Here is a 667,302-nt window from a genome sequence, read left to right on the forward strand (position 1 = left end):
TACCGCATTGCAGCAAGGGCGGCAAGGCTGATAGGGCCGTCTCCGTCTTGCCTACCTTCGCACCATCTTCCACCGCCGCCATAGTCGTCGCCGCCGGACGGGGGCTGCGCGCGGGCGGCGACGTGCCCAAGCAGTTCACGGCCTGGCGGGGCAAACCACTGATCCGGCATTCGGTCGAGGCGCTCGTGCGTGCGGGCATCGCGCGGATCGTCGTCGTGATCCCCAAGGATGCCGAGGCCATCGCCGAAGGCGCCCTGGCGGGCCTCGATGTCGAGTTCGTCACCGGCGGCGCCACGCGGCAGGATTCGGTCGCTGCTGGTCTGGCGAGGCTGACGGACAGCCCGGTCGGCGCGGTCCTGATCCACGATGCGGCAAGACCCGGTCTCGCGCCGGCGGTGATCGCCCGGTTGCTCGAGGCGCTCGACGCCTCGCCTGGTGCGGTTCCGGTGCTGGCGGTGGTCGACAGCCTCTACCGCGAGGGAGAGGGTCCGGTTTCGCGCGACGCCCTGCACCGCATCCAGACCCCGCAGGCGTTCCGCTTCGCCGATATTTTCGCCGCCCACCGCGCCTGGCAGGGCGCCACCGACGCCGGCGACGACGCCGAAGTGGCGCGTGCGGCGGGGCTGGAGGTCGCGCTCGTCGCGGGCGATGAGGCTTTGCGCAAGGTTACCTACGCCGCCGATCTCGAAGCGGCGGCGCGCCACCCGCGCACGGGCTTCGGCTACGACGTCCACCGCCTGGCCGCGGGCGAGGCGCTTTGGCTGTGCGGGGTGAAGATCGAGCATTCGAAAGGGCTTGCAGGCCATTCCGATGCCGACGTGGCGCTGCACGCGCTGACCGACGCGGTGCTCGGAGCCGCCGCAGCGGGCGACATCGGAGATCATTTCCCGCCGAGCGACCCACAATGGCGCGGCGCTTCGTCCGACCGCTTTCTCGCGCACGCCGTGGCGCTCGCCCGGGAGGCGGGCTATGGCGTAGGACATGTCGACCTCACCATCGTTTGCGAGGCCCCGCGGATCGGTCCGCACAAGGCGGCGATGCGCGCGCGATTGGCGCAGATCATCGGGATCGAGGCCAACGCGGTGAGCGTCAAGGCGACCACCACCGAGCGGCTCGGCTTCACCGGGCGCGGCGAAGGGATCGCCGCGCAGGCGGTCGCGACATTGGTTCCATGGGATTGAGGGAGCGGAACACTATGAATGCCAGGATCACGAAGTTTGCACGCCATGCCGCGCTTGCGGCTGCGGTGGTCGCCATGCCAGCGCAGGCCATGGCCGCGGAGGCGCCGTGCTTGACCGCGACCGAGGTGCGCGCGTTGACGACGTTCGCGATGCCCAGCGTGCTCACCGGACTGATCGATCACTGCTCGCCCCAGGTCGGCGCGGGCGGGTTCATGACCACGCAGGGCCGCAACCTTGTGACCAGCTACGCGGCGCACAAGGACGCCGCCTGGCCGACCGCGCGCGGGGCGTTCTTCCGCCTCGCCGGAAGCAAGGCCGGCGCTGACGAGGCCACCGAGATGATGGCCAAGATGCCCGATGCGGCGCTGCAGCCGTTCGTCGAAGGCATGATCGGTGGAATGATCGGAGCCAAGCTCAAGCCCGGCCAATGCGTGATCGCAGACAAGCTGATGCGCCTGCTCGCGCCGCTGCCGCCCGAAAACACCTCCGAGCTGCTCGGGACGATCCTGGAACTCGCCGAAGGCGACAAGAAGTCCGGGCCGGGCGGGCTGGCGATCTGCAAGTCGTGATCCTGTGAACGACGGCAACCTGCCCCGCGAATTGGTCGAGCTGGCCGCGCGGGTCGTCGCCGCAAACCTTGCTGCTGGGCGCACGGTGGCGGTTGCGGAGAGCTGCACCGGCGGGCTGGTCGGCAGCGCGCTGACCGAGATCGCAGGGAGCAGCCGGGTGTTCGACCGCGGATTTGTTACCTACTCCAACGAAGCCAAGACCGAGATGCTGGGGGTCGCGCCCGATCTGATCGACACCTTCGGCGCGGTTTCGGTAGCGGTCGCGTGGGCGATGGCCGATGGCGCGATCCGGCGGAGCCAGGCCGATGTCGCGGTGGCGATCACCGGGGTCGCCGGGCCCGACGGCGGCAGCCCGAACAAGCCGGTCGGCACCGTGGTCTTCGCGGTCGCTCGGCGCGACGATCCCGACGAAACCGCCAACGCCGAGATGAAGCACCTCGATCCCGCGCAGGGTCGCGGCGGTATCCGGCTTCAGGCGGCGCTGGTCGCGCTGGAATTATTGCTGCCATAGAGCGCCGCGGCGCGCTCTTCGAACGCCGAGACCATCTTGCGGAAAGCACGGTCGAGGTACCTTCCGGCCAGCGCCTCGAATACCGAATTGCGGAATGTGAAGTCGACGCAGAAGTCGATCGTGCAGCCGCCATCGGGGTTGGGCCGGAAGAACCACTTGTTGTCGAGTTCCTTCATCGGCCCGTCGACGTAATCCACATCGATCATTTCGGGCCGCAACTTGTTGACCTTAGACGTGAATTTCTCACGCAACGCGTTGAACCCGACGACCATGTCGGCGATCATCTCGGTCTCGCTGTCGCTGCGCACGCGGGTGGCGACGACCCACGGCAGGAACTCCGCGTAACGCTTCACGTCCGCCACGAGATCGAACATCTGCTCGGCCGACCACGGCAGCGTCCGGGTTTCGCGGATGCTCGGCAAGGCTAGGCCCGAGCCTTCGCCACTTGCGCTTCCCGCGCCGCGCGCATTGCCCTGAAATCGTCGCCGGCGTGATAGCTCGAACGGGTCAGCGGGCTCGCCGCGACCTGCAGGAACCCCTTCGCGCGGGCGATCGCGCCGAACGCCGAAAACGCCTGCGGGGTGACGAAATCGATCACCTTGGTGTGCTTCGGCGTTGGCTGGAGGTACTGCCCCATCGTCAGGAAATCGATTCCCGCGCAGCGCATGTCGTCCATCACCTGATGAACCTCGAGGCGCTCCTCGCCCAGCCCGAGCATGATGCCCGACTTGGTGAAGACCAGCGGATCGTGGCGCTTGACCTCCTCGAGCAGGCGCAGCGATGCGTAATAGCGCGCGCCCGGGCGGATGGTCGGGTACAGCCGCGGCACCGTCTCGAGGTTATGATTGTAGACGTCCGGCCCCGCCGCGACGATCGCCTCGACCGCGGGGCGCATCTTGCCCCGGAAGTCGGGCGTGAGGATCTCGATGGTGGTTGCCGGCGTGGTCCGCCGCAGCGCCTCGATTACCTTGACGAACTGGCCCGCGCCGCCATCGGGCAGATCGTCGCGATCGACCGAGGTGATCACGATGTGCTCTAACCCCAGCTTGGCCGCGGCCACGGCGACATGCTCGGGCTCCAGCGAGTCCACCGCGCGCGGCATACCGGTCTTGACGTTGCAGAACGCGCAGGCGCGCGTGCAGACATCGCCCAGGATCATCACCGTGGCGTGTTTCTTGGTCCAGCACTCGCCGATATTGGGGCAGGCCGCTTCCTCGCACACCGTGTTGAGGCCCAGGTCACGCATCAACTGGCGGGTCTCGCCATAGCCCTTGCTGGTCGGCGCCTTGACCCGGATCCAGTCCGGCTTGCGCTGGCGCCCAGGCTCGTTGTCGGGTCGCGAAGCGACGAGCGGTGCGGATGCGAGATCGTTCATGACGCCCACTTAGTCACGCCTGTGCGCGCTTGCCAGTGGCAATCGCCTGCGCTTAAGGGCAGCGCCATGACGATCGACACCACCCCCGAATTCGACCATCTCTTGTCCGGCTACCGCCGCTTCCGCGAAACCGGCTGGGCGCGGCGCCGCGAGCGCTGGGCGCAACTGCGCGAAGGCCAGCAGCCCGAGACGATGATCATCGCTTGTTCGGACAGCCGGGTCGATCCCGCGCAGATCTTCGATGTCGATCCCGGCGAGATGTTCGTCGTGCGCAACGTTGCCGCGATGGTCCCGCCGTTCGAGCCGGTCGCCGGGCACCACGGCGTCTCCGCCGCGCTCGAATTCGCGGTCCAGGTGCTCAAGGTTAAGGAGTTGATCGTGATGGGCCACGGGATGTGCGGCGGCTGCCGCGCCGCGCTGACCCAGGAACTCCGCGGCGCCGAACCCGGCGAAGGCGGGTTCATCGCGGACTGGATCGCTATGCTCGACGAGGCGCGTGGGCCGATCGCCGCCTCCCTCGGCACCACCGGCCGCACCGCCGAACGCGCTATGGAGGAGGCTGGCGTAAAGGTCAGCCTTGCCAACCTGCGCACCTTTCCCTGCATCCGCCGCAAAGAGCGCGAAGGCACGCTGCGGCTTCGCGGCGCGTTTTTCGCGATTTCGGACGGGGTGCTGCACCTCCTCGACGAAGCCAGCGGAGTGTTCGATCCGGTGACCTGACCCGGACGCGGAACGGCCGGCGAAACTGTGTGACCTTCCGCGGCTCGCAGCACCTGCCCTGCCGCTGCGGTCGAGCTGGGCAAGATGGCGCAAAAGCGCGCAATTGTCGGTTTTGCGCTGGGTTGCGACATGCTCGCCCCGATAGAATAGCGGCTTGAGCAACCCGAACAGCGCGCGCGAGCGCCACTCTTCGACCGTGACCTTCCGTCGCGCCCCTTCGTCATGGCCGACGATCTGGTCCCAGGCGGCGGCGAAACTTTCGGCCCCTGGTTTTCGGCGCAGGCGATAGGCGGTCTCGCGCGCCATCCCGGCCTTGCGCGCCGCCCCGGTGACCGATCCGCTCTGCGCCAACGCTGCCAGGAAGGCCGCCTGGCGAGCGGGCGTCCACCCATCGCCGCGCGTGCGCAGCCGCACGGGCACGAAAGCGGGAACGCGGATATGGCGAACGGTGCGGCGCGGAGGATAATGCTTCATCGTTCAGGATAAGACAGATTTCGGCGATGTAGGAAAGTTTTGTGTAGCCGCCGCTGAACTCGGACGACTTCAGTGGGATGACTAGCGAACGCCTCAGCAAGTCACCTCCGCATCGTGGGCTTCGCGACGCTCCAGCAAGTGCAAGTGTCCTCAATGGGTCGGAGTTGACTGTGAAAGGACGAGCCGCCCCTTTCGCGACTGAGTTCGTTGCCCGTGCAATTGAATTATGACATGCTCGACAAGTCCGACGGGGGATGTCTGATGCTTAAAGCCAAGCCGCTGTTGATAGCGGGTTTGAGCGGACTGCTCTTTGCCTGCAGTCCGAACGCGGAGTCGAGCAAGCCGGCCGGAGACAGCAGCGCTTCACACGAGTTGGCCATACGCAAGATCAACGAACAGTGGCTCACGCTGATCCGCAATCACGACGCTGCCGCGGTCTCAAGATTGTACGCTTCCGACGGAGCTATGATGGCGCCTGGCGCGCCGATCGCGCAGGGCCAGCCAGCGCTGGAGAAGGCTTGGGGCGGGCTTTTGAATACTCCCGGATTTGGGCTGACGTTCAAAGCCGATCAGATCGTCGTCGCTTCGGGTGGCGACATGGCGCTGGACCGAGGCACCTACCAACTGACGCTTGACGGTCCGAAGGGAGCGACGAAGGACATCGGAAAATATGTGGTGGTCTGGCGCAATGTCGAGGGCCAGTGGAAAGTTGCCGCCGACATCTTCAACAGCGACGGCACCCCACCATCATAGCCGAAAAACAAAACGGGCGGCCGTTGCCGGCCGCCCGTTCGGTTGCTCAGTACCAAAGTCCGCTCAGACTGCGGGACTCTTGCTGTTGACCAGCGCCAGCCACAGCCGCGCCAGCGGTGCTCTTACCCCGCCGACCTGCTTGAAGCTGGCGCGCGCGCCGGCGTAGTTGCCCTGATCGTATTGGGCGATGCCCAGGCGGGTGAGTACGCGGTCCTTGTCGACGCCGGTCTTGCCCAGCGCCAGCTTATAGAGCTCCTCGGCCTTCGCGGCCTCGCCATAATTGAGATAGGCGTCGCCGGTCGACAGCGCGTCAAGCCCGCTGGTCGAAGCTGCGGCCTTGGCGGCGGCGGCGGGAAGCGAGGCCTTGTCCGCAGCCATCCGGCTTTGCGCCAGGGTACGCGATTCGGTCACGAACGGACCGCTGAGCGCGCCCGCGGCGGTACCCTTGTCGATCGCCTTGATCACCTCGCCGGGCAAGCGGCGCGGATCGGCGGTCTGGATGTATTCGCGATACTCGTTGCCCACGAACTTGGGTTCGTTGTCTAACGCGCCCGAGCGCATCATCAGGCGGAACAAGTCGATCGTTTCGGTCGGGCCATAGTTGCCGAAGCGGCGGACGAGCTGGGCCGAGCCAAGCCAATTGAAGTTGTTCGGGTACAGTTCGACCTGGGTCAGCGCCCAATCGACCGATTCATTGGCCAGCTTGGCGTTGTAGGCCACCACGTTGGCGCGCTTGAGCCATTCCTGGGGCACCGGCTGACCCGCAGCGCGCTTTGCCGCGACCGCCTGCTTGAGCAGCGCGAGGCCCTGCGCGGGCTGACCGGCCCGGGCATAGGCGTCGGCCATGATCTCGCCCGCCTGAGGGTCGGAATAGTTGGCGGCGACCGCGGCGGCGAGCGCCGACGACGCGGTCGCATAATCCTTGTTGGTGTAGGCGAAGCTGCCGAGGTAAAACTGGAAGTCCGGCACTTTGGCGGGATCGAGCTTGCCGCTGTCGAGGATCAGCTTGGCGCCGCGCTGGCGCATCGGGATGTCGTTGACGTAACCGCCCAGGTTGATCGCGAGCTGGCCCACGGCAAGCTTCTCATCGGGACTGACCGCAACTGCTTCAGCGGCCTGTTCCATCGCCGCGGCCCCGGCGGTGGCGGCGGCCAACTCAGCCTCGCCCGCCGCGCCTTTGTCCTTGGCCGCTTTGATCGCTTCGACCTTGGTCTGAAGCGGGGCGGCGGCGGCCACGAATTCCTTCGAAAAGCTGCCCTTGCCCGGCTTGGCGGGCTTGGCCTTGTCGGCCGCGGCGGCCGGCGTGGCCGCGATCGCCACTGCGCTCAGGGCCAGGCCCGCGGCCAGCGCGGTGGAGACCAGTCTACGGCTCCTGCCCATGCTCGAAAAACCCATTCGATCTCTCCTTGTCGGACCGGCCGCGCCGGTGCGTTATAACCCGATTCTGCCGCGAGGCTGTGAGCCGAAACCCCCGCTTTTGCAACCGCATGCCCGCTAGGAAGGGGGCGCTGAACGCCATTTGAATGTTGCCATGAGCATTGGTTCAGGAATCCCCCAGCGACATGTGGAAAACTGGCGTGCGGGCAGGTCGCTCCATGGCGGATTGCTGGCCTTTTGCCGCGGGTTCCCGTAGGCCGGAACCTCACCCGAAAAATACAGCGAGACGTAACGCCACGTGAGCGACGACAGCGACATCATCGATACCCCCCGCCCTCGTCTGATCCCGAGATTCAACGGATCGACATCGTCGAGGAGATGAAGACCAGCTACCTCGATTACGCGATGAGCGTGATCGTCAGCCGCGCGCTGCCCGATGTGCGCGACGGCCTCAAGCCGGTTCACCGGCGCATCCTGTTCGCCAGCCAGGAGGGCGGTTTCGTCGCCGGGCGGCCCTATCGCAAGTGCGCCAAGATCGTCGGCGACACGATGGGCAACTATCACCCGCACGGCGACAGTTCGATCTACTTCGCGCTTGTTCGCATGGCGCAGGACTGGTCAATGCGGGTGCCGCTGGTCGATGGCCAGGGCAACTTCGGCTCGATGGATCCCGACGATCCCGCCTCGATGCGGTACACCGAGGCGCGGCTGGCGAAAGTTTCCAACAGCCTGCTCGACGATCTCGACAAGGACACCGTCGATTTCACCGAGAACTACGACGGATCGCGACGCGAGCCGACCGTGCTGCCGGCACGCTTTCCCAACCTGCTGGTCAACGGCGCGGGCGGGATCGCGGTGGGCATGGCGACCAACATCCCGCCGCACAACCTGGGCGAGGTGATCGACGCCTGCCTCGCGACGATCGACAACCCGCTGATCTCGCTAGACGAGCTGATGGCGATCGTGCCCGGCCCCGATTTCCCCACCGCACCCCTGATCCTGGGCTCGGCGGGCTCGCGCAGCGCCTATGCCACGGGCCGCGGCTCGATCATCATGCGCTCGCGCCACGTCATCGAGGAAGGCCGCGGCGATCGGCGCTCGATCGTGCTGACCAGCATCCCGTTCCAGATCGGCAAGAACGGCCTGGTCGAAAAGCTCGCCGAAGCCGCCAAGGATAAGCGGATCGAGGGCGTCTCCGACATCCGCGACGAATCGAGCCGGATGGGCGTGCGCGTGGTCATCGACCTCAAGCGCGACGCGACACCCGAGGTGGTGCTCAACCAGGTGTGGCGCCACAGCCCCGCGCAATCGAGCTTTCCCGCCAACATGCTGGCGATCCGTGGTGGACGGCCCGAGCTGCTCAGCCTCAAGGACATCCTGGACGCGTTCATCCGCTTCCGCGAGGAGGTGATCACCCGGCGCACCAAGTTCGAGCTCAACAAGGCGCGCGACCGGGCGCACCTGTTGCTGGGGCTGGTGATCGCGGTCACCAACCTCGACGAGGTGGTGAAGATTATCCGGGGCGCTCCCAATCCCGCCGCGGCGCGCGCCCAACTGATCGCGCGCGAATGGCCGGTGGGCGAGATCGCGCCGTATATCCGTCTGGTCGAGGCGATCGACGATTCCACCGAAGTCGACGGCGCGGTCTATCGCCTGTCCGAGCTTCAGGTCCGCGCAATCCTCGAGTTGCGGCTCCATCGCCTGACCGCACTGGGCCGCGACGAGATCGGCGGCGAGCTGGAAGGGCTGGCCGAGGCGATCAAGGGCTACCTCGAGATCCTTGCCGACCGGGTGAAGCTCTATGCCGTGATGCGCGACGAGCTCGCCGCGGTGCGCGCCGCCTTCGCCACGCCGCGCCTGTCCGAGATCGCCCCGGCGTGGGACGGGATCGAGGACGAGGACCTGATCGAGCAGGAGGACATGGTCGTCACGGTCACGCTCGACGGCTATATCAAGCGCACCGCGCTCTCCACATTCCGCGCTCAGAATCGCGGGGGCAAAGGCCGCGCGGGGATGGCGACCAAGGAAGAAGATGCGGTGGGGACGATGTTCGTCACCAGCACGCACAATCCAGTGCTGTTCTTCTCGACCGCGGGCAAGGTCTATCGTCTCAAGGTCTGGCGGCTGCCCGAGGGCGGCCCGGCGACGCGCGGACGTCCGATCGTCAACCTCCTCCCCGCGCTCGACCAGGGCGAGACGATCGCCGCGGTGCTCACCTTGCCTGCAGACGAGGCCGAGTGGGGCGACCTCAACGTGGTGTTCGCCACCGCCCGGGGCGGGGTCCGCCGCAACGCGATGGATGCGTTCGCCAATATCCCGAGCAACGGCAAGTATGCGATGCGCTTCGAGGAAGGGTCGGACGACCGCCTGATCGGCGTGGCGCTGACCGAACCCGGCGACGACGTGCTGCTGGCGACCAAGTGCGGCAAGGCGATCCGCTTTCCGGCGGACGATGTGCGCGAATTCGTCAGCCGCACCTCTACCGGAGTACGCGGCATGACGCTGAAGGGCGACGACGAGGTGATCTCGCTGTCGATCCTCCACCGCGTGGGCGTGAAGGACCAGGACGAACGCGAGGACTACCTGCGTCACGCCCCGTGGAAGCCCGACCGCGAAAGCGATCCGGCAATGTCCGCCGAACGCTTCGCCGAATTGGCGGAAAAGGAGCAGTTCATCCTGACGGTCTGCGCCAACGGCTATGGCAAGTTGTCGTCGGCTTATGAATACCGCCGCACCAACCGCGGTGGCCAGGGCATCACCAACATCGACAACATAGCCCGCAATGGCCCGGTGGTCGCGAGCTTCGCCGCTTCGAAGGACGATCAGCTGATGCTCGTCACCGACCAGGCCAAGCTGATTCGCCTGCCGCTGATCTCGCTGCGGGTGATAGGCCGTGGCAGCGCCGGCGTGCGGCTGTTCAATGTGTCCGACGAGGAACACGTGGTCAGCGCGGTGCGGCTGATCGATGCGGACCAAGGCGAAGAGGCGGGCGAAGTTCCGGCAGCCACCGGGGGCGAAGACTGAGCGATGCTGCGGGTCGAGCCTTCCGGTCAGGCCTGCGGGGCGAGGGTGACCGGGGTCGATCTGGCCGCGCCGCTGTCCAACCCAAGCGTGTCCGAAATCCGCTCTGCCTGGCTCGAGCATCATGTGCTGGCGTTCCCCGGGCAACGGATGGACGACGATGCGCTCGAGCGGTTCACGCAGGCGCTGGGCGGGTTCGGCAGCGATCCGTTCTTCGCCCCTATCCCGGGCCGGCAGCACATCGCCGCGATCCTGCGGGAGGCTGACGAGCGCACGCCCCTGTTTGCCGAAAACTGGCACAGCGATTGGAGCTTTCAGGCGCACCCGCCCGCGGGCACGTGTCTGCTGGCGATCGAGATTCCGCCCAAGGGCGGCGACACGCTGTTCGCCAACCAGCACGCCGCGTGGGACGCGTTGTCGCCCGCCAAGCAGGCCGAGTGGGGCGATCTGATCGCGATCCACTCGGCCCGCCTCGCCTATGCCCCCGACGGCTCGTACGGGGAGCGTGACAAGGGCCGCAGCATGGCGATCCGCCCCGGCGAGGAAGCACGTCAGGAACAAACCCATCCACTCGTCCCTGCCCACCCCGAGACCGGACGACGCGGGTTCTATTCAACGCTCGGCTACATCGTCGGGATCGAGGGCATGGACGACGACGACGCCTTTCCGCTCCTGCGCGAAATCGCCGCGTGGCAGGCGCGCGAAGAGTTCGTCTACCGTCACGTGTGGGAGCCGGACATGCTGATCCTGTGGGACAACCGCTCGCTGCTCCATCGGGCGACGGGAGGCTACCAGGGGTATCGTCGAGAGCTGCACCGGACGACGATCGCGGCTTGGGAGGGTTAAGCCTCCCGCCCACGCAGAAAGCCCACAGCGCCGACGCAGATCAGGAACTGTCCGAGGTAATACAGCGGCCAGATCAACACATCGGGCAGCGCGCTCGTTGCGAGCGGCCCCATCCGCGAAAAGATCAGCAGGTCGGAGGCGACGAACAGGACCGCTCCTAGCCCCACCCGATAGCGTGGGAAGGCGCTCGACCAGGCGGCCGCGGCCATTCCGCCCAGCGCGAACGCGTAAAGCGCCACACCGGGGGCGGCGGTGCGGTCGGTGGGGAGCAGGAACGCGATCAGCGGGGTGCCGAGCAGCAGGGTGACTGCGGCGGCCTGCTGGCTGGAGGTTAGACTGGCACGGCGGTGGCGGGTGTAGAGCGCAATGGCGATAACGTGGCCGACGAAGAAGCACGCCGCTCCCGCCACCAGATCGATCTCGATCGCCATGTCGCCGGCGGCGCCGAAGACCATGATTGCGGAGAGCATTTTGCCGTCGCGGCCGGGCGCATGCCGGGCCGCGTAGATCGCCAGGAACGCGACCCCCGCGCCTTTCCAGAGCGTTTTGAACAGTCCAGCGAGGGCGGCGTCCTTCACGAAGTAGAACGATACCCCTGCGACCAGACTGGCGAGCAGCCAGGGTCGGCGTTCGATCAGGGCGCGTTTGGGCAAGCTCGTCTCCTTACGATCCTGCTGCTTCGGTTACCACCAGCCCCGCTCGTGTCGAGCGAAGTCGAGACACAGTCGCGTGACGTTCGACCCTGCCCGGCATCCCTCGACTTCGTTCGTGATGAGCGGGTAGAGAGAGCTGTGTCCTATCGGGTCCATATCATCGGCGGCGGTCTCGCCGGAAGCGAGGCGGCGTGGCAGCTTGCCCGCCGCGGCATTCGCGTTCGCTTGAGCGAAATGCGCGGGACCGGAGAACGAAGCCCCGCTCACCAGGGCGATGGATTGGCCGAACTCGTCTGCTCGAACAGCTTCCGCTCGGACGACGATGCCAGCAACGCGGTCGGCCTGCTCCACCACGAAATGCGGCGGTGCGATTCGCTGGTGATGGCGGCAGCGGAAGTGGCCAAGGTGCCAGCGGGATCGGCGCTGGCTGTCGATCGCGACGTGTTTTCGCGCGAAGTGGAATGCCGCCTGGCCGCCCTGCCCTCGCTCGAAATCGTGCGCGAGCGAATCGATGTGCTGCCGATGGATGGCCTGACGGTCGTCGCCACCGGGCCCCTGACCGCCGAATCGTTGGCCCAAAGCATCGGCGCGGCGACCGGAGCGGAATCCTTGGCCTTCTTCGACGCCATCGCCCCGATCGTTCATCGCGACAGTATCGACCTGGACATCGCCTGGATGGCCGCAAGATGGGATAAGGGTGGCAAGGATTACATCAACTGCCCGATGGACAAGCAGCAGTACCTTGCCTTCCACGATGGCTTGCTGGCCGGCGAGAAAACCGTGTTCAAGGAGTGGGAATCCAACACGCCCTACTTCGAAGGCTGCATGCCGATCGAGGTCATGGCTTCGCGTGGCGTGGACACTTTGCGCTTTGGCCCGATGAAACCGGTCGGGCTCGACAATCCGCACGCCGCCTCGCCCGAGTTTCCGAACGGTCGCTGGCCTTATGCGGTGGTTCAACTGCGTCAGGACAACGCGCTCGGCACGCTGTGGAACATGGTCGGGTTCCAGACCAAGCTCAAGCATGCCGAGCAGGTGCGCCTGTTCCGTACGATCCCCGGGCTGGAGAACGCCGAGTTCGCCCGGCTTGGCGGATTGCACCGCAACACGTTCCTCAACTCGCCGCGGCTGCTGGACCGACGGCTGCGCTTGAAAAGCGCGCCGCACATCCGTTTCGCCGGGCAGATCACCGGGTGCGAGGGCTATGTCGAAAGCGCTGCGGTCGGCCTTCTGGCGGGGCTGATGGCGGCGGATGAGCTGACCGGCCTGGAATGGTCCCCGCCGCCGCGCACGACCGCGCTCGGCGCGCTTCTGTCGCATATCACCGGAGACGCCGACGCCGAAACTTATCAGCCTATGAACGTCAACTTCGGCCTGTTTCCGCCGCCCGATGCGCAAGTGAAGAAGAAGCAGCGCAAGCAGGCCTACACCGATCGGGCGAAGGCGGACTTCGGCGAGTGGCTGGCGGAGCGGGTCCTCCTTCCGGCCTAGCCTCGCGTCCAGTCCTCTTTCGCAATCCCCAGCAGCTCGAGCACCGCGGTGAGGTCGCCGCGCTCTATCCAGCCGTCGGCAGCTTCGCGGGCCTTTGGCTTGGCATGGTAGGCGATGCCGAACGTCGCGGCTTGCAGCATGGGCACGTCGTTGGCTCCATCGCCCATCGCCAGGCTCACCGTCCCTGCCCCCAGCCGCTCGGCTTCCACGGCGAGAGTGCGCGCCTTGGTCGCGCTATCGCTGACCGGTCCGTCGAGGTAGCCGGTCAGTTTGCCCGACGCGACCGCCAGGCGATTGCCCACGACGCGGTCGAAGCCCAGCTCTTCCGCCACGGGATCGGCGAAGGCGTGAAATCCGCCGGTGACCAGCACGGTGTCACATCCCAGCCCCTTCAGCGTGGCGACCAGCGTCTTGGCGCCGGGCATCGGCCGGATGCGCTCGGCCAGGCAACGCGCGATCGCGCCCTCGTCCAGACCGGCGAGCAGGGCGACCCGCTCGCGCAAGGCGGAGCGAAAATCGAGTTCGCCCTGCATCGCGCGTTCGGTGATCGCGGCGATCTGCGGCTTGATCCCGGCATAGTCGGCCAGCTCGTCGATGCATTCCTGACCGATCATGGTCGAATCCATGTCGCTCACGAACAGTTGCGGGGCCGCGATCGGACGATCCGTCACCAACAGGTCGCAGGGGGCGAAGTGGCGGCCGAGGATGCTCCGCACCACCCCGGCCTCACCCTCGGGCAGGAGCAGCTCGATCGCGTCCTCGCCGCTGATCACAGTCTCCGCCATCGCCACCGGCCAGCCGTGGTCCAGCAACTCGCTGCGCGCCGCATCGAGTTTTCCCGCAAGCGTGGCGGTCTCTGCTAACAGCCGGGCGATGAGCACTGCGGAAACCTCCACCGACGCCCCGTCCCGGCCGCCGCTGGCGCTCATCGCAGGGCCGACCGCGAGCGGCAAGAGCGATCTGGCGGTCGAACTGGCACTGGCGCACGAAGCCAAAGGCGGGCGGGCCGTAGTGATCAACGCGGACAGCGCGCAAGTCTATCGCGACTTGCGGGTGCTGAGTGCCCGCCCATCCCCCCACGACATGCGCGGCATCGAGCATCGCCTGTTCGGGACGTGGGATGGGGCACAGCCTTGCTCGGCAGCGGACTGGGCCGCGGCGGCGCGCGAAGAGATTGCCAATGCCCATGCCTTGGGCAGGCTGCCGATTCTGGTCGGCGGGACCGGGCTGTATCTACGCACCCTGCTCGACGGGATCGCACCTGTTCCGGCGATCGACCCGGAAGTGCGCGACGCAGTGCGCACGATGGCGCAGGAACAGCGCTATGCCGACCTCATGGTTGCCGACCCGGCCGCCGTCGCGCGGATCGCTCCGGCCGACGCGACCCGAACCGCGCGAGCGCTGGAAGTTCTCCGCTCGACCGGACGAACGCTAGCCGACTGGCAGGGCGAAACGCGCGGCGGGATCGGGGCCGCAATCGACTTGCGCGCGGTCATCCTGCTGCCCGAACGCGCCGCACTCTACCGGCGCTGCGACGCGCGGTTCGCCGCGATGATGACCGGCGGCGCGGTCGAGGAAGTGGCGACGCTGCTCGCGCGCAGGCTCGATCCGGCATTGCCGGTCATGCGCGCGATCGGCGTGCGCGAGATTGCAGCGATGCTTTCCGGCGAGCTTTCGCGCGAGGCTGCGGTGGCGGCCGCCCAGCAGGCGACGCGCAATTACGCCAAGCGGCAATACACCTGGCTGCGGCATCAGCCGCACTCACACTGGCATCGCGTTGAAGGAGAAAATTTCACTGCAAGGGCGATAATCGACCGTATATTACAAGAATAGTCACTTGACATGCCATAATATGTCGCATAGACGCGCCGCCCAAGGCTTGCCGCGGCAGGCTACCGTGTTGTGGAGAGGCGGCCCGGCGCAGACAACTGCGTCGGGCTCGTTTCTTGATGGAGGATCACTGCCGTGCCTGGCGAGAAATCCGGCGCCGAAATTCTGATCGAATGCCTGGTCGCGCAAGGCGTCGAATTCGTCTTCGGCTATCCCGGCGGCGCAGTGCTGCCGATCTACGACGCCTTGTTTTCGGACGAGCGCATCCGCCACATCCTCGTCCGCCACGAAGCCGGCGCGGCGCACGCCGCCGAGGGGTATGCCCGCTCGACCGGCAAGCCCGGCGTGGTCCTTGTCACCAGTGGCCCCGGCGCGACCAATGCGGTCACCGGGATCGCCGACGCGTTCATGGATTCGATCCCGCTGGTGGTCCTCACCGGCCAGGTCGCGACCGGTCTGATCGGTTCGGACGCATTCCAGGAATGCGACACCGTGGGCATCACCCGTCACTGCACGAAGCACAACTATCTGGTGAAGGACCCCGCCGAACTCGCCGCCACGGTCGAGGAGGCGTTCCGAATCGCCACGCACGGTCGCCCCGGCCCGGTGGTCATCGACATTCCCAAGGACGTCCAGGTCGCCAGCGCTGCGTGGAACAACCGACCCGCCCAGCGGCTGCAACGCTACACGCCGCAAACCGCGGCGCCGCGCGGCGATGTCGCCACGGCCGCCGCGATGCTCGCCGCGGCGCAATCGCCAGTGCTCTACACCGGCGGCGGCGTGATCAACTCAGGCCCTGAGGCGACGCGTCTGGTGCGCGAGCTGCAGGCGCTGACCGGCGCGCCGGTCACCTCCACGCTCATGGGCCTGGGGGCGTTCCCCGCCGACGACCCCGCCTGGCTCGGCATGTTGGGTATGCACGGCACCTTCGAGGCCAACATGGCGATGAACCGTGCCGACTTGATCGTCTGCGTGGGCGCGAGGTTCGACGACCGGGTGACCGGACGGCTCGACGCGTTTTCCCCGAACAGCCGCAAGATCCACATCGACATCGACCGCTCGTCGATCAACAAGACCGTCCAGGTCGATCTCGCGCTGATTGGCGATTGTGGAATCATCCTGGGCCAGTTGCTGGAAGCCTGGCGCGGCGGCGGATACGAGAGACCCGAACTCGGCGAATGGATGGCCCGGATAAATGGCTGGCGCGCGCGCGACAGCCTGTCCTACCCGCCGTCGAAGTCTTCGATCATGCCGCAGCTCGCGGTCCAGCGGCTGTATGAGCTGACCAAGCACCGCGATCCGATCGTCAGCACCGAAGTCGGTCAGCATCAGATGTGGGCGGCGCAGCACTTCCACTTCTTCGGACCCAATAAGTGGCTGACCAGTGGCGGACTTGGCACGATGGGCTATGGCCTGCCCGCTGCGATCGGCGCGCAACTCGGCAATCCCGACGCGCTGGTGATCGACGTGGCCGGCGAAGCCTCGATCCAGATGAACATCCAGGAGCTGGGCACCGCCAGCCAGTATCGCCTGCCGGTCAAGGTGTTCATCCTCAACAACGAATACATGGGCATGGTCCGCCAGTGGCAGGAGCTGACTTACGAGAGCCGCTATTCGAACTCGTATTCAGACAGCCTGCCCGATTTCGTGAAACTGGCCGAAGCCTATGGTTGGAAGGGTATCCGCATCGAAAACGAGGGCGATCTCGACGCGGGCATCCAGGCGATGATCGACCACGACGGCCCGGTGATCGTCGATTGCCTGGTCGACAAGACCGCCAATTGCTACCCGATGATCCCCAGCGGTGCGGCGCACACCGACATGATCCTACATGGCGACAGCGTGGCGGGGACCATGGACGACGAAGCGAAGGCGTTGGTGTGATGGGTGAAATAGCACACCGCATCCGCTCATCCCGAACGACGGTGAGGGATTGCCTACAAGGCTTGGCTTTGGCGCGACCTGTCTCGACTTCGCTCGCCTCGAGCGAGGGTTTTTGGTGATGAAGATCAAGGAACGCGAAGCCGAACGCCACGTCCTCACCATCACCGTCGACAACGAAGCGGGCATCCTCGCCAAGATCGCCGGGCTGTTCACCGCCCGCGGTTACAATATCGACAGCCTGACCGTGGCCGACATCTCGGACAATCACGCAATCAGCCGGATCACCATCCTGACCCACGGCCCGCCCGCGGTGATCGACCAGATCCGCGCCCAGCTCGAACGCCTGGTGCCGGTCCACAAGGTGGTCGACCTGACCGAACTGGGCGCGCACGTCGAGCGCGAGCTGGCGCTGATCAAGGTCACGGGCAAGGGAGAGCACCGCGTCGAGGCGCTGCGTCTGGCCGATGTATTCCGCGCGCGGCCCGTCGACACCACCACCGAAAGCTTCATCTTCGAACTGACCGGAGCGCCCGACAAGATCGACAGCTTCATTGCGCTGATGCGTGAGTTGGGGTTGGTCGAAGTCGGCCGCACCGGCATCGTCGGGATGATGCGGGGAGCGGCGGGGACTTAGTCCCAAATCTCTTTCGACGCCCCGGCGAAGGTCGGGGCCCAAGCAACCTTTCGCCAAGGCGCGATGTTATCTAGACCCCGGCCTTCGCCGGGGTGACGGTTACCTAGAAGACGGGGAATTTGAACGTGAAAGTCTATTACGACGCCGACGCCGATCTCAACCTGATCACCGGCAAGAAGATCGCGATCGTCGGCTACGGCAGCCAGGGCCACGCCCACGCCCAGAACCTGCGCGACAGCGGGGTCAAGGAGGTCGCCGTAGCGCTGCGCCCCGGCTCGGCCACGGCCAAGAAGGCCGAAGGCGCCGGCTTCAAGGTGCTGTCCAACAAAGACGCCGCCGCCTGGGCCGACATCCTGATGATCCTGGCCCCGGACGAGCATCAGGCCGCGATCTGGAACGACGATCTGGCGGGCAACATGAAACCCGGCGCGGCCATCGCCTTCGCCCACGGACTCAACGTACACTTCGGGCTGATCGAGCCGCCCAAGGACATCGACGTGATCATGATTGCGCCCAAGGGTCCTGGCCACACCGTTCGCAGCGAGTACGTGCGGGGCGGCGGGGTGCCCTGCCTGATCGCGATCCACCAGGACGCCACGGGGAACGCCCACGACGTCGCCCTCGCCTATGCTAGTGGCGTCGGCGGCGGGCGTTCGGGGATCATCGAGACCAACTTCAAGGAAGAGTGCGAGACCGACCTGTTCGGCGAGCAGGCGGTGCTCTGCGGCGGGATCACCCACCTGATCCAGGCAGGGTTCGAGACGCTGGTAGAGGCCGGCTATGCCCCCGAAATGGCCTATTTCGAGTGCCTGCACGAAACCAAGCTGATCGTCGATCTGCTCTATGAGGGCGGCATCGCCAACATGCGCTATTCGATCAGCAATACCGCCGAATATGGCGACATCACCACCGGCCCGAGAATCATCACCGATGAGACCAAGGCCGAGATGAAACGCGTGCTGGCAGACATCCAGTCGGGCCGGTTCGTCAAGAACTTCGTCCTCGACAACCGCGCCGGGCAGCCCGAACTCAAGGCCGCGCGCAAGGCCGCCGAGGCGCATCCGATCGAGAAGACCGGGGCCGAGTTACGCGCGATGATGCCGTGGATCGGGGCGAACAAGCTGGTCGACAAGGCCAAGAACTGACGGGAACCGGGGCGCGGCTTCGGCGTTTTCGCGCCATGCGCGCCCTGCCCCTCCTGCTCGTCCCGCTCGCGCTCGCCGCCTGCGGCCAATCCGCCACCCCGGATGCCGCGGCGACCGCCGAACCGACAGGTGTGATCGCGACCACCAACGCGACCGTTGAGCCCGTGCCCTCGGCGACCGCCACTGCCAGCGGACCCACGGCGGCCGCTCCGGGTGCGAGTAAGACGGCGATGGACGCTACTTCGACACCGATTCCTGCCAACGCCTCGCCGTCGGCGTGCGGAGCGGACAAGGCTGCCAAATTCGTCGGAAAGGTCGCCACGCCGGACGTCCGCGCCCAGACGATCGAGACCGTCGGGCACAACCGCATCCGCTGGATCGGACCGGACACCGCGGTGACGATGGATTTCAGCGAGGGCCGGCTGAATATGGCGCTCGACGCGAATAACCGGATTACCGGCGCGAAGTGCGGTTAGACTAGCGCATCAAGCGGAAGCAATCGCGCAACTCGGTCACGAACAGCTCGGGCTGCTCCCACGCCGCGAAGTGTCCGCCCTTGGGCAGATCGTTCCAGTAGACGAGGTTGCAGTAGCGGCGCTCGGCCCATTTGCGTGGCGCGGGGATGATTTCCTTCGGAAACTGGCTCGCACCCGCAGGAATGGCGACCTCGCCCTCGCTGAACTTGGCGAAGCTTTCCCAATAGAGCCGTGCCGACGAGGCGCCGGTCGCGGGCAGCCAGTATAGCATCAGGTTGTCGAGGATCGTGTCGCGGCTCAGCGCTTCGAAGGGCGAGCCCGGGTTGTCGGTCCACGCCCACATCTTCTCGAGAATCCATCCCGCCAGTGCGACGGGGGAGTCGACGAGGCCGTAGCCGACCGACTGCGGCCGCGTAGCCTGCTGCTTGGAATAGCCCGAATCCCAGTCCTGATAGTGCTGGATCGCCTTGAGCGCGCGCAGTTCCGGCTCACTCGGCGCGGCCAGGTCTTCGGGCAAGGGCCGCGCGACGGGCATGTTGACGTGGATGCCGCGGCAACCCGCGGGCGCTTGGACGCCAATCGCAGTGGTCACCCCGGCACCCCAGTCGCCTCCTTGCGCAACCCACTCGGCGTAACCCAGGCGGCGCATCAGCTCGGTCCAGGCCGTCGCGATCTTGACGACGCCCCATCCGGTCGCGCTCGGCTTACCCGAGAAACCAAACCCGGGAAGCGATGGAGCGACGATGTGGAACGCGTCTTCCGCCCTTCCCCCATGTGCCATCGGATCGGTCAGTGGGCCGATGACATCGAGGAACTCGATCACCGATCCGGGCCAGCCGTGAGTCATAATCAACGGCATCGCGCCTTCGTGCGGCGAGCGGACATGAAGGAAGTGGATGTCGAGGCCGTCGATCTCGGTGACGTGCTGGCCCAGCCCGTTAAGCCGCGCCTCGCACCGCCGCCAGTCGTAACCGTCGCGCCAATACGCGCATAGGTCCTGCAGCGCGCCTAGCGGCGTGCCTTGCGACCAATCGTCCACCGTCTCGCGCTCCGCCCAGCGGGCGTTTGCAAGGCGCTGGCCGAGGTCGGCGAGTTGTTGGTCGGAGATCGCGAGCGCGAACGGGTGGATTTCTTTCATCGAGCGGAAGCTATCGGCTCCATCGACGTCCGCAAGCCTTGATCGCGCATTCGCCGCGGTACAAACAGTCCCCGAAGGAGTTTGCCATGTCGAATCCGAGGCCGTTGCTTCTTGCGTTGCCGCTTGCCCTGCTGGCATTGCCGCTCGCAGCGCAGCAGATGCAAATGCCGAAGCAGGTGCCAGGCAAGCTCGACAAGACCCGCGTGGCGGCAGGCATCTATAAGCTCGATTCCAACCACACTCTGATCGGCTGGCGTGTCGATCACCTTGGCTTCAGCGACTACTTCGGGGTGTTCGGCGATTCGACCGGGTCGCTCACGCTCGATCCGAAGAACCCCGCGACGGCCAAGGTCGAGGTGACGATCCCGGTCGCCAAGGTGCTGACCGCCAGCCCCGGCCTCAACGCCCACTTGCTGCGACCTGGCAAGGACGGTGGTAAGCCCGATTTCTTCGGACCCAGCCCGGCCGACGCGCGGTTCGTCTCGATCAAGGTCACTCCCGGCAAAGACCTCATCAGCGCGTCGATCCTCGGCAACCTAACCCTCAACGGACAGACCCATCCAGTGACCATCGCGGCGCGCTTCAAGGGCGCGGGCACGGCCCCGTTTGGCGGCAAGGCTACCGTCGGCTTCCAGGGCAAGGCGAATATCCTGCGCTCGCAATGGGGCATCGCCGCTGGTATTCCGCTGGTTAGCGACAAGGTCGAACTCGACATCTCGGCGCCCTTCGAGAAGCAATAGGGTAATTTTGTTGCGCCATTTGTCGGCTGGACAAATCGGCCCCGCTTGCGCATAGGCCGCGCACGATGACCCTGCGCCGCGCCCTTACCCTGCGACTTACTCGCCCCCGGGCCTGAATCGCGCGCTTCACCGGCGCGCAGCGCCCGGGGGAGCCGCCCTGATCCGACGCATCCAGCGCAGCGAGCAAGTCCATGCCCTTTTTGTCCGACCCTTCGGTCAAGTATCGTCCGTTTCCCCCGATCAACCTGCCCGACCGCCAGTGGCCCGGCCGTGTCATCGACAAGGCCCCGCGGTGGCTATCGACCGACCTACGCGACGGCAACCAGGCGCTGGTCGACCCAATGGGCGCGGAAAAGAAGACCCGCTTCTTCGACCTGTTGTGCAAGATCGGGATCAAGGAGATCGAAGTCGGCTTCCCCGCCTCGGGTGCGACCGACTTTGACTATATCCAGGGGCTGGTCCGATCGGGGCGAATCCCCGGCGACGTTACGCCGCAAGTCCTGACCCAGTCGCGCCGCGACCTGATCGAGACCACGTTCGCCAGCCTGGAAGGGGCCGAAACCGCGATTGTCCACCTCTACAATGCGATTTCGCCCGCGTGGCGGCGGATCGTGTTCGGAATGGGCAAGGACGAGATCAAGGCCATCGCCATCGAAGGCGCCAAGGTCATGCGCGACCAGGCGGCCAGGTATCCCGGCACCGACTGGCGCTTTGAATACAGCCCCGAGACGTTCTCAACCGCGGAGGTCGAATACTCGGTCGAGGTCTGCACGGCGGTGATGGAGGTGCTCCAGCCGACGCCGGACAAGCCGATCATCTTCAACCTGCCCTCGACGGTCGAGTGCGCGACGCCCAACGTCTATGCCGACCAGATCGAGCTGTTCGGTCGCACGATCCCCAACCGCGACAGCGTGGTGATCAGCCTCCATACCCACAATGACCGTGGTACCGGGATCGCGGCGTGCGAACTGGGGCTGATGGCGGGGGCCGACCGCGTGGAAGGTTGCCTGTTCGGCAACGGCGAGCGTACCGGTAACTGCGATCTGGTGACAGTCGCGCTGAATATGTACTCGCAAGGTGTTGATCCACAGATCGATCTCTCGGACATCGACGGCATTGCCAGTACCGTCACCTATTGCAACCAGTTGCCGATCCACCCGCGCCATCCCTATGTCGGCGAGCTGGTCTACACCTCGTTTTCGGGCAGCCACCAGGACGCGATCAAGAAGGGCTTCGAGGCGCGCGCGCGACAGAACGACGACTATTGGGAAATGCCTTACCTGCCGATCGACCCGGCCGACCTGGGGCGCAGCTACGAGGCGGTGATCCGGGTCAACTCGCAGAGCGGCAAAGGCGGCTTCGCCTGGGTGCTCGAACAGGATCAGGGGCTCAAGCTACCCAAACGGATGCAGGCGCATTTCTCGCGCCATGTCCAGGACCTGGCCGACACCGCCGGGCGCGAGTTACAGGCCGACGATATCTGGGAGGTGTTCCAGCGGGTCTATCACCTTAACACCCCGCAGCATTTCCAACTCGTCGACTATGAGGAAGCGCGCGGCCCCGACGGTGCGCGGATCTTCGCAGGCAAGATCGCTGTGGCGGGGCGTGAGCGGAGCGTCAGCGGGCGCGGCAACGGGCTGATCTCGTCAGTGGTGGCGACCTTGAGCGAGGCGTTTGGGGTGGAACTCGAGGTCAAGGACTACACCGAGCACGCGATGGGCGCTGGGTCCGACGCACGCGCGGCGGCTTATGTCGAGTGCGCGCTGCCTTCGGGCGAGATCGTCTGGGGCGTGGGCATCGACGAGGACGTCGCCACCGCGAGCGTCAGGGCCGTGCTGAGCGCGGCCAATGGTGTAGTTTGAAACGTAAAGCGGCACCCACTCATCCCGAGCGGAGTTGGGAATAGTCAATCAGGCAGCAGCACCATCTTGAGCGCGCCGCTTTCGCGCGCCTCGAATAGCCTGTAGGCATCCGGCCCGGCGCTCAGCGGCATCCGGTGGCTGATGTATTTTTCCGGCCGCAAACGCCCCGATTGAACCAGCGGGAACAGCGCGGGCAGCTCCTCGGGGACCGAGCACGTGCCGATGCGAAAGGTCAGCCCTGCCGCGAACGCGCGTTCGAGCGGGAAAGCGTAGCGGCGCGCCTGCTGGACACCGATCACCGAGACCGTCCCGCGCCGCCGGACCAACCGCAGGGCCAGGTCGACCGTCGCCTCGCTCCCGACCGCCTCGACCACGCAATCCAGCTTTACACCGTGGGTCGCCGCGCGGATCGTTTCGAGCGCCTCGTCGGGAGCGAGCGCAATTGCTCCAGCCTCGGTCGCCAGCGCCCTCCGCTCGGCCACCGGGTCGATCGCATAGACGACTCCTGCGCCCATTACGAACGCGCTGTCTACCGCCATCAGCCCGATCGGGCCCAAGCCGATCACCGCCACGCTGTTGCCGGGCCGAATGTCGGCGTTGCGCGCGCCGAACCAGGCGGTGGCGAGTGCGTCGGTCATCATGAGCGCCTGATCCTCGCTGATGCCGCTGGGAATTTTGACCGCGTTGACGTCCGCGACGGGGACCCGGAACGCCTCGGCCTGAACGCCTTGCAAACTGGCCGACAGTCCGTAGCAGCCGCTGGCGTTGCTCTCGCAGGTGTGGACCACACCGCCCAAGCACGAGCGGCACGCCCCGCAACCGACTGCCGCGGGCATCATCACGCTGTCGCCGACCCTGAGGCGGCTTACGCCCCGGCCCACTTCGACCACCTCGCCGACCGCTTCGTGGCCGACGCAGAAGCCGATATCCTCGCTGAACCCGTGGCCGTGCCAGATGTGCAAGTCGCTGCCGCAGATCGAGCAGCCGGTCATCCGCACGATGGCGTCGCGGTCGGTCTCGAGGCGCGGGTCGTCCATCCCCTCGTGGCGGATGTCACGTACTCCGTAGTAACGCAGCGCTTTCATGCGGGTCTCCTGAGGGGGCATTGTCAAACGCGCCGCGCCCCGCGACAACCCCTCAAACGAAAACCGTGGGAGCAGACATGACCGAAGCGATCCTAGAACCCGATCTGCCCATCATCGACCCACATCATCACCTGTGGGACTTGCGGCCGCTGATCGCCTCGTTTCCCACTCCGCGTCATCCGTTCGTCGCGACCGTGGCGCTTTCGCCCTACTACGCCTTCGACCAACTGCGCGCGGAAATCGCTAGCGGGCATAACGTGGTGGGCACGGTCTTCATGGAATGCGGTGCTTTCTACCGCGCCGGGGCCGGGAACGCGATGAAGGTCCTTGGCGAAGTCGAGTACGTCAACGGCGTCGCCGCGCAAAGCGCGAGCGGGCTGTACGGCGAAACCCGCCTGTGCGCGGGCATCGTCGGTCATGCTGACCTGCTGCTCGGCGACTCCGTGCTGCCTGTCCTGGAAGCGCTCAAGTCCGTGACACCGCGCTTCAAAGGCATCCGTCATTCCGCCGCGTGGGATGCCGATCCCGAAGTCCTGGGCGCGCCATTCCATGCGCCACGGGGTCTCTATCTCGACCCGACATTCCGCGAAGGCTTCGCTCACCTCGGCAGACTGGGATTGACTTTCGACGCCTGGCTGCTTGAGCCGCAACTCGGCGACGTCTTGTCGCTGGCGCGCGCTTTTCCGGACCAGCCGATCGTGCTCGACCACTGCGGCACGCCATTGGGGGTCGCATCGTACAAGGGCCGGCTCCACGAGCGCTTCGACTCCTGGCGCGATAGCATCCGCGACCTTGGCAAGTGCCCGAACGTCTCGATCAAGCTCGGCGGGCTGGCCATGTACTTCGCCGGCCTGCCCGACCACGGACCCGAAGCCGGGCTTTCGTCAGAGACACTGGCGGCGATGTGGCGACCCTATATCGAAACATGCATAGACGCGTTTGGACCCAATCGAGCGATGTTCGAGAGCAACTATCCCGTCGATCGCTGGGGCGCGAGCTACGCGGTGCTGTGGAACGTCTTCAAGCGGCTGGTGAGCGGGGCTTCGGCGGACGAAAAGCGCGCTCTCTTTGCGGGTACGGCGGCGCACGTCTACGGTCTGGAAGGGCTGGCCTACTAGCTCAACCCACCGCCGCGAGCGGCCGCCAGCGATCGACGAAACCACTGTTGCTGGTGAATGGATAGATTCTCCAGCCGCCTTCGCGCCACCACACGACATGCTTCATCGTCTTGCCGTTGGGGCGGTTGAAGGCGCGGTAGAGCGCGATCACCGGCTGGCCTTCGGGGGCGGGCTGCGCGGCATCGCGCCAGTCGTCGCCGCCGGCCACGGCTTCCTCGTCGTCGCGGCGGGTGTTCCACGCGGCGATTGCTGCGGCATCGTTGGTCTCTCGCGGCCCGGCCATTTCGCACCGCGCGCAGAACACCTGAGCCCAAGTCCTGCGGCGCATCCGCTCGCAGCCCCGGCGCAGGCAGGGGTCGCCTCGTTCACACCACGGGTTGGGGCACGGGAGCAGCCGGGATCGGGTGTCGGTCATGGCTTCGATCGCTTTGTTGCGGGCGGTCCTTTTCCGCCGCAATTGGGTTAACGCGATTCGCGCTGCGCTGCGGTGACCGCGCCCACAGCCCAGCTATGCAAGCTGTCACACCGGCTTAAGCGGGACGAGAATCGGAGGGACGGTGGCGATGGTGACGGGATCGCCGATTCCGACCTCGCCGGACGCGACGACCACCGCCATCACTCCGGCCTTGCGGATCAGGGTCTTACCCGCGCCCTTCTCGAGCACCGCTCCCATTAGGCCAGGCGCTATCCCGTCGAGCTTGAAGCAGGGGTTGCGCAGCCCGGTCAGCTCGATCACCGCCCTCGTGCCAAGCCGTAGCCTGGTCCCGGCGGACAGACCGAGCAAGTCGATCCCCCGCGTCGTCACGTTCTCGCCCATCCGAGCAGGCGCGATGACAAAGCCTTTGGCGTACAATTCGTCGAACAGTTCGGCATGGATCAGGTGAACCTGGCGCAGGTTGGGCACGGTGCGCTGCTTCACCCACCGCGAACGATGCTGCATCGTCAGCCCGGCGTGCGCGTCACCCTCGACGCCGAGACCGGCGATCAGGCGGACCCGCGCGCACGGCTGCTTCGACACCCGGTGCAGATCGTCGCGAGCAAGGGCCAGTACGTGTGCGGGCATTGCCATTTCCTAGCCCGCGCCGCTCAACTTTGACAGTAGCCCCACCGCTACGTATCGCGCCAGTTAACCGTCCGATTAAGCCTACCGGAGACCTGCATGCCGCTTCCCGCACCCTTCGATCGCCTACGTTTGCCTGTGATCGGTTCGCCGCTGTTCATCGTCTCGGGTCCGGAGCTCGTAATTGCGCAGTGCAAGGCGGGGATCGTCGGCAGTTTTCCGACACTGAACGCTCGGCCCTCGGGCGTACTCGATGAATGGCTCCACCAGATCACCGAAGAGCTGTCCGCGCACAACCGCGACAATCCTGATCGGCCCGCCGCGCCCTTCGCTTGCAACCAGATCGTCCACAAAACCAACAACCGCCTCGACGAAGACATGGCGGTCTGCGCCAAGTGGCAAGTGCCGATGGTCATCACCTCGCTCGGCGCGCGTGAGGACGTCAACAACGCGGTTCACGCTTGGGGCGGGATCGTGCTCCACGATGTCATCAACGACCGCTTCGCGCGCAAGGCCATCGAGAAAGGCGCAGATGGGCTGATCCCGGTCGCGGCCGGAGCGGGCGGGCATGCCGGAGGTCTTTCGCCGTTCGCGTTTATGGCCGAACTGCGGACCTGGTTCGACGGATTGATCGCACTTTCCGGAGCGATCGCGCACGGCCGCTCGATCCTCGCCGCCCAGGCCCTCGGCGCCGATTTCGCCTATATCGGCACCCCGTGGATCGCCACGCACGAGGCGAACGCCACAGAAGGCTACAAGCAGGGCATCGTCGCAGGCGATGCGGCGGGGATCGTGTACACCAACCTGTTCACCGGCATCCACGGCAACTATCTACGCTCGTCGATCGAAAACGCCGGGCTGGATCCCGACAACCTGCCGGTCAGCGATCCCAGCGCGATGAACTTCGGGTCGGGTGGTAATACGAAGGCGAAGGCGTGGAAGGACATCTGGGGCTCGGGCCAAGGGATCGGCACGGTCAAGGTGGTCGAATCCGTGAGCGAGCGGGTCGACCGGTTCGAAGCTGAATACAACGCCGCGATCACCGCACTTTCCGCCAACACCGCGCCGTTCGCACGCTAATCTCAGTTTAGGTACGAGCTGCCGCTTGGCTGCCGTCCATACTTGGGTCGGCCAGCAGCGAATCGACGTCCGAGCCACCCTGCGCGGTCATCGAACCGGAGGAAATCAAGGCGACAATCGAGCCTAGGGCTGTCCGCCTGACCGATGGGGGTTCGGAGGCGACAACGTAGAATTTGTGATCAATAAAAAAGACCAGCCACTAGCTCGACAAGCATCCTTCGCCGGATGCCAAGGCGGTCAATCCGAGCGCCGGGAAGGGGCTACCATTCAGCCATCCGACCACGGCTGCGGCGAAGTAGTCCGCCGCCATCAATGAAGCGGCAGGAATCCAGACCAGCCCAACCGCCCCGGTCGAGCCCGCCAACGCGGTTCCCAGGACGACGCAGCCCCGCACCACCGGCAACATAGCCGCCGCGCCCGCCAAGTGCGCACCCGGTCGCAGCTCGACGACCTCGAATCCGCCGTCTCGCCATTCGCTTGTCTCGCCAAAATGATGGGCGATTCGCGGGCGTGGTTGTGCGCTACCCGGGATCAACCCGACGATCTCGAAGGTCAGGCCGGTGATCAGCAACTCGGCCCAGCCTTCCGGGCTTTGTGGCGCATACGAAACCGCGAAAGCGCCCGCTGCCTCTCCGGCCAAGCGAACGTCGTCGATCGAGGGCCGCCCACCCGGCGGAAAAAGCAGGGCGAGCAGCGCTCGCTCCGGAATTGGCGGATGTTGATCCACGCTGTCGGTCTCGACCCCACGGCCCTTCGGTGTCACGTTCTTGATTGGCACGGCAGCGCTGTCTGCGTCGAGTCCCGTCTCTCCGCATCGGGCACCGGCGTCAGAACGCACCCATCGCCAGCCCCGCGCCAAGCGCCTGGCCCAACGCGCGGCAACCTTCCAGGTCGCCGGCCGCAACCGACTTGGGCGCGAGAATCGTGGCCGGCGTTTGCGCGGCAGTGTTGACGATCAGCGATTCTGCGACCCGGCGCAGCCGCCAGCCCTTCGCGATCCGGTCGATTTGCCGCTGCGCGCCGCTGCCATCGCTTCCGGCAGCGATCAGCGTGGCATAGGCGCGCCCTTCGATGCGGCCGAGCAGCGGATAATAGCTGCGGTCGAAGAACTCCTTCATCGCTCCGCTCATCGTCGCGAGGTTTTCCGGGCAGGCGAACAGATAGCCTCGAGCGGCGAGGAGATCGTCGGGCTGGGCCTCCGCCGCCGTGATCAGACGGGCCTCGCCCTCACCCCGCGCGCCCTGCCACGCGGCCTCGGCCATCGCGCGAGCGGCGCCGGTGCGCGAATGCCAGACGATCAGCAACATCGCGGATCAGGCGAGCATTTCGCGCCCTCCCCGTCAATCGTTGCGGTGCCCCTTCCCCCCCCGCCGGGGTTGGGATAGCGAGCAGCGATGATCGACGTGCTGGGAATTGGCCGCTCGCTAAGCGGGCGCGCATGGCGTTGGCGCGGCGGCAATGGCGATTTTGGCGACGACGCGATCGACGGCGGCCGGCGCGCAGAGGGGCTCGACGATCTCGTCACACAACTGCTGCTCGCCAGAGGCGTGAAGCGCGACGATCTGGTCAGGCACAAGACGCCGACGCTACGGGCGTTCCTGCCAGACCCGTCGCTGTTCAGAGACATGGATGTCGCCGCTGAACGCCTCGCCCGCGCGGTCACCACCGGCGAACGAGTGACGATCTACGGAGACTACGACGTCGATGGTGCAACCAGCGCGGCGTTGCTGATCCTCGTCCTGCGCGATCTCGGACTGGAGGCGGGCTACTACATTCCCGACCGCCTCCTCGAAGGCTACGGCCCCTCGGGCGATGCACTCGTCAAGCTGGGCGCCGAAGGCACAACGCTGGTGGTGACGGTCGATTGCGGGGCGATGGCACACGAGGCGCTGGCGGCGGCGCACGAGGCGGGGGTCGAGGTGATCGTGGTCGATCATCACAAATGCTCGCCCGATTTGCCGCTGGCGACCGCGCTGGTGAACCCCAACCGGCTCGACGAAAGCGACGAAGGCGCGGCGTTTGGCCACCTTGCCGCGGTGGGTGTCGCGTTCCTCCTCAGCATCGCGCTGGTCCGCACCCTGCGGGCGCAGGGCTACTTCGCCGACCGCGTCGAGCCCGACCTGCTCGCACTGCTCGATCTGGTCGCGCTGGGGACGGTCGCCGACGTCGCCGCGCTTCACGGACTCAACCGCGCCATGGTCGCGCAAGGGCTCAAGGTAATGGCGCGGCGCGGGAACATTGGGATGGCCGCACTGATAGACGCTTCGCGGCTCAGCAAAGCGCCAACGTGCAGCGACCTTGGTTTCGCGCTGGGGCCGCGGGTCAATGCCGGGGGCCGGGTCGGCGAAGCGACGCTCGGCGTGCGTCTGCTGACTACCCGCGACGCCGACGAGGCGCGCGATATTGCTGCCCAATTATCCCGCCTCAACGACGAACGCCGCGGAATCGAGGCGGCTGTCCAGGAAGCCGCCGAAGCGCAACTGGCGGGTCAGCACAACCGCGCGGTTGTCATTGTGTCTGGCAGTGGATGGCATCCGGGCGTGATCGGAATTGTCGCCGGACGGCTCAAGGAAAGGACCGGCAAACCCACGCTGGTAATCGCGCTCGACGAGATCGACGGCACCGGCAAAGGTTCGGCCCGTTCGATCGCCGGGGTCGATCTGGGTGCCGCGATCATCGCCGCGCGCGAGGCCGGGCTTCTTGAGGCGGGCGGGGGTCACGCCATGGCTGCGGGGCTTACGGTGCGCACCGGGGGAGTGGCGGCGCTGGCAGACTGGCTTGATGCGAGGCTTGCCGGCGCTGTGACAGCCGCACGCACTGGCGAGACCATGCTTATCGATCTCAGCCTCACCCCCGGCGGCCTGACCCCCGATCTGACATCCGCGCTCGAAGCCGCGGGACCGTTCGGGATGGGCTGGCCGGGACCGCGAATCGCGCTGGGGCCGCTGAGGATGATCAAGGCGGACGTTGTCGGCACCAACCACCTGCGGATGATAGTTGGTGGCAACGACGGCATTTCGTTCAAGGCTATCGCCTTTCGCGCGGTCGAGACCGAGATGGGTCAGGCGCTGCTCCACGGTAGCAAGGGGCGGCGATTCTGGCTTGCCGGGCGCCCTAGACTCGACGACTGGGGCAGCCGCCCCGCCGCCGAATTGCATGTCGAGGACGCCGCCTGGGCGGATTGAGGAGCGATGATCGATGTTCAGCCACGTCACCTTGGGCACCAACGACTGGGTCCGCGCGCGCCCGTTCTGGATCGCGGTGATGGAGGTACTGGGCCATCCCATAATGTTCGAACGCGAAGGCGGCATCGCCTTCGGTCCCCCGATCGGACCGAAGACCTTCGTCGGTGCCCCGTTCGATGGCGCGCCCGCGGTTCCTGGCAACGGCGTCCACGTGGCCTACCTGGCGGCTGATAGGGCGACTGTCGATGCGTTCTACGCTGCCGCGCTCGCGCACGGAGGCAGCGATGAGGGTGCGCCGGGTTTGCGACCGCACTATCATCCCAACTACTACGGCGCATACGTGCGCGATCCCGACGGCAACAAGCTTCAGGCGGTGTGTCATTCGCAGGCTTGACCCTTTGGGACCCCTATCCTAAACGCGCGGGCCTTGGCGGCGCCATATGCTTTCAGGCCCCATCGTCTAGCGGTTAGGACGCGGCCCTTTCACGGCTGAAACACGGGTTCGATTCCCGTTGGGGTCACCATCCCGGTCGCGCTTGACGGCGCGCGTGGATGCGGCGACATGGCGCGGCCGAGCGATGGTTACCGGCCCCTTCGTCTAGCGGTTAGGACGCGGCCCTCTCACGGCTGAAACACGGGTTCGATTCCCGTAGGGGTCACCATCGCCAGTCTTGCTGAGAGCGCATCTGCGAACGGTCGCAATTTCGTAACGCTCGTGTCACATCGCTCGTCCAGACCGTCCGGGCGATGATCAAGACCCACGTTCTCCTGTTTCAGCCGATCGAAGGCGGGCTGGCGAAGTTTGCCAGCGACGCATTTCAGATCGACTTTCAGGTTTCGCCCGACCTTGCCACTGTTCCGCTTTCGGACGGCGCGCTGTGGGCGTTCGTCGACTGGATCCTACCCGATTTCTCCGGACTCGAAGCCTGCCGCCGCCTTCGCTGCGATCCCCGCACCGCGCAAGCGCAGGTGACCATGGCGCTGGAGGAGGATAGCCCCGAAGATCGCCGCCGAGCACTGCGTGCGGGGGCGGACGATTACCTGATGGGACCGCTGACCCGGACGATCGTGCTCGATCGCATCCTCTCTACCGGGGCTAAGGAAAGCGAGTTCGTCGCGCGCGAAATCACTCGCCTCGGCGATCTCACTGTCGAAAACAATGCTTTCCGGGCGTTGTGGCAGGACAAGCCGATTCCGCTGATGCCCAACGAGTTTCGCCTGTTGCGCTATTTCGTCGAGCATCCCGGCCGCGTCTTTAGCCGCACCCAATTGATCGCCGCGCTGGGAAAGCAGGCACCTGCCATCGACGAGCGCACGGTTGACGTGTGGGTCGGAAGGTTACGAGCGGCGTTGCGCAACGCGGGCGCGGGCGATCAGCTCAGGACAGTGCGTTCACTGGGGTATGTGCTCGATACGCCTTGAACTGAAGGCTCCCAGCCTCACAAAAATCCGCTCGTGCTGAGCTGGTCGAAGCACCTTTCCTTAATCTGAAAGGTCGTGCGTGTGACCGGGCGAAGCAAATAACGGCCCTTCGACCAGCCCAGGGCAAACGGGGTTTACAGGCCCGGCTTACAGAAACCGAACAGCCGAACCTCTAGAACGTAACCGAAGCGCTCAGCGTCAGAGTCCGGCCCAGATCGTAAGTGTTCACGTCGATCCGATTGTTGCCGGATTGCTGGAACTCTTCGTGCTTGCGCGCGGTAATGTTGCGGGCTTCAAACTTCAGCTCGATCTCTTGGCCGAGGAAATCCATCGCCTCGCGCGCGACGAAATCGATCCGCAGGCCGGGCTTTTCTATCACATCCGGTTGTGGTGGCGAGCCGTTGAGGCCGCGGCTGATCACACGCTTGCTGGCGTACGACAGCAGCAGGGTCTGCTGGCTCAGTCGCTCGGTGTTCTCGAACCCGAACTGGACGTTGGCGATGTGATCGGACTGGCCAGTGAGCGGCGCGCCGTCGCGGAAATAGTCCGTGGCGATTCCCGAGGCGGCGCCGAACACCTGGGTGGTGTCTCCTGGCGAAACCTTCAGCTTCGATTTGGAATAGGTATAGTTGGCGATGGTCACGAACCGGCGGTCGGCGAACCAGCTTTTATCGCCGCCGAACGACGAAATGTCGAAATACTTCACCAGCTCCACCTCGCCGCCGTACAGCGTCGCATCGGGTGCATTGGCATAGGATGTGGTAAGGTCGCCTCCGGTGATGAACGCCTCGATCGGGCGTTTGAGCTTCTTGTAGAAGCCGGCGATCGAGAAGCGCTGTTCGGGCGCGAAATACCACTCGTAGCGCGCTTCGGCGTTGCTCAACGTGCTATCGACCAGCAGCGGGTTGCCACGATAAGGTCGGTTGCTGTCGGGATCGAAATAGGGCTGGTTGATCAACTCGCGGAACTGCGGGCGAGCGATGGTTTTGGAAGCAGACAGCCGGAACTGCATGTCTGGGCGGACTTGCCAGGTAAGCGTGGCGGCGGGCAGGAAGTAGTCGCGCTTGAGCAGGGTGCCGCCCGTGCCCGAAACGGGCTTGACGAACACCTGGATTGGATCGACCCGCTGGGTTGCCTTTTCATAGCGCACCCCTGCGTCGAGGCTGATCGTGTCGGTCGCCTGCCAGTTGCCCTTGATGTAACCCGCATAGTTCTTCAGCCGTGCCAGAAACGCCGGGTTGCCGGTGTCGCCCTCGATCAGCGAGATGCCGAAGGCGTTGATCACCGACGGCTGGAGCAGCAGATCGGGACGGAACAGATCGACTCCGCCGGGAAAGTTGTTTGGCGCGGTGAACAGGAAGTTGCGGCGCGAGCTGGTGCGCTTGGTATCGGAGGCTGCACCGCCAATCGTCACGTTGAGAGTGTCGAACAGGGCATAGGTCAAGTCGATCCCGGCCGAGTAGAGATCTTCGTTGAGGTCGGAAAAGGTGATCTCGGCATCGCCCCGCGCGCCGTTGTTGAGGCGATTGACGAAAAACTGGCCGAAAGGGTCTGCCGGGGAATTGGTCCGTGCGTATTCGAAGAATAGCTCGTCGGGAGCCTCGCGCTGCGAGTTGGCGTAACCGGCGCGCACGTCGAGATTGAGCGCCGGGGCGAGCTTGAACTCGCCGACGATCTGGGTGTCGATCAACTGCCGTTCGTACCAGCCCGTACGTTGCTGCAAGAAGTCGACCGAAGTCTGCTGGCGATTGCCCAGCGCGAGGCGCGCCTGCTTGATCGTGTCGCGGATGTAGAGGTTGGTCCAGCGCACCTTGTTCGCGCCGAACTCGAGTCCCAGCCCGAACAGTCCGTTGACGACGATCCTCTGGTCGGTGTTGACCTGCCGAAAGCTGCTCTCGACGGTCGAAAGATCGGCAGTCAGCGACGATTGCTGAAGCGACTCGCGAGTCAGGAACTTGTTGCTGTAGCCGCCCGCCAGGATGACTCCGAGATCGGCGCCACCGATCGGGAACGACTTGCCTGCCGAGAACGAGGCCGAGGCGTTGGGCGGCAGGTTGCCCAGCTTCTGGACCACCGAATTGCCGAAGTTGATCAGCTGCGAGGCGATCGCTTGGTTGGCGGCCAAGCTCACCTGGTTGGGATCGTTGAGGTTCGCGCCGCTCTTGAAGAACGCGCCCAGCGCCGGAGGCACGTCGCGAGTCCCGTCGTCGAACCCGGAATAATCCGAATCCCCGCCGCCGAAGTAGGAATAGCCGAGTTGTCCGGTCGTCTCGCTGTCGTAGCCGACCCCAGCGCCGATGGTCAGGAAAGGATCGCGCGGGACCGCTTTGGTGGTCAGATTGATAACCCCGCCACCGAACTCGCCGGGGTAGTTCACCGAGTAACTCTTCTGGACCAACGACGAGGCGATCACCCCACTGGGGAACAAATCGAGCGGGACCACCCGTCGCAGCGGTTCGGGGCTGGGCAGCGGGGAGCCGTTGAGCAGCGCGAGGCTATAGCGGTCGCCGAGCCCGCGGACGTAGACGAGGCCGTTGCCGACGACGCTCAAGCCGGTCACCCGGCCCAGCGCTCCGGCGATGTTGCCTTCGCCCGTCCGGGCGATTTCGGCGCTGGAGAGCACCGAGACGACCTGGTCCGAGGCTTTGGCGAGGTTGCGGTCGCGGTTGCCGGTCACAACAATGGTGTTGCCGCCGCCTGGCACCGAGACATCGGTTTGCTCCTCCTGTTGCGGCTGCGCTTCCGGCGGCTGAGCATCGGGCGCCTGGGCCACAACTTCACCCGCTGGCGCGGCGTCGTCCGCAGTCGCCGGTTCGCTCTGCGCGAAGGCGAGGCCCGGCAGCGCCAGCGCGGTTGTGGTAAGCAGCGCTGCGGCAAGCCGCGATGGAGCAGTCATCGAGAAATTCCCCCGGGGTATCGGATGCAAAACCGGGGGCAGCCAGCTGGTGGCCGCCCCCGGGACTTCGTCAGGCGGCCAGTCTAGGTGGTCGGCAGCGAAGTGCAGGCGGTGCTGGTGGAACCGAAGTTGGCCGTGGCGCTATTGCAGGTCCAACCGGTGTACCACGCGTTGTTCTCGGTCCACGCCGCGCCGATCCGGAACGGCGTCGGCGTGGCGAGGAAGAACGACGACAGCGAGGTCGGATCGAACGTGGTGATCGCGTTCTCGCTCGCTCCGTTAAAGTACAGCCCGGTGCCGGTCAGCGAGTTGGTGAAGGTGTCGCTGTTGTTGTTCGACCCCGCTCCAAACGCAGTGGCGACCTGCGCCGCGGTGATGCTGCCCGTGCCGATATACTTCGTGGCATTGCACTGAAGCACGACTGACCGTGCGGTGAGCGTCGCGGGCGTGGTACCCGATCCGTTGATGCGAATGCATTCGTTGTTCGGCGCCACGATGATTCCGTTGACCAGGGTCGTGTCCGAGTTACCGCGGAACAAGGCTGCGGCCTGATCGGCGGCCTCGTTGTCAGAGCTGGTCTGCTGCTGCACGGCGACGAAGTTGGACACCTGCAGCTTGGTCCGCGGAGTGTCGGCTTCGTTGCCGTTGCTGTCGATCTCGAACAGCGCGTCGCCCTTGCCCGCACGAGGCAGCAGCATCACGTACTGGAAGTTGGCGCGGGCACCGGTATCCACGTCCATGCTGTCGTCGTCGGCGCCGGTCGCGATGTAGTAGCGGAAGTTGAAGGCTCCACCGAAGAACTCGCTGCCGTCGTCCGAGCTGTTGTGCGCCTGGATGTGGTCGAGCGTAGTCCCCGTGCCGATTCCTTCGGTGGTCAGCGCCTGTAGTTCCTTGTCCGCACCCAGGACGAAGCCCGAGTAGCGGATCTGGACGAAGCTCATCGTGCCGGCGTTGTAGGCATCGTCGCGACCGCCGTAGCGGGCCAGATCGGGCGAACCCTCGGTGTCGCGCTCGCAAGTGTCGGCGGCTACCGTGCCCACGTTGCAGTCGGTGGTGCGGGCGCGGCCGAGCAGGATTACTCCGCCCCACTGGCCCTGGCTGGTGTCGCTGTTGAGACCGAGCACGTTGTCGCGGCTGGTGAAGATGATCGGCGCAGTCGCCGTACCAGTAGCGTTGATCTTGTTGCCCCGGTTGACTGCCAGGAACGACTGGCCGGTCGCGCCATAGAGGATCGCGCCAGGTGCTATGGTCAGCGTTACATTGGTGTCCGCGGTGAGCGGCGTGGCGCAGCCAATCGTGGTCGAGGTCACCGGCGCGCCCGCGGTCGGTGCGCTGAAGCCGCCGTCGCAACCGACGTTTACCCGGCCGTTCATCTCGTAAAGCAGGCCGCTGATCTTGGGCAGGGTCGAGGAGACCTTGATCAGCGAGGGCAAGCGACAGACGCGATAGGCGCCGGTCGGGCCGCTGATCGTGCCGCCATCGGTCAGGCCTTGAGGGTCGGCGATCGTCGGACAACCCGCGGCGGCCGTGACAAGCGAGCTGGTCGGCGTCGGTGTGGGCGTCGGTGCGGGGGCTGCCGGGTTGTTGATGGTCACGTTGCCGCCCGTGCCCGGCGAGGCGACATCGCCGGCGCCGCAGCCGCTCAGAATCAGTGCGCTGCTTCCGAGCAGAAGCAAGCCGTAGAATTTCCTCACAATCGTTCCCCTTAGGTCGGTCCGCGAGGCATCCGATTCGCCTCCACCGGCCCTCCCTTTAGGAGCGCGCCGTGACAGCTTGGCTGCGTCGGCGTGACAGGCGATAGGGCGATATATGACGGTGAAGCGACGACGGTGTCGGGCGTGGGCGTATGGGCCAATCGGGGGACGCAGAGCCGATATTTCAGTTTTATGACATCATGACATTTTTGTTGCAGATCGGCCGGCGTCGCCTTTACCCTCCAAGCAACGAATGGATTAGGTGGGAGACTGTTGAAATGGCGACCACGCTACTGCTTGCCGGGCTGATGCTCGCGCAGTCGGCGCCGGCGATTACCGTCGAGGCGCAACCTGGGCTCGACCAGGTAGGATATCAGGCGTTGTCCGCTGGCCGCCCCGACCTCGCCATCGAGCGCATTTCCGCCGATCCGGTGATGAGCGCCAGCGACCCCGCCGCGCTGATCAATCTCGGCACCGCCTACGCCCGCACCGGCGACCGCACCGCCGCGCTGGCCCGCTACAAGGCGGCGCTGACCAGTCGTGATCGCTACGACCTCGAACTGGCCGACGGAAGGTGGCTGGATTCGCGCGCAGCCGCGCGCCTTGCGATCCTGATGCTCGAACGTGGCAAGGCGCTAGCCTTGCGCTGAGGCGCTAGTTCACCCGGTTCGCGACCAGACTTTCAACCACACTCGGGTCCGCCAGTGTTGAGATGTCGCCGAGGTTGGTCGTGTCATTCTCGGCGATCTTGCGCAGTATGCGGCGCATGATCTTGCCGCTGCGGGTCTTGGGCAGGCCGGGGGCGAACTGGATGGCGTCGGGGCTGGCGATCGCGCCGATCTCCCGGCGGACCCATTGCCGGAGTTCGCCGCGCAGGGCCTCATCGCCCTCCTCGCCCGCGTTGAGCGTGACGTAGGCGTAGATCCCCTGCCCCTTGATCTCATGTGGCATGCCGACGACCGCGGCCTCGGCCACCTTGGCATGGGCGACCAGCGCGCTCTCGACCTCGGCGGTGCCCATCCGGTGGCCGGAGACGTTGATCACGTCGTCGACCCGGCCGGTGATCCAGTAATATCCGTCCTCGTCGCGGCGGCACCCATCGCCGGTGAAGTAGCGGCCGGGGTACGTCGAGAAGTAGGTCTGGAAGAACCGCGCGTGATCGCCCCACACCGTGCGCATCTGCCCAGGCCACGACTTGGCGATGCACAAGTTGCCTTCGGTGGCGCCTGCCAGTTCGTTGCCCTCGGCATCGACCAGCAGCGGATATACCCCGGGTAGCGGTTTTGTGGCTGAGCCAGGCTTGGTCTTGACCGCGCCGGGCACCGGCGCGATCAGCGCGCCTCCAGTCTCGGTCTGCCACCAGGTGTCGACGATCTCGCAGCGCCCCTCGCCGACCACGCGGTGGTACCATTCCCACGCCTCCGGGTTGATCGGCTCGCCGACCGTCCCGAGCAGGCGGATCTTGCTGCGGTCGTGCGGGGTCACGAACCCGTCGCCCTCGCGCATCAGCGCCCGGATCGCGGTCGGCGCTGTGTAGAAGATCGTCACACCCAGACGGCTCGCTGTCTCCCAGAAGCGCCCATGGTCGGGATAGTTGGGCACGCCGTCGAACATCACGGTGCTCGCCCCGTTCGCCAGCGGCCCGTAGACGACGTAACTGTGCCCGGTGACCCAGCCGACGTCGGCGGTGCACCAGAACAGGTCGCCCTCTTTCGCCCCGAACAGCAGGTCGAAGGTCGCCGCGACCCACAGCAGATACCCGCCGGTGGTGTGGAGCACCCCCTTGGGCTTGCCGGTGGAGCCACTGGTGTAGAGGATGAACAACGGGTCCTCGGCGTTCATCGGCTCGGGCAGGCAATCGGCGGTGACCGTCTCGCGCGCCTCGTGCCACCACACGTCGCGCGCCGGATCGAACGCCACATCGCCTCCGGTGCGGCGCACTACCAGCACCGTCTCGATGCTCGGGCAGCCAGCCACCGCGGCGTCGGCATTGGCCTTCAACGGGATCCGCTTGCCCCCGCGGCAGCCCTCGTCGGCGGTGATCAGCAGCTTGCTGTCGCAATCCTGGATACGGCCGGCCAGGCTCTCCGGGCTGAACCCGCCGAACACCACCGAGTGGATCGCCCCGATCCGCGCGCAGGCGAGCATCGCCACCGCCGCTTCCGGGATCATCGGCAGGTACAGCGTCACCCGGTCGCCCTTGCCTACCCCGCGGGCCAGAAGCACGTTGGCCATCCGGCAGACCTCGCCGTGCAACTCGCGATAGGTCAGCGTGCGACCTTCGCCCGGCTCGTCGCCCTCGAACACGATCGCCACTCGTTCGCCGCGCTCCGCCAGATGCCGGTCGAGGCAGTTGACCGACACGTTCAAGACACCGTCGCCGAACCACCTGATCCCGAAATCCGCCTCCGCAAACGAACTCTCGTCCGCAATCGTGGGAAACCGGCTCCACGAAAGACGCGCCGCCTCGGACATCCAATAGCTAGCTGGATCAGCATCAACTGCGGCGTGGGCTTGCGCGAGGGCGGCGGTGTTACGCGGGGTCGCAGGAACGGAACGAGTCATGGCACTCCCTTGTCGGTTGCCCGCTTCGTGCCACAGGCAACGCCTATCCTGCAATCGGGGCGCTGCTTGCGCGTCCCGCATTCGCACCTTAAGCGCGAGGCCGTCTCCCGCAGTTGAGCGCCCGTCCCATGTTTCCTCCCAAGATGCCGTGGCCCGGGGTGCTGCTCGCTCTACTTGGCGTCAGCGTCATGCTGGTTTCGGGCGTTGGCGCGATCCTGACCGGCGCGGTGCTTCTGCTGTGGCTTGGGACGCTCTACATCGCCCGCCCGGCCCCGCCCCTCCCGCGCCGCAACGACAGTGGGGTCCAGTTCACGCGGGCGCGAATCGAAAGCCTGATGGAGCCGCTCGGCGTACCGCTGGTCATGCTCGACCGCGATCGTATCCAGTTCGCCAACGCCGCGGCGCGAGAGGTTCTGGGCAGTCACATCCTGGGCCAGGACGTGCGCATGGCGTTGCGCCATCCCGACGCGGTGGCGCTGCTCGAAAGCGGCGGGACCGCCACGATCCCAGGGCTGACCACGCCGCGCAGCATCTGGCAGGTCTCGCGCCGCCAGATCGACGATCGCTATTCGATGGTCGAACTGATCAATCGCACCGCCGAAGCCGATATCGATCGCGCCCATACCGATTTCGTCGCCAACGCCAGCCACGAGCTGTCGACCCCGCTCGCCTCGATCATAGGCTATGTCGAGACCCTGTCCGAGGGCGACGCCACGGTCGATGCCGCAACTTCGAGCCGGTTTCTGGCAACGGTCCTGCGCGAAGCCCGGCGGCTCCAACATCTGGTCCAGGACCTCATGTCGCTGTCGCGGATTGAGGCTGAAAAGCACGATCGCCCTCGCGAGTTGGTCGACCTCGGCCATCTGGCGGCCAGCGTCGCCACCGACCTCTCCGCCAACCGCGGCGATGGGCGGGTGATGGTCGAATGGCCGCGAGAACCTGCGACCATCGAAGGCGACCGTAGCCAGCTCGATCAGCTACTGCGCAACCTGATCGACAACGCACTGAAGTATGGCGACCCCGCCGAACCTGTCACAGTCGCGGTCGAAAGCACGCCCCGTGACGTGACCCTGACGGTCGAGGATCGCGGCCCCGGGATCGCGCCCGAACACCTCCCTCACCTCACCCGCCGCTTCTACCGCACCGACCCGGGGCGCAGCCGCGCCGCCGGCGGTACCGGGCTGGGTCTGGCGATCGTCAAGCATATCGTCGAGCGCCATCAGGGGCGGCTCGACATCGCCAGCACGGTCGGCAAAGGCACCGTCGTCACGGTTCGCTTCAAGACCATTGTCGGGGCCGAGCTCGCGGACGAAGTATTGTCATGAAGCTGTCACACGCGCCTCACATTGGCGCGGCGGGATCATACCGCGAAGGGGTATCAGCAATGTCGTCCAAACCGATTCTCATGGCTTCGGCCGCGCTCCTCGCCACCGCGGCGTTGGCCGGCTGCGGCGGTCAGCAAACCGCCTCGCGCGACAACGTCCGCGCGGTCGGCTCGTCCACGGTGCTGCCGTTCGCCAAGGCGGTGGCCGAGGAACTCGCCAAGGCGAACCCCGGCATCCCGGCGCCGATCGTCGAGATCGACCGGAACCGGTGCGGGGATGAAGCTGTTCTGCGCCGGAGTCGGGGTCCAGCATCCCGATATCGAGAACGCCTCGCGGCGAATGAAGAAGTCCGAGTTCGAGGATTGCGTCAAGAACGGGGTCAAGGACATTGTCGAGATCCAGGTCGGCCTCGACGGGATCGCCTTTGCCGAGGCCACTGGTGGCCCCGGCATGGAACTCACCCAGCTCGACATCTACAAGGCGCTCGCCAAGAACCCGTTCGGCAAGCCGAACACCGCCAAGACCTGGAAGGACGTCAACCCGGCGCTCGCCGACGAGCCGATCCTGGTCTATGGCCCGCCCTCGACCTCGGGCACCCGCGACGCGCTGAAAGAGCTGATCCTTGCCAAGGGTTGCGAGACCGACCCGGCGATGAAGGCGCTCAAGGACAGCGACAAGGCCAAATACGACGCCAACTGCACCGAAGTGCGCGAGGACGGGGCTTACGTAGATTCGGGCGAGAACGACAACCTGATCGTGCAGAAGCTCGAAGCCAATCCGAAAGCGATCGGTGTGTTCGGGTTCTCCTATCTCGAATCCAACGCCGACAAGATCAAGGGACTGAAGGTCGGCGGGATCGTCCCGACCTATGCCTCGATTTCGGACTTCACCTACCCCGGCGCGCGTCCGCTCTACATCTACGTCAAGAAGGCGCATCTCGAGGCGATCAGGGGCTTGAAGGAATACGTTGCCGAGTGGGCCAAGAGCTGGAGCAAGGACGGGCTGCTGGCCAAGAAGGGCATGGTCGTCGCACCCGACGCGGTGCTCGCGGTCAGCGCCAAGGCCGCGACCGACTATCCGGTTCTCGACGGCGCGAGCCTAAAGTAAGAATCAGCCCATGCTGTCGCCGGCCATCCTGATCCTCCTGGCCTGCGGGCTGGGGCTGGCAGGATGGCTGGCGGCGCGCTCGCGGGCCTGGGCGTTCCAGCGCACCGGCGGGCAAAAGCTGCATTCGCTGCCCGGCTATCATGGCTGGTACGTGGCGCTGTGGGCCACGGTGCCCGCGCTGCTGTTCGCGGTTGCGTGGACCACCGTCGCCCCGCAACTGGTCACCGGGCAAGTTCTGGCCAGCCCGGCGGCGTCGGCGCTTCCGCCGTTCGGAATGCAGCGCGACGTGCTGCTGACCGAGGCGCTGGCGGTCGCCGAAGGGCGCGCCGCTGGGGTCTTCAACCAGGGCGCCGCGGCGCTGGTCGAGCCTTTCCGCGATGCGCTACGGCTGTTCGGGGGCATCGGCCTGGCCGCCACACTGCTGTTGGGATTTGCGGGAGGCGCGTTCGGGTTTCTGCGGCTGCGTCCCGACTTCACCGCGCGCACCCGCGTTGAGCGCGCGGTGATGGCTGTGCTCCTGCTTGCTTCGCTGGTCGCAATCGTCACCACCGCGGGGATCGTCGCCTCGCTGCTGTTCGAGACGATCCGCTTCTTCGGCTTTGTCTCGCCGCTCGACTTCCTCTTCGGGACTCATTGGTCGCCCGATCCGATGAGCGCGCCGGGGCTGGACCAGAGCGGCAAGTTCGGCGCGGTCCCGTTGTTCTGGGGGACGATCGTGATCGGCGCGATCATCGCGATGCTGGTTGCCATCCCGCTCGGCCTCATGAGCGCGATCTACCTCACCCAATACGCTGCGCCCAACGTGCGCAAATGGATGAAGCCGCTGCTCGAGATTCTCGCGGGCGTGCCGACGGTGGTCTACGGTTACTTCGCCGCGCTGACCGTGGCCCCGGCGGTGCGCGACTTCGGTCAGGCGATCGGCATCGCCAGCGCCAGTTCCGAAAGCGCGCTCGCGGCGGGGCTGGTGATGGGGGTGATGATCATCCCGTTCGTCTCGTCGATGGCCGACGACAGCATCGCCGCGGTCCCCCAGGCGATGCGCGACGGTAGCCTGGCGATGGGTGCGACGACCTCGGAGACCATCCGCAAGGTGCTGGTTCCCGCCGCGCTGCCGGGAATCGTCGCCGGCGTGATGCTCGCGGTCAGCCGCGCGATCGGGGAGACCATGATCGTGGTCATGGCCGCGGGCGCCGCCGCGCGGCTAACCCCCAATCCGTTCCAGAGCATGACCACGGTGACCTTCCAGATCGTCGCGATGCTGACCGGCGAAGGCAGCTTCGATCACCCCGCCACGCTCAGCGCGTTCGCGTTGGGGATGGTGTTGTTCGTGGTCACGCTTACCCTCAACTTCATCGCGCTGCGCGTGGTGAAGCGATATCGTGAAGCATATGAATAAGCCTTCGCGCCTTTCCTCCGACGCGGTCGCCGCGCGCATTCGCAAGCGCTATGCGGCCGAGCGCAACTTTCGCCTGCTTGGGCTGAGCGCGGTGGTGTTCTCGGCCCTGGTGCTCGCGTTCCTGCTTTTCTCGATGACCTCGGCGGGGATCGACGGCTTCCGCCGTGCCGAGGTGCGCTTTGCGCTCGATCTTTCGGCGGAGCAGCTCCCTGTCGATCCGCGTTCGCTGGCCCAGGGCGACGCGCTGACCCAACTGCAATCGGCCGGCTTGCCCGCGATTGTCGCAACCGCCGCAAGCACGGCGCTGGGCGAAGATGGCGCCGCGCAAGTCGATGCCTCGGCCTGGCGCGAGGTGGCCGAGCGGATCGCCGATGAGCCCACGCTGCTCGGCAGCAAGATCGGCGTGTCGCTGCCGGTGACCGGCGACCTTGCCTCCGGTCTGCGCGGGGGCGGTTCGCCCGCGATGCAAGCGCTTGCCGCCCGGTTGAAACGCGAAGGCAAGCTTAGCTGGGCCTGGGACCCCGGCTTCCTCTCGCGCTCGGACGCGACCGACCCGCAGGCCGCGGGCATCTGGGCGGCACTCAAGGGTTCGATGCTGACGATGCTGGTTACGCTGCTGATGGCGTTCCCGATCGGGGTGTTGGCGGCGGTATATCTCGAGGAATACGCGCCGCGCAACGGCTGGACCGAGTGGATCGAAATCTCGATCAACAACCTCGCTGCGGTACCCTCGATCATCTTCGGCCTGCTCGGCCTTGCGGTGTTTCTCGCGATCTTTCCCAATTTCCGCTCGGCCCCGCTGATCGGCGGCATGACCCTGGCGCTGATGACGATGCCGGTGATCGTGATCTCGGCGCGCAACGCGATCAAGGCAGTACCCCCATCGATCCGCGACGGCGCGCTGGCGATCGGGGCGAGCCGCGTCCAGGTGGTGTTCCACCATGTCCTCCCGCTTGCCCTGCCCGGCATCCTCACCGGCACCATCATTGGCATGGCCCGCGCGCTGGGCGAGACCGCGCCGTTGCTCATGATCGGAATGCGCGCGTTCGTCGCGACCCCGCCCGACGGCTTCACCTCCCCCTCCAGCGTGCTCCCGGTCCAGATTTTCCTGTGGTCCGACGAGATCGACCGCGGCTTCGTTGCGCGCACATCGGCGGCGATCATCGTGCTGCTGCTGTTCCTGCTGGCGATGAACGGCGTCGCCATCTATCTGCGCAACCGCTTCGAAAGGCGTTGGTGACCATGGACGCGGTTGTGCAGACTATCGACAAATCGACCGCGCCGACCGAGGGCGACGTCAAGATTCGCGCGCGCAACGTATCGATCTACTACGGTGCCAAGCAGGCCATCGACGACGTTTCGATCGATGTCCCGAGCGAGTACGTGACCGCGTTCATCGGCCCGTCGGGCTGCGGCAAGTCGACCTTCCTGCGCGCGCTAAACCGCATGAACGACACGATTCCCTCGGCGCGGTTCGAGGGCGAGATCACGCTGGACGGCCAGGACATCTATCGTTCGGGAATGGACGTGGTGCAGTTGCGCGCGCGGGTCGGGATGGTCTTTCAAAAGCCCAACCCGTTCCCCAAGTCGATCTACGAAAACATTGCCTATGGCCCGCGCATCCACGGCCTGGCCGCGGGCAAGGCCGATCTCGACGAAATCGTCGAAAAGTCGCTGAACCGGGCGGGCCTGTGGGATGAGGTCAAGGGTCGCCTCGCCGACAGCGGTACCGCTTTGTCGGGCGGCCAGCAGCAGCGCCTGTGCATCGCCCGCGCTATCGCGGTCGATCCCGAGGTCATCCTCATGGACGAGCCGTGCTCGGCGCTCGATCCGATCGCCACCGCGCGGATCGAGGAACTGATCGACGAGCTGCGCGGGCGCTATGCGATCGTCATCGTAACCCATTCGATGCAGCAGGCCGCGCGGGTTTCGCAGCGCACCGCGTTCTTCCACCTCGGCAAGATGGTCGAATACGGCACCACCTCGGACATCTTCACCAATCCGCGCGAAGTTCGCACCAAGGATTATATCACAGGCCGATATGGCTAAGGATCAGGGTTGATGATGGAACACACCGTCAAGGCGTTCGACGAGGACATCACCCGGCTGCGCGGGCTTATCGCGGAGATGGGCGGACTCGCCGAAGTCTCGGTAAACGAGGCGATGGATGCGCTCGTGCGCGGCCAGGAAGACCTCGCGCGCACCATCGTCCTACGCGACAAGCGCATCGACGAGTTCGAGATGGAGGTCGATCGCCTGGCGATCCGCATCCTCGCCCTGCGCGCGCCGATGGCCGACGATCTGCGCGAAGTCATCGCCAGTCTCAAGATCGCGGGCGTGATCGAACGGATCGGCGACTACGCCAAGAACATCGCAAAGCGCGTCGGCCACATCGAGGGCCGCCAGCGGTTCGAACCGTTGACGCTGCTCCCGGCCATGGCCGAGGTAGCATCCGAGATGGTCCACGACGTGCTCACCGCCTACGCGGCGCGCGACGCGGAGGCCGCGCGCGAGATCGTGCTGCGCGATTCCAAGGTCGATGCCTTCTATGACAGCATCTTCCGCAACCTCGTGAGCTACATGGTCGAAAACCCGGCCACGATCAGCAGCGCCGCGCAGCTGTTGTTCGTCGCCCGCAACATCGAACGGATCGGCGACCACGCCACCAACATCGCCGAGCAGGTCTATTACGCCGCGACCGGGGAATACCTTCCCGAGCGCGAGGACGTGATCCCGCCGCGCTGAGGAAACCCTGATGGCCCCCAAGCTCCTATTGGTCGAAGACGATCCCGCGCTCGCCGAACTGCTCGAGTTCCGCTTTCAGGGCGAAGGCTACGACGTGCGCGTCACTGCCGATGGTGACGAAGCCCTGGTTCTCGCCTCCGAAGCGGTGCCCGACCTCGTGATTCTCGACTGGATGGTAGAGGGCACCAGCGGGATCGAGGTGTGCCGGCGCCTGCGCCGCGACAAGTCCACCGCGCATGTGCCGATCGTCATGTTGACCGCCCGCGGCGCCGAAGAAGACCGCATCCGCGGACTGGAAACGGGCGCGGACGACTATGTGACCAAGCCGTTCAGCCCGCGCGAGTTGATCGCCCGGGTCGCCGCGGTGCTGCGCCGGGTCCGCCCGGCACTGGCCGGCGAGACGCTGACCGTGGGCGATCTCTCGCTCGATCCGATTGCGCACAAGGTGATCCGCCGCGCCCGCAGCCTGGCGATGGGTCCGACCGAGTTCCGGCTTCTGCGGCACTTCATGGAGAGCCCCGGCCGGGTGTTTTCGCGCGGCCAACTGCTCGACGCGGTGTGGGGAACCGAAAGCGAGATCGAACTGCGTACCGTCGACGTCCATATCCGCCGCTTGCGCAAGGCGATCGAACTGGATGGCGCGCCCGATCCCGTACGGACGGTGCGTTCGGCCGGCTACGCGCTGGAGGCCGTCTGACTCCGCAGGACCGCAAAGCGCTTTCCTACACCACCTGTCATCGCCATGATCGGATGATGTTCACCTACAATCGATCCATGCCGAAGACCGGACCAAGGTCCAACGCCGACGCGAACCGGGGGTATCGAAAGGTCACGCCGCTTCATCCGATAATGTTCGAATTCCAAGAATTTAGCGGCCAAAGTCACACGTTTTCGGTGGACGTTTTCCGGTCCATTCGCCGGGTCACCTCAGGTCCCGCCAGATGACCACGGTGCTGGTGACAGGCTCAACCCGCGGGATCGGCAAGGCGATTGTCGAGGCGCTGGCGGCGCGCGGTTGCACGGTGATCGGCCACGGCTCGCGCCAGGCCGATTTTTCCGAACCATCCGCCCCGCAACAATTGTGGGAATCAGCGCTCGACCAGACTGGCGGCAAGGTCGACGTGCTGATCAACAATGCGGGGCTGTTCGCCGCCAATCCGTTGCGCGCCAGCGACATCGCTTGGCTCGATGCGTGGGAAGACACGCTGCGGATCAACCTGACCGCTGCCGCCCAGCTCAGCCGCTTCGCGGTGCGGCATTGGCACGAACGCGGGGTTGGCGGGCGGATCGTTCACATTGCCAGCCGGGCGGGGTTTCGCGGCGATTCGCCCGAACACTGGCACTACGCGGCGGCAAAGGGGGGGATGATCGCGCTGCACAAGACCATCGCGCGCGCCTATGCGGGTGATGGCATCCTAAGCTTCGCCATCGCTCCCGGGTTTACCGACACCGCGATGGCCGACGATTACCTGGCGACCCGCGGCGGTCCCGCGCTCCTTGCCGACATTCCCTTGGGACGCGTTGCGACTCCCCGCGAGATTGCGGCAATCGCGACGTTCTGCGCGCTCGACGCGCCGCCCAGCATGACCGGGACGACGATCGACGCCAACGGAGCCAGCTATGTTCGCTAGGCTGCTTGCCCTGGTCTCGTCCATCGCACTGGCGGGCTGCGCGGGCACTGGACTGTCGGCCGGGCCGATCGCACCAGGACCCGCCTCCATCGTCGAGCATTCTCTGGCGTGCGCGGGCAAGGACGGCTGGAGCGACCCGGCTCCGCCCGTGCGGATTTACGGCAACCTCTACGATGTCGGCAGTTGCGGAATCACGGTGCTGCTGTTGGCCGGCGCATCGGGCCACGTCCTCATCGACGGCGGCCCGGCGGACATTGCTCCCCAAGTGCTCGCCAACATCGACCGTTTGGGATTTGCGCCGACCGACGTTCGCTGGATCCTCTCGAGCCACGAGCATTTCGATCACGTCGCTGCGCTGGCCGAGCTCAAGCGGGCCACAGGCGCGCGCTTGGCGGCACGCGCGGCCGCAGCCACCGTATTGGCGACGGGCAAGGCCGAACCCGAGGATCCTCAAGCCGGCAGGCTGCCGGGCTTCGCACCCGTTGCCGTCGACCGGCTGATCGCCGACGGAGCTTTGATCGCGGTCGGGGATTTGCGTCTGACCGTTCACGCGACGCCGGGCCATTCGCCTGGATCGACCAGCTGGACATTCTCGGCGTGCGAAGGGCGGACCTGCCGTGACGTCGCCTATGCGGACAGCCTCACCTCGATCTCGGACGATGGCTATCGCTTCACCGATCACCCGGCCTACGTCGAGGCGTTCCGCAATTCGATCGACCGGATCGCCACCCTCCCCTGCGCGATACTGGTCACTCCGCATCCGTCGGCCAGCAGGTTGTTTGAGCGACTGGCGGGTAAGCGACCGCTGGTCGATCCCCAGGCGTGCCAACAATACGCCAAGGCGGCGGCGGACCGGCTCGACCAGCGTCTCGCGGACGAAGCCGCTGCCAAATGAGCTGGAAGCTGACCACTCACGCTCCACGTCCGGAAATCGAGGCGGCGTTGATCGCGCACGAAGATGCGATCGACTGGGATCACGACATCGTCATCGCCGGAACCGAAATCGCCGAGAATCGCCCCGAAGACTGGCGGCTCGAAGCCTGGCTGCCACGTCGCCCGACCAAGGCCGACCGGCGCGCGCTGGACGCGCTGTTCACGTTGGCCCCCGCGTGGCTGGAAGAACGCCTGCCCGACACCGATTGGGTGACGGACAGCCAGCAATACCTCGAGCCCGTCCGAGCGGGTGCGTTTCAAGTGCGCATTCCCGATCATCCGCCCTGCACCGAACCGGGGGTACGCAATTTCGTGATTCCCGCCAGCCAGGCGTTCGGCACCGGCCAACACGCCACCACCGCCGGATGCCTGGAAATGCTGAGCGCGATGAAGGCTAGCGGCATGGTCGTGCGCAATTGCGCCGACATCGGCACCGGCACCGGCCTTCTCGCCTTCGCCGCGCTGGCGCTGTGGCCCCGCGCCCTGGCAACCGCCAGCGACATCGACCGGGTCTGCGCCGACGTCATCGCCGAGAACGCGCGGCTCAACGGTGTGCGCCTCGGCGGCCGGGCGGGCGAGGTCGCGGTGGCGATCGCACCGGGTCTCGATCATCCGCTGATCCAGGCCCGCGCACCCTACGACTTGCTGGTCGCCAATATCCTGGCCCGGCCGCTGATCGATCTGATGCCCGATTTCGCCCGCGCGACCGTGCCTGGAGGGAGCCTCTTGCTGGCCGGTTTGCTGGCCACTCAGGAAGGGCAAGTGCGGCGGGCGGCGCTGCGCAACGGGTTCCGCCTGGCCCGCCGGGTCGTGCGCGGCGACTGGAGCATCCTGTGGTTGCGGCGGCGCGGATAGCGCGCACGCTGCGCACCGTGCTGGGCTGGTTTGCGCTCGCCATCGGGCTGTTCGCGCTGGCGGGATGGATCGGCTCGTCTATCCCGCGCAATCGGGGGTGGCACGAACCGTCCGCCCAGGACACCAGCGCGGTCACGATTTTCGTAGAGACCAACGGCGTCCACACGGCGCTGGTCCTACCCAAATACACCCCGCAAAAGGACTGGAGCGAGACGTTTCCGCTGAGCGATCTGGACAATCCAGCGCGTCCTTACACCCATGTTTCGGTGAGTTGGGGCGAGCGGGAGGTGTTCCTCAACACCCCCACCTGGGCCGACCTTTCGCCCTTGGCGCTGCTCCACATCGCCGGGGTTGGCGGAACGGGCCTGCTCCACGTCGCTCATTATGTCCGGCCCGCTCCCGGCGACGACATCCGCCCGTTGCGCGTCAGCACCCGGCAATACGCCGCGATTGTCCGCCGGATCGAGCAAGCGCTGCCGCCTGAGCCCGTCGGTGAGGCGCGACGGCACTATTCCGGCTACGGCGACTACGACGCTTTCTACGACGCCCGTGGCAGCTACACCGCCGCCAACACCTGCAACCAGTGGACCAGCAATACCCTGGCTGCGGCAGGCGTGAAGACCGGTGTCTGGACTCCGTTTGCCGGGGGCGTCATGAAATGGGTGCCCGCCGGATGACGGCGGCGGCCGGACCGGTACTATGCCGCGCGGTCAAGCGGCTTGAGCAGCGGGTAAAGCTCCCGGTCCTCGCGCTCGATCCGCTCTACGAGCAGGTCGGTGATCACGCGCGTCTCGTGGCAGAACGCGGTCCAATTGCCGATGACCGACCGCGGCATCCATCGCTCACAATAATCCAGAAAAGTGCGCGCCAAACTGCCCATCTCGGCGTTGAACCGGCGCGCGACCTCGACGAGGGCGGGGTCGCCGCTATCGAGCAACCCCGGATACATCAGCCAGTCTTCCGCTTGCAGATGCGTGATAACGGCGGTCGCCAACTCGTTGCGGAGCGCTTGCAGCGCACCACTCTCGGGAGGCGTATCGAGCGCGACCACCGCGCGCAGGCGCTGGACGATCTCGACCAGCTCGGCATGCTCGTCTTGCAATTTCGCCAACGGCAACATCGTTTTCTCCCCGAAACGCTGCGATTACGACCGAATTCTGAAGCGGACTTTAATCATCGATGCGTAGAACGCCGTTCGCCGAAGCGGCTGCGGCGTCAAAGATTGGTCGGTCGATCACAGGCCCGAGCCAGCCGGCAAGGCTCCAGCGCAGGACGACAAGACTTGCAGTCAGGCGGTCTTCATGCATTATGCTGCAATGCACAACGAAACTTCTCCGACCCCAACCATCGATCCTCGCCTGGTCCTGTTCGAGGCCATCGCCCGCAAGCGTACGGTCACGGCCGAATACAACGGCGTCCAGATGCGGCTGGCGCCGCACATCCTGTTCGAGCGCCGCGGCGACCTGTTCCTCAGCGCCCTGAATATGTCGAAGAACTGGCGCTCGGACGACGAGAAGCATCTCGGCCACTTCAAGCTGGATGGGCTGGGCGAAACCAGGCTGACCGAGGAAGGCTTCGATCCGCTTCCGTCGTTCGTACCCGTCACCCCGCAGCCCGACGACAGGCTGGTGCTGGCGATCTGACCCGCTATCCCGCGGCGCGAACGATCTGTCCCCAGGCCGCCTCGTCGATCACTTCGATCCCGAGGGCTGCGGCTTGCTTGAGCTTGCTCCCTGCGCCCGGTCCCGCGACCACCAGATCGGTCTTGGCGCTGACCGATCCCGCTGCACGCGCCCCCAGCCGCTCGGCCTGCGCCTTGGCTTCGTCGCGGCTCATGGTTTCGAGCTTGCCGGTGAACACGACAGTCTTGCCCGCGACGGCGCTTGCGCGTGTCTCCACGACGTATGGCGGCGGATCGAGTTCGTTGAGCAAGTCGTCCCACACCGCCAGGTTGTGCGGCTCGTGGAAGAAGTCGCCAAGAGCCTCGACCACCACCGGCCCAACGCCTTCGATGCCGATCAGCTCTTCGCGCGCCTCGGCGTCTCCCCGGTGCGCCAGCTCGGCGACCTCGCGCAACCGTGGCAGGGTGGCGAACCGCTTCATCAAATCGCGCGCGGTAACCGCTCCGACATGGCGGATGCCCAGTCCGAAAAGCAGTCGCGCGGCGTCGGGAGAACGCTTCGCGGCGATCGCCGCCAACAGGTTGTCCACAGACTTGTCCTGCCAGCCCTCGCGTTCGAGGATCGCGGCGCGGCGCTGGTGCAGGCGGAAGATGTCCGCCGGATTTTCCAGCCAGCCCTGGGCGAAGAATTCCGCTATCGTCTTCTCCCCCAGCCCCTCGATATCGAGCGCGGCGCGGCTGACGAAGTGGCGCAGGCGCTCGGTGCGTTGCGCCGGGCAAATCAGGCCACCGGTGCAGCGGACATCAACCTCGCCGTCCTCGGCCACCGCCTCGCTGCCGCAATCGGGGCAATGATCGGGGAACACATAAGCCTCGCGCGGCACCTCGCGGGTCAGGTTTTCGACCACTTGCGGGATCACGTCGCCGGCGCGCTGAATCACGATCCGGTCGCCGATGCGCAGGCCCAGACGGCCGATCTCGTCGCGGTTGTGGAGCGTGACGTTGAACACTGTGACCCCGCCGACGAGCACGCCGGAAAGCCTGCCGACCGGGGTCAGCTTGCCGGTGCGCCCGACCTGAATATCGATCGCTTCGAGCGTGGTTTCGGCCCGCTCCGCCGGAAACTTGTGCGCCAAGCCCCAGCGCGGCGCCTTCCCGACACTGCCAAGCCGCGCTTGCCAGTCGAGCCGGTCGATCTTGTAGACCACCCCGTCGATGTCATAAGGCAACGCCGCCCGCCGCTCGCCGATCCCGCGATAGTGCGCCAGCATTTGCTCGAGCGAGGTGCAGCGCACGAGATCGGGCGAAACCGGCACGCCCCATCCGGCAATCAATCCCATCATCTCGAACTGGCTCGTCCCCGGTACTTCGCTCGCCGCGCCCCAGCCATGCGCAAGAAAGCGCAAGGGGCGGGCCGCGGTGACGCTTGCGTCCTTTTGGCGCAGCGATCCGGCCGCAGCATTGCGCGGGGTCGCAAACAGCCGGGCCTCGGCCTTTTGCTGCGCCGCATTGAGTGCGGTAAAGTCTTGTTTCGACATGTAAACTTCGCCGCGAATTTCGAACACCGTCGGTACGCTTCCATGCAGCATTTGCGGGATGTCGGCGACATGCGCGACGTTGGGTGTCACGTCTTCACCGACCTCCCCGTCGCCACGCGTCGCCGCCCGCACCAGCTTTCCGTGCTCGTAGCGCAGCGAACACGACAGGCCGTCGATCTTGTCTTCTGCGGTTACCGCGATTTCCACATTCTCGGGCAGCGCCAGGAACCGCCGTACGCGCGCAATAAACTCCGCCACCTCTTCCGCGGCGAACGCGTTGTCGAGGCTCATCATCCGGACTTCGTGCCGCACCTTGGCAAGGGGGAAGCGGCAACCTCGTGCCCGACCTTGCGATTGGGACTGTCGCTGCGAACCAGGTGCGGGAATGCGGCCTCCAGCTCGGCGTTGCGGCGCACCAGGGCGTCGTACTCGGCGTCGCTAATCTCGGGCGCATCTTGCGCATGATACAGCTTGTCGTGTCGCGCAATCTCACGCGCGAGCCGCATGAGTTCGTTGGCGACGTCCGCCTCGCTCATGCGCGCACCAATACGGTCAGCGCCATAGTCCGCCGGGCGCGGAAACCGAGAGTTTCATAAAGGCGGATCGCCCCGGCGTTGTCCGAATAACTGTGAAGAAACGGCGTTTCGCCGCGCGAGACGAACCCCCGGATCACCCTGCGGATCAGAGCCGCGGCCATACCTTGGCCGCGGAATTCAGGCCAAGTGCAGACCGCGCTGACTTCGGCAAAACCGCCCGCCCGCATCCGCTCGCCGGCCATGGCGGCAAGCCGTCCGTCGACCCGGATTCCGAAGAAGGCGCCATAACGGTGGGTCAGAGGCGCCCATGGGCCGGGCTCGGTTGCAAGCGCAAGCGCTGCCATTTCGGTTGCGTCGCCATCGTCGAGCAGTTCCACCCTCGGATCGTCGCCGCCAGCGTGCACGGGCCGTTCAGCGACCATCTGCAGAAGTTCGCCACTGCGATCCAGTCGTAGCGAGGGTGGAATCGGCCAAGGATCGGGCTCGACAACCGCGATCGCCACATCCGGTTCGGGCAACAGCGCCGCCAAGTCCGCCTGCGAGGCGTCGGTCGTATCGCGCGCTGCTGCGAACGGACCGTATGCGGGATCGATCCGCACTGCTCCACCGTTCCTCCACGCCATGTGCGCCAGTGGGCCAGTGACACACGACCACACCGGACGATCTAGCGGATGACCGGTCATGCGTTCTCCAGCAGGCGGTCCGCCTGGGCACGGGCCTCCGAGGTGATTTCCGCGCCCGATAGCATGCGCGCGATTTCTTCCTTGCGGCCCCCGGCGTCGAGCCGGGCCACGCCGGTGCGCGTAACCATGCCTTCGGACGCCTTAGCGATGAAATAGTGCGCTTCTCCCCGCGCAGCGACCTGCGGGCTGTGGGTGACGACCAGCAATTGTCCGCCGAAAGCCAATCGCGCCAGGCGCTCGCCGATCGCGCTCGCCACTGCGCCGCCCACGCCGCGGTCGATTTCGTCAAAGATCACCGTGGCCGCGCCGCCGGCCTCGGCCAGCGCGACCTTGAGCGCAAGGATGAATCGGCTGAGTTCGCCACCGCTGGCGATCTTGGCGAGCGGGCCGAAGTCGGCTCCCGGGTTGGTCGCGATGAGGAATTCGACCGTGTCGATCCCATGCGGCCCCCATCGATCTTCGGGCAGTTCACTGACCGCGGTGCGGAAGCGCGCCGCATCGAGCTTGAGTGGCGCCAATTCCAGCGCCACCGCCGCGTCGAGCTGTATGGCTGCGGCAATGCGGTTGGCGTGAAGCGCCTCGGCGTGGGTGCGATAGGTCTGTTGCGCTATGCTCGCGGCCGCTTCGAGTTCCGCTATGCGCTCCTCGCCTGCCTCGATCGCGTCAAGCGCGGCGCGCAATTCGGCGGCCTTGCCGGGCAATGCATCGACCGCCACCGCATGCTTGCGCGCCACCGCCCGCAGTTCAAACAGGCGCGTCTCGATCCGGTCGAGCCGGTCGGGATCGTGGGTCAGTGCTTCGGCGGCGCGGGCCAGTTTGTCCTCCGCCTCGCCCGCCTCGATCACCGCTCGATCGAGCGCGGCCAGCGCCTCGCCCAGCAACGGATGCTCGACTGCGATCCGGTCGAGCCGCCGGGCCGCCCCGCGCAAGCTCGCCAGCGCGGAATCTGATCCGGCCCACAAATGCTGGAGTTCCGCGAGATCGCCCGCCAGACGCTCGCCTTTCTGCATATCGGTTCGTGCTGAGGCGAGTTCCTCTTCCTCACCTACCACCGGCGCCAGCGTGGTCAGCTCGGCAAGATGCGCCAGCCACAGGTCGCGGTCGTCAGACGAGCGTCGTTCAGCTGCGCGGGCGGAATCAAGCGCATCTTCGGCCACGCGCCACTCGCGCCACGCCGCCTCGGTCGCGGCGACATCGCCGCGGCCGTAGCGATCCAGCAAGGACCGATGGCCGCGCGGATTGGTCAGACCGCGATCGTCGTGCTGGCCGTGGACTTCGACCAGGTGCCGCGCCAATTCGCGCAGCAGCGCGGCGCCAACCGGCTGATCGTTGACGAACGCCTTCGACCCCCCGTCTGCGCGCAGGCGGCGGCGGATCAGCAGCGGTTCGCCCGGCTCGATCTCGATTCCCGCTTCGTCCAGCGCGCCTCGCACACCGTCGGGCAGGCGGTCGAACTCGAAGGTGGCGGCTACGCTCGCCTGATCGGTCCCGGCGCGGATCAGGCCGCTTTCCGCTCGCTCGCCCAGCGCCAGGCCCAATGCGTCGAGCAGGATCGACTTGCCCGCCCCGGTTTCCCCGGTGAGGACCCCCAGCCCCCCGCCGAACGTCAGTTCGAGCGCTTCGATCAGAACGATGTTGCGGATGGAGAGCGCGGTCAGCATGGCGTGGCGTTCGCTCTAGCCGATACGATGCGCGGCGTCAGGCGGCTTCTTCGGCAAAGGGTGCTTCGAGTGCGATTGGATCGGCCAGAGACATCCGGTCGAGCATCTCGGCGGTGGCGTCGCGCAAGGTCAGCATCAACCCGCGTAGACGGCACTTGGCCTCGGGCAGGCAGTTCTCGCAGTGCTCGTGCGCGTTGCGCGCGGCGCACGGAACCAGCGCCAGGCTGCCGCGGGTCAGCCGGATGAGGTCGCCATAGCGGATGTCGACGGGAGACAAGGCAAGCTCGTAACCGCCATCGCGTCCACGGTGCGAGAGCAGCAGACCCTCACGGGTCATTTCGGCCATGATGACCGTCAGGAACTTACGCGGGATGTTCTGCGCCTCGGCGATGTCCTGCAGCCGCACCGGCCCCTGACCCCAGCGGTCAGCAAGGTGCTGGAAGGCGCGGATCGTATAGCGTGTTTTCTGCGACAGCATGGGAGAAGCGCAGCAAAGCGCCGCTGCTCCCGCAATGTCAACCGGCAAGCTAGTCTATCAGACGGCCTGCGTTCCCGGGGCGTGCTTATTCATCAATTTGAACGCCTTCTGGTACCATTCGTCGCCCGGGTAGTTTGCGCCGAGCACGGCAGCGGCCTTCTGCGCTTCCTCGGGAATGCCCAGCGCGAGATAGGTTTCGACCAGGCGATAGAGTGCTTCGGGCGTGTGGCTGGTCTGCTGATACTTTTCGGTGACGGTGCGGAAACGCAGCGAGGCCGCGAGCCATTTGCCGCTGCGCTCGTAGAATCGTCCGATCTCCATCTCCTTGCCGGCGAGGTGATCGTTGACGAGGTCGATCTTGAGCTTGGCGTCCCCGGCATAAGTCGTGTTGGGATAGCGGCGTACGACTTCCGTCAGCGTCTCCAGTGCCTGCTGGGTGATCTTCTGGTCGCGTGTGACGTCGCTGATTTGTTCGTAATAACTGAGCGCGATCAGGTAATAGGCGTAAGGCGCGTCCTTGTTGCCCGGATGGATCTGAAGGAAGCGCTGCGCCGACTGCACCGACTTGGGATAATCGCGATCGATGTAGTACGAAAAGGCGCTCATCAACTGCGCGCGGCGGGCCCAGGGTGAATAGGGATGCTGGCGCTCGACCTCATCGAACAGCGCGGCGGCTTCCTTGGCGCGGCCGCGGTCGAGCCGCTCTTTGGCCACGAGATAAAGCGTGTCGACATCGCGCGCGACATAGGCGGTGTCCTTGGGCTTGCCTCCGCCGGCGCACCCGGCGGTAACTGCGAGGCCGCTGGCGGCGATGGCGAGGACGGCGATGCGGAGGGGCGAGATGGCGTGCATGGGCCGCGCTATAGCCAGCACCGCGGTGAACGCCAAGTGAAGTGTCGTCAGTGGAAATCGCGCGAGGGCGGGAGCATTTTGGGGATCACCCTTACGTCGCGCGGGTGGCCGTGCTGGAACCCGCAGTCGCGATTGCCGGGTGCGGGCGGGGTCCACCGTTCGCCGGGGAGATTGGGCGTCGGCGCGAACTTCGATGGCAGCGGGTTGTTGCAGTGGTCGGCGCGGGCGATGGTGGTTGTCAACAAGTCGTCGGACAGCGCCAGGAGCGAGGATGTCGCATCGACCAGGTGTGCGGCGATCACGTGGATCACCTCGTCGTCGTACTCGACCCGCCCGCGCACCTCCATCAGCCGCGATCCCATGATTACCTTGCGATATTTTTCCATCGCGTCGGGCCAGATCACCAGGTTGACGATGCCCGTCTCGTCCTCGAGCGTGATGAAGCAGACCCCCTTGGCGCTGCCCGGGCGCTGGCGGATCAGCACCACACCGGCGACCTGGACGGCCGAGCGGAACTTGCGGGTGCGAAGTTCGGCTGCCGGCACGAAGTCGCGTTCGGCCAGGGAGGCGCGGAGGAAGCTGAGCGGGTGGGCCTTCAGGCTCAGCCGATGGGTCTGGTAATCGGCGACGACTTCTTCCGACAATGGCATCGCCGGCAGGTTGGTGATCACTCGCTCCGCCCCTTCCTCACGCTCGCGAGCCGCCGCGAATAGCGGCAGTTCGGGCGCGGAAACCAGCGTTCTCGCGTCCCACAGCGCCTGACGCCGGCGAAGCTGGAGCGACGAAAAGCAGTCCGCCGCAGCGAGCCGTTCGATCTGCGCAGCCGGCAGCCCGGCCCGATCGCACAGCGCGATCACGTCGGCGAACGGCCCGTTCATGTCTCTCACTTGCACGAGTGTGGCAGCAAGACTTTCAGGGAATCCGTCCACTTGCCGCAGGCCGAGGCGCAAGGCCCAGCCCTTGTCCCATCGCCACCGGTCGCGCCCGGGGTGAAAACGCGGCCGCGACAGCGCAACCTCCTCGACGGGCTCCAGCGTGCAGTCCCATGTCGAATGATTGACGTCCACCGGCAGGACCACCACGCCATGCTCCTCGGCATCGCGGACGATCTGCGCCGGGGCGTAGAACCCCATCGGCTGCGAATTGAGCAGCGCGGCGGCGAACGCGGCCGGGTAATGGCACTTGAGCCAGCTGGAGACGTAGACCAGCAGGGCGAAGCTGGCGGCGTGGCTTTCCGGGAAGCCGTATTCGCCGAAACCCTTGATCTGGTTGAAGCAGCGCTCGGCGAATTCAGGATCGTAGCCGCGGGCGATCATGCGGCTGACCATTTTTTCCTGGTGCAGGTCCATCATCCCGCGTGAGCGGAAGGTGGCCATCGCCTTGCGCAACTGGTTCGCCTCTTCCGGCGAGAACTTGGCGGCATCGATGGCGATCTTCATCGCCTGTTCCTGGAAGATCGGGACCCCGTAAGTACGCCTGAGGATCGAGGAGAGTTCATCCGACCGACCGTGCTCGGGCGCGGGGCTGGGAAGATGGAACTCAGTTCCGGGGTTCTCCCGCATCCTTCTGCGATGCTTGAGGTAGGGATGGACCATATCCCCTTGGATCGGGCCGGGGCGGACGATCGCCACTTGCACCACCAGATCGTAGAAAATGCGCGGCCTTAGCCGAGGCAGCATGTTCATCTGCGCCCGGCTTTCCACCTGGAACACGCCGACCGAATCCCCCTCGCACAGCATGTCGTAGACTTCGGGTCGCTCCGCCGGGACGGTGGCGAGATCGTAAGCCTCGCCATGATGGTCTTCGATCAGCTTGAACGACTTGCGGATGCAGGTCAGCATACCCAGCGCCAGGACATCGACCTTGAGGATACCGAGGTCGTCGATGTCGTCCTTGTCCCACTCGATGAAGCTGCGATCCGCCATCGCGCCGTTGCCGATCGGCACGGTCTCGAGCAGTGGTTTGTCGGTCAGGATGAAGCCGCCGACATGCTGGCTGAGGTGCCTGGGCATGTCGATCATCTGGCGGGTCAGGGCCAGCACGCGCTTGAGATAGGGATCGGTAAGGTCGAGCCCGGTTTCCTTGCGGACATGTTCGGGATCGATCTCGCGGCCGTGGCCGCCCCAGACGGTGCGGGCCAGCGCCGAGGTCACGTCCTCGGTCAGCCCCATCGCCTTGCCGACTTCGCGGATCGCCATGCGCGGGCGATAGTGGATCACAGTGGCGCACAGCCCGGCCTTGTCGCGCCCGTATCGCTCGTAGATGTGCTGAATCACCTCCTCGCGCCGCTCGTGCTCGAAGTCGACGTCGATGTCGGGCGGTTCGCTGCCGCGCTCGGTGGAAATGAAGCGGTCGAACAGCAGTTCGTTGTGGGCTGGGTCGACCGAGGTGATGCCAAGGCAGAAGCACACCGCCGAATTGGCCGCCGAGCCGCGCCCCTGACACAGGATCGGCGGCTCGCGGCTGCGCGCGTATTCGACGATGTCCTGGATGGTGAGGAAGTAGCGCGCCAGATCGAGGCGCTGGATTATGTCGAGCTCATACTGCAGCGCTTGCGTGACCTTGGACGGTGGCCCATCGGGATAGCGCCATTTCACCCCTTCCCCCACCCGATGCTCAAGCCATTGCTGCGCGGTCATGCCGTCGGGATAGGTCTCTTGCGGATACTCATATTTCAGCTCGCTCAGCTTGAAGTCGCAGGCGTCGGCCACCGCACGCGCAGCCGCTATGGCGTGGGGCCAGCGGGTGAACAGCGCGACCATCTTCTTGGGTGATCGCAGGTGCCGCTCGGCATTGGGGTTAAGCTTTAGCCCCGCCGCGGCGATCGTGGTCTTGAGCCGGATCGCGGTCATCACGTCCTGAAGCGGACGACAGTCGGGCGCGGCGTAGTGGACGTCGTTCGTAGCCAGCAGCCCCAGCCCGTTCTCGCTGGCCAGGGCATCAAGCCGGTCGATCCGGGCGATGTCGTCACCGCTATAGAGATAGCTGGCGGCCAGGTGGCGGAGCGTGGGAAGCTGGGACGTGAGGTGGGGCAAGACATCGCCGAAGGCGAATTTTTCCTCACACGAAGACACGAAGGTGTCAGCACCGTCACTCGCCGCCTCGCTTCGTGTCTTCGTGTCTTCGTGTGAACCAGGTGATGGAAAACAAATGACGTTGCTCGGAACCGTGACCGTGATGGTGAATTCACGGTCCAAGTCTTGCGGCGGAAGCAGGATGAGTTGCACCCCCTGGGCATGATCTGCCAGCATCGCCAGCGAGATGTCGCACGCGCCCTTGGCCTGCCATTCGCCGTCGAGCGTTCCCATCCGCCCTGCGGAAATCAGGCGGCACAGGCGGCCGTAGGCGTCGCGGTCAGTCGGATAGGCGAGGAAGGTCAGGCCCTCGACGGTCTCGATCCGGCAGCCGATCACCGGCCGCAGCTTGACCTTCTTCGCTTCGGTATGGACGCGCACCACCCCGGCCATCGAATTGGCGTCGGCGATGCCGATCGCGTCGTAGCCAAGCGTCCGAGCGGCCAGCACAAGGTCGGGCGGCTGCGAGGCGCCGCGCAGGAACGAAAAGCAGCTGAGCAGCCCAAGCTCGACGAAGGGCGCGCGCTCGGGTTCGGTTACCGTGTCCGGATCGAGCTCGATCGTCCGCCGGGGAATGAGCAGATCGTTTTCGGGCATGACGGCCCCGACAGGCCGTCACCCCGGCGAAGGCCGGGGCCCAGCCAACCTGACCGCGTGCGGCGAGCTTGGATGGATCCCGGCCTTCGCCGGGGTGACGGGAAAAGGGGCAAACTTCATGGCTAGGCGAATTCCGCCAGGCGCGCCGCAACCGCACGTAAATCTTCGGCAAAGCGTTGTTCCTCGCTGGCGCGGGCATCGTCCTGCAGGCGGAGCAGGTATGAGGGGTGGGTGGTGATCCACAGCTCGGTGCCGTCCTCCAGCTTGTGCGGGCGGCTGCGTTCCTTCTGAACGCTGACGGTCTTGCCCAGCATCCCCCGCGCCGCGCTGGCGCCGAGCGCGAGGACCAGCCGCGGTTTGACGATTGCGCGCTCGGCATCGACCCACCAGCGGCAGATGTCGATCTCCTTGGCGGTGGGCGACTGGTGAAGGCGGCGCTTGCCGCCCCCTCTCATGACTTTGGACACGAACTTGAAGTGCTTGACCACGTTGGTCACGTAAGCGGTCTTGTCGTCGATCCCGGCGTCCTCCAGATGCGCGCGCAGAAGCCGCCCGGCGGGGCCGACGAACGGCCGCCCCTGCTGTTCCTCGACATCGCCGGGCTGTTCGCCGACGATCATCAGCGCAGCCTCGCGCGGCCCCTCGCCCATCACCGCATCGGTGCCGTTGCAGCCGATCTCGCAGCGGCGACAGACCCGGATCGCCTCGCCGATCGCCGCCAGGCTCGTCGGCCGTTCCTCGCCCAAGAACAGATCGCTTCCCGCATCCACCATCGTCGCCTCGCGCGCCTGCGCCCCGGCGATCAACTGTGGGATCAGCGCCGCCTCGGGCATGTTCTTCCAGTACTTGCGGGGCATCTCCTTGAGCATCGCCCCCACCTTCAAACGCGCGGGATTGAAGATCGACGCATAATAGGTGCGCCATAGATCCTCCGCCGCGTCGCTCGCAGGGGCGTCGCCGCGCTGGGCGGGCGGGCCTTCGGACAGGATTTGCCCATTCCAGTGGAGCGAGCCCGCCGGGGTCAGGATCGACCACGCCATGTTGGTGAAACGGTTGACGAAGAACCGCGCATTGGCGCGCAGGATGTGATGCTCGGGTTCGAACCAGGCGACGTAGTGCTCGCCCCCATCGGGCTCATCGACCACCCGGAAGCGCACGAACGCGCGCATCTTGTGAATGTCGCGGCGCACGGTGCGGGCGAGTTCGTCGATCCGGCGCACGTCGCGGTCGGCGGCGTCTTCCATCAGCTTCGGCTTGCGCTGGAGCCGCCACAGCAGGCGATAGAGCAGCGCGAACCGCTCGGGGTCGGAATGCAGGATCGCGCTTTGGGCAAGTTGAACAAACGCACGCGCGGCACGGGGTTGGGGCGCATCGGCGAGTGGGCCAGGCACTTGCCGGTCGGAGCGCGCGAACAGGCTGCCCGAGGTCCCGCCCGGCTCGCTCCAGGCGATGCGATCGGGCGGGACATCGGCCTGGATCAGGCATCGCGCATGATCGCGCCACTCGGCGAAGTCGTCGGATGCGGTCAGCGTAACCCCAAGCGCGTCGGGTGCGTGCATGCCGCAAAGCAGCGCGGTCATACGAAGCGGCCTTTGCCCCAGCCTCGCTCATGTCGAGCGAAGTCGAGACATCTGGCGCAACAGTTCGTCCGCTGCGCGCGATGCCTCGACTTCGCTCGGGATGAGCTGGGGGTGTGCGAGCGCGTATTCATGCCGCGAACAGTTCGAGTTGGGATTGCTTGCGCGGCGCGACCAGCGCGCGCAAATCGGCGCGGTCGGTGAGCGAAACCGGGCGCCAATCCGCGGCAATGAGAAACGGCCGCAGCTTTGCGATCGAGACGGTCAGGCGGGCGACATCTTCAAGCCGCAAGGTGCGATGCCGCCGCGAAGCGAGGATCGCGCCGACCGCCCTCACCCCCAGCCCCGGCACCCGCAGCAGCGCCTCGCGCGGGGCACGGTTGACGTCGACCGGAAACCGCTCGCGGAATTTCAGCGCCCACGCCAACTTGGGATCGATGTCGAGCGGCAGCATCCCGTCGGCGTCCGCAGCCTGCTGGACCTCCCCTGGGGCATAGCCGTAGAACCGCATCAGCCAGTCCGACTGGTAGAGCCGGTGCTCGCGGATCAGCGGGGGGCGCTTGAGCGGCAGCACCGCGCTGGCATCGGGGATCGGGCTGAACGCCGAATAATAGACCCGGCGCAATGCGAAATCGCCGTAGAGCGTGCTCGCCTTGCCGACGATGTCCGCATCCGTGGCGGCATCCGCGCCGACGATCATCTGGGTCGATTGCCCCGCGGGGGCGAAGCGCGGCGCCGACTTGAACCGCTTGCGCGCATCCTTGGCCTCGACGATCTCACCCTTGAGCCCCGCCATCGCGCCTTCGATCTGGCGCGCCGACTTGTCGGGGGCGAGCCGGGTCAGCCCGGCGTCGGTCGGCAGTTCGACGTTGATGGAGACGCGGTCGGCATAAAGGCCCGCCTGGGCGAGCAATCCGGGATCGGCCTCGGGGATCGTCTTGAGGTGGATATAGCCGCGAAAGTCGTGCTCCTCGCGCAGGATCCGCGCGACCTCGACCAGTTGCTCCATCGTGTGGTTCGACGACTTCACGATCCCCGAGGAAAGGAACAGCCCTTCGATGTAATTTCGCCGATAGAAGCTGAGCGTCAGGTCGACCACTTCCTGCGGGGTGAACCGCGCCCGCCGCACGTTCGAGCTCTTGCGGTTGATGCAATAGTGGCAGTCGAAGATGCAGTGGTTGGTCAGCAGGATCTTGAGCAGCGAAATGCAGCGGCCATCGGGGGCATAGGCGTGGCAGATGCCCATCCCCTCGGTCGAGCCGATACCCTTCCCGCCCTTGCTGGTCCGCTTGGCCGTGCCTGACGAGGCGCACGAAGCGTCGTACTTGGCCGCGTCGGCAAGGATTCCGAGACGTTCGAGGAGCGAGGGTTGAGCCATATGTTCCTTATATGTTCTTAACGTGCGAAGTCCAACATCGTTTCGCCTCCCCCTCGCGAAACTTGACCGCAAACCTTTGGCTTCAAACGGAACGGCCCCGCCTCGGCGGAGTTTGGGGTGCGGACGGGAAGCCACAGGAATTCTTTCATGCACATCATCGAAGCCCGCGACGGCACGCACCTCTGGTCGAAATGTTGGGGCGAAGGGCGCCCGGTCGTGCTGATCCACGGCTGGCCGCTTTCGGCCGACAGCTGGGATCCGATCACCAACGCGCTGGCCGACGCCGGCTACAAGGCGATTGCCTATGACCGGCGTGGCTTCGGTCGCTCGATGCAACCCTCGGGCGGATATGACTACGATACGTTCGCCGACGATCTGGCGGCGGTGCTGGCGCATTACGATGCGACCGACGATGTCGCGCTGGTAGGCTTCTCGATGGGCGGCGGTGAGATCGCGCGCTATCTTTCGCGGCACCAGGGCAAAGGTGTCAGCAGGGTCGCGCTGATCAGTTCGGTGGTGCCCTACATGCTCCGGACCGACGACAATCCCGATGGCGTCCCGCAATCGACCTTCGATCAGATGACCGACGCCATGTTGAAGGACCGGGCGGCGTTTTTCACCGATTTCTTCGACGACTTCTTCGGGGTCGGCTGGGTTTCCAGCCCGGTCAGCGAAGAGATGCTGGACGTAGCGTGGTTCACCGCGATGCAGGCGGGCTTGCGGCCCACGCTTGCTGCGGCGAAAGCCTTCGCCACCACCGATTTCCGCCCCGATCTCGCGTCGTTCAAGGTTCCGACCCTGATCATCCACGGGACCGCCGACAAGACCGTCCCGATCGAGGCCACCGCGCGCGCGGTGGCCAGAGCGGTGCCGCATGCGCAACTGATCGAATACGAGGGCGAGGCGCATGGGGTGTTCGCCACGCAGACCGATCGGTTGACCGACGATCTCCTGGCGTTCCTCGACAACGATGGCGAGCGCAGCGCGTTCGCGGGGCTGGAGGGTGAAACGCCCGAAGCTCGTCAGGACATCATCGACGAAGTCTCGCGACAGAGCCTGGTGACGCCGCTGGTGTGAAACCGCGCTCTGTCCGCTTCAGGGGACAGATGCACATGCTTGAGAGCGCAGCGAACTAGCCGAAGTTGAGAGGGGGATGTCGCGCACAACCCCCTCTCCCAACCCTCTTTCCTGAGAGGGAGAGGGCTTCAGGCACACAATCCGTGCAGGAACCACTGCGGGGCGCCGCCGCGTCCGTCGCCGGCCAGACCCTCGCGGTAGACCCAGTAGCGCCGGCCTTCGCCGTCCTCGATCCGGTAGTAATCGCGCAGCCGCGCCCCCGATTTCTCACGCCACCATTCCGGCGCGATCCGCTCGGGCCCTTCGGCACGCTCGATCTCGTGCACCGCGCCGCGCCAGCGGAAGCGGCGGGGCAGGCCGTCGGGAGTGGCATAGAGTACCGCGATCGGCTCGGCCCGGTCGAGCAGCTTGAGCGGGCGGTTGTGGAACGCCAGTTCGCCCTGCGAGGGTAGCGGCTGTTCCAGCGGCGGACGCCAGCGCTGGGCGCGTTCGGGGATGTGGCTGGGATAGGCGACCGGGCGGCGCACCGCATCCTCGCCCAGACGCACCGCGATCCGATCAATGCAAACCGCCAGGCTGGTGCGGTGATCCTGCGCGGCGGCTTCGAAATCCTGCTGCAACAGCGCCAGCGGCTGCGTCCACGGCGCGCGCAGGCGGACCAGTTCGATCCCGAACCCGGCATCGATGTCGTCGAGCCGCGCGGCGAGCAGGCGGCAGATGTGCGCGGGATCGCGGCTGGCGGCAGCCATCTCGAGGCGACGGATCACGACGTCGCCATCGACCTTCCACAGCCCCAGTTCGAGCCGCCGCGCACCCTGCGCCAACCCTTCGAGCACCCGCGCGAGGTCTTCGGCAAGATCGCCAACCACCTGGTCTAGCAGCTCGCGATGGCGGATCGGTTCGAGCAGGCGGCGCTGGACGAGCGGGGGGTGGTGCTCGATCACCGGCAGTAGCGGTTCGGGCAGCAGCCCCAGCAACTGGTCGAGCCGGATCAGCGGATTGGCCGCCGCCGACCGCCGGTTGCGAAAGCGCCGGGCGAGCGCGGGGCGAGCAATTCCCGACAAGTCGCCCAGCCGCTTCAGCCCTAGCCGGCGCAGAAGAAGCAGAACGTCGTCGTCGAGCCGCAGCGCCGCGACGGGCAGGCCGCCCAGGCATCGCGCCGCGTCGTCTTGCGGCCCCAGGATCGCCTGCGCCGGACCGTGGTGCGCCAACGCCCAGGCCGCTCCCGCGGTCGGCGCGATGGCGATCCGCGCGGTCAGGCCCCGCCGCGCCAGCGCCCGCGCCGCGTCGTTGAGCAGCGCCTCCTCGCCCCCGAACAGGTGCGCGGCGCCGGTAACGTCGACCACCAGCCCGTCGGGCGGATCGAGCGCGCTGTGCGGTCCCCAGCGCTGCGCCCACACCGCCAGGTTTTCGAGGAAGGCGAGATCGCCTGCCGGATCGGACGGCCGCACGCCGATTTGGGAACACACGGCGCGGGCATCGGCGAGACGCATGCCGGGCTGCGCGCCCGCCTCAAGCCCGGCGCGATTGACGGCCTCGATCCGCGGCCCGTGCGCGGTATCGGCGACGAGCGCGAGCGGCTGGGCGTCGGCGCCCTGCCCTTCCGCGCAGCCCTCAGCGAGCCGCCAGCGATCGATCGCCAGCCGCGCACACCAGATCGCCAGGATGCGGCGCGGCGGTGAGTTCGGCGGCAAGACATGCGTCATCGCGCACAATCCAATTTCCGGGTTGATGGGTGTGCGCGCGGAAGAGTTCCGCGCTCCACGACGGAGCGCCCGGCGCCGCGGAATTCCAGCGCGGCGGCAGCGACGGCGCCGAACGCACCTCCCACCGCATCCGCGCCGAGCCTAGGTCACGCGCGGCGCCAAGGCGGATCAGCCACAGCGGAACGCCGTGCCTTTCCGCCGCCAGGCTCAGCCGGCGCGAAGCGGTAAGCCCCAGCGCGCGGGGATTGCCCGCGATTTCCCCCACCACGAACGCCAGATCGCGGCAGCGCAGCCCTTCCTCCAGTGCGAACAGCGCATCCTCGGGCTTGTTGGCGGAAACGTGGATCAGGCGGTGGCGCAAATCCGATGGGAGGCCCGGGCGATAGGGCCGCCCACCCAGCCGCCGCGCCGTCTTGTCCTGAACCCACAACCAGGAACGTTGCTCGCGCTCCCGGCTGGCTTGGTCGCGCGCCATGGCCAGCACGACCCCCGCCCCGCTCGCATCCTCGGCGGAAGCGAAAATCTCGCTGTGACGGACACCCGCATCCAGCCCCGGACGCCATTGCGCGGGACGCACCGGATCGTCCGGCAGCGAGAGACTGGTCACGAAGGTCACGGCGAATCGACTCCTGTGTTCTATTTATGTTCCGATTCGACTTGCTTGACAAACGGCTTTCCCGCCGAAGCGACGCTGAACGGCCTGAAGCTCGAAAACTGGCTCGACTGCGCCGGAGCCAACCTTTCGCCCTGCCGTTCGAAACGGGAAGCGAAAGGACAACCCCATGAAATATTCCGCAGGCAACGCCGAAGAGCTCAAGGACAAGTTCTGGCACGAACTGGCCGGTTCATCCTACGTCATGCTCCAGCTCGACGGCGATCCCGCTGGCGCCGCGCCGATGACCGCGAGCCTCGACAAGCATGCCGACAGCGAAATCTGGTTCTTCACCGCCCGCGACAGCCGCTGGGCGCGGCAGGGTGCGGCGACAGCTTGCTACACCAGCAAGGGCCACGACCTCTTCGCGCGCTTCACCGGGACGCTGACCGAGGAAACCGACAAGGCCAGGCTCGACAAGCAGTGGTCGAACTTCGTCGAGGCATGGTTCCCCGGCGGCAAGACCGACCCCAACCTGCTGTTCCTGCGAATGGACCTGGGCGATGCCGAAATCTGGTCGGGAGAACTGGGCGCGCTGGCCACCGCAAAGATGGCGTTGGGCCTTAACGTTCGCGACGAAGTTGCGGGCAAGCACGTCGAGACCGCGCTCTAACCTGAGCGCTTTCCCCTTGGCAACGCGATGGGCCGCCCTTGCGAAAGGAGCGGCCCGTTTGCTTGGCTCCGGTCAGGGCCGTCCGCGATCCGCCACACCCGGGATGTCGGGCTCGATCTCACCGATCTCGGTCTCGTGCACCTCGACGAGCCCGCGGCCCAGGTGGCTGTGGCTGCGGCTGTAGAGGAAGTAGATCACCAGCCCCAGCACCCCCCACTCCGGCAGGAACAGCATCGCCTGCTTGGGCAAGTTGAAGAACAGGAACAGGCAGCCCGCGATCGTCAGCGGTGCGATCAGCCACGCCGCCGGCACCCGGAAATGCCGCGGGCGTGCAGCATCGGTCTTGCGCAGCAGGAGCAGGGCAATGGCCACGAAGCTGAAGGCATAAAGGGTCCCGGCGTTGGAAATGTCCGCGAGCCCGCCAACCGGGAAAAACGCCGCCCCCAATGCCACGATCCCGCCGGTGATCATGGTGACGATGTACGGCGTCTTGAACCGCGGGTGGACGGCGCTCAACTTGTCCGGGAGCAGGCCGTCGCGGCTCATCACGAAGAAGATGCGGGTCTGGCCGTAGAGCAGCACCAGGATCACCGAGGGCAGCGCAAGGAATGCGGCGACGCCCAACATGTTGCCCACCGCCGAGAACCCGATCGTGCGCAGCACGTGCGCCAGCGCTTCCTTCGAGCAGACCAACGCCTCCGCATACTGGGGCATTGCGCATTGCCGGGCGAGTTCCGCCGAGCCGGGCTCGAACGGCACGCCGCCCGCTCCCATCAGCGGCTGCCCGCCAAGCGTGCCGACAGCACCGGCGGCGACGAGGATGTAGAAGATCGTGCAGATCAGCAGCGATCCGATCAGGCCGATCGGCACGTTGCGCTGCGGGTTGACCGTTTCCTCGGCGGCAGTCGAAACCGAATCGAACCCGACATAGGCGAAGAACATCGTCGCCGCCGCGCCGACCGCTCCCAGCCCCGTACCGAAGCCGCCAAAAGGCCTGCCGGCAGGAACGGGTTGAACTTGTCGGTCGAAAATTCCGGACTGGTATAAGTCAGCGCGATGAACGCGGTCAGCGCGACCAACTTGATCACCACCAGAACGGCGTTGACCCTCGCGCTTTCACTGGTGCCGACGACAAGCAGCGTGGTGACCAGCAGCGCGATGAGCATCGCCGGCAGGTTGATGAAGCCGCCTTCCGCCCCGCCCAATGCCAGCGGGCCCGCGGAGAGAAATGCCGGAAGATGGATTCCCAGGAACTGGTTGAGGATCGTTCCCGTAAAGTAGCCCGACCACCCGACCGACACCGCCGCGGCGGCGATCGCGTATTCCATGATCAGCGCCCAGCCGACGGTCCACGCCAGAAGCTCGCCCATCGAGGCGTAGGTATAAGTGTAGGCGCTCCCGGCCACCGGGATCATCGAGGCGATCTCTGCATAGCACAGCGCGGCGACGATGCAGACCAGCCCGGCGATGACGAACGCGAGCATCAGGCCGGGCCCCGCCTTCTGCGCGCCCGATGCGGTCAGCACGAAGATACCCGTGCCGATCACGCTGCCGATGCCCAAGAGGGTGAGTTGGACCGCGCCGAGCGATCGATGCAGCGATTTCCTTTCCGCCGTGGCCAGGATAGCGTCCAAAGGTTTTACGCGACCGAACATCAAAGTCCCCTAAGTCCAGCGGCTTCTGATGGCCGCGCAGAAGGTGTGATTGCGCGCGAAGCTAACGGCAAGCCCCTGTAGCGCAAGCCCGTTTTCCGCAGGTTTGCACCGGGCCGTCGAGCGCCTTAGAAGCTTGGCCCATGTCCACGACCTTCCAGCTCGACACCGCGACCAGCCGCGCCAACCCCACGCCGCAGCCGATGAAGCGGTTGACGGTCCCCGCGATCAAACGTCGTAAGTTTGAAGGCAAGACCGAACAGCCGCTGGTCATGCTCACAGCCTATACCGCGCGCCAGGCCCAGCTCCTCGATACGCACTGCGACCTGCTGCTGGTGGGGGATTCGCTCGGCCAGGTGATCTATGGCCTGCCGTCGTCGTTGCAGGTCACCCTCGACATGATGTGCGCGCATGGCGCGGCGGTGGTGCGTGGCAGCTATCACAGCGTCGTCGTCGTCGACATGCCGTTCGGCGCCTACGAGGCGTCGCCCCAGCAGGCATTTGCCGCGGCGAGCCGGATCATGAGCGAAACCGGTTGCGCCGCGGTGAAGCTGGAGGGCGGCGTCGCCATGGCCGAAACCATCGCGTTTCTAGTGGCGCGAGGCATTCCGGTGATGGCTCACGTCGGGCTTACCCCGCAGGCAGTCAACGTGCTGGGTGGCTACAACGCCCGCGGCCGCAGTCAGCAAGAGCACGAAAAGATCATCGCGGATGGCCAGGCAGTCGAGGCTGCCGGGGCATTTGCCGTGGTGATCGAAGGGGTCATCGAACCGATCGCGATCGCGCTTACGCAATCGCTCGAGATCCCGACCATCGGCATCGGTGCTTCGGCTCAGTGCGACGGACAGGTGCTTGTTACCGAAGATATGCTCGGCATGTTCGATCGCGTCCCGCGGTTTGTGAAGCGATATGAGGAAATCGCGCAGGTGATCGGCAAGGCCGCGGAAGCTTATGCCGAAGAGGTGCGCGCGCGGACGTTCCCCGGCATCGAGCAGACCTATCAGCCCAAGTAGGCCAGCCCAAACCTAAGTAGGAGAATGCGCCTTCAAGCGGCTCGCCAGCGGTGCCGCGATGATCAGCTGCGCCAGGTGATAGGCCAGTGTGGGCAACAGGATCACCCCGGCGGCGGCTGGAGGAAACAGCACAGTGGCGAGTGGCGCGCCCATTGCGATGCTCTTTTGCGCGCCAGCAAAGGTCATGGCGATGCGATCGCCGCGCTCCAGTCCGACGGCGCGCCCGCATAGCCAGGACGCGCCATAGCCAAACAGCAGCAAAGCCGCACAACCGGCGGCGATGCCCGCCCAGCCCGCGGGATCGATCCGGCCCCAGATGCCCTGCCGCACCGCATTCGAAAATGCGACGTAGACGGCGATGGCGATCGAGCTGCGGTCCATCCAGGTGACCAGTTGGCGATGTCCGGATACCCAGCCGCCCAGCGTGCCCTGAAGCGCCTGACCCAGCGCGAACGGCAGCAGCAGGATTGCGATCACCTTGAACAGGCCACCGCCGTCGAATGCCGCCGCATGGCCTCCCGCGAGGAGCGAGAACAGCGGAGCGGTCAGGAACACGCCGAGCAGGTTGAGCAGCGCCGCCGCGACCACCGAACTCGCCACATTGCCCCCGGCCAGCGAGGTGTAGGCGGTTGCCGACTGGACGGTCGAGGGCAGCGTGCCGAGGAACAGGAACCCCAGCGCCAGCAGCGGCGGCAAGACCTGTCCCGTCCCTTGCCACAACAGCCACCCCGCCGCGGGCATTGCCGCGTAGACGAACAGCACCAGCGGCAGCAACAGCCGCCACTTGCCGATTCCGGCGATCACCTCGCGACGTGGCAGGCGCAGGCCGTTGAGCAGGAACAGCAGGAACACCGCGGCGTTCGATACGAACTGCGCAATGCCAGCCCAGCGTCCGCCGACCGGCAGCACCGTCGCGAGAAATATCGCCAGCAGCAGAAGCCGCACCATCGGATCGATGCGGGGCATGGGCTTTGATCAGCGTCCGGAAAGGCAGACCGGTGGCGCGGGAGTCTCCGAGAAGCGCGGAGCGGGCGCGGGTTGCATGATCCCGCCTTCGCGCACGAAGGTCTTGCGCGCGACGTTGTGCGGGTGCTTGGGCGCTTCGGAAAGGCTCAGGACTGGCGCAAAGCAGATGTCGCTGCCGTCCATGATAGCGCACCATTCCTCCCGGGTCTTGGTCAGGAACAGCTCGGTCAGCTTGTCCTTGAGCGCGGGCCAGCCCGACTGGTCCATCTGCGCATCGAACGCCGGATCGTCGGCCAGCCCCGCGGCCGCGCGCAACAGCGCGTAGAACTGCGGCTCGATCGAGCCGATCGAGATCCATTTCCCATCCGAGGTCGCGTAGGTGTCGTAGAAGTGCGCTCCGGAATCGAGCAGGTTCACCCCGCGCTCGTCGCGCCACATTCCGTTGGCGAAGAAGGTGTAGGTCATCGCCGAGAGGATCGCCGCGCCATCTACCATCGCGCAGTCGATCACCTGACCCCGGCCGGTGCTTTTCGCGGAAAGGATGGCGGCGAGTACGCCGAACGCCATCAGCATCCCGCCGCCGCCGAAGTCGCCGACCGCGTTGACCGGGAAGCTCGGCTTCTCACCCTTGCGGCCATAGGTGTGGAGCGCGCCCGATAGCGCGATGTAGTTGATGTCGTGCCCGGCGAGCGGCGCCATCGGGCCGTCCTGGCCCCACCCGGTCATCCGCCCGAACACCAGGCGAGGGTTGTCGGCGAGGAGGACATCGGGCCCCAGCCCGAGGCGTTCCATCACTCCGGGACGAAAGCCCTCGACCACCGCATCGGCGGTCTTCACGAGCTCGCGAATCTGCGCAATCGCCGCTGGATCCTTCATATCGAGCTCAATCCGCTGGCGCGAACGGTTCAGGATATCGCGGTTGCCACCGTCGCCGTAACGCCCGACCACCCCCGGTCGCTCGATCCGGATGACCTTGGCGCCATGATCGGCGAGCATCATGCAGGCGAACGGACCGGGGCCGATCCCGGCGAATTCAATCACCGTAATTCCGTCCAACGCACCCGCCATCTCAGCCTACCCCTTGCAGTAGCAAGCGCTCGCCTTGCCGCGCGGGCAAGCTACTGTCGAGGAGATTTACCGGAGGCTGGCGGTCGCGGCTCAGGCGTGGATCGCGTATTGCTTGAGCAGGTCGTACAGCGTCGGCCGGCTGATCCCAAGCATCCGCGCGGTGCTCGAGATATTGCCTTCGCTGCGCGCCAGGGCATGGCGGATCACCTTGCGGTCGGCATGCTCGCGCGCCGACTTGAGGTTGAGCGGGGCCTCCCCCTCGTCGCTCGGAGCCAGATCGAGATCCTCGGCGGCGATCAGCTTGGCGTCGGCCATGATCACCGCGCGCTTCACCCGGTTTTCCAGCTCGCGGACGTTGCCCGGCCAGCCCCAGCCATCGATCGCGGCAAGCGCATCGGGCGCGAAGCCCTTTACCGAGGGGTTCATCTCGCGCGCGAAGCGGGCGAGAAACGCCTTGGCGAGCAGCGCGGCGTCGCCGGGGCGTTCGGCCAGGCTGGGAATCTTGATGACGATCTCGGCCAAACGATAGAACAGGTCCTCGCGGAACCGTCCGTCGCCGATCATCGCCTCGAGATCCTGGTGGGTGGCGCAGACGATCCGCGTGTCGACCGCGATCGAGCGCCGCCCGCCGATCCGCTCGATCGTGCGTTCCTGCAGGAACCGCAACAGCTTGACCTGGAGCGGGAGCGGGATGTCGCCGACTTCGTCGAGGAACAGCGTGCCGCCGTCGGCCAGTTCGATCTTGCCCTCGGTGGTCTTGACCGCGCCGGTGAAGGCGCCCTTCTCGTGCCCGAACAGTTCGCTTTCGAGCAGGTTCTCGGGAATCGCGGCGCAGTTGATCGCTACGAAGTTGCCCTTCGAACGGTCGCTGGCGTCGTGCAGTCCCTTGGCGAGCAGTTCCTTGCCGGTCCCGCTCGCACCGAGCAGCATCACCGAGACGCTGGTGTTGGCCACCCGCTCGATCGTGCGGGCGACGCGGACCATTTCGGGCGCGGCGGTGATCAGTCCGCCAAGCACCTTGTTGCCCTCGTCGCTGCGCTCGGCCAGCGCGCGGTTCTCGCTCTCGATCTTGTGGAGATGCAGCGCGCGGCGGACGATCATGCCGAGCGATTCGATATCGACCGGCTTCTGGTAGAAATCGTAGGCGCCCTTGGCGATCGCGGTCTGCGCACTTTGGCGGGCGCCATGTCCCGATGCCACCACCACTTTGGTGTCCGGCTTGAGCGCCATGATCTCGTCCAGGATCGCGAAGCCTTCGCTCGTTCCATCGGGATCCGGCGGCAGGCCAAGGTCGAGCGTAACCACCGCGGGTTCCTCGGACCGCAGGGCGGCGATCGCACTTGCACGGTCGCCCGCGACGATCACCTCGAAGTCCTCGTAGGCCCATTTGAGCTGTGCCTGGAGCCCGGGGTCGTCCTCGACGATGAGCAGCTTGGGCAGCGGCGTGCTGGCGGAGTCAGACATAATACGACCTCATGCGATCAGTTTCTCTGCGGGGTCCGCAGCCACGCTGCTTTCCTTGAAGCGCTCGAGCAGTCCGGCAGCCTCGGCCAGCGGCAGACGGATCACGAAGCGGCTGCCTAGCCCTTCGCGAGACTCGACATCGAGCCGGCCCTGCATCGCTCTGACGAGTTCGCGCGCCTCGAACGCGCCGATCCCGAAGCCACCCGGCTTGGTCGAGACGAAGGGCTTGAACAGCCGGTTCCGGACGAAATCCGGGCTCATGCCCGTGCCCGAATCGATCACCTCGATGGCCGCGTGAAGTCCTTCGCTGCGCACCACGAGCGTGATCGGAGCATCGTTCTCGCTGGCGTCGATCGCGTTCTGGACGAGATGGACGAGCACTTGTTCCAGAGTCTCGCGATTGCCGATAGCGCGTACGCGCGATGCGGCGTCCGCAACGACGATGGGATGGGCCTGTCCTTGGCGCGCGGCCACGGCGGCAGCGATTGCGACCGGATCGATCTCTTCCATCCGCTCCAGCGGGTTGGCGCCATAGCGCGAAAGCTTCGCGATCAGGCCGTTCAGCTTTTCCGCCGCGTTGCGCACGGTGATCTGCATGTCGGCCCGGAACGCGGGATTGTCGCCGTGGCGCTCGGCATTGCGGCATAGCAGGGTCAGTTGGCTCGCCAGATTCTTCACGTCGTGCATGACGAACGCGATCCGGCGGTTGAACTCGTCGAACCGGCTGGCATCCAGCAGTGCCTCCTGCCCGGCGTGCTCGGCCAGATAGCTGGCGAGCTGACGTCCGGCGACGCGCAGCAGGTCGAAGTCTTCCCAATCGAGTTCGCGCTCGTGCGCCGGGCGGGCAAGCACGATCACGCCCACCAGACGCTCGAAGTGAAGCAACGGGACCAGCGCCCACGCGCGCGGCTCGTCGAGCAGCCACTCGGGCACGATCGCCGCTTCCCCGTGCGGCGCAATGCCGCGCCGAACCGCGTCGCAATCGACAATGAAGCCCTCGCGCTCGAAAAACTGCCGCGCTTCACCGGTCATCGCCTCGGCGGGCACGTCGAGCGTGCGCCACTGCCAGCGCGCCGCCAGCGTGAGTTCGCCGCGGTCGCCGGGCACCAAAAGCAAACCGGCGGTGCTGTCGGTAATGTCGGCGATCGCCTGGATGGTGCGCTCTTCCAGCGTCGTGCCGCTATCGCCCCGGCCAATCGTCTGGGTGAAGCGCAGCCACTCGGCGCGATAATCGTAACGGTGTTGGAACAGATGCTTGGTCACCGTGACCTTCATCCATCCGCGCACCCGCCCTGAAGGCAGCACGATCAGCGCGAGCACCGCACTGGTGAAGACAAAGCCGACTTGTGCGAGCGGCGGCGCAGTATCGCCGAGCCAGGCGAGCGACTGCGCCGCGCCGACCATCGTCACCAGGTAGCCGCCGATCACCAGCAGCGACAGCGACTGAAAGGCCATCGCCCGCGACGGCCGGAGCCGGCGTTCGGCGCTGCGCGTGCGGGCGATAACCAGCATCATCCCGACCGGCACGAGGACTAGCCCCCTGAGCACCGCCATTGCCTCGGGTTGGGCGTCGCCGAGCCATGCGATGACGTAGAAGTTGAGATCGCACAACCACACCGCGCCCAGCGCCGACGCGCTCCAGCGCAGAGCCGAGCGGCCGAGCTCGCGTTCCAGCCCGTAGACGTTGTGAACCAGGACCAGGCCGCCAGTGATGACCATCATGCGAAAGAACACCGTCATTTCGAACGCGGTGTCTTGAAGCGGATGGGCTGCGGGTGCGTTGGCCGCAACCAGGCGCACCACGGGATGAAGCAGCTCGACACAAGTCAGGACGACGAGCATCGGCCGCACCCCGGCGATGCCCGGGCTGCGTCCACCTTGCGAAATCAGACCATGCAGGAACGCGAGCCAGGCGAGGTTGCGGACCGTCTCCGCCAAGGCCGCCGCTGCGCTATCGCCCCCCATCGCCGAGGTAACGACCCCCCACAGCGCCGATGCGCCAAGCGTCGCCAGGGTCACGTCGCGCCCGGGCCGGTCGTCGTCGCGCTGATACAGCCACGCCCCCGCAACCGCGCATACGAATGCCCCGGCCAGCGACGACCAGAATTCGGCCGCGACCCAGCTCATCGTGCACCCTCGTGCCACAACACCACGCGTAGCGTCTGGAGAATGATCAGGAGGTCGAGGAAAGGCGTGTAGTTCTTGGCGTAGTAGAGATCGTATTCGAGCTTATGTCGCGAATCCTCGAGATTGGCGCCGTATGGATAATTGATCTGCGCCCACCCGGTGATTCCCGGCTTCACCATGTGGCGCTCCGCGTAATAAGTCAGCTTGTCTTCGAGACCGGCGACGAATTCGGGCCGCTCGGGACGCGGGCCGACGAAGCTCATCTCGCCTTTCAGCACGCTCCAGGCCTGGGGCAGCTCGTCGATCCGCACCCGCCGGATGAAGCGCCCAATGCGGGTCACACGTGGATCGTTGGCCTGCGCGAACTGGGCCTGGCCGTCGGCCTCCGCGTCGGTCCGCATCGAGCGCAGCTTGAGCAGATCGAAGCTTTGCCCGTAAAGCCCGATGCGGGTCTGGCGGAAGAACGCCGGGCCTTCGCTGTCGAGCTTTACCAGCGCCGCGAACAGCGCGATGACCGGCACGGTGAACAGCAGTAGCAGCAGACTGGCGGCGATGTCGAACACCCGCTTGGCCGCGCTCGACACCATTCGTCCGGACGAAAACCCGTCCGAGAAGATCAGCCAACTGGGGTTGAGGGTGTCAAGATCGACCCGTCCAGTCTCGCGCTCGAGAAACGACGAGTAATCGTTGACGTGAACCCCGGCGGTCTTGATCCGCAACAGGTCCTTGAGCGGCAGCGCGTTGCGCCGCTCCTCGAGCGCCAGGACGACCTCGCTGACTCCCAGGTTCTCGACGTGGCGGGTGAGGTCGGTGAGCACCGCGCGCGGAATCGCCTCCTCGACCACCGGACGCCGGTCGCTCATCGCGACGAAGCCGACGATCGCGAAGCCGGCCTCGGGCCGCTCGCCCAGCTTGCGCAAGCGCTCGGCCCGGTTGCCCGAGCCGAGGACCAGCACCCGGCGCCGGAACGCCGCGGCCCCCAGCAGCGAGCCGAGCAGAAGCCGGTTGGCGAACAGCAGGCAGATGGCGATGAACATCGCGTAGAACAGGTTCGATCGCCACAGCGAACGCTCCGGGACCAGGAAGTAGAATGCCGAAAGCGCGATGATCCCGAGGCTCACGGCGACCAGCAGCCGCGCGGCGGCATAGCGCATCGAACGCAGCGCGTCGGGGCCGTAGACCCCGACCGCAATCATCGCCATTTCGATCAGCGCCGCGAAACTGAAGAGCTGGACGAGGCGGCTAGAAAAGTGTCCGGGGTCGATTTCGATCTGGCGCGCACGAATGACCCAGCCAAGCTCGCCGGAAAGCATCAGCAACACCACGTCGACCATGCCGAGCAGCAGCACTGCGTGCGGGACGTAGTGTTTGAAAAGGCGGATCATCGCCGTCTCGACCTCGCTTGGCTCGCGGGCAATCCGCGGAACTTGGCCGGTCTAGGGGCGAGGGGTAAAATGTCGGTAAATTTTACACCGCGCGGGGCTGCCGCGCGGTGTAAGAAAAAGCGTCAGTCGTGGCGTCCCAAGGCCTACTTGCCGTCGTCGATCTTCTTGACCGCATCCTGGGCGGCGTCGCCCACCTTGTTGGCGGCATCGCCGACATCCTGAGCTGCGCCGGCGATTGCGTTATCCTTGTTGGCCGAAGCATTCGTGCTCTGCATCAGGAAATAACCACCGACCAGCACCGCCAGGATCAGGACGATGGCGATCAGCCATCCCGACCCGCCGCTCCCGCCGCTTTCGACCACGGTGTGCGTGGTATGGGTGTTACCCGAGGGTGTTTCGACCTCGGTAATGCGTTCTTCGGCCATGTCTTGTCCCCTTCTGCGCTCCCTCGCGAGAGCCGCTTGCGATCCGACAACGCCGCGCCGCCCTGTGCGGTTCCGGCAGCGAAGGTTAACCGGAGAATCCGAATGGGGTCAGGCCCAGCGCGCGGTCATCGAACTGCAAGGACGCGCCGAGCGGCGGCAACGAGCGTTGCATGCACGCCGGGCGATGGCACCGCGCGCAGCCCGGTCCAATCGGGGTGGCATCCTCTGCGCGCAGCGATTGGCCCCGCGCCGCCGCCAATTGCCCCGCCAAAGACGCTTCCAGACCCAGCACGACCACGAAATCCGCCTGCCCGCCCCGGCTTGCCCCACTCGCCTGGACGGTCCGGGCCAGCGAGAACCAACGCGTGCCGTCCTCCAGCGCGACCTGTTCGACCACCATCCGACCGGCGCGCTCGAACGCGGCGTGGGCGCTCCACAATGGGCAAGACGCGGGGCTTTCGAAGAACACCGCCCCGCTCGCACCGGCGAAACGCTTGGAAATCTGTCCGGCGCGGTCGATCCGCAGCATGAAGAAAGGCAGCCCCCGCTGCCCGACCCGCTGCAGCGTCGTGAGGCGATGGGCGAGTTGCTCGAACCCCACCCCGAAGCGGCGCTGGAGCAGCGGGATGTCGTAGCCGCTCGTCTCGCAAGCTCTCAGAAATCGGCCGTAGGGCATGATCAGTGCAGCGGCGAAGTAGGCGAAGAGATGGCGCTGGACCAGGCGCTGCGCCGCGCGATCGGCGAGTCCGGCGCCATCGACCAAGGCGCGGACTGCGTCGCGCTGCTCGAGCTGGGCGAGCTGCACCGCGATCTGGAACGTTCGCGAGGCCGGGTCGAGCATCTCGGCCAACTGGAGCTGGCGCGCATGCAGATCGAGCCGCCTGAGGTGATCGGGCATGACGCTGGCGGGTAGGATGCGCAGGGAGAGCTGGTGGCGGCGGCGCAAGCGCTCGGCCATCGCGGCGCCGATCTCGCCCTCGGAAAGGCGCAGTTCGTCGGCCAGTTCTTCGGCCGCGGCGTCGAGATCGGCAAAGTGGTTGCGCCAACGCTCGATCTCGCGGCGCGCGAGCAGCCTGGAATCCCGCGCTTCGCCCTCGCGCGAGGATCCGGCGCGATCATAGAGCCGCGCGAACGCAACCGCCGCTTGGGGCGCGGCGTTGAGCCACTCGACGACTTCGTCGCGATCGATCGCGAGATCGTCGAACAGCGTATCGGTCAGGCGGCGGCGCAAGCCATCGACTCCGCCGGCTTCCTCGTGGCTGCCCAGCGAGCGCGGATCGAAGTCGAAGTGCTGGGCCATCGCCAGCAGCAGTCGCGCGGAAAGCGGTCGTTGGTTGCGCTCGATCAGGTTGAGGTAACTGGACGAAATGCCCAGCGTGGTCGCCATCGCCGCCTGGGTCATTCCCTCCCGCCGGCGAATGCGGCGAACGGTCGGTCCTGCGAACAGGGATTGCTCGGCCACTCGTGTAAACTTTCATACAAAACCACACGCCCGATGCGCGGCTTTACTGCAATAGCACATAACTTTTTGTAAGATGTATTACCACCCCCTTCGGAGACAGTGCTACTGCCCGAGCGACAGCTTTTTCGAGGGTACCATGACCTATTCGCAAGACATCGCGCAGACCGACGATCTGATCCGGCGCCACAACGGCACCTGGGACGGGATCGGCGCCGAATCCGTCGCCCGGATGCGCGCCCAGAACCGCTTTCGTACCGGTCTCGACATCGCCCGCTACACCGCCGGGATCATGCGCGCCGACATGGCGGCCTACGACGCCGATCCCGCCGCATACACCCAGTCCCTCGGCTGCTGGCACGGCTTCATCGCCCAGCAAAAGATGATCTCGATCAAGAAGCACTTCGGCACCACCAAGGGCCGTTACATCTACCTCTCCGGCTGGATGATCGCCGCGCTGCGCAGCGATTTCGGCCCCCTGCCCGACCAGTCGATGCACGAGAAGACCAGCGTTCCCGCGCTGATCGAGGAAATTTATACGTTCCTCCGCCAGGCCGACGCCCGCGAACTGGGCATGCTGTTCCGCGAGCTCGACAAGGCCCGCGAATGCGGCAACGAAGTCGAGGCGGCGCGTATCCAGAACGCGATCGACAACCACGAAACCCACGTCGTTCCGATCATCGCCGATATCGACGCCGGTTTCGGCAACGCCGAGGCGACCTATCTTCTCGCCAAGAAGATGATCGAGGCCGGTGCCTGCGCGCTCCAGATCGAGAACCAGGTCTCGGACGAGAAGCAGTGCGGTCATCAAGACGGCAAGGTCACCGTCCCGCACGAAGACTTTCTCGCCAAGATCCGGGCCTGCCGCTACGCCTTCCTCGAGCTTGGCGTCGACGACGGGATCATCGTGGCGCGGACCGACAGCCTTGGCGCGGGGCTGACCAAGCAGATCGCGTTCTCCAAGGAGCCGGGCGACATCGGCGACCAGTACAACGCGTTCCTCGATTGCGACGAGATTGCCGACATCGCTCAGGCCAACGGCGACGTCATCATCAATCGCGGGGGCAAGCTGCTTCGGCCCAAGCGCTTGCCGAGCAATCTCTACCAGTTCCGCCCCGGCACCGGCGAGGACCGCTGCGTGCTCGATTGCATCACCAGCCTGCAGAATGGCGCGGACCTGATCTGGATCGAGACCGAAAAGCCGCACATCGAGCAGATCGCCGGTATGGTGGATCGCATCCGTGAGGTCGTGCCCAACGCCAAGCTAGCTTATAATAATTCGCCAAGCTTCAACTGGACCCTCAATTTCCGCCAGCAGGTGTACGATGCCTGGCTTGCGGAAGGTCAGAATATGGCGGGCTATGATCGCGCGAAGCTCATGAGCGCTGAGTACGATCAAGATGAATTGGCAGTGGAAGCCGACAACCGTATTCGCACCTTCCAGCGCGACGCGGCCAAGCGGGCGGGCATCTTCCATCACCTGATCACTCTGCCGACGTATCACACCGCGGCGCTCAGCACCGACAACCTCGCACGCGAGTATTTCGGCGAGGCCGGAATGCTGGGCTACGTCAAAAACGTTCAGCGCGAGGAAATCCGCCAGGGTATCGCCTGCGTTCGTCATCAGAACATGAGCGGCAGCGACATCGGGGACGATCACAAAGACTACTTCGCCGGCGAAGCTGCGCTCAAGGCGGGCGGCGCGCACAACACGATGAACCAGTTCGCAGCCTAGAAACTGCGGGGAGAGAGCGGAAAACCGCCTGAAGGACAGCCGAACCAGCTCCTGGGGAGGGAGAAACGCGGCCGTCAGGGGTAACAGCCCCTGGCGGCCGTAAACTTGTTCGCAGCCTCCCACGGCTTGTCCCCGACGCCGGGCGCGCGAACGTCGGCTTGCACTTCAAGGTGTTGGTGCCCCTGGCCCGACTCGAACGGGCACGTCTCTCGACAAACGATTTTGAGTCGTTCGCGTCTACCATTCCGCCACAGGGGCCCCTGAGCGCGGGGGCGGCCTTAAACGCGGCCCCCAATTCCATCAAGGCGCAACGTCAAGCCGCCGGTTTGAGCGCGCCGACCAGTACCTTGTGCAGCTTGGAATGCAGCGCGTCGTTGCCCGCGAGCACCTCCGAGTCGCAGATCGGCTGCGAGCGGCCGCGGAAATCGGTGACGAAACCGCCCGCTTCGCGCACCAGCAGGCAGCCCGCGGCCGTATCCCACGGCGCAAGGTCTTCTTCCCAAAACCCGTCGTAGCGGCCGGCGGCGACCCACGCGAGATCGAGCGAGGCCGCCCCGAAGCGCCGAATGCCTGCAACCTGCGGTCCGATCGCGTTGGCGACCGCGGTCCAGTGGGCGAAGTTGCCGTGCCCGCCATAGGGGATGCCCGTGGCGACCAGAGCCTCGTCGATCCGCCGTCGCGCCGAGACGCGCAAACGCTTGTCCTGGAGCCAGGCCCCGCGGGTCTTCTCGGCCCAGAAGCTCTCGTCGGTGATCGGCTGATAGACCAACCCGGCGATCACATCGCCCCAGCCCGAGCCATCGGGCTTGGCCTCCTGCGCCGCGATCGAGATCGCGAAGTGCGGCATCCCGTGGAGAAAGTTGCTGGTGCCGTCGAGCGGATCGACCACCCAACGCGGCTTGCCGGGCGCACCGTGGATTTCTCCCGCCTCCTCCAGCAAAAAGCCCCAGTCGGGGCGAGCCTGGCGCAATTCGTCGTAGATTGTGCGCTCGGAGGCCTGATCGGCCTTCGAAACGAAATCGGAGGGCCCTTTGCGGCTGACCTGGAGATGCTCGACCTCGCCGAAATCGCGGCGCAGGCGCTGGCCCGCCTTGCGTGCCGCCTTTTCCATCACCCTGATCAGACCTGAAACAACCGCCATGGTGAGTCTAGCTCACCTTGCCGACGTAAGTCCGCTCATAGACATCGACGACGATCCGCGTGCCGCTGCCGATGTGCGGGGGGACCATCACCCGCACGCCGTTATCGAGCAGCGCAGGCTTGAAGCTGGAGCTCGCGGTCTGGCCTTTGACCACCGCGTCGGCCTCGACGATCGTCGCCTCGACCTGATCGGGCAACTGGACCGAGATCGGGCGATCTTCCCACATCTCGAGGCTCACTTCCATGCCGTCCTGAAGGAACGCCGCGGCATCGCCCAAAAGGTCGGATGGAAGCTGGATCTGATCGTAAGTGTCCTTGTCCATGAACACCAGGCTTTCGCCCTCGGCATAGAGGTACTGGAAGTCCTTGGTATCCAGCCGGACACGCTCGACGGTGTCCTGGCTGCGAAAGCGTACGTTGGTCTTGCGCCCATCGATCAGGTTCTTCATCTCGACCTGCATGAACGCCCCGCCCTTGCCCGGCTGGGTGTGCTGCGTCTTGGCGACCTTCCAGATGCCCTTTTCATATTCGAGAATGTTGCCGGGACGGATGTCCACGCCGGAGATCTTCATGGTGGAAAGAGCCTTGTTCGGAAGGTGCGGTCGGGCGCAGCCCCTAGCCGAGCGGGTGCGGCGGGGCAAGCAGGGTGGCGAAGCGGTTCAGGCAGTGTTAGGCCTGTGCGCGTAGCGGTGGAGGATCATCCGCACGAAATCAGCATGTTGAAGGAGTTGGCCGCGTGCTTCGCCGTATCGTGATCCTTGCCGCCACGTTGTGCGTTGCAGCCCCGCTCGCTGCGGGACCAGGACGGCTGGCGACGCTGACGCTGGGACGATACGTCTGCGAACGTCCCGGTTCGGACGCAACGCAAGCGCCCGTCACCGATGCCGCCGCGAGTTTCGCGATCACCACCGCGTCCCGCTATGTCGCCATCGACGGTACGCGGGGCACGTATCTGCTCACTGGCGATATAGCGGAGCTGACCTCCGGGCCCTTGGCTGGAACCAGACTGGTCCGAGTTCGCGATAGCTTTCTGCGCGTGATCGGTCCCGATGGATTGCCCGGCCCCACCCGCTGCATCCTGAGCCGCAATTCCGACAAGCACTGATCGGGCCGCTGGTCCTACTGCCGCCTCAAGTAGGGATAGGGGTTGAGCGATGCGGTGTGCTGCCACCAGCCCCCCGCGGCCCCGGTCTGTTGTATCTCGAAATGCAGATGCGGCGCGTCCGGGCTGGCGTCGCCGGTCGATCCCACCGTGCCGAGCACCTGTCCCTGGGTCACTGTCTGACCCTCGGCCAGGCCGGGCGCATAAGCGTCGAGGTGGGCATAGTAGTAAATAAGGGTTCGCGGGGGCGAGCGGACGTAGATTGTATTGCCACCCCGCCCCGAGACGAACAGCTTCTCAACCGTACCGGCCGCCGCCGCGATCACCGGCGTTCCCCGTGGTGCCAGGATGTCGATGGCGTTGTGGGCGCGCGCTCCACCTTCGCGCGATTGGGTAAAGGTATCCACGAGTTGCGCCCTGCTCACCCCGGCGACGGGGATTAGCAAGCGCGGAACCTCTACTGTAGCGACTACCGCCGGGGCGAGCTTGGCGGTGGACGCGGATCCCGCGTTGGCAACAGGCAATGGCTCGGCGCGGTTATCCGCGTGACGCAGTCCAGCAAACAGGATCGCTCCACCGATCAGCCACCCGGCAGAGGTGACCAAAAAGGTTGTCGAAATGATTTTCGCGGTGCGGCGCCAATCGCTCATGGTCAGGCCACGAAGCTGACCTTGGTCGATCCCGAGACCATCTGGGAAAGTCGCGCGACGTCCCAATTGGTCAGGCGGACGCAGCCATGGCTTTCGGCACGACCAATCGTTTCGGGATGAGGTGTGCCATGGATGCCGTAATGTTCTTTCGACAGGTCGATCCAGGCGACGCCGACGGGCCCGTTGGGTCCTGGCGGTAGCTTCGCCTTCTCGTCGCCAGCCTTCGCATCCCAGAACAATGCGGGGTTGTAGTGAAACGGCGGGTTCTTGCTGACCCCCAGGATTTTCCAGTCGCCCAGCGGCAGCGGATCGTGGGTCGAGCCCATCGTCGCGGTGAATGCCGCAACCAGCTTCCCGGCGGAATCGTAGGCGAACAGCGTGCCCGCCGATTTGTCGACGACAATCTTGTCCGCCTTGGGCTGAACCGTTCCTACCCCGAGCATCTGCAAGGTCGCCAGCCAAGCCGAGTCGGTGACCAGGCCCGGATCGATCCGGTCTGCGCCCACATTGGGCACCCGGATCTGCTGTCCGGCATGGAAGTACGATGGCGGACCCGGCTGCGGGGTGAACGTCGCCCCGCTCGCGGTTTCGCTTGGAGTCGGGGTTGGCGTCGGTGACGTGCTCGGCATCGGCGCCGCGTTTGCATTAAGCTCCTTCAACACCGCGACGGTGGTGTGAAACCGCTCGGCGAGCTTTTCGTCGAGCGACTCATACCCGAGGACCGACATCTTGGCTTCGTCCTGAGGGTCTTTCGGGATCACGAAAAACGGACCCGCGGCGAATTCAGATGGGATCGTCACGACGCGTGTGGCCGGGATATTCGACCATTGCCCGAGCGCTCGTCTCGTCGCGTCGTCCAGTTCTCCCGTATCCTCGAGGTCGTTGGCCAGCTGAAAGCCCCTCAGCGCATTGTGCGTCGACATGCCGATCGCCCCGTCGACCACGCCCGGGGTAAACCCCAACCGGTCGAGCACGACTTGCGCCTGCATTTCCGGACGCGGCTTGTCATCGGCGAGCACAGGATCGAGCGGCGCGTTGCCGGTGGGATCGTGGCTAAGCAGCGGATCTTCCGCAGCCGCTTGAGAAGTTGCCTGCGATGTGGCGGATTTCGCGTCGGATTGCTTATCCGCATGATCGGTTCCGTTGAGTCCGCAGGCGGCCACCGCGAGGGCGAAAGGCGAAGCGAATAAAATTTTGCGCATGGATGATCCCAAAGCTGGCGAACCGTATCGTGGGTTAACGACCGAGTGCGCGCTTGGGTCCGCAGAGACTTCAGGAGAGGCTTGAGACCTCGGCGATCGCCCGATGAAACGCAGCAACGGCGGCTGCTTCGTCGGCGCCCCAGACGGCGTGGCTGACCGCGAGAAAATCGGCTCCCGCGGCGACGAGCGGCGCACAATTGGCGGGGGTTATTCCGCCGATCGCGACGCAAGGCAGCTCGAACACCGCCGACCAGAATTCGAGCAGCTCGAGATCGGGTCGGTGTTCGCTCACCTTCGTCTCGCTCGGGAAGAACGCGCCGAAGGCGACGTAGTCGGCCCCCGCCTCGCCCGCTTCCATCGCCAGATGGCGGCTGGCGTGACACGTCACGCCGATCTGAGCCTCTCGTCCGAGCCGCTCGCGCGCTTCGGCGACCGAGCCATCCTGTTGCCCCAGGTGCACCCCGTCGGCGCCCAGCCGCCGCGCGAGCGCAATGCTGTCGTTGACGATGAACGCGCAACCGGCGTCTGCGCAAATCCGTTGGAGCGGCTCAGCCAGTTTGGCCGCCTCGTGTTCGTCCACGCGCTTGACCCGGAACTGGAACGCCGCGACCGGCCCGGCGTCCAGCGCTCGCGTCAAGCGATCGGCAAAGCCGCCAGACACGTCAGGCGGTGAAATCAGGTAAAGCTGGCAGGAGGGTTCGGGCATGCCCGCCCCCTATCGTTGTCGCAGGGCTGAGCCAAGCATTCCGGAACCGTTCACCACCTGATGCGATTGTCGTGGCTATGAGAAACGCCCTGCTTCTGCTCGCTCCGCTGGCGCTGGCTTCGTGCGCCACCGTTCCGGTCGATCCCCACAACGGCAACGGCCTGACCTACGCCCGGTTTGGCCAGACCGTGAACGTCGGCGGGCCGCGAGTGACGCCACTGAAGGTGCTCGCCGACAGCCGTTGCCCGATGAACGTCCAATGCGTCTGGGCGGGCGAAGTGCGCCTGTCCGTGCGCATCGCCACCGGCGCGGGCACTGCGACCCGCGAAATCGTCTCGGGCAAGCCGCTCGCGGTCGCCGATGGCACCCTGACCCTTGCCGATGTCCAGCCACCGCGCCGAACCGACGCGATCTTCGCGCCGAGCCAGTATCGCTTCGGCTTCCGCTTCGACGGCGGCGTTTAAGCCGTCAAGGAAACGCCAGATAGGTCCAGACCGGGCGGTACAGCAGATCCCCGGCCAGGGTCAGCGGCGTCGCCGCATCGACAGCCGGCGAGGCGTGCTGCGGCGCGAAGACCAGACCCAGAGCCGCTGGATTGGGGGGCACGCTCGTCGAAAGCTGGTGCGAACCCCCGAATGGTGCAGCCGCTCCATCGACCGAGACCGCGCCGCCAAACTGGTCGATGCCGATCGCACGCCAATTCAGCAGCACGAAACCGAAAGGAATCAACTCGTCGCCGGTGTGTGTGAACCCGAATTGGCGCGAGAGCGGAGTGACGTTGGGTAGAGAATACCAGGTCGCGTTCGATCCCGCGGTCAGCCCGGTATCGCCGGGCGCCGAGAACATGACCGATCGCTCGAGCGCGAACAACTTGGCCATGTACCCTGCGTGGCCGCCACCCTGCGAATGCCCGGCAACGACGATCTTCGACCAGTCGGGCTGGCCTCCGACGAGGAACTGACCCCAGCCTTCGCCCGGATAGGTCCGCTCGAGATAGCCGATCAGCGAGCCGAGCCGGCCCGCGATCGATTCGGCGCGCGGGATCGCGATCAGCGTGCTGGTGTCCTCCCCCGTGACGACCTCGCGTCGAACTTTGCCGGCGCAATCGGGATCCGCGCTGGCCGCGCAACGATCGCCCACCGAGACGTCGTTGGGATAAGTCAGGCCTATTCCATGATAGCCGCGCGTCGCGCCGGTGCGGACGATCTCGCGATAGAAGCGCGGAATCGCTCCGGTGCCGGGGAGCATTACGAACAGCCTTCCTGCTGGCGTCACGCCCGATGCCGGTCGGACCGCGAAATGAGCGGACAGCGCCAGCGTAATGGCCGGATCGGTCTGTGCGGGCAGCACGTCGCGCTCGAGCAAGGCCGGACCGGGTGTCGGCGTCGGAGAGGGCGGCGGAGAGGGTGTTGGGGCGGGCGTGACGACCGCCACCGGCGGGGCCACGGAACCTCCCCCGCCTCCGCACGAACCTAGCGCGGTCGCCGCGCATACCGTCGCCAAAATGCGCGTCGATCGCATGAACTATGCGATTACGCCTACCTTCCGCGTCGAGCCAGCGTGAATCTCGTCGATCGCCGCGGCGAGTGCTCCCGAAAACTCGTCGTCGCTCATCTGGTGGCGCAGGTCTTCGAGTAGCGCGCGGCTGAAACTGGCGATGATCCCACGGTTTTTCGCAAGTTCGGCGCAGGCCTCGGGCCTGGAATATCCCCCCGAAAGCGCGACGACCTTGAGCACCCTAGGATGGTCGACGAGTGCGTCGAACGTGCCCGGCACCACCGGCAGGCTGAGCTTGAGCATGACTTGCATCTCGCCGCTCAAGTTTTCGAGATGCTTGAGTATTTCAGCCTTCATCAACGTGTCGCATTCGGCCCGCGTCGCGCTCTTGATGGCGATCTCGGGTTCGAGGATCGGCATCATGCCCTTCGCCAGCACCTGATGCCCGATTTCGAACTGCTGCGCGACGATCGCGGCGATCCCCGCGGGGTTCGCCGAATTGATCACCGAGCGCTCCTTGGTCCCGAACACCCCCAACGCCTTGGCCTTGTCCAGCAAGGCGTCGAGTTCGGGCATGGGTTTCATCAATTGGACACCGTCGGCTTCGTCCTCGAGCCCCTTGTCGATCTTGATGAACGGCACGACGCCCTTTTCGATCAGCGCGGCGGGAACCGGTCGGCCATCGACCGTTCCATCCATCGTCCGTTCGAACAGGATCGCCCCGAGCACCTTCTCGCCAGTAAAGCATGTCGACTTGATGATTCGGCTGCGCATCGCGTGGATCAGCGCGAACATGCCGTGATCGTCGGACCAGGCGCCTTCCTCGATGCCATAGCCCGCGAGAGCCTTGGGGGTCGATCCGCCCGATTGATCGAGCGCGGCGATGAACCCGTTTCCCTTGCGAACGCGTTCAAGCATCTCTGCGTATTGCATTGTATTCCTTTGTATTAGTCTACGGAGATTCAGTCTCGCTTGCCGACCTTCTTGATGATCGCGGTGAAGCTGAGCACAGGCCGGCCGTCGGCGGTGGCGATGCCCCGAACGAAGATCGTCTTGCCGCCGGCTCGCGTGACCTCGCCGGTCGCCTCGATCAGCTCGCCCACGCGTGCGGAATCGAGGAAGTCGCCCGACAGATTGACTGTCACAGCGTGGTCGCCCGCCAGGGCATCGCGCGCGAAGGTGAAAATCGCGGAATCGGCAAAGGTCATCAGGCAGCCGCCGTGCATGAAACCGCCGCCGTTCATGTGCCGCGGTTCGGCGCGGAAGGCGGCGATCCCGCGGCCGTCGGCGTCATGTCGCTCATAGAACGGTCCGGCGCGCTGCTCGAAGGCGTCGCTGTGCCAGGTGGACCAGCCCGCGAACTCGCCCTCGGTGACGAGCTTGAGCCGGTCGTCGATCGATACCGCTTGGTCCTCGCTCATCGGGAGGCCGCTTCCAGCGCAGCGACGCCCGGCAGGGTCTTGCCTTCCATCCATTCGAGGAACGCGCCGCCCGCGGTCGAGACGTAGCTGAACCGGTCGGCCACCCCGGCGTGGTTGAGCGCCGCAACGGTGTCCCCACCGCCCGCCACCGACACCAGCGAGCCTTCGCCGGTAAGCGCCGCCGCGGTCCGCGCGAGCGCAACGGTGGCGGCATCGAAGGGCGGGGTCTCGAAGGCGCCGAGCGGGCCGTTCCAGACGAGCGTGCGGCAGGTCTTGAGGACGTCCGCCAGCGCCTCGACCGCGGCGGGTCCGATGTCGAGGATCATCTCGTCGGCGGCGACTTCGTGGACGTTGCAGGTGCGCAACGAAGGCGGGTTGGCCGCGAATTCGCGGGAGACGACCACGTCGTAGGGCAGATGAACGGTGCATCCTGCTGCATCGGCGGCAGTGAGGATCTGTTCGGCGGTTTCGGTTAAATCGTGTTCGCACAACGACTTACCCACGCTTACTCCGCGCGCCGCGAGGAAAGTGTTGGCCATGCCCCCGCCGATGATCAGATGATCGACCTTGCCGACCAGATGGCGCAACACATCGAGCTTGCTCGAGACCTTCGCCCCGCCGACGACCGCGGCAACCGGATGCTCGGGCTGACCCAGGGCCTTTTCCAGCGCCTCCAGTTCCGCCTGCATCGCCCGCCCGGCATAGGCGGGCAGCACGTGCGCCAGCCCCTCGGTCGAAGCATGGGCGCGATGTGCGGCGGAAAACGCATCGTTGACGTAGACGTCGCCAAGGCTGGCGAGCTTTTGAATGAGCGCCGGATCGTTGGCTTCCTCGCCCGGATCGAAACGGGTGTTTTCGATCACCGCGATCTGGCCGTCAGCGAGATCCGGCTGCTCGCCGGCGGCGACGAAACTGACCGGACGCCCCAGCACCGCGGACAGCGCCGGGACCACCTGACGCAGCGAATACCGCTCGTCCGCCGTGCCCTTGGGCCGTCCGAAATGCGCCAGAATCAGCACTTTGGCACCGCGATCCGCCAGCTCGAGCACCGTCGGCATCGCAGCGCGCACGCGGGTGTCGTCAGTCACCCGGCCATCGGCCATCGGCACGTTGAGATCCTCGCGGACCAGTACGGCCTTGCCGCGGACGTCGCCAAGATCGTCGAGGGTCTTAAACTTTGTCATTCAATCACCTGGTCCGCTCATCTCGCAAAAAGTCGAGTGAGCTGTAGCGGCTCACAACAGCCCCGCCATGACCCCCGCGGTATCGACCATGCGGTTGGAAAAGCCCCATTCGTTGTCGTACCAGCTGAGGACGCGGACGAGCTTGCCATCGATCACCGTAGTTTCGAGGCTGTCGATGGTCGAACTGTGGCTGTCGTGGTTGAAGTCGATCGAAACCAGCGGCTCGTCGGTATAGCCGAGAATGCCCTTGAGAGGACCTTCGGATGCAGCCTTAAGCAGTTGATTGACCTCATCCTTGGTGGTGTCGCGCTTGGGCGTGAAGGTCAGGTCGACGACCGAGACGTTGGGCGTTGGCACGCGGATCGCAGAGCCGTCGAGTTTGCCCTTGAGCTCAGGCAGCACCTCGCCGACCGCGCGCGCGGCGCCGGTGGTGGTCGGGATCATGCTCATCCCCGCCGCCCGCGCCCGGCGCATGTCCGAATGGATCTGGTCGAGGATCTTCTGGTCGTTGGTGTAGGCGTGGATCGTGGTCATCAGCCCGCGCTCGATGCCGATCGCGTCGTTAAGCACCTTGGCGAACGGCGCGAGGCAGTTGGTGGTGCACGAGGCGTTGGAGACGATCGTGTGCGCGGCGGTCAACTTGTCGTGATTGACGCCGTAAACCACTGTCAGATCAACGTTCTTGCCGGGCGCCGAAATCAGCACGCGCTTCGCCCCGGCGGCCAGGTGCTTTTCGCAGGAGGCGCGGTCGGTGAAGAAGCCGGTGCACTCCAGCGCGATGTCGACCCCGTGTGCGGCGTGCGGCAGGGCGGCGGGATCGCGCTCGGCGGTGACGTGGATGCGCTTGCCGTTGATAATCAGATCGTTGCCGTCGACTTCGACTGTCCCCGCGAATTTGCCGTGGACCGAATCGCGCTGGAACAGCATCGCGTTCGACTTGGCGTCGGCGAGATCGTTGACCGAAACGAGTTCGAGGTCGTGGTCGGTGCATTCCAGGACGGCGCGCGCGACGTTGCGCCCGATCCGCCCGAAACCATTGATCGCAACCTTGGTCGCCATGCGAGAAGCTCCTTCTAGGATCCTAGTTTAGCAAGAATTTTCGGTACGATCGCCTCGACCGTGAAGCCGAACTTGACGAAGAGGTCCTTGGCCGGGGCGGAGGCGCCGTAGCGGTCGATGCCGATACGCAGGCCGTGCGGCATCGTGTAGCGTTCCCAGCCGAAGGTGGTGCCCGCCTCGATCGAGACGCGCAGCGTATCGGACGGGAGGAGACCATCGCGATAGGCCGCATCCTGGGCTTCGAAGACCTCCCACGAGGGCATCGAGACGACGTCCGCGCCGATCCCCCGCGCCTCGAGCGCGGCGGCGACATCGACCGCCAGCGAAACCTCCGAGCCGGTGGCGATCAGGATCGCGCGGCGCGGCGCCATCGCCGAAACCAGCCGGTAAGCCCCTTTGGCGCTTAGGTTTTCGCGCGCATCGCGGCGCTGCGCAGGCAGGTTTTGCCGGGTCAGGGCCAACAGCGACGGCCCGGTCGCGTTCTCCAGCGCCAACTGCCAGCACTCGGCGGTTTCGAGCGCGTCGGCGGGTCGGAAAACGGTCAGTCCGGGCATCGCGCGCAGCGAGGCGATGTGCTCGATAGGCTGGTGCGTCGGGCCGTCTTCGCCCAGGCCGATGCTGTCGTGGGTCATCACGTAGACCACTCGGGCGCGTTGGAGGGCGGACATGCGGATGGCGTTGCGGCAATAGTCGCTGAACACCAGGAAGGTGCCGCCATAGGGGATCACCCCGCCGTGCAGAGCCATCCCGTTCATCGCGGCCGCCATCCCGAACTCGCGGATCCCGTAATAGACGTAGCGGCCCGAATAATCATCGGAATTCAAAGGCTTGGTCGAGGATGTTTTGGTGTTGTTCGAGCCCGTCAAATCAGCCGATCCGCCCAGCATCGCGGGCACATCGGCGGTGAGGACCTGGAGCGCGTTCTCGCTCGCCTTGCGCGTGGCGATGGTAGGTTGGTCGGCGGCGATCCTGGTCAGGTAGTCGGCAAAGCCCGTCAAAGGCGGCAATTGCCCCCCAGTTGCGCGATTACTGCTGCTTCATTGTCCGAAGCGGCGAGCCTTGCACGCCATTCGGCGTTCCTGTCGCGTCCCACCGCTCCCGCATCGCGCCAATCCGCGGCGATGCCGGCCGGAATCTCGAACGGCGGCGAGGTCCACCCCAGCGCTTCGCGTGCCGCGGCGATCTCCTCGGCGCCCAGGGGAGCGCCATGGACGTCGTGGCTGCCCTGCTTGTTGGGCGCGCCCTTGCCGATGATGGTGTGGCAGGCGATCAGCGAGGGGCGCGGGTCGGCCAGCGCCTTGTCGATGGCGCGGGCGATGTCGGCGAAGTCGTGGCCGTCGCAGGCGACGACATGCCAGCCGCTGGCCCGGTAGCGCGCGGGAATGTCCTCGCTGGTCGAAAGCGAGGTCGGCCCGTCGATGGTGATGCGGTTGTCGTCCCACAGCACGTTGAGCCGGCCGAGCTTGAGATGCCCGGCGAGCCCGATCGCCTCGTGGTTGATGCCTTCCATCAGGCAACCGTCGCCCGCGATCACCCAGGTGCGGTGGTCGACCACCTCGGCGCCGAAGGTGGCGTTGAGGTGGCGCTCCGCGATCGCCATGCCCACCGCCATCGCCAGGCCCTGCCCCAGCGGCCCGGTCGTGCACTCGACCCCGGCCAGCTCGAAGTTTTCGGGATGCCCCGCGCACGGGCTGCCGAGCTGGCGGAAGTTGCGAATGTCCTCGATCGTCGGGCGGGCATAGCCGGTGAGGTGGAGCAGCGCGTAAAGCAGCATCGAGCCGTGCCCGGCCGAGAGCACGAAGCGGTCGCGATCAGGCCAGGCGGGGTCGGCGGGGTCGTGCCGCAGATATTTTGTCCACAGGACCGTTGCGACGTCGGCCATCCCCATCGGCATGCCCGGATGGCCCGAATTGGCGGCCTGGACCGCGTCCATCGCAAGGGCGCGGATAGCGTTGGCCATGGGGGCGAGCCGGGTCGGATCGATGGTCATCGCGAAGGCTCGCCTTGCTGCGGGGACGCCCGGCCGTCGCAGTCGACTTGGGGACGATTCGGGCGATCCCTTTGGGCAAGGGGTCCGGGCGCGTCAAGGGACGCAAGGCTGTGGGTTTCCCACAGTCGCGTGCCACGAACCGCGCCAGGAGAGCGTCATGACGTCAGCGCGGTGGTTGTCGCGCCCGCCGATTGTGCTAGCTCTGCGGGCAATGGATACCAGCAAGATCGATCAGGCGCTGGCCCGCCTCGACAAGGCACTCGCCCGCGCCGAATCCGCCGCGCAGGCGCTCCCCAACGGCCGCTCGGTCGATGCGGCGGAATATGACGGGCTGCGCGACCGCCACGACCAGCTCAAGCAGAGCGTCGCCAGCTCGCTGCGCAAGCTCGACGAAATCCTCACCGGGATGCCGCAATGAGCAACGTCAGCCTGGAAATCGGCGGCCGCCAGTACAGCGTCGCTTCGGCCGATGGCGAGGAAGAGCACGTCGCCATGCTCGGCCGCCGGATCGACGAAAAGCTGCGTGCGATGGGCGGTGCCGCCGGGCAAAGCGAGAGCAGGATGCTGCTGTTCGCGGCGCTGCTTCTGGCCGACGAGATCCACGAGATGACGGTGCGCGGCGGCGCGCCCGCCCCTCCCGACAACGGCCCGGCGCTGGCCAGGATCGCCGACGGGATCGACGCCGCGGCCCGCCGGATCGAAAATCTCGCCGCGTCCCTTGAGGCTGCCGCCCGCTAGGCCTACATTGGCGGCTGACGGGACTGCCCGGTACGAACCGACAGATATCCCTGAGGCTATAAGCAATCCATTGGGGGCTGTCCCTGGTCTGGCCGCGGTTTCGCATCGAGGTTTGGCACACATGGCTCCCACCTGACGTGAACGCGTCAGAGGATTTCACGGCAACGGCCCATGGTGGTTCCGTCACCCATCGGTCAACGAGGTCGCAGCATGGATGACAAAGCGGCCTTGCGCGCCCGGCTGAGGGCGGCGCGGCGCGAGCATGTCGCGGGCCTGCCAGACGCGGTGCGGGGCTTGCTGTTCCGCCGCCCCCCGCGCCCGGTCGAGGCGCTGATCCCTTCCGGCGCGGTCATCGGGGTTTATTCCGAAACGCCCGAGGAAGCCCCGGCAAGCGGTTACGCCCGCTGGTTTTTCGAGAACGGGCACACGGTTGCCCTGCCCTGGTTCGCCGACCGCGCGAGTCCGATGGCGTTTCGCGGCTGGGATAATCCGTTCCTCGACGAAAACCTCGAGGCGGGTCCGTGGCGCGTCCGTCAGCCCGCCGCTGGCTCGCCGGTCGTTCCCGATGTCGTGTTCGTGCCCCTGGTCGGCTTCACCGGCGACGGCGCGCGGCTGGGCATGGGCGCGGGACACTACGATCGCTGGCTCGAGACGCATCCCGACGCGCTGGCGATCGGGCTGGCCTGGGATTGCCAGGAGGTGCCCGCCCTGCCGCTCGAACCGCACGACCGCCCTCTGGCCGCTATCGTCACCCCGACGCGGCTGATCGGTCCGTTCGACCGGGCGCTGGCGGCATGAAGCCGAGCTGGCGCAAGCCTTTCGGCATCCTGGCGATGCTGGCCGCGCTGGCCGTCTATGCGATCGTCGCGGTAACCGTGCTCGCGCCGGTCGGCCGGTGGCCGGTCCTGGCCCAGATGGTGGTCTATCTGATCGCCGGAACGATCTGGATCCTGCCCCTGGGGCGCTTCCTGCAGTGGATGGAGACGGGGCGGTTCCGCTAGAAATCGGAAGCCGTTCCAAGCGGTAAATGGCGCGAGTGACGGGACTTGAACCCGCGACCTCCGGCGTGACAGGCCGGCGCTCTAACCAACTGAGCTACACCCGCGCGTGCTTGGGAGCAGCGCCACTAGGGCACGTCCGGGATGGTGTCAACCGCGATGCCCGGGCGTTTCCAGGCCTTGCCGATCCCTCGCGTTAACCCCGCTTTTCCTAGCCTTTCAAGACGTTGCCAGGGCCGGCGGCGCGCTTTCCGCCGGCGATCTTAACCATTCCTTCGGCTTTGCCTGCAACAACCCCGCACAGGACGGGTTCGGGGGCATACCGGCATGAAATTCCAGTTCGCCACGATGGCGGCAATCCTTGTGGGCACGATGCCGGCGCAGGCTGCGCCGGTGACTGTTGCCAACAGCGTCTACGTCGAGCGGGAAGTCGCCACCGGCAAAGGCGAGAGCGCTCGCGTTCTCGAACCGGCGCGCACATTGCGTCGCGGCGACCGGCTAGTCTACGTCGTCTCGTGGAGCGCCCCTCAGGGCCGTGGCGAACGCCTGACCATCACCAATCCCCTGCCCCGCACGATCGCCTATGAGCGCAGCGCACAGGGGACCGAGGACGTCTCGGTCGATGGCGGACGCAGTTGGGGCAAGCTGGACACGCTCCGCGTCAAGGACGGTTCGGTGTGGCGCTACGCCACGCCGCAGGACGTCACCCATATCCGCTGGAACGTGCCCCCGCAGCTCGCGCTGGCGGGCAGCGGCCGCCTGACCTGGAGCGGCATCGTCCGCTAGGCCAGCTCTCTCCACGTGAGGGGAGAAACACGCAGGCTTGGGCGCGTAGCGAACGAGCCGAAGTTGAGAGGGGCAGGTCGCTCGCAGCCCCCTCTCCCCTGGAAGCGAAGCTGACCCGAAGGGTCAACGGGAGAGGGCTTGTGTTTCAGCAATTCTCGTACTTCCAGTTGCGCTTCTTGCCTTCGGCGATCCATTCCACCGCCTGAGCGATCCGCTTGGCGCGCGTCGCCTCGGCCTTGGCGGTGGTGATCCACTCGAGATAGTCGCGGCGCTGCGACGGCGCGAAGCCTGCGAAGTTGGCGCTCGCCGCACCCTCGCCCGCGAGCGCCCGTCCGAAATCGTCCGGCATCGGAATCTCCGGCTTGGGCGGCGCCTTGGCCTTCTTGGGCTGTCCCGCCGCCAGGCGATCGCGCGCGTCGTGGAGCTTGGCGATCAGGTCCGCTTCGGCGGGCAGATCGGCCAACGTCGAGATCTTGCCGTATTGGCCCATCGCGTCACCCTGGCGGCCGTCGCCGTGGATGACGAACGCGCAGTGCGCCTTGAACGCCGCCATTCCGACCACGTTCTTGCCGCCCGACGTCCAGTGCGGCATCGACCATTTTATGGTCTCTTCGGCGTTGGGAAGCGCCTGGGCGACAAGCGCGCGCAGATGCTTCAGGATCGGCTGGGCGAACGGCGCGGCCTTGGCGATATAGGCGTCGATGCGGGGATCGGTGGTCATCGTCGTGCTCCCTGATCATAGCGGCGCGGGCGCTGCTTTGCCGAAATAGAGCGGATTATCAGCTTGCCCGTCCCGTTTGCGGGCAAGGGTATGCGTGTTTTCTCGGCAGCCTGGTCGATCAGCGCGGCGACTTCCGGACGGGCAAGGACCGAGGCATCGGGCAGGCGGATGAAGCGGTTCTGGACGCCCTCGCCCAGCAGCACGCCTGCGGGATCGTCGAGCTCGGCACCGCGATAGAATGAAAGCCCGACCCCGTTTGCGCCCGCCGCCAGCGAAACGATCGCGTCCGAAGGCCGCTCGCTCGTGCAAGTGGCGATGACCAGGAAGTTGTAGTTGTCCCAGACAAGCTCGAAGCCCGTCGGGAAACGCGATTTCAGCGCGGCGCGGACGTCGCGGATCAAAGCCTGGTTGGCAGGGTCGAACTTGGCGATGAAACCGTCAAGTTGGACTTCGGCGAGCTGGGCCTCGGCATCGGACACGCGTATCCTCCTCCTGTCGCCGTGCGCCCTTCAGTCGCTCAGCAGCAGCACCGGCGTCTCGATCAGCCGCTTGAGCGCCTGGACGAAGCTGGCCGCGTCCCAGCCATCGACCACGCGGTGGTCGCAGCTGATCGAGATGTTCATCAGCTTGCGCTTTTCGATCCGCTCGCCGCCCATGCCGTCTGGAACGAACATCGGGCGTTCGACGATCCGGTTGGGGCCGATGATCGCCACCTCCGGGCGGTTGATGACCGGGGTGGTGGCCACGCCGCCGAGCGGGCCGAGCGAGGTGACGGTCAGCGTCGAGCCCGACAGCTCGTCGCTCTTGGCGGTGCCGTCGCGCGCCGCCTGGGCAAGCCGGACGATCTCGCGCGCGAGTTGCCAGATGTTCTTGTCCTGGGCGTCGCGGATCACCGGCACCATCAGGCCCGCGTCGGTCTGCGTCGCCATCCCCAGGTGGACCGCGCCATGGCGGGTCACCACCCCCGCCTCGTCGTCGTAGCGGGCGTTGAGCATGGGAAAATCGGGCAGCGTGCGGCAGATCGCGGCGATCAGCAGTGGCAGCATGGTGAGCTTTGGCCGAGAATCGTCAGCGCCGCCGCGCCCCGAATTGAGCTGGGCGCGCATGACTTCCAGCGCGGTGACGTCGCACTCCTCGACATAGGAGAAGTGCGGGATATTGCGCTTCGAGGCTGCCATGTTCTCGGCGATGCGGCGGCGCAGGCCGATGACCTTGACCTGCTGGTCCTGGCCCCTGGTTCCGGCGGCGCGGAACCCGCCGCCGGCGTTGTAGGACAGGAACGCGTCGAGATCGGCATGGCGCACGCGGCCGTCCTCGGCGGGGCGGACTTCGGAGAGGCTGACGCCGAGCTCCTGCGCGCGGGCGCGGACCGCGGGGGAGGCCAAGACCTTGCCCCCTTCCCGCTCGTATCGAGCGAAGTCGAGACGCGTTGCGTTTCGGGCTGCGGTTTGGGTTCTGGCGCTGGCGTGACGCGCGGTGTCGCGACTTCGCTCGACACGACCGGGGGCGGTGGTGGTGGTGGTGGTGGTGGTGGTGGTGGTGGTGAAGCCGGCGCAGGCGTTTCCGCCTCGATCCGCTCGGCCACCGCCTCGGCTGGCGTATCCTCAGCGCCCTCACCCTCGATCTCGATCACAACCAGCGCCGAACCGATCGGGATCACGTCGCCGACCTCGCCCGCCACTTCGACCACGGTGCCCGAGACCGGACTTTCCATCTCGACCGTGGCCTTGTCGGTCATCATGTCGGCGACGCGCGCGTCTTCCTCGATCCGATCGCCGACCTTGACGTGCCAGGCGACGATCTCGGCCTCGGCGATGCCCTCACCGATGTCGGGCAGGCGAAACGTGTATCTACCCATGGCTCAGGCTTTCAGCAATTTGTCGATCGCCTCGCCGATGCGGACGGGACCGGGGAAATAGGCCCATTCGAGGCTGTGCGGATAGGGCGTGTCGAACCCGGTGACGCGTTCGATCGGGGCTTCGAGATGATAGAAGCAGCGCTCCTGGACGAGCGCGGAGAGTTCGGCGCCGAAGCCGCTGGTGCGCGTCGCCTCGTGGACGATCAGGCAGCGCCCGGTCTTGGCGACCGAAGCCTCGATCGCCTCGATGTCGAGCGGGACGAGCGTGCGCAAGTCGATGATCTCGGCGTCGACGCCCTTCTCGCGGCACACCGCCTCGGCGACGTGGACCATCGTCCCATAGGCAAGCACGGTGAAGGCCTCGCCGCTTCGCACGATCCGGGCCTTGCCCAGGGGTATCGAGTAATACCCCTCGGGCACCGCGCTGTCGGGGTGCTTCGCCCACGGTTCGACCGGCTTGTCGTAAAAGCCGTTGAACGGGCCGTTGTAGATCCGCTTGGGCTCGAAGAAGATCACCGGATCGTTGTCCTCGATCGCCGCGATCAGCAGGCCCTTGGCGTCGTGCGGCGTGCTGGGGATGACGGTCTTCAGGCCCGCAACGTGGGTGAACAGCGCCTCTGGGCTCTGGCTGTGCGTCTGGCCGCCGAAGATGCCCCCGCCGAACGGGCTGCGCACGGTCATCGGCGCGATGAACTCGCCCGCCGAGCGATAGCGCAGCCGCGCCGCCTCGCTGATCAACTGGTCGAGCCCGGGATAGATGTAGTCGGCGAACTGGATCTCGGGCACCGGACGCAGGCCGTAGGCGCCCATGCCGACCGCGGCGCCGATGATCCCGCATTCGCTGATCGGGGTGTCGAACACGCGGTTCCTGCCGTGCTTCTTCTGCAGGCCCGCGGTCGCGCGGAACACCCCGCCGAAATAGCCGACGTCCTCGCCCATGATCACCACGTTGGGATCGTGGCTGAGCATGATGTCGAGCGCGTCGTTGATCGCCTCGATCATGTTGAGGCGGCGCACGGGCGCGTCGGCGAGGCTGACGGGGGCTTCCTCGAGCATGGTCATACGGCCGCCCCTTTAGACGAGGGCTCCGGCCACTTGATCGCCCGCTCGCGGATCGCCTGCGCAGCCTGCTCCTCGAGATGCCAGGGCAGCTCCTCGAACACGTCTTCGAACATGGTATGAAACGGGTGATGGAGGCCGTGGCCGAGGATGCCGTTCTTCTCGGCCTCCTTGGTCGCCGCCTTGACCGCGTCGATATGCTCGCGGTCCATCGCCTCCTGCTGCTCCTCGGACCATTCGCCGAGTTCGATCAGATGGCACTTGAGCCGGTTGATCGGGTCGCCCAGCGGCCACTCCTCTCGCTCCTGCGCCGAACGGTACTGGCCGGGGTCGTCCGAAGTCGAATGGCCCTCGGCGCGATAGGTGAAGTGCTCGATCAGCGTCGGGCCCAGGTTGGCGCGGGCGCGGTTGGCCGCCCATTGCTCGGCCGCATAGACGGCCAGCGCGTCGTTGCCGTCGACCCTGAGGCCGGCGATGCCATAGCCGATCGCGCGCGCGGCGAAGGTCGTGCGCTCACCCCCGGCAAAGCCCGAGAAGCTGCTGATCGCCCACTGGTTGTTCACCACGTTGAAGATCACCGGGGCGTTGTAGACCGCGGCGAAGGTGAGCGCGGCGTGATAATCGCCCTCGGCGGTGCTGCCCTCGCCCACCCAGGCGGCGGCGATCCGGCTGTCGCCCTTGATCGCGCTGGCCATAGCAAAGCCAGTTGCCTGAGGGAGTTGCGTGGCGAGGTTACCACTGATCGTGAAAAAGCTGTGCGCCTTGCTGCAATACATGATCGGCAACTGGCGGCCCTTGAGCTTGTCGGCGCGGTTCGAATAGATCTGGTTGATCATCTCGAGCAACGGATAGCCCCGCGCGATCAGGATGCCCTGCTGGCGATAGCTGGGGAAGACCATGTCGTCGCTCGCCAGCGCCATCGAAGCAGCGACCGATGTCGCCTCCTCGCCGGTGCACTTCATGTAGAAGCTGGTCTTGCCCTGGCGCTGGCCGCGGTACATCCGCTCGTCGAAGGCGCGGGTCAGCGCCATCGTCCGCAGCATCCGGCGCAAGGTCTGCGCGTCGAGCTTGGGGTCCCACGGCCCGGTCGCGCGATGATCGTCGCCGAGCACGCGGATGAGATCGAGGCACAGCGGATGGGTGTCGCTGGCGGCGGCGTTCTCGTCGGGACGCGGCTGTGCGCCGGCGCGGCTGATCGCGAGATCGGAATAGTCGACCACATCGCCGGGCCGATACTTGGGCTCGGGCACGTGGAGCGCGAGCTTCGGCAGGTTGTCCCGCCCGGTGCCACTCATGCCGCGCCTCGCATGCCATCTCTCCCGCCTTGCAGAACGGCGCACCAGGGGCTCACGTTCCGCAGAAGCAATGTTTTAACTGCGCGACATTTTATTACGCGCATGTGAGTGAGTCAACGCCAGCGTCCTAGACCGCGATCGGCGCGGAAATGGACGCGGCGGGATGATAGCCGGAGACCTCGAAATCCTCGATCCGATAGTCGAACATAGAGGCCGGACGCCGCACGATGGCGAGCCGAGGCTCACCCGACGGCGCGCGTGAAAGCTGCTCCTCCACCAGCGCGGCGTGGTTGAGATAGAGGTGGACGTCGCCGCCCATCCATACCAGCTCGCCCGGCTCCAGATCGCACTGCTGCGCCAGCATCCGCACGAACAGCGCCGCACTCCACAGGTTGAACGGCAGCCCCAACGCGACATCGCAACTGCGCTGGTAGAGCAAGCCATTCAGTTTTCCGTCCGCGACATGGAACTGATAGGTCTTGTGGCATGGCGGCAGCGCCATCGCCTCGAGTTCGGCAACGTTCCAGCCTTCGACGATGTGCCGTCGGCTGCCAGGGTTGGTCCGCAGGCTTTCGACCACCTGGGCGACCTGGTTGATCCCCGGCCCCGGACGAAACACGCCGTCGCCCACCGGCTCGTAAGTCGCCCAATCGACCCATTGCTTGCCGTAGACCGGCCCGAGATCACCCCATTGGGCGGCGAACGCGGCGTCCTCGACGATCCGCCGCGAGAAATCGGCGCGCGAAATGTCGCTGCCGGTCGCCTTGCGATAGCGATCCAGCGGCCAGTCGGTCCAGATTTCCACGCCCTGCGTGCATAGCGACCGGATGTTGGTATCGCCGGTCAGGAACCACAGAAACTCGCGCGTCGCGGTCTTCCAATAGACTCGCTTGGTGGTCAGAAGCGGCACCAGCCCGTCCGCCAGATCGAACCGCAGCGTCGCCCCGAATACCGATCGCGTTCCCACCCCGGTGCGATCGACACGCTCGTCACCCGCCTCCCAGATGCGGCGCATAAGCTCGAGGTACTGCCATTCGGGGTGCGCGGATGCGGCTTCGACTCGGATCGCGGGGGCGGTGGCCATGGCCTCACGCTAGACGGCCAAACGTCCGCTTGCCACCCCGCGCACCCGCGACTATAGGCCCGCTCCTGCCTCGGCGGCCCAGGTTCTCGGACCGGGGTCACCAGCATCGGTCGGGGAATAGCTCAGCCTGGTAGAGCACTGTCTTCGGGAGGCAGGGGCCGGAGGTTCGAATCCTCTTTCCCCGACCATTTTCTTCACATCGCGCGGAACGCACCGCGTGCCTCCGGCTTTAAGCTCCAACGGGAAATTCATCCCGATTCAGGAGCATGGGTCATGGCCACCGAAGAATTCACCGACGCGATCGCGCTGCTCAAGGCGGACCACCGTAAGGTCGAGGACTTGTTCGAGGCGTTCGAGAGCGCCGGCGCGGGAAAGAAGCAGGCGATCGCCGAGCAAATCTGCACCGAACTGAAAATCCACGCGACGATCGAGGAAGAGATTTTCTACCCCGCGCTGCAAGGCAAGATCGACGACGACACGCTCGACGAGGCGTATGTCGAGCACGACGGCGCGAAAGTGCTGATCAACGACATCATGGCCGGCAGCCCCGACGACCAGTACTACGAGGCCAAGGTCAAGGTGCTGTCCGAAGAGATCAAGCACCACGTCAAGGAAGAAGAGATGCCCAGCGAAGGCATGTTCGCCCAGGCGCGCGAAGCCGGAGTTGATCTGGTGGCGCTGCGCGATCAGTTGCTGGCGCGCAAGCAAGAGCTGACCGCGCTGGCCAAGAACGGCGGCCTGCCGCCCGCGACGCTCACCGCGGTGAGGCTCGAACCCGCCTGAACCAGCGCAATCCGGGCGGAACCTGTGGGGTCGCGGCGCATTGAGCCGATGACCTCACAGGACGGGACCGGATCATGCCGCTTTTTCACGACGACGCGATCTCCAAGCTTAAGGACGACCACGACAAGGTCGAGGCGATCTTCAAGCAGCTCAAGGATGCGACCCCCGCCCAAACGCGCAAGCTGGGCGTCCAGGTCGCCAACCTGATCAAGATCCACATGGCGCTGGAGGAAGAGTACCTCTACCCCGCGCTGCGCAAGGTGCCCGAGGGTGAAGACGACAAGCTGACCGAGGGCCTGGTCGAGCACGACACCGGCAAGCTGCTGATCAATGACGTGCTTTCGCCGAAGACCGACAAGGACAGCTTCGCCGCCAAGCTCCAGGTGCTCGGCGAACAGATGACCCACCACCATAAGGAAGAGGAAGAGCGCGGCGGAGTGTTCGCGCAGGCGCGCAAGTCCGACCTCGACCTGGTTGCGATGCTGAAAAAGATGGCCGCCCGCGAGAAGGATCTGAAGGCCGAACTCAAGGATGGCGATCTTCCCATCTCGGAGATGAATTTCGCCGAGCCCGCCAAGAGCGAGGCTTAGCCCCCCCGCAGCAACTGCACCCCATAGTCGCGCTCGAACAGGTAGAGCAGCGTGCGCGCCGCCTGGCCTCGCGGGTGGTCCAGCCCGCCGTCGCGTTCGATCAGCAGCCGCGCATCGTCGTGGGCGATCGGCAGCAGGCGCTGCAACTGATCGGCGTCGGCGACGCGGAACGGGGTGTCGCCCGATTGCCGCGTGCCGAGCAGTTCGCCTCCGCCGCGCAGGCGCAGGTCCTCCTCGGCGAGCAGGAAACCGTCCTGCGTCTGGCGCAGCAACGCCAACCGCTCGCGCCCGGCCTCGCTCAACGCTTCGCCGCGCAGCAACAGGCAGGTCGATTTGGCCGCGCCCCGCCCGACCCGTCCGCGTAATTGGTGAAGCTGGGCGAGGCCGAAGCGCTCGGCCTGCTCGACCACCATCAGCGTCGCGTCGGGGACGTCGACCCCGACCTCGATCACGGTCGTGGCGACCAGCAGCTTCTTCTCACCACTGGCGAACGCCTCCATCGCCGCGTCCTTGATCTCGGGCCGAAGCTGACCGTGAACCAGAACGACATCGTCCCCGAAGCGCTGTCTGAGCGCGGCATGGCGGGCCTCAGCGGCGGCGGTGTCGTCGCTTTCGCTTTCGCGCACCATCGGGCACACCCAATAGGCCTGCTGACCGTTTGCGAGGTGTCGCCCAACCCCGTCGATCACCTCCGCCATCCGCTCGACCGCGACCACCCGCGTGTCGATCGCCTGACGCCCCGGCGGCATCTCGTCGAGGCGGCTGACGTCCATCTCCCCGTACTGGGCCAGAGTCAGCGTCCGCGGGATCGGGGTGGCGGTCATCGCGAGGCAATGCGGGGTGCGCCGCGCCTTCTGGGTCAGCAACAGCCGCTGGCCGACCCCGAAGCGGTGCTGTTCGTCGATCACCACCAGCCCGAGATTGCGATAGGCGACGGTGTCCTGAAAAATCGCGTGGGTGCCTACGCAGATGGCGATCGAGCCATCGAGCAGCCCCATCAGGATCGATTCGCGCGCCCGGCCCTTGTCGCGGCCGGTCAGCAGCGCGATCTGGACGCCGGACGGTGCGAGCATCCGGCGCAGCGTTTCGTGGTGCTGGCGCGCAAGAATCTCGGTCGGGGCGAGTAGCGCGGCCTGCGCGCCCGCTTCGACCGCGATCAGCATCGCCTCGAGCGCGACCACGGTCTTGCCCGAACCGACATCGCCCTGCAGCAGCCGCAACATCGGCGCGCCCTGGGCCATGTCACCCTCGATCTCGGCCATAGTCCGCCGCTGCGCCCCGGTCAGCGCGAAGGGCAGATCGAGCTTGGCCCGCAGGCTGCCGTCGCCCGAGAGCGGCTGCCCAACGCGCGCCCGGTTCGCCCGCCGCACCAGCATCAGCGCGAGCTGGTTGGCGAACAGCTCGTCGTAGGCCAGCCGGTCGCGGGCTTCGGGATGATGGCCGCGATGCGCCAGCGCGAGCGCCTCGCGCCAGGCGGGCCAGCCCATCTGCGCGAGCAACGCCGGATCGGCCCATTCCGGCAGCTCTGGCACCACTCCTAGCGCTTGCTGGGCCAGCCCCTGAACCCGGCTCTGGGTCAACCCCTCGGACAGCGGATAGACCGGCTCGACCAGCGCGGTCAGCGATCCTGCGCCTTCGTCGGAGATATGGTCGGGGTGGACGATCTGGCGGGTCTGGCCGAATTGGTCGAGCCTTCCGGCGATCCAGCGCTTCTCGCCCAGCGGCAGGCTCTTCTTGGCCCACCCTGCGTTGCGCCCAAACCAGGTGAGCGCGACGTAGTCCCCCGCCGCATCCTCGGCCATCACGCGGAAAGGGCCGCGTCCGGCCGGTGCGCGGTATTCGCGCGCCGTCAGCGGAATCACGATCTGCTCGCCGACATCGGCATCGTCTAACACCGCCACCGCGCGGCGCTGCACGAAGCGGTCGGGCAGGTGATAGGCCAGGTCCTTGACCCGGGTCAGCGCCAGCTTCTCGAGCGGCTTGGCCAGTTGCGGCCCGACGCCCTTCAGCCCGGCCACTTCGGCGAACAGCGGGTTGAGCAGATCGGGGCGCATGACCTTGCTCTAGACTTGTTTGCCGCGCCCGGTCCATCTACCGCGACGCGATGCCGGACCCCGCCCGCCTCGCCAAACTGCGCTTCCGTGCCTGGCACCGGGGCACGCGCGAGATGGACTATATCTGCGGCTGCTTCTTCGATCGGTTCCATGGCGACTGGGCGGAAGCCGAGTTTGCCTGGTTCGAAACGCTGTTGCGCGAGGAAGACCCCGACGTGATGGGCTGGGCGATGGGAACCCAGGATGCTCCGGCCCATTTGGCGGGAGACCTGATGGCGTCGTTCCAAAGGCTCGATTACGTCGATACTTCCCGCTAGGGGCAAGTTCCCCGCGCCTCTCTTCACCCATGCCCGATCTCAACCGCATCCTGACGGCCAAGACGCCGCTGACGCTCGCTTCGGTCGCCCGGGGCGCGGCGCCGCTGGTGATGGCCGATCTCGCGCGGGCGGCGGCTCATGCCAGCGGGGGCAGGCGCGCGGTGTGGATCGCGCCCGACGAAGCCGGGATGCGCAGCGTCGCCGAAGCGGCGGTGTTCTTCGCGCCCGAACTGGAAACGATCGAATACCCGGCGTGGGACTGCCTGCCCTACGACCGGGCCAGTCCGGCGCTGTCGGTCAGCGCCCGCCGGCTGTCGGCGCTGCACCGGCTGCAATCGCCCGCGAAGACCGCGCAACTGGTGGTGACGACCGTCAATGCGGTGCTCCAGCGCGCGCTGACGCCGTTCCGCATCCGCGAATCGGTGCGCGAACTGGCGCCTAAAATGGAGATCGGCCGCGAAAGCCTGATCGCGCTGCTCCAACGCCAGGGCTACACCCGCACCGACACCGTGGTCGATGCGGGCGAATACGCGGTGCGCGGCAGCGTGTTCGATATCTACCCTTCGGGCCTGGAGCAGGGCCTGCGGCTCGATTTCTTCGGCGACGAGCTGGAGACGCTGCGCACCTTCGATGCGGGCACCCAGCGCTCGACCGGATCGCTCGAGCGCTTCCTGCTGCTCCCCGCGAGCGAGGCGCTGGTCGACGACGACAGCATCAAGCGCTTCCGCGGCCGTTATCGCGAGCGGTTCGGCGCCGCGGCGACCTCGGACCCGCTGTATCAGGCGGTCAGCGACGGACGGCGCCTTGCGGGCATGGAACACTGGCTGCCGCTGTTCGAGGAGAGGATGGTCACGCTGTTCGACCATCTCGACGCGGGCGACGTGGCGGTGATCGACAGTTCGGCGCTCAAGGCCGGCGACAGCCGCCTGTCCGACATTTCCGACTACTACACAGCGCGCAGCGACAAGGCCGCAGCGGCCAGCTATCGCCCGCTGCCGCCCGAGCAGCTCTATCTCGGCGAGGACGAGTTTCAGCGCACCCTCGCCGCGTGGCCGGTCCACCGCGCGAGCATCTTCGCCGAGCCCGATTCGGCGAACGTGCTCGATTTCGGCTTCACCAGCGCGCGCGACTTCACCCCCGAGCGCGGGCGGGGCGAGAACATCTATGCAGCGGTGGGCAAGCACGTCACCGCCATCGCCAGATCGGGGCGCAAACCTCTGATCGCGTCCTACAGCACCGGTAGCCGTGCGCGGCTGGCCGGGCTGATCGGCGAGGACGGCAAGACCGCGGTTGCGCTGGCCGAGGACTGGCAATCCGCGCTGGGCCTCGCCGCAAAGGGCCGCGCGGTGGCGCTGGTCCTGCCGCTCGAGCAGGGCTTCGCCAACGCCGAGCTCGAGCTGCTGACCGAGCAGGACCTGCTCGGCGACCGGCTCGTTCGGCGGCGCAAGCGCAAGAAGGACTCCGACGCCTTCCTCGCCGAACTGAGCGCGCTCAACGTCGGCGATCTGGTGGTCCATGCCGATCACGGGATCGGCCGCTACGAGGGGCTGTCGCCGATCACCGTCGGCAAGAGCCCGCACGATTGCGTCCAGCTCAGCTACGCCGCCGGCGACAAGCTCTACATCCCGGTCGAGAATATCGACGTCCTGACCCGCTACGGCGCGGACAGCGAGAACGTCGCGCTCGACCGGCTCGGCGGCGAGGCTTGGCAGCGGCGCAAGTCGCGGATGAAGGAGCGCATCCGCGAGATCGCGGGCGAACTCATGCGCACCGCGGCCAAGCGCGCGCTGCGTCAAGGCGTGACGATCGAGCCCGAGCCGTCCGCCTACGCCCAGTTCGTCGATCGCTTTCCCTGGGACGAAACCGACGACCAGGAGCGTGCCATCGACGAGGTGCTCACCGATCTGGCCGCGGGCAAGCCGATGGACAGGCTGGTCTGCGGAGATGTCGGCTTCGGCAAGACCGAGGTGGCGCTGCGCGCCGCTTTCGCCGCGGCGATGGCGGGGCAGCAGGTCGCGGTGGTCGCGCCGACCACGCTCCTCGCGCGCCAGCACTACGCCAACTTCGTTGAGCGCTTTGCGGGCTTCCCTCTCCAGATCGGGCGCCTGTCGCGCCTGGTCCCGGCCAAGGAAGCCTCCGCGACCAAGGACGGGCTCAAGGACGGCAAGGTCGACATCGTCATCGGCACCCACGCGATCCTGTCGAAGTCGGTCGAGTTCAAGCATCTCGGCCTGGTCATCGTCGATGAGGAGCAGCGCTTCGGGGTGACCCACAAGGAACGGCTCAAGCAGCTCAAGGCCGACGTCCACGTCCTCACCCTCACCGCCACCCCCATCCCGCGCACGCTCCAGATGGCGATGTCGGGCCTGCGCGAGCTGTCGACGATCCAGACCCCGCCGGTCGATCGCCTGGCGGTGCGCACCTACGTGATGCCGTGGGACGACATGGTGATGCGCGAGGCGCTGCTGCGCGAGCACAACCGTGGCGGCCAGAGCTTCATCGTCGTCCCGCGGATCGCCGACATGGCCGACGTCGAGCAATGGCTCCATGACAACGTCCCCGAGATCAAGGCGGTCAGCGCGCACGGGCAGATGAGCCCGACCGAGGTCGAAGACCGGATGGGCGCGTTCTACGAGCGCAAGTACGAGGTGCTGCTGGCCACCACCATCGTCGAAAGCGGACTCGACATCCCCAGCGCCAACACCATCGTCATCCACCGCGCGGACCGCTTCGGCCTCGCCCAGCTCTATCAGCTGCGCGGGCGGGTCGGGCGGGGCAAGCTGCGCGCCTATGCCTATCTCACGTTTCCCGAAAACCGGGTGCTGTCGGAAATCGCAGAGAAGCGGCTCAAGGTCATCGGCGACCTCGACAGCCTGGGCGCCGGCTTCCAGCTCGCCAGCCACGATCTCGATCTGCGCGGCGCGGGCAACCTGCTGGGCGACGAGCAGTCGGGCCACGTCAAGGAAGTCGGCTACGAACTCTACCAGTCGATGCTCGAAGACGCGATCCTCGAGGCGCGCGCCGGGGGCATGGCGATCGAACGGCGCAGCGAGCGGCTGAGCCCCCAGATCACCGTCGACGCGCCGATCCTGATCCCCGAGGATTACGTTCCCGACCTGGCGGTGCGGATGGCGCTGTACCGGCGGATGAACGATGCCGAGGAACAGGGCGCGGTCGAGGCGCTGGCGGCCGAGATGATCGACCGCTTCGGCCCCCTGCCCCCAGCCACCGCCAACCTCCTCAAGCTGATCGAGATCAAGCGCCAGGCGATGGAGGCCAATATCGCCAAGATCGACGTCGGCGCGAAAGGAGCGCTGGTCACCTTTCATAACGACGATTTCGCCGACCCGTTGGGGCTGGTTGCCTACGTCGAACGGCTCAAGGGCACCGCCCGCCTGCGCCCCGACAACAAGCTTGTGATCCAGCGCGAATGGGGCAATCCGGGCGCGCGGTTGCAGGGCTTGGCGCAACTCACCAAGGGACTTTCGACGATCGCGCGTAAGGGGCGTTAGGCCACCGTAATTGGCCATAAGCACCCCCGCTCATGTCGAGCGAAGTCGAGACATCAGGCGCGATGTCTCGACTTCGCTCGACATGAGCGGGATTTGCGGACGCCGTGGTTTCTAGGATTCGGCGATGAACCGATCGAACTCATCCGCCCGCATCGGCCCAGCGCGTAGGAAGCCCTGGTAGTAGTCGCACCCTTCAGCGGCCAGCAATGCACGCTGCGCTTCGCTCTCGACCCCTTCGGCGATCACTTCGAGGTCTAGTGCCTTGGCCATCGCCACGATCGCCCGCAGGATTGTCCGGTCACGCGGGTCGGCGGCGATGTCGTCGGTCAGCGTGTGATCGAGCTTGAGGTAATCGAGCGGCAAAAGCTTGAGATAACGGAAGTTGGCGAAGCCCGAGCCGAAATCGTCGAGCGCGATCCGCATGCCTCGGGCAGCCAATGCGCGCAGCGTAACGGCTGCCGCATCGAGGTCGACAAGCAGCGATTGCTCGGTGACTTCCAGGGTCAGCCGGTGCGGATCGAAGCCGCTGCTTGCGGTGACCTCGTCCAGCGTGGCCACGCAACTCGACGACGCCAGTTCGGCGGCGGTTAGATTGAGCGACAGCCTGAGATCGGCCTGCGGTGACCAGCGCACGGCCGCGGATAGCGCGCGCTCGGCAATGTGCCGCCCCAGCGCCGCGGTTTGGTCGGAGCGTTCGGCGACCGCAAACAATGTTTCTGCGCCGATCCGGCCCAGCGCCGGGTGATCCCATCGCGCGAGCGCCTCGGCCCCGGTCGGGCGTCCATTTGCAAGACCGAACTGCGGCTGGAACAGCACCGCGATTTCGCCCCGTCCCAGCGCGCGCATCAGGTCGCCCTCGAGCGCGGCGCCGCTCCGGCCGCGCGGCATGCGGGTGCCGTCGGCCCAGATCAGCCGCTGTGCGGGCTGGGACTGGGCCTCGGCAAGGGCGTGACTGAGGCTGTCGATCCCGCCCTTGGGGGATTCGCCGGGAAGCGCCCGCAGCAACGCTATCCGGGTCGTCAGGCGCACGCGCTCGCCCGCCACGACCAGCGGCCGCGCCACGGCTTGGGCCAAGGCATCGGCCATGAAGCTCCAGCGTTCGCGGCTCCAGTCGCCGGTCGCAGCGAGCAGGAAGGCGCTGCCATCGATCCGCGCGGCGAACCACTCCCCTGCAAACGCATCGCCGGCAAAGGCGTCGCCGGCGAAAGTGCGGATGCGGCGGGCGACTTCGCCCAGCGCGGCATCGCCAGCGGGCTGGCCGAATGCGCGATTGACGGCCTGAAAGCGCTGCAGGCCGATCAGCATGGCCTGCCACCGCAACCCGTCGCGCGCCCACGATTCGAGCCGCTCGCGCCCGCTGGCCGCGGCCAGCAGTCCGGTCAGGGCGTCGCCGTCGCTCGCCCCGGGGTCGAAGGCCGCACTCGCCATGCGTGCTCGATAGGCCCCAAGGGGTTGAGATTCCGTTCCGAAACGACGCGGCCCTTCGGGCTCGCCGCGAAACGCGTTGCCAGCCAACGGCTTGGCTCATAAACGGGCGAACGACGGCCCCGGCGCCGCGCGGCGCTGGTGAAGGGAACTCCGACAATGCCCGATCGCGCGCGGCTGGCGCTCCTTGCTTCGGACACCGAGCGCGCCCAGGCGGCCGCCGCGGCCATCGCCGCGACCGGGACCTGGGTCCCCTTGGCAGAGGCCGACGCGGTCGTGGTGATCGGTGGCGACGGGTTCATGCTGCAAACCCTGCACCACATGCTCGACGACGGGCCGCTGATCCCCGCTTACGGGCTCAACCACGGCACCGTCGGCTTCCTGATGAACCGGGCCAGGAGCAGCCGGGACATCGTCGATCGCGTTGCCAAGGCCAAAGCCGTCGCCGTTGCTCCCCTGGCGATGACCGCAACCACCCGCAGCGGGGTCGAACAGCGTTTTTGCGCGATCAACGAAGTCTCGCTGCTGCGCGAAACCCGCCAGACCGCCAAACTGGAAGTCAGCGTCGACGGCAAGGTGCGGATTCCGGAACTGGCCTGCGACGGGGTGCTCGTGGCGACCCCGGCGGGCTCGACTGCATACAACCTGTCCGCCAACGGGCCGATCCTGCCGCTGGGATCGGCGATGCTTGCGCTTACCCCGATCAGCCCGTTTCGCCCGCGCCGGTGGCGCGGGGCGATCCTGCCGGATTCGTCGCGGATCGGCTTTCGCGTGCTCGAGCCCGACAAGCGCCCGGTTTCGGTGGTCGCGGATCAGAAGGAACTGCGCGACATCGCCGAAGTCAGCATCGCGATCGCACTCGACCAGCGGCTTACCCTGCTGTTCGATCGCGGCCACAGCCTGGACGACCGCATCGTCACTGAGCAGTTCCAGGTGTAACACTCCGTCTCGGCACCCTTGCCAAACCCGCGCGCACTGGTATAGGCGCGCTCCTGCCGGGCGGTGTCCGGCCTGTTCCCCGATAGCTCAGCGGTAGAGTAGGTGACTGTTAATCACTTGGTCGTTGGTTCGAATCCAACTCGGGGAGCCACTTTCCTTCACTAAGCAGTTGGAAAGTCGCGTATTTGACCGCATCAACTTGTCGCGTTCCCACACTTGATCCCACGTAGCGAGCTGATCGCCAGGCCCTTCCGAACTGAAAGGACGAGGCAAGATCCCTCGACGGAGCTGACCCCTTCCCGATAGCAAGCTTGGCGAGGAAAGGCTTCTCACTTGCTCTTAATCAGCGGGTCCTTGGTTCGAGCCCAAGTGCGTCCACCAAATTTCCTCGTAATATCAGTATGATAAGGCGGCCGCGATCTCGGGTCGGTTGGGCGTATTTGCCACTAGGTAGCTCTCTAGGTAGCAGTCGATAAATCTGTTTCCGCTGTGAAAATACGGCTCGTAAGACACAAGCCCCGCAGAGTGTTTCGATTGGCGCGGGCCTCCCGAGCAAAGGCGCCGAATGTGGAAGGCGATTCGGCTGGCTATCAGTGAGGCAGGCGCAGCCGATCGCGATGGGGATCGCCACCACCAACGCGGCCTAATCGTTGCGGCTCTGTTGCCTCCTCTCGGCCGACGTTTCTTCGCTTCTTTTTTGAGGGATGCCGGTGTCAGCCGCGTATCCGAGTGAGGACCCCTCGTCGGATCGGGCAAAGAGAGACAATGCAGCATCCCTATAGTCGGCGTCAGTTCATGCGCCGTGGCGCCGTGGTCGGAGGCGGCCTTGCCGTCGCGAGCTATTTCCCGGTCTGGGCGCAATCTGTGTCGGCGGGGATAGCCACGCCCCTGCCGATAGTGTCGGGTTCCGACATCACGCTACGGATCGCGCGGCAGACGATGATGATCGACGGGCGACCGTCAAAGGCGATCGGAATCAACGGAACGGTACCTGCACCGCTGATTCGACTTCGCGAAGGTCAGATCGTCCGGCTAAATGTCATCAACGACCTCGCCGACGAAGATAGCTCGATCCACTGGCACGGCCTGCTCGTTCCACCCCAGCATGACGGCGTTCCCGGCATCTCGTTCCCCGGCATCCGCCCGCGTTCAAGCTACCTCTACGAATTTCCCGTCAAGCAGAGCGGCACCTACTGGTACCATAGTCATTCGGGACTCCAGGAGCAACTCGGCCATTACGGCCCAATCGTCATCGATCCTGCTGGCGAAGACCCGATTAAATACGATCGCGAACACGTGATCGTCCTGTCCGACCACAGCCAGATTTCGCCGGAGGGCATCTTCCGCCGGATGAAGGTCGATCCCGGCCACTTCAACTTTCAGCGTCAGACCCTCGCCGGCCTGCTCGCGGGCCGCGACCAGACGCTGAAGGATCGCGTGGATTGGGGCAAAATGCGGATGGACCCGACCGACGTCTCCGACGCGACAGGTCCCGCCTACACCTATCTCGTCAACGGGCATGGACCCTTCGACAACTGGACCGCGCTTTTCACTCCCGGGCAGCGCGTGCGGCTGCGGATTATCAACGCGTCGGCCATGACCACGTTCAACGTCCGCATACCGGGTCTTCGGCTCACCATCGTGCAGGCCGACGGGCAGGACGTGGTGCCGGTCGAGGTAGACGAATTCCAGATCGGTATCGCCGAAACCTACGACGCAATCGTGACGCCCGCTGAAGACAAGGCGTTCACTCTGGTTGGCGAAGCGGTCGACCGATCGGGCATGGCGCGCGCGACACTCGCCCCGCGCCCTGGCATGGCGGCCGAGGTTCCGCCACTTAGAAAGCGCCCGCTCGCCACGATGAAGGACATGGGCATGGGTGACATGTCGATGGGCGGGATGGAAGGCATGGACATGTCGGGCGGCATGGGCGGCATGAACATGTCAGGGGGCGCTCAGCGCGGCGTCGACACGACCGCGGAACAGAACCCCTCAGCCAAGCTCGCTACCGGCGCGATGGCCGCGATGTCGGCGACGATGGGTGCGATGGATCACGGTTCGATGGCAATGGACCACGCGGGGATGGCCGGGATGGACCATAGCGCGATGGCTGGGTCCGACGCCATGGCAGGCATGGACCACGGATCGATGGGCGCCCAGCACGGCTCTATGGCCGGGATGGACGACGGCTCCATGGACATGGGGTCGATGAAGATGCGCGACTTCTCGAATGCGCCGCAGGTCAAGAAAGGCCCCGGGGTGCAGACGATCTCGCCGATGCCAATGGACCGCACTGGCGAGCCCGGCCAAGGTCTCGAGGATGTCGGCCACAAGGTGCTGACGTACCGCGACCTGATGGCGCTCGAGCGCAATCCCGACGTTCGTGCGCCATCGCGCACCATCGACTTTCACCTCACCGGCAACATGGAGCGCTTCATGTGGTCGTTCGACGGCGAAAAGATGTCAGACGTTCACGAACCGATCCCGTTCATCGAGGGCGAACGAGTTCGGGTCAATCTCATCAATGACAGCATGATGGGGCATCCGATCCACATTCACGGCCATTTCTTTGAGCTAGTGACCGGGCACGGCGACCGCGCGCCGCGCAAGCATACCGTCATCGTCCAGCCCGGCGGCAAGGTGACCTGGGATTTTACCGCCGACGCGGTGGGCGACTGGGCATTCCACTGCCACCTTCTCTACCATATGCACGCCGGGATGATGCGCACGGTGAGCGTGCGCCCCAAGGGAGAGGCGGCGTGAACCGCCTTTTCGCCGCGCTCGCGGCGACGTCGGCCCTCGCCCTGACGGTTGCGGCGCCCGCGCAGGCTCAGTCCATGCAGAACATGCCCGGCATGTCGATGCCAATGCCAGCCAAGAAGCCAGCAGCAAAGCGGCCTGCTGCAAAGCGGCCGACCCCGCAGAGACGCCCCAACGCGCGGAGGGCCGCCCCCGCACGCCACCCGCCCGCCAAATCCGCCCGCGAGCCGATGGGCAATATGCCCGGCATGCCGGGTATGCCTGACGGTGCCGCTCAGTCGCCGATGACCGGAATGGATCACGGCGCCCTGCCGATGCAGGGCGCACCAGCACAGCCGGGGACGACGGAGGGCATGGATCATAGCGCCATGCCGGGGATGGAAATGCCTACTGGTCAGGCCGGCCATGATATGTCGGGAATGTCCAGCACGGCACAGACCGGCACCAACCTACCTGCCGGGAATGCACCGGCGCCGCCGCCTCCGATGGACCATTACGCCGACCGACAGTTTCCGGTCGGCGCCATGCAGCAGTCGCGCAGCTTGATGATGAGGGAGAGCGGCGGCCAATCGTTCAACCAGGTCATGTTCAATCTGGCGGAGTACCAGGCGCGCAAGGGTCGCGACGGCTATCGATGGGATGGCGAGGCCTGGTTCGGCGGAGACGTCAACCGGCTGACCCTCAAGTCCGAAGGCGAGGGCGCGTTCCGCGAAGGCGTCGAAAGCACAGAGATTCAAGCGCTATACAGCCGCGCGATCGGTCCGTACTTCAACCTGCAGGCTGGCGTCCGCCTCGACTTCGAGCCCGGGCGGCCGACGACCTACGCGACCGTGGGCTTCGAGGGCCTGGCTCCCTATTGGTTCGAGGTAGAGGGCGCATTGTTTTTATCCGACAAGGGCGATCTGCTCGGCCGGCTTGAGGGATATTACGATCAGCGCATCACCCAGCGCCTGGTCCTGCAGCCTCGGGTCGAACTCAACCTGGCCGCTCAGGACGTGCCCGCGACCCGCACCGGCGCAGGCTTGTCGAGCGCCGAACTGGGGCTGCGCCTGCGCTACGAAATCAGCCGACAGTTCGCGCCCTATATCGGCGTCTCATACGAGGCCAAGACGGGGCAAACCGCGCGCTACGCTCGCGCGGACGATGAGGATCCCACTCGTACGAGCTTGGTCGCCGGCGTTCGGTTCTGGTTCTGACGGAGCGAGAAGCGGAACAACCCGGGGCCGCGCATACGATAGTTAGGAGAGGACAATGGAACAGATGCAAGAGAAGTCGGGGATGATGAACCCTTACACCAGCCTCGCGATCCAGACGCTGGTCAGCGGGGTGATCATGTATCTCGTAATGTTCGTCATGATCGACGGCCTCTCGAGCTTCTACAACAATCTCAACATGGTCTACATGACGCTGATGATGGTCGCGCCGATGGTGATACTGATGATCGTCGCGATGAAGCACATGTTCCCGAACAAGACGGCGAACCTGATCATACTTGGGATTTCGATGGTGGCGTTTCTTGGGTCCTTCGCCCTTATCCGGACCCAGACGACGATTGGCGACCGCGCCTTCCTTCGCTCGATGATCCCGCACCATTCTGGAGCGATTCTGATGTGCCAACAGGCCTCCATCCGAGACGCGGCAGTCAAAACGCTTTGCAGCAATATCATCCGTTCGCAGCGCCAGGAGATCGATCAGATGGAAGTCATCCTGAAGCGCATGTGACATCGACATCCAGGCCCTGAAGGATTCTGCGAGGACCGACGGCTACCAGATGTTTTTCGATGTTCTCAAGCCGCACGCAGCTTGGCGCTCCCCCTCAAATCTGGCCTAGCATGGCCTTCAGTTTGGCACGGGCTCGGTAGAGCCGCGTCTCTACAGTCTTCTCACTGACCCCAAGCACGGCGGCCGCCTCGGCCTGGCTCAGTTCATCAATCGTCCGTAGCGCGAGGACTTCGCGCAGACGTGCAGGCAGTCTTGAAATCGCGGCGACCGCCCTGGCAAGCTCGGCCCGGTCCGAGGCAAGGACATCAGCAGGGACGGCATCGTCGGGGAGGTCGACCGCGGCTTCGAGCGGCACCGCGCGAACGAAGAACGATCTTACCTTTCGCCGCCGTGCCCAGTCGCGGCACTTGTTGAGCGCAATCCTCTTGAGCCATACCGGAAATGGTCGGTTTCCGTCATAGCGGCCGATCGCAGCAAAGGCCGCGATGAAGGCTTCCTGAGTCAGATCGAGCGCTTCGTGTTCATCGCCGATCGATGCTCGCACGAGGCGGAACACGGTTTCGCGATGGCGGGCCAATAGCGCGCGGCAGGCGTCCTGCCGACCGGCAAGCACCAGTGCCGCGAGCTCCGCGTCGCTGCCATCGGACAGCGACAGGCTCACCGCGTGTCTGAAGGTGTGTTGTCGGGCGCGAGAGCCTTGGTCACAGTCCGATCGAACATTGCAGCCTGATCTGGCCGCAGCACGGCGCGCATCGCGAAAAGGTGTTCGAGCGTTTCCTTTTGCATCTGGCCCATGACCATGTGCGTGTGGTCGATGGCGGCTGTCACTTCCGGCCCATAACCGTGTTCTGCCTGCATCGCCGCTGCGAGATGGGCATTGGCCGCGCGCATCTCGAGTTCGAGCGCCCTGCGCCGCGTGGCGAAGCGCTGCTCGATCGCCTCGATCTTTGCTCGCTGCGCCGCGTCGAGATTCAGCTCGCGGTGGAGCAGTGCATGGAGTTCGGTTTCGCTCTGCCGCTCCGGCGCGAAGATCGTCCTGCCGGCATATGTCCCCGCCAATGCCGCCAGGAAGGCAACGACCGCGATCAGAGCGAGACGTTTGCCCCAACTCACGGATGGACATCCAGCAGCGTCGAAGGCGCCAGTGGGTTGTCGGGCGCGAATGGCGAGAGCGGCTGCGCGACAGCCGGTTCGCCGCCGACCAGTCCGCCTCCGGCTATCCCGAGAGCCAATGCGAATGCGGCGGCGAAACCCATGAGCCGGGGCGCGGCAGATGCCTCCCGGCGCCTGACCGCAAGGCCGGCGAGCACGGCATCATCGATCATCGCCAGATCAGCGGGAACTGGCAAAGCGCCGAGTTGGCGCAGCGTTCGATCAAAGTCGGACACAATCGGTCTCCTAAGGTCCTTGCAAGCATATACGCGGGCCGTCGCCCGATCCCTCGGGAAAATCGAATCGAGCGATGTGTGAGGGGTGCGCTTCACGGCTGCGTATTTGCCCATGACACGCAGCCAAGGAGTTTGCTGATGCGCCTGCACCGTCTCGTTCTCGCCATCGCCGCCATGGGACTCGCTTTCCCGCAGCTTGCCGCCGCTCACACAAGGCTCGTTTCCTCGAGCCCTGCCGCAAACGCCACGGTTCCGGCTCCAACAAAAATCGAGCTGCGCTTTAGTGAGGCCGTGATCGCCGCAACGACGCGGGCCGAGATCGCGATGACTGGCATGCCCGGAATGGGCAGCCACGCACCGATGCCGATCACCGGCTTCACTGCCGAAATGGGCAAGGATCGCAAGTCGATGACGTTGCTGCTGAGGCGGCCGCTCACTGCCGGCACCTACAGAGTCACTTGGAACACTGCTGGAGCCGACACTCACCACATGGGCGGCAATTTCAGCTTCACGGTGCGGTAAGAGCACATGGACAACCTGCCCGTCATCGCCATCCGGTTCGTCCTTTATGCCGACCTGATGGTGTTGGCGGGCATGTCCGCATTTTCCTTCTATGCGCTCACTAGCCAAGAACGCGATGCGGACGAATTGCCGCTGACGAAACTGGCTATCGCTCTTTCATCAATCGGGTTTCTGCTGTCCGGTCTCGGCATGATCGCGCTCGCCGCCTCTATGACCGGCGCCAGCATCTGGGCTGTGGACCGCGATGTCCTGCGGGAGGTGATCGCCGAAACCGCGATCGGCAGCGCCTGGATCGTGCGAATGGTCGCGCTTACGATTGCTGTCCTATCGGCGTTTGCACTGAAGCCGCGTCGATCGATTGCGCGCATTGGCCTTCTCGCGTCGACGGCGCTCGCGATCACAACGCTGGTCTGGACCGGCCATGCCGGGGCCACGGAAGGCTCGATGGGCACGATCCACCGGCTGAGTGACATGGTCCACATGCTGGCAGCGGCGGTATGGCTCGGAGGAATTGCCGCTTTCTCCTTGCTCCTCTTCCGTCCCTTGAGCCATCAGACAGCCGCCCGGCTGGCGATGACGCACCGCGCGCTTGAGCAGTTTGCCCGGGTTGGCACGCTCGCGTTGGCTCTGATTGTCATCACCGGCGTCATCAATTGCTTCGCCGTGGTCGGCTTTCCCCATTTTACCCGATTGCCCCTGACGCCGTACGGACAGCTGCTGCTTGCGAAGCTCGGCCTGTTCGGCGCGATGCTGCTTCTGGCTGCCTCGAACCGCTGGCGGCTGACCCCGGCGCTCGGCGCGGTCGTCGCCGACACCGATCCGGCGCGAGCCCTGCGCGACCTTCGAATTAGCCTGACGTTGGAAGCCGGCGCGGCGGCCGGGATCCTGGCATTGGTCGCCTGGCTGGGCACGCTGGAGCCTTTGGGCGGCACGGCCTGAAAAATAGGCACTTGACCCTGACATGATGTCAAGGTCGACAAGCCTCGCGACAAAGGAGCTCGAAGCATGACCGAGTCGCATCACGATCACGCGAATTGCGCCCATCCCGTTGCCGAAGTCCCCCAAACGGCGATCGATCCGGTGTGCGGAATGGACGTCGATCCGGCCACCACGCCGCATGTCGCCACCCATGAAGGCGTCTATCACTATTTCTGCAGCGCAGGCTGCCTTGCCAAATTCAAAGCCGATCCCGTGGTCTACACGGCCTCCAAGCCGCGCCAGGCGGAGACGGTGCCCGAAGGCACGATCTGGACCTGCCCGATGCATCCGGAGGTTCAGCGCCCTGGACCGGGGAGCTGCCCAATCTGCGGCATGGCGCTCGAACCGATGACCCCGACGCTCAGCGACGGGCCGTCTCCCGAATATGCAGACATGAAGCGGCGTTTCGTGGTCGGCCTTAGCCTCGCCTTGCCGGTCGTCGTGCTCGAAATGGGAGGCCATCTGACCAATCTGGGGCACATTTTCCCGGGCCGGCTCGGCAATATCGCCCAGATGGTCTTGGCCACCCCGGTCGTGCTGTGGGCCGGCTGGCCGTTCTTCGAGCGGGGTTGGGCCTCGATCCAAAGCCGCCATCTCAACATGTTCACGCTGATCGCGATGGGCACCGGAGTCGCCTGGCTCTACAGTATGGTGGCGACGCTCGCCCCCGGCGTATTTCCGGCTGCTTTTCGCGCCATGAACGGGTCGGTCGCGGTCTATTTCGAGGCCGCTGCGGTCATCACCGTCCTGGTGCTGCTCGGCCAGTTGCTCGAACTACGCGCCCGAGAAACCACGAGCGGCGCAATCCGTGCACTGCTCGATCTTTCGCCCAAGTTGGCACGCCGGGTTCGCGCCGACGGGAGAGACGAGGAAATTGCGCTCGACCAGGTGCTGGTCGGCGACAGGTTGCGCGTCCGGCCCGGCGAGAAGGTGCCGGTGGACGGCGTCGTGCTCGAAGGGCGCAGCACGGTCGACGAATCGATGGTGACGGGCGAATCCATGCCGGTGACCAAGGAAACTCAATCGAAGCTCATCGGCGGGACGATCAACCAAACCGGCGGCCTCGTCATGCGAGCGGAGCGGATCGGGCGCGACACGATGCTGGCGCGGATCGTCCAGATGGTCGCCGATGCGCAGCGCAGCCGCGCACCGATTCAGCGTCTGGCGGACACCGTGTCGGGCTGGTTCGTCCCGGCCGTCATCGCGGTCTCCGCAATTGCCTTTGTCATCTGGTCGCTGGTCGGACCGTCTCCGGCGATGGGCTACGGGCTCATCGCTTCGGTCGCGGTGTTGATCATTGCCTGTCCCTGCGCCCTCGGCCTAGCCACGCCGATGTCGATCATGGTCGGTGTGGGACGCGGCGCGCAGGGCGGAATCCTAATCAAGAACGCTGAAGCACTGGAACGAATGGAAAAGGTCGACACGCTTGTCGTCGACAAGACCGGAACGCTCACCGAGGGTAAGCCTGCCGTGGTGGCGATCGAAACCGCGGACGGGTTCGATGACGACGAAGTGCTGCGGCTCGCAGCCAGCCTGGAGCGCAGCAGCGAGCATCCGCTCGCGCAGGCCGTGGTCAAGGCGGCGGAAGCCAAGGGCCTCGCCATCGGCGAACCGAGCGATGTGGACCAGCCGGTCGGTAAGGGCATCACCGGTATCGTCGATGGCCACCAGCTCGCCGCGGGGAATGCGCGCTTTCTCGAAGAACAGGGCATCCCAACCGGACCGCTGGCCGAACGTGCCGATCATCTGCGCAGCGAAGGCGCGACTGCGATCTTTCTCGGCGTCGATGGCAAGGTGGCTGGCACGATCGGTATTGCTGATCCCGTCAAGGAAACCACAGCCGCCGCGCTTAAGTCGCTGGCGGAGGCAGGCATCCATGTGATCATGCTGACCGGGGACAACCGTGTCACTGCAGATGCGATCGCACGTCGCCTTGGCATTGCCGATGTCGAGGCGGATGTCCTTCCTGACCAGAAAGGTGCGATCGTAAAGCGCTTGCGGGACGAAGGACGGATCGTGGCGATGGCTGGCGACGGGGTGAACGACGCACCCGCCCTCGCCGCAGCCGATGTTGGGATTGCCATGGGGTCGGGCACCGATGTCGCGATTGAAAGCGCAGGCGTCACACTACTCAAGGGCGACCTCACTGGAATTGCCCGGGCTCGCCGCCTCAGCCATGCCACCATGGCCAATATCCGGCAGAACCTGTTCTTCGCCTTCGCCTACAATGTCGCGGGCATCCCGGTAGCGGCGGGCGCTCTCTATCCGCTGTTCGGCCTTATGCTTTCGCCGATCATCGCCGCGGCCGCGATGGCGCTGTCGTCGGTCAGCGTCATCGGTAATTCGCTGCGCCTGAGGAGGATCGCGCTGTGAACCTATCGAGCAAACGCGCCTGGCTCCTGGCGGTCATATCGGCGGCCCTGATCGCCGCCTATCTGTTCTATCCCGAACACCGCGCTCACATGTTCGGGTTGCTTCCTTACGCGTTGCTGTTCGCCTGCCCACTTTTGCATTTCTTTCACGTTGGTCATCATCATGGTGGGCATCGGCCTTCGGGAGAAGAACGTCCGTGAATATCGGTGAGACCTCGAAAGCGACCGGCGTGTCACAGCGGATGATTCGCCATTATGAAGGGATCGGGCTGATGCCCCAGCCCGACCGGCGCGACAACGGCTATCGAGACTATCCTCCCCGCTCGGTCGAGCGGTTGCGCTTCATTGCCAATGCCCGCGATCTGGGCTTCTCGCTCGAGGAGATTGCCGCCCTTCTCAGTCTTTGGGATGATCGAGACCGGGCGAGCAGCGAGGTCAAAGCGATCGCTTTGAGTCATGCCGATGACCTTGCACGCAAAGTAACCGCTCTCGAAGCGATGCGCCGTGCGCTGCTGGACCTCGCGGAAGGTTGTAGCGGCGATGCGCGGCCCGATTGCCCAATCCTCGCAGGACTTGCCGATACACGGGATCGTCCGGTTCGCGAATTGACAGGTGCTCCCCAGAAGTCGAAAGTAGTTTCGTGAAGCGCTGGCTTTCCTTGCTGCTCGTTTTGAGCGCCTTACTTGGTCTTTTGGGCCAGGAAACGGCGTTTGCGCATGTCGTGGCCGTCCCCGAAGCCGAACAGGTGGTGGCCGCGGCGCAAATGAGTCCCGAATGCGCGGAGATGATGGGCCTCGCAAAGCAGAAACCGCAGTCCGATCAGCCTTGTCAGGGCATGACCCCCGATTGCATCGCCAAGATGGGCTGTGCGGTGCCGCTGGCATTGCTGCCCCCCATCGCGCCAGACGCAATTCCGCAATTCCGCACCGCGCTTCCCGGGCTCGTTTCGGCAGCGCCGTTGATCGGCCGCAGTTTCGGACCCGAGCCCGAGCCACCCGCACCCCTTGGCTGAACCCTGGCGATGCGCGGCGAACCTTTGCGTTCGCCTTGTGTCTCTCCGCAGTTCAATCAAGGATTTTTTACATGAAGACGATTTTCACGCTCGCCGCTGTTGCGGCGGCACTCGCTACCGCATCCATCGCCTCGGCCCATGAAAATGCCAATGGCCATTGGGAATGGCGCAGCCAGCCCTCCTTTGGACCCAAGTCGACTGGCCCCTCGCACATCCGCGTCTGGGTCAAGGACGGCGAGACCAGCATGGCAAATTGCGACTGCGCCATGATGAAGGCGGATGCTTCCGGCTGCATGATGAATATGCCCGGCAAGACTGGGGCACCGTCGGCCGGCTGAGGCGATTGCCTGGCCGACAGCCGACAATGAACACGGCCGGGCGCGTGGCGCCGGCGGAGTATACCCCCTTCGCCGGCGCCCGTTAGTCCAGCTTTACGTTTCGGCATTGGCCATGGTTCTCCCGATCAGGAGATTCCCATGCGATTGATTGTTCTGGCGCCGCTGCTCGCGGCGATCCCGGGCGTAGCGCTGGCCGAACCGCTGACGTTCGATGCCGCACTCCTGCGTGCAGCACGCGAGGCGCCATCGCTCAAGGCGAGCACATCCGGTGTCGATGCCGCACGCTCGTCCGCCGTCGCCGCAGGCAGATTGCCCGATCCGACAGTCAATATCGGTATCGACAATTTTCCGGTTTCGGGACCGCCGGCCTTCACTTTCCAAGGCGACAGCATGACCATGGCGAGGATCGGGATCGAACAGCCTTTCCCCAATCCTGCCAAACGCCGCGCTCAGCGAGAACGCGCGCAATCGGAAATCGGCGTCGCCGAAGCTGGCCTAGCGGTGGAGGCACAGAACGTCCGGCTTGAGACCGCGCTTGCCTGGGTCGACCTCTATTATGCCAAGCGGCGGCTCGCCCAGTTGCAGGTCCTCGATCGAAGTCTAAGTGAACTCCAGGCGACCGTTTCGGCCAGGCTGGCCTCCGGTTCAGCGCGGCCCAGCGCGGCGCTTGAGCCCGATCAACTGCGCGCCGCCGTCAACGACCGGCGCAGCGAGCTTGCCGCCGATGTAGTCAAGGCACAGGCGCGACTGGCGCGCTTTACCGGCGACCCTGAGGCCGATGTTTCGGGTGAACCGCCCATCCTTGAGGTCGACCGCCCCCAGCTCTTGGCGGGACTCGCTTCGCTTCCGAGCCTACGGGCGCTCGACGCAGGCGTCGGCGCTGCGGACGCGGAAACCGAACTCGCCCGCGCCGACAAGCGCCCCGACTGGCGTATCAGCACCTCCTATGGCCGCCGCGATCCCACCTACGGCGATATGGTGTCGGTCGGCGTCAGCATCGACCTGCCGCTTTTTACCAAGCGCAGACAGGATCCGAAAATCGCCGCACGCGCAAGCGAGGCAGAGCGAGCGCGGTTACTGCGTACAGCGGGAGAACGCGAACTCGTAGCCGCGCTCGACGGCGATCTTGCCGACCATGTCATGCATCACCAGCGGCTGATGAATGCGCGCAATACGCTTGTGCCGCTCGCCAAGCGCCGGGCTGAGCTAGACATGGCGAGCTATGCCGCAGGCAAGCTCGATCTCGGCAGCGCGCTGCTTTCGACGCTCGCGCTGGCCGAAGCCGAGGTCGATGCGCTGTCGCGCGAGGCCGATGTCGCGCGCGACGCGATCAGGATCAATTTCACCTATGGGGAGATGCGGCCATGAGCATGGACGCGAAGCAGGCCGTGGGCTGGGGCGCTGGAGTTTTGGCAATCGCACTGGTCGCGGGCGGCGGAGGCTATTGGCTTGGTCAACGCGGGGGAACCACAAGCGAAGCCGGATCGACGCAAGCAGCACGCAAGATCCTCTATTGGTACGATCCAATGGTGCCGGCCGAGCACTACGACAATCCCAATTCGCTTTCGTCGATGGGGATGAAGACCGTCCCGAAGTACGCGGATGAAGCGCCTGCCGCGAGCGCAGTGCCCGGAATCAACATCGATCCCGCCGCGCGCCAAAACCTTGGGCTGCGGGTCGTCGCAGCCGAGGTCAGCAACCTCCCGTCCGCGCTCAGCGTCACCGGCACGATCGATTTCAACCAGCGTAACGTGGCGATCGTTCAGGCGCGATCGGGCGGTTTTGTCGCACGGGTCTATGGCCGCGCCCCAGGCGATGTAATCAGCGCAGGAGCGCCAATCGCCGATTTGCAACTGCCCGAATGGGGTGGCGCACAAGGCGAATTCCTTGCGGTGAGGCGGCTCGGTAGGCCGGATCTGACCGCCGCCGCGCGGCAGCGGCTCAAATTGATGGGCATGTCAGACGGTTTGATCGCCCAGGTCGAACGCACCGGACGGACCAGTGGCACAGTGACGATCTCGTCGCCGATAGCGGGCGTGATCCAGACACTCGATGCTCGTGCAGGCGTGACGCTCGCCCAGGGCCAGACATTGGCGCAAGTCACCGGCATCGGATCGGTCTGGCTCAACGCCGCTGTGCCCGAGGCGCAGACTGGTGTTGTTCGCATTGGCCAGAACGTGAACGCGACGCTTGCCGCCTTTCCCGGCGAGACTTTCACCGGGCGGATAATCGCAATCCTACCCACAACGCAGCCCGAAAGCCGCACATTGACCGTGCGGATCGAACTCGCCAATCGCGGCGGGCGGCTCCGCCCTGGCATGTTCGCCAGTGTCACACTGGGCGGCGATCAGAAGCAGGCCCTCCTTGTCCCAAGCGAGGCGGTGATCCGTACAGGGGCGCGCATCCTCGTTATGCTCGCGTTGAACGATGGCCGCTACCGCCCGGCCGAAGTGCGCACGGGCCGTGAAGGTGGCGGCAAGACCGAAATCCTTCAGGGCCTGAGTGTTGGCGAGAAGGTCGTCGCCTCGGGCCAGTTCCTACTCGATTCCGAAGCAAGTCTGACCGGCATCGCAGCGCGCCCGCTGGAGGGCGGCAAATGATCGCTTCCATCATTCGCGCCTCGGTCAAAGCACGCAACCTGGTGATCGCGGCAGCATTCGTGCTGACGGCAATCGGCGTAATGGCCGTCAGGACCACACCAGTTGACGCGCTTCCAGACCTGTCAGACGTGCAGGTGATTATCCGCACGACCTACCCCGGCCAGGCACCGCAGATCGTCGAAAACCAGGTCACCTATCCGATCGCCTCGACTATGCTCTCGGTGCCGGGCGCGCGGGTAGTGCGCGGGTATTCCTTCGTTGGCGACAGCTTCGTCTATGTACTCTTCGACGACGGCACCGATCTCTACTGGGCGCGAAGCCGCGTTCTCGAATATCTGAGCCAGGTGCAAAGCCGCCTGCCCGAGGGAGCCAAAGCTTCACTCGGTCCCGATGCAACCGGTGTGGGCTGGATCTACGAATATGCGCTGATCGACCGGACTGGTGGGCACGATCTAGCGCAATTGCGCTCGATTCAGGACTGGTTCCTGCGCTTCGAATTGAAGACCGTGCCCGGCGTCGCCGAAGTCGCCAGCATCGGAGGCATGGTCAAGCAGTACCAGGTAGTGGTCGATCCGCAAAAGCTCGTCGCCTACGGCGTGACCGCCAATCAAATTGCGGAAGCCCTGAAGCTCGCCAACCAGGAGACTGGTGGAGCGAGCGTCGAAATGGCCGGCGCCGAATATACGGTACGCTCCAGCGGTTACCTCAAAACCCTCGACGACTTCCGCGCTGTGCCGATCCGCACAGCGGCGGGCGGCATCCCGGTGACGCTGGGCGATGTCGCGAGCGTCCAGGTCGGTCCGGAGATGCGGCGCGGCATTGCCGAGCTCAATGGCGAAGGCGAGGTTGCTGGCGGCGTCATTGTCATGCGCCAGGGCCAGAACGCGAGGGCGGTGATCGACGGTGTCAGGGCAAAGCTCAGGGAACTCAAGAAGAGCCTGCCGCCCGGCGTCGAGATCGTTACAACCTACGACCGTTCGGGCTTGATCGACCGCGCGGTCGAGAACCTCAACCACAAGCTCATCGAGGAGTTCGTCATCGTCGCGCTCGTCTGCGCGCTGTTCCTCTGGCACGCACGCTCGGCGCTGGTGGCGATCCTCACGCTGCCGCTCGGTATCCTGATCGCCTTCATCGTCATGCGCTTGCAGGGCCTCAACGCCAATATCCTGTCATTGGGCGGCATCGCCATTGCCATCGGCGCGATGGTCGATGCGGCGGTGGTGATGATCGAGAATGCCCACAAGCATCTCGAACGCTGGCGTCAGGCTAACCCCGACACCGAGCCCGACAAGCCCACACGCTGGCTGATCGTCACACTCGCTGCTGAGGAAGTCGGCCCGGCGCTGTTCCTGAGCCTCCTCATCATCACGTTCTCGTTCCTCCCGATCTTCACGCTGCAGGGGCAGGAGGGGCGGTTGTTCGCGCCGCTCGCCTTTACCAAGACCTATGCGATGGCCGCAGCCGCATTCCTTTCGATCACGCTGATCCCGGTGCTGATGGGGCTGCTGATCCGGGGGAAAATCCCGAGCGAGGAAGCCAATCCAATTAACCGGTGGTTGGCGCGCTTCTATCTTCCGGCAATCGACTGGGTACTCGAGCGGCCAAAGCAGACACTCCTGATCGCCGCCTTGATCTTCGCCACAACCATCTGGCCAATGGCGCGGATCGGCGGCGAGTTTCTGCCGCAGATGAACGAGGGCGACCTGCTTTACATGCCTTCAGCGCTGCCGGGCCTGTCGCCGGCGGAGGCGGGCCGGCTGCTCCAGCAGACCGACCGGTTGATCAAGACGGTGCCCGAGGTCGAGAGCGTCTTTGGCAAGGCGGGTCGCGCTGATAGCGCGACCGATCCCGCTCCGCTCGAAATGTTCGAGACGACGATCCGGTTCAAACCGCGCGACCAATGGCGTCCGGGAATGACCCCCGAGAAGCTGGTCGAGGAACTCGACGCGCGGGTCAAAGTGCCGGGTCTCGCCAATTTCTGGATCCCACCGATCCGAAATCGCATCGACATGCTCGCGACCGGCATCAAAAGCCCGATTGGGATCAAGGTCGCGGGGGCCAACCTGGCCGAGATCGATGGCACGGCAAAGCATATCGAGCAGGTGGTGAAGGGCGTGCCCGGCGTAGCCTCTGCGCTCGCCGAGCGGCTGACCGGAGGGCGCTACATCGATGTCGATGTCGACCGTGCCGCGGCAGGCCGATACGGGCTGAACGTCGCCGATGTCCAGTCGGTAGTCTCGGGTGCGATCGGCGGAGAGAATATCGGCCAGACCGTAGAGGGACTGGCCCGCTACCCGATCAGTCTGCGCTATCCCCGGGAAATTCGCGATAGCCCGGACAAACTTACAGCCCTGCCGGTGCTGACACCTTCAGGCCAGCAGTTCACGCTCGGCACGGTAGCCTCGGTCCGGGTCAGCGACGGCCCGCCGATGCTCAGAAGCGAAAACGGCCGGCCGGTCACCTGGATCTATGTCGACGGCCGCGACCGCGACATGCAGACGCTGGTTAGCGACATCAGCCAGGCGATCGCGCACGAGGTCAAACTCCCACCCGGCGTCAGCGTCTCCTATACCGGTCAGTATGAGTTTTTCGTCCGTGCCAAGGAACGGATGAAGCTGGTCATCCCGGTGACGCTCGCGATCATCTTTGCCCTGTTGTACTTGACCTTCCGCCGCTGGGACGAAGCGCTCTTGATCATGGCTACGCTGCCGTTCGCGCTGACCGGCGGCCTATGGCTGCTCTACTTGCTGGGCTACAATCAGTCGGTGGCGAGCGCGGTCGGGTTCATCGCGCTCGCCGGCGTCGCCGCCGAGTTCGGCGTGGTGATGCTGATCTATCTCAAGCAAGCACTGGAAACGCGCGAAGATGGCGACGTTGCCGCTGCAGTACGCGAAGGCGCGCTTTTGCGTGTGCGGCCCAAGGCGATGACGGTCGCGGTGATCCTCGCCGGTCTCTTTCCGGTTCTGGTCGGTGGCGGCACCGGTTCGGAAGTCATGAGCCGCATTGCCGCCCCGATGGTCGGCGGCATGCTGACCGCACCGCTGTTGTCGATGCTCATCATTCCGGCGGCCTATCTGCTGATGCGCCGCAAATCCCAAGCGCATGTTCAACCCGAAGGAGAAGTGAAGTGAAAAAATCCCTGATAATTGCGTCGAGCCTTGCACTGGTGGCTTCGCTCGCCGCCTGCAAGAAGGAAGCCGAAGCGCCGAAACCCGCTGAGAGTGCTACCGCAAATGCAGGCAGCATGTCCGACATGCCGATGGCCACGGCAATGAAGCACGGCAAGGGTGTCGGGACTGTGACCGAGATCGACGCAGCCAAGGGCATGGTGACGCTGGATCACGGCGACATCGCGGAGCTTCAGTGGCCCGCCATGAAAATGGGTTTTTCCATCAAGCCGGACCTGCTCTCTGGCATCAAGGTCGGCGATAAGGTCAATTTCGAGATCGACTGGGATGGCAAGGCCGGGACAGTCACGAAAATTGAGAAGGCCTCGAAGTGAGCTGAGCAAGCCAGCGCAAGCCCTAGATGGATCCTGCGCTGGCTCTGCCCGCCCTTGAGCGGCATAGCGGCATTTTCAGAGCTGCACGATTTCCCCGTCTCCCTGAGTGAATTCAGTAGGCTTGCGGTCGAGCAAGTCCAACACGACTTCAGCCTGACGGTATAGTTTCGTACCCTTCGGTGTTACGAAGATCGGGCAGTCCACACGGATCGGATGACGCCTCCGCGATAGTGGGCTAATGCTCGTAAGCGCAACAGGGATAGACAATTTGCGCTAGGGGGACACCGTGAAAATCTATTCCGTTGCGATCGAGAATTTCCGCGGCATCCGCTTGACCAAACTGGTACTGCCCGACCACGCCGTACTGATCGGTGATAATAACACCGGCAAGTCGTCGGTCCTCGAAGCCATTGATCTTACATTGGGTCCTGATCGACTGAGCCGCCGGCCACCAGTCGACGAGCATGATTTCTATGGGGGCAAGTATCTTGCAGCCGTTGCCACACAGGAGGCAGAGGTAGAGGGCGAAGCCGCTGAAGCAGTGCTAGTAGAACCGGCGGATGCGCCAAAGATCACTGTCGAAGTAGTCATCACCGACCTTTCCGACGAGCAACAGGCGCGGTTTGGTGGGAGCATTGAATGGCTCGACGTTGAATCCGGCGCTTTCTATACTGACGAAAATCCGGCGGGTGTCGATGCCGCGAATATCAGAGCGGCGCTTCGGGTCACCTTTCTCGGCTCATATGATCCCGATGAGGACGATTTCGTCGGCAAGACCTATTATTCGCGGAGTTTGACGGAGGAAGAGACACCAACGCCCTTCTCGAAGAAGGACAAACAACACTGCGGTTTTCTCTTCCTGCGCTCGTTAAGAACTGGATCGCGGGCGCTGAGCCTTGAGCATGGAAGCCTGCTCGATATCATCCTGCGGCTGAAGGAGATTCGGCCGCAGATGTGGGAAGGCACGATCGGGACGCTCGCCGCGTTCGACGTGGCGAGCGACCCAGCGATCGGGATTTCCGGGGTTCTCGAAAGCATCGACAAGTCTCTGAAAAAGTATGTCCCGCGTGAGTGGGGCGTGAAGCCCCATCTCAAGGTCTCAAATTTGACCCGGGAGCATCTCCGTAAGGTCGTGACCGCTTTCATCGCGACAGGGGATGGCGACCACGCTGCACCGTTCTATCGACAGGGAACAGGGACGATCAATATGCTCGTCCTGGCAATGCTCTCGCAGATCGCCGAGGATAAGCAGAACGTCATTTTCGCGATGGAGGAGGTCGAGACAGCGATCCCGCCATATGCTCAGAAGCGCATTGTCCATGAGCTGCGCAAGCTCGCTGCCCAGTCAATCGTTACATCGCACTCGCCCTACGTCCTCGAGGAGTTCAAGCTCGATGAGACGGTGATCCTGTCGCGATCGAACGATGGCGTCCTATCGCACGCCGAGATCGCTCTCCCCGATAGCATCAAGCACAAGCGCTATCGTCAGGAATTCCGCACGCGCTTTTGCGAGGGCCTGCTGTCACGGCGAGTGCTCATCGCAGAAGGCGCGACCGAGGCAAGTGCGTTCCCAGTCGCGGCGCGACGGCTGTCGGAGCTGAACCCGGCCGTTTATGCTTCGCTGGAGGCGCTGGGCATCTGCGTAATCGACGCTGGCACTGAGACCCAGATCGCGGACCTCGCCGGCCTCTATAAGGGGCTCGGAAAGCGGACGTTCGGGCTGTGTGACAAGCAGTCTGATCCCGCGAAGGCGGACATTGAGGCGCAGGTCGAGCGCCTTTTCATGCACGAAGAAAAGGGGATCGAGGATCTCATCCTGAAGAACACGACCCAAGCCGCCCTTGAGCGATTCGTCGATGCGCTTGATTGGCCGCCGCATCTGGCCGCAAAATTTCCCGATCCAAAAGCCAACGCGATTGCAGCTCTGAAGGAATATTTCGGGTGGTCGAAGGGCAACTGGGGGATCGCTGATTTCCTGGCCCAGTGCACGGAAGCTGAGATACCGACGTGGATTCGGGATGCATGCATCTCGCTCAAGGCCATCTGCGATCCGCCGCCAGTGCCGCCTGCGCCTCCCCCGGGGGGACGGAGTGGAAGCCAACGCCGAGCCTGTCGAATAGAGGGCGCAATGGTCGATCTGACGGAAGCTCAGAAGGACGTCCTGAAGGCCGACGGGCACCAGCTTGTCGTTGGCGGGCCGGGTTCTGGGAAGACCACGGTTTCGATCCTTAAAGCGGCGAACATCGCTCGTGAAACGCTCAGGCCAGGGCAACGCATTCTCTTCCTGAGCTTTGCGCGAGCGACTGTATCTCGCGTGTTCGAGGCCATCGACGAGGAGCAGTCGGTTACGAAGGAAGAGAAGAAGAGGATCGAGGTCGATACCTACCACTCCTTCTTCTGGCGCATCCTCAAAGCCCACGGATACCTCGTCGGATTTCCCCGTAGGATGACAATTCTGACGCCACCGAATGAGGCGATCGCGTTGTCGGCCCTCCGAAGCGGCTTTAAGGCCAATTCCAAACTATCTGACGATGAAAAGGCGCAGAAAGCTGCTCTTGAAGTCGCTGAGCGCATGCGACTGGCGACCGAGGAGGGCAAGGTATGCTTCGATCTATTTGCGGAGCGCGTTGCCATCCTCCTTCATGGCTCCGTCAAGGTCCGCGAGCTGATCTCGACGATGTACCCATTCATCATCTTGGATGAATTTCAGGACACCAGCGCCGAGCAATGGCGCGCAGTCGAGGCGATTGGAAAGAGCAGTACGCTCATCGCGCTGGCCGACCCAGAGCAGCGCATCTTTGATTTCATCGGTGCTGATCCGAAGCGCCTCGACCACTTCAAGGACGCATTCAAGCCGTCCACCCACGATCTTGCTGGGGAGAACCATCGGAGCAAGGGAACGGATATTACCCATTTCGGGAACGACCTTTTAACAGGCAAATTTCGACAAGAGCCCTATCAGGGTATCGATTATGAGGGGTTCGCTTCAAACCCCAACCAAGCCTTTGCCTCGTTGGTCGCCCAGGTCTTGAAGGCTAGGAAGCGGCTCATCGAATCCGGCCGTCGAGACTGGTCGCTCGCGATCCTCGTTCCCACGAAGCGGATGACCCGACTCGTTTCTGACAACCTTCGCGAACCCTTCGGCAACGTGCCGCCAATAGCGCACACCGCGGCTGTCGATATGGAGGGGCCGATCCTGGCGGCAGAGGTCATCGCATTCCTGCTCCAGAAGCGCGATCATGACAGCTGCTTCGACGAGTTCGTCGACGTCCTTTGCAGCTTCTTCCACGGGCGAGGCGGGGCGGCGCCGACCAAAGGCGATCTGACTGAAGCTGCTCGCTTCCGGGCCGCTTTGGCGAAGTGGAACGACTGCGTCGCCAAAGCGCAAGCCTGCGGCGGCGAATAGCGTCCTCCAAGCCATGTTTGCGGTTCATCAGGCCGTTGCGGCAGTGAAGCTTAGCGGCGACCCCAATGCTGACTGGTTGGCGATACGAGCGGTCCTCGAGGGCGGAGGGTGTGCTCGCCTCGCCGAGATTGCCAAGGAAGTTCGAAACGTCCGCTTGCTGGAACGGGGAACCCAGCTCCGCCAAGGCCTATCTCAGGATTGGCGGAACTTCGGGGGCTATCGAAATGCCCTCGGGATCACGCGCCAAGCGTTCGTGCAGGAGCATTTCGCGACGGCGCAAAAGCCTGAGTCGGGCGTCGTTGTGATGAACATGCACAAAGCGAAGGGAAAGCAGTTTGATGAGGTCATCATATTCGAGGGATGGCCGAAGCGGGTGAAGGGCGAGATTGTCGGCAATCCCGACCGCATCGTTGGCGGCAATTACCGTGATGGCGCGATGACGCAGGCCCGACAGAATTTCCGAGTCAGCGTCACCCGCGCAAAGGTTCGCACGACGATCATGTCCCCGAAGGACGACGTTTGCGTCTTGCTGATCCCCGAACGGGATTAACGGGCAGTCCCTTGCTCATGTGTTGGAAAGCAGCCGGCTCGTCCTTCGGTCTCCGGAATGTGTGGCAACTTTCAAAAGTTCGAAATGGGCTGCTGAATTGCTGAAACTGGGGCGAGAACGGTCAAAAAGGCAAAGTCGTACGATGAGCCACCCGAAGCAAGAGTTGCTCCTCGTTCAGAGCATTGGGATGATGAGAATCTCGACGGGGATCGATGACTCATTCGCGCGACTAAGCGCGAGGATTCCGAATGGCACAGTTCACGAATCTGTGCGGCCCGAATACTCCGCGATTGACTGGATCCAGTCGTTGATTTCCGCTTCCACCCACACGGCGCATTTCGGGCCAAGCGATCGCGATTTCGGAAACCTGCCCTCGCTCATACGCTGATAAATGGCAGAGCGCTTCATTCCCACTCGCGCCATGACCTCTGGCAAACGCAGGAGACGGGCAGGCAAAGTTGCCGCTTCTTCACAGGGGGGAGGATGAGACTTTGTTCTGGGGAGCAGCCGACATTGTTCATTCCTGTCTTGGTAAAGCTCGGTCCCCTCCGAGGCTTCGGATCATCGTGGCAACGACATCGCTATGTCACGGTTGGCAAAGTCGTCGATGTGCTTGGCCAGCATGCGCGCGACGAGCTGTGAAGTGCCATTCGCCCAGCGTGGCCTCAAATCTGCGACCCTGCGGCCTAAGGTTCGATCAAGGTGGCCCGGCAAGGCGCTGAAGAATTCCTCGAGAAACTCGCCCATCTCGCTGCGCATCCACTCGCACGCCAAATCTTCTTGCCCGGCGAGGGCGAGGATCATGCTGGCGCGGGGGAAAGCCCCGCAAACGACGAGAATGCAAGCGGCTTCATCAAGCCCTATCGGCCGTTCGCCGCGCATGACCTCGCAGCAATGTCTCCCTGTGCATGCCGACCTCGCGGGCGATCTGGTGTTTCGGTTTGTCAGCCGCTTCAACAGCGTGAGCCAGGATGCGTGCGAGGCTGTGATTAGCCTGGCCGGTCGTTGATGGGGTTTGGCAAGTCGCAGGCGACCTTCCGTGCCTCGATCAAGCCAATCATTCATAATTTCGATATTTTAGGAAATCCTACGTCTTTGCCCCCACTGTGACCGGATGGCCGGAGTTAGGGGGACAATTATTATTCAAAATGTCTGGGTCTGGGTCGTACTGACGCGGCGAAGCTGCTGAACGTGTGAGCGCTTTACGTCCTAGATTTCCTGGAAACGAACAGTCTGAATCCGGCCCACAAGCTGCCAGCCCGCTAAGCGCCGTCAATTCCGGTCGTTCCGAGGTCCAACTGAGCTTCCCGGAAGCGGACGCTCAGTCGCTTTAGAACGCCGTGCACTGGAAAGGCCGCGCCACTTATACTTCACTTGTTCAGGGGCAGAAGAGCGATGTTCATCAAGTCTATCCGCATAGAAAATCTTCGGGCCTACGAGGACGAGACGATCGAATTCGCCCCTTATACGGGGCTGATTGGTGCTAACGGGGCGGGCAAGTCGACCATTCTGTGCGCGTTGAACATCTTCTTTCGCGAGACCGAGAGCGCTTCCACCAACCTAAGCAACCTAGATCGCGAAGATTTCCACCGAGGGAACCGGGGAAGCGCACGCTCAGCATGATGCGGTTTTAGCGAAGCTTCACCAGGTCATGCAGCCCAACCTGAGCGAAATGTTTTTCACGCCTAAGCTTGTGCTCGTCGAAGGCCTTGAAGACGCCGCGTACATCAACGCGTGGCTCATCCTTTCCGGACGGTGGGACGCCTTCCGATCCGGCGGCGCCCACATCGTACCGGCCAATGCCAAAAGTGAGCTTATTCGCCCACTGATAATTGCGCAGAAAATGGAGATACCCGTGTTCGTCGTGTTCGATTGCGACGGCGACAAGCTCCAACACAATGACCCAGCTCGCGCGGCACAAATCCGAGCTGTGCATGAGCGCGACAATCGCGCGATCTTCACGCTCGTCGGAGGACCCGTAGATGACCCCTTCCCGGCGGCAACAGTGTGGGGCGACCGGTACGCCGCTTGGCCCAGTGACTTGGGGAGGTGCGTGAAGGACGAAGCTGGCGACCATTGGGAACCAGCTGGCAACGTTGCATCGGCGGCCTGTGGCGGGTCTGGCGGGCTACAGAAGAACACCCTTCACATCGGCGCTCGGCTTAAGGAGCTTCACCGCCTCGGTGCCGGAACGGACACGCTCGACCATCCGTTGAGAGCGCCGACACAACTGACGACCGCGAAAATTGAGATCAACTGTGCCGGTCCCGTGCCCCAGAAATGGCCGACGAAGACCGCGAAGGGCGCGCCCGACGCGCTGACGACCTGGCTAGGTAACATCAGCGAGATCGCGGAACTGACCAGCAGGTAAAACACACCTGTCAGGGCCGTCCCCCAGAGCAGAGCACGGGGCACGGTCTTGGCAGGATCGCGCACGCGCCCTGCTGCGAACCCGACTGTTTCGAACCCGAGCAGCGCAAACATCGTCAAGCCCGCCGCACCGCCCAATCCGTCGAGTGAGAGTGCTGAAGGATGGAACGGCGCAATTGCACCCTTCTGCTCGGCCAGAGCACCCACCGCCAGTGAAATGACCGCGATCAGCGGGATGATCTTGATCACGGTGGTTGCGGTCTGAAATCGTCCAGCAGCGCGAAGCCCGCGCAGGTTGAGCAAGACTATTGCCCAGATAACCGCCGCCACGACAGCCAGCGGTGCTTCCAACATGATCGGCACCAGGCTTGCCATGTAGCTGACGGCCGCGACGGCGATGATCACCATTCCGGTCAGGTTGGAGATCAGGTAGACCCAGCTCACAAGGAATGCCGGGACGTCCCCGAACGCGACGTCGACGATACCCACCGCGCCACCAGCATCGGGGTGGGCCTCCACCAGCCGCGCGAGAACGGTCGCAAGAACCAACGTGCCGCAGATGGCAATGATCCACGCTCCTACAGCGTTCCATCCGAATGGGGCGAGGCTGGCCGGCAAAAGGAATACGCCCGCGCCGATCATGCTGCCCATGACCAGCGCGATTGCCGCCAGCAGGCCCAACTGAGGGCCGGGAAGTGCGCCCTGCTCGGCGATAGTGGATCGCCCTTCCGCGATTGACCTGACCAAAATTGCAGGCAGATAGACTTACAGCGAGATTAGCCTCCGGCAGCAAGTAGTCCAATGCCGCTCGCGCTCATTGCAGCGCGTCAAACGGGGCCGGAAGGGCCGGACTGCGGTCTGACGGCTTTGAGTCGATCGAGCGACGAAAGCGGACGCTCACTGGTGCTCGTCAAACCCGGCCCAAGCCCGCCTCAACCTGCGAGATCTGCAGCGCGCGCTGAGGCATCTGTATCGCCCGGATCGCCCACGCTAGTCACGTTCAGGACCTCCACCCGGAAAGAACCCAACGGGCAAAAACTCGAAGGCGCCGAGGCCACAAGATGACCCAGGCCGCTTATAAATGGTTTTCCTACGCACCCATCCCAATCTCTATCGTCGATAGCGACTATCAATATTTTCCGCGGGCAAGCCCAAGGGCAGGGCAGTATGCAAGCGTGGATGGTCCTTGCCTTTGATCCTGCGGTTCTAGAAGAGCAGCGGCGCTTTAACGCTGAAGCGCAAAGCTTAGGAAGGCCACTAGCCGACCCGCGAACGTTCGAACTTGGCGCACTTCGGAAGTCCCGGGAGTTCCGGCGAGACGGGACGAGGCGGTGCGCGCAGAACCCAGACGCTCGGGACTTCTTGTTTCAGATAGACCGCGGAATGGCCAAAGGTAGGTTCTTCGGCTGTGACGACCCTCAGGGGCTTGCAGTCCATTTCCATGGGGGCGGCTGGGTTCTCGGTTCGATCCATAATCAGGATGATATTCTAACCCAGCTATCACAACAGTGCTCGTTTGATATTATCACACTTGATTACCCGCTCGCCCCCGAAGCAGGCTTGGCAGAGATCATTGCCTGGTCACAGATGGCTTTGATTGCGATCACAAGGACGCACTCTGAGCGCCCTATCGTCATCATCGGCGAGTCCGCCGGAGCGCATCTTGCGTTGTCCGCCCTCCTGGCAATCAGGGATCATGCAGGTCTTCCTGACAATATTCGGGCGCTGTCGCTGTTTTACGGAATATTCGATCTTTCTATGACGGCTTCGCAGCGATCCTGGGGGCCCACATTTCTGGGTCTTTCAACTCCCTGGCTCGAGTACTTCTACGAACTCGCCCTGCCAACCATGGGCCTCGAAGAACGTCGTGCGCCCTCGATTTCGCCACTCTATGCGGACCTCTCGGGCCTGCCCCCGGCGCTGCTTTCGGTGGGGACTTTGGACCCGTTGATCGACGATAGTAAATTGCTCCACGCCAAATGGCTCGAGGCGGGCAACATCGGACAGCTTGATGTTTATCCGGAAGCTCCACACGGCTTCAATCATTCAGAAACAGCTATGGCCGGCCATGCGAACCGGGCTAGCTCCGAGTTTTTGCTTAAGTATCTCTGAGAGGTTGTCGAGGGATCATCCCTCGCAACGATAGCGTATATTCGATCTACGCGTTTGAAGTAGCTTGTGCGCCGCTCTTAGTTTCGTCGGCCGGACCAACCGGATGGGCGAAGCGAATGGGGGCGGAGTCGATGACGATTGACCACTCTGGTCACGACCCTGCTGCGCCCTCCGTCGATCCAGCGTTCATCAGACGTGCAATCGACCAGTCCAATCTCAATGCGCTGCGCATCGCCTTGTATCAGGCGACCGGAGATACCGAGCTGGCCTCAATGGGCGTGACCACATACGCACCCTCAGGAACCCCATTCCTGTCCTACGTCGTGGCTGAAAGGGACGTCGAGCGATTGAAGGCGAAGGCCCTGGCCTACCTTGAGGCCCAGCCGCATTTTATGACCCCCGTGCCGGATCGCGCTGAGGCCTACCGGTTGATGACGCTTTACCAAGGTGAGGCGCCGGACCCGGCAACAGCGGAATATGGCTATGAGGAGCTCGGTTTCGACGAGTTCAGTCGTGAGGCGCTTTGGACCTCGCGGCCGCCTCCGCGAGTGCTCGAAGAGTTTCTTGTCACGGTCGTTGGTGCTGGATTCAGTGGCATCGCGGCCGGAATTCAGCTCGATCGGCTCGGCATTCCGTTCCGTATCCTCGAGCGTCAGGGAGATATTGGCGGGACCTGGGAACTTAACGACTATCCTTCCGCGCGCGTGGATATCACGACCTTCCTCTACCAATACAAGTTCGTGAAGAACTATCCCTGGCGCAGCCACTTCGCCACCCGCGACGAACTCAAGGAATATATTGATCATGTCGTCGACAAGTTCGGGCTGCGTAACCGGATCGAAACCGACACGAGCGTAACCGCCGCGCACTGGGACGCGGCGAAGGCGAGATGGACCGTCTCGACCCGTCGGAGTTCCGGAGAGCGTGAGACCTTCGATTGCAACGTCGTCATCAGTGCTGCGGGGTTGTTCAGCACTCCCAATCTGCCCGAGATCGAGGGCATCGAGACTTTTCGTGGAGCGATCTTCCACACCACGGCGTGGGACCACGGCTTTGACTATGGCAACAAGGCGGTGGGCCTCATCGGAACCGGTTCGACGGGATCGCAGCTTATGCCCGAAGTCGCGCTTCAAGCGCGGCACCTGACGGTCTATCAGCGCACGCCGCACTGGGTGACCCCCATTCGCGGGTACCGCAATCCGGTGTCGCCCGAAACCCGCTGGCTGCTCGACACTCTCCCGGGATACGCCAACTGGTTCTGCTACAGCCATCACGTCGCACAGATGCAGTCGCAAAACCTCCACGAGATCGACCCCGTCTGGCAAGCGCGCGGGGGCCAGGTCAACGAGAAGAATGAGCAGCTACGCGAGGGCCTGCTGCGCTACGTTTCGCGCAAGGTCGGCCATCGCCCGGACCTGATGGCCAAGGTCGTTCCCGACTATGCGCCGATGGCGCGGCGGCTGGTCGTCGACAACGGCTGGTACGACACGCTGCTGCGCGACAACGTCACTCTGGAAACAAGCGGCATCGAGCGATTTACTCCACGCGGCATCGTCTCGCGCGATGGCCGCGAGACATGCCTGGATCTCGTGATTGTCGGGGCCGGCTTCAAGGTGTCCCAGTATCTCTGGCCGGTCGCCTACGCGGGACGCGATGGCGCCAACCTCGACGACCTTTGGGCACGCGACGGGGCGCGAGCTTATCTGACGGTTGCGCTCCCCGGGTTCCCCAACTTCTTCATGCTCTATGGGCCCAACGCTGGCGTGCGGGCGGGGAGCTTCCATTCCTGGATGGAGATTCTCACGCGCTACATCTGCAACGCGCTGGTCGGGATGATCGAACGCGGCGCCAGCACGATCGAGGTCAGACGGGAGGCGTTCGACGCCTACAATCGTGATCTCGACGCAGCGATGGCACGGATGCTGTGGGAATCCGAAAAGGGCGGCGGCGGTTACTACGTCAACGCCTTCGGCCGCTCGGGCGTGCAGATGCCGTGGACGCTGGGTGAATTCTACGCGCGGGTGAAGACGCCGAACCTCGACGATTTTCTGGTCGACTAGACCAACCGAGCGTTCAGCCGCCGCCGAGCAGGATTCGCCGAATGCTTTCGGGTCCCTCGGGAAGATCGTCGGCGAGCCCGAGTTGGGTGGCTGCGGCAAAGCTCGCGACGGTGATCGCGTCGATATCCTCCGGCGTACCACCCGCTGCATCGATCGAGTGGGGTAGTCCGAGGTCGGCGATGAAAGTCTCAAGGCGGTCGGCCGCTGCATCGGCGAGTTTCTCTGGCGCCAGATTGGCCCGTGAAAGCCCCATCGCCACCGCTATCCGGCCCTGCGCCGCAAGTGTTTTGTCGCGCAGATGGCGCATTACCGAGGGCAACAGGATGCACGAGGTGATGCCGTGCGGGATATGCAGGCGAGCCCCGATCTGATGACCGAGGAAATGGCTCAGGCGCATGCCGGAAGCTCCCGCTCCGGAAATCGACATCCACGCCGCGAACTGGCACGCGGCGCGGCTCTCGAGATTGGCGGGATCGCGGCTGGACGGAAGGTTTTCGAACAGCAGGCGGATCGCCTCGAGCGCCAGCGGCTCGACGTAGGGATGTGGCCGGATCGCCCACACCGCCTCGAGCGCATGATCGAGCGCCTTGATCCCGCTCGACAGCCACAGCTCTGCAGGCGTGTCGATAGTGACCTCGGGATCTAGCACCACGATCCGCGGTGCGACGCGGGGATCCAACGCCAGCTTCTTGGACTGGGTCTCCTCCTCGGTGTAACCTGCGCCATAGGTGAACTCGCCCGCCGACAGGGTCGTGGGGATCGCGATCTGCGGGATCGGCTCAGCGCCGGTGCGATCCGCGTGACGCGAGGTCGCTATCTTGACCGTATCGAAAATACTGCTGCCGCCAATCGAGACGACCGCGTCGGCGCCGTGCCGCGCGATAGCGACGATCATTGCCTCGATGTCGCTCTCGGGCGAATGCTGCCGGCACCCGCCGAACACTTCGACCGCGCAACCCGCCAGCGCCCCCTGCACCCGGTCTACGTTGGGGGTCTTCTCGACGACGCTCTTCGATGAGGCGACGAGGACGCGCGAGGCCCCGAGGCGCGTGACGCTCTTGCGCAGCGCATCGACCCGGCCAACCCCCGATTCCACCCGTTCCGCCCCGGGAATGCGATAGGCATGATTCTCAAGGAAATCGGCCACAAGATGCTCCCGGCGGGCGTCGCCCTCAAAGGGCTTTGCAGAATGTATGAATCGCGTCGCGCACTGCCCCGATCGCAACGTCCTGGCTGGTCCGGTCGTGCCAGACCATCTCGACCAGGTAGTAGTCGGTGGCGAGCTCGGCAGGCAGCATCAGTTTGTCCAGGTACTTGTCGCTTTCCGGCGTGACGCGGAAACTGCGCTCGGTGCCCAGGCAGATGAAGTCGGTGTCGCGAAGGATCTGCGTGATCATCGAGATATGCTGGACGACTGCGGTGACCTTGCGCTTGACCGCCTTCGACGCAAGCCAGGTCGAAAGGTGGCTGTCGCTGATATCCTCGCTGTTGGACACGACGAGGTGCGGATAGAGCTTGAAATCCGCCATGCTGATCCGGTTGTCCACGGCGTTGGCCAGAGCCGGATGGTTCTTGCGCATCACCGCGACCATCGTCTCCTTGTAGAGTTTCTTGCGGTTGAATTTGTCCGACAAACTGCCGAACGAGCCCATCGCGATGTCGGTCTTGCACTGATCGAGATGGGCGATCATTTCCTTCTGGTCGAGCGTCAGGATCTTGAAGTCCATGTCGCTCGCCTCGTCGATCATAATCGCCTGGATCGCTTCGAGCATGGTGAGCTGGATGTGTTCCGGTGCCGCTAGCGTAACCTGACGATGGCCCGTCTCCCGGGCATCGTTGCGCAGTTCGACGATTATGTCGGTAATCGTCGCCAACCCCGCCTTGAGTTGGTCGCGGATCAGCAGCGCGCGGGTCGAGGGTACCATGCGCTGGCCTTCGCGGATCACGATCGGATCATTGAACATCTCACGCAGACGGAGCAGCGCCGAACTCGTCGCTGATTGCGAAAGATTGATCCGATCCGCCGCGAGGCTGACCGAGCGCTCGTCGAGCAGCGCGTCGAGGATCGGCAGCAGGTTGAGGTCGAACGCGCGCAGGTTGGGCCGCTTCATAATTCTACTCGGAAAATTGCGTGACCGCGCATGGTCGCACGGGCACGGCCCTGGGCCAAGGGACACGCGCGGGCGGAGCGCCAAGCTGCCGGGCCTAATATTTCCAGCTGATCGAGGCTCCATAGGTTCGCGGGTTGTTGGTCGTCAGGCCGATGACCCCAAGCCCGCTCGTGTCGCCGCCCGAGATGATGTATTTGGTATCGCTGAGGTTCTTGCCCCACACCGCGAACTCCCAGCGCTTGTCGGCGGTGGCGACCGCAGCGCGCGCGTTGAACAGCCAATAGGCGCGCTGGACGATGAACTTGTTGTTCGAGGCGTCCTTGAAGGCAAACCCTTGGTGCGAGGTGTCGCCCTGGAGGATCAGGCGCAGGTTCGACCCGATCGGGGTTTCGTAGCGCGCGAGGGCATCGAAGGTGAGATTAGGCGCGTTGGAGAAGCGATTCCCGACGAACGGCACGGGGCCGGTCGCGAAAGTTGCCAGCCGAGTGTGGAGCAGCCCCAGGTTGCTCTGAAGGGTCAGGCCCTCCACCGGGCGCAGCGTCGCGCTGGCTTCCGCGCCGTAGAGTTCGGACGTCCCGTTGATGTTGCTCAGGCGCTGGAGCGGAACCGTAAGGGTGCCGTCGAGCAGGTTGGTCTGGACGTCCTTGAACCGGTAGTAGAAGACCGCCCCATCGAGCGTGACGACCCGGTTGAAATCAGCCTTGGCCCCGAGCTCGTACGCGATCAGCGATTCGGGGCGATACGGCAACAACTGGTTGTTGGTGGTGGTGAAGCGGGTGACGAACCCGCCGCTCTTGGTGCCTTTCGAAACGCTCGCGTAGACCAGCGCGTCGGGTCCGATCTTGTAGTCGAGCCCGACCTTCCATGACCAGTTGCGATCGCTGATCGTCCGGTCCGTGAAGGTCGTGCCCACGCCGACCCGCGAGCAGGCGACGTTGACAGGGCTGATCGGGCAGAGCGGGTAGCTAGTGCCGCCGATATAATGGCGCCGCTCCCAGGTGTAGCGCGCTCCGGTGGTCAGGTTGAGCGCATCGGTAAGATGCCAGATGACGTTGCCAAACCCGGCCGCCGAGCGGGTCTTCTGGTCGAAGGTGGTCTTGCCGTTCTGCGCGGGCAGGCCGAACAGAACCAGCGGAATCGACGAAATCAAGTTGTCATTGTTACCCTCGGCGCGGTCGTAGGAATAGAAGCCGCCGACCTGGACATCGGCAATGCCTAGCTTGGTAAAGGCGCGCAGTTCCTGCGAAAACTGATGGACCTTATCGCGCTGGATGAAATCGAGTTCCTCGCGCGGCGTGGTGTCGACGTCGATGCGATACGTCCGGTCGAAGGCGATGTAGCCGGTCACCGAAGCCAGCTCGACCCGCCCGATCGTTGCCTTGGCGTTGAGCGACAACAGGTGCTCGTCGACGTTGTAGGGCACGTCGCGCGCGATATCGATGTTGAACCGGTCGGGATTGGTGTTGGTGAACCCGAACGCGTCGGTGCACTGGGCGTTATCGAGCATGCCCGCGACGTACGGCGCACATTTGACGAACGGCGAGCCGGGCTTGAACGTGTAGTTGCCCTTGTACTGGCCCATCTCCGAACGTACCCGCTGGATTTCGTACTTGGCGACGACCTCGAGATCGTCGGTGGGATTGTAGCCGAGCTGGGCGCGACCCAGGATTACGTCGCGACGTCCGAGGTCGCGCTTCCCCAGGCTGCCGTCCTTGCGATAGTTGCTGGTGTAGAACCCTTCGCGCTGCTGAATGGTCTTGCCGCTGAGCCGCAGCGCGAGGCCGTCCGCGAGCGGAGCATTGACCATGCCGCTCGCGTCAAACGTCTTGTAGTTGCCGTAGCCCGCCTGAAACGCGGCGTCGAACGACGGCGCCGGTTTGGCCGAGATGACGTTGAGTGCGCCGCTCACCGTGTTCCGACCGTAAAGCGTCCCCTGTGGTCCTTTGAGCACTTCGATCCGCCCGATGTCGAAGAAGTCGCTGTTGAGTAGGGCAATCGAGGACAGCGTGACCTCGTCGAGCGAAACCCCGGTGGCGGGACTGTTGGTCGTGCTGAAGTCGTCGAGACCGACGCCGCGGATCGTGATGACCGGCGAGACACCTGGCACCGTCTGGCGAATGTTCACGTTGGAGACGGTCGCCGCGAGGGCTTCAACCTGCTCGATCCGGGATTCGGCAATCCGCTGCTCGGTAAGCACCGATAGCGTCGCGGGAACATCGCTCAGAAGCTGCCGCTGCTTGAGCGCGGTGACCACGATCTCGTTCGCGTCGGCATCGCCCTCGGCGGGTGCTGCGGATGGAGCCGCTTGCGCTAGCGCTGTCGCAGGCAGCGCGGTCATCGTCGCGATAACGCTCAGCGCCCCAAGGCGCGCGATCACCGAGGAAACGGAGATCCGGCCCCGGGCCGAGCGTTCGTCACGGCGATTCAGATAGCGATGCGTCATGTCCGGCCTCCCCCAGATGAAACCCGCGTGCATTTTATCGCTCGCCGGCCCGTTGCCGTCGGATCGTGTTTTCACGCCGCGAAACGGTGCATCACGAATGCCGGGCACGGCCCGCAAACACCCGTCCAAAGGTGCAATATCCACTATCCACGCAGGCGATAGGTCGTCAGGCCATGGCCTCGCGCACCCCGATGATCGCCTTGGGCTCGAGGAACGCCTCGAGCCCGTAGCTGCCGAACTCGCGACCGATGCCGGACTGCTTGAACCCCCCAAACGGGGCGTCGGGTTCGTGGGCCAGGGTATTGATCAGAACGCGCCCCGCGTCGAGCCGCTCGGCAACTCGCCGGGCGCGGGCCGGATCGCTGGAAAAAACATAGGCCTGCAGTCCGTAGTCGCTATCGTTCGCGATGGAGATCGCCTCTTCCTCGCCGTCGTAGGCGATAAGCGCAATGACCGGGCCGAAGATTTCCTCGCGCGCGATGGTCATGGCGTTGTTCGCCGAGCCGAACACCGTGGGCCGGACGAACCACCCGGTGAGACCGTCGGGACGTCCCTCGCCCCCGGCAAGGAGTTCGGCGCCTTCGGCCACGCCTCGCCCGATATAGCCTTCGACCCGGTCCCACTGGCGCTGGCTGACGAGGGGACCGATCGCGGTGGCGGGATCGCGGGGATCGCCGACCGGAATCGCCGCGCAGATCGCCACCAGCGCATCTTCGATTTCCGCCCGCTTCGCCCGCGGGACGAGCAGGCGGGTTCCGGCGACGCAGGCCTGCCCGCTGTTCATGAAGCCGGCTTGCACCGCCAGCGGCAGGCAGCTTGCCAGATCGGCGTCGTCGAGAACGAGGACCGGCGACTTGCCTCCCAGTTCGAGCGTGACCCGCTTCATCGTCGAAACCGCCTCGCGGGCGATCGCCTTGCCCACCGCGGTCGAACCGGTGAAGCTCAGCTTGGCCACTCCCGGGTGCGCAGCAAGCGCGGCGCCGGCAACTTCGCCGCGGCCGGTGACGATATTGACGAGACCCGGCGCGAGACCGGCAGCGGCGAATGCCTCGCACAGCACATCGGTCTGGTGTGCGCTCAGCTCGCTCGGCTTGACCACGCTTGTGCAACCAGCGGCGATCGCGGCAGCGAGCTTGCCGCAGATCGCGCTGGCGTTGCCGTTCCACGGGGTAATCAGGCCGGTCACGCCGAGCGGGGTCATGACGACGTCGGCGATCCCGATCGGACGAACGAACGCGTATTCCCGCAGCGTCCGCCGCATGTCCGCAAAGACGCTCGCCGCATGGTCGGCCATCCAACCGGCGAGCGCAATCGGCGCACCGAACTCGAGGACCATCGCTTCGGTCAGCGCCTCGCGCCGGGCCGCAACCGCCGTTTCCAACGCGGCCAGTACCCCGGCGCGCTCGGCGGGCGTGGTTCGTGAGAAGCTCACGAACGCCTCGGCCGCCGCCGCCACGGCCCGATCGATGTCGCGCTCGTCGCCCAGGACGACTTCGCCGAATTGTAGGCCTGTCGCCGGGTTGTGAAGCGCGAACCGTTCGCGTCCGAGCGGTGCAACGAAAACGCCGCCGATGTAGTGTCGTTCGATGGGAGCCATTAGCGGTATCCTTGCAAGAAAGCATGCAAAAGCGCAGTGGATTGTGCGCAAACACCAGCAAATCCCGCACGCCGTTTGGCGAATAGCCGCTATTCAGATCATGGTTTTCGGTCGAGCCCGGGGGTGGGCTATCCTGGCGGCGATGGACTGGAGCCTATTTAGCAGTGTTCTGCCTTGGCCGCGGGGCGTCGCGGTGCGACTTGGCGGGATTGCTCTCGTCCTGCAGCTGGCGGGATGCAGTGCTGCGACCGGCAGCGGCGGCTCGCAGCCCCGTCGGCACGAATCATTCGGGCTGCGGATCGAGCGCGCCGACCTTGAGCCCGGAAACTGGCTCTCGACCGGTCGGGGCTACGACGAGACGAGGTTCAGTTCGCTCGCGGAGATCAACCCATCGACAATCCGCAGGCTCGGACTGGTCTGGTCCTACGACCTCGACACGGACCGTGGCCAGGAGAGCACCCCTCTGGCTGTAGACGGAAAGCTTTTCACAACGAGCGCCTGGTCGAAGGTCCAGGCGTTCGATGCCGCAACGGGTCGGCTGCTGTGGCAGTTCGATCCGCGCGTGCCCGGCGGGGCCGCGGTGAAAGCCTGCTGTGATGTCGTCAATCGTGGCGCGGCGTATTGGAACGGGATCGTCTTCGTGGGCACCATCGACGGCCGCCTGATCGCGCTCGATGCCGCCGACGGCAAGGTCCGGTGGTCGGTCCAGACGACCGATCCGGCCGCGAACAACACCATCACCGGCGCGCCCCGCGTGGTCAGGGGCAAGGTGATCATCGGCAACGGCGGCGCCGAACTCGGCGCGCGAGGTTTCGTCACGGCTTATGACGCCGCAACCGGTGCAAAGGCCTGGCGGTTCTACATTGTCCCCGGCGACCCCGCCAAAGCGGATGGCGAAATTTCGGACAGGCCGCTTCGCGAACTGGCGCTGCCGACATGGTCGGGGCGATGGTGGGCGCACGATGACGGCGGAGGCGGCGGTGGGACCGCGTGGGATCTCGATGGCCTACGATCCCGAACTCGACCTCCTATACATCGGCACGGGTAACGCCTCTTACTGGAACAAGGCCTACCGTTCGCCTGGCGACGGCGACAACCTTTTCGTCGGATCGATCCTCGCGCTTAGACCCGACACCGGTGCCTATGTCTGGCACTACCAGGAGACCCCGGGTGACGAGTGGGACTACACCTCGACCCAGAACATGATCCTGACCACGCTGACCATCGCCGGGCGTCCGCGCAAGGTGCTGCTGCATGCGCCGAAAAACGGCTACTTCTACGTCCTCGACCGCGCGACGGGAAAGCTGCTTTCGGCAGCCCCCTATGTGCCGCTCAACTGGTCCAGCGGGATCGATCCGAAGACGAGCCGTCCGGCTATCGTGCCAGCGGCGCGCTACGATCGCACCGGCAGGCCCTGGCTGGCGATGCCCGGCGGGATCGGCGGGCACAACTGGCAACCGATGGCGTACAGTCCGCGCACCGGCCTGGTGTATATTCCGGCGCAGGAAGTGGGCGGGTACTACAACTCGGACCCCGGGTTCGTTCGCCGGCCGGTCGGGACGAACATCGGGGTCGACCTGGACCTGATGGAACCGCCCGGCAGCGCGGCGAGGGATGGCCGCGGCGCGCAAGGCGACCAAGTCCTATCTGCTTGCATGGGATCCCGTGCGGCAAAAGGAGGCCTGGCGGGCGCCCAATCCGGGGATCGTCAACGGCGGCGTGTTGAGCACCGGTGGCGGACTGGTGTTCCAGGGCGATGGCGACGGTCGTTTCAACGCCTATTCCGCCACCGACGGACGCAAGCTGTGGTCGTTCGACGCTCGGGATTCGATCATGGCCGCGCCCGTGACCTACCTTGCGAACGGCCGTCAGCTGGTCTCCGTGGTGGTCGGATTCGGCGGCGCGGTCGCGCTGGTCGGCGGCGAGCTGGTCTGGGATCGGCAGGGGCCGCGCCGCAACCTGAGCCGCGTGCTGACCTTCGCGCTGGACGGCCGGGCGACGTTGCCTGTCCGGTCCGCACCGACCCGGATCCCCGTTGCGGTCGTGCCGGCGGTCGGCGACGCCGCGATGATCGAGGCGGGCCGCCGCCTCTATCTCAACACCTGCGCCGTCTGTCATGGCGCGGGCGCGAAGAGCGGCGGCGTCCTTCCGGACTTGCGGCGTTCGGCCGCCTTGCGCGACCGCGCGATGTTTCACGCCATCGTCGGCGAGGGGATTCTGTCAGAACGCGGCATGGCAGGCTTTTCCGCCAACTACGATCCCGGCAAGATCGAGACGCTGCGCGCTTATCTTGCGAAGCGCGCGCGGGAGGATGCAGGGCAATGGTAGGATCGAGACCGAGCACTGATCTCCAGCAGCCTTTGCCCGATGGCACAATCCCCACCGGCACGCTGGTCTGGGGTAGCGACTTCAATGCCGCCTGCGCCCTGCTCTATCGACTGTGGGGCGTAATCGATGCGCCGGGAGCGAGCGACATGGGGGCCCATTGGGAGGGGCTGTTCGCCGCTTCGGCGGCGCTGCGCCTTCCGGGCATCGACGCCTCGCACCCGGCGCAATTGCTGACGGAGCTCGCCCGCGCGCGGGCGATGCGATGGTCCGCGCACCACCTCGCCTATGACGATGTTCGAGTATCCTGGTGCGGCGAGAGCACGCTTGAGCTTGCCGCAAGCTACACGGTCCAACGGCAGGCCGTCGGCGGTCCGGCGACCGCTTGGCACGAAACTGCCCGGGTCTCGCTGATGCGCGCCACCGGAGGTGGGCTGCTTATCTCCGCGGTGGATGCCGAGCGCGGGCCGACCATGGCCGAGGAACCGTTTCGCGGATCCTATCGCGAGAACCGCGGGCGCGCGACGATCGTCCAGTTCCAGGCGCACATGGATTCGCTGAGCGGCCGGTTCGGCACCATCGGCGAGTTGCTCGCGGACGACCTCGAGCTGCACGGCCTAGTCGCCAGCAAGCGCGACGAGAGTGCTGGCGGCGCGGCACTGACCGACGTCAATGCCCTGCGCAAAGCGGTCGCCGGCAGCGACACCATCGACGACAACGCCATTCGCACCCACGCGGCGTTCGCGGAGTGGTTCGCGACCGCCCCGGCCCTGTTCCGCTATGGACTGCACAAGCTCGAACACTTCGCCATCAAGCCCCTCGAAAACGATCGCTACGAGACCGTCGCCCAGTTCGACTGGCGCGCCGAAACCCTCAACGGCGCGCGGATCGAAACCCATCAGCCGCTCACCTGGATCATGGTCGAGACCGGCGAGAAGTACATGCGTATCGAAAAGTTGCTGCCGTTCGGCTGAGCTGGCGGCCAGCCGACCTAAAGGACCCGCGCCAATGGCTCCCACCGACCTCGTTCCCGAGGAACGCTTGCGTCGCAGCTACATCGTCCATGCGCTGACGGCGCAGCTCTACCGTCTGCTGGCGGCGTCCGAAGCCGACCACGCCGCCGAGTTCGCCGTAGAGGGCGCCGGCCCGGGCTTGGACCCGTCCGCGATCGCGAGCCTGGCACGGTTGCTGGGCGGTAGCCGGATTACCGGGTGCGAAATCGCCTTGGCGGACGACGGGACCTGGATTTTCGCGGCACGATTGGGCGAGGGGGAAGGCCCGAACAGTGCACTCGCGCCCGCCGGGCTGATCCGCGGTGTGGCCTCCGCCTGTCCTGCCGACTTACCTCAGATCCTCGAACTGCGCGCGGAACTCGGTTCCGAACCTCGGACCAGGACAGGCGCCGCCGCCGTGCTCAATGCGCGCGTGCGCGGCCTCGTCCACTACTTCTTCTCGCTGGTCGAAAACCCGTCGCGCGATCCCGTACCCTTCCATGAGCTGCTTGCTCCGAGCTTTGCACTCGATCTTGTCGATCCCCCACTGCAATCGCTGGAAGCGGTCGATGGGTGGGTAACCGTACGCCTGGCTTCGGTGGTCGCCAGCGAACACGCCATTGCGGAGATCGCCGTGGAGGCAGACGAAGGTCTACTGCGCGTGATCATGAAATCCCAGGCGCTGTTTCCCGACGGTTCGGGCGCGATCAGCCGCAACACTCAGCGGTGGCGGGTACGCGACGATGGACAAGGGCGTTTCCCCCGCATCGAGTCCATCGCCATCGAACGCGACGGGGTGATATTCTTCGGCCCCGCGCCCGACTATGCGCCCCGCGCGGCGCCCAGGCTTCCCTAGAACCCGATACGCGCGGCCTGCCCCCCGTCCACTGGCAGGACGACACCCGTGATGAACCGCGCTTCGTCGGAGGCGAGGAAGAGCGATGCGTATGCGGTATCCCAAGCGGTGCCCATGCGATTGGCAAGGGGTACGGCGGCATTGCGCTCGGCACGTAGTTGGTCGCGATCCTTTCCGGTCCCGATGTGGTGGGATTCAATTGCCATCGGGGTGTCCAGCAGCCCGGGCATGATTGTGTTGGCGCGGATCCCGTACTTGCCATTGCCCCAGGCAATTGCATGTGTGAGCGCGTTCACGCCTGCTTTGGAAACCTTATAGGCGATCGCCGCGACCGCCATCACGGCCGCTCCCGAGGAAATGTTGACGATCGCCCCGGCGCGCGCCTTGCGCATGTGCGGGATGACGTACTTGCAGGTCATCCACATCCCCTTAAGATTGACCGCCATGATCGTGTCCCAGTTGTCGGCTTCGAGCGACGACACTCCCCCATCGCCGAGCCCGATCCCGACGTTGTTCTGAAGGATGTCGATCCGCCCGTAGTGCTCGATGCAGGTGGCCGCGATTGCGGCACAATCATTTTCGCTCGTGATGTCGGCGCGCAGCGTGCTCGCGATGCCTCCCTCGTTCGCGATCATCGCCATCGTCTCGGCAGCCGAGCCTTCATCCCGATCGACAAGCAGTACGCTTGCGCCCTCGCGAGCGAATAGCAGCGCCGTCGCTCGCCCGTTTCCGATCGTGTCGCCGGGGGTCTGTCCGGCTCCGACCACGATCGCAATCTTGTCCTTGAGCCGCATGAGCGCCCTCCCTGCGCCGCCCCGAATAGCCTCTGGCGCTCATGCCGGGGATGGAAATCCGCAATAGCGGCTATTCGCACAATCAATTTCGGCGATGCTTCCACTAGCTTCGCTTGGCTGGCACCACATTTGGAATAGAGGGAGAGCCGCGATGATTGAAGGCCGTGTGCAGCCCCTGCGGCCGGAGGAACTGAGCGACGAGCAACGAACCTTTCTCGCGCCGTTCAGCGATGCCAAGGGGCGCTTTCACAACATTTTCGGAGTGCTCGTCCGCCATCTCCCGCTGTTGCGGGCATGGCGTGATTTCGGCGTCTATACCATGCAGGGATCCCGGGTTCCGCCACGCATGCGCGAGGCGCTGATCCTGCGCGCCGCAGCCAACCGCAGATGTGCGTATGAATGGCACCATCATGTTCGCATCGGTCGCTCCGTGGGACTAAGCGACGCCGAGATCGCGGCGATCGAGCTGAGTGAGGCTACCGGGGATCCTGATCTTGATCTTGCCGTACGCGCCGCCGACGAACTTGAGCGCGATGCAACTGTATCGTCCTCGGTATGGAAGGACCTGTGCACGCGGCTTGAGCTCGAGGGCGCTATGGACGCGGTATTCACGGTTGGCGCTTACACCGCCTTGGCGATGGGCCTTAACGGTTGCGGGGTGATGATCGAGAGCCGCGGACCTCGCACAGCAGCCGGCGACGCATGACCTGGCCTGCCGCCTCGCTCGAAGCAATCGAGAGCGAACTCTGTCAGCCTGGATCGCCTTTCGAGATGGAGACGCTTTCCATCCGCGGAATTCCGACCCGTACCTGGAAGCACGCGCCCCCTTCAATCCGCGAACTTGTCTGCTCATCGCGTGGCCACGGTGAAAGACTTGCAACCGTTTTCGGCGACGACCGCGTGACCTTCGAAATGCAATATCGCGCGATCGCGTCGCTGGCACGGTTCCTGAGTGCGCGTGGGATTGGCAAGGGCGATCGTGTCGCGCTGTGCGCATCGAACGCGCCCGAATGGCCGGTCGCGTTTTTCGCGATCACGTCGCTTGGCGCGGTCGTGGTGCCGCTCAACGCTTGGTGGACCGCGGAGGAACTGGTCTATGGGCTCTCGGACTCCGGCGCCGTTGCACTTGTCGTAGATGGCACGCGGTGGACTCTGATCGCGCCGCATTGCGCCCGAAACCCAAGGGTTGCTACCGTCGTCGTCTTCCGCGGCGAAGCCACTTCCTCGGCCAAATACGAATCGCTCGAGAGCCTATTGGGTCCGCCGTCCGCCTGGGATATGCTTCCCGACGACCCGCTCCCGGACACGCCGCTTTCCCCCGAGGATGATGCGACCCTGTTCTACACCAGCGGGACGACGGGCTTACCTAAGGCAGCGATCGGCTCGCACCGCAACATCATGACCAATATCGTCTCGGCTTCCTATGTCGCGGCCCGAACGGTCCGGCGGCGCGGTGAGCCGTTGCCCTCGCCTTCACCCCGGACTGGGTTGATCATTACCCCGCTCTTTCACGTTACCGCGTGCAGCGCCAATCTGATGGGAGCGACGGCCGCGGGGCACACGAGCATTTACATGCGCAAGTGGGACGCGCTCGAGGCCATGGAAATCATCGAGCGCGAAAAGGTCCAAGCCACGGGGGCGTTCCGACGATCGCCTGGCAGCTGCTCGAGCATCCCGAACGGCACCGCTTCGACCTCTCGAGCCTCGATTCCATCGGCTACGGCGGTGCACCTGCCGCGCCCGAACTGGTGCGCCGCATTAGGGAGGAGTTTGGCGCGATGCCCGCGAACGGCTGGGGCATGACCGAAACCATGGCGACCGTCACCAGTCACGCCGCGGAAGATTACTTGGAGCGACCAGAAAGTTGCGGTCCGCCCGTTCCCGTGGCCGAACTGCGCATCGTTGCCGAGGACGGTCGAACCGACCTTCCCGTCGGTGCGATTGGGGAACTCTGGGCGAAAGGCCCACAGGTTGTCCGCGGCTATTGGAACCGTCCGGACGATACCGCCGCGACGTTCGTTGACGGCTGGGTCCGCACCGGCGACATCGCCCGTCTCGATGAAGAGGGATTTTGTTACATAGTGGATCGCGCGCGTGACATGATCATCCGCGGCGGCGAAAACATCTATTCGATTGAAATTGAAAATGCCCTCTACTCACATCCCTGGGTCGGCGATGCCGCACTGGTCGCCCTGCCCGACAAGGTTGCGGGCGAGTTGCCCGCTGCGGTCGTGCATCTGATTGAAGGCAGATCCATGGACCCGGGGGAGCTTCAGAACTGGGTACGAGAAAGGGTGGGAGCCTTTAAGACGCCTGTCCGTGTGATTTTCCTGCACGGGCTACTTCCGCGAAACGCGAGCGGGAAGATCCTCAAAAAAGAGCTCATAAAGCTCTTCGCCTCCGACACAGCCTGAATCTCCGACCGACCGGTAGGGAACGGCCGCTTTCGGGATCCGCAATTTCGGGGCCGGACGACAGCAATGAAGGCGCAAAGCGGACTAAGCTTGCAACCGGGTTCCTCTTAGCCGCCACTTAAGCCGCGAGCTGGGTGAGTCCGCCAGTTGAAGTTCGCGCATCTGCAGCGGCGCGTAGCAGCGCGATCGTGCCCCACCGCGTGGTGTAGGTTCGCCGGCGTAGCCCTGGCGATCTCCGGTCAAGGCCGGATTGGTCAGGCGGCCATTGCGGGCAGCTTGACCAGGGGATCATCGCCTAATTGGGCGACGCTTTCCAGTGTCATGTAGCGGCAGCGCTGGACCGCGTACTCATCGTTCTGCTCGAGCAGGATCGCGCCGACGAGACGGATGATGGCATCCTCATCGGGGAAGATCCCGACAACGTCGGTGCGTCGCTTGATTTCGCCGTTGAGACGCTCGAGCGGGTTGGTCGAGTGGAGCTTGGTGCGGTGCTGGGCCGGGAAGCTCATGTAGGCGAGGACGTCCTGCTCGGCGTTGTCCATGAGCGCAGCGAGCTTGGGGACCGTGGGCCGGAGCTGGTCGGCGACCTTGCGCCACTGGACCTTGGCGTCCTCGGCGCTCTCCTGGGCGAAGGCGGTGGCGATGAACGCCGAGACGACCCGGCGCCCGCTTCGGCCGGCATGTGCCAGCGCGTTGCGGGCGAAGTGAACGCGACATCTTTGCCAGGTGGCGCTGAACACGCGCGAGACCGACGCCTTGATGCCTTCATGCGCATCCGAGATGACCAGCTTGATGCCGCGCAGGCCGCGCCGCGCGAGCGAACGCAGGAAGTCGGTCCAGAACACCTCGGCTTCGGATGGGCCGACCGCCATGCCCAGCACCTCGCGGCGGCCATCGGAGTTGACGCCCACCGCGACGATCACCGCGACCGAGACGATGCGTCCGGCCTGGCGTTGCTTCACGTAGGTGGCGTCGATCCAGAGATACGGCCAGTCTCCCTCGAGCGGCCGCTCGAGGAAGGCCTTTACCCGGCCGTCGATCTCCTGGCACAGCCGGCTGACCTGGCTCTTGGAGATCCCGCTCATCCCCATTGCCTTGACCAGGTCGTCGACCGAGCGCGTCGAGATTCCCTGGATATAGGCCTCCTGGATGACCGCGGTCAGCGCCTTCTCGGACAGCCGCCGGGGTTCGAGGAAGCAGGGGAAGTAGCTTCCCGTCCTGAGCTTGGGGATCCGCAACTCGACCGTGCCAGCCCGCGTCTCCCAGTCGCGGTCGCGGTACCCGTTTCGTTGCGCCAGTCGCGCAGCGCTCTTCTCGCCGTAGCCTGCGCCGGTCCGCTCGCCGACCTCGAGCTCCATCAGGCGCTCGGCGGCAAATCCAATCATGTCGCGCAGAAAGTCCGCATCCGGGCTCTTTCCCAACAGCGCGCGCAGGTCCATCTTGTCCTCGGTCATCGGTTGTCTCCGTAAGATTGATTGGCAAACCAACCTTACCAGAAGTCGCCGATGACCACCCGCGCAGCTGACCGCCCGCTACAGCGCTTTGGGGAGCGCGCGGCCGGTCAGCTACGCTACCGCCGAGCTACACCACGCCCGGGGGCACGACCAGCAGCGCAGGCGGACCGGTAAAAAATGCCCGTGGAACGTGGGCTTGCAGATCCCGAGCACCCGCGCGATCTCGATCGGCTAGCTCCGTAAGCGAACTATAGATTGATTAGATTGGATTTTTCCCAATCACTCTGGTTCTCGGGGGACGCCCTTTCGCGCGACGGCAGGAACGGCAGTCCGAAAAGGTCAGTCGCGCCCTCCAAAATCTCCATTCCCACGAAAAAAATCTCCGAATGGCGGGGTAGGCGGTTACCGGGCCGACCCTGCCCAGACTTTTGACCACCCCCCTCCCCTTCAGCTGCGAAAGGTAGGCTCCTTCTGCAGGGGCACTGACGGCTGTGCCGCTTTCCTGTTGCGGCAAACTTGGATATTTTTCGCTGCATCGTGGCGGTGGCGGTCGGTTGGGTCCTATCGCGCCGCATTTCGATGAGTTTTGAGCCTCGCTGATCTTTATGACAATCCAGCGAGAACCGCCAAATCGGCCCATTTCCGCCATCGTTTGCGCTCCAGTGGAAGTATCTTCGACAGCGCGGTTTTGGGGACTCGGAGGGGAATTCTTCGCGAGTGATGTTCGACCGAGCGGCTTTATTACAAGACTTTGCGTCCACTCTCCTCGAGTGGAATGAGAGCTAGTGGAACGGTGGAACTCAGATTGAGGTAACTCCCGTACGGAAATGCAGTCTGCTTTTACTGGCAGGAGGATGCAGAATTCGAGCTCCGACCCATCCAATTCCCCATAAACCAATACGAATATTGGGTAATCTCCCATCCAAACCCACAGCAACACGGCTATCCACCCAGTGGGCGAAGGAGGGCAAGCTATAGGAAAGGAGAACGGAAGTATCATTTCTATTTAGTATTTTATCGAGCATTACCCAAGTCGTTTGTTAGGTTGTCGCGCAAACGGATTCCCTGCCAAAATGTGCCGTTTGAGTGCCGCCTCGTGAACCCGATCAAGTTCAGCGCCTGTACGAACCGCTTGTTGCTCATGGGCTTCGCCGCGGTGCTCGAGACCCACCCGAGATAGGCGTCGTAGAGCACAGAGGACTTGGTTCGTGCCGCGCTCTCGGGCGCAAACTCGGCGGCGCACTCCGAAAGGAATTGCCTCACGTGCGCTTCGGCGCAGATCGAGTCGATCGCGAGCGCGGGTTTAATCAGGCGACAGCCGGTTCTAGTGACTCGCCCGTTGCTGTCCCGCGAAGGCGCTAAGCCGATCTTTGTGAGGCTTCGGGCAAAGCGCGCGTGGGGCTGGCGCTCGTCGCGGGAAACGCCCTGCAGCCGGCACCACTGAAGATACGAGAACAGCAGATCGTCTTCGTCCTCGTTGGCTGTCAGGTCGCTGCGGTCAATCGTCCGATCAAACCACTCGCGGAATGAGCTCGAGCGATCCTTCGCCTTGAGAATTGCGTCAGCGGCTTGCTTGAGCAGTTCGACACGCGATGACCAGACCAGGCTAGCAAGGCGCGACTGTGGGGCAACAAGCAGTGAAAACCCTTCCTCGATGGCAATCTCAACCATCCGACATCTCACTCGCGTCGCGCTCCGCGATGCGCTGACTAATCCATTCGGAGATTTCATTGTCGGGCCAGGCCACCACGCGGCCGCCGAGTTTTACGGGGGCTGGGAATCTCCCCATTCCCAAGAGTGAATAGATCCGCGACCGGGAAAGTCCTGTGCGGTTGATTACGGCCGGCAGGCGAAGCAGTGAGTGGGTCATACCGTCCCTCGTGGTGTTTTGGACGGTGATGGAATTAACGCACGAGTCCTATTCCGCCGTCCGCCGCCTGTGGCTTAGCGAGCGGATTTCCAGCTCGGGGAATGCGAGCGCGAGTTCCATCCAATGCGGGGCCGGATCCAGGCGGAGACCGCAGTCCTCGATATCGCCGGCGAGCAGCTTGCGAACGGTGGTGCGCGCATCGGTGACGACGGTGGTACCGACGCCGAACCTGGTCTCGGCTGCATCGATGATGTCACCGATCGGTGTATCAGGACGGTCGCGCGCAGTGCGCTCGACGTAAATCCCGATCTCTATCGTGCGATGGTCCAGTCTGGCGTCTTGCAGCGAGCCCTTTTCGCCAGGTCGGCGCCCTTTGCTGAACAAGTGGTAGCGCGCCTCCGGATCGCGGCGAATCATTTGCACCAACAGGCTGCGAAGTTCGTCGTCCAGCTCGCAACCGGCCTTGAGCCAGCGAGCGAACCCTTCAAGGTCGCCATTGTTCAACGCGCCGACCGGGCCGATGGACGGAGGCGAACCGTCGTCATTCACCACGACGCGACCGTTGCTGGCTAGCATTCAGGTTTGGCGCTGCAAACTTGCCCCAAGCGTCCATAAGCTTGAACCTGAGCGCGCGCAGGTCGCTGCGCAGGTAGGCTTTCTCGGTGGCGGTCCCGACGCTGTGGGCGAGCGCCATCTCGGCGACCATCGCCGGGACCTGCGGCATCTTCTCCGCCGCCCAGTCGCGGAAGCTCGAGCGGAACCCGTGCACGGTTTCGCTGCGGCCGGCGTTGCGCAGCATCTTTGCAAGGCTCATGTCCGAGAGCGGGCCCTGACGCGCCGCCGGGAACAGGAGCCCCTCACTTCCGAACCGCGCCGCGCGGTCGAGCACGGCGAGCGCGGCAGAATTGAGAGTGACGACATGCGGGACGCTCGACTTCATCACCTCGGCGGGGCGCGACCAGGTGCGCGCCTCGCGATCGATTTGCGCCCATGTGGCCTGGCGCACCTCGCCGCTGCGCGCAGCGGTGAGTATGGCGAAAAGAAGCCCGAGCCGCGCGGACGACTCGACCTTGTCGAGCTCGCCAGCAACCAGCGAGGGGACCTCAGCGTAGGGTACCGCGGCGAACCCCTGTGAACGCGGTTGGCGCGCGAGGCCGCGGCGCACCTCGGCGGGATCGGGAGGGCGCTCGGACCGCCAGCCCTTGGCTTTGGCGAACGCCAGCACCTGCTGGATGCGGTGGCGCACCTTGCGTGCCTGCTGCGGTTTTTCGGTCCAGATGGGTGCGAGCGCCGCGATGACGTGCTCGCTGCCAATCTCGTCCACCCGTTTAGAGCCCAGCGTCGGGAGCGCGTGCTGCTCGAGCGAGGCCTTAAAGGCGATCGCGGTCTTATCCGCCCAGCCCTTGCCGAGCTCGGCGTGCGCCTTGTCGACCGCCTCGGCGAAGGTCGGGACCGTTGGCTCAACAAAGTCGCGCGCGGCAAGCGGATCCTTGCCCTGTCGCGCGAGCTTGCGCAGCGCGGCCGCCTTTTCGCGCGCCTCGGCCAGGGTGAGGTCGCTAAGCGCGCCAAGGCCGACGTCCTGGCGGCGGCCGGCGTGCTGGACGCGCAGCACCCACGATTTGGCCCCGCTTGCCTTGACCCGCAGGAGCAGTCCCGCCCCGTCGGAATAGACCCTAGGTCCTTTCGCGTTTTTCACGGTCAGGGCGGTCAGGTTGCCCATAACTTTTTATCTGCCGCCGCCCCTGTGCCCGAGCCCCCATCGGGGTCAACTGTCTGCAACCGTCCGTTCGAAGAATGTGGATTCGAACCAGTCCGGACCAACATTCGTTCCCACACTGTGGGCGGGCTTGAGCGGGACGTCAACGGATTATGTCGGACGGTCCCGGGGGTAAAAGGCACGTATTTTGGCGGAAAAAGGCGCTTTCAAGGACCTGCTGGGACAACGCGGGAATGGCTCCACTTTCCAACTCGGGGAGCCATTTCATTTTCCCGGCTTGGGACACCCTGATCGTCCAGTGCGACGGATCACAAACGGCCTGATTTCCATCCTGTAAGAGCGGATCGTTCGTATGACTGGCGGACGAACGAATTTTGTCGCATGGTGCGACCATAATTAGGCGGGGGGAACGCATGCAGGTCCGCTTCTGGGGAACGCGGGGCTCGATAGCCAAGCCAGGCCCAGACACCGTGCGCTATGGCGGCAACACGTCCTGCGTTCAGGTTACTTCGCCTGGCGGCACGATGATCATCATCGATTGCGGAACCGGCGCCCACGATCTGGGCCAGCACATCCTGAAGAACCGTTTGACCGGGAATGAAGGCTCGATCCTCATCAGCCACACCCATTGGGATCACATCCAGGGAATTCCGTTTTTCGCCCCGCTGTTCGTGCCGGGCAACGCCTGGACATTCTATGCCCCGCGTGGGTTTGGCGACACGCTTCGCGAAACCCTCGCCGGACAGATGGAGTTCACCTATTTCCCGGTGACGCTCGATGCCTTCGGCGCGAAGGTCGATTATCGCGATCTGGTCGAGCAGACCTTCGACCTGGGCGACGTGCGCATCACCACGCGGTTTCTGAACCACCCCGCGCTGACCTTGTCGTACAAGCTGGAATGCAACGGCGCGACGATGGTCTATTCGTGCGACCACGAACCCCATTCGCACGAGCTTGCCGATGGCGAAGGGACGATTCATGGTCAGGACCGCGAACACAGCGAGTGGTTCACTGGCGCCGACCTGGTAATCCACGACGCACAATACACCCCCGCGGAATATGCGAGCAAGGTCGGCTGGGGCCACTCGACGCCGCAATATGCGGTGCAGATGTGCCGCGAGGCGGGGGTCCGCAAACTGGCGTTGACCCACTACGACCCGACCCGCACCGACGCCCAGGTTGACGCGATACTTGAGGAATTGCGCGCCGCAGCGCCGGCCAACGATCGCCTTGAAGTGATCGGTGCGGCTGAGGGGATGATTCTCGAGGTGACTTGCGAAGGCAAGGTTCCGGGCGCCGCCCCCACCGCGAAGGCGCCCGCGCCCAAGCCCCTGCCGACCCGCATCCCGGTGGTCCGCATCGTCGGCCAGGCGCCCGCGCTCAACGATCCGCTCCACCTCGGCCTGATCGACGAGGGCCTGCAAATCCTAGACGAGGCCGAAGGCGAAGGCGGCGGCGGCTTGACCAAGACCGCAGTCGGCCTGGTGGTGGTCAAGGCCGATAGCCTCGCACCCGACGAGAGTATCCTCGACGCCATCGAACGCGCCACTTCGGGGCTCGAATCGGTGCCACCGGTGATCGTCGTGAGCGACCAGACCAAGCCGCGCGAGCTGAACCTGCCCAAGGGCGCGGACTGGCTCAAGCGGCCGTTCTCGCGCGAGTTCGCCCGCGCGCGGATGCGCACCGCCCTGCTCCGCAATCAGTTCAAATGGGTACCCGCCCCCATCCCGCCCGACGAGCTCCAACGCCTCGCCGCGTTGCACGCACTGGGGCTGCTCGATACGCCCGCGGAGGAACGGTTCGATCGCCTGACCCGCGTCACCGCGGCCTTGTTCGACGTACCCATCGCGCTCGTCTCGCTGGTCGACGCCAACCGCCAGTGGTTCAAGTCGTGCGTCGGTACCGATATCAAGGAATCGTCGCGCGAGGTCTCGTTTTGCGCCTACGCGGTCGCCGAACGCGAGATGCTGGTGATCCCCGACGCACTGCGCGACGACCGCTTCGCCGATAATCCGGTGGTTTCGGGTCCGCCCTATGTGCGGTTCTACGCCGGCGCGCCGATCTTCATGAGCGACGGCACTTGCGCCGGCACGCTATGCGTGATCGACGGACGCCCCCGCGATTTCACCGACGAGGACCGCGATCGGCTGCGCGATCTTGCGGCGATCGTGCAGCAGGAACTGCTTTCGAGCAGCTTCGCCCACGCTATGGCCTGAACCGACTGCGCGTGGCAGCAGTTATCGTGCGACTGGGAGAGCCGATGCGCCCGACGCAGTGACGTTCGTCGGGACCAGAGGCTTGGCCCCATCGCCCAGGATGATGAACGCCGACCAGTAGAACGGGTGCGAAGTCTGCGGGTCATCCATCAGTTTTTCCTGCGCCTGCTCCAGCGCCGCCGCGATCGGCACGCCCGGCGCGGCGTCCAACAGACCACCGATCAACCGCTTGGTGGCGTCGTAGTCGTCGGGCACCGGCCAATGGCTGGCGATCACCGACCGCGCCCCCGCCCCGACGAAGGCCCGGACCAAGCCGTCGAGCGCGAAGTTGCCGCCAGTGGTGACGCCAGCGTCGCGCGATGCGCCAACGGTCGCCATCCCCGCGGTATCGCACGCCGAGAGTATCACCAGGTCGGCGTTCAACTTGAGGTCGAAGATCTCGCGAAAGGTCAGCAGGCCATCCGAACCGCTGTCGCCGAACGACGTCACCAGCGCCGGCCGTGCCGGGCAACCGGGCCGAGGCGCGGTGACGAGGCCGTGCGTGGCGAAGTGGAGCACGCGATATTGGTCTAGCGTGGAGTCGGCCAGCAGCGCGCTGTCGGTGAACTGGGCATCGGTGCGGACATCGCCCCCGCCGCGAACGAGCTTGCCTTGGGCAAAGAAGAGCTCGTCGGGCGAGATCGGCGACTGCCACGTCTCGATTGGCCAATCGCATTCGGTCGCCACGGCACCCACCGGACGCGTCGCGGGCACCGCGTTGTGCCCAAGTCCCAGATAGTTCTTCGTTGCCGTCGAAGGCTTTAACGCGCGAATGTCGAGGAACCCGCGCGGGCTCACCGCGATCGAGACTTCGCGGCCGCGGCCAAGCCAGTCCACCCCGGTGAAATCGAACGCATCGCCGTCGGAACGCTTCATCCGCGCCTGGTAGGCAGTGACCCCGCGGTCGGCTGTAACCAGCAGATATGGGGGCAGTTGCAGCATCGGCCCGTCAGGCTCGAAGATCAGGTGCTTGAGGCCCTGGACGTCGCCGTCGATACCGCCGAACAGCTTGGTATAGAGCTGCCGGGCGCGGACCACATCAAACGGGTAATTGACCTGTTCGCCGTTCTCGACCTTGACGATGCTGTCGCGCAGAACCTGCACGTCCTGCTCAAGTCCTGCGAGTTTGCCTGGGATCGGCAGGACCCGCGCCGAATCCGCGGTGACGAACAGCGCGTAGATGTCGTCGGCGACGACCATCAGCTTGTAATAGCCCTCGCCCGGTCGCAACGCGCTTTGGAGATCGCCGATCGCCAGGCTTTGCGGAGCGAGCACGTTGTAGCGCGGGAATGCCGACAGCTTCGAAGTGAGGGCAACCTGATCCTGCTTAAGCGAGTTTAGCGTTTCTCGCCCAACCCGAAGATTCTCGATGTCCTGCGGCGTCGGCTTTTCGTTTGCGCTCATCCGCGCCACGTCAGCCTCGAGGCGGGCGACTTCGCGGGTCCGCGCGACCGACAGGCGGAACAGCGACGAAGCTTCGTCGTTGCCTTCGGACAGTTCGCGCGCGAGGATCGCCTGAGTCTGCGCCACGCCGGGGCGCTGGAGCACTTGCGAAGCGGCGAACAGGTCCTTGGCCGCATCCGCGCCACCGTCACCGGCGAGCAGCGCAAAATAGGGACTCAGCATCGTCCGCAGGGTCGATCCCGAATCGGGAATGGCCGGCGCGGCGGCAACGACCTGCGCATACAGCGCACGCGCGCCGGTGGCGTCGCCGCTACGGCGAAGGTAGGCGGCCTTGCGCGCCTGTGCCGCCAACAACGCGGGCGAACTGGGATAGGCCGCTCCGATCGCCGCGATCGCCTTGTCCAACGATGCGAGCGCATCGCTGCCCCGGCCCTGTGCCTCCGCGATCAGCGCCAGTTCGATCTGTATTTCCGAGCGAAGAAACCCGGTCGAGACGACGCGTCCTTCGCGGACCTCGTCGATGACCCGCAGGGCATCGTTGAGCAATGGCGTGGCATCGTCGAGGCGGCCACGTTGACGGTTGGCGATCCCGCTGAGCATCTGCGCCTGCGCGTCGAGAATCTGGGCCCGCTCGCTCGCGCTCAGGCCGGGATCGATCCCGCCGAGGCGCTGCAGGGCGACGTTTTCGCGGTTGATCTGATCGGCCAGCGGGCTGTCGATAATCCCCTGGCGCAGCGCGTCCTCCGCGAAGTTCTCGCTCACCGCAGCGACAGGCTCGGACAGAACCTCGAGCGCGCGCAGCGACTGACGCTGGTTGAGTGCATTGATTGCGCGATAATTGCGCAGCAATCGCTGAGTGACCCCGTCGCCGCGCGCGATCTGGCGGTTTGCCTCGCCGAACAGATCGTCGGCGCCCTTGAAATTACCCAAATTGGACTGCTGCAGGCCCTGGTTGGCGAGCGCTTCGGCCAATCGCCCCGGATTGCTCCGGTCGCGCGCGGCGATTGTCTCGAAGAACTCGGCCGATTCAGCGAAGCGTCCGCCGTTGTTCCGATTATAGGCTTCGTCGCGGGCGTCGCTAGCCTCGAGCAGTCCGGCCTGCACGCGGGCGAACGCGGCCGGATCACTGACTTCGGTGGTGGCGACGCGGATTTCGCCGTTCTGCGCACGGTCGTTTACCACAGTGGCGAGCGCCAGACGCAGCGCCGGATCGTAACCGGCAAGTCCCTCGACAAGATAGGAAACGCCGCCCCGCTGAACTGCATAGCGCCGGTAATCGACGTTCGAGCGGGAATCGCGGCAAGTCAACGCATCTACCGCGCCTAGGCCATCGAGCGTGGTCTTGTCCGTCGCACCGCAGGCCAGGTCTAGGCCGGTCGTGCTGCTCGGCTCGGCGCCTACCACTACCGCACGGCGTACCGCGATCAAGCTGCCGATCGATCCGGCCGCATCTCGGCAGCTCAGACGATAGGCGCGATCGAACATATTCTTGAGACGCGGATCGAGCGGCGCGTTCTGCGCGGTGCAGGCGACGCCCGACGAGCCGATCCGAAAGCTGTTCCGCACTGAAATCGGACTAGTCGCTTGCGCCGCCGCCGGCGTAGGCAGGCTGATCACAAAGGCGAGCGCGGTCAACGCGCTGCCGCGAAGGGTGCGAGCGGTCACGGCTTCTCTCCCTGAACGGTGGCTTCGTCGACAGCGGACCCGAACAGCGCGGGGTTGCCCGCCCCCGAAACCGGCTCGACGACATTGACTTCGCCATCGAGCGCGCGGGTGCTGATCAACGGCGTCGGTGGGGCTATCGGCGAAGAACCTTCATCCGATTTGCTATCCTCGTCGTCCTTGTCGCTCGAGACGTCCTCACCCTCGTCGGCATCGTCCGCCGCGGGGGCGACCGGTGACTCGTCGAGCGTCGCATTGGTGACGACCGTGATTTCGCTCGACAATGCGGCGACCGGATCGCTTTGGGTGACGGTGCATATGCCGCTCAGAAACACGCAACCGTTGATCTGACTGTTGCTGCTGAACCCGGCGAATTGCTCGCTGTCGGGAGTCGGGTCGGCGATGATCTGATCGAACGCCGCCTTCCCGGTCACCGTACCCGTCGACGTTTGAAACTGGCCATTTATCACGATTTCCACGCCGCCCGTCGGGGGCGGTGTCGACGCGAAGACATCGGTGTTGTCGAAAGTCGTCAGGAACCCGGCGGGAACCGCGCGCGTGCCGGTGTTCTGAACGTAGAACGTCTTCCCGATGCTGATCTCGAACCCCAGCGCGTTCAACACGCCGTCGGGCCGCTGCGTTGCGGCGGGTGCGTTCAACTCGTCGATATGGCCGGCATAGAGCGGATCGGCGCGCAGCTTGGTCAATATCGGGGCGCTGGCGACGTGGATGTTGTCGGCATCGATGAACACCAGCCCGCCGAGCGAGCCTGGGGAACCAGAGTCGACCTTGAGCGATCCACTCACCGTCTCGATTTCCACCGTGCCAGAGAGCAAGTCGATCTCGGTCGTGGGGGCAAATCCAGTGGCGGTCACCGCGCCCGCGATCCGCACGATTCCGCTGGGAGTCTGGGTCGTCCGATCACCCGAGGCGAACAGGGCAACGCCGTTGGCGCCGTACAGTTGGCTGGCGTTGATCGTCAGCGTGCCGACCGTCAGATCGGTGGCGAGGCCGGCAATGTCGGTCACGACGACATCGACCTCGCCGGCGCGCACGCGCGAGTATTCGTCGTTACTGAGGGCATAGCCGCTGCCTGGTGCCAGCCCGTCTCCGACAAACATTCCGTTGGCATTCGTCGAGGCGAGGAGAACTTCGCCTGTGGCCGACAGTCCATCGAGCGAACCCGTCGCGGCGATAGCGATATCTCCCGAAACCACGTCGATGCTGGGCGAACGCCATGCGCCGTTGATCGAGGCAAGGCCGCCCGCATCGACCCGAATGTAGTTGCCTGCCGTAATCGCCGAGGCGGTGAACGCCTGACCGGCTGCGGCACTGACATTACCCGCCTGGACCGCCCCGCCGAAGGTGATCGATCCACCTGTGCGTACCGGATCTAGCGCGAAGATGGGCAAGGGTCCGGTGGTCGGCGACTGAAACTGGAGGAACACGTTCGAGGCCGAGTTGGCCATCGAGAAGTTGCCGACGTAGACCTGTCCGATCGGCTGGGTGCCAACCACTGCGGAGATCGGCCCTGTACTAACGTTGCTTCCCGCCAGCAGCAGGATCTGACGCCCCATCAAGGTCCCGGTGGAAATCCCGCCCCCGGCCTGGATGCCAAGGTCGAAACCCGCCGCAACGTTACCGGTGGCTACGGTTCCAGTAGAACTGCCAATGGCGATCTTGCGCAGGCCACCCGAAGGAATCGTGATCCCGGCGTTCACGTTGCCCAGCGTGATATTTCCGCCCGCGGCCAGGATCGTGCGGTCGCCCACGGTAATGTCCGCCGTGCCCAACGTCGTTCCCGCTATCAGCACCGCGACGCCAGGTGCGGTGATCGCTCCCGAAATGTTTAGTGACTGCTGCGTGTTCGCTTGGAGAATCGTCGTTGAGATCGGTCCGCTTATCGTAATCGGTCCGCCCGTCGCGACCGGCGCCGTAGCGAAGATCGGTGCTGGATCGAAATTGCTCGTAATCTGGCCGCCCAACGCCTCCATCGAGTTGTTGGCGATGTAGACGCGGGCTCCGGCGACGTTCGCAGTCGTGATGCTGCCTGTGGTCAGGCTCGTCCCCGGCAAGGCCAGGAAGGCTAGTCCCACGTTGACGTTGCCGACGGCGATCGAACCGGGCGAAGACACCCCGAAGTTGGCCCTCGCCGCAACGTCGCCTGCAACCACCGAAGTCTGCGAACGCAGTCCGACGTTGTATTCCGCCAGGGGATTGGTGCTTGGATTGACGATCCCCGCGCTCGCCCCCGCGATGGTCAGGACGCCGCCTGCATCGGCTTCGACCGTGTCGCCAGCGGTCAATTGCCCGGTCGTGATCGTTCCTGCAGCTACTAGATCTATACTCCCTCCGGTGGTCACGGCCCCCGTCGCCAGTGTGGTTCCGGCCGCGAGAGCGACGTCTGCGGCCTGGATGTTGCCGGTCGTGATCGAACCGCCCGCGGCGATGTCGAGCGGACCACCGAAAATCAGGTCGCCGGCGAGGATCGAGCCGCCGGTCGACAGCGACCCCGCGAAACCAACGTTGAAGTTGGCATAAGCAAGGAAATCCAGTGTCGAAGACAGCGACAGCGCATTACTGACGTTGATGGTTCCCAGCGTCGCCGGCCGGACAGCCGGAAGCACAAAGTTGCCGGCCGAAAGCGTCAGGTTGCCGACGTTCAAGGTAGCGCTGTCGAGCGACACCGCTAGCAGACCGGGGGTGGCCACCGTCATGCTGCCCGGCACGCCGACAGTCGCCGAGGTAAGTGTGAGCACCGATGGCGAGCTGCTGGTCACCTGATCGCCGCCCGCGATCAGTGACAGGTTCGAAATAGTCGCCGTGGCGTGATCGGCGACGAAGTTCAGGACCGAGTCGCCGACGAAGCCGGTTCCCGCTGTTGAGCCCGCGCCGCCACTCGCTATCGCGGTGGCTACGATATCGCCACCGCTCAGCGACCCGGGCTGGTCGAGGTGATTGAAGCGGTTCGAGATGAACACGCCGATGCCCCCGGCATCCCCTACGGTAGCGTTGCCGCCTACGCCCGCGGTCGAGCCCGGGCCGCCGTTGCCGCCGAAGGAGTCGGCGGCAAGCGTTGCCGTCGCGTAAGTTGTAAGAACCCCGCGACTTTGAAGCGTCGCAGCGCCGCCGAAGGCTGCGCCGCCGTTGCCGCCCGAGCCACCAGTCGTGCCGGAGCCGCCCCCGCCGCCGGTGCCGCCAAACCCTTCCGCGAATAGCGTAACATCGGCGAGGGAAGCCGACCCGGTGAGCGCCGGAATGTCGGTGCCGCTAAAGGTACCAGCCAGCGCCTGGCCGCCCGTGCCGCTACCGGCCGCCCCGCCCATGCCGCCCGCGCTTCCTGAAGCGTCGGCGCCGTTGCCGCCGGAGCCGCCGAATCCTTCGGCGCTGAGCAAGGCGTCGCCGCCCACGGTAAGCTTACCGTTGCCAGCGCTTCCGAATAGTTGGACGTTGCCCGCGGTCGCGTTGCCGCCCGCCCCGCCGACCGCGCCGGTCAAGGTCGCTCCAGCACCCCCCGACCCGCCGAATGCATCGGCGGTCAAGGAAGCCGAATTCATCTGGACCGTACTTGGACCTGCCGCGACGCTGGTGGCGATCACGAACACGCCGCCCGCGGTGGCGTTGCCGCCCGATCCACCAGAGCCGCCGTTGCCAGCCTCCGCCGAAGCATCCCCGACGAAGTCGGTGGTCAAAAGATCGCCGTTCCCGGCATCGACCGTCGAGGTGCCGCCGGTTGCGTTGCCGCCCGTGGTACCGTCGCCGCCAAACGCGCTAGCGTCCGTCGTCAGCCCGTTGCCGATGGTCACGTCTCCGCCGAGCGCCCGCACGTTGGCGAAGCCGCCTTGCGCGTTGCCGCCGGCCGCTCCACCTCCGCCTCCGGTCGCTCTTGCGTCGATGGAGGCACCGCCGGAAACCGTGATCGCACCGGCGTTGGCGCGAATGGCGGCACCGGTGTTCATTGCTTGGCCAGCGTTGCCACCAGCGCCCGCGCTTGATGCGCCCCCGAAGCTGGCGGCCGACAGAGTCGCGTTGCCGGTGATCGCGATCAGTCCGGACGTGCCGAAGGTTTCGATCCGTGCGCCACCGCCGATGCCAGCGCCACCGGCTCCCGCTGCGAGATTGGCGCCGGCCGAGCCGTGCGCAAACTGCGAAACGCCTCCTTGCAGCCGGACGGTGCTGTCGGTCGAATTGACCGTCGAAAACCCGCCGGTACCGGCCCCTGCCTGCGCGGCTGCGCTGTTCCCGCCAAAGCCGGAACTGATGAGCGTTGCAGCGCCAGTGACCGAAATCGTCTTGCCCGCCGCGTCGGCGCCGATGCGAGCGTTGCCGCCTTGACCGGCCCCGCCGTCGGCGTTGTTGCCCGCGCTGCCCTGGCCCGAGGCGTCGGCGAACAGCGTCCCTCCAATGGTCAGAGTTGCGGTGCCGGGATTGTAGAGGATCGTGCGGGCCTCGCCGCCGCGCCCAAGCGCGCCCGCCACACCCGAGAGTAGCGCTGTCCCGCCGCTTCCGCTGGCGTTGAGGTTGACGTTGGAGGCCAGCGCGATCGTGCCCATGGTGTCGTGATAAATTTGCGCGATTCCCCCAATACCGGAGCCCGCAGCGAAGCCTGTCCGCGTGGTATTCCCGCCGAAGCCGCGCGCAAAGGCGTCCAATGCGCCGGAGAGGTTGAGCGACCCGCCCATGAAGGTGCCGAGCTCGGCCATCCCGCCGGTGCCGAGGCCGCCGACGCCCGAACCGCCGGTGCCGATGTCGCTGCCGCCCGTTCCGTCGGCGGTCAGCGAAACGGCTCCGCTAACGTTTAGCGTCGCTCCGGTATTGGTGCCGATGTTGGCGCGGCCGCCGGTCCCGTTGCCCGCGGTTCCGGTGCCGAGCAGGTTGCCACCCAAGCCCCGCGCCTCGACGGTGACATTGGCCACACCGGTCGTGCCCGCGCTGGACTGGAATTGCGCGAAGCCGCCGGTCGCATTTCCACCTGTTCCGTTGAGACCCGCACCGACCTCCGCCGCGTCGGCGTTGGCGCTGACGAGGATTTGCGGGGGGGCGATCGTACCGCCCTGCAGGAATACGTTGGCCTGCCCGCCCTGGTAAGTCCCACCCTGGGCATACTGGTCGGACTGCGCGTTCGCTTCGGCTGCGACCAGGATTGAGCCGGAGCCGTTGATCGTGCCGTTCTGAACGAGCAGTGTCGCCGTGCCGGCGGTGACCGTTCCCTGGGCGATGCCCGGACTCGCGAGCGCGAAGGCGCCGAACGCGTTCGCGGTGATCGACAGATCTGCTGCGCTGGTCAGATCGTCGAACACATTGATGACTCCGCCAGCCGAAACGCGTGCGTTCGCGGTGCCGGCAGTGACGTTGCCGGCCGTTCCGCCGGCCCCGGACGCATTCTGGCTGAAGACTATCCCACGTCCGGTCAGCGTCAGAGTTCCGTTATCGACGAACAGACTGGCGCTGCCACCCGAGGCGTCGCCCCCTCGCCCGCTCAGCGTGCCGTCGCCGCCCTGGGCGCCTGGGCCTCCGCCGCTGAAGGCCGTCGTCAGCGTCCCGCCGTTGCGCACGGTGATGTTGCGCGTCCCGCCGACCGCGTTTCCGCCGCTGACGACGCCCGTCGCGCTGGCGGTGGCCGAGCCGCCCAGGGCAAACGAACTGGGCAAAAGGTCGGCGCTGGTGAAGCTGGCGTTATCGACGACGATGTCGATGGTTCCGCCGGTCGCCGCGCCGCCGGTTCCGCCCGCTGCGCTCGCGTTGCCGCCGGTGGCCCGCGGGACGATCCGCACGAACCCCGGGCTGCCGACCGTGGCCGGGCCTGACAGCGTCGCCCCGTTGGTCACCGTGATCGCCGCGCTGCCGCCGAATCCGGCACCCCCGACGTTGCTGCCGCCACCGTTGTTCTGGCCACCGATGCCCTGCGCGGTAATGAAGTCTAGGTCCCCAGTCGCGACATTGCCCGTGGTATTCCCGTTGGCGATCGCGATCCGCGATCCGGGCCCGTCGACGGTCAACCGCCCGATGCCGCCCGTTCCACTGCCCGCGCCGCTACCGGTGTCGTTACCACCCAGGCCGTTGACCTGAACGTTCAGCTCGTTGGCGGTGATCACGCCGCCGGTGAAAGCCTGGACATCGACAGTCCCGCCCACCGCATTGCGGTTGCTCGTCGCGGTGGCGGGCGCCCGCGCCCGAAGCGCGGCGGTGACGTTGATCGATCCGCCGGTCAATGCAGAGACCCGCGCCGTGCCGCCCACGCCCGCTCCCTGACCGGTAAGCCCCGAGGCCGGATCGGAGGTGATGCCGCCCGCGGCAACATTCAGAAATCCGCCGACATTGAGCGTGGAATTCTGCTGGGCAGTCGCCTGCGCAATGCCGCCGGTGGCTGTCGACGCGGCGCCGTTGCCGGCACCGCTGAGACCAAGAGCAAACGACTGGGCATTGCCGCCGACCGTCAATTGCCCACCCTGAAGCCCGTTGATGAACGAACTTCCGCCTTGACCGCTTCCGGCGGCCAGTGACCCGCCGTTACCACCGGTGCCGATGGCAAAGACATCCAGGTTTCCGCCGACTTGCAGCGTGTTCCCATCTAGCGCGCTAGCACCGGCCGTGCCCGCGGTGCCGAGGCCGCCGCCCGCGCCGTCGCCACCGCGGCCAGCAGCGTTGACCTGGGCGTTGCCGGTGACGGAGAGCTGAGTTCCTCCGGCGTTGGAGACGTTGATGAAAGCATCTCCCCCGCTCCCGGCACCACCGGCAGCGCTGCTCGCATTCCCACCTACGCCGCCGGCCTGAAGCCCCAGATTGCCGGTGATCGCGATGCTGCCGCTGCTGCTTCCGCTGAGCGTGTTGTAGAGGTTCGCTCGGGCCGAGCCGCCTTGCCCGACGCCCGCGGCACCTCCGGCCGACCCCGACCCGCCGAATCCTTGCGCAGAGAGCTGCGCGCCGCTGTTGAGCGATATCGTGCCGGCCTGATCGTGGTAGATTTGCGCTAGCCCGCCGGTGCCCATTCCCCCGGTCGCGCCCGACACGGTCGCTTGGCCGCCAACGCCGTTCGCGTTCAAGGACAGTAAACCGCCGACCGATATCGATCCGCCCTGGAAGGTGCCGAGTTGAGCTTGCCCGCCGAGGCCGTTGCCACCGTTTAACCCGCTGGTGGCGCTGGAGCCTCCGACCCCATTAGCGTTTATCGTCACAGCCCCAGTTACCGAGACCGACGCTCCATTTGACGCGCCCAGCGTGGAAGCATTCCCGGAAGCGCTCGCCCCTTGAGGTACAATTGCACGAGTGACATCGAACGATACGGCGCCGCCGACCGACAAGCTGCTAGCAGCTCCATCCGCGAAGGCCTGGATGTTTCCGTCCGACTGCAGCGTCAGATTGGAGGCAAAACTGACGCTCCCGCCGGAGCTGGCGAAGACGTCGGCTTGGCCGGTAAAACTGCCGGTGGTTGCCGAAGTGAACGCTGCGTTGCCCACAGCGAGCGCAACAGTTCCAGAACCCGCGCCGATGGACGGTACCGAGCTGACGCTCCCGCCGAAGACATCGTGCCCGCCCGAAAGCACCACGGTGTTGCCGACCACGTCTGCGGCATCGGCGACGTCGAAACCCAGAGTGCTGCCGCTCGCGATCGCCATCGTGATCGCTTGGTTCTTCGGCACGGCGACGAGGTAAATGCGACTGACATTGCCCGCATCGCCCGCCGGGCCGGTGATCGATCCGCTGTTGAACAACGTGGTTCCGGTCGCGCTGGTGCCGGAATCGACCTGGATGTCAAACAAACCACTGACGTCGATCGTCATCGTCGCCGCATCGGCGCTGACCAGCGCGGTGACCCGCTTGCCCGAGATCGATCCGGCGTTGGTGATCTTCGGCGCGACGATCGCGACGTAGTTGCCCGGTGCCGGGCTGGTTCCGGTGATCTGCGCACCCGCCTGGATGTCGACGCCGGTTCCGGAATTGGCGGCGCTGAAGATGACCCTGCCACCGCCCGGAGGAGCTCCGTTGCAATCGAAGCAACCGGTGCCGTCGACGACGGGCGCAGCGCTGGTCAGACCCAGGTTGCCAACGTTGAACACTGCGGTTGATCCGATGACCAGGCCGCCTGGCGAATAGAAATAAACCGAGCCCGCCGGGGTTTGGCTGGCCGCTCCTTGCAACTGGCCGATGACAGTCCCGTTAAACTGGACCTGGCGCGTCGGGTCGGTCGGAAGGATGCGATTGAGTGCGGTGAACTGCGCGTTGGTCGACTGAAACGTTGCCGTGGTGCCCGCGGGCTGGAAGTTGATCGGTCCGCCACCGGCACCGATATCGAACGTGCTCCAGTCGATGACGACGTCGGAATTCGTGCCGTTGATATCGATGTTGGTGGCGTTCGTGCCCGTGGTGATCGTCGCGCCGCCCGAAACCACCGTGCCGGTGCCCTGGAACGATTCGGTGAACGACTGCGCCCGCGCGGAACCCGACCCGGCGAGCAAAGCCGTGGCGATGGCCAGTGACGAACAAAGCGAGAGGGCTCTACGGCTGCGATCCGTAAGCATCAGTTGATCCTCCAGGGCAGGATTCGAGTGGTCAGGGTAAGCAGGAACAGCGGATTCCCGCGCTTGGTTTGCAAGCCGGCGCGCTCGAGCGGAACCGCGAGGGTGGCATCAAGCCGAAAGCGGTCACCCAGCTCGGCGCGGACGCCGCCGCCCGCCGAGCTCAGACGGTCGTTGCCGCCCGGCCCCTTGTTCCACACCCAGGCCACATCACCGAAAGCATAGGGCTGAACTCGGAAATCGGACCCTTCGCTGATCCGCAGGCGCGGCCCGCGCAGTTCGGCGCTGGTGCCGACACCGCTATCGCCCAGGATCACGCCCGGATCGTAACCGCGGCCGATCGTATAGTTGCCCGCGGTGAACTCCTCGAAGCTAAGCAAGGGATCGAACGCGTATTGCCCGCGCGGCAGCACGGCGATGGAGAAATCGCGACCCAGTGCGAATTCCCCCACGGCGTTGGCGCGGATCACCGTGGCGGTCGCCTTTCCATCGAGGCGGCTGGGTGCCGTCGCTCCGCCCGGACAGGCGACTCCGCCGCAGTCAGGGCTGGCGTCGAACACGTCGATGCCCTTGCGGAACTCGACCGCGGCACCTGCCCGCCAGCGCGGACGGATCGAGCGCAGATCGACCGCATCGTAATCCGCGCGCAGCCACAGAACGCGCAGCTTGTCGCGCGATAGCGGGGTCTTGAGGGCACCCCCGGTAAAGTCGACGTCTTGGTCGATATAATCGAACCCGCCGCCCAGCCAGGCGTTTGAGCCTTGCGTGCGCCTAAGCGGATAGCGGGCGTATACCTGGCTGAACAGCGTGCGCGCCTTGAGCTTGGTGCCCGAAGCCGCGCCGAGATCGGGCTCGGTCCAGGCGTATGTGAACTGGCCGCCGACGACCAGGCCTTCGCTGCCTGGGCGGAATTCATGACTTAGTTGAAGGATCTGCTGCTCCTTGAGATCGGCGGTCGAATAGAAGCCGATCGTGGTCGCGTCGCCCAGCCCGGTCAGCCCGAACACTTGCGCACGAACTTGCGCGCCCCAGCGTCCAGTGGCTTTGGCGGCATAGTTTTGGACCGTCAGATCCACCACATAAGGCCGTCTCACCACTGCCACTTCACCGATCAAGTCGCCCTGCCCTGTGCCCGCCGGCTTGAGCGTGAGCTGCACGTTGTAACCCGGCAAGTCGCGGGCAAGGAGGAGATAGCGCTCAGCCTTGTAGCGGTTGAACACCTCGTCCTCAGTCAGCCGGCCGAGATATTGCTCCAGCTTCCGCTCGGCACCGCGGGTTTCACCCCGCGCCCGAACCGCCGAAATGCGCGCATAGAGAACCTCGAGCTTGACCTCGCCGTTCTCGATCTTCTGGGTCGGCACCTGAACCGCCGCCAGATACCCCTTGTTGCGCAAGATCGTCGCCGCCGCATCGCGGATTTCGCATAACACCGCGATCGACTGCGGCTGCCCAGCGAACGGCTTCCATGCGGCCTCAAGCTCACCTGCACTCGCGCCCTTGAGGTTGTTGAAGGTCACGTTTGAAATCGTAACCGGAATGTCCTTGTACTGGGGATCAGCCAGCGGGCACGGCGAACGCTCAATCCCGCCCTGGATTTGCAACTGCGGCGCCTCTTCGACGCGCGGGCGATTGAGGGTTTCCAACTCGTCGCGCGTCGGAACGCCGGCTGTCGCCTGACCGAAGGCCGGGGCAGGTATTGCCACCGCCGCCATGGCCGAAGAGACGATCGCCGTGGCGACCGCCCAGCGCGCATGCCCCGTGCGCGGATTCCCCATTTATCACGCCCCCTCATCGAACTTCAGTGCTGGGGCAACCCGTAACTCGCCGCAGCGATGCTAGGCGCGTTGGGGAACCCCCGTCAATCGCCACTTTAGGCGGGGCGGTGGAGTAAAAACTTGTATCGATACGACAATTTAGAAACGGGTTAGCCGATAAGTAGGCGCACGCCGACCCACCCGGTCAGCGCGGCGGTCAGCCAGCGAATCACCTTCGCCGGAAGATAGCGCAGCGCCAAATAACTGCCGATCTGGCCGCCGATCACCACCGCTAGCAGGAGCGGCAAAGCCCCGCCCAGCGCCTCGCCGAACCGCGCAAGGCCCGACTTGGCGACTTGCCCCGCGAGGCCGGTGAACGAATTGATCAGGATGAACAGGCTGGCCGTCGCCGCGATCCGCCGCGCGCTATTCCAACGCGCCAGATGGAGGAGCGGGGCGAGAAAGATTCCGCCGCCAATGCCGACCAGACCGGCGAGATAGCCCAGCGGCGCAGCGGCCAGCGCCATTACCCATGTGCGACGCGGCTGCTTGGGGTCATCGCCCGACCGCCCGATTGGAAGCAGCAGCGCCAGCGCGGCGAATACCAGGCTCGCGCCGAGGAGGGTTAGGAACGCAGCTTCCTTGATCGGGGTCAACCCGCCAAGAAAGGCGAGCGGCGCAGCAATCAGCGAGACTGTCAACGCCCCGCGCCAAGGCATTTCGCCCGCGCGTGCGAAGCGGACGACCCCGCCCGTTACGACGACGATGTTGCAGGCAAGCGATATGATCGGGAGAATGCGAAAGTCTGTCCCCGCCAACGCGAGCAAGGCCGAATAGGTCGATCCCCCGCCGAACCCGACGGAAGCGTAGAGCAGCGCGGTTCCGAAGAATCCGGGGATCAGCCAGAGTGGCATGGTCAAACTCTTCTTGTTCCAAAGCCAATCCGCTCATCCCGAGCCAAGTCGAGGGATCGCATGCGACGTTTGGCCGTGGGCAACGTGTCTCGATTTCGCTCGACACGAGCGGGTTCGGTGGCGGTTGGGATGTCTACTTAGCCCTCGCGTCGGATCACGAGGTTTCTGATCTCGCTCATGTCTTCCATCGCGAAACGCACGCCCTCGCGGCCGAGGCCCGAATCCTTGACCCCGCCGTATGGCATGTTGTCCACGCGATAGGATGAAACCTCATTGACGCAGACGCCGCCCACATCGAGGTGGTCCCAAGCCTCAAGCACCTTATGAATATCGCGCGTGAAGATCCCCGCCTGCAAGCCGAATTTGCTGTCATTGACCTCGTCGAGCGCGGCCTTCCATTCGCTGAACTTGCTGAGGATCACCACCGGGCCGAATGCCTCCTCGCGATAGACGTCGCTATCGGTCGATGCGCCTTCGAGCAGCGTCGCCTCCAGCATTGCCCCCTCACGCCCGCCGCCCGCGAGCAACTTGGCCCCGCCCGCGACCGCTGCATCGATCCACCCCTTGAGCCGCGCCGCTTCCTTTTCGGAAATCATCGGTCCGATAAAGGTTTCACGCTTCTTGGGATCGCCTTTAATCAGCGTTTTGACCTTCGCGGCGAGCATATCTCGGAACTTGTCGTAGACCGCCTCGTGGATGATCACGCGCTGGACGTGAATGCAGCTCTGTCCCGACTGGTAATAGCCGCCGAACACAACCCGGGCGAGCGCGTGGTCAAGATCGGCGTCCTGATCAACGATCACCGCGGCATTGCCGCCCAGTTCGAGCACGACCTTCTTCTTGCCGGCCTTGGCTTTCAGGTCCCAACCCACACCGGGCGAGCCGGTGAACGAGAGCAACTTGAGCCGCTCGTCGGTGGTAAACAAATCCGCGCCGTCGCGGCTCGCTGGCAGGATCGAAAACGCGCCCTCGGGCAACACGTCGCATTCGGCCAGCACCTCGCCCATGATGATCGCGCCCAATGGCGTCAGGCTCGCCGGCTTCATCACGAACGGGCAACCGATCGCGATAGCCGGCGCAATTTTGTGCGCAGCGAGGTTGAGCGGGAAGTTGAAAGGCGAGATAAAGCTGCACGGCCCGATCGGAACGCGCTTCCACATCCCGATATAGCCCTTGGCCCGCGCTGAAATATCGAGCGGCTGGACTTCGCCATAGTTGCGCGTCGCTTCCTCGGCGGCGATCCGGAAGGTGTCGATCAGGCGGGTGACCTCACCCTCGCTATCAGCGATCGGCTTGCCGGCTTCGACGCACAGCGCATAGGCGAGTTCATCGAACCGCTCACGGAACCGTTTGACGCAGTGGTCGAGCACGCCCTGCTTTTCGTAACTCGCCAACCGCGCCATCGGCTCGGCAGCGCGGACTGCCCCGGCGATCGCCTCGTCGATCACGTCGGGCGTGGCCAGTGCGCAGGTGAACGCGACTTCGCCTGTGAACTTATCGGTGACCTTCAGGTCCGAGTTGGGCTGCGCCGCCTTGTTGTTGAGATAAAGCGGGTAGTTGGATTTGAGCTGGACCATTGTTCTCTCCCCCCTCCCACCTGCGGGAGGGGTCGGGGGTGGGCAGGGTCTGGGCGGACCGATCGCAATGACCGGTCCACCCTTAACCCCTCCCGCGAGCGGGAGGGGAGCTGGGTCGCGCCTCTTACAGTTCCTTGGACAACTTCTTGATGTCGATGTTCAGGATCTGGTCGTTTTCCGAATAATCAACCGGGCAATCGATCAGGTGGACACCCGGCGTGCTGTTGCAATGAGCCAACAGTTCCTTGAGGTGTGCCGCGCTTTCCACCCGGTGCCCTTGCGCGCCGTAGCTCTCGGCATATTTGACGAAATCGGGGTTGCCATATGTCAGCCCAAAGTCGGCGAAGCCCATGTTGGCCTGCTTCCACCGGATCATCCCGTAACTGCTGTCGTTGAGGATCAGCACGGTGATGTTGAGCTTCAACCGGACAGCGGTTTCCATCTCCTGGCTGTTCATCATGAACCCGCCGTCGCCGCAGATCGCCATGACCTTACGATCGGGATAGACCATCGAGCTCATCATCGCCGAGGGCAGCCCTGCGCCCATCGTCGCCAAGGCGTTGTCGAGCAGCACGGTGTTGGGGCGATAGGCGGTGTAGCCGCGCGCGAACCAGATCTTGTAGACGCCGTTGTCGAGGCAGATGATCCCGTCCTCAGGCATCGCGTCGCGGATCGACTGGACGAGATGCGGCGGGAAGATCGGAAAGCGCGCATCCGCCGCGAGCGGCGCGGTGTGATCGACCTCGGCCTGGCGATAGGACAGCATCTTCTTGTGATCCCAACCGCCGTTGGGAACGATCGCTTCCTTCATCTGCCACACTGCGTTGGCGATGTCGCCGATCACCTCGATGTGCGGGAAATAGACTGGGTCGACCTCGGCGGTCTTGGTCGAGACGTGGATCACCGTCGGCCCGCCATCGCGCATGAAGAACGGCGGCTTCTCGATCACGTCGTGGCCTAGGTTGACGATGCAGTCGCTGTCCTCGACCGCACGGTGTACGAAATCACCCGCAGACAGCGCGGCGCAGCCGAGGAACTTGGGATGACGCTCGTCGATCACGCCCTTGCCGAGCTGTGTGGTGAGGAACGGAATTCCGGTCTTTTCGATGAACTGGTACAGCATCCGCCCGGTCATCGTCCGATTGGCGCCGGCGCCGATGACCAGAACCGGCTTTCGGGCATTTTCGAGCGCCTCGACCGCCTGGCGCACCGATTTGGCGTCGGCATTGGGACGGCGGACGATGCTGCGCTTTACCGGCTTGGCGTCGGTGTATTCGTCGGCGATGTCCTCGGGCAGCTCGATGTGCGTTGCGCCGGGCTTTTCCTCCTCCGCGAGGCGATAGCATTCGCGCAAGCGGCTGGGGATGTTGTCCGATGACGCCATCTGGTGGGTGTACTTGGTGATCGGGCCCATCATCGAGACCACGTCGAGGATCTGGAACCGGCCCTGCTTCGACTTCTTGATCGGCTTCTGCCCTGTGATCATCAGCATCGGCATCCCGCCGAGCGTGGCATAGGCAGCCGCGGTGACGAAGTTGGTCGCTCCCGGGCCCAGTGTGGCGATGCACACGCCGGTCTTGCCGGTGTGGCGGCCATAAGTCGCCGCCATGAAGCCCGCACCCTGCTCGTGCCGGGTGAGGATCAGCTTGATCTTCTTGGAGCGACTGAGCGAATCGAGGAAATCGAGGTTCTCCTCGCCGGGCACGCCGAAGATATATTCGCAGCCTTCTTCCTCGAGGCATTGGATGAAGAGATCGGAGGCCTTCTGGCCTACCTTGGCGCCCGCATCGGCCATTCGCTCGTTCCCTTACGCAAAGCAGGGAAGCGGCGCATCCGTGCGCGCACCCCCGGGTTCTGGATCTGCGCGACCCTGGCCGGCGAAGGAATGTCGATTGCCCCCAACTACCCGCCGGGCGCAGGCGTAACAAAGCCGCGAAGCGGAGTCACGCCGCTATTGCGCTCAATATCCCAGATCGAGATCGAACCGCGGCTCGACTGGCTCGTCCCGGCCCCAGCGATGCAGGTTGGCGACGAAGCGCTCAGCGGCGCGCACGAACATCTTGTCCTGCGCGCGGCCCGAAAGATGCATCGTGACGTGCGCATTGGGCAGCGACCACAGCGGGCTGTCGGCGGGCAGAGGCTCGGGCGTGGTGACGTCGAGGAACGCGGCAGCGATCCGCTTTTCGGCGAGTGCAGCTATCAATGCCGGCTGATCGACGACCGCGCCGCGCGCGATGTTGATCAGCACCGCCTGCGGCTTCATCGCCGCCAGTTCCGCCGCGCCGATCATCCCATCGGTCTGGGAGGTGGCGGGAACCGCCAGAATCACCCAATCGAAATCGCCAAGCCGCGCGCGCCATTCATCCGGACCAAGCGTATCGACGCCGGGCGAGCGGCGGACCTTTGTTACCGCCACTTCGAATGCCGTCAGCCGCGTCTCGATCAGCTTGCCGATCGCACCGTAGCCGAGCAGCAACGCCTTGCTGCCCGCCAGTTCGCGCTTGCCCGGCGAATCGAGCAGCCACTCGTGCCGGTCCTGCGCTCGGACCACCTCGCGATAGCCCTTGGCGACCGTCAGCATGCCCATCACCACGTATTCGGCAATCGTGATCGCGTTGATCCCCGCACCGTTGGTGACGATCGTGCCGCGCGCCCGCAGCAAGTCGAATGGCAAGAAATCGAGACCCGCGTAGATTGAATTGAGCCACTTGAGCTTTTCGGCGCTGCGGATCGCCGCGAGCATGGGCTCCTTCTTTTCGAGGTCGAACCAGCCGATCTCGGCGTCCGGAGCGAGATTGAGCATTTCTTCGACCGAAGTATAGAACCGCGCATCGATCCAATCTGGCAGGCGCGGCTCTACTAGCGGGCGGACGAGCGCGGAGAGGACGGCGACAGTCATGGCGGCGGGTTTCCTCGCTCTCGGCTTGTCCGGCAATGCGGCAAATGGTTAGGCCAGCTTCCAGTCCCACCCGAGCGGGTCGCCGTCCATTACCTCGACGCCCTGCGCGGCAAGTTCGTCGCGCAAGCGGTCGGAGGTGGCGAAATCCTTGGCGGCGCGCGCTTCCTTGCGGCGAGCGAGGATTGCTTCGATTTCGGGTTCGGTGATCATGGCGGATTTGGGGCGTATGCGGAGGGCGCTGCGGGTCAGCGCTTGCAAACCGAGACCAAGCACTTTGTCGCATTCAAAGATGGCGACTAGGCGATCTGACGCATGACCCTTCAGTTCCGAGATGAGTAGCGCGTTCTCAAGGACTCTTGGAGTATTGAGATCGTTGGAAATGGCTTCATCAATCTGATGCAGCGATAGTTCGGCCGTTCCCGCTGGTTCCGACTCAGCCTTCGCCCTCAAGCGCTCGAGACCCATTACAATCCGCTTCAACCGGACCAACGCAGCCTGCATTCCCTCCCAACTGAACTCCAGCTCGCTCCGATAGTGCGCCTGCAGGCACATCAGGCGGTACGCCAGCGGGTGATAGCCGCGGTCGATCAGCAATTGCAGCCGCAGAAACTCGCCCGCCGATTTGCTCATCTTTCCAGAGCGTTCGACCAGGAAGTTGTTGTGCATCCAGATGTTCGCACCGCTTGCGTCTGAGTGGCAAAACGCCTGGTTCTGGGCGATTTCATTGGGGTGGTGGATTTCGCGGTGGTCGATCCCGCCGGTGTGGATGTCGAACGGGAAACCCAGCAATTCGCCGCTCATTACGCTGCATTCGAGGTGCCAGCCCGGTGCGCCGCGGCCCCAGGGTGAGTCCCACTCCATCTGGCGGGTTTCGCCCGGCGGCGTCTTGCGCCAGATCGCGAAATCGGCGCGGTGGCGCTTGCCTTCGACAGGATCGATACGGCCTTCTCCGTCGTCACTAACGGCTCGCGCCAGCGCACCGTAATGCGAAACGGTCGACGTATCGAAGTACAGCCCGCCGGGCAGCTCATAGCAGTGCGCCGAAATCGACTGCGCGAACGCGATCATCTTGGGCACGTAGTCTGTAGCGATCGGCCAGTGCGCCGGCTGGCGGATGTTGAGCGCCTTGATGTCCGCCCAGTAGGCCTCGGTATAATGCCGCGCGATGTCCCAGATCGACTGAGCGTTCTGCGCCGCGGCCTTCTCCAGCTTGTCCTCACCCGCATCGGCATCGTCCGTGAGGTGGCCGACATCGGTGATGTTGATGACGTGGGTGAGCTTGTAGCCCTTCCAACTCAGCGTCCGTCCCAGCACGTCGGCGAACACGTATGCGCGCATGTTGCCAATGTGGGGGTAGTTGTAGACCGTCGGCCCGCACGTATAGACCCGCGCCTCGCCGGGATGGATGGGACGGAACTCTTCGAGCTGCCGGGTCAGGCTGTTGAATAGCTTGAGCGGAGCGCCGGTGGGTACATCAGCGGACATGCGGCGGCCTTTGCCCGCGCGTGCTGGCAATGGTCAAGCTCGGCTACTCACCCCGTCGGCGGCTTGTCGCACTTGGTCTTGTCGTCGGCTTCGCACTGCTGATCGCCGGTCCCGGCCTCGGGAACGAGGAAATCGTCGTTGCCCGATCCGGTCACCGGCTCGTCGATCACCGCCTCGAAACCGACCGGCTCGAACCGTTCGATCTGGATCAGCATGCCCTCACCGATCGCATCGCCGCTGTCGAGATTGCTGCCGCGGCCGACTTCTTCCTCGATCACGTCCTGGATCGGATCGAACTTCGGGGCGCCGCAAGTCGCGGCGAGAAGGCGGCAGCCGTTGACGGTGGAGAAGCTGTCAAACCCTCCGGTGACCTGAACCGCGCGAAGGGCGTTAAGGCCGGTCTGCCCGGCGACGGTGCCGTTGATCACGATCAGCGGCGCACCGGTGGAGGAGGCGCCCGACGTGTTTATCGCGAAACTGTCCGCGACGAAGCCGCGCCGCCCATCGAAGGTCTGGTCGACCGCCGTGTTCTGGATCAGCACCCGCCCGCTCGCCGAGATCGCGATCGACCCGGCTTCGAGCAAGGTCCGCCCATCGCTCACGCCGTCGTTCTGGGCGAGGCGGAGATTGACGGCGTTGCCATCCATGCCCGAGATCGCGGATCGCGCAGCGCTGGTCAGCGCGGTCAGATCGCCGGTCGAGATCGCGAGGGTGCCGCCATGGCCCGCACCTTCGATCAGCCGTACCGATCCCGCACCGGCATCGAGCGTGAGCGTGCCGCTGGTCAGTTGCATGGTGTTGCCCGCGGCGTTGGCCAGCGCGAGTGCGGCACCAACCGACAAATCGCCGGACGCCGACAGAGCGAGCGCCGAGGTCGCGCCGATGTTGCCGTCTGCCGATCCACCACCGCCGGTTGCGGCGCTCGCCGCCAACGTCCCGACGATAAGCGAAGAACCGCCGGCCATGCTCAGATCGCCACCTGAATGGATCCGCCCGAACTCGGCGTTGTCGAGACGATAGCCTTGGCCGGTTCCCGAAACATCCCCCAGGATTGCGCCCGCGTTGCCGGTGTTTGTTAGCGCTATGCCCATGGTGAAGTTGCTCTGCCCCAGCGTCGCTGTTTGGCCCAGCGCCAGGTCGGCGGACCGATAGGCAATCGTCTTGCCCACCGCCAGCGAACGCTGGTCGATCAGCGTCCCTGCGGTGGCCGCGAGCGAGGTCAACGCATCGACCGTGCCCTGCATCGTGATCGACTGCGCCGCGCTCAGCGTGATCGCACCGGTCCCGGGGGTGCCCTTGCTCGTCCCGCCGGCGTTGAGCGCCGACGGGACGGCGAGCGAGCGGCCCCCGGTAATCGGACCAAGGATCAGCGAATTGGCGGTCGAGGTCAGCGTAACGTCGCCGCGCGCGAGGGCGTTGCCGACCTGGAGCAAGCCGTCGGTGGAGATCGCCACATCGCCATTGTCGGCGGTTGCCGCAGCGACTGTCAGCGGACCCGCCGCCTTAACCAGGATCGCATCTCCAGCCAACGCGACGCTGCCGCCCGCGTCGATGTCGGTGTTGACGGTGATCGCCCCGGTACTGGCGGCAAGCGAGATATTGCGTCCCGCCGCAATCGTCCCGAACGTCAGGTCGTCGACGCCACGGATCGTCAGGTCGCGGCCCGTCGCGATCGCCGTTCCCGCCAACGTGGTCACGTCCAGCGTCACATCACGCCCTGCATTGATTCCCGCGAAGTTGAGGGTCGTTGCGCGCGCCGTCACGTCGGTCGCGGCACGGAGCTGGCCTAGCGTGGCGGCCGCGCCGGTGGTGAGGGCGATGGCACCCGTTGTCGAGGTCGCGTCGCCCCCGTTGGCGGTGCCGGCGTTCAGGGCCACTTCGCCTGTCGCGGTGATTTGCACAAATTGAAGCGCCCCGGCGGTCGAAGTGAACGTCGTCCCCGCCGTCGCGGTGCCCAACGTGGTCGCGGCGCCGCTGGTCAGGCTCGTCGCCGCGCCCGAACGCAGCGTATCTGCCGCGATCGTCGCGCCGTTCAGCGTCAGCGATCCGCCCGCGGTCGCGGCGCCCAGCTTAATCGCATTGGGCGTCGCGATCGAAAGCGTGGAGCCTGCGGCGATATCGCCGCCGGTGACCGCACTCGCGACAATTCCCGTTGCCCCGGTCGATGTCAGGCTAGCGAACGTCAGAGCGCCGGTGGCGAGGTTGAGCCCCCCTCCCGCAGCAGCCGATCCCACGTTGGCCGCGCCGGTGGTGTTAAGCATCATCGCGCCACCTGATCGCAAGGTGGCGGCCGTCACGCTGGCCGCGTCGAGCGCAAGCGTCGTTCCGGCGGTGGCGGTGCCCAGCACGATCGGACCGGCCGAACGCGTGTCCAGACTTGTTCCGGCCGCAATGTCGCCTCCAGCCACGCTTGTCGCGGCGATCGTGACAGCCCCGGTCGAGGTCAGTTGGCTGAACGACAGCGGACCGCTGTCGATGGCAAGGTCGCCACCCGCTGTCGCGGAGCCGAGCGTGGTCGCACCGGTCGTGGTCAACGTCATCGCCCCGCCCGAGCGCAAGGTGGTGGCGTTGAGCGTTGCGCCGGTGGCGTTCAACGCGCCCCCTGCGACCGCGCTGCCACCCGTGACCGCATTCGTCGCGCTGAGCACGATGTCGCCATTGGCGGCAACCGCGGCGAACGCGACATCCCCGCCATCCAGCGTCAGGCTGGCGATGTTGCTGGAGGCATCCAGCGACACGAGCGTTCCGGCGCTCAGCGCCAGATCGTTGCCCCCGCTTGTCGCGGTGCCGATCATGATCGACCCGCCCGCGTTGATCGCGGTGGGCGCGCCGGTTTGCAGCGAACCGATCGCCAGGTTGCCGGGCAACGCGTAGAGCGGCTCGAGCGCCCCGCCGATCCCGGCCACCGTCGTCAATTGTCCCCCGGCGGTCAGGCTGTCGAGGGCAATGCTGTCCCCGACATCGATTCCGACATCGTCCACGCTGCGAAGCCGACCGTCGCCGGTCACCGATCCGTTCGCGGACAGCGCCACGGTCCCGCCGTCGATCAGCGCATTGCCGACCAGCGCAACGTCGCCGTTTTGCGAGATCAGCGCGATCGGGCCGCTCGACGAGATCGTAAACGGCGATGCCGCGGCGCCATAAGTAAGCGTTTCGCGGCTGGTTATCGCCACGCTGCCGCCCGAAATATGGCCGGTGCCGGTAAAGGTGACAGGAGCCGAACTGCCCTGGCCGATCCGCACCGCGCCGATTGCGGTGATCGGACCGAGGCAGATGTCGCCCTGTATGCAAGGCGCGGTCAACTGGCCGTTGTCGGTAAGCTGGGCGGTCCCCAAAGCGGGCGGGTTGAGAACATCTGCAGCGATATCCGCGCCACGCAGGATCGAATCCCGCCCGTCGATCGCGCCGCCCGAAAGCGTCACCGAGCCGCCGGTGCCGTCGACCGTCGCGCCACTGCCGATCAGCAGGCTGGCGACGTTGCCATCGGGGTAGGACACGTCCGCGATGGGAGCGCCGGCAGCCAGGCTGATGGAGCCGGGTTCCGATCCGCCGGTGGTATTCGTCAGGGTCGCGCCGGAGCCGATCCGCACGTCGTCACCGGCCGACAGGTCGATCAGGTTGCCGGTGTCGATCGTCGTCTTGGCGGTCACGTCAATGCTCGTTCCCGCTGTGCCGAACAGGCTGCCCGAAAGGTCGAACACGCCGCTGCCGTCGTCTTCGCCCAACGTCAGGTTGCCATTTTGGAAACCGCCCTCGCCGAACGAAACCGACCCCGCCTCCGTGCGTAGCGTGCCGCCCGATGCGTTGCGGATCGTCACGTCGTTCTGGGCGGTGATGAAGATGCTAGGCGCGCGGTATCCGCTGCCGGCTTCGCCAGTGACGTTGCCCCCGGCGAACACTTGGAGATCGTTGCCTGCCTCGACTTCGGCAGGCCCATTCAGCTTGAAATCGCCGCCGGTGGATGCGGAGAACTGGCCGTCGGCGCGCACCGTGGAACATAGCGGTCCGTTGCAGTTTTGCGCCGAAATCAGCGTAGTACCGGCGGCACTTAGAAAGACATCACCGGCTTGGACCAGCCCGCCCTGCGAGCTGACGATGCGGATCGAGGAATCGGTCGACAGGTTCAACTGACCTGTCACGTCGAGCCCCCCGGTGCCGATCGCGATGATGTCGATCGTCCCGCCGGTACCGGCCGACAGGCTGCCGGCCACCCGGATCGGCGCTTCACTGCTGAGGACCGACAGGGTGATCGGGTTGAACATCGGATCGCCGGCTCCGGCGACGTTCAGCGAGGCAAAGTTCACCCCGCCGTTGCTCTCGTCGACGGTGTCGCTGATTTGCGCCGTGCCACTGATGTCGGTAACCCTGAAGTCGCCGAAATCGAACAGGCCGGTGAGGTCGAGGCTCACTGCCCCAACGTCAAGGCCGCCGACAGCGCCGTTTTCATGGCGCTGCGCGGTGATCGTAACGGTTCCGCCGACCCCGCCACCGCCGATTCCGAATGCGCCGAATGCGCCATCGGCACCCGGGGGCGTCCCTTGAGGTGATCCTGGCGGGACGATGCCAACGCCGCCCGCACCGCCCTGCGAACCGCCGGCACCATAGCCGTTGACGAACAGGTTAAGATCGCCGGCCTCGATCAGCCCACCCTCGGCATTCAAGACAACGGTACCGCCGTTGCCCTGACCCGAGTTGCCGCCGGTGCCGCCCGCCCCTCCGACTCCCGTCGTCGGGTTGGTGCCGCCCGACGCGCCGGACCCACCGAACGCGGCGCTGCCCTTGGCAGTCAGAGTCGATGACGAATCGGTGCCGATCGTGATCGTACCCTGGTTGAGCGCGTCGAGTCGGATCGTTCCGCCGGTGCCCGCTGCTCCCGCGCCGCCGCTGGCGCCGATAAAGGTTACGGGGTCGAAGCCTCGCCCGTCGATGCCGCCGCCGCCGGAGCCGTCGACGCTGATATCGAGCGAATTTGCCTGGATAGAACCCGCCGATCCCGATGCGGTCAGGCTGAAAACACCGCCGGTCCCGGCACCGCCATTTCCGCCATTCGACGCGTCGGTCGAGGGGTTTTCCCCGGCTAGGTTGCCGCCACCATCGCCGCCGGTTCCGCTGATCCCGGCGTTGGCGTCGCCGAGCAGAACGGTGCCGTCGTCGGCCGCGACTTCGATACCGCCGCCTGTTCCTGCCCCGCCGTTGCCACCATCGCCGATCGCGCTGTCGGCAAAGCCGCCGTTGCCGCCGGTTCCGCCGGAACCATCGGCATCGACGTCCAAACTGTCGGTTTGGCCCACATCGAGCGTCGCGCCGTCCGTTGCCGAGAACCGCACGGTGCCGCCGAAACCGGCGCCCCCGTCACCACCTTTGCCCGCGGCGTCGAGGACTTCGCTTTCGCCGCTGCCACCTTCTCCGCCTCTTCCGCCCTGGCCGTCCGCATAAAGCGAGCCGCGATCGACCGTGAAGCCGACTCCATCACCGCTGGCTGCAAGTTCTACGCTGCCGCCCTTGCCCGCACCGCCGGCGCCGCCAGTATTGTCGAGCCCGCTCGCTCCGCCGCTGCCGCCTTCGCCGGAGGCGTCGAGAGCGAATTGGTCGGCGAAAACACCGGCGGCGGTGATCGCGAACTCAGCGGTTCCGCCCCGCCCGGCGCCGCCCGCTCCGCCGATGACCCCATCGCCGCCGTCCGCGCCCTGGCCGGAAACCTCGGCCGAATAGAACCGCGTGGATCCGAATGAATTGGCCGATCCGAGCGTGATCGAGGCGTTGCCGCCGACACCCGAACCGCCGTTGCCGCCGTTCGACGGGATAGTGAAGAACCCGCCGCTCTCGGAGCCGCTCGATCCTCCCGATCCCGATGCGTCGATCTCGATCGAGCTGAAGTTGGCGTCGCGGCCGCTATATGAGAACGCGGCCGACCCACCCATTCCGGTGCCGCCCGACCCACGAGTCAACCGAGAGTCGGAGGAGTAGCTAAAGGCGTCGCCGCCATTGCCGCCGACTCCGCGCGAATCGAGGGTGATCGAGTTGACCGGCGAACTGCTGGAATTGGACAGGCTGCCGCCAGCGATCGCCAGGGTGGTAGTGCCGCCCATGCCAAGGCCGCCAACTCCGCCGGTCGCGGGATCATACCCTTCGACCGTGCCGCCGCCACCATACTCGATGACGAAGCTTCCGCCCTCACCGAAGGAAATCGTCTGCGGCGCGTTGCCGGTCGCGCGCAACGCGATCGAATTGGCGATCAGCGCACCGTCGTTGAGAAGCAGGCTGGCGCTGCCGCCGAACCCGGCACCACCTGCCCCTCCCGGAGCGCCGCCACCCTCCCCGAAGCTCGACGCGCCGAACCCGCCGCGGCCATCTGCCGTGATCAGGATGGACGATAAGGAGGTGTTGCCGCCGTTGCTCGTGAAGCTGGCCGCACCGCCTCTGCCCAGCCCGCCATCTCCGCCGTCGAAGCCATCTCCGCCTTCGCCCGAGGCGTCGATTTCCAGCGTGTCGGCGGAAAGCTGTCCGGCGTCGATCGTGACCGATGCGATGCCGCCCTCGCCGTTACCGCCACCCGCGCCTGGGACAGCCAGAACGTCGAACGCTGCGAGGCCATCGAAGGCGTCCACGCTTGAAAAGCCGGGGAGGCCTGGCGCAGCGACGTAGATCGAACTCGCCGACAACTGAGAGCCGGGATTGGTCAACTCGATTGCCGCGTTCCCGCCAATTCCGGTCCCGGTGCGGGTTCCGCCGCTGTCTGGCTGGCCAGCGTACCCGGTCGATTCCACATCGACCCGCGAGGTGGCGACGCGCCCATCCGCAATGGACAGCAGAACCTTGCCGCCAATGCCGTCACCCGCCGCACGTCCGTCCCCGCCAGTCCCTTCGGACGACAGCGCCACCAAGTTCCGCGCGTTAGCCGTCGCGCCACCACTGACGCTCATCGTAACATCGCCGGCAAGGCCACTGCCGCCATTGGCTCCCGAGACGGACGAATCGAGGTCGATCGTGCTCAAAGTCACCGTGCTCGGACCGGTGAAAGCCAGCTTCACCGATCCTGCCGAAGCATTTCGCGCGACGACGTCGTTGTTACCCTGGTCGGCGTAGGCGGAGGTCGACGCGGTGATCGAGTTGGCGTCAAACGAGCCGCCAAACGCCAGGTCTATGCTGCCCCCGGTCGCTTCGGCTCCGGCCTCAGGACCGGGGAAAAAGTCAGGCGTTGAAGCGTCAGCGATGGCGTCGATACTGAAGCCGGAGTTCGAGAAGGTCGTCCCGGAAGTGCTCGAAAACCGAACCGTCCCCGCAGTCGCCGCGCCTGCCGATGCGCCGCCGAGGCCGCCCTGCGCATTGGCGCTGAGGAAGGTCTGGCCGACCGAATAGAACGCGTCGCCAAGGGCGATGGTCACGGTCCCACCCATCGCCGCTTCGCCCGCTGCACCTGCCACAAGCGCGTCGCCGTCGCTCTGCACCGCACCTTCGCCATCCGCGCGGGCTTCAAAGAAGTTGCCGACGGAAAGCTCGGCTCCGCCATCGACCGAAACGTCGACGATCCCGCCCTTGGCGCCCGCCCCGGCGTTGAGCGACAGCGCACCATTTACGAATACGCCGCCCTCACCGAACGCGACCAGATCGATCCGCTTTCCGGCGGTGAGCGACAGGTCTTCCTGAGCGGAAACCCTGCCGCTGGAAGTCGCATCGACCAGAATCCTGTTCGCCGCATTGGCCAGCGTCGTGCTTTGCAGTGACGACAGTTCGGTCAGCGTTATGTTTCCGGCAGGCGCGACCTCTCCCGCAGCCGTCTCGTCACCGCCGACATTGTAGCCCGAAGACAGGACGATCTTGCCGCCCGACGTGCTGGCGCTTGAGGCGGAGTTGTAGCCGATATTGCCCGAAACGAGCATCGTCATCGCGTCGTTCTTGGGCACGGCGGCAAGATAGATGCGGTGCGATGCGGCCGAGCTGCTGTTGCTGTTGGTCGATCCGAGGGTGGTCCCGGTGTGGACCACGCCCTGGCCCAAGCTGTCGTCCGTCCCGCTCGAAACGACAATGTCGAACAGACCGTTGTTGATGGTGATGTCGACCGCGCCGGCAGCAACGTATGCGGTCGAGCCGTTGTTGGTCACCGTTCCAGCCTGAACCACCCGGGGCGCGACAAGCGCGACGTAGCTGTCTTCCTGACGCGCGAAGATCGTGCCGTTGTTGGTTATCGACGAGCCCGCCATCGCTTGGCCGAAACGAATTTCGCCTTTGAGACCATACAGGTTCAACGTGCCGGGATTGCCGTCGTTGTCGACCTTGATCGGGTTGGATGTGAGCACCAGGCTGCCGACATCGATAGTGGCGTTTCCTCCGACGACCCAACCGCCGGGGTTGTAAAACCAGATCTTGCCCTGCGGGTTGGAGGACGTGACGCTTCCATTGAGCGCAAGCGTCCCGGTCAGGCCCATCGGATCTACGCGGTTGAGCACGGTAAACGAGCCGCTGCCTTGAAAATCGAGCTGCGTGCCGCCGTTGAGGAACACGCCGCTAGACACGCCTGTTGGATTCAGCGCCCAATCAACGGTCGCCTGAGTTCCGCTGACAGTGACCTGATCCAATGTCGAACTTTGCGTGACCACCGCGTTGATCCCTACCGGGGTCGCGTTGACTGCGCTCTGTGCCCGAGCCTGCTGCGGCACTGTCGCGAGCGCAAGCGCTGCCGCGGATACCGAGACGCCGGCGAGCAGACCGGCCAGGCCGACCGGCGCGCTCGTCCTGCTTCGCGGAACCGGACCGCCGATCGCCATTGTCGTTCCGGGCTTGTGCTGCGCCACTTGCCGCTTGGTCATGATCCAACCTTCTCGATCAAAAATCTTCTGCTTAAGACGCCTCACCACCGCCAGGGAGCAAGCTGGAGAGTAAAGTTCACCAGAAACCGCACGTCGCCCTTGGCATTCGGCGCGCCGAACGCATCGCGTAGCGGGACCGCCACAAGCGCATCCAGCCTCGCCGCGTCGCGGATCGTCGCGCGCACCCCGGCGCCCGCCGAATATAGTTGCTGTCCGCCCACGCCGTCGAACGCGGTGTCCTCGTTCCACACTTTGGCGGCGTCGAAGAAAGCATAGGGCTGGAGCGCGACGCCCCCCGCCGTCCTGGGCAGCAGTGAACCCACTCTTACTTCGCTGCGCACCCCCACGCCGCTGTCGCCGATGATCGCGCCGGGGTCGTAGCCGCGTCCGACGGTGTAGTTACCGCCCGAGTACTCCTCGTAGCTGAGCAGCGCATGCGGCGCGTACTGCACGCGCGGCGCCACCGAGATGGTCAGGTTGCGCACCGGGCGCCAATCGACCTCGCCCGCGGCGCGCAGGACGAATGCGGTCGGATCGCCTTCGATCCGGCTCGGCGTCGGTGCGCCCGGCGCGATGCAGCCGAGCGTGGCTCCGCCGCAATCCGGGGTGGCGTCGAACACATCGAGGCCCTGGCGCGCCTCTATACTGGCGGCCCACGACCAGTTCGGCTCGAGCGCGGTGAAACCGTCGCGGCCCGAGATGCTATTCTGGCTGATGCCGTTGGCGTCGAGCCGCACGAAAGCGACGCGCAGCTTGTCCTTGTTGAGCTTGACCGCGCCGAAGTCGACCTTCTGATCGATCAGGTCGAACCCGACCGCGCCTGACAGGTTGTGCGATTGCGCCCGCACGAACGGATACGCCGCCTCGAGGCTGGCGATCAGCGTACGCGATTCGATGTCGGGGTTGTTGGCGATCGACGGCCGGGTCCAACCGTAGGTCAGATCGCCGCGAATGGTCAGGCCCTCGCCTCCCACGCGGAACTCATGGCCCGCCTGAAGTACGACCTGCTCGTCGAAATCGGCGGTCGAGAAGACGCTGACGGTGGTCGCATCGCCCAGCCCGGTCAGCCCGGACACTTGCGCGCGGGCGAGGCCGCTCCACCGCCCGACCGACTTGCTGCCCAGGTTCTGGACGGTGAAATCGGCATAGACCGGATTGCGCCGCACCGTAACCTCGCCGACCACCTCGCCCGGCGAACCCTCGACCGGACGCAGCGCCAGCCGCACGTCGAGACCGGGAATGTCGCGTGCCAGCAGCAGGTAGCGTTCGGCGCGGCGGGTGTTGAACACCTCGTCCTGGGTGAGCTTGGAGATGTAGCGGACGAGCAGCTTTTCCGAGGCTCCGGCGTCGCCTTTGACCTGCACCTTGCTCATCCGCGCCAGCAGGATGTCGAGCTTGACGCGCCCGCTCTCGATGGTCTGCGGGGGAACCTGGACTGCGGCGAGGTATCCCGCCGCGCGCAACTGGGTCGCCGCCCGGTCGCGGATTTCGCAGATCACCGAAACCGGCTGGTCGGTGCCGAGGTAGGGGTGGTAACTCTGCGACAGATCGACCTCGGGGATCTTCTCGGTCCCGGTGAAGTCCACCGCTTCGACCTTCAGGTGGATACCCCCGAAGTCAGGGCTGGCGAGCGGACATGGCGCGCGCTCGACTTCGGCGGCATCGATCGAGACCGCTGCTCGCTGTTGCTCCAGCGTCCCCTCACGCACCCCGCGCTCGATCTCCTCGCGGGTCGGCGGTGAAACACTGGGTGCAGCCTGGGCCAGCGCCTGATCGCCCACCGACAACGCGGCGACGGCGATCGCTCCAGTCGCTGCAATTCTAAACGGCCTCATGTCGGCAGACATTCGTAAGCGCATTACCACCCCTTTATTCCGCGGTCCCTGCGCCGTCGGCAAGGCTATCGGCGAGCATATCGAACTGGACCGCACAGCCGTTGGCGAGCAGCAGGCCTCCCAGTTCGGCGGCATTGTCGGGAATCGCATCGGGAGCCAGGCTCACGACCTCGAATTCCACGGCCGGCTCGGCGTCGTCGCCATTGATCCGGTAGCTGCGCCCCGAAACCAGCGGCAAGCTGCCGCCCGGCCACGAAATTCCCGAAGTCCGGGGTGGGAACTGGAGGCGGACCATCGCCCCGCCGTCAGCCTCGCTGAGCCACGACAGGCGCTGCGCCGCGTTGTTCCCGCGCCACAGATACAGGCCGCTGCCTTGCGGCACGCAGACTTTGCCGCCCTTGTCGATGTCCGCGACCCACACACTCTTGGGAACGGTTGGCAATGCTGGCGCGAGCCCGGGGGCCATCATGCCACGCACCGCTCCGGCGCGGATCGTCCGTGGATTGCTGAGCGAACGGGTCAACATGGGGACCAGTCCGCGGTCGCGCAGCACCTGATTATCGACCGCGAGAGTTGCCTTGCCCTTCATCACCCGCGTACCAACGCGGTCGAGCACGGTGACCACATCCCCGTCCTGCAGGCTGATCGAAGTGCCCGCGGGCAGCTTCATGCCCTTGGGAAACTTGGCCGCCGAGGGGCCGCTCGCTCGAACCACGATCGCTTGGGCGCTGGCGCTAGCCGAGACGCCGGTCGATACGGTGAGCGCGGCCGCTGCAAGCCCCAGGCGGGACCATGACCAGCCCACGTTCAGCTCCCCACCGCGGGCGTCGCAGCATTGGCAAACACGTCGAGCTGCGCGGTACAACCCTTGTCCGCCAGCAGCCCCGCCACGGCCAGATCGTCTGTTGGCACGCTCGCCAGCAGGTGCAGGGTCAGCGTTACCGACGGTCCAACCGGATCGCTGAAGATGTAGCGTCCGCCCTCGACGACCGGCAGCGCCGCAGAGGGCCACAGCTTGAGCGGGTTGCCCTTCTTCCATTCGATCGCCACTGGCTTGCCACCGACCGGGGTGAGCTTGGCAGCGGCCTCCTCGCTGCGGTTCGGCCGCCACAGCACCAGCGACGAGGGATTGGCGACGCAATAGGCGCCGCCCTTGCTCACATCGATATACCAAACACTATCCGGCCCACTGGCGCTCCCGGTCCTGGGGGTCAGTGATGCTCCACGCACCGCCCCAGTCCGTGTCCGCACTCCATTGGCAGAGATCGCGCTGGCGACGCGGGTCGCCGCGCCTGCATCGCGGCTGACGCTGCCGTCGAGGGTAAAGCTGCCCGGTCCGGACAGGACACGCGTTCCGGCCTTGTCGAGCACGGTCAGCTTGTCGCCAGCCTTCAGCGTCACCTTGGCGTTGACGGCGAGCTTCTTGCCCTGGGGATAGACGGTCGCCGATGGTCCGGTCGAGCGCACGATGACCGATTGCGCCTGCGCCGAGACTGCGGTCAGCCCTAGACTTGCCGCGAAACTCCCGGCGAGCAGCAGCCGCGCCGCCATTTTTCTAGCCGAGAACATAGCTTTCTCCTTTAGCCGTCGCACGCAACCGTTCGAACAGGTTGCCCAGAGCGTCGTCCTGCCCGAATTGGGCGAGTTTCGTTGTGAGTCGCTGCACAAGCCTGGAATCGCCCGCAGCATGCGCCTCCACGAGTTCATTCACTACCACGCGCTGATCTTCAGCAAGGTCGGGAAGTACCTCGAACACCTCGACCGGTGTCGCGCGCCCGCGCAAGGTTACGGTGCCCATGGGCCGAAACCAGTCGAGCCCCGAACGCTCGGCCGCCTCGCGGCTGACCAGGACCTTGGTCTTGAGCGTCTTGTTCGCCGATTCGAGCCTTGCGGCGGTGTTCATCGCATCGCCCAGCGCGGTGTACTGGATGCGCTTGTCGCCGCCGAAATTGCCCACGACCGCCTCACCGAAATGGACCCCGACGCGAGTGCGCCCCACCGGCGGCAATCCTTCCGCCACCGAACCGCGAAAGTCCTCCCCTGCCTGATACATCGCCCACGCCGCGCGGATCGCGCGTTCGCCGTCGTCGGGATAGGCGATCGGCGCGCCCCAGAACGCCACCACCGCATCGCCTACGAATTTGTCGAGCGTGCCACCGTGCTCGAGCACGATCTCGCTCAGACGGTCGAGATAGTCGTTGAGCAAAGCCGCACATACTTCGGGCTTGAGCGCGTGACTGAGCTTGGTGAAGCCTTCAAGATCAGAGAACACGCAGAACAGTTCGCGCTTTTCGCCGTGAAGCGATAAGCGATCCGGGTTGCGAACGATCTCGTTGGCGATCGAGCGCGGCAGGTACTTGCCAAGCGCGCCCTGCGCGAACTCACGCTCCTTGGCGCCGATGACGCGCATTGCTGCGTTGATCGCGGTATACGCAAGCAACCAACCGACAATCCAGCCCATCGACGGCACGCCGAGTGTATCGAATCCCCAGCGTTCGAGAAGGACGGGCGTCGCCAGGAACATCCCGAACTGGAGAATGACGGCAAGCCCGACAACCGCTCCACGCCCGCTGTATAGAGCGGTCGCTGCGCCCAGCAGGATCACCACCGTCCCTGCCACCCATAGCATTCCAGTCGATATGCTGCGCGGCAAAGCACCATCGAGCAGTTGGGCCAGCATGCTGGCATGGACCTCCACCCCGATCATTTGACGCTCGCCGGTAATTGGGTTGCCGGTGCGGGTGAAAGGCGTGTCGAATTTGTCGAAGTCCGAGAAATCTCCACCGATCATCACATAGCGGCCTTTGATCACATTCCCGACAAGGTCCGCGCTGTCGGGATCGGCCAGCAAATCGATGGGAATTTTATCGAACACCGGACGATCGGAAGACAGCGGCATGCGAAAGCGGATCGGACCGGTGTAATGCATGAACCGGTTATCACCGTCGCCGGCAGCTTCGCTCAATGCCACTGCCAGAAGTGGCGGCAGGCCGACGTATTGCCTAGGCCAACGCCGGGCGACCCCATCGGTGTCGGTTTCGAGCAGAATACTGGCGGGCTTGACCTTGGGGCTCGCCGCCGCCGCGACATAGGTACGCAGGTCCTGCTCCTGCTCATAAGTGATCGCGTCGGGATTGGTCTTGGCATCGGCAAATGCCAAGAACACCGGGGTCTTCATCTCCTTGAGCGTACCCTGGAGCAGTGCATCGTCGTCCTGCGGGCTGTCGAACAGAACATCGATCGCGATTGCGCTGGCGCCGAGCCGGTCGATCTGCGCCAGAGCCTTTGCCAAGATCGTGCGGTCGACGGGCGAAATCTGTCCTGTCGCGCGGTTGGTGTCGGCGGTATAGACCACCAGCGTAATCCGCTTGTCGGTGTCGGCTCCGGGCGCAAGATTGGCGGCCCGCAGATCGTACAGCGCGCTCTCGGCATCGCGCAGCAGCGGCAGGCCCCAACTCAGCGCCGCGATCTGCAGGGCGATTGTCAGCAGCAACAGCGCGATCGCGATCCTAGCGCCGCCCAGTTGCCCGGCGATCCGGCGCACGCTGCGTACCCGATTGCCGGGATCGTCCCGCGGAGCCCTGCGCCTATCGGGCATGCCTCAGCGGCTCCCGGCGATGACCGTGGCGGCCCCGACTGGCTCTGCGGTCGCTTGCCGGACACCGGTAACTAGCGGACGGGTCGCGTCGCCGACAACCGCGAATCCGGCCCAGTAATAGGGGTGAGAGGTGAGCGGGTCGGCCATCAGCTTCCGCTCGGCCGCAAGCAGCGCCTCGCCTGTCGAAACCCCCGCCCCAGCCGAGAACAGACCGGTAATTAGCCGCGCGGTGGCGTTGTAGTCGTCAGGCGCGGGCCAGTGGCTGGCCAGCACCGCGCGCCCGCCAGCGCCGATGAACGCGCGCACTAACCCGTCGAGGGAGGTCCCGCCACCGGTCGCGACGCCGGCCTCGCGGGTCGACTGGATGTCCGCTTCGCCCGCGGTGTCGCACGCCGAGAGAATCACCATGTCCGCATCGAGCTTCAACTCGAAAATTTCCCCGAAGGTCAGCAGTCCGTCCGATTGCCCTACAGGGCCGAACGAAGTCAGCAGCGCCGGACGCACCGGACAGCCGGCCTCAGGCGGGGTGACTAGGCCGTGGGTGGCGAAGTGTAGAATGCGAAACCGGTCGAGATCGCCCCGGCTCTTGACTGCTGTGTCGCTAAAGGCCGCCCCCGTCATAAGATCGCTCTGCTGCGCACCGACGAGGCTGCGCGCCTCGATCAGTTCGGCGTCGGAGATTGGGTTGTTCCATACCTCAAGTGGCCAAGTGCAACCCTGGTCCGCGCCGATTGTTGCCGAACGAATTCCGCTGATCTGCGCCTGCGCCGTCGAGACCCGCGCGTTCTGACCGAGCCCGAGATAGGCTTCCGGCGCCTTAGATCCAGGCAGATCGCGTCCGTCCATGAATGCACGAGCCGAAACTGCTGTCGAGACCAACCGCGACTTGCCCAGCCAGTCGACCATGGTCACGTCGTAGGGATCGGCATCGGCCTTGGCAGCGCTCGCCTTATAGCGCACGACCGAGGCGTCATCCGTGACCAACAGGTTGATCGGAAGCTTGAGCATGGCGCCATCGGGCTCGAAGATGAGATGCTTGGCTGCCAGCATCCGCTCACCCGCAGGAGCGAACAGCGATTGGTATATCGCGCGCGCCAGTTCGACGTTGAACGGTTCGGTCACATAGTTCTCGCCATCGAAGCGCGAGATCGAATTGCGCAGGGCGTTGACGCTGCGTTCCAGTTCGTTGGCGGTCAGGCCAGCGCGATAGGCCCGCGCACCGTTGCTGTCGGCGGTGTATACGTAGACGTTCTGCCCAAGCACCGCGATCTTGGCATAAGTCTCGCCAGGTTTGAGCCGGGTCTTGAGTTCGTCCTCGCCCAGTGCGCGCGCCGCGACCGCGCGATAACGTGGATAGGCGTTCAGTCCGACGATCGTGGTGCGTTCCTGCGCTTCCAGATCCTTGATCAGCGCCTCGACCGCGCCAATCTCGTCGCCCCGCGCGGCCGCGTCGTCGAGCCGCGACAAGGCGGCATATTGCATTCGCGCTCGCTCGATCGAGCGTGTCAGGCTGACCGACTGACGGAACATCCGCGCGGCTTCGTCATCACCACCCGAAAGTTCACGCGCCAGCACGGCCTGCGTTTCCGCAACGCCAGGCCGCACCAAGGTTTGCGAGGCCGTGAAGAACGCCGCAGAGGCCGTCGGATCGCGATCCATCCGCGCCACCAGCAGGTCGAAATAGGGTGCCATCTGGCGGCTCAGGCCCGACAGCGGATCGCGCCGCTCGGCGGACCGGTCAACCACGTCACGATAGAGCTTGAGCGCCTCTTCCTCGCGCCCCCTGCGCACGAGGAACGCGGCCAACTCAGCCTCAGACACTGCATAGCTGCGCGTCTCGGGATATTGCACGGCAACAATGTCGTTGGCCGAGCGCAGCAGCGACTCGGCCGACGAGAAGTCGCCCCGCGCCTCGTCTATTTTGGCCAGCTCGCTGAGAATCTGGGCACGTAGGCGGACGATCGAGACCACCCGTCCGTTGCGCACCGCTACCGCGCGATCGAGCGCCTGGGCGAGTTCGCCGCGCGCCGCCGCCTGATCACCCGTAAGCCGCAGCGCCGTGCCCTTTAGCGCCTGCGCCTGGGCATCCAGGATCGCGGCGCGTTCCTCGTCGCTGAGTTTCAGCTCATCGGTAATGCCCAGCGCGCGGTTCTTGGGATCGGCGGCGTTTACCCTTCCGGCAAGCTGCGGCGTGAGCTCAAGCCGCTTGCGCAGCATATCCACGCCTAGCGCGCTCTGCATCCGCAACGGCTGGCCCAACCGCGCGACCGCGCCAGCATAGTCGGCCTGGTTGATCCGGTGGATCGCCTCATAGTTGCGCCGCAGACGCTCGACGACCGCGCTGCCCGGTGGCTGCGCATCGGCTTCGGCGAACAGGCGATCGGCCTCGCCGAACTGGCCGAGGTTGGAGCGCTGGAGCGCGGCGTTGACGAGGAACTCGACGCGGTCACCCACAACCCCAGGCTGCCCAGCCTGGCGCTGATCGAGTGTCTCAAAGTACGCCGCGGCATCTGCATAGTCGCCGGAATTGTTGCGGCGATAGCCCTCGGCCAAAGCGGTCGAGGCGTCGAGCGTCATCGCTTGAATCCTGGCGTAGGCCTCGCTGTCGCCGATCGAGGTGGTTGCGACGGATACCTCTCCGGGCACGGCGCGGTCGGCAATCAGCGAGCGCAGCGCCAAGTCGAGAGCCGAGCTGTAGGCGGTAAACCCTTCGGCGAACCAGGCGACGCGGCCACGTTCGGTGCTGACAACGGAGTAGTCGAGCGCGGGATCGCGCCACTTGCAGCGTTGCTCGTTTGTCCCGGCGACCACGGTCGAGGTGGCAGGAGCGGCAGCGGCGGCACAATCGACGTCCTTGGCGCGGCGTTGAGCCAGCCGCACGGCGGGATCGCTTCCGTCTCGGCGCAAGGCGAAGACATATCCGACGGGCAGCGCCGAATCACGGCAGACTATCGCCCAGGCGCGGTCGAACGGACCTTGGATCGCGGCATCGGCGGAACGGCTCTGAACCTGGCACAACGCATTGCCGCCATTGCCCAGTGGAAAACTGTCACGCACCGAAAGTGGAAGCGTGGCGCTTTGTGCCTGCGCCGATGGTGCCTGCGCGATCACAGCAAGCCCCGCCAAGACGAGCGCGCATTTGTTCGCGCCGAAGGTGATTCGCATTACAGCTCCCCATCGCCGCCCCCACAGGAGCGTCGCGTTGTCCTACCGCTTGCGACCGTCGTTGTTATGCTTGAGGCCACACCATAGGCCGCTTTCAGCGCCGCTCCAAGCGGAACAACGGTTCCGAGAGCCGGGTTGGTGCGGGTTAACCCCTTAGAATCCTTGGAACGCGACGGTTTCGACCAAGGAGACCCGCGGAACCGGAAAAGTGTTAATCGGGGCGGCGGGGTCGCGCTGGCCGATCGCCATGCCGCAGAAGAAGATATGGTCGTCGTCGATGGCAAGCTGCGCCTTCATGAACTCGCCATAGCGCGCCCAGATTTCCTGCGGGCAACTGTCGAGGCCCTCTTCGCGCAACAGGAGCATCACCGTCTGCAACCACATTCCCATGTCCGACCACTGTGGCGGCCCCATGTACTTGCGGGTGTAGGTGAACAGCTGGACCGGCGCGCCGAACCCGGTCCAGTTCCGCGCCATCTGCGCTATCCGTCCGGCCTTATCCTCGCGGCCCAGCCCGACCGCTTTAAACATCGCATGGCCTACCGCGCGACGCTGCGCCTCGTAGCGGCCGTCTAGACCCGCCGGGTAGATGTCGTATTCGAACCCGCTCCCCATCGGCTCGCTCGACGCCTTGGCCAGGATCGCTTCGGTCAGCCTGGCGAGTGGTTCGCCCGTCAGCACGATCGCGTTCCACGGCTGGACGTTGCCGCCGGAGGGAGCGTTGCGGGCCTTTTCGAGCACGCGTTCGAGTACTGCGCGATCGACCGGGCGATCGATGAATTGCCGCACCGAGCGACGCGTGGCGACTGCTTCAGAAACGTTCATCACTCTTCCTCGAACAGTCCCGCCAACTGCTCGACCATCGTTCCGCCGAGCTGTTCGACGTCCATGATCGTGACGGCGCGGCGGTAGTACCTGGTTACGTCGTGGCCGATACCGATGGCCACGAGCTGGACCGGCGATTGGCGTTCGATCCAGTCGATCACCTTCCTCAGATGTTGTTCGAGGTAACCGGCGTTATTCACGGAAAGTGTGGAATCATCTACCGGGGCGCCGTCCGAGATAACCATCAGGATGCGGCGGTCCTCGGCGCGAGCGAGAAGCCTGGCATGGGCCCACAACAGAGCCTCGCCGTCGATGTTTTCCTTGAGCAGCCCTTCCCGCATCATCAGGCCAAGGTTGCGGCGGGCGTGGCGATACGGCTCGCCCGCCTTCTTGTAGACGATGTGGCGCAGATCATTGAGCCGCCCAGGCTGCGGCGCCTTGCCGCCGGCCAACCACGCCTCACGGCTCTGCCCGCCCTTCCAGGCGCGGGTGGTGAAGCCGAGAATCTCAGTCTTGACCCCGCAGCGTTCGAGCGTGCGGGCGAGGATGTCCGCGCTGATCGCCGCGATGCTTATCGGCCGCCCGCGCATCGACCCCGAATTGTCGATCAGCAGCGTGACGACAGTGTCCTTGAACTCGACGTCGCGCTCGACCTTGTAGCTGAGCGAGACGCCTGGCGAGACCACCACTCGCGCGAGTCTGGCAGCATCTAGGATGCCTTCCTCCTGATCGAAGTCCCAACTTCGGTCCTGCTGCGCCATCAGTCGCCGCTGCAGCCGGTTGGCGAGCTTGGTGACGATGCCCTGGAGGCCCTTGAGCTGCGTATCGAGGTAGGCGCGCAGGCGGGTGAGTTCATCATCATCGCACAATTCACGCGACTCGATCACCTCGTCGAACGCGGTGGTGAAGGGTTTGTAGTCGAACTTGTCGGGCAGTTCGGTCCACGGCCGGTTGGGGCGGGTGGGAAGCATCCCGTCCTCGCCATCGTCGGCCATGTCGCCGTCGTCGGCGTCATCGACGTCCTCGCGTTCGACCTCGCCGTCGCTATCGTCGTCACCTTCGCTGCTGTCGCCGGTGGTCTCGGTGCGCTGTTCGTCGTCGGCGGAGTTGTCGCCGTCGTCCTGGTCGTCGCCGTCGTCCTCGCCGTCGTCTTCGTCGCCGGTGTCCTCGGGGGGGATGTTGTCGGGGGTGCGCGTCAGGTCGAGATGCTGCAGCATGTCGAGCGCCAGCCCCTGGAATGCCTTCTGATCGTCGAGTGACAGCGCGAGTGCGTCGAAGTCGGCACCCGCCTTGTCCTCGATCCAGCCGCGCAGCAGTTCGGCGCCGGCTTGCGCCGCCTTCGGCACCGGCTGCCCGGTCAGGTGTTCGCGCAGGAGTAGCGCCAGCGCAGACTGGATCGGAACCTCGTCGGCCTGACTGGCACGGGTGATCGGATTGGCGGCGATCCGCACATCCATCGCCGAGGCCAGGTTCTCGCGCATCCCGGCATAAGCCTTCGCGCCGAGCGCCTCATACCTCACAGCCTCGATCTCGTCATAGCAGGCCCGCGCAACCGCCTCCGCTGGCGCATTTTTGTTGTGCAGCGCATCGTTGTGATGGCGTAACCGCAGCGCCATGCTGTCGGCAAACCCGCGCGCCTCCATCGCCTGCCCGCGCGGCAGACTGCGGCCAGGCATCGGCACCTTGAGGTTCTTGCCCGATTGCGAGGGCGCATCGGCCGTCCACGCCACCTCGACCTCGGGCTCGTGCGCGATCGCGCGAGCGGTGCCGGTGAGCACGGACTTGAACCGGTCGAGAGGGGTTTCATCGCCCATGGCTTCAGATCGCCGCCTTGATCAAATCGATTGGCCCGTCTTCGCCCAGTCGGCGAGGAAGCCGGCGATGCCCTGCTCGGTCAGCACGTGCTTGAACAGCCCGCGGATCACCGCCGGCGGCGCGGTCATCACGTCCGCGCCGATCTTCGCGGCCTCGAGCACGTGGATTCCGTGGCGGACGCTGGCGACAAGAATCTCGGTAGGGAAGGCATAATTGTCGTAGATTAGGCGGATGTCGGCGATCAACGCCATACCGTCGAAGCCGTTGTCGTCGTGCCTCCCGACGAACGGCGAGACGAAGCTCGCCCCCGCCTTGGCCGCCAGCAGCGCCTGGTTGGCGGAAAAGCACAGCGTAACGTTGACCAGCGTGCCGTCGCTGGTCAACGCTTTGCAAGTCTTGAGTCCGTCGATCGTCAGCGGCACCTTGATGCAGACGTTGTCGGCGATCTTGCGGAGAGTTTCGGCCTCGCGCATCATCCCGGCGTGATCGAGGGCGACCACTTCGGCGCTGACAGGGCCTTCGACCAGCCCGCAGATTTCCTTAGTCACCTCGATGAAATCGCGCCCTGCCTTTGCGATCAGCGACGGGTTGGTGGTCACCCCATCGAGCAATCCCGTCGCCGCGAGATCGGCGATTTCGGCGGTGTCGGCGGTATCGACGAAGAATTTCATGGGCGCTGGATTCCGATGGCAGGGCTTTGCCGACCCGGTATAGCGCCGCGATGCATCGCACAACCGGCTTGGCGGCAGTCCTGCTTGCGACGGCGCTCGCTCCCTCGGCCCGGGCGGCGGGTTCGGATACGCAGTTTTGGACGACCGCGAGCGTGGTCGCTCCGCTGAGCCCAGAGCTCAGCGCCACGGCGCAAATCTCGGAGCGGTTCCGCGAAAGCGCACTCGGCGACGACATCCTGCTGCTGCGCGCGACGCTGGACCTTCGACTCGACAAGAGGGTGACGGTGGGCGCGGGGCTGACCTACCTCAGATCGGCGCGCGGCCACGAATGGCGGCCGCACCAGCAGGTCACGATCAATTTCGCACCCTTCGCGTTTCGCACCCAACTGGAAGAGCGGTCGATCCAGGGCGCGTCGCGCACGCAGTTGCGCCTGCGCGAGCGGGCCCAGGTGGTCCTTTCCCTCGCCGCCGCCGACCGGCTGGTGGCCTCGGCAGAGTTCCTCTACATTGTCCGCGCTTCAAGCCAGGCCGACCACGCACGCAGCGATAGCTGGCGGGCCTATCTCGCTCTTCAACACCAGTTCTCGCCTGCACTCAGCGGCAGCGCCGGGTATCTGCTGATCCATACCGACCGGCCCCGCGCGCCGGACCAGTTCACCCACGCACCCCAGGTCGCACTGATCTGGCGGCTATAGTCGGGCCATGGCCCTGTCGCACTGACGACCTGTGTCGCATATGGACCGCATCGATGAACCGCGTTCGCCTCCTCGTCTTCAACGCCGCGCTCGGCCCGCTCGACTATAGGGTACCCGAGGGAACGGCGGTCGAGCCGGGCAGCGTGGTCATCGCCCCGCTCGGCCCGCGGCAGATTCTGGGGATCGTGTGGGAAGCGGACCGCCTGCCCGCCACCGATGTGGCTGATTCGCGGTTGCGGCCGTTGCTCGAGGTCGTGGCCGTCCCGCCCCTGCGCGCGCCGCTGCGGCGGTTGATCGAGTGGACCGCGGACTATTACATTGCGCCGCTGGCCGCGGTGGCGCGTATGGCGCTCTCGAGCGGCGCGGCGCTGCGCGGGGGCGGCACGGTCACCGAGTATCGCCTTACCGGACACGAACCCGTGCGGCTCACCCCGCAGCGCGCCGCCGCGCTCGACGCGCTGCAGGGCGAGCAGGCGACGATCCGCGAGCTGGCCGAACTGGCGAGCGTGTCCGAAGGGGTGCTGCGCGGAATGGTCAACGCCGGGCTGCTGGAAGCGGTGAGCGTAGAGATCGACCGGCCTTATCCGAGCGCCGATCCCGATTACGCGACGCCTGCGCTGGGGGCCGACCAGCAGGTTGCCGCCGACCGCTTTGCCGTCGCCGTCCATGACGCCGCGTTTGCCCCTTTCCTGCTCGATGGCGTCACCGGATCGGGCAAGACCGAAGCTTATTTCGAGGGCGTCGCCGCGGCCTTGCGTGCCGGCTGGCAAGTGCTGGTGCTGATGCCCGAAATCGCGCTCACCGAGAACTTCCTCGCCCGATTCGCCGCGCGTTTCGGCACCGCGCCGGTGGTCTGGCATTCCGGCCTCAAGTCCACCGAACGACGCCGTGCCTGGCGCAGCATCGCGTTCGGAGACGCGCAAGTGGTGGTCGGCGCACGTTCGGCGCTGTTCCTGCCGTTCGCGCGGCTTGGGCTGATCGTGGTCGACGAAGCGCACGAGGTCAGCTTCAAGCAGGACGACGGGGTGCGCTACAACGCCCGCGACGTGGCGGTGATGCGCGCGCGGTTCGAGGGCTGTCCGGTGATCCTCGCCAGCGCCACCCCCTCGCTGGAAAGCCTGCAGATGGCCGAAGCGGGAATCTACGAAAAACTCGACCTGCCCGACCGCTTCGGCGGCGCGCACCTGCCCGCGATCGAAACCCTCGATCTGCGCGAGCATCCGCCCGAGCGCGGACGCTGGCTGGCCCCGCCGCTGGTGGCGAAGCTCAAGGACCGGCTGGCCAAGGGCGAGCAATCGCTGCTGTTCCTCAACCGCCGCGGCTACGCCCCGCTGACGCTGTGCCGCAACTGCGGGTATCGCTTCCAGTGTCCCAACTGCTCGGCCTGGCTGGTCGAGCACCGGCTGTCGCAGCGCCTCGCGTGCCACCACTGCGGCCACGAGACCCCGCCGCCCGCGACCTGCCCCGAATGCGGCGAACCCGACTGTCTCGTCGCCTGTGGACCGGGGGTCGAACGGATCGCCGACGAGGTCTCCGAGATTTTGCCCGAGGCGCGCGTCGCGGTGGTCACTTCCGACACCCTGACGAGCCGCGAGAAGGCCGCGCAGTTCGTCGCCGAGGCGACTGGCGGCGCGATCGACGTGATCGTCGGCACCCAACTGGTGACCAAAGGCTATCACTTCCCCGAGCTCACCCTGGTCGGCGTGGTCGATGCCGATCTCGGGCTGGAAGGCGGCGACTTGCGCGCGGCCGAGCGCACCTATCAGCAGATCGCCCAGGTCGCCGGGCGCGCCGGGCGCGCGAGCAAGCCGGGCGAAGTGCTGATCCAGACCCGCCACCCCGAAGCCGCGGTGATCGCCGCGCTTGCAGCGGGCGATCGGGGCGCGTTCTACGACGCCGAGACCGAGGCGCGGCGCGAGGCCGGGGCGCCCCCGTTCGGGCGCTGGGCGGCGATCATCGTCTCCTCCGAGGACGAGGCGGAAGCGCGTGATGCCGCGCGCGCCGTCGGGGGTGCCGCGCCCAACCTGAACGACGTACTCGTCCTCGGCCCCGCCCCGGCCCCGCTCAGTCTGCTGCGAGGCCGTTTCCGCTATCGCCTGTTGATCAACGCCCGCCGCTCGACGCAGTTGCAGGACATCATCCGCGAATGGCTGACCCCCTTGCGCTTTCCGCCGGGGGTGCGGGTGGCGGTCGACATCGATCCGTATAGTTTCGTGTGACGACCGCGCGCCGCCCCATTCTGGTCCCGGTTCTTGGCGATCAGCTTTCTCGCGGGATCGCCTCGCTGCAAGGACTGACGCCGGGCGATGCGATCATCCTGATGATGGAGGTTTGGGACGAGGCGACGTACGTCAGGCATCACCAGCAGAAGATCGTCCTGATCCTTCCAGCGATGCGGCACTTCGCGGTGGAATTGCGTCGCGAGGGCTGGACCGTCGACTATGTCGAACTCGGCGACCCGGAGAACGCGGGCAGCTTTACCGGCGAGATCGCCCGCGCGGTCGAACGCTGGTCGCCTGCGGCAATCCGCGTGGTCGAGCCGGGAGAATGGCGGGTCCGGGCGGCGATGGACGAGTGGGCGGACAAGTTCGCGTGTTCTGTCGAGATTCTTTCGGACGACCGCTTCGTCTGTTCGATCGGCGCGTTCGCGCAATGGGCGGGCGACCGCGAGCACCTGACGATGGAATTCTTCTATCGCGAGATGCGGCGCAGGACCGGTCTGCTCATGGATGGCGACAAGCCCGTCGGCGGCCGCTGGAATCTCGATGCCGAAAACCGCCGCCGCCCGCCCAAGCGCCTGTCCGCGCCGCCGCCACCGCGGTTCGCCCCCGACGCGATCACGCGCGAGGTGATGGACTTGGTGCAGCGCACCTTCGGCGATCATTTCGGCGATCTGGCGAGCTTCGCCTGGCCGGTCACGGCGGAGCAGGCCCGGTCTGCCGCCGATGCCTTCTTCACCGAGCGGCTGACCCTGTTCGGTCCCTACCAGGACGCGATGATCGCCGGGGAGGATGACCTCTATCATTCTCTGCTGTCGACCAGCATCAATCTCGGCCTGCTCGATCCGCTGGAATTGTGTCGGCGAGCCGAGGCCGAATACCGCGCACGGCGGGCGCCGCTCAATTCGGTCGAGGGGTTCGTTCGCCAGCTCATCGGCTGGCGCGAATATGTCCGGGGATTCTACTGGCACGAGATGCCTGGGCTTGCCGCGGCCAACGCACTCGATGCGCGCCGCGCGCTGCCCGAGTTCTACTGGACCGGCGCGACCGACATGCGGTGCATGGCCGATGGTTTGCGCTCGACCCGCGCCGATGCCCACGCGCACCACATCCAGCGGCTGATGGTGCTGGGCAACTTCGCCCTGCTGGCGGGGATCAGCCCGGCCGAGGTGGCGGACTGGTATCTGGCGGTCTACGCCGATGCCTATGAATGGGTCGAACTGCCCAACGTGGCGGCGATGATCCTGTTCGCCGACGGTGGCCGGCTGGCGACGCGGCCCTACGCCGCCAGCGGCAATTATATCAACAAGATGAGCGACTACTGCGGCGGCTGCCGCTACGACGTGAAGCAGAAAACCGGGCCGGGCGCGTGCCCGTTCAACGCGCTGTATTGGGATTTCATGGCGCGCCATCGCGCGCGGTTCGAGAGCAACTCGCGGATCGGCCGCCTCTATGGCACATGGGACCGGCTGGGACCCGACCGCCAGCGCGAGTATCGCGACACAGCGCGAAAATTCCTCGACACGCTGGAACCCGCTCGGGCAGGGTGGGCGCGCACCGAGGGAGAGCCAGAATGTTGACCGTCCACCACCTGCGGATTTCGCAGTCCGAACGCATCGTCTGGCTGTGCGAGGAGCTGGGGCTCGATTACGACCTCAAGCTCTACAATCGCCGTGAAGACAATCGGCTCGCGCCCGACGACTACAAGGCGCTCCACCCCATGGGCATCGCGCCGGTCATTCAGGACGGCGATCTGGTGCTGGGCGAGAGCGGAGCGATCATCGAATACATCGTCGCCAAACATGGCGGCGGCAGGTTGGCGCCGGGCGTCGACGACCCCGATTTCGCCGATCATCTGTTCTGGTTCCACTTCGCCAATGCCACCTTCATGACCAACGGGATGATGGCGATCGCGGCGCAGCAGGCGGGCGCCGCGGAAATGCCGCCGTTCGTCGCCGACCGCACGCAAAAGGCCTGGGCGATGGTCGAGCAGCGGCTTGGCGAGGCGGACTATTTCGGCGGGCGCCAGCTGACTACGGCGGACATCATGATGGGCTTTCAGCTGACCACCTCGCGCGCATTCAACAATATGTCGATCGACGCGCTGCCCAACCTGAAGGCCTACCTAAAGCGGATCGGCGAGCGCCCGGCATATCAACGGGCGATGGCGAAGGCCGAACCGGGCATGCCGCCTCGGCTGGACTAATCCCCCTCCCGTCTGGGTAGCTTAAGAGGCGTAGGGCGGAACCGCGCCGCCCAGCACCGCCGCTGCCTGCTCGCCGAGCCAGACCATCGCCGCGGCCCACGGCTGGTGGCCGTGGCTAATTCGCGCGACGCCGAGCGCGGCTAGCGCGGCCCGATCGCCGCAGGGCTTCGACCACAGGATATTGACCGGTAGCGGCGAGTCCGCACAGATCGCGGCGATGCAGCGCGCCTCGGCGAGAAACGGCACGAACAGACCGCCTGCCCCGGCATCGGCATAAGCCCGTGCCCGTTCGAGCGTCGCGGCGACCAGGGCATCGCCATCGGCTGCAGCGTCGCGGCCCCGAAACACGTCGCAGCGCGCGTTGACGAACAGGCCGGTGGCCGCCGCTGCGCCGATCCGACCCGCCGCCTCGCCGACCGGCAGCAGCGCCGTCTCGCCGGGCATCCGGTCTTCCATGTTGATCCCGGCGGCCCCGGCGGCGCGCGCCCGCGCAACCGAGCGGCCCACCGCCGCGGCGTCCGCTCCGTATCCGGCTTCCATGTCGATGCTCACCGGAAGGTCCGTCACGCCGAGAATTTCGCCGAGATTGGCGAGCGCCGCGTCGAGCGACAGGTTCTCGCCGTCGCTGCTCCCGCGCGCGCAGGCGACGCCAAAGCTGCCGGTGGCAATCGCCCTGGCTCCGGCCGAGGCCACCGCTTTCGCGCTGCCCGCATCCCAGATGTTGAACAGCACCAGCGGGTCGCCAGGCACATGGAGCGCGCGCAAGGCTTCGATTTTGTCCATCAGGTGCGTTCCCTTTCGAGCAGCTTGCGCTTGATCTCCAGCCCATAGGCGTACCCGCCCAATCCGCCACCGGTGCGGATCACGCGGTGGCACGGGATCAGCACCGCGACGTTGTTGGCGCCGTTGGCCGATCCCGCCGCGCGTACCGCCTTGGGCTTGCCGACCGCCGCGGCGAGCTCGGCGTAAGTGCGCGTTTCGCCCGCGGGGATGCGCTGCAATTCTCGCCAGACCGCCTCCTGAAAGGCAGTTCCTTTCACGTCGAGCGGGATGTGGCTGAAATCGCCGGGAGTTTCGACCGCGGCGATCACGGTTTTGAGCAGCGCGGCGAAATCCGCCCCGCCCTCGACCAGCTCGGCCTTGGGAAAGCGCCGCTTGAGCGCCTCGATGCCCTCAGCGAACGACAACCTGCACACCCCCTTGTCGGTCGCCGCGACCAGCATCCGGCCGAGCGAGGTTGGCACCACCGCCCACCGAATCGTCGTTCCGCGACCGCCGTCGCGCCAGGCCGATGGCGTCATTCCCAGTCGCTCCCCATTGTCGGCATAGAACCGCGACGGACCCGAATAACCCGCCTCGTAGATCGCGTCGGTCACCCGCCCGCCCCCGCTCAGCGCCTCTCCCGCCCGCTCGCGGCGCAGTGCGCGCGAATAGGCGGCGGGCGAAAGGCCGGTGGCGCGGGTGAACAGGCGCTGGAAATGCGCGACCGAATAACCCGAGTCCGCCGCCAGCCCGGCCAGCGCGGGTGGCTCTTCGCTACCCTTGATCGCTTCGATCGCAGCCAGGACCGCACGTTCGTCACGGCTGACGTCGTCTGGCGAACAGCGCAAACATGCCCGCAACCCCGCCGCCCGCGCCGCCGCGGTGTCGGCAAAGAAGCGCACGTTCTCGCGCTTTGGTGGACGCGCCGGGCAAGATGGTCGGCAATAGATGCCGGTGGTCATAACGCCGGTGACAAACTGCCCGTCGAAGCGGCGATCCTTGGCGGACGCGGCGGCCCAGGCTTCGTCGTCGGCGATCACGATGCTTCTCCGTGGCGTTCGATCCGCGCTGCGAAGCAGCCATGCGCAGCGTTATGGGCGTCAATATAGGCGATCGCGGGATCAGCGAACAGGTCGCGGATCGCGGCATCGGCCGCATCGGGGGGCGCGAGCCTTGCGTCGCGCAGCATGCCTTCCGCATCGAACCCGCGAAGACCGAGCGAACGACCTTCGAATACGGGCGGAACGGCATCAATATAAGAAGCCTGCTCCACGGCGTCCCGAACGTAGATCGCATAGGCGCTTCGATACGGCGTCTCCACATCGTGGCTGGTGTGGTGGAGCAAAATCAGCTCGTCACCCTTGCGGGCATCTTCGAGGCTGATGCGGCAAGGATAGCCCTTGTCCGCCAACGCCCGGACGCGGCGGGCATTGCGCGCGGCCAGACCCGCGTCATCGAGCTCGAAAAGGTCGGCGAACGGCCGTGGGTCGAGTCCAGCTATCTGGTAGCTCATGGTTGTCTCCTGCTTGGTCAGGGCCGAATACTGCAGCAGCGCTCCACCGGCGTCCCGCGGCTTGCGGTCAATATCGTGAGTGCCGTAGGACGCCGGGGATGACCCTAATCCTACGTCTCCTGATTGCCTTGGCCTCACTCGCCGCAGCCCCCCTCGCCCTTGCCGAACCCGCCGACATTGCCGCCGCCAGCCGTGGGGTGGTGCGCGTCGTGCTCGTCGCCAAGGACGGCGAAAGTGTACAGTACGTCGGCCACGGTTCGGGCTTCGCGGTGACGCCGACGCTGGTGGTGACCAACGCCCACGTCGTGGCCGACGCTCGCAATGCCGATACCATGCTGATCGGCGTCGTCCCATCGGAGGGGACCAGCGGCTATCTTGCCAAAGTCATCGCGTACAGTCCGCGCAACGACCTGGCGCTGCTGCGGCTGATAGACAAGGGCACGATCCCCGCGCTGACCCTGTTTCCCGGAGCGGTAGACGACGGCAGCGAGGTCTATGCGGTGGGTTATCCCGGCAATGTCGATCTCGCCCAGGGACTGAGCCTGGCCGAGATCGTCGAGCCGCAATCGGCGGTGAAGACGCGCGGCTATATTTCCGCAGGCCGCTCGTCGCGTCAGTTCGAGACACTGCTTCATACCGCGCCGGTGGGCAGCGGCAACAGCGGCGGGCCGCTGCTCGATTCGTGCGGGCGGGTGATCGGGGTCAACAGTTTCGGGACATTGTCCGAAGGCGCGGATTCGGAGTTCTACTTCGCGGTGTCGCTGCGCGAGGTCATCGGCTTCCTGCGCGAAGCGGGTGTCACCCCGCGAATCGCTGGAATGCCGTGCCGCAGCTTGGCCGAACTCGATCGCGCCGAGAGCCAGCGCCTAGCCAGCGAGCAGGCGCAAAGCGACGCCCAGGCCCGGCGACAGAGCGCGGCCGGCGAAAAGTCTCGCGCCGAAGCCCAACGTCGCGCCGAACTCGCGGTTATCGCCGAGCGCGAGAACGCTATGGCGCTGGCGGCGCTGCTGCTGGTTGCCGCGCTGGCGGCCGGAGGTGTCGCGTTCGTGGTCGAGCAGCGCGGCGACCGGCGGATGGCGCTGATCGCGGGCGGCGCCGGTGTCGCGCTTGTTCTGGTGGCGATCGTGGCGTGGCTGCTGCGCCCGCCCTTGGAATCGATCGACGAGCGGGCCGCCGCCAGCCTTTCCAGCGCCGAACCCCGGGCGGCCGCGGCGACATCGGCACAAGCTGACGCGGGTGCCTTCGTCTGCGTGTTCGACCCCGCCCGCAGCCGCGCGACGGTTTCCGAAGTCGCCGACGTCCAACTGGCGTGGAGCGCCGGGGGCTGCGTCAACGGACGAACCCAATACGGCCTCGCCAACGACGGCTGGTCTCGCGTGTTGGCGCCCAACGATGAGGCGACGGTTTCGGTCAACCGCTATGATCCAGCGACGCGGACCTACCAGGCCGAGCGGTTCCTGCTCGGGCTCGAGGCGATGAACGCCGCGCGCGATGCAAGGTCTGCGATGAAGGCCCCGGCTTGCGGCGTGGACGAAGCCACCGCGCGCGAATTCGGTGCGGGGTTGCAATCGATCAAGGCGCTACTCCCGCCGCACCCGAATGAGCGTCTCGTATATAAGTGTCAGCCGAGATGAGCTTCCCAATCACCGCTCGAAACGAGCGGGAAGGGATGAACCGCGCTAACCCCCGCAAGCCTTGAACAGCGCGAGCGTGCGTTCCAAAGCCAGATCCGCGCTCGGCGGGTGGTAATCCTTGCGCCGATCCGAGTTGAACCCATGGCCCGCCTCGTAGACGAAGATCTGCGCAGTCGGGTGCTGCTTCTCGATCAGCTTCTCCACCTCCGCAAAATCGACCATCGTATCGAACTGGGCGAAGTGGCAGATCGTCGCGCAGAGCGGCGGGTCGTCGGCAAAGCGGGTGGCGATGATGCCACCGTAATAGCACGACGCCGCCGCCAGATCGGGGCTGGTCTGCGCCATCCGCCAGGCGACCGAGCCGCCGAAGCAGTAGCCGACGATGAACACCGGCCCGCCACGCCCCTTGAGCCAGTCGATGCAGACTTGCGTATCGCGCAGGCCCTGCTCCCAATCGTGTTCTTGCTTGGCGATCGCCACCGCGCGTTCCCAGTCGGGACCGGTATACCCCAGAGCGCATCCGGGCTCGATCCGGTCGAACAGCCCCGGGCTAAGGACCTCGTAGCCCTCGCTCGCGTACTCGTCGCATAACTCGCGGATGTGTTCTGTGACCCCGAAGATTTCCTGGATGAGCACCAGCCCGCCTCGCCGTTGGTCCTCGGGTACCGCGTGATAAACGGGCAACGAATGGCCGTCGTCCATGTCGATGTGGATCGTTTCGCCCATCTCTTCGCGACCTCCTGCTCGATACCCTGCACCCGTCCTTCGCCTATCTTGCAATGCAGCACAATGGCCGCTATGCGCGCCCCCGACGACGGGCCGCAGCGCCGATTTCGGCTGCCGCATCCTGGCCCTCGACCAGCAATGGTGCCGGAAACGGGGCCAGTCTTCCGATAGGGGAATTTTGCGCGTGGAGTTTTCCGGCGGCATTACGGCCAGCTTGGCGGGGCGCTACGCAGCAGCGCTGTACGATCTTGCCAAGGATCGCGACCTGACCGACGCGGTCGAAGGCGACCTCGCCAACCTTAACCAGGCGATCCGCGAATCGGCCGACTTCGCCGACCTTATCCGCAACCCCGAAATCTCGCGCGAGGCCGGAGGAAGGGCGACCGAAGCGGTGGCCGGCGTGCTCGGCGTGTCCGAATTGACCCGCAACTTTCTCGGCGTGCTCGCTCACAATCGCCGTCTCGCCAAGCTGCCCGAGGTCGCCCGCGCCTTCGCCGCGATCGCCGCCGCCCAGCGCGGCGAAATGACCGCGCAAGTCACCACCGCGCACCCGCTCGACGACGGCCAGCGCCGTGAGCTCGCCGCCAAGCTCAAGGCCCGCGAGGGCCGCGAAGTGAAGATCGAAGCCAACGTCGATCCCGATATTCTCGGTGGCCTGGTGGTCACCATCGGCAGCCGCCGCATCGACGGCTCGCTCCGCACCCGTTTGAACTCCCTCGCGCAAGCGATGAAAGGCTGAACATGGAAATCCGCGCTGCTGAAATCTCCAAGGTCATCAAGGACCAGATCGCCAGCTTTGGCACCGAGGCTCAGGTCTCGGAGGTCGGTTCGGTGCTCTCGGTCGGAGACGGTATCGCCCGCATCCACGGGCTCGACCAGGTCCAGGCGGGCGAAATGGTCGAGTTCTCCAACGGCGTGAAGGGCATGGCCCTCAACCTCGAGGCCGACAATGTCGGCGTCGTGATCTTCGGGTCCGACTCCGAGATCAAGGAAGGCGACGTCGTCAAGCGGACCGGCACGATCGTCGACGTTCCCGTGGGCCGGGGTCTGCTCGGCCGCGTGGTCGACGGCCTTGGCAACCCGATCGACGGCAAGGGCCCGATCGTCGCCGAAAGCCGCCAGCGCGTGGAAGTCAAAGCGCCCGGGATCATCCCGCGGCAGTCGGTCCACGAGCCGGTGCAGACGGGCCTGAAGGCACTCGACGCCCTCGTGCCCATCGGCCGGGGCCAGCGCGAGCTGATCATCGGGGACCGCCAGACCGGCAAGACCGCGGTCGCGATCGATACCTTCATCAACCAGAAGGGCCCTAACTCGGGCGACGACGAGAGCAAGAAGCTCTACTGCATCTATGTCGCGATCGGTCAGAAGCGCTCGACCGTCGCACAGATCGTCCGCCAGCTCGAAGAGAACGGCGCGATGGAGTATACCATCGTCGTCGCCGCGACCGCTTCGGAGCCGGCCCCGCTCCAGTATCTCGCCCCTTACACAGGGGTGACCATGGGCGAGTATTTCCGCGACAACGGGATGCACGCGGTCATCGTTTATGACGACCTTTCCAAGCAGGCGGTCGCCTACCGCCAGATGTCGTTGCTGCTGCGCCGCCCGCCAGGCCGCGAAGCCTATCCGGGCGACGTGTTCTATCTCCACAGCCGCCTGCTCGAGCGTGCGGCCAAGATGAACGCCGACAACGGCTCGGGATCGCTGACCGCGCTGCCGATCATCGAAACCCAGGCGGGCGACGTTTCCGCCTACATCCCGACCAACGTGATCTCGATCACCGACGGCCAGATTTTCCTCGAGACTGGGCTGTTCTACCAGGGCGTCCGTCCGGCGATCAACGTCGGCCTCTCGGTCAGCCGCGTCGGCTCGGCCGCGCAGACCAAGGCGATGAAGAAGGTCTCGGGCTCGATCAAGCTCGAGCTCGCGCAGTACCGCGAGATGGCGGCGTTCGCGCAATTCGGCTCGGACCTCGACGCCTCGACCCAGAAGCTGCTCAACCGCGGCGCGCGGCTGACCGAGCTGCTGAAGCAGGCGCAGTTCTCGCCCTTGCCGTTCGAGGAACAGACCGCTTCTATCTTCGCGGGTACGAATGGCTACCTCGATGCCATCCCGACCGACGACGTCACCCGCTACGAAGCGGCGATGCTCGCCTGGCTGCGTTCGGAGCATGACGCCATCCTCGCCGACATTCGCGAGACGCGCGACCTGTCGAACGAGACCCGCGACAAGCTCAAGGATGCTCTCGCGGCGTTTGGCAAGCAGTTCGCTTAAGGAACCGATGTGGCTTCGCTGAAGGAACTCAAAGGGCGGATCAACTCGGTCAAATCGACCCAGAAGATCACCAAGGCCAAGCAGATGGTCGCCGCCGCGAAGCTGCGCAAGGCGCAGGCCGCGGCCGAGGCCGCGCGGCCCTATGCCCAGCGTCTGGCGTCGGTGATGGCCAGCCTGGCGAGCAAGGTCGCGGGCCAGGAAGGCGCGCCCAAGCTCTTCTCGGGAACCGGCAAGGACCAGGTCCACCTGCTGGTCGTCGCCAACTCCGACAAGGGCCTCGCGGGCGCGTTCAACTCGAACATCGTCCGCGCCGCGCTGCTCAAGGCCAAAGACCTCGATGCGGCGGGCAAGACCGTGCTGTTCTACACCATCGGCCGCAAGGGCCGCGCGCCGATCCTGCGCGCCTACCCCAAGGGCGGCCTCGCCGCATTCGACACGACCACGGTGCGCGAGGCGGGCTACGCCGAGGCCGGAAAGATTTCCGAAGAGCTCGTCGCACTTTACGATGCGGGCAAGTTCGATGTCGCCCACCTGTTCTATTCCAAGTTCAAGTCGGCGCTGCTTCAGGAGCCGACCGAGCAGCAGATCATCCCCGTCCCGCCACCCGCCGCCGGGTCGGAACCCAAGGCCACCGGCACCGCGCCCGCCGCTGTCGAGTACGAGCCGGACGAGGAAGAAATCCTCGCCGAACTGCTCCCGCGCTACCTCAAGACCCAACTGTTCGGCGCGCTGCTTGAGAACATGGCGTCCGAACAGGGCGCCTCGATGACCGCGATGGACAACGCCACGCGCAACGCGGGCGAACTGATCCAGAAGCTGACCATCCAGTACAATCGCAGCCGCCAGGCCGCGATCACGACCGAGCTGATCGAGATTATCGCCGGCGCCGAAGCGCTCTAAGACATTCAAGGCAAGGAAACGACAATGGCTACCGCCCCCGTGCTCGACAGCACCGTTCTCAACTACAACCACGGCACCGGCCGTATCAGCCAGGTCATCGGCGCGGTCGTCGACGTGCAGTTCGACGGCGAGCTGCCGGCGATCCTCAACGCGCTGGAGACCAGCAACAACGGCAACCGGCTCGTCCTCGAAGTCGCCCAGCATCTTGGCGAGAGCACCGTCCGCACGATCGCGATGGACTCCACCGACGGGCTGACCCGGGGCCAAAAGGTCGCCGACACCGGCACGCAGATCTCGGTGCCGGTCGGCCCGATGACGCTCGGCCGGATCGTCAACGTGATCGGTGAGCCGATCGACGAGCGTGGGCCGGTCAACGCCACCCAACGCGCGCCGATCCACGCCGAGGCCCCGGCCTTTGCCGACCAGTCGACCGAAGCCGCGATCCTCGTGACGGGCATCAAGGTCATCGACCTGCTCGCGCCCTATGCGCGCGGCGGCAAGATCGGGCTGTTCGGCGGCGCGGGCGTGGGCAAGACCGTGCTGATCCAGGAACTGATCAACAACATCGCGAAAGGCCACGGCGGCGTTTCGGTGTTCGCGGGCGTCGGCGAGCGCACCCGCGAGGGCAACGATCTCTACCACGAATTCCTCGACGCCGGGGTCATCGCGAAGGATGCCGATGGCAACCCTACGCCCGAGGGGTCGAAGGTGGCGCTGGTGTTCGGTCAGATGAACGAGCCTCCAGGGGCCCGCGCCCGCGTCGCGCTGTCGGGGCTGACGATGGCCGAGTACTTCCGCGACCAGGAAGGCCAGGACGTGCTGTTCTTCGTCGACAACATCTTCCGCTTCACCCAGGCGGGTTCGGAAGTGTCGGCGTTGCTCGGTCGCATCCCCTCGGCGGTGGGCTACCAACCGACGCTGGCGACCGACATGGGCGCGCTGCAGGAACGGATCACTTCGACCAACAAGGGCTCGATCACCTCGGTGCAGGCGATCTACGTCCCCGCGGACGATCTTACCGACCCTGCCCCCGCCACCTCGTTCGCGCACTTGGACGCGACCACGACGCTGAACCGCGCGATTTCGGAGCTCGGCATCTACCCGGCGGTCGATCCCCTCGATTCGACCAGCCGCGTGCTGACACCCGCGGTCGTCGGCCAGGAGCACTACGACGTCGCCCGCCGCGTGCAGGAGACGCTGCAGAAGTACAAGTCGCTGCAGGACATCATCGCGATCCTGGGCATGGACGAGCTGTCCGAAGAGGATAAGCTGACCGTCGCCCGCGCTCGCAAGATCCAGCGCTTCCTCAGCCAGCCGTTCCACGTTGCCGAGGTCTTCACCAACATCCCGGGCAAATTCGTCCAGGTCGAGGACACTGTCGCGTCGTTCAAGGCGGTGGTCGAGGGTGAATACGATCATCTGCCCGAAGCCGCGTTCTACATGGTCGGCGGGATCGACGAGGCGGTCGAAAAGGCCAAGAAGATGGCGGACGAGGCGTAAGGTGCCCTTCACCTTCGAACTCGTCACCCCCGCCCGCCTGGTCCGTTCGGAAGAAGTGTACCAGGTCGATGTTCCCGGCTCCGAAGGCGACTTCGGCGTTCTAGAGGGCCACGCCCCGGTGATGACCACGATCCGCGACGGCGCGCTGCGGGTGTACAAGACCGCCGGCGCGGCGCCCGAAGAAGTGCGGGTCGAGGGCGGGTTCGCCGAGGTCAACGCGACCGGATTGACCGTTCTGGCCGAGCACGTCATCGACTGACCTTCAGTCGGTCATAGACGGCTCGGTTACTCGACCGCTCCACCACAGCAGCAGCCCGCCCGCGATGATTACCGCGGCTCCGGCCAGCGCGATCCAATCGGGACGGTCGGCGAACAGCGCCCAACCCAGCCCCAAGGCCATCAACATCTGGACATAGCTCATAGGCGCGACCCGCGCCACGCCGGTGCGTTCGGTGCCGAGGAAGACCAGCCAGTGCGCGGTGGTGGCGGTGCCCGCGACGATCGCGCAGCGCGCCAGGATCGACCAATCGGGTGCCCCGACGTGGTACTGCGGTAGCCCCGACCAATGCCCAACCAGCGTCGCCGCCGCAATGACTGGCAGGGCTAGCGCTGCCACTGCGAACTGCATTGCCAACGCCGACCCCGAGCCGGCGACCACTCGGTTCCCGAGCATCAGAAAGCTCATTCCCAGGGCCGACAGCAGCGGCAGCAACGCCGCCAGTCCCAGCGCGGCAAAGCTGGGACGCAGGACGATCGCCACGCCGCAGAACGCCAGCACCATCGCCGCGACACTTACCGGCCGCAGACGCTCGCCGAGAAAGGCGGCGGCCAGCAATGCGGTCAGCATCGGGCTGGTGAAGGTAATCGAGGTCGCCTCGGCGATCGGCATCACGAATAGTGCCGAAAAGAAGGCCACTGTCGCGATGCCTACGGCGAAGCCGCGCAGCAGGTGCCAGCGCAAGCGTAGGAGGCGGAACCCGGCGCGGCCCTCGCGCCGCCATAGCAGGATCCCCAGCATCGCCGTGCCGATGGTATAGCGGGTCAGCGCTACGGCCGTCCCCGGCCAGGCACCCGCGATCGTCTTGATCGCCGCGTCGCCCACCGAAAGCAGCGAGAAGCCGCCGAGGGCGAACAGCAGTCCGTGGGAATCGTTCTGGCGCAAGCGGGGCGCTTAGCCGCGACAAACCGCCAGCACCATCCCGGGATTGCCGTTCCATCTTAGGAAATCCTCAAAGTTTCCAGATTATTCACCACGCCATACCAGCATGCGTCGGCCACCCAGGCGGGCGCGAGCGACAGAACGGGGAATACGAATGAGCGCTTTCGGCCGGAAAACCGGGGCTGGCAGCATGGCCGGCGCGCGCCCTTCGTTCGGTGTGGCGCGGCCGATGCGCGGGCCCGAGTTGGCGAAAGCAGCTCCGGTTCCGGGCGGAATGGGCGGCGATCAGTTCCCGCCCCTGCCTTCGTCCGAAGCCCCTCCGCCTCCCCCGTCGGACACTTCCAACGATCGCACCGCCGATGCGATGACCCGCCTGGCCGACCGCGCCAAGCTGGTCAACGAAGGCAATTACGAAGCCCAGGGCTTCGAAGCCTCGGTTCACAAGATCAAGGAACAGGTGCTCCCGCGCCTGCTTGAACGCGTCGATCCTGAAGCCGCGGCTACGCTCACCAAGGACGAGCTGTCCGAGGAATTCCGCCCGATCATCCTCGAGGTGCTGGCCGAGCTCAAGGTCACGCTCAACCGGCGCGAGCAGTTCGCGCTGGAAAAGGTGCTGATCGACGAGCTGCTCGGCTTCGGCCCGCTCGAGGAACTGCTCAGCGATCCCGACATCTCGGACATCATGGTCAACGGGCCGCAGCAGACGTACATCGAGAAGAAGGGCCGGCTCCAGCTCGCCCCGATCCAGTTCCGCGACGAAAACCACCTGTTCCAGATCGCCCAGCGGATCGTCAACCAGGTCGGCCGCCGGGTCGACCAGACCACCCCGCTGGCCGACGCCCGCCTCAAGGACGGCAGCCGCGTCAACGTCATCGTCCCGCCGCTCTCGCTGCGCGGAACCGCGATCTCGATCCGAAAATTCTCCGAAAAGCCGATCACCATCGACATGCTCCGCGATTTCGGTTCGATGTCCGACAAGATGGCGACCGCGCTCAAGATCGCGGGCGCGTGCCGGATGAACGTGGTCATCTCGGGCGGCACCGGTTCGGGCAAGACGACGATGCTCAACGCGCTGTCGAAGATGATCGATCCGGGCGAGCGCGTGCTGACGATCGAGGACGCCGCCGAACTTCGCCTCCAGCAGCCGCACTGGCTGCCGCTCGAAACGCGCCCGCCCAACCTCGAGGGCCAGGGCGCGATCACCATCGGCGATCTCGTCAAGAACGCGCTGCGTATGCGCCCGGACCGGATTATCCTGGGCGAAATCCGCGGCGCCGAGTGCTTCGACCTGCTCGCCGCGATGAACACCGGCCACGACGGATCGATGTGCACCCTCCACGCCAACAGCCCGCGCGAGTGCCTCGGCCGTATGGAGAACATGATCCTGATGGGCGACATCAAGATCCCCAAGGAAGCGATCAGCCGCCAGATCGCCGAATCGGTCGACATGATCGTTCAGGTCAAGCGCCTGCGCGACGGCAGCCGCCGCACCACCAACATCACCGAGGTGATCGGGATGGAAGGCGACGTGATCGTGACGCAGGAGCTGTTCAAGTTCGAATACCTCGACGAGAGCGAGGACGGCACGATCATCGGCGAGTTCCGCCCGAGCGGGCTGCGGCCGTACACGCTGGAGAAAGCGCGCCAGTTCGGGTTCGACCAGGCGTATCTGGAGGCGTGCCTCTAGGTTTGTCGGCGCAATTCGCCGGACCCACGGCGGACGCGGAACGCTGGGCGAAACCCTGTGACCTTTCACGCTCGCACCGCGCGCTGCCCTGGCCGCGATCGAGTTGCGCCCAATACCTCAGAAGCGCGGAATTATCGGTTTTCCGCTGGTTCGCGACGTGCTTGCCGCGATAGATCATCGGCTTGAGCAGCCCCTCGATCGCACGGCGCGCATACTCTTCGGGTGTGACCTTGCGCGGCGCCTCGCCGAAGCGACCGGCGATGGCATCCCACGCCGCCGCGAAGCTCTCCGCGCCCTCGCGCCGGCGCAGACGATACGCGGTCTCGCGCGCCATCGAAACCCGCCGCGCCGCTTCGCAGACCGAGCCGGTGATCGCCAGCGCGGCGAGGAAAGCCGCCTGCCGCCGCGCCGTCCAGCCATCCTTGCGCGAGCGGGTGGCGACGGGAACGAACGCGGGAACTCGCGGGTGATGGGCAGGCTTGCGGGGCGAATAGCGCTTCATCCGCGAGGTTAAGCGCAACTGGGGCGATGTAGGAAAGTTGAAATGTGGCGTTCGCCATAGCGCGCCGATGTCCGCGGGTCTGCTATCGATCCCATAGCGGACATTTGGGGCTTTGATTATCAAGGGGAGGGAGAGGAGTTCGCAGTGCCCCAAAAGTGTCCTGTTTGCAGGTGCGACGTGAAACCAAACCCGCGCTACCCTCACTACGTGTGCTCCTCATGCGTGAAGCGCGCGACCGCTCCGGATGGAAGGCCTGTCGAGTTTTTTTCAGTCGGGGTCGCTTGGTCTTCTGGACGCTAGGTAAGCCGACACAGGCGAATTGTACGAGAGCGAAGAGTGCGGAATTGACTGCACTCCTTGTTTCGCGCGGGTGGGCCCACTTCGGCAGGATCGTCATCCAAGCTGTGCAGGTCCGCTTTCCACCCCAACCTCGCCGTCGCCCCGTGCTCGACACGGGGCTAGGCTGACTTGCGGAGCCGCGGGGGGCCCAAGAAAAGCACAGCCCCGTGTCAAGCACGGGGCAACGGGCTGGTTTTTGATTGGAAAGGAACCGCGAGCCTTTAGAGCTGCATTGCCAGTCCGCCGTTCGCCCGATTTCATCACTGAATCACAAGCCGAGCGAGAACGCCCATGACCGCCCTCACCATCTGGACCTACGACTGGGTGCCCGAAATGCCGCGCGGGTTCGTGCGCGACCTGCGGCTGAGGTGGGCCTGCAACGAGGCGCGGCTTTCTTACGAGATCCGCACGGTTCCGTTTGACGGGCGTGAAACCAATCACCTGGATCGGCAGCCGTTCGGGCAAGTGCCGTTCCTGACCGATGGCGCCATCGAGCTGTTCGAGAGCGGCGCCGGGCTGCTCCATCTGTCGCGCAAGTCCGACGCGCTGCTCCCGCGCGACGCGGCGGGCGAGGCGGAGACGCTGCAGTGGCTGTTCGCCGCGCTCAATTCGATCGAGATGGTCACGCTGCCGTGGTGGTTCCTCAACATCACCGGCGGTGAAAGCGAGGCGCTGACGGGGTGGGTCGGCAAGCGGCTCGGCCAGCTCGAGCGCGTGCTGGAAAGCCGCGAATGGCTCGCCGCCGGTCGCTTCACGGTCTCCGACCTGCTGATGGCCGACATCCTGCGCGTTCCCGGTGTCCGCTCGTTCGGAGACCGCCCCGCGACCGCCGCCTATGTCGACCGCATCACCGCCCGCCCGGCGTTCCAGCAGGCCCACGCCGAGCAGATAGCGCAGTTCGCGGTGGCCGACACGGGAAGAGGCTGAGCGGCAGTTCGGTTTCTCCTTGGACCGGGAAGCCGATCCTCCCCTGCAGGGGAGGTGTCGCCACGAAGCGGTGACGGAGGGGTGACAACGCCGGCGTCGATACCCCTCCGTCAGCCCAAGAGGGCTGCCACCTCCCCTTGCAGGGGAGGAGCTTTCTCCGTCACAGATACTTCGCCAGCACCGCAAACACGTCCTTCAGGCCCGGCATGCTCTCCTCGGATCGCAGCTTGGCGAGCGCGCCGTCCACATCGAGCAGATACTCGGTAACGCTGTACTCCGCCTGACAGCGCTCCGCCCCCAGCCATGTCACGAGGCGCCGCGCGGCGCGGTTTTCGGACAGGATCTGGACGTTGAGCGTCTCGATATGTTCCAGGCGGCAGTTCACCAGCAGCACCGCGATCAGCATTCGCGCCAGGCCGAGCCCGTGGAACGCATCGACGATCGCGACCGAGAACTCCGCCGATTCGCTGTCGTCCTCGTCTCGCACCGCGTGGACCGCGCCGATCGCCGGCTGATCGCGGCTGTCGCTATGGATCGCGCCCCAGGCGATGTGGCGGTGGCCGTCGGCGTCGATCAGCCGCTCGATCACTGCCTTCGACGGCATGCGCTGCGGGGAGAAGAACCGCAGATAGCGCGATTCGTTGGACAACTGCTCGATCCCCTGCCGCATCCGCAATTCGTCGGTCGGGCGGATCGAGCGGAGGCAGACTTTGGTGCCGTCCTCGAGAGCCGTATGAATGATCTCGTCGATCATCCGATGCGGCCTACGCCCGTCATGACCGCCCGGCTCGCTCACCCTGCCACCCAGTCCTTCGCCGCCAGCCCCAGCGCCACGCAGGCAACCATCAAAGCGACGAAGAACATCGGGGTCCACGGCATCCACCCGACCGCGTCGAGATTGCGGCGGCGGACCCGGCGGCGATCACCCCACCAGGCCAGCGCGGCGAGCGTCGCGGCGGCGATCCCGATCGCGCGCATAGTCGAAAAATCGCTGAGCATCGCGGGGGCGCTAGCACCGCGCGTGGCGTGGCGAAACCATCGACGGACGCGCTTGCCAGGGGGGCGGGTGGCGTTAGGAGCGATCGCGATGACTGCTCCGGCGCACCGCCCCATCCTCGCGATCGCCCTCCGGCTGGCGGCGGCGGCGCTGATCGCGGCGATGCTGACGCTGGTCAAGCTGGCCGGCGAGGCGGGGGTGGCGCTGCCCGAAATCCTGTTCTGGCGGCAGTGCCTGTCGATCCCGCTGCTGCTCGGCTGGATGCGGTTGACCGGCAACACCGGCCTGCTGCGCACGCAGCGCCTGTGGATCCACGGCCGCAGGGCGATGTTGGGGCTGACCAGCATGAGCCTGTTCCTGGGGGCGGCGCTGTTCATGCCGCTGGCCGAGCTGACCACGCTCACCTTCGCCGGGCCGCTTTTCGCGGTGGCGCTATCGGCGCTGCTGCTCAAGGAAGCGGTCGGGCCGTGGCGCTGGGGCGCGGTCGCGCTGGGTTTCGCCGGGGTGGGAATCGTCGCGCAACCCTCGGGCGAGGCCCTACCCGCGCTTGGCGTGGCGATGGGCAGCTTGGCGGCGATGCTCAATGGGCTGATCTCGGTCCAGGTTCGCGATCTCGGGCGGACCGAGCACCCGCTGACCTCGGTGTTCATGTTCAGCGCGTTCTCGATGATCCCGCTCGCCCTGCTGCTGCCGTTCTTCGCCGCGCCGCACACCCCACCGACTTATGCGCTGCTGATCGGCACCGGGATCACCGGAATGCTCGCCCAGATCGGGCTGACCTCGGCGCTGCGGTTCGGCACCGTGGCGACCGTTACGGTAATGGACTATTCGGGCCTGATCTGGTCGACGCTGGCGGGGTGGCTGGTGTGGAACCACCTGCCTCCGCTGACCACCTGGATCGGCGCCCCGCTGATCATCGCGGCGGGGCTGATCGTGGTCTGGCGCGAACATCGCCTCGCCATCGACCGCGCCAAGGAGATCGCCGCGTGACGCTGCCAACCCTCTACCACTGCGGCGACGCCCGCTCGCTGCGCTGTCTGTGGGCGGCGGAAGAAGCCGGGATGGAGATCGACTTGCGCATGCTCCCCTTCCCGCCGCGCGCGTTCGCGCCCGAGTACAAGGAAGTGAACCCGCTCAAGACCGTGCCCGGCTGGGTCGAGAACGGCGTGCTCCTGACCGAATCGGCCGCGATCTGCGAACGCATCGCGCAAGGGACGGCGCTGGAAGTCCGTCCGGAGGAAGCGGACTACTGGTCCTACCGCAACTGGCTCCACCGCAGCGACGCGACGCTGACGTTCCCGCTGGCGATCGTGATCCGCTACACTCGCGTCGAACCGCCCGAGCGGCGGCTGGGCCAGGCGGTCGAGGACTACAAGGCCTTCTTTGCCGGCCGGGCGCGCAGTATCGAGATCGCGCTTGCGGATGGCCGGGAGTGGCTCTGTTCGGACCGCTTCACCATCGCCGACATCTGCGTGGGTTATGCCGCGTTCCTCGCCCGAACGCTTCGCGCGGAGGATACGCTGGGCGAGGCGACGGTGGCCTGGCTGGATCGATTGGTCGCGCGCCCCGGCTTCGTCCGCGCCCGGGCGCGGCAGTCCGCTCCGTCTAGTTGACCCGCCGCTCGCGCCCTTCCCAATAGGGCTCGCGCAAGGCCCGGCGCAGGATCTTGCCCGATGGGTTGCGCGGCAGTTCGGGGATCAGATCGATCGACTTGGGCACCTTGAACCCGGCGATCCGCTCGCGCGCCCAGGCGATGACGTGGTCGGGATCGACCGTGCGCCCCGGCTTGGCGACGACGCAGGCCTTGACCGCCTCGCCCCACTTCGCATCGGGCACGCCGATCACCGCGACTTCGGCGATGTCCGGGTGGCCGTAGATCGCGCTCTCGACTTCGGCCGGATAGACGTTCTCGCCGCCGCTGATGATCATGTCCTTCATCCGGTCCTGGATGTAGATATAGCCGTGCTCGTCCATGGAGGCGGCGTCGCCGGTGCTGACCCAGCCATCGGCGGACAGCGTGCGGGAGGTCGCGTCGGGCAGGTTCCAGTATCCCAGCATGTTGTTGGACGAGCGGATCACGATCTCGCCCACCTGGCCGCGCGGCAGTTCCGCGCCATCCTCGCCGACGATCCTGACCTCGACCCCCGGCAGCGCCTTGCCCGCCGAGCGCATCCGCGGCGAACCGCTCATGTCATGGTCGTCGGGCGGGAGGATCGCGATCGTGCCGGCAGTTTCGGTCATGCCGTAGCATTGCATGAACCCGGCGTTGGGAATGGTCTCGACCGCCTGGCGAAGCAGTTCGAGCGGGATCGGCGCGGCGCCGTACATCACGTACTTGAGCCGCGAGAAGTCGCTTTCTTTCGCCTTGGGATGCTGGATCACCATCTGCAGCGCGGCAGGGACGATGAAGAAGCGGGTGATCCCCTGTTCGATCCCGGCAAGGCAACCTTCGGGCGAAAACTCGGTCTGGACGATCCCCCGCACTCCCGCGCCCAGCGCCATCAGCCCCAGCCCGGTCCCGCCGATATGCGCGCACGGCATGCAGACCAGGATCGCCTCGCCCTCGTCCCACTCGGCCCACGCCAGCCCCGCCTCGACGCCGGCGGCGCGTAGCCCGAAGATGTTGCGTGCGCTCAGCACCGCGCCCTTGGGATTACCGGTGGTGCCCGAGGTATAGAGCTGGAGCACCGCTTCGTCGGCTCCGGCGGGTTCGATTTCGGCGGGTTCGAGCGATGCGAACCACGCGCGCGCCTCGCTCGCGCCGACCACGCGCGGATGCGCGGGCAGACCGGCGGCGACCGCCTTGGCCGCGTCGACGAAATCGTCGCCCGTGAACACCAGCCGCGCGCCGGTGTCCCGAAGGATGAACGCGACTTCGGCAGGCGCGAGCCGCCAGCCGACCGGGACCATCACCACGCCGATGCGGCCCGCGGCGATCAGCAGCTCGAAATAGAGGGCCGAATTCTTGCCGTACCAGGCGATCCGGTCGCCCTTGGCGATCCCGGATTCGGCGAAAGCGGCCGCCATCTGGCGGCTCAGCCGTTCGATCCCGGCAAAGCTCAGCCGCTCATCGCCTTCCTCGAATATCGTCGCGGCGGGCCGTTCCGCCGCCCAATGCCGGACGAAGTCGTCGAAACTCATGAGATTTTCTGGCGCTGACATGGCATTCCTCTCGCGGTGCGGACACGGCCATCCGCTTATCGCTTTGTCTCATTTGACAGGAACCGGGGCATTGGCCAACCGTTGCGATACGGAATAGATACGCATCCGCGGGTCGCTCCCGCCACAGACAAGAGGATACTTCCGATGGTTCGCAAAATCATTCTCGCCATGGCCCTGAGCGGCATCGCGCTCACCGCCACCGCCTGCAACACCGTCAAGGGTGTCGGCCGCGACGTCGAATCGGTCGGCGAAGCGGGCGACAGGGCCATCCACTGATCCGAATGCCCGCAAGGGTCGCGAGCGCCCGCCGGAGCGATCCGGCGGGCGTTTTCGCATGGACTAGGGCGTCCACACCAGCCGCGGCTTGCGCGCGGCCAGGGTCTCGTCGAGCCGCCGCCGTGGCGCGAAATAGGGCGCATTCTTGAGGGTTTCGTCGCCTGACTTCGCCCGAACTGCCAGCGATCGCACGGCGCCGATGAACTGATCGAGGCTGGCCTTGCTCTCGGTCTCGGTCGGCTCAACCAGCATCGCTCCGTGGACGACCAGCGGGAAATAGACCGTCATCGGGTGATAGCCCTCGTCGATCAGCCCCTTGGCGAGATCGAGCGTCGACAGCCCGCCGCCGAACCCGGCATCGCTGAACAGCGCCTCGTGCATGCACGGGCCGGATGCGGCGAACGGCGCATCAAGCACGTCCTCAAGACTGCGCAGCACGTAATTGGCATTGAGCACCGCGTCCTCGGCAACCTGGCGCAGACCGTCGGCGCCATGGCTGAGGATGTAGGTCAGCGCACGGGTGAACATCCCCATCTGGCCGTGGAACGCCGCCATCCGCCCGAATGCCTGGGAATGTCCATGGCTTGCGGCATCTTCCTCCTCGATCAGGTGAATCGATCCGTCAGGCATCCGTGAGACGAATGGCAGCGGTCCGAACGGGCTGAGCGCTTCCGACAGCACGACCGGCCCCGAACCCGGCCCGCCGCCGCCGTGCGGGGTGGAGAAGGTCTTGTGCAGGTTGATGTGCATCGCATCGACGCCGAGGTCCCCAGGGCGGACCTTGCCGACGATCGCGTTGAAGTTGGCCCCGTCACAATAGACGAACCCCCCCGCGGCGTGGACCGCATCGGCGATCCGCTTCATCTCGGGCTCGAACAGCCCGCAGGTGTTGGGATTGGTGATCATCACCGCGGCGACGTCCGGTCCCAGCCGCGCTTCAAGCGCAGCGGAATCGACCCGGCCCGCGGCGGTGGCGGGGATGCTCTCCACCTTGTAGCCCGCGAACGCCGCGGTCGCGGGATTGGTGCCGTGCGCGCTTTCGGGGACCAGCACCACGCTGCGCGGATCGCCGCGCGCTTCCAGCGCCGCGCGGATGCACAGCAGCCCGCACAATTCGCCGTGCGCGCCCGCCTTGGGGGTCATCGCTACCCCGTGCATGCCGGTGAGCTCGATCAGCCAGTGCGCGAGTTCGCTGATCGCTTCGAGCGCGCCTGGAACGGTTTGCTGGGGCGCGAGCGGATGGACGTCGGCGAACCCGGGCAGCCGGGCGAGCTTCTCGTCGAGCCTCGGGTTGTGCTTCATCGTGCAACTGCCGAGCGGAAACAGCCCCAGATCAATCGCGTAGTTCTGGCGGCTGAGCCGGGTGTAGTGACGCACCGCCTCGGGTTCGGAAAGGCCCGGCACGGCGATCGGCGAGGCGCGCAGATGTGACGTCAAGGCGTCGAGCGGAGCGGCGGTTTCGGCTGCGAAATCGACCCCGGTGCGATCCATCGCGCCGATCTCGAACAGCAGCGGCTCTTCGAGCTGGAGCGCGCGGTTGCCGGTGAACGTGGGCGTAGCGGACGCATCGTCGTCGCCGCGCCCCAGCTCCGGACGCCAGCCCGCCGGGTTCATCGCGTTCATGCCAGCACCTCCCGCAACGCCGCGTCGAACGCCGCGATATCCTCGGCGGTCGTCAGTTCGGTTGCAGCGACCAGCAGCCCATTGGCCAGCGCCGCGTTGCCGGGATAGAGCCGCCCCAACGACACCCCGCCGAGCACCTGGCGGTCGGCCAGCTCGCGCACGACCGTGCGGGCATCGCGCGGAAGGCGCACCGCGATCTCGTTGACATAAGCGCGATTGATCAGCTCGACCCCGGGAATTGCCGTGAGCATGCGTGCAGTCTCACACGTCCGAGCGTGCGACTCTCGCGCCATCCGCTCCAGCCCAGTGCCTCCCAAGAGTGTCATATGAATGCTGAATGCCAGCGCGCAAAGCCCTGAATTGGTGCAGATATTGCTCGTCGCCTTTTCCCGCCGGATATGCTGCTCCCGGGTCGAGAGCGTGAGCACGAAGCCGCGCCGCCCTGAGGCATCGACCGTCTCTCCGCACAGCCGGCCGGGCATCTGCCGGACGAATTTGTCGCGGCAGCCGAACAAGCCGAGATAGGGCCCGCCGAACTGCAGCCCAACCCCGATCGCCTGTCCCTCGCCGACCACGATGTCCGCGCCCAAGGTGCCCGGGCTTTCGATCACCCCCAGCGCGACCGGTTCGGTCACCACGGCGATCAGCAGCGCGCCGTTTGCCTGCGCCGCGGCGGCGATCCTGGCGAGGTCGGGGATCCGGCCCATCACGTCGGGATACTGGACGACGACCGCACTGGTCTGGGCATCCAGTTGTGCGATCAGCGCGTTATCATCGGTTTCCGCGACGAGCTCAGGCGTCTCAACCAGCAGATCGTCGCCGGTGAACCGCGCCATCGTCTTAGCCGTTTCGACGTAGTGCGGGTGCAGCCCCGAGGAGATCACCACACGCGACCTGCGGGTGATCCGCCCGGCCATCGCGATCGCTTCCCAGCAGGCCGTCGAACCATCGTACATCGAGGCATTGGCGACATCGGTGCCCAACAGCCGGGCGACCTGAGTCTGGAACTCGAACAACACCTGCAGCGTGCCTTGCGCGATCTCGGGCTGATAGGGGGTGTACGAGGTGAGGAACTCGCCGCGCTGGATCAGGTGGTCGACGCTGGCCGGGATGTGATGGCGATATGCCCCTGCGCCGAGGAAGAACGGCGCCGCCCCTGCGCTCAGGTTCTTCGCGGCGAGCCTGACCATGTGGCGCTCGACCGCCATTTCGGCGGCGTGGCCGGGCAGTCCGGCGATCGGCCCGGAAAGCCGCGCTTCGACGGGAACGTCGGCGAACAGCGCGTCGATATCGGCCGCGCCGATCGTGGCCAGCATCGCGGTGCGGTCGCCGTCACGTAGTGGAAGATAGCGCATGGTCGTCCTCGGTTGGTGAAGCGGCAACCCCGCCGCGCAACCGCGCGGCGTGAGCGAAGGTTCCAGAAAAGCGATGATTGCCAATGTGATCGGCGTGCATCCAGGGACACAGCCAGAGCTTCATCCCGGCTGCGCGGACACGGTCGCAGAAGCCGAAGTCCTCGGAGCGCTGGCGCCGAGTCACGGGATCGATCCGGCTGCCGTAGAACATGTAGGCGACCTCGCCCATGTCGTGCCCGACGCGTTCGCGACCGTCGGGGACGAACGCCAGCTCGGGATACGCGTCCATCATGCGCTCGTAGGTCGCGCGGCGGACCATCGAATATCCGCCGAGCACGGTCTCGACTTCAACCGGACGGTCCAGGCGAAAGCTCCCACCCTCACCCGCCACGAATACCGGCAGGTCGCCGCTGAACTTGGCCAGTTCACCCGCGGCCACGCCCGCCCCGGCGGCCTCGCCGACCGCGCCCCAGGCGATCGCCTTCCGCGGATAACTGCCGCCGATCACGTCGTATGGGGTGTCGTCGCCCTGGAGCGCGAGCAGCGCGAGGACGTCGTCGGCGCGGACAACCACATCGGCGTCGAGGAACAGCAGGTGGGTGCAATCGCTGCGCAGGAACTCGTCCACCACCATCGCCCGGCTGCGGTCGGTCGGCTGGTTGACGATGAACGAAAGGCGAAAGGCGACGCCGTGCTGGCCCAACTTGAGCGCGATCTCGACCAGCGCCGCGGCATAGGCGCCGTGGCACATCCCCTCGTACATAGGGGTGCCGATCATCAGCCGACGCGCCGCAAGTTCGGCTGCTGGAATGCTGATTTCCAACGTAAACTTGCCCTAAAGCGTGTCGACGAAGCTGCGATAGGCGGGCTCGTCCATCAACGCGCCGAGCTCGCTCGCGTCGGACAGCGTCATCCGCCACAGCCAGCCGTCGCCCTCCGCCGCCGAGTTCACCAGCTCGGGATTGTCGGCGAGCGCCTCGTTCACGCCGCTGACCGTGCCGCTCACCGGAGAATAGACATCGGAGGCGGCCTTGACGGAATCGACTACCGAGGCGCTGTCGCCCTGGGCCAGGGTTGCGCCCTCGGCGGGGAGTTCGACGAAGGTGATGTCGCCGAGCTGGCCCTGGGCATAGTCGGTGATTCCGACCGTGGCGGTGGCGCCGTCGATCTCGACCCATTCGTGGTCCTTGGTGAAATAACGGTTCATTTTCAAGAACTCCTCAGCGGAAGTAGCGATGGGGGATGAAGGGTAGCGGGACCACGGTGGCGGCGATGCGCTTGCCCCTGACTTCGATTTCGAGCGAGGTGCCGGGCGCCGCGTCGGCGGCCTCGACATAGGCCATGGCGATCGGACGCCCGAGACTGGGCGCAAATCCGCCCGAAGTTACTCTCCCAGTCGCACTCCCAGCGCGCAGTACTGCATCACTTTCGCGCGCAGCCATGCGCCCTTCGAGCGCCAATCCGACCCGTTTGCGCGCCGGTCCGGCGGCCAGCGCGGCGAGGATCGGATTCGCCCCCAAAAACCCGCCCTCGGACCGGCGCCGCTTGTTGATCGCGAAGGTCAGTCCGGCCTCGACCGGATCGGTCTCGGCGGTAATGTCATGCCCATAAAGCGGCAGCCCGGCTTCGAGCCGCAGCGAGTCGCGCGCACCGAGGCCGATCGGCTTGACCTCGGGCTGGGCGCACAGCGCGTCGGCCAGCGCGGCGGCGTGTTCGCCGGGGACCGAGATTTCGTAGCCGTCCTCTCCAGTATAGCCCGAGCGGCTGATCCGCAGCGGCACTTCGCCCCACCGGAACGGAGCGGCCTGCATGAAGGTTATGGTCTGCGCGGTCGGCCAGCCATCGTTCATCGGCGCCAGCCCCAACCTTGCCAGCGCGGTCGCCGCTTCCGGCCCCTGCAACGCCAGCAAGGCGTCGTCGGCGAGGTGGCTGAGCGTGACCGCGTCGGGCAGATGCTCGCGCAAGTGGGCGATGTCGTCCCACTTGGTCGCACCGTTGACCACGAGGTAGAAGTGATGGACCGCGTTGGTGACCATCAGGTCGTCGAGAATCCCGCCATGCTCGTCAAGCAGCAGCGAATAGCGCACCCCGCCGGGCTTGAGCGTGGCGAGGTCGATCGGCAGCGCCGCTTCGAGCGCGGCAGCCGCCCCCTCGCCCGAAACCTCGAGCTGGCCCATGTGGGAGACGTCGAACAGCCCGGCGTGACTGCGCGTCCACAGATGCTCGGCGATGATGCCCCCACCCTCGACCACGTACTGGACCGGCATCTCATAGCCCGCGAACGGGACCATCCGCGCGCCGCGCTGCCGGTGCCAGGCGTCGAGCGGAAGCCGTTCCGGACCGGACGGAGCATCGTCCGGGTGCGCGGGTTCGTCGGGGTTATTGTATGTGTCGCTCACTAATCAACCTTCCGCACAGCACGGCACCTTCCGGCGCCCCCTCTGTCACGGAAACCTGAGAGCTTTCCCCCGCCAGTCGTCGAAAACCAGGCGGGGTTACCCCTTCGGCGGCCCCGCCGGTTTCGGCATGGGCTCTTTCCAGAGTGTCGCTATCGATCCACGCGGTCCGGGTGCCTGAGAGATTCCGGGGCGGTTGCTCCTTCGGCGCCTTCGCTTCGTTGCCGAATCGAAGAACTCTCCCGCGCGATCAGCGACCCGCCCCGGATGGCGGGGACGCGCCGCCAAGTCAACGCCGCGACGGGGCGTCCAACCGGTCCGCGGCGCGGACAATCTCGTCGTGTTCGTGGATAAACCTCCCGCGCGGCTTTTCCGCGGCGAGCGCGAGGATGGCATCCGCCATCGTCGTCGCGCGGACCGAGCGATATTTGCGCGCCGACCCGTGGAGCAGCGGATCGACCAGCGGGGTGGCGAGCATCGCCAGCTTCTCGGCCGGACGGCGTTCGGCGCGAGGCCCGCGCAGCAGGCCCGGGCGCAGAATGTCGAGCCGATCGAACTTCAGCTTGGCGAGTGCATCCTCGACCTCGCCTTTGACCCGAAAGTACAGCCCGCGGCTGGAAATCGCAGCCCCGACCGACGACACCACGATGCAGCGCTTCACGCCCGCGGCTTTGGCGGCCTGCGCGCAGGCGAGCACAAGGTCTTTGTCGGTCGCGCGGAACACCGCCTCGTTCCTGCCCGACGCGCGCCAGGTGGTGCCAAGCGCGATCACGATCGCGTCGGCATTGGCGGTGCCGATCACCGGACCCCAATCGGCCGGATCGGCGACGAGCAGCTCCATCCGCGCGCCTTGCGGCAGCGGCGCCTCGCGCCGGGCGATCGCGGTCAGACGATAGCGCTCACGCCCGACCGCGCGCTGGATCAGCGTGGTCCCAATCAAGCCGGTGGCGCCGACCAGCAAGATCCGGATCGGGTCAGGCCGGATCGGGTCAGGCCTGGGGGGCTCAGACATTGCGCAGTCCTTCAGGGATTTCGCCGAACAGGCGGTGATAGGTGTCGATGGCGTAGCGGTCGGTCATCCCGGCGATGAAATCGGCGATGTGGCGGCTGCGCTGCGGTTCGCGCGCGGGCAACGCCTCGTGCCAGCTGGGCGGCATCTGCGCCGGATCGGCGGCGAGCGCGGCAAACAGGCGCTCGATCACCGCCCGCGCGCGCTCCGCTGTGGCGCGCTGTTCGGGGTGGAAGTAGAGTCGCTCGTAGAGAAACGCCTTGAGCGTGCGCTCCCGCGCTTCGAGTTCGGGCGAGAACCCCACCAGCGCGCGACCGGCGGCGCGGACCTGCGCGATCGTCTCGATGCCCCCGCCCGCCAACCGCGCCTGCGTCTCGCCGATCAGGTCGTTGACCATCAGCCCGATCTGCCCGCGCACCAGCTCGCGCAGCTGGCGTTCGCGCGGCGCGTCGGGGAAGCGGCGCTCGACCTCGCGAAACTGATCGGCGACGAAATCGAGCATCAGCAGATCGTCGAGCACCAGGAACCCGGCGCGCAGGCCGTCGTCGATGTCGTGGTTGTCGTAGGCGATGTCGTCGGCCAGCGCGGCGACTTGCGCCTCCAGGCTCGGCCAATCGCGCAGCGCCAGCGGACACATCGCGTCGAGCTCGGCCAGCGCCCACGACGGCTCGATCACCGGCCCGTTGTGCTTGGCGAGCCCTTCCAGCAACTCCCAGCTAAGGTTGAGGCCCTCGTGATCGCAATACGGGCTTTCGAGCCGCATCAGCGTGCGTAGGGTGTGGGCGTTGTGGTCGAACCCGCCGTGCCCCGCGAGCGCGCCGTTCAGCGCCTCCTCTCCGGCGTGGCCGAACGGGGGGTGGCCGATGTCGTGGGCCAGGCACAGCGCCTCGGTCAGGTCCTCGTCGAGCCCCAGCGCGCGGGCGATGGTCCTGCCGATCTGCGCGACTTCCAGGCTGTGGGTCAGGCGGACGCGATAGTGATCGCCGTCAGGGGCGACGAACACCTGGGTCTTGTGGCGCAGGCGGCGGAAGGCGATCGAATGGACGATCCGGTCGCGGTCGCGCTGGAATGCGCTGCGCGGCCCGCGGGTGGCGCGTTCGTCGAGCGCGAATTCGCGGCCGCGGCTGTGGGCGGGATCGGCAGCGTAAGAGGCGCGGGTCACGATCCTCCCCTGCAAGGGGAAGCGTCAGCGCATTCGCGCTGCCACCTCCCCCGATGGGGGAGGATCGACCTATTCACCCAGTATCCAGTCCGCCGCCGCCTCGGCGTGGATCCGCGTTCCGTCGTAGATCGGCAGGACGTTGGCATCGACGTCGACCACCATCTCCAGCTCGGTGCAGGCGAGCACGATCGCCTGCGCGCCATCCTGCGATTGGTGGGTGATCCAGGTCTTGCAGGCGCGTTCGGCGGTGCGCGAGGCCTTTTCGCGCATCAGGTCGTTGTAGATCATTTCCTCGATCGCCGGGATTCCGTCCATGTCTGGGGGCATCAGGGTGATGCCGTGGGCGACCAGGCGTTCGCGATAGAAGCTTTCCGTCATCACCGCGCTGGTGCCGAGCAGCGCCGCGCGCTTCACCCCCTTTTCGGCCATCCGTTTGCCGACGGTGTCGGCGATGTGAAGGATGGGGATCGTGACGGCGGCGGCCACTTCGTCATAGACGCGATGCATCGAATTGGCGGCGATTATCAGCGCGCCGGCGCCTGCGGCCTCGAGGCGTTTGGCCGATTCCCCGAGCGTTTGCGCCGTGACTTGCCAGGCCGCATCGTCGGTCAGCCGAGCGAGTTCCGCGAAGTCGAGGCTTTCGATCAGCAGCGGCGCGCTTGCCTGGCCGCCCACCCGGCGCTGAACGAACCGGTTGAGATGCTCGTAGTAGGTCCGGGTCGAGACCCAGCTCATCCCCCCGATCAGCCCCAGTTTGCGCACGGCAAGCCCCTCGTTCCTGTTGCACTGCGGCATAGGCGAGTCAGCGATGGGCGTCCACCCGCGGCGGAGCGCCAGCCGCCGCGCCAGCGCCTCCGCCCGTCGATGGCAGCATGGCGAGCCAGCCGCGCAGGTCTGCGGCGCTCTTGTCCGGCGCCTCCTCCATCGGGATATGGCCGATGCCGGGATAGACGATCATCCGGCTGCCGGGGATCGCGCGGTGCAGCCACTGCCCGGCGGCAAGCGGGATGAGCGGATCGCCTTCGCCCCACTGGATGAGAACCGGCACCTTCAGCCGGGCCAGGTCGCTTGCCGGAAACGAGGTCATCGGCCGGGAAAACCGCGCGACGGTCGCCGCCCGGTTGCCGGGAAAGCGCAGCAGTTCCCAGTACCGGTCGACCATCGCCGGGGTCACGATCGCCTGGTTGCGAACGCTTTGATGCAGACTCTTGTCGATCAGGCTGCGCGGAGTGATCCGGGTCATCAGCCACCCGCCCACCGGATTGCGCGCCAGGGTGAAGGCGAGGTTGCCCTCCGCCTTGCCGACCGGAGGCGAACCGACCGAATCCAGCAGCACCAGGCCGTCGAGCCGCTCGGGATGGCGCAGCGCATAGGCCAGCGCGATTCCCCCGCCCATCGAATTGCCCGCCAGCACGAACCGCTTCAGGCGCAGCTTGTCCGCCATCCGCCCGACGTCGTCGGCAAAATTGCCCTCCGCATAGTCGCCCGCCGGGTCGGCGCCGGTCAGGCCGTGCCCGATCTGGTCGAAGCGGACGACGCGGTAACGGTCGGTAAGCGCGGCGGTCCACGCGTCCCAAGTGTGGAGATCGGCGTTCGAGCCGTGGAGGAGCATGACGACCGGTGCATCGCGCGGTCCCTCGTCGCGGAAGTGGACAGTCAGGCCAGGGCGCAAGATCGCGAACTGCGAGGGCGGCGCGCCGTACTTGGCGAGCATCGCCTTGCGGTCGGTGTCCGGCGTGCGCTTGGCCACGAACGCCACGACCAGCAGCGCGGCGAGGATCGCCAGCCAGGTGAGGACCCGGCGCAAGCTCAGCGCTTCATCCCCGCGATCCAGGCGCGGACGGCTTTCACCCCCTCGGCATCGACCGTCGCCTTGCCCAGTTCGGGCATCGCCACCCCGCCTTCGAGGCTGGCCATGCGGTAGGTAAGGATGGAGTGGTCGGGATCGCCGGGGACCACGTCGAACTCGTTGGTCCCTGCCCCGCGCCCCGCGGCGACCGGGCGCTTGTTGGTCCCGAGCAACGCGGGATCGTTCTGCTCCCAGCGCAAGTCGAGCCCGCTGTTCGAGGCCGAGCCGGCGGGGTTGTGGCAGTGTCCGCAGTTGGCATCGAGATAGCCGCGCGCGACCGGCGCGGCGGGGGATTTGCCGCGCTCCTCCCACAGCGGCAGGCGCATGGCGACCGCAGGGGAGCGATCGAGCCGCCCTGCCTTGACCTGCGCCGCCAGCCAGGCGGGCGCGAGGTTGCGCGCCTTCGGTCCGATCGGGGTGACCACGCCCGCGAAGCCGTGACACTCCTTGCACTGGTTCTTGTTGGGGATGGAATAACTGATCGCCGCGCCCTGCGGCGTGGTCAGCGCCACGCGCGCGCCGCCCAGCGTCAGCTTCGCCTCGGTCTGCGCTTCGTTCCATTTGTACGGCAGCGCCACCCAGCCCTCGGCCCGGTGGAGCAGGACGCGGGTTTCGATCTGGCGCTCGCCGAAAGCAAAGGTCTTGATCAGCGCCGCGCCGACCGGAAGCTCGAGCAGGCCCTCGCCGCCGGCCTTGGCCTTCGCTCCGGGCGGAAGGTAGAGGAACCGGTGCTTTTCCGCGCCATCCGACCACAGCGGGGTATTGAGGCGATAGGGCGTGACCCCGGCGGCAGGCTTGTGCGCGGCGGCATCGGCGAAGAATCCGAACTCGGCGAGCGTGGCGGGATAGCCGCTGGCGGTGATGGCGGTGTTATTGACCGGGGTTGCGGGGGCCGCGCCAACCAACGTCAGTGCAGCTCCCAGCACCGCAACCCGCAAAGCCCCGGCAGGAGGGAGTCTCGGGATCATCCCGCGATCCGGGCATCCAGCTCAGCCGGCGCGCCGATCGCCGGGAGCTTGGCCGATCCCGCGGGAAGCTTGGCCGGCAGCCTGGCCAATCCCGGCTTGCCGCTGGTCGCTTCGTCGCCTTGCTTGGTCAGCCCCAGCGTCCATGCGGGTGTCCCCGGCGCCACCGCCAGGGTCGTCGCCGGATCGCCCAGCCCGTCGTACAGCACCGGTGGCAGCGCCCCGCCGAAAGCCGCCGACAGCATCGGCGCGCCATCCACCTGCGGATCGTAGCCGCCCCGCCCGAACGTATTCGCCCCGATCGTCACCCGGCGCGGCACGGGGTTGTAGGTCGCATCTTTGTAAGCGCGCGGATACGATATCACCATCACCTGGCTGGTCGGGTTCTGGTCGAACACGTTGTTTTCGACCCAAACGCTGTCGTTGGCCATCACCATCGCGCCGGTCCCGCGGCGCACGCTGGCGACGATGTTGCCCTTGGGTGCGAAGTTGGGAGTGTCGTTGGCGATAACCAGATTGTGCTCGATCCGCACGTTGCCCCCGCCCATCACGGGCAGGCTGGGCAGGTCGAACACCAGGATGCCGCCGGTGTTGCGCGTCACGTAGTTGCCGCTGACCAGCGCATCGCGGCTGTTCTCGATCTCGATCCCGGCGACGTTGCCTTCCGCCCGGCTGTTGCGGACGGTGATCGCCTTGCTCTGCCCGACGTAGATGCCTGCGTCCGAGGCGCCCTTGGCGACCACCCCGTCGATCAGCACCCCGGTGCTCTGCACGGGGTAGATGCCGTAGGCGCCGTTGGTCTCCTTTGGGCCGCCGGTCCATTCGGCGCGGACGCGGTAATAGACGATCCGGTCGGCGCCCTTGGACTTGATCGCGTCGCCCTTTGCGTTCTCGACCGCGAAATCGCGCAAGGTGACGTCGTCGGAGGTGACCAGCAGGCCTTCTCCGGCACCCTGCTGGCCGGTGAAATCGAGGATCGTGCGCTCCATCCCCATCCCGCGCACGGTGACCTTGTCGGCATCGAGGCTGAGCCCGTCGGTCAGCGCGAAGCGGCCCTCGCCGATCTGGACGACATCGCCCGGCTGCGCCGCGATCAGCGCTTCCTGAAGCCGCTGCTGCGCGCCCTCGCCCGCTTCGACCGCAATGGTCTTCGCCTGAGCGCTTGTCGAAACCAGCGCGGCAAGCGCAACGAATGACGCGAATTTCATGAAGCTTTTCTCCCGCCGCGCATTAGGAACCGCGCCGAGACGAAATTCAAGAGAGGAGCGCGATTTGCCCCGTATTGTCCTGACTGTGGCCGCGTTTGCCGCCACTACCGCCAACGCTGCCCCGGCGTCGATTGCGGGCAACTGGAACACCGACGACGGCCGCGCGATCGTCACCGTCGCCCCGTGCGGCGGCGGGCTGTGCGCGACGATCAGCCGCTTCCTGTTCGCCGAACCTCCAGGCGGCGTCCGCGATGCGAAGAACCCCGACCCCAAACTGCGCAACCGCCGCGTCCTGGGCAGCAACGTGCTGTGGAACCTCAAGCCCGCGGGCAAGACTTGGGCCGGCACCGGCTATAGCGCCCGCGACGGCCGGACTTTCAAGGCGACCGCGAGCAGCGACGGCGGACGCCTCAACCTCAAAGGCTGCGTGATGGTATTTTGCAAAACGGTTGTGTGGACGCGGGTCCAACCCCTGACCTGACAGCGGAGAAAGAAGATGCCAGCCTTCGTCGTCGCCTGCTTCGACATCACCGACCCAGCGGGATACGAAGCCTATCGTCCCGCCGTATTGCCGACGTTGCAGGCGCATGGCTGCGAAGTTCTCGCCGCCGATTACGCTTCACAAACCATCGAGGGCCAGCCGGGCCACGTCACGGTGATCCTCAAATTCGCCTCGAAGGCTGCGGCGACGGCTTGGTACGAATCGCCTGAGTATCAGGCCATCAAGTCCCTGCGGACCGATAACAGCCAGGGCACGGTGGTCCTCGTCGACGCGTGGTCGCCGTCGGAGTGATCGGACCGCCGATCTTGCATGCGATGCCTGACCGTCAGTGCCCCAGCGACTTGACGATTTCCTCGACCATCTTCTTTGCGTCGCCCAGCAGCATCATGGTCTGGTCCATGTAGAACACGTCGTTGTCGACGCCCGCATAGCCCACGCCGCCCATCGACCGCTTGATGAACATCACGGTCTTGGCCTTCTCGACGTCGAAAACCGGCATCCCGTAGATCGGGGATGACTTGTCGGTCTTGGCCGCCGGGTTGACCACGTCGTTGGCGCCGATGATGAAGGCGACGTCGGCCTGGGCGAATTCGGAGTTGATATCCTCGAGTTCGAAGACCTCGTCATAGGGCACGTTGGCCTCGGCCAGCAGCACGTTCATGTGCCCCGGCATGCGGCCAGCGACGGGATGGATCGCGTACTTGACGCTGACCCCTTCCTTCTTGAGCAGGTCGCCCATCTCGCGCAGCACGTGCTGCGCTTGCGCCACCGCCATGCCGTAGCCGGGGATGATGATCACGGTCTCGGCCTGTTCGAGCAGGAACGCCGCGTCCTCGGCGCTGCCGCGCTTCCACGGGCGGTCGGTCTTGGCCGCGCCGTCGCCGCCCGAGCCGCCCTCGGCGCCGAAGCCGCCCGCGATCACGCTTATGAAGCTGCGGTTCATCGCCTTGCACATGATGTAGGACAGGATCGCGCCCGACGATCCGACCAGCGCCCCTGTGATGATCATCGCGGTGTTGTGGAGCGTGAAGCCCATCGCCGCCGCGGCCCAACCCGAGTACGAATTGAGCATCGAGACCACGACTGGCATGTCCGCCCCGCCGATCGGGATGATCAGCAGGAAGCCGATGACGAAGCTCAGCGCGGTGATCGTGGCGATGATCCACAGGCTCTCGTCCTGAGTGAAGAACCCGACTAGGCCGAGGATCGCGAACAGTGTGCCCAGGTTGATCACGTGCCGCCCCGGCAGCATGATCGGCGCGCCGCTCATCTTGCCCGCAAGCTTTAGGAAGGCGATGATCGAACCCGAAAAGGTGATTGCGCCGATGGCGATGCCCAGCGCCATCTCGACCCGGCTGGTCGGGTTGATCAGCCCGTCGGTGCCGACGATGCCGAACGCCTCCGGATTGAGATAGGCCGCCCACCCGACCAGCACCGCGGCGAGGCCGACCAGGCTGTGAAACGCCGCCACGAGCTGCGGCATCGCAGTCATTGCGATGCGCCGCGCGGTGACCACTCCGATAGCCCCGCCGATGGCAATCGCGCCGAGGATCTGGAACAGCACCCGCAAGTCCTGCGGCGTCGGCTTGGGCAGCAGCGCCCCCGGCGGGATCGGTGCCTGGGTCAGCAGCGTGGTGGCGACCGCAATCGCCATCCCCAGCATGCCCTGGCGATTGCCGCGCTGCGAGGTGGCGGGCGAACTCAGCCCACGCAGCGCAAGGATGAAGAGCACTCCCGAGGCGAGATAGGCGAGCAGCACCCAAGCCGGCAGCGCGGCGACGTGCTCGACCACCGGAAGCAACGGACCGGGGTGCAGCGGCGGAGCGGCCAGAACCACGCTCAACGCTCCTTCTTCTTGTACATCGCCAGCATCCGCGCGGTGACCGCGAACCCGCCAAAGATGTTGACGCTCGCCAGCACCACCCCGAGCAAGCCGAGCCAAGTCGCCTCGAACGAGCCCTTCGCCGCCGCCGCGACCAGCGCGCCGACGATGATCACCGAGGAGATCGCGTTGGTCACCGCCATCAGCGGGGTGTGCAACGCGGGGGTGACGCTCCAGACGACGTAATAGCCCACGAAGCAGGCGAGAACGAAGATCGAGAGGATCGAGATGAAGTCCATGATTACGCAGTGCTCCTAGCGTCTGTGCACAGCGCGACGACCGCTTCGGCAGCCGCGTCGGGATCGTGCAACACTTCTCTAGCCGGAAGCCGAAGAGTATTGATGCCCTTTGCTCGAAAGTGAGCGTCCCGCGCGATGTCTTGCTCGGGGCGATCCCCCATACCATGCGATTGGCCGTCTACTTCGATAACCAGACGAGCCTCATGACAGTAAAAATCCAGCACGTAAGGTTTGGCCGGATGCTGCTTGCGAAACTTGAAGCCACCTGGCCGCTGCCTCAATCGCTGCCACAACAGCACCTCTGGCAAGGTCATCGTCCGACGTAGCTGGCGCGCCCGTGCAACGGTCGGCTTGTCGCCTTGCAACATTCAGATCCTCCCCTGCAAGGGGAGGTGCCGCAGCGAAGCGGAGGCGGAGGGGTGTCCGCGCCGGCGTCGACACCCCTCCGTCAGCCCAAGAGGGCTGCCACCTCCCCTTGCAGGGGAGGAACGGATCGCGCCCGCGGCGAACATCACCCCAGCAACCTCTCGTGCACTACCTTGCCACCCTGCGTCAGCCGAACGGCGTCGCCGATTTCCTCATCCAGCACCGGCCTGCACGCTTCCTTGTCCCAGAATGCGGAAAGGAAGTTGTACAAGTTGCGCGCGAACAGCGCCGAGGCGTCTGCCGCCAGGTGGGTCGGGGTGTTGGCATAGCCGATGATCTTGACACCGTGCTTCACCACCGTCTGGTCCGCCACCGAACCCTCGACGTTGCCGCCCTGCGCGACCGCCAGGTCATAGATCACGCTGCCCGGCTTCATCGTCGCGATCTGGGCGTCGGTGACCAGTCTGGGCGCGGCGCGGCCGGGGATCAGCGCGGTGGTGATCACGATGTCCTGCTTGGCGATGTGGCTGGAGACCAGCTCGGCCTGGGCTTTCTGGTATTCCTCCGACATTTCCGTGGCATAGCCGCCTGCGCCCTCACCCTCGATCCCGGTGACACTCTCGACGAAGACCGGCTTGGCGCCGAGCGACTGAATCTGTTCCTTCGTCGCGCTCCGCACGTCGGTGGCGGAGACTTGCGCGCCCAGCCGCCGCGCTGTGGCGATCGCTTGGAGGCCCGCAACACCCACGCCCATAACGAAAACCTTGGCGGCGCTGATCGTGCCCGCTGCGGTCATCATCATCGGGAAGGCGCGGCCATAGGCGTTGGCCGCTTCCAGCACCGCCTTGTAACCCGCTAGGTTCGACTGGCTGGAGAGGATATCCATCGATTGCGCGCGCGTGATGCGCGGCATGAATTCCATCGCCAGCGCTTCCAGTCCGGCGGCGGCATAGGCATCGATGCGCTGGCGCTGCGCGAACGGATCGAGCCCCGCGACCACCCACGCCCCCGGATTGACCCCGGCTAGCAGCGCCGCGTCGGGTCCCTGCACGCCCAGCACGATGTCCGCGCCCTTTACCGTCGCCGCGGCATCGCCGACGCTCACCCCCATCGCGGTATATTGATCGTCGGGGATCGAGGCCGCTATCCCGGCCCCGCTTTCCACCGCCAGCTCGGCGCCGAGCGCGATGAACTTCTTGACCGTCTCGGGCGTCGCGGCGACCCGCGCCTCGCCCGGCGCGCGCTCGTTCAGCACGGCGATTTTCATGGCCCCCACCCCTGCCCGCGCTTCAGGTGGCGATGATCAAGACGACGGTGAAGGCGATCACTGCGATCACCGGCAACGTCCATTTCAGCAGGCCGATGAACGCGTCGTAAGTGGAGGCGTGCGCCTTCATGTCGTTGCCCGATGCCATCTCGTAAATCCCCGTCTGGCTGGAATCTTCGGCGTCCGTCTATCGCGCCCCGCCGCGCGCGGCAACCATTCCAGCGTACCTTAATCGGGTCTTTACCCAATTCCCCTACGCCGCGCACCTAACCGAAAGGACGGGGAGTTCATGGCCGAGGCCGAAGCGCGCCTGCTCATGCTGATCGACGACGAGCCTGCGCAGTGCCGCCTGATCACGGCGCTCGCGGCCCGCGAAGGCTGGCGTACGGTTATCGCGCGCGATTCCGAAACCGCTGTCGCCATGCTTGGCACACGCCAGGGGATGCAACTGTCGGCGATCGTGCTTGACCAGTGGGTGCCCGGCGACGACGCCTGCACGCTGATCGCGGAGTTGAAGAACCGCCGCCCGGCGCTGCCGATCCTGATGCTGACCACCAGCGCCTCTCCGCTGCTGGCGGTCGAGGCGATGCGGGCTGGGGCGACCGACTACCTGATCAAGCCGGTCGCGCCCGATCAGCTCCTTCAGGCGCTGCGGGCAGCAACCACCCGTGAGAACAACGGCGAAGAATTGCAGCCACTTACCGAGAAGATGCCTGCGATCCTCGATTTCGACGCGATGATCGGCGCCGCGCCCAACTTCCGTACCGCGCTGGCAGTCGCGGCCAAGGCGGCGCGCGCACATACCCCCGTGCTGATCGAGGGAGAGAGCGGAACCGGCAAGGAGATGCTGGTCCGCGCGATGCACGCCGCCAGCCCTCGATCGAAGGCGAGTCTGCGTTTCGTGAACATCGGCGGAATTCCGGCCAACCAAGTCGAATCGGTGCTGTTCGGACACGAGAAGGGGGCATTTCCCGGGGCGTTCGACCGCCATATCGGCGCACTTCAACATGCCGACGGCGCGACCCTGGTACTCGACGAGATCGACCGTATGCCGCTCGCAGTGCAAGAGCGGTTCGAAGCCTATCTCGAGACTGGACAGGTCCAGCCGATCGGCGCGCGGCACAGCTTTCGGATCGATGTCCGGCTGTTCGCGGCGAGCAACACCCCGCTCGCCGACTTGGTCGCGATTCGGCAATTCCGTCCCGAACTGGCCGCTGCGCTCGCGGGGGCCAAGGTCGTCCTGCCGGCCCTGCGCGATCGCTCGGGCGATCTTCCCGCGCTCGCCCGCCACTTCCTCGCCCGGATCGGTGACCAGCCCGGTTTGCGCCCGCTCGGTATCACCGACGGCGCGCTCAAGCTGCTCTTCGCCTACGACTGGCCGGGCAATGTCCGCCAGCTTCAGGCGGTGCTGTTCCGCGCCGCGGTGTTCTGCGACGGCGACGCGCTGACCGCGCAGGATTTTCCACACCTCTCCAGCCTGCTCGGCGGCGAGCAGCAGGACAACGCGATGGTTCAGGAGGGGGTCGGCGTGATGCTCTACACCCCCGACGGCAACTTGCGCCCGCTGGACGAGATCGAGGCAGACGTGATCCGCCTGGCGATCGGCCACTATCGCGGACGCATGACCGAAGTGGCGCGGCGGCTTGGGATCGGGCGATCGACGCTCTACCGCAAGCTCAGCGACCTGGGTATCGAAAGCGCGGCCTAAAGCGGTGTCAGACCCGGCGGATGCCGGCGACCCCGGCGCGGACCTCTGTGCGTTCCGGTTCGCGCTCGCCCGGCAGACGATCGATGGCGTCGAGATCGCGCGTGGCGATCAGCACCTCGGGTAGCAGGGCGTCGTGGAAGGCGATGCCGCACAGACCGTCCTCCACCCAAACAAGCGATCCGATGGCCTCGTAGCGCGACCACGTGAGCATCGCCTGCTGACCCTTCGCCATGTCCTCGGTCGCCCGGATTCGCGCGCCGCTCGCCGAAAGGTCGAGCAGCACCGTATTGCGGGTTCCGTGAATGGTCACGATTCTGGCGGCCAGCCTCGCGCGCAACCGATTGCGGCCACGCCGACCGATCTGCGGATCTGGTGCAGAGGCGAGGGCTCGATTCATGCGATCATCATGCCCTGACATGGTCAAGGTCGGATGCCAGACAGACTAAGGGAAAGTGCCTAGGGCAGCTGCGCGAAGTCGGTCAGCGCGGCATCCCGCAGACCCCGCCAGACATCGCGCGCCTGGACGGTTTCCGCGGCATCGTGGACCCGCAGGAACTGGACCCCGGAATCCATCGCCCGGGCGGCGAGGAGCAAGGAACCTCCAAGACGCTTGTGCGCGGGCGCCTCGTTCGACAGTGCGCCGATCATCCGCTTGCGGCTGGCGCCTACCAGCAGCGGCTGGCCCAGCGCGTGGAACAAGGACAGGGCGTTGAGCAGCGCCAGGTTCTCGGCGAGCGACTTGCCGAACCCGATGCCGGGATCGAGAATTATGCTGTCGCGAGCGATCCCCGCCGCCAATGCGGCGTCGCGGCGCTCGGCGAGCCAGTCGAACACGTCGAGCACGACATCGGTGTAGCGGCCGCCGCCATGGAGATCGCTGGCGTCGCCCGGGGCGTGCATCAGCACCACCGGCACCCCGGCGCGCGCCACCAGCTCGGCGCTGCGCGGATCGTGGCGCAAGGCGGAAACGTCGTTTACAATCTGCGCGCCGGCCGAAAGCGCCGCCTCGATCACGCTGGCCCGGCGGCTGTCGATGCTGACCGCCGCGCCGCTCGCCACCAGCCGCTCGACTGCAGGGACGACACGCTTGAGCTCGTCTCCTTCCCACACCGCCGCCGCACCGGGGCGAGTGCTTTCCCCCCGACATCGACGATCGCCGCGCCTGCCTCGAGCATCGCCGAGGCGTGAGCGTTGGCCTCGTCGGGATCGTCGAGGAACTTGCCGCCGTCGGAGAAACTGTCCGGCGTGACATTGAGGATGCCCATGACTTGGGGCTGGTCCAGGCGAACGGTGCGCGCCCCGCACTGGAGGGGCGGATGGGCGAAGCGGAGGTTGCCCCACTGCACTTCGCCCTCCGCCGCGAGGTCGTCGGGCAACGCGGCGAGCGCGTCGGCTACGCCGTTCGCGTCGACCACTGTGCGCGAAACGATCCGCCCGCCCTCGCGCACGATCACCGCTAAGCGGCCGGCATAGACCATGCCGCCCGCCAGACGCACCGCCCCGCCCTCCTCGCTCTGCGGCGATTCGGCCAAGGCGATGGGGCGGAGGTAGAGGCGTTGGGTCATTGTTGGCGCTCGCGTAGGCGCAAGGGCGCGGCGGATGTGGAGGTTCGATTCACGCGAAGATCGATCAATCCTCGATCGCCAACAAATACAATTGCCGCAGCGCGTCGATCGGCTTGATCTCGCCTTCGTGCTCGACGTGCCAGAAGCTCCAGCCGTTGCACGACGGGGCGCCTTGCAACTGCGCGCCAAGCGAGTGGATTGAGCCGGTCGCGCCGCCGCTCAGTAGCGAGCCGTCGGTGCGGACTTTGGCCGAGAACTTGCGCTTGCGGTCGAACAGCTCGACTCCGGGCGCGATCAACCCGTTCTCGACCAGCGTACCGAACGCCACCCGCGCCTGCGGCTTGACGCTCTGCATCGTGGTCAGCGCGCTTTCATCGAGCGGCAGCGCCGCTTCGATCCGTTCGTGCGCAACCGCGATATAGTCCTGCTCGCGCTCGATCCCGATCCATTCGCGCCCCAGCCGCTTGGCCACCGCGCCGGTAGTGCCGGTGCCGAAGAACGGATCGAGCACCACATCGCCCTTGTTGGTGGTCGCCAGCATCACCCGATAGAGCAGCGCCTCGGGCTTTTGGGTCGGATGGGCTTTCGTGCCGTTGCGCTTGATCCGTTCGGGCCCGCCGCAGATCGGCAAGACCCAGTCGGAACGCATCTGGAGCTCGTCGTTGAGCGTCTTCATCGTCCGGTAGTTGAAGGTATAGCGCGCCTTTTCGCCGGTCGATGCCCAGATCAGCGTCTCATGCGCGTTGGTGAAGCGGGTGCCCTTGAAGTTCGGCATCGGGTTGGATTTGCGCCAGACGATGTCGTTGAGGATCCAGAACCCCAGGTCCTGTAGAATCGCGCCGACACGGAAGATGTTGTGATAGCTGCCGATCACCCACAGCGATCCGTTAGGCTTTAGCACTCGCTTGGCCTCGGTCAGCCAGGCACGAGTGAAATCGTCGTAAGTCTTGAAGCTGGCGAACTTGTCCCAGGCGTCGGTCACGGCATCGACATGGCTGCCGTCGGGCCGGTTGAGATCGCCGCCGAGCTGGAGGTTGTAGGGCGGATCCGCGAACACGCAGTCGACGCTGGCTGTTGGCAGCCACCCCATCGCCTCGACGCAATCGCCTTCGAGAATCCGCCCAAGCGGCAGCGTGGCCTCCCCCAAGGCCGTTCGCGCCGCAATGCCCCCGCGCACGGATTCGCGCGGCTTGAGTACCGTATCCATCCCGTCGAAATTCCCCCTTGCAGACAGGGTGAGTCGAGCCGGAGTCCGCGTCAAGCGATCTCGCGACTTCGTCAGAATCGGACGATATGGTTAACGGACGGTGTGCGCAGGAGAACGGAAGGAGTCCGGCACACGATGTTGAGTCCCTAGGCTGAGGGGAGACTCAATATATCGTGGTGTGGCGCTAAAGACTCGCCGAACGGAAAACGTCGCGAAACGATCCCCTCTCCCTGGTGGGAGAGGGTACCAAGCCTTGCGAGCTTGCTCGCTAGGCGAAGTTGGTGAGGGGGGCGGCGTGGCACCCAGCCCTCGCCCCCTCACCAAGCTGTGCTAGCTCCTGACGGAGCAAGCTTCGCTATCGTCTCCCACGAGGGGAGAGGGGTAGTTGGCGGCAAACATCTCCAACTGCGCCACCGGAGCGAAGCTGCGGCGGTGCAGCGGGGTCGCACCATGCGTGCGCAGCGCGCGCAGATGTTCGGGCGTGCCGTACCCCGCGTTGCGTTCCCAACCGTAGTGCGGATGGGCCAGTGCATAGTCGCGCATCAGCCGATCGCGGTGTTCCTTTGCGACGATCGAGGCGGCCGAGATCGCCGGTTCGATTGCGTCCCCGCCGACGATCGCGCGCGCCGGCCAGCGCCACTCGGGACGGCGGCCATGAGGGGTCAGATTGCCGTCGACCAGAACCTCGTGCGGTTCCGCGCCCAGCTTCTGGCACAGCGCGGCGACGGCCAGCGTCATCGCCAGCATCGTCGCGCCGAAGATGTTGAGCCGGTCGATGTCGGCGACCTCGGCCACTCCCACCCCATGTATGCAGCGGCGGCGGATTCGCTCGTCGAGCAACGCGCGGACTTCGCGGCTTAGCTTCTTGGAATCGTCGAGCCCGCCGGGGCGCGGACGGCACAGCACTACCGCCGCGGCGACCACCGGCCCCGCGAGCGGCCCCCTGCCCGCCTCGTCCACTCCGACGACGATTGGTTCTGGCAACGCAGATCGCTCTCGCGCATTGGGGGGGAACATGAAACCGCTCATCTCGACGCTCGCCTTTGCCCTCGCCGCCGCGCCACTGGCAAGTTGCAACGCCGCCCCTGCTCGGCCCGACGGTGGAAAAGCCGAATCGAACGCCAACTTCGAGATCGAGGAGCACGGGAAGTTCGACGAGCCATGGGCGATGGCCTTCGTCCCCGGAACCGACGTGCTGTTCGTGACCGAGCGCGGGGGAACCCTGAAGTTCCTCGATACCACCAATGGTACGGCGGGCGCTGTCTCCGGACTGCCGAAGGTCGATTACGGCGGCCAGGGCGGGCTGGGCGACATCGCGTTCCTGCCGACCGAAGCCACCGCGACGCTGGGCAAGCGGACGATCTATCTGACGTGGGTGGAAGCGGGCGAAGGCGGTACCCGCGGTGCGGTCGCGGGGCGCGGAAGTTTGCTCTGCGACAAGCCCGCCGCGTGCCGGATCGAAGGACTGAGCGTGATCTGGCGGCAGGACCCCAAAGTCACCGGTCGTGGCCACTTTTCCCATCGCCTGCTGTTCGCGCCCGACGGCCAGACGCTGTATCTGTCGTCGGGCGAACGCCAGAAGTTCACGCCGGCGCAGGATCTGACGGCAAATCTCGGCAAGGTTCTGCGGCTCAATCCCGACGGCACCGCCAAGCCGGGCAATCCGTTCGCGACCAAGGGCGGAGTCTCGGCGCAGATCTGGAGCTATGGCCATCGCAACCTGCTTGGCCTGGGGTTCGATGCGCAGGGACGCTTGTGGGACCTGGAGCACGGCCCGGCAGGCGGCGACGAAATGAACATCATCGAGCCGGGCAAGAACTATGGTTGGCCGGTCGTCTCCAACGGCGACAACTACGATGGCACCCCGATTCCGCGCCATGCGACCCGCCCCGACCTCGCGGCGCCCGCGATCAGCTGGAACCCGGTGATCGCGCCGGGCGATTTCATCTTCTATTCGGGCGACAAATTCCCGGCGTGGAAGGGCCAGGCCCTGATCGCGGGGATGGTCTATCCCGGCATCGTCCGCGTCGCGATCGACGGGACCAAGGCCAGCGAGGTCGAGCGGATCGAGCTCGGCAACCGTATCCGCGAGATCGAGCAAGGCCCGGATGGTTCGGTGTGGATCGCCGAAGATGGCAAGGGCGGACGGTTGCGCAAGCTGGTTCCCAAGGGCTGAAACCAGGCCAAATACTCGGCGTCCGCTCATGTCGAGCGAAGTCGAGACATCCTAGCGCAGCGCCAGCGTGTCTCGACTTCGCTCGACACGAGCGGAACTTGAGTCGCCGTGTTGCAACCTCGCTGGCTTGCCCCTAACGCCGCGCGCCCATGGCCAACCTGATCCCCCTCGATTCCGTCGATTCCGCGCTGGTCGAAGCTTTACTCGACAGGGCGTTCGAACCAACTCGGGCGCGGCGCACCGCCTATAAGGTGCGCGACGGCGTCGATTGGCTGCCCGCGCTGTCGTTCGCCGCGCTCGACAGCGAAGAGCGGCTGGCGGGGACGATCCAGTGCTGGCCGGTCGCACTGACCGAGCCCGCTGCCGAGGGGATCAAACCCAAGCGCCACCCGTTGATCATGGTCGGTCCGGTGGCAGTGTTACCCGAACAGCAGGGTGCGGGCTTCGGCCAGGCGCTGGTCACCGCCACGCTCGCCGCGCTCTCGCCCGAGGCGCCGTTACCTCAAGTGATGATCGGCGATCCCGAGTACTACGAGCGCTTCTTCGGCTTTTCATCCGCTTACACCAGCGGCTGGCTGCTACCCGGCCCCTGGGACCCGGCGCGGCTGTTGTGCCGGACCGATCGCCCCGAGGTGCTCCCCACTCGCGGCATGCTCGGGCCTTGGCGGGGCTGACCGCATCTGGCAGGTGAGCGGCGATGCCGTATGAGCCTCCCCCGAAATGGCCGCGCTGTCGCTGGGCGAAATCGCCGAGTTGGTCGCCGCGCGCAAGCTGCCACCGGTCGAAGGCTGGGCACCGCAGCGCAGCGGCGACAGCGAAATGCGGATCGCGGCAGACGGCAGGTGGTATCATCGCGGCGGCGAAATCGCGCGCGCAGCGATGGTCAGGGCATTTTCGACGCTCCTCTTGCGCGACGAGACCGGGCAACACTGGCTGATCTCGCCGTTCGAGAAGCTGCGCATCGCGGTCGACGACGCGGCGTTCATCGCCACCGACCTGCGCATCGACGATGGCGCGCTCGCCTTTCGCCTCAACACCGACGAATTCGCGATCGCCGGCCCGCAACACCCCATTCGCGCGGCAGGCGATGCCGATACGCCCGCGCTGTACGTCGGCGTGCGGCGCGGATGCGAGGCGCGGCTCAACCGCAGCACTTACGAGCAACTGGTGCGGCACGCGCTCGATCTGGGCGCCGACCCGCTGGCGGTAACCAGCGGCGGTGCGCGGTTCTCGCTGGTGCCCGCGGCGTGAGTGCGCTGGGCGAGCGGCTACGCGACCTCCATGCTGCGGGCCATGCCGTCGATGTGCCGGGGCTACGGACCGACGACAGCCGCTTTGCGCCCGGCGAAGCCCGAGACGCGGCTGTGCTGGCGGCAATCGTCGATCGCCCGCGCCCGTCGTTCCTGCTGACACACCGCCCCTCGAACATGCGCGCGCATCCAGGCCAGGTCGCATTCCCCGGAGGCAAGATCGACCCGGGTGAGACCCCGGTCGAGGCCGCGCTGCGCGAGGCGTGGGAAGAACTGGCGATCCCGCCGGAGGCGGTGACCGTGATCGGCCAAAGCGACGTCTATCGCACCGGCACTGGCTACGTCATCACCCCGGTGCTCGCGCTGGTCCCGCCCGACCTGCCGATCCGGCCCAACCCGAGCGAAGTCGCGCAATGGTTCGAAGCGCCAGTCGATTTCGTGTTCGACACGGTCAACCACGTCGTGCGTTCGGCCGACTGGAACGGCATGCGTCGCGAATACCTCGACATCCAGTGGCAGGAGCACCGCATCTGGGGGGTGACCGCCGCGATTATCGCCAACCTCTCGCGGCGGCTCGACTGGGCGCGGCTCGCCGATGCGTGAAAAGCTGCCGCCCGCCGATTGGACGCGCCGCGCTGAGCTGGCAGAACTGGTCGCCGCGCTTGGGCCGGGCAACGCCCGCTATGTCGGCGGGGCGGTGCGCGATACGCTGCTTGGGTGCGAGGTGCACGACATCGACATCGCCACCCCACTCGAACCGGTGGAGGTCATCGCCCGGCTCGAGGCGGCGGGCATCCGTAGCGTGCCGACGGGGATCAAGCACGGCACTATCACCGCGATCCGCGAGGGTGACAACGTCGAGATCACGACGCTGCGCCGCGATCTGACGACCGATGGCCGCCACGCCCGTGTCGCATTCTCGCAAGACTGGCGCGAGGACGCGGCGCGGCGCGACTTCACGATCAACGCGCTCTATGCGGATCCGCATACTCTGGAAGTGTTCGACTGGTTCGGCGGGCTCGACGATCTGCATGTCCGGCGCGTGCGGTTCATCGGCGACGCCCGCCAGCGCATCCGTGAGGATCATTTGCGCATCCTGCGTTACTTCCGGTTTCAGGCGCGCTTTGGATCACAACCTGCTGACGAAGAGGCCGAAAGTGCCTGTGCTGAACTCGCGCCGATGCTCAAGGGGCTGTCGCGCGAGCGCATCGGGTGGGAACTGCAGAACCTGCTCGCGCTGCCCGACCCAGCCCCGACCGTCGCGCGAATGGCCGAGCTTGGCGTTCTCGGGGCGATCCTGCCCGAGGCCGATGCGGCGGGTCTTTCACGGCTGGTCGCGGTTGAGACGCGTGAGGCCATCGCCGCCGATCCGATCCGGCGATTGGCCGCGCTGCTGCCCGCCGATCCCGGAATCGCCGAGCAGGTCGCCGCGCGGCTGCGCCTTTCGATCGCCCAGAAGAAGCGCCTGATCCTGGCCGCGCGGCGCGGCGAAGAAGCCGATCCGCGCGGGCTGGCCTATCGGATCGGCACGGAAGCCGCCCTCGACCGGCTGATGCTCGCCGGACGGGAGACCACCGCACTGAACGGCTGGCACGCTCCGGCCTTCCCGCTGAAAGGCGGCGCGATCGTCGCGCGCGGGGTAGCGGCGGGCCCGGAGGTAGCGCGCATCCTGCGCGCGGTTGAAGCCGACTGGATCGCGGAGGGCTTCCCCGACGCGGATCGCGTGGCCGAATTGCTCGACAAGCGGCTGATGAGATAGGTCGAACCCAGCCCCTCAGGGTGGGCTGGGGTCAGTAGAGCAGGAGGCTCCTCGTCTCCTCACGCCACTCGGTCTCATCGCGACCCGCCAGCGCCTCAAGATCGTCCGGCTCGGCCCCCGCGTCATCGACCCACGCGCGCAATGCCGGACCGCCGTTGATCACGTCGATCGCGAGCTTATCGAACACGTACTCGTAGGGAAAATCGCGCCAGATTTCGTAATCCGGATAGAGCCGCCGGATCGCCTTGAACGCCAACGCCTGCAAGCGCCACGGACGGAACGCGGCGTGATCGTAGAAGCGCCCCTCGGCGTGGATCATCAGACCGTGGCAGAGCGTCTTGGCGTGTTTGTGAAACGTGGGTTCAAACCACACCTCGCGCAGCGCGCAGCCTGCGAGCCAGTGCGAGGCGAGACGCTCCATCTCGGCGCGGACCGCGCGGGCATCGATATCGGGGGCGCCGAACAGCACCTCGAGCGGGCGGGTGGTGCCGCGGCCCTCGCTCAGCGTCGCGCCTTCGATCATCACCGTCCCGGCATAGGCGCGCGCCATGTTTAGGCTCGCGGCGTTGGGGCTGGGATTGATCCACAGGCGGCCTTCGGGCCAGCCGAAACCAGGCGCCGAGTCCGGTCGCCAGCCCTCCATCTCGATCACCCGATAGGGCAGGTCGAGCCCGAAATGGCCGATGAACCACGCCCCCATCTCGCCCATCGTCAGCCCGTGGCGCATCGGCAGGGGCCCGGCGCCGACGAAGCTTTCCCACCCGGGCAGCAGCGTCGTCCCTTCGATCGGGCGCCCCGCGGGATTGGGCCGATCGAGCACCCACACTTCTTTCCCATGCCGCGCCGCTTCCTCGAGCAGATAAAGCAGCGTGGTAACAAAGGTATAGATGCGGCAACCGAGGTCCTGAAGGTCGAACACGAACACGTCCGCGGTACTCATCATCTTACCAGTAGGACGACGCACCTCGCCGTAAAGACTGAAAACCGGGATGCCATAGCGTGGATCGGTCTCGTCCGCGGTCTCGACCATGTTGTCCTGCTTGTCGCCCTTGAGCCCATGCTGCGGCCCGAATGCCGAGGTCACGTTGACCCCCGCCGCGATCAGCGCGTCGAGCGAATGGACCAGGTCTTCGGTCACCGACGCGGGATGCGCGATCAGCGCCACCCGCCGCCCGGCGAGCGGTCGGCGCAGTTCGGGATCGGCGATCAGCCGGTCGATACCGAACTTCATGCCCAGAACCTCATGCAGCGCCGTCCGCCAAGGCGAAGCAATCGGGATGGTGGAAATCGGGCCGCCCGGCGGGATGCGCGAGCGCCCAGTACGAGATCGTCCCGTCTTCTTCCTCGAGGATCGCCGAAAGCCCGATAGACCACGGTCGGGGAGGCAGCGCGGCGGTATCCAGCAGCACGTCCTGCACCAGCAGCCGCTCACCGCTCACCGCCTCGCCGACCGGTTCAGCCGAGAGGGGGCGTTCGCGCATGCCGGCGCGATAGTCCTCGAAGTCGTAGGCCGCCCAACGCTGCGAGGGCGAGAAGTTGAACTCGATGTAGCCCGGCTCGCCCGCGGGTTGGAGATAGAGTTCGAAGCAGGTCGTGCGCCACAGTTCGTCCGCGCGTCCGCGTCCGGCAAACGGCGGGATCACCAGTTCGTCGTGACCGTCGACGCGATAGCGCAGGCGCAGGGCGTTACCGGTCTCCACCCATTGCACTTCCAGTCCGCGCACGGTGCGCGGCGGAAAGTCGGGATGTGCGACGAGCCGATGCGTTCCCAAACTCGAACCTTTCATGCTAGGCGCGCGCCGCGATGACCACGACCTACGCCTCTTCTCTGCTCCGCCTGCTCGACGAGCGCGGCTATATCCACCAGACGACCGACGCGGGGGCGCTCGATGCGCTCGCCGGACGGCAGGTGGTGCCGGGCTATATCGGCTTCGATGCGACCGCGCCATCGCTCCATGTCGGCAGTCTGGTCCAGATCATGCTTCTGCGGCGGCTCCAACAGGCGGGCCACAAGCCCATCGTTCTTATGGGCGGGGGCACGACCAAGGTCGGCGACCCTTCGGGCAAGGACGAATCGCGCAAATTGCTGACTGCCGAGACTATCCAGGCCAATATCGCCTCGATCCGCACCGTGTTCGAGCGGCTGCTTACGTTTGGGGATGGCCCGACCGACGCCATCATGGTCGATAACGACGCTTGGCTGAGCCAACTTGGCTACGTCGATTTGCTCCGCGATGTCGGCCCGCACTTCACCATCAACCGGATGCTGACGTTCGACTCGGTCAAGTTGCGGCTCGAGCGCGAGCAGCCGCTTACCTTCCTCGAATTCAACTACATGATCCTCCAGGCCTACGATTTCCGCGAGCTGGCGCTGCGCCACGGCTGCCGCCTGCAGATGGGCGGCAGCGACCAATGGGGGAACATCGTCAATGGGATCGAGTTGGCGCGGCGGATGGAAGGGATCGAGGTGTTCGGGATCACCACCCCGCTGCTGACTACCGCGGATGGCGCCAAAATGGGCAAGACCGCGGCGGGCGCGGTGTGGCTCAACGAAGACCAGCTGCCAGCCTACGATTTCTGGCAATACTGGCGCAACGTCGACGACCGCGACGTCGGCAAGTTCCTGCGTCTGTTTACCGACCTGCCCCTGGACGAGATCGCGCGGTTCGAGGCGCTGCCGGGCAGCAAGATCAACGCCGCCAAGATCGCGCTGGCCAATGCAGTCACTGCGCTGTGCCGGGGCGAAGATGCGGCGCGGGCGGCTGAAGCGACCGCGACGGCCACATTCGGCGCAGGGGGCCTCGGCGCCGATTTGCCGGTGTTTGCAACCGGCGAGGCCGAAATCCCCCCTCATCGACGCGCTGCTCGGCCTGGGCTTCGCGGCCAGCCGGGGTGAGGCCAAGCGGTTGATCGCGGGTGGCGGCGCGCGGGTCGATGGTGAGCCGGTGACCAGCGAATCGCACACAATCGCGCTTGGCGACGCGGACATCCGCGTGTCCTCTGGCAAGAAGAAGCACGGGATCGTGCGCCGGGGATAATCCCCCCTTTACCGAATATTCGCGATTGGCGTCCATTCTGCGCCCTTCATCGCATTGTCAGCGTGAAGGAGCGAGAATGCCGGGCGGCGCACAACTATCGGTTACCGATCTGCGCCGCGCCGCGCGGCACCCGGTGAACTATCGCGTGATCGGTGAGCATCGCCTGCATGGCGACGTGATGCTCCACGTGGTCAACATTTCCGCCAACGGGTTCATGATCAATGGCGAGCTTGCCCTTTCGCGCGGCGAGCGGGTCACCATCCGCCTGCCCGAGGTCGGCCGGATCGAGGCGTTCGTGATCTGGAACAACGGCGACCGCGCCGGTTTCCAATTCGAACGCATCCTGCGGCTCGAAGATTTCATGCGGACGATCGACGCGCTCCAGCCCAATCCAAAGCTACGCGCCTCGCGCTGAGTTTACTGATGACCGTCACGATTTGCTCGGGTCCAGCGGGTTGATGGCGTTTTAGCCGAGCTTCCAACGTCCAAGCTACAGCCCGCTTGGCAAGCGTCGCCCGCGCTGCCATTGCCCGGGCGTGCTCGAACCCGCCTCACCGCTGCAGATCCCAGACTATCGTAAGATCTGGTTCGCCCGGTTCTGTTCGTCGTTCGCGACCACCGGGATGGTGGTGATCATCGGCTACCAGCTCTACGACGTCGCCCGCTCGGACTACGGCATGAGCATCGCCCAGGCTTCGTTCCAGCTCGGCCTGTTCGGATTGGTCCAGTTCGTTCCCCTCGCGCTGCTCACTCCGCTAGCCGGCGTGGCGGCTGATCGCTTCGACCGGCGCAAGGTCGCCGCGTTCGCCGCCGCAATCGATCTGTTCATCGCGCTGGCGTTGGCGCTCGCGACGCACAGCGGCGCGGTGACGCTGCCGTTGATCTACGTGCTGGGCGCGCTGCATGGCTCGGCGCGGGTGTTCGTGGGCCCGTCGGTGTCGTCGATCGTCCCCAACATCGTCCCCGCCCCGCTGATGCCGCGCGCCATCGCGATGAGTTCCATGGCTTGGCAGACCGCGGCGATCGGCGGACCGGCTGCGGCGGGACTGGCGTTCGCGGTGGCGCGCGACCTGCCCTATTGGAGCGCGGCGGTCCTGCTGCTGGCTTCCGCCACCGCGCTGCTGTGGATCCGCCCGCTGCCGCCGGCCCCGGTGGCGCGCGAGGTTCACCCCTTCCGCCAGGTTGTCGACGGCTTCCGCTACGTCTGGAACGAGCGTTTCCTTCTCGGCTGCGTGACTCTCGATCTGTTCGCAGTGCTGTTAGGCGGGGCAACCGCGCTACTCCCGGTGTTTGCCCGCGACATCCTTCATGTCGGCTCCGAAGGACTCGGGCTGATGCGCGCGAGCCCCGCAGTGGGCGCGGTATTGGTGGCGGCGTGGCTCTCATGGCGCCCGCTCGCACACAACGTAGGGGTCAAGATGCTGTGGGCGGTGGTCGCTTATGGCGCGGCGACGATCGCCTTCGGGCTGTCGCGTGCGTTCTTCGCCTCGCTTGGCCTGCTCGCGCTGCTCGGTGCGGCGGACATGGTCTCGGTGTTCATCCGCAACAGCCTGGTCCAGCTCAACACCCCCGACGAGGTGCGCGGGCGGGTCTCGTCGATCTCAGGCCTGGCGATCTCGGCGTCGAACGAACTGGGCGAAATGCAATCTGGGCTTGCCGCGGCTCTGCTCGGCGCGACAGGGGCGGTTGTTTTCGGCGGCGCGGGGGCCATAGTCGTCACCGCGCTGTGGGCGGTGTTCTTCCCTGAACTGCGCCGGGCGAGGACTTTCGCGCCGCAATACCGGACGCTAGATGATTCCGGCGACGACAGACTCAAGGAGCAGACGACATGAAGGCCGAAAGCATCCTCGCCACCATCGGCAACACCCCGCACGTCCGCGTGAGCCGCCTGTTCCCCGACCGCGAGGTTTGGATCAAGTGCGAGCGGGCGAACCCCGGCGGTTCGATCAAGGACCGCATCGGCCTGGCGATGATCGAGGCGGCCGAGGCCGACGGTAGCCTGCGGCCGGGCGGCACGATCGTCGAGCCGACCAGCGGCAACACGGGAATCGGGCTGGCGATGGTCGCCGCGGTCAAAGGCTACAAGCTTGTCCTAGTCATGCCCGAATCGATGTCGCTCGAACGGCGGCGACTGATGCTCGCCTACGGCGCAACCTTCGACCTGACCCCTCGTGAAAAGGGGGATGAAGGGCGCGATCGAGCGCGCACAGGAAATCCGCGACGCCACACCGGGCGCATGGATTCCGCAGCAGTTCGACAATCCCGCCAACATCGCGGTCCACGTCAACACCACCGCGCAGGAAATCCTCCACGATTTCGCCGACGGCCCGATCGACGCATTGATTACCGGAGTCGGCACTGGTGGCCACCTGACGGGCTGCGCCGAGGAGCTCAAGAAGCACTGGCCGGGGATGAAAGCCTGGGCGGTCGAGCCGACGTTATCGCCGGTGATCTCCGGAGGCCAACCCGCACCGCACCCGATCCAGGGGATCGGCGCGGGGTTCATCCCGGGCAATCTCCACACCCAGTCGATCGACGGCGCGATCCAGGTCGATCCGGCGGATGCGAAGGAGTGGGCGCGGCGCTGCGCGACAGTCGAGGGGATGCTCGTCGGCATCTCGAGCGGGGCGACGCTGGCCGCCATCGCCCAGAAGCTGCCCGATCTCGCCCCCGACGCGCGCGTGCTGGGGTTCAACTACGACACCGGCGAACGGTATCTGTCGGTGCCGGACTTTTTGCCGGAGTAGGGCGAACGCGGCTTTGTCATAAGGCCCCGTCGTAGTGAGGTTAGAAGTTTGACCACCCCCGAACCCATCCCCTACGTCGACGGACCCACCTCGCTTACCGGTCTCCTTGTCCGCCCGGCCGGAATCCCACGCGCCGCCGTCGTCGTGTTTCCGACGATCATGAACCAGACCGAGAACGCGCTGCGCCGGCTGCCGATGCTGGCGGGCGAAGGCTACCTCGCGTTCTGCGCCGACCTCTACGGGCGCGCCTGCGCCGACCGCGCCGATGCTCACGCACTCGGCACGGCACTGCGCGCCGACGCCCGCACCTTCCGAGCACGGATCGAGGCGGCGATCGACACCCTGGCCGCGCTGCCCGAGGCGCAGGGCTTGCCGCTTGCCGCGATCGGCTATTGCATGGGCGGCCAGGCGGTGATCGAAGCGGCGCGGATGAACCTGCCGCTGGTGCTGGTCGCAAGCTTCCACGGCATCCTCACCTCCGCCCTCCCCGCGACCGAGCCGATCCGCCCCCGCATCCTCGTCTGCCACGGCGATGCCGACCCTCTGGTCCCGCGACACCAAGTAGGCGCTTTCCAGCAGGAAATGGACGCCGCGGAAGCCAACTGGCACCTCCACGTCTACGCAAGCGTAAAGCACGGCTTCACCGACCCCGAAGCCGACAGCCATGGCCTCCCCGCACTGGGGTACGACGCCAGCGCGGATAGGCAGAGCTGGGCGGCGATGCTGGGTTTGTTGAGCGAGATCGTCGGTTAAAGCTTGCTGCATGATGGCTGCAAGGTTCAGCCCGGCGACACCGCGGCTGGGCTAGTAACTGCCAAATGACCATGTCGCTGCGCCATTTCATCCCACTCGCCCTTGCTGCCTCTGTTGTCCCCGCCGCGCTCGCGGCGATGCCGCCGGCCGAGGCATGGGAGATCGGCCCGATTGTCCGGGTTAAGAACTATTCCGAGGGCATGCCGTTCAATCCCGACCGGGGTGCGAACGGCTCGGTGATATTCGAATTTCCCCAAGCGGGATCGGGCCAGGTCGATGCGATGACCGCGCGCGTCGGTCCGCTGACAGGCGCGCGGACGATCACCATGCGCTATCGCATCGACGCCGCGCGTGGCACCCGATTCGTCGCCGACGAGACGCCTGGGGAGCCGGCCACGATTTCGCTCTATTTTCAGAGGCGGGGCGACAACTGGAATGCCAAGGGGGCATATGAGTCGTTTCGCTGGTACGTACCCTCGCGGGCGGTCGTGCCGCTTAGCCCTGGTCTCCACACGATCACCGTTGGAATGGACGAGAACTGGACCAACGTCCACGGCAGAAGCAACCGCGAAATACCCGACGGGTTCGCCGCCGCGCTCGAGGACACGGCCAGGTTGGGGATCGCGTTCGGTTCGGCTTCGCGCCGCAGCCACGGGGTCTACGCAACCGGACCCGCGCGCTTCACCTTGCTGAGTCTCGACGTCGACTGACGCCGATCAGGCGGCCGTCGCGAAGGCCTCGGCCGGGAGCGCCATCACGCTGTCGGCGCCACCTTCGATCTTCCTCCGCAGCGCGCCGCAATCGGGCAAGTGCCGCTCGGCGAAATAGCGGGCGGTGGTCAGCTTGGCCTCGTAGAATGCGCGGTCGTCGGTTCCGTCCGCAAGCGCAGCCGTCGCGACCTTGGCCATCTTGAGCCACATCAGCCCCGTCGCCACCGTGCCCATCAGCGTCATATACGAATAGGCACCCGCACCGAGGTTATCGGGATTGGCCATCGCGTTCTGCATGAACCACATGGTCGCGGCCTTGAGTTCGCCGTTGGCCCTGGCCAGCGCCGCGGCGATCGGGGCGAGATCGCCCTCTACGCTCGTACATTCCTCATCGACCAGCGCGAAGAACGCCTGCACTGCGCGGCCGCCATTCAGCGCCAGCTTGCGGCCAGCCAGATCCATCGCCTGGATTCCGTTGGTACCCTCGTAGATCATTGCGATCCGGGCATCGCGGACGAACTGCTCCATCCCATTCTCGACGATGTAGCCGTGTCCGCCCCACACCTGCTGCATGTCGGTGGCGACCCTGTAGCCGCTGTCTGTGCCGTATCCCTTGATTACCGGAGTAAGGATGCCGAGCAGGTCGTCGGCGGCGGCACGTTCCTCCTCGGTCCCCGCCTTGTGGCTGAGATCGACCTGGAGTGCGCCCCACAGGCAGAGCGCGCGTAGGCCCTCGGTAAGCGCCTTGGCATCCATGAGCATCCGCCGGACGTCGGCGTGGACGATAATCGGGTCGGCCTTTTCCTGCGGTTCGGCTGCCCCCCGTCAGCGCGCGGCCCTGGCGGCGTTCCATCGCGTAGGCAACACCATTCTGGTAGGCGACCTCGGCCTGCGCCAAGCCCTGGATGCCCACGCCCAGCCGTGCTGCGTTCATCATGATGAACATCGCGGCGAGTCCCTTGTTCTCCTCACCCACCATCGTGCCCGTGGCGCCATCATAGTTCATCACGCACGTGGCATTGGCGCGGATTCCCATCTTGTGTTCGAGGCTGCCGCACGAAACCGCGTTGCGCTCGCCAAGGCTGCCATCTGCATTCACGAGGACCTTGGGCACAATGAACAGCGAAATGCCCTTCGACGATTCGGGCGCATCCGGAGTCTTGGCCAGGACCAGGTGGACGATGTTTTCGGTCAGGTCGTGCTCACCCGCCGAGATGAAGATCTTGGTTCCGGTGATCGCATAGGTGCCATCGGCACGCGGCACCGCGCGGGTGCGGATCATGCCCAAATCGGTGCCGCAGTGCGGCTCGGTCAGGTTCATCGTACCGAGCCATTCGCCCGAGATCATTTTCGGGAGGTAGAGCGCCTGCTGCTCGGGCGAACCCTTGGTGCGGATCGAGGCGATCGCGCCGCCGGTCAGCCCGGGATACATCGCGAACGCCTGGTTGGCGGCGGCGAGATATTCCTCGACCAGCATGCCCATGACATGCGGCATGCCCTGCCCGCCGAACTCCTCAGGCGCGGAGAGCGTGCCCCAGCCCGCCTCACGGAATTGGTCATAGGCGTCCTTGAACCCGGCGGGCGTGGTCACGCTGCCATCGGCGGCGCGGGCGCAGCCTTCCTGGTCGCCCGAATGGTTGAGCGGGGCGACGACCTCGGCGATGAACTTTCCGGCCTCGTCGATTACAGTGTCGGTCATCTCGCGGTCCGCGCCCTCGAAGCCGGGCAGATTGCCGTAGCTGTCGAGCTTGAGCAGTTCGTTGACGACGAAGCGCGTATCGCGGGTCGGGGCGCGGTAGGTGGGCATTGGGTCAGGACTCCAGCTTTTCCAGCATGGCGACGAAATCGCTCAATTCGTGAATCGATGCTTCGAGGTCGGCACGCTGCGCCTCGAGAAAGGCGATCTTTTCGCGGCAGCGGACCAGCGTGGTCCGGCGTTGCTCGGCGCGGCCGTCGCCGAGATCGTAGAGATCAATCAGTTCGCGAATTTCGGTCAGGCTGAAACCGACGTTCTTGGCGCGAAGGATCCAGGCGAGCCTCGCGCGGTCCCGCTTCGAATAGATCCGGGCCAGCCCGTTACGCGTCGGGGCGATCAGCCCCTCGTCCTCGTAGAAACGCAACGCGCGGGCCGAGACGCCGAATTCGGTCGACAGGTCGGAGATGGTGAACCGCTCGCGTTCGAGCGCGTCCGGGCGATCGAGGTGCGCGCTATGACGTTCGGGGGTCTGGGCGGAAGCACTAGCGGCCATGGGCTGGCCTTAACTGCCCTTTACGTAAACGTCAATCTTGCACTAACTCGAGCCGATCGCCTTCCAGCACGCGGTAGAAGCAACAGCGCGCGCCGGTGTGGCAGGCAGGCCCCGCCGCCTCGACCCGCAGGACGATCGCGTCCTGATCGCAATCGACGCGGATCTCGATGACGCGCAGGGTGTTGCCCGACTCCTCGCCCTTCATCCACAACCGCCCCCGCGAGCGCGAATGGAAATGCGCGAAGCCGGTCTCGCGGGTCATCGCCAAGGCCTCGGCGTCCATGTGCGCCAGCATCAGCACCTCCCCGCTCGCCGCATCGATCGCAACCGCGGCCAGGAGGCCGGCGGCATCGAAGCGCGGCGCGAACGGGCCGGCGGATTCGCTTGGGGAAAGGCTCAAACGCGATCTCTTCGATGGTCGGTCCGGGCGACCGAAATTTTGTTGCAAGATAACCACAGCGCGGAGGCAAAATCCATCGCTCGCGCAAGTTGCGCTATGCGCGAACTCAGCGATGCGCAATGAAACGCTACGGCTTGAGGGAGCCGGACGGCCAAAAGGCCAAAGTTCGGGGAAGTCCCCCGGTTCGAAAGCGGCAACAGGCGGCGCGGATCGGGGAGATGAGGGTTTCGGCGCGAAAGCGCAGCGACGGTATCGTCACGAGAGCGCCCGGGGGTCACCTCCGGGCGCTTTTCGTTGGCGGGCTTACGCATGAGGAATCGCCTCGTCCAGCACGCGAGCAAAGCACGCGATTCGCACTTTGGCCGCTCCGGCGCGAAGCAGTTCGCGAACGCACGCGTCGCTCGTCGCGCCGCTGGTCATGACGTCATCGACCAGCAACACGCTGGCGCCGCGCAGGCGGGGCTGCCAGACCGGATTGACCGAGATCGTGCCGCGCAGCGCCTTGGCGCGTTCGTTTCGCCCCAGCCCGCCGAGCGAAGGTGTCGCGCGGGTGCGAAACAGCGCATCGACCGCCAGCGTACGACCGGGCGTAGCTGCGATCGTGCGCGCCAGCAGCGCCGACTGGTTGAACCCGCGCTTCCACAGCCGCCAGCGGTGCAGCGGCACCGGGACCACCAGCCACTCGCCGTCGGGATCGCCCGCGCCGCCATCAACCGTCCGAGCAATGCGCCGAGGGCGACGCGGCGGCCGTGCTTGAAGGCCAGCACCAGATCGCGCGAGGCCGGGTTGTAGAGCGTCGCCGCCGCGATCCCGGCGTGTTTGGGCGGCGCCGCGAGGCAGGGCGCGCAAGCGGCCGCGCTGGCACCGTCCCAGCCCTCGGCAGAAGCATCGCCGAGCGGGCGCTGGCATAGGGCGCACGCGGGATCGCCGGGGATGACCAGCTTGCTCCAGCAGGCGATGCACAACCCGCCCTGCTCGCCCAGCGCGTCGCCGCACAAGGGGCAGCGCGGGGGGAAGACGAGGTCGATCAACGGGGTCAGAACGGCGAGCCGGGACACTGGCATAGCTTGCGGAGCGCCCCGGCGCTTGGCAAGCGCTGCGCGGATGGCCGCGCCGACGATCTTCTCGCCAAACCGCCGTGCCGCGGTCCGCCAACGGATGGTGCGGGCGCAGGCCCTGCCGGGCGCGCCGCGATACCTGCTCGACGACATGGTCGAGGATGTGCTCGAGCGCCTGTCGTTCCTTCGTCACGTCCCGCGCAACGCGCTGGTGATCGGCGACTACGGCAGGGCGTTGGCCCGCGAGCTTTCCTCCAACGGCTCCGCGATCCGCGAGGCCGCGCCCGAACACGGTCTGGACGAAGAGCAGCCGCTGACTTTCGCCGGGTTCGACTTCATCGCCAGCCTCGGTACGCTCGACACGGTGAACGACCTGCCCGGTGCGCTGGTCCACTTGCGCAACGCCCTGGCGCCGGGCGGGTTGCTGATCGCCAGCCTGGTGGGCGCGGGCAGCCTGCCGGTTTTGCGCGGCGCGATGCTGGCGGCCGACGGCGAGCGGCCCGCGCCGCGCCTGCACCCGATGATCGACGTCCGCGCTGGCGCACAGCTCGTCCAGCGGGCGGGCTTCGCCGACCCGGTCGCCGACGGCCGGAGCCTGAAGGTTCGGTTCGCCTCGCTCGATCGCCTGGTCGCCGATCTGCGCGCCCAGGGGCTGGTCAACGTACTGGCCCGGCCTGGCCCGCCACTCACCCGCGAGGCTGCGGCGACCGCGCGCCGCCTGTTCGGCTCGCAAACCGAAGAAACGTTCGAGATAGTGACTCTAACGGGTTGGAAACGCTAAGATAGTGATGCTTGCGCCGCCGCCAGACGAGCGATCGGCACGCGATAGGGCGACGCGCTGACGTAGTCGAGCTTCTGCGCCTCGCAGAAGGCGATGCTCGCCGGATCGCCGCCGTGTTCGCCGCAGATGCCGAGCTTGATCTCGGGCCGCGTCGCACGGCCCCGCTCCGCCGCCAGCGCCACCAGTTGCCCAACGCCATCGATGTCGAGCGACACGAACGGATCGCGCGCGTAGATGCCCTGCTCGACGTAGGTGCCCAGGAAGCGCCCGGCGTCGTCGCGCGACACACCCAGCGTCGTCTGGGTCAAATCGTTGGTGCCGAACGAGAAGAACGTCGCCTCCTCGGCGATTTCGCCCGCCATCAGCGCGGCGCGGGGCAGCTCGATCATGGTCCCGACCAGATATTCCAGCGTCCGCCCCTTCTCGCTGAACACTTCAGTGGCGACCCGATTCACCAGCGCACGCATCAGTTCCAGTTCGCGCTTGGTGCCGACCAGGGGGATCATCACTTCGGGGACGGGAGCATCACCGGTCTCCGCCACCTCGCACGCCGCCTCGAAGATCGCGCGGGCCTGCATCTCATAGATCTCGGGATAGGTGATCCCCAGGCGGCAGCCACGGTGGCCGAGCATCGGGTTGAACTCGTGGAGCTCCGCCGCGCGGCGCTTGAGGTGGTCGACGCCCAGCCCGGTGACTTCGGCCAGCTCGGCGAACTCGGCGTCGCCCTGCGGCAGGAACTCGTGGAGCGGCGGGTCGAGCAGGCGGATCGTCACTGGCAGGCCTGCCATCTCGCGAAAGATGCCGATGAAGTCGGTGCGCTGTTCGGGCAGCAGCTTGGCCAGCGCGGTGCGGCGCCCCTTCTCGTCGTCCGCCAGGATCATCTCGCGCACCGAGCGGATGCGGTTGGCGTCGAAGAACATGTGCTCGGTGCGGCACAACCCGACCCCCTCCGCGCCGAACTGGCGCGCGATCTTGCAATCGGCGGGAGTATCGGCGTTGGCGCGCACGCGCATCCGGCGGACCTCGTCGGCCCAGGCCATCAGCACGCCGAAGTCGCCGACCAACTCGGGCTCGATCGTCGCCACCGCGCCCGCCATCACCTCGCCGGTCGAGCCATCGAGCGTAATCACCTCACCCTCGGCCACTTCGCGCCCGGCGATCTTGGCCACCCGCCGGGTCATGTCGATCGACAGCGACGAGGCCCCGGACACGCATGGCCGCCCCATCCCGCGCGCCACCACCGCCGCATGTGACGTCATGCCGCCACGCGCGGTGAGGATGCCCTTGGCCGCGTGCATCCCGTGGATGTCTTCGGGGCTGGTCTCGACGCGGACGAGGATCACCGCCTCGCCCAGCGCGGCGCGGCGCTCGGCCGCGTCGGCGTCGAACACCACGGCGCCCGACGCCGCTCCGGGGCTGGCGGGCAAGCCCCGGGTCAGCACGTCGCGCACGGCCGACGGGTCGAGCGTGGGGTGGAGCAACTGGTCGAGCGCCATCGGATCGACCCGTCGGATCGCCTCGGTGCGGTCGATCAGGCCCTCACCCGCCATGTCGACCGCCATCTTGAGCGCGGCCTTGGCGGTGCGCTTGCCGCTGCGGGTCTGGAGCATCCACAGCTTGCCGCGCTCGACGGTGAACTCGATGTCCTGCATGTCGCGGTAGTGCCGCTCGAGCAGGTCGAACACCTGGCCCAGTTCGGCGAACGCCTCGGGCATCGCCTCTTCCATCGAGAGCGGCTTGGCTCCTGCCCGCTCGCGGGCCGCGCGCGTCAGGTACTGCGGGGTGCGGATGCCGGCGACGACGTCCTCGCCCTGGGCGTTGACCAGCCATTCGCCGTACCACGCCTTCTCGCCGGTCGCGGGATCGCGGGTGAAGGCGACCCCGGTGGCCGAGGTATCACCCATGTTGCCGAAGACCATAGCCTGGACGTTGACCGCGGTGCCCCAGTCGTGGGGGATTGCGTTGAGGCGGCGATAGACCTTGGCGCGCTCGCTGTCCCAACTTTCGAAGACGGCCGCGATCGCGCCCCAAAGCTGTTCGTGAACGTCCTGCGGGAAGTCTCGGCCAAGCTCCTCGGCGACGATGCCCTTGTACTCGGCGACGAGCGCCTGCCAATGCTCGGCCTGCATCTCGGTATCGGTGAAGAAGCCGTTGTCTTCCTTGGCGATTTCGAGTGCGTCCTCGAACCGGTAGTGGTCGAGCCCGAGCACCACGTCGGCATACATCTGGACGAACCGGCGATAGCTGTCCCACGCGAAGCGGGCGTCGCCGCTGGCGGCCGCCAGCCCCTCGACGGTGGCGTCGTTGAGGCCAAGGTTGAGCACGGTGTCCATCATCCCCGGCATCGATACCCGGGCGCCCGAGCGGACCGAGACCAGCAGCGGATCGGCCGGATCGCCGAAAGCCTTGCCCGTCACCGTCTCGATATGCGCGATCCCGGCGGCGACTTCGGCGCGCGGCGCGTCGTCGAACTGGCCGCCGCTGGCGTTGAAGGCGGTGCAGACCTCGGTGGTGATCGAGAACCCCGGCGGCACCGGCAGCCCGATACCGGCCATTTCGGCCAGGTTCGCGCCCTTGCCGCCGACAATGGTCTTGTCGCGGGTGCGGGGGTCGTCGGAGCGGGCATTATCCTGCGGTAAGGCGCCGCCGAAAGTGTAGACGTTGCTCATTCCGGCCCTTGCTGATTGAGCCATGGACCACTTGGACCACAGTCTAAGGTAAAAATTCTATCCCTCGATTTTCGAGAAATCGGCCACCCGATGGACCGCACCGCGGAACCGGTCGAGCAGCGCGAGCCGGTGTGTCCGCTTGGCGGGGTCGTCGTCGTTGACGGTAACGGTGTCGAAAAACGCATCGATCGGGCCCCGCAGACTGGCGAGCGCGCCCATCGCCCCCGCGAAATCCTCGGCAGCGACAGCATCGCGCGCCTCGGGTTCCGCGGCGTCGAGCGCCTCGATCAGCGCCCTTTCGGCGGTTTCGGGCGTGTAGGAAAGTATGGAGTTTTCGCCGTCCTGATACCTTTCCTTTTTCAGGATGTTCGCCGCGCGCTTGTATCCGGCGAGCAGGTTGGTGCCGTCGGCGGTGCCGACGAACGCCTGAAGCGCGTGTACCCGCGCGAGGAGGCGGACTAGATCGTCCTCGCCACCGAGCGCGAACACCGCGTCGATCAGATCGTGGCGGACGCCGGCTTCGCGTTGCTGAAATTTGAGGCGGTCGGCGAAGAAGTCCACAAGTCCGTCAGAGCCGGAGATAATCTGCTTCGCAAAATCGGAACTGTCTGGATGACCATGCACCGCCACATACTTGGACCGTGTTCTGTGCCCCCAAGCTGACGAGGAATTCTTGATGCTCAATGTATCGGGATTTCGACCGAGCGAAGCATGAGCAGCGGCAGCGATCCAAATTGGAATACGTAGTCCATTCGCCACGATGATCTGGATGATACCCAACGCAGCACGGCGAAGTGCGAAAGGGTCTTTCGATCCTGTCGGCCGTTCGTTCACAAGAAAGAAGCCAACCAACGTATCCAGCTTATCCGCCAAACTCACCGCCACCGTCACCGGCGCGGTCGGCACGTCATCACCCTGCCCGACCGGCTTGTAATGATCCCGGATGGCGTCGGCGGCAGCGTCTGGCAGGCCCTCGGCACGGGCGTAGTAGCCGCCCATCAGGCCCTGGAGCTCGGGGAATTCGCCGACCATCTCGGTGACGAGGTCGGCCTTGCACAGCCGCGCGGCCTGTTCGGCGAGATCGGCGAGGCGAGCGCGATCCTCCCCACCGACGATGCCTTCCTCAACCAACCACCTTGCCAGCTTGGCGACCCGCTCGACCTTGTCGGCGACGGTGCCCAGCTTTTCGTGGAACACGATGCTCGCCAGCTTTTCGGCGTGTTGCGCGAGGGACTTTTTGCGATCCTGCTCCCAGAAGAAGCGCGCGTCGCTCAGCCGCGCCGCGAGCACCTTGCGGTTGCCGTCGACGATGCCCGCGCCGCCATCGGCCGCCTCGATGTTGGCGGTGCAGACGAAGGCGTTGGCGAGCTTGCCGTCCGCATCGTTGCACACGAAATACTTCTGGTTGGTCCGCGCGGTGAGCTGGATGACTTCGGGCGGGACCTCGAGGAAGCCTGCGTCGAACCGGCCGAGCAGCGGCACCGGCCATTCGGTCAGCCCGGAGTTCTCGATCACCAGCCCCTCGTCCTCGACCAGCGCCAGCCCGGCTTGCGCGGCCGCGGCCTTGGCCTTGTCGCGGATCAGCCCCTCGCGCTCAGCGTGATCCACGATCACGTGGCAGGCGCGCAGCTTCTCCTGGTAGTCGCTTGCCCCCCCGATTGTGATCGGGCCGGGGGCGTGGAAGCGGTGGCCGAGCGTAGCGTAGCCGCTGGCGATCCCGGCGGCGGTGCACTCGACCAGTTCCTCGCCCAGGATCGCCACGATCCCGGAGAGCGGGCGGACCCAGCGCGGGCTTTCGGTGCTGAGCGAGGCCGCGCCCCAGCGCATCGCCTTGGGCCACGCAAACGTGCGCACGATCGCGGCGATCGCCCAGGCGAGCACGTCGCGCGTGGCGCGGCCTGGCCGTTCGACGATGGCAAAGTAGGTTCCGCCACGATCTTCAAGCTTTTCCTGAGGCTGCCCGACCTTGCGCAGGAAGCCCTCGAGCGCCTGCGGCGGCGCGCCGACGCGCGGCCCCTTGATCTCCTCACGCTGTGCTTCGGTCGCCTCGGGCAGGCCCCGCGCGATCAGCGCCAGGCGACGCGGGGTCGACCACACGGTGATGGCGCCGTGGGTGACGCCGCCCGCCGTCATGTGTTCGCGAAACGCCTTCTCGAGCGCCGCCCGCGCCCCCGCCTGCATCCGCGCGGGGATTTCTTCCATCCGCAGTTCGAGGAGGAAGTCGCTCACGCCGACCATCCCGGGAACTTCACCGCCCACCTCGGCGCCTCACGCTTCATGTGGGCTTCGCAGCTGCCGCGCGCGAGGTCGCGGACGCGGCCCATGTAGCTGGCCCGCTCCTGCACCGAGATCACGCCGCGGGCCTGGAGCAGGTTGAAGACGTGGCTGGCCTCGATCGCCTGCTCGTAGGCGGGAATCGGGAGTCCGGCGGCCAGGCAGTTCTCGCACTCGGCGGTCGCCTTGCGGAACAGGTCGAACAAGCCTTCGGTGTCGGCGACCTCGAAGTTCCACTTCGACATCTGCTTCTCGTTCTCTAGGAAGACATCGCCGTAAGTGACGCCATTTCCATTGAAATCGAGATCGTAGACGCTGTCCACGCCCTGGATGTACATTGCCAGCCGTTCGAGCCCGTAGGTCAGCTCGCCCGCCACCGGCTTGCAATCGAACCCGCCCATCTGCTGGAAATAGGTGAACTGGGTGACTTCCATCCCGTCGCACCACACTTCCCAGCCCAGCCCCCAGGCACCCAGCGTGGGCGATTCCCAATCGTCCTCGACGAAGCGGATGTCGTGGAGCAGCGGGTCGATCCCGATCGCGGACAGGCTGGCGAGGTAGAGCTCCTGCAGGTCCGGCGGGCTCGGCTTGAGGATCACCTGGTACTGGTAATAGTGCTGCAGCCGGTTGGGGTTCTCGCCATAGCGGCCGTCGGTGGGGCGGCGGCAGGGCTGTACGAACGCGGCGTTCCACGGCTCGGGACCCAGCGCGCGCAAGGTGGTGGCGGTGTGGAACGTGCCGGCGCCCATCCGCATGTCATAGGGCTGGAGGATCAGGCAGCCCTGGGCCGCCCAGAACGCGTGAAGCGTCAGGATCATGTCCTGGAAGCTGGTTTTCGGTCCCGCGGTCATGGGCCGCGCCAATGGCGGAAGGGTTGCCGCCAAGCAAGGGTTCGTTCATCGCCTGCTGGCAAAGGAGCGGCCATGAAACTGCGCCAATTCCTGTCCGCCCTTCCCCGCCGCTTCGCCGAGGGGCTCGCCTTGCTCGCGTTCGGGGCCACGCCTGCGCTCGCCGATCCGCAGAGCTTTCCCACCCCGGTCGCACCGGTGCTGCGCGAGATTCCGCCGCCGCCGCTCCACCCCGCGCTGTGGATGGTCAAGGACGCCGACACCACGATCTACCTGTTCGGCACGATCCACGCGCTGCGCCCCGGAATGCCGTGGTTCGGCGGGCAGGTGGCGCAGGCCTTCGCCGAATCGGGCACGCTGGTGACCGAAATCGCCGACGTCGGCAGCATGGACACCGCGCAGGCGCTGCTGAGCAACGCGATGCTGCCCGAGGGCCAGAGCCTGCGCGCCAAGCTGAGCGAGGCCGACCGCGCCGCCTACGATGCGGCGCTGACCAAGGCCGCGATCCCGGCGACCGCGCTCGACAAGTTCAAGCCGTGGTATGCCGCGGTGGTGCTGTCCTCGCTGCCGCTGCTGCGTTCGGGGTTCAAGCTGGAAGAAGGCGTCGAGATTCAGCTCGCCACGAAAGCCAGGGCCTCGGGCAAGGGCCAGGAGGCGCTGGAGACGGCGGCCTACCAGCTCGGGCTGTTCGATTCGCTGCCCCAGGCAGGCCAGATCGCCTATCTGCGCCAGGTGGTCGACAACCTGCCCAACATGACGACGCAGATCGATACGCTGATCGGCGAATGGGGCGAAGGCGATGCCGATGGGCTGGCGAAGACGATGAACGCCGAAGAGACCGACGCCGGGCTGACCGACCTGCTCCTAACCCGCCGCAACAAGGCCTGGGCGGACTGGATAAAAAACCGGCTCGACAAGCCGGGGACCGTGTTCGTGGCAGTGGGCGCGGGGCATCTGGCCGGGCCGGGCAGCGTGCAGGAGCAGCTCTCGGCCAAGGGTCTCGCGACGACGCGGTTGCAGTAGCGCTGCAGATTTTCCCGCGTCCCTTGGTTCCAAGCTTGTCGAAGCACTGTCCTTTTCCTCGTGCCTCGCGCACAGCCGCCCCAAGTGAAGGGCGGTCCTTCGACAGGCTCAGGACAAACGGAGGCGGGGAGTGAAGGCGAAGGTATTCGCTGTCTTCATCGCTTTGGCGCTCACCGCGTGCCATGCGGCGCCCGCCGAGCACACGCACCCCGCGCTGTGGCAAGTCACCGGCGCCGCGGGCGAGACGGGCTATATCTTCGGCACCGTCCACGCCCTGCCCGACGGCCTGGGGTGGAAGACCCCGGCGATCGACCGGGCGATCGCCGACAGCGGCATGCTGGTGCTCGAGATCGTCGATCCCAGCGACGAGAGCGCGGCGCGCGCGGCGTTCCAGCGGCTTGGCACCACCCCGGGTCAGCCGCCGCTGGAACAGCGCGTCGATCCTGCGCTGCGCGAGGCGCTGAAGGGAGCGATGGCGAAAACCCGGCTCCAGCCCGCGCAGTTCGCCAGCCTCGAGGATTGGGCGGCGGCGCTGACTCTGTCGTTCGCGCTCGAGGCGAAGGACGGCTACGACCCCGGCAACGGCGCCGACCGCGCGTTGGTGGCCGCCGCGGGACGGCGTCCGGTGGTGGGGCTGGAGACGCTGGAGGGCCAGCTCGGGCTTTTCGATGCGCTACCCGCGCGCGAGCAACGCGCGTTGTTGAACGCGATCGTGGCAGAAGGCGCTGGCGACGTTTCCGACAAGCGCCTGGTCAAGGCCTGGGCCGAAGGCGACGTCGCCACGCTCGACCGCGAGGCGCACGCCGGGATGATGGCCGACCCGCGGCTGCGCGAAGCCTTGCTGGTGGGGCGCAATCGGGACTGGGCGGAGCAGATCGCCGCGATGCTAAGGCAAGGCAAGCGCCCGTTCGTGGCGGTGGGAGCCGCGCATGTCGCAGGCATCGATGGGCTGCCCCAGATGCTGGCGGCCCGGGGGTACGAGATCAAGCGCGTGCAATAGCCGCTATTCCGGCACCGCTTCCCCCGTTCCGCCTATCTCGGCGGGGAAATCCTTCAGCTTCGGCAAGCCATCGACCATCCGCAAGACATGCTCGCCGTAATTCAGATGGACCGCGGGCTCGAATGTCAGGCCGGGAATGGTCGAGGCATGAATATCAACCATCCCAAGCGTTGGATGTTCGACCAAGACATGACCGCCGCAAGCGGAGCAGAAGCGTCGGTAGCTGAACCCGGTCTTGTTGAACCCGCCCAGCTTATCTTCGCCCTGGACCACCTTTACCTGGTCGGCAGACCACAGGGTGAACGCGCTGACCGGCGCGCCCGCGTAGCTGCGGCAGGACGTGCAATGACAGTACCCCATCTGCGCCGGTGTTCCCTGCGCCTCGATCGAGACGGCTCCGCAAAAGCAGTTTCCCGAATAGGCCTCGCTCATCGTTCGATGCTCCGTTGTGGCGGCCCGTCCCAAAATATACCTCGCCGGCTCGGGCGACAAGCACCGGTCGGCTGATGCAGCCTTGCCTTTCCGCCAAAACCCCCCTAAGGGCGCCGCTCCCCGCCATGGTCATCCCTGGAGGCGCGGCGGGGTATCAACACCGTAAATCGGAAAGGTCACGGCTATGAGCGAAGCTCTCACCCTGGCGGCCGAGGCGCGCGAGCGGGCTGGCAAGGGAGCCTCCCGCGCTCTGCGTCGCGAAGGTCGCGTACCCGCCGTCGTCTATGGCGGCAAGGAAGAACCCCTGGGAATCCACGTCGAGGAGCGGCTGCTGCGCCGCATGCTCGGCACCGGGCACTTCACCAACTCGATCGTGATGATCGAGGTCGGTGGCAAGACCGTCCGTACCCTGCCCAAGGACGTCCATTTTCATCCCGTCAGCGATCGCCCGCTGCACGTCGATTTCCTCCGCCTGGCCAAGGACGCCACGGTCGAAGTCTCGGTGCCGGTGCTGTTCGTCAACGAGGACGATTCCCCCGGCCTCAAGCGCGGCGGCGTGCTGAACGTCGTGCGCCACGATCTCGAACTGGTGTGCGACGCGGACAAGATCCCCGACGACATCCGGATCGACGTGACCGGGCTCGACATCGGCGATTCGATCCACATCAGCAACGTCACCCTGCCTGCCGGTTCGGCCAGCGCCATCACCGACCGCGATTTCACCATCGCCACGATCGTCGCGCCTTCGGGCCTCAAGAGCGAAGAGGGCGATACGCAGACCGAGGCGGAAGCTCCGGCAGCTTGATCACTTAAGCCCCTCCCGCTTGCGGGAGGGGTTTGGGGTGGGCGCGGCTCATCCGGCGCTTGCAGGACTAGGCCTCCCCCCGGCCCCTCCCGCAAGCGGGAGGGGAGTAGGAAGTGCAGCTCTGGGTCGGCCTCGGCAATCCCGGTCCGTCATACGCGATGCACCGCCACAACGTGGGGTTCATGGCGGCGGACACGATCGCCGAGGTCCACCGCTTTGGTCCCGTTCAGAAGAAATTCTCGGGTTGGCTCCATGACGGCCGGATCGGGGGCGAACGCATACTCCTGCTCAAGCCAGCGACGTGGATGAACGAGAGCGGTCGCTCGGTCGCCGAGGCACTGCGGTTCTACAAGCTCGACGTGGACGCGCTTACCGTGTTCCACGACGAACTCGATCTCGCCCCGTTCAAGGTCAAGGTGAAGCGCGGCGGCGGCACCGCCGGGCACAATGGCTTGCGCAGCATCGACCAGCATCTCGGTCCCGACTTTCGCCGCGTGCGGATCGGCATCGGGCATCCCGGGCACAAGGATCGGGTGACAGGCTATGTGCTGGGCAACTACGCCAAGGCCGAAACCGACAACCTCGCCGACCTGCTCGGCGCGCTGGCGGCGGAGGCCGAGTGGCTGGCCAAGGGCGACGACGTGCGGTTCATGAACGACGTGGCGCTGCGGCTGGCGACGGATTAGCCCTCTCCCCTTCAGGGGAGTGGGTGGGGAGAGGGGGACTTGCGCTTCTCCGGATGATGACATGGGTCGGCGAGACAGTCCCCTCTCCCCGACCCTCTCCGCTGAAAGGGAGAGGGAGATTTTATGGGTTTCAAATGCGGTATCGTCGGTCTGCCCAATGTGGGCAAATCGACGCTGTTCAATGCTTTGACCGAGACGCAGGCGGCGCAAGCGGCGAACTATCCGTTCTGCACGATCGAACCCAACGTCGGCAACGTCGGGGTTCCCGATCCGCGGCTCGATACGTTGGCGGCCATCGCCAAATCGGCCAAGATCATCCCCACCCAGCTCGGTTTCGTCGACATAGCCGGGCTGGTGCGCGGGGCGTCGAAAGGCGAAGGGCTGGGCAACCAGTTCCTCGGCAACATCCGCGAGGTCGACGCGATCGTCCACGTGCTGCGCTGTTTCGAGGATGACGACATCCAGCACGTCGACAACAAGATCGACCCGATCTCCGATGCCGAGACGGTCGAGACCGAGTTGATGCTGTCCGATCTGGAAAGCCTGGAAAAGCGCGTCCCCGCCGCTCAGAAAAAGGCGGCGCAGGGCGACAAGGAAGCCAAGATCACCGCTTCGGTGCTCGGCCAGGCTCTCGATCTCTTGCGCGCCGGCAAGCCCGCGCGGTTGGTGACGCCCAAGGACGAGGAGGAGGCGCGCGTCTTCGCCCAGGCGCAGCTTCTCACCGCCAAGCCCGTGCTCTACGTCTGCAACGTCGAAGAAGAGGCCGCGGGCGAGGGCAACGCGCTCTCGGCGCGGGTGTTCGAGAAGGCCAAGGCCGAGGGCGCCAACGCCGTGGTGGTCTCCGCCGCGATCGAGGCGGACATCGTGACGATGCCGGTAGAGGACCGCGGCGAGTTCCTAGAGGCGATGGGGCTGGAAGAGGCTGGTCTCGCGCGGATCATCCGCTCGGGCTACGACCTGCTCCACCTGATCACCTTCTTCACCGTCGGGCCCAAGGAAGCGCGGGCGTGGACCGTCCATACCGGCGCCAAGGCCCCCGATGCGGCAGGCGAGATCCACTCCGACATGCAACGCGGCTTCATCCGCGCCGAAACCATCGCCTACGACGACTATGTGGCGCTGGGCGGCGAGAACCCGGCCAAGGAAGCGGGCAAGCTGCGCCAGGAAGGCAAGGACTACGTCGTCCAGGACGGCGACGTGCTCCACTTCAAGTTCAACGTTTGATGTTCCTCGCCCCCGTCAGGGGGAGAGGATAGCGAAGCTTGCCGCATCGCGGCTAGCGCAGCTTGGAGAGGGGCCGCAGCGTAGCGCACCGCTGCGGCCCCTCTCCAACTTCGGCTAATTCGCTTCGCTCACAAGCCTGCGTATCCTCTCCCCTGAAGGGGCGAGGGCACGCAGGAACCACCACCCCTTCCCCCCCGTTCCCTCCCCACAACAGGGATGAGGAACACCGGACATGGCGCGCGTCACACGGCTCGACTGGCTGGCCAAGGCGGGCTTCGCCGCGCGCGGAATCGTCTATATCCTGTTCGGCTGGATCGCGCTGTCGGCGCGGGGCAAGACCGACGAGGGCCAGAAGGCGGTGTTCGATCAGGTCCAGGACATGCCCATGGGCGACCTGCTGCTGACCCTGCTCGCGCTGGGCCTGTTCGCCTACGGCGTGTTCCGCCTGACCAGCGGCTTCCTCGACATCGAGGGCAAGGGCGACGAGCCCAAGGGCCTCGCCGGCCGCGCGGCCCAAGTCGGCAGTGGGCTGTTCTATCTCCTGCTCGCCTACACCGCGGCTCAGTTCCTCGGCGGCGGCAAACCATCGGGCAACGCTACCGGCAGCGGCACTAGTCAGGAGGCTGCCAAGACCTTGCTCGACTTCGATCTGGGTGTATTCGGGCTGTGGTTGGTCGCGGCGGGATTTCTCGCGGCGGCGGGGTTGCAGGTGCGCAAGGCGTTCAAGGGCAGCCATATGAAGCAGACCGCACCGGACACCCCCGCCTTCGCCAAGACGCTCGGCCAGATCGGCCTCGTCACGCGCGGGCTGATCTTCGCGGTGATCGCCTACTCGTTCGTCCGGGTCGCCCAGACCAACGATCCCGGCCAGGCCAAGGCCGGCGGCGCCGCGATCGCCTCGCTGCTGGATTCCAGCCCCACGCTCTACACTCTGGTCGCAGTGGGACTGATCGTGTTCGGCGTGTTCAGCCTGATCCTCGCGAAATACCGGATCGTGCCTGCGATCGACGTGGCGGGGGCGGCCAAGGGCAAGGCGCACGCGGCAAGGGCGAAGGTTGCGGCTAAGCTCTGAGCCCGTCGAACGCGGCCAGGATCGGGCACGGCCCCTTGCCGCCCCCGGCGCAATCCTTTGCGAGCCGCGTGAGTGCATCGCGGCTGGCTTCGAGTTCGGCGATCCTGGCATCGAGTTCGGCAATCCGCTCGCGCGCCATCGCTTGTGCGGTAACGCGATCGTTATCGCGGTCGAGTTCGATCAGGCGGGCGATCTCATCGAGCGAGAACCCCGCCCGCTGCGCCGAGCGGATGAAGCGAAGGCGGCGAAGGTCGTCCTCGCCGTAATGCCGCCGCCCGGCCGCACCCCCCGTCCGCGACGGCCGGGGATCGGTCAGGAGACCGCGTCTCTGGTAGAAGCGGACGGTTTCCACACCGACCCCTGCGCTTCTTCCCAGTTCCGAAATAGTCAGCGCCATCGGGGTTGACTCCGTACCGTGGTACGGAAGCTATGGCAGATCTCGTTGCAGGCGAAACCAGCCCCCCAGGATCGACGATGAGCAAGTCCGCCACACTGTACCGCATGGTCATGCCGGGCCACACTTGTCCTTACGGCCTCAAGGCGCTGCACCTGCTGCGGCGGCGCGGCTATGCGGTCGAAGACCGCTGGCTAAAGACGCGCGCGGAAACCGACGGGTTCAAGGCGGAGCATGCGGTCAAGACGACCCCGCAGACCTTCATCGATGGCGAGCGGGTCGGCGGATACGACGATCTGCGCCGGTTCCTCGGGCTGAAGGTCGCCGATCCCGACGCGGTCAGCTACGTTCCCGTGGTGGCGGTGTTCGCCGCCGCGCTGGCGCTGGCTCTCGCCGCGGACTGGGCAGCCTATCAAGCGCTCCAGCCCGTCCGCATCGCCGAATGGTTCGTCTCGTTCGCGATGGTCCTGCTGGCGATGCTCAAGCTGCAGGACATCGAGAGGTTCTCGACGATGTTCCTCAACTATGACCTGCTGGCGAAACGCTGGGTGCCTTATGGGTACGTCTACCCGTTCGCGGAGTTCACTGCGGGCGCGCTGATGGCGGCGCGCGCGCTGCCCTGGCTTTCGATCCCGCTCGCCCTGGTCATCGGAACGATCGGCGCGGGATCGGTGTTCAAGGCGGTCTATGTCGACAAACGCGAACTCAAGTGCGCCTGCGTGGGCGGATCGAGCCGGGTGCCTCTCGGTTTCGTGAGCCTGAGCGAGAACCTGGCGATGGTGGCGATGGCGCTGTGGATGCTGTGGCGGCCGATGTGATTTTTCCGGAGATGACAATGAAAGCCCTGTTCAGCGGCGCCGCCGCGCTCGCCCTCGCCGCGCCCCCTGCCCGCGCTGGCGCAGGACCATAGCGGCCACCAGATGCCGATGCCCGCTCCGGCTCCGGCTCCGGCTCCGGCTCCGGCTCCGGCTCCGGCCCCAGCTCCGGCGCCTGCGCCTGCGCCGACCATGGAAGGGATGGACCATTCGCAGATGGACCACGCTGCGATGGGCCACGACATGGCGGCGATGGACCATGCGGCTATGGATCATGCGGCGATGGATCACGCCACCATGGACCATGCCACCATGGCGCATGGCGGCGAAGGCTCGGGCACCTCGCGCCTGCCCGCCAACGAGACGATGAACCACGGCGCGATGATCGGGCTCGGCGGCGAGACCACGCTGATGGTCCACGGCTATGCCTGGGGGGTCTACACCGACCAGACCGGGCCGCGCGGCGACGAAAAGGTGTATGTCCAGTCGATGGCGATGGCGACGGTCACCACACCGTTCGAGGGCGGCAAGTTCACTGCCCAGACGATGCTCAGCCTCGAACCGGCAATGCGTCACGATGGCTATCCCAACCTCTTCGCCACCGGCGAGGTCGCCTATGGCCAGCCGCTGGTCGATCGCCAGCATCCGCACGACCTGTTCATGGAGCTGTCGGCGCGGGTCGACTTGGACCTCGCTCCAGACGTCACCGCGTTCGTCTATGGCGGCCCGGTGGGCGAACCCGCACTCGGCCCCAGCGCGTTCATGCACCGCGCCAGCGCGCGGTATAATCCCGAAGCGCCGATCACTCATCACTGGTTCGATTCGACGCACATCACTTATGGCGTTGTGACCGGCGGTATCGCGGCGAAGTCGTTCCAGCTCGAAGCCAGCGCCTTCCGCGGCCGCGAGCCCGACGAGCACCGCTGGAACATCGAGACCCCCAAACTCGATTCGTGGAGCGTGCGCGCCAGTTTCGCGCCCTCGCCCGCGTACCTCTTGCAGGCCAGCTACGGCCACCTCAAGGAGCCCGAGGAGCAACACCCCGGCGAAGACGAGAACCGCTTCACCGCCAGCGCGCATTTCAACGACGGCAAAGAGCTATCGGCGATGGCGGCGTTCAGTTCGAAGAACCGCCAGCCCGGCGAGACGCTCACCGCCTGGCTGGGCGAGGTCAACTGGGACATCGACCGCCACCACACGCTGTTCGGGCGGGTCGAGAACGTCGCGAACGACGAGCTCTTCCCCGATCACCTGGACCCGCTGCACGACCGCAAGTTCCGGGTAAGCAAGTTCCAGGCAGGCTACGCCTATCGCCTTCCGCTGGGGCCGGCGAACCTGGCCCTGGGTGGCACCATCGCCGCTTTCGCCAAGCCGAACGCCCTCGACGCCGCCTATGGCAGCAATCCGATGGGCTACACGCTGTTCGCGAAGCTCAGCTTCGGCGATTGAGCAAACTGGCGTTTCCACACCTTGACCCGGTCGTCCCGAGCCTGTCGAAGGATGTCCGCCCGCCGGCTTCGGCAAGCTGGGCCTGAGCGGATCTGGGAGGTTCAATGCAGTATTTCGAAGACATTCCCGTCGGCCAGAAGCACGCCTTCGGCCGGTACGAAGTGACGCGCGAGGAAGTGCTGGCATTCGCGGGCAAGTACGATCCGCAGGCCTTCCACCTCGATGACGAGGCGGCGGCCAAGACCCATTTCGGGCGCCTCTCGGCGAGCGGCTGGCACACCTGCGCAATGGCGATGGCGATGATGGTCGAGAACCTGAAGGATCGCCAGCAGGCCGGGCTCGGCTCACCGGGGGTGGACGAGTTGCGCTGGCTGAAGCCGGTCTATCCCGGCGACACGCTGCGCTGCGAAACCGAGGTGTTCGAGAAGCGGCGCAGCGCCAGCCGCCGCGAGATGGGCATCTTCAAGTCGCGACTGAAAGTGTTCAACCAGCACGACGAGCCGGTGCTGTCGATGTCTTCGATCGGACTTGTCGAAGTGCGCGACAAGGACGCGCCGCTTTGAGCTTATCCTCTCCGAGCTTGCCTCGGGGAGGGTTTACGCACCGCACTGCACCTGGCCGTCGGCTTGGTAGACGACCTGGTCGTAGGGGTCGGTGACGAGCAGGTGCCCCGGCCAACGCGTCACCTCGTCCGCCACATTGTCGGTGCGGGTCAGCGACAGCGCCATTTCCTTGCCGACATACCGCGAGAACGTACCAAGCGGCAGCTTGGCGCTGCCCGGATCGGAGGCAAAGCGCACCGGATGGCCGTCGAGCAGCAGGTAGGCGACCTTTTCGCGGGTCAGCAGCACCGCCCCCATGCTGCTGCCCGGCGCGAATGCGCAGCCTGCGCCGAACAGATCGAACTTCTGGATGTCGCCGAACAGGATCGGTTGCGGGTCGATCGGCTTGGGCGGCGGCTTGATTTCCTGCGCGGCCTTGACCTGGGCGATCGCGCGGTCGTCCTCGGCGCGCTTCTGGGCGGCCGTCTTGTCCGGGCCGCAGGCTGCGAGGAGTGCGGTTACAGCCAGCACGGAAACCCAACCCCGCTCGTGTCGAGCGAAGTCGAACCACCTCACGCCATGCTTGGTCCTCGTGCGCGATCCCTCGACTTCGCTCGGGATGAGCGGAGCTTGGGGGTATCCGTGAATACGGTGCGCGCTATTTCCGCCCGAACAGCTTTTCGACATCGTCCATCGCCAGCTTGATCCACGTCGGGCGGCCGTGGTTGCACTGGCCCGAGCGTGGGGTCTGCTCCATTTCGCGCAGCAGCGCATTCATTTCCGCAACCGACAGCACTCTCCCGGCGCGGACGGAGCCGTGACAGGCCATCGTCGCCAGGACGAGATCGAGCCGTTCGCCGAGCAGCAGCGAGTCTCCATTCGCAGCCAGATCGTCCGCCACGTCGCGCAGCAGCGCATGCGGATCCCCGCCTGCAAGCGCGGCGGGCATGGCCCGGACCAGCATCGCGGCGGGTCCGAAGCGTTCGACCGCCAGGCCAAAACCGCCCAGCGCTTCGGCCTGTCCCTCGATCCGGTCGCAGTCGGCTTCGTCGAGTTCGACCACTTCGGGCAAGAGCAGCGCCTGGCTTGCGCCGTGCGCCCCGGCCCCGGCGGCGCGCAGACGTTCGAGCACCAGGCGTTCGTGCGCGGCGTGCTGGTCGACGATCACCAGGCCGTCGGCGGCCTCGGCAACGATGTAGGTCTCGGCAATCTGGCCGCGCGCGATCCCCAGCGGATGGGCGACGCCGTCGGGAACCGCGGCCTCGGCGGGTTCGGCACGGCCGGCCAGAGGAGCGAGAGGGGCCGCGTCCATGACCGCCGCCTCGTAACCCCGGTAAAGCGATTGCGCTTCGCTAACGCGGCCGACGGCACCGCCGGTGGATTGCGGCGTGCCCCACCCCCGCCCGCTGAAGATCGAATGGCTGCGCTGGTCGGGGTGGAGCGGTTGCCCCAAGGGCTCCTGCCGCCACGCCCGCATCGCCTCGCCTGCGGGCGCCTGCACGCTGCGCCGGTCACCCCCGCCCAATGCCTCGCGCAGGCCCGAGACGATCGCCCCGCGCACCCCGGCGGCGTCGCGAAAGCGGACTTCGGTCTTGGCCGGGTGAACGTTGACGTCGACCTCGCCGCTGGGAACCGCGACGAACAGCGCCAGCACCGCGTGGCGATCCCGCGCGAGCATGTCGGCATAGGCGCCGCGCACCGCCCCGGCGAGCAGTCGGTCCTTAACCGGGCGGCCGTTGACGAATAGATATTGGTGGTCGGCAACCCCGCGATTGTAGGTCGGCAGCCCGGCGATCCCGGTCAGGTGCAGGTCGCCGCGGCGGAAATCGATCGCGACCGCGTTATCCGCCAGCTCCCGCGCGATGACCTCTGCCGCTCGCGCCGCAACTCCTGCGCCCGGCTGGACCGCCAAGGCGCGGCGTCCGTCGTGCTCGAGTGTGAACCCGACATCGGGCCGGGCCAGCGCCAGGCGCCGCACCGCATCGAGGCAGGCCGCCCATTCGGAGCGCGCGCTGCGCATGAACTTGCGCCGGGCGGGGACGCGGGCGAAGATCGCCTCGACACGGATGCGGGTGCCGGGAGGCACCGCCGCGGGGCCTTCCTCGACCACCGCGCCATTGTCCACGACCCGCCGCCAGCCCTCGGCCGCGCCGCGCGCGCGGCTTTCCACCGTGAGCCGCGCGACCGAGGCGATCGACGGCAGCGCCTCGCCCCGGAAGCCGAGCGTGGCGACGTTCTCGATGTCCTCGCCCGGCAGCTTCGACGTGGCGTGACGTTCGAGCGCCAGCGCGATCTCGTCGGGCGTCATCCCGCAGCCGTCGTCAGCGACCTCGATTAGCGACAGACCGCCCTCGCCCAGCCGGACCGAAACGCTGGTCGCGCCCGCGTCGAGCGCGTTCTCGACCAGCTCCTTGAGCGCGCTCGCCGGGCGCTCGACCACCTCGCCCGCGGCGATGCGGTTGACCAGCGTTTCGGGCAAGCGGCGGATGATGGGCATGAGGCGTGCGAGACTAGCGGCGAACTAACATATATTCGAGACGATCAGTGGGGATAACCCGCGCGTAAACGACAATATTTTAGCGTTTCGCCGCTATCCCGGTTAATGAGCCGCCTTCCCCGCCCAATCCGGCGCAGGCTTGCCCGCAACCATATGCGGTAAGCTGCTGGACAGACTACGGATTTACCGAATGCCGTCGATGTTCTCGCGATTCTTCAAGTTTGGTTCCCAGAACATGGCCATCGATCTGGGGACGGCCAATACCCTGGTCTATGTCCAGGACCGCGGCATCGTCCTCAACGAACCGTCCGTGGTGGCGATCGAGACGATCAACGGAATCAAGCGGGTCAAGGCGGTGGGCGACGACGCCAAGATGATGATGGGCAAGACGCCGGATAACATCGAGGCGATCCGCCCGCTGCGCGACGGGGTCATCGCCGACATCGAAGTCGCCGAAGAGATGATCAAGCACTTCATCAAGAAGGTGCACGGATCCAAGAGCCTGCTGCGCTATCCCGAGATCGTGATCTGCGTCCCCAGCGGCTCGACCTCGGTCGAACGGCGCGCGATCCGCGACGCCGCCAGCAATGCCGGCGCCAGCCAGGTCTACCTGATCCTCGAACCCATGGCCGCGGCGATCGGTGCCGACATGCCGGTGACCGAACCGGTCGGGAGCATGGTCGTGGACATCGGCGGCGGGACGACCGAGGTCGCGGTGCTCAGCCTGCGCGGCCTTGCCTATACCACCAGCGTCCGCGTCGGCGGCGACAAGATGGACGAGGCGATCGTCAGCTATGTCCGCCGCCACCACAACCTGCTGATCGGCGAGGCCACCGCCGAACGGATCAAAAAGGACTATGGCACCGCCATCGTCCCCGCGGACGGCGTCGGCGCCACGATCGCGATCAAGGGCCGCGATCTGGTCAACGGCGTGCCCAAGGAGATCACGATCAGTCAGGCCAACATCGCCGAGGCGCTGGCCGAACCGATCGGGGCGATCATCGAAGGCGTCCGCATTGCGCTGGAAAACACCGCGCCCGAACTCGCTGCCGACATCGTCGATCAGGGCATCGTCCTGACCGGCGGCGGCGCGCTGATCCATGGTCTCGACGAGTACCTGCGCGAGGAAACCGGGCTTCCGGTGACCGTCGCCGAAGACCCGCTGAGCTGCGTTGCGCTGGGCACCGGGCGGGCGATGGAAGACCCGATCTACCGCGGCGTGCTGATGACCGCGTGAGCAGGTCCCGCCCAGCCGGTTTCGGATTGACGAAGGGATAGGCGCATGCCGCCGCCGAACGACCGGCGCCCGGGCTTTTCGCGCAAGGCGCAGCTTGGCATCTTCACCGGATACGTCGCTGCCATCGGCGGGGTTCTGGCCGGGCTGGTGCTGATCGCCATCGCCGTCGCCGATCCTGGCAGTTTCGCCTTCCTGCGCCGCGGAGCCAACGAGATCGTGGCTCCAGCGGGCGCCGCTGGCAGCGCGGTGCGCGCGGATTCGCGCGGGTTCTTCCAGCGCATCGGCGACTACATCGATGCCGGCGCAACGAACGCGGCGCTGCGCAAGGAAGTCGCCGCCGCCCGGGTCCAGCAGGTGCGCACCGCCGCGCTGGCCGAGGAGAACCGGCGTCTCAAGGCCCTACTCGGGGTGGTCGAGACCACCGAGCGTCCAGTCGCGACGACCCGGCTGGTCGCTTCGACCTCGGCCAGCACCCGGCGCTTCGCGATCATCGGCGCGGGTAGCCGCCAGGGCGTGCAAATCCGCATGCCGGTGCGCGGCGCCAACGGTCTGGTCGGGCGCGTGCTCGAAGTCGGGCCCAACACCGCGCGCGTTCTGCTCGTCACGGATAGCGAGAACGTCGTCCCCGTCCGCCGCGCCAGCGACGGGATCGCGGCGTTTTCCGAAGGCCGCGCCGATGGGCGGGTGCGGCTGCGGCTGATCAACATCGGGGTCAATCCGCTCAAGCGCGGCGACGTGTTCGTGACCTCGGGTTCGGGCGGGATCTACCGCCCGGGCATCCCCGTCGCGCAAGTCGAATCGCTGCTGTCCGACGGCGCGATCGCGCGGATCGTCAGCGACCCGGCGGCATCGGAGTTCGTGCTGGTCGAACCGGTCTATCAGGAACTGGCCGATCCCACCGCGCCGACCGCGACCCCGGTCCGGTGATGGCGATCGTCCGCAAATCGCGCGGGCTTGGCGGCAGGCAGCCGCTGGCGGTGCTGCGCCGCCAGCAGGACGCGATCAACGACCGGCTGCGCAAGCGGATCAACCGCGCGCCCTCGCCGATCCTGTCGCGGGGGGTGCCGTGGGTCAGCGTGATGCTGCTCAGCCTGGCGCCGTTCGCGCCGCTGTTCGTGTCGGCACCGATAATGCCCCCGCTGGCCTTCATGGCGCTGCTGGCGTGGCGGATGCTGCGCCCCGGAATGCTGCCGGTGTGGGCAGGCGCGCCGCTCGGCGGGTTCGACGACCTCTACAGCGGCCAGCCCTTCGGCAGCGCGGTTCTGCTATGGTCGTGCACGATGATACTCATGGAACTAGCCGACACCCGCCTCCGCTGGCGCGGCTTCCTCCAGGACTGGGCGCTGGCCGCGGCGCTGATCGTGGGTTACCTGGTGCTGGCGACGCTGATCTCCAACCTGACCGGCGGCCACGCGCCGCTGCGCGCCATCGTGCCGCAGATCGCGCTTTCGCTGATCGCGCACCCGCTGGTCACGCGGCTGATCGCCGCGCTGGACCGGCTGCGCCTGCTGCCGCTGCAGCAGGTCGGGCGATGAGGCCGGGACGATGAAGTTCGGCGACTGGCGCAGCCGCGCGCGGACGCGGACCAAACCACCGATGAGCACGGTCGCGCTGACACACACCTTCAACCGCCGCAGCGTCTTCCTAGGTGCGGTCCAGGGCGGGGTCGGGCTGCTGCTCGCCACTCGCATGGGCTATCTCGCGCTGGCCGAGAACGAGAAGTATCGCCTCGCCTCCGAAAGCAACCGGGTCAACCTGGCTTTGATCCCGCCACGTCGGGGGTGGATTCTCGATCGTCACGGCTCGCCGCTGGCCTCCAACCGCGCCGCGTTCCGGGTCGATCTGATCCCAGAGCGGCTGGTCCATGCCGAACAGACGATCGCCGAACTTGGCCAGATCCTGGGCCTCAGCGAGGTCGAGTTCCGCGATCTGAAGGACAAGCTCGACAAGGCGCGCGGGTTCCAGCCGGTCGAGGTCGCCAGCCGGATCGAATGGGACAAGTTCGCCGCGATCAGCGTCCGCTTGCCCGATATGCCCGGAGTGGTGCCGACCCGCGGGTTCAGCCGCTATTACCCGACCGGTCCCGCGGTCGGCCATCTGATCGGCTATGTCGGCACCACCTCGGCGGAGGAGTACGAGAAGGAGAAGAATCCGCTGCTAATCACGCCCGGATTCAAGATCGGCAAGGACGGGCTGGAGAAATACTACGACATCGCGCTGCGCGGGGTGCCCGGCGCGCGGCGCACTGAAAGTCACCGCCGGAGGCAGGATCGTGCGCGATCTCGAGATGCGCGAGGACGTGCCCGGCAATCCGATCCGCCTGACGATCGACGGCCCACTGCAGGATTTCGCCGCTCGCCGCATCGGACTCGAATCGGGCGCGGTCGTCGTCATCGACTGCGCGACCGGCGGAATTCTCGCGCTCACCTCGATGCCCGCTTTCGATCCCAACAGCTTTGCCGACGGGATCGGCCGCCTCGAATGGAAGCTGCTCAACGACGACGACCACATCCCGCTGCTCAACAAGGCGGTGCGCGGACTCTATCCGCCGGGCTCGACGATGAAACCGATGGCGACGCTGGCGCTCCAGCAACACGGGGTGTCGCCCGACGAGAGGATCAATTGCCCCGGCGGCTATCGCCTCGGCAGCCGCTTCTTCCGCTGCGATGCAGTCCATGGCTCGGTCGATATGCGCGGCGCGATCGAGCATAGCTGCAACACCTATTTCTGGAGCATGGCGCACCGTGTCGGCTACGACGCCATCGCGCCGGTCGCCAAGCTGCTCGGCCTGGGTCAGGAGTTCGTCCTGCCCGGCACCTCGCAACGCTATGGCACCATTCCCGACGCCGCGTGGAAGATGCGCCGCTACAAGCAGGAGTGGACCTCGGCGGACTCGCTCAACGCCTCGATCGGCCAGGGCTACGTGTCGGTCTCGCCGCTGCAACTGGCGGTGATGACCGCGCGGATCGCCAGCGGGCGTAATCTCCAGCCCTCGCTGCTGCTGGGCAAACCGATGCCGCTGGGGCCCGCGTTGCCCTTCAGTGCCGAGCAGCTCGCGGTGACACACGATGGCATGTTCCGCGTGGTCAACGGATCGGGCACCGCGGGGGCGAGCCGGATCGATATCGGCGGAATCAAGATGGCAGGCAAGACCGGCACCGCGCAAGTGCGCAAGTTGACCAGCCGCGGCGCAGTCGGCGACTGGAAGTCGCGCGACCATTCGCTGTTCGTCTGCTACGCCCCCGCCGATGCACCGAAATATGCGATGGCGGTGGTGATCGAGCATGGCACGTTCGGCGCGCGTGCGGCGGCGCCGATCGCCAAGGACGTGATGACCTTTCTGTTCGACCCGCCGACTGCCGTCGCCTCGCTCCACGCGCTCGAGAAGCAATGGGGGGGCAACGCCACCGAACGGATGGCCGCCAAATACCTCGCCGCCGAGCACACGCCCGCGGCGAGCGCGGCCAAGCCGGTGACCGAAAGCCAGGTCGAAGAAGCCGTCCAGAAAGCCGAAGAACCTGCCTCCGCTCCGACCGCACCGCAGACCGGGGTGGTCGTCCCACCGCCCGAAACGGGTGGCTCGACTTCTCCCCCGCCGGCCGCTGCTGCCACCGCCGCCCCACCGTCGCGCACCTGAACCATGCAGCAGACCTACGTCCCCAAGCTGATCGCGCGCCAGCCATGGCACGTCATCCTGCCGCTGCTGGCACTGGTGCTGTTTGGCAGCACGGTGCTCTATTCGGCGGCCGGGGGCAGCTTGCAGCCGTGGGCCCTGACCCATACGCTGCGCTTCTTCGTGTTCCTGGCGATGGCGATGATCATCGCCCGGATTCCCGCCGAGGTGTTCAAGTTCGCCGCTTTTCCGGCCTATGCCGCGATCTTGATCCTGCTGGTGCTGGTCGAGGCGCTGGGTTTCGTCGGCGGGGGCAGCCAACGCTGGCTCAACCTGGGCTTCATAACGCTCCAGCCGTCGGAATTGATGAAGCCGGGTATCGTGCTGGTCCTGGCCCGGTTCTTCGATCTGCTGCCCTCGGGCGAAATCCGCGGCTGGCGGGCGCTGGTGCCCGCGCTGGCGCTGCTGGGGGTGCCGATGGGACTGGTGATCATCCAGCCCGATCTCGGCACCGCGCTGGCGATCGGCTTTGGCGGGGTGATGGTCATTTTCCTGGCGGGCGTCCCGCTAAGCTGGTTCATCGGCGCGGGCGCCGCCGGCCTCGTCGCTGCGCCGATCGCGTTCTTCACCCTGCTCCACGACTACCAGCGCAACCGCGTGCTGACCTTCCTCGATCCCGAGAGCGATCCCCTAGGCACCGGCTATCACATCACGCAGTCGAAGATCGCGATCGGCTCGGGCGGGTTCTTCGGCAAGGGCTTCGGCAACGGCAGCCAGAGCCATCTCGACTACCTCCCCGAGGCGCACACCGATTTCGTGTTCGCGACGATGAGCGAGGAATGGGGTATGCTCGGCGGGCTGTTCGTGCTGTTCGTGTTCTTCCTGGTGCTGCGCTGGGGTCTGCGCGTCGCCCAGAACGCGCCCGACCGGTTCAGCCGGCTGCTCGCCGCCGGGATGGCGCTGACGATCTTTTTCTACGTGTTCATCAACCTGATGATGGTGACCGGGATGGCCCCCGTGGTGGGCATCCCCCTGCCTTTCATGAGCCACGGCGGCAGCTCGATGATGACCAACATGATCTGCATCGGCACGATCATGGCGATCGAACGCTGGACCCGCGAACGCCGGGGCGGCGGAGGGCTTTCGTAAGGGGTTGCGCCGCATCGCCCAGACGCTATAGGCCACGCCTTCGCTGGCGCCATCGGCCCATCCGCGATACGGACGCATAGCTCAGTTGGTAGAGCAGCTGACTCTTAATCAGCGGGTCCTTGGTTCGAGCCCAAGTGCGTCCACCAAAATTTCCTCGAGAATAACGCGGGAACCTGTCGCCAAGCTGCTGGCCCGCGGCGTGGGAGCCAGTTCCCGCATAGTCAGGGCGGGCGTGGGCCCCATTGAAAGACTTTTCGAACTTTTTGCTGCGATCACAGGTCCGAACCGCCGACATGGGCTTATGCCGGTACCGCACTACGACGTGACGATACTCTGCAATTCCACGCCCAGATCGAATAGCGCCCGATTCCCATTTTCGGCTGGTTTCGGTTAGGAAGCCGCCGCGTCCCGCGTTTGCGAGTCGTTGCAGATGTAATCGGAATCGTATGGACGCCGCCGAAGCCGTTCACGCTCGCCTGCTCGCCGCGCTCGCCAGCGGAGATCTGCCGCCGCGCCGCTCGAACCTAGGCCTTGCGAACGTCGGATTGAGCCGCGAGGACGCGGTCGGGCTGTTCCGCTCGCAGCTGCTCAGCCGCCAGCTCGACCGCCTCTCGCGCAAGCTCCAGGCGCGCGGCGAGGGGTTCTATACAATTGGATCGTCGGGGCACGAAGGCAACGCCGCGCTGGCCCATGCGCTGCGGCCCGATGACATGGCCTTCCTCCACTACCGCTCGGCCGCCTTCCAGATTCATCGGGCGGGCCAGGTCCCGGGCGAGACCCCGGCGTGGGACATGCTGCTCAGTTTCACCGCCGCGGCCGACGATCCGATCTCGGGCGGCCGGCACAAGGTACTGGGATCGAAGCGGTTGGCGATCCCGCCGCAGACCTCGACCATCGCCAGCCACCTGCCCAAGGCAGTTGGCGCGGCGTTCTCGATCGGTATGGCCAAGCGGCTGCACCTGGAGGACGGCCCGCTAGCCTCCGACGGGGTGGTCCTGGCCAGCTTCGGCGACGCCTCGGCCAACCATTCGACCGCGCAGGGAGCGTTCAACACCGCGCTGTGGGCGGCGTATCAAGGCACGCCGATGCCCATTATCTTCTGTTGCGAGGACAACGGCATCGGCATTTCCACCCGCACACCGAAGGGCTGGATCGCCGACCAGTTTTCGACACGCAATGGCCTGCATTACGTCTACGCCGACGGCACCGATCTGATCGAAGCCTACCGCGCGGCTCGCGAGGCGGTCGATCACGCCCGCTCGACGCGAAAGCCGGTGTTTCTCCATCTGGGCGCGGTGCGGCTCTACGGTCACGCCGGTTCTGATATGCCTTCGGCCTATCTCGCGAAGGCCGAAATCGAGGCCGACGAGGCGCGCGACCCCCTGCTCAGCACCGCCGCATTACTGATCGAGGAAGACATTCTCTCCGCCGCCGAAATCCGCGAAGTGTGCGACGAGGTCGAAACGACGCTGGCCCGCCAAGCCGAGCTGGCGATAGCGCGGCCCAAGCTGGCGGATGCGGCGGCGGTGATGGCCAGTATCGTGCCCCCGCGCCGCGAGCCAACCGTTCGAGACTTCTCTGCTGCTGAACGCACCGCGCTGTTCGCATCGGACGCGACATTGATCGAGAAGCCGCAGCACATGGCGCGGCTGATAAGTTGGGCACTCGCCGACATCCTGCTCGAACGCCCGCACGCGATCGTCTGCGGCGAGGACGTCGGCCCCAAGGGCGGTGTCTACAACGCGACCGCCAAGCTGCACCAGCGGTTCGGATCGGCGCGTGTGATCAACACCCTGCTCGACGAGCAGGCGATCCTGGGCCTGGCGATAGGCGCGGCTCACAACGGGCTGCTGCCGATCCCCGAAATCCAGTTCCTTGCCTACGTTCACAACGCCGAAGACCAAATTCGCGGCGAGGCGGCGACGCTGAGCTTCTTCAGTTGCGGGCAATACACCAACCCGATGGTCATCCGGATTGCCGGGCTGCCCTATCAGAAGGGCTTCGGCGGGCATTTTCACAACGACAACAGCCTAGCGGTATTTCGCGACGTGCCGGGGCTGATCCTGGCAGTCCCCTCGAACGGGCGGGATGCGGTGGCGATGCTTCGCGAGTGCGTGCGACTGGCCGATGAAGAACAGCGGGTGGTGGTGTTCGTCGAACCGATCGCGCTGTATATGACACGTGATCTCCACGCCGAGGGCGACGGGTTGTGGACCGCACCTTACGATCCCCCGGGGTCCAACGAGGTTCGGATCGGCGAGATCGGGATGCATGGCGACGGCACGGACTTGGCCATCGTCAGTTACGGCAACGGCTATTACTACTCTCGGCAAGCGGAGAAACTGCTCGGCGAGCACGGCATAAGGGCGCGGGTGATCGACTTGCGCTGGCTCGCCCCGCTGGCGACTGAGGCGCTGCTGGCGGCGGTAGAGGCATGCGAGCACATCCTGATCGTCGACGAATGCCGCGTCACCGGGTCGCAGAGCGAGGCGTTGATGGCCCTGTTCGCCGAAAGTGCGCCGGACAAGCGCGTCTCCCGGGTCGCTGCCGAAGACAGCTTCATCTCGCTCGCCCGCGCCGCCACCTACACCTTGCCCAGCCGCGATACGATCGTTGCGGCGGCGATGGCGTTGCTCCATCGATGAGCAAGGAGAAAGCACTCGTCGTATGCCCCGGTCGCGGGACTTACGGAGCGAGCGAATTGGGTTATCTTGCCCGCCATCACGCGGGATCTGCTTTGCTCGCCGCATTCGACCGCCAGCGGAACGAGCGAGCGGCGCAGTCGATCTCCGAGCTCGACTGCGCGGCCCGTTTCTCAACCGCGCTTCATGGCTCGGGCGCCAACGCCTCCCCGCTGATCTATGCAGCGGGAATCCTCGACTACCTGGCGCTCGATACCGGCAAGGTGGAGGTGGTCGCGATCTGCGGCAATTCGATGGGCTGGTACACCGCGCTGGCCTGCGCCGGCGCGGTCTCACCCGAGCATGGCTTCGCCATTGCCGATGGGATGGGGGTCAATTCGGGCACCGGCGAGCCTGGCGGGCAGCTGCTGTTGACACTGGTGGGCGACGATTGGCGGCCTGACCCGGCGTTGCGTCGCGAAATCGACCGAAAGCTTGCTCGAAGCGGTGCGTTCCGCTCGATCGAATTGGGCGGCATGCTGCTGGTCGCGGGCGAAGAGCGTGAACTCGACGCGCTGCTGGCCGCCCTCCCCGCCATGCCCGGCCGCCCGCCGCTCCGCCTCGCCGGACACGGTCCGTTCCACACGGCGCTGATGGCCGAAAGCAGTCGCCGCGCGCTCGCCCAGCTTCCTGCCGCGTGGTTCGGCGCGCCGCGCGTCCCGCTGATCGACGGCGAAGGCCGAGTCTGGCGCGCCAAGGCGACCACCCCTGAGGCGATGCACCGCTACACGTTTACCACCCAGATTCTCGAACCCTACGACTTCACCCGCTCGCTCGCGGTCGGGATCAAGGAGTTCGCGCCCGACCGGATCGTTTTGCTCGGACCCGGCGATACGATGGGCGGCGCCATCGGGCAGGTGCTGGTGGCCGAGAAGTGGCTGGGAATCTTCGACAAGGCCGGGTTCGCCGCGCGCCAGGCGGAGGCTCCGTTCGTCATCGCCATGGGTCGCGAAGACCAGCGCGCGCGCGTCACCAGGGGCTGAAAGCGCGTCGCGGGGTTGCGCGGCGGCGATCGCGTCCGCATGGACCCATGCTTGGGTGGGGTAATCTCGATGATCGCTGTGTTGTTTGCCTTCTGGCTGCTTTCGCTCGCTCTGTCCGCTACGGTCCGCGTTGGACCCACCAAGATCCCGGCTCAGGTGCTTGGGTTTTGGTGGCTTGGAAGCTTCGTCGGGCAGATGCTGGCGGCGCCCATGGTGTTGGTTGCGGCAATCGCCGCGATTCTGCTGAGCGGAACGATCGCGAAAGTCGCCGCCGCACTCGCCGCGCTGCTGTTCGCGGTTGCCCACCTGCGCAACCGCCGCGATGGGGCGACGATGCTGCGGGCGATGGGGCTCGACGAAGCACTGCCACTCGGCGCCGGTTTCCGCCCGATGAGCAGCCGCGCCGGGACACGGCGAATCTCACGGATCGCCTATGCGCCCGACGGAGAGCGGACCACACTCGACATCGTCGCGCCTGCCGAGCGCCCGGCCGCCGCCATGCCGGTGCTGATCCACATTCACGGCGGCGCATGGCTGCTGGGCAAGCGCAACCAGCAGGCCAAGCCGCTGCTGCACCACCTTGCGCGGAACGGCTGGCTGTGTCTCGACATCAACTACCGCCTTGCGCCCAAGCACCGCTTTCCGACGATGCTGACCGACGTGCTCCGTGCAATCGTCTGGGCCAAGGCGAACGTCGCGCAATATGGTGGCGACCCGGCGCGGATTGCGCTTACCGGCGGCTCGGCGGGTGGACACCTGACCGCGCTCGGCGCTCTCGCCCACGATCGCGCCGCGGCCAAGCCGGGGTTCGAGAACGAGGACTGTTCGGTCCAGGCGGCGGTGCCCAACTATGGCCGGTTCGACTTCACAGACCGGCTCAACCTGTGGGGCCGCAACCACGCCTCGCTGCGCCAGTGGGAGGCGGACAAGATCATGCCCGCGGACGTGGACTCGGCAGGGTGGAACCTGGCCAGCCCGATCGCGCTGGTCCGCGCCGACGCCCCGCCAATGCTGGTGATCCACGGCGCGCACGACACGCTGATCCCGGTCGCGGAAGGGGCGGCGTTCGCCATGGCCCAACGCGACGCTGGCGGCTCCGTCGATCACATAGAGCTAAGCGGCGGCCAACACGCCTTCGACACGATGGAATCGGCGCTGACCTGGGCCCACGTCCGGGCGGTGCGCGCCTGGCTGGAGCGGCATTTGTGACGCGACCCAACCGAAGGCTTCTGTAGGGCGCGTTTTTCCGATCAGGCCACCATAGCATCCAGCCGTCCGCGCACGATCGCCTCGGCATCGCGCACGATCCGGCTGACCAGTTCCTCACAGGTGGGAATGTCGTTGATCAGCCCTTGGATCATCCCCGCGCTCCAGATGCCGTGCTCGGTATCGCCGGTTCGAAGCCCTTCGCGCCCGCGCACGCCTTTGACCAGCTCGGCGACATCGCCGAACGGCTTGCCCGCGGCCTCGGCCGCCACCACTGCCTGGCTGATCCCGTTCTTCGCCACCCGCGCGGTGTTGCGATAGGTGCGGAAGATCAGGTCGGTGGCGCGCTCGTCGGCGGCGACCATTGCGTCCTTGAACGCCTGGTGGATCGGCGCTTCGACCGTCGCACAAAAGCGCGTGCCCATGTTGATTCCGTCGGCGCCCAACGCCAGCGCCGCCGCCAGCCCGCGCCCATCGCCAAACCCGCCAGAGGCGAGGATCGGGATCTTCACCTTGTCCGCCGCCGCGGGAAGCAGGATCAAACCAGGTATGTCGTCCTCGCCGGGATGTCCGGCGCACTCGAATCCATCGATCGAGATGACATCGACCCCCGCTCGCTCTGCCGAAAGCGCATGGCGCACTGCAGTACATTTGTGCAGGATCAGCGCCCCGTGCGGGTTGATCATTTCCCAAATTTCACGAACCGCAGGAGTTCCGGCGGTCTCGAAGATGCGGATGCCCCCATCGAGCGCGGCCTGGGCATACGCCTTATAGTCGGGCGCATTGATCGTCGGGAACACGGTGATGTTCACCCCGAACGGCTTGGCCGTCATTGTCCGGCAGCGCGCGATCTCGGCGGCGAGCGCCTCGGGCGTCGGCTGAGTCAGCGCGGTCAGGATTCCCAAGCCTCCCGCATTCGATACCGCCGAAGCCATTTCGGCGGTTCCGACCCACTGCATCCCGCCTTGAACGATCGGGTGCTCGATCCCCAGCAACTCGGTGATCCGCGTCTTGAAAGCCATGCCGGAGTATCCCCTCGCGATTCGTTTAACCGGGCGATTAACAAGTCTGAGCGGTAAGGCCAGCGCCCGATTGCACGTTGACCGAAGCGGGGACCCTATGCCAAAAGGCCCGGCCTCGCGGGCGTAGCTCAATGGTAGAGCAGAAGCTTCCCAAGCTTACGACGAGGGTTCGATTCCCTTCGCCCGCTCCACTCCGCCCATCCGCGAGCAAAAATGTTCCGCGCAACCGGGCGTGAAACCTGTGTAAAGCGTACCATGTCCGAAAACCCCCTGTCCTTCGCGGGCGTCCGCGCGATCCTCGGCGAAGCCCTCGCCGCGCGTGGCTATACCGATCCCACCCCCGTCCAGGCCGCCGTGCTGGAAGACGCGGCGCGCGGGCGCGATCTGGTCGTGTCGGCGCAGACGGGATCGGGCAAGACCGTCGCGTTCGGCATGGCTATGGCGACCGAACTGCTCGCCGACGACGGGAAGATCGCAGTCAGCTGCAGCCCGCTTGCGTTGGTGATCGCGCCCACTCGCGAGCTGGCGATGCAGGTCGGGCGCGAGCTGCACTGGCTCTATGAGAAGACCGGTGCGCGCGTCGCGATCTGCGTCGGCGGGATGGACCCGCAGAAAGAGCGGCGCATGCTCCAGAGCGGCGCGCATATCGTGATCGGCACGCCGGGACGCTTGCGCGACCATCTCGAGCGCGGCGCGCTCGACCTCTCGGGCTTGCGCACGATCGTCCTCGACGAGGCCGACGAGATGCTCGACATGGGTTTTCGCGAGGACCTCGAGGAAATCCTCGACGCCACCCCCGACACCCGCCGCACGATGCTGTTTTCGGCGACGATGCCCCCGGCGATCGCCAACCTCGCCCGGCGCTATCAACGCGATGCGCTGCGCATCTCGACGGTCGGCGACGATCGCGGGCATGGCGACATCGCCTATCAGGCGGTCACCGTCGCCCCGGCTGAAATCGAGCAGGCGGTGGTCAACCTCCTGCGCTTCCACGAAGCCGAAACCGCGATGCTGTTCTGCGCCACGCGCGAGAACGTACGGCGGCTCCACGCCACGCTGCAGGAGCGCGGATTCGATGTGGTCGCGCTGTCGGGCGAGCATTCCCAGCAGGAGCGCAATCATGCGTTGCAGGCGTTGCGCGACCGGCGGGCGCGGGTCTGCGTCGCCACCGACGTCGCCGCGCGCGGGATCGACCTGCCCACGCTGAGCCTGGTGGTCCATGTCGAGTTGCCGCGTGATGCCGAAGTGCTCCAGCACCGCTCGGGCCGTACGGGGCGCGCGGGCAAGAAGGGGACCGCGATCCTGATCGTACCATATCCCCGCCGCAAGCGGGTCGAGATGATGTTGCGCGGGGCCAAGATCAACGCAGAGTGGATTTCGGCTCCTGCGCCCGAAGCGATCCACGCGCAGGATCGGCAAAGGTTGATCACGGCCCTGCTCGAGCCGGTCGAGTTCGACGACGAGGACCGCGCCATCGCAGCGCAGCTCCTTGCCGAGCGCAGCCCGGAGGACATCGCCGCCGCGCTCGTGCGCGCCCACCGTGCGGCGATGCCTCAGCCCGAGGAGCTGACCGAGAATACTCCAGCCGCGCGCACTGCGGCGCAGGCTGAGCGCCACCGTCCGGGCTTCGACGATGTGATCTGGTTCCGGATGGACCTAGGCCGCCGCCAGAACGCCGATCCGCGCTGGATCCTGCCGCTGCTATGCCGTCGCGGCCACATTACCCGCAACGAGATCGGGGCGATCCGCATAGGCATCCACGAGACCCACTTCCAGGTGCCGCGCTCGATCGCCGGGCGCTTCGCCGACGCCGTCGCTCGGACCGCGTCAGGCTCTGCGGAGGATGGCAGCGAAGTGCGGATCGAAGTCATGCCCGAGGACGGACACGGCAATCGTCACACCCCCGCGCCCGCTCAGCGTCAGCACGGTCATGAGAGCAAACCGCATCAGCCGGTCAAGCGGGCGACCCTGGCCCCTTCGACCAAAGAGCGAGTGTCGCGGCCGACCCCGCAAAAACCGCACCCCCACAAGCCAAAGAAATTCCGCAAGCCGGGTTGATCGCGGTCAGGCGAAGTGCAGCCTTCGGTACTTCCCGCGGAAATACAATAACGGATCGCGCCTCGGCTCGAACTGCGCCCGCACCACTTCGCCGATCAGGATGAAGTGATCGCCCGCCTCGTGCACCGCGTGCCGGGTACATTCAAAGCTGCCGAGCGATCCGTCGAGCAACGGAACTCCAGTCTCGCCGGGCGACCATGCCGTCGCCGAAAAGCGGTCCTCGGCCTTGCCCGCGAAACGATTCGAGGCGGGCTGCTGGCCGATCTGGAGGACGTTGACACCGAAATGCTGGGCTTCGCGCAGGATCGGCGCGGAGGCCGCGGTATTGGCGATGCACACGAGCAGAAGCGGGGGATCGAGCGACACGGAGGTGAAACTGTTCGCGGTCAGTCCCACCGGCCGCCCGTCGGCGTCGGTCGTGGTGATGATGGTGATTCCGGTGGCGAAGCAGCCCAGGCCGTCGCGCAGAGTGCGGGCATCGGACCCCGCACGGAACTCTGTGCCGGCGCGCGGCTGCTTGCGCTCGAGGAAATCGAGCAGCAAGCCGAGGAATGCTTCGCTGCGGTCCGTAACCACAAGGAGGTCGGCGTCGGCAACTTCGGCGCTCTCGCCGCTGGGTAGGGCATCATCGAACGCCTGCGCTTCCGGCGAGCGTTGCATCCACGATAGTCCGCCACGCACAACCAGGGTTGGCAGCTTGAGTTCGGGCGCGGCGGCGAACAGCCGCTCGGGCACCTGCTCGACCGGAAAAGCCGCCAAGGTCCGCTCGTCCCAGTTCGCCTTGCCACGCGCCGTTTCCAGGCGCTCGGCGATCTCGCCGGCCAACGCGGCCTCGGTTTGCACCGGCATGTCCACCAGCACCAACCCGGCGGCAAGAGTGGCAGCGTCGGTGGCCAGCGCTGTGACCGCGATCCAGCCACCCATCGTCGAAGCGACCAGCACAGGGCGCGACCCCATTTGGGCGAGCACCGCGCGCAAATCCTCGACGTGGGTGTCGAGATCATAGCGCCCATCCTTTGGCCATTCGCTGCCGCCATGGCCGCGCAGGTCGAGGCTGACCACGTAGCGGCCGGCGCGAACCAAGCTCTCGGCGGTCGCAGCCCAGACTTGTCGGGTCTGGCCCGCACCGTGGATCAACAGGATCGCCGGATCGTGCACTTCCCCTTCGACATCGGCTTCAAGCCGGACACCGCCGAAGCCCTTGAATGCGATTACGGTCATCCCCTCCCCCGATAGCTCGCTACACCCTGATCGGGCAGCCACAATTCAGCCGGTGGCGGGCCCGACTGCCAGAACACGTCGATTGGAATCCCGCCTCGCGGGTACCAGTAGCCGCCGATCCTGAGCCAGCGCGGCTGCATTTCGGTGACTATCCGCTGACCGATCCCCACGGTCACGTCCTCGTGAAACCCCGCGTGGTTGCGAAATGCACCGAGAAACAACTTCAGCGACTTCGATTCCACGATCGTCTCGCCGGGTGCATAGTCTATCACCAAATGCGCGAAATCGGGCTGGCCGGTAACCGGGCACAGCGAAGTGAACTCGGGCGCGGAGAAACGGACGCAATAGATCGCGCCCGGGCGCGGGTTCGGAACGTAGTCCAGCGTCGCCTCGTCCGGCGAACCGGGCAGCGAACTGGCGTGACCGAGGTGGCGGGTTGGCGGCAATTGTGGCATCGTCGTCGCCATGCCCGCGCGGCGCGACGGAGTCGAGACCGCGACCGGGTAGATTTTGCCACACAGCCGCCGGTTGGAACGACCCGATTCAGCGCCTATTAAAGCGCCCCGCTGCTGGGTTTGGAGCACGATGACGAGACGGATGGATCGAGAAATGAGGCTGATGCTGCGAGCGATGATCGCGGCGTTGCTGGCGCTGACTTCGGGTGTGGCCGTGGCGCAGGACGGCCAGTTCGACTTGCGCACCCGCGGCAGCCCTTCGCCCGAACCCACCGTGGTCGGCCCGGTCGATCCGGATTCGCCCAGCGTGCGGCCCCGCGCGCGCCCCGCCCCCGTGATCGTTCTCCCCACGCAGGCCGCGCAGCCGGAGCCGACCGGCGCCGCGAGCGTGTCTCCGACATCGCAGCCTTCGACGCCCGCGGGAGTCGAGCCGGGCACGATTGCGGCACGCCCCGCGAGCGGACTTCCGCGAGGAACCGCGCCGCAACAGCCTCCCCCGCAGGGTGAAGCCCCCTTACCGCTCCCCGCCCCATCCTCCTTAACTCCATCCGTGGCGGCGTCGTCGCCGGCACCGGTTGCCACGAGCTACCAGCCGCGGAACCTCGATCTGGTGTCGCGATCGGGCGGTATTGGGCTGTGGCTCGGGCTCGCCACCCTCGCACTCCTGCTGGCGGGCGGCGCATGGCTGGCCTGGAGCCGCCATTTCCGGCATCGCGCGCGCCCGATGCCCACTCCTGAAGTCGAGCGCCCGCGCGTCGCCTCTGGGCCGACGAGCGCGGCGGACGCGCCGCCGCCCACGTCAGCCGGCGGCGCCCTCCATCTCGCGCTGCAGGCGACGAGGATGAGTGCGACACTGGTAAACACCACGTTGTCCTACCGCCTGGCGGTGACCAATCGCTCGGCCCAGCCGCTCCACGACGTGCGCATCGCGGGCGACATGATCGCGGCGCACGCCTCGCGTTCGGCGGACGAGCAGCTCGGCCCGGCGGACGCGTCCCTGCCCGAACTTCATCGCATCCCCACGCTCGCCCCCGGCGAGAGCGTGACCCTGGGCGGCGACATACGCCTGCCGCTGGTCTCGATCACCCCAATCCGCCGCGGCGATGCCGCGCTATTCGTGCCGCTCGCCCGGATGCGCGGACACGCGCACGACCCTGCGGGGACGATTGTTGCGGGCGGGGGCACCTTCCTGGTCGGGCAAGAGCCGGGCGCCAGCAAACGGCTTCAGCCGTTCCGCCTCGATCTGGGCCCGCGCAACTATTCGAAGCTCGGTCAGCAACTCCTCCCCGCCGCCTGATGCGTTTTTCGGCGCTGAATTCGGCGTTTTTCCACCTCGACGCGGCCTTGTCGCGCGACTAAGCCTGTCCGACCGGCCCGCGGCAGACGGGCGATCAGCAGGAGCGCGTGGATGGATTCGCTGGTTACGACCGAATGGCTGGCCAAGGAACTCGGGGCGAGCGATCTGCGCATCGTCGATGCCAGCTGGCACCTCCCCGACAGCGGCCGCAATCCCGCCGCGGAATACGAGGCGGCCCACATTCCCGGCGCGGTGTTCATGGACCTGCGCGATCTGGTCGATACCACCGCCAGCGCCCCCAACACCCTGCCCCAGCCCGAAAAATTCGCCAGCCGGATGCAGAGCTTGGGCTTGGGCGACGGTAGCCGCATCGTGCTTTACGACGACAGTCCGGTGAAGAGCGCTGCGCGCGCCTGGTTCATGCTGCGGATGTTCGGTGCGCACGATGTCGCGATCCTCGACGGCGGCATCGCCAAGTGGAAGGCGGAAGGACGCCCCGTGCAGCAGGGCAAGCAGACCCTTCGTCACCGCCATTTCACCGTCTGGCAGGACGACAAGAACGTCCGCACCAAGGCCGACATGCTCAAGAATCTGCATGAAAAGAGCGAGCAGGTGGTCGACGCGCGGCCCGCCGCACGGTTCACCGGCGAACAGCCCGACCTCCACGGGGGCACCGCACCCGGCCATATCCCGGGATCGACCAACGTTCCCTTGACCACGCTGGTCAACAGCGACGGAACCTGGAAGAGCACCGACGAACTTCGCCAGGCGTTCGAGCAGGCGGGTCTCGATCTGTCAAAGCCCGTCGTGACCAGTTGCGGCAGCGGGATGACCGCCAGCGGTTTGGCGTTCGCGCTCAATCGCTTGGGCAAGGAAGACGTCGCGTTGTATGACGGTAGCTGGAGCGAATGGGGCGCCGATCCGGACACGCCAAAGGCGACTGGGGCGGCTTGAGGCCATCGCGAGCGAAGGTCTTTCGTTCCGACGCGACTATCCCAAGTCCGCTTATGTCGAGCGAAGTCGAGACATGGCGAACAACGCTCGACCATTGCGCGTGATCCCTCGACTTCGCTCGGGATGAGCAGGATTTGTGAGTTTCCCGGGATGGCCAAGCCCCATGACGATCTGAAGCCCGCCACCCGCCTGGTCACCGCGGGGCGCAAGCCGGAATGGACCGGGGCCGCAGTCAATCCGCCCGTCTGGCGAACAAGCACGCATCTTTATGAAAACTGCGCTGCGCTGGAGACGGGACGGCACGTCAATGCCGACGGCGTGTTCCATTATGGCGCGCGTGGCGGGCCGACGCAGTGGGCGCTTGCCGACGCGCTGACCGCGCTCGAACCGGGGGCGGCCGGGACGATGCTCTACCCGACCGGCCTCGCCGCCCCGGTCTGCGCGCTACTGGCGGTGCTCAAAGCCGGCGACGAACTGCTTGTGTCGGACAATTCTTACGATCCGACGCGGACCTTCGCCCAGCGCTGGCTGAAGAACTTTGGCGTCACCACGCGGTTCTTCGATCCGCTCGATGTCGCGGGGTTCGCCGGAATGATCGCCGACAAATCGCGCGCGGTACTCCTGGAAAACCCCGGCAGCCTGACGATGGAGGTATGCGACGTCCCCGCGCTCTCCGCTGCGGCCAAGGCGGGCGGGCTGGCGGTCCTGCTCGACAACACCTGGGCCGGGCCGACCGGCTTTCAGGCCCTCGCCCACGGCGCCGACATGAGCATTCTCGCGCTGACCAAGCATGTCGGCGGGCACTCGGACCTTATGCTGGGCAGCGTTACCGCCACCGCAGAATACTACACGCGGTTGCGGCGCAGCTCGCTTCAGCTCGGTCAGCAAGCCTCGCCCGACGATTGCGCGTTGGCGCTGCGCGGCCTGCGGACGATGGATGTACGGCTGCGCCAATCGACCGCGAGCGGGCTGAGCATCGCCAGGTGGCTCCAAGCACGCGATGACGTCGCCCAAGTCTTGTTCCCGCCGCTGCCCGGGTCGCCCGGCCACGAGCTGTGGCGACGCGATTTCACCGGTGCCTGCGGGCTGCTGACCTTCGTGTTGAAAGGCCGCGACGAGGCCGCACGCGCCGGCCTTATCGACGCGCTGCGACTGTTCGGGATTGGCTATAGCTGGGGCGGGTTCGAAAGCCTCGTGTTGCCTGTCAATCCCGAGCGCGACCGTGCGGTCACGCCCTGGCCGCCTGCCTTCTTGGACCAGGCGGACCGCCAAGCCGTCCGCCTGTGGATCGGACTGGAAGACCCAGGAGACCTGATCGCGGACCTCGACCAGGCCTTTGGCGCGATAAAGCCTGCCTAGCCCGCGCCCAACCGATTCTCGCTGGCGAAACCGCCGCGCTGCCGCCATCTGGCGATCATGGCTTCGTCCGCTCCTTCCATCGGCACCGTCCATCTCGTGGGCGCCGGCCCCGGCGATCCGGATCTGCTGACGCTGCGCGCGGCGCGGCTGGTGATGGACGCCAAGCTCATCGTCCACGACGGGCTGGTCGATCCCGCGATCCTCGCGATGGCGCGCCCCGCCTGCCGGATGATCTCGGTCGCCAAAAGCCGTGCGCGCCATTCGCTGCCGCAGGACCAGATCAACGCGCTCCTGGTGCGCGAGGCGCTGACGGGCAACGATGTTGTCCGGCTCAAAGGCGGCGATCCCTTCATTTTCGGGCGCGGGGGCGAAGAACTCGAAGCGTGCCGGGCTGCCGGTGTACCCGTGGAGGTGGTCCCCGGGGTGAGCGCCGCGCTGGGGGCGGCCGCCGCCGCGCAGATGGCCCTGACGCACCGCGAGGATGCGAGCGTGGTCAGTTTCGTCGCGGGCCAGTGCAAGGGCCTGACCGATCAGAACTGGGCAGGCCTTGCCGGAAGAGGCCGCACCCTGGTGATCTACATGGGCGTCGCCAGCGCCGATGCCATCGCCGCCAAACTGATCGCCGACGGTCTCGCCGCCGACATGCCGGTCGCGGTGATCGAGAACGCGAGCCGCGCCGAGATGCGCGTTCTGCGCGCGCCGTTGTCAGGCCTCGGCGATTTAGTCGCGGCCGAGCGGGTCAAGAGCCCCGCGCTGATCGTTGTCGGTATGGTCGCCGCGCGCGGTCAGGACGCCGCCCTCGCCCCCATCGTCAAGGCAGCAGCATGAAGATTCTTACTGGGAACGATCTCAAAAGCGGCGCGGTTGTGTGGTGGACCGGCAACGGCTGGTCGCTCCATGTCGATGATGCCATCGACGCGGGCGAACACGCGGACTTGATCCTCGCCGAAGAGACCGCCGGTTGCCGCGTCAACGGCGGCTACGCGATTGACGCCGAGTCCGATGGCGCTGGGAAAGTTCGCCCAGCGCACATCAAGGATCGCATCCGCGCGCTTGGCCCGACCGTCCGCCCCGACCTGACCCTCAAGCCCGCCGACCCCGCTGCCGGCACCTGGGTGATCTGACATGTACAAATACGACAACTACGATCAGGCCATGGTTGATGCCCGCGTCGAGGAATTCCGCGACCAGACCCGCCGGCGGATCGAAGGCCATCTGACCGACGATCAGTTCAAGCCGCTGCGGCTCAAAAACGGACTCTATTTGCAATTGCACGCCTACATGTTGCGCGTGGCGATCCCCTATGGCACCTTCGATAGCCGCCAGATGCGCGCGCTGGCCGAGATCGCGCGCAAGTATGATCGTGGCTACGGCCACTTCACGACACGTCAAAACATTCAATACAACTGGATCAAGCTGGAAGAGGCACCCGATCTTCTCGCAGATCTCGCCAAAGTCGAGATGCACGCGATCCAGACCAGCGGCGAATCGATCCGCAACATAAGCGCAGATCAATATGCAGGGGCGGCCGCCGACGAGAGCATGGACCCGCGCCCATGGTGCGAGATGCTGCGGCAGATGACCACGTTCATGCCCGAATTCAGCTATCTGCCGCGCAAGTTCAAGATCGCCGTCACAGCCGCCGCCGAGGACCGCGCCGCGCTGCGCTGGCACGATTTCGCTCTGCGCATCGTATTCGACGAGGCGGGCGAGCAAGGCTTCGAGGTTTTCGCCGGGGGCGGCATGGGCCGCACCCCGATGATCGCACCGCGCCTGCGCGAATTCCTGCCCGCAGGCCAGATATTCTCGTACCTTCAGGCCGTGTTGCGCGTGTGGAACCGCAACGCCCGACGCGACAACATTCACAAGCAACGGATGAAAATCCTCGTGCACGAACTGGGTGCCGAGGAATTCACCCGGCAGGTTGAGGAGGAATTCCAGCACTTTCTGACTCTGGCTGCGGACTTTCCCCAAGCCGAATACGATCGCATCGCCACCTACTTCGCCCCGCCCCCGTTCGAGAGCGGCCTCAGCGAAGAGATCGATCGCTCCGATCCCGATTTCGCGCTGTGGGTCGATCGCCAGGTCGTGGCGCATAAGGCGCCCGGCTATGCAATCGCCAACATCAGCCTGAAGCCTACCCGCGGCATTCCGGGTGATATGTCGGCGGAGCAGATGGACCTCGTCGCGGACCTCGCCGAACGCTACAGCTTCGATGAATTGCGCGCGACCCATGCGCAGAACCTGGTCCTGCCGCACGTTCGCAAGAGCGACCTTTACGCGGTATGGGAGGCGTTGAACGGCGCCGGCCTGGCCGACGTCAACCTCAATCTCATCAGCGACATCATCGCCTGCCCGGGGCTCGATTATTGCAGCCTGGCCAACGCGCGCTCGATCCCGGTCGCGCAGAAGATCGCCGAGCGGTTCGCAGATCTCGATCGCCAGCGCGACCTCGGCGAGCTCAAGATCAAGATCAGCGGCTGCATCAACGCTTGCGGTCACCACCACGCCGGGCACATCGGCATCCTCGGCGTAGATCGCAAGGGCACCGAGAATTACCAGTTGCTGCTAGGCGGCTCGGGAGCGGAGGATGCGAGCCACGCCAAGATCACCGGGCCCGGGTTCGACGAGGACGGTATCGTCGACGCGGTAGAACGGACGATCGAGCACTATCGCGCCGTCAGGACACCGGGCGAACGCTTCCTCGATACCTATCGCCGTGTCGGCATGGAGCCTTTCAAGGAAGCGATCTATGGCTGAGCTGCGCTATCGCGACGACGAACCGGCCGACGAGCCCGCGGTCAGCCTTGAATCTTTCCTCGAACAGTCGAACGCCAGTTCGGTGAGGATCGAGGCCGGCGACGACGTGCGCCTGCTGATTCCGCTGCTCGAACGGGTGCGCCTGGTCGAGATCGACTTTCCCAAGTTTCGCGACGGTCGCGGCTTCTCGAGCGCACGGCTTCTGCGCGAAGCTGGCTACGGCGGCGAGATCAAGGCTACCGGCGATGTTCTGCTCGACCTGCTGTTGTTCATGCGCCGCTGCGGCTTCGACAGTTTCGCGCCCGATGCGGCGATCGATCCCGCCGAGGCCGAACTGGCCCTGAGTCGTTACCCCTACGTCTATCAGCACGCCGCCGACGCTGCGGTGCCGATCTGGAAACTGCGACATGGCTAGGCCCGAGAGAATCCGCGACGTCATCGATGTGACGCCGGCGTTCGTTCAGGCCGACGCCGACGCGCTCAACGCGCGCTTTGCGGGCGTCGATACGTCGACGATGCTGGCCGCCCTGCTCGGCAACGAGCTCAAGGGGCGCGTCGCGGCGGTGTCGTCGTTCGGCGCCGAATCCGCGGTGCTGCTGCACCTGATCGCGGAGATCGACAAGGATGTGCCGCTGATCTTCGTCAACACGCAGAAAATCTTCGGAGAGACCCTCGCCTACCGCGACGAACTGTCCGAGCGGCTCGGCTTCACCGACTTGCGCGTTTTCCGCCCCGATCCTTACGATCTTGCGGCACACGACAAGACCGGGCTGCGCTGGTCCTACGATCCCGACGGGTGCTGCGAAATCCGCAAGGTTGCCCCGCTGCGGCGCGCGCTGGTTCCTTTCGATGCCTGGATTTCAGGGCGCAAGGGCTTTCAGGGCAAAACCCGCAGCGCCTTGCCGCGGTTCGAGATCGACGAGGGCAAGCTCAAGCTCAACCCGTTGGCCGACTGGTCGAAGGAGCGCCTCGAAAGCTACTTCGACGAGCATCGCCTGCCGGCGCACCCGCTGGTCGCGCAAGGCTATCCTTCGATCGGCTGCTCGCCCTGCACCACTAAGGTCGCGCCGGGCGAAGACCCGCGCTCGGGCCGATGGAAGGGCTGGGACAAGACCGAATGCGGGATCCATGCGCCGGGCGTGCCGGACGGGGAACTGCCGCCGGGCTACGAACCGGTGTTCTGATCGGCTACAGCCACCCCGCCTCGCGGTACCACTTCGCCGTCGCCTTAAGCCCCTCGCGCGTGCCGATTTCGGGCTGCCACCTCGCCGCAGGCGGGCGCAACTCCTCGCCCACGGTCCAGTCGGGATGGCACATATAGCCGACCCGGTCCTCAGTCAGCTTGGCCGCAGCGCGGCGGAGCAGACGGTCGCCACGGGCGGCGGCGCGCAGCGCGAAGGCGGGAAGCGGCAACGGCGTGATCCGCTTGCCCACCGCCCAGCCGATCGCCTTGGCGAAGCTCTTATGCGTCCAACCTCCGGCATGGCCGTCGTCGGGCTCGAACAGCTTGCGGGCGACGTCCTCACCCCCTGGCACCAACGCCAGCAGCAGCCGCGCCAAGTCATCGACATGAATTACCGCCATCCGCCCGCGCGGCGGCAGCGGAACGATCCCCGTCCTGGCGAAGCGGAACAGCTCGAGCATTTCCCGATCTCGCGGGCCATAGACGGCGGGGGGGCGGACCACGGTCCAGTCGAGCGGGCTGGCCATGACCACCTTCTCGCCCTTGAGCTTCGACGCGCCGTAGGCCGAGAGTTGCGGCTCGCGCGCAGAAAGCGAAGAGACCTGGACGAAGCGCGGAATGCCCGCGACCATCGCCGCGGTGACAACGTTCAGCGTGCCGCCGACATTGCCGGCGGTGAAGCCCGCGACGTCGGGTGCGTTGACCACCCCGGCGATGTGGATCACCGCCTCGGCCCGCTCCATCAGTCGCGCCAGGGCCTCGGTATCGTCAAGATCGCCTTCAACCCATTCGACCCCGGCGCGCGGTGGCTGCGGTTTGCGCACGAGCGCTCGCACCGCCAGGCCCTGCGCCGCAGCCTGCTCGAGCACCGCCTGGCCGACGAAACCCGTCGCTCCCGTCACCGCAATCGTCACAGCACGACCAACTGATCGCGATGGATCACCGCGCTGCGCGGGGCGTAGCCGAGGATTTCGGCATGTTCGGCGGATTGGCGCCCGCGTAGTCGTTCGCACTCTTCCGCGTCGTATTCGGCGAGACCGTGGGCGAGCAGATGGCCCTTGCCGTCGCGCACCGCCACTGCGTCACCCCGCGCGAACGGGCCCTCTACCGCGCTAATGCCTGCTGCAAGCAGGCTGCTGCCCCTGGCCAACGCCCGGGCCGCTCCGTCATCCACCACCACAGCGCCCTTCAGCCGCAGCCGACCGCCCAGCCACGCCTTGCGCGCCGGATCGCGGCGGCGGGGGAGGAACAGCGTGCCCGACCCTTTGGCCAGCGCGCTGGCCAGCGGCGCGTTCGACTTGCCTCCCACGATGGCCATCGCGATGCCCGCGCGCTCGGCGATCTCGGCGGCCTGCAGCTTGGAAGTCATTCCCCCCGAGCCTACGCCCGAACCGGAGGCGCCGTCGGCCATGGCGAGGACTTCAGGCGTAACCCCACGCACCAGTTTCAGCATCTGCGCGTCGCCGCGCCGGGGGTTGCGGTCGTACAGGCCATCGACGTCGCTTAGCAGCAGCAGCCCGCTCGCTCCCGCCGCCTGAGCAACCCGCGCTGCCAGCCGATCGTTGTCGCCGAAGCGGATTTCGTGGGTCGCGACCGAATCGTTCTCGTTGATCACCGGGATCGCGCCTGCCGCCAGCAGGCGGCCGAGCGTGGCGGTGGCGTTGAGGTAGCGGCGACGATCTTCGAGATCGTCGAGCGTGAGGAGGATCTGCGCGGCGGTGATGCCGTGCCCAGCAAGCAGTTCGGCCCACAGCCCGGCCAGCGCGATCTGCCCGACCGAGGCCGCCGCCTGCGCATCGGCGAGGCTGCCACGTCCGCCCTTGGTCAGGCCGAGTTTGCGCGCGCCCAGCGCGATCGCGCCCGAGCTGACCACGATAACCTGCTGGCCCCGGGCATGCGCCGCTGCGAGTTCGCCGACCAGCGTCTCCAGCCATGCCCTCCGCGCCGCGCCGTCTTCGCCGACAAGCAGCGCTGAGCCGACCTTGACCACGATCCGCGGGCAGGCATCGGCATCGGTGAAATCGGCGAGCGTCGCGACGGGCATGGTGGGGGCGCTTAGCGGGGTGGCGACTGGTTTGGAACCCTACCCGAACACACCCCCAGCCCCGCTCTGATCGAGCAGGCGGTCAGCCTTTATCCGATAACCTCAGTTACGGACAGCGGCTATCACGCTGCGGCGGCGAACTTCCGCGGGTCTGCCAGCTTCCGTCGGGGGCCTGATACTTTTCGCCCGGCTGGGTGTTGAGGATCAACTGGCAGCCACTCGACAGCGCATATTCCTCGACGGTGGCGTTGTTGGCCTGCGCCTTGGCGGCGTAGGCCGCCTTGCGCTTTATGTTGAGGTCGTCGACCATCGCCCGCAACGCCGCGCCGGGCGTGACGACGAAGCCGAGATAGCCGTCCAGCTTCTCACCGATTTGACCTGAGGCGCGCGCGGCGGCGTAGGCCGGATCGCGACCCTGGGCCATCACAGCCACCGGTGCAGCGACCAGCGCCACGCCGCTAAGGGTGAGCATCAGCTTCGAGAGGAACTGGGCAGTCATGGTCAGAAAATCCCCGGATTGTCCTTGATCGTGTTCTTGGCATCTTCCGCTAGGCGGTAGACCACCTCCTGGCGAATGTTGATGTTGAGCTCGATGACGATGGGCTTGTCCGGTGCCTTTACCGAAACACAAGCCGACAGCGCCATCGCTCCCGCCATCGACGACACGGCGATCACGCGTCGCCATAAACTCGTTTCCCCCACCATGCGGCCGATTTTTGCAGCCTTGCTGCGGTGGGTCAATCGCGGGGTGATCATGGCACTCTCTCGCTTTCGCTGGGCTGAATGTTTGGTTGTGGCGGCGTAGGGGATGGGCGCGCGATGGCTCGGCCCTCCTCGTCGATCAGACCAATCGTGCGCGGGTCCTTGACGAAGGCGGGGTCGTACAGGGCCTTGAAGCTGGTGATGAGCTGATAGAACGGCGCGCGGATGTTAACCCGCATCTCGATCGGCAGGTCGGCGACCGCGCGGGTCAGGATGTTGCGCTTGGCTCCTGCCCCCTGCTTGACCCCGCTGAACCGCACGTTGGTGACAATCTCGCCCTCCAGGTTGCCATTGAGCGCAATGTCCATCGTCTTGTAATCGAGGCTGCGCAGCGTCTGGAAGGCGAAGTTGGCCATCGTCGAGAGGTCGCGATAAGTCAGCTCACCGATGTACGATACGTTGCCTCCCGGCGGACGCGATTTGAGGAAGCCGTTGACGATCCGCCCGCTGCCGGGTGTCGATTGGGCGGCCTGGGCCCCTTGCTCGGTCCCGATCCCAAGCACCGTCCCGACCGCTGCGGCAACCTGCTCGCCCGGGTTGGCGGCGGCGAAGACCAGCGGCAGTTCACCGTCGAAGGTGCCCGAGGCGCTGAGGTTGCCCAACCCCATGCGCTCGACAAAGCGAGCGGCATCCAGCCCTTCGATCACAAGAGTATACTTGCGCGGTTCCGAAACGCCGAGGTTAAGCGTGGTCGGGGCCAAGCTCAGACGTCCGCCAAGGAACGGCCAGCTAGCGCTCTTGACCAGCAGCCGCGTACCGTTGAGCTCGAATCGCATCACCCCTTCGGTGACCTCGATTCCCGGATTTAGCGCGGCGATCCGGAGCTCCTGGTCTGGCGCAGTGACGAGGCCGATCAGATCGGTGAACTCGACCGTTCCCGACAATCCCTGGACCGGGCCGAACGCGGCGGCGAAATCGAGCTTGTCGGTGGAGAAGCGCCCACGGCTGGTCACACCCGACGGCGACCAATCGATCGCGCCGCGACCGGTGATCGTGCCCTTGGCATTTGCGATGATGCCCAGCGCGAGGCGCGAGATGTCGGCGGGCTGGAGCCGGTCGTCGAACAGCAGGCCGTTCATCGCCAGATCGGCGTGGCCGCGCGCGTTGGCCAGGTCGTGGCGGATCGTCACTTGCGCCACTTCGCGGTCGGTCGCCGGCTGCCGCAGCGTCGCGGCGGCATCGATCCGGTTGGCGAAGAGCGTCAACCTGGCGTATCGCGCCACCAGCGGGGCGAACCGCGGTGGATCGGCACGGTCGCTGACCCGGAGCGTGGCCTGGTCGATGGTCAGGCGGTTGTTCGCATAGCGCCAGCGCCCGGTTGCGTCGGTAACGTCGAGCGGCGTCGCGGCAAGGCGCACGTCCGCTCCGGAAAAGCTCCCGGCGATTTCCTTGCCGACCCGCGCCGACAGGTTCGAGATGCGGAATCGCGAGGCCGTCGCCGCCGGGCCGAGCGCGACGTCGACGCTGGCGGCGCTAACATTGCCCGGATAGGCAAAGCCGACCGGACCGCTGGCAACGCGGATCGGCGTCTCGCCCAGCCGCCCCGCCAGATCGAGCGAGGGCGCCCCCGCGGCGATGCTCAAAGCGCCCCCGGCGTAGCGCACGATTGGCCGACCGCGCTGCGGACAAAGCGTCAGCCCGCGCCGCTCCAGCGTCAGGCTGGCGAAGGTTAAGCTGTCGAAGGCAACCGGGGTGCAGCGGCGCAGCAGCGCCAGCGCGCCATCCGCACCCACCGAGCCATCGATCGGCACCACCAAATTCTGCGCGAATCCGCCCGGCAACGCCCCGCTCGCCCGCGCCTCTCCGAAGAAGCCGAGCGAGCCGTCGCCTGCCTGAGCGATCGCCAGCCGCGGCAAGGCCAACGCCGACGATCCGGCACGATATTCGGCCATCGCCATCCGGAACACCGCGCGGCCGTTGGTGCGCTCCATCCGCCCCGCGATCCGCGGCAATCCCGGTCCGCCCGTGGAGAAGTTGCCCATCAGGCGCGGCACCCGTGCTCCGCCCGAGCTCAGCGAGAACCGCGACAACGCCGCTAGCGTCGTCCCGCTCCCGCCGATCAGGCTCGCCTGTGGCACAACCAGCGTGGTGAGCGCACCAGCCTTGCGAATGTCTACTTCGGCAAGCAGCCGTCCGCCGCGCGCTTCGCGTAGCAACGCGGCGCGCAGCTGCCCCAGCAAAGGGGCGAAGAGAGTATCAGCTGTGCTCGCCCGCGCACGTTCCAGAGCCGCCTCGAAACCGGTGCCGAGTCGGACCCCGTTGCCTTCGATACGGCCCTGGTATTCGAGCTTTGCCAACCCCTCGCGAGCGCGCAGCGTGCCAGCGGTCGCCAGCCGCCCGAAACCGGCCTGCGGCGTCGCGACCGCGGCCAGCCCGCCGTCGAGCTTCACTGTCAGGTTTCCGCCGCGATATGCGAACTGCGCCGCGGTATCCGCGGCAGCGGCACGATAGCCAGCAAACGCCAACCGTCCCGCGATTAGCTTGGCACGCCCCTCCGCCCCAGCCAGTCCCTTGTCGAGCGTAGTGTCGATCTGCATCGCCGCGTTTTCGAGCGAGACGCGCTGTGCCGGACAGTTCAGCGGCCCGGTCCGCAGCGGCCCGACCAGCCGCGGCCGCTCGGCCGCGATCCGGATCGTGCCGTAATAACTGGCCCGCTGCGCGGAGCAGCCGAGCCCGGCAAGGTTCGGTGCGGCCACGGCGACGATCCCGGCAAACCCGTCGTTGAGCCGTCCCGCGCCTTCGGTCTTGATTCCCAGCGCGCCGTAATCGGTTTCGAGCAACGCCCGCCCGTCGGCGATCTTGATGTCGAGACGGGGTAGCTCGAATGCCTTCTTGGTGCCGGTGAAGAGGAGCCGATCGAGCGAACCGAAGCTGAGCTTGCCATTACGGTAGGTGCCGTAGAGACGTGGCTCGACCAGCGTCATCCGTCCGATCCCGGGAAAGCCGAGGCGGTAGACCAGCTCGACTTCGGCGCGCTTGACGGTGAGATCAGGACGCTGCGGGTTGCCGACCACGATGTCCGCCAACACCTGCCGCCGCGCGCCGATCCGCTCGATGCGATAGGTCGCGGGAATTCCCCGGCTCTTGAGTTCGCCGCCGATGACGGCGTCGGCGATCCGTTCGCGCTGCGTCCACACGATCGCGAAGGCCAACGCCACTACCAGCGCAAGAATTGCCAGCGCCTTGGCCAGCCGCCCAAAGCGACGTTCGCGCTGGCGCGGCGTTTCGTCGGACGGTGCGCTTTCGAGGGTCGCTTCGAGTTCGGCGCCGAGGGATTCGTCTTCCGCCATCCGCCCCTACACTTGCAAGCCCTGGCGCGGTCGCGCAATGCTCCGGTTTCCAACGCACGAGTAGGGACGATGGTTGCACGCGGGCTGAACGAGGGCGACGAGGCCGGATTGTTCGCCGCGGAGGAGCCAGCCGCCGCGTCCGCTGCCAACCCCGCCGCAGGCCACCGCGGCCGCCTGCGCAAGCGGGTGCTCGAAGGCGGGATCGATGCGCTCGGCGATCACGAGGTGATCGAGTTCCTGCTGATGGGCGCGATCCGGCGGCGCGACGTCAAACCGATCGCGCACGCGCTGCTGGCTCGTTTCGGCAGCCTGGCGGGCGTGTTCAACGCCGATCCGCGCGCGCTGATCAACCACCCGGGATGGGCGAGATCAGCGCCGCCGCGCTGCTGATCGTCGCCACCGCCACGCGGCGGCTTGCCCGCGAACAAGTGCGCGACAAGCCGGTGCTGGCGAGTTGGCGGGCGTTGATCGATTACCTGACAATCGACATGGCGCACCTCACGGTCGAGCGGGTGCGAGTGCTGTATCTCAACGTCCAGAACCATCTGATCCTCGACCACCACGTCGGCGACGGCAGCGTCGACGAGGCCGCGGTCCACCCGCGCGAGGTGATCCGCAAGGCGCTCGACCTGGGCGCCAGCGCGCTGATCCTAGTCCACAACCACCCGTCCGGCTCGCCCGAGCCGAGCCGCGCCGACATCCAGATCACCCAGCGCATCGCCGAGGCCGGGCGGCTGCTGGGCGTGGTGGTCCACGATCATGTGATCGTCGGGCGCGAGGGGCACGTCAGCCTCAAGGCCAAAGGCCTGATCTGACACCGCTGGCGCGCCGGCTCCGCGCGGTCTAGGATCGACCAGGGGCCACGGAGAGATGCCATGAGCGTTCGCAAAACCTTGATCGCCGCCGCCATTTTGGCCCTGACCGCCGATGCCGCCGCCGCCCAGGCCCCCGACTACGCCCGCGCCACGGCGGTCGAAGTGGAAGTCAGGAGCTTCGCGTTCACGCCCGGGACGATCCACTTGCGCGCCGGGGTTCCGGTGCGGCTGACGATCCGGGACACCAAGGGCGGGCACAATTTCGCCGCGCCCAAGTTCTTCGCCGCCGCCCGCATCGCGCCCGAGGACGCGGCCAAGGTCCGCGGCGGGAAGATCGAGCTGGAAGGCGGGGACACGGTGACGATCCACCTGGTGCCGGCGGCGGGAACCTACAAGCTCACCTGCACGCACTTCCTCCACACCTCGTTCGGGATGAAGGGCAGTATCGTCGTCGACTGAGGGATCAGCCCCCGTTTCAACCTTCGGCGGCGATCCGTTCGGCGCGGGCCGCTTCGGCAACTACTCGCTGGCGCTCGACGCGTTCCATCCGGTCGGCCATTTCGCGCCAGGCGGCGGCGGAGCGCTCGGCCCGTTCGCGGACGTTGGCGAGGGTCGCATTGGCGGCCTCGGCCGCGCTTTCCTCGGCGCGGGCGATGTAGAATTCACGGGTCGTGCTCATCGCCGGTCCTTCGCTTCAGACAAGGACCGCCCGGCAGCGCAACTGCGCCGCCGGGCGGGGTATTCGATCAGGCTCAGGCCGATTCGAGGTTCGTCGCCGACTTCTTGCCATTGCGGCCGGTCTCGACCTCGTAGGAGAGGCGCTGTTCCTTGTTGAGGGTCTGCATCCCGGCGGCCTGGACCGCGCTGATGTGGACGAAGCTGTCCTCACCGCCGCCGTCCGGCGCGATGAAACCATAACCCTTGTCGGCGTTGAAGAACTTGACGGTGCCTACTGGCATGATGCGTTCCTTTCAAAGAACGATTGATCCGCCCGCAACAGCGCGGACGGAGGAGTGCGAGAGGTCGTGTCGGTGAAAGGAAGTCGTCGGTTCGGAGCGGTTTCCCGCGCCGGGGAGGCGAAGTCAGTCATGCTTAGGACGTCAGCCGGGATGGTGTAGCACGCCGTCCGCCAAACGCCTAATTCCTCGCTTCGGCGGCCGATCCGCTCTACCCTGCGCACCAGCATCACCGCTTCGGGAGACGACCGATGGCCAAGGGCCAGATGAAGAAGAGCAAGGAAGCGCGCAAGCCGAAGAAGGAAAAGCCGCCCAAGCACAACGCCAGCCAGCCCTCGCAAAAGGGCGGCGTGGTGACCGGACTCGATAACATGAAGAAGACCTGAGCGCCGCTTGACCAGCTTGCGCATCCTCGTCGATGCCGACGCCTGCCCGGTCAAGGACGAGGTGTACAAGGTCGCCTGGCGGCGCGCGGTCCCGGTCACCGTGGTCAGCAACCAGCGGATCCGCATCCCGGACCACCCGCTGATCGCGCGCGCGGTGGTCTCCGACGCGTTCGACGCCGCCGACGACTGGATCGCCGAGCGCGCTGATGCTGCCGCGGTGGTCATCACCGGCGACATCCTGCTGGCCGACCGCTGCCTGAAGGCCGGGGCGACGGTGATCGCGCACAACGGCAAGCCGTTCACCCCCGCCAGCATCGGCGGAGCGATCGCCACCCGCGCGATCATGGCCGACCTGCGCGTCGGGGCAGAAGGTATGACCGGCGGCCCCGCCCCGTTCGCCAAGGCCGACCGCAGCCGCTTTCTCCAGGCGCTCGAAGAGGCGCTGGCGCGGCTGGAGCGTATCGCCCCGCGGTGAGCGTCCACCCGCGGAAGAAACCGCAGGCCCCCTGGACCACTTGGACCACTTGGACCACTGTCCAGGGTAAAATTATTTCCTTTGATCCGCGGGTCCTTAACGGCTGGCGGCAGCGCGGATCGCGTCGGTCGCATGCGACAGGATGGACCAGATTTCGGCGATGTAGGAAAGCAAAAGCGGCGGCGCGGGCGTTCACTCGCGGTCGTCGGACGGCTCCAACCGCGTCACCCACATCGGATCGCCGTCCGCAGACAGTTCGATGTCGGGCGACGGCACCATGTCGTCCCCGGTCTCGATCCACCCCCGCCCGTCGCACTTGGGGCACATGCATCGCTTGGACCGCTGGCTGACCAGATCGTATTCGCAATTCCATTGGCCATGACCCGCGCAGACCGGGCAGACCGCATCGAAATCCCCCGACCGCGGCTGGAGCGGGATGCCGTCGAGCGCGTGGGGGTCGAGCGGATTGGCGCAGGTGACGATGCGGGATTCGTGGGGCATGGGTGGGGCTTCAAGACCAAACGGGGCGATCGCCGCGATAGGCCACGCGAGAGGCGTGCGCAAACGTGCGGAGTTGCGGACGGTGTCTGAAGGGTCCGCTGGCGCCGCTGGCCCGGGTCATCGCGCATCGCCCAGATGGGCGCGGAACCAGTCGGCCAGCTCGTCCTCCGCCAGTTCGCCCGCGGCGAGGGCGAGGATCGCGACCACCAGCTCGGCGTCGCTGGCGTCAAGGCCGTAGCCGTTGAGCGCCAGAAAGGTTTCGCCGATCACCGCCGCGGTGCGCCTATTGCCGTCGACGAACGGGTGATTGCGGGCGATCCCGAAGGCATAGGCGGCGGCAAACGCCGCCGCGTCGGGCTCGCCATAGTCGGCCAGATTGCGCGACCGCGCCATCGCGCTTTCGAGCAACCCGAGATCGCGCACCCCCTCGCCCCCGCCATGCTCGGCAAGCTGCTCGGCATGCGCCGCCAGCGCCACCTCGATGGCGATCCAGACCCAATGGCCGGACATGTTACTTGGCGAGTTCGTCCGTCACTTTGCGAGTTCGCGCAGCGCGCTTTTGCGCCGCGCCATTACCTCACGCGCGGCGGCCATCTGCGCCTCGAAGTCGGGCTCGGCCGCCGACAGCTCGATCCCGCGCGGCGTGGTCACGACCGACAGCGTGCCCCCCACCTCGGCGTTGAGATGCGCGAGCAACTCGCGCGGGAGGACGATCCCGGCGGAATTGCCGATGCGGGTGATTTTGAGAGACTTGTTCATACGGACGTTATAACGAAATTTACGTGCCAAGGCAAGCCGGGCGGACGCTCAGTCGATGATCTCGGCCCCGCCCTCGGCCTCCATCCGCGCGAGATGGGCCTTCATCTCGGCGAGCCGCTCGGGCGGATGCGGCTCCCAGGTGGAGACTTCGCCGACGATCCGCAGCGGCGCGCGGCTGCGGTAGGATGCGGTCGGGTTGCCGGGGAACTTCTTGTCGGTAAGGTTGGGATCATCCTCGAATGGCCCGGTCGGTTCGACGATGTAGATCCGTTCGCGCCCCTCACCCTTGGCCAGTTCGCAGCCCCATGTGGCGGCGTCGAGCGTGCCCGAGAAATAGATGTGCGCCAGCGCGCGGTCGGCGAAGTTGGAGCCGAACCCCGGCGCGAGCAGATCGCCCACCGCAAGCTGGGCGCCGGTGCCGTGGTAGTAGGGGCCGGTGGCGGCCGACGCGTAGGTCATGGCGGAGCAACGCGCGATTGGCTGGCCGGTTGCCTGGCGGTCGCGGATTTGCAATGCGCAACAGCGAGGGGGCGAACTCGTGGACGGTTTGGCGCGTAGGCTGACGGCGGAAGGGATCGGCGCGTTCTTCTTGTTCGCGTGCGTGATCGGCTCGGGGATCATGGCGGCCAACCTGTCGCGGGGGAATGACGCCATCGCCCTGCTCGGCAACACGCTGGCGACCGGCGCGATCCTGTTCGTGCTGATCACGGTACTCGGCCCAATCTCCGGCGCACACATGAACCCGGCGGTGAGCCTGGTCATGGCCGCGCGCGGCGAACTGACCTGGCGCGACGCGGCGGCCTACATCGTCGTGCAGCTCGCCTGCGGCATTCTCGGCGCATGGGCTGCGCACCTGATGTTCGACCTGCCCATTTTGCAACTCTCGGTGAAGGCGCGCCACGGCATCGGCCAGATGGTCGGCGAAAGCATCGCCACCTTCGGCCTGATCCTGACCATTCTCGGCATGGTGCGCCACCGCCCGCAATGGATCGCTCCGGCGGTCGCGCTGTATATCACCGCCGCCTACTGGTTCACTTCGTCGACCAGCTTCGCCAACCCGGCGATCACCGTGGCGCGGAGTCTGTCGAACACCTTCGCGGGCATCGCGGCGGCGGATGTCCCGGCGTTCGTGGCGGCGCAGCTCATGGGCGCGACGCTGGCGGCGATCTTTGGACGTTATCTGTTCGGGACGAGTTCCGAGAAGCGCTAATTGTGCTCATCAGACGGCGGTGCGTTCCTCCGCCCGGCTTGCGGGCGGGGTGCCCACCGCTTCGTCGTAGCGCCTTCGGATCGCGCGGATCAGGCGACAGCGCCTGGTTTGGTCAGCCCAGCGCGGCATTGGGGACAGTTCTACCCCGGGTTCCCCGCCATCCCCGGTACGCCCGCGATTTCCACCCAATCCTGCTTGCTGGCGGTCCAGAACTGCATCTGCGGCTTGAAGCCGGTGGTGTCGTCGAGCGAGCCGGCCTTGATGAAGATCATGCTCGGCTGGGCGGGGACACGGGTGAAGACCGGAGAGCCGCAGGTCGGGCAGAACTGGCGGTGGACTTCGTTGCCGGTCTCGGAGTGATCGACGTAAGTCCGTACCTCGCCCGCCACGCTCACCGCGTCGAGCGGCAGCGCGATCAGCATCGACCAGCCGCTGCCGGCCTGGCGCTGGCAGTTCTTGCAGTGGCACACCGCCTGCATCAGCGGCTCCCCGGTGAAGGAGTAGCGCACCGCGCCGCACAGGCAGCCGCCGGTGGTCGTGCCGGCGGGATGCGCCGTTTCGGCTGTCATGTCGCGCGCGGCGCCGGGGCGCCGCGAAGCAGCCCTTCGGTACTCAAATCCTCATCGACCTCGGGCCAGTGGATACCATAGCCGCCGCCGCACGATTCCCAATGGGCACGCTGCGCGGGGGTCGCCGCCAGCAGGCGCGGATACCAAGCGAGCGGCACTGAGATCGTTCGACCGTCCATCAGATCAACGGTGAGCAGGTCATCGGTGCAGCGCACATCGGCGACGCGTTCGTCTGCGACCTTAGCCAAAATATTCATGCCATGCCTCCAGGCACGTAGTGCTGTGCTCTTCGACAAGGCGGAGTATGGCATTGATCTCGTGCGGACGAAACCCGATGTTGCGGGCGTGCGCCACTGGATCGAGCCAGACCTTTAGCGAGCATGAACCCCGGTCGACGTGAATATGCGCGGGCTCGTTGGGCTCATGGCTGTAGAAGTGGAATCGATACGGCCCGAGGCGCAGGACAGTGGGCAATTGTCCGATCCTATTCCGCGGGCAAATAGATTTCCCCGCCCTTCTCCTTAAACACCTCGCTCATCGCTTCCATCCCGGCTTGGGCATCGACGGTGCCGCCTTCCGCCGCGATGAAACTGTCCACCCCCGCGTTCTGCTTCGCCGCGAAATCGCGCACCTCTTGCGTGATCTTCATGCTGCAGAACTTGGGCCCGCACATGCTGCAGAAGTGCGCGGTCTTCGCGCCTTCCGCGGGGAGCGTCTGGTCGTGGTATTGCTCGGCGGTGTCGGGATCGAGCGACAGGTTGAACTGGTCGCGCCAGCGGAATTCGAAGCGCGACCGGCTCAGCGCATCGTCGCGCAGTTTGGCCGCCGGGTGGCCCTTGGCAAGGTCCGCCGCGTGGGCGGCCAGCTTGTAGGTGACCACGCCGACCTTCACGTCGTCGCGATCGGGCAGGCCGAGGTGTTCCTTGGGCGTCACGTAGCAGAGCATCGCGGTGCCGAACCAGCCGATCATCGCCGCGCCGATCCCGCTGGTGATGTGGTCATAGCCCGGAGCGATATCGGTGACGAGCGGCCCGAGCGTGTAGAACGGCGCCTCGCCGCAGACCGCGAGCTGTTTGTCCATGTTCTCCTTGATCTTGTGCATAGGTACGTGGCCGGGGCCTTCGATCATCACCTGGACGTCCTGCGCCCAAGCCTTCTTGGTCAGCTCGCCCAGCGTGTAGAGCTCGGCGAACTGGGCTTCGTCGTTGGCGTCGGCGACGCTGCCCGGGCGCAGGCCGTCGCCCAGGCTGTAGGCGATGTCGTAGGCCTTCATGATCTCGGTGATCTCGTCGAAGCGTTCGTAGAGGAAGCTCTCCTTGTGGTGGCTGAGGCACCATTTGGCCATGATGCTGCCGCCGCGGGAGACGATCCCGGTGACGCGCTTGGCGGTCATCGGGATGTACGGCAGGCGCACGCCGGCGTGGATCGTGAAGTAATCGACCCCCTGTTCGGCCTGTTCGATCAGGGTATCACGGAAAATCTCCCAGGTGAGGTCTTCGGCAACGCCGCCGACCTTCTCGAGCGCCTGGTAGATCGGCACCGTCCCGATCGGCACGGGCGAGTTGCGGATGATCCATTCGCGGGTGTCGTGGATGTTGCGGCCGGTGGAAAGGTCCATCACCGTGTCCGCGCCCCAACGGATCGACCAGACCAGCTTGTCGACTTCCTGCGCGACGTTGCTGGCGACCGCCGAGTTGCCGATGTTGGCGTTGATCTTGACCAGAAAGTTGCGCCCGATCGCCATCGGCTCGCATTCGGGGTGGTTGACGTTGCTGGGAATGATCGCGCGCCCTCGAGCGACTTCGTCGCGGACGAATTCGGGGGTGACTTGGTCGGGAATCGAGGCGCCCCAGTCCTGCCCGTCGCGGACGTGATCCTTCAGCATCTCGCGCCCGAGGTTCTCACGGGTGGCGACATATTCCATCTCGGGCGTGATGATTCCGCGGCGCGCGTAATGCATCTGGCTGAGGTTGGCGCCGGCCTTGGCCCGCAGCGGGCGGCGCAGCGCGGTCGGGAACGGGGGGACGCCCCCGCTGCGATCGGGGCCGAGCTGGCCGTTGTCCTCGGCGCGGACCTCGCGCGGGGCGTATTCCTCGACGTCACCGCGGGCGAGCTGCCAGTCGCGGCGGATCATCGGCAGCCCGGCGGCGATGTCGATGTTGGCGGCAGGGTCGGTGTAGGGGCCGGAAGGGTCGTAGACCCGCAGCGGCGGCTCTCCGCATGACGGCTCGAGATCGATCTCGCGCATGGCGACGCGCAGGGGCCCGACATGGACTTTTCGCGAACCGCGGATCGGTCCGGTGGTCACGCCGATCTCGAGCTTGGAATTGATGTCGGCCATGTGCGCTCCTCGAAAGCGGAACAAGGGCGCGGACCGGCCCTCCCTCCGCCCGTGCTAACGGGTTCAGGTTCGACGGGTCGGAGGTCGCGACACCTCCCTCTCAGCGCACGCGCGCTCCCCGGGGATACGCGACCTTAAGCCCGACCGCCCGCCGCGTCCACAAGCGATGGACTTTAACCGTTCGATTAAATAGGGTCGCCGCAAAGGAGATTGCGCATGGCCACCCTCGCCGACCACCCCAGGGCGATCTCGCCGTTCGACGTCAGCGACAACGCACTCTACGTCGACGACACCTGGCGCGAGCCCTTCGCCCGGCTGCGCGCGGAGATGCCGGTCAGCTGGTGCGCGGAAAGCCCCTATGGCGGATACTGGTCGGTCGTGACCCACGCCGCGGTCAGCGAAGTCGAGCTGCGCGCGAGCGAATTTTCCAGCGCAGCGGCCAATGGCAACATCACGATCCTGACCCCGCCGCCTGAGACCAACCTCGAGAACTTCATCGCGATGGACGCGCCGCGCCACACTGAGCAGCGCAAGGTTGTCGCCCCTGCGTTCAACCCCAGCCAGATGGCCGAGCGCGAGGTCACCGTCCGAGCACGCACCGCCGAACTGTTCGACGCGCTGCCGGTGGGCGAGACTTTCGACTGGGTCAGCCAGGTCTCGGTGCCGCTGACCGTGGGCATGCTCTGCATCCTGTTCGGTTTCCCGTGGGAGGAGCGCCACGACATCAAGCTTTGGTCCGATCTGGCCAGCGACATCCGCCCCGAACCCGATGAACAACGCCGCGCGGTGTTCCTGGGCGAGATGGCGCGGATGCTCGGCCGGTTCGACGCGCTGATGGCCGAACGGCTGGCCCAGCCGCCCAGCGACGACCTGCTCAGCCGGATGGTCCACAGCGAGGCGATGGGCCACCTCACGCCGTTCGAGCGGATCAGCAACCTCGCGCTGCTGATCGTCGGCGGCAACGACACCACGCGCAATTCGATGAGCGGGCTGGTCGAAGCGCTGGGGCGCTATCCCGATCAGCTCGACAAGCTCCACGCCGACCCTTCGCTGATCCCCAACGCCGCGCAGGAGATCATCCGCTGGCAGTCGCCGGTCACCCACATGCGCCGCACCGCGACGGCCGATTGCGAGCTCGCCGGCCAGCGCATCGCCAAGGGTGAGAAGGTGGTGATGTGGTACATCTCCGCCAACCGCGACGAGAGCGTGTTCCCCGATGCCGAGCGGTTCGACGTGGCGCGCGGCAATGCCCGCCGTCACCTCGCGTTCGGCCACGGTGTCCACCGCTGTGTGGGCGCGCGGCTGGCGGAAATCCAGCTCGCGACGCTGATCGGAGAGATCGTCGCGCGCGACTGGCGGATCGTCCCGCAGGGCAGGCCGACGCGGCTGGCCAGCCCGTTCCTGCATGGGTTCACCGAGATGCCGGTGCGGGTGGAAAGGCGCTGAGCCGAGAGCAACTCTTCCAAGGCTCGCACATCACGGCGCAGGGAGCAGGTCCCCCGCCCTAGAACGTAAACGCCAGCCCTGCCCCCACCAGCCACTGGTCGGCATCGCCGCGGATGCTGGTCAGTGGCGTTCGCTTCGCGTCGCCCAGCAGCTTCGTATAGCCGCCGGTGACGAACCCCGCCAATCCGCCGTTGGTCAGGTCGCCGTCGAAATCGACCCCGACGAGCGCGTTTACGCCGACGTTCTTCCATCCGCCCTTCGCCTGGAAAGTGGGCAAAGCGCTGGCGACCGCCCCCGTTGGGCTCACGGTGAAGTAGTAGTCGGCGTAGTCGCGATCCATGTGCTCGGCGCTGATCGCCAAGTTGACTGCGACGCCCTTGCTGACCGGGGTGAAGTAGCTGATCGATGGCCCCCACAGCATCCCCTTGTGCGCCCCCGCCACGTCCCAGCGGGCATCGGCGCTTACGGTCAGGCTATCGTAGCCGGTGACCACATCATACACCGTGACCCCCGCGTTGCCGCCGACTTCGACTGCAGTCTCGAGCTTGCCGAGGCGCTTGACCACCGGATCCTTGATCTTCGACACCCGATCGCGGCGGATGTTGGCGACGGGGCCGAGGCTGAAGCCGACCTTGGCGTCCTTGGCGTCGGGAATGAAGTCCAACGCGATGCCGCCCGGGCGCGGGGTGATCGCCACGCCGAGCAAGCGGCCCTGGATCACCGGTGCGGGGAACAGCACGTAATCGTCCGACCCTTCGTAGCTCGGGCCATAGAACCCGCCGACGCCGACGGTCAGGTAGTCACCATCGAACACGGTGTCGGTCTGCGGCCCGTCGTTCTGGGCATGGACGAGCGTAGGGGTCAGCGCCGCGAACGCGGCGGCGAGTAGGATGGTGCGACGCATGAAAATTCCCTGTGGTTCGCGCATGTAACGCGTGGAACGGGTTTGGGTTGCGTTGCAGCAGCTTTCCCCTGCCGCAGACGCGGGGGGGAATGCTCACCCCGCCTGCCACGCCCTCACCGCATCCAGCGGCCAGACCAGCATCAGGATGTTGAGCGTCAGATTGTCGCGGATCATCAACAACGTGAACAGCTCGAAGCCGATCGCCATCGCCACGCTGGCCCACACCGGCAGCTTGCTGGCGATCCAGAAGCCAAGCGCCATGAAGCCGATGTCGGCCAGGCTGTTGATAACCGCGTCGCCCGAATAGCCGAAGCTGACCGTCACCGCGCGATAGCGGTCGATGATCAGCGGCGAATTCTCAAGCAGTTCCCAGAACGCCTCGAACGCCACCGCGATCGGTAGCGCCCAGGCCGCCGGGCGCCCGCCGAACAGCCTCCACCGCCGCCACAGCAGGTGGGCGAAGAAATAGAACAGCAGCCCGTGAATGACATGGCTGAACGAATACCAGTCGGCGATGTGCTGGCTGTTTTCGGCCGACTGAACCACGCCCCACCACAGCTTGACCGTGCCGCAGGCGCAGATCGGCACCCGGCCCATCGCCAACAGGATCGCCCCCGCCGCCAGCCACATCACGACCGCCCCGATCAGCCCGCGGCGGTCCGGCAGCAACGACGTCACGCCGGCTCCTCATCCGGCGGGGTATCGTCGCCCGGCCCCAGCGCGCGGCGCATATACAGCGTGTCGAGCCATCGCCCGTGCTTGCGCCCGACCGCACGCATCCGCCCGGCTTCGGCGAACCCGCACGCCGCGTGGAGCCGAACCGAGGCTGGCTCCGCCCCCCGATCACGGCGATCATCTGGCGGAAGCCGTAGCGTTCGGCGGCGACGATCAGCAGCGCCAGCAGCGCCCGCCCGATCCCTTCGCCGCGCCGGTCGTGGCGGATATAGACGCTGTTCTCGCAGGCGAAGCGATACGCCGGCCGGTCGCGAAACTGCGCGGCATAGGCAAAGCCGAGCACCTCGCCATCGCTGGCGCGCGCAACCAGCCACGGAGCGCCCGCATCGATCACTTTGCCCATCCGCGCCGCCATCTCCGCCTCGAGCGGCGGTTCGATCTCGAAGCTGGCGGTGCCGTGGCGGACGTGATGGGCGTAAATGTCGGCGCAGGCCGCTGCATCGGCCAAAGTTGCGGGTTCGATCCGGGTATCGCCCATATGTCCCGTCATGGCGCAAACCCGGCGCCGGGCCAAGCCGCCGTTTGCGCGCCAAGCGGGTTGGGCTAAGGGCCCGGGACGATGCGTAACAGCCAAGCCGATATTGCGATCCTGGGCGGCGGCCTGGCGGGAGGGCTGATCGCGCTCGCGCTGGCCGAGCGGCGGCCGGAGGTTGGCGTGGTTCTGATCGAGCAGGACGAGGCGCTGGGCGGCAACCACGTGTGGTCGTTTTTCGGACCGGACGTCGCCAAGACCGACCGCTGGCTGCTCGATCGTCTGGTGGTCAAAGGGTGGAAGGGTTACGACGTGGCCTTCCCCGGGCTCGACCGCACCCTGCCCGCGACCTACTACAGCGTAACCTCGGAGCGCCTGAACCAGCAACTGCGCCAGACCCTGCCCCCGCACGCGATCCTTTCCGGCCAACGCGTGGTCGAGGCCGATGCGCGCGAGGTGCGCTGCGCCGACGGCAGCCGGATCGCGGCGGGCGCGGTGATCGACGCGCGCGGAATGCGGCTGGCGGGCGAACTGACCGGCGGGTGGCAGAAGTTCGTCGGGCGGCTGGTCGAGCTGGAGGCGCCCCATGGGCTCGATCGTCCGGTGGTGATGGATGCCACCGTCGATCAGCTCGATGGCTATCGCTTCGTCTATTGTCTGCCCTTCGCCGAGCGCGAGATCTTCGTCGAGGACACCTATTACAGCGATTCGAGCACGCTCGACCGCGCCGCGGTCGGCCAGCGGATCGAGCGTTACTGCGCGATGCGCGGCTGGACGATCGCGCGCACGATCAGCGAAGAGCACGGGGTGCTGCCGGTGGTTTCCGGCGGCGACTTCGAGGCGTTCTGGCGCGCGACCGGCTCCGGAACCGCCAAGGCCGGAACCCGCGCCGGGCTATTCCACCCGCTGACCAGCTATTCGCTGCCCCACGCGGTGCGCTTCGCCGCCGCGCTCGCGGCGCACCGCGATTTCTCCGCCGAAAACCTCGCCCGGTTCAGCGAAAGCCACGCCCGCGCCGAATGGGCCCGCGCCGATTTTGCGCGCCGCCTCGCCAAAATGCTGTTCGAGGCGGCCATGCCGAGCGAGCGTTACAAAGTGCTCGAACGGTTCTATACGCTCGACAACAAGCTGATCGAGCGATTCTATGGCGCGCGCTCGACGCTTGGCGACAAACTGCGGCTGGTCAGTGGCAAGCCGCCGGTGCCGTTCTTCCGCGGTCTGGGCTCGTTCCTTGGAATGGGCGAACCCAACCGCCTGCGTCACGGAAGCCTGCGAGCGGAGACTGCGTGACCAATCCTCCCGTTAAGTCAGCGTCGAATAAATCAGCATGTGTGATCGGGGCCGGGTTCGGCGGGCTGGCGCTCGCGATCCGGCTGCAATCGGCGGGTATCGCCACCACCCTTGTCGAAGGCCGCGACAAGCCCGGCGGGCGGGGATATTTCTGGGAAAAGGACGGCTTCACCTTTGACGCCGGGCCGACCGTGGTCACCGACCCGGCCTGCCTGGAAGAGCTTTGGGCGCTGTCCGGGCAGAAGCTGGCCGACGACGTCGAGCTGGTCCCGGTGACCCCGTTCTACCGGCTCAACTGGCCCGACGGCACCAACTTCGACTACTCGAACGACGAGGAGAAGCTCCACGCCGAGATCGCCCGCGTCGCGCCGGGCGACAACGCCGGGTACCGCGATTTCCTCGCCTACAGTGCCGGCGTGTTCGAGGAAGGCTACGTCAAGCTCGGCGCGAGGCCGTTCCTCGACTTCGCGAGCATGATCAAGGCCGCGCCCGCGCTGATGAAATACCAGGCGTGGCGCTCGGTCTACGCGATGGTCTCCAGCTTCGTGAAAAGCCCCAAGCTGCGCGAGGCGCTGAGCTTCCACACGCTGCTGGTCGGGGGCAACCCGATGACCACCAGCGCGATCTACGCGCTGATCCACAAGCTGGAGATGGACGGCGGGGTGTGGTGGGCCAAGGGCGGTACCAACCGGCTGGTCGCCGGCATGGTGACGCTATTCGAGCGGCTCGGCGGAACGGTGCGGATGGGCGATCCGGTGACGCGGATCGTGACCCAGGGCGCGCGGGCTAGCGGGGTCGAGACCAAGAGCGGCTGGCGCGGCGATTTCGATGCGGTGGCGACCAACGCCGATCTGATGCACAGCTATCGCGACCTGCTCGGCGACAGTCCGCGCGGCGCAAGACAGGCGCGCGCGCTGGCGAAGAAGAAGTTCTCGCCCAGCCTGTTCGTGGTCCATTTCGGGGTACGGGGCACCTGGCCGGGCATCCCCCACCACATGATCCTGTTCGGCCCGCGCTATAACGGGCTGCTTGCCGACATCTACAAGCACGGCGTGCTGCCCAAGGACTTCTCGATCTACCTCCACCACCCCAGCGTGACCGACCCAGACATGGCCCCCGACGGGATGAGCACGTTCTATGCGCTGGTCCCGGTGGCGCACATGGGCAAGCTGCCGGTCGACTGGGATGCCATCGGCACCGAGCTCGCGGACCGCATCCTCGACGAGGTCGGGCGGCGGCTGATCCCCGACATCCATACGCGGATCGTCACCAAGTTCCACTATGCGCCGAGCGACTTCGCCCACGATCTCAAGGCGCACCTCGGTAGCGCGTTCAGTCTCGAGCCCGTCCTCACCCAAAGCGCCTGGTTCCGCGCCCACAACCGCGATGACGCGATCGGCAACCTCTATTTCGTCGGCGCGGGGACGCATCCCGGCGCGGGCATTCCGGGCGTGGTCGGCAGCGCCAAGGCGACCGCCGGGCTGATGTTGGAGGATCTGGCGTGAACCGCATCGCCGTCTATTGCGGTTCCGCCACCCCCGCCGACCCGCGCTACATCGACCTTGCGGGCCAAGTCGGCCGCACCCTCGCCGCGCGCGGAATCGGCGTGGTCTATGGCGGCGGCCGCCTCGGCCTGATGGGCGCGCTGGCCAAGGGCGCGCTCGATGCCGGCGGCGAGGTGATCGGGGTGATCCCCGAAGCGCTGGTCGGCGGCGAAGTCGCCAACACCGATTGCACCGAACTCCACGTCGTCGCCAACATGCACCAGCGCAAACAGGCATTCACCGACCTGTCCGACGGGTTCCTAACCATTCCCGGCGGGGTCGGCACGATGGACGAGCTGTGGGAGGCGGTAAGCTGGGCACAGCTCGGCTATCACGCCAAGCCGGTCGGACTGCTCAACGCCCTCGGGTTCTACGACCACCTGCTGGCGTTCAACCGCCACATGATCGAGACCGGCTTCGTTCGCCAGGCGCACGCCGGGATCATCATCGCCGGAGACGCGCTGGACCCGCTGCTCGACCTCATGGCCGGACACGAGCCGCACACGCCCATATTCGCGATGAAGGCCAGCGATCTGTGAAGGCGGTCGGGGCGATCGACCATCCGCTCGACCGTACCGACCTCGTCGCGCACGCGCGGGCCTCCATCGCGCGGGGGTCCAAATCGTTCGCCGCCGCCAGCCGCCTGTTCGACCGAACCACGCGCGAGCGGGTGTGGCTGCTCTACTCTTGGTGCCGCGCCTGCGACGATCTTGCCGACGCGCAGGATTTCGGCGGACGCCTGGGCGAGCAGGACGACGCCGACGTGAGGCTGGCGACGATCAAGGACCGCACCGCGCTTGCGTTCGCGGGCAAGCCGACCGGCGATCCCGCGTTCGACGGCTTCGGCGTGGTTGCGCGCGAATGCGGATTGACCCGTGCGATGGCCGCCGACGTGATCGCCGGCTTCGCGCTCGATGCCGCCGACTGGCGCCCGCGCTCCGAACGCGACCTGATGCAATACTGCTATCACGTCGCAGGATCTGTAGGCGTGATGATGGCGGTCGTGATGGGTATAGATCCTGGCGATGACGAGACCCTCGACCGCGCCTGCGACCTCGGCCTGGCGTTCCAGCTCGCCAACATCGCCCGCGATGTCGAGGAGGACGACGCGGCCGACCGCTGCTACCTGCCGCTCGAATGGCTGGTCGAGGCCGACATCCCGCCGGGCGAACAGATGAAACCGCACTATCGCCGGCAATTGACCGCGGTCGTCGCGCGGCTGGTCGATATCGCCCACGCCCATGAATGTTCGGCGCGGGTCGGCGCCGGGCGGCTCAAGCTCCGCCAGCGCTGGGCGGTGCTTTCCGCCGCCGGGATCTATGGCGAGATCGCGACCCAGGTCGAACGCCGCGGCGCGCACGCCTGGGACCACCGCACCGTGATCAGCGATCTGCACAAGGCCGGATGGATCGCCCGCGCCGCGCTGCGCGCCGTGCGCCCGCCGCCCCGGGCCTGCCGCGAAGACGCCGAACTGCGGTTATGGACGCGGCGCGATCTGGCCAGCGCCCCCTAAGAAGGTTAGCTTTCGTATTCGACAGTATTTGCAGGTTTAGGCACAAGAACATGGAGAGGCTTTCGGAAAATCGCAGCCACGGCGGCACGCAGGGCGTCTACCGCCATGCCAGCGTCGAGACCGGCACGCCGATGACCTTTGCAGTGTTTGTTCCGGATCACGATCCGGGCGCCAAGCTGCCGGTCCTGTGGTATCTTTCGGGCCTGACCTGCACCCACGCCAATGTCACCGAAAAGGGCGAATACCGCGCCGCTTGCGCCCAGCATGGGATCATCTTCGTGGCGCCCGACAGCAGCCCGCGCGGTGACGATGTGCCAGACGGCGACGGATATGACTTCGGCAAGGGCGCCGGTTTCTATGTCGATGCCACGCAGGCGCCCTGGGCCGCCAACTTTCGCATGAGAAGCTACGTCGAGCGCGAGTTGCCCGAACTTATCGCCGCGGAATTTCCCGTCGACAGGGCGCGCCAGGGCATCACCGGGCATTCGATGGGCGGCCACGGCGCGCTGACCGTCGCCTTGCGCAATTCGGCCCGCTTCCGCTCGGTCAGCGCGTTTGCGCCGATCGTCAGCCCGCTCAATTGCCCGTGGGGCGAGAAGGCGTTGGGCGGCTATCTCGGACCGGACCGCGCGGCCTGGCGCGAGTACGACGCCTGTGCCTTGATCGACGATGGCGCACGGCTGCCCGATTTGCTGATCGATCAGGGCACCGCCGACAATTTCCTCGACGAGCAGCTCAAGCCGCATCTGCTGCAGCAAGCCTGCGACCGCGCCGGGATCGCGGCGACGATCCGGATGCAGCAGGGCTACGATCACTCGTACTATTTCATCTCGACCTTCATGGCCGACCACGTCGCCTGGCATGCGGACCGGCTGTGACTGCGCCCAAAGAAAAAGGCGCGCGCCTTGCCGAAATCTGCGCCGAGCATGGCGCTTTCGAAGGCCCGTTGCTGCCGATCCTCCATGCGGTCCAGGCCGAGTTCGGCTGCGTCGACGCTGAGGCGGAACGCGGAATCGCCAAGGCGCTCAACCTCAGCCGCGCCGAGGTTCACGGCGTCGTGAGCTTCTACCACGACTTTCGCGCCGAGCCCGACCCGCGGCCAGTGGTGCAGCTATGCCGTGCAGAGGCTTGCCAGGCGCGCGGGGTCGAAGCGCTGGTCGGCGCGGCCGAGGCGGCGGCGGGCGAGCGGGTGCGGCTCGCCACGGTCTATTGCCTCGGCCTGTGCAGCGTCGGTCCTAGCGCGCGGCTGGGCGATACGCTCCATGCCCGGCTCGACGAGGCGGCGCTGATCGCGCTGGTGCGCTCGGCATGACGCCCAAGCTTCCTGGCGTGCGCATCTCCGACGACGCGCTGGCGCTGGCCTGCGGCGCGGACTCGGTCGCAGGGGAGTTCGCCCGGCTGGGCTGTACGGTCGAGCGGGTCTCGAGCTGGGGGATGCACTGGCTCGAGCCGCTGGTCGAGATCGACGGGATCGGGTGGGGGCCGGTCACTGTGGGAGATGTGGCTTCTATCCTAAAGCCATCGCCCCTTCACGGGACAGGGGTGGAGGAGAAGTGCATCGGCTCAATCGCCGCACACCCCTTCATCGAGGGACAGCAGCGTCTGACGTTCGCCCGCGCCGGCAAGACGCGCCCGCTCAGTCTGGGTGACTATGCTGCCACCGGCGGCTGGGTGGGACTCGACCGCGCGCTAGCGCTGCCGCCCGAGCAGGTCTGCGCCGAAGTCACCGCCAGCGGCCTGCGCGGGCGCGGGGGGGCGGGGTTTCCGGCGGGGATCAAGTGGCAGACCGTGCACACCGCCCCTGGCTCGAAGAAGTACATCGTCTGCAACGCCGACGAAGGCGACAGCGGCACATTCGCCGACCGGATGCTGATGGAGGGCGATCCGTTCGCGCTGCTCGAAGGCATGGCGATCGCCGCCCACGCGGTCGGCGCGCGCCAGGGCTACATCTACATCCGCAGCGAATATCCGCACGCCGTTGCTAAATTGCGCGCGGCGATCGATCTGGCCGCCGCCAAACTCGCCCCGTTCGTGTGCGAGGTGCGCATCGGCGCGGGGGCCTATGTCTGCGGCGAGGAAACCTCGCTGCTCAACGGCCTCGAGGGCAAGCGCGGCGAAGTCCGCGCCAAGCCCCCGCTGCCGGCGATCGAAGGCCTGTTCGGCTGCCCGACGGTGGTCAACAACGTGCTGACGCTGGCCGCGGTGCCGCACATTCTGGCCGACGGAGGCAGCGCCGAGTACGGCGCGCTCGGCTTCGCGCGATCCAAGGGTACCATGCCGATCCAGATCGCGGGCAACGTCAAACATGGTGGGCTCTACGAGACCGCGTTTGGGGTGACCCTGCGCGAATTGGTCTACGCTATCGGCGGCGGCACCGCGAGCGGCCGTCCGGTCAAGGCGGTCCAGGTCGGCGGGCCATTGGGCGCCTACCTCCACCCCGACCAGTTCGACATCGCCTTCGACTACGAAGCTTATACCGCTGCCGACGCGCTGATCGGCCATGGCGGGATCGTGGTGTTCGACGACACCGCAGACATGGGCCGGATGGCCAGGTTCGCCATGGAATTCTGCGCCGCGGAGAGCTGCGGCAAGTGCACCCCGTGCCGGATCGGCGCAGTTCGCGGGGTCGAGCTGATCGACCGGATTCGTGGCGGCGGGCGGCCGGTGGATGCAGTCGAGGCGCTTCCGCAAATGCACAATGCTGCGCAGCATGGCCGCGGCAAAGCCGAAGAGATCGCGCTGCTCGAAGACTTGTGCGAGACGATGAAGTTCGGCTCGTTGTGCGCGCTGGGCGGGTTCACGCCCTATCCTGTGCTGAGTGCACTGCGCCAATGGCCAGAGGATTTTGCGGCGTGATCCTCGGCGCGGTCCTCGCCGGGGGTAGATCGATCCGCTTCGGCAGCGACAAGGCACTGGCCGAAGTCGCCGGGCACTCGCTGATCGCTACCGCGGTGGATGCCTTGGCGGGCTGGTGCGGCCACGTGATCGTGGTGGGGCGCGAGACCGCCCCTGCCCCCACCCTGCCCGATTGGCCTGCCGCCGGCATGGGCCCGCTCGGCGGGATCGCGGCGGCGCTTCGTCATGCGCAGGATGCCGGGTACGAGACTGTGCTGACATGCGGGGTAGACTCGCTCGGTCTGCCCGATGACCTTCCCACCATGCTCGCCCCTGCCCCGGCCTATCTTGCCGACCAGCCAGTGATCGGCCTGTGGCCTGCGAGCGCCGCCGCGATCGTATCCGCAATTCTCGAATCTGACGGCCGCCACTCGATGCTTGCGTTCGCCGAGGCGATCGCCGCGCGGCCGGTGAAATCGGACCATAAACCTGCTAACATTAACACCCCGGCCGACTTGGCCGCGGCGGAGACGCGCCATCGGCTATGAACCGCAAGCAGACTTCGGCACGCCGGAAGTCCTGAGCCAGACGCAGGTCACGCTGACCATCGACGGCCGCCCGATCACCGTGCCCGCGGGCACCAGCGTGATGCGCGCCGCGGCGCTGAGCGGCGGGTCGATCCCCAAGCTTTGCGCCAGCGACAACATGGCGGCGTTCGGATCGTGCCGCCTGTGTCTGGTCGAGATCGACGGCGCCAAGGGCACCCCGGCGAGCTGCACAACCCCGGTCGCGGAAGGGATGACGGTTCGCACCCAGACGCCGCGTTTGGACAAGCTGCGCAAGGGGGTGATGGAACTGTACATCTCCGATCACCCGCTCGATTGCCTGACGTGTTCGGCCAACAACGACTGCGAGTTGCAGGACGCCGCCGCGCAAGTGGGCCTGCGCGACGTGCGCTATGGCTACACGGGCGAGAATCACCTCGGCGAAGCGGCCGACACCTCGAACCCCTATTTCGATTTCGACCCCTCCAAGTGCATCGCCTGCTCGCGCTGCGTGCGCGCCTGCGACGAGGTTCAGGGCACCTTCGCGCTGACGATGGACGGGCGCGGCTTCGCCAGCAAGATCAGCGCCGGACAGTCGAGCGACGACTTCATGTCGAGCGAATGCGTGTCCTGCGGCGCCTGCGTCCAGGCATGCCCGACCGCCACGCTCAACGAAAAGGCGGTCGCCGAAATCGGCAAACCCGAACGCAGCGTGGTTACGACTTGCGCCTATTGCGGGGTCGGTTGCACTTTCCGCGCCGAGATGCGGGGCGAGCAGCTCGTGCGGATGGTGCCGTGGAAGGACGGCAAGGCCAACCGCGGGCACAGTTGCGTCAAGGGGCGGTTCGCCTGGGGCTATGCCAACCACGCCGACCGGATCACCCGGCCGATGATCCGCGAGACCATCGACCAGCCCTGGCGCGAAGTCTCGTGGGATGAGGCGATAAGCTTCGCAGCCGACCGGCTTGCGGCGATCAAGGCGCAACACGGCGCGCGGGCGCTGGGCGGGATCACCTCGAGCCGCTGCACCAACGAGGAGACCTTCCTGGTGCAGAAGCTGGTCCGCGCCGGGTTCGGGACGAACAACGTCGATACCTGCGCGCGGGTCTGCCACTCGCCCACCGGCTATGGCCTCAAGACCACCTTCGGGACCAGCGCGGGAACGCAGGACTTCGACAGCGTGATGCACGCCGACGTCATGATGGTGATCGGCGCCAACCCGACCGACGCGCACCCGGTGTTCGCGTCGCGGATGAAGCGGCGTCTGCGCCAGGGCGCCAAGCTGATCGTGATTGACCCGCGGCGGATCGACCTGGTCAAGTCGCCGCACGTCGAGGCGGCGTACCACCTCCCGCTCCAGCCCGGCACCAACGTCGCGGTGCTGACCGCGCTGGCGCACACGATCGTCACCGAGGGGCTGGCCGACGAGGCGTTCGTGCGCGCGCGGTGCGACTGGGACGAGTATCAGGACTGGGCGCGGTTCGTTTCCGACGAGCGTCATTCGCCCGAGACGCTCGAGGCCGTCACCCGCGTTCCCGCCGCCGACTTGCGCGCCGCGGCGCGGCTCTTCGCCACCGGCGGCAACGGTGCCATCTACTACGGCCTCGGCGTCACCGAACACTCGCAGGGCTCATCGACCGTCATGGCCATCGCCAACCTCGCGATGGCGACGGGCAACATCGGCCGCCCCGGCGTCGGCGTGAACCCGCTGCGCGGCCAGAACAACGTCCAGGGCGCGTGCGACATGGGCAGTTTCCCGCACGAACTCTCGGGCTATCGCCACATCTCCGACGCCTCGGCGCGAGCGCTTTTCGAGGCCGATTGGGGCGTGACGCTCGATCCCGAGCCCGGCCTGCGCATCCCCAACATGCTCGACGCCGCGCTCGATGGCAGCTTCCGCGCGATCTACATCCAGGGCGAGGACATCCTCCAGTCCGATCCCAACACGCACCATGTCGCAGCCGGGCTCAAGGCGATGGACTGCGTGATAGTCCACGACCTGTTCCTCAACGAAACCGCCAACTACGCGCACGTCTTTCTGCCCGGCAGCACCTTCCTCGAGAAGGACGGCACCTTCACCAACGCTGAGCGCCGCATCCAGCCGGTCCGCAAGGTGATGGAGCCCGCCAACGGCTACGAGGACTGGCAAGTGACCCAGTTGCTCGCCAATGCGATGGGCCTCGGCTGGAGCTATACTCACGCCAGCCAGATCATGGACGAAGTCGCGCGGCTGACCCCCAGTTTCGCGGGCGTGTCGTTCGCCCGGCTCGACGAATGCGGTTCACTGCAGTGGCCGGTCAATGAGGCGTACCCCGACGGCGCGCCGGTGATGCACGTCGACAGCTTCGCCAGCGGAAAAGGCAAGTTCGTCGTCACCGACTATGTGCCGACCGACGAGAAGACCGGGCCGCGCTATCCGCTGCTGCTGACCACCGGGCGCATCCTCAGCCACTACAACGTCGGCGCGCAGACCCGGCGCACGGACAACGTCGTGTGGCATCCCGAAGACCTGCTCGAGATGCACCCGGCAGACGCCGAGAACCGCGGGCTCAAGTCGGGCGACTGGACCAGGCTGACGAGCCGCACGGGGGAAACCACCCTGCGCGTGCTGGTCACGGACAGGGTCGCACCGGGAGTGGTCTACACCACCTTTCATCACCCCGCGACGCAGGCCAACGTCGTCACCACCGAGTTCAGCGACTGGGCGACCAATTGCCCGGAATACAAGGTGACCGCGGTGCAGGTGATGCCCAGCAACGGGCCGAGCGACTGGCAAGAGGAATACGAGGAGCTTTCGGCCAGATCGCGGCGGATCGAGGGTCATATGGAGGCCGCCGAGTAGACATGGACCTCGCTCGCCTCAATCACATGATCGACCAGATCGCACTGAATTTCGCGGCGATTGGCCAGGACAATGCCGTCGCCGCGACCGCCGACCACATCGTCAAGTTCTGGGATCCGCGAATGAAGGCAGCGTTGCTTGCGGGCGGCGCGGATGCGCTCTCGCCGATCGCGCGCGGCGCGGTGGCAACGCTCGCCCAAAGCATGAAACCGCCACCCCAGACCCGCGCGACGGTGTTCAACCAAGCGGGCGAAGGCGGCCATTCCGACGCGGGTTGACACCCATGCCCGCGCAACAATCGACCAAAACCCGATAACGTCCTACCAACAGCGCAGCAGACCACTTATGTCGCGGCGGCTCCTCGCTATGGTGCAAGCCCATGGGACAGGACAATTTTTCGACCGCACAGCGTACCGCAGCGGTGATGGCATTGGCCATTGTCGCCACTCCCGCGCTCGCCCAGCCCGCGGCCGGCGGAGTCCCCGCCCCGGCCCAGCCAGGCGTCCGCACCACCGCCTATGACGCAGCGTTCTTCGCCCAGTTTGCCCCCGCCAACGCCCTCGACATCGTCCGTCGGGTGCCCGGCTTCGCGATCGAGCAGACCAACGGCGATGTCCGCGGGTTCGCCGGTACGGCCGGCAACGTCGTGTTCAACGGCGCGCGCCCCTCGTCCAAGTCGGATTCGCTCGAAACCATTCTCGCCCGCATTCCGGCCAGCCGCGTGCTGCGCGTGGAAATCGGCCCCGGCGACCTGTTCGGATCGGATTACGCCAGCAAAAGCCAGGTGCTCAACGTCATCCTCACTACCGAGGGTGGGATCGACGGCAACGCCACGGTAAAACTCGCCAGGATCATCGGCGGCCACGTCATGCCCAACCTCGACGCCTCGGTGCTGATCCGTCGCGGCGCGTCGAGGCGTCAACCTGTCCGCCGGGAGCGGGCGCAGCGACACACGCGAGGATGGATTCGACCGGCTGACCTTCCTGCCTGGCGGCCAGTTCAAGGAACTGCGCCGCAAGGTGAACACCATCCGCCAGCACGATCCGTTCGTATCGGCGAGCTGGGCGATGGAGCAGGCCGCCGACCGTGCGATCCACCTCAACGCACGCTACGCACCCAGCACGTTCAAGCTCAGCCAGACCAATCGAGTGACCCCCGCGATCGGCCCAGACCGCGACGATCGTCTGTTTCAAGACTTCGACACCCCCAGCTACGAGCTGGGAGGCGACATCTCGCGCCCGCTGGCGGGGGGAACGATCAAGTTCGTCGGTCTCGCCAACCGGCGCGAGCGCGAGAACTCGGAATCGACGCTCGTTCGGATCGCCGGGATGACCGTCGGCGGGTTCGAGCAATTGACAGATTCGCGTTACGACGAAGTGCTGGGACGGCTGAGCTGGTCGCGCGTAAACCTGCTCGGACTATCGTTCGAGCTTGGCGGAGAAGTAGCCTACAATCGTCTGGACAACGCCACTGAGCTGTACTTGCTCGGCGCCGGCGGAGCGCGCAATCGGATCGACTTGCCGATCGACCAGGCCGTGGTCGACGAACTGCGCACCGAGACTTACGTCAATGCCGGGCGCCAGCTATCGCGGGCGATCCGGCTCGACGCCAGCCTCGCCTTCGAGACATCGAAGCTGGCGGTGGGCGGCGACGCCGATGAGAAACGCTCGCTGAAATTTCTCAAGCCCAGCGTCACGCTCGACTGGAAGCCTCGGGGCGGCTGGCATGCGCAACTGGTGGCGCGGCGCAAGGTTGCCCAGCTCAATTTCTACGACTTCATCGACAACGCCGAACTGGGCGCCGACCGGGTCAACGGCGGCAACGCCGATCTCCAGCCGCAGCGCGCTTGGGAGCTACGCGGGACGCTCGAGCATCCGCTGCTGGGCAAGGGATTGGCCAAGCTCGAAGCAGGCTACGACCGCATCGCCAAGTTGCAGGACCGCATCCTAACGCCCGAGGGCCTCGACGCCCCCGGCAACATCGGTACCGGCACCCGACGCTTCGTTTCGCTGACGCTCGATGCGCCTCTCGACTCCATCGGGCTCAAATACTTCCACCTACGCAGCACCGGCACGCTCCAGAACACCCGGGTGCGCGATCCGTTGAGCGGCAAGGTCCGCAACTGGAGCGACTTCTGGCCGGACTGGCAATGGGAAGTCGAGCTGCGCCGCGACGCCGGCAAGTTCGCGTTCGGCACGACCGTGTCCGACCGCGATTCGTTCACCTTCTTCCGCACCGACGAGACCGACAGAAACATCAATTCGAAACCGTTCGTCACCGCGTTCGCCGAATACCGGCCCGATCCGAAGACGACGGTACGGCTCGATCTGGACAACGTCACCCAATCCGCCGGCCAGCGCGAGCGCCTGTTCTTCACACCCAACCGCAGCGCGCCGCTGCCTGACGTCCGCGAATTTCGCGACCGTAACTCGCACGTCGGCGTCGCCTTGTCGCTGCGCCGGGGCTTTTGAATCGGCGGTGCGGCGACGTTGACATCAATCCCCTGCTCGACTGTTGTCGTATGCAGTACGTACGATTGTCGCGGGGACTGGGATGACACGGCCTAACCAGTCCCCGGTGCCGACTTCCCAACGTGTGATGGGCAACGACGATATCGGCGAAATCCGCGACATACTGGGCTTCCACATCCGTCTCGCCCATGGCGCGACCTATCGCCATTTCAGCGAGACATTCGCCGATCTCGATCTCACCCAGAAGCAAGTTTCGACGCTGTGGCTCATCGACGATCGTCCCGGAATCAGCCAGACGGACCTTGCCCAGCGGATGCGGACGGACCGGGCGACGACGATGGCGATCGTTAACCGGCTCGAAGCCAGGAAATTTCTGGCGCGTGGCAAGTCACCGAACGACGGCCGCAAGCAGATGCTCAACCTAACCGATGCCGGGCGCGCGACGCTCAGGGTCGCCAAGGACGCGATGATGGTTCACGAACGCTGGCTCAAGTCGCGGTTCAGCGACAGGGAAGTCGAGACGCTGATCGAATTGCTGACCCGGATTCATGAGTGACGCCGGACGATCGCGGCCGCCGCCTGACACGATGAGTTGAGGTTTTCCGAAGCCGGTGGTTGCCGAACGCACGCTCGACATCCTACATCGGTTGCAACTCGCATACCCGATAGGAGCGCCCGATGGCCGACGAACCCGATCCCGCCAACAACTTTCCCGCCGGCTACGTTCCACCCAAGGTGTGGGTGTGGGACAAGGCTAACGGCGGCGCGTTCGCCAGCATCAACCGACCGGTCTCTGGCGCGACCAAGGAACACGTACTGCCCGTGGGCGAACATCCGCTCCAGCTCTACTCGATGGGCACTCCCAACGGGGTCAAGGTGACAATCCTACTCGAGGAACTGCTCGCTGCCGGGCATTCCGGGGCGGAGTATGACGCCTGGCTGATCCGGATCGGCGAAGGCGAGCAATTCGGCAGCGGGTTTGTCGCGTTGAACCCCAACTCCAAGATACCCACGATGGCCGACCACTCGCTCGACCCGCCGGTGCGGCTGTTCGAAAGCGGATCAATCCTCGTCTACCTCGCCGAGAAGTTCGGGGCGTTCCTCCCCACCGAAACCCGCGCCCGCGCCGAGACGTTCAACTGGCTGATGTGGCAGATGGGCGCCGCGCCCTATCTGGGCGGCGGGTTCGGCCACTTCTACGCCTATGCCCCGATCAAGATCCAATATGCGATCGACCGCTTCGCGATGGAAGTGAAACGCCAGCTTCACGTCCTCGACACCCATCTGGCGACGCACGAGTACATGGTCGGCAGCGAGTACACGATCGCGGATATGGCGATCTGGCCGTGGTACGGCGCGGTGATGAAAGAAGCTTACGGCGGCCAGGAATTTCTGGGCGTCGACGAATACGCCAATGTGCTCCGCTGGGTTGACCAAATCGGCGCGCGCGCGGCGGTCAAGCGCGGGCGGATGGTCAACCGGACGTTTGGAAGGCCCGAGACGCAATTGCGCGAAAGGCACTCAGCGAAGGATTTCGACGTGAACCGAGAGGATTTGGTCGAGGAGCGCGGCGGCGTTAGAGTCTGACACGACGGCTGCAGTGGGGACCAATCCCGGCCCGGAGCGGCGACCCGATTTCGCTCCGGGATGGTAACCCAGTGGCTGCACACGCGAGCCGTCTAGTCGACGGGCTCGGAACGGAACTTGTTCCACAACAGGCCAGCCTGGTCCTCGGGCTTTTGCCCATCGTCCCGCCTCCCCCGCGATTCCGCGGATGGAATTGGCTGTGTGCGCTGCCCCTGGGCCGGGAACTTTGGTTTCCTCGGCACGGGCGGTCTCCTGAACGATCCGTGCGAGCGGAATAGCGGCAAAGTCGTTCGCCCGGTATTGCCGGACCCGGTCAACGCCATCTTGCGCGGCGTGCTTAAGATAGCCTTCATCGCGTTATATCAACGTATTCGCGCTGGGCGCGAAGACCTGATCGACCGCCGCTCGGCTTTAGGCGAACAGGCCTGATTGACATTCCCTGCCGGGTCCATAACCCGGTGCCGGGGTAAGCGCCGCTCGACGGCGCTCCGCCGGGAGAGACTTCGCGTATGCGCATCACCAAATTCGCACTGGCGGCGCTGCTGCCCCTCGCCGCCTGCAACCTCAACGGCACGGGCGAAAAGGCCGCCTCCGCCCCCGCCACATCTGGCGTCACCGACGCGCTGCTCGCATCCGCCCCCGAAGGCGAGTGGCTGTCGTATGGCCGTGACACCAACGAGCAGCGCTTCGCCACCCTGACCCAGGTCAACGACGCAACGGTCAAGGACCTCGGCCTCGCCTGGTCGGCCGATCTCGACACCGCGCGCGGGCAGGAAGCGACCCCCCTGATGCACGGTGGGGTACTCTACACCACCACCGCGTGGAGCATGGTCAAGGCCTACGACGCCGCCACCGGGAAGCTGCTGTGGTCCTACGATCCCAAGGTACCGCGCGAAACCTTGGTTCGCGTCTGCTGCGACGCGGTCAACCGAGGGGCCGCGCTCTATGGCGACAAGCTGTTCGTTGCCGCGCTCGACGGGCGCCTGATCGCGCTCGACGCCAAGACCGGCAAGCAAATCTGGGAGAAGGCCGTCGTCCCCGATCAGACGAGCTACGCGATCACCGGCGCGCCGCGGATCGCCAAGGGCAAAGTGATCATTGGCAACGCCGGCTCTGAATACCGTGCTCGCGGCAGCATCGCCGCGTTCGATCCCGAGACCGGGGCCGAGCTATGGCGCTTCCACACCGTCCCCGGCAACCCGGCCAAGGGCTTCGAGGACAAGGCGATGGAAGCTGCGGCCAAGACGTGGACCGGTAACTGGTGGGAGCTGGGTGGCGGCGGCACGGTGTGGGATTCTGATCACCTACGATCCGACGACCAACCTCATTCTGTTCGGCACCGGCAACGCCGAGCCGTGGAACCCAGCCCCCATGGGTCGCAGCGGCGATAACCTCTACACTTCGTCGGTGGTTGCGGTGAATGCCGATACCGGTGCCTACGCCTGGCACTTCCAGGAAACCCCGGAGGACCGCTGGGACTTTGACAGCAATGCCCAGATCACGATCGCCGACCTGACGATCGCCGGCAAGGCCCGTCACGTCGCGCTGCATGCGCCCAAGAACGGCTATTTCTACGTCCTTGACGCGAAGACCGGGCAGTTCATCTCGGCCGGATCGGTCATGCCGCAGAATTGGACCACCGGGATCGATCCGGTCACCGGACGTCCCCAAATCGCACCCGAGGCGCGCTACGAGAAAACCGGCAAGACCTTCGTGTCGATGCCCAGCGCGATGGGGGCGCACAGCTGGCATCCGATGAGCTTCAGCCCGAAGACGGGCCTGGTCTACATCCCGACCAACGTCGTCGGCGCGGCCTATCTCGCCGACCCGACTTGGAAACCCTCGGCGATCGGCTTTCAGGTAGGCCTGGCGAGCGGCAAGACCGCGCTTCCCGCCGACAAGGCCATACGCGCCGGGGCGGCGGCGGCGACCACCGGCGCACTCGTCGCATGGGACCCGGTCGCGCACAAGGCGCGCTGGACGGTGCCCTACAAGGGGCCGTGGAACGGGGGTACGCTGGCGACCGCGGGCAACCTGGTATTCCAGGGCAGCGCGGCGGGCGAATTCGCCGCTTACAGCGCCGACAAGGGCCAGAAGCTGTGGTCGTTTCCCGCGCAGACCGGGATCATCGCCGCGCCGATGACCTATGCGATCAAGGGGGAGCAGTACGTGGCGATCCTCGTGGGCTGGGGCGGGGTTTACGATCTCGCCGCGGGCGCGGTCGCCAACAAGTCGGGTTCGGTCCAGAACGTCAGCCGCCTGCTGGTGTTCAAGCTGGGCGCCAAGGGCAAGCTGCCGCCGCCCAAGCCCAGCGCACAGCTGGTGCTCGATCCCCCGGCATTCAACGGCACGCCGCAGCAAGTGACGTCCGGCGGCGACCTGTTCGGACGCTATTGTTCGGTCTGTCATGGTGACGCTGCGGTGGCCGGGGGGCTTGTCCCCGACTTGCGCCATTCGGGCGCGATCGGCTCGGCCGAGGCGATCAAGGCGGTGGTGATCGACGGCGCGCTCAAGCACAACGGCATGGTCTCGTTCAGCGCGGCGCTGAAGACCGAAGACGTCGAGTCGATCCGCCAATACCTGATCAAGCGCGCCAACGAGGACAAGGCGCTGGGAGGCTGACGACGATCGGTCTGCCGCTCATGAGCGGGCTTAGGCCAGGTAAGCGATAACATGTGCGTCGCCGCGCTCGCCTGGCACGCGCACCCGCGCTGGCGGCTGGTCGCGATCGGCAACCGCGACGAGTATCATGCGCGCCCCGCGGCTGCGCTGGCGCGATGGGACGCCAGCAGCGGCATCGTCGCCGGACGCGATATGACCGGCGGCGGAACCTGGCTGGGCGTAAGCGAAGCAGCCCGGTTCGCCCTCATCACCAATCGCCGCGGCTTCGGCGATCCGAATCCGGCACGGCGTTCGCGCGGCGAACTGGTCAGCGCGATGCTCGCCGGCGCGGCGCCACCGGCGGACCTCGACGCCTACAATCCGTTCAGCCTGTTGGCGATCGGCGCGGGCAAGCTGGAATTTCTGACCAACCGCCCCGAAGCTCTGCGCACGACGCTAGGCCATGGCGTCTATGGCCTCAGCAACGGCGCGCTCGACGAACCGTGGCCCAAGACTCTGGCGCTCAAAGCTGCGCTGACCGACTGGCTGAGCGCGAATTCCTCCGACCCCGCCGCCTTGTATGCAATCCTCGCCAGCGAAAACCGGCCAGCGATCGGCCTGCCGCCTCGCGAACCTTCGGACATAGCGGTCGAACCCGCCGACACCCCGCCGTTCATCCGCAGCACGCTTTACGGCACCCGCTGCTCGACCGTCGTCGCCGTGGACAACCACGGCGCGGGCCGCATCGTCGAACGCGGCTTCGATGCCGCCGGGCGTCCGGTTGGGGATACCGCGCTGGACTTCCGCTGGCCCGCCGCTTAGCGGCACCCGCGTCCCCAGCTTCCCGGAGTTTCCGATGATCCCCCGCTACGCCCGCCCCGCGATGACCGCGATCTGGGAGCCCGAGGCGCGCTATGGCGTGTGGTTCGAAATCGAAGCCCACGCAACCGACAAGCTGGGCGATCTCGGCGTGGTGCCGGCGTCCGCGGGCAAGGCGCTGTGGGACTGGTGGGCAACGAACCCAAAGATCGACGTCGCCGCGATCGATGCGCTCGAAGCTGTGGTCAAGCACGACGTCATCGCGTTTCTCACCTGGGTCGCCGACCAAGTGGGCGACGAGGCCCGCTTCATGCACCAGGGCATGACCAGCTCGGACGTGCTCGACACCACGCTTGCGGTGCAGTTATGCCGCGCCAGCGACATCTTGCTCGCAGATCTCGACGCGCTGCTCGCCGCGCTCAAGCGCCGCGCGGTCGAGCACAAGCACACGCCCACGATCGGCCGCAGCCACGGCATCCACGCCGAACCGACCACGTTCGGACTCAAGCTCGCCCAGGCCTATGCCGAGTTTGCCCGCTGCAAGACGCGGCTGATCGCGGCGCGCGCGGAGATCGCGACGTGCGCGATCTCGGGCGCGGTGGGCACGTTCGCCAACGTCGATCCGGTGGTCGAAGAATACGTCGCCGACAAGCTAGGCCTCGTCCCCGAGCCGATCAGCACCCAGGTCATCCCGCGCGATCGTCACGCGATGTTCTTCGCCACCTTGGGGGTGATTGCCGGATCGGTCGAGCGGCTGGCGACCGAAATCCGCCACCTTCAGCGCACCGAAGTGCTCGAGGCCGAGGAGTATTTCTCGCCAGGGCAAAAGGGCAGCTCGGCGATGCCGCACAAGCGCAACCCGATCCTCACCGAAAACCTGACCGGTCTCGCCCGGATGGTCCGCTCGGCGGTGGTCCCCGCGCTCGAAAACGTCGCCTTGTGGCACGAGCGCGACATCAGCCACTCGTCGGTCGAACGCTATATCGCGCCCGACGCGACGATCACGCTCGACTTCGCGCTGGCCCGGTTGACCGGGGTGATCGACAAGCTGCTGATCTACCCCGAGCGGATGCGCAAGAACCTCGACCGCATGGGCGGGCTGGTCCATTCGCAGCGGGTGCTGCTGGCGCTGACCCAGGCCGGGTTGAGCCGCGAGGATTCGTACCGCATCGTCCAGCGCAGCGCTATGCAGGTCTGGGAAAGCGACGGGGCCAAATCGCTGCTTGAGCTGCTCCGCGCCGATCCGGAGGTGACCGCGCGGGTGCCGAGCGAGGTGCTCGAGGCCAGCTTCGGGCTGGATTACCATTTCGCCCAGGTGGATCGCATTTTCGAACGGGTGTTTGGAGCGTAACCCCCTCTCCCAACCCTCTCCCCTGAAGGAGAGAGGACTAGTCAGCCCCACCCTTCCCTTCCCCGCCAATCCGACCTATCGTTTTCGCAAGGGTCACAAGGGGCGAACCACTCGATGGGAATACTGCGAACCATCTTCTGGGTGCTGCTGGCGGTAGTGCTCGTGCTGTTCGCGATCAACAACTGGCAGCCGGTCGAAGTGCGCATCTGGAATTCGCTGGTGCTCGAAACCAAGCTGCCCGCGCTGGTGATCGGCGCGTTCCTGCTGGGGCTGGTGCCGATGTGGGCGCTCCACCGCACGCAGCGCTGGCGAATGCGGCGGCGGATCGCGGGGCTGGAAGCGACGATCGCCCGGCCCAACACCGTTGCCGAAATTCCCGCGACCACCACGCCTTCGCCGCCCGCATGACCAATCCGGTCTACCTCGCGCTCGACGTCCCACAGCTCGATCCGGCCCTGGAATTGGCGAAAAAGGTCCATTCGCATATCGGAGGGATCAAGTTGGGGCTCGAGTTCTTCTGCGCGCATGGCCATCACGGCGTGCATGAGATCGCCAAGCTGGGCCTGCCGATCTTCCTCGATCTCAAGCTCCACGACATTCCCAACACCGTCGCCGCGGCGATGCAGGCAATCCACGTGCTCGAACCTGCGATCGTCACCGTTCACGGCAGCGGCGGGCGGGCGATGATGGAAGACGCCAAGGCCGCGGCGGGCGAGCATTGCAAGGTCGTCGCGGTAACCATGCTGACCAGCCTCGACGAGCGGGACCTCGCACTGACGGGTGTGGCGGGTGGCCCCCACGATCAGGTCCTGCGCATCGCCGATCTGGCGCGCACCGCCGGGCTCGATGGGGTCGTCTGCTCGGGCCGCGAGGTTGCCGCTGTCCATGCGGCATGGAAGGACGGCCTGGTCGTCGTCCCCGGACTGCGCCCGGCGGGCACCAGCCTGGGCGACCAGAAACGCGCGGTCACCCCGAAGGCCGCGCGCGATGCGGGCGCCGGCGTGCTGGTGATCGGCCGCCCGATCAGCCGCGCCGAGGACCCGGTGGCGGCCGCGCGAGCGATCGGGGCGACGCTCTAGTTCAGGCGCGCGCAAGGCTCGCCAGGTCACACCGCAAGCGACCAACCGAGAGGCAACCACCGATGAAGCGTTTTGCGCCAGCCTTGTTGAGCGTGCTCCTCTGCGCCGCCGCGCTGCCCTCCGGCGCGCTCGCGCAGCCCCCCCCGCCGCTGACGATCGCGCCGGGCAACACCCTGCTGACGGTCAGCGCCGAGGGTCGTTCGCTCCGCCAGCCGGACTTGGCGGTGTTCAATTCGGGCGTGACCACCCAGGGCAAGACCGCGGGCGAAGCACTGGGCGAGAACTCGCGCGCGATGACCCGGGTGATCGCCGCCTTGAAGGCCGCCGGGATCGCCGAGCGCGACATCCAGACCAGCAATCTGTCGGTCAACCCGATCTATTCGGACCCCAACCGCGATGCGATGATGGCGGCGCGGGTCAACGGCACGCAGTACATCCCGCCGCCGCCGGAACAGCAGTTGCAGAAGATCGTCGGCTATACCGTCAGCAACAACGTTTCGGTCCGCCAACGCCGGCTGGGCGATTACGGCAAGGTGATCGACACGCTGGTCGCGGCGGGCGCCAACCAGGTCAACGGGCCAAGCTTCCAGATGGACGACGCCGACCCGGCGACCGACGAAGCCCGCATCGCGGCAATGAAGAAAGCACGCGAGCGGGCCGAACTTTACGCCCGCGCGGCAGGGCTGCGCGTTGTGCGGGTTCTTTCGATCAGCGAGAGCGGGGGGTACTATGGCCCGCCGCAGGTGATGTTCGCTCGCGGTGAAGCGGCGATGGCGCCTCCCCCGCCCGCACCGATCCAGCCGGGCGAGCTTCAGCTCAACGCCAACGTCACCGTGATGTACGAACTGGCGCCGTAGGCGCGGGTCAGGTCTCGTCGTTGCTGGGCGCGGCGCCGTCGTCGCTCGGCGCGCTGGCATCGCCCCCGCTGTCTTCCTGCGCCGCCTTTTCTTCTTCCATCTTCTCGCGCACCGCGTCGGCGAGCTCGGGGTCCAGCTCGTTACCCTGTGCATCGAGCACGGGCATCGGCTTCTCGGCGGCCTGCTCAGCCTGGGCGGGCGTCTCCGCGCGTATGGCCTTCTCGTCGGCGTCCGCCTGTGGCGAGGGCGAGCAGGCAGAGAGCAAGGCGGTGGCCGCGAAACCGGCCAGGGCAACAACCGTACGCATCGGACCATTCCTCCAGGATCGACGTCGCGCAGGTCTTAGCGCCGATTTGCTAAGCAATTCTTGTCCTGCGCTGTTCATCGCCGCGCGAAACGCCTAGTCCGCCGCCAATGTCGAGCCCCGCTGTCAAGATTTGCGGCATTGCCGCCCCCAACGCGCTGGTGGCGGCAATCCGCGCGCGCGCCGATTACATCGGGCTGATGTTCTACCTGCCCAGCCCGCGCAACGTTTCTCCTGCGCAGGCCGCCGAACTTGCCGACCGCGCCGCGGGACGCATCGCCAAGGTCGGGGTGTTCGTCGATGCCGACGACAGCTCGATCTCCGCAGCGGCCGTTGCCGGCAAGCTGCAGGCGCTGCAACTCCACGGCTCCGAAACCCCGCAGCGCGCCGCTGAACTGCGCGCCGCCTTCGGCCTGCCGGTGTGGAAGGTGCTGGCGGTGTCCTCCGCCGCCGACATCGCCCGCGCCGATGCCTATGCCGGGGCCGCCGACATGATCCTGTTCGACGCCAAGACTCCCCCAAGGGTGCGCTGCCCGGCGGGATGGGGCTGGTGTTCGACTGGTCGCTGCTCTCGGCCTACCGCGGTGCGCTGCCGTGGGGGCTGGCGGGCGGGCTGACTCCTGCGAACGTCGCCGAGGCGCTTCGCATCACCCATGCGCCGCTGGTCGATACTTCGTCGGGCGTGGAAAGCGCCCCGGGGGTCAAGGACGTGGACAAGATCGCGGCCTTCTGCAAAGCGGCCCGAGAATCGTGAAAGCACCCATGAACGCGACCCCCAACAGCTATCGCACCGGACCCGACGAGCGCGGCCATTTCGGCCAGTTCGGCGGACGCTACGTCGCCGAGACGCTGATGCCACTGGTGCTCGATCTTGACCGGCACTACCGCGCGGCCAAGGCCGATCCGGCGTTCCAGGCCGAGTTCGATGACCTGCTCGAACACTATGTCGGCCGCCCCAGCCCGCTCTATTTCGCGCCACGGCTGACCGAAGAGCTCGGGGGCGCGCAAGTGTGGTTCAAGCGCGACGAGCTCAACCATACCGGCGCGCACAAGATCAACAACTGCATCGGTCAGATCCTGCTTGCGATCCGCATGGGCAAGACCCGGATCATCGCCGAAACCGGCGCGGGTCAGCACGGCGTCGCCACCGCCACCGTCTGCGCGCGGTTCGGGCTGCCCTGCGTGATCTTCATGGGCGCGACCGACGTCGCCCGCCAGCAGCCCAACGTGTTCCGGATGAAGCTGCTTGGCGCGGAGGTCGTCCCGGTCACGGCCGGCGCGGCGACGCTCAAGGACGCGATGAACGAGGCGCTGCGCGACTGGGTCGCCAACGTCCACGACACCTTCTACATCATCGGCACCGCCGCCGGCCCGCACCCCTACCCCGAGCTTGTCCGCGACTTCCAGAGCGTGATCGGCCGCGAAGCGCGCGAACAGATGCTGAAGCGCACCGGCCGCCTGCCCGACCTGCTCGTCGCGGCGATCGGCGGGGGGAGCAACGCGATCGGACTGTTCCATCCGTTCCTCGACGATGCCGACGTGAAGATGCTGGGCGTGGAAGCCGCCGGGCATGGTTTGGACAAGCTCCACGCCGCCAGCCTCGCCGGGGGCCGCCCGGGCATCCTCCACGGCAACAAGACCTATCTTCTCCAGGACGACGACGGCCAAATCCTCGAAGGCCACTCGATCAGCGCGGGGCTCGACTATCCCGGCATCGGCCCCGAGCATTCGTGGCTCAAGGAGATCGGCCGGGTCGACTACACCAGCGTCACCGATGTCGAGGCGCTCGACGCGTTCCAGTTGCTCTGCCGCACCGAAGGCATCATCCCCGCGCTGGAGCCCGCTCATGCGATCGCCGCGGTCGAGAAGGTCGCGCCGACGTTGGGGAAGGACGCGATTATTTTGGCGAACCTGTGCGGGCGCGGCGACAAGGACATCTTCTCGGTGGCGGAACACCTTGGGGTGAAGCTTTAAAGCCCTCTCCCCTTCAGGGGAGAGGGTCGGGAGAGGGGAATGCGTGACCTCGAGCTAACGAAGCGCGCCCGCGACATGCGGAAGGAGATGACCGAGCCGGAACGGCGGCTATGGCTCCAACTTCGAGCCAAGCGCTTCGAATCGGTGAAATTCCGCCGCCAGAAAATCATTCAGGATGAGAACCATCGCTACATCGCTGACTTCGCCGCGAACGACCCCAAGCTGGTGATCGAACTGGACGGGGACAGCCACGACGGACAACTGTCCTACGATGCGCTCAGGACGCAATTCATGGAAAGTCGCGGTTACATGGTCGTTCGATTTCTGAATTCCGACATCATCTCGAATATGGAAGGGGTGCTGGCAAAGATCGCTTTGGTGATCGACGACCTTCGCTTGCGGCCCCCTCTCCCAACCCTCTCCCCCTGAAGGGGAGAGGGCTTCGTGATAACCCGCCTCGCCGCCGCCTTCGCCAAGCCGCACCCCGCGCTCGTCTGCTTCGTCACCGCGGGTGATGGCGACACCGCGGCGATCCTCGACGCGCTCGTCGCGGGCGGCGCGGACGTGATCGAGCTGGGGATGCCGTTCACCGATCCGATGGCCGATGGCCCGGCGATCCAGGCGGCGAACTTGCGCAGTCTTGCGCGCGGGACGACCACCGCCGACATCTTTGCCATCGCCGCGGGCTTTCGCCAGCGCCATGCGCACGTTCCGCTGGTGCTGATGGGCTATGCCAACCCGATGACGATCCGTGGGCCGGAATGGTTCGCCGCGGAGTGCGCCAGGGCCGGGGTCGACGGGGTGATCTGCGTCGACATTCCGCCCGAGGAAGACCCCGAACTCGGCCCCGCGCTGCGCGCGCACGCCATCGCCCCGATCCGCCTCGCCACACCCACCAGCGATGCCGCACGCCTGCCGACTATCCTCGATGGCTCCTCCGGGTTCGTCTATTACGTCTCGGTCGCCGGGATCACCGGGCTGCAACAGGCCGCGCAATCGAGCATCGACGAAGCTGTCGCCCGGCTCAAGGCCGCGACCGATCTGCCTATCGCGGTCGGCTTCGGCGTCCGCACGCCCCAGCAGGCCGCCGCCATCGCCCGGGTCGCCGATGGGGTGGTGGTCGGCTCGGCGATCGTCGAACTGATCGGCGAACATGGCGGCGAGGCACCCGAAATGGTCCGCGAATACGTGGCGACGCTGGCCGAGGCGGTGCACGGCTCCCGTCAGCCGCATTGAGGCCCGGACCGCCATACGGACCGGCGCGCGCATCGTCTTCCCCGGCGACAGGATCCGTTTTCCTACCCCGGCCCACTTGTGCCAAGGAGCGCGAATGACGTCGCTGTGGCCCATCCTCCTGCATTTTTCCCGCTGCCAGCGCGGTAGAGGACTTTTTTCACTCAGGACTGTGGTCCAAGTGGTCCAAGACCTCCGAAGCCGCGAGCTGGCCGGGGGGTTGGGCGCGGCTCAAAGGTCGACTAGAGGATCACGATGAGCTGGCTTACCCGCGTCCGCAACGCGCTCCCCTTCGCGCCCAAGCGCGAGACTCCCGATAACCTGTGGACCAAGTGCCCGGGCTGCGAGGAGATGCTGTTCACCAAGGAATACGAGGAGAACCTCTCGGTCTGCCCGCGCTGCGAGCATCATGGGCGGATCGGCGCCGACGAGCGGCTGGGGCAACTGCTCGATGCCGGATTCGAGGTTCTGCCCGCGCCGAAGGTCAAGGAAGATCCGCTCAAGTTCCGTGATAGCAAGAAGTATCCCGATCGGCTCAAGGCCGCCCGCGCGGCCAACCCGCACGCCGACGCGCTGACCAACGCGGCAGGTACCATCGAGGGCCAGCCGGTGGTGGTCGGAGTGCAGGAATTCGCCTTCATGGGTGGATCGATGGGCATGGCGGTCGGCAGCGCCTTCGTCGCCGGGGTCCAGCGCGCGGTGGCGGATCACTGTCCTTACGTTGCGGTCACCGCGGCGGGCGGCGCGCGGATGCAGGAGGGCATCCTCAGCCTGATGCAGATGCCGCGCACCACCGCCGCGCTGCAATTGCTCAAGGCCGCGGGGCTACCCTATATCGTCGTGCTGACCGATCCGACCACGGGCGGAGTCACCGCCAGCTATGCGATGCTCGGTGACGTCCACATCGCCGAACCGGGCGCGCTGATCGGGTTCGCCGGACAGCGGGTGATCCAGGAGACGATCAGGGAGAAGCTGCCCGAAGGCTTCCAGCGCGCGGAGTATCTCCACGCGCACGGGATGGTCGATATGGTGGTGGCGCGTAAGGACTTGCGCGAAACGCTGGCGATGCTGCTCGGCTATTTGGCACCGGCGACGAAAGCCGCCGCCTGAGCGCTCGGTGAAGGACTTCGCCACCTCCTCCGATCCCGCAGTCCAGCATCAACTCGACCGGCTCGCCGCGCTCTCGCTGCCGCAGGGTCGGTTCGAGCTGGAGACGATCCGCGCGCTGTGCGCCCGGCTCGGCAACCCCGAACGCCACCTGCCCCCGGTCTTCCATGTCGCTGGAACCAACGGCAAGGGCTCGACCTGCGCGTACCTGCGCGCAATCCTCGAAGCGCAAGGCTGCACCGTCCACGCCGCGACCAAACCGCACCTGGTGCGCTACAACGAACGAATCCGCATCGCGGGCAAGCTGGTCAGCGATGCCGAACTCGCCGCGTTGCTCGCCGAAGTGCTCGATGCGGGCGAGGACCTGTCGCCAAGCTTTTTCGAAGTGACCACCGCCGCCACCTTTCTCGCCTTCGCCCGCCACCCGGCCGACGCTTGCGTGATCGAGGTAGGCCTGGGCGGACGGTTCGATGCGACCAACATACTGGAGGGTCAGGCGGTGTGCGGAATCGCGTCGCTGGGGATCGACCACGAAGCGTTCCTGCTAGCCCCCGAAGCGGCCGTGCCGGCCGAGCCGCTCAGCCGGATAGGCTTCGAAAAGGCCGGCATTGCGCGAGCGGGAGTGCCGCTGGTGACGCAGACCTATCCGCTCCAGGTCACCCGCACGATCATTGAACACGCGATGATCGTCGGCGCGAGGACCGCAATCCGCGACCTCGACTGGTTCGCCGAGATCGGCGAGCGGATCGCCTATCGCGATGCCCACGGCGAGCTCGTCCTGCCGCTCCCGGAAATGCCCGGCAGACATCAGGCCGACAACGCCGCGCTGGCCGTGGCGATGCTGCGGCATCAGGAGAGCGTCACGGCATCTCCCGAAGCGATGGCGGAGGGCATCCGCGTGGCCCGCTGGCCCGCGCGGCTGCAACTGCTCGGCGCAGGCCCGCTCACCGCGCTGGCGCCCGGCCGCCGGGTGTGGCTCGATGGCGGCCACAATCGCGACGCGGGCGAAGCGTTGGCACGATTCTTCCGCCCGGCCGGCAAGGTCCACCTGATCATCGGGATGCTGGCCAGCAAGGCACCCGCGGCGATCGTCGGTCCGCTCGAAGCCTCGCTCGCGAGCCTGACCGTGGTGCCGATACCCCGCAGCGAGACGCATCCGTCCGCAGCGTTCGGACCCGATGCGTCACCTGCCGCTGACGTCGCCAGCGCTCTGGCCGCCCTGCCCGGCGACGGCCGCGACGTGCTGATCACGGGTTCGCTCTACCTTGCCGGCGAAGTCCTGCGCCTCAACCAGGAGGAGCCGGATTGACCTTCGCCTGGCGGCTCACCCGGACCCATTCGAGCAGCACGAACAGCACCGCCGCCAGCCCCGCCGCGGCGGTCCAGCGGAACACCGTGGCGTAGCCATACTGGTCGAACGCCTCGCCGGCGATACCCCGGCCGAGCGAGCCGATCAGGAAGGTCAGCGACGAAAGGAGCGCATATTGCACCGCAGTATAGTTCTTGCTGACGATGCCAGAGAGATAGGCGACAAACGCCGCACCGGCGATGCCCGTCGAGATGTTCTCGAAGCTGATCGCGAGCAGCAGCCGGATCATCCTTGGGTCGAAACCGAACAGCCCGAACAACCATTTGAGACCGATCGCGGCGCCGACGGCGTCGATATTGGCCGCGCCCTCGGCAAGGTCGGCGTAGACGAAATTGCCCAGCACCGGCAGGATCGCGCCGATCAGGATCGTCGGCATCCGCCCCAGGCGGAGGAACATGTAGCCGCCCAGACTGATCCCGATCATGGTCATGAAGATGCCGAAGACCTTGGACGCAAAAGCGACCTCGTCCTTTGTGTATTTGAGCTCCTCGAGATAGAACGGGAAAGCGAAGCTGCCCCAGATGTTGTAGCACAAGGTGTAGGTGAGGATCATGCCGAGAACGATCAGCACCCCCCAGCCGAGCCGCGCCGACAGTTCCGCAAGCGGCGAGACCAGCGCGACATAGAGGTGGTTGGCGGCGGTGCGCGCCGGCGAAACGTGGGTGTCGGGCTCGGCCAGGACCGCGTCGCCGCGCTTCATCAGCCAGTTCGTCCCCGCCGAGACGAGCAGCGGCACTGCAACCGTCGCGGCGATGATCCACGGGCCATAAGCCTTGGTGAAATCGCCTACCGAGGGATGCGTTTCACCCGGCGCCAGCGGGGCAAGCATTCCGACCATGAAATGGCCGATCGTGTAGAGCGCCCAAGCCCAGCTTACCCCGACCACGGCAAGCGCCATCGCCCGGTAACGCGGCACCAGCGCGCCTGGTTCGGCAAGCGCCTTGTGCAGCGTTTCACGCTCGGGCCGATCGGTATCGGGTGCGCGCAGCGTCACCAGGATCAGCAGCGCGACCAGCCCGCCCATCAGCAGATAGACCATCGCCCAGCTCATCCGGGCCGCCAGCACCAGCGCCAGCGCCCCGCCCACGATCGAGGCGATCCGATAGCCGAACTGATAGATCGCCGAGAGCAGTTCTACAGGCGTGTCCGCGTCGGCGACGTCGATCCGCCAGGCATCGACCGCCACATCCTGCGTCGCCGAGGCCAGCGCGGCGGCGAAGGCGAATATAGCGAACGTGCCGATGTCGGTCGCCGGATTGGTCGCGGCGAGTCCGCCAAAGGCCAGCAGCATCGCCAGCTGGCAGAGAAATATCCAGCTTTTGCGCCGTCCCAGCCGGTCGAGCAGCGGCAGGTGGAACCGGTCGACCAGCGGCGACCAGAGGAACTTGAAGCTGTACGACAGCCCGATCCACGACAGCACGCCGATGGTGGCAAGGTTGACACCCACCTCACCCAGCCAGGCGTTGAGCGTACCGATCAGCAGCGCATAAGGAAGCCCCGAAGAGAACCCGAAACCGAGCATCGTCGCCGATTTGCGCGATTGCAACGCCAGCTTGAACAGCCGCCAGCCCTTGGGCCGCGGCGGCTGGGCTGCGGGAGTGACGCTGGCTGCGTCGGAGCTACTGGCCATGATCGCTTCCCTCTTGACCCATTTTGCGCGACACTAGCCGCGATTTTCCCGATGGATAGTGCCGATGGCTGACTCCACGCTGACCGTGCCTCACTTGCGCCCGACCGACGGCCAGCTCGCGCTCGCCCGCCTGATAGCCGACGGGTGCCCACGCGAGACGCGGGGCGTCACTCACGTTCCCGCCGCGGCCTACACCGACCCGGCGTGGTTCGCGCGCGAGAAGGCGGCGCTGTTCGATCGGCTGCCGCAGGTGCTCGCCCCCTCGGCGCTGCTACCCGGTCCGAACATGGCGGTGCCGCACGACCAGACCGGACGCCCGCTTTTGCTGACGCGTGACGGCGAAGGCCGCGCGCACGTGTTCATGAACGTCTGCCGTCACCGGGCCACGCGTCTGGTCGAGGGCCAGGATATCGCCTGCGCCAAGCGACTGGTCTGCCCGTACCACGCCTGGACCTACAAGCTCGACGGCAAGCTGCTGGCGCTGCCGCGGCCGGAGACGTTTCCAGGGCTGGACAAGGCGGAGATGGGCCTGGTCGAATTGCCGAGCCTCGAAGCCGGCGGGTTGATTTGGTTTGCGCCGCAGGACACCGATTTCGCCGACGCCGCCACCATCAGCGCCGATTTCGCCGCGTTCGGGATGGCGGACCAGTTCCTGTTCGCGCGCAAGGTCCACGATGTGGCGGGCAACTGGAAGCTGATCATGGACGCGTTCCTCGAAAGCTACCACGTCACCCGGCTCCACGCCGGAACGATCGGGCCATTCTTCAAGGACGGGATCACCAGCGGCGACGCGGTCGGCCCGCATCAACGCTCTGCGGTGGGTAGGGCGGCAGAGCTGGAAGGCGTCGATCTGACCGACTGGGCCCAGCTGCGCCGCTATGTGACGTTCGCATACCAGCTGTTTCCCGCCACGGTCGTGGTAGTCAGCCCCGATTACGTCAACATCATGACGCTGATGCCGCAGAGCCACGAGCGCACGCTGGTCGAGGATTTCATGCTGATCCCCGAGGCTCCCGCGACGGATAAGGCGCGCGATCACTGGCAGCGCAGTTGGGACCTGCTCGACGGCGGGGTGTTCGCCGCAGAGGACTTTCGCGCCGCCGCGCTCGGCCAGCAGGGGTTGGCGAGCGGTGCGATCGCGGAATTGACGCTGGGCACGCTCGAGGGCGGGATCAGCCGGTTTCATGAAGTGCTGGTCGAGCAGTTGGGGAATCACTGAGTTCGGCCTAAAGGGCACGGATGTCCCCCACCCCCGAACCTCGTCCCGGCGATCGCATCGCCAAGCTTCTCGCCCGCGCGGGTGTCGCCAGTCGGCGCGAGATCGAGCGGATGATCGCCGAAGGGCGCATCGCGCTCGACGGCAAGGTGCTGGAGACCCCGGCGACGATCCTCGCCAGCCTCAAGGGCGTTACCGTGGACGGCAACCCTGTCGCCGCCGCCGAACCTGCCCGGCTGTTCGCGTTCCACAAGCCCTCCGGCCTGATCACCGCCGAGCGAGACCCGGCGGGGCGACCGACCATCTACACCGCGCTGCGCAACGCGATGCCCGCCGGATCGCCCCGAGTGATGCCGGTCGGACGGCTCGACTTCAACACCGAAGGCCTGCTGCTGCTGACCAACGATGGCGGGCTGAAACGTGCGCTCGAACTGCCCGCCACCGGGGTGGCGCGAACTTATCGCGCGCGGGTGTTCGGCACCGTCACCCAGTCGATGCTCGACGATCTGATCGCCGGCGTGACGATCGAAGGCGTGCGTTACGGCAAGATCGAGGCCGATCTCGAGCGCGGCGCTGGGCTCAACCGGTGGATTGTGCTGACCCTGACCGAAGGCAAGAATCGCGAGGTGCGGCGCGTTCTCGAATTTCTCGGTCTTCAGGTCAGCCGCCTGATCCGCATCGGTTACGGCCCGTTCCATCTCGGCGACCTGCCGCGCGGGACCGCGGTCGAGCTGCTGAGCAAGGACGTCGAGAATCTGGCCAAAAGCATAGGGGTGGAAATCATCACCGGTCCGGCAAGAACGCCGCCGGTCAAAGCGCCACCGGCCAAAGCGGCAAAGCCCGAGGCGAAGACCGGCGCGCCCAAGCCCGATCAGCGGCCTTGGCGATCTCGCCGCACGCCTCCCAAACAAACCGCCGGCAAGGCCACCGCACGACCCCCGCGCAAGCCCCGCGCGAAATGAGGATCATCGCGGGCGAATGGCGCGGGCGCAAGCTGGGCGCGCCGCCGGGCGACGCCACCCGTCCCACCGCCGACCGCACCCGCGAGACGCTGTTCTCGATGCTGGTCAGCCGGATCGGATCGTTCGAGGGCCTGGCGGTCGCCGACCTGTTCGCCGGATCGGGCGCGCTGGGGCTGGAGGCTTTATCACGCGGCGCGGCGACGTGCCTGTTCGTCGAACAGGACGCCGCCGCGATCCGCAGTCTTCGCGCGAACATCGCCGCGCTGCGGGCTCAGGACCGGGCCGACGTGCGCGCTGGATCGGTGCTTGCGCTCGGCCCTGCCAAAGCGCCACTCGACCTGCTCTTGCTCGATCCGCCGTATGCCAGCGGCGCGGGGGCGGTGGCGCTCGACAAGCTGCTGAGACTTGGTTGGATCGGCCCGGCGAGTTGGATCAGCCTCGAGACCGGGCCTGGCGAGGCGGTAGCTATCAAGTCCTTCACCGTCGCTGCCGAGCGTAAGGTCGGCAAGGCCAGGCTCACTCTGCTGCGGGCGGCCTAGCGAACGCCACCCCGGCCAATGTCAGCAACCCCGCCGCGCACAGCAGCCAGCCGACCCGGTCCCCCTGACCTGCCGCGCCCAGCGCCTGTGCCGCGATCGGGGTCAACGCGCCGCCCATGATCCCGCCCAAGGTGAATGCGACCGAAACCCCCGTGTAGCGCACCGGCACCGGGTAGAGCGCGCTCAGGAACCCGCCGAGCGGTCCATAGACGAAGCCCATCACGAGAAGTGCGGCGCTGAGCAGCGCGAAGATCGCGGTCACGCCGGCGTGGGTCAGGATCGGCCCGAAGGCGAGGCCCAGCACCACCGTCGCCGCCGCACCCCAGGCAAGCACTGGCCGCGCCCCGAAGCGGTCGCTCGCCAGCGCCGCGATCCCGATCCCCAACGCGAGGAATCCGATCGCGCCGAGCAAGGCAAGCTGGACATCCTGGCGTGGGAAGCCACGTTCGGTGGTCGCATAGGACAGCGCAAAGGCGGTCGAGAGATAGAAGATCGCGAAGCACGCGATCACCGCCGCGCTGCCCGCCAGCACCGCGCCCGGATGTTCGCGCAGCAGCGTGCCGAAGGGCACCGAAGGGGGCGGCGCACGATCGCGCGCTGCTCGAAACGCGGGGGTCTCCGCGATCCTTAGCCGCACCCACAGCCCTACCGCGACCAGCAGCGCGCTGGCCAGAAACGGCACACGCCACCCCCAGGCGAGAAAATCCGCCTCGCTCAGTCCCAAACCCAGCAGCAGGAACAGCCCGTTGGCCGCCAGGAACCCCAGCGGCGCGCCGAACTGCGGGGCCGAGCCGAACCGCGCCTCCCACCCCGGCGGGGCGTTTTCAACCGCGAGCAGCGCGGCTCCGCCCCACTCGCCGCCAAGGCCGAGGCCCTGCCCGAAGCGCAACATGCAAAGCAGCAGCGGCGCGACCCAGCCGACTCCATACCCGCTCATCACCGCATACGTCGGCAGAAACGCTATAAGCAGCGTCGATCCACCCATGAGAAGGAGCGAAGCGACCAGCGTCGATTTGCGCCCGACGCGATCGCCGAAATGGCCGAACGCGATGGCCCCGAGCGGGCGCGCGAGGAACGCCAGACCGAAGCTCATGAACGCGAACATCGCCTGCGCCTGCGGCGATTCGGCGGGGAAGAAAAGCGGGCCGAAAACCAGCGCGGCAGCGATCGCGTAAACGTAGAAATCGTAAAACTCGACCGTCGTCCCGGTCAGCGCCGCGCCAAGCACGCGCGCGTTGTTGCGGATTTCATCCATCGCTCCCCCTTGGCGAGCCCGCCAGGCAACTCAACAAAAAAGGGCGCCGGTTGCCCGACGCCCTTTCTTGCGACCCTTACGAGGGCTTCGATTTAACCTTGGGTTTTCGGCCCGCGGATCTCGCTGGCGGGCTTGCCCGGCCAGTACTTGAGGGCACGGCTGCGGCCTTTTGCTCCGCCTTCACCGGGGTTCTGGCAGCTGTCTTGCACTTTGCTGGTGCAGATCGGGTAGGCCTTGTCCATCGATTGCGGCGGCGGGGGGCGCGTAATTGCCGGTGGTGGTGGCGACGGTCGTCGTTTCCGGCGTCACGTCGGTTCCCGAGGTGGTCACGGCCGTGGTCGTGGTGGTGGGCGCTACCGCAGCGTTCGCTTGGTTGGCTGTTTTTGCGTTGGCAAGCTGCGCCTCGATCGAGGCCCAGGCGGCGGCACGCTGTTCGGGAGCCAGCCCATAGACCTGGGCGCGCTGCGCGTCGGTCAGCGCCCACCATCCGGTCTGCTGCACCGGAGTTAGCGTCCAGTAATAGGCGCGATAGTCGTTCGGCCAGGCATCATATACGATCCGCCGAGGGCCGGGCCAGCCGTCGTAGGTGGTCTTCTGCTCGGTCGTCATGGTGTAAGTCGTGCCATCGGCCGCGGTGGTCGTCGTGGTCGTCGTCGTTGTTTCCTGGGCCTGGAGCGCGGGGGCTGCGGCCAACGCGACCAGGGTCGCGGCGCTCGCCAGAAGAAGGGTTCGCATGGGGTGCTCCTTGCGCGATTTCGTTTTCGGGTCGGGCAAAATACGCCGTGCCGCGCAATCGGTTCCGGCGCGCCCTTGCCCGCGCCGCCCGCGTTCCCTACCTGTTCACGAATGGCCGACCCCGCTCCCTCGACTGCTGCAACCGTCGAAAATCCGCCGCAATGGCTCGATGGGCTGAACCCGCCGCAGCAGGAGGCGGTGCTCACTACCGAGGGTCCGGTGCTGATGTTGGCCGGGGCCGGCACCGGCAAGACCGCGGCACTCACCGCGCGTCTGGCACACCTCGTCCGGTCGCGTCTCGCCTGGCCGAGCGAAATTCTGTGCGTCACCTTCACCAACAAGGCCGCGCGCGAGATGCGCGAGCGGGTCGGCCAGTTGATCGGTCCGGCGGTGGAGGGAATGCCTTGGCTTGGCACCTTCCATTCGATCGCGGCCAGGATGCTGCGCCGCCATGCCGAGCTCGTCGGCCTCCAGGCGAACTACACGATCATCGACACCGATGACCAGATCCGCCTGCTCAAGCAATTGATCAGCGCCAACGACCTCGATGAAAAGCGCTGGCCCGCGCGGCAATTGGCGGGCCTGATCGACCGCTGGAAGAACCGCGGGCTCAACCCCGGCGATCTTGATGCGGTCGAGAACGAGCTCTACGCCAACGGCAAGGGCCAGCAGTTCTACCGGCTCTATCAAGACCGTCTGAAGGCGCTCAACGCCTGCGATTTCGGCGACCTGACGCTGCATATGCTCAACATCTTCCGCCGCGAGCGCGACATTCTCGAACAGTACCAGCAGCGTTTCAAATACGTGATGGTCGATGAGTATCAGGACACCAACGCGGTCCAGTATCTGTGGCTGCGGCTGATTGCGCAGGCGCGCAAGAATATCTGCGTGGTCGGCGACGATGACCAGTCGATCTATTCGTGGCGCGGCGCGGAAGTCGCCAACATCCTGCGCTTCGAAAAGGACTTCCCGGGCGCGAAGGTGATACGTCTTGAACAGAACTATCGCTCTACCCCGGACATTCTCGCCGCCGCATCCGGCCTGATCGATGCAAATAGCCAGCGGCTGGGCAAGACGCTGTGGACCGAGCGCAATTCGGGCGACAAGGTCCGCGCGATCGGGGTGTGGGACGGCCCCGAGGAAGCGCGCCGCGTGGGCGAGGAAGCCGAGGCGCTGATCCGCGACGGGGTGAGCCTCAACAATATGGCGATCCTCGTCCGCGCCCAGTTCCAGACCCGTGAGTTCGAGGACCGGTTCATCGCGATCGGGCTGAACTACCGCATCGTCGGCGGCTTCCGTTTCTACGAGCGCGCCGAAATTCGAGATGCGCTCGCTTATCTGCGGGTCATCGCGCAACCCGCCGATGACCTCGCGTTCGAGCGCATCTTCAACACCCCCAAGCGCGGGCTGGGCGACAAGGCTCTGGAGACCCTTCATCGCACCGCGCGAGGCCGGGGCATCCCGCTCGCAGCCGCCGCGCTGGAGGTTTGCGATTCCGACGAACTGCCGACCCGCGCGCGCAACAGTCTGGCGATACTGATGCGCGGCCTCGCCCACTGGCGCGAGGTGGCGCAGACGCTGGTACCCGCCGAACTGGTCCGCACGACCCTCGACGAAAGCGGCTATACCGGGATGCTCCAGGCCGAAAAAAGCGCGGACGCGGCGGGGCGGCTCGAGAACCTGACCGAGCTCGCCCGCGCGATGGAGGAGTACGAGACGCTTGGCGGGTTCCTCGAACACGTCAGCCTGGTCATGGATAACGACGCCGACGCCGACGCCGACAAGATCACGATCATGACGATCCACGCCGCCAAGGGGCTGGAGTTCGACTACCTCTACCTCGTCGGCTGGGAAGAAGGCGTGTTCCCCAGCCAGCGCGCGCTCGACGAGGGCGGGCTGGCCAGCCTCGAAGAGGAGCGCCGCCTGGCCTACGTCGCGATCACCCGCGCGCGGCTGCGCTGCACGATCTTTCACGCCGCCAATCGCCGCATCTACGGTCAGTGGACCAGCTCGATCCCCAGCCGATTCATCGCCGAAATGCCCGCCGCGCATGTCGAGCACGAAACCACCCTGAGTGGCGGCGCGTCGCTGTGGCGCGCCCAGTTCAGCGAGAACGACGATCCCTTCGCCAGCGTCGCCCGTAACCAGCCGTCGCGCATCATGACCCGAGGCCCCGGCTGGCGGCGCGCGGTCGCCACCGGCTATGACACGACGCCCAAGCGGATCGCCGAACCTGGCCGCAGCGCCGCGAGCTTCGCCGCCAAGCCGCGCACCGACATCGCCATCGGGATGCGCGTGTTCCACGACAAGTTCGGCTATGGCGCGGTGATCGACCAGGAAGGGAACAAGCTGGAGATCGAGTTCGAAACCGCCGGGCGCAAGCGGGTGATCGACAGCTTCGTCAAAGTGGCGGATTAGGCGAAGCAACGCCGATCAACCAATCCGCAAGGTTTCCCGACTAGGTCGCATTGACGGTCTTCTCATGCCGTCCGGGGGAACACATGGCTGAACTGATCCGCTGGACCGAGCGCCTCTTCCTGCTTGCGCTATCCGCCGGCGTCGTCGCGCGCATCGCGCCGCGGGTGATTGACCATCCCCAATTGGCGATTTTCCTGCTTGCGGAGCTTTTGGGGATGGTGCTGGTGCTCATCCAACGCCGTGGTGAGTGGTCGAGTGATGCCTATCCGCTGTTGGTCGCGTTCGTCGGGACCGGCGCAGTGTTGCTGGTCGTTCCGGATGGATCCCAACTGATCCCCAACGCGGCTTCGGCCGTGCTAATCTTCGGCGGTGCGTCAATTTCGTTGGCCGCCAAAGTGTTTCTCGGTCGCAGTTTCGGACTGGTCGCCGCCAATCGGGGAGTCAAATTCGGCGGCGTTTACCGCCTAGTCCGACATCCGATGTACCTCGGCTACATCCTCAATCAGGTCGGGTTCTTGATGTTATATTTCTCCCCGTGGAACATCGCGGTCTATGCGGTGGCCTGGACCGCGCAGTACTTGCGCACGGTCGAGGAAGAGAAGTTCCTCCGCCGCGATCCTATATATCGCGAATATGCCGAGCGGGTGCGATTTCGCCTCGTACCGGGAATCGCCTGACACGCCTCGCTTAGCCCAGGGACTGGGCGAGGAAGCCCGGCACTGGTCCATTCCAGCCTTCGTCCGACATCTCCTCGACCAGCGCGGGCTCGCGCGGCGCGGGCGTGGGCTTCGGCGCAACCGCTTTCTGTGCGGGGGCCGAACGTTCATCGCGCGAAACACGCTCGGAACGAGAACGCGGCGCGTGGTCCTCTCGGCGTGGCCGGGGCGTAGGGTCGTCTTCGCGCAGCTGCTCGGACGCGGCCCCAGGCGCCTTCGCACCCCGCTCGAACACCGGAATCTTGCCGCCGGTCAGCTTCTCGACATTGTCGATCGCCTCGGCATCCTCGGGCGCGACGAAGGTGAAGGCGCGGCCCTTGGCGCCGGCGCGTCCGGTGCGGCCGATGCGGTGAACGTAGTCGTCCGGATGCCACGGGGTGTCGAAGTTGAACACATGGCTGACGCCCTTGACGTCCAGCCCGCGCGCGGCGACGTCGCTGGCGACGAGGATGCTGATCGTCCCGTCCTTGAACCGGGCGAGCTCCGCGTTGCGCGAGGCCTGATCCATATCGCCATGGATTTCGCCCGCCGAAAAGCCGTCCTGCTTAAGGCTCTTGGCCAATTCGCGCACCGTGGTCTTGCGGTTGCAGAAGACGATTGCGGTAGAAACATCGTCGGTACGCAAAAGGTCGCGCAGGACGTCGCGCTTGGCGCGGCTCTGCACGGCCACCTTGAACTGGACGATGTTCTCGTTGCGCGAGGCCGGTCGGGCGACTTCGATGTACTTCGGGTTGGAAAGGAAGCGGTCGGCCAGCTTCTTGATCGGCGGGGGCATCGTGGCCGAAAACAACAGCGTCTGGCGTTGCGCCGGCAGCTTGGTGCAGATCGTCTCGATGTCGGGAATGAAGCCCATGTCGAGCATGCGATCCGCCTCGTCGATCACCAGCATGTTGCAGCCGGTGAGCAGGATCTTGCCGCGCTCGAAAAGGTCCATTAGGCGGCCCGGGGTGGCGATCAGCACATCGACGCCGTCCTTCAGCGCCTTGACCTGATCACCCATCTGCACGCCGCCGATCAGCAGCGCCATTTTGAGATCGTGATTCGCCCCGTACTTGACGAATTCCTCGGCGACCTGGGCGGCCAGCTCGCGGGTCGGTTCGAGGATCAGGCTACGCGGCATCAGCGCGCGACGACGGCCATGGGCGAGAATGTCGATCATCGGCAGGACGAACCCGCCGGTTTTGCCGGTGCCCGTCTGGGCGATGCCGATGATGTCCTTCATCATCAGGATGCTGGGGATCGCCTGCGCCTGGATCGGCGTGGGCGTGTCGTAGCCCTTGCTGGTGACCGCCTGAAGCAGTTCGTCTGACAAGCCGAGATCGGCGAATTTCATGCAATAGTCCGAAAATAGAGACGCGCGGAGGGCGGGTTGCCGGGGGTCCGCGCATGGCTCCTGCTGCGGTGCAGCGAGGCGACCCGGCGCTAAGCCGAAAGTCCGGCGAAAGTCAAGGAAACCCTATTCGTCGATGGCGACAAGCCGGCGCAGCCGGCTGAGCGAGCAGCTTGCCCCGCTGCGCGAATGGATCAAGTCGCGATCGACGCACAATTGACCGTCGCCGTTGCGCTCGAGGTAGAACCCCGAATAGAAATCGCGCGCGCGGCATGCCTTTTCGAGGCTCGCGCCAATCATCCTCTGGTCGCGCATGAACAGCATCAGGCGGTCGTCGCCGCCGATCTGGACTCCCGCGATCCCGGCGACGGAGACGCACTTGCCGACCTTCTTTTCGCGAAAACGCGTCGCGAGCGGAGCCTGAGGCAGAGCGGCGAGCATTTCGCGGGTCGCGGCGAAAGGCGTGATCCGGATGATCATCCGCTGTTCGATCCGGACCTGCCGGGCCGGGTCGGCACGGAACGCGTCGGCGATGTCGTTCCACACGGCGCGACCTTCGGGCGCGGCGATCTGAGCGGGAAGCGGCAGCGACGCGAACGACCATTCAATCGTCCATTCGCCCGGCTCATGAACCTCCGGCGGGTTCTCGCCCAGTCCTTCGGACGGCGGCGCCTGCGGGGCTGCGGCGGCCAGAATCAGCGGTAGAACAAAGGCCATCAACGAGGACATGAAGAGGTGCGCTCGGCTCCGGCTGGACGCGCCCGTCGGGTGCGATGGACAACGCTGCGGCATTGAGATAGCCGCCGCGGTTGAATGTCCGCTTAACCTCGTTTCTGCAAGGGCCTAGCGCCTGGACATGGCGGCGTGGCATAGGCGGGCCATGAGCGAACCCGCCGCTTTCCTCGACCAGGCCAGCGCCCTCCTGGGGGAGCGCGGGTTGAGCCGCGACCCCGAGTTGATCCAGCCGTGGCTAACCGACTGGCGCGGGCGGTTCACCGGGCAAGCCCTGGCGCTGGCCTCGCCTGGCTCGACTGCCGAAGTCGCGGCGCTGGTAGCACTCTGCGCCAGCCACCGCGTGGGCATCGTCCCACAGGGCGGCAACAGCGGGATGTCGGGCGGAGCCACTCCCGACCCCAGTGGCACCCAACTGATCCTCTCGCTGCGGCGAATGAACGCGATCCGCCCGATCGACGTCGCGGGCCGTCAGGTCGAGGCTGAAGCCGGGGTAATCCTGGAAACCCTGCATCACGCCGCGGAAGCGCAGGGCCTGCGCTTTCCGCTATCGCTGGGGGGCAAGGGTTCGGCCACAGTGGGCGGGCTGGTCTCGACCAATGCCGGCGGTACGCAGGTGCTGCGCCACGGTTCGATGCGCGCGCTGATCCTGGGAATCGAGGCGGTCCTGCCCGATGGCCAGGTGTTCGATGCGTTGACCCCGCTCAAGAAGGACAATCGCGGGTTCGATCTCAAGCAGCTTCTGATCGGCTCCGAAGGGACACTGGGGATCGTCACCGCCGCAACGTTGCGGCTGGTCCCCGCGGTGGCCGAGCGCTCGGTGATCTGGGCGGGTCTCGCTTCGATCGCCCAGGCCCGCCAACTGCTGCTCCATTGTCAGGCCAGCGAAGGCGAGGCTCTCGAAGGGTTCGAGGTCATGCCCGGCCACTGCCTCGATTCGGTGATCCGCTTCCTGCCCAACGCCCGTGGGCCGCTCGGCGGCAAGCATGCCTGGCACGCGCTGATGGAACTCGATGCCGGGCAGGCCGACGCGGCAACGCTGGCCGATCGCGCCGAAGCGATGATCGCCACGGCCTTCGAGGCGGGCTTGATCGAAGACGCAACGATCGCCGCGAATGAAACCCAGGCCGAAGCTTTTTGGCAGCTTCGCGAAATGGTGGCCCCCGCCGAACGCGCCGCCGGCCCTGCGGTCCAGCACGATATCAGCGTCCCGCTCGAGGCCGTGCCCGGCTTCGTCGACGCGACGGTTCGCGAAGTCGAGGCTCGGTTTCCCGGCACCCGCGCGGTCGCGTTCGGGCACCTTGGAGATGGCAACATCCACTTCCACGTGATCGCCCCGCCCGACACGGAAAACTCCGCCTGGCAGGATGGCGAGGGCAAGACCATCAGCCGCTTCGTCCACGATGCCGTCGCGCGCTGGCATGGCTCGATATCTGCCGAGCACGGCATCGGCCAATTGAAGCGCGACGAACTGCGCCGGTTGGGCGACCCGGTCGCGCTGCACCTGATGGCCACGGTCAAGCACGCGCTCGATCCGCACGGGATCATGAATCCGGGCAAGCTTTTGTAGCCCTCGCACGTGCTTGCGCCACCCCGGCTTAATCCTTAAGAGCGCCGCTTTGCCGCGCCGCCGACCCCGGCAGCGCCCGGTTTCATTTCGCGGAGAGAATTTCATGGCCAGCGCGCCGCAGCCCAACCTTCCCCTGTTCTACAAAGACCTGATGCCGCTCAACAGCCGCGATCACGGTACCTGGCGCGCACGCAGCATGGACAGCGCGCCGTGGCTGGTTGGTCAGCACGCGATCCCGCTGACGGTCGAGGAATTTCCGCAAGCGCAGCGCCACTTCCCGATCATCTTCGCAAGCGGCGAGAACCCGGTGCCGCTGGCGCTGATGGGCCTCAACGAGGGCGTCAACGTGTTCGTAAACGAAGACGGCAAGATCGACACCCCGATCTACCTGCCCGCCTATGTCCGGCGCTATCCTTTTCTGCTCGCCAAGCTGACTCCCGAAACCCAGGAATTGTCGCTGTGCTTCGATCCGTCGAGCGACCTGGTCGGTGATTTCTCCGACGGCGAACAGCTTTTCGAGGACAACCAGCCGAGCCAGTCGACCCAGAACGCGCTTAACTTCTGTGAGAGCTTCGAACAGGCCGGACAGCGTACCGGCGCGTTCATCGAGGAACTCCAGAAGCACGAACTGCTCATGGAAGGCGAAGTGGCGATCCAGCAGGACGGCATCGAGCAGCCGTTCGTCTATCGCGGCTTCCAGATGGTCAACCAGGAGAAGCTCAAAGAGGTCCGCGGCGACGTGCTGCGTGGCTGGAACCAGAGCGGGCTGCTGCCGCTGATCCACGCCCACCTGTTTTCGCTCGACCTGATGCGCGAAATCTTCTCGCGCCAGCAAGCGCTGGGCAAGGGCCCCGCAATTCCGGCCCCGCAAGTTACCGCTGCAACCGTCAACTAAGCAACGTCGCCCGGCAAAAGCTTCAAACAGCGGGATATTTTTTCCCGAACGAACTCTTGTCAGGCATGAATTGCGGGCCTATCTTGCAGTAGTTCGGCTGGCGCTCCCCTCATGGCCCAGTCGGATTTGGTGCACGCGAGTGCACCTCCTCCCTGAACCTTGGCCACCTGGTGCGATTGCACCAGGTGGTTTTTTATTGTCCCTGCGTGTTGCCAGGGTGCGCTTGGGCTGGCCTTGCCGCGCACTACTCCGCGGCCATCGGCCAGACCCCCGCCCCATTGCCCAGCAACGCGACTTCGGCGGCGAGGCGGCGGACCAGCGTGGCAAGCAGATCGGCGGTTGCGGCGAACCCCGGCCCGCGCTCGCGAAGGCTGGCGTCGAGATAACTGCGCCGGTCGACCTCGAGCTGAAGCGCATGAAGCCCGCGGCGCGGTGCGGCGTGGCGATCCAGCGCGTAGCCGCCAGCGTAAGGACGATTGTGCGCCGCGCGCGCGCCGGCCTCGGCGAAACAGGCGAACGCAGTGGCGACCAGGCCGCCGTCGCTGGTCGCGCCGAAACGGTCGCCGACGACGAACTCGGCCGCCGCATTGGCTCCGGCGCGCTCGCCCAGCGGGGGCATCGAGTGGAGATCTAGCAACAGCGCGGCGCCCCAGCGATTGCGCAGACCGGCAAGCTCTGCGGCGACGCGGGCGTGGTAGGGGGCGTGGATTCCTGCGATCCGGGCTTCCAGCTCGGCATGATCGAGGCGGCCGCGCCAGACTTCGCCCAGTCCCGGCACCCGCCGCGGAATAAGGCCCAGTCCGCTGCGCGCGCGCCGTCCCGGCGGCGGATGCGTGGTGCGCATCGCGGGCCGTCCGGCGATCATCTCCCAATCGACATCGTCAGCGGCGCGGTTGAGATCGAGCATCGCACGCGGAGCGTGCGCGACGACCAGCGCCGCCCCGGTCTGCGCCGCGACCGCGCTGCCGAGTTCGTCGACCAGCCGATCCTCCAGGCGCAGCGCCGCCCGCTGCGGCTCGCGCATCGCCGAGGTGAGCGCGGGGGGATAGATCCGCCCGGCGTGCGGTACCGCGATAAGGACGGGGATCGGCGAAGCGGCGCTGGCGTGGATCGCGAACGCGGGTGCGCCCGCCGCTCCCGGTATTTCGCCCCCGAAGCTGAGCGAGTCGGCGGATGAGACGGCAAGTTCCATTCATCGACAACCTGTCCGGCTAGAGCACGGGTGTCAAAGCGGGTTGTGCGAATTGGACCCAGGCTACGGCATCGAGGAGCATTTTTGCGGCAGAATTTTAACCCGACGGGGGCTATGGCCTTGCTCCACCCGCCGGAACGCGGACCAGAAAGGCAGACATGATCCGGATTCTCGTGGCCGAAGACGAAGAAGCGATGCGCGCCTATCTCGCGCGCGCGCTGCAGAACGCAGGCTACGAGGTGGTCGCGGTAGATCGCGGCACGCATGCCCTGCCTTACCTTCAAAACGAGCACTTCGACCTGCTGCTGTCGGACATTGTCATGCCCGAGATGGACGGAATCGAGCTCGCCCAGCGCTGCGCAGAGGTCAGCCCGGCGACCAAGGTCATGTTCATCACCGGGTTCGCCGCGGTTACGCTCAAGGCCAACCGCGAGGCACCGCAGGCGAAGGTTCTGTCAAAGCCGTTCCACCTCAAGGACCTGGTCATGGAGGTCGAGCGGGTGTTCGGCAGCGAGTCTGCGATCGGGAGCCGGTGACCATGCGATTCTGGCCGCTTGCCAGCACACGGGAGCCTCGTTAAAGGCGCTCCCCTGCCCGCTGCTGCGGGCCGCCGGATGGTGCGGGCGTATAGCTCAGTGGTAGAGCACTATGTTGACATCGTAGGGGTCGCAAGTTCAATCCTTGCTACGCCCACCATCGCAAAAGGCCCCGGAATTCCGGGGCCTTTTTCGTTTGGCGATCAGGTGCCCGTCCAGTTTGGCTTACGCTTTTCGGCAAAAGCGGTCGCGCCTTCGCGGGCGTCGTTGGTCATGAACAGATTGCCCAGCACCTCGTTCTGCTTGTCCCACATCTCGCTGTCGGACCAGTGGAACGAGTTGCGCACCACTTCCTTCGACTTGATGATCGCCAGCGGGCCGTTTTCGACGATCCGCCGCGCCAGTTCCTTCGCGCCTTCGAGCGACGGGCCATCGACCACGCGATTGACGAAGCCGAGTTCGTAGGCGCGCCGGGCGTCCATGAAATCGCCGGTCAGCGCCAGTTCCATGGCGATCCGCGGCGGAATCTGGCGGGGTAGCTTGATCAGGCCGCCTGCCGCCGCCGCGAGGCCCCGCTTGACCTCGGGAATGCCGAATTTCGCGCCGGCATTGGCAACGATCAGGTCGCACGAAAGCGCCAGTTCCATGCCGCCCGCCAGGGCGTAGCCATCGACCGCGGCGATCACCGGCTTCTTCGGGGTCCATTGGCTGAGAGCGCCGAAGCCGCGCCCTTCCACCGTGGGCCGCTCGCCCCGCAGGAAGCCCTTCAGATCCATTCCCGAACAGAACGTGCCGCCGGCGCCGGTCAGGATCGCCACGCGCAGATCGTTCTCGGCCTCGAGCCGGTCCATCGCCGCGCTGATGCCCTCGGCGGCGGCCTTGCTCATGGCGTTCTTGGCTTCGGGGCGATTGATGGTGACGATGAGAATCCCGTCGTCCACCTCGGTCAGCGCTTCGCTCATTGCCATCTCCCAGTCCTTTAATCGTGCGGTTAAACGACTTGCCGTCAAGGGCTCGCGCTGTCTAGCCCGAGATCGGCTCGCCGCCGCCTTGCGCGGCGGTCCACCCGTGCTAAGAGGCCTCGGGTTCCATCTCCCCGGGGGCGAGTTCGACATGGCGAAGATCAAGGTAAAGAACCCCATCGTCGAGATCGACGGCGACGAGATGACCCGGATCATCTGGCAGTGGATCCGCGAGCGGTTGATCCTCCCCTACCTCGACATCGAGCTCAAGTATTACGACCTTTCGGTCGAGAACCGCGACGCCACCGCCGATCATGTCACGGTCGAATCCGCCAACGCGATCCACAGGTATGGCGTCGGGGTGAAGTGCGCGACGATCACCCCGGACGAAGGCCGGGTGAAGGAATTCAACCTCAAGCGGATGTGGAAGAGCCCCAACGGCACGATCCGCAACATCCTGGGCGGCGTGGTCTTCCGCGAACCGATCGTGATCAGCAACATCCCGCGGCTGGTGCCCGGATGGACCGATCCGATCGTGGTCGGCCGCCATGCATTCGGCGACCAGTACAAAGCGACCGATTTCGTCGTTCCCGGCCCCGGCAAGCTGCGCCTGGTGTTCGAGGGCGACGACGGTACGGTGATCGACGAGGAAGTGTTCCAATACCCCTCGGGCGGTGTAGCGCTCGCCATGTACAACCTCGACGATTCGATCCGCGATTTCGCGCGCGCCAGCTTCAACTATGGCCTCGGGCTCAAGTGGCCGGTGTACCTGTCGACCAAGAACACCATCCTCAAGGCCTACGACGGGCGTTTCAAGGACCTGTTTCAGGAGGTGTTCGACACCGAGGGCTTCAAGGAACGGTTCGCCGAGGCGAAGATCGTCTACGAGCACCGGCTGATCGACGACATGGTCGCCTCCGCGCTCAAGTGGAGCGGCAAGTTTGTGTGGGCGTGCAAGAACTACGACGGCGACGTCCAGTCGGATACTGTCGCGCAAGGGTTCGGCAGCCTGGGCCTGATGACCAGCGTTCTGATGAGCCCCGACGGCAAGACGATTGAGGCGGAAGCCGCGCATGGCACGATCACCCGCCACTATCGCCAGCACCAGCAGGGCAAGGCGACCTCGTCCAACCCCATCGCCAGCATCTTCGCCTGGACCCGCGCGTTGATCTACCGCGGCCGCTTCGACGGTACCCCCGAGGTGGTCAAGTTCGCCGAAACGCTCGAGCAGGTTTGCATCGAGACGGTCGAGAGCGGCGCGATGACCAAGGATCTGGCGATACTGATCGGTCCCGACCAGACGTGGATGACCACCGAGCAATTCTTCGAGGCGATCGTGAACAACCTCGAGGAGCGAATGGGGGCCTAGCCCCGAGGGCTCCTCACATGCTCCTGCCGAATACCGTGCCCAATGAAATAGCCCGGAATCCTGCGTAGGGGCGGGAATCGATCGAGCAGCCGCATCGCCAGCGGCGGTTCTTCGGGCATTTTCATCGTCCCCTCGATCAGCGGCTTCAATACGCGTTCGTGGATCGTGCGTTGCGCGCCCTGGATCAGCCGGGTCGGCAGCATCCGCCGGCCTTGAACACGGTGGAGCAAGCGGTCGGTGTCCTCGCAGCCACGCAGCGCCAGCGCGAGTTCGTTCGCAGCGCAAACCGCGTCCTGGATCGCCAAGTTGATCCCGATCCCACCGACCGGGCTCATCGCGTGCGCGGCGTCGCCGATCGCGAGCAGGCCGGGCTTATGCCAGCGGGTCAGACGGTCGAGCGAAACCGATAGCAGGCTGACCTTGTCCCAATCGGGCAGCGCCGCTTCGAGATCGCCGAGATCGGGTGCGGCGGCGCGCAAGTCGTCGCGGAAAGCGGCGATGCCGCGCGCCTTGATCGCCTCGCCGCCGCCCTTGGCGATCACGAACGCGCACTGCCAGTAGTCGCCGCGGTCGATCAGCACGATCAGCCGGTATCCGCGCACGGCGCCGCGCAGGCCGGATGCCGACCCGGGCGGCTTGGGCACCGCCACCCAGAACACGTCGATCGGCGAACCCAGGCTTTCGAGCGGAAGAACCTTTCGTACGATCGAATCGCGCCCATCGGCGGCAATGGTCAGCGTGGCGCGGATTTCCTCGCCGCTTGCCAGCCGCACCCCGGAAACGCGCCCGGCTTCCTCCAGATACCCCGCGACCGGCGCCTCCATCCGCAAGCGGAAGGCGGGGAACGCCGCCGCCTCGTCACGCAGAAAATCGAGAAAGTCCCACTGGGGCATCATTGCGATGAACGGGGCGGGCATCCTGAGGTGGGTAAGGTCGCCGATCTTCATCGGCTGTCCGTTCCAACTGATTTCCGCGCCCTCGATCCGGGTGTGCGGGCGTTGGAGGAACCGCCCGAGCAGGTCCAGCTCGGACAGGATCTCCATCGTCGAGGGATGAACCGTGTCGCCGCGAAAATCGCGGAAGAAGTCAGCGTGTTTTTCGAGCACCGTCACCGGCACCCCGGCGCGGGCGAGGAGAAAGCCGCACATCATCCCCGCGGGTCCGCCCCCGGCAATCACAACCCTTCGGACCGAGTTCGACATGCGTTTGCTATGCACCCCGGCCGCCTGCCTCTCAATCGCAAGAATTCGCTTTCCTACGGCGATCGACAACGAGTAACCTTTTTGGCTATGATTTTTCCTCGAAGTGAACCAATCTGCAGCCGCGGAAGGCCGGGTGCCGAAAGTCACACCGCGTGGCGCGCAAACACCCGGGGTCGCTGGCGAAAAGCGGGAAAGTCACATCTTTTAACCCGGCGTTTTGCGGTCCACCGCGGCGCACGACTGCGTGACAAACGCGCCGCGTCCGGCCACACGTAAACAATGGCCGGAGAAATCGAACACACCGCCGCACTAAGCGACGCGCTGGTCATCCTCGGTGCCGCCGGGCTGGTGATCCCGGCGTTCGCACGTCTGCGGATCACACCGGTCATCGGGTTCATCCTGATCGGAATGCTGGTCGGGCCCTATGGCCTCGGCTCGCTGGTCGGGCAGTATCCGTGGCTTTATCACATAACGATCAGCAACCCGCAGGCGCTCGCTCCATTCGCCGAGTACGGAATCATTCTGCTTTTGTTTTCGATCGGGCTCGAGCTCTCGTTCAACCGGCTATGGGGGATGCGGCGGCTGGTGTTCGGGCTGGGTGCAATGGAGTTGCTCGTCTCGGCGGCGCTGATAGCGGCCGCGCTGCTGGTCCTGGGCACGACGTGGCAGGCGGCGCTGATCCTGGGCCTTGCCATCGGCTTGTCCTCGACCGCCCTGGTGCTGCCGATCTCGGGCACCCAATCTCCGGTCGGCAAAGCTGCGCTCGCGATGCTGCTGTTCGAGGACATCGCGTTGGTCCCGATCATCTTCCTGACCGGCGCGATCGCGCCCTACGCGGGAGAGGAAGGCTGGGGACCGATCCTGAAAACGCTCGGCTGGGGCGCGCTGGTGATCGGCGCGATGCTGGTGGTTGGGCGATACGCCCTGCCCCGGCTGTTCGCGCAGGCCGCACGGACCAAAAGCCCCGAACTGTTCCTCGCCGCCAGCCTGCTGGTGGTGATCGTCGCCAGCCTCGCCACCGGCGCAGTTGGGCTCAGCCCGATTATGGGCGCGTTGCTCGCCGGACTGCTGATCGCCGAGACCGAATATCACGGCGAGGTCGAGCAGATCACCGCGCCGTTCAAGGGCCTGGCGCTCGGGGTGTTCCTCCTGACCATCGGCATGGGAATCGACTTTGCGTTCGTTGCCGAGCGCTGGGCCGGACTGCTGGCGGCGATCAGCGCAGTGATCGTCCTCAAGGCCGTCGTCACCGCCGTGCTGCTGAAACTGATGGGTGCGGGCCGCGGCACCGCGACCGAGACCGGCATTCTGATGTCTAGCCCGTCCGAAACCACGCTGATCGTGCTCACCGCGGCGCTGGCAGCACGGTTGATCAACACCGAGGCCGCGCAGTTCTGGCAGGTCGCCACCGCCATCGGGCTGACCGTGACCCCGCTGATGGCCTGGGGTGGCCGCATTCTGGCAAAGCGGCTTGAGGGTGGCGCGCTACCCCCGTCCGACGCGTTGATCGACGATGCCGAAAGGCATGCAGTGCTGATCGGTTTTGGCCGGGTCGGGCGACTGATCGGCGAAATGCTGAACGAGCATGGCCAGCGCTTCGTTGCGATCGATTCCAACCCCGGAATCATCCAGCAGGCCGCACGCGAGGGCTTCCCGGTGATCTATGGCGACGCGGTGCGTGGGCGGATGATGGATCGACTGGGACTCGACAAGGCGCAGGCGCTGGTGATCACGATGGACGAGCCGGTGGTCGCCGCGCGGATCGTCAAGAACAGCCGGCAGCGCTATCCCGATCTCCCGATCATCGTGCGAGCGCGCGATGTGGCGCATGCTGCCGAGCTCTATCGCCTGGGAGCGAGCCATGCGGTGCCCGAGACGCTCGAAAGCTCGCTGCAGCTCAGCGAGGCGGTGCTGGTCGACATCGGCTTCGCGATGGGTCCGGTGATCGCCTCGATTCACGAAAAGCGCGACGAGTTCCGCGCGCAGATCCAGCACGACGGCGAGTTGGCCGAGTTACCCAGGTTGCGCAGCAGCAAGCTGGTCGACCGAAAGCCGTTGCCTTCGGGCGGATAGGCGCGCACCATTGTCGAAACCGGGCGCACTTTCCAACTCATCGACGGAGGGTCCGATGGCGACCTTGGCAGCCGACCCGTTATCGCGACCGCACGCCGCCGCGCGTGATCGCACCTTCCTGGGGCTGGCGATTGTCTCCCTGCTGATCGCGGTGCTCGGTTTCACCCCGACGTACTGGTCGCAGCTGCCCGCGGGGACCACGGACGTCACGCCCCTGGTTCATCTCCACGCCCTCGTTTTCACAGCCTGGCCGCTGCTGCTGGTCTCGCAGGCCGTGCAGATCGCCCGCGGACGGGTGAAGCACCATCGCCTGTGGGGAATGGCGGGTATCTCGCTGGCGACGATGCTGCTGCTCGTCGGGATCGCCACCGCAGTCGCCGCCATGTCCACCCGGCTCGCCCATGGCGAAGGCGACGCGGCGCGAGCGTTCCTGATCGTGCCGTTCACCGGGGTCAGCGTGTTTTACCTTTATTTCATGGCCGCGGCGTTCAACTTCAACCGCGCCGACTGGCACAAGCGGCTGATCATCGTAGCGACCAGCTCCGTGCTTCAGGCCGCGATGGCGCGGTTCTTCTTCTTCGCCAAACATGGTGTTGGTCCGGGGATGCGGCCGACTTCGTTCCCCGTAGCCCCGCCAACCGGGCCGCTGGTGGGATCGCTCCTACTCGATCTGCTGCTGATCTACGGAATGGCCGTCGACTGGCGGCGCGATGGGCGGGTCCACCCGGCGTGGCTGTGGGGCTTGGGCGGACTGCTGATCGTCCAGTTCGGACGCGCTCCGTTCAGCCACACCGCGGCGTGGCTCGGGTTCGCGGATTGGCTGACGCGGTTTGCCTAGGCATAGTTGTCCGGCCTCGGCTCGAACACCGACCAGCCGGTGGCCTGGGTCAGGCGTTCCAGCGCCAGCGAGCCGAGTTGCGAGTTGCCCTTCTCGTTGAGTCCGGGCGACCATACCGTGATCGAGGCGATGCCGGGCGCGACCGCGAGGATGCCCCCGCCGACCCCCGATTTCCCCGGCAGACCGGTGCGGAAGGCGAACTCGCCGGAGTTGTCGTAGTGTCCGCAGCTCATCATCAGCGCGTTGATCCGCCGCGCGCGCTGCGAAGTGACGACGTTCTGCCCAGTCGAGGGGTTGCGCCCGTCGTTCGCCAGATAGCGTCCTGCCAGCGCCAGCTGATGGCACGACATGGCCAGCGCGCACTGGTGGAAATAGACGCTGAGCGTATCTTCCACCGCGTGGCGGATGTTGCCGAACGAACGCATGTAATAGGCGAGGGCGAAGTTGCGGAAGCCGGTTTGGTGTTCGGCGTGAGCAACCGCCTCGTCGATCGCGATGCTCTCGTCGCCCGCCAGGTTGCGGACGAAGCGAAGCAGGTTACCGATCACCTCGTTCGGCCGGAACCGGCCCAGCAGGATGTCGGCGACGACGATCGCGCCGGCGTTGATGAACGGGTTGCGCGGAATGCCGCTTTCGCTCTCGAGCTGGACGATCGAGTTGAACGCGCTGCCCGAAGGCTCGCGCCCCACCCGCCGCCACAGCTCGTCGCCCAGTTCGCCCAGCGCCAGGGTCAGCGCGAAGACCTTGGAGATCGACTGAATCGAGAACGGCTCCTCGGCGTCGCCGCCCAAGTGGCAGGTCCCGTCGGCCAAGACCACCGCAATGCCGAATTTGCTCGGCGGGACGCAGGCCAAAGGAGGAATATAGTCGGCGACCTTGCCGCGATCGGGCGCGGCCTTCATCTCGGCGGCGATGGCAGCGACAATGCGATCGAGTTCGAGCATGGCGCAGCTTCCCTGACAGCGGCCAGCGCGATGTTCCACGGCCTGCGCGGCTTGTATAGTCCGGAGGGAACGAGGTGGGGGTGGTTCTGTTGCCCGGCCCACCCCCGGGCCGCTGGAATCCGTTCTGTTGCCCGGTCGGTCCAACCGCGCTTTAGCTTTGTAATTTCAGGCCGTTAGGCCGTCAGGTTACGCCGCGAGAGCGAGTGCTTCATTGTCATTGGCACTTGTGGGTTTTGAGCCTTTAACGGGTTACTCAGCCCGGAAGAAAATACCGCTTTTCAATACACGTCGATCCTGGTTCGGCCCCGTCAGAACCTCCGCCGAAGCGAAGGATTTGGTGGAGCCGCCGGGTACTGCCCCCGGGTCCGCTGCATCTATTGCACGGCACAATTTATCCTCATAGCCGGGCGAACCCGGCACGAAGACATATAGGCGTTCGGCAATTAATGTGAAGTGACTGCTTTTTCTTGCCCTCTCCCCCTTGAAGGGGGCGGGAAACTCAAGCGCGCCGTTTCAGCTCGTCCCGGATCTCGCTAAGCAGTTCGACTTCGCTGGGCCCGGCCGGCGCCGCTTCGGGCGGGGGCATCGCCTTGTTGGCGGCTTTGACGATCAGGAAGATCACCCACGCCAGGATCACGAAGCTGATCAGCGCGCTGACGAAGCTGCCATAGGCCAGCACGTTGGCTCCGCCCTTGCGCGCCTCCTCCAGGCTCAAGCCCGGCGCCGCGCTGCCGCTGAGCACCACATACTTGTCGGTGAAGTCGAGTCCGCCGAAGACCAGCCCAACCACCGGCATAATCAGGTCGTCGGTCAGCGAGGTCACGATCTTGCCGAACGCCGCCCCGATGATCACGCCGACCGCAAGATCGAGCACGTTGCCGCGCGCGATGAACGTCTTGAATTCCTGCACCATCGACATCGCACATTCCCCGGTCAACTCGCGTCCCACGATCAGTCTCGGATCAACCGCAGGCAACGTCAACCGCGCCAGAGCGTATTGCTCGCATAAAACACCTTGAACACAGGCCCCATCCCGCTATCTTCCGCGGCGGTCCGGCATCTGCCGGGAACGGTCCCCGTGGAGTTCACGCACACCATGTCCGCTTCGATTTTCAGCCGTCTCGGCCGCTTCACCCTGGTCATCGCCGCCGCTGCCGGGCTGTCGGCCTGCGGTATCAACACCGTCCCTACCGCCGAGGAGAACGCCAAGGCCAAGTGGGCCGACGTCGAGAGCGCCTACCAGCGCCGTGCCGCGCTGATCCCCAATCTGGTCGCCACCGCCAAGGGTGCGGCGGCGAGCGAGACCACGATCCTGACCAACGTGACGCAGGCCCGCGCCAACGCCACCGCGATCAATATCACCACCGACGATCTCAGCGATCCCGCCACGTTCGAGAAGTTCCAGAACGCGCAAAACCAATTGACCCAGGCGTTGGGCCAGTTGCGCTCGGTGGTGGAAAACTACCCGACGCTGCAAAGCCAGGCGCGGTTCGCCGACCTGATGAGCGCGCTCGCCAGCACCGAGGACCGGATCGACGTTTCGCGCACCCGCTACAACCAGGCGGTGCAGGAATATAACACTACGATCCGCACCTTCCCCGCGGTGATCGCGGCCAAAGTGATCTACGGCGCCAAACCTTTGATCCCGTTCAAGGCGGAGGCCGGCGCCGAGACCGCGCCGACGGTGGATTTCGGCGTTCCGGCCGCCCCGGCGCCTGCCGCCAACGACAACGCGCAACCCGCTACGCCGGCTTCCACCGCCGCCGCCCAGTAAGCGGTAGGAATGCCGCAAATGGTTGCGCTGTTGCGCATCTGGTTCGCATTCGCCGTCGCCGTCCTGATCGGCAGCACGGCGAGTGCGGCCATTCCCCCTCGCCCCGCCGGCCCGGTTTTCGACCAGGCCGACATCTTGCCGCCAGCTGAGGAAGCGGCGCTCGACCAGAAGTTGCGCGCTTACAACGCCAGCACCGGGCGGGCGGTCATTGTCGCGACGGTCACCTCGCTCGATGGACTGGACGAGGTAACTTACGGGCAGCAATTGGCAGAGGCCTGGGGCATTGGCGGCAAAGAGACCGAGCAGGGCGTGCTCCTGCTGGTAGCGCCCAAGGAACGGCGCGTCCGCATCGCCACCGCGCGGGGAGTGCAGTACGACGGTTTCAACGACATTCTGGCTGCGCGGATCATCCGCGACACAATCACCCCCCGGTTCAAGGTGGGCGACTTGGCCGGAGGCATTGCTGCCGGGGTCGATGCGATCATCACCGATCTCAACCGCACGCCCGCTGAGGCCAAGGCTATTGCCGAAGCCGAGGCCGCGGCCCACGCGCAGGGTTCGTCCGATGGCGGAAGCGGTATAGGTGGGTTCATCTTCTGGGCGTTCATGATCATCGTGTTCATGGCAGTATTCGGCCGGGGCGGTCGGCGTGGCCAGCGCTATGGCCGCGATGGCGGAAGCAACCTGCCGATCATCCTATGGGGTGCCAGCGAGATCGCCCGCGGACTTTCGCAAGGTTCGAGCAGCGGAGGTGGCTTTGGCGGCGGCGGTGGTGGCGGCTTTGGCGGTTTCGGCGGTGGAGGCGGCGGCTTCAACGGCGGCGGCGCCTCGGGGGGTTGGTGATGACGGTCACCATGCTTTCCGAAGCCGACCACGACCGGGTCAGCGCCGCGGTTTCCGCGGCCGAAGCGCGTTCGGCTGGTGAGATAGTGACGATTGTGACCGACCGTTCGGACGGCTACTGGGACGTCGCGCTCGCCTGGGCGGCGGTAATCGCGGCGACCGCGCTGCTGGCGCTGTCGCTTGCCCCAGCCTTCTACCTCGGGCTGATCGACCGCATGACCGGGGCCTGGGCCAACGAATGGACCCACGGCGAGATTTTCGCGGTCGCGCTCGGGGTCGCGACACTAAAGTTCCTCGGGATGCTGGTCATCCAGTTGTGGCAGCCGCTTAAGTTCTGGCTGATCCCGTCGCCGGTCAAATCGCGGCGCGTGCTGGCCCGCGCAATCACCTGCTTTAAAGTCGGCGCCGAGCGACGCACCCATGGCCGGACAGGCATCCTCATCTACCTGTCGATGCGCGAACACCGCGCCGAGATCGTCGCCGACGCGGCGATCACCAGCAAGGTCGCGCCCGAGGTATGGGGCGAGGCGATGGCCGCGATGCTTCCTGAGATCAAAGCCGGGCGGATCGCCGACGGCATGATCGCCGCGATCGGGCGAGTCGGGGCGGTCCTTGCCGAACACTTCCCGCGCGCCGAGGACGACACCAACGAGTTGCCTGACAGGCTGATCGAAGTGTGAACCGACGGTTCTCAGCTCCGCTCGTGTCCAACGAATTCGAGGTGCGTTGCGCGATACCCAAGGTTGTCTGCGATCCCTCGACTTCGCTCGGGATGAGCGGGATGGTTGGGTGAACGAGCCCGAAATCATAGTCTGGCAGGGCCGCTTCGTTGTCGCCAAGACGCGGGGCAAGTGGGAATACGTCAGCCGGGCGCGCAACATCCGTGCGGCGGTGATCCTGGCAGTCGAGGACGGGCATGTCCTGCTGGTCGAACAATTCCGCGTTCCCTTGGACCGCATCTGCATCGAACTGCCCGCCGGCTTGATCGGTGACGATGACGGTGGCGAGAACGAGAGCGCGGAAACCGCGGCGGGCCGCGAGCTGGAAGAGGAAACCGGCTATCGCGCAGCGCGGATGGAAACCATCGGCGAGTTCTGGTCTTCGCCCGGCATGGTCACCGAAAGCTTCACTCTGCTGCGCGCCAGCGGGCTGACTAAAGTCGGCCCGGGGGGTGGGACTGCCGGCGAGAACATCACCGTCCATCGCGTGGCCCTGGCCGGACTCGAGGATTTTCTTGCCACGCAGCGCGTCATGGGCAACGCCATCGACGTGCGGCTGCTGACATTGCTGGGGCCGAAAATACTCCGGGAGAGCTGACATGACAGGCAGGGTTGCGGGCAAGCTGGCGCTGGTCACCGGCGCGGCGCAAGGTCTGGGCGCTGCCAGTGCGGCGCTGCTGGCGCGCGAGGGCGCCAAGGTGCTGTGCACCGACATAAACGCGGAAGGCGCGCAAGCCACCGCCGCTGCGATCAACGCCGAATGCGGCGCGGGCACCGCGTTTGCGCAGAAGCTCGACGTCACCAGCCCCGAAGACTGGAAGGCGGCGGTGGACGTCGCGCGCACCGCGATGGGCGGGCTGTCAGTGCTGCTCAACAACGCCGGGATCGGGGTGCGCGGGAACATCGAGACCTGTACGCTGGAGGAGTGGCGGCGCGGGTTCGCCGTCAACGTAGAAAGCGTTTTCCTCGGCTGCCAGACCGCGATTCCGCTGCTTAAGGACCACCAGCCGGGCTCGATCATCAATATCAGTTCGATCGCCGGGCTCATCGCCAGCGACACCATGCCCGGCTACAACGCCAGCAAGGCGGCGGTGTGGATGCTGTCGAAATCGGTCGCGCTGTATTGCGCCAAAAACCGGTGGGACATCCGCAGCAACACCGTCCACCCAACCTTCATCGATACTCCGATCCTTGATGGAATGACGAAATCGACCGGACATCCCAAAGAGGTGATCATGGAGAAGTTGGCGCGACAGATCCCGCTCAAGCGCGTCGGCGAGCCCAGCGACGTGGCGAACGCGGTGCTCTACCTCGCGAGCGACGAAAGCCGATTCATGACTGGGGCCGAGGTCAAGCTCGACGGCGGAATCAGCGCCATGTGAGCAGCGCTCAGCGCGGCGCGACCCAGCGTTCGGCGGTGCGCTCTACCGCCATCACTCCGGGATAGGGGCGACACAACAGGCCTGCTCCACCGGGTGGGCCATCGAGCCAATCGGTCCAGTCTTCAGGCTGGAGGATCACCGGCATGCGGTCGTGAACATCGGCGACGTGGATGCAGGCCTCGGTCATGATCATGGAAAAGACCAGACCCCACTCCGCGGTGTTCCGCCAGATTCCTGCGACCGCGAAGACCGGCTGGCCCGGCAGGCGGAACCAGGTGCGAGTCTTGCGCCCCCGCTCGCCCTCGGCCTCTGCGAACTCGCTCACCGGAATCAGGCAACGCCGTTCCTGGAAGCTATGGCGCCACATGAAGTTGTCGAGTTTGTCGGCGCGGGTATTGTTGACCGGACGCGGTTTCGCCCCAGGTCGGGCGTCCTTGAGTTTCAAGGGAAAGCCCCAGGCCATCGAGCGCAGCTCATCGGCTGCCACGACAAGCCCGGGATAGCCGGGATAGATCTCGTCAGGAGTGTTGCCGATGCTTCCCAACGGAACGCCGAATAGTCGCGCAACCTCGTCGCGGGCCTTGGTCATGCGATAGAGGTTGCACACGGTCGTTCCGCCTTGACCGATAACGACTAGCCGACGGTCTCGCTCGCCAGCACTGCTTTCACCGACGCGATCGCCTCTGCCGCCTTAGCGCCGTCCGGTCCGCCGCCCTGCGCCATGTCAGGCCGCCCCCCGCCGCCCTTTCCGCCGAGCACTTCGACCCCGGCGCGAACGAGATCGACCGCGCTGAAGCGGGCGGTCAGGTCGTCGGTGACTGCCGCCGCGATCGCCGCACGACCTTCGCTGACCGCGACGATCGCCGCAACGCCGGAACCCAGCCGGGCCTTGGCTTGATCGAGCAGTCCGCGCAGTTCCTTGGCTTCCAGGCCATCGATTACCTGACCCGAGAACTTGATGCCGGCGACTTCCTCGTCAGTCGGTCCGGACGCGGCAGCGCCCGCACTACCCAGTGCCAGCGCCTTCTTCGTCTCGGCCAGCTCGCGTTCGAGCCGCTTGCGTTCCTCGACCAGCGCGGCGACGCGCGCCTCGACCTCCTCGGGCGACGTGCGCAGGCCTGCCGCCACCGCCTTCAGTGTTTCCTCACGCCCGACCAGCCACGTCCGCGCTCCCTCGCCGGTGAGCGCCTCGATCCGACGAACGCCGCTGCTGACCGCGCTCTCGGATACGATCCGGAACACCCCGATATCGCCGGTCGCGGTGACGTGCGTGCCGCCGCACAGTTCGACCGAATAGTTGCGCCCGCCATCGCCAGTGCGGCCCATCCCGAGTACGCGGACTTCGTCGCCGTACTTCTCGCCGAACAGCGCCATCGCGCCGGCCTCGATCGCATCGTCCGGGCTCATCAGTCGGGTGGTGACCGGCTGGTTGGCGCGGATTTCAGCGTTAACCTCGGCCTCGACTGCGGCGATGTCCTCGTCCGTCAACGCCTTGGGGTGCGAAAAATCGAAGCGCAGACGGTCGGCGGCGACCAGCGAGCCCTTTTGCGTCACATGCTCGCCGAGCCGGTTGCGCAGCGCGGCGTGGACGAGGTGCGTGGCCGAATGGTTGGCGCGGATCGCGTCGCGGCGCTCGGCGTCGACCTGGAGGTGGACGGTCACGCCCACGCCGATCCGCCCGCTCTCGACCGTGCCGTACATCGCGTGGAGACGGCCCAGCGGCTTGGCGGTGTCGGTGACGGCAATCCGCAGCCCGCCCGGCCCGGTGATCACGCCCGCATCGCCCGTCTGGCCGCCGCTTTCGCCATAGAACGGGGTCTGGTTGGTTAGGACGATCACGGCTTCGCCCGCGTCAGCGGAGGCGACTTCGGCACCGTCCTTGATCAGCGCGACCACCCGGCCCTCGCCCTCGGTCGCGGTGTAGCCGGTGAATTCGCTTGCCCCTTCCCGCTCGGCGATGTCGAACCACAGCTCGCCGTCCGCGGCCTGGCCGCTGCCCTTCCACGCCGCGCGCGCCGCCGCCTTCTGCCGCGCCATCGCCGCATCGAAGCCCGCTCGATCTACCGCGATCCCGCGTGCTCGCAGGGCGTCTTCGGTCAGGTCATAGGGGAAGCCGAAGGTGTCGTAGAGGCGGAACGCGGTCTCCCCCGGAAGGCTGTCACCCGCGCCTAACCCACCGGTCTCCTCGTCGAGCAAGCGCAACCCATTGGCCAGCGTCCGCCGGAACTGGATTTCCTCCCGCTCGAGAGTCTCCTCGATGAGGGGTTGCGCACGGCCCAGTTCCGGAAATGCCTGGCCCATCTCGGCGACCAACGCGGGGACCAGCCGGTGCATCAGCGGATCCTTGGCGCCAAGCAGATGCGCGTGGCGCATGCCGCGGCGCATGATCCGGCGCAGGACATAGCCGCGCCCCTCGTTCGAGGGCAGTACCCCATCGGCGAGTAGGAACGAGACCGAGCGCAGATGATCCGCGATCACCCGATGGCTCGCCTGATTCTCGCCCTGAGCCGCAACCCCGGTCAGGCTCTCCGAAGCGGCGATCAGCGCCCTGAACAAGTCGATGTCGTAGTTGTCGTGGACGCCCTGGAGCACCGCTGCGACGCGCTCCAGCCCCATCCCGGTATCGATGCTCTTCTTGGGCAGGTCGCCGACGATCTCGCCGCCGGCCTGCTCGTTCTGCATGAACACCAGGTTCCAGATTTCGACAAAGCGGTCGCCGTCCTCGTTGGGGCTGCCCGGAGGCCCCCCGGCGATGTGCGCGCCGTGATCGTAAAAGATCTCGCTGCACGGGCCGCAGGGGCCGTCGTCGCCCATCGCCCAGAAGTTATCCTTGGTGGCGATCCGGATGATGCGTTCGTCGGGCAGCCCGGCGATCCGGCGCCACAGATCGAACGCCTCGTCGTCGGTGTGATAGACCGTGGCGGTCAGCTTGTCGGGGTCGAGCCCCCACTCCTTGGTCAGCAGCGTCCACGCGTGGACGATCGCCTGCTCCTTGAAGTAGTCGCCAAAGCTGAAGTTGCCGAGCATCTCGAAAAAGGTGTGGTGCCGCGCGGTGTAGCCAACGTTGTCGAGATCGTTGTGCTTGCCCCCGGCGCGCACGCACTTTTGCGAGGAGGTGGCGCGCGGGTTGGTGCGCGTTTCCAGCCCGGTGAAGACGTTCTTGAACGGCACCATACCGGCGTTGACGAACATCAGCGTGGGATCGTTATACGGCACTAGCGGCGCCGAGGGCACGATCTCGTGCGCGGCCGAGCCGAAGTAATCTAAGAACGAGCGGCGGATGTCGTTGGTAGGGGTCATCACGCGAGCGAATTAGGTTCCCCGCTGCGGTGCGGCAAGCGGTTTAAGGATTGCCGTTCCCTCCCGCCTGCGGGAGGGGCATCAGGGCTGGCAGCTTCGTGCGGTACCAGCACTTTAAGCGCGCCGGGCATGATCGCGAAGGTCAGCGGCAGCGCCATGCGCTCGACCTCACCGTCGAAGGCGACGTCGATTGCGCCGCGGCCTTCGACGACCACTTCCTTCGCATCGGCTAGCGCGCAGAAATCGCGCTCCCCGTCTGCCTTGCCCAACAGCGCCCTGAAAGCGAAGGCGATGAGCGCTAGCGGGCTCGCCTGAGCGACCACGAACAGCGAGAGTACGCCGTCGCTAAGCGATTCGCGCTGGCCCACACTGCCCGCTTCGAGCGAGTAGCGGTTGTTGCCGATGAACAGCAGCGGGGTGACGACGCGTTCGCGCCTGCCGTCGATGCACAGCATCATCGGCTTGGCGCGCAGCGTGCGCAGGACGATCCAAGTCGCCGGGATCGTCCCCAGCCATTTCGGTCCCCAGCGACGGTCCCGCTCGCGCACCAGCTTGGTGTAAAGACCGATTGAGGCGTTGTTGACGAAGACCCGCTCTCCGCCCTTCGCGAGATCGATCTGCTCTGCCTTGCCACCGACGGCGACCTTGGCTGCCTCGGCAAGGTCGGCAGGCATGCCAAGTTGTTTTGCGAGGTGATTGCGGGTGCCGAGCGGCAGGACGATCTGCGCGGTCTCGCTGCTGGCGAAGGTCGCGGCGGCGGAACCCTGCGTTCCGTCGCCCCCGCCGATCGCCACGACCGAACGTCCCGCTGCGGCCTTCACCGCCTCTGTGATGTGCTTGCCCTCGACCAGGCGCAGGTCAATCTCCTGCCCCGCGAAGGCGGCGCGCACGGTCGCCTCGAGCTTGTCGCCGAGCGAAGAAGCGGTGCCGCCACTGGTGTTGACGATCACCGCCACCGGCTCATTCATGCGTTCATGCTTTCGATGCGGTCACGATCCAGGCCGCTGCAGGAAAGGCAACCTCGCCGTGCGCGGATCGTTCCGAGAGAAAGCGTTCGATCCGCGCAACGACCGGCGCACGCTCGGCTTCGGGCAGTTCGCGCAAGGCGCGCGCCGCGGGACCGATGCGCATGAAGAAACCCAGGGCATCGTCCACCGGATCGCTCCCGCTGCCCGCGAGGTAACGATAGTCGACTGGGGCAAACTCGATGTCGCGCCATCCGGCCCCACCAAGCAGCCGTGCGACATAGTCGCGATCGGCGAACGCGAACGGTCCCGGCGCGTGCGGATCGCCGGGGGCCAAGCCGCCGCCGCCGATCAGTTCGCCCAGCGCGCTTGCCCACTCGTTCTCGCGCGGCGAGCGGAAGCAGGAAAAACAAAGCTGCGCATCGTCCGCCGCGACTCGTGCCAGATGGGCGAAAGCACCAGGCGGATCGGCGAAGAACATCACCCCGTGGCGCGAGATATAAAGGTCTGGTTCGCCACGATCGGGCTGCCAGGTTGATGCGTCGGCGAGCGCGAAGGCGCAGTTGGCATGGCCTTGCGAGCGGATCGTGGCGGTGGCGACCAGATCGGCGGAGATGTCGATCCCTAGCACCCGCGCGCCGGGCCGGGCAGCGGCCACCGCCAGCGAAACCTCGCCCGCCCCACAGCCGATGTCTACGATGTCGCGGCCGGGTAGCGCGGCGATGCTGCGCAGCAAATAGGAGTCATCGCAGCAAAGCTGCGGTCGGTCCGCTCCCACTCGGAAGCCCAGCTTCGGCCCACCGGGCCTTCCCATTCGTTGGTTTCGGTCATCCTACCGTCTTACGCCCCCTGCCCGTCGCGGCAAGCGTGTCGGCCACGTGAATCCGCTTGCGACTCGCGCGCGAGAGGCACAGCATGGCGCATCCCAGCGCTTCGGGCGCAGCACGGGCCCGGCGCGCTCCAATCAATTCGGAGAGGAGCCGACGATGGCCACCATCGCACCGCAGGCAAGGACCCCCACCACCGGCAGTGTAGCGAGCGGCGCGGGAGGCGTTCGGGCCGCCGCCACTCGCGCGATCGCTCTGATCGGACCCGCGGGGACCGGCAAGACCAGCCTGGCCGAAGCGCTGCTCTACGCCAGCGGCGCGATCAACCGCCAGGGCAGCGTCGAAGCCGGTAGCAGCGTCGGTGACGCCAGCCCCGAAGCGCGCGCGCGGCGCGGCTCAACCGAAATCAACCTGCTCCATTTCGACTATCTCGACGACCGGTTCGCGCTAGTCGATACCCCCGGCGGCGTCGGCTTCGCCGCCGACGGGCTCGCGGCCCTGCCCGCGGTCGACCTGGCGATTGTCGTGATCGATCCCGACGCCGCGCGAGCCACGCTCGCCGAGCCGTTCCTGCGGCGGATCGACGAGTTAGGCCTGCCCCACGTCATCTTCGTCAACAAGATCGACGCCGCGCGCGCCGGATCGATCCGTGAGGTGCTCGAAGCGCTCCAACCGATGAGCCGCGAGCCGCTCGCGCTTCGCCAATTCCCGATCCGCGAAGGCGAGACCGTAGTCGGCTATGTCGATGTCGCGCTCGAACGCGCGTATCGCTATCGCGCGGGCAAGGAATCCGAGTGCATCGCGATCCCGATCGAGCTGACCGCGCGCGAAAAGGTGGAGCGCCAGAAACTGCTCGAGACGCTTGCCGATTTTGACGACGACCTGATGGACACCCTTCTTATGGACGAGGAGCCCGATCGCGGGCTGATCGTCGCCGACATGGCGGCCGACACGGGGCGTAACAAGGTGGTCCAAGTGCTGTTCGGCTCGGCCACCACCGGAGGCGGGGTGCGTCGACTGATGAAGCTGCTGCGCCACGAGACTCCGGCCCCCGACGCCGCGGCAGATCGGGTCGGACTGGCCGAGGGCGGCGCGCTGCATGTGTTCAAGATCGCCAACGGCGGCGCGATGGGGCGGCTCGCGCTGGGGCGGGTGCTGGGGGGCGCGCTGCGGGAAGGCGAGGAGTTGCTGATCGCGGGCGAACCCGCACGCGCCGGATCGCTCTTTGCGATGCAGGGCGAGAAGACCGTCAAGCAGCCCGAGGCGCGTGCGGGCGACATCGTCGCGGTAGCTAAGATCGATGCCGCGCGCAGCGGGATGCTGCTGGGATCGCGGAACGCGAGGCTGAACGGTGAGCGCACGGTCGCGTATCCGGCGCGCAACGCCGGGGTGGCGATCACCACGCGCAATCGTCAAGACGACGTCAAGCTCTCGACCGCGCTCCACCGGCTGTGCGAGGAGGACCCGGCGCTCGAATGGACCCAAGACGACGCGACGCATGAAACCTTGCTGCGCGGAATCAACGACGAGCATCTGGCATTGACCGTGGCGCGGCTCAAGCGACGCTATGGGGTGGTGGTGGACACGGCCCCGCCACGGATCGCCTATCGCGAATCGGTGCGCAAGTCGGCGACGCAGCGGGGACGCCACAAGAAGCAATCGGGTGGGCACGGCCAGTACGGCGACTGCACGATTGAAATCCGCCCGCTCGAGCGCGGCGAAGGATTCTGTGTTCGAGGACAGGATCACCGGCGGGGTGATTCCCAAGCAGTACATTCCCGCGGTGGAAGCAGGCATCAAGGATGCGATGGAGCGCGGGCCGCTCGGCTTTACGGTCGTCGATGTCGCAGTGAAGCTGACCGACGGCTCCTTCCACGCGGTCGACAGTTCGGAACTGGCCTTCCGCACCGCCGGCCGGATCGCGATGCACGAAGGCCTCGCGCAATGCGCACCGTATCTGCTCGAACCGGTGTGCAGGGTGACGATCGACACTCCGCCCGGTACTGGGAGCAAGGCCGGATCGGTGCTGTCTAGCAGGCGCGGTCAGATCCTCGGATTGGGTCAGCACCCCGACTGGGATCGGTGGGAACGCATCGAGGCGATGCTGCCCGAAGCGGAGCTGCATGGCCTCGACGCGGAGTTGAGGTCGCTGAGCCAGGGGCTGGCGAGCTATACCGCCGAATTCGATCACCTGGCCGAGTTGACAGGACGGCATGCCGACGAGGTGATCAAGGCGCGGGTGGCGGAGGGAGCCGGCTAGGCTTTGGAAGGTCCTTGATGGTGCGTGCAAGGTTTGTGGCGGTCACGGCGATCGCGGCAGCGCTTGCGGCTTGCGCAACGTTCGGCGGCGGCGATCCCGAAGTGCGCGATTTCCAGGCGGGGCTGCGGAGCTGCGGGGTGGTGACCCGCAGCGGCCAGGTGACTTACAGCGCACCGGATGCCCTGCTGACGCTGTCCGCTTCGCGGCAACCCGCGACGGTGAATGCGGGGTGCCTCGCCCGGGTGCTGATCGACCGCGGTATCGAGCTGAAGGCGGCGGATCTCGCTTTCGCGCAGCGCTATGGCGCAGCACTCGAGCGCGAATACGCGGTGCTCGGCGTGCGCAAGGCGAAGTATTGGCTCAAGGTGAACCGCAAGGCGAAAGTTCCGGACTACGCGCCCGGCAAGGAGAGCCTCGGTAGCTATGTCCGCAAGCTAGAGCGGCTTTGCGATGCCCCGACCGGGAGTGTCGGAACCGGCACCGCCGAGGTCATCGTGCCGTGGCTGGAAGGCGAGGCGAACAACCAGGTGTCGTGCGTCTATCTTGCGGCGCTCGCCTCCAATCTGGCGGCGCGCGGGATTAAGTTGGTGTCGCTACCCGAGCAGCGGCCCACGACCGACTGAACGAGAGCTTCGCGCATGAAATCGGCACCAATTTCGCTCGTGTCGAGCGGGTCTGGGGAGATTTGAGGAGCAACCTTAAAACCCAAACCGGCGCGCTCCTGCCGGGGAGCGCGCCGGTCCTGGGTTTGCACCGCCGCCGTAGCGACGGGATGAGGATCAGATGTCATCGTCCCCGTCGGGACCCGCCATCATCTCCTCGGCGACCTTGTCGGTGCGGCTGCGGATCGCAGCTTCCAGACGATCGCACATCTCGGTGTTTTCCTTGAGGAAGGTCTTGGCGTTCTCGCGGCCCTGACCGATCCGGACGCTGTCATAGCTGAACCACGCGCCGGACTTCTCGACCAGCCCGGCCTTGACCCCAAGGTCGAGGATCTCGCCGATCTTGGACACGCCCTGACCGTACATGATGTCGAACTCGACCTGCTTGAACGGCGGGGCGACCTTGTTCTTGACCACCTTGACGCGGGTGGCATTGCCGACGATCTCGTCGCGGTCCTTGATCTGGCCGATGCGGCGGATGTCGAGACGGACGCTGGCATAGAATTTCAGCGCATTGCCGCCGGTGGTGGTCTCGGGATTGCCGTACATCACCCCGATCTTCATCCGCAGCTGGTTGATGAAGATCACCATGCAGCGCGAGCGGCTGATCGAGCCGGTGAGCTTGCGCAAGCTTTGCGACATTAGCCGCGCCTGGAGGCCGACGTGGCTGTCGCCCATCTCGCCCTCGATCTCGGCGCGCGGGACCAGCGCAGCGACCGAATCGATCACCAGCACGTCGATCGCGTTCGACCGCACCAGCGTGTCGACGATCTCGAGCGCCTGTTCGCCGGTGTCGGGCTGCGACACGATCAGCTCGTCGATGTCGACCCCCAGCTTCCTGGCGTAGACCGGGTCGAGCGCGTGTTCGGCATCGACGAACGCTGCGGTGCCGCCGCCCTTCTGCGCCTCGGCGATGACATGCAGCGCGAGCGTGGTCTTGCCCGAGCTTTCCGGGCCGTAGATCTCGATCACTCGCCCCCGCGGCAAGCCGCCGACGCCCAGCGCGATGTCGAGCCCGAGGCTGCCGGTGGAGATCGTCTCCACCTGCATCGTCTCCTTCGAGCCGAGTTTCATCGCCGATCCCTTGCCGAACGCGCGATCGATCTGCGCCAGCGCCGCATCGAGCGCTTTCTGCCGGTCCATGGAGTCCTTGCCTTCCTGTACGAGCTTGAGATTCGCGGCCATTCCGGGTGCCTCCTGGGCCTAGAGTGCGGCGGCCTTGGCCGTCAACCGAAGGTGCGTGTATCGCGTTTGTTCTACAGGAACAAGGGGGGAACGGAAATTTTTCCGGTCCGCTCAGCCTCGCCGCAGCACGCCTTCCACCGCCTCGCCGATCTGGGCGACGCTGAAGGGTTTGGGGAGGAAGTGCATGTTGGGGATGTCGATCTCGCGGCGAAGCTGCTCCTCGGCATAGCCCGACATGAACAGGAACGGCAGCGCCGGCGCGAGCTTGCGGATTTCGCGGGCCATCGCCGGGCCGTCCATCACCGGCATCACCACGTCGCTAACCACCAGATCGAAGGCCTCGCCGGCCTGGACTCGCTCGAGCCCTTCCTCACCGTCGCGCGCCGCGACGACGGTGAACCCGGCGCGGACCAGCGCGCGTTCGGCGACGATGCGGACGGTGTCCTCGTCCTCGACCAGCAGCACATGCCCACCCCCGCTCCACGCCGCGGGAGCGGGCGTGGCGGCTGCTGCGGCGGGCCTTTCTTGCTGGTCCTCGACATGGACCGGCAGGTAGATGCTGAAGGTTGTGCCGCTGTGCGGGGCCGGAGCTGTCTCGCTTTCGGCGAAGACGAATCCGCCCGATTGCTTGACGATACCATAGACGGTGGAGAGGCCGAGACCGGTGCCCTTGCCCAATTCCTTGGTGGTGAAGAACGGTTCGAAGATCTTGCCGAGGTTTTCTGGCGGAATGCCGCCCCCGGTGTCGGACACGATCAGCGCGGTGTAGTCGGCGACGGGGAGGACGTCGCTCTTCATCTTGCGGACCTGGGCGGCGGTGACGCGGCGAGTGGCGAGCTTCAATGTCCCCGCCCCGTCGCCTTTCCCGATCATCGCATCGCGCGCGTTGACCGCGAGGTTGACGATAACCTGTTCGAGCTGGGTCTTGTCCGCCCGCACCGCGCCCAGATCGCGGTCGTGATCGACCGCCAGCGCGATCCGCTCGCCGAGCAGGCGCTTGAGCATCTGGCTGACATCGCTGACCACGTCGGGCAACTGGAGCACTTGTGGGCGCAGCGTCTGCTGCCTTGAGAAGGCAAGAAGCTGGCGGGTCAGGCTCGCGGCGCGGTTTGAGTTGGCGCGGATCTGCTGGATGTCGTCGTAGTCGCTGTCGCCGGGGGTGTGTCGCAGCAGCATCAGATCGCAAAAACCGATGATCGCGGTCAGCACGTTGTTGAAATCGTGGGCGACCCCGCCCGCCAATTGCCCAACCGCCTGCATTTTGGTCGCCTGGGCGATCTGACGCTTGAGCCGGGTCTCCTCGGAGGAATCCTTGAGGCTGAGCAGCACCGCGCCCTCGCCCAGCCCGCGGACTCCGGCGATGCTCAGCGTCACCGGGTCCTCGGGCGCGGTGCGCAGGCGCACCGCCATGTCTCCGGCCGCGGGTGAGCCTTGCGCATAGCGGCGCACCGCATCGGCCAGCGCGCCCTTGTCTTCGCGGATCACCAGGTCGCTGGGATAGGGCGGCGCAATGCGATCATCGTGTCCGGCGGCGCGCAGAAACGCTTCGTTGGCGAACAGGAACCGCCCATCGCGCTCGCACATCGCCAGCCCCAGCGGCAGGCGGCTGAGCAGCGCCTCGATCTGGGGAATGCCGGCCTGGCTCTCGCCCTCGCCGACCCCGCTTTCGAGGAGGATCATCGCCACCGGATCGTTGGCCGGATCGGATGCGGCGCGGGTATCGGGATCGAACAGCGGGAGGTGGACGAGGCGCAGCGCGGGCCCTTTGCGGCCTTCGCGGGCGAAGTAAATGCGGTCAGCCTCGTCGCTGCGCAGGTGCGAAACGAACGAACTGCCTGCGAGGGTGGCCGCAGCGTCTCCGGTGGCCCGCTGGACGAACGAGGCGTTGGCGGAAAGGATCGCACCATCGGGAGCGACCACCGCAGCCTGCAAGCCCGCCTCTCCCAGCACCTTGCCAAGCTTACCGCCAATCGCCCGCACGGCCTCGGCGGCGGCATCGCTCCGGATCACCGGGCTGAGAGTCCAGATCAGGAAATCCTCGCCTCGTCCGCTGCGGCGTACGTCCGCGCGCCAGCGGCCATTGGCTCCATCGACAACTCCCCCGCCCTCCAGGCCCTCGGCGCTCGCCTCGCCATCGCGCCAGGCGGCGCGGGCGGCGCGGTCGAGCCGTTCGAGCGCGCCGGGGTCGAACGCCAGCCGCGGCGGCGCGGTAGCGACCCCGAACCATTCCTCATGCCGGGAATTGGCGCAAACCAGTCGTCCCGCGCGATCGGTAATCGATACCGCGGCATCGGAGCGTTCGATCGCGGCCTGGGTCACCGACCAGTCGGGTGGGGCGAATTCAGCGACGGGCGCGGGTGTTCGGGTCCGGATTAGGACGCGCCCAATCGCGCCCAGCGCGACCAGCCCGCCGGCATAAGCTGCGGCGATCAGCGGTTGTCCCGAAACGAACCAGACGAGCCCGGCGGACGCAAGCAGCATCCCGCCGAGCAGTGCCCGCTCTCCAGCCGGTGCGGGCGGTTCGCTGGTTTCGGCGGTCAGCGCCTGATTCACGCCGCCGCCTCGCGCGCCTGGCGCCGCGCCGCCAGCCGCATCCGCCGCCGCCGCGTCACCCACCAGCGCCAGAAGACGCCGCTCAGCACATAGCCCGCCGAAGCCAGCAGCGAGGCGATGACCAGCAGGCCGAGCGCGGTATCCAGCCCCGCGCCGGTAAGGCGTTGGAGCAAGTCGCCGCCTTGCGTGCTCTGGAGCGTCTCACCGATCGGCTGGACCACGGTCAGCGCGTCGATGTGAAGGAGGAACTCGCCGATCCGGTAGGCGAGCGCGACCAGGGCGAGATAGATCAGAGGAAAGCCGATAAAAGTCGCGGCCAGGGCAGAGGGAATGTTGGCGCGAATGAACACCGCGAGGAACGCGGCGACAACGAAATGCGCAAGCGGGATCATCACGCCCACGAACAGCCCCAGGGCAACCCCGCGCGGCACCGAACGGCGGGTGAAGCGCCACAACTCGGACCGCAGCAGGCGGTGCGCGAACGGCCTGAGCCAGCGGTTGCGCTCGATCTGCGCGGGCGTCGGGATCAGCTTGCGCCAGCGCGCCCTCACGGGCGCGCGCCATACGGGCGGCGGCGCTTGTGGATGATCCACCAGCGCCACACGAGGCTGGTCAGCAGATAGCCGGCCGCCGCGGCAACCACCGCCACCGCCACGAGCCCGAGAGCCAGCACCTTGCCTTCCGAAGTCAGCCACTGGATCCCGCTCCACAGGTCGGTGATCTGGAACAGGTGGTCGATCGGCCCCCCGGCGACCGCCGCGTCGATCCGCAGCAGCCACGCGCCGACCTGGTACGATGCGGCCCAGATAAACGGAGTGGTGAACGGGTTGGTGACGAACGTCGTCAGTGCCGCCACCGGCACGTTGGCGCGCGTCGGGAAGCTGAGGATCGCGGCGAAGATGATCTGCGCGACGGGCAGGAGGATACCGACCAGCAGCCCCAGCGCGACCCCGCGCGGAACCGAGCGGCGGGTGAAGCGCCATAGCTGGCTTTCGAGCACGCGCGCCGGAATCCAGCGGCTGCGCCCCATCTGCTCGCGCGTCGGCATGGCGCGACGCGCCCAGGCGGCGAAGCGGGCGATCGGCGAGCTCATCACCCGTTCTCGCGCATGATCCGCGCCTTGTCGCGCTGCCAGTCGCGGTCCTTGATCGTCTGGCGCTTGTCGGCAGCGTTCTTGCCCTTGGCCAGCGCCAGCTCGACCTTGGCCCGGCCCCGACCGTTGAAATAGACCGAGAGCGGGACCAGCGTCATCCCCTTGCGCTCGACCGCGCCGTGGAACTTGGCGATCTCGCGCTCGTGCAGCAGCAGCTTGCGCGGGCGCTTAGGCACATGGTTGTGGCGGTTGCCGTGGCTGAATTCGGGGATGTTGGAATTGACCAGCCAGACCTCGCCGTTCTTCACCTCGGCATAGCTCTCGGCGATCGAGCCCTCGCCGAAGCGGAGCGATTTGACCTCGGTCCCGGTGAGCATGATCCCGGCCTCATACACATCCTCGATGAAATACTCGAACCGCGCGCGCCGGTTTTCGGCGACGGTCTTCGCCTTGTCGAAGGCTTTGGGGGTCGGACGGGCCATGGTGGGCGCATGTAGGGACGATGTGCAGAAAATGGAATCGATAACCGGCCGAGTCGGACCGATTTAGGCCAGTCCGGCATGCTCCAGAGCTGCATCCACGGCCTTCCTTGCCGCGGCGCTGCATGGGGTCAAAGGCAGGCGCAGATCTTCGGTCAGCCAGTCGTGGACGCGGGTCAGCGCGTACTTAACCGGTCCCGGCGAGGCATCCTCGAACATCGCATAGTGCAGCGGATAGAGCCGGTCGTTGAGTTCACGCGCCTTGACCAGGTCGTTGTCGGCGCAGGCCTGCTGGAACTCGGCGCACAGCTTGGGCGCGACGTTGGCGGTAACCGAGATGCAACCCACCCCGCCCGCGGCGTTGAACGGCAGCGCCAGCTCGTCGTCGCCCGATAGCTGGCAGAAAGTGCCCTCGATCCCCATCCGGTGGTCGGTGACCCGGCTGAGATCGCCGCTGGCGTCCTTGATCCCCACGATCCGCTCGGGGAAGCGATTGACCAGTTCGCACACCGTTTCAGGCAGCAGGTCGGTAACCGTGCGACCCGGCACGTTGTAGAGCACGATTGGAAGCGCGCTGTTTTCGGCGAGGAAGCTGAAGTGCGCGATCAGCCCGGCCTGGCTCGGGCGGTTGTAGTAAGGGGCGACGCATAGCGCGGCCGCCGCCCCGGTCTTGCGGCTAAAGTTCATGTGCAGGCGCGCGTTCATCGTGTCGTTCGACCCGCATCCGGCGATGATCGGCACTCGTCCGGCCGCCTGTTCGATGCAGACCTCGATTACTCGGTGGTGCTCGGCGTTGGACAAAGTCGAGGCTTCGCCGGTCGTGCCGCACGGCACCAATGCGTTCGAGCCGTTATCGATCTGCCAGTCGACGAGCCGGCGAAATGCCTTCTCATCGAACGCCCCGTCGCGAAACGGGGTGACAAGCGCCGGTATCGAGCCGGAAAACATGGACAGGACTCCCCGAATTGGCCAGAATCTTCAGATCAGTGCCGCGGCGCACTGCTATCGTCACGAACCGGGCTTATTCAGCGCCTGATAAGGAGCCGACCCGCAGGATGTCCAGCATGGTCAAGCACAGCATCGCTCTTACTCTCGTCGCCGCAGCGGGATTGCTCGTTCCGCATGCCGCCTCGGCACAGACCGCCGACGACAATGCCTGGGACCGCGCCCGCGCCGCGCTGCGCGCGCAAGGGCCGAGCAACATGGCCTACACAATCGAGCGCTGGAAGACGCTGACCGCTTCCAACCGCTTCGGTTTCTCTGACTATTCGGGGTTCGTCGCCAGCTATCCCGGCCTCCCCGACGAGGACAAGCTGCGCCGCTATGCCGAGGATGCGCTGAGCCGCGAATATGTCGAACCTTCGCGCCTGGTATCGTACTTCGACCGCTTTCCGCCGCTGACCAACCCCGGCCGCGCGCAATACGCACTGGCGCTCGCCTCACTGCGTCGCAGCGAGGCCGAGGCCGTGGCGCGCGCCGCGTGGCGTGGTGGGCCGATGAGCGACGCCGCCGAAGCTGCGCTGTTCAGCCAGTTCTATGCCAAGTTCACTCTCGACGACCAAGATGCGCGGATGGACGCACTGCTGTGGGCGGGAGCGCAAGCGCAAGCGGAACGTCAGTTGGGGTTCGTCTCGCCGGGACGCCGCGCGATCGACTCGGCGCGGCTCGCGGCCCTTTCCGGCAATGCCGCCAATCCGATTGTCTCGACGGTCGAGACCGCCAACTACATGACCGATCCCGGCTATGTCTTCCAGCGCGCCCGGCTGCTGCGCCGAAGCGGGAGCGTCATTGCGGCGCGCAGCCTGCTTGCTACGCGCCCGCCACTCGCGCGCCCCGCCGCCGACCCCGAAAAGTGGGTCGAGGAGATGCTGGTCAACGCCAAAAGCGCGGCGAACGACGGCGATCCGCGCACCGCCGTGCGAATTGCGCAGACCATCGACCAAGCCTTTGCTCCCGGCAGCGATGTCAGCGCGATGACCCTCGGCCTGCGTGACGATTACACCTCGCTGGTATGGCTCGGCGGGACTGAAGCGCTTTGGGACTTGCGCGATCCGTCCGCCGCCTCGCCCTTGTTTTACAAGTACGGCGCCGCGGCCAAGACACCTCAGACTCGCTCGAAGGGCTTCTACTGGGCGGGCCTCGCCGCCGCCCGGGCCAACGATAGCGCCACCGCGCAACGCTATTTCGAGATGGCCGCGCAATATCCCGACTATTTCTACGGCCAGCTCGCGCTCGAGCGCCTGGGCCGCCCGCTGCCGACCTTCCCCGCTGCACCAGCCGCCGTCCCGACCCCGGCCGAGCGCGCCGCGTTCAATTCCGCGCCGCTGACCGCCGCCGTCCGCGAAGTCGCGCGTGAGAGCGATTGGCGCACCGCGATCCGCTTCTTTCGAGAGATTTCCGACCGCGCCGAGACCCCCGGCCAGCATATGCTCGTGGCCGAGATGGCGCAGGCGCTTGGGCGGCGTGACCTGGGTGTCATCGTGGGCCAGGCGGCGGCGGCCAACGGCTATCTCGATTTCCAGTCGATCGCATTCCCGCGAATTCCGGTCCCGCCGGGCACCGCGCAGAGCTGGACGATGATCCATGCGCTCACCCGCCAGGAAAGCCAGTTCGCGCAGAACGCGGTGAGCCATGCGGGCGCGCGGGGGCTGATGCAGCTGATGCCCGGCACCGCGCGCGAGCAGGCGGGCAAGGTCGGCCTCGCTTATTCACCGGATTCGCTGATGAGCGATCCCAACTACAACATGCAGCTCGGCTCGGGCTACTTCGGGCGGATGATGGACTATTTCGGCGGCAGCTATCCGCTGGCCATCGCCGCCTATAACGCCGGGGCCGGCAACGTGAACAAGTGGCTTGCCGCCAACGGCGATCCGCGCACCGGATCGATCAGCTGGGTCGACTGGATCGAGAAGATCCCGCTGTACGAGACCAAGAATTACGTCCAGCGGGTGATCGAAAACGCCGTGGTCTACAGCCACCTCAACCCCGAACGCGCAGCCTACAAGGGCGCCAATCCGGCGAGCTTCTATCTGGGCAAGCGCACCCCGGGGTGAGTTCCGCGGCCGCGACGAACCCCATCACCCCCGCCGGGCTTGCCGCTCTGCGCGCCCGCTACGACCATTTGCTTGGCAACGAGCGTCCCAAGATCGTCGAGGTCGTCAGTTGGGCCGCGGGCAACGGCGATCGCTCGGAGAACGGCGACTATATCTACGGCCGCAAGCGCTTGCGCGAGATCGACCGTGAACTGGCGCACCTGGCGCGGCGGATGAAGACAGCGCGGGTGATCGATCCCGCGTTCCAGCCCGACCGCACGCGGGCCTTCTTCGGGGCCACGATCGAGCTTGCCGACGAGGGCGACACCCGCAAAACGATCACGCTCGTCGGCGACGATGAGCAAGACGCATCGGCGGGAAGGATCGGCTGGTCGAGCCCAATGGCGCGTGCAATGCGCGGCGCGGCGGTCGGGGATTTGCGCCGGGTGCGGCTGCCAGGAGGCGAAAAGGAATGGGAAGTTCTGGCTGTCGCATATCCGCCGCGCGGCGCATGAGGTTTGCGTGGTGGCTGGGCGCCCTCGCCTGCGTCGCAAGCCCTGCCCTTGCCCGCGACAGCCTGGGCCTATTCGACAACTGGGGCGCGTTTCGCGATCCCGCCGTGCCACGCTGCTATGCGATCGCGATCGCCGACAAACCGCGCGGCGCGAAGGCCGAATTCCAGGCCTTTGCCGATGTCGGCCACTGGCCCAAGCGGGCCTTGCGCAACCAGGTTCATTTCCGCCTCTCGAAACGGCTCGCACCCAATTCCGTGATCCGTCTTCGGGTGGACGCGCAGGAGTTCGCGCTCGTGGGCGGTGGCGGCGATGCCTGGGCGGCCGACCGGCGGATGGACGCCGCCATCGTCGCCGCGATGCGCTCGGGCAAGGTGATGCGGGTGCGGGCGCGGGCGGCGGATGGACGCGAGATCGCCGATACCTATCCGCTCCCCGGCGCCGCCAGCGCCATCGACGCGGCAGCGCTGGGCTGCGCCCCGTCCAGATAAACGAAACGGGCCGAGGTTTCCCTCGGCCCGTCCATTTGCGCACACTGACTTAGAATCGAATGCCCGCGCCGACGACAACCTGGTGGCGGTCGGTGTCGAGCTTGAAGCGGCCGCTGTCGGGGCCGTTGACGTAGTCGACCTCGCCCTTGCTATAGTTCGAATAGCGGTACTCGAGCTTGGCGTAGGCGTTGCTGCCGATCGCCTGTTCGACACCCGCGCCCAGGCGATAGCCGTCGGTGTCGATGTTGGTCTTGGTATCGACCGTCCCATCGCTGGAGCGCACGTCGAAGCGCGCGTTGGTGTAGCCCGCCTTGGCATAGACCAACGTGCTCGGCGCGGCGCGGAAGCCCGCGCGGACGCCGGCGTAGAGGTCGCGCCCGGCTTTGACGTTGCCGATCCCGAAGCCTTCGAAATCGCCGCGGCTGTACTCGGTCTTGGCGGTCGAATCCGAAATTTCGCCTTCGACGCCCAGCACGAAGTTGGGGCTGGCGGCGAAGTCGTAACCGACGTCCGCGCCGTACACGGCGCCTTCGATCGACTGGTCGTCGCTGCTCGTGGTGTCGTTGTCGACCGAGCTGCCGGCTTTGGTCACATCGTAGCCGACGATCGCACCGACGCGCGCGCCGGTAAAGGGATCGGCGTCTTTCGCCATGGCCGGACTGGCGATGGCGACCAGCGCGCTGCCCGAGGCGAGTACGATAAGAAACTTGTTTATTGGTAACTCCATTCATCCAAGATTTCCGCGGCGATTGCCGTTCGGAGCGGAGAGAATGGTTGAGGGCCGATCGAGTTTCATGAACCTAACACAACGTAAATATTGTGTTTTTCCTGCAACAGCTGCGACGAGTCGAGGGAACTTCGGGCAAGCTGGCTGGTTCGCGCGCCGCGCTTGCCGGCGATGAAAGGACGGTGTTTGGCGTTGGCCCGCCGAGCGCCTATATGCCGCTGCCATGGCCGACACCGCTCTCATGACGATCCCCGGACAAATCGACCCGGTCACCGTCCCGCGTGAAGTGACCGCGCGGCAGGATGGCAAAGTCGATCTGATCGGCTTGCCGCGCTCGCGCATCGCCGAACTGTTCGGGGAAGCGGGACTCGATGCCAAGGCGGCGAAGCTGCGTGCCAAGCAGGTGTTCCACTGGCTCTATCACCGCGGCGTCACCGAATTCGCCTCGATGACCGACATTGCCAAGACCATGCGCCCGTGGCTGGCGGAGCGCTTCGTGATCGGACGACCTCAGATCGTGGAGTCGCAGCACTCGGTCGATGGGACGCGCAAGTGGCTGCTGCGCACCGCCGACGGCCATGAGTTCGAGATGGTATTCATTCCCGACGAGACCCGCGGAACGCTGTGCGTCTCGAGCCAAGTGGGCTGCACGCTCAACTGCCGGTTCTGCCACACCGGGACGATGCGGCTGGTCCGCAACCTGACCCCGGGCGAGATCGTCGGGCAGGTGATGCTGGCGCGCGATGCGCTGGGCGAATGGCCGAAGGGTTCGATGGCTGGGTTCGGCGATGACGACGACGAAACCGGCGGTGACTATACCAGCGACGGCCGCTTGCTGACCAACATCGTGATGATGGGGATGGGCGAGCCGCTGTACAATTTCGAGCACGTACGCGATGCGCTGCGGCTGGTGATGGACGGCGACGGGCTGGGGCTGAGCAAGCGCCGGATCACGCTTTCGACCAGCGGGGTGGTGCCGATGATGGCACGCGCGGGCGAGGAAATCGGGGTCAACCTGGCGGTCTCGCTTCACGCCACCTCCAAGGAAGTGCGCGACGAGATCGTCCCACTCAACCGCAAGTATGGGCTAGACGAGCTGCTGACCGCCTGCGCCGCTTATCCCGGCGCGTCGAATTCGCGGCGGATCACGTTTGAATACGTGATGCTCGATGGGGTCAACGACAGCGACGACGATGCCCGCGAACTGGTTCGCCTGCTCAAGCAGTACAAGCTCCCGGCCAAGGTCAACCTGATCCCCTTCAACCCCTGGCCCGGCGCGCCCTATGGGACTTCGCCGCCCGAGCGGGTGCGGCAATTCGCCGAGATCGTCTTCGCCGGGGGAATCAGCGCGCCCGTGCGCACTCCGCGCGGCCGCGACATCGACGCCGCCTGCGGCCAGCTCAAGACCGCCGCGGAGAAGAAGAGCCGCGCCGAACTGGATCGGCTGGCCGAGGAAAAGCAGGCCGCACTCGGGTGAACGGCACGCGGCGTGCGGCGGCGCTTGCGCAGGCGCGGCAACTTCTCGCCGACAATCCCGCCGCCGCGCTCGCCGCGCTGCGCCCGCTAACCCGAACCGATCCGCCCGATGCCGACGCCTGGCGGCTGGCCGGGCGGGCATTGCGCGCGCTGGGCCGCGTCGCCGAGGCCGAGCAGGCAGAACTCGCGGCGATCGACGCGGCGGCCCACGATCCAGAACTCCAGCGTGCCGCGCTCGCGCTGGCCGACAACCGTCTGGGCGAGGCCGAGCCTCGGCTCAAGGCCCGGCTCAAGGCGATTCCCACGGACGTCGCCGCGATCCGCATGCTGGCGGAGTTGGCCGGGCGGATCGGGCGGCACCGCGATGCCGAGAACCTGCTGCGCCGCGCGCTGGAACTCGCGCCCGCCTTCCACGCCGCCCGCTCCAACCTGGCGACCGTGCTCCACCGTCAGAACCGTACCCCCGAGGCGCTCGCCGAACTGGACACGCTGATCGCCGCGGAGCCCGAGCACCTCGGCCATGCCAACTTGCGTGCCGCGGCGTTGACCAAAGTCGGCGAATTCGACGAAGCGCTAACACTCTATGAGACGGTGCTCGAGAAGCCACCTGGCCATCCGCGCATTTGGATGAGCTATGGCCATGCACTCAAGACCGTTGGCCGAAGCGAGGACAGTGTCGCCGCCTATCGCAAGGCAATTGCGCTTCAACCGTCTCTCGGCGAGGTGTGGTGGAGCCTCGCGAACCTCAAGACAGTAAGGTTTGCTCAGGCGGACGTCGTCGCGATGCGTGCGGCGCTGACGGGGGCTGACCTCGCTGAGGAGGATCGCTTTCACCTGCACTTCGCCTTGGCCAAGGCGCTGGAGGATGCCGGCGAAAGCGACGACGCCTTCGACAATTATCTCGTGGCCAACCGGCTGCGGCGCGCCGACCTGCCTTACGATGCCATGGAAACGAGCCGCGCGGTCGATCGCACGATCGCGCTGTTCACCCCCGAGTTCGTCAGCAGCTTGACCGACGGATGCGCCGCGCCGGACCCGATCTTCATTGTCGGCCTGCCGCGTTCGGGTTCGACGCTGATTGAGCAGATCCTGGCCTGCCACAGCCAGGTGGAAGGGACGATGGAACTCCCCGACATCCCCGCTATGGTCTCAAGGCTCGCGTCGGACGAACGAGGCTTTTCCGCCAAGCTGGCCGCCTTGTCAGCGGACGAGCGCCGGGCGCTCGGCGAGGAGTTCCTCGCCCGCACCCGCATCCAGCGCAAGTCCCACAAGCCGTTCTTCATCGACAAGCTGCCCAACAACTGGGCCCATGTCGGCTTCATCAAGGCGATCCTTCCCGACGCCAAGATCGTCGATGCGCGCCGCCATCCGCTCGACTGCGGGGTTTCCAACTTCCGGCAGCACTTCGCGCGGGGCCAGGCGTTTTCTTATGATCTGGCGGATATCGGGACGTATTACAGCGACTACGTCCGGCTGATGGCGCACTTCGATGTGGTCATGCCCGGCGCGGTGACCCGTGTGTTCCACGAAGCGCTGGTCGCCGATCCGGAGGCAGAGGTCCGCGCTCTGCTGGCCGCACTTGGCCTCGATTTCGAAGATGACTGCCTGCGCTTCCACGAGAACACCCGCGCGGTGCGCACCGCCAGCAGCGAGCAGGTGCGGCGCCCGGTCAATCGCGACGGGCTTGGCCAGTGGCGGCGCTACGATGCTCACCTCGGGCCGCTGCGCGAGGCGCTCGGCAGGGTCCTCACGGACTACGCCATTCCCACCTGAAGCGTGGCGTTCGGGCAACGCCCATCGGCAAATTCATGCGGCTTGCAGACCCTCGTCTTGCATTGCAGCAAAATCCGGAGAGGATAAGTACATCAAATCATATAAGACGTGAGGGCGACTTATGACACCGACCACGCTGGCGCGCCGCGCCGTTCCCGTGCTTCTCGCCACCACCATGCTCGCCGCGCCGCAGGCGGTATTCGCCCAGGACACGCCGCAGTCGGCCGATGAAGAGACGGGTGGCGACATCGTCGTCACGGCCAACCGGCGCGAGGAAAACCTCCAGGACGTGCCGATCTCGATCATCGCGCTGGGCGAGGAGAAGCTGAAAAACGCGCAGGTCGCCAGCTTCGACGATTATGCAAAACTGCTCCCCAGCGTCAGCTTCCAGTCGCTCGGGCCGAGCCAGTCGCAGATTTTCTTTCGCGGAGTATCGAGCGGCGGAGACGGCCTCCACATCGGCCCGCTACCAACCAGCAGTCTCTACGTAGACGAAATCCCTGTCACCACGATCGCGGGGACGGTCGACTTCCACGTCTACGACATCGCCCGGGTCGAGGCGCTCGCCGGGCCGCAGGGCACGCTGTTCGGCGCGAGCTCGCTCTCTGGCACGCTGCGGATCATCACCAACCAGCCCAAGCTCGATACCTTCGAGGGCAGCATCGACGTCGAAGGCAACAAATTCGGCAAGGGCGACTATGGCGGCCAGGTCGAGGGCATGGTCAACCTTCCGATCAGCGACAAGATGGCGCTGCGCGTGGTCGGGTTCTACACCAAGGCCGGCGGCTACATCGACAACATCCCCGGCACCCGTACCTTCACGCTCGACGATGCGGCGAGCGATCCCAACGGGCTCACCAACCTGACGGTCAATAACGCCGCGCTGGTCGAAAACGACTACAACGACGTGGAGACCTACGGCGGCCGCGCCGCGCTGAAGATCGATCTCGACGAGGATTGGACCGCTACCCCGCAAATCATCTACCAGAAGCAGGTCAGCCACGGCGGGTTTCTCTACGATCCGCGCAAGGGCGATCTCAAGGTCACCGACTATCTGCCCAGCCGCAACGACGATCGCTGGTACCAGGCGGCGCTCACGATCCAGGGCAAGTTGAGCGACTGGGACGTGACTTATGCCGGCGGCTATTTCCGCCGCAAGGTCGATAACCTGGCGGATTATTCTTATTATTCGGTCGCTTACGATACTTACGGATCGTATGCCACGTATTACCCGCTGGCCAACGGGCAGTTTATCGATCCTACGCAGAACTCGATCCTGGGCGACATCTACACCAAGGTGACCAACGAGCTGCGCGTCTCCTCGCCAAGCGAGAACCGATTCCGCCTGACCGCGGGCTTGTTCATGCAGCGTCAGACCGATGCGATCCGCGCCGACTACGAGATCCAGGGCGTTTCAGCGGTTCCGGTGCGGGACGACCCGCCGAACTGGCTGGTTCCGTTTGCCGGCATCTTCAACGGCAACTCCGTCTTCCACACGCGGATCAAGCGGATCGACCGCGACTACGCGATGTTCGCGCAAAGCGAGTTCGACATTCTGCCCAACCTTACCGCGATCGCGGGCATCCGCGGTTTCATCGCCAAGAACACGATCTTCGGCTTTTCCGGCACAACAGGCAGCCTCAATCCCGCGACTTGCCTGCCCAGCGACGCGATCGATACCGGCTGCGCCAATGTCAGGAAGAAGAACGTCGAAAGCGGGGTGATCTGGAAGGGTGGCCTCAGGTGGAAACCGAGCGACGACCTGATGATCTACGGCACCGTCAGCCGCGGCTACCGTCCTGGGGGCAATAACCGCCGCGCCGGGGTAAATCCGTTCACCTCGGACACGCTCGACAACTTCGAGATCGGCACCAAGGCGCACGTCGGCAGGGTCTACTTCAACGCCGCGGCGTTTTACGAGAAGTGGAAGGACCTGCAGTTCGGGCTCGTTCCGCTCGGCCAGAACGGGGTGACCAACACCTACAACGCGGGCGATGCGCGGATCTATGGCGTGGAGGGCGACATCAGCGCGCGCTTCGGCGGCCTGATCCTGAGCGCTGCGGGGACTTACGTCGACGCGCAATTGACCACCGATTTCTGCCAGGTCGATCCCGTTACCAAGAACATCGTCTGCACCCCGGGGGTTCCCCCCGCCGCGGCGAAGGGTACCCGTCTGCCGGTCCAACCCAAGTTCAAGGGCAACGCCACTGCGCGCTATGAATTCCCTGTCTCGAGCGCGACCGGTTTCGTCCAGGGCGCGGTATTCCACCAGGGTGGGACCCGTTCGTTCCTGAGCGATGCCGACGTGGCCGCGGTCGGAAACACCAAGGGTTTCACCACTTTCGACTTCTCGGCCGGGCTCAAGTGGGATTCTTGGCGGATCGAGGCCTACATCCAGAACGCCTTCGACAAGCGCGGTGCGCTCAGCCTCAACACGGCCTGCGCCACGCAGATCTGCGGCCAGTATTCACGGGTCTATCCGGTCAAGCCGCAAATCTTCGGGATCAAGGCGGGGGTCGATTTCTAGCGGCGCATCAATGCGCGCCGATGCGCAACACCTTGTGGAGCACGAACGCGACGATCGCGCCTAGCACCAGCCCGACGATCGCCGAGACTGTGGCGTAAGCCAGCCAGCCGGTTATGGCGGCGATCGGCCCGGTGGCGTGCTCGACGGCGTGCTGGATCGAATGGGCCAGGTCGGCGGGGCGGTGGACGCCGAGTTCCTCCAGCCCGTGGAGGATGATCCCGCCGCCGACCCACAGCATCGCCACCGTGCCGATGACCGACAACACGGTCAGCAGCCACGGCATCGCCCGCAGCAGAAACCGGCCGAGCGCCTGCGTGCCGGCGCCCTCGCGCTTGCTGAGGTGCAGGCCGACATCATCCATCTTCACGATCAGCGCGACCGCTCCGTAGACCAGGACGGTGATCACCACGCCGACCACGGCGAGGATGATCGCGCGCTGGAGGATGGGGGAATCGGAGACCTCGGCCAGCGCGATCGCCATGATTTCCGCGGAGAGGATGAGGTCGGTCCGCACCGCGCCCGAAATCCGCGCCTTCTCGAACGCCGCAATGTCCTCGATCGGGTCTTCCAGCGTATCGCCGTGGTGCGCCCCGCCCAGCTTTTCGATCACCTTCTCCGCGCCTTCGTAGCACAGGAACAGTCCGCCCAGCATCAGCAGCGGGGTGATCGCCCACGGCAGGAACGCGCTGAGCAGCAGCGCCACCGGCAGCAAAATCAGCAACTTGTTGCGCAAGGATCCCTTGGTGATCTGCCAAATGATCGGCAGTTCACGATCCGGTGTGAAGTTGGTGACGTAAGACGGCGTCACCGCGGCATCGTCGATCACCACGCCCGCCGCCTTGGTCCCCGCCTTGGTCGCGGCCGCGCCGACATCGTCCAGCGAGGAGGCTGCGGCACGCGCGATCAGCGCCACGTCATCGAGCAGCGCGACTAGTCCGGACGGCAAAACGGTTCCCCCAACATGGCCCTGCGGCCGCAGACCCGCGTGGGCCGACGATGCCTTAAATGCATGACCGCGAGACGCTTTCCAAGGTATGACGCGACGGAGCGGGATTTGGGCCCGTTCACGGCGGGAGTGTGCCATGGATTTCGAAGGTCTTGGTGGGGCGCGTCCGATGCCAGGCAGTCGTCCATGACCGTGCGGCACCGCCACACGCTCGTCACCCGGCTTTGGCATTGGGTCAACGCCGTGGCCATCGGCGTTCTGTTCTTCTCCGGGCTCAACATCTCCAACGCGCACCCGCAACTTTACTGGGGCCAGTACGGATCCGATCCGGCGACCGCCTGGCTGCGCCTGCCGCACTTCCCCGCATGGATGACGATTCCGGGATACTACTCGCTGGCCGAGGCACGGTTGTGGCATTTCCTGGCCGCGTGGCCGTTCGCGTTCGCGCTGCTGCTGTTCCTGACAATCCTGCCGCTCACGCGGCACGGCCGCGAATTCCGGCTGCGGCGGCGCGATCTGACCTTCGCCGCGATGCGCGAGGACCTGGCTCACCACCTCAGCCTGAAGTTCGATCCGCCAAGTGGTAGCGCGTTCAACCTGCTTCAGAAATATCTCTACATCGCGGTGATATTCGTCGGACTGCCGCTGATGGTGCTGACTGGGCTGACCCTCTCGCCCGCAATGAACGCCGCCTTTCCGTGGGTGCTCGACGTGTTCGGCGGCCGCCAGTCGGCCCGTTCGATCCATTTCATCGTGGCGTGGGGGCTGTTCGCATTTTTCGTCCTCCACATCCTTGCGGTGCTGCTGTCGGGCCCGGCCCGCCAGGTCCGCGACATGATCACCGGCGGCTCCGCCGAAGGAGTCTCGGCATGATCGGACGGCGCGGACTTGTCGCCAGCCTGCTCGGCGGGCTGGTCGCGGGATGCACCAAGGTCGCGCAGAGCGGCCCTGGCGCGTCGCTGCTCGCCACGGTCGAGGACTGGAATCTGAGCATCCAGCGCTCACTGACCAAGCGCACCGCGCTCGCCCGCGAATTTTCGGTGGAAGATATTTCACCGGCATTCCGCGGCAATGGCACAATCGCGCCCAGCACCCCGGCCTATGCAGCCCATCTTGCCAATGCGTTCGCCGACTGGCGGTTGGCCGTCGATGGTTTGGTCGAGCGCCCGCTGTCGCTGTCGCTGACCCAGCTTCACGCGCTGCCCCAGCGCACCCAGATCACGCGCCACGATTGCGTCGAGGGATGGAGCGCGATCGGCCAGTGGACCGGGGTACCGCTGGGCAATCTGTTGCGCGCGGCGGGCCTGCGCCCCGAAGCCAAGTTCATCGTGTTCCACTGCGCCGATGTGCTTTCGGGGACCAAGTACTACGAGAGCATCGATCTGATCGATGCGCTCCATCCCCAGACGATCGTCGCCCACGCGCTCAACGGCGAACCGCTACCCGTCAAGAACGGCGCGCCGCTGCGGATGCGAATCGAACGCCAGTTGGGTTACAAGCAGGCCAAATATGTCGAGCGGATCGAGGCAGTGGCGAGCCTTCAGGGAATCGCCGGGGGAAAGGGCGGCTATTGGGAGGATCGCTCGGGTTATCAGTGGTACGCCGGCATCTGATCTGGGTCATCTGGCCGCTGCCGACGCACGGCTCGTCGCTCCCTGCGTGTTAATCTGGTTCGTTCATCTGAGGTTGGGGACCGATGAACGAGATTGGGCATTAAGACCCGAACCGCCCGCAAGGGCATTTGAGCGAAACCAGATAAGGGAGGCTCCTCATGCTCAAGACCACACTCGCCCTTACACTCGCGACCGCCATGGTCCTGCCCGCCACCGCGGTGACTGCCGAAGCAAGGCACGGTACGCGCTATTACACGACCGATAACGGTATCCAGTACTGGCGCGGAACTGACGGGCGCTATCGCTGCAAGCGCAGCAACGGCACCACCGGGCTGCTGATCGGTGGTGCCGCGGGCGCGCTGGTCGGCCGCGCGATCGATACCCACGGCAGCCGCACCACCGGCACCGTCGTCGGCGCCGCCGCTGGCGCGCTGCTCGGCCGCGAGGTCGAGCGCAGCCGTTCGCGCGCACGCTGCCGCTAATCCCCTCATTCAGGAGAATCGTCATGTTGAGGAAGACCCTCATCGCCGCCACCATGGCCGCCGTCGCCCTTCCCGTCGGCACCGCCTATGCCGATCCGCCGCCCTGGGCCCCCGCGCACGGCCGCCGCGCGCACGATGCCTACGCTCAGCCGCGCTACTACTCGACCGACAACGGTATCCGCTATTGGCGGGGTGACGATGGACGCTATCGCTGCAGGCGCGGCGACGGCACCACCGGCCTGCTGGTCGGGGGCGCGGCTGGCGCACTGGTCGGGCGCGCAATCGACACCCATGGCAGCCGCACCACCGGCACGATCCTGGGCGCCGCCGCTGGCGCGTTGCTGGGCCGTGAAGTCGATCAGAACCGCTCGACCGCGCGCTGCCGTTGACCTGGCGATACCTCTAGCAAACGTGCGCCGGGTGCCCCAAAGGCCCCGGCGCAATGCTATCGGCCTTCCTTACTTCTACCGCGATCGTCGCGCTCGCCGAGATCGGCGACAAGACGATGCTGCTGGCAATCATTCTGGCTGCTCGACTGCGCGCGCCGGTACCGATTCTGGTCGGCATCCTAGCCGCGACGCTGGCCAACCACGCGCTCGCCGCGCTGGTCGGGAAAGAAGCTGCCGCGCTACTCGACGCATCGTGGTTCCGCCTCGCCGTTGCGCTGGGCTTCATCGCGATGGCGGCATGGACGCTGGTGCCCGACAAGTTCGATGACGACGATGCCGCCGTCAAAAGCCACGGCGGCGCGTTCCTGACCACGCTGGTGGCGTTCTTCTTCGTCGAGATGGGCGACAAGACCCAGGTCGCGACGATCGCACTTGGCGCTCGCTATCAAGCGGTCGGCATCGTTGCTGCGGGAACGACACTCGGAATGATGCTGGCCAACACTCCCGCGGTGCTGTTCGGTGAGGCGCTTACCCGGCGGGTCTCGTTGAAGGCGACGCGGACGGCGGCTGCGCTCCTGTTTTTGATGTTGGGGCTGTGGCAGTTGGCCGAATGGGCGAACTGGCTGCCATAGGCACTTGCCAAACCGCGGACGAGACTGCACATCGCCGCCATGGTTCCCTTTTCGTTCGCTGGTGAGGAATGGCTGCTGAGCGCAGATCGCGCGCTGTTTCGCCCGCGTGATTCCGCGCTGCTGGTGGCCGACCTGCACCTCGAAAAATCGAGCTTCTACGCACTCCACGGCCAAATGCTGCCACCCTATGACAGCCGGGCGACATTGGAACGCGTGGCTCTCGCGATCCGCGCGACGGGCGCGCGGCGGGTGTTCTGCCTGGGCGACAATTTTCACGACAACGCCGGGCCGACCCGGCTCGAGCCGCACGCCGCGGGCATGCTCGCCGCCTTGACCCGCGCTGTCGAGTGGGTGTGGATCACCGGTAATCACGATGCGAAGGCCGAAGCCGTCGCCGGAGGCACGCTTGCCGACGAGATCGAGATCGGCGGCGTCATCTTGCGCCATCGGGCCAAGAGCGGCGAGACGCGGTGTGAACTTTCGGGCCATTGGCACCCCAAGTTCACCGTCGTCCATCGCGGGCGCCGCATCGCGCGACCCTGCGCCGTCGCCAGCGAAACCCGCATGGTCCTCCCCGCGTTCGGCGCGCTGACCGGTGGAATGAGCGCCGCCGACCCCGCAATCCTTCAGGCGATGCAACCCGCGCGGGCCATCGACGCGCTTGTCGCGGCGGGTGGCCAGGTCGCCCGCTTCCCGCTGTGGCGAGCCACCGCCTAGCGCGCGTCCACGCCCCCTTTCCCAAAGCGCGGTTTCGCAGTAAGGCGCGCTCGCATACTTAAACCTCCAAGGAGCCACACCTATCGCACCCCCACCCCGGCGCATGATGACGCCCCCTGTCAAAAGCGGCCCGCGCTTCAACGGGATGATCCAGTCGGACAAGGTCCGCGTGATCGACCAGGACGGCGAGAACATCGGCGTCATGTACACTCGCGAGGCGATCGAGCAGGCGGCTGAGGTCGGGCTCGACCTAGTCGAAGTCTCTCCCAACGCCGATCCGCCGGTGTGCAAGTTCCTCGACGTCGGCAAGTTCCGGTACGAAGCGCAGAAGAAGGCCAACGCCCAGCGCAAGACGCAAAAGACGCAGGAGATCAAGGAGATCAAGATGCGTCCGAACATCGACGATCACGATTACGATGTGAAGATGCGCAACGTGAACCGGTTCATCGAGGATGGCGACAAGGTCAAGGTAACGCTCCGCTTTCGCGGCCGTGAACTCTCGCACCAGCAGCTCGGCATGGCCCTGCTCCGCCGGGTCCAGGACGACACCGCCGAAGTCGCCAAGATCGAGGCCTACCCCCGCATGGAGGGTCGTCAGATGCTGATGGTGCTGTCGCCGAAGTAAAATTTCATACCGGTCGTGCTTGGCTTGCCGAAGCACCGTTCTTGTCGTCGTGCCAAATCACGCAGCCGCGCGAAGAGAGAGCGGTCCTTCGACAAGCTCCAGACGAACGGACGTTGTTGTAATCGCTGTTAGAAGTACCCGCTCGTCCTGAGCCTGTCGAAGGACACCCGCCACAGTACAACCCAGGGGCCCCAATGACCGCTCGCCGCATCGGCTTCTGGGTGGGGCTGACCGCGTTCCTGCTGACACTCGCCCTCCCCGCACCCGCCGGCATGCCGCTGCTCGCCTGGCCGACGCTGGGGCTGGTAATCTGGATGGCGGCCTGGTGGATGACCGAGGCTCTGCCGCTGTCGGTCACCGCGATGCTTCCGTTCGTGGTCATGCCGCTGCTCGGCGTGGCGGACGCCAACAAGACCGCCTCGGCGTATTATTCGCCCATAATGTTCCTGTTCCTGGGCGGCGCGTTCCTCGGCCTCGCCATCGAGAGGACCGGGCTCCACCGCCGGCTCGCCCGCGCGATTCTGAGCCGTGCGGGCGATACCCGCTTCGGCCTGCTGCTGAGCGTAATGAGCGCGACCGCGCTGATCTCGATGTTCATCTCCAACACCTCCACCGCGTTCATCATGATGCCGATGGCGCTGGCCATCCTTGCCTCGGGCGGGGTCAAGGAGGGCCAGACCGACGGAATGGCCGGAGCCCTTCCGATGGGGGTGGCGTTCGCCGCGACTTTGGGCGGCTACGGCACTTTGGTCGGAACCCCGACCAACGCCATCGCCGCGGGGTTGCTGCGCGAGAGCCTTGGCATGAAGATCGGGTTTGCCGAGTGGTCGAGCTACGGCGTGCCGCTGGTGATTGTCTCGGTCCCGTTGGCAGCGTTCATCGTCGCGCGGGTACAGCGGCTTTCGCACGACGAGTTCGATCCGGTCGCCGCGCGCGACGCCATTGCGGGCGAGACGGCGTGGTCGACCCCGGAAAAGCGGCTGCTTCCGGTGTTTCTGCTAGCGGTCCTCGCCTGGGTCACCCAGCCGCTGACCGAGCCACTCTTTCCCAAGGGGGGCTGACCGACGGGACGATCGCCGCGATCGCCGGGATTTCGCTGTTCCTGATCCCCGACGGCAGTGGCCGCCGCCTGATCGTTTGGGCGGAAGCCAACCGCGCCCCGTGGGGCGTGCTCCTTATGTTCGGTGGCGGACTCAGCCTCGCCATGGGGATGAGCGCCAGCGGGCTGGCCGACTGGATGGGTCAGATGCTGCTCCCGCTGCGGGCGGTTCCGCTCATCGTGGTGGCGCTGGTTGTGGTCGGGTTCGTGGTACTGGTCACCGAATTCGCGAGCAACGTCGCTGCGGCCAGCGGGATCATGCCGGTAGTCGCCGCGCTGGTCGTGGCGTTGGACGCTGACCCGGTGTTGCTCGCCCTTCCCGCCGCGCTGGCGGCGAGCTGGGGCTTCATGCTGCCCGCCGGGACCGGCCCCAACGCGCTCGCATGGGCGACCGGCCACATTGCCCTGCCGCGCGTGCTCAAGGCAGGGCTTTTGCTCGATTTGGCCGGGATAGTGCTGATGGTCGGGGTCGTGTGGACCGTCGCCACGATAGCGTAACGAAACACCGGCAGTGGTTTAAATCACAGCACTGGGAACCGACGCACGACATACCTATTGTGGACGTTAACAGAGGTTGAAAGCCTCCAGCGGGTTGCAGACGAGGATTCACGTTTGTCCCGGTGGCCATCCTGCCGCCGCGCCACGAGCGTGAGAGGAAGGGATGCCCGACATGCAACTCAAACGTAGACTGGCTCTGGGCGCCGCCGTGGTGGCGGTCGCAGGAGCCGCAATGGTGCTCGTACCCGGCCAGCTGGCGTGGTCCGCAGATCACCTCGATCCGCCCGCCCGAACCGATCCGGCGGTGGACACCACACCGGATACCCCGGCGGACATCGCCGACCTTTATGCGTTTTCCGACGCCACCAACGCCTACTTCGCGATAAGTTTCGCCGGTCCGCAAGTCGCCGGGGTGCCAGCATTCTACGATCGCGATGTGCTCTACAATCTCAACATCTCGACCAGCGCCCCCGCGACCTCGGCCGATGTCGGAATTCGCTTTCGCTTCGGTCCCGCGACCAACGGCACAGGGTCGGGCATTTCGGTCGAAAACGTTCCTGGAGTGAACGGCGCCATCGTCGGCCCGGTCGAGCAGATCCTCAGCAAGGACGGCGTGCGCGTTTACGCCGGGCTGCGCGACGATCCGTTCTTCTTCGACCTTCAAGGCTTCAAGGCCACGCGCGCCAGCGGCACGCTGATGTTCGACAAGACCCGCAACTTCTTCGCCAACAAGAACGACACGGTGTTCGTGATCGAGATCCCCAAGTCGCGGCTGGGAGGCAACACCAACTCGATCGATGTCTGGACGACGACCTCGCGGTTCGGAGGGCAGCTGTGATGAGCACGTTCTCGTTTGCGGCCACGCGCCGTTCGCTTCTCGCCGCCGCCCCGCTGGCGCTGGCGATCACCTTGGCCGCCTGCGGAGGCGGCAACGGCAACAACCAGCCCCCGCCCGTCGCGGTCACGCCGACCCCGACGCCCACGCCGACGCCCACGCCGTCACCCACCCCCAGCCCGACCGGCCGCGACGTCAGCGCGTGTCTGAGCCAAGTCATTCCGGGAACGGGCGGCGCGACCCCGGCGTCGCTGGTCCTTCCCGATACCGTGAAGCTGAACTTCGGCGTGGCCAGCGGTTTCCCCAACGGACGCCAGCTCAACGATCCGGTGATCGACGTCACCCTTGCGGTGCTGTTGCTCGACATGACCAAGCACAGTCCGGCGCTGTTGGCCGGCCTGCCACTCAACCCCCCGGCGGATAGCGCGGTGACGACGACGTTTCCGTTCTTCGCACCGGCCAACGGCGGACAGCCCAGCGCTGGGACCGGAACGGCGTTCAATTTCCGCACCGACCCGGCGAGCAGTTATGTTCGGGTCGACCGAATGGGCCAGCCCGCAGTGGCGACAGCGCTGATCGGAACGACGATGAAGAACGCCTTCAACGACGCCAATCCGAGCGACGATGCGGCCAGCACTTTCGTGCCCGAGATCGTCGCGCAGTTGACCGCACTGCATAATGCACTGGCGGATGACCTGATCGGGCTGAACCTCACGCCCTGCTCGAAATAGGGCAGGCAACAGCGTAGCGGAGCGGGTCCAGAGGCTTGCCAATGACCCGCTCCGTTTCGTCTCGACCGCACTCGCGCGGCGCGTTGCGCCGGCCGCTGCTGCTCGCGCTGGCGGCGGTGATCCTGATTGCGCTGGGTGCGGGATGGGATCGCTGGCGTCCTCATGACGCAGCGCCGCAACTCGACCCGGCGACCATCCGGCCCGGCTATGGTCCGGCGACGTATCCTGCAGCCCTAGAAAGCGCGGAGAGCCATCTGGACTCCGCGCGAAAGTCTTATGCCATCGGCCCCGGCGAATGGCTGCGCGGCGAGGTTCTGGCGCGCGCCCTGATAGCACGATGGCGGCTGGCGGGCGACTATAGCGATCTGGCCGAGGCGGACGCGCTGCTCGATCGCGGATTGGCCGAGGCGCCCGATCCTTCCGGTCCGGCCCTCGAGCACGCGGTGCTCGCGGTGCTGGTCCATCGGCTCGATCAGGCGGAAGGCGCGCTGGCGAGGGTGTCTCGCGCGGCGGTGCCCGAACCCGCCGACACCGCCGACGCCGCCGCGTTGAGCGGCGACGTCGCCCTACAAAAGGGAGACCTGGCGCGTGCCGCCCAAGACTTCGGCCGCGCGCTCAAGATCGACCGTGCCACCGGGATCCGTCTGCGCGGCGCGATGCTCGATGCGTACCGCGGCGACCGGGCGGCGGCGGCGCGCGAGCTGGAGGAGCTGATCGCCAAGCCGCGCCAGCAACCGGTGGTCCTTGCCGAACTCATGCTCCAGCGCGCGACCGTCGCCTATATGACCGGCGACTGGGACGGCGCCGGGCGCTGGATCGGCGCGGCCCAGCGGGTGTTTCCCGGCTATTGGTTGGCCGATGCCTATGCCGCGCAGCAATTCGCCATCGCCGGGCGCACCGGCGATGCGATCCGCGCATACGGGATCGTCGCCAGGCGCACCGGGCGGCTCGAAGTGCAGGATGCGCTGGCCCATCTCTTGCGCTTGCAGGGCCAGGGCCCGGAAAGCCGGGCGTGGGCGGCGCGGGCTGCGGCGGGCTGGGAAGCGCGCGCGCGATCGTTCCCCGAGGCCGTCGTCCATCATCGGGCTGAGCACGAACTCACGGTCGGCAGCGCCGCGCGGGCGCTGGTTTTCGCCAAAGCCGACGCCGCGGCGCGACCGCAGGCGCCGAACCTGGTGCTGTTCGCGCGCGCGCTGCTGCCGGCGGGGAAGCCGCGCGAGGCGCTTGCCGCACTCGACCGCGCCGATGCGCAAGGCTGGGTCAGCGCCGGACAGCAGATCGCCCGCGCCGAGGTGCTTGCCGCGCTTGGCGACACCGCGGGCAGCGCCGCCGCGCGCGCGAGGGCCGAGGCGATCAACCCGCGCGCCGCCGACCCGCGCACCCGGCTGATCTGGTTCGGGCATGACTGACGGTCGCTCGTACAAGACCCCCCCTGCCCGCGCGTGTCGAGCGCAGCCGAGACGCCTTCGCGCGACGTTGCGTGCGTGTCTCGACTTCGCTCGACATGAGCGGATGGTGGATCTTGGTCGGGGTGGATTAGCGATCATCTTCGCTTTGCTCTTCGCCCTCCTCGCCCACCCCGCTCTCGCCCACCTCACGCCAAACTCCGAAATCCGTCTGCGCTTCGAGCCGGGCGTGATGCGCGCCGATGTGCTGATCCCGGAGGCCGAGTACCGTTTCGCCACGGGCCGCCCCGCCAACGACCTGGCCAACTTGCGCGGGTATATCCCCGCCCACACCACGGCCACCGCGCCCGACGGTCGCCGCTGGGCGGTGGCGTTGAGCGAGCTGCGGGTCGAGTCCGCGCCCGGCGGGCCGGACATCATTGCCACGCTGACCTACACCCCGCCCGCCGGCGCCCCCGACCGCCGGCTGACGCTGGGATGGGACGCGGTGATCCGTGAGGCCGACAGTCACTTCGCGCTGGTTTCGGTCTCGGGCGATCTGGCGAAGGGGGTGGGCGAAGGCAACGATCTGCTCGGCAGTTTCACCGCGGGGCAGCGAACGCTGGCGATCGATCGCGGCGCCGCCAGCCATGGCGCGCTGCTGCTGGGGGCGTTCCGGCTGGGCGCCCGGCACATCCTCGAAGGCCACGACCACCTGCTGTTCCTGCTCGCCCTGCTTCTGCCCGCGCCCTTGATCGCGGCGGGAGGCCGCTGGGGCGCCGTGCGCCCGATGCGCGACACTCTGCGCGCACTGGCGTGGATCGTGACCGCCTTCACCATCGGCCACAGCACCACGCTGATCCTGGCCGCGCTGTTCGGGGCGCGGCTGCCGACCGCGCCGGTCGAGGCGGGAATCGCGCTGTCGGTGCTGGTCAGCGCGATCCACGCGATGCACCCGCTGTTTCCGGGGCGCGAGCGGTTCGTCGCGTTCGGCTTCGGGCTGGTCCATGGCCTCGCCTTCGCCACGGTGATCTCGGGCTTCGGGGCGACGGTGCTGGCGCGGGGCACGGCGATCCTGGGGTTCAACCTGGGGATCGAGGCGGTGCAACTGGCGCTGGTCCTGCTGCTCCTCCCCGCGCTCGTGGTCGGCTCGCGCACCCGGTACTACCGCCCTGCCCGCCTCGCGCTCGCCGGTTTTACCGCGCTGGCCGCACTGGCCTGGCTGATCGAACGGGTGAGCGCTACGCCCAACGCCGTCGCCGCGGCGTTCGCCAAGGTCCTGCCACCGCTCGGCGTCGCGCTTGTCGCGCTATCGCTGGCGATCGCGATTCTGACCCGATTCCGGTTGCCGGTGAAACCAATCGAGCGTAGCGGCGAGGCATGACCGACACCCCCAAGATCCCCCGCCTCAAGCCCAAGCCCGCCATCGCCAAGCTCGCCGGGCGCAAGCTCAAGCCCGCCACGCTGATGATGGGCCACGGCTACGACCCGCAACTGTCCGAAGGCGCGCTCAAGCCGCCGGTGTTCCTCACCAGCACTTTCGCGTTCGAGAGCGCGGCGGCGGGCAAGCGCCACTTCGAGGGCATCACCGGCAAGCGCGCGGGCGGCGCCGAAGGCCTCGTCTACGGCCGCTTCAACGGCCCCAACCAGGAAATCCTCGAGGACCGTCTGGCGATCTGGGACGAGGCCGAGGATGCCTTGTGCTTTTCCAGCGGGATGACCGCGATCTGCGTGCTGCTGCTGGCGAATTGCTCGGCGGGCGACGTGATCGTCCATTCGGGGCCGCTCTACGCCGCCAGCGAGGGCTTCATCGCCAAGACGCTGAGCCGCTTTGGCGTCACCTACCTCGATTTCGCCGCCGGGGCCGAAGGCGGCGAGATCGAGGCCGTGCTCGAACAGGCGCAGGCGATGGCGAAGAAGCAGGGCGGCAAGGTGGCGATGATCTATCTCGAAAGCCCCGCCAACCCGACCAACGCCCTGGTCGACGTCGAAGCCGTGCGCGATGCGCGCAACGCGGTGCTCGACGGCAACTGCCCGATCGCGATCGACAACACCTTCCTCGGGCCGTTGTGGCAGCAGCCCTTGCTCCATGGCGCGGACATCGTGGTCTATTCGCTGACCAAGTACGTCGGCGGCCATTCGGACCTCGTCGCCGGCAGTATCGCCGGTGCCGAGCGCTGGATGACCCCGGTGCGGATGCTGCGCAACACGATGGGCGGGATCGCCGATCCCAACACCGCGTGGATGCTGCTCCGCAGCCTCGAGACGGTCGAGCTCAGGATGCAGCGCGCGGGCGAGAACGCCGCGAAAGTCTGCGAATTCCTCAGCGCGCACCCCAAGGTCGAAGGGCTCGGCTATCTCGGCATGATTGCCGACGCGCGCCAGCAGGACATCTACCGCCGCCACTGCAACGGCGCGGGCAGCACCTTTTCGCTGTTCATCAAGGGCGGCGAGGCCGAAAGTTTCGCGTTCCTCGACAGCCTGCGCATTGCCAAGCTGGCGGTAAGCCTTGGCGGCACCGAAACCCTCGCCAGCCACCCCGCGGCGATGACGCACCTTTCGGTCCCCGACGAACGCAAGGCCAGGCTGGGGATCACCGACAACCTGGTGCGCATCAGCATCGGGATCGAGGACCCTGACGATCTGATCGCCGACTTCGACCAGGCGCTGGCGAAGGTTTGAGTGTGCAGTTCTTTAATTGGTTTGACACGAAGACACGAAGACGTGGTGCTTGCGGCAGATCAGACGTCACTGAAAGTTCTAAGCTAACAGGCGCTTGGCGAGTTTGAGTACGACCGGGGTCACCTACCCCTGCCACTCCCGCCGCTCTTCGCTCTGCCGCAGCACCTCGTACGCCAGTTGCAGCGCCTGGAACGCCTTCGCGGCGGTCTCGTCGCCCGGGCGGACGTCGGGGTGGACTTCCTTGGCCTTGGCGCGCCAGGCTTTCTTGACCGCCTCGAAATCGGCGTCGGCCTCCAGCCCCAGCACTTCCAGGGCGCGCATCTCGTCGCGGGTGCGGCTCCCGTCGCCTGATCCGGCCCAGCCATAATGCGCGGCTTCGGCGAAGCCCGCGTTTTCGCGGGTTTCGTCGGCCTGGCGGCTCTCGGCCTCTTCCTTGCTCAGCCCTTCGAAATAGTCCCAGCCCGAATTGTATTCGGCGGCGTGCTTTTGACAGAACATCCAGCGATCGGGGCTGTTGGGCGATTTGGGCGCGGGGCATGTGCCCGCTTCGGAGCAGTTGTGCCGATCGCACAGCCGCACGGTGACCGTCTCGCGGCTGCTGCCATAGCCGCCCCAGCGCGGGAAACCCCAGTTATCGGATCGGCGCGGTGCGGGCATGGACTGGCCTGTAGCCTAGATGGGACGAGATAGTCACGTGCTCTCTCCCCTCATGGGGAGAGATACGCAGGCTTGAGAGCGGCGCGCACGAGCCCGCTCAGAGAGGGGCGAGTCGCGCCCGGCCCACTTTCCCAACCCTCTCCCCTGGAAGCGAAGCTGACCCGAAGGGTCAACGGGGGAGGGCTTTAGGTGCTATTGCACCGTCACGGTCACCGCTCGGCGGTTCCTCGCCCAGCTCGCCTCGTCCGAGCCGAGCGCGACCGGGCGTTCCTTGCCATAGCTGACCGTCTGGATCCGCTCGGCGCCGACGCCCAGACCGACCAGATAGGTCTTGGCCGCGTTCGCCCGGCGTTCGCCCAGCGCAAGGTTGTAGTCGCGGGTGCCGCGTTCGTCGGCGTGACCCTCGACGATGATGCGCTTGGCGGGATAGCGCGCCAGCCACGCCGCCTGACTCTGCAGCGTCGCGCCGTCGGCGGCGTCGACGTTGTAACGATCGGTTTCGAAATAGATCGTGTCGGCGGCGACCGAGGCGATGAAGTCGGCCTGGCTGCCGGGCAGCACTTGCGTGCCGTCGCCAGCGCCGTTGTCGGTGGTCTGCTGGCCGACATCGCCGGGCTGCGGCGGCAGTTCCTTGGGCAGCTTCTTCGCGCAGGCGACCAGAGCGGCGCTGAGCAGCAACGCGGTGATGGTGGCGTTGGGGCGGATCATGATGCTCTCCTTGTAAATCTTAAAGTCACGGCAGCACCGGACCCCAGGCGGGGTCACTGGCATCGACCGGGGTCTGCAACCGGCGCAAGTTGCGCCCGGTGAGGTCCACCTGCCACAGCCCTGCCTTGCCGCTGCCGCGTTCGGTGCGGAAGAACTGGATGATCCGGCCGTTGGGCGACCACGTCGGGGCCTCGTCCTGCCAGCCGCTGGTCAGCTCGCGTACCGATCCGCCGCTCGGGCTCATCACCGAAACATGAAAGTTGCTGGCGTTAGTGAACGCGATCTGGTCGCCGCGCGGGCTCCATTCGGGCGTGGCGCAGCGCCCCCCGGCAAAGCTGATCCGGCGCTGGTTCGATCCGTCGGCGTCCATCACGTAGCACTGCTGCGCGCCCGAGCGGTCGCTTTCAAACACGATCTTCGTCCCGTCCGGCGAATAGCTGCCGCCGACGTCGATCCCCGGATCGCTGGTCAGCCGCCGCGGCTCTCCGCCTCCGGCCGAGACGCGATAGATGTCGGTGTTGCCGCCAACCGCCATCGAATAGAGGATCGAACGGCCATCGGGCGACCAGCGGGGGGCGAAGGTCGGGTTGCGGCTTTGGGTGACCAGCCGCTGCTGGCCGCTGCCGATGTCGTAGACGTAGATCCGCGGATTGCCCTGGACGTAGCTGAGATAGACGATGCTCTTGTAGTCGGGCGAATAGCGCGGGGTCAGCGCTGTGGCCTGGCCGTTGGTGATGAAGCGGTGGTTGGCGCCGTCCGAATCCATGATCGCCAAGCGCTTGACCCGCCTGTTCTTCGGTCCGGTCTCGGCGATGTAGGCTATCTTGCTGTCGAAGAACGGATTTTCGCCGGAAAGGCGCGAATAGACCATGTCCGCGCACTTGTGCGCCGCGCGGCGCCATTCGGACGGGTCGACGACATAGCCCTGCCGCGCCAGTTCCTGCCCCAGCGCCACATCGTAGAGATAGCAGCCGACGGTGAGCTGGCCGTTGCCGCCTGCGCGGACATAGCCGTGAACCAGCATGTCCGCCCCGCGCCCGCTCCAGATGCCGAACTGGGGGGTGGTGACGTCGGTGTAGGCGATGCCCGGCAGCGAACCCGGACCGGTCGGCTTGAACAGCCCGTTGTTGCGCAGATCGGCGGTGATCACCTCGCCGAGCTGACGGCCCAGTGCAGCGCTTTGGCCCGCGGGAGTGGAAACATCGCGGTCGGTGGCGAAGCCGGGGATGGCGATGCCAAGGTCCTGCCACTCGCTTTCGTCGGAGACCGAGCCGGTCAGGCCGCCCTGCTCCACGGTCGACGCTGGGGGCGTCGCCTGCTGGGCCGCGAGCGGCGCAGACACGGTAACGGCCAAGAGATACAACAGCTTGCGCGGCATTATTGCGATAGCCTCCGATCGAAGCGGAAGGACGCGACGTGCTTCCACAGGGAATAGTATTGCGCGGGCAGATCGAACGGCGCGGCGAGCTGGACCGCACGGATCGCCTGTTCGGCATGCCGGTCCTTCTGCGGCCGGTTGGCGTCGGTCACGCCCGACTGGCTGACGACACGCGGCCGCCCGGCCAGGCTGCCATCGGGGTTGAGATCGAACGTCAGCACGGTGACGAGCTGGTCGGCCTCGGCACCCTGCGGCGCATTCCAGCGCGGCTTCAACGCGCGCGAGATGGCTTGGGCAAGAGACGCGGCGACTTGCGGCCCCGCGCGCGCTGCTGGCGGGTTTTGCGCCGCCCCGCGCGCTTCGCCGCCCGGAATGCCTTTGAGGAAGTCGCTGCCGACGCGGCTGGCGCCCGCGGGCGCATCTGGGCGGCGGCGGGTGCGCGTGTCGGCCGGCGAGGCGGCCTTCATCGGGGGCTTCATCGCAGGTTTCGGGCTGGGACGCGGCGCCGGGCGGGGCAACGGACTGGCGATCACGCGCGGCTGCGCTTCGGGCGGGACGGCATCTTGCAACGGCTCGGGCTCGGGCGCTGCTTCGCCCAGCGTAGGTGCGGTCTCGGGCGCGGCCTGCGCCATCGGTTCGGGCGAGGTCGCCTCCGGGGCGATCTCGTCGGAAAGGCTGACCGTCATCCGCTCGGGCGGAGGCGTGAACGTGCTGCGCGAGGGCGCGAACGCCAGCCACGCCACCAGCCCGGCATGCAACGCGACCGCGATCGCGAGACCGATCCGCTCCTCGCGGCTCATGCCCGGACTGGGTGCGTGAACGGCCATTCAGCTGACGGCTATGGCGCGCGCGATGAACCGCCAGTGACTCATCTTGCGAGCGTGACCAGCGAGACGCTGTTGCACCCGGCGCGGTTGAGCTCGCCCATCACCGCCATCACCCGTCCGTAGTCGAGCCCGCGATCGGCGCGCAGCGTGATCAACGGACGTTCTGCGGCGCTACGGCCCGCACAACGCAGTGCATCGACACGTTGTGGCAGCTCCACTGGTGCGACTGGGACATCGTCAAGGAACACCCGGCCCTGCCTGTCGATGGCCAGCGTCACCTGATTGGCCTCCTGATCGAGCGCGTTGGCGCGGCTTTCGGGCAGGTCGACCGGCACGCCCGCGACCAGCAGCGGCGCGGTGACCATGAAGATGATCAGCAGCACCAGCATCACGTCGACCAGCGGAGTAACGTTGATCTCCGCCATCGGGGCGCGCCCGCGGCGGCGACGGCGGCCTCTTCCGCCCGCGGCCAGTCCCATCGCCATCTACCCGGCATCCAGTTCGCGGCTGAGCGTCGCGTGGAAGCGGTCGGCGAAGCGCTGGAGTTGCGCCTCCAGCGTGTTCACCCGGTGCGAAAAGCGGTTGTAGGCGATCACCGCCGGGATCGCCGCGAAAAGGCCGATCGCGGTGGCGAACAGCGCCTCCGAAATCCCCGGCGCGACCACCGCCAGCGACGAATTCTGCTGCTGTCCGATCATGAAGAAGCTGTTCATGATCCCCCACACGGTGCCGAACAGGCCGACGAACGGCGCCACCGAACCGACCGTGGCGAGGAAATTCAGCCGCTGCGCCAGCCGGTCGCTTTCCTCGGCGACGGTGATCTCCATCGCCTGGGCGAGCCGCTGGCGGGTGCCCTCGCGGTCGACTTTGGGACCTTGAGTGGAGCGCCGCCACTCCGCCAGCCCCGCCCCCGCGACCCTTGCCGAGGCGACGTCGCCCCTACCGCTGTCCTTGTGGAACGCGTCGATGTCGCGCGCTTCCCAGAACCCCGCCTCGTACGCGGCTGAGCGGCGGCGGACGCTCCCAAGCTTGAGGCTGAACGAAACGATGATCGTCCACACCCGGATGCTGGCGAGGAGCAGCCCGGCCATGACCGCCTGCACGACGATGTCGGCATCGAGGAACAGCCGGATCGGATCGAGATGCGTCGGCGTACCGGTGGAAGCGGTGACCGCGAGGGTCGCGAAAATGCTCATAAAGTAGGGGAGTTCCGGTGATCTGTGGGCGGGTCGAGCGGCGTGATGGTCCGCCCATTAACCAATTAAGCGCCCGAGCGTCCACCTTGCACCGCAAACTTCTGCGCGCGTGAGCGCCGGCAGGGCTCGACCCGCCGCACCTCCGTCTCTCAGTACCCCATCAGGCTCAGCACTTCCTTGCGGCTGCGGTTGTCGTCGAGAAAGCAGCCGAGCAGCTTGCTGGTGACCATCTCCACTCCCGGCGTCCTCACCCCGCGCGCGGTCATGCAGCTGTGCGAGGCTTCGATCACCACCGCCACGCCGTGGGGCTTGAGGTTTTCCCAGATGCACCTGGCCACCTCGGCAGTCAGGCGTTCCTGAACCTGAAGCCGCCGCGAGAAGCCGTGGAGCACGCGGGCGAGCTTGGAAATGCCGACAACGCGGTCGGTCGGCATGTAGGCGATAGAGGCCTTGCCGATGATCGGGGCCATGTGATGCTCGCAATGCGACTGAAACGGGATGTCCTTGAGCAGGACGAGTTCGTCGTAACCGCCGACTTCCTCGAACACCCGGCTGAGGTGGATCGCCGGATCCTCGCCATAGCCGAGGCAGTATTCCTTCCAGGCCCGGGCGACCCGTTTCGGGGTGTCGCGCAGGCCTTCGCGGGTCGGATCGTCGCCGGCCCAGCGGATCAGCGTGCGGATAGCCTCCTGCACCTCCATCGGAACCGGCACTTTGCCGCGTTCGACGTCCTCGTCCGGTGCGATCAGGCTGCTCATCGTCTTTCCCCTCTCTTATTCAATTTCGGCGTATCATGAATTTGGGTCGCCGCAGAATGCGCGAGCGGAACAGCCCGCGGCCCTTCTTATAGAAAGGCAACATTTCCTCGGGACGCTCGGGATCGAGTGCCTCGCTGTCGGCGATCGCCAACTCGGTCTCGGTCAATTCGCGAAGCTCGAGGCGGCGGAGACACTTGCCGCCCTTGGGCAGTGCATCGAGCATCCCGGCCATCGACTTGTTCGTGGCGAGCAGGTCGGCCACGATTTCCGGCGTCTGTCCGGTATGTTCGGCGAGCAGCTTGTGGCGCAGCGCAGTGATCGCCGGGCCGGCGCTCTCGCTGCCCGCGCGCGCCGCGTCGATGAACACGTCGAATTCGCTATCGAGCCCCATCGAACGGTTGTTGAAGTTGGCCGAGCCCACCCGGACGATTTCGTCGTCGACGATCATCAGTTTGGAATGGACGTATATCGGGGTGCCCTTCGCTCCATAGGGGCACCAGATGCTGAACCTCATCGCCGGATCGCGCTCGTGGATCGCGGCGATCAGGCGAATCCGCGCACCGTCCATGGCCGCCTGTTCGAGCCAGCCCTCGGCGGTCTCGGGGTTGATCAGGACGATCTCAGGAGGATCGGGTTGGCTGAGGCGCAGCGCGATCGCCTCGGCGACAACGCGCGATGCAAAATACTGGCTTTCGGCGTAGATGAACCGCTTCGCGCGCCCGATCTGCTCAACGAACAGCGCCTCGACCTCGCGGGTCTCGGCGACGTCATTGTAGGCCGCGCGAGTGCGCGAGAGGCCGACCTCGACGTTTCGGTGTTCGGCGACGAGTCCTTCCGGCCACGGCGAGGCGTCGACGGGCGGGCAGGCGTCCATCGGCGCGCCCCCAGCCTGTTCCCAGCGCTCGCGGCCGTAATCGCCGAGGATTTTGGCGACATCCCCCTCCATCGCCATCGTGCAGTCGTGCCATGGGCCATAGGACTTGCCGCTCGGGCGACGGCGGCGGGGGTCGTCCTCGATGTGCTCCGGCGTATCCCAGCGGTCGCCGGTCATGTCGATACCGCCGCAAACCGCGAACGTGTCATCGATGATTACGATCTTCTGGTGGTGGCTGCACCCCAGCGGGTGCGCGCTGTCGAGCTTGAAGTCGATCCCCGGGGTCATCCACCAGCGCACCAGGTCGAGCGGCATCCGTCCGCGCACGAACATCTTCATCGCGCCGAAGTTCCATTTCAGCACCCGCACCTGCAGGCCCGGGCGGCGTTTGACCAGCCACGGAATGAAATCGCCAACCCGATCGGGCGGATCGCCGCGGCGGCGTTTCGCGCCAGGTTTGCGGATGGTCAGGTCGATGCGGGTATCGAAATCCCAGCCGATCAGCAGGATGCGGCACTGCGCATTGAGCATCGCCTCGCGAATCCAGCGGAAATACTCCGCGCAATCGACGATGACGTGGGCCTTGGAAGCCTTGCCGTAACGCCAGACCGATTTCGATTCCGGCGCCTCACCCATGCAACTCCCCCGTTCGCGACCTCGGCTCCTGCTATCGCCGTTTTGCTCGATTGCGCAACTGTGCCGGATGAGGTTCGTTCCGCGCGCGCTTGCCCGCCGGGCCGAAGACTGCAAGGTTGGCGCGAGGGGAAGATCGTCGCATGGCCAGGAAACCGTCCGAACCGGGTGCCGCCGACCGCGCGGAAGCGCGCCAGGACGCTGCCGAAGCACTCGCCGAGGCGGCCACCTCGCGGCGCAGCGCGGCCCGGCTCGATGTCGCCCAAGTGCTCGAAGCGATCGCCGCCGCGCCGCCGGGTCCGAAGACCATCGCGGTGTTCGATTTCGACGGCACCTTGATCAACGGCTATTCCGCCAGCGTCTTCTTCCAGCATCAGCTGCGCCGCCGCGAGATGGGCGCGCTCGACCTGGCCGAGGCGATGACCGCGATGGCCCGGTCGGTGGCCGGAGCGATCGAGATGCAGGACCTGCTCGCGCAAGCCATCGGCAAGTGGAAGGGCAAGCGCGAGGACGCCCTCGAGGCGCTGGGCGAGAAGCTGTTCGACAAGTCCCTTGCGGACAAGGTCTATCCCGAGATGGTCGCGATCCTCATGGCCCATCGCAAGGCCGGGCATACGATCGCCATCGCCAGTTCGGCGACGCGCTTCCAGGTCGAGCCGACCGCGCGATTCCTGGGCGTGGAGAACGTCATGACATCGGTCTGCGAAACCGATGATCAGGGGGTGCTGACCGGCAAGTTGCTCGAACCGCAGATGTGGGGGCCGGGCAAGGAAGCCGCGGTCCGATCGTTCGTGCGCCAGCGCAAGGGCAAGCTCGCCGACACCTGGTTCTACGCCGACGGCGACGAGGAGATCGGGCTGATGGAGGCGGTCGGCCACCCGGTGCCGACCAACCCCGGCCGCGCGCTGGCGGCAGCGGCCAAGGCCAACGGCTGGGGCGTGCTGCGCCACGAGAGCCGGGGCAAAGCCACGCCCGAGCTGCTGACCCGCTTCGCCACCGGGCTGTTCAGCCTGATGCCGCTGCTCTACACCGGGTTCGCCTGGGGGATGATGACCCGCGACAAGCGCGCCGGGGCCAATATGGCGCTGCCCGCATGGGCGGATTCGGTGCTGCTGGCGAGCAACGTCAAGCTCAACGTGGTCGGCAAGAAGAACCTGTGGGCGCAGCGCCCGGCCGTGTTCCTGTTCAACCACCGCAACAACTTCGACGCGTTCTTCGTCGGCGCGCTGGTCCGCACCGATCTCGCCGCGATCGGCAAGGCCGAGCTCAAGACCAACCCGATCACGCGGATGATGGCCCAGTTCATGCCGGTGGCGTTCGTCGAGCGCGGCGGCGGCAGCGCGGCGGAGGCGGCCAAGGCGCTGCGGCCGGTGACCGAGCTGATCGAGCAGGGCTATTCGATCATGGTCGCGCCCGAGGGCACCCGCGTGCGCGACATGACCGTGCCGCTGGGGCCGTTCAAGAAGGGGCCGTTCCACATGGCGATGCAGGCGGGGGTGCCGCTGGTGCCGATCGTCATCCGCAACGCGCTCGACGTCGGCGGGCGCAACGCCACGCTGATGCGGAGCGGCACCGTCGACATCGCGGTGCTGCCTCCGGTGCAAACCGGCGCGTGGAGCGCCCGAACGATCGACCGGCACATGGCGGACGTGCGGCAAATGTATCTCGATACGCTGGAAAGCTGGCCCGATGGCGACTGAGGCGGAGTTCACCGGCGCGAACGGGCGGCGCATATTCACGCAAAGCTGGCTTCCCGAGGGAACCCCGCGCGATCACGTGGTCGTCGCTCACGGCTATGCCGAACATTCGGGGCGTTACGATGCGGTGGCCCGATTCCTGACCGCGCGCGGGTTCGCGGTCCACGCGCTCGACCACCATGGCCACGGCCGGTCCGAGGGCGCGCGCGCGGTGATCGAGCGGTTCGCCCAGGCCGACGCCGACATCGACACGCTGATCGACAAGGTCCGCCGGGACAGCGGGCTGGCGACGGTCAAGCTCATCGGCCACAGCATGGGCGGATCGCTGGCGCTCAACTATGCGCTGAACCACCAGGACAAGCTTTCCGGGCTGGTGCTGTCCGGCCCGGCAATCGGCGGCGCCTTGCCCTTCGTGCAGCGCTGGCTGCTGGCGCTGGTCTCGGCGATCGCCCCGCACACCGGGATGATCGCGCTCGACGCCGACGGGGTCAGCCGCGATCCGGCAGTCGTCGCGGCTTACAAGGCGGATCCCCAGGTGTTTCGCGGCAAGATTCCGGCACGCACCGCGTACGAGATGTTCCGCGCGATCCGCTCGTACCCGGCGCGCGTCGGATCGCTGACCGTGCCGTGCCTGCTGATGCACGGCGATGCCGACGCGCTGGTTTCGGCGGTCGATGCCGCGCCCTTGTTCCAGGGCATCGCCAGCGCGGACAAGACCATCCGGATCTGGCCCGGCCTGTTCCATGAAATCTTCAACGAACCCGAACGCGATGAGGTGCTTGCACTGACCGCGGACTGGCTGGAGGCGCATCCGGCGCGATAGGGCGACATCCTCGATGCCAAACGCGCCGTTGGCGCTCAACCCTCCAGCGTTTCGCGCGTGATTCCCTCGATCAGCTCAAGCGTCGCGGCGGTCTCGCGCAGCCGCGCCAGGAATGCGGCGCGGCGTTCGGCCAGGTCCGGGCCGGGATCGGTCAGACGCAGGTTCGCGGCCAGATCCAGCGCGGTCTTGAACAGCGGGCGCGAAACCGCCTCGGGGTTGCGCAGCTTCTGTTCGAGCAAGTGCTGGCGGCCCAGCCCGACCGCCGCGGTGACGATGGCTTCACGGTCGGCAGGCGCATCCACCGGCGCGCGGGTCAACAGTTCGGCAACCAGCGCATAGGCCTCTACGAATGCGCGCATCACCGAGTGCGCGGTGCCGACCCCGGCGAAGATTGCGCGGAAGGACTCCTCGGGGGTGACCGCGGCGCGCAGATGCTCGCGCCATTCGGGCGCGACGAGGTCCATCTCCTCGCCCAGCGCGCGCTCGAAGGCGGGCCGCTCGCGGAAGAAGAACTCGAACTTGAGCGCCTCGCGGCTGCGCACCGCGGCGGCGAAGAACGCTTGCTCACGCTCACGCGGCGGGCGCTCGGCGGCGGTCAACACGGATAGCTCGCCGATCGCCCGGTCGAGCACGAAGTGGAGCATCGAATTGCGATAGAACGCCGCTGCGATGTGCTGGTCGTTGCCGATGCCATAGACCGTTTCGTGCCCGGTATCGTGGCGCAGGACCACGCCCGATCCGATCAGCGCGTCGAGCGCGGCATCGAGCCTGCCGGGCTCGTCCAACTGCGCGCTGTCGGCCAGCGGCTGGCTGCGGGCGCGGGCGTGGGCGACCGCCAGCCCGGCATACCTTTCCAGCCGCGCCCGCGGCACCGCCCTGCCGCCGGTCGCTAGCAGTGCGAACGAGACCAGCGCGATTCCAGTGATCGGAGTAACCTGATTGGTTTGCCAAGAAACCGCCAGCGCCAGTTTTTGCATCGCCAGCAGCGCCTCGGGCGATTTTGCATCGAGTGCCGGGTCGGGCGGCCCGAGCGCCTCGCGCATCGACAGCGGTTCGCCGACACGGAGATACGCCTTGCCATAAGGCCGCCGCAGCGCGCGCAGATACGACAGCATCCAGCGAAAGCTCTCGGCCGGTTTGACCTCGCCGCGCGCCTCGCGAATGAAATCGGCGGTCTCGTAAACCTGGTCGTAGACCACCGCGATCGGGACCAGCTTGACGTCCTCGACCCTGCCCTGGCGATAGGCATCGACGACGTAGGTCATCAGCCCCAGCTTCGGCGGAAGCAGCTTGCCGGTGCGCGAGCGGGTGCCTTCGGGAAACCATTCGAGGCTGAACCGCCGCTCGATCATGTAGGCGAGGTATTCGCGCAGCGCGAAGCGATAGACCGGGTTGCCGGTGATCCCGCGGCGTACGAAGATCCGCCCGGCCTTGCGCATCAGCGGCCCCATCGGCCAGAAGCTCATGTTGATCCCGGCGAACAGCGTCGGCGGCGGCAGGCCGTGCTCCCACAGCACGGTATCGACGATCGGTGCGTCGAGATTGGCCTTGTGGCTGGGCAGGATCAGCGCGGGATAGCGCGCCAGCAGCGGCTCCAGCGCCTCGACCTGGCCCGGCACGAGGTCGATCTCCCCGTAGGCCCGCGCATAGCCCCAGCGGAAAAACCGCATCATCCGGTCGAGCACGAACGGGCTACGCTCGGTGCGCAGTTCGTGGAGGTAGCCGGCGGCTTCGGCGGCGATCTCGCCTTCGGATCGCCCAAGTTCGTCAGCCAGCCGCGCTACGCCCTCGCGATAACCCGGCGTGGCCGCTACATCCTCGGGCGTGATCCGCGGCGCTTTGTAGCGGCGGCCCTGGACCCGGACTTCGGCGCGTTCGAGCGACAATTCGGCCTGGCGCGCGACAAACCCGGCGAAGTCGCTGTCGATTCCACCACCCGTGCGCTGCTTCCACCGCGCGCGCAGGGTCCCGAGTGCGGCGGGTTCGGCTTCGGCGAGGTTCCAGCGGCTGGTGTCTCCGCTGGCGATAAGCCGACGCTTGAGGCGTTCGGAGGGATTGCGCGGATCGCCCAGGGCCAGCAACCGGTTGTTTTTCGGCGGCAGCCACGCGATCCGAACCGGGGCGAGCACCGCCGTGTCATCGTCGAGCGAGGCGACCAAGCGCGCAACCGCGTCGGAGGCGGGACCGGTCTGACGATCGAACAGAAAGAGCCGCGAGCCCGAAGCAGCGAAAATCTTTTCGAGCAGTTCGCGCTCGGTTGCGCCGCGAGCAGCGCCAAGCACGATCCGCGGAGGCGCATCCGGCGCGACGTCGGCGACTGCCCTGGACACCCCGCTCATCGCCTGCTCCCCTCCCCCGTGGAGGATTGGTCGAACGATGGAAAGCGCAAGCCCGGGGCGGAACAATCCGCCCCGGACTTGCCATTCAGATCAGAACTTGCCGCGCAGGGTCACGCCATAAGTGCGCGGTTCGGCGAGGAACTGCGAGAAGATCTGGCGCCCGCCCGGATACTGCGGATCGACGAACGGGGCCGAGGTGGTGCCCGCCTGGAACGGCGTGTTGAATCCGACCTGGGCATAGTGCTTCTGGAAGATGTTTTGACCCCAGAACTCGACCGACCACTTCTCGTCCGGGCCGCGCACGCCGACGCGAGCGTTGAAAAGCGCGAACCCGTCCTGGATCTTCTGCGGGAACAGGTCGGAGCCCGTGTTGTAGTCGCTGCTCATGCGGCCATCGACATAGAACAGCGCGGACAGTCCGCTGTCGCCGATGTCCGGCGTCCAGGTCACGCTGCTGGTCGCCACGTACTTGGGCGCGTTCGACAGGGTTCTTGCCCGGCAGGAACCGCAGTGCGGGATCGAGCGGTGCGCCGGTCTTGTTGCCGACCAGGTCGCTGCGGTATTTGGTGTCGGCGTAAGTAAAGCCGAACCCGACGCGGAAGTTGCGCGCGGGCGAGATCGAGGTCTCCAGCTCCACACCCTGCGCACGCACGCCATAGCTGACGTCGCTCTTGGCGCAGGCGCCCGTAGTGGCCGCCGCGGCGTTGAAGTTTGCGCCGGCGGCGGACAGGCTCTGATCGCTGTCGGTCACGCCCAGGTTCGCATCGCAACCGTTGATGTTCTGGACGAGGAAGACCGTGCCGTTGAAGGTGTTGAGCTGGAAGCTGCGGAATTCCGAGCGGAACAGCGCCAGGCTGGCGCTGAACGGCCCGGTCGCGTACTTCGCGCCCAGTTCGTAGCTGGTCACCTTCTCAGGATCGAACTGAAGGTTCTTGACTAGCGCCTGCGCGCCGCCGACCGACGCGAACGTCGCGGTGGGCGATTTCAGCGCCGAGCGATCGAGGTTGAACCCACCTGCCTTATAGCCGCGCGCGTAGCTGGCGTAGAGCAGCAAGTCGTCGGTCGCCTTGTACGAGAGGATCGCGGTGCCGGTGAACTCGTCCTCGCTGCGCTTGTCCCGGATGTTGACGCCGTTGAGCTCGGCGGTCGAGTTACCCTGGCAAGAGAGCCCGATCAGGCCGACGGCGGTTGCACCCAATGTCGAGAGGAACGGGGTCAGCGCGGCCTGCTGCGCCGTGCAAACCGTGTTGTTGTTGCCGAACGTGGTGTTGAGCTTCTTCTTGTCGTTCGTATAGCGAACGCCCAACGTCAGATCGAGCGCATCGGTGACGTGGATGATGTTGTGCGTGAAGAGCGCATAGTTGCGATCCTTCTGGCCATACATGTCGAGCGTGCTGCCCAGGTTGTTGAGCGTCTCCAGCCGATCGATCGCCGCCAACAGCGCTCCCCCAAGCACCGCTGAACCACCGGTCGCGGCGCCGCTGCCGACGACCGCACGGCCCGTCGGCGACAGACATCCCGCCGCGGTCGGAGCATAGAATCCGGCCAGCCCTCCGCCTGAAACGACGCGGCAGGTCGCGAAGCGGCCGTACTGGTTGCCGAACTTGAGGTTGTCCTGCACCTTCAGCCGCTCGTCGGCGTAATAGCCGCCGATCAGCCAATCGAGCTTGCCGCCGAACGCCTCGCCCTGAAGGCGCACTTCCTGGGTGAAGGTGTGGAACTGGCGATAGAGATCCTTGCTCGGCGCGCGGTAGAGGATGTCGACCGCGCTGTAGTCGACGTCGCCGGCCTGGCCCGAGCGATACTCGCGATAGGCGGTGATCGAGGTCAGCTTGGCGTTGCCGAAATCGTAGTCGATCTGGGCCGAGCCGCCGTAGTCCTTGGTCTTGCCGAAGAAGCTTCGGCCGGGCGTGACATAGGCGGTGCGGTCATGCCCCGGGGTCAGTCCGGCGAGCGGTTGGCCGAGATCGCGCAGCACGTTGATGATGTTGTTGCCGTTCTGCTGCAACGGGCTCAGCGGGGTCGAAGGGAAGTTGAGGTCGCCGATGAACGGGTTGACCGAAGCATCGACATAGGTTGCCGAGCAGCACCGCTCGCGGCGGAAGGTGTAGTCGCCGATCAGGCGCACGCTCAGCGCGTCGGTCGGCTCGAACAGCAGCTGGCCGCGCAGGAAATAGCGGTTGCGGTTGTTGATCTTCGTGTTGTTGGCGGGATCGGGATTGAAGCCGTCACGCTTGACGTAGACGCCGTCGAGCCGGGCGGCGATGGTTTCGCTCAGCGGGCCGGTGACGCTTCCCGAAGCGCGCATGTAGTCGTAGTTGCCGTAGGTCAGCTCGCCGGTGCCGCCGAACTGGAATGCGGGCTTCTTGGAATAGATGCTGATCAGGCCGGCCGACGAGTTGCGCCCGCCCAGCGTGCCCTGCGGGCCGCGTTGAACCTCGATCCGGTCGAGTTCGCCCAGCTCGTTGAGGCCGATGCCCGAACGCGAGCGATAGACGCCGTCGATGAACACCGGGACCGAGCTTTCGAGGCCGGGGTTGTCGCCAACCGTGCCGATGCCGCGGATACGCGCCGAGCCGTTGGCTTCCGATCCGGTCGACGAGACCAGCAGCGAGGGCGCGACCTGGTTGAGCTGGCGGATGTCGTTGGCGCCGCTGTTCTTGAGCGTTTCGGAGTTCACGGCCGAAATCGCGACCGGCACGTCGGCGAGTTGCTGCGAGCGGCCCTGCGCGGTGACGATGATGTCGGGACCGGACGGTGCGGCTTCCTCATCGGCATTCTGCGGCGCGGCGGTGTCCTGAGCGAAGGCGGGGACGCCCGCCACTGAAGCCAGCGCGAAGGCAGCGAGCGAGGCTGCGGTGCGAATTGCCGATTTTGCCATGTGAAATATTCCCCTGCGGTGGGGCCGCAGCCCCATTGAATCCCGGAAGGAGGAGGGTCGTAACCCGCGGCGCTTGGCCACCCCCGCCCGTGCCCGTGCCCGGCGTGTTCCCGCCGGTGCATCGCATGGCAATTGTGACGGTTGACAGGAACAGTCAACGCTCAACGCCAGCGCGGTGGCCCGGGGGCCGCGGGCTGTTGCAAAATAGCTTCAGTCGCCAGGGGTCGAGTCGGCCAAGACGAGCGCGTCGAACCTGCTTCGCCCCCGCGCGTTTGCGTTTGCCCCCCCTTCGCCTATAGCCGCAGGCTAACGCCCCGGCCCTTTCCGACGCCGCCGTTTTCACGGCGCATCGGCGCCGGGGCTTGTCGTTTCGATTGCAGAAAGCACGTGCCCATGTCCCGCCGCCGCCAGATCTACGAAGGCAAGGCCAAGATCCTCTACGAAGGTCCCGAGCCGGGCACGATCATCCAGTATTTCAAGGACGACGCCACCGCGTTCAACGCGCAGAAGCGTGGGACGATCAACGGCAAGGGCGTGATCAACAACCGCATCAGCGAGTACGTCTACACCCGCCTGTCGCACATCGGCATCCCCACCCACTTCATCCGCCGCCTCAACATGCGCGAGCAGCTGATCCGCCAGGTGGAGATCATCCCGATCGAGGTCGTGGTCCGCAACGTGGCCGCGGGCAGCCTGTCCAAGCGGCTGGGGATCGAGGAGGGCGAGCCGCTGCCGCACACGCTGATCGAATACTACTACAAGGACGACGCGCTGGGCGATCCGCTGGTCGGCGAGGAGCACATCGCCTGTTTCGGCTGGGCGAACAACGACGAGATGGCCGACATGTCGTCGATGGCGATCCGGGTGAACGATTTCCTGTGCGGCATGTTCGCCACGATCAACATCCGCCTGATCGACTTCAAGCTGGAGTTCGGGCGGATCTGGGACGGCGACTACGCCCGGGTGATCCTGGCGGACGAGATCAGCCCCGACGGCTGCCGCCTGTGGGACATGACCACCGGCGAAAAACTCGACAAGGACCGCTTCCGCCGCGACCTGGGCGGCGAGAGCGAAGCCTACCAGGAAGTCGCCCGGCGGCTCGGCCTGCTCCAGGAAGACGGCGGGCCGAGCGAAGTGTTCGACCTGTCGCACCACCGCAAGCTGCGGGGGAAGAAATAGCCCGATGAGCCTGCGTCGCGCGCTCGTCGCGCTCGTTGCACTCACACTGGCGGGAGGATGCGCGGCCGTCCCGCGCGAAACGGCCGCCCTTCCCCCGCGCCCAAGCCCGACTGGGCGTTCCAGGCCAGCGACCTCCCGGCCGATCCCGCGTTCCGGTTCGGCAAGCTGGCCAACGGGATGCGCTACATCATCCGCCAGAACCGGCGCCCCGAAGGCACCGCGCTGGTGCGGATGGAGATCGAGGCGGGCTCGCTCGACGAAAGCGACGACGAACGCGGGTATGCCCATTTCGTCGAGCACATGGCGTTCAACGGATCGACCAACGTGCCCGAGGGCGAGATGGTCCATTTGCTGGAGCGCAACGGGCTGGCGTTCGGCGCGGATACCAACGCCTCGACCGGGTTCGAGCAGACCCAGTACAAGCTCGACCTGCCGCGCAACGATCCCAAGCTGCTCGACACCGCGCTGATGCTGATGCGCGAAACCGCCAGCGAGCTGAAGTTCGACGATGCCGCGGTCGCGCGCGAGCGCGGCGTGGTGCTGTCCGAGCTGCGCGACAGCCTGACCTATTCACGGCGCAATCTGGAGGATCAGCTCGCGTTCCTTTATCCCGACGCGCGGTATCCCAAACGGCTCCCGATCGGGGTGGTGGAAACGCTCAACAAGGCCAACGGCGCGAACCTCAAGGCCTTCTGGGCGCGCGAATACACCCCAGCGGACACCACGCTGGTGGTGATCGGCGATTTCGATCCGGCGGCGGTCGAACAGAAGATCGTCGCCCGGTTCGGCGGCTGGCCCGCGCGCACGCCGACGCCGCGTCCCGATCCCGGCAAAGTCGATCCCGCGCAGAAGAACGCGACCGATGTGTTCATCGACCCGGCGCTGTCCGAACGGGTCACCGTTTCCCGCCATGGTCCGTATCTGGACGAGCCCGACACGATGGCCAACCGTCGCGCCGCGCTGCTTCGCGAAATCGGCTACGGCATCGTCAATCGCCGCCTCCAACGGGCCGCCCGGCAGGTCGATCCGCCGTTTCGCGGTGCGGGGGTCGGCACTTCGGACGTGTTCAAGATCGGCCGTACGACCAACCTCATCGTCGATGTCGTCGACGGCAAGTGGCAGCGCGGCCTGATCGCCGCCGAGCAGGAATACCGCCGCGCACTGAAATTCGGGTTCACCGCCGCCGAAGTGGCCGAGCAGGTCGCCAACGTCCGCGCCCGTTCGCTCAACGCCGCGCGCGCGGCCAACACCCGGACGAACGCGGCCCTGGTCGCCGCCGCCTTCGCGCTGGTCGAGGACGAGCAGGTCCCGACCACGCCGCAAAGCTCGCACGAACGGTTCGAGGCGTTCGCGCCTTCGATAACGCCCGCGGCGGTGATGGCCGCGATGCGCGTGGAAGCGGTGCCGCTGAAGGACCCCCTGATCAGGCTGCAGGGCCGGACCCAGCCCGCCGGCGGCGCCGCGGCGATCCGCCAGGCGTGGAACCAGGCGGCCAGGATCAAGTCGACGCGGAGCGCCGCGGGCGCGGAAGATGGCTGGGGTTACACCGATTTCGGCACACCGGGCACGGTCGTTTCCGACACCCGCGATTCGCTGCTGGGCATCCGCACCGTGCGTTTCGCCAACGGGGTGATGCTCAACCTCAAGCAGACCGCGCTCGAGCAGGACCGCGTGCGGATGAGCCTGGCGATCGACGGCGGCGACATGCTCAACACCAGGGCCGATCCGCTGGCGACCGAGATGACCCCGTTCCTGTCCGTCGGCGGCCTGGGCAAGCACAGTCAGGACGAGCTGCAATCGATCCTGGCCGGCCGGACCGTCGGCGGCGGGCTGGCCTCGGGTGGGGACACGTTCTCTTCGCGCGCGGTCACAACCCCGGCCGATCTCGAACTGCAACTCCAGTTGCTCGCCGCCTATGTCGCCGATGCCGGCTATCGCCCCGAGGGCGAGGAGCAATACCGGCTCAACATCGCCAACTTCTTCGCCCAGGCCTTCGCCACCCCCGGGGCGGCGCTCGCCAACGGCCAGGGCGCGGTGATCTCGGACAACGATCCGCGCTATTCGCTGGGCAAGCCCGAGGCTTACCAGACGCTGACCTTCGCCAAGCTGAAGGCCGACATCGGCGAGCGGCTGGCGCACGGGGCGATCGAGATCGGGCTGGTCGGCGATATCGACGAGGACAAGGGTATCGCGCTGGTCGCAAAGACGTTCGGAGCGCTGCCGCCGCGCGAGCCCGCATTCCAGCCCTATCCGGACGCCCGCAAACGCGTGTTCACGTCCAAGCGCGGCCAAACGATCATCCGCCACACCGGAGACCCCAGCCAGGCGGTCGTCCGCCTGGTCTGGCCGACCCGCGACGATGCCGATCCGATCGAATCCATGCAACTCGAAGCCCTGGAGCGCGTCGTAAGGCTGGAACTGACCGACGGCATCCGCGAAAAGCTGGGCAAGAGCTATTCGCCCTCGGCCTCGAGCGGACTCTCGCGGACCTATCCCGGATACGGCGAATTCACCGTCACCGCCTCGGTCGACGTGACCGACGTCGCCGCGACGCGCGCGGCCATCGCCCAGATCGTCAGGGACTTGCGCGACAAGCCAGTGAGCGCGGACGAACTCGCCCGCGCGCTCGCCCCTCTGGCCGAGGAAAACGCCAACCTGCTCAAGACCAACGGCGGATGGATGAACCTGGTCGATCGCGCGCAAAGCCAGGCGGACCTGATCGAACGCTACGCGCGCTTCCAGGAACGGTTGAAAGCGGTTACCGCCAAGGACGTCCAGGAGCTGGCGCGGCGTTACCTGGCGCCGGGCCGTGCGGTCGAACTGATCGTATTGCCCAAGGGCGCGAAGCCTTAGAGCCAGATGCTCTAATCTCGCCGCTCGTCAGGCTCGAGCAAGCGCAGCAGCGGCGCGCGTGTGGCGATCAGCACGACGACGGCGGACAATGCCGTGGTTCCGACCAGGGCCCAGTACAGCGGCGGGCCGAGCGGCTCGTAGAACCGACCCATCCAGCCCAGCACGAAATAGGAGACCATGGTCGTGGCCTTCATGATGGCCATCATCGTCGCATTGACCGCGGGTGGAGAATCGCGCGAGATCAGCGACTGGATCGGCGGCTCGGTCCAGCCATAGCTGAGGTCGAGGATCAGGAAGAACACGATCCACAGAATGACCGGCACCAGCGGTAAAGTGGCGATCGCCGCGGCGAAGTAGAACGCCGCCGACACCCCCAGATAACCCACCATCATCTTGGCGAAGTCCGTCGGCTCGCGTCCGCGGCGCGCAAGCGTCAGCCACACGCGATTGGCGACCACCACCCCAAGGATCGTGAGCACGCCATCGACGATGCCGATCCAGGTGACCGGCACCTCCCACCCCAGGACGGTGCGGTTCACCGCCGTATCGGCCCACACGAACATGATGCCGTAGGCCTGGAACGAAGCGATGCCGTAGATGGTGTAGGGCAACAGCAGGAACAGTATTCCCCAGACTCTGCGCCACTCTGCGGCCGTCAGCCGCGTCCGCTCCTGCCGCGGGGTCAGGCGATCGGGCGGAAGGTGCCTGCGCCCGACGAGATAAGTAGCCAGCCCGATTCCCATGCCAACGCCCGCGATGGCGAAGCCATAGTGCCAGCCGACTTTCTCACCCACCGTGCCGATCGCCAGCGGCGCCACCAGCGCCCCGATGTTGAGCGTGATCAGATAGATGCCGAAGGCGCGGGTGCGGCGGTGATCGTCGGGCGCGTAGAGCAGCCCGACTTGCGCCGCCATGTTGCCGATGACCCCGCCCGCGCCGGTCACGATCAGCGCCAGCGCGAGCAGGAACCAGTGCTCCGAGGCCATCGTCAGGTGCCCGGCGGTCATCAGCAGGCAGCCCAGGGTGATCGTGCGGGTCTTGCCCAGCACCCGATCTCCCAGCCACGCGCCGATCAGCGGGGTGCCGTAGAGCAGCCCCGAGTAGATCCCGAAGGTCTGCGCCGCGAAGGCCAGGTCGGTCATCGGTCCGACGATCGCCGCCAGCCCGCCGCGGAACGCCGCCAGCCCGAACACGTCGGGCGCGACTCCGGGCTGGAGCAAGTGCTTGGTCATGTAGAGCATGAGCAGCGCCTGCATTCCGTAGAACGAGAACCGCTCCCACATCTCGGTGGTGGCGAGCACGGTCAGCCCCCGCGGATGGCCGAACAGATCGCCCTTGCTGCCTTGCGCGTCCGCCATCGCCGGTTTTCCCCACCGAAAGCCCTGGCGTAAGCTATTGCCGGGCCAGCGCAAGCATTGCGCCGCGGTCGCTCGCCCGGCATAGGCGCCCCAACCGACCACCACGGGAGCCTACCGCGATGAAGGTCCGCATCCACGTCAGTCTCAAGAACGGCGTCCTCGACCCGCAGGGCCGCGCGATCCATCACGCGCTCGAGGGCTTAGGTTTCGCCGGGGTGCGCGATGTCCGCGCCGGGCGTCTGATCGAGCTCGACGTCGCCGACGACACTAGCGATGCCGCGCTCGACGAGATGTGCCGCAAGCTGCTCGCCAACATGGTGATCGAGAACTACCGGATCGAAAAGGTGGCGGAGGCGGTCGCGTGACCGATTTCAGCGCCGCTGTCGTAACTTTTCCAGGATCGAATTGCGACCGCGACATGGCGGTGGCGATCGAGCAGGTTTGCGGCGGCACGGTCCACCGCGTCTGGCATGGCGATGCGGAACTGCCGGACAAGCTCGATTTCATCGCCCTGCCCGGCGGCTTTTCCTATGGTGACTACTTGCGTTCGGGCGCGATGGCGGCGCGCAGCCCGATCATGCAGGCTGTGGTCGCAGCGGCCAACCGCGGCGTGGCGGTGTTGGGGGTGTGCAACGGGTTTCAGGTGCTGACCGAGGCGGGCCTGCTTCCCGGCGCGCTGATGCGCAACGCCGGCATCCGCTTCGTCTGCCGCGAGGTCGCGCTGACCGTGGAGACCAGCCAGTCGCTGTTCACCGCGGGCTATGCCGCGGGACAAGGGCTCGCAATCCCCGTCGCGCACCACGACGGCAACTATTTCGCCGATGACGCGACATTGGACAAACTGGAGGCCGAGGGCCGGGTCGCGTTCCGCTATGCAGAGCCCGTCAACGGCTCGGCGCGAGGGATAGCCGGCGTGCTGAACACCCAGGGCAACGTGCTTGGCATGATGCCGCATCCCGAACGCGCGATCGAAGCGGCCCACGGCGGATCCGATGGGCGCGCCTTGTTCGAAAGCGTGGTGGGGGCGCTGGTCGGGGCTTGAGTCCAACGATGTCCGTTCCTCCGCTGGAAGGGGAGGTGGCAGCCCTCTTGGGCTGACGGAGGGGTGACGACGCCAGCGTTGATACCCCTCCGCCCCTTCGGGGCACCTCCCCTTGCAGGGGAGGAATGGGTTGCGCTTACTCGACGGCTTAGGCCGCCCCGCGCTCCAGCCCTGCGGGCGCGAACAAGGCGCGGGCGTCGGCGGCGATCATCGGACGGCCGAAGAAATAGCCCTGAACTTTCTTGCAGCCCAGCCGGCGGACGGTCTCGAGCTCTTCCTCGGTCTCGACGCCTTCGGCGGTCGTGCTCATTTCGAGGCTGTCGGCCATCGCCACCACCGCGCGGATGATCGCCAGGCTCTCTGCCGACCGCTTGGCCGCGCCCTGGACGAAGCTGCGATCGACCTTGATCGTGGTGAAGCGGACTTTGCGAAGATAGCCGAGCGAGGAATAACCGGTCCCGAAATCGTCGAGCGCGATCCCGCAACCCAGCGCGAGAAGCTGCTCCAGCGTATGCTGCGCGGTGGTGCCGTCGCGCATGAAGATGCTTTCGGTAACCTCGACCTCGAGCCGGTTGGGCGACAGCCCGCTGCTCGACAACGCGCCGACGACGGTGGCGGCGAAATTGGGGTCGAGCAGCTGTTCGCCCGAAACGTTGACCGCCACCTTGACGTGCGACGGCCAGCGCATCGCCTCGCGGCACGCCTCGCGCAGGATCCATTCGCCGATCGGCACGATCAGGCGGGTGTCCTCGGCCAGCGGAATGAACTTCGCCGGGCTGACGAAGCCGTGCTCGGCACTGTTCCAGCGCAGCAGCGCCTCGAAGCTGACCACGCCTTCGTTGGTGGCGTCGACTACCGGCTGGTAGTGGACCAGGAATTCGTTGCGTTCCAGCGCGCGGCGCAGCGAGAATTCGAGCTTGCGGCGTTCTTCGGCGTGGGCGTGGAGCGCGGGTTCGTAGCTGAAGTGGCGCCCGCCGCCTTCGTCCTTGGAGCGGTAGAGCGCCAGGTCGGCGCTGCGCATCAGGGTCTCGACGGTCGCCCCATCGCGCGGGCCATAGGCGGAGCCGACGCTCGCCCCGACAAACAGCGTGTGGTGATCCACCTCGTAAGGCACCGAGAGCGATTCGATGACCGACCGCGCGACATTGCCGACCCGGTGGATGTCCGACGCGTCGCGGATCACGATCGCGAACTCGTCGCCGCCCAGCCTGCCGATCAGTTCGTTGTCGGTGATCAGCCGCTTGAGCCGCTCGGACACCAGGCTCAGCAACTGGTCGCCGACGACGTGGCCCAGCGTATCGTTGACCGCCTTGAACCGGTCGAGATCGATCATGAGGAACGCGCAGCGGGTCCGCCATTGCTCAGCATAGCGCATCGCATCGCCGACCGCCTCGGTCAGCATCAGCCGGTTCGGCAGGCCGGTCAGCGTGTCGTAGCGCGCCAGGTAGGCGATCTTCTCGGACGATTCGCGCTGCTGGGTGACGTCCGAGCCGACCCCGCGGAAGCCGTCGAACACTCCGTTCTCGTCCAGCTTCGGCGTGCCCGAAAGCTCCCACCAGCGGTTCACGTCCTGCACCGTCACCCGGACCAGCAGGTTGGAAAAGCTCTCGCGCCGCTTGATCCGCTCGGACAGATCGTGGAGGCTGGTGTGGAACTGCCCGGTCTCCCACGATTGCCCGGCGATCAGCTGGAGAAACGGCTTGCCGCCGATGTCCTCGGGATCGAGGCCGAGGGCGTAGGCGAAGCGAGGCGAAACGCTGCGCACCCGGCGCGACGTGTCGATCTGCCACAGCCAGTCGGCCTCGCCCTCCTCGAACTCGCGCAGCAGCAGCGAGACGACTTCGCTCTTCTCGGTGACACTCGATTCGGCGACCCGCGCCGTCAGAAAATTGCGCGCCGACTCGATGGTACCCAGCACGATGATAGCCAGGTAAGCCCCCCCATAACCGCCACCAAATAATCTCCAGTCAGCGCGAAGCTGGCGATGGCTGCGCCGCCGACGATCCCGCTGAACACCAACACTCCCAGAGGAACAGCGGCGAAAGCCACCGCCGATCCCGTCATCAGCATGGCCAGCACGGTCCACAGGGTCAGCCGGTCGAGTTCAGTCCCCTTGGGCGCGAAGAACACGATCGGGATGATCCATACCAGCGCCGCGATGACCGAACTGACGGTATGCTGGTTGATTTCCTCGCGCGACATGCGGCGGCGATCGGCATCACCCACGCTGCGGTCGAACCGCGCCCCGTAATAGAGGACCGCAGCCAACGCGGCCACCCATCCGCCCAGAAACCAAGGCTGAATCACCGCGAAATAGGTGAGCGCTATGATCAGCGCGGCAATCATATGGACAGCCAGGCGGACCATACCGACTTTGACGAGACTGGCGTATTGCAGCCCGCGCAGCCGTCCCCAATCGCCTTCGGCCGGGTTGCTCAAGCCGAGCACGGCCAGCGTGGGGAGGTCGCGCGGCAGCGCGGCGGGTGGCGTGCGGGAAGGTCTCACGCGACGAGGGATACGGTGCAAAGGTTATCGTCCTGTAAAACCCGCGCCAGCGATGATAGGAAAATGTCGCCCCGTTTCAGGACATTGCCGCATGGCCACCGCCCCGCTTTTCGAACCTGTCCAGCCGATGCGGACGCCCGACTGGGTCCCGGTTTGGCGCGGGTTCTTCGGCGAGCGCCTGCGCAACACGATTTATGGCTGGCCCGAACCAGCGTTCGACGCGGACATCCGCACTCGCCGCGTTCTCGGATTCACCGTTCACATCGTCTCGCAGCCCGCCGCGGTCGAACGGGTACTGCTTGGGAACAAGGCTAACTACGAGCGGCCGGGGATCGCCCGGCGGATTCTCAGCCCGCTGGTCGGTAACGGGCTGCTGTCGGCGGAGGGCGAGGACTGGCGCAAGCAGCGGCGGATCGTCGCGCCGACGTTTGCGCCGGGCGCGGTCGCCGCGATGGCCCCACTGATGGACGCGGCGGCGAAGCGCGAGGTGGCCGACTGGCCGCAGCGCGATGCGCGACTCGACCTGGCCCAGGCCGCCACCCGCACGACGATGGCGATCATCGCCGATGCGCTGTTCGGCGGCGATGCGCGGCTGTGCGACCCGGCCGGCGCGCGCCACATCGAGACTCTGCTGGCCGCGGCCGGGCAAGCGCGCTTCATGACGATGCTCGGCTTGCAGGAACTCGATCCTTCGCCCGGGATGCGCCGCGCCCGGGTCAGCCGCGCGTGGCTGCGCAAGACCCTGAGCGACCTCGTCCGCGAGCGTGGGCCCGAAGGCGGGGGCGACGATTTTTTCGGCGGCCTGATCCGCGCGCTCCACGGCCAGTTCACACCCGACGAGGCCGTCGAGCTAGCGGTCGACAACGCGATCACGTTTTTCGTCGCCGGGCACGAGACCACCGCCAACGCGCTTGCCTGGACGATCTATTGTCTTGCCGCGCAGCCCGCGCTGCAGGACGAAGCGCGCAGTGAGGCAGTCGCCGCGCTCGCGCTGCCGGTTGCGGAGCGCGCCGCGGCGATGCCGCTGCTGCACCAGATCCTTGAGGAGTCCATGCGGCTCTATCCCCCCGCCCCGCGCTTCGATCGCGAGGCGCTGGCCGGCGATGTGCTGTCGGGCGTGAACATCGCGAAAGGCGACCTGATCTCGATCTGGCCGTGGGTTATCCATCGGCATCGTTCGCTGTGGCCCAATCCCGACCGCTTCGACCACACCCGCTTCGCCCCCCAAGCCAAGGCCAGGCAGCATCGCTTTCAATTCATCCCGTTCGGCGGCGGACCGCGCGTGTGCGTCGGCGCCCGGTTTGCCACTGTCGAGGCGCTTTTGATCCTCGCCCGCTGGCTCGCTGCGCGGCGCTTCAGTGTGCCCCCGGGCTGGCGACCCGATCCTTACGGCTCAGTCACCCTGCGCCCGCGCGGCGGGATCATCTTGCGCGCGGAATTACTAGCCTAGGCTATCCCGCGCCGCTTCCCAGTTGAGCCCGTCGAACGGCTCGATCGCGGGTGCAAGGCTATGGACGTGATCGACGCACCGCCAGTTGACGCTCCACGAACCGGGATGCGAGCGCGGGCGGTAGAACGACTTCACCCCGCAGATTCCGCAAAACAGATGTTCGGCAGTGGCGGTACCGAAGCGATACGACACCTGCACTTCTGCGCCGCGCTCCAGTTCGAAGTCCGCCTCGGCCACGATCCAGTGAAGGTAGCCGGTCCTCGTGCAGATCGAGCAGTTGCAGTCGAGCAGCGCAACGGGCGGCGGCGCGGCGATAGCGAATCGCACCGCTCCGCAATGGCACCCGCCGCTTAGAGGCACGCGCTCAGAGCTTCCTCTTCTGCAGCCGCATGATGATCAGCCCCGCGATCATCAGCGCCACACCGATCCCGATCAGCAGGTACAGCGCGCTTTCGACCGTTTCCATATCCCGTCACTCCACCGTGACCGACTTCGCCAGGTTGCGCGGCTGGTCGACGTCGGTGCCTTTGGCGACCGCAACGTGATATGCCAGAAGTTGTGCGGGAATGGCATAGACCAGTGGCGCAATCAGCGGGTGAACGCGCGGCATCTCGATAGTGGCGAGGCAGCCCTCGCCCGCCTCGGTCAGCCCGGCGGCGTCGGAGATCAGGACGATCTTGCCGCCTCGGGCGCGGACTTCCTGCATGTTGCTGACGGTCTTTTCAAACAAAGGGCCCGACGGCGCGAGGACGATCACAGGGACGGCCTCGTCAATAAGCGCGATCGGCCCGTGCTTCATCTCGCCGGCGGCATAGCCTTCGGCATGAATGTAGCTGATTTCCTTGAGTTTCAGCGCACCTTCGAGCGCCAACGGATAGTCCGCGCCGCGGCCCAGGTAGAGTACGTCGCGCGCCGGAGCGATGAGGTGGGCCATGCCCGCGATTTCTGCGTCGTGGGCGAGCGCGGCGTTAAGCGCAGCGGGGGCTTCGACCAAGTGGTGGACGACCTCTTGCTCTTCCTGACGGGTCATTCGCCCGCGGCACACGGCCAAATGCGCGGCGAGCGCCGAGAGAACCGCAAGCTGGCAGGTGAAGGCCTTGGTCGAGGCGACCCCGATCTCGGGTCCGGCGTGGGTCGGCAGGAGCAGATCGGCCTCGCGCGCCATTGAACTGGTCGGCACGTTGACGACCACCGCGATCGTCTGCCCCGCCGCCTTGCAATGGCGCAGCGCGGCGAGGGTGTCGGCGGTCTCACCGCTCTGCGAGATGAACAGCGCCAGCCCGCCCGGCTCGAGCACCGGATCGCGATAGCGGAACTCGCTGGCGACATCTATGTCGACGGGCAGCCGCGCGAAGTGCTCGAACCAGTATTTGGCGACCATCCCGGCGTAGAAGCTGGTTCCGCAAGCGACGATCGTTACCCTGCTGACGCGCGACAGGTCGAAATCGAACTGCGGCAGCGCGACCGACTGGTCGACCTGGCGGATGTAGCTGCGCAGCGTCTGGGCGACCACCGTGGGCTGCTCGAAGATCTCTTTCTGCATGAAGTGGCGATATTCGCCCTTCTCGATCGCCGCCGCCCTCGCGCCGGAATGGACGGTGGGGCGTTCGACGCGATTGTTCGCTGCGTCGTAGATTTGCGCGCCGCCCTTGCGGATTACGACCCAGTCGCCCTCCTCGAGATAGCAGATCTGTTGGGTCAGCGGGGCGAGCGCGAGCGCGTCGGAGCCGAGATAGGTCTCACCCTCACCGTATCCGACCACCAGTGGCGAGCCGAGCCGCGCGCCGATCAGCAAATCGTCATGTGCGCGAAACGCGATCGCCAGCGCGAAGGCGCCGCGCAATTGGGGGAGGACGGCCTTGACCGCATCCTCGGGGCTGTCCCCCGCCTCGACGCGCTCGGAGACGAGGTGCGCGACGACTTCGGTGTCGGTATCGCTGGTGAAAGTTCGGCCGCGCGCGGTCAGCGCCTCGCGCAGCGGCTTGAAATTCTCAATGATGCCGTTGTGGACCAGCGCCAGATGCTCGGTGGCGTGCGGGTGCGCGTTGGCGGCGGTCGGAGCACCGTGGGTCGCCCAGCGGGTGTGAGCGATGCCAGTGGCACCGGCCGCCGGATCACGATCCAGAACCGCGACGAGGTTGAGCAACTTGCCTGGCGCACGGCGGCGGATCAGTTCGCCGCCAGAAACGGTGCAGACCCCGGCGCTGTCGTAGCCGCGATACTCCATCCGCTTGAGCCCATCGACCAGACGATCCGCAACGGGCTTTGAACCGACGATACCAATGATTCCGCACATTTTTCAGGATAGCTCCGGCCTGAGATAGGGCACGCGGATTCCAGGCAGCGCCGCCGGAAAATCCTTTGTGTTTCGAGTCACGAGAACGCGTCCGCGGACTAGCGCCGTTGCAAGAATGACGGCATCCGGAGACTTTAGCCGTGGACGCTCCCGGCGAAGAGAAGCCGCGCGAATTCCGATTTCCAAATCGATTTCATCAATACCGAAATTTTCGAGAAATTGTTCCGAACGGCGCAGTCCCTCGCCATCGCCTTTCGACATTACTTCGATCCAGACCATGCGGCTCACCCACAACCTGCCGCTACTTTCGGCCGCACGCTTCAGTTCGGCGCGAGCTTGCTCAAACCCGCGGAGAGCATCGATCACGATATTACTGTCAAAGGCGAAGCCACTCACGCTTTAGCGCGCTTCGTGGATTTCGGTTTGGACCCTTCGCCAGCGCGCCTCTCGGTCAAGGTTTCCGGCGTGGCATAACCGTCCCCCTGCGACATGCCGTTCTGCGCCAGCCATGCTAGATGCAACTCGTGCTCGCGATCGTCCTCTTCATCAAACAGATCGGGAAATTCCGCCCGTACTTCTTCGTAGTCGACGTCCCACGGTCGCGTCCAAGAAGCCCGTTCGCGACGCTGCCATTCGACTGAATCGCCGATATCGTCACGACTCTTCCAAGCGCCGAAACCACGGTCGATCCAGTCCTGCGGGCCATCTGCGCGAAAGGCGACCACCGCTTCGCGCAATATCGCTGCGCGGGACTTGCCCTGTTCCTTGGCGATTCGATCCATCCAGCGGATGTCGTCGTCGGGCAGATCGGCGAGTATGCGGGTCATTGATATCGCAATATCATATCATGATATCGTGTCAATCAGGAAGGTGGCACCGCATGTTGGCCTTGAGCAACCTTACCAGCCCGACGAGGTTATCGGCGTCGTGGTCCGTTCCCGCCGAGCTGACTTCGATGTCGTCGCGGTCGGCAATATTTTGCTCCGCGGTGGGACTTCGAAGCTTGTTTTGACTGCAAACGAAGACGAAGTGGTTCACTTCCCCTCGGCCTTCTTGCGCTTCATCGCGTCATGAAACCGGTCCGCCCAGCCCGGCTTCACCAGTTGTTCCGCCCGCACCATCCGCAGTTCGCCATCGCCGACATCGCGCGACACCGCCGAGCCCGCCGCGACGATCGCGTCCGCGCCGATTCTCACCGGCGCGATCAGTGCCGAGTTCGACCCGATAAATGCGCGCTCGCCGATCACGGTCTTGTGCTTGAAATAGCCGTCGTAGTTGCAGGTGATCGTGCCCGCGCCGATGTTGGCGCCGGCGCCGATCGTCGCATCGCCGAGATAGGTGAGGTGGCTGGCCTTGGCGCCCTCGCCGAGGGTCGCGGCCTTGACCTCGACGAAGTTGCCGACCTTGGCTTTTCGCATCAGCACCGCGCCGGGGCGCAAGCGGGCGTAAGGGCCGACCTCACAGGCCTCGCCGACGCTCGCGCCCTCGAGGTGGCTGAACGCGCGGATCTTCGCACCGTCGGCCACGGTTACCCCGGGCCCGAACACCACGTTGGGCTCGATCGACACGTCGCGGCCCAGCTTGGTGTCCCAACTGAACCACACCGTTTCGGGCGCCCGCAGCGATGCGCCGTCGGCCATAGCCTTGTCGCGCCGAACTGCCTGCCACTGCGCTTCGGCAGCAGCCAATTCGGAGCGGCTGTTGATCCCTGCAACCTCGTCGGGCTGGTCGGTGACCACAACCGCGCACGTCCGCCCATCGCCGGTGGCGATGTTGACGATGTCGACGAGGTAGTACTCATTCTGACTGTTGGCGTTGCCGACCCGGGCGAGCAGCCCGAACAGGTCCGCGCTGCGCACGGCCATGAGGCCTGAGTTGCACAAAGCGCAAGCGCGCTCGTCGTCGCTCGCGTCCTTGAATTCGACCATCTTGGCGATCCGCCCGTCCGCGTGGGCGAGCACGCGGCCGTATTGCAGCGCATCTTCAGGCTCGAACCCGAGCACGACCACTGCGGGCGCGTCCTCGCGATGCAGCCGCTCGATCATCGAGCGCATCGTCGTTGCGCGAACGAATGGCACATCCCCGTAGAGGATCAGGACATCGCCCCCAAAACCGCTCAGCGCTGCCTCGGCCTGCTGGACCGCGTGACCCGTGCCGTGCTGAGGTTCCTGCACCGCGATTGCCGCGCGTCCGCCAAGCGCCTGTTCGAGCTGCTCGCGCCCGCTGCCAACAACGACGACCTGTCGCTCGGGGGCGAGTTCCGCCGCGCTCGCCAGCAGGTGATCGATCATCGCCCGCCCGGCGATGGGATGGAGCACTTTGTGCAGGTCGCTTTTCATGCGCGTGCCCTTGCCCGCGGCAAGGACAACGATGGCTAATGGTGTGTCGGCAATCATGACGCGCGCTTTGGCATCATATTGAGGACTGATAAATCCCCTTCACCCGCTCCTGTCGGGCGAAGTCGGGACAAGCGGGCGCGATGTCTAGCCTTCACGCGCCGTGAGCAGGAATTGTGGTTACGCAGCTAGAAATCAAATTGCGCGCGCATCCCCACTGCATCGGCGCTGTAATTGCGGTCCCCGGCCGCCGCCACCGCCGCGTCGTCGATCCAGATGTGGCCGTAGTTGAGGATGAAGCGCACGTAGTCGGTGGGTATCCACAGCAGCGACGCCCCCGCGATCTGCTGCCTGCCTCCGACCACCGCCCCGTCGGACAGGTCGAGCAGGTCGTAGCGCGCGTTGAACTGGAGAGCGCCGATCCCGCCTTTGCCGACCGGCTTCTTGGGTTTGATTCGGTCGTAGACCCCACCTTTGTAGACGGTTTCGTCGTCGGTGAGCATGTAGCCGACTTCAGCATAAGCGCCGAAGAACGTTGGATCAGACAGCCCAGGACGATGCGCGGTAAGCCAATGGCCCTCGCCCGTCGCGTGGAAGCGGCCCGCGATATAGGCCAGCTCGGCGCCATAGCTGGTTTCGCCATCGGCGCTGAAAGCCTTGGTATCAACCAGGCGCAGATCGGTGGTGTGGACGAACGGACGGGCGCGATAGCGGGCGGTCGTCGCGATGTCGTTGAACTCGCGGTGGTGGAGCGAACCACCGATATGGAGCTGGCCGCCGCCCAGCTTGGGCATGAACACCACCCGGCCATCGACGCTGTAGCTGTTGTTGGTGTCATTGTTGAGGTCGGCCGCATTGTCGGCGAATACGCCGCCCTGCACCAGTAGCGTCTTGCCGGCATAAGCTGCGCTCGCCCCCACCCGCCGCTCGAACCCGAATGCGCTGTTGAACGCGCCGCGCTCCATGAAGCTGGTCATCAGGTCGCTAGTCAACTCTTCCAGCCCCCAGAACGGCTTGTGCTGGCCCAGTGTCAGCGTGATTTCGGGCTTGGGCTTGTAGGTCAGGAAAAGGTCGGTGATCTCCACGCCGCTGTTGGCCACGTCGATTTCGGCGCGATAGCCGAATTTGCCAGGTAGCGTGCCCTCGAAGCCGAGAAAGGCGCGGCGTAGTTCTGTCGCGTAACCAAGCGAGGTCGAGCCGATCCCGCGCGGGCCGTCGACCCCACCGGTATCGAGTTGCAACCGGCCGCGCGGCTTGAAGCTGAAGCCATCGGGCCCGGTGAATTCGGGCGCGCCTTTCCAGGCCACCTTGGGCGCAGCTGCGGCGGTCTTGGTCGCGACCTCGCTGGCCTGGGCTGCGCTAGCGCTGGCGCTTTGGGCCGCGACGGTGGCGCTCTGGGCTTCGGCCTGCGCCTTGGTGAGCTGGCTTTCGAGCGTATCGACCTTGCTCTTCATCGCATCGAGCTGCACCTGCATCGCGTCCATCTGCGCCTTCATCCTGGCGAAGTCGGCGGCGGACTGGGCGGTGGCGGGGACCGCCCAGCCGAGCGCGATGGTGAGCGCGAGTCCGGAAACTGTGCGGGTGCGGATCATGAAGGCGGTCCTCTCGGGGCGGCGATTGTGACGATTCGATGAAGCCTCTACGCCAAAGCCGTGACAGATATTTGACACTCGCACGACGACTTGCCGCTAGGTCATTCGGGCATGACCGCTTCGAGGTTGAAAGCGCAACCCGTGCGTGCCATCGGCCCTGCGAAACGCCGATCCTGGAGGGCACCATGACCATTTCGTTCGAAGACCGTGTCGCCATCGTCACCGGAGCCGGCGGAGGACTGGGTCGGACCTATGCTCTCGAACTGGCGCGGCGCGGAGCGAAGGTGGTGGTCAATGATCTGGGCGGATCGCGCGATGGCACTGGACACTCGGACGCCGCGCTCAAAGTGGTCGAGGAGATCGAGGCCGCGGGCGGCGCCGCGATGTCAAACGGCGGCAACGTCGCTGAATTCGGTCAGATGGAAGAGTTGGTCGCCAAAGCCAAGGAGAAGTGGGGCAGCGTCCATATCCTGATCAACAACGCCGGAATCCTGCGAGACAAATCCTTCGCCAAGATGACGATGGAAGACTTCGAACTGGTGGTAAAAGTCCACCTGATCGGAAGCGCCAACGCCACCAAGGCGGTCTGGGAAACCATGCGCGAACAGAACTATGGTCGCATCCTGATGACCGCGAGCAGCACCGGGCTGTACGGCAACTTCGGCCAGTCGAACTACGGCGCGGCCAAGCTCGGCCTCGCCGGCCTGACCAAGACGCTTTATCTAGAAGGCGCCAAGAACAATATCCGGGTCAACACACTCGCCCCGGTGGCGGGGACGCGGATGACCGAAGACCTTGGCATGCCCGAGGCGCTATTCAAGGCGCTCTCGCCCGAAAACGTTGCCCCTGCAGCGCTATTTCTGGTCAGCGAGGACGCCCCCACAAACATGATCGTCGGGGCGGGCGCGGGCGCATATCACGCGGCTTACGTAACGTTGACCCCGGGCGTGGCGCTGCCGCTCGAAGAGCGCACCCCCGAAGGCATCGCCGCACACTGGGACCAGATCATCGCCCGTGACGGCGAGATCGTCCCCAAGACCGGCGGCGAGCAATCGGCGGTGGTCATGGCGGCATTGGGGAAGATCGGCGGGTTGGGGTGAATAGTCGCACCAATGATCTCACCCCGATCATCCCGAGCGAAATCGAGGGATCGCGAGCGACGCCCGACTATCGCACATGATGTCTCGACTTCGCTAGACTAGAGCGGGGCCGTTGATCTTATTTTGGTTGGAAGCCCCTCAAGCCTCGACCAGCTTGAGCAATTTCCGTTCAAGAGGGAACAGCACCCCGGCCAGTTCATGCCCGCGCTTAAGCGCCTGCCCGGCCTCGCCATAGAGCGCCCACATCCCCTGCTTACCACGCAACGCAGGGCGCTTCTCGATCCGCGCCGAGGGACGTTCGGCGGTGCGACGAAAAGCGGCGAAACTGGCCACGTCGGGCGCAAAGTCTATCGCGTAGTCGCGCCATTCGCCCGCAGCGACCATCCGCCCGTAAAGATCGAGAATGCGCGTGAGTTCGACGCGTTCGAAGCCCACTTGCAAGGGCCGGCTGCGCGGGAACGGGATTATGCTGGCGGGCGCGGAGAGCGGTGAAAAATCGCTTGCGCGCATGCCGGATCAGGACCGGCTGCGCTTGCGCGAGGCCGCAGGCTTTGCATCACCCGCCTCCGCGCTCACCGCCTCGCCAGAAAGCGCGGCGACCCGCTGCTTGAGCGCCGTCAGCTCGGTCTCCAGCTCGGCCAGGCGCTGGATTCCCTGTTCGGCCGGCTCGCACGGCTCGCAGCGTTCCTTGCACGGCGTTCCATAAGGAATGAACTCGCGCTGCCAGGTTTCGGCGGCGACCAAGGTCGAGCGCGCCTTGACCCCAACCATCGTCGCGCCTTCGGGGACATCATCGGTGACCACTGCATTCGCGCCGATACGGGCGCGACTGCCAACCACGATCGGGCCGAGGATCTGTGCCCCCGAACCGACGATGACGTTGTCGAGCAACGTCGGATGGCGCTTGCCACCGATACCGTTCGCCGGGTTCGTGCCTCCCAGTGTCACGCACTGATAGATCGTCACATTGTCGCCGATTACTGCGGTTTCGCCGATCACGACAAAGCCATGGTCGATGAACAAGTGGCGGCCGATCACGGCCCCGGGGTGGATGTCGATCCCGGTCAAAAGCCGCGCGAAGTGATTGATGAAACGCGCGAGAAAACACAGCTCGCCCTCGAACAACCAGTGGGCGGCGCGGTGCAGCCCGACCGCGAGCACGCCGGGGTAAAGCAGGATTTCCCAGCGCGAGCGCGGGGCGGGATCGCGTGCCCGGATCGAATCCAGGTAGGAGGTCAGGCGTTCGAGCATCTTCGCCTCGATTCTTTCACGGCCGCGCCTTCAACGCAAGACCGTGTTCAAAGCAAGCGTGGCTGCGATTCCCCGACCTGCGGCGCGAGGGCCTCGCGCAGCAGCGATATGGTAACGGCTTGCTTGCGCTCAAGACTCAGCCTGTCGATTTCGGCGACCACCCCCTCGACCGCGGCGTGACTGCGCTCAATCCGGGGCAGCAGCCATGTGGCCGCTCCCTCGCCCAGCACCAGCCCACGTCGCGCCGCGTGAGCGTCTATCAGCGCGGCCAGCATCGCATCGTCGGGCGTGCCAATCGAGAGCAGCAACGCAGCGCCTAGGCGCGAGGCGAGATCGGGCAGCGCGATCGTCCATTCCCCGGGCGGGCAAGATGTCACCAGTAGCAGTGGGGCAGCGCTCGCCTGCGCGCGGTTCCAGCGGTGGAACAGATCGTCTTCGGGAACGATGTCGGCATCGTCGATCGCCTCGCCGAGCCGATTCTCGACGAACCACCGCGCTAGCAGACTCTTTCCCGAACGCGGCGGCCCGGTGAGGATCGCGGTGCGGAATGGCCAATCGGCGGCGCGAGTGAATGCGTCGACCACAGCCGCGTTGGACGGCCCGATGACGATTCGAGCGGATTTGTCACTGTCTATGGTCAGGGGTAGTGCGAACTGGGCCACTTTAGTTCCGAACCAACTCGCTCATGTCGAGCGAAGTCGAGACACGCGCGCAGGTGTCTCGACTTCGCTCGACATCGACGGGCCTTGGGTATGCACCACGATCAGCGCCGGATGCTCAGCGCGCCGCCCCCTTGCGCCACCTGCCAGCCGCGCGCCTGGAGCGCAGCGCGCAAGCCGTCGGCGTCGCCGGCGAAACTGACCCGCATCACAGAAGTCCCGCCGATCGCGACGCTGGTGATGCTTGCCCCCTGCACGCCCGCAGCGCCGCGGACCGAACTCAGCCCGGCATCAACCGCTGCAGCATCTGGGGTGGCGAACTGGACGGTGATGCTCGAGATCGCCGCCACGGTCGGAACCGGCGCGGGGGTGACGCCCGGCACCGCAGACCCGACCGGCAAGTCCACATCGGGCACGACCTTCTCGATCGTCCCCAGGATGCGGTCGATCAGCGTCTGATCGATCGGCTGTTCGGCAAACAGTGAGGGATCGGGGCTGAGCGTGCCGCCCGCGAGTGCGCCTGCGTAGATTCCGTCCATCCGTGCGATCGCCTGACGCAGCATCGCGGGCAGAGCGGCTTCGCTCGGCGCGGTTAGGCTGAATTCGCCGAGGAAGCGGTTGTCCGGGCCATAGCGCGCGGTGAAAGTGCCCTTGACTGGGCCGCCCGGCCACTGCCGCTCTATCCGGGCGAGCGGCATGATCACGTCTGCCGCGCCAAACTGGTCGAGGATGTTACGCCACCAGGTGCGGCTGCGACGGTCGATTTGCCCGGCGGTGAGCAGCAGCGATTCGCCGCCTGCGCCGTTGGGGCGGACATAATCGATCGAGCTGTTGGCGGTCTGATACTCGGCCCAGGCGCGCTGCCACGGCGTGCGCACCTCGTACAGCGTCGCCGCGCCACCCGAATAGGTTACTGGAACGATCAGCAGCGGGGCCGAGCGTGAGCGTTCGCCGGTCATTCCCAAAACTTCACCTGCGCGCGCGCGGTCGAAGATCACCCCGAGGCTTGCGATATAGCGGTGCGGCCCCATCTGCTCGCGCTCGATGACGACCGCCGAGACCATCGAATCGATCGTGCCTTCGGCCAACGTGGGGACCTTGCCGGTGTGCCCGGTCTCTGTCCATAACTTGTCCCAGGCAAGCTTTTGAGCCTCTTTCCACCCTTTTTCGCGCGCTTCTTCGGCCGAACCGCCGGTGGTCTCGACGATGATCCCACTCACCTCGAAATCGCCATTGCTGGCAACCGGCGCTATGCCGCGTTCTCCTTCGACTTGCGCGAACAGGCGCAGCGAGAGGGCGGCTAGCAGCAACGCAGCCAGCACCGCGATTACGCGGCGCGCGGAAGGTGCGGGTACGACTGTAAGGGGGCGCGCGGCGGCCAAGCGAACTCCGGAAAAAAGCTTTGTTCTCGCCCAGCGGGCGCGGTGGCGGGGCTTTTGCCCAAAGGCGTGTGGAAATGAAAGCCGGAAAGCGGTAGGCGGCGCGCGCCATGCCATCGAACGCCCCCCCGCCCGCCAGCTACACTTATGCCAGGGCAGGGGTTTCGATCGCCGCGGGCAACGCCCTGGTCAAGGCGATCGGACCGCTCGCGAAGTCCACCGCACGCCCGGGGGCCGACGCCGAACTGGGTGGGTTCGGCGGGTTCTTCGATCTCAAGGCGGCCGGCTATTCGGATCCGCTGCTGGTTGCGGCCAACGACGGCGTCGGCACCAAGGTCAAGCTGGCGATCGACCACGACCGCCACGATGCGATCGGCATCGACCTGGTCGCGATGTGCGTCAACGACATGATCGTCCAGGGCGCTGAGCCGCTGTTCTTCCTCGACTATTTCGCCACGGGGCAGCTCGACAACGGCGTTGCGGAGCGTGTCGTCGCGGGAATCGCCGAGGGCTGCAAAATCGCCGGATGCGCGCTGATCGGGGGCGAGACCGCGGAAATGCCGGGGATGTACGCGGCGGGTGACTACGACCTCGCCGGCTTCTGCGTCGGCGCGGTGGAACGCGGCCAGCAACTGACCGGAGACCGGGTGTCGGCGCGCGACGTGCTACTTGGCCTCGCCAGCTCCGGCGTGCATTCGAACGGTTATTCGCTGGTCCGGCGGCTCGCCGAAGACCTCGGCTGGCGGATGAACCGGCCGGCGCTGTTCGACATGGATCGGTTGCTGATCGACACGCTGATCGAGCCAACCCGGATCTATGTGAAGAGTCTTCTGCCTGTAGTCCGCGCCGGACGGGTCCACGCCCTCGCCCACATCACCGGCGGCGGGCTGCTGGAAAACGTGCCGCGGGTGCTGCCCGATGGCCTCCACGCGCGGATCGATGCCCATGCTTGGCCCCAGCCGCGGCTGATGGCGTTCCTACAGGCGCAGGGCAATGTCGAGCCTGAAGAGATGGCCCGCACCTTCAACTGCGGCATAGGCATGGTTCTGGCGGTCGCGCCGGACGAGGCCGAGGCGGTTGCGCGCGATCTTGCGGCGGCGGGCGAAACGGTCTTCCAGATCGGGGAAGTGATCGCGGGGACGCGGGGTTGCACAGTCTTCGGCAGTATCGAGACCTGGAGCGGCAGGGGTGCGTGGGAAGCGACCCACCATGCCTAAAGTCCCGGTCGCGGTTCTGATTTCGGGCAGCGGGACCAACATGGCCGCCTTGCTCTATGCCAGTCGCATCGCCGAATGCCCCTACGAGATCGCGCTGGTCGGCTCGAACAACCCCGACGCCGCCGGGCTTGCGCTGGCCGCGGCCGAGGGAGTCCCCACCTTCGTCCTGCCGCACAAGGGCATGGCCCGCGCCGATCACGATGCGGCGATGGACAAGGCGATCCGCGCGGCGGGTGCACGGTTCGTCGCGCTCGCGGGGTATATGCGCATCCTGACGCCCGATTTCGTTGTCGCTTGGGACGGCCGGATGGTCAACATCCATCCCTCGCTACTGCCCAGATACCCCGGCCTCCACACCCACGAGCGTGCGCTCGCCGCTGGCGACACCAAAGCCGGATGCAGCGTGCACCTGGTCACTGCCGACCTCGATTCGGGTCCGTTGCTTGGCCAGACGCCGGTCGCCATCCTGCCCGGCGATACCGCGGAGACGCTGTCCGCGCGGGTGCTGATCGCCGAACACCAGCTCTATTCCCGCTGCCTCGCCGACCTGGTGACGCACGAGACCTCGCCCGCGCACCTCGTCGCGCAGGTCCGCGAGCGCGCGCTGGCTCTGCCCGAGGCCGACGAGGTGCTGAGCCACGGAATGCCGTGCTTCGGGGTCACCAAGGGCAAGAAATTCGCCTATGTCAGCCTCGACCACCACGGCGACGGCAAGACCGCGCTGCTGGTAAAGATCAGCGGGCTCGACGAGCAGCAGCAACTGATCGAGAACGACCCGGAACGCTACTACCGCCCAGCCTACTTCGGCGATTCCTGGATCGGGGTGCGCCTCGACATCGGCGGCAATGACTGGGACCACATCGGCGAATGGCTGGCGCGAAGCTGGCGCATGAGCGCACCGAAAAAGCTCACCGCGCTGATGGACATGGCTGACGCGTTCTAGGTTTCTGCCTCAGCCGACGATCTCTTCGGGCTTGAAGAAATAGGCGATCTCGATCGCGGCGTTCTCGTCGCTATCGCTGCCGTGGACGGTGTTGGCCTCGATCGATTCAGCCAATTCCTTGCGGATCGTTCCCGGAGCGGCGTTGGCGGGGTTGGTCGCGCCCATGATGTCGCGGTTGCGCTGCATCGCGTTCTCGCCCTCGAGCACCTGGACCACCACCGGCCCACTGGTCATGAACGCGACCAGCTCGCCGAAGAACGGGCGCTCCTTGTGGACCGCATAGAAGCCTTCGGCCTGATCGCGGGTCATGTGGATACGCTTGCTGGCGACCACGCGCAGCCCGGCTTCCTCGAGCATCTTGGTCACCGCGCCGGTCAGGTTGCGGCGGGTCGCGTCGGGCTTGATGATCGAGAAGGTGCGGGTACCGGCCATTTTGGTGAGTTCCTGATTTGAGCAACAAAGTTGCGCGCGCCCCTAGCGGGGATCATGCTGCACTGCAAGGTGAAGCGCCGCTATGGCCCCGGTCGCCAATTGCCGCCGTCCTGCACCCAGAACTTGCGCTCCACGCCATCGCGCTCGCCCAGCATGCGCCAGCAGCCCCGTGCGCCGTCTATTTCGGCGGGGCCGAACAGCAGAAACACTCGCTCGAAGCCCTCTAGCCCCTCGCGCCACGCCCCATCGGCCAGCGCGACGAACTTTGCCCCGTTGCGCGGCTCGGGACCGTCCGACAGGAGCACCGGCTGGCGCGAATCGTGCGCCCCGCCCGCCTCGCCATGCGCGAGAAAGCTCTCGGGCGCATGGCTCCACAGCGCTTGGGAAACCGCCACGCGCTGGGCTTCGTCAGCGCTTATCACCAGCATCTGCTCGCCCGCCTTGAGCGTGTTGGCCGCCAGCAGCGGGACCACCGCTTCGGCCGGATCGCGGCTTAGCTGGTAGAAATCGACCCGCATCACCCCTTCCCCCCGCGGCGGCAGCGCTCCGAGCAATACAGGACGCTATCCCAGTCGCGCTCCCACTCCTTGCGCCACGTGAACGGCAGGCCGCACGCCGCGCAGAGCTTGCTCGGCAGCTCCGACTTGCGGCGCATTTTCGGCATTATTTCTCCAGCGTATCGCGCACGAAGCGGTCCAGCAGGCGGACGCCGAAGCCGGTCGCGCCCTTGTCCCAGGTCGCGCCGGGTTTGTCCGCCCACACCATCCCGGCGATGTCGCAGTGCGCCCAGGCCACGCCCTTGTCGACGAAGCGCTGGATGAACTGCGCCGCGGTAATCGAGCCGCCAAACCGCGGGCCGACGTTCTTCATGTCGGCGATCGGGCTGTCGATCAGCTTGTCGTAGGCCGGACCGAGCGGGAACCGCCACATCTTGTCGCCACTCGCCTTGCCCGCGCTCAGCAGCGCCTCGGCCAGCGCATCGTCGTTGGAGAACAGCCCGGCATGCTCGCTGCCCAGCGAGATCATGATCGCTCCGGTCAGCGTGGCGAGATCGACGATCGTTGCGGGCGAGAATTCCTTCTGCGTCCAGGTGATCGCATCGCACAGCACCAGGCGGCCTTCGGCATCGGTGTTGATGACCTCGATCGTCTGGCCCGACATCGAGGTGACGACGTCGCCGGGGCGCTGCGCCGCGCCGTCGGGCATGTTCTCGACCAGCCCGCAGATCCCGACCACATCGGCCTTGGCCTTGCGCATCGCCAGCGCCAGCATGGTCCCGGCGACGGCGCCCGCGCCGCCCATGTCCCACTTCATGTCCTCCATCCCCGCAGCCGGCTTGATCGAGATGCCGCCGGTGTCGAAGGTCACGCCCTTGCCGACCAGCGCAGTCGGCTTGGCCGCTTGGGCGCCCTTCCAGCGCATCGCGAGGATGCGGGAATCACGCACCGAGCCCTGCCCGACCCCGAGCAGTGCACCCATCCCCAGCGCGGTCATCGCCGCCTTGTCGAGCACGGTGATTTCCAGACCCAGGCCCGCGAACCGCTTCTGGCAGCGCTCGACGAAGCTCTCGGGATAGATGATGTTGGCCGGTTCGGTGACCAACTCGCGGGTGAAGGCGACCCCTTCGGCAACCGCGGACTCGCTGGCCCATGCCGCCTCGGCCCCGGCGGGCGCGCCGATCAGCGTCACCTCCGCCAGCGTCGGCTTGTGATCGTCGGTCAGGCGGGTGCGATAGACATCGTGACGCCAGCCGCGCAGCACCGTGCCCAGGATCAGCGCGGCGGCTTCCTCCGCGCTGGCTCCGCTCGCGCCCAGATCATAGGCCACCGCAGTCTCGCCCGAGGTCAGGTATTTGGCGGTGACCGCCGCGCCCGCCCGCTCGAACGCGGCGAGCCTGCCGTCGGCGGCGGGGTCGCCGATGCCGACCAGCACGTTGCGTTTCAGCTCGCCGCCACCGCCCGCGAAGCTCTCGAACACCTGGCCGAGCTTTCCGGCGAAACGCGAGGCGCGGGCGGCGTCGGCGACACTCGCGTCGAGCCCGGCGGGCAGCTTGTCCTGCTCGACGACCTGGACGACGAGGCGCGGCGCGGCGGCGCCCTGGGCGGCAAACGATACCTTCATGGAGGAAGCTCCTGGAGAAAGGGGGACGGCCCGGAAAGCGGGCGGAATGGCGTTGCGATTAGTGCGGGGCGGTGCGATAGGCAAGCCATGCAACGGTCGCCGCGGTCCGCTCCGCAAGCCCAAATTTCAAGCTTGCGCGGGCTTGCTGTCGGCCTTGCGCTGGCCTGCGCGCTGCCCGCGCTGGCCTGGCCCTCGCTGGCCGTCGCGCAAGATGGTTCAGCCGCAGTCGACAAGGAAAAAGCGGAGTCTGACCCGCTCGGTGCGCGCAAGAGCGAGTCCTTTCCGGCACCAGCGCTGTCGCAACCCGCATCCCCCACCGCGACCGCGCCTGATGAAGAGCGGATAAACTTCGAGGCCGACCGCGTCGAATACGGCAACGATACCCAAATCGTGAACGCCACCGGCAACGTCGTGCTGGTCAAGGGCGACCAGTCGGTACGCGCCGACGGGGTCACCTGGAACCGCCAGAGCGGGCAGATCGTCGCCACCGGCAACGTCCGCGCGGTCGATCAGGACGGCAACCTCCTCCTGACCGACCGCGTCGAGCTGACCGACGAGCTGAAGGCGGGGATGATCGAGAACCTGCTGCTGGTGATGCGCGAAGGCGGGCGGATCGCGGCGGACAAGGGCCTGCGCGATGACGCCGGGCGGATCGTGCTGACCAACGCCGCCTACACCGCTTGCGCGGTCGAGGATTCGAAGGGCTGCCCGAAGAAGCCGAGCTGGCGGATCAACGCCGATCGGGTGGTCTACGATCCCGCCAAGCAGCGGGTGCGCTACGATCACGCCAAGCTTGAGATCTTCGGGGTCGCGGTTCCGTTGCCGTTCCTCGCGCATTCGACAAATGGCTCGGCCGGATCGGGGGTGCTACCGCCCTCGCTGCGCTTCTCGCGCTCCAACGGCGCGGAGATCGAGGGCGCCTATTATCTGCGACTGTCCGAATCGCGCGACGTGACCGTGTCGGGCCACGTCTATTCCGAAGTGCTGCCGATGATCGCGGCCCAGTATCGCGAGCTGACCGACATCGGCGCCTACCAGATTACCGGCTACGCCACGCGCAGTTCGCGCCTGCCGATCGATCAGTCCGGCGCAACCCGCCGCGACGATTTCCGCGGCGCGATCGACGCCAACGGGCGCTTTCAGTTCAGCCCAGAGTGGAGCCTCACAACCTCCACCCGGCTGACCACCGATCGCACCTTCCTACGCCGCTACGACATCAGCCGCGACGACAGGCTGCGTAACACGCTCCAGGTCGAGCGGATTGATCCCGGCAGTTACCTGAGTATCGCCGGATGGGCGACGCAAACGCTCCAGGTCGGCGTGAACCAGGGCCAGGTGCCGATCGCACTGCCCGCGATCGATTACCGCCGTCGCCTGACCGTGCCGGTGATCGGTGGCAAGGTCGAACTTATGGCCAATTCGTTGGGGATCATCCGCGGCGACGGGCAGGATAGCCAGCGCGCCTTTGCCGGCGCGCGCTGGGACTTGCGCAAGATCACCGTCGCCGGGATCGACGCGACGCTGACCGGGCTGGTCCGCGGCGATGTCTATCACAGCGACGAGAACCTCCGGACCGCCACCGCAGCCTATCGCGGCACGCCGGGTTGGCAGGCGCGCGGGGTCGCGCTCGCCGCGATCGACGTGAAGTACCCGCTGGTCGGCGGGTTTCTGGGCGGAACGCAGATCCTTACCCCGCGCGTCCAGATCGTCGCCAGTCCCCCGATCGACAACTTCGACATCCCCAATGAGGATTCGCGCGCGATCGAGCTGGAAGACACCAATCTGTTCGCGCTCAACCGCTTCCCCGGTTACGACCGGGTCGAAGACGGCAACCGCATCACCTATGGCCTCGACTGGCTGTGGGAGCGCCTGGAATGGCGGGTCAGTAGCACCGTCGGGCAAAGCTATCGCCTGACCGACAAGCCCACGATCTTTCCCAATGGGACCGGGCTGACCAGCCGCACGTCGGACATCGTCGGGCGAACCCAGGTGCGCTACCGCGAGTTCGTTTCGCTGACCCACCGTTTCCGTCTCGACAAGGACGGCTTCGCGGTGCGCCGCAACGAATTCGATGCCACGATTGGCAGCCACAAGACTTACCTGGAGCTGGGCTACCTACGGCTCAATCGCGACATTGCTGCGTTCGAAGACTTGCAGGATCGCGAGGAGCTGCGCCTAGCCGGGCGCGTGGCGTTCGCGAAATACTGGTCGGTGTTCGGATCGGGGGTGTTCAACCTGACCGACCGCAACGAAGACCCGTCGTTCACCTCCGACGGCTTCGAGCCGCTGCGCACCCGCCTGGGCGTCGCCTATAACGACGAATGCCTCGAGATGAGCTTCACCTACCGCCGCGACTTCGTCTCGACCGGCGACGCGCGCAAGGGCAACTCGTTCATCGTCCGCCTTGCGCTCAAGAACCTCGGATTCCGCTGAGCCTTGGCACCATTGGGCAAAGCCGCTATCGCGCGGCGGCGGCCGGTCCACTCAGCTTCGGTTAAGCCGCTCGGCAGCAGATCGCGGCCAGAACCGGGACGGGTATTCCCCATACCGCATGCACAGGAACGACCCTTTCGTGAGCCATAGCGTCCTTCGCCTTACTCCCGCCCGTCTGGCCGTCGCGGCCGGTCTTCTCGCCCTGGCCGGCGCCGCCGTCGCTCAAGACGCCCCGCAGCCCGCGCCCGTCGAAGCGCCAGCGCCCGAAGCGGGCACGACGGTCGCGGCGCTCAATCTTCCGCAGGGCCCAACCCAATTCCTCGCGCCTGACCCCAACGTGCGCCGCGCCACCGCCAAGGTGAACGGCGACATCATCACCGATACCGACATCAGCCAGCGCGTGGCGCTGGTTGTGGCGGCGAGCGACGCCAAGATCGGACCCGAGGAAATGGGGCGCTTGCGCCTGCAGGTGCTGCGCAACCTGATCGACGAAACGCTGCAGATCCAGGAAGCCAAGGCTGCCGAGATCGACGTCGACGAGGCCGAGGTCAACCAGACCTTCGCGCGCGTCGCCCAGCAGAACTTCGGCCAGAACCCCGCCGCGCTGGATGGCTACCTCACCAAGATCGGTTCGTCTGCCGCCTCGCTCAAGCGCCAGATCCGCGGCGAGCTGGCTTGGCAGCGACTGCTGCGGCGCAACGTCCAGCCGTTCATCAACGTCTCGGACGAGGAAGTGAACGAATCGCTCGAGCGGCTCAAGGCGGCCAAAGGCACCGACGAGTACCGGATCGGCGAAATCTTCCTGTCGGCGACCGACGACACCAAACCGGCGGTGTTCGAGAACGGCAAGAAGATCGTCGAGCAGATCAAGCAAGGCGGCAGCTTCGTCGCCTATGCCCGCCAGTTCTCCGAGGCTTCGACCGCCGCGGTCGGCGGCGATCTCGGCTGGATCAGGCTGGCCCAGCTCCCCACCGAACTGGCGACCGTGGCGGCCCAGCTCGGCGCCGGCCAATTGGCCGGTCCGGTCGAGGTTCCGGGCGGGTTCTCGATCCTCTATCTGATCGACAAGCGCCAGGTCCTAACCGCCGATCCACGCGACGCTGTGCTCAGCCTCAAGCAGATCACCCTGACCTTTCCCAAAGGCTCGACCCAGGCGTCGGCCACCCCGAAGGTGGTCGAATTCTCGCGCGGGGTGAAGGCGATCAAGGGCTGCGGCGATGCCGAAGCCGCCGCCACCGCGCTTGGCGCGACGGTCGTCGGCAACGACAACATCAAGGTCCGGGATCTGCCCGGCCCGTTGCAGGAAGCAATGCTCAAGCTCTCGCTGGGCGAGACCACCCCACCGTTCGGATCGGTCGAAGAAGGCGTGCGCGTGCTTATGCTGTGCGGGCGCGATGATCCGCAGGCGGGCGCCGGTCCGAGCTTCGACGAACTGATGTCGCAGATGGAAGACGAGCGCGTGAACAAACGCGCCCAGACCTATCTGCGCGACCTGCGCCGCGACGCGGTGATCGAGTACAACTGAACTGTGTGAACCGCGCGGCTCGCGCACGTTTCCGCGCGTCGAGGTTCTGCTAGGACGACGCTGTGCCGACCACCTTGCCCCCGCTGGCGCTGACGCTGGGCGATCCCGCCGGGATCGGGCCTGAGCTTGCCTGCGCGGCATGGCTCGAGCGAGGCGCGGCCCAGCTAGCCCCGTTCTTCGTCGTCGGCAGCATCTCGGTGCTGGCCGGGGCCGCCCGCACGCGCGGGTGGGACCTGCCGCTGCTGGCGATCGGCGAGCCTGCCGACGCCGCGGGGTGCTTCGGTGACGTCCTCCCGGTGCTCGACATCGCCGGGCTCGACTATGCACCCGGCGCTCCCAGCAAGGCAGGCGCGGAACTCGCCTTCCAATCGCTGGAGATCGCAGCGGGGCTGGTGCGCGGTGGCGCGGCGTCTGCGCTTGTCACCGCGCCCGTGGCCAAGTCCGAACTGGCGGCGGTGGGCTTTAGCCACCCCGGTCAGACCGAATACGTCGCCGAGCGGTGCGGCATCGCCGCACACAACGCGGTGATGATGCTCGCCGGGCCGAGCCTGCGGGTCGTGCCGATCACCGTCCATGCTGCGCTGGCCGAAGTGCCGCGCCTGCTGACCGCCGAACTGATCCGCGCCCGCACCGCGATCGCCGCGGCGGCGCTTGTCCGCGATTTCGGCATCGAACGCCCGCGGATCGCCGTGGCCGGGCTCAACCCTCATGCGGGAGAGAACGGCCGCTTCGGGCGCGAGGAAATCGACACCATCGCCCCCGCCGTCGCTCAGCTCCGCGCGGAGGGGATCGATGCCAGCGGGCCATTGGCGGCCGACGGGATGTTCCACGCCGAAGCCCGCGCGCACTACGACCTGGCTGTGTGCATGTACCACGACCAGGCGCTGATCCCACTCAAAGCTCTCGATTTCGACCATGGGGTCAACGTCACATTGGGCCTGCCTATCGTGCGCACCTCGCCCGATCACGGCACCGCGTTCGCGATCGCCGGAACCGGCCGCGCCCGCGTCGGCCCGACACTGGCGGCGATCCGCATGGCGGGCGACTGCGCCGCGCGGCGGGCGGCGGCTTGACCCCACTGCCCCCCTTGCGCGAGGTGATCGCGCGCCATGGCTTGTCCGCGAGCAAGGCCCTTGGGCAGAACTTCCTGCTCGACGAGCAGCTGCTGGATCGGATCGCAGCGATCCCCGGCTCGCTTGGCGGAAAACAGGTGCTCGAGATCGGCCCTGGACCCGGCGGCCTCACCCGCGCGCTGCTCCGCGCCGGGGCGCACGTCACCGCGATCGAGATGGACCGCCGCTGCCTGCCCGCGCTGGCCGAACTGGGCGAGGCGTTCCCGGGCCAGCTTCGCGTGCTGGAGGGCGATGCGCTCAAGCGCGATCATGGCATCGAAGGCCCGTTCCACATCGTCGCCAACCTGCCCTACAACGTCGGTACCGCGCTGCTGGTCGGCTGGCTCGGCGGAGAGAGCTGGCCGCCGCAGTGGGCCTCGCTGACGCTGATGTTTCAAGAAGAAGTCGCCCGGCGGATCGTCGCCGCGCCCGATACCTCCGCCTATGGCCGGCTGGCGGTGCTCGCCCAGTGGCGGGCCACCCCGCGATTGGCGCTCAAGGTCCATCGCAGCGCCTTCACCCCGCCACCCAAGGTGATGAGCGCGGTGGTCCACATCGTTCCCTCAGCCATGCCCGAGGGGGTTTCGGCACGCGTCCTCGAGCGCTTGACCGCGGCGGCGTTCGGTCAGCGCCGCAAGATGCTGAGGCAGAGCCTAAAGGGGATCGACGGGGCGCTGGCGGCGCTCGACGCCCGTACCATCGCCTCCGACCGGCGCGCCGAAACGCTGAGCGTTGCCGAGTTCGTCGCGGTCGCGCGGGCCCTGACGCTCTGAGCCGTGGCGATGGCCGCTGCCCAGCCTGTGACCGGCTACAAGCCAGGCTCCCCCCGCGAACGCGCGGTTTCCGCGTTCCTTTCGGCGGCGATCATCGTCCTCGCGGCGCTGCTGGCGATCTATCAGACCGGCGCGGTCGCCAAATTCGGTAAGGGCGTCAGCCTGACCGCATTCGACGTCGCGTCCACGGGATCGGCGCCAAAAGCCGCGCAGGCCGTCCCCCAGAAGATTGAAAAGGCGAGCAAAACCGACTCTCGCCCCCGTTCGCCGATGCCCAAGCCAAGGATCACGATTCCCAATCCCCAGGCTCCCACCAACGAAGATTTCGGCGTTCCGGGCTTCATCCACCTGACCCGCGCCGAGATGAAGGCGGCCGACATCGGCAACCGCAAGGGCGCCAAATCGGGTACCGCGCTGGCCGAGGGCAACGGCGATAGCGCCGCGCCCGGTTCGGGCGACGGCCCGGGCGGCGCTCGCCTTTACAACCCCGACTGGTTCCGCGAGCCTACCTCCGCGCAACTCGCCGGCTATTTGCCCAAGCGCAATCCTGGCGAGGGCTGGGGCATGATCGCGTGCCAGACCGCCGAGCGCCACCGGGTGGAGAATTGCGAGATCCTGGGCGAATCGCCAGGCGGATCGGGCTATGGCCGCGCCGTCCTCGATGCCGCCTGGCAGTTCCAGGTCATCCCGCCGCGGATCAACGCCAGGAGCCAGATCGGCGCCTGGGTCCGCATCAAGATCACGTACAGCGAACGCGGCGCCCGCGCTGGCTAGCCCTGGGCTTTCTTCTTCTGTCGCCAGGCATGAAGCAGCGGTTCGGTGTAGCCGTTGGGTTGTTCGACACCTTTGAAGACCAGCTCGCAAGCGGCTTGAAATGCAACGCTTTTGCCGAAATCCCGAGACATCGGCTCATAGCTCGGGTCGTCGGCGTTCTGGGCATCGACTTTGGCCGCCATCCGCTGGAGCGCGGCCATCGCCTCGTCGCCGGTGCATACCCCGTGGAGCAGCCAGTTGGCCATGTGCTGCGAAGAGATCCGCAGCGTCGCGCGGTCTTCCATCAGCCCGATGTCATTGATGTCGGGCACCTTCGAGCAGCCGACCCCGGCGTCGATCCAGCGCACGACGTAGCCCAGCAGCCCTTGCGCGTTGTTGTCGAGCTCGTCTCGGATTTCGCTCGGTGACCAGTTGATGCCATCCGCCAGGGGTATCGCCAGCAGATCGTCTAGCGGCGGAATACCGCGCTGTTCGACCTCGCTCTGGCAACCGAATACATCGACCTGGTGATAGTGCAGCGCGTGGAGCGTCGCCGCGGTGGGCGACGGCACCCACGCGGTGTTGGCTCCGGTGCGCGGATGGGCGATCTTTTCGACCAGCATTGCGTGCATCCGGTCGGGGGCGGCCCACATCCCCTTGCCGATCTGCGCCTTGCCCGAAAAGCCATGCCGCAAAGCGATGGCGACGTTGCGCTTCTCGTAGGCGTCGATCCACTTGGTCTGCTTCATCGCGCCCTTACGGATCATCGCGCCGGCCTGCATCGAGGTGTGCATCTCGTCGCCGGTGCGATCGAGGAAGCCGGTGTTGACGAACACCACACGGTCGCGAACCGCGCCGATGCACGCAGCGAGATTGGCCGATGTGCGCCGCTCCTCGTCCATCACCCCGACCTTGACCGTGTGCCGCGACAATTCTAGCAGATCCTCGACTGCATCGAATAAGTCGTTCGTAAACGAGCATTCTTCAGGCCCATGCATCTTCGGCTTGACGATGTAGATCGATCCGCACCGCGAGTTGCGGAAGCAGCCCAGCCCGGCGAGGTCGTGCGCGCCGATCGCGCTGGTCACGACCGCGTCCATGATCCCTTCGGCGATTTCCGAACCATCGGCGAGATGGATCGCCGGGTTGGTCATCAGATGGCCGACATTGCGCACGAACAGTAGGCTACGCCCCGGCAGCGTGAATGGGCTGCCATCAGTCCTGGTGAAGTCCCGGTCGGGTTCTAGCGTGCGGGTCTGCTCGACACCACCCTTCGCGAAGCTGGCGGTGAGATCGCCGCGCATCAGCCCGAGCCAGTTGCGGTAGGCGCGCAGCTTGTCCTCGGCGTCGACCGCGGCAACCGAATCCTCGAGATCGACTATCGTGGTCAGCGCGGATTCCAGAACAATGTCGGCGATCCCGGCGCGGTCGGTCGCGCCCACCGGGTGGCTCGGATCGATCACGACTTCAATGTGCAAGCCATTGTTGGCGAACAGCAAACTGTTCGTGCTCCGCCCCAGAAACTGCTTCGGATCACACATCCGCTGCAAGTCGCCGCCATCCCACGTGGCCCAATCGCCGTCCCCTTCCAGCGGGATCGCCAGATCGAGGAACGCCCGCCCCGCCGCTACCACCGCGGCGCCGCGCGCGGCGTCGTAGCCCTTGCCTTGCGCCGCCGGGGCGTCGGGCAGCGCGTCGGTTCCATACCAAGCGTCGTAGAGGCTGCCCCAGCGCGCGTTGGCGGCGTTAAGCGCGAAGCGTTCGTTGAGCGAAGGCACCACCAGTTGCGGCCCTGCCAGCACTGCAATCTCGGGGTCCACGTTCTGGGTGCCGATGACGAAGTCGCCTGGCTCGGGAACTAGGTAGCCGATCTGCTCGAGGAACACCTGGTAGGCCGCCGGATCGTGCGGTTTGCCCTGGCGGTCGCGATGCCAACCGTCGATCTGCGTCTGGATGGTATCGCGCTTGGCCAGCAATGCGCGATTGCGCGGCGCGAACCGACCGCAAAGGTCTGCAAAGCCTTGCCAGAACTTCGCCCGATCGCGCCCGAGCGGGGCCAAGACCTCGTTTTCGATGAAAGCGGCAAGCCGCGTATCGACCTGCATTCCGGCGCGTTCGACAGTCTCGTTCATACCACCTCGCCTATCCGCGACGCCGCGTGGGCGGACGGCGGACTTGTCTGTGCTGCCCTGGGGAGGAACGCCGCGCCTATGGCCCAAGCCCGCGCGGTTGGCAACGCCGCGGAGGTTGGGCTAGAGCCGGTTGCAGATGCAACAGCTTTCCCCCACCGAGGCCGCGCTGGTCGCCGCCATCGACCCCGCGCCGATGCCCGCCCAGGTCGAGGCGTGGAGCGCGATCAACAGTGGCACGCGCAATCTGGCCGGGCTGAAGAAGCAGGCCGAAGCCCTGGCGGAGGCGTTTTCCAGCCTGCCCGGAAGCCTAGAGCTGGTCGATCCCACCCCGGTCGAAGCGGTCGATGCCAGCGGATCGGTCCAACCTCTCGCCCACGGCCGCCACCTGGTGCTTCGGGTCCGCCCGCAGGCGGACCGGCGTATCCTCTTGACCGGTCATATGGACACCGTCTTCGCCGCCGATCACGCGTTCCAGACGCAACGCTGGATCGACCCGGAAACCCTGAACGGCCCTGGCGTAGCGGACATGAAGGGTGGGCTGGCCGTGATCCTCGCCGCGCTGACCGCCTTCGAACGCAGCCCGGCGGCCGCCGGGCTAGGCTACGACGTGCTGATCAATTCGGACGAGGAGACCGGCTCGCTCTCCTCCGCCTCACTGATTGCCCTGCTCGCGCAAGGCAAGGCCGCGGCGCTGACGTACGAGCCGTCCGCTCTGCCAGATGGCACGCTGGCGGGCGCGCGCGGCGGCAGCGGCAACTTCTCGGCGGTGGTGACGGGGCGTTCGGCTCACGCCGGGCGTAATCCGGGGTGGGGCCGGAACGCCATCGTGGCGGCGGCCGATCTCGCGCTGCGGCTCAAGGCGATGGAAAGCGCCAGCCTCTCGATCAACCCCGCGCGGATCGAAGGCGGGAGCGCGAACAACGTCGTGCCCGACCACGCCATCGTCCGCTTCAACATCCGCCCGCGCGAGACCGTGGACGCCGAGCGGTTCGACCACGCGATTTACGGCGTCTGCCGCGAAGTCGAACTCGAACACGAGGTCGGCGTGCGCCTTCACGGCGGGATCACCCGGCCGCCCAAGCCGCTGACCCGCGAAGCCGAGAGCCTGTTCGAACTCGTCCGTGACTGCGCCGCGGCGCTGGGCCAGAGCATCGCCTGGCAGACGTCGGGCGGGGTTTGCGACGGCAACAACATCGCCGCATGCGGGGTGCCGGTGGTCGATACGATGGGGGTGCGCGGCGGGGCGATCCATTCGGACGAGGAGTACCTGATCGTGCCCTCGCTGACCGAGCGCGCGGCCATATCGGTCGCCGTTTTACACCGTCTCGCGGGAGGAGAATGACCGTGCCCTTCCGCATCCGCGCCGCGAGAACCGCCGACCTCCAGCCGCTCTACGAGATGGCCAAGCTGACCGGGGGCGGCTTCACAAACCTTCCCCCCGATCGCAAGGCGCTGACCGCCAAGCTCGCCCGCTCGGCCGACGCCTATGCTCGAAGTGACCATAAGTTCTGTGATGAACTCTTTGTAATCGTTCTAGAAAATGCCGAAACCGTCGAAGTCCGAGGTACCGCCCAGATGTTCACCCGGGTGGGCGAGGCGGCGCCGTTCTACAGCTATCGCATGGCCACCCTGACCCAGCACTCGAAGGAACTGAACCGAACCTTCCGTGCGGAAATGCTCAATTTGGTGACCGATCTCGAGGGATCGAGCGAAGTCGGCGGGCTGTTTCTTCACCCCTCAGAGCGTGCTGGCGGGCTCGGCCTGCTGCTGGCGCGCAGCCGCTATCTATTCATCGCCATGCACCGCGCGCGGTTTGGTGACCGCATTCTGGCGGAACTGCGCGGGGTGATCGACGAGCGTGGCGGATCGCCGTTCTGGGACGGGGTTGCCGGGCGGTTCTTCGGGATGAGCTTCCAGGAGGCCGACTATTTCAACGCGATCAACGGCGGCCAGTTCATCGCCGACCTGATGCCCAAGCACCCGGTCTACATCGCGATGCTGCCGGAAACTGCGCGCTCGGCGATCGGGCTGCCCCACCCGTCGGGCCGGGCGGCGATGCGCATGCTCGAGGCCGAGGGGTTCGCCTACGAAGGCTACGTCGACATCTTCGATGGCGGCCCGACGATGACCGCCCGCACCGACAAGGTCGAGAGCATCGCCAACGCAAGATCCGGCACGCTTGCCGATGTCGGCGATGCGACGGCCAAGGGCCTAGTCGCGACGGGTCACTTGGCCGAGTTCCGGTGCTGCTTCGGCCGGATCGCCGAGCACGACGGGGCGGTAACGCTCGACCCGGAGAGCGCCGCCACGCTCGGCGTCGCGCCGGGCGACACCGTCTGGTGGATCGCGCGGTGACGTCATGACGCTAACCGAGATCAACTTCGACGGGATCGTCGGACCAAGCCACAACTATGCCGGGCTGAGTCTGGGCAATCTGGCCGCCACCGCCAATGCCGGCACGCTGTCGCACCCGCGCGCGGCGGCACTCCAGGGACTGGAGAAGATGCGCGCCAACCGGGCGCTGGGGCTCGAGCAGGGTTTCCTTCTACCCCTGCCCCGCCCCAAAGCGTCGTTTCTGGAGGCGCTCGGTCAGCCGGACGAGCCGGCTCTGAAGGCCACGGCGTGGTCGGCGTCGGCGATGTGGACCGCCAACGCCGCGACGGTCTCCCCCGCGCCTGATACGGCAGACCGGCGCTGCCACTTCACCGCGGCCAACCTGGCGACGATGGCGCACCGCTCGATCGAGTGGCCCGATACCGCGCGCCAGCTCCGCCTTGCCTTCGCCGATCCGCGCCATTTCGCGCATCACGACGCGATCCCCGCGTGTTACGGCGACGAGGGCGCAGCCAATCATATGCGCATGGCCGCAAGCCACACGGCCCCGGGGATCGAGATCTTCGTCTACGGGCGCAGCGGAGGCGCCTTTCCCGCGCGCCAGCATGAGCAGGCCAGCCGGGCGGTTGCCCGGCTTCACGCGCTGCCCGTGGACCGTGTCCTCTTCGCCGAACAGGATCCCGCCGCCATCGCCGCGGGCGCATTTCACAACGATGTCGTCGCGGTCGCCAACGAACGGGTGCTGTTCGCGCACGAACAAGCATTTGCCGATCCCGCAACACTGTTCGCGCAAATCCGCGAGCGGTTGCCCGAGGCGGAAATCGTGATCGTGCCCGCCGCGGCGGTCACCCTGGCCGAGGCGGTGGCGAGTTATCTGTTCAATGCCCAGCTCGTCACCCTGCCGGGCGACGGAGGCATGGCGCTGATCGTCCCGCTCGAAGCCTGGAGTGCGCCGAAAGTGCGCATCTGGCTTGAGGCCATGCTGGCGGGCAACGGCCCGATCCGCCAGGTCATCCCGGTCGATGTCCGCCAGTCGATGGCTAACGGCGGCGGCCCGGCGTGCCTGCGGCTGCGCGTCGTCGCCGATCCCGCGACGGTCGATCCGCGCTTCCTGCTGAGCGACGCGAATGCCGCGACGATCGCCGCGGTCGTCGCGCGGCATTGGCCCGAACAGATCGATCCAACCGATCTGGGGAACGGTGCGCTGGCCAGCGATGTTGTCAGGGCACGCGGGAAGTTATTGGAAGCGCTTGATTTGGATGAACTAATTTGATCTCCGTAAGCGTCGGTCCAATTGACAACCGGTCGCCGGGTTAACCATCGCCTTGCGCGGCGCGGCTGAACTGGCATGATGGTTGCGAAGCCAAGAGTTAACGCTGAGGTACGCATGCTCACCAAGATCGGCCGCTTGTTCCAGATCAAGACGCGCTTCGAGGCGTTCCTCATCATTTACGCGCTAGCGCTGGGTGCGGTGCAGCGCGGCAGCGTCTATCTGACACAGTATCCAGGGTTCGGCGGCAAGCTGCTGTTCCTAGCCTGCACTGGCGCGGTGTTCATGGCCGGGGCCAAGATGCTCGACTGCCTCAAGCACGAAAAACGCCTCGCCGCCGCCGGTACCGCCGAATAGCGAAAGGCCCGCGATGGGCCCCGAAATTCGCTTCGAAAACGTCACCCGCCGCTTTGGCTCGGTAACCGCGGTGGATGCGGTCGATCTCACAATCGCGCCGGGCAGTTTCGTCGCGCTGGTCGGCGAATCGGGATCGGGCAAGTCGACCCTGTTGCGCGCAATCAACCGGCTCGACGAGGGTGCGGCGCGCGCCGGGCGGGTTTTCATTGGCGGCGACGATACCGGCGCCGCCCCGCTGACCGCGCTGCGGCGCCGGATCGGTTATGTTTTCCAGTCGATCGGCCTGTTCCCGCACATGACCGCGGCCGCGAATGTCGCGGTTGGACGCCGCGCGCGCGGCGAGGATTTGAGCGCCGCTGAAATCGCCGCATTGCTCGATCAGGTCGGGCTATCCACCGATTTCGCCAGCCGAATGCCGCGCGAGCTATCGGGCGGTCAGGCACAACGCGTCGGCATCGCCCGCGCGCTGGCGATCGAACCCGAAATCCTGCTGCTCGACGAGCCGTTTGCTGCGCTCGATCCGGTCACCCGCGACGCACTGGGCAAGACCGTGCGCGCGCTCCACGAAACGCGAGGGCTCACCTCGATCCTCGTCACCCACGACATGGCCGAGGCGATGTTGCTGGCTGATCGGGTGATCGTGCTCGCCGCGGGCGGGATCGTGGCAGATGCCACCCCCGCCGACCTGGCCTCAGGACGGGGCGGAGCAGTCGCCGAGGCGCTGGTCGCGGTTCCGCGCGAGCAGGCCCGGCGGATCGCCGAGCTGGGCGAATGAGCCGGTTCGGGACCACGCTATGGGGACTGCGCGACGAGTTGGCCGCGCACCTCGTGCTCTCGTTCGCCGCGCTGGCGCTGGGTATCGCAATCGCGCTGCCGCTGATCGTCGCGGCGGCGCGCAACCCCCATGCCGCGCGCGTCGCGCTGGGGCTGGCGAGTCTGGTCCAGACCATGCCTGCGCTGGCACTGCTGGCGCTGTTCTATCCACTGCTGCTCTCCCTGTCGGTCTTGGTCGGCGGCGGCATCCCGGCGCTCGGCTTCCTCCCCGCGCTGCTGGCGTTGGCGCTCTATGCGGTGCTGCCGATCCTCCACAACGGCGTCGCCGCCCTGCGTGGGCTCGATCCGGCGGTGCGCGAGGCGGCGGATGCGATGGGGCTGACGCCGGGGCAGAAATTGCGCTGGATCGAGGCTCCGCTGGTCGCACCTCTGGTGCTGGCGGGCATACGCACCGCCGCGGTGTGGACCGTCGGCGCTGGGCCCCTGGCGACTACCGTGGGAGCGACCAGCCTGGGCAACCCGATCTTCGCCGGACTCCAGACCCAGGACTGGGTGCTGGTGTTGGCCGGGTGCGCTGCCGCGGCGGGGCTGGCGCTGGCGACCGACGGGGTGCTGGTGCTGGTCGAAAGGGGTGTCGCCCAGCGCCGCCCCGCCCTCGCCTGGCTAGGTCTCGCGCTGGTCGCGCTGGCGCTCGGCTGGGCGCTGGTTCCGGCGCGCGCCGAGCAGCGTCCCACCCTGGTCGTCGGCGCCAAGAACTTCTCCGAACAGTACATCCTCGCGCGCCTGATCGGAACGCGGTTGGATGAGGCCGGGTTCGCGGTCAGCTATCGCGAGGGCCTCGGTTCGGCGGTGGTGTTCAAGGCGCTGGAGAGCGGGGACATCGACGTCTACGTCGATTACGCCGGAACGTTGTGGACCAGCGAGCTGAGGCGCACCGACTCCCCTGCCCCCGAGGCGATGCGGGCCGGACTGGCAGCCTATCTGACCAAGCCCGGCGGGGCGCGGCTGCTGGGGACGCTGGGGTTCGAGAACGCCTATGCGTTCGCGATGAAGCCCGATGTCGCCAAGGCGCGCGGCATCGCTTCTCTGCAGGACCTAGTCCGCGCTGCGCCCGATCTGACGCTCGGCACCGACCTCGAGTTCCTCGACCGCCCCGAATGGCGCGCGGTCGAAAGCGCCTACCTGCTGCGATTCCGCCAGAGCAAGCGTTACAGCCCGACCTTCATGTACCGCGCACTGGCGAGCGACGACGCCGACGTCATCACCGCGTTCAGCTCCGACGGACGGATCGCCGCCGATGGCCTGACCGTGCTGAGCGACCCCTCTCGCGCCATTCCCAACTACGATGCGCTGCTGCTCGTCTCGGGCAAGTGTGCCGCCGACCCGCGCTGCTTCGCCGCCTTGCGCCCGCTGATCGGCCGCATCCCGGTGGCGGCGATGCGCGAGGCGAATTACCGGGTCGATCGGGACGACGCGAAGCAAACCCCCGAATCTGCCGCAAGCTGGCTCGCGACAACGCTGGGACTGGCGCGCTGAGGCAAAAGGTTGCATCCTGAGACGGAACGGGAGGGAACCATGGGGCGACTCGGGCGCAAGATCGCGGCAGGTGCGCTGGCCGCGTGCCTCCCACTGGCATTGGCGGCATGCGGCGGATCATCCGGCCGCGGCGAGCCGACCAAGAGCGACGCCGGCGTCAAGCTCACCGCCTTTCCCGAGCGGGTCTATTGGGGCGACGCGCACCTTCACACCGCCAACTCGGTCGATGCCTTCGGTTTCGGCGTCAGGCTTGGGCCGGAAGAAGCGTTGCGCTTCGCGCGCGGCGAGGAAGTCACCTCGTCGATGGGGCTCAAGGCGAAACTGGCGCGCCCGCTCGACTGGCTGGTGATCACCGACCATTCCGACGCGCTGGGCGGAACCAAGGCGCTTGCTGACGCGTCCCGCATCCTCATCCGCGATCCGATGATGAAGCGCTGGCACGACATGCTCAATGCCGGACCCGAGCAGTCACTGCGCGCCACCGCCGAGATGATCGATGCGCGCGCGCACAACACCATGCCCGCCGAGATGACCGACAACGCGATAGGGGCCAAGCGCACCCGATCGATCTGGAACGACCACATCGACACCGTCGAACGCTATAACGAACCGGGCAAGTTCACCGCGATGCTGGGGTTCGAGTTCACCCTGATGGATGGCGGCAAGAACCTTCACCGCAACGTCATCTTCCGCGACGGCGGAGACCGCGTGCGCTCGGTCGTGCCGCTCGGCGCGTGGGGAGCGACCGCCTCGACCGACGCGCTGTGGAATTACATGGACGCCTACGAAAAGAACACCAAGGGCCGGGTTCTGGCGATCCCGCACAACTCCAACCTCTCCAACGGACTGATGTTCGAGATGACTCAGCCCGGCGGCGGGGCGATGACCGCCGCATATGCCCGCCGCCGCCTTGACCACGAGCCGCTGGTCGAGATCACCCAGATCAAGGGCGACAGCGAGGCGCACCCGTTCCTTTCGCCCAACGACGAGTTCGCCGGGTATGGCGTGGCCGGCTGGGAGCTGGGTGACCTGGCCATGGCCGAGCGCAAGAACCCTTCGATGTTCGCGGGCGAATACGTCCGCGAGGCACTCAAGCGCGGGCTGGCCCTTGAAGCGAAGACCGGGGTCAATCCCTACAAGTTCGGGGTGATCGGCTCGACCGATTCGCACACCGCGCTGAGCACCGCCGACGAAAACAACTTCTTCGGAAAGCACACCGGCAACGAACCGAACGCCAAACGCGCGATGTCGCCTCAGAACCTGGGCACCAATCAGGGCCGGTTCGGCTGGAACTATCTCGCCAGCGGCTATGCCGGCGTCTGGGCCCGCGGCAACACCCGCGCCGAGATCTTTGACGCGATGCTGCGCAAGGAGGTCTACGCCACCACCGGACCGCGGATGACGGTACGCGTGTTCGGCGGGTGGGATTTCGCGCCAACCGATCTCGCAGGCGATTGGGTGCGGATCGGCTACGCCCGCGGCGTGCCGATGGGCGCTTCGCTCAAACCCGGAAAAGGCCGCCCGAGCTTCATGATCTCCGCGCTCAAGGACCCGATCGGCGCGAACCTCGATCGGGTCCAGGTGGTCAAGGGCTGGATCGACAAGGCGGGCGCAACGCATGAGAAAGTGTTCGACGTCGCCTGGAGCGACTCCGCCAAGCGCAGGCCGGTGAACGGCAAAGTTCCCGCTGTCGGCGATACCGTCGATGTTGCCAAGGCCAGCTACTCCAACGCGATCGGCGCGCCCGAACTCACCACGGTGTGGGCCGATCCTGACTTCGATCCGGCAGCGAAGGCGTTCTACTATGTCCGGGTGATCGAAATCCCGACGCCGACCTGGGTCGCGTTCGATGCGTTGCGCTACAAGCTGAAACTTCCCCCGAAGTTCCGGTGAAAGCGCAGGAGCGGGCCTACACTTCACCGATCTGGTACGATCCCGCGGTATGAACCCAGGGTCGCGCGGCGCCCGCCTGCTGCGCGAGCCCCTGGTCCATTTCGCCGTCCTGGGGGCCTTGATCTTCGTGCTGTTTGGCGACGCGACCAGCGCCGGGGAGCGGCGGATCGTGATCGACGCGGCGCGAGTCGAGCGGATCGCCGGGCAATTCACCCAGAACTTCCGCCGCGCGCCCAGCCCAAGCGAACTCGACGCGCTGATCCGCGACGACGTGAAGGAGGAGGTTTACTACCGCGAGGCGCTGCGCCTCGGCCTTGACCGCGACGACGAGGTCGTGCGGCGGCGGATGCGGGTCAAGATGGAGGCGTCGGCCGATACCGCCGAGGATATCTCCGCGCCCGACGACGCCACGCTGCAACGCTGGCTCGACACCCATTCAGACAGGTTCGCGGGTGAAAGCACTTATAGCTTCGACCAGCGCTATCTTGGTCCCGCCCCGCTCCGCGCGTCCGCAGGCCTGGAGCTGCTGCGCGCCGGGCAGGACTATCCAGGCGCGCCCATCCCCCTTCCCGCGCGCTTCGAAAACACCGGCGCGGGCCAAACGGCCGCCCTGTTTGGCGACGCCTTCCCCACTGCGCTCGACCGCCTGCCCCTAAATGTGTGGAGCGGCCCGGTGGCATCGGGTCTCGGTCAGCATTTGGTCCGCCTGCGCCGCCGAGAGCCCGCCGCCCCGCCCCGCCTCGCAGCGATCCGCCAGCGGGTCGAGAACGATTGGCGCGCTGCCATGGTGCGCGAGCGTAGCGAACGTGCCTATCGCACGCTGCTGGATCGCTACGCCGTGGTGGTCGAGAAGCCGCAATGAGGCTGGCCGTGGCGCTGTGCGCGCTGATCCTGCTGACGCTTTGTCCTGCCCGCGGCGACGACTTGCGTCCCGGCTACCTCGAATGGATCGAGCGGACCCCCGACGCGTGGCAAGTCACCTGGAAGGCGCCGCTGCTGGGCGGGCTAGCAACGCGGTCGCGGCCGATCCTGCCCGCAGGCTGCATCGTCGCGAGCGCGCGGCGGCGGTTCGTCGGGCCGACGGTCGTGGAGACCTTTACCGTCCGCTGCACCGCCTCGCTCGCCGGGCGTAAGTTGGGACTGGCCGGTCTCGAAACGGGGTTCACCGATGCGCTGCTGCACGTGGCCCCGATCGGCCAGCCCGCGCAGGCGGCGCGGCTGACCCCGCAGCAATCCGAAGTCGCCGTCGCCGCGCGCGGCTCGAGAGCAGAGGTTGCGTGGACGTACCTCCGGCTGGGTTTCGGCCATATCTTGTTCGGGTTCGACCACCTCCTGTTCGTGGTCGCTCTGGTGCTGCTGATCGGCGGCTGGCGGCGGTTGGTCGCGACCGTCACGGCGTTCACCGTCGCGCACTCGATCACCCTGGCGACGACGACCCTGGGACTGGTGACGCTCGCACGCAAGCCGGTGGAGATCTGCATCGCGCTGTCGATCGTGCTGGTGGCGCGCGAGATCCTGCGCCCGCCCCACGCAGCCCCACCGCTGGCCCGCCGTGCACCCGCGCTGATCGCTTTCGCTTTCGGCTTGCTCCACGGCTTCGGCTTCGCCGCGGCGCTGGCCGAGATCGGGTTGCCCGCAGGCGAAATCCCGCTCGCCTTGTTCACCTTCAATGCCGGGGTTGAGCTTGGCCAGCTCGCGATCGTGGCGACCACTCTGGCGCTGATCGCGGCCCTTGAGCGGCTCGTCAGCCAATGGCGGCGGCCAGCGGCGGTCGCCGGGGCCTATGCGATCGGAGCAGTGGCAACCGCCTGGCTCATCGAAAGGACTTTGGCGTGACGAACGTCTGGTGGGGAAGAATGGCGCGCCCGGAACGATCTCGAACGTCCGACCCTCAGATTCGTAGTCTGATGCTCTATCCAGCTGAGCTACGGGCGCGTGTGAGCGGCGCAGATAGGTGAGGCGGCCGGGCTTGGCAATCCCATAAGCGGCTTGGTCGTCTAGCCGGCGCGGGCGAACTCCGCCAAACGCTCGATAAACGGCTGGTCGAGTGGCGGAACCGCGAGCATCGCGGCTTCCTCGGCGGTGAACCAGCCAATCTCTTGGGCATCGAGACAGCATGGGTCGCCCACCCAACGGGCGCACCTGTAAAGTTTCAAGACAAGCGCGGGAACTAGCGAACCGGCTAGCGACGGTTCGGCGGTCTCGCCCAGCTCAAACAACTCCGCAGGCTCGACCTCGATGGCGAGTTCTTCTGAAATTTCCCGGATTAGCGCCGATTTCGCACTCTCGGCGCCCTCGATCTTGCCGCCCGGAAATTCCCACAGGCCTCCGTGGCGTCCCCCCGGTCTGCGCTTCTGCAGTAGGACACGGCCATGGCGATCGATCAGCGCCACCGCCACGACCTCCACCGCTGTCGGAATTCTTGTCATCAATGGTCCGCTTCTCAACCTTTTCTTAACGCGGGTCCGGCAAATAGGCCATCCGGATGCCAGAAGTTGGGGAAAGGAAGCCAGACATGCTGAAATTCATGCGGCACATTCTCCGCACCGAGACGGGGGCAACTGCGGTCGAATACGGTTTGATCGCGTCACTTATCGTTATCGCTATCATAGGTGCGCTCAATAGCTTCGCGACCTCAGCGAACACGATGTTCTCGAAGATCGAGACCAGCGTTTCTCAAGCGGGCAATTAAAAGAATTTTAGGAATTCGGCTCTAACTTGGAAGATGCTTGATCCGAGGGTTTTCCAGAGACAGGCCGGGTAATCGAAGACTGCAACCAGGAGATCGACCATGAAGTTTCTGCGCATTCTCAGGAAGAACGAAAAGGGCGCCACCGCAATCGAGTATGGCCTGATTGCCGCACTCATTGCCGTTGCCGCGATCACCGCTCTGACCAACCTTGGTAGCTCGCTGAACACCACGTTCTCGACGGTTGGCGGCAAGCTCGACACGGCCAACACCAGCGCCAACTAAGGCGCGGGCAAGCTCATCTTAAAGGGCGGCAGGGAAACCTGCCGCCCTTTTTCGTCAAGTTCGGCGGGTCGCTCAATAGATGACCAACTTGACCTTCTGCCCCGGGCTGACCGCGGCGTTGGCCGTCAGCCCATTGAGCACCAGAAACCGTTCGACCTGGTAGTCCGAGTACGCCATGCGCGACGCAAGCGAGCGCACCGTATCGCTCGAACGAACCGTCACGATCGCGATCCGCCGCGGTTTGATCGCGGCCGCCTCGCTCGCGCTGATCCGCCGCAGCGACCGGAACATCGGATCGAAAGTGCCGCTCTGCCCGGCAGGCGACAGCGTGGTGAAGTGATAGGCCTGACCGTTCGAAAACTCGTAGGCGAACACCACGACATCGACTTGGCTGCCGCCCGACGCGACCCGCGCCACGCCATAGGCTGCGGGGATTCCGTTTACCGTGGTCCGTTCAATCTGTGAGATGGGGATTTGCGCCTGGTTGGTGCTGCCCAGGCCGGCGAAAACCGAGCGGATATAGGTTTCGAGATTGCCGTTGTAGGCCGCGCTCGAGAATTCTGCCTTGCCCGAGCCCCCACCGATCGACACCGCCCGCGTGCCGTTCATGACATAGAACCCGTTGGGCGCCTGGAAGGTCAGGCGGAATTCAGGGTGGGTGAAGCGATTGCCCTCAACCACGCCCTGCTTAGGGTCGTCGCCATACATGATACCGTCGATCCGGCTGAGAAACGCGTCGCGGTTGACGATGCCGGTGGCGGCGGGGCCGGCCCGGACCAGGGCGGCGCGCACCCGCGAGGCGGGATCAGGATGGGTGCTTGCCCATTCGGGCACGCGATTGCCGCTGGTGCCCATCAGCCTCGCATCGAGCGCAGTCTGGTTGGCGAGGCTCTGGAGCACAGTCGAGAGCGCACGTGGATCGTACCCGGCGCCCCGCATATACTGGATGCCGAGGTTGTCGGCCTGGGTTTCCTGGGCGCGCGAAAACGACGCCGTCAGCGCCTGCGCACCGAATTGCGATCCTTGCGCGATCACGTTGCCGAACCCGCCGCCGACCACCGAGCCGAGCACCTGGCCCAAGACACCGAGGATCGAATTGCGGGTGGCCGCCTTCTGGCGCAATTTCGAATGGCGCGCGGCCACGTGCCCGACTTCGTGGCCGAGCACCCCGGCAAGCTCCGCCTCGTTGTTCATCAGCGCCACGAGTTGCCGAGTGGTGTAGACATAACCCCCGGGGATGGCGAAGGCGTTGTTTACCGGCGAATTGAGCAGCGTGACGGTGAAGTCGTCGCGCGCGTTACTGAGCCCCGATTGGATCGCGATATTCTTGCCGATCCCGGCGACATAGGTCGCCTGCGGGCCGGTCACCGCTCCGCCGAACTCGGCGATCAGCTCGGGATTGGCTTTGGCCCCGGTCGCCTTGTCCGACGGGCTGATGTTGCGCGCGGTCTGTGCGGAAAGCGGCGCGAGGGTCAGCGCGGCGCTGGCCAAAAGGGCGGTAGCACGCAGCATATGGCGTGGGCGACGGGTCATGGTAGGCTCCTCATGCAAACGCGCACAGCCGGCGGTCGCCCGCGGCTGTGCGTATTTTCTATACCCTTGCTAAACGGCCTTACGAGACGGGAAGTTCCCGGATCGTTCAGGCGCCATCGCCGATCCGCAGGAACCGCTGTGCTCGGGCCGCGCGCAGATCGGCGGCGGATTTGCCGATTTGCGCATCGAGTTCCTCGCCGATCGCGGCGCTCAGCGAAGCCGCAGTTGCGGTGGGATCGCGGTGTGCGCCGCCTATCGGCTCGGGCACAATCCGATCGATCACCTTGAGCGCCAGCAAGTCCTGCGCGGTGGTCTTCATCGCCTCGGCCATTTCCTGGGCCTTGTCGGCGGTACGCCACAGGATCGAAGCGCCTGCCTCGGGCGAGATCACCGAATAGACCGCGTGTTCGAGCATCAGCACCCGCTCGGCGCTGGCCAGGGCGACGGCGCCGCCCGATCCACCCTCGCCCACGATCGCCGCGACCATCGGCACCGGCAGCGCCAGGCAGGCCTCGGTCGAGCGGGCGATCGCCTCGGCCTGACCGCGCTCCTCGGCCTCGACGCCGGGAAACGCCCCCGATGTATCGACCAGCGTCACCACGGGCAGGCCGAACCGGCCGGCGAGTTCCATCAGCCGGATCGCCTTGCGATAGCCCTCGGGCTTGCCCATGCCAAAGTTGTGGCGGATGCGGCTGGCGGTGTCGTTGCCCTTCTCGTGCCCGATCAGCATGACCTTGCGCCCGCCGAGCCGTGCCGGACCGCCGACTATGGCCTGATCCTCGCCGAACAGGCGATCGCCGCCCAGCGGGATGAAATCCTCGAACATCAGCCGCACATAGTCGACGAAGTGCGGGCGCATCGGGTGCCGCGCGACCTGGGTCTTCTGCCATGCGGTCAGCGCGGCATAAGTGCTACGCAGAAGCTCGGCCGACTTTTGTTCCAACCGGCTGATCTCGGCCCCGATCTGGACTTCGCCACCCGCGGCCGTCTGCCGCAACTCCGCGATCTTGGCGTCGAGCGTCGCGACGGGCTTCTCGAATTCGAGGTAAGAAATCATCGCGCGTCGCTAGTCGCCTGCGCCCCCGGGGGCAAGGCCCGGACGGGGTCGCCGTGCCGTGCCAGCGGGTGCTTGGAATTGACCAGCGCAACCAGCCGCGCGCTGTCGACATGGGTGTAGATCTGCGTCGTCGCGATGTCGGCGTGCCCAAGCAGGGTCTGGAGCACGCGCAGATCGGCGCCGCCTTCGAGCAGGTGGGTGGCGAAGGCATGGCGCAGCACGTGCGGGCTGATCCGCGCCGGCTCGATTCCCGCTCGCCCCGCCAGTTCGCGCAACAGTTGGAACAGGCGGACGCGTGAGAGATGCTTGCCGCGTGAGGGAAACAGCCAGCGCGGCGCCGCCTCTCGCACCGCCAGCCAGCGGCGCAGCGCTAGGCCCGCGCGAGCGCTGACCGGGACCATCCGCTGCTGCCCGCCCTTGCCGGTGATCGTCAGGAATGGTGCGTCTCGGGGCACCGCCGCCAGCGGCAGCGAGACCAGCTCGGTTGCACGCAGGCCCGAACCGTAGAGCAGTTCGAGCAATGTCAGCATCCGCACGCCCGCGGGCGTTTCGGCGGCCGCCTCATCCTCGGCGGTGACGAACAGCCGGGCGATTTCGGCGTGATCGAGCAGCCGCGGGAGCGGGCGGCGGGAGCGCGGCTTCGGCAAGGCCGATGAGGGATCGTCGGCTCGCAGGCCCTCGTCGATCAGGAAGCCATAGAACTGACGCAGCGCCGAACACTTGCGCGCTAGTGACGCCGGCGCGAGATCGCTCCACGCCGCGCCAAGTCGCACCAGATCGTCACGTGTGGCGGTGGCTAGGTCGCCGATGTGCTCACCCGCTCCCTCAAGATCGCGGCGGTAGGCGGCCAGCGTATTGGCGGCCGCCCCGCGCTCGGCTGCGAGCATGGCGAGGAAAGATTCGGCCTCGCTCGTGGTCAGGCCCGCGCCACCGCTTCGGCGGCAATCATCCGCGCTTCGGGTTCCAGCCCCACCCGGCGCAGCGCGGAAACGATGTGATAGAGCGCCAGCGGGGTCATCTGGCTCCAGCTCTCACCTTGCATTCCCGCGCCCGCGAGGAGGGCCACCAGCGTCTGGTTCCCGCTGTCCGCCGCGGCGCGGATCGCCCGGGACCACTTCGTCTGGCGATTGAGATCGACGCCGAGGTCCTTCGCGAAATCGCCCGCCACCCCGCGATCGACCCGGCCGAGGCCATAGAGCCCGGCGAGCAGCAGCTTCGAGCGCGCCGCATCCTGGCTCGGATCGTCGTCGCGAAAGGTGGAGAGGTCGCTGGAGCCGACTTGCCCGGTGCCGGGCGTGCCGACCACCACCAGCGCCCAGCCCTGGCTGCCCCCCTCGACCACCGGCAGCCATCGCGCGGCGTTGCGGTCCAGCCCGGCGGTAAGCATCGAGGCGATGAGATCGCCCGACTTGTCCGCGAAATCCGCGACCACGGGCATCCGCGCCGCAGCGTAGGCGGTCAGGACATGGCGCGAATAGAGCCGTTGGGGGTCGCTCGGGTCGCCCCACAGCGTCTCCATCGCCGACAGCCGGGCCGATGGTTCGGTCGCGACATAGGCCTGGCGCAGGGTTTCCGACCGGCCCTTCCAGTCGCCCTCGACATCGTCGTCGGCATAGATTTGGGACCACAGATCGACCAGCGCGGCGCTGGACAGAATGCCGCGGGCAGCGGCGAAATCGGCGGCGGCGGCGCGCTTGTCCAGCTCGAGCATGGGCGCGCGCGCGGCCACGTAATCGAACCGATGCCCGGCCTTGTCGAGCAGCGCTTCGGGCGGCTCCGACCCGACCGCCAGCGCCAGCGCATAGCGCCACGGGGTCAGTTCCTCGACCTTGTCCCATTCGATCTTGACCGCCTTGCGGCTTTCGAGCGCGGACCCCGCGTATTTCTGGGCGAGCAGCAGGTCGACGTTCTCGTATCCGCCGCCCACGCCGCGGCGGCGCAGGCGCTCGAGCTCGGCCATCGCCGCGGTGCCCTCGCCCTCGAAGCTGCGGCAGATCTGGCGAATCATCTGCCATTCGGCTTCCTGCCGCCGCGCCGCGGTGATCGCGGCGATCGGGCAGGCGCCGAGGATGTCGGAGGTGGCGAGATAGGCGTCCAGCGCGCTGTTCTCGAGCGCGGGGGTGAACGCCCCGCTATCGACCTGCTGGACCAGCGCCCTGGCCGCATCGACCTCGCCCATCCGCAACAGCACGCGGGCGCGCAGCGCGACCCAGTCGGCGCCGTTCATCCCGGCCGGAACCGTCAGGCGGCTGACCAGCGCGCGGCGCAGCAGGATCGAACCCCAGCGCGACACCGGCGGCCGCTTGGTCCCTTCGAGCACGGCGCGGACAAAGCTGCCGTTGAGCACGCGGGTATCGTCGGCGGCGAAACCGCCCTCGCTCTCGTCGAGCAGTCCGGCGCGAACCAGGCTGCGCGCTTCCTGCGCCGGAATGTCGGCACGCGGGCGCTGGGCGTCGATGAGTTCCTGAAGCAGCGCGGGATCGAGCTGATCGGCGATCGACGGGCCGGCGGGCGCACGCGGCGCAACCGCGCCGCTAGCCCCGGGCAAGGGCTGGATCATCGGCACCGAGGTCCCCCCTCCGCCAGGCGCGGGGGCGGGTCGGGCGCTGGGGCGTGGCGTGGGGGCAGGCGCGGGCGCGGGTTGATCGAACCCGGGGGGCAGCAACGATTCGGGCGCGTCCTGGGCGACCACCATCGCCGAGCTGAGCGCCACCGCGCCGCCGGCCAGCCACAACGCGCGCGCTGTCATCCGCCGTCCGCCGGCACTTCGATGGGCTGTTCGATCCATTCGCGCTGCCGCAATCCTCCGTCGATCCATGCCCAGGCGATGATCGCGACGAGCGCCAGCGACGCCAGCGTCCAAATCCATGTCCTGCGACTCACGCGACCTCTTCGAGCGTTCGCGGGACCGGCCCGTTGCCGGAAGCCGCACCCGTGCTTGCGCCGCTGCCTAGCCCAACTATACGCGGCGCCGCAATGCCCGAACCCTCCAGCCCCGAAGCGACGCACCCCACCCCGCGCGAGATCGAGGCCCTGGCGCGGCGGATCGATCGGCCGGTGGTGCTGGTCGGCCTGATGGGCGTGGGGAAGACCAGCGTCGGGCGGCGCCTGGCCGCGGCGCTGCGTTTCGGGTTCGTCGACGCCGACGAGGCGATCGAGGAAGCGGCGCAGATGACGATTCCCGAAATCTTCGAAGGCTTTGGCGAAGCCTATTTCCGCGACGGTGAGCGCAGGGTGATCGCCCGCCTGCTCGACGAGCGACCGAAGGGAGCCGGAACCGTGATCGCCACCGGCGGCGGCGCGTTCGTCGATCCCGCAACCCGCGCGCTGATCCTGGAGCGAGGCATCGCGGTGTGGCTCGACAGCGATATCGACACCTTGCTCGACCGGGTCGGGCGCAACAGCAACCGTCCGTTGCTGCGCCACGGTGATCCGCGCGAGACGCTGCAGCGGCTCAAGGCCGAGCGCGAGCCGTATTATCGCGAAGCCCCGATCCACGCCGCGAGCCGTCCCGGCCCCCACCAGCGGACGGTGGGCGCAATCCTGAGGGAGCTGGAAAAATGGCAGTAATCGCGGTCGACACCCCCGGCGGCAGCTATGAGGTGCGCATCGGCGCAGGGCTGCTGGCCGATGCCGCGAGCCACTGCGCGCCGCTGCTGCGCAAGCACAATGTGGCGATCATTACAGACGGCAACGTCGCCCGCTGCTGGCGCGCCACGGTCGAGGCTTCGTTCGCCGCTTCGGGCTATGCTACGTATTGGTTCGAACTGCCCCCCGGGGAATCGAGCAAGAGCTGGCCGCAGCTCGGCGCGCTGCTCGAATGGCTGCTGGAACGCGAGATCGAGCGGGGCGACGCGATCCTTGCACTGGGCGGGGGGATGGTCGGCGACATCACCGGGCTGGCCGCGAGCCTGCTCAAGCGCGGCTGCCGCTTCATCCAGTTGCCGACGACCCTTCTGGCGCAAGTCGATTCGTCGGTCGGCGGCAAGACCGCGGTCAACATGGGGGTCGGCAAGAACCTGGTCGGCGCGTTCCACCAGCCGGCGCTGGTGCTGGCCGACTTGTGCGCGCTCGATACCCTGCCCCCGCGCGAGTTGCGCGCCGGTTATGCCGAAGTGGTCAAATACGGCATTCTGGGGGATGCCGACTTCTTTGCGTGGTGCGAAGCCAATGCTGCGGCCCTACTCGCAGGCGATCCCCAGGCGCGCGAATATGCGGTTGCGGCCAGCGTGGCCGCCAAGGCGCGGATCGTCGGCAAGGACGAGCGCGAGACCAGCGGCGCGCGCGCCCTGCTCAACCTCGGCCACACCTTCGGCCACGCACTGGAGGCGCAGACCGGCTTTTCCGACCGGCTGCTGCATGGCGAAGGCGTGGCGTTGGGGATGGTCCTGGCCGCCCGGTTCTCGGCCCGGCGGGGATTGATCGCCGCCCGCGATGCCGAGCGTATCGCGGCGCACATCGCCGCCACCGGGCTACCCGCCCGCCTCGCGGAGCTGGGCCTCGACTGCGACGGCCAGACCCTCGTCGCGCACATGCTCCACGACAAGAAGATGGACGCTGGCACCCTGCCCTTCGTCCTGCTCCGCGCCAACGGCGACGCCTTCCTCGATAGGTCAGTGGAATTGGCGGACGTGGCGGCATTTCTGGACGGGGAGTTGGGTTGAGGTTCAGGTGTGAGGTTAAGGCGACGCCAGTCTTCGACTTCGACAAGCTCGGGCGGAGCCGACTATGGCGGGATGTCGGCTTACGACCCCAATTCGGTCGTCGAGAACCAAACAAGGTAAATCCGAAGCGGCCGCACGATCTTGCCGGCAGCCTATGGATGGTCAAACTGGATTGCCGTAGTTGCCGTGGAGTGACGCCAAAGATCCTCACCACGATTGTCGGCTACACGCCCCGTCAGTTTGGCGCGGATGCTCTTGCCGGTGTGACCGTCGCGCTCGTCGCGTTGCCGCTGAGCATCGCCATCGCCATCGCGTCGGGCGCTCCGCCCGGTGCCGGCCTGGTCACTGCGGTTATCGCGGGCTTCCTGATCTCGGCGCTCGGCGGTAGCCGAGTGCAAATCGGCGGTCCGACCGGAGCCTTCATCGTGGTGGTCTATGGCGTCATCCACGACCACGGATATGACGGCCTGCTCCTCGCTACATTGATGGCTGGTGCCTTCCTGCTGGTGGCAGGTCTACTGCGCGCTGGGCGGCTCATCCGTCACATCCCGGAAGCGGTGATCGAAGGCTTCACCATCGGTATCGCGATCGTGATCGCAGTCAGCCAAGCCAAGGACCTGGCGGGGATGTCCGGCGGTGCGCTGCCCGCCGACTTCCTGCCGAAGCTTTCAAGCTTGTGGGCGATGAGGGAGACCTTCAATCCGATTGCCTTAACGCTGGGCGTGATATGTATCGTCGCGATTCTTGTTCTTCGCAGACTCGCACCAAAAATCCCGTGGCTGGTCGTCGTAGTCGCGCTGGCAAGCATCGTTGCTGCATTCGCGTTGCCCTCGGTCGAGACCGTTGCGGGACACTATGGGGCGCTTCCCAAAGGTCTCCCCGGGCCACACCTGCCGAAAACCAACCTCGCGAAGATGCCGGAGCTACTCCCCTCGGCGTTGACGATTGCGTTCCTCGCCGGGATTGAATCGCTGCTTTCCGCGATTGTCGCCGACCGGATGATTGGGGCCGCGCATCGCTCCAACGCCGAGCTGATCGCTCAAGGCGCTGCCAATATCGCCTCACCTCTATTCGGAGGATTGCCAGCGACGGGGGCAATCGCCCGCACCGCAACCAACGTGAACGCAGGTGGCCGCACGCCGGTAGCAGGCTTGATCCACGCGCTGGCTATCTTCGCAGTCCTGCTGCTTGCTGCTCCGCTTGCCGGGGCGTTGGTGCTGCCGGCTCTGGCGGCTCTTCTCGTTGTGACCGCTTGGACGATGAGCGAGCCACATCGCTGGCCGGAGCGCTTCCGTCTTCCGAAGCACGAGCTTGCCCTATTGCTGCTGACGGCGCTGCTTACAGTGCTGGCCGATCTCGCGATTGCCATTGCCGTGGGGACGGTGCTCGGCCTTGGACTCCGGTTCGTCCGGGGAGAGACCGTACCGCCCACTTGGCATACTCCGTTCCCTTGGAAGCGCGACATTCGGAAATAGAGCAAGGTTCCACTCATTTGGACCGCACCGGCGAACAGCCAACGTCAGCATTTGCAGATGATCGTCCGACAACTGCCCGTCGGGAAACCACCCCCGTTCGGCCTAGACTGTCGCCACTCTGCCTGACCTGTAGGAGGCGACGCGCGGACGCGGTCCGATGCGTTTTTCGGGACAGTCCAAGCGCCTTGGAAAACCGTTTTCCTACTCGGCGAGAATGTGGCTTACCCTTGGAAATGTCCGAATTGCCTCTTCGATCGTCCGCGAGCCGCTTCGTCCCAGCCCCGGCGAGGCAACGCGGAAGGTCACACGCAGGCCTTTTTCGCCGCGAGCCGGCCAGCCGCGGTCGGGCGGCGGCAGTTGGCCTGTTTTCCCTTTGTATTCATAACAGTAGCGTGCTCACGCGGTATGGATTCCGCGATCAGCTTCGCCCGGAAGGTCACACAGTTTCGCGCGACGTTTTGCGGTCCAACAGGCCGCGGCGATTAACGCGCGGGACATCTGCCGGTGTCCACGTTAGTCCGTTGCGAGCGCAACCATCCAGAGGCCGCCGCCCATGACCGTCGCCGAAGCCACGCCCAAACTCGACGCCCTAGCGGATCGCAACGACCGCGCTTTCCTCGGCCATCCCAAGGGCCTCGGCTACCTCGCCTTCGTCGAAGGGTGCGAGCGCTTTTCCTACTATTCGATGCAGACGCTGCTGGTGCTGTACATGGTCAAGTACCTGCTCCTGCCCGAGCGGATCGGCGGCGTGGTCGGCCTCGCATGGTTGCGGTCTTGGCATTACGAGGGCCTGACGGGCCAGCCGTTGAGCTCGGCGATCTTCGGCGACTACACCAGCCTCGTCTACCTGACCCCGATCGTCGGCGGAATCCTTGCCGACCGTTGGCTGGGGCGGCGGCTGGCGATCGTCGCGGGCGGGTCGTTCATGGCGCTCGGCCATTTCCTGATGGCCTTCGAGACGATGTTCCTGTTCGCGCTGATCTCGCTGATCATCGGCGTCGGGCTGTTCAAGGGCAACATGGCGAGCCAGGTCGGCGAACTGTACAAGCCCAGCGATCTCCGCCGAGCGATGGCGTTTCAGATCTTCTATATCGCGATCAACGTCAGCGTGATCGTCGCGCCGCTGATCTCGGGCACGCTGGGCGAGAAGGTGGGCTGGCACTGGGGGTTCGGCACCGCCGGGGTGGTGATGGTCGGCGGCTTGCTGCTGTATCTTGCCGCCCGGCCCTGGCTGCCCGCCGACAACCGCCCCGAGCGCGGTCAGGCGCGCGTGAAGGTCAAGCTCAAGGGCGACGACTGGCCGCGGATCGTCGCGCTGCTGCTGCTCGTGCCCGCGTTGACGATGGCGCTGCTCACCAACCAGGAAATCTTCAACGCCTACCTCGTCTGGGCCGACGCGCAGTTCCAATTGACGTTCTTCGGCGAAACCTTGCCCACCACCTGGATGATCACGATCGACGCCGCGCTGTCGTTCTCGATGCTGGTGGCGGTCGCGTGGTTCTGGAAATGGCGTTCGGACAAGACCGGCAGTGAGCCCGACGAGCTGGGCAAGATGATCATCGGCAGCTTCTTCACCATCGGCGGAGGCCTCTGCCTCGTGATCGCCGCGGCGACGCAGGGCGACGGCAAGATCGGGCTATTCTGGCCGCTGCTGTTCCACCTGTTCAACTCGATCGGCTTCGCCCACATCCTGCCGGTCAGCCTGGCGCTGTTCACCAAGGTCGCGCCGCGATCGATCAACGCCACGGTGCTGGGGATCTACTACCTGGCGTTTTTCGCCGCGAACAAGCTGGTCGGCTATGTCGGTGGCCTGTTCGAGACGATGCCGACCACCAGCTTCTGGCTGCTCCACGTTGGCACCGCGGGCATCGGCCTGCTCGCGTTCGTGGTGTTCAAGCTGGTGCTGGGCAAGCGCATGACCCAAAGCGAAGCCCACGCCGAGGACGTGGCGCTGGCGTGAGGCTTACCCGAACACCGCGATCGACTGCATGCCGGCGGTGATCGCCTGACCATCGGAGTTCCAGATCGTCATGTCCTGGCTCGAGCACCCGTTCTCGGCATAGTTTCCCGCAGCGCGGATCATCCACCAGTCGTCGCGCGAGACCGGCGCGGGGGTCAGCAGGTTGAGGATCCAGGTCATCGAACTGATTGCAACGCGGGTGCCGATCAGCGGTATGACCGCAGGAGGCAGGCCATCGGCGCACAGCATCAGCGCGACCATCGGGTCGAGCGCCGCGCGATCCTTGAGCCTGATCCACCAGCAGATTTCGGGCAGCGGCTCGCTCTGGCGTGGCAGCGCGAAGCGGCGATCGAAATTGTCGATGAAACTGGGGCCCATGTTGCCCGGCAGCGGCTTGGCCTGATCGGGCGCGATCCAGCCGGCGGGCGGCGGCACGTCATGAAGGTGCAGCGAACTTTCCACCGACCCCATGAACACGAAAGTCGCCGTCAACCCGACCCCGGCTTCGCTCGCGACCTCGGCGCTGGCCCAAGTGGCGTTGCGTCCGCGGCGCAAGATGCGTGCACGGACGGTCACTTCGCCCGCGAGCGGCCCGACGAAGTTGACCGTGGCCGAGCGCAACGGGGGCAAATCGTCCGCGAGCCTGCGCGCCGCCTCGAGCGCCAGTGCGGCGGACAGCCCGCCGTAACTCGTCCGCCCCTGCATCCAGTCGGCGGGAATCGTGGCGGTGAAGCCATCGGCGGCGGGGCGGGCGGCGGCGAGGATTGCGGGCAGGCTCATTCAGGGGCCATCGTCGGGCGGGGCGCGGAGGTCAAGCCGCGCTCAGGGGAGCAGATCGATCGGGGCGAACCCGGCGAGCAGCGCCTCGCGCAGCAAAGTGCGGTGGCAGACGTTGGCGTCCCGTTCGTAGCACAGCAACGCCACGCGCTTGTCGCGGGCGAGATCGGCGAGCTGAGCGCCCGCGGCGATCGCCTCGGGAAGTTCAAGTTGCCCGGCGTAAATTCGCTCGAGCTCGGCATGCTTGCCTGCCCGCGCCGCCGCCCGGCCATCCGCTGGCGTGCCCAGCGCCTTGAAGTGCCGATACGCGATTCCAGCCTCGGCGAGCGCGCCGGCCAGCGCGGTCTTGGAAAAGCCCGGCCTGCGGGACAACGGCAGCGCCCGCACGTCGGCGAGGACCTCAACCCCCGCGCCAGTCAGCGCCCCGATCACGTCGGCGACGGTCGCCTGTTCGTAGCCGATGGTCCAGATTGACGGAGCGGTCACTCCATCTCCAGGATCACCGCATCCACAGCCAGGCTGTCGCCCGCCTTGGCGTTGACGGTCTTGACGGTGCCCGCCTTTTCGGCGCGCAGGATGTTCTCCATCTTCATCGCCTCGACCACCGCAAGCGGCTGGCCGGGCTGCACATGGTCGCCCTCGCCAACGTTGAGCGCGACCAGCAGGCCGGGCATCGGGCAGATCAGGAACTTGCTGAGATCGGGGGGAACTTTAACGATCATGTGGGCGCTCAACGGGGCGATCCGCGTTGGCAAGACCTGCGCCAGATGGCTCGCGCCGCGGGTGGTCAGCCGGAACCCGGTGCGGGTCGGAGCGAGCTTCACGCCGTATGTCTGGCTCCCGATCTCGGCTTCGACCAGCGTATCTCCGGGGGTATATTCGATCCCAAGCCCGACCGGCTCGCCGTCGACGGTGATGTCCTCCTCGCCCAATTCGACCGCGAAAGTCTTCCCGTCGAGCGTCACGGTCCAGGCATATGGCGGCTCCAGCGTCCCGTTGAGCTGGCCAGCGACCTGCCGCGCGCGATCCGCTCGCGCAGTGGCGAGGAACCCGGCGATCGCCGCCAGATGCCCGAGCGTCTCGTCCGATGTCGCCGCGCCCGCGAACCCGTCGGGATATTCCTCGGCGATGAACCCGGTGGTGAGGTCGCCCGATCGAAAGCGCGGGTGCTGCATGATAGCGCTGACGAAGTCGATGTTGTGACCGAGGCCCTCGATCTCGAAAGCGTCGAGCGCGGCGATCTGTTTGTCGGCCGCCTCATCACGCGTTTCGCCCCAGGTCACGAGCTTGGCGATCATCGGGTCGTAGAACATGCTGACTTCGCCGCCCTCGTAGACCCCGTCGTCGACGCGAATGCCATCCACGCCGCGGCGGCCGTTGGCGGCTCCATCGTCGGTCCAGCCTTCGACCGGCGGTTGATAGCGCACCAGCCGCCCTGTGCTGGGCAGGAACCCGCGATAGGGGTCCTCGGCATAGACCCGGTTCTCGATCGCCCAGCCGTCGATGCCGATGTCGGCCTGCGTCATCGCCAGCTTCTCGCCCGCCGCCACCCGAATCATCTGCTCGACCAGGTCGATTCCGGTGATCGCCTCGGTCACCGGATGCTCGACCTGGAGGCGGGTGTTCATTTCGAGGAAGTAGAAGCTCTCGCCGCTGGGGTCCGCGCCGCTGACGATCAGCTCGACCGTACCCGCAGAATAGTACCCCACCGCTCGGGCCAGTGCGACGCACTGCTCGCCCATCGCTGCACGCATCTTGGGCGTGACGAACGGCGACGGCGCTTCCTCGACCACCTTCTGGTGGCGGCGCTGGATGCTGCACTCGCGCTCGTTGAGGTAGAGGATGTTTCCGTGCTGGTCGCCGAGGATCTGGATCTCGATGTGGCGCGGGTTGAGGATGAACTTCTCGATGAACACCCGGTCGTCGCCGAAGGAGGCCAGCCCCTCGCGCTTGGTCGCCTCGAAGCCTTCGCGGACGTCGGCCTCGGAATACGCCAGCCGCATCCCCTTGCCGCCGCCGCCGGCGCTGGCCTTCATCATCACCGGATAGCCGATCTCGCCGGCGATGCGCACCGCATGCTCGGTATCGTCGATCTCGCCGACGAACCCGGGGACGACGTTGACCCCGGCGTTCATCGCCAGCTTCTTGCTCTCGATCTTGTCGCCCATCGCGGCGATGGCGTTCACCGGCGGCCCGATGAACGCGATCCCCTCGGCGGCAAGCGCCTCGGCGAACGAGGTCCGTTCGGAGAGGAAGCCGTAGCCGGGATGAACGGCCTCGGCCCCGGTCTGCTTGGCCGCGGCGATGATCTTTTCGGCGAGCAGGTAAGACTGTGCGGCGGGCGACGGCCCGATATGAATGGCCTCGTCCGCCATCTTGACGAACGGCGCGCGAGCATCGGCGTCCGAATAGACCGCCACGGTGGCTATACCCATGCGGCGGGCGGTCTTGATGACCCGACACGCGATTTCGCCCCGGTTGGCGATGAGGATTTTTTTGAACATTACCAAGTATACCATTTACGCAAAAGACGAACTGACAAGGCGATCACGATAATTGTTGCGACTTGCGAGCCAGGAAAGAACCAAAGCACTGTGGCCTGGCTCCATTCGCAAATCGGTTGCTCGAAAAGGCTGGGCAGGGTCCCATCAACCAAACAAACAAGTTGCCGACGCTGGAAATCACCCCGCCTGCAACAAGAATGAAGAGAAGAAACCTCGCCCAAGCGGGTAGATCTGGCTTGGCGGCGCAGTTCACTCCGCCGCCTCCACTGCCCACGCCCGCATCGGCTCCTCGCCTTGCATGGCGGTGAGCCCCAGCCGGGCGAACATCGCCCCGTCGGCGTCATCCCCCGCATTGGGCGCGGTGAGCAGCTTGTCGCCGGTGAAGATCGAGTTGGCCCCGGCGAGGAAGCACAACGCCTGCGTCGCCTCGCTCATGCTTTCGCGGCCCGCGGAGAGACGCACCATGCTCAGCGGCATCGTGATCCGCGCCACCGCGACAGTGCGGACGAACTCGATGTCGTCGATCTTCGCCAGCGGGGTGTCCGCCAGCATGTCTCCCAGCACCGTGCCCCGAATCGGCACCAGCGCGTTGACCGGGACGCTCTCGGGATGCCGCGGCAGCGTCGCCAGGGTGTGGATGAACCCGACCCGGTCCTCGCGGGTCTCGCCCATCCCGACGATCCCGCCCGAACACACCGCGATGCCAGCGCGGCGGACTTCGCCCAGCGTATCGAGGCGGTCCTGCATCATCCGCGTGGTGATCGCGCGTTCGTAGTACTCGGGGCTGCTGTCGATGTTGTGGTTGTAGTAGTCGAGCCCGGCCTCGGCGAGCTGATCGGCCTGCCTGGGGCTGAGCATCCCCAGCGTCATGCAGGTCTCCAGCCCCATCGCGCGCACGCCCTTCACGATCTCGAGAAGCGCGGGCATGTCGCGGTCCTTGGGGTTGCGCCAGGCCGCGCCCATGCAGAACCGCTGGCTCCCGTGATCCTTGGCCTGCGCCGCCGCTTGCAGCACGCTGCGGACATCCATCAGCTTGGTCGCCTCGACCCCCGCGTCGGCTTTCACCGACTGCGCACAATAGCCGCAATCCTCCGGGCAGCCGCCAGTCTTGATGCTGAGCAAGGTGCAGAGCTGGATCTCGTCCGCCGCATGATGCGCGCGATGGACCTCGGCGGCGCGGAACACCAGTTCGGTGAACGGCAGGACGAAGAGGGCGGCGATCTCAGGCCGGGTCCAGTCGGTGCGAATGGTCATACCGGCTTCCTCGCGAGATACACGCCCAGTGCCATCACCGCGATGCCCACTGCGCGCTTGGCGGTCAGATCGGACCTGATCGCGCCCCACAGGCCGAAGTGGTCGATCACGGCAGCAGCGGCCAATTGTCCAAGCAGCACGAAGAACACCGCGTTGCCGATGCCGATCCGGGGTGCGGCGAAGGTGATCGCAACGCCATAGAACAGGATAAACGCCGCGCCGGTCCAGATGTAGGGACGCTCGAAGGTGAACGAGCTCGCCGGCGGGAACCCGATCACCGCGAGGATCGCCAAGCTGATCGCGAGGCCCACCGCGAAGGCTATCGCGGTCGCCGCGACCGGTCCATGGACCTGCTGGCCCAGTGCCGAGTTGAACGCCGCGAACACCGGAATGCCCAGCCCGGTGGCGAACATCAGCGCGGCGAGCGGCCAGAACGACGCATGCGGGGTCACAACCGGCCGTCCCCAGCCCGCTGGTGTCGAGCGAAGTCGAGACACATCGCGCAAGGGTCGAACCTGGCGCGATATCCCTCGATTTCGCTCGGGATGAGCGGGGTTTGGACGACGTCAGTCACTCGGCGGCTTCCAGTTCCTCACCGGCGGGCGGCATGTTGTGGCCAAGCAGGCGCAGCATGTCGGCGGCGCATTCGACCACATTGCTGCCCGGGCCGTAGATGCCCTGCACCCCGGCGTCGCGCAGGAAATCGTAGTCCTGCGGCGGGATCACGCCCCCGGCGATGACTTTGATGTCGGCGCGGCCGGCATCTCTGAGCAGGCGGATCAGTTCGGGGATCAGGGTCTTGTGCCCGGCGGCGAGGCTGCTCGCCCCGATCGCGTCTACGTCCTTGGCCAACGCTAGGTCGCGGGTTTCCTCCGGGGTCTGGAACAGCGGGCCGCTGACTACTTCGAAGCCCATGTCGGCAAAGGCGCTGGCGATCACGTTGGCGCCGCGGTCGTGCCCATCCTGGCCCATCTTGGCAACTAGCAGCCGCGGGCTGCGGCCAAGACGGCGGGCGACCGACTGGACGCCGTCGACAACCTGGGCATAGCGGGCATCGGCTTCGTACGCCTTCCCGTAAATGCCGGTGACCGGGACCGGCTGAGTGCCGTAGCGCCCGAACGCGGCTTCCATCGCGTCGGAGATTTCGCCGAGCGAAGCGCGGGCGCGGGCGGCTTCGACGGCGAGCGCCAACAGGTTGCCACCGCCCTTCGCGCCTTCGGTCAACGCGCTTAGCGCCGCGCGGCACTTCGCTTCGTCGCGCGTCTCGCGCATCGCCTTGAGCCGCGCGATCTGGGCCTCGCGCACGGCGTGATTGTCGACCTCGAGTGTATCTAGGTGCGCCTCCTCGGACAGCCGGTACTTATTGACGCCGACAATCACGTCCTCGCCCCGGTCGACCCGCGCCTGGCGCGCGGCGGCGGCTTCCTCGATCCGCTGCTTGGGCATGCCGGTGGCGACCGCCTGGGTCATCCCGCCGAGCGCATCGACTTCCTCGATCACCGCCCACGCCTGATCGACCAGTTCCTGGGTCAGCGCTTCGACGTAATATGACCCGCCCAGCGGATCGACCACCTTGGTAATTCCGCTCTCTTCGGCGAGGACGATCTGGGTGTTGCGCGCGATCCGGGCCGAAAAATCGGTTGGCAGCGCGATCGCCTCGTCGAGCGCGTTCGTGTGCAGGCTCTGGGTGCCGCCAAGCGTCGCCGCCATCGCCTCGATCGTGGTGCGAATGACGTTGGTGTAGGGGTCCTGCTCCTGGAGCGAGACCCCGCTGGTCTGGCAATGGGTCCGCAGCATCTTGCTGCGCTCGTCCTTTGCCCCCAGCCCGTCCATCACCCGGTGCCACAGCGTGCGCGCCGCGCGCAGCTTGGCGACTTCCATGAAGAAGTTCATGCCGATGCCGAAGAAGAAGCTCAGCCGCCCGGCGAACGCATCGATATCCAACCCCGCGGCCATCGCCCGCACGGCGTATTCCTTGCCGTCGGCGATGGTGAAGGCCAGTTCCTGCACCGCGGTCGCCCCGGCTTCGTGCATGTGATAGCCCGAGATCGAAATGCTGTTGAATTTCGGCATGTTGGCCGAGGTGTAGGCGATGATGTCCGAGACGATCCGCATGCTCGGTTCGGGCGGGTAGATATAGGTATTGCGGACCATGAACTCCTTGAGGATGTCGTTCTGGATGGTCCCATCGAGCTGGGCGAGCGGCACCCCCTGCTCCTCGCCCGCGACGATGAAGAACGCCAGGATCGGGATCACCGCCCCGTTCATCGTCATGCTGACGCTCATCTTGTCGAGCGGAATGCCGTCGAACAGGATTTTCATGTCCTCGACGCTATCGATCGCCACCCCGGCCTTGCCGACGTCGCCCACGACGCGCGGGTGATCGCTGTCGTAGCCACGGTGGGTGGCCAGATCGAAGGCGACCGACAGGCCCTTCTGTCCGGCAGCAAGATTGCGGCGGTAGAACGCGTTCGATTCCTCGGCGGTGGAGAAACCCGCATACTGGCGGATCGTCCAGGGCCGCCCGGCGTACATCGAGGCGCGAACCCCGCGCGTGAACGGGGCGAAGCCGGGCAAGCCAGGATCGTCCGCGTCTTCCGCCGTGTACAGCGGCTTGATCGCGAAACCCTCGGGGGTGTGCCAGGTCAGGTCCTTGCCCTTGACCTCTTTCGCTGCAGCGGTCTGCCAATCGGCGAGCTGTGGGGTCCGGGGGGTCTTGTCGGTCATCGGGAAATCCTCAGGCGGCGGCGCTCGGGCGAGCGCTGACGCGTTGGTGCCATGCGGTTAGAGCCGCGCAATCGGCGGGCGCCCCGCAGCCGACGAAGGCGGCAAAGTCGACCGTCGTCAAGAGCAGGATGTCGGCCATCGTGAAGCCGTCGGTGGCGAGAAACCCGCGACCAGCCAGGCTTTCGTCGAATAACCGGAACGCAGCCTCGACGCGGGGGCGGTTTGCCTCACCCCATTCGGCGTTGCGCCCCGGCAGCGCGGCGGTGAACGCGTGGGTGTTGACCCAGACCGCACCGACCGAAGCCATCAGGATCATTTCGACCCGGCGGCTCCACATCTCGATCTGCGCGATTTCCAGCGGGCTCGTACCGAACAGCGGCGGGTCGGGTTGCCGCGCTTCCAGATAGCGGCAAATCGCCACGCTTTCGGTGATGACCGTGCCGTCGTCGAGCTGGAGCGACGGGGTTTGCCCGCGCGGGTTGATCGCGATGTACTCGGGCGATTTCTGCTCGCGCCTGACGATTGACACCTCGCGAGTATCGAGCACGATAGCCTTTTCCGCAGCGAAGATGCGCACCCGCCGCGGGTTGGGCGCCGGGTTGGGACTGTCGTAGAAGATCACGCGCCTTTGAACACGGGCTTGCGCTTTTCCATGAACGCCGTGCCGCCCTCAACGGCATCCGCGCTCGATCCGGCGATACGCTGACCCTCGGCCTCCGCCAGCAACGCCTCGGCGAAGCTGTTTTCCAGCGCGGTGAGGATGTTCTTGCGCATCGTCGAATAGGCCACGGTCGGCCCGTTGGCGAGCCGGGTGGCGAGCGCGCGGGCCTCGGCCATCAACACGTCGTCCTCCACGCACTTGTAGATCAGGCCCCACTCCGCCGCCTTCTCGCCCGAAATCTTCTCGCCCAGCATCATCATTTCGGTCGCGCGTGCCTTGCCGACCAGCCGTGGCAGCATCCAGCTCGCCCCGCCGTCGGGGACCAGCCCGATGTTGACGAAGGCCTGGAGGAAATAACCGCTCCTCCCCGCGATGACGAAATCGCCCGCCAGCCCGATCGAGCAGCCGACCCCCGCCGCCGCGCCGTTTACCGCAGTGATGATCGGCATGTTGAGCCGCGCCAGGTTCATGATCAGCGGGTTGTAGTGCCGGGTCAGCGCGATGTAGCTGCCCTCCCCGCCCGAGATCGAGCGGCTGCCTTTGGCGGCCAAGTCCGCCCCCGAACAGAACCCGCGTCCCGCCCCGGTTACGATCAGGCACCGCGCGCCTTCGAGCGTCGACACCGCATCGTTGATCTCACCCGCCATCTCGAGCGAGCAGGCGTTCATTCGCTCTTGGCGGTTGAGGGTGATCGTGGCGATATGGTCGGCGATGTCGACGGTGATGGTCTGGTAGGTCAAAGGTTTCCCTCTCCAAATTCCTCACCCTGAACTTGTTTCAGGGTCCATTTCTCCACCCGCTCCACCTGTGCCGTTGGGCACGATGGATGCTGAAACAAGTTCAGCATGACGGGCATGGGGTGAACGTCAGTGGCCCGCCCCCCTCGGCGTCTCCATGATTTCGGTGAGCACGCCCTGCATATCTTTGGGATGCACAAAAAGATAAGCGTCCCATGCGCCCCGATCCGAGGTTCGCCGAGCACGCGCTTGCCCTGGCCTTCGAACCAGACCTTGGCGGCGTGGATGTCCGGCACTTCATAACACATGTGGTGCTGGCCCCCGGCGGGGTTCTTGTCGAGGAACGACTGGATGGAGGTGTTGCCCGGCAGCGGCTCGACCAGCTCGATCTGGGTGCCGCTTAGCGCCCCATCCGCGCCGGGCGTATCGACAAAGCACACTTTGACGCCTTGCTCGGGCAAGTCGAACGGCTCGTGGATCTTGGTCGCGCCCATGACGTCGCGATAGAACGCGACGCTGTCGGCAATCGAGGGCGTGGCGACGCCGATATGGTTCAAGCGACCGAGTTTCATTTCAATTTCTCACAACGGAATGTTGTCATGCTTCTTCCACGGGTTTTCCAGCATCTTGCCGCGCAGCTTTGCGTAGCCCCAGCGCGATCCGGCGCCGGGTCGAGTGCGGGTAGATCACGTCGTCGATGAAGCCCATGCTCGCGGCTACGAACGGGTTGGCGAAGCGGTCTTCGTATTCCTTGGTGTGTACGGCGATTTCGTCCGAGGTCTTGCCGCGGAAGATGATCTCAACCGCGCCTTTCGCGCCCATCACCGCGATCTCGGCCGTAGGCCAGGCGTAGTTGAGATCGCCGCGCAGGTGCTTGCTGGCCATAACGTCGTAGGCGCCACCATAGGCCTTGCGGGTGATCACGGTGATCTTGGGCACGGTCGCCTCGGCATAGGCGAACAGCAGCTTGGCGCCATGCTTGATGATCCCGCCCAGTTCCTGCGCAGTGCCGGGAAGGAACCCGGGGACATCGACGAAAGTCAGGATCGGAATGCCGAATGCGTCGCAGAACCGCACGAAGCGCGCGGCCTTCTTGGATGAATTGATGTCGAGTACGCCAGCCAACACCATCGGCTGGTTGGCGACCACGCCTACGGTGCGCCCCTCTATCCGTCCGAACCCGACCAGGATATTGCCTGCATGCGCTGGCTGAATTTCAAAGAACTCGCCTTCGTCCAGCACCTTTCGCACCACTTCGTGCATATCGTAGGGCTGGTTGGCATTGGCCGGGATCAGCGTATCGAGGCTGTCCTCGATGCGGTCGAAAGGGTCCTCAGTCGGCCGCTCGGGTACATCCGATCGATTGGAATGCGGCAGGTAATCGATGAAATCGCGCGCGGTCAGCAGGGTCTCGATGTCGTTTTCCAACGCTAGGTCGGCCACGCTGGTCTTGGTGGTGTGCGTGATCGCCCCACCCAGTTCCTCCTGCGTCACCACCTCGTTGGTTACGGTCTTGACCACGTCGGGACCGGTGACGAACATGTACGAACTGTCCTTCACCATGAAGATGAAGTCGGTCATCGCAGGCGAGTAAACCGCGCCGCCCGCGCACGGTCCCATGATCAGGCTGAGCTGTGGCACGACGCCGCTGGCGAGCACGTTGCGCTGGAAGATCTCGGCATAGCCGCCCAGGCTGGCGACGCCTTCCTGGATGCGCGCGCCGCCGCTGTCGTTGAGGCCGATGACCGGCGCGCCGACCTTCATCGCGTTGTCCATCACCTTGCAGATCTTCTGTGCATGGCGTTCCGACACCGCCCCGCCGAACACGGTGAAGTCCTGGCTGAACACATAGACCAGCCGCCCGTTGATCGTGCCGCTGCCGGTAACCACGCCGTCGCCTGGGAAGGTCTGCCCGGCCATCCCGAATTCGGTGGCGTTGTGCTCGACATACATGTCGAGCTCTTCGAAGCTCCCTTCGTCGAGCAGAACCATCAGCCGTTCGCGCGCGGTCAGCTTGCCCTTGGCGTGCTGTGCGTCGATCCGCTTCTGACCCCCACCGAGACGAGCGGCGGCGCGGCGGCGTTCGAGTTCGGCGATATTGGCGGACATTGAGGCTCCCCGTTGACGACGAGCGCCTTGCCGGGCCATCGCCGTAGCGTCAAGGGGTGCTTAATCGCGCGATTAAACCGCCACGAGGCCGCGCTCGATCAGGCTGCGCGCGGTGTCCTCGATCGTGTCGTCGGGCGAGCGCGGCGCCCAGCCGAGCGCATCGCGGGCGTGCTGGCCGCTGGTCGAGCGGGTCCGCCCGAGCTCGCCGACCAATTGGCGCAAATCCGGCACGAATCGCGCCAGCAGGCGGACCATGAAGTTCGGCATCCGCCGCGTCGGTACCTTGCGCGCCTGGTCGCCGAGCCGGGCTCGCACGACGCGGGCGAGGTCGGCGAACTTGTAGAACGGTCCCGCCGAGGCGATGAAGCGGCCGTTGCGCACTTTATCCGCGGGGGCGATCAAAGCGCGAACGTGCAGATCGGCCACATCGCGCACGTCGACCAGGCAGAACCCGACGTCAGGCAAGGCGGGGATCTTGCCTTCGAGCAGTTGCTTGGCGATTTCGATCGAGGCGGCGAAATCGTCGCCCAGCACCGGCCCCAGCACCGCGACGGGATTGACCGAGCAGAACTCGATGCCCCCGCCCTCGCGCGCCACCCATTCGCGCGCAGCGCGCTCGGCGATGGTCTTCGATTTGACGTAGGGCTGAACGCCGGGCGCGGTAATATCGGTCCAGTCATCCTCGGTGAATTCGGTCTTGCCTGCGGGATGGCCATAGGCGACCGCGGCGGCGGACGATGTCAGCACGAACCGCTTGACCCCGGCATCGCGGGCAAAGCGAAGCGCGCGCAAGGCACCTTCGCGGGCCGGGACGATCAGGTCATCCTCGCTCTTGGGCACGCCCACCGGGAATGGCGAGGCGACATGCGCGACGTGGGTGCAGCCGGCCATCGCCTCGGCCCAACCGGCATCGTTCATCAATTCGGCGGCGAAGAACGTCACCGGTTCGCCGGGGATACCCAGCCGTTCACGCGCCTTCGCTTCACCCGCCAGATTGCGGATCGTGGTGTGAACCGTCCATCCCGCTTCGGCGAGCTGGCGGATCAGGAAGGCGGCGATATAGCCGCTGCCTCCGGTGACGAGAACAGTACTGGTCATCGCTTCCTCCCCCTCAAAACTTCAGCATGATCCTCCGCGCCAGCGCGGGCGACAGCGAGTGGGCGAGCTGGAGCATCTTGACCATGCCGACGTTGGCTTCGGCCGCGCCGCTCTCCACCGCCGACACGATCTGCCGCGCGCATTCCGCCGCGGGCATTTTTCCCGAAGTTCGTCCGGCGGTCATCTTGGTCTCTACCACCGGCGGCAATGCCTCGATCACGGTGATCGCAGTGTCCTTAAGCTGCGCGCGCAGGGCCTGGGTGTAGCTGCGCAGGCCGGCCTTCGTGGCGCAGTAGACTGGCCCACCGGCGCGCGGCGCTATCGCCAGGCCGGAGGTGACGTTGACGATTGTCGCCTCGGGCCGCGAGCGCAGCATCGGCATCAGCCACGTAATCAGATGGATCGGCGCGTTGAGATTGAGGAAGATCGCGGCATCGGAGACCGCCAGATCGGGTGGGCCTTCGCGAAAATCGTGATCCGCGCCAACGCCTGCGTTGTTGACGAGGATGTCGATCGGGCGTCCCTCGAGGCCGGCGATCAGCGCCTCGACCCCGGCGAGGGTCGACAAATCGGCCTCGATCACCTCGAAACCGGCGGTGCGCGCCGCCGCCACCCGTTCGGGGTTGCGGCCGCAGGTGACGATCGTCGCTCCCTTGGCCCGAAGCTGGCGGATCAGCTCGGCGCCGATCCCGTCGGTCCCGCCGGTGACCAGCGCGGTCTTGCCGCTGAGCCGCATCGCGTTTCTCCCCTCGATCCGCCGAGGAGCCTACGCCGATCAGTTTCAGTTCGCAACGCTACCGCATGAGCACGAGTTCTTCGGCCATGCTGGGGTGCAGCGCGACGGTGGCGTCGAAATCCGCCTTGGTCAGCCCGGCCTTGACCGCGATTGCCGCGGCCTGGAGAATCTCCGGCGCCTCGGGTCCGATCATGTGGAGTCCGAGGATCCTGTCGGTCCCGGCATCGACGATCATCTTGTAGAGTCCGCGTTCGTGGCGTTCGGCGAAAACGTTTTTCATCGGGCGGAAGTCGGATGAGAACACCTTGATGTTGCCGTATTGCATCCGCGCCTGACCTTCGGTCAGCCCGACCCCGGCGAGCGGCGGCTGGCTGAATACCGCGCTGGGGATGTGGGAGTAATCGACCGTCCGCGGGGTATCGCTGAACACGCTGTCGGCGAACGCCTGGCCCTCGCGGATGGCGACGGGCGTAAGCTGGACGCGGTCGGTCACGTCGCCCACCGCATAGATGCTCGGGCAGCTTGTCCGGTTGGCCTCGTCGACCGGGATTTCACCGCGCTCGCCCAACTCGATCCCCGCAGCATCGAGCCCTAGCCCGCGGGTGTTGGGGCGGCGCCCGGTGGCGATCAGCACTGCGTCGGCGTTGAACGGGTCCTGCCCGGCGAGCTTGACCGAATAGCACTCGCCATCCTTCTCGATCCGCTCAATCGGGCAGTTGAAGCGATACTGGATGCCGCGCGCCATCGTGATCTGGAGCAACCGGTCGCGCAGGCTTTCGTCATACCCGCGCAGCAGCGTCTCCGAACGGTTGACGACGGTGACGTGGCACCCCAGCGCGTTGAATATCCCCGCGAACTCCATCGCGATGTAGCCCGCGCCCTGGATCACCACCCGCTTGGGCAATTCTGCCAAGTGGAACACCTCGTTGCTGGTGATGCACAGGTCCGAGCCGGGAAAATCGGGCAGCACCGGCCAGGCACCGGTGGCGATCAGGATCGTCTTTGCGGTGATCTCCCTGCCGCTCGCCAGCCTGACCGAATGCGGCCCGGTGATCGTGGCCTTCTCCAGAAACCGTTCTACCCCGTGGTTTTGCAGCGTCGCGGTATAGGCCTCGTTGAGCCGGTCGACATCCTTGAGCACGGTGTCGCGCAGCACGCTCCAGTCGAACGTCATCTTCTCGACGGTCCAGCCGTAGTGCGCGGCGTCCTGGAGTTCCTCGGCGAAGTGCGAGCCGTAGACCAGCAACTTTTTAGGCACGCAGCCGCGGATCACGCAGGTCCCGCCGATGCGGAATTCCTCGGCGATGGCGACCTTGGCGCCATGGCTCGCGGAAACGCGGGCCGCGCGGACCCCGCCCGATCCCGCCCCGATGACGAAGAGGTCATAGTCGTGGGACTTGGTCATCGCGGTGCTCCTGCTGTCGCGGCGCATATGGGCGGGCGGACAGGTACGCGCCAATAGCTTTTAGGCATGATTGTGATCGGATTTCGTTCCCTCGCCCATTCGGGGGAGAGGGTTACTGATCCAACCCCGCCGCCTTCAACAACGCCTCGGTGCTCGCGTCGAACTTCGTTCCACCCTTCTCGATCGACTTGGCGATGTCCTTGCCGAGTTCGACCCCGAACTGGTCGAACGGGTTGATCCCCAACAGCGCCGCGTTCGCAAACGTGCGGTGTTCGTGGAACGCGATCAGCGCGCCGAAGCTGGCGGGGGTCAGGTCGTCCAGCAGGATCGTCGCCGAAGGGCGGTCGCCGGGGTAGGCGCGCGCGCCGTCCGTGCCCGCTTTGCCCGCCATCAGCGCGGCTCCCTGGGCGAAACAGTTGGCCAGTAGCGTGCGGTGGTGGACCGGTTCGAGCGCGTCGCCCGGCGCGATCACCGCGAGGAAATCGACCGGGATCAGGTGAGTGCCCTGATGTAGCAACTGGAACACCGCGTGCTGGGCGTCGGTCCCCACCCCGCCCCAGGTCACCGCCGCGCTCGCCCGACCCAGCGGCGCGCCGGCGGCGGTCACCGATTTACCGTTCGATTCCATCTCGAGTTGCTGGAGATAGCTCGGCAGCAGCCGCAGCCGCTCGTCGTAGGCAAAGACCGCGCGCGTCTGACAGCCGCGGACTTGCGTGTAGTACAGGTCGGCGAACGCGGCGCGGAGCGGAAGGTTGGCGGCGCCGTCGGTGTCGCGAAAGTGGCGGTCGACCGCGGCGGCGCCCTCGAGCATCTCGGCGAACGCCTCCCACCCCAGCGCCAAAGCGATCGGAAAGCCGATCGACGACCACAGCGAATAGCGCCCGCCGACGGTCTCGGGAAACGGCAGCACGCGGGTTTCGTCGATGCCCCACTCGACCGCCTTGTCGGGACTGGCGGTCAGCGCGATCACCCGGCCATGGGGGTCGCCGACGCCACCGCTGCGCAGCCAGTCGAGCGCGGACGACGCGTTGGTAAGCGTTTCGGTGGTGGTGAAGGTCTTGCTCGCCACTGCGATTAGGGTGGTCGCGGGATCGCACTTGGCGAACGCTTCCTCCAACGCGCAACCGTCGATATTCGAGACGACGTGGACCGCGACCTGCGCGCCATCACGCGCCAAAGCGTCGATCGCCAGTGCCGGGCCTAGCGCCGAGCCGCCGATACCGATGTGGATCAGCGACTTGACCTCGCCCAGATAGCCCCCCTTCTCCGTCTATGCCGTGGATCGCCTCGACCAGCAGCCGCATTCGTTCATGTAGAGCCTGGGCCTCCTCGACGTTGGCCTCGTCGCCGACCCCGCGCTGCGCCGTGTGCGTCGCGGCGCGACCCTCGGATGTGTTGACCACTTCGCCCGCGAACAGCGCGGCGCGCTTGCCGGTGAAATCCATCTCCGCCGCGATCGCCTCGAACGCGGCGACTACCGCATCGTCCAGATGGGTCTTCGACCAGTCGAACCGGATCGCGCCGTCGCCCAATTCCAGCACGCCGGTCAGCGCGTTTGCGCGCTCGGGTTCGCCGAACAAGAGCGGCAGGGTCTGCCGTGGCAGCGCCTCAAGCGCAGTCCAATCCATCGGTTTTTACTTTCCTATTCTGCTCGTGCCCGCCTATGCCGCGCGCCCATGGTAAAGCCAAGCTCCGCTCCGCGAACCGACCTTCTCGGCAGCTTTCGTATGCGTGCGAAGCCCCTTGCGGCGCGGATCGAAAATCTTCCCTTGGACGCTGGTCCAAGTGGTCCATTTGTGTATTAAGGTGGCAACACACTTGTCCGAGGATCCGACCCCGCCGATGACCACTACCGCGCCCGCCGATGCGTCAGTCACGCCTACGCAAGTCGCCCCGGCCAAGAAGGAAAAGAAGGAAGACAGCTTCCCTGTATTCCTGATCAAGCTGGCGCTGGTGGTGGCGATTTTCCGCAGCTTCTTCTTCTCGCCATTCAACATCCCCAGCGAATCGATGCTGCCAGGGCTGGAGAACGGGGACTATCTGCTCGCCGCCAAGTGGCCCTATGGCTACTCGAAGTATTCGCTGCCGTTCAGCGTCCCGCTGATCCCGGGGCGCATTCTGCCCGGCCAGCCCAAGCGCGGCGACGTGGTGATCTTCAAGGCGCCGCCAGGCAACGACGTCGATTACATCAAGCGCGTGATCGGTCTGCCCGGCGATACCGTGCAGATGACAGGTGGCCAGCTTATCCTCAACGGCAAACCGATCCCCAAGCAGAAGATCGCCGATTTCGAGTTGCCGGTAACCCCCAACACCAACTGCATCGCGCCGCAATTCGAAGCGACATCGGCGGATGGCAAGGCGGTGTGCCACTACCCACGCTATCGCGAGACCCTGCCGGGCGGGCGCAGCTATGAGGTGCTCGACCTGTTCGCAACGCCGCAGGACGACGCGCCCCCGATCATCGTCCCCGAAGGATCGGTATTCCTGATGGGCGACAACCGCGACAACTCGATGGACAGCCGTTTCCCTGCCGTCGAGGGCGGCGGGATCGGGATCGTCCCGCAGGCCAATCTGGTCGGGCGGGCGAGCATCATGATGTTCTCGACCGACGGTGGCGCTTCGTGGCTGCTGCCGTGGACCTGGTTCACCGCTGCCCGCTGGAGCCGGATCGGGGGGACTTTTTGAACCTCGACCCCAATGCCGCGCACTACATCGCCTCACTGACCGGCGAGGCTCCCCGCCAGCCGGAGCTGTGGGCCGAGGCTCTGACCCACGGCAGCATGGGCGAGCAGCGCAACTACGAGCGGCTCGAGTTTCTCGGCGACCGGGTGCTGGGGCTGGCCATCGCCGAATGGCTGCACGAGCGCGGGCGGATGGATGAAGGGACGCTCTCGCAGCGGCTCAACGCGCTGGTCAGCGGACATTCCTGCGCGATGGTCGCGCGCGAGATCGGTCTGCCCCCGCACCTTCGCCTGGGCAAGCAAGCGCGCGACGACGGCGGGCACGACAGCGACAACATCCTCGGCGACGTGGTCGAGGCGCTGCTCGGCGCACTGTTTCTTGAGCGCGGCTATGCACCCGCGCGCGATCTGGTCCGCAAGCTTTGGGCCCCGCACCTGGCCGCGGGCAAGGGCGAGCGCAAGCACCCAAAGGCCGCGCTTCAGGAATGGGCCGCGGGCAACAAGCGCAAGCCCCCGGTCTACACCCTGCTGGCGCGCGAGGGGCCGGATCATGCGGCGAGCTTCACCGTAGCGGTATCGATCAAGGGTGTCGGCGAGGCGCGGGCCGGCGGATCTAGCAAGCAGGAAGCCGAAACCCAGGCGGCCAAGGCGTTCATGAAGGAATTCGGGTGAAGACGACTCCACACTGCGGCCTCATCGCCATCCTCGGCGCGCCCAACGCGGGCAAGTCGACGCTGGTCAACGCGCTGGTCGGGCAGAAGGTCGCCGCGGTCAGCGCCAAGGCCCAGACCACGCGGGCCAGGTTGCTTGGGATCGCCATCGACGGCCGCACCCAGATGATCCTCGCCGACACACCGGGGATTTTCGCTCCCAAGCGGCGGCTCGACCGGGCGATGGTCGCCGCCGCATGGGAGGGCGCGAGCGAGGCCGATGCGATCCTGCTGGTGGTCGATGCGGTCAAGCTGCGCCGCCACGAGCTGACCCCGATCGTCGAGGCGCTCAAGGGCCGCAAGGAACGCAAGCTGCTCGCGCTCAACAAGGTCGACGCCAGCGCCAAGGAGCCGCTGCTCAAGCTGGCCGAGGAACTGGTCGCCGCCGCCGGGTTCCACGAAGTGTTCTTCATCTCGGCGCTGACCGGCGACGGAGTGCCCGAACTCAAGGCGCGGCTCGCCGAACTGATGCCCGAAGCCGAATGGCACTATCCCGAAGATCAGGTCAGCGACGCCAGCGAACGCCTGATGGCCGCCGAGATCACCCGCGAACAGCTCTACCGCCAGCTCCACGAAGAACTGCCCTACGACGCCGCCGTGCGCCCCGAAAGCTACACGTCGCGCAAGGATGGCTCGGTCGAAATCCGCCAGCAGATCGTCATCGCCCGCGAAAGCCAGAAGCCGATCGTGCTGGGTGCGCGCGGCGCCAAGATCAAGGCGATCGGCGAGGCGGCGCGGATCGAGCTGGCGGCGCTATTGGGGGTGAAGGTCCACCTGTTCCTGCACGTGAAGGTGGACGAGGCCTGGGCCGAAAGCCGCGAAATCTACGACGAGATCGGGCTGGACTGGGTAAAGTAGCAAGTCACCGCTTTTTCGCGACTCCCACCCCGTCGGCCTTCGCGCGGTCCTTGGTCGATTCCTCGCTGCGCCCCAGTGCCTTGGCGATTTCCTTGAGGCCCTTGCCCTTGCCAGCGAGAATGCGGAGTTTGCTCAATTCGTCCGCGGTCCAGGGCTGTTTGTGGCGTTCGAAGCGGTCGGCCATGGCGGTGTCGTCTCCCTTGCCGGGAGAGCATTCGCAGACTTGGCGCGTCGCCGCCAGCCGATCCTACAGCCGCTCGCGTCCCAGGTCGCTGCTGACGTCGATCATCGCCACCATCGCCAGCCAGCGCCGCATCCGCTCCGGCTCGAAGCCTACGCGGATATCGTCGGCCCGGGCGGGGTTGACGTAAGTGCCGAACAGCATGTCCCACACCGGCATGTCGCCGAAGTTGCGCGCGTGGACGTTGTATTCGTGGTGGAGCATGTGCGCCTCGGGGCGCTGGATGATCCAGTTGGTCCAGCGCGGCGTATCGATGTTCCAATGCTGGTAGAACGCAATCCACGCCCCCAGCACCCCGGCGATCGCTCCCGCAACCGGCGATACCCCCAGCAGCACGCTCGCCAGCAGGGTCCAGAACACCTGGATGAACACATCGACCGGATGGAAGATGAACGCCGAGGCGATGTCGATCCGGGCGACGCCGTGGTGGAGCTGGTGCCCCATCCGCCACAGCACGTCGAAACGGTGTTGGATGCGATGCGACCAGTAGGTGAAGAAGGTCGTCAGCACGATCACGGGCAGCGCCGCCCAGCCGCCCCAGCCGGACAGGTCAAGCGCATGAATACCGGCAAACAACGGCAGGATCGCCAACGGCGCCAGCACGTTGACCGCCATCGACACGGCGAACCCGGCGATCCCGATCAACCGCCAGTAGCGGATCTGCGGCATCGCCCGCCGCGCCGGGACGAGCGCCTCGACCGCCATGAAGGCGAAAAACGAACCCACCAGCGCAACCAAAACCAGCGTATCGAGACTCATGGCGCGTTCCCCGAACCCGCGACCCGTGCGCCAGGATACGGCGTCGGCGCTTCGGTCACAAGACGGGTTGCTGAGCTGCGACGGTCCCTGGTCTACTTCGCGGCCACTTTCTTGGCGGGAGCCGCTTTCTTCTTCGGCGCCGCCTTCTTCGCCGGAGCCTTCTTGCGCCCCTTGCCCTTGGCCGGACCCTTGGCCGCGCGCTCGTCGATCAGCGAGATGGCCTCTTCCGCCGTCAGCGCCTCGGGCTGCTTGTCGCGCGGCAGCGTGGCGTTGGTGGTGCCATCGGTGACATAGGGTCCATAGCGCCCGGCCATCAGCTTGATCTCGCCGCCGCTGGTCGGGTGCGCGCCGAAGACCTTCAGCGGTTCCGCCGCCGTCCGCGTTCCGCGCCCGCCGTTCGCAGCAGCTTCGGCGAGCTTGGTCACCGCGCTGTTCATGCCGGTCTCGAACACCTCGGCGGTGCCGCGCAGCTTGGCGTATTTGCCCTGGTGGGCGAGGTACGGACCGTAACGCCCGATGCTGGCGGTGATCGGCTCGCCGCTTTCGGGGTGCGCGCCGATCGTGCGGGGAAGGCCGAGCAGCTTCACCGCCCAATCCAGGTCGAGTTCGGGGATGTCCTTGGGTATGGACGACCGCTTGGCCTCCTTGCCCTCGCCGAGCTGGATGTACGGCCCGAACCGTCCGCTGCGGCGGGTGATCGACTCGCCGGTTTCGGGATGCTTGCCGAGTTCGTCGTCGTCACCACCCTCTGCGCCGTTGCCGCCGGGCTGGGCGAACTTGCGGGTGAACTTGCACTCGGGATAGTTCGAGCAAGCGACGAACGCGCCGAACCGGCCGCCGCGCAAGGACAGCCGCCCCTCGCCGCATTTTGGGCAGACGCGCGGGTCGCTGCCGTCGTCGCGCGGGGGGAACAGGTAGTCGGCGAGGAACAGGTCGAGCGCGGCGGTGATCTCGCTCGGCTTCTGCTCCATCACTTCGTCGGACTTGGGCTTGAAGTCCTTCCAGAACGCCTCGAGCACCGCCTTCCACTGCGCGCGCCCGCCCGAAACCTCGTCGAGCTCGTCCTCCATCCCCGCGGTAAATTCGTAGGCGACGTAACGTTCGAAGAAGCGTTCGAGGAACGCGGTCAGCAGGCGGCCCGATTCCTCGGCGAAGAAGCGGTTCTTCTCGGTGCGGACGTAAGCGCGGTCCTTGAGCACCTGGAGCGTCGCGGCATACGTCGAGGGCCGGCCGATGCCGAGCTCCTCGAGCCGCTTGACGAGGCTGGCCTCCGAATAGCGCGGCGGCGGCTGGGTGAAGTGCTGGGTCGCATCGACGCCCTTCTTGGCCGGGGTATCGCCGCTGACCAGCGCGGGGAGCAGCGCCGCGTCCTCATCCTCGCCATTCGCGGTGGCGTCGCGGCTCTCCTCGTAGACCGCGAGGAAGCCGGGGAACTTGATCACTTGCCCGGTGGCGCGCAGCTCGTGCTTGCCGGTGCCGTCGCGCAAGGTCACGGTGGTCCGCTCGATGCTGGCGCTGGCCATCTGGCTGGCCATCGCGCGCTTGAAGATCAGGTCGTAGAGCCGCGCCTCGTCGCCGCTGCCGTATTTGTCGCGGGCGAATTCGGTCGGGCGGATCGCCTCGTGCGCTTCCTGCGCGTTCTTGGCCTTGGTCTGATAGATCCGCGGCTGCTCGGGCAGGTAGTGACCGTTATAGCGGTCGCTGATCGCCTTGCGCGCTTCGCTGATGGCCGAGGAGTCCATCTGCACGCCGTCGGTGCGCATGTAGGTGATCGCGCCCGCCTCATACAAGTTCTGGGCGATCCGCATCGTGTGGCTGGCGGAGAAGCCGAGCTTGCGTGCCGCCTCCTGCTGGAGCGTCGAAGTGGTGAACGGGGGATAGGGGTTGCGCTTGGTCGGCTTGACGTCGACCTCCTCGACCCGGAACACCGCACTCTCAACCGTGGCCTTGGCGCGCAGCGCGGTGCCTTCGTCCGACACGCTCAGCCGCTCGAGCTTCTCGCCTTCGAACTTGACCAGCCGGGCGGCGAACTCGGTTCCGCCCTGTTCGAGCCGGGCGACTACCGACCAGTATTCCTGCGGGCGGAACACCTCGATCTCGCGCTCGCGCTGGACGATCAGACGCAGCGCGACCGACTGCACCCGCCCCGCCGACTTGGCCCCGGGCAGCTTGCGCCACAGCACGGGAGAGAGCGTGAACCCGAACAGGTAGTCGAGCGCGCGGCGGGCCAGGTAGGCGTCGATCAGGTCCTGGTCGAGCTCGCGCGGGTGCTTCATCGCCTCGGTGACGGTGGCCTTGGTGATCGCGTTGAAGGTGACCCGCTCGACCTCCTTGGGCAGCGCGCGGCGCTTGCCGAGCAGTTCGCGCACGTGCCAGGAAATCGCCTCGCCCTCGCGGTCGGGGTCGGTAGCGAGGATCAGACGGTCGGCGGTCTTGGCCGCATCGGTGATCGCCTTCATCTGGCGCTGCTTGTCGCCGTTCAGCTCCCAGTCCATTGCGAACCCGTCGTCGGGCTGCACCGACCCGTCCTTGGGCGGCAGGTCGCGGACGTGGCCATAGCTGGCGAGCACCTTGAACCCGGGACCGAGGTACCTCTCGATGGTTTTCGCCTTGGCGGGCGATTCGACGATAACGAGTTGCATGGTTGTCTTGATGATCTTTCTGAGCCGCTGGCCCCTCACGTATACGTACGCGCGAGGGTGGAGGCAGGGTCAAGCCGCCGTCAAGCGTCTTGCCTTGGTTTCCTTAGCGTTTTGTTGTTATGGCGGCCCGCGGAGGTCTTGTAATGATCGACCGCAGGCTAGCGATGCTTCAAGTTGGCATGGGCGCGGCTGTCGCCGCGTTTCCCGCGATAGCCGCCACCCCACCCCCAACGAGCTGCTTGGACCATTCTACCCGGTGCGCAAGCCCACTGATCGCGACGCCGACCTTACCCACATCGCCGGGCGACAAGGCCAGGCAACGGGGCAGGTTTTGGAACTGAGCGGACGGGTGCTCAGCACGTCTGGCGAACCTGTTCCCGATGCCAGGATCGAAGTCTGGCAAGCAAACGCCGCCGGTCGCTATCGCCATCCGTCAGATACCACCGGGCTCCCGCTCGACCCCAACTTCGAAGGATTCTGCCAGATTGCAACCGATCGAACGGGCGGCTTCAAAATCCTCACGGTCAAGCCGGGGGGCTACCCCGGGGGACGGCGCGGATTCCGTACCCCACACATCCATTTCGACATAACCGGACGGGTCGAGCGGCTGGTCGCGCAAATGTATTTTCCCGGCGAGCCGACCAATGCCACCGACCAGCTCCTCCTCGCCAACATCGATCCGCCGTCAGTCATCGCGCACGAGTTACCACCCCGCGCCGACGGGGTCCTGCGTTTTGGCTGGGACGTGGTTATGCGGCTTGGCTGAAGCTCCCAACCCCTGGAAGCTCCCGCCCGCGTTTACTTCATCGCCGACAACTGCGCCGAGACGCGCTCGTTGGCGAGACTGGCGGCTTTGGTCGCCCCCTGTTCGTAGTTGCCCGCTTTGGCCGTGAATTCGAACTTGCGGGTCTTGCCGAGACCAAACCCGCCCATCCCGAACGCAGCGGCGACACCGCCGGCGACGTTGCCGACTGCCTGACTGGTCTTGTCGAAGCCCGAACTGGCGTCCTTCATGTCGATGAACTCGCCCTCGACCGAGACCGGCTGGCCGAGGGTCAGCATGTCCTGCTTGCCGTTCGGCCCGACCACGGTGACCTTGGAGTAAGTTGGCGTGACCGACAACGCGGCGTTGACCTTGAGCCCGCCGAAGCTGAACGCGCCGGGGCGCTGCTGCTGCGAGAAGTCGATCAGATAAGTCACGTCGACCACCGGGGTGTTGGCTGCCTTGGCATAAGAGCCGAGCAGGTAGCCGTTCTGCCCGGCGCTCATCATCAGCCCCATGCTGCTCATCCCGCTGCCGACGAAATCGGTGCCGATCATCACCTGCTTCGGCAACACCGCGGGCTTGTAATAGAGCGCTTTTCCCTTGCTACCCTTTTCGAGCGCGATGTTGATATCGGTGGGCGCGGTCTGCGATTTGACCTTGGCGAATCCGGGATCCGAGAACACCGCGTCCGGGGCAAGCACAGTAAATCCGCGTCCGGACATCTGCGCGACGAAATCGGCATAGGCCGCGTCGGTGATCTGCTGCATCATCGCCGGTGTCACGCCGACGAGTTTGCTCTGCGCCTTGGTCGTCCCGCCGAACGCGCCCATCAACCCGCCGCTGGCTTTGGTCGCATCGGTCGATTCGAAGATGAAGCCGACGTTGAACGCGGCGATCGCGATCTGCGAGGCACCTTTCAGCGCACCCTTGTTCTGGATCTTGAGCGGCGCTTCGTCCTTCGCGAGAACGAGCGGCGCAGCGGCAAGCGAAAAGGCCGCGACGCACAGCGCGGCGAAACGTACGAAACGCATGGAAATCCCCCCAAAGGTGTTTAGTCTGCGCCCGTTGGCCATGCCATCGCGTGAGGATCTTTAGCTGTCAACGACTTACGGCAGGCAGCGAAGGGCAAATTCGAAAAAGGGGCATCATGCGAATTGCCGCGATCCTGACCGGAGCACTGCTCCTTTCCGCCGCGACGCCTTCACCTGCTGGCGAACATCTGGCGCGGGCAGCGCTGCCCGGATTCGTCGAAGGCTATGCCGCCGCCAACGCCACCCAGTCGATCCGCGAGGAAATCCCGCAGGGCGAGACGATCGAGGCGTGGACGCGGATGGTGACGACCCAGCGCTTTGGCGGCCTCGCCGATCGTGCCTCGCCCGCCAACTATCTCGGGAATGTCGCGGCGGGCATGGCCCGGGCCTGCCCCGGAGGCCGAACCACGGCATTCACGCCGCGCACGCTCGCGGGTCGGGCGGGCGCGACGATGCGCGCCGACTGCCCGTACCTCGCCTCCACCGGCAAGCCCGAGACGTTTATCATCGTGGCGCTACCAGGAGCGCACGACATGCACGTTCGCCAAGTCGCGTTCCGCCGGGTGCCGACAAACGCCGACCTGGCGTGGGCGGAGGTCGTCCTGGCGGGTGTGCGGCTATGCGCGGCGGGGAGCCCGATGGCCGGCTGCTAGAGCACGCTCTCCAGCCAGCCCTTGAGCTGGCTCTTGGGCGCGGCGCCGAGCTTTTGGGCGACGGGCTTGCCGTCCTTGAACAGGATCATCAGCGGAATCGACTGGACACCGATCTGGCCGGGGACATCGGTATTCTCCATGATGTCCATCTTGGCGATGGTCACCTTGTCGGACAGTTCCTCGCTGATTTCCTCGAGGCTCGGCCCGATCATCTTGCACGGCCCGCACCATTCGGCCCAGAAGTCGACCAGCACCGGCTTGTCGGACTGGAGAACGTCGGCGGCGAAGCTGGCATCGGTTACGGCAATGGTCGACATGATCTGAAATCCTCGTTGGTTGGGTCCAATCTAGGTGCGGTGGCTGGCAAGGCAACGGCTCAGTGCGCAAAGCTTTACTGTTGTTCGGCGGAGGCAGGGTTGTGCGCTTCGAGCAGTGCTTGCGGAATCGGGATCAGCAACGGCGCATGCGTATAAAGCAGCGCGGCCTCGATCCGCTGCGCCGGATGGATCGCGCGCAAGGCGGCGGCATAGGCGGCCATCTGCCGTATATAACCGATCGGGACTTCGGACAGGTCGGCGGGCGGGCGCCGCGCGGTCTTGAAATCAACGATGCGGATCGCCTCGGCGCCCACCACCAGCCGGTCGATCGAGCCGGCGACGACGCGTTCGCCGACAGTGGCGGCAATTGGGACTTCGGGGAGCGAATCGGGGCCAAACACGCTGGCCCATTGGGAGTCGGCGAGGACGGTCAGCGCGGCTTGGGCGATCTCGTCGCGATCCCCCGCCGAAAGCTGGCGTGCAGACTGTCCGAGCCAACGCATCGCCGCGTCCGCCCGCTGTGCCTCAGGCAAGTCGGGAAGGCGCTCGAGCAGGCGGTGGATCAGCACGCCCCTCTCGGCCGCCACGCGAAGTTCGGGCGACGGGGCCGAGGGCGCATCTGGCGCGGTTTCCTCGCCGCTCGACGACGGTGCCAGCGGGCGCGGCGGACGCGGTTCCGCACCGACCGGGCGCAACGCCCAATCGGGCAACGGCTCGGCAGGTGATTCGGGAAGGGAGATGCGCGCCGCGGACGGTGGGCGGGATCCGATCTCGTGACGGCCGCCCCACAGCGGATCATCGAGCGGTTCGGCATCGTTGAACAGCGGGGATAGCCGGGCGTACCAACTGTCGGGGGCGAGTTCCTTGCTGCGCCCGCCTTGCGTCCCGGCGATGAACAGCGCCTCCTCGGCGCGCGTCATCGCCACGTATAGCAGCCGCCAATGCTCGGCGCGCTCTTCCAGCGCCGCGCGTTCCTCCGCCATCAGCACCGCGCCGACCTTTTCCGCCTTGCGCAGCGGCGGCAGTGGCACCTGGCGTGCCTCACTCCCCGGCACCGGTTCGGGCAGCGTCAGCCCCCGCGGCGGCGAGGCGTCGGGATCGTCGGCGGCATCGGCGAGAATCACGATCGGGGCTTGCAAGCCCTTGGCCCCGTGGACGGTCATCACCCGCACCTGCCCGTCGCTGCGCCCGGCCTCGCGCTTGAGCTCGGACGTGTTGGCGTCGAACCACTGAAGGAACCCGACGAGGCTGGCGGTCTCTCCGCTGGCATAGGCGAAGGCGGCGTTGAGCAGTTCGTTGACCGGATCCTCGACCTCGCGCCCCAGCCGCGCGACGAGCTTGCGCCGTCCCTGCCACGGCCCGACCAGCAGCCAGTGCAACAACGCTTGCGGGGTCTCGAAATCGGCGCGGCGGAGCAGCTCGAGGAGCTGTTCGCGCGCCACCAGCGTCCCCGGCGCGGCCATGCGGCGCAAGTGTGCCCACAGGCCCACGCCCTTCTCGCGATACGCGTGTTCGAGCAGGTCTTCCTGACTCCACCCGATCAGCGGCGAGACCAGCAGGTTGGCGAGGTTGAGATCGTCTCGCGGCTGGGCGGCGAAGCGCAGCGCGGCGACAAGGTCCTTGACCCCCAGCGGCGCGCCCAGCCTCAACCGGTCGACCCCGGCCACCGGCACGCCGGCGGCGTGGAGCCGCGCGACGATCAGCCCGGCCAGCTCCTTGCGCTTGCGCACCAGCACCATCACGTCGCCCGCCCCGGCCAGCCGCGCGCCGCCCTTGGCGAGCGGAAAGCCGTCCACGAGCCACTGCCTTACCTGCCGCGCAATCCGTTCGGCCAGCTGGCGGTCGGGACGCGAGAGCCAGCCTTCCTCGCCCTCGGGCCGGGCTTCGCCATTGTCGCCCTCGGTGCCGATCACGGGCCACAGCGTGACCAGGCCGGGCCGGTCCTCGCCGATGTGCGGATCAGGCGCGTGTTCGAGGCCGAACCGCCGCGGGCCGATCGCGTTGATCGCCGCATCCACGAACTCGAGCACCGGCTGCGCGGTCCGGAACGAGCGGTCGAGGCCCAAGTCCTGCAACTCGCGCTTGACCCCCAGCATCGCGGTGCGCACCCGCCGCCGCGCCGCCTCGAAGTTTTCCGGGCTGGTCCCCTGGAAGCGGAAGATCGCCTGCTTGTAGTCGCCGACCACGAATAGCGTCCGCAACACTTCGCCGCGCTGGCCTTCGCCGCTGAAGAAATCGCCGATCAGCGCGTCGATGATCCGCCACTGCGCCTGGTTAGTGTCCTGCGCCTCGTCGACGAGGATATGATCGAACTGACGGTCGAGCTTGAAGCGCACCCAATCGGCCATTTCCGAGCGTTCGAGAAGCGCGGCGGCGTGGCGGATCTGGTCGTCGAAATCGATGAACCCCTCACGCTGCTTGGCCTCTTCCCACGCCAGCGCGAAGGTGCGGCCGAGGAGCAGCGCGGGTTCTATGTAATCGGCCAGCGCGATCAGCCCGCGCAGCTCCATCGCCCGGCCGATGCTGGAGCGGACGCGTTCGATGGCGTCTTCGTAGCTCGCGTCATGCTTGAGCATGGCGCCGAGCGACCGCGGATTGCCATCACCGGTGAACAGCGCCTTGTGCAGTTCGTCCAGTCGCTCGAGCCTCACTTCGGGCGGGGCGATCAGCCAGCCGACCACGGTATCCGACGTCGCCAGCCCGGTCTTGGTCCCCCAGGCCGACTGCGCGGCCACGCAGCGGCGCAGGGCGGCGCAATCGAAGCCGCCATCGCCGCACAGATCGAGCAGCGCCGCCCGGGGATCGTCGCCCAGCCCCAGCACCCGCGCGATGCGGGGGCGCAGCGGCGGCTGCCAGGCGCCGGGGCCGTGCCACATCTCGCGCGCCGCCGCGCAGCGCAGCAGCCAGCCCTGGACCTGGTCGGAGGTCAACCGCAGACTCAGAGCGGTCAGCGCATCGAGCAGCACGGCGTCGCCCGCCGCCTCGGCCTCGACCAAAACGTCGGCGAGGACCTGGCGGACCAACAGGTCCTTGTCGCGATCCTCCATCGCGCGCGTCCCCGGCAGCATCCCCGCCTCGAGCGGAAACGCGGCGAGCAGCCACTGCGCGAACGAATGGATCGTGCCGATCCGCAGCCCCCCGCCCGGGCAATCGAGCACCGCGGCGAAGCGGCTGCGGGCGCGGGTTCGGGTCTCCTCGCCGATATCGGCGCCGATATGCTCCAACTGCGCGGCGAGCTTGGTGTCCTCCAGTCGCACCCAGCTCGCCAGCACCTCGTTGACTCGTGTCGCCATCTCCGCCGCGCCAGCCTTGGTGAAGGTCAGGCACAGGAGCTGCTCGGGCCGAACATGTGGCTGGAGCAGCAGCCGCAGCACCCGCGCGCTGAGCACCTGGGTCTTGCCCGTCCCAGCCGAAGCGCCGAGCCACACCGTATCGGCCGGCTCCACCGCCGCGCGCTGATCGCCGAACAGCGGAAAGACGAGAGGCTTTTCGTCGTCGCTCATGCGGTGTCTTCCCCCTCGCCGCGCGCCTGCCATTCATCGAGCCGCATAAGCTGGTCGTAGTCGCCGTAGCTCGGCAGATCGGGGTTGAGCCGGGCCACGAACGGCTCGTCGCCGAGAATCCAGATCGCCAGCGCCTCGCGCAGGAAGACCTCGGTCTGGGCGAGGAACTCCGCGCGCGGCAGGCCGGTGCGGCGCTGGCCTTCCTTGATCGGCTCGGTGGCGTAGCCGAACCCGGTCTCACTCTTGTCGCTGCGCGCGAGCGACCAGTATTCGAAGCGGTCGGGCGTGCCGCTCAGGCCCTCGAACCCCCGCGCGCGGCGATCAGGCCGAGCACGCCGAGTTGCAGGTTGAAGCCGTTCTCGACTTGCGCGGCGGTAGGCGGCGCGCCCGTCTTGTAATCGATGATTGCCAGCCGCTCGCCTGCGCTGCGGTCGATCCGGTCGGCCTTGCCATGGATGCGGACGCCGTCGACGTCGATGCGCCCGAACTTCTCCCACAGCGCGGGCTCGCGCCCCTCGCCCGCCAGCCGCGCGGTCTCCGCCGAGATCCATTCGAGCGCGCGGACCAGCCGCGGCTGCCAGGTCGCCTTGGTGAACGGATGCGCGCTCATTTCGCTCAGCATCCGCGCGCCCAGTACGCCCAGATCGCCGCCCGCCTGGTGCCATTGCTCGAGGATCAGGTGGACCGCAGTGCCCTTCCACGCCGCGCTGGGCTCGGCATCGAGTTGGTCGAGCGATTGCAGGCCGAGGATCGACGAGGCGTAGAACTGATAGGGATCGCCGCGCAGCCGATCGAGCGCGGTGGCCGAGATCGCCACGCGGCGCTGCTCGGCGCTGGGGATGGGCCTTGGCCGTGGATATGGCGGTGCAGGCTCACCCCGGTCGATCGCCCGCGCCAGCCCGACCGCCTCGCCCTCGCGCGCGCTCTTCAGCAGCGTCGGCCCCAGCATCGCCCTGATCCGCAACAAAAAGCGCGAAGGGATCGCCGGTCCGGCCGTGTCGCGTGCCGAATGGCTCAGGACGACCTCGGGCGCACCCAGCGCCGCCGCCAGGTCGTGCGCCGACAGGCCGATCCGGAAATCCGCGCCCCGCACCCCCAGCGCGCGCAGCAGCGGTGGGGCGAGCAGGGGATCGGGCGCGGGATTGGCGGGCCAGGAGCCCTCGACGAGCCCGCCGCAGATCACCAGGTCGGCGCGGCTCATCCGTGCTTCGAGCAGGCCGTAGATCGCGACCCGCGGGTGCCCGCCCCACGGCGGGCGCACCGCGATCTCGTCCATCGCCTCGCGCAGCACTGCGCTGGCGTCGCGCGGGTCGATCGGGGTGGCGGCATCGCTTGCGGCCGCGCGCAAATCCTCCACGAAGGCGGCCAGCGCGCGGCCGTCGGCCTGGGCCCAGATGCCAACGCCCGCCAGCGCCTCGGAGGTGTCGGCCAGCGCGCCGAGCAAGCCGGCCAGCGGCTGGCGCTCGCCGGAAAGGTCGAGGCGGGCAAGCAACGCGGACACTTCGGGCCACCACTCCGCCAGTGCCGGATCGGGCATGCGCGCGGCGGCGATGGCCCCGGCGGTGCCTTCCAGCCCTGGCGCGGGACGCGGTCCGCGCAGCACGAGGTCGAGCGCCCGCACATGCTCGAGCCACGCGGCGCGGCGCTCGCCCGCGAACACCAGCGGATGGCCGAGCGCGGCGAGCAGCGGCACCGGGGCAAGCCGCTCGCCCAGGCAATCGGCCAGCGCCAGAAACAGCCGCCCCGCCGGGGTCTGCGAAAGCGGCTGGCCGGCGCTGTCGTCGGCGGCGATGTTCCAGCGGCCCAGGTGCGCGGCGACGCGCGCGGCGAGGTTGCGGTCGGGAGTGACCACCGCGACGCGCCGATCGGGCTGCTCCAGCGCCTGGCGCACCAGCAGCGCGATCGCCTGGGCCTCTTCCTGCGGGTCGGCGCACTCCATCAGCCGCACGCCAGCCAGGCGGCGGCGTTCGGGCGGCAGGTCGATCCACGCCGCGCTCGCCTCGGGCGGAAGGAACAGGCTGGAGATCGCGCGGCTGCGCTCAGGTGGCGCGGCGCTGGGTCCCGAGCGATGCCACGGCTTTACCTCGCCACGCTGCACCCCCATCCGGTTGAGCAGCAGCTTGAGGTGATACTGCGGATGGGTCACCGCATCGCCACGCGCGAACGGGGGGTCGCCCAGAGCCTTGGGCGCCCCCGCCACGCCGAGCGCGTCCCACACGTCCGCATCGAGCGCGAGGTCGAGGTCGGGCAGCACGACACCGCCCTTGGGCAATTCGGACACCACCCGCAGCAGCAGCGCCACCGCGGGCGAGGCGCTGGTCACCCCGGCGGCGAGCACCGGGTGCGGCGGCGGTGTCTCGCGCCATCGCCGTGCGGCATGATCGAGCAGTCGGTTGCGCCGTTCGGGCGGGTCGATTTCGCCGCGCCGTTCCAGCTCGGCGCGCCATTTGACGAGGACATTGGCGAACAACCGGGTGTTGTTCTGCCAGTGCCGGGCAAGGTCGGGAAACAGATCCTGCACCTGTTCGTCGAGCAAATCGCCCCAGCTCAACCCCTCCACCGCCAGCCGGTCCATGCTGCGCGCGATGTTGCGCGCCAGGCGCAGCAAAGCCGGGGTCGAGGCCGCGGCATAATCGGTCTCCTCGTGCAGCATTTCGGCAAGCCGCAGCCAGCGCGTTGTCGGGTCGCTGGCGGGCGGGACATCTGCCCACGCGCCGATTGGATCGAGCAGAGAACCTAAAGTTTCATCGAGGTCGAGGTCGCCGATCAAGGCCATCCGCGGCAGCAGAAGACCACCCTGTCCATTGGCGCCGCTGGCGCGCACGAAGGCTTCGGTCAGGGTGCGCACCGTGCGCCGGCTGGGCAGCAGCAGGGTCAGCCGCGCCAGCCCGAAGCGGGGTTCCGAATAGCGTGGGATCAGCCCGGCGACGAGCGCATCGGCGAACCCGCGATGCGCCGCGATCGACCAGACCTGTGGGTCAGGCATCCGTGACGGGGTCACCCACGCAGCAGGGCCTCCTCGGTCGGCGCGATCGCATCGGGCGAGCCCACTTCGTACCACAGCCCGAGGTGCGACAGCCCGAACAGGCGCCCTTCCTTCATCGCCCGCTGCCACAGTACCATGGTCCCGAACGGTCCGTCGGGTGCATCGCGCAGCAGGCGCTGCGAGACCAGCTGGATGCCCGAATAGATGAACGGCGCGATCCGCCCCGAACGGCGCAAGGTCAGCCGCCCGTTCGCATCCATGTGGAAATCGCCCTTGCCCTTGTGGTTAGCGGCACGGGCGTGCGGCACCACCAGCAGCAGCGCGTCCATCCGATCGGGCTGCCATGCGTCGCTGAGCTGATGGAACACGTCCTGCGGGCCATCGACCCACAAGTTGTCCGAATTGATGCAGAAGAACGGATCGGCATCCAGCAGCGGCAGCGCGCGGACCATCCCACCGCCGGTTTCCAGCAGTTCGCCGCTCTCATCCGAAATCGCCACCGCCGGGCGGCTCCGCGCGGTCAGATGATCCTTCACCATCTGCGGGAAATGATGGACATTGACCACCGCGCGCGCGACCCCCGCCTCGGTCAGCTTGTCGAGGCAGTGGTCGATCATCGTCCGCCCGGCGACTTCCACCAGCGGTTTGGGCCGCTCCAGGGTCAGCGGCCGCATCCGGGTGCCCAGCCCGGCGGCGAGGACCATAGCAACGTCGCTGGCGAGCGCCTTGCTCACGAAAAAGCCCGCTCGTGTCGAGCGAAGTCGAGACACGTCGCGCCATAAACCGAGGTTCGCGCGCGATCCCTCGACTTCGCTCGGGATGAGCGGTGCTTGGAAGCGCTCGCGATCATACGGCGTAGCTCCCGCCTCCGCTGGCGCGCAGTTCGTCGGGCACGTTCGCGGTGAACCATTCCGCCACCGGGCCCAGCGCCGGATGCGCCAGGTCGCGTTCGAGCATGGCCCAGACCCGCGGGATCATGTCGAGGTAGCGCGGCTTGCCGTCGCGCCGCCACAGCCGCACGAAGATGCCGACGATCTTGGCGTTGCGCTGCGCACCCAGCCGGGCGTAGTCGGCGCGAAAATCCGGCTGATCGCCCGCGCGGGAAAGATAATGCGCGATCATCGTATCCTCGACCTCGGGCGAAACGTCGCGCCGCGCATCCTGGAGCAGCGAGACCAGATCGTAGGCGCGATGGCCGACCAGCGCGTCCTGGAAATCGAGCAGGCCCTGCTGCTCCAGCCCGCCCAGCAACATGATGTTCTCGGCATGGTAGTCACGCAGCACGCTCACCCCGGGGCGCTGGCGGGGGAGGAGCTGGGCGAGCACTGCAAGCCAGGCTGCGTCCCATCCCGCGACATCGACGCTCAACCCCTGCGCCGGGCACCACCATTCGACCAGCAGCCGCGTTTCGCGCTGATACTCTGCCAGGCCATAGGCGGTGAACGGCCCCGGCGGCAGCTGGTGCAACTGGACCAGCGTGTCCACGGCGTTGCGGTAGACCTCGATCTCGTCGGCGGGCCAGGCATCGAGATACTCGCGCATCCGCACCTCGCCGAAATCCTCGATCAGGACCAGCCCGCGCGCGGCGTCGTCGGCCAGGATGCGCGGCGCGCGCAAGCCGTTGGCGTCGAGCCATCTGGCCGCGCGCAGATAGGGCGCGGGGTCTTCGTGCGGCGGTGGCGCGTCCATCAGCATCGCGCTGCCTCGCGTGCCGTTGACCCGGAAATAGCGCCGGAACGAGGCATCGCCGTCGAGCGGCACGATCGCCGCACCGCCCCAGCCCGCTTGTGCGAGAAAGGCTTCGGCATCTGCGGGGATGGGATCGCGAATGGTCAGCTCCATGCTCCGCGCTCTAGCCAATCGCGCCCCGGCTGCACAATGGCGGCGCGCCCATTGCCAACGATTTCCAGCGCGACGCCAAGGCAGCCCGGCTCATCGGCGAAACCGCCGACGCGATCCGGCCATTCGGCGAGCAGGGCACCGCCCTCGCGCCATTCGTCGAGGCCGAGTTCGGCAAGTTCGGACGGATCGGCGAGGCGATAGAAGTCGGCGTGGACCACCGGCAGCCGCAACGGCGGCGAGGAATAGGGCTCGAGAATCGCGAACGTGGGGCTGGGAACTTCGCCCTCGTGCCCCAGCGCCGCCAGGATCGCGCGCGCCAGCGTGGTCTTGCCCGCCCCCAGGTCGCCGCTAAGCGCGATGACATCGTCGGGGCGCAGCCGATCGGCGATCATCACGCCGAAGCGGGCCATCGCGGCGAGATCGGGGAGAGCGACTTCGAACAAGCTTAGCACTCGCAAGGGCGCAAAGGCGTAACCTTCTTCACGGCAACGTCACGATCGCGGACGTGCCATGGCCTTCCTCGGACAGCAATTCCAGCGATCCACCGTGCCCCTCGATCAATTGCCGGGCCAACGGCAGGCCTAGGCCCTGGCGGCGCTCGACGGTGCGGCCGTCGGCGGAAAACCGCAGTCCCTCGAGCGCGCGCGCCAAGACCGCCGGGGTCATCCCAGGGCCATTGTCCGAGACCACCACCCGCGCTGCACCCTTGCGCATCCGCGCCACCTCGACCAGCACGCGCCCGCCCTGCGGCACCGCGGCGATGGCGTTGTCGATCAACTGCGTCAGCGCGCGCTGCAACCGCCGCGGATCGCCCTCGACCGGCACCGTCGCGTCGGTTCCGCGCAAGTCGAGCGTGAGTTTGCCGACCTCGGCCTTGACTTTGCGTTGGGCGAGGATGTCCTTGACCAACGCTCGCAGCTCGACCGGTTCGCGCTGGAACGGCAGGGTTCCGGCCTCGCTTTGCGAAAGGTCGAGGACGTTTTCGATCTGGTCGCCCAGCCGCGACACCGCCGCCAGGATCGCGGAAACGTATTCGCGGCCCTGCTCGCCGAGTTCGCCGCCGATCCCGGCGTCGAGCATTTCGGCGAAGCCGCCGATCGACGTCAAGGGCGTGCGGAATTCGTAGGCCATGTTGGCGATGAAGCGGGTCTTGACCGCATCCGCCTCGACCAGCGCGGCGTTGCGCTCCTTGAGCGCGGCCTCGGCCTTCTGGGTGGCGGTGATGTCGAGCACGGTCAGCATGCCGTTGCCGTCGGGCAGCGGAACACCGGCGAATTCGAGGAAGCGCCCGTCGGCCAGCGCGACCCGGCCCCCGCTCTCGCGCCGTTCGAGCGTGGCCGCGCGAATCACGCTGCCAACGCTTTGCGCCTGCGCCGGGCGCTTGAGCCGCGCGCCGATCCGCTTGAGCAGTTCGTCGGCCTTGGGGTGCTGGTCGAGGAACGCGTCGTCGAGGCCCCAGTCGGCGGCGAAGCGCCGGTTCCAGATCTGCAACCGGCCGTCCGGCGCAAATACCGCGAGCGATTCGAACAACTTGTCGAACGTGGCGGTGCGGGTACGCAGCAGCGTGTCGCGCGTCGCCGCGAGGCGCAGTTGCTCGGTGCGGTCCTCGGCGATCAGCAGCAACCCCCCATCGGGCAACGGCTGGGCAACGATCCGCAAATGCGTGCCATCGGGCAACAGCCATGCTTCTTCCTGAGCAGCGCCGGCGGTGAACCAGGCCTGCCGTTCGGTTCGCCATTCGGTGAAGTCGCGCACCTCGGGAACCTTGGACGCATCGCGCATCCGGTCGAGGAGGCGCTCGAAACTGGGTCCGTCCTGGACCCAGGCCGGATCGAACCCGAAAACCCTCACAAACGGGTTGTTGGCGAAGGTCAGCCGGGAATGCGCGTCGAACTGGGCAATGCCCGCAGACAGCGTATCGAGCATGTCGCGCTGGGCTCCGCGGAACGCCGCGAAGGCGCGCGCCTGTTCCTCCAGATCCTCGATGTCGACCGCGTATCCAGCCACACCGTCGGTCCCCAACGCGAGATCAGTGACCCGCAGGCTGCGTCGCTGGTTGCCCTTGGCGGTGACCACGGTGGCGGCGACGACGCGTTCAACCGGCTCCTTGCGGCGGCGCGCCTCGAACGCGAAATCGGCGGCGCTCTTGCCGGACACGGGCTCGACCAGTTCGGTCTGTGCCTCGACCACCGCATCGGCGCTGCGCGCGCCGACCGCGGCGACATAGGCAGCGTTCACGAGCAACAGACGGCGGTCGGGCCCGCGAAACCACATCGGGATCGGCGCCGCCTCGATCAGCCCGGAAAGCCCGGCAAAGCGCGCCTGGGCCTGCGCCGCGTCGGCGCGCAGGCGGCGCAGCTCGGCCTCGCTGTCGGAAAAATCAAACACCCAGACCAGCGCCGCCCCACCGGGCGAGACTTGCGGATCGGCCAAGTGCCCGCGCAGCGACAAGTTGCGCGCCGAGCCGCGCGGGGTAACCACCATCTTGAACGGCGCGGCGGTCTTCTGGGTGCGGCGGACCAGTTGAGTCAGCTCGGCGAGCTGCGCCTCGGCCAGCCCACGATCGCCGCCGTCGAGTTCGCTGAGGAAGCCGGGCATGGCTTCCAGACCCAGCCAGCCGGCGAGGCGCGCGGGACCTTCGATCCGTCCGTCGCTGCGCACCAGAAGCGGCAGCGCGGGAGCCTCGTCGATCATCCGCCCGAGACGCCGCGCCAGCCGTTGGCTGGCCTCGGCACGCCGCGCCCGCTGGCGTGCGGTCACCACTGCCCAACCCGCCGCCAGCGTCCACGCCGCCAGCAATAGGCCGATCAATGCCAGTGCGATCGGGGACAGAACCATCGCGCCTTCGCTATGCGGCGGGGGGCGGGATTACAATGGGCCGACGGTCGTCATCCCGGCATGCAAGCCGGGATAACGGTGCAAATCAGTACCGGTAGTGATCGGGCTTGAACGGCCCGTCGACTGGTACACCGATGTAGTCGGCCTGCTTCGTGCTCAACACGCTGAGCTTCACGCCCAGCTTTTCCAGATGCAGCGCTGCAACCTTCTCGTCGAGGTGCTTGGGCAGGACGTAGACGTCGTTCTGATACTGATCGTTGCGGGTGAAAAGTTCGATCTGCGCCAGCGTCTGGTTGGTAAAGCTGGCCGACATCACGAAGCTGGGGTGTCCCGTCGCGCAACCCAGGTTGACCAGGCGGCCCTTGGCGAGGACCAGAATCTGCTTTCCATCCGGAAACTCGACCAGGTCGGTGCCTGGCTTGATCTCGTTCCACTTGTAGTTCGAAAGTGCCGAAATCTGGATCTCGCTGTCGAAGTGGCCGATGTTGCAGACGATCGCCATGTTCTTCATCGCCTTCATGTGCTCGGCGGTGATCACGTCCTCGTTGCCGGTGGCGGTGACGAAGATGTCGCAGCGGCTCACCGCCTCTTCCATCGTCACGACTTCATAGCCTTCCATCGCCGCCTGCAGTGCGCAGATCGGATCGACTTCGGTGACCATGACCCGCGCGCCGCCGTTGCGAAGCGACGCGGCGCTGCCCTTGCCGACGTCACCGAACCCGGCGACGCAGGCGACCTTGCCGGCGAGCATCACATCGGTAGCGCGACGGATCGCATCGACCAGCGATTCCTTGCAGCCGTAGAGGTTGTCGAACTTCGACTTGGTCACGCTGTCGTTGACGTTGATCGCCGGGAACGGAAGTTTGCCCTCCTTGGCAATCTGATACAGCCGGTGAACTCCGGTGGTGGTCTCCTCCGAAACGCCCATGATCGCCTTGACGCTAGCGGTCAGATAGCCGGGACGCGCCTTGAGGAACGCCTTGAGCGCGCGTTGGAACTCGATCTCCTCTTCGTTGGTGGGCTCGCCGAGCGACTCGCCAGCCTCGATTCGCGCGCCCCACAACGCGAACATCGTGGCGTCGCCACCGTCGTCGAGGATCAGGTTCGCGGTGCGATCGGCATCTTCGTCGGTGGCCCAGTCGAAGATGCGCCCGACATAGTCCCAGTAGTCCGCCAGGCTCTCGCCCTTGATCGCGAACACCGGCACGCCGCTGGAGGCGATGGCGGCGGCGGCGTGGTCCTGGGTCGAGAAGATGTTGCAAGTCGCCCAGCGCACTTCGGCGCCGAGCGCGGTCAGGGTCTCGATCAGCACCGCGGTCTGGATCGTCATGTGCAGCGAACCGGTGATCCGCGCGCCCTTGAGCGGCTGGCTGGCGCCGAATTCGCGGCGCAACGCCATCAGGCCGGGCATCTCGGTTTCGGCGATGGCGATCTCGGCGCGGCCGAAATCGGCGAGAGCGAGATCGGCGACGACATAATCGTTCTTGCGGTCGAGGACGGTGGCCACGGGGGAAGTCTCCTGAGGAAAGCTGGCGGCGAAACCCGTGCATCCTTGCGGACGGCAAAGGGCGGCGCATTGCGAATGCGCCGCCCTTAGCCGCTCCCCCGGCGGAATCAAATATAAAGACTTCTTTATATGTCTGGATCGAGCCTTGCGTCAGCGCCGCACGGTGGCGACCCGCAGCGCGCACGATCCGCCTGGAATGGCTGGCGCGCCCACCAGCGCGTCGGCCGCGTCGAGCAACGCGCTGCGCGTCCGGGTGGTGGCCAGATCGCGGGTCACCTTGCGCAGCTCCGAGCAGTCGAGGTCAGGATGGCCCAGACCATAGCTGTTGGCTATCCGCGTGCTCATCTTGTCGAGCGCGCGGTTGGCGGCGGCCGCGCCGCCCCCAGCGAACTGCGCCCGGAGTACGCCGTTGGCGACGTTGAGCTCGGCCTGGTGCGCCGCCGAGAAGCGGTAATAATCCGGCTGGAAGTTTGCCGGCCCCATCCGGCAGCGCAGCGCGGTGACCATCAGCATGATGTCGAGATTACGCAGCTTGGCGGCGTTGACCGCCTCGGTTCCCCAGCACGACTGCGCCTGCGCCGGCGTTGTGCCGACAAGGCTGGTGGCGGCGAGCAACGCCGCGGCAACAAACGAATTTTTCATGACCCCGAACTCCCGCGGACCCCCGCTCCCCCCGGAGCGACCCCTGTCCGCACGTTCGAGTTTCCGCCCAATCGTTTACCGGATTTTCAACATCGAAGGTGAAGTGAAATTAACCACACGCGAGCCCTTGAGGCGGTTGCGAAGCCGGCGCGCCGGCTCTACCTACGACCCCCCACGCTCTATATCCCGAGGACCCCGAAGATGACGATTGCGGTAGGCGATTCCATTCCAGACGTGAAACTGGTCAAGGCCACCCCGGAGGGCCCTCAAGCGGTCTCGGCGAGCGAATACTTCGCGGGCCGCCGCGTCGCGCTTTTCTCGGTTCCCGGCGCGTTCACCCCGACCTGCTCGGCCAAGCACCTCCCCGGCTTCGTCGACAAGGCCGCCGAGTTGAAGGCCAAGGGGATCGACGAGATCGCCGGGACGTCGGTAAACGACGCGTTCGTGCTGGGCGCATGGAACAAGGCGGGCGGCTCGGACGACATCACGATGCTCGCCGACGGCAACGCGGAATTCGTCAAGGCGATGGGCCTTGATGCCGATTTCAGCCCGTTCGGAATGGGCCGTCGCGGCCAGCGCTTCTCGATGGTGGTCAACGATGGCAAGGTCGAACAGCTCAACGTCGAAGCTCCTGGCGACTTCAAGGTGAGCAGCGCCGAGCATATGCTCGAGCAGCTCTAATGCTGCAACTGGCGGTCAAGGCGCTCGTTTCGGGCGGCCTGATCGCCGTGGCTTCGGAAATCGCGCGGCGCAGTCCCGGTTGGGGCGGCCTGATCGCCTCGCTGCCGCTGGTGTCTCTGCTGGCCATGCTATGGCTGTGGCGCGACGCCGGGGACGCTGCGCAGATCGCCGATTTGGCAGTCTCATCCAGCGTTTATGTCGCGGCCTCGCTTCCGGCGTTCGTGATGCTGGCTTGGTTGTTGAATCGCGGCGTCGCGATTCCGATCGGCTTTCTTGCGTTTGTCGCGGCGGGGTTCGCCGGATATTGGCTGGTGGGGACGGTAGGACGCCGGTGGGGACTGCCCGTATGAGCGATACGCAAGTCATCTTGGTGGTCTCGGGCAGCGACAGGCCCGGCCTGACCAAAGCCTTGGCCGACGCGGTCCATGCCGCTGGGGGCAACTGGCTGGAGAGCCACCTCAGTCGGCTGGGCGGCAAATACGTCGGATCGGTGCTCGTCGAGTTGGCCCTTGCGGCGCTTCCGGAACTGGAAACCCAGGTTCGCAAGGTCGACGCCAGCGGGCTGCGCGTGTCGATCGTCCCGGCCGATGCGGATGCGCGCGCAGATGGCGACACGTTGACGGTCGAACTGGTCGGGCAGGATCGTCCCGGCATCGTCCGCGAGGTCACCGCGGTGCTAGCCATGCTGGGGGTCAACATCGACAGTCTGAAGACGGGCACCGAGCACGGCGCCTGGTCGGGCGAGCCGCTCTTCCGCGCCCAAGCCCGGGTCACCCTGCCCGATGGCGTGGATCAGGACGAGGTACAGGAGGCGCTCGAAGCGATCTCCGGCGATGTCATGGTCGATTTCACCGTGCGCAAGGCGGACCTTTAAGGCCCCTGCCCCTATCCCAAAGAACTCTTCGATTTGAGGCCTTGCTACCTCGGCAGCATCGCCCCCAACGGCCGTCCGCCGAACAGGTGAACGTGGAGATGCGGCACTTCCTGATGGCCATGCCCGCCTATGTTGGCGAGCAGGCGATAGCCGGGCTCGACCAACCCCTGCTCCCGCGCGACATGGCCCACCGCGCGGATGAAACCAGCGATTTCCGCAGCCGAGGCGCGAGCGCTGAAGTCATCCCAGCTGACGTAGGCGCCCTTTGGAATCACCAAAATGTGGATCGGCGCCTGCGGGGCGATGTCGTGGAAGGCCAGGGCATGGTCGTCTTCGTAGACCTTCCTGGACGGAATCTCCCCACGCAAGACCTTCGCGAAGATGTTCTGGTCGTCATAGGGCAGAGTGGCGTCGATTGGCATCAGGCGCTCCGACCGGCTTTCTCGGCGATGCCCGACACACCCTCGCGGCGTTCGAGTTCGGCGAGGACATCGGTGAAGCTCAACCCGCGGGCGTCGAGCAGGACGAGCAGATGAAACACGAGATCGGCCGCCTCACCAGTCAGCGCGGCGGAGTCCTCGGACAGCGCGGCGATCACCGTTTCAACGGCTTCCTCGCCCAGCTTTTGCGCGATTTTGCCGATACCCTTGGCATGGAGCTTGGCAACGTAGCTGTGCTGGGGATCGGCACCGCGCCGTTCGCGCAGGGTCGCTTCGAGGCGGGTCAGGAACGCGGGATCTGCCATCCCGCTCGCCATAACCTCCGCGTCCGCCACGTCAAACGAAGAGGGGCGCCTTCCGCTGCGAAGGCGCCCCTCAAGGTTTCCGCCCGCCGACAAGGAGACGAACGGCGGACGGACCCCTAATTCTGCTTGGGCGGCCGCTTGCGCGCCGCGCGCCTGCCCACCAGCACCCCAGCCACGCCGAGCCCGAACAGCCACGGGTCGCTGGGCTCGGGGATCGCTATCCACTCCGCGGCGGCGGCGGGCGAGGCGGCCACCGCCAGCCCCAATGCCAAGCCTGCGAGGCGAAATGTCATCGCGCAAATCCCCGTTCGCAATTGGTTTACGCAACAAGCGTGCCGCATGGCGCAGCCCGGCGGATTCGGCGAGAGGCGATGGTTAACCTGCCCCGTTGCGGGACAGTCCCTGTAAGCTAAACCGACAAACTCAGCCGCGCGCCGGAAGTCCGGCTGCCCGCAGCGCCGCATGGGCATCGGCGATGGCATATGTCCCAAAATGAAAGATCGAGGCGGCCAGCACGGCGCTGGCATGGCCTTGGGTGACCCCGGCGACCAGATGGTCGAGCGTTCCCACACCTCCGCTCGCCACCACAGGCACGCGCACTGCGTCAGCGATAGTGCGGGTCAGCGCGAGATCGTAGCCGCCCTTGGTGCCGTCGCCGTCCATCGAGGTGACCAGCAGTTCGCCTGCGCCGAGTTCGGCGAGGTGGATCGCGTGGGCGACCGCATCGACCCCGGTCGCCTTGCGCCCGCCGTGGGTGAAGATTTCCCATCCTCCGCCCTTCTTGCGCGCATCGACCGAGGCGACCACGCACTGGCTGCCGAAGCGGTCGGCTAGTTCGGCGACCAGCTCTGGCCGGGCGACCGCCGCCGAATTGACCGCGACCTTATCCGCCCCCGCCAGCAGCAGCGCCCGCGCATCCTCGACCGCGCGCACCCCGCCGCCTACGGTCAGCGGCATGAAGCACACCTCCGCGGTGCGCCGCACCACATCGAGCAGCGTGCCGCGATTCTCGTGCGTGGCGGCGATGTCGAGGAAACACAGCTCGTCCGCCCCCGCCGCGTCATAGGCGCGCGCCTGCTCGACCGGATCGCCCGCATCCTTCAGATCGACGAAATTGACCCCCTTGACCACGCGACCGTCGGCGACGTCGAGGCAGGGAATGACGCGGATGCGGACGGTCATCGAGTGTACGCTTTGGCGAGAGCTTGCGCCCGTGTCTCGACTACGCCCGACATGAGCGGGACATAGGAACACGCTTCGTCATGAGAGTGTTCCAAACCCGGACCGCTCATGTCGAGCGTAGTCGAGACACATGCGCCACCCATCACCCCCGGACGGCCATCGCGATCGCGGCCGCCAGATCGAGCCGCCCGTCGTAGAGCGCGCGCCCGCTGATCACACCCTCGATCCCGCCGTGCCCGTCGGCGGTGACCGCATGGAGCGCGAGCATGCGGATGTCATCGATTCCCTTGACCCCGCCGCTGGCGATCACCGGCAGGCCAGTGGCGCGGGCGAGATCGACGGTGGCGTCGATGTTGCAGCCCTTGAGCATTCCATCGCGACCGATGTCTGTAAACAACAAGCTGGCGACCCCGGCGTCCTGAAAGCGGCGGGCGAGATCGCCCACCCGCACCGTGCTGACCTCGGACCAGCCTTGCGTCGCCACCATGCCGTCGCGCGCATCGACCGCGACGACGATTCCGCCGGGAAAGGCGCGCGCCATGTCCTTGACGAATTCGGGATTGGTGAGCGCGGCGGTGCCCATCACGATCCGGCTGACGCCGAGATCGAACCATCCTTCCACCGCCTCACGCGTGCGGATACCGCCGCCTAGCTGTACGTGGCCGGGAAAGCATTCGACGATGGCCTCGACCGCGCTACGGTTCTCAGCGTGTCCGGTGAACGATCCGTCGAGATCGACGACGTGGAGGTATTCGGCGCCCTGTTCGGAGAAGAGCATCGCCTGCGCCGCAGGGTCGTCGCCATACACGGTGGCGCGGGCCATATCGCCTTCGGCAAGGCGCACGATCTGACCTGCCTTGAGGTCGATAGCGGGAAAGACGATCATGAAAGCTGCCTAGCAGCGCAGGCGTTCAGGCGAAAGCATCCTTGGGAACGAGAAAAGCCGGCGGGCACCCACGGCACTCTTTGCGTTCCGGCTAGACTATGGCTTCCATTCCAGAAAGCGCGCCAACAGCGCCAGGCCGTAAGTCTGGCTCTTTTCCGGGTGGAACTGAACCCCAAGCAGGTTGTCGCGCGCCAACGCCGCGACGATGCCTCCGCCGTGATCGGTCAGCGCGGCGATGTGGCGGCCCTCGCCCGGCACGAAGTGATAGGAGTGAAGAAAATAAGCCTCGCCCGGCTCGATCAGTTCGGCGCCATCGTGGTGCCGGGTCGGCGCGACGTCGTTCCAGCCCATGTGCGGCACCTTGATTGCCGGATCGGTGCGCGCGATCGGCAGCACCTCGCCCCCGATCCAGTCGAGCCCCTGGCTTACCCCGTGTTCGACCCCGCGCGTCGCCAGAAGCTGCATTCCGACGCAGATGCCGAGGAAAGGCGCGCCCCCGACGTGGACCCGCTCGGTCATCGCCTCGACCAGCCCTGGGACCTTGCGAAGGGCTGCGGCACAAGCCGCGAAGGCGCCCACCCCGGGCAGGACGATTCGATCCGCCGCACGGACGACGTGTGGATCGGACGTGACGGTCACGAACTCCGCGCCGGCGGCCCGCAACGCGTTCTCGACCGAATGCAGGTTGCCCGCGCCGTAATCGACGAGCGCAACCGTCTCAGCCACCGAGCATGCCCTTGGTGCTGGGCACCGCATCGGCCTTGCGCAAGTCGATGCTCACGGCCTGACGCATCGCGCGAGCAAAACCCTTGTAGATCGCTTCGCAGATGTGATGGTTGTTCTGGCCATAGAGCAGCTCGACATGCAGCGTGATCCCCGCAGCTTGCGCGATAGAGTGGAACCAGTGCTCGATCAGTTCGGTGTCGAATTCGCCCAAGCGCGGCTGGCTAAAGGCTGCATGCCACACCAGATAAGGCCGTCCCGAGATGTCCAAAGCCACCCGCGCGAGCGTCTCGTCCATCGGCGAATAGGCACTGCCATAGCGCGTGATTCCGCGCTTTTCGTCCAGCGCCTGGGCGATGGCCTGGCCGATCGCGATAGCCGAATCCTCGGTGGTGTGGTGCTGATCGACGTGGAGATCGCCCGCAACCTTGCACACCAGGTCGATCGCCGAGTGGCGCGCGAACTGTTCGACCATGTGATCGAGAAAACCGATCCCGGTGGCGACTTCATACTCGCCCGTCCCGTCGAGATTCACCTCGACAAGGATGTCGGTTTCGGCGGTCTTGCGAGCTATCCGGCCGGTGCGCATGCGGGGCGCTATAGGCCGCAAGGCCATGGAATCAACTCTTGACCGGCCCGCGCCCGCCCGTCAGGTGTGCCAGCAATGAACGACACCACGCCCGATAGCCTGATCCCCTACGACGAGATCGTGCAGGAAGCCCTGCGCGCGGTGGTCGGGCGGGTGCTCGGCCAGATCGAGCGCAGCGGCAGCACCCTGCCCGGCACGCACCATTTCTACATCACTTTCAAGACCGGCGCGCCGGGCGTCTCGATCCCGCCGCACTTGCGCGAGCGGTTTCCCGACGAGATGACGATCGTGCTCCAGAACAAGTTCTGGGATCTCAACGTCGGCGACGACGGCTTTTCGGTGGGGCTGTCGTTCAACCAGATTCCCGCAAAGCTGTCGGTGCCCTACGCCGCGATCACCGCGTTCGTCGATCCGGCGGTCGATTTCGGACTGCAGTTCCAGGCGCTAGGCGCCGGCACGGCGCCCGAACCGCACGAAAGCGCGCAGAACGATTCGCCGGAACGCGGCGACGAAGCGGGCGTTGAGAACGACGACGATTCTGAACGTCGTCACGGTCGATTTCGGCCGCAAGAAATAGGGCGACGCGCCCGCAAGCAAAGGGCGAGCATGACCAGGCGGAAATCCAGCAAGATCGCGAAGTCGGTCGGCGCCGTAGGCGGCAAGCTTGCCGAGGTGCCCGGCATCAGCCCCAACCCGATGACCAACCTTCTGCTCACCGATCTCGTTCTGCGCGGCGGCGGGCAGATCATGCGTCACGCGGTCGAGCGCACGCTGCTCGGCACCAAGTATTCCAAGGGAAAGGCCAAGAGCATCGTAAAGGGTCGCTCGATGGTCCAGACGATGGTCGGCACCGCCCTGGCGCGGATCGCCACGCGTTCGGTTCCCGGCGCGATCATCGTCGGCGGCGGCATGCTGGCCAAGACGCTCTACGACCGCAAACAGGGCAAGACCGCGGCCAAGACCGAAGGTGAGCGCAAGGTTCGAGAACAAGCCGCTGCGGGCGAGAAGGAATCCGATCCGATCGTCACTTGACCCGCCGGATCCTCGCTTGACCCCGATACGCCCCCTGCGCCATCAGCGCGCATGACCGACGCACCCGCGACCACCCACGACACGCTCCAGCGCCGCGGACTGATGTTCATCCTGTCGTCGCCCTCCGGCGCGGGCAAGACGACGATCGCCCACCGCCTGCTGCGCGAAGACCGGGCGATCAGGCTGTCGATTTCGGCGACCACCCGCCCCCCGCGCGAAGGCGAAATCGATGGACAGGACTATCATTTCGTCGGCCAGGCCGAATTCGACCGGATGGTCGAGGCCGACGAATTCTATGAGTGGGCGACGGTGTTCGGGCACAGCTACGGCACCCCCAAGGCGCATATCCGCGCCGGCCTGAAGGTAGGCGAGGATTTCCTGTTCGACATCGACTGGCAGGGCACCCAGCAGCTGTTCCAGAAGGATCAGCAGGATGTGGTCCGCGTGTTCATCCTGCCTCCCAGCCTCGACGAATTGCGCCGCAGGCTGGTGGGCCGCGGTACCGACAGCTGCGATGTGATCGACGCAAGAATGGCGCGCGCCCAGGCGGAAATCAGTCACTGGGACGGCTACGACTACGTCGTCGTCAATGACGACATCGACGTGTGCTTCGCCAAGGTCGAGCAGATCCTGGCGGCGGAGCGCATGAAGCGCGCGCGGCAAACCGGGCTGATCGGGTTCGTCCGGGGATTGATGAAGCCCGATTGATCCTCGCTCAATGGTCTCCTGAAGGATCGGGCGCCTCGCCGATCCAGCCGTTGACGATCCCTCCGTCGATGGGGATCGTGGTGCCGACGACATAGTCGCCCGCGCGGCTGGCGAGGTAGATCGCGCCGCCGGCCATGTCTTCGGCCACTCCGACCCGGCGCGAGGGGATACCGCGGGCCGATGCCTCCGGGTTCTTGGCCGCGGCCTTGTTCATCTCGCTGGGAAAGGCACCGGGGCCGATCCCGCTGACCACGATGTTGTCCTTGATCAGCCGCGCCGCCATCCGCCTGGTCAGGTGGATCACCGCTGCTTTCGACGCTTGATAGGAGTAAGTTTCCCATGGATTGGGTCGGAACCCGTCGACCGAGGCGATATTGATGACTTTGGCGGGGCGCTCGGGGCTGGCCGCGGCCTTGAGCAGCGGATGAAGCTTCTGGGTCAGGAAGAACAGGGTCTTGACGTTGAGGTCCATGACCTTGTTCCAGCCGATCTCGGGGAATTCCTCGAACTCGGCGCCCCAGGCGACCCCGGCGTTGTTGACCAGGATGTCGAGGCGGCTTTCACGCCGGCCGATTTCGGCGGCGAGTTCCTCGATCCCCTCCATCCGGCTGATGTCGCCGGGCAGTCCGATGACCCTATCGCCGAACTCCGCGGCGGTTTCCTCGACCACCTGCGCCTTGCGCGCCGTCATGTAGACCCGCTCGCAGCCGGCGGCGACGAAGCCCTCCACGAACATTTTGCCGATCCCGCGGCTACCCCCGGTGATCAGCGCAATCTTGCCTTCGAGGCTGAAGAGCGAATTGAGGTTCATCGGTCGTTCCTTCAGTAGCCGCTGAGCTCCGCCACCCGCTGCGTGTGGTAGAACGCGTCACCCATGAACTCGGCCAGTGCGCGGTCGCGCTTCATGTAGAGGCCGATGTCATATTCGTCGGTCATGCCGATCCCGCCGTGCATCTGCACGCCCTCGCGCACCGCCAGCCCGGCGACCTTGCCCGCCTTGGCCTTGGCCACGGAAACCATCAGCTGCGCCCGTTCGGAAACCGCGCCATCGCCGTTGGCATCGAGCAATTGCTGCGCCTTGATCACCGCCGCCCGGGCGATCTCGAGCTCGGAATAGAGGTGCGCCGCGCGGTGTTGCAGCGCCTGAAATTCACCGATCAGCTTACCAAACTGCTTACGCTGCTTAAGGTAATCAACCGTCCGGTCCATCGCCCCGCCGGCGACACCAGCCTGCTCTGCCGCCGCGCCGACCCGGCCCGCGGCGAGCACCCGGCCCAGCAACTCGCGCCCGCCATCGACATCGCCGATCACCGTTCCGCCATCGAGTTCGACCGCGTCGAACTTCACATGGCTGGCCATCGAGCTATCGACCAGGCGCACGCTGCCGTGCGTAACACCCGAGGCATCCTTGGGCACGGCGAACAGGGTTATCCCAGTCGCATCACTGTCGCTGCCAGAAGTGCGCGCAGCAACGATCAATACGTCGGCTGAAGCGCCATGTACGACGAAATCCTTCGCACCCGACAGGCGGAAGCCGTTGCCCGCCTTCTCGGCCCGGCAGGTGATGCGTTCGGGGTGATGCTTCGCGCCCTCGTCGACCGCGATCGCAGCAACGGTCTCGCCCGCCACTATCCCCGGCAACCAGCGCCCGCGAACCTCGTCCGATCCGCCCGCCAGCGCGGTGGTGGCCATCACCGCGGTGGTCAGGAACGGCGATGGGGTGAGATTGCGGCCGATCTGTTCGAGCACGATCCCGGCTTCGATATGGCCCATCCCCAGCCCGCCGTCCGCTTCGGCGACCAGCATCCCGGTCAGCCCCATTTCGGCGAAGCGGCGCCAGAGTTCGTGGCCGAACCCGTCCTGGCAATTCTCGTCGCGCCAGCGGCGCAGCTGGTTCTTGATCGAGCCTTCGTCGGCGATGAATCCGGTGACGGTGTCGGCGAGCATCGCCTGATCGTCGGTGTGGTACAGTGGCATTATGTCTCCCTCGCCCCCTTTAGGGGGAGAGGGCCGGGGAGAGGGGGAATCTCGATACCGGCCCAGATTTTTGGATTGAAGAGGAAGTCCCCCTCTCCCAACCTCTCCCCCTGAAGGGAGAGAGGGCTTTTAGCTCAGCTCACCCCCGGCAGTTCCAAAATCCGCTTGGCAATGACGTTGAGCATCACCTCGCTGGTCCCGCCCTCGATCGAGTTGGCCTTGGTCCGCAACCAGTTGCGCGCCTTGGAGCCGCCGTCCGAGGCATCGCTGTCCCATTCGAGCGCGGCACTGCCGCCGCTGGCCATGACCAGTTCGTGGCGGCGCTTGTTGAGCTCGGTTCCCGCGTACTTCATCATGTTCGACTGCGCGGGGTGGCCCTTGCCGACCTTGACCTCGTCCATGAACTTCTCGCCCATCGCCGCGTAGGCTAGCGCGTCGACATCGAACGCCGCCAGTTCAGCGCGCAGGATCGGATCGACCCCGCCAGCGGAGCGGTTCATCGCCGCGCCGATCGCCGCGGTTCGATCGCCCCCGCCTGCTCCGGAAATCATCTCGCGCTCGTGGCCGAGAAGATACTTGGCCACGTCCCACCCGCGGTTGAGCTGGCCGACGATCTGGTCCTTGGGCACCTTTACGTTGTCGAAGAAAGTCTCGCAGAACGGCGAATTGCCGCTGATCAGGAGGATCGGCTTCGTCGTGACCCCAGGGCTCTTCATGTCGAACAGCAGGAAGCTGATCCCCTGGTACTTGTTCGTCTTGTCGGTGCGCACCAGGCAAAAGATCCAGTCAGCCTTGTCGGCATAGCTGGTCCAGATTTTCTGACCGTTGACCACCCAGTGATCGCCCTTGTCCTCGCCAAAGGTCTGGAGCGACACCAGGTCCGAACCGCTGCCCGGCTCCGAATAGCCCTGGCACCAGCGGATTTCGCCGCGTGCGATCTGGTTGAGGTAGTGATGCTTCTGCTCCTCGGTGCCGAACTTGAGCAGCGCCGGGCCGAGCATCCATATGCCGAAGCTTGAAAGCGGGGGCCGCGCGCCGATCCTGGCCATCTCCTCGCGCCAGATCTTGGCTTCTGCCGCACTCATCCCGGCTCCGCCGTACTCGCGCGGCCAATCGGGCACGGTGTAGCCCTTGGCCGCGCACGCCTCGAGCCACTGGCGCTGGGCCTCGTTCTTGAACTTTACCTCGCGGCCGCCCCAGCAGACGTCGGCATCGGTGCGGACCGGCTCGCGCATCTCGGGCGGGCAATTGGCTTCGAGCCAAGCGCGGATTTCGCCTCGGAAGGCGTCGCTGTCGGACATGGGAGGCTCCTCTCTTTAATCGCGTGATTAAGTCGATTCGGGCCGGCCACGCAAGCGCCATGGCCGCGCCAATTTGGCAAGGCCCGATGCCGTAGCGTCAAGTCGATGCGCGTTGACCGGCTTAACCGCGCGCCTAAGCTGCAGTGAAATAGCATCCAGGGAGAGATCATGCGATTCAACGGCAAGACTGTCGTGATCACCGGCGCCGCGTCGGGGATCGGCAAAGCCGCGGTCCAGTTGTTCGCGGGCGAAGGCGCGACGGTCTACGCCGCTGACATCGACACTGCGGGCGGCGAAGCGCTCGCCGCCGGCTCGAATGGCGACATTCGCTTCCAGCGCTGCGACGTGACCCGAACCGAGGATATCAAGGCGCTGATGGACCGCGCGGCGAGCGAAACCGGCGGGATCGACATCGTCTTCAACAACGCCGGCGCGGGCGGCGCGAAGGAGTCCATCGACGAGATCGAGCCGGACGGGTGGGACTTCACATTCCACCTGCTGCTGCGTTCGGTCGCTTTTGGTATCCGCTACGCCGTCCCGCACATGAAGGGCCGCGCCGGGGCCTCCATCGTCAACACCAGCAGCGTCGCCGCGGTCGGGCCGGGCTATTCGCCAACCGCCTATGCCGTGGCCAAGGCCGGCGTACTCCACCTGACCAAGTGCGCCGCGACCGATCTTGCCCAGTTCGGCATCCGGGTGAACGCGGTTCAGCCGGGCTTTATCAATACCAACATCTTCACCAGCTCGATCGATTGCCCCCCTGACAAGCTCCCCGCCGCGCTGGGGATCATTGCCGAGACGTCCAAGTCGGCCCAGCCGGTGGCGCGGGGCGGTCAGCCAGACGACATCGCCAAAGCAGTGGCCTTCCTCGCCAGCGAAGATGCGTCGTTCATGACCGGCACCTCGCTGCTGGTCGATGGCGGAATTACCGTCGGCCCACGCCACGCGTGGGATCCGGCGATGCCCAATCTGTTCAGAATCGCTGCGCGCGTTCGTGGAGGGTCCGGCGAGTACGGCCCCGAGCCCGGCCGCGTGATCCCGATCAAGGGTCCTGTCCCGACGCGCCTCGCGATATTCAACGGACTGGGCAGCGTCGCCTACGGGATCAAGGACAACGGTTTTTCCACTTTCCTGCTTCTGTTCTACAACCAGGTGCTGGGAATGGACGCACGGCTGGTCAGCCTGGCTTTGCTGATCGCGCTGGTATTCGACGGGCTGATCGACCCGGTCGTCGGCCATATCAGTGATCGGCTCGACACTCGGTGGGGGCGGCGCCTGCCGTTCCTCTACCTCGCGCCTATCCCGCTGGGCCTGTTCTGGGTGCTGCTGTGGTCGCCGGTCGGCCCGCCCAGCTTCGCGGTGCTGTTGTTCTCCGCAATCGGGGTGCGCGCGGCGGTGGCGTGCTGCGAGGTGCCCTCCTCGGCGCTGGTGGCCGAAATCACCCGCGACTACGACGAACGGACCCGGCTGACCCGCTTCCGCTTCCTGTTTGCCTGGGGCGGCGGACTGCTGATGCTGTTGCTAGCCTATGGCGTGTTCCTGCCAAGGGCCATGCTAGCGCGCGAGGGCTATCAGCAATACGGTATCGCCGGAGCCATTCTGATCGTCGCCTGCGTGCTCGGCTCGGCCATCGGACAACATCGCTGGGTCGCGGTTCGCCCGCCAAAAACGGTCTCCAAGGCGGGGCTGGGGGCCGCGTTTGGCGACATCCGGGAATGTCTCGGCCATCCGGCGTTCCTCGTCCTCATGGCTGCTTTGGCGGCGGCGATTACCAGCCAGGGGATCACCTTCTCCATCTCGAACTACCTGTACCTGTTCGTCTGGCAATTCCCCCCAGTCGCCCTCCAGCTCTATCCCATCTTGCTGTTTTTCAGCGTAGTCGGCAGCTTCATGCTGGTCGGCCCGCTGCAATTGCGCTGGGGCAAGCGCGAGACCGCCACCTACACCGGACTGCTCGGGATGGTGTTCTGGGTCATCCCGCTGACCTTGCGTAACTTCGGACTTTGGGCGCCCGATGGATCGACCGCTTCGCTGGTGGCGATGTTCGCGTTCACCTTCTTCTCCAACCTGTTCAGCGTGATCACCGGGATTTCGCTGTGGTCGATGGTGGCCGACGTGGTCGAAGCATCCGAGGAACAGACCGGACGGCGTTCCGAAGGCACTTTCGCAGCGGGCGCGTTCTTCGCTTCGAAATGCTCGACCGGGCTCGGTATCTTCGCAACCGGCTTCCTGCTGAGCCTCTCGGGAATGCCCAGCGGAGCAAAGCCCGGCGAAGTCGATCCGGCAGTGGTCGATCGGATGGCCATGGCTTACGTCGGCTGCGTGGTGGCGCTGGCGGTCCTGCTGGTTGTGATCGTCCGCCGCTTCCCGATCGACAGACGCGCGCACGAAGCTCGACTCGCCGCGCTCGACGCGGCGGCCCGGCTCGATCCGGAAGCGACCGGACTGCATCCATAGGACTTCGGGTCGCTCGCGTCCCAAAGGCTTAACCGCCCGCTTAAATCAACGGTTGGCCTGCCCCCGAAGGTCTGCCACTAGAACCGCAAAACAGACTCGGAAAGGACGCCGCGATGAACTTCGAACCCACCGAACGTCAGGTCTATTGGCGCGATCGCGTCCGCCAGTTCATCGAGAACCACGTCCGTCCGCGGATGGCAGACTATTACAAGCAGCAGGCCGAGGGCGACCGGTGGAAAGTGCTGCCGGTGGTCGAGGAAGAAAAGGCGCGGGCCAAGGCTCAGGGCATCTGGAACCTGTTCATGCCGCCCCAGTTCGGCCGGACGCACGTCGACGACACATTCGAGTTCGACGGACCGGGGCTGACCAACCTCGAATACGCGCTGTGCGCCGAGGAGATGGGCCGCGTCGGGATGGCCAGCGAAGTGTTCAACTGCTCAGCCCCCGATACCGGCAACATGGAGGTGTTCCACCGCTACGGCACACGCGAACAGAAGGACAAATGGCTCAAGCCGCTCATGGAGGGCGAAATTCGCTCGGCGTTCCTGATGACCGAACCCGGGGTTGCCAGCTCGGATGCCACCAACATCGAATGCTCGATCGTGCGCGAGGGCGACGAGTACGTCATCAACGGCCGCAAGTGGTGGTCGTCCGGCGCGGGAGACCCCCGCTGCAAGATCGCGATCGTCATGGGCAAGACCGACTTCGAGGCCAAACGCCATCAGCAGCAGTCGATGGTGCTGATGGAACTCGATGCCCCCGGCGTCGAGATTCTGCGCCACTTGCCGGTGTTCGGCTATGACGATGCGCCGCATGGGCACATGGAAATCCAGCTCAACAACGTCCGCGTGCCCGCCTCGAACATGTTGCTGGGCGAAGGCCGCGGCTTCGAGATCGCGCAGGGGCGGCTTGGACCTGGGCGTATCCACCACTGCATGCGCACCGTCGGGGTGGCCGAGGAAGCGCTGGCCAAGATGGCCAAGCGGCTCCAGTCGCGCACCGCGTTCGGCAAGACCATCGCCGAGCAAAGCGTATGGGAAGAGCGCATCGCGCGTGCCCGGATCGACATCGAGATGACCCGGCTGCTGTGCCTCAAGGCCGCGGACATGATGGACAAGGTCGGCAACAAGGCCGCCGCGGGCGAAATCGCGATGATCAAGGTCCAGGCGCCCAACATGGCGCTGCGGATCATCGACGATGCGATCCAGGCGCACGGCGCAGGCGGTGTTTCCGAAGACTTCGGCCTTGCTTCGGCATGGGCGCACCAGCGCACGTTGCGGCTGGCCGACGGGCCCGACGAAGTCCACTCGCGCGCCATCGCCCGAATCGAATTCGCCCGCCATGCGCCCAAGCCGGGTGCCAGCAACGATGCCGGGTTCAGCTCGGCCGATATCGGGGTGAGCCGATAGTCTGAAAAACAGTCCGCTCATGTCGAGCGAAGTCGAGACACGTCGCGCTTTGGCCTGGCCGTAGTGCAACATCCGTCGACTTCGCTCGGGATGAGCAGGGTTTGGGAGTTTGAATGTGACCAAAGCCGCCATTCTCGAAGCCGTCGGCCAGCCGCTGCGGATCGACGACGTCGTCATCGACAATCCCGGCCCGCACGAGGTGCTGATCCGCACCGCCGCCTGCGGCCTGTGCCATTCGGATCTCCACTTCATCGAGGGCAGCTATCCCCACCCCCTTCCCGCGATACCCGGGCACGAAGCGGCAGGCATCGTCGAGAAAGTCGGCAGCGAGGTCCGGACGGTCAAGCCGGGTGATGCGGTGGTCAGTTGCCTCTCTGCGTTCTGCGGGCACTGCGAGTTCTGTGTCACGGGCCGGATGGCGCTGTGCATGGGCGGCGACACCCGCCGCGCGCCAGGCGCCCCGCCGCGGATCACGCGCGCGTCCGACGGCAGCGCGATCAACCAGATGCTCAACCTGTCGGCGTTCAGCGAAATGATGCTGATCCACGAACACGCCTGCGTGAAGATTAATCCCGAAATGCCGCTCGATCGCGCCGCGGTGATCGGCTGCGCGGTGACCACCGGCGCGGGAACGATCTTCAACGCGTGCAAAGTGACGCCGGGCGAAACGGTCGCCGTGGTCGGATGCGGCGGCGTCGGTCTGGCGACCATCAACGCTGCCAAGATTGCCGGCGCCGGGCGGATCATTGCAGCCGATCCGATTCCCGAAAAGCGCGCGCTGGCTATGAAGCTGGGCGCGACCGATACCGTCGATGCGCTGGCAAACGACGCTGCGGCCTCCATCGTAGAGATGACCAAGGGCGGGGTCGATCACGCGATCGAAGCGGTCGGGCGTCCTGCTTCGGCGGCCCTTGCGGTGGCGTCGCTGCGCCGTGGCGGCACCGCGACGATCCTGGGGATGATGCCGCTGAGCGAGAAAGTCGGCCTGAGCGCGATCGATCTGCTTTCGGGCAAGAAACTCCAGGGCGCGATCATGGGCATGAATCATTTCCCGGTCGATCTGCCGCGGCTCGTCGAATTCTACCTGCGCGGGCTGCTCGATCTCGATTCGATCATTGCCGAGCGCATTCCGTTGAGCCAAATCAACGAAGGGTTCGAGACGATGAAAAAGGGCGATTCCGCACGCAGCGTGATCGTGTTCGACCAATGACGGATTCGCGCGCTGCCATTGATGCCGAGACGGCGTTCGTCGGGACCGTTGCGCCCGAAGGCGCGGACGTGCTCGACGCGGTTAAACTCACCGCGTGGATGGACGCCAACGTCGAGGGCTTTCGCGGCCCGATCGAGGTCTCGAAGTTCAAGGGCGGGCAATCCAACCCTACGTACAAGATCGAAAGTCCCTCGGGCCGCTATGTGCTGCGGCGCAAGCCATACGGGCCGCTGCTGCCTTCGGCCCACGCGGTCGATCGCGAATACAAGGTCCAGGCCGGACTCTATCCCACCGGCTTCCCGGTCAGCCGCCAGTATGGCCTGTGCACCGACAACGACGTGCTCGGATCGTGGTTCTACGTGATGGGCATGGTCGACGGGCGGACGATCTGGGACGGCGCGATGCCCAGCTCCGACCCGCAGACCCGCCGCGCGACCTACTTCGCGATGATCGATACGCTGGCACGGCTGCACAACACCGATGTCGCAGCGGCCGGGCTCGAAGGCTTCGGCAAGCCGGGTAACTACTTCGGCCGCCAGGTCGAACGCTGGACCAAGCAGTACCGCCTCGCCGAGACCGAAACGATGCCCGAGATGGAGCGACTCATCGCCTGGCTTCCCGCGACGCTGCCCGAGCAGGATCGTACCTCGGTCGTCCACGGCGATTATCGCGTCGACAACATGATCTACGCGCACGATCGCCCGGAAGTGCTCGCGGTGCTCGATTGGGAACTGTCGACGCTGGGCGATCCGCTGGCCGATTTCACCTATGTCGCGATGGCCTGGGTAACCGATAATGCGGGCCGCTCCGGCGTCGCCGATCTCGATCGCGCGGCGCTGGGCATTCCCGAACTCGACGAAGTGGTGGAGCGCTATTGCGCGGCCACGGGCCGTCAGGGCGTGCCGGACCTCAACTGGTATTTCGCCTACAACTTCTTCCGCTTGGCCGGGATCATGCAGGGGATCAAGAAGCGGGTGATCGATGGAACCGCGTCATCCGCGCATGCCAAGGCGATGAGCGAGCGGGTCAGCCCGCTGGCCGAACGAGCGTGGGGGTTTGCGGTGGAAGCCGGGGCCTGAATCAAGAGCTTCCCCGAGCAAACTCGGGAACGATGTTAGAACCCCCCGCCCCCACTTCACCGCCACGCCCTTGTCGTCAGGCAGACTGGCGAAGTGGCCGGGATCCTTGCGGTAGAAAACGCTCGCCGCGGCGTCGCCGCCCCACAGTTCGCCGCGCCAGGCGAGTTCGCCAATCAGTTCGCGCCCGCTGGGGGTGAGCGCGTATGTGCTGCTCGCGAACGTGGGGCTTAGCGTGGCGTAGTCGTAATCGACCGGCAGATTGAGCCGCACTCCACCGCTTTCCACCCGCAGCGGTTGCGCGATCCGAATCGCCAGCCGGTCGCCTTTCGCGAACACGGCGAGCTTCTCCAGATCGACCGCGAGGGCCTGGCTCAGCAGCCGCCCACCAACGATCGCGCCGCCGCCGCGCGGCATGGTTGCGCCGCCGCGCCAGCTTGCCCCCAGCCGCACGTCGGGACGGACGCTCCAGCCGACGCGGGCATCGACGAACGCGCTGTCCGCGCCGCCACGACCCAGCGCATCGTGGAACCTGGCGCCCAGGACGGTGCGGTCCTCACGCAGCCAAGACGCCCCGAGCGCCGCGTCGATCTCGCCGAACCGGCGATCGACGGCCAGGCCGAACCGCTCCATCGGCTCGTTCTCGCGCCGCAGCCGCAGTTCGCCCACGTGGCGTTCGGGACCGGTCAGCGCCTGGCCGCGTTCGCCGCTGAGGGTCAACCCGAAGCCCCCGAGCATCTGTCGCAAGGCAACCGCGGTCCGCTCGCCCGTCACGAACCCGAGGTCGTCGCCCGGCGCCCCGGCAATGAAAAACGCGGGCGAGCGCGCGCCCGACAATTGTGCGGCGAGGCCGTCGGCGCCCTGGCGGAACCCGAACGCCACCTGCCGCCCCGGCGCGAGCCGCGCGGTGACGCTGGCGGCAAGCACGCGCGCCTGCTCCGCATCATCCCGGCCAAGCCGCAACGGGGCAAGCGCGGCGATCCCGCCCCGTCCATCGACGGTGAAGCCCAGCGCGAACCTGTCGTTGCCAGCGGCGAGCGTGCGAGTCTGTCCCGCCAGCGCGTTGCTCAACCGCGGCTGCACCACCGCGTCGCGCAACTGCCGCGCGAAATCGACCGCATAGGCGCGCGAGTAGCCATCCAGGATCACCGCCCCCAGCGTGCCCTTGGTCCCGGCATCGCCCATCGCACCCGACGTCACGACCATCGTATCGCCGAGCGGAACCAGCGCGGTCGAACCGGCCAGCGTCATCGTCCCCTGCGGCGCGAAGGCGTTGGCGATGTCGAGCGTGCCACGGCCATAGATAGGGTCGGTTCCCGCCGCACCTCCGTCGCGCGCCGTGCGCAGCAAGAGATCGACGATCTGCTGGCCGGTCAGGTTCGGGAAGGCCTGCGCCAGCAGCGCCACCGCGCCGACGATCTGCGGCGTCGAGAAGCTGGTTCCACTGACCACCGTCACGAACTGCGAACCGTTGCGGTTGGTGATCCTGATCTGGCCGTTCTGGTAGACGCAGCAGACGTCCTCGCCTAGCGCATTGAGATAGACGTTGGCGAAGCTGCCCGCCCTGTTGGCGAAGGCGGAGATGGTGCCGCTACTGTCCACCGACCCGGCAATGATCACATTGCCGTTACCCGCGGTGGCAGTGCTCGAAGCGAACGGATCGGGCTCGTTCTTGTTGACCGCGGGGTCGGTCGAATCGCCATCGTTGCCCGCCGCGACGACCACCACCACCCCGGCCGAGGCGGCCCGGGCGATCGCGCTGCGCAAAGTTGCGTTGATGTTCGAGCCGCCGATCGACAGGTTGATCACCCGCGCCCCGGCATCGACCGCGCGGTTGACGCCGGCGGCGATCGCATCGTCGGTGAACTTGCAGCCGGCGGTCTGGGCGCAAGTCCCCGGGGCATCGATCCGGAGCGCCTGAATCGTCGCATCGAAGGCAATCCCCAGGATCCCGCTGCCGTTGCGCGCGGCAGCCGCAATCAACGCGATCTGGGTGCCATGATCGTCCTCGGGGGTGATCCCGCGATTGCCCGCTACGTCAGCCGAGGCGGCCGAGATGCGCCCGGCGAACTCGGGGTTGGCCGGGTCGATCCCGGTATCGACGATCGCGACGGTCACACCCTTGCCGGTCGCCCCTGCGGTCCAAGCCGGGATCACTCGGTGCAACGCGGGCCCGTCGGACATCCGGTATTCCGCGGTGTCGAACGAGGACGTTGGCGCGGGCGTGGGGCTTGGCGAAGGCGCCGGCGACGGCGATGGACTGGGGGTCGGAACCGGTGAAGGCGTCGGGGTCGGCGCGGGGGCCGGCGGGGGTGCACTCGCGATCGGCGGACTGCCGCCACCCCCACCGCACCCGGCGAGCAAGGCCACCGCCGAACACAATCCCCCCAGCGAAAGCATCGGGCGCGAAGATCGCGAAACGGTCATCGGTCGGCAGCCCCGTCAGGATCGAGTGCGAAGCGTATAGCCCGGCATGGCTGGCGCAAGGCTTAACGAGGGCCTGGGTGCTTGCCGCAGGGCAGGCAGGCCGCTAGGCCGCGCCCGCTAGCAGGAGGGCCATGATGCACGACCAACTCGCCGCCGCAATCGACAGCGCGTGGGATGCGCGCGACAGCGTGACCCCGGACAGCAGCGACGTTCGTGCCGCGGTCGATCGGGCGCTCGACTTGCTCGACAGCGGCCAGGGCCGTGTCGCCGAGCCCGACGGCAAGGGCGGCTGGACGGTCAACCAATGGCTCAAGAAGGCGGTACTGCTGTCGTTCCGGCTCAACGACAATGCAGTGATGGACTTTGGCTCGGCCGGTGCGCCGTCGTTCGACAAGGTGCCGCTCAAGTTCACCGGATGGGACGCAGCGCGCTTCCGCGAGGCCGGCATCCGCGCGGTTCCCGGCGCGATCGTGCGGCGCGGGGCACACGTCGGGCGCAACGTCGTGCTGATGCCCAGCTTCGTAAACATCGGCGCGAACGTTGGTGACGGGACGATGATCGATACCTGGGCGTCTGTCGGATCCTGCGCCCAGGTCGGCAAGAACTGCCACATTTCTGCGGGAACCGGGATCGGTGGGGTGCTCGAACCGATGCAGGCCAACCCGACGATCATCGGCGACAACTGCTTCATCGGCGCGCGGTCCGAGATCGTCGAGGGGGTAATCGTCGGCGAAGGCTGCGTAGTCGCGATGGGCGTGTTCATCACCGCCACAAGCAAGATCGTCTACCGCGAAACCGGCGAGGTCATAACCGGCCACATCCCGCCGTTCAGCGTGGTCGTCCCCGGCGCGATGCCGGGCAAACCGCTGCCCGATGGCCGCCCCGGCCCGTCGCTGTCGTGCGCTGTGATCATCAAGACGGTGGACGCGCAGACCCGCGGCAAGACCGCACTCAACGAGCTGCTGCGCGACTAGACCTTGGCCGCCGCCAGGATCGGCCCGCCCGCGCCTCTCTGGATAAGAACGACGGTGCGCAAGGCGGGGTCCTTCGGCGCGGGCACCGCGATATGCAGCCGCTTGCCATTCCACGATCCCGCGGTGTGCAGGTCGGTGACGATGTTGCGATGGGGCAGCGTGCGCCCGTTGTTCTCGCCGGCCTTGACCGGCACCGCGCGCACGCGGGGATCGTAGGTCACCAGCAGCACGGTCGCGGAACCCTGCCCCGCGCCAATCGTCACGCCCCCGGCGTCGCGCACGATCGTGGGACCACCGCTCAGCGGCCCGGTTGCGGCAAGCGCCTTGTTCAAGGTGCCGCGATCCGTCCCGACCAGCGCCTTGCGCCCGTTGATCACGACTTGCGGGGTATAGACCCCGTCGCTCTGCCCGCTGCGCTGATAGGCGCGCTGACGCTCGGTGAAGGCGGGCTGGGCGAACGTGTCCTTCCAACCGAGCTGATCCCAATAGGTTACCGCGTAACTCAGCGCGATCACGTCGGACCGTGCCGCGGCGAGCGCGTTGACGTTGGCGTTGGCGGGCGGACACGATGAACAGCCCTGGCTCTGGAAAAGCTCGACCACGACCGGCCCGGCACCGCCCGTGCCTGCCTGAGCCATAACGTCGCTCGCCGGCGAACAGGAGCCGATCAGGGCGATGGCCGCGAGGGAGCCGAATCTGCTCAGGGTCATGTCGGTACTTCGCGGTTTCATCGAAAAAGACTACACTCCCACGATGGCGCTACCAGCAAGTGCGCGATTGCTGGGCTTGGAACGAAGCATGCGCCGGGGCGTAGGATGCGGCAGGGTCACGTCAGAAACAATCGGCAAGAGGACGGAAAAACATGGAACGCCAGGGCGACGAAGTCCACATTGAGACCGACGAGGCACGCGGCGCCTCGACTCCGCACATAGTTCGCTATGTCCTGATAATCAGCTTGCTGCTGGCGGTTGGTGCCCTTTCGGTCATCTGGATGACCGGCGCGGCGAGCGTCGATCAACCGGCTCAAAACGGCCCGATCAGCGGTCAGGCGACTCCTGCTCCGCAATAGGCGCGGCCGCGTCAGCCGCCGGCCGTGACCGCCCGGGTCTCGATCGGCGGATCGTTGCGATGCTTTGCCGCGTAGGCTTCGGCGGCGCGCAACACGCGCAGCATGTTGCGGCTGGAAATCCGCTCGAGATCGCCCTGTGAATAGCCGCGCCGAGCCAGTTCGGCGAACAGGTTGGGATAGGCGGAGACGTCCTCGAAACCCTTCGGCGTCTCGTCTGTCCCGTCGAAGTCCCCTCCCACCCCGACATGATCGATCCCGATCCGCTTGACGATGTGGTCGATGTGGTCGGCGATCTGCGAAACGGTGACCCTGGGAGCGGGATGCGCCCCGGTCCACGCCGCGAGCGCGGGTGCGACACGGTCCGGGAGACCCGTGTGGAGCGACTTGAGCCGGGCCTCCTCGCCCGCGAGTTCCGCCGCCCAGATTCGATAATCCTCGCTGACGAAGTTGAGCACCGCCGTGACCATCACGATCCCGCCATTGTTCTTGAGCCGATCGAGCACCGCATCGGGCACGTTGCGCGGATGGCCATCGACGGCACGGGCATTCGAATGGGTGAACACCACAGGGGCCCCCGCCACGTCGAGCGCGTCGTTCATCGTTTCCTCGGAGCAATGGCTGAGATCAACCAGCATCCCCACCCGCTGCATCTCGCGCACCACCTGCTTGCCGAAGTCGCTGAGACCACCGTTACGGGATACGTCGTTAGATGAATCGGCCCAGGCAGTGGTCTTGTAGTGCGCCAGCGTCATGTAGCGCGCGCCCAGCGCGTGCATCTGGCGCAGCACCGCAAGGCTGCCGCCGATCGAACCGCCACCCTCCATCCCGATCAGCGAGGCAATTCTGCCAGCCTTCCACGCCTTCTCGACGTCCGCCGAACTCGTCGCCAGCGCCAACTCGCCAGGATAGCGCGCGACCAGACGCTTGATCGTGTCGATCTGCTCAATTGTCTGGCGCACCGCCTCGGGTTCGGCCAGCTTGTAGTCGACATAGACCGACCAGAACTGCGCCCCGACATGACCGCGCTTGAGCCGGCTCAGGTCGGTCTGCATCGCCACCTTGCCGCCCTGTGCGGTATTGCGGGTATCGGTGAAGTCGAACCCGTCGAGCAGGTCTCCGGTGCGGTCGCGCAACTGCTCGGGCACATCATTGTGGCCGTCCCACACCGGCGCCGCTTTCAGCGCCGCGGCGGCGGCCTGCTCCGGACTGCGCGCGGGCGCGGCGAACGCGGGGCTGGCAAGGATCAGGGCGAGCAGCGGAATGGCGATACGGTTCATGCCCGCCGCGATGCCATTGCCGGGGCGATTAGGGAAGCGTCGGCGGAACGCGACGCGGAGAAACGGGTTGGGCCTTACGATACATCAAGGAGCATCCCGGTGGCCAAGACCCTCGCTGACATTTCCGAAGCCATGCGCGACATCGATTTCTGCACGCTCGCCACTCACACCGCCGGCGGCGCGATCGGCGCGCGACCGATGAGCAACAATCGCAACGTCGATTTCGAAGGCGATTCGTGGTTCTTCACCTACGAGGACCGCCAGATGATCGCCGACATCGGCGGCGATCCGAACGTCGGCGTGACCTATATGGGCAGCGCCGGGATCAAGGGTATTCTCGGCGCGCCGGGCGCTTTCTTCCACGTCGTCGGCACCGCGCAGGTAATCCGCGACAAGGCTGCATTCGCCGAGCATTGGGACAAATCGCTCGACCGCTGGTTTCCGCAAGGGGTGGATACGCCGGGCACGGTGATGATCAAAGTGACCGCCAAGCGCCTGCACTATTGGGATGGTGAGGAAGAAGGCGAGGTCAAGCTGGGCTAAAACCGGCGATGAGCACATCGCTTTTCGACAGGATGCTCGCTCGGATCGTTCGTCTCGGCGTGCTCGAGGTGGTTCACGCCGACGGGCGCGTCGCCAAATTCGGCCTTCCGGCACCGGGGTTCCCGCAAGTCCGCATCCGCCTGACCCGGCCCGGGGTGACCACCAGCATTTTGCGCGATCCCCGGTTGGGCGCTGGCGAGGCATACATCGCTGGCGACCTGACGATTGAACAGGGCGACGTGATGGAGCTTGCTCAGCTGCTCCGCGCCAACCAACCTTGGGAGGCTGGGGCCAAACTGTACGCGCCCTCAGCCCTGCGCAAGCTGCTGCGCCGGGCGATCGCCGCCGCCGATCAGGTCAACGCCCGTGCCAGATCGAAAGCCAACGTCGGACACCACTACGACATCGGGTACGATCTCTACGCGTTGATGCTCGACGGCGAGCATATGCAATATAGCTGCGCCTATTGGTCGCGCGAGGACATGACCCTGGGCGAGGCTCAGGAGGCCAAGCTCGCCCACATCGCCGCCAAGCTCGCGCTCAAGCCGGGCCAGCAGGTGCTCGACATCGGCGGCGGCTGGGGCGGGATGGCGATCTATCTGGCCAAGCACTTCGACGTGACGGTCACCGCGATCACGTTGAGCGCGGAACAGCTCGCGCTCGCCGTCGCGCATGCTAAAGCCGCCGGGATCGGCGACCGCGTGAAGTTCGAGCTGGCCGACTATCGCGATCTGCCTGCCAGCGGGCGCAGGTTCGACCGAATCGTCTCCGTCGGCATGTTCGAGCATGTCGGGCGCCCGCAGTTCGACTCCTTCTTCCGCATCTGCGCGCGGCTTCTGACCGATGATGGCGTCATGCTGCTCCACACGATCGGCCGCTTCGGCGGCCCGGGGAGCACCGACGCCTTCACCCGCAAATACATCTTCCCTGGCGGCTATATCCCCGCACTCAGCGAGACCGTCGCGGCCAGCGAGAAGGTCCGCCTGATCGCCAGCGACGTCGAGACGCTGCGCCTCCACTACGCCCGCACCCTGCGCGCGTGGCACGCCAACTGCGTGGCCAACCGCGCTGCGATCGAGGCACTGTATGACGCGAAATTCTTCCGAATGTGGACCTTCTACCTCGCCGGCGCTACCGCCGCGTTCGAAAGCGGCGGCATGGGCAACTACCAGATCCAGTACACCCGCGACCGCCACGCGCTGCCGCTGACGCGGGGTTATATGGGAGAAGTGGAGGCGGGACTGCTCGAAAGCAGGCCCGCCCCGGCTTTGATCAGCGCAGACTGACCACGTTGTCCGACACCCGTGGATCGCGGCGGTCGCCGCGGTACTGGCTGGCCATCGGCTCGTCGCCCGCCTCATAGACTTCGCTTTCGCCGAAGCCATTGAACGCGGTCTTCATCGCCGCGCCATAGGCGCCGAGCATGCCGATTTCGATGTAGTCGCCCGCGCGCATGTCGGACGGCAGCTCGAACGGGCCTTCCATGTGGTCGAGGTCGTCGCAGGTCGGGCCGTAGAAGCTGAACGCCTCGTCGGTGGCCGCAGCATCCTCGCGCAGCGCCTTGACCGGGAATCGCCAGCCGACGTGCGCGGCATCGAACAGTGCGCCATAGGCGCCGTCGTTGATGAACAGCTCGGACCCGCGGCGCTTGTCGACGCGGACGATCAGCGAGTTGTACTCGGCGCACAGCGCGCGGCCCGGCTCGCACCACAGCTCGGCCGAATACGAGATCGGCAGCGATTCGTAGGTCCGGTCGATGATCCCGAAGTAATCCTCCAGCGGCGGCGGCTCCATCCCCGGATAGATCGAGGGGAAGCCCCCGCCGACGTCGATCACGTCGACCAGCACCGAGGCGTCGACGATCGCCGCGCGAACCTTTTCCAACGCCTGGACATAGGCGTGCGGGCTCATCGACTGCGAGCCGACGTGGAAGCACACGCCGAGGCTGTCGGCGACTTGGCGCGTCGCCTGGAGCAGCGCCGGGGCTTCGGTCAGGTCGGCGCCGAACTTGGCGGCGAGGCTGAGCTCGGAATATTCGGACGAGACGCGCAGACGCACGCACAGCGTCAGGTCTTCCGCGCCATCAGTCGCGGCGACGATCTTCTCGAGCTCTTCCTGGGTATCGAGGCTGAACACCTTGCAGCCGTGGACGGCGTAAGCCTCGCGGATCGCGCTGGCGGTCTTGACCGGATGCATGAAGCACAGGACGGCCTCGGGCAGCGTCGCGCGGACCAGCCGCACCTCCGCGATCGAGGCGACGTCGTAGTGCGTGACCCCGGCATCCCACAGCACCCTCAGCAAGTCCGCCGAAGGATTGGCCTTGACCGCATAGAGCGTGCGGCCCGGAAACTTCTCGACGAAGAAACGGGCGGCGCGCCGCGCTGCGTGCGGGCGATTGAGGATAACGGGTTGGTCCGGCGAAGTGGCGCGGATTACAGCCGATGCATCAGGATAATGGTGCAACTCAAGGGACCCCCAACCGGTTCAGTTCACAAAGCTGCCTTGCGGTTTGGAAGTCCCCATGGGGCAGCGGGGGGTCGCTATAAGGCGGGGGGGATGAACTGCAAGTGAAAATGCCCCCCTGTCTCAAATCCGCAACAAATGCTCCGCCAGCGCGCGGAAAACGGGCAATGTCGTGGCGTCGTTGGGGATGTTTGCGGCGATCGGATGCGAGGCGAATCGGGCGATCGTCAGCTCCGCCGCAGGATCGACGTAGATCGCCTGGCCGTGGATGCCGCGCGCCGAAAACACCGGGTTGCCGTTGGTGAAGAACCACCACTGGCTGCGATAGACGAGATCGGGCAGACTGGGGTGCGGCGAGCGCGTGGCGTCGGCCCCCGATGCGCCGGACTTGATCGCGCGGATGGGTCCGGCGGCGAGCAGTTGCGCACCGCCCACCGCGCCATCGTTGCGCATCGCCTCGCCGAAGCGAGCCATGTCGCGCAGGGTCGGGTTGAGGCCGCCGCCGGTGAATGGCGTGCCCGCGGGATCGACCAGCATGTCGGCATCGTCTTGCATGCGCAACGGTTGCCAGATGCGTCGCGAATACACCTCGTGGGCGCGCTCGCCTTGGATCCGCGCGACGATCCAGCCGAGCACTTCGGTGTTGATCGTGCGATAGGTGAACGCCTTGCCGTGCTCGCCATCCGCCGCCAGCGTGGCGAGATAGGCGTACATGTCTTCCGGCCCGGCATAGCCGGCAGCGCGCGGAGTCAAGGCCAGCGCCAGGCTGAAATCGCCGATGCCCGAGCGCGCGTCGGCGTAGTCCTCGGAATAGTCGATCGCGGTGGTCATATCGAGCACCTGGCGGATCGTCGCGTCGGCATAGCCGGTGCCCGCCAGCTCGGGCAGGTGATCGGCGACCCGGCTGGCCGGGTCGAGCCGGCCCTCGGCGATCAGCATCTCGGCGATCAGGCCGAGAAAGCTCTTGGTCACCGAGAACGCGATGTGGCGGCTGTCGGGGCGGGTGACGCCAAGATAGCGTTCGTAGACCACCGCGCCCCGGTGCAGCACGCACATCGCGTCGGTGAAGTTGAGCGGGAGCGTTGCGGCCCACGTCGTGCGGGTGCCGTCGTCCAGCGTCACCGGCAGGGCATCGATGTCGTCCCGGAGCGCCACCGGCAGCGGGGTGACCGGCCCCTGCCCCCGCGACACCCGCACCGTCGGGCAGAACTCGCGCATGTTGGAGAACGACCAGCGGGTCCAGGGAAACCGCATGTGGTTGCCCTTGGCGGCCTCGATCCGCTTGGCGGCGGGCGGCGGGAAACCCTGCATCCAGCCCATCATCGCCGGATCGCTGGTGATCCCGTCGAGAATTTCCTTCGGCATGGTCTCTCCTCGCCCCTTTAGGGGAGAGGATAGCGCAGCTTGCTCCATAGGAGCTAGCGAAGCTTGGAGAGGGGCCGCAGAGTAGCGTTACGCCGCGCGCCCCTCTCCAACTGCGCCTAGCGAGCAAGCTCGCAAGTCTCCGTATCCTCGCCCCGTTCGGGGAGAGGAGGGTCAGCTCAGCCGGTCGCGAAAATCCTCGTAACCGAACTTGCGCACCTGTTCGAGACTGTCGCTCTCGCTGTCCCACAGCCAGATCGAGGGCAGCGGCACGCCGTTGAAGGTGGTGGTCTTGACCATCGAATAGTGCGCCTGGTCCAGGAAGGCGAAGCGCTGTCCGGGCTCGGGCGCGAACGGCAGGCGGTAGTCGCCGATCACGTCTCCGGCGAGGCATGACGGGCCGCCGAGGCGGACCTCCTCGCCCGCCTCTAGCTCACCCAGCATCGCGGGTCGGTACGGCGCCTCGATCACGTCGGGCATGTGGCAGGTGGCGGAGATGTCGGCGATCGCCAGCGGCATCCCGTTCCAGTGCGAATCGAGGATCGTACCGACGAGGATGCCCGCATCGAGCGCCACCGCCTCGCCCGGCTCGAGATAGAGTTCGCAGCCGGTCTCGGCCTTCACGCTCTTGAGGAACGCGACCAACTCGTCGCGCTGGTAGTCGGCGCGGGTGATGTGGTGGCCGCCGCCGAAGTTGAGCCACTTGAGACGGGGTAGCCACTTGGCGATCCGCGGCCGGGTCGCCTCCCAGGTGCGGCGCAGCGGTTCGAAGTCCTGCTCGCACAGCGTGTGGAAATGGAGCCCGTCGACCCCCTCCATGTGCTCGTCGGTCAACTGATCGACCGGAAATCCCAACCGGCTGTGCGGCGCGCACGGGTCATAGCGCGGCACCTCGCCCTCGGCGTGGAGCGGGTTGATCCTGAGGCCGATGTCGAATGCATCGCCGCGCGACCGGGCCAGCGCGATCTGGGGCACGAAGCGTTCGAGCTGGCCGGGCGAGTTGAAGATGACATGGTCGGACAGGCGCAGGATTTCGGGCAGGTCGTCGGGCTTGTAGGCCGCGCAATAAGTCGCGATCTCTCCCTGATAGTGCTCGGCGGCGAGCAGCGCTTCCCACAACCCGGAGGTGCAGACCCCGTCGAGACGCTCGCCCACGATCGGCGCCACCCGCCACATCGAAAACGCCTTGAGCGCGGCGAGCACCTTGATTCCCGCGCGCTCGCGGATGTCGGCAAGGATCGCGAGGTTGGCGCGCAGCCGCGCGGCATCGACCACGAACGCGGGACTATCGACCCGGGATAGGTCGAATTGCGCAAATGCGCCTGGGTCTCCCGCTCTGGTTTCCATGCGTTTTGATCCGATTTTTTCACACGAAGACACGAAGATGTCAGCGTCTTTCGATAGCACCGTAATAATCGTTGGCGATGCGCTTGAGGCCGTCCTTGAAGGTGGCTTGTCCAAAGTTCATCAGCAATCCCAATGGCAGGCCCAAAAGACGAAGATAGGTGAGCACCTGCTTGCCGTGCACGGGAGCAAGGCGCTCAATCGATTTGAGTTCGGTTACGAGACGTCGCTCGACGAGCAGATCAACCTTGAAGCGTTGTCCACGACAACGCCCTTGTAGTTCAAAGGCAGGGCGACCTGGCGCTCGACCGTGCAGCCCGCTTGCCGCAGGCCCTCTGCCATCAAGGCTTTATACGCACTTTCAAGAAGTCCTGGCCCGAGATCGCGGTGCAGATGATACCCGCAATCCACTACGATCCGGGCGAGCGCCTCAATCTCCGCGATTCCCGCCCTCTTCGTGTCTTCGTGTGAAATCAAATCAGAACCCCAATGGCCCGCCCAGCTCCTTGACCTGCCACGGCAGGCCCTGATCGCCCAGTATGGCGAGGAACGGGTCGGGATCGAACTGCTCCATGTTGAACACGCCCTCTCCCGTCCACGTCCCGGTCAGCATCATCGCCGCGCCGACCATCGCCGGAACCCCGGTGGTATAGCTGACCGCCTGATTGCCGGTTTCGGCGAAGGCGGCCTCGTGGTCGCAGATCTGGTAGATGTAGAAGGTCCGCTCGTCGCCGTCCTTGAAGCCGGTGGCGATGTCGCCGATGTTGGTCCTGCCCTTGGTGGTCGAACCGAGCGACGACGGTTCGGGCAGCACCGCCTTCAGGAACTGCAACGGGATGATCTCGCGCCCCTCATAGAGCACCGGATCGATCCGGGTCATCCCGATGTTCTGGAGCACGGTCAGGTGGGTGATGTAGGCCTCGCCGAAGGTCATCCAGAACCGGATGCGCTCGATCTCGGGCAGATGCTTCGCGAGGCTTTCGAGTTCCTCGTGGTACATCAGGTACATCGTCTTGGGACCGACCCCCTCGAACGCGAACTGCTGCTTCGTGCTGAGCGCGGGCGTCTCGATCCACTTGCCGTTCTCGTAATGGCGAGCGGGAGCGGTGACCTCGCGGATGTTGATCTCGGGGTTGAAGTTGGTGGCGAAATGCTGGCCGTGGTCGCCACCGTTGCAGTCGAGAATGTCGAGTGTGCGGATCGTGTCGAGCTTGTGCTTCTTCAGCCAGGTGGCGAACACGCTGGTTACGCCCGGATCGAACCCGCTGCCGAGCAGCGCCATAAGGCCGGCCTGTTTGAACTTGTCCTGATAGGCCCACTGCCACGAATATTCGAAGTGCGCCTCATCGCGCGGCTCGTAGTTGGCGGTGTCGAGGTAGTTGACTCCCGCCGCCAGACAGGCGTCCATGATGTGGAGGTCCTGGTACGGCAGCGCGAGGTTGACGACGAGCTTGGGCTCAATCCGGCGGATCAGCGCGGTGGTCGCGGCGACGTCGTCGGCGTCGATTGCGTAAGTCGTCACCGTTTGCCCGGTGCGCGCCTTGACGCTTTCCGCGATCGCGTCGCATTTGGATTTGGTCCGGCTTGCGAGGTGAACGTCCGAGAAAATCTCGGAATTCATCGCCATCTTGTGCACCGCGACCGACCCGACTCCGCCTGCGCCGATCACCAGAACCTTGGACATTTGCACTCCTGACGGTGGAAGGATCGAGCCGTGGCTACTAGGGCAACACAATGACCGTTGAAAGTCTCCGTTCCCCGACCGCCGCCCAAGCGCAACGCGCGCCCACGAGCGAGGGCGTGGCCCGCGCCGGGGCAAAGATCGCGGCGCTGCTGCCGCCCACCCCGCTTCTCCCGCTCGAGCTACCGAGCGGCGCGACCGTGTGGTGCAAGGCCGAATCGCTCCAGCCGATCGGCGCGTTCAAGATTCGCGGGGCATGGCACCGGCTGACCGATCTGGACGAGAATGAGCGTAAGCGGGGTGTCATCGGCGTCTCCAGCGGAAACCACGCGCAGGGCGTCGCCTGGGCGGCGCGGCGGCTGGGCATTCCGGCGACGATCGTGATGCCCACCGACGCCCCGCAGGTGAAGCTCGCCAACACCCGCGCGCTGGGCGCCGAAGTCGTGCTCTACGACCGCCCCGGCGGCGAGGATCGCGACGAGGTGGCCGCCCGCTTGGTCGCCGAACGCGGGGCGACGCTGGTCCACGCCTATGCCGATCCGTGGGTGATCGAGGGCCAGGGCACGGTCGGCATCGAGATCGCCGCGCAGATGATCGCCGACGGCCTCGCGCGCGCCGGCGGGCCTCCCACCCGGATCGTCGCGTGCTGCGGTGGCGGTGGGCTCAGCGCCGGCCTCGCCCTCGCCTGCCCCGACGCCGAGATCGTGCCGGTCGAGCCCGAAGGCTGGGACGATGTCAGGCTCAGCCTGGAAACGGGCGAAATCCAGCGCGTGCCCGCCGATGCGCCGCCGACCGCCTGCGATGCGCTCCAGACCCCCGCCACGCGCCCGATCAACTTCGCCATCCTGAAGGCCCGGTGCGCCTATGGCGTCGCGGTATCCCCCGCCGAAGTCCGCGCGGCGCAGAACTATGCGTTCGACCGTCTCCACCTCGTGCTCGAACCCGGCGGCGCGGCGGCATTGGCGGCGGTGCTGGCGGGGACGGTGCCCACCGACGGCCGCACCGCGGTCACCCTCACCGGCGGCAACGTCGATGCCGCGGCGTTCGCGAAAGTGCTCGCCTCGACCGGCTAATCGGTTGCATTTGACAATTGAATTTCGCGCCCGCACTCTCCCCGCCACACGTTGAGGGGGGAGAACCGACGATGCAGGCGCAAATTCTCGCACCCGCGGCCGTCCTGGTGCTGTGGTCGCTGATCATGCTGACCTGGTTGGCGATCACGCGGCTTCCCGCGATCGCCAAGGCGGGAGGTCTCAGCGCGGCCAAGCCGGGCGGGCGGGGTCAGGATCTCGAAGGGGTGATCGACGACCGGATCAACTGGAAGTCGCACAACTACACGCATCTGATGGAACAACCGACGATCTTCTACGCGACGGTCGCGATTCTCGCGATCATGGGCGCGGGCGCGCTCGATGTGCTGCTCGCCTGGGCCTACGTCGCGATCCGCATCGTCCATTCGCTGTGGCAGGCGACGGTCAATCGGGTTCCCGTCCGCTTCACGCTGTTCTCGCTGGCCACGGCGAGCCTGCTGGTGCTCGCGGTGCGAGCGGTGATGGCGACACTGCTGCACGATCCGGCGACGGTGACTGGTTAGAAGAGCAATTCAGGGGGAGTGACGGGAATGGTGGGCATGGAAATCCTCAAGCCGCTGGTGGTGCTGGCCGCCTGGACGATGGTGATGTGGGTGTGGATGTACGCCACCCGCATCCCGGCGATGGGCAAGGCGAAGATCGATACGGCCAACCTGACCGGCGGTACCGGAAAGTCGCTCGACGAGGTGCTGCCGCCCGAGGTCCAGTGGAAAGCGCACAACTACAACCACCTGCACGAAGCGCCGACGGTGTTCTATGCGATAGCGATCGTGCTGGCGATCACCGGCCAGGGCGACGGACTCAACGCCACGCTGGGCTGGGCCTACGTCGCGCTGCGCATCGTCCACAGCCTCGTCCAGGCGACGGTCAACCGGGTGGTGGTGCGGTTCCTCATCTTCGCCTTGTCATCGCTGGTGCTGATGGCCCTGACCGTTCACGCCGGGTTCGCGGTGTTTCATCACTGACGGATGAACAGGCTCGCCAGCTCGACGTGGGTCGACCAGCGGAACTGGCCGATCGGGCGCAGTTCGGCGAGCCGGTAGCCGCCCGCGACCAGGGCGGCGGCATCCTTGGCCCAGCTCGAAGGGTTGCAGCTGATATAGGCAATGCGCGCGACCTGGGAGGCGGCGAGTTGCGCCACCTGATCGCGCGCCCCCGCACGCGGCGGATCGAGCACCACCGCGGCGAAGCGGTCGAGCTCCTCGGTCCGCAGCGGATTGCGGTAAAGATCACGATGAACCGCATGAACCAGCTTCCCGCTGCGCCCTGCGGCCCCCTTGCACGCGAAGTGCGCATCCTGCGCGGCTTCGACCGCCAGAACCTTGGTGGTTCCGGCCAGCGCGAAGGCGAACATCCCCAGCCCGGCGAACAGATCGGCCACCGTGGCGCTTGCGCCCAGCCATTCACGAACCGCGCCCGATAGCGCCGCTTCGGCATCGGCGGTCGCTTGAAGGAATCCGCCCGGTGGCAACCCGACCGCGACGCCCGACAGGGCGACCGTGACCGGCTCGGGCTCCCACATCGCTTCGGGTCCATAGCCCTGATCGAGCGTCAGCCGCGCCAGCGCGTGATCGCGCGCGAAATCGAGCAGGCCCTCGGTCTGCGCCAATCCGTCGAGCGTCAGCCCCTTGAGATCGATCGCGACGCCCTGATCGACCAGCACGAGGTGCACGTCCGCCGCCAGCCGCTTGCCGGGCCACCGTTTGAGCAGCGCGCGCAGCGGCGCGACCAGCGCGAACAGCGCCGGATCCAGAACATGGCACTCGCGCATGTCGACGATCCGGTGCGATCCGCGCGCGCGGAATCCGATTGCGCCGCGTTCGGCGTGAAGCGTCGCCCGGCGTCGGGTGCGCGGGGGCGAGAGATAGGCAGGCGCAACGCGTTGCGGCTCCAGCCCCTGCCCCGCCGCCACGTTGACAACGCGGTCGAACACGAATTGGGCCAGCGTTTCTTCGTCGAGGTGCTGCAGCTCGCAGCCCCCGCACGTGCCAAAATGGCGGCACGCCGGGGTCGCATGATGTGCGCCCGGTTTAACCAAGCCGTCCGCCCCGACGGTATCGCCCGGCGCGGCAAACGCCACGTGACGCCCGCTCGCGGTGATCCCGTCGCCCTTGGCGGCGACGCGGAGGATGGCTTCGGGATCGCTCATTCCAGCGCCGCCGCGATCGCCCCTTGCGCCGCCTCGGCCAACTGACCCGCGGTAAACGCCGGTCCCGCGATCCGTGCCGCCTCGCCATGCAGCCACAGCGCCTCTTCGGCCGCGCGCAGCGGCTCGCCATGGACCGCGAGGCGCGACGCCAGCAGGCCCGCCAGGACGTCGCCGCTGCCCGCCACCGAGAGCCAGCTCGGTGCGGCGGGGGCGAGGATCAGCGTCCCGTCGGGCATAGCGATCAGGCTGTCCGCGCCTTTGAGCAAGACCACCGCGCCCGTCGCCTTCGCCACGGCGAGCGCGCGGTCGCGGCGCAGGCCGGTGCCGGGAAGTGAAAACGATTGCTCCAACGCGGCAAGCTCGCCTTCGTGCGGGGTGAGGACGGCCGCGGCAAGCGGCGCGTCGGCGGGGCTCAACAAGGTCAGCGCGTCGGCATCGACGACCGTGGGCCGATTCGTGGCGAGAACCGCCGCAAGCCGCGCCCTGGCGGCATCGTCGCGACCGAGCCCCGGACCCACGAGGATCGCGGACCAGCGGCGGTCATCCAGGGCCTGCCCCAACGGACGCTCGTCGACGACCAGCTCCGGCGGCGGCGCATGCGTCTCGCCCAGCAGCTTCACATACCCGGCTCCACCGTGCATCGCCGCCCTGGCCGCCAGCAGCGCGGCGCCCGGCATCGTACCCGCGACGATCCCCAGCAGGCCGCGAGAATACTTGTGGGCGTCGACCGCTGGCCGCCTCAGCCCGGGACGCGCGAGCAGGCGCGCGGCTCCGGCGACCCCGGCGCAGCCGATCCCGAACAGGCGCCGCTGCCCCATCATGGCCGTCGCCGGCATGCTCCAGTGCGCGAAGTTCCATGCCCCCAGCGCGATCGTGAGGTCGTAGTGCGGCAACCCGGGGTTGAGCACCGCCCCGCTATCGCTTTCGATCCCGCTGGGCAGGTCGATCGCGACGGCGGCGTGGTGATGGCGGGCCAGGCGGGCGATCAGGTCGGCCGATTCGGCGGACAGCGCGCGGGTGAGGCCGCTGCCGAACAGGCAATCGACGAACACCTCGCCCCCGCGGCGGGCATCCGGCTCGACGAGCGCGCCGTGGTACTTGGCGCAGGCACTTTGAGCCGCGACGGAGACCGGCTCCTGCGGGGAAATCACCGCGACTTCGCCGCCGCGCGCGCGGATCGTCTCGGCGATCACCCAGCCATCGCCGCCGTTGTTGCCGGGCCCGCACAGCACGGTGACCGCGCGGCCGCCCGAAATCCGCCAGATCCATTCCGCCGCGCCGCGCCCGGCGATGTCCATCAGCGCCTCGACGCTGCTCCCGCGCTCGATCAGCGCCTGCTCCGCCGCGCGCATCTGCGCGATGGTGAGTATCTGGTCAGGGCTTTGCAGCACTGCCGGGCGCCTCGAGCCTGAAACGATAGCGGTCGCCATCGATTTGCGCTTCGATCATCCCGTTCGAGAGCACGGTTTCGCGCGCTTCCCCGGCCCCGTCGAGCGCGGCAAGACCACCGTCGGTGACGATCTCGAACCGCCGGAAACCGCCGTCGGGACGCCGCACGGTGACTTGCGATCCGCTCCGTTCGAGCGAGCAGACCCGCGCAAATCCGGCCGCGCCGTCGAGCGCGCAGGCAATCTGCTCGCCCGCCGGCTGCGCGCCGGACGAACTGCCGCAAGAGCTCACCGCCAGCGCCGATGCCAGACTAAATATCCGCATAGACATGCGTTTCGGCCTTCGCGCCGGGGTGGGTGAGCGCACCCTTGCTCGCCGGGCCGACGTTCTGGGCGTAGCGCCACAGCGCGCCCGACTGGTAGTCGTTCGAGCGCGGACGCCAGGCCTTGCGGCGCTCGGCCAGCACGGCGCCGTCGACCATCAGATCGATCGTCCCCGCTTCGGCATCGATGCTGATCGTATCGCCGTTCTCGACCAGCGCGATCGGGCCGCCGTCGGCCGCTTCGGGGCCGACGTGGCCGATGCAGAAGCCCCGCGTCGCGCCCGAAAAGCGCCCGTCGGTGATCAGCGCGACCTTTTCGCCCATCCCCAGGCCATAGAGCGCGGCGGTGGTCGAGAGCATCTCGCGCATACCCGGCCCGCCCTTGGGGCCTTCGTAGCGGATGACCACGACCTCGCCCTCGCGGATCAGCCGCGCCTCGACCGCGGCGAAGCAGTCTTCCTCGCAATCGAACACCCGCGCCGGGCCGGTGAACTTCAGGCGGTGCATCCCTGCGACCTTGACGATCGCCCCATCGGGCGCGAGCGAGCCCCTCAGGCCAACAACGCCGCCGGTCGGCGACAGCGGTTTATCGAACGAATAGATCACCTTCTGGTCGGGATTCCAGGTGACTTCTTCGATATTCTCGCCCAGCGTCTTGCCGCTGACTGTCATCGGCGACGGATCGAGCATACCGCCGTCCAGCAGCGTCTTCATCACCATGTAGACCCCGCCAGCGTCGTACATGTCCTTGGCGACGTATTTCCCGCCGGGCTTGAGATCGGCCACGTAGGGAGTCGACTTGAAGATCTCGGCGACGTCGAACAGGTCGAACTCGATCCCGCATTCGCTCGCCATCGCTGGCAGGTGGAGCGCGCCGTTGGTCGAACCGCCGGTCGCGGCGACGACGCGCGCGGCGTTCTCGAAGGCGGCGCGGGTGCAGATGTCGCGCGGGCGGATGTTGCGCGCGAGCAATTCCATCACCTGACGGCCCGCGGCACGCGCCACTTCTTCGCGCGATTTGTAAGGAGCTGGGGCCATATTACTGTTAGGCAAGGACAAACCGATAGCTTCGCCGACGCAGGCCATGGTGTTGGCGGTGTACTGTCCACCGCACGCCCCGTGACCGGGGCAGGCGACTTTCTCCAACGCGGTGAGGTCCTTGAGCGGACAATTGCCCGCGGCATGCTGGCCCACCGCCTCGAACACATCGACCACGGTCACGTCGCGGTCCTGATAACGCCCCGGCAGGATCGACCCGCCATAGACGAAGATCGACGGCACGTTGAGCCGAAGCATCGCCATCATCATGCCGGGCAGGCTCTTGTCGCACCCGGCGAACCCGACCAGCGCATCGTAGCAGTGCCCGCGCACCGACAGCTCGACCGAATCCGCGATCACCTCGCGGCTGACCAGCGATGACTTCATCCCCTGGTGGCCCATCGCAATGCCGTCGGTGACGGTGATGGTGTTGAACCGGCGCGGCGTACCGCCGCCAGCCTCGACGCCCTCGCGGCAGATATCGGCCTGGAAATCGAGCACGGTGTTGCACGGCGCGCTGTCGTTGCCCGCGCTGGCGACCGCGACGAACGGCCGCCCGATCTGCTCCTCGGTCATCCCCATCGCATAGTAATAACTGCGATGCGGCGCGCGCTCGGGGCCTACCGAAACGTGGCGGCTGGGCAATTTGGCTTTGTCGAATGTGTGCGTCATGGCGGTATCCTCGTCGCGCGATGCCTTTGCGGGGGGATGCGCATGGGTCAAGCCCCACCACTACCAAACCCGTCGCCCCGGCGCAGGCCGGGGCCCAACCAAGCTCTCCCCATCGGACGGCGCCGCGAGTTCGCGAGTCCGGTTAGGCCCCGGCCTGCGCCGGGGCGACGGTGTGAGTTTTAGCGAAGCTTTCCCGCGAGCCGCCACCACTCGCGGGGCAGGCCCTCCGCCACAGCATCGCGGTGTTCGGAAGTCTCAAACAACGCAAAGCACGTCGCGCCCGAACCGGACATTCGGACCAGCCACGCCGATGTGTCGCGCAAGGAGGCAAGCACTTTACCTATCACGGGACAAAGGCCGAGAGCGGGAGCCTCCAGATCATTGCGCCCGGCCAGCGCAATTTCGCGCGCGGTGCCGCCGGGCAGCGCACCCGGATCCACCCCATCCCACGCGGCAAACACCGGCCCCGTCGCCAGCGGCACGCGCGGGTTCACCAGCAGCACCGGCGTCCCCGCCAAATCCTGCGGCCCCGGCTCGAGATCGATCCCCGTCCCGCGCCCGATGCAGGTGCTGCTCTTCACGCAGGCCGGAACATCCGCACCCAGCCTGGCCGCGCGCTCGCGCCAGTCATCAGGCAGGCCGAACCGCGCGTCGTACAGCCGAAACACCGCCCCCGCATCGACCGAACCGCCGCCCAACCCCGCCGCCACCGGCAGCCGCTTGTCGAGCGTTACCCGCCAGCCCTCGCGCCGGGGCAGCTTGCCCAGTGCCTTGGCGACGATGTTGCCGAGCGGATCGCTCAGCGCGGGCGCGAACACTCCAGTGACGTGCAATTCGTCTCGCGGCGCGGTCTCGACGCTCAGCTCATCGCCCGCATCGACGAACGCGAACAGCGTCTCGAGTTCGTGATACCCGTCCTCCCGCCGCCGCCGGACGTGAAGCGCAAGGTTGATCTTGGCGTAGGCGGTTTCGTTCATCTTGGACCTCTCCCCTTCAGGGGAGAGGGTTGGGAGAGGGGGATGTCGGTCTGCGCGATGGGGCCCCCATCACATATTCGGATAGTTCGGCCCCCCGCCCCCTTCGGGCGTGGTCCAGGTGATGTTCTGGTTGGGGTCCTTGATGTCGCAGGTCTTGCAGTGAACGCAGTTCTGGGCGTTGATCTGGTATTTGGGCTGGCCTTCCTCGACGCCGAGCCACTCGTAGACCCCCGCCGGGCAGTACCGCGTCGAGGGCCCGGCGAAGACGCCCAGCTCGCTGGTCCGCTGCAGCTCCAGATCCGCCACCTTGAGGTGGACCGGCTGGTCCTCTTCGTGGTTGGTGAAGCTCAGCGCCACGCTCGAAAGCCGGTCGAAGCTGATCGTCCCGTCGGGCTTGGGATACTTGATCGGGCGGAACAGGTCGGCGCGCATCGTCGCTTCGCTGTCGTGGTGATGCTTGAGCGCGGGGACGATCGGCAGGCGGATCTGGCGCAGCCACATGTCGATCCCCGCCAGCGCGGTGCCCAGTTCGCCGCCAAACTTGGCGACCAGCGGCTGCGCGTTCTGGACGAGCTTGAGCTCCTTGGCGATCCAAGACGAGCGCACCGCCGTGTCATAGTCGGTCAGCGAGGTATGCTCAGCCCCGCCCTTGATCGCCTTCGCGGCGGCTTCGGCGGCGAGCATGCCGCTTTTCATCGCGGTATGGCTGCCCTTGATCCGCGGCACGTTGACGAAACCCGCGCTGCAGCCGATCAGCGCGCCGCCGGGGAACGCCAGTTTGGGCACCGACTGCCACCCGCCCTCGTTGATCGCCCGCGCGCCGTAGGATACGCGGCGCCCGCCTTCGAGAACGCTGCGGATCGCCGGGTGCTGCTTCCAGCGCTGGAATTCCTCGAACGGATAGACGTAGGGGTTCTTGTAATCGAGCGCGGTGACGAAGCCGAGCGCGACCTGGTTGTTGGCCTGGTGGTAGAGGAACCCGCCGCCCCATGAATCGCTTTCGCTCAGCGGCCAGCCCTGGGTATGGATCACCCGGCCGGGGAAGTGCTTGTCCTCGGGAATGTCCCACAGTTCCTTGATGCCGAGTCCGTAGACCTGCGGCTGGCAATCGCGCTCTAGGTCGTACTTGCCCTTGAGCTGCTTGGTCAGGCTGCCGCGCGCGCCCTCGGCGAACAGCGTGTACTTGGCGTGGAGCTCCATCCCGGGCTGATAGTCGCCCTTGTGGCTGCCGTCCTTGGCTATCCCCATGTCCTGGGTGGCGACGCCGATCACCTTGTCGCCATCATAAAGCACTTCGCCCGCCGGGAAGCCCGGGAAGATTTCCACCCCCAGCTCTTCGGCCTTGCCCGCCAGCCAGCGGCACAAGTTGCCGAGGCTGCCGGTATAGCAGCCCTCGTTGGACATGAAGGGCGGCATGAACACTTCGGGCAGCGAATACTGGCGGGTCTCGCTGAGCACCCAGTGGTGGTTCTCGACAACCTCGACCTCGCCCATCGGGCACCCGTCATCGCGCCAGTTCGGCAGCAGCTCGTCGAGCGCGCGCGGATCGACGACCGCGCCAGAAAGGATATGTGCGCCGATCTCGGAGCCTTTTTCGAGGACGCAGCAGGTCAACTCGGCGTCGATCTGCTTGATCCGGATCGCCGCGGCCAGCCCGGCCGGGCCGCCGCCCACGATCACCACGTCATAGGGCATCGATTCGCGTTCGCTCACGGCGGCACCTCCCTCGTTTGTCGTGCTTCCCGCCTTGATTGCTGGGGCCGGGCAGGTCAAGACCGCGCCCGACTATGGACCCGCGCGAAACATCCGATTGGGCGGCCGAACTCGCCGCGGCGCAGGCCTGGTGGCGCGAGGCGGGGGTCGACCTCGCCTTTGCCGACGAAGCCACCGTTTGGCTGGCCGACAAGCGCGCGGCCACTAGCGACACCGGCGCTGAATCCGCGCCGGCGCAGGCCGAACCCCCGCGCGTAGCCACGCGTCCTCGCATCGGCGGCGAGCGCGCGCTTTGGCCAAAGACGCTGGACGACTTCCCCGCCTGGTGGCTGACCGAGCCGAGCCTCGATCCCGCCCCCGCCGCGCAGCGCGTGATGCCCGCCGGTCCCCACGGAGCGCCGCTGATGGTCCTGGTGGCGATGCCGGAAGCCCAAGACTCGGCGGCACTACTCTCTGGCAGGCAGGGCCGACTGCTGTCCGCGATCCTGTCCGCGTTCGGGTTCGACCGCGACCAAATCTATCTGGCCAGCGTCCTGCCCAGGCCGATCGCGGCGCCGGACTGGTCCGCGCTCGCCGCCGCCGGGCTCGGCGAAGTGCTCGCCCATCACATCGGACTGGCCGCCCCACAGCGGCTGATCGTGTTCGGAAAGGACATTTCATCGCTTCTCGGCCACGATCCGGCGCAAGTCGCTCAATCTTCACCCCGATTTAACCATGAAGGTTCGAGCGTCCCGCTGATGCTCGCGCCTGCGCTCGAGGCGTTGCTCGAGCGCCCGGCTCTGAAGCGGGGACTGTGGACACGCTGGCTCGAGTGGGAGCCGACCGGATTGGGGACTTGATGCTGGCAAAGACCGCTCTGAAGCTGGCCGCCGCGACGCTGGTCGTGACGCTGGCGACGGCCGTCCCGGCATCGGCCAACAGCGCCTCGGCCGACTATTTCCGCCTGCGCGGGGACAGCCGCAACGCGCCCAGCGTGCTAACCAAGGACGAGCGCGACTATTACACCGCGCTGTTCGCCGCCGAGCGCCGCGAGGACTGGGCCGCGGTCCAGACGATGCTGGCGCAGAAGCCCGACGGCCCGCTCCATGCGGTCGCGAAGGCAGAGTTCTACCTCGCCGCCAATTCTCCCAAGGCCGATGCCGCGCCACTGGTCCAGCTCGTCCAGCAGGCGCCCGACCTGCCGTGGGCCGACCAGCTTTCGCGCCTGGCCGTCAAGCGCGGCGCGACCGAACTGCCCGGGCTGGTCCAGGCGCAGCGGCTCTATTCGGTATCGAGCGCGCCCAAGCGCCTGCGCCCGCGCAGCACCGCCGACGGGACGATGCCGGCCAGCATCGCCGACGCCATTCTGCTCGCAATCAAGAACGACGATCCCACCGGCGCGCGCGCGCTGCTCGACGGGATCGACGCATCGCTCTCTAGCGAGGCGCGCGCCGAATGGCGCCAGCGAGTGGCGTGGAGCTTCTATATCGAGAACGACGACGCCCAGGCGCTCAGCGTCGCACGCAGCGTCGCCGACGGCAGCGGACCGTGGGTCGCCGAGGGCTGGTGGACCACCGGCCTGGCCGCATGGCGGCTGGGCGGGTGCGAGGAAGCCGCCAACGCCTTCGAGAAATCCGCGGCGCTGGCCGAAAACGCCGATCTTGCCGCCGCGGGCAACTACTGGGCGAGCCGCGCGTGGATCCGCTGCCGCGTGCCCGAGAAGGTCTCCACGAATTTGCGCGCCGCGGCGCGCAAGACCGAGACGTTCTATGGCCTGCTCGCGGCCGAGGCGCTGGGCCTGAAGGAACCGGCCTTGCGCGCATCGCCCGATTTCAGCGGTGAGGACTGGCAGGCGCTGCGGGGCACCGGCAATGTCCGCGCGGCTGTCGCGCTCGCCGAAATCGGCCGCGAGGATCTTGCCGACGAGGTTCTGCGGTATCAGGCCAAGATCGGCGATCCGCGCCAATATGCCGCCCTCACCCGCCTCGCCCGCGACCTGGGGCTGGCATCGACCCAGCTATGGATGGCCTACAACGCACCTTCGGGCGGCCGCCCCGACGATGCCGCACGCTATCCCACCCCCAAGTGGACCCCGGCGAACGGATGGAAGGTCGATCCCGCGCTGGTCTATGCCCATGCCTTGCAGGAATCGAATTTCCGCACCGCGGTCGTCAGCCCGGCGCAAGCCAGGGGGCTGATGCAGATCACCCCGATCACTGTGCGCCAGCACAGCCCGGCGCTGTCGCTCAATGCCGCGGCAGTGGATCTGACAAATCCTGCCACAAACCTCGCGTTTGGGCAGCAAAACCTCGAAATGCTGCGCGACTCTAGTGCGACTGGGGGACTACTTCCCAAGATCATGGCCGCCTATAACGCCGGCCTCGCCCCGGTAACCCGCTGGAACAGCGAGATTCGCGATGGCGGCGATCCGCTACTGTGGATGGAATCGATCCCCTACTGGGAAACCCGCGGCTACGTCAGCGTGGTGATGCGCAACTACTGGATGTACGAGAACCAGGCGGGAGGCCAATCGGACAGTCGTGCCGGGCTGGCCGAGGGTAAGTGGCCGAAGTTCCCCGGTTTGACCGGTGCGCCGGCAGTGCGTGTCGCTTCCAGCCTACGCTGAGCTGCTCCACACCCCGCTGATGTCGAGCCTGCTGGCAGGCTCAGGGTGAACTGCCGACTTTGTCGTCAGTCGAGACATGATGTCTCGACTACGCTCGACATGAGCGGATAAGGGAGGCGCAAATCATTCAGATGAGACGCTGATGGCAATCGACCCCGAGCGCGCGTTCAAGCCGATCAGCATTGCGCTGCTGACGGTTTCCGACACGCGCACCGCCGCCGACGATACTTCCGGCGACATTCTCGCCGAACGGATCAAGGCCGCGGGCCACGCCCTCGCCGCTCGCGCGATCGAGCGTGACGACGTTCCGCGCATTTGCGACCGGCTCAACAACTGGATCGACGATTCCCGGATCGACTGCGTGATCTCGACCGGCGGCACCGGGCTGACCGGGCGCGACGTGACCCCCGAGGCGCTCGACCGGGTCAAGGAGAAAGACATTCCGGGCTTCGGCGAACTTTTCCGTTGGCTCAGCTATAAAACCATAGGCACTTCGACCGTGCAGTCGCGGGCAATGGCGGTGCTGGCGCGCGGCACCTACATCTTCGCACTCCCCGGCTCGAACGGCGCGGTGAAGGACGGCTGGGACCTGATCCTGTCCGAGCAACTCGATGCCCGGAACCGCCCCTGCAACTTCGTCGAGCTGATGCCGCGGTTGCGCGAAGTCTGACGATTTTCCGCAGCGCCTACTTCGGAGCCGGGTGTTCCTTGAAGAACTTGTTCGCCTCGCCCATCATCGTTTGCCACCAATCGACGACGTCGGCGAAGTTGGCCTTGTTAAGGCCGCCCAGCGTGCTGAAATCGTAGCTAATCGCCAACGTTCCATCGTTGGGATCGAACGACATCGTCGAGAACCGCTTCTTGAGGTTCCATTCATTGGCGAGCGCCGCCGAATTGGTGCCATCTTGCGCGAACGTGATCCGGAACTGCAGCGAGGTGCAGTTGGAGTTGTTCTGGCAGCCGTAAAAAAGATCATGTATTTGTAGCCGCTAGCCGCGCTGTCGATGACGGGATCGCCATCGACGTCGCTCTTTCTCAGCTTGGCCTTGAAGCCGATCTCGCCCAACGCGCTGGCTACTTCTCCCGGGCGCGAGGCGCAGATTAGCCCGCCGGGACAGGAATCGGCGGCAGCAGCTGGTGACGACAAAGCGATCAGCGCGAATAAGGCCGCGGCGAAAGACGTGACGATGCGCATCGGATTCCCCCCGTAAACCGGTACGGATCGTTTCATCGGGAATCCGCCAAGTCAATCTTGCTTTCCATTTTGTTCTTTTTATGTTCTAATCAGGTCATGACCAATCAAAGGTCCAGCCAGAGTCCCGTCCACGGTCGCGGCGCGCAATCAGGCGCGGTGCCGGTGCGGTTCGGGCTGGGGGTGCGCGAGGCGGATGGCGACTGGCTCGATGAGCGCGATGGTCTCGACGGGCCGGGGCCGAAGTTGCGGACGACGGTAACCGAGGAGCACGCCAAGACCATCGTCAGCTTCAACCGGTCGCCCGACATTCCGTTCGACCGCTCCATCAACGCTTATCGAGGTTGCGAGCACGGCTGCATCTACTGCTTCGCCCGTCCTACCCACGCCTTTCACGACCTCTCCCCCGGGCTGGATTTCGAAACGAGGCTGTTTGCCAAACCGAACGCTGCCGAGTTGCTCCGCGCCACCCTCGCCAATCCGCGCTACACGCCCGCGCCGATCGCAATGGGTACCAACACCGACCCATACCAGCCGATCGAGGGACGCTACCGGATCACGCGCGCGGTGCTCGAGGTGTGCCTTGAGGCGCGCCAGCCGGTTACGATCACCACCAAGTCCACCCGGGTGCTCGACGATCTCGATCTGCTGGCCGAGATGGCGCGGCACCGGCTGGTCGCGGTCGGCATATCGGTGACCAGTCTCGATCCGAGGCTTTCTAGCCTGCTCGAACCCCGCGCCTCAGCCCCAGCCAAGCGCCTCGCCGCGCTGGGACGGCTGGTCGAGGCGCGCGTTCCCGCGCACGTCTCGATCGCCCCGGTCATCCCCGCGATCACCGACGAGTTCATGGAGAGCATCCTCGATCGCGCCGGGGCGCTCGGGGTCGGCTCGGCGAGCTGGATCATGTTGCGTCTGCCTTACGAGGTCGCTCCGCTGTTTCGCGAATGGCTCGCGACCCATTTCCCCGAGCGCGCGGGCAAAGTGATGAGCATCGTCCGATCGGTGCGCGACGGTAAGGACAACGATCCAGGATTCTTCAGCCGCATGAAGCCGCAAGGCGTCTGGGCCGACCTGTTCCGCACGCGTTTCCGCCTCGCATGCCGACGCGCGGGGATCGGTCAGGTAAAGATCGATCTCGATTGCGGGGGCTTCATTCGGCCGAGTGCGAATGGGCAGTTGAGCCTGCTGTGAAGGGTTAGAACTCGCCGATCCCGAAGCGCGCAACCCCCTGGTTGAACCCCGGCGGATCTAGCACGCCGATGTCGAGCGCGACCGGCTCGCCGATCCAGTGACCGAGCGTGGTGTGGTCGGCGAGGTCGTCGTCGGTAAGCGGATGGATCAGCGCGCGTAGCCCCGCCGCCGCAATCGCGGCGATCACGGCGTCTCGCGCGGGTTCGAGGAAGTGGATCTCGTACTGCGGGATCGGGTGCGGGCCGATCGGTTCATCGACCATCCGCCCGGTAAACAGCACGCGCGGATCGGCGCCGAAACGGTCGCGCAACGCCGCAGCCTCCGCCCGGTCGGCAAGAGTGTAGTAGATGTGCGCGTGCCATGGCGCTTCGCCGCTCACCCGGCGAACCGGATGAGACGGCTGTCGGCCACTGCGGCGCTGCGATGGGGCACGACCTCGGCGATGTAGTGGGGGTTCTTGACCATCGCCATGAATGCCGCCGAGTTGGGATAGCCCATTACGAACGCCTCGTCCCACTCGTCGGCAGGGCCGGTGACCACGCATTCCAGTGGCGGCTGCCAGACCATGCCGCCACCCGCTGCGGCGATGATCGGGGCGATTCCGGCCTTGTAGATGTCGTAGGCCTCACGTCCGCTCAGGGCCTTGCCGTGGTTGGGGTGCCCCTCGGGATACTCGGCCACAGCGCGTAACTTGATCAGGTTGAGCATGTGGATCGGCGTATCACGAGGCAACGCCTTGAACGCTGCCCAGTTCTCGCGGCTGGGATCAATGTGGGGCATTCTCGGCTCCTAGTCCGCCAGCTTGTAGTCCTTGAACCGCTCACGCAGGTCCTTCTTGCTGATCTTGCCGGTGCCGGTGTGGGGGATGTCGTCGACGAATTCCACTGCATCGGGCAGCCACCACTTGGCGACTTTGCCGACGAGGTGGGCCTTGATGTCCTCGGCACAGCAATCGGCGCCTTCCTTGCGGACGATCACGAGGATTGGGCGTTCGTCCCAGCGTGGATGATAGATCCCGATCGCCGCCGCCTCGGCCACCGCGGGATGACCGACCGCCGCATTCTCAAGCTCGACCGAGCTGATCCACTCGCCGCCCGACTTGATCACGTCCTTGGTCCGGTCGGTCAGCTGGAGCGTACCGTCGGGATGGATCGTCGCAACGTCGCCAGTGTCGAACCACTGGTCGGGATCGGTGCAGTCCGCCTCCGCCTTGAAGTAACGCTTGATCACCCACGGGCCGCGCACCTGTAGCGCCCCCGAGGTCACGCCATCGCGCGGCAGAGCCTTGGTCGGGTCGTCGAGATCGACGCAGCGCAATTCGACCCCAAACGCCGAACGTCCCTGGCGGGAGACCAGATCGACTTGCTCGGAGAAGCTCATTTCTTCCCAGTTCCACGGATAGGCTCCCGCAGTTCCTACAGGAGAGGTCTCGGTCATCCCCCACAAGTGGGCGACGCGCACCCCATTGTTCATCAACCGCTCGATCATGAAGCGAGGACATGCCGAGCCACCAATCACCGCGGTGGTGAGCGCGCCGAGATCGCGCACGTCCTTTCCATCGGAATCGAGCTGCGCGAACATCGCCAGCCAGACCGTCGGCACGCCCGCCGAATGGGTCACCCCTTCCCGGCGCATCAAATCGCAGAGCACCGCAGGATCGTTCACCGCCGAACAGACGAACTTGATCCCCGGGATTGCCCCCGCCCACGGCAGACCCCAGCTCGCGGCGTGATACATCGGCACCACGGACAGCATTACCGCGCGCGAATCGAAGTTGAACAAGTTGGGCTGCACCGCCGCCATCGCGTGGAGCACGGTCGAACGGTGTTCGTAGAGCACGCCTTTGGGGTGACCGGTGGTGCCGCTGGTATAGCAGAGCATGCACGGATCGCGCTCGTCACCGTCGGCCCAGGCAGTATTCCCGTCGTAGGCGCCGATCCACTCTTCGAAGCTGAGCACGTCCGATCCCGGCGGAGGATCGAAGCAGACGTACAGGCCGACCGTGGGCCACTGATCGCATAGCCGGTCGATGATCGGCTGAAACACAGCGTCGTAGAGCATCACCCGGTCTTCGGCATGGTTGACGATATAGGTCAGTTGCTCGTCGAACAGGCGCGGATTGATCGTGTGGAGCACCCCGCCGACCCCCACCGCGCCGTACCAGGTAACCAGATGGCGAGCATGGTTCATCGCCAGGGTGGCAACGCGATCGCCCTTGCCCACGCCAGCGGAATGGAGCGCTTGGGACATACGCAGCGCATCGTGGCGGATACCCGCCCAGTTTGTCCGCGTCTCGCTTCCGTCGGCCCAGCGACTGACTATCTCGCGTTGGCCATATTCCCGACCGGCGTGATCGATCAGGTGGGTCACTCTGAGCGGCCAGTCCTGCATTGCGCCCAGTGTCATCGCTCTCTCCTAGTGGACCAGCCGCAGCTTCCTTTCACCGCGCGTCGTCAGCGCGACATTGGCAAGTCCATCGATCGGGATCAACCGTTCCACGAGATCGGAGTCGAGATGGAAGTCGCGGCCAAGCGTCACAAGCGGGGCCACCCCGCCCGCGGTGCGCAAACGCGCGCGAACTTCGCCCGTACCCGCTGGGTCGCGAGGAAGCATCAGGGCAAGCTCGGCGATAGCCTCGGGCGAGGAAACTTCCAATTGCAGCAGCATCTTGGCCGCACTCTTGACCTCCGCCAGCGGACGCGCCGAGCGGACTGTGATCCGCGGCGGTTCTTCAGGGCTGGGGCTGTCGAGCTCGACGTTGAGCAGCAGACAAGTGCCGGTCTTGGCCCAGGCCTGGAAGCTCTCGACCAGCGCTTCTTCGAAGCAGCTTGCGGAAAACTGCCCGCTGCTGTCCGAAAAGTCGGCGCGGATGAAATCGTTGCCCCTCTTCGTCCGTCCCCGGTTCACCGCTTCGACCAGCGCCGCCATCACCGCCGGGCGGCGGCCGGACTGAGCATCGCCGCCCGCGCTGCCGGCCATCAGCGCGGCATGGCTCAGCGCACCGTTGGCGGAGGCGACTGCGCGGTACTGCTCGACCGGGTGCGCGGCGAAGTAGAACCCGAAGAATTCGCGCTCCTTGGCCATGGCTTCGGCCCGCCCCCACGGCTCGGCGTCGGCCAGGCGCAAAGCGGGCGCGTTGTGGTCCTCTCCCCCGAACAAGGCCGCCTGCCCGCTGCTGCGGCTGCGCGCGGCCTCGTCGGCGGCCGACAGCAGCAGATCGATGTTTGCAAAGACCTTGGCGCGATTGGGTTCCAGGCCGTCGAATGCCCCCGCAGCTGCCAGACCCTCGACCAGCCGCCGGTTCATGGTGCCCTGCGGACAGCGGCGGAACACGTCCTCCAGGCTGGCGAACCAGCCGTTCGCCTCGCGCTCACCGACAACGCCCTCCATCGCCTTTTCGCCGACGTTGCGGATGCCCGCCAGAGCATAGCGCACCGCATAGCCGTCATCGGTGCGCTCGACCGTGAATTCAGCTTCGGAACGGTTGATGTCGGGCGCGGCCAGCACCACGCCATTCCTCCGCAGATCGTCTACGAACACCGCCAGCTTTTCCGACTGATGCTGGTCGAAGCACATCGAGGCGGCGTAGAATTCCTCAGGATAGTGCGCTTTCAGCCACGCGGTTTGATACGACAGCAGTGCGTAGGCTGCAGCGTGACTCTTGTTGAAGCCGTACCCGGCGAACTTATCGATCAAGTCGAACAGTTCGCCTGCCTTATTTGTATCGATCTGCGAAACGTCGCGGCAGCCGTCGATGAAGCGCTGGCGCTGAGCGTCCATTTCGGCCTGATTCTTCTTGCCCATCGCCCGGCGCAGCAGGTCGGCGTCGCCCAGCGAATAACCCGCCAGCACCTGCGCGGCCTGCATCACCTGTTCTTGGTAGACGAAGATGCCATACGTCTCGGCGAGGATTTCGGCGAGCTTGGGGTGCGGATACTCGATCGGCTCGAGCCCGTTCTTGCGCCGCCCGAACAACGGGATGTTGTCCATCGGGCCGGGACGATAGAGCGAGACCAGCGCGATGATGTCGCCGAACGCGGTCGGCTTGACCGCGTTGAGCGTGCGCCGCATCCCTTCGGATTCGAGCTGGAACACCCCCACCGTATCACCCCGCTGGAGCAGTGCGTAGACTGCCGGATCGTCCCACGACAGCGCATCGAGATCGACCTCGACCCCGCGCTTGCGCAGCAGCTCGACCGCCTTGCGCAGCACCGACAGCGTCTTGAGCCCCAGGAAATCGAACTTGACCAGCCCGGCATCCTCGACGTGCTTCATGTCGAACTGAGTGACCGGCATATCCGAACGCGGATCGCGGTAGAGCGGGATGAGTTGAGCCAGCGGTCGGTCGCCGATCACTACCCCGGCGGCGTGGGTGCTGGAATTGCGCGGCAGGCCTTCGAGCTGCATCGCCAGATCGACCAGCCGCCGAACCTCGTCATCACGCTCGTATTCGCGCCGGAACTCGGCGACGCCGTTGAGCGTGCGCGGTAGGGTCCACTGGTCGGTCGGGTGGTTGGGCACCATCTTGCATAGCCGGTCGACCTGGCCGTAGCTCATCTGGAGGATTCGACCGGTGTCGCGCAGCACCGCGCGCGCCTTCAATTTGCCGAAGGTGATAATCTGGGCGACGTGATCGTGGCCATACTTGGCCTGGACGTAGCGGATCACCTCGCCGCGGCGGGTTTCGCAGAAATCGATGTCGAAATCGGGCATCGACACCCGTTCCGGGTTGAGGAACCGTTCGAAGAGCAGCCCCAGCTTGAGCGGGTCTAGATCGGTGATGGTCAGCGCCCAGGCGACCACCGACCCCGCTCCGGAACCGCGTCCGGGTCCTACCGGGATGCCGTTTTCCTTGGCCCACTTGATAAAATCGGCGACGATCAGGAAGTACCCGGCGAAACCCATCCGGTTGATAACGTCGATCTCGAATTCGAGGCGGTCGGCGTAGACCTGTCGCGCCTCGGCTTCCATGGGGCCGTATGGCGCCAACCGCGCGGCGAGCCCGGCGCGTGCATCCCCGGCCAGCATCCGCGCTTCGCCCGCCTGGTCGCCCGCCAAGCTGGGCAGGATCGGCGCGCGGCGCGGCGGGGCGAAGGCGCAGCGTTGCGCGACGACCAGCGTGTTGGCCAGCGCCTCGGGGAGATCGACGAACAGTTCGGCCATCATGGGTCCCGACTTGAGCCAGGATTCCGACGAGGACCGCGCGCGATCCTCTTGCGCGATGTGGGTCGACGCGGCGATGCATAGCATGGCGTCGTGGGCGGCGTGAAAGCCGGGCTGGTCGTAGGCGGCGGGATTGGTGGCCACCAGCGGCAGGTCGCGGGCATAAGCGAGCTCGATCAGCGCATCCTCGGCGACGTCTTCGATCGCGTCGCCGCGCCGCGCGATTTCGACGTAGAGCCGCTGGGGGAACAGTTCCTCCAGCCGCGCCGCATAGACCGCCGCCGCCTCGCCCTGCCCCTCGGCCAGCAGCCGCGCGAGCGCCCCCTCGCCCGCCCCGGTCAGCGCGATCAAACCTTCGGTGCGGCCTACGAGGTCGGCGAGCGAAACGTGAGGGGGCAGTTCGAGCGGGCGGTCGAGGTGCGCCCTGCTGACCAGATGGCAAAGATTGACATACCCCGTCTCGTCCTGGGCATAGAGCGGTAGCCAATCGATCGTCGGCGCCGCCGGTCCGCCAAAGCCGCTCGCCGCTCCGCCTCGCTCGGGCCGCGCCACCGCCAGCACGCATCCGACGATCGGCTGAACCCCCTTTTCTACGGCCGCCGCCGCAAATGGCACCGCCCCGTACAGACCGTTGCGATCGGCGATCGCGATCGCGGGAAATCCGCGCTCGGACGCCAGCCGCGCGATCGCCTTCGGATCGATAGCCCCTTCAAGCAGGGTGTAGGACGAAAGGACGCGCAGCGGGACGAAAGGGGCGAACGGCATGGCGCGAAGCTAGGCGTTCTAAAGGGTTTTGAGGAGTCGTTGCGCCACACTGTCCACGTCAATCAAAGCCACCGACCAAGTCCGCTCACCCGAGCGTAGTGGAGCAATTTCCGCGTAAGTTTGGACGGAACGCTCAGTGTCTCGACGACCTTCCGCATCGCGGACTGCTCGACGCGAGCGGGACTTTTTCGCTAATTTTACAGCAGCTTGGTAATATCCTTTTCGATCCCCTCGGGCTTGTCGGTCGGCGCGTACCTGCGCACCACCTTGCCTTGGCGATCGATGAGGAATTTGGTGAAATTCCACTTGATCGACCTGCTCCCCATCAACCCCGGCGCCTCGTCCTTCATCCATTTATAGAGTGGAATCGTATCGTCGCCGTTGACGTCGATTTTGGCCATCAACGGGAAGGTGACGTCATAGGTCAGCTTGCAAAAGCTGGCGATCTCCTCCGCATTGCCCGGTTCCTGCGCGCCGAACTGGTTGCACGGGAACGCGATAACCTCGAAACCCTGCCCGCCAAATTTGCGATAGAGAGCCTCGAGCCCGTCGTACTGCGGAGTGAAGCCGCAGCGGCTGGCGGTGTTGACGACCAGCAGCACCTTGCCCGCCTTGTCGGCCAAGCTGACTTCTTCCCCGTTGGGCAGCTTGGCGGTGAAATCGGCAATCGTCTTGGCCTCGCTCATTCCAGAACTCCCTCGTGCAGCCGCACCACCCGGTCCATCTTCTGCGCCAAGCGTTCGTTGTGCGTGGCCACCAGCGCCGCACTGCCCTCTTCGCGGACGAGTCGCAAGAACTCCGCCAGCACCCGGTCGGCGGTGTGCTCATCCAGGTTGCCGGTCGGTTCGTCGGCCAGCACCAAAAGCGGCTTGTTGGCGAGCGCGCGGGCGACCGCCACGCGCTGCTGCTCGCCGCCGGAAAGCTGGCTGGGGCGGTGGGTCAGGCGCTCGCTCAAGCCCAGCGCGCCGAGCAGCTCGCTCGCCCGCTCGCGTGCCGCCGGCTCGGGCGTATCGGCCACCAGTTGTGGCAGGATGACGTTCTCGATCGCGCTGAAATCGGGCAGGAGGTGGTGGAACTGATAGACGAAACCGAGCGTGTTGCGGCGCAAGGTGGTCCGCGCATCGCCGTCGAGCGCGGAAGCATCGGTCCCGGCGATCTCGATCCTGCCCTCGAATCCGCCCTCGAGCAGCCCGACCGCCTGGAGCATCGTCGACTTGCCCGACCCCGAAGGCCCGAGCAGCGCGACGATCTCGCCCGGCGAGATGGCAAGGTCGATACCGCGCAGCACGTCGATCCGGATGCCGCCCTGCTCAAAGCTGCGCCTTAGGCCGGTAAGCCTGACGACGACATCCACGCCTCCCGCGAGGGGGTCACTCATAGCGCAGCACCTGCACCGGATCGGTGCTCGCCGCCTTGAATGCAGGGTAGAGCGTGAACAAGAAGCTCAGCACCAGCGCCATGACGGCGATCGTCGTGATCTCCACCGGATCGCTGCGGCTGGGAAGTTCGGTGAGGAAACGGATCGAGGGATCCCACAAGTTCTGTCCGGTCAGCAGCTCGATCGCGCGAACCACCGGCTGGCGGAAATAGAGGAAGATAGCGCCGAGGATCAGCCCTGCCAGCGTGCCCAGCGCGCCGATCACGAAGCCGATCGTGACGAATATCTTGAGCAGGCTACGCCGCGTTGCGCCCATCGTCCGCATGATCGCGATGTCGCGGGTCTTCGCGCGGACCAGCATGATCAGCGAGGAGAGGATGTTGAACACCGCGACCAGCACGATCAGGCTCAGCACCACGAACATCGCCACCCGTTCGACCGCCAGCGCCTCGAACAGGCTGGCGTTGATCTTCTTCCAATCGGAAATCTCGGCGCGACCCGCGAGTTGCCGCTTGAGCGGGGCAAGCGTCTCGCCGACGGTATCGGCATCTTCGGTCTTGACCTCAATCATGCCGATGGTGTCGCCCGTCAGCAGCAGCGTTTGCGCGTCCTGGATCGGCATGACCACAAAGCCCTGGTCGTAGTCGTAGATGCCGATCTCGAAGATGGCGGCGATGCGGTAGCCGATCTGCCGCGGCACCGTGCCGAACGGGGTCGAGCGGCCCTGCGGGTTGATGATCGTGATCGTATCACCGACCCGCGCGCCCAGGTTCTGCGCGAGTTGGCTGCCGATCGCGACGTTGCCCGATCCGGGCACCAATTGCGCCATATTGCCGGCGATGCGCTTGTCGGCGAGAGTGCGGATGTCCTCGTCGGTATTGCCGCGCGCGAGCACCGCCTCGACCCGACCGTTGAAGGTGGCCAGCAGCGGCTGTTCGATCAGCGGACTGGCATGAACCACGCCCGGCGTCTTGCGGACCTGGGCAAGGATGCCCTGCCAGTCGTCGAGCCGTCCACCGTAGGCCTGGATTACCGCGTGGCCGTTGAGCCCGACGATCTTGTCGAGAAGCTCGCCGCGAAACCCGTTCATCACGCTCATCACGATGACCAGCGCGGCGACCCCCAGCATCACAGCGGCCAGGCTGATCCCCGCGACCAGCGCGATGAACGCCTCGCCGCGGCCAGGCAGCATATAGCGCTTGGCGATCATCCATTCGAACGGGGTGAGGATCAAGAACGGGCGCTCCGGGCGGGCGTGGTGCGGCGCGATGTAGGCGGCGGGGGATGCGAGGGCAAGCCGCCCTTGCCTTCGCAGCCGTTCACCGCCACATGGGCGCCGACGAGGCTGGCGCGCAGGCGTCGTAGCGAGTCCCCGGGACGCATGAATCTCACCCACCCCTACTGCGATGCGGATGGCGACAAGCTGCGCGAAGAGTGCGGTATCTTCGGTGTCGTCGGCGCTCGCGATGCAGCCTCAATGGTGGCGCTTGGACTGCACGCGCTGCAACATCGCGGCCAGGAAGCGGTCGGCATTACCAGTTTCGACGGGCAAGAATCCTACTCGCGCCGCGGGATCGGCCATGTCGCCGCCAATTTCTCCGACGCCAGCGCGCTCGCCGAACTGCCCGGCGACATGGCGGCCGGGCACGTTCGCTATTCTACCACCGGCGGCAGCGGCCTGCGCAACGTCCAGCCGCTGTACGCAGACCTCGCCTCGGGCGGTTTCGCAATCGCCCACAACGGCAACATCTCGAATGCGGTGGCGCTGCGCCGCGACCTCGTCGGCAAGGGATCGATCTTCCAGTCGACCTCGGACACCGAGGTCATCATCCACCTCGTCGCGACCAGCCGCTATCCCACCCTGCTCGACCGTTTCGTCGACGCGCTGCGGATGGTGGAGGGTGCCTATTCGCTAATCTGCATGACGCCCGCCGGGATGATCGCTTGCCGCGATCCTCTGGGCATTCGCCCGCTGGTGCTGGGCAAGCTGGGCGAATCGGTGATTTTCGCCAGCGAATCGGTCGCGCTTGACGTCGTTGGGGCCGACCTGATCCGCACGGTCGATCCTGGTGAGCTGATCGAGGTCGATCGGGAGGGCAAGATCACCAGCCACCGGCCGTTCGGCACCCCTGCGCCGCGGCCATGCATTTTCGAGCACGTGTATTTCAGCCGCCCCGATTCGATCGTCGATGGGCGCTCGGTCTACGAAGTGCGCAAGGCGATCGGCCAGCAACTGGCGATCGAGAGCCCGGTTGAGGCGGACCTGGTGGTGCCCGTACCCGACAGTGGGGTTCCCGCGGCGATCGGCTTTGCCGCACAGTCGGGCATTCCGTTCGAACTGGGGATCATCCGCTCGCACTATGTCGGGCGCACTTTCATTCAACCCAGCGACGGAGCGCGCAATGCCGATGTCCGGCGCAAGCACAACGCCAACCGTGCGCTGGTCGCGGGCAAGCGGATCGTGTTGATCGACGATTCGATCGTACGCGGCACTACCAGTCTCAAGATCGTCCAGATGATGCGCGACGCCGGTGCCGCCGAAGTCCACTTTCGCGTCGCCAGCCCGCCGACCGAGCATTCGTGCTTCTACGGCGTCGATACCCCTGAACGCTCCAAATTGCTCGCCGCGCGGATGGACGTGGCGGCGATGGCGGACTTCATCATCGCCGACAGCCTGGCATTCGTATCAATCGATGGCCTCTATCGCGCGGTCGGGGAAGCCCAACGCAGGTCCGGCGCGCCGCAATATTGCGATGCCTGTTTCACCGGCGACTATCCGACCCGCCTGACCGATCTGGCCGAGCGCACGAACCCCGCCCAACTCAGCCTGCTCGCCGAAAAGGTCGCTTGATGGCGAACCCGCAAGAGGTACGGCCCTTCTCGGGCCAAGTGGCGCTCGTCACCGGTGCCAGCAAGGGTATCGGCGCGGCGACCGCCGGGGCGCTGGCAGCGGCAGGCGCCCACGTGATCCTGACGTCGCGAGATGCCAAGGCGCTCGAGGCGGTCGAGGAAGCGATCTACGCGGCCGGGGGCACAGCGACGATCGCACCAGTCGATTTGGCCGACCCCGAAGGCGCGGCACGGCTGGCGGCGGGGATCGGCCAGCGTTGGGACGCGCTCGACATCCTCGTGCTGGGCGCGGCCTATTTTCCGCAATTGACGCCCGTCACCCAACTCGATTCGCGCGAGTTCAACAAGACCCTGACCCTGAACCTAATGGCGCAGCAGGCCATGCTCGGGCACTGCGACAGGATGCTCAAGGCGAGCAAGGACGCGCGGATTATCGCGCTGACCAGTTCGGTCGGTCAGACTCCCCGCGCCTTCTGGGGCGCCTACGCCGCTTCGAAAGCCGCGCTCGAAGCCCTGCTGGTCGCCTATGCCGAGGAAAACCGCGCGATCGGCCATATCCGCGTCGCGATCGTCGATCCTGGCGCAACCCGCACTGCGATGCGCGCGCGGGCCTATCCCGGCGAGGACCCGGCCAGCGTCAAACCGCCGGAAGCAGTGGCCGAACGGCTGGTCGCGCTGCTCGGCGAGCCCTTCCTTACTGGTCACCGCGAGCGCGTTAACCAAAGCGCATAACGTCACGGTAAGCCGGATTGCAGAAAAGTCGCCATGGGTCGCGCGTAAACACGCGGTGAGGCCTTTGTACGGGAGCTGCGCCATGCATTCGACGACAACGTCGCGAAGCCGCTACGAGCTGGTCTCGCAGGAAGACCGCTGCGCCCCGCGCACGCGGATCTCGATTCCCGCCTCGCTACGGCCATCGGGAGGCCGATCGTTCCAGACCCAGGTGCTCGATCTCTCGCTTGGCGGGTTTTCGGCACAGTGCGTGAACCGGATGCACGTCGGCTCGCTGACATGGCTGACCCTGCCTGGGCTCGAATCGCTCCAGGGCGAAGTGGTTTGGTGGCAGGACAACATCGTCGGCTGCGCGTTTCAGAACCTGCTCAGCCCGATCGTCCACGACAACATCCTGGCGCGGTTTCGCGGTGAAGGCGTGTTCCGGCCCTGCTGAACCCTATTCGCGGCTAAGCGTGACCAGACTGACCTCGATTCCGCCGCCGCGGAAGCCGCCCTCGCAATACATCAGGTAATAGCGCCACAGACGCACGAAATGCTCGTCGAAGCCGGCGGGCAGATCGCCTGCCTCCACCGCGCCGTCGAACGCTTCGCGCCACAGCATCAAGGTTTCGGCATAGTCGATCCCGAAATCGAGCTGGTCGTGCCACGCCAGCCCGCGTTCGGCGGCGAGGCGGCGGAACTCGCTGGTGCGGATCAGCATCCCGCCGGGGAAGATATAGGTTTGGATGAAATCTGCGCTGGCAGCGTAGGCATCGAAGAGCTCGTCGCGGATCGAGATGAACTGGATCACCGCGCGGCCGCCAGGGGCGAGACAGCGGTCGAGGCAATCGAAGAACGACGGCCAGTATTCCCGGCCCACCGCCTCGACCATCTCGATGCTGACGATCGCGTCGTAGGAACCCGTGACATCGCGGTAGTCCTCACGGCGAAAATCTACGGTGGCCTCGGCGGCGAATTTCGCTCGAGCGAATCCGAGTTGCTCGTCCGACAAGCTGATCGCATCGACCCGCGCGGCAAACCGATCCGCCAGATGCGCCGCCAACGTGCCCCAGCCGCAGCCGATCTCCAGAGCCCGGTCGATCGGCAGCCCGTCGAGCCGGCGGACGATTTCGCCGCACTTGTTCGACTGACCGCGGTCGATCGGCGCGAAGAACTGGCTGAGCTGCGACGGTTCAGCCTGTCCGGCAGCACCGAACAGTCCGCTAGAATAGATCATCGTCGCGCCTAGCCAGGCTTGATAGAAATCGTTACCGAGGTCGTAGTGCGCGGCGATGTTCTTCTGCGCGCCATCACGCGTGTTGCGCTGCAATTGATGGAGTCGCCGCAGCAGCCACCGCCACGGACCCTTGGCTCGCGCTACACCGCCCAGCGTCGCGGCGTTACGCATGAACAGTGCGAATATCTGGACCGGGTCGGGGCTATCCCATTCGCCCGCCTCCCACGCCTGGTACCAACCAGCCGAACCCCCGGTCGCGAGTCGCAAAAGTGCGTTCCAGTGGCACAGTTCGATCTGCGCGTCGGGTCCAGGCGCCCGCCCGCCGAAAAGGCGCCGGGTGCCGTCGGGAAGGGTCGCAAGTAACGATCCAGCCTCGAGCCCATGGTCGATCCGGTCGAGCACGCGCCCGAACCCGCCAGCCGCGAACCTCGCCAGCAGCCCGGTTCCGCCACGCCAGCGCTTTCCCGCGGCGGCGAGATGAGTTCCACGGATCGGTGCTTGCGCGTTCATCGCCGCGCTTATGCTGCGGCCTCCCGCGTGCGGCAATGCTCTATGCCTTATGCGCCAGACTTTACCTGGGCGTAGGCGGCCAGCGCCCGCTCGCGCGCTTCGCGGTGGCCGACGATCGGCGCGGGATACCCGGTCGGACGAAACACGGGGTCATGAATGTCGTCGTCCGACAAGCCCGCCAGTTCGGGCACCCATTCGCGGATATAGTTCGCCGCCTGGAATTTGGGAGACTGGACCAGCGGGGCCATTATCCGGCTGAACAGGCTGGCATCGACCCCACTGCCCGAGACCCACTGCCAGTTGACGGCGTTGTTGCCGTAGTCGGCATCCACCAGCGTATCCCAGAACCAACGCTCGCCGTGCCGCCAGTCGATCAACAAGTGCTTGATCAGGAACGAAGCGGCGATCATCCGCACCCGGTTGTGCATCCATCCGGTCGCCCATAGCTGACGCATCCCCGCGTCGACGATTGGATAACCGGTGCGGCCCTGCCGCCAGGCGGCCCAGTCGCCTTTCGCCTCGCCCCGCGGATCGCGCCACGGCAGGCGGCGGTGCTCTTCGCGGAAGCTCTCCTCGCCATAGCGGGGAAACTGCGCGACGATCCCTTGAGCAAAATCGCGCCAGCCCAGCTCGCGGCGGAAACTTTGCGCGCCGATCCCGCGCTTGCCCGAAAGCGCGTGCCATACATGGCGCGGCGATAGTTCACCCCAGTGCAAATGCGGCGAGAAGCGCGAGGAGCCGTCAATCGAGGGCAGGTTGCGCGCGGTCTCGTAGTCGCCGACGCGGTCGAGAAACTCGTCAAGCCGGTCCTGCGCAGAGTGCTCGCCGACCCGCCAGGCTTTGCGGAATCCTCCCGCCCAGTCGGGCGCGGTGGGCAGCAGGTTCCAGTCCTCCAGCCTGGCGCTGTCGGGCCATGTCGCCGGTGCTGTCAGCTTGGGCCGGGTCAGCGGTTCGGGCGGCGGCATTTCCTGTTCCAGCGCGCGCCAGAAGGGGGTGAAGATGCGGAACGGGGTGCCGCCTCCGGTCAGCACGCTGGCCGGAGGGGCGAGATAGTTGCCGTCGTGAAGATGCAGGTTCAGCACTTTGGCCACTTCACCTTCGGCCTTGCGCCACCACGGCTCGTAGTGGACGATGGCGTGAATCTCGCGCGCGCCCGCCTCCTTGGCGACCGCGGCCAACTCGCGTGCCGCACCGCCACGACGCAGGATCAGGCGCGATCCGGCGCGGCGCAAATCCACATCCAACGCTGTCAGGCTGTGGTGCAGCCACCAGCGCGAGGCCCCGCCAAGCGCCCGATCGCCCGCGCCATCGTCGTCGAGCACGTAAACCGGCACCATGGGCGCACCGCTCGCCGCCGCAGCGTGGAACGCGGGCTGATCGGCCAGACGCAAATCGCGGCGCAGCCAAACGAGAATCGGGGCAGTCATCGGGACTCCTGTGGGCAACCGATGGCGCTGTTCCCGCCGCCGCGCTAACGGTCAAGCGCGCGGAACGTTGCGCCGTGCTCGGGATTGTGACCCCCATGGATCCGAAGAGCCAAGCCACGGCGGGTCTCCCGGCCGAAACCGTCACCCTCCCCGCGCGCGGCTGGCGGATCGATCCCACACACGCGCTGCTCGCGGGCGCACTTTGCTGGATCGGATTCGCGGTGGTGGTGGTGGCCGTGCTGAGCGGAAACTCAGCCGATTTCGATGCCGCGGGGCTGCGTTTGTGGCGGACCGGGATGGATTTCCACCCGCGCGGCGCTCCGTGGTTGGCTGAGGCGGTCAGGGATTATACCGCGCTGGGCGGCGTGCTGCTGCGCAACCTTGTCGCAATGGGCGCGTTGGTCGCGCTGCTGTTTCTGCGCCTGCGCCGCGAGGCCACGCTGCTGGCGCTGACGATCGCCACCGGCTGGGCGGTCAACAGCGCGATCAAGGCGTTCGTCGGACGCCCGCGTCCCGCCATCGTCAGCCACCTGACCGACGCCGGGGGCCTGAGCTTCCCCAGCGGTCACAGCTTCAATTCCGCGGTGGTGTACATATCGATCGCGCTCGCGTTCGCCGCGCTGAGCCCGCGCCATTCGGTCCGCGCGACGGTCGTCCTCGCTGCGATGGCGCTGACCTTTCTGATCGCGTTGAGCCGAGTGTGGCTGGGGGTGCACTATCCCAGCGACGCCATCGCCGGCTGGCTCGGCGGTGCCGGCTGGGCGTTCATTGCCTCGGCGCTGCTCTATCGTCCGGCCAAGGCGGCAGCGGACAGCGCCGTGGCCGAGGGCTTGGACCCGACCTCCGAACTGTCCGGTTAGAGCGGATCGTGCGCGGTCTCGCCCACGGTCCAGGTCTGGCCCTTCGCCAGCAATGCGGCCAGGTTGGCGGTCTTGCCCTTGCGCGCCTCGGCGTTCTGCTCGTGGACCACGACTTCGAACGTCGGGCGGGGATCGTCGTAGATCACCCCCAGCGCCATCGGGAACGGCCCGAACGCGAGTTCGACCAGCATGTGCGCGACCGAGCGGTTCTTGACGTCGTGGACGATCACCCCCGCCGCCTGCCAGTCACCGTCGACGACATCGACGACCTTGAGCATCAGCCTCACGCCATCGAGCGCGATGCCCTGGGTGCCCTTGGCGAACAGCATCGGCTCGCCGTGCTCGAGCCAGAGCTGATGGTCCTCGGCGCCCTTGGGCGCGGCGAAGCCGTCGAACACGTCCTTGTTGTAGACGATGCAGTTCTGGAAAATCTCGACGAACGCCGCGCCCTTGTGGTGGTAGGCGGCCTTGAGCACTTCGGGCAGCTTCTTCGACACATCGAACCCGCGCGCGACGAACCGTGCGCCACTGCCCAGCGCGAAGGCGCAGGGGCTGGCAGGGCGGTCGATCGAGCCCATCGGGGTCGAGGGCGAGGTGGTGCCGAGGCGGCTGGTGGGTGAGGCCTGGCCTTTGGTCAGCCCGTAAATCTCGTTGTTGAACAGCAGGATCTGGCAATCGAGGTTGCGCCGCAGGATGTGCATCGAATGGTTGCCGCCGATGCTCATCCCGTCGCCGTCGCCGGTCACCAGCCAGACGTCGAGATCGGGATTGGCGAGCTTGATCCCGGTCGCGAACGCCGGCGCGCGGCCGTGGATCGTGTGGAAGCCGTAACTTTCGATGTAGTACGGAAACCGGCTCGAGCAGCCGATTCCGCTGACGAAAACGGTGTTCGCCGGATCGCAGCCGAGCTCGGGCAGCGTGCGCTGCACCGCCTTGAGGATCGCATAGTCGCCGCAGCCCGGGCACCAGCGAACTTCCTGGTCGGATTCCCAATCCTTGAGCGTGGTCGGAATGGGGATGGGGGTCATGTCGTTCATGGGTTCAGCGCCTTGATGCTCGGCAATTGGGTCGTGTCCGCATCGACCTCGCCGCCCTCGTTGCCCGGCACGCGGTCGAAGAACGTGCCGATCGCAGCCTCGATCTCCGCGATGGTGAACGGCTGGCCGCTGGTCTTGGTCAGCGGCCGGGCATCGACCAAGAACTGGTCGCGGAGCACGGTCTTGAACTGGCCGGTATTCATCTCGGGTACGAGGATGTTCTCATAACCCTTTAGTAACGCGTCCAAATTCCTAGGCATCGGCCAGATGTGCCGGACATGGATGTGGCTGACGTCGAAGCCCTTGCGGCGCATCCGGCGGACCGCCTGGTGGATCGGGCCGAACGTGCTGCCCCAGCCGACCACCGCCAGCTTGCCGCCGGGCTCGCCGAGGCAGACGTCCTGTTCGGGAATGTCGTCGGCGATCCCGTCGATCTTGGCCTTGCGCGCGTCGGTCATCGCCTGGTGCGCGCCGGGCGAGTAGTCGATATTGCCGGTGCCGGGGGCCTTCTCGATCCCGCCGATGCGGTGGGTGAGGCCCGGCGTGCCCGGCTTGATCCACGGCCGCGCGCCCTTCCAGTCGCGCGAATATGGCAGCAGCGATGCGTCGGGACCGTTCGGTTCCTCGAGAAAACTGACCGGGAACGGCGTGAAAGCCGAAGGATCCGGCACTTTCCACGGCTCGGCGGCGTTGGCGATGTAGCCGTCGGTAAGCAGCATCACCGGGGTCATGTACTGCACCGCCAGGCGGCAGGCCTCGATCGCGCATTCGAAGGCGTCGGCGGGGCTGCGCGCCGAGACGACGGGGATCGGCGAGATCGCCGTTGCGGCCATAGACCGCTTGATAGAGGTCGCTCTGCTCGGTCTTGGTCGGCAGCCCGGTCGAAGGTCCACCGCGCTGCGAGTTGACGATCACCAGCGGCAGCTCGGTCATGATCCCCAGCCCGATCGCCTCGCCCTTCAAGGCGATTCCCGGTCCCGACGACGAAGTGATCCCCAGTTGCCCGGCATACGAAGCGCCGATCGCGGCGCAGACCGCGGCGATCTCGTCCTCTGCCTGGAAAGTGGTGATCCCGAACTCCTTGAGCCGCACCAGATGGTGGAGGATCGCGCTGGCCGGTGTGATCGGATAGCCGCCGAAGAACATCGGCAGTCCAGCCAACTGGCACCCCGCGACCAGACCCAGGCTGATCGCCTCGGCCCCGGTGACGGTGCGATACAGCCCCGGCGCGCTATCGACCGGGGCGATGTGATACTGCTTGAGCGGCCCGGCCAGTTCGGCAGTCTCGCCATAGGCGTGCCCGGCGTTGAGCGCGGCGATGTTGGCGTCGGCCAGCACCGGGTTCTTGGCGAACTTGGCCTTGAGCCAATCGACGAGCGGGGCGCGATCGCGATCGAACATCCACAGCGCCAGCCCCAGCGTCCACATGTTCTTGCAGCGCAGCGCTTCCTTGTTGCCAAGCCCGAACGGCTTGACCGATTCGAGCGTCAGCGCGCTTATGTCGAAAGCCAGCACCTGCCACCGGGCAAGGCTGCCGTCGTCGATCGGACTGGTCTCGTACTTCGCCTTTTCCAGGTTGCGGCGGGTAAACTCGCCGGTGTCGGCGATGATCAAACCGCCGGGCTTGAGCGCATCGACGTTGGTCTTGAGCGCCGCCGGGTTCATCGCCACCAGCACGTCGGGGGCGTCGCCCGCGGTCTCGATATCGGTCGAGCCGAAGTTGATCTGGAATGCCGAAACGCCGAACAGAGTGCCCTGCGGCGCGCGGATTTCGGCGGGAAAATCGGGAAAAGTCGCCAGGTCGTTGCCGCTGAGCGCAGTCGACAGGGTGAACTGCCCGCCGGTCAGCTGCATCCCGTCGCCGCTGTCCCCGGCAAAGCGCACCACCACCGAATCGGGTTCTCGCTCGCTGGGCGGGCGCAGGTCATCCCTCCCGGAAACCGGCGAAGTGTCTTGAGCAAATGCAGTAGCCATTCAGTACCTCGGTCGGCGCGACCCGGTCGATGGCCGGGAAATGTGCGCCGCGCTTATGCCCCTCACCTTATACGCGCAAAAAGAAAATCTCTCCCCTGCGCAAACCGCCAGCCAGCAAAATCCCGGTGGCGGCGCTAGGTCAAGTTGCACACGGCGACTTATGCCAAGCTGAACGCAAAACGCGAGAGGTGCCCCGTGAACGACACGACCACAATCGAGCCCCCGACCCAGACCGGACACTACACCCGTCCGGATGTCCGCGGCTTCCTCGATTTCCTCAATTCGATCGAGGGGCCGCAGATGCACGAGATGCCGCTGGCCGAAGCGCGCGGCGCCTATCTGGCGATGGTCCCGGTCGGCGAACTCGACCCGCGCCCGCTGGCGGTGATCCGCGACCTTACCTGCCCGGGTCCCGCGGGCGATATCCCGCTGCGCTTCTACGACGCGCGCGAAACCCGCGAGCCCGGCCCGGCGATCGTGTTCTACCACGGCGGCGGGTTCACCATCGGCGATCTCGACACGCACCACGCGCTGTGCACCGAAATCGCCGCGGAAATGGACCTGCCGGTGGTCGCGGTCCACTATCGCCTGGCCCCCGAGCACGCCTTCCCCGCCGCGCCCGACGATTGCGAGGCGGCGACGCGGTGGGTGGCGGAAAGCCCCGCCGAACTCGGCCGCAAGGTGACCGGGCTGATTCCGATCGGCGACAGCGCGGGCGGCAATCTGACCATCGTCATGACCCAGGCGCTGATGGAGCGCCCCGCCGCCGCGCCGGTGGTGCTCCAGGTCCCGATCTACCCGCTTAGCGACGAAAAGCCCGACCATGTCTCGATGCTCGACTTTGCCGAGGGCCACCTGCTGACCAAGACTTCGATGGACTGGTTCAGCGAATGCTATGGCGCGGTGCCGGGCAATACCCGCGCCTATCCGATCCATGGCGACCACGCCAAGATGCCGCCGACGGTGCTGGTCACCGCCTCGCTCGATCCGATCCGCGACAGTGGCCGGGTCTATGGCGCGCAGCTCATCCTCGCGGGTTCGGACGTGGTGTTCCTCGAAATGAAGGGCTCGATCCACGGCTTCACCACGCTGCGCAAGGCGTTGCCGTCGGCGCAGGCGGATATGCAGCGCATCTTCGCGGCGATGCGGCTGATGCTGGGGAACGCGTGAGCGTCGATCTCGCGGCCCTCCCCTATCGCCCTTGCGTGGGAATCATGCTGGTCAACGGCGAAGGCAAGGTCTTCGTCGGCCAGCGGATCGACGCCCCAAAAGGCTCGAGGGGGGAAGGTGATCGCTGGCAGATGCCGCAGGGCGGGATCGACGACGGCGAAGACCTCCACGTCGCGGCGTTCCGCGAGCTGGGCGAGGAAACCGGGGTCGGCGAGCATCACGCCACGATCATCGCCCAGACGCGCGAGGAATTGCTCTACGACCTGCCCGACGATCTCCTCGGCAAGCTGTGGGGCGGCAAGTACCGCGGCCAGCGCCAGCACTGGGTGCTGATGCGCTTCACCGGCGAGGACGCCGACGTGCGGCTGGATGCGCACGATCCACCCGAATTCTTCGAATGGAAATGGCTCGAGCCGGAGCTGCTGCCCGAGCTGATCGTTCCGTTCAAACGCCGCGTCTATCGCGCCGTGCTGGAGGAGTTCGCGGGGTTGATTTGAACCGGCTATAATCTTCCCGCCCCGCTCATCCCGAGCGAAGTCGAGGGATTGCCCACTCCCTTCGACCATGGTCCGCGGTGTCTCGACGGTCGCCCGCTGCGCGGGCTGCTCGACACGAGCGGACCGGTGCGGCTATCCGGAATGAAAGCAATTCAATTCGTCGAAGTTATCACCGGCTTGGCTTGAACCGCTTCGGCGGAGATGACCCGCGGCATCGGACCGCGCGCGATCATAGCGGCGAGTTGCTGGGCCGGAGCGCAGCTCTTGCCGCAAAGGTTCTCGATCCGGGCGAGGTTCTTGCGGGCCTTTTCGACCGCGCCCTTCTCGACCATCGCCCCGCCCTCGCCCGAAAGCGCGACGACGTTGTCGGGATCGCGTTCGAGCGCCTCGCGGTAATAGTGGATCGCCTTGCCCTGCAGGCCTTCGGCGCGGGCGGAATCGCCCAGCGCGAGATAGGCGGCGATGTACGCCGGATCGACTGCCAGCGCGGCCTCGAACGCATCGGCCGCCTCACTCGCCTTGCCCTGCGCGAGCACCGCGCGCCCTTCGGCGAGCAACGCGCGAGCACGCGGGTCCTGGCTATCGGGCGCGGCGCCGTGGCTCACGCTCGCGGTCACCGCGACCAGCGCGGACAGGGCCAGGGCGGCTGGATAATAGCGCATCAACAACTCCATCGAGCGGCTGGGCAGCGCGGGCTGACCGCCGGTCATCGCAAATTCCGCGTCATGACGAGCAAAGCTATCACAGGCGCTGGAGGACTGTGAAGAAAAACCCGTCGGTGCCATCGTGGAACGGTGTGAGCCGCACCCCGGTTCCGCGCGGCCTACCCGCGCCCGCGTTAACGTCCGCTGCACGCCAGCCTGGATGGCGCGCCAGGAACGCGGCGGCCTGGTCTGCGCCCTCGGCATCGAGCAGCGAGCAGACCGCATACCCGATCCGCCCGCCGGGCCTGACCAGCGCGGCGGCGATATCGAGCAGGCGGTTTTGCAGCGCGGCGTGGCGCTTGATGTCGGCGGGCTGCAGGCGCCAGCGCGTCTCGGGGTTGCGCCGCCAGGTGCCGGTGCCCGAGCACGGCGCATCGACCAGCACCGCATCGGCGCGCTCGCTCCAGTCGCTCAGCAGCTCGGCTTCCTTGCCCGGATCGAGCAGCCGCGTCTCGACCATCGCCCCGGCGCGCGCTGCGCGGGGCGGCAGGCGCTGGAGGCGGGCGCGGTCGGTATCGCAGGCGAGCAGCGTGCCGCGGTTGTCGAGCGCGGCGGCGAGCGCGAGGGTCTTGCCCCCCGCCCCGGCGCACAGATCGACCACCGCTTCGCCCGGCTGGACGCGCAGCGCGGCGCAGGCGAGCTGGCTGCCGCCGTCCTGGACCTCGAACAGGCCCTCGGCGAACTGCGGCCAGGTTTCGGCGGGGGTGCCGGCGGGAAAGCGCAAGCCTTCGGCCGCGGCGATCGGCTCGCCGGGCGCCGGCAGCGCTTCAAGCAAGGCTTCGCGCGTGGTCTTGAGACGGTTTGCGCGCAGATCGAGCGGAGCCCGGTCGAGCAGCGCAGCGAATTCGGCGCCGGGAATGCCCGACGCCTTGAGCGCACCGATCAGCCACGCCGGGGCGATCCCCGCCTTGGCCATGTCCTCGCCCTCGACCATCGGCCCGGGCGCGTGATTCGAGCCGTCGAACAGCGTGGCAAGTTGCTCGTCCGCCTTCGCGACCAGCAGCATCGCTGCGCGTCCGCTCGGCGGCGGCTCGCCGCTCGCCCGGATCGCACGCCACGCCAGTTCGCGGATCGCCCGGCGATCGCCGCTGCCGGCATAGCGCCGCGCCTTGAACCATTCCGACGCGACGCGGTCGGCGGACGCTCCTCCGCGCTTTGTGGCGGCGAGGATCGCGTCAAGCAAGTCGATCGCGCCTTGGACGCGCGCGGCAGGGGTCATCGAACTGGCGCCGCGCGAAATGTCTCGGCTTCGCTCGACATGAGCGGGTTGGGCAAACTCATCTTGTGAGGTCCGCTCGTGACGAGCGAAGTCGAGATACGCGGAACCGACGTCACCGCGACTGGTAGTTCGGGGCTTCGCGGGTGATCGTCACGTCGTGGACGTGGCTTTCGCTGAGGCCCGCGCCGGTGATGCGGATGAACTGGGCGCGCGTCCGCAGCTCGTCGAGCGTGGCTGCGCCGGTATAGCCCATAGCCGCCTTTACCCCGCCGACAAGCTGATGAAGCACATCCTTGGCGGGCCCCTTGTAGGACACCTGGCCTTCGATTCCTTCGGGAACAAGCTTGAGCGAGTCCTTGATATCGCCTTGAAAATAGCGATCGGCAGAGCCCCGGCCCATCGCTCCGACCGAACCCATCCCGCGATACGATTTGTAGGCGCGGCCCTGGTAGAGGAAGGTGTCGCCGGGCGCTTCCTCGGTCCCCGCGAGCATCGAGCCGATCATCACGCTGCTGGCCCCGGCGGCGAGCGCCTTGGCCGCGTCGCCCGAGCTGCGCAGGCCGCCGTCGGCGATCACCGGAACACTGTGCTTGGCGGCTTCGCTGGCGCTGTCCATCACCGCGGTGAGCTGGGGCACGCCGACGCCGGCGACGATCCGCGTGGTGCAGATCGACCCGGGACCGATGCCGACCTTAATCCCGTCGGCGCCTGCGTCGATCAGCGCGCGGGTCGCCTCGGCGGTGGCGACGTTGCCGGCGATGACCTGGGCCGAGTTGGACAGCCGCTTGACCCGCTCGACCGCGCGCGCGACGTCCTTGTTGTGCCCGTGCGCGGTGTCGATGACGATCACGTCGCATTCGGCCTCGAGCAACGCGGCGGTGCGCTCGAATCCCTTGTCGCCCACGGTGGTCGCCGCAGCGACGCGCAACCGGCCGCCCGCGTCCTTGGTCGCGTCGGGATAGGTCACCGCCTTGTCCATGTCCTTGACCGTGATCAGCCCGACGCAGCGGAATTCGTCGTCGACCACCAGCAGCTTTTCGATCCGCCGCTGGTGGAACAGGCGCTGGGCTTCATCCTGGCTGACCCCGGGGCGGACGGTGGCCAGGTTCTCGTGGGTCATCAGCTCGCTGATCTGCTGCGCCGGGTTGGCGGCGAAGCGAACGTCGCGGTTGGTGAGGATGCCGACGAGCTTGCCCGAGGCCTCGACCACCGGGATCCCGCTGATCTTGTTGAGCGCCATCACCGACTGCGCCTCGCCCAGCGTGGCGTCGGGGCGGATCGTGATCGGGTTGACCACCATCCCGCTCTCGAAGCGCTTCACCGCGCGCACCGCGGCGACCTGCTCGGCGATGGTCAGGTTGCGATGCAGCACCCCGATCCCGCCCATCTGCGCCATGACGATAGCCATGTCCGCCTCCGTAACCGTATCCATCGCGCTCGACAGCACCGGGATGTTGAGCGTGATCCCGCGGGTCAGGCGCGAGCGGACGTCGGCGGTGGTGGGCAGGACATCGCTTTCGGCCGGACGCAGGAGGACGTCGTCGAAGGTCAGGCCGAGCGGAATATCCATGAAGCGCGCCACTTTCTGTTCTGGCCCGCGCGGGGCGATTCGTGGCGGCCCATGTAACGACGGTTTGTGACGGGGGCTAGGGGGAGTGGGCGGGAGGGGAATTGTAGCCTTGGTCGAATTCCCGCGCGAACTCCGCAAACCGGCCGTCCCCGATCGCCTCGCGCATCGCGGCCATCAGCGCCTGGTAGAACCACAGGTTGTGCTCGGTGGTCAGCATCGCGCCGAGCATCTCGCCCGATTTGTGGAGGTGGTGGAGATAGGCGCGCGAATAGTGCGCGCAGGCCGGACACGCGCAGCGCTGGTCGAGCGGGCTGGCATCCTCGGCGTGCCTGGCGTTGCGCAAGTTGAGCGGGCCCGCCCAGGTGAACGCCTGCCCGTTGCGGCCCGAACGGGTCGGCAGGACACAATCGAACATGTCGATGCCCCGCGCCACCGCACCGACGAGGTCGTCGGGCTTGCCGACCCCCATCAGGTAGCGAGGGCGGTCCGCGGGGAGCATCGGCGCGGAGAAATCGAGCGTGGCGAACATCGCCGCCTGCCCCTCGCCCACCGCCAGTCCGCCCACCGCGTAGCCGTCGAAGCCGATGCCGGTCAGCACCTCGGCGCTGGCGCGGCGCAGACCTTCGTCGAGCGCGCCTTGCTGGATGCCGAACAGGGCCGCTCCGGCAGCATGATCCTCGCCCGCATCGAACGCCTCGCGGCTGCGCAACGCCCAGCGCATGCTCAATTCCATCGACCGCGCGATCTCGTCGCGCGGGCGGTCGGCCTTGGGACATTCGTCGAACGCCATGACGATGTCGCTGCCGAGCAGCCGCTGGATTTCCATCGAGCGTTCGGGGCTGAGCATGTGGCGGCTGCCGTCCAGGTGGCTGGCGAAACTCACCCCTTCCTCGGAGATCTTGCGCAGCGCGGACAGGCTCATGACCTGATAGCCGCCGCTGTCGGTAAGGATCGGACGATCCCAGTTCATGAACCGGTGCAGCCCGCCCAGCCGCGCCACCCGTTCGGCGCCGGGGCGGAGCATCAGGTGGTAGGTGTTGCCGAGGATGACGTCGGCCCCGGTCGCGCGCACCGCCTCGGGCTTCATCGCCTTGACCGTGGCCGCAGTGCCGACGGGCATGAACGCGGGCGTGCGGATTTTGCCGCGCCGCATTCGGATGCTGCCGGTGCGGGCCTTGCCGTCGGTGGCGGCGATTGAGAAGGCGAAGCGGGTCACGCCCGCCCGCTACCCGCTCAGTCGCGCAGCCGCCAGCCCGTCTTGAAGATGTAGGCGATCACCGCGATGCACAGTACCTCGAACCCCACCGTGCATGCCAACGACAGCGCAATCGGCACGTCGGAGGATCCGGTGAAGGTCCAGCGCAGGCCGTTGATCAGGTAGAAGATCGGATTGAACTGGGCGATCGTGCGCCACGGTTCGGCCAGCATCTGCACCGAATAGAACGTGCCTCCCAGGAACGTCAGCGGGGTGAGGATCAGCATCGGCACGATCTGAAGCTTTTCGAACCCGTCGGCCCACAGCCCGAGGATGAACCCGAACAGCGCAAAAGCCGACGCGACCAGCATGACGTAGCCGAACGCGTAGAGCGGATGGACGATCGTGTAGTCCACAAACAGCAGCGCGGTGGCCAGGATGATGGAGGCGATGACCAGCGACTTGAGGATGGCAGCGCCGACGAACCCGATCAGCGTCTCCAGCACGCCCACCGGCGCGCTCAGCAGTTCATAGATCGCGCCCGTGAACTTGGGCATGTATATCCCGAAGCTGGCGTTCGAGGTGGTCTCGCCCAGCAGCGTCAGCATCAACAGCCCGGGCACGATGAACGCGCCATAGGACACCCCGTTTATCTCCGGGATGCGCCCGCCGATCGCCGCACCGAACACAACGAAGTACAGCGAGGTCGTCAGCACCGGCGAAAGGATCGAGCCGAACGCGGTGCGGAAGAACCGGGCGACCTCGTTGCGGAAGATGGCGATGGCGCTGCGAAGGTTCATGCCGGTTGAAGCTTGTTCTCGACGAGATCGACGAAGATGTCCTCGAGCGAGGACTCGCGGGTCTCCACGCCCTCGAAAGCAACCCCGTTCTGCACCAGCAAGCGCAGCAAGTCCGCGATCTCGCGCTTGCCTTTGCCGGAACCGTCACCGCCGCGATAGACGAGCGTGCGACCGTCTTGATCCATCGACAGCGGATAGGCGCCAAGCCAACCGGGAATTTCGCGCTGCGGCTCGGCTAATGCGATCCGCGCCTCGGTGCGCCCGGAGCCGAGCCATGATCGCGGTTTTGTCGTCGACCAGCAGCAGCTTGCCCTTGTTGATCACCCCTACCCGGTCGGCCATCTCCTGGGCCTCCTCGATGTAGTGGGTGGTGAGCACGACGGTGACCCCGCGGTCCCGCAGCTCGCCGATCTGGCGCCACATGTCGCGGCGTAGCTCGACATCGACTCCGGCGGTGGGCTCGTCGAGGAACAGCAGCTCGGGATCGTGGCTCAGCGCCTTGGCGATCATGACCCGTCGCTTCATGCCGCCCGACAGCGCGCGAATTTGGCTGTGGCGCTTGTCCCACAGGCTGAGCGAGCGGAGCACCTCTTCGATCCGCTGTGGGTCCGGCGCGCAGCCGAACATCCCGCGTGAATACTCGACCGCGCGATCGACGCGCGCGAACATGTCGAAGCCGAGTTCCTGCGGGACCAGGCCGATCCGGCGGCGCAGGGTCCGCCAGTGGCGCGACATGTCCTCGCCGAAAGCCGAGATCGTACCGCCGGTCGGGCGGACCAATCCACAAACCGCGCCGATCAGCGTGGTCTTGCCCGCGCCATTGGGGCCGAGCAGCGCAAAGATTTCGCCCTTGCGGATGGAGAGATCGACATGATCCAGCGCCACCGTGCCTCCGGCGTACTGCTTGCTCAGCCCTGAGATTGAGAGGATCGGTTCGGACACTGCGCCCCGTTTCGCGGAGCGTGGTGTCGCTGTCCAGCCTCGATTAGCGTCAGAATTGAGTGTTCAGGCAGGAATCCAGTTGCCGTGGAAGCCCGGCGGGATCCGGTGGGGCAGGTGGACGGTGGCAACCGGCGTTCCGGTGAAATCGTGGGTGTCGAGGATCACCAGTTCGGTCGCCTCGCGCGCCGCGTCGATCACCAGGCCCATCAGCCAGCCATCGCCTTCCGGCGCGTCGTCGGCGCGGGGGACGAACACGAACTCGCCGGGATAGCGGCCTTCGCCGAAATCGCGCACCTGCTTCGCCCCGGTGACCAGATCGTGCGCGAACAGGCGGGTGTCGGAGACGAAACCGGGGTGCTCGGTCTCGGGCAGCGCGAGCGACCAGGCATAGCGATAGTCGCGGGCGAAGAAGCGTTCGTCGGGACGCGGGAATTCCTGTGGCGCGGCGTCGATGGTGCGCCGCGCGACGGTGCGCGTCGCGGGATCGGCGGTCCACCGCTCTAGTCCCTGGCTGCGCCCGTTGGGGCCCTTCATGCCGCCGTCGAACATGGTCTCATACGGGCAGACGTCGATCACCACCCGGCCCCGGGCATCCTCAAAGCTGTTGGAGACGTGGAACACATAGGCCGGATCGACCGCGCACCAGATGACGTCTTCGGCGGCGCCGCTGCGCGGGAGCAGGCCGACACGCGCCTTGTGTTCGCGGTTCCAGCGGTAGGGGAAGCGGAAACCGCTGAGCAGCGCCTTCATCGAGAACGTCACCGGCAGATCGAAGATCACCACGTACCTTTCGGTCAGCGCGCAATCGTGGACCGAAGGGCCGTTCTGCACCGGGATCGCCAGCTCGCGAATCACCCGTCCGGCGGAATCGATCACCACGTGGCGCAGCTCGTTGGGATTGGTCGCGTCATAGGTGATCGCGTGGTTCTCGCCCGTCGCCGGATCGTAGTGCGGGTGCGCGGTGAACGGGCCATCGAGGGTGCCGCCGAAATTGCTGTATTCCTGGCGGTCGAGCGCATGGTCGAAACCGACCGGATAGCTTCCCGCCTCGACCAGCGCCATCGGCCGACCGGCGATGCCGACGACGTTGGTGTTCACGTTGTCGCTTCGGCCCCGGCGCGGGCCGGGCGCGGCGGCGGGTCCACCGAGACGCTCGACGTCATGCGAGCGGACCCAGCGGTTGCGGTACTCGGCCGTGCCGTCCTTGAGGCGGATCGCGTGAACCATGCCGTCGCCGACGAACCAGTGGTAGCCCGCCGGGTCAGGCGCGAACGGGTTGGGTCCGGTGCGCATGTAGCTGCCGTCGAGTGCGGCGGGAATCGCACCCTCGACGCGAAGATCGGCCAGCGTCAGCTCCTCCGCCATCGGGCGATGGATGCCCGAAAGGAACGGGTGGTCATGCTCGTCCTTCATCCGGCTGCGGTTGAATCCGGCGACGGCTTCGATGCCCTTGCCGACCGTGCCCACGATCGCATCCTTGAACGAGGTTGCCATTCCGACTCGCCTTTCTTAGAGAATGTTTACGGCGTTATCATCGCGGGCGAAGTCAACAGTGTCAACATCGAAAGTGGCCGAACGCAAATATCATCACGGCGACCTGCGCGCCGCGCTGCTTGCCGAGGGATTGCGCCTGATCGAGGAGGCTGACGCCGACGCGCTGTCGCTGCGCGAAGTCGCCCGCGCCGCCGGGGTCAGCGCCACCGCGGTCTACCGCCATTTCCCCGACAAGCGCGCGCTGATGGTCGCCTTGGCGCAGGAAGGCGTGCGCCGCCTGGGCGAGGCGCAGGACGCCGCCGCGACCGGCAACGGGGCTACAGCGTTTTCCGCGATCGGCCGGGCCTATGTCCGTTTCGCCCTGGCCAACCCGGGGCTGTTCCGGCTGACCTTCACCTATCCCGGCCTTGAAATCGGCGATCCCGGTAACGACCGGGCCGCCAGCCTGCTCCACGATCATGCGCTGGAACTGGCCCATGGCGACGAGCGCCTGGCGCGGATCGTCGCGTTGCGCGCCTGGGCGCTGGTCCATGGTCTCGCGCTGCTGATCCTCGACGGCCGTGTCCCGCGCGACGATGCCCTTATCGACGCGACGATCGCCGCCGCCGCGCTCGCCCAGGACGCCGCCTGCCCTTGAGCCGCCCGGCGAATTTCCCGATAGGGCGGGCATGACCGAACTCGACACCCTCTATTTCGACACCATCGCCTGGTTTTCGAGCCATGCGCTGCGGATCGCGCTGGCGATCGGGATCGGGGCGCTGCTGGTGCTGCTGTTCACCGGGCTCAAGCACCTGCTGCTGCGCGGCGCGGCGCGGCTTGGCGGTGACGGTTCGTGGCCCGCGCTGATCGCGGCGGTGATCCGCAAGACGCGCCTGTGGTTCCTGATCGCGCTCGCCGCGCGGTTGGTCCAGGGTTACGCCAACGCCCCCGAAATGGTCGGCAGGACCATCGGCTTCGTGTTCATCGTCGCCGCGACCTTCCAGGCGGCGATCTGGGCGCGGACGTTCGTGCTCGGGCTGATCGAGCACCGCGCCGGGCAAAATGGCCAGGATTCGGGCCTAGCCAGCGCGATGGCGATCATCCGCCTGCTGGTGAGCTTCGCGGTGTTCGCGATCGCGCTGATCTTCGTGCTCGACAACCTGGGGGTCAACGTCACCGGCCTCGTCGCCGGGCTGGGCGTGGGCGGCATCGCCATCGGGCTCGCCGCGCAAGGTATCTTCGGAGATTTATTCGCGGCGCTCTCGATCCTGTTCGACAAGCCGTTCCGGGTCGGCGACACGATCGTCTATCAGGGCAAGGAGGGCCCGATCACCGGCCATGTCGAGCGGATCGGCCTCAAATCCACCCGGATCCGCGCGTTGACTGGCGAGCTGCGGATCATCGCCAACGCCAAACTGCTCGAACAGGAGCTGACCAACATGGCGGGCCAGCGGTTCTTTCGGATGCAGATCGCCGTCGGCGTGGTCTACCACACCCCGCCCGAGCTGGCCGAGGCGATCCCGGCGATCATGCAGCAAACGGTCGAGGCCGCGGGACAGACCTTCGTGCGCGCCAACTTCGCCGCGTTCGGGCCGAGCTCGCTCGACTACCAGCTGGTGTTCGAGGCCGAGGTCGGCGACCTGCCCGAGGCCAAGGCGGCCTACCAGGCGGTCGCATTGGGGCTGCTGCGCGCGTTCCGCGAGCGCGGGATCGAGTTCGCCTATCCCACCCAGACCACCTACACCGCCGCACCCGACGGCACGATGATCATGCCCTACGCTGGACCGCCCGCCGCGCCCGGCAAGAGCAGCGAAGCATCGCCATAGCTGTAGAAGCGGTATTCGGCGGCGATCGCGTGGGCATAAGCCGCCTGCATCGTCTCCAGCCCCATCAGCGCCGAGACCAGCATGAACAGCGTCGAGCGCGGCAGGTGGAAGTTGGTCATCAACCCGTCGATCGCGCGGAAGCGATAGCCAGGGGTGATGAAGATCGCGGTGTCGCCCGCAAACGGCTGGATGACGCCGTCTTCCCCCGTCGCGCTTTCGAGCAGGCGCAGGCTGGTGGTGCCGACCGCGACGATCCGTCCTCCGGCTTCGCGCGCGGCGTTGAGGCGGGCGGCGGTGGCGCCGTCGATCTGGCCCCATTCGGCGTGCATCGCATGGTTTTCGGTGTCGTCGGCCTTGACCGGCAGGAACGTCCCCGCGCCGACGTGCAACGTCAGGGTCTCGCGCGAGATCCCCGCGGCGTCGAGCGCATCGAGAAGCGCGGGGGTGAAGTGCAGCGCGGCGGTGGGCGCGGCGACCGCGCCGTCCTCGCGCGCGAAGATCGTCTGGTAGTCCGCGCGGTCGGCGTCGTCGGTCGCGCGTTTGCCCGCGATGTAGGGCGGTAGTGGCATCCGCCCCGCGCGTTCGAGCAAGACCTCGACCGGCTCCTCGCCGCCGAACGCCAGGGTCCAAGAGCCGTCCGGGTGAAGCGCATCGGCGCTGGCGCTCACGCCCGCGGCAAAGTCGATCGTATCCCCTTCCCGCAGCCGCCGCCCGTTGCGCACGAACGCCTGCCAGCGGCGCAAGTCGATCCGTTTGTGGAGCGTCGCCCCGATCCGCGCTGCGCCGCGCCGACCTTCGAGCTGGGCGGGAATCACCCGGGTATCATTGAACACCAGCACATCGCCGCGGCGCAGCAGGCCCGGCAAGTCGCGGATCCCGGCATCGCTCAGCTGGCCGGGTCGCACCACCAGCATCCGCGCCGCGTCACGCGGCCGCGCCGGGCGCAGCGCGATTCGTTCGGGGGAAGCTCGAAATCGAACAGATCGACGCGCATGGGGCGCCTGTAGGCAGCGTGTACGATTGCGTCGAGTGAACCAGCACCTCTCCCCTCACCGGGGAGGGGAAAGTTCAGTTCGACTTGGAAGCGTTCAGCTCATCGATCGAGGGCGCCGCGACCACTGCGGGAGCCGCCGCTATCACCGGTCGCGGCTTGTTCTCGCTGGCGAGCGAGGCCTGGACGATCTTCGTCGGGTTGGCCGGCGGCTCGCCGCGGACGATCGCGTCGACGTATTCCATTCCCGAGATCACCCGGCCGAAGTTGGTGTACTTGTTGTCCAGCGCGAAGCGCGGGTAGAACATGATGAAGAACTGGCTGTTGGCGGTGTCGGGATCGTTGGTCCGCGCCATCGACACCGTTCCGCGCACGTGTGGCACCGGGTTGAACTCGGCCTTGAGATCGGGCAGCGGCGACCCGCCCTGCCCGGTTCCCGTGGGATCGCCGGTCTGGGCCATGAAGCCATCGATCACGCGGTGGAAAATCACCCCGTTGTAGAACCCCTGCCCGGCCAGCGTCTTGATCCGCTCGACGTGCGCAGGCGCCCATTGCGGCTTGAGCCGGATGTCAACGCGCCCGCCGTTCGAAAGATCGAGCACCAGCACGTTTTCGGGATCGTGGGTGGGATCGGCATCGAGTGTCATGTCGATCGGGGCGGGCGGCGGGACCAGCGCTTCCTTCTTCTTGGCGGCGACGGGCGAGGCGATCAAGGCCAAGCCGAGAACGGCGGCGGCCAGCACGGGCAAACGCATAAGGTATTCGAGCTCCGTCGCGGGAATGAGGGTGGTCCCGGCGGCGGCGCGATACCGCGAACCGTCTGTCCCCGCAATGAATAAGGGGGGTGTGCGAGGATGGGTTCAGCGGTTGCCCAGCAGCCCGTTTTGACGCACCCGCGCATTGACCTCGTCGCGCACCGTTGGGGTCACGAACTTCGCGATGTCGCCGCCATAGACGGCGATCTCCTTGACCAGGCGGCTGGCGATCGGCTGGAGCGCGACGTCGGCCATCAGAAAGATCGTCTCGACCCGATCGTTGATCTGACGGTTCATGCCGGTGAGCTGGTATTCGTACTCGAAATCGGTGACCCCGCGGATACCGCGGATCACCGTGGCCGCGCCCTGACTTTCGGCAAAGTCCATCAGCAGCGAGTTGAAACCGACGACGCGAATATCCCCGTCCAACCCCGCGACCTCGCGTTGCACCATCGCGATGCGCTCGTCGTCGGAGAACATCGGCGACTTGGCGATGTTTGTGGTGACCCCCACGATCAGCCGGTCGACCAGCTTCGCCCCACGGCCGATGATATCCATATGGCCGAGCGTGATCGGATCGAACGTGCCCGGATAAACCCCCACCCGTTCCGCCATCTAGTGATCCCTCTCGAGAACGTACCGCGCCACCGCACGCAGGATGCCGGCTTCCTCGCCGCAGCCGGCGAGTTGCCCGATCGCCTGGTCGACCAGCATCGTCGCCTGCTCGCGCGCGCGCTCGACGCCAAGTAGCGAGAGAAACGTCTGCTTGCCCGCGTCGGCGTCCTTGCGCAGCGCTTTGCCCGCCACCGCCTCGTCGCCCTCGGCATCGAGCATGTCATCGACGATCTGGAAAGCGAGGCCAAGATCTCGAGCGAACCCGCGCAAGTGCTGGCGTCCCTCGACGGGAACCCGCCCCAGGATCGCCCCCATATCCACCGCCGCCGCAAGCAACGCGCCGGTCTTGAGAGCCTGGAGCCGGGTTACCGTCGGCAAGTCGAACACCTCGTGCTCGGCGACCATGTCCATCATCTGCCCACCGGCCATGCCGCTCGCGCCGCTGGCGGTGGCGAGCGCGTGGCACAGCTCGATCCGCACGAACGGATCGCCGCTGGTGGCAGGGTCGGCGAGGATTTCGAACGCCATCGCATGAAGTGCGTCGCCCGCAAGCACCGCGGTCGCCTCGTCGAAGGCGCGGTGGACGGTCGGCTTGCCGTGGCGCAGCGCGTCATCGTCCATGCACGGCAGGTCGTCGTGGATCAGCGAGTAGATATGGATCGCCTCGATCGCGGTGGCGACCCGCACCGCCGCAGCGCGATCGACCGCGTGCATTTCGGCGGTGGCGACCAGCAGCAACGGGCGCAACCGCTTGCCCCCGCCGATTGCGGCATAGCGCATCGCTTCGACCAGTCGCGCACGCGGGTCGGCGGGCACCGGCAACAGCGCATCGAAGCTGGCGTCGATGTCGCGCGCGATCCGTTCGAGCGGCTCGCGCAGATCGGAGGATGCGGCAGCGTCCGCCGTCACCAGCGTCACCGCGCGCCGGTATCGTCGAACGGACGCAGGCCGGTGGGCTGGCCGTCGGCGCCGGTCACGATCGCTTCGATCCGCGCCTGCGCCGCATCAAGCCGCGCCTGGCAATGTGCGCGCAGCAGATTGCCGTGGGTATAGAGATCGATCGATTCCTCGAGCGGGGTGTCGCCGCTCTCGAGCCGTCGCACGACATCCTCGAGCGCCCTGAGCGCGTCTTCGAAGTTCAGGCCGGAAATATCCTGGGCTGCGATGTCGGGCTGTTCGGTCATACCGGCGGCAGCATTGACCAGGCATGGCGGCATGGTCAAGCTGGCTCCTGTGCCCCGCCCGCTTGGCCAAGGGGTGATCAGGAGACCGGGGCATGAAGTGGATCATCGCATACGTTGCCGCGGGGCTGTCGTTCGGGGCGCTCGATGCGGTGTGGCTCGGCTGGGCCGGCAAGAACCTCTATCGCCCCGCGCTGGGCGAGCTGCTCGCCCCCAGCTTCCGCCCCGCCCCGGCGATCGCGTTCTACTTGCTCTACATCGCCGCGCTGGTGTGGTTCGCGGTGCGCGCGGGACACACCAGTGGCCTTGGGGGCGGGATCGGCATCGCGGCGCTCAACGGCGCGCTGTTCGGGGCGATCTGCTATGCCACCTACGACCTGACCAACCAGGCGACGATGAAGGTCTGGCCGGTGCACGTGACGCTGATCGACATCGCCTGGGGCGCGTTCGCCAGCGCCGTCGCGGCGGCGGTGGGCTTCTGGGCGATGGCGCGGTTGGGGTGAGGCCATGCTCATAGGTCACTGGGCGCCTGCCCTCGCCGCCGCCGCTCACCCGCGAGCGCCCAAACTCGGTACGCTGTTCGTCGCCGGACAACTGGTCGACTGGGGCTTCTTCGCGCTGCTGCTGACCGGCGCGGAGAAGATGCGCGTGGTGCCAGGGATCACGGCGATGAACCCGATGGACCTTTATCAGATGCCCTACACGCACAGCCTGCTGGGCAGCGCGGTGTGGGCGGCCGGGTTCGCGCTTTTCATCTGGCTGTGGCGACGGGATCGGGTCGCCGCGGGCATCGCGGGCTCGGTAGTGCTGTCGCACTGGCTGCTCGATCTGCTGGTCCACCGCCCCGACCTGACACTGGCGGGATCGTCCCCAAAGTTGGGGTTGGGGCTATGGAATCACCCGGGAATCGAGATGCCCCTGGAATTGTCGCTGACGTTCGCTGCGCTCGGCTTCTACCTGGCGCGAACTCGCGGCCCGGCGCTGCCCGCGATGGTCCTGGCGGCGATTCTGCTCGCGCTCCAGGCGGTGAACTGGTTCGGGCCGGTGGCGCGCGAGGTGACGCCGGAAACGTCCTTTCTGGCGTTCTTCGCTTACGGCGTGGCTACGCTGGCCGCAGGGTGGCTGGGCCGAATCCGCCGAACCGCCGTGGGCACTTAGCGCTTTCCTACACAGTCGGCTTGCCGCCATCTCGCATAGGCCAAGCCGCGCAGAATCACTCCTGGCACCGATTCGAGAAACTCGAAGATCACGGCTAGATCGGCAAAGGTCACATCGCTCGACGCGAGTGCTCCAGTAAGATTCTGAAAACGATGAGATATTCTAGAAAATCCGAAGAGATTCGCTTCGCGTTCCGCGGTCCATCCGCGGCTATCGCGGCCCAACCGCTGGCGCTCGCTCCGAGGCCCCGCTAAGGGCGCGCGCATGCCACAAGCCACCGATCAGATCACCCCCGAAACCGTCGCCGCCCACGGGCTTTCCGAGGACGAATACGCCCGCGTGCTTCATGCGCTGGGGCGCGAACCGAACATGGTCGAGCTGGGCATCTTCTCGGTGATGTGGTCCGAGCATTGCAGCTACAAATCCTCGCGGTTGCACCTCAAGAAGCTTCCGACCGAGGCGCCGTGGGTGATCTGCGGACCGGGCGAGAACGCCGGGGTGATCGACATCGGCGACGGGCCGGACGGCACCAAACTCGCCTGCATCTTCAAGATGGAGAGCCACAACCACCCCAGCTACATCGAGCCCTACCAGGGGGCGGCGACCGGCGTGGGCGGCATCCTGCGCGACGTTTTCACGATGGGCGCGCGGCCGATCGCCAACCTCAACGCGCTGCGCTTCGGCAGCCCCGACCATCCGAAGATGAAGCATCTGGTCCAGGGCGTGGTCGCGGGGATCGGCGGCTACGGCAACTGCGTCGGCGTGCCCACGGTGGGCGGCGAGACCAACTTCCACCCGGCCTACGACGGCAACATCCTGGTCAACGCGATGACCGTCGGTGTAGCCGACCAGGCCAAGATCTTCTATTCGGCGGCGACCGGCATCGGCAACTCGATCGTCTACGTCGGCTCCAAGACCGGGCGCGACGGCATCCACGGCGCGACGATGGCCAGCGCCGAATTCGACGAGAACTCGGACGAGAAGCGCCCGACCGTCCAGGTCGGCGATCCGTTCACCGAAAAGCTGCTGATCGAGGCCTGCCTCGAGCTGATGGCCACGGACGCCATCGTCGCGATCCAGGACATGGGCGCGGCGGGGCTGACGTCGTCCAGCGTAGAGATGGCGAGCAAGGGCGAGGCCGGCATCCGCCTCAACATGAACGCGGTTCCCTGCCGCGAAGAGGGGATGACCCCCTACGAGATGATGCTGTCCGAGAGCCAGGAGCGGATGCTGATGGTGCTCAAGCCCGGCAAAGAGCCGATGGCCGAGGCGATCTTCAGGAAGTGGGAGCTGGACTTCGCGGTGATCGGCGAGGTTACGGACACCGGCCACATGGTGCTCGAGTTCGACGGCGAGGTGGTCTGCGACATCCCGCTTGGCCCGCTGGCTGACGACGCGCCGCTCTATGACCGGCCCTATCTCAGCCAGGAGGACTACAAGGCGTGGGCGCAGGTCAAGCCGCTCGGGGAGATCCCCGAAAGCAACGATATCGCCGCCGACCTGCTCAAGCTGATGGCCTGCCCGGACTTGGCCTCGCGCCGCTGGATCTGGGAGCAGTACGACAGCCAGGTCGGCGCCGACACGCTTCAGAAATCGGGAGGCGACGCAGCGGTGGTGCGCATCCACGGCACCACCAAGGCGCTGGCGATGACGACCGACTGCACCCCGCGCTATTGCTACGCCGACCCGGTCGAAGGCGGCAAGCAGGCGATCGCCGAGGCCTATCGCAACCTGTGCGCGGTCGGGGCGAAGCCGCTTGCGGTGACCAACTGCCTCAACTTCGGCAGCCCCCAGCGGCCCGAGATCATGGCCCAGATCGTCGGCTGCCTCCAGGGAATGGGCGAGGCCTGCATCGCGCTCGACATGCCAATCGTGAGCGGAAACGTCTCGCTCTACAACGAGAGCAAGGCGACCGGCGGCGGCAGCGCAATTTTGCCGACCCCGGCTATCGGGGCCGTGGGGTTGCTGAATGATCATGAAAAGATGGCCACGATCGGATTGAAAGCCGACCAGACGCTGATCCTGATCGGCCATACCAACAGCCAGGTCGGTCAATCGTTGTGGCTGCGGGAATGCCATGGCGGCGAGATGGGCGCCCCCCCGCTGTCGATCTGGGTATCGAGCGACGCCATGGCGAATTCGTCCGTTCGCTGATCGATTTGGGTCTCGCCACCGCGGTACACGACTGCTCGGACGGCGGCGCCCTGGTTGCCATCGCGGAAATGGCGCTGGCGGGCGGCGTCGGGATCGAAGTGACCTTGCCCGACGTGGTCAATCCGGCAGCGGTTTTGTTCGGCGAAGATCAGGCGCGATATCTGGTAGCGACTGGCGACGAGGGAGGGGTCGTCGCCGCGGCCAAGGCAGCCGGAGTGTTTGCCGCCGTGATCGGCAACATCGGCGGAAATGCCGTCCGTGGTCCGGGCTTCGACGCCCCCCTCGCCGACCTTCGCGCCGCCAACGAGCGCTTCTTCCGCGAGTGGATGGAAGCGTGATTCGGGGCACCATCCGCGTCGGCGTCGGCGGGTGGACGTATGAGCCGTGGCGCGGGGTGTTTTATCCGGAGGCCTTAGCTCAGAAGCGCGAGCTGGAATACGCCGCGCAGCATCTGACCGCGATCGAGATCAACGCGACGTTCTATGGGCGGCAGAAGCCGGAGAGTTATCGCAACTGGGCCAAGGCCGCGCCCGATGGCTTCAAGTTCAGCCTCAAGGCTTCGCGCTATGCGACCGCGCGCAAGGTGCTGGCCGACGGCGGGGATTCCATCACGACATTTCTCGAGCAGGGCTTTACCGAACTCGGCGATCGGCTCGGGCCGATCCTGTGGCAGTTCGCGGCGACCAAGCGCTTCGATCGCGACGATTTCGCCCGATTTCTCGACCTCATCCCCGACCAGCAGGACGGTACCCCGCTGCGCCATGCGCTCGAGCCGCGCCATGAAAGCTTCCGCGATCCGGCGTTCTACGCGCTCGCCCGCGCCCGCAACATGGCGATCGTGTTTGCCGACGACGACGAATTCCCCTGCATCGACGAGCCGACGGCCGACTTCGCGTATACCCGGCTCCAGCGCAGCGTCGAGAGCGTTGCCACCGGCTACCCGCCCAAGGCGCTGGACGGATGGGCCGAGAAGGCGCGCGCCTGGGCGGCGGGCGGCCGCGACGTATTCGCCTTTTTCATCGCGGGGGCCAAAGTTCGCAACCCCGCCGCCGCGCAGGCGCTGATCAAGCGCCTCGAGACCTAGTCAGGCCGTCTGCGGCTTCATCAGCTCGTAGGGGTCCTGCCCCTCCTGGGCCCAAACCCGGTGTGCTTCGGCGTAGTGCTTCGCCGGCGTGATGTTGAGCTTCCGCCGCGCCTCGTCCAGCGGCATCGCCAGCAGCTCGCGGATCGGCATTTCGGCAATGCGCGGGCAGGCCTTGCCCAGCTTCTGCCCCTCGCGGATCGCGGCCAGTACGGGGGCCTTGGTCTTGGTCTGGCGCTTGATATGCAAGCCACCGAGATAGGCGATGAAAAGGTGCGCGGGGCTGGGCGACTGGCTGAAGGTGAATGCCAGCACGCACTGCTCGCCCAGCGGGTCGCGGCCATAGCCGGTCAGGACATGGAGCAGATCGTGGGTGTCGCGGTGACGGCGGCCGTACCACGACAGGACGTCGTCGTAGCGCGGACGATCGCCCCACGATTTGGCCTCTTCCTCGACCAGCCCTGCGGCGCTCAGCCCTTCGCGCTCCATGAAGTCGCAATAGGCGGCGGCGACGGTGCCGGCGCCAAGTGCGCGCAGGGCCGCATGATCGTCGAGGATCGGTGGCAGTTCGGGCTCTTGCCGATAGATCCCCGCGGCCGGTTCGCTGGCCATGAACGCTTCTGCGCTGGGAACGAAGTCGCGCCGCGGAAGGGCCTCGAAGATGGCGAACACCTCGGCGGTGTTTTCCTTGTCCTTGAGCAAGCGGCGGAAATGCCCGAGCGCCTTGAACGGCCGCGTACGCAGCTTGGTGCGGCGCGGATCGGCGAAAACCCGGTCGGCAGCGGGGGCGAAATCGTGGACGAGCGCGTTCATGGAATCGCGCCTAGCATAACTGACATCAATGTCAATATATCAGCAGCGACACGCCGGCTTGGCTGCCGGCTTGGGCGCGGTGGCGCGAAATTCCTCCGGCGTTAGCTGAAGGTTGCCGTCGCGGTCCGCACCCTTGAAGCGGTTCGCGGTGGTCACCGCCCATTCCTCGAAACTGAGCAGATTGTTGCCGTCGAGGTCGAGCTTCCTGAACGCTGCCGTGCGCGTGGCGAGCAGTTCGTTGCGGCTGATCAGGCGGTCGCCGTTGTGATCGAAGCGCGCAAACCGGCGCTGCTCGCGGCTCATCTCGCTGGCCTCGGGCGGAGCGGGACCGCGCAGGCCCGCCACATTCGCCGAAGGCAGCGCGCTTGGATCGCCCGGCGGACCGGCATCCTCGCCCAGCAGATCGGGCGGTGGCGCCCCGGCTTCGAGCGCGTCACGTCCGGCGAACCAGAACACACCAGCGGCGGCGAGCAGCAGCACCGCCAGCGCACCCAGCACGATCCGGTTCATCGCCGATCCCCCCCATCACCGCAGTATTAGCCTAACGCCCGAACATGCCAAGCCGGACGATCCGCAGGAGCGCCAACGCACCCACCTCCTCAGCTGGTGGCAGATTGGCGAGGATCAGCAACGGGCGCAGCGCGCGGGGCAGACGCTGCACCGCGATCGCCGCGCAGGGCATGGTCCAGCGTCGCGCTGATGCCGCGATCGCCAGCCCATCGACCGGGCACCCGATGACCCGGGCAAGCGCCGCCACCGCCCCGGTGCGCGCTTCCACCAGGCGGGCCAGCGCGTTCTCGTCGGCATCGTCCCCGACCAACCCTTCCCACCCGTCGATCAACGCTTCGAGCGCGGGGCGCTCGCCGTCGAACGCCGTCAGCGCGGCGAGCAGCGGTTCGCCAACGGGCCACGTGGCCGCTGCGGTCCGCATCCGGTCGCGCCACCAGGCGAGCTTGAGCTGCGCCAGCAGCGGCGAACTGGCACCGGCGACGGCGCGGGACAAGCGGTGATCGAACGCCAGCAGCGCGGTCCAGGCCGAACGTGCCTGCCCCGGCGCATATGCTATCGCCAGCCGCATGGGCGGTGGTAATTCGCCCGAAACTCCACCAGTTTCAGCGCTCTGCGACGACACGATCAGCCCCGTGGATTGAAAGACGGCGTTAACCATCCTGCTTGAAGGACCGCTTACCAGGCCCTGCTATTCGCAAGCACTATGCCGAAGAAATTTGGCCGAAGCGGAATTCAACGGGGCAAGCTGGACATGCTGGATAAAGTCAAGCGGCTCATGACGAGCCTCCGCCGCAATATCAGCGGAAACGTGCTGATCCTGTTTGCCGCGGGCGCGCCGGTGTTCATCGGCGGGGCCGGCCTCGCGGTCGATACCGCGCAATGGTACATGTGGAAGCGCGAGATGCAATACGCGGTCGATCAGGCTGCGATGGCTGGTGCCTGGTCGCGCGTCGGCGGCACCACCGGCAACGAATACAAGACCCGCGCGCAACAGGAACTGACGGCGAACCTTCAGGTCGTGGACTTTCAGGGCACGCCGTCGATCACCCTGGCGAACTACGCGGGGCAGACCAACAACAGCGTTCTGGTCACCCTCAGTGCCACCCGCGAGCTCCCGTTCAGCAAGCTGCTGACAGGTTCGGGCACGACGATCAGCGTATCGGCACAGGCCGCGTTCGAGAAATCGCAGGCTTTCACGGCATGTTTGATTGCGGTCGATCCGAGCACCAGCGGTGCGATCCGGTTCCGTGGCAATGCCTACCTCGTCGCACGCTGCGGCGTCGCGGCTCTCTCCAACAGCGACACCGCGATCATCAAGAGCGGCAACGGTGCGTTCAACGTCGGCTATCTGGTGGCCGCCGGACAGATCGACGATGCGCTCGCCGGGACCTTCACCGATCCGCACACCGGCCTGCCTTATACGAACGTCGCCTTCGAAGGTCAGACGGGGCTGGTCGATCCGTTCGGCGAGCTTTCTCCGCCGAACAACCCTACACCGCGGACTTACGCCTGCGGTTCGACCACGAGCTATACCGCAGGTTACACCAACACGACGCTGATCGAAGACTGGACCTACACCGCTACCGGCGCCAACGGACCGTGGGCGGGTCCCAGCAAGGCACAGGTTTCGTCGGCGACGCAGACCGGGACTGAACCCGCCACGGCCAGCACGCAGGTCAACAAGAACAACAATCCGGCGACCCCGCAAGTCACGACCGTGCCCGGCTCGGTCCAGACCGTTCCCGGCGCTCCGGTACAGACCTGCACCGGCAATGGTAAGAACAAAGTCTGCACCACGGCGCCCGGTCCCAGCACCTATAAGCGGATCGATCGGGTGACCACGTTCACCCACAAGATCGATTCGGTCAGTTCGACGACGAGCCCGACCGTCGCGGCGATGCAGCCGGGGACCTATTCGTCCTTCACCGTCAGTTGCAATACGACGATGGCGTCCGGGGTCTATGTGATCAACGGTGGCCAGTTCAAGGTCAACGCGCAGGATACCGTCACCGGCGCGGGTGTGATGATCGTGCTCAAGAACGGGGCGAGCATCGACATCAACGGCGGCAGCACGCTCAATTTGCGGGCCATGTCGACGACCGAAATGATCGCCGCCGGGATCAGCGAAGCCGAGGCGCTCAAGCTCAAGGACATGCTGATCTTCGAGGATCGCAACTCATCCGGCGCAGGTTCAAGCGGCGACAAGCTTAACGGGAATGCCGGCGCGGTGCTCGAGGGCACGGTCTATCTGCCCAAGAGCGACATCAGCTTCAACGGCACGTTTGGAGTGGTATCTCGCTGCCTGGTGATCGCGGCGAAGACCATCGACATCGGCGGCACCGCTGACATGGCGTCGTTCTGTCCGGCTGGAACCGCCGATCACACCGGCGGTGTCTCGATTGGCGGCGGTGCTGCCTCGGTGCGGCTGGTCGCATGATCCGCTCGTTGTCCCGGATGCTGCGCAACGAGCGCGGCGCGATCGTGGTCGAAACCGCACTAGTCGCGCCGGTGCTGGCGCTGCTCAGCTTAGGTGCGTTCCAGGTCAGCCAGGCGGTCGCGCGTCAGCACGAGCTTCAGACGGGCGCGGATGATGCGGCGTCGATGGCGCTCGCTGGGTGGAAGGACGATTCCGCCGAGGTCACCGCGCTCAAGAGCGTCCTGAAGACGACGCTTGGACTGACCGACGCGCAAGTCACGATCACCCACAAATACCGCTGCGGGACCACCGCGGCCTATGTCAACGTCAAGACCGACTGCGCGGCGGGGTCGATCGTCACCACCTATCTGCAAATCGCGCTGACCGACACCTACACTCCGACCTGGGCCGATTTCGGTATCGGCAGCCCGCTCAACTACCACGTCACGCGCACAGTGGTGCTGTCATGAGCGGCATTCTTCAGCGCCTGCGGAACAGTTCCGCGGGAAGCGTGGTCGTCGAGTTCGGGATACTCGCGCCCGCCATCATCACCCTGTTCCTCGGGGTCCTCCAGGTCGGAACCTGGATGCACAGCTACAATGCGCTGCGCTCGATCGCCGCGGAGACAGGACGCTATACGGCCGTGCAGTATCAGAAGGCCAACCATATCAGCAACATCGACATGGCGACTTGGGCTAGAAACCGCGCAATCGACGCGTATCTGTTCAAAGCCGCCGATGTCTCGACCGACGTCAGCGACGCGGCAAATCAGCAAATACTCGGGGTCACAGAAAAGACCCTGACACTCACCTACAAATACGAATCGTTCATGTCGATCGTGGGCATCGAAGACCAAACGGTGACTTTCTCTCGCCCGATCTTCGTCAAGTCGACCTGACGCGCCTTAACGCTCCGGGCCGATTTTCCGACGCGCTCACGCTTAGCCCTTCGGCAGGCTCAGGATGAACCGCCGATCTCCGGTCGCTAGTCGAGCCACAGCGGGGTAGCGCGAACGTGTCTCGACTTCGCTAGACACGAGCGGGGTCAGCGCGGCTTTCGTGCACGAAGCTCTAGCTGTGGAGCCTCAACAGGTTGTTCACCGGCTGACCCAGTCGGCTGATGGGCGGGTTGGATTGTAGACTACCGTGAGGTCGATGCCAGTTGTAGTTGTGGAGCCAGGGTTCAAGCGCCTGTTTTCGGTGTTCCGAGGTAGGATAGGCTCTGGCGTAGGCCCATTCGCGCAAGCTGGTTTGGATGAAGCGTTCGGCCTTGCCATTGGTCTTGGGGGTGTAGGGTCTGGTTCGGATGTGCTTGAGGCCAAGTGCCTTGCAGGCATCGCGGAATGCGTAACTTCGGTAGCACCCACCGTTGTCGGTCATGACGCGGGTGACGGTGACTCCGAGGCTGCGATAGTATTCGATTGCCGCGTAGAGGAAGGCGACGGCGCTTTGCTTCTTCTCGTCGCGGTGGATCTGGCTGAAGGCGATGCGTGAGGCATCGTCGATACAGACGTGGACGAACTCCCAACCGGCACCATATCTCTCGCCAGCGCGATAGCCACGGGTGTTGCTCTGTCGGGTCCGGTCGCCGGTGATACGGTGTCCGATGCTCTCGAAGCGGCCGAGCTTCTTGATATCGATGTGGATCAGCTCACCGGGATGGGCCCGCTCATAGCGGTGTACCGGTACTGGCGGATCGAGGTCGCGCATGCGGCTGAGACGGACTTTGCGTAACACCCGGCTGACGGTAGCAGGCGAGACCGCAAGCATTCTGGCAATCTGCTTGCCGGTGATGCGCAGCCGGCGCTGCGCGATGATCTCGTCGATGATATTGGCCGGCGTGGCGCCGGGAAACCGGCGCGGACGCGAGCTGCGATCGGCTAGACCGGCCTCGCCTTCAGCCCTGTAGCGCGCCAGCCACTTGGCGACGGTTCGCTCCGAGACCCCCAGGGCGGTTGCAACCGCCCTGGGGGTCTCGCGCAGCACCATTATGCGCCGCACGATCTCGGCTCGACTGAAAGGCGTGGTTCGGGCATTCTTGTGGATGTTCATCCGGTCATTCCTTCAGTGCTGACGTGTTGCAACATCAGTCTGACCGGATCACACCGGATGAACAACCTCCTGAAAGCTCACATCTAGCGGTTGCAGACCTTCCTAACCGCGGCAACGATCCGCGGCGCGTCGATCAGCGCGATTTTTTCCAGGTTGGCGGCATAGGGCAGCGGGACGTCCTCGTCGCACACCCGCAATACCGGGGCATCGAGATCGTCGAAGCCATCTTCCATGCAGATCGCGATGATCTCGGAAGCTATCGAGCATACCGGCCAACCTTCTTCGGCGATGACCAGGCGGTTGGTGCGCGCCAGGCTTTCGAGCACCGCCGCCTTGTCGAGCGGACGCAACGTACGCAGATCGATCACCTCGGCGTCGATCCCCTCGGCGGCGAGCGTCTCGGCGGCCTCGAGGCTTAGTCCTACCCCGATCGAGTACGTGACGATCGTCACGTCCTTGCCCGGACGCACGGTTCGCGCCTTGCCGATTGGCAGGACCCAATCGTCGAGCTGCGGCACATCGAAGCTGCGCCCATAGACCAGCTCGTTCTCGAGGAAAACCACGGGGTCCTCACTTCGGATCGCGGCCTTGAGCAGACCCTTGCAGTCCGCCGCGTCAAACGGCGCGATCACGATCAGGCCGGGGACGGAGGCGTACCACGGCGCGTAGTTCTGGCTATGCTGCGCCCCGACCCGCGATGCCGCGCCATTGGGGCCGCGGAACACGATGGGGCAGCGCATCTGCCCGCCCGACATGTAGTTGGTCTTGGCCGCCGAGTTGATGACGTGGTCGATCGCCTGCATCGCGAAGTTGAAGGTCATGAACTCGATGATCGGCTTCAACCCCCCATCGCCGCGCCGCTGCCGATTCCGGCGAAACCGTATTCGGTGATCGGGGTGTCGATCACCCGTCGCCCGCCGAACTCGTCGAGCAGGCCTTGGGTGACCTTGTAGGCGCCTTGGTATTCGGCGACTTCCTCGCCCATCACGAACACCCGGTCGTCTACGCGCATCTCCTCCGCCATCGCATCGCGCAACGCCTCGCGCACCGTGGTGGAGACCATCGCGGTGCCGGCGGGGATTTCGGGATCGGCGGCGGCGACCGGCGCGGCGGCTGGCTTGGCCGCGGCGGGGGCGGCGGCAGGGAGAGGTGCAGGAACCTCGGCCGCGGGAGCAGGAGCTGCGGCGGCTTCGGCCCCCTCGCCCGCCATGCTCGCGATCACGGTGCCGACCTTCACGTTCTCGCTGCCTTCGGGCACCATGATCTTGCCGATGGTTCCCTCGTCGACCGCCTCGAATTCCATCGTCGCCTTGTCGGTCTCGATCTCGGCGAGGATGTCGCCCGATTTGACCGCATCGCCTTCCTTGACCAGCCATTTGGCCAGCGTGCCTTCCTCCATCGTCGGAGAGAGCGCGGGCATCTTGATCTCGATTCCCATCTCAGTAGCTCCCCACCAGGATGTCGGTATAGAGTTCCGCCGGATCGGGTTCGGGCGAGCTTTCGGCGAAATCAGCGCTTTGCGTCACCGTCGCGCGGATGCGTTTGTCGATGTCCTTGAGCTTGTCTTCCGAAACCCCGCGCTGGAGCAAGTAGGCCTTGCAGCCCTCGATCGGGTCCCGCTTTTCCTTGACCTCGGTGACCTCTTCCTTGCTTCGGTACTTGGCTGGATCGGACATCGAGTGGCCGCGATAGCGATAGGTGTTGAGCTCCATCAGCACGGGCCCGTTGCCCGCACGCACGTATTCGAGCGCGACTTCGGCGGCCTGGCGAACCTCGAGCACATCCATTCCATTGACGTCCATTCCGGGGATGCGGAACGCAGTACCGCGGCGGTAGAATTCAGTTTCGGCACTGCCGCGCTTGACCGCGGTACCCATCGCATAGCCGTTGTTCTCGATCACGAAGATGATCGGCAGCTTCCAAAGCGAGGCCATGTTCATTGCTTCGTAGACCTGGCCCTGGTTGGCAGCGCCATCGCCGAAGTAGGCCAGGCAAACTCCGCCATCGCCCGTATATTTGTGCCCGAAGGCCAGCCCCGCCCCCAGGCTGACCTGCGCCCCGACGATCCCGTGGCCGCCGTAGAAGCGGTGCTCGGTGCTGAACATGTGCATCGAACCGCCCTTGCCCCGGCTGATCCCCGCGGCGCGCCCGGTCAGTTCGGCCATGATCACGTTGGGATCGATCCCATAGGCGAGCATGTGGCCATGATCGCGATATCCGGTGATCACGCTGTCCTTACCCACCGTCAGCGCCGACTGCAGTCCGACCGCAACCGCTTCCTGGCCGATATAGAGGTGGCAGAACCCGCCGATCAGGCCGAGGCCATACAATTGCCCGGCGCGCTCCTCGAACCGCCGGATGAGCAGCATCTGCTCGTAGAATTCGAGCAGCTCGGCGTCGCTGGCCTCGTAATGGCGCTGGTTGGCATGGGCCTGCTGGAGGCTGCGCAGCTCGTGGCTGGCCGCGTCGGTGCCGGGATCGACCATCACCGGCTCTGCTTTGGACGCTGCGGATCGGGCTTTGCCCGGCGCCTTGGCGGCGGGCTTGCGGGTCGACGGTCTGGCCAAGCGGGATCCCCTGTCATGCGATGGCGCTCGTACACGCGAGCGGCGCCCCCATTGGGTATAGGACCGGAATCCCCCGCGACGCAACGCGGTGAATGCGCCGCCATCCGCTACGGTTCGAATTAATTCCGGGCTTTGCCTAGCGTGGCCGCGCGATGACGATTTCGTCGGGGTGGGCGACGTTGAGGTCACGGCGAAGCAGCTCGCCGACAAGGTCGGGATCGGCGTGGCGCGGGTCGAGCAGGTCGACCCGGTTACGCAACTCGTCGCGCCGCGCGGCGAGCTGGACCAGTTCGGCCTTGCGTTCGCCAAGCAGGCGGCTGTTCTCGCTCCACGCCAGCAGCCCGCTGGGGCCGACGATCGCCCATCCCCCAAGCGTGAGCAGCGCGGCCAGCGCCAGCGACTGGGTGAGCGTCTCACGCGGCAGGCGGGGAGGGGCACGGTGGGAACGCATTGTCACCGTAGAATCACAAACGACTCGCCGATTCAAGGGGTTCGCCACGAAAGTGAAAGAAAATCGCACGAAATACCCGGATCGGGTTCGGTTGTCGCCAATTGGCCGGCGGTCACCCGCGATTCCGGCCTGTATCCAGGAAGTCGCGCGCGGAAAAATCTGCTGGCGCGGCGACCTCGACGATCGGATCGTCGCGGTCGTCCCACTCGGTGCGCAGCGCTTTGCTCATCACCGCGTGCATGTCGTAGAGGCAGGTGATGTAGGTCAGCTCGAGAATTTCCTCATCGCCGAATTCGGCCTTGAGCTGGGTGAACAGCGCGTCCGGGACCCTCCCGCGGTGGGTGACCAGGCGATCGGCATAGGCCAGCACCAGTCGCTCCTTCGCGTCGTAGCAGGTGGCGAACTGCCACACCGGGAGCGCCGCAATCCGCTCCTCGCTCACCCCCAGGCCGCGCAGCGACTTGCAATGCTGCGAGAACACGAATTGGCTGCCCGCAGCATAGCCGGCCCAGGCCTGGCCCAGTTCGCGCAGCACCGGATCGAGCTTGCGCTTGGGGTCGCGGTAGAACGCGAATCCTTGCGCGGCGTGGCGCAGCGCGTCGGGCGAGTTGGCGAAGACGGTCCACCAGTCACCGGGCGTTCCAGTCGCGGTGCCCGGCTCGGCGACCGGATCGCGCTCACCGAAGAGCAGGCGGTAGCAGTTCTTCACGACGTCGCTGGTCGCTTCGGCCAGCGGCACCTGGCGCAGCCGCGGCATCAGGCGGGCGTCATCGCGGCTGGTTCGTGGCGCACGTCCTCGGGGCCGAATTCCTTGGTCAGCGCGGCGAATTCGAGCATGATCCCGTTGGGGTCGGTAAAATAGACCGAGCGGACGAACACCCCGGGGTGTAGATTGCGCGCCACGCCCATCGCGCTGTCGTCGTGGTTCACCACCGCAGGAGTAAAGGGTACGCCCGCCGCAGCGAGCCGGCCAAGCGCCGCCTCCAGCTCGTCCTCGGCCATGTGGAAGGCGAGGTGGTTCATCGATCCCACGGCGGTCTTGGGCTTGTTGGGAAAGTGTTCGACTGAAGCGATCCCGGGTGCCGGGGGTGGCGCATCGGCCCACCAGAAAAAAGCAACGAGATTGCCGCCCCCACAATCGAAGAAGAAATGCTGCCCGCCGCCAGGCAATTCGACCGTCTTGACCAGCGGCATACCCAGAATCCGGGAATAGAAGTCAGTCGTTTCGCGCATGTCGCGGCAAACCAGCGCGACATGGTTGATTCCTGCGGTCTTGAGCATCACCGCCTCTCCCGGTGGTTGATCCGGCGAGGATGCACCCGGCAGTGGGGTGGTGCAAGCCGCCTCCTCCCCCGCGCGACACCTGATTTCCGGTGATATTAAGAAACCCGCAAACCCGTGTCCCGCTGCGGGACCGTCGCTTCGGCGAGGTTGGCGCTCCCCACCAAAAGCATAGATTTGCGGGCAGGTCAGGGGAACCAGTGCGCCACCGCACCGTTTTTGCCCTCGGAGACCTGTACAGGGAGGCCGCCATGTCGAACCTCAGCTATCGCACAAGCCAGCCCGACTCATGGGTCCAGCCGCGCCCCCACCGCGACGCCTCTCAGCGTTTCATGACTTATGGCAAGCTCATGCCGATGGAGCAGCCGGGGTTCTGGCAACGCCTCTTCGGTGCGCGCTGATCAGTTCAGCCGCAAGCGCAAATTGAGCACATTGCGACCGTTCTCTCGACAGTAGTGGAGACCGTTCGCCCATGCCTTGATCAAGGCTAGACCAACTCCGCCGCCGGTTTCGGCATCGGGACCGGTGAAGGCGCGCTCTGTGGTAGGATCGAAGGCCACGCCACTGTCGCTGAGCGTGAGCGCCACCTCGTTCGCGTCTGCACTCAACGTCAGGTCGATGGCGATCGCTCCGCCCCCTGCGCCATGGCGAATCGCGTTGCTGACGAGTTCCTCCACCACAACAGCCAGCCGCGCTCCACCGCGCTCGTCGAACCCGGCTTCTCGCGCGAATTCCTCCGCGACAGCAAGCGCGGCAAGCGATGCGAGGGCGGGATCGTCTCCCGCCGCCACCCGCGCCGAAAAGCGTTTTCCCGCCCCCATGGCGATGATATGCCACATCGGGAATCAATTGGGGGGAAGAATCGTGCGCAAGCTGTTCGCCATCGCAGCCATCGCGACCGTGTTGGCGGCGCAGCCCGCGTGGGCCGAAATCGGCCGGATCAAGAGCCACGTCGGCCCGGTCTCGATTCAGCGCGGCGGAAGCATGATCGCGGCCAGACCGGGGCTGGCTCTCGAACAGGGCGATGTGGTGCTCACCGGCAAGACGGGGCGGGTCGGGATTTCGTTTCTCGACAACACCCGGATGGCTCTGGGCCCGAACAGCAAGATCACCCTGACTGAATTCGCCTACGACCGCACCCGCCAGACGGGTACCTTCCTGACCAACGTCAACCGCGGGTCGCTCGGCGTGGTCTCAGGCAACATCGCCAAATCCAAGCGCGATGCGATGCGGGTGCGCACGCCGACTTCGATGCTGGGCGTGCGCGGCACGAAGTTCGTGGTCGAGGTCAAGTGACGCGCGCGGCGCTGGCGCTCGCCGGAGTGCTACTCGCCGCCGGGTGCGCTACCGACAAGGTGACGCTCCTCGAGAACGAGGACGGCCACCCGACCGGCGCGGTCGCGGTGTTGGCGTCAGACGGGCGTGAATCCCTTATCGACCAGCCGCTGACCCAGGCCAAACTGCGCGATGGGCCGACCAAAGGCCGTGCAGTCAAGGCGCTCAAGCCCGCCTACGCGACGCTGCTGGCCGATCTGCCCCCCGCGGCCAAGGCCTTCGTCATCACCTTTCCGCCCGATCAATCAGCGATTCCCGTCGAACAGCGCGGCATTCTCGAGGCCATCCGCAACGAGCTTTCGGTCCGGCCCGGCGCGCAGATCGAGGTTGCGGGGTTCACCGATTCGACGGGCGACGACGCGCTGAACGACGACATTTCCAAGAAGCGAGCCGAAGCGGTGGCCCAGGAACTGCGCGGGTTCGGCTTCAGCGTCGATGCCGGCGACGCGGTTGGCCGGGGCGAGGACGAAGCGAAGAAGCAGTTGGGCGACGGTGTGGCCAGCGAGGCATTCCGCCGGGTGGAGATAATCGTCCGGTAGGGCCTACCCAACCCTCGACACCGTTTGTCCTGAGCATAGGCGCCCTATTCCCCGCGATACTGGATCACCAGAATCGTAAGGTCGTCGCTCGGTTCGGTCTCGCCTTCGAAGCCGCGAATGCGGTCGGCGAGGTCTTCCGCGCGTTCGGTAGCGGCCATCTCGCCCTCGCCGCGCAGCGCCGCGATCACCCCTTCGAGACCGAGCAAGGCCTGCGATGCATCCTGCGCCTCGGTCGCGCCGTCGGTGATCAGCACCAGGGTGTCGCCCGTCGCCAGCCGGGCGCGCTCCTCGGGATAGGGAAAATCGACCACGCAGAACGGCGGGCCGCCGCGCAGCGGCAGCGTCTCGACCACCCCGTCGGCGCGCACCACCAGTGGGTTTTCGTGGCCCGCGTTGACGAGGGCAACCTCGCCGCTCGCGCAATCGAGCACACCGACAAGCATCGTCACGCCCATCTCGTCGTCGGCCTCGGCCATCAGATCGCGATTGAGCGCGGCGACCGCCTCGCCCAAGTCCGCACCCATATCGTCGCCGACGCTGCGGCTCAGCACGCTTTTGCTGAGCGCTTTGGACAGCGCCATGTAGAGCGCGGCGGGCACGCCTTTGCCGGTAACGTCGCCGACGATGAACAGCAGCCGGTCGGGGCCGAGCATTAACGCATCGTAGAAGTCGCCGCCGACGGATTTCGCCGGGCGCAGCACCGCGCCGATCTGGGCCCGCGGATCGAGCGCGGTCAGGCTGGCGGCGTTGGGGACCATGCCGAGCTGGATACGCCGCGCGGCCTTGAGCTCGCCCTCTTGCTCGGCGGCGGACACGCGCTGCTCGGTCAGCGCGGCGGCGAGCCGGGTACGTTCGGCGCGCGCGAGCATGAACAGCGTGATCCCCATCGCAATCGCGGCGGTCACCCCGACCAGCGTCGGGCGCAGCGGATCGAACAACAGGTTCGCACGATCGAACGCAACGAACGAGCCCGCCCACAGCGCCGCGGCGATCGCCCCGCCCAGTGCCAGCAGCCAATAGCGGCGGGTGCCCCCGGCGAACAGCGCCAGCGTCACCAGCAGCAGCGCCGCCGTCCATTCGGCCCAGCCGATCCACGGCGGACGCGAGAGCCAGCCGCCACCCAGGATCGCATCGACCGCCTGGGCCTGGACCAGCACCCCGAAAATCTCGGTCTCGAGCGGGGTCGCGACGATGTCGGCGGTGCCCTCGGCGCCCAGCCCGACCAGCACGACCTTTCCCGCGAATGCATCCGGCGCGACCTTGCCGCCGATGACTTCCGCCGCGGAAAAGGCCGCCGAGTCGGGCAACCGGCCCATGCGGAATGCCAGCCGTCCCGCCGAATCCGCCTCGAGCGTGCGCTTGCCGAGCTTGAGGCGCGAACCCTCCCACGCCAGATCCGGCGCATCCAGTCCGATCCGCGCGAGCTCGATCGCGAACCCCGGCATCGCCTGCCTGCCCGCCAGGATCGTCAACGGCACGTGGCGAACATTGCCGTCCTCGTCGGGTGGCCCGTTGACCAGGGCGTGGCCCAGGGCGACACCGTCGATCTCGGGCAGGCTCGCCACCACTTGGGGATAGCGTGCGACGTTCGGCGGCGGCGTGCCGCGGATCGGTGGATCGACCAGCAGCCCGGCGGGGTCGAGCCCGTCGTGATCGGTCCCGACCCGCGCCAGCACCACCGGCGCATTCCCGAACACTTGCGCGAGCAGGCTGTCCATCGTCGGCAGGGCTTTCAGGCGCCCGGCCGTCGCGGCGTCGAGCTCGGGATAGAGCCCGGCGAAGTTGCCCGGGTTGAGCGCGTCAGGCTCTGCGAACACCACATCGAAGCCGATCGCCTTGGGCTGCTGCTTGGCGATCTCCTCGGTCAACCGGGCCATATAGTAGCGCGGCCACGGCCACGGCCCGACCGCATCGAGGCTGAGCGAATCGATCAGGACTACGGCCACTTTGTCCGGCGCGATCGTGCGGGGCGCCGCGCGCTGCCATTCGTCGAACAGCGTGCGGCGGCCCCATTCGCCCACCGCCAGGCTCAGCAGCGCGCCGATCAGCCCGCCCAGCAAGACCGCCCAGCCGACGATTTGCCGGGCGGCGTCAGATGCTTTGGCGTCAGATTTCGATGACGAGGCCATCATAGGCGCACAACACCTCCAGCGGCGCCGCGCCCCGGGTCAATTCCTCATAGCGGATGCTCTCGCGGTGCATGCGCTGGATGTCGGTGTCGCTGTAGGTCGGCTCATGGTGAAAAAGTGCGAGCCGTTTCGCGCCCGCCTCGTGGCACAAATCGACCGCGACGATGTTCGAGGAATGACCCCAGTCTTCCTTCATCGAGACGCTGTCGGCCAAGCTGTACATCGTGTCACAGACCACCAGATCGGCGTTCCCGAAGAATTCCACGACGTCGGCCTCACCCTCCATTTGGTCGATCTTGTGCTCGCTGTCGGTAGAGAAGATCGCGACCTTGCCCGCCGCATCCTCGAAACGGAACCCGTAACTGAGGTGCGAATGGTGCTGCTCGATCAGCGAGACCGAGACCGCGCCGATCTGATAGTCCCGCCCCGTCTCCAGCGTGCGGAACTCGATGTCGCCCTTCAGCCAGTCGAACGGCACAGGGAACGATATTTCCTCCTGCTGGCGGCGCAGCGCGGTTTCGGCGTCGCTATGCCCGGCGTGGATCACAATCTTCGATCCCGGGACAAAAGCGGGGACGAAGAACGGGAACCCCATGATGTGGTCCCAGTGGAGATGCGACAAGAAAAAATGCCATTCGCGCGGGTGGGATTCGGTGGCGCAGCGGCGCAGCGAATCGAGTCCGAATTCGCGCAGGCCCGAGCCCATGTCGCAGACGATGAACGCGCCCTCGCCGACTTCGATCTCGACGCAGCTGGTCGCCCCGCCATAGGAATGCGCGGCGGCGAAATCGAGTTCGGTCTCCAGGAAGCTGCGCGCCTCGGCCGCGTCGGCGAAGCGGCGCCCATCGGCGGCGACCAGCGCGGCGGCGATCTTGTCGCGCACCGTTGCCGCCTTCGCAGCCACCGGCAGCGAGCCGCGCGTGCCCCAGAACCGAACCTGCATCGCCTCTCCTCGCGCTTAAGCGGACAGCGCCTCGTCGATGGTGGCGGCCACCTTGAAAATCATGTCGTAGCGGCTGATCGCAAGAATTTCGCGCATCGTCTCGTTGGGCCTGGCGAGCAGCAGGGTCGATCCGGCCCGCGTCCCCTCGCGCTGCGCCAGGGTCAGCGCGCGAAGCCCGCGCGACGACATGTAGGCGATGCCGGAAAGATCGAGCACCAGCTTACCCCGCGCCGCCCCGGCTTCGGCGATCAACAGTTCAGTGAACTCGGTCGCGGTCGCTTCATCGACGCGCCCCGCTGGCGTCACAATGCGCGCGCCATCGCGATCCTCGATCTGCCAATCCAGCGTGCCCCCGCTCATCCACGTTGGTTACCGTCTGCGAACGGCGTTGCCTAGCCATCACGTGACCGAGCGCGCCGTGCTTCCCATCCTCCCGAATTGCTGGACCGGCGGAGCAAAGTCGGCGAGGACGAGAGCGTGAGAATCTGGGATATTTCGCAAACGCTGCGCCCGGACATGCCGATGTGGCCAGGCGAGCCCGCGCTGGCGCTGTGCCGCAACGCCGAAATCGGCGCGCAATGCCCGGTCAACGTCGGCGCGCTCGATGTGCCGCTTCATGCCGGAACCCATGCCGATGCGCCGTTCCACTACGATCCGCACGGAGCGGCGAGCGCCGAGTGCGACCTCGACGTCTATGTCGGCCGCTGCGTCGTGGTAGATGTCCGCCAGGCCGTCGATCGGGTCGAGGCAGGCGATGTCGCCTGGGAGAGCTTGCAAGGCATCGAGCGCGTGCTGTTTCGCACGTACGCCCGCTTCCCCGCCGACCATTGGGATTCGAACTTCACCGCCATCGCCCCCACGGTGATCGCGCGGCTGCGCGAAAGTGGGGTGCGGCTGGTCGGCACCGATGCCGCCTCGCTCGACCCCGAACAATCCAAGACCATGGACGCGCATCGCGAAATCTTGGCCGGCGACATGCGCATCCTCGAAGGACTGGTCCTCGACGAGGTGCCGCCGGGCGAATATGAGCTGATCGCGCTGCCGCTGAAGATCGCGGAAGCCGATGCCAGCCCAGTCCGCGCGATCCTGCGGGAGATCGCCGGATGACCGTGGGCTTTACCGACATCGCCGCGCTTGATGCGAGCGATCCGCTGCGCGGCTTTCGCGACGAATTCCAGCTGCGCGAAGGGCTGATCTATCTTGATGGCAACTCGCTTGGCGCCGCCCCGCGCGCGACCGCGGCGCGCATTGCCGAAGTCGTGGCCAATCAATGGGGCGAAGGGCTGATAACCTCTTGGCTCGGCGCCGAATGGTCGACCGCGCCGCAACGGATCGGCGACAAGATCGCGTCGCTGCTGGGCGCAAAGCCGGGCGAGATCGTCGCGGCGGATTCAACCTCGGTCAACATCTTCAAGGCGCTAACCGCCGCGATCTCGCTGCGGCCGCAGCGTTCGACGATCCTTTCCGAAGCCACCAATTTCCCGACCGACGTTTACATGATGCAGGGGATTGAAGCGTTCGTCGGTGGCCGGTTGCGCGCGGTTACGGTCGATCCCGGCGCGGTCCTCGAGCGCCTCGACAACGATGTCGCAGTGCTGCTGCTGACCCAGGTCCACTACAAGTCCGGCCTCGTGCGCGACATGGCCGAAGTGACTCGCCGTGCCCACGCCAAAGGCATTCCGGTGGTCTGGGACCTCAGCTACAGCGCCGGTGCCATCCCCGTGGATCTCAACGGCGCCAATGTCGATTTCGCGGTCGGCTGCGGCTACAAGTTCCTCAACGGCGGCCCCGGCGCGCCGGCCTTCATCTTTGTCGCCGAACGTCACCAGGCGGCGACGCCCGTGCTGTCCGGCTGGTTCGGTCACTCCAGCCCGTTCGCGTTCGAGGAGGACTATCGCCCCGCCACCGGGATCGCGCGGTTCCTGTGCGGCACGCCGCAAGTGCTGGGCCTGGCCGCACTCGAATGCGGGCTCGACCTGATGGGCCGCGTTGACCTGGCCGAACTGCGCCGCAAGTCGCTCGCGCTTGGCGATCTGTTCATCGAGCGGATGGAGCTGCGCTGCGCTGGGTTCGGATTCGAGCTAATCAGCCAGCGCGACGCGGCGCTGCGCGGTAGCCAAGTCTCGTTCGCGCACCCGCACGGCTACGAAATAATCCAAGCGCTCAAGCAACGCGATGTGATCGGCGATTTCCGCGCGCCCGACGTCCTGCGGTTCGGGTTGACCCCACTGTACTTGCGCTACGCCGACATCGTCGAAGCGGTCGAGCGGCTGCGCGACATCTGCCAGACCCGCGCGTGCGACAGCCCCGATCACCGCCACCGCGCCGCGGTTACCTGACCGCGGCACTAGTTTCTGGTGCGCCCGACGGGATTCGAACCCATGGCCCCCAGATTAGGAATCTGATGCTCTATCCTGCTGAGCTACGGGCGCGCGCCGCGTGCTTTAGGCGTGCTCGGTGGCCGGTGCAACGTCAGTTGATCTCGTCGGGCGGAGGACAGGGGATCAGCAGCGGGGCGACCATGATCCCCTCGTCGAGGAGGTCTTTGGCCTCCTCGCGCGTCGCCTGGCCGTGGATCGTCGCCTTGTCGGCGTCGCCATAGTGCATCGCCCGCGAGGTGTCGGCGAACTTGTCGCCGACCCAGCGCGAGGTCTTAAGCGCCTCAGCCTGAATCTTCGCCAGGACGCGCATCGCGGCGACCACTTCGGGCGGGAACTTGGGCGAGGACAGCACCTCGGATGTCGCAGGAGTCTTGTCCACAACCGGCGAGCGGTCGGCCGCAAAGATCGCACCCGCCTGGTTGCCCTTGCGCGACAAATGCGGGGCCATCGGCGCCTTAGCGACGTCTGCAGAACCGCACACTGGACAAGCGACCAACTCGCGGTCCTGCTGATCGGCAAAGTCCTCAGACGACTTGAACCAGCCCTCGAAGCGGTGCGAGTGGGCGGCGCATTCAAGGTCGAACACGATCATCGCCTTACGATCTAGAGATTTCGCGCCTGTTCGCAAGGCTGGGGAGTTGCGTGCGGACTTCGGTGGTGCGCGCCGGGTCGATAGTGGCGAAGCCGACGCCTGGTTCGCCGCCCAGGTCGAGCACCACCTCGCCCCACGGATCGACCACCAGGCTGTGACCATAGGTCTCGCGCCCGTCGGCATGGCGCCCGGTCTGCGCGGCGGCGACGACCCAGGCGCTGGCCTCGACCGCGCGGGCACGCTGTAGCAGGTGCCAGTGGGCCTCACCGGTGGGGACGGTAAACGCCGCGGGGATTGCGATGGCGTCACATCGCCGCCGCCCCAGCTCTTCGAACAACGCGGGAAAGCGGATGTCGTAGCAGACCGTAAGCCCCAGCGCACCGAGCGGTGTCGCTGCGGTGACCACCGCGTCCCCCGGCGCATAGGCGTTTGATTCACGCCAGCTTTCGCCGCTCGCCAGATCGACGTCGAACATGTGGATCTTGTCGTAGCGCGCGGCGATGCCGCCATCGGGGCCGATCAGCAGCGAGCGGTTGGCCCAGCGGCCATCTTCTCGGGCCACCGCCAGCGAACCGAGCGCGATCCACAAGCTGTGGCGCGCGGCGGCATTGCGGGCTGCGGTGAGCACCGGGTTGGTCGCCTCGACGACGACATTCGGAGCGGCGCGCTGGCGATTCCGGTCGAGCAGGCCCGACATTTCGGGGGTGAAGATCATCGCCGCCCCCTCGCCCGCCGCGCGCTCGGCGGCCGCGACAATCGTAGCGGCGTTGTCCGCGGGATCGATCCCGGTGGTCATCTGGAGGACGGCGATCTTGGTCGGCGAGATCACCGCCCCAGCAACATGTCCAGCTTGCCCGACTCATCCAGCGCGGCGAGATCGTCGGACCCGCCGACATGAACCCCCCCGATGAATATCTGCGGTACGGTCGTCCGGCCGTTGGCGCGAGACAGCATCGTCTGCTTGGCCGGCCCGCCCATGGTGACGTCGTACTCCCTGTAGGCCACGCCTTTGGCGTCGAGCAGCGCCTTGGCGCGGTGGCAAAAACCGCACCAGGCCGAAGTGTAGATTTCGACGGTCGGATCCGACCCGGAATCGCTCATCTCGTCACTTTCGTAACTATGCAAAAAAGCCTCTTGAAACCGCGGCGGGCTATCACACATCATTCTGCGTGTCATGCGCCGCACCGCGGGCGTGACCGCCAAGCCCCGCCGGGGGTGCCGGGAATCCGGGCTTTCGGCGTTATTTGCAGCATTGCTCAAACAGAGGATATTGCGTCATGAACCGTCTCGATTTTACCCCTTACCGCCGCACCACGGTCGGCTTCGACCGGCTGTTCGATCTGCTCGAGCGCCAGGCCCGGATCAACGCGGGCGACAATTATCCCCCCTTCAACATCGAGCGCCAGGGCGAGGATTCCTATCGCATCACGCTGGCGGTTGCAGGGTTCAAGCCGGACGAACTCGACATCACCGCGCAGCAGAACCTGCTGACGATCAAGGGCGAGAAGGCCGAGCCCGAGGGCCGTGATTTCGTGCACGTCGGCATCGCCAACCGCGGCTTCGAGCGCCGTTTCGAGCTGGCCGATTTCGTCCGCGTTCAAAAGGCTGACCTGGCCGACGGGTTGCTGACGATCGACCTCGTGCGCGAGGTGCCCGAGGCTATGAAGCCCAAGAAGATCCTGGTCGGCGGAGCCGCGCCTCTGGCAGTCGTGGACAACCAGGCCAAGGAAGAAAAAGCCGCGTAACCCGCAGCATTGATGTGAAAAGAAGGGGCGGTGCCGGAAACCCGGCGCCGCCCCTTTTTTCAGGTGTCTGCCCGTCTCCGGGCAGCTTGGGTCGCAGGCGTTACCTAACCCGATTCGTATCTCGAGGTTGTGACTGTCGGCATAGGAGTTATGGGCCGATTGGCTGCCGACTTGGCAGACTTCACACGAAGCCACGAAGATGTCCGGCGCGCCGCAAGCGTCTTCCATCATCGCCTCCTTGCGTTTGACCCGATGAGGCGATTGCTAGCGGCTTCGCCGCCAAAACCGCATCTTCGTGTCTTCGTATGAGGTGAATTGCGGAGAGGCGCCGACCCCCGCACGCGCACGCGGGCTTGCACCGGAAAAAGACAACGGCGACGGCCACCGCGCACGTCAGGTGACGCGCGCGGTGGGGCGGGCGCCTCCAGGGCGCAATGCTCTGCTTCGTCCGAACTGTCGGTTTTAGGGAAGGTCGGCGTTGCCTCGGAATAACCGCCCATAGAACTCGCGCTCCCCCCGTGTGGACAGGCGGAAGACTATGCGGCTTCGTGCACCCGACTGGCCTCCACCCGGTCTGGGTCCTCGGTCGATTGGATGCCTTCACGGACGTCTTGGCGCATGCGATGGGAACGGCCGCGCACCCCAAAAATTCGGGGGCGGGCCCTGCCGAGCCCGCCCCCACGCCTTGCGGCGCCCTGTCCAAGAAATGGTCGTCCGGGTCGCAGAAGACGAACACCCCTCAGGACAAGCTCTGAATCCCCAGCCTGCCAAGCCCCTGTTCTTGCGAAGCCTCTGTTCCTACCAGGCCTCCGCCACATCCATCAGCGCCTCGCGGTCGAGGATCGTGACGCGACCGCCCTTGAGCGTGACCACCCCGCTTTCCGCCCAGGCCGAGAGCTGGCGGTTGATCTGTTCACGGCTCATTCCCGCGAAGTTGCCTAACTCGCCCTGGCTCAGCGCAAGCTTGAGATGACCCCCGCCATCGGACTCGTTGTCGTTGCCCGCGATCAGCAGGCGCAGCAGGGAACCGGGCCAGCCGCGGACCCGAGGTGTATGCGCGATCCGCCTCGATCACCTGGTTCGACTGGCGCAGCCGCCGCGCCATCGCGCGCAGCAGGCGCATCGCCATGCCGGGGTGACGGTCGACGATCTCGTCGAAGGCCGCGCGACTGAGGATCAGCACCTCGACCGGCTCGATGGCGTGGACGCTGGCGGTCCGCTCGCCCCTGTCGAGGAATGCTATTTCGCCGAGCACCGCGCCCGGCTCGGCGTAATCGAGCACGATCTCGCGGCCGTTGGCGGCAAGCATGCTAACCCGCGCCAGTCCGGCCAGGACCATGAACAGGCTGTCGCCCTGGTCGCCCTGCGCCATGATTTCCTGGTCGCGCTTATAAGAGCGGTGGTGGCCACGCAACAGGATGTCGGAAAGCTCATCCGGTTCGCAGTTCGCGAACAGGCTGTGCGTGGTCAGCAGATCGGCCAGTTGAGACGCGTGCATTGCCCCGCCCCGTCCCCCGTTTTACCACCTATGTCAAATGACATCATGGCGTTCCGTTGCGAACGGTGACCCTAGCACGAAACATTCGGTCGCCGAAAGCCCACACGCGAAACGGAAAAAGCGCGTCGAGGCGCGCGAGGTCTAAACCAGGCGCGCCTGCTTGAGCGCGGCGCCGATGAACCCCGCGAACAACGGATGCGGCTCGAACGGGCGGCTCTTGAGTTCGGGGTGGAACTGGACCCCAACAAACCACGGATGGTCGGGCCGTTCGACGATCTCAGGGAGCAACCCGTCAGGCGACATGCCGGAAAACACGAGGCCGCCGCGCTCGAGCGGCTCGCGGTAGGCGGCGTTGACTTCGTAACGGTGGCGGTGGCGCTCAGAGATGGTCGTCGCGCCATAGAGCGCGGCGGCGTGGCTGTTGTGGCTGAGCCGGGCCTCATAGGCGCCCAGCCGCATCGTCCCGCCAAGATCGCCGCCTGCGGCGCGGGTCTGGAGGCCTTCGGGGCTCATCCACTCGGTAATGATCCCGACCACCGGTTCGGTCGTCGCACCGAACTCTGTGGAGCTGGCATCGGCGATTCCCGCAGTGTTCCGCGCGCCTTCGATGCACGCCATCTGCATTCCCAGACAGATTCCGAAGAACGGCACCTTGCGCTCGCGGGCGAAGCGCACGCTGGCGATCTTGCCTTCGGATCCGCGCTCGCCGAACCCGCCGGGAACGAGGATACCGTGCAGCGGCTCCAGCCGCGCGGCGATCTCCTCGTCGCCGGCCTCGAACAGTTCGGCATCGATCCACTGGACGTTGACCCGCACCCGGTTGGCCATCCCGCCGTGGACCAGCGCCTCGTTCAAGGATTTGTAGGCGTCGGGCAGCCCGACGTACTTGCCGACCACGCCGATCGTCACCTCGCCCTCGGGATGTTCGTAGCGATCGAGAACATCGCGCCATCTCGCCATGTCGGGCAGCCGGGCGGTGAGGCCGAAATGGCGCAGAACCTCGGCGTCGAGTCCCTCGGCGTGGTATTGCAGGGGCACCGCGTAGATCGACGGGGCGTCGAGTGCGGGGATCACCGCTTCCTTGCGGACGTTGCAGAACAGTGCGATCTTCGCGCGCTCGCTATCAGGCAGCGGCTTTTCGCAACGGCACAAGAGGATGTCGGGCTGGACCCCCAGCGCGGTCAGTTCGCGCACCGAATGCTGGGTCGGCTTGGTCTTCAATTCGCCCGCTGCGGCGATGTAGGGCACCAGGGTGACGTGAACCGAACAGGTCGCCTCGCGCCCCAGCTCGTTGCGCAACTGGCGGATCGCTTCGACGAACGGCAGGCCCTCGATGTCGCCGACGGTCCCGCCGATCTCGCATAGGACGAAGTCCAGTCCGCTGGTATCCGCCTTGGCGAAATCCTTGATCGCATCGGTGACGTGGGGGATCACTTGGACGGTCGCGCCCAGATAGTCGCCGCGGCGCTCCTTGGCGATGATGTCGCGATAGACCCGCCCGCTGGTGATGTTGTCGCCCTGGTGCGCGGAAACGCCGGTGAAGCGCTCATAGTGGCCCAGGTCTAGATCGGTCTCGGCGCCGTCGTCGGTGACGTAGACCTCGCCGTGCTGATACGGGCTCATCGTGCCCGGGTCGACGTTGAGATAAGGGTCGAACTTGCGGATGCGGACCTTGAACCCGCGCCCCTGGAGCAGCGCCGCGAGGCTTGCCGCCATCAGGCCTTTGCCCAGCGAGGAAACCACGCCGCCGGTGATGAAAATATACCGCGCCATGGGAGTTGGGCCTTAAACGGTTGCTGGCGGACACGGCAAGGCCCGCGCCGTTCGGTTCCACAGGATTGAAGCCGGAGCGAAGCCCCCGCGCGGCGATCCGCCTACTGGGCGGCACCCTTGAGCGGATCGTTCGCCGGGGTCGCACTGGCGGCGGGAGCCGGGGCCGCGGGGGCGCCACCGACGCCGGCCAGCGGATCGTTGCCCAGCGGCGCGGCGGGTGCGCCCGCGGGCGCAGCGCCGCGCTTTAGGGAGGTGTCGACCCTTGTTCCCGACGCGGCCCCCACCGCCACCGCGGCCAGGGCGACGCTAAGCACTACGAACAGCGTCGCCAAAATCGTGGTCAGGCGGGTGAGGAAATTGGCCGCGCCGCGCGCCGACATCAGCCCGCCGGGGCTACCCCCTACACCCAACCCACCGCCTTCGGACCGCTGGATCAGGATCACGAGAACCAGTGCGGCGGCGACGAGTGCCTGGAGGACGGTGAGGAAGATGAACAGCGACATGAGCGAGCCTTCGGGAAAGAGGCCGCGCATCTAGGCGCGCGGCTCGGCTTTCGCAATCCTTCCCGCGCTTGGCTGGATGAGGATTCGATCAGTCGACCGGCTCGTCCCCCGCCGCCGCGACGATCGGCAGGAACGCCTCGGCGGTCAGGCTCGCGCCGCCGACCAGGGCCCCGCCCACGCCTTCGGCTTCCAGAAGCGCCGCAGCATTGCTCGCATTGACCGAGCCGCCGTAGAGGATCCGCACGTCCTTGCCCGCGTCGCCATAGGCCGCGATCAGCCGCTCGCGCAGCACGGCGTGCATCGCCACCACGTCCTCGACCGCCGCGACCCGGCCGGTGCCGATCGCCCAGACCGGCTCATAGGCCACCGCCAGCCGCTCGGGCACGCCCGCCGTCGCCGCGTCGCCCTGCGGCAGCGAACCGTCGATCTGGCGCGCAACGATGGTCTCCGCGTGCCCGCCGTCGCGCTCGGCCAGCGATTCGCCGACGCACAGGATCACGCCCAGTCCGCACTCGAGCGCGGCTTCGGCCTTGGCCTTGACGATGGCGTCGCTCTCGCCGTGGCCGGCGCGGCGCTCGGAATGGCCGACGATCACGAAATCGGCGCCCGCGTCCTTGAGTTGCACCGCGGCGATGTCGCCGGTGAACGCGCCCTTGGCTTCGGCATGGCAATCCTGGCCGCCCACGCCGATCGCGCTGACCGCCTCGCGCAACGCCGCGATCAGCGTGGCGGGCGGGGCCAGCGCAACCTGGATCCCGGGATAGCGCGCCGCGGACCGGTCGATCGCCCGCGCCTCGGCGAGCAGGGCGCGCGTGCCGTTCATCTTCCAGTTGCCGACGATATACGGGCGGGTGCTCATGGGACGGCTAACCGATGCTGGATAGGAAAGGGACGCGGGCCGCTATCAAACGGCTGCCCGCTTGCAAAGCCGCAATTGCGGCGGCGCGCCGGGCCCAACCGCGGCTGCGCGCTTGAAGCGGCGCGGATTGGGCCGTAGAGCGCGCTTCGCCCCCTTCGCATCCCCATTTTGCGAAGTCCGATACCGGAGAACCCCTTGCTCACCTTCTTCCGCTCGTTCTTTCAGTCCAAAGTCGGCATCGCCGTCACGCTTGGTTTTCTCGCGCTGATCGCGGTCGCGTTCGCCGCCTCGGACATCACCGGGTCCAACTTCGGCGGCGTGGCGGGCGGCGACAATGCGGCCAAGGTCGGCGGCCAGACGATCGGGACCGGCGCGCTCAGCCAGGCGGTGAGCAATGCCTTCGAAGGCGAGCGCCAGCGCAATCCCACGCTGACGATGCAGCGCTTCGTAGCTTCGGGCGCGATTACCCAGGTGCTCGATTCGATGATCGACCGCAACGCGATCTACGACTTCGGCAAGAAGGTGGGGATCGTCGCCAGCGATGCGCTGATCGGCAGCGAATTGGCCAAGATCCCCGCGTTCCTCGGCCCCGACGGCAACTTCAACGACAAGCAGTATCGCGGCGTCCTGGCCCAACAGCGCCTCACCGACGCCCAAGTACGCGACGACATCGCCCAGGGGCTGGTGGCCAGGCAGGTGCTGGTGCCGGTGGCATTTGGGGCGAGCACACCATTCGGCCTCGCCCGGCGGTACGGCGAACTGACCCTGGAAAAGCGCAAGGGCGCGATTGCGTTCATTCCGTCGGAAGCGTTCGCGCCCAACACCGCGCCCACGGACGCGGTGCTGGCACAATACTTCAAGGCCAACCTGGGCAGCTATATTGTCCCCGAGCGGCGCAGCATCCGCTACGCTGTGTTCACCGACGACGCGATCAAAGGTGCACGCGCGCCGACCGAGGCCGAAATCCAGCAGGCCTACAATGCCAACAAGGCCGCTTACGCCGCCTCCGAGACGCGCACCCTGACCCAGGTGATCGTTCCCACCGAGGCCGCGGCCAAGGCGCTCGCTGCCGAAGTGGCGGGCGGGGCGAAACTCGATGCCGCGGCGCGGGCCAAGGGCCTGCTGCCCAACCAGTTGGCCGTCACTCGCGAGCAATTGACCTCGCAGGCCTCAGCAGCGGTGGCGCAGGCGGTGTTCAGCGCCGCCAAGGGTACGCTTGCCACTCCCGCCAAGAGCGGGCTCGGCTGGCACGTGGTCAAGGTCGACGGTGTCGTCCAGAAGGCGGCCCGTTCGCTCGCCGATGCGCGCGGCGAACTGGTCGAACAGATTTCGATCAAGCTCAAGCGCGACGCGCTGAGCGACTTCACTGCGCGGATTGAGGAAGAGCTCGACCAGGGCGGCAACATCGGTGAAGTGGCCAAGGAGCTGGGTGTGACCCCCAGCGTCACTGCCCCGCTCACCGCCGACGGCAAGGTCTTTGGCAAGCCCGGCGAGACCGTCCCGGCCGACCTTGCCCGCGTGCTCCAGACGGTCTTCCTGATGGAGGGTGAGGGCAAGCCGCAGTTGGCCGAGATCGTCCCCGGCAAGAAGTTCGTGGTGTTCGAAGCCGCCGACATCGCCCCTGCCGCCCCGCCACCGCTCGCCCAAATTCGACCCGTGGTCGCGGCCAATTGGGCGCGCGAACAGGGTGCCGCCGCCGCTCGCGCCGCCGCCGACAAGACCATCGCCGCCATCGCCAAGGGAATGCCGCTGGCGGAGGCGCTACGCAGCGCGGGCGCGGGGGCGGCCAAGACCGAGGCGATCGACGCCTCGCGCAAGGAAGTCGCCGCATCGGGCAAGGTGATGGCTCCGGTCGCGCTGCTGTTCAGCATGGCCCAGAAGACAACCAAGCGCCTCGAAGCGCCGCGCAACGACGGCTGGTTCGTGGTCCGGCTCGACGAAATCATCCCGGGCAAGCTCGCCGCCAACGATCCGCTGGTCGCGCAGCTTGCCAGCCAGCTCGGCCAATTGACGGGCCGCGAATACGCCGATCAATTCCGCAAGGCGCTGCGCCAGGAAGTCGGCGTGTCTCGCAATCCAGCGGCACTGCGCGCGGTGCGCGAGCGGCTGGTCGGCGGCGGCAACTAGGCCCGAAGATTGCGAGCCTTTCCCCGTTCCCCGCTTGGATTGGTGGCGTTAGAGAATCTGGACGCAGCGCGCGCGCAGCTCGATGCGGGCAAGCCCGCCCTCGTCTGGCGCAAGCTGATCGCCGATACCGAAACCCCGGTCGGCGCGGCACTCAAGCTCATCGAGCCCGAACGCGGCGATTTTTTGCTCGAATCGGTCGAGGGCGGCGAGGTTCGCGGGCGCTACAGCCTGCTCGGGATCGACCCGGACCTGGTGTTCCGCGCCACCGGAGCTTCCGCCGAGATCAACCGCATCTGGCGCCACGATCGCCGCGCCTTCGCGCCGCTGGCTGGCAACAGCTTGGCCGAGCTGCGCGCGCTGGTGAACGCCTGCCGGATCGACGTGCCCGCGAGCCTGCCCCCGCGCTCGCCTGCCTCGTCGGCTATTTCGGCTACGAGACCATCGGCCTGGTCGAGAACCTGCCCCGCGCGCCGCAGAGCCCGCTGACGCTGCCCGACATGCTGTTCGTCCGGCCCGGGCTGATCCTGGTGTTCGACCGGCTGACCGACCAGTTGTTTGCGGTAGCCCCGGTGTGGCCCGAAGGCTCGCCCGCGCACGTGCTGGCGGCCGCCGGCGAGCGCATCGACGAGGCGCTGCGGCGGCTGGCAATGGCGGCGCCCGAAGCCGTGGGACAGGCACCCATGTCCGAGCCGGTGCTGACCCCCACCCTGGCGCCAGGCGATTACGAGGCGATGGTCCTCAAGGCCAAGGACTATATCGCCGCGGGCGACATCTTCCAGGTGGTGCTGGCGCAGCGCTTCACCTGCCCGTTCGCGCTGCCCCCGCTGGCGCTGTATCGCGCGTTGCGCCGGGTAAACCCCTCGCCGTTCCTCTATCTGCTCGACCTGCCCGGCTTCGGGGTGGTGGGATCGAGCCCGGAGATCCTTGTCCGGGTCCGCGACGGCGAAGTGACCATCCGCCCGATCGCCGGGACGAGGCCGCGCGGCAAGACCCTTGAAGAGGACCGCGCCGCCGAAGCCAGCCTCCTCGCCGATCCGAAGGAGCGCGCCGAGCACCTGATGCTGCTCGACCTGGGCCGCAACGACGTGGGCCGGGTGGCGGCGGCGGGCACGGTGGAGGTCACTGGCAGCTACACCGTCGAGCGTTACAGCCACGTCATGCACATCGTCTCGAACGTAGTCGGCCGGCTGGATTCCGCGCGGCACGATGCGCTCGACGCGCTGTTCGCCGGGTTCCCCGCGGGTACCGTCAGCGGCGCGCCGAAAGTTCGCGCCTGCCAGATTGTTGCCGAGCTCGAACCGGAAACCCGCGGGGCCTACGCCGGCGGCGTCGGCTATTTCGCCCCCGACGGCAGCATCGACAGCTGCATCGTGCTGCGCACTGGGATCGTCAAGGACGGGGTGCTGCACGTCCAGGCGGGCGCGGGGATCGTGGCGGACAGCGATCCGGCGTACGAAATGCGCGAATGCGAGGCCAAGGCCGGCGCGCTGATTGCGGCGGCAAGGGAGGCCGTAAGAGTGGCGGATGAAGCGGGTTTCGGGCAATGAGGCGCCCATGATCCTCGTCATCGACAATTACGACAGCTTCACCTGGAACCTCGTCCATTACCTGATGGAGCTGGGCGCCGAGGTAGAGGTGGTGCGCAACGACGCGGTGTCAGCCGGACAGGCCTTGTCGAGCGGAGCGCAGGGGTTTCTCATATCGCCCGGGCCCTGCACGCCGAACGAGGCCGGGATCAGCCTCGATCTGGTCGCCGCCTGCGCCGACGCGGCGCGGCCATTGCTGGGCGTATGCCTGGGCCACCAGGCGATCGGACAGCATTTCGGCGGGCGAGTGGTGCGCGGCGGGCTGATGCACGGCAAGACCTCGCCGGTGGCGCACGATGGCAGCGGGCTGTTCGCCGGGCTGCCCTCGCCGTTCGTTGCGACGCGCTATCACAGCCTGGTGGTCGAGGATGCGCCCGCGGAGCTCGTGATCAACGCGACGGCGGACGACGCGCACGTCATGGGCTTTCGCCACGTGACGCTGCCAATCCATGGCGTCCAGTTCCACCCCGAAAGCATCGCCACCGAGCATGGCCACGCGCTGCTCGCCAATTTCCTGCGCGTCTGCGGCGTTCCGGTGCGCGAACCGGCGTGAGCGACCTCCCCTCCGTCGAACCGCACCTGAGCGAAGACGAGGCCGAAGCGATTTTCGCCGCGATGCTCGATGGCGAAACGTCAGACGAGGAAATAGCCCGCTTCCTTATCGCGCTGTCCGACCGGGGCGAGACCGCCGCCGAAATCGTCGGAGCTGCGCGGGCGATGCGCGCGCGGCTGATCCCGATCAAGGCTCCGGCCAACGCCATCGACGTGTGCGGGACCGGGGGCGATGGGCACCACACGCTCAACGTCTCGACCGCGGTCAGCCTCGTGGTCGCCGCCTGCGGAGTGCCGGTGGCCAAGCACGGCAACCGCGCGGCAAGCAGCAAGGCGGGCGCGGCGGATACGCTGGAGGCGCTTGGGCTGGACATGGAAAAGGCTGGGCGGACCGCAGAGGCCACGCTGGGCGATCTCGGCATCTGTTTCCTGTTCGCGGCCAACCACCATCCGGCGATGGCGCGGATTCAGCCGATCCGAAAACGGATCGGGCAGCGGACGATCTTCAACCTGATGGGGCCGCTGTCGAACCCGGCGCGAGTCGGGCGTCAGCTGATCGGAATCGCGCGGCCCGCCTATGTGCCGATCTATGCCCAGGCGATGGCCAGCCTCGGCACGACGCGCTCGATGATCGTCTCGGGCGACGAAGGGCTCGACGAGCTTAGCCTGGCGGGGGGCAACGAACTGGCCGACGTGGTCGGCCACGATTTCGAGATGCACCGCTTCGACGCCGCTCAGGCCGGGCTGATGCACGCTCCTATCGAGGCGATTCGCGGCGGCGATGCCGCGCACAACGCCGCCGCCCTGCGCGCGCTGCTGCTCGGCGCGCCCGGACCTTATCGCGACGCGGTGGTGCTCAACGCCGCCGCAGCGCTGATCGTCGCAGGCGCGGTCGAGGACTGGCGCGCGGGCGTCGAGGAAGCCGGCGAGGCGCTCGACAAGGGGCTGGCCAAGACGCTGCTCGATTGCTGGATCGCGGCGGTCAAATAGGCTCAGCTTCACAGACCCAATCCGCTCATGGCGAGCTAGGTCGAGACATCACGCCCGAAATCCGAACCTTGCGTGCAATCTCTCGACTTCGCTCGGGATGAGCGGGCTTTGTCGCTCAGCCCTCCGCGACCACCTCGTCCTTTTTCCCCACCGCGCTCCAGTCGACGTTGCGGGTTGCGTACATCACACCCGCCAGCGCCACGAACAGCAGCACCGAACCGATCAGCAGCGACCACGCCTCCAGGTTGAGCAGCACGAACAGCAGCGCGTAGAGCCCCACCAGAAGCGCCGCCATGAAGCGCGCTCGCTTCCAGCTCTTGAGCACCGCGGCGCTGTATGCGGTCAGAAGGCCGATGATCGCCGCGCTCGCCAGCAAATAGGCGGCGGTGAAGCCGATGACTTCGGCGAAGGCGAGCAGCAACACGAAGAACAGCACCAGCCCCGCCCCGGTCAGCAGGTATTCCGCGGCCGCGACCCGCGCACCGCCGACCACGTCGAACAGAAAGAAGGCGAGGAAGGTGAAACCGATGAACAGGAAGCCATACTTCACCGCGCGGTCGACCTTGGAATAAAGGTTCACCGGCTCGACCAGCCCGACAGTGACTGCGCGCGCCGGGGCGCCGATGACCTCGGAGGCTCCGCCCGAAGCGGTATCGCGCGCCGACGGAGCAGCCTCCATCGCCGCAGTCGCGCCGTAGTCCACGCCGCTGCCGCTATCGATCGACGGCGGGGCGGGGTCCTCCATCATCACCGGGGCTTGGCCCAGCGCGAGCTTGTCGATGATGTAGTTCGCGGTGAAGCCCTTGTCGCCGATCTGCGGCCGGTCGGGCAGAAAGGCTCCGCCGAAGCTGGGCGCGGTCCACGGCGAGGTGACCGCCCATCGGGTCGATCCGCCGCGCGGCACCAGGCTGAGCGACCCGCTGCCGCGCAAGTCGAACGCATATTCGACGACGATCGGCGCCTCGCCGGTCCATGGCACGAACGCAAAGAACCCCTGCCCGCCACTCGCCGCCGGCCCCTTGCCCGGCTGCAGCGCCAGCGCCGTTCCGCCAAGCTTGAGGCTGCCGCCCTCTGTCAGCCCGCGCGCATCCGAAGCGCCCATGCGCAATTCGGCGCGGTCCCACAGCAGCCGTTCGCGGGTGACCCCGAAGCGTTCGAGATCGGCGGGCAGCGCGAACCGCGCGGTGCCCGCGACGCGCGCCTGGAACAGAACGCTCTTATAGATCGACTTGTGCTTCTCGCGCGGCGAAATCGCGGTGCGCACGCGGTTCTCGACCGGCGAGATGTAGAGAAGTTTCTCGACCTCGACGGTGCGGGTGACCGTGCGCCCGCCAACCTCTTCGTTCTGGGTCTGGGTGGTGCGGAACGGGACGACGATCACCGGCCCGGCGATCACCTGCGGCCCGCCCCACCCTGCGGCGATCGCCGCCTGCGCGGTCCGCGACTGATCCTGACGATCGTAGACCAGTGCATAGACCAGCATGAGGGGAATGATGAGAACCGCGGCCACGATCGCCACGAACAGCAGCTTCATCCCCGGGCTGCGCTCGCGCACGGTCGATATTGCCGGCATAGCCATCATCTCATCCCCTCAATTCATCGACAGAAAAGAACGCTTCGTCGCTGAATGAGGGGTGAATGACCGATCAGTCCGCCGCTTCGTTCTGCATCTCGGAAATCGTCTCGTCCAGTTGCTCCAACACATCCCGGCGGACGTCGGCGGGCATGTCGTGGTTGGCCGCGATGCTGGCGCGCGCCTTGCGGACACCCGCTAGGGCCGCGGCTTTGGCCTCGCCCGCCTTTCCGCAGAGCACCACGCGGGTGCGATTGAGCGATTTTTTGGAGCCACTATCGAGGTCGTGCGAGAAGTCGGCGTTGGCCCAGGTTGGTCCGCCCTTGCAGCCATCGAAGGCCATCGCGAGCGCCATGCCTTCGTGAGCCTGGCCGTCGTGCATGATCATCCTGCGAACTTCCCGCCGCGTTCCTGGTGCTGCAGGAGGTACGCCGGGGACCGGCGGAACGGGTGGAACCGGCGCGACGACATCCGCCTCGCCCAGCTGGTCGAGGTGCTCCAGGTGCGCTTCCAGCTTTTTCTCGTCGATCGGCTCGTCCGAGCGGATGACGATCGTCTTGCCGTTCTTGACGATTTTGCGTTCGAACATCTTACCCGGCTTGCCATCGTGGTCGGCGTGCTTGGTCATGATCATCACGTGCTTCTCGATACGCGGCTCATCTGGAGCGGTAGGGACGCCTGCCGGCGCGGCTGGTGGGGTCGGCGCGGCAGGCGCCGCCGCCGCATCCTGACCGGCATAGACCACTGTCGCGGTCAGCGGCAGCGCGAGCGCGGCGCCCGCGGCCAAAGTCCAGCGGCCGATGCTCCGGCGGCGCGGCGAAATGTCGCTCATGGTCAGGCTCCTCAGACGGTGGACGATCGATTTGTCGCCAAGAACGGGACAGGCCATCGGCGCGGCGAGCGCGGTGCCGTGGCCGAGCCGCTCGCCCGCGGCGAACGAGGCGATCACCCGGGCATAGGCGGCGCGGGTGCGGGCGTCGCATCCGGCCATCGCGCGGGCGTCGCATGCGGCCTCCTGGTCGCGGCGCATCGCGTTCCACGCGGCCCAGGCGAGCGGGTTGAACCAGTGCAGCGCCAGCAAGGGCTGCGCGACGATGTTGGCGATCAGATCCTTGCCACGATGGTGGGCCAGTTCGTGCTCGATCGCCAGGGCGCGCTCGGCCAGCACGCCGGTGATGAGAAAGCGCGGGGGCAGCACGATCACCTTGTCGCGCACGCCCAGCGCCACCGGAGCATCGACCGCAGGGCTCTCTACGATCCGCACGCCCTCGCGGCAATCGACCTCCACCGCGCCCGTCAGCAGCCGCCGTCGCATCGCCCGGTACTCGAGCCAGCGCGCGACCAGGAACAGCACCGCGCCGAGCAGCCAGGCGATGGTCAGCAGCAGCGCCCACGGGATGACGACCTCGGGCGTGGCGGGGGTCGCCAGGGTCACCGTGATGACCTCCGCACCCGCCGCCGCCGGGACTGAAGCGGGGGCGGCGGGCGCGAAGCCGGCGGGAAGCGGGATCGGCGGCAGCGCGAAACGCAGCAGCGGCAGCAGCCACAGCGCGTAGGACATCCCCGGCCCAAAGGCGCGCGCGACCGGGCGGCGCAGCACCAGCACGGCGGCGATCAGTACGCCGGTCCACACCAGCGTATCGGTCAGGAACGAAGCGAAACCGGCGATCATTGGCCTTCTCCCTTGCGCTTCAATGTTTCCAGCAATGCCTCGATCTCGGCGATGTCGCTATCGGTCAGCGCCTCGGCCGCGGCGAGATGCGCAACCAGCGGGGCGGCGCGCCCACCGAACAGGCGATCGACCAGCCGTCGCGATTCGCCCCGCAGATAGCGCGCGCGCGGGATCGCGGGCGAATAGAGGAAGCGGCGGCCCTCGGCCTCGGTGGTCACCGCGTTCTTGGCGACGAGCCGCGAGAGCAGCGTCTTGACCGTGGCCAGCGTCCAATCGCGATCGTCACAGACTTCCTCGCAGACCTCGGCCGCCGTCAGCGGCGCCCGCGTCCACAACGCCTCCATCACCGCATGCTCGGCATCGGAGATTCGCTCGCCGGTATCGCTGCCCATGGACTCGGCCCCTCGCCGTTTACGTGTGTAGTCGACTACGGTTGTAAACATGAAGCGTGGATGAACGGAGAGACAGGTTTGGCGAACGATCCGGATCGGATCGATCCGCCGTTGGCCGGGTTACCAATTTTTGGTATCGTGCGGTCATGGCCAAGAAGACCACCTCTATCGCCCTCGGCGACCCCTTCGTTCAGTTCGCCCAGCGCAAGGTCGAATCGGGCGAGTTCGGCTCAACCAGCGAAGTCGTGCGCGAAGCGATGCGGCAGTACATGGTCGAGGATACGCGGATCGTGGCGCTGCGTACGATGATCCAGAAGTCGCTGGATAGCGGGCCCGCGCGACCATTCGACTGGGACGCCTTCATGGAGCGGAAGTTCGGCCCGGAAGGCGATGCGTAAAGTCATCGTCCGGCCGGACGCGGAGGCCGACATCGAAGAATGCGCCGATTACACCATCGGGCAATGGGGCCACGAACGGGCCAGAAGGTATGTCGGCGAGCTGCGACGGGCGATGGAAGGTCTGGCGACCACGGCGCTGCGCTATCCGCTCTACGACGACGTGCATCCCGGCCTGCGCCGGGAGCGCAGCGGGAAGCACCAAATCTATTATCTGGCGTTCACGGATCGCGTGGAAGTCCTCAACGTAATCCACGTCCAGCGCGATCCGGGACTGCATTTGAAGGCGGAGACTTGGGCGGATCGGGAGGAAGGAATAATGCCGGACCAGGGAGATCAAATCGGGCTCAGGCATTAAACCGCGCGCCTGCCGCAACCGTCATATCTCAAAGTATTTTTGCGCCGGGCATCAAATCAATAGACCCGCTTCTTCGGCTTGATGTACTCCGCGTCGTCGGTGAGCGTATACTCGTGGACCGGGCGGTAATCGAGCTTTACCCCGCCGCCCTTGCCGCCCCAGCCGTCGAACCAGGCGACGGTGTGCTTCATCCAGTTCTTGTCGTCACGGTCGGGGAAGTCCTCGTGGGCGTGGGCGCCGCGGCTTTCCTTGCGGTTGTGCGCGCCGTGGAGGGTGACGGTCGCCTGGCTGATCAGATTGTCGAGCTCCATCGTCTCGATCAGGTCCGAGTTCCAGATCAGCGAGCGGTCGGAGACGTGGACGTCCTCGAGTTGCTTGTAGGTCGCCGCGAGCTTGTCCTTGCCTTCGGCCATCAGCTCGTCGTTGCGGAACACCGCGGCGTGGGCCGACATCGTGCGCTGCATGTCGGCGCGGATTTGTGCCGTGGGCGAGCCGCCCTTGGCGTTGCGGAAGTGATCGAGGCGGGTCAGCGCGAGATCGGCGCTGTCTTTGGGCAGGGCGGCATGCGCCGAGTTGGGCTTGATCAGTTCCTTGAGGCGATGGCCGGTGGCCCGGCCGAACACCACGAGGTCGATCAGGCTGTTCGAACCGAGCCGGTTGGCGCCGTGGACCGAGACGCACGCGGCCTCGCCGACCGCGAACAGGCCGGGGACGACGGTGTCGGGACCATCCTTGCCGTTCGTCACGACCTCGCCGTGGTAGTTACACGGCACCCCGCCCATATTGTAATGCACGGTCGGCACGACCGGTAGCGGCTGGCGGGTCAGGTCGACGCCGGCGAACACCTTGCCGCTCTCGGTGATGCCCGGCAGGCGCTCGGCCAGGACCTTGGGATCGATGTGATCGAGGTGGAGGTAGATGTGGTCCTTGTTGGGGCCGACCCCGCGCCCGTCCCGGATTTCGAGCGCCATAGAGCGTGATACGACGTCCCGGCTGGCTAGGTCCTTGGCCGAGGGGGCATAGCGTTCCATGAACCGCTCGCCTTCGGAGTTGGTCAGGTACCCGCCCTCGCCCCGCGCGCCCTCGGTGATCAGCACACCCGCGCCGTAGATCCCGGTGGGATGGAACTGGACGAACTCCATGTCCTGGAGGGGCAAACCCGCGCGCAGGACCATCGCCCCGCCGTCGCCGGTGCAGGTGTGCGCGCTGGTCGCGGTGTAATAGCTGCGGCCATAGCCGCCCGTCGCCAGGACCACCGCGTGGCTCTTGAAGCGATGGATCGAGCCATCGTCCATGCACATCGCGATAACGCCGCGGCAGGCGCCGTTCTCCATGATCAGGTCGATCGCGAAGTATTCGATGAAGAAGTCAGCGGCGTACTTGAGGCTCTGCTGGTAGAGCGCATGGAGCATCGCATGGCCGGTGCGGTCGGCCGCGGCGCAAGTCCGCTGGACCGGCGGGCCCTCACCCATGTTCTGCATGTGCCCACCGAAAGGGCGCTGGTAAATCGTGCCTTCGGCGTTGCGACTGAACGGCACGCCGGCGTGCTCGAGCTCATAGACCGCCTGCGGCGCCTCGCGGACCATGTATTCGATCGCGTCCTGATCACCGAGCCAGTCCGACCCCTTGACGGTATCGAACATGTGCCAGGTCCAGTGATCGGGCGAATTGTTGCCCAGACTGGCGGCGATCCCGCCCTGCGCCGCGACGGTGTGCGAGCGCGTGGGGAAGACCTTGGTGATGCACGCGGTCTTCAGCCCCGCCTCGGCGCTGCCCATGGTGGCGCGCAGCCCCGATCCGCCCGCGCCGACGACCACGGTGTCGTACATGTGATCGACGATCTTGTAGGCCGGCTGGATGCTCGCTTTGCTTGGTGCGGTTGCCATGATTTCAGGCGCCCCCCAGCGCGATGCGGACCACGCAGATCACCCCGAACACCGTCGCCGCCAGCGGCAGCGCGTTGAGGGCGACGAGCGAGGCGAACTTGTTGCCCTCGTCATGGACATAGTCTTCCATGAACACCTGGACGCCCAGCTTGGCGTGATGGAAGGTGTTGATGCAGATCAGCGCGAGTAGCATCGCCGGCACCGGCCGAGCCGCCCAGTTGTGGACGGTCTGGAAATCGTAGCCCGGCAGCAGCGCCAGGCTGACAAGCAGCCACGGAATCAGGACGATGTTGCCGATCGCGGTGTAGCGCGCGACGAGCCAGTGATGCGCGCCGTGCTTGGCCGAGCCGAGCCCGCGCACGCGCCCGATCGAGGTTCCGTTGCCCATGTCGCGTTTCCCCCGTCGCGCGCCTCAGCGCAAATAAATCGCCGCCCAGAACAGGGCGGTCAGCACGATCGCGATCGCGGGCACCGCCCACGACCACGCGTTGTTGGTGTCCAGTTCGTAACCCGCGCCGACATCGAGCACGAAATGGCGCAGGCCGGAGGACAAGTGTTCGAAGAACGCCCAGCTCAGCCCGATCAACACGACCTGGCCGTACCAGGCGCTCGCGATGGCAAGGAAGGTGGCGTAGCTTTCCGGCCCCCCGGCAAGCGCGGCGAGCCACCACAGGAACACCGGGATGCCGACGAACGCCATCCCTTCACCCGCGGCGCGGTGGAGGATCGAAACCGCCATCGCCGGACCCCACCGCCAGATCGACAAGTGCGGTGACATCGGCCGATTGCTTTGAGCCTGCGCCATAAGGAGTCCCCCTCGCCGATGTGCGCCCGTCCGAAGGGGCGCCCCCCAGCGGATTTGAATGAGAATCGGTAATAATCGAATTGCGCCCCTGCGCAAGCGGCGCGGCAGCCGATTTGCAATCAGAACGGGATCGCGGTTCCGTCCCACGCGAACAGACCGCCGCTGTCCTCGGGGGCGAGGCTGGCGACCAAGTTGAGCAGGTGCCCCGCCGCCACCGCCGGGGTGAACAGTTTGGCCGACGGCACGCCACGCTGGAACGGCTCCGAGAGCCGGGAAGCGACGGTACCGGGATGCAGTCCGGCGACGATCGCGTCCGGGTGGCTGCGGCCGATCTCGATCGCGAAATTGCGCACCAGCATATTGAGCGCGGCCTTCGCGGCGCGATAACCGTGCCAGCCGCCCAGCCGGTTGTCGCCGATCGATCCGACCCGCGCGGAAAGCACCGCGAACACCGCGCGCCGGTCGCGCGCGAGCAGCGGCAGCATCGCCTGGGCGACCAGCGCGGGGCCGACGGCGTTGATCGCGAACTGTTCGGCCAGGCCTTGCGCGGTGATCGCCCGATACGACTTTTCCGGCCCCGAGCCGTCCGGCCGGGTCAGCATGCCGGTGGCGACGAGGACGAGATCGAACGGCCCTTCGCGTCCGATCGCAGTTGCGGCCGCACCGATCGACGCAGGGTCGCGCAAGTCGAACGCAAACGGCGTGACTTGCGGATCGACCTGCTGTTGGGACCGGCGCGAGCCGGCGTATACCCGGCAGCCGGGATGGCGTTCGCGCAGGGCCGCGACCAGTGCCGCGCCGATGCCCCCGCTCGCCCCGAAGACGGCCGCGCGGGCATATCCGGGGATGGCGGCAGGCGTTGAAGTCATTCCCCTGTGCGTGCGCGGGCGCGCCGTATCTGGCAACCGATTCGGCGCTGCGGCCCCTCTCCCGCCCTGCCAACCCGCAATGCATCCGGTCACATCACGCTCGAAATGCGCTTAACCGGGGTCACTGCGAGACGCCGCGAAGCGCGATCTCCGGCTGTCGCAAAAGCCGTGCGATTGGTCGCCAGTCTATTGTCTATCATATTACTAGAGTTATTGCTCAGGGCGTCGGGACGTAGTCCGAGTCGACCGGCCTTTCCCTCGAGACCGAATGGAACTCATCATGACGAACACCCTCGCCTACCCCAACCGAACCCGCTCGCGCGCTGCCGATACGCCGCTGGTCCTGACCGTTCCCGGCCTGGGCGATAGTGGCTCCGCGCACTGGCAGACCGCGTGGGAGACCTCGCTCGACCGCGATGTCGTGCGGGTCGACCTGGGATCGTGGGACGATCCGCACCGCAACACCTGGGTCAACAAGCTCAACCTCGCGATCCGCAGGGCCGAGCGTCCGGTGGTGCTCGTCGCGCACAGCCTCGGCTGCCTGGCGGTGGCATGGTGGGTCGAATACGAAGCGTTGCAGGAAGAGCATAACGTCGTCGGCGCGCTGCTCGTCGCCCCGCCCGAGGTTGACGGAGCGATCGGAGGGCGCGATCCCGATCCCCGGCTCGCCCGCTTCTCCCCCGCGCCACGCTGCGTGTTCCCGTTCCCGTCGATCGTGGTCGCCAGCCGCAACGATCCGTGGATCGGCTTCGGACGCGCGCGCAGCCTCGCCGAGGCGTGGGGCAGTCGCTTCGCCGACGCCGGCCCCGCCGGGCACATCAACGCGGATTCGGCGCTGGGCGATTGGGAGTTCGGGCGGCTGCTGCTCGATCAGGTCATAGCTCGTGCAGGGCACACGTCAGTCGTGGCAGCCCCACCGCAGCCCGCCCCGCGCGCGCAAGGTCTCGTTGCGGCGTAGGCCCGCCGCACCGGCTGCCGCGGCGATCCCAATCCCCCTTCGGATCGCCGCGGCCTTCGCCTGCAAGGTCGCGCCGGATGTCTCGACTTCGCTCGACATGAGCGGAAAAAACTAGTCTCACGCTCTCCATCCGCTCGTGTCGGGCGAAGTCGAGACACCGCACGCAAGGCAGGCGTTACAGCTTGCCCTCGGCGCTGATCCCAATCCCGCCGGGGCGCGCGGCGAAGCCGGCTTCGAGCAGCGGCGCGGTGACTTCGGCCGGAAGCCCGCCGAGCACCAAGTCGGCGCGCCAGCGGCCGTCGGGCTCGAGCCGAAGGAACAGGTTCTCGAGCCCGGTCGGCCCCTTCATCGGCACGTACAGCGCGGCCTTGCTGCACCGCGCGGTGCCGCTCAGCGCCACCGGGCCGGGCATCAGCTCGCTGAACGGGCTGAGGATCAGGCTGACCTGCCCGCCCGCGCTCACGCAGCGGCCACCGCTCAACTCGGCGTGGAAATCGTCGAAGCCCAGCGCTGTGGCGGGAATCGTTCCGAACGCATCGCCGATCGCAACCTGGCCGCGCACCGCGCTGAGCGAGAGCCAGCCATCGCCGCCTGCAGCATTGGCGGAAAAGTCGCCGGGCGCGCCGGTTCCGGCCAAGCGCTCGATGTGCACCTCGCGCCGGCCGATCAACAAGGGCAGCGGGCGAAGGTGCGCGGCGACGTCACCCAGCGGCAACGCGCCGACGCGCAAATCCCCTATCCCGCCATCCCAGATCGTTCCCGCGACCTCGCGCGCGCTAATCCCGCGCCCGCCGGGGTCGGCCAGGCCGAGCGCGAGGCGCAGCGGAAACGCGGCGATCAGCGCAACCGCGAAGATCGCCGCGAGCGCCAGCTTGCTCCGCCCGGACAGCCGCCCGTCGCGCAGGAAGATCCACCGCTCGATCATGGCCTGACCTTCATCTCGGCGCCCGGCGCAGGCTGGCGTTGACCGATACGCTGCCGTCGGCGGCGGGGGTCATCGTCAGGCTTTCCAGCACGATCCCTTGCGCGGCGAGCCCGTCGAGCCACGCCAGCGCCGCCGAGGGCCGAGCGGTGGGGACTGCGATCGTCGCGGCCTCGGCCCCTTGCGCTTGGTTCGCCTGGAGCACGAACCCGGCGCTGTCCGCGCTCGCCGCGATCACTTGGCTGACCGGTCCGGCCAGCGCGCCGCGGTTCGTCGCCGGAGCCTCCAGCGCGGCGAGCTGCGCGAGGAGTCGCGAACTTGCCTCGACTGCCTCGCGGTGGCGGATGTGGGCATCGTCGTGCGCGCGGCCGAGCGGGAGGACGATGCCGAAGACGAGGACAATCGCCGCCGCGAGGCCACCAGCGACCGCGACCAGCAAACGTTCGCGCTGGGTCAGCCCCGCGAACCAGGTTTGCACGGTTCCGATCATGGCGCGCGCACCGTGATCGGGGCCACGGTGGCGCCGGTGGCGTCGGGAGCGAGGCTGGGGGGGACCGTCACCTGCCAGCCATCCGCCTGGAGCGCCGCCAGCAGCCGGTTGATGGCGTCGGCGGTGGGCGCGGCGGCCTGGAAACGCAGCGTGCCGTCAGCGGCATAGCCGAGGTCGCGCAGCGCCACCGACGGGATCGGGCGCATCGCCCCCAGCAGCGCGGCGGTGGGCGCGGTAAAGCTCGCCCCACCCTCGCCGCGCCGCGCCAGTTCTGCGGCGGCAAGCGATTGCGCGGTGGCGAGATCGACCGCGGCGGGAAAGCGCTTCTGCGCGGCGGCGAGCGCGGCTTGCTCGCGTGCCGAGGCATCGAGGTTGAGCTTCACCGTCTCGACCGCGAGGATCAGAAAGCCCAGCAGCGCCGCCACCGCCGCCATCCGCGCGAGCTGGCGCCAGTCGGGCAGGCGAAAGAACGAGACGCGGCGGGGTGCATAGAGGCCCTGGCGCAAGTTCAGCGGCGGATCACGCCAGGCAGCCAGCAGGGCGCGCTCCAGCGCCGCGTCCGAGACTGCTTCCGGCTCGCTTCCGGCCAGCGCCGCGACCAGCTCGGGCTCGCCCGCGAACGCGGCATCGGCGGTGCGCGCCAGCGGCTGTCCGGCGAGCTGCGCAGACGCCGCGCCAGCGGCCGGTGCGGGCAGGATCAGCGCCGCCGGAACCAGCGCGTCGGGGGCCAAGCCTGCCGTGGCCAGTTCGGCCAGCCACAGATCCATCGCGGAGAGCGCGGCGGTCGCGACGAGAATGCCGCGCTCGCCCTCGCCCACCGCGACGTGCAGGCCCTCGCCGCCGCTCTCCAGCCGCGCCGCGGCGAGCCCCTGCGCCAATGGCATCGTCCCGCGCGGGCGGACCCTTACCGGCGCCTGGTCCGAGGGGACGAGCGCGACCACGCGGTCGCCCTCGCAGGGTTCGCCCCACGGCGCATCGTCGCCGGGGCTATGCGGGTGCCAAGCCTCGAGCGCATCGTCGCACACGCGCCGCCAGTGCCACGCCCCACCCACGGCGGCCGGCAGCACGATCAGCAGGCCGTGCCCGTCGCCGTTCATGGTCCGCTCGTCGGCCCCCGCCATCGTCCGCTCAGCGCTTGTCGGCGTAGATGTCGGCGTCGTTGCCCTCGCCGCCCGGCTTGCCGTCGGCGCCGAGCGAGAAGATCTCGAAGGGGTGCCCGGCCTGGCCCGGCACGACGAACTGATAGGGCCGCCCCCACGGGTCGCTCGGCAGGTCCTTGACGTAGCCCCCGGCGCGATAGTTCTGCGGCAGCGCCAGGTTGGCCGGCGGAGTGCGCAGCGCGGCGAGGCCCTCGCCGACGCCGGGGTAGGTCATGTTGTCGAGCCGGTACATCTCCATCGCCTGCCCCAGCGTGGCGATGTCCCCCAGCGCCTTGACCCGCATCGCCTTGTCCTGGCTGGGCAGGACGTTGATCAGCACCACCGTTGCGAGCAGGCCGATGATGAAGATCACCACCATCAACTCGACGAGGGAGAAGCCGTTTCTCTTCGGATCCTCCCCCTCTTGGGGATGTGCCGGAGCGACGCGGAGGCGAAGGGGTGTCCCCGCCAGCGCTGTCACCCCTCCGTCAGCCCTAGAGGGCTGCCACCTCCCCCTTGCAGGGGAGGAACGGGCTGTAGGTTTCGCTCATTTTCATAGTCCGGTGAGGTTCTGCAACTGGAGGATGGGGAGCAGGATCGCAAGAATGATGGTCGCCACCGCGGCGCCCATGACGATGATGATCGCAGGCTCGAGCAGCGCCAGCGCCGCGCTGGTGAAGCTTTCGAACTCGCGCTCGAGATAGTCGGCGGCGCGTTCGAGCATCGGACCGAGCTGGCCCGCCGCCTCTCCGCTGGCGGCAAGGTAGATCAGCAGCGGCGGAAACGTCTCCGCCTCGCGCAGCGCGGTGGAGAGCGAGCCGCCCGCGCGGACCTTTTCGACGATCCCTTCGAGCGCGCGGCGCTGGACGCTGTTGGAAACTGTCCGGCTCGCCAGTCGCAACCCGTCGACCAACGGCAGCCGCGCCTCGATCATCGTCGCCAGGGTGCGGGCGAGGCTGGCGGCGTGGACGTCGCGGATCAGGCGTCCGATGAGCGGCAGGCGCAGCAGCGCGGCGTCGCAGCGATAACGGATCACCGGATCGCGCAATACGCGCACGAAAAGCAGCAGCAACAGGGCGACTGAGAGAGCCAATGCCCACCACCACTGGGCCAGAAATCGCGAGATCGCGATCACCACGCGGGTCAGCGTCGGCAGCTGGACGCTGGCGTTGTCAAACTGTTCGACCACCTTTGGCACGACCTTGATCATCAGCCCGGTGACCACGGAGATCGCCACCAGCGTCAGGACGATTGGATAAGCCAGCGCGGACAATATCTTGGAGCGGACTTGCGCCTGCTTTTCGAGCAGGTCGGCGAGGCGGTTGGCGATGTTCGGCAGGCTCCCCGAATTCTCCCCCGCGGCGATCATCGCGCGGAAGATCGGCGGAAAGCTCGGCTCCTCGCGCCGCATCGCCTCGGCCAACGGCAGGCCCTCGAGCACCCCAGAATGGACATTGCCAAGAATCGCGCGCGCCCGCGGCTTTTCGGTCTGGCGGCTGATCGTGCGCAGCGTCTCCTCGAGCGGCGAGACGGTCATGAGCGAGGCGAGCTGGCGGGTAAATAGCGATAATTGCTTGGAATTCAGCCGCGGCGCGAACAGCGCGATCCCGCTGGTGGTGACCGCGGCGCGGCTGGCGCTGGCCGCTGCATCGGGGCCCAGCCGCACGACATGCCACTGGCGCGAGGCGAGCTTCTCGGCCGCCTGCGCCTGCGACGCCGCCTCGATCGCGCCGCGCCGTTCCGCGCCCTTGGGATCGATCGCGTGGTAGGCGAAGCGGGGCATCAGATTTCAGCCGACGTGTCTTGCGCCCGCGTGATCCGCGCGGCTTCCTCTGGCGTGGTCTCGCCCGCCAGAACCAGCGCGCGGGCGGACTGGAGCAGGCTGGGGGAATCGGCGAAAGCGTGCGCTGCTATCGCGCCTTCCTCGGCGTTGTCGTGGATCATCCGGCGCACCGCGTCGTCGATGCGGATCGCCTCGAACACGCCAATGCGGCCCGTATAGCCGCTCTGTGCGCACTGCGGGCAGCCTTTGGCGGTGGCGACCTCGGTGCCCGGCGCGATGCCCAGGATGGCCGCAAACGGTGTCCCAATTGCGCTTCTGCTGCTGCAGGACTTGCACAATCGCCGCACAAGTCGCTGCGCAATAACCGCACGTAGCGTGCTGGCGAGGAGGAATGGCTCCACTCCCATGTCGCGCATCCGGGTTATCGCCCCCGCGGCGTCGTTGGTGTGGACGGTGGACAGAACGAGGTGCCCGGTCAGCGAGGCCTGCACCGCGATCTCGGCGGTCTCGCGGTCGCGGATTTCGCCGACCATGACCACATCGGGATCCTGGCGCAGGATGGCGCGCAGCCCTGCGGCAAAGCTCAGGCCGACTTTGGCGTTGACCTGGGTCTGGCCGACGCCGTCAACGGCGTATTCGACCGGGTCCTCGACGGTAAGGATATTGCGCTGCCCATCGTTGAGTCCGCGCAGCGCGGCGTAGAGCGTGGTGGTCTTGCCCGACCCGGTCGGTCCGGTCACGAGGACGATCCCATTGGGATCGGCCAAGGCCCCGCGCAGCAGCTTTTCGGTCGCCGGATCGAGCCCGAGATGGGCGAGATCGAGCCCGGCGTTCTCCTTGTCGAGCAGCCGCAGCACCACCCGCTCGCCCGCGCGGCTGGGCAGGGTCGAGACGCGGACGTCAACCAGCTTGCCGCCCAGGCTCAGCCCGATCCGCCCGTCCTGCGGCACGCGGCGTTCCGCGATGTCGAGCCGGGCCATGACCTTGATCCGGCTGACCAGCACCGGGGCGACGTGCGGCGGCATCCGCAGCTTTTCCTGGAGCACGCCATCGACCCGCATCCGCACCACCAACGCGGATTCGTAGGGCTCGATGTGGATGTCCGAGACGCCCTGGCGCAGCCCTTCGGCGATCAGCCCGTTGATCAGGCGGATCGCGGGAGCGTCGTCGGCGCTGTCGAGCAGGTCCTCGGCGGTTGGCAGGCCAAGCGCGAGCGGATCGAGCCCGTCGCCGGCGATGCCCATGTCGCCCGCCACCGCCGCGGCGCTGCCATCGAGCGCATAGCTCTCGCCGAGCAGCTTCTCGAACCCGGCGGCATCGACCCGGTCGAGCGCCAGCGGGCGGCCGAGCTGGCGGCGCAGCTCGAGCAGGTGGAGCGGGTCGGCGCCCTCGCGCATCGCCAGGCGCACGGTATCTGTGCTGTCGTCGAGGATCAGATAACCGTGATCGCGCGCCGCCGGATAGGGAATCGCCGACGCGACCGCCGGCGCGGTGGTCTCGACCACGCTCACACCTTCGACCAGCGCGACATCGTCGGTCAGCGGAATATCCGCTTCGCTCGTCTCGCTGCCTCGGCGGATGGTAACCATGACCCCGACACTTTACCTCACCGCTCGTGTCGAGCGAAGTCGAGACACGCTGGCACGGGGCGAGCGGGTCTCGACTTCGCTCGACACGAGCGGGGTTTGGAAGCGACGGTCACTGCCCGCTCGGCGGAACCGCCACCGGGCCCAACTCGCCCGGAGCCGGCCGCACCTGCGCCGGCGTGATCACCACGTCGCCCGGTTGCGACACCGCGCCCGGCGGGGTGGCGCCGAGGTAGTCGATCACCAGCTCGTCGATGGCGGGTTCGATCTTGGGATTGAACCGCCGCTGCGCCTCGCGGATGATGCCGTAGCGGCGGGCCGCGGTCGCCTCGCGCTCGGCCTGGCTGCGCAGGATCGTCGGGCGGATGAAGATCATCAGGTTGGTCTTCACCCGGCTTTTTCCGCGCGACTTGAACAGCTCGCCCAGCACGGGAATGTCGCCGAGCAGCGGGACCTTCTGGATGGTCCGCCGCTCGTTGTCGTCAAGCAGGCCGCCGAGCACCGCGATCTCGCCACTGGCGACGGTGATCGTGGTCTTGATCTCGCGCTTGTTGATGATCAGCTCGTTGAACTTGTCCGAGACCGGCCCGACGATCGAGCTGACTTCCTGGCGCAGGTCGAGCCGCACCTCGTTGTCGGCGTTGATCTGCGGGGTCACGTCGAGCTCGATGCCCACGTTCTGGCGCTGGATCGTGCGGAAGGCGTTGTCGAAATTGTTGCTCAGCGCCTCGCCGGTCGAAACCGGGATTTCCTGCCCGAACAGGATCGAGGCGGGGATGTTGTTGTTGGTGGTGATGTGTGGGGTGGAAAGGATGTTGGAATTGCTGTCCTTTTTCACCGCGTTGATCAACACGCCCAGCGCGGCGTTGTTGCCGATATTGGTGAACCCGCCGAAATAGCCGCCCTCGGCGCCGCGCGCCGCGTTGATCGCGTTCTGGCGGAGCAAGTCGCCCGCCGCGCTGTTGGTGCTGGTGGTGACGGTGCTGCCATTGATCGTGGTGGTGGTGTTTTCGAGGTTGTTGGCCAGCAGCCCGCCCGCAAGATCGATGATGTTGGGCGCGACGTTGGAGAAGTTGGTCACCGCGAACGGCACGTCCTTGCCGCCGAACAAGTATTGCACGCCAAGCTGCTTGGCGACGCTGTCGCTGACTTCGACGATGATCGCCTCGACCAGAACCTGGTCCTGACGCTGATCGAGCTGGCGGATAACTTCGCTCAGGCGCCGCTGAACGTCGAGCGGGGCGGAAATGACGATTGCGTTGGCCCCGGGATAGCGCGTTATCACCGCGGTCCCGCGCCCGCCCGCGAGCTGGATCGCGCCGTTGCCAAGGCCTGAACCGATGTTCGCGCTCGCGCCGCCGCCGGTAGTGGCGGTAACGGTGGAACTGGCGGCCGCGCCGCCGCCGCTGCCGCCGCTCGTACCCCCGGTCCCGCCCAGACTGATCGGTGCTGGCGATCCCGAAGCGACCTCGCCGCCACCCTGCCCACCGACCAGCCGTTCGAGCATCGGCACCATCTGCGCCGCATCGGCATAATCGAGCCACACGACCTTGATCTCGCTGCCCCGCGCGGCGCTGGCATCAAGCTGACGCGCGATCGTCGCCAGACGCGCAATCGTTCCGGGATCGCCACGCAGCAGCAGCGTGTTCGAGCTGTCGACCGCGACGACGGAAGCGAGCGACGTTCCACCCTCCCCCGCCGCCGGAATCAGTTCGGTGAGGGCGGCGGCGATCTCACGCGCGCCGGCGTGATCCAGCGCGATCGATTGCGTGCTGTCCACGCTGGTCCGGTCGATCTGCGCGAGCAGTGCGCGAATGCGGCGCACGTTGTCGGCGTAGTCGACCAGCACTAGGCTCCGCCCCGCGCGATTGGCGGTAATCGAGCCTTCGCGGCTGACCAGCGGGCGTAGCGTCTCGACCGCCTGCGCCGCGTCGATCGAGCGCAGGCGGATCACCTCGGTGACCATCTGGTTGCGCGCCGCGCCCTTGCTGCCGATCCGGCTAGGCTGGCTGGCGGCGCCCTCGGCGGGCTGGATGCGGAACGCACCGTTGCCGGTCGGAACCGCGACCAGGCCGTTGGCGCGCAGCGTCGACAGGAACACCTCGAAATATTCCGAGCGGCTTAGCGGGCGGTCGCTGACCACCGAAACCTTGCCCTGCACCCGTCCGTCGACGATGAACGTCCGGCCCGTGACTTCCGCGGCATCGGCGACGAACGCGCGGACATCGGCGTCGCGCACGTTGAGGACATACTGCGCCGCCGCCACCTGCGGCAACGCGAGGGGCCATGGCGGCAAGAGCCGTGGTGAGGGTGCGGTAAAGCGTCATCGCGAGAGCGTTAGCGCCAGCGGGAGCTGCTGTCCGTTGCGCTTGACCATCACCGACACCGCCTGACCCGGGCGCAATTGCGCGGCCAGTTCGGCCTGCGAGCCTTCGCCCGCCACCGGCTTGCCGCCGATGCTGACGATGACGTCGCCTGGCTGGAACCCGGCCGCGCGGAAAGCGCCGCCGTCGCCGCCAGCGCTCACCGCGAGGCCCGCGACCTTGCCGTTCTCGACTCTCGGCTGAAACGAAATTCCTTGGCGCACGGCGTCTGCGGTCAACGTTCCTGAGGCGCCTGCACTGGCAGGCGCGGTTTGCCCGACGGGACCGGCGGGAGTGGAGGCGAGCGCCGTCGCCGCGCTCACCGCGGGCTTCGACTGATCGAGGTAAAGCAGCTCATTGCTACCGCCATGTGACAGTCCGACATGATCGAAGTGCACTTCGGCGAGGATGACCCCGGGCATCACCTCGGCTCCGACCTTGTAGACCCGCTGGATGCCGTCGGCCCCGGCGATGATCGCGCTGCCCCCGCCGGTCGCGGCGTTGACCCTGACACCATACAATGTGAGCGCCAGCGGGGTCACCGTCTCGGCGCTGGCCGCCGGCTTCATGGCATTGGTGCGGTTGAACGGATCGAACCCGGCGAACAGCGCCGAGCGCGCCGCGGGGCTCATCACCCGCACCCCCGCCGGCCGCCACGCGCCGAGCGGCGAGACCGGCGTCACCGCCACCCACAGCAGCACCGCGGCGAGCACCGCGATCGTCGCGGCTAGCGCCCACCACAGCGCATCACCCAGCGCCACGGCAGGCAAGCGTCTGCCGCCAAAGGCAAATTGTTCGCGCGCGAATCGCAAGTTCCGACCGCCTCCTCCGTCGCGCCCGGTTTAGCGGGCGCGGGCCGATCCGCAACCGCAAGGCGGGGCGCGGTCAGAACAGCGAGAGTTGATCGGTCGCACCCGCCGCCGGGGACGCTTTGTCCGCCGCATCCTCCTCGCCCTCGAGCGAGGACAGTCCCAGCCCCATCAGCCTCACCGGCTGCGGCAGCGGCAGCAGCGCCTCCAGCAGCTCGCGCCCCAGCTTGCCGAACGCGGCGCGGCTCTCGACCACCGTGGCCACCGAGCGCACCCGGCTGAGCGTCTGGAAATCGGCGAAGCGCAGTTTCAACGTCACCGTTCGCCCGCGCGACTTGCTCCGCTCGATCCGCTCCCACGCGGCGTCGGCGATGTTATCCAGCGCCTCGCGCAGCGCCGCGCCCGAGGACAGGTCGCGGTCGAAGGTCCGTTCGGCGCTGACCGACTTGCGTGCGCGGTGGGCCTTGACCTGGCGCAAGTCGATCCCGCGCGCGGCGCGATAGAGATAGTCGGCCATCGAGCCGAAGTTGGTGCGCAGGAAGGCAAGATCCTTGTCGCGCAAGTCCGCGCCGGTGACGATCCCCAGCCGGGCCATCTTTTCCGCGCCGCGCGGGCCGACCCCGTGGAAGCGCCGCACCGGCAATCCGCCGACGAACGCGGCGCCTTCGCCGGGGCGGATCACGCACAGCCCATCGGGCTTGTTCTGGTCGCTGGCGAGCTTGGCGATGAATTTGTTGTAGCTGACCCCCGCGCTCGCGGTCAGCCCGGTCTCGGCCTTGATCCGCGCGCGGATCAGCTCCGCGATGCGCGTCGCCGAACCGATCCCGCGCAAGTCGGCGGTAACGTCGAGATAGGCCTCGTCGAGGCTCAGCGGTTCGACGTGCGGGGTGTAGTCCTCGAAGATCGCGCGGATCTGGTTGGAGACCTCCTTGTAGACCTCGAACCGGGCCTTGCGGAAGATCAGCCCGGGGCATAGCCGCGCCGCGGTGACCGAGGGCATCGCCGAGCGCACCCCGAACTTGCGCGCCTCATAGCTCGCCGCGGCGACCACCCCGCGCTCGGACGAGCCGCCGACCGCCAGCGGCTTGCCCCGCAATGCCGGATCGTCGCGCTGTTCGACGCTGGCGAAGAACGCATCCATGTCGACGTGGATGATCTTGCGCAGGCCGGTGGGTTGCTCGTCCGGTTCGGCGGAATCGGCGGTGTCGGACATGCGCCACGACTAAACCCGCGCACCTCCGTTGCAAAATCCATGTTCGGGTTGAGGGGGGAATTTCATGTTGCACTGCAAAACAAAACGCTGGAACATTTCGCCCATCGCGACCATCTGGGGGCGATGTCCTCCCTAGCCGCCCCGCCGCCGTCGATCGAACGGCCGTTCCCGCTGCGCGAGGGCGAGCTGGTGGTACTGCTCGCATTCACCCAGGCGCTCCAGGCGCTGGCGATCGACGCGATGCTGCCCGGCATCGGCACGATCGCGCGCGATCTCCACGCGACCGATCCCAACCAGCGCCAGTTCATAGTGGGCATCTTCCTGCTCGGCGCGGGCGTCGGCGCGCTGGTGCCGGGGACCCTGGCCGACCGTTTCGGCAGGCGCCCGGTCCTGCTTGGTTGCCTGGCGTGCTACGTCGTGATGGCACTGGCTTGCGCGCTGGTGACCGAGTTCAACACCATGCTGGCGTTCCGCTTCATCCAGGCGCTGGGCAGCGGGGGTCTCGCCGTGCTGCCCTCGGCGATCATCCGCGACCGCTTCGAGGGCGACCGGATGGCCAAGCTGCAATCGCTGATCGGGGTGATCTTCATGATAGTGCCGATGATCGCGCCCTCGCTCGGCCAGCTCGTTCTGCTGTTCGCCGGCTGGCGCTGGATCTTCGGGGCGACCGCGGTGCTCGGCACGATGGTGGCGGCGTGGGTATTCCTGCGCCTGCCTGAAACGATGCACCCCGAATTCCGCCAGAAGATCGACCTCGGGACGATCGGCCGCAACATGGTGACCACGCTGACCACGCGTGCCTCGATCGGCTACGTGATCGGCAGCGCGCTGATCCTGGGGGCGATGTGGGGCTATATCCAGAGCTCGCAGCAGTTGATCGGCGAGCACTTCGGCGCGGGCGCCAGGTTTCCGCTGTTCTTTGGCGGGATGGCGATGTTCATGGCTTTCGCCAACTTCGGCAACAGCCGCATCGTGGAGCGGTTCGGCGCGCGGCGGGTGAGCCACGCGGCGGTGTTCGGGTTCATCGCGGTGGCCGCGCTGCAGCTCTACCTCGCGACCCGGCCCAACCAGACGCTGTGGCAGTTCGTGCCGGTGATGACCGCCAACATGGCGCTGATGAGCTTCATCGGCGCCAACTTCGCCTCGATCGCGATCCAGCCGTTCGCGCGGATCGCGGGCGCCGCGGCGTCGGTGCAGGCGTTCCTGCGGATGGTCACCGCATCGGTGCTGGGGGCGGTGATCGGTCAGAGCTACGACGGCAGCGCGAAGCCGTTCGCCGCGGCGCTGCTGGCGGCGGGGCTGGGCTGCCTGGGGCTGATCCTGTTCAGCGAGCGCGGCAAGCTGTTCCGCCGGGTCTATCCCAGGGGCGTGCCGAGGCCGGTGGCGAGTATTTGAGTCCAAGTGCGAGGGCTCTGACGTTCAGAACAGCTTCGCCCAGGCCAGCTCGGCGAACTCGCACAGCAGGGGCCGGGTGTCGCGCGGGTCGATGATGTCTTCGACGCCGAAGCGTTCGGCGGTGCGGAACACCGATCGGACCCGGTTCAAGCGCTCGCGGATTTCGGTGAGCGTGGCCGCCGGGTCTTCCGAGGCCTCGATCTCCGACTTGTACGCAACCTCGATCCCGCCTTCGATCGGCAGGCTGCCCCAGTCGCCACTGGGCCACGCGAAGCGATACTGGAACGCGTCGCCATCGCTCATCGCCGCCCCGGCGATGCCATAGGCCCGGCGGACCACGACGCAGGCCAGCGGCACCGTCGCGCGGTAGATCGCGTTCATCGCGTTCACGCCATAACGGATCGTCCCCGCGGTCTCCGCCGCCGCGCCGATCATGAAGCCGGGGTTGTCGACGAAGTGAACCACGGGCAGGCGGAAGCGGTCGGCCAGCTCGACGAAGCGCTGCGCCTTCTCGCTGGTCCGCGCCTCCCACGATCCGCCCAGGAAGCTGGGATCGCTGGCGAGCACCGCGACCACCCGCCCGTCGAGCCGCGCGAACGCGGTGATCGCGGCCTGGCCCCATTTGGCGCCGATCTCGAACACGCTGCCGCTATCGAACACCGACGCGAGGATGCGGCGCATCGAATAGGCGGCGCGCCCGTCGCGAGGGACGGCGGTCAGCAGCGTCTCGTCGCGGCGATCGATCGGATCGCTGCACGCGACGCGCGGTGCGGGCTTGCCCGCGGCCGAGGGCAGGTATGAGAGGAACCGCCGGGCCCGGGCAAAAGCCTCGGCCTCGCTCGCGACCTCGTCGTCGATCACCCCGTTGCGGGTGTGGATTTCGCTGCCGCCGAGCCCTTCCTTGTCCTCGACCGCCTGCCCGCCGTCGATCGCCGCGACCACCGCGGGTCCGGCGGCGAAGACCTGGCTGAGGCCCTTGACCATCACCGAATAATGACTCGCCACCGCTCGCGCCGCGCCCAGACCCGCGGTCGGCCCCAGTGCGAGCGCGACCACGGGCACCTTCTCGAGGTTGATCACCACATCGCGCCAGCCGTGGACCGCGGGGATATAGGTCGCGCCGATCGTCTCGAGCGTCTTGACCGAGCCGCCCCCGCCGGTGCCGTCGATCATCCGCACCATCGGCAAGCCCAGAGTGTGCGCCATCTTCTCCGCCTGGAGCATCTTGCGATGGATCGAAGCGTCCGCCGACCCCCGCGCACGGTGAAATCATCGGCGGTGACCACGATGGGCCGGCCTTCGATGTCGGCCCGGCCGAAGAGGTAGTTGGCGGGGGCAAGATCGGTCAGTTCGCCATTGTCGTCATACATGCCCTTCCCCGCGATCTTGCCGATCTCGCGAAAGCTGCCTGCATCGACTAGCGCAGCGATCCGCGCGCGTGCATCCATCTTGCCCCGGCCGTGCTGGCGCGCGACCTTTTCCGGTCCGCCCATCCGGTCCGCCAGCTCGCGGCGGCGGCGCAGTTCTTCGAGTTCGGGTTCCCAGCTCATGCCCGCTTGGACCACTTGGACCACAGTCCAGGGGAAGTTTTTTTACACGTATTTCCGGGGTTGGTGCGGGCGGTCGGGAAGCGCGGGTGATCGGTCATGGCCGGACTAGGCCACGAAAGCACGCGTATAGGAAAGTGTTTTCAGCGCGCGCGCGGAATGCACTGCTCGGGCGCGACACCCTTGAACTCGCGGCAACCGTACAGAACAATCTCGCTGCCCGAAGGATCGCGCGAGTAGCTGAACTGGAGTTGGGCACGAGAGGCAGCGGGCAACGGCAGCGCGCGCGGCACGACACTGCCATCGCTCCAGCCATAGACGCGGCAGGTGCCTTGGCCGTTGCACAAGCCGCGCGCGGTGGCGATCGCGCTGGTCGCGCCCTTGCCCGGATCGACGGTGACGAAGTTGGCTCGGCCAGACGGATCGCGCATCACCACGCGCGCACCCGAACCCTTGGGAACGAGCTTGGCGGCGGCGGCGGCTTCGGCCGAAACGACCGGCGAGGCGATCGTCGGCGCGGCGGCGGCGAAGACATCCGGCTCGCCGCCGCGATAGGCGATATTGGCCGCCGCGGCGCTGCCCCAGTAGCCGGGCCAGCGGAAGAACAGGTGGGTCTGGACTTGCGCGACCTTGAGCAGCTTGGGGCTCCACCACGGATAGACCCAGTCGGTGTGATAGTGCGTGGCGATCCCGACCGGCGCGTAGACCCGCCCGCCCAGCGCCTCTTGCGCGCGGGCGAGAGCGCCAGCGCGGGCCGCCTCGCTATAGCGCCGGTCGAGCGAGCCGTCGCAGGTGAAGGTGAACTGGCAACCGCTGCGCCGCTGCGAGCCTTCGAACACCACCCCGCACACGGTGCGCGCGAATGCGGGGTGGCGCACGCGGTTGAGCACCACCTGCATCACCGCGCGCTGCCCGGCGTCGTCGCCGCCCGCCTCGGCCAGCGCGGCCAGCGCAAGGCAGTCGGCGGCGCGGGCGCGGTCGAGGGTGGTGCCGGTGAAGCGGAACGAGGGCGCTGCCGCCAGTTTGTCGGCGGAAAACGGGTCGGCGAGATTCTGCGCCCTGGCGTCCGCCGGAGCCTGCGTGGGAGCGGCCAGCACGGGGGCGTCCGCAGCCCGCGCGGGCAGCGCGGTCAGCGGGGTGGCTGACGCCCCGGGAGCCGTTGCCTCGGGTGCACTCGCGTTCCGGTGGAGCGGTAGCCACGCCACCAGCAGCACCGCCACCGCGAGCAGCGCCGCCATCACCGCCAGCCCCCAGCGGGGGAGGCTTGGCGGCCGCCGGTTCGTCCAGGGCAAGCTCGGCAGACATCGAAGCCATATCAGGTTTGCTGCGCCCGCTAACAAGGGGGAGGCCGCTCCAACCCTCGCCCCTGAAAGGGGAGAGGGTAGCGAAGCTTTCCCTGCCAGGGGCTAGCGCAGCTTGGAGAGGAGCGGTCTCCGACGAGAGCACCCCTCTCCAATGTCGGTTAGTTCGCTTCGCTCTCAAGCCTTTGTGTCCGCTCCCCTTTCGGGGGCGGGGGGAAGCCTCACCACACCAGCGGTGCGTGCTCCAGTTGTGGCAAGACATGGCGCGCAAACAGGTCGGCCTCCGCCGCGTGAGGATAGCCGGAGAGAATGAACGCCTCGATCCCCTCGGCCTGATAGGCGCGCAATTTGGCCAGTACCTGATCGGGATCACCGACGATCGCCGCGCCGCAGCCCGAGCGGGCACGCCCGATCCCGGTCCACAGGTTGTCTTCGACGAACCCGTCGCCATCCGCCGCGCCGCGCAACTCGGCCTGGCGCTGGACGCCGAAGTTCTTCGCATCGAGCGATGCCTCGCGGATCGCCCGGCCTTTTTCGTCGTCGAGCTTGGACACCAGCCGGTCGGCGTAGGCGCGCGCCTCGTCCTCGGTCTCGCGCACGATGACATGGACGCGGTAACCGAACTTGAGCGTGCGGCCGTGGTTCGCGGCGCGCGCGGTCATGTCGGCGATCGTCTCCCGCACCTTGTCCATCGTATCGGGCCACATCAGGTAGACGTCGCAGCCTTCCGCCGCGCATTCACGCGCATCGGGGCTGAGGCCGCCGAAATACATCGGCGGGCACTTGCCCGAAATCGTCGTCATCCGCGGCGGATCGAGCTCGAGCTCATAGAACTCGCCCTTGTGGCTCAGATGCTCGCCGTTGAGCAGCGTCTTTACGATCTTGATGGTCTCAGTGGCGCGGGCATAGCGCGGGTGGCCGGGCATCGCTTGGCCCGGCATGTCCGAAGAGATGATGTTGACGTTGAGCCGTCCGCCGGTTCCCGCCGCGTTGGGACCGAGCACGCGGTCGAGCGTCGCGATGCGCCGCGCAAGCTGCGGCGGCCAGTCCTCGCCGATGCGTGTCGCCCACAGCAGCTTCATCCGCTGCAGGAACGGCGCGATCGCGGCGGCGAACACCGTGGTGTCGAGACCGAGGCTATAGCCCGATGGCAGCAGAATATTGTCGAACCCGCCCTTTTCGGCAGTCAGCACGATGTTGCGGCAATGCTCCCAGCTCGACTTCAGCATCGGATCGGGGACGCCGAGGAATTCGTAATCGTCGTCGCACAGCGCGGAGAACCAGGCGACTTCGCACTGCCCGGTTTTTTGTTGAGCGCTCATGGCAATCCCTCCCCCCGCGCGGCGACCAGCACCGCGTACCATTCCTCGCGCGTCCAGCGGACGGCCAGTGCCTGCGCGGCCTCGGCGATGCGCTCCGCCTGTTGCGAACCGACGATCGGGACGATCCCCGCCGGGTGCGCCATCAGCCACGAATACGCGGCGACCGTGCGCGACACGCCGCGATCCCGCCCGACTGCATCCAGCGCGGCGGCGACCGCTTTGGCCCGCGCGTCCTGCGGATCGGCCAGCCGCCCGCCGCCCAGCGGCGACCACGCCAGTGGGACAAGGCCCAGGACCATCGCCTGGTCGAGCTCGCCATTCTCGATCGGCTCGATCCGCAGCGGGCTGATTTCGGGCTGGGTCGCCGCCAGCGGTCGATCGAGGAACGCGGCCAGGGCGCCGATCTGGATCTGGGTGAAGTTGGAGACCCCGACCTCGCCGATCTTGCCCGCGGTGCGCGCCTGGTCGAGAGCCTTGGCGACTTCCTGCGGGTGGGCGAGGATGTCGGGCCGATGGATCTGCCACAGGTCGATCCGCTCGACTTTCAGCCGCCGCAGCGAGGCGTCGATCGCCTCGGCCAGATAGGCGGGACTCTGGTCGTAGGGCAGCGGCGGACGAATGCCGCCCTTGCTCGCCAGCACCATGCGGCTGCGCAGCCCTGGTTCGGCGGTCAACACTTCGCCCAGCAGCGCCTCGGCATCGCCGAACCCGCCGCTGCCGTCGAACCCATAGATATCGGCGGTGTCGAACAGGTCGATCCCGGCATCGAGCGCGGCGTGGACCAGCGCGGCGCCCTCCGCGCGGCTGCGCCCGGCAAAGCGCCACATCCCCCAGGCGATGGGGGCGATCTCGGGTCCTTGAAGACCGATGCGCACTTTGTGCGGGGCAGGCAGTTCACTCATGATGCGACAAGTCCCTTCGGGCAGGCGGGGCGACCGAGCCGCGCTCGACCAGGGTGTGGGGCAGGCGGCGGTGGCTGATGTCACCCCCGGCAATGAGGATTTCGGTGGCGGTGCGCGCCAGCTCGGCCATCGGCTGATGGATCGTGGTCAGCGGCGGCCAGACTGTGCGCGCCAGAGTGGTGTCGTCGAACCCGGCGACCGACAGCGCGCCCGGCAGATCGATCCCGCGATCGTGCGCCACCGCCAGCACGCCCGCGGCCATGTCGTCGTTCGAGGCGAAGATCGCGGTCGGGCGGTCGGGTAGGTCGAGCAGCAGGTTGGCCGCCCTCACCCCGCTTTCGAAATCGAACTCGCCATCGCAGATCAGCCCCGGCTCGAAGGCGATGCCGACCCGGTCGAGCGCGCGGCGATAGCCGAACAGCCGTTCGTCCGAAGCCATGTGGTTGGGGTGGCCCTTGACGAACCCGATCCGGCGATGCCCCGCGTTGATCAGGTGGGTGGTCATGTCGTCGGCCGCGAGCGCGTCGTCCATGAACACGCTGCTGGTCAGCGCGTGGTTGGTGCCGGGCGAGATGCGCACGAACGGGATGTCCATCACGTCTAGCGCGCGCAGCACCGGCTCGCAGTCGGTCACCGGCGAAGAAAGCACGATCCCGTCGACGTGGGTTTCGGAGACCAGCCCGCGGACCTCGTCGCCGACGCGAGGATCGGCTACATCGACCGGCTGGGCGAGCAGGCGGATGCCGCGACTGTGGCACGCCTCCCAGCAGCCCATCTGGATCTGGAAGGTGTAGTACGGGCTGTGGTTGTCGTAGATCAGCGCGATCTGGTTGGACTTCGCGCCCGAGAGGATGCGCGCTGCGATCGAGGGCCGGAACTCCAGATCGCGCACCGCCTTTTCCACGCGCTCGCGGGTTTCGGTGCTGACGTAGGGATGGCCGTTGAGCACGCGGCTGACGGTCTTGACCGCCACCCCAGCCCGCGCAGCGACATCGCGGATGTTGGCGCGGTCGCTCATAGGGCAAGGGCCTCGGGAAGTTTGGCAAATAGCGCCGCAAACGCGCTGTCCGGCCGATAGAATACCGGCGGGTGATCGAGCGGCGCCGCGACCGTATGAGCCCCCGGGGCGAAGTCCTCGCCGCTCCAGACATGCCGCCACGGCAAGTCGCCGGGCAGGATCACCTTGCGCTCCACCGCCCCCTCCTTGATCACCGGCGCGACCAGCAGGTCGACGCCGTAGAGGTACTGGTCCTGCACCGTCCACAGCGCCGGATCGTTCGGGTAGTGCAGGAACAGCGCGCGTTGCGCAGGCAGTCCGCTGGCCTGCGCCTCGTCGCACAAGTGGCGGACGTAGGAGGCCAGGTGGGCGTGGACCCGGCTCCAGCGCGCGAAGCAGGCAAGCAGTTGCGGGGTGCTGTCGTATTGCAGGTTGTCGTCGGGGCGGTTGCCTTCGTGGCTGCGCATCACCGGGGCGAACGCGGCAAGCTCGCACCACCGCATCATCAGCTCGGCGGTGCGGACATTGCCGTGGAGCGAGGTGTAGCCGCCGCAATCCGAATGGCTGTAGGCGTTGCCGAGCAGTCCCGCCGACAGCGCCCCGGTAAGCACGGTACCGATCCCGTCGTGGCGGGTGAAATCGACCGACTGGTCGCCCGCCCACAGCAGCGGGCAATGCGCCTGAACCCCGCTGAACCCGGCGCGCATGAAGAACACCGCGTCGCCGGTCTTCCCGCGTGATTCCAGCGCCATCGCGTTGACCTCGGCCCACAGCACCGGCCAACGGTTGTGCGCCTCCATCGGGTCGCTGGCGTCGGCCAGGCGGACGTCGGTGGGGAGATATTCGCCGAAGTCAGCCATCCATCCGGCGATGCCCATGTCGAGCATCTCTTGCCCCAGGATCCGTTCGGCGAACCAGCTGCGGGTCTCGGCGCGGGTGAAGTCGACCACCCCGGCCTGGAACTCTCCGAAATCAACGAGATAGACCTCGTCGCTATCCTGGTGCAGGCACAAGTGCCGGCCCTGTTTCGCTTCGAGGAACAGGCAGCCGTCATTGCAAAGATACGGGTTTGCGTAGGCAAGAAAACGGATGCCGCGCGCCGCCAGATCGGCGATCCCTTCGGGCAGATCGCGGTAGCGGCCCATGTTCCAGCGCCAGTCCCAGAACAGGCGGCGGCCGAAGCTGGTCTCGCGCACCCCGGCCCAGTCCTCGCACCACAGCCCCGACACGGTGGTCCCCGCATCGATGAACTTTTCCAGCCGCATCAGGCTGTTAGCGCCATCCTTGAGGCCGACGATCGCACCGCCTATCGCCCAGTCGGGCAAGGGCGGCTGACGGCCGAAGCGGGTCGATAGCTGACCGACGAGGTCCACCGGGCCGTCGCCGAGGAAGAATTCGAAGCGCGCTTCGCCCGACCAGACCTCGATCTCGTGCCGGGCGGGATCGGTGAAATCGAGCGCGCTATAGGTGGTGCCGTCCAAGTGACAGGCGTAATTCCGCGACGAAAGATAAGTCGGCTGGGGGTAGTTGGTCGTCCAAAAGTCGCCTCCCGCCATGCCTTGCGCATCCATCAGGCGGGTCAGTTCGGTGCTCTTGTCGCGCCCGACGCCGGGTTCGCTGGTCCACATCGGAAAGCGCCGCCCGGCCAGCGCGAGGTAGCTCATCTGCTCGCCCCCGCCCGAGACCTGCTCGCCCGGTTCGGCATGGAGGCGCAGCCAGATGCGATCGGCGTGCGGGGCCAGCGCGGTCACCGTCAGGGTGAGAGCCCGTGGATCGAAGCGCAATTCGGCGTTCCCGTCGAACCTTACGGTGCGTTCGTCGAGGGTGCACGCGCCCCCGTCGGCGCGAGCGTAAGGAGCATCTTCGATGCGGAAATTGCCGTGGTGCATCGTCACGTCGGGCGCGCCGCGGGCGACGGACACCGCAGGACAGGAATCGCGATGACGCAGTACGGTCAAGCCTGCAATGCGCAGGTCGAACCCGTCCTCAACCGCGAAAAAGCCCGATTTCACCTTGCCGCAGACCTCTCAATGCCCCCGTCTGCGGCATTTTTACCGCACCGTCCGGACTTCGTATGACACCGCTTGACATATCGGCCCGTGCGGGTCAATTCAAGCCATCGAAAGCGGCCAGTCGCGCCGCTGCGGGTTTCGCTCGTGGGCGCCGAATGCCGGCGAGCGCTGTTGGGAGGATACCATGAAAGCCACGCTTCGCGCCGCCGCGCTCGCCGGAACCGTCTCGCTGATCGCGCTGGCTCAGCCCGCACTGGCCCAGGACGCCGCTGTCCCTGCCGAGGCTGAGGCCACTTCGCTCGACGAAGCCCCTCCCGGAGAGATCGTCGTCACCGCGCAAAAGCGCAGCGAGCGGCTCCAGGACGTGCCGGTCGCAGTCTCGGTGTTATCCGGCGAGCAACTCGGGTCGGCCTCCCGCCCAAGCGTGGAAAGCGCCGCACAACAGGTTCCCGCGCTCAACTTCCTCAAGTCGGGCACGACGCTGAACCAGACGATCTTCCTGCGCGGGGTGGGCACCGCCAGCTTCTCGATCGCGGGTGAGCCGTCGGTCTCGACCGTGGTCGACGGGGTCGTCTACGCCCGGTCGGGCGAGGCCTTCAGCGACCTGGTCGACATCGACCGGCTCGAGGTGCTGCGCGGACCCCAGGGCACGCTATTCGGCAAGAACGCCAGTGCCGGCGTGCTCAACATCACTACCAAGATGCCGAAGGTCGGCGAATTTGGCGGCACGCTCGAGGCCAGCTATTTCGACCGCAAAGAATACCGCGGCAAGGCTGCGGTCAACGTGCCATTGGGCGAGAACGCCGCCGGCCGGTTCACCGCGTTCTACGGTAACTACGCCGGCAACATCCGCAATCTGACCGCGGGCAAGCGTGTCAATGGCTATGAGCACTACGGCGCGCGGGCGCAGTTCCTCTACGAGCCGTCGGACGCGCTGCGGCTCTACGCGACCGCCGATTATCACAAGAACGACGACGATTGCTGCGCCGACATCATCGCCACCGGTCCGCTGACCGGGGCCGGGGCGCCGACCACCAACCTGGCGTTCAACGTGCTGCCGACGCCGCGCGGGGCGAAGACCCGGCGGATCACTCAGGATCTGATCACGGCCACCAAGGAAAGAGGCTGGGGCGTATCGCTCCAGGCCGATGTCGGGGTGGGCACGCATACGCTGACCAGCATCACCGCCTATCGCGACTGGGACAATACCGAGATCCGCGATGGCGACTGGCTCGACCGCGCCTATGTCGGGTTCAACCAGCTGCACGATAATGGCCCGCAACGCACCCACACGCTAACGCAGGAACTGCGGCTGACCTCGCCCGCCAACCAGGTGATCAGCTATGTGCTGGGGGGCTACTATTCGAACGCCTATTCCCGCCGCGTGTTCACCCGCAACGACGTGGTCTGCACCGCGGTTACCGGTGCGCCGACCAACGTGCTGATCCCGTGCGGCAGCCCCAACGCCAACCCCTCGACCACGCCTTCGGGCACCGCCGATTTCGGCTCGCGCTTCAAGAACTACGCCGCCTTCGGCCAGGCAACGCTCAACGCCACCGACACCTTTCGTCTGATCGGGGGCTTGCGCTATTCGAAGGACGACCTTTCGGTATTCCACAAGCGCGTGGCGACCGGCCTGGCCGTCAGCGGCGGGCTACCTCAGGCAGCGCCGGGGATTCAGCCTAATTTCGACCAAGGGGTCTACGACCGTTATCTCGCCCTGGTCGCGACGGGCGTTTCGCCCACCACTGCCGCGGCGCAAGCGGTAACCGCGTCGAACGGCGTGGCATTCCGGACCAAGACCACCGCGGACAACCTTTCGGGCAAGATTTCCGCGCAGTTCGATTTCACCCGCGATCACATGGGCTACCTCTCGTATACCCGCGGCTACAAGGGGCCGGCCTACAACATCTTCTTCAACCTCACCGCCACTGGCACCAACCGGATTTCGCCTGAGACTTCCGACGCGTTCGAGATCGGACTCAAGAACACGCTGCTCGACGGGCGGATGACGCTGAACCTGGCGCTGTTCCGTGCTGACTATCATAACTTCCAGGCCAACAACCCCGACCTAGTCGCGGGCGTCGTGGTGACCCGCTTCACAAACGCGGGTGAGGTGTCGACCCGCGGAATCGAAGCCGACATGAACTGGCGCCCGTTCGACGACTTCACCCTCAACGGCGGGGTCGCCTACACCAAGGCGCGGGTCGACCGGTTCAACGCGCCCGCAGGCGCCGCGACAATTCCCCCTCGCACGCCGCTGGGCTATGCGCCCAAGTGGAAGGGATCGTTGGCGGCCGATTACCGCTGGCGCACTGGCGGCGCGATCGACGTGTGGCTGGGGGCATCGACCAACTTCCAGTCGAGCCAACTTTCGCTGTTCGCGGCCAACGCGGTCCAGCGCCAGTTGGGGACTATTCCGAAATACGCGCTGGTCAACGCCCAGATCGGCTTCGGCGATCCCGACGATACCTGGCGGATCACCGCGCAAGTCCGCAATCTGACCGACAAGGAATATGCCGCCGCGATCATCAACGGCGGGCCCGGCGGCAGCTACCGCTACCAGATCCCGCGCGACGCGGACCGCTATATCGGGGTGACGGGGCGGCTGAACTTCTAGGTATTTAAGAGCTTGAACGACGGCCGCGGAGGGAGACTTCCGCGGCCGATTCATGCGTGGTGGCACGCGGTTCCTAACGCCCTCCGGTGACGTAGAGGCACTGCCCCGTCACCCAGCCTGCCGCGGGCGAGGCCATATAGACGACGGCGGCGGCGATATCCTCGGGGTCGCCGTAGCGGCCGAGCGGGATGCCGATCGCCGCGAGCAATTTTTCTCGCTTTTCCGGGGTGTCGGTGCCCATGCACTCATCGAAATTCTCGGTCGGGATCGGGCCCGGGGCGACCGCGTTGACGCGGATCGCAGGCGCGAGCTCGACCGAAAGTGTGCTGGTCAGGCTGTTCACCGCCGCCTTGGCAGCACCATAAGGCCCGTTCTTGACCTGCGCGCCGAACGCCGATCGCGACGAGATGTTGATGATCGACCCGCCGCCCGCGCCTTCGGCCATGTGCCGTGCCGCCACGGTCGCGCCTAGCCACACCGCCTTGAGATTGAGCGCCATCTGCGCGTCGAAGTTGTCCTCGGACGTGCGCGTCAGATAGCGCGGCGTCGCATCGGGGATGCCGCCCGCGTTGTTGACCCAGATCGTCAACTTGCCGAATTCGGCGACAGTCGCGGCGGCCAGCTTTTCCAGCGCTTCGCTCGAGGTGGCGTCGGTCGCCAACGGCAGGGCGCGACGGCCGAGCCGGCGAATCTCCGCCGCGACCGCATCGAGATCGGCCTGGGTGCGCGAGGCCAGCGCGACGTCGGCCCCAGCCTCTGCCAGCCCGATCGCGATCGCCCGCCCGATCCCCTTACCCGCCCCGGTCACCACCGCGACCTCGCCATCGAGCCTGAACCTGTCGAGAATACCCATACTACTTGTCCTCGCGGCCATGTGGATTGCGATCGGGATGGAGGATGGCGGGCCGGTTTACCCGGCGACACTAGCCGATGCGCTAGGGCAGTGGCGGGAGGGCAACTTGAAGGTACCGCAGGCTCCACTCATATCGCACCCATGGTTTGGGACCTCGGCAAGGCGATGCGGAAGAAGTAGGAGTTCGAGACCGCTCGACTCCTCGACTTCGAATTCCGCCAGCGTGCCCGGACGGCCCGCCTTCTCGCCCGAGCACTTGGGCTCGAGGAGAGCTCCTTGGCCCAGGATACCGTGGTGAAAGACGACGACGCAATCATCGGACTTGCCGCGGCAAGATCGGGGCAGAGCGTCGACGAGGTCCAGGCGCAATTCTGGAAATGCAGTTCGCGGGCCCGTCGTGAGATCATCGAGGAACGCGGCGATCCCACGCCGTATCGGCTGGGTTAAGCGCGGCTTCAGGCGGTGGTCTCGTCCTCCGCGAAGATCCGCGGCACCAGCAGGTGGATCCACGCCAGCGCAATGAGATACGCGAACGCCGCGACCCAGAACAGCGGCGCGTAGCCATACCCGCCGGTCAGCAGCCGTCCGGTCGCCTCCTGAATGCCGAAGCCGGCCACGTTGCCGGCGATCGCGCCGATCGCCATCACCGTCGCCACGCGCTGGGCAGGCACCGCGTCGGCCGCGAAGCCGAAGATGTTGGTGGAAAAGCCCTGGTGCGCGAACAGCGCCATGCCGATGATCGCGGCGGCGGTCCACGCGCTGTCGGCGGTCAGCGCCAGCGGAATCGGCAGTATGATCAGCGCGTAGAGCAGCATGCCCAGCTTGCGCGCGGCGTTGACCGAGCGGCCCCCGCCCAGCAGCACGCCGAACAATTTGCCCGCGGTCAGCGCACCGAGCGCGGCAAGGCTGAACGCCAGCGCGGTCGGGCCGACGAGTTGGGACTGCGACAGGTCGAACACTTTGTGGAACAGGTCGGGCAGCCAGAACGTGAAGAACCACCAGAACATGTCGGTGATCGCCTTGGCCCCGGCGATCGCCCAAGTCTTGCGATCGGCCAGCGCGGCGCGATAACCGCCGGTACCGGTCGCGGGAGCGGCGCGCGGGACCGGGATCAGCCGCTGCGTGCCGAAAATCCAGAACGCAAGCCAGATGAAGCCGAGCGCCCCGGTGACGAGAAACGCCGCCTTCCACCCGAACGCCACCGCGAACGGCACCACCGTCAGCGGGGCGATGATGTTGCCCAGGTTCGGCGCGGTGTTGACGATTCCCGCCGCCATCGTGCGGCGCTTGAGCGGCAGGAACTGCGCGGCGGCCTTGACCGCGGCAGGGGTGTTGACCGCCTCGGCCGCGACCAACACCACGCGCGCGGTGACGAACTGGGTGACCGTGCCGGCCACCGCGTGGGCCATCCCGGCAACGCTCCACACCACTACCGCCGCGCCATAGGCGATGCGCACGCCAAACCGGTCGATCAGCCAGCCGACGAACAGCAGGGCTGCGGCGGCGGCGAGCTGACTGGCCGAAGCGAAATGGGCGAATTCGGCGTCGCCCCAGCCGTATTCGGCGGAAATCGTCGGCTTGAGCAGCGACAGCACCTGGCGATCGACATAGTTGATGATCGTGCCGAAGAAGAGCAGCGCGATCAGGAGGTTGCGTGAACGCTCCAGCCCCGCATCGGCGGCGTCTCCGGGTCTGACAGTCTGCGCCAAATCCGCTCTCCTCGCCCGCAGCGCCTTGTCCCGGCGCTTGTTCGCTTGCACGGTAGCGCCTCGTCGAGATAAGGGAAGCGGGAATATGACACCGCAGGACATATCCGCCTATCCCGCCCACGCCGGCGACCTATTCGGCGAGCTCCACCTCGGCGGGGCCGAGCCGGTCGCCGAGAACCGCGATCCGCTGTGGCCCGGCCTCGCGGTGTGCGGCACCGCCAGCCTTGCCGCCGCCTGGCTAGCCGAGCACTACCGCTTTCCGATCATCCTCCTCGGCCTGCTGGTTGGCCTGTCGCTGAGCTTCCTCGGGACCGACCCCAAGATGCACCGCGGGCTCGATTTCGCCAGCCGCACCTTCCTGCGGATCGGCATCGTCGTGCTCGGATTCCAGGTGACCTTCGCCCAGATCGGCGCGCTCGGGCCGGTGCCGTTCATGGCGCTGGTCGTGGTGATGGCCGCCGCGTTCGGGGCGGCGCTGATCGGTGCGCGGCTGGTCGGGCAGGATCGCTACGCGGGGATCCTGGCGGGCGGCGCGACCGCGATCTGCGGCGCCTCGGCGGCGCTGGCGCTGTACGGGGTTATCGGCAAGCACCGTCTCAGCCAGGCCCAGTTCGCGCTGACGCTCGTCGGGGTCAGCCTGGCGAGCGCGCTGGCGATGTCGCTCTATCCGGTGCTGGCGGCCGAGCTGGGGCTGAACGACACGCAGGCCGGGTTCCTGATCGGCGCATCGATCCACGACGTCGCGCAGGCGATCGGCGGAGGCTATGCGTTTTCCGACGCCGCCGGGAGCCACGCGACGATCGTCAAGCTCGCCCGCGTAGCGCTGCTTGCCCCGGTGGTCGCGCTGGTCTCGCTGTGGATCGGGCACGGCGACCAAGGGGGCGACGGGCAGCGGCGCGCGCTGTGGCGGCGGATGGCGCTGCCGTGGTTCATCGTCGCGTTCCTCGCCACGGTCACGCTCAATAGCGTGGTCGCGGTCCCGCCTGCGTGGTCGGCATCGCTGCTGACGCTGTCCAAGGGCCTGCTGCTGGTCGCGGTGACTGCCACCGCGATGCGTTCGCGGCTCGAACTGCTGCGCGAGGAAGGCTGGCGCGCGACGATCCCGACGCTGGCCGCGACCCTAGCCTCGTTCGCCGCGGCGCTGGCCTTCGCCAAGTGGCTGGTGTGAGCGAACCCTACGACATCGCGGTGATCGGCGGCGGGATCAACGGCGCCGGGATCGCCCGCGATGCCGCGGGGCGCGGGGCCAGAGTGCTGCTGCTCGAACGCGGCGATCTCGCGCGCGGCACCTCGTCGGCCTCGACCAAGCTGATCCACGGCGGCTTGCGCTATCTCGAGCACTACGAATTCGGCCTGGTCCGCGAGGCCCTGTCCGAGCGCGAGAAGCTGTGGGGCATCGCCCCACACGTGATCTGGCCACTGCGCTTCGTGCTGCCCTATCGCAAAGGCTTGCGCCCCAAATGGCTGCTGCGCGCCGGTCTGTTCCTCTATGACCACATCGGCGGGCGCAAGGCGCTGCCCGCGACGCGGACGATCGATCTGGCCAAGCACGCCGCAGGCGCGCCGCTCAAATCCGGCCTCCACACCGCGTTCGTCTATTCGGACGGCTGGGTCGACGATGCCCGGCTCGTGGTGCTCAACGCGCGCGACGCCGCCAACCGCGGGGCGACGGTGCGGACCCGCTGCGAGGTCACCGAGTTACGCCGTGAGGCCGGCGCCTGGACGATTCTGGCGGGCGGCGAGACCTTCCGCGCGGGCGCGGTAGTCAACGCGGCGGGACCGGCGGTGCTCGACCTTCTCCACCGCGCGGGCGTGCCCCCACACCAGAAGATGCGCCTGGTGCGCGGCTCGCACATCGTGGTGCGCAAGCTGTTCGACCACGATTTCGCCTATTTCTTCCAGCTTCCCGACGGGCGGATCTTCTTCGCGATCCCGTATGAGCGCGACTTCACCCTGATCGGGACCACCGACGCGGACCATCACGGGGCGCTCGACGATCTTGCGGCCAGCGCTGACGAGATCGCTTATCTGTGCGCCGGGGTGAACGAGTACTTCGCCCAGGCCATCACGCCCGCCGACGTGGCGTGGTCCTATTCGGGCGTCAGGCCGCTGATGGACGACGGCCGCGGCCGGCCCGAGGCGGCGACCCGCGGCTACAGCTTCGCGCTCGACGGCGGCGACGGGGTCCCGCCGCTGCTGTCGGTATTCGGCGGCAAGATCACCACCTACCGCACGTTGGCCGAATCCGCGGTAGCCCGGTTGCAACCGCATGTGGCGGCGCTGCAGGGCGGCGACTGGAGCGATGGCGAGCCGTTGCCGGGCGGAGACTTCCCCAAGCAGACCGCCGCCTCGCTGACCGCCGCGCTGGCCCGCGACTACCCTTTCCTCGGGCCCGACCAGGCGCTGCGCCTGACCCGCGCCTATGGCACGCTGGCCCGCACGATCCTCGGCGACGCCAAGGCCCTCGCCGGCCTGGGAACGGACTTCGGGCACGGCCTCAGCGAGCGCGAGGCCGCTTATCTGATCGCCGCCGAATGGGCGAGGACTGCCGACGACGTGCTGTGGCGCCGGACCAAGCTGGGGTTGCGGTTTTCGGTGGA

General features: G+C 66.4%; 587 protein-coding genes, 11 tRNA genes, 1 other RNA gene, 36 pseudogenes and 3 riboswitches (1 of these 638 only partly in view). Of the genes and pseudogenes, 303 read left to right on the forward strand and 332 right to left on the reverse strand.

Annotated features, from left to right (window positions below):
- Window positions 1–47: 47 nt before the first annotated feature.
- The 3 genes from GKE62_RS01105 to GKE62_RS01115 are packed head-to-tail and all read left to right on the forward strand — an operon-like array spanning window position 48 to window position 2,261.
- Complete coding sequence (locus GKE62_RS01105) at window positions 48–1,181, forward strand: bifunctional 2-C-methyl-D-erythritol 4-phosphate cytidylyltransferase/2-C-methyl-D-erythritol 2,4-cyclodiphosphate synthase (RefSeq protein WP_230206843.1); 1,134 nt, start codon at window positions 48–50, stop codon at window positions 1,179–1,181.
- Between the two features lie 14 nt (window positions 1,182–1,195).
- Window positions 1,196–1,750: a hypothetical protein gene (locus GKE62_RS01110; RefSeq protein WP_154690640.1), complete on the forward strand. Its 555-nt coding sequence runs from the start codon at window positions 1,196–1,198 to the stop codon at window positions 1,748–1,750.
- 4 nt (window positions 1,751–1,754) lie between these two features.
- Window positions 1,755–2,261: a CinA family protein gene (locus tag GKE62_RS01115; protein ID WP_154690641.1), complete on the forward strand. Its 507-nt coding sequence runs from the start codon at window positions 1,755–1,757 to the stop codon at window positions 2,259–2,261.
- On the opposite strand, the gene GKE62_RS01120 is transcribed toward GKE62_RS01115, so the two are convergent.
- Both GKE62_RS01120 and lipA read right to left on the reverse strand, forming a co-directional pair.
- Window positions 2,222–2,683 carry a type II toxin-antitoxin system RatA family toxin gene (locus tag GKE62_RS01120; RefSeq protein WP_154690642.1) on the reverse strand — a complete coding sequence of 154 codons (462 nt, stop codon included), beginning with the start codon at window positions 2,681–2,683 and terminating at the stop codon, window positions 2,222–2,224. The genes GKE62_RS01115 and GKE62_RS01120 overlap by 40 nt on opposite strands.
- Window positions 2,684–2,685: 2 nt before the next feature.
- Complete coding sequence (gene lipA / locus GKE62_RS01125; protein ID WP_154690643.1) at window positions 2,686–3,636, reverse strand: lipoyl synthase; 951 nt, start codon at window positions 3,634–3,636, stop codon at window positions 2,686–2,688.
- A gap of 66 nt (window positions 3,637–3,702) precedes the next feature.
- Between lipA and GKE62_RS01130 the strand changes: the two genes are divergently transcribed.
- Both GKE62_RS01130 and GKE62_RS01135 read left to right on the forward strand, forming a co-directional pair.
- On the forward strand, window positions 3,703–4,356 hold the full coding sequence (locus tag GKE62_RS01130; RefSeq protein WP_154690644.1) for a carbonic anhydrase: 654 nt from the start codon (window positions 3,703–3,705) through the stop codon (window positions 4,354–4,356).
- A 705-nt stretch (window positions 4,357–5,061) separates the two neighbouring features.
- On the forward strand, window positions 5,062–5,583 hold the full coding sequence (locus GKE62_RS01135; protein ID WP_154690645.1) for a DUF4440 domain-containing protein: 522 nt from the start codon (window positions 5,062–5,064) through the stop codon (window positions 5,581–5,583).
- Between the two features lie 63 nt (window positions 5,584–5,646).
- On the opposite strand, the gene GKE62_RS01140 is transcribed toward GKE62_RS01135, so the two are convergent.
- On the reverse strand, window positions 5,647–6,978 hold the full coding sequence (locus GKE62_RS01140; RefSeq protein WP_154690646.1) for a hypothetical protein: 1,332 nt from the start codon (window positions 6,976–6,978) through the stop codon (window positions 5,647–5,649).
- 360 nt (window positions 6,979–7,338) lie between these two features.
- On the opposite strand from GKE62_RS01140, the gene gyrA reads away from it, so the two are divergent.
- Both gyrA and GKE62_RS01150 read left to right on the forward strand, forming a co-directional pair.
- Window positions 7,339–9,984, forward strand: a complete 2,646-nt coding sequence (gene gyrA / locus GKE62_RS01145) for a DNA gyrase subunit A (protein ID WP_154690647.1) — start codon at window positions 7,339–7,341, stop codon at window positions 9,982–9,984.
- A 3-nt stretch (window positions 9,985–9,987) separates the two neighbouring features.
- Window positions 9,988–10,827: a TauD/TfdA family dioxygenase gene (locus GKE62_RS01150; RefSeq protein WP_154690648.1), complete on the forward strand. Its 840-nt coding sequence runs from the start codon at window positions 9,988–9,990 to the stop codon at window positions 10,825–10,827.
- Here GKE62_RS01150 and GKE62_RS01155 read toward each other — a convergent pair.
- The gene (locus GKE62_RS01155) at window positions 10,824–11,480 is read right to left on the reverse strand and encodes a lysoplasmalogenase (protein ID WP_154690649.1); all 657 of its coding nucleotides are present in this window, start codon (window positions 11,478–11,480) and stop codon (window positions 10,824–10,826) included. The two genes, GKE62_RS01150 and GKE62_RS01155, sit on opposite strands and share 4 nt — an antisense overlap.
- Window positions 11,481–11,618: 138 nt before the next feature.
- Between GKE62_RS01155 and trmFO the strand changes: the two genes are divergently transcribed.
- Window positions 11,619–12,971, forward strand: coding sequence for a methylenetetrahydrofolate--tRNA-(uracil(54)-C(5))-methyltransferase (FADH(2)-oxidizing) TrmFO (gene trmFO / locus GKE62_RS01160; protein ID WP_154690650.1), 1,353 nt, complete (start codon window positions 11,619–11,621; stop codon window positions 12,969–12,971).
- Here the strand turns inward: trmFO and serB are convergent.
- Window positions 12,968–13,852 carry a phosphoserine phosphatase SerB gene (gene serB / locus GKE62_RS01165; RefSeq protein WP_154693491.1) on the reverse strand — a complete coding sequence of 295 codons (885 nt, stop codon included), beginning with the start codon at window positions 13,850–13,852 and terminating at the stop codon, window positions 12,968–12,970. The two genes, trmFO and serB, sit on opposite strands and share 4 nt — an antisense overlap.
- Between serB and miaA the strand changes: the two genes are divergently transcribed.
- The 5 genes from miaA (at window position 13,845) to GKE62_RS01190 (ending at window position 18,940) form a co-directional block, all read left to right on the forward strand.
- On the forward strand, window positions 13,845–14,804 hold the full coding sequence (gene miaA, locus GKE62_RS01170; RefSeq protein ID WP_154690651.1) for a tRNA (adenosine(37)-N6)-dimethylallyltransferase MiaA: 960 nt from the start codon (window positions 13,845–13,847) through the stop codon (window positions 14,802–14,804). The genes serB and miaA overlap by 8 nt on opposite strands.
- A 132-nt stretch (window positions 14,805–14,936) precedes the next feature.
- The gene (ilvB, locus tag GKE62_RS01175) at window positions 14,937–16,685 is read left to right on the forward strand and encodes a biosynthetic-type acetolactate synthase large subunit (protein WP_154690652.1); all 1,749 of its coding nucleotides are present in this window, start codon (window positions 14,937–14,939) and stop codon (window positions 16,683–16,685) included.
- Window positions 16,686–16,803: 118 nt separating this feature from the next.
- Window positions 16,804–17,319, forward strand: coding sequence for an acetolactate synthase small subunit (gene ilvN, locus GKE62_RS01180; RefSeq protein WP_154690653.1), 516 nt, complete (start codon window positions 16,804–16,806; stop codon window positions 17,317–17,319).
- Between the two features lie 125 nt (window positions 17,320–17,444).
- Complete coding sequence (gene ilvC, locus GKE62_RS01185) at window positions 17,445–18,464, forward strand: ketol-acid reductoisomerase (RefSeq protein ID WP_154690654.1); 1,020 nt, start codon at window positions 17,445–17,447, stop codon at window positions 18,462–18,464.
- Window positions 18,465–18,499: 35 nt separating this feature from the next.
- Window positions 18,500–18,940 carry an I78 family peptidase inhibitor gene (locus tag GKE62_RS01190; RefSeq protein WP_154690655.1) on the forward strand — a complete coding sequence of 147 codons (441 nt, stop codon included), beginning with the start codon at window positions 18,500–18,502 and terminating at the stop codon, window positions 18,938–18,940.
- A gap of 1 nt (window position 18,941) precedes the next feature.
- On the opposite strand, the gene GKE62_RS01195 is transcribed toward GKE62_RS01190, so the two are convergent.
- Window positions 18,942–20,078, reverse strand: a complete 1,137-nt coding sequence (locus GKE62_RS01195; RefSeq protein WP_154690656.1) for an epoxide hydrolase family protein — start codon at window positions 20,076–20,078, stop codon at window positions 18,942–18,944.
- Between the two features lie 86 nt (window positions 20,079–20,164).
- Here GKE62_RS01195 and GKE62_RS01200 point away from each other — a divergent pair, with 86 nt between their 5' ends.
- Together GKE62_RS01200 and leuA are read left to right on the forward strand one after the other, a co-directional pair.
- Window positions 20,165–20,818 carry a YceI family protein gene (locus GKE62_RS01200; RefSeq protein WP_154690657.1) on the forward strand — a complete coding sequence of 218 codons (654 nt, stop codon included), beginning with the start codon at window positions 20,165–20,167 and terminating at the stop codon, window positions 20,816–20,818.
- A gap of 191 nt (window positions 20,819–21,009) precedes the next feature.
- Window positions 21,010–22,680, forward strand: coding sequence for a 2-isopropylmalate synthase (gene leuA, locus GKE62_RS01205; protein WP_154690658.1), 1,671 nt, complete (start codon window positions 21,010–21,012; stop codon window positions 22,678–22,680).
- A 44-nt stretch (window positions 22,681–22,724) separates the two neighbouring features.
- Here leuA and GKE62_RS01210 read toward each other — a convergent pair whose 3' ends face one another.
- A complete protein-coding gene (locus GKE62_RS01210; RefSeq protein WP_154690659.1) occupies window positions 22,725–23,765 on the reverse strand; it encodes an alcohol dehydrogenase family protein in 1,041 nt (346 codons plus the stop codon).
- Window positions 23,766–23,842: 77 nt separating this feature from the next.
- Here GKE62_RS01210 and GKE62_RS01215 point away from each other — a divergent pair, with 77 nt between their 5' ends.
- Entirely contained in the window at window positions 23,843–24,883 is a 1,041-nt protein-coding gene (locus GKE62_RS01215) for an amidohydrolase (protein ID WP_154690660.1), read from the forward strand.
- A gap of 1 nt (window position 24,884) precedes the next feature.
- Here GKE62_RS01215 and GKE62_RS01220 read toward each other — a convergent pair whose 3' ends face one another.
- Together GKE62_RS01220 and GKE62_RS01225 are read right to left on the reverse strand one after the other, a co-directional pair.
- On the reverse strand, window positions 24,885–25,298 hold the full coding sequence (locus GKE62_RS01220; RefSeq protein ID WP_154690661.1) for a hypothetical protein: 414 nt from the start codon (window positions 25,296–25,298) through the stop codon (window positions 24,885–24,887).
- A gap of 105 nt (window positions 25,299–25,403) precedes the next feature.
- A complete protein-coding gene (locus GKE62_RS01225; protein WP_154690662.1) occupies window positions 25,404–25,946 on the reverse strand; it encodes an MOSC domain-containing protein in 543 nt (180 codons plus the stop codon).
- Window positions 25,947–26,042: 96 nt separating this feature from the next.
- On the opposite strand from GKE62_RS01225, the gene GKE62_RS01230 reads away from it, so the two are divergent.
- Window positions 26,043–27,023, forward strand: a complete 981-nt coding sequence (locus GKE62_RS01230; RefSeq protein WP_154690663.1) for a nitronate monooxygenase family protein — start codon at window positions 26,043–26,045, stop codon at window positions 27,021–27,023.
- A 199-nt stretch (window positions 27,024–27,222) separates the two neighbouring features.
- Here GKE62_RS01230 and GKE62_RS01235 read toward each other — a convergent pair whose 3' ends face one another.
- A complete protein-coding gene (locus GKE62_RS01235; RefSeq protein ID WP_154690664.1) occupies window positions 27,223–27,801 on the reverse strand; it encodes a hypothetical protein in 579 nt (192 codons plus the stop codon).
- A 49-nt stretch (window positions 27,802–27,850) separates the two neighbouring features.
- Window positions 27,851–28,330, reverse strand: coding sequence for a flavodoxin family protein (locus tag GKE62_RS01240; RefSeq protein ID WP_154690665.1), 480 nt, complete (start codon window positions 28,328–28,330; stop codon window positions 27,851–27,853).
- An 87-nt stretch (window positions 28,331–28,417) separates the two neighbouring features.
- On the opposite strand from GKE62_RS01240, the gene recJ reads away from it, so the two are divergent.
- The 5 genes from recJ to GKE62_RS01265 all read left to right on the forward strand — a co-directional run bounded on the left by recJ (window position 28,418) and on the right by GKE62_RS01265 (window position 31,630).
- Window positions 28,418–30,208, forward strand: coding sequence for a single-stranded-DNA-specific exonuclease RecJ (gene recJ, locus GKE62_RS01245; RefSeq protein WP_154690666.1), 1,791 nt, complete (start codon window positions 28,418–28,420; stop codon window positions 30,206–30,208).
- A 13-nt stretch (window positions 30,209–30,221) separates the two neighbouring features.
- On the forward strand, window positions 30,222–30,602 hold the full coding sequence (locus tag GKE62_RS01250; protein ID WP_154690667.1) for a VOC family protein: 381 nt from the start codon (window positions 30,222–30,224) through the stop codon (window positions 30,600–30,602).
- 55 nt (window positions 30,603–30,657) lie between these two features.
- Window positions 30,658–30,732 (forward strand) — tRNA-Glu (locus GKE62_RS01255).
- A 63-nt stretch (window positions 30,733–30,795) separates the two neighbouring features.
- Window positions 30,796–30,870 (forward strand) — tRNA-Glu (locus GKE62_RS01260).
- Between the two features lie 85 nt (window positions 30,871–30,955).
- On the forward strand, window positions 30,956–31,630 hold the full coding sequence (locus tag GKE62_RS01265; protein ID WP_154690668.1) for a response regulator transcription factor: 675 nt from the start codon (window positions 30,956–30,958) through the stop codon (window positions 31,628–31,630).
- Window positions 31,631–31,802: 172 nt separating this feature from the next.
- Here the strand turns inward: GKE62_RS01265 and GKE62_RS01270 are convergent, their stop codons facing one another.
- Window positions 31,803–34,526, reverse strand: a complete 2,724-nt coding sequence (locus tag GKE62_RS01270) for a TonB-dependent receptor domain-containing protein (protein ID WP_154690669.1) — start codon at window positions 34,524–34,526, stop codon at window positions 31,803–31,805.
- An 83-nt stretch (window positions 34,527–34,609) separates the two neighbouring features.
- Window positions 34,610–36,220 (reverse strand): hypothetical protein, encoded by a 1,611-nt coding sequence (locus tag GKE62_RS01275; RefSeq protein WP_154690670.1) that lies wholly within the window; start codon window positions 36,218–36,220, stop codon window positions 34,610–34,612.
- A gap of 278 nt (window positions 36,221–36,498) precedes the next feature.
- Between GKE62_RS01275 and GKE62_RS01280 the strand changes: the two genes are divergently transcribed.
- On the forward strand, window positions 36,499–36,870 hold the full coding sequence (locus GKE62_RS01280; RefSeq protein WP_154690671.1) for a hypothetical protein: 372 nt from the start codon (window positions 36,499–36,501) through the stop codon (window positions 36,868–36,870).
- A gap of 4 nt (window positions 36,871–36,874) precedes the next feature.
- Here the strand turns inward: GKE62_RS01280 and acs are convergent, their stop codons facing one another.
- Window positions 36,875–38,785, reverse strand: coding sequence for an acetate--CoA ligase (gene acs, locus GKE62_RS01285; RefSeq protein ID WP_154690672.1), 1,911 nt, complete (start codon window positions 38,783–38,785; stop codon window positions 36,875–36,877).
- A 128-nt stretch (window positions 38,786–38,913) separates the two neighbouring features.
- On the opposite strand from acs, the gene GKE62_RS01290 reads away from it, so the two are divergent.
- The 11 genes and pseudogenes from GKE62_RS01290 (at window position 38,914) to GKE62_RS01340 (ending at window position 49,454) form a co-directional block, all read left to right on the forward strand.
- Window positions 38,914–40,110 carry a cell wall metabolism sensor histidine kinase WalK gene (locus GKE62_RS01290; protein ID WP_154690673.1) on the forward strand — a complete coding sequence of 399 codons (1,197 nt, stop codon included), beginning with the start codon at window positions 38,914–38,916 and terminating at the stop codon, window positions 40,108–40,110.
- Window positions 40,111–40,169: 59 nt separating this feature from the next.
- Window positions 40,170–41,217 (forward strand): annotated as a pseudogene (locus GKE62_RS01295) (substrate-binding domain-containing protein).
- A 10-nt stretch (window positions 41,218–41,227) separates the two neighbouring features.
- A complete protein-coding gene (gene pstC / locus GKE62_RS01300) occupies window positions 41,228–42,613 on the forward strand; it encodes a phosphate ABC transporter permease subunit PstC (protein ID WP_154690674.1) in 1,386 nt (461 codons plus the stop codon).
- Window positions 42,606–43,853, forward strand: coding sequence for a phosphate ABC transporter permease PstA (gene pstA, locus GKE62_RS01305; protein ID WP_154690675.1), 1,248 nt, complete (start codon window positions 42,606–42,608; stop codon window positions 43,851–43,853). Before pstC ends, pstA begins: the two co-directional genes overlap by 8 nt.
- A complete protein-coding gene (gene pstB, locus GKE62_RS01310) occupies window positions 43,847–44,662 on the forward strand; it encodes a phosphate ABC transporter ATP-binding protein PstB (RefSeq protein WP_370516041.1) in 816 nt (271 codons plus the stop codon). The genes pstA and pstB overlap by 7 nt, the downstream gene beginning before the upstream one ends.
- Before the next feature lie 12 nt (window positions 44,663–44,674).
- Window positions 44,675–45,358: a phosphate signaling complex protein PhoU gene (gene phoU / locus GKE62_RS01315; RefSeq protein WP_195908549.1), complete on the forward strand. Its 684-nt coding sequence runs from the start codon at window positions 44,675–44,677 to the stop codon at window positions 45,356–45,358.
- 7 nt (window positions 45,359–45,365) lie between these two features.
- Complete coding sequence (gene phoB, locus GKE62_RS01320; RefSeq protein WP_154690678.1) at window positions 45,366–46,055, forward strand: phosphate regulon transcriptional regulator PhoB; 690 nt, start codon at window positions 45,366–45,368, stop codon at window positions 46,053–46,055.
- Between the two features lie 244 nt (window positions 46,056–46,299).
- A complete protein-coding gene (locus GKE62_RS01325) occupies window positions 46,300–46,989 on the forward strand; it encodes an SDR family NAD(P)-dependent oxidoreductase (RefSeq protein ID WP_154690679.1) in 690 nt (229 codons plus the stop codon).
- Window positions 46,979–47,884 carry a subclass B3 metallo-beta-lactamase gene (gene bla, locus GKE62_RS01330; RefSeq protein ID WP_154690680.1) on the forward strand — a complete coding sequence of 302 codons (906 nt, stop codon included), beginning with the start codon at window positions 46,979–46,981 and terminating at the stop codon, window positions 47,882–47,884. Before GKE62_RS01325 ends, bla begins: the two co-directional genes overlap by 11 nt.
- Window positions 47,881–48,777 carry a 50S ribosomal protein L11 methyltransferase gene (locus tag GKE62_RS01335; RefSeq protein WP_154690681.1) on the forward strand — a complete coding sequence of 299 codons (897 nt, stop codon included), beginning with the start codon at window positions 47,881–47,883 and terminating at the stop codon, window positions 48,775–48,777. Before bla ends, GKE62_RS01335 begins: the two co-directional genes overlap by 4 nt.
- Window positions 48,756–49,454 carry a DUF2459 domain-containing protein gene (locus GKE62_RS01340; protein ID WP_230206844.1) on the forward strand — a complete coding sequence of 233 codons (699 nt, stop codon included), beginning with the start codon at window positions 48,756–48,758 and terminating at the stop codon, window positions 49,452–49,454. Before GKE62_RS01335 ends, GKE62_RS01340 begins: the two co-directional genes overlap by 22 nt.
- 20 nt (window positions 49,455–49,474) lie before the next feature.
- Here GKE62_RS01340 and GKE62_RS01345 read toward each other — a convergent pair whose 3' ends face one another.
- The gene (locus tag GKE62_RS01345) at window positions 49,475–49,888 is read right to left on the reverse strand and encodes a hemerythrin domain-containing protein (protein WP_195908550.1); all 414 of its coding nucleotides are present in this window, start codon (window positions 49,886–49,888) and stop codon (window positions 49,475–49,477) included.
- A gap of 190 nt (window positions 49,889–50,078) precedes the next feature.
- Here GKE62_RS01345 and GKE62_RS01350 point away from each other — a divergent pair, with 190 nt between their 5' ends.
- Window positions 50,079–50,420 (forward strand): hypothetical protein, encoded by a 342-nt coding sequence (locus tag GKE62_RS01350; protein WP_230206845.1) that lies wholly within the window; start codon window positions 50,079–50,081, stop codon window positions 50,418–50,420.
- Between the two features lie 4 nt (window positions 50,421–50,424).
- Here the strand turns inward: GKE62_RS01350 and ligA are convergent.
- From ligA to GKE62_RS01390, 8 genes and pseudogenes are all read right to left on the reverse strand, one after another.
- A pseudogene (ligA, locus tag GKE62_RS01355) lies at window positions 50,425–52,472 on the reverse strand (NAD-dependent DNA ligase LigA).
- Window positions 52,469–53,155, reverse strand: a complete 687-nt coding sequence (locus GKE62_RS01360; protein ID WP_154690683.1) for a GNAT family N-acetyltransferase — start codon at window positions 53,153–53,155, stop codon at window positions 52,469–52,471. The pseudogene ligA and the gene GKE62_RS01360 overlap by 4 nt, the downstream one beginning before the upstream one ends.
- Window positions 53,152–54,816 carry a DNA repair protein RecN gene (recN, locus tag GKE62_RS01365; RefSeq protein ID WP_154690684.1) on the reverse strand — a complete coding sequence of 555 codons (1,665 nt, stop codon included), beginning with the start codon at window positions 54,814–54,816 and terminating at the stop codon, window positions 53,152–53,154. The genes GKE62_RS01360 and recN overlap by 4 nt, the downstream gene beginning before the upstream one ends.
- 37 nt (window positions 54,817–54,853) lie before the next feature.
- Window positions 54,854–55,294, reverse strand: coding sequence for an Rrf2 family transcriptional regulator (locus tag GKE62_RS01370; RefSeq protein ID WP_154690685.1), 441 nt, complete (start codon window positions 55,292–55,294; stop codon window positions 54,854–54,856).
- 57 nt (window positions 55,295–55,351) lie between these two features.
- The gene (locus GKE62_RS01375; RefSeq protein WP_154690686.1) at window positions 55,352–56,146 is read right to left on the reverse strand and encodes an outer membrane protein assembly factor BamD; all 795 of its coding nucleotides are present in this window, start codon (window positions 56,144–56,146) and stop codon (window positions 55,352–55,354) included.
- A gap of 47 nt (window positions 56,147–56,193) precedes the next feature.
- On the reverse strand, window positions 56,194–59,817 hold the full coding sequence (locus GKE62_RS01380) for an error-prone DNA polymerase (protein ID WP_154690687.1): 3,624 nt from the start codon (window positions 59,815–59,817) through the stop codon (window positions 56,194–56,196).
- 122 nt (window positions 59,818–59,939) lie between these two features.
- Window positions 59,940–61,397: a UdgX family uracil-DNA binding protein gene (locus tag GKE62_RS01385; RefSeq protein ID WP_230206846.1), complete on the reverse strand. Its 1,458-nt coding sequence runs from the start codon at window positions 61,395–61,397 to the stop codon at window positions 59,940–59,942.
- A gap of 127 nt (window positions 61,398–61,524) precedes the next feature.
- Window positions 61,525–62,772: a putative DNA modification/repair radical SAM protein gene (locus GKE62_RS01390; protein ID WP_154690688.1), complete on the reverse strand. Its 1,248-nt coding sequence runs from the start codon at window positions 62,770–62,772 to the stop codon at window positions 61,525–61,527.
- A gap of 147 nt (window positions 62,773–62,919) precedes the next feature.
- Between GKE62_RS01390 and GKE62_RS01395 the strand changes: the two genes are divergently transcribed.
- The gene (locus GKE62_RS01395; RefSeq protein ID WP_154690689.1) at window positions 62,920–63,849 is read left to right on the forward strand and encodes an alpha/beta fold hydrolase; all 930 of its coding nucleotides are present in this window, start codon (window positions 62,920–62,922) and stop codon (window positions 63,847–63,849) included.
- Window positions 63,850–63,977: 128 nt separating this feature from the next.
- Here the strand turns inward: GKE62_RS01395 and GKE62_RS01400 are convergent, their stop codons facing one another.
- A complete protein-coding gene (locus tag GKE62_RS01400) occupies window positions 63,978–65,555 on the reverse strand; it encodes a DUF6504 family protein (protein ID WP_154690690.1) in 1,578 nt (525 codons plus the stop codon).
- Window positions 65,464–66,162, reverse strand: coding sequence for a hypothetical protein (locus GKE62_RS01405; protein WP_154693495.1), 699 nt, complete (start codon window positions 66,160–66,162; stop codon window positions 65,464–65,466). The genes GKE62_RS01400 and GKE62_RS01405 overlap by 92 nt, the downstream gene beginning before the upstream one ends.
- Before the next feature lie 175 nt (window positions 66,163–66,337).
- On the opposite strand from GKE62_RS01405, the gene GKE62_RS01410 reads away from it, so the two are divergent.
- Window positions 66,338–66,820 (forward strand): pyridoxamine 5'-phosphate oxidase family protein, encoded by a 483-nt coding sequence (locus GKE62_RS01410; RefSeq protein ID WP_154690691.1) that lies wholly within the window; start codon window positions 66,338–66,340, stop codon window positions 66,818–66,820.
- Between the two features lie 72 nt (window positions 66,821–66,892).
- Here GKE62_RS01410 and GKE62_RS01415 read toward each other — a convergent pair.
- Window positions 66,893–68,478: pseudogene (locus GKE62_RS01415) on the reverse strand (amino acid permease).
- Between the two features lie 137 nt (window positions 68,479–68,615).
- On the opposite strand from GKE62_RS01415, the gene panB reads away from it, so the two are divergent.
- Window positions 68,616–69,485, forward strand: a complete 870-nt coding sequence (gene panB, locus GKE62_RS01420; protein ID WP_154690692.1) for a 3-methyl-2-oxobutanoate hydroxymethyltransferase — start codon at window positions 68,616–68,618, stop codon at window positions 69,483–69,485.
- Window positions 69,486–69,497: 12 nt separating this feature from the next.
- Here panB and GKE62_RS01425 read toward each other — a convergent pair whose 3' ends face one another.
- From GKE62_RS01425 to GKE62_RS01455, 7 genes are all read right to left on the reverse strand, one after another.
- Complete coding sequence (locus tag GKE62_RS01425; protein WP_154690693.1) at window positions 69,498–70,451, reverse strand: bile acid:sodium symporter family protein; 954 nt, start codon at window positions 70,449–70,451, stop codon at window positions 69,498–69,500.
- A gap of 9 nt (window positions 70,452–70,460) precedes the next feature.
- Window positions 70,461–71,519, reverse strand: a complete 1,059-nt coding sequence (locus GKE62_RS01430) for a CaiB/BaiF CoA-transferase family protein (RefSeq protein ID WP_154690694.1) — start codon at window positions 71,517–71,519, stop codon at window positions 70,461–70,463.
- 90 nt (window positions 71,520–71,609) lie between these two features.
- Complete coding sequence (prsR, locus tag GKE62_RS01435; protein ID WP_154690695.1) at window positions 71,610–72,983, reverse strand: PEP-CTERM-box response regulator transcription factor; 1,374 nt, start codon at window positions 72,981–72,983, stop codon at window positions 71,610–71,612.
- Between the two features lie 9 nt (window positions 72,984–72,992).
- Window positions 72,993–75,110 (reverse strand): XrtA/PEP-CTERM system histidine kinase PrsK, encoded by a 2,118-nt coding sequence (prsK, locus tag GKE62_RS01440; protein ID WP_154690696.1) that lies wholly within the window; start codon window positions 75,108–75,110, stop codon window positions 72,993–72,995.
- Window positions 75,107–76,495 carry a TIGR03013 family XrtA/PEP-CTERM system glycosyltransferase gene (locus GKE62_RS01445; RefSeq protein WP_154690697.1) on the reverse strand — a complete coding sequence of 463 codons (1,389 nt, stop codon included), beginning with the start codon at window positions 76,493–76,495 and terminating at the stop codon, window positions 75,107–75,109. The genes prsK and GKE62_RS01445 overlap by 4 nt, the downstream gene beginning before the upstream one ends.
- 143 nt (window positions 76,496–76,638) lie before the next feature.
- Window positions 76,639–76,920 carry a hypothetical protein gene (locus GKE62_RS01450; RefSeq protein ID WP_154690698.1) on the reverse strand — a complete coding sequence of 94 codons (282 nt, stop codon included), beginning with the start codon at window positions 76,918–76,920 and terminating at the stop codon, window positions 76,639–76,641.
- A gap of 85 nt (window positions 76,921–77,005) precedes the next feature.
- Window positions 77,006–78,382, reverse strand: a complete 1,377-nt coding sequence (locus GKE62_RS01455; RefSeq protein WP_154690699.1) for a short-chain fatty acyl-CoA regulator family protein — start codon at window positions 78,380–78,382, stop codon at window positions 77,006–77,008.
- A 136-nt stretch (window positions 78,383–78,518) separates the two neighbouring features.
- Between GKE62_RS01455 and GKE62_RS01460 the strand changes: the two genes are divergently transcribed.
- Window positions 78,519–80,114, forward strand: coding sequence for an isocitrate lyase (locus tag GKE62_RS01460; protein WP_154690700.1), 1,596 nt, complete (start codon window positions 78,519–78,521; stop codon window positions 80,112–80,114).
- A 174-nt stretch (window positions 80,115–80,288) separates the two neighbouring features.
- Here GKE62_RS01460 and GKE62_RS01465 read toward each other — a convergent pair.
- From GKE62_RS01465 to efp, 3 genes are all read right to left on the reverse strand, one after another.
- Window positions 80,289–80,372: transfer RNA gene (locus tag GKE62_RS01465), tRNA-Leu, on the reverse strand.
- A 55-nt stretch (window positions 80,373–80,427) separates the two neighbouring features.
- Entirely contained in the window at window positions 80,428–81,255 is an 828-nt protein-coding gene (locus tag GKE62_RS01470; protein WP_154690701.1) for an inositol monophosphatase family protein, read from the reverse strand.
- Between the two features lie 7 nt (window positions 81,256–81,262).
- A complete protein-coding gene (gene efp, locus GKE62_RS01475; protein WP_154690702.1) occupies window positions 81,263–81,826 on the reverse strand; it encodes an elongation factor P in 564 nt (187 codons plus the stop codon).
- A 164-nt stretch (window positions 81,827–81,990) separates the two neighbouring features.
- Between efp and GKE62_RS01480 the strand changes: the two genes are divergently transcribed.
- On the forward strand, window positions 81,991–82,359 hold the full coding sequence (locus GKE62_RS01480; RefSeq protein WP_154690703.1) for a hypothetical protein: 369 nt from the start codon (window positions 81,991–81,993) through the stop codon (window positions 82,357–82,359).
- A 14-nt stretch (window positions 82,360–82,373) separates the two neighbouring features.
- Here GKE62_RS01480 and GKE62_RS01485 read toward each other — a convergent pair whose 3' ends face one another.
- The 3 genes from GKE62_RS01485 to thiE all read right to left on the reverse strand — a co-directional run bounded on the left by GKE62_RS01485 (window position 82,374) and on the right by thiE (window position 84,914).
- On the reverse strand, window positions 82,374–83,006 hold the full coding sequence (locus GKE62_RS01485) for a M23 family metallopeptidase (protein WP_154690704.1): 633 nt from the start codon (window positions 83,004–83,006) through the stop codon (window positions 82,374–82,376).
- 2 nt (window positions 83,007–83,008) lie between these two features.
- Window positions 83,009–84,208 carry a L,D-transpeptidase family protein gene (locus GKE62_RS01490; RefSeq protein ID WP_154690705.1) on the reverse strand — a complete coding sequence of 400 codons (1,200 nt, stop codon included), beginning with the start codon at window positions 84,206–84,208 and terminating at the stop codon, window positions 83,009–83,011.
- A 70-nt stretch (window positions 84,209–84,278) separates the two neighbouring features.
- Complete coding sequence (gene thiE, locus GKE62_RS01495; RefSeq protein ID WP_154690706.1) at window positions 84,279–84,914, reverse strand: thiamine phosphate synthase; 636 nt, start codon at window positions 84,912–84,914, stop codon at window positions 84,279–84,281.
- A 77-nt stretch (window positions 84,915–84,991) separates the two neighbouring features.
- Here thiE and GKE62_RS01500 point away from each other — a divergent pair, with 77 nt between their 5' ends.
- Entirely contained in the window at window positions 84,992–85,378 is a 387-nt protein-coding gene (locus GKE62_RS01500; RefSeq protein WP_154690707.1) for a hypothetical protein, read from the forward strand.
- A 4-nt stretch (window positions 85,379–85,382) separates the two neighbouring features.
- Here GKE62_RS01500 and GKE62_RS01505 read toward each other — a convergent pair whose 3' ends face one another.
- The 6 genes and pseudogenes from GKE62_RS01505 to tkt all read right to left on the reverse strand — a co-directional run bounded on the left by GKE62_RS01505 (window position 85,383) and on the right by tkt (window position 92,065).
- Window positions 85,383–86,360, reverse strand: coding sequence for a hypothetical protein (locus tag GKE62_RS01505; protein WP_154690708.1), 978 nt, complete (start codon window positions 86,358–86,360; stop codon window positions 85,383–85,385).
- A gap of 78 nt (window positions 86,361–86,438) precedes the next feature.
- Window positions 86,439–87,329, reverse strand: coding sequence for a fructose bisphosphate aldolase (locus GKE62_RS01510; protein WP_195908691.1), 891 nt, complete (start codon window positions 87,327–87,329; stop codon window positions 86,439–86,441).
- 44 nt (window positions 87,330–87,373) lie between these two features.
- On the reverse strand, window positions 87,374–87,832 hold the full coding sequence (locus tag GKE62_RS01515) for a PaaI family thioesterase (RefSeq protein ID WP_154690710.1): 459 nt from the start codon (window positions 87,830–87,832) through the stop codon (window positions 87,374–87,376).
- Window positions 87,829–89,016 (reverse strand): phosphoglycerate kinase, encoded by a 1,188-nt coding sequence (pgk, locus tag GKE62_RS01520; RefSeq protein WP_154690711.1) that lies wholly within the window; start codon window positions 89,014–89,016, stop codon window positions 87,829–87,831. The genes GKE62_RS01515 and pgk overlap by 4 nt, the downstream gene beginning before the upstream one ends.
- Before the next feature lie 51 nt (window positions 89,017–89,067).
- Window positions 89,068–90,075, reverse strand: coding sequence for a type I glyceraldehyde-3-phosphate dehydrogenase (gene gap / locus GKE62_RS01525; protein ID WP_154690712.1), 1,008 nt, complete (start codon window positions 90,073–90,075; stop codon window positions 89,068–89,070).
- A gap of 14 nt (window positions 90,076–90,089) precedes the next feature.
- A pseudogene (gene tkt / locus GKE62_RS01530) lies at window positions 90,090–92,065 on the reverse strand (transketolase).
- Window positions 92,066–92,276: 211 nt separating this feature from the next.
- Here tkt and GKE62_RS01535 point away from each other — a divergent pair.
- The 4 genes from GKE62_RS01535 to GKE62_RS01550 all read left to right on the forward strand — a co-directional run bounded on the left by GKE62_RS01535 (window position 92,277) and on the right by GKE62_RS01550 (window position 93,804).
- Window positions 92,277–92,483: a hypothetical protein gene (locus GKE62_RS01535; protein WP_154690713.1), complete on the forward strand. Its 207-nt coding sequence runs from the start codon at window positions 92,277–92,279 to the stop codon at window positions 92,481–92,483.
- Window positions 92,480–92,803 (forward strand): cell division protein ZapA, encoded by a 324-nt coding sequence (locus GKE62_RS01540; RefSeq protein WP_154690714.1) that lies wholly within the window; start codon window positions 92,480–92,482, stop codon window positions 92,801–92,803. The genes GKE62_RS01535 and GKE62_RS01540 overlap by 4 nt, the downstream gene beginning before the upstream one ends.
- A gap of 210 nt (window positions 92,804–93,013) precedes the next feature.
- The gene (locus GKE62_RS01545; RefSeq protein ID WP_154690715.1) at window positions 93,014–93,601 is read left to right on the forward strand and encodes a 5-formyltetrahydrofolate cyclo-ligase; all 588 of its coding nucleotides are present in this window, start codon (window positions 93,014–93,016) and stop codon (window positions 93,599–93,601) included.
- Window positions 93,598–93,804, forward strand: a complete 207-nt coding sequence (locus GKE62_RS01550) for a DUF2842 domain-containing protein (RefSeq protein WP_154690716.1) — start codon at window positions 93,598–93,600, stop codon at window positions 93,802–93,804. The genes GKE62_RS01545 and GKE62_RS01550 overlap by 4 nt, the downstream gene beginning before the upstream one ends.
- Window positions 93,805–93,831: 27 nt before the next feature.
- On the opposite strand, the gene GKE62_RS01555 is transcribed toward GKE62_RS01550, so the two are convergent.
- Window positions 93,832–93,908 (reverse strand) — tRNA-Asp (locus tag GKE62_RS01555).
- 220 nt (window positions 93,909–94,128) lie between these two features.
- Between GKE62_RS01555 and GKE62_RS01560 the strand changes: the two genes are divergently transcribed.
- Window positions 94,129–94,587, forward strand: a complete 459-nt coding sequence (locus GKE62_RS01560) for a hypothetical protein (protein ID WP_230206847.1) — start codon at window positions 94,129–94,131, stop codon at window positions 94,585–94,587.
- Between the two features lie 145 nt (window positions 94,588–94,732).
- On the opposite strand, the gene GKE62_RS01565 is transcribed toward GKE62_RS01560, so the two are convergent.
- The 6 genes and pseudogenes from GKE62_RS01565 to thyA form a co-directional block, all read right to left on the reverse strand.
- Window positions 94,733–95,308, reverse strand: a complete 576-nt coding sequence (locus GKE62_RS01565) for a YdeI family protein (protein WP_154690717.1) — start codon at window positions 95,306–95,308, stop codon at window positions 94,733–94,735.
- Entirely contained in the window at window positions 95,305–95,787 is a 483-nt protein-coding gene (locus GKE62_RS01570; RefSeq protein ID WP_154690718.1) for a DUF1801 domain-containing protein, read from the reverse strand. The genes GKE62_RS01565 and GKE62_RS01570 overlap by 4 nt, the downstream gene beginning before the upstream one ends.
- A gap of 30 nt (window positions 95,788–95,817) precedes the next feature.
- A pseudogene (locus GKE62_RS01575) lies at window positions 95,818–97,166 on the reverse strand (dihydrolipoamide acetyltransferase family protein).
- 3 nt (window positions 97,167–97,169) lie between these two features.
- Window positions 97,170–98,222 carry an alpha-ketoacid dehydrogenase subunit beta gene (locus tag GKE62_RS01580; protein ID WP_154693497.1) on the reverse strand — a complete coding sequence of 351 codons (1,053 nt, stop codon included), beginning with the start codon at window positions 98,220–98,222 and terminating at the stop codon, window positions 97,170–97,172.
- 2 nt (window positions 98,223–98,224) lie between these two features.
- Entirely contained in the window at window positions 98,225–99,520 is a 1,296-nt protein-coding gene (locus GKE62_RS01585; protein WP_154690719.1) for a 3-methyl-2-oxobutanoate dehydrogenase (2-methylpropanoyl-transferring) subunit alpha, read from the reverse strand.
- A 127-nt stretch (window positions 99,521–99,647) separates the two neighbouring features.
- Window positions 99,648–100,604, reverse strand: coding sequence for a thymidylate synthase (thyA, locus tag GKE62_RS01590; RefSeq protein WP_154690720.1), 957 nt, complete (start codon window positions 100,602–100,604; stop codon window positions 99,648–99,650).
- A 111-nt stretch (window positions 100,605–100,715) separates the two neighbouring features.
- Between thyA and GKE62_RS01595 the strand changes: the two genes are divergently transcribed.
- From GKE62_RS01595 to GKE62_RS01605, 3 genes are all read left to right on the forward strand, one after another.
- A tRNA-Pro gene (locus GKE62_RS01595) sits at window positions 100,716–100,792 on the forward strand.
- Window positions 100,793–100,877: 85 nt separating this feature from the next.
- On the forward strand, window positions 100,878–101,387 hold the full coding sequence (locus GKE62_RS01600) for a hemerythrin domain-containing protein (protein ID WP_154690721.1): 510 nt from the start codon (window positions 100,878–100,880) through the stop codon (window positions 101,385–101,387).
- A 74-nt stretch (window positions 101,388–101,461) separates the two neighbouring features.
- Window positions 101,462–101,977 carry a hemerythrin domain-containing protein gene (locus GKE62_RS01605; RefSeq protein WP_154690722.1) on the forward strand — a complete coding sequence of 172 codons (516 nt, stop codon included), beginning with the start codon at window positions 101,462–101,464 and terminating at the stop codon, window positions 101,975–101,977.
- Here GKE62_RS01605 and recG read toward each other — a convergent pair.
- Window positions 101,974–104,031, reverse strand: coding sequence for an ATP-dependent DNA helicase RecG (gene recG, locus GKE62_RS01610; RefSeq protein WP_154690723.1), 2,058 nt, complete (start codon window positions 104,029–104,031; stop codon window positions 101,974–101,976). The two genes, GKE62_RS01605 and recG, sit on opposite strands and share 4 nt — an antisense overlap.
- A 50-nt stretch (window positions 104,032–104,081) precedes the next feature.
- Between recG and GKE62_RS01615 the strand changes: the two genes are divergently transcribed.
- Window positions 104,082–104,348, forward strand: a complete 267-nt coding sequence (locus GKE62_RS01615) for a succinate dehydrogenase assembly factor 2 (RefSeq protein WP_154690724.1) — start codon at window positions 104,082–104,084, stop codon at window positions 104,346–104,348.
- 29 nt (window positions 104,349–104,377) lie between these two features.
- Window positions 104,378–107,860, forward strand: coding sequence for a transcription-repair coupling factor (gene mfd, locus GKE62_RS01620; RefSeq protein ID WP_154690725.1), 3,483 nt, complete (start codon window positions 104,378–104,380; stop codon window positions 107,858–107,860).
- Window positions 107,861–107,971: 111 nt separating this feature from the next.
- On the opposite strand, the gene GKE62_RS01625 is transcribed toward mfd, so the two are convergent.
- Window positions 107,972–109,288: a GGDEF domain-containing phosphodiesterase gene (locus GKE62_RS01625; protein ID WP_154690726.1), complete on the reverse strand. Its 1,317-nt coding sequence runs from the start codon at window positions 109,286–109,288 to the stop codon at window positions 107,972–107,974.
- Window positions 109,289–109,444: 156 nt separating this feature from the next.
- Here GKE62_RS01625 and GKE62_RS01630 point away from each other — a divergent pair, with 156 nt between their 5' ends.
- The 5 genes from GKE62_RS01630 (at window position 109,445) to GKE62_RS01650 (ending at window position 114,706) form a co-directional block, all read left to right on the forward strand.
- Window positions 109,445–110,224, forward strand: a complete 780-nt coding sequence (locus tag GKE62_RS01630; RefSeq protein ID WP_154690727.1) for an NAD kinase — start codon at window positions 109,445–109,447, stop codon at window positions 110,222–110,224.
- Window positions 110,225–110,300: 76 nt separating this feature from the next.
- Window positions 110,301–110,375 (forward strand) — tRNA-Asn (locus GKE62_RS01635).
- A 614-nt stretch (window positions 110,376–110,989) separates the two neighbouring features.
- Complete coding sequence (locus GKE62_RS01640) at window positions 110,990–112,987, forward strand: copper resistance system multicopper oxidase (protein WP_154690728.1); 1,998 nt, start codon at window positions 110,990–110,992, stop codon at window positions 112,985–112,987.
- Window positions 112,984–114,180, forward strand: coding sequence for a copper resistance protein B (locus GKE62_RS01645; RefSeq protein WP_370516042.1), 1,197 nt, complete (start codon window positions 112,984–112,986; stop codon window positions 114,178–114,180). Before GKE62_RS01640 ends, GKE62_RS01645 begins: the two co-directional genes overlap by 4 nt.
- Window positions 114,181–114,235: 55 nt before the next feature.
- Window positions 114,236–114,706 carry a DUF305 domain-containing protein gene (locus tag GKE62_RS01650; protein WP_230206848.1) on the forward strand — a complete coding sequence of 157 codons (471 nt, stop codon included), beginning with the start codon at window positions 114,236–114,238 and terminating at the stop codon, window positions 114,704–114,706.
- A 94-nt stretch (window positions 114,707–114,800) separates the two neighbouring features.
- On the opposite strand, the gene GKE62_RS01655 is transcribed toward GKE62_RS01650, so the two are convergent.
- A complete protein-coding gene (locus GKE62_RS01655) occupies window positions 114,801–115,367 on the reverse strand; it encodes an RNA polymerase sigma factor (protein ID WP_154690729.1) in 567 nt (188 codons plus the stop codon).
- Window positions 115,364–115,819: a Spy/CpxP family protein refolding chaperone gene (locus tag GKE62_RS01660; protein WP_154690730.1), complete on the reverse strand. Its 456-nt coding sequence runs from the start codon at window positions 115,817–115,819 to the stop codon at window positions 115,364–115,366. The genes GKE62_RS01655 and GKE62_RS01660 overlap by 4 nt, the downstream gene beginning before the upstream one ends.
- Before the next feature lie 2 nt (window positions 115,820–115,821).
- On the opposite strand from GKE62_RS01660, the gene copC reads away from it, so the two are divergent.
- The 13 genes from copC (at window position 115,822) to GKE62_RS18700 (ending at window position 131,374) form a co-directional block, all read left to right on the forward strand.
- Complete coding sequence (gene copC / locus GKE62_RS18690; RefSeq protein ID WP_230206849.1) at window positions 115,822–116,616, forward strand: copper homeostasis periplasmic binding protein CopC; 795 nt, start codon at window positions 115,822–115,824, stop codon at window positions 116,614–116,616.
- A 6-nt stretch (window positions 116,617–116,622) separates the two neighbouring features.
- Window positions 116,623–117,555, forward strand: coding sequence for a copper homeostasis membrane protein CopD (copD, locus tag GKE62_RS01675; protein WP_154690732.1), 933 nt, complete (start codon window positions 116,623–116,625; stop codon window positions 117,553–117,555).
- A 66-nt stretch (window positions 117,556–117,621) separates the two neighbouring features.
- Window positions 117,622–119,967 (forward strand): heavy metal translocating P-type ATPase, encoded by a 2,346-nt coding sequence (locus GKE62_RS01680; protein ID WP_154690733.1) that lies wholly within the window; start codon window positions 117,622–117,624, stop codon window positions 119,965–119,967.
- On the forward strand, window positions 119,964–120,167 hold the full coding sequence (locus GKE62_RS01685; protein ID WP_154690734.1) for a DUF2933 domain-containing protein: 204 nt from the start codon (window positions 119,964–119,966) through the stop codon (window positions 120,165–120,167). The genes GKE62_RS01680 and GKE62_RS01685 overlap by 4 nt, the downstream gene beginning before the upstream one ends.
- On the forward strand, window positions 120,164–120,610 hold the full coding sequence (cueR, locus tag GKE62_RS01690; RefSeq protein ID WP_154690735.1) for a Cu(I)-responsive transcriptional regulator: 447 nt from the start codon (window positions 120,164–120,166) through the stop codon (window positions 120,608–120,610). The genes GKE62_RS01685 and cueR overlap by 4 nt, the downstream gene beginning before the upstream one ends.
- A 77-nt stretch (window positions 120,611–120,687) precedes the next feature.
- Window positions 120,688–120,978, forward strand: a complete 291-nt coding sequence (locus GKE62_RS01695) for a hypothetical protein (protein ID WP_230206850.1) — start codon at window positions 120,688–120,690, stop codon at window positions 120,976–120,978.
- Window positions 120,979–121,049: 71 nt separating this feature from the next.
- Window positions 121,050–121,316 (forward strand): hypothetical protein, encoded by a 267-nt coding sequence (locus GKE62_RS01700; protein WP_154690736.1) that lies wholly within the window; start codon window positions 121,050–121,052, stop codon window positions 121,314–121,316.
- Window positions 121,317–121,454: 138 nt separating this feature from the next.
- Window positions 121,455–122,684, forward strand: coding sequence for a TolC family protein (locus GKE62_RS01705; protein WP_154690737.1), 1,230 nt, complete (start codon window positions 121,455–121,457; stop codon window positions 122,682–122,684).
- Window positions 122,681–123,916 (forward strand): efflux RND transporter periplasmic adaptor subunit, encoded by a 1,236-nt coding sequence (locus GKE62_RS01710; RefSeq protein ID WP_154690738.1) that lies wholly within the window; start codon window positions 122,681–122,683, stop codon window positions 123,914–123,916. Before GKE62_RS01705 ends, GKE62_RS01710 begins: the two co-directional genes overlap by 4 nt.
- On the forward strand, window positions 123,913–127,047 hold the full coding sequence (locus tag GKE62_RS01715) for an efflux RND transporter permease subunit (RefSeq protein ID WP_154690739.1): 3,135 nt from the start codon (window positions 123,913–123,915) through the stop codon (window positions 127,045–127,047). Before GKE62_RS01710 ends, GKE62_RS01715 begins: the two co-directional genes overlap by 4 nt.
- On the forward strand, window positions 127,044–127,418 hold the full coding sequence (locus tag GKE62_RS01720; RefSeq protein ID WP_230206851.1) for a copper-binding protein: 375 nt from the start codon (window positions 127,044–127,046) through the stop codon (window positions 127,416–127,418). The genes GKE62_RS01715 and GKE62_RS01720 overlap by 4 nt, the downstream gene beginning before the upstream one ends.
- A 286-nt stretch (window positions 127,419–127,704) precedes the next feature.
- On the forward strand, window positions 127,705–130,824 hold the full coding sequence (locus tag GKE62_RS18695) for a UvrD-helicase domain-containing protein (protein WP_230206852.1): 3,120 nt from the start codon (window positions 127,705–127,707) through the stop codon (window positions 130,822–130,824).
- A 13-nt stretch (window positions 130,825–130,837) separates the two neighbouring features.
- Entirely contained in the window at window positions 130,838–131,374 is a 537-nt protein-coding gene (locus GKE62_RS18700) for a hypothetical protein (RefSeq protein ID WP_230206853.1), read from the forward strand.
- A 258-nt stretch (window positions 131,375–131,632) separates the two neighbouring features.
- On the opposite strand, the gene GKE62_RS01735 is transcribed toward GKE62_RS18700, so the two are convergent.
- Entirely contained in the window at window positions 131,633–131,797 is a 165-nt protein-coding gene (locus GKE62_RS01735; protein WP_370516119.1) for an AlpA family phage regulatory protein, read from the reverse strand.
- Window positions 131,798–131,935: 138 nt separating this feature from the next.
- Window positions 131,936–132,178, reverse strand: coding sequence for a hypothetical protein (locus GKE62_RS18705; RefSeq protein ID WP_230206855.1), 243 nt, complete (start codon window positions 132,176–132,178; stop codon window positions 131,936–131,938).
- A gap of 591 nt (window positions 132,179–132,769) precedes the next feature.
- Between GKE62_RS18705 and GKE62_RS01745 the strand changes: the two genes are divergently transcribed.
- Window positions 132,770–132,997, forward strand: coding sequence for an AAA family ATPase (locus GKE62_RS01745; RefSeq protein ID WP_154690741.1), 228 nt, complete (start codon window positions 132,770–132,772; stop codon window positions 132,995–132,997).
- 49 nt (window positions 132,998–133,046) lie between these two features.
- Window positions 133,047–133,193: pseudogene (locus GKE62_RS19585) on the forward strand (hypothetical protein); the annotation flags it as partial.
- A 353-nt stretch (window positions 133,194–133,546) separates the two neighbouring features.
- Here GKE62_RS19585 and GKE62_RS01755 read toward each other — a convergent pair.
- Window positions 133,547–134,425 (reverse strand): APC family permease, encoded by an 879-nt coding sequence (locus GKE62_RS01755; RefSeq protein WP_154690743.1) that lies wholly within the window; start codon window positions 134,423–134,425, stop codon window positions 133,547–133,549.
- Window positions 134,426–135,127: 702 nt separating this feature from the next.
- Between GKE62_RS01755 and GKE62_RS01760 the strand changes: the two genes are divergently transcribed.
- The gene (locus GKE62_RS01760; RefSeq protein WP_195908551.1) at window positions 135,128–135,856 is read left to right on the forward strand and encodes an alpha/beta hydrolase; all 729 of its coding nucleotides are present in this window, start codon (window positions 135,128–135,130) and stop codon (window positions 135,854–135,856) included.
- A 131-nt stretch (window positions 135,857–135,987) separates the two neighbouring features.
- Window positions 135,988–137,916 carry an NAD(P)/FAD-dependent oxidoreductase gene (locus GKE62_RS01765; protein ID WP_195908552.1) on the forward strand — a complete coding sequence of 643 codons (1,929 nt, stop codon included), beginning with the start codon at window positions 135,988–135,990 and terminating at the stop codon, window positions 137,914–137,916.
- Window positions 137,917–137,929: 13 nt separating this feature from the next.
- Here GKE62_RS01765 and GKE62_RS01770 read toward each other — a convergent pair whose 3' ends face one another.
- The 4 genes from GKE62_RS01770 to GKE62_RS01785 form a co-directional block, all read right to left on the reverse strand.
- On the reverse strand, window positions 137,930–139,063 hold the full coding sequence (locus GKE62_RS01770; RefSeq protein WP_195908553.1) for an iron-containing alcohol dehydrogenase: 1,134 nt from the start codon (window positions 139,061–139,063) through the stop codon (window positions 137,930–137,932).
- A gap of 25 nt (window positions 139,064–139,088) precedes the next feature.
- The gene (locus tag GKE62_RS01775) at window positions 139,089–140,027 is read right to left on the reverse strand and encodes a LysR substrate-binding domain-containing protein (RefSeq protein WP_195908554.1); all 939 of its coding nucleotides are present in this window, start codon (window positions 140,025–140,027) and stop codon (window positions 139,089–139,091) included.
- A gap of 94 nt (window positions 140,028–140,121) precedes the next feature.
- Window positions 140,122–142,470, reverse strand: a complete 2,349-nt coding sequence (locus tag GKE62_RS01780; protein WP_195908555.1) for a TonB-dependent receptor — start codon at window positions 142,468–142,470, stop codon at window positions 140,122–140,124.
- A 166-nt stretch (window positions 142,471–142,636) separates the two neighbouring features.
- On the reverse strand, window positions 142,637–144,067 hold the full coding sequence (locus GKE62_RS01785) for an aldehyde dehydrogenase family protein (protein WP_154690749.1): 1,431 nt from the start codon (window positions 144,065–144,067) through the stop codon (window positions 142,637–142,639).
- A 100-nt stretch (window positions 144,068–144,167) separates the two neighbouring features.
- Here GKE62_RS01785 and GKE62_RS18710 point away from each other — a divergent pair, with 100 nt between their 5' ends.
- The 5 genes and pseudogenes from GKE62_RS18710 to GKE62_RS01800 all read left to right on the forward strand — a co-directional run bounded on the left by GKE62_RS18710 (window position 144,168) and on the right by GKE62_RS01800 (window position 148,240).
- Window positions 144,168–145,115: a PQQ-binding-like beta-propeller repeat protein gene (locus GKE62_RS18710; protein WP_230206856.1), complete on the forward strand. Its 948-nt coding sequence runs from the start codon at window positions 144,168–144,170 to the stop codon at window positions 145,113–145,115.
- Between the two features lie 154 nt (window positions 145,116–145,269).
- Window positions 145,270–145,368, forward strand: a pseudogene (locus GKE62_RS18715) (hypothetical protein); the annotation flags it as partial.
- A 313-nt stretch (window positions 145,369–145,681) separates the two neighbouring features.
- Window positions 145,682–146,395 carry a c-type cytochrome gene (locus tag GKE62_RS18720; RefSeq protein ID WP_230206857.1) on the forward strand — a complete coding sequence of 238 codons (714 nt, stop codon included), beginning with the start codon at window positions 145,682–145,684 and terminating at the stop codon, window positions 146,393–146,395.
- Window positions 146,389–147,366: a hypothetical protein gene (locus GKE62_RS01795; RefSeq protein WP_154690750.1), complete on the forward strand. Its 978-nt coding sequence runs from the start codon at window positions 146,389–146,391 to the stop codon at window positions 147,364–147,366. Before GKE62_RS18720 ends, GKE62_RS01795 begins: the two co-directional genes overlap by 7 nt.
- A 34-nt stretch (window positions 147,367–147,400) precedes the next feature.
- Window positions 147,401–148,240 (forward strand): hypothetical protein, encoded by an 840-nt coding sequence (locus GKE62_RS01800; RefSeq protein ID WP_154690751.1) that lies wholly within the window; start codon window positions 147,401–147,403, stop codon window positions 148,238–148,240.
- Here GKE62_RS01800 and GKE62_RS01805 read toward each other — a convergent pair.
- The gene (locus GKE62_RS01805; RefSeq protein ID WP_154690752.1) at window positions 148,237–149,034 is read right to left on the reverse strand and encodes an SDR family NAD(P)-dependent oxidoreductase; all 798 of its coding nucleotides are present in this window, start codon (window positions 149,032–149,034) and stop codon (window positions 148,237–148,239) included. The two genes, GKE62_RS01800 and GKE62_RS01805, sit on opposite strands and share 4 nt — an antisense overlap.
- A gap of 151 nt (window positions 149,035–149,185) precedes the next feature.
- Here GKE62_RS01805 and GKE62_RS01810 point away from each other — a divergent pair, with 151 nt between their 5' ends.
- Together GKE62_RS01810 and GKE62_RS01815 are read left to right on the forward strand one after the other, a co-directional pair.
- On the forward strand, window positions 149,186–149,740 hold the full coding sequence (locus GKE62_RS01810; protein ID WP_195908556.1) for a carboxymuconolactone decarboxylase family protein: 555 nt from the start codon (window positions 149,186–149,188) through the stop codon (window positions 149,738–149,740).
- Window positions 149,737–151,448: pseudogene (locus GKE62_RS01815) on the forward strand (class I adenylate-forming enzyme family protein). The gene GKE62_RS01810 and the pseudogene GKE62_RS01815 overlap by 4 nt, the downstream one beginning before the upstream one ends.
- Before the next feature lie 254 nt (window positions 151,449–151,702).
- Here GKE62_RS01815 and GKE62_RS01820 read toward each other — a convergent pair.
- From GKE62_RS01820 to GKE62_RS01840, 5 genes are all read right to left on the reverse strand, one after another.
- The gene (locus tag GKE62_RS01820) at window positions 151,703–152,902 is read right to left on the reverse strand and encodes an IS256 family transposase (RefSeq protein ID WP_154690754.1); all 1,200 of its coding nucleotides are present in this window, start codon (window positions 152,900–152,902) and stop codon (window positions 151,703–151,705) included.
- A 1,014-nt stretch (window positions 152,903–153,916) separates the two neighbouring features.
- Entirely contained in the window at window positions 153,917–154,573 is a 657-nt protein-coding gene (locus GKE62_RS01825; RefSeq protein WP_195908557.1) for a primase-like DNA-binding domain-containing protein, read from the reverse strand.
- Window positions 154,566–154,772 (reverse strand): AlpA family transcriptional regulator, encoded by a 207-nt coding sequence (locus GKE62_RS01830; RefSeq protein ID WP_154690756.1) that lies wholly within the window; start codon window positions 154,770–154,772, stop codon window positions 154,566–154,568. Before GKE62_RS01830 ends, GKE62_RS01825 begins: the two co-directional genes overlap by 8 nt.
- A gap of 48 nt (window positions 154,773–154,820) precedes the next feature.
- Window positions 154,821–155,348: a hypothetical protein gene (locus tag GKE62_RS01835; protein ID WP_154690757.1), complete on the reverse strand. Its 528-nt coding sequence runs from the start codon at window positions 155,346–155,348 to the stop codon at window positions 154,821–154,823.
- On the reverse strand, window positions 155,314–156,492 hold the full coding sequence (locus tag GKE62_RS01840; RefSeq protein ID WP_154690758.1) for a site-specific integrase: 1,179 nt from the start codon (window positions 156,490–156,492) through the stop codon (window positions 155,314–155,316). The genes GKE62_RS01835 and GKE62_RS01840 overlap by 35 nt, the downstream gene beginning before the upstream one ends.
- 410 nt (window positions 156,493–156,902) lie before the next feature.
- Between GKE62_RS01840 and GKE62_RS01845 the strand changes: the two genes are divergently transcribed.
- Window positions 156,903–158,705 (forward strand): MBL fold metallo-hydrolase, encoded by a 1,803-nt coding sequence (locus tag GKE62_RS01845; protein ID WP_154690759.1) that lies wholly within the window; start codon window positions 156,903–156,905, stop codon window positions 158,703–158,705.
- 21 nt (window positions 158,706–158,726) lie between these two features.
- Here the strand turns inward: GKE62_RS01845 and GKE62_RS01850 are convergent, their stop codons facing one another.
- The 17 genes from GKE62_RS01850 to fsa form a co-directional block, all read right to left on the reverse strand.
- Complete coding sequence (locus tag GKE62_RS01850; RefSeq protein WP_195908558.1) at window positions 158,727–161,813, reverse strand: CHAT domain-containing tetratricopeptide repeat protein; 3,087 nt, start codon at window positions 161,811–161,813, stop codon at window positions 158,727–158,729.
- A complete protein-coding gene (locus tag GKE62_RS01855) occupies window positions 161,810–170,329 on the reverse strand; it encodes a hypothetical protein (RefSeq protein ID WP_154690760.1) in 8,520 nt (2,839 codons plus the stop codon). Before GKE62_RS01855 ends, GKE62_RS01850 begins: the two co-directional genes overlap by 4 nt.
- Window positions 170,329–172,101 (reverse strand): ShlB/FhaC/HecB family hemolysin secretion/activation protein, encoded by a 1,773-nt coding sequence (locus GKE62_RS01860; RefSeq protein WP_154690761.1) that lies wholly within the window; start codon window positions 172,099–172,101, stop codon window positions 170,329–170,331. Before GKE62_RS01860 ends, GKE62_RS01855 begins: the two co-directional genes overlap by 1 nt.
- A 149-nt stretch (window positions 172,102–172,250) precedes the next feature.
- A complete protein-coding gene (locus tag GKE62_RS01865; protein WP_154690762.1) occupies window positions 172,251–172,994 on the reverse strand; it encodes a sulfite exporter TauE/SafE family protein in 744 nt (247 codons plus the stop codon).
- A 137-nt stretch (window positions 172,995–173,131) separates the two neighbouring features.
- Complete coding sequence (locus GKE62_RS01870; RefSeq protein ID WP_154690763.1) at window positions 173,132–174,571, reverse strand: aldehyde dehydrogenase family protein; 1,440 nt, start codon at window positions 174,569–174,571, stop codon at window positions 173,132–173,134.
- A gap of 124 nt (window positions 174,572–174,695) precedes the next feature.
- Window positions 174,696–176,366 (reverse strand): acetolactate synthase large subunit, encoded by a 1,671-nt coding sequence (locus GKE62_RS01875; RefSeq protein WP_154690764.1) that lies wholly within the window; start codon window positions 176,364–176,366, stop codon window positions 174,696–174,698.
- A gap of 165 nt (window positions 176,367–176,531) precedes the next feature.
- On the reverse strand, window positions 176,532–177,470 hold the full coding sequence (locus GKE62_RS01880) for a D-2-hydroxyacid dehydrogenase (RefSeq protein WP_154690765.1): 939 nt from the start codon (window positions 177,468–177,470) through the stop codon (window positions 176,532–176,534).
- Window positions 177,471–177,518: 48 nt separating this feature from the next.
- Window positions 177,519–178,955 (reverse strand): cysteine--tRNA ligase, encoded by a 1,437-nt coding sequence (gene cysS, locus GKE62_RS01885; RefSeq protein ID WP_154690766.1) that lies wholly within the window; start codon window positions 178,953–178,955, stop codon window positions 177,519–177,521.
- A 47-nt stretch (window positions 178,956–179,002) separates the two neighbouring features.
- On the reverse strand, window positions 179,003–187,762 hold the full coding sequence (locus tag GKE62_RS01890) for a hypothetical protein (RefSeq protein ID WP_154690767.1): 8,760 nt from the start codon (window positions 187,760–187,762) through the stop codon (window positions 179,003–179,005).
- A gap of 41 nt (window positions 187,763–187,803) precedes the next feature.
- A complete protein-coding gene (locus GKE62_RS01895) occupies window positions 187,804–189,543 on the reverse strand; it encodes a ShlB/FhaC/HecB family hemolysin secretion/activation protein (protein WP_230206858.1) in 1,740 nt (579 codons plus the stop codon).
- A gap of 88 nt (window positions 189,544–189,631) precedes the next feature.
- On the reverse strand, window positions 189,632–190,402 hold the full coding sequence (locus GKE62_RS01900; RefSeq protein ID WP_154690769.1) for a hypothetical protein: 771 nt from the start codon (window positions 190,400–190,402) through the stop codon (window positions 189,632–189,634).
- Between the two features lie 2 nt (window positions 190,403–190,404).
- Window positions 190,405–191,166 (reverse strand): hypothetical protein, encoded by a 762-nt coding sequence (locus GKE62_RS01905; protein WP_154690770.1) that lies wholly within the window; start codon window positions 191,164–191,166, stop codon window positions 190,405–190,407.
- Window positions 191,153–193,195, reverse strand: coding sequence for an adenylate/guanylate cyclase domain-containing protein (locus GKE62_RS01910; protein WP_154690771.1), 2,043 nt, complete (start codon window positions 193,193–193,195; stop codon window positions 191,153–191,155). The genes GKE62_RS01905 and GKE62_RS01910 overlap by 14 nt, the downstream gene beginning before the upstream one ends.
- 3 nt (window positions 193,196–193,198) lie before the next feature.
- Entirely contained in the window at window positions 193,199–196,360 is a 3,162-nt protein-coding gene (locus GKE62_RS01915; RefSeq protein WP_154690772.1) for a CHAT domain-containing protein, read from the reverse strand.
- Window positions 196,361–196,513: 153 nt separating this feature from the next.
- A complete protein-coding gene (locus GKE62_RS01920; protein WP_154690773.1) occupies window positions 196,514–197,185 on the reverse strand; it encodes a nitroreductase in 672 nt (223 codons plus the stop codon).
- Complete coding sequence (cobT, locus tag GKE62_RS01925) at window positions 197,185–198,999, reverse strand: cobaltochelatase subunit CobT (RefSeq protein ID WP_154690774.1); 1,815 nt, start codon at window positions 198,997–198,999, stop codon at window positions 197,185–197,187. Before cobT ends, GKE62_RS01920 begins: the two co-directional genes overlap by 1 nt.
- A 21-nt stretch (window positions 199,000–199,020) precedes the next feature.
- Window positions 199,021–199,671: a fructose-6-phosphate aldolase gene (gene fsa, locus GKE62_RS01930; protein ID WP_154690775.1), complete on the reverse strand. Its 651-nt coding sequence runs from the start codon at window positions 199,669–199,671 to the stop codon at window positions 199,021–199,023.
- 50 nt (window positions 199,672–199,721) lie between these two features.
- On the opposite strand from fsa, the gene GKE62_RS01935 reads away from it, so the two are divergent.
- The 4 genes from GKE62_RS01935 to GKE62_RS01950 are packed head-to-tail and all read left to right on the forward strand — an operon-like array spanning window position 199,722 to window position 204,791.
- Window positions 199,722–200,366, forward strand: a complete 645-nt coding sequence (locus GKE62_RS01935) for a DUF2490 domain-containing protein (RefSeq protein WP_154690776.1) — start codon at window positions 199,722–199,724, stop codon at window positions 200,364–200,366.
- A gap of 53 nt (window positions 200,367–200,419) precedes the next feature.
- The gene (locus tag GKE62_RS01940; protein WP_154690777.1) at window positions 200,420–202,585 is read left to right on the forward strand and encodes a primosomal protein N'; all 2,166 of its coding nucleotides are present in this window, start codon (window positions 200,420–200,422) and stop codon (window positions 202,583–202,585) included.
- Window positions 202,582–204,165 carry a cryptochrome/photolyase family protein gene (locus GKE62_RS01945; RefSeq protein ID WP_154690778.1) on the forward strand — a complete coding sequence of 528 codons (1,584 nt, stop codon included), beginning with the start codon at window positions 202,582–202,584 and terminating at the stop codon, window positions 204,163–204,165. The genes GKE62_RS01940 and GKE62_RS01945 overlap by 4 nt, the downstream gene beginning before the upstream one ends.
- The gene (locus GKE62_RS01950; protein ID WP_154690779.1) at window positions 204,159–204,791 is read left to right on the forward strand and encodes a glutathione S-transferase family protein; all 633 of its coding nucleotides are present in this window, start codon (window positions 204,159–204,161) and stop codon (window positions 204,789–204,791) included. Before GKE62_RS01945 ends, GKE62_RS01950 begins: the two co-directional genes overlap by 7 nt.
- A gap of 21 nt (window positions 204,792–204,812) precedes the next feature.
- Here the strand turns inward: GKE62_RS01950 and GKE62_RS01955 are convergent, their stop codons facing one another.
- From GKE62_RS01955 to GKE62_RS01965, 3 genes are read right to left on the reverse strand one after another with little or no spacing between them, the layout of a single operon-like run.
- Entirely contained in the window at window positions 204,813–205,574 is a 762-nt protein-coding gene (locus GKE62_RS01955) for an isocitrate lyase/phosphoenolpyruvate mutase family protein (protein WP_154690780.1), read from the reverse strand.
- On the reverse strand, window positions 205,574–206,593 hold the full coding sequence (locus GKE62_RS01960; RefSeq protein ID WP_154690781.1) for a bifunctional transcriptional activator/DNA repair enzyme AdaA: 1,020 nt from the start codon (window positions 206,591–206,593) through the stop codon (window positions 205,574–205,576). Before GKE62_RS01960 ends, GKE62_RS01955 begins: the two co-directional genes overlap by 1 nt.
- Window positions 206,590–207,066: a DUF1203 domain-containing protein gene (locus GKE62_RS01965; RefSeq protein ID WP_154690782.1), complete on the reverse strand. Its 477-nt coding sequence runs from the start codon at window positions 207,064–207,066 to the stop codon at window positions 206,590–206,592. Before GKE62_RS01965 ends, GKE62_RS01960 begins: the two co-directional genes overlap by 4 nt.
- A 98-nt stretch (window positions 207,067–207,164) precedes the next feature.
- On the opposite strand from GKE62_RS01965, the gene GKE62_RS01970 reads away from it, so the two are divergent.
- Window positions 207,165–208,700 (forward strand): S1C family serine protease, encoded by a 1,536-nt coding sequence (locus GKE62_RS01970; protein ID WP_154690783.1) that lies wholly within the window; start codon window positions 207,165–207,167, stop codon window positions 208,698–208,700.
- Window positions 208,701–208,745: 45 nt separating this feature from the next.
- Here GKE62_RS01970 and GKE62_RS01975 read toward each other — a convergent pair whose 3' ends face one another.
- Window positions 208,746–209,426: a dienelactone hydrolase family protein gene (locus tag GKE62_RS01975; RefSeq protein WP_154690784.1), complete on the reverse strand. Its 681-nt coding sequence runs from the start codon at window positions 209,424–209,426 to the stop codon at window positions 208,746–208,748.
- A 184-nt stretch (window positions 209,427–209,610) separates the two neighbouring features.
- On the opposite strand from GKE62_RS01975, the gene GKE62_RS01980 reads away from it, so the two are divergent.
- From GKE62_RS01980 to GKE62_RS02000, 5 genes are read left to right on the forward strand one after another with little or no spacing between them, the layout of a single operon-like run.
- A complete protein-coding gene (locus GKE62_RS01980; protein ID WP_154690785.1) occupies window positions 209,611–210,165 on the forward strand; it encodes a F0F1 ATP synthase subunit delta in 555 nt (184 codons plus the stop codon).
- Between the two features lie 2 nt (window positions 210,166–210,167).
- Complete coding sequence (gene atpA, locus GKE62_RS01985) at window positions 210,168–211,697, forward strand: F0F1 ATP synthase subunit alpha (protein WP_154690786.1); 1,530 nt, start codon at window positions 210,168–210,170, stop codon at window positions 211,695–211,697.
- Between the two features lie 9 nt (window positions 211,698–211,706).
- Window positions 211,707–212,597 carry a F0F1 ATP synthase subunit gamma gene (locus GKE62_RS01990; RefSeq protein ID WP_154690787.1) on the forward strand — a complete coding sequence of 297 codons (891 nt, stop codon included), beginning with the start codon at window positions 211,707–211,709 and terminating at the stop codon, window positions 212,595–212,597.
- A 24-nt stretch (window positions 212,598–212,621) separates the two neighbouring features.
- On the forward strand, window positions 212,622–214,097 hold the full coding sequence (gene atpD, locus GKE62_RS01995) for a F0F1 ATP synthase subunit beta (protein WP_154690788.1): 1,476 nt from the start codon (window positions 212,622–212,624) through the stop codon (window positions 214,095–214,097).
- A 1-nt stretch (window position 214,098) separates the two neighbouring features.
- Entirely contained in the window at window positions 214,099–214,356 is a 258-nt protein-coding gene (locus tag GKE62_RS02000) for an ATP synthase F1 subunit epsilon (protein ID WP_154690789.1), read from the forward strand.
- A 3-nt stretch (window positions 214,357–214,359) separates the two neighbouring features.
- Here GKE62_RS02000 and GKE62_RS02005 read toward each other — a convergent pair whose 3' ends face one another.
- Complete coding sequence (locus tag GKE62_RS02005) at window positions 214,360–215,259, reverse strand: DMT family transporter (protein WP_230206859.1); 900 nt, start codon at window positions 215,257–215,259, stop codon at window positions 214,360–214,362.
- 151 nt (window positions 215,260–215,410) lie between these two features.
- Here GKE62_RS02005 and GKE62_RS02010 point away from each other — a divergent pair, with 151 nt between their 5' ends.
- Complete coding sequence (locus tag GKE62_RS02010) at window positions 215,411–216,943, forward strand: CpaF family protein (RefSeq protein ID WP_154690790.1); 1,533 nt, start codon at window positions 215,411–215,413, stop codon at window positions 216,941–216,943.
- On the opposite strand, the gene GKE62_RS18375 is transcribed toward GKE62_RS02010, so the two are convergent.
- Window positions 216,846–217,445, reverse strand: a complete 600-nt coding sequence (locus tag GKE62_RS18375; RefSeq protein WP_195908559.1) for a hypothetical protein — start codon at window positions 217,443–217,445, stop codon at window positions 216,846–216,848. The two genes, GKE62_RS02010 and GKE62_RS18375, sit on opposite strands and share 98 nt — an antisense overlap.
- A gap of 630 nt (window positions 217,446–218,075) precedes the next feature.
- Here GKE62_RS18375 and GKE62_RS02020 point away from each other — a divergent pair.
- On the forward strand, window positions 218,076–218,711 hold the full coding sequence (locus GKE62_RS02020; RefSeq protein WP_154690792.1) for a glutathione S-transferase family protein: 636 nt from the start codon (window positions 218,076–218,078) through the stop codon (window positions 218,709–218,711).
- 160 nt (window positions 218,712–218,871) lie between these two features.
- Here the strand turns inward: GKE62_RS02020 and GKE62_RS02025 are convergent, their stop codons facing one another.
- Both GKE62_RS02025 and GKE62_RS02030 read right to left on the reverse strand, forming a co-directional pair.
- A complete protein-coding gene (locus tag GKE62_RS02025; protein WP_154690793.1) occupies window positions 218,872–219,465 on the reverse strand; it encodes a GNAT family N-acetyltransferase in 594 nt (197 codons plus the stop codon).
- A 38-nt stretch (window positions 219,466–219,503) separates the two neighbouring features.
- Window positions 219,504–219,710 (reverse strand): hypothetical protein, encoded by a 207-nt coding sequence (locus GKE62_RS02030; RefSeq protein ID WP_154690794.1) that lies wholly within the window; start codon window positions 219,708–219,710, stop codon window positions 219,504–219,506.
- An 88-nt stretch (window positions 219,711–219,798) separates the two neighbouring features.
- Here GKE62_RS02030 and GKE62_RS02035 point away from each other — a divergent pair, with 88 nt between their 5' ends.
- Together GKE62_RS02035 and GKE62_RS02040 are read left to right on the forward strand one after the other, a co-directional pair.
- A complete protein-coding gene (locus GKE62_RS02035; RefSeq protein ID WP_230206860.1) occupies window positions 219,799–220,698 on the forward strand; it encodes a DMT family transporter in 900 nt (299 codons plus the stop codon).
- Window positions 220,695–221,321 carry a glutathione S-transferase family protein gene (locus GKE62_RS02040; RefSeq protein WP_195908560.1) on the forward strand — a complete coding sequence of 209 codons (627 nt, stop codon included), beginning with the start codon at window positions 220,695–220,697 and terminating at the stop codon, window positions 221,319–221,321. Before GKE62_RS02035 ends, GKE62_RS02040 begins: the two co-directional genes overlap by 4 nt.
- On the opposite strand, the gene GKE62_RS02045 is transcribed toward GKE62_RS02040, so the two are convergent.
- Entirely contained in the window at window positions 221,314–222,849 is a 1,536-nt protein-coding gene (locus GKE62_RS02045) for a long-chain-fatty-acid--CoA ligase (protein ID WP_230206861.1), read from the reverse strand. The genes GKE62_RS02040 and GKE62_RS02045 overlap by 8 nt on opposite strands.
- 165 nt (window positions 222,850–223,014) lie before the next feature.
- Between GKE62_RS02045 and GKE62_RS02050 the strand changes: the two genes are divergently transcribed.
- Complete coding sequence (locus GKE62_RS02050) at window positions 223,015–223,146, forward strand: entericidin A/B family lipoprotein (RefSeq protein ID WP_154690797.1); 132 nt, start codon at window positions 223,015–223,017, stop codon at window positions 223,144–223,146.
- A 63-nt stretch (window positions 223,147–223,209) separates the two neighbouring features.
- On the opposite strand, the gene gcvPB is transcribed toward GKE62_RS02050, so the two are convergent.
- The 11 genes from gcvPB to GKE62_RS02105 form a co-directional block, all read right to left on the reverse strand.
- The gene (gene gcvPB / locus GKE62_RS02055) at window positions 223,210–224,769 is read right to left on the reverse strand and encodes an aminomethyl-transferring glycine dehydrogenase subunit GcvPB (protein WP_154690798.1); all 1,560 of its coding nucleotides are present in this window, start codon (window positions 224,767–224,769) and stop codon (window positions 223,210–223,212) included.
- Complete coding sequence (gene gcvPA / locus GKE62_RS02060) at window positions 224,766–226,124, reverse strand: aminomethyl-transferring glycine dehydrogenase subunit GcvPA (RefSeq protein WP_154690799.1); 1,359 nt, start codon at window positions 226,122–226,124, stop codon at window positions 224,766–224,768. The genes gcvPB and gcvPA overlap by 4 nt, the downstream gene beginning before the upstream one ends.
- Window positions 226,102–226,902, reverse strand: a complete 801-nt coding sequence (locus GKE62_RS02065; protein WP_154690800.1) for a hypothetical protein — start codon at window positions 226,900–226,902, stop codon at window positions 226,102–226,104. Before GKE62_RS02065 ends, gcvPA begins: the two co-directional genes overlap by 23 nt.
- Before the next feature lie 57 nt (window positions 226,903–226,959).
- Entirely contained in the window at window positions 226,960–227,331 is a 372-nt protein-coding gene (gene gcvH, locus GKE62_RS02070; protein ID WP_154690801.1) for a glycine cleavage system protein GcvH, read from the reverse strand.
- Between the two features lie 13 nt (window positions 227,332–227,344).
- Window positions 227,345–228,523, reverse strand: coding sequence for a glycine cleavage system aminomethyltransferase GcvT (gene gcvT, locus GKE62_RS02075; RefSeq protein ID WP_154690802.1), 1,179 nt, complete (start codon window positions 228,521–228,523; stop codon window positions 227,345–227,347).
- A 32-nt stretch (window positions 228,524–228,555) separates the two neighbouring features.
- Window positions 228,556–228,675: riboswitch (glycine riboswitch) on the reverse strand.
- Window positions 228,676–228,775: riboswitch (glycine riboswitch) on the reverse strand.
- Between the two features lie 34 nt (window positions 228,776–228,809).
- Entirely contained in the window at window positions 228,810–229,532 is a 723-nt protein-coding gene (locus tag GKE62_RS02080; RefSeq protein ID WP_154690803.1) for an NAD(P)H-binding protein, read from the reverse strand.
- Window positions 229,525–230,691, reverse strand: coding sequence for a deoxyguanosinetriphosphate triphosphohydrolase (locus GKE62_RS02085; RefSeq protein ID WP_154690804.1), 1,167 nt, complete (start codon window positions 230,689–230,691; stop codon window positions 229,525–229,527). The genes GKE62_RS02080 and GKE62_RS02085 overlap by 8 nt, the downstream gene beginning before the upstream one ends.
- A 69-nt stretch (window positions 230,692–230,760) precedes the next feature.
- Window positions 230,761–231,453 (reverse strand): aspartate/glutamate racemase family protein, encoded by a 693-nt coding sequence (locus GKE62_RS02090; RefSeq protein WP_154690805.1) that lies wholly within the window; start codon window positions 231,451–231,453, stop codon window positions 230,761–230,763.
- A 40-nt stretch (window positions 231,454–231,493) separates the two neighbouring features.
- The gene (locus GKE62_RS02095) at window positions 231,494–232,498 is read right to left on the reverse strand and encodes an alpha/beta fold hydrolase (protein WP_230206862.1); all 1,005 of its coding nucleotides are present in this window, start codon (window positions 232,496–232,498) and stop codon (window positions 231,494–231,496) included.
- Between the two features lie 2 nt (window positions 232,499–232,500).
- Window positions 232,501–233,508, reverse strand: a complete 1,008-nt coding sequence (locus tag GKE62_RS02100) for an SO2930 family diheme c-type cytochrome (RefSeq protein ID WP_154690806.1) — start codon at window positions 233,506–233,508, stop codon at window positions 232,501–232,503.
- A complete protein-coding gene (locus GKE62_RS02105) occupies window positions 233,505–234,713 on the reverse strand; it encodes a parallel beta-helix domain-containing protein (RefSeq protein ID WP_154690807.1) in 1,209 nt (402 codons plus the stop codon). The genes GKE62_RS02100 and GKE62_RS02105 overlap by 4 nt, the downstream gene beginning before the upstream one ends.
- Window positions 234,714–234,777: 64 nt before the next feature.
- Here GKE62_RS02105 and GKE62_RS02110 point away from each other — a divergent pair, with 64 nt between their 5' ends.
- Both GKE62_RS02110 and GKE62_RS02115 read left to right on the forward strand, forming a co-directional pair.
- Window positions 234,778–235,194 (forward strand): DUF2147 domain-containing protein, encoded by a 417-nt coding sequence (locus GKE62_RS02110; protein WP_195908561.1) that lies wholly within the window; start codon window positions 234,778–234,780, stop codon window positions 235,192–235,194.
- A gap of 15 nt (window positions 235,195–235,209) precedes the next feature.
- Window positions 235,210–235,506 (forward strand): DUF1330 domain-containing protein, encoded by a 297-nt coding sequence (locus GKE62_RS02115; protein WP_154690809.1) that lies wholly within the window; start codon window positions 235,210–235,212, stop codon window positions 235,504–235,506.
- A 34-nt stretch (window positions 235,507–235,540) separates the two neighbouring features.
- Here the strand turns inward: GKE62_RS02115 and GKE62_RS02120 are convergent, their stop codons facing one another.
- The 5 genes from GKE62_RS02120 to GKE62_RS02140 all read right to left on the reverse strand — a co-directional run bounded on the left by GKE62_RS02120 (window position 235,541) and on the right by GKE62_RS02140 (window position 239,126).
- On the reverse strand, window positions 235,541–237,007 hold the full coding sequence (locus GKE62_RS02120) for an NAD(P)(+) transhydrogenase (Re/Si-specific) subunit beta (protein WP_154693507.1): 1,467 nt from the start codon (window positions 237,005–237,007) through the stop codon (window positions 235,541–235,543).
- A gap of 47 nt (window positions 237,008–237,054) precedes the next feature.
- On the reverse strand, window positions 237,055–237,336 hold the full coding sequence (locus GKE62_RS02125; RefSeq protein WP_154690810.1) for an NAD(P) transhydrogenase subunit alpha: 282 nt from the start codon (window positions 237,334–237,336) through the stop codon (window positions 237,055–237,057).
- A 2-nt stretch (window positions 237,337–237,338) separates the two neighbouring features.
- The gene (locus GKE62_RS02130) at window positions 237,339–237,704 is read right to left on the reverse strand and encodes an endonuclease domain-containing protein (RefSeq protein WP_154690811.1); all 366 of its coding nucleotides are present in this window, start codon (window positions 237,702–237,704) and stop codon (window positions 237,339–237,341) included.
- 143 nt (window positions 237,705–237,847) lie between these two features.
- The gene (locus GKE62_RS02135) at window positions 237,848–238,969 is read right to left on the reverse strand and encodes an NAD(P) transhydrogenase subunit alpha (RefSeq protein WP_154690812.1); all 1,122 of its coding nucleotides are present in this window, start codon (window positions 238,967–238,969) and stop codon (window positions 237,848–237,850) included.
- A gap of 22 nt (window positions 238,970–238,991) precedes the next feature.
- Window positions 238,992–239,126 (reverse strand): aa3-type cytochrome c oxidase subunit IV, encoded by a 135-nt coding sequence (locus GKE62_RS02140; protein ID WP_255453597.1) that lies wholly within the window; start codon window positions 239,124–239,126, stop codon window positions 238,992–238,994.
- A gap of 132 nt (window positions 239,127–239,258) precedes the next feature.
- Here GKE62_RS02140 and GKE62_RS02145 point away from each other — a divergent pair, with 132 nt between their 5' ends.
- Complete coding sequence (locus GKE62_RS02145) at window positions 239,259–240,677, forward strand: sigma-54 dependent transcriptional regulator (RefSeq protein ID WP_154690814.1); 1,419 nt, start codon at window positions 239,259–239,261, stop codon at window positions 240,675–240,677.
- A 7-nt stretch (window positions 240,678–240,684) separates the two neighbouring features.
- On the opposite strand, the gene GKE62_RS02150 is transcribed toward GKE62_RS02145, so the two are convergent.
- The 4 genes and pseudogenes from GKE62_RS02150 to GKE62_RS02165 all read right to left on the reverse strand — a co-directional run bounded on the left by GKE62_RS02150 (window position 240,685) and on the right by GKE62_RS02165 (window position 244,478).
- Window positions 240,685–241,095: a PilZ domain-containing protein gene (locus GKE62_RS02150; RefSeq protein ID WP_154690815.1), complete on the reverse strand. Its 411-nt coding sequence runs from the start codon at window positions 241,093–241,095 to the stop codon at window positions 240,685–240,687.
- A 38-nt stretch (window positions 241,096–241,133) separates the two neighbouring features.
- Window positions 241,134–242,242: pseudogene (gene folP, locus GKE62_RS02155) on the reverse strand (dihydropteroate synthase).
- A gap of 64 nt (window positions 242,243–242,306) precedes the next feature.
- Window positions 242,307–243,449, reverse strand: coding sequence for a site-specific DNA-methyltransferase (locus tag GKE62_RS02160; protein ID WP_154690816.1), 1,143 nt, complete (start codon window positions 243,447–243,449; stop codon window positions 242,307–242,309).
- A gap of 330 nt (window positions 243,450–243,779) precedes the next feature.
- A complete protein-coding gene (locus GKE62_RS02165) occupies window positions 243,780–244,478 on the reverse strand; it encodes a ribonuclease HII (protein ID WP_230206864.1) in 699 nt (232 codons plus the stop codon).
- Between GKE62_RS02165 and GKE62_RS02170 the strand changes: the two genes are divergently transcribed.
- The 5 genes and pseudogenes from GKE62_RS02170 (at window position 244,465) to GKE62_RS02190 (ending at window position 248,634) form a co-directional block, all read left to right on the forward strand.
- On the forward strand, window positions 244,465–245,625 hold the full coding sequence (locus GKE62_RS02170; protein WP_154690817.1) for a PQQ-dependent sugar dehydrogenase: 1,161 nt from the start codon (window positions 244,465–244,467) through the stop codon (window positions 245,623–245,625). The genes GKE62_RS02165 and GKE62_RS02170 overlap by 14 nt on opposite strands.
- 149 nt (window positions 245,626–245,774) lie before the next feature.
- Complete coding sequence (locus tag GKE62_RS02175) at window positions 245,775–246,299, forward strand: GNAT family N-acetyltransferase (RefSeq protein ID WP_154690818.1); 525 nt, start codon at window positions 245,775–245,777, stop codon at window positions 246,297–246,299.
- Window positions 246,300–246,322: 23 nt separating this feature from the next.
- Window positions 246,323–246,876 (forward strand): annotated as a pseudogene (locus tag GKE62_RS02180) (DUF1285 domain-containing protein).
- Window positions 246,873–247,478 (forward strand): CoA pyrophosphatase, encoded by a 606-nt coding sequence (locus tag GKE62_RS02185; protein ID WP_195908726.1) that lies wholly within the window; start codon window positions 246,873–246,875, stop codon window positions 247,476–247,478. The pseudogene GKE62_RS02180 and the gene GKE62_RS02185 overlap by 4 nt, the downstream one beginning before the upstream one ends.
- Entirely contained in the window at window positions 247,471–248,634 is a 1,164-nt protein-coding gene (locus tag GKE62_RS02190; RefSeq protein WP_154690821.1) for a CCA tRNA nucleotidyltransferase, read from the forward strand. Before GKE62_RS02185 ends, GKE62_RS02190 begins: the two co-directional genes overlap by 8 nt.
- A gap of 31 nt (window positions 248,635–248,665) precedes the next feature.
- Here GKE62_RS02190 and GKE62_RS02195 read toward each other — a convergent pair whose 3' ends face one another.
- Both GKE62_RS02195 and GKE62_RS02200 read right to left on the reverse strand, forming a co-directional pair.
- Window positions 248,666–249,865 carry an exo-beta-N-acetylmuramidase NamZ domain-containing protein gene (locus tag GKE62_RS02195; protein ID WP_154690822.1) on the reverse strand — a complete coding sequence of 400 codons (1,200 nt, stop codon included), beginning with the start codon at window positions 249,863–249,865 and terminating at the stop codon, window positions 248,666–248,668.
- A gap of 10 nt (window positions 249,866–249,875) precedes the next feature.
- Window positions 249,876–250,421 carry a DOMON-like domain-containing protein gene (locus GKE62_RS02200; protein ID WP_230206865.1) on the reverse strand — a complete coding sequence of 182 codons (546 nt, stop codon included), beginning with the start codon at window positions 250,419–250,421 and terminating at the stop codon, window positions 249,876–249,878.
- 17 nt (window positions 250,422–250,438) lie between these two features.
- Between GKE62_RS02200 and tyrS the strand changes: the two are divergent.
- The 6 genes and pseudogenes from tyrS to GKE62_RS02230 all read left to right on the forward strand — a co-directional run bounded on the left by tyrS (window position 250,439) and on the right by GKE62_RS02230 (window position 255,882).
- Window positions 250,439–251,672 (forward strand): annotated as a pseudogene (gene tyrS, locus GKE62_RS02205) (tyrosine--tRNA ligase).
- Between the two features lie 76 nt (window positions 251,673–251,748).
- Window positions 251,749–252,087, forward strand: coding sequence for a PilZ domain-containing protein (locus tag GKE62_RS02210; protein ID WP_154690823.1), 339 nt, complete (start codon window positions 251,749–251,751; stop codon window positions 252,085–252,087).
- 121 nt (window positions 252,088–252,208) lie between these two features.
- On the forward strand, window positions 252,209–253,504 hold the full coding sequence (locus GKE62_RS02215) for an MFS transporter (protein ID WP_154690824.1): 1,296 nt from the start codon (window positions 252,209–252,211) through the stop codon (window positions 253,502–253,504).
- Window positions 253,501–254,419, forward strand: a pseudogene (cysK, locus tag GKE62_RS02220) (cysteine synthase A). Before GKE62_RS02215 ends, cysK begins: the two are co-directional and overlap by 4 nt.
- 48 nt (window positions 254,420–254,467) lie before the next feature.
- Window positions 254,468–255,172: a dienelactone hydrolase family protein gene (locus GKE62_RS02225; protein ID WP_154690825.1), complete on the forward strand. Its 705-nt coding sequence runs from the start codon at window positions 254,468–254,470 to the stop codon at window positions 255,170–255,172.
- 65 nt (window positions 255,173–255,237) lie between these two features.
- Window positions 255,238–255,882 (forward strand): hypothetical protein, encoded by a 645-nt coding sequence (locus GKE62_RS02230; protein ID WP_154690826.1) that lies wholly within the window; start codon window positions 255,238–255,240, stop codon window positions 255,880–255,882.
- Window positions 255,883–255,888: 6 nt separating this feature from the next.
- On the opposite strand, the pseudogene GKE62_RS02235 reads toward GKE62_RS02230, so the two are convergent.
- From GKE62_RS02235 to GKE62_RS19595, 5 genes and pseudogenes are all read right to left on the reverse strand, one after another.
- A pseudogene (locus tag GKE62_RS02235) lies at window positions 255,889–257,689 on the reverse strand (acyl-CoA dehydrogenase C-terminal domain-containing protein).
- Window positions 257,690–257,693: 4 nt separating this feature from the next.
- Window positions 257,694–258,131: a MerR family DNA-binding transcriptional regulator gene (locus tag GKE62_RS02240; RefSeq protein WP_154690827.1), complete on the reverse strand. Its 438-nt coding sequence runs from the start codon at window positions 258,129–258,131 to the stop codon at window positions 257,694–257,696.
- Window positions 258,132–258,162: 31 nt separating this feature from the next.
- Window positions 258,163–258,531, reverse strand: a complete 369-nt coding sequence (hisI, locus tag GKE62_RS02245; RefSeq protein ID WP_154690828.1) for a phosphoribosyl-AMP cyclohydrolase — start codon at window positions 258,529–258,531, stop codon at window positions 258,163–258,165.
- Window positions 258,532–258,834: 303 nt separating this feature from the next.
- The gene (locus GKE62_RS19590) at window positions 258,835–259,206 is read right to left on the reverse strand and encodes a ComF family protein (protein ID WP_370516043.1); all 372 of its coding nucleotides are present in this window, start codon (window positions 259,204–259,206) and stop codon (window positions 258,835–258,837) included.
- 221 nt (window positions 259,207–259,427) lie between these two features.
- Window positions 259,428–259,742, reverse strand: a pseudogene (locus GKE62_RS19595) (double zinc ribbon domain-containing protein); the annotation flags it as partial.
- On the opposite strand from GKE62_RS19595, the gene GKE62_RS02255 reads away from it, so the two are divergent.
- Window positions 259,636–260,370: a methyltransferase domain-containing protein gene (locus GKE62_RS02255; RefSeq protein WP_154690829.1), complete on the forward strand. Its 735-nt coding sequence runs from the start codon at window positions 259,636–259,638 to the stop codon at window positions 260,368–260,370. The pseudogene GKE62_RS19595 and the gene GKE62_RS02255 sit on opposite strands and share 107 nt — an antisense overlap.
- Here GKE62_RS02255 and ppdK read toward each other — a convergent pair.
- The 3 genes from ppdK to GKE62_RS02270 are packed head-to-tail and all read right to left on the reverse strand — an operon-like array spanning window position 260,367 to window position 266,164.
- Entirely contained in the window at window positions 260,367–263,039 is a 2,673-nt protein-coding gene (gene ppdK / locus GKE62_RS02260) for a pyruvate, phosphate dikinase (protein ID WP_154690830.1), read from the reverse strand. The two genes, GKE62_RS02255 and ppdK, sit on opposite strands and share 4 nt — an antisense overlap.
- A 57-nt stretch (window positions 263,040–263,096) precedes the next feature.
- Window positions 263,097–265,268 (reverse strand): glycine--tRNA ligase subunit beta, encoded by a 2,172-nt coding sequence (gene glyS, locus GKE62_RS02265; RefSeq protein ID WP_370516044.1) that lies wholly within the window; start codon window positions 265,266–265,268, stop codon window positions 263,097–263,099.
- The gene (locus tag GKE62_RS02270; protein WP_154690831.1) at window positions 265,265–266,164 is read right to left on the reverse strand and encodes a glycine--tRNA ligase subunit alpha; all 900 of its coding nucleotides are present in this window, start codon (window positions 266,162–266,164) and stop codon (window positions 265,265–265,267) included. The genes glyS and GKE62_RS02270 overlap by 4 nt, the downstream gene beginning before the upstream one ends.
- Before the next feature lie 72 nt (window positions 266,165–266,236).
- On the opposite strand from GKE62_RS02270, the gene GKE62_RS02275 reads away from it, so the two are divergent.
- Window positions 266,237–267,184, forward strand: coding sequence for a TraB/GumN family protein (locus GKE62_RS02275; protein WP_154690832.1), 948 nt, complete (start codon window positions 266,237–266,239; stop codon window positions 267,182–267,184).
- A 130-nt stretch (window positions 267,185–267,314) separates the two neighbouring features.
- Window positions 267,315–268,184 (forward strand): TraB/GumN family protein, encoded by an 870-nt coding sequence (locus GKE62_RS02280; RefSeq protein ID WP_154690833.1) that lies wholly within the window; start codon window positions 267,315–267,317, stop codon window positions 268,182–268,184.
- Window positions 268,185–268,187: 3 nt separating this feature from the next.
- Here GKE62_RS02280 and GKE62_RS02285 read toward each other — a convergent pair whose 3' ends face one another.
- Complete coding sequence (locus GKE62_RS02285; protein ID WP_154690834.1) at window positions 268,188–268,616, reverse strand: GFA family protein; 429 nt, start codon at window positions 268,614–268,616, stop codon at window positions 268,188–268,190.
- 184 nt (window positions 268,617–268,800) lie between these two features.
- Here GKE62_RS02285 and GKE62_RS02290 point away from each other — a divergent pair, with 184 nt between their 5' ends.
- The 4 genes from GKE62_RS02290 to GKE62_RS02305 all read left to right on the forward strand — a co-directional run bounded on the left by GKE62_RS02290 (window position 268,801) and on the right by GKE62_RS02305 (window position 272,403).
- Window positions 268,801–269,421 (forward strand): 50S ribosomal protein L25/general stress protein Ctc, encoded by a 621-nt coding sequence (locus GKE62_RS02290; RefSeq protein WP_154690835.1) that lies wholly within the window; start codon window positions 268,801–268,803, stop codon window positions 269,419–269,421.
- A gap of 113 nt (window positions 269,422–269,534) precedes the next feature.
- Window positions 269,535–270,107 carry an aminoacyl-tRNA hydrolase gene (pth, locus tag GKE62_RS02295; protein WP_154690836.1) on the forward strand — a complete coding sequence of 191 codons (573 nt, stop codon included), beginning with the start codon at window positions 269,535–269,537 and terminating at the stop codon, window positions 270,105–270,107.
- Window positions 270,108–270,230: 123 nt separating this feature from the next.
- Entirely contained in the window at window positions 270,231–271,331 is a 1,101-nt protein-coding gene (ychF, locus tag GKE62_RS02300) for a redox-regulated ATPase YchF (protein ID WP_154690837.1), read from the forward strand.
- 232 nt (window positions 271,332–271,563) lie between these two features.
- Window positions 271,564–272,403 carry a DUF1206 domain-containing protein gene (locus tag GKE62_RS02305; RefSeq protein ID WP_154690838.1) on the forward strand — a complete coding sequence of 280 codons (840 nt, stop codon included), beginning with the start codon at window positions 271,564–271,566 and terminating at the stop codon, window positions 272,401–272,403.
- On the opposite strand, the gene GKE62_RS02310 is transcribed toward GKE62_RS02305, so the two are convergent.
- Window positions 272,393–272,800, reverse strand: a complete 408-nt coding sequence (locus GKE62_RS02310; RefSeq protein WP_154690839.1) for a MerR family DNA-binding protein — start codon at window positions 272,798–272,800, stop codon at window positions 272,393–272,395. The two genes, GKE62_RS02305 and GKE62_RS02310, sit on opposite strands and share 11 nt — an antisense overlap.
- Window positions 272,801–272,877: 77 nt before the next feature.
- Between GKE62_RS02310 and GKE62_RS02315 the strand changes: the two genes are divergently transcribed.
- The 3 genes from GKE62_RS02315 to GKE62_RS02325 all read left to right on the forward strand — a co-directional run bounded on the left by GKE62_RS02315 (window position 272,878) and on the right by GKE62_RS02325 (window position 275,624).
- Window positions 272,878–273,615: a glutaredoxin gene (locus GKE62_RS02315; protein WP_230206866.1), complete on the forward strand. Its 738-nt coding sequence runs from the start codon at window positions 272,878–272,880 to the stop codon at window positions 273,613–273,615.
- A 198-nt stretch (window positions 273,616–273,813) separates the two neighbouring features.
- Entirely contained in the window at window positions 273,814–275,061 is a 1,248-nt protein-coding gene (locus GKE62_RS02320; protein ID WP_230206867.1) for a hypothetical protein, read from the forward strand.
- Window positions 275,062–275,165: 104 nt separating this feature from the next.
- Window positions 275,166–275,624, forward strand: coding sequence for a MaoC family dehydratase (locus GKE62_RS02325; RefSeq protein WP_154690840.1), 459 nt, complete (start codon window positions 275,166–275,168; stop codon window positions 275,622–275,624).
- Between the two features lie 33 nt (window positions 275,625–275,657).
- Here the strand turns inward: GKE62_RS02325 and GKE62_RS02330 are convergent, their stop codons facing one another.
- Both GKE62_RS02330 and mutL read right to left on the reverse strand, forming a co-directional pair.
- A complete protein-coding gene (locus GKE62_RS02330) occupies window positions 275,658–276,134 on the reverse strand; it encodes a hypothetical protein (protein ID WP_154690841.1) in 477 nt (158 codons plus the stop codon).
- Between the two features lie 127 nt (window positions 276,135–276,261).
- On the reverse strand, window positions 276,262–278,100 hold the full coding sequence (gene mutL / locus GKE62_RS02335; RefSeq protein WP_154690842.1) for a DNA mismatch repair endonuclease MutL: 1,839 nt from the start codon (window positions 278,098–278,100) through the stop codon (window positions 276,262–276,264).
- Window positions 278,101–278,290: 190 nt separating this feature from the next.
- Here mutL and GKE62_RS02340 point away from each other — a divergent pair, with 190 nt between their 5' ends.
- The 9 genes and pseudogenes from GKE62_RS02340 to GKE62_RS02380 all read left to right on the forward strand — a co-directional run bounded on the left by GKE62_RS02340 (window position 278,291) and on the right by GKE62_RS02380 (window position 288,972).
- On the forward strand, window positions 278,291–279,337 hold the full coding sequence (locus tag GKE62_RS02340; RefSeq protein ID WP_154690843.1) for a rod shape-determining protein: 1,047 nt from the start codon (window positions 278,291–278,293) through the stop codon (window positions 279,335–279,337).
- 45 nt (window positions 279,338–279,382) lie between these two features.
- Window positions 279,383–280,264, forward strand: a complete 882-nt coding sequence (gene mreC / locus GKE62_RS02345; protein WP_154690844.1) for a rod shape-determining protein MreC — start codon at window positions 279,383–279,385, stop codon at window positions 280,262–280,264.
- A complete protein-coding gene (gene mreD / locus GKE62_RS02350; protein WP_154690845.1) occupies window positions 280,264–280,872 on the forward strand; it encodes a rod shape-determining protein MreD in 609 nt (202 codons plus the stop codon). Before mreC ends, mreD begins: the two co-directional genes overlap by 1 nt.
- A gap of 61 nt (window positions 280,873–280,933) precedes the next feature.
- A pseudogene (gene mrdA / locus GKE62_RS02355) lies at window positions 280,934–282,974 on the forward strand (penicillin-binding protein 2).
- Between the two features lie 3 nt (window positions 282,975–282,977).
- Window positions 282,978–284,099 (forward strand): rod shape-determining protein RodA, encoded by a 1,122-nt coding sequence (rodA, locus tag GKE62_RS02360; RefSeq protein ID WP_154690846.1) that lies wholly within the window; start codon window positions 282,978–282,980, stop codon window positions 284,097–284,099.
- A gap of 70 nt (window positions 284,100–284,169) precedes the next feature.
- Window positions 284,170–284,245: transfer RNA gene (locus GKE62_RS02365), tRNA-Lys, on the forward strand.
- A 300-nt stretch (window positions 284,246–284,545) separates the two neighbouring features.
- On the forward strand, window positions 284,546–286,744 hold the full coding sequence (locus GKE62_RS02370; RefSeq protein ID WP_154690847.1) for an alpha-ketoacid dehydrogenase subunit alpha/beta: 2,199 nt from the start codon (window positions 284,546–284,548) through the stop codon (window positions 286,742–286,744).
- Window positions 286,741–287,763 (forward strand): ACP S-malonyltransferase, encoded by a 1,023-nt coding sequence (locus tag GKE62_RS02375; protein ID WP_154690848.1) that lies wholly within the window; start codon window positions 286,741–286,743, stop codon window positions 287,761–287,763. The genes GKE62_RS02370 and GKE62_RS02375 overlap by 4 nt, the downstream gene beginning before the upstream one ends.
- A 69-nt stretch (window positions 287,764–287,832) precedes the next feature.
- On the forward strand, window positions 287,833–288,972 hold the full coding sequence (locus GKE62_RS02380) for an alpha/beta hydrolase (RefSeq protein ID WP_195908563.1): 1,140 nt from the start codon (window positions 287,833–287,835) through the stop codon (window positions 288,970–288,972).
- A 41-nt stretch (window positions 288,973–289,013) separates the two neighbouring features.
- On the opposite strand, the gene GKE62_RS02385 is transcribed toward GKE62_RS02380, so the two are convergent.
- Window positions 289,014–289,991, reverse strand: coding sequence for a nitronate monooxygenase family protein (locus GKE62_RS02385; RefSeq protein ID WP_154690850.1), 978 nt, complete (start codon window positions 289,989–289,991; stop codon window positions 289,014–289,016).
- 117 nt (window positions 289,992–290,108) lie between these two features.
- Between GKE62_RS02385 and GKE62_RS02390 the strand changes: the two genes are divergently transcribed.
- A tRNA-Gly gene (locus GKE62_RS02390) sits at window positions 290,109–290,182 on the forward strand.
- Window positions 290,183–290,246: 64 nt separating this feature from the next.
- Complete coding sequence (locus GKE62_RS02395) at window positions 290,247–292,049, forward strand: DEAD/DEAH box helicase (RefSeq protein ID WP_195908564.1); 1,803 nt, start codon at window positions 290,247–290,249, stop codon at window positions 292,047–292,049.
- 6 nt (window positions 292,050–292,055) lie between these two features.
- On the opposite strand, the gene GKE62_RS02400 is transcribed toward GKE62_RS02395, so the two are convergent.
- Together GKE62_RS02400 and queF are read right to left on the reverse strand one after the other, a co-directional pair.
- Complete coding sequence (locus GKE62_RS02400; RefSeq protein ID WP_154690851.1) at window positions 292,056–293,270, reverse strand: alpha/beta fold hydrolase; 1,215 nt, start codon at window positions 293,268–293,270, stop codon at window positions 292,056–292,058.
- A complete protein-coding gene (queF, locus tag GKE62_RS02405) occupies window positions 293,267–293,725 on the reverse strand; it encodes a preQ(1) synthase (RefSeq protein WP_154693514.1) in 459 nt (152 codons plus the stop codon). Before queF ends, GKE62_RS02400 begins: the two co-directional genes overlap by 4 nt.
- A 610-nt stretch (window positions 293,726–294,335) precedes the next feature.
- On the opposite strand from queF, the gene GKE62_RS02410 reads away from it, so the two are divergent.
- The 8 genes from GKE62_RS02410 (at window position 294,336) to GKE62_RS02445 (ending at window position 301,279) form a co-directional block, all read left to right on the forward strand.
- Window positions 294,336–295,022: a hypothetical protein gene (locus tag GKE62_RS02410; RefSeq protein WP_195908565.1), complete on the forward strand. Its 687-nt coding sequence runs from the start codon at window positions 294,336–294,338 to the stop codon at window positions 295,020–295,022.
- A gap of 111 nt (window positions 295,023–295,133) precedes the next feature.
- Window positions 295,134–295,976: a 3-mercaptopyruvate sulfurtransferase gene (gene sseA / locus GKE62_RS02415; RefSeq protein WP_154690853.1), complete on the forward strand. Its 843-nt coding sequence runs from the start codon at window positions 295,134–295,136 to the stop codon at window positions 295,974–295,976.
- A 123-nt stretch (window positions 295,977–296,099) separates the two neighbouring features.
- The gene (gene metC / locus GKE62_RS02420) at window positions 296,100–297,335 is read left to right on the forward strand and encodes a cystathionine beta-lyase (RefSeq protein WP_230206868.1); all 1,236 of its coding nucleotides are present in this window, start codon (window positions 296,100–296,102) and stop codon (window positions 297,333–297,335) included.
- Window positions 297,336–297,392: 57 nt separating this feature from the next.
- The gene (cobA, locus tag GKE62_RS02425; RefSeq protein ID WP_154690855.1) at window positions 297,393–298,163 is read left to right on the forward strand and encodes a uroporphyrinogen-III C-methyltransferase; all 771 of its coding nucleotides are present in this window, start codon (window positions 297,393–297,395) and stop codon (window positions 298,161–298,163) included.
- Window positions 298,160–298,459 (forward strand): DUF2849 domain-containing protein, encoded by a 300-nt coding sequence (locus GKE62_RS02430; RefSeq protein ID WP_154690856.1) that lies wholly within the window; start codon window positions 298,160–298,162, stop codon window positions 298,457–298,459. The genes cobA and GKE62_RS02430 overlap by 4 nt, the downstream gene beginning before the upstream one ends.
- Window position 298,460: 1 nt before the next feature.
- Complete coding sequence (locus GKE62_RS02435; RefSeq protein WP_154690857.1) at window positions 298,461–300,095, forward strand: nitrite/sulfite reductase; 1,635 nt, start codon at window positions 298,461–298,463, stop codon at window positions 300,093–300,095.
- Entirely contained in the window at window positions 300,088–300,510 is a 423-nt protein-coding gene (locus GKE62_RS02440) for a DUF934 domain-containing protein (RefSeq protein ID WP_154690858.1), read from the forward strand. Before GKE62_RS02435 ends, GKE62_RS02440 begins: the two co-directional genes overlap by 8 nt.
- Window positions 300,503–301,279, forward strand: a complete 777-nt coding sequence (locus GKE62_RS02445) for a phosphoadenylyl-sulfate reductase (protein WP_154690859.1) — start codon at window positions 300,503–300,505, stop codon at window positions 301,277–301,279. The genes GKE62_RS02440 and GKE62_RS02445 overlap by 8 nt, the downstream gene beginning before the upstream one ends.
- Window positions 301,280–301,283: 4 nt before the next feature.
- On the opposite strand, the gene GKE62_RS02450 is transcribed toward GKE62_RS02445, so the two are convergent.
- From GKE62_RS02450 to GKE62_RS02470, 5 genes are all read right to left on the reverse strand, one after another.
- On the reverse strand, window positions 301,284–302,192 hold the full coding sequence (locus tag GKE62_RS02450) for an NAD(P)-dependent oxidoreductase (RefSeq protein ID WP_154690860.1): 909 nt from the start codon (window positions 302,190–302,192) through the stop codon (window positions 301,284–301,286).
- Window positions 302,189–303,322 carry a glutamate 5-kinase gene (gene proB, locus GKE62_RS02455; protein WP_154690861.1) on the reverse strand — a complete coding sequence of 378 codons (1,134 nt, stop codon included), beginning with the start codon at window positions 303,320–303,322 and terminating at the stop codon, window positions 302,189–302,191. The genes GKE62_RS02450 and proB overlap by 4 nt, the downstream gene beginning before the upstream one ends.
- Before the next feature lie 106 nt (window positions 303,323–303,428).
- A complete protein-coding gene (locus GKE62_RS02460) occupies window positions 303,429–303,821 on the reverse strand; it encodes a YdbL family protein (protein ID WP_370516045.1) in 393 nt (130 codons plus the stop codon).
- Between the two features lie 2 nt (window positions 303,822–303,823).
- Entirely contained in the window at window positions 303,824–304,078 is a 255-nt protein-coding gene (locus GKE62_RS18725) for a YnbE family lipoprotein (RefSeq protein ID WP_230206869.1), read from the reverse strand.
- The gene (locus tag GKE62_RS02470) at window positions 304,075–307,374 is read right to left on the reverse strand and encodes a YdbH domain-containing protein (protein ID WP_154690862.1); all 3,300 of its coding nucleotides are present in this window, start codon (window positions 307,372–307,374) and stop codon (window positions 304,075–304,077) included. Before GKE62_RS02470 ends, GKE62_RS18725 begins: the two co-directional genes overlap by 4 nt.
- 69 nt (window positions 307,375–307,443) lie before the next feature.
- On the opposite strand from GKE62_RS02470, the pseudogene radC reads away from it, so the two are divergent.
- Together radC and GKE62_RS02480 are read left to right on the forward strand one after the other, a co-directional pair.
- Window positions 307,444–308,189, forward strand: a pseudogene (gene radC / locus GKE62_RS02475) (DNA repair protein RadC).
- 60 nt (window positions 308,190–308,249) lie between these two features.
- On the forward strand, window positions 308,250–308,648 hold the full coding sequence (locus GKE62_RS02480) for a cupredoxin domain-containing protein (RefSeq protein WP_154690863.1): 399 nt from the start codon (window positions 308,250–308,252) through the stop codon (window positions 308,646–308,648).
- 16 nt (window positions 308,649–308,664) lie between these two features.
- Here GKE62_RS02480 and GKE62_RS02485 read toward each other — a convergent pair whose 3' ends face one another.
- Both GKE62_RS02485 and GKE62_RS02490 read right to left on the reverse strand, forming a co-directional pair.
- Window positions 308,665–308,868 carry a hypothetical protein gene (locus tag GKE62_RS02485; RefSeq protein WP_154690864.1) on the reverse strand — a complete coding sequence of 68 codons (204 nt, stop codon included), beginning with the start codon at window positions 308,866–308,868 and terminating at the stop codon, window positions 308,665–308,667.
- A gap of 73 nt (window positions 308,869–308,941) precedes the next feature.
- Complete coding sequence (locus GKE62_RS02490; RefSeq protein ID WP_154690865.1) at window positions 308,942–309,148, reverse strand: cold-shock protein; 207 nt, start codon at window positions 309,146–309,148, stop codon at window positions 308,942–308,944.
- Window positions 309,149–309,396: 248 nt separating this feature from the next.
- On the opposite strand from GKE62_RS02490, the gene GKE62_RS19350 reads away from it, so the two are divergent.
- Together GKE62_RS19350 and GKE62_RS02495 are read left to right on the forward strand one after the other, a co-directional pair.
- Entirely contained in the window at window positions 309,397–309,531 is a 135-nt protein-coding gene (locus tag GKE62_RS19350; protein WP_255453489.1) for a hypothetical protein, read from the forward strand.
- A gap of 16 nt (window positions 309,532–309,547) precedes the next feature.
- Window positions 309,548–310,006 (forward strand): YaiI/YqxD family protein, encoded by a 459-nt coding sequence (locus GKE62_RS02495; protein WP_154693517.1) that lies wholly within the window; start codon window positions 309,548–309,550, stop codon window positions 310,004–310,006.
- 192 nt (window positions 310,007–310,198) lie between these two features.
- Here GKE62_RS02495 and GKE62_RS02500 read toward each other — a convergent pair whose 3' ends face one another.
- The 4 genes from GKE62_RS02500 to arr form a co-directional block, all read right to left on the reverse strand.
- Complete coding sequence (locus GKE62_RS02500; RefSeq protein WP_154690866.1) at window positions 310,199–310,507, reverse strand: hypothetical protein; 309 nt, start codon at window positions 310,505–310,507, stop codon at window positions 310,199–310,201.
- Window positions 310,508–310,624: 117 nt separating this feature from the next.
- A complete protein-coding gene (locus GKE62_RS02505) occupies window positions 310,625–311,017 on the reverse strand; it encodes a type II toxin-antitoxin system death-on-curing family toxin (RefSeq protein ID WP_154690867.1) in 393 nt (130 codons plus the stop codon).
- A gap of 21 nt (window positions 311,018–311,038) precedes the next feature.
- Window positions 311,039–311,266 carry an AbrB/MazE/SpoVT family DNA-binding domain-containing protein gene (locus tag GKE62_RS02510; RefSeq protein WP_154690868.1) on the reverse strand — a complete coding sequence of 76 codons (228 nt, stop codon included), beginning with the start codon at window positions 311,264–311,266 and terminating at the stop codon, window positions 311,039–311,041.
- A gap of 48 nt (window positions 311,267–311,314) precedes the next feature.
- Complete coding sequence (gene arr, locus GKE62_RS02515) at window positions 311,315–311,725, reverse strand: NAD(+)--rifampin ADP-ribosyltransferase (protein WP_154690869.1); 411 nt, start codon at window positions 311,723–311,725, stop codon at window positions 311,315–311,317.
- 88 nt (window positions 311,726–311,813) lie between these two features.
- Here arr and GKE62_RS02520 point away from each other — a divergent pair, with 88 nt between their 5' ends.
- On the forward strand, window positions 311,814–312,476 hold the full coding sequence (locus tag GKE62_RS02520) for an MIP/aquaporin family protein (protein WP_230206870.1): 663 nt from the start codon (window positions 311,814–311,816) through the stop codon (window positions 312,474–312,476).
- A gap of 140 nt (window positions 312,477–312,616) precedes the next feature.
- Here the strand turns inward: GKE62_RS02520 and GKE62_RS02525 are convergent, their stop codons facing one another.
- From GKE62_RS02525 to thiC, 4 genes are read right to left on the reverse strand one after another with little or no spacing between them, the layout of a single operon-like run.
- A complete protein-coding gene (locus GKE62_RS02525) occupies window positions 312,617–313,045 on the reverse strand; it encodes a GFA family protein (protein ID WP_154690871.1) in 429 nt (142 codons plus the stop codon).
- Window positions 313,042–313,302, reverse strand: a complete 261-nt coding sequence (locus GKE62_RS02530; RefSeq protein WP_154690872.1) for a DUF2442 domain-containing protein — start codon at window positions 313,300–313,302, stop codon at window positions 313,042–313,044. The genes GKE62_RS02525 and GKE62_RS02530 overlap by 4 nt, the downstream gene beginning before the upstream one ends.
- Window positions 313,286–313,519 carry a DUF4160 domain-containing protein gene (locus tag GKE62_RS02535; protein WP_154690873.1) on the reverse strand — a complete coding sequence of 78 codons (234 nt, stop codon included), beginning with the start codon at window positions 313,517–313,519 and terminating at the stop codon, window positions 313,286–313,288. Before GKE62_RS02535 ends, GKE62_RS02530 begins: the two co-directional genes overlap by 17 nt.
- Before the next feature lie 10 nt (window positions 313,520–313,529).
- Window positions 313,530–315,386, reverse strand: a complete 1,857-nt coding sequence (thiC, locus tag GKE62_RS02540) for a phosphomethylpyrimidine synthase ThiC (protein ID WP_154690874.1) — start codon at window positions 315,384–315,386, stop codon at window positions 313,530–313,532.
- A gap of 23 nt (window positions 315,387–315,409) precedes the next feature.
- A riboswitch (TPP riboswitch) is annotated at window positions 315,410–315,517 on the reverse strand.
- A gap of 85 nt (window positions 315,518–315,602) precedes the next feature.
- Here thiC and GKE62_RS02545 point away from each other — a divergent pair.
- On the forward strand, window positions 315,603–316,832 hold the full coding sequence (locus GKE62_RS02545) for a cytochrome P450 (RefSeq protein ID WP_154690875.1): 1,230 nt from the start codon (window positions 315,603–315,605) through the stop codon (window positions 316,830–316,832).
- Between the two features lie 58 nt (window positions 316,833–316,890).
- Here the strand turns inward: GKE62_RS02545 and GKE62_RS02550 are convergent, their stop codons facing one another.
- From GKE62_RS02550 to GKE62_RS19600, 3 genes and pseudogenes are all read right to left on the reverse strand, one after another.
- Window positions 316,891–317,736 carry a MipA/OmpV family protein gene (locus tag GKE62_RS02550; RefSeq protein ID WP_230206871.1) on the reverse strand — a complete coding sequence of 282 codons (846 nt, stop codon included), beginning with the start codon at window positions 317,734–317,736 and terminating at the stop codon, window positions 316,891–316,893.
- A 93-nt stretch (window positions 317,737–317,829) separates the two neighbouring features.
- Window positions 317,830–318,366, reverse strand: a complete 537-nt coding sequence (locus GKE62_RS02555) for a DUF2585 domain-containing protein (RefSeq protein WP_154693519.1) — start codon at window positions 318,364–318,366, stop codon at window positions 317,830–317,832.
- Window positions 318,367–318,649: 283 nt separating this feature from the next.
- A pseudogene (locus GKE62_RS19600) lies at window positions 318,650–318,961 on the reverse strand (N-acetyltransferase family protein); the annotation flags it as partial.
- A gap of 69 nt (window positions 318,962–319,030) precedes the next feature.
- Here GKE62_RS19600 and crtY point away from each other — a divergent pair.
- The 10 genes from crtY to GKE62_RS02610 are packed head-to-tail and all read left to right on the forward strand — an operon-like array spanning window position 319,031 to window position 329,790.
- On the forward strand, window positions 319,031–320,233 hold the full coding sequence (gene crtY / locus GKE62_RS02565) for a lycopene beta-cyclase CrtY (protein WP_154690876.1): 1,203 nt from the start codon (window positions 319,031–319,033) through the stop codon (window positions 320,231–320,233).
- Window positions 320,230–321,738 (forward strand): phytoene desaturase, encoded by a 1,509-nt coding sequence (locus GKE62_RS02570; RefSeq protein ID WP_154690877.1) that lies wholly within the window; start codon window positions 320,230–320,232, stop codon window positions 321,736–321,738. Before crtY ends, GKE62_RS02570 begins: the two co-directional genes overlap by 4 nt.
- On the forward strand, window positions 321,735–322,316 hold the full coding sequence (locus GKE62_RS02575; RefSeq protein WP_154690878.1) for a TIGR00730 family Rossman fold protein: 582 nt from the start codon (window positions 321,735–321,737) through the stop codon (window positions 322,314–322,316). The genes GKE62_RS02570 and GKE62_RS02575 overlap by 4 nt, the downstream gene beginning before the upstream one ends.
- Window positions 322,313–323,290, forward strand: coding sequence for a phytoene/squalene synthase family protein (locus GKE62_RS02580; protein ID WP_230206872.1), 978 nt, complete (start codon window positions 322,313–322,315; stop codon window positions 323,288–323,290). Before GKE62_RS02575 ends, GKE62_RS02580 begins: the two co-directional genes overlap by 4 nt.
- Window positions 323,291–323,340: 50 nt before the next feature.
- The gene (fghA, locus tag GKE62_RS02585) at window positions 323,341–324,168 is read left to right on the forward strand and encodes an S-formylglutathione hydrolase (protein ID WP_154690879.1); all 828 of its coding nucleotides are present in this window, start codon (window positions 323,341–323,343) and stop codon (window positions 324,166–324,168) included.
- On the forward strand, window positions 324,165–324,602 hold the full coding sequence (locus GKE62_RS02590; RefSeq protein ID WP_154690880.1) for an NAD(P)H-dependent oxidoreductase subunit E: 438 nt from the start codon (window positions 324,165–324,167) through the stop codon (window positions 324,600–324,602). The genes fghA and GKE62_RS02590 overlap by 4 nt, the downstream gene beginning before the upstream one ends.
- On the forward strand, window positions 324,599–326,146 hold the full coding sequence (locus tag GKE62_RS02595) for an NADH-ubiquinone oxidoreductase-F iron-sulfur binding region domain-containing protein (RefSeq protein ID WP_154690881.1): 1,548 nt from the start codon (window positions 324,599–324,601) through the stop codon (window positions 326,144–326,146). The genes GKE62_RS02590 and GKE62_RS02595 overlap by 4 nt, the downstream gene beginning before the upstream one ends.
- Complete coding sequence (locus GKE62_RS02600; RefSeq protein WP_154690882.1) at window positions 326,143–326,673, forward strand: molybdenum cofactor guanylyltransferase; 531 nt, start codon at window positions 326,143–326,145, stop codon at window positions 326,671–326,673. Before GKE62_RS02595 ends, GKE62_RS02600 begins: the two co-directional genes overlap by 4 nt.
- On the forward strand, window positions 326,663–329,512 hold the full coding sequence (fdhF, locus tag GKE62_RS02605; protein WP_154690883.1) for a formate dehydrogenase subunit alpha: 2,850 nt from the start codon (window positions 326,663–326,665) through the stop codon (window positions 329,510–329,512). Before GKE62_RS02600 ends, fdhF begins: the two co-directional genes overlap by 11 nt.
- 2 nt (window positions 329,513–329,514) lie before the next feature.
- Complete coding sequence (locus GKE62_RS02610) at window positions 329,515–329,790, forward strand: formate dehydrogenase subunit delta (RefSeq protein ID WP_230206873.1); 276 nt, start codon at window positions 329,515–329,517, stop codon at window positions 329,788–329,790.
- Window positions 329,791–329,876: 86 nt separating this feature from the next.
- On the opposite strand, the gene GKE62_RS02615 is transcribed toward GKE62_RS02610, so the two are convergent.
- Window positions 329,877–330,542, reverse strand: a complete 666-nt coding sequence (locus GKE62_RS02615; protein WP_230206874.1) for a hypothetical protein — start codon at window positions 330,540–330,542, stop codon at window positions 329,877–329,879.
- Here GKE62_RS02615 and GKE62_RS02620 point away from each other — a divergent pair.
- The 11 genes from GKE62_RS02620 to GKE62_RS02665 all read left to right on the forward strand — a co-directional run bounded on the left by GKE62_RS02620 (window position 330,532) and on the right by GKE62_RS02665 (window position 340,277).
- Window positions 330,532–331,983: a TonB-dependent receptor gene (locus GKE62_RS02620; protein WP_154690885.1), complete on the forward strand. Its 1,452-nt coding sequence runs from the start codon at window positions 330,532–330,534 to the stop codon at window positions 331,981–331,983. The two genes, GKE62_RS02615 and GKE62_RS02620, sit on opposite strands and share 11 nt — an antisense overlap.
- An 82-nt stretch (window positions 331,984–332,065) precedes the next feature.
- On the forward strand, window positions 332,066–332,539 hold the full coding sequence (locus tag GKE62_RS02625) for a MarR family winged helix-turn-helix transcriptional regulator (RefSeq protein ID WP_154690886.1): 474 nt from the start codon (window positions 332,066–332,068) through the stop codon (window positions 332,537–332,539).
- A gap of 122 nt (window positions 332,540–332,661) precedes the next feature.
- The gene (gene yghU, locus GKE62_RS02630) at window positions 332,662–333,570 is read left to right on the forward strand and encodes a glutathione-dependent disulfide-bond oxidoreductase (protein ID WP_154690887.1); all 909 of its coding nucleotides are present in this window, start codon (window positions 332,662–332,664) and stop codon (window positions 333,568–333,570) included.
- 201 nt (window positions 333,571–333,771) lie between these two features.
- Window positions 333,772–333,999 carry a hypothetical protein gene (locus GKE62_RS02635; protein WP_154690888.1) on the forward strand — a complete coding sequence of 76 codons (228 nt, stop codon included), beginning with the start codon at window positions 333,772–333,774 and terminating at the stop codon, window positions 333,997–333,999.
- 80 nt (window positions 334,000–334,079) lie between these two features.
- On the forward strand, window positions 334,080–334,961 hold the full coding sequence (locus tag GKE62_RS18730) for a PQQ-binding-like beta-propeller repeat protein (RefSeq protein WP_230206875.1): 882 nt from the start codon (window positions 334,080–334,082) through the stop codon (window positions 334,959–334,961).
- Window positions 334,843–336,192 (forward strand): PQQ-binding-like beta-propeller repeat protein, encoded by a 1,350-nt coding sequence (locus GKE62_RS18735; protein ID WP_230206876.1) that lies wholly within the window; start codon window positions 334,843–334,845, stop codon window positions 336,190–336,192. The genes GKE62_RS18730 and GKE62_RS18735 overlap by 119 nt, the downstream gene beginning before the upstream one ends.
- A gap of 51 nt (window positions 336,193–336,243) precedes the next feature.
- A complete protein-coding gene (locus GKE62_RS02645; protein ID WP_154690889.1) occupies window positions 336,244–336,993 on the forward strand; it encodes an NRDE family protein in 750 nt (249 codons plus the stop codon).
- 34 nt (window positions 336,994–337,027) lie between these two features.
- Window positions 337,028–338,341, forward strand: a complete 1,314-nt coding sequence (gene purB / locus GKE62_RS02650; protein ID WP_154690890.1) for an adenylosuccinate lyase — start codon at window positions 337,028–337,030, stop codon at window positions 338,339–338,341.
- Between the two features lie 114 nt (window positions 338,342–338,455).
- A complete protein-coding gene (locus GKE62_RS02655) occupies window positions 338,456–338,749 on the forward strand; it encodes a lipopolysaccharide assembly protein LapA domain-containing protein (protein ID WP_154690891.1) in 294 nt (97 codons plus the stop codon).
- A complete protein-coding gene (pyrF, locus tag GKE62_RS02660) occupies window positions 338,746–339,420 on the forward strand; it encodes an orotidine-5'-phosphate decarboxylase (protein WP_154690892.1) in 675 nt (224 codons plus the stop codon). The genes GKE62_RS02655 and pyrF overlap by 4 nt, the downstream gene beginning before the upstream one ends.
- Before the next feature lie 62 nt (window positions 339,421–339,482).
- Window positions 339,483–340,277 (forward strand): SIMPL domain-containing protein, encoded by a 795-nt coding sequence (locus tag GKE62_RS02665; RefSeq protein ID WP_154690893.1) that lies wholly within the window; start codon window positions 339,483–339,485, stop codon window positions 340,275–340,277.
- Window positions 340,278–340,284: 7 nt separating this feature from the next.
- Here GKE62_RS02665 and GKE62_RS02670 read toward each other — a convergent pair whose 3' ends face one another.
- Window positions 340,285–340,584: a hypothetical protein gene (locus GKE62_RS02670; protein ID WP_154690894.1), complete on the reverse strand. Its 300-nt coding sequence runs from the start codon at window positions 340,582–340,584 to the stop codon at window positions 340,285–340,287.
- A gap of 107 nt (window positions 340,585–340,691) precedes the next feature.
- Between GKE62_RS02670 and GKE62_RS02675 the strand changes: the two are divergent.
- From GKE62_RS02675 to GKE62_RS02700, 6 genes and pseudogenes are all read left to right on the forward strand, one after another.
- Window positions 340,692–341,335: pseudogene (locus GKE62_RS02675) on the forward strand (phosphoribosylanthranilate isomerase).
- Window positions 341,336–341,343: 8 nt separating this feature from the next.
- Window positions 341,344–342,555 carry a tryptophan synthase subunit beta gene (gene trpB, locus GKE62_RS02680; RefSeq protein WP_154690895.1) on the forward strand — a complete coding sequence of 404 codons (1,212 nt, stop codon included), beginning with the start codon at window positions 341,344–341,346 and terminating at the stop codon, window positions 342,553–342,555.
- Between the two features lie 39 nt (window positions 342,556–342,594).
- Window positions 342,595–342,984, forward strand: a complete 390-nt coding sequence (locus GKE62_RS02685) for an endonuclease domain-containing protein (protein ID WP_154690896.1) — start codon at window positions 342,595–342,597, stop codon at window positions 342,982–342,984.
- A gap of 18 nt (window positions 342,985–343,002) precedes the next feature.
- A complete protein-coding gene (gene trpA, locus GKE62_RS02690; RefSeq protein WP_154693522.1) occupies window positions 343,003–343,791 on the forward strand; it encodes a tryptophan synthase subunit alpha in 789 nt (262 codons plus the stop codon).
- Between the two features lie 252 nt (window positions 343,792–344,043).
- The gene (accD, locus tag GKE62_RS02695) at window positions 344,044–344,898 is read left to right on the forward strand and encodes an acetyl-CoA carboxylase, carboxyltransferase subunit beta (RefSeq protein WP_154690897.1); all 855 of its coding nucleotides are present in this window, start codon (window positions 344,044–344,046) and stop codon (window positions 344,896–344,898) included.
- Window positions 344,899–344,905: 7 nt separating this feature from the next.
- Window positions 344,906–346,204, forward strand: coding sequence for a folylpolyglutamate synthase/dihydrofolate synthase family protein (locus GKE62_RS02700; protein ID WP_154690898.1), 1,299 nt, complete (start codon window positions 344,906–344,908; stop codon window positions 346,202–346,204).
- Here the strand turns inward: GKE62_RS02700 and GKE62_RS02705 are convergent.
- A complete protein-coding gene (locus GKE62_RS02705) occupies window positions 346,182–347,894 on the reverse strand; it encodes an MFS transporter (RefSeq protein ID WP_230206877.1) in 1,713 nt (570 codons plus the stop codon). The genes GKE62_RS02700 and GKE62_RS02705 overlap by 23 nt on opposite strands.
- Before the next feature lie 64 nt (window positions 347,895–347,958).
- Here GKE62_RS02705 and GKE62_RS02710 point away from each other — a divergent pair, with 64 nt between their 5' ends.
- The 3 genes and pseudogenes from GKE62_RS02710 (at window position 347,959) to rsmD (ending at window position 350,611) form a co-directional block, all read left to right on the forward strand.
- A complete protein-coding gene (locus GKE62_RS02710; protein WP_154690899.1) occupies window positions 347,959–349,113 on the forward strand; it encodes an aromatic ring-hydroxylating dioxygenase subunit alpha in 1,155 nt (384 codons plus the stop codon).
- Window positions 349,114–349,133: 20 nt separating this feature from the next.
- Window positions 349,134–349,883 (forward strand): annotated as a pseudogene (locus GKE62_RS02715) (pseudouridine synthase); the annotation flags it as partial.
- Between the two features lie 185 nt (window positions 349,884–350,068).
- Window positions 350,069–350,611, forward strand: a complete 543-nt coding sequence (gene rsmD, locus GKE62_RS02720) for a 16S rRNA (guanine(966)-N(2))-methyltransferase RsmD (protein WP_154690901.1) — start codon at window positions 350,069–350,071, stop codon at window positions 350,609–350,611.
- Here the strand turns inward: rsmD and GKE62_RS02725 are convergent.
- Together GKE62_RS02725 and GKE62_RS02730 are read right to left on the reverse strand one after the other, a co-directional pair.
- A complete protein-coding gene (locus GKE62_RS02725; protein ID WP_154690902.1) occupies window positions 350,589–351,866 on the reverse strand; it encodes an MFS transporter in 1,278 nt (425 codons plus the stop codon). The genes rsmD and GKE62_RS02725 overlap by 23 nt on opposite strands.
- A 180-nt stretch (window positions 351,867–352,046) precedes the next feature.
- Window positions 352,047–352,601: a hypothetical protein gene (locus GKE62_RS02730; RefSeq protein ID WP_154690903.1), complete on the reverse strand. Its 555-nt coding sequence runs from the start codon at window positions 352,599–352,601 to the stop codon at window positions 352,047–352,049.
- Between the two features lie 111 nt (window positions 352,602–352,712).
- On the opposite strand from GKE62_RS02730, the gene GKE62_RS02735 reads away from it, so the two are divergent.
- Window positions 352,713–355,019 carry an ATP-dependent helicase gene (locus tag GKE62_RS02735; RefSeq protein WP_154690904.1) on the forward strand — a complete coding sequence of 769 codons (2,307 nt, stop codon included), beginning with the start codon at window positions 352,713–352,715 and terminating at the stop codon, window positions 355,017–355,019.
- 83 nt (window positions 355,020–355,102) lie between these two features.
- Window positions 355,103–355,696: an isoprenylcysteine carboxylmethyltransferase family protein gene (locus tag GKE62_RS02740; protein ID WP_154690905.1), complete on the forward strand. Its 594-nt coding sequence runs from the start codon at window positions 355,103–355,105 to the stop codon at window positions 355,694–355,696.
- A gap of 10 nt (window positions 355,697–355,706) precedes the next feature.
- Here GKE62_RS02740 and GKE62_RS02745 read toward each other — a convergent pair whose 3' ends face one another.
- Together GKE62_RS02745 and GKE62_RS02750 are read right to left on the reverse strand one after the other, a co-directional pair.
- Entirely contained in the window at window positions 355,707–357,068 is a 1,362-nt protein-coding gene (locus GKE62_RS02745; RefSeq protein WP_154690906.1) for a DEAD/DEAH box helicase, read from the reverse strand.
- 123 nt (window positions 357,069–357,191) lie between these two features.
- On the reverse strand, window positions 357,192–357,782 hold the full coding sequence (locus GKE62_RS02750) for a hypothetical protein (RefSeq protein ID WP_154690907.1): 591 nt from the start codon (window positions 357,780–357,782) through the stop codon (window positions 357,192–357,194).
- A gap of 163 nt (window positions 357,783–357,945) precedes the next feature.
- Between GKE62_RS02750 and GKE62_RS02755 the strand changes: the two genes are divergently transcribed.
- Window positions 357,946–359,367 carry an FAD-binding oxidoreductase gene (locus GKE62_RS02755; protein WP_154690908.1) on the forward strand — a complete coding sequence of 474 codons (1,422 nt, stop codon included), beginning with the start codon at window positions 357,946–357,948 and terminating at the stop codon, window positions 359,365–359,367.
- Between the two features lie 103 nt (window positions 359,368–359,470).
- Window positions 359,471–360,262, forward strand: a complete 792-nt coding sequence (locus GKE62_RS02760) for a SapC family protein (protein ID WP_154690909.1) — start codon at window positions 359,471–359,473, stop codon at window positions 360,260–360,262.
- 244 nt (window positions 360,263–360,506) lie between these two features.
- Here GKE62_RS02760 and GKE62_RS02765 read toward each other — a convergent pair whose 3' ends face one another.
- Window positions 360,507–361,454: an N-formylglutamate amidohydrolase gene (locus tag GKE62_RS02765; protein ID WP_154690910.1), complete on the reverse strand. Its 948-nt coding sequence runs from the start codon at window positions 361,452–361,454 to the stop codon at window positions 360,507–360,509.
- Window positions 361,455–361,612: 158 nt separating this feature from the next.
- Between GKE62_RS02765 and cpdR the strand changes: the two genes are divergently transcribed.
- The gene (gene cpdR / locus GKE62_RS02770; protein ID WP_154690911.1) at window positions 361,613–361,990 is read left to right on the forward strand and encodes a cell cycle two-component system response regulator CpdR; all 378 of its coding nucleotides are present in this window, start codon (window positions 361,613–361,615) and stop codon (window positions 361,988–361,990) included.
- A gap of 85 nt (window positions 361,991–362,075) precedes the next feature.
- A tRNA-Val gene (locus tag GKE62_RS02775) sits at window positions 362,076–362,150 on the forward strand.
- A gap of 43 nt (window positions 362,151–362,193) precedes the next feature.
- Here GKE62_RS02775 and GKE62_RS02780 read toward each other — a convergent pair.
- Window positions 362,194–362,958: a crotonase/enoyl-CoA hydratase family protein gene (locus GKE62_RS02780; RefSeq protein ID WP_154690912.1), complete on the reverse strand. Its 765-nt coding sequence runs from the start codon at window positions 362,956–362,958 to the stop codon at window positions 362,194–362,196.
- Between the two features lie 145 nt (window positions 362,959–363,103).
- Here GKE62_RS02780 and GKE62_RS02785 point away from each other — a divergent pair, with 145 nt between their 5' ends.
- Window positions 363,104–364,321 (forward strand): NADP-dependent isocitrate dehydrogenase, encoded by a 1,218-nt coding sequence (locus GKE62_RS02785; RefSeq protein ID WP_154690913.1) that lies wholly within the window; start codon window positions 363,104–363,106, stop codon window positions 364,319–364,321.
- On the opposite strand, the gene GKE62_RS02790 is transcribed toward GKE62_RS02785, so the two are convergent.
- Window positions 364,318–365,523 carry an FAD-dependent oxidoreductase gene (locus GKE62_RS02790; RefSeq protein WP_154693524.1) on the reverse strand — a complete coding sequence of 402 codons (1,206 nt, stop codon included), beginning with the start codon at window positions 365,521–365,523 and terminating at the stop codon, window positions 364,318–364,320. The two genes, GKE62_RS02785 and GKE62_RS02790, sit on opposite strands and share 4 nt — an antisense overlap.
- A 279-nt stretch (window positions 365,524–365,802) precedes the next feature.
- Here GKE62_RS02790 and GKE62_RS02795 point away from each other — a divergent pair, with 279 nt between their 5' ends.
- Both GKE62_RS02795 and GKE62_RS02800 read left to right on the forward strand, forming a co-directional pair.
- Complete coding sequence (locus GKE62_RS02795; RefSeq protein ID WP_154690914.1) at window positions 365,803–367,596, forward strand: cation:proton antiporter; 1,794 nt, start codon at window positions 365,803–365,805, stop codon at window positions 367,594–367,596.
- Window positions 367,597–367,651: 55 nt separating this feature from the next.
- Window positions 367,652–368,434, forward strand: coding sequence for a hypothetical protein (locus GKE62_RS02800; RefSeq protein WP_154690915.1), 783 nt, complete (start codon window positions 367,652–367,654; stop codon window positions 368,432–368,434).
- Here the strand turns inward: GKE62_RS02800 and GKE62_RS02805 are convergent.
- From GKE62_RS02805 to mscL, 3 genes are all read right to left on the reverse strand, one after another.
- Complete coding sequence (locus GKE62_RS02805; protein ID WP_154690916.1) at window positions 368,431–369,378, reverse strand: glutaminase; 948 nt, start codon at window positions 369,376–369,378, stop codon at window positions 368,431–368,433. The two genes, GKE62_RS02800 and GKE62_RS02805, sit on opposite strands and share 4 nt — an antisense overlap.
- Before the next feature lie 113 nt (window positions 369,379–369,491).
- Window positions 369,492–369,835: a transfer-messenger RNA gene (gene ssrA / locus GKE62_RS02810) on the reverse strand.
- A gap of 42 nt (window positions 369,836–369,877) precedes the next feature.
- The gene (gene mscL, locus GKE62_RS02815) at window positions 369,878–370,291 is read right to left on the reverse strand and encodes a large conductance mechanosensitive channel protein MscL (RefSeq protein ID WP_154693525.1); all 414 of its coding nucleotides are present in this window, start codon (window positions 370,289–370,291) and stop codon (window positions 369,878–369,880) included.
- A gap of 183 nt (window positions 370,292–370,474) precedes the next feature.
- On the opposite strand from mscL, the gene GKE62_RS02820 reads away from it, so the two are divergent.
- From GKE62_RS02820 to GKE62_RS02840, 5 genes are all read left to right on the forward strand, one after another.
- Complete coding sequence (locus GKE62_RS02820) at window positions 370,475–371,152, forward strand: LemA family protein (RefSeq protein WP_154690917.1); 678 nt, start codon at window positions 370,475–370,477, stop codon at window positions 371,150–371,152.
- An 18-nt stretch (window positions 371,153–371,170) separates the two neighbouring features.
- Window positions 371,171–371,995: a YgcG family protein gene (locus GKE62_RS02825; RefSeq protein ID WP_154690918.1), complete on the forward strand. Its 825-nt coding sequence runs from the start codon at window positions 371,171–371,173 to the stop codon at window positions 371,993–371,995.
- Window positions 371,995–372,675, forward strand: coding sequence for a TPM domain-containing protein (locus GKE62_RS02830; protein ID WP_195908566.1), 681 nt, complete (start codon window positions 371,995–371,997; stop codon window positions 372,673–372,675). Before GKE62_RS02825 ends, GKE62_RS02830 begins: the two co-directional genes overlap by 1 nt.
- A 109-nt stretch (window positions 372,676–372,784) precedes the next feature.
- The gene (locus GKE62_RS02835; RefSeq protein ID WP_154690920.1) at window positions 372,785–373,312 is read left to right on the forward strand and encodes an NUDIX hydrolase; all 528 of its coding nucleotides are present in this window, start codon (window positions 372,785–372,787) and stop codon (window positions 373,310–373,312) included.
- Between the two features lies 1 nt (window position 373,313).
- Complete coding sequence (locus GKE62_RS02840; RefSeq protein ID WP_154690921.1) at window positions 373,314–374,096, forward strand: SDR family oxidoreductase; 783 nt, start codon at window positions 373,314–373,316, stop codon at window positions 374,094–374,096.
- A gap of 7 nt (window positions 374,097–374,103) precedes the next feature.
- On the opposite strand, the gene GKE62_RS02845 is transcribed toward GKE62_RS02840, so the two are convergent.
- Genes GKE62_RS02845 through GKE62_RS02860 form a run of 4 tightly spaced genes read right to left on the reverse strand, consistent with a single transcriptional unit; the run spans window position 374,104 to window position 379,097 of the window.
- Entirely contained in the window at window positions 374,104–374,703 is a 600-nt protein-coding gene (locus GKE62_RS02845) for an SOS response-associated peptidase (protein ID WP_154690922.1), read from the reverse strand.
- Between the two features lie 26 nt (window positions 374,704–374,729).
- Window positions 374,730–377,396 carry an alanine--tRNA ligase gene (alaS, locus tag GKE62_RS02850; protein ID WP_154690923.1) on the reverse strand — a complete coding sequence of 889 codons (2,667 nt, stop codon included), beginning with the start codon at window positions 377,394–377,396 and terminating at the stop codon, window positions 374,730–374,732.
- On the reverse strand, window positions 377,396–378,364 hold the full coding sequence (locus GKE62_RS02855; protein ID WP_154690924.1) for a diacylglycerol kinase family protein: 969 nt from the start codon (window positions 378,362–378,364) through the stop codon (window positions 377,396–377,398). The genes alaS and GKE62_RS02855 overlap by 1 nt, the downstream gene beginning before the upstream one ends.
- A gap of 4 nt (window positions 378,365–378,368) precedes the next feature.
- Window positions 378,369–379,097, reverse strand: coding sequence for a trans-aconitate 2-methyltransferase (locus tag GKE62_RS02860; protein ID WP_195908567.1), 729 nt, complete (start codon window positions 379,095–379,097; stop codon window positions 378,369–378,371).
- A 250-nt stretch (window positions 379,098–379,347) separates the two neighbouring features.
- Between GKE62_RS02860 and GKE62_RS02865 the strand changes: the two are divergent.
- From GKE62_RS02865 to GKE62_RS02870, 3 genes and pseudogenes are all read left to right on the forward strand, one after another.
- Window positions 379,348–380,859, forward strand: a pseudogene (locus GKE62_RS02865) (elongation factor G); the annotation flags it as partial.
- Entirely contained in the window at window positions 380,756–381,448 is a 693-nt protein-coding gene (locus GKE62_RS19355) for a hypothetical protein (protein WP_255453598.1), read from the forward strand. The pseudogene GKE62_RS02865 and the gene GKE62_RS19355, both read left to right, overlap by 104 nt.
- Window positions 381,449–381,468: 20 nt before the next feature.
- Window positions 381,469–382,071, forward strand: a complete 603-nt coding sequence (locus GKE62_RS02870) for a hypothetical protein (RefSeq protein ID WP_154690926.1) — start codon at window positions 381,469–381,471, stop codon at window positions 382,069–382,071.
- 156 nt (window positions 382,072–382,227) lie between these two features.
- Here the strand turns inward: GKE62_RS02870 and recA are convergent, their stop codons facing one another.
- The 6 genes from recA to dapA all read right to left on the reverse strand — a co-directional run bounded on the left by recA (window position 382,228) and on the right by dapA (window position 388,368).
- Complete coding sequence (gene recA, locus GKE62_RS02875; protein WP_154690927.1) at window positions 382,228–383,295, reverse strand: recombinase RecA; 1,068 nt, start codon at window positions 383,293–383,295, stop codon at window positions 382,228–382,230.
- A gap of 111 nt (window positions 383,296–383,406) precedes the next feature.
- The gene (locus GKE62_RS02880) at window positions 383,407–385,776 is read right to left on the reverse strand and encodes a response regulator (RefSeq protein WP_154693526.1); all 2,370 of its coding nucleotides are present in this window, start codon (window positions 385,774–385,776) and stop codon (window positions 383,407–383,409) included.
- Between the two features lie 68 nt (window positions 385,777–385,844).
- A complete protein-coding gene (locus GKE62_RS02885; RefSeq protein WP_230206879.1) occupies window positions 385,845–386,399 on the reverse strand; it encodes a DUF2062 domain-containing protein in 555 nt (184 codons plus the stop codon).
- Entirely contained in the window at window positions 386,396–386,941 is a 546-nt protein-coding gene (locus tag GKE62_RS02890; RefSeq protein WP_230206880.1) for a DUF2062 domain-containing protein, read from the reverse strand. The genes GKE62_RS02885 and GKE62_RS02890 overlap by 4 nt, the downstream gene beginning before the upstream one ends.
- On the reverse strand, window positions 386,941–387,423 hold the full coding sequence (gene smpB / locus GKE62_RS02895; RefSeq protein WP_154690928.1) for an SsrA-binding protein SmpB: 483 nt from the start codon (window positions 387,421–387,423) through the stop codon (window positions 386,941–386,943). Before smpB ends, GKE62_RS02890 begins: the two co-directional genes overlap by 1 nt.
- A 63-nt stretch (window positions 387,424–387,486) precedes the next feature.
- Window positions 387,487–388,368: a 4-hydroxy-tetrahydrodipicolinate synthase gene (gene dapA, locus GKE62_RS02900; RefSeq protein WP_154690929.1), complete on the reverse strand. Its 882-nt coding sequence runs from the start codon at window positions 388,366–388,368 to the stop codon at window positions 387,487–387,489.
- A 116-nt stretch (window positions 388,369–388,484) separates the two neighbouring features.
- Between dapA and GKE62_RS02905 the strand changes: the two genes are divergently transcribed.
- Genes GKE62_RS02905 through GKE62_RS02915 form a run of 3 tightly spaced genes read left to right on the forward strand, consistent with a single transcriptional unit; the run spans window position 388,485 to window position 391,455 of the window.
- Window positions 388,485–390,473 carry a lytic transglycosylase domain-containing protein gene (locus GKE62_RS02905; RefSeq protein ID WP_370516046.1) on the forward strand — a complete coding sequence of 663 codons (1,989 nt, stop codon included), beginning with the start codon at window positions 388,485–388,487 and terminating at the stop codon, window positions 390,471–390,473.
- The gene (locus tag GKE62_RS02910; protein WP_154690931.1) at window positions 390,470–390,967 is read left to right on the forward strand and encodes a GreA/GreB family elongation factor; all 498 of its coding nucleotides are present in this window, start codon (window positions 390,470–390,472) and stop codon (window positions 390,965–390,967) included. The genes GKE62_RS02905 and GKE62_RS02910 overlap by 4 nt, the downstream gene beginning before the upstream one ends.
- On the forward strand, window positions 390,964–391,455 hold the full coding sequence (locus GKE62_RS02915) for an invasion associated locus B family protein (RefSeq protein ID WP_154690932.1): 492 nt from the start codon (window positions 390,964–390,966) through the stop codon (window positions 391,453–391,455). The genes GKE62_RS02910 and GKE62_RS02915 overlap by 4 nt, the downstream gene beginning before the upstream one ends.
- A 49-nt stretch (window positions 391,456–391,504) precedes the next feature.
- Here GKE62_RS02915 and GKE62_RS02920 read toward each other — a convergent pair whose 3' ends face one another.
- Window positions 391,505–392,182, reverse strand: a complete 678-nt coding sequence (locus tag GKE62_RS02920) for an outer membrane protein (protein ID WP_230206881.1) — start codon at window positions 392,180–392,182, stop codon at window positions 391,505–391,507.
- Between the two features lie 223 nt (window positions 392,183–392,405).
- Between GKE62_RS02920 and rlmN the strand changes: the two genes are divergently transcribed.
- The 3 genes from rlmN (at window position 392,406) to GKE62_RS02935 (ending at window position 397,958) form a co-directional block, all read left to right on the forward strand.
- Entirely contained in the window at window positions 392,406–393,659 is a 1,254-nt protein-coding gene (gene rlmN / locus GKE62_RS02925; protein WP_154690933.1) for a 23S rRNA (adenine(2503)-C(2))-methyltransferase RlmN, read from the forward strand.
- Complete coding sequence (locus GKE62_RS02930; RefSeq protein ID WP_154690934.1) at window positions 393,656–395,431, forward strand: sulfotransferase; 1,776 nt, start codon at window positions 393,656–393,658, stop codon at window positions 395,429–395,431. The genes rlmN and GKE62_RS02930 overlap by 4 nt, the downstream gene beginning before the upstream one ends.
- Before the next feature lie 121 nt (window positions 395,432–395,552).
- A complete protein-coding gene (locus GKE62_RS02935) occupies window positions 395,553–397,958 on the forward strand; it encodes a TonB-dependent receptor (protein WP_154690935.1) in 2,406 nt (801 codons plus the stop codon).
- A gap of 7 nt (window positions 397,959–397,965) precedes the next feature.
- Here the strand turns inward: GKE62_RS02935 and GKE62_RS02940 are convergent, their stop codons facing one another.
- Window positions 397,966–398,904: a DUF808 domain-containing protein gene (locus GKE62_RS02940; RefSeq protein WP_154690936.1), complete on the reverse strand. Its 939-nt coding sequence runs from the start codon at window positions 398,902–398,904 to the stop codon at window positions 397,966–397,968.
- 186 nt (window positions 398,905–399,090) lie between these two features.
- Between GKE62_RS02940 and GKE62_RS02945 the strand changes: the two genes are divergently transcribed.
- From GKE62_RS02945 to GKE62_RS03005, 14 genes are all read left to right on the forward strand, one after another.
- Window positions 399,091–399,777 carry a cytochrome b/b6 domain-containing protein gene (locus GKE62_RS02945; RefSeq protein WP_154690937.1) on the forward strand — a complete coding sequence of 229 codons (687 nt, stop codon included), beginning with the start codon at window positions 399,091–399,093 and terminating at the stop codon, window positions 399,775–399,777.
- Window positions 399,774–400,517 (forward strand): molybdopterin-binding protein, encoded by a 744-nt coding sequence (locus GKE62_RS02950; RefSeq protein WP_154690938.1) that lies wholly within the window; start codon window positions 399,774–399,776, stop codon window positions 400,515–400,517. The genes GKE62_RS02945 and GKE62_RS02950 overlap by 4 nt, the downstream gene beginning before the upstream one ends.
- Before the next feature lie 158 nt (window positions 400,518–400,675).
- Entirely contained in the window at window positions 400,676–400,999 is a 324-nt protein-coding gene (locus GKE62_RS02955) for a glycine zipper 2TM domain-containing protein (RefSeq protein WP_154690939.1), read from the forward strand.
- A 26-nt stretch (window positions 401,000–401,025) separates the two neighbouring features.
- Window positions 401,026–401,388, forward strand: a complete 363-nt coding sequence (locus GKE62_RS02960; RefSeq protein ID WP_154693530.1) for a glycine zipper 2TM domain-containing protein — start codon at window positions 401,026–401,028, stop codon at window positions 401,386–401,388.
- A gap of 53 nt (window positions 401,389–401,441) precedes the next feature.
- The gene (locus GKE62_RS02965) at window positions 401,442–402,020 is read left to right on the forward strand and encodes a TMEM165/GDT1 family protein (protein WP_154690940.1); all 579 of its coding nucleotides are present in this window, start codon (window positions 401,442–401,444) and stop codon (window positions 402,018–402,020) included.
- A gap of 39 nt (window positions 402,021–402,059) precedes the next feature.
- The gene (pdeM, locus tag GKE62_RS02970; protein ID WP_154690941.1) at window positions 402,060–402,737 is read left to right on the forward strand and encodes a ligase-associated DNA damage response endonuclease PdeM; all 678 of its coding nucleotides are present in this window, start codon (window positions 402,060–402,062) and stop codon (window positions 402,735–402,737) included.
- Between the two features lie 103 nt (window positions 402,738–402,840).
- Entirely contained in the window at window positions 402,841–403,362 is a 522-nt protein-coding gene (infC, locus tag GKE62_RS02975) for a translation initiation factor IF-3 (protein WP_154690942.1), read from the forward strand.
- Window positions 403,363–403,556: 194 nt separating this feature from the next.
- A complete protein-coding gene (locus GKE62_RS19605) occupies window positions 403,557–404,423 on the forward strand; it encodes an SLC13 family permease (RefSeq protein ID WP_370516047.1) in 867 nt (288 codons plus the stop codon).
- The gene (locus GKE62_RS19610) at window positions 404,321–404,959 is read left to right on the forward strand and encodes an SLC13 family permease (protein ID WP_370516048.1); all 639 of its coding nucleotides are present in this window, start codon (window positions 404,321–404,323) and stop codon (window positions 404,957–404,959) included. The genes GKE62_RS19605 and GKE62_RS19610 overlap by 103 nt, the downstream gene beginning before the upstream one ends.
- Window positions 404,960–405,131: 172 nt before the next feature.
- On the forward strand, window positions 405,132–405,797 hold the full coding sequence (locus GKE62_RS02985) for a DUF4331 family protein (RefSeq protein WP_195908568.1): 666 nt from the start codon (window positions 405,132–405,134) through the stop codon (window positions 405,795–405,797).
- A complete protein-coding gene (locus GKE62_RS19505; RefSeq protein ID WP_154690944.1) occupies window positions 405,797–406,525 on the forward strand; it encodes a DUF4331 family protein in 729 nt (242 codons plus the stop codon). The genes GKE62_RS02985 and GKE62_RS19505 overlap by 1 nt, the downstream gene beginning before the upstream one ends.
- A 41-nt stretch (window positions 406,526–406,566) precedes the next feature.
- Window positions 406,567–407,934 (forward strand): hypothetical protein, encoded by a 1,368-nt coding sequence (locus GKE62_RS02995; RefSeq protein ID WP_154690945.1) that lies wholly within the window; start codon window positions 406,567–406,569, stop codon window positions 407,932–407,934.
- A 145-nt stretch (window positions 407,935–408,079) separates the two neighbouring features.
- The gene (locus GKE62_RS03000; protein ID WP_195908569.1) at window positions 408,080–409,294 is read left to right on the forward strand and encodes a HupE/UreJ family protein; all 1,215 of its coding nucleotides are present in this window, start codon (window positions 408,080–408,082) and stop codon (window positions 409,292–409,294) included.
- The gene (locus tag GKE62_RS03005) at window positions 409,291–410,592 is read left to right on the forward strand and encodes a cystathionine gamma-synthase family protein (protein WP_154690947.1); all 1,302 of its coding nucleotides are present in this window, start codon (window positions 409,291–409,293) and stop codon (window positions 410,590–410,592) included. Before GKE62_RS03000 ends, GKE62_RS03005 begins: the two co-directional genes overlap by 4 nt.
- Window positions 410,593–410,715: 123 nt before the next feature.
- Here the strand turns inward: GKE62_RS03005 and GKE62_RS03010 are convergent, their stop codons facing one another.
- The 8 genes from GKE62_RS03010 to GKE62_RS03045 all read right to left on the reverse strand — a co-directional run bounded on the left by GKE62_RS03010 (window position 410,716) and on the right by GKE62_RS03045 (window position 417,626).
- On the reverse strand, window positions 410,716–411,249 hold the full coding sequence (locus GKE62_RS03010) for a DnaJ domain-containing protein (protein WP_154690948.1): 534 nt from the start codon (window positions 411,247–411,249) through the stop codon (window positions 410,716–410,718).
- 192 nt (window positions 411,250–411,441) lie between these two features.
- A complete protein-coding gene (pal, locus tag GKE62_RS03015) occupies window positions 411,442–411,957 on the reverse strand; it encodes a peptidoglycan-associated lipoprotein Pal (protein WP_154690949.1) in 516 nt (171 codons plus the stop codon).
- Between the two features lie 25 nt (window positions 411,958–411,982).
- Window positions 411,983–413,335: a Tol-Pal system beta propeller repeat protein TolB gene (tolB, locus tag GKE62_RS03020; protein ID WP_154690950.1), complete on the reverse strand. Its 1,353-nt coding sequence runs from the start codon at window positions 413,333–413,335 to the stop codon at window positions 411,983–411,985.
- Window positions 413,335–414,162, reverse strand: coding sequence for a hypothetical protein (locus GKE62_RS03025; protein WP_154690951.1), 828 nt, complete (start codon window positions 414,160–414,162; stop codon window positions 413,335–413,337). The genes tolB and GKE62_RS03025 overlap by 1 nt, the downstream gene beginning before the upstream one ends.
- Window positions 414,163–414,203: 41 nt before the next feature.
- The gene (locus GKE62_RS03030; protein ID WP_154690952.1) at window positions 414,204–414,647 is read right to left on the reverse strand and encodes an ExbD/TolR family protein; all 444 of its coding nucleotides are present in this window, start codon (window positions 414,645–414,647) and stop codon (window positions 414,204–414,206) included.
- Window positions 414,648–415,358, reverse strand: coding sequence for a protein TolQ (gene tolQ / locus GKE62_RS03035; RefSeq protein WP_154690953.1), 711 nt, complete (start codon window positions 415,356–415,358; stop codon window positions 414,648–414,650).
- Window positions 415,359–415,507: 149 nt separating this feature from the next.
- Window positions 415,508–416,116: a GTP cyclohydrolase I FolE gene (gene folE, locus GKE62_RS03040; RefSeq protein ID WP_154690954.1), complete on the reverse strand. Its 609-nt coding sequence runs from the start codon at window positions 416,114–416,116 to the stop codon at window positions 415,508–415,510.
- 19 nt (window positions 416,117–416,135) lie between these two features.
- A complete protein-coding gene (locus GKE62_RS03045; protein WP_154690955.1) occupies window positions 416,136–417,626 on the reverse strand; it encodes a phospholipase D-like domain-containing protein in 1,491 nt (496 codons plus the stop codon).
- Window positions 417,627–417,766: 140 nt separating this feature from the next.
- On the opposite strand from GKE62_RS03045, the gene GKE62_RS03050 reads away from it, so the two are divergent.
- Both GKE62_RS03050 and GKE62_RS03055 read left to right on the forward strand, forming a co-directional pair.
- Window positions 417,767–419,323 (forward strand): HAD-IB family hydrolase, encoded by a 1,557-nt coding sequence (locus tag GKE62_RS03050; protein WP_154690956.1) that lies wholly within the window; start codon window positions 417,767–417,769, stop codon window positions 419,321–419,323.
- Window positions 419,313–420,143 (forward strand): alpha/beta hydrolase, encoded by an 831-nt coding sequence (locus GKE62_RS03055; protein ID WP_154690957.1) that lies wholly within the window; start codon window positions 419,313–419,315, stop codon window positions 420,141–420,143. Before GKE62_RS03050 ends, GKE62_RS03055 begins: the two co-directional genes overlap by 11 nt.
- Before the next feature lie 35 nt (window positions 420,144–420,178).
- Here GKE62_RS03055 and GKE62_RS03060 read toward each other — a convergent pair whose 3' ends face one another.
- Together GKE62_RS03060 and GKE62_RS03065 are read right to left on the reverse strand one after the other, a co-directional pair.
- Window positions 420,179–422,482 carry a 1-acyl-sn-glycerol-3-phosphate acyltransferase gene (locus GKE62_RS03060; RefSeq protein WP_154690958.1) on the reverse strand — a complete coding sequence of 768 codons (2,304 nt, stop codon included), beginning with the start codon at window positions 422,480–422,482 and terminating at the stop codon, window positions 420,179–420,181.
- A 90-nt stretch (window positions 422,483–422,572) separates the two neighbouring features.
- Window positions 422,573–425,363, reverse strand: a pseudogene (locus GKE62_RS03065) (TonB-dependent receptor).
- 393 nt (window positions 425,364–425,756) lie between these two features.
- On the opposite strand from GKE62_RS03065, the gene purC reads away from it, so the two are divergent.
- A complete protein-coding gene (gene purC / locus GKE62_RS03070; RefSeq protein ID WP_154690959.1) occupies window positions 425,757–426,542 on the forward strand; it encodes a phosphoribosylaminoimidazolesuccinocarboxamide synthase in 786 nt (261 codons plus the stop codon).
- Window positions 426,543–426,599: 57 nt separating this feature from the next.
- On the forward strand, window positions 426,600–429,395 hold the full coding sequence (locus GKE62_RS03075; RefSeq protein ID WP_154690960.1) for a pitrilysin family protein: 2,796 nt from the start codon (window positions 426,600–426,602) through the stop codon (window positions 429,393–429,395).
- 11 nt (window positions 429,396–429,406) lie between these two features.
- On the opposite strand, the gene GKE62_RS03080 is transcribed toward GKE62_RS03075, so the two are convergent.
- Window positions 429,407–430,753, reverse strand: coding sequence for a peptide MFS transporter (locus tag GKE62_RS03080; protein ID WP_154690961.1), 1,347 nt, complete (start codon window positions 430,751–430,753; stop codon window positions 429,407–429,409).
- Window positions 430,754–430,872: 119 nt separating this feature from the next.
- Here GKE62_RS03080 and purS point away from each other — a divergent pair, with 119 nt between their 5' ends.
- The gene (gene purS, locus GKE62_RS03085; protein ID WP_154690962.1) at window positions 430,873–431,118 is read left to right on the forward strand and encodes a phosphoribosylformylglycinamidine synthase subunit PurS; all 246 of its coding nucleotides are present in this window, start codon (window positions 430,873–430,875) and stop codon (window positions 431,116–431,118) included.
- Window positions 431,115–431,795 carry a phosphoribosylformylglycinamidine synthase subunit PurQ gene (gene purQ / locus GKE62_RS03090; RefSeq protein WP_154690963.1) on the forward strand — a complete coding sequence of 227 codons (681 nt, stop codon included), beginning with the start codon at window positions 431,115–431,117 and terminating at the stop codon, window positions 431,793–431,795. Before purS ends, purQ begins: the two co-directional genes overlap by 4 nt.
- Window positions 431,796–431,943: 148 nt before the next feature.
- Here the strand turns inward: purQ and GKE62_RS03095 are convergent, their stop codons facing one another.
- Together GKE62_RS03095 and GKE62_RS19615 are read right to left on the reverse strand one after the other, a co-directional pair.
- Complete coding sequence (locus GKE62_RS03095; RefSeq protein WP_370516049.1) at window positions 431,944–433,713, reverse strand: putative bifunctional diguanylate cyclase/phosphodiesterase; 1,770 nt, start codon at window positions 433,711–433,713, stop codon at window positions 431,944–431,946.
- A complete protein-coding gene (locus tag GKE62_RS19615) occupies window positions 433,677–434,300 on the reverse strand; it encodes a hypothetical protein (RefSeq protein ID WP_370516050.1) in 624 nt (207 codons plus the stop codon). The genes GKE62_RS03095 and GKE62_RS19615 overlap by 37 nt, the downstream gene beginning before the upstream one ends.
- 91 nt (window positions 434,301–434,391) lie before the next feature.
- On the opposite strand from GKE62_RS19615, the gene GKE62_RS03100 reads away from it, so the two are divergent.
- Window positions 434,392–435,750, forward strand: coding sequence for a cytochrome P450 (locus tag GKE62_RS03100; RefSeq protein WP_195908570.1), 1,359 nt, complete (start codon window positions 434,392–434,394; stop codon window positions 435,748–435,750).
- On the opposite strand, the gene GKE62_RS03105 is transcribed toward GKE62_RS03100, so the two are convergent.
- From GKE62_RS03105 to GKE62_RS03135, 7 genes are all read right to left on the reverse strand, one after another.
- Window positions 435,742–436,077, reverse strand: a complete 336-nt coding sequence (locus GKE62_RS03105) for a GFA family protein (RefSeq protein WP_230206882.1) — start codon at window positions 436,075–436,077, stop codon at window positions 435,742–435,744. The two genes, GKE62_RS03100 and GKE62_RS03105, sit on opposite strands and share 9 nt — an antisense overlap.
- Window positions 436,078–436,222: 145 nt before the next feature.
- The gene (gene glmS / locus GKE62_RS03110) at window positions 436,223–438,046 is read right to left on the reverse strand and encodes a glutamine--fructose-6-phosphate transaminase (isomerizing) (RefSeq protein WP_154690966.1); all 1,824 of its coding nucleotides are present in this window, start codon (window positions 438,044–438,046) and stop codon (window positions 436,223–436,225) included.
- A 3-nt stretch (window positions 438,047–438,049) separates the two neighbouring features.
- A complete protein-coding gene (locus tag GKE62_RS03115; protein WP_154690967.1) occupies window positions 438,050–438,442 on the reverse strand; it encodes a type II toxin-antitoxin system VapC family toxin in 393 nt (130 codons plus the stop codon).
- Window positions 438,439–438,873: a CopG family transcriptional regulator gene (locus GKE62_RS03120; protein ID WP_230206883.1), complete on the reverse strand. Its 435-nt coding sequence runs from the start codon at window positions 438,871–438,873 to the stop codon at window positions 438,439–438,441. The genes GKE62_RS03115 and GKE62_RS03120 overlap by 4 nt, the downstream gene beginning before the upstream one ends.
- Window positions 438,874–438,904: 31 nt before the next feature.
- Window positions 438,905–439,084: a hypothetical protein gene (locus GKE62_RS03125; RefSeq protein ID WP_154690968.1), complete on the reverse strand. Its 180-nt coding sequence runs from the start codon at window positions 439,082–439,084 to the stop codon at window positions 438,905–438,907.
- Window positions 439,081–440,442, reverse strand: a complete 1,362-nt coding sequence (gene glmU / locus GKE62_RS03130) for a bifunctional UDP-N-acetylglucosamine diphosphorylase/glucosamine-1-phosphate N-acetyltransferase GlmU (protein ID WP_154690969.1) — start codon at window positions 440,440–440,442, stop codon at window positions 439,081–439,083. Before glmU ends, GKE62_RS03125 begins: the two co-directional genes overlap by 4 nt.
- Before the next feature lie 128 nt (window positions 440,443–440,570).
- Entirely contained in the window at window positions 440,571–441,974 is a 1,404-nt protein-coding gene (locus GKE62_RS03135) for an OprO/OprP family phosphate-selective porin (RefSeq protein ID WP_154690970.1), read from the reverse strand.
- A gap of 185 nt (window positions 441,975–442,159) precedes the next feature.
- On the opposite strand from GKE62_RS03135, the gene GKE62_RS03140 reads away from it, so the two are divergent.
- Window positions 442,160–443,074, forward strand: a complete 915-nt coding sequence (locus GKE62_RS03140; protein ID WP_154690971.1) for an SDR family NAD(P)-dependent oxidoreductase — start codon at window positions 442,160–442,162, stop codon at window positions 443,072–443,074.
- A gap of 138 nt (window positions 443,075–443,212) precedes the next feature.
- On the opposite strand, the gene GKE62_RS03145 is transcribed toward GKE62_RS03140, so the two are convergent.
- From GKE62_RS03145 to GKE62_RS03160, 4 genes are all read right to left on the reverse strand, one after another.
- Window positions 443,213–443,584 (reverse strand): DUF2794 domain-containing protein, encoded by a 372-nt coding sequence (locus tag GKE62_RS03145; RefSeq protein WP_154690972.1) that lies wholly within the window; start codon window positions 443,582–443,584, stop codon window positions 443,213–443,215.
- Window positions 443,585–443,590: 6 nt separating this feature from the next.
- A complete protein-coding gene (gene epsC / locus GKE62_RS03150; RefSeq protein ID WP_154690973.1) occupies window positions 443,591–444,325 on the reverse strand; it encodes a serine O-acetyltransferase EpsC in 735 nt (244 codons plus the stop codon).
- 47 nt (window positions 444,326–444,372) lie between these two features.
- The gene (locus GKE62_RS03155; RefSeq protein ID WP_154690974.1) at window positions 444,373–444,987 is read right to left on the reverse strand and encodes an ATPase; all 615 of its coding nucleotides are present in this window, start codon (window positions 444,985–444,987) and stop codon (window positions 444,373–444,375) included.
- 101 nt (window positions 444,988–445,088) lie between these two features.
- A complete protein-coding gene (locus tag GKE62_RS03160) occupies window positions 445,089–446,366 on the reverse strand; it encodes a heavy-metal-associated domain-containing protein (protein WP_230206885.1) in 1,278 nt (425 codons plus the stop codon).
- A 107-nt stretch (window positions 446,367–446,473) separates the two neighbouring features.
- Between GKE62_RS03160 and purM the strand changes: the two genes are divergently transcribed.
- Both purM and purN read left to right on the forward strand, forming a co-directional pair.
- Entirely contained in the window at window positions 446,474–447,580 is a 1,107-nt protein-coding gene (gene purM / locus GKE62_RS03165) for a phosphoribosylformylglycinamidine cyclo-ligase (RefSeq protein WP_154690975.1), read from the forward strand.
- Complete coding sequence (purN, locus tag GKE62_RS03170) at window positions 447,573–448,523, forward strand: phosphoribosylglycinamide formyltransferase (protein ID WP_154690976.1); 951 nt, start codon at window positions 447,573–447,575, stop codon at window positions 448,521–448,523. Before purM ends, purN begins: the two co-directional genes overlap by 8 nt.
- A gap of 9 nt (window positions 448,524–448,532) precedes the next feature.
- Here the strand turns inward: purN and ndk are convergent, their stop codons facing one another.
- From ndk to GKE62_RS03190, 4 genes are all read right to left on the reverse strand, one after another.
- Entirely contained in the window at window positions 448,533–448,955 is a 423-nt protein-coding gene (ndk, locus tag GKE62_RS03175; RefSeq protein ID WP_154690977.1) for a nucleoside-diphosphate kinase, read from the reverse strand.
- Window positions 448,956–449,035: 80 nt separating this feature from the next.
- Complete coding sequence (locus GKE62_RS03180) at window positions 449,036–449,473, reverse strand: DNA polymerase III subunit chi (RefSeq protein ID WP_154690978.1); 438 nt, start codon at window positions 449,471–449,473, stop codon at window positions 449,036–449,038.
- Window positions 449,473–449,619 carry a DUF2256 domain-containing protein gene (locus GKE62_RS03185; RefSeq protein ID WP_154690979.1) on the reverse strand — a complete coding sequence of 49 codons (147 nt, stop codon included), beginning with the start codon at window positions 449,617–449,619 and terminating at the stop codon, window positions 449,473–449,475. Before GKE62_RS03185 ends, GKE62_RS03180 begins: the two co-directional genes overlap by 1 nt.
- Complete coding sequence (locus GKE62_RS03190; RefSeq protein ID WP_154690980.1) at window positions 449,619–451,076, reverse strand: leucyl aminopeptidase; 1,458 nt, start codon at window positions 451,074–451,076, stop codon at window positions 449,619–449,621. The genes GKE62_RS03185 and GKE62_RS03190 overlap by 1 nt, the downstream gene beginning before the upstream one ends.
- Window positions 451,077–451,163: 87 nt before the next feature.
- Between GKE62_RS03190 and GKE62_RS03195 the strand changes: the two genes are divergently transcribed.
- From GKE62_RS03195 to GKE62_RS03215, 5 genes are all read left to right on the forward strand, one after another.
- Complete coding sequence (locus GKE62_RS03195; RefSeq protein WP_154690981.1) at window positions 451,164–453,509, forward strand: LPS-assembly protein LptD; 2,346 nt, start codon at window positions 451,164–451,166, stop codon at window positions 453,507–453,509.
- Window positions 453,510–453,627: 118 nt separating this feature from the next.
- The gene (locus tag GKE62_RS03200; protein ID WP_154690982.1) at window positions 453,628–455,034 is read left to right on the forward strand and encodes a peptidylprolyl isomerase; all 1,407 of its coding nucleotides are present in this window, start codon (window positions 453,628–453,630) and stop codon (window positions 455,032–455,034) included.
- Window positions 455,035–455,096: 62 nt separating this feature from the next.
- The gene (pdxA, locus tag GKE62_RS03205; protein ID WP_154690983.1) at window positions 455,097–456,107 is read left to right on the forward strand and encodes a 4-hydroxythreonine-4-phosphate dehydrogenase PdxA; all 1,011 of its coding nucleotides are present in this window, start codon (window positions 455,097–455,099) and stop codon (window positions 456,105–456,107) included.
- Window positions 456,104–456,919, forward strand: a complete 816-nt coding sequence (rsmA, locus tag GKE62_RS03210) for a 16S rRNA (adenine(1518)-N(6)/adenine(1519)-N(6))-dimethyltransferase RsmA (RefSeq protein WP_154690984.1) — start codon at window positions 456,104–456,106, stop codon at window positions 456,917–456,919. Before pdxA ends, rsmA begins: the two co-directional genes overlap by 4 nt.
- A 3-nt stretch (window positions 456,920–456,922) precedes the next feature.
- Window positions 456,923–457,693 (forward strand): hypothetical protein, encoded by a 771-nt coding sequence (locus tag GKE62_RS03215; RefSeq protein ID WP_230206887.1) that lies wholly within the window; start codon window positions 456,923–456,925, stop codon window positions 457,691–457,693.
- Here GKE62_RS03215 and GKE62_RS03220 read toward each other — a convergent pair.
- On the reverse strand, window positions 457,690–459,804 hold the full coding sequence (locus GKE62_RS03220) for a malate synthase G (protein ID WP_154690986.1): 2,115 nt from the start codon (window positions 459,802–459,804) through the stop codon (window positions 457,690–457,692). The genes GKE62_RS03215 and GKE62_RS03220 overlap by 4 nt on opposite strands.
- A gap of 136 nt (window positions 459,805–459,940) precedes the next feature.
- Here GKE62_RS03220 and GKE62_RS03225 point away from each other — a divergent pair, with 136 nt between their 5' ends.
- The 9 genes and pseudogenes from GKE62_RS03225 (at window position 459,941) to GKE62_RS03265 (ending at window position 469,804) form a co-directional block, all read left to right on the forward strand.
- Window positions 459,941–461,146, forward strand: coding sequence for a hydrolase (locus tag GKE62_RS03225; RefSeq protein ID WP_154690987.1), 1,206 nt, complete (start codon window positions 459,941–459,943; stop codon window positions 461,144–461,146).
- Window positions 461,147–461,148: 2 nt separating this feature from the next.
- Window positions 461,149–462,159 (forward strand): arginine N-succinyltransferase, encoded by a 1,011-nt coding sequence (locus GKE62_RS03230; protein ID WP_154693532.1) that lies wholly within the window; start codon window positions 461,149–461,151, stop codon window positions 462,157–462,159.
- 4 nt (window positions 462,160–462,163) lie between these two features.
- Window positions 462,164–463,411, forward strand: a complete 1,248-nt coding sequence (locus GKE62_RS03235; RefSeq protein ID WP_154690988.1) for an N-succinylarginine dihydrolase — start codon at window positions 462,164–462,166, stop codon at window positions 463,409–463,411.
- 114 nt (window positions 463,412–463,525) lie between these two features.
- Window positions 463,526–463,765 carry a hypothetical protein gene (locus tag GKE62_RS03240; RefSeq protein WP_154690989.1) on the forward strand — a complete coding sequence of 80 codons (240 nt, stop codon included), beginning with the start codon at window positions 463,526–463,528 and terminating at the stop codon, window positions 463,763–463,765.
- Window positions 463,766–463,778: 13 nt separating this feature from the next.
- Window positions 463,779–464,540: an ATP-binding cassette domain-containing protein gene (locus GKE62_RS03245; RefSeq protein WP_154690990.1), complete on the forward strand. Its 762-nt coding sequence runs from the start codon at window positions 463,779–463,781 to the stop codon at window positions 464,538–464,540.
- The gene (locus GKE62_RS03250) at window positions 464,537–466,075 is read left to right on the forward strand and encodes an ABC transporter permease/substrate-binding protein (protein ID WP_154690991.1); all 1,539 of its coding nucleotides are present in this window, start codon (window positions 464,537–464,539) and stop codon (window positions 466,073–466,075) included. Before GKE62_RS03245 ends, GKE62_RS03250 begins: the two co-directional genes overlap by 4 nt.
- 39 nt (window positions 466,076–466,114) lie before the next feature.
- A pseudogene (locus GKE62_RS03255) lies at window positions 466,115–468,021 on the forward strand (DUF3604 domain-containing protein).
- A complete protein-coding gene (locus GKE62_RS03260; protein WP_154690992.1) occupies window positions 468,018–468,830 on the forward strand; it encodes a peptidyl-prolyl cis-trans isomerase in 813 nt (270 codons plus the stop codon). The pseudogene GKE62_RS03255 and the gene GKE62_RS03260 overlap by 4 nt, the downstream one beginning before the upstream one ends.
- Window positions 468,827–469,804, forward strand: coding sequence for a HupE/UreJ family protein (locus GKE62_RS03265; protein WP_154690993.1), 978 nt, complete (start codon window positions 468,827–468,829; stop codon window positions 469,802–469,804). The genes GKE62_RS03260 and GKE62_RS03265 overlap by 4 nt, the downstream gene beginning before the upstream one ends.
- Window positions 469,805–469,825: 21 nt before the next feature.
- On the opposite strand, the gene GKE62_RS03270 is transcribed toward GKE62_RS03265, so the two are convergent.
- Window positions 469,826–469,903, reverse strand: a tRNA-Arg gene (locus GKE62_RS03270).
- A 62-nt stretch (window positions 469,904–469,965) separates the two neighbouring features.
- On the reverse strand, window positions 469,966–470,397 hold the full coding sequence (locus GKE62_RS03275) for a (deoxy)nucleoside triphosphate pyrophosphohydrolase (protein WP_154690994.1): 432 nt from the start codon (window positions 470,395–470,397) through the stop codon (window positions 469,966–469,968).
- 86 nt (window positions 470,398–470,483) lie between these two features.
- Here GKE62_RS03275 and GKE62_RS03280 point away from each other — a divergent pair, with 86 nt between their 5' ends.
- Both GKE62_RS03280 and GKE62_RS03285 read left to right on the forward strand, forming a co-directional pair.
- A complete protein-coding gene (locus tag GKE62_RS03280; RefSeq protein ID WP_154690995.1) occupies window positions 470,484–470,660 on the forward strand; it encodes a Flp family type IVb pilin in 177 nt (58 codons plus the stop codon).
- Window positions 470,661–470,759: 99 nt separating this feature from the next.
- Window positions 470,760–470,942 carry a Flp family type IVb pilin gene (locus GKE62_RS03285; protein WP_154690996.1) on the forward strand — a complete coding sequence of 61 codons (183 nt, stop codon included), beginning with the start codon at window positions 470,760–470,762 and terminating at the stop codon, window positions 470,940–470,942.
- 72 nt (window positions 470,943–471,014) lie between these two features.
- Here GKE62_RS03285 and GKE62_RS03290 read toward each other — a convergent pair whose 3' ends face one another.
- From GKE62_RS03290 to GKE62_RS03310, 5 genes are all read right to left on the reverse strand, one after another.
- On the reverse strand, window positions 471,015–472,475 hold the full coding sequence (locus GKE62_RS03290; protein WP_154690997.1) for a M48 family metalloprotease: 1,461 nt from the start codon (window positions 472,473–472,475) through the stop codon (window positions 471,015–471,017).
- Between the two features lie 106 nt (window positions 472,476–472,581).
- Window positions 472,582–473,532: an acetyl-CoA carboxylase carboxyltransferase subunit alpha gene (locus GKE62_RS03295; RefSeq protein WP_154690998.1), complete on the reverse strand. Its 951-nt coding sequence runs from the start codon at window positions 473,530–473,532 to the stop codon at window positions 472,582–472,584.
- Window positions 473,529–474,452, reverse strand: coding sequence for a tyrosine recombinase (locus tag GKE62_RS03300; RefSeq protein WP_154690999.1), 924 nt, complete (start codon window positions 474,450–474,452; stop codon window positions 473,529–473,531). The genes GKE62_RS03295 and GKE62_RS03300 overlap by 4 nt, the downstream gene beginning before the upstream one ends.
- Window positions 474,449–476,320, reverse strand: a complete 1,872-nt coding sequence (locus GKE62_RS03305) for a hypothetical protein (RefSeq protein WP_230206890.1) — start codon at window positions 476,318–476,320, stop codon at window positions 474,449–474,451. Before GKE62_RS03305 ends, GKE62_RS03300 begins: the two co-directional genes overlap by 4 nt.
- The gene (locus tag GKE62_RS03310) at window positions 476,278–476,415 is read right to left on the reverse strand and encodes a hypothetical protein (RefSeq protein WP_154691001.1); all 138 of its coding nucleotides are present in this window, start codon (window positions 476,413–476,415) and stop codon (window positions 476,278–476,280) included. Before GKE62_RS03310 ends, GKE62_RS03305 begins: the two co-directional genes overlap by 43 nt.
- A gap of 93 nt (window positions 476,416–476,508) precedes the next feature.
- On the opposite strand from GKE62_RS03310, the gene GKE62_RS03315 reads away from it, so the two are divergent.
- From GKE62_RS03315 to GKE62_RS03330, 4 genes are all read left to right on the forward strand, one after another.
- Entirely contained in the window at window positions 476,509–477,102 is a 594-nt protein-coding gene (locus GKE62_RS03315; protein ID WP_154691002.1) for a shikimate kinase, read from the forward strand.
- Window positions 477,093–478,196 carry a 3-dehydroquinate synthase gene (gene aroB, locus GKE62_RS03320; RefSeq protein ID WP_154691003.1) on the forward strand — a complete coding sequence of 368 codons (1,104 nt, stop codon included), beginning with the start codon at window positions 477,093–477,095 and terminating at the stop codon, window positions 478,194–478,196. Before GKE62_RS03315 ends, aroB begins: the two co-directional genes overlap by 10 nt.
- A gap of 191 nt (window positions 478,197–478,387) precedes the next feature.
- Window positions 478,388–479,671, forward strand: a complete 1,284-nt coding sequence (locus GKE62_RS03325; protein WP_154693533.1) for a SulP family inorganic anion transporter — start codon at window positions 478,388–478,390, stop codon at window positions 479,669–479,671.
- Between the two features lie 553 nt (window positions 479,672–480,224).
- Window positions 480,225–481,631, forward strand: coding sequence for a peptide MFS transporter (locus GKE62_RS03330; RefSeq protein WP_154691004.1), 1,407 nt, complete (start codon window positions 480,225–480,227; stop codon window positions 481,629–481,631).
- Window positions 481,632–481,634: 3 nt separating this feature from the next.
- Here the strand turns inward: GKE62_RS03330 and GKE62_RS03335 are convergent, their stop codons facing one another.
- The 14 genes and pseudogenes from GKE62_RS03335 to pgi form a co-directional block, all read right to left on the reverse strand.
- Entirely contained in the window at window positions 481,635–482,411 is a 777-nt protein-coding gene (locus GKE62_RS03335; protein ID WP_154691005.1) for a thioesterase family protein, read from the reverse strand.
- 42 nt (window positions 482,412–482,453) lie between these two features.
- Complete coding sequence (locus tag GKE62_RS03340; RefSeq protein ID WP_154691006.1) at window positions 482,454–482,894, reverse strand: DUF488 family protein; 441 nt, start codon at window positions 482,892–482,894, stop codon at window positions 482,454–482,456.
- A complete protein-coding gene (locus GKE62_RS03345) occupies window positions 482,891–484,912 on the reverse strand; it encodes an acetyl/propionyl/methylcrotonyl-CoA carboxylase subunit alpha (protein WP_154691007.1) in 2,022 nt (673 codons plus the stop codon). Before GKE62_RS03345 ends, GKE62_RS03340 begins: the two co-directional genes overlap by 4 nt.
- A 249-nt stretch (window positions 484,913–485,161) precedes the next feature.
- Window positions 485,162–486,166: a biotin synthase BioB gene (gene bioB, locus GKE62_RS03350; protein WP_154691008.1), complete on the reverse strand. Its 1,005-nt coding sequence runs from the start codon at window positions 486,164–486,166 to the stop codon at window positions 485,162–485,164.
- Window positions 486,163–486,618 carry a DMT family transporter gene (locus GKE62_RS03355; protein ID WP_230206891.1) on the reverse strand — a complete coding sequence of 152 codons (456 nt, stop codon included), beginning with the start codon at window positions 486,616–486,618 and terminating at the stop codon, window positions 486,163–486,165. Before GKE62_RS03355 ends, bioB begins: the two co-directional genes overlap by 4 nt.
- Before the next feature lie 118 nt (window positions 486,619–486,736).
- Window positions 486,737–488,893, reverse strand: coding sequence for a methylmalonyl-CoA mutase (gene scpA / locus GKE62_RS03360; RefSeq protein ID WP_154691009.1), 2,157 nt, complete (start codon window positions 488,891–488,893; stop codon window positions 486,737–486,739).
- A 10-nt stretch (window positions 488,894–488,903) separates the two neighbouring features.
- Entirely contained in the window at window positions 488,904–489,515 is a 612-nt protein-coding gene (locus GKE62_RS03365) for a glutathione S-transferase family protein (RefSeq protein WP_154691010.1), read from the reverse strand.
- Window positions 489,512–490,294 (reverse strand): enoyl-CoA hydratase-related protein, encoded by a 783-nt coding sequence (locus GKE62_RS03370; RefSeq protein ID WP_154691011.1) that lies wholly within the window; start codon window positions 490,292–490,294, stop codon window positions 489,512–489,514. The genes GKE62_RS03365 and GKE62_RS03370 overlap by 4 nt, the downstream gene beginning before the upstream one ends.
- A gap of 126 nt (window positions 490,295–490,420) precedes the next feature.
- Window positions 490,421–490,863 (reverse strand): annotated as a pseudogene (mce, locus tag GKE62_RS03375) (methylmalonyl-CoA epimerase).
- A 9-nt stretch (window positions 490,864–490,872) separates the two neighbouring features.
- Window positions 490,873–492,400, reverse strand: a pseudogene (locus GKE62_RS03380) (acyl-CoA carboxylase subunit beta).
- 72 nt (window positions 492,401–492,472) lie between these two features.
- Window positions 492,473–493,498 (reverse strand): aldehyde reductase, encoded by a 1,026-nt coding sequence (locus tag GKE62_RS03385; RefSeq protein ID WP_154691012.1) that lies wholly within the window; start codon window positions 493,496–493,498, stop codon window positions 492,473–492,475.
- Between the two features lie 13 nt (window positions 493,499–493,511).
- Complete coding sequence (locus GKE62_RS03390; protein WP_154691013.1) at window positions 493,512–494,234, reverse strand: SDR family oxidoreductase; 723 nt, start codon at window positions 494,232–494,234, stop codon at window positions 493,512–493,514.
- 58 nt (window positions 494,235–494,292) lie between these two features.
- Complete coding sequence (gene gorA / locus GKE62_RS03395; protein ID WP_154691014.1) at window positions 494,293–495,639, reverse strand: glutathione-disulfide reductase; 1,347 nt, start codon at window positions 495,637–495,639, stop codon at window positions 494,293–494,295.
- A gap of 112 nt (window positions 495,640–495,751) precedes the next feature.
- A pseudogene (gene pgi, locus GKE62_RS03400) lies at window positions 495,752–497,267 on the reverse strand (glucose-6-phosphate isomerase).
- A 214-nt stretch (window positions 497,268–497,481) separates the two neighbouring features.
- Here pgi and lepB point away from each other — a divergent pair.
- Genes lepB through era form a run of 3 tightly spaced genes read left to right on the forward strand, consistent with a single transcriptional unit; the run spans window position 497,482 to window position 499,888 of the window.
- Complete coding sequence (gene lepB / locus GKE62_RS03405; RefSeq protein WP_154693536.1) at window positions 497,482–498,324, forward strand: signal peptidase I; 843 nt, start codon at window positions 497,482–497,484, stop codon at window positions 498,322–498,324.
- Complete coding sequence (rnc, locus tag GKE62_RS03410; RefSeq protein ID WP_370516051.1) at window positions 498,321–498,992, forward strand: ribonuclease III; 672 nt, start codon at window positions 498,321–498,323, stop codon at window positions 498,990–498,992. Before lepB ends, rnc begins: the two co-directional genes overlap by 4 nt.
- Window positions 498,989–499,888 (forward strand): GTPase Era, encoded by a 900-nt coding sequence (era, locus tag GKE62_RS03415; RefSeq protein ID WP_154691015.1) that lies wholly within the window; start codon window positions 498,989–498,991, stop codon window positions 499,886–499,888. Before rnc ends, era begins: the two co-directional genes overlap by 4 nt.
- Window positions 499,889–499,892: 4 nt before the next feature.
- On the opposite strand, the gene GKE62_RS03420 is transcribed toward era, so the two are convergent.
- The 3 genes from GKE62_RS03420 to topA form a co-directional block, all read right to left on the reverse strand.
- The gene (locus tag GKE62_RS03420) at window positions 499,893–500,072 is read right to left on the reverse strand and encodes a hypothetical protein (RefSeq protein ID WP_154691016.1); all 180 of its coding nucleotides are present in this window, start codon (window positions 500,070–500,072) and stop codon (window positions 499,893–499,895) included.
- Window positions 500,073–500,135: 63 nt separating this feature from the next.
- Window positions 500,136–500,888 (reverse strand): sterol desaturase family protein, encoded by a 753-nt coding sequence (locus tag GKE62_RS03425; protein ID WP_154691017.1) that lies wholly within the window; start codon window positions 500,886–500,888, stop codon window positions 500,136–500,138.
- A 92-nt stretch (window positions 500,889–500,980) separates the two neighbouring features.
- Window positions 500,981–503,530: a type I DNA topoisomerase gene (topA, locus tag GKE62_RS03430; protein WP_154691018.1), complete on the reverse strand. Its 2,550-nt coding sequence runs from the start codon at window positions 503,528–503,530 to the stop codon at window positions 500,981–500,983.
- A 10-nt stretch (window positions 503,531–503,540) separates the two neighbouring features.
- Here topA and GKE62_RS18380 point away from each other — a divergent pair, with 10 nt between their 5' ends.
- On the forward strand, window positions 503,541–504,296 hold the full coding sequence (locus GKE62_RS18380) for a hypothetical protein (RefSeq protein ID WP_255453602.1): 756 nt from the start codon (window positions 503,541–503,543) through the stop codon (window positions 504,294–504,296).
- A 32-nt stretch (window positions 504,297–504,328) separates the two neighbouring features.
- On the opposite strand, the gene GKE62_RS03440 is transcribed toward GKE62_RS18380, so the two are convergent.
- On the reverse strand, window positions 504,329–505,327 hold the full coding sequence (locus tag GKE62_RS03440; protein ID WP_154691020.1) for a hypothetical protein: 999 nt from the start codon (window positions 505,325–505,327) through the stop codon (window positions 504,329–504,331).
- A gap of 116 nt (window positions 505,328–505,443) precedes the next feature.
- Here GKE62_RS03440 and GKE62_RS03445 point away from each other — a divergent pair, with 116 nt between their 5' ends.
- On the forward strand, window positions 505,444–505,980 hold the full coding sequence (locus GKE62_RS03445; protein WP_154691021.1) for a hypothetical protein: 537 nt from the start codon (window positions 505,444–505,446) through the stop codon (window positions 505,978–505,980).
- Here GKE62_RS03445 and trxA read toward each other — a convergent pair.
- The 9 genes from trxA to GKE62_RS03490 all read right to left on the reverse strand — a co-directional run bounded on the left by trxA (window position 505,977) and on the right by GKE62_RS03490 (window position 519,615).
- Window positions 505,977–506,297 carry a thioredoxin gene (gene trxA, locus GKE62_RS03450; protein WP_154691022.1) on the reverse strand — a complete coding sequence of 107 codons (321 nt, stop codon included), beginning with the start codon at window positions 506,295–506,297 and terminating at the stop codon, window positions 505,977–505,979. The genes GKE62_RS03445 and trxA overlap by 4 nt on opposite strands.
- A gap of 74 nt (window positions 506,298–506,371) precedes the next feature.
- On the reverse strand, window positions 506,372–509,800 hold the full coding sequence (gene addA, locus GKE62_RS03455) for a double-strand break repair helicase AddA (RefSeq protein ID WP_154691023.1): 3,429 nt from the start codon (window positions 509,798–509,800) through the stop codon (window positions 506,372–506,374).
- 292 nt (window positions 509,801–510,092) lie between these two features.
- The gene (gene addB, locus GKE62_RS03460) at window positions 510,093–512,786 is read right to left on the reverse strand and encodes a double-strand break repair protein AddB (RefSeq protein WP_370516052.1); all 2,694 of its coding nucleotides are present in this window, start codon (window positions 512,784–512,786) and stop codon (window positions 510,093–510,095) included.
- An 11-nt stretch (window positions 512,787–512,797) separates the two neighbouring features.
- On the reverse strand, window positions 512,798–513,490 hold the full coding sequence (locus GKE62_RS03465) for a nucleotidyltransferase family protein (protein WP_154693537.1): 693 nt from the start codon (window positions 513,488–513,490) through the stop codon (window positions 512,798–512,800).
- Between the two features lie 142 nt (window positions 513,491–513,632).
- Window positions 513,633–514,628, reverse strand: a complete 996-nt coding sequence (locus GKE62_RS03470) for an aminoglycoside phosphotransferase family protein (RefSeq protein ID WP_154691024.1) — start codon at window positions 514,626–514,628, stop codon at window positions 513,633–513,635.
- Window positions 514,619–515,080: a tRNA (adenosine(37)-N6)-threonylcarbamoyltransferase complex ATPase subunit type 1 TsaE gene (gene tsaE, locus GKE62_RS03475; protein WP_370516053.1), complete on the reverse strand. Its 462-nt coding sequence runs from the start codon at window positions 515,078–515,080 to the stop codon at window positions 514,619–514,621. Before tsaE ends, GKE62_RS03470 begins: the two co-directional genes overlap by 10 nt.
- A gap of 28 nt (window positions 515,081–515,108) precedes the next feature.
- Window positions 515,109–517,466 (reverse strand): PAS domain-containing sensor histidine kinase, encoded by a 2,358-nt coding sequence (locus tag GKE62_RS03480; protein WP_154691025.1) that lies wholly within the window; start codon window positions 517,464–517,466, stop codon window positions 515,109–515,111.
- A gap of 85 nt (window positions 517,467–517,551) precedes the next feature.
- On the reverse strand, window positions 517,552–518,973 hold the full coding sequence (gene ahcY, locus GKE62_RS03485) for an adenosylhomocysteinase (RefSeq protein ID WP_154691026.1): 1,422 nt from the start codon (window positions 518,971–518,973) through the stop codon (window positions 517,552–517,554).
- A 150-nt stretch (window positions 518,974–519,123) separates the two neighbouring features.
- A complete protein-coding gene (locus GKE62_RS03490; protein WP_154691027.1) occupies window positions 519,124–519,615 on the reverse strand; it encodes an S-adenosyl-L-homocysteine hydrolase in 492 nt (163 codons plus the stop codon).
- A gap of 201 nt (window positions 519,616–519,816) precedes the next feature.
- Here GKE62_RS03490 and GKE62_RS03495 point away from each other — a divergent pair, with 201 nt between their 5' ends.
- Genes GKE62_RS03495 through GKE62_RS03505 form a run of 3 tightly spaced genes read left to right on the forward strand, consistent with a single transcriptional unit; the run spans window position 519,817 to window position 521,170 of the window.
- Window positions 519,817–520,296: a peroxiredoxin gene (locus GKE62_RS03495; protein ID WP_154691028.1), complete on the forward strand. Its 480-nt coding sequence runs from the start codon at window positions 519,817–519,819 to the stop codon at window positions 520,294–520,296.
- Window positions 520,296–520,646 (forward strand): DUF3147 family protein, encoded by a 351-nt coding sequence (locus GKE62_RS03500; RefSeq protein ID WP_154691029.1) that lies wholly within the window; start codon window positions 520,296–520,298, stop codon window positions 520,644–520,646. Before GKE62_RS03495 ends, GKE62_RS03500 begins: the two co-directional genes overlap by 1 nt.
- Window positions 520,643–521,170, forward strand: a complete 528-nt coding sequence (locus GKE62_RS03505) for a glycine cleavage system protein R (RefSeq protein ID WP_154691030.1) — start codon at window positions 520,643–520,645, stop codon at window positions 521,168–521,170. The genes GKE62_RS03500 and GKE62_RS03505 overlap by 4 nt, the downstream gene beginning before the upstream one ends.
- 44 nt (window positions 521,171–521,214) lie before the next feature.
- Here the strand turns inward: GKE62_RS03505 and GKE62_RS03510 are convergent, their stop codons facing one another.
- The 7 genes from GKE62_RS03510 to hisB form a co-directional block, all read right to left on the reverse strand.
- Window positions 521,215–521,592 (reverse strand): histidine triad nucleotide-binding protein, encoded by a 378-nt coding sequence (locus tag GKE62_RS03510; RefSeq protein WP_154691031.1) that lies wholly within the window; start codon window positions 521,590–521,592, stop codon window positions 521,215–521,217.
- Window positions 521,592–521,915, reverse strand: a complete 324-nt coding sequence (locus GKE62_RS03515) for a phosphoribosyl-ATP diphosphatase (protein ID WP_154691032.1) — start codon at window positions 521,913–521,915, stop codon at window positions 521,592–521,594. The genes GKE62_RS03510 and GKE62_RS03515 overlap by 1 nt, the downstream gene beginning before the upstream one ends.
- 116 nt (window positions 521,916–522,031) lie before the next feature.
- Window positions 522,032–522,208 (reverse strand): PEP-CTERM sorting domain-containing protein, encoded by a 177-nt coding sequence (locus GKE62_RS03520; RefSeq protein WP_154691033.1) that lies wholly within the window; start codon window positions 522,206–522,208, stop codon window positions 522,032–522,034.
- A gap of 130 nt (window positions 522,209–522,338) precedes the next feature.
- A complete protein-coding gene (hisF, locus tag GKE62_RS03525) occupies window positions 522,339–523,097 on the reverse strand; it encodes an imidazole glycerol phosphate synthase subunit HisF (protein WP_154691034.1) in 759 nt (252 codons plus the stop codon).
- 142 nt (window positions 523,098–523,239) lie between these two features.
- Window positions 523,240–523,983: a 1-(5-phosphoribosyl)-5-[(5-phosphoribosylamino)methylideneamino]imidazole-4-carboxamide isomerase gene (gene hisA / locus GKE62_RS03530; protein WP_154691035.1), complete on the reverse strand. Its 744-nt coding sequence runs from the start codon at window positions 523,981–523,983 to the stop codon at window positions 523,240–523,242.
- 96 nt (window positions 523,984–524,079) lie between these two features.
- Window positions 524,080–524,709: an imidazole glycerol phosphate synthase subunit HisH gene (hisH, locus tag GKE62_RS03535; protein WP_195908572.1), complete on the reverse strand. Its 630-nt coding sequence runs from the start codon at window positions 524,707–524,709 to the stop codon at window positions 524,080–524,082.
- The gene (gene hisB / locus GKE62_RS03540; RefSeq protein WP_154691037.1) at window positions 524,702–525,295 is read right to left on the reverse strand and encodes an imidazoleglycerol-phosphate dehydratase HisB; all 594 of its coding nucleotides are present in this window, start codon (window positions 525,293–525,295) and stop codon (window positions 524,702–524,704) included. Before hisB ends, hisH begins: the two co-directional genes overlap by 8 nt.
- Before the next feature lie 75 nt (window positions 525,296–525,370).
- Here hisB and GKE62_RS03545 point away from each other — a divergent pair.
- The 3 genes and pseudogenes from GKE62_RS03545 (at window position 525,371) to gmk (ending at window position 527,035) form a co-directional block, all read left to right on the forward strand.
- Window positions 525,371–525,872: pseudogene (locus GKE62_RS03545) on the forward strand (SspB family protein).
- Between the two features lie 29 nt (window positions 525,873–525,901).
- Complete coding sequence (locus tag GKE62_RS03550) at window positions 525,902–526,327, forward strand: hypothetical protein (RefSeq protein ID WP_195908573.1); 426 nt, start codon at window positions 525,902–525,904, stop codon at window positions 526,325–526,327.
- 51 nt (window positions 526,328–526,378) lie between these two features.
- Window positions 526,379–527,035 carry a guanylate kinase gene (gene gmk, locus GKE62_RS03555; protein WP_230206892.1) on the forward strand — a complete coding sequence of 219 codons (657 nt, stop codon included), beginning with the start codon at window positions 526,379–526,381 and terminating at the stop codon, window positions 527,033–527,035.
- A gap of 7 nt (window positions 527,036–527,042) precedes the next feature.
- On the opposite strand, the gene GKE62_RS03560 is transcribed toward gmk, so the two are convergent.
- From GKE62_RS03560 to GKE62_RS03570, 3 genes are all read right to left on the reverse strand, one after another.
- A complete protein-coding gene (locus GKE62_RS03560; protein ID WP_154691038.1) occupies window positions 527,043–527,846 on the reverse strand; it encodes an SDR family NAD(P)-dependent oxidoreductase in 804 nt (267 codons plus the stop codon).
- Between the two features lie 11 nt (window positions 527,847–527,857).
- Window positions 527,858–529,012, reverse strand: a complete 1,155-nt coding sequence (locus GKE62_RS03565; RefSeq protein ID WP_154691039.1) for an acyl-CoA dehydrogenase family protein — start codon at window positions 529,010–529,012, stop codon at window positions 527,858–527,860.
- A gap of 134 nt (window positions 529,013–529,146) precedes the next feature.
- The gene (locus GKE62_RS03570; protein ID WP_154691040.1) at window positions 529,147–530,313 is read right to left on the reverse strand and encodes an acyl-CoA dehydrogenase family protein; all 1,167 of its coding nucleotides are present in this window, start codon (window positions 530,311–530,313) and stop codon (window positions 529,147–529,149) included.
- A 168-nt stretch (window positions 530,314–530,481) separates the two neighbouring features.
- Here GKE62_RS03570 and GKE62_RS18750 point away from each other — a divergent pair.
- The 5 genes and pseudogenes from GKE62_RS18750 to GKE62_RS03590 form a co-directional block, all read left to right on the forward strand.
- Window positions 530,482–531,288: pseudogene (locus tag GKE62_RS18750) on the forward strand (SDR family NAD(P)-dependent oxidoreductase); the annotation flags it as partial.
- A 114-nt stretch (window positions 531,289–531,402) separates the two neighbouring features.
- Window positions 531,403–532,770: pseudogene (locus GKE62_RS18385) on the forward strand (MFS transporter); the annotation flags it as partial.
- 113 nt (window positions 532,771–532,883) lie between these two features.
- A complete protein-coding gene (locus GKE62_RS03580; protein ID WP_154691041.1) occupies window positions 532,884–534,179 on the forward strand; it encodes an acyl-CoA dehydrogenase family protein in 1,296 nt (431 codons plus the stop codon).
- A gap of 115 nt (window positions 534,180–534,294) precedes the next feature.
- The gene (locus GKE62_RS03585) at window positions 534,295–535,389 is read left to right on the forward strand and encodes a Zn-dependent alcohol dehydrogenase (protein WP_154691042.1); all 1,095 of its coding nucleotides are present in this window, start codon (window positions 534,295–534,297) and stop codon (window positions 535,387–535,389) included.
- On the forward strand, window positions 535,386–536,468 hold the full coding sequence (locus GKE62_RS03590; RefSeq protein ID WP_154691043.1) for a phosphotransferase family protein: 1,083 nt from the start codon (window positions 535,386–535,388) through the stop codon (window positions 536,466–536,468). Before GKE62_RS03585 ends, GKE62_RS03590 begins: the two co-directional genes overlap by 4 nt.
- Here the strand turns inward: GKE62_RS03590 and GKE62_RS03595 are convergent.
- Complete coding sequence (locus tag GKE62_RS03595; protein WP_230206893.1) at window positions 536,382–538,649, reverse strand: S8 family peptidase; 2,268 nt, start codon at window positions 538,647–538,649, stop codon at window positions 536,382–536,384. The genes GKE62_RS03590 and GKE62_RS03595 overlap by 87 nt on opposite strands.
- Window positions 538,650–538,662: 13 nt before the next feature.
- On the opposite strand from GKE62_RS03595, the gene GKE62_RS18755 reads away from it, so the two are divergent.
- Together GKE62_RS18755 and dapD are read left to right on the forward strand one after the other, a co-directional pair.
- On the forward strand, window positions 538,663–538,932 hold the full coding sequence (locus GKE62_RS18755; RefSeq protein ID WP_230206894.1) for a hypothetical protein: 270 nt from the start codon (window positions 538,663–538,665) through the stop codon (window positions 538,930–538,932).
- 94 nt (window positions 538,933–539,026) lie between these two features.
- Window positions 539,027–539,866 carry a 2,3,4,5-tetrahydropyridine-2,6-dicarboxylate N-succinyltransferase gene (gene dapD, locus GKE62_RS03600; protein ID WP_154691045.1) on the forward strand — a complete coding sequence of 280 codons (840 nt, stop codon included), beginning with the start codon at window positions 539,027–539,029 and terminating at the stop codon, window positions 539,864–539,866.
- Here the strand turns inward: dapD and GKE62_RS03605 are convergent.
- On the reverse strand, window positions 539,863–540,576 hold the full coding sequence (locus GKE62_RS03605) for a thioredoxin family protein (RefSeq protein ID WP_230206895.1): 714 nt from the start codon (window positions 540,574–540,576) through the stop codon (window positions 539,863–539,865). The two genes, dapD and GKE62_RS03605, sit on opposite strands and share 4 nt — an antisense overlap.
- A 152-nt stretch (window positions 540,577–540,728) precedes the next feature.
- On the opposite strand from GKE62_RS03605, the gene GKE62_RS03610 reads away from it, so the two are divergent.
- The gene (locus tag GKE62_RS03610) at window positions 540,729–540,935 is read left to right on the forward strand and encodes a hypothetical protein (protein WP_154691047.1); all 207 of its coding nucleotides are present in this window, start codon (window positions 540,729–540,731) and stop codon (window positions 540,933–540,935) included.
- Between the two features lie 11 nt (window positions 540,936–540,946).
- Here GKE62_RS03610 and GKE62_RS03615 read toward each other — a convergent pair whose 3' ends face one another.
- Complete coding sequence (locus GKE62_RS03615; protein ID WP_154691048.1) at window positions 540,947–542,212, reverse strand: dipeptidase; 1,266 nt, start codon at window positions 542,210–542,212, stop codon at window positions 540,947–540,949.
- A gap of 99 nt (window positions 542,213–542,311) precedes the next feature.
- Here GKE62_RS03615 and GKE62_RS03620 point away from each other — a divergent pair, with 99 nt between their 5' ends.
- Window positions 542,312–542,755: a pyridoxamine 5'-phosphate oxidase family protein gene (locus tag GKE62_RS03620; RefSeq protein ID WP_154691049.1), complete on the forward strand. Its 444-nt coding sequence runs from the start codon at window positions 542,312–542,314 to the stop codon at window positions 542,753–542,755.
- Window positions 542,756–542,763: 8 nt separating this feature from the next.
- Window positions 542,764–544,041: a cyclopropane-fatty-acyl-phospholipid synthase family protein gene (locus tag GKE62_RS03625; RefSeq protein ID WP_154691050.1), complete on the forward strand. Its 1,278-nt coding sequence runs from the start codon at window positions 542,764–542,766 to the stop codon at window positions 544,039–544,041.
- On the opposite strand, the gene GKE62_RS03630 is transcribed toward GKE62_RS03625, so the two are convergent.
- The 5 genes and pseudogenes from GKE62_RS03630 to GKE62_RS03650 all read right to left on the reverse strand — a co-directional run bounded on the left by GKE62_RS03630 (window position 544,028) and on the right by GKE62_RS03650 (window position 549,608).
- Entirely contained in the window at window positions 544,028–545,218 is a 1,191-nt protein-coding gene (locus tag GKE62_RS03630; RefSeq protein ID WP_154691051.1) for a type III PLP-dependent enzyme, read from the reverse strand. The genes GKE62_RS03625 and GKE62_RS03630 overlap by 14 nt on opposite strands.
- Window positions 545,219–545,341: 123 nt before the next feature.
- Complete coding sequence (locus GKE62_RS03635) at window positions 545,342–546,583, reverse strand: serine hydrolase (RefSeq protein ID WP_154691052.1); 1,242 nt, start codon at window positions 546,581–546,583, stop codon at window positions 545,342–545,344.
- A 171-nt stretch (window positions 546,584–546,754) separates the two neighbouring features.
- Window positions 546,755–547,927 carry a carboxynorspermidine decarboxylase gene (locus tag GKE62_RS03640; RefSeq protein WP_154691053.1) on the reverse strand — a complete coding sequence of 391 codons (1,173 nt, stop codon included), beginning with the start codon at window positions 547,925–547,927 and terminating at the stop codon, window positions 546,755–546,757.
- Window positions 547,928–547,967: 40 nt separating this feature from the next.
- Window positions 547,968–548,335: pseudogene (locus tag GKE62_RS19620) on the reverse strand (GxxExxY protein).
- Window positions 548,336–548,402: 67 nt separating this feature from the next.
- Window positions 548,403–549,608 (reverse strand): saccharopine dehydrogenase family protein, encoded by a 1,206-nt coding sequence (locus GKE62_RS03650; RefSeq protein ID WP_154691054.1) that lies wholly within the window; start codon window positions 549,606–549,608, stop codon window positions 548,403–548,405.
- A gap of 50 nt (window positions 549,609–549,658) precedes the next feature.
- Here GKE62_RS03650 and GKE62_RS03655 point away from each other — a divergent pair, with 50 nt between their 5' ends.
- The 3 genes from GKE62_RS03655 to GKE62_RS03665 all read left to right on the forward strand — a co-directional run bounded on the left by GKE62_RS03655 (window position 549,659) and on the right by GKE62_RS03665 (window position 551,661).
- Window positions 549,659–550,678 (forward strand): threonine/serine dehydratase, encoded by a 1,020-nt coding sequence (locus tag GKE62_RS03655; RefSeq protein WP_154691055.1) that lies wholly within the window; start codon window positions 549,659–549,661, stop codon window positions 550,676–550,678.
- Between the two features lie 71 nt (window positions 550,679–550,749).
- Window positions 550,750–551,199, forward strand: a complete 450-nt coding sequence (locus tag GKE62_RS03660; RefSeq protein ID WP_154691056.1) for an MAPEG family protein — start codon at window positions 550,750–550,752, stop codon at window positions 551,197–551,199.
- A 27-nt stretch (window positions 551,200–551,226) separates the two neighbouring features.
- Window positions 551,227–551,661 (forward strand): MAPEG family protein, encoded by a 435-nt coding sequence (locus GKE62_RS03665; RefSeq protein ID WP_154691057.1) that lies wholly within the window; start codon window positions 551,227–551,229, stop codon window positions 551,659–551,661.
- Here the strand turns inward: GKE62_RS03665 and GKE62_RS03670 are convergent.
- The 6 genes from GKE62_RS03670 to GKE62_RS03695 all read right to left on the reverse strand — a co-directional run bounded on the left by GKE62_RS03670 (window position 551,655) and on the right by GKE62_RS03695 (window position 558,956).
- The gene (locus tag GKE62_RS03670; protein WP_154691058.1) at window positions 551,655–552,845 is read right to left on the reverse strand and encodes a class I SAM-dependent RNA methyltransferase; all 1,191 of its coding nucleotides are present in this window, start codon (window positions 552,843–552,845) and stop codon (window positions 551,655–551,657) included. The two genes, GKE62_RS03665 and GKE62_RS03670, sit on opposite strands and share 7 nt — an antisense overlap.
- Window positions 552,842–554,236, reverse strand: coding sequence for an NAD(P)H-hydrate epimerase (locus GKE62_RS03675; RefSeq protein ID WP_370516054.1), 1,395 nt, complete (start codon window positions 554,234–554,236; stop codon window positions 552,842–552,844). The genes GKE62_RS03670 and GKE62_RS03675 overlap by 4 nt, the downstream gene beginning before the upstream one ends.
- Entirely contained in the window at window positions 554,220–554,564 is a 345-nt protein-coding gene (locus GKE62_RS03680; protein WP_154691060.1) for a hypothetical protein, read from the reverse strand. Before GKE62_RS03680 ends, GKE62_RS03675 begins: the two co-directional genes overlap by 17 nt.
- Window positions 554,545–556,266, reverse strand: a complete 1,722-nt coding sequence (gene ilvD, locus GKE62_RS03685) for a dihydroxy-acid dehydratase (RefSeq protein ID WP_154691061.1) — start codon at window positions 556,264–556,266, stop codon at window positions 554,545–554,547. The genes GKE62_RS03680 and ilvD overlap by 20 nt, the downstream gene beginning before the upstream one ends.
- Window positions 556,267–556,445: 179 nt before the next feature.
- Window positions 556,446–557,243, reverse strand: a complete 798-nt coding sequence (locus GKE62_RS03690) for a 4-(cytidine 5'-diphospho)-2-C-methyl-D-erythritol kinase (RefSeq protein WP_154691062.1) — start codon at window positions 557,241–557,243, stop codon at window positions 556,446–556,448.
- Between the two features lie 69 nt (window positions 557,244–557,312).
- Window positions 557,313–558,956: an electron transfer flavoprotein-ubiquinone oxidoreductase gene (locus GKE62_RS03695; RefSeq protein WP_154691063.1), complete on the reverse strand. Its 1,644-nt coding sequence runs from the start codon at window positions 558,954–558,956 to the stop codon at window positions 557,313–557,315.
- A 74-nt stretch (window positions 558,957–559,030) separates the two neighbouring features.
- Between GKE62_RS03695 and GKE62_RS03700 the strand changes: the two genes are divergently transcribed.
- From GKE62_RS03700 to moaB, 3 genes are all read left to right on the forward strand, one after another.
- The gene (locus tag GKE62_RS03700) at window positions 559,031–559,795 is read left to right on the forward strand and encodes a hypothetical protein (RefSeq protein ID WP_154691064.1); all 765 of its coding nucleotides are present in this window, start codon (window positions 559,031–559,033) and stop codon (window positions 559,793–559,795) included.
- Window positions 559,795–561,561 (forward strand): lytic transglycosylase domain-containing protein, encoded by a 1,767-nt coding sequence (locus tag GKE62_RS03705; protein WP_154691065.1) that lies wholly within the window; start codon window positions 559,795–559,797, stop codon window positions 561,559–561,561. The genes GKE62_RS03700 and GKE62_RS03705 overlap by 1 nt, the downstream gene beginning before the upstream one ends.
- Window positions 561,562–561,703: 142 nt before the next feature.
- Window positions 561,704–562,231: a molybdenum cofactor biosynthesis protein B gene (moaB, locus tag GKE62_RS03710; RefSeq protein WP_154691066.1), complete on the forward strand. Its 528-nt coding sequence runs from the start codon at window positions 561,704–561,706 to the stop codon at window positions 562,229–562,231.
- A 16-nt stretch (window positions 562,232–562,247) separates the two neighbouring features.
- On the opposite strand, the gene GKE62_RS18770 is transcribed toward moaB, so the two are convergent.
- Window positions 562,248–562,541, reverse strand: coding sequence for a YbjN domain-containing protein (locus GKE62_RS18770; RefSeq protein WP_370516085.1), 294 nt, complete (start codon window positions 562,539–562,541; stop codon window positions 562,248–562,250).
- A 311-nt stretch (window positions 562,542–562,852) separates the two neighbouring features.
- Here GKE62_RS18770 and GKE62_RS03720 point away from each other — a divergent pair, with 311 nt between their 5' ends.
- Entirely contained in the window at window positions 562,853–563,944 is a 1,092-nt protein-coding gene (locus GKE62_RS03720; protein WP_154691067.1) for a PA0069 family radical SAM protein, read from the forward strand.
- A 4-nt stretch (window positions 563,945–563,948) separates the two neighbouring features.
- Here GKE62_RS03720 and GKE62_RS03725 read toward each other — a convergent pair whose 3' ends face one another.
- From GKE62_RS03725 to GKE62_RS03755, 7 genes are all read right to left on the reverse strand, one after another.
- A complete protein-coding gene (locus GKE62_RS03725; protein WP_154691068.1) occupies window positions 563,949–564,323 on the reverse strand; it encodes a DOPA 4,5-dioxygenase family protein in 375 nt (124 codons plus the stop codon).
- Window positions 564,320–564,724, reverse strand: coding sequence for a DUF1330 domain-containing protein (locus GKE62_RS03730; RefSeq protein WP_154691069.1), 405 nt, complete (start codon window positions 564,722–564,724; stop codon window positions 564,320–564,322). The genes GKE62_RS03725 and GKE62_RS03730 overlap by 4 nt, the downstream gene beginning before the upstream one ends.
- Before the next feature lie 9 nt (window positions 564,725–564,733).
- A complete protein-coding gene (locus GKE62_RS03735) occupies window positions 564,734–566,350 on the reverse strand; it encodes a long-chain fatty acid--CoA ligase (protein WP_230206896.1) in 1,617 nt (538 codons plus the stop codon).
- A 9-nt stretch (window positions 566,351–566,359) separates the two neighbouring features.
- Window positions 566,360–569,872 carry a DNA polymerase III subunit alpha gene (gene dnaE, locus GKE62_RS03740; RefSeq protein ID WP_154691070.1) on the reverse strand — a complete coding sequence of 1,171 codons (3,513 nt, stop codon included), beginning with the start codon at window positions 569,870–569,872 and terminating at the stop codon, window positions 566,360–566,362.
- 197 nt (window positions 569,873–570,069) lie between these two features.
- On the reverse strand, window positions 570,070–570,558 hold the full coding sequence (locus GKE62_RS03745) for a glutathione peroxidase (RefSeq protein WP_154691071.1): 489 nt from the start codon (window positions 570,556–570,558) through the stop codon (window positions 570,070–570,072).
- On the reverse strand, window positions 570,555–571,250 hold the full coding sequence (locus tag GKE62_RS03750) for an ABC transporter ATP-binding protein (RefSeq protein ID WP_370516055.1): 696 nt from the start codon (window positions 571,248–571,250) through the stop codon (window positions 570,555–570,557). The genes GKE62_RS03745 and GKE62_RS03750 overlap by 4 nt, the downstream gene beginning before the upstream one ends.
- Window positions 571,243–572,484: a lipoprotein-releasing ABC transporter permease subunit gene (locus GKE62_RS03755; protein ID WP_154691072.1), complete on the reverse strand. Its 1,242-nt coding sequence runs from the start codon at window positions 572,482–572,484 to the stop codon at window positions 571,243–571,245. The genes GKE62_RS03750 and GKE62_RS03755 overlap by 8 nt, the downstream gene beginning before the upstream one ends.
- A 147-nt stretch (window positions 572,485–572,631) precedes the next feature.
- Between GKE62_RS03755 and purF the strand changes: the two genes are divergently transcribed.
- From purF to GKE62_RS03770, 3 genes are all read left to right on the forward strand, one after another.
- Window positions 572,632–574,101 carry an amidophosphoribosyltransferase gene (purF, locus tag GKE62_RS03760; protein ID WP_154691073.1) on the forward strand — a complete coding sequence of 490 codons (1,470 nt, stop codon included), beginning with the start codon at window positions 572,632–572,634 and terminating at the stop codon, window positions 574,099–574,101.
- Window positions 574,101–574,832, forward strand: a complete 732-nt coding sequence (locus tag GKE62_RS03765; protein WP_154691074.1) for an SDR family NAD(P)-dependent oxidoreductase — start codon at window positions 574,101–574,103, stop codon at window positions 574,830–574,832. Before purF ends, GKE62_RS03765 begins: the two co-directional genes overlap by 1 nt.
- Window positions 574,833–574,914: 82 nt before the next feature.
- Complete coding sequence (locus GKE62_RS03770) at window positions 574,915–575,268, forward strand: PilZ domain-containing protein (RefSeq protein WP_154691075.1); 354 nt, start codon at window positions 574,915–574,917, stop codon at window positions 575,266–575,268.
- 3 nt (window positions 575,269–575,271) lie between these two features.
- Here the strand turns inward: GKE62_RS03770 and GKE62_RS03775 are convergent, their stop codons facing one another.
- Window positions 575,272–576,561 (reverse strand): cyclopropane-fatty-acyl-phospholipid synthase family protein, encoded by a 1,290-nt coding sequence (locus GKE62_RS03775; protein ID WP_154691076.1) that lies wholly within the window; start codon window positions 576,559–576,561, stop codon window positions 575,272–575,274.
- A 47-nt stretch (window positions 576,562–576,608) separates the two neighbouring features.
- Window positions 576,609–577,988: a deoxyribodipyrimidine photo-lyase gene (locus tag GKE62_RS03780; protein WP_154691077.1), complete on the reverse strand. Its 1,380-nt coding sequence runs from the start codon at window positions 577,986–577,988 to the stop codon at window positions 576,609–576,611.
- A 95-nt stretch (window positions 577,989–578,083) separates the two neighbouring features.
- Between GKE62_RS03780 and GKE62_RS03785 the strand changes: the two genes are divergently transcribed.
- Window positions 578,084–578,848: a phosphatase PAP2 family protein gene (locus GKE62_RS03785; RefSeq protein WP_154691078.1), complete on the forward strand. Its 765-nt coding sequence runs from the start codon at window positions 578,084–578,086 to the stop codon at window positions 578,846–578,848.
- Here the strand turns inward: GKE62_RS03785 and GKE62_RS03790 are convergent.
- Entirely contained in the window at window positions 578,845–579,885 is a 1,041-nt protein-coding gene (locus GKE62_RS03790) for a 2-oxoacid:ferredoxin oxidoreductase subunit beta (protein WP_154691079.1), read from the reverse strand. The two genes, GKE62_RS03785 and GKE62_RS03790, sit on opposite strands and share 4 nt — an antisense overlap.
- Window positions 579,882–581,859: pseudogene (locus tag GKE62_RS03795) on the reverse strand (2-oxoacid:acceptor oxidoreductase subunit alpha). Before GKE62_RS03795 ends, GKE62_RS03790 begins: the two are co-directional and overlap by 4 nt.
- A 195-nt stretch (window positions 581,860–582,054) precedes the next feature.
- Here GKE62_RS03795 and GKE62_RS18775 point away from each other — a divergent pair.
- Both GKE62_RS18775 and GKE62_RS18780 read left to right on the forward strand, forming a co-directional pair.
- Complete coding sequence (locus tag GKE62_RS18775; protein WP_230206897.1) at window positions 582,055–583,029, forward strand: alpha/beta hydrolase; 975 nt, start codon at window positions 582,055–582,057, stop codon at window positions 583,027–583,029.
- A complete protein-coding gene (locus GKE62_RS18780; RefSeq protein WP_255453567.1) occupies window positions 583,026–583,526 on the forward strand; it encodes an RNA pyrophosphohydrolase in 501 nt (166 codons plus the stop codon). Before GKE62_RS18775 ends, GKE62_RS18780 begins: the two co-directional genes overlap by 4 nt.
- A 152-nt stretch (window positions 583,527–583,678) precedes the next feature.
- On the opposite strand, the gene GKE62_RS03805 is transcribed toward GKE62_RS18780, so the two are convergent.
- The 7 genes and pseudogenes from GKE62_RS03805 to GKE62_RS03835 form a co-directional block, all read right to left on the reverse strand.
- Window positions 583,679–584,236 (reverse strand): tetratricopeptide repeat protein, encoded by a 558-nt coding sequence (locus GKE62_RS03805; RefSeq protein ID WP_230206898.1) that lies wholly within the window; start codon window positions 584,234–584,236, stop codon window positions 583,679–583,681.
- 31 nt (window positions 584,237–584,267) lie between these two features.
- Entirely contained in the window at window positions 584,268–585,449 is a 1,182-nt protein-coding gene (locus GKE62_RS03810; RefSeq protein WP_154691081.1) for an RsmB/NOP family class I SAM-dependent RNA methyltransferase, read from the reverse strand.
- Between the two features lie 112 nt (window positions 585,450–585,561).
- The gene (gene guaB, locus GKE62_RS03815) at window positions 585,562–587,019 is read right to left on the reverse strand and encodes an IMP dehydrogenase (protein ID WP_154691082.1); all 1,458 of its coding nucleotides are present in this window, start codon (window positions 587,017–587,019) and stop codon (window positions 585,562–585,564) included.
- 76 nt (window positions 587,020–587,095) lie between these two features.
- Complete coding sequence (gene tgt, locus GKE62_RS03820) at window positions 587,096–588,235, reverse strand: tRNA guanosine(34) transglycosylase Tgt (RefSeq protein ID WP_154691083.1); 1,140 nt, start codon at window positions 588,233–588,235, stop codon at window positions 587,096–587,098.
- A gap of 17 nt (window positions 588,236–588,252) precedes the next feature.
- Complete coding sequence (locus tag GKE62_RS03825; RefSeq protein ID WP_154691084.1) at window positions 588,253–589,014, reverse strand: ABC transporter permease; 762 nt, start codon at window positions 589,012–589,014, stop codon at window positions 588,253–588,255.
- A pseudogene (locus tag GKE62_RS03830) lies at window positions 589,011–589,956 on the reverse strand (ABC transporter ATP-binding protein). The gene GKE62_RS03825 and the pseudogene GKE62_RS03830 overlap by 4 nt, the downstream one beginning before the upstream one ends.
- Before the next feature lie 63 nt (window positions 589,957–590,019).
- Window positions 590,020–591,450: a carotenoid oxygenase family protein gene (locus tag GKE62_RS03835; RefSeq protein ID WP_154691085.1), complete on the reverse strand. Its 1,431-nt coding sequence runs from the start codon at window positions 591,448–591,450 to the stop codon at window positions 590,020–590,022.
- A gap of 73 nt (window positions 591,451–591,523) precedes the next feature.
- On the opposite strand from GKE62_RS03835, the gene GKE62_RS03840 reads away from it, so the two are divergent.
- Together GKE62_RS03840 and GKE62_RS03845 are read left to right on the forward strand one after the other, a co-directional pair.
- On the forward strand, window positions 591,524–592,087 hold the full coding sequence (locus tag GKE62_RS03840; protein ID WP_370516056.1) for a TetR/AcrR family transcriptional regulator: 564 nt from the start codon (window positions 591,524–591,526) through the stop codon (window positions 592,085–592,087).
- 31 nt (window positions 592,088–592,118) lie between these two features.
- Complete coding sequence (locus GKE62_RS03845; RefSeq protein WP_154691087.1) at window positions 592,119–593,255, forward strand: mechanosensitive ion channel family protein; 1,137 nt, start codon at window positions 592,119–592,121, stop codon at window positions 593,253–593,255.
- Here GKE62_RS03845 and queA read toward each other — a convergent pair.
- The 5 genes and pseudogenes from queA to GKE62_RS03870 form a co-directional block, all read right to left on the reverse strand.
- Window positions 593,204–594,249 (reverse strand): annotated as a pseudogene (queA, locus tag GKE62_RS03850) (tRNA preQ1(34) S-adenosylmethionine ribosyltransferase-isomerase QueA). The gene GKE62_RS03845 and the pseudogene queA overlap by 52 nt on opposite strands.
- Window positions 594,250–594,323: 74 nt before the next feature.
- Entirely contained in the window at window positions 594,324–595,001 is a 678-nt protein-coding gene (locus GKE62_RS03855) for a peptidylprolyl isomerase (RefSeq protein ID WP_154691088.1), read from the reverse strand.
- 105 nt (window positions 595,002–595,106) lie between these two features.
- The gene (gene coaD, locus GKE62_RS03860) at window positions 595,107–595,616 is read right to left on the reverse strand and encodes a pantetheine-phosphate adenylyltransferase (RefSeq protein ID WP_154691089.1); all 510 of its coding nucleotides are present in this window, start codon (window positions 595,614–595,616) and stop codon (window positions 595,107–595,109) included.
- Complete coding sequence (locus GKE62_RS03865; protein ID WP_154693543.1) at window positions 595,617–596,525, reverse strand: polyprenyl synthetase family protein; 909 nt, start codon at window positions 596,523–596,525, stop codon at window positions 595,617–595,619. It abuts the gene before it with no gap.
- 5 nt (window positions 596,526–596,530) lie between these two features.
- Window positions 596,531–596,800: an exodeoxyribonuclease VII small subunit gene (locus tag GKE62_RS03870; RefSeq protein WP_154693544.1), complete on the reverse strand. Its 270-nt coding sequence runs from the start codon at window positions 596,798–596,800 to the stop codon at window positions 596,531–596,533.
- A gap of 92 nt (window positions 596,801–596,892) precedes the next feature.
- On the opposite strand from GKE62_RS03870, the gene GKE62_RS03875 reads away from it, so the two are divergent.
- The 4 genes and pseudogenes from GKE62_RS03875 (at window position 596,893) to GKE62_RS03890 (ending at window position 601,193) form a co-directional block, all read left to right on the forward strand.
- A complete protein-coding gene (locus GKE62_RS03875; RefSeq protein WP_154691090.1) occupies window positions 596,893–597,300 on the forward strand; it encodes a DUF2177 family protein in 408 nt (135 codons plus the stop codon).
- 4 nt (window positions 597,301–597,304) lie between these two features.
- Window positions 597,305–597,955: a hypothetical protein gene (locus GKE62_RS03880; RefSeq protein WP_154691091.1), complete on the forward strand. Its 651-nt coding sequence runs from the start codon at window positions 597,305–597,307 to the stop codon at window positions 597,953–597,955.
- Between the two features lie 264 nt (window positions 597,956–598,219).
- Window positions 598,220–600,447: pseudogene (purL, locus tag GKE62_RS03885) on the forward strand (phosphoribosylformylglycinamidine synthase subunit PurL).
- Window positions 600,447–601,193, forward strand: coding sequence for a DUF72 domain-containing protein (locus GKE62_RS03890; RefSeq protein ID WP_154693545.1), 747 nt, complete (start codon window positions 600,447–600,449; stop codon window positions 601,191–601,193). Before purL ends, GKE62_RS03890 begins: the two are co-directional and overlap by 1 nt.
- Here the strand turns inward: GKE62_RS03890 and GKE62_RS03895 are convergent, their stop codons facing one another.
- Genes GKE62_RS03895 through GKE62_RS03905 form a run of 3 tightly spaced genes read right to left on the reverse strand, consistent with a single transcriptional unit; the run spans window position 601,194 to window position 603,081 of the window.
- Window positions 601,194–602,003, reverse strand: coding sequence for a Coq4 family protein (locus GKE62_RS03895; protein WP_154691092.1), 810 nt, complete (start codon window positions 602,001–602,003; stop codon window positions 601,194–601,196).
- Between the two features lie 39 nt (window positions 602,004–602,042).
- On the reverse strand, window positions 602,043–602,513 hold the full coding sequence (locus tag GKE62_RS03900; protein WP_154691093.1) for an EF-hand domain-containing protein: 471 nt from the start codon (window positions 602,511–602,513) through the stop codon (window positions 602,043–602,045).
- Window positions 602,514–602,544: 31 nt separating this feature from the next.
- A complete protein-coding gene (locus GKE62_RS03905; protein ID WP_154691094.1) occupies window positions 602,545–603,081 on the reverse strand; it encodes a squalene/phytoene synthase family protein in 537 nt (178 codons plus the stop codon).
- Window positions 603,082–603,264: 183 nt separating this feature from the next.
- On the opposite strand from GKE62_RS03905, the gene GKE62_RS03910 reads away from it, so the two are divergent.
- Genes GKE62_RS03910 through GKE62_RS03920 form a run of 3 tightly spaced genes read left to right on the forward strand, consistent with a single transcriptional unit; the run spans window position 603,265 to window position 605,827 of the window.
- A complete protein-coding gene (locus GKE62_RS03910) occupies window positions 603,265–604,950 on the forward strand; it encodes a TadE/TadG family type IV pilus assembly protein (protein WP_195908575.1) in 1,686 nt (561 codons plus the stop codon).
- Window positions 604,947–605,399, forward strand: a complete 453-nt coding sequence (locus tag GKE62_RS03915; protein ID WP_154691096.1) for a TadE/TadG family type IV pilus assembly protein — start codon at window positions 604,947–604,949, stop codon at window positions 605,397–605,399. Before GKE62_RS03910 ends, GKE62_RS03915 begins: the two co-directional genes overlap by 4 nt.
- Window positions 605,396–605,827: a TadE family protein gene (locus tag GKE62_RS03920; protein ID WP_154691097.1), complete on the forward strand. Its 432-nt coding sequence runs from the start codon at window positions 605,396–605,398 to the stop codon at window positions 605,825–605,827. Before GKE62_RS03915 ends, GKE62_RS03920 begins: the two co-directional genes overlap by 4 nt.
- A gap of 172 nt (window positions 605,828–605,999) precedes the next feature.
- On the opposite strand, the gene GKE62_RS03925 is transcribed toward GKE62_RS03920, so the two are convergent.
- The 6 genes and pseudogenes from GKE62_RS03925 to GKE62_RS03950 all read right to left on the reverse strand — a co-directional run bounded on the left by GKE62_RS03925 (window position 606,000) and on the right by GKE62_RS03950 (window position 611,279).
- Window positions 606,000–606,980: an IS481 family transposase gene (locus tag GKE62_RS03925; RefSeq protein WP_154691098.1), complete on the reverse strand. Its 981-nt coding sequence runs from the start codon at window positions 606,978–606,980 to the stop codon at window positions 606,000–606,002.
- A gap of 83 nt (window positions 606,981–607,063) precedes the next feature.
- A pseudogene (locus GKE62_RS03930) lies at window positions 607,064–608,418 on the reverse strand (pyruvate dehydrogenase complex E1 component subunit beta).
- Between the two features lies 1 nt (window position 608,419).
- Complete coding sequence (gene pdhA, locus GKE62_RS03935; RefSeq protein ID WP_154693546.1) at window positions 608,420–609,466, reverse strand: pyruvate dehydrogenase (acetyl-transferring) E1 component subunit alpha; 1,047 nt, start codon at window positions 609,464–609,466, stop codon at window positions 608,420–608,422.
- Between the two features lie 217 nt (window positions 609,467–609,683).
- Complete coding sequence (locus GKE62_RS03940; RefSeq protein ID WP_154693547.1) at window positions 609,684–609,998, reverse strand: septum formation initiator family protein; 315 nt, start codon at window positions 609,996–609,998, stop codon at window positions 609,684–609,686.
- Window positions 609,999–610,110: 112 nt separating this feature from the next.
- Window positions 610,111–610,755: a carboxymuconolactone decarboxylase family protein gene (locus GKE62_RS03945; RefSeq protein ID WP_154691099.1), complete on the reverse strand. Its 645-nt coding sequence runs from the start codon at window positions 610,753–610,755 to the stop codon at window positions 610,111–610,113.
- Window positions 610,755–611,279: a VOC family protein gene (locus GKE62_RS03950; RefSeq protein WP_154691100.1), complete on the reverse strand. Its 525-nt coding sequence runs from the start codon at window positions 611,277–611,279 to the stop codon at window positions 610,755–610,757. Before GKE62_RS03950 ends, GKE62_RS03945 begins: the two co-directional genes overlap by 1 nt.
- Before the next feature lie 251 nt (window positions 611,280–611,530).
- Here GKE62_RS03950 and GKE62_RS18390 point away from each other — a divergent pair, with 251 nt between their 5' ends.
- Window positions 611,531–611,680, forward strand: coding sequence for a hypothetical protein (locus GKE62_RS18390; protein ID WP_195908576.1), 150 nt, complete (start codon window positions 611,531–611,533; stop codon window positions 611,678–611,680).
- Here GKE62_RS18390 and GKE62_RS03955 read toward each other — a convergent pair whose 3' ends face one another.
- Window positions 611,681–612,118 (reverse strand): ATP-binding protein, encoded by a 438-nt coding sequence (locus tag GKE62_RS03955; RefSeq protein ID WP_154691101.1) that lies wholly within the window; start codon window positions 612,116–612,118, stop codon window positions 611,681–611,683.
- Window positions 612,119–612,143: 25 nt separating this feature from the next.
- Between GKE62_RS03955 and GKE62_RS03960 the strand changes: the two genes are divergently transcribed.
- Entirely contained in the window at window positions 612,144–612,575 is a 432-nt protein-coding gene (locus GKE62_RS03960; RefSeq protein WP_230206899.1) for a FecR domain-containing protein, read from the forward strand.
- The gene (locus GKE62_RS03965) at window positions 612,572–613,153 is read left to right on the forward strand and encodes an OmpA family protein (protein WP_195908577.1); all 582 of its coding nucleotides are present in this window, start codon (window positions 612,572–612,574) and stop codon (window positions 613,151–613,153) included. Before GKE62_RS03960 ends, GKE62_RS03965 begins: the two co-directional genes overlap by 4 nt.
- Before the next feature lie 44 nt (window positions 613,154–613,197).
- On the opposite strand, the gene GKE62_RS03970 is transcribed toward GKE62_RS03965, so the two are convergent.
- The 3 genes from GKE62_RS03970 to GKE62_RS03980 are packed head-to-tail and all read right to left on the reverse strand — an operon-like array spanning window position 613,198 to window position 616,585.
- Window positions 613,198–615,282 carry a CHASE2 domain-containing protein gene (locus GKE62_RS03970; RefSeq protein WP_195908578.1) on the reverse strand — a complete coding sequence of 695 codons (2,085 nt, stop codon included), beginning with the start codon at window positions 615,280–615,282 and terminating at the stop codon, window positions 613,198–613,200.
- Window positions 615,260–616,225, reverse strand: coding sequence for an MBL fold metallo-hydrolase (locus GKE62_RS03975; protein ID WP_154691104.1), 966 nt, complete (start codon window positions 616,223–616,225; stop codon window positions 615,260–615,262). Before GKE62_RS03975 ends, GKE62_RS03970 begins: the two co-directional genes overlap by 23 nt.
- Window positions 616,226–616,240: 15 nt before the next feature.
- The gene (locus tag GKE62_RS03980) at window positions 616,241–616,585 is read right to left on the reverse strand and encodes an STAS domain-containing protein (protein WP_195908579.1); all 345 of its coding nucleotides are present in this window, start codon (window positions 616,583–616,585) and stop codon (window positions 616,241–616,243) included.
- 117 nt (window positions 616,586–616,702) lie between these two features.
- Between GKE62_RS03980 and kynB the strand changes: the two genes are divergently transcribed.
- Window positions 616,703–617,332: an arylformamidase gene (gene kynB, locus GKE62_RS03985; protein ID WP_154691105.1), complete on the forward strand. Its 630-nt coding sequence runs from the start codon at window positions 616,703–616,705 to the stop codon at window positions 617,330–617,332.
- Complete coding sequence (gene kynU / locus GKE62_RS03990) at window positions 617,329–618,564, forward strand: kynureninase (RefSeq protein ID WP_154691106.1); 1,236 nt, start codon at window positions 617,329–617,331, stop codon at window positions 618,562–618,564. Before kynB ends, kynU begins: the two co-directional genes overlap by 4 nt.
- 16 nt (window positions 618,565–618,580) lie before the next feature.
- Here the strand turns inward: kynU and GKE62_RS03995 are convergent.
- From GKE62_RS03995 to grxC, 4 genes are all read right to left on the reverse strand, one after another.
- Window positions 618,581–618,657: transfer RNA gene (locus GKE62_RS03995), tRNA-Arg, on the reverse strand.
- A gap of 40 nt (window positions 618,658–618,697) precedes the next feature.
- Window positions 618,698–619,198 carry a DUF1178 family protein gene (locus GKE62_RS04000; RefSeq protein ID WP_154691107.1) on the reverse strand — a complete coding sequence of 167 codons (501 nt, stop codon included), beginning with the start codon at window positions 619,196–619,198 and terminating at the stop codon, window positions 618,698–618,700.
- Between the two features lie 4 nt (window positions 619,199–619,202).
- Window positions 619,203–620,027, reverse strand: coding sequence for a carbon-nitrogen hydrolase family protein (locus GKE62_RS04005; RefSeq protein WP_255453580.1), 825 nt, complete (start codon window positions 620,025–620,027; stop codon window positions 619,203–619,205).
- Window positions 620,024–620,299 carry a glutaredoxin 3 gene (grxC, locus tag GKE62_RS04010; RefSeq protein ID WP_230206900.1) on the reverse strand — a complete coding sequence of 92 codons (276 nt, stop codon included), beginning with the start codon at window positions 620,297–620,299 and terminating at the stop codon, window positions 620,024–620,026. The genes GKE62_RS04005 and grxC overlap by 4 nt, the downstream gene beginning before the upstream one ends.
- Before the next feature lie 176 nt (window positions 620,300–620,475).
- Here grxC and GKE62_RS04015 point away from each other — a divergent pair, with 176 nt between their 5' ends.
- Window positions 620,476–620,943, forward strand: coding sequence for an Hsp20 family protein (locus GKE62_RS04015; protein ID WP_154691108.1), 468 nt, complete (start codon window positions 620,476–620,478; stop codon window positions 620,941–620,943).
- A gap of 798 nt (window positions 620,944–621,741) precedes the next feature.
- On the opposite strand, the gene GKE62_RS19625 is transcribed toward GKE62_RS04015, so the two are convergent.
- The 5 genes from GKE62_RS19625 to tpiA form a co-directional block, all read right to left on the reverse strand.
- Entirely contained in the window at window positions 621,742–621,966 is a 225-nt protein-coding gene (locus GKE62_RS19625; RefSeq protein WP_370516086.1) for a helix-turn-helix domain-containing protein, read from the reverse strand.
- Complete coding sequence (locus tag GKE62_RS04020) at window positions 621,857–622,441, reverse strand: Crp/Fnr family transcriptional regulator (RefSeq protein ID WP_370516057.1); 585 nt, start codon at window positions 622,439–622,441, stop codon at window positions 621,857–621,859. The genes GKE62_RS19625 and GKE62_RS04020 overlap by 110 nt, the downstream gene beginning before the upstream one ends.
- A gap of 141 nt (window positions 622,442–622,582) precedes the next feature.
- Window positions 622,583–624,214 carry a CTP synthase gene (locus GKE62_RS04025; RefSeq protein WP_154691109.1) on the reverse strand — a complete coding sequence of 544 codons (1,632 nt, stop codon included), beginning with the start codon at window positions 624,212–624,214 and terminating at the stop codon, window positions 622,583–622,585.
- 101 nt (window positions 624,215–624,315) lie between these two features.
- Window positions 624,316–624,747: a preprotein translocase subunit SecG gene (secG, locus tag GKE62_RS04030; RefSeq protein WP_230206901.1), complete on the reverse strand. Its 432-nt coding sequence runs from the start codon at window positions 624,745–624,747 to the stop codon at window positions 624,316–624,318.
- Between the two features lie 58 nt (window positions 624,748–624,805).
- Complete coding sequence (gene tpiA / locus GKE62_RS04035) at window positions 624,806–625,576, reverse strand: triose-phosphate isomerase (RefSeq protein WP_154691110.1); 771 nt, start codon at window positions 625,574–625,576, stop codon at window positions 624,806–624,808.
- 195 nt (window positions 625,577–625,771) lie between these two features.
- Between tpiA and GKE62_RS04040 the strand changes: the two genes are divergently transcribed.
- The 4 genes and pseudogenes from GKE62_RS04040 (at window position 625,772) to trpD (ending at window position 630,831) form a co-directional block, all read left to right on the forward strand.
- Window positions 625,772–627,703 carry a peptidylprolyl isomerase gene (locus GKE62_RS04040; protein WP_154691111.1) on the forward strand — a complete coding sequence of 644 codons (1,932 nt, stop codon included), beginning with the start codon at window positions 625,772–625,774 and terminating at the stop codon, window positions 627,701–627,703.
- Window positions 627,704–627,745: 42 nt separating this feature from the next.
- Window positions 627,746–629,250, forward strand: a pseudogene (locus GKE62_RS04045) (anthranilate synthase component I family protein).
- Between the two features lie 7 nt (window positions 629,251–629,257).
- Window positions 629,258–629,842 (forward strand): aminodeoxychorismate/anthranilate synthase component II, encoded by a 585-nt coding sequence (locus GKE62_RS04050; RefSeq protein WP_154691112.1) that lies wholly within the window; start codon window positions 629,258–629,260, stop codon window positions 629,840–629,842.
- Window positions 629,839–630,831 (forward strand): anthranilate phosphoribosyltransferase, encoded by a 993-nt coding sequence (gene trpD / locus GKE62_RS04055; RefSeq protein WP_154691113.1) that lies wholly within the window; start codon window positions 629,839–629,841, stop codon window positions 630,829–630,831. Before GKE62_RS04050 ends, trpD begins: the two co-directional genes overlap by 4 nt.
- A 115-nt stretch (window positions 630,832–630,946) precedes the next feature.
- On the opposite strand, the gene creD is transcribed toward trpD, so the two are convergent.
- The 3 genes from creD to GKE62_RS04070 form a co-directional block, all read right to left on the reverse strand.
- Entirely contained in the window at window positions 630,947–632,410 is a 1,464-nt protein-coding gene (gene creD / locus GKE62_RS04060; RefSeq protein ID WP_230206902.1) for a cell envelope integrity protein CreD, read from the reverse strand.
- Between the two features lie 67 nt (window positions 632,411–632,477).
- Entirely contained in the window at window positions 632,478–634,076 is a 1,599-nt protein-coding gene (locus GKE62_RS04065; RefSeq protein WP_154691114.1) for a M56 family metallopeptidase, read from the reverse strand.
- Window positions 634,073–634,468, reverse strand: coding sequence for a BlaI/MecI/CopY family transcriptional regulator (locus GKE62_RS04070; protein WP_154691115.1), 396 nt, complete (start codon window positions 634,466–634,468; stop codon window positions 634,073–634,075). Before GKE62_RS04070 ends, GKE62_RS04065 begins: the two co-directional genes overlap by 4 nt.
- A 146-nt stretch (window positions 634,469–634,614) precedes the next feature.
- Between GKE62_RS04070 and GKE62_RS04075 the strand changes: the two genes are divergently transcribed.
- Together GKE62_RS04075 and GKE62_RS04080 are read left to right on the forward strand one after the other, a co-directional pair.
- Entirely contained in the window at window positions 634,615–634,866 is a 252-nt protein-coding gene (locus GKE62_RS04075) for a type II toxin-antitoxin system ParD family antitoxin (RefSeq protein ID WP_154691116.1), read from the forward strand.
- Window positions 634,859–635,221, forward strand: a complete 363-nt coding sequence (locus GKE62_RS04080; RefSeq protein WP_154691117.1) for a type II toxin-antitoxin system RelE/ParE family toxin — start codon at window positions 634,859–634,861, stop codon at window positions 635,219–635,221. The genes GKE62_RS04075 and GKE62_RS04080 overlap by 8 nt, the downstream gene beginning before the upstream one ends.
- Before the next feature lie 56 nt (window positions 635,222–635,277).
- On the opposite strand, the gene sdhA is transcribed toward GKE62_RS04080, so the two are convergent.
- From sdhA to GKE62_RS04100, 4 genes are all read right to left on the reverse strand, one after another.
- Window positions 635,278–637,080, reverse strand: coding sequence for a succinate dehydrogenase flavoprotein subunit (gene sdhA, locus GKE62_RS04085; protein ID WP_154693554.1), 1,803 nt, complete (start codon window positions 637,078–637,080; stop codon window positions 635,278–635,280).
- 31 nt (window positions 637,081–637,111) lie between these two features.
- Window positions 637,112–637,495 (reverse strand): succinate dehydrogenase, hydrophobic membrane anchor protein, encoded by a 384-nt coding sequence (gene sdhD / locus GKE62_RS04090; RefSeq protein WP_154691118.1) that lies wholly within the window; start codon window positions 637,493–637,495, stop codon window positions 637,112–637,114.
- A gap of 24 nt (window positions 637,496–637,519) precedes the next feature.
- Window positions 637,520–637,912, reverse strand: coding sequence for a succinate dehydrogenase, cytochrome b556 subunit (gene sdhC / locus GKE62_RS04095; protein ID WP_154691119.1), 393 nt, complete (start codon window positions 637,910–637,912; stop codon window positions 637,520–637,522).
- 119 nt (window positions 637,913–638,031) lie between these two features.
- A complete protein-coding gene (locus GKE62_RS04100) occupies window positions 638,032–638,781 on the reverse strand; it encodes an SDR family NAD(P)-dependent oxidoreductase (protein ID WP_154691120.1) in 750 nt (249 codons plus the stop codon).
- A 280-nt stretch (window positions 638,782–639,061) separates the two neighbouring features.
- On the opposite strand from GKE62_RS04100, the gene GKE62_RS04105 reads away from it, so the two are divergent.
- Entirely contained in the window at window positions 639,062–639,739 is a 678-nt protein-coding gene (locus GKE62_RS04105) for an alpha/beta hydrolase (protein WP_195908580.1), read from the forward strand.
- Window positions 639,740–639,914: 175 nt separating this feature from the next.
- Here GKE62_RS04105 and gspN read toward each other — a convergent pair whose 3' ends face one another.
- The 9 genes from gspN to dinB all read right to left on the reverse strand — a co-directional run bounded on the left by gspN (window position 639,915) and on the right by dinB (window position 650,044).
- Window positions 639,915–640,664 carry a type II secretion system protein N gene (gene gspN / locus GKE62_RS04110; protein ID WP_154691122.1) on the reverse strand — a complete coding sequence of 250 codons (750 nt, stop codon included), beginning with the start codon at window positions 640,662–640,664 and terminating at the stop codon, window positions 639,915–639,917.
- Window positions 640,665–640,674: 10 nt separating this feature from the next.
- Entirely contained in the window at window positions 640,675–641,151 is a 477-nt protein-coding gene (gene gspM / locus GKE62_RS04115) for a type II secretion system protein GspM (RefSeq protein ID WP_154691123.1), read from the reverse strand.
- Complete coding sequence (gene gspL / locus GKE62_RS04120; RefSeq protein ID WP_154691124.1) at window positions 641,148–642,272, reverse strand: type II secretion system protein GspL; 1,125 nt, start codon at window positions 642,270–642,272, stop codon at window positions 641,148–641,150. Before gspL ends, gspM begins: the two co-directional genes overlap by 4 nt.
- A gap of 7 nt (window positions 642,273–642,279) precedes the next feature.
- Entirely contained in the window at window positions 642,280–642,669 is a 390-nt protein-coding gene (gene gspG / locus GKE62_RS04125) for a type II secretion system major pseudopilin GspG (protein ID WP_370516058.1), read from the reverse strand.
- 174 nt (window positions 642,670–642,843) lie between these two features.
- The gene (gspF, locus tag GKE62_RS04130) at window positions 642,844–644,073 is read right to left on the reverse strand and encodes a type II secretion system inner membrane protein GspF (RefSeq protein WP_154691126.1); all 1,230 of its coding nucleotides are present in this window, start codon (window positions 644,071–644,073) and stop codon (window positions 642,844–642,846) included.
- On the reverse strand, window positions 644,073–645,662 hold the full coding sequence (locus GKE62_RS04135) for a GspE/PulE family protein (protein WP_154691127.1): 1,590 nt from the start codon (window positions 645,660–645,662) through the stop codon (window positions 644,073–644,075). The genes gspF and GKE62_RS04135 overlap by 1 nt, the downstream gene beginning before the upstream one ends.
- A 109-nt stretch (window positions 645,663–645,771) precedes the next feature.
- Window positions 645,772–647,955, reverse strand: a complete 2,184-nt coding sequence (gspD, locus tag GKE62_RS04140; RefSeq protein WP_154691128.1) for a type II secretion system secretin GspD — start codon at window positions 647,953–647,955, stop codon at window positions 645,772–645,774.
- Between the two features lie 27 nt (window positions 647,956–647,982).
- Entirely contained in the window at window positions 647,983–648,783 is an 801-nt protein-coding gene (locus GKE62_RS04145) for a type II secretion system protein N (RefSeq protein WP_195908581.1), read from the reverse strand.
- Between the two features lie 124 nt (window positions 648,784–648,907).
- On the reverse strand, window positions 648,908–650,044 hold the full coding sequence (gene dinB / locus GKE62_RS04150; RefSeq protein ID WP_154691130.1) for a DNA polymerase IV: 1,137 nt from the start codon (window positions 650,042–650,044) through the stop codon (window positions 648,908–648,910).
- A 123-nt stretch (window positions 650,045–650,167) separates the two neighbouring features.
- Here dinB and GKE62_RS04160 point away from each other — a divergent pair, with 123 nt between their 5' ends.
- The gene (locus tag GKE62_RS04160) at window positions 650,168–651,439 is read left to right on the forward strand and encodes a multidrug effflux MFS transporter (RefSeq protein ID WP_154691131.1); all 1,272 of its coding nucleotides are present in this window, start codon (window positions 650,168–650,170) and stop codon (window positions 651,437–651,439) included.
- A 24-nt stretch (window positions 651,440–651,463) separates the two neighbouring features.
- On the opposite strand, the pseudogene GKE62_RS04165 reads toward GKE62_RS04160, so the two are convergent.
- The 6 genes and pseudogenes from GKE62_RS04165 to GKE62_RS04190 form a co-directional block, all read right to left on the reverse strand.
- Window positions 651,464–652,989, reverse strand: a pseudogene (locus GKE62_RS04165) (acyl-CoA carboxylase subunit beta).
- Window positions 652,990–653,129: 140 nt separating this feature from the next.
- Window positions 653,130–654,224, reverse strand: coding sequence for a cell wall hydrolase (locus GKE62_RS04170; RefSeq protein WP_154691132.1), 1,095 nt, complete (start codon window positions 654,222–654,224; stop codon window positions 653,130–653,132).
- Between the two features lie 284 nt (window positions 654,225–654,508).
- Window positions 654,509–655,609: an LLM class flavin-dependent oxidoreductase gene (locus tag GKE62_RS04175; RefSeq protein ID WP_154691133.1), complete on the reverse strand. Its 1,101-nt coding sequence runs from the start codon at window positions 655,607–655,609 to the stop codon at window positions 654,509–654,511.
- The gene (locus GKE62_RS04180) at window positions 655,606–656,511 is read right to left on the reverse strand and encodes an aldo/keto reductase family oxidoreductase (RefSeq protein ID WP_154691134.1); all 906 of its coding nucleotides are present in this window, start codon (window positions 656,509–656,511) and stop codon (window positions 655,606–655,608) included. Before GKE62_RS04180 ends, GKE62_RS04175 begins: the two co-directional genes overlap by 4 nt.
- Window positions 656,504–657,529 carry a LacI family DNA-binding transcriptional regulator gene (locus tag GKE62_RS04185; RefSeq protein WP_154691135.1) on the reverse strand — a complete coding sequence of 342 codons (1,026 nt, stop codon included), beginning with the start codon at window positions 657,527–657,529 and terminating at the stop codon, window positions 656,504–656,506. The genes GKE62_RS04180 and GKE62_RS04185 overlap by 8 nt, the downstream gene beginning before the upstream one ends.
- Window positions 657,526–659,520, reverse strand: a complete 1,995-nt coding sequence (locus GKE62_RS04190) for an alpha-glucosidase (protein ID WP_154691136.1) — start codon at window positions 659,518–659,520, stop codon at window positions 657,526–657,528. Before GKE62_RS04190 ends, GKE62_RS04185 begins: the two co-directional genes overlap by 4 nt.
- Before the next feature lie 184 nt (window positions 659,521–659,704).
- On the opposite strand from GKE62_RS04190, the gene GKE62_RS04195 reads away from it, so the two are divergent.
- Window positions 659,705–662,140, forward strand: coding sequence for a TonB-dependent receptor (locus tag GKE62_RS04195; RefSeq protein WP_154691137.1), 2,436 nt, complete (start codon window positions 659,705–659,707; stop codon window positions 662,138–662,140).
- Window positions 662,141–662,213: 73 nt separating this feature from the next.
- On the opposite strand, the gene GKE62_RS04200 is transcribed toward GKE62_RS04195, so the two are convergent.
- Window positions 662,214–662,993 (reverse strand): SDR family NAD(P)-dependent oxidoreductase, encoded by a 780-nt coding sequence (locus GKE62_RS04200; protein ID WP_154691138.1) that lies wholly within the window; start codon window positions 662,991–662,993, stop codon window positions 662,214–662,216.
- A gap of 276 nt (window positions 662,994–663,269) precedes the next feature.
- On the opposite strand from GKE62_RS04200, the gene GKE62_RS04205 reads away from it, so the two are divergent.
- Complete coding sequence (locus tag GKE62_RS04205; RefSeq protein ID WP_154691139.1) at window positions 663,270–663,440, forward strand: hypothetical protein; 171 nt, start codon at window positions 663,270–663,272, stop codon at window positions 663,438–663,440.
- Between the two features lie 8 nt (window positions 663,441–663,448).
- Here GKE62_RS04205 and GKE62_RS04210 read toward each other — a convergent pair whose 3' ends face one another.
- Window positions 663,449–664,702 carry an MFS transporter gene (locus tag GKE62_RS04210; protein WP_230206904.1) on the reverse strand — a complete coding sequence of 418 codons (1,254 nt, stop codon included), beginning with the start codon at window positions 664,700–664,702 and terminating at the stop codon, window positions 663,449–663,451.
- Between the two features lie 85 nt (window positions 664,703–664,787).
- On the opposite strand from GKE62_RS04210, the gene GKE62_RS04215 reads away from it, so the two are divergent.
- A complete protein-coding gene (locus GKE62_RS04215) occupies window positions 664,788–665,870 on the forward strand; it encodes a YeiH family protein (protein ID WP_154691141.1) in 1,083 nt (360 codons plus the stop codon).
- Window positions 665,867–667,302 carry the 5' portion of a glycerol-3-phosphate dehydrogenase gene (locus GKE62_RS04220; protein WP_370516059.1) on the forward strand. It continues 52 nt past the right edge of the window, so the window shows 1,436 of its 1,488 coding nt (coding positions 1–1,436); its start codon is at window positions 665,867–665,869; its stop codon lies off the right edge, out of view. Before GKE62_RS04215 ends, GKE62_RS04220 begins: the two co-directional genes overlap by 4 nt.

The sequence above is a fragment of the Novosphingobium sp. Gsoil 351 genome (assembly GCF_009707465.1).
Lineage (GTDB): Bacteria > Pseudomonadota > Alphaproteobacteria > Sphingomonadales > Sphingomonadaceae > Novosphingobium.

Bases quoted from the DNA above. Each gene is read 5' to 3' on its own strand.
- GKE62_RS01110 (WP_154690640.1), top strand. From the start codon at position 1,196: ATGAATGCCAGGATCACGAAGTTTGCACGCCATGCCGCGCTTGCGGCT.
- lipA (WP_154690643.1), bottom strand. From the start codon at position 3,636: ATGAACGATCTCGCATCCGCACCGCTCGTCGCTTCGCGACCCGACAAC.
- GKE62_RS01130 (WP_154690644.1), top strand. From the start codon at position 3,703: ATGACGATCGACACCACCCCCGAATTCGACCATCTCTTGTCCGGCTAC.
- GKE62_RS01135 (WP_154690645.1), top strand. From the start codon at position 5,062: ATGCTCGACAAGTCCGACGGGGGATGTCTGATGCTTAAAGCCAAGCCG.
- GKE62_RS01140 (WP_154690646.1), bottom strand. From the start codon at position 6,978: ATGGGTTTTTCGAGCATGGGCAGGAGCCGTAGACTGGTCTCCACCGCG.
- gyrA (WP_154690647.1), top strand. From the start codon at position 7,339: ATGAAGACCAGCTACCTCGATTACGCGATGAGCGTGATCGTCAGCCGC.
- GKE62_RS01150 (WP_154690648.1), top strand. From the start codon at position 9,988: ATGCTGCGGGTCGAGCCTTCCGGTCAGGCCTGCGGGGCGAGGGTGACC.
- miaA (WP_154690651.1), top strand. From the start codon at position 13,845: ATGAGCACTGCGGAAACCTCCACCGACGCCCCGTCCCGGCCGCCGCTG.
- ilvN (WP_154690653.1), top strand. From the start codon at position 16,804: ATGAAGATCAAGGAACGCGAAGCCGAACGCCACGTCCTCACCATCACC.
- GKE62_RS01190 (WP_154690655.1), top strand. From the start codon at position 18,500: ATGCGCGCCCTGCCCCTCCTGCTCGTCCCGCTCGCGCTCGCCGCCTGC.
- GKE62_RS01195 (WP_154690656.1), bottom strand. From the start codon at position 20,078: ATGAAAGAAATCCACCCGTTCGCGCTCGCGATCTCCGACCAACAACTC.
- GKE62_RS01200 (WP_154690657.1), top strand. From the start codon at position 20,165: ATGTCGAATCCGAGGCCGTTGCTTCTTGCGTTGCCGCTTGCCCTGCTG.
- leuA (WP_154690658.1), top strand. From the start codon at position 21,010: ATGCCCTTTTTGTCCGACCCTTCGGTCAAGTATCGTCCGTTTCCCCCG.
- GKE62_RS01210 (WP_154690659.1), bottom strand. From the start codon at position 23,765: ATGAAAGCGCTGCGTTACTACGGAGTACGTGACATCCGCCACGAGGGG.
- GKE62_RS01215 (WP_154690660.1), top strand. From the start codon at position 23,843: ATGACCGAAGCGATCCTAGAACCCGATCTGCCCATCATCGACCCACAT.
- GKE62_RS01220 (WP_154690661.1), bottom strand. From the start codon at position 25,298: ATGACCGACACCCGATCCCGGCTGCTCCCGTGCCCCAACCCGTGGTGT.
- GKE62_RS01225 (WP_154690662.1), bottom strand. From the start codon at position 25,946: ATGCCCGCACACGTACTGGCCCTTGCTCGCGACGATCTGCACCGGGTG.
- GKE62_RS01230 (WP_154690663.1), top strand. From the start codon at position 26,043: ATGCCGCTTCCCGCACCCTTCGATCGCCTACGTTTGCCTGTGATCGGT.
- GKE62_RS01240 (WP_154690665.1), bottom strand. From the start codon at position 28,330: ATGTTGCTGATCGTCTGGCATTCGCGCACCGGCGCCGCTCGCGCGATG.
- recJ (WP_154690666.1), top strand. From the start codon at position 28,418: ATGATCGACGTGCTGGGAATTGGCCGCTCGCTAAGCGGGCGCGCATGG.
- GKE62_RS01250 (WP_154690667.1), top strand. From the start codon at position 30,222: ATGTTCAGCCACGTCACCTTGGGCACCAACGACTGGGTCCGCGCGCGC.
- GKE62_RS01265 (WP_154690668.1), top strand. From the start codon at position 30,956: ATGATCAAGACCCACGTTCTCCTGTTTCAGCCGATCGAAGGCGGGCTG.
- GKE62_RS01270 (WP_154690669.1), bottom strand. From the start codon at position 34,526: ATGACTGCTCCATCGCGGCTTGCCGCAGCGCTGCTTACCACAACCGCG.
- GKE62_RS01280 (WP_154690671.1), top strand. From the start codon at position 36,499: ATGGCGACCACGCTACTGCTTGCCGGGCTGATGCTCGCGCAGTCGGCG.
- acs (WP_154690672.1), bottom strand. From the start codon at position 38,785: ATGACTCGTTCCGTTCCTGCGACCCCGCGTAACACCGCCGCCCTCGCG.
- GKE62_RS01290 (WP_154690673.1), top strand. From the start codon at position 38,914: ATGTTTCCTCCCAAGATGCCGTGGCCCGGGGTGCTGCTCGCTCTACTT.
- pstC (WP_154690674.1), top strand. From the start codon at position 41,228: ATGCTGTCGCCGGCCATCCTGATCCTCCTGGCCTGCGGGCTGGGGCTG.
- pstA (WP_154690675.1), top strand. From the start codon at position 42,606: ATGAATAAGCCTTCGCGCCTTTCCTCCGACGCGGTCGCCGCGCGCATT.
- phoU (WP_195908549.1), top strand. From the start codon at position 44,675: ATGATGGAACACACCGTCAAGGCGTTCGACGAGGACATCACCCGGCTG.
- GKE62_RS01325 (WP_154690679.1), top strand. From the start codon at position 46,300: ATGACCACGGTGCTGGTGACAGGCTCAACCCGCGGGATCGGCAAGGCG.
- bla (WP_154690680.1), top strand. From the start codon at position 46,979: ATGTTCGCTAGGCTGCTTGCCCTGGTCTCGTCCATCGCACTGGCGGGC.
- GKE62_RS01335 (WP_154690681.1), top strand. From the start codon at position 47,881: ATGAGCTGGAAGCTGACCACTCACGCTCCACGTCCGGAAATCGAGGCG.
- GKE62_RS01350 (WP_230206845.1), top strand. From the start codon at position 50,079: ATGCATTATGCTGCAATGCACAACGAAACTTCTCCGACCCCAACCATC.
- GKE62_RS01360 (WP_154690683.1), bottom strand. From the start codon at position 53,155: ATGACCGGTCATCCGCTAGATCGTCCGGTGTGGTCGTGTGTCACTGGC.
- recN (WP_154690684.1), bottom strand. From the start codon at position 54,816: ATGCTGACCGCGCTCTCCATCCGCAACATCGTTCTGATCGAAGCGCTC.
- GKE62_RS01370 (WP_154690685.1), bottom strand. From the start codon at position 55,294: ATGCTGTCGCAGAAAACACGCTATACGATCCGCGCCTTCCAGCACCTT.
- GKE62_RS01375 (WP_154690686.1), bottom strand. From the start codon at position 56,146: ATGCACGCCATCTCGCCCCTCCGCATCGCCGTCCTCGCCATCGCCGCC.
- GKE62_RS01380 (WP_154690687.1), bottom strand. From the start codon at position 59,817: ATGCCCGAAAACGATCTGCTCATTCCCCGGCGGACGATCGAGCTCGAT.
- GKE62_RS01385 (WP_230206846.1), bottom strand. From the start codon at position 61,397: ATGACCGCGCTGCTTTGCGGCATGCACGCACCCGACGCGCTTGGGGTT.
- GKE62_RS01390 (WP_154690688.1), bottom strand. From the start codon at position 62,772: ATGGCTCAACCCTCGCTCCTCGAACGTCTCGGAATCCTTGCCGACGCG.
- GKE62_RS01395 (WP_154690689.1), top strand. From the start codon at position 62,920: ATGCACATCATCGAAGCCCGCGACGGCACGCACCTCTGGTCGAAATGT.
- GKE62_RS01400 (WP_154690690.1), bottom strand. From the start codon at position 65,555: ATGACGCATGTCTTGCCGCCGAACTCACCGCCGCGCCGCATCCTGGCG.
- GKE62_RS01410 (WP_154690691.1), top strand. From the start codon at position 66,338: ATGAAATATTCCGCAGGCAACGCCGAAGAGCTCAAGGACAAGTTCTGG.
- panB (WP_154690692.1), top strand. From the start codon at position 68,616: ATGTCCACGACCTTCCAGCTCGACACCGCGACCAGCCGCGCCAACCCC.
- GKE62_RS01425 (WP_154690693.1), bottom strand. From the start codon at position 70,451: ATGCCCCGCATCGATCCGATGGTGCGGCTTCTGCTGCTGGCGATATTT.
- GKE62_RS01430 (WP_154690694.1), bottom strand. From the start codon at position 71,519: ATGGCGGGTGCGTTGGACGGAATTACGGTGATTGAATTCGCCGGGATC.
- prsR (WP_154690695.1), bottom strand. From the start codon at position 72,983: ATGTCTGACTCCGCCAGCACGCCGCTGCCCAAGCTGCTCATCGTCGAG.
- prsK (WP_154690696.1), bottom strand. From the start codon at position 75,110: ATGAGCTGGGTCGCGGCCGAATTCTGGTCGTCGCTGGCCGGGGCATTC.
- GKE62_RS01445 (WP_154690697.1), bottom strand. From the start codon at position 76,495: ATGATCCGCCTTTTCAAACACTACGTCCCGCACGCAGTGCTGCTGCTC.
- GKE62_RS01450 (WP_154690698.1), bottom strand. From the start codon at position 76,920: ATGGCCGAAGAACGCATTACCGAGGTCGAAACACCCTCGGGTAACACC.
- GKE62_RS01460 (WP_154690700.1), top strand. From the start codon at position 78,519: ATGACCTATTCGCAAGACATCGCGCAGACCGACGATCTGATCCGGCGC.
- GKE62_RS01470 (WP_154690701.1), bottom strand. From the start codon at position 81,255: ATGGCGGTTGTTTCAGGTCTGATCAGGGTGATGGAAAAGGCGGCACGC.
- efp (WP_154690702.1), bottom strand. From the start codon at position 81,826: ATGAAGATCTCCGGCGTGGACATCCGTCCCGGCAACATTCTCGAATAT.
- GKE62_RS01485 (WP_154690704.1), bottom strand. From the start codon at position 83,006: ATGAGCGATTGGCGCCGCACCGCGAAAATCATTTCGACAACCTTTTTG.
- GKE62_RS01490 (WP_154690705.1), bottom strand. From the start codon at position 84,208: ATGCGCAAAATTTTATTCGCTTCGCCTTTCGCCCTCGCGGTGGCCGCC.
- thiE (WP_154690706.1), bottom strand. From the start codon at position 84,914: ATGCCCGAACCCTCCTGCCAGCTTTACCTGATTTCACCGCCTGACGTG.
- GKE62_RS01500 (WP_154690707.1), top strand. From the start codon at position 84,992: ATGAGAAACGCCCTGCTTCTGCTCGCTCCGCTGGCGCTGGCTTCGTGC.
- GKE62_RS01510 (WP_195908691.1), bottom strand. From the start codon at position 87,329: ATGCTTGAACGCGTTCGCAAGGGAAACGGGTTCATCGCCGCGCTCGAT.
- GKE62_RS01515 (WP_154690710.1), bottom strand. From the start codon at position 87,832: ATGAGCGAGGACCAAGCGGTATCGATCGACGACCGGCTCAAGCTCGTC.
- pgk (WP_154690711.1), bottom strand. From the start codon at position 89,016: ATGACAAAGTTTAAGACCCTCGACGATCTTGGCGACGTCCGCGGCAAG.
- gap (WP_154690712.1), bottom strand. From the start codon at position 90,075: ATGGCGACCAAGGTTGCGATCAATGGTTTCGGGCGGATCGGGCGCAAC.
- GKE62_RS01535 (WP_154690713.1), top strand. From the start codon at position 92,277: ATGGATACCAGCAAGATCGATCAGGCGCTGGCCCGCCTCGACAAGGCA.
- GKE62_RS01540 (WP_154690714.1), top strand. From the start codon at position 92,480: ATGAGCAACGTCAGCCTGGAAATCGGCGGCCGCCAGTACAGCGTCGCT.
- GKE62_RS01545 (WP_154690715.1), top strand. From the start codon at position 93,014: ATGGATGACAAAGCGGCCTTGCGCGCCCGGCTGAGGGCGGCGCGGCGC.
- GKE62_RS01550 (WP_154690716.1), top strand. From the start codon at position 93,598: ATGAAGCCGAGCTGGCGCAAGCCTTTCGGCATCCTGGCGATGCTGGCC.
- GKE62_RS01560 (WP_230206847.1), top strand. From the start codon at position 94,129: ATGAAATTCCAGTTCGCCACGATGGCGGCAATCCTTGTGGGCACGATG.
- GKE62_RS01565 (WP_154690717.1), bottom strand. From the start codon at position 95,308: ATGACCACCGATCCCCGCATCGACGCCTATATCGCCAAGGCCGCGCCG.
- GKE62_RS01580 (WP_154693497.1), bottom strand. From the start codon at position 98,222: ATGCTCGAGGAAGCCCCCGTCAGCCTCGCCGACGCGCCCGTGCGCCGC.
- GKE62_RS01585 (WP_154690719.1), bottom strand. From the start codon at position 99,520: ATGAGTGGCACCGGGCGGGACAACCTGCCGAAGCTCGCGCTCCACGTG.
- thyA (WP_154690720.1), bottom strand. From the start codon at position 100,604: ATGGCCACCGCCCCCGCGATCCGAGTCGAAGCCGCATCCGCGCACCCC.
- GKE62_RS01600 (WP_154690721.1), top strand. From the start codon at position 100,878: ATGGCCACCGAAGAATTCACCGACGCGATCGCGCTGCTCAAGGCGGAC.
- GKE62_RS01605 (WP_154690722.1), top strand. From the start codon at position 101,462: ATGCCGCTTTTTCACGACGACGCGATCTCCAAGCTTAAGGACGACCAC.
- recG (WP_154690723.1), bottom strand. From the start codon at position 104,031: ATGCGCCCCGATCTGCTCAACCCGCTGTTCGCCGAAGTGGCCGGGCTG.
- GKE62_RS01615 (WP_154690724.1), top strand. From the start codon at position 104,082: ATGCCGGACCCCGCCCGCCTCGCCAAACTGCGCTTCCGTGCCTGGCAC.
- mfd (WP_154690725.1), top strand. From the start codon at position 104,378: ATGCCCGATCTCAACCGCATCCTGACGGCCAAGACGCCGCTGACGCTC.
- GKE62_RS01625 (WP_154690726.1), bottom strand. From the start codon at position 109,288: ATGGCGAGTGCGGCCTTCGACCCCGGGGCGAGCGACGGCGACGCCCTG.
- GKE62_RS01630 (WP_154690727.1), top strand. From the start codon at position 109,445: ATGCCCGATCGCGCGCGGCTGGCGCTCCTTGCTTCGGACACCGAGCGC.
- GKE62_RS01640 (WP_154690728.1), top strand. From the start codon at position 110,990: ATGCAGCATCCCTATAGTCGGCGTCAGTTCATGCGCCGTGGCGCCGTG.
- GKE62_RS01650 (WP_230206848.1), top strand. From the start codon at position 114,236: ATGGAACAGATGCAAGAGAAGTCGGGGATGATGAACCCTTACACCAGC.
- copC (WP_230206849.1), top strand. From the start codon at position 115,822: ATGGACATCCAGCAGCGTCGAAGGCGCCAGTGGGTTGTCGGGCGCGAA.
- copD (WP_154690732.1), top strand. From the start codon at position 116,623: ATGGACAACCTGCCCGTCATCGCCATCCGGTTCGTCCTTTATGCCGAC.
- GKE62_RS01680 (WP_154690733.1), top strand. From the start codon at position 117,622: ATGACCGAGTCGCATCACGATCACGCGAATTGCGCCCATCCCGTTGCC.
- GKE62_RS01700 (WP_154690736.1), top strand. From the start codon at position 121,050: ATGAAGACGATTTTCACGCTCGCCGCTGTTGCGGCGGCACTCGCTACC.
- GKE62_RS01705 (WP_154690737.1), top strand. From the start codon at position 121,455: ATGCGATTGATTGTTCTGGCGCCGCTGCTCGCGGCGATCCCGGGCGTA.
- GKE62_RS01710 (WP_154690738.1), top strand. From the start codon at position 122,681: ATGAGCATGGACGCGAAGCAGGCCGTGGGCTGGGGCGCTGGAGTTTTG.
- GKE62_RS01715 (WP_154690739.1), top strand. From the start codon at position 123,913: ATGATCGCTTCCATCATTCGCGCCTCGGTCAAAGCACGCAACCTGGTG.
- GKE62_RS18700 (WP_230206853.1), top strand. From the start codon at position 130,838: ATGTTTGCGGTTCATCAGGCCGTTGCGGCAGTGAAGCTTAGCGGCGAC.
- GKE62_RS01735 (WP_370516119.1), bottom strand. From the start codon at position 131,797: ATGGCGCGAGTGGGAATGAAGCGCTCTGCCATTTATCAGCGTATGAGC.
- GKE62_RS18705 (WP_230206855.1), bottom strand. From the start codon at position 132,178: ATGATCCTCGCCCTCGCCGGGCAAGAAGATTTGGCGTGCGAGTGGATG.
- GKE62_RS01745 (WP_154690741.1), top strand. From the start codon at position 132,770: ATGTTCATCAAGTCTATCCGCATAGAAAATCTTCGGGCCTACGAGGAC.
- GKE62_RS01760 (WP_195908551.1), top strand. From the start codon at position 135,128: ATGGCCAAAGGTAGGTTCTTCGGCTGTGACGACCCTCAGGGGCTTGCA.
- GKE62_RS01765 (WP_195908552.1), top strand. From the start codon at position 135,988: ATGACGATTGACCACTCTGGTCACGACCCTGCTGCGCCCTCCGTCGAT.
- GKE62_RS01775 (WP_195908554.1), bottom strand. From the start codon at position 140,027: ATGAAGCGGCCCAACCTGCGCGCGTTCGACCTCAACCTGCTGCCGATC.
- GKE62_RS01780 (WP_195908555.1), bottom strand. From the start codon at position 142,470: ATGACGCATCGCTATCTGAATCGCCGTGACGAACGCTCGGCCCGGGGC.
- GKE62_RS01785 (WP_154690749.1), bottom strand. From the start codon at position 144,067: ATGGCTCCCATCGAACGACACTACATCGGCGGCGTTTTCGTTGCACCG.
- GKE62_RS18710 (WP_230206856.1), top strand. From the start codon at position 144,168: ATGGTTTTCGGTCGAGCCCGGGGGTGGGCTATCCTGGCGGCGATGGAC.
- GKE62_RS18720 (WP_230206857.1), top strand. From the start codon at position 145,682: ATGGCCGCGGCGCGCAAGGCGACCAAGTCCTATCTGCTTGCATGGGAT.
- GKE62_RS01795 (WP_154690750.1), top strand. From the start codon at position 146,389: ATGGTAGGATCGAGACCGAGCACTGATCTCCAGCAGCCTTTGCCCGAT.
- GKE62_RS01800 (WP_154690751.1), top strand. From the start codon at position 147,401: ATGGCTCCCACCGACCTCGTTCCCGAGGAACGCTTGCGTCGCAGCTAC.
- GKE62_RS01805 (WP_154690752.1), bottom strand. From the start codon at position 149,034: ATGCGGCTCAAGGACAAGATTGCGATCGTGGTCGGAGCCGGACAGACC.
- GKE62_RS01810 (WP_195908556.1), top strand. From the start codon at position 149,186: ATGATTGAAGGCCGTGTGCAGCCCCTGCGGCCGGAGGAACTGAGCGAC.
- GKE62_RS01820 (WP_154690754.1), bottom strand. From the start codon at position 152,902: ATGACCGAGGACAAGATGGACCTGCGCGCGCTGTTGGGAAAGAGCCCG.
- GKE62_RS01825 (WP_195908557.1), bottom strand. From the start codon at position 154,573: ATGGTTGAGATTGCCATCGAGGAAGGGTTTTCACTGCTTGTTGCCCCA.
- GKE62_RS01830 (WP_154690756.1), bottom strand. From the start codon at position 154,772: ATGACCCACTCACTGCTTCGCCTGCCGGCCGTAATCAACCGCACAGGA.
- GKE62_RS01835 (WP_154690757.1), bottom strand. From the start codon at position 155,348: ATGCTAGCCAGCAACGGTCGCGTCGTGGTGAATGACGACGGTTCGCCT.
- GKE62_RS01840 (WP_154690758.1), bottom strand. From the start codon at position 156,492: ATGGGCAACCTGACCGCCCTGACCGTGAAAAACGCGAAAGGACCTAGG.
- GKE62_RS01845 (WP_154690759.1), top strand. From the start codon at position 156,903: ATGCAGGTCCGCTTCTGGGGAACGCGGGGCTCGATAGCCAAGCCAGGC.
- GKE62_RS01855 (WP_154690760.1), bottom strand. From the start codon at position 170,329: ATGCTTACGGATCGCAGCCGTAGAGCCCTCTCGCTTTGTTCGTCACTG.
- GKE62_RS01860 (WP_154690761.1), bottom strand. From the start codon at position 172,101: ATGGGGAATCCGCGCACGGGGCATGCGCGCTGGGCGGTCGCCACGGCG.
- GKE62_RS01865 (WP_154690762.1), bottom strand. From the start codon at position 172,994: ATGCCACTCTGGCTGATCCCCGGATTCTTCGGAACCGCGCTGCTCTAC.
- GKE62_RS01870 (WP_154690763.1), bottom strand. From the start codon at position 174,571: ATGGTCCAGCTCAAATCCAACTACCCGCTTTATCTCAACAACAAGGCG.
- GKE62_RS01875 (WP_154690764.1), bottom strand. From the start codon at position 176,366: ATGGCCGATGCGGGCGCCAAGGTAGGCCAGAAGGCCTCCGATCTCTTC.
- GKE62_RS01880 (WP_154690765.1), bottom strand. From the start codon at position 177,470: ATGACTGTCGCCGTCCTCTCCGCGCTCGTCCGCCCGCTAGTAGAGCCG.
- cysS (WP_154690766.1), bottom strand. From the start codon at position 178,955: ATGTCCGCTGATGTACCCACCGGCGCTCCGCTCAAGCTATTCAACAGC.
- GKE62_RS01890 (WP_154690767.1), bottom strand. From the start codon at position 187,762: ATGACCAAGCGGCAAGTGGCGCAGCACAAGCCCGGAACGACAATGGCG.
- GKE62_RS01905 (WP_154690770.1), bottom strand. From the start codon at position 191,166: ATGTTCTCGGCTAGAAAAATGGCGGCGCGGCTGCTGCTCGCCGGGAGT.
- GKE62_RS01910 (WP_154690771.1), bottom strand. From the start codon at position 193,195: ATGCCCGATAGGCGCAGGGCTCCGCGGGACGATCCCGGCAATCGGGTA.
- GKE62_RS01915 (WP_154690772.1), bottom strand. From the start codon at position 196,360: ATGCGAATCACCTTCGGCGCGAACAAATGCGCGCTCGTCTTGGCGGGG.
- GKE62_RS01920 (WP_154690773.1), bottom strand. From the start codon at position 197,185: ATGAACGTTTCTGAAGCAGTCGCCACGCGTCGCTCGGTGCGGCAATTC.
- cobT (WP_154690774.1), bottom strand. From the start codon at position 198,999: ATGGGCGATGAAACCCCTCTCGACCGGTTCAAGTCCGTGCTCACCGGC.
- fsa (WP_154690775.1), bottom strand. From the start codon at position 199,671: ATGAAATTCTTCGTCGATACCGCCGACACCGCCGAAATCGCCGATCTC.
- GKE62_RS01935 (WP_154690776.1), top strand. From the start codon at position 199,722: ATGCATCGCACAACCGGCTTGGCGGCAGTCCTGCTTGCGACGGCGCTC.
- GKE62_RS01940 (WP_154690777.1), top strand. From the start codon at position 200,420: ATGAACCGCGTTCGCCTCCTCGTCTTCAACGCCGCGCTCGGCCCGCTC.
- GKE62_RS01950 (WP_154690779.1), top strand. From the start codon at position 204,159: ATGTTGACCGTCCACCACCTGCGGATTTCGCAGTCCGAACGCATCGTC.
- GKE62_RS01955 (WP_154690780.1), bottom strand. From the start codon at position 205,574: ATGGACAAAATCGAAGCCTTGCGCGCGCTCCATGTGCCTGGCGACCCG.
- GKE62_RS01965 (WP_154690782.1), bottom strand. From the start codon at position 207,066: ATGAGCTACCAGATAGCTGGACTCGACCCACGGCCGTTCGCCGACCTT.
- GKE62_RS01970 (WP_154690783.1), top strand. From the start codon at position 207,165: ATGACCCTAATCCTACGTCTCCTGATTGCCTTGGCCTCACTCGCCGCA.
- GKE62_RS01975 (WP_154690784.1), bottom strand. From the start codon at position 209,426: ATGGGCGAAACGATCCACATCGACATGGACGACGGCCATTCGTTGCCC.
- atpA (WP_154690786.1), top strand. From the start codon at position 210,168: ATGGAAATCCGCGCTGCTGAAATCTCCAAGGTCATCAAGGACCAGATC.
- atpD (WP_154690788.1), top strand. From the start codon at position 212,622: ATGGCTACCGCCCCCGTGCTCGACAGCACCGTTCTCAACTACAACCAC.
- GKE62_RS02010 (WP_154690790.1), top strand. From the start codon at position 215,411: ATGAGCGCTTTCGGCCGGAAAACCGGGGCTGGCAGCATGGCCGGCGCG.
- GKE62_RS18375 (WP_195908559.1), bottom strand. From the start codon at position 217,445: ATGAAGCGCTATTCGCCCCGCAAGCCTGCCCATCACCCGCGAGTTCCC.
- GKE62_RS02020 (WP_154690792.1), top strand. From the start codon at position 218,076: ATGACCGCCCTCACCATCTGGACCTACGACTGGGTGCCCGAAATGCCG.
- GKE62_RS02025 (WP_154690793.1), bottom strand. From the start codon at position 219,465: ATGATCGACGAGATCATTCATACGGCTCTCGAGGACGGCACCAAAGTC.
- GKE62_RS02030 (WP_154690794.1), bottom strand. From the start codon at position 219,710: ATGCTCAGCGATTTTTCGACTATGCGCGCGATCGGGATCGCCGCCGCG.
- GKE62_RS02035 (WP_230206860.1), top strand. From the start codon at position 219,799: ATGACTGCTCCGGCGCACCGCCCCATCCTCGCGATCGCCCTCCGGCTG.
- GKE62_RS02045 (WP_230206861.1), bottom strand. From the start codon at position 222,849: ATGAGTTTCGACGACTTCGTCCGGCATTGGGCGGCGGAACGGCCCGCC.
- GKE62_RS02050 (WP_154690797.1), top strand. From the start codon at position 223,015: ATGGTTCGCAAAATCATTCTCGCCATGGCCCTGAGCGGCATCGCGCTC.
- gcvPB (WP_154690798.1), bottom strand. From the start codon at position 224,769: ATGAACGCGATGAACCCGGCGGGCTGGCGTCCGGAGCTGGGGCGCGGC.
- gcvPA (WP_154690799.1), bottom strand. From the start codon at position 226,124: ATGCGCTATCTTCCACTACGTGACGGCGACCGCACCGCGATGCTGGCC.
- GKE62_RS02065 (WP_154690800.1), bottom strand. From the start codon at position 226,902: ATGATCGGCACCCCTATGTACGAGGGGATGTGCCACGGCGCCTATGCC.
- gcvH (WP_154690801.1), bottom strand. From the start codon at position 227,331: ATGAACCGTTATTTCACCAAGGACCACGAATGGGTCGAGATCGACGGC.
- GKE62_RS02080 (WP_154690803.1), bottom strand. From the start codon at position 229,532: ATGTCTGAGCCCCCCAGGCCTGACCCGATCCGGCCTGACCCGATCCGG.
- GKE62_RS02100 (WP_154690806.1), bottom strand. From the start codon at position 233,508: ATGATCCCGAGACTCCCTCCTGCCGGGGCTTTGCGGGTTGCGGTGCTG.
- GKE62_RS02105 (WP_154690807.1), bottom strand. From the start codon at position 234,713: ATGAAATTCGCGTCATTCGTTGCGCTTGCCGCGCTGGTTTCGACAAGC.
- GKE62_RS02115 (WP_154690809.1), top strand. From the start codon at position 235,210: ATGCCAGCCTTCGTCGTCGCCTGCTTCGACATCACCGACCCAGCGGGA.
- GKE62_RS02125 (WP_154690810.1), bottom strand. From the start codon at position 237,336: ATGGACTTCATCTCGATCCTCTCGATCTTCGTTCTCGCCTGCTTCGTG.
- GKE62_RS02130 (WP_154690811.1), bottom strand. From the start codon at position 237,704: ATGTTGCAAGGCGACAAGCCGACCGTTGCACGGGCGCGCCAGCTACGT.
- GKE62_RS02135 (WP_154690812.1), bottom strand. From the start codon at position 238,969: ATGAAAATCGCCGTGCTGAACGAGCGCGCGCCGGGCGAGGCGCGGGTC.
- GKE62_RS02145 (WP_154690814.1), top strand. From the start codon at position 239,259: ATGGCCGAGGCCGAAGCGCGCCTGCTCATGCTGATCGACGACGAGCCT.
- GKE62_RS02150 (WP_154690815.1), bottom strand. From the start codon at position 241,095: ATGTCAGGGCATGATGATCGCATGAATCGAGCCCTCGCCTCTGCACCA.
- GKE62_RS02160 (WP_154690816.1), bottom strand. From the start codon at position 243,449: ATGGATACGGTACTCAAGCCGCGCGAATCCGTGCGCGGGGGCATTGCG.
- GKE62_RS02170 (WP_154690817.1), top strand. From the start codon at position 244,465: ATGAAACCGCTCATCTCGACGCTCGCCTTTGCCCTCGCCGCCGCGCCA.
- GKE62_RS02165 (WP_230206864.1), bottom strand. From the start codon at position 244,478: ATGAGCGGTTTCATGTTCCCCCCCAATGCGCGAGAGCGATCTGCGTTG.
- GKE62_RS02175 (WP_154690818.1), top strand. From the start codon at position 245,775: ATGGCCAACCTGATCCCCCTCGATTCCGTCGATTCCGCGCTGGTCGAA.
- GKE62_RS02190 (WP_154690821.1), top strand. From the start codon at position 247,471: ATGCGTGAAAAGCTGCCGCCCGCCGATTGGACGCGCCGCGCTGAGCTG.
- GKE62_RS02195 (WP_154690822.1), bottom strand. From the start codon at position 249,865: ATGAAGTTCGGTATCGACCGGCTGATCGCCGATCCCGAACTGCGCCGA.
- GKE62_RS02200 (WP_230206865.1), bottom strand. From the start codon at position 250,421: ATGAAAGGTTCGAGTTTGGGAACGCATCGGCTCGTCGCACATCCCGAC.
- GKE62_RS02210 (WP_154690823.1), top strand. From the start codon at position 251,749: ATGCCGGGCGGCGCACAACTATCGGTTACCGATCTGCGCCGCGCCGCG.
- GKE62_RS02230 (WP_154690826.1), top strand. From the start codon at position 255,238: ATGACCATGTCGCTGCGCCATTTCATCCCACTCGCCCTTGCTGCCTCT.
- GKE62_RS02240 (WP_154690827.1), bottom strand. From the start codon at position 258,131: ATGGCCGCTAGTGCTTCCGCCCAGACCCCCGAACGTCATAGCGCGCAC.
- GKE62_RS02255 (WP_154690829.1), top strand. From the start codon at position 259,636: ATGGCCGCGCCGACGATCTTCTCGCCAAACCGCCGTGCCGCGGTCCGC.
- ppdK (WP_154690830.1), bottom strand. From the start codon at position 263,039: ATGAGCAACGTCTACACTTTCGGCGGCGCCTTACCGCAGGATAATGCC.
- GKE62_RS02270 (WP_154690831.1), bottom strand. From the start codon at position 266,164: ATGACCGCGGGACCGAAAACCAGCTTCCAGGACATGATCCTGACGCTT.
- GKE62_RS02275 (WP_154690832.1), top strand. From the start codon at position 266,237: ATGAAACTGCGCCAATTCCTGTCCGCCCTTCCCCGCCGCTTCGCCGAG.
- GKE62_RS02285 (WP_154690834.1), bottom strand. From the start codon at position 268,616: ATGAGCGAGGCCTATTCGGGAAACTGCTTTTGCGGAGCCGTCTCGATC.
- GKE62_RS02290 (WP_154690835.1), top strand. From the start codon at position 268,801: ATGAGCGAAGCTCTCACCCTGGCGGCCGAGGCGCGCGAGCGGGCTGGC.
- ychF (WP_154690837.1), top strand. From the start codon at position 270,231: ATGGGTTTCAAATGCGGTATCGTCGGTCTGCCCAATGTGGGCAAATCG.
- GKE62_RS02305 (WP_154690838.1), top strand. From the start codon at position 271,564: ATGGCGCGCGTCACACGGCTCGACTGGCTGGCCAAGGCGGGCTTCGCC.
- GKE62_RS02310 (WP_154690839.1), bottom strand. From the start codon at position 272,800: ATGGCGCTGACTATTTCGGAACTGGGAAGAAGCGCAGGGGTCGGTGTG.
- GKE62_RS02315 (WP_230206866.1), top strand. From the start codon at position 272,878: ATGAGCAAGTCCGCCACACTGTACCGCATGGTCATGCCGGGCCACACT.
- GKE62_RS02320 (WP_230206867.1), top strand. From the start codon at position 273,814: ATGGACCATTCGCAGATGGACCACGCTGCGATGGGCCACGACATGGCG.
- GKE62_RS02325 (WP_154690840.1), top strand. From the start codon at position 275,166: ATGCAGTATTTCGAAGACATTCCCGTCGGCCAGAAGCACGCCTTCGGC.
- mutL (WP_154690842.1), bottom strand. From the start codon at position 278,100: ATGCCCATCATCCGCCGCTTGCCCGAAACGCTGGTCAACCGCATCGCC.
- GKE62_RS02340 (WP_154690843.1), top strand. From the start codon at position 278,291: ATGCCGTCGATGTTCTCGCGATTCTTCAAGTTTGGTTCCCAGAACATG.
- mreC (WP_154690844.1), top strand. From the start codon at position 279,383: ATGCCGCCGCCGAACGACCGGCGCCCGGGCTTTTCGCGCAAGGCGCAG.
- mreD (WP_154690845.1), top strand. From the start codon at position 280,264: ATGGCGATCGTCCGCAAATCGCGCGGGCTTGGCGGCAGGCAGCCGCTG.
- rodA (WP_154690846.1), top strand. From the start codon at position 282,978: ATGCAGCAGACCTACGTCCCCAAGCTGATCGCGCGCCAGCCATGGCAC.
- GKE62_RS02370 (WP_154690847.1), top strand. From the start codon at position 284,546: ATGGACGCCGCCGAAGCCGTTCACGCTCGCCTGCTCGCCGCGCTCGCC.
- GKE62_RS02375 (WP_154690848.1), top strand. From the start codon at position 286,741: ATGAGCAAGGAGAAAGCACTCGTCGTATGCCCCGGTCGCGGGACTTAC.
- GKE62_RS02380 (WP_195908563.1), top strand. From the start codon at position 287,833: ATGATCGCTGTGTTGTTTGCCTTCTGGCTGCTTTCGCTCGCTCTGTCC.
- GKE62_RS02385 (WP_154690850.1), bottom strand. From the start codon at position 289,991: ATGGCTTTCAAGACGCGGATCACCGAGTTGCTGGGGATCGAGCACCCG.
- GKE62_RS02395 (WP_195908564.1), top strand. From the start codon at position 290,247: ATGTCCGAAAACCCCCTGTCCTTCGCGGGCGTCCGCGCGATCCTCGGC.
- GKE62_RS02400 (WP_154690851.1), bottom strand. From the start codon at position 293,270: ATGACCGTAATCGCATTCAAGGGCTTCGGCGGTGTCCGGCTTGAAGCC.
- queF (WP_154693514.1), bottom strand. From the start codon at position 293,725: ATGCCACAATTGCCGCCAACCCGCCACCTCGGTCACGCCAGTTCGCTG.
- sseA (WP_154690853.1), top strand. From the start codon at position 295,134: ATGGATTCGCTGGTTACGACCGAATGGCTGGCCAAGGAACTCGGGGCG.
- metC (WP_230206868.1), top strand. From the start codon at position 296,100: ATGAGCAGGATTTGTGAGTTTCCCGGGATGGCCAAGCCCCATGACGAT.
- cobA (WP_154690855.1), top strand. From the start codon at position 297,393: ATGGCTTCGTCCGCTCCTTCCATCGGCACCGTCCATCTCGTGGGCGCC.
- GKE62_RS02430 (WP_154690856.1), top strand. From the start codon at position 298,160: ATGAAGATTCTTACTGGGAACGATCTCAAAAGCGGCGCGGTTGTGTGG.
- GKE62_RS02435 (WP_154690857.1), top strand. From the start codon at position 298,461: ATGTACAAATACGACAACTACGATCAGGCCATGGTTGATGCCCGCGTC.
- GKE62_RS02440 (WP_154690858.1), top strand. From the start codon at position 300,088: ATGGCTGAGCTGCGCTATCGCGACGACGAACCGGCCGACGAGCCCGCG.
- GKE62_RS02445 (WP_154690859.1), top strand. From the start codon at position 300,503: ATGGCTAGGCCCGAGAGAATCCGCGACGTCATCGATGTGACGCCGGCG.
- proB (WP_154690861.1), bottom strand. From the start codon at position 303,322: ATGCCCGTCGCGACGCTCGCCGATTTCACCGATGCCGATGCCTGCCCG.
- GKE62_RS02460 (WP_370516045.1), bottom strand. From the start codon at position 303,821: ATGACTGCCCAGTTCCTCTCGAAGCTGATGCTCACCCTTAGCGGCGTG.
- GKE62_RS18725 (WP_230206869.1), bottom strand. From the start codon at position 304,078: ATGATCACCCCGCGATTGACCCACCGCAGCAAGGCTGCAAAAATCGGC.
- GKE62_RS02470 (WP_154690862.1), bottom strand. From the start codon at position 307,374: ATGGCGGAAGACGAATCCCTCGGCGCCGAACTCGAAGCGACCCTCGAA.
- GKE62_RS02480 (WP_154690863.1), top strand. From the start codon at position 308,250: ATGAGCGTTCGCAAAACCTTGATCGCCGCCGCCATTTTGGCCCTGACC.
- GKE62_RS02485 (WP_154690864.1), bottom strand. From the start codon at position 308,868: ATGAGCACGACCCGTGAATTCTACATCGCCCGCGCCGAGGAAAGCGCG.
- GKE62_RS02490 (WP_154690865.1), bottom strand. From the start codon at position 309,148: ATGCCAGTAGGCACCGTCAAGTTCTTCAACGCCGACAAGGGTTATGGT.
- GKE62_RS19350 (WP_255453489.1), top strand. From the start codon at position 309,397: ATGGCCAAGGGCCAGATGAAGAAGAGCAAGGAAGCGCGCAAGCCGAAG.
- GKE62_RS02500 (WP_154690866.1), bottom strand. From the start codon at position 310,507: ATGCCCCACGAATCCCGCATCGTCACCTGCGCCAATCCGCTCGACCCC.
- GKE62_RS02505 (WP_154690867.1), bottom strand. From the start codon at position 311,017: ATGTCCGGCCATTGGGTCTGGATCGCCATCGAGGTGGCGCTGGCGGCG.
- GKE62_RS02510 (WP_154690868.1), bottom strand. From the start codon at position 311,266: ATGAACAAGTCTCTCAAAATCACCCGCATCGGCAATTCCGCCGGGATC.
- arr (WP_154690869.1), bottom strand. From the start codon at position 311,725: ATGACCTACGCGTCGGCCGCCACCGGCCCCTACTACCACGGCACCGGC.
- GKE62_RS02525 (WP_154690871.1), bottom strand. From the start codon at position 313,045: ATGACAGCCGAAACGGCGCATCCCGCCGGCACGACCACCGGCGGCTGC.
- GKE62_RS02530 (WP_154690872.1), bottom strand. From the start codon at position 313,302: ATGAATATTTTGGCTAAGGTCGCAGACGAACGCGTCGCCGATGTGCGC.
- thiC (WP_154690874.1), bottom strand. From the start codon at position 315,386: ATGGCCGACATCAATTCCAAGCTCGAGATCGGCGTGACCACCGGACCG.
- GKE62_RS02545 (WP_154690875.1), top strand. From the start codon at position 315,603: ATGGCCACCCTCGCCGACCACCCCAGGGCGATCTCGCCGTTCGACGTC.
- GKE62_RS02550 (WP_230206871.1), bottom strand. From the start codon at position 317,736: ATGCGTCGCACCATCCTACTCGCCGCCGCGTTCGCGGCGCTGACCCCT.
- GKE62_RS02555 (WP_154693519.1), bottom strand. From the start codon at position 318,366: ATGTGGCTGGCGGCGGGGGCGATCCTGTTGGCGATGGGCCGGGTGCCG.
- crtY (WP_154690876.1), top strand. From the start codon at position 319,031: ATGCGTAACAGCCAAGCCGATATTGCGATCCTGGGCGGCGGCCTGGCG.
- fghA (WP_154690879.1), top strand. From the start codon at position 323,341: ATGGAGAGGCTTTCGGAAAATCGCAGCCACGGCGGCACGCAGGGCGTC.
- GKE62_RS02595 (WP_154690881.1), top strand. From the start codon at position 324,599: ATGACGCCCAAGCTTCCTGGCGTGCGCATCTCCGACGACGCGCTGGCG.
- GKE62_RS02610 (WP_230206873.1), top strand. From the start codon at position 329,515: ATGGACCTCGCTCGCCTCAATCACATGATCGACCAGATCGCACTGAAT.
- GKE62_RS02615 (WP_230206874.1), bottom strand. From the start codon at position 330,542: ATGGTGTTCACCTTGCGGCGCAGTTCCTTGAACTGGCCGCCAGGCAGG.
- GKE62_RS02625 (WP_154690886.1), top strand. From the start codon at position 332,066: ATGACACGGCCTAACCAGTCCCCGGTGCCGACTTCCCAACGTGTGATG.
- yghU (WP_154690887.1), top strand. From the start codon at position 332,662: ATGGCCGACGAACCCGATCCCGCCAACAACTTTCCCGCCGGCTACGTT.
- GKE62_RS18730 (WP_230206875.1), top strand. From the start codon at position 334,080: ATGCGCATCACCAAATTCGCACTGGCGGCGCTGCTGCCCCTCGCCGCC.
- GKE62_RS02645 (WP_154690889.1), top strand. From the start codon at position 336,244: ATGTGCGTCGCCGCGCTCGCCTGGCACGCGCACCCGCGCTGGCGGCTG.
- purB (WP_154690890.1), top strand. From the start codon at position 337,028: ATGATCCCCCGCTACGCCCGCCCCGCGATGACCGCGATCTGGGAGCCC.
- GKE62_RS02655 (WP_154690891.1), top strand. From the start codon at position 338,456: ATGGGAATACTGCGAACCATCTTCTGGGTGCTGCTGGCGGTAGTGCTC.
- pyrF (WP_154690892.1), top strand. From the start codon at position 338,746: ATGACCAATCCGGTCTACCTCGCGCTCGACGTCCCACAGCTCGATCCG.
- GKE62_RS02665 (WP_154690893.1), top strand. From the start codon at position 339,483: ATGAAGCGTTTTGCGCCAGCCTTGTTGAGCGTGCTCCTCTGCGCCGCC.
- GKE62_RS02670 (WP_154690894.1), bottom strand. From the start codon at position 340,584: ATGCGTACGGTTGTTGCCCTGGCCGGTTTCGCGGCCACCGCCTTGCTC.
- trpB (WP_154690895.1), top strand. From the start codon at position 341,344: ATGAACGCGACCCCCAACAGCTATCGCACCGGACCCGACGAGCGCGGC.
- GKE62_RS02685 (WP_154690896.1), top strand. From the start codon at position 342,595: ATGCGTGACCTCGAGCTAACGAAGCGCGCCCGCGACATGCGGAAGGAG.
- accD (WP_154690897.1), top strand. From the start codon at position 344,044: ATGAGCTGGCTTACCCGCGTCCGCAACGCGCTCCCCTTCGCGCCCAAG.
- GKE62_RS02705 (WP_230206877.1), bottom strand. From the start codon at position 347,894: ATGGCCAGTAGCTCCGACGCAGCCAGCGTCACTCCCGCAGCCCAGCCG.
- GKE62_RS02710 (WP_154690899.1), top strand. From the start codon at position 347,959: ATGGCTGACTCCACGCTGACCGTGCCTCACTTGCGCCCGACCGACGGC.
- rsmD (WP_154690901.1), top strand. From the start codon at position 350,069: ATGAGGATCATCGCGGGCGAATGGCGCGGGCGCAAGCTGGGCGCGCCG.
- GKE62_RS02725 (WP_154690902.1), bottom strand. From the start codon at position 351,866: ATGGATGAAATCCGCAACAACGCGCGCGTGCTTGGCGCGGCGCTGACC.
- GKE62_RS02730 (WP_154690903.1), bottom strand. From the start codon at position 352,601: ATGCGAACCCTTCTTCTGGCGAGCGCCGCGACCCTGGTCGCGTTGGCC.
- GKE62_RS02735 (WP_154690904.1), top strand. From the start codon at position 352,713: ATGGCCGACCCCGCTCCCTCGACTGCTGCAACCGTCGAAAATCCGCCG.
- GKE62_RS02740 (WP_154690905.1), top strand. From the start codon at position 355,103: ATGGCTGAACTGATCCGCTGGACCGAGCGCCTCTTCCTGCTTGCGCTA.
- GKE62_RS02745 (WP_154690906.1), bottom strand. From the start codon at position 357,068: ATGAAATTCGCCGATCTCGGCTTGTCAGACGAACTGCTTCAGGCGGTC.
- GKE62_RS02750 (WP_154690907.1), bottom strand. From the start codon at position 357,782: ATGGCCTTTGTTCTACCGCTGATTCTGGCCGCCGCAGCCCCGCAGGCG.
- GKE62_RS02755 (WP_154690908.1), top strand. From the start codon at position 357,946: ATGAGCGAACCCGCCGCTTTCCTCGACCAGGCCAGCGCCCTCCTGGGG.
- GKE62_RS02760 (WP_154690909.1), top strand. From the start codon at position 359,471: ATGGCCAGCGCGCCGCAGCCCAACCTTCCCCTGTTCTACAAAGACCTG.
- GKE62_RS02765 (WP_154690910.1), bottom strand. From the start codon at position 361,454: ATGGAACTTGCCGTCTCATCCGCCGACTCGCTCAGCTTCGGGGGCGAA.
- cpdR (WP_154690911.1), top strand. From the start codon at position 361,613: ATGATCCGGATTCTCGTGGCCGAAGACGAAGAAGCGATGCGCGCCTAT.
- GKE62_RS02780 (WP_154690912.1), bottom strand. From the start codon at position 362,958: ATGGCAATGAGCGAAGCGCTGACCGAGGTGGACGACGGGATTCTCATC.
- GKE62_RS02785 (WP_154690913.1), top strand. From the start codon at position 363,104: ATGGCGAAGATCAAGGTAAAGAACCCCATCGTCGAGATCGACGGCGAC.
- GKE62_RS02790 (WP_154693524.1), bottom strand. From the start codon at position 365,523: ATGTCGAACTCGGTCCGAAGGGTTGTGATTGCCGGGGGCGGACCCGCG.
- GKE62_RS02795 (WP_154690914.1), top strand. From the start codon at position 365,803: ATGGCCGGAGAAATCGAACACACCGCCGCACTAAGCGACGCGCTGGTC.
- GKE62_RS02800 (WP_154690915.1), top strand. From the start codon at position 367,652: ATGGCGACCTTGGCAGCCGACCCGTTATCGCGACCGCACGCCGCCGCG.
- GKE62_RS02805 (WP_154690916.1), bottom strand. From the start codon at position 369,378: ATGCTCGAACTCGATCGCATTGTCGCTGCCATCGCCGCCGAGATGAAG.
- mscL (WP_154693525.1), bottom strand. From the start codon at position 370,291: ATGGTGCAGGAATTCAAGACGTTCATCGCGCGCGGCAACGTGCTCGAT.
- GKE62_RS02820 (WP_154690917.1), top strand. From the start codon at position 370,475: ATGTCCGCTTCGATTTTCAGCCGTCTCGGCCGCTTCACCCTGGTCATC.
- GKE62_RS02825 (WP_154690918.1), top strand. From the start codon at position 371,171: ATGGTTGCGCTGTTGCGCATCTGGTTCGCATTCGCCGTCGCCGTCCTG.
- GKE62_RS02830 (WP_195908566.1), top strand. From the start codon at position 371,995: ATGACGGTCACCATGCTTTCCGAAGCCGACCACGACCGGGTCAGCGCC.
- GKE62_RS02840 (WP_154690921.1), top strand. From the start codon at position 373,314: ATGACAGGCAGGGTTGCGGGCAAGCTGGCGCTGGTCACCGGCGCGGCG.
- alaS (WP_154690923.1), bottom strand. From the start codon at position 377,396: ATGACCCCTACCAACGACATCCGCCGCTCGTTCTTAGATTACTTCGGC.
- GKE62_RS02855 (WP_154690924.1), bottom strand. From the start codon at position 378,364: ATGAATGAGCCGGTGGCGGTGATCGTCAACACCAGTGGCGGCACCGCT.
- GKE62_RS19355 (WP_255453598.1), top strand. From the start codon at position 380,756: ATGGGGTGGTGGTGGACACGGCCCCGCCACGGATCGCCTATCGCGAAT.
- recA (WP_154690927.1), bottom strand. From the start codon at position 383,295: ATGGCCGCGAATCTCAAGCTCGTACAGGAAGGCAAGGACTCCATGGAC.
- GKE62_RS02880 (WP_154693526.1), bottom strand. From the start codon at position 385,776: ATGCTGCTTGCGTCCGCCGGGCTCGTCTGGTTCGTTTCGGGACAACCG.
- GKE62_RS02890 (WP_230206880.1), bottom strand. From the start codon at position 386,941: ATGAGCTCGCCGATCGCCCGCTTCGCCGCCTGGGCGCGTCGCGCCATG.
- smpB (WP_154690928.1), bottom strand. From the start codon at position 387,423: ATGGCCCGTCCGACCCCCAAAGCCTTCGACAAGGCGAAGACCGTCGCC.
- dapA (WP_154690929.1), bottom strand. From the start codon at position 388,368: ATGTTTTCCGGCTCGATACCGGCGCTTGTCACCCCGTTTCGCGACGGG.
- GKE62_RS02905 (WP_370516046.1), top strand. From the start codon at position 388,485: ATGGTCAAGCACAGCATCGCTCTTACTCTCGTCGCCGCAGCGGGATTG.
- GKE62_RS02915 (WP_154690932.1), top strand. From the start codon at position 390,964: ATGAGGTTTGCGTGGTGGCTGGGCGCCCTCGCCTGCGTCGCAAGCCCT.
- GKE62_RS02920 (WP_230206881.1), bottom strand. From the start codon at position 392,182: ATGGAGTTACCAATAAACAAGTTTCTTATCGTACTCGCCTCGGGCAGC.
- rlmN (WP_154690933.1), top strand. From the start codon at position 392,406: ATGGCCGACACCGCTCTCATGACGATCCCCGGACAAATCGACCCGGTC.
- GKE62_RS02935 (WP_154690935.1), top strand. From the start codon at position 395,553: ATGACACCGACCACGCTGGCGCGCCGCGCCGTTCCCGTGCTTCTCGCC.
- GKE62_RS02945 (WP_154690937.1), top strand. From the start codon at position 399,091: ATGACCGTGCGGCACCGCCACACGCTCGTCACCCGGCTTTGGCATTGG.
- GKE62_RS02950 (WP_154690938.1), top strand. From the start codon at position 399,774: ATGATCGGACGGCGCGGACTTGTCGCCAGCCTGCTCGGCGGGCTGGTC.
- GKE62_RS02955 (WP_154690939.1), top strand. From the start codon at position 400,676: ATGCTCAAGACCACACTCGCCCTTACACTCGCGACCGCCATGGTCCTG.
- GKE62_RS02965 (WP_154690940.1), top strand. From the start codon at position 401,442: ATGCTATCGGCCTTCCTTACTTCTACCGCGATCGTCGCGCTCGCCGAG.
- pdeM (WP_154690941.1), top strand. From the start codon at position 402,060: ATGGTTCCCTTTTCGTTCGCTGGTGAGGAATGGCTGCTGAGCGCAGAT.
- infC (WP_154690942.1), top strand. From the start codon at position 402,841: ATGATGACGCCCCCTGTCAAAAGCGGCCCGCGCTTCAACGGGATGATC.
- GKE62_RS19605 (WP_370516047.1), top strand. From the start codon at position 403,557: ATGACCGCTCGCCGCATCGGCTTCTGGGTGGGGCTGACCGCGTTCCTG.
- GKE62_RS02985 (WP_195908568.1), top strand. From the start codon at position 405,132: ATGCAACTCAAACGTAGACTGGCTCTGGGCGCCGCCGTGGTGGCGGTC.
- GKE62_RS19505 (WP_154690944.1), top strand. From the start codon at position 405,797: ATGAGCACGTTCTCGTTTGCGGCCACGCGCCGTTCGCTTCTCGCCGCC.
- GKE62_RS02995 (WP_154690945.1), top strand. From the start codon at position 406,567: ATGACCCGCTCCGTTTCGTCTCGACCGCACTCGCGCGGCGCGTTGCGC.
- GKE62_RS03005 (WP_154690947.1), top strand. From the start codon at position 409,291: ATGACCGACACCCCCAAGATCCCCCGCCTCAAGCCCAAGCCCGCCATC.
- GKE62_RS03010 (WP_154690948.1), bottom strand. From the start codon at position 411,249: ATGCCCGCACCGCGCCGATCCGATAACTGGGGTTTCCCGCGCTGGGGC.
- pal (WP_154690949.1), bottom strand. From the start codon at position 411,957: ATGATCCGCCCCAACGCCACCATCACCGCGTTGCTGCTCAGCGCCGCT.
- tolB (WP_154690950.1), bottom strand. From the start codon at position 413,335: ATGCCGCGCAAGCTGTTGTATCTCTTGGCCGTTACCGTGTCTGCGCCG.
- GKE62_RS03025 (WP_154690951.1), bottom strand. From the start codon at position 414,162: ATGGCCGTTCACGCACCCAGTCCGGGCATGAGCCGCGAGGAGCGGATC.
- GKE62_RS03030 (WP_154690952.1), bottom strand. From the start codon at position 414,647: ATGGCGATGGGACTGGCCGCGGGCGGAAGAGGCCGCCGTCGCCGCCGC.
- tolQ (WP_154690953.1), bottom strand. From the start codon at position 415,358: ATGAGCATTTTCGCGACCCTCGCGGTCACCGCTTCCACCGGTACGCCG.
- folE (WP_154690954.1), bottom strand. From the start codon at position 416,116: ATGAGCAGCCTGATCGCACCGGACGAGGACGTCGAACGCGGCAAAGTG.
- GKE62_RS03045 (WP_154690955.1), bottom strand. From the start codon at position 417,626: ATGGGTGAGGCGCCGGAATCGAAATCGGTCTGGCGTTACGGCAAGGCT.
- GKE62_RS03050 (WP_154690956.1), top strand. From the start codon at position 417,767: ATGGCCAGGAAACCGTCCGAACCGGGTGCCGCCGACCGCGCGGAAGCG.
- GKE62_RS03055 (WP_154690957.1), top strand. From the start codon at position 419,313: ATGGCGACTGAGGCGGAGTTCACCGGCGCGAACGGGCGGCGCATATTC.
- GKE62_RS03060 (WP_154690958.1), bottom strand. From the start codon at position 422,482: ATGAGCGGGGTGTCCAGGGCAGTCGCCGACGTCGCGCCGGATGCGCCT.
- purC (WP_154690959.1), top strand. From the start codon at position 425,757: ATGTCCCGCCGCCGCCAGATCTACGAAGGCAAGGCCAAGATCCTCTAC.
- GKE62_RS03075 (WP_154690960.1), top strand. From the start codon at position 426,600: ATGCGCGGCCGTCCCGCGCGAAACGGCCGCCCTTCCCCCGCGCCCAAG.
- GKE62_RS03080 (WP_154690961.1), bottom strand. From the start codon at position 430,753: ATGGCGGACGCGCAAGGCAGCAAGGGCGATCTGTTCGGCCATCCGCGG.
- purS (WP_154690962.1), top strand. From the start codon at position 430,873: ATGAAGGTCCGCATCCACGTCAGTCTCAAGAACGGCGTCCTCGACCCG.
- GKE62_RS03100 (WP_195908570.1), top strand. From the start codon at position 434,392: ATGGCCACCGCCCCGCTTTTCGAACCTGTCCAGCCGATGCGGACGCCC.
- glmS (WP_154690966.1), bottom strand. From the start codon at position 438,046: ATGTGCGGAATCATTGGTATCGTCGGTTCAAAGCCCGTTGCGGATCGT.
- GKE62_RS03120 (WP_230206883.1), bottom strand. From the start codon at position 438,873: ATGACCCGCATACTCGCCGATCTGCCCGACGACGACATCCGCTGGATG.
- glmU (WP_154690969.1), bottom strand. From the start codon at position 440,442: ATGATTGCCGACACACCATTAGCCATCGTTGTCCTTGCCGCGGGCAAG.
- GKE62_RS03135 (WP_154690970.1), bottom strand. From the start codon at position 441,974: ATGATCCGCACCCGCACAGTTTCCGGACTCGCGCTCACCATCGCGCTC.
- GKE62_RS03140 (WP_154690971.1), top strand. From the start codon at position 442,160: ATGACCATTTCGTTCGAAGACCGTGTCGCCATCGTCACCGGAGCCGGC.
- GKE62_RS03145 (WP_154690972.1), bottom strand. From the start codon at position 443,584: ATGCGCGCAAGCGATTTTTCACCGCTCTCCGCGCCCGCCAGCATAATC.
- epsC (WP_154690973.1), bottom strand. From the start codon at position 444,325: ATGCTCGAACGCCTGACCTCCTACCTGGATTCGATCCGGGCACGCGAT.
- purM (WP_154690975.1), top strand. From the start codon at position 446,474: ATGCCATCGAACGCCCCCCCGCCCGCCAGCTACACTTATGCCAGGGCA.
- purN (WP_154690976.1), top strand. From the start codon at position 447,573: ATGCCTAAAGTCCCGGTCGCGGTTCTGATTTCGGGCAGCGGGACCAAC.
- ndk (WP_154690977.1), bottom strand. From the start codon at position 448,955: ATGGCCGGTACCCGCACCTTCTCGATCATCAAGCCCGACGCGACCCGC.
- GKE62_RS03180 (WP_154690978.1), bottom strand. From the start codon at position 449,473: ATGCGGGTCGATTTCTACCAGCTAAGCCGCGATCCGGCCGAAGCGGTG.
- GKE62_RS03185 (WP_154690979.1), bottom strand. From the start codon at position 449,619: ATGCCGAAAATGCGCCGCAAGTCGGAGCTGCCGAGCAAGCTCTGCGCG.
- GKE62_RS03190 (WP_154690980.1), bottom strand. From the start codon at position 451,076: ATGAAGGTATCGTTTGCCGCCCAGGGCGCCGCCGCGCCGCGCCTCGTC.
- GKE62_RS03195 (WP_154690981.1), top strand. From the start codon at position 451,164: ATGCAACGGTCGCCGCGGTCCGCTCCGCAAGCCCAAATTTCAAGCTTG.
- GKE62_RS03200 (WP_154690982.1), top strand. From the start codon at position 453,628: ATGCACAGGAACGACCCTTTCGTGAGCCATAGCGTCCTTCGCCTTACT.
- GKE62_RS03220 (WP_154690986.1), bottom strand. From the start codon at position 459,804: ATGAACGAGACTGTCGAACGCGCCGGAATGCAGGTCGATACGCGGCTT.
- GKE62_RS03225 (WP_154690987.1), top strand. From the start codon at position 459,941: ATGCAACAGCTTTCCCCCACCGAGGCCGCGCTGGTCGCCGCCATCGAC.
- GKE62_RS03235 (WP_154690988.1), top strand. From the start codon at position 462,164: ATGACGCTAACCGAGATCAACTTCGACGGGATCGTCGGACCAAGCCAC.
- GKE62_RS03240 (WP_154690989.1), top strand. From the start codon at position 463,526: ATGCTCACCAAGATCGGCCGCTTGTTCCAGATCAAGACGCGCTTCGAG.
- GKE62_RS03245 (WP_154690990.1), top strand. From the start codon at position 463,779: ATGGGCCCCGAAATTCGCTTCGAAAACGTCACCCGCCGCTTTGGCTCG.
- GKE62_RS03250 (WP_154690991.1), top strand. From the start codon at position 464,537: ATGAGCCGGTTCGGGACCACGCTATGGGGACTGCGCGACGAGTTGGCC.
- GKE62_RS03260 (WP_154690992.1), top strand. From the start codon at position 468,018: ATGAACCCAGGGTCGCGCGGCGCCCGCCTGCTGCGCGAGCCCCTGGTC.
- GKE62_RS03265 (WP_154690993.1), top strand. From the start codon at position 468,827: ATGAGGCTGGCCGTGGCGCTGTGCGCGCTGATCCTGCTGACGCTTTGT.
- GKE62_RS03275 (WP_154690994.1), bottom strand. From the start codon at position 470,397: ATGACAAGAATTCCGACAGCGGTGGAGGTCGTGGCGGTGGCGCTGATC.
- GKE62_RS03280 (WP_154690995.1), top strand. From the start codon at position 470,484: ATGCTGAAATTCATGCGGCACATTCTCCGCACCGAGACGGGGGCAACT.
- GKE62_RS03285 (WP_154690996.1), top strand. From the start codon at position 470,760: ATGAAGTTTCTGCGCATTCTCAGGAAGAACGAAAAGGGCGCCACCGCA.
- GKE62_RS03290 (WP_154690997.1), bottom strand. From the start codon at position 472,475: ATGACCCGTCGCCCACGCCATATGCTGCGTGCTACCGCCCTTTTGGCC.
- GKE62_RS03295 (WP_154690998.1), bottom strand. From the start codon at position 473,532: ATGATTTCTTACCTCGAATTCGAGAAGCCCGTCGCGACGCTCGACGCC.
- GKE62_RS03305 (WP_230206890.1), bottom strand. From the start codon at position 476,320: ATGGATCGAACAGCCCATCGAAGTGCCGGCGGACGGCGGATGACAGCG.
- GKE62_RS03315 (WP_154691002.1), top strand. From the start codon at position 476,509: ATGCCCGAACCCTCCAGCCCCGAAGCGACGCACCCCACCCCGCGCGAG.
- aroB (WP_154691003.1), top strand. From the start codon at position 477,093: ATGGCAGTAATCGCGGTCGACACCCCCGGCGGCAGCTATGAGGTGCGC.
- GKE62_RS03330 (WP_154691004.1), top strand. From the start codon at position 480,225: ATGACCGTCGCCGAAGCCACGCCCAAACTCGACGCCCTAGCGGATCGC.
- GKE62_RS03335 (WP_154691005.1), bottom strand. From the start codon at position 482,411: ATGAGCCTGCCCGCAATCCTCGCCGCCGCCCGCCCCGCCGCCGATGGC.
- GKE62_RS03345 (WP_154691007.1), bottom strand. From the start codon at position 484,912: ATGTTCAAAAAAATCCTCATCGCCAACCGGGGCGAAATCGCGTGTCGG.
- bioB (WP_154691008.1), bottom strand. From the start codon at position 486,166: ATGACCATTCGCACCGACTGGACCCGGCCTGAGATCGCCGCCCTCTTC.
- scpA (WP_154691009.1), bottom strand. From the start codon at position 488,893: ATGACCGACAAGACCCCCCGGACCCCACAGCTCGCCGATTGGCAGACC.
- GKE62_RS03385 (WP_154691012.1), bottom strand. From the start codon at position 493,498: ATGACCAGTACTGTTCTCGTCACCGGAGGCAGCGGCTATATCGCCGCC.
- GKE62_RS03390 (WP_154691013.1), bottom strand. From the start codon at position 494,234: ATGCGGCTCAGCGGCAAGACCGCGCTGGTCACCGGCGGGACCGACGGG.
- gorA (WP_154691014.1), bottom strand. From the start codon at position 495,639: ATGACCAAGTCCCACGACTATGACCTCTTCGTCATCGGGGCGGGATCG.
- lepB (WP_154693536.1), top strand. From the start codon at position 497,482: ATGACCACTACCGCGCCCGCCGATGCGTCAGTCACGCCTACGCAAGTC.
- GKE62_RS03420 (WP_154691016.1), bottom strand. From the start codon at position 500,072: ATGGCCGACCGCTTCGAACGCCACAAACAGCCCTGGACCGCGGACGAA.
- GKE62_RS03425 (WP_154691017.1), bottom strand. From the start codon at position 500,888: ATGAGTCTCGATACGCTGGTTTTGGTTGCGCTGGTGGGTTCGTTTTTC.
- topA (WP_154691018.1), bottom strand. From the start codon at position 503,530: ATGCAACTCGTTATCGTCGAATCGCCCGCCAAGGCGAAAACCATCGAG.
- GKE62_RS18380 (WP_255453602.1), top strand. From the start codon at position 503,541: ATGATCTTTCTGAGCCGCTGGCCCCTCACGTATACGTACGCGCGAGGG.
- GKE62_RS03440 (WP_154691020.1), bottom strand. From the start codon at position 505,327: ATGCGTTTCGTACGTTTCGCCGCGCTGTGCGTCGCGGCCTTTTCGCTT.
- GKE62_RS03445 (WP_154691021.1), top strand. From the start codon at position 505,444: ATGCGAATTGCCGCGATCCTGACCGGAGCACTGCTCCTTTCCGCCGCG.
- trxA (WP_154691022.1), bottom strand. From the start codon at position 506,297: ATGTCGACCATTGCCGTAACCGATGCCAGCTTCGCCGCCGACGTTCTC.
- addA (WP_154691023.1), bottom strand. From the start codon at position 509,800: ATGAGCGACGACGAAAAGCCTCTCGTCTTTCCGCTGTTCGGCGATCAG.
- addB (WP_370516052.1), bottom strand. From the start codon at position 512,786: ATGCCTGACCCACAGGTCTGGTCGATCGCGGCGCATCGCGGGTTCGCC.
- GKE62_RS03465 (WP_154693537.1), bottom strand. From the start codon at position 513,490: ATGGTCCTCGCCGCCGGGCTGGGCACCCGGATGCGGCCGCTGACCCTG.
- GKE62_RS03470 (WP_154691024.1), bottom strand. From the start codon at position 514,628: ATGGAGCTGACCATTCGCGATCCCATCCCCGCAGATGCCGAAGCCTTT.
- GKE62_RS03480 (WP_154691025.1), bottom strand. From the start codon at position 517,466: ATGGTTCTGTCCCCGATCGCACTGGCATTGATCGGCCTATTGCTGGCG.
- GKE62_RS03490 (WP_154691027.1), bottom strand. From the start codon at position 519,615: ATGAAAAATTCGTTTGTTGCCGCGGCGTTGCTCGCCGCCACCAGCCTT.
- GKE62_RS03495 (WP_154691028.1), top strand. From the start codon at position 519,817: ATGACGATTGCGGTAGGCGATTCCATTCCAGACGTGAAACTGGTCAAG.
- GKE62_RS03500 (WP_154691029.1), top strand. From the start codon at position 520,296: ATGCTGCAACTGGCGGTCAAGGCGCTCGTTTCGGGCGGCCTGATCGCC.
- GKE62_RS03505 (WP_154691030.1), top strand. From the start codon at position 520,643: ATGAGCGATACGCAAGTCATCTTGGTGGTCTCGGGCAGCGACAGGCCC.
- GKE62_RS03510 (WP_154691031.1), bottom strand. From the start codon at position 521,592: ATGCCAATCGACGCCACTCTGCCCTATGACGACCAGAACATCTTCGCG.
- GKE62_RS03515 (WP_154691032.1), bottom strand. From the start codon at position 521,915: ATGGCAGATCCCGCGTTCCTGACCCGCCTCGAAGCGACCCTGCGCGAA.
- GKE62_RS03520 (WP_154691033.1), bottom strand. From the start codon at position 522,208: ATGACATTTCGCCTCGCAGGCTTGGCATTGGGGCTGGCGGTGGCCGCC.
- hisF (WP_154691034.1), bottom strand. From the start codon at position 523,097: ATGACCGTCCGCATCCGCGTCATTCCCTGCCTCGACGTCGCCGACGGT.
- hisA (WP_154691035.1), bottom strand. From the start codon at position 523,983: ATGATCGTCTTTCCCGCTATCGACCTCAAGGCAGGTCAGATCGTGCGC.
- hisB (WP_154691037.1), bottom strand. From the start codon at position 525,295: ATGCGCACCGGCCGGATAGCTCGCAAGACCGCCGAAACCGACATCCTT.
- GKE62_RS03550 (WP_195908573.1), top strand. From the start codon at position 525,902: ATGACCAGGCGGAAATCCAGCAAGATCGCGAAGTCGGTCGGCGCCGTA.
- gmk (WP_230206892.1), top strand. From the start codon at position 526,379: ATGACCGACGCACCCGCGACCACCCACGACACGCTCCAGCGCCGCGGA.
- GKE62_RS03560 (WP_154691038.1), bottom strand. From the start codon at position 527,846: ATGAACCTCAATTCGCTCTTCAGCCTCGAAGGCAAGATTGCGCTGATC.
- GKE62_RS03565 (WP_154691039.1), bottom strand. From the start codon at position 529,012: ATGCCACTGTACCACACCGACGATCAGGCGATGCTCGCCGACACCGTC.
- GKE62_RS03570 (WP_154691040.1), bottom strand. From the start codon at position 530,313: ATGTCCGACAGCGACGCCTTCCGAGGCGAAATCCGCGCTTGGCTCGAA.
- GKE62_RS03580 (WP_154691041.1), top strand. From the start codon at position 532,884: ATGAACTTCGAACCCACCGAACGTCAGGTCTATTGGCGCGATCGCGTC.
- GKE62_RS03590 (WP_154691043.1), top strand. From the start codon at position 535,386: ATGACGGATTCGCGCGCTGCCATTGATGCCGAGACGGCGTTCGTCGGG.
- GKE62_RS03595 (WP_230206893.1), bottom strand. From the start codon at position 538,649: ATGTCCGACGGGCCCGCGTTGCACCGAGTGATCCCGGCTTGGACCGCA.
- dapD (WP_154691045.1), top strand. From the start codon at position 539,027: ATGCACGACCAACTCGCCGCCGCAATCGACAGCGCGTGGGATGCGCGC.
- GKE62_RS03605 (WP_230206895.1), bottom strand. From the start codon at position 540,576: ATGACCCTGAGCAGATTCGGCTCCCTCGCGGCCATCGCCCTGATCGGC.
- GKE62_RS03610 (WP_154691047.1), top strand. From the start codon at position 540,729: ATGGAACGCCAGGGCGACGAAGTCCACATTGAGACCGACGAGGCACGC.
- GKE62_RS03615 (WP_154691048.1), bottom strand. From the start codon at position 542,212: ATGAACCGTATCGCCATTCCGCTGCTCGCCCTGATCCTTGCCAGCCCC.
- GKE62_RS03625 (WP_154691050.1), top strand. From the start codon at position 542,764: ATGAGCACATCGCTTTTCGACAGGATGCTCGCTCGGATCGTTCGTCTC.
- GKE62_RS03635 (WP_154691052.1), bottom strand. From the start codon at position 546,583: ATGCCGAAGGAAATTCTCGACGGGATCACCAGCGATCCGGCGATGATG.
- GKE62_RS03640 (WP_154691053.1), bottom strand. From the start codon at position 547,927: ATGGAAACCAGAGCGGGAGACCCAGGCGCATTTGCGCAATTCGACCTA.
- GKE62_RS03650 (WP_154691054.1), bottom strand. From the start codon at position 549,608: ATGTCCAAGGTTCTGGTGATCGGCGCAGGCGGAGTCGGGTCGGTCGCG.
- GKE62_RS03655 (WP_154691055.1), top strand. From the start codon at position 549,659: ATGACCGTTGAAAGTCTCCGTTCCCCGACCGCCGCCCAAGCGCAACGC.
- GKE62_RS03660 (WP_154691056.1), top strand. From the start codon at position 550,750: ATGCAGGCGCAAATTCTCGCACCCGCGGCCGTCCTGGTGCTGTGGTCG.
- GKE62_RS03665 (WP_154691057.1), top strand. From the start codon at position 551,227: ATGGTGGGCATGGAAATCCTCAAGCCGCTGGTGGTGCTGGCCGCCTGG.
- GKE62_RS03670 (WP_154691058.1), bottom strand. From the start codon at position 552,845: ATGAGCGATCCCGAAGCCATCCTCCGCGTCGCCGCCAAGGGCGACGGG.
- GKE62_RS03680 (WP_154691060.1), bottom strand. From the start codon at position 554,564: ATGTCTATGCGGATATTTAGTCTGGCATCGGCGCTGGCGGTGAGCTCT.
- ilvD (WP_154691061.1), bottom strand. From the start codon at position 556,266: ATGACGCACACATTCGACAAAGCCAAATTGCCCAGCCGCCACGTTTCG.
- GKE62_RS03690 (WP_154691062.1), bottom strand. From the start codon at position 557,243: ATGAACGAAACCGCCTACGCCAAGATCAACCTTGCGCTTCACGTCCGG.
- GKE62_RS03700 (WP_154691064.1), top strand. From the start codon at position 559,031: ATGGACCCGCGCGAAACATCCGATTGGGCGGCCGAACTCGCCGCGGCG.
- GKE62_RS03705 (WP_154691065.1), top strand. From the start codon at position 559,795: ATGCTGGCAAAGACCGCTCTGAAGCTGGCCGCCGCGACGCTGGTCGTG.
- moaB (WP_154691066.1), top strand. From the start codon at position 561,704: ATGGCAATCGACCCCGAGCGCGCGTTCAAGCCGATCAGCATTGCGCTG.
- GKE62_RS03720 (WP_154691067.1), top strand. From the start codon at position 562,853: ATGACCAATCAAAGGTCCAGCCAGAGTCCCGTCCACGGTCGCGGCGCG.
- GKE62_RS03730 (WP_154691069.1), bottom strand. From the start codon at position 564,724: ATGCCCCACATTGATCCCAGCCGCGAGAACTGGGCAGCGTTCAAGGCG.
- GKE62_RS03735 (WP_230206896.1), bottom strand. From the start codon at position 566,350: ATGACACTGGGCGCAATGCAGGACTGGCCGCTCAGAGTGACCCACCTG.
- dnaE (WP_154691070.1), bottom strand. From the start codon at position 569,872: ATGCCGTTCGCCCCTTTCGTCCCGCTGCGCGTCCTTTCGTCCTACACC.
- GKE62_RS03745 (WP_154691071.1), bottom strand. From the start codon at position 570,558: ATGAGCGAGGCCAAGACGATTGCCGATTTCACCGCCAAGCTGCCCAAC.
- GKE62_RS03750 (WP_370516055.1), bottom strand. From the start codon at position 571,250: ATGAGTGACCCCCTCGCGGGAGGCGTGGATGTCGTCGTCAGGCTTACC.
- purF (WP_154691073.1), top strand. From the start codon at position 572,632: ATGAATCTCACCCACCCCTACTGCGATGCGGATGGCGACAAGCTGCGC.
- GKE62_RS03765 (WP_154691074.1), top strand. From the start codon at position 574,101: ATGGCGAACCCGCAAGAGGTACGGCCCTTCTCGGGCCAAGTGGCGCTC.
- GKE62_RS03770 (WP_154691075.1), top strand. From the start codon at position 574,915: ATGCATTCGACGACAACGTCGCGAAGCCGCTACGAGCTGGTCTCGCAG.
- GKE62_RS03775 (WP_154691076.1), bottom strand. From the start codon at position 576,561: ATGAACGCGCAAGCACCGATCCGTGGAACTCATCTCGCCGCCGCGGGA.
- GKE62_RS03780 (WP_154691077.1), bottom strand. From the start codon at position 577,988: ATGACTGCCCCGATTCTCGTTTGGCTGCGCCGCGATTTGCGTCTGGCC.
- GKE62_RS03785 (WP_154691078.1), top strand. From the start codon at position 578,084: ATGGATCCGAAGAGCCAAGCCACGGCGGGTCTCCCGGCCGAAACCGTC.
- GKE62_RS03790 (WP_154691079.1), bottom strand. From the start codon at position 579,885: ATGAACGACATGACCCCCATCCCCATTCCGACCACGCTCAAGGATTGG.
- GKE62_RS03805 (WP_230206898.1), bottom strand. From the start codon at position 584,236: ATGACCGGCGGTCAGCCCGCGCTGCCCAGCCGCTCGATGGAGTTGTTG.
- GKE62_RS03810 (WP_154691081.1), bottom strand. From the start codon at position 585,449: ATGACCCCTGCCGCGCGCGTCCAAGGCGCGATCGACTTGCTTGACGCG.
- guaB (WP_154691082.1), bottom strand. From the start codon at position 587,019: ATGGATATTCCGCTCGGCCTGACCTTCGACGACGTCCTCCTGCGTCCG.
- GKE62_RS03825 (WP_154691084.1), bottom strand. From the start codon at position 589,014: ATGAACCTTCGCAGCGCCATCGCCATCTTCCGCAACGAGGTCGCCCGG.
- GKE62_RS03835 (WP_154691085.1), bottom strand. From the start codon at position 591,450: ATGGCAACCTCGTTCAAGGATGCGATCGTGGGCACGGTCGGCAAGGGC.
- GKE62_RS03845 (WP_154691087.1), top strand. From the start codon at position 592,119: ATGACCGAACTCGACACCCTCTATTTCGACACCATCGCCTGGTTTTCG.
- GKE62_RS03855 (WP_154691088.1), bottom strand. From the start codon at position 595,001: ATGCGTTTGCCCGTGCTGGCCGCCGCCGTTCTCGGCTTGGCCTTGATC.
- coaD (WP_154691089.1), bottom strand. From the start codon at position 595,616: ATGGCGGAACGGGTGGGGGTTTATCCGGGCACGTTCGATCCGATCACG.
- GKE62_RS03870 (WP_154693544.1), bottom strand. From the start codon at position 596,800: ATGACCGAACAGCCCGACATCGCAGCCCAGGATATTTCCGGCCTGAAC.
- GKE62_RS03875 (WP_154691090.1), top strand. From the start codon at position 596,893: ATGAAGTGGATCATCGCATACGTTGCCGCGGGGCTGTCGTTCGGGGCG.
- GKE62_RS03880 (WP_154691091.1), top strand. From the start codon at position 597,305: ATGCTCATAGGTCACTGGGCGCCTGCCCTCGCCGCCGCCGCTCACCCG.
- GKE62_RS03895 (WP_154691092.1), bottom strand. From the start codon at position 602,003: ATGAACGCGCTCGTCCACGATTTCGCCCCCGCTGCCGACCGGGTTTTC.
- GKE62_RS03900 (WP_154691093.1), bottom strand. From the start codon at position 602,513: ATGAACCGGATCGTGCTGGGTGCGCTGGCGGTGCTGCTGCTCGCCGCC.
- GKE62_RS03905 (WP_154691094.1), bottom strand. From the start codon at position 603,081: ATGCGGCTGGCGATAGCATATGCGCCGGGGCAGGCACGTTCGGCCTGG.
- GKE62_RS03910 (WP_195908575.1), top strand. From the start codon at position 603,265: ATGCTGGATAAAGTCAAGCGGCTCATGACGAGCCTCCGCCGCAATATC.
- GKE62_RS03915 (WP_154691096.1), top strand. From the start codon at position 604,947: ATGATCCGCTCGTTGTCCCGGATGCTGCGCAACGAGCGCGGCGCGATC.
- GKE62_RS03920 (WP_154691097.1), top strand. From the start codon at position 605,396: ATGAGCGGCATTCTTCAGCGCCTGCGGAACAGTTCCGCGGGAAGCGTG.
- GKE62_RS03925 (WP_154691098.1), bottom strand. From the start codon at position 606,980: ATGAACATCCACAAGAATGCCCGAACCACGCCTTTCAGTCGAGCCGAG.
- pdhA (WP_154693546.1), bottom strand. From the start codon at position 609,466: ATGGTCGATCCCGGCACCGACGCGGCCAGCCACGAGCTGCGCAGCCTC.
- GKE62_RS03940 (WP_154693547.1), bottom strand. From the start codon at position 609,998: ATGCGTTCCCACCGTGCCCCTCCCCGCCTGCCGCGTGAGACGCTCACC.
- GKE62_RS03945 (WP_154691099.1), bottom strand. From the start codon at position 610,755: ATGCCGCGGCTGCGCCAGGTGCCGCTGGCCGAAGCGACCAGCGACGTC.
- GKE62_RS03950 (WP_154691100.1), bottom strand. From the start codon at position 611,279: ATGCTCAAGACCGCAGGAATCAACCATGTCGCGCTGGTTTGCCGCGAC.
- GKE62_RS18390 (WP_195908576.1), top strand. From the start codon at position 611,531: ATGTCGAACCTCAGCTATCGCACAAGCCAGCCCGACTCATGGGTCCAG.
- GKE62_RS03955 (WP_154691101.1), bottom strand. From the start codon at position 612,118: ATGTGGCATATCATCGCCATGGGGGCGGGAAAACGCTTTTCGGCGCGG.
- GKE62_RS03970 (WP_195908578.1), bottom strand. From the start codon at position 615,282: ATGGCCTCGTCATCGAAATCTGACGCCAAAGCATCTGACGCCGCCCGG.
- GKE62_RS03975 (WP_154691104.1), bottom strand. From the start codon at position 616,225: ATGCAGGTTCGGTTCTGGGGCACGCGCGGCTCGCTGCCGGTGGCTGCG.
- GKE62_RS03980 (WP_195908579.1), bottom strand. From the start codon at position 616,585: ATGAGCGGGGGCACGCTGGATTGGCAGATCGAGGATCGCGATGGCGCG.
- kynU (WP_154691106.1), top strand. From the start codon at position 617,329: ATGACCGTGGGCTTTACCGACATCGCCGCGCTTGATGCGAGCGATCCG.
- GKE62_RS04000 (WP_154691107.1), bottom strand. From the start codon at position 619,198: ATGATCGTGTTCGACCTTGAATGCGCCGCCCACTCGCACCGCTTCGAG.
- grxC (WP_230206900.1), bottom strand. From the start codon at position 620,299: ATGAGCGATTCCGGGTCGGATCCGACCGTCGAAATCTACACTTCGGCC.
- GKE62_RS04015 (WP_154691108.1), top strand. From the start codon at position 620,476: ATGAACCGTCTCGATTTTACCCCTTACCGCCGCACCACGGTCGGCTTC.
- GKE62_RS04020 (WP_370516057.1), bottom strand. From the start codon at position 622,441: ATGCACGCGTCTCAACTGGCCGATCTGCTGACCACGCACAGCCTGTTC.
- GKE62_RS04025 (WP_154691109.1), bottom strand. From the start codon at position 624,214: ATGGCGCGGTATATTTTCATCACCGGCGGCGTGGTTTCCTCGCTGGGC.
- secG (WP_230206901.1), bottom strand. From the start codon at position 624,747: ATGCGCGGCCTCTTTCCCGAAGGCTCGCTCATGTCGCTGTTCATCTTC.
- tpiA (WP_154691110.1), bottom strand. From the start codon at position 625,576: ATGAGCACCCGCCCGTATATCGTCGGCAACTGGAAGATGAACGGCACG.
- GKE62_RS04050 (WP_154691112.1), top strand. From the start codon at position 629,258: ATGATCCTCGTCATCGACAATTACGACAGCTTCACCTGGAACCTCGTC.
- creD (WP_230206902.1), bottom strand. From the start codon at position 632,410: ATGGCTATGCCGGCAATATCGACCGTGCGCGAGCGCAGCCCGGGGATG.
- GKE62_RS04065 (WP_154691114.1), bottom strand. From the start codon at position 634,076: ATGATCGCCGGTTTCGCTTCGTTCCTGACCGATACGCTGGTGTGGACC.
- GKE62_RS04070 (WP_154691115.1), bottom strand. From the start codon at position 634,468: ATGGGCAGCGATACCGGCGAGCGAATCTCCGATGCCGAGCATGCGGTG.
- GKE62_RS04075 (WP_154691116.1), top strand. From the start codon at position 634,615: ATGGCCAAGAAGACCACCTCTATCGCCCTCGGCGACCCCTTCGTTCAG.
- GKE62_RS04080 (WP_154691117.1), top strand. From the start codon at position 634,859: ATGCGTAAAGTCATCGTCCGGCCGGACGCGGAGGCCGACATCGAAGAA.
- sdhD (WP_154691118.1), bottom strand. From the start codon at position 637,495: ATGGGCAACGGAACCTCGATCGGGCGCGTGCGCGGGCTCGGCTCGGCC.
- sdhC (WP_154691119.1), bottom strand. From the start codon at position 637,912: ATGGCGCAGGCTCAAAGCAATCGGCCGATGTCACCGCACTTGTCGATC.
- GKE62_RS04100 (WP_154691120.1), bottom strand. From the start codon at position 638,781: ATGACTTCAACGCCTGCCGCCATCCCCGGATATGCCCGCGCGGCCGTC.
- GKE62_RS04105 (WP_195908580.1), top strand. From the start codon at position 639,062: ATGACGAACACCCTCGCCTACCCCAACCGAACCCGCTCGCGCGCTGCC.
- gspN (WP_154691122.1), bottom strand. From the start codon at position 640,664: ATGATCGAGCGGTGGATCTTCCTGCGCGACGGGCGGCTGTCCGGGCGG.
- gspM (WP_154691123.1), bottom strand. From the start codon at position 641,151: ATGATCGGAACCGTGCAAACCTGGTTCGCGGGGCTGACCCAGCGCGAA.
- gspL (WP_154691124.1), bottom strand. From the start codon at position 642,272: ATGGCGGGGGCCGACGAGCGGACCATGAACGGCGACGGGCACGGCCTG.
- gspG (WP_370516058.1), bottom strand. From the start codon at position 642,669: ATGGTGGTGATCTTCATCATCGGCCTGCTCGCAACGGTGGTGCTGATC.
- gspF (WP_154691126.1), bottom strand. From the start codon at position 644,073: ATGCCCCGCTTCGCCTACCACGCGATCGATCCCAAGGGCGCGGAACGG.
- GKE62_RS04135 (WP_154691127.1), bottom strand. From the start codon at position 645,662: ATGGTTACCATCCGCCGAGGCAGCGAGACGAGCGAAGCGGATATTCCG.
- dinB (WP_154691130.1), bottom strand. From the start codon at position 650,044: ATGTCCGACACCGCCGATTCCGCCGAACCGGACGAGCAACCCACCGGC.
- GKE62_RS04160 (WP_154691131.1), top strand. From the start codon at position 650,168: ATGTCCTCCCTAGCCGCCCCGCCGCCGTCGATCGAACGGCCGTTCCCG.
- GKE62_RS04170 (WP_154691132.1), bottom strand. From the start codon at position 654,224: ATGGCGGCGCTGCTCGCGGTGGCGGTGCTGCTGGTGGCGTGGCTACCG.
- GKE62_RS04175 (WP_154691133.1), bottom strand. From the start codon at position 655,609: ATGAGCGCTCAACAAAAAACCGGGCAGTGCGAAGTCGCCTGGTTCTCC.
- GKE62_RS04180 (WP_154691134.1), bottom strand. From the start codon at position 656,511: ATGAGTGAACTGCCTGCCCCGCACAAAGTGCGCATCGGTCTTCAAGGA.
- GKE62_RS04185 (WP_154691135.1), bottom strand. From the start codon at position 657,529: ATGAGCGACCGCGCCAACATCCGCGATGTCGCTGCGCGGGCTGGGGTG.
- GKE62_RS04195 (WP_154691137.1), top strand. From the start codon at position 659,705: ATGAAAGCCACGCTTCGCGCCGCCGCGCTCGCCGGAACCGTCTCGCTG.
- GKE62_RS04200 (WP_154691138.1), bottom strand. From the start codon at position 662,993: ATGGGTATTCTCGACAGGTTCAGGCTCGATGGCGAGGTCGCGGTGGTG.
- GKE62_RS04215 (WP_154691141.1), top strand. From the start codon at position 664,788: ATGACACCGCAGGACATATCCGCCTATCCCGCCCACGCCGGCGACCTA.